The following is a 922,746-nucleotide window of genomic DNA, read 5'->3' as shown; positions in this document are numbered from 1 at the left end:
CATTGGGGGGGGTTGTTAGAGGGGACCAATTATTAGAAATAAACGGCATCGATGTGGTGAACACTGAAGTCGAAGAGGAACTGATGTTGATTAATCAAGTTCTGAGTGCCCCTGATTTAAACCAAGCGGTAACGTTTATGTTCCAGTCTACCGAATCTCATCCAAAGGTTGTCACTTTAACTGTCACAGAAGTGATAACAACGCCTGTTCGTAACGTTAAAGTTATTCCCCTGCAAGACAAATATATTGGCTACATGCAATTTAATGCGTTTGTCAGTCATGCTCAAACACCATTAATTGAGGCATTTACTCTTTTCAAAGAGCAAAACATCGACGAGCTGATCATTGATTTACGCTATAACGGAGGTGGCTTAATCGGTCAATCTGCTCAGGTGGCTCATATGATCAGTGGTAAAGGTGAAGCCTCTCTTTTTGCTGAACTAATATATAACGACAAAATGGTCCACATCACTCAAGAGGGGCACAATCAATACCATTTTATCGACCGCCAAATCGATTGGGAAAACAACCGGCCTACTCAGTCATTTTTACCATCGCTCAATACACAACGGCTATTTGTCCTCACTTCTGCACAAACCGCCTCTGCAAGTGAATTATTAATCAACGGCCTTCGAGGGGTGGATATTGATGTCATACAGATTGGCTTACCAACTCTGGGCAAGCCTTATGGTTTTGTTCCCGAGCAGAACTGTGGCAATATGTATTTCACCGTACAGTTTCAATCCGTCAATGCCAAAGGTTTCTATCAGTTTGACGACGGGTTCATTCCAACTGACAAGAACCAGGTATCAGCAAATACTGGTTTAGATAATCTTGTCGAAGGTTGCCTTGTTAGTGATGACCTTACCCAGCTATTGGGAGACCCTAAGGAAGGGTTATTATCTGCAGCATTGGAATACATTACTAGCCATCGCTGTCCTGATGTGGAGCCAACGGTTAACGCCAGTTACAACGCGGGATACATACAGCATTCTCCCTCATTATTCCTTAAAAAAATGCCGTGGCACAATGAGAGCATTCACCTACCACTTGATAATATCTACCCTCATAACCCGTGAACTTCATCGCTCTTGGTGGCTGAATATGAGTGGATATAGCTTTTTAGTAACAAAACCCAAGTAACCTCAAGATACTGTATTTAGTTTAAGGTCACTTGGGTTTCGTTTCGCTGTATTTTCGTAGGTAGGTTTTAAAAAAAATGGAAGGTAATATTAGCGGTTAGACTATGAAGAAATTCACTCTTTTTATTCATTTCTAAACCAAAAACTTGATACCCGGCCCCAACAGACAAGTTTTTTAACACTAAGTACTCTAAGCCCAGGCCAAACATGTATGAAATACCATCATCTTTGTATAAATAACTAATATCACCTTTATAATCAATATTATAGGAGTTAATGCCGCCTTTTGCGTATAGGTGTAGAGGTCCAAAGTTCATGCTCGGCTTAACAGCAGCATAATAAGAAGCAAGATCTGCATTTCCATTCAATCCATGGAATGTGAAATCCATATTCCCATGCCTAAAATAGCCAAATTCAAGCCCGATGAGTGGCATAATTCCAGTCCCTACATGCAACCCATAAGTGAGATCTGATTCACCATCAACACGTGCTTGACCGATTTGACCACCAGCATAAAGCCATGAATCGGCTAGCACGGGTGATGCCCATAATGCCAATGCTAATAATGAGATTCTTCCTTTCATCGCCATCCCTTCCCTGTTTTATTTAAAGTGAAATTGGCACAGTATCGCTTGTATGTATTTGCTCTGCTGCTGTGTGCATGCCCAATCATTTGGATTCCTTTGACTATGAGTACATCAGTGAGATTAGAGAACAAATTTATGATAAAGATATAATTAAACTATATACCTAATGCCGTTTTTCATCCAAAAAAATACCAGCTAAGTGCTGGTATTTTAAAACAATGGCCATTAAAGCAATAATTACAAGAAATGTATCGTCGCGTTTAATGAGAAGGTATCAACGTTATCTTTGTCTATAGTGTAGTTCATGTAACTTGCACCTACAGATACAGGGCCATAGATGAAGTATTCTGCTCCAACGCCATACATGATGTCTAAATCGTCATCATTTTTTGCACCAGAAACATCTTTGTCCCATTGGTGAAGGCCACCTTTCGCATAAACATGTAGTGGACCAAAATCAATACTTGGTTTTAAAGCAGCGTAGTATGATTTTAGTCTTGTCTCATGACCTGAAACTTTAAACTTACCATGCTGTGTAACACCTGCTTCAACACCAATTATTGGTAGGATGCCTGTACCGACATGTACAGAGTAAGAAGTATCTGTTTCGCCTTTGTAATCAGCTTGACCAACAGAGGCACCACCATAAATCCATGAGTCTGCCATTACCATAGAAGAAGCACTGAGCAGCGCAGTTGCCAATAGAATTTTCTTCATCATCAACCTTTGTCTTAATTATTGCTCACTCGAAGAACATGAGCGTTACACATATGAGGAAGGGGTATAACGCTTCCTCGTTTTATCGTATTAGAGCAAGGTTAAAACGTTCCCACCTCCCCCATTGGATGAGTATTGCCGTAATAACCCTGCGCGAATACCGCCTATTGTACCGCTTGTTTAGCAGGCATCAATCGCATTTTTGATACGTTTGTCAGAAACTGGGTAAGGAGTGCCTAATTGTTGAGCAAAAAAGCTCACTCGAAGTTCTTCGATCATCCAACGGATTTCCTTAACATTTTCTGGAATAACCATGCCTTTCGGGATCTTGTTAAGTAGTTCTTTATAATCGGTAGTTACAGATTCGACTTTCAGCATGTGTAAACGGTCTTTGTTTGGATCGATCGGTAGCTTCTCCATACGGCGCTCAATCGCACGCATGTAACGCAGAATATCTGGAAGACGCTTCCAACCACATTCTGTCGCGAAACCTTTGAAGATCAATCCTTCAATTTGTGCTTTGATGTCCGATAACGCAAATGCCATCGTGAAATCGATCTTGCCTTTCAGCTTCTTATTGATGTTGAAAGCCGTTGTCAGGATGGTTTCCACTTGCTGTGCAATTTCCACCACGGTATCACCAAGTTCAGCACGTACATGTTCCTTCAGAGCGTCAAATTTTTCAGGCTCCCAAACCAAGCCGCCCTGCTCTTCGATCAATTTATCAACACCACACGCGATACAGTCATCAATTAAGTCTAGAACTTTACCATACGGATTAAAGTACAGACCCAACTTCGACTTATTCGGTAAATTGGTGTGCAGGTATTTGATTGGCGACGGGACATTTAACAAAATCAGGCGACGTTGTCCCGCCTGCATCGCAGTAACTTGTTCAAATTCCGTTTCATAAAGTTTAATTTCAACACTGTCTTTGGCATCAACAATCGCTGGGTATGCCTTAACATCATATCCCCCACGTTTTTGTTGATATACCTTAGGTAATTCACCAAAGCTCCATGTTCGAAGTTCTTTTTGCTCGATATCATCATCCGCAACTTTTGAAAGGGTCTCTTGGACTTTATCTTTTAAGCTCTCTTTCAATTCATGCAGATCTTTGTTCTCTTTTAACTTGCGGTTTTTATGATCTACGGCACGGAAAGTCACCTTTAAATGCTCCGGAACTTGTTCCATATTCCACTCTTCACGCAGAACTTCTACCCCAGTCATTCGGCGAAGCTCTTTCTCCAATGAATCGAGAAGTGGTGCTTCCATTGGTGTGACACGAGCTAAAAATGCATCGGCGTAGTTTGGCGCAGGCACAAAGTTTTTACGAACAGTCTTCGGCAGCGACTTGATCAAGCTGACAATAAGTTCATGACGCAAGCCTGGGATCTGCCAGTCAAAACCCGCAGGCTCCACTTGGTTCAAAATCGGTAGTGGCAAATGCACCGTTACACCGTCACTATCTTCTCCAGGTTCAAATTGATAGCTTAACTTCAGCTTCAAATTATTCTGATACCAAAAGTTCGGATAATCTAAGTCAGTAACATGGCTGGCATCGCCCTTGAACAACATCTCTTTCTCGAAGTTCAGCAGTTCTTTGTTCTCTTTCGATGCTTGCTTCCACCACGTATCGAAGTGTTTGCCTGAAACCGCATCAGTACTGACACGCTGATCATAGAAGTCAAACAATTCATCGTCATCGACTAAGATATCGCGTCGACGCGATTTGTGTTCAAGTTCTTCCACTTCTTGAAGGAGCTTGCGATTTTGCTTGAAGAACGTGTGCTTAGTTTCCCATTCTCCTTCCACCAGCGCACTGCGAATGAAGATTTCACGACTCACGGATGGATCGATACTGCCGTAGTTCACCAAACGCTTCGGCACAATTGGCACCCCATAAAGCATCACTTTCTCGTGTGCCATGACTGCTGCACGTTTCTTCGACCAATGCGGCTCACTGTAGCTACGTTTAATCAGGTGCTTCGCTAACGGCTCAATCCACTCTGGTTGAATCTTGGCGATGATACGACCCCAAAGTTTTGAGGTTTCCACCAACTCAGCAGACATGATCCACTTGGGTTGTTTCTTGAATAGCCCCGATGCAGGGAAGATATGGAAACGAGCGTTACGCGCACCTTGGTATTCATTCTTCTCTTGGTCTTTCATACCGATGTGCGACAACAAACCAACAAGGATTGAGCTGTGTACGCCATGGTAAGACGCAGGCTCATCGTTAAGTTTGAACTCCATTTCACGCATTGACTGGTGAATCTGGAAGTACACATCTTGCCATTCACGCACGCGCAAGTAGTTCAAGTAATCTTGTTTACATTGCTTGCGGAACTGGTTACCCGTTAGCGCTTTTTGCTGCTTCTGGATGTAATCCCACAAGTTCACAAACGTCAGAAAATCTGAGTCTTCGTGGAAGAAACGTTTGTGCTTGTCATCGGATGATTGTTGCTTGTCACTTGGGCGCTCGCGCGGGTCTTGGATCGACAATGCCGCCGCGATGATCATCACTTCTTTCAATGCACCTTGCTTTGGTGATTCCAATACCATACGAGCTAAACGTGGGTCGATTGGAAGGCGCGCAAGTTGACGGCCAATGCTGGTTAGGCGTTTTTTACCACCTTGAGAAACGGGATCCTTCGCTTCTGCGTTAATCGCACCCAGCTCTTCCAACAAGCGAACACCGTCTTGGATGTTACGTTTGTCAGGCGCTTCCACAAATGGGAAGGCTTGAATATCACCCAAACCAAGTGCTGTCATTTGCAAGATAACCGACGCTAGGTTGGTACGCAGGATCTCAGGGTCGGTAAACTCCGGACGTGACTCAAAATCTTCCTCTGAGTACAGACGGATACAGATACCCTCTTCCACACGACCACAACGACCTTTACGCTGGTTCGCACTCGCCTGAGAAACTGGCTCGATTGGAAGGCGTTGGACCTTAGTACGGTAACTGTATCGGCTGATACGTGCCGTACCCGGATCGATCACGTACTTGATGCCCGGAACCGTTAACGAGGTCTCTGCTACGTTGGTGGCCAATACAATGCGGCGACCAGCATGAGGTTGGAAAATTTTGTTCTGCTCACCCGCCGACAAACGCGCGTAAAGCGGCACAATTTCCGTGCTCTTCAGATTACGTTTAGACAGTGCATCAGCGGTATCACGGATCTCACGCTCACCGTTCATGAAGATCAGTATGTCACCTAAGCCTTCATCACATAGTTCATCGACCGCTTCGAAAATACCTTCAAGCTGGTCACGATCGTTGTCATCATCACCACTTAATGGGCGGTAACGCGTTTCTACTGGGTAAGTACGACCTGACACTTCAATGATGGGGGCATTGTTGAAATGTTTTGAAAAACGCTCAGGATCGATGGTTGCCGACGTGATGATCACTTTCAGGTCAGGACGACGTGGCAACAACTCTTTCAAGTAACCCAAGATGAAATCAATATTAAGGCTGCGCTCGTGCGCTTCATCGATAATGATGGTGTCGTATTGATTCAAGAAACGGTCATGCTGAATCTCAGCCAGCAAGATACCGTCGGTCATCAATTTGATTTGGGTATTCTCAGAGATCTGATCGTTAAATCGAACCTTGTAACCAACAAACTCACCAAGCTTGGTTTCCATCTCTTCGGCAATACGGTTCGCAACCGAACGCGCCGCAAGACGACGAGGCTGAGTATGGCCAATCAGGCCGAACTTACCTCGACCAAGCTCCGCACAGATTTTTGGTAGCTGAGTAGTTTTACCTGAACCAGTTTCTCCTGCAACGATAACCACTTGGTTTTCTTCGATCGCTTTCGCAATGTCGTCACGTTTTTGGCTGACTGGCAGGATTTCAGGGTATTCAATCGTTGGCTGGTAGCGACTACGTTGCTCCACAACCATCATAGATTTAGCGATATCTAATGCGATTTCATCAAACACAGCGTTACGTGCTGCGTCTTTTTTGATTTTGCTCGCACCAGAGATTCGTTTACTCAAGCGGAAGCGGTCACGCATCATGCACTGGCTAAGTGCCTTGCGTAGTGACGCCGCGTTATTTACTTGAGCCTGAGGCGCAGCATTCTGAGAAGCTTGTGCTTGAGATGCATTAGCCTGCTTCGCTTTGGCATTTTGAACACCAGCTGACGGTGTCGCTTGCTGTTCAGCGGGATTCTTTTTTGAGGGCTGTGACGAAGTCAAAGCGTTTCCTATTCTTTTATTATTTACACTAAGCCGATTGTAACACACGAGACGAAAAACGAGATAATAGAAAGGCTTGTATAGCCAAAATTTCATTTAGCTAGCACCCGTTACTGTTCATTCTTTTTATACCTATACCCAAAGGATCTCAAAATGCTTGATTCAGAGAAAAATCACCAAGTCGAATTCAAGAAAGACAGCTAAGCGGAATAGCAGGCTCTTTCTTATTTTTGTAAGAAGAATGGCTGTCTGACACAAGAGGTCAAATCAGTGACACGCTCCCAAAGGGCGGGCAACATTCAGTAATCGATTTTACAAAACAAAATCTAACACATTGAATTATAAATAAATTAATATCATCTTAATCATTAACTTTCCAATTAAATCATTGATCACAATATTGCTACATTTTACATACATTTTGTTTTCACAATGCGTAATCACAAGTTAGTCTGCCTCAGCCCATGTCAGGGTGCTAGATAACTAATAAGGAATAACAATGAAAGCATATGTATACGATGGCGAAAGCAAAGCAACTTTAGAAGAAAGACCAATTCCAACAGTAGTTAATGCTACTGATGCTGTAGTGAGAATCGAAAAGACCACCATTTGTGGTACGGATCTGCATATACTTAGAAATAACGTAGCCACATTCAAACCGGGCACAATCTTAGGTCATGAAGGTGTTGGTATCATTGAGGAATGTGGCGATCTTGTTCATAACTTTAAAGTCGGAGACCGTGTTATCATTTCGTGCATCACTTCATGTGGTGGTTGTTCAATGTGCCAAAAGTCTAACTTTGGTCAATGTCTCAATGGCGGCTGGTTGCTGGGTAACGAAATCGATGGTTGCCAAGCTGAATATGTCAGAATCCCATATGCAGATAATAGTTTGCATCTGGTGCCTGAAGATATCGATGTCGATTCTCTTGTACTGCTCAGTGATATCTTCCCAACAGGATATGAAGTCGGGGTTCTAGACGGCCAAGTTAAGCCAGGATGTTCTGTTGCGGTCATTGGCTGTGGACCTGTTGGTCTTGCAGCATTGATGACATCTAAGTTCCTCACACCATCAGAAATCTATGCCATCGATAATAACCCACACCGTTTAGAAGTTGCACGTGAAATGGGCGCGACTCATACCATAAACAATTCTGAAGGAACGGCTGTACAACAAATTCTTGATATGACTGATGACGTTGGTGTTGATGTTGTTATTGAAGCCATCGGCATTCCTGCAGGCTGGGATATGTCACAAAAACTTGTTCGTCCTGGCGGTAATATTGCAGTACTGGGTGTACACGGCAAGCCAGCTACAATTAACCTTGAAGACATGTGGAAACGCAATTTCACAATGACGGCAGGTCTCGTTCACACTCATACTATTCCTATGTTAATCAAACAAATTCGTGCTGGACACCTCAATCCTAAACAACTTTGCAGCCATGCTTTCGATCTTTCACAAGTCGCCGAAGCTTATGACACCTTTATTCATGCTGGCGATCACTGTTCATTAAAAGTAATCATCAGTAATACAGAGGGATAATTTTGATGATCGATGCAGAAACCGCCAATAATATTTGCGCCGTTGCCGTTTTTCTTCTTTTAGTGGCATTTTTTCTTAACATGTTTAATTACATGTCACATGAAAGTCGCACCTATTTATTGATGAATGCTATTGGTGGCTTAGTCGCCGCTTGGTGTTCATGGCACTTAGATGTAATGCCTTTTGTCATTCTTGAAGGGACATGGGGGCTAATTGCATTGTATAAATTTCTCAACATTCAATTTATACGCAAAGCTTCTGTTACCTGAGGTCGGATATAGGCGTATTGCTTAACTGTTTAATAAACAAACAAAGAAATAAAGATAACATGCCCAAGCTTCCTTACTGTTGTTTGGGCAAGTTCACATTCGTGGTTCTTTAATATACCCAAGTAACCTCAGGTTCTAGATGTCAGAGCATCTGAGGTTACTTGGGTATAAATGTTTAAAATTCAAACTGAATGTAAACAGTATTGTAATTGCTGCCACCTTTAATACGACCGAACTGAGAAGCCTTCTCAAAAATAGCAGACCGATGATGGAGTGAATATCCTAACCAAATATTCTCCCACTCTTTGTTATTGAATAAATCTCCGACATTAACATCCAAAGAAAAGTCTAAATAGTTAAGCAGTTTACTTGGGGTATAGCCTTTCTCATCCATTTCGATACCTTCAATATAGGTAATATTGTCGATGTATGACAGACCTTCCGCAAATCCAAAACGCCATTGAGTTGGCCAATCAAATGTGTAATAAGCCTTAATCGCCATAACGAGCTCAGTACTTGAGGACTGTTGGCTAGACGACCAATGATGTGCGATACCTGGTGTAGCAAACAACTCCAGCGGAAAACCGAACAAACTTTCTGTTAATGGGTAACCGTAAAATAAAGAAGAAAGTTGATGGTTGTATTTGTCCTTTTGACTGTTTAGCTTAAATATATCACCTATATTGGACGGTGTTGCCCAACCATGTGCAATGCGTAGATACTGCTCACTATTCAATTGTTTTTTGTCAGGTTGATTTTTATCATTAAAGAATCCAAAACCAAGGTATACTTCACTTTGATAACGGTCCTTAACGACCGAACTATTAAATGCCTCATTGTCCAGTCTAGTAACACTCGCTCCCCCTAATAAGTACAAGTTAGAAGTGACGTGGTAACGCCCTTTAACGCCTAGGCGAGTATCAGTACCAGCGCCTATGGATTCGCCAGTAACATCTTTAAAAGAATAATATTCACTATTGAAATCCGCTGTTTTGTACCTAAATGTCAAGTCAGATTCAACTTCTAAGGCCCCTAGTTCATAATAGGTCGCTAACCGAAAATTTGAGTGATGTTGCCCCTCGTCATCCGACATGATCTCTAAATCTGTTCGCCAATGGTTGTTTAGCCTGTATTGCCACTGAAGGCCTGCATCAACCCGATCCCCTTCATAAGCATTTTGTACTGACATCGGTATATCAACAAATCTTAAACGCATCAATGCACTGACAAGCCAGTCAGATTGCTTGTTGCCATATAAAAACACACCGCCTTCGATACCATTGAGATAAACGTACTCATTTTCAAAAAACATCATCGGCACAAATGTACTGACAGTTGAGTCATCGTTCACAGTATCAAAAGGAATCGTCGCCGTTCTTGACAACGCTGCGATACCCCATGTGTTTTCAAAGCTCTCGTCATTGGCAGAGGCAGATTCCGAGGCAAAGCAAAGCGAGTAAATTAATACGGATATCGAAGATATTTTCAAACTATTCACTATGGCTAACTCAATCAATCAAAAGTCTCCACTATACAGAACGACAGATGGAAAATGAATATTCAAATTACTGGACTAAGATCTCTACAGCAAACTTATTTCCTGAATCGAAATCAAATCTATAAAACTAAACCTTACTCTTTGTGTGACTAAAAAGGTAAAGTCAACGCGACTGATATGAATTCGGTTGCAGATAAATAATTAAGAGGTAGGTTACATCATGAAATACTTAACTATTTTTGCCCTTGCTCCACTCACCTTCCACATAAATGCAGCACATGTTATTGATCATTCTTCGATCGACCTGTCCGGTGTCATTCTCGAAGCCAGTCAAACATCCAACTCAAATTCAGAGCTGGCACAAAGCTACAGTGAACTCGGTCATGTTCAACTTGACAATCAATCTTTTACTCGTAAACAACAGCTATTTTATGGTGTCCCAGTCTATGGCTATTCCATTGTCTCTGATGATTCTTCTCAAGGCTACCATAGCACTATCGCTGGTGAAGTCGTTGTAGGTTTAGAAGGCGATATAGAATCAACTCTACCAATGATTAATCAACAACAAGCGATAAGCATTGCGAGTGATTTTAACCACGCAAATAATGGGGCCAGAACCGTTGCTCCAAGCTTTGCAAATTCAGGAGCTGATACTGCACAACTGATGGTCTGGCTCGATGAAGAGCAAACAGCACACCTCGCATACAAAGTCGATGCTCAACGCTTCAATGGACAAACCCCTTCAAGACCGATTACTTTCGTTGATGCAAAAACCGGTGACGTTTTAGATTCATGGGAAGGTATTGCTTTTCAAAAAGCAGAAGGCCCAGGTGGAAATACTAAGAGTGGTCGTTACTATTTTGGCACGAATACTAAATTTGGTGGCTTTGATGTCAATAGTCGTTGCCAATTTGATAGCCCAACCGTTGTTACTTATGACATGAAAAATCAACAATGGGGCGGACAGGTTCACCGTTTCAACTGCCAAGTAAACAACTATCGTCAAATTAACGGTGCCTACGCTCCGATGAATGATGCTCATTACTTTGGACAGCGAACGTTTGATATGTATGAGGAATGGTTGAATACTCGCCCTATTAGTCAAAAACTCTCAATGCGTGTGCATTACGGAAGTAACTACGGCAATGCTTTCTGGGATGGCAGACAAATGACGTTTGGCGATGGAAATAATTATATGTACCCACTTGCCACTTGGGATGTCATTGCTCATGAAGTCAGTCATGGCTTTACTGAACAAAACTCTGGTTTAGAGTATCGTGGTATGTCGGGCGGGATGAATGAATCTTTTTCAGATGTAGCCGCCGCAGCTCTAGCGCAATATGTTCATGGCGAGTTCAACTGGAAAATGGGCGAACATGTTATGAAAAACGCTTCTGCTATGCGTTATTTTATAGAGCCTAGTCAGGATGGAATGTCAATTGGTCATGCTAGCCGATACTATAATGGCATTGATGTTCATCATAGTTCTGGTGTTTTTAATAAAGCCTTTTATCACCTTGCAACAAGCCAAGGCTGGGATATCCAAAAAGCCTTTAAAGCTTATGCAGTTGCGAACCAACTGTTCTGGACTCCTCGCTCAACCTTCCAACAAGGTGCAGAAGGCGTATGTAAAGCATCAGAAAAATTAGGTTACAACGGCCAAGCGGTCAGCAATGCATTTAATCAAGTGGGTATATCGGTACATTGTGGTTCTGGACAACCTTCACCAAGACCTAATCCATCACCAAGGCCTAACCCATCACCCACTCCGAATCCAACGCCTCAACCTTCTCCTAATGGCGACGTGATTGAAATTACACTTGATAATCCAGTACTGATCAATAACCAATCAAATGAGCAACGTTATATCTTAAGAAATGCTTCAGTTAATGACCTTTGGGTACAAACAAATGGAGGGACGGGAGACGTTACACTCTACACTACAATAAGACGTCCTGTGTCGAGCTCAGATTACGATTGCATGTCTTCAGCAGGTGGTAATAATGAGTACTGTGGTTATGGCGGTATTCAAGGTACTGATATTCAAATCCTCGTCACTGGAGCACAGAGCACAAACAATGCTTATATTGCTGTCAGTGAGTCGATCTCATTCCCTCAGGGGCCACAACAAGAGCCTCATGATCTTTGCAGTGGTCTGGGAGAATGGTCTTTAAATACCTATTACCCTGCTGGTTCATCAGTACAATATTGGGGTAATAAATTCACTACTGGTTCAGACTCTTGGGGACAAAACCCATTCGGTGGTTTCTCAACATGGATTCACCAAGGTTTGTGTGATTAGTTTATCTTTCAGGTCAACATCGGTTTAACCTTCGGTGAATAGATTCAAGCCTGAACGAAAAGACAATGCCCTGACAGAGTCAGGGCATTGAATGAGCTCAAGGTTTAGCCTTCAAGCACCATCATTCGAAATACCATTGACTTCCATTAATATCAGCTTCAACAAGCCACGTTCTAGAATTCCATCTTATCGCATTGTCGAGTTGATTTTTGAGCTGCCCGTTTGACCATCGCCATTTTTGCGTGATGCTGTTATTACACAATTCCATCGTAATATAGATACCACTCTGATCTAGGCAGAGCTCTGGAGTCGCGCGGTTGATCAGTTGACCAGAAGACGTTAACTTCCACTGTTGATTCTCCCCATAATGGCAACGCCAACCATAAACATTAGAACCCATGCCTTTTTCGGTTTCCGCAACTTCTACATCTAAGCACTGCGTTCGATCAGAAGTGTTCGTTTTGATTCGTTTCCATGAATTATCTTGACCGCTATCTTGTGAAGAAGCGGTAAATAAAGCTTTCACTATCGATGTTAGAGGCTGGCTATAACGGGCAGCTTTAGGAGCCTGCGTTTGCCAATGTTGAGGAACGGGTTGTGACAGGTCCCACCCTCCCCAGCCATCGTAATAAGATTGCGCTTCTTCATTAGGTAATGGTGTCCACAAAAAATCAGGGTGACGATTTTGATACCATTCACCGCCAATAGTATTGCCACTTTCGTCCAGTTCTAAATCATAGAAATAAGTTACCCTTGTCACCCCATCATAGTTGGGGTTATCGGAAGTACGATGCGTCGGCCTTGTCTCAACCATGTATTCTACGGTCATTTTTACCCCAACAACATACTCTGCATTATTTGCTCGGTATTGAGAAAAACGATCATTTTGATAGTTTTGTAATGGGATCACGACCTCAGCAGGATTAGACGATGAAGTGTGCGTTTGCGGATTAAAATACTGAACTTGATACCCCAACAACGGCTGGTTCCAAACCTGGTAATCAAACGTCGCATCCATGATCAAACTGCGTTCAGAAATGCCTAACTGGTTTAGTACAGCAAGGTGCCAACTGGCTGGGTTATTGTCATGACAATTTGGATCGATCACACGACCATTCTCATCTTTTTCTGGATTTTGAATATTACACCGTCCACCAATAAAGCGTGAATCAAAGGGAGCTTCTGACCATAATAGTGTGCCCAACGCTTTAATATCAGAAGGATAAAATGTCAGCGATTCTCCATTAGCATCTGGAACAACGACGGTATTTTTAGGCCGAGGTAACATATAAGCAGCGGCAGCCCATCCATGACAAAGCCCCATCCACCTTTCGACATGACCACTTGATTCATAATACCCTCTGCCCGCATCCCATGATTTCTTAGTCAAGGTAAATTCGCCATCCCCAACCAACAGATCGTATTTTTCACTCGGAGACAGATCCTGTCGAGCATTCCCCTGATAATAGCTGACGGGCTTATTAATATGACTAAAGTCGTAATATTGTTTCCATGTGGATGCTCTCAACTCTCTATCCGCATAGCGCCAAGCTGCACCGCCGGAATACAGTGGCCAGTATGTGTCAGACCATGGTTGAGAATGTAAACGCTTGACGTTTGGCGTGGTATTGTGCAACTGATACAGGTTGCGAACTAAAGCTTGGCCAGCATCAACCAGTCTTGCAGGATCATCATTGCTTCTCCTAGCAGAAAGTGAACGACGCTCTCTAGAAGTGGACTTTTCTATGATAGCGTCTCTCACTTCCTTCCGATAAACATCTAGATTTTCAATCTCACTTGATGGGTTATACGCCCCTCGCTTAACCGGCAGTGCATCCATCACTGCTTGAGGATTTTCTTGAAAGGCTTGCATAAATTCTTTTATGCTTTGTTCTCCGGAAAGCGCAGCAAACGACGGCACCCAACAGAGCAATGTAACGATCTTCTTCATTTCAGCATTCCCTACTCACTTTGGTTATCAACATGTCCAAAATTCATTAGTAACAATTATCATTCAGGTTGAATGCAGGAGATGAATAAATCAATCAGTAGATCGTTATAATCATTCGAAACGTGATTCTATCTGGCAATAAAAAACACTTTAAATGTGTTAAATAATTAGAATAAAAAATATCAATAGTATTAATGGGTTAATTATTCCTCTGTAAATTCCATTTAGCTTTATCTAAATTCATCGGTACAATGGCATGCATAATTGAATTCAACCCAATCAAAAGCCTGTCACAGTGAAAGCATCAGAACTCAACATTATCATTAGCCAATTGCTCCAACAGCACGACCCCGATGTTGTAATGGGAGAAGAATGGCTACCTGAGCGATTAGAAGATACCCACTTCGATGGCAATATGCTTTTTTTACATTTTGATAATGCACCTGAAGATAACCAAGGGGATGAAGAAGGTCGTGGCTTCGTGACTCATGAAATCGAGCTTATCCGTTGGCGTTTGTCTCAAATTCTTCAAGAAACCAGCTCACATACATCTAAAGTCGATGCATTATTAGCTCTGTTTTTAATGGGGCATGAATTAAGCAGTTCACAGGTCCTAGAAATACTTGAAAACAATCCGCTAGAGTCATAAGTTAATGGAAATAAACAAGCTATAGAAAGAAATAATGGCATCGACAAACTGGCTCAAGGCGATATTCAAATACCTCTGTCGTTAAGGTATGTACATAAACATTCACTCATTCAAGCGAATACGAGTCAAACTTGAGATTTCTTTGATTAGGGCTCATCTTAATAAAAAAGGCCAATAGGAAAATTTATGTTTAACAAACTCACATCTCTGTTTAAACAACTTATTGAGGGAGCTGATTTGGGTCAATCTACGGCGCTGTCTCCAAACCTAGCCATTGCCTGCTTACTGTGTGAAGTTGCTGATGCCGATCATAATGTTGATGAAAAAGAGCTACATACACAACGTGTCTTGCTTAAAAAGCTGCTTTCCTTAAATGAACAGCAAGTCGTTACTCTACTGGAGGAAGCACAAAAGATTTCAAACGATTCAGCCTCATTGTATGACTTCACGTCACAATTAAGAACACTTTCTCAGCAAACACGATACGAGCTGATAAAAAGTATGTGGGAGGTAGCTTTTGCTGACGGAGAGCTCGATCCTATTGAAGAAGCGGTGATTCGTAAAACCGCAGAACTTCTTTATGTGGATCATAGCGAGTTTATCCGAGCAAAACTTCAATCTGATGGCAATCTTGACCAATAAACGTTTATCTTACCTCTGCATTAAAACATGGTACGTTAAAATATGGGTATATTGAAACATAGGTCCTACATTGCAGACACTTACAACATAACAAGGGCGAGTTTTGCGAGATTATAAGCGTCCACGTAACCAGAGTGCTGACGCCCTTCCCAATCAATACCTTTGCTCTCCTGCGCTACTCGGTGGCCAATGCGTTTATCTTTAAGTCGGTTTTGGATACGATAAAGAGTGGCTAAATTAATGAACTCCGTAAAAGGGAGCGCAATCCCTTTGTCGTTGCACTCTTTAATTAAAATTTGATCATCACGTCCCCATGAGGCATAAATCTTATTCCTACCACCAAAATTCTTCACTATGGATTTAAGTACCTCTTCCAATGGTCTTCCTTGTTTTTCGATTTTACGCGGCGTAATACCTGTCAATTCAGCACAAAAAAGCGATACTTCATCTTGTTCAGGTTTGACATAATACTGTGCTCGCTTAACGATCTCACCAGAGGATAAATCAACTTCTGCTAGCCCTATTTCAATGATTTCTCCCGTACGGCCTACGCCATTTTCACTCCAACAGCACATTTCTAAATCGAAGCAGACGATACGGTTATGATTCATAAATTGACCTAATAAAAAGCGAATTGAGTTAGACGTATATTACCTTAACTGAAGATCAAACTCGAATTTCTGAGATGAATTAATCACCAATTGACACTGAGTTACGCCCATTTTCTTTGCAACAATACATCTGTTTATCCATTTTATTGTACAAACTCTCGGACTCTTCACCTTGATAAATAACAGCGCCAATACTAAGCGAACAACATATAGGCTGTCCTTTGTACAAAAATGAAGTACTTGCAATACGTTGCCTGATTTTGTCTAAATAAGACCGAAGCTGAGTCTTATCAGAAAGTTGCGAAATAATACAAAATTCATCGCCGCCAGAGCGATACAGTTTATCCCCTTCCAACAGTTGTTCCACAATCAGATCAGTGACATGGTTTAACGTTTCATCCCCTGCTAGGTGACCATAACCGTCATTGACTGATTTAAAGTGATCAATATCGAAACCTATTAACGAAAATTTATGTTTTTGCTTAACCTGATTGGCTAAGTCATCATTGAATTTACGCCGATTGTATTGCTGTGTAAGTGGATCTCTCTCTGCCATCCACTTCAATTGGGAGGTTTTACGTTCCAACATAGCAGACAGTCGTTCTTTCTCTCGAGACTGCAAGCTGATGATATAAGCAATTAAACAGGCAATTAAAAAACCAGAAAGTGCGATGGAATAAAGGACTGTTCTTTCCCAAGTTAAGAGTGTTGCTGAAAGCTTAAAATCAATCTGCCATTCTCTATTAGATAACATCACTTTTCTACTAATGCTTTCCCCATCAATGTCATCCCAATCTTCACTCTTAAACAGCACAGGATCGTCATTAGCGTCAAACCCTAAATCCTTAACCTTCAAGGACATTTTCATTTCGCTGGCTGTTTTTGTCACTAGGTCTCTAAAATAAATGTAGCTGCGAAGCACACCTACGACAACACCTAAAAACTCATGAGAATCATAACTAAATACTGGATGATAGACTAAGAGTCCACTCTTACTTACTGATTTATCATAACCATCTTGAAGCAAGCGAACTTTATCGGAAATATTAGGCCGTTCATAAGTGTGTAAATCGTTCAGAACCAAATCAAACCGCTCACGTGATGAATAAAAGCCTAATAAAGATAGGTTTTGCTTTGTTCTTGGGTATATGTCCGACAAAATAAACAAGGGTTTACCTGCTTCAAGAATATTTCCTGTTACTCTTTCGCCTGTCGACAGCACAGTAAACACTTCAAAGTCAGAATGTGTACTTTTGACACTTTCAATATAAGATTCAACTTGATCTGGCTCAACACGCTGTAGCCACTGTAAAGCAATTAAACTGTTTGAGTTTTCTATAACTTGCTTAGCAAAAAAAGGAAACTGGTCCCAATAGCTTTGGTCGACAGAATGAAAAAAGTTTGCACCCGCCCCAATAAAAGCCAAATCATTCTCAATTGCATTTTGTAGAGCATCGGCTTGACGATCTGCCATTGTATTTAAAATCGTCCTAGTATACCGAGACTGAATCTCAGCAGCAGCGAGAATCACACCAGCAGTAGTGACTAAAACCGCCAGAAAACCCATAACCGATGCCATAGAGTGTCTGAAAAGATAATGTTTAATTGTTCGAATACTCATACCAGTTCATGCCATCATGCTTTGAAATCTTTATTCCCAAGCCACCTTAAAGTACGTGTTCAGCGTGATGACCTTAGATCCCAGGCACAGCAACGATTTGTAGATATAGCGGTTCTACATTGAGAATCGTTTAACAAAGCCTGAGATTTAAGGTCACTCGCTCTTTGATTGCGTGTCACTGAATCAAGCATTTTGAGGTCACTTGGGTATAGCTACTTTATAAACAGCCTTTGCTGGCAGGTAAAAGCCAGGCAAATTGTCTGATTTTATCGTTCAGTGGTGTTTTTTCATGCTAATCATGAACCATATCGACGAATTATTACAGCCTTAAAGATTGAATATGCTAACATTCATCATCATTTTAGTATCTAACTTAATTAAAACGCTAAAGTCGATGATAAAACGTATTTCTAATTTAGTGTTGTGTTTGAGCAGCGCTAAACTCATGAGCCCAACAAACATAAATGGGTAAACCTAGAAAGTGAATCGTCTTCGTTAGTTCCGATACTTAACATCAATGAATCAATAAAAGAGTAAAATGTCATGAACATTGATTTGAACCTCATTCCACCTACTTTCGATATGCTCCATGCAGGCCTCGCAGCTTCTGCCCTATTACTTCTTCTTTGGTTAGTCGCTCGAAAACCTAAAGTCATCGAAAAAACAATAGAAAAGCCTGTAGAGAAAATCATCGAGGTTGAAAAGCCGGTTGAGAAAATCGTCGAAGTTGAAAAGGTTATCGAAGTCGAGAAAGTGGTCGAAAAAGTCGTTGAAGTCGAATCTAAGTTGGCAACCGCTTCTACTGATTCAGCAATGCAGTTGCTGACCTTAATGCAACAAGAAGCGCGTCTGATTGATTTCTTAAAAGAAGACCTCACTGCATTTTCTGATGAAGAGGTCGGAGCCGCGGCCCGAGTTATTCATTCTGGTGGTCAAAAAGTCTTAGGTGATTATGTCACTCTTGCTCATATTCGTAACGAAGAAGAAGAAACACGCATTACCATCGAAGAAGGCTTCAACGCTCAAGAAGTTCGCTTAACTGGCAACGTTACGGGGCACGCACCTTTTACTGGTACATTGATCCACAAAGGCTGGAAAGCAACGTCGATGAACTTACCTAAATTAGCAGAGAATTACGACGCAAGTATCATCGCACCAGCCGAGGTTGAATTGTGATGAGTAATACACAAGTCGTCAATGATGAAGGACTAGAAAATATGGCACCTAAATATAGCGTAGGTATCGACTTAGGCACCACCCACTGTGTTCTGTCTTTTGTTGATACCCAAGACGAAAACGCACGCGTACAAGTGATGCCTATTCCTCAACTTACTGCTCCAGGAACAGTAGAAAATCGCAGTCAATTAGGCTCGTTTTTATATCAACCTCATGAGCATGAAATGAGCCCACAATCTCGAGTTTTACCATGGTCAAGTGAGCCCACCGCTCTAGTGGGTGCCATCGCGCGTAATCTAGGTGCAAAGACCCCAATTCGTTTAATATCAAGTGCCAAGTCTTGGCTCTGTCACGCAGGCGTCAATCGTCGTGAGGCATTTTTGCCTGCTGGTAGCCCTGAAGAAGTTGAGAAAGTATCACCACTTCGTGCCACAGAATTGTATCTAGAGCATTTGAAAGAAGCCTGGAATTATGAGCACCCTGAGCATTGCCTCAGTGAGCAAGATATCACGATTACTGTTCCTGCTTCCTTTGATCCTGCTGCAAGAGACCTAACGGCTGAAGCGGCTCGCAATATTGGATTTGTTCATCTCACGCTTTTAGAGGAACCTCAAGCCGCCCTTTATAATTGGATTGATAATAGTAATGACAAATGGCGCGAAGAAGTTGAAGTGGGTGACATTGTGCTGGTCATCGATATCGGCGGGGGGACCACCGATTTATCTTTAGTCGAAGTGACCGAAGATAATGGTAATCTAAGTCTCAATCGAATTGCTGTTGGCGAACATATTCTCCTCGGTGGAGACAATATGGACTTAGCGCTCGCCTATCGCCTAAAAATGAAACTCGCGCAAGAAGGTAAAGAGCTTCAGCCATGGCAAGTTCAAGCCATGATGCACGCATGCCGAGATGCAAAAGAAGACCTTCTAAATGACGCTGACCTTCAGTCTGTACCTATTGTTGTCCCTAGCCGTGGTTCTAAATTACTGGGGGCAACTCTTAAAACTGAGCTGACTCAAGAAGAAGTACAACAAACTCTCGTCGACGGCTTTTTTCCTTCCGTGTCGATAACTGAACACCCGATTCATCGTAATCGCGGAGCATTAACGCAAATGGGTCTGCCTTATGCACAAGACGCCGGAATTACACGTCACATCGCAGGCTTTCTCTCTAAGCAAGCGAATGCTCTGAACTCTGACAAGAGCAAAGAGACCAATGCTGGTCAAGATTTTAATCCCTTCGCTAATATGCCAGGAATGCCTGGTTCAGAGCCCACCGTATCTGCTGACTTCATTAAGCCAACCGCTATACTGTTCAATGGCGGCGTATTAAAATCGACACTTCTTGCTTCCCGTTTAGAAGACACCATCAATGAATGGTTGCTTGAAGCTGACGCAGAGATGGCAAAACCTCTTACCGGTGTTGATCTTGACCTTGCTGTGGCCAATGGTGCTGCTTACTATGGAGCAGTGCGAAGAGGCCAAGGCGTCCGAATTCGTGGTGGTATCGCTTCTGCTTATTATGTCGGCATCGAGAGTGCCATGCCTGCAATCCCTGGCATGGATCCCCCAATGGAAGCACTTTGTGTGGCTCCTTTTGGTATGGAAGAGGGTTCAAGTGTTGATGTCCCAAGTCAAGAATTTGGTCTGATCATTGGCCAACCAGTAAACTTTCAGTTCTTTGGTTCTACCGTCCGTCGTGAAGATATTGCAGGAACTCATCTCGATTATTGGTCTCCCGAGGAACTGGAAGAACTTCCAGAAATTCAAGTGACTCTTTCTGCCTCTGAAGGGCGACGTGAGGGAGAAGTCGTTCCTGTCACACTGGCTTCAAGAGTTACGGAACTTGGCACACTTTATTTAGAAGCAATTGCCTCAGACAATGGCCAAACATGGCATGTAGAGTTTGATGTTCGTGATGATGCAAGCGGTCATTCAGATAATTCATAATTAAAGCTTCAACGGCACCTTCCCGGTGCCGTTTTTAATACTAAAAGGCTTGTTAATACAAAAAGGTTTTTATGGCACCTCCTCGTTTTCTTGTTGGTATTGACCTTGGGACTACCAATACCGTTGTGGCTTATTGTGAGCTTACTAATAACCTCTCACAGTCCAACGTTTCTATATTTGAAATCGATCAACTAATTGGTCCTGGTGAAGTCGTGCGCAAACCCTTATTGCCCTCATTTCGCTACCATCCAGCAAAAGAGCAGGTCTCACCTTCGGACCTGACTCTCCCATGGGAAAATCAGCCCGTCAAAGGAGACATCCACCACATCATTATCGGTGAATGGGCAAGAGAACTAGGAGCTAAAGTTGAGGGGCGTCAAGTATACAGCGCCAAGAGTTGGTTATCGCATAATGCTGTTGATCGCCATTCTGCTATCCTGCCATGGGCAAGCACACAGGATGTCGAAAAAGTATCACCGATTGTTGCTAGCAGCAGTTACTTAAATCATATCCGCCAAGCGTGGAACTATCGTAACCCGAGCAATAAATTAGAAGATCAAGAGGTGGTTATCACCGTACCCGCCTCATTTGATGAAACAGCACGACAATATACCCTTGATGCTGCAGAACTGGCTGGTTTAAGAAATATTGTTTTATTGGAAGAGCCGCAAGCGGTTTGCTACGACTGGTATACACGCCACCAAAACAGTGCAAGCCAAGATTTAATCAATAGCCCTCTCATTCTTGTTTGTGATGTAGGTGGTGGTACAACTGACTTAAGCCTAATCGAAGCACGCTTTACTGATCAAGACGAGTCCAATGGTAATAATCTCGCCCTTAACCGGATTGGCGTAGGCGAACACTTAATGTTGGGAGGCGATAATCTAGATTTGGCGTTAGCTCATCTAGCTGAAAGTCGCTTTGAGCATAACAAAAAGCTAACAGCAGCTAACTTAACTAAACTGATTCAGCAGACTCGAAGCGCAAAAGAAAAATTACTTGTCATTCACTCACCAGATGAAGTTAGAATTACCATGTTAGGTAGTGGTTCAAAGCTACTAAGTAGTACTAAAAGTATTACGCTGTTCAAGGATGAAGTGCATCAAATCGCTTTAGATGGTTTTTTTCCTCTGTCCAATTTTAACGAATTACCCAACAGACGACGCAGCGCAGTTGTTGAGTTCGGTCTGCCTTTCGCCTCTGAACCTGCTGTCAGTAAACATATTGCAGAATTTTTAAACCAACACCAACAAGTCTCACGCGCAGCTTTAGGCATTGAGAACAATGAGCAAGATGCTATCCCCGTGGCTTTATTATTAAATGGTGGTGTTTTTAATAGTGAGCTTATCACTGAACGAATGACAGAACTCCTCTCGAGTTGGCGTGGTGAACCGATCACGATTTTGGATAACCCTCACCCTAATTTATCTGTTGCTTTTGGTGCTGTGGCATTTGCTAAAGCACGACATGGTTCGCATTTAAAAATTGGTGGTGGTTCGGCACGTTCCTATTTCTTACATCTACAGCAAAAAAACCAATCACCGCAAGCGCTTTGTTTACTCGCCAAAGGAACAGAGGAAGGTCACGAAATACGCCTAAGTGGTCGTCGTTTCTCATTAACACTCGGTGAGCCAGTACGATTTAATTTACTGACTTCTATTCATGACACTCTAAATCAAAGTACTCCAATTAAAAATGGTGAAATGATTAATGTAGAGCCGGACTTGTTCACCCCTCTTCCCCCCTACATAACGACTCTTGAAGGTGAAGGTCTTCAACTTGAGGCTAATCAAAAAGAGCGAGTGGAGGTTCAACTCGCTTGTAAACTCACAGAAGTAGGCACATTAAATATGGAATGTGTCAGCACTATAGATGACAATAAACGTTGGAAACTTGAATTCGAAGTGCGCAATCAGGAGTTGGATGAGCATGATATTTTTCAACTTCCCCCTCGTCTCAATGAATGTAAAGCACTTATTTCACGCCTTTATAGTGGCAATAAAAAAAGTGCTGAAACATCAGAAATAAAAACATTAACAAAGTCCCTTGAGAAAAAGTTAGGCAAAAAAGATGAGTGGGATTTTGTCACCCTTCGTCAGCTTTTTGATGCCTTTGCACAAGGGAGAAAACGTCGCCGTCGCTCTGAGCCACATGAAAAGAACTGGCTAAGGCTTACTGGTTTTACTTTAAGACCTGGCTTTGGTGACCCGACTGACTCATGGCGTATAGAACAAATTTGGCCTCTTTATCAACAAAATATCCAATTCAAAAATCATCAAGGCTGGACTGACTGGTGGGTATTTTGGCGTCGTATTGCTGGCGGTTTAAGCCAAGAACAGCAAGAAACAATATTGGCTGATATTGCAAAATACTTACACCCCGGAGCGATGAAAAACCCACAATCAGCAAAACTTGCTCAAGATATGGGCTATGAATCCATGGTACGTTTATCTGCTTCACTGGAACACTTGGAATTAGAAGATAAAGCTCTACTAGTCACATGGTTCTTAAGTAAAGCGATGAATACCAGCCAATTTTTGCAAGCTCACTGGTGGGCAATAGGTCGCTTGGCCTCTCGTACCCCTTTGTATGGAAGTCAGCATAATATTATTCCGAGAGAACAAGTTGAGCAGTGGCTGCCAAAGATCTTAGAGCAAAACTGGCAAAAAGAACCGATGATTGGTTTTGCTGCCGTTATGATTTGCCGTAAAACTGGTGATCGTCATTGCGATATTGCCGATGATTTACGCGAAGTTGTGTTGCAAAAATTAAAGCAAAGTAAAGTTCCAGATTCTTGGATATCAATGGTTCAGGAGGTACAAGTACTCTCTAAGCAAGATTCAAAGCGTGTTTTTGGTGATACTTTACCAAACGGCTTATCTTTAGTGAACACATCAGAAAGTTCAATATCAGGGTCTTAATTCCTATGCCCAGGTAACCCTAAGTTGCTTGGGTATAATTAAAGTGAAATCATATTCAGCTAAATAGACACCGATAAAAACCTAAAAGTGTGAGGTATTTTACAATTCCTGTGTAACCTGCCCTCTTCCATTGCTAAAGTTAGCTTATTTTTTTATTTCTTACCTATTATTGACATAAGCTCTCGCTATTAAATACTCGTTCATTGTAGAATCACACTGTTAATACCCACTATTAGGTCAACTTAAAATAGGCCGCTAATTTCTGAACTATTCACATGGATCAAGATAAATTTACTAATATATACCGCTTACCGGGGTCGCTACAAATTCGAATCGCTAGATGGCAAAGAACATTTCGTGGCACTTCCGATCTGGTTCTTCATCAAGCGTTGATAGAGCGTAACCGCCAGTTCAAAAACCCAGCGTTTTTACCTAAAGGCTGGTGTATATGCCCTGTTGATGAAAAAGATATCACTATTACTCATCATGGTAAGTATATTCAAACGGTGATGAGAACAATGATCGACAGAAAAGTCTCTTACAAACGCCTTTTCCTATCAAGAATAGATGAAGGGATAGCAGAAGGTGTACTTCGTGAATACAAGCTTGAATGGGTAAAAAAGCATAACCAAATTGCGAAAAGATATAACCAGATCAAGAAGAAGGAGTATATCCATTTCGCAAAAGAAGAAGAAGAGACCCTTTATCCCTCAATACCCAAAGCAGAGTTTGACAAGGCGCTTTGGAACAGACTGGTGATTTCGCAATTTGGTCCAGAGAAGAAATATAAAAATCCGCACTATGTCCGCAAAGCTGCGTTTTGAATACCATCGAGATAACTCTCAAAAACTTACAAACGCAGCTTGGCTAAAATTCATGAGGCAAAGCCACATATTGTTACCACTAAATTAGTATGGGGCTTTATCACCAAAGTCGACTTCTTTATAGATGTCTGCAAGTGACTTTTTTCCCTGACCTTGCTTAGTAAAAGGACATTTAGAGTTGCTATTGAAATCTTGTTCACGCAGAGCAAGTTCATGATCCTTAGCAGATTCAACGAACTCAGAACTTGCAAGTGCTTGTTGGCGTAAGCGGTTTACTCTTTCAAGGGTTTCCCAAAACATAATTCACCTCCAAACGATGAACTGTACATATGTACAGTATTGTTCAATGTTACCTTTCAGTCAACATAACTGGGAATATAAATTTTACCTTTACTCTTAAATTAACCTACAAACAAAATACATAATCAGTGTACAAAGTAAAAACAATTTCTTGCCAATCTTTTCACCAACTCGTTGTTTGTTTTTTGATCTAGGTTAAAAAAACAACATACGTATGCATATTGGCTAAACCGCTCATACATATTTACATTAATAACAGTAACGCTTATCACTTATTGAAAAGGCCTTAGGTATAATAAATAAAAATGACAGACTTAAACAACAAAAGCGATTTATTAACAATCATTAATATTAAAGTTTTGTTTATCTCCAAGTGACATCAAAGACGTTTGATTCAGTCTATCTCGAGGTCACTTTGGGTTAAAACAGCATGAACAATGTTAATGTGCGATATCTAACTGATTATCTTTAACACCATTAATGCGAAACCATCCTGCAATACTAAACCTCTCAGCATTAGTTGGAAGAACTTCATGTGGGAAACGTTCTGAGAAAAACACCAGTAAACGCCCTCCTTTCGGGGGTATCGTAACCAGTCTATTATCAGCAAGATCGTACACAACCAGCTCCCCTGCATCGTCCTCTTTCCACTCATCGTTGAGATAAAAAACGGTGGTTAATCGTCGATTTTCATTCCCTTTGAAGCTATCAAGATGTTTCTGATAAAAGTCACCTTTTTCATACTTAGCAAAGTGCGCCTCATACTCAAATAAGCCAAGGAAGAAATTTCGATTAGCTTCCAGCCTAACCTGTTCCATTTTGTCTAAAAAATCAGAGACAGGTTTCCCCATGGTTGGTTTTAGCCATTGAATTTTATCACTACGAACAGATTCAAGCCTTATCGCACCATCGTTTCTGCCAATCCGAGCTCGATGCCATTCTTCTGGTATACATTCACGTAGTGCTGAGACCTCCTGCTGTGAAAAAAAGTCATCCCAAATATAGTAGCCATGCGTTGATAAAGCATCGATCATCTTTTCCATTTTCTTAACTCTTTCTATTGGATGAAAGTGGTCTTATAAAGAATTTGAATGAACACAACAACTGCAATTTTTTGTCGAGACGATAAAAATTTAATTGACTTTTTCCATTAAAAATAAGTAGCACAAAAGCGAAGTAGCGATGCTTGGGTATAGATAGATTAGGTAGAAAAATATAGTCAACCTTTGTAAAAACTTAATATCGTATTTTTCGTGTCACAGAATAGTATTTGCTAGTTTGTTACTGATATAATGAAGAAAAATCGTAAAATAGTTTGCTAATGGATTACATCACTCTTTCTCGAATCAGTTTAAAGCACCTCACTACCTTACATATGCTTCTCACCACTCATAGTGTTACATTAGCTGCTGAACAACTTTGTGTTACACCTTCAAGTGTGAGTAAAACTTTAGGACAACTGCGCATCATCCTAAAAGACGAGTTATTTTACAGAGACGGTTCAAGGTTAGTTCCTACCCCTTTTGCTCTTAATATTGGCCCTTCTGTTCATGGTATTTTATCGAGTATGAACGGTTTACTCTACCAAGGAGCATTTAATCCAGCTTATTTTCAAGGCAGTTTCTCACTGGCTATGCGAGAAAGTACCTTTGAGCTTTTTGCACCAATGATCAGCAATCTTTCCCAGCAAATGGGCAATAATGCCAGCTTAAATATATACTCGAAACAAGAGATGAGCTTTGACGCGCTCTTAAGAGGACAAGTTGATTTCATGCTCTTACCACATGATATCAGCCAACCTATTTTTAAGCATAAAGACTTGGTATGGCAAAAGATTTTAGAAGATGAAATGGTTTGTCTGATGGGAAGCCAAAACCCATTGGCTCAAAAAGAGTTAACGATTGAAAACTACCTTTGCGCTAGACACATTGGCGTGACTGACAAAGATCTTTCAAAGCCATTTTTTGAACATAACTTAACTCAATTCCACACCAATAGAAACATTGCAATCCAAGTTGCTGACTTTGGATCAGCTGCGGTGATGTGTCATCACTCTAATTTCTTGTTTACGTGCTCTAAAATGTGGGCCAACCAAGCCATTCAAGCAAGAGGTTTAGAACTGAAGCCTCTCCCTTTTAATTATGGCAAAGCAGCCTATAGTTTAGTTTGGAATAAAACAAGTCTTAACGATCCAGCCCTGAGCTGGCTTCAAAAACAGGTTCTTGATTCTTGTAAAGTGATCACTGGCTGTTGTATGACAAAGTGACCTCGCTCTCAATCAGGCGTCTTGAGGTCACTTGGGGATAAATGAGCGAAGAGAAGAGATAAGGTAGATTCCCCACTGGGTAAAAGCCGCCACGATTGTGAATGACTTGATACCAAACGAGCATAGTATTAATGAAGCCGCCGCTATTTTTAATGAATTTATCATGACTGACTTCCATACAACATTCGCAGTGGGTGCACTCCTTTTAAGCCAAACAACGTTGTTGTTTTTGTTGAATACCAGTGATTTTATTACTACTTCACTTTGACCTTTAGCAAAAAAAGGAAGTCAAGATGAGCCTTACTACACTGATAATTCAAACCCTGAAAAAGTAAAAGTTAAATGTACCAACAAATAACCCAGAGTTTGTTAAACAGAAGTTCCAGCTGACAGAGCGCTATCGATGCAAAAACATTTACAAAAGCAATAACCAATACCAGAAAGAACAAATCAGGGTTATATGATACTCCCCTACTCGCCCTGTCACTATTGAAAAAAACAAAAACATCAATTTCCAGTTTGGAAACATCAACTCACTGCTCCTTGCATTCAAAGGTGGGCTAAAACAAGCTACTGATAATTATAGTATTATGGTTAAAAATTCCAAAACTGGGGGCTCAATCAATAACTGTACACAACATATCAATTTAGTATTGACGTCTTTTTATAAAAACTGGTTATATGTTAATAGCAGTAGTTTAAAGTCATGCAATCGGCCTTAATTGGAAAATAGCTTAAGAAGATATGTGAAACTTTTGGATCAAAGTCTCCAACGAACACTCCAAACTGACTCAAGCCTTCAGTTATGTATTGGCTTAACTCATACGGACATTGGTTATAAATAACTACCCAGACATTAATTATTCTATTTAATCAAAGAGTTAAATAGAATATATGTCACTACATTTACCTTTGCTCGATGTGCTGCGACTTTTTTGGAAACTTAAATCATGGAAAGTAATCTTTTGATACAAACAATGAGCTCTGATAATCCCATCACTTATTCAGATTTCCTCAAAATAGTTGAACAACGGTGTATCAATTTAATTGATATATTTAGTGAAGGCTTTTTTTATATGGACGAAACTGGAAAAGTCATTTTACATAATCAAGAATTTTATAAGCAATTTGGACTTCAATCTGGCCATATCGATATTGATCGTTGGTTAAGTTTGGTTCACCCGCTGGATAGGTTAAATTTATCGACTAAGGTTGAGCAACACATATCGACAGATCAAGTGCGCGAAGCTGCTCTTTATCGTGTACGAAAAACGAATGGCCAATATATGTGGCTTGAAGGGATTGCGATCACGCAAAAAACTCATCTTGGACACCATATGGTTGGGATTCACCGGGATATTTCCGAACGTAAACTGATGGAAAGCTATTTCCAAAGAGTTGCTTTCCATGACAATGCATCAGGAGTACCCAACCGTGCACGCATGTTGCTTGATATCACACAGCTTTGTAAAACAAATAATGCCAGTATTTCCATTTTTTATATTCAAATCGTTAACGTCAAATCATACCTAAATCAATATGGAAGTGAATTAGTCAATGAACTTGTCGAGAAGTTGTTGGTGACTCTCAGCGATCAGCCTTTACCTAATACGCAAGTATATCGTGTTCAAGACGATAGTTTTGCCTTACTGCTCGAAGGAAGTCTATCCATTGAGGCATTGACAACGTATGCAAGTCGAATCAAAGAAGATTATTCAACAGCGGTAAAAGAAGCAGGCTTTCATCTAGGAAGTAACATAAGTATTGGTTTATACCCCTCTATTAATTTAGACCACTCCGCAGAGGAAAACCTGCAAAAAAGTGCACGTACTTGTCGCTATGCTCAGGAAAAGAAGCCTGACAGTATTGCGGTTTATAGCCTGAGTACCCAAAAAGCCGTTGACCGTTACTTTTTCATTAAGCAAGGCTTACAAAACGCTTTAGAAAAACAGAGTCTTAGTGTTAAGTTTCAGCCTATTATATGCTCTCAATCGGGAGAGATTAGTAGCTTCGAGTCACTTGTTAGATGGAATAGTGAAGAATTTGGTGAAATTTTCCCCGATGAGTTTATTCCTGTCGCGGAAAAAAAAGGACTCATCATGGAGCTAGGGTATCAAGTTTTTACCAAAGCATGCCTTTTTATCAATGAATATCGTCAGCGCCATCAAACTCCAGTCCGTATCAACGTTAATGTTTCCGCTTTACAACTACTCAAAAGTGAGTTTCCAACCAATATCAAACATATCGCCTATACCAATAAGGTAGAGCCACAAGATATTGTTCTTGAGCTAACAGAGACATTTATCTTAGATAATAATCAAGCCGCCATTCATGCTTTAAATACCCTAAACCAACTAGGCTTCGCTCTATCTCTCGATGATTTCGGTGCTGGCTACAGTTCACTTCATTGCTTCTTTGATCTACCTATGACACAAATTAAGATAGATAAATCCATGGCGCGGAAAGCACTTAACAATCCACTTTCCTATAAGTATCTGCATTTTTTGATCAATTTATGTCAAGAGCAAGATATCGAAGTGGTTATTGAAGGTGTAGAAGACCAAGAAATGTATGAGTTTTTTAGAAAAATGAAAGCCGACTTTCTTCAAGGTTATTACTTTTCAAGTCCACTGAGTGAGAAAGACGCAAAGGAATGGTCAAAGGTAAACCTTAAATCTTAAATATTATTTACCCAAGTCAACTTAAGTTGTCGTACTCGGCGACGCTGACCTTGGATATTTAACGCCGTCGCTCATTGGCTTTGAATCAAACTGAGCGACAGCAGAACACCGTTATTTTAATCTCGAAAAGATAACATCTTTATCGAGTTGCCCTTGAAAAGAAGTGTAATCAAGGCCTACATCAAATACATAGTGAGAGATTAAGTTCCTGACGCAATCAATCAATGATTCTGAATGCCAAGGTTTCTCAAAGTAGTGATCAATGCCTGCCGAGTTGATGGCATTAATTGTATCGCTTTGTGTCGCTTGCCCTGTCAATAGTACCTTGCGAGTATGATTATATCGGCTGTCGTTGGCTATAAAAGTGAGCAGTTCTACCCCTGTCTTACCAGGCATGATATGGTCGGAAATAACCAACGCGATCATTTGCCCATCACTATCGAGTTCATCCATCAATTCAATGGCCTCATCAGCAGACTCACAGTCTTCAATATTTACCCATGAATCAAAGGATTGTAGATCTTGAAGGACTGCTCTCAATACTTCTCTTTGATCATCAACACATATTAAATTTAACTTATCCATGTTCACCCTCAATTGGCAATTTTATCCTAAATGCTGTTTTATCCGGATCACTCTTCACTGTAATTGAACCTTGGTAGCCTAATACAATGCGTTTTACAATCGATAGTCCTAAACCTAAACCAAATGACAGCCCTCCTTTCTTGGTTGTAAAGTTAGGTTGAAAGATTTTACGTTTAATCAACGGATTAATCTCTTCTCCATTATTTGTAATCGTAATCAAGAGAATACTTTTTCCTTTTCTCGTTTTTATCTCAATACAAGGCTTTTCATGATGCTTTAAGACATCACACGCGTTCTTCACCAGATTGATCCATACTTGTACAAGTTCTGTTTGAGATCCCCAAAATGCGGGCAATTCATCAAAGTCACAAAGCACATTGATGAGACGAAGTTCCCCTTGAAGTAAAATTAACGCTTGGTTTATTGACTCATTTAAATCGAAATAGGCTTCCGTTTCTGTGTCTGCTCTGCCGAGCTGCTTAACGGACTGAACAATGCCAACGGTATGGTGTGCAGCCATACGCAAATCATGTAAATCACGTCCAATCTGCCAATAATGGATAGCTTCTTGAGGATTTATCAGCCAATTTTCATCAGGCTCGTTGTCAGGTACCGCTCGTGCCAGTTCCCTCGCAATGCCTTTTGGCAAATCATAACGCAGCTCAAAATCACGACCACGAGAGCGAACCTGTTTTGATGTAAGAGTCTGGCCTGTTAAAAGTCCAAAATCAAAAAACTGACTTGCACTTGGATTTACTTTTTCAAGCAGCTCAAAAATGATTGACTCCAATCGTTCCGATTTGCTGCTCACAACACCAATCGTATTATTAAGTTCATGAGCAAGGCCTGCAGCCAGTTGGCCTAATGTTGTCATTTGCTCTGCTAGATGCAGCTTTTGTAATACTTTTTCTTTCGCTTTCGCCTCTTGCGCGACACGACGTTGGCGGTATGAAAGCTCGCTGACAATAACAGGCATAAATTGAGCATTCAAAGGGCCAAAGATGCCAGGCTCAAAAGCCGGTGTAAGGCGATCAATCCAAGCCAACTTTGCATCCGTTTGGGCAATCACCGTAGATGATGCGACCCATGAGCCAGAGAAGAAACTATGAACACCAATGAAAGAGCCAGCAGAAGCAGAAAACACTTGGATTTGCTTTTTGTTCTCATCAAGTAAATAGCCATTGAGCTCTCCTGAAATGACATAATATAACCTATCATTACTCTGCTCTTGATTAAGTAGAATCGTCCCTTTGGTTATCGAGATACGTCTTTCCGTCTCATCAAAGTAACGTTGAACAAGTCTATCTAATTGGTCTTCCTGCATAAGTTATACAATCCGTTCTATAACATGTAAAAGCCATACCATGACAAAGCTCAACACGACTCCAACTAGGCCTATCACAATCCCCACTTTAGCCATTTGATGACTTTGAACTTGCCCTGTTGCATGAGCGAGCGCATTGGGTGGCGTACTGATCGGTAGCGACATGCCGAGTGATGCGGCAAAGGTTACAATTAAAATCAAAGTGACTTCTCCTCCCAAAGGTGCTAAAGAAGTCATTGACGAGCCAAGAGCTGCCATAATTGGCATAAGCAAATTGGCCGTAGCGGTGTGAGACATAAAGTTCGCCATAAGCAGACATAACATCGACGCGCCGACCAACACAACATAAGGAGAAAAGTCACCAAAGGGAATACTGCTCACAACCAAACGGGCCAAACCTGTTTGATCAAGAGCTAAACCAAGCGCAATACCACCTGAAACTAACCATAAAACATCCCAAGATATTTTTTTCAAATCTTCCTTGTTAATTATTCCTGTGAGTGAAAATATAGCAACTGGAATCAATGCCACCGTATATGCATTCATCCCATGCGTCGATCCCATCAACCACAATAAGATGGTGCCAACAAAAGTAATATAGACAACGATCGCTTTAGGAGTTTTAAGAAATTTACTTTTGATATCAAGGTCAAGGGTTTGTGTTTCAGACTTGTAAAGGCAAACCATGAGGAACCAAGCGAAAGCCATCATCACAATGACAAATGGCACTCCAAAAGCCATCCATTCACCAAAGGATATAACGTTATCCCCAGTTAAGTATTTTAGAGCAATGGCATTAGGTGGCGTACCAATCGGTGTACCAATACCACCGATATTTGCCGCAACAGGAATACACAAGGCAAAAGCAATTCGGCCGGGATCATGGGGTTTAAATACTGCCACTACCGGCGCCAAAATAGAGAGCATCATCGCGGTTGTTGCTGTGTTTGACATAAACATTGAAAATGTCGCCGTAATCAACATCAAACCAAGCATGACATATTTCGGATCCTGACCAAAGGGTTTGAGCAACACTCGCGCAAGGTTGACATCTAAACGATATTTTGACGCTGCCATCGCTAGAAAGAAGCCACCTAGAAAAAGCATGATTATCGGGCTGGCAAAGGTCGCCATGATTTCGTTGTATTTGAGCAACTCACCAAAGTGTGGAGAACCAGACTCGGTACGTGCTAAACCAATCCCTTTATCAGACAACAGTAACAACTCAAGTACAATGATAACAACCGAAGTGGCATAGATGGGGATCGGCTCCAAAACCCAACACAAAGCCGCCAATAAGAAGATCGCAATCACTCTCTGTTGCATGACGGTAATCCCTTCAAATGGAAAGGCTGATAAAGGCATCATCAAAATCAGTAATGGGATAAAGATAGGAATAATGTATTTGAAGTAGGAATGCATAGTACGACGTCTCTTCCTGAGATGGTTGTCCAAAAAGTGGTGAACCCTTTATGAATCGACTTCACTCACCATATTTGAACCAAATTATGTACGTAACATGCCTACTGGTTTTAGCGCTAGATCAAAGAAAGTAGTATTAAATAAAAATACTCAAAGTCATATACTTATGACCAAATCGCTCTGAAATATCGTTCTCAGCGAGACGACCTTAGTTCTTTTAAGTGCGAAGCGCCACTTTAGGAGCAGATTAAAATAAAAAATTGAATAATAAGGACTTTAATATAATAATGTTCATTATCATGGCTTTTAAAACCTATCCTGAAAATGTTGAGTGATTTTTTACTACATATTAACGATTTTAGCGTGACTACTTTGACGGCTATTATTGTTATCGTTTCCGTATCCGCCTTTATTCATGGTTTAATTGGTGTTGGATTTCCATTAATAACAACACCATTGATTGCCACATTAACAGATGTTAAAACGGCAGTACTCATCACGATCATTCCCAATATCACTCTTAACTTACTTATTATTTTTCGCGGAAAACATTGGTTAAGAACGGCAAAGAAGTTTTTTTTATTATCACTATCTGTAACCTTAGGAACTCTGATTGGAAGTAAGATCTTAGTGATTGGAAGCGAACTTGTCTTAAAAGGCATATTACTGTTTATGCTGACAGCTGCTTTATTAACCAGCAAAATAAGATTTTTTCAATTTGACTCTAACAAAAGAAGAATTCAATTTTTATTCGGTTTTATTGCAGGTATTATGGGCGGTTCAGTCAATATCTCTGTTCCATTTTTAACCATGTACCTTGTAAACACCGACCTCAGTCCTTTAGTTATGTCGCAAATATTCAATATTTGCTTTATTGTTAATAAAGTCAGCCAAGCAATTATGTTAATAATCGATGACGCATTCGGTAACTTTGAACTCGTTTCTGGGTTGATGCTTAGCTTATTTGCTGTTTTAGCCCAAAGACCTGGGCTTGCACTACAAAATAAGATAAGCGCCAAGAGCTACAAAAGCTACCTACATTCATGTACTGCCTTAATCACTTTATTTGTTTTATATGATTTTATATCATCACTGTTAAAAACAAATTCTTAGCCTTCTATATCAATTCAGAGCTATTTATACCTAAGTGACCGCGACTTCAGCCATATTAATATAGGTAAAACCATCACAGTGGTAACAAGTATATCGAGCAAAGTATGATAGTTTTGATACATCATAAGCAAGGCATAAATGACCATAGAGCTTGACGATGCGATGGCAGCTTTCTTATTAATGAAAGCCAGACTGATGACAAACACTAAAGCTAATGCAGTATGGGTACTGTAGTCTAAACCAAAACGCGCGTAAGCCCCTGTGTATTGGTCTAAAAACATCAACGCATAAATATAAATCACACCAAGCACCGTTGTGACTAGATCGGCCATTGCTTGCATTAAACCGACGTTTTTTAACTGCCAGAGTAACCGACATAACATTAAAAAAGCCAAAAATGGGATATATAAATCTGCAATGAAATCTAGCTGCTGATATGTCACGTTCATAAGCCTTTGTATATAGATTTTATTAGGATATATACCCAAGTAACCTCAAGATACTGTATTCAGCGAGATGACCTTAGCCCTCAGGTGCGGCAAAGATTCGAAGGTATAGTCGCTCTACATTGAGAATCGTTAACAAAGTCTGAGAGTTAAGATCGCTCCCCTTTGGGAGCAAGGCGACTTGAGTATACTTAGTTTTTTATAAGAAATGATTATTTTTCGCGAACAGCTTTTGCAATACGAGCCATATGGTAGACATTAACATACTCACCTTGACGAAAAGCAAAAGCTATAGACTCACCTTCAATTTGAAAACCAAATTTCTTATATAGAGAGATGGCACGTTCGTTATCGACATACACCGTCAATTCAAGGCGTGTTAAATTTAACCAATTATCGGCAAGGTCAGTGACTTTAGCCAATAAAGCACTTCCTACACCTTTACCCTGAACATTATCTTTCACTCCCATACCAAGTGAGCCAACATGTCGCCGCCTAGGGTTGGTACAGACTTCAAAGCCTAAGTTACCAACAATTTCATTATCGAGCAAAGCGACGTAAGAATAAACATGATCCGGCATGTTTGATAGGCGTTTATCCCACATATCTTGGGAAGGAAGAGGAAGCTGCAAAGTACCTTTATATGCATTTTCACATTCGTAGATTTCTTTTATCGCACGAGCATCAGAAGGCTCCGTTCTTCTTATTATTATTTCCATATTTATACCCTAGGAACTTCATGAGACTGTGCTCTGATAATGAATACCCATCACAGAACACAGCAGTAAAGACGCTCTAACCCGAATATTTAATTACGCTCTCCGAGCTTAACGTTACCTTTTGAATCAAACCAAAGTGCTTGAGAGCGACGGCGTCCAAGTAAAATTGGACCATCGTCATAGAAAAGAAAGTTTTTCCAATACTTTTTAAACACTGACCATTTGGTCTCAATAATATTGTACTTCTCGTAACAAAAATAGACCGTTACATCATCTTGCCAATCAATAAACTGACTGATTTCCTCTGGCAGTTCAGAAGCATCATCTTCCCATGCAGACATCCAACCCACTGTGTCAGACCAATTAGACTCTTTCATTGGCCAGTCAGAAGAACACAGCCTGTCCATATCTGGGCTTTGAGCACTGATGTTTTCTTTCCAAAACTGAGATGCTCGAGCCGCAGACATAGGTTTAATAAGGCTCAGGACATCAACTGGCACTGGCATCGACTGATGAGTAAAAATCCATTTTCTTTGGTATTCGTCCAAAGTCAAATAAGACATTCCGTCTCCTTGTTAAGATTTTCGCCCGCTCTCTTTAGCGGATAATTAATCATTTTTATGCAATATCGATATTTTGGCTTCAACTGTAGCCACATTGTAACAGTCTACTTCTCTGTTTAAACTTCTACCTTTGCCATTCTGGATTAGTGAGAGAGGTTAAAACATGATCTTCCCATTTATCATTGATCAGCAAGTAATCTTTAGCATATCCCTCTCGTTCAAACCCTAAATGGTTTAAAACCGCTTCACTTTTGTAGTTATGTGGCATATAGCTAGCCTGAATACGATGAAGCTTTTGTTCACGAAACATATAATCGCAACCCATTTTCAGAGCGCGTCTCATCAAGCCTTTACCTTGCGCCGACTCGGCTAGAGAATAACCTACATTACAACAGTAAAAAGGAAAGCGCGTCATATTACTAAAGGACAAAGTGCCCTGCATTTTTTTTGTGTTAGCATCAATAATTAAACAGTAAAAACCTAACCCTAAACGGTGTAAATCGTTAAGCTTAATTAATTTTTGCAGCCAGCCATTCACCGTGTAAAAAGCCTCTTCCCGTTTAGGCTCAAAAGGCTTTAAGTGCTCTCGATTCTGTCGAAAGTACTCAGCTATCATATCGGCATCAGCAATGTCTGCTGTTCTCAGCAATAGGTTTCCATCCAAGTGATAAATAGAAACCGAGGTACTTTTATTTTCTATGTCCGTTATATTTTCCATGCTTTTATCTTTTCCATGTAAGCTACACTTCGTTTTTCCGTATGCCATAATCACGCAGCTTATTTGCAATTGAAGTATGTGAGACATTTAAACGCTTAGCCAACTTCCGGCTGGATGGGAAAGACTGATAAAGTCTCTCTAAAATCTGTGACTCGTACTCACGCATGATTTCATCAAGAGAGCCTTCTAAGTTAAGCGATGTGGTACCAGCAGAAGAAGACTGAGGTTGTGGCAATTTAAAGTTCTCTACTTTTAAGACATTGCCTTCCATTTCTGTCAAAGCTCGAAGCACCATATTGTCCATTTGACGTATATTCCCTGGCCACTGGTAATTCATCAAGGTTTCGACCAGACTGTCATCAAACTCTGGTTTCGATAGTCCTAGCTGCTGGGCATATTTGGTAACAAACAGCTCCAGTAACGGTGAAATATCATTAGTACGCTTACGAAGAGGTGGTATGCTCAACGTTAATACGTTCAACCTGTAGTATAAATCTTCTCTGAATTGACCAGCTTCCGCCAGTTCAGCTAAATTATGTTTTGTCGAAGCAATAATACGCACATCAACGTGCATTTCATCTTCAGCACCGACTCTGCGGAAGTTGCCATCTTGAAGAAAGCGCAGCAGTTTGATTTGTAAATGCGCACTCATTTCCCCAATTTCATCAAGGAAAACCGTTCCGCCTGTTGCTTGCTCAAAAATGCCTTTGTGCCCAAGTTCATGGTTAAATGAGCCCGGTGCATGACCAAATAGTTCGGTTTCCGCGACGTCATCTGGCATAGAGGCACAACTCAGCACAAGGAAGGGTTTGCCAGCACGGCTGGAGCGACTATGACAAGCTTTCGCCAGCATCTCCTTTCCTGTCCCTGTTTCACCCTCGATCAATAAAGGCTGGTCAAGAGCAGAGAGCTTCTTTGCTTGGTTAATTAATGCTTTATGCCGATTAGAGATACCCACAAAATGCTCGAAGCCAAGTGCATTTTGAGTAGGTAAAGATTCCTCGATATGAGAACTATGTTGAATAGAACGAATCGTCATTAGTGTGCTGGCAAGAGTTGAATTTTTCACCTCGTCTTGAATATAGACTGGCATTAGTTCCAAAATGTAATCAAGACCATCTATGACAATACTTTCGCGTGCTCGTTGATTCACGCCTTCACTCCAGCGTGAAAAATTGATGCTGGGCAATAAAGAGCCGATTTGAGTGCCAATTACTTGCTGCTGATGCAAACCAAGAAGAGATAAAGCCGCCATATTTGCCATGTCGACAGCACCTTTAAGGTCAATAGCAAACACGGGGTCAGGGAGATTATCGACAAGCGCAAGAAGTTCCGTATTATGCCTTTCGATCGGCATAAACTGGATCTTTCGGACATCTTTAACGCCAGTAATGCGCCTAATCTCAGCCATTAATTCACTGAACGTATCAAAATCAATGTCTGGACAATTAAGGTAAATAATGCCGCTAATATCGATTTCAATGCCACGTAAATCAATACTTCTAGAGGCAAGAATATCGAGTAATTCTCGAGTAAGACCGAGTCTATCTTCACAAAAAACTTCAAGGCGCACTTAAAAATCCCAATTGATTACTGTCAGGAAAACTTGACAGTAGTTTCTACCAAGCGTGGTATGCCGTCAAGTCATCCGATACTGTCATTTAAGAGATTGATTATGCTTTCATCGTAATTGAGGCGATTTTTGCGACCACTTCTTTACGTATTGCCGATAGTTTCACTTTTCGCTCTGGATTCCATGGTAAAGGGCGTAATAATGCCATCGCTTTTAGTCCTAAGCGGGCAGTTAAGATCCCAACTCCCAAGCCTTGCCCTGCTCTTGCAGAGACTTTGCCTGCAAGATCCATTGACATAAGGTCCATACTTGCATCAATCGCTAATTCACTGGCTCCTGCTAAGGCCATGTTCACAAAAACTGAGCGCAATAATTGAACTCTAGATGCGTAACCCAATTCCACACCATAAATCTGTGACAACTTATCAACCATTTTTAAATTACGCCAAGCGACCAATAACATATCTGCAATTGCCAGTGGACTCAAAGCGACCAACGCTGCCGCCTCCGTGGCATGTTGTGAAACCACTTTTGCTGCAAGTTTATCCTGTTGACTAACAACCATAGCATCATACATTTCTAATATTTCTGCATCATTGTGTACTGAGTTGATACTATTTTGCCAACGATCAAAACTAGGGTTTTCTTCAACAATACCACTTTGATCCGCTAATTTTTCACAAAATGCCTTACCACGTCCAACACTTTGACTTTGAAGTAAGGTCTCCCCCTCTTCTTGGAGAGTAAAGTGATGACGTAACTTACGTAATTTCCAAAGCTCTTTGACCAACGCCCCAAGCCCCAATGTCGCAATCATGGTGATGAAACAAGCCCAACCCACGGCTAACCAATCGGAAGAAAATAAGGCAGTCGATACCGACTCAATGGCCTGCCAAAAGACTAAACCACTAAAGGCTGCACAAACACCCGTCATGAGCCATCTTTTACCTGATTTAGGACGAATCAACTGCTCAAACTGTTGTTCCGTTTCGGTCTCTTCATTAATCTTTTCGGCTTCAGCCGGCACGAAATCCATGCTTTCATCAAATGTTTTCTGTGCTGTTAATTCTTCAGGGATAGGGCCATTATCTGCTTGTATTATTGGTTCAGAAAAGACTTGTTTTGGTTTAAGTTCACTCACTTTAATTTATCTCCCAATAAGTATTCCAAGGCTTTATCTAAGCGAATATGTTTAACGGGCTCATCCCTTTGATACATCAATGGCTGAAAAGATGTAAAATCAAAATGGCTATGCTGCCAATACATTCGATTAGGTAATCGGCTGGGCACTTCACCGGGAAAGACTGTCAGAGCCTGTCCATCCAGGGTGGTTCCTTGTATCGCAGGAACGGGATCATTTCCTGATGAGATCATTCCAGCTGTTGTAGCTTGTATCGATGCAATACTCATGCAACTCATTTCAATGTTTTCATAAGCCGCGTTTTGCCAAACGGGATGCACCATCTGTTGTAATAGTGACACCATATTAGGATGCTGCTCTGGTGTCACATGATCCGCTTTAGTCGCTGCAAACAACACTTTGTCAATCTTAGGTGCAAACAAACGTCGCAACATTCCATTTCTACCATAACGAAAGCTATGCATAATTTGCTCTATCGCAAAACGCATATCATGAAATGCTTCATCTCCAACATTGAGAGGTTGCAAACAATCGACTAGGACAATTTGCCGATCAAAGGTAGAAAAGTGATGCTTATAAAATGCTTTAACAACTTTTTGTTGATATTCATGATACCGTGCTTCTAAGACAGCAAAATTTGAGTCTTTGCTTATTTGACCACTTGGCTGAACACAAGGAAAAAACTGTAAAACAGGCGCACCACTTAGCTCTCCGGGTAAAACAAAACGTCCTGGCTGAACCCAATGAAGTCCTTCGTTTTTACAACTATGTAGGAACTCCGTGTACGCTTGAGATACTTTTTCTAACTTTTTTTCATCCAGTTCAGACGTTAGGTTAAGGCTTTCCAGCTCGGCTAACCAAGTCTGGGCAAGTTCAGCTCGCTTGCCCTTCAATGCAGAAAATTGAGTCTGAGACCAAGTTTTAAAGTCCATATCAAGCAAGGGAAGATCTAACAGCCACTCACCCGGGTAATCGATAATATCAACATGCAGAACAGCTGTTTTACTAAATAACTTCTTAGTCGACTTATTGGGCTTATATTTTAATGCTAAACGTATTTCACTCACATCACGAGTAGGTACAGGCCACTGAGGAGGACTCTGGTGTATTTGCGCCATAGCATCATCATAAGCAAATCGTGGGACCAACATGTTAGTTTGAGGTTCTCGTTTTGCCCCTACCAAACGTTTGTCTCTTGCCGCAGCCATTAAAGGCAAGTTGTCATGAGTCGCTGTGTGTAGAAGTTGATTAACCAAGGAGGTGATAAAGGCGGTTTTACCTGCTCTAGATAATCCAGTGACCGCAATTCTGATATTTGAATCCAGTCCACGATTGATAAAATCACTCATTTCTTGGGTTATTCTTTTCATACGTTTATATTCTCTTTAACTACACGCAAGCCAAATGTTCTAAATCAGTCGTTTGAAGATTTTACACTTTTTACCTTTTAACTCATACGCTTAACTAATAATGTTATCACAACACTAGCTCAAGGAAGCTCACGAAGCGAACTTGCTCATAAAGGGCAAGCGTCCCAAATAAATCTTTACCTTCAGTAGACACAGTTTACAGGTTCTTTTCTTAATAGAAGATGAATGGCACGGTTCACACTTGGTACAAACGTAAAGGGTAAATGGTAACATTGCAAAATACAGTCAAATCAATTTAATCATCTTCAATTAATTTATAAATAACAAATAAGGCCACTTCTAAAAGAAATCCTAACACACATGTCATTACCACATACTTATCATCAAATACGCTAACGCCATGAAAGATCATGTCATACCCTACGAAACTACCAACAACTATTACCAGTATCATCTGAAGTATTTGTATAAACCGCATAATATGAACCTCTTATAAAAATAACTTGGCCGCTTGGGTATATACCCAAGTAACCTCAAGATGCTGTGTTCAGCGAGATGACCTTAACTTTCAGGCGCGGCAACGATTCGAAGATATAGTCGTTCTACATTGAGAATCGTTAACAAAGCCTGAGAGTTAAGGCCACTCGCCCTTTGGGAGCGTGTCACTGAGCCGACTTCTTTCGTCAGACAACTTGGAAAGAGAATACTATTCCGCTTCGCTGTCTTCCTTGAATTCGACTCAGTGACCTCGCTCTGAATCAAGCATCTTGAGGTCACTTGGGTATATATAGTAAAAAAGTGCAGACTTTGCTGCACTTTTGTTAACTTACCAATGGCAATTAATCTTTATTACACGATGAAATCGTGAAGATTGGTCGTTTTCAGAACTAGGATTCCATTTCTTGGATTTTTACTTTCCACGTATCAGGTCCAATTTGGTGAGCATTAACACCGTTTGAATCAACCGCAACTGTGACGGGCATATCCTCAACTTCAAACTCGTAAATGGCTTCCATACCTAAATCTTCAAATGCCACGACTCTGGCTTTTTTAATGGCTTTAGCAACCAAGTAAGCCGCACCACCGACTGCCATTAAATACACTGATTTATGATTTTTAATCGACTCAACTGTCGCAGGGCCACGCTCTGCTTTACCGATCATACCCATGATACCGGTTTGCTCGAGCATCATATCCGTAAATTTATCCATACGAGTTGAAGTTGTCGGTCCCGCAGGCCCAACAACTTCATTACCCACAGCATCCACAGGGCCAACGTAGTAGATGAACTTACCTTTTAAATCGACGCCATCAGGTAAACCTTCACCGGATTCTAACATGCCTTGTATGCGTTTGTGTGCGGCATCTCGGCCTGTGAGAATTTTACCTGAAAGTAGAACGGTTTCACCGGTTTTCCATTCGGTGACGTCTTCTTTCGTCAATGTGTCTAAGTTTACGCGTCTCGTATTTGCTCCAGCTTCCCAAGTAATATCTGGCCAATCTTCTAATTTTGGTGGAGTGAGTTCTGCAGGACCGCTTCCATCAAGAGTAAAGTGAACGTGGCGCGTCGCAGCACAGTTCGGGATCAAGCACACTGGTTTAGAGGCAGCATGAGTTGGGGCCGTTTTTATTTTTACGTCAACAACCGTCGTCAAACCACCTAATCCTTGAGCGCCAATACCAAGCTTGTTTACTCGATTAAAAATATCAAGACGTAACTCTTCTTCTGCATTCTGCGGGCCACGGTCTATCAGCTCTTGTATGTCAATGTGCTCCATCAAAGACTCTTTAGCAAGCACCGCTGCTTTTTCAGCTGTTCCACCAATACCAATGCCAAGCATCCCAGGTGGACACCACCCTGCTCCCATTGTTGGCAGTGTTTTTTCTACCCAAGCAGCAATATCATCCGATGGGTTGAGCATGACCATTTTCGTTTTGTTTTCAGAACCGCCACCTTTCGCCGCGATTTGAATTTCAACTTTATCGCCAGGCACCATGTTAATATGCACAACTGCTGGCGTATTGTCTTTGGTATTAATGCGCTTACCCGCCGGGTCCATAAGAACTGACGCGCGTAGGGGGTTATCGGGGTTGGTGTACGCCTGTCTCACCCCTTCGTCTACCATTTGCTGTACCGTCATGTCTGTTGAGTCCCATTGCACAGCCATACCGATGTTCACGAAACAAGTCACGATTCCCGTATCTTGACAAATAGGTCGGTGCCCCTCTGCAGACATTCGAGAGTTGATCAAAATTTGAGCCATGGCATCTTTGGCCGCCTGACTCTCTTCGCGATGATAAGCTTTTTCAAGAGCTTGAACAAAATCCAGTGGATGGTAGTAAGAGATATACTGTAGCGCATCAGCAACACTGCTGATGACATCCTGCTTGCGTATTATCGTCATTGCATGCCTCGTTATTGTTATGTTTTGCTTCCGTTTATTGGCTAGGACTCTATTGCGGTTATTATCTTCATAATTCGACTATCGAATGGCGAGTTTCGATACACAATTAAATGAAATCCTAGGTGAGCCAAAGTTTGTTCTCTAAAAACGACCTCTTGGTATTCTTAAGAGGAGTATTTGGCTGCACAAGTAATTATGATACTCTCGCTGACCACGACTTGCTATGCATGTGAACAAACTCTTTGTCACAAATTAAACAAATGAACAACATGGACACGCAATTGCTTAATTTTAAGTCACTGAAATACTCCAACCACCTCGCGATCTCTCTTTTCTCTCTTATTGAAGATCAGCCTTGGGCTATGCTGTTACATTCCGCTTCGCAAATTCACTGTGACAGTCGCTTTGATATCTTGGTCGCGAAACCTATTGCTACCTTAGAAACTTCTGGGAATAAAACGTACATCAAAACCAACTCTCAAGAAGATATATCTACTGAGGACCCATTCTCTTTATTAGGAAAACTGCAACACCGTCTGCTTCCGTCTTTATCACTACCATCAAAGTGGGATTTACCCTTTGTTGGCGGAGCACTTGGTTATTTCAGCTACGATTTGGGGCGTCAGGTTGAAACCATACCTGAGTGCGCTTTACGAGACCTTAGCTCACCCGATATGGCTGTTGGTATTTATGAATGGGCAGTGATTGTCGATCACAAGCTTAAAAGTGCTCACCTAGTAGGTCAAAATACCGAACAAGCGTGGCAGTGGCTCCACCAGCAGTCATCTCAAGCAGCCTCAACTTTTCAACTGCTTGGACCTTGGCAATCCAACATGACACCAGAGTCTTATGCCAAACGTTTTGAGCAAGTGCAAGATTACCTATCAAGTGGTGATTGCTACCAGATTAACCTTGCGCAGCGCTTCGAAGCACCTTATAAAGGGAGTGAATGGCAAGCTTATCTCCGTTTAGCCAAAGAAAATCAAGCTCCTTTTTCGGCTTTTATCAGAATGCCGCGAACGACAATTCTTAGTGTATCCCCTGAGCGCTTCATTGAACTCAAAGATAATATTATTGAAACCAAGCCAATCAAAGGAACACGTCCACGCCACTCTGATAATAAGATCGACCAAGCTAACGCAGAAGATTTGATGCAAGCAGAGAAAGACCAAGCAGAAAACTTAATGATTGTTGATCTGCTGCGTAATGATATCGGCCGTGTCGCTCAACCTGGCAGTGTTCATGTACCTAAACTCTTCAAAATAGAAAGTTTCCCAGCCGTCCATCATTTAGTCAGCACCATTCAAGCCCGCTTAGACAGCCGCTATAGCCCCACCGACTTATTACGTGCTTGCTTTCCTGGAGGCTCAATTACAGGCGCCCCTAAAGTCAGAGCTATGAAAATTATCGAGGAGTTGGAACCACACCGGAGAAGCGCCTATTGCGGAAGTATTGGTTATGTTTCTCGCCATGGTCAGATGGATACCAGCATTACCATTCGTACTCTTATCACAGAAAATCAACAAATTTATGCATGGGCTGGCGGTGGTATTGTCGCAGATAGTCAAGTAGATTCTGAATACCAAGAGACTCTGGACAAACTGTCTAAGATACTACCAGCCTTGGGCTAGGCTCTATCAACCTATTCTAGACCCAAGTGACATCAAGGGGTTTAATTCGGAACGATGTCACTTGAAATTGGAAAGTAACGTCTTTCGAAGTTAAATTCGGGGATATTTGAACATTGAAGGGGTTTGGTAAAGCTCTATAAAATTGAGTGCTACAGACAGTGAACACACAGTTATTCAAAGCCGCTCACGACCAAGCCATTTGATGATGATGCACTCAATTTCTTCGCTTGTGAATGGCTTAGTTAAGATATCATCCATCCCACTTTGGATACACTTATCTCTCTCAGAAAGAGTCGTCCCTGCTGTTAGAGCGATGATAGGTTTGCGGTATCCCCTTTCGCGAAGAAATGTCGTCGCTTCGTAACCGTCCATTTCAGGCATTCGACAATCCATAAAAATCAAGTCATAGGGCTCACTTTCGGCCAGAGCTATCGCTTCTTGCCCATTATCAGACAACTTTGGCTTAATTCCGAACTTTTTAAGCATTTGCATCACAATAACTTGATTCATTCTGATATCATCAACCACCAATATCGAGCATCCTGTGATATCGCCCGATGTTAAAGATAGTAATTGTTCTTCCATCACCATTTGCTCCCGTCCCTGACTAAAAGGAAGTTTAACACGAAAAAGGGTTCCTTTATGGAGCTCGCTTACAAAACTGATCTCTCCTTCCATCAAATCCACTAAGTTTTTACAAATCGCCAATCCAAGCCCAGTTCCTTCGAATTTACGTTTACTTGATGGATCCGCTTGGACAAAAGGATCAAACAGAGCCGTTTGTGCCTCTGGAGGGATACCAATCCCCGTATCAGCGACTTCAAAGAATAAATACCCCTCAGACCACTCTACATCAAGTTCAACTCCTCCTTTAGAAGTAAACTTAATTGCGTTTCCAATCAAATTAACGAGAATTTGAGTGAGTCTTTCACAATCACCAAACAAATAATTAGGTATTTTTGAACGTTTTTTTATTGAAAAATCAATCTTCTTTTCAGATGCTTTAGTGATAAAAAGGCCTGTGAGTGTTTGTTCAAGTTCTAACCATGAAAATGAATGGCCGATGATTTCCATCATTCCTGCGTTCATTTTACTAAAGTCCAGTAGGTCATTAATAATCACTCGCAACAATTCACCAGATTGTACTAAGTTATTGAGGTAATCCGTTTGTTCAACTGCTAACTCCGTCTTATTCAACAATTCTGCACTTCCAAGAACGCCATTGAGAGGAGTCCTTAGTTCATGGTTAATCATTGCAACAAAATCTTTCGTGGCTTGATCGGACTCCTCCGCCCTTTTACGTAACTCTATTTCACGCTCTAGACTTAAATGTCGACTGATCAAACCGTGGATTAACTCTGATACCAAACCGAACTGTTTCGTTATAAAGGTTTGTTTGGAATAAGCATCAGAGACTAAAAAAACTATCTCACCAATTTTACAATCATCGAGAATAATAGGAACATGAAAGCAGTGACCATCCCAGCATGATTGAGCTGGTGTTTTCTTCATACAAGCCAGTTCTGCCTGACCATACTGGTAGCGAATTAATGATCTAACATATTCACGGTCAAGGTGCATATAAGTGGCTTCTACAACAGAATTGTTGGTCAATTCCTTAAAAAAACACTCTACAGTTTTTTCATCAAAAGTGCTTGAAAGAAAAAGTCGCCCAAAGCGAATCAAAGCTGCATCTATTAATTCTTTAAATTCCAATTTGCGTAAGTCGCTTTCAGATTGCATTTCAAGCTTTTTTAGCGCTAAACTGAGGACACGGTTGGACTCATAAAGCTCTAAACTTTTCTCCTCTAATAGCCTTTCTGCCACCTTTCTGGAGTGAGTTTCTCGCCTAAGCTTTCTTTCTAGTGGTGAGTCCATAGTTACCTACCTCACCTCTAGATGAAAACGAACATGATCACCATTCGCAGTTTGATTCTGATAAATAACATCAACTATTTCATTAAAGTATTGAGCACAGCCTTTGATCAAACCAAGGCAAACGTGAGACATACAGCGTGCACTATGGTAATCGAAAACCATTTCAGATTTTGTTTCGCTTATAAAATCAAATTGAGGGGGTTTAGTATTTGGATAGAGCTTTTTGACTTCAACATGGATTAAATCTTCAACTTTACGGATAAAGACAAAGGTTGTGGTGAAATTTTGATAATTGATCCCACTAGGTATGGACTTCATCAAGTTTGAAAACACTGACTCCCCAAAGGTTTCTTGAAGAGCTTCTGATGATATTCCTGTCAGTTTGCTTAATTGAGTGATAAGTTTCACGAGTTGTCGATGGTCATAGCTCCCAACAGAAGTATAAATACCCTCGTCATTAGCCATAAGAAACATTTTATCAACGACCTCTAAACCAAATTTTTCTTCCACTAACTCTATAAATTCGGTAAAAATAATTCCTTTCATTTTAGGCTCGCCTTATGTCAATTCCGTAAACAAAGAATGGCTGATAAGGGTATAACTTTCAAACAAATCATTAAATCTTGGTTTATCATTAAGTAGAAATCTGTTGTTACACTGTCAACAAAGGAAGAAAGATTGATCATCGACAAGGTTACATTTTTACAAAATTTTCAAATGTTACTCCCTCAGCACTATCATCAAGATAGTTTAAAACGTTTAGCATTCTTACAAGGGAAATCACTCAGGAAAGCGGCGGTTTTAATCGGTCTAGTCGAGAGGGATAATGGATTACACGTTATCTTTACTCAAAGAGCGGCACATTTGCGTTATCACCCAGGCCAAATAAGCTTTCCAGGTGGGAAATATGAATTAAATGATGTAAACCTTATGGTGACCGCTTTACGAGAAACTGAAGAAGAAATAGGCATCCATACTTCCAGTATTGAGGTTTTTGGTCAACTTCCTTCACTGCCGACTGTAAGCAGATTCTCAGTGACACCTTTTCTTGCTTTTGTTGAGCCCACCTACAATCCAAATATAGATCCTAACGAAGTTGCTTCAATCTTCGAAATTCCTCTGAATCACATCTTAAACCCTCAAAAGATGCTGAGCTCTTACTTCCAATTAAAAAGTACTCATCATCGTGTCTTCGCTGTTCAATATCAGCAACACTTCATTTGGGGAATGACCGCACAAATCATCGAGTCAATGCAAAGACACATCTTAGAGGGTCATCTAGAAAAAATGGCTTAGTTATCCCTCTAAACTTCGAAGGTTATCCGTTCCATCACTAAACTTCATTCAAAAAAATCCAATAACCCTAGCTTTCAAAGCAATATAAAACCAAATGAATAAACCCAATTAAACAACAACAAGTTAACCCTAAGAATACATACTTCATACCCATTCATTACAATCTGAGTTTTGGATAATTTTTTCTAATCCATAACATTAGTATTAGTCACATGTGGCACGCAAATTTCGTGATAAAGAGCAGGTTTTTGACATATCGTTCGATATCAACTGGTAATATATGAGCAAGCTAGACTTTTCTTCATGTAAAATCCTGCAAAATTATTCGACTTGTTTCCTGTTCCCAAATGAGTAGTCCAACAATGACCACAACAACTTCTGCAGCTGAGCCTGCAAAACCATCAAGTAAGCTTAATTATCAAGACTTTGCTTGGTGTTTATCCCTTTTCGGTACCGCAGTAGGTGCTGGCGTCTTATTTTTACCTATTAAAGCAGGTGCGGGTGGCTTTTGGCCGCTTGTTATTTTGGCGTTGATTGCTGCGCCAATGACATGGTTTGCACACAAATCGCTTGCACGTTTTGTCCTTTCGGCTAAAAACCCAGAAGCCGATATCACTGACACAGTTGAAGAACACTTTGGTAAATCCGGCGCAAACCTTATTACACTTGCTTACTTTTTTGCTATTTACCCTATTGTTTTGATCTATGGTGTAGGTATTACCAATACCGTAGATTCTTTCTTAATTAACCAAATAGGCATGGAACCCATTCCACGTGTGGTGCTTTCTGGTCTATTAATCGCAGCAATGACTGCTGGTGTTGTTTTTGGTAAGGAATTAATGCTAAAAGCAACCTCAGCGATGGTTTACCCTTTAGTGTTCATTTTGTTTGCGTTATCCATCTATTTAATTCCTGAGTGGAATACATCCATGATGGAAATTGCCCCTGACTGGGAAGCGATGCCAAATGTTGTTTGGTTGGCTATTCCCATCATTGTATTTTCTTTCAACCACAGCCCTGTTATATCACAATTTTCTAAAGAACAGCGTTTAAAGTACGGCGATAGCGCAGTTAAAAAAACCGATGCTATCACCGCAGGTGCTGCAATAATGCTGATGGCGTTCGTGATGTTTTTTGTTTTCTCTGTGGTGCTTTCACTGTCACCAGAACAGCTTGCTTCAGCAAAAGAGCAAAACATCTCTGTCCTTTCGTACTTAGCGAATATTTACGACTCACCAATGATTTCATACTTAGGCCCACTGGTTGCTTTCGCTGCGATCACGTCTAGCTACTTCGGACATTTCTTAGGTGCGCATGAAGGCCTAGTTGGATTAATAAAATCTCGCAGCTCATTCCCTGTGAAAGCCATCGAAAAAGGTTCATTGCTGTTTATTGTTCTGACTACATGGTACGTTGCTGTTATTAACCCAAGCATTCTGGGTATGATTGAAACAATGGGTGCACCAATGATCGCTGCAATCTTGTTCTTAATGCCTGTTTTTGCTATGAATACTGTTCCAGCGATGTCAAAATACAGAACAAACCCACTAGTACAAATTTTCACTGTAATCTGTGGTGTTGCGGCAATTACTTCTGTAGTCTACGGTGCTATTCAACCGTAATGCGTTTCACTACGCTTGATTAAGACATAATTAATATAACGATAATAAATAAGCCTCCCACTCTGGGAGGCTTTGTTCTGAGGTAATCTAAATGATTAGTGTATTTGATATATTCAAAATCGGCGTTGGTCCTTCTAGCTCTCATACTGTAGGCCCAATGAAAGCGGGTAAAGAATTTATTGATGATTTACGTACGATGGGAAAATTACGTGACATCACTAAAATCACCGTTGATGTTTATGGATCATTATCACTGACAGGGAAAGGTCACCATACTGATATCGCAATTATCATGGGGTTAGCAGGTAACTCCCCTGAGACAGTCGATATCGACTCTATTCCAGGCTTCATTGCAAGAGTAGAAGAAACAGAACGTCTTCCTGTTGGCATGCACTGTCACACTGTATCTTTTCCTAAAGATGGTGGAATGAACTTCCACAAGACAAACCTTGAACTTCATGAAAATGGCATGCAGATCCATGCTTGGATTGATGACAAAAAAGTATATTCAAAAACTTACTACTCTATTGGTGGTGGTTTTATCGTCGATGAAGAAAACTTTGGTAAAGAAATCGAAAGTCCGGTGAAAGCACCATACGAATATACTTCTGCGGAAGAGCTGGTGAATCATTGTAAAGAAAGCGGACTTTCTATCAGCACACTTGTAATGAAAAATGAGCGCGCTCTTCACTCAGATGAAGAAACTCGCACCTACTTTGCTAACATTTGGCGTACTATGCGTGAGTGCATGGAGCGCGGGATGAATGAAGAAGGCGTTCTTCCTGGTCCATTACGTGTACCAAGGCGTGCAGCGGCTCTTCGTCAACAACTGCTGACTTCAGAAAAAACCACTAACGACCCAATGTCTGTCGTCGATTGGGTAAACATGTTCGCTTTTGCCGTTAACGAAGAAAACGCAGCAGGTGGCCGTGTGGTAACCGCGCCAACTAACGGCGCTTGTGGCATTATCCCTGCGGTATTAGCCTACTACGATAAGTTCATTCAAACCGTCACCGAAAAGGACTATATCCGCTATTTCGCAGCTTCTGGTGCGATCGGTGGCCTTTACAAGCGAAATGCATCTATTTCAGGCGCAGAGGTTGGTTGTCAAGGTGAAGTTGGCGTTGCTTGTTCTATGGCTGCGGCAGGACTTGCTGAGCTAATGGGTGGTAGCCCTGAACAAGTGTGTATGGCTGCAGAAATTGCAATGGAGCATAACCTAGGCCTGACATGCGACCCTGTAGCAGGGCAAGTTCAGGTTCCGTGTATTGAACGTAATGGTATTGCTGCTGTAAAATCGATCAACTCAACGCGAATGGCTCTTCGTCGTTCATCTGCCCCAACGGTTTCTCTCGATAAAGTGATCGAAACCATGCTAGAAACAGGGAAAGACATGAATGCAAAATATCGTGAGACATCGCAAGGCGGATTAGCAATCAAGGTAATCTGCTAACACATTACCCAAGCCACCTTTTGGTGCTTGGGTAAAAACATTAAATTGCTAAATAACCAAATTACTAAATAACTTTGATACTTAGATTTCGACTATCTCTGCCGTCCACCCATAGCCTTGGTACTCTTTCACTAGATGCTGGGCAACAAATATCGACACCACAACTTCAACCCACATACTATGTTCACCAGCTCGGTAGCGTAACTTCATCATTTTCATCATTAACCCCTCTGAACAATGGATTTGCTTGCATAACCAAGTAAGCTCAAAATAATTGGGTATAAAACTCATCCGCTAAACATCAATACCACCACTAGCCACAGGTATCGTTTATTCCAAATCATGTTATAAACTGTTGTTCAAACATAGGATTTATGAATTTTTCTTCGACTACCCCGTGCTTTCTAACGCAACATTTTGCATAATTTAATAAATTAGATGTAGAGTAAAACTACTGCATTTATAAAGAATCACAAAATGACCTGATATTTATGGATACCGAGATAGAAAAAGTAAAAATCGACAACAAAGCCAATAGCTTTGAGACATTGTTAGTTAAACAGGTTCAAGCCTTAACAACATCTAGGGCTGAGCAGTGTGAGAATCAATTGAAACAATTTATGCTAGAGGCAATGGCATGGTTTGGTATTGATAGAATGACTATCTTTCCGAACTCAATGCTATTTTTTTACATGGGCAAAACTCTTTCTGCGTCTAGAACCAAACATAAACATATCGCCGCTGAGCAAATTGGCATTAAGGGGGCTGAGGACTACCTAAAACTGGTTGGCAGTAACGATAAAAGCCAAGAATTCAATCGTAACGAACTGAGTGCTAGTAATATCAGTTTATTGAAGCTTCTTGCTGAACAGGGAGCGAATTACCACTACACAATACCATTAATTCAGTTTGGCCAGCGTTGGGGGGGAGTTTCCTTTACATTATTCGGTGAAGACAAACCCGGGCTGTCTTGCAAACAACTCGAACAAGTTAAAGTTATTTCCCATATGTGGCTATCTTATTGGCAGCACTCGACACTCTATCGTAGCGTGCATGATCCAAAACGTAAGCCTGATGATGAAAGCTATCGTATGCTAAGGCTTAGTCATCGACAATGTGAAGTACTTGGCCTGCTCGCTAAAGGTATGTCTGCCAAAGAAGTGGGTATTGAGCTTAATTTAAGCTCCAGAACCATAGAATCGCATAAGTATCGACTGTTAGACACACTAGAGCTGGAAAGCCATACCGATTTAATTCAATTTGCATTACGTAATGGAATTGGCTACTAAACATTTCACCAGTAGCCGGAGTGAAAGCCATCACTCTATACGGTTTTTTGTTAGAGTGATACTTTATTGGCAGGCAACAAATAATGAAAGGCAAGCTCTGAACGCCTGCCTACAAACCACTGTAAAGTTGCTTTTACTGTTTGCCGATATAGATGCAACCTGCGGTACAGGTTTCTTTAATCTCGACCTTACTCAATAGCGGTAAACTTGGTTTAAGTTGTTGCCAAATCCATTTCGCTAACACTTCACTCGTTGGGTTCTCTAGACCTTCAATGTCATTCAAATAATAATGGTCAAGTCGATCGTAAATGGGTTTAAAAGCCGCTTTTATTTCTGCAAAGTCAACAACCCAGCCTGTATGAGGGTCAACCTCCCCCTCTACGTAAATACGAACGAGGAAAGAGTGACCATGTAAACGTCCACATTTATGTCCTTCTGGCACATGTGGCAAGTGGTGTGCCGCTTCAAACATAAACTCTTTGTATAATTCTGTTTTCATCTTGACTCTCATACCTTAAAAAAACACGCAATACTAAGTAATTCACTCATTAATGACAACCTTTATACCGAAGTAACATCAAGATGATCGATTCAACGAGACGACCTCAGCTCTCAGGCGCGGTAACAATTTGTAGCTAGAGTCGCCATACTTTACAAATGCCACATTGAAACCGCATTCTGGTATAGCCTAGTTCGCTTTATCCAAACTTCGTACTACTATGCTTCAAGAATGTTAACGATTGCGTTGCTTTTTATAACTATTGCTGTTGTACCCAATCATATCAAGATGCTCTACTTGACGATACTCGGGTATTTTAGCGGTATGAATGCATACTTTCTGACCTTTTAAATGCATTTAATGGTTGATGCAAACAAATTGACAGGTAATATATCTGGTTGAAACTGTAAAACTCTATACAACCCATCGTGCCGTTTGCTTTAATGACTTAACGCAACCATTTTCACGTTAGCTTGGGTTGAACGTTTACCTCAATGGAGAATATTAAAAACATGACTTACGCGCCTGTATCAGACGTTTTGAAAGGCCAGCTAGCCGTTGACAGTGAAGTCACGGTTCGCGGCTGGATCCGTTCACGTCGTGATTCCAAAGCTGGAATCTCTTTTCTTGCCATTTATGACGGCTCTTGTTTCGACCCAATTCAGGCCGTGGTCCCAAATAACCTGAATAATTACGAGAACGAAGTCCTCAAGTTAACAACGGGTTGCTCTGTCGAAGTAACGGGTAAAATTGTCGAGTCACCTGCAAAAGGACAAGACTTCGAGCTTGATGCCACCAGCGTAAAAGTCGTTGGTTGGGTAGAAAACGCTGACACCTACCCTATGGCGAAAACTCGCCACTCGATTGAATACCTTCGTGAGGTTGCTCATCTGCGCCCACGTACAAACGTTATTGGTGCTGTTGCTCGTGTTCGTAACTGCTTATCACAAGCCATTCATCGTTTCTATCATGAGCAAGGCTACTTTTGGGTTTCTGCACCACTGATTACCACTTCAGACGCTGAAGGTGCAGGTGAAATGTTCCGAGTATCCACACTGGATATGGAAAACTTACCACGCACTGCTGAAGGTAAAGTGGATTACAGTGAAGATTTCTTTGGGAAAGAAACGTTCCTAACTGTATCTGGCCAACTGAATGGTGAAGCATACGCATGTGCACTGAGTAAAGTGTATACTTTTGGCCCAACTTTCCGCGCTGAGAATTCAAACACAAGTCGTCACCTTGCTGAGTTCTGGATGGTCGAACCTGAAGTTGCGTTTGCCGATCTCAACGACATTGCCAAGCTATCTGAAGATATGCTTAAGTATGTTTTCAAAGCTGCGCTTGAAGAATGCCGTGATGATTTGGAATTCTTTGCTCAACGTATCGATAAAGAAGCAATTAGCCGCCTTGAGAAATTTGTATCTTCTGACTTCGCACAAGTTGATTACACAGATGCAATCCAAATTCTACTTGATTCTGGCCGTGACTTTGAGTTCCCAGTTGAATGGGGCATTGACATGTCTTCTGAGCATGAACGTTACCTTGCTGAAGAACACTTTAAAGCACCCGTTATCGTTAAAAACTACCCGAAAGACATTAAAGCATTTTACATGCGTTTAAATGACGATGGTAAGACCGTTGCTGCAATGGACGTTCTGGCTCCGGGTATTGGTGAAATCATCGGGGGCTCTCAGCGTGAAGAACGTTTAGATATCCTAGACGAACGAATGCGTGAAATCGGTATCGACCCTGAGCATATGAACTGGTACCGTGATCTTCGTCGCTATGGCACCGTACCACACGCAGGCTTTGGTTTAGGCTTTGAGCGTCTTGTTTCCTATGTAACGGGTATGGGGAACGTTCGTGATGTTATTCCATTCCCTCGTACAACAGGTTCTGCCAACTTCTAAGCTTTATTGTTAAGTTTTCAATAAAAGCGCAGATTATTAACTTTAAAGGCTTTCTTAAATGAAGGCCTTTTTTATACTTGGCAAAATTTAACCTAGAAAGTGCAAAACGCTAGTATTTGTATTTATTTAGCTTGTACTCCAGCGCGATTTTCACCGCAGGCCATTCAGAATTAATAATTGAAAATACGACTGTATCCCTATAGCCACCGCTATCAAGCTTTTGATGATTTCTTAACACACCATCTTGCTTAGCTCCCAAACGGGCAATAGCTGCTCTGGAAGGATGATTATGCCAGCTTGTTCTTAACTCTACTGCAATTGCCCCTAATTGCTCAAAAGCATGCTCTAACAGCAGTTTTTTACAGGTCGTGTTACATGATGAACGTTGATATTGTTTGCTATACCATGTGTAACCTATCTCAACTCGTTTATTTTTTAAATCAGCATTACAAAATCGCGTTGAACCAACAATGCAGTCCGTTCGTTTATCAATAACAACAAAGGGTTGCCCTGCTCCGCAAGATTTCTGCTCTAAAGCTGAATTGATATAGTTTTCGATAGTTTCTTCGTTAGGCACTGAAGTAAACCAAAGCTCCCAGAGCTGCCCATCTGCAGCTGCTGAAATAAGTTCGGCGGCATGCTCCTTCGCCATCGGGATCAATTTAAAATCTTCAGACTCAAGTTGTATTTCTTGTAACCACATTTCACTCTCCTTGTTTATCACAAAAATATATACTGAAGTGTAAAAAAAACTGACAAGATTCGCCTCTTTTTAAGTACTTTTCACACGGTTAAATTCACTCCGGGCACGAGGCTCGAAATTTAATGTACTCTTGTATTATTCGGTATAATTACTCAAGATATTTTAGGCAAAGCAGTGAAGCAACGTCGACCTTTCCCCATAGCGTCAAAAACCACATAAGCCATTAAATATAAAAACATTTTAAATTCATTCATGGGTTTAAAACTTATATTGGCTCACAAATTATCCCCTTTTTAGCTTAGAGGCCATCAGAAGTATCTAAGATTGCGGCCCATCGTTAGTGCACATTTATCCTTGCTCTTGCCAGCTATATAGTCGCTATTTTTCATATCAATATACTATCCTGCATGAATTTTTCGCTTCAAATCAAATTTTTTTCAAGTTTCTTATTATTAACGGTTGTAACGAATATTACACACAGGTATAAATGGTTGAAGATACTTTATATTGCACGGATGAAGATTATGTTTGAAAAAATTGTTACTGCTCCTGCCGATCCTATCCTTGGCTTAACCGAAGAGTTTAAAAAAGACACTCGTAGTGAAAAAATCAACCTCGGTGTAGGTATTTATAAAAATGAACAAGGGGAAACCCCAGTTCTTGCCACTGTAAAAAAAGCAGAAGCGATTTTGCTCGAAACTGAAAAAACCAAGTCTTATCTGACCATCGAAGGTACTGCAGAATACGGGCTGGCTGTGCAAAAATTGCTTTTTGGCAATGATGCTGAAGTAGTCGCCTCACATCGAGCAAAAACGGCGCAAGCTCCAGGGGGAACAGGAGCACTGCGTGTTGCAGGTGAATTTATTAAACGTCAACTCGGTAACGTAAAAATCTGGATCAGTAATCCAACTTGGGCAAACCATATTAGCGTATTTAAAGCCGCAGGTTTAGAAGTGGCTCAATACAGCTACTACGATGCAGACAGTAAGAACAAAGACTTCAGTGCAATGTTACAGGATCTGCAAACGGCCTCTGAAGGCGATATTTTGCTCCTACACGGATGTTGCCATAACCCAACAGGTATTGATCCAACACCGGAAGAATGGGAAACCTTGGCTAAACTTGCTGCAGAGAAAAAACTGTTACCTTTGTTTGACTTTGCCTACCAAGGCTTTGCGAAAGGCGTTGAAGAAGATGCTCAAGGTTTACGTATCTTTACTAAGCACAATAAAGAAATCTTGGTTGCCAGTTCATTTTCTAAAAACTTCGGTCTCTACAATGAACGTGTTGGTGCCTTCACCCTAGTTGCCGAAGATCAACAAGTTGCGGACACGGCATTTTCTCAGGTAAAGACCATCATCCGCTCAATTTACTCAAATCCACCAGCACATGGCAGTGCTGTTGTTACCCATATTTTGAATAACTCAGAGCTACGTGCTGAATGGGAAAATGAAGTCGCAACAATGCGTGATCGTATTCAAACGATGCGTGAGCTGTTTGTTCAAACTTTGAAAGCAGAGGGTGTCACTGCTGATTTTAGCTTTATCGAACGTCAAAATGGCATGTTTTCATTTTCTGGCCTTTCCAAGCAGCAGGTTGAGCGCTTAAAGAATGAATTCGGAGTGTACATTGTTGGTTCTGGCCGCATCAGTGTTGCTGGAATGACGAAGTCCAATATGGGGCCTCTGTGCAAAGCCATTGCTGCCGTATTGTAGATTGATTGAACTGCAACAGTTAAAACGATTATTCACAAAAAAGGTCAGCAGATGCTGACCTTTTCTTCATTATATTCAAGTTACTTAGTAGACAAACTTGAAATTAAGCCCTACTTCATTAATATGATCTGAGTGGGTATCCTTATAATCAGTATCACGATATTGATAGTACAGGCCTGTTCCGATCACATCATGCCACTGATAGTTAAAGCCAATTTTGTAGTTACGTTCATTAACAATATCGCTATGATTTACATGCACTTCAGCTGCCGCTATCAGTTTATCTGTCAATAGATAATTCGCTCCGAGGGTAGCACCGTGGAGAAATTCACGATCTGAAGAAAGAGTTTTATCCGATTTATCCAAGGTTACTCTCGCTTTTAAGAGACCAAAGCCGTACATCCCGTAAACATCAAACCTGTCGTTAATGGCATAACGGTATCCAGCTCCAAGCATCACACGATCAACACGCCATGTAGACTCCTCAGGGTGAATAAATTGCACAGAGTACTCTGCATTTAACAACCAATGTTCACTCAGTAAATAATGCCCACCTAAACCGAGCGAGGTAACATTGGAGTTATCTAACCATTCTTCATTGGTCGTACCTGCACCAATGTCTAAGTCTACATGTTTGTAGCCAAATTTTTCTACTTGTTCTACGTCAGAAGCAAAGCTTACTATTGGTAGTATAGCCAAAGGCACCATTAGTAAAGATCGTATCATTTTCATTCCTTTAATAGATGCAGTCAGCACATAATGACGTCAGCCAGCATCCACATTGACAATCGATAACAGAGGCTGTGAGTCGAGCTATTGACGCACAGGGATGTTGATAAAAGACTAGTTGAATTCTCGCATATTTACCGTGTGATTTGTCAGAATCTTTTCACTTCAAATAAAAAACTGTGATCAGATAAGACACTGTTTTAAAACTAAGTTAAGATTAACTAATGAATTCACAATTTAAAGGCACCTTTATGGATGCAGAGCTCCTCGAGATATACAATTTTCTCGCCAAGTACCCCCCTTTTAATGATCTTCCAGAAGAGGTGCTGACCAGAGTCACTGAGGGTGTAGAGATTTCTTACTTTCGTCAAGACACCCCCATCATTCACATTGGCGATCATGTCGAAGATCTTTTTGTGGTGAGAAGCGGTATTGTCGAAGTATATCGGCGCAAAGGTGAACTTTACAATAGACTAGATGAAGGTGATTTATTTGGTCAAATGGGGTTGCTCACCAACAACAAAGTTCGCTTTCCAGTCAAAGCTATTGAGGACACTCTACTCTACTGTATCCCACAAGATATCTTCCAAGACCTTTATGACAATTTTGATTCATTTGCCGACTTTGTCGAAGTAGAAAACAGCGCTCGACTGCGACAAGCAGTATCCGTGAATAATGACGCTAATGACCTGACTACGTCAAAAGTTAAAACGTTACTCACACGTGAGGCACCGACAATCGAACGTAGTCAGTCGATTCAAGAAGCCGCTCAAATCATGGCGCAGGATAATGTTTCTGCACTCTTGATTGTTGATCAAAGCCAAGAAGAAGAGGAAGATGCACCTAACTCACAAGTAGCTGGAATCATTACCGACCGTGATTTATGTACCCGAGTATTAGCAGAGGGAATTTCGCCACTTGATGATGTCGCCTCAGTCATGACAACAGAAGTCATTTCTCTCGATCACAACGCTTACGTATACGAAGCCATGCTGACCATGCTTCGCTACAACGTTCACCATCTTCCAGTGGTGAAAGATAGATTTCCTATCGGGATTATTGAAACTACTGATATTGTCCGCTACGAATCTCAGAACTCCCTCTTACTAGTCAGCAGTATATTCCAGCAACAAACCATCGCTGAGCTCGCATTAGTCGCAGAAGAAGTCAAAAGCAGCTTTGTGCGTTTAGTGAATGAAGATGCAAACTCACACATGGTAGGAAGTGCCATGTCCGTGATTGGACGAAGTTTTAAGCAACGTTTGCTCGAAATGGCAGAAGAAACGCTTGGTCCGCCACCAATACCGTATTGTTTTCTTGCACTAGGCTCAATGGGGCGCGATGAGCAACTGCTTGTCACGGATCAAGACAACGCCATCATCTTAGATGACACTTTTGAAGAAGCTCAACATGGAAAATATTTTGAGGCCCTAGCACAATACGTCAGTTACGGCTTGAACGCATGCGGTTACAAATACTGTACCGGTGATATTATGGCAACCAATCCTTTGTGGCGTATGACAAGGACTCAGTGGGAAGAGTGCTTCTCTGATTGGATTGATAACCCAAACCCTAAAGCTTTGCTCAATGCCTCTATTTTCTTCGATCTCGATGGTGTTTATGGTCGCCTGAAATGGGCTGAACAATTAACCAGTTTTATTGTTCGCCGGGCTCGCAAAAACAACCGCTTTTTAGCCTGCTTAGCTCGTAATGCCCTAAACCGCACGCCTCCCCTCGGTTTTTTCAAAGATTTCGTGATGGAAAAAGACGGCCAACACAGAAACTCTATCAATTTAAAGCGGCGTGGCACAGCACCACTGGTCGACTTAATTCGTGTGCATTCACTGGCAGTAGGATCTTTAGCAAAAAACTCTTTCGAGCGTTTGGACGATATTATTGATGCGGGCATCTTACCAAAAGGCAGAGCACAAGATTTAAAGGATGCTATGGAATTCATCTCAATGGTTCGTATCCGTCACCAAGCAATCGACGTTGAAATGGGCATTGAGCCAGACAATAACATCGAACCTGAAAACCTATCCGACTTTGAACGCCGAAATCTAAAGGATGCTTTCCAGATCCTAAGTAATGGGCAGAATTTCCTTAAGTTCCGCTATCAGGCGAATAATAAGTTTAAGTGAGCCCAAAGTGATTAAAAAGTTATTTCAAAAACCAACCCTTCAGTGGCCAATGAAGTTTCAGCAAAAACTGGAAAGAGCCAAAGACCACCGTTTAATTGAGTTTTATGGAGCCTCGCTACCTTCACCTGAAACCCCAATATCCAAAGTGGATTTTGTCGCATTAGACTTTGAAACAACCGGATTAGATCCTGAAAAAAACGGCATCATTACCATTGGACTCGTGCCGTTTAACCTCAATCGTATTTATCTCCGCAAAGCCAAGCATTGGAAAGTAAGGCCGCAAGAGAAAATGGATGAAGACTCAGTCATCATTCATGGTATTACTCACAATGAGTTGATAGATGCACCCGATATCGAAGAGATCATTGAAGAGCTTTTACCCGCATTGAGAGGTAAAATTGTGGTTGTCCATTACCGCTGTATTGAACGAGAGTTCCTCGACCAAGCTCTAAAGGTTCGACTCAATGAGGGGATTGAATTTCCAATCATTGATACGTTAGAACTCGAAGATAAAATCCAGCAGAAACTGACTGGTGGGCTATGGAACAAAGTAAAAGGGCGCAAGCCTCCCTCATTACGTTTAGCTCAATCTCGCCGCCGTTATGGCTTACCTGATTATACACCACATCATGCCCTCACGGATGCCATTGCTACCGCTGAATTACTTCAAGCACAGATTGCCCATTTTTATAGTCCAAAACAAGCTATCGGTGACTTCTGGCTATAAACTTGATTCAAAGAGAGGTTACTGAGTCGAAGTAAAGGAAAACAACGAAGCTTAATCACAATAAACCTAATAGCAATAAAATAGAGCCGCACACAAGCGGCTCCAAAAGGCAGTAAATCGCATCAAGTACTCACTGGCTCTTTTGCATTTATAACTTAAATTGCTTAATTTCTTGCTCTAGCTCACCAGAGAGGACTGATAAATTCGATGCTTGTACTGCTGCTTGCTGGGCTTCTGTCGATAGCTCATTAGAGACATCTCGAATTCCCTCAGTGTTGCGCGTAATTTCCGTGGTCACCGAAGCTTGTTCTTCTGCAGCCGAAGCGATTTGAGTTGCCATGTCGCTAATCCTTTCAACAGCCGCATGAATTTGAGTCAAACTTACAGCGGCCGAATTAGCATCATCGACACTGGTTTCCGCTAATTGGCGGCTATTGTCCATAATACTTACCGCTTTTCCGGTCGTATCTTGGAGCATTTCTATCGTGGCTTGAATCTCTTGAGTAGAGGCATGCGTCCGTTGGCTTAAAACCCTCACCTCATCTGCTACCACAGCAAAACCACGGCCTTGCTCCCCCGCTCTCGCGGCTTCGATAGCGGCATTCAACGCTAACAAATTCGTCTGCTCTGCAATCCCCTGAATCGTCGATAAAATCGCATTAATACTGTTACCGTGAGCTTCAAGTTCTTGAATCACATTGGTCGCCACCAACACTTCTTGAGCGAGGTTCTGAATTGAACTTTGCGTTTGTGTCACTTGAGCTGAACCATGCTGACAAACATCAACAGCTTCACCTGAATTCGCAGCAGTGTTATCAGCATTACCCGCGATTTCCTGTGTGGCTGCCGCCATTTCATTCACTGCCGTAGCGACCATATTGATTTCATCTTGCTGATAAGCAATACGCTGGCTTCTCTCTTCCGCTTGGTGCGCCGTTTGACTTGCTTGCTGAGACAATGCAGAAGAAACCTGACTTAATTTACTCACCATGGCATGCATATTACCGACAAAACGGTTGAAGTTTAATGCCAGTTGACCTACTTCATCATTACTACGTGGTTCGAGACGTTGGGTCAAATCCCCTTCCCCAGAAGCAATCTCTTCTAATGCTTTAGAGACTCGGTTTAAATCACGAAATAAGAAACCAACCAACCAAGAAACAGCAAAAATCACAACCAGTGTAATTACGAGAGCTGTTAACAGCATTTCTCCTAGTAGTTTGGCGTGGCCTGCTTCTTCTGTTTCTCGATCCATCTCAATCGCAAACATCCAATTAGTCCCAGGAACACGACTGAAATAGTAGAGTTTCTCACGGCCGTTCATCAGAATGTTCTTAATTTGCCCCTCATTAGCCGCACCGATAATGGCATTAGGTGACAACTCAGCAGATAGGTTTGTAATAGGCTTCAACGCTAAGCTCTTATCTGGATGAGCTAACAATGTACCGTTGGCCATATCAATTAACATCGCATGAGCATTGTCACCCGCGTCCAAATTAATAACATCTTCGATAAGTTGATCAATTAAGACATCTGCGCCTACAACACCAATAAACTCACCATTTTTTCTAACAGGCTCAGCAATGGTAACAAGCAAAGTCTTGGTGATCGCATCTTGATAAGCTTCTGTGATAATTTGCTTACCTGCTTTCTGGGCATCTCTATACCAAGGTCTTATTCTTGGATCATAGGTTGCGCGATTTCGTTCAGGGTGAGAGCGATACATTTGTCCTTCTGGCGTACCAAAGAAAATATCATCAAAGCCTCCTGCTTTTTGTGCCAGTTGCAGGTAAGGAACCAACTCATTTTCTGTTGTGTAATCATTAAAAGCTTGAGCGATGCTCTTCCGGACTTCAACCCAATCAGAAATCCCCGCAGAAGCAGTATGGCTCAAGCTTTGTGCCCTTGCGTAGACACCTGAACGGGTTTGCTCAAAAAGTTGGTCAGCGGACAGCCATGTCAGCACTGCCGCCATAGTAATTACAGCTGATAAGCTTGTTCCAATAAGCTTCTGTTTTAATGATAGATTCATACAAAAATGATACTCAAAAGTGCTAAAGATCGCATATTACACATTTTGCTTTAATGAATCATCAGATTTATCCATCAAATATTTTTATCCAAACCATAAAATAATAATCGGTCATTTTATTAGAGGATTATACTTAAGTACCCTCAAGATATCGTGCTCAGCTAAACGAACTCGCTCTGAATCAAGCCTCTTGAGGTCATTTGGGTATATATGTTTATAGAAAAAACAATAAGGTTATAAAGTATAAAAAAAGTGACGAATTTTAGTTATGTATGTTTAGTGAATTAAGATATGGTTGGTAGCTTTCACATAAAAGAGAAAAGTTATGAAGTGCTTATTCAATAAATTATGTTCTTTTAGCCTGATTTCACTTGCTCTAACGAATAACGCTTTAGCAACAGATTGGCAAAGCATCGAACACCAAGCAAGTGGACAGCGTGTTTACTTTCATGCCTGGGGCGGCAGCCCTGAAGTCAATCGTTACCTCAGTTGGGTTGGTCAACAAGTTAAGCAGCGTTACAACGTCACCCTCCATCACGTTAAAGTCACTGATATTGCCGAAACAGCGTCGCGCTTGGTCGCTGAAAAAATTGCAAACAAAAACCAAAACGGCAGCGTTGATATGGTTTGGATTAACGGCGAAAATTTCAAGTCGATGAAAGACAACCAGTTATTACAAGGCCCATTTGTTGAGAGCTTACCTAACTGGCATTACGTAGATAAATCTTTGCCAGTAACAATGGATTTCTCGGAACCGACTGAAGGCCTTGAAGCACCATGGGGAATTGGACAATTGGTTTTTATTCATGACCAAGAGACCCTGAATAATCCACCAAACTCTTATTCAGAAATGTTGAATTATGCAAAAGCCTTTCCGAATCGTTTAACTTACCCCAAGCCACCAGAGTTTCATGGGACTAGCTTTTTGAAATCATTGCTGATCGAACTTTCCCACAATGCCCCAGAACTTCAAAAGCCAGTCACAAAAGAAGTGTTTAACAAGGTAACTCAACCTCTATGGGATTATTTAGACGAATTTCATCGCGTTGCATGGCGAGGTGGCAAGCAGTTTCCAGCTGGTTCAGCAGAAGCGATTCAACTATTAGATGACGGCCAAACAGACTTGGCTATTACCTTTAATCCTAACGCCGTTTTCTCAGCGCAATACAGCGGAAAATTAGCAGAGACAACGCGAGCCTTTGCAATGAAACAAGGAGCCCTTTCAAATATTCATTATTTAGCCATCCCATGGAACGCCAGTGCTGCTCAAGGAGCCAAGGTCGTCATTAACTTTTTGCTTAGCCCGGAAGCACAATCTAGGAAAGGAGATATCATGATCTGGGGAGATCCTTCGATATTGGATAAGCAATACCTAACAGGGAGTGCCAAAAACATTCCTTCTTTTACCGCAATAAATGAACCTCACCCTAGCTGGCAGAACGCACTTGAGAAAGAATGGCTAAAGCGCTACGGGAGCTAGTTTAACCAGATGCTAATTTTATTTTACATACTGGTGATTGCGGTTTGTTTATTACCTCTAGTACCCGGTATAGTGGGCGTTGTTCTCTCTTCTTTCAGCTATATACCCATACTGGGACTCAATCACTTTTCTCTTGACGGTTTTCGTCAGGTCTTTGAGTGGCATGGCATCTGGCATTCAATTAGCCTAACGCTTTATACCGCCTTGCTCAGTACTTACTTGGCTTGCTTAATGACCTTTTCTATTTTGCAAGCCTCCTGGAATAGTAAAATTTGGCGGTTTATCGAACGTACTCTTGCTCCACTTTTGGCCATGCCGCATGTCGCATTTGCCATAGGCTTCGCTTTTTTATTTGCACCGACAGGAATGGCATCTCGCATTTTTTATGACTGGTTTAGTTATGACCCAAACGCACAAGCCGTCCCTAGCTTAGCTTTATTAGTCAAAGACCCTTATGGCTTGGGGCTTATCTTTATGCTGGCCTTAAAAGAAGTGCCTTTTTTACTGTTAATGAGCATCCCGATACTGCAACAATTAAAAGTGAGCGATACACAAAAAATCTGTTCGTCATTGGGCTATAATAATGCTTCGACTTGGCTAAAGAGCCTTCTTCCTCAATGGTTGGTAAAAATGAGGTTTCCGCTCATGGCCGTCCTAGCTTATAGTGCCTCTGTGGTCGATGTTGCATTGGTTATTGGCCCCACTCAACCGCCTACTTTTGCGGTTTTAGTCTGGCAATGGTTTAACGAACCAGACTTATCACTGATGCCAAGAGCTGCAGCCGGTGCTATGACCTTACTTGCTCTTATCAGCTCATTAATTGGCTTATTACACCTCATCGAATATGCAGCCATACGTAGGTGGAAGTGTTGGCAATTTTCCGGGCGTTATCACTTACCATTACTCGGTAGAAGTGTGTATTTGTTCATTGCCTTGAATACAGTATTGATTGCAATATTGATTGTGATATGGAGCTTTGCACAACGTTGGCGCTTCCCAGACTTACTTCCAAGTCGATATAGTTTCCATTTTTGGCAAGATGAATGGTTTAGTGTTGCTCAGACCGTAGAGAGTAGCTTGTTACTGGCCGTGATTAGCGCTTCAATTGCTCTATTTTTAGCCATCATTGCTCATGAATATCGCCTTCGTTACCGTTTGTCTATCCCTGATTATTTCATTGCATTGCCAATGCTATTACCACAGCTATCGGTCTTATTTGGAATGCAGATTGTTACTCTCTATTTTGAAACCAATGCCTACCTTTTTTGGGTCTCTTGGTCTCACGTATTTTTTGCTTTCCCTTTCATATACCTGTCACTTGATGGTCCGTGGCGAAGTTATGACCAGAACCTCACACGGGCTGCTTTGAGTTTGGGGAAAGCACCGTTACACATATGGTTCAAGATAAAACTGCCCATTTTATTTCCTGCTATTAGCTTTGCTTGGGCGGTGGGCACCAGCGTCAGCTTAGCACAGTATCTACCCACCTTAATTCTTGGTGCTGGTCGTATTAGTACCATCACCACCGAGGCTGTTGCTTTATCCAGTGGTTTTGATAGACGTATAACGGCTATTTATGCCATTTGGCAAGCACTGCTACCACTGCTGTTCTTTTCGTTAGCTTTCATCGTGAGTCGCCTAGCGTTTAAATATCATCGCTTGCATCTACGCAATCTCAACCAATAAATATCATTGAGTTATGAGTCTTCATATTAATAACATTACAATCAAAAAAGCAGGTGGAGAAATTCTTCTCTCTAATTTTAATTTAGTTGTTAAAAAAGGAGAAATATTCACCCTAATGGGACCAAGTGGCTGTGGTAAATCTACTTTGCTAGACGTTATCGCGGGTCATGTAACCCCTGAATTTAACTATTCTGGAACTATCTTTCTCGATAATAATCGCCTAGATATACTACCGCCACATCAGCGCAAAATTGGCATTTTATTTCAAGACTCTTTATTATTTCCTCATTTGACAGTATGGCAAAATCTCGCTTTCGCTCTCCCAAACTCGATAAAAGGTGCACATCGAAAAATACAAGCATTAGAAGCACTCGAAAATATCGATCTCATTAACCTCGCTGAGTCATACCCTGAACAAGTTTCAGGAGGACAACGAGCTCGTATTGCGCTAATGCGCATGCTTTTAGCCAAACCGCAAGTCGTTTTACTCGATGAACCCTATAGTAAATTAGATAAGCATTTACGCGCTCATTTTCGCAGTTGGGTTGAAAATCAACTTCAACAAGCCAATATCCCTGCCCTTATGGTGACACACGATACTGAAGATGTGCCAAAAGATGGGGTATGTCTCACTTGGCCTACGGAGGAAAAAAATGCTAGATAGACTGAGCATTAAAGCCATCAAATGGCCATTAACACAAAGTGCGATACTGATTGATAAATGCGGTGTGAAAGCCAACCAAATGACCTTATTTGGCTTTATTGTTGGTTGTTTCGCTTTACCTGCTTTAGTATTTGAACACTGCGGTTGGGCGTTAGCCTTTATCATGGTCAATCGGATCTGTGATGGGCTTGACGGTGCATTAGCCAGAATTCAGGGGATTACGGACGCGGGTGGGTTTCTCGATATCAGTTTGGATTTCCTATTTTATTCTCTCATTCCTTTTGGTTTTGTTCTCGCCAACCCGGAGCAAAATGCGGTTGCAGGTGCATTTTTAATCTTTGCTTTCATTGGCACAGGTTCCAGCTTTTTAGCCTTTGCGGTTATGGCAGGAAAACGAGGTATTGACAATCCTACATACCAGCATAAGTCACTTTATTACATGAGCGGCCTAACAGAAGGCACAGAAACTATTGCTTGTTTCATTCTTTTCTGTCTATTTCCAGCCCACTTTGCTGTTATTGCCTATTTGTTTGGTAGCGCTTGCTGGTTTACCACGTGTACTCGGATTTATGCTGGTTTTAAGACTTTAGATACACCCGAGTAATTAATAAGATGTTTCGCATTCACAGGGGAACAGTAGCGCTTTCTATTTCATACTTAATATCAAAACAGAAACTTTAGCTAGCACATAGAGTTAAATGAGAGGTTACACATTTTTGTTACAGTTTGAATGTTGACGTTACTTGCATATACTAATGGGTAAACGCAATCAATTGGAGGCGACATGCTAAGGCACATCAACCATTCTTTTCTTCTCATTCTTTCACTTACTGCATTATTTGGATGTACATCACCAAACCCCTATGGTGACGCATATGGTTCACAAGATACTCGCACAATACAGCAGGTATACTATGGCACGATTGAAAAAGTTGCCCCTGTCACTATTGATTCTTCCTCTCAGAACAACGCTATCGGTACCATAGCAGGTGCAGCAATTGGTGGTATCCTAGGTTCGAAAATAGGTGGCGGTACTGGTTCTGACATTGCCGCTATTGGTGCTGGCTTATTAGGAGGATATGCGGGTAGTGAAGCGGCCGGTGCAGTTGGCAAGCGAAACGGGGTGAATCTAACGGTACGTTTAGAAAGTGGTAAAATCATATCGGTTGTACAAGAAGCTAACCCTAATATGATGTTTCAGGTAGGTCAGTCAGTACAAGTTAATGTGAACGGCAAAGATGCTCGTGTGGTTCCACGCTAGTTTTCTATTTCTAGAAGCTGCTTGAGGTTAAATGTGTCTATGAACTTAGCTAACCTCAAGCAGCATTTCCTTCTGCTATTTTGTAAGAAGTAAGTTTCTAACTCTGGTGCTTTCCATGTGACAAGTTTTCACAACGAACTCACAAGAGAGATTCTCTTAAAGTTACTTAGAGATAAATAGCATAACTTTTAATGCCGCTTGGCTATCTGCATCCATAAACTCAGGTGGGTTTTCTAAGCGTGTACAAAAGGTTAACTCTGGTGCTTCTTCTTGCATACTTTCAATCAGAAAGTCACAGGTCACTGAAGGTGAATTGACACACGCTAAGACTTGCCCCCCCTCTGCCAGCAAATCCGGCAAGCGACGCAGGATCTTTTTATAGTCTTTGGTAAGAGCAAAACTTCCTTTTTGAAAAGAAGGCGGATCAATCACAATCAAATCATACTGACCTGCTTTCTTTATTTTCCCCCAAGACTTAAAAATGTCATGCCCCATAAAGCTCACTTTGTTTAAGTTATGGTCATTTAATTTATGATTTTCTCGGCCTTTGGTAAGTGAAGCGCGAGCCATGTCAACATTAACAACCTTATCCGCACCACCAGCAATCGCAGCAACGGAAAAACCGCAAGTATAGGCAAATAGATTAAGAACGTTTTTATGCTGCGCGTTGTTACGGACCCATTCACGTCCGAAGCGCATATCTAAAAACAAACCAAAGTTCTGATTACGCCCAATATCTAATTGATAGCGCAGTTCATTTTCCACAACGATAGGTTGGGCTTCTAATTCACCATAGATCACTTCAGACGGCGAGCCATCGGCATAACGGTGTTGTATAACGATCGAACGACCTTGCTTGTTTTGCCATACTATAGAGTCTGTTAACGCACTCAGTCCTTGTTTAATCCCTGCAATAAAGTCGTCATCCACAGCCTTAAAGATATTAACGATCAATTGCCCTTGTAACCAATCACAAGTCAATTGTTCTAAGCCTTCAAATCGACGACCACGACCATGAAATAAGCGGCGAATTTCATTTGGAGCTTTGTCTAGCTCTGATTTCAAATGCTGAAAAAACAGCGGAAGTTGTGATGCTTGCATCGAATTCTCTTATCAATTTTTTAAATCGTTTATTTCAACGTAGGCCAATTCAATTGCCAAGGCGAAAGCCATGAGTTTATTCCTTCGGCGGTGACTTCATCACGCCATTTATATCCTAGCGTGTCATAATTTCTTGGATCACACACGAAGCGAAATTGTTCACCTTGGTACGAAAAGCAAAGGCAAAATGCGTGCAGATAACCACGATCAGCTTCACTACCTGGGTTGTAAATAGGGTCACCAACAATGCTAGATCCCACTGACTTCAAAGCAACGCGAATTTGATGAGTCTTACCGGTATGAGGCTTACACAAAAAAAGGCGCTCCCCTGGCTCTGCTGCGAGAGAAAAGAACTGAGTAACGGCCGGATTTTGTTTGCTGTTATTTAGTTTCCAAGCAGAGCGTCGAGTACGTTCCATATCTCCGATCACCAAGCCTTGCTTCTTTTTGGGTTTTTTCGCCCCTATCGCAAGGTAAAACTTTTCAACTTGGCGAGCAGCAAACTTTTGAGATAATTGACTTGCAGCCTGAGAATTTCTGCCTAATAAGAGTAATCCTGACGTCATCTTATCCAAACGATGGATAAGATACAGTTTCTCATCTCCTGTCTGCTTTGCTACTTCCTGTAGAAGCATAATATCGCCATCGTCTTTATGGACGGAAATATTGGGGTGTTTATTGATAAGAACAAAGTCTGGATGAGAGTGTAAAATATCGAACATTAGGCAGCTCCACGTTTGGAATGCGAAGTATACCAATTCTTCATCATTAGGCGAGCGCTTTAATTAAAATGGAAAATCGGCAGGAGTAGAAGGAGAGCGCACTGGCTTTAAGAAATAATCACCGCTGCTGTACAAGCGTGGTTCTCATATTTAGAATATACTTTCAATAACTCATACCCGTCTCACAACGGGTATGAGTCTGGGTAAAGCTTAAGCTTGCTTGCGTTGAGCCGATTTTTTGGCTAGTTTTTCCGCACGACGTAATTCGCTTTGTTTCGCTCTTTCGCCACCCACATGTTGTTCACCTCGTTTCGCGGCAAGGTTGACTTGCTTTTCACGCTCACGGAAACGGGCAATTTGCTCTTCGGTATGCTTACCAAAACATTTCGGGCAACTCACCCCTTGCTCAAACTGCTCAGATTGCTTGTCTTCTTCCGTAATAGGGAGTCGACAGGCATTACAAAGATCGTAGCCTGCTTTTTCTAACTGGTGGTTTACTGCAACACGACCGTCAAAAACATAGCAGTCTCCTTCCCACAAGCTTTCTTCTTCAGAAACTTCTTCAAGGTACTTAAGAATTCCGCCTTCAAGATGGTAAACCTCATCAAAGCCCTGTTCTTTCATATAGGCGGTCGATTTTTCACAACGGATTCCGCCAGTACAAAACATCGCGACTTTTTTGTGCTTCTCTGGGTCCATGTTTTCTTTTACATAGTCAGGAAACTCACGGAACGTATCTGTATTGGGGTTCACTGCACCTTTAAAAGTACCGACTTCAATTTCATAATCGTTACGAGTATCGACAACAAATACTTCAGGATCGGAGATCAGTTCATTCCAGTCTTGTGGTTTAACATACGTACCAACAACATAACGAGGATCGATACCTTCAACACCGAGCGTTACGATCTCTTTTTTAAGTTTAACTTTAGTACGGTTAAACGGTTGAGACTCTGAAAAAGATTCTTTGTAAACAGTCCCACTTAAACGTGGCTCTGCATTAAGCCATTCAAGTAACGCATCAATACCGGCACGCTTTGCTGCAACAGTTCCATTAATGCCTTCACTCGCCAGTAATAACGTTCCGTGCACGCTGTGCTCTGCCATCAAGGCAAGTAATGGTTCGCGTAACTCCTGATAATTTTCTAGTTCCACAAACTTGTAAAGCGCGCAAACAACATACTGACTCATGATCATTCCTTACTTCTTCGGTCCGGCAGAAAAAGTGCCGAACTCTAACAATTAAAACGGACGATATTATACCTACGTTACAGGCTATTTACCAATATTGACAAGTTTCATCACTTTAAAAGGTAAAATAATGCTCAAAAGATACATTTTTAATACTTACTATACCCAAGTAACCTCAAGATACTGTGTTCAGCGAGATGACCTTAGCTCTCAGGCGCGGAAACGATTCGAAGATATAGTGGCTCTACATTGAGAATCGTTAACAAAGTCTGAGAGTTAAGGGCACTCGCCCTTTGGGAGCGTGTCACTGAATCAAGCATCTTGAAGTCACTTGGGTATATAACTTTGTACCTGAGTCGCCTCTCGCAATAAAGGGCTGTCTGGGAATGACCGCTATTTGAAAAATGAATTATCAACTAAACCATTGTTATAAATTTGAATGTATGCTTTGAGGTGCTTTTGTAATTCTTCCGGAGTGATTGTATCGTCGGACTGAACTTGCATAAGAAACTCATTTAACTTCTCCGTGTTAATTTGATCATTTTCGACTTGCATACTGGTGACTGAATTGCCATGTAGCAAAATATGCTGATTATTTTCAAAAAATAACGCCCTACCGACTGTGTCACGAGCCAGCATACTCTGGCCAAATGGTAAAAGCTTATCTTTTTCTTGATCCATGAGACCAACGTAGTCTAATACTGTTGCAGGTATGTCGATTTGCTGAACAATTTTGTCAGACTTAAAAGCGCCAATCGTCTTATTCGGTGTATAGAGCAAAACAGGTATTCGATGATTGCCCAGCTGTGTAGCGAATTCACTATCAACATTTTCACCTGTATGATCAGCAGTGATAACAAACAACGTATTGTCATACCAAGGCATTTTCTCAGCCGTAGCGAAAAACTTCTGCAATGCGATATCAGCATAACGAACTGTTCTGATCATCGCAGGGTCGTCAACAGCTAAGGTTTCTCTATACTCTTTTGGCAGTGTAAAAGGGTTATGATTGCTAATGGTAAAGATCGTTGATAAAAAAGGTTGATTCACTTGACCCATAACTTGTGCTGCATACTGCAAAAACGGCTCATCGAAAATCCCCCACTTGCCATCGAAGTCAGTGTGATTAGGATTATCTTTATCATACTGAGTTCTGCCATAGTAGTTATCGAACCCTAGCTGTTCAGCCGTGATATCAAAGAACATCGAGCCATTTTTCGCGCCATGGAAAAACATGCTTTGATAGCCATGGTTTTGCATAATCTCTGGCAAACCATAGAGTTTATCTGAAACATATTCAGAACGAACAAAAGTAGAATTCATTAACTTTGGTATTCCCCAATGAATCGACGGCACAGCATCAATCGAAGCACGGCCATTCGCAAACCCATTTTCAAAATAAAGTCCTTTTTCAGCGAGTGATTTTAAAAAGGGTGTATAGCTCGCATGTGTGGGTAAGTCTTTGACAAATTCAAGGCTGTAGCTTTCTAAAATAATGATAACGACATTAGGTTTTTCTGTACCCTTATAAATACGTGTTGATGCGCTATTCACCTTAGGCTTGATTGCTTGATATGCAAGCTCATCGGTAGCAAACCAATTCTTTTTGTTCAAGTTCGTCTTCTCGCGCTTTAATAAGACGAGGGTGCTGTTTAAAGTGATATCTCCACTATTCGCGCTCGGCCATGCAAGCGCATGATACGTTTTTAGCGGTTTTGTCTGTAGACCACCCCGTATCCCCAACACAACAACAACTGCAGTAAACAAAAACAAAAACGCATATTTTGATCTACTAATAGTATACTTCGATGGCTTACATTGGCTAATTCTTATGATGGAAATTAATGCTACGGTAAAACCTAATGAGATTAATGCATACTGAGCAAATAACTGCCCTATTTGATCTTTAATATCAAACCATAAATCAAAAACCTCAAGACCATTTCGCTTACCTGTAAATGGATAGTATAGTATATCGATAAATGAAAAAATAATGAATGGGGTATTAACTAGCCAAAAGGAGACTTGCAGAAGTTTAAGGCCACGACTTTGATTTCTAAAGAATAAAGGTAATAAAAATACAAGTAAAATGACTGGGATATTGACGGCTAATATGGCTGACAAATCAAATCGAATACCATGTAGAAATGCACTCAATATTGTGGTTGAACTTAAAGTCTCAAAGTTGATTTGATTGTAAAAAAAGAACCCTGCTCGAATGACGCCATAAGTCAAAACAAGCATAATCAACATCTTAGCCAAAGACAAAAAATAACTAAGCGATAGTTTTTTCGGGGGCATAGACAACCTCTAGACACAAAAAACATTAACAAGGTGCAACATCTTTTAATATTAATGGAGTTTATTAAAAGATTTAAATAATTAACGGGATTTAAAAATAAATTATAATAGCCAATTTAGTTAATAATAGCGCAATAAATAGAGATAATATATAGAAGTGTAATTACAATAAAGCTTTTATTCTAAAAACTTTATTATTTAAATTAGGGAAGAATATAACCCCAAGTAAAATTGCACCGAATCAAGCATCTTGAGGTCATTTGGGTATAAGTACTGTCTTACCGTTCACCCAGTTGCTTTTTCATTGCTTGCCGCAAAGCTTGCAACTGTCCGTCAATGCTCGCATCTATAATACCGACCTCTGTTTCTAGAATACAGCCACCGTTTTTCAATCGTCCATCTGCAACAACATCAACATAACCGACCTCTGGGAACTCACTTAATACAGTAGATACATTTTCTTTGACTTCTGAAACTTGGTCAGGGTGCACATGTAAAATTACTTGTTTTTGGTTACTCACCAGATACAAGGCCTCTTTTACAACACGAGTGGTTGTTTCTACATCATCAAAGGTATTAATTATCTTACGTACCGCTTCTAATACTACCTCTGTCATTTTATTTTCAACTTGAAGATAATATTGGTTGCTCTTAGCCAGAGTATCTAAGAGGATCTGAGCATTTTCCACTTTTGCTTGTTCCATTCCCGCTTGATAGCCACGTTGTTTCTCAGCCTCATAGGCTTGTTGGGCTTGCTGAATAATACTTTCCGCTTTTGCACTGGCAGCATCGACTAAATGTTGTGAGTCAAGATAGCGTGTGTAGTCTTGTGCCTTTAGGACTTTCAGCCCGGGAGTGAGCTTTAAATTGTCCGTTTTTATTTCAACAAATGAAAACATTGAGGAATTACCTGTTTAGCAATTTTTTTTATTAATCGATAAGCGAGATCATGATTTTCTGTATTCAACCAGTCAGCATTTTCCTCTGCCATTGCAAACTTTATATCTAATTTAAACTGACACCTTTTTAGAAGGCTGCTCGGCAAAGATGAAAGCAAAGATTTGAACCACAGGTAACCTATAAATAATGCTTCCTCTGCTAAGCTTTGCTCATCAAAGCTGTTAGGAAGCGACCTTTGCCAATCATTGGGCCATTGAGCAATCAGCATAGGGCCTTGCTGGGTTAGAAATTTGACTTCTTCAAGACCAAATACATTATTCAGACACTGCTTTGGTTCTTTAAGTACAACTTGTCGCATCGCTTGGCTATACATCACACCTCCTACCGTTAAAAGTAATTTATTAAGCTCTTTACACGGAAGCAGCACCAAACTGGAATAAGGATGGTGAAAATGATGTTCTGCAACGGGTGATAATGTCCAATTTTCTAAACACCATTGATTGACCAAAGCATTTGTCCGCCAACCTGTGATTTTTGTCAACCAAGGCTGACTTTCGCGTAGCCAACTGCTATGCATATATTGAGCGGGACAAAAGTTGAATTGGTGTAAGCGCTGAGCCTCTGATAAGTTATCATCAGCCACGATGAGTGATCCTACGAGTCCAGAAATAAGTCGCCACATTAGAAGCGATTAAAAGTAAAAGCAGGAATACCACAATACCGATTAACCGATTGGCGGTGCCCTTAGTCACGCGAACAGACAAAACTGTCTCAAGCTGATTACCCTTAGAGGCCACTCTTACTTCTGATGAAGGCACCATCACGACACTAATACGATCATAGTTAAGTCCTTCAATACTGTTATTAACCAACAGTTTGATTTGAGGCACGTAAGAGTCGAGGGCAATGTCAGCCGCATGCTTAATAAATACAGATGCAGAAGCAGGCGTTGCTCTTTCACCTGGTCGTAAATTTTCGGTTTCTAAAACAACATGTACACGCGCGACAAGCACACCATCAATTTGTGATAGTGTCGATGAAAGTTCTTGTGATTTTGCATAAATCAGTCGGGCACGCTCCGCCAAAGGTGAAGAAATTAGATCATCTTTAGGAAAGACTTCTTTCAATGTTGAGAACTTTTCTTTGGGGTACCCTTTACGCTTTAGAGTATCGACAGCAAAGGCCATTTGAGAACTATCAACCATCAGATTAATTGTATTATCTTTACCGGGTTCTTTACTTGCATTCACTCCTTCTGAAAGGAGAATGGACAACATTTCGTTGCCTTCTTGCTGACTGATATTGGTGTAAAGCTCTGACTGACACCCCACCAGTATCAAACAAAGTAACAAGAAAAATGAACGTGTTATATTTATCATCATAATGTTTTTTCTAAACTAGTGTCCGCTCGCTAGCGCATTTGCTATTAGGTATAAATGGTCAAGTGCGCTCAAGATGCTTCATTCAAAACGAGGCTATTTGGGGCTACATGAGGAGTTACTGCGCTTTTACCAAGGTTTCTATATTTTGCACAGTCTTACCTACCGTTTTTGCAATCAATTCTTCCTGAAAAGTAATCCGTGTTAATGCCCACTGCATTTGCATAAGCTGTGCTGGATCGTTACCGACCAACTGCATATTATCTTTAAGGTCGCGCTTGGCTGAATCTAAATCATGCTTAAGTTCACTAATGCTTTTTACTAACCCATCTTCAACCCCATCATTGGCTTCTGGGCGAGACATCGCTTGTTCAAAACGTTCTGTTAATGCTTCATCTGCATGTGCATCTTGTATCTGCTCTAAACTCGTTTGCATGACTTCAGTGAAGGGAGAATCAATCATAAGTTTTCCTATTCCAATTCAATTTTATGACTATTTGTCATGAAATTTTTTGCAAGAGCGTTCATTGTGATGACATGACCAAGTTCAGTACGAATTATATCGACCGTTGCTGCCATGTCTGGTTGAGACTTCAATTCAGCCCAAGTATGGAAAAGCGCTTGCTCTTTATGAGCCCCTAGATGATAAAAATCAGCTAACCGTGCTTTGAGATCTTCTCGAGTCTGAGGAATATCTGTCATGATGGAAGCGCTAAAAGTACCGAGTAGTTCTTCCTCCAGTACATTGAACAAAACAGGAGAAGCGTTTTCAGTTCCCTTTGCAGCCAATTCTTGATTGTAGCTATACCAAAGAGCATTTCTTACATCATGCTGATTGTTAAAGGTCTTATTCAAAGAACGCATCAGAGACTTTAAGTCAAAATGTCCATCTTGCTTGAACTCTTCATACCAATTTTTGACCTGCTTATAACCTGACGGAGCTGAGGCACTCTCAGTCACTACATTCTTTGAATAGAAATCTGCACTGTTCTTATTCCGGGTCATAATACTATGCATTTTATTGGCATCTCGTTGATCATAAGAAGCCTGATGGACCTCTTGCCTCAATGGCACGATGCTTCCTTGAGACTCAACCTTCATTAAGCACACCTAATATCACGAAGATAGGACTGAGCAAACTCTTGTGATTGCTGGTTACCCTGCAATGCCGTTTGCAGTAAGCTCTCGGCTTGATTAAGTAACCCCGCTTTACCCGCTGCTAATGCCGCTAAGCTAATAAGATCTGGAAAATCCGTGCAGAGAGGAGCGAGCAGTCGATATGCATCATGGTACAAACCTCTATTCATCAAACTCATTGAGCGAATCATAGCAATGACTTCTTTAGAAGCTGCACTCTTCTCAAGGCTATCAGCGATAAGATTTGCTTCTTTATGTTGATGCATACCTGTTGCCATCAATGCAATTTCAGCAAGCAACAACCGCATTTCTTGTTCCATCGATTACACCTTTTGTAAAATGGACTGCATAACATCTTTAATAGAGCGTGTCGTTGTAGATGCAATGTTATATATCACTGACCATTTATTAATAGCGTGCTGCAGCTCAGCAAGCTTTGAAGGATCATCAGCACTCGAACTTAAGTTATCAATCGCTGTGTTTACCGCCTCGTTTGCTTCTTTAGCTTGCTGTGCCAGTTTATCTTTGACGGCATCAAGATTGACACCGTTACTAGGATCGTAATAAGAAGGCATAGATTTTCCTTTGTATTAATTTGAATTTATTTCAATAAAGTATGCGAGCTCAAAATGCTTTATCAGTTAATATTGATCAATCACCGACTTTGCCGCTTGATAAGCTTCATATTGGCTCATTAATACCTGATACTCTTTAGGTGAGCATCCCATATCAAGCTTACGCTTAACTGCGAATTGAGCTTGATCCAACCGTTCAATAACATCGCGTTTTGCTTTGCCATCTGAATCATTGTCGAGTATTTCTTCAAGATTTGTCATTGCGACCATTGCCCTCATGACCTAAGTCGATACTAATTATTTGTCCAGCTTTGACTAGCTCAATACCATCCGCTGTTATACTGGATATTCGATAGCCTTGCGGCGTTTTGGCGCCAACAACATAACGAATATTATCCGTAAGGATTACATAAGGAACCTCACCAAAATTGACACTTTTGAAAGGGAAATCGATATTCTTCCCCTTGCTTACCTTTGGAATAGATTTTAAAACCAAATAAGGTTTTTCTCCGTATTGTTCACGGAACTGGCGAGTTACGCCATAAAACCGAGTTGTTTCTAGATCATCAAGATCACCACGAATTTCAATTCTGTCATCATTGGTCACCAGTTGCACTTGAGTGAGTAAATTCGCTTCCGTCAGTAATGTTTTTAGGGTATCCATATAGGCCCCTGCTCTTTTTAATTCGACTTTCCAAGCAATTAAACCCGGCACATCTCGCTCTAGAATCTGTTCAACTTGACTCCAACGACTGGCATCGTCGATGTACCCCGTTAAAAGTACTGTCCCTCTTTCTTCACCGTTCTCAACTTTTACCTGATGATAACCAAGGTTGCGTAAAATAAATTTCACACCACGCCGAATTTCTTCCATGGTTCGCAAATCACTTTTGTAGTTAATACCAAGAGCATCTATTTTATCGAGCAGATTCAATTGCTGAGTGCGATCTTCGATATAACCATCCAATACCGCTTGCTGTTCAGTCGCATTCCACTCCACGCGGATATCGTTTAACTGAAGTTCCTTCAGGGTGTTACGTACTAAAACAATGGGTTCAGCTTCAGCGATGACTTCCTGATCGTGCGTCTGAGTTTGTTCCCACCAAATACCAGCTAAAATGGCGCTTGGCAGTAAACTACATAACAAACCAACGGATATTACTTTTTTCCAGCTTATCGTCGTTTTCTGAGTACTCGCTATTTCTCCACTTTGTGGTTCTCTAGAATCGGATTCAATAAAGAGATCGTCTTCAACATAACCAATAGAAAAGCGAAGGCTTCCGATACTCACTAAAGACTGGCGGGCTAGGATTAAACCCTCACTAGATAGAGTGACACTGTCACCATCCACTTTCACTTCTTCTGCATTAAGTAGAAGTGGTCCCTCTTCATTTGTTTCAATGGTTAGGTGACTTGCTTTAATTCCCGAGTCCGTCAAAACCACATCAGCAATGAAGTCATCACTACCTAGAACGAAGCTGCCAGACGGTAAATTAACTTCAACACCAGAATGAACACCGGAGAGAATACGTATTTTCCATTGTTCCATCGATGTTATTGTCCTTCTTTTGGCCGGACGCATTGTTGCTGAGCGCTGTCACACTTGGTGATTTCAACTCGCCAACCTAATTCACCCGTTGGCAAATTACACTGGTTACGCATAGAAGTTTTCTGCTGTGAAGCAAGATCCTCTTGATGGCGCTTTGCTTGCTCTTCAGTAGTGCAACTAAAACGAGCAACTGCGGATTTTAAATCGGCACTGTCATTTGACAGATGTTTGAATGCCGAAATCTGAGAACGAAGATCTTGCTCATTATCAATCAAGACATTATCTCCAATACCATCCACAATGATTCTTGGTTCAATGATGAACATCCTAACGGTCCGGCGCATCGTACTCGAATTACTACGAAATAAAGCCCCTAGATAAGGAATATCACCCAGTAATGGAATTTTACGTAGCTGATGGCTCATTTCATCCCGATAAACACCACCGATAAGCAGGCTCTGACCTTGCTTCACAGTCGCGAGTGTGCTGATCTCGGTTTTACGAATAGAAGGCACATCATCAACGCTTCCATCCGGGATTTGCGCGCCATCTTCTAAATGCAAACTGAGATTAATTTCCGGCTGTGGTGCATATCTATCACCAACAATACGCGGAACAATTCGCAATAACGTCCCGTAGGTAACTTCTTCTAGTGCGGCTGTCTCATTACCAATCAGTTTGACATAAAAAGTCGTGCTATTGTTGAGGACAGCTTCGACATTTTCTTGAGTCAGTAACGTCGGTCGAGAAACAACCTGAGCTGAACCTTTTGTTTCCAACAATCGAATTTGGGCAAGCAGGTAATTTAAATTGCTTGAATCCAATAATGAACGAAAGGTCTCCCCGCTGCCTAGTGTGACATCACCGCCACCAACATCACCGGTTGTTTTAATATCCAAGATACGATTTCCACCGACAGACACGCCTGCACGCCAATCTATACCTAGCTGATTCAAATCATTCGCACTGATGTCTACAATAGATAGAGCGACTTCAATTCTTGACTGCGGTCGATCAAGCTGAGCCACTAATTTTCGGTATAACGGTAACCGTGCTTGGGTATCTCTTACGATAATGGCATTTAGACCCGGCTCTGCCTCCACAGTAGCTCCAGCATGAATATTCACTGGGGAAGACGTCTGGTGCATTAGTCCTTGCTGATCTTGATTTATATTCGAGCTTTGTACGGTGCGAACTTGCGTTTGAACGCCTGATAACACTCGATTTAAAACAGAGGCAATACCAGGAACCGCAATTTTTTGATCACGATAACTGATCTCCCTATCTGTAGCCGAAGCGTATTTAAGAGGAATAATTTCGACAAACAATTCATCGGTAGAGTTTGCTGTTTTCATCAGACGAGCTTCTAAAGCTTCGGCCGTTTGCTGGATTAACTCAACGTATCGAGGAGGACCGGACAGGTACACTAAACCTTTATTCTCAGAAGCTCTCCAAGCATAACGACTATCCCATATTCCTGTCGATACCAAGGTACTTTTCAACTCACGGGCAGTTAACAGCTCTAATTGCAGCAATCGAGATCTTGTTTCTGTTGATTTATAAACATGAAGTACGGAGCCATCAAAATACCACATCAAGTTATAAACTTGAGATAGATAGTTTAAGAATTCCTCGGGGTCTTCTGGTGTAAAACGACCACTTACTTTTTCATTAATTTTATCACTAACGGAAACAGAGACTCGATAGTTCGCACCAAAGTTATTAAACAGCTCCTTTAAAGTGTCATTATCTGCATAGTAACGAAAAGGCTGTTCAGGCCAGTTTAAAGTTGAGGCTTTAAGTGAAAAGCTGAAGGATAACGATAGGACAACTAGAGTTATCTTTGAAAGTAAGGCAATATTTTTCATTAATTCTACCGATATACTACTACGGAAGCCAAACCGTTTGGTTAATGCTTTTGTTTACACGTTCTTGCTCAAGTTCAACGCTTAATTGCTCTACAAACGACATATGTTTAGCAAGGTATTGAGATAAAAGATCGACTGAACAATCCTCCAATTTCACTTTTCCTTGCACTAAGAGCTGTTGATCTTTGTTTACCGTTAGCGTGCTCGGTGAACTTCTCAACTTTTTCATCGCGTGCAACATACAACTTTTAATGGCTGCTTCTGCTCGATAGTCATATCGTTCTGTAAATTGAAATGGCAAAGTCGTTTCCCATAAGATCCAATTTGAATGCTGATGAAGGTCAACGACTGAGTAGTCAATTTCAAGTCGATAAGAGCCGTCATTCAACGGAATAAATGGTTCCATCTTTAATGACAGTGCAAGCGTTTTCATTAGCTGTTCAAACATACAAAACCTTACTTATTTGAGCTTAAATTTGGCTATGGTGGTTGCAACTTTGACCGAATTCCATGCTTTGAATATCGAAGTAATATTGATCGATAGCGCTGACTGTATCCATCTCTTGAAACCACTTCCAAACTTTGGATAATGCATTAAGATCGTTATACGCCAGCTCACATGCATTCCATACCTCATTCAACTCAGCACCTTGAATACGGACTTCTGAACACCAGTTTTTCCATTCAGAAAGAAATTCCTCATTTATTGACTGAAAACGATTAAAATCTTTGAGTCGTTCTAAAGCTGGACGCCACTCAGATAATAAGACGTCATGTGATTGCATCGCACATACCATGCCTTCTTTATGTTCAATACGCTGCTTTAATGCTATCTGTTGCTTCTTCAACAATTCAATTTGTTGCTTTGCAAATACTTTATATTCCACTTCTGAGGATAACTGTGACCAATACTCCTGCTGAGCGTTTAATTGACACATCAACTGATTATTTTTTGATGAATGCTTAAGTTCATCTGAGCCGACTTTTTGATTCAGCCATTCTTTTAGAGTAATAAGCATGCACTGGGCTAAGGTTTGTGGCGCTGCGAGATTAAAACGATAACCCAAGCATTGATCAATATAGGTTAATTTCTGATCACAGCTGACCAACAAACGGCTATCACTCAGTTGACCGCCAACTTCTAGTAAAAGACGAATGGATAACTTATCCAGTTTAATACCCAGTAACTGATGAGTCTTAATCAATCGACTAGTCAAAAGACAATCGACAACGGTTCGGCTTAATAAACGCTGTAATAAAGATAACTGTTCAGAATCAATAACACCTTGATTGCTCAATTGCTGGTAGTTCACATTGATCGTATTGGTTGAGCATTGTGTTTGTTGCTCATCAGGGGTTTCGTATCGAGCACCTTGTTTCAATACCGTAATTTTCCTTTGCTTAGCTTGACGATTAGGAAAACTAATACGATCTTGAAAATACTGCTTTTTCATCTGCCTTTTTCTCCGAATCCACTTCGAATAGTCAAAAATGAGCTAAATTCATGGTTATGTTCTTATCATCCAGATCCTAACGAACCTTCAAATCAATGCCTTTCAAAATTAGTCAGAAAGTTTTAGTCTTCGGGCATTTTAATGTTCAGCGATCAATTTATCGTCATGAGAACGGACACGACTTGGCGTGGTCCCGAAACGACGACGGTAGCTTTGGGTGAAATAAGACTGGCTTGAAAAACCTGTCTCCATAGCAATATCGACAATACTCATTTTGCTCGTCAGAAGTAATTTGTGAGCATGTAACAAACGTCTTTCACTAATCCAAGCTCTCGGAGAAATACCATAATGCTCATTAAAAAGCTCTTTGAATGTCGTCAGACTCGCACCAAACTCTTGAGCATAATCCGTCAGTTTCCACTCTTTTAGATAATGAAGATCCATAAATCGATGTAACCTATCAGCGGCTCGATCAGTCAAACTGTGCAAAAGCGCATGCAACTCATCACCTCGCTCCCCATGGAGTAACAAGATCAGCATTTCCTCATATTTTAGAGACATGATCGCTTCTGGTAATGGTTGTTTTTCTAAGTTCTGAATACCCGTAAGCACATGTTCAATAAGTGTATTCATGCCGAACATAAATAGACCATTCACATGACTATGTGCTTTTGGTAAAGCCATCAAAAGCTCACTGTGTTTGAGTAAAAACTGACTTAATAAATCATGTTTGAACTCAATGACAGAAGCTTTAAACTTTGAGTTGATGGCTAAATACTCTAAATAGTACTCTCCCTGTGCCAGAAAAATCCCTTGCCCTGCAACAACGTCTATAGTGCTACTGCTGTTTTGCACACGTAATTGACCACTGTGGACAACAACAATCTGAGCCTCCTCAGAGTGATACACCTCTTCTTGTGTTTCACTATGGCAAATAGTCTTAATCGCTTGCAAGTTTGCCTCCTGATATAAATACCGTGAAGTAACAAAGGAAAATACAGTACCCTGTAAATTCATTAAATTTCCTATGACTGTTCCCCATGCTCTTTGTCGCTAATTTGAACGCAAATATATGAGCATCATTTCTTAAATAAGAAAGAAGAATAGTCGCAGAGCGTTTACAATTATAAATAACAACTAGGTCAATAACACTTAGGATATTCTAATAAACAATATCCAAAGTCAACAATGAGCCCAATACATTGGTCATTAACAATCTTTAACAAAGTTAAATAATTAAACTCAAGCTAGTTATTTTTGATATTTTTTTCATTAATATTAAATACTATATTTCTCTTAATCCCACCAGCAGTAAATAAATAAGACTGCTCTTCCTCTGCCAAGGTTTTACCAGAAGATATCAGTGTGGCTTTCACCTTAATTTGACCATTACCAGCCTGTATGGGTGACAGCAAAATAGAATAATGAATTGGTAGCTGCATGCCTTGGTATTCCTGATCAGAAACAATAAGGCATTGATTTTCAATCATTGCACAGACTTCAAGCTTAACAACAGTACTAATAGGTGGAACATAGCTATTGACGGTTATCCAACCAGAGATGTCTGATTGGTTTGCATTGGAAAAATCAGATGTCATCGGTATTACTTGACTGCAGCCCTGTATAAGAAAGCTGAAGAAAAGACTAATTATGGTCTGTAGTTTCATAATAGATTTACTTTAATCTGAGAATAAAATCTATTCTTAATATTTTTCACATAATATTCAAGCTCGGTAATGATATTTTTGACATATAGAAATAATGAGGTGAAGAAATTTGCTTAGCTTAACATTTACACATAAAAAAAGACTTATAATACAATGATCAATAAATAAAAAAATGGAACAAATAAAACAAGGCTCATATCATTTGAAATATAAAAAAATATTCAGCAACAAATGATCATATTCTCAATATTAAGACAACGACTAATAAATAAAAAAAGAGACTATTATTAGTAAACTTATTCAATGAAAAGGCTTACATTTCATCAAAAATCAATCAGGAAGCCTTTATGTCAGCATGCCAACTTGTCAATGAGATTTTCCATACCTTTGCTCAACAAACGGGTTTATCAGGAATACAGTTAACTGATAATGAGTTGGGACTCGCTTTTGATGAACATCTGAAAGTTCACTTTATCTACAACCCTAACGATAAAACTTTACAGATGGAGGCAGAAGTGACTGACCTCAGGCTGATCAATACTGAGATGCACCGTTCATTTCTGGCATTTAACTATCACTGGTCAGAACACCAACTATTCTTCAGTTTAGATAATGATAGACACCAACTCTGTTTGAATACTTTTATTACTGTCGAAAATTTAAACTATGAACATTTCGAACAAACTTTGAGCAATTTATTGGACCATGCTGAACAATGGGAATCATTGCTCTCAACTCATGTTGACGCTGACAAAGCAGTACCTGTGTCGGCGATTCCAGAAATGAGGGTCTAAAAAGATTATGCCACATGAAATTCTCTATAACTCAAGTAATGTATCGCAAGTACAAACCCAGAAAAGTAATCCAATTGGGGATGCAGCAAAAGGGTCTTTCGGCAATCGGAACGTTACTTTACTTGATATCAGTGTGCAAAAAGGACAACGCATATTAGCCAAGCAATCTTTGCAACACTCCGTAATGGAGCAGCTTTCTGTAAGACTAGACGAAAACTTTTTAATCGGGGCGAGTGGTTTTACTAGTGAAAGAAGAAGCTTAGCAGAAAGAAGTGTCACCTTGCTTAGTTGAAGGCCTTGTCACTTTTTTATATCTGTTTCAAAAACAAAGGACAAGCACCACGGTGAACACTGATGTTTGTCCTTTTCTAGGTCAATATTTCAAAACCGCACAGCGCGTATTACACCCCCCCTAGGTGCTGTGCATGTTTAACTAGCTTTTGACGTTGAGCTTCCTTGTCTGATAATGCTTTCTCTTTGTTTTTTGCTTCTTTCTCCAATGCTACTGGTTGAAAAACAAAATATTTATTCAGAGTCATGATAAGAACCTCAATCTAGTTTTGTTAGTCCATACTCTCACAGCTATAAATCCAAATATGACTGAAGAGTGCCCCACGAGTATAGATGTCCTCTGTAAAGTTGCCTACCTTTTACAAGCAAGTATACTTGACCGTTGACCTCTCCTTTTCTTTGCTCTTAAGGGTTAAGAGAAGACCCTAGAGTTTATTTATTTTTAATCATATTTGGAGCTAGAAGTGCGCCTTTATCGCGAAGAAGTCTCAAACCTCATCAGATTAGGAACCCCCGTATTTATTGCGTCTGTCGCTCAAACTGGGATGGGCTTTGTCGATACCATTATGGCAGGTGGTGTAAGCGCAATTGATATGGCCGCTGTCTCTATCGCGGCAAGCATTTGGCTACCCTCTATCTTGTTTGGTGTTGGCTTACTTATGGCTTTAGTACCTATTGTCGCACAACTCAACGGTGCCGGACGTCGTGTTAAAATTCCATTTGAAGTACAACAAGGGTTTACTCTCGCTCTTTTAATTAGCATTCCTATCATTACCATTCTTCTGCAGACACCGAAAGTTCTGGAGTTAATGGAAGTAGAAGACTTGATGACCGTTAAGACTCTCGGCTACATTCATGCCGTCATTTTTGCTGTACCTGCTTTTTTATTGTCTCAAACTCTACGCAGTTTTACCGATGGTCTATCCATGACCAAACCGGCCATGTACATTGGCTTCATAGGGCTTGCACTCAATATCCCTCTCAACTGGATTTTTGTTTATGGCAAGTTCGGGGCTCCTGCCCTTGGTGGGGTGGGCTGTGGCGTAGCGACGGCTATTGTTTATTGGGTTATGTTTATATTATTGCTTTTGTATGTGATCTTTTCACCACGACTCAAGAGCATCAATCTTTTCGGAGAATTCCATAAACCTCAACTCAAAGCACAAATACGTTTATTCAAATTAGGTTTCCCCGTCGCAACCGCTATTTTCTTTGAAGTAACATTATTTGCGGTTGTCTCATTACTCATTTCACCGCTAGGTTCACTCATCGTAGCAGCACACCAAGTTGCAATAAATTTCTCTTCAGTTGTTTTCATGCTACCAATGAGTATAGGGGCAGCAGTCAGTATACGAGTTGGCTATCGACTTGGTGAAGGCAATGTGGAAGGTGCAAGAGTTTCTTCACGAGTTGGGCTCTTATTAGGACTCGTTCTCGCAATGATAACAGCCATCGCAACAGTGATGTACCGAGAAAGTATTGCACTTCTTTATACACAGAACGCTCAAGTTATTGAACTTGCTGTTAAATTACTTTTATTTGCGGCTATTTATCAGTGCGCGGATTCAATACAAGTCATCGCAGCAGGTGCACTTCGTGGATACAAGGATATGCGTGCCATCTTTTATTGCACATTCATTGCTTATTGGTTACTAGGCTTACCGATTGGCTTTGTATTGGCTCGGACCAACTGGCTAATCGAACCTTTGGGTGCTCAAGGCTTTTGGTTAGGATTTATTGTTGGCCTTACCGCTGCTGCCATTCTGCTCGGCCTTCGTTTACGCTGGATACATAAACAACCTCCAGAAGTACAGCTGAAGTTTTCACAGCAATAAGGATTAGTTATTGGCCATTTTGATCGTATTAGCAACACATAAAGTATTAATAGGTGTATTCTAGAAATGCTGTGTCTAGAGAGATATTCTGCTCTCTCTGGCACAACCGTTGTTCACCGAGAAGGATGAGCGAGTAACTTTGGCCTTTAATCGTTCGTAAAAAGAAGCATTCGCCCATCTCGCCTACATACTATCGCTAGGAGGCCATTTTGATTAGGCATCTAAAACAGCCTGCTGCAAGACTCCGTTTTATCTCTTTCCTTTTACTTGTGATAATTTTTTTGAGCGGCTGCGATTCCAGCTCTACGGCAAAAGAAAGAGATTTTGAAAAGTACCATCAGAGGCTATCTAATGTGCTTGAGGTCCCTTATTCATCTATTGACGAACCATCGGCAGTGACCATTCCACCCAAACGCTCTCTTTACCAACCATTACCCCGTCTGTCGTTAGGTTTACTGGAAAGCTATCAGCTTCGTCAATGTGGACTTTTCGATTTAGTCGCTCAGAAAAATAGCCAATTAGGAAAAGTTCAAGATGCGTTTTACGACTTTGAATACCAAATTAACCTGTTGAAAATCTTAAACTCCTGTCTCTCAGAGCCCGGTATAAGTGAGCAAGATAGAAATACGTTAACTGAGTTGAATCAACAAAAATGGCAACATCTCAGCATTCATCTCGATAATTTAGTTTTCACAAGCGTTTCAATGCGAAAGCAACTAACGGCTTCTCAATGGCTAGTTCTCGAAGGAGATGTGGATACCATGCTCATAAAACAGGGCTTAAACACACTAAAATCCTACTACCAGACTCCTGTTTTTAAAACATCACAACTGCCTGAAGACAATATTGTCGAGTTTCAAGAACACTTTGAAAAATCACGCTTAATAGGCAAACTCTATTACTCTCTGCAAAGTTCGTCGCTATGGCTTGAACACACTACAAATATGTTAGAAACGAATAGACCGTTGATTTTTTGCCAACCTAAACGTGACAAAACACGCTTCCTTTATCTTAATAATGTGTTCAATTCTATTTATGTGAAAGAAATACAACCTTACTTAGCATACCTTGATAGTACTTATTGGGAGCTGAGTGATGGAATAGATATGATAGAAAAGCGCATTTCTCTGCTAGAAGGTCGTTACAACCTCAGCCAGACTCATCAGCAATTCAGGCAAGCCACTTTAAAGCATGCCCAATTTTGGCAACGATTGTTCAAAGAATGTGGTATAGGTATACCCAAGTAACCTCAAGTTACTGTGTTCAGCGAGATACCCTTAGCTCTCAGGCGTGGCAATGTTCTGAGCTAATGCCTTCTCGCTTATCACCGTATTTTGTGGTTACATGAGTCTAAAAACCCTTGTTACTTGTCGAGTCTTTCCCGAACAAACCGGGCAAATCTTGGCTTACCATTCTGTGTATATCCATTAAAGCGAAACGTAATCGTCGCCCCTAACTTAGGCGGCAGACGTCTTACTTCATCACTAAAACCACTACCAATATAAAACTCCGTTCCATCTTTCAACTTCACAAGTAATGACCCCATTATGCCCTGTAAACGCCCCTCACCAGTTTTATATCCAATGACAATAGCTTCATCGTCCTGAAAACGCTTCAGTTTGAGCAAATCAGCCCCTCGGCCCGGAACATACAGACTTGACGTTTTTCTTAGCATGATTCCTTCCCCGTTAGACGCCGTAATTTGTTCTAAACGCGCGGAAAGATTGGCTTCATTTGATATTGGATAATGTTTCACGTAGTCAAGGTGAGCGAGTCGGCTCGCAGCAACGAGTCTCTTAATATGCAAATAACGTTTCTGATAATCTCCATCGATATGTGGTGTATCAAAGACCATAAAGGTAATACTTTGCCATGCCTTATCCACTGGTTTCTTATCTAACACCGTTTGTTGTACCAGATGAAACAATCCTCGCCCGGCCCATAATTCACCATCTAAAGGGTAATTTGGTAACCCTTCAGTAAACCAATCAGGAGAGTAAATACGATTACCATGTCGCGTCACTAATTCACTACCAGTCCAATAAGCTCGGATGCCATCTAGCTTTTCACTATACCAGTACTGGGAAATATTAATCTCTTTATGGTAACTCTTGGCCAAAATGATAGGTGGCTTAGAGTCGCTATTCGCTTGCAGTTGTGCGGAACTTAAAATAGACAAAGCTATTAAAGACATTTTTAGTGGCATGGTTTATTACCTGAACAATTGAGTATAAAAACATTTAAACCTTGTTTATTTTCCGCAAGCAACATGGAGCACATAAATTTGGGCAGAACTCATACTGTCTAGAACATGTAAGCCCATAGTTGCACCATTTTTAGAACAAATTAAAGTTTATAAATTATTCTTTCTGCCCATCTATATGATTCTCATTTTGCAAAAACTCTATTTAAGCCTCATGTGACAACAAAAAAACATTTTAAAACATTAGCTTATATTGGTCGGCAAGTTGGCATACAACATGCTGATGAATAATAAGGTTATGTCACTGTCAGAGAGTACACCATGGAACTACGTAAATTAGAGATAGATAAAGACCATCTAGCCATTGAGTTTTACGGTGATTTAGATGCGAAAGGATGTCGTCAAGCTCAACACTATATCGATGAAGTGATTCACAATGATGCACACAAACAAGTTGAAATTAACATGGAGCATGTTCAATTTCTTGATTCTTCTGGTATTGGTGCCATTGTTTATTTATATAAACGTCTTGTTGAGCGAGAACGCAGTATGTGCATTGAGAATGTCTCAGGACAACCTTTAGAAATTATGAGCCTACTGCGTATCAATCATGCAATTCCGGTAAATTCAAAAGGATTATAACTAAACCAGTTAACATGGAGGTTAGCATGGTCTACACATTTCGGCAGTTGTCTGTGATGTTTTTTGTTCTCACTATCATGGGGTGTTCCTCTTTAGGTTATCCTGATAAAGGTCACGGTGGCATGGCAGAAAGCTTTCAAGATATCTCAATGGATGAGTATCAATTTTCACCTGTCATGCCAGATGAACCTCTCGGTCCAGAACATGGCCTTCGTTTCGATTGGCAATTGGCCAAACTTCAGCTCGACGCCTTAATAGCGGAAGGCGCTCGTTGGTGTTTCCCCGCGGCTGTCGTACAAGCATTAGAAAAACAAAATAGAATCGCCCGCGAGTTGGAGGGTGGCCTCATTATCGATGCCGCTAATGACTTAGTGATACAACGCAAACGTCTTAATGAACTAGAGCAGCAGCTCGATTACGTACTGAGTGAAATTTCTTGCACTCCCCCTGCTGACATTACTTCACTACGAAGCGATTTAGAAACCGTCTCTAACATTTATGAACTTCTCAACATTGACAATCAGTTTGCTGTTAACTCAGCTGAAATAAATCCTAAGTATATGGGGCATTTAGCTGAAGCCGCATTTATTTTGCGTGGTCAACCTAGTCTCTCCTTAGTTATCACAGGTCATTCTGACATTACTGGCGACCCTATACACAATAATAAGCTTGCTCAAGACCGTGCGGAGCAAGTCAGGCGCTATCTCAACATTTTTGGCATTGCACAAGCACGTATCACGACCGAGTCTGTTGGTGATGCCCTGCCACTCTTCGAAGGTAATTCTGAAGCAACCCGTTTATCCAACAGAAGAGTTAGCATCGAAGTACTCGATGTTAATTCCTCTAGACCATAATGAGTAGGAGTAAAAATATGAGAACCTATCATCTCTTTATTAGCTTCGCTCTTTTATGTCTCTTGCCATTAATGTCACCTTTATTTGCCTCAGAGGTGCAAGAAGTAAAAGTAGGTGACTTAATTCAAGTTAACCTCCCAGGTGAATCCTCCTTGAACCAAAGTTTTCAAGTTGACAAGCGTGGAAGAATTACACTCCCCGAAATTGGCCCTGTGTTCATCGCAGGTTATAACGAAAAGCAACTTGAAAAAGTCATCATTGACCGTTTGAATACTATCTACCGTGACGTAAGTAATGCCCGAGTCTTCATCAAACAGCAACAGTTACTTGTCTCTGTGCAAGGATATGTGTCCAAACCGGGTGAATATACCTTACCTTCAGGGTCAAATGTACAAATGTTTATTCATGAAGCTGGCGGCCTCAGATCTGGGGCGCAACTTAATAAATTAATATTGAAAAGAGGTTCCAAAAATACAGAGTTTAACTACAAACGCTTCTTAGACAGTGGTGATAATGCACTGTTGCCACAACTTCGTTCTTTAGATGTGTTATTTGTTCCTGCCTCTCCTCTCGTTGGTAATGTAGAACAAGAGTTCGATGCCTCCAAATTGGTGGACTCAGGGGACAGTGCCAATTCCTCACTTGCCATTAAAGTTTTTGGGGAAGTTAATGCACCTGGTTCATTTAGCTTCAGACAAAGCAATACCCTAGTCGATATTCTCATGCGAGCTGGTGGAGTAACACGTTTTGCAAATGTAGAACATATTCGGATCATTACAGATAATGCCCCAACAACTTTTGACTTAAAGCGTTACCTTGATACAGGTGATCACAGTTTATTGCCGGACATTTTACCGGGATCGACGATTTTTATACCTAAGCAAGAGAGTTCAATGGTCGCTGGCTCAAATACAATTTATGTTATGGGAGAAGTAGCAGCTCCAGGCGCTTACAAAGGTAAAAAAAATGCCACTCTTATGGACCTTCTTGCACAAGCAGGCGGCCCAACACGTTTTGCTGATTCCGATAAAATTCGCATCTTAAAGGCGAATGGCTCAGTTATACAATTTGATCTTCCCTCTTACACCAATGGATTTGTCAAAAATAAATTACCGATTATTGAAGCTGGAGACTCGATTTTCATACCAGAAAAAGAGGACTTTGAGACGAAATCTTGGTTGAATACGGCCTCACACAGAACGGTTGCTATAATAGGTTCTGTCACTCGACCAGGTAGAATTGAATGGTCTAATCAAATGGACCTGATTGATTTATTAGCCCATGTCGGAGGCCCGACTAAAGATGCAGATACCACCAGTATTGAAGTTTCACTCAATGGTAAGAGAGTATTATTTAACCTAGATAAGTTTCTTAAAATGGGGTCCCCTCATTCCAAACTACCAAAAATTAAAAACGGAGCGATAATTAGAGTCCCATCAACACTTTCTATCGCCGCTGGAGACAAGTCTCAATGGCTAAATCAAAGCTCAGATTCTTCTATATATTTGTTTGGTCAGATCAATGCACCTGGTAGATATAAATTTACTGAAGATATGCATTTTCTAGACATCTTATCTGCAGCAGATGGCCCAACAGGTCTGGCTGACATCCATAATATACGCGTCACCCATCGGGGTTTAGGCTACGCTAAGGTCAGTAAGCTTAATTTATCTTTGTATTTTGAAACAGGTGATGAGTCGATACTTCCAAAAGTCAAGCCTGGTGATACCATTTATATTCCAGAAAAAGATAAGAATTGGCTTGATCGCTCCAAGGAATCCACGATTCGTGTTCTCGGAGAAGTGAAGTCACCTGGCCGTTACTCCTTCAATGATAATATGACGATTCTCGATCTTTTAGCTGAAGCTGGTGGACCTACGAATAATGCTTATTTAGAAAAAATTAGTGTGGTTAATATGTCTTGTTGTCAGGGACAAGCTAGAACATTCAACCTTGTAGATTTTAGTAGGACAGCAAACATCTACGATCTTCCTGTCATTAGAGCTGGTGATACCATATATATCCCGAACAGAGAAGATAGCTTCCTTGAGAAAGCGCGTGCAGGTTTAAGAGACATCTTACAATTGACAACCACCATTGTTTTGATTGGAGCACTTTAATGAGTATTCCAGCCACACATGCCGAAATAGAACAAATATATTTACAGAACGAAATCCATGGGTTTCGGTCAATATGCATAGTTGGTTGCCAATCTGAAGAAGGCGTCACTTCCATCGCATCTGCTCTCGCTGAGCGTTGGATACTAGCTGGCCACAAAACACTTTATGTGGATTTAAATTTATTTAAGCCTGCATTTACAGCTTTGAACAGCTCGATACAAGAAGGTGAAGGCCAGTTGATCATTCGCCAAAATATGCATCAAACGTTGATGGGGCTTCCTGCACCAGTTCAAACAAGTACACAGCTTGCTTACCGTGATCCGACCATGTTGAGCAAGGCGCTTTCCCAATGGCTAGAGGAGTTTGATAGAGTCATTATCGATACTTCCCCATTATTGCGACTTAATAAAAAAAATATTCCAGCACAAGTTATCGCTGGTGTTTGTGATGCAACAATTCTCGTTGCAAGCTATGGTTCAACAACGACAAAACAGCTCGAGCAAGCAAAGTCTCATTTAGCATCATGCAACGCAAACTTGACTGGTGCTATTCTTAATATGAAGCATACAGAGTCATTGCAAGTTGAACTGCTAAATTCTCTTGAAGAAACCCGATTCTTCCCGAAGAGACTGAAACAATATTTATGTCACTACATTAAGAACAGCGATCTGTTTACCATTTAGGAGCTCATATGGAAGATCATCGCCGAACTCCCACTGAACATGAACTGGTTGACGAAACCATTATTCAGCAAATGATTAAAGACACATGTGCGGAGGTTATGCCGACACTCATCGACCATTATCTAGAAGAGTCAAGTGTACGAGTCAAAAAAATTACAGAAGCTATGATACAACAAGATCTCGATACACTTGAGTTCGAGGCTCATACACTAGGAAGTTCATCACTTGCTTTAGGTAATCGAAAACTGTCACGTCATGCAAGAGCAATTGAAACATTCTGTATGGAAGGAAAAGAACAAGAAGCCTGGGAGCTTTGTAGCTCGTTACCTCAGCTAGCACAGCGTTCATTTGAAGCTTTAAACAGACGAAAAGAGCAAGGCTTTAATGAATAACTCATACGTAATAAGATTTAATGCGCTCAAAAGCCTCATTTTTTCTGCACCTTTCGTCAAGTGTGCTAATACTTAAGTATCATCGTTCTCAAAATGAGAATGTAAAAATCAGCTTTTTCTGTTTCGTTTTGGTAATAAAATTATCTTTTTTTATAAATTGTTTTTTATCACTTATCGCACCATGAAATCAAGGTTGGGAATTATTCTATGAAGCCTAGGGTTTTACTGGTAGAAGACTCTACCTCGCTAGCAATATTATACAAACAGTACGTCAAGGACGAACCTTACGACATTTTTCATGTTGAAACTGGACGTGAAGCTATAAGTTTTATTGAGAAAAACAGGCCTCAGCTTGTTATTCTCGATCTGAAACTACCTGATATGTCCGGAGAGGAAGTCCTTGACTGGATCGCGGATCATAACATTGTAACTTCTGTGATTATTGCAACGGCACACGGTAGCGTTGATTTAGCGGTAAACCTTATACATAAAGGCGCTGAAGATTTTTTAGAGAAGCCAATTAATGCTGATCGCCTCAAAACATCTGTCTCACTGCACCTCAAGCGCTCCAAGCTAGAAAGTCTCGTTGAAAATATTCAATCTACTTTTGACCGTCATCACTACCATGGCTTCATTGGTGCAAGTTTACCCATGCAAGCTGTCTACAAAACCATTGACTCTGTTGCACCCACATCAGCCAGTGTTTTTATCGTCGGTGAAAGTGGTACTGGTAAAGAAGTCTGTGCTGAAGCGATTCACCAACAAAGTGAACGAAGGGATAAGCCATTTATTGCAATAAATTGTGGTGCTATTCCTCGGGATCTAATGGAAAGCGAAATCTTCGGCCATGTAAAAGGCGCTTTTACTGGCGCCACTACAGATAGAAAAGGTGCTGCTACTCTCGCTCATGGAGGAACTCTGTTCCTTGATGAACTTTGTGAGATGGAGCTGGAAATGCAGAAAAAATTGCTCCGATTTTTACAAACAGGCACCTATACCCCACTCGGTGCAACAAAAGAAATGAAGGTCGATGTCCGTATCATCAGTGCAACCAACAGAGAACCAATGACCGAGGTAGAAAAAGGCAGGTTCAGAGAAGATCTCTACTATCGTGTTCATGTTATCCCAATTTATATGCCTCCTCTTCATGAAAGAGGCGATGACATTGTCATGCTAGCCAGTCATTTCTTATCAACCTACGCCAAACAGGACAAAAAGAAGTTTACTGACATCGATCGAGATGCACAAAAAATCATTAAACACTATCATTGGCCCGGAAATGTTCGTGAATTGCAAAATATCATCCGAAATATCGTGGTTCTGAACAATGATGATAAAATTACCGCAGACCACCTACCACCTCAATTAAGTAAGAAGTCTAGCGAAAGCAATGGCCAAAACCAAAATAATGCCTATAGCCAAGAGAATATAAAGCATGTCTCTTCCGAGACATCACAAAACTCTGGAGAAGTTAGTGCTGATAGTCATAATGTCGAGAGCATTTCCTCGACAACACCATTAACCTCTCATGCTTATAATTCGCATAATCATGTTTCAGCGGGATCCCCCTATTTCAACAATGATGGTTCTATACGTCCAATGTGGGCCGTTGAACGAGAAGCAATTCAAAATGCCATCGCTTTTTGTGATGGAAATGTGTTAAACGCTGCCGTCATGCTTGAACTAAGCCCCTCCACTGTTTACAGGAAAAAACAAGCTTGGGAAGCTGATGAAGCCGACATCTAATACCATTTCGACTCCCTCCCCACATGAAGTGTGGATTTTACTTGATAGCCGCCTATATGGTGGTATCGAGTCACATGTCTTAGAACTTGCACATGGACTTAAAGATTTAAATATCAAAGTAAGAATCATTTTTGCTGTAAAATACTACCCTCAAGCGCCTTTGGTTTCTAAACTGAATCCGGAGAATTTACCTCATAGCTACCTTAATGAACTAGCTCAAAAGCAAAATTCCAACGGTTTGCTTTCTCTGATGAAAAGTCTAAGACAGGCTGTAAAAAAATATCAGCCACAAGCTATCCATACCCACGGTTACAAAGCGGCCTTGTTAGCAAGGTTTGCAAAGGTTTATTGCTCTCAATTTCCGCATCTAATATCGACTTATCATGCAGGAGAAACACCAAAAGGAAAGGTCTGGTTTTATGATTGGCTAGACAGGCTTACTGGCCGCCTTTCTGAGCATTGTTTCGCTGTGAGTCCCGGAATTCAAAAAAAATTATATGCTACTTCAGAGCTTATTAACAATTTCGTATCTTTACCTCACGACCAACCTAATTTAGGAAAAGAAGTGGCATTTGTTGGGCGTCTCAGTCATGAGAAAGGTGCCGATCGATTTATCGAAATTGCTAAGGAGTTTCCTACACTCTCATTCACAATTTATGGGGACGGCCCCGAGAGAGAAGCTTTGGAAACGGATGCACCTATCAATGTGACCTTTCACGGACACCAGTTCAATATGGAAAGTGTTTGGCAACAAATCCATTTTCTCATCATCACATCGAGACATGAAGGCCTACCCATGGTGGCTCTTGAAGCTATGGCAAGAGGAATCATCGTCATAAGCCTTGATGTTGGCCGTCTTAAAGATGTTTTAATTACTGGCAAGAATGGGTTTATTGCAGAAGATATTCAAACTCTTAAAGAACATTTGATCCTATGTTTAACAATGCACCCTGAGCGAAAACTTCTTATCCAACAAAGTGCTATACAAACCATTACCGATCATTTTTCTGCCAAGGTGATAATTCCCAAATTGATAGAACACTATCAAATTGAAAACCCCTTTTAAATGTTATTTTTTTCATTTTGAGAAAGTCACGTCAAACCTCCTCAAGAAAACAAAAAAAACAATATATATCAATATGATAAATAAATAGCATATTTTGGCATTTCCGTTGCAATAACTCTCACATATCGGTGATTTGAGGGAACCGCAATGACAGCACCCAAACGTATTCTTTACGTTCACTATGGAGATAATTGGATTCGAGGTAGTGAAATTGTGCTTTTAAATTTACTCACAAATCTCGACCGAGAAAGATTTGAACCTATAATTTGGTCCAACTGTCAGCCCTTACTTTCAAGATGTCAAAGCCTGAGGATACACACCCACTACTCCCCTTTCGATCTCATTGGTGGTTGGCGCTCTCCTCGTTGGAATATTGGAGGTTGGAACACCTTATTCAAAAAAGGGTCAGAACTTATAAATAAGCATAAGATTGACTTAATTCATGTTAATAGTGGTGGTCCATGTCAATGGATGTGCCTTGCTGCACGAATCAGCCGAACTCCTTTACTCGCTCATTTACATTGTCATTATACGCTTCGTGATCGGTTTTCCCTCGGATTACACTTAACTCCAAAGCTTATTTGTGTCAGCGAGGATATTAGTAAAGAGTTACTAAAAGATGGCTATCCAACTGAACACATGCATATTGTTCATAATGGTGTCTCACTCAATCTGGATGCTTCACCAATTGACATCAAGTCACAACTCAGTATTCCGAGTAAGTCTTTCACATTTTTATCAGTAGGATCACTTATTAAAAGAAAAGGCTTTGATCGGCTTATTCAAGCAATGCGCATGCACAATTACCATCAGAATAATCCTCATTTAGTCATTATTGGTGAAGGTGAAGAACATATAAAACTCAAACAGCTTGCCAAAAACCTTAAAATCCAAGATCGCATTCATTTTGTTGGGGCTCAAGATAACGTCGACAATTGGATGCTAGGCAATGCGGATGCTTTTATCAGTGGTGCATATGAAGAAGCGTTTGGACTCGCTCTGGGTGAAGCCGCGTTAGCTAAGTTGCCTATTGTCGCGCCTCATACTGGAGGTATTCCTGAATTATTTGAGCATAACCATAGTGCTGTTCTCTATAAGAATAGTGGTATGGCTGGATTATTAAATGCGATGCAGCTCATCATTCAGGACTCAAATTTACGGAAGACACTTTCTGAAAATGCATTCCGCTTTGCAAATCACCACCTAACCGTTGAGGGACATGCAAAAACAATCGAAAACATCTACACCAATATGTTGCAAAAAATAGACACCAGTAGCACCCCTGTTTTTCATTGTATGAGGCCAATATCACGTTGGCTTCAAACCAACTGACTCATATTAACTAAAGGAATTAGTTATGAAACGTGTATTAATGTTCGATGCAATCAGAATGCAAGGTGGCTCAAAGATTGCGAACGCAGAGATTTTGAAACAATGCGACAGTAAAAACGTCGTCAGCTATATCGCTACAACTCACCCCGAACACTGGAAGTCAATCATTAGTGAGAACTCTCGCATTCATATTATTCGTTTAAAGCATGCTCCTCTCATATCGGATCATGGCCTTACCTATTGGATGATTAATTTCTTCTATATGATTCAACTATTTTTTCTAGTGATGAAACTGCCGAAGTTGGATTGGTTACTTGGTTTATCTTGCCCTAGCAATGACATGCCGCTTTATTTATTACGTTTATTAACTCGAAAACCAATAGTTCAAATCATACATGGGCCCGTTCCGTGCGCTCGCTCGACAGGATATTGCCTAATTAAAGCATCCGCTATTTTTTACCTAGCTAGCACTAAAGATTCTTTGGTAAAAGCACTTCAGGCTTATTTAAAAGTATCTTCAACGGCCGTTGAGCGCTATTGGACTATGCTAGAAACCTCTACATTTACAAATGGTTTGTCACCAGAAAAGTGGCCTAAGCAAGCAAACACTATTTCTAAACGAGTTTTTTGGGCTGCAAGTCTTCTTAAATGGAAAAATTTAGACCTACTTATTGAAGCAATCACATTAGACACTAACTCAAGAATAGAAGCGACAGTATGTTATTTAAAGCCAACGGTAAAAGCTTTATCAGAGCCTGACTTCTCGCTCAAACAAATTGAGTGGCACGAATCGCCAAGTAACCTCGATCAGTTACGGTCTCAATGTGGTATCTTTGTTTCTACAAGCATAAATGAGCCATTTGGTTTATCTATTTTAGAAGCCTTAGCAGCAGGAATGTGCGTCGTCGTTCCATGTGACGACAGCTACTGGGACCGCGTGCTCACTCACGGCAAAAATTGCATCAAATATACACCGAATGATGCTGTTTCTCTCCATAATGCCATCCATCTTCTCAATGAAGCACCATGGCTAAAGGTCACAATGGGTATTGAAGCTTTAAGTACTGCTCAGCTTTATACAGCCGACCGTTGCTACTTTCCCATCATAGATTACCTTCAGAACAATAAAAATGGGGCTGACAGAACCGACATAAACAATGCCGATAGAATAAAAGGGTATGATCATGTCTAGTGCTCTGACTAATATGTCATTATTTGCTGTTGCATTAGTCATCAACAAAAGTATTAGTTTGCTCATGTTACCCGTGCTTCCTCAATTTTTGGAACCTGAACAAATGGGGAAGCTGGAACTACTTACTTCATTCGGAGCGATTACCTCATTGCTTGTCGGTTTTGCTCTTCATGAAGCGTTGTATCGATTTGCAGGGGTTCAAAAAGATCATCATCGCAAGCGGACCCTTCTCAATCAAATTTACTCTCTCGCTTTTTGCTTTAGCGCTTTTTTCGCCATCTTGTTTTCGTCTGTTATTTGGTTTTCCAGTATACCGGCGCCATTTACGAAGACAGAATGCCTTATTTTAATGTTTGCAGTTTCTTTGGAGGGTGTCATCGGGATTGGGACGGCTTGGCTAAGAATGCAGGATGATAAAGCCAAAGTTTTACTCACTATCATGGTCACAACAACACTGTTACAAGTAATATTTATCATTACCGCCCTGGCTATTTGGGCACATATAATTTCCGTTTTACTCGGGGGACTTTTTGCCGCTTTAATACAGTTTGTTTGGCTTCATTTTTACAATAACTACTCTCTCCGGCTACCAAATCTTTCACTTATGAAAAGGTACTTAAGCTACTCCTCACCTGTAATGTTATCTGGGGTCGTTGCTTTCTTTTTAAACGGAGCAGAACGCTGGTTCATTGTTGCCAACTCATCACTGGAAAGTCTTGGTGTTTATGGTATCGCCGCCAAGTTTGCTCTCGGAATGTGTATTTTGGTTCAACCTTTTGGTATGTGGTGGATGCCAAGGCGCTTCGCCGTTTTAGAAAAAGATAAAGGCAGAGGTATTGAAGCTGTCAGGATTACTCATCTTGGGCTAATTTACATTGCATTCTTAACCATCGTTGTCGCAACCATGGCTATTTTGATTATTAAATTATTATTACCTAGCTCTTATCATCAAGCCGCACTTTTCACATTATTTTTATTGCCCATTGCCATGCTTAAGGAATGGGGAGAGCTTTTTAATATTAGTATTATGTACAAGAAAAAAACTCAATGGCTTCTAGGTATAAACATCATAGCTGCTATTCTGGCGATTTCTTTGCTTTTCTCTCTTTCTTCTCTAGGAATATTTAGCATATTTATTTCGCTTTACTTCGCTCAATTTTGTAGACTCTCTCTTACTTATTGGTGTACACAAACTTGCCACCGTCTACCTTTTGATATTACTTTGATGGTCATTCTTCAAATCATTTCAGGTGCGTCACTATTTCTAATTCACTATCTGCAATCACTTGCTTCAGCTGTCATCCTTTGCCTTGTCTCATCAGTTATTTTTCTTTTAATATCGACCAAATACACTGAATTTAATGTCTTTCAGAATCTCTTAAATTCATTACAGAAAAACAAAAAGAGTGTCTAATGAATGAATGTATTTTCAAACACAAAAGATACATTGCTACGCTTATTTTTGCTTTAATCATTGGTATATCTTGGTATATGTTACCAGATCCATTATTGATCTTAGCTATCTGCATCGCTCCACTCGCTATCATTTTTGCACTTAAGTACACCTTTTGGCTTATCATTCTCTTTGTTATTTTTTCCTTTTTCAGAATACATGAAGCCTTTCCGGCTATATATAACTTTAAAATCCCATTAATGCTGTCCATAGGGGCACTAGGGGCCCTATCTTTTCATCTATTGATCAGCCGTAATATCCATATGTTCTGGCACAAATCATTAACATGGTTACTATGTTTCTGGTTGATTGTTATTGTTAGCGTCATCTTTGCAAGCTCACGCCCCATTGCTTTAGAGGAATTTAATGGCACTTATTGGAAGATCATAATTATGACTTTAGCAATCACTTGGGTTATTACTGAACCTCAGCAAATTAACCAGATGTTCAAAGCAATCATTCTTGCAGGTTTTCTGGTCGGCTGCGTTGCTATATATAATACCATTAATCATATTGATCTTGTGGAAGGAACTCGTGTCTCTATTGGTCGCTCTTTTGGCTCAGTTTTAGGGGACCCAAATGACTTAGCTTTAGTGTTAATGTTCCCACTCGCTTTTACATTAAGCCAAATCCTTGAAAAGCAGTCATCTCTATTATTGAGAGGTTTTTCTCTGATTACTTGCCTCGTATTATGTGTCGCTATTATTGAAACTAAAAGCCGCGGGGGCTTATTAGGGACATTAGCCGTTTTTGCTTACTTTGCTTTTAAATATATAAAAAGTAAAACACTCATCATCAGTTTGGGCGTTATTGCTGCTCTTGTTCTATATGCGCTTGCTGGGATCTCTGAACGCTCATCTGGAGGTGCAGCTGAAATCGGAATTGACGCATCTGCAATGGGCAGAATTTATGCTTGGGAAGCCGCCACAAAGATGGCACTAGATAATCCTTTAACAGGCGTTGGCTTAGAGAATTATTATTACAACTACTATTTTTATACACCGCATTGGGATGGGATCAATCATGCAGTTCACAGTACATGGTTTGGTGTTTTAGCAGAAACTGGCTTTGTAGGTTTGTGTATCTTTATTGGCTTTATCGTATCACTCGTACGAACTTGCCTTGAAACACTCTCTCTGATTAATGACAAAACACATCACTCCCTTAAGGTTGGGGTTGATGCTTCATTTGGTGGCTTAATTGGTACCATTGTGTCCGGAACATTCCTTTCTCAAAGCTTCACTTGGCCTATCTATATCCTTGCCGCCTTAATCATAGCACTGCACAGAATCATTCAATCTGACTGTCAAACTGAAAAATAAACCGATTTTCATTTTGAGAAATATTATAAGCTATTGTTTTTAAATAATGCACTAATTGGCACACAATGTGATAACTCTTACTAGGTAGGGATATTTAGGAATCAAAAAGCACGGAGCTAAGCATGACAGACATCGTAGTATTTGGTGAAGACTTTGGTGGTCTGCCTTCTTCCACACAGCACATCGTCAAACAACTTGCATCTAATCACCGCATTCTTTGGGTGAACTCAATTGGCTTAAGACAGCCCAAATTATGTGTTAAGGATACAAAGCGTTTGTTTTACAAACTGACAAAGTTCTTCGCTACAAAAAAATCAAAGCTCACTTTACCAATAACTCATTGTTCTTCTCAAAGCAATATTCATAACAACAACCTATCCCACCCTTTTGAAAACATCAATAATTCCAATGCAAATATAAAGGTTATCGACTTAATCACCATTCCTGCACCACATTCAGCGTTGGCAAGAACACTTGCTACAAAAATGATGCAAAACCAATTAGTACGAGCCCTACAATCCTTAAATTTTGTCAATCCAATTTATTGGACGTCTTTACCAACTGCTGCCGATATCTGTCTCGCTATGAATGCTCGTGCAACTATTTATTATTGTGGTGATGACTTCGGATCTCTTGCCGGGGTTGACCATGAAGTCGTTCTAAAACATGAACAAAAACTAGTCGAATCCGCTGATATTATTTTTTCTGCTAGCGACAAACTCTCACTGACGTTTCCCGAAGATAAAACAATTACCCTGCATCATGGTGTGGATTATGATTTATTCACCAAGCCTGCGATTCGGGCAACAGACTTCCCAACAACTGGACGGAAAGTGTTGGGGTTTTATGGCAGTCTATCCAACTGGTTAGATTATGAGTTGATAGAACAGGTCGCAAGAAAAGCAAAAGATTGGGATTTGATCTTTATTGGAAAAAATGAGTGTCGTCGTAACCATTTACCAAAAATGAATAATGTATTTTATTTAGGACCACGACCTCATCACTCTTTACCCAGTTACTCTCAACATTGGGATGCAAGCTGGCTTCCATTTATCAATAATGCTCAAATTAATGCTTGTAATCCGCTGAAACTTCTTGAATACCTTTGTGCTGGAAGACCCATTATTAGCACCCCCTTTCCTGCTTTAGCTCCTTATATTGATATAATAAACATTGCAGAGGACGCAGATGCCGTTTGTCACAGCCTTAACCACCCACTTCCGCCACCTAAAACATTAAAAGATGAACTTAAAGCTTCTAGCTGGCAATCGGTAGCAGAAAAAGTAGATAAGTTAGTGAGGGCATTATGAACAATTTTAGGGAAAATTTAATCACTATAATCCATGGTGCCTGGCGCAGGCGCGTCTTCATCATCACACCAGTATTGGTATTACCCCTTTTAGGCTTTGTCCTCAGCATGATTATGCCGACTAAGTACGTCTCTCATACCAGCATGTTGATACAAGAAACTGCCAAAATGAATCCATTCTTGGAGGATATCGCCGTTTCAACAGGTTTAAAAGATCGAATTAGCGCACTAAGCACCTTACTCAAAAGCCGACATGTACTTTACTCCGTAGCCAAAGAGCAAAAATTAATTAATGAGTCTATGGCCGAAAAAGAACAAGAGTTCATTATTAATGATCTTGCTAGCCGATTAGAAGTGGAACAAATTGGTAAAGATTTTATTCAAATCAATCTATCCAGTCCCACTCCTAGTGGTATGGCTGAGATACTTAGCTCTGTAAGTAGTCATTTTGTCGAGCAGTTGCTTGCCCCTGAACGCTCCTCAATAGAAGATTCCAGTAAGTTTCTTACCTTGCATATCGATAAACGCCGACAAGAGCTTGACAAAGCTGAACTGGCTTTTGCTGAATATCAAAATATTTATTCTCATGCAACACCAGAAATGCAAGCTCAAAGCCTTGGCAGGTTGGCAAGCCTTAAGCAGACGTTATCCGAAAAAGAAGCGTTACTAGCTGGCGTTACAAGAAGTTTGGGCAGCCTTGATCAGCAGTTGTCTCAAACGAACCCCGTTATAGGAAAGCTCGAAGAAAAAATCATTGAAATCCGAAGTGAGCTAACATTACTGAGGTCTAAATACACAGAAGCACATAGCCTAGTTCAAGGGAAAGTAAGAGAACTCAATAGGTTAGAGGAGGAAAGGTCGGTCTTATTAAATACCAAACAACCAGAAATGAATAGTAATCAACTGTGGGATATTGCCAGTACTTCAACAACAGATAGCCAAGGGGGTTCTCAACCCTTACTCGTATCTCAACTACATCAGTTACAGTTGATAAGAAGCCAGCATGAGTTACTCACAGAAGAAACGGATAGTCTACGTAAAATGGTTGAAGAACTGGAGGTCAGCGCCAATAGATTCGGTAGTACCGCGACTGAAATTAATCGCTTATCAAGAGACGTTGCGGTAAAAAGAGAGTTATATGATGACTTGGTCGAACGTTACGAGATGGCTCAACTTACTGGCTCCTTGGGGGTTTTTGAGGAAAATAAACGAGTTAAAGTCATTGATGAACCTTTTAATCCGACCATCCCCTCTAATCTATCTGGTTTCTATTTTATATTGCTTGGTGCCATTGGTGGCCTGATGCTTGGTGCTGGCCTAGCACTCATTCTAGAAATTTCTGATGGTGCGATATATTCGCGACTAGCTATCGAAAAACATCTAGGAGCTAAAGTACTAACAACTATCCCCAAGATAGCCTTCGAAGACTAGTCTACTCCCTATGCAAAGCTACTGTTGATTTTCGTATTTACTTATACCCAAATGACCTCAAGATGCTTGATTCAGAACGAGGTCACTTGGGTATATTATTGACTAAGAGCGCTAAATGATTCGCGTTATTTCATCGATATTAACTTTTCACACTTCAAAAATTTTTATCTAGGTCATTAATAATTACACGTTTTTATATAATAACTTTCTTTCTGATATGAGTGTCAATTTAATAAACGAAATTTTTAAATTACAACTATGACAACATAGATAAAGTAAGATATTGATTATATGGACAACACAAGTTGGCACATTGCATGCTTGTAAAGATTGAGTGTTAATATATTAGGATCGATAGTAAATGATAGGTTCAAATGCCTCCAGTTCGACAAAGCAAGGTAAAGCGATTGTCCACATTGTCCAACACCTTTCACCAGGAGGTTTAGAAACCTTAGTTCTGGAAATGTTACGGTTTGCTAATGAAAACGATTCTGTACACATAATAAGTCTTGAAGGAACAAAATCGTTCGCGTTAAAGCAGTGGCACAAACTTGAACATTTTAATGATCGCATTACTTTCCTTGATAAGCAGTCTGGCATTTCATTCAAAACATTAGCCAAGTTATATCGTCGTCTCAGAAGCCTTAATCCTGATGTCATACACACACATCACATTGGTCCCCTACTTTACGGAGGAATTGCAGCTAGGCTGATAGGTTCTAAGTTCCTCATTCATACAGAGCATGATGCATGGCACCTTAACCGTCCCAAAGCAGCTCGTTTACAATCTTTTCTTCTTAAACTTCTTCAGCCTAAAGTTGTCGCTGACGCGGATTTTGTTGCTAGCCAGGTAATCCATAAATTAGGCTACCATCGAGTGAGTACAATACATAATGGTATCGATTGCGAAAAATTTGTCCTCGGCAATAAGGTGATATCAAGAAAAAATTTCGCTCTCCCCCAAGATAAATTCATCATTGGTACTGCAGGCAGATTAGAAGTCGTAAAAGGGCATGAATTATTGATCAAAGCTCTTGCTCACTTACCAGAAAAAGTACATCTTGCCATTGCAGGTGACGGTAATCAGCGATCTAAGCTATTGAAATTAACTTCAACCCTAGGACTGGATAACCGCATTTCTTTTCTTGGGCTCGTCAAAGATATGCCGCAGTTTTACCAGAGTTTGGATCTTTTCTGTTTGCCATCATTACAAGAGGGATTTCCACTTTCAACTCTCGAGGCACAGGCGTGTGGTATCCCCTGTGTTGCTAGTGACGTAGGAGCAGTTAAAGAAACACTTTGTCCTGTCAGTGGTTCACTTGTCGCGCCTAATCAAATAAGGCTTTTAGTTAACGCTTTGACTTTCGCACTTAATCGTAAGCCTTACTCTCCAAGAAGTTATATTTTAGATCACTTTGACATTCGCAATATGTTGCTTCATTACGCATCTCTTACGCAGGAGGCACCTTATGAGTGATTACATTTGGTTAATAGGATTTATTCTGTCTGTATCTATAATTGTTTATCATCATTTCGCTTACCCACTCATCCTGAGAATGATAACTTTTAATCAAAAAAAGCGCCATGATTCACTAACAATTGAAGAACGGAATTACAAATCATCAAAAAATGATCTTAGCCTCCCAACTATCACTATTATTGTTCCCGCTTTTAATGAAGAACAGTGGATTGCTGAGAAAATAAGAAATCTCGGGAGCTTAGACTACCCAAAAGATAAATTGACCATCATCTTAGCACTTGATGGTTGTACTGATAACACCGCCGATATCGCTCGAGATACCATTCAAGAAGCAATATGCTCTGATACCTTATTCATAATCCATGATCATGAGGTGAACCGAGGAAAGGTTGCAATGATAAACGGTGAAATGAAAGATGTAATTGCTGACATTACTGTTTTAACCGACACTTCAGCTCTTGTTTCTTGTGATTCCTTACTTCTTGCTGCCTCTCATTTTCAACAAGAAAATGTCGGAGTTGTTAACGCGACCTATCAAATCATGAACACTCAGAATCAAGGCGAAGCGACTTATTGGCAATACCAGTCTCAATTAAAATACAACGAGTCTCTTATTGGCTCTACTATAGGCTCTCACGGTGCTTTTTACGCTTTTAAAACCAAACTTTTTACCCCCTTAGAACCAGATACTATTAATGACGATTTTATTTTACCCATGCGTATTGTCCTTAATGGTTACTTGTCAATTTATGAACCCAAAATGCTAGCCATTGAACTTGAACAAAGTTCAGATACTACTGACTTTAGAAGGCGTCTGAGAATATCGGCTGGCAATATGCAACAGTTTATTAAATTGAAAAAGCTTTTGTTACCTCGATATAAAGGCACCGCATTCACATTTCTCTCTGGTAAGGTCCTTAGGTTGACTATTCCCTATTTTACCATTCTATGTTTAGCAAGTACTCTTCTACTAAGCCATTATCCAGTATTTCAAACACTGGCTTTTATCCAAGTCTCCATCTTTTTAATAGCACTTATCACCTCAATTATTCCAAGTTTCATGTTGTTTAAACCATTCAAATTAATTCACTATTTTGTATTGGGCCACATTGCTAACCTCGCTGGTGGCCTACGTTATTTATTTGGCTTTGAAAATGGCCACTGGAAACGAATCAATTAAAAGGATATTTGCATGAACTCCTCTCATTATTGTTCGAAAATTTACATTGCTAAGCGTCTTTTTGATATCACTTTTTCAGTTATTTTGATGTGTGTAACTATTCCACTTTTCTTTCTCATAGCGATTGCCATAGCTTGTGATTCACGTGGTCCCGTGATTTATAAGCAGTTAAGAGTTGGTCGATGTACCCCAAAAAAGATGACCTTGTTTTACATAATGAAATTTAGAACGATGTACGTTGATGCAGAGCAACATTCTGGAGCAGTATGGGCATCACAAAATGATCCTAGGATCACTCCTGTTGGTCGCTTTTTAAGAAAAACTCGCTTGGATGAGCTGCCCCAACTTATCAATGTGATAAAAGGGGAAATGTCCCTTATCGGACCTCGTCCAGAGCGGCCTGCTTTTTACCAAAAGCTAGAAGATGAAATCCCATTTTTTGTTGAGCGCACTTATGGAGTACTTCCTGGTATCACTGGGCTTGCTCAGGTAAATCAAGGGTATGATTCCAGCATCGAGGATGTAAGACGTAAAGTCAGTTTTGATCATAGCTATGCTTTGAGCTTAAGATCATTTTGTTCTTGGGTTTCAATGGATTTTTCAATTATTCGTAAAACGTTAATTGTAATGATTGATGGTCGTGGTCAATAAATTAATCTCAGTTGAATTGTTAGGCTTTGATTTTACTAATTGCGCTTGCTATTGCAGTTAGAATTATTCACCCCCCATAACGTCAAGCAGATGAAGCGACTGGCTAGATTACTCTTGCCAGTTATTCCGCATGGTTTCTAATGTTGCTTTCGGCACATTATGTATGCTTTGATACTTACCACTACAAACCCTGATATCAACATTCAGTCCTTTTTCTTTGCAGTAATTAATATAGGGCGCCATCTCCCAATATTGGACAAAAGTGTTACTGACAATCACAACCTCTCCTTTATCTAACCAATGGCAAACTTGTTCAAAGCACCATTGATGGGCTTGAGGTAGACGTTTTTTCACAAAGCAGTACTTACCATCTTCATTTTCAAAATACATATCAGCTTCAACATGTCTTGCACGGTATGTTTTGCACAGTTTTCTGGCTAGAGTTGACTTTCCTGAACCAGGTAGCCCACGTATGATGATCAATTTTGCAGTATGCATAAGTCAAACTAAAGGCTTTCTGTATGGATGAACAGCCATTATATCCACTAAGGGGTTAAGACTGAATCTTAACATTACTTGGGTATACATTCTTGAATGTGTACCATCTGATCAAATTTTTTCTAGGTTCCTTTCAAGTAGTCTAAGATATAAGTGGTGACTATTGTAAAGAGGCAGTTATGCTATGCAACCTTGGCGCTTTTTATTTTTTTATACTGCATTTCAACTTGCCCAAAGTACAACCACCTTGGCTTCTGAGGTTTACCTATACAATTGGGATGAATTTCTTTCGACAAAAGTCATTGAACGACTGAAAAATGAAGAAGGAATTACATTAAAACAACAGTACTTTTCTGACGAATCAATCCGAGATGAAGTGCTCATAAGTGAACGTCGACGTTCTTTTCAGCTTGCTGTCATTGAAAGTGTTAAACTTCAAACTTTAGGAAAACAGGGTATTTTCAACAACCTCAGTGCTCTAAGGTCAAAACTTTCTGACCTTTATGACAAAAGATGGTTTGATGCATGTGGGGATTACGGATTACCTTATGCATGGGGCACAACTGGAATACTTTATAGACGAGACAAAATCCCTCAGCCTGAATCTTGGGCGTCCTTACTCAATCCTTCAGTTTCTCTAAAGAGTAAAATCAGTATGTATTATGAGCCTATTGATTTGATCAGCACCGCTCTCCTTGTCAATGGCTTCACTCCATTCACAAGTGATCTAAATCAAATAAAAAAAGCTTACGAAACACTTGTTCAACAAAAACCCTTGTTAGGAAGTCAGGAGTACATACTTGATTACGTTAAATCACCTATAAAACTGGCTTCGATTGACATTGCGTTTGGTTACTCTGGTGACAGCTATGTATTAAATGAAATTGAGCAAAAAAATAGCTGGGCATATAGCGTTCCTATAGAAGGAACCACAATATGGCTTGAATGTTTGGCAGCAATAAATCATGGCCCCATATCTAATGATGTCGCTAATACACTTCGTTTCTTATCTAAAGCCGATGTCGCGGCACAAAATGCTATGGATTCATGGTTTGCCACACCGAGTAGTAAAGCCAAAGAGCTTGCCTCTGACGAATACCGTTTAGACGAAGAATTATTTCCTCCTCAAGATGTATTAGATCGAAGCTATTTATATAAGCCTTTAGATATGAAAAGTTTACAAATTAGATCGCGTATTGTTGAAGATTTGAGAAATTAAGTGTCTATATTACAAAAGCTTCACCTCACCTTGCTGCCTTGCCTAATTGTTTTCTTGAGTACAATAGGTATCTTGGGCTATAACGCTGCAAAGGAGTACTCGAATCGTACCTACCTGAATACAATAAAAGCAGAAGTCAATTCAGCTCTTATTGCTGCAGAATATGAACAACTTGGCTTACTTCTTTCAGTAAAAGATATTGCAGCATCTTCTAGTTTTCTACGTTATATCCAAAATCCTAAAGAATTTACAAATCTTGCCTCACTCGAAAGGCGTATTTTAACCAACCTTGAGCGAAACAATATCAATCAATATGGAGAAAGGCACTTTTACTTAGTGGACCCTCAATTTAATCTAATTTTCTCCACTTTTCGTCAAACACCATTCGAAGATCTAAACTTACCAGATAAAGTATTTCAATCAGTGTTTGATATTCATACCAAAATACTAAATCAAGACCCATTTAGTGAAAAAGGGTTATCATATATTACTTCAGTTGGTGATATACAATACGTATATATCATGGCAATTGATCCCTTCTTATTACCAAGAGATAAAAGGTCAAAAACCAGCCCATATCGATACTTGCTGATTGCTGAGTCTCCATTGAAACAAATGTCTGACCTAGTAAGGAGATTAAATAATAGCCCTGGGTTGTCATTGTCGTTTAACCCGACTGAATCAAATCAACTACCTGAAAATACAGAATTTGTTATTCAATCCATTAAGTATGAATCTGATTCTATTAACGTAGATATGCTTAGCAAACATTTTAGCGCTAAGGTTAATATACACGAATCAAAAACTAGCGAAAATAATAAAGTAATTGCTAAATATATATTTTATATAACAATAGTGACCATTTTAGGATGTTTAATTATTTATCACATAGCAATAATAAAACAGATTTCAGCTCCGCTGAAGAAGCTTTTGTTTGATATATTTAATGGTTCATTACAGTCACGTTATCTCAAACGTTCGAGCGGAAAGAGTGAAATAGATAAAATAAAGAATTCTTACATTGACTCACTTATAGAACTAAAATTTGAAGCCGAGTTTGACCAAATAACTAAATTAACTAACAGACATACGTTTTTTCGACATTTAAAAATCAGATTATCGAGTGCTAACAATATAAATTGCTACTTAGTTTGCTGGGATATTATTGATTTTAAGAAAGTAAATGACTTGTACGGTTCAAAATTTGGCGACGAGGTATTATATACTTTTTCAAAGCTATTCTATGACACTCTAATTAATCATCATTATCAATGTGGTTTCAGTTGCAGTGATTATTCTATAGGACGCTACGGAGGAAACCAGTTTATTGCTGTTATAGAAGTATCTGAAGAAAATACTATAAACATAGAAATCGATAAGATCAATAAGATTCTATCAAGCACAATATATATTAAAGATTTCAGCTTTAAACTATCATTAGTGACTTGTATTCTTCCAATGAACGCAACTAATTTTATTTCCTCATGGCCTCGTAGTATCGAACAGATGCTGCGATACACAAAGCGTAATACCATAGGTGACAATATTGTTCATGCTAAAGATTTATTACCTATATTAGAAAGGGAGGATTTAATTGAAAGCATCCTAACTAAATGCTGTAATAAGGATCTTTTTAATTTATACTTTATGCCAATTTTTAATGTCAAAACTATGGCAATTGATGGAGCTGAAGTACTCATCCGTTGCCCTGTGTTGAACAATATCGGTTCTGGCCCTGATGAGTTTATTCCAATAGCAGAAAAAAGTAATCTTATCTCAAGTATTGACATGTGGGTAATAAAAAAAGCTATTCAATGCTTGAAAGCACTTCTTTTTAAACATGAATATAAAGGAACATTATCAATCAATGTTTCTGCGATGGAGCTCTATAATAGAAATTTCGTTTCGGATTTAAAAGACGTAATTGAAACGAGTGGTATTCAAGCAAACTCTCTAGTGATTGAAATAACAGAGACCAGTTATGTAAAAAGCAGTTCATTAACAATCGAAACAATCGAGGGAATACGATCTCTAGGTGTAAAAGTATCCTTAGATGATTTTGGTACTGGTTACACAGCCTTTAATCAGCTTCTACATTATCCAGTTGATGAAATAAAAATTGATAAGAGCTTTATTGATAAAATCCCTTTAGATTCTTCCGGTAAAAAAATGGTCGAACAGATGGTAAGATTAGGTCAATCTTGTAATGCAAGCGTCGTCGCTGAGGGAGTAGAACTTGCTGAACAATATTACTTCCTAAATCAAATAGGTTGTGATTACCTTCAAGGTTATTATTTAAGTAAGCCTATTTCATTTAGAAAATTTATTAAGTTACTAAAAATTCACGATGCTGATACTTATTTATCTTCTCTGCCTAAACAGACTGTCGTAGTTCTCCAACACAAGCCAGGCTAAAGATATAATTTATGAAATATATATTAAGTTTAAGCCCTATCTATATTTTCTAAAATTTGACTTATTTCTACTCCTTCTTTATATTTAATCACTACATCCAAAAGCAGTTCTATGCGCCCTACCGTTATATATTCAGACAAGGTTTCTTTAAACTTTTCTTTCAAACAGACAGCCACATTACTCTCATTAGAGAAAATAAAAATAAACTCAGCGCCACTACTACGAAAAGATGAGCCTTTTGATGAAGTCATTTCCTTAAGAGCACTTGCTGCAGATTGAATAATCAAGTCTCCATATTCAGAACCATATTGAAAATTCACCTCATTGAGATTTCGGATACGGACAGTGATTATTTTAAATTTCTGTTCATCATCAGGAAATTCTTTAATAAATTTCATTAATGCGATCCTATTGTTAAAACCCGTTAACTGATCAATATATTTTAGACGAGTGTATCTTCGATGATCGGAATAAAAGACTCCACCCGTTACAAAAATAGATAAAATTAACAACATTCCACTCCATCGATGAATAGTTATAACACTATCTAGCTTTTGGGTGTTACTTTCTATGGCTGGGCTTTGTAATCTAAAGTTATTATTAATAAATTGAATAATAAAATCATAATTAATACGAATTCTTTTCAGGAAATCTTTCTGTGTTAGCTTACCTTCTTCTAACAATTCTATTGATAACTCAAGGTCTTTAAACTTTCTAAACTCATCAATGAAGTACTCTTTAAAGTTGGCTGCCTTTACGAACTCTGAGGATATTTTGCTATTTATGAGTATCTCAAACCTACTCCAAGTAATATCATATTTCAATTTTATCTGGGCGACATTTATAGGTTGGGATTGACTAACCATGATAAAATTAGCGTATTCTTTTACTAATTGAAACACATACCATGTGGCTTCATTCTGTCTATTCGAGAAACCTTCGCTTACAGATTTTATACTTTTTACACTATATATATTAATAGATAAAACCAGTGCCGTAATAATCAGAACCAGTGTTTTAAAAAGATTAACCCTCGTATACACAGACATATTAAGCCCTAATTTAAATATATTTCCTTAATTTGCCATATCATTTTTGCATGATATTCTAATGTATCAATTTCTTTAAAATCAGATAAAGAAAATATGAGCCAAAACGGTCCTTTATTTTTTACATTCATATATTCACCCGACATTTTCAAAGCTATAATAGGTTCATATTTTATAATGTCACTTTTACTAATAGTTACTTTATAGTCGTTCAAAGCTAAGATTGTCACCATCTCAGGCATAGTAATCTTATTTTTTTTTAGTAAGTCTGTCAGCAGAAAACCACTAAATGTATTATCTCCTTCAAACCAAGGTAAAACTGTTATTACTTCTTTTTGTGGTAATGATTGCAGTTCTTCTATTGAGTAAGTATAGACATTTCCTGATTTATCAATCACATTGAGTTCAGGCTCTGGATTTGCTTGGCATGAAATCGAGAAAATAAATATTATATAAAATACTATAGTGCGCATAGTTCACCTAAATATTTTGGACTATTCGTTCAATTGTAGAACGCATTTACTGAAGCTTCAAAAAGATTGCCTTTAGTTTCTGTAGGATTCTTTAAAACCAGCCTCAAAGACATGTATGGAGTAATGTCGAGTAAAATTATATTCTAACAGAATGCGAATAGTTGAAAGGAAGACGAGATGTAAGCGCTTATTCTTAAATGAAAAAACTATGAACTGCTGGCCTTAGTACTGATTTTACATCAAATTTCTGGGCATTTCCCCACGGCAAAGGTTTTGATGCGTCATCGCCTATATTAAAAGTCGATAACGCAAAAGAAATACTCAATAAACGATGCAACTAGGACTTAGCTAACATTTAGCTTCAGAAGGTAAATACTTCCTAGTCATTCTGGGTACTTTTTCTCATTTTGAACCCTATAAATATAAAACTCACTCCCTCTATCAGTAATGATACTCCAATAAAAATACCTAATAATGTCAATGAAAATAGTGGATCATTAAGCAACATTAAAAAATAGCTCCCGATAAGAACAGATACAATACCGCTCAATACAATGACGTTGCTGCTAGGTAGGTTTCGATTACTCAAACCAAAGAATAAGCGAGTAAAGCCATTTAAAATCATGATAATAATCATGAGCATAGTAATTGTTATCAAGCCTTCTAGTGGTTGCAGTAGTATGAATAAACCACCGACAATATATAACAAGGCACTACAGACATACCATACCTTCGTTTTCCAACCTTTGATCGCAAATGCATGATAAATTTGAACGCTACCGCTGATTAAAAGTGCAACACCAACAATGGTTGAAACCGTCATACCAGCCAGCATGGGTAAAGCGACCGCCCCTATTCCCATCAGAGCGATGATCAATCCCACAACAACGAAGTATTTCCAACTTCTCGACAAGAAAGCAGGAACTTGAAAGTGAAGTGAATTTTCCATTAATTACCTCATAGAGTAAATTATGCACATAGAATGCATCTATTTTCGAACGTACGTTAAGACTTTAAAATCTGTGATGCTATCTTGCACACAAATACGAAACCTGTATCATATTAGCACTTCAAGACGATTTTTAAACATCCTTGCTATATATAATTCGATTAGCCTCATACATAGTTGAAACATGGGACATTTATCACTTATATCAAAGGCTAGTTTTAACGCTCTTCTCACTTATGAGTTCGTGTTTTATCACTCATTTTTGAGTTACTTTAATGACTAATCGATAAGGAGACACTTTGCTCGATCATCATATTCGATCTTTTATTTCCCAAAAACTCAATGAGGTTGGTATTGAGAGTGATCCCTATGGATTTGAGCTCACTTCTGCATTCATATTCTCTAGTATCACCGTTGCTGCGATCAGTTATTTAGTGGTCCATCATTTGATTGTACGTTTAGTCAATAATGTACTGCGCAAAACCAATAAACCCTTGGCAGAGAGTCTAGAAAAATTTGATGTCTTGGAAAAGTTTTCATTACTGACCCCAGTGATGATCCTTGATGTTTTCATCCCCATATCTGTTGGACACTATGACTCCGTTGCGCTCGTTACCGACAAAGTACTCAGCATATTAATATTAGTGATATTTATCTGGATGATGTTTTCTTTACTTGATGCAGTTGACGAAATCGCATCGGTTAAAGGGATCACCAAAAGAATGCCAGTTAAAAGCTTTGTCCAACTTATTAAGCTTTTTACTTTTTTTGTGGGTGTTGTTATAACGATGTCCATTATCGTCAATGAGTCACCATTGATCTTTTTGTCCGGTTTAGGTGTCGCTACGGGTTTTGTCATGCTCGTATTTAAAGATACGATCTTGGGCTTTGTGGCTGGTATTCAACTATCGGCAAACAAAATGATCGGTCTGAATGATTGGATTCAAATGGACTCTTACGGCGCGAATGGTACTGTTGAAGAAATTTCATTAACAACGGTAAAAGTAAGAAATTTTGATAACACGGTGAGCATGTTACCTGCTTACGCATTGGTCCAAAATGCATTTATTAACTGGCAAGGCATGTCCGATTCTGGTGGTCGCCGAATTAAGCGTTCCGTAAATATTGATGTCACCTCAATTCGTTTTCTATCTAGTAATGAAATCGAAAAATTCCGCAAAATTAGAGTCTTACGCGAGTATATCTATGAAAAGAGCCGTGATATTGAAGAATATAACTCATCAATTGAAGGAGAGCCGGACTTTGGTAATATACGTAAAATGACCAATCTTGGAATGTTCAGAGCCTACATAAATGGTTACCTAAGGGCGAATAAAGACATTCATCAATATATGCTCTTGATGGTCAGACAACTAGAGCCAACTTCTGAGGGGCTTCCACTACAAGTATATGCCTTTACTAATAACACGAATTGGGGCTATTACGAGGGTGTGCAGGCAGATCTGTTTGATCACATCTACTCGATTATGCCGTTGTTTGACTTACGCCCTTACCAGATGCTGACGAGTAATGACGCAAAAAACTTAACTCTTCACTAGAGCCCGAAGACCCTAGGTAATTTTCGCAATAACTCTGCGCATCAACTGTTCAAAGTCCTGCACGAGTAATCGCGATATTAAGGAAAGTTGCACCATTTTATGTAAAACAGGGTACCGCTGGTTTGGAATGAAATTATCTTCAAAATATCGCTTATCCCCAAAACCTAAAATCCTTTCTTGTTCTTTTGTTAGATTTCCAAGAAAAGCAGCATTGAGCAGTAAAGGGGCATAACGGTCATAAGATTTATCCAAGCTTTGAATAGGAAAGCTAGGGTCATGAAAATTAAAAAATGCGACATTTCGTGATACAAGTACAGGGTAGTTTTGCCGATGGATACCGCTAGTATCAAACAAAAAAGCGGTACCCGCTTTGCCAGTCACATGCTTAATGGGTAAGTCCATGTTGTCAACTTGCGCTTGGTTCCAATGACCTGGGAGCAGCTTTTGATGATGACTCTGTTCCACGTAAGCAAACTCTCCACTTTCAACATCACTTAAGTAGATCCCCAACTTGAGCTGAGGAGGTGGTGATTCACATTGGGTAATGTCATACCAGGCATCATTATGCCAACCATGAAAATTTCGTTCAGTTCTAATCGTTTTCCAACCTCGAGCCTCTGTAACTTGAAATGCCTCTCCAATATAAAGTCGACAAACTTTCATCAATGCATCATTTTTAATTGGAAACATAAAAGCTGGGGATAAGGTTAGGAGGTTTTCAATCAATAGTCGCCAACGTTCATTTTGTTGGTAACCTTGCCAAGTGTTGAATTGGGGATGTCGTAATGATTTTTCGTAACATTGTTGCATCTGCGATAATATCGTTTCTGGAACAAACTTTTCCAAGACAGCTATACCCTTTTCATTAAGCTGTTCAACTACATCATACGCATCTATCATTAGCACTTTCCTTAAACTATGGTATTTTTACCCAAGTAACCTCAAGCTAGTAATGCAGCTGACTAACTTAAAACTAAACTCGATGATGATAATCGCTCTTTGATATTTAAGGGACGGTTCCGGAAGAAAGAACAGATTGATAATAGTTAAATGTATTCTGCAACATATCTTTTAATTGAAAACTGTCCTCTGCATGTTGTCTGCCATTTCGTCCATACATGAGGCATCTTTCAGGATCGAGAATCAGACTTCTGATTGACTGTTCTAATGAATCATCATCATCATGTTCAATTAAAACCCCAGTTTGACCATCAAGCACGACCTCTGAGAGCCCTCCAACTTTTGAGGCAACAATCGCAACACTTGCTGCAGATGCTTCAATTGCTGTTAAGCCAAAGGCTTCTCCCCACTGCGAGGGCATCACAAACAAGTCTGTAATTTTTAGAATCTCATGTACATCAGAGCGTAACCCTAAATATTTAACCCGGCCAGCGAAGCTCTCTTCAGAGCAAAACTCTTCAACTTGCTGCCTGTATATACCATCTCCAACAATGATAAACCGACAAGGTAACTCCTCTAATAATAGCTTTTTTATTGCTTTCAGAAATCGATCGATACCTTTCTCAATGATCAGTTGGCCAATAAATGCAACAACAGGAAGATCGTCTTCAAAGCCAAATGTTTGTTGCTTTAATGCGCAACGTTGTTCTTTACTTTCCAGCATACTAAAGCGCGATAAGTCTATACCGTTGTAAAGGCGATGGATTTTATTTTTGGCGGGTGGGATGTTGCGCGCGATTCGCTGAGCAACGAAATCAGATACCGGTAAATAAAGGCATACAGCTAAGCTAAAAGTATATTGCCTAAATGAACGAAGTTGATTTATAAAAATATTACCTTTAGCAGGAGCTTGTAGAGGGTTGGAACTATGATCGGTAAATACTATCTTACCGCCCCAAGCAAGCTTACACTTTAGTATCGCTAAGTCGGTAGGCCCAATAAAATGAGTATGTAAAATATCGGCCTGATTCTTTTTTAACAATGAAATGATTTGTGCTGTATTAGCCATTGTTTTCTCATCGAGGCACAGTAATTCACAACCAGATGAAGTAAGCCACTCTTTTAAGGCAGGCTCTGAAGGCTCGATCACGCACACTATGAATCGCCACCCTCTTTTTTGGGCTTCTCTTCCCATTCCAGCGAGGTAATCTTCAAAAGAGCCTCTTTTCTTTGGAGAGATCATCGCCCAGCAAAAAACAACTGGTGGGCGTGGTTTTATTCGGTCATCCATAACACCTCCCTTTCCTTTTATATAATCTTAGCAGTCGCTTGAGGTAATTCCTCAAACTTGAGTAAAATATTATTTAAAAAGTCAATTTGAAGTGTACTTCTACTTAAGTGGCCTCACATGCTAATTCGGATCATCTTTGGGTGACTTAGGTATACGATTTATTCTTGAAGAGTTGGGATTTAGAAATAAAAAATCCCGCCATAAGCGGGATTTTTTACGTTCATGAAGAACTAAATTTGGTGGGTCCGGGCGAACTCGAATCGCCGACCCCTACCATGTCAAGGTAGTACTCTAACCAACTGAGCTACGGACCCAAATTTTATCCAAAATCCATTCTAAATTGAATGGTGCGTCCGAGTGGACTCGAACCACCGACCCCCGCCATGTCAAGGCGGTACTCTAACCAGCTGAGCTACGGACGCTTTGCTTTGGAACGGGGAAGATATTAACGATATCTTACATGTGGTGCAAGCATAAATTTATGATTTATCGATCGTTTGGTGAAAATATACCCAACTTGGGAAGAGCCTGCTATTCCGTTTCGCTGTCTTTCTTGATTTCGACTCAGTGACCTCGCTCTGAGCCAAGCATCTTGAGGTCACTTGGGTATACAATCGGCGCGACAGTTTTAGATTATGAATCATACGATTTCGTATCAATCACTCTTCATCATCAAAGACAACATTGTAGTTTTCAGTATAAGTACAATTTGGTTGACGACTGCAAGTAAAGAACCGCCGACCTTTGAACTCACCATGACTTGCTGTCTTTATCATCATAGGGCTACCACACTTTTTACAAAAGCGTACTTCTTTTTCTGGCTCGATTAAATCGATGTGTGCAGCCAACAAGCGTCGTAAACGCCCAACCTGATAACTGTGTTTTACCGATGCACCGATAAGGGGTAAATTGGCAGACTTACAAACATGCATTAGAAGCTTTTGTCTCTCTATTTTGCCTTTATGGAGTTGCTGGCCGTTGTCCAGCTCAATCACAACTCTGGGAGCAAGCGTTCTTGGATCGCAGACCACATAATCAAAATAACTTCGAGCAATACGGTTACTCGCAATGAAAAATTGTTTTTTATTCTGACTCTCTTTTGGAGCAATCAGTGTTGCCATGTTCACTTTCGCAAATACAACAGCATGTTCCCCTACGGCGGCTCTCAATGCATTATAAAAAGCCCCCTCTTGACCTTTGAGTAACGACCCCTTCGAACAATAGGCATAGTCTCGGGTATCATCTTGTTTGATTACATACTTTTGAATAATGAAAAAAAACACGACCAAAAGAATAACAACAATAAAAATGTTGGTCATAAGTGGTGTCGCCTCGACTCGCTGACATTATAGAAAATCCCCAGATAGCCTAACTCTGAGTAAAGCATCTTGAGGTCACTTAGTTATATACCCCAACAAGTAACCTCAAGTTGCTGTGTTCCGCTAGGTAACTTGAAGTGGCTTGGGTATAACCATAAATGACGATTTAATTATATACCCAAGTTGCTTCAGGGTGCTACGTTCAACAGACAAGCTGAGCCCCAAGCACAGTATTTAGATGATAAATCAGCCTACAGACTAAAATGTCTATATACCCTCAGCAAATATGCTTTGCTTAAGAGAATTTAGAGATTTTTCGTATTTCTCTGAGGTTTCTATCTGGTCGGTCCAATCTTTAACAAGTTTTAATTTATTGTTACAACTTTATCACTAGGGGTTATTTCATGAAATATCATATTCTTACTGCAAGCTTATGGGCTATGTTGTCTTCTCACGCCTATTCTGCAAATACACATGCCTCATCAGAGAATGTCGCTGACTCTATCATTGCTGGTCAACGAGCAGCATTGGCTCAAAATACAGATGGCAAAGGTTTTGGCCCCCAATCACCAAGAGATATTGATAATTTAACAGGCGATAATCACCGCACATTCGGGCTTGCACCTGCTTCTTCCGAAATGAACCTTTGTAACATTCATTTTCACAAAAATGCAGAACACAAGGGCGGTGAGTTTACTCAATATGCAGGTAATGGTGACGGCAAAGGTTACAATTCTGGCTTTAAATACAATGGTTCGCTAACGACACAAGAATTGGCTCCATTTTCTTATAAACACTTAGAATCTGGGGACACGATAGAGGTGCATTATGTTTATTCAACAGCCGATGTAAAACCTGGCCCGACTCTTGGTTCATGTCTGTCTGAAGCAATTAATAACCCTGGCTTAAGAGTCGAAAGTCAAGTCTTTGTGTTGGTTAATGATGAGAAAGCACCAGACTTTAATGACTTAGCATTTTATGAAATGAAAGATGGTTACTACCAAGCAACCAATATCCCTGCTAACACAGGAAAGCCGATTGTATACCTTGGTTCAACAACGGGCCCAGGTTACAATGAAAAAGCCTCACCATTCCAAGTAACTTGGAGTGTTCGACCAAAGGTAGCAAAACTTAACATCGCCTCTGTTGCAGAATGGTTGAAAAAGAATGACTTTGATGAAGACCATGCCCACGGTGTTAGAAACCTAGTCGTCAATCCTAAGTTACTTTCATCTGGAAACTGATTTCCTGATAGCATTGAACGATCTTTGCTTTACGCCTCTCAGATGGAGAGGCGTTTTTATTCCCTAATTACCGAAGGTTCAAAGTTATACTCAAGTGACCTCACGGTTACTTGGTCACAAGCTTGGCATCTGATTGGTTTTCAGGCCTTGCATCAATAAAAGCAGGGTGCTGATTACAAGCTTCAACAATGGCGTTAATTGTTGGATAATCGGACATATCAACGCCAAAGCGTACGGCATTATAAACTTGAGGAACCAAGCAGGCATCAACGATACAAGGCTCATCACCCAGACTATAAATGGGCCTGAGGTTCTGTTCGTGCAGCCCTTTTGGGCGACATAACTTCTCTTCAACAGCTGAAAAACCTTGATGCATCCAATGATGAATCCAATTCACTTTTTGGTCAGCATCGCAGTTCAATGAATCCCCCAAATATTGCAACACTCTCAGGTTATTAAGTGGATGCATTTCAATCGCAATATCTTGGGCAAGCGCCAGTGCCCTGTAACGTAAAGAGACAGATTGAGGAATCAAAGGCGTGTTAAGATACTGCTCATCTAAGTACTGAATAATAGCAAGTGATTGGTTTAAGCATACTTCCCCGTCCACCAGCACTGGTAACAACTCCGATGGGTTTTGTTGATGAAATTCACGGGCTTTGTGCTCTTTTTCTAGAAGATTCACAGGCAGAGAAATATAACTTAACTTCTTCAGGTTCAGACAAATGCGAACACGATATGACGCTGAAGAACGCCAGTAACCATAAAGTTTAATACTTTCACTCATTATGCTCTTCACTTATCCTTGCATTATTTATGGTATGGGACAACACGCTGCTCAATCGCACCAAAAATGGAATGCCCTTCTTTATTCCGCATTTCAAGCTTGATTAAGTCACCAAAAGACATAAATCGTGTTGATGGTTTACCATCTCGAATCGTTTCAATCATACGAATTTCTGCAATACATGAATACCCAACCCCACCTTCTTCAATCGACGTTCCGTATTCTGTTCCCTGTTTATTAGAGACAGTCCCTGAACCAATGATCGTGCCGGCTGATAATGCTCGAGTTTTACTGGCGTGTGCAACCAACTCAGCAAAATCAAACGTCATATCAACCCCGGCATTAGGACAGCCAAATGATGCACCGTTATACGTTGAAAGAAGCGGTAAATGCACTTTATTATCCAGCCAAGCTTCCCCGAGCTCATCAGGCGTCACTGCAACCGGAGAAAAAGCAGAAGACGGCTTTGATTGGAAGAAGCCGAACCCTTTAGCAAGCTCAGCAGGGATAAGCCCACGTAAAGACACATCATTCACCAACATAATTAAACGAATAGAGTCTGCTGCCTCATTGAGGTTCGCACCCATGTGGAGATCATCTGTGATCACAGCGACTTCACCTTCGAAGTCTATCCCCCACTCATCAGTTGAAAATGCAATATCATCACATGGCCCAATAAAGGTATCTGACCCACCTTGATACATAAGTGGATCCGTCCAAAAGCTCTCAGGCAGTTCAGCACCACGAGCTCGTCTTACGAGTTCAACATGGTTTACATAAGCACTGCCATCTGCCCACTGATATGCACGGGGTAATGGCGATGCCAAGGTGTGGGCCTCAAACGCTTCACTTGCAGAAACCTCACCTTTATTTAAAGCACAATACAGCTCATCCAATTTTGGAGCCAGATGATCCCAGTTATCCAATGCAGCCTGCATAGTGGGTGGGAAATTCATCGTCTGAAAAATCTCAGTTGCAGGAACGCATTGAGTAAGGTCTTTGCTCACGACCATTAATAAACCATCACGCGTACCATTTTTCTTAGTAGCTAATTTCATTAACCTTCCCTATTTCTCTTTCCAGCTGTATACGTATTGCTTATTTTCAACTTCATCGAGTACATCAGCGAATTTGAGGGCATGCCGAGTATCAATCATCACAGCAACTTCATCAGTAAATTTTTTCTTATACTCTCGTCCGGCTTGGAAAGCTTTAGGATGTGGACCATGGGTAAAACCAGCCGGATGAAATGTCACCATCCCCGCCTCAATGTTATCGCGACTAAAAAAGTCACCTGCGTGATAAAACAGAACCTCATCATAGTCATCATTGTTATGATAAAAAGGAACTTTGAGCGCACCAGGATCGCTTTCAATCGGTCGAGGTACAAACGTGCAAACCACAAAGCCTGAACCAACAAACGTGGTGTGTGCCGAAGGTGGCAAATGATATCGATGAGACATCAAAGGACGAATATCTCGCCAATTCACCTTCACCACGGCTAAATCGCCGTGCCATCCAACGGCATCTAAAGGATTAAATGGATAAGTCACCACACTGACTTCATCATGGCGCTTGACTTGAACCTGTGTTTGATTCTCTGAGTACTGTTCTTTAAAACGCTGATTAATAGAGGGGGTTTCTAGAACGGCAGGATCAAAAATAGCATGGTTTCCAACTAAACCTTTTTCTGGTAAAGCGTAAGCGGCGTCAGTATTTTCAATCATTAAGATCTTTAGCGCGTCGTGTGGTTCCAGTCGCCAGTTGGTCGAACGTGGAATCATCACATAATCCCCCTCGCTGATCTCAAGATGTCCATAGTCACAGTACAAATCAGCGGTGCCTTGATGAATAAACAGAAGTTCATCACCATCGGCATTACGCACCAAAAAGTCCATATTTTGATCGAGTTGCCAGAAACGAATTTTACACTCGTTGTTATACAAAAGATTTGGAACAGCCCAAGGCGTTATTTGCCCTGCGATTTGCACCAAATTGAAGTCAAACGCCCTTGGGCGAAGATCACCCTCCCACTCTGACCAACCAGTCGGTGCATGCTGATGATGAAAATGACTGGCAGGGCCAAAGAAGCCGCTTCGACCTGCTTCACGTTCATAAATCGCCTGCTCTGGAAAGTCAGCGTGTGCCTGCTTTGAGCAAACTCCTTCACGGTGTGGGAGTGTGATTCTCTTATACATCGCTCAATACCCCTCGACGTATTTGATCTTCTTCTATCGATTCAAATAAAGCTTTGAAGTTACCTTCACCAAAACCTTCGTTGCCTTTGCGCTGAATAATCTCGAAGAAAACAGGGCCGATCACCGTCTGAGTAAATATTTGCAACAAAATGCCGTCTTTCATAGGAGCACCATCAATCAAGATTTGCAAATCATGCAGTTTCTCTAGGTCTTCGCCGTGTCCTTGAACCCGCTCATTTACTTTTTCATAATACGTGTCTGGTGTGGGCATAAAATCCATACCTCGATCACGTAATGTTTTTACTGTTTGGTAGATATCATTGGTAGACATCGCAATGTGTTGAATGCCTTCTCCGTTATATTCTCGGATAAACTCTTCTATCTGAGATTTATCATCTGATGACTCGTTAATAGGAATACGAATTTTGCCACAAGGTGCTGTCATAGCTCGGCTAACAAGGCCGGTAAGCTTACCCTCAATATCAAAGTAGCGAATTTCTCTAAAGTTACCGATTCGCTCATAAAAGCCAGCCCATAAATCCATGTTACCTTGCTTGACGTTATGTGTGAGATGATCGATTTCATACATGCCAACATCGGCTTTAGCTAAACGTTCATCGGCATCTGGATAGAACTTAAAATCAACATCGTAAATGCTTTGTTTACCATAACGATCAACAAAATAAAGTAAGCTCTCGCCAATACCATAAATGGCCGGAATACTCAGCTCCATCGGCCCTATCGCCGTTACGTATTCCTCTCCACCATTTTGTAGAGCATGCTGCATCGCACTATTCGCATCATGAACACGAAATGCCATACCACATACTGATGGGCCATGCTCTCTAGCAAACTTTTCGGCTTGGCTGTGTGGCTGTGCATTCACAATAAAATTAATATCACCTTGTCGGTATAACCATGCTTCTTTAGAACGATGTTTAGCAATTTCAGCAAATCCAAGTGAGATGAATAATGCTCTGAGCTGATCAATACCTCGATCGTCTGCCGCTGTATACTCGACAAATTCAAATCCATCTGTACCAAGTGGGTTATAAGTTTCTACCACAGCCTTCTCCTTTAGAATCAACACACGTTTAGTAACACCCAAACATTGCCGACATGTTTGTCAGCTATACCCAAGCATCTTTAAGGTGCTATGAAGATACTTAGATACATATAACCTTGGAACAAGCCGACATAAAATGGAATAGATACAACGAAAAGCGATTCATTCCAGTTTTCTGAATGCAGTTGTAAAGAAATTGTTACACAAGAATCTATACCAAAAGCCTACACCTCCTATGACTTATAAAAGCATTTTTTCATTAGGTTAAATAACTGATGTTTTCTTTACATTAAAGAAACATTTGTAAACAAAGTGTTACCCACCTGCCTTTTTGCTGAACAATTTACTGATACACAAAATAGTAGCTCTGTACATCAATAAAAGTATAAATTGGACACAACATTGTGATTCATTTTTAAAAGCGAGATCGTGTTTGAACCATTATCACATGCTTAAATTTTGACCCCTACCCACAAACAGAACGGCACACTATAAGTGCGTTGTATATGTAGCTAAACAAGCTTACTTAATACAACGTCGTCTTATTAAGACTTAGGCAGAATCAAAATTTATTTAGCAAAAAGTAGAGTAAAACTATGAAAAGAAAAACACTCGCTTGGCTTATCTCCACAATGCTAGGAAGCATAGCCACTCAAGCACATGCAAATACAGATCTCACATTAGTTGAAATCGGTCAGCGTACCTTTGAGCGTATTGAAATGCTAAAAGGAATGGTAGAGAGAGGTGAAAATACCTTTGAAAGAGATGGAAAGACCTATCTGAACTTCCAAGGTTATGAGTATGAGATTAACTTTGAAGGTTATCCAAAATTCCCATTTTTTTTCGGGGACCAAGATCAAGCTTATCGTAATGTTGTCGATTTTGTCGGACCAGAATGGGAGTTCATCAAATATGACGCTGGGTTCTATCTCCTGCATAAAACATTGGGCGTGATGAATGCTGATGGGACAGGATGTTTTGTCGAATATGTCCCAGCCTATCGAGGCTCGCCAAATGCTAATGGTGAATACCCGCAATATAGCCCGATGCTTAAAAGTATTGCCACTTCCGACTGTGGTGATCTCACTATTCCTCGTGTCGACTCACTAACAGTAATGAGTCTTTCAGATCAAGGTGTGCAGTTAAACTGGGCAGAGCAAAATCCTGAGGATAAAGCTACGATCACACTCACTGAACCAAATTCAACCTCCATCAAATTTGAGAACGTTCAATCTGGTTTATTCATAGGTAAATTAAAACCTGAAACACAATATAATGCTAAAATTGTCTCTTGTAATGCCATAGACTGTACGTCAGAACAAGTGACTTTTACAACATTGCCTACCCGTTTAGGATACGCCGATGAAAAAGCAGTGATTAACCATCTCAACGGAAACTTAACGGGCTCTGTAAATTTTGCTCAAACGCATACAACGACCACAGCAAATCAAAACGCAGAAAATCTAACACCTGATTTGGTCATAGACAGAAATGCGCAGCTACTATTTACTCCTGAAGATAGCGATGTCCAACACGTATGGGTAGAAGTCCGTTACCAAGGAAATACCATCACTAAAGCTGCCATGTTACCTCCGAGTGCACTTGCTGCCAGTGATCAACCAGAGAATGGCCGTTCAAAAGTTGTCTATTCACACAATACTTGGTCTTTGCCATTAGAATGGAGTTGGATGAAGCCTGGCTTGTCTCTTCATTTAACAGACAACCTTGGAAGACACGGTGATTTAGCCGAAACGGATATGACTTTTGCTGGCGCTCCAGAACTGATCATTCAAAATATTGATATGGGTATGCTCACTGAGCCTCGAAATGGCAATACCATGATCCAACAAATGGCGAAGTTAAGCGCGGACTATTTCCAAAAAATCCCAGTATCTAAACTGGTCATGGCCGACTATACCTCTGCATTTTTTCCGAAAGTTACATTACCGAATGGCAAGGTTTACACAACCAGCTCTGATGGTGAAGGCGGCTGGCATGGCGGAGACATGCGTGAAGCGATAGGTAAAGCTTTAGTATCCACAGGGATCAATAACGCCAACGTGGGTATTACAAACTCAGCAGGCTACTCGCAAGCTTATAATAAGCGCTTTAACCATATCACTGCCCATACCAATCACGGTGTTTACACTAACGGCATTGTTGATCATGGCGGCAGTGGCGGTGGTGGTATTGTAACATTGACATCAACTATCGGTAATGAATGGTCACATGAACTGGGTCATAACTATGGATTAAGCCACTATCCAGCGCAAGCTTCAACTCACGATCTAGAATCAGGCTGGGGCTGGGATGCATTGCACCGTCGCTTTATTGGAAATTTACACTGGACTGGAGAGGCATCAACCAATGATGTGGGCGGTGAAGTCGTCCCTCCATTTGCAGGAGAGTTCCGCTTTACTCGTGATGCTCAAGCCGGCGGTGAAGGGGCAAAATTAGGCACTATCAGTTACTACACTCTCGAACACCCGACTCAGTCACGCAAAGTTCAAGCTTGGTTAAACAAGGGTTTTAACGTTGATCTAAGCAGCAGTACTGGTTATGTGCAGTGGAATCAAGATACTCATTCTTATGAAGAAGCTCAAACAGATACACCTGCGCCACTGCAAGCGGGCGTTCCTGTTTTAACTCTGCTTGGTATCTACGATCCTAGCAATGAATTTGCGAGCCAAGTTTACCCTGTTATTTACTCCAATTACGGTAATCTTTTTGATTTACCACAACCAGCGGAGATTACCCACCACCTTGAAGGTTGGCAAGCTGTAACAGGCCTGTCGACTGAGCAAATAGCACAAGATAACTGGCAAACCATGTTATTGAATGATCAACAAGAACGCATTTGTTTATTTAACTACACTGCAACCAATGGAGATAACGCAAACTTTGTTGGGACAGTCGATCAAAACACTGAGCAATGTATTGCAAGTGAAGATATGTCTTGGCACATTGATGGTAAGAAAGAACGTATGGCATCGCAACCTAACGACTTCTCATTACTATCAAAATATGGTGAAGGGGCCGTCACTTACACCCCAACAGCTGCGATTGGTGAAGTACCACTATGTATTCTTGATAAACCTGCTGCTAGCCATGATGGCGCCGGGTTTGCAAGTGGCTCTCATTGTCAACAAGTACCAGGTGTCAAACACAATAATGGAGCAAATTGGGCTTACAGGTTAGGTCAAAGCAGTGTCATCCAAGCGAGTATGCTATCTCAACGCAGTTGCTCGATTACCGTTGAGCGTGCCGATGGGTCAAGCGAGAGCATTGCTGTTGCCAATAGCCGCATTAAAGCGAGCGAAAGCAACAAATTCCATATTAACCTAGCACAGCAGCCTATCCCAACAAACGTTACTTTAAGTTGCACCGATACCAATGGAGAACAAATCCTAGACATCTTGATTCCGGATCAGAATCCAGCGATTGATGAGCTTGCTGGTCCAGTTATTATTGGCCAAGAATATGGCTATCAGCACTACGTTGACGAACAGGTAACCTTTGTTAACAACACAACCCTAAATAGTATCGACTTTGGCTTCATTGCAGAATTTGATAAATTCGTTGCCGAGCATTATGGTGCAGGTGTACTAAATCATGGTCCTAGTATCCAAGAGCGTCGTGCAGGTGCACTATACGTGTATCAGAATCCAATTACGGGAACGCGTGACTACTTCTTAATGCGTAATTTAGCTGCAGCTCAATTTCCAACTGATCAAACGGATAACTCTGGTTGGAAATACCTAGGTTCGGCCGACGACCACGTCAATTTTGCTTTCAATCCAGTCGAGATCGATCGCTCAGAGACAGACAATGCACAGCGTATTGCCCAGTACTTCAAGCAATCTGAACTATTGACATGGGAACAAAGAATATCGACTCAAATAGAGAACCTAATCTTTGTTGACACTGATGCATCCGGTGAGCGCCGCTACTTTATGCAAAGACGCCTTGGTGCTGATAGCTCATTCCCTAGTTACAATGGATCAAGTACTGACTGGCGTTTCTTGGGCAGTGACACTGATATTAATCAGTACATTGATTTACTAAACAGCAGTTTAGTTCAATTTGAAGCTGAGCTATTGAAGTGGCATAAACAAGAACAAATGGGAGTATGGGGCTCAAATGATCATAAAGGCACAATTAATGACATTTATGCTTATCAGTTCAGAGGCGGTCACCATTACTATCGTTTGATTAGCTCAAGCTACTGGTATTTCCCATGGCCAACCTCAGACAACCCAAGTAATGGTAACTGGCATTACCTAGGTCATTTCTAATTTACACTACACAAAAGCCCTAACTAATTTAGGGCTTTTCAATATCTAAAACGAGTGCAACAGATCGTTGCCTATTCCTGAATATCAAACACCTTGAAATCACTTGGTCATATACCCGAGTGAATGTAAAGCACTGACCAAAATAAAGATAAATCATTGTAAATAAAGGCTAATATTGTTTTATTCTTCCCGGTTTTATAATAATATTCGCCACTAAAAAGAAATGAATCCACTTAAAACTTATTGGTCATTTAAATTAAGGTAGAAGATGTCACTGACTTGGAAGCAACGATATTATACTATTTTGGGTAATACTATGGAGTATTACGATATCGCGATATTTGCCTCTTTATCTCCTTACATTTCTCATGTCTTATCCAATCAAGGTATAGGTGATGCTGACGTAATCATTACGTGTATATTAGCCTTAAGATTTATAATCCGGCCATTAGGCGGAATTCTTATTGGTCGATATGCCGACAACCATGGCCGAAGGAAAGCACTCATCCTATCTAATATTCTAACGGGCTTCGCGACTCTGTGCATGTCATTAATTCCTATCGAATTATTGGGCCCTTACATTGTATTTTCTTTCCTTTTTTTTCAAATGCTTCAATCTTTTAGCTTTGGAGGAGAATACCCTACGCTGATTTTATTTCTTCTCAACAATTCAAAAACAAACGAACATTCGAGAATAAGTAGCTTGATCGTAACCAGCTCAATTGTTGGTGTCGTGTTGTCGCTCCTCGTTGTGGCTAGCCTTGAATTTTTTCTTACTCCAGAAGAGATGAAAGACTGGGGATGGCGTGCAGCACTTCTGGTTGGACTGGGCAATATTATGATGAGTGCGTACATCCGTCTATCTTTGCCAGAACCGAAAGAAGAAAAAGAACGCGAAACCAAGTTAGACTATAGCGCCTTGTTTAAGGTCTTTTCTTTAGCCATGTTGGGTGGCGTAATGTTTTATTTACAAAACTTTGCGAGTGGTATCATTGGCAAAGTGATTCAAATAGAACATTTGGGGCTGATCAATTCTTGCTCTTTGATCGTTCTAATCTTGCTTTTTGGCTACTTAATCGATAAATACTCCACTCCCGTTGCTGCGGCAAGGTTAGGCAGCTTGCTCATATTAATCACTTCCGTACCCTTTATGTGGATGATGGAGAGCAATCAGCTTTTGCTCCAATTGTTCGGGACTCTTGGCTTGAGTGCTGGAGCCGCGATTATTCTTAGTACCTTAGCGGCAACACTCTGGGCATACTCCAAAAAAGCAACGATTAATCTCGCGATTGGATACAATTTTGCCCTTTCTATTTTCGGTGGACTTACGCCATTAATCGTTACAGAAGCTATGAAAATCAATATTATGTATGTCGGTATCTATGTCTCTTTAGCAGCATTACCAAGCCTTTTTGTCCTGTCTTCTCAGAACCGAAAGATGCTCTTTCCTAAAAGCACTGCTTAAAGGTGAAAGTTTAGAAGTAGTACCCAGGTTTCGTGCAATATTAGAAGAAGGCGTTGAGCTACTTTAACGCTTTTATGAGTGTAAAGAAATGCGTTCAGGACATGATATTTTTGCAATAACAATAAAACCGATCAATGTCGACTTAGTTAAAGCATAAAGCCAAATTCCCCCCGATAACAATCAACTTAAAAAAACGGCATAATGACATGTCGCTACTTTTATTCTCATCACCATGAACATACATCTCTTTATCTAACTTTTACGCATAAACTTCCATACAACTAAATTCAGCTGATATTAATAACAAAAAAATCAACTCAACACATATCGCTAGAGTCTGTTGATCTTAAGCATAGTGAATTCTTAGTGATAACTTTCATTCACAATGCCTATATTAATGACATTATCAGGAGTGAATTTTTATGTCAATTAATGAAAAAATAAGCCATTTAAAGCAATAAAAACACAAAAAATAACAGCCAATTAAAGAGTTTGTGTATTATTTTTGACCACATAACATTGATAATATTAACAAAAAAAATTGATGTATTTGTTATACATGTTTAAGATCAACACCAGTTAACCAACAGGAGAAATATATCCATGAATAAAAAAATAGTAACTTCAACCCTTTTATTATTGCCTTTTTCATTATCGGTTCTATCAGCAGAAATAAATCTGATTACTGATTCTGGTAACTCAATTCAGGCAACATCAATGTCAAATAATGAAAGTCAATATACTCTTCTAGGTCCTAAATTTGATATTTCTGATAGAGATGGCAACCCTCTTCAAGATCATTATGATGTGAAAAAGGGTAAGTATGAAATGTTCTACCCAAAGAGCGATGTTTATGACATTACTTATGACATTCAAACAAATTTACCTAATGATATCGAACTGTATAAATCACCTACTGCTGTTGGTTTTCGTGCCATTAATGATGTAGAAAACGCTACGATTACGATCACGGCAACTAGTGAGTCAATGGGTGGTACGTCATCTTCTACAACTATGACCATTTCTGCTAAAGATAAGCAGAATGTCATCATGGGTCCTGATTTTGATATTTCTGATAACCACGGTCACGAACTTCAAGCACGTTATGATTTGAAAGTGAATGATACTATAATGTTCAAACCTAATAGCAATAGTGATTCAGAGCTTTCTTATAGTATTCAGACAAATTCACCGAATGATATCTTAGTATTTGGATCAGATTATTCGATGGGCTTTCGTGTTCTAAATGACACAGAGAATGCTGAAGTTATAATCACTGCGACAGATCAAAGAACTGGGATTACAGCGACTAAGACTACGTTAGTTTCTGCAAAATCAAAAAATAACCAGTCTTTGGTTCCTGATTTTGAGATTACCGATTTTGACGGCTACCCACTTAAACCGCATTACGACTTGAAAATAGGTGAGACTGTAATGTTACAGCAAACCAGTGATGCTGATGACCTTACCTACGAAATCGAGTCAAGTTCGGCTGATGTTATGGTATTTGCTTCTCAATATTCAATGTCGATCCGTCCTATGCATGAAGCAGAGAACGTAGAAGTTAAAATCACTGCAACCAGCGCTTCTCTGGGTACATCATTTACTAAGAAAACGTTAGTTTCTGCGAAAACAAAACAAGATGTTGCCTCGGGCCCTGATTTTGATGTGACTGATTCTTATGGTCACCCAATGCAGCCAAGTTATGATTTAAAACGTGGTGACATCATTCAGTTCAAACAGAGCAGCCAGAACCCTAACCTCACTTATAGCATCAACTCTAGTTCACCGAGTGACATCCAAGTATGGGGACAAGATGCTAACGTTGGGATGCGTGTTATGCATGCTGTTCAAGATGTTGCTATCACAATCACTGCATTTGATAGAAATACAGGTGAACAAGGAGAGAAAACAACTGTGATTTCTGCTGAGTAATCATTAGTTATAGTTTGCACGTAAACCATCATAGATTTATGGTTTACGTGCTTTTTATTATCATACTTTATACCCAAGTGACCTCAAGATATTTGATTCAGCGCGAGGTTACTTGGTTATAATAATTGTTAAATAGTGGTAAGCTCGTGAGTTGAAGTTTAAAATAGAAAGTGGTTTGATATCACATACGAGTTACCTCATGAAATGCTACCCGCTAGAAATATATCAGGCACCATTAAATGCCATCCTTACCGGTTTAAAGAAAGTCGAAATTCGGACCAATAACAGCTACGAGTCTATTGCCTACGACCAGCTAAAAAAAGGCGATCGTATTGCCTTCCAAGTCATTTCTGGCCCCCCATTTGTTGGATTAGATGTCATCAAACCGGATGCACTTACAGTTGAAGTGACAGAAGTTCGCCATTACCCAGATCCAAAAGCACTGCTTGAAGGTGAAGGGATGGAAGTCCTTTCAAATTTATGTGAGACATTAGAGGAAGGCGTTGAGCTTCTTTACAGCTTCCACGAGTATAAAGAGATGATTCCGAAGCATGGTATCTTTGCTATAGCAATAAAACCGCTCAATAATGACTCTATTACTGCTTAAGAAAAGTCCTAATCTAACTCATGGTCATTGTTAAACACACGATGATTTTTAAATAATAGCGGCATAGTCCTATGTCGCTATTTTTCATTCTGTAACTGCTTTTCATCAAAACTCACCTTTTGTATTTTTACTTTCACACTTCCTATTTTTTAACTGTTCATTTAAACAGAACAGTTATTTCTGACTATTTTGTTTTTTCTCGTCTATACATTGGGTTACATTGTGTCTTGTTCACTCATACAACATGGGAAATACGGAAATGTCCCAAGAAATTTTAGATGCATGTAAAGCTGCAAGCTTAGCTTGGCAAAATGCTTTTAACTCAGGTGATGCAAAAGGTTGTGCCGAGCAGTACGTTGAAGACTGTGAAATGGTCGCGAAGCCATTTGGTACTTTTAAAGGCAGAGAAGAAATCGAAACATTTTGGGCAAACCTAATTGAACAGGGTTTCTCTGATGTTGAATACATCGATACTGAATGGGAAGCGGTAGATAACAACTGCTACATTCTGAGCAGCAAATGGAAAATGAATAAAGCTTATGGTGTTGTTCATAAAGAACACTTTCAAGTTCAGAGTGACGGTAAAGCACGTCTGATCTACGATGAGTTTGAGGCTCTGGGTGAGCGCTAAGCCCGCTTAAAGCGTATCGAATAAATAAAGTGAAAGATTAGGGTCGACAAACAAAATACTCTAAACGACCCTATCATCACAAAAACAATAGCGGAGCAACGGATGTTTTCAACTGTGTCGATAAAAGCCAATCTGGCTAAAGATCATGAAAATTTTTACAAGAACATTTTAGGTATGACGCCAACAGAGCATGGCTGGCGGTTTGATAATCCAGGCGCAAGCTTGTCTTTTACCGACATTGGTCAAACTTATCAGCCTAAAGCTCAAGACTTGTTCTGGAAAATTGGTATCACCGTGGTCAACCTTGATCTCGCCTGTCAATGGTTACAACAGCAAGGGTATTTTGTCACACAGCCAGCTCAGTTCCGCGATATCGGCTATTTGGCTCACCTCAGTGATCCCAATGGCATGACCATTGAACTATTGCAAACCACGTTTTCAGGCTCAACACCTCCAACGGAGCTCTCACATCCTATTGCCTCTGGAGCGACGGTCGCACATATCAGTGTAAGATGCCACGATAAACAGCAAATGCTCTCGTGGTGTCAACAACAAGGCTTAAAACTCAAATCGATCCAACCAGTCACTGATTACGGCTTTACACTGTATTTTTTCAGTTGGATAGATGAGAGCTTACCGAATGCAGATCTGACTGCTGTCGAGAATAGAGAATGGCTCTGGCAAAGGCCCTATACCTTGCTTGAGTTTCAATTAATTGAGACTGAGCAACCTTTTGTTGTCCCGCAAGAAGATGAAGCTGGTTTATTTGAAATCACCAGTAAGAACGGACTGATCATTAACAGCCAAAGCTTGCACAATGCGGGACTCGCTAGTAAGTAGCTTTGCCAGCAATAAATTAGGGGTCAGTTTCACCCCTAATTTATATACCCAAGTCATTTGGGTATATATACAAGTAAATCAATATGTTCTGTTTATCGCGATCCACTGCTTCCTTTCTTTCGCACTCATGTATGACCATGCCATCAAGCGACTCACTTTTTGGCCTTGACTCATCTCAATCACTCTAATCGCTTTTACTCCAAGTTTTTCAAGTTGCTTTCTCATCGGACGAACATTGTCTTTTTTAGAGATTAAAGTGGTAAACCATAGCACTTGTGTACGAAAATCCTGACTCTCTAGCGCCATTTTACGAATGAACGCTTCCTCGCCACCTTTGCACCAAAGCTCTGTCTTCTGCCCACCAAAATTCAGTTTGGTTTGCTTGGCGCTATTTGAATGTTGGAATGTATTTTTCCCATTAGTCGGCTTTTTTTTCTGCTGGTTGAGCTTTAAATTCTCTCTTTTACGCGCAGTACCCGCAGCCGCTTCATCAGCTGAACGGTGGAAGGGAGGATTACAGGTTGTAACATCAAAGTACTGATTCGGTTGAATAATGCCGTGATAAATCTTTGAGTCTGCCGTTTGTTGTATTACCTCAATCTTGCTACGCAGAGCATCATTCGCGCTGATGATTTTTTGGGCAGACTTTATCGACGTTGGGTCTACATCGCTGCCGATATAATGCCAAGCGTATTGAGTCGCTCCTACAATTGGGTAAATACAGTTTGCACCGACACCAATATCTAGCGCTCGTACTCGTTTGTGTGGATAGTACCCTTTTACTTCATTGTCCAAAAGCTCTGCAAGACGATGGATGTAGTCCGCACGTCCAGGAATAGGAGGACATAAATAATGTTCTGGGATATCCCAATATTGCAGCCCATAAAACGTTTTTAATAACGCTCTGTTAAGCACCTTAACCGCTTGAGCATCAGAGAAATTAATGGTGTCCTCGCCATTCGGATTCTTCACCATAAACGCTTGTAATTGAGGCTCATTGTGAAGCAGCTGCTTAAAGTTGTAGCGACCATGGTGTGCGTTGCGAGGATGTAAACCACTTTTGGCCACTTTAATAAAATCGATCTCTTTGTTTACCACTGACACTAAGGCTTTTCTCGTCGACTGAGGCTTATTGCGCTTTGCTTTATTTTTCGTGTTGCTCTTACCATGCTCAGAACGGTGGGGATTCGACCGAGAGTGAGATAAGTTCTGATTATTCTTTGTCATTAGAGTTCGCTTTTAAATCGAGGTAAATCATAAACAACCGTGCATCCAGCTCCAGTTGGTGATAGTCCGGCTCCATATAACAGCATAATTGGTAAAATGCTTTATCGTGGTTTTTTTCACGTACGTGCGCCAGCTCATGGACCACCAGCATTCTTAATAAAGGTTCGGGGGCGTTTTTAAACACATGCGCTATACGGATCTCATTTTTAGATTTTAGCTTTCCACCGTGGTTTTTACTGATCACACTGTGTAAACCAAGCGCATTGTTCACCGCATGGATCTTTTTATCGTAGACAACTTTACTGATTGGGGCAGCCTTCTTCATGCAACGATTTTTAATCGCCATGGCATATTCATAAAGTGCTTTTTCGCTCTGAATTTGGTGCTTGTCAGGATAACGTCGCTCAAACCACGGGATCAACTTACCATCCTCAATCAAAGTATTGACTTGCTCAATAATGTGCTGCGGATAACCTTGAATATAACGAAGTGATGAATGCATGAGTAACGAGCATCTATAGAGAAAACAAAGTGGCTCAATATACCTTAGACAGAGATAACTTTCATTAAAGGTTTACCCTTTCCTTTGCCGATAAAGCTGGTTACACTCCTCTACCCGATAATAACAGGATACACATTGTATGAAACGTGTCGTGCTTTACGTCAAAGATAAATGCCCACATTGCAAAGATGCTCAACGTTATCTTGATTCAAAAAACATTACCTACCGTCTTTGTAACGCCAAAATGCAACGAGGCCGTAAAGAGCTTGATGCCATGGGTGCACGTTCGTTACCAGTACTAAAGATTGGTGATCGTGTGATGATAGGTTGGAACCCAAAGAACTTTGACAAGATGTACAACTCGAACTGATTCACGCTTGAGAATCCGTTCAAACAAAGCGCTTCACAAAGTCAATAAACGTGCGATCAGCAATCGACAAATAGCCGTTTTTTTTCCAAGCTAGTGCAAGGTCTAAGTTGACTGGAGGTTCAAAAGGAATACCAACGATATCTGGTTCGTTTTGCGTGACTAGCTTAAGCAAAGCCGTAATGGCAAATTCTTGCTTGATAATGCTCAAAATCAAAGGCAGTAAATTCGTTTCAAACGCCGATCTCATTTCAAACCCTTTTGCTTGTTGGATTTGCTCTAAAAACTCACGATGAAAGTAACCATGTTGAAATAAAACCAGTTCATGATCGAAAAACGCCTCAAAGGTGATGCTTTCCTGTTTTGCTAGATCATGCCCTGCTCCGACAGCAGCAACCATCTGACTAGAAAATAAATGGTCACTTTCAAGATCATCGGATTCTTCGGTACTACTGATCACGCCAATATCGAGCTCACCATTAAGTAGCATCTCGCGAATAGATTGAGTACCCGCTTCAACCAACGTTAACTTGAGTTCAGGATATTGGCTCTTAAAAGCCATAATAATGTTAGGGAAAAAGTAACTCCCCATCATAGATGGTGTCCCCAACCGTACTTCTCCCTTGGTCAACCCTTTTAACTCATCAATCGCAAGCTGGGCATCACGAAGCTGCTCAATCACTCGCTGGGCATGCACAAGTAAAACTTCGCCCTCTTGAGTCAATGTGACCGCTTTATCATTCCGGCGAAATAAGGTGACACCCAATGATTGTTCAAACTTCTTGATAGAGACACTTAGTGCAGGCTGAGCAATGTATAGAGCTTTAGCAGCATAAGTGAAGTTGCCATGTTGTGCGACTGCGAGAAAGTGCCTGAGTTGCTTCGATTCCATAAGATCAAAAATTTATCGTGACCATATTTTTAATATATTTTATTAATCACGGTTTAAATGATAGATTGATCACGTTTTATTGAAACCGCTTTCCAGCATTAGGCAAAATCATGATCGCATTCGGCACTTCAGAATATAAACGTACCACTCGTGTTCTCGCTCTTGGCGCATTTTTAGTATTCGTAAATTTATATCTGTTGCAATCCATGCTGCCAAGCTTTGCGGCTCAATTTGCCATTTCCGAAACTCAGGTTAACTGGTTGTTTGCCTCCACCACCCTTGCACTTTCTTTTGGTTTAGTGCCCATGGCAATTTTATCTGAATCTCTTGGGCGAAAACCGGTCATGATGTTTGGGTTATTCGCTATTCCAACCATTTCAACCTTAATGTTATTCGGCCACTCTTTTCTCTTCTTAGTGTTTTGTCGAGCCTTATTAGGGGTTGCTCTCTCTGCATTCGTAGCGGTAGCAGTAGCCTACATGGCAGAAGAATTAGATAAGCAAGCTTTCTCTATGGCTATTGGTTCCTACATTGCAGCTAATTCTCTTGGCGGCATTGCTGGTCGAATCGTAGGTGGGCAATTAGCAGAACACTTTGATGTCAATACTGCTATAGAAGTCGTCATGTTCGCGACACTGATTGGTGTGATTGCCGTATATTATTGGTTGCCGGATCAGCGACATTTTACTCGTTCATCATGCAGTATCAGACACCACAATCGAGCAATTGTAAAACATCTGAGAAATAAAAAGATATGGATTGCGATGCTTGTAGGCAGTTTGAATTTTGCCTTGTTCGTTAACCTCTACTCTGTGATGGGTTTTCGACTTGTTAGTGCCCCACATAACGTGCCAGTTGGATTAGCATCTTTGATTTTCCTATGTTATTTGGGTGGCACCCTTTCATCTCGATGTGCGGGATACTGGAGTAAAGTCTATTCGCCGATATTAGGTATGTGCATTGGCACCAGCATTAGTTTTGCTGGTATGTGGATAGCAGCCATCGATCGTTTAAGCTTTATCTTGCTTGCATTAGTGTTGATCAGCTTTGGATCTTTTTTCACTCATACTCTTGCATATGCATGGGTCGGTCAAAATGCTACTCACGCTAAAGCAACGGCCACCGCACTGTATTTGGTTCACTATTACACTGGTGGCAGCCTCGGAGGTTTTTTACTACTGTATTGTTGGCAGCACGGTGGATGGTCTAGCGTCGCAATCGGCGGTTCATGCTTATATCTAGCCATGTTTGTTGCTCTGAGATTTTTAAAACACACCCATCAATCTCAGGTAACAACAGCTTTCCAATAACGAATCAGTGACGAGCAATGGGCACAGAGAATCTAACTCTGTTATGCTTGTCATACATTCATCAAACTATAACTTATTGTATGTCGTCAAGCTCGAACAACCCTACCTCAACTAGCGGTAATACAACCACGGATGCCATCACTGAACAAGTCACCACATGGCTTGAAGAGGTTGTGATCGGTTTAAACCTATGCCCTTTCGCCGCTAAACCGCAACGAAATAAACAAATTAAAACGTTTATCAGTCAAGCAAACAAAGAAGAAGCCTTACTAGAAGACATTCTTTTGCAACTGCATGAACTGGATAACACAGATCCTGAATCACTCGAAACAACCTTGGTCGTCGTACCGAACATGCTGGAAGATTTTTGGGATTATAATTTGTTCATAGATTGGGTTGAAAGTTTAATTAAACAGAAAAACTGGGAAGGAGTGTATCAAGTTGCAACTTTTCATCCCAATTATTGTTTTGGTGGCACTGAGCCAGAAGATGCCGAAAACCTAACCAATCGCTCTCCATACCCTATCTTTCATCTTATTCGTGAAGAAAGTATGGAAAGAGTGCTGAAGCATTACCCAAATCCAGAATCCATTCCAGATACAAACATTGCTCGTGTCTCTGCTCTATCTGAGCAAGAACGTAAAAAGCTTTTCCCTTATTTGTTTAGTTAAAATTTACTTAGCTAAGGTTAATTGGCTACCAAAGAGGCGACCAAACATCGCCTCTTTGAATAGAACACCTTGAGATGATACAGCTCTTGACAAAAAGATGCTTTTTATATGTCAAAAAATACTGAGCAAAGTGCTAATAAATCTTACCATTGCCCAGTATTATTTTACTTTAAATTATTGAAATTAGTGTCAGTAATTTTATTTCTTTATTATATTTTTGTCATAAACCCTTTCGGTTTATTTATTAAGTTATCATTATTGGTATTTATAATATCAATGTAACTTCCATATGGGCCTTCTTCTAAACCAATATAGTCACCACTAATAATACCTGGCGGTAAGTCTTTCACTGTATTAGCTAACTCTTCTGCTCCACGAGTCACAAGTGGTTTAACACTTTCTGTTCCTTTTCCTGGCATATTGGTTTGCATAATATTGAGCTTGTTGCCAGACACCATACTTTCCTGGTGAAATTCTTTCAAGAAATCTACTGTGTCCTTTACATTATTTTTATCAGCCCATTTAGTATGCGTTTCTTGTTTATAACTGAAATCATCGTCATCTCCAGGAGCTTTAAACATTAACCCAATATTTTTTCCTTTATGTAAAGTATCTGATAACTTCAATTCAGCAATATTTTTGTCATTATCTTTTTTTATAAGGTGAGAATTCACATCTTCTGTCAATACCTTTTCAAGGAAATCAGAGCCTCCTTTTTTTAGATCAAACTTGAGTAAGTAGATATTATCACTGTCATTTACAGCATGTTGCAGCAAATCCTTAACATGTTTTTCTGCGTCACCTGCGGAGCTAATATCATGAAAAAACTCATGCTTTCCACTACTTTTTGATAAAGTAACTCTGATGTCAAAATATGTCGCCCCCGCTTCGGCTTGCTGAACTAAGTTTAGATTTTGTGTTTTAAACTGACCAGGTACAAAAGAGCCTAGGCTACCTAACCCAGATTCTTTCCTGCTAAACGCAAATGTGCCAGCATCATGAGAGCCCAGCATAGAAAGCTTCCCTATAGGAGTTTCTGGATTAAGCAAGGAGTGCTTGATGAGTGGGCTGCTATTCACTCCTGTTGACAGATTCTCACTTATAGCATTAGTTGCTGCTACACCGTCACTATTAACAAGGTTGGTAAGCAATGCATCTCTATAAGATTTAGGGCGAACATATAATTGCTCTGATTCAGAGTTTTGTCGAACTACTACAGAGGCACCGCCTTCAGATTGAACGACTTTAGCTTCTTTAAATTTAAGTGTTGAGTTTGCCTCAACATCAGTCTTTGATGCTGTTTCTAATGCTTTTGAATCAGTTAGGATATGTTGTGCGGCTTTTTCACCCAATTTTCCTTCACTTGGCTTTTGTTCAGCTTGAGATGATTGCGTATTAACTGCAGTGCTTTGAATACTGTTTGGCATGACCATATTACTTTCCTTTATTAACAATTTTGTTATCTTACGAAAGTAATCATACTGTAAAATATCAATATTAATCGTAATTATTTAGATCATCAAAATAAATATTTATAAAAATAAAAGTTTCCTGCCAATAATGATAGAGTACAAATCAATATATAATATACCCAAGTAACCTCAAGATGCTGCGTTCAGCGAGATGACCTTAGCTCTCAGGCGCGGCAACGATTCGTAGATATACATTGAGAATCGTTAACAAAGTCTGAGAGTTAAGGTCACTCGCCCTTTGGGAGCGTGTCACTTAATTATGTGGCATTTCATTCAATTAAATGCTCACAGGTAAATTTCTGAGCAAATAGAACTCCTCCTATTGGGCTTCACAGGTCGGTTTGCTATTATGATGGTCTTAATCGATTCCTTGGAAAGTACAATGCAACTGTCAAAGCTCACTCAAGACATTTTTGATCACCTATACCGTGACATCACTGAATTCCGTAGTACATTCGATCTGCCTGTTGATGATCCAGCTAGCCTCGACGCTCAAGCAGATACGCTGCATACCTCACTGGCGATTGAAGAACTGACCGAACTTGCCGAAGCTGACTGCAAAACAGAGCAAGCCGACGCCATTGTTGACAGTGTGTACGTTCTAATGGGCCGCTTAGTCCACCTTGGACACAGCCAAGTCTCAGATAACTTAGCAATCAGCTACCTAATTGATCTATTACTGAATGTTGCAGTAAACCGTGGCATCAACTTTATCCCTTGTTGGGACGAAGTACACTCCAGCAATATGAGCAAAGTATGTCGCAATGAGAAAGAGTACACGGAAACAGAACAGTTTTACGCTGACCAAGGCATCAAGCTTATGGCAGTACCAAAAGGTGAATACATCATTGCCAAGTGTGCCGAAGATTTTGTTGCAGAGGGTAAAACGGTTCGTAAAGGGAAAGTCCTAAAGTCCGTTTACTATCGACCCGCTGACCTTAAGCCATTAACGCAGTAATCAACATAACGATCCTAGTAAAAACAGTATCGGTAAAACAGAAACGACAGACTCTGAGTCGTTTCTGTTATTAATGTATCTCCGCTTACACCCTAACTAATCAAACAATAACAGCTGGCGATCATCTAACTGCACTTTTCTTACCTCGGTATTAAAAGCACTGCTGAGCCACTCAGGCGTCATCACTTGTTCTGTTTCTGCATAGATTTGTAGTACCCCATTACTCAACAATGCGACTTTATCAGCATGATTCAAGGTTCGATTAAGATCATGGTTTGCTACGATCACCGTGATCCCTTGCTTTACAACTGTGTCAATTAATCGATAAAGAGAGTGATCTTGAGCAATATCTAGTGAGGCTGCAGGTTCATCGAGCAACAGTAATTTAGAATCAGGGTTAATAGTGCGCCAAACTTGCAAACAAACACCTGCAAGTCGAACTCTTTGCCACTCTCCTCCAGATAAAGCTTGAATACTTTGATGCAGCTTGTCTCGTAATTGAACCAAATTTAACACCGTATCTACTGCTTCAATAATGTTGCTGTCAGTGAGATCGAGCCCATTAGGTAAAGAAAGAGCAAGGTACTGAAAAACATCAATATTAAAAGCAGGTTTCGATTGTTGCGATAGAAAACCACGCTGACAAGCTTGCTCGTCTAAGGCTAAAGACAATACATCTACTTCGTTAATCAGAACGGAGCCAGTCACTTTTGTACTTTGACCCAATACTCCTGCAATGGCGGATAACAAGGTACTTTTCCCTGAACCATTAGGGCCAATCACATGGATCAATTCACCTGCTTTGCATGTAAAAGAAGTCGGAGACAAACGGCGATCAACCGAGATATCATTAATGTTGATCATGCTTTTTCACCAGTATCCAAATAAAAATCGGCACACCTATAGTGGTGGTCATCACCCCCAGAGGCAATTCCGCTGAATCCAACCATAGCCGAGCATTAATATCGGCAAAAACCAGTAGTCCAGCTCCGCAAAGTGCAGAAAGTGGCAATAGGTATCGATTTTCAGTCCCAAAAGCCAAACGTAATAAATGTGGCACGACCAGACCAACGAAGCTAATAATCCCTCCAAGCGAGACTGCACCACCAACCAAAATGGCTATCGCGAGGATCAGCTTCCAGCGCATTTCATGCACATTAACTCCCAATTGTGTCGCGTGCACTTCACCAAGCATGAGTTTATCAAGTAATTTTCCTTGGCAGCACAGCCAGACTAATACGGGGACTATGAGTAGTGAGACCCAATGTTGAGACCAACTTGAGCCACTGATACTGCCCATCAACCAATACATCAATTGACGAAGGTTAAGCGAGTCACTGAAATAAAATGCCCATGTAACGATAGCACTGGAAAAAATCCCCAAGGCAAGACCAACCAGCAGCAAGCGAGCTGTTGATAGATAAAGAGCCCTTGCCATACCAACAAGGATAAGCGTAAATGCCATGGCACCCAATATGGCCGAAATCATAAACGCCATAGCTGAAGGCTCTACTGGCAAGGCAAACATCACCACCACCATTGCCAAGCTTGCTCCACCTGATATACCCAGTACACCGGGCTCGGCTAAAGGGTTGCCTAACAGCACCTGGAGTGTCGCCCCAGAGACAGCTAATGCCGCCCCAATCACTGCAGCAGAAATCAAACGAGGTAAGCGCAAATCCCACAAGAGCTTCTGTTCAAACATTGATAAGGTTTTAAAAGGAGTGAGTAAGATCTCCCCGACCATTAAATGTACCGCAGCAAGCACCAATAATATAACAGCCATGAACACCAAATTACGCTGCCATCGCCGTGCTTTTTGTTGGATAAGTTGATGAAGTTCCATAATATCCGATTAATATAAACAAGGCTTAACATTCCGTTAAGCCTTGTTTATTTGCTAATGAGCTAATCCGCCTACTTTACCCGAAGTGCCTCCCTTAGTCATACACTAATTGGCCCTGTTCGAAGCGTGTTTTTACTTCACACACCATAAGCGCTGCTCGTTGACCAATTGCGACATATCGATTTGGGAAAACAATCGCCTCATGATCATTTTTTGCCATAAGTGGCTTATCTCCATCATGACCAAACACTTCACCATGAACAAATGCCGTGAAATTTTCGACATCATCATCAAACATAAAATCAAAGTCTTCATGCATACGTACTATCGTTCGACTGACTCGATATTTAATACAGGGCTTAGAAATATGTTCACTTTTCGCAGAGGCTATTAAGTTACGCAGAGTTAAATCAAATGCGGCTAATCGATCGAGATCATTATGTCCAATCCGTTCCACGCGTCCAAGTTCCATTGTTAATGCTTGTGCCTCAAATTTCTCAGCACTGAACCAACTGAATGTGCTGGATGGTGAGTTAGACAGGAGCAAGGCTTCGATGTGCGAACCATCAATAAAATCAATTAAATCATGACTTCTTACTAAATGGCGCGTTTTGGGGCTGACAGCAAAGGTGTAATGCTTCGATCCCCGAATGGCACAATGCAGGTCTAAATGCCAGCGAGATTGAGGATTCGTACCGGAATAAAACTCTGTAACCAAGGACTTTAAATTATTGGCAATATCCAGCTCTTGGCTTGGTTCGTGAACTTTATCATCGAACAATCGATTGAGATTAACGTCAAGAAAGCGAGTGTGAGCAAGTGTCGCATGTGGGTGAGCAATAATAAACAAACACCGCGCATGTAAATGCTGAAAGCCAGACTCAATGTCAGTGACTATCGAATCAATCAACTCCATTGGTGCAGTTTCATCCCCATGGACACCACATGAAAGAATAATATTCTTAGTTTTATGGTTGATATTTGCAGGGATAACTTCCAACACACCTCGTTGATGAAGTCTCAGCTTGACTCCGTTTGGCAGAGTCTTCTCTACAGGTACGACATCAGTGTCAACGGCTAAAGTGTCAGTTAAAAATGATTGGCAAAAGAGAGGTTTCGTCATGCGTTACTCCTTAATAGCACAGAGTATGTTACTCAATTGTAAAAGGAATTGTTGTTAGTGCGATCGCACTTATGAACTGAAGAAAAGTATAATTCTTATCGTAAGATATCACTGGATGCATAAAAATCTTAACAGAATTTACGGAAACTTTATTTGCGGCTACTCAAATAACAAACGGGGCAGCGAAATAAAGCTGCCCCGGACTTAATATTCACTGAATATATCAACTGACTTAATCTGAAACACAGGAAACATAACGCTTATCATCTTTATGGCCAGCATCAGATCGACCAGAACCATCAAGATAAACATAAGAATAAAATCCAGGTGGTGGGGCTGAGTTTGAAGTCCAATATTCTACATATTTTGGCCACTTAGCTGAATTATACATGTTGCCATGTGTATTGTGTAAATCCAACAATTCATTTCTTGTTGGTAAACGCCAATTGGTGCGACCTTTTATCTTTTTATTGTTGTAATGAACCCGACATAACTCATCGGCCTTATTCCAACCGACATACAAAAAGTCTCCACTCGGTGACTGATTAGGACGTGATGAATGGTCTATTATATAATTACCATTAAGGCCGCTAGGATAAATCAGACCGATACTCTCTAAAAAGCTTTTTGAAGGTGAATTGGTCAATATTTTACCATTAAAAACAAAACCATTAACACAAGTTCCACCAACTGAGCTACATGATTTCACTTGTACTGTCACACTGTTACTGGTCACATCACCTTTGAACGCACTGACTATGACAGGGCCGCTCCTTACAGCAGTCAGTAGACCATTTGATGTCACGGTGGCCAGCGAGTTATTCACACTCCATGTGACCATATTACTGATATCAGAAGAAGTATTATCGCTGTAAGTGGCCATTGCCGTCAGCTGCTGCGTATGTCCCTCAGTAATCGACACACTCGCCGGAGTCACTGTTATCGAGTTGAGCAACGCCGCCGTTACGTCTACCGACACACTATTACTGGCCACGTTGCCTTTAAATGCGCTGAGTGTAACAATACCCTTATCTTCTGCCGTTAAGAGTCCATTTGGTGTGACACTTGCGACGGTTACATCGTCCGATCTCCACGTGACCAAGTGACTGATATCAGAGGAAGTATTATCGCTGTAGGTCGCGGTTGCCGTCAGTTGCTGCGACAGTCCTTTGGCAATCGATACGCTCACCGGGGTCACCGCAATTGAGTCAATCGCTGCATCGGTCACGTCCACCGACACGCTATTACTGGTCACGTTGTCTTTCATTGCGCTGAGTCTAACGGTACCCTTACCTTCTGCATTTAAGAGTCCATTTGGCGTGACACTTGCGATGGTCACATCGTCTGAGTACCATGTAACTAAGTCACTGACATCAGAGGAAGTATTATCGCTGTAAGTCGCGGTTGCTGTCAGTTGCTTCGTCTGTCCTTTGGCAAGCAACACACTTGCCGGAGTAATTGCGAGCGAATCAATCACTGCATTGGTTACTTCCACCGACACACGATTACTGGTCACGTTGTCTTTTACAGCGCTAAGCATAACAGTACCTTTATCTTCTGTCGTTAAAAGTCCATCTGGTGTGACACTTGCTACTGTCACATCGTCTGAGCGCCATGTGACAAAGCCACTGATATCAGTCGAAGTATTATCGCTGTAGGTAGCGGTTGCCGTCAGTTGCTGCGTCACTCCTTTGGCAAGCAACATACTCGCCGGAGTCACTGTTATCGAGTCTATCACTGCATCGGTCACGTCCACTGATACGTTATTACTGGTCACGTTGTCTTTAAATGCGCTGAGTGTAACTCTACCCTTACCTTCTGCCGTTAAAAGTCCATTTGGCGCGACACTTGCTACGGTCAAACCGCCAGAGCGCCACGTGACCAAGTTACTGATATCAGAGGAAGTGTTATCGCTGTAAGTCGCGGTTGCCATCAGTTGCTGCGTCACTCCTTTGGCAAGCAACATACTCGCCGGAGTCACTGCTATCGAGTCTATCACTGCATCGGTCACGTCCACTGATACGTCATTACTGGTCACATTGTCTTTAAATGCACTGAGTGTGGTAGTGCCTCGCGCTACACCAGTCAGAAGGCCATCTGACGTCACGGTGGCAGTCGTCAAATCATCCGAACGCCACGTGACCAAGTCTGTGATATTAGAAGAAGTATTATCGCTGTAAGTCGCGGTCGCCGTCAGTTGCTTCGTCTGTCCTTTGGCAAGTGACCCACTCGCAGGAGTAACTACAATCGAATCGATCACCGCATTGGTTACGTCTACCAACACGCTATTACTGGTCACGTTGTCTTTAAATGCGCTGAGTGTCGCTGTGCCTCGCGCTACACCAGTCAGAAGGCCACCTGACGTCACGGTGGCAGTCGTCAAATCATCCGAGCGCCACGTGACTGAATCACTGATATCGGAAGAAGTGTTATCGCTGTAGATCGCAGTCGCCGTAAGTTGCTGCGTCATTCCTTTGGCAATCAACACACTCGCAGGAGTGACTGCGATCGAATCGATCACCGCATCGGTTACGTCCACTGACACGCTATTACTGGTCACGTTGTCTTTAAATGCGCTAAGTGTGGTAGTGCCTCGCGCTACACCAGTCAGAAGACCATCTGACGTCACGGTGGCAGTCGTCAAATCATCCGAGCGCCACGTGACTGAATCACTGATATCGGCGGAAGTGTTATCGCTATAGGTCGCAGTCGCCGTCAGTCGCTGTGTTTGTCCCTGCGCAATCGACACACTCGCCGGGGTCACTGCGATCGAGTTTATTACCGCTTCGGTGACTTCCACCAACACGCTATTACTGGTGATATTACCATTAAATGCACTAATACTAACTTCTCCAGCCTCTTCACCAGCCACTAATAAGCCTGATTCGGAAAAAAAAGCGACTTCTGGATCACTAGAGCGCCAAGAGCTCGTTTTTAGTTCATCTGTAATGACCTTTGTGGACCCATCAGAATAATAACCCGTCGCAGCAAAAGCTTGTTTGTGATTTTTATTTAACTTCAGAGAGCTCGTGCCTTTAATTCGAGAGAAGGAAGCATTAATAGCAATACGCTCTAATGTTACAGCATACTCAACTTTAGGGTTTTCCGTAACCTGTGGGTCGCCATTAGATGCATTAGATTGAGTGCTTGAGTTAGAAGTTAATGCCTTTAACCATTCATCATTACAACCAGTCAATATTAATAAAAACAGAAGTGCCAATAGAGTGTATTGAAAACGAATAGTTTTTGGAGACTTTAAGAGCGCCATCATGGTTTACCACCCAAACTTAGTTCATTAGATTAGATGGCCCAAATTAGCCTCAGCTATGTCTTTCAAATAATCATTTAAGATAATTTATATCATAAAAATCTCAAGCCATTGATTTTATCACTATAAATTAAAATCGCCATTACTAACTTAAAACGTCATCAGTAGACGAAATTGACAATACTGCCGCTCACTTTCGTTTAACCCAACCCAAGCTATTTACTAATAGGTAGATAACTGTTATTGTCATTAATAATGATAACAAACGTTATTGTTAGGGCCATTTGAAGAACCCCTAAGTATGCAATGCTAAATTCTATGCATAGCCATTAAAGCTTAAAACTATAAATTGAGGAAAAATCATGTCAGTACAACAAGCGAATGCATTATGGCAAGGAACATTAAAATCAGGCAAAGGCGTCATGCAATACGGCGAAGTTGAAGGTCCATTTACCTTTGCTTCTCGTTTTGAAACAGGCCCAGGGACTAATCCAGAAGAGTTAGTAGGTGCAGCTCACGCCGGCTGTTACTCAATGTTTCTTTCGGCTTTATTGTCAGAAAAAGGCCTCAACCCAACCATTAATACACAAGCGAAAGTTCACTTAGGTGAAGAAGATGGTCCAAAGATCACTCACATTGAGCTTGATTCCAAAGTCTCTGCTGAAGGCTTAGAGGACGCACTGTTACAAGAGCTTGGTGCAGTAGCAAAAGAAAAGTGTCCTATTTCACGCCTTTTTGCTGGCACAGAAATCTCTTTGACACTGACTCTTGTTTAAGTATTGAGCCCTCTCCCACAGTTTAAAAACTAAGTTGGGGTGAGTAAAAAAGTGACAGCAGATATCTGCTGTCATTTAAAAGCTGGTTATTTGATTTTAAAATTTGTAATCTAAACCAATATAAGCACTTTGGGTTTCAAAGTTAACGGACTTTTTAGTGCGGAACAAACTAGGTTTAACATCAAAATCTACGGATGCAACGCGGTAACCAACTGATATAATAACTTTTGTGTTAAACTCGTAACCAAGTTCAAGACCATAGTTATACCCAAAACCTTCAACATTATTTGCTGTATAGTAGCTATTCGTATAACCTACTGAATGACTATAAACAATACCATCTGCTGTCATACTTGTAAGTCCAGCGATCGCCCCCAAGTATAAACCACTCCCATTAAAATGATATTTAGGCTTCACATTTAGATTAAATGCATCCATGTCCACATCCGAGCTACAACGCACATAATTGTAATTTGAATAACAATAAGCTCCATTATCATTTGTAAAGTTGCCAAGATGAATATATTCGGCTTCAATATCAATCGAAAAATTATCATTAACTTTAATATTTCTTCCCGCCGAAATACCAACTCCAGTAGCAGAATCTAAATCAAAATTTGATTCGATATCTAAATTACTATTCAACACATCCACGCCAATGTACCAATCACTTTTAGCTTGTGCCGCGACTGATGAGAAGGCTGAAGCAACAGCCAAAGTTAATACTATTTTTTTCATTATCATTCCATGCTCATTATTAATTAAATGATTTAGGAAAAATTTTATAGATTTCAGTAACACCAATCAACAAAAAATACTTAAAATCAATAATTTAAATTAAATTTCATTGAAATAAAAAATATAAAGAGATTATTTCCATTAATAAAAACACTTTATTTAATCTATTATTTAAAATAAGTTTCAAATTAATCAATTCATGAGATTTGGTGCGTTTTTAGTTACCAGATATCACTTAATCTGAATGCCCCATAGCAGTGCAAAAAACTATGATATTCGATTTAGTTCTATCTAATGCGTGTTTTATCGTTTAAATGCCATATGCTTGGGAGTATCTTACGGCAATGGCTTCCATGTACTCAGAGCCGTTACTGAACTGAAGAGATAGCAAAGCATAACAACTTAAGATAAAACCTTTCCTATGCTGCTCAACAATCCCAATAAACAGTACGCAATCTGAACAAAGCATGGATTAAGTTATTTTTGGTTTGTTTAATAGGGTTTACTTATGCAGCTTGCACTTATCCTTTCATTGGCATTATTTGCTGCCAATATCTTGTTTATTTTCTATCAACAACAGAAACAACACTCGCTTTCTAGATTGGTTTTACTTGGCCTCATTACCGGTTCACTTTTTGGTTTTGTCCTGCAAATTTTTCATGGTGAAGGCAGCCCAATGATTGCAAAAACCTTGCAATGGGTTGCGATAGTCGGCCAAGGCTATGTCGGCTTGTTAAAAATGATCATCATGCCACTGGTACTGATTTCTATGATCGCGGCAGTGGTAAAACTCGAGAAAGGCAGTTCATTGGGAAAAATCTCAGGGCTTACCGTTGCCATTTTACTTGTTACAACAGGAATTTCCGCGGCTATCGGTATTTTTGTGGCGACCACGTTTGGTCTGTCCGCTGAAGGATTAACGGAAGGTGCCCGTGAAGCTGCTCGCATGGCCGCCTTAGAGACTCGCGCAGATACTGTCAGCAATCTAACCATTCCACAAATGCTAATCAGCTTCATTCCGACTAACCCATTTTTGGATCTGACTGGTGCTCGCTCCACTTCCATTATCGCTGTGGTTATTTTTGGTGTGCTCACAGGGATAGCGGCAAGAAAAGTCATGTTAGAGCAGGAAGAGCTTTACTCTCCTATCAAAACCTTTGTCAATTCAGCGCAAGCCATTGTAATGCGTCTGGTCAAGATGATCATGGCGCTAACGCCGTATGGTATTGCAGCTCTGATGGCGAAAGTCGTTGCGACATCTAATATGGCTGACATTTTGAACTTACTTAGTTTCATCGTTGCTTCATACGTGGCAATTGCACTGATGTTTGTTATCCATGCGCTGTTAGTCTCTCTTTTTGGTGTGAACCCAGTGAGCTATTTCAAAAAGATTTGGCCAGTTCTTACTTTTGCCTTCACATCACGAAGCTCCGCTGCCACTATTCCACTTAACGTTGAGGCACAAATTGATAAACTCAATGTACCACCAGCGATTGCTAATCTGTCTGCTTCATTAGGTGCGACCATCGGTCAAAATGGGTGTGCTGGTATTTACCCTGCCATGCTCGCAGTAATGGTGGCACCAACGGTTGGTATTGATCCATTAAACATTCACTTTTTGTTATCACTGGTCGGTATCATCATGATCAGTTCATTTGGTATCGCTGGTATTGGTGGTGGTGCGACTTTTGCGGCTCTAATTGTCCTGCCTGCCATGGGGCTACCTGTGACCATTGCTGCACTGCTTATATCAATTGAGCCACTGATTGATATGGCTCGTACCGCATTGAATGTTTCTGGCTCAATGACCGCGGGAACCATAGTAAGTCGTATGCTTAAGCCTTCAGAGCAACAACAAGAAAACAAGGCTAGCGAGACAGAACAAATCGCCTAACTTCACCCATTACGCTTGAGTAAAAAAGAAGCCGATAGACTTTCTATCGGCTTCTTTGTTCTCAGAGATTGGTATCAGTGTTGTAAGGTATTACATGTTCTTCACTTTACAAATGAACTGCTTCTGTTCAGAGTTTTTATTACCCATATCTTGGGAAGACCAAAACAGCCCAGAAGGTAAAATGCGTTTGTCATTTAAGTTCCAAAGGTCATCAAGATTGGTTAACGATGCATAAAGCTTATCTTTGCAGTAAACCATGGCTTTTTTCAAAGGTGCTTTAAAAGGTTTCTGTTTCTCTTCTTCTGGCATCACGTAAAAGTGTTCACTGTCGTGATAAAGAATCGTGTGTGTCGGCCCCTTCAGTGATTCTAGCTCCGATTCATCCACGCCAATACTGGTTAAGAGAGAAAAGTTAATTGCATCGAAGTCTGGTAAAGGTCTATCTGAAGACTTTTCTGAACTCTGTGATGTTACTTGAGCGAGAGGTTTAGGTGCCTTGAGCGTTTTAATCGTCGGTTTAGTTAAAGTTTCTTGCTTGGAGCTCCTAGCCTGCACCTTAGAAGTGCTGGTCTTGCTCGCCGTTTTGTTTTTCGACGCTCCAGAGAAACTGAAGTAGTATTCATTTTCTGTGTAAGGTGTGGCTTTAATTGATTCTCGCTTTGAGCCATTTTCGGCAACGATATCAATGACACCAACAAAAGTGCCCCTGTATTCAACAGTTTTACCTTCACCCGCAAAATCACTATTCACGTAGTACTTAGTGTTTTCACTGTTCGACTTAAAGACTAAGAAATGCTTATTCAGCCCCAGTTCTTTACGGACAACTTTATCGGTTTCAGTAGTAAATGGCTTCGTATATTTTGCGCTTGCCACATATTTTAAGTGCCCTTGCATGTCCAAAGAAGCATTGACCACTTCAAAGTCTTCAACTTTAAGTCCATTTGAATTGCCCATTTTGAGTAAAAACGCCTGTTCCATTGCTGATAGATTCCTTTCTACACAACGGCTAATACTGTCTGATGCATTACATGTGATGGTTCCGTCGCTTTTGTGGCTATAGGCAATAGAAGAATCATTAATTAACCTGGATTTAATCTCACGATATAAATCTAGAATTTGTTGATTTTTATTTTTCTCTAAACTTAATACTGATGCTTTTAACTTTTCGATATCTTGATGAATAGTCGTAAATTTGGCTTGATTGATTTGTAATTCATCATTGAGGATTTTTATAGAATAGGAGCTTTGCTTTAAAGACTCTATCAAATCATCATTAGGTTGACCTGACATAAGGTCTCTTTGCATTAACTCTGAACCATCAATAATGTAGGACTTATAATCGTCGATTTTCTCTTCTAAGTTGCGGCTTTCTGATTTTGTTTTATTGTAATCTTTGGTGAGCTTTTCAATATTTGTCGCTTTGAATTCTTTATCAAAATTTTCGTTAATTTTATATAATTGACCTTCCTCTGAACCGCTTAGCACACCACCAGCAACAGAGGTAGAAATAAAAAACATCAAGGGTAGCATAGCGATTTTTTTCATTGTTATTTCCATATAAACCATAAAATCTGCCAATATGTTAAATCTAGCATGTAATCAGTCTGAATCAAGAAGTTATGTTTGTTTCACTCGTACAAATCTAGGTTCAAGCTAGGATTCGACTGTGACTTGCAATGATAAATGCGTTATCAATCACAAACCCGTATTCTATACCTTAACGATCTTTAGGTGTTTGATTCAGAGCAACTTCTGATTTACCTCTTGCCGCTTTAAACTTTGTATTCTTTTGTGGGTTTACCTTGCATTCTTTAGGCTGAGGCTGGGGATCAGATACTTGCCTTCAAGAATACGTTTGTTCTTTTCGTTGTATCGACACCAATTCTGAATGTGATGTTTTCTTTAGATGATATTTTTGCTATAAGTCCTTCACCGTCATTCAGTTCTGTCGGGCCGCTATATCCGCTCGTTTTGTTGTGGCTTTTAGCTGCTTGTCTGTGATGCTCTGGTTGTCTGACTTAAAGTGGGACGCAGCACTTACAAAATTTGAGTTGTCTGACGCAAGAAGTCGGCTCAGTGAAAGGCTCCCAAAGGGCCAGCGACCCTAACTCTGAGACTTTGTTAACGATTCTCAATGTAGAACCGTTATATCTTCGAATCGATGCCGCGCCTGAGAACTAAGGTCATCTCGCTGAACGCAGCACTTTGAGGTTACTTGGGTATATACAAGATAAGCTTTGAAGAATAGCGAACAAAAAAGGAAACCCATGAACAATACCGAACAGCCTACATTCTTCTTCTTTGATTACGAGACTTGGGGAACCAGCCCAGCAAAAGATCGTCCAAGCCAATTTGCTGGTGTGCGTACTGATGAAAATTTCAACATCATTGGCGAACCACTGGTGATCTATTGCCAACCTCCTGCTGATTACTTGCCTTCCCCAGAGGCTGCTCTGATTACTGGTATTACGCCTCAGAAAGCATTAAAAGATGGCTTACCTGAACCGGAATTTATCGCAAAGATCCATGCTGAACTTTCTAAACCAAACACCACCAGCCTTGGTTACAATAGCATTCGCTTTGATGATGAAGTTACACGATATACTTGCTACCGTAACTTTATCGACCCGTATGCTTGGAGTTGGCAAAAAGGCAACTCACGCTGGGATCTGCTTGATGTTATGCGAGCCTGCCATGCATTACGCCCTGAAGGCATCGAGTGGCCTGAAAACGATGAAGGCTTTACCAGCTTTAAGTTAGAACATTTATCCGTCGCGAATGGAATAGAACACAGTAATGCACACGATGCGATGGCCGATGTTGTTGCGACCATTGAACTAGCCAAGAAGATTAAAGCGGCCCAACCTAAGCTGTTCGACTACTTCTTTTCTATGCGTCACAAACGTAAGTTGAATGAGCTGATCGATATCGTCAATATGACTCCGCTTATGCATGTATCTGGCATGTTGGGCCGGGAATGCCAATATACGAGTTGGATCGTTCCAATCGCGTGGCATCCTACTAACAATAATGCGGTGATCACGGTTGATCTCGCTAAGGATCCTCAGCCCTTACTTGACTTGTCCGCTGATGAGTTGCAACAGCGCCTTTATACAAAACGAGAAGATCTTGGTGACTTGTTACCCGTCCCTGTCAAATTAGTTCACCTTAATAAGTGCCCTATTTTAGCGCCGGCCAAAACACTCACCGCAGAAAACGCCGAGTCCATTGGTATTGATCGCCAGCAATGCCTAAGTAACCTTGCTACTTTACGCCAGAACCCTGAAATTAGAGATAAACTCATCCGTCTCTTTTCAATCGAGCGAAAGTTTGCCAAAAGCGATGATGTAGACACACAACTCTATGATGGCTTCTTCTCTCCTGCCGATCGTGCCGCCATGGACATCATTCGCGAAACCGATCCCAATAACCTAGCGGCACTCGATATTGAGTTTGCTGATAAGCGTATAAAACCGCTGCTGTTCCGTTATCGTGCAAGGCACTACGCCAATACATTGGACGAGCAAGAGCAGCGACGTTGGGCACAGCATTGCCGAGAAATCTTCGAAAGCCAGATTGAAGATTACATGCTAAATTTAGAAAACCTAGTTCATGAACATGAAAGTGACGACAAGAAAATCGCGCTTCTCAAATCCGTGTATCGTTACGTAGAAAGTCTGGCTTCTTAGATTCCTCCAACACAAAATCGAGGGTGCTGAGTGTATTTGGCATGAAACATCGCTTAAAAAAACTGGTTCATTTACTGATTGCTCTGCTAATTATTAGCGGAGCACTCGCCATCGGTAATTTTCTTCAATCACTAACAAACACTTCTATTCCCGGAAGTGTTATTGGCATGCTGGTGCTATTTTTCTCAATGGTATTTGGTGTGATTAAAGCGGAATGGGTCAAACCTGGCGCAACTCTATTCATTCGCTATATGATCCTGCTATTTGTACCAATCAGTGTCGGTCTGATGCAACATTTTGATATGCTGATTAATAATGCATTACCGATTTTAGCAAGTGCCATAGGAGGGTCACTGATCGTCTTAGTCAGCTTGGCTTGGTTATTAGAGTACTTGCTTAAGGATAATCGCTAACATGTGGTTACTTGTTACCATTTTGGTATTCTTTACTGCTCGTCATATTGCAATAAAGATCAACAAACCGTTTGCTAACCCACTTTTGATGAGTCTAGTGGTTTTGATTCCGATCTTGCTCTACTTTCATATCCCTTATGAAACTTACTATCATGACAACCGCTGGCTCAGTGACTTACTGCAACCTGCCGTTGTTGCTCTGGCTTATCCTTTGTATGAACAGCTACCACAAATCAAATCTAAATGGCGAATCATCCTGTTAGCCTGCACTTTAGGTAGTGTTATGTCGATGATCACTGCGACTTTGATTGCCGTGGCCTTCAAAGCAGATATCGGCTTAATTGCCAGCCTTATCAGTAAATCAGTCACCACTCCAATAGCGATGGAAGTATCACGTCATTTGGGAGGAGAAGCGGCTATAGCTGCCATTCTTGTATTAATTGTTGGTCTATTTGGTGCCATACTCGCCTATCCAATATTTAATTTAATCGGGATCAAACACCCAATTGCTCGGGGCTTAACCATGGGGACAGTATCGCATGCATTAGGTACCGCAACTTGTGCAGAAAAACAACCTTCTGATGCTGCTTATTCCTCTCTTGCCTTAGTTTTGTGTGGCATTATCACGTCAGTGCTTGCTCCAAGTATTTTTGGTCTTGCCGTTTGGCTATCTCAGTAAACCGTAACCAAACGCAAAGTAGCGAACATGTGTGAAGTGCCTCTAATTATGTAACATAGAAAATATTTACAAACATTAGCGTGATCTTAATCACGGATTTTTCTGTTTCATCGCCTAGAATATCCTTCCATGCACTAACAAGGACTCCAAATGAATAGTCGCGTTGAACAGGCATTAGCAAATATTCCTGAGCCACTTTCTAGCCACCTTGCTCCGATCGTTCAATCCAACGATTTTGATGCAACTATTTCCAAAAAGCAGTTTGAGCAATTACTTTCTTTAACTCACCTATCCGATAAAGAGCTTCGTCTTGCTCTTCTCCCTATCGCCGCTGCTTTTTCCTATGCCCCTATTTCTAATTTCTATGTCGGAGCAATCGCTCGAGGTTTATCAGGAAACCTTTATTTCGGCGCTAACATGGAATTATTTGGAGTTCAGCTTGGTCAAACCGTGCACGCAGAACAGTCTGCAATAAGCCACGCTTGGATGAAAGGTGAGCGTGGTTTAACTGACATCACCATCAACTTCAGCCCTTGTGGTCATTGCCGTCAGTTTATGAACGAAATCTCAACGGCTAAAAACCTCAAAGTGCAACTTCCAGATAGTGACGAAAAACGACTTCACGATTACCTACCTGAAGCATTTGGGCCGAACGATTTAGGCATAGAATCAGGCTTGATGTCAGAGGTCGTGCATTCCTTTACTTTTAAAGACGATAATATACTGCTTGAGAAAGCGGTAGATGCGATGAACATGAGCCACGCTCCTTACACAAACAACTTCAGTGGCCTTGCCATTGAGATGGCCTGTGGTCGTGTGTTCTTAGGCGCTTATGCCGAAAATGCTGCATTTAACCCAAGTCTACCTCCTTTACAGGTCGCGCTGAGCCAAATTATGCTGGCTGGCCTAAAATTTGATGGCATCAAAGCGGTCGCTCTAGCTGAAAATGCTCAAGGTAAAATCAGCCACCTTGCTGAAACTCAATCTACTATCGAAGCATTAAATCCAGACATTCCAGTCAGTTTTGTTAATGTCTAAAGTGCGATTAATGTTTGTCAGCGTTTTGCTGTTGTAAGTTGCAGGCTTGATTAAATTGTGAACTAAGAAGAGCCCATTCATTGGGCTCTTCTTATTATAAAAACTCAGTTAATCTTTGTGCTGCTCTTTTAAGCGCTAAATTCACAACACGAGTAATCTCATAGAAGTTGTTATCTGGATCATCCCAATCTTTATCTTCAGGAATGAGCAACGACAGCATCAAAAAAACGTAGCAAACGTTTGCCTCATTAATTAAATACAGTATTATCCGTTCTCAATCATCTCACATCATTCTAATTTTTAAGGTAATGCTATGTTCGGTACTGCAACACGCCCCCATGCAACACGTGTTTTACTTTTAGGCTCTGGTGAGCTCGGAAAAGAAGTGGCGATAGAATGTCAAAGGCTTGGTTTAGAAGTGATTGCATGCGATCGCTATGCGGATGCACCTGCAATGCAAGTCGCCCACCGTAGCTACGTCATCGATATGCTCGATGGCCAAGCTTTAGAAGAAATCATCATGCACGAACAACCCGCCTACGTTGTGCCTGAAATCGAAGCCATCGCCACCGATAAATTAGTTGAACTCGAAGAAAAAGGGATAAACGTTGTTCCAACCGCGCGAGCAACAAAACTTACCATGAATCGTGAAGGTATTCGTCGATTAGCCTCTGAAGAACTTGAGCTAAACACTTCACCTTACCAATTTGCTGATAATTTTGATGACTTTAAATCAGCAGTCGACTTTGTCGGTACCCCTTGTGTGGTTAAGCCTGTAATGAGCTCTTCTGGTAAAGGGCAGAGTGTCATTAAAACAGCAGAAGACATCAACAAAGCTTGGGAATACGCTCAACAGGGAGGTCGAACTGGAGCTGGACGAGTCATCGTCGAAGGCTTCGTTGACTTTGATTATGAAATTACCCTTCTTACTGTTAAAGCGGTCGACGGCGTGCATTTCTGTGCTCCTATTGGTCATCGCCAGGAAGATGGAGACTATCGTGAATCATGGCAGCCACAAGTCATGTCAGATAATGCGCGCAAGGCCGCCGAATACGCTGCGGAAAAAGTCGTAAACGCACTTGGCGGTTATGGGTTATTTGGGGTGGAATTGTTTGTTAAAGGCGATCATGTGTTCTTCAACGAAGTTTCACCACGTCCACATGATACCGGTATGGTTACAATGATTTCACAAGATATGTCTGAGTTCGCGCTTCACGTTCGTGCGTTCACCAAAATGCCCGTCCATAAGATCACTCAATTTGGCCCATCAGCTTCAGCTGTTGTACTCGGAGAAGGTCAATCAGAAGACCTACAGTTTGATAACTTAGCCAAAGCTTTAGCCAAACCGCAAACTCAATTAAGATTGTTTGCTAAACCAGATATTTCAGGGCGTCGACGACTTGGTGTTGTCTTAACGCGCCGTGATAGTCTTGAAAGCGCAATCAAAGATGCGATTGAGAGTGCTGCGCAAGTTCGTATTGAATATTAATTGATGAACCGCTGAACCTTCTTTAACCAAGTAAATTCAAGATGCTGTGTTCAGCGGTACGAGCTAGATATACCCAAGTGACCTCAAGATGCTTGATTCAGAGCGAGGTCACTGAGCTGAATTCAAGGAAGACAACGAAGTGGAATAGTATTCTATTTCTTATTTTTGTAAGAAGAACGGTTGTCTGACGTAAGAAGTCGGCTCAGTATTCATCAACACTATTAAGCAACACTTTTGGCCTGCTTGACCACGCTTGCCAAGCAGGTTCAGTGTTTATGAGCGAAGATCTTCAATAAGGTAGACTTCTTCAGAAAATCGGCTCAAACCTTTCTTCGCTATTTTAGGATGATGTTTGTCTGCGCCATTCACGGTTAAACAGGTAATTTTATAACCCTTAAACAGTTCACTTACCTCACCCCCCGGTACACTAAACGGTGGGCCTGCCATCTCATCTTGAGGGTAATCTAACGTGATCAATAAAATACGGCCGCCAGGATTGAGCAATTGTGTAAGCCTATTGACATAATCTGCCCTCATTTCTTGAGGTAACGCGACTAACGCTGCACGATCGTAAACTAAATCTGCTTTTGCGACCGGAGCCGTAAAGAAATCACCACAATATATTGAAAGCTCATCAAACTGATACAGCTCCAAGTTACCCTTAATTGGAATCACGGTTGGAGTGTAGAAGTGCTCAGCAAAAAACGCCCTAACTGCAATTTGGCTCAATTCTACTCCGCAAACGTCGTTATGTTTCGACGCCAACCAAACCAAATCTTCAGATTTACCACATAGAGGAACCAAAACCTGCTCTTCCCGTTTGGGTTGAAGATGGTGCCAAAATTCGATGAGTAACGGGTTTACATCACCTAAATGGAAGCCGATTTGATTACTTGCCCACTTATTATGCCAGAATTCTTGATCTCTCATATTTGCTCAACTTTAAATAATTCTCAACAGGCGTCCTTACAAGGGGGAAGGTGATACCTCGAATAATAATGATTCCCATCTCATTGATCGGCACAACATTGCGTTGTAACAAAGTACACCAAGAGAACTTGGGGGACGCTTACGTATCATTAGGTTAACGTATTTTTCTATTTTGTCTACGTTGTTCATCTTGAGTTAATAATGAGATGTTAATGTGAGTCAGAACTCAAACTTGTGGCAAAACCTTCTCTAGCGACGGTTTGAGAAAAGTAGATAAGGGCTTCAAATAATGTCAGTCCTCTTTAAAGTTAGAGAACCATCACATAGTGGAATAATCAGAAAGAATGAGTATTGGGTTTGAGCACTTAGCCCCCATAAATTAGGTATACCCAAGTAACCTAGAGGAAACTTAGGTATAAGCCTGATTTGCAAAAACTGAGTAACTTTTGACTATTCATTTTTTCAGTGTAAGCAAGTTAAGGAGAGTGAATGAGCTTATTTTTTCGTACTACCGCATTGATGCTTTTAGTACTCAGCCGTGCACCTGCATTCGCCGCGCTTCCTAATACCCCAGAGAGCAAACAGGGCGCTTTAAACAGTTCAGATCAAGTTTGTTCCCAATCATTCAAGCATAACCTCAGTGGTCTATATGCTATCAAACCTATTCAATCTAACCCTATTCAGCCCTATAATGATTTTGATGTGCTGTATCAAAAAGCACATCAGGCTCAATTAGAACTTGAAACCATCTGCAAAACGACAGCATTGCTTACCCACTCAGAGCCTTATTTTGCTGGAGTTAAATCAAAACGCCGCGCACAAGACAAAATCAATTACGAATTGGATGGTCAAGTAGAGAGAATTACAGACTTAGCAAGAGCGACTATTGTTGCACGAGACGTAGCAAGTTTGATGGCTGTCTATGAAACGCTAGAACGCGAAACATCGATTATCAACGTTAAGAACCGTTTCAAAAAACCTAAGAAGTCAGGCTATAGAGATTTGAACCTGCTGGTACGTTTACCCAATAGTAATCTTGTTGCAGAAGTTCAGCTTCACTTAAAAGCAATTGCAGATGTCAAAAGTGGACCAGAACATGATTTATACAAAAAGATACAAGATATAGAACGCAAGGCAATGTTGGAGAGCCGTCCGATGAGTGAACTGGAATTGGCTTCTATTGATAAAATACGGAACCAATCGAAAGATCTTTATCAACAGGCTTGGCAACCTTATTTAACAACACACCTAGCAGCTGCCTAGTGAAGGTGAATTGACGCATTGATGTCAGGCTGACCCAAAAAATAAGAGACCACGACAAGTCATGGTCTCTTTAATCAATATGAATTACTGCTTTTGGGAGAGATTTTCAACTCTTGCCTTAAGCTTCTGTCCAGGACGGAACGTCACTACACGTCGAGCAGTAATTGGAATATCTTCACCCGTCTTCGGGTTACGACCAGGTCTCTCATTCTTGTCACGAAGGTCAAAATTACCAAAACCTGACAGTTTTACCTGTTCGCCGCTTTCTAGTGCTTTACGAATCTCTTCGAAGAACACTTCCACCGTTTCCTTGGCGTCCCGTTTACTAAATCCCAATTTTTCAAACAGGTTTTCTGCAAGTTCGGCTTTTGTGAGCGCCATAAAACTTTCCTCAAAGCTATGTTAAACAATGCTACCCAAAGTAGCGCTAGAGCAGTTTTACCCTACTAATTCAACAACATATCGGGTTTACTTTTGGAAGTGTATGTCAAGCTTATGATTTTCGCCAACTTTTTTCTTTCCTAATATACCCACAAAAGGAAAATGGGCAAGTTTTAAGTACTGCATAATATACAAATTAGAGAATAATGTAATTCAAATTTGGAATTTTTAGACTAAAGACCCACAAAAAGAAGAACTGCAAGATATAAAACTATTTAATAGAAATATCAAATTTGCTTTTTAAAATTCGTTTTATTACGACTTTTATCGTTTTTATGTTTCAAAAATACTCTTAATCACTCTTTAATCGCATTTACTGTCGCAATTTTTCACAAAATCAAACTGACAAATTGCAGCCAATTTTAGTGACTATAACTATAAAAAAACCCTACCAGATTGGCAGGGCTCTTATATCAATAGGTATTATCACTAAATAAGGCTAGTCACGCAGAGACGCACCAAACTTCTCAGATACGTGTGCAACAATAGCGTCAACCGCACCAGCGATGTCAGCATCCTCAAGCGTACGTTCAACTGATTGTAGAGTCAGAGCGATTGCTAAGCTCTTCTTACCTTCTTCTACGCCTTTGCCTACGTATACGTCGAACAACTTGGCATCTTTCAGGAATTCACCACCTTGTTCTAGACATGCTGCAACGATGTCACCTGAAGCAACAACATCGTCAACAACCACAGCGATGTCACGACGGTTTGATGGGAACTTGGAAAGCTGTACTGCTTCTGGAATCACCTTAGTGTTGATCGCAGACCATTCAACTTCAAATACGATAGTGCGGCCGTTTAGACCAAACTTACGCTCAAGTTCTGGATGAACAGTACCAATGACACCTACCTGCTTGCCATCGACGATGATAGCTGCAGATTGACCAGGGTGAAGCGCTGGGTTCGCTGCTTTATCTTCGGAAGAAAGCGCAGCAAAAGAGTAAGCGACTTCGTTAGCAGTGAGCTCGAGAACAGCTTCTAGGTCACCTTTAAGATCAAAGAAATCTACCGTATTCGTTTCGATATCCCAGTGCTCTTCACTACGAGTACCTGCGATAACACCTGCAAGCATAGGCTCTTGGCGCATACCGTTTTCAGCCGACTCACATGGGATAAAGCGTAGGCCGTATTCGAATAAACGCACGCGTGGCTGCTGACGTTTCTGGTTGTGAACAACCGTGTTAAGCAGGCCTTGGATTAAGCCTAAACGCATTGCTGACATATCCGCAGAGATTGGGAATGGCAGGATGAGTGGCTCAATACCTGGAACAACAAGCTTTTGCTGCTCTGGCTCAACGAAGCTGTAAGTGATAGCTTCTTGGTAACCGCGGTCAACAAGTAGATTACGGACACGCTTTAGCGGAATATTTGCTTCAACGTGGTCATGCATCTTAAGTGCAGCTGCTGGGTTTTGGTTAGGAATGTTATCATAACCGTATATACGACCTACTTCTTCAATCAGGTCTTGCTCGATAGCAATATCGAAACGCCATGTTGGCGCGACTGCAACCCACCCTTCTTCAGCAGCTTCAACAGTCAAACCTAGACGCTCTAGGATTTCTACTACGTCAGCATCAGCAATGTGGTGACCCAGTAGGTTGTCCAGTTTAGTGCGACGAAGTGCAACTTTGTTTGGCTTAGGTAAATCTGCATCAGACTCAACAGCGACAACAGGCGCTACTTCACCACCACAAATCTCAGCAAGAAGCTGAGTTGCACGCTCCATTGCGCTCACTTGTAGTGCGTAATCCACACCACGCTCGAAACGCATTGAAGAATCAGTGTGAAGACCGTAGCTACGAGCGCGACCACGGATGTGGTCAGGTGCAAAGAAGGCACACTCTAGTAGAACGTCTTTAGTCTCAGTTGTTACACCAGACTCTTCACCACCAAAAATACCTGCGATTGCAAGTGCCTTGTTGTGGTCTGCTACTACTAATGTATCTGCGTTTAGTTCTGCTTCGCTACCGTCAAGAAGGGTTAACTTCTCACCTTGCTCTGCCATACGAACGACGATACCGCCGTCGATCTTCGCTAGATCGAACGCGTGCATTGGTTGGCCTTGCTCTAGAAGAACATAGTTAGTGATGTCGACTACAGGGTCGATAGAACGAATGCCACAACGACGCAGTTTTTCTTGCATCCATAGTGGTGTTTCAGCTTGAACATTTACGTTCTTAACTACACGACCAAGGTAACGTGGACACGCAGCTGGCGCTTTCACTTCGATAGAAACTTTATCATCGATTGAAGGTGCAACTGCTTCTACAGAAGGTTCTGTTACATCAGCGCGGTTTAGTACGCCAACTTCACGAGCTAAACCACGAATGCTGAAACAGTCCGCGCGGTTTGCTGTTAGGTCTACGTCTACCGTTACGTCGTCTAAGCCTAGGAGTTCACGGAAATCGGTACCGATTACTGCGTCTTCTGCGAGTTCCATGATGCCGTCTGACTCAACGTCGATACCCAGTTCAGTGAATGAACAAAGCATGCCGTGAGAAGGCTGGCCACGTAGTTTCGCTTTTTTGATTTTGAAATCGCCTGGAAGAACAGCACCAACTGTTGCTACTGCTACTTTCAGACCTTGGCGACAGTTGTGCGCGCCACAAACGATGTCTAGAAGCTCTTCTTCACCCACGTCAACTTTAGTTACACGCAGCTTGTCTGCATCTGGGTGTTGACCACATTCAACAACGTGACCAACTTTAACGCCGTTGAACGAACCTGCTACAGGTAGCACGTCATCAACTTCTAGACCCGCCATTGTAATTTGGTGAGTAAGCTCGTCAGTGGTAATCGAAGGACTAACCCACTCACGAAGCCATGATTCGCTGAATTTCATAGTGATTTATCCCCTGGATTACTTGAACTGTTTTAGGAAACGAAGATCGTTCTCGAAGAACGCGCGTAGGTCGTTTACGCCGTAACGAAGCATTGTTAGACGCTCAACACCCATACCGAACGCGAAGCCAGAGTATTTTTCAGGATCGATGCCTACGCTACGTAGTACGTTCGGGTGAACCATACCGCAGCCTAGTACTTCTAGCCATTTACCATTTTTACCCATCACGTCGACTTCAGCTGAAGGCTCAGTGAACGGGAAGTAAGATGGACGGAAACGCACTTCTACTTCCTCTTCGAAGAAGTTACATAGGAAATCGTGCAGAATGCCTTTCAGTTGTGCGAAGTTTACGTTCTCATCAACCAGCATACCTTCCACTTGGTGGAACATTGGTGTGTGCGTTTGGTCGTAGTCGTTACGGTATACACGACCTGGTGCGATGAAACGGAATGGCGGTTTACCATTTTCCATCGTACGGATCTGCACGCCTGACGTATGAGTGCGAAGCATCAAATCTGGATTGAAGAAGAAAGTATCGTGGTCAGTACGTGCTGGGTGATCAGCCGCAATATTGAGCGCATCAAAGTTATGGAATGCATCTTCGATTTCTGGACCAGACTCTGTGTTAAAGCCTAGTTCACCAAAGAACTTCTCAATACGCTCAACAGTACGAGTAACTGGGTGTAGACCACCGTTCTCAATACGACGACCCGGTAGTGTCACATCGATCGTTTCTGCTGCAAGCTTCGCTTCTAGCTCTGCACGTTGTAATGCATCTTTACGAGCTGCAATAGCTTGCTGAACAACGCCTTTCGCTTTGTTGATCTCTTGACCCGCTTCACGACGTTCTTCTGGTGGTAGTTTACCTAGGCTTTGAAGTTGAGCAGTAAGCTCGCCCTTTTTGCCTAGATACTGAACACGCACTTCATCAAGTGCGACTAGCGACTGCGCAGCTTCAATTGCTGTGCTCGCATTAGCAATGATCTCTTCTAGATGTTGCATCGTTTCCTCATCTACCTACTGGTAGTATCCATAAGGGAGTGATTGGTTTTTTTGATAGCTGTACATAGTAGCCAAACCTGCCACCAAAGCCAAATTGAATTGCGAAAACTAACGGTTATTGAGTAAAAAGAATGCAGAATTTGCTCCTTTATCGTTTGAATCTCTTTAAATTACCAAAAGGAACAATAGCCAGTAAAATAATCCACGTGATTATAAGTCCTAAGAGCTGGCTCAATTAGAGGCTCAACTTACTATTTTGCACCAGCTTTTCTCGAGAAGAAGCCATAAATTCGCAAAATTCAGTCATAAAGTCAGCGTTGGTGTTTTTTATCCCGTTTGAAAACGTTATGGGCTCATGAGGACTAACCAACATAAAGATATTGGCGAACTGAGTGGCATCCATCTCTTCTGCTGATATATTTTCGGTGTGATAGTTGAGTATTTCTTGCGAAAACTGTTTTTCCAGGCTCAACAATTGATCTTCGGTGACCTTCATACGTGACAAAACAACACGAGCGCTTTTATCTTGATTTAAAGCCTGTTCCGTAAGAATTTCGGTATAACGTTGGCTCAGCTGTGAGTTATCCGCATAACGATAGAACAACGACCCTTGTAGAGTAATACTCTCTTTTCCTTCCACTTTAACTAAATCCAACATGCTGAGCGCTTTAAGGTAATCAGCCATGCTACGCTCATTTAAGTGGTATTTATTCATCAATGTTGAATAGCTGTTGTTGTCCCGTAGTACTCTTAGCTCTTGATAGAAATCATATAATTCAGGGTATTGTAAAAAAGCACGATCTTGAGTGTGACTGAAGTAGTTTTGATCTTCGGTAACAAGCTGCAACGCTATCTTCTGCAATTCACTCAACGAACAATCCACAACACGACAATATTCTAATAGCCTATCGATCGTTAAATTCGTACTGCTCATGTGTCGCTTGAACGTTGATAATGGTGTCCCTACACTCTCCGATATGCTTCGATATGTAAGGCCTTTAGTTTTAATGACTTGCCTCAGCGCTGCCAGTAAATATTCAGGCGTCAATTCTCCCATTTCTCGTCTCCCTAGTTAACATCCTGTCTAACCGAAATACGCCCCTATACCCAAAAGTTCTAAACATGCTTCCAAAGAGCAAGTATCTTGAGATTAATTGGCTATAAACACATCAAAACCTGCTTCACTTATTTCAGTAAATTTCCACGTCTGAACCACACCTTATCAAGTTAATAATCAAAATGCATATTCACTCAGAGCCAAACTAAGGGAAGACGACTTTTATCAGGCTAAAATTAACACAAACTTTAGTATTTAGAATTGCAAGATAATAAAATATTAACGTTTAAAGCCATAATTTAACCTAATTTAAACATCAAACTCTAAATTTAAAAAATGTAAAAATGCTTAAAGATTCACATAATTTGGAAGTCTACCCAACTAGGTTTAAGTAACATCAAGGTATCTGGAGCGACATACTCAGATAGACTCGAAAACGAGGCACTGAAGAATGAAGAATGAAGAATGAAGAATGAAGAATGAAAAATGAAAAATGAAAAGTAGAAAATAAATAAGAGAGAAAAGAAAACAAAAAAGGAGAGCATATGCCCTCCTTTTCTTAACCTAAAACTGCTTTAAATTAAAGAGCAGCTTTCGCTTTTTCAACTAGTACAGCAAATGCTGATTTGTCGAATACTGCGATGTCGGCTAGGATCTTACGATCGATCTCGATAGATGCTTTCTTAAGACCGTTGATGAAACGGCTGTAAGATAGACCATTTTGACGAGATGCTGCGTTGATACGTGCAATCCAAAGTTGACGGAATTGACGTTTCTTAGCGCGACGGTCACGGTAAGCGTATTGACCGGCTTTAGTAACTGCTTGGAAAGCTACGCGGTAAACACGTGAACGTGCTCCGTAGTAACCTTTAGCTTGTTTTAGAACTTTCTTATGACGTGCACGAGCTTGTACACCACGTTTTACGCGAGGCATTATGCTTCTCCTAAACTAAACGATTGATAACTAAAAAGAATTAAGCGTATGGCATCATACGAACAACTGCAGCCACTTCACACTTAGGAAGGATTGCATTTGGACGAAGCTGACGCTTGTTCTTAGTAGTACGCTTAGTCAAGATGTGACGTTTTGTAGCGTGCTTGTACTTAATACCACCAGCAGTTTTCTTGAAACGCTTAGCAGCACCTTTGTTGGTTTTCATCTTAGGCATGATGAATAACTCCGCATTGTAGTAGTTTAACAAACAATGTAATTAGGGCGAATAAAGACCGAGCCACTATACCTTTTATTAGAAAGGAAGGCGGCTAGATCTTAATTACTTGATGAGCCGTTAATTACTTCTTTTTAGGGGCCAACACCATGATCATCTGGCGACCTTCAATTCTGCTTGGGAAAGATTCTACTACAGCAAAATCTACAGTATCTTCTTTCAAGCGGTTTAGAACGTCAACACCGATGTCTTGGTGAGCCATTTCACGGCCACGGAAGCGAATTGTTACCTTCACTTTGTTGCCGTCTTCTAGGAAACGCGTCAGGTTGCGTAGTTTTACCTGATAGTCTCCAATATCAGTTCCAGGACGGAATTTTATTTCCTTGATCTGAACCTGTTTTTGCTTCTTCTTCTGCTCTTTCGCAGACTTGCTCTTCTCGAAGAGGAATTTGCCGTAGTCCATCACACGACACACTGGCGGCTCAGCGTTAGGACTGATTTCCACAAGATCCATGCCTGCTTCTTCAGCAGCTGCGATCGCCTCTTGAATCGATACAACACCAACGGATTCTCCATCAGCGCCTGTTAGTCGAACTTCACGAACGCCACGAATTTCACCGTTTATACGGTGTGGGTTTTGTTTTACCGGCTGTTGGCCGCGTCTTCCGCCTTTAATAGCTTATTCCTCCAGATTGAGCTTACGGCTTGAGATCTCGTCTTGGATGTATGAGATAAAATCATCCACTTTAAACTTGCCAAGATCTTTACCTTTGCGAGTACGAACTGCAATTTCGCCAGCTTCCATTTCTTGGTCACCAACGACAAGCATATATGGTACACGCTTCAAAGTGTGTTCGCGGATTTTAAAGCCAATCTTCTCATTTCTCAAGTCCGCTTTTGCTCTAATTCCACTTTTTTGTAGTTTTTGTACAACTTCTTGAACATAATCTGACTGTTTATCAGTAATATTCATAAGAACAGCTTGCTCTGGCGCCAACCAAGTTGGGAAGAAACCAGCATATTCTTCAATTAGGATACCAATGAAACGCTCAAGCGAACCAAGAATTGCTCGGTGAATCATCACCGGAACAAGACGTTCATTGTTTTCACCTACGTAAGTCGCACCTAAACGATTCGGTAGGTTGAAGTCTAACTGAACTGTACCGCACTGCCAAGCACGATCTAAGCAATCGTACAAAGTAAATTCAATTTTAGGTCCATAGAATGCGCCCTCACCTTCTTGAATCTCGTATGGGATTTCCATCGCTTCAAGAGATTGCTTGAGTGCTTCTTCAGATTGATCCCAGATTTCATCTGAACCAACACGTTTTTCAGGACGAGTAGACAGCTTAACAACGATGTTATCAAAACCAAACGTTTGATATGTATCGTATACCATCTTGATGCAGCTCGTCACTTCTTCTTGAATTTGGCTCTCAGTACAGAAAATATGAGCATCATCCTGAGTAAAGCCACGCACACGCATAATACCGTGCAATGCGCCTGATGGTTCGTTACGGTGACATGAGCCAAACTCTGCCATACGTAGCGGTAGATCACGGTACGATTTTAGACCTTGGTTAAAGATCTGTACGTGACCTGGGCAGTTCATTGGCTTCAATGCGTATTCACGGTTTTCTGAAGAGGTTGTGAACATGGCATCTGCGTATTTGTCCCAGTGACCAGAACGTTCCCAAAGAACACGATCCATAATAAGTGGACCTTTTACCTCTTGGTAACCATATTCATCCAGCTTAGAACGCACAAACATTTCAAGGTCACGGAAGATAGACCAACCATTATGATGCCAGAAAACCATACCTGGTGCTTCTTGCTGCATATGGAATAAATCTAACTGCTTGCCTAGTTTACGGTGGTCACGCTTCGCGGCTTCTTCAAGACGAGTCAGGTGCGCTTTTAATGCTTTCTTATCGTGGAAAGCTGTACCGTAGATACGTTGCAGCATTTTATTATCGCTGTTACCACGCCAGTAAGCACCAGCCACATTCATTAGAGTGAAATGCTGACAAAAACCCATGTTTGGTACATGTGGACCACGACACATGTCGATGTATTCTTCGTGATGATACAGACCAGGACGATCGTCACGGGAAACATTTTCGTCAAGAATTTCTACTTTATAAGGTTCACCACGCGATTCAAAGGTATCGCGTGCTTCCTGCCAGCTCACTTTTTTCTTAACAACTTCGTACTTGGTTTTCGCAAGCTCTTTCATGCGCTTTTCAATCTTTTCAAGATCGTCTTGCGTAAGAGACTCATCTAGATCGATGTCGTAGTAAAAACCGTTGTCGATGGTTGGACCGATCGCCATTTTAGCTTGAGGGTACAACTGCTTAAGAGCGTGACCAAGAAGGTGAGCACAAGAGTGACGAACAATTTCTAGACCGTCTACTTCATCTTTTACAGTGATGATTTCTAGGCTTGCATCTTCTTCAATAAGATCACACGCATCAACACGGTTACCGTTAACACGACCAGCAATCGTTGCTTTCGCAAGACCAGGACCGATCGATTGCGCAACTTCCATTGTTGAAACTGGGTTGTCGAATTGACGCTGACTGCCGTCAGGAAGAGTAATAATAGGCATGCTATGTCCTTTACAGTGGTGTTGCACACCAAGCAACACATGAAAGTAAATTAATATATTAATTTCAATGGGTTAAGAAACCCATGAGAGAGATATACGTAAAAAATGGTACAAATTTGGTACAAATACAGATGCACACTTATTTATCCCAAATGCATTGTAACGCATTAACATGAAATGACAATAATGGATTGAGGTCGAGGCGTTATGAATTCTTCAAGTAGCAGTCTGTTGTATGAAGAGCCGCTAAAGGGTCAAAGGTATGTGTAAAGTTCTTGAGAGCAGTGCACTGCCTATTATTTGGGGTCCCTCTAACTTCGCATTTGAAACACAGACTTTTATCTCAAAATGACTATTTACACTTGATTTACCTGTGAGATGCACAAACTAAATTATCCAAAGGGAACCGTGCTCCGTGGTATATGACTGGGCGATGACTCCCAACCTTACTTCGCGCAAGGCGAACAGTAGTTAGCCCATGTACGTCATCTCTAAATACTGCTGTATGAAATATTAATGTTGTAGGTGCTATTAAGTAATGTTTGATTTGAACTATTCGGAAATTTACTATTAATGACTGAAAAAGGTGACCATTTGGCCACCTAGATTTCAATAATTATTGACACCCAAAATCTAAACTGCATTTCTAACAGCAATAATATCTTCTTCAGACAAATCTATAATATCAATTTTAACAAGAGAGTCATCGAGTCCAAGGCCAAACAGAATGTTACTGTTTTTTATATATTTTACTGGTTCAACCTTTGGTATGATTGAAACTGAAAGGTAGTTTTGACCTAGTTCTAAGTCAAGGTCAACATTGAACTCATCAATAAACCTGCTTGAATCATCATCTGAAGCCTGTTTAACCCATGGAGATAGATCGAAGGTAGGAAGCCCATCAACTTCTGAAACATACTCTATATAGGAGTTGCTTATCTCACGGAGGTTTTTTACATTTACACTTGTTAATGTAATACTATTTACTGCACCAGAGTCCCTATCTAAGCCAATCTCCATTAATGAACGTCTACCATCACCCACCCTCCAGTAGTTAGGTGCAAATATTGATTCGAAATCAAAATTAACATCAAAAGGAATGTATTCGTCAAACACCACTGAAGCGGCAGTACGTTGTATTTTTTCTTTAAATTTTAACATTATTTAATCATCGCATGTTTTATTATAGGGTACTTATCCCCTTCTTTACCTTCACCGAAAATAAACTCCCAAGGTCCTGAATATATAAATTCATAATGTTCAAATGGATAGGCTAAACGTTCTTTCTCTAGTGATAATGTCGGACGTTAATCTAAAACTAATTTCATCTTGGTTATATATTTATAAAACAGGTTAGAAATTCAAGCAGTTCTTGATGCAGCGTTACGCATCACACTCAATCAAAGCTCGACTGAATTCTTCATAAAATACGTTTAAGGGTACAAAAAGACCGCTATTGTAGGCGGTCATTTAATAGTAATTCTATTGATATGTACTAGTGGATTGAGCAGACTGAATCGTTGTGGAAATCAGCTCTTCAAATAGCTCAGGTTGTCCAGCTGAAATTAGCTTATCTTGGGACGTTTGCTATATATCGTATTTAAATCTTATTCGCAAAGTAAGCCATAATTTCCTCTGTGGTCATTTCCTTCGTCTCGTTGGAAAAGCAATAATAGCTCGGACGCATATCAATAAAGTATTGCATGTCCATTTTCAAGCCTTCTAAGTTTGGGAATAGACCTACTGGCATATTGAATTCACCTGTTTCTTTTAACTTATAAAACAGATGAGTACCACATTCAATACAGAACCCACGAGAAGCCCAAGATGAAGATTTGTACATTTTTACTTTGTTTTCACCCTCTATTTTCACCTGAGTTCCACATTTAACTGCGAAAAATGGAGCTCCTCCCCAAGTTCGGCACGACTGGCAATGACAAACCGTGAAGCTAGGGTTGATGTTTTCTGCTGTAATTTTTACAGAACCACAAAGACAGCTAGTTTCTGAATAAGGCATTAAATTTCTCCTGAAATGATAAAAAATTTTTAGGAATGAGAGGTACTGAGCCTACATTGTGACTGCTTCAATTTTATTTCCATCCTGATCTCGAATAAATGCAGCATAAGAGGTTTCACCAAACTCTGACCGAAACACCTGCTTACCTTCGCATGTACTACCTAGGTCTATTGCAGTAGCATAGAATTCTTCAACAGATTCTTTAGAAGATGCATTAAAAGCTATATGTAATCCATTACTTGGAGTCGCTTTTCCTTCACAAGGGCTACCAACCCAAAACTCAAAGTTTTCACCATAAGCAGCAGCAATATTTTCTATATAGTGAGTACGATTTATGGAAAATACAGAAAGAACCGAATCGTAAAAATTAACGGCTCTTATTAAATCAGATGTACCAATTGAGACATGATTTAAAATCATTTGAAGTCCTTTTTATTGTTAAAGATAATAAACTTTCCATGTCCGGAAAATGTTTATCGCATTCTAACAAGAACAACAACCACTGTATATAAAAACAGGCCCTGTAAATCATAAGCCTGGATTTACCTGCCAGTCACATTGCCTTGGCTTCGGAAGTTTCTGATGAATTCGCCAACTTGATGATAAAGGCCATGAACTAAGGAAAATACAAAGGAAGTAAGCTCGACTTAGAACTGCGTGAAAAGACAGTAGCACCTTGAATCTTATTTGTTATGTATTTTTTAGCTCGTCTCGTAGTTGCATTAATAACTCACCTAACCGATTTTTGCCCTTACCATTTGAACCAATTCCCCAATATTTGTCATAGGGAGAATTCTCGATTAATTTCTTTTTTCCAGTTTTTAAAAGCAATTCTCGCAACTCTGGTATTGAGAATTTGGCTCTCAAACCCTCTATCATGACCTGTTCTTTAACTTGTTCCCAATCACTTCGAATGGGCATCTTGCGACTCTGACCAAGATCTTTAGCCTGTTTAGGAGACCCTGAGTTGAGTATCTTTTCAAATTGAGTAGTGCCTTCAAACTTCATAGCTTGAAAGTAATGTTCCATCGTTTTCCAGCGATATCCATTCAGCTCAAAGCCAAATCCCGCAAAGTTTGATAGTTCCCAATACTTGTCTTCTCGATTAAAGAAGTAAATTTCCTTAGCCATGATCTCCGCTTATGCATAACGCCCAAAGCAGGCACCAAATACTGGAGCTTTGTTTTTGTACGAGTATTTTCCCGAACCAAAAACGAAGTGGAGAGTATTTGGATGTTATTACTTTGCTTGTTATTTTTTATCGATTAATAGGGGTTTGTACACTTTTCGAGCATGCCTTGCTTATCAATATCTCTTAGTGCTGCGTTGATGATTGACTCCGATATTTGTGGGCGATTGAAGAAGAGCGTAAACCGTTCGGCGAGATTGTTTTGTTAAGCCCCATATGATTCTCGATACTTATCAAGGTATGGCAAAAATTCATTGTACTTACTCGCTATGCTTTGAATGACATCATCGAACCTTGTTTTAACTTCATCACATTGTGTTTTTTCTAATTTCTCAGAGAAGTCTGTGTCTTCAATATCGTTCAGCATATAGTAGAAGTACGAACAGTCTTCCCGCGCATAATTCCCATCCGTATACTCTCCACATTCTCGAAGAAAAGTAGCCCAAGATATTTCATTTCTTTTATATCGAAGCCATTGACTTGCCACGAACTCGTCGTTACATGCCTCTAAATTAAAATGTTCGAACGGCTCTGAATAAGCATAAGAATTTAGATGTGTAATAGCAGTCTGAGTGTGCTTGGTTGCCGCCAATTCTAATACCCATAAATCTGGTTCATCTTCAAGCATTATACGCTCATCTACCCAGCACATGTAATGCTTATAGTATAAAAGCCCTGCCTCCAGCATCGTTGCAATTGTTACTGCGTCCCTTTTTGATATTGCTTTTTCTAGCATGATAATTCCTCTGGCTTAAAACCGTTATCAGCGGCAAATTTGTTGTTCTGATAGCTGTGCAATAATCGCGAAGCCATGCAAAGCTGACGCAACGAAAAGGCTGTCCAAGGAGCAAAGCGACTGTTGTCGGCTGATCTTATTACGAGTTTAGTCATGGAAGGACTTCAAACTTGCCGCTTTTATATACGGCGTAAGAGCTTCCACGGCACCGTTGTTTTTGTGCCAGATAACGTACGTGTAATCCCACTCTTCACATATGACACACCCCAACTCCGGAATTACTAACTTTGTGAATTTTGAAGCACCTTTATTCATGCTTTCTTCATAACTCGAAAGAACTGAATTTATGTCTGTAACTTCTGTAATCGACTGCAATTCACAGTTTACAACTTCAAAAGAAAAGTCTTTAGCCAAACGTCTCAAAAAATCATTGAATTGGGACCACTCATTTTCAGTTACTTCATCTAGTTTGTGGTAATTTTCTTTACCAAGCCAGCCGCTCCAAAGGGATATAAACTCCTTGGAGTATTCAGTCCTAACTTCCCAATCTTCAAAATATTCGCTAAACATGATTTCTCGGTGACACGTAACATTTTATTTGTGCGCATGCGCGTTTTTTTAAACCTATAACCTCAAAGTAGCCCTTACCCTGTTTTTCAAACAGCTTAACTTCTAAATTACAAGATAACTTGTCGCTGTTAAGATAAGTTCCGACAACTCCGTCATTGGGTTCAGCAAGTACAGATATCGATAAAAGCCCCTAGAGAAGATAACTCACTTTCTTCACATTAACTCCTAGTACATGGTTGTTCTCGGATTTATATTTAGACCGTCATCACTTTATTTCAGTATCAACTAATGGTTCAGTTATGTTTGCAACTCAACTTTTGAACACCAAAACTCAGAATAACTGCCATCAATCCAACACTCTATACGAATTGTTCCAAAACCTCGTTGGGTATTTAACTCTTCAGATATAATTACCTTCTCTGACTGCAGCAAATTTGAGATGAAATCGAGATCGTCTATGCTCTCTATCTCGATACTTTTACACTCACTATCGCAATCAACTTGAAACCATAGTTTTAAGTCACCTTTAGCACTGGCTCTACTCGTTACTAAATTACTAACAAACCAGGGGCGTTCAAATTCAAATAATACCTGATAATTACTCATAGTTTCCCTAACGTTCCAACATGGTCGCTTAAATGCATGATTATAACCAGCGATACAGAAGCGCAGCCATGCGTTTTACGTCCTTGCTATCATTGGCTTGTGAGAGCTTTCTAAAACGGAAAACAACTCAAACTGGTCGGCCTAATTTGGCCAGAAAGCCTTGTAGCCACTTCTGCCCATGAATGACTGCCGTTTGCATGTAAAAGTAACTTTGAAACATGACACTTAATCACATTCCAATCAAACTCTTCAAGCACCAAGGTCGGTGGCATAAACGAATTAACGGCCCGATTCTCAATTGCCTTAGGAGAGGCCACATAGAATTCAAAAAATACGCTATCAACTTGATGATTTTCAAAGCACAAGTCTACTTCCATGAGAACATCAAACTCTTCCCAATCACTAGGGTAACCGGAAGTTGATGGTTCTAATTGATCACTTGATATTCTGAGTAATTCGATATTTATGATATCTCTAACATTCTATTCGTGCACATGCGCGTTTATCTCGTTGAATCAGTAAAAGCGTGTATGCTTAAGCAACTGAAAGTTAATAATTTATCAGAATCCTACCAAATATACAGCCATTTAGTTTAAAGGTTATAATGAGCAAACAAGCCTACAGAAAAAACGTTAAAACAATGTATATCTATTGATTGGATTCGGCCTTCGATTCGACGACTATAAAAGAAATATTTATGACAATTATTCAAGAGATTAAAGAAGCATGGGGATGGGTTGGTATAGAGCCTATTGAAATTGTTGGTGAGAACGACTTCGGCAACCTTATGATTGAAGATGTCAATGGTAGGTTCTGGCGACTGTGTCCAGAAGATGTTGATTGTAAGCTGGTAGCTAATAATCGAGATGAGCTTAATCTCTTATCAAAAGATCAAGAGTTTCTCGAAGATTGGTATATGCAACCCTTAGTTGAGAATGCAAAAGATCACTTGGGCGAATTGGGAATAGGTCAAAAGTATTGCCTCGCGATTCCCGGCGTACTCGGTGGAGTGTACGACCTATCTAACATTAAAGTCTCATCACTAATAGAAATTATACGTTTCTCTGGTTACCTCGGAAAGCAGATAGAAGACCTCCCTGATGGGACTCAGATCAAGCTCAAAGTGGTAGATTAAACGCAATATTATTGCCCAACTGATTAAGGGCAATATCTGTGCAATTCACGGTTTTGGTGACTTGGTGTAAAAATGTCACAACTCCCCTACCTCGGTAGTTAACGTCATGACAAAGTCGTTTGTTATGTTTGAATTTAAATGAATTTCCATTTCCACCAAGCCTTTAACTTCAGATGTTCTAACAAAGCCTCTTGACTCATACAGATTGAGCGCTGGGTTTTCACTAAACACACGTAAAACTAACTTAGTGGATTTACGACTGAGTGCATGCTCTACCACTAGATCTAGGCACTTAGTCCCAATTCCTCTACCTTGAAACTCCGGTAAAAGTTGAAAGTCTCTCAGAAAGGTCGTTTCGCCACTATAGCTAAAACGAAGAACGCCTACACGGGTTTGGTCTAGGTGAATCTCGTAGTTTTCTAGTTCTTCCCAACTGTTTAGAAACTGATTGTGATCCCAGATAACCCCACGAGTTAGATAATAATTTGCCATATTTGTCTTGGTTAAAGACTCTGCGAATAATGGGTCACTACCGATTTTAAGCTGTACTTCCATACCTTTCCTTCTGGCCATATGCATAACCCTTTCATACGGCTTTTGGCCAGTATCTTTTCATTTAGCTTATACCCAAGTCACCTAAGATGATCGGATATAGCAATTAATCACATCGGAGCTATGTCATAACAAACGCTTTCTCTGGCCATTCTCGCTTTGTAAATGAATAAAATGTCGAATGAACAAAAAAAGCGCCATTTAAGATGTCAGCCCTAATGTAGTGGCTTAAAGATTTAAAATCGGTCTTATCGCGGACGTAATTTGTGCTTCACTTGCATCTAGTGGTAACGAAAATGCACGGTATTGATCACCGGAAGTGCTGAAAGAGCGGTCTATCTCCGCTAAACAGTGAACCGTTTGGCCATCTAATATGAATGATAATTCGATTTCCTTTGTGGCAATAAAACCGCGATTACGAAACTCTAACTCTTGATAAATACCAGAACGAGAAGCAAATTGATCGCCTCGCAAGAAGCCTTTCTCAACATCCGCTTTAACCATATTAAAACCCGCTTGTTCAATCGCATTGATAACTTTTGCGACAACCGGTAATGGTTTGACTTCAATATAATCTCGATCACGAGGATCCATCGCGAAACTGATGTCTAACGTCGTTTCAACCCAAACATGGCACTGATTTTTTGCTGCATTGACCGCAGTGATTGGTGTTTCATCATGAAGATTAAGCTCAAAAGGTATCTGCTTTTCTTCGTTTGGCTGAATCACAAAAGGCTCGACAGCTTTTAATTGGTCAATCGTAAAGGTTTCGTACGACACACTGTCATCTGTCTCCACTTTCATCTCTGTATTGAGGTTCAGAGTAATCGCGTCGACCTGTTGCTCTACATCTCCGCCCTTAATTTGAATTGTACCGCGTAATGTTGAGCCTTGATAAACGCTCATTTCTTCTAAAACCGTATCAACTTTTGCAGCACCGATACCAAGTGAGGCTTTTAATTTTTTTAGCATATAACCCTTCTGTGACGACTGAATTTGTGTGAAGTTTTATCATATAAATTCGACCTAGCAAGGTTCCGTATTATTTGAACACATCATTCGTTTGTCCATGGTATGTTCACCGAGTATGACCTCTCATTGGCTAGGTTCAAGTGTTTGTTTACACGTCAAATTCCGGCGGTGCAAGTGATAGATTTAAAGAATGTGGTTTGATCCCAAATCCTAACGCACAAAATCTACCCACTGGTTTGCAATTTGCTCAAAGCTTGCTCAATATCTAATCTCAACGGCAGATACATTGAGAAATATTTCATGGATTTACTCATCGAAAATGCTCATCTGGTCACCATGCAAAACGGCATTCAAGGATACGAAGCCATTAAATGTGGTCGCCTATCAATTAAATCAGGAAAAATTGCAGCGGTTAGCTCTAAACCTCTTGGTGAAGATACCCCTGATGTTGAAGCGCTTTTAGAGCCTAGCCAATTTTGTCAGACGTTAGATTTGCAAGGCAAACTTGTCACCCCCGGCCTTATTGATTGCCATACTCACCTGATCTATGCCGGCAATCGTGCTCATGAGTTTGAAATGCGCTTAAAGGGCAGCTCCTATCAAGAGATTGCCCGTCAAGGAGGAGGGATTCTTTCCACTGTAAGGGACACTCGCCGAGCATCACAGGAACAACTCGTTGAAATAGCGCTTCCAAGGCTGGATGGCCTATTGGCGAGTGGCGTCACGTCAGTAGAAATAAAGTCGGGCTACGGGCTAACACTAAAAGACGAAATCAAAATGTTGCGCGCAGCAAAAGCGTTAGAAAACGAACGAAGAGTCAAAGTCTCCCCCACTTTACTTGCTGCCCACGCATTACCTCCAGAATATCAGCACCGTTCGGATGACTATATACAGTACATCTGTCAGGAAATGATTCCTTTAGTCGCAGAAGAAAAACTCGCAACAAGCGTCGATGTTTTTTGTGAATCAATCGGTTTTACGCTCGAGCAAACCGAGCGTATTTTTATTGCGGCCCATGAGCACGGCTTAGGCGTAAAAGGACACAATGAACAACTTTCTAACATGGGTGGGGCGGCCCTGACAGCCAAATATAACGGTCTATCCGCCGACCATATCGAGCACCTCGATGAGCAAGGCGTCTTAGCTCTCGCCCACTCTTCTACCGTAGCGACCTTATTACCTGGTGCCTTTTATTACCTAAATGAAACCCAGAAGCCTCCGATTGCGCTATTAAGGGAACATCAGGTGCCAATAGCAATTGCAACCGATCACAACCCCGGAACCTCTCCTTTTGCCGATTTAACTTTAATGATGAATATGGCTTGTACTCTGTTCCATTTAACGCCAGAAGAAGTATTACGAGGGGTTACTCAACATGCGGCAAAAGCACTCGGTTTTGAAACGAAAAGAGGAAAAATTGAGGCTGGTTTTGAGGCTGATTTAACCCTATGGGATATCACTCACCCCGCAGATTTAAGTTACCAATTTGGACCAAAACGCCTTATCGGTCGTATTGTTGATGGTGAGTACACGTTACACAGGGAGTAACTGCATGGTAGATAATATTCAACTATCCTCAGGTTTTCATTGGCAAGGTCGGTGCGATACAGAAGATGGCGCTTTGGGACAACGAATTCACAGTGTGATTACGAATACCGAGGTAAATAAGTTAAAGGAATCTCCCTCTGGTATTTCAATCCTTGGCTTCGCTACCGATGCTGGCGTCGCAAGAAATAAAGGCCGAATTGGGGCAAAAAAGTCGCCCGACTTAATTCGCAGGGCCCTTGCCAATCTTGCTTGGCATAAGGATGCACCACTCTACGATCTTGGTACTCTTACCTGTGAAGATGATCTATTAGAGACCAGTCAAACTCAGTGTGCGGAGATGATTGCTTCTGCCCTGCCATTTTCTCCTGTCATCGTGTTAGGTGGCGGTCATGAAATAGCCTGGAGCTCTTTTAGTGGTCTAGCTCAATTTGTTAAATCTACTTTCCACTCTAAATCCGTTACTCAGCCACCTCGAATTGGGATCATTAATTTTGATGCCCACTTTGATTTACGTGCATACCACAGCCCTTTAAATGACGTGAGACCCAATTCTGGTACCCCCTTTCTTCAGATTCATGATTTTTGCCAGCAAAACCAATGGCCTTTTCATTATGCTTGTCTCGGGGTTAGCCGCAGTAGCAACACTCAGGCGTTATACCAAAGAGCGAACGAACTGGGCGTTTGGTATGTTGAAGATGCCTTATTAGGGGCACATACTGATAAAAACCATGTAGAACACTTAGAGCAATTACAACAATTTATTGGGCACTGTGACTACCTTTACCTAACGATTGATTTAGACGTTTTTCCGGCTTCTCAAGCTCCAGGGGTCAGTGCTCCCTCTTCCAGAGGCGTAAGCTATGATTCATTAGCGCCATTTCTCGATATTGTCCTAAAAAACAAAGAAAAACTGCTATTAGCCGATATTGCAGAATATAACCCGACCTATGACGTTGATAGTCAAACGGCACGCCTTGCTGCACGCTTATGCTGGGAAATTGCCGATGCGATGGCTGAGAGTTAGCCACAGAGCAAAGTATCACCGTGACAAGCCAATAACATTCAAAGACACACATTAATGAAAGGACGCATGACATGACCAAAAAACCACATCCTGATCGTCGCTTTGATCCTACCAGAACCATTCGTGCACCCAGAGGAACGTCGCTTCGTGCCAAATCATGGATGACTGAAGCCCCTCTCCGAATGCTTATGAATAACCTTGATCCTGATGTCGCAGAACACCCCCATGCATTGGTGGTTTATGGCGGGATCGGTCGAGCGGCTCGTGATTGGCAGTGCTACGATAAAATCGTTGAGGTTTTAGAACGTCTCGAAGAGGATCAAACTCTTCTGATTCAATCTGGTAAACCCGTCGGCGTGTTTCCTACTCATTCCAATGCTCCACGCGTTCTCATTGCTAACTCGAATCTTGTTCCACATTGGGCTAATTGGGAGCAATTCAACGAACTCGATAAACAAGGTTTGATGATGTACGGGCAAATGACCGCTGGCAGTTGGATCTACATAGGATCACAAGGCATTGTTCAAGGGACTTATGAGACTTTTGTTGCGGTCGCCAAGAAACACTTTAATGGGAACGCAGCCAACCGTTGGATCCTTACTGGTGGACTTGGCGGTATGGGAGGAGCACAACCTCTCGCTGCGACAATGGCCGGTTTTTCCATGGTTGCAGTTGAGTGTGACCAGTCACGTATCGATTATCGCCTACGTACGGGCTATGTTGACAAAAAAGCAACGTCTTTAGATGAAGCGTTAGCGATGATAAAAGACTCGAGCGCACCCATTTCTGTCGGTCTTCTAGGCAATGCCGCCGATATCTTTCCTGAACTTGTTGAACGTAACATTACACCAGACGTAGTCACAGACCAGACCTCAGCACACGACCCGCTCAACGGTTATTTACCTCAGGGCTGGAGTATGGCTCATGCAGCAGAAATGCGATTGCAAGACGAAGCAGATGTGGTCAAAACAGCAAAACAATCGATGGCCATTCAAGTCAAAGCTATGCTCGAGCTACAAAAACGCGGTGCTGCAACGCTAGACTATGGTAATAACATTCGACAAATGGCGCTGGAGGAAGGCATTAAAGATGCGTTTGACTTCCCTGGTTTCGTACCTGCTTACATTCGTCCACTATTTTGTGAAGGTATTGGCCCTTTCCGCTGGGCTGCACTGTCTGGCGATCCAGAAGATATTTACAAAACCGATGAGAAAGTAAAAGCGCTGATCCCAGATAACCCTCACCTACACAACTGGCTAGATATGGCTCGCGAACGCATTCAATTTCAAGGGCTGCCTGCTCGTATCTGTTGGGTTGGTTTAAAAGATCGTCAAAGACTTGGTCTGGCATTTAATGAAATGGTCAAAAATGGCGAGCTAAAAGCGCCTATCGTCATTGGCCGTGATCATTTGGATTCAGGCTCAGTTGCAAGTCCAAACCGTGAAACTGAAGGTATGCTCGATGGTTCTGATGCCGTGTCGGATTGGCCGCTCTTAAACGCGCTACTCAACACAGCAGGCGGAGCCACTTGGGTGTCTTTGCATCACGGCGGTGGGGTTGGCATGGGGTTCTCTCAACACTCAGGCATGGTGATTTGCTGTGATGGCAGTGATGATGCTGCGCTGAGAATTTCTCGCGTTTTACACAATGACCCTGCGACTGGAGTCATGCGCCACGCCGATGCCGGATACGACATCGCTAAGCAATGTGCTGAAGAGCAAAATTTGGATTTACCGATGCTGTATGCAGAGCGTCACAACAACAGCTCATCAAACCAGTAAATAACATAAAAAATAAAAGAAGAAATAAGAAATAAGAAATAAGAAATAAGGATAGTTTAGATGCTGAGTTTAACACTCTCACCAGGAACGCTTTGCTTAAACACATTACGTCAAGCCAGCCGAGGCTCAATAACACTCGCTCTTGATCCCAAAGCCATTCCCGATATTAACACCAGTACTCAGGTGGTTGAGAACGTCGTTTCAGACAATAAAACCGTTTACGGTATCAATACTGGCTTCGGTCTACTCGCCAATACTCGTATTGCTGAAGAGGATCTAGAAACCCTCCAGCGTAGCGTTGTTCTGTCTCACGCGGCAGGTATTGGCACTCTCTTGCCTGATCACACTGTACGCCTCATTATGCTGCTGAAAGTCAACAGCCTCGCCCGCGGTTTTTCCGGTATACGCTTGCAAGTGATTCAGATGTTAATCGATCTCATCAATGCCCAAGTCTATCCGTGTATCCCACAAAAAGGCTCTGTTGGTGCCTCAGGAGATTTGGCGCCACTTGCACATATGAGTGCTGTTTTGCTTGGAGAAGGTCATGCCAGACACAACGGGAAAATACTCAGTGGCTTGGAGGCACTGAATGTCGCCAAATTAAACCCCATTAAATTGGCTCCCAAAGAAGGGCTGGCATTGCTTAATGGTACACAAGCCTCAACAGCATTAGCCCTAGAAGGTTTATTCTATACCGAAGATCTTTATGCCTCAGCCACTGTGTGTGGTGCGATGTCGGTTGACGCCGCTCTTGGTAGTCGACGGCCCTTTCAATCTTGTTTACATGAAGTACGTGGCCACCAAAGCCAGATCGATTCCGCTTCGGCATACCGCCACATTCTAGAGGATGAAAGTGAGATAGCTCATTCACATCGTCACTGTGAAAAAGTCCAAGATCCTTACTCACTTCGTTGTCAACCTCAGGTTATGGGGGCCTGCTTACAACAAATTCGTAATGCTGCAAGTATCCTTCAGACTGAAGCGAATGCTGTCTCAGATAACCCGCTCGTTTTCGCCAGTGATAATGACATCATATCAGGAGGCAACTTTCACGCTGAACCCGTAGCGATGGCAGCAGATAACCTCGCACTCGCTATTGCCGAAATAGGCAGTTTATCAGAGCGACGAATGGCCCTACTTGTAGACAGCAACTTATCTAAGTTACCGCCTTTTCTGGTCAATGAAGGCGGCGTTAATTCAGGCTTTATGATTGCTCAAGTCACCGCGGCCGCTCTAGCCAGTGAGAATAAAACACTGGCCCACCCAGCTTGTGTAGATAGTTTACCGACCTCTGCAAACCAAGAAGACCATGTATCAATGGCAACATTTGCAGCCCGTCGACTTATAGAAATGGCTGAAAATACCAGAGGGGTTTTGGCTGTTGAATATTTAGCTGCAGCGCAAGGGCTAGATTTTCGAGCCCCATTAAAATCTAGTCAGCCTATTGAATTGGCGAAAAAAATGCTGCGTGAACAGGTCAAGTTTTATGACAAAGACCGCTATTTTTCCCCCGATATCGATAAAGCGAACAACCTATTAAAGCAAGCGATCCACAATGACTTCATGCCTTCTGGGTTATTACCGAGTTATATGCCCAAATGACCTCAAGATTCCTTGCCTCTCAGGTACGGCAACGATTCCTAGGTATAGTGGTTCTACGCTGGAATCGTTATCAAAACCTAAGAACTAAACACGCTCTCCCTTCGAGAGCGTGCCTCTAAGCTACTTTTCTGTTTACGCTTAAATTATTTATACCCAGCTTAACGAGCTTGGTTCACGATTTTTTACGTTTCCTATTCACGTTAAATGCTCTTTGACTAAACCGGCTTTTATTGAATACTACAAATGTTAAATCGAGCTCGACCTCCAGAACTTAACATTTGGACATTGTCTTTACCTTGGATATTGCGCCAGGCAGTACTGTCTTCGATGTTCAACGTCGAGGGTTGATAATCTAAATTAGAATGGCGAGAAACTAAAACTTGTTTAGACAAATCTGCCGAGAGATTATCCACGACTTTTGTGGTCGCTTGACCATCAGAGTAAGCCATGACCAAAACCGTCTCTTTGTCAGCCAGTTCTTGAGTTAAAGCCATTTTATCTTCGGGATTAAATTGAACATGACTGTATCCCGATTGTTGAGTACTTTGCCCAGCAATTGCACGATATAAACGACTTTTTACGCGTGTTCTTTTCGTGGCTTCGGCGCTCATGCCATCCAGTGAACTGTATGCATTGATCACTTTAATATCGTTTTTCGCAGCGTATTTTAAGATCGATCGCTGGTTACCTAAGCCTCTTCTCGTTGCAATAGGGGAACTCTGTATACTTTGCGATAACCTCTCTTCTGTTGGATCAACGAGAACAATAGCGGTTTTTTTCCCTTCACTTAAAGAACGCCCTAAAGCTCGTTTTACTTCTAAATGTGCCTGTTTGCCCTCAGTTGTATCGGCAAGTAAGTTTAACGTGCTAAATGCTTCTGGCCTTTGCTCAATGGTGTAAGGCTTGTAAGAATATTTGTCTCCTGGCCAGTAAACTCCTCGCTTGGGAGCGCCAAGCTCATCAGCTAAATGAAACTCACTGACTGGCTTTTCATTTTTTAAAAATGTTTTTTGTTGTGCAAATCCTAATGACTTCCACCTGTAATACATTTCTTCTCTATGTGCGATAGCATTTAATCGTATTTCACTGATTGTAGTATCAGCTTCAATACCATTTTCGGCATTCTTAAAATGTTGGATACCTGTTGTCTGATACTCATATTTAGGAATAGAGAAATGGGTAATCTTCCCTGAAGTGGGGTGAGGAAGAGAAAGTTTTATATTCCCATGCGGAACCGCCCCTGAAGCATAGTCCCGGGCATGAATCAGCTCATGTCCAAGAGCAACCGCCTGATCAAATGGCGTCGAAGTTCCAGGTATATCGACTAATTCCGTTGTAGAGAAAAGCACGGTACTCGATACCCCTTTCCCATCTCTGATTCTTACCCCTAACTCTTCTAATTTGGCTTTTTCAGTAAAAGATGAAGGTATGGTTTCAAAGAGTTTGCCCGCTTCACTTGGTTCTCTGATCACCGACACAATCGTGGTTTGAGTTGAATCAACGCCAACAGAATGCTCAATTAACGGTTCTATAGAATCATCCGGGGAGTTTACCGGAACATATGTGCCTATTTGGTGGAGGATTTCACGTCCTGATGAGGACATTTTCAACTTATTAATGAGCAGTTTTATCCTAGCTAAATATGAGTCATCTTTTGTTTGTACATAAAGGTTTTTTGACACTCTATACAGCTTGCCATATTGTTCTGAGTTATAACCATAAATAACATTGACACTATCAGGCTCTGAGTAAAACTGTCCAACAGGTGTACTCATGACCAAAGAACTGCAAGAAACAAAGAAAAATAAAATCAGTATAAACATCTTGGTTATCTTAAACACCTTCTAGCTCCTCTAGCGTTAATTGTAATTCAATCCACTCTTCCAACTCATGCATTAATATTTCATCGATATGTGGCAACATGTTCATATCATTGTTTTTTACCATATATCCTAGAAGGTCAATAGCGGAGTCAAGGTCCTCTCCCTCAAAAGCAGTGCTTATGTTGGTAATATTGTCCCAAATAGAGTGCTGAGCAAGTTGTTGTGTCTGCTGTTCAAGAAACTGTGCATGATTTTCATTTAAATAGGCCACATGAGATAAAGACAAGCTCGAATTAAAAAGGAATGAATCGTCAACATGCCCAGAATGATTATTGACTTCTGATTGTTGATGCTGGGCGATTTGTGCATAAACCGCCAGATCACCTAACAAATCATGTAAATGGCTGACTGTATTAACTTGTTGAACTTTTTTTAATATAAAGTTAATGACTATCTCTCTTTTCTCTTCCTCTGTGCCTTTATATTTAGTGTTAATAATTTTATTAAAAAGGTTAACTAAAAATGGAGAATAAAAACGCAGATCTTTTGCAGAATAAAAACTCCCAAACGGCATTGAGTAATATAGGTCCCTAATGAAAGCTAATTTTATCGCACTTTGAAAGGCAGGCTGAACCTCACTCCGAAATGCTTCATATTGTTTCACTCGATCGACTACACTTCCTGAGGGACGCTCAGTCAATAAAAGCTCATACCAACGACTTAATTGATACCAATCTTCCCTGTTGATTTGAACAGAACTGTCTATCCCTTTATCATCCAAGTACTTTGTAAGCGAAGTTTGAAAACTCGGCAACTCCGCGATAGACAATTTCTTTACATAGAAATTAAACAAGTCATTTGTTTTTACTCCGAATGCATAGTCACTTGCCAACTTTGTAAGCTGTTCTTTTAATAAGTCGCCCTTCCAACCTTGAGCAATTTTTCGCTCAATGTATTGATCGATGTCGACTATCGGCTTGTCTGTGATGACATTAAGTAGCTGTGGATCTTTTTCAATGTGGTAAATATCAAAAAGCGGTCCCGACTCTTTACAACTTTCTAGTGAATCCAGAATGCCGCCGGGATAAACAGAAGGAACACCAAAACAACTTCTTGCTGGCTCAACTAAAAATTTTGCCGTATTGAGCTGATGCTCTGTTAAGTAATCAATATCCCAATTTGCTTTAGCATATTCACGCAAACCACTCATTCTGGCTCTCTCCTCAAGCATAGAGCGATTAAGGGATGTTTGATGGTAAATCTGTTGGATATGCTCATGAGCACGTTGCTTGATATTTTCTATCATTTTTTGACGATGTTTATTCATGCGTTCAAAAGCAACTAGGACCAACTGCTTTTTCGCTTGAAATATCGATACATATAATTGATTAAGATCATCTGAAAGCAATCGTTCCTGTATGGTTTCCACTCTCTTTGGCCCATTTAAAACTAAACAATGCCTAATACTCTCTGCAGAAACGCGCTCTCCATGGCACAAAGGTAGATTTACACTTTCTTCTTCAGAAATATAACCATACACTTTGAGTAATTCGAGGTCCATCCTTGCCATCTGTCGAGACAACTGACGGTCGAAGGCTGCTGCAAGGCGCCTATACTCGGTATCAGCACTTATCAATAAATGATCAAGATAAAGCTCTATTGCCCTTTTCACATAATCATCATAAGTATTGATTAGAAGTATTGCATCCTGTTTTTCATGATGAAAACGGGCAAAATCTGAATAGTAATGAGTATAAACATAATGGCTTTGCGTCTCAAACTCATGGATTTTTTCTTTTGCAGAAAAATACTTGATATCGTTAGAATAGCGATTAATTTCATCTCCTACCAATGGTAAAAGAGAAAATACAGCCGCTGTCTTGTCTAATCGGTTAGATGACTCATCAGAAAACGTTGTCACCATATTATTCAGCCAAATTCCAACGGCTGCGGCATCGGCAACAGGCCCAAGAACTTCTAAGGTTTTAGCAGACACTTTACCCAATCTATTCAACAGCCCTTGTGAGTTTATTGAGCTATTAAATACGCTAGGTACATTCTGCATCGCTTGCTCAGACTGTGGCCAAGCCTGTTTAAATACACTTTGATGAGCATCATGCTCTAACTCTCCCAATGTGCTGCTAAAGTCAGATACGTAATAAGAATAATTAAAATTATTCTCAAAATACTCAGCTTTATTGAATTTTTGCTGGTCTGTAGTTAATGTATCAACACTACCATCATTAAAACACATGGAATAAGATAGTGGTGATAGTGTAAGTGATGATAGTGTAAGTGATAATATTGCACTTAAATAAAACCTTGAACGCATGAAAAATTTATCCTAACTCTAAGACGTCAGTAGAATAACTATAATTGAGTATTATTATTTAGGATCAGTTATGAAAGAATTTGTGAACAGGTTTAAAAAGTACATGCTTCCTTCGCTGTAATTATTTCCCCAGTATGCATATCCTTGATACTTTTATTCATTACTTCTTGTCTGGGAACTTCTCTGTATATAACAAAATTACCCTCAGGAGTGGTGTTAATCGCTGTCACTTCAAAAAATGAATTTCGATTAATCAGGACTTCAAGCTCGTCATCTCTCACTGTAGGGATAACAATGCCATGTTCTCCTGACATCAGCTCAAATCTTGAAAGTTGGCCTTTATAAAATGAGTCCACATAGTTTCGTGATATTGAAGTAGAAACAAAAGAGCTCGGACTAACGATATCACCCACTTTTATTTCCGATAAATAGGCATCCAAGGCACTTTCACCTCGATAAGTGATGCCTTTATGAGCGATGCTATTTTGAAAGGCAGAGTCCATATCACGAATAAGAACTTGTGTTTCTTCATCAGAGATTCCGGTTCTGAGTGCTTCTCGAGTGGTTTGATACGCATAGTCTTGATATAACTCTAATGCATTGACTTCTGGTTGAGACAATCGTTCTGATTGTAATGCTGCCGCTCGGTAAAGCTCCGTTCTTTCTTGATAGAAATACTCAAAGCTATCCATTAAATCTGGATCTGACATTTCCTTGAGAATATTGTTTATTTCGGATTTCTTATAATAATTTGAATTATACTTCAGGCCAGCATTAAGGTTAGGTGAGCTAAAAAACAATGCAGCTATAAAAACAGTGGTAATTTTTTTAAATTTCATAATATCACTTATTCTAGGACAACGAAAATTTACCTAAGTATTTTGGTACACTTAAGTATATCATCTAGTCGTGGAAAATAAATGAGGTACCCCTACATACCTCACTAATAATTAAAATTTATAAGCAGGACAGGTGTATTCTACTTTTTAATGTAACTTCTTCACCACTAAAACTATCATAGATATGTGACTCTGAGTTTTCTCTTATATAACTGCTTGGCTTTTTTAATTCTTTTAACTTTATGTAGTTTTTCTCCGCCGAATACTTTTTTATATCTTCGACTAAAAAGTAAGTATCTGGTTTAGCCAGAATCTCTGCTTCATAATGCTTAAATGTATAGGCATTAATCGCACGCCCAGAAGAGTTAAGATCAATTTTATATTGAGCGGCGGATACACCTTCATATACTTTCCCTTGAGCAAAGTCTCTTGCAACACTTGGAAGGGTTGATGTAGATAAAAAGGCCTTCTCGTGCAGAATGTCCCCCACTTTCAGTTTGTCGAGAAGCACGTTCTTAATCGATGCTCCACGAAAGACCGTGCCTTTATAGTTTGGCAGTTTTTTCATTACATTTCGGAGATTTTTCACACGATTTTTGAGCGCTGCCCCATAGCCTGGCATTAGGTACTCTTTCGGTTCACCCGCTCTCATGTATTCATTGATCACATCATGATCAACCCGTCCATAGCTTTTTATCGCAGAATATTCAGCCTCAACCATTCTCCTTTCTGCTTTTTCATGTTTAATCAATACCCATTGCATTAAATCATTTGCCATTTGCTCTTGCTCAAAGTGGCTTAACTTACGACCTTTGAACTCAGCAAACTCCTCTGCAAATGCTAAATGAGTGGCAGAAACTATTATCATTATTATTGAAATTAATCTGATCATTTTTATATCAACCACAAATATACGCTTGCCAGAAAGAAGGTTTCACTTTCTCTCCAGTAAACAGATTATATATATCCTCATGCATCGCTTTATCAGCGGTTACTGTTTCCACCGCGATTAATGATGTTTTATGAAAGTTTTCTATATGAGTAACTCTGAAATAAGTATTTGGAGGAAGTAACACCTCCCCTTCACGGCTAAATTCCGATAGGCCTGCAAGCACTTTACCTTGTTTTTTTATATCAACAGCAAGCCACACCCGCTGAATAGGAGCCGTGGTTTGTGGTCTCACGATAGCAAAACGCTTAGCCACTTCCGGGATCACTGTCGTTGATGTAAACGCAGGTTCCACTACGACATCCCCAACTCGCAACTTATCCATTAAAGATTGTTTGATCCAACTGCCTCGATAGGCAATACCTTTATATCGAGGCAGTTTTCTCATGCCCGATTTGACCTTATTAACAAACTCTTTCGCGCTAGAGGCTGTACTTCCCCAGTCAGCTGAACCAGAAAGACGCAAATAATCGTTAGTCACCTTGTAGCCTGAAATAGAGAAATCCTCTAATGCTTCTCGCTCACTCTCGGTCAACAATTTAAAACGCCACCCTCTTGCTTGATTCGCCCATTGGCTAAACCGCTCAGCATGACTGGCGATTTGTTGTTGACTTCGCAAAGGCTCCTTCAAGGCATCTAGAGGATTAGCAACAACCGATACGCTGAATAAGGCTAATACAATTAAGGCGTAAATCTGGTGAGACATTCTTACCCCCGATACCAATAGGTCGGATTATTGGGATTCAAATCACAACGAATATTAAGTGAATTCTGCTTTATTACCCCAAATCTAAGTGCACCAAACAGTTCCAGTTGCTGACGAGTGAGATTATCAAACCAACTGGATAGGGGGGTTAACCAATATAGACTTTCGTCACCAGATACTTGCAGTAGCTCTTTCTGTAATTGTGGATAGAAGATCATGCATTTTCGGCCAGCTAAACGGGTAAATTGAGAATTAGTTTTAATCAACTGCTCTATTTTTTCACCTAAATCTGAATTAACTTTAAATAAAGCATCAATTGACCGATGTAAACGAGCATCATAGCTCAGGTCGTTCTCGTTCAAATTTGAGTAATAGCTGGTAAAATTATCATCACTTGTTTGATAACTATCCAATGTCATATAACGTAATAAATGTGCTGGAAGTGGTTCAGAAAATAAACCTATATTCCCACTCTTATCTGCACTGTAATGACCTGTTGAGTTTGCTTGAGTGTGAATAATGGCGATATAACGCTGAAAATCGCCAATTTGAGCAGATAACCAGTTGTGGCCATTTTGTTCTGCGACACTCAACGCTTCTGATAGACGAGTTTTAACTATACCTTTGGCAATAGGTAAGCTTTGCTCTAAGTTGTTTATGTTGAGATTTGAGTTTTTCAACGCTGATGCAATCAATGGTGCTTCTAGATCTAAATCGATACTACCCGGAAAAATATAGCGATAGAAGCTCTTCACATGGTTCGCTTTCCATTCACTTTCTAGAGCTAAAGGAATCAATACACCCAGCTGTTCTACTCTCTTTCGATGAACATAATAGCTCGAGTTTTTGATGCTTTCATACCACTGTGCAATAGAGTGTAACGAAGAAGCTCTCGATAAATGCTGAGCATTCAAATAATCACCTGACCAACCAGCACAACCATTGAATTGTTCACATTCACCACTTAAATCTGCTGTTGAATCAAACAACCAATGCATCACTTGTTGTTTATGTAATTTGGCAATATTGAGCATTCTTTGTTTTTGTGAATAACTGATGATCTGCTGTTCAAACCAAGCTTCTTCATCCTTACTACTCCAACCATTCTCAAGCAATGAATCCAAAGCTTTTACTAATACTTGCTCTACGACTTGTTGCTCTGGTATTGCCATATTCGCAATAGCTGCGACTTTGTTAGAATCGTAATATTCTATTTTAGCTGGAATCCAATCGTACTTTTTACACCCAACAAAATTTGGATCACCACCTAATATGCCGATGCTGACACACTTGCTATAGCCTTTTTGAAGAATGAATTCGCGTTTCTTTTGCTCAGTCTGTGTCGCTGCTCGACCAAAAATACTCCGCGACATCTCGTCAATGGCTAAATAATCTGCTTGAGCGACAAAATATTGATGTGCTTGAGTAATAGCCCCCGAGTCAAATAGCTTTTGGATTGCTAAACGGCCTTCTGCACGCATCTCTTCTATGAGCTGGGTTCTAATCCTTTCAAGTTGATCATTTGCTGTCTCAACAATTTTGATTTTTGCATCCAGTGTATTTTTGTAAAGACGGTGCAACTCTAAACGGCTTAACCCGTCAAAGTTTTCATTTCTTAAGTCGTCCAGCAAATTGATGGCTAAGTCAAGTTGTTCTTGTTGGCATAGCTGTAAATTTGCTAATGCACGATTGGCTTCACGCTTTGTCGGTACCAGCATAGGCGAGCGATTACTGGCAGTTTGTTGAGGATAAAGGGCATACAATGCATCAACTTCTGTTCGGCAAGCAGAGCGTAAATCAGAAACAAAGTATTTTTGTTCTTCATTATCAAGTGCAAGTTGATGATAAATAGCTTTGTTGGTTTCACTTTCGACAGCACTAATAAGAGTTTCGACTAAATGAGTTTGTGCCTTCAATGCCTTTTGATATTGGTATTGATATTTGAGAGCAAGATCTGTGGCAAAGCCTTGAGCAAGAGACTCAAGCATTTTTTCTTGGCCCTTAGCCAAATCTACCCAATGCTGTATGTCCTTCTTATCTTGTTGGGTAATGATATTCTGATTTAATGTAAAACTGTAATGTTCTCCAGCAGCAACTTTATTCCATCGTGCCGTCAGAATGTGGCGATCAATCTCTCGCTCTGGCAGTTTTAATACACCAAACCAATCGATAAGACTCATGGTTGTGGCAAACCGGTCATAAGAAGTTTGTGTTTCGTCTGCGAAAGAGTTTGCCACCTCGTTTGCCCAAAGCCCAACTGCGACTGCGTCACCTACCGGGCCTAGAGCCTCTAAAGCTTCTTTAGCAATGCCAGCTGTCGAACGTCCAAGTGTCGATAATAAACTCGTTGCTTCCTTAGTTTCAAGGATAATGGCACTTTCGGGACCTGCTTCTAATAAGGACGAAGTTTGAGGGAAAATATTTTCAGTCTCAACAATACTGGGACGAACGTTTACATCATGCTCAGGAGCAAAATAAAACGGCTCCTCAACAGCAACCTCATTACTGAATTTCTGATAATTAGATTGTCTAATATCATATAATTTTTCTGACTCAAGTACTTTGTATTCTTCTCCGAGATTACATGCTTGAAATGCCGAAACATACGGAGAAAAAACACAAATAGCCAATCCCCACTGATGAAACTTCATTTTAATACCCTTAATCCTATTATCGTCGTCGTCTTATTTGGTGTTCCGTTCTAATTAAAAATGTATCAACGTAAAATAGAACTTTGACTTCGACAAGGTTTACTCAACTAACAAATCACACACCTATATCATTACCATGTTATTAGGCATAACATGCTTTAAATCAAACATTAGATAAAGATAAATTACTTAATTAGTGTATTTTTCAAACCGCCATTATTAGAAAAAACAATAAAACAGGCGAATAGTTAGAACAATAACACATAAAAACACGTGATGTTAATTATTTTATTTACCTTTTATCAAATTTTTAACTTCCAGATTTGCTAATATTAGAATTAAAATTAAAAATAAATCACACTCACATCAAATAACATTGCTAATATTCATGGCATTATTGAAGTTATTCCGTCTTTATTCTTCAATTAACATAATCTAATGTATTAAGTAAGAAGCGTTTATAAAAATCAAAAACCCTATTTATATTCCACTCTAATTATTGTTTTAGGAAGACTAGTGAACTCAATTTTTAGATATCTTCGCATCGGATTAAATTACAAAATAATCACTAACTGGATGGACCATTTCAAAACGAAGATTCCCTTATAATCACTGATAGTTTTAGCTACTACGTGTAGGATTATGTTTTTAGAACCTTATTTTTCTAGCACTACCGACCAATTTCAGTTTACTCGTGAACAGGCAAGCCACTTCGCTAAGCGCGTTGCTGGCGATTACAACCCTATCCATGATGAAGACAACAAACGCTTCTGTGTTCCTGGTGACTTACTCTTTGCAGTTTTACTCAGCAAAGAAGGGATCAGCCAAAAAATGCGTTTTGATTTCTCTGGCATGGTCAACGATGGCGTGGCACTGCATATTGAAGAGAAGTCGTCAACTGACAGTGTGGTAGTCGACGGTAATGGCAAAGAGTACCTTCACATGCAGCATGAAGGTCAAACGAGTCACGACAAGGACTTTATCGAACACGTAGTCATTAATTACGTCCAATTTTCAGGCATGAACTTTCCTCACATCATGGTGCCTCTAATGGAAGAGAAGCAAATGATGATCAATTGCCAACGTCCTTTAGTCATTTATGAAAGCATGGAAGTCGAGTTTTCCCGCTTGGACCTCACCCACCCTGAAGTGGCTTTCACCGATGCAACATTTGATGTTGAAGGCAAGCGTGGCATTGTGACGCTTAATTTCGCTTTCAAAGAAGCAGGGATAGTCGTTGGCAAAGGGGTTAAACGTATGGTTGCCAGTGGCTTAAAACCTTATGACCAAGACGCTGTCGATGATCTTGTCGAGCGCTTTAACTCTAGAAAGGAAGCCTTCCTAGCAAAGTTCGCTAAGGCCGCTTAATCACTCAGCGGCCGCAGAATTATCAACATCATTAAATTCAAGTACACCGTCAAACCCAGCGGTGTACTTTACTTTTATACTCGACGTATTCTGCACCAAATAATGTTTCCAGAGCCCTCTCCTCCGGCTTTATTTGAAAACGATTGAGATAAGAAACAAACAGAACACCGACTAAAAACACACTTAAGTGCTCCCACCACAAGCCCAATGCAATAAGTAGCAGTAACATAGCCAGATACATTGGATTCCTCGTATAAGAAAAAACACCGGTGCAGACCATTTGCGAGGCCGACTCAGGCTTTATCGGATTGGTTGTGGTTTTTATCTTACGAAATTCTTGCACTGCCGCACCGCCGATCAGAAGCGCTGCCACAGTGAATAAGAATGAGGTCATATGCAAAAATGGCACCGTAACTTGAAAACTGGGGGCAAATGATTTCAGGCCATACATCAATAAGATCGAGAGCAAAAAGACGACAATTGGTGGGACTTTCAGTTCGAGCTTTTTCATGTTTCATATCCTTATGAAATTAGTCACTATGATGCTATACCCACTGAGTTTATTATACTAAATAAAATAACCTCAGGATGCTTGGTGCCAGGCATCTTGAGGTCAGTTAGTTAGTTATCTCTCTAAATAAGCTTAATGACAGCCAAACATAAGGGACTCATTACTCAAATAATGTCAGTAAAGCTTGTACAGGATGCTTAGGAGTGGCCCCTTCAAAGCGTTTGACTTGGCTGCGGCAAGAATACCCCGTCATCAAACATCTTTCTTTGTCTCGGGTTTCTAAGTTAGGCTTCCAGCTCAAACCATAAATATCTTTCGACATAGTAAACTTGTCGGCTTCATGACCAAACGTCCCAGCCATTCCGCAACACCCAACAGGCACGACATTAAGTACTGCGCCAAAATGAGCAAAGATAGCGCCCCACTCTTTTTCAGCGTTAGGCATTTTGGTTTTTTCAGTGCAATGGGCAAACAAAAACCAAGGTGCTTTGTCAGCGGATATACTTTGTTGATGCCCACCAAACTGATCAATTCTTGGAAACAACCACTCATGCACAGTGAGTACTTCAAAGTTACCTCGTTGAGAACCTAACACTTCTTGATACTCGTCTCGGTAACAAAGAACTAAAGCTGGATCGACGCCCACTAGAGGAATATCTAGATTGGCCACCATATCTAAAAACCGTGCAGTATCTTGAGCCGTGTTGTGGAATTGACGCAAAAAGCCTTTAACATGCTGAGCCTTACCATTCGGCCTAAATGGCAATAAAATTGGCTGCATGCCTAGGTGCTTTAATAATTTAATGAAGTCTTCGACCACTTCAGCATCATAAAAGCTCGTGAATGGGTCTTGGACAATCAAAACATGCTTTTGCTTATCTTGAGATGATAATCCACTCAAGTACTGTAAGTCATAAGCTGTCGTCAATGAGGTCACACGTTGTTGTAATGTTGGTGTCGATAACAGCGGCGCATCTAAATAGCCAATACTAGAAGCCGTGACATTCTTAACCCAATTTTGCTTTAACAGACTGTTTACCGCATTAGGCGCTTTGGCTATCAGAGGCAATAGGGTTTCAATATGAGAGACAAAATAGTCTTTCAAAGGACGCTGATATCTTGTGTGATAAATATTCAGGAATCGAGAGCGAAAGCTTGGTACATCGACTTTAATCGGACACTGACTTGCACAAGCTTTACAAGCTAAACAACCGTTCATAGCCTCATACACTTCATGTGAGAAATCGTACTCATGACGTCGATTGATTGAATGACGGACTCGATCAATCATGGTCTTTATCGAGGACTGTTTTGCTAATGTTTGCTTTTCTAAATCAAGAATATCGATCCCCTGCTCGGTCAATTGACGAAGCCATTCTCGAACCAAGCCCGCTCTTCCTTTTGGAGAATGGCGGCGATCTGCGCTCACTTTCATCGAAGGGCACATGGGCGAACTGGTATCATAGTTAAAACACAGCCCATTACCGTTACATTCCATCGCTTGCTTAAAACTATCACGGACACGCACATCGATCTGACGGTCAAAATAGCCACGCTTAGTATCACTCACTTTTACCAACTCGGCATCACTGTCAAGTGGAGTACATATTTTGCCTGGGTTCATTTTATTTTGTGGGTCAAACGCCGCTTTGATACGGCGCAGTTCATTGAACAATTCAGCGCCAAAGAACTCGGGCCCATATTGTGAGCGAAATCCTTTACCGTGTTCCCCCCACATTAAACCGCCGTATTTAGCCACCAGCTTAACCACTTCATCCGAGACTTCATGCATCAATGCTTCTTGCCTAGGATCACATAAGTCTAAAGCAGGACGAACATGAAGCACCCCTGCATCCACATGACCAAACATGCCATAGTCGAGTGATTTTTGGTCGAGTAATTGACGAAACTCTGCGATAAAGTCCGCTAAATGTTCCGGTGGAACGCAAGTATCCTCAGCAAAAGCAACAGGCTTAGCACGGCCTTTTGCAGCGCCCAATAACCCTACGGCTTTCTTACGCATGGTATAGATACGACCGATGCTCGCAACGTCACTGCAAACCTGATATCCAATAATTCCAGCGTCTTCTGTCTTAATCATTGTATCAAGCTTGGCTGTTAACTCCGCGACTTGCTGGTTGACTTCATGCTCATCTTGCCCAGCATATTCCACCATATTAATGCCATCCATTGTTTTACCCGGCACATCGGTGAGTAAGTCACTCACGGTATGCCAAACAATGTCTTGCTTCGCTAAGTTAAGTACTTTTGAGTCAATCGTTTCTACAGACAGTGCCTTGGCTTCGACCATCAATGGGGCATTCCGGAGCGCAGAGTCAAAGCTGTTATATTTAACGTTGACTAAGGTCCTAGCTTTAGGAATGGGGGTAAGATTGAGTTTGGCTTCGGTAATAAACGCTAAAGACCCTTCAGCACCACATAATACTCGTGTGATATCAAAGCGGTCATTAGCTTCATTCAAGGCATTTTTTAAATCATACCCGGTTAAAAAGCGATTTAATGGCGGAAACTTTTCTTTAATTTGTTGGCGATGCTCACGACAAACATGCTCGGTTACTTTATAGGCACCGGCAGCGAGATCATTGTCGCCAGTTAAGCCCTGTGAGAGGTCCGTTTCAAGGACAGAACCATCAACCAATACCGCTTGAAGCGAGAGAACATGGTCAGAAGTTTTCCCATACTTCAACGAGCCTTGTCCGGATGCATCCGTGTTGATCATTCCGCCTATGGTAGCGCGGTTACTGGTGGATAAATCAGGTGAGAAAAAATAACCATAAGGTCGAACGGCATCATTAAGTTGATCCTTAATCACCCCTGTTTGAACACGAACCCAGCCTTCTGCTTCGTTAATTTCCAAGATATTGTTCATGTGACGCGATAAGTCGACCACAATGCCTTGGGTCAATGACTGGCCATTCGTCCCTGTACCACCACCACGAGGAGAAAAAGTAATCCGCTCGTAACAGGATTGTTTACTCAACTCGCCTAGGCGAACCACGTCTTTGGTGCTTTTGGGGAAGATAACCGCCTGTGGTAATTGCTGATAAACACTATTATCAGTGGAAACAGCAAGACGACTGGCATAATGGCTTTCAATATCGCCGCTGAACCCCGCCCGTTCCAATTCTTCAAGAAAACGAACAACAAGTGGGTCAACATCGGTTTGTGAGTGTAATCTTGGTAACATTTGCTTCCTGCTCCCTACTGCGCTGATTCCGATCAGTCTATGGGTCTCGAGTAAACGACAACGGCTAGCTTGTCTTAGTTTTCATTAGTGACTTTTAAATACACTATACTTAGGAGTAGTTAGAGAGGGCATTTGCTAGCCAAAAAGCGGAGTTTACACACCACTTCTACCTTCCTCTCATTTATTAGCCACTCAAGTACGACGGCTTTAGTCAGTTGAATTTCTTCACTTTACATCATTTAAAAAAGCGATGAAATCAGAATATGTACCCAAGTAACCTCAAGATACTTTGGTCCATGAAACGTTTGGTCATTTAACTCTTATTTTTTAGAGTACAATACCGTAAAATGACCAATCAACAACCCTTATCGACGAGTTTTACGATGAAGAAAAATAAAATAATCACCACAGATGATATCCTACTTAAGCTATGCCAATCCGCTGCTGGTGTTCTCAGCTCAGCTACTTCTTCAACAGTTAATTACTCTGCAATGGTGCAAAAGATCAATAAAACCAGCCTTAAACCGGATTTCGGTTGTTTTGTTCTTTTTGATGGTGGGTTTAGTGGCCTTGTTGTCATGAATTTTACAGCCAAAGCCGCATTGGAATTATACAGCAGCTATATGAGAAACATGGGCATGCCAGAAGAAGAGCTGGCCATTACTCATACTTCGGATGAAGTCGGTGATGTATTGGGCGAATTAACCAACCAATTTGTCGGTGATTTTACCAATCGAATTCGCAAAGAGTTACAAACCAACATCACCCAGAATCAACCTAAAATGTTGACGTTGACAAAACAAGTCATCGTACAAGTAGATACCAATTTAGATCGACCTCAAGCAAGGCGCGTCACCTTTTCTACTCAAAACAATAATATTTTTTATCTAGAATTTGCTATGGATAAGACAGAATTTATCCAATTGGAAGAATTCGAAGTCGCTGAAGATATTAATCCCGATGATCTATTAGAAGCCACTCAAAATAAGGCTGAAAACAAACCTGCACAGCCGGAAGTAAAGCAAGAAGATGCCGATGATTTACTCGATCAACTCGGTATATAGCCGATTGAGGTTACCTTCTGTTATTCCGTTTCTTTGTTAAAAAAGGTAAAATACTCGACTCATTAAATTTCCTGCTCTTGGTTCTGGTCTTAGATGGATAAACAAAAAGCTCTGAAAAAAATCGCCAAGTGTTTAGAACTAGGCAACTCAGCCAACGTCAATGAGGCGGCTAATGCGATAAAAATGGCGCATCGTCTCATGCTGAAATATGGCTTAGACAAAGACGATATTGAGTTCATCAAAATGGGCAAAACTCAATCATCTCATTTGTTGCCTGCCAACGTCAGTTCTACACTGTTGAGAGTAATTCGTGGCATAAACGCTAAGTTTGGCGTCGAGGCAGTGTTGTTGAACCATAAAGGTCTAAAGCGAGTGGAGTTTATTGGCGAAGCAGATCGTGCCATTTTTGCTGCTTTCGCCTTTGACATCATCTATCGTGAGATGAATGAAAGCACAGGTCAGTTCCGTAACAGCTTCTCAGGCTCAGGGACGTCGACACAAGAAGTCAGCCGACGTGTTAACTCTTTTGTCTCAGGTTGGGTAGAAGGTGCTCTGGAGAAATTACCAGAAATTACCCCTGATGAAGAGTCCGCTAATAAGATCAACAACTATATTGATAAAGAATTTAAAAACATTGACCGCGAAACGTTCAAAAAACAACTGAAAGAAGCGATGAAAAACCTCACCGCAGACTATGAAGTTGGTTTAAAAAAAGGTCGAAAAGTTTCTGTAAACCGCGGTGTTGGCGGTGAGCAGAAGCGTAAGATGTTAGGTAAATCCTAACCAAAATATTTGCAATGAGGCGTTATCCCGCCTCAGTTTTATACGGAGATTTTCCTTTGAAAAAGATGTCTATCGCACTGGCTGTGATGCTTGCATTAACGGGCTGTCAAGCCACTCAACGTCAAAACGCCACCACAGGTGAATACGAAACGAACTCAACGACGACAGGCGCGATCATTGGTGCTATTGCAGGCGCTGCGATCGGAATTGCTACTGGTGATAACGCCAAAGAACGTCGTAAAGGCGCAATGATTGGTGCAGCAGCTGGTGGGGCAACCGGTGCTGGTGTTGGTTACTACTTTGACCAGCAAGAAGCAGCATTACGTCGTGCACTCTTAAACTCTGGCGTCCAAGTGCAGCGTATTGGTGACAATCAACTGCTACTTCGTATGGAGAACGGCATCGGCTTCTCTTCTAACTCGTACCAACTAGACTCTACTATTCATAACACGTTGCGCGGTGTCGCTCGCATCCTAGTTGAGTACCCAGACACTAGCCTAGTCATTAACGGCTACACTGACAGCACAGGCAGTGATTCTTACAACCAGCAACTTTCTGAGCGTCGTGCAGAATCAGTGCGCCAATTCCTAGTATCACAAAACGTTGCACCAGGCCGTGCAATCGCTCGTGGCTACGGTGAGCGTAACCCAATTTGCTCAAACAAAACATCACAAGGCCGTGCTTGTAACCGTCGCGTAGAAATCCAGATTTTACCGCTACGATAATATCACCGCACCGTATAGCTATTTAGTCTGCGGTGCATTCAATAACGAGGCTGTTTTGTTAACTCAAAAATAATATGAGCGTTATCTAGACAGCCCCGCTTCTTGTTCTCCTACCTTCTTTTATTTGTTCTTTCATATTGGAGCAAACAGCCTATGAACTCACGATGCTTTTGAGATTTTTTACCGTTAGTTTTTTACTCAGCAGTTGTTGTTTTCACCCTGCTGTCGCTAATGAACCAACAAAGCAGGCATTCCATTCCGCTACAAGGACAGAACAACAGACACAACACGCCGTGAGTGCCTATAGAGATGCTCAGGACGGGTTAACACTCTCGTCCCAATCGGATCGTTTCCCTGCTCAAAACCCATTAGACCGAGAGTTAACCGACGCCACACCGAAGCAGTTGGATACAAAACAAGCCCTGTTCAATGCCGTGTCCACAGCACTTAACAACCCTAGTGACCGTGGTATGTTATTGGCTGATTTACTCCACCACCATTCTCATACCATCACCTTAGCGGATCTAACAGACACTTTTTATCAGTTTGCTGCACAAAATAATCCACAAGCAGAACAAAGCTATCATCAGTTTTTGCAACAACGCTTTGATGAACTTCGTGCTAAGCAGTTGGCTGATATTGCTCAGCTTAACGAGCAAGCGATTCAAAAAGAAAAATCACACCCAGTACAACCGCCATTAGCGATACAAGCCGACTCAGCGAAGAAAAAATCAGCAACAGTAGATTTGATTGACATCTCTCTTTTGGGGATGGTTTTGTTGCTTCTGCTTAGCGTTATAGTGGTATTCAAAACACGTCAAAGACATTTAAAGGCAGCAGCCGCATCAGACCAAATCTCACCATTAGTATTACAAAATGAGCAACTGAAAGCACTTATCCGGCAACTGAAATACAAGTTTGAAAAACTGTTCAAAGAATATAACAAGCTCAAGCTGCAGCAAGAACAACAAGAACTCGCAGTGGCATGTGCTGTATTCGGCTATTCACCAGAGCAAATCCCTAATCAAACCGCAATAAAAAGGCGCTTTAGACAGTTATCTAAAATCTACCACCCTGACTCAGGGGGTTCTGATCAAGAAATGAAACGTTTAAACCAAGCTTTGAAGATTATTTCGCAGCGGCATGCGCCCTAATAAAATGTTACACCAACGTAAACAGAATGATATTTCTTTTATATACACCGCATTACTACTAATAATCTTATCCGCAATCGATATCCTTCTCAAAGAATTTCACTGTTGTTTAATCTCATTCACTTTTTTGTGTAATAATGTCAGCCGAAAATAACTCTAATCAAAAAGATTGATAATTTTTATACTCAATTAACCGTAAAAGCGCTGTGCAAAAACACGAATAATCGTTGTTTAGCAAGTGCTGCTACTTTTACTCTGGTTACTTGGGTATACACACCCAAGTGAGGAAAATGAATGTTTACTGAAGAAGGCACCTGTGACTGGTGTAAAAAGCCCAGCTTTGTTACTCGCCTAAACTACTTAGATGGTAAGCACCACAGTGCTTGTCAGGAGTGCTATCCAATGGCCAAAATTGATGTACAGTTGTTCAACCAAGGTGAACAGCAGATGCGCGAACGGATGGCAAAACGCGCAGGCTAATTCTCAGTAACCTCCTTATTCATTTCTTCAAAGGCGCCGATTTCTAAGGCGTCTTTTTATATTCTCAACCATCAGCGTATACCTCTTAAAATCACTCTCCCCCTGCTTTGATATCGTTCATACATCACTATACAGATAAGGCAAAGAATGCCATTAAAGCCATCGCTCACGCAGACGAAAAATATGGCCTCCGCAAAATAAAATCTCAACGTATTGATTAGATTGAACAATTTATAAGAACATCAAAAAATGGCGTTCGAATGGCTTCTATCGTGTCAAAAAAGCTTGATCGAAAAGCGAAAAACAACTACTGTATACACATACAGCATGTATAAAGGAACAGTAAAATGCAATTTGATACTCAAGCTCATACATACTCTCGTTACAACAGATTAGCCCAGTCAACTCAGCCTTTAATGGGTGCAGATCAACTGCTATCCCAACTAGCGACTCTGTCTCTACAACGTCAGTGGATCTTGTTTACAGCAGAGTGTCAGCGCCCCGATTATGAGCAACTGTCTTCTTTTAACATTCGCTGTCAGAATATCTTGCAAATTAATCGCTCACATACACTCTCAGAAGTAGAGATAGTGATCAAAGCGATCCAATCCGGCAATGCATGTGCGGTTGTTGCTTCTAATACCATCTGTTCTGAAAGCCAGTCTTATTTGCGCCATCTCGCGCAGCGTTACCAATGTGAAGTTTTTTTCGTCGAAGGCAGAGTGAATAAGTACCATTAATTAAGTTCGACGTTAATCACATCATCGCCTCCACTTGGAGGCTTTTTTCTAATGTAAATAGAATACCTCCGTCGTGAGAGTTACCCCATTTACCACCATACAAGTTTATTTTCTTAACTACGCCACGATATTCTTCAGCGAAAGGTGATGAAGAGAGCAAAATTAAAAATGCTGTTAAAAGCATTTTTTTCATTTTATTTTCCTTTGTATTTTTATATTAAAGTTCTTGAGCGATTAATTAAATTAAAAATAAATACAATTTCATAAGCTTATGAATTAATCATATAAGAATTCAATCCCAAGAAAATTTTATTTTGTGAGTTATTTTAATAAAGTACCGTAAAGTGAGGTGCCCAAATGGACACCTCATAAGTAACTTTATTTTTTCCTTTTAACATCAACCGATTTGAGATAAACAGGTAATTCTTCACTTACATCAATATATATATCTTCTTTTTTTATCTTAAAGTAGTCATATATCAGTGTGCCTGTTCTACACTTTATATAATAATACGAGGCATCTTCTTTTTCTAAATAAGACATAGAAAAACTATTCATTCTACTTTTTTCAAAGTATGCATCTAGCTTTTCAGGAGGTATCTCAGAGTATTCTGCACACCCAAATAAAGTAGTCATACCAAGTATAAATAAAGCCCTAATACTTAATTTCATTATTTCCCTAAGCTCCTACTTAACTCTCTAGGGGTTTCAAGTCCCATCCAATCATCAACATCGATGTTATGACCGGTGCTAAAATTAACGGCGTCCCTCGCCCAATCGGCACAAGTATGGGTATAACCCCATTCATCAGAAGTATTTAAAAATTCGTTTAACTTATCGGATTGATCTACGCTCAAATAAAAGTATCTACGAGCAACGGAAGTATATCCATCTTCGAGACCAATTCGGACATCAGAGCCTATGCCATTATCAATTGTCCAAGGATGAAAAGGGCGAGCGACCTTAACTCTCAAACTTTGTTAACGATTCTCAATGTAGAACCACTATATCTTCGAATCGTTGCCGCACCTGAGAGTTAAGGTCATCTCGCTGAACACAGTATCTTGAGGTTACTTGGGTATAAAATGAGTATTTATGCGAATAATCTAAACAAATTTGGCCTCATATTAGCCAACACGATGCACTTTAATTCTAGATCCAACACAAGATGTAGAACTATCGTAACCAATATTTACTGTTTCTTTCGTCGAATAAGCCAATAGTAAGCGAGACATAACCAGTTGACGTGACTCAGATGATATGGCTGGATCAATAGCAATATAATCAAACATGGTACATTTTGGGTGTGAATTTGGCATACCCTCAACTTTTATCAAAATAGAAGTACTTCCAGGGTAAGTTAGAACAGCGGTAACTTTACCTTGAAAGTTCTTATCATAACCAGCGCTTGCAAAAAAAGGCAAAGCCAAGAGTAGCAGTAATAATTTATATTTCATTTTGTTTCTTTAAAGGTTTTATTGTTATTGAATTAGACGATTTTTTATATTTTTATTGAAGTTTTTTAATTTTTTATCATACGAACAATTTTTCTGAACGAAACATTATTATCATATTTAACACAGTCGTTAGCGGCACCACCGTAACTTATAGTAATGGTGCTATCCGACGCTTCCGCTGCGAGCGCCATTGAATACATTCTTGCCCTTGCCTCAGGCTGCAAGTCTTTACTGATAGCAAAACTGGTTGTATCCGAGCAACCCGCTATTGCTGTACCTTGCTGTTCTAAAGCAACAATAATGGTATTGGTATGCGCATAAGTAGAAATAGCTTTCACTTTCCCTGCTATATTAAGCCAGCCTGCGAAGCTATTACTCGATAGCAATACCGTTGATAATAAAATTAAACAGCGTGCACTACGTTTAAGCATATCGTTTACTCTCAATGATGAAGTTTTCTTAAAAATAAGAACCACTCCCTTAAAATAAAGGAAGGAGATTTTGGTATAAACTTGGAAGAAGAATCACCTAATAGTCTACACAAATAATTTTTAATTAAAATACCAAGATTGTAAAAATGCAAAAATCATTATCACAAAGAAAAATATAAATAACACCTTGAAAATTTTATTTTATTTAAAAATAAATTTTACAAACACAAAAAGGTCGTGAGCTAAAATAAAAACTCACAACCCATTAATAAAAATAAACAACAAAAGCTTTTAAATAATAATTAATTAAATAACATTAACTATAACATAACCAAAATACCTGCCGCTTCCATTGCCTCAATCGCTGCAGTTGAAAACTCCTCCACGGTCATTCCGGCTTGATAGCTATTATGAATCACGTTGGCCGCAACACTATCCACATCCTCTATTATCGAACTCCAGCCAATACCAGATACTGATGTTGAGTTATAAGTAAACGGTAAGCTATCAACAATGGAAGATTTATAGCCATTGCTCTTTGCAAACCAAGCAACGAACTCATTTAAGCCAACTTGGCTAGAACCATTTAACGTAATGGTGTTGCCTGTATGAAATACAATAACAGATTCATGCTCGGCAGCGACGGCATTGGCCTCGGTATTACCGACCAAAACACTTAGGCTGTGAATTTGCTGACGAATCGCCTGTACTTGTGAGGTTTGTATCATTAAATAACGATCAAGTTGCCTGACAAAATCAATGGCTCTTTGCTGAGAAGTAAACTTAATCACGGTTTGGACCTCAGCATCCACTGACTGGCCAACAATAGGCTTAGTGACGTAGGTTGCATTATCATCAAAAGTCAAAGCATTAGCACTAATGCCAGTATCAAGTTCAGTGTACCCTTCTTGAGCTAACACATTAAATTCTGCTCTAGATATCGGCTGCTTAAAATAAGCACTCCCATACTCACGCGTGGTGAAACTGATATAATTTTCCAATACTTCTAGGCCGCCACTTCCTTGCATTATTTCATGCATATCATCAAAGGCTGCGTTGAGCGCCATGTTTTTTGTTCCAGGCCCTACCGTTGTCAGGCTGTACCCTAACGATTGAAAATAATTTGCCGAGGCCCCTTTATTAGCTAAATACAGCCATGTCCCTCCTGCTCCCATTACAGCGGCACCTGACGTTGCGACAAAGGCGACTTTTCCGGGTTGCAGTGATTTATCCACAATAACATCATCATAGACCATGACATTGGACAGCATTAACGGACTGGTTTGTTGTTGATTATTATTTTGCGCAAGATGAGTAAATTCCAACACCGTTTGATACTGGGTTGCAACAAATTGTAGCTCAACTTTTTCCCAGCGGTGACCATCTTGATTGTTATCCCACGGGGCATTGATCACGCCCTCGCTGCCGCCAATCCAGAATTTTTCTTCGACAAACGGATGCTGCATTTCAATAAGTGTCTGTTCCGCGCCAATACGAACAAGCGCACTCACAGGCTGAAACGTATAGGTATTTCCTGAGTATTTAACAAAACCTCCGGTGTAGTTAAAACTGAGAGTATAAGTCTGGCCAGGTAACGTTTCCAACGTCGTCAAAATGCTGGTTTGACTATTTGGCTTACCGACGACTAATGCATTCCCTCCAGATGGTGACACTCCCTGTTTAATATGACTCAATGCCCCCGTAGTGTTTAATGGCCCCTCGCAGTTTCCTTTATCAGTCACTAAACACCAACCCGCGACCTTGTCACCGATTTTTATGAACCGCCCATTATCCACTTTTTGATGTCGTAAATAGTATTGTATCGCTTTAGCTGTCTCTTGCTTAACTGCAATATCCTGACTTTGTTCATTACTTTCAGTAGTATCTGGTTGTTGATCTGCAAGCTTAATCAGATAGTCTTGTGATAGTTTTCCAAGTTGCCCTCGGGGGATTCGATTCAAAATTACATTGAACAAAACCTTTGCTTCTTCATGGCGCTGGTTATCTGCAGTAAATAGGTGCTTATGTGAGGCACTCATACTGACACTTTCCAATTCACCTGCCACTAACGGCTTATATATGAATAATGGTGAAATCAGCACAAGTGTATTTTTTATTATTTTCATTTTAACCTTAATCCTTACCTATTATACAACTTGGAAAGAGCCTGCTATTCCGCTTCGTTGTCTTCCTTGAATTCAACTCAGTGACCTCGCTCTAAATCAAGCATCTTGAGGCCACTTGGGTATATACCCAAGTGACCTCAATATATTTAGGTTTATATAAATATTTAATTTGTTATTAAGAGATCAAGTAAAAATCCTCTTACCTGATTATATATACTGACACAGAAATATTAACATTCAAAATTATAATATTTAATTTCCCCTACATTACTTATTTATAGTTATTTTAGAATATAAAAATTAAATCATTAATATTTAAGATTATTGATAAGAATCTAAAAAACATCAAATAATAAAAAGAGCCCTTTCATTAGAGCTCTATTTAAAAACATCATAATTAAACGTTAGTTTTTTATTTCGTTAAATTCTCTTTTATTGCCTTTTTCCAACTTTTATATTCAGGTGTTTCCAAACGAATAAACATCACCTTTTTTTCAGCAACAATAACATCAGTTAACCTTTCTACTTCCCTAGCAACAAAGCTCTGCAACCAAGCAGTATTTCCCATATTTGGCCAATGAACTTCCAGTTGTTGATGAAGGTGTTCAAGCTCGTTTAAACGCGCTTTAATTTCATTAGTGGCTTGATTTTGGGGCTTAAAAAACCAGCGAACAAGCCAGTTACTGTTGGGTTTTTCTATATTTTTTACTATCGTTTTTAAGTCGGAAATCGTTTGAGTGACTGAATTCTGAGTTAAAGAGTACTTATTTGTTTCAATGTCACTCTTTATTGGTAGCTGCATCAAGTTATATTCTAACTCTCCAGCTAAACCCGAAAGATTACCTTTCATCATCTGAAGTCGATCTTTTAATTGATCCAGTGACTCATTTCCAATAATTTCAACATGCTTTAAGGTTGTTACTTTCGCGGCATTAAACTCAAGATTTGGCCAATTTTTGCTTCCATGCTTAAGCAAGTAGCGGCTCAATTTTGTTCGTTCTAAAAGTGGCTGTTGCTGTTCTTTTAATACCGTTATCTCTTTCGATAGGTCTACCTTTTGCTGTTGTTCGATAACTGAACGACTTTCCTGTTCTTTTTGAGCATGAATTTGTAATTCTTCATTACTCGGAGCAACAATGCTCAATTGATTGCCATTCTCCCACTTTAAATACTTGTGAAGGACTCCTGATGTATCTTTAATTGCTTCCTTTACTCGCTTAACAAATGTATCTGAAAAAATCGTTAACTTGGGCCCAAACCCTCGATGATTGCTTAACAGCTGCTCCAAAAAGGATTTCAGTTCCTGGCGATCTTTTGGAGCGTTGAGAGATATTTGACTATCTTTAATCGTTAAAAATTGATTAATCTCACTATCGCCAAGGTTTAATTGTGCATAGAGTTTTTTATTATGTAGATCGGCATTCTTTCCTGTAAATAAATAGGTTGAAAGAATTTTTGTAAGATCATCTCTTACCCTCTCACGTTCTTTATCTGTAAATCTCAGCTCTGGGTATTTGCTATCAGTTGCACTCTTTGATGGAGCAATTTTTATTTTTTGAAGCATGGGCTTAGTTGATGTACCAGAACTTTCATTGATCACTTGGGTAGGTAATGCTTTAGCTGGCTTTACCTTACCACTAGAGTAACGTAAATAATGACTCAAAATGTTATTATTATCCTTAATCGGCTTAATCAATGATTGAAACATCGAACCATATCGTGAGTGCCCTTCAAGCAAAATATTATAGAGCTCAGCCAATTTTTCTACTGAGCGAGGAAGCGTTACTTGCTGTATAGAATGGTTATTTATTGTTAACCTTCCTTCAAATTCATAGAACTTACTATAACCATTTAAGTAAGCAATATGCTTTTCTGGATTACTGCTGATATAGTTATTCAATGAATTCGCAAACGCCATTGAGACTTGCTTTATATCCTCATCATAAATCCGCAAATCTTGCTTTAATCCAATAGGAATATGATGAAGCGGTGCTTTTATGTCTGTTGATACTAAATTGGAGATATTAGATATCAGTAAAGATAGACCTGATTTGGTCGATTTCTCAAGCTGTTTCGAAGATATCGTTTGTTGTGATATCGCTTGAGATGAAGTGCTTGAACTGATTCGATTTAGGCTCATAATAACTCCTATGCTTTCAGTAAATCAGCGTAATGCCGAACATTTGGATCATAGTTAACCCTTGGTTCATAGTTAACCGTTGGCTCATGGCTAAATTCTGCTCCCCATAAATCATTCAACTGCTTGACTGCATCTGTGGCTATTTGAATAAAATTCCCCACCACATTGGTCAAGGTATTAATATCCATGTCTTCAAACGGGCATAAATAACGTAAAAGAATATGATCGCTTTGTGAACTTAGTGCGAAGTAAGCTTGGCCCAATTGTACATGTTCGAAGTTTCGTCTCATTAACTCTGTTAATTGTTGTTCTCTATCTGAATCATGTAAAACGCCAACACCAGCTAAAAGTTGGAGATCAGAACTGCCAGGAGCTAAATCTATGGCGATTTGTATGTTATCTTCAGTGATAAGGGAACAACGCCCTGACTTATTTAATGTTAAGCCATCCAGTTGCCATAACTGACTGAGTTCACCAAGTAAACCATTCAGAACACTTTGATCGGAAGTCATGAGCCCTATCCTTATACTATCGCCTTTACACACGACCATAGCAAACTCTGTTAATTGACTTCTTTCATTTTTAGTCGAAGAGTTTTAGAAGAGGAATGATTTTTTCTATAAGGGAAAAGCTGAGAAACCATAAAAATCATCTCAGCTCTTTAGACAAGAGTATATACACTATATACCCAAGTGGCCTCAAGGTGCTCAATGTAGGCCACTATATCTTCAAATCGTTGCCGCGCCTGAGAGTTAAGGTCATCTCGCTGAACAGGGCATCTTGAGGTTATTTGGGTCTAGGCAATTTTCTACCGAAAAATGGGCCAGTTTTTCAAATGCGTGACCGAGTTGGAGCATTTCTACATCTTGAGCAAAGCCTCCTAAAAAAGACAAACTGACCGGGATATTACTTTGGGTAACTCCTGCTGGGATTGAGATTTCAGGATACCCCAGCATAGAAGCGATATAACCAGCCTCCAATAGATCTTGTGACTGACACTGGTAGCTGTCTTCAACAATACTTGGCAGTGGTGCTGCCGGGCAGGGTCTAGTCGAAAACACAAAGCCATCTAATCGATACTGTTTTTTTATAGAGTCCAGTTTGGCTCTCATTAATGGTAACTGTTGATTGAGTAAGCTGATGTAACGAGAACTGTTGGCATCATGATTGAGCATATTCTGTTCTAAAGCAGCTAATCGCTTAGGATTGATGGGGTGAGGATTCTGTTTATCGGCTTTGAGTTTTTTAATCATTTCAGACAAACTTATCGTTGTATTATTGGTGCGCAAGTGTGTTTCCAACTGTGGTTTAAACTCTGCTGCAATAATAAAAGATGAAACAGGTGCGCCAATGGATGCCATCTCTTTGGGTAATGATAACTCAATGACCTCAGCCCCTTGGTCTTTTATTTTTAATATTGACTGCTCAATAATCGCATCCACCTCATCGTTCGCACCTGCATAATTATTAATGTAACCCAAGCGCTTGTTCTTAAGCGTTGCTTCATTCAATGACCGAGTAAAATTTGGGGCTGATTGTGTCGAATAATAAAACACACTTGCCTGATCACTCGGATCTTCTACTGCTATGATGTCCATGATGATAGCAAGATCTTCAACGGAGGATACAAGCGGTCCTATTGTGTCAAAAGTCAGAGAAAGTGGCACAACGCCGGTACGACTGGTTAGCCCCATTGATGGTCGATACCCTATCAAACCGGTTACGGAAGCAGGACCACGAATCGATCCCGTGGTGTCTGTGCCTAGTGCAAACGGAGCTAAATGGGCAGCAACTGCAGACGCTGAACCGCTGCTTGAACCGGAAGGATCCCGCTGCAAGTTAAGTGGGTTAAGAGTTTGCCCGGCAAGCGAACTGTAACCGAACCGGCCATAAGAGGCTGCGAGTTCTGACATATTCGTTCGACCTAGTACAATCGCCCCCTGTTGTTTTAGCAACTCAACCACTTTAGCATCATATTTTGCGATATTATCTTGGAGAGCAATCGAGCCAGCAGTATTAGGTTGATTTATTACGTTGTAATTATCTTTTACTAAAAATGGAATCCCACCAAGTATCGAGTTTTTATTGCCAGATTTATCCCATTTATTGGCGTTTTCCAAAGCGGAGTCATCAATGCTGACAACCGCATTCAGAGCCTTATTTTTCTCAATTCTCTCTATATAAGATTCCACTAATTGCTCTGATGTTATCTTTCCATTTTTTAACGCAATGTGGATGTCATTGAGTGTCGCATTATCTAGATCAATGGCAATTACCGAATGACTGAACACGAATGAAATGATGAATATTATGTACTTTGGTATTGAATAATTTAACAAAATCTACTCCTTTAGATTTATACCCGACTCACCTTAATAAACGATAGTATGCTGCCCTGAATAAGACGTGAAAACTATCATTAGCTTGTGTGTGAGCTTCTTCGCGTGTTTTCGCTTCTTCGCTTAGAGTTACTGGCGTATTGATGGTTTAATCCGCAAACATATTGAGTTTAAAAAACATGTTATGATTATACCCAAGTAACCTCAAGATGCTGCGTTCAGCGAGATGACCTGAACTCTCAGGCGCGGCAACGATTTGAAGATATAGTGGCTCTACATTGAGAATTGTTAACAAAGTCTGAGAGTTAAGGCCGCTCGCCCTTTGGGAGCGTGTCACTGAGCCGACTTCTTGCGTCAGACAACCGTTCTTCTTACAAAAATAAGAAAGAGCCTGCTATTCCGCTTCGTTGTCTTCCTTGAATTCGACTCAGTGAGCTCGCTCTGAATCAAGCATCTTGAAGTCACTTGGGTATAAAAATATCATTAAAATAAAGATGACTAACGAATGACTATAGAGAATGATGACCATCGGGTCATAACAACCGTTTATGAAAGCCACTTTTCTTGCGACTTTCATCAGCATGATTTTGCGCACTTTATCTACGTCCATCAAGGGTGCCATATTCTCTATACCGATGAGCAAAGCATCCTAACCACACCCGGTAATCTTATTTATGTCCCTTCCCAAACACCTCATAGAGCAGAGGTGTTAACTCATTCACGACTTAGCCTTTTATGCACAACAGCCCAGCCTCCGTCAGAAAGTGATAAAATTAATTTATTTACCGTTTCCCCTATCGTCGCTCAGCTCTTTCAACTTTGGGAATATGATCAACCCAAAGAGTGTTTAGAGAAGCATTATATTCAAGTTCTGGTCGATCAAACACTTCAATGCACACCATCTTCGGCTGCCCTTGTGGCACAAGGTAGTCTTGACAGAAGATTACTTAGCGTTATTGACACCCTCTCGAATCAACCTAACATCAAAATATCAATATCAGACCTCGCGGCAACTACAGGTGCTTCAGTACGAACATTAAATCGACTTTTTCTCACCTATTTCGATGCTTCTTTTAAAGATATTCGCAACAAAGTGGTAATGGATAGAGCGGAACAGCTAATGAACCAAGGGATGACGGCGACCGACATCGCCTACGAGTTACAATATTCAAGTTTGTCGGCTTTTTCGAGCGCATTTAAAGAACATAAGAAAAAAACCAATCTGAACCCAGTGTTGCAACGATAAGTTGTACGTTGGATTAATTTGGCGCGTTTTGTAAATACCTTGTCGCTAAGTCAGAAGCTGGAAAAATCTAAACTGGTTAAAATTCTCCTGTTTCCTAAATCTTGTGGTGTCATTTATGTCAAAAATCCAAATTATTCTAATTAGCTTTATCATGGCGCTCAGCTATTTTTTTGCATCAAGTATGTATGCGCCCAGCTTGCCAGACATTGAAAGTAGCTTACAAACGACTGACTCTCTTGCTCAGCAGTCATTAAGCTTTTTCTTTATTGCCCTTGCATTCAGTCAATTAAGCTGTGGTCCTTTATCTGAACGCTATGGCCGTAAGCCCGTTGCACTTGTCTCTGCTATCATCTTTTTAGCTGGTTCTATCGTTTGTTTATCATCGGTCAATATACACACTTTGTTATTAGGTCGTGTTATTCAAGGACTAGGAGTGGGTGGACTGTATCTTCTTTGCCGAACGGTGCTACAAGATTCCTTTAATAAAAGTGAGTTGATGGGCATACTCGCTTGGTATGGCGTTCTTTTTATGGGATTGCCTGGTTTGACACCTGTTTTAGGCGGTTATATTGCAGGCCATTATGGGTGGCAAGGTAACTTTGTTTTCATGGCTATTTTAGCGTCACTGATATTGCTGGTGGTGACCTTTAAACAAAAAGAAACCATTGCGAAGAAGAACCCACATGCTATAAAACCCAAACAAATGCTCAAAGACTACACATTGATCATTTCTCATCCGATATTTTTGAGTTATTTAGCCATGATGATCAGTGGGACGAGTTGTATCCTTCTTTTCCAAGTGACAGGTTCATTTGTTGCCCAGAATCAATATGGTTTATCTATTGAGCAATTCAGTCATGGTATGCTCGCACTCATGGCCGCAAGTGTTTCATCTCGCCTCTTCTGGAATTCATTTCTCAAAACCAGGAGCAGTGAGACCATGACGTTAGTACTAGGAGTGTTAATCCAGATTGCTGGTGGGCTTTTAGCTCTCTACAGTATTGCAATACAAAGCTACTCCATTTTAGTGACCGCCTTTGCGCTTTTTGCATTTGGCTCAACTTTCCTCACTACGGTGGCTAGCGTTTCTGCACTTTACTTATTTCCTAATCACCGTGGTCAAGTCGGTGCCATATATGGCGCACTACAAATGCTGGGTGCATTTGGCTTTACTTTAGGTTTATCAGCTTTACCGACCGATCAAAACACCATGGTTATCGCTAGTTGGCTTTTAATCGCGTTAAGTGCTGCCGCTTTATTGAAGATCACTTTAACATCAAAGCAGAACAAAGAAGAGGCGACGTCTTAAACCAAGCGTCTTTAGCTTATGATCTTTATGAGCGTGAACCTACCCCAATATGTACTCACGCTCATAAAACCTTATCACCCCAATTAATAATGTGATAAAAATCACAAAAAAAACCGTTAACGTTCAAATTACAAGCAGTTGAACTTAAAGATATTTTCAAATCTACCACCAAAAAACTGTTAACAAATTTAAATAATTTTAAATAAAATATGTTGAATTGGCCTATTTTATGTATAGAATCGCGACTGTTTATAAATCGGAGCCCAATATGCATAAATCATTATTGCTTGTATCGACATTGCTCGTCAGCGCTTACTCAAATGCAAATAGCACCCTTTCTCTAGGGGTTGGTGCTGTTTACTCTCCTTCTCCATATATTGGTATGGATACTCAAGTTACACCGCTCCCATCGATCATGTACCGTGACGAACACTTTAGTATTGAAGGAACAACGGCAAGCTATAGCTTTAATGGTCAGGGTGCCCCGGTTGAATTTTTTGCTAAAGTTGGCTTCGACCCTCGAATTATGCGTCCATCTGACTCCAGTGACGTAGATATTAAGAAGCTAGACAAGCGCAAAACGTCGTTCCTCGGTGGCGCTGGCGTGAAATTTCACTTCCGTGGAACGCCTGCTTATGTGGAAAGTACCATCGCAACGGATATCAGCGGTGTCCACAATGGCCATTACGGTGAAATAAAAGCCGCCCTACCACTCAGAATGGGGGTATTCGGCATCACACCTTCGATTGGTTATCAGATCAACAGTGCGGGCTTGAATGATCACCTTTATGGCGTTTCTCGTGAAGAAGCAAGTCGCACTCGATTCAATGAGTACTCAATGGATTACGAAGGTGACTACTTTGTTGGATTAGGCGGTTATATGTACCTTACAAAGAACATCACCTTAATGGGTAGCCTGCGTTATCTAAGCCTAGAAGATGATTTGAAGAACAGCCCTATTTTATCTGATACAGACAGTGTTACTGGGTACTTATCAGTCAACTACACGTTCTTTTAAAGACAAGTCATCATTCGTTCCATATTCAAGTGGCGACAGCATTTAACTGTCGCCACTTTTGTTTGCAACGATCTGGAAAATTGTTTGCAACGAACGGGAAAAATGACGCATTCGACATTATAAGTCTCACAGACAAAGCTGCCCCTTCAGCAGGAAGCGCTAAAATGTTCTTGTAAAACTAAGGGAGAGATTCCAACACAAAAGCTAGAAGAAGTGATAGAACATCAATCTATAATTTTTTAACCCTAATAAAGTCTAACATTAGCATTAAATACACATATACCCAAGTGACTTCAAGATGCTTGATTTAGAGCGAGGTCACTGAATCGAATTCAAGGAAGACAACGAAGCGGAATAGTATTCTATTTCCAAATTGCCTGACGCAAAACTTTAATTTAAAACTATCAAATTACAAACAATATGATACTTTTTAAATTTAAAGTAAATAAAATTTCAATATTTAATTATTATTAATAAAAGATGAAAAGACAACATTATATACATCTCAAATTTTATTTGATAAATTACCCAAGATAAAAATCGAATAAAATAATTGAGAGACAATGAAGAACTTTAAAAATTTAGCGCTGCCAATAATCACTGCACTTGTATTAACCGCCTGTCAGTCCACCTCAGATTCTAACATTCAACCAACAGCAAGCGCTGAGGTCATCCAAAAAGTCAAAAACGAAATTAATGGCCAAAATTATTTCAAATTGAACGAATATAATCATAAACTGGAAGTCACTGATCAGGGCTTTATTAACTTCTACTCTTACTTACCGAGAAACGGGGGTTATGTTTGGGTTCCTGTTGTGATTCAGGATACTAGCTTCGAAGTAGCATGTGACTATTTTCGTGAATATGTGGACCAAGGTATGGTAGTACAAGCACAGTTTGTCGGACGTGGTGGCAGCATCAAAGTATATGATAAACAACGCTGTGAAGAAATTGGTCAAGGGACTTGGAATTAAGTTCTCAATGCTGAACCACTCTATCTAAGAGCCGTTGCCGTGCCAGAGAGCCAAGGTCATCTTGCTGAACACGGCACCTTAAGGTTACCTAGCTATCGTAATTACTACGACATGTCCGTAGAACAGTGATATGTGTAACTGGATGCGTCAGCAGGAACAGGGGGTGGTACTGGCGTAGCATCAAGCCTTATCACTGCCAGTTCTTCAGTATCAAAATAGTTTGGAGCATGGTAAACACGATAATTAAAACTATATGCTCCGTGGCTTAACTCCACATATTCTGTTAACCCAATCCATGCATCGGGCGATTGTGCCTTTAGCTGATGGAGCTCCTCAGAGCAGTACTTGGAGAAATGATAGGTAGACTGCTTTGGATCTTCTAAAATCGCGATATAAGAAGCAAAGCTCGTTGTTGATGCAACGAGCAATAATGATGCTAACGAAATAGATTTAACCTTCATAAGAACTCAACCTTCTTAGTTTCTATTCACTGTTAGAGCCACTCTCTAACAGCATATTTTTCTCAGATCATAGAAAGTCATGTAATCACTGTATACCGCTGTTTTGAAATTGATAAAACCAATCACTAAATACCTGATTGGTTTCACCATTTAACATTCTATTATTGATTGAGTAATAAAATAGATGCTTATTTCAAGTAGTGATGCTCATCAGCAATACTTTTGTGTTGCTTATCTGCCCTTCTGCAATACGGGCATTTATGCTTTTTACAGCGACATTGATACCGCTTCGAAGGTAATGTTCTTATTCTCATCGGATTTGCTTGATAAGCCGCAATGATCAGTTGAGAGTAACAAAGGGGAAGTTTATTGAGGGTGTTCGCATTGTGATCGATAGCATTGGATTTTCGGCTTTTTACCCTTTTTTTCACCTTTGACGCTTTAACACTCTTCCTCTTGTGGCTTACTAATCGGTGTTCTTTCCATATTAGAATGCTTTCGTTCTCTGTATCTTCTCTCTTTCTTGTTTTAAAGAACGCAATGGTCTTTTTACGAACTTTATTAGAAGCATTTCTCACAACAAGACGATCAGCACTTTTGATGGGCAGGATATGATAATCGTCTATTACTTGCTCTTTCGCAGGCATTAACAAAGGAAGCTTGGCCATTCTCTCTCCTAAAAGTCGCTTGAGAGCATTAAATTATCCCGCTTTTGTAGCCTGAGCTTGATGCCATCGGTAATCTTAGAAGGGTGAAAGGAATTCATCATAATCTATCCTACTCGGTAGTTTCATAAAGGCGACATTATGAAGAACGGCAGGCTAATGTCATGTTACCAATTGAGGTTAGTTATGATAACACCAATATTCATAACAAATAGACCATCTCCAACACTTACCTCTAATCATTTCATCAAGATTATTCATGAATATTTTTGATAAAAAAAGCGGCCAAATGACCGCTCCAAACTTAAATAATTAATAGAATGTCTGTCTAAGTTTATCCAATATCCAGCCACATATGGCTAAATACAGTATAAGAATCAAAAACCATATCATTAATGATGAAAATAAATATATAGCACCATCTAAATAATCTGGCAATGTCTCTGGATGGGAATGTATATCAAAACCCCAAGATTCAAAAAACTGATCAACAGGACTCATTACAACCTCTGGCATGCCGATTACAAAGCCACAGGGCAACCCAATAAAAATGGCATTAAATACCTCTCTCCTTTTACTCCCTTTAGAGAGCTTTTTGCCCATAATGTTTGCATATTTTAATATTGATTTAATCAGTTTCATTACCACACGCTTCTGGGCTTTACGTATATTTTCCCCGAGCTAGATGAACCTTTTATATCTAAGGAACATAAAATAGGCTTAATTAACAGGATCAAATTGATTGACGGTACAAAACGCGAATCCATTTTGCCTGGCTGTAGTGTATACCGTGCCTGCCTTATTACCAGATGCCCAAGCCGCCAGAACTACAGAGGTCAGCGCAGTATGCTCCTGCTTTATTAATAACCAGCCATATCTACTATCAGCACAGTTATCCGGTACCCCACTATCTAGCATTATCATAATTCCATTAGTTGTCACTGTTAAATTTTAATTTTTCCGTGCTGATAATCCTTTTCTGCATATGAAAAAGAAGAGGTGAAGGTAAGTAGCAAAAGCCAAAGAATCTTTTTCATAAGAAAACCCAAATTTATAATTAAAGTCTGTTATTTTGCTAGAAATAAAGTATATATTCAAGAAAGCACACAAATAACATTAAATTATTTCATCTCTTTAAATTTAATAATTCTACTGCATTGTTAATATTTATTTTTAAATTTTTAATCTTATCTTTAATATTCCCCTAAAAAGCATTGAATAAAATCAGTCTTTATAAATTTCAAATCTGTTACAAAACAGGGTGCAGGAGAGATCCGCCTTCCTCAATGAACTCTTAAATATCTTTGGAATTTACGCATGAAAAGAGGCACCCAAATGGGTACCTCAGAAACGCCTTCAATTTTTGCAACAAGCCCTTTGGAACACTAAACAAACTTTAGCTCGTATACATTGAATCACTAAATTAGACTTAAAGGAACATATCAATATCACTAATAGTGTCGCATACCTTGCCCTCTAAATTTGGCTTTACTGCGGCCAAATCAGTTAGACTTTTAACTACGATTTTTTTGTCCAGCTGACCTGAAACCCTAGCAAGGTGACCTATTCCTGTGATTGCGGCAGATGCAACCCATAAATCATCATCATATATATATTTCAGATATACATTTTGAACCCATTTCCAATCTTCTAGATCACATAAAGCAAGAAGCAAAAGACAAAGCTCTTCTCCTTTAGCTAAATTTAATCTAATTTCAGCAGCTTCTTTTGTAACAGGTGTCACTCTCTGGTATTCGCTCATTTTATCTTGCCTTTTTTGTTAACCAGTCCGGCCTTACGCAATGTAGCTTGCATAGTCTGATCTAATTCCTTCCACGTCCTTGAATGACCGTGGAATTTCCCTGGCGTATGCTCATCGAAAACTGAAAATTCTCCAGTTTGCTTATCAACAGATACCCTTCGTGTCGTCTTTCCTGGGAGTTCTATCGAATTATCGAGAGCTTGTTGCGGGTTTGTAGGCTCAGGGTTTGCTTTGCCTTTCTTAATTTTTCCATGCTTAGGAATCGACTCAAATTCAGGAGAGGAACAATCATTATGAACCCAAGCACCATTCTCACCCACAAAGTAGCTATGGTAGTCGCCTACCTCAAAATTGTAGGTTGTGTGCAGCTCTTCATCATAAGCTATCGAGTGTACCGCTAATTCAGCACCGTCTACCGTCGATATACGTTGCCCTACTTCAAGTACGCCAGCCTCAACCCATCCTTGGCCTTCAACCCAAAATGGATGTTCAGCAGTCACCCCTAATTGTTCTTTTTCTCCATCACCGTTAAGTAAAGTGAGATTAAAAATTCGCTTATTTTCATTACGGAACAAGGTGACTACGGGTTTCCAATCCGTATCTCCCGTCAATTCATCTTTTGAAGCAACGAGATCGCCGACTTGAATGTCTTCGATGGGTTTCAATCCACCTTGGACATGAATCATCGTACCGCGAATAAAGCATTGTTTGCCAAATTTCTTAGAAACTTTCTTATAGAAATTAACTGGTGCTTTGAACTTCTTAGCAACGACACCAAATAATGCCCCGCCGACTGCCATTCCTGCTTGTTTAAATTCACCTGCAGCCAGTGCCTCGCCAGTTTCAACTACCCCATTAGCTATGTCAACAACTGTAGAAATAGGTGACAGGTCATAGGCTAAACCTGCAATGGCACTAATCCAGCCACCGCTCTCTACTTCCTCTTCAGCTTGAGATTTTTGTTCTCCTTCACTGGATAAATTTGACGTTTGCTCACTCTCGTTATTTTTAGTCGAGTCGCCGCTTCCTTTACCATCACTGGAACGGCCATTCGAGTCACCAGTAGAATCGTTGCTTGAAGTATCACTACCAACATCACAACTGCTGCTCGCATTACTCCCGTCAGCATCTGAGCAGAAATACCCTTTTGGATCAGTATACTTCAATGGGTTATTCATTACATAGGAATAACGGTTGAAACTATTAACCACATAGGGTGCTTGCACCAATGGGTCCGCACTGACAAAACGGCCGAGTTCTTGGTCATATACCCGACCATTCATGTGGATCAAGCCAACTTCGGTTATTTCCTCATGTCCAGTGTAACCTCGGTTTGTGATCGCCGCTTGGATAACGCTGGCTGCGCTGCTGTCTTGCCACAGAACATGACGCTGCTTGCCCCACGTATCATAACTGCGTTTTTCCACCACAAGGCCGTAGCCATCGGTCACCATGTCTACCGATTCAAGGGCATCGTAATGCAGGTAACGAATCTGCTTGTTCTTCAGCTTGTTATTGCTGTCTGTGGTTTGCGTATTAAGCGCAATCAACTTACCGTCAGCGAAAACAAAATGTTGGTGTTGTATTTCACCGGTTTTCAGGTTTTTCACTCGCTCATACGTCTTACCGAAGTAGAACGTCACGGTGCCATCCGACGAACGCTTTAAGTAACGTTCATGATTGGCATCATACGAGAACTCAACCGTCTTACCCTTACGAATAATTTTGGTCGGTTTATTGTACGGAGACCAACGTAAAATACGTTCATCAGTTTTACTGCCTTTCGCTTTGGCACTGAGCATATTACCCGCCGCATCATACTGATACGACAAGCCGTTTGCCTGTGTCACCGCATGCGGTCCAGCGCCTATGCCTGAGTATTGGTAATCCCCAATATCCGACTTATAAACAATGTTCCCCAACTTATCGTAGCGATAGCTGCGCTTCCCTGTTAGATCCGGGTTGTTTAAACCATGCTGCGTTTTATCAGCCAATGCGATCGTATTGCTGTCAACACGGTCAAGTGCATCGTAAGTCCAGCGATCCGTGATACCCAGTTGCTCATCATAACGCTCGGTCACATTATCGTGATTGTCGTACTTATAACGTAACTGACGGATATGTGGTGCACGTGATGGTTTACTCACGCCATCGGAGCTGAACACCTTATTCGCTTCATAAGTGGCAATCACGTTCACTCGGCCAGTATTGACGTCGTGCTCGTAAGTGTTCATCAAACCATTACCCAGCATTTCACTTAAGGTATGGTCAAATGCATCCGTCGACTGGCGCTGCCAATAGTAAACATAAGCATCGCTATTATTGGCCGCCGCCAACTCTGCGTTGGTCAAAATCGTGTCCAGCATATCGGCTTGGCTAACACCACCGCTACTTTGACACCGACCTCTTAAGCTGGCATTAACGCGATCGCCTCCCAACGTATTGGCAAAATCGCAATATACTCCACTGAGTTTGGCAACTTTATCGACGAGCCCCAATAAGTCACTCGCTAACGTTCGATATTCCTTATATTGACGATGGGCAATATTGGCCGCTTGCTCTAAGTCTTCAGCAGCAAACAGTAACTCTCCACGTAAGCTGTCATCCGCTTTGGCTGCGTAAATATCCCCTTGGCGCATCATATCAAGCGTGCCGTTACCGTCGTAGTCACCCGACATCAGCATGTCTTGCATCTGTGTCAGAGTCAGACCATCGAGGGCATTGTCCGGCACTGGGTTAGCGGTCATTTCATGCGTTGCTAATCCATCTTTACTTCCACTAGAGGTACGTTCGGTATCGATACGGAAGATATCGCCCTCTAACGTGACATCCAATGGGATGGTAACGTCATCATGCAAAATTACCCATGTTGCAGGACGAAGATAACAAGTACCTTGTTGATCGCACCACTGTTTATAACGATGATGGTCTTTTAGCTGATTGGCTGCCGCTTCATCTAGGTTAAATACATCGACCTGTTTATTACGGTATTCATGATATTTCTCTCTGAAGAAACCTTCTTGTTTTGCATAACGGCTCGCCCGTTGCAAATAGAGGTTCGCCTGATTGATTGATTGCTGAAGTAACTGACGGATGTCTTCGCGGAATTTCGCGCTGGCGAAGATGTCATCTGCGAAGGTTTTCGGGCTTCTAACGGCTGAAACATAACCGTATTGGTTATACACATACTCCACCGCAAGGCGTTGATTATCAGGTTTACCCAGCTCCGATGTTTTCGTTTTGCCATCAGGTCTCACTTCCCGAGCGATACGTTCAAACGCGTCATAAGTGTACTGTGTTGAGAAGATTTCTTTACCAACGGTGACCGCTTTTTCTTGCAGTAAACCGGCCTGGTCATAGAAATAATCACTGCGTTGGCCTTTACCGCTCATCCACGACAGCGTACCTAAAGCACCACGCTCGTCATAACGCCACTGCGAGGTTTCGTTCCCTTCCTTTTGAGACACCTTACGACCTAAGGTATCGTACTCGACTTGAGTCACGACCCCATTGGCATCACGCTTGTACACTAGCTCACCGAGTGCATTGTAGCGATAATACCAATGCCCGATATCCGGATCATCCAATTGGGTGCGGTAACCAAGGTTATCGTATTGGATCTGAGTAATATTACCGGCGGAATCTTGCGTACGTTTTAGCTTACCGTCTGGGTAATATTGATAGGTTTGATAAGCCCCTAATGGCTCGTCTTTACGGATCACATGCCCCATCACATTGTGTGTGGTGCTGCGTTTAAAGCCGCGTGCATCCGTACCCTCAATACGGAACCCTTTATATTGTGTGGTAAAAATGGCTAATGTGCCGCGATTCGCAGGCTCAATACGACGAATTTCACGATCAAACTTATCGTATTCAAACGTCACACGAGGCGCTTTCCCTTTTTGGTCAAGGAACTGAGCCGTCGTAACAAAGGTTTTATGGCCTTGCCTATCCCAGCCAGTATCAACAACCACCCAACGACCATCAAAAGCTCGGTGCAGTCGGCGCACTTCTCGGTCTGCATAATCATACTGCATTACCTGAGTCACACCATTGCTCTGTGTGGTCGTGACACAAGACGCCGTAGTGGATAAACGGTGTTCACATTGCGCACCCAACTGATACGTTTGCTCGATGCGATTGTTTTTCCCAGGTAACGTTCGGCGTACTTCTCGACCAAACGCATCGTATTCGTAACGCGTAGTTCGGCCTTTAAGCGCACTGGTTTCGCTCACTAAACGACCTTGCCCATCATAAACCGTCCTGATCGTATGACCTTTGGCATTGGTGGTTGTTTTGAGTTTTAATCCGTTCGCTTCGAAGCCATAACGCGTGGTACGAGTAGGTAAGTCGCTGCCAGATTGGCTCTCACTCACCACATTACCCCAGGTATCATATTGGTAGGCAAACGCTAATCGGCCTCCTCCTCCCATGCCCGTTTCGTATTCAGAGCCTGACGTTATCGCCTGACTCAGCAGCCCTTGACTGTTATAGCTGTAGTCATTTTGTGTGGTTTTACTTAACCCTGATTGATGGTCAGTGATGGTTTTCACGCTGCGTGAGCGAGCGCCAACCTTCCAGTACTCTTGACCGGTTTGGGTGACCGATTGAGCCACGCTGTTGGTCGTCGTACTCAGCTCCAATTGACTGTCTCCAATCACATTGCCTAGCTGATATTGCCCACATGGCGTTAAGGTTTGACGGTCAAATTCTGCCTGACTGATTTGACTCAGCGCACCTGTTTGTTGAGTGATGCCATTGTAAGGGTCACGCGAGGTGCCAGTCACGTGATAACGGAAACGCTCTTGGTGTTGCGTCACCAAAATGGGTGTATCCACATCGCCATGAATAAGAACAAATCGATCTTCAGGCTTAAAGTAGATGTCTTTACTTGTCGTTGAACAATACGCCGTCAGCCCATCTTGATAACGAGCAAACTTCGCTGCCATGTACGACACCGTATTTGAAGTAATGGTGTTGTAGGTATACGACGTTGTACTGTAGCCTTGAGACAGGTATTGATTGTCCACTCGAGTCGTAAAACGGTCTTTGCGGTTTAATGCATTGCTGACTGTGGTTTCTTCGCGAGTGATCGCACCGAAGGCATTGATGGAGCTGGATACCTGGGTGGTTTTCTGTAACGCGCCGGACTCAAACTGCTGTTTAATGACCTTACTAGGATAGACTTGGTAAGCGCCATTTCCCTTATCTACGGTTTGATACTCGTAGCTTGTTGAGGTGATTTTATCTGAGGCTTGATAAATAAACCGCCTTTTACCAACATGCTTGTAGACCTCAACTTTTTTCAGTTCTCCTGCTTTTTTCAAATCTAACTGGTTGTAATGACTGACTGTTGTCGTCATTTCATAAGAATTAAGCCAAATACTGGTTAAGTTAAATGCTATGGATTCAACTTCCGTGATGGTTTCAAAACCTAAAAAACCGCCGCCTAAAGCGTGATACTTAGCCCCTTCATAGTTATATGAATAACGGGTTGGCAAAACTGATAATGAATAATATTGGCCCATTGGGTAACCCGCCCCTAATGGGATCTTAATGACCTCCCTGACTAAATAACGTACAGGGGTCGTATTTAAGAAAGGGTAATCAAAATAGCGCTTTTGAGTATGTACCGTTTTATTTGTTGCAGAGCTATAGTTTATCTCAAAGGACTTTAAAGCTTCTTTAATGGCTTTTATTCGGTTAGAGGCTTTGCCTTCTGATTGGTATTTATACGAAGTTTGCTTATACGCTTGGTATTTACTCGAAGATTCGCCAACACTACCAACAAAATCATCAACCCCATCTCCATTAAGATCATCAACCAGATAGACGTCTTTGATATCAGCAACCGTACGTGGCTTTTGGAAGTTAATTTTACCCGCTTCGTTAGCCCAGCAAGTATTTATCAAACATAACTCAGGATACCCATTAGCATTAAAATCGATAATGTTAATTGGATGAGGGGACGATAAGTTAAATATTTTACTTTGTGAACTGGCTGACTTAATGTAGTTTTTACCATCAAATAGATAAACTGAAACCCCTCTTCGCTCTAAATCAATAACAGAAAAGTCTAAGTAACCATCGTTATTAATATCACGAAAATTCACATGAGAAAGACTAAAATATTCTTTTGTACGTCCCTGACCACCATAGCTTCTGGTTTGGACTGGCAAAGAATAAACCGCATGATTACGTTGAGATAGTCGAAAGATCAATCTTTTATGATCCGTATCAACATAAACCCAATCATCACGACCATCATTATCTATATCAATAACCTTAACTGATCTCGGTTTCTTCTTATAAGTAGGCTTATTTTGCAGTGTTTGTTTACCATCACCATTAAGATCCGCAGCAAATTTTAAATTGCTGCCATATTGCTTCATGGAACCATCAAGTTCTGGGGTATAATTGCTCACATCCTTTACATCAGCAAATCGCCAATAATCATACGTTTCATGAGGACCACACACGCCATTTGGACTAAGCACTGATAAAGAGTATAAAGCTGGCGAATCAATGCTTCCAATTAAGGCAAAGCTGCCTAGATCACCTGGTCCTGTATATGTTCCATCTAATCTGCGAATTTTTCCTGGTGTTTTTCGATATCTACCTCTTTGAGCCCAGATATTTGGATTGAATTTAGGCCTACGAGAACTACACGTTTCAAAATGAGACTCGAGAATTTCTACTCCATATAACTCTTTATTGCCGTCTCTATCGACATCAAAATAGTTGGCTCGGGCAAAATCCAGAGAAGATTTCTTTCTCATTGAGTTTTGAGCGAGTTCGTCTACCCATTCAAAATCAATAGGCGTACTACAGGCGCCTTGTACAGAGCAATATTGCACCTTGTTTACCAGACTGCGCTCAGTTTCGTTAGAGTAGCGATAATTAATACCATAGGTGCCGATTTGTTTAGCATCAGCATCAAATGTGACCACTTGTTTGAGGCGCTCGGTGCGATTTAACACGCTGCCAAATAAATATTGTGAGCTCTTGTCCTTGCGGTCTTCGTATCGGAACTCGACTTTTCCGCCCACGTAACTGATATTACGCAGTTGATGGATGCCCGCCGCATTATCTTCGCGATATTGGTATTGAATATGATTATGTTTACTGGCGTCAGTTTTCTTATTGATCGCCCACTTGTAAACATGTGATTGATTAGGTAGTTCAACCCGAGAATCGGCACTAACCCCGTACTCTAAAACCGAGCCATCCGTGCGCCAAATTTTAAAGTAAGCCGGACCAGAGCCACCGCTATCCCCGAATGAAACGATTTTATCGTAACCATTCTTCTTAACACGATATTCCGTTAGGTCTTTTCCATCCGCGCCGTTAACGGCGATCAGACGTTCGCCATCCAGACAATAACGATCCTCTTGGTTAAAGCCTACCCCACCTTTTAAGCCGTCGATGTTTAAGTTTTTACCACAACGGTAGATGGTTGATTGTCCGCCCAATTGCCAGCCGATGCCCATAAGGCCATTGGGTAAATTACTTTGGTAACGCAAATTCAGCACTGGCTGATGACCCGCTCGACCTGGTGCAATACTGATAGGAACAGAGTAAGTCGCATTTCCGCCACTGGTTTTGTATTCCCCTGATAGCTCTAGGGTCGGGGTGGAAGAGGCAGAAATCGCCTGCCCCGGCAAGAATGAGGCAACCAAAAGCGCCCATATCGTGGTTTTATTTATTAAATGGTTATTGCTCACCATTTGGTCCTTTTTGTGTATCGAGACGTTGTTGAAGTTGTTTAAATTGTTCTAATTGCAGCTCTAATTCAGCCAACTCATCAGGAATGGGATAATCTTCAGGAATATTTTCATCAGAAAATGCCTCAAGATCTCCGCGGATAAGCTCTAATTCAGGCTCGGCAACTTGCACCATACCTGCTGCCATCGTTTGTTGAAGTTGGATCACCGGAGAAGGAAAGGCCACGTCATCACTGAGGGTCAATTCTTCACTACTCTGCTCTACCGGTTTATTTTGAGATTGGGCGTTTATTTCCGCTCTTTCTTGATCTGGCTGCATAAGAAAATAACCAGCAGTAACGCTGCCTATTGCAATACCAACAAAGACAGAACGCCGTATGTATTGATTCATATATATGACCTGTTCGGTTATTTTTGAGCTAGATAAGATGCATAAGCTACGGGCACGGTTTTAGCCCAAGGGCTTGGACCGCACTCTTGTTTAATCCAAAAGCCAATCGGTGTTTTTGTTGTATAAGCAGCTAAGGCCATGCTGTACATTTCTTTAAAACCTGGAAAATCTTTGTCAAGTTTTACTATATTACCGATATCGCAACCTTTAACATTTACAAAGCCTTTACTAACAATATAAATATGCCCAAGCTCAACTTGGATCTTCTCTATATTCTGCAAAGATGTATGTGCAAATGAGTTTGATGAAATAAGAAATGTAAAAAATGCAAAAAATAATGAAAACTTTTTCAATGTTATTACCTTAAAATTATTTTTTAGATGATGGGTATAGTAAACCGAAGGTGTTTTTTATAGAGCAATATACCCAATATGGCAGTGGTTTTTACCACTCTTAGTCTCCCGATTACTGTAAATCGTAACGGGCTTGTCTGCGAGCCTTGCAGCAAGTAGTACACTTACATACGTTTCGTAATTCGAGTCAGACTCATTTAAATAGGCCCAAGTATGTTCATTTCCACAAAGAGGCTTATTTCCTTTCAATATCACTCTGAAGCCGTAGTTTTCGCCATTGTTTACATGGATATTAGATATATTTCCTCTTACATCACCATGCCAAGCATTAGCAGCGTAGGAACAAAGAAGGACACAAGTAAGAAGTAAGTAACGCATATTTATTTCCTTATGGATTATTTTTAGTCACTCTGTAGTATTAAGAAATTGTATAAATGGAAATATTTTGAATATGTTCCAAATCTCTAATCAAGGAATACACCGACTATTTTTCCTTGCGTTTGCGCATTACAACCATCGAACCTTATCGACACCGTTTTTCTGGCTAATTGGGCAGACAAAAATAATGAAAAAATAGCATCATATTTCGGGTGAGTTGGGCTAAGGTAATAACGATAGTTAGAGCAGCCGCTTGCTTGGAGATCCACAAAGGTGTCCCCGCTCAAGTTATAGACATGAAGATTTTTAGGCACAACTTTGGAAACATATTGCATTTCAGAAGCCGCATAAAAAGAGCAAAGTAGTAAGCTTAAAGAAAGCAGTATTTTTTTCATTTCATCAATTCCCTTTAATCACTCAAGACCACTTCTAAGCATTACATAATGCGGTTTCTCAGAGGCACCATAAGTCTTGATATCACTACACTTTTCTAGGTTGTAATATTGCATTAATAGTGGTTTTTGGGTGGTTACGGCCGCTATAACAAGGCTCGCCCAAGATTTGCACGTCTCTGGGCTTATATTGTTATGTGGTCGATTCATATTGCAAAGACCTACCGAATTTTTCCATGTTGTATTGATTATCAATGTACCAGAGTGCTCAACCCAACTATCTTTGACCTTCCCTTCACAATGAATCGATTCAGCCGAAAATACGCTGTTTGTGACAAGAGGAAGTGTAAGCAAGATTAAAGTTTTAATGTTTTTTATTTTGACTCTCATTCCATTTTCCTAATTTATTTATAAACGCAAAAAAAATAAGCCTGTTATTTTATTAGAACTGGAAATGTATTTAAACCAATCTGATAAGTATTAAAAATAAATTTTAATTTAAAACTTCCAAAAATTAGAAACAATTCAATCTAAAATAAAAATATCTGTCACAAAGAAAGTTTAAAATTACTATTTATTCAATTTAATTTATATTGAGTCACTTCTGTACTTTTTTGGCATATAAGCAAATTCTAACCTTCATGTATTTCTAATATATCCGAGAACATTCCAACTCTCTTCTCTCACCTCCTCCCCCAACAAAGCAAACGTTTGCTTTTTCTCTGGAGAGTTCTGACATAACTGTGTATGATGCCCACATTCAACATATTCAGTGATTGTTGTCATTGGGTATCGACTCTTTATTATGACTGATTTAGATGATAGGAATGTCACAATGAGCCTTGCTAATCAAGTACTTGCTGTTAATGATGATCTACCAATTCGTACTGACAAACCCGTACACAGCGGCAAAGTTCGCTCAGTTTACTGGTTGACCGAAGAAGACAGCGCACGACTTATCAAACAAAAAGGATATAACGTGTCTGCCGATGCCCCGCTGGCCATTATGGTGATCAGTGATCGCATCTCTGCTTTTGATTGCATTTGGCACGGTGAAGGTGGATTACAAGGGGTTCCGGGCAAAGGTGCTGCACTTAATGCCATCTCTAACCATTGGTTTACACTTTTTAAAGACAACGGCCTCGCTGACAGCCATATCCTAGACATCCCCCACCCTTTTGTGTGGATTGTACAAAAGGCAAAGCCAGTTAAAATTGAAGCCATTTGTCGCCAATACATCACCGGGTCGATGTGGCGTGCTTATGCCAAAGGGGAACGTGAGTTCTGCGGCATCCAATTACCTGAAGGATTACAAAAAGATACGTCCTTACCACAACTGCTTATCACACCTTCAACAAAAGGCATTTTATACGGCATTCCTGATGTTCCGGAAGCGGATGACGTCAACATCACACAACAGAACATCATTGATCACTATAAAGCATTTAACTTCTCCAATGTGGAAGATATTGCGCTGTATGAAAAACTGCTCAAAGATGGATTTGGTGTCATTAGTCAGGCTCTAGCAGAGGTTGAGCAAATCTTTGTGGATACTAAATTTGAGTTTGGTTACGTGACAGATGCAGCAGGGAATGAAAAACTAATTTATATGGATGAAGTGGGTACTCCAGACTCTTCTCGTATCTGGGATGAAAAAGCCTATAAAAATGGCCAGATTGTTGAGAATTCAAAAGAAGGCTTTCGCCAGTTCCTACTGAACCATTTTTCCGACCCAGACATTCTGCTCAACAAAGAACGTATGCCAGAGCGTGAAGCGTTAGCACGCGATAATGCCTTGCCGACAGAGGCGCTCATGGATATTTCTCGTACTTACCTTAACATTGCAGAAAAAATTACGGGTCAGCCGATTAAGCTCAGTGATAACCCAAAAGCTGAAATCATTGACATTTTAAGCAGAGAATATGGCTTGATCGATTAGCGGTGAGGTTTCGTCTGCTTTAGTAGGACTAAAAACAGTGAGACTAAAAACGCCCAATTTACTCGAATTGGGCGTTTTTAGTCTCACTGTTTTTATTTCATACTCAATTAACATCAAATGCTTGGGTTTATTGTGTCAATAGTGCTTATTCACAATTTAGTACACCAAGGTAGCGCCAGAGGTTGATCCTAGAATGTGAAGGCGCCACACCAATGTTGTAAAATCTGGCTTCCCAAACACTGCCATCGTACGCGACACGATCATTGGTCTTGTAAAATTTGCTCGACTGCCATTCATTAGCACAACCTTCAACCTGATTTTTTACACTACATGTACCATCATGATTAATCAGGAAAGTCTTGGCTCCAATTGCAGACTCTTGCTCTTCACACACCACATAGCTTGAGTTGTATGGGTTGTAAAAGCCAACCGATAGCATTGTTCCCTCTTCAATATCTCTGTGCGGTGAAGACCAATAAACATCGGCTGGAGTATATGTTTTGACACTGCCTGGTTCTAGGTAGCCCATCGTATTATCCATTTCGAACTCAGAATCTTGTTGTGAAAAAGCAGGATAGACGTGCAACCCAGAGAGGTTATCAAAACTGTATTTGGGCACACTTGATTCTGAGAAGTACATGTCTTCATCATTGGTACATGCTTGAGCAGAAAGGGAAGATTTATCATGTTTGTACCCATCTTGCGATGAAATCAACAACGAATAATGACAATTCATATCGCTCAGTTTTGAGGTAGAAAAGATTTTACGAAATACTTCACTTCCTTCAGAAATTGCAGTGACAATGACATTTTCTGAACTAGGTTGCCAATCAAATTTTGCCATGTAGGCAGGTGAGTGATAAAGCTTGTTTCCAGCGTCATCCTCGACATGTATATACATACCATCGGGGTTATTAAATATAAATTCATCCGCAAACGCATTATTAATAATGAATAACCCTAGTCCCAGAGCAATACTGGATTTTACATACCATTGTTTCTTGTTCATTACTTTAACCTTAAAGACGACTTACTTGATAAATAAATACCCAAGACATCATTGATGACTTGGGTATGAGAAAAATCAAATTCTAAGTGTTTTATCAGCGATATTAATCAATGATAGATTACAGGATATTACCGCCACCTAGTGGATCAAGCGATGCTGATGCGTAATTAGCTAGAGTCAGTAAAGAAAAGATTAATGTCCATTTAAACATAATATATGTCCTCTATGTAAGTTCACACAGAGAGTACAAAATCTGTTATCGCAGTGTAAATACTTAATAGTTAAAATAAAGCCCTATTATAGTAAATAGGGCTTTGCTTTATTTTCTTGATATTGATTTAGAGATTATTTAGTTTTGTCCAAAGGATATGGGTCCTTGTAGTCAGGAATGGTGTCATTATCGTCATCACTATCCTCAACATCAGGTTCACCATCTCTATCGGTATCGGTCAGATAAGTTCGTGTTTGCAATTCATACGCAACACCACCGACCTCAACAAGCTGTCCATTGTCATCATGCTCAAGTTGGATGATATCAATATGGTACTGTCCAACCTCATCGTGAGTAATTGGCATTGGTCCAGCCTCGAACATAATTTGCAGTGGTATCGACCGGCGATTGTCTGGGATCTTAATATCACCAAGGTGGAAAGGCATCTTGGTGATTTCAATCCAGTTGTCATCTCCGGTTGCTTCAGCAAGATTGATACGAACGGCACCACCATCACGAATAAAGCGGATTTGTTCTTGTGTCCCAATCTGCAGGGTCAACGTACGGCTTGATTTCAACGTGAGACCTGCATTAAAGCTGGTGAGCTGAGTTAAATTACTCAATAAATCAACAATATTCATGTTGCGCCAAGCAATATTGTTATTCTGTCTCGTATTATAATTAACATCGCTGGTTTCGCTGAAGGTCAATGGATCTTGTGGGTTAACAATACGTGCAATAAAACAGTAATGTCCTGTACCCGGAGGTGTCCAAACCACGTTGGCATTCGTATTACTTCCTGCCGCTAATGACCCGATCGTGTCTGTTCCTAATAGGTTCCAATCACCTGGCCATGATAGACCAGTCGATGCATTCGCCCAGTAAACTTCGACAGTGGTATTGTATGCCGTCGCCGCCCCTCGGTTTTGAACATTCACGTAGATCTCGTTTTGTTGTCCAAACTCTGGGTTTTGATGGCTACCCGGATTCGACACGGATGTTCTATTCCAGATCGCTTTACTGCGCCACATGCTCTTGCCGACCATGTTCGCATCTGGCTCATTACCAAGGTCAGGATTCGGTCCCGTGTAGTCATAATGTGTATCTTCTACCCAAACGTCGGTATCATCACACGCATCTGGCACTGAGAAACCATTAGTGACACTCAGTGAACTGCTGCTTGGAGACACGGCATCTGAACCTAGACCGAAATCAGCGAAAGCTTGCCAAATTAAACACACATCTTCACCAGAGTAGTTATCAATCGCAGCTTGAATGATACCGTCACGGGTTTCAGTAAAGCTTGGTGAGCACACGGTATTCTTCAAACCTTCCGTAAAGTACAACATCGCGCGATGATTACCTTTCCCTGCAGTGTGGTTGTATAGATCGACATCAAATCCATGTTGATCAACCAAAGCCCAATAGACTTCCCAAGCAGCTTGAGCCCAAACTGAACCGACTCCGTGTGGTACTGACATACCTGAACTAATGGTTTCATAGGTGTAGGTATTGACGGCTGGATCGGTACTGTATTGCTGCGGTCTGATGCCTGCGCCCGTAATAGGTTGTCCAAGCGCATAGGTACCGATACCACGAGGGTCGGTGCCAGCACCACCAGCAGGTTGTGTCATCATCAAACCGTAAAGGTCACTGATACCTTCTGATGGTCGCTGTGTATTACTCAAACAGTTAACATTGCTTGGGCCACCGACTAGTCGATTCGATATACCATGTGCGTATTCGTGCACAATAATACCCGCATCGAAGTCCCCATCACGATGTGGCGTAGTAAGAGACCAGTTGTACATTTGCATTCTTGGTCTGGTACCGTCGGCCGGTGTCCAGAAGTTAGCGTTGTTCATGCCACCGCCATCTTGGGCTTCTGCTCGAACATCATCACCACCCACGCCACCAGCACCATACTGGTTGACCTGGAAATTACCTGAAGCTTGGTCAAAACCATACAGGTAGGTAATGTCGTGGATAATGTTGTTCCAGTAGAACAAGTTTGCGATTGCAGAATACATGTTATCTTCAGGTGGTAGGGTCAAATCCAGTGGGAAAATACACGCCAGTCCCGCACCACAATCAGGTTCTACCGATGACGGTGAGCCGGAGTTATTGGAATCATCATAAGCATGAACGTTATTACCACGCATGATGGTATATTCCGCTCCCATGGTTGCATTTGTATCATGCCAGCCCCATGGAGAACCTGGGCTCGCGGCAGGGTTAACAACGATTTGACGAGTATCAACAGGTGTCGCATGAGAAGGGGACTCTACAGGGTATGGGAACACCTCATAACTGTCGTAATCGACTTGGTCAAAATAAGCTAATACCTCACCAGTTTTCGCATCAACGAGCACGTCATAAACATGCTTATGGCCTCTCATCACCAATAAGTAGTTCCAAGCGAGACGAACATCACTGGCTTTAACAGGATAGTAAACCAGCTTCGCTTTAATCGGGCTGATAGAAGCGCTGGGAGAAGACAGTATTGTGCTCATATCATCAGCAAGGCTGTCTTGGCTTTCCACTTTTGGTAAATAAGCCACACTCACCCCTAGCGCTCTAGAGCCATTGATGATCGCTTGTTGTGCAGATACTACAGGGGCTTCCTTACTTGGGACCACCGAGTTGATGTAAGGAGTAAAGGTATTATTGACACTGATCACTCGTCCATCGCGGTTAACATTCACTTGTAAAATGGCATTAACGACATCCAAACCATGATGTTTTTGGTTCAAATAATGTCGCTCCGTTCCCGAGGTTTCCGTGGTATTCATTTGTTGTACGACATTTTGAATGTCCAGCGTAGAGAGACCTAACAGACCTTTGTTATCCGACAGGAAGTCATTAACAGTATCACTGTTCGTTTGGGTTGGATTCGCCTCAGTCAAATAACCCGTTTTGTTATAGAGTACTCGAGTTGTACCATAACGCTTGTCATATTTAACCTTGATTTGTGGCAGTTTTAAGCGAAGCGCGCTTTCCAATGACAATTGATCCGAGGTAGGTTCTAATATTTCACCTACTTCTAATGGACGGCGAATATCATAATTGTTAACGTCAACCGTTGGATCGCTATTGGTGCGGCGATACAAGTTCATATCAATGTTGGTGATTGACAGCGGATCAAGCGTCACGGTTTCTGTTGCCCCAAAGCCAAGAGCTTCAACTCGAAAAACGCGCTCTCCAGGCGCAACATTAAGTACTAAAGCACCATCACTGGTGTGCACATCTTGCCCTGTCACGCCCGCAACTGTCGTTTCATCATCTAAGTAAACATTGGCATCTTTTACAGGGTTACCATTAATATCATAAACATTAATGATGACCGCGGAACTCAAAGAACTGATCAGCTCACCCTGAAGTGGATTAAAATTCAATTGACAGGCAATGGTTTTACTTTGGTTTTGTAGAGAAAAACTGTCTGATTGGCAAGAAGCAAACGCAAGAGCAGAACTCGATTCCTCAAACAGTTTTAATGTCATTGAAAATTGTCCATTTCTGACATCACCAAATGGCACAGGCCAAGTAACAATAGACTCCATTGAATCTGGGTCATCACTTGATGGAACAAACGTCACCATCTCATCTAAAATAATAACGCTTTCATCCATTCTAATCAGTAGCTGCGCCATAAAACCATCATGATTTTTGACTATCACGTTGGGCAGTTTAAGCACTAACTCTGCATTTTCATCATCCGTGCCTAAGTCTAATACCGTAATACCAGCCATAGGTACCAAAACATACTTGGCTGCGGTAAACGTTTCATCCACAACTAATTTCTGGTCCGGCAAAGCGAGACGACCAACAAGTTTATCGTCATCGTAAATATTCAAATCTAATTCATATTCACCAAAAAGAATGTTTAATGTCGGTGCTTTTTCGATGACCGATTTATTAATCAGAAACCGCAGTTCACTGCCATTATCTAACGTCACACCGAGGTATGGTGTTTCAAGATCGGTCAAGGAAATCTGATTATCTTCGAACAACAGCGAAATTTCTGCTGATCGCTCTTTGCTTGATATGTCAGAGGTGAATTGCCCAAGTAAAGGCGCCAAGACCATATCGATCACCACTTCACCATCGTCAACTTGCTGGTTTTTCACCCCGTAGTATTGGTTTTCGTTGTCTTCGAGCAACAGCTCGATAACGTAGCTACCAGGCTGTAAACCAACCGTAGTCTGTGAGTCTAAAGAGAAATCAGCAAGGTCAAGATAGGCTTTCCAAACCTGGGTGATCGCCTCGCCAGTTTCTGTATTGGTTGCCTTAAGCTCCCCTTCCAGTAATATTGGTTCACCTGATGATTGTGCTGATAATGAATCACTCATCGCGTAGGCATTGAGCTCTGAAGTGATTTTTGTTTGTTGAGCACTCGTTTGAGATGGGCTATCAGAAGAACCTCCACCACAAGCGAATAAGAACAAACTTAACACTATCACACTAAATCTGGACAAATATTGTTTCATAATGAACTCCGTTCTGTCAGATTTGTACCCAAGTGATCCATCGATGCTTCATTCAAGTAGAAATTTGGGTTAATGACTTTTTCACTTAATTAAGCTTGGAGAGGCAATACTTTTGCGGCATTGATACTCATCACAATAGTCAAAAAACCCACAGCGTTCGGTTGATAACCGCACCTGCGAATTTCTCGGGTGTTAATATTAGTGTGATAAGTTTAGTTACTATCTGTAGAATTAATAAGTGCCATTTTGGATAAAAAATATAATTAAATGAAATTTAAAAATATCTTTTTTTGAATTTCAATTTGAATGTAATTATGAGAAGAAAATAAAATTCCCTATTATCCGAACGGTAATTTTATACCCAAGTGACCTCGCTCTGAATCAAGCATCTCGAGGCCACTTGGGTATATAAGGAAACTAACTAGGTGATGTTAATAAAAATGGTCTCTGAATCTACTATCTTTAGACTGTGTTGAGTTCGACTTTCAATATATTCTATTTGTTCTTGGTCTAACGGATACGGCATAAGAATACTCAGTTGATGTACATTTTGCTCTTGAGCAAGACCAACGAGGTTGACGAGATTAGATTCATCACTTCGACGTGATGACAACGCTTTTAATGCTCTATTCCATAGCTTATCTTCTGCTGAACTCAGATCGTCAATATTCTGCTTCCATATCAAGCTGAAGATTGGGGCAATAGTTGACACCGCCTCTAAAAACGTCCACCTTTTACTTGCGGTTGCCCCCAAAAAAGTGGTGTAGTCAAATTCAACGCAGCTCTTTCCTTGTTGCTCCATACGCTTCCTCACGATTCCAATGACTTTAATTGATGTTGATACGTTCAACTGCCTTAAAGATCCTGAAAGAGAATATATCTCATTGCCTTTTTACCGCACAATAGAATATGACACTTCATTCTTTAAACGGATGACTTTACACCGAAAGGAAATATCAGAGGTGAGATTGTTACAAATAGATTACATTCTCTTATACCCAAGTGACTTCAAGCTAATATATACCCAAGTGACCTCAAGATGCTTGGGTATATCATTTTATATCAACAACTCGACTGGCTTTACGGTATTGAACTTTCCACCCTGCCCAGCGTGGCAACTCCCAACGTTTAGGGTCTCCTTTTCTATTCCCTTCACGATAAACAACATGCACCAGCTTACGGGCCACAAAATATTCCACATCCAATTTAAGTTCCGCGAGTGTCAGCTTAAGCGGGTAACGTTGAGCAAACTCCTCATATTCCCATTCAGGAATACCATCGAATAGCAGATCTTCTGCCTCAAATAGCTCGATATCTTCAACACAGTTTACGCCCAGAATGTTCAACTGTTCCTCCAGCCAAGTCTCAAAAGATAAGGCAGAAAGTGCTGTTTTATCAACTGACTCAGCGTTCAAACCCAAGGCATTATAAATTTGCCAATGCTGTATTTGTTGACGCCTCAGTTTGGCAAAACCAGGGATTAAATCACCGACTGCGATGCTATCGACAATCGACCTTATAGCAACGTGACCCTGTAACTCAACTTGCTGACAATAAACCACTCGACCTGCATAAATTAAGTTCATACACGCTTTTGGCTGCCCTTCCTCAAGTGTGGTTTCTCCTTGTTGCCACTCTCCTAATTCTAACTCATGCACTAAACTAAGCGGCACTGGCATCATCACAGATGCTAAATTGAGGTTTTGCTTTACTCCTCTACCGGGCACACTATGGCTATTAAGAATTAATGCTGCTTCGCTATGTTCAGTAAATCGACTATTTCGACCAATCATCATTTCTACTGCACCGTTACCGAGCGCATCTCTTCGCCGCTCTCGGCGCACAAATAACAATTCAGGATGCAGTTTCGCAATGACTCGCACAAAGTCATCGCGCCGGTAACGTGAAGCCACTTCTAATTCTGGCAGTTCAAATACCGCACGCATTTGCCGAGCTAAGTGCTGAACTTCATCAAGTACACCGAGGTCAACGTTAACCCCTGTCAGCTTTTCCCCTCGTACTAAACGGATCACCAAGCTCGCATCACACCCCAATGGTTCTTCTTGAGCCAAAACCTCCATTACATCCCTACTTTGCAGTTGATAGAGCTGTGCAGGAATGGAAAGCGCAGCGGCCAGATCGATCATTGCTTCTTTTTCAGCCTTTGATTGTATGCGGGTGACCAAATCAGCAAATAAGGTATCAATCGGCAGCGGATACAACTTTTTGCCATGTTCCGTTACTTGGCAGCTTACATCTAAAGCTTCCATGGCTTGCAATGTTTTTAAAGCGGCTTGTAAGGTTTTTTCCGGCAAAGGATCAAGAAAAGACAAATCAGACAAGTGATAACCACTACAGGCAGCGGCAAGCATCGGCTCGACCAACTCTTCTCTGTGCAGTTCAGGGGGAGTCACCAATTCTAATGGAGCGTGTTCACCAAACAATCGAATACAAACCCCTTCACTCATTCTCCCTGCCCGGCCTGTGCGCTGAGCTGCACTGGCTTTAGAAATATGACTTAACGTCAGAGTCGTACGGCCATTGCGCTGTATGTTTCTTCTCTCTAAACCACTGTCAATGACCACTCGGATATTAGGGATGGTGAGCGACGTTTCTGCCACATTAGTTGCAAGCACCACTTTGCGTAGTTTTTGAATACTTAACGCACGTTGTCGCTCTTCATCTCCGACAGAAGCATGCAGTTGAACTGCCATGATGCCATCTAGGTTTTGTAACATTTGGGCGCATTGGGTGATTTCTTTGCGGCCTGGCAAAAAAACCAAAATATCACCTTGCTTATCTTGAATGGCTTGTCGTACAGTTTGTACAACTTCAGCTTCGATGTTCTTTTTCTTAGGAAGATGTGCACTGTCTGCAGCATGGTGGAATACGTCAACGGGAAAGCATCGACCTTCAGAGTGTAATTGCTTAGCGCCTAGATAATGGGCCAACCGCTTTGCCTCTAACGTGGCAGAGGTGACAACAAGACGATGACGCTTTTCCTGTTTCAAAATAGCGGTCAATAAGTCAATATCCCAGCGTCGCTCATGAAATTCATCGACCATCACAATGTCGAATTTCGCCAGTTTATCTTCTGCAAACCAACGCAAAGCGACGCCCGGAGTCACAAATACAATCCGAGTGTTGTCATCAAAGTGTGCCTTCAGTTTTATTGCATAACCAATCTCTTGTCCTAAGGCCTGTTGTGATTGTTCAGCAAGGTATTCCGTCAAGGAAGTGCAGGCGATTCTGCGTGGCTCGATAACCAAGACTCGTCCATGCTGCGCCGCCCATAATGGTAATCTGGTTGATTTCCCTGAGCCAGTTTCCGCCTGCACGACAAGGTGATCTTGCTGAATAAATTGGTCAAATTTGGCTTGTAAGCCATCGATAGGTAACTGAGGCACGTTAATAACTTTCTCTATCTTTCTATAACTGTCTGATTCTAAATTGCATCTGATTGTAAATCACCAAAGATTATATACTCAAGCCATCTCAAGATCCTAATTGCCCTCCATTCATTGCTTAAAATAGGAATATACCCAAGTGACCTCAAGATGCTTGGATATAAATTAAATCGATTTAAAAGACGAGCGTCCATGAGGTAACCTTGATGATTGTTCGTTAGCACAGCTCTCATTGATGATATTTTAATCACTATTGATGTTTTTTTGTGACTTTTGGACGATGTACATCAACGATGGTTTACAAATAAAGAGTGAACCCGTTAGAATTTTGTAATTATTTTTCAAACCCTACACATAAGGCACACGATGAACAACGATAAGCGCCCACTTTATATTCCTTATTCGGGCCCAGCCCTTCTGTCTACCCCACTCTTGAACAAAGGCAGTGCGTTTTCTGCTGAGGAACGTAGTTCTTTTAACTTAGAAGGTCTACTCCCTGAGAGTACCGAAACAATTCAAGAACAAGTCGAGCGTGCTTATCAACAATACAAAAGCTTCGAAAGTGATATGGATAAGCACATCTATTTGCGTAATATCCAAGATACCAATGAAACGCTTTATTACCGCTTAGTCCAGAATCACGTCACAGAAATGATGCCTATCATCTACACGCCAACCGTTGGTGCTGCCTGTGAAAACTTCTCGAACATTTATCGTCGTGGTCGTGGGTTGTTTATTTCTTACCCAAACCGTGATCGCATTGATGACCTCCTGAACAATGCCACAAACCAAAACGTTAAAGTTATCGTCGTTACCGATGGTGAACGCATTCTAGGTCTCGGCGACCAAGGTATCGGTGGTATGGGGATTCCGATTGGTAAGCTTTCATTGTACACAGCATGTGGTGGTATTAGCCCAGCTTACACTCTGCCTATCGTGCTAGATGTTGGTACGAACAACCCTCAGCGTCTCGCTGACCCAATGTACATGGGATGGCGTCACCCACGTATCACAGGCGCAGAATACGATGCCTTTGTCGAAGAATTTATCCAAGCAGTTCAACGCCGCTGGCCTGATGCTCTGGTTCAATTTGAAGATTTTGCTCAGAAAAACGCAATGCCACTGCTAGAGCGCTACAAAGATCGTATTTGCTGCTTTAACGATGATATTCAAGGGACTGCAGCGGTAACGGTAGGCTCACTACTTGCGGCATGTAAAGCAGCAGGTTCTAAGCTTTCTGATCAGCGTATCACCTTCTTGGGTGCCGGCTCAGCAGGCTGTGGTATTGCAGAAGCAATCATTGCTCAAATGGTGTCAGAAGGTATTTCCGATAAAAAAGCACGCTCACAAGTTTACATGGTTGATCGCTGGGGCCTATTGCAAGAAGGCATGCCAAACCTGCTTGACTTCCAACAGCGCCTAGTCCAAACAGCAAGCAACACGAAATCTTGGCAAAGCGAAGGTAACGGCTTTTCACTGGTAGACGTGATGCGTAATGCGAAGCCGACCATTCTTATTGGCGTTTCTGGCGCACCAGGTCTATTCAGCCAAGAAGTGATCGAAGAGATGCACAAACACTGTAAACGTCCGATTGTGTTCCCATTATCGAACCCAACTAGCCGTGTAGAAGCAACGCCAAATGACATTATTCGTTGGACCAATGGTGAAGCACTTGTAGCAACAGGTAGCCCATTTGAACCCGTTGTACATGAAGGCAATACTTTCCCAATTGCTCAGTGTAACAACAGTTACATCTTCCCTGGTATCGGTTTAGGTGTATTAGCAGTGAACGCTAAACGTGTTACTGATGAAATGTTGATGGAATCAAGCCGTGCGCTCGCTAGCTGCTCTCCTCTTGCGATCCACGGTAACGGTGCCTTATTACCACCATTAGAAGAGATCCATCTGGTCTCCAAAAAGATTGCTTTTGCGGTAGCGAAGAAAGCGATGGAGCAAGGTGTTGCGTTGGAGATCACTGATGAGGCACTTAACGATGCTATTGAACAAGCATTCTGGCAGCCAGTATACCGTCGTTACAAGCGTACTGCGTTTTAATCCTGCGGCTCTGCTTTAAGTTATTTATTGGGGTTACGTATTGGATCTTTCCAACGTAACCCCATTTTTATGAATCCACTTATCGTTTTGCTTCAATAAGTTCCGCTTGCTGTTCTAAAGTATTCGCTTGCAGCAAATCACACACCTGTAATGAAACTCCAAAGGTTTTTTTAATTTCCGAGGCAACTCGAATAGCTCCTAAAGAATGGCCTCCGAGTTTAAAGAAATGATCGTATCGGCTGATCTCAGAGCTCAAACTTAATATTTTTTGCCAAATAGAGGCTAACTTACTCTCAATGTCTCCCTTTAAGCCGCTTTCAGTATCGTCTTGAAGAATAGTATGGCGATGAAAAGTCGGCGCTGGTAGCGAGTTACGATCGATTTTCCCATTCGCTGTTAATGGGAACTGCGTCATATGCATAAACACATCCGGCACCATGTAAGCGGGCAGAACGTCTCGACTGTATGAACGGAGTTCTTCTTCGGTGATCATTGAAGTCTTCGCCATTGAGTAAGGTGAATTGGTTGTGACTTTTGCCGTTGTTTGAGAAGCAACAGCATAAGGTTTGCTAATACTTCGAGTGAAGCATAACGCCATCTTAAACGCCTGTTCAGCACTCCCTAGGTCCAGATAAGCCTGCAGTTGATAGCCATATTGACGTGCTATAGCTTCAAGCTCAGTGGCACTCAACACGTGATGCGATTGGGTTTCTTCTTGGGATGCATTGATCAAGAATTCATAGTCACTCAAAATATTTTTTCTTGGGTAGCCATGAACAACGATCGTGTCTTCCCCTCGCTCTAAGCATTGTTTAATGTCAAATTCAGCGCTCCATTGAATCGAATCATTATCTGGTAATGAACGGCATTCTGAGCCAACATACAAAACGACATCATAACGATAACGGCATAACTCGTTGCTGTCATCAAGCAGTTTAGGCATCAATGCCACACCTGTAATTTGACTGTGCTGGTGGGCAAAGTTGAGAAAGTACTCTGGGTCAATATGCAGTTCATTTTCCCATTGCTTTTTAAGAGCCACTTCTCTCATGACACTGGCACGAGCTCGTTGACTGTTTTTGCTTAAAATAACCGAACTGTAGTAAGCATCCTGTAAACGTAAGTCGATAACATCACCAATAAAAACCTGCCCTTGCTCTACTTTTACCAGACAATCTCTAAGCACATTATCTAGGTAAGTTTTTTGAGGGAAATATTGCGCCACTGAGTTAATGATGATCGTATCAAAACCATGACTCTCCTCATGCGGCAAATCAGAAATTTGATCAGCAGAAGACTGAATGACTCGACAATTGGTTAGATGTTTTGCGTTGATGTGTTGCTGATGGCGTTCAACGGCAGAGGCTGAGAGATCAATCCCAGTATAATCGACATTTTTCTCTAACAGTGGGTACATAATCAGACCTGTACCACAGCCAATTTCAAGCGCTTTCTTAGGAGCCAGTGCTTCAATTCTTGTTACTGTCCGATCCACCCAGCGGCGCATCTCTGGCTCTGGGATCGGCTGCTCAGTATAAATACTGTTCCAACCACTGGTATCGAAATCCAATGATGCTTGTTCACTTTCACGATAAGCGTGATCATAAATGTCTCCCCAATCTTGTACCGTATGATCACTCTCAATTTCCCCTGCAGGGTTTTTATCTGTGTACCATGCTACCAAATATTTTTGCCCCTCATTGTCATGCAGCCCGACAACACAACGATCCACAAGAGGATGGACTAATAAATGGTGTTCTATGTCTCCGGCTTCCATTCGATGGCCGCGAAGCTTAAGTTGATGATCCGTCCTACCTACATAATGAAACTCATCTTGATTGAGAACACGGACCACGTCACCACTTCGGTAGAACCTTGCTTCTGGCTTGCCATCGATAGAAAGAGGAGCGAATTTTTCTTCCGTTAGCTCATTGTTACGATAGTACCCCAAAGCTAAGCCAGGTCCGCCAATATAAAGCTCACCGACTTCACCTACCGATACTGGCTGCATCTGGTTATTCAGCACCACTAAGGTTGCGCCGGGAAAGTATTTCGAAATAGGCAAAGATGAGCAAGCAGATAAATCACGTTGCTTGTCAATGCGGGTCAGTGAAGTCCAAATCGTTGCTTCTGTCGGCCCATACGCATTCCAAACGTTAGCGGCCTGAGTCAGCTTATAAAATAATTCAGGGCTCCAAGCTTCACCACCACAAACAATATTGGTTTCAGGGCTAGGAAGCCACCCCTCATCTAACAGCATATCAAACGTAGAGGGCGTGGCTTGCAAGACTGTCGGTCGCACTTCATCGAGTAATGCTCGTAACATTTCAGGTTGCTTGGCAACGCTCGATGAAACCAGATGACACGTTCCGCCAATGGTGAGCGGAAGTAATAACTCTAATAACGAAATATCAAAACCAAAAGTCGTCAACGCAACAAAAGTGTCTTGCGCACCTAATTCGAGGACTTGAGAAAACGAATGAAAGAAGTATTGAAGGCTTGCATGACTGACCGCAACGCCTTTTGGTTGCCCAGTAGACCCCGATGTATAAATTACGTACGCGATCTCTCCACGTTCAGACTGAAATGAGGCTTCTGAGTCAGCATAAGCATCAATTTCACTGGGCTTAACGTATCGTTGGGAGACTAAATCTTCTGAGTTTACAGTGAGTGGTTCGTTCGTTGCAGTTTGGATAATAGTTTCACTAATACACACCACTGGCTGCGCATGATTAATAATATATTGTTTGCGCTCATCAGGTAGAGTCGGGTCCAAAGGCACAAACCCCGCCCCTAATTTTAAGGTCGCTAATGTACAAGCGACCATATCGATATTTCTTTCTAGGTGAACCGCAACCAAACTGTTACGAACAACGCCTGCCCGTGCAAGCGCCAAAGCGATCGTGTTGACCCGCTGCGCCAGTTGAGAATAAGTCATTGACCGATTCTCAAAACGTATGGCAACCGCTTCTGGAGTTAACGCCACCTGATTGGCAAATTGGTCGTAGACAGTCCATAAGTCATTTTCAACACACGCTTCCTCAAGAAAGGCTTCTCGATGGGTAGTTTTAAGACTGGAGGTGGGCATAATACAATCCTTTGTTGTTCTATTTTTATTTTTTGAATATTGCCAAGTAATGAATGACCAACTAAGAGGGAAAACTAACGAGACTGCTGAAATTTTTCGCCGACTCAACGAACTGAGGTGGCTGAAATTTGCTTGCGTTATCAAGGTAATATTCCCTATTCGCTTGATTTTATAAAAGCAACAGTGAGCAAACTAACACAAGTAAAAATGGACCGTATAGAGGCGTAAGTTAGAAATCTTATCCAACATTAATATTGGTGACTTACCGCTCATTACCTATCTACATTACTAATATATCTGTTATACAAACCACTGAAATTTAACAAAAAATTAACCAAGTCGAATTCAGATTTTTGTTAAGTAAGGTTTTTATTTTTGATTAGATGGTTGCTGTTTTTAATGACAAGACCATAGATGAATAACATAAATGAGGCCTATCACATTCATAGGCCATAACAGTTTCTCTCTTTCCAACCTGCGCACTATGCTTCTTTCAACCCTTTTCGTCAGTCGTGGAAAGTGGTGTTGATATCAATATTACAAGGAAAAGCATATGAGTAAGAAACTGACTACCGCTGCAGGTTGCCCTGTCGCGCATAACCAAAATGTAATGACTGCTGGCCCTCGTGGCCCTCAATTACTTCAAGATGTCTGGTTCCTTGAAAAACTGGCACATTTTGATCGTGAGGTGATACCAGAACGACGTATGCATGCCAAAGGTTCTGGTGCCTATGGTACCTTTACCGTGACACACGATATTACACAGTACACTCGCGCTAAAATTTTCTCTGATATCGGCAAAAAGACCGATTTATTTGCACGGTTTACGACGGTAGCAGGAGAACGTGGCGCCGCCGATGCAGAACGCGATATTCGGGGCTTTGCACTCAAGTTTTATACTGAGGAAGGTAACTGGGATTTGGTAGGTAATAATACCCCAGTATTTTTTTTACGTGACCCGCTAAAGTTTCCGGATCTCAACCATGCGGTAAAACGCGATCCTCGTACTAATATGCGTAGCGCTACCAACAATTGGGATTTTTGGACCTCTTTACCAGAAGCTTTCCACCAGGTCACCATTGTAATGAGTGATCGTGGTATTCCCGCTTCTTACCGTCATATGCATGGTTTTGGTAGCCACACATTTAGCTTTATTAATGCAGAAAATGAGCGTTACTGGGTAAAATTTCACTTTAAAACTCAACAGGGCATCAAAAACCTTACTGATCAAGAAGCAGAATCTATTGTTGGTAAAGATCGTGAAAGCCACCAGCGTGATCTCTACGAAGCCATTGAACGTCATGAGTTCCCCAAATGGAAGATGTATATTCAGATTATGCCAGAATTGGAAGCTGATACAGTCAACTTTAATCCGTTCGATCTTACCAAGGTCTGGTCACAAAAAGATTACCCTCTCATGCCTGTCGGTGAATTTGAATTAAACCGCAACCCAGAAAACTTCTACGCAGAAGTTGAGCAATCAGCATTTAACCCAGCAGCCGTTGTTCCGGGTATTAGCTTCTCACCGGACAAAATGCTACAAGGTCGATTGTTTGCATACGGTGATGCTCAGCGCTATCGTTTAGGTGTGAATCACCATCAAATACCCGTTAATGCGCCACGTTGTCCTGTTCATAGTTATCACCGAGATGGTGCCATGCGTGTTGATAACAATTTTGGTTCCACAATTGGTTATGAGCCGAACTCACAAGAAGAGTGGGCGGAACAACCTGACTTCTCTGAACCACCATTGCAAATTGAAGGTAATGCCGAGCATTATGATCATCGTTCAGATAAAGACTATTTCAGTCAAGCGGGCGACCTATTCCGCTTGATGACCCCTGAACAACGCCAAACGCTATTTGATAACACAGCTCGTGCAATGGAAGGCGTTCCAGATTTCATTAAAGAACGCCATGTCCAACACGCCTATCAAGCCGATGAGGCCTACGGTAAAGGGTTAGAAATGGCGCTAAGCATCAATCGATGACCTAAACAATTATCATCATTAAAGACTCAACCGTGTCGTCGAGCTGCCGTTTTCAGCGAGACGACCTTTGGGAGCGATAACGCTAATTGTAATGGGAAAAATAACCTAGAACGTGCTCGCGTTCTTTCATAACCATCAAATCTCGCTAGTGAGCATGTAACCTAAGGTCTCCCGACACTCCATAAAGTGAAGTGCTTAGAAGTTCAAGTGTTTTGAAGTTAAACTGCCTTGACGTTAAAGTACCTTGAAGTTATTGAGTGATAATGATAAATAAGGCTCTCAAGTTGGATTTTTATCGCATATGATGGGTATGCACAAGTAACCAAGAAGGTAGATTGAGAGCGATATCGCTGAACCAAGCACCTTTGGCAAACTTGGGTATATACATAGTGAGCATAGGATACTAAACGTTTTGTTTTTTTCTCGTTTAAAATCGTTGATTTCTCGTACAAAGTCAAAGAGCAAGGTAACCTCATTCGGAAAATACCTAGCTTGGTTTCTGTTAACCTTATTCGTTGGTTTATTTCTAAGCATGTTGGCTATTGATCGCTGGATTGCGAAGCAGGCAAAAGATAATATTTTTACAACCTATGACGCTGTACCTCAATATGACGTTGCTGTCGTTCTTGGCACAAGCAAGTACATAGGCAAAAGCCTCAACACCTATTATACCCATAGAATGAATTCCGCTATCGACCTATTTCAGCAAGATAAAGTGAAGCAATTTCTTCTCAGCGGTGACAATGCACATCGTTCCTACAATGAGCCATGGACAATGAAACGCGATCTTCTAAAAGCAGGCGTGCCAGAGGCTCAAATTCATCTTGATTATGCTGGTTTTCGAACACTTGACTCTATCGTTCGAGCCAAGAAAATTTTTGCTTCAGAGCGTTTCCTTATTGTTACTCAGCGCTTTCATTGTGAGCGTGCTCTGTTTATTGCCAATGCTTACCAAATTGATGCTCAGTGCTTTGCTGTTGCCGGCCCAACAAATATGAAACAGCAACTCCGTATGCGAATCCGTGAATTGATGGCTCGGGTGAAAGCCTTTTTGGATCTCTATATTATGGACACACAACCACGCTTTCTTGGTCCACAAGAGCCTATACTCAAGTGACCTCGCTCCAAACCAAGCATCTTGAAGTCAACTGGGTATATAATTCACATGAAAAGCCTTACTGTTGTTGAACAAAAATAAGCAACCGCTCTCTTATTTCCTGTCAAGATTTTAAGATAAATGGGTAATCTTCTACCCATTTATAATTATTAACATCACACTTTTTTATTTACACATAAAAACAAAGCAACTCGGATTTAACAACTTCAGTAACATTTCTTTCATCAATATAGCCAAATTGCCACAAAATCCAGTAATTCTGTAGGGTTTATACTCATTTTTCATTCTGTACCTCTACTGACAGAAACTGGCATTTTGCTGCAATTGGACCTCAATAACGATACGTTTTTTGCCAATAAAAAATAACTCAAGGCAATGCAAAGGAGTACCAAATGACCGCATTCGCTGTGACATTGAAGAACAACTTCTTCACTCGAAACAGTATGATATTGATTTGCAATGTTCTACTGTTTATCACCTTACTCAATACTCTTCCATTCGACCCAAAAGTGGTGAGTGGACTCTCTATTTTAGTCTTTGTTGCCGTTCTTTGGTTAACGGAAGCTATTCACGTGAGTGTGACCGCTCTACTGATACCTGTACTTGCTGTCTTTTTCGGTGTATTTGATACTCCAACTGCATTGAGTAACTTCTCTAATCCCATTATCTTCTTATTTTTAGGTGGGTTCTCTTTAGCGGCGGCACTGCACAAACAAAAGCTCGATCAAGCCATTGCCAATAAGGTGTTGTTTATTGCCCGCGGAAGAATGTCTGTTGCCGTATTCTTGCTATTTGGTGTGACGGCTGGCTTGTCAATGTGGATCTCTAATACTGCCACTACAGCCATGATGCTACCGCTTGTGCTTGGTATTATGAGTAAACTGGATACGGAGAAGGACCATCAGACATTTTTGTTCGTTTTATTAGGCATTGCTTACAGTGCTTCTATCGGGGGTATCGCAACCTTAGTTGGTAGTCCACCAAACGCGATTGCAGCAAGCAAAGTCGGCTTAGATTTTATGGGCTGGATGAGATTGGGTTTACCTATTTCTCTCATTTTGATGCCGATCACATTGTGTATTTTATACGCTATGACGAAGCCAGATTTGAGCCATCAATTCGAACTTAATCACAAACCAATTGAGTGGACGAGTGGCAAAGTAATTACTTTGGTCATCTTCGCACTGACGGTTATATTCTGGATTTTCAGTAAGCCTATCAATGCCATGTTAGGTGGGTTTGCTAAGTTTGATACGTTAGTGGCTATTGGCGCGATTCTTCTACTGGCTGTCTCTCGTTCCGTTGAGTGGAAAGACATCGAAAAAACAACCGACTGGGGTGTGCTCATTCTATTTGGTGGTGGTATTTGTTTGAGTAACGTCCTAAAAGCGACAGGGGCGAGTGTTTTTCTTGCAAATGGCCTCGCTGATTTTCTGCAACAAGCAGGTGTGTTCATTACCATTCTTTCTGTGGTTACATTTGTGGTGTTTTTAACTGAGTTTGCAAGTAATACTGCCAGTGCGGCTCTATTAGTGCCACTATTTGCAGCAATCGCAGAAGCACTAGGCTTATCACCTGTTATTTTATCAGTGTTGATTGGTGTTGCCGCATCATGTGCCTTTATGCTGCCTGTTGCGACACCACCTAATGCCCTTGTGTTTGGTACAGGCCATATTAAGCAACAAGAAATGATGAGAATAGGGATGGTACTTAATATTGGTTGTATTATTGCTTTATCGCTATTTAGTTGGTTGTTCTGGTAAATGTTTCTATAAGGTTTGAGACGTAAGTTATGATGCGCGAGTTGTGATGCGTGAATTCTAATTCGTAGATTTTCAAGCGACAAGTTCAGCGCTCGCCTAAAACAAAAGACTCAAACAGATCGATACCCAAGCACTTTGCAAACAAGGGCTTGGGTATCATAGAGAAAAAGTTAACCTTCTTTTACAACAGAGTCACCGCCGTAATGTACTTCTGTTCTATTTCTCCCATTACGCTTTGCCTGATATAAAGCTTCATCCGCACGAGCCATAGTTTCCGGCAAATGTTCATTACCCATTTGAGCAACACCGATACTGCACGTCATCTTTTCGCCATGTACCCACAGATGCTGTTCAACGTTTCGTCTTAGTCGCTCTGCCCTTTTTTTTGCTTCAGTAAGAGAGGTCTTAGGACAGAAAACAACAAACTCTTCTCCCCCCCAGCGGACTAAACGCTCTTCTTCTGTGATGGAGTCTGAGAGTACCATAACAAACTCTCTAAGCACGTCGTCTCCAATCAGATGGCCAAATACATCATTGATTGACTTAAACCGATCCACATCGAGATAAAGAATTGAAAATGCATTATCCCCTTCTTTAACGTTATGAACTTTTTGATCCAACCAGCCTTTAATTGCATGCCGATTCATTGCTCCGGTTAGAGCATCACGATGGGCAAGCTCCGCAAACTGAAAGTTTTGTGCTCTCAGATTATTATTGACTTTTTCTAAATGTCGATGGCGTCTACGAGCTTTTCTGTAGGCCACTTTGCTTTTACGCATTTCATACAATGACACTCCCATTCCCAAAGCCATCCACATAATGAGTAAGAAAAACAATAATGTTGATAACTCAAGGTATTTACCTACAAATTCAATTTTCTCGATAATGATTTTATGCTCACCCAGCCTCGTATCTGCGCCTGTTGCAATATCAATAACAGTAACATTGGAAAATTCAGGTGCAGAGTGTTCAATCGAGACATCATTGTCATTCAGCCACCAAGTCATCACTTGTAAATTCGCTATCGGGATTTCAATCACTTCAGCTTTTGCTTGCGGATAAAATTGAATGCCATTGTATTTAAGCGTGTACTCTTCGCCTGATGTAGAATAGGCAGGATTATAGTTTTTGAGATACAGCCTAAGACTTGGACTGGTTGAATTATTTTTTGTCATGTAGCGCAATTTCAGGCGCACAGTATGGTAATTGGAGAGATCTAAGCCTTTATCTTTATGTTGGAGATTAATAGGAATAGAGACACCACAGTATGGCCATTCATACTGGCTCTTTTTTAAGTCACATTGAAGAGTAATTCGGTTATTTTGAAATGTGATTGAAGACTGGCTTTCCCCTCCAACCGCACCATCATTAGTCGGCAAAATATGATACTGCGTCGGCGTGATATTTATCGTACGTTTATCACCAAAAAAAGTGTGCAATGTGATAGAAGAAACCGTAAAGATTAACAACACTAAAACTAATTTATGTATCCACTTCATATTGCTCTGGTCCATAACCATCAGTTAGCAGGCTGATGACTTTACTTAATGCATCACTAATATTCAAACAAAGTTATCTATCAATATGACAAATAAAATTTAACCCTCTTCAACCCTGAAGCTTGCTCATACATAAAGCATCCCATTGCGAATACCCAAGATACCACAAAACCAGAATTACAGTACCAACAAGCTTGAAGCGATCCTGTTCCATTGATGGCTTTGCTTTCCTGTAGCGTCATAAACTTATTTAAGTATACTGTTAAAAAAATACATAAATGAGTAATGTCATGACAATTGTTGCAAAAGGCACCTTAAAAAAAATGCGTGCATCGCTTGATGAAACGCTTCAATACCGTCTTCCTATTGGAGATGAAGAAATCGATCTTACCCCATACCTTGGCCAAACTTTAACCTTGACTCATACCGGTAATATTCACTGCTGTTCGTGCGGAAAAAAAACCAAAAAGAGTTACTCACAAGGTCACTGCTTTGTCTGTATGAAAAAGCTCGCCAGTTGTGATATGTGCATCATGAAGCCAGAGACATGCCATTATGAACAAGGAACCTGCCGTGAGCCAAAGTGGGGAGAAGAGAACTGCTTAGTCGATCATTATGTGTACCTTTCCAATACCTCAAGCTTAAAAGTGGGGATCACCAGACATACTCAAATTCCAACACGTTGGATTGATCAAGGCGCCACACAAGGCTTACCTATTTTCAAGGTAAAAACTCGTCATATTTCAGGCTTAATCGAAGTTGAAATTGCAAAGCATATTGCTGATAAGACCAACTGGCGAACCCTCTTAAAAGGTGATGGAGATCCTATTGAACTTCATGAACGTTTTACACAGCTACTGCCTCTCGTAGAAGACACGATTGCTGAAATCAAGCAAAAGTATGGTGAAGACGCCATTGAGGTACTGAATGAAAGTACGACTCACCTGAGTTACCCAGTGCAACAACATCCAACGAAAATCACCTCTCATAACTTTGACAAAGACCCAGTAGTGAGCGGTATATTACAAGGAATTAAAGGACAGTATTTAATTTTTGATAACGGTGTCATTAACATCAGAAAGTTCACATCATACGAAGTAGAGCTAAGCGCTTAAAGTAAGTAGCGACGCCTAAAGTAAGTGGTAATACTTAAAGCATGGGTCGTATCACGATATGACCCTGTAAAACTCGACACTATTATGCACCTCTCTGAGTGACCTCAAAATAACCTCAAGAGGCTCGAGTCAGAAAGCACTAAGCATAAGTCAACATTTTCTTAACTAAGGCGATACTTCTACTTTAAAAACATAGTGGTTTTTCTTACAATCGAAGTAAATATTCAGTCCCCTTTGGAGACATAATGAGCGACATAAAACACTGTAAATTACTCATTCTAGGATCAGGTCCGGCGGGTTACACGGCTGCAGTTTATGCGGCGCGTGCAAACTTAAATCCAGTTTTGGTCACAGGGATGCAACAAGGCGGTCAATTAACCACAACGACTGAAGTAGAAAACTGGCCAGGTGATGCTGAAGGTCTTACTGGCCCAGCCCTAATGGAACGCATGAAAGAACATGCCGAACGATTCGAGACTGAAATCGTCTTTGATCACATCAACGAAGTGGAACTTTCTCAACGTCCATTCCGCTTAAAAGGTGATTCTGGTGAATACACTTGTGATGCACTCATCATCTCAACAGGCGCATCTGCTAAGTACTTAGGCCTAGAATCGGAAGAAGCATTTAAGGGGCGCGGTGTCTCTGCGTGTGCAACTTGTGACGGCTTCTTCTATCGTAATCAAAAAGTAGCCGTTGTCGGTGGTGGTAACACGGCTGTCGAAGAAGCCCTTTACCTGTCTAACATCGCATCTGAAGTTCATTTAATTCATCGTCGTGACACATTTCGTGCGGAGAAGATCCTCATTCGACGTCTGATGGACAAAGTCGAGAATGGTAACATTATTCTTCACACCGACCGCACTCTGGATGAAGTCCTCGGCGATGATATGGGAGTCACGGGTGTACGCATCAAGGAAGTGGGCAGTAATGTTACCGAAGATTTAGAAGTCATGGGTGCATTCATTGCCATCGGCCACCAGCCAAACACTCAAATCTTTGCAGAGCAGTTAGAAATGAAAGACGGATACATCGTCGTTAAATCTGGCTTGGAAGGCAATGCAACACAGACCAGTATCGAAGGTGTTTTCGCTGCAGGTGACGTAATGGATCATAATTACCGTCAAGCCATCACATCAGCCGGGACAGGTTGTATGGCAGCGTTAGATGCAGAACGCTTCCTAGATGCACTTAGTGATAAATAACTTTCCAATTTTGTTTCATTTCCTTAAAGCCCAGCAGTATTCCCGCTGGGTTTTCTTTTGTATACTACTGCTCCATTAAAACTATTATCATTAAGCCTTCACAATGGATAAGAAAAAGCACAGCCGTTTAAATAAATGGCTTAAGCAACAGAGTAAGCTTGCAAAACGCTGGCTCATGGTTGCAATTGGTCTTGGTGTTTTATCAAGCGTTTTTCTATTGGTTCAAGCCGCTCTGCTCGCTTCTATTCTGCACCATTTAATTATCGAACATACTGATAAAAATGAACTTATCTGGCACTTTGTTGGGTTAGGCTTTACGGTAATAGGGCGTGCTGTCTGTACATGGGGGCGTGAAATCGCTGGCTACCGCTGTGGTGAGCAAATTCGTGTTTATATCCGCCAACTCATATTAGACAAGCTCCGCGAATTAGGGCCGGCTTATATCAAAGGCAAACCAGCTGGAAGCTGGGCAACGCTTATCTTAGAGCAAGTCGATAATATGCAAGATTTCTTTGCTCGATATCTACCGCAAATGTCACTCTCTGTTCTCGTTCCTTTTATTATTTTAGTGGTTGTTTTTCCAGTCAACTGGGCAGCAGGACTTATTTTTCTTATCACGGCCCCGTTAGTGCCTATGTTCATGGCATTAGTCGGAATGAAAGCCGCCGATGCTAACCGTAAGAATTTTAAAGCCATGCAACGCTTGTCGGGCCACTTCTATGATCGCCTTCAAGCAATGACAACAATACGACTTTTTGATAGAACAAAAGCAGAAGCCACCCATCTTACTGGTGCTTCGGAAGTCTTCCGTAAACGAACCATGGATGTCTTAAAGATTGCGTTTCTATCTTCGGCTGTTTTAGAGTTCTTTACTTCAATTTCTATCGCTATTACTGCGGTTTATTTTGGTTTCAGCTACATTGGAGAACTCAACTTTGGCTACTATGGCGCTGGCATCACTCTGTTTTCTGGTTTGTTTATTCTCATTTTAGCCCCTGAGTTTTATCAACCCCTTCGCGATCTAGGCACCTACTATCACGCTCGTCAACAAGCGGTCGGCGCTGCGGAGAGTATCGTGGAATTTTTAGAACTCGATGTGCAACAAATGAAAGCAGGTTCGCGATTATTAGAAGACAAAACATCCATACACATTGATGCCACCGATCTGGTGATCTTTAGCACAGAAGGGCATCGTCTCGCTGGACCTTTAACGTTTTCCTTAAAAGCCAATCAAAGTACGGCCTTAGTTGGTCCAAGCGGCGCAGGGAAAACAAGCCTTATCAATACCATACTTGGGTTTATGCCTTATGAAGGAAGCTTAACCATTAATGGTTGTGAACTGAAAGAATTAGATCTGGCATCGTGGCGTCAAGCTATCAGTTGGATTGGCCAAAACCCAATGCTATTGCATGGAACCATTTACGAAAACGTGACGCTTGGTAAACATCAAATCAATGAACAGCAAGTACATGATGCATTAAACAACGCTCATGCGTCAGAGTTTGTCGATGTTCATGGCTTAGATTACACCATCTCAGATCGTTCAGGTGGACTGTCGGTTGGGCAAGCACAACGTATCGCACTAGCAAGAGCCATGCTGCAAAATGGCCAATTCTGGTTATTAGATGAGCCTACTGCCAGTTTAGATGCGCGCAGTGAAAAGCTGGTGATGGAGGGGATCAATAAATACATCCATTCAACCACTCACCTTTTGGTTACTCATCAGCTTGCTCCACTTCGTCATGTCGAGCAAATATTAGTGATGCAAGATGGTCTCATTGTTCAAAGTGGAGACTATGACACTTTGTCCTCCCATGAGGGGTTGTTTAAAGATATGCTCGAAGCAAATTTAGCTCAACGTGAATCAGATAAGGGGAACTTAGATGCGTGATTTACTCCCTTACTTAAAACTGTATAAGAAACATTGGTTTGGTTTATCTCTCGGTATGCTGTTAGGTTTCCTAACCCTAGCCGCTTCTATCGGTTTGCTCACTTTATCTGGCTGGTTTATTTCTGCCTCGGCCATCGTGGGTCTCACTATTGCTAGAGAAACCTTTAATTATATGTTGCCAGGCGCTGGGGTTCGAGGTGCCGCCATGGCCCGTACCGCTGGTCGCTGGGGGGAGCGTGTTGTCAGCCACAACGCAACATTCAAACTGCTGACTGACCTGCGTATTTTCTTCTTTAAAAAGCTAGCACCTTTGATTCCGGGGCGTTTATCCACGCTGCGTGACGCTGATATTTTGAATCGCTTAGTCGCCGATGTCGATGCGATGGATCATGTTTACCTCAGGCTTATCAGCCCTGTCATTATCGGTGTTTTTGGTATCCTTTCCCTGACCGCTGCCCTCGCCTTTTTTGACTGGCACCTTGCGCTGTTACTTGGAGGAATTCTCTCGGTTGTGTTACTCGTTTGGCCCGTTTTATTCTATAAACTAGGCAAACATAATGGTGAACACCTAACCCAAAATAAAGCGCAACTTCGTGTCGCTACGCTTGACTGGTTACAAGGCTATAGTGAACTTTGTTTATTTGGTGCGGAGTCACGTTACCGTAAAGCTATCCAAGAAAAACAAGCGAAACTGTTTGAAAATCAATTTATTAACGCCCACTTAACGGGTTTAGCTTCTGGCTTGTTGATTTTCGTCAATGGCCTAACTCTGATTATTATGATTTGGTTTGCTGCTGATGGTGTTGGTGGAAGAGCCCCAGACCCTTTTATCGCATTGTTCGCTTTTGCCACCATGGCCAGTTTTGAAATTCTGATGCCTATTGCTGGAGCTTTTCAGTTCTTAGGTCAGACTTTAACGTCTGCTCGCCGCCTTAATGAAGTGATCCTCACTGAGCCAGATTTGGTTTTCCCAGAGCGTTCAATGCATCAAGATGCGCCTCTGGACATTCGTTTTGACAATATTGGGTTTACTTATCCAGATGGTCAATTGCAAGTGCTCAAGGATGTGTCTCTTTCACTTCCAGTAGGTTCTAAAACTGCCATTGTCGGACAAACGGGCTCTGGAAAATCAACGCTTATCCAGTTGCTGTGCCGCTACTGGGATGTTAATCAAGGCGAAATTACGCTTGGTCAAAACCCTTTGCAAAGCTGGAGTGAATCTGACCTTCGAGCAGCAATGACCGTTGTGAGCCAAAGAGTGGACGTTCTCAACGGCACATTACGTGATAACCTCCTCATGGCAGCCCCTAATGCCAATGATGAAGAGCTATCCGATGTATTAAACAAAGTGGAATTGGGGAACTTATTAGCCGAACCTGGCTTAGATGCTTGGTTAGGCGATGGTGGTCGCCAACTTTCTGGTGGTGAAAAACGCCGTATTGGTATCGCACGTGCTTTATTACGTGATGCTCCAATACTACTACTTGATGAACCGACAGAAGGGTTGGATAAACAAACTGAGAAAACAATCATGGCATTATTTAGCCAGCATTTTGCTAATAAAACCGTTGTGTTTATTACTCACCGTTTAATTGAGCTAGAAAGTATGGATACCATTTGCCTTATGGAACAAGGAGAAATTGTCGAGCATGGCTCTCATCAAGATTTAGTTGCTCAGCAAGGGCGTTATTTCCAACTTCTACAGTCGATATAACTTTTCTACAGAAGCCTTAATCGGCTATGTTTATTTAAGGCGCCGATTCTGTGAAACATGACAGAATCGCGCCAAGAACATCAGTGTTACTCCTATTCGGTTTCAACCGCTTGTCCAAGCAGATAAAACGCCCTTTTTCTAACAATTGAAATTTTTACCATATAGAACAATAACTTAAACAAGACTTGTAATTTAAATGGCGACAAAGTGGCGACACTAGGTAAATGTCGCCAATTTTTAGAAAGTGCTACGAGTAAAATTCAACTTGAGAATTTACTGAACACAAATACACTAGAGCTTCGCTTCTATCCTTTCAAAGTGATAGATATTATTAAAGGTAGAGAACACTTAAGCTCTATTATGTTTTTGGTTCAAAATAACACTGCTTATCTGCATTTAATTTACTTCTTACAAACATTGGAATTGCAAAATGCTTTTCTATCTCTTGAAGGCTTGATAAATAATCGACTATTTCACGTGAAAAGTTAGGTATTGTATCGACAAGAGCCCAAATTACTTCATCCTTACCTTTGTTAAGACTACGATTTTTAAAAATCAGATTAAATGCTTTCCCAAAAGACCAATGGTCCTCTATTTTTAATTTATCTTTATATGAATAGTGCCTATGGTATAGATTGGTAAGTATCACTACGTCAACTCGTTCATACTCTAGGGGGTTATAAAAAGACTCAGGGGTCAACAAGCCCTGCATACCATACATATAATGAAACCATTTCTGCATATCCATTGCTGTATCGCAACAAACTAATAGTACGTTCAGCTCTTTTGATTTTACTTCACTGGAAAATTTTTTTTGGGCAGACAACAAATAATCTTTCAGTTTATTATCCATATGAGGCTGAACCTCAAAAGCATTACCCTTACTTTCAAATAAATCAGATAACATTTTGGCAGTATCTTTAAATTCGGGCATTCTTCCAAAAGCCCCAATATTAAAGGTATTTCGTTCTTGCTGAGCATGCGCCTTGGTAAAATCCGGACATTTAACTTCTATGTTAAATTTAAAGCCATTGTAACTAAAAGAGCAATCTACATCTGATGGTGGATTTAGCTTAGGTTCATAGACGAAAGTTTGAGGAAAAGAAGAAGCAATAGATGCTGCGACTGATGTTTCACAAGCAGCTTGTAAAAACTTAGCTTCATTAAAAGTTGATCCTCCTAATTGCAACTCTTTCTTTAACTTTCGAAGTTGAGTAGGAGTTGCATAATCATCTAATATATCCAAACAAGAATATAGCATTTCACGGTATTTTTTTGATACCTGATCATCACCTGATAAATATGGATTTACAACAGACTGATTCATAAAATTCCTTTACATTTAACATTATTAGACAATTAAAACATTCCTTTTCCTTATATTATGCTACCAGCTCATAAAATAAAAACAGAAATCTAGACTCTGACAAGTCAGGTGTAGATTTGATTTAGTAGAAGAAACAATTAGTCATAGTGACGACCGTGTTTTTAGCTAGCACTTCGAACTTATTCAGATTCCCGTTAGCACCACCGAAAAAAGTATTTAAATTTATATATCCCATTAAGAATAAAAGAGCTAATAATGGTTCGCACCTCCACCCAAGCTTTCTAATACAGACATGAAAGCTTTCTCTTCCCTTAAGTATCTAGCGGAGGGGTACTCCATAAATTGCATACAAATCATAACCAACCTCAACTGAGAAAACTCCGTAAAGCTGATAAGTGTCTGAAACTGAGTGCTTCTTAGATTTTCATCAAACTGATTTACATCGCTAAGTCTTTCTGTAATCATTTTGACAATATTATAGAAAACTCTAACCGTATTATAAATATGCTCATCTTGGTCAAGCCTTTCTAACATGTCTTGTATTTCTGCATCTTGAGTACCACATACACGCAAAGCTTCAATTCTATCTTCGAGTTCACGAATAGCGTACACCCCTTTTAATTTTTTTACATCTTCACTTTCGTCAAACTTCAACTCAAAGTTAGAAAAAGAAGCCCTTTGTGCTTCAATCAAGCCAAAAAAGTAAGTTTCAAATGATCTTAGACATTCATTCTTATGATTTATTTGCACTTGCTCCCTTAACTCTTTATTTGCCTGATTCTGCAAATTCAAAGATTGAATTAACAATACTATAGATACAAAACTAAGTAGCGGACTAACTAAACCATTAAAGAAATCACTAAAATCCACCCAATCAGATGGCTTATTTGAGACTGGATAACCTAAGTTGAAATAAAAATGCACTATGTAAGAAGCAACTACAACAGCCATCAATACCACAGCTGTAATAGAATACCTATTAATCATCGATTATACCTTCAATAATATATTTAATAATCCGGCCAGTATTTGTATTATGCGTATGAACCATAAGCTTCAGAGTTTCCCATTCTTCTGTTGGTTTGCCATTATTTGTATGCAAGTTTTCTGAGAATGGGGTTTTTGATGCAATTTTAAGCTCTCGATACTTCTTAGTTGCAGAAAATCCAAATGCGACTGTTTCATCTGAACCATGAATTTGAAGCCGGCCATTACCTGTATTGATATTGAGGCGAGTAATACTTGCTATTATATTTCTTTGAACTTTGTCCGTTCGTGGTTTTAACGTAGCATATGTTGCACGATCAACTTTCACTAAGGTTTTTTGTGTATTCTTACTTTGCCTATACCTAAGTTTCACATCATGATTAAAGTTGTTAGACGCCGTGTGCAAATGATCAAGAGAGCTTTTTTGAAGTTGCTTAATCAGTTTTTCTTCCAGTTGAGTCCCAAGAGATTTCAGTTCTTTTTTCGCCTTGTCAGATAATTCAGGGCTCTCTTGATACAATGCCTCATTTATAAAATATGCAAGCAACTCAGTAAATACTTTCTTACCGATCTTATTGAATCGCTTTTGTATATCATTATCGTAGATATCAAGAGAAAATTGCTGACCAAAAGAGCCTTTAAAACTTCTCTTTAAGTTTGTACGAACTTTACTTTCACTCGATAGCCTCTCTGGTACTCGTTGCTCAAGAATTGCAGTTGCAATCTGACGGGTAGCTTCTGAAGCCCCTTTAAGCGTGTCAAGTCCGGAATTCATGTCTACAGAGTAATCATCGCTTGCAATCACAACATCAAAGTTGACACCCATATACATCCCTAAGGTAATTAATTTGTTATTCATTCTGTATATTCAAGAAAGCCTTTATTGCTTTACATGACAATAACTTATAGGGCTCCCTTAAGTTTAATTAAATTTTTAAGTAGTAATAATTTATGAACTTACCTAAAAATCTTCTACCTCAATGCGTAGTATTGCACTCTGTATACTTCGCCGCAAAACAGATAATTAATCGTCTCGATAAATTCTTTCTATCCAAAAAGTCACATTTTCATACATTTTCTGTTACTTGCTTACAAAAAAGCGCCCTATTAGGGCGCCTAATACAATCTGCAATTCAATTAATATCAGGTTGTCGAAAAGTTAAATGACGAAGTTTGAGCTATCTCGCCTCAATCAGCCCAGTAAAACAGAACTAATTAAGACAACCATCCCTAACGATTTGTAATAATCTTATTTGATTTCAACTTTAACATTCATGCAGGTGTAATCATCTTTTGGCCCTCTTCGTTCAATTCTTTTCCGCAAACTATTTATAAATGCAGAGGGTGTTGACATTGTTAGATCCGAGAACCTTGGCCTATGATGCCAATAATCATAAGCACCATCAGACATGATAGATAATAGCAGCGTTCCATCTTCAATAAATTCATCTATTTTTACCACTGTAATTTCATAGTCTAATTCAATTTGAGATGATAATGCCTTTGTTATAACACTGGATAACCTTTCTTTTCTTTCATTAATTTTTTTGACTGGATGCTCACCTTCTTCTATCATTTCTTGGTATCGAGTGTGATCTCTAGTCAACTGCTTTAATTTATTACCTTTCTTTATATAAACCCTACAGTCACCTGCATGTCCAATAATAATCTGTTTACTTGTTACATATACAGTTGTTAGTGTTGTAGCCGCCGTAGCTAAGTTGCTGTCTATTAATGATAACTCATTAATATTTTTCTTTGCTAAATTAAAGGCGGATTGAGTTGAAAAACTACCTTCACTTACACTCTTCTCGACTGATTTGATTGCACTTTTAGATGCGCTGCTCGCACCAGCTATAGACCCTACACCATCAGCTATCGCAAAAACTAAATTACATTGACTATCGTATATAGGCTGTAAGAGAAAATCTTCATTTTCAACCTTCATTGGCTTTGAATAGCTAAAACTACTTACTTCTAGTAACTGAATCATTTAATTTTACCCTATTTCATTTATTGTCAAATTGAAATCTTCAAGTAATTCATCAATATTATTATATCGGTCTGACTGAAAGTGTTTCGTACATTTTTCAGTAATATTTTTAATAGAGCTAGGCGCTTCCTTTCCGCCATATATATCCAATATAACCATACCAATAGAGTATATGTCACTTTGAAAATTAAATTTCTCTTTATTATTAACAACATCGGGATCTACATAGCGACCACTTCCCATTTTACTTATTCTAATGTCAGTTTGATAAGTGGCTCTATCCTCTTTCAAGTCTTTAACTAAGCCAAAATCGGTAATTTTAAACGTAAAGTCAGCATAATATAGAATATTGGCAGGTTTAAGATCTCTATGAACATATCGGTTTTCATGTATGAATTTCACGGCATGCAATATATCAAGTACTGCCTTCTTTTTTAACTTTTCATCCATCCCCTTTTGAATCATGTCCTCTAGGTTACCCTTTGCTAGTTTCATGAAAAAGAATGGTGGGTTTTTATCTAATTCTAAGTGAATTATCGGTGCTATGTACTTTGAATTTTCTTGGCTTAGCTTATATTGTATAGTCGCTTCTTGAACAAATCTCTGCTCTAATCCAGCTATTTCCTTTATTTCACTATCATTATTGCTTCCAGATGGAGAATATATTTTTCGAGCACAGATCTTTGTTAATGGCTCACAGTTTCCATATGCAAAAACCTTATGGACCATGCCAAAGCCCCCAGAACCTAGTTTATTTAAAACTAATATTTTATAGCCATTTAACTCATTAACTATTTTATTTTCCATTAATAAATCAACTTTAGAAATCAACCAAAATCAAAGAAGAATAATCGTATTCACTTGTAATAATTTCTACTAAATGAAATAACAATCAAACCATAAGTATAAATCGACAAGATATTGATAAATTATATTCAATCATTATCAACTCACACTTATACAGATTTTATTAAAATAATTTAATGAGCCAGATCAATACCTCATCTACATACCATTAAACTAATTGTAAGATAATGTTGCACTTACAACAAAGCACCCGACTTGGGTGCTTTACATCATTTTTTTAAGCTGTGGTGATCATTCTATTTGATAGCTACCTGCAGAACTCCCAGCATCAACTGTGACCTGAGCATTTTGCGTGATTTCATCTATCACTGCATGGGCAATCGCTTCGGCCATCGCGGCGCTTTTCGCGTGTGGGCCATTGGATTGCGCAAACCACAAAAAGTCTTCAAGCCAGATAAACAAGGTGTTTAGTCACAAACAACGCCTTGATCCTGAGAAGTGGCTGAGTAATACTCCCTTTTCTTTTCATACATTGCTTCATCAGCAACAGAGAATAAATTATCCAATGGTACCCACTCACTTGATGCGCCACCGACTGAAAATTTAATCGGGTATCGAGTATTACCAGAAAACTCTACCCATTTATTGTTTTGCGCACTCTCAAGTTTTTCAATCACTGAAACTAAAGTGAGTGTATCCAACTCTCTGGCAATAATTGCAAATTCATCCCCACCAATTCGATACAATACAAAGCCTTCCTTTAGGACCGATTTAATGATTTTTGTTGCCCGTTCAATCAGCACATCACCTCGGTCATGGCCATAATTATCATTGAGTACTTTGAGGCCATTGAGATCAATCACTATGATTGCCATCATACCCCAATTGCCTTTCACTATTTCTTGGCAGGCTGCTTTGTAATCTTCATCAAAAGCCTTGCGATTAAAGCAGCAAGTTAATGTATCTCGCCGAGCAAAATCCTCTAATTCCAGCCATGAATAAAGTTGCTTTTTAAAAAGCTCAAGCAGAATTTGTTCTTCTTCATTCATGACATAATTGCCATAATCGAAATAACCAAGCACTCCCCCATTCGAAGCATACATGGTTTTCACCTTAGAACTGGACTGCTTGTGAAAACTGAAATGCATACCCGTACCCGGGAGTAAGCGCTCAAGACCTAAGTTTATCATTTCCGGAATTGCGTGATACCCGACCCCAGCTTGGCCTGTAGTAAAGTTAATCAGGCTCATTAATTTTATTTTATGTGCTTCTTCACGAGATAAATTTGCACGAACCTCTGCCATCTGTTCAGCAACTCTCCGTTCAAGCTCTTGATTAAAATCCGCCAGTTGTGCATTACTGCGTTGAACCTGCTGATTGGCTTGATACAGATCTCGGTTACGCACTTCGAGTTCATCCATATGAATCGTCAACCTAAGCCATAGGGAATCAAGTAAATCCATTAGCCTCTCGAACTCTTTAAACTTAAATCGCTTAGGGTTCAACTTCTGTGGTTGATTATGCTCAAAGCTGCGCACAACCAATTCCATCTTACGAATCGGTTGCGTTAACCACTGACTGATTAAGACAGCAATACACAAAGTAATAACCAGTGTGGCAACGATAAAGTTGTTCAAGTGATGTTTCGACTGAACTAACTCTTGATTCCTGAGATAATTAGAGAAATTCAACACCATGGTGACTTGTAAAGGTTCAATAAAGCTACGATTTTTAACGGTAATATCACTGACAATCTTGGTTTCATTACCTCTTATTGGGCTTAAATTTCCATAGTGAAAACTGAGTGATTCTTGTTTATATAAAAAGCGTTGTGAAAGCTGAACCAAGTTTTTGTATGCAACCAACACAACAAGGTACCCCTGAGATTCATAGTTTGTACCTGTTGATGGCATAAGAGGGAGGAGTGGGCTGACTAAAGCAATACCACTCTGCCCACCATTACTGACCAACCCTTCATTAAAGTATGAGGTATGAAGTATTTTCCCTTCTTGATAAACAGATTTTTTCTTTTTCACCTTCTGCAAAAAGCGGCTGTTTTCTATGTGATAAATCGAACCATTCGTCTCAAACATAGGCTGCCAGTTTTTATCTAGGACATATACTGAACTGACGTCGGTTGCCAATCCTTCAAAGCTCGCTAACATTTGCCAAACAGCACTAGATAACAATCTATTTTCCATTGCCTGCACTAACAAACGATCTTTGGAATACCAACTTGTTAAGTTAGCAATAAAAGAGAGATCTTCTGCAACTGAATTTTTAATACCTTGATTGGCATTCTCTAATTTTCTTTTCTTTTGCTCCATTAAATCAGCTTGATGAGTCTGAATCATGCTTGTCCCAACCCAATAGGCAGGCAGCAAAGAGCATAAAACAATGAAAAAAGTTAAAACACTTCGCAAGCTGATCATGAAACAGCGATCCTATCTCTCTTCAAGTACTGAGATCGAGTTAGCAAAAGCTGCCTTGTATCAAGCTGAGGTTTGATAACTAATATCACAATATGCTCGACCTTATTCCAAGCGCAACTTGTTGCTAACTTAGAAAAGAGGAAGGCAAGCATCTTTAAAGAAAGAATGTGTTTCACCACAACGTTCTCATCCAATCTAATATGCAACAAAGATAGTAAATGAAAAGACGTTATTCAACGATCGGATTTGGTTCTGTTCGTTATGGTGTGAGAGAGCATGTGGTAGAAAATAAAAAGCGCCGCAAATGCGACGCTTAAAAAGAAAGGTTATTGATATTGCAGTTCAAAGTCACGCATGAAATCAACCAAAGCTTGAACCCCTTCAAGTGGCATGGCGTTATAGATTGACGCACGCATTCCACCAACAGCGCGGTGGCCTTTAAGTGCCTTCAAACCTCTTGCATCAGCGAGTTCTAAGAATGTGCTATCAAGTTCAGGCATCGCTAGTTGAAATGGGACATTCATCAGTGAGCGGTTTTCATGGTGAACATCATTGCGATAAAAATCAGATTGATCAATAAAGTCATAAAGCAGTTTTGCTTTCTCTCGGTTACATTGTTCAATCGCTTTCACGCCACCTTGCGCCTTGAGCCATTTAAACACAAGACCGGATAGATACCACGCAAAAGTAGGAGGCGTGTTAAACATTGATTCTTTTTCTGCCAAGACGGTATAGTCGAGAATACTTGGTAAGACTTTTTTCGCAAGACCAAGCAGATCTTCACGAACAATCACAATCGCGATACCTGCTGGGCCAATATTTTTCTGTGCCCCTGCATAAATGACACCGTACTTTGATACGTCTAACTCTCGCGACAAAATGGTTGATGACATATCAGCAACAATAGGTTTGTCCGTTACAGGCAGATCATTAATCTCGATACCATCGATGGTTTCATTAGGACAGAAGTGAACATAGGCAGCATCTGCAGAGACTTTCCACTCAGAAGCTGGCAAAACAGCCATTTTCCCATCAATGGTTGTTTTAGCGTTAAATACATCAGGTTCGCAATATTTCTTTGCTTCGGTTACCGCACTTTCAGCCCAATATCCACCATCAATATAAGTGGCTGTTGGTGCATCTCCTAACAGATTGAGTGGCACGGCTGCGAATTGGGCTCTCGCACCTCCTTGGCAAAAAAGTACTTTATAGTTATCAGGAATACTGAGTAGATCGCGGAGATCTTGTTCTGCATCGACAGCTACTTTAATAAAGGCTTTGCTGCGGTGGCTGATCTCCATGACCGAAGTGCCCAAATCTTGCCAGTTGATCAACTCTTTTTGAGCTTGCTGCATCACCGCTTTGGGTAACCCTGCAGGTCCTGCACTAAAGTTAAAGACTTGCGCCGTATTTTGTTCCATGATCCACATTGCTCCTGCTGAGTAAATAAGTAATATAAGTCGTTAAGTCAAACATACCCAAGCACCTTGAGATCACTCGCCCTTTGGGAGCGTGTCACTTGGGTATATGTATTATTTTTATTGCCCTCTCATCGCGGAAAACAACAAGCTAACCAAAGGTAATTCCTTACCATTATCGAGTGTTAGATTCCCTTCTGAGATTCGCGCATTAAGTTGATAGCCACCCTCTCGCTCTTCAACAAGATCCATCGCAATAAGGTTATCAACCCCTTCTTTAAGCATCGGATTAGACTGAGTCAGCCCTGAAGCAACGTACGTGTTTATAGAGCCTGTTATCATCGAAAGTAGCTGAATCGGATCTTGTGTAACGCTTTTCACACCGGGGAGCGCTTTGAGTAACCATTGACTGTGTGTTTTTGAACCATTCAATGTAAAGGAAAAATCATTGACATTGAGTTCTAAACCTTGATTAACAAGTGAGTCGAGGCTAGAAAGTAACGCTTGAGTTTCTTGTTTATTGATATCGTCTGAACGTTGATAGATCGACGTGATATTTGCAAGTTCAGAGCGGTCAATACCATTGATAGCCATATCAAAGGCAAAGTTTTCAATCACGTTCCCGTTACTTTCAGTCACATGTTTAGCATCTAACAACAAACTGGAATCTATCTTATCTCCCGTTTCATTTAATACACTTTTAGCGCTGTACTGTGCATTTTCCAAGATAAAGGTAGGGGCCTGCTGCGTATCTAGAGCTTCAAGCTTTTGTAACGAAAAACTTTGGTTTCCTAGCCAATAACCATCGGTCTTTTTACCTTTGCCTTGCCCTGTCAAACCACTTAGATGAATCTCTTCACCGTTATTAAAATCTATTTGTATAGAAGGTAAGTCTAATTGATAAGTGATATCACCAAGGATTGTGGCTTCCCCATTCATAATGATTGGGCTTGATGAGACTGTCGTTCCCTTAGACTGATTGTGGTGATTCCAACGATCCAAATTCAAGCTGAAGGTCGTGTTTCCATTAAGCTGTGTCGTGCTGTTCATTGTTATGGCAATGAAATTTTCACCCATTAGCTCAGAATCTGCCGTCAAACTGGTCAATCCATGGGTTAAATCACTTTGTACATCATAGGAGGTGGGTATGCCTTCATTTTCTAATTGGGATTTTATTTCAGCGTCAATCACCGTGTAACGTGTCAGTACAACAGAGGAAAGGTAACCACGGTCATAACTGACGATCTCTGCTTTTATCTCATCAGAGTTGATTTCAGCAATGCCACTTTCAATAATGGATTGTCCAATTTGCCCAACGGCAAGTGGCCAGCACAACGCAAGGGAAATCGCGCCACCGATAGCACCTAATTTTTTATAGTTTTCCATATCATCACTTTTTTATGTTTTTCTCAGTCTACCCCAAACCTACCAAGGATAAAACATGGTTTGTGAAGGTATGCTCAGGGTCGGTCAGAGATAATACTAAGAAAGTAATTTGATCCCAGCTCACAGACTTTATGACTACGAATGGGGATAATTTGATTAGGAGATTGTGCGACTAGCAACTTACATTTATCCGTCTTTATGAGCAAAGGCTAACCCTAGCCCCAAGACTTTGATAAAATTATCACCAAAAGGCACATTTTGTTGGTTGTTAGCCCTAGTTTTGATTATTATAGGGTACACCCAACTGACAGTGGAAAAGCTCACACTTTGGGTACATCATTAACCCTCCAAGTAAAGATTTGGAGATATGGAATTTCACAATAAGGCTTACCGGTAATTATGCGTAAAACATTATTAGCTACAATCCTATTGTTGGCATCTCAGCAAACTCTTGCCTCCAACGATTATAATACGCCTGCAACTGCGAGTAACTTTAGCTATGACTATGCAGAAGCTAGGATTGGGGCTAGCCCTTTCACCTTTGGTGCTGGCTTCAGTTCATCAATTCACCCTAATGCACATATGCTTGCTCGTGTTGATTCTGAACTTGACGGCGATTTTGACGCTGCAGCTGGCTTTGGATTTCATTCTCCTATTAATAACTGGGCAGACCTCACTGGTGCCATGCTTTTAAGAGTGGCGAAACCTTCAAGTTCCAGCGATACCGATGCTGGTATGGAATTAAACCTAGGTGTACGTCAATGGCTTGGTCCACAACTTGAAGTTGGCGGCAAAGGCGGGTATGTCTCCCTCGATAATGATGATAGCTGGATTGCTTCTGTCTATGCTCGTTTCCACTCTACAGAACTATTTTCAATTGGTGCCGAAGCAAGAATCAACGATTTTTACGATAACCAATTGATGTTTACCACACGTTTTAAGTTCTAAACTACCGCGTAACATCTACAATAGCTCATTCTATACCCAAGTAACCTCAAGATACTTGATTCAGCTCGAGGTCGCTGAAAACAGCATCTTGAGGTTACTTTGGGATACAAGTTAATCACACATCGATAGCAGTTGTTTCTTACGCGGTTCCTGCAGGAGCTTCCAATGAATGCCTTCTACAGCACCCGCAAACTTCCACAACAATTTGACATCAACATCGCTGCCATAGGTATTTTTAACTTGATTAAAGACTTTGACCGCGCCTAAATCTAAAAAAGTTTCTACGTCACTAACCCCAGACTTCTTCACCATTCTTTCCAGCGTAAGCTGCATATTCGGCAAATCACGCAAACGTCGGCTTGCCGAAGACTTTTGATACTGTCGTTCCTCGATGGCACAACTTATCGATTTTTCAAGTAAGGTATCTAAGCCCTCAAAGTGAGTAAGAAACAGCCCTGTCACATCATAATAGTTGACCGTTGCTGTAGTTTGTTTTTTAACATGTTTGAATTTTTCACAATGTAATTCAGTAAAGGCATCATCAAGGTTTGCACCGCCTCTCAAATAGCAGCTGTCATTACTAACCAAAGCAAACATGGCGTCATCACTGAACATTCCAATACCACCGAACATTGAACGCTTTTGGTATTGCTTAAACTTGTTCACATACTTGAAAAACTCTTGTTCTGTCTCTGTCATCTCCCTTGACCCTCAATCTGAATAAATTACCCCGATTCGTGTCTGACCAGATAACAGCAGCAAAATGCGCTCCAAAGTATTGCGCAATGAATAAAACATCAAGGCCAACAGCCTCTAGTTAGTGATATTTTTGATTTATGCTCACCAACTTCCTTAATAATACTTAACATAAAAAAAATAGTTTGGATCAATGTCACAATTGACAGATCACAAAGCAAGAATACTTAACTGATCTCTTATTTTAAATAATTGTAACCCAAGCAACTTCAAGTAGATGTACTCCGTTAAAAGCCTTTTGGAGTGCACCTCTGAATCAAATACCTTGAAGTCACTTGCTAAATCATTGCTCTCAAAAAACAATTTCTGAATAAGATGAGGAGAGATTGATGCTTAAACAGTGACACTAAACACGATAAAGCCAGTATTTATGCAAATAATTACAATATGCCTAACCTTTATGCACTTCTTTTCACAGTGACTTCCATTTGATTGCTAACTATGATTCCCTGAAGGTAAACTAACAAAAAGAAATCGACCCTTAGATCATTATGGAACATCTCTCATTCTTTTGGCTGACGAGCAATAAAGATGACCTGATTAAAGCATTAGAATCAGAGTTCGCTAAGCTGGTGAAACAGTCTATTTCATTAGGCAAGATCACACTGCCACCTATCCCTGATGTGGTATTAAGAATTCAACAACTCTGCTCTGAGGAAAGCACAACCATCTTAGATGTCGCTAATGCTTTATTGGAGGATCCTGGACTTGCGGCTAACGTCATACGAGTGGCCAACTCTGTGATATTTAATCGACGTAACATTACTTGCAATGATCTCTTAACAGCAGTATCTCGTTTAGGAATCTTTCGTGTTAGAGATATTGTTACTGCACAAGCTATTGAACAGCTCAAACACTCTGTAAGCCTAAGTAAAGAATGCAGTGAAATTTTAACCCAAAGCGCCACCATGTCGCGAGAGTTGGGAGCGGCAATGGTGCTTGTCATTCAAGAGTTCCAAAAACATGAAAGCAGTCTTTATCGGCACTTAGAACAAGATAAAGCGTTACTCACTGGGTTACTTGCTGACATAGGGTTATTTTGTTTAATCAATGAATACCACCAGTATTTGAGTGAAGGCAATTACCTCGATCCTGATTTAGCCCTTCAAGTCTTTCAACTGCGATGCTCTTCAATTAGTCAGTCCATACTTGAGAAATGGGGGTTTGACGTCGACTTTCGTGAAGTATCCTCTAACACTAAGAAATATCAAACAAGTCGCCCCGATGTCAGCTACCTTGATGTGGCTCGAATAGCAAGCCACCTACTTATGTTCCGTAAGCAAGATGAAAGAATCGACGACCATGAAGTTGAATTCGACCTAACTGGTGCTGAGGTTATGTTTAGTCTTAGCAACTTAAGTGACACGGATTTTCAAAGTGGTATTCAAGAAGTACTCAGTGCAAGCGGTCTTTGAACTTTTCAAAACCAATATACACAAATGACCTGATGATGTTTGACTCAGAGCGAGGTCACTGAGTCGAGTTCAACGAAGACGACAAAGCGGAACAGCCGGCTCTTTCTTATTTTTGTAAGAAGAACGGTTGTCTGACGTAAGAAGTCGGTTCAATGACACGCTCCCAAAGGGCGAGTGATGTTAACTTGCTGACTCAATAAATGAACACAATGCTGTATTAAGATATCAAAATTATGCTTCTAAACACCTTATTTATTTTTGCGCCACTCCTCGTCGGTTATGCATTCACAACTTCAAACTCATCGGTTCTAAAAGCAATCACAAAGCTAACTTCTTACCTCATTTATGTGATTCTTTCATTGATGGGATTAAGTCTTGCCGGATTAGATAACCTAAGCGACAATTTACAGACAATTGTGGTTTATTCGAGTACCTTTTTTATCTGCCTAAGTGGCTGTAACCTAATTGCGTTACCTCTTGTGGATAAAATAATGCCTCTCGAGACAAATCACCATCAAAAAAAGCCCCCTTTTGCTGTCATGCTGATGGAATCACTCAAGCTTGTCTTCGTTGTAAGTAGTGGGTTAATTGCTGGCCTTGTTTTACCCATTGAGCTTTTCTGGATTGATACTGCAAGTGAATGGGTGCTCTTCTTGCTGCTGTTCTTTATAGGCATTCTGCTTCGCAATAGTGGTTTAACACTCAAACAAATCCTCATTAACAAACAAGGCATGGTAATAGCCGCTGTAATCGTAGTGACTTGCCTTCTCGGCGGCATTCTTGCTGGCTATATTTTGGGACTTCCGCTTTACCAGTCTCTAGCGATGTCTTCTGGCTTCGGTTGGTATTCCCTGGCTGGCATTTTGATCGGAGATGCTTTCGGCCCTGTTTTTGGTGGAACCTCTTTTGTGCTTGAATTAATGCGTGAGCTAGTTGCACTGATCAGTATTCCTTTGTTAATTCAACGCTACTCCTGTACAGCCATCGGCTACGCTGGAGCAACCGCAATGGACTTTACACTGCCAGTCATTCAAACAACAGGAGGGATCCGTTGTGTGCCCGTCGCGATTGTCAGTGGTTTTATTTTAAGCTTGCTGGTACCCATTATGATGTTGTTTTTTATATCTCTTGCAAGCTAGATCTCAGGATTCATCGCTCAAATCAAATATAATGAGCGACACCCAAGAGATTCTCAAAACCTCAGTTGCGTGACTGCTACTCAGCAAAAATAAAGGAATAGAAATGATACGCTTAGCCCTTGCAGCATTGTTAGTAATGAGTTCAACGTTAGCAATGAGCTCAACCACAGCATTAGCAGAAGATAAGGAATGTCTGATCGCTAAATATGATGCTTACATCGACGCATCACTACAGTGGTACCAAGATCTAGTTTCATTAACCACAGAAAAGCACCCCGATTTAGATGATGCAGGTCAATGGTTTTTGGATGGGCGCAAACACCACTTCGAGCTAAACCGTGAAGCTGTGCGTTATTTCTTAAATAATGAGCCCAACCGTGTAAAAACGGAACGTTCCGTTGAATCATGGCTCTCTTTGCAGCAAAGCGATATAAAAGCCCTCTCTTCTAGAACTGATCCACTGGGAACACTTGCGCAAAAGACCTTTAATGATAGACAGGCACCCAATCATCCTAAAAATTACGCTCTTCGGTCAGCCTTCGCAGATTTACTTAGTCACCCAAAGCACATAGAACCTGCCTTGACTAAATACAACCAATCTATTGAATCGACTGAGAAGAAAAGCTGTATACTCAAGTTACCTTAAGGCTCTTTGTTATAGGTAGCTTTTGGTAATGGACTCTTCAGTCTTCATAATTAAAACGGGACATTAGCCTCTTTTTGGTTTAGATTGTTCCGCTCGCATTTATCGTATAATTACAAAGATTCTTTGCTATGGTTAAGGAACAGAAAACCGCTGACGTTAGCTTTGATAGCCTGTTGAAGATCTTCACTATCCCTGAAGGTCCAGAGTCGACTTTAACTAAAATCGATCAGAGCTTATCTAGAAACTTAAACCAATTTCTTCGTGAACACATCGTTGCAGAAGAAAAGCCTCTGCATGAGATTGAAAAAGATTTCTCTTCCGCTCATATCCCTGAGCAACCTGAGTTCGTTTCGGATCACACTCAGCATCTTCTCGATACTTTGGTTTCACATTCTGTTCATACTTCAGCGCCAAGCTTCATTGGTCACATGACATCGGCATTGCCTTATTTCTTAATGCCTTTGTCAAAAATCATGATTGCTCTTAACCAAAACTTGGTCAAAATTGAAACATCAAAAGCTTTCACTCCACTCGAAAGACAAGTGCTTGGCATGTTGCACCGTTTAATCTACGGGCAAGAAGATCGTTTCTATACCGACTGGATGCATAGCTCTGCACACTCTTTGGGTGCATTTTGTTCTGGAGGAACAATTGCCAATATTACTGCCCTTTGGGTTGCCCGAAACCAGGCATTAAAAGCTCACAAAGAATTCAAAGGGATAGAAAAAGAAGGCGTATTCAAAGCCATGAAACACTATGGTTATGAAGGCTTAGCGATTTTGGTATCTGAACGCGGTCATTACTCACTAAAAAAAGCCGCTGACGTTCTTGGTATTGGCCAAGAAGGGCTAATTTCAGTAAAAACGGATGCACAAAATCGTATTGATATCAAAGAGCTAAAGAATACATTTGAGCAACTCCAATCGCAGAAAATAAAAGTCTTTGCGGTTGTCGGTATTGCAGGCACAACCGAGACAGGGAATGTTGACCCACTTGATCAAATTGCCCAAGTCTGCGCAGATAATCAATGCCATTTTCATGTTGATGCTGCTTGGGGAGGTGCGACATTAATGTCCACTCAACATCGTTCCTTACTAAAAGGGATTGAATTAGCGGACTCTGTCACAATTGATGCTCACAAGCAGCTCTATATCCCCATGGGGGCTGGTATGGTCTTATTTAAAGATCCTGACATGATGAGTTCGATTGAACATCATGCTCAGTACATACTTCGTAAGGGCTCAAAAGATTTAGGCAGCCATACTCTAGAAGGTTCTCGTTCAGGTATGGCGATGCTCGTTTATGCCGCCATGCATATTATCAGCCGACCCGGTTATGAGTTATTAATCAACCAAAGTATTGCAAAAGCAAACTTTTTTGCATCTCTAATTAAAGAGCAAAATGACTTCGAACTGGTTTCCGAGCCTGAGTTATGTCTTCTAACCTATCGCTATTTGCCAAGCCACGTCCGCACAGCTCTTGAAAAAGCATCTCCTCAAGATAAAGAAATGCTGAACGCACTCCTTAATGAGCTCACACAGTTTATTCAAAAACGACAGCGGGAAACGGGTAAATCTTTTGTTTCTCGTACTCAGCTCAATCCAGAGCAATGGCAGTACCTAAATACCATTGTATTCCGCGTTGTACTGGCAAACCCTTTAACGACTGATGATATTTTACATGCCATCTTAGAGGAGCAGCGACAGATTGCACTCCAAGCACCGCATTTATTGGAAAAAATCAATCATTTCGCGTTAAACATTCTTGAATAATTAATGAGCTTTACTCTGTACCTAAGTAGCCTCAAGGTATTGTGTTCAACGAGATGGCTTAACAACTAGATACCCATAAAAAAACACGTCACCGTGTTCAATATTATGTTTGGTTTTGTATTTTAAATAATTTAGTTTGAGGGCTGTCAAATTCTTACTAAATAGTAACTATATTTGTTACAACCGATTTAGAGTTCGGGTTTATACTAATTTGATGGTGCTGGTGGTTTCGTTAACGCTTTTATTAATAAGGCCTTTTTCGTTAACAGAACCAGCAAGTTGTTCTCTATACCTTTGTGAACACTATGAATACATTAGAAAAAATACAAAAAAATTTAGAAAATTTTAGTAAGTCAGAACGTAAAGTTGCTGAAGTTATTATGGCGTCTCCACAAACCGCTATTCATTCGAGCATTGCGACTTTAGCTAAAATGGCGGATGTCAGTGAACCAACGGTTAATCGTTTTTGTCGCCGCCTAGATACCAAAGGTTTCCCAGATTTTAAGTTACACCTTGCTCAAAGCTTGGCAAATGGTACTCCTTACGTCAATCGTAATGTAGAGGAAGACGATGGCCCAGATGCATACACACATAAAATCTTTGAATCAACCATGGCCTGCCTTGATGTTGCAAAAAACAGCCTCGATTCAATGCAAATAAACCGTGCTGTCGATTTGCTTACTCAGGCTAAGCGCATCTCTTTCTTCGGCCTGGGGGCTTCTTCTGCTGTCGCTCGTGATGCACAAAATAAGTTTATTCGCTTTAACATTCCTATCAGCTGCTTTGATGACATTCTTATGCAAAGGATGAGTTGTATTAACTGCAGCGATAACGATGTCATCGTTTTAATCTCCCATACCGGTCGAACAAAAAGTCTTGTTGAAATCGCAAATTTAGCCCGTGAGAATGGTGCTACCGTTATTTCAGTCACTGCAAAAGATTCACCTCTTGAAAAAGCCAGTTCATTAGCGATAACACTTGATGTCCCTGAAGATACCGACGTTTATATGCCAATGGCGAGTCGTGTTGTACAAATGACGGTCATCGATGTGTTAGCGACTGGCTTTACACTGCGCCGTGGTACCGGTTTCCGTGAAAACCTAAAGCGTGTGAAAGATGCGTTAAAAGACAGTCGTTATGATAAACTGGACTCTTATTAATCATTCTTCACCCAATTTATATAGGCAGTTTAGAGATAGCGTTTAGTTTTTGTTCGATAGATTTCACCTATCACAGTAAGAAGAAAATGCTGCTTTATTTCCTAAAAAGAATCATGCATAGTAATCTCAACTCAAGGGGCAAGGTTCATCAATAATGTCCCCGAAACCAAAATTCGATTTTCAGGAGAATTAAGCTTATGTTCGTAGTTATCTTTGGTCGTCCAGCTTGCCCATTTTGCGTTCGTGCAAAAGAACACGCAGAAACATTAAAAGAAAAACGTGATGACTTTAACTACCGCTATGTAGACATCCACGCGGAAGGTATTTCTAAAGCTGATCTAGAAAAAACGGTAGGTAAGCCAGTTGAAACTGTGCCTCAAATCTTTATCGACCAAGAACATATTGGTGGTTGTGATGAGTTTGAAGCATACGCAAAAGAACATCTAGGTCTTTTTGACGAGTAAATTTAAGTCTCTCGACTTTCTTTTAAGACAAGAAAAACCCTAAGAATTGTTAACTCTTAGGGTTTTTTGTATTCTGCCTTAATAAAGAGAATATTTTAAGTAAAGGTAAACAATAAGCTGAGCTGAGACCAATCTAACCGTCTATACATTACACATCGCAGCTAAAACATTCAAAGATGCTTAGATAAACGCAACAATAAGACTTGGTCATCTCGGCTGTAACTTTGTAATTGTAACCTTACAAACCAACTCGGCATAAAGTCCCAACGAACCCCAGCACCAATACTCACTGAAGAATGATGTTTTTCCTTCACATCAACGTCATCACTTGAACCTTTTACAAAGTTTAGTCCACTACTTAAATAAACCTTAAACTCTTCATTTAAAGGATAGTGATACTGCCCTTCGACGCCAAAATTACGGTATTTTATTCCAGCCTCTGTTCCCGAGGTCATCCTTACTGTCGCTTCTCCCATCTCGGTATAATATCCCTCAACAGTAAAAGCTCCCTCTTCTAACCCTACAAATAACTGGTAAGCAAAATCACTATGTTCTGTAACCTTGAAGCCTAGCTCGTTACTATCTGGGGAGAGGTAACTCCCCCCTACTGCAGCACCGACATAAGGCTGTGCTTGTGCATTAACCGTCGACACTTGCAATAACGGTAACAACAACATTGATGGAAGCACTCGTCGTAACAATAAACCAAGTAAACCGATTATCGATAACCATCCAGCGCTACCACCTGCACTACGTCCAACTTCAACAAATTCTACAGGTGAGGATAAGGGCTCAGTCACGGTGACACTCAGGTGAATTTCTCCATTGACTTCACCATCCCTATCAAATGCTCCACCATCTACCGCATTGAGTAAAACACAATGATCACCAGCGTTAAGACCTGCAGTAAATTTATCTTGCTCTTTTGATGATGGACACGTTCCTTCCTTACCATCTAGCCAGCCAGATGACATCACAGGTTGTGTCTGGCCAGATTGCGCTTGGTAGGATTCATCTGACCATTGATCACCACCCGACATACTGTAGAGTGTTGCATTATTACCAATTGGTTCAGACATTGGCAGAACCGTTTGAACATCGTCTTTAGAACCATTGAGTTGTAATTGCATATCGTACACCTCGTGATGCACTTCCCCATCAGGAGAGGAAACATCATAAAACTCCATAAAGTTTTCCATTGGTACTACAGCAGATGATGAATCAACACTCTGAGCATAATCCGCTACTTTTGGATGAACTCCCTCCTCCACAATAATCGCATGTGAATCATCGGTGAGAATCTGCGTGCTAATACAAGGAGATTCAATAATAGAGTCAACAGCATCATCTATGCCATCATGGTCGACATCAATGATAATTTCACCACTGTCTTTAACTAACACCTCATAATCCGTACTTAGATTCACAATGGCTGCACCGATATATTTGGTCACTTCAACCTGACCCGTATAACGCCCTGCAGGATAAATCGTATTAGCAATTGAGAGCGTATTCCCCGTCAGTTGAATCTCGCTAGATAAATTCAGGCCTTCCGGTAGAGTCCAAAGAATATTTCTATCTCCAGTTTGAACGCCTGGTGCATGTAGAATAAAGCTGACTACATTATCGTTATCGCGCAACTTATTACTGACCCAAAGTGAAATATTATCACTGATGGTAGGGTCAGAGCCCGCCAAGACTTCATCTTTATTACTGATATCATCACCATCAGCGTCTTCTTCAAGTGTGGAAAGTAATTCTTCTTGGGCCAAGGTCAAGCCGTTACCATCATCATCTGCGGTTCCATTGATTGTCGGGTTATCTGAGTTTTCAAAGTCAAAGCCCTTCATCACTTCATAAATATCATTCAAGCCATCGCCGTCGGTATCATCAGTTAGTGTCACTGTATGATTACCCCCATCGTGAAGCAATATAACTTCTAAAATATCCGGAATACTATTACCATTTGTATCTCTCTCATTTGCACTGACTGGGTTAGTACCTAATTCCATTTCCCGCTGGTTTGAAATTCCATCGTAGTCCCAGTCTCCGTTTGGATCATTATTCACCATATCAAGCAAGGATATAAAATTACTGTCTTCATCACTATTTTGAAGTGGATCAAGCTCACAAGTAAGTTCACTGAGGTTATTTAAACCATCGCCATCCAAGTCTTCATGTGCATCAATAACTCCGTTTTCACCATGTTCCCCATCTAAATGCTGACTGTGAGAATCGGAATTACCATCTGAAGTTCCAAGTAATGCTTCTTGTTCTTCTGTCAGACCATCCAAATCGAGGTCTACATCAGAAGATAATAGTGTTTGATTGGTGTTAACTCGATTAATAATTGCCTGAATCTCTTCAGCCGTTGGGTTAGCTGGGTCGGCATACGTTCCTGCTTGTAATGCTGCAATATAGTCTGCAATATTTTCAGAGGTCACTCCCGACACACCTTCAATTGCATTCAGATCCTCTGGGGTCAATGCCGAGCCATCTGTCGTGCCGGCGATGACGTCTGCTACTGCATCCAAGTTGGCTTCACTGGTGTTAACCATATCAAGCGCGGCTTGGATCTCTTCAGCGGTTGGATTGGCTGGGTCAGCATAGGTGCCGTTTTGTAGCGCTTCAACGTATTCATCCAGATTATCCGCTGTGGCCCCGTCCACACCATCAATGGCATTAAGATCCTCTGGGGTCAATGCCGAGCCATCTGTCGTGCCGGCGATGACGTCTGCTACTGCATCCAAATTAGCTTCACTGGTATTAACTGTATCAATGGCCGCTTGGATTTCTTCTGCGGTTGGATTAGCAGGGTCGGCATAAGTACCATTTTGAAGGGCGTCAATGTACTCGTCCAAATTATCGGCTGTCGCACCATCCACACCATCTATCGCATTCAGATCATCCGCCGTCACCGTGACACCATCGGCATTACCCGCAATGTCTTCCGCTACCGCATCCAAGTTGGCTTCACTGGTGTTAACCATATCAAGCGCCGCTTGGATCTCTTCGGCGGTTGGATTAGCTGGGTCTGCGTAAGAGCCGTTTTGCAGTGCCTCAACGTATTCATCCAGATTGTCTGCCGTGGCCCCGTCCACACCATCAATGGCATTAAGATCCTCTGGGGTCAATGCCGAGCCATCTGTCGTGCCGGCGATGACGTCTGCTACTGCATCCAAGTTGGCTTCACTGGTGTTAACCATATCAAGCGCGGCTTGAATTTCTGCTGCGGTTGGATTGGCCGGATCGGCATAGGTGCCGTTTTGCAGCGCCGTGAGATATTCATCGACGTTATCTGCCGTCGCGCCATCCACGCCATCAATCGCATTGAGCTCTTCCGCTGTCACGGCTGTGCCATCGGCATTGCCCGCGATGTCTTCCGCGACCGCACTTAGATTGGCTTCACTGGTGTTGACCATATCAAGCACCGCTTGAATTTCTGCTGCGGTTGGATTCGCTGGGTCAGCATACGTGCCGTTCGCCAATGCATCGGTATACACAGACTCATTCGCCGCATCGGCCCCACTGATGCCATCAATCGCATTCAGTTCATCCGCCGTCACTGCGGTGCCATCCGCATTACCTGCGATGTCTTCCGCTACCGCAGCCAAATTCGCTTCACTGGTGTTGACCATATCAATCACGGCTTGGATTTCGGCTGCCGTTGGATTCGCCGGGTCAGCATACGTGCCGTTCGCCAATGCATCGGTATACACAGACTCATTCGCCGCATCGGCCCCACTGATGCCATCAATCGCATTCAGTTCATCCGCCGTCACCGCGGTGCCATCGGCATTACCTGCGATGTCTTCCGCGACCGCACTTAGATTCGCTTCACTGGTGTTGACCATATCAATCACGGCTTGGATTTCGGCCACGGTTGGATTCGCCGAGTCGACATAAGTCCCGCTGGCCAATGCATCCGCATACAGCGCTTCATTCGCCGGGTCGGCACCACTGACTCCAGTAATGTCATTTAATTGCGCTGCCGTCACCCCAACTGTGTTGGTGTTACCCGCGATGTCTTCCACCACTTCCGCTAACGCCGCTTCACTCGCGTTCACCGCGTCAATCACCGCTTGGATTTCGGCTGCCGTTGGGTTGGCTGAGTCAGCATAGGTCCCCGATTTTAAGGCGGTTGTATACCTTGATTCATTGGCAACAATTGCACCACTTACACCATCTATTGCATTTAACTCAATTGAGCTTATTGCTATTGCATCATTATCTCCGTTAATTTCATCAATCACGGCTAAGTCTGCAGAGAAGCGCCCCCAAAGGTTATTACTCGATAGGTTATGTTCACTATTAAAACCATTTTGTTTAAGATTAGGCATCCAATGCAAGTTAGTTGTAATACCACAAGAGTGCCAAATCCGTTCATGTAGGCTTACTATTGGTGCATCACAAGTACCTATGATACTGCCACCAGTACCTGTCCATTCCGAGCCTCGTCCCTCACCATCAGTAAAGTATGCCCCCATTGTTTGGTAGGCTTGTAACCTTTTCACGTAAACAGGGTCTTGAGTTTCCCAATCAAAAGGAGTGTTTTCATCTGCACCTGCGTTCATTCGGAATTCATTAACACGTAAGCCAGATGCAATATCTTGAGTTAAAACAGTATTAGTTTGTAATGCAATATCAGTCACTTGTGTATAAGCACCTGACGCTTTTGACTCACCAGAAGCAATTAAGATCCAGCCATTTTCATCAACGTAACTAGAGAATACCGTGCCGTTTTGGTAGAAATAGTAAGTCCCAGCCTGAGTGATAGTATTGGCGTATTCAGGATGAGCAAATGGAGAATTAATAGAACCATCGCCAGTGTAACCATCTGGCATAACTGGATCGTCGCGAACAACAAGATTCATTGTTTTAGTAATCGTTGGGTAATCATGACCAGAAACAGAGTCGGAATAGTGCAAGTTAAGGCTATTTTCAAATGTTTGTAAGTCGGTTACATCACTGTTGATCTGAATTTGGTATTTTACTTGAACCATCTCCAAATAGTTCAAGCTTCCTCCAGATGAAGAAGTCGCCCCGTTCCCCATATTGATATGGATTTCATGAGCGGATGAATCATAATAACCCAAGTCATCACCTTGAGCATCTGTGATTGCACCAACACCAATACCAGAAACAATTTCCATACTATTAGTAACATAAGAAAGACCTGAAGGCAGTACATTATATAGATATATATCATTACCACGACTGCCTGTTGAATCAACATTTACATGGACATCAACAATATCGCCAGCTTTTAGATAACCTCCGTTGTGATCAACGTATCCAGTATGCATTCTTACTTCTGGGACCACCTCAATTTGCAAGCCTAAAACATGCAAATTGGCCCAGTCTGGTCCTGCTTGACCAGATTCATGAACGCCCTTATTTCGAAGACAAACGTTTGTAGTATTATTAGTAATTAAACTGCTAGCATCTATTATGTCTGTATCCCACTCACCAAGAGTATGAGACGTTGTTTGAGCGACACCATTAATTGTAAACGTGTTATTTAAGATATCATTATGTGGATTAAGAGAGTTACTTAAGCGAGCTGCTGTACTATTCGTACATGTTGCCGGGTTGCTATCACTAGAAGTTGCGATGGTCAGAGCATTACCATAATTTGTCGAAGCCCCAAAACCTATGACTAGAGCTTCGGCATCAAAGCTGCCTGTTGAAGGTGTAATAATATTGTCTATATTTACGTCAACTGCAGCTGAAGCAACAAACTTTAAGCCATCATGAATTGAAATATTTTTATATCCAAGACTTTCACCTACAGCAACTACAACAAGAGCCCAACCGCCCTTGTCGCTTGAACTTCTATTTTGGAATATATCTTTAACATGATATGTACCAGCACCAGCAGATTGAACCAAACTTGTCACGTCAGCTCTCAAACCAGCTGCAGACCAATCATAAACGCCATCTGCCCAATCCGCATCAATGGTTGTGTAGTCTGTTGCTCCGGGAACTTTTATTTTTACCTTTGCTCTTACGTCCCCTGGGGTCCATGTTCTCAAATTGTTATCGTTAGCTCCCCAAAACAACCATGCTTTATAAATCGTTGAGTCAGGTGGTAGAGTTAAATCTGAGTAAGTGGGATCGGAGGTGTAGGGGTCACCGTCTGCAGAATATATATATCCACCTGCAGCTAATCTAATTTCACCTTGCACGTTCTCATTAAAAAGTTCAGTGAAATCTTTTTCAGCAAAAGAGTCTGGATGAATAAAAACTAGTAAAAGTAGAACAACAAATCTTTTGCAGAGATGAGATATATTTTTCAGGCAGGCATTTATATTCATCACTAATTTACCCTTCATATTGGCGTTACACAGACCTAGCAAAATTTAAACCAATCTCACCTTCTTCTCGAATAACTTATATTATTTATATTTTCAATAACATATACCTAATAATTTCATTTTTGACATTTTCAATTTTATTAACTACTGATAATTATTGTTAATAAAAATTCTCTTTTTGAGTTTTTTTTTGAGATTAATTTTGAGAAAATGGTATAAGCACATCATTCCAAACTTGAAAGCACTACCTGTATTAACTCTTAAACTCAGAACTTTTTTAAGTTAGAATGAAAAATAATATTACTATCATTAAAGTTTAATCTAAGAGCTCTAACGTGAATATTGACGTTGTACAACTACTTGAACAAAATCCTATCTTGCTAATTTTCGTTGTTCTCGCGATTGGTTTGAGTATCGGAAAGCTTCGTTTTGGAAGTCTTCAACTTGGTAACTCAATAGGAGTTCTTATCACTTCCCTTGTGATGGGACATCTTGGGTTTTCATTTAATGCTGAAGCTCTGACTATCGGCTTCATGTTATTTATCTATTGCGTAGGGATAGAAGCGGGGCCTAATTTCTTTGGTATTTTTTTCCGCGATGGAAAACATTACTTCATACTCAGTATGACCGTTCTTATCACAGGTGTTGCACTTACCTACTTCTGCAGTCATTGGCTAGGGTTAGATTTTGGATTATCAGCCGGGATGATGGCAGGAGCTTTAACTGCAACACCTGTTTTAGTTGGTGCTCAAGACGCTCTAAACTCTGGTCTCGCCACCATTCCTAATCAAATGGACTTTTCCATCGTTTTAGAAAACCTCTCAGTTGGATATGCGATGGCATACCTTGTTGGCTTAATCAGCATGATTATGTTTGCCAAGTTACTGCCGAAACTACAAAAACAAAACCTATCTGACTCTGCTCAGCAAATAGCCCAAGAGCGCGGCCTCGGCAACTCCAGACAACGTAAAGTCTACTTGCCGATCATCCGTGCTTATCGGGTTGGTCCCGAGTTGATCAATTGGACTGATGGTAAAAATTTACGCGAACTGGGTATTTACCGCCAGACAGGTTGTTATATTGAACGAATTAGACGAAATGGCATTCTTGCCCATCCCGATGGCGATGCGATTTTGCAAGAAGGCGATGAGATCGCATTAGTTGGCTTCCCTGACAGTCATGCCCGACTCGACCCGAGTTTTAGAAACGGTAAGGAAGTCTTCGATCGTAATTTGCTCGATCTGAGGATCGTAGAAGAAGAAATCGTCGTTAAAAGTGATGCTATCTCTGGTAAACGCCTCTCAGATTTGAATTTATCTGGCTATGGCTGTTTCTTAAACCGTGTTGTCCGTGCCCAAATTGAAATGCCCATGGATTTAGATATTGTGCTCGCAAAAGGGGACGTCCTTCAAGTCAGTGGTGAGAAAAGCCGCGTGCATGGTTTAGCAGAAAAAATCGGCTTTATTTCTATACACAGTCAAATGGCTGACCTTTTGGCTTTTTGTAGTTTCTTTATTCTCGGCATTATGTTCGGCTTGGTAACAATGACGTTTGGTCAGGTGTCTTTCAGCTTAGGCAACGCAGTAGGGCTTTTACTCTCAGGGATCACACTTGGCTTTCTTCGTGCAAACCACCCTACCTTTGGCTACGTCCCTCAAGGGGCATTAAATATGGTCAAGGATCTGGGGCTAATGTTTTTTATGGTTGGTATTGGACTCAGTGCAGGTGGCAAGATGTTTGAGCACTTAACCCAAGTCGGCCCTCAAATTATTGGTTTAGCCTTTATCGTCAGTGTTGTTCCAGTGGCATTAGCCTATGTCGTTGGTGCATATGTATTAAAGATGAACCGTGCACTTCTGTTTGGAGCAATTATTGGGGCAAGAACTTGCGCACCGGCAATGGATATCGTGAACGAATATGCTAAATCGACGATTCCGGCTCTTGGCTATGCGGGAACTTATGCTATCGCTAATATCTTGATGACATTAGCTGGTACTGTCCTGATTATTCTAAGCTAATGGATTGAATGACTATAATCAGCTAGTTGAGGCAACGCTCATCATTTAACACAAAGTTTTAAGACCAAAAAAGGCGCTCAATGAGCGCCTTTTTAATTCCGTTTGAAACCATTAGATTTGAGTAAAATCTGTTTCAACTAATGGGTTCACGTCTGCTTCGTAATCCACACCTTCAACACCGAAGCCGAATAGCTTCAAGAACTCTTCTTTGTACTCAACGTAATCAGTTAGCTCTTTTAGGTTTTCAGACGTGATCTGTGGCCATAGGTCACGACAGTGTTGTTGAATGTCGTCACGCAGTTCCCAGTCATCCAGGCGTAGACGGTTTACTTCATCTACTTCTGCTGCGCTGCCGTCTTCTTTGTAAAGACGTTGGCTGAACATACGGAAGATCTGCTCCATACAACCTTCATGTACGCCTTCTTCACGCATTTTCTTGAATACCATTGCAATGTATAGCGGCATTACAGGAATTGCAGAACTTGCTTGAGTCACAACAGACTTAAGTACCGCTACGTTTGCGCTACCGGCAGTTGCAGAAAGTTTCTCGTTCAGTACTGCTGATGCACGATCTAGGTCCATTTTCGCTTTACCTAGAGCACCATCCCAGTAGATCGGCCAAGTTAGCTCAGTACCAATGTAGCTGTATGCAACTGTTTTACAGCCATCAGCTAGAACGCCTGCATCTGAAAGTGCATTAATCCATAGTTCCCAGTCTTCACCGCCCATTACGGTTACTGTATCTTGGATTTCTTGATCAGTTGCAGGCTCTACGCTTGCTTCGATGATGACGTCTTTGTTGGTATCAACCGCCGTTGATGTGTAAGTCTCACCGATAGGCTTAAGGGCTGAACGGATCAGCTCACCGGTTTCTGGCATTTTACGAACAGGAGAAGCTAGGGAGTATACGACCATGTCTACTTGACCAAGGTCTTGCTTGATTAAGCCAATGGTTTTTTGTTTCGCTTCATTTGAGAAAGCGTCACCGTTGAGGCTTTTTGCGTACAAGCCTTCTTCACGAGCGAGCTTTTCAAACGCAGCAGAATTGTAAAAACCTGCTGTTCCTGGCTTTTTCTCTGTGCCTTCCTTCTCGAAAAAAACACCAATCGTTGAAGCACCGCCACCAAATGCAGCAGCAATACGAGAAGATAAACCGTAACCACTTGAAGCACCAATAACCAGAACGCGCTTAGGTGCATTCTTAATTGGGCCTTGTGATTTGGTGTAAGCAATTTGCTCTTTTACATTAGCTTCACAACCCACAGGGTGCGTAGTTGTACAGATAAATCCACGAATTCTAGGTTTGATGATCATATTCAACTTCCTTTAAAACACGTTGTTAGGATAAGAGTTTCAGCGTTAGTTCGCACGTCATTTCTGTAAAAACACCACAAAAATGTAAGTGGTTGGATCACTCAAGAGTCACAGGTTTACTTTTAAGACCATAAATTATGCTCAATCTGACTTTCAAGCTGCTTAGCCATTAATAGTACATAACCCAAAGCACCACGGGGGTACTTTGGGTTATTAATGAGATGAACTCAAGCAACCAGCTTAAGGAGTTATTAAACGGTTAAGCTACGGAGTTTAAGTGTGACTTTTTAGAGCAGTGTGTCCGCACTTCTGAAAAATCATGACTAAAATGATCCACTTGAATAGCTTTTGAACGCAATTTATCAGCAGCTAAGACTTGTTCAACTTCTCGCTCGGAAAGAACGTCGTTTTTCAATGCTTGTTCTAGACGATTTTGCAGCATGCCTTTACGGTCTACTTTGCCTTCTTTAACACCTTTCATCAATTTTATCTCCAACGGTTTAATCTCGTACATGGCTAAGAAGGCTCTATCCATTAAACCAATATTGTCATTTTCATCTTTACCTACATAGCACAGATGAGTTAATCGCTCTCGCTGCACCCCAGGAGTCATTATCGCTTCAGCAATTCGGACACATAAATCGTGGCTTGGTGCTTTGAAGTGATTTCCAAGAGGGAATAAGAGGCCTTTGAGTGCAATGCCTGCATATTTAATAGGGAAGTTCGCATAAACTTCATTCAGTGATTTAGCAGCATGAAATAAACAATGTTGAATAGCATAGTGAACAAAATCCAGATCTTCTTGAAGGCGACCTTCGTCTTCGTACTTTTTCAACGTGGCACTTGCCATGTATAAGTAACTTAGGCCATCCCCCAAACGTGCTGAAATCATCTCTTTACGTTTTAACTCGCCACCCAGCGTTAACATGGCAACATCTGCACTAACAGCAAGTGCACGGCTCAAACGACTAATATCTTGGTAGTATTGCTGAGTAGGACCACTGGTGGGCACTTTGACTAAACGTGAACCAGTAAGCGCAGCACTAAAAGCACCCAAAGAATTACTTAGAGCATGTTTAATATGCTTAAATAGTAAATCATCAAAGTCTTTTTGGCCTTGCTCTTGATCTGGGTTAGCTGCCGCCTCCATTTCTTTAAGAACATAGGGATGGCAGCGTGTAGCGCCTTGACCAAAGATCATTAAATTACGGGTAAGAATGTTGGCCCCTTCAACCGTAATCGCAACCGGAATCCCCAAATAGTGCTTGGCAAGATAGTTCATCGGGCCATCTTGAATTGCTCTACCCGCATGAATATCGAACGCATCGTTCATGATGATTCTACCCATTTCTGTCATATGATACTTAGCTATCGCAGTAATAATCCCCGGCTTCTCATTAAGGTCAAGCGCCGTGGTTGTTAGTGTTCTCGTCGCTTCAAGTAAGTAGGTTAAGCCACCAATTCTTCCCATAGCCTCAGCAACACCTTCAAATTTACCAATTGACATACCAAACTGCTTACGAACATACGCGTAAGCACCTGTTGTTCGGGTCGTCAAATGTCCAGCAGCGGCACCTATGGCAGGTAATGAAATACCACGGCCGGCAGAAAGGCACTCAACCAACATTCTCCAACCTCTACCCGCATACTCTGCCCCACCAATCAACCATTCGATCGGAATAAACACATTTTCACCACGAGTAGGGCCATTCATAAACGCTAAACCAATCGGATCATGACGATCACCAATCTCAACACCGTCATGTTTGGTAGGAATCAGGGCACAGGAGATGCCAATATCTTTTTTATCGCCAAGCAAACCTTCTGGATCATACAGTTTGAATGCAAGCCCAAGAACCGTTGCGACTGGAGCCAGTGTGATGTAACGCTTATCCCAGCTCAGACGAATACCCAGCACTTCCTCTCCCTCATGCAGCCCATAACAAACAACGCCTTTATCTGGAATTCCACCAGCATCAGAACCGGCTTCAGGTCCTGTCAGTGCAAAGCAAGGAATTTCTGTCCCATCAGCCAAACGTGGAAGCCAGTATTCTTTTTGTTGTTGAGTGCCATAATGAGAGAGCAGTTCTCCGGGACCGAGGGAGTTGGGTACCATCACAGAGACAGCAGCACTGATACTTCGAGTCGCGATTTTGGAAACAATGGTCGAATTAGCGAATGCTGAAAATTCTCGCCCACCATATTCTTTAGAAATAATCAGAGAAAAAAAGCGCTCTTTGCGTAAATATTCCCAAGCAGATTTAGATAACTCACGATCTTCTTTAACCATTTTCTGATCATCGATCATACTCAGTAAGGTTTCTAGTTCATTATCTATGAAATGCTGCTCCTCCGCCGACAAAATAGGCTTAGGATACTGAAGGAGCGTCGAAAAGTTCGGTTTCCCTGAAAACAACTCCGCATCCCACCAGACACTGCCAGCTTCCATCGCTTCCTTTTCAGTACTCGACAAAGGCGGTAGCACTTTCTTAAACATGGTAAATGCAGGGTCAGTGATCCACTTTTTACGTAAAGAGCTCATAGTTCAAATCCTTTGTTAATTAAAAAATCATTATTTCGCTGACATTCCAGATGATAAAAAGACAATGAGACTATCGATTACCCATTTCACTAACACTTTTTGTTTAAATCGACTTTCTGCCAACTCAGTTAGCGCTTGGCTAGAAGCCATCGTGAAAATGCATGCCCCCAAGGTAAAATGCAATCGCCAAAATAACAGTTCTTCAGTTAGCTCTGGATTGGCCTTTTTAATTGATGAGACAAACAGGGTGAAAACATTTTGATACCGGGTCCCTATGAACCATCTCAGGTGTCCTTGTAAATCGGTATAACTTCTTCCAATCAATAACATAAATAAGATCGTGCCGTTCGGCCTAACATCATTCAGCGCCTTTAAAGGGAGCCTCAATGCTTCAAAGACTTCTTGCATAGAATAATGTGGGCGTGCATTGAGCTCCATTAAACTGCTCTCAATGTTTGGCATCAAAGCTTCCAAGTAACGATCTATAACGGCTCTGACGAGTGTTTTCTTATCTCCAAAATGATAATTCACTGAGGCTAAGTTGACATTTGCCTTTCCTGTAATTGTACGAAGTGACGTGTCATTAAAACCATTTTCAGCAAAAAGTCCTTCAGCAACATCCAAGATTTTTTCTTTTGTCATCCCTTTTGAAGCCATTTCAATCACCCGTATCAAACACTTGTTTAAAATATACTCCCCAACATAAAAAGTAACAATTGATTAACATCACAAATTAACAAAATGGTCCGACCAGATGAAGTTAGTTTGTTGTTCTGAATACAGAAAAATTTTTTAAAAAAAAGTGGAACTGTTTTCAATCATGCAAGTCTTATTTATTGTAATGACATGCAAGATTTAACTGGCCGTCGAACTTGTCTCCATACCGTTGTTACACACTGCTTTATTTAACTCCTTTTTTGTTTTTCCAGACCCAGTATATGGGTCTGGTTTTTTTTATTCCTTAAAAATGAAAAAAGCTCCGTTTAACGGGAGCTTTTCAATTTAAGTCACTCATTCAATTATAGAAAGCATGGGCTTGCTGATTATTCAAGTAACTTCAAGCACCTTTAGGTCACTTGGGTATATCTACCTTTTAGCTACACTTTTTAGCTTCAGCTGTTTCTTCTATCGCATTCTTAGGTAGCGACCCATTGAGTAAGGCATAGCCCAGTATCGCAGCAGTCGTTGAACCCATTAGGATCCCCAAACGTGCGTAAGTATCAAATTCTGGGCTGACTCCTGCGAAGGCCAACGAGGAAATAAAAATCGACATCGTAAAACCAATACCACACAACACAGATACAGCGAAAATGTGCATAAAGTTAACGCCCTTAGGTAACTTTGCTACTCCCGCTTTTACTGCCACCCAACTGAATGTGAATATCCCTAGAGGTTTACCAACTAACAAGCCCAGTGCGATACCCAATGGCAACATTGACGTTAAGCCAGACAAAGAGACACCTTGCAAGGAAATCCCTGCATTTGCAAAAGCAAACAAAGGTAGAATAAAGAAGGCTACATATGGGTGTAAAGCATGCTCCATATGTTTTAGAGGCGAAGGTTGACCTTCTTTTCCCTTTAGTGGTATTGCAAAACCAATTACAACACCAGCCAATGTCGCATGAACGCCTGATTTAAGAACCGCAAACCAGAGAATAGCACCAACAACCATGTACGGTAATAATCTCGTCACCTTTTTGGTATGAAGAACATACAACAGACCAGTCATGATAAAGCCAACGGTAAGAGCGGATGTCGACAGTTCACCTGTATAAAATAAAGCAATAATAACGACGACACCAAGGTCATCAATAATAGCCAATGCGAGGAGAAAAACCTTCAAGCTGATTGGAACTCGCTTACCCAACAAAGCCATGATCCCAAGTGCAAACGCAATATCAGTAGCTGCAGGAATCGCCCAGCCTGCCATTGCTTCTGAGTCACCCGAGTTAAATGCAACATAAATCAGTGCAGGGGCTAACATACCACCAACCGCAGCTATTGCTGGGAAAATGGCGGTTTCTTTTGACTTTAATGCGCCTTCCAGCAGCTCACGCTTTACCTCTAAGCCGATAAGAAGAAAGAAGATCGCCATTAGACCGTCGTTAATCCAATGGGACACAGACATACCAAAAACATAAGTATGAAGAATAGACTGATACGTTTCGCCCAGTGGAGAGTTAGCAATCGTCATCGCAATGGCTGCTGCAATGACAAGTAGAATACCACCAGCCGATTCCATTTTGAAAAAATCACGAACGATATCATTCATGGTTTAGCCCTTATATTTATTATCTTACGTAAACAATTAACAAAGGATGAGTGTATAACTGCTTAGAAACGAAGAATAATCGCTTCTTCGGAGTATAGAACTCGGTTTTTCCGAAGCATAAAATAAGATGTATCGTTTTTTCCAACAATTCACCAACGTATCCCAAACGTTCCTATCAAAGACAGGATGTTGGCACTCGATGAGACCACAACGAGATTGAGCACACGAGTTAGAAAATCTCTCATCCAAAGCGGCCCAAGCAAATTATTATTAAATATATCTTTTAATTTAGACGAAGTTGCTGATACTTTTCGTGACTAAAGTGAGCATTTTTACGATTATTGTGATCCTAAACACTGCTAATAACCCACAAGCTGCATAAATCCATGAGCCTGCTGTGAGCCAGTGGCAGTAATAGGTCCCTCCCAATATGGGAACAAAAACGGCAACCACATTTCTTTTCGTATCACTTGTGTCGTTAAGTTAATATTATATTTAGGTATACGAATATGCCAATCTAATGGCATAAGACGTTGTTCGGAGATCTGAGTATTCTTTATTGGATCAATCATCAGCTCTTTGTCATCCAAGAACACTATCTCCCCAGAACGCGTTGCTAGAGTTCCTGAAAGATAAGGCATTTTCCCTTGGTAACGATAACGGTTCACCATAAGGGAGCGACCATCCTCTAAGTGGAAAGCAAACCAATCCCATCCTTGTTGTTCATTACCAATTAAACCACTTCCCCACTCTTTATTTACCCAAGCATCGCCCTCAACCCTAACTGACTGTCCATTGAGATTGAGCGTACCTTTTATGCTTAAGAATGGTGCACTAAAATTAAAAGAAGCAATGGACTGTAGCTTGTGTTTGACTTGAAAACCCTTATCTCCGTTAACGACAAAAGGCCCTGAAGTCTTCGACATTAGGTGAACAGATAACAAGTCGGTCGACACTTCCAATGTACCTGGGAAGGGTGTTGCACCCATTGAACGCCATTTCCAGTTATCAACCCAGAGCTGAAAAGGAGCGCTTTTCATTCCAGCTTGACCAATCCCTCCCCTCGCAATACGTTGCTCTTTCCATGCTTGAGATCCGTCACTGACTACAATATGTGACAGATAGAGTTGAGGGCTCTGCCATCCTCTGTCCTTACGTTCATCCGTCGCGATTCTAAAGAAGCTCCACTGAATAAAATAGTTTTTGCCGTTATTGCCTTGAGTTGTTGCATAGTAATTCCACCACTCATGCTGATAGCTGGGGTGAACACCAAAGTCTTGAGGTAAGGAAGCCGATTTATCTGGAATGACAGGCTCAAAGATCACAGCCGCTTCATCGTAAGACCCCTGATGAAGGTCCGCGGATTTGATCGTATTGTCAAACACGTCATTTTCAGCAAGCCAAGGCTTAAAATAAAAAGCACTCGCCAGTACCAAGCCAATGATCACGAAAGCCAAATATGATAGAAGTTGACCTATTTTTTTGTAATTTTTTTCTTCCACTACAAAGCATCTCTAAGTGATTTCATCGGTGTACGCTTGATCATTCTGAAAACAGGTAAAGCCCCAGCAAGCATAATAGAGAACATAGCCCAAGCAATTGTCTGCATGTATTTCCAAGGTATTGTGTGCAACTCTAATGACCAACCAAATGACTGCTTCATTACCATATCGACAATTAAATGTGCCAACGCAAGACCTAAGGGAATAGCCACAATAGCTGATAAAGCGCCTAATACAAACAACTGGACGCCTCCAAGTAGTACCAACTCTTTTCCTGATACTCCCATACACCGGAGTAGAGCAAAATGTCTCTGACGTGAAGATTCACCTGCTAAGGTCGCAAAAAACAAGCCAAAGACCGCAATGATTAATGTAATATTTCCCAACGTCCCAGCAATAGAAAAGGTATTATCAAACACCCTCATGGCTTGGTTATAGATACTTTTATTGTCAATTATTTCATCTTGTGGCAGGCGAAATAACTGAGTTAAGCGTTCCTGTAAACCTTCTCCGCTAGTACTTTCCTTCAATAACACACCTAAGCCGATATTTCCGGTCCCAGCAAACTCATTTAACCAATTTCGGTGTGACATCAGAACTTGGTCATAAGGATTACCATAATCGTAGTAAATACCTGCGACTTCCCACTTTTTATCTAATGTAGGATATAAAGCAATTGCATCACCCGGTGAGATATCATGCCTCAATGCCATTGATTCACTGACCATAACGCTTTGTGTATGATGAAGTTGCAGCCAGTAGTTAGGAACGCCTAATTTTACAGGTAAGGAACTTAATTCTCCCTGAGATGCACCTGTGCTGACAATTTGTAAAGCTCCTTTTTCTGCGAGGATATCTTTTTCCCATCGCCACCAAACACTATCTACTTCAGGCTGTTTAGCAAGCCAACTACTCACCCGCGTCGCAGAGCTGTTAGTAGGATAAATATAAAGATCCGCAACAAGCCTTTGGTTCAGCCATTTATCGGTTGTATCTCGGAAACTGCCAACCATGGTTTCTACACCAATATTAGCGGCTAAAGCAAGCATAAAGGCCATCATCGCAACACCTCTGTAGCTCATACTTGCTGCGGCATCGGCAAAAAACCAACGAGCCCTAATCCAACGCAAAGATTGAGATAAACTGTGAAATATATGCCACATCACGAATGGAGTGAATAATGTCACACTAAGCAACATCATTACTATAATTGTAAAACCTGATTCCAGTGTTCGAGGAGCCTGATAGACAGCAATACATGCAACACAAAACGCACAAGCCAATAAAGCCTGCCAAGAGAACTCTCTGCCAGTGAAACGCAATAATGACAGTCGAGACGACAAGCGAATTGGCTGTGAATTGATAAGCCGGACTAAAGGCCAAAAACACGCAAGGCCAGCTCCTAAGGTAGCCATTAATAAACTATACAAACTTGAGTCCCAAGACCAGCCGACAGACAAACCAATATTGGCATCGTATAGCTCACTCAAACTGCTTGATACGGCCGGTATTAACTTATTAGCTAAAACAAGCCCCAGCACATTACCGCAAGCCCAGGCAACCAAAATCAAAAAAGTCAGCTCAAACATCAAGGCTTTAGCTAGCTGAACACCACTCACCCCGTTTTGACGCAATATACCCACCAAGCGCTGGCGTTGTATAAATGATAAAGACATGGCTTGATAGAAAATAAACAGGCCAACCAAAAATGATAACATTCCCAACCCCGTTAAATTGGTATGGAAAGCTCTGGTTAATGATTCCAATTCAGTACGCCCATTTCGCACAAGCTTCATACCATTAGGTAGGAGGCGTTTTAGCACATTGAGCTTTTCATTGCTCATTTCCCCACAAGCAATGGTTGATAAGCTAGACGAACGTTTCAATTCACGAAGTAAGGATATATCAGCAATAAGCCGACTGCCTGCAATCATATTTTCATTATCAATCGCTAAAGGCCCTAGCTGAAGGCCATCATTTAAAGCAATAAAATCACCATTATCCCAATCCATATGCTCGGCTAATTGTTGACTCACTAAAACGGGATATGGCGCTTTCATCAAAGAAAGCATTGAAAAGTCACCTAGCGTTTTACCCTGATACAATGGTATCAAAGACACTGGGTCCACCCCTAACAAAGTTAAATTTGCCCCAGATTGGGTTTCAAGGTACTGGACATCAAAAGGCACACACTGGTAAAAACCCGCTTGACGTAATTGAACATAAAAGCCTTGAGGTATTTTATTGGCTGAAAACTTTGTTCTAATCCTATAAGGAAAGGGGTTGAGGAACAGTTTTTCTCCCGTTTCGTAACTCTTTTGAGCATGCTGGTTAATTGAGGTCACACCAACGAGTAGGGAGACGGCTAGTGTTAGTCCAAGCCAAACAAGTACAAGTTGCAGAGGATGGCGTCGATAATGCCCAAGTAGTGCTTTAACTACGGGCAATAGCATGTAACTGTCCTCCTTGAAGACGAATGATTCTCTCCATGTGGATAGCAACTTTTTCACTATGTGTAACCAACAATAATGTGCATTCTAATTGGCGTGACAAGGTTGTGAGTAAGCGCATCACTGCTTCAGCATTACGCTCATCTAAGCTACCCGTAGGCTCGTCTGCAAGCAGGATTTTAGGCTCCATGTATAATGCACGAGCAATCGCTGCACGTTGCTGTTGACCACCAGAAACTTCTTCAGGGTAACGTCCCAGTAATGGCATGAGATCAAGGGCTGAAAGAATTTGGCGCCATAATCCCTTATCTTCTGGTAAGCCTTTAAGTTGACGACAAAAGCGTATGTTATCGGCCACATTCAAAGTGGGTAACAAATTGAACTGTTGAAATATGTTACCGATATTATTACGTCGGTATATAGTACGGTATCGCTCAGCCGCACTATGCATGGGAAAGTCAGGATAGATAATTTCACCGGAGTCAACCGTATCGAGCCCGGCAATGAGGTTAAGTAGAGTACTTTTACCAGAACCACTTTCTCCCATTAGCGCAATTTGTTCACCTTGCTGCAATGTTAATTCTGCACCTTGTAGTACTGGATGAAACTCTTCACCATCTATGTAACCTTTACAAAGGTTTTGCAGCTTTAACATTAGTTCTATCACTCAGTTTATGATTGAGATTACGGGTCAGAATCTACACTAAAATCCTGTTATTAGAAAGTAATTTGGAGCCTTGCTCACACTATTGAAAGCAAATAGTATCACCAACCGTAGATTTACTGGCTTATTCACAAAGAAAGCTCAACATTATCTATGCATATTTTATGGATCTTCACGCAACCCGCTGAATTAATTTATAAAAACATCATTATTTTCTCACATCAGCGTTGTTACACAACTCAACATCAAGTCATACTTTACTTATCATTCGATAGGATGGCCTAAGGAAAAACATGAAAAAAGTCTTGGTTCTCGGTGCATCTGGATACATTGGTTCACAACTGCTTCCACAGCTTCTAGAACAAGGGTATCTAGTCACAGCAGCAGCGAGGCACATTGATTATCTTACTGCTAGAGTTGAACCTCATCCGAACCTTAAACTTATCTATTTAGACTTAAGCATAAAGTCAGCCACACTCGCTGCCGTTAAAGATTTTGATTTAGTCTATTTGTTGGTGCACGGAATGGCACAAGGTCACGATTTTATTCACTATGAAGCTAGCATCGCGCTCAACTTAAAGCAGGCTTTAATGAACAGCCAGATAAAACACGTTATTTATCTCAGTGCCATCCAGCCACATACAGGGCACTCCCAACATTTAGCCGCTCGTAAACTAACCGGAGAAATCATTCGGAAGTCTGGTATTCCAATTACAGAATTAAGGGCAGGCATTGTTATTGGTCCAGGTTCCGCCGCTTTTGAGATTATGCGTGATTTCGTTTACAACCTACCTATTTTAATCACACCCAAATGGGTCGATAGCAAAGCCAATCCCATTGCACTTCTTAATCTTAATCATTACTTACTCAAGCTGGCTGAGGAAGTTCCCAGCCAAAGTGCCATCTATGAAATCGGAGGCCCCGATACTTTGAGCTATCGGGAACAATTTGAGATTATTTGCCAGTTAACCAAAAGGCCGTTTCGCCTTTATGCTACGCCGTTATTAACGCCTAAAATGGCTTCTTTTTGGTTAGGACTTGTTACCTCTGTTCCAAGTAATATTGGCAAAGCATTACTCGCTGGCTTAGAGCATGACTATATTGCAGATTCCAAACCCATCGATACTCGCTTCCCACAATCATTAATTCCATATAAACAAGCGGTTGCTAATACTATCGAAAACGAAGGAACCTTTGTGCGCTGCCATGTTTGGGGCTTTGAACAGGCGGCTTTAAAACGTTGGCAACCCGGATACGGTTATTTTCCTAAACAAGCAGAAGCGAGTTGCTACACACAGGCAAGCGCTGAGTCTCTGTGGCAAGTTGTACAAAAGGTTGGCAGTAAAGAAAAGGGTTATTTCTTTGCTAATATTCTTTGGCGCATAAGAGAGTGGCTAGACGTTCTGTTTGGAGGAAATAAGCCTGTCAGAAAAACACCAGCAGGCCCGGAGTTAAAAGTGGGCGATTTCATTGACTCTTGGAAAGTTATCCGTTGCGAAAAAAATACTTATCTATCACTGCTATTTGGTATGAAAGGGCCAGGTCTTGGTCGCTTAGATTTGTCGATTGAGGATGAAAACAACCGCAGGAAGCTCACCATCACAGCATGGTGGCACCCACAAGGGCCCTTAGGTTTAATGTATTGGTTTGCGATGATGCCTGCTCATTTGTTTATTTTCAAAGGCATGGTCAAGGCAATAGCAAAAGAAGCATTACATAACCAAGGTTTAGACAATACAAGATTCGGACAATGAAGATTGATACAACAAAGGCTGAAACAACGAGGGAGCAAAAAGCGCTACCTCATTGCTTCACACTGGGAGGAGTAAAACAAAGGGAATTAATAGAAGGTGAACATATTACTCAGCTCGAAACGAAAGCGGTATTTCAGCCAACTGGTTTCCTTGGTTCTCTGGAAAAACCAAATACTCACCATGGTACTTAACTTGCGACTTATAATCTGTCACTTTATGTACCATAAACCCAGCTTGAGCCGCTTTTTCAACGAATTCAGCATGGTTTCCTCGAACAAACCAGCTCATAGGTTTGACTAAACGCTCTTCCACAAAACAACTATCACATTGATCTGCACATAGTGCGAGAGAGTTCTGTCCCTCGGTGAAGATCTGAACCTTACCGACCTTGATCAAAGGCTCTGACGTAGAAACTTCCCACCCTTCGTGCTCCATTTGATCAAGAAAAGATTCAATATCAGAATCCTTTAATACTTTTTGATCGACTCCATCAGGAAAGAACTGAGCATAATACGCTGAGATACGCTTAAAAATAAATGGAAGCCCAGCATCATTTCCCTTCGAACGACCTGCTTTTTGCCAACGAGTTAAGTCATCGACAACAGCTCGCCCGAATCGCTGAGATTTTAGCGCCTTAGCAACCCAACGAACGAGGTAGTGGTTATTGGCAACAGGTGCATTAACCAACTTACCTGAGCGATGTTCTTGATCAAGCTCAGCCAGAGCGGTATTCACTAAGTTTTGTATTTCTTGGGTGTAATTCGACATTACGCCTTTCTTCCTAAAGTCCAATAAAGCAGTGCAGACATCACCGCACAAGTAAACATGGCAATCACCATAGGCCATGCAACACCATCGGGTAAACTCGCTACAAGTGCACCAACTAAAGAGCCCATGCCAAAGCGCAGAGTGCCAGCCAATGATGAAGCTGTACCCGCCATTGTCGGATAACCACTCAGTAACAACGCCATCGCATTACTACCAATCATAGATAGCGTGCCAATAAATAAAACCACAAAGGGGACCATTCCCCAAAGGCCTAAGTTTAATGCCCAACCGATAAACAAACCAATACCTGCAATAAGTTGGACCATAAGACCACAACGAAGCATGGTGTGAGAACCAAGCTTTTTCACCAAACGACCATTTAAACTGGTCATAATGATCATTGCGATAATATTTAGACCAAATAAGTAGCCAAAATTGCTGGGTTCTACGCCATATAAATCAATATAAACAAATGATCCTGCCGTTAAAAATGCGAACATTCCAGAAAATGAAAAGGCGCTCGATAACATAAGTCCCATCGATTGGGGGTTAGAAAACAAGCGGGAATAATTGTGTATTGTCGTTCTAAATCTCAGCGGTTGACGATGCTCTGTTTTCAAAGTTTCAGGAATTTTCCACAGCACCAATAAGATCACCGCCGCTGCATACACCGCCAAAACCCAAAAAATCGAACGCCAACCAAACCAAACCGCAAGATAACCACCAATCATTGGTGCAACCAGTGGTGCGCAAACAATCACTAACGTAATAAATGAAACAGTACGTGCAAAATCTTCACGATCAAACATATCACGTACTAACGCTTGGATAGTGACAGCCGCTGCCGCTCCAGCGAAACCTTGCGCCGCTCGAACATAAGTCAGAGCTTCAATGCTGGTTGTTGTAGCACTGACCATGGCTGCTAAACCAAAGAAAATAACCCCAAGGATAAGCACAGGTCGTCGACCAAAACTGTCAGACAAAGGGCCGTGGATAAATTGCCCCAGCGCAAAGCCTGCGGTATACGTTGTCAATGTAATTTGCACAGCACCAGCAGCAACACCAAGATCATTTGCGATCGTCGGCATCGCAGGTAAGTACATATCAATAGCAAGTGGGGTGAGTGCGCCAATGGAACCTAACACCAAAAACATCACAAGGCTGAGTTGGAAAACAGGCGTACTTTGAACTTTTTCTGACATCGCTAACCTCATAGGCATATTTTTACACCATCACTTTTGTTCACTGATGCAATGCAGTGATAGTTCGATGTTTTTCATCAATAAAATGGCAATATTACACTCTATACCAAAGTGCCCTCAACATGTTTGATTCACAGCATCTTAAGGTTACTTGGTGAAAACTCAGGTGGATGAGCTACTGCCAAACCGTCGCTATTTCTTCTGGAGTCAACATTCGATAATCACCAGGCTCTAAATTGTCGTCTAGTGTAATCGCGCCTATACGCTCACGATGAAGGTGTTCTACTTTGTTGCCTAATGCGGCAAACATTCGTTTCACTTGGTGGTATTTCCCTTCAACGATAGTGAGTAACACTTCATTTTCCGCTTCATTTACAATTTCAAGGTGTGCGGGTAAAGTTAGTTCACGCTCATTACGCAGTTCAATGCCTTGAGCAAACTTTTCGATATAATCGGGTTGAATCGCGTCCACTAACCAGACACGATAGGTCTTCTCACACTTATGCTTTGGTGAAGTGATCTTGTGCGACCACTGGCCATCATCCGTTATCAAAACTAACCCTGTCGTATCAACATCTAGTCGACCAGCAAAGTGTAATTTTTCAACCTTTGGTTCATCAAGCAAAACAAACGCGGTTGGATTGTAGCCATCTTCATGAGAACAAACAAAATCTGCAGGTTTGTATAGCATGATATAACGTGGTCCGGGCGTACCTACTTCACGTTCCTGCCACATCACAACACTGTGTTCGGGTACTTTAAAAGCACCACTTTTCTGAATATCACCATCAACAGTGACCTCACCGCTTTTGATGATTTTGGTTGCCTCTTTGCGAGTGGCTCCCAATGCGTCACATAGATACTTGTCTAAGCGCATGACTACCTCATAGAATGGTTCAAATTAGCCCAAATATCCCCAAGTGACCCTAAGATGCTAGGTTCAAGTGATGTCACTGAGTTGGCTTCATTTTATCGTTTTAAGTGCGGACAAATATCACTTGGGCCTAAAAGCAGGTATTATAGCCTTACTGTCATAAATAGTTGAACAATTTCCTAGGTTTTATGTATACCCTGCGCCCTTATCAAGCCGACTCAGTAAAAGCGGTGATCCACTATTTTCGAAAGCACTCGACACCAGCCGTAATTGTTCTACCGACAGGCGCAGGCAAGAGCTTGGTGATTGCCGAGTTAGCCAGACTTGCCAAAGGCCGAGTCTTAGTCCTAGCCCATGTTAAAGAATTGGTTGAACAAAATCACGCCAAGTACGAGGGATATGGTTTAAAAGGTGCTATTTTTTCTGCTGGTCTCGGCCGAAAAGAGACGGATCAGCAGGTTGTTTTTGCTTCTGTTCAATCTGTTGTGCGCAACTTAGATGCATTCAAACATCAGTTTTCGCTGTTAGTTATTGACGAATGCCATCGTGTCCCGGATGAAAAAAGTTCCAGCTACCAAAAAGTCATCACTCATCTGACCGAATCTAACCCCGGAATAAAAGTGCTAGGCTTAACCGCAACACCATATCGTTTAGGTATGGGCTGGATATATCAATATCATACTCGTGGTCAGGTTCGTACAGAAGATTCTCGTTTTTTTCGCGACTGTATTTTTGAGTTACCAATTCGATACCTGTTGGACGAGCAATTTCTCACTCCCGCACGCATGATGGATGCCCCTATTCTTTCTTATGACTTCTCACAGTTGAAACCGGCCAGTACAGGGCGCTATAAAGAAGCAGAATTGGACATGGTGATAGATAAAGCCAAGCGTGCGACCCCTCAAATTGTAGAGCAAATCAAGCAATACGCAGAAAGTCGTCAAGGTGTAATGATATTTGCCGCAACGGTGAGACACGCCCAAGAAATTTATACGCTTTTGCCCGCTGATGAAACGGCCATTGTCATCGGAGATACACCAACCCTTGAGCGCGATGCGATCATTCAAGCATTTAAAAACCGACAAATTAAATTCTTGGTAAACGTATCGGTACTCACGACCGGCTTTGACGCACCTCACGTAGATTTGATCGCGATTTTAAGACCCACAGAGTCCGTCAGTTTATATCAACAAATTGTCGGTCGGGGGCTACGTCTGTCTGAGGGTAAAACAGAATGTTTAGTGTTAGATTACGCAGGAAACAGCTATGACCTCTATCAACCTGAAGTTGGCGACCCTAAGCCTGATTCTTCCAGCGAAATCATAACCATCCCCTGTCCCGCGTGCGGTTTCAATAATAACTTTTGGGGTAAATTAGACAGCAACGGCTTTCTAGTCGAACACTTTGGCCGTCGATGCCAAGGATATTTTGAGGACGAAGAAACAGGGGAACGTGAACATTGCGGCTATCGCTTTCGTGCAAAATACTGTGGTGAATGTGGTGCCGATAATGATATTGCAGCCAGAATATGCCATGAATGCGATGCCGTATTGGTTGACCCAGATAAAAAATTAAAAGAGGCGCTCAACCTAAAAGACGCTTTAATCTTTGAGTGTACCGAAATGACCATTAGCATATTGAAACCAAGTGAAGGGCCATCTCAGCTCAAAGTCACTTATTCTGGAGAGCCTTATCAAGGTGAAGGCAATGCTCTCGTCCATGAGTTCTGGTCACTCAATACTAAAAAGCAAAAACACCTATTTAAGCAAAGATTTGTGCGCCCTCACCTTGCAGATAAACACCGTTTATATGATGCATATTCACCAACTAAAGTCGTAGCTAACCAACACCGTTTTAGACTTCCACAATTTATCATTGCAAGAAAGTCAGGTCGCTTTTGGAAATTGCGAGACAAAATCTTCCCAGATGAACTCAAGCAATAAATTCACCCTCTGTTCATCTTTTTAGCAATATACTTGCAACAACACTTTGAAATAGGTTTCACCATGGCCAAATTATTATCCCTCCAGCCGTTGATGGGCGTTATAAGCTTAACCTCTCTGTTAATCACAACAGCATGTTTTGCAGCTTACAATGATCAGAATAATGAAAAAGATGGCATTGCTATTGTCCGAGACGTTGAAAAGCCAGGTACACGAGTAGAGTTCGACGAAGATCAAGACGAGGTGTACCGTGCGGTTCAGAAAGGCTATATTCGCCCATTCTCTGAGATGTATAAAGCAGTAGAGCATGACCTCTACGGCCGTATCATTAAAGTGGAGCTGGAAGAAGACGATGATGAATGGATTTATGAACTCAAAATTTTATTCAATGACAATGTCATCAAGGTTGAATACGACGCAGCGACTCTTGAGATGCTCGAAATCAAAGGTCGCAATTTCAATAAAGCTCTAAAACTACAGTAAAAATCAATAATATGAAAATACTTATCGTTGAAGACGAACCTAGATTAGGTGAACAAATTATCGAGACATTAGAGAACCATGGGTGGGTTCCCGAACTGTCACAAGATGGTATTGATGCTTTGTATCGAGCCACTTCTGAAGAATGGGACGCCATCGTACTTGACCTAGGCTTACCAAAGCTGGATGGATTAACCGTACTCAAAAGCATCCGAGATGAAAATATCAATACACCCGTTGTGATTCTTAGTGCACGGGATACGCTTTCTCAACGAGTAGAAGGTTTAAATGCAGGGGCAGATGATTACCTAACCAAGCCATTTGAAATGGTTGAATTGATCGCCCGCTTAAGAGCACAACTTCGTCGAGCTTCTGGTAATGCGTCTCCTATTTTGCAAATTGGCGATTTAAGCTTGGACACACGCTCATCTAAAGTCATGTGGCAGGGAGAGTTCGTCAGCCTGACCGCTCTGGAATATAAAGTTATAGCTTACTTTATGCATAATCCAGATAAAGTCATTTCAAGAACAGAACTCGTTGAACGTATTTATAAGCAAGACTTTGATCGAGATTCCAATACGATCGAAGTTTTTATTGGCCGTATCCGTAAAAAAATTGCGCCAAAAATCATCAAAACCGTACGTGGGCTGGGATACCAATTGAATGCAGATTAAGCAGCGACTCCCTCTACATATACTAAAACGGCTCAGTATCAAAAGCCGTTTAATGTTGGCTGCGGTCGTTTGGCTAACGGCCATGATCCTTGCTGCCGGCGTGACAATTCCAACCCAAGTTTATCGATACATGGTTGAAGATGCACAAGCCCAGCTCAATGTTTATATGGATGAGCTCGCCGCTCAGTTGGATGTAAATAAAGCAGGTGAACTTTCACTATCAAGCCCACTTTCGGATCCTCGCTTTTTGCGTCCATACAGTGGCCTCTATTGGAGTGCCTCGACCAAAAGCAGCTTAGAACGTTCACGTTCACTCTGGGACAAAAAGATGTCCCATAAGCTGATTGGTAACGATATGCTTGGTGCTCGCGGGGAGAAGCTCATTACCTTACAAAAGACCTTGTACCTACCAGATTATGATGGCCCGATATCCATCCTCGTAGGCATGGATGAAGCACCAATCCAGAGTACCATCCAATCATTAAACAAACAGCTGTGGATCATTTTAGGGCTCTTGTATGCCGGTGTTCTCGCCGTTATCTTACTTCAAATCGCTTGGTCTTTAAGCCCACTCACTAAACTACAACGCGAACTTGCTCAACTGAAGTCAGGAAATAAAAAAGGCCTAGAAGAAACTTACCCTAAAGAAGTTTCTCCTCTAATCGCCGACTTAAATGCTCTTCTCTTCCACTATCAAGAATTACTCGAACGAGCGCGAAATCATGCGGGCAATTTGTCCCATGCTCTAAAAACGCCGTTATCAGTCTTAAAAAATGAAGTACAAGGTTTGCCCTCGCAGGAACAAGATAAACTCACTAAGCCCATCGATCAGATTCAGCAACACATCGATTACCACCTAAGCCGCGCAAGAATGGCTGGAGCAATGAATATCCTCTCTGTGAAATCCTCCCCTTGCGAACGCATCGATGCTATTTCGATGGCGTTTGATAAATTGTATTCACAACGAGATATTACTTTAGTTAATGAACTCGACTCTGAGCTCAGTGTCGCCGTCGATAAGGCCGATTTAGATGAAATGCTAGGTAACCTTCTAGAAAACAGCTACAAATGGGCAAGCAGCATCATTACCGTGAATGCGATTCAAACAAAAGACACTTTGTCCATTGTGATTGAAGATGATGGCCCTGGGATTCCTGAGGCGCAGCTTACTGAAGTTATTCAACGTGGTTACCGACTCGATGAAACAGCGCCAGGGTCAGGTTTAGGCCTGAATATTGTTAGTGAAATGGCTCATAGTTATCGAGGACAACTCACTCTATCTCAAAGCCAAATGAACGGCTTAAAAGCGATGCTGACCTTGCCCAAAAGCAGAATATAGAACATCTGGATTTACAGATACCTGAGTAGGGTTGATAGCCTTGATGGTCTTTTTACTTGGGTCATTATTCAGCCCACCACTTTAGTTGAAATAAAAATAGGCATTATATGAGCTTTAGGTCTGATTTTTATTGCTCAATAACAAACATGGTGTTAGTATCCGCGCCTGCTTTGACAGGTTCTGTTAAAGCTTTACCACGAATACAAGGTCGCATTGGATTCGTGAAATGTTATTTTTTACTAATTGAGAGTAAATACTATGAAATTTGAAGCAGTAGTACGTACTGAACTAGGTAAAGGTGCGAGCCGCCGCCTACGTCACGCTGGTAAATTCCCTGCAGTTGTATACGGCGGTGAAGAAGCAGCAGTAGCAATCGTTCTTGAACACAACGACATCGTTAACCAAATGGACAAGCCTGAGTTCTACGAAGGCATCGTTCTAGTTATCGATGGTGCTGAGGTTAAAGTTAAGCCTCAAGACGTTCAACGTCACGCTTTCAAGCCTAAAGTTGAGCACATGGACTTCATCCGCATCTAATTCCTTACCAAGGAATTATACGGATTAAGTATCCACCTTTTGCATAAAAGATATTCGGCTTTACCAACTGAATCATCTAAAGAATTTCAAAACCCTGAAGACTTACCACCTTCAGGGTTTTACTTTTTCAACTAAACACTCTTTCTTCTTATCTTTCCTTTTCTATCCTTTCCGGCAGCTAACTTTCAAAAACTCGACTTATCTTATTGACTACACCGCATTGCACTCCTATGTTTTATAAGGCCCTAGTAACAGATAAATAAACTAACTTACTCATTATTAATGTGTCACTTTTAGATAAATATACTAAAAAAGGCCGCACGACATTGTAAACACTGCTATTTTTAAGTATTTCCTAAAGCTCTTTCAAAATGGTAACTCCCCTTACCTTCATTTAGGTTGAAGTATAAAAATGTCAGTAAAAGTGAAACTGTAACTACAACTTAAGGAGGTAAAAAGTGAAAAGAGCCAGCAACAGTTATCGCCTACAACTCATAAAAGAAATCGTTACCCGCAAAGATCAAGAATCTTGCACAGATCCCATGGCAAACTATATTCATCAATTACTGGATGAAAGGCCATCTAGTTTAGCCGAAGTAGAAAAAAATCAGCGTTTTGCCGGAAATCATTTTGATGAGAACGCAGGAGGTTGGGTCAGCGACGAATGGAATATTAAGTAGCTATGTCCAACAAACGTCAGTTGGTTTAATGAATGCTAGTTCATTGTTTTTATTTAGTATGATTTTGAATAAATAAAATCCATCCTATCCCTAAATAATTTGAAACAAGGATGTTCAGTCTAAGATAAATTGAGAAATACTGGAGTGATAAAAGAACTAAAAGAGTTCCTGCTGAGGTGAAGTATCATTCTGTTGTGGTTCATTTGTGACTTTATTTTTTCTTACTTTGTTCATGTATCGCTGGCGACAAAGTCTAATGACATGCCTTTGCTGCACTGGCGTAAAACTCAACCAGTTAAAACGTTCATTGCGATTGCGCATACATCCACGGCAATACCCTTTCTCGTCAGTGGTGCAAACGCCAACACATGGATTGGGTACAGTAAAGAATTCTAATTGTTCCATAGTAACACCACTCTAGGTATTATCGCACTTCATTGTTCCTAAATGATTTCAACACACGTAACTCAGCAAAACGATACTCCTTCTATCTACCCAAATATCTGGTAACTTAGACTGCTATTATTTTAATCAAAATAACGCTTTATAAGTGATTCTAGTTCAAGTATCGATACCATTAATATAGAATAATCATACTTTAGCTACCTCAAAAGTATGATGCGGTGATGAAGCCCAAAGCCAGTCACATAACATACTTAGCAATATCACGTTGTAGCATCATAAAATCTCATCTAATGCTGACAAAAAACAGTGTTTTTTTACTATACTTATCGCGTTTTCTAAAACGGAGTCTATACAATGAAGCTTAGCCTAAAAACGTTAGTAACAGCAATCTCCCTGCCACTTCTGATGGCAGCATGTACCAGTAATGGCAATAATGTGAAACAAACAACTGCTCAAGATCTACAGCATCATAACTGGGAGTTAGCCCAAATTGATGGTCAAGATATCGTACTTAAAAAGCACCAGAAAGCACCAAGATTGGAAATCGGTGAAAATTTAACTGCAAACGGCAATGCAGGTTGTAATAATTTCTTTGGTCAAGCTGAGCTTAAAAACAACCAATTACGCATCGAAAAAATGGGTAAAACAATGATGATGTGTATGGATGATCAAATGAAAATAGAGCAAGTGATGTCTGCTACTCTTACCAATTGGAGTGATATCACCTTAACAAACAACAGCTTAACGTTGAAGACACCTCAACATGAGCTGACATTTACTCTCCGTGACTGGGTAAATTAATGATGAAAAAACGGCTCAATTAAGAGCCGTTTTTTAGTTCACCCAAACACTATACCCAAGTAACCTAAAGGGGCTTGGGTATAGAAGGAGTCTATTGCACTTGTCTATGTTCGTTCAGTGCGCATTCCCATAATTAAACTGACACACATCGCCAACAAAACAAGGGTAAATGGCAGTGCTGTTGATATCGCACCAGCTTGCAGTGCTTGTACCGCCTCAGAGCCGCCGACCCATAGCAAAGCCACAGCAATCGCGCCTTCCATAAAGGCCCAAAAAACCCTCTGCAATACTGGAGCATCTACTTTTCCACCAGCTGTTATGCTATCAATAACTAATGAGCCTGAATCTGATGAGGTAATAAAAAAGACCAAAACCAAAACTACTGCAATCATGGATAAAATGCTGCCAAATGGCAGGACATCAAACATTTCAAACATAGCCAAAGATACATCGGTTAAGCCATTTTCTCCAAGTTTACCCGCACCATTTAAAATCTGATCAATCGCCAAGCCACCGAATACTGACATCCATATTAATGTAACAACGGTAGGTACAATCAAGACTGCGGTAATGAACTCACGAACCGTCCTACCTTTTGATACTCGAGCAATAAACATCCCTACGAATGGAGACCAAGAGATCCACCAAGCCCAGTAGAAGACTGTCCAGCCTTGAAACCAAGCTTCATCGGCTCGATCAAATGGATTACTCAACGGTAAAATATTTTCGACATAAGCCATCAAGGTTGTAGGGATGGAACCAAGGCTTACCGCCCATCCGATCAAACCCACCAAGGTCAGTAGCAAAAACGCCACTATCATATTGATGTTACTAATGACTTTAACACCGCCATCAATACCTCGAATCACTGAAACAACCGCAAGGAGCGTCACAACCGCAATAACAACGATTTGCAAACCTAATCCAGATTCGATACCGAACACATGATGGATTCCGCTTGCCGCTTGCTGAGCGCCAAGACCAAGTGATGTCGCTAGGCCAAACAGAGTCGCTAGAACTGCTAAAATATCGATAACATGCCCAATCCAGCCCCAGGCTCTATCACCCAGAAGTGGATAGAAAATGGAGCGCATCGATAATGGTAACCCTTTATTGTATGCAAAAAAAGCGAGCGATAATGCCACAACGCCATAAATTGCCCACGGGTGTAAGCCCCAGTGATACATGGTTGCACCTAAAGCAAGTTTTGCGGCCTCAGGCGTATTTGGCTCAACACCTAGTGGGGTTTCATACCATCCTGTGTAATAAGCAACGGGTTCAGCGACACTCCAAAACATTAAGCCGATCCCCATACCCGCAGCGAATAACATCGCCAACCATGACATAAAGGAGTAGTCAGCGACGGCTTCTTTACCGCCTAAACGAATTTTCCCTAATGGGGATATAATTAATACAAGGCAAAAAATAACGAAGATGTTGCCGGAGATGATAAACAGCCAGTCAAATGAGCTGATTATTTTTAATTTAAGGCCATCAAGAGCTGTTTTGGCCGTATGTGCATCAAGAACTAACGCAGCCACTAGAAATAGTGCAATAAAGCCAGCACTGATCCCAAACACAGGGTTATGGACATCAAAACCCCATTTCTGCACGTTATCCTGACCAACCGTATAGTCGGTACTGTCGATGCTGTACTTATCTATACCTTTTGTCATGCTTCCCCTCTTTATGTGTTCAAACGCTTATCAAGCAAGCCTAAACAATTTGAACACAATGCATTTCTCTTCCTAATTAGGCAAAAGATCCTAACATTTTGGGTGACGTTGTCTATAATTTGCTTGGAAAAATACGATTTACAGTCCCTTCAAACATCAAGAGGGTCAATTAACTTAAAGCAAATCATTAGAGCACAAAGTATTATCATCCCCCTGTTTTAACACCGCGTTAAATCATGTTACCCTCAAATGAATATCTGATAATATACCCAAGTGACCTCAAGATGCTTGGGTATATATACAAGTTTACATTAATAACTAAATTATCGCCTTTTACTCTGCCACTTATTACAACACAGCCAACCTTACTTTGAGGTTTGGAGGAAATTTGGATAAACACGAAGAAGTACTTGTCTCTATTCGTCAGATCATCCGAGCCATTGATTTACACTCCAAAAAATTGAGCAAGGAGTCAGGCTTAACGGCGCCACAGCTGATACTCATGCGTGCCATTAGTGAGTTGCAAAATGTCACCATTAAACAACTGTCAAATCACACTAATATGAGTCAAGCCACCGCCACCACTATTCTTGATCGCCTGGAACGCAATCAATTCGTTGAACGTCGACGCAGCATAGAAGACAAGCGTAAAGTGCATGCTGTGCTTACAGAACAAGGAAAACAGGTATTAGCGTCGGCACCAATGCCATTACAAGAGCACTTCATTGCACGTTTTCAGCAGCTAGAAGACTGGGAGCAAACACTCTTGCTCTCATCAGTGCAACGAATATCTAGTATGATGAACGCAGAAGAAATCGACGTAGCACCCGTCCTTGAAATCGGAAGCATTACTCAACCGGAGTAATATGCACCTTTAGTACCCTATACCCTAATAACCAAAGGTGCTTGGGTATAAAAAGTCATCACAAGCCTCACTGCATGTAATTTTATTCTATTATCAATAATAATAAACATGATCAAGGAACGATATGTACCTATCTTTCAGTGAGCTAAAGAAAGCTTTTGGCGGTTATTTCGTGAATCGCCATACCATCGCTTCTATTCCTAAAACTATCTGGGCACTGGGTTTTTGTAGCTTTTTTACCGATATATCTTCTGAAATGTTAGTGGTCACCTTACCTCTCTACCTTTCTGCCTCGGTTGGCGTGTCGATTTTATTGATTGGCGTGTATGATGGTCTTTATGGTTCACTCTCTGTTATATTCCGCATTCTTTCTGGCTACGTGTGCGATAAAACCGGATGGTATAAACGTATTGCAGGTACGGGCTATGGCTTATCATTTATCAGCAAATGTGGGTTAGCTTTTTTTAATTCACACATCTACCCTATCATCGGTTTCATGGCTATTGATCGGCTTGGAAAAGGGATTCGAACCTCACCCAGAGATGCTTTGATAGCAAAGGTGAAAGGGCAAGAAAAAGACGTCGCGTTCCATTTCTCCATTCACAGACTCCTAGACAATGCAGGCGCGATGCTTGGACCGATTTTTGCGTTTATCATCCTGTTGTGGTTACCCGAAAACTACGCCACTGTATTTTTTATCAGCATGATGGTGTCTGTTATCGGCCTCGCTATTTTTATTATTTATGTTCCCAGAGATCAGCCTAAAGAAGAAAAAACACAGGTCTTTACTAAAAAAGGGGTATTTCAACGCCCTTTGCTTATTTTGCTCTCGTTAGTTTTAATCTTAAATACCTTTTCTGTCAGTGAATCCCTTCTTTTTCTTGCTGTGATGCAAGAATCAGAATTAGGTTCGTATTTTTTCCCACTTCTGTTTGCTGTCTCTGCCTTAACCTTTTGTTGTACTGTTGTTCCAATCGCCAGAATCTCAAGACGTTGGGGACTATTTCCCGTTTATCTATTAGGCTTTGTAATACTCGTTATCGTTTATGCCTTATTAATGCTTTCCATTCTGCCATCCTATGCATTAATCCTCATCGCAGCACTCATTGGTATCCACTTTGCCGCAACAGATGGCATTTTATGTGCGTTAGTCACTCTTCTAGTCTCGAAACAATACCTCACGTCTGCACTTGCGATAAGTACCAGTATTGTCGTTATAGGAAAGTTACTTTCCTCAGTTGGATTTGGTGCTTTATGGCACTTTATGGGTTTACAGCAAGCGTTGATTTGGGCATCAATTGGCCTTGTCTGCGCTATCACATTATTTTTCGCCATTGGGAAGTATTACTTTTCAGATAAAGGGATTTAATATGAGCAAAAATAAAATCTTACTTTTAGTCGTTACCATTGCCGTTTTAACATCTGCTCTATTCTTCTATTACCATGTCCAAAAACGACAAGCCGTCATTCTGCAATTAAGTAATAGTCCCTTGGAGCCTTTAAACCAAAATCTTAATAACCCACCGAACCTGCTCTCCATAGACCAGCGTCCAGGTCAAAGTCATGGACAACTGATGCTCAGCTTTCCACAAGCAGCTTCTGTATCAGAAAACTTTAAACCTCTCTCTAATTTGAACTGTGAACGTGTCGCGTTTAATGGTGATCTTGGCGGCTGTTTACAAATCGTCAAAGAGCCAACACACAGTTATCTTGTACTGAATATTTTTAATCAATCTGGAAATATTCTTAACACATTCGGGGCCGTTGGCATTCCAGATAGAATGAGGATCAATAATCAGGGCTCTTTTATTGCTTATACCACTTTTGTGAAAGGCCACTCCTACACATCCTCCGGAAACTTTTCCACCAGTACAAAAATTGTCGATTTAAAAAGCTTTTATCATCATGATCTAGAAGGCTTTGATGTCTATAAAAATAATGAACTGATAAAAGATCGTACTTTTAATTTCTGGGGAGTAAGCTTTTTTCCCAATGGAGAAGATTTTTTGGTCAGCTTAGGTAATAACACTGAGCGCTACATATTAAAAGGTAATGTGACATCTAAAAGACTGGATATCGTTTTCGAAGGGGCCGAGTGCCCATCTGTGTCTCCTGATGGTAAACAAATTGCCTTTAAACAGCAAAGTACCACTCAAACTGGACTTCTTGGGATGCCGCATTGGAATATTGCTGTTTGGGATCTCTCATCCAATCAAGTTCGTACTCTTAAGGAAAAACGCAGTGTCGATGATCAAATCTTTTGGTTGGATAGTAAAACCATCGCTTACGAACTCAAAAGCTGGGACAAAGAAAAACAGTTATCTCGCTGGGATATTATTCAGTACCCTTTAATAGGAAAGCAATCACCTTCCACCTTGCTTGAATGGTCTCGCTCTCCGGCCCTGTATAATCTAAATACTTCAAAAAGTATTTAATGTGCAGATATGATCGATTTAGGAAGGCAGTCGTCCTTAAGTCACAGTATTTGGCGACGACTGTTAATATAAATTGTATTTAATGCTCAAATTTTGCAATGTGACTTCCTTTTAAGGACATCAGTATTTCTTCTATGAAAATTCAACGTTATACGCAAGACAGAGCGGTCGAAATCACGAACTTATTTTATCAGTCCGTGCATTCGATTGACGCTTCTTTTTACACGCCGGAACAAAAAGAGGCGTGGGCACCAACACCACCAGATTACACATCTTGGGAACAAAGACTAAGTGAGAAAAAGCCCTTTTGGGCTCTTATTAATAACCAAGTCGCTGGTTTTATCGAGCTTGATGTTGATGGACATATAGACTGCACATACACACATCCAAAATATCAGGGACAAGGCGTTGCGTCGGCTCTTTATCTATATGTACTTAAAATAGCCCGAACTAGAGGGCTTTCACGTCTTTACGTTGAAGCTTCATTGATCGCAGTACCGTTTTTTAAAAAAAGAGGATTTGTAGTAACTAAAAGAAATGAGATACATCGCAAAGGCCAAACTCTCATTAACTTTGATATGGAAATACTTTTAGATAACTAAAATCGGCTCCATTTTGCGTGAGACTTTGTTACTTATTTATACCCAAGTGACCTCAAGATGCTTGATTCAGAGCGAGGTCACTTGGGTATAGATTTAATTGCTTTGGTAATTAAATCAATCAGTTTGTCCTGTACATTGTTCGTTCTTTCTTGTGAACGATGAACCTGAACGCCAATATTTCCCATCTTTGGTAATCCTGTATGGCTGATTTCGAGATTACCAGGACAGCCTATGCAAGTACGAGCGGTAATACCAATCCCTGCATTCACCGCAGGCCAAATACCACTTAGGCTCTGACTTTGGTACACCACTTTCCATCTTATACCTTCAGCGTCCAAAGCTTCTATCGCTTTCTGTTTAAAAAGACAATTAGATTCGACCATGACTAATGGCAAGGGGATATTTTTTTCTAGAAAGTGCTCAAGATGAAAATCTGAGGAGGAGATCCACTGTATTGGTGTATGAGCGATAGTATTAGAATATGGAGTTTGCTCACTTCCTTGCCAAGTAACGGATATGTCAAGAGATCCATCCTGAATTGCGGATATTAATCTAAAGTACCTTTCAATCATTGTATTCAACTGGACTTGTTGATTGATACGAGTAAATCGTCCCAAGCATTGAGTGAGAATTCCTTCTGCGAAGTCTTCTTGTAAACCCACATTTACTGAACCCCGTAAATCAATACATCTCAAGGTTTCAAGCACTTCATCGTTTAGAGCAAGCATTTTCTTTGCGTGACTCAATAAGAGCTCTCCTTGCTCAGTTGGTAATAGGCATCGCCCCTCTTTCTTTACCAATGTTGAATTGGTCTGCATTTCTAGTTTTTTTAAATGGGCACTCACAGCAGAGGTTGACTTATGTTGATGTTTTGCAGCAAGAGCAAAGCTTTTAAGTTCAATACCAAGTACAAACGTCTTTAGAGCCTGTAGATCCAATACGGTGTCTTTCATATCATTAACCGTCCCAAATTTATGAATTAATCATCCTGAATGTTTTGATTTTTCGAACTGTAAGTAGGTGTCATTATAGACATCCGTTTTCAAATCGGAAGTGATGATATGGGTAATAACGAAGATAGAACAGCGATTGCATCAGAGTTAAATGAGTTAGCCATACTTCAAGAAGCCATAATCAAGCGACCTAAGAAATGGATTATTAATACCAAAAACTTAAATCACTCAAAAGTTAGGAGGAAAAAATGATCGCTATGCAATATAAAATAGTGCTCTCATCTGATTATCCGATGGAATCTATTGAAAAAAGAATTAAAGAAAAAGGTCACTTGTTAGATGGGTTACCTGGGTTAATTTTTAAGGCCTATTTATACTCACGTAAAGACGCTGAAAGTTATAAAAGCCAAGTAAACAGTTATGCCCCGTTTTATTTGTGGAGAGATCATCATTCAATGGTTTCATTTCTCCAAAGTGATGGATTCAAAGCGTTATGTGAACAATTCGGTCGCCCAAAGGTTGAAACTTGGTTCGTTGATGGCAAGCCAACGGTACCAACTTCTCACCATTCTCTTGCTTGTATTAAGCATAAAACCAGTCAACATGCAGATGTTCTCGGCTTAAACTACGCCTCGTGGGAAACAATCAGGGTAACGTGGTTGAGCAACCCTGAAGGAATTAATGTTAGGGATGGTGATATGTACTCTGTGGGCTATGTTGCACGTGGCGAAAATAGTACGTACGCAGAAACATGCCAACTTGAATGCTAACATTACGAATGGTTGCTGCGATCTCGAAATTAGTTTGTCCTTTGGTACGTTTACGCCTCACGCTTGCACTTTTTTAGAGAGGCCGTAAGGCCTCAATTCATTAAAGTACTCATTAGGCTCCAATGATTCCGCCATCTGTACGCGTAATCATAATGACAGACGAACGAGGTATCGACTTTCCACCTTCAGGGAAATGTGATGGAGCAAGGTCTTCGCCTGGGTGCTGCACGCCAACAAACATTGTTTTATAGTCTGGAGAAAAGGTTAAACCAGTAATTTCACAAGCTATTGGTCCCGTCAGGAAACGGCGTATTTCACCAGTTTGTGGATCACTACAAAGCATTTGATTATTGCCCATGCCCGCAAAATCACCCTTGTTTGAGTATTTACCATCAGTTTGAATCCATAATCTTCCAGCAAGGTCAAAACCAATTCCATCAGGACTATTGAACATGTTGTCCTTATTGATGTTGTCACTGCCAACCATTAAGCCAGATTCGTGTACTTCAGGGTTACCCGCAAGTACATAAATATCCCATTTAAAAGTTCCTGCTGAGTGATCATCTTTCATTGGTCTCCAACGAACAATGTGACCATATGGGTTCTTTTCTCTTGGGTTTACATCATTCAGTGGCTGCGATTCTTTAACACCACGATGCTTATTGTTAGTAAGAGTACAGAATACATGTCGATTGTCCGGGTGTACGGCCACCCACTCTGGACGGTCCATCGTCGTCGCACCAACTTGTGTAGCGGCCTCTCGAGCGAAAATCATGACTGAAGCTGCATCAGGGAAGCCGTTTTCTGGTGTTAGGCCATTCTTGCCCCAAGTTAGCTCTAACCACATACCAGTGCCGTTCAATTTGCCTTCTGTACCAGTGAATTTAGCGACGTATAATGTCCCTTCCTCAAGGAGGTCACGATTAGAGTCTGCGCCAGCTACGTATTTATTCTTGGATATGAACTTATACAAATGTTCGCCACGTTCATCATCACCTAGGTAGACCACTACATGGCCATCATTATTGATAATCAAGGCTGCATTTTCATGCTTAAAGCGACCAAGAGCACTGCGCTTTTTGGGAACCGCATTAGGATTCATTGGATCGACTTCTACCACCCACCCGTGGCGATGTGGTTCATTGGGATCTTTTGCCATATCAAAACGAGCATCATATTTATACCAATCATACCCTCTATCTTTATCCCCCAATCCATAACGCTTATAGCGATCGCCTAATTCCTTACCCGAAGTATTAGCAAAATAACCATTAAAGTTCTCTTCACATGTTAGATACGTTCCCCACGGAGTCTGCCCATTAGCGCAATTATTAAAGGTACCGAGTATCTTTTTACCTGACTTATCAGCATTGGTTTTAAGCAGTGCATGACCAGCAGCAACACCCGTCATTTCCATTTCCGTGTACGCAGTGATTCGGCGATTCAGACGACCATCGACATTCACTCGCCACTTGCCATTGCTCTTTTTTAACTCAACAACAGACACGCCATGCGCTGCCTGTGCTTTTCGAACATCATCCGCTGAAATGTTGTTGCCTTGATGCTCATAGAGGTACTCGTTATTGGTATATTCGTTATTCACAACAAGAACAGCTCTATCGCTTGCGATTAAGAAAAACGTCATGCCGTCATTGTTATCACCAAATTGGAGTTCTTGTGCTTTTGCATTATTCGACTGACTAAACGCTGGTGCACCTTTTTTGATGGCATCCCCCCAGGATATCAATACATCTGCTTGATAGCCCTTTGGTACTTTAACCGTATCATTTGTTGAAATTGGAACAGCCTCAAAACCCATTAGCTGCGACTTTCTTGGTATCGCATTAGCAATAGCCTGACCAATAGGGCTTGCAGCCAAAAAACCAGCAGTTCCAGCTGCACTCGTTACTTTAAGGAAACGACGGCGCGACATTGCGGCTTCAACAAACCGATTAAATTCTGGTTCTTGCTCGAGCGGTCTTTGATCTGGAGTTTGGTTAAAATGCTTCAATTTGGCTTCCTTTCTACTAAAAAAGGCCATTAAATTGACCTTTATGACTTTTTGTGGATGCTATGATGCATTATAATCATGACAAATTAGCTACAAATAATTAACAGTTATATTATTATTACGTTTCGCTTAAGGCCATTTCCTATTTATATAAGTTAACCCCCTGCACAAGTACTGTGGCGAAATATTACGATGTTTTATTTTTCCAAATTTATCGTCAATATTTAAGTTACTCACTTTTTACACTAGAAACCGATATATATACCCAAATGAACTCAAGATACTTGGGTATATTGTGAGTTAAAGCAGAACGGCAACTGATGAGTTATATTAAAAGCTAAAATGATCTGGATAATTTCTGCCGATTTCTTTATGAGTGACGCAGATAGCCAATTAAACAATACGGCTTTACTTATCAAAGGGAGTAACTGACTCCGTTCAATTCCTTTCTATTAATAAAATGCTATGTAAAAATCACCATACCCAAATAACTACAACTTCTTAAGAATACTCAGTCCATGCGGGTAATAAAGGTTTGCTCGTCATCCACAAAAGCGACAAAGCCGCCGTGATAGATAAACACCCGACCACGCCCTTCAACTAGGCATGCTAGCTGTGGATTCAAATCTTCTTCGTTATTTCGACTTTGAAACGTGCCGGTATCTGTGATGACGCCTTTGAGTGTAGGTAAATAGCCATAAATACGCTTGGCTTGCTCAATCATGCTTAATTCGCTATCGATAGAGAAGCAAGAAGGAATCGTGCCAGCATCTTCAATAAATATAGGTTTAAATTCTTCAAAGGCGGTGATAACCAACCAGTCAATGCCGTTAACATGATGGATAAACATAGAGTTACTCGATAATTTTGATTTGAGGTATTATCACTGATAGACCAATGGGGAAGGCCCTTAGCTCACAGGCTTTTAAATGGCTCTTATCTATGAGCCGTTGTTGGTCCTGAAAGCTAAGCCGTCTCGATCCACATTATGGTTTGAGGGTATGACTGCAAAATGATTACAGCTTTGACTTGGCTATTTTTGCTGATGCGCTATCAGGGTATTCATCAACCACTTGCTGGTAATATTTCTTTGCTTGAGTCGCATTATTGTTTCTTGCTGCAATATCACCTAGTTTCAATAAAGCATCCGGTCGTTTGCTAGAGTCTTTATATGACATCACAGAAATAAATCTTTTCGCAGCTTCTTTATCTTGCTTCTTGGCGAAATAAAGTTGCCCGAGCCAATAGTGGGAGTTTGCTGTATAGGTAGAATTTGGATAGTCTTTCTGAAATTGTTCGAATGCAGCAACAGCACCAGCATAATCTTTCTTTTTCAAAATCAAATCGACAGCATTTCGATAAGTAGCTTGCTCATCTGCATTGGATGAAAACTGCCCTTCAGAGACACCAGACACACTTTTGGGCTCCTGAGCAGGTGCAGACTTGAGGCCACCACGGACTTGGTCAAGCTCTACAAATAGCTCTCGTTGGCGCTTAAGCATCTGTTGTATTTCGTAATTGTTTCGCTCTGCTTGCCCACGGAGCTCGCTGATCTCTTGAGCCATTTGATCGATCTGCGTCTGCATTTGCAATTGAACACGATTACGGTTTTGTAATAAGCGCTCTAAACGCTCAACATCCGATTCAGAAGATGAACGGGTATAAGACGAAGAGCGAGTAAGGTCGGATACTGGTGCTGGTGCGGCGAAAGCATTATTCGCCGCACTTGCCAGTAACGCTAACGTAATAATACGTATGGAGCTACTGAACATGAGGTTTTCCTCTCAATTAGTATACTAGAACCGCACGACGGTTCTTAGCATAGATATTTTCTGATTGACCAAGCAACAATGGCTTTTCTTCACCGTAGCTAACAATCGAGATTTGGCTCGCTTGTACACCCAGAGCTTGCAGGTAGTTAGATACCGCTTCAGCACGACGCTCACCTAGCGCGATATTGTATTCTGGTGTGCCACGCTCGTCAGCATGACCTTCGATAGTCACTCTTAGTGCTGGGTTTTGACTTAGGTAAGCAGCATGAGCAGCTAGCATGTCTTCGTAGTCACGTGCAATGGTTGAGTTATCAAAAGCAAAGTAGATAGTTTGAGCTGCACGAAGCGCTTGCTCTTGCAATTCTTGCTCACTTAACTGACCGTTGCGATCAAGCGTTGATACAACTGTTGAACCTGAACCATTTGTCGCTGAACCTGAATTTGATGACGCATCGTCGCTTGAGCTACAAGCCGTCATAGCCATAACAGGGATAGAGATAAGTAGGCCTTTCAGAAGATTATTAAGTTGCATTATTTTTTCCTTTATTATTTACACTTAGTATTACAAAAATGGAGACCATGCTGGTGATCTCACACGACCATTGGTCGCAGGTAAACGGGCTTTAAAACGGCCATCGATTGAAACCATCGAAAGTACGTTTTGCTTGTTATAAATAGAACTGTATATCACCATCCCGCCATTCGGTGCGATACTTGGTGACTCATCAAGCAGTGTTTCAGTCAAAACTTGCAGTGCACCTGTGTCCAAATCTTGTTTTGCAAGATTAAAACCTGAATTACTTCGGTTAACCATCACAAGAAAACGGCCATCAGGCGTAATTTGTCCACCTAAATTCTGACTGCCTTGCCAAGTTAGGCGCTGTGTTGAACCACTTGCCAAATTTACCTGATAAATCTGTGGCTTACCACCTCTATCAGAAGTAAAAATCAATGAGTTACCATCAGGATGCCAAAATGGTTCAGTATTATTAGATCTTCCTCTAGTAATTTGAGTGAGCTGACGAGTCTTTAAATCCAGAGTGTAAACTTGAAGAGAACCTGTTTTAGATAAAACTAAAGCGAGTTTGTTGCCATCGGGAGAAAACTTAGGAGCGCCGTTATGACGAGGGTATGAAGTTAATTTTTCTTGCTCACCCGTATAAATATTCATCATGAATATTTCAGCTTGGCCATTCTGGAAACTTACATAAGCTAATTTTTGACCATCAGGTGACCATGCAGGTGACATCAGAGGCTGCTTTGACTGCAGGACTAAACGCTCATTAAAGCCATCATAATCTGCAACTCTCAACTGATATGGGAAAGTGTCTTTGTCACTCACCACAACATAAGCGATACGAGTCATGAAAGCACCGCGCTCTCCAGTTAACTGCTCATAGACTAAATCAGAGATGCGATGACCATACTCACGCATGCGAGGAGCTTCAATGGTTGCTTTTTTATTAAATAAAAGTGGCTCTTGAACGACAATACTATTGCTTTCAGTACTTGAGGCTAATTGATTACCCTCTGTCAAATGACCACGCACTACATCGATTAATTGGTAGTTAATGACATAATCACCTTGGCTGTTCTGCTCGATCGAGCCAGTTAATAATGCATCGACACCTAACCCAGTCCATGCATCGTAATTAACTTCCGATACGTTATAAGGCGTCTGTGGCATTTTATTCAATGCTACAGGAGCAAATTTGCCACTGCGCTGTAAGTCCGAAGCGATTACAGCAGAAATATCGGTTGGTAGAGGTTGAGAACCTTCCCATTTAAATGGAACGATGGCAATGGGTCTCGCAGAATCAATACCATCTGTAATGACTAGTTCTAGTGCAGCATGCGCAACACTACTGAGACTGCTGAGCAGCACTAACATTCCTAATACAAGGCGTTTTATCACGTCTATGTCCCTTTTAGTTATAGAGCAACCGTTAAATTAATATCTTTCAGCTTATTGTTAATAGAGTCGTCTTTCGATTTTGGAAAGGTGCCAACTTGTGCAATGGCACTTTTAGCAGCGGCACAAACTCGTGCATCACCATTTAGAACTTTCACACTTGCGACCATCATTTCATCCCCTGCAGAGATGAGCCTGATATTCACGCGGCATGACTTTCCCAACAGGTAATCATCCTTAATAATTCGCTTTTCAATCATTTGTGTATAAATAGCAGCAAAGCGGCCTATTTCTGACTCCATGTGTCGATTTTGAGCGACGTTATTAAGTTCTGTTTCACTTTCTAGTCCGGAAAAAATATCGTTAAGAGCCGCTTCTTGCTCCTTCCGTTCACGCTCTATTTTTTCTAATCTTTGTTTTTCCTTACGGGCTTTCTCTGCCGCAGCCTTTGCTGCTTTTTCTTTTGCAATACGTTGCTTTTCAGCTTTTTCTGCGGCTTCACGTTCTCGACGTGCCTTTTCTTCTGCAGCTTTAGCGGCTTTTTCCTGCGCTATTTTCTTTTGTTCAGCTTTACGCGCAGCTTCTTCTTTAGCAAGACGCTGTTTTTCTGCTTGCTCAGCTCGTTGCTTTTCTTTTTTAGCTCTGAGCTCTTCTGCTTTACGTTCCTGCTCTTTTTTCTTTTTCAGTGCTTCAGCTTCACGAGCTGCTTTAGCATCTTTCGCTTGCTGTTCTTTCAGCTTGCGGATTTGCTCTTCTTCTGCTTTTCGGTTTTTTTCCAAGGCCTCAGCATCACGTCTAAGCTTGTCTAATCTGGCTTGCTCTTTTTTTGCTGCTTTTTCTCGTTGTTGGCGAATTTCTTTTGCTTGTTGCTGAACCAACTTTGGATCAATCACAACCGCTTGAACCATCTGCCCTGAAGGCTCAGGTTTTGAAACCGCCATATCAGCTCCCCAAATTAATGCCGCAATTAACAAAGCATGCAAAAATAAGGATGTGCCCACGGGCATCGCATAAGGTTTGGTTCTCTTCTTATTATCTTTCATTTGGATATAACATCTATTCCTTAATCTCAGTCATCAGACCTACTTTAGGAATGCCAGCTCGACTTAGTTCATCTAATACCAAAACAACTTCTGAGTATGGTGTTGCGGCATCGCCACCTACAGCGACAGGTGCATCAGGGTTGAGCTGACGTTCAGCACTGACTTTAACAATGACATCTTGAATGGTTAAACCACGCTGAACTTCTTCATTATTGACGCTTAGGCCTAAATTTCCATCACGATCAATCTCAATAATGATAAAGCTACTATCAGTATCCCCAGCTAAATCTTGCATAGATTCAGCCGTAGATGTTTTAGGTAAGTCCACATCGACACCTTGAGTCACAAAGGGCGCTGTTGCCATAAAAATGATCAATAACACCAACATAACGTCAATATAAGGAACAACGTTAATCTCGGCGGTCATTTTTCTCTTTTTCGGTTGGTAACCTGCCATACTTTAGTCCTTTGCTACACCATCTCTACCCGCCATGGCTTGACGGTGGAGAATACTGTGAAACTCTTCGGAAAAAGTCGCGTAATTATGTTCCAACTTACTCACTTTATTGCTTAGACGGTTATATGCCATTACTGCGGGAATGGCTGCAAATAGGCCCATCGCAGTCGCAATCAACGCTTCAGCAATACCAGGCGCTACCATAGAAAGCGTGGCTTGTTTTACTTCACCTAACGCGATGAAGGCATGCATGATTCCCCAAACGGTACCGAAAAGGCCAATATAAGGGCTGATAGAACCTACTGTTGCCAAAAATGGCAAACTGGTTTCTAAATCATCCACTTCTCTCGCAACCGCAACACGCATTGCGCGGCCGGTTCCTTCCATAATGTAGTCAGGCGAATTCGCATGACTGTTTCTTAAACGGGCAAACTCAGTAAAACCGGCGTAAAAAATCTCTTCAGTTCCTGTGATATCATCCTTACGGGTCTTCGCTTTTTGATAAAGCTGTGACAAGTCTGTTCCAGACCAAAACTTGTCCTCAAATTTTTCTGAGTCCTTTGTCGCTTGAGAGAGAACTTTACTACGTTGAATGATCATTGCCCACGAGGCAATCGACATCCCCAACAAAATAAGCATGACTAGTTTAACAAGCAAACTTGCCTGAAGAAAAAGGTCTAAGATAGAAATATCAGCAGTCACTGTGTTAACTCCGAGGTAATAAATGCTGGAATCGCAATGGGTTTCATTTTCTTATTATCGATACAAGCAACTACGACTGTTGCCTTGCACAAGATGTCTCCACCATCATTGGTTAGCTCTTGATAAAACTTTAAAGAAGCTCGTTTGATGTCTGTGACTTGGCATAACACTTTTAAGTGTTCATCAAGTCGAGCACCTTGTTTGAAATCAATATCCATGTGTCGGACAACAAAACCAACGTTTTGTTCCAACAATTGCAATTGAGAAATGCCTTTTTCTCGCAACATTTCAGTACGAGCACGTTCGAAAAATTTGAGGTAATTGGAATGGTACACCACACCGCCACTATCCGTGTCTTCATAATAGACGGTTATTGGCCAGTAAAAAGGATGGGAGGAACCTGCCACTTGAGTACCTTAAGATAGATTGCTTTATAGTAGACACTATAACTGAAGCAGCACCAATTGGGGTACTAAAGGTAAGATAAATTTTCACTGTTTGTCGTTTAAATAACCTCCCTAGTTGATAAAAACAAAGAAGCCAGACCGTAGTCTAGCTTCTTATGATGGTATGTGACCTAATTTCAAGCCTTCTCTGTTAGCTCTGTATCACATGAAAAAGCTTATCGTTAGATAGACTAAGATAGTTAAGGAGAAATATGGACTGAAGAGAATTTGCCAGTACCAATTTCTTGGTTTAAACCCTACACCGTATATAACACTTGAACAAATAGCCCAAATCAACGCTGGAGCGATGACGGCATTAAAACCGCCAATCGCTTGATTATAGACTTCAGGGTTCCAAAGCACTAACCCTGCGTTTAAGAACCCAAGAGCCAAAGATAAAGCCTTTAACAAGCTATTATCCATCGGGCTATGGAGGCGTTCTATCTTAGTAGCGAGTTTACTCACTATCTTTATCCATCATTTCTGTATGCTCTAACCAAAGCGCATTAATAATGCCAAATGCACAGGCAAGAAGTACACCTAGTATCCATGCAAAATACCACATAAATGATTGCCTCTAGTAAAGTGAGTTTTTATTTTCTTCGATGAACTTATCATCCAAGCGGCCAAACATCTTGTAGTAAGTCCAAGATGTGTACATAAGGATGATTGGCACCATAACGAAAGCAACACCAGTCATGATATTGAGCGTTAATTCAGATGAAGTCGCATCCCAAATTGTTAAACTATGATTTGGCATTCTGCTAGATGGCATAATGAATGGGAACATAGCAAAACCAGCGGTTAAGATAACACCTGCATTGCCTAAGCTTGACGTCAAAAACGCAAATCCACATTTTTCAAATCGAGAAGCTAGGAATGTCAATAATGGCATTACTACTCCCAAGATAGGCGCAGCCCACATCAATGGATAAGTATTAAAGTTATTCATCCATGCACCTGGGGCAAGCTCGACTACTTTATTCAATGGGTTAGACGCTGCACTTGGATCGATGCTACCTGCAATAACATAACCCTTCATATCTTGAATTAGAAAACCAGCAAACACAAAAGCAACCACTGTTAACACAGCCATTAGCTGAGCCACACCACGCGCACGTCTGTGAACATCACCTGTGGTTTTCATCTGCAACCATGATGAACCTTGCATTAGGATCATAAACAAACTAACCAGCCCACAAAGTAAAGCAAATGGGTTCAGCAAGCCAAAGAATGAACCATGGTATGTCGGCATTAAAAAGTCACTAAGTTCAAAAGGCACACCTTGCAGCAGGTTACCAAAAGCAACACCAAAAATAATCGGCGGAACAAAGCCACTGATCGAGATACAGATATCCCATGTATTACGCCATTTAGGATCTTCAATCTTTGAGCGGTAATCAAGACCAATCGGGCGAAGCCATAAAGCAGCAAGGGTCAAGATCATTGCCAGATAGAAGCCTGAGAATGACGTAGCGTAGACGAGTGGCCATGCAGCGAAAAGTGCACCACCCGCTGTAATTAACCAAACTTGGTTTCCATCCCAGTGCGGTGCAATTGAGTTAATCATGACACGACGCTGGTTATCACTTCTGCCGATAATAGGAACAAGTGCTCCCACTCCCATATCGAAGCCATCTGTTATAGCAAAACCAATCAGTAGGACACCTATTAGTACCCACCAAATAAGTCGTAAGGTTTCGTAATCAAACATGTGTTTTCTCCAGGCTTACGCTTCTACTTGACGGTTAACTTTGTCTTCAACAGTATCCACGTTTTGTTCAAAGTGGTATCTACCTGTTTTAAGACTGCTAGGTCCTTTACGAGCAAACTTAACCATTAAGTACACTTCCGCGATTAAGAAGACAGTGTAAAGCGCTAAAATTGCAAATAGTGATGTCCAAATTTCTCCAGCAGTTAACGCTGAAGCAGCAACATGAACTGGCAGAATTTCACCAACAGCCCAAGGTTGACGACCAAATTCAGCGACAAACCAACCTGCTTCAATTGCAATCCAAGGTAATGGAATGCTGAATAGTGCCGCTTTTAGCAACCACGGTTTCTGCTCGATTTTTTGACGGCATGTTTGAATAAACGCCGCACCGAATACGAACAGCATAATGAATCCACAGCCAACCATGATGCGGAACGCACTGAAAAGAGGCCACACTGTTGGGATAGAATCATCAGCCGCTGCTTGGATTTGCTCTTCAGTAGCGTCAACAACTTTATCTGTGTAACGTTTAAGAAGTAAACCGTAACCCAAGTCGCCTTTTACTTCATCAAATGCAGCAACGTTTGCTTCAGATTTGTCACCTGCACGAAGCTTTTCAAGTAATTCGTAAGCGTACATACCACTACGAATTCTATCTACATGGCTATCGCGCAATTCACGCAGGCCAATCACTTGCTCATCAAACGAACGTGTAGCGATAATACCCATCAAATAAGGGATCTTAACTGCGTATTCCGTTTTCCTTTTCTCTTGGTTTGGAAGCCCAAACAGAGTGAAAGCAGCAGGAGCAGGCTCTGTATGCCATTCTGCTTCAACTGCGGCTAACTTAACCTTCTGAACTTCACCAAGCTCATAGCCAGATTCGTCGCCCAAAACGATAGTAGAAAGAATCGCAGCAATACCAAATGATGCTGCAATCGCGAATGAACGGCGAGCAAACGCCACATCACGCCCTTTAAGAAGGTAATAAGAACTCACACCTAAGATAAACATCGCACCACAGGTATAACCTGACGCAACAGTATGAACAAATTTAACTTGAGCGACTGGGTTAAGAACCACATCAGCAAAGCTCACCATCTCCATACGCATGGTTTCGAAGTTAAATTCTGCACCGACTGGGTTTTGCATCCAACCGTTGGCGATCAGGATCCATAACGCAGAAAAATTAGAGCCAAGAGCAACTAACCATGTAACGGCCAAGTGTTGTCGTTTCGATAAGCGATCCCAACCAAAAAAGAACAGACCAACAAATGTTGATTCTAGGAAGAAGGCAACTAGGGCTTCAATCGCTAACGGTGCACCAAAAATATCACCGACATAGTGAGAGTAGTAAGACCAGTTTGTACCAAATTGGAACTCCATGGTTAGGCCTGTTGCCACACCAAGAGCGAAGTTTATACCGAACAGCTTACCCCAGAACTTAGTCATGTCCTTATAGATTTGCTTGTTCGTCATCACGTACATTGACTCCATGATAGCCAGCAAGAAGGCCATACCAATCGTCAAAGGTACAAATAGGAAGTGATACATCGCGGTTAGTGCAAATTGCAGCCGCGATAGATCAACTACGTCAATCATGTTAACTCCTGTGTGCCAGTAAAATGACACTTTTTAAAACACTCACAAGTACAAGAAACCATCATATTAATTCAAGTCATTGATTTTATGAAACATTTTGTTTATAAAACGGGCTTTAGTCAGACGAGACTATTAAGCAATAGCTAATGCTAGCCAAGAAAGATATTACTTGTAAAAACAGCTTGATTCAAAAAAATGATGTAACGAAATAGCTTTGATACACATCAAATTTCGAGTGTTATCTCTATTCAAAACCACACTAAATTGATCTAGATCAAAGGATATGAGAGCAAAATGTTACGAGAGAGTAATGATAGAAAATTTTAATCACTTAGAGTTATAAATCTAATTCCCAATAGATAAGTTTTCATCATCCTGTTACAAGTTTTTTCAATAGTTGTATTTGTGATGCATGTCACAAATTAAATCAAGTAAAACATCGATGGATTCAAGTTCAATAAAGGATGGAATGGAGTAAACTCAAGATTCTATGAATCAAGCATCTTAAGGTTATTTGGGTTAGAAACTTGAAGTCACTTGGGAATAAAAAAGGGCCAACAGGCCCTAAATTTTGCTAAAAATGGATAACGCCACTTAAATTGCCATCTTTTGTGGACCGATTACTTTTGTAAACCACTTACTTTTGTAAACCAAAGTGAAGATAGGCGCGATCAGTGGCAATTCTTCCACGTGGTGTTCGCTGCAAATAACCCTGCTGAATAAGATAAGGTTCTAGTACATCTTCTATCGTGTCTTTTTCTTCACCTATAGCGGCCGCCATATTATCCAACCCAACAGGCCCACCACCAAATTTTTCCATAATGGCCAGCAGCAGTTTCCGGTCCATATAATCAAAACCTTTGGCGTCGACATCAAGCATATCGAGTGCCTTACCTGCAATTTCAGCACAGATATGACCATTTCCTTTCACTTCGGCATAATCACGTACACGACGTAACAGGCGGTTTGCGATACGAGGTGTTCCACGTGCACGCCGTGCAACTTCAAGAGCGCCCTCAGATTCCATAGATAATCCAAGACAATCCGCGCTACGTTGGACAATATCCTGCAAGTCGCTCACTTTATAGTACTCCAGACGCTGAGTAATACCGAAGCGATCACGCAGTGGTGAAGTAAGTGACCCCGCTCGAGTTGTTGCACCGATTAATGTAAATGGAGGCAAATCAATCTTAATAGATCGTGCAGCTGGCCCTTCTCCGATCATGATATCCAGCTGGTAATCTTCCATTGCTGGATAAAGGACCTCTTCAACCATTGGACTTAGACGATGGATCTCATCGATAAAAAGAACATCGTTCTCTTCTAAATTGGTTAACAACGCCGCAAGATCACCTGCTTTTTCTAAGACGGGACCAGAGGTTGTCCGGATATTCACTTCCATTTCATTCGCAACAATATTTGCTAATGTTGTTTTACCCAATCCAGGAGGGCCAAAGATCAGTAGATGGTCGAGAGCTTCATTTCTTAACTGAGCCGCTTTGATGAAAATTTCCATTTGTTCACGGACATGATCCTGCCCTTGATAATCGGCCAACTTCTTGGGGCGTATAGCGCGATCAATGACATCTTCATCCTGAAAAGATGGGTTATCTGGCGCAATTAAACGATCCGCTTCAATCATAATCTTCTCTTCGTCTTAGCCTTATACCATTGATTTTAGTGCTTCACGGATAAGTTGCTCACTGGTCATATCCGCTTTGGCAATTTGAGAGACAACTTTAGAAGCCTGAGTAGGTTTGTAACCGAGAGCAAGTAAAGCGCTGATCGCTTCCTCTTCTGCGCTATTGGAAGTGTTCTGGGCAGCATCCGCTGGTGCGGCATCTGTATGTGGAGTGAACAGATCACCAGCTCCCCACCCTTTAAGGCGATCTTTCATCTCAACCACCAAGCGTTCAGCAGTTTTCTTACCAACACCTGGTAACTTAACCAAAGTGGAGATATCTTCACGCTCAACGCAGGAAACAAATTGGCTTGCCGTCATCCCAGAAAGAATACCTAAACCAAGCTTAGGACCAACACCATTGGCTTTAATAACTTCACGAAATAGAGCTCGTTCTTTGACAGTATTAAAGCCGTAAAGCAATTGAGCGTCTTCTCGAACAACAAAATGAGTATATATAATGGCTTCTTCACCAATATTAGGCAGTTCGTAGAAACAACTCATCGGCATCTGGACTTCATAACCAATACCATTAACTTCAATTAAAACTTCAGGGGGCTGTTTTTCTAGTAGCATGCCACGAAGACGTCCGATCACATTAGATACTCTTTTTAAGTGAATTTGACACAGAATAATCAAGAACTGGATAGACATCCAGTTCTTTTTATCCTATTGCGCTATCGATAACGACCTTTTTTGGCACTGGTCGCCTTACCTGCCAATGCCACTAATGTTTTATTGGTATTGGCATGACAAATCGCCACCCCTAGCGCATCAGCCGCATCAGCTTGAGGCTTGGCTGGCAATTTCAACATATGTTGCACCATGTGCTGTACTTGAACTTTATCAGCACCACCAGTGCCCACTACCGCCTGTTTAATGAGACGGGCAGCGTATTCGTAAACGGGTAAATCTGCATTCACCGCAGCGACAATCGCACTGCCACGAGCTTGACCCAACTTTAAGGCTGAATCAGCATTTTTAGCCATAAACACTTGTTCGATAGCAAAGACATCAGGCTGAAATTGAGTAATGATTTCTGTTACGCCAGCGTAAATTTGCTTGAGTCGACCGGGCAGTTCCTTTTCAGAAGTACGAATACAACCGCTGCCGAGATAATGCAAGTGACGACCTTGTTGACGTATGACCCCATATCCCGTAATGCGAGAGCCTGGGTCAATGCCTAAAATTATGGACATGACATTTCCTGATTTACCACATTGCTCCATCGGCACCCAGTAAACAAAAGGGACGAGTTTAGTGAAAGCACCTAGAAAGCACATGCTTAGATATCATTGAGTAACAAGATATCGTTGGGTCTCTTTAAAATATACTCACTTAAAATAAAAACTCCCGCTAAAGCGGGAGTTTTTATTCAATCGCTGAGGTTTTATTCAGCTTCTTTCTCTTTCGCAACCGTTACAGCAATCGCTAGCTCTTCTAGAGCTGCTGGATTTGCAAGACTTGGGGCATCTGTTAGCAAACAAGACGCGTTGGTTGTTTTAGGGAAGGCGATAACATCACGGATGTTCTCTGTACCACATAACAGCATAACGAGACGATCTAGACCGAATGCCAGGCCTGCATGTGGAGGTGTTCCAAATTTCAGTGCATCAAGCAGGAAGCCAAACTTCGCTTGCTGCTCATCAGCTTCAATACCTAGGATATCAAATACTGCTGATTGCATTTCTGCGTTGTGGATACGTACAGAACCGCCGCCTACTTCATAGCCGTTCAGAACCATGTCGTATGCGTTTGAGTTTGCTGCTGCTGGGTTCGCTTTTAGCTCCTCTGCAGTCACACCTAAAGGCGATGTGAATGGGTGATGCATCGCGTGAAGATTACCTTCATCGTCTTCTTCAAACATTGGGAAGTCAACAACCCATAGTGGCGCCCATGCAGACTCATCTGTTAGCTCTAGATCTTTACCTAGTTTCAGACGCAGTGCGCCCATAGCTTCAGATACAGTGTTTGCTTTGTCTGCGCCGAATAGGATGATGTCACCAGATTCTGCTTGAGTGCGATCTAGAATGCCGTTGATCACCTCTTCGTTTAGGAACTTAGCCACTGGAGATTGGATACCTTCCATGCCTGCTGCACGGTCGTTAACCTTCATCCATGCTAGGCCTTTCGCACCGTAAATACCAACGAACTCACCGTAGCTGTCGATTTGCTTACGAGTCAGCTGAGCACCACCTGGTACACGGATAACTGCTACGCGACCTTTTTCATCGTTAGCTGGACCTGAGAATACTTTGAACTCTACATCTTTAACTAGGTCAGCAACATCCACGAGTTCTAGTGGATTACGTAGATCTGGCTTATCGCTACCGAAACGACGCATCGCTTCAGAGAATGGCATGATTGGGAACTCACCTAGATCAACGTCTAGCAGCTCTTGCCACATATCACGCACCATTTTCTCAGTCGTCGAACGAACTTGCTCAGCCGTCATGAAAGACGTTTCGATATCGATCTGAGTGAATTCTGGTTGACGGTCAGCACGCAAATCTTCATCACGGAAACACTTAACGATTTGGTAGTAACGGTCGAAACCAGACATCATCAGAAGCTGTTTGAATAGCTGTGGAGACTGAGGAAGCGCGTAAAAGCTGCCTTTATGAACACGGCTAGGTACTAGATAGTCACGAGCGCCTTCTGGTGTCGCTTTTGTTAGTACTGGCGTTTCGATGTCTAGGAAACCGTTGTCATCTAGGAAGCGACGAACAAAGCTAGATGCTTTAGCACGTAGCTTGATGCGGTCGCTCATTTCTGGACGACGTAGATCTAGGTAACGGTACTTCAGACGTTGCTCTTCAGAGTTCTTTTGGTTGAAGTCTAGAGGCAAAACGTCAGAACGGTTGATGATTTCAAGACCTTTAGCAAGAATCTCAACTTCACCTGTTGCCATATCTTTGTTTACTTGGCTTTCTGGGCGTACGCGTACTTCACCCGTGAGTTTGATACAGAACTCATTACGAAGTGTGTTAGCCACTTCATACGCATCTGCCATATCTGGATCAACAACTACCTGAACGATACCTTCACGATCTCGCATATCGATAAAAATAAGACCGCCTAAATCACGACGACGGTTAACCCAGCCGCACAGTTCTACAGTTTGTCCTGCAAGGGACTTGTTCAGGTGACCACAGTAATGGGTACGCATAATGAAATTCCCAATCTCTTAAAATTATTAACTACTCTCTGTCAGCCTCATTGCCGATCAGAGTAAAACCCCATTTATACGCTGAAAACCTATGAAAATCGACTACTCAACGTACAATTCATTGTGTTTTATCATTCATTGGTGATTTTTAATACAACAAGTGTTCAAAAGCACACCAATTTGAAAAAATTGCTGCTGATTATAGCGTGAAATTATCTATTTCAGCAAAACTCTCGTAAAGTAAGCAAAGTAATAAAGAACAAGAACGTATAATGAATACCTTACCCCTTCGACTTGGACTGACCATGTGGTCACACAATCAATGGCAGCAAAGCTTTTATGGCAGCGGCACCAAACCTGCTGAGCGTTTAGAAAAGTATGCGCAAGTCTTTCATACCGTAGAAGGTAACACGACTTTTTATGCCACTCCGACATTCAATACAGTCCAAAATTGGAAAGCCGCAACTCACGACAATTTTAAGTTCACCTTTAAACTGCCCAAAGCGATCACTCATGAGCACATGCTCCGAGGTTGCGACGAGCCCTTACGTGATTTTATGAAAGTAATGGAGCCACTTCATGGACGTGTTGGCCAATGGACGATTCAACTCCCAGCCGCTTTTGGACCTGAGCACTTAGACAGGTTGAAAGCATTTTATGACAAATTTCCTGTGGGGTTTCCACTCGGGGTTGAAGTCCGCCATATGGCCTTTTTCTCTAAAGGAAACGAAGAACGTACTCTGAACCAATGGCTATTAGAAAATGGCATTGACCGTATTATCATGGACAGCCGACCTGTATTCGCAGCACCGCCGAGCACGGAAGCTGTGATTGATGCCCACCAGAAAAAACCACGCGTTCCCGTACATGCGATTGCAACAGCCCACCAGCCAATGATTCGCTTTATTGGTCACCCTAATATGGATGAAAACTTGCGATTTTTTGAACCTTGGTTGAACAAGCTCCCGCTTTGGATTGAACAAGGCGCTCAACCTTATTTGATGATCCACACCCCAGATAACATTCAAGCGCCAGAACTTGCCGAAAAACTCTATAAGCAACTGCAGCTTAAGCTCTCATTACCGGATTTGGCTGCGTTTCCTGCCAATGATGGTCATTCACAAATACAGATGTTTTAGCTAATCGTATAATTAAGAAAATGACAGAGGCTCGAAATTCCCATAAAATACGCGCCTTTTTGATGTCTGACTATTTCAGACGGCGTGCTTACAGAGATTGAGTTATGAACCCTAAAAGCAATCCAGATACTATTTTTTCGGCTCCAATCGATAAAATTGGGGATTTCACCTTCGATGAGCGTGTTGCGGAAGTCTTTCCCGATATGATTCAGCGCTCGGTGCCAGGTTACAGCAATATTATTTCTGCTATTGGAATGTTATCCGAACGCTTTGTTAAGCCACACACGAATATCTACGATTTAGGCTGTTCACTGGGCGCAGCTACACTCTCCATGCGTCGCCATGTGAAACATGAAGGCTGCCAAATTGTTGCGGTAGACAATTCCACTGCCATGGTGGAGCGATGTAAGTTGCATGTGGACGCTTATCGCAGTGATACTCCAGTGAAAGTCGTAGAAGCCGATATTAGAGATATCGAAATCGAAAACGCCTCTGTTGTGGTTTTAAACTTCACTTTGCAGTTCCTCTCTCCGCAAGATCGTTATGCTTTATTAGAAAAAATACACGCAGGGCTGCGTCCCGGAGGCATCCTTATTTTATCTGAGAAGTTCGTCTTTGAAGACACCATTGCGAATGAACTCTTGATCGATCTTCATCATGACTTCAAAAGAGCCAATGGCTACAGTGAGCTCGAAATTAGCCAAAAGCGTAGTGCGATCGAAAATGTTATGCGACCAGACTCTAAAAAAGATCATAAAGAACGCTTTGCCCAAATTGGCTTTTCGAGCTTTGACGTTTGGTTTCAATGCTTCAACTTTGGATCAATGTTTGCGATTAAGTAGTGCTAAATACGTAAACTCTATGGACTATGGACAACGCTTTGCCCTCATGTTCAGCCTAGTTATAGGCAAGGTATATTTAACTTTTACACCATCAATTCAGTGAAAAACTATGTTTAACTTTGCAAATTTTTATCAACTTATTGCCCAAGACTCTCGTCTTCAACCTTGGCTGAATGTCCTACCACAACAGCTTACAGATTGGCAAAATGCAGAGCACGGAGACTTTAATCGCTGGTTGAAGGCGTTAAATAAAATCCCTGAAGGCTCACCTGATCAAGTTGATCTTTCTCACTCTGTCACAATCAGCAATGACACACCCTTTCACGAGGGAGAATTGAAGAAACTTGAAAACCTGTTACGCACCTTTCATCCATGGCGTAAAGGCCCTTATACCCTCCATGGTATTCATATCGATACTGAATGGCGCAGTGATTGGAAATGGGACCGTGTTCTTCCACACATTTCTCCATTAAAAAATCGTAATGTTTTGGATGTCGGTTGTGGAAACGGCTACCACATGTGGCGCATGCTAGGTGAAGGCGCCCGACTTTGTGTTGGTATTGACCCCTCTCACCTTTTTTTAATTCAGTTCGAGGCCGTTCGCAAATTAATGGGTGGCGATCAAAGAGCTCACTTACTCCCACTTGGTATCGAGCAGCTACCGAAACTTGAGGCATTCGATACCGTTTTTAGTATGGGCGTTCTTTATCATCGGCGTTCTCCACTGGATCACTTGATTCAGCTCAAAGATCAGTTAGTTTCAGGTGGTGAACTGGTGTTGGAAACACTCGTTATTGAGGGGGATGAGAATGCCGTCTTAGTTCCAACATCTCGATACGCTCAAATGCGTAATGTGTATTTTTTCCCGTCAGCCAAAGCCTTAAAAGTATGGTTAGAGTTAGTTGGCTTTTCGGATGTTCGTATTGTGGATGAAAACATTACTTCTGTTGGAGAGCAGCGAACAACCACTTGGATGACACACAATTCTCTGCCTGATTACTTGGATCCAAATGACCCGAGTAAAACCGTTGAGGGTTATCCTGCCCCACGTCGTGCCGTCCTAGTTGCAAAAAAATATTAAATTACTGAGTTTTTTGACATTGTCATAACTCGATTCAACAATTAAGATACTATCTTGCTTAATTAGCCGGAGCTAAGAGGATACCCCGTCTTCTTAGCTCAGTACTGATTGAGTCCGTTCCTCGCCGAATAAGACACAAATGCAACATTCTTGCTTGTTAGCCATGAGGGATGGAACTAAACTTCTAAAAATCTAAAATCTTAACCCAATATCAAGGTTTTCAATGTTTAAACGATTGACTCCGGTTATTACTGTTGCTTTATTATCAGGTTGTACCACCTTAACCCAAAGTGAGCAGTACCACCAAGAAGCACTTGCGGCCATCCAAGCCTCCGAAACCAATTTCAATCATCGACTTTCAGGTTTAGAACTCAAGCTCAACACCCAATCTGACGATATTGAGGCATTGCAGGGGCAAGTAAAAAAACTCACACTTGAGCTCAACACCCTTCGTAAAAAGACAGCAAAACGTTTACAAAAATCGAATGAATCGATAAACCTTCAAGCTTCAACCTCTACCCAAGCTACCCCAACTCACCAGATTGTTCTCGGTTCTGTTGAACGAATGACTATTGACTCCATCAAGCAAACATTTGATGCTCAAATCGATACAGCCTCAGTAACTTCATCACTCAACGCTGTAGACCTCGAAGAGTTTGAAAGAAATGGGGAAAAGTGGGTCCGTTTTCATCTAGCAAGCAGCAGCCAAGCCAAAAAAGAAGAAAAGCTTTGGATTGAAGCACCCATTTTGCGCTACGTAAAAGCTCATAAGACCGATGGCTCATCGCTTGCACGCCGTCCAGTTGTAGAGCTGTGGGTTCGTGTCGGTAAAATTCATGAAAAAGCACAATTTACTGTCTCCAGCGAGAGTAAATCTCAGTTGCCTGTTTTATTAGGCAAAGCCTTCATACGTGACATAGCCGTTGTAGATGTCAGCCGCCAATACATACAGACAACCAAAGAGAAGAAATAAGGTAGATTATGACGTCAAGAATTCCATTTTACCTATCCATACTCCTTTTAGTCGCTGCAGGGATCGCGCTAAGCGTTATTAGACACGAGAGTTACGGTGTTCCTTGGACGCCTGGTGAACAACGCCAAGTTTGGGATGTTGAAGCTCGTATCGAATTTACCGCCAATGGCGGAGAAGTGAAAGCCTCACTTGCTGCACCACATACCCAACAAGATTTCACTCTCATAGGAGAATCGGCTTCCTCACCAGGATACGGTGTGTCCTACGTCGACGCTCCTTCTGGTCGACGCGCTGAATGGTCTATCCGTCAAGCAAGTGGACCACAAACCATCTATTACAAAGCTCAGTTTTTAGTTGACCCGCAAGCAAAGTTTGATCAACAACCACCAACAGAGAGCATTACAAAGCCTACCCTCTCTGCACCACAACAAGCGGCGGCCAAAGCACTGATTCAACGTGCGATGAGCCGCTCTGCAGATAATGAGACTTTTACCCGCGAATTAATCAAGATACTTAATGATCCTGATAGCCAAAATGCAGCTTTGATGCTCAATGATTTTGACCGAACCGAAGCCTTACAAAACCTTTTGCTAACGGCCGGAGTACACAGCAAAGTGGTTGGTGTGATCGAATTGGAAGATGGCCGTCGCAGACAAATGATTCAACCTATGGTTCAAGTTTGGTCTGATAACAAGTGGGTGCTTTTCTCGCCTAATTCAGAGCAAGCAGCCTCACAAACCAACCTTCTTGTTTGGGATGAATCCAATGTTTCGTTACTTGATCTTATGGGCGGTAAAAACAGCCAAGTTCATTTTTCAATGATCAAGCAGCAACTGACACCAAAAGAAGCGACAGATAACAAAGTTGCCGCCGATGGCCTGTTAAACCTGTCTATCCATAGCTTGCCTCTTGAAGAACAAGCGATGTTCAAGACCATTATGCTCATCCCTATCGGGGCATTAATTGTGGTTTTCCTTCGCGTTATCATTGGCCTAAAAACATCAGGTACTTTTATGCCAGTGCTCATTGCGGTTGCTTTTGTGCAAACGACTTTGATCACAGGTGTGGTTGGTTTCTTGCTCATAGTAGGAACGGGACTGATCATTCGAAGTTATCTCTCTAGGCTCAACCTCTTATTAGTCGCCCGGATTTCTGCCGTCATCATTACCGTCATCATGATCATATCGGTCTTTACCGTGGTGGCATTTAAGATTGGACTAACAGAAGGCCTGACGATTACCTTCTTCCCGATGATCATTTTGTCTTGGACTATCGAACGTATGTCGATTCTGTGGGAAGAAGAAGGGGCAAAAGAAGTCGCACTACAAGGTGGTGGTTCACTGCTTACTTCAATTCTGGTCTATATGGCGATGACTAACCCATACATCCAGCATTTAACGTTTAACTTCTTTGGACTGCAATTGGTCGTGCTTGCCATCATACTGCTTCTTGGTACGTACACAGGTTATCGCTTAACAGAATTACGCCGCTTTAAACCCCTTGCGGAGGATTAATGATGTTTGAACGTTTTACTTCGCCAGCAAAGCTACGCCATAAAGGCATTATGGGCATGAACAAACGCAACCACAGCTACATTGGTCGCTATAATGATCGTTCTAAATACCCGCTGGTTGATGATAAATTAAAAACCAAAATCATTGCTGAAGCTGCTGGGGCGACAGTACCCACTTTAATTGGTGTTATTTCAAGCCAAGCAGAAGTGAAAAAGATCCACGACATGGTACAAAACTGGCCGGGTTTCGTTATCAAGCCAGCACAAGGTAGTGGCGGCAAGGGAATCCTTGTCGTGACCTCCCATAAAGATGGCGTCTACACAAAGCCATCAGGGGCAACCATCAATAAAGAGGAAGTTGAACGTCACATCAGTAACGCTCTGGCTGGTTTGTTCTCTCTTGGGGGGAAAAATGATGTCGCGGTGGTGGAAAACTTAATTAAGTTTGATGATTGCTTTGAAGGGTTCAGTTTCGAAGGAGTACCTGATGTCCGTATCATCGTCTTTAAAGGCTACCCTGTGATGGCGATGATGCGTTGCTCTACTTCTGCTTCCGATGGAAAAGCTAATCTACACCAAGGCGCTGTAGGTGTCGGTATTGATATTGCGACAGGTAAAGCAATACGTGCGGTGCAATTTGATCAACCGATCACGCATCACCCAGATACGGGGAAAGACTTATCAACGCTTCAGGTTCCTCATTGGGAAAGACTATTAGAACTTGCTTCTAGTGCTTGGGAAATGACCGGTCTAGGCTATATGGGTACAGATATGGTACTGGATAAAGAGGAAGGGCCAATGGTTCTTGAGCTTAATGCACGTCCTGGTTTAGCAATACAAATCGCTAATGGTGCGGGTTTACTGCCTAGACTCAAACACATTGAAAACCTAGGCACGCAAGCCGAATACCCTAAGCCCAAAGAACGTGTCGCTTACGCAGCTGAACAATTTGGTGTGAAATCCCAATTCTAAGCACTGGCTTCAGATCCGAAACATCTGAATGTTTAGCGATGAAAATTAGTGGGCTTTAAAATATCCCTAATGAATACCTCTAATCAAAAAAACGCCGCAGATTTCGATCTGCGGGCGTTTTTTTGTGACTCATACTATCTTTTGTGGTTCATACTAACAATCACACAGATAAGCCGTTTTTATCGCTTCAATCATTATGATTCAATCGCTTCCATGATTGCTTGAGCGTCGTTATTTGGTTTCTGAGCTTGCCCAAAACCGCGTAAGCCAACCACATGAACATGTTCATGATCTTTGAACACTTTGCGAACAAGCTTATAGGTGGTGCCTTTTTCTGGACTGATATTTTCAGGTGCCGCGATAAGCAGCTGCATATCCAGTCGGTCACACAATTCAAATAGAGTCGAAATTGACTTCGTATCAAGACGCGCTGCCTCATCGAGGAACAACAAGCGACAAGGCACAATGTCTTTACTTCTCAAGCGACGTGATTCTTCTTCCCAGCTTTGTACAACCATTAATAGGATAGATTGACCTGTACCGATCGCTTCACCTGTTGATAGTGCCCCAGATTCCGCTTGTAGCCAACCATCAGAACCACGGTTTACTTCTACGCTCAACTCTAAGTAGTTACGGTAATCCAATAGCTCTTCACCAAGGATCTGTGGAGAACGCTGACCCATATCAATATGAGGGTTGACTCGCTGGAACAGTTTTGCCATCGCTTCAGAGAAGGTAAAGCGAGAAGACTCAAACAAATCTTTATGCTGATCTTGATGAATGGAAAGACCATTTAAAAGAACCTCGTGACTTTCGCGAATCTTCACATTTAGACGTACGCCTTTGACCTGCCCAAATGAAATATTCGATAAGCCTTGGTTCAGCATACGGATACGGTTTTGCTCACGTTGAATGGTCTTTTTGATGATGCTCGCAACCGACTCAGAGCTGATTGCTAGGCGGTTTTCACGTTGCGTCAGTTCCTCGGTTAGACGGGCCAGCTCCACTTCCATCTCTTCGATTGCTTCTACTGGGTCATCGGTACGAATGATATCCTGACGAATGCGTTCACGTAGATGCTGATAAACAGCGATATAGAACAATACCTTACGTTCAGGACGAGCATTATCTTCAGATAATCGTAATGCATCGCGTAAATCGTCATTATTAGCCACAGCAAGGCGCAACGCACCCAGTGATTTGTCCGACATTGAACGTAACTCATCGGCTGACAAATAAGCCAATTCACGTTTATGTAGGCGACGTTCGACATCGTTTTCACGTGCAAGACGAAGAACTGAGCACCAGCCTGCTTTTGCTGCGACAACAAAGGTACGCAGTTCCACGTATTCTTTCTGTACCTTCTTCATGCGCTTGGCTAAGCCTTTCATCTCTAATTCGGTAGAGGTAATGGTACGTTCGTACTCGCTCTTACGACTTCGAGAAGTATGAAGACGCTCGTGTAACTCATCACGGCGACGCATTGCTCGCTCTTCTGCCCCTTCATCGGCATTCACACCGAATTCTTGTAGTTCTTGCTTGAACTCCTGAACCGTCTCCAATTTTGCTTGATGTGAGCTTTTCAAAGAGGCCAATACTTGATTGTATTGGTTCATTTGACTCTGTGACTGCTTCAGTTCCTCACGACTGCGCGTACGCATCTGCTCTGCTTGAACCAGTTTTGCTTTTAATTGGTCACTCAGTTCACTGCTCTTATTTAACAGCTCCATTGAGTCAGCATAAGCGAAATAATGACGACGCTCGACCAAATCTGAAAGAGCAAATATTTGCTTCTTAAGCTCTTGTAGTTGTTCGTCTGCCGTTTTGTACTCAGCTTCAAGTGCATCAAATTGCTCTGGATCCGCTTCTAATGCAACCGCTATTTTTTCTAGCTCACCAACCGCCTTCGCGTGTGAGTTTAAGAATTGTTTTGCTTCAGAAAGCAGAGAAATTTTCTCTTCCAGCTCATCAAAACGAGCTTGCAGTGTATCATCGTCGATGAGAATAATATTTGCGGCCAATTTATCCAAAGAAGAAAGCGCTTGCTTACTGGTTTGCAATTGTGAGCGTTGCTGTTGCTCTTTACTATCTAAGTCCGCTAAGACACGAACGACTTGATTACGTTTGTCGCGGATAACCACCAGCGCCTGCTCAGGATCAGCTTCAAAAGCGACCTGAATATGCTTTGCAACAAATTGGTTGAATGCTTGGTATAGACGCTGCATTTTCTGCGAGTCAAAAGCAGACTTCGCATGCTGTTCAACCACTTCCTCTCTCTCATTACGAAGAAGTTCTAAGCGTTGTTCGCGTGCCGCACGACCAAATAAAGGAATCTCAGGAAAGCGAGAGTAACGCATTTGGTGCTCGTTCATGCGAACACATACTGCACCCTCAAGTTCTTCAGCATTAAATGAACTATCATCAAATGCATCTACGTCACCTTCAATGATGTATAAATCTTCAGGACAGTCATCTAATTCAACTAACTTCTCTTCGATACCGGATAAATCAGAAACCACGATAGCATGACGTGCTGGACCATACATGGCGCTAAAGTATGGAGCATCATCAATGGTGATGTCATCGTAGATCTCAGAGAGCAGTACACCACCCAAAGTATCGGCTAAACCTTTCAAACGAGGATCATTTGAACCGCCAGGTGAGGCAAGGCGCTCAATTTCTGTTTCAAGCTGGTTGCGACGCTCTGACAACTTGTCTTTGGCGATAGAGAGCGCTTTTTCTTGTTCAAGTACAGCCTGCATTTGGCTCATAACCGCTTGACTGTCTTCTAACGCCGCGCCACTTTGCTCACGTAGCTTTTCTAGCGCATCATTGGCGGCAATCCAAGCAGGGGCAATGGCTTCCAGTTTATTGATTTCCGCTGCAGCATTTTGCTCAATACGGCGCTGTTCACCACGTTGTTCACGCAATTCTTCTTGCGACATTTCGAGTGAATCAATTTGCATCGCATGGCGTTCACGTTCTTGTTCAAAGGCAATTTCATCCGTTAATTCAACATGAAATTGCTTTTGGTATTCAGTAACTAGCTCGCGAACTTGACGTTGCTGGTTCAAGCTGCGTTCAAGATCACGATGCTGTGCACGCCATTGCTGCTCATTCTGAACCACTTGCTGTGACTCACGCGCTTTCAAAAGAACGGTTTTGGCCTGTTGAGAGGCCTCTTTGCGTTCTACCGAACCGACAATACTTTGGACTAATGTCAAAGCCATTTCGAACTGCTCGGCTGCTGCAGATGACATGTCTAACTTGTGCTTAAACGCTAACAAAGCATTGGTATTTTCAGCTTCTTGACTCTTAAGTTCAGACACCAACTGCTGTGCAGATTCTGCGGTTAAACTTTCATCTTTAAGTAAAGTTTTCGCTTTCTCAAGCGCTTGAACAGCTTGCTGGTACTGAAGAGCTCGAGTTTGTTGTACATCAAGCGCTTGTTGGTAATCCGCAAGTTGCGTTTTAAGGCTGTCTACCTCTTCTTCCGCTACGGTCGCTTGCTCTTCCGCCATCATGACGCGTTCTTGCGCTTCTTCCACCACCATCATCTGCTCTTCAAAGCGCTCATTTAGCTCTTCAAGATCTTCTTGGTAGCGTTCAATCTTCTCTTGTTGACGTAACGCATTTTGTACTAACTGCAAATGATCAGACGCGGCTTGATGATCTTGCTCTAACGCTGACTCCGAATCGAGCAATAACGCTAATTCTTCTTGAACACGGTTAAGTAAGTTGTTTTGTTCAACCAACGTTTCCCGTGACCCAAACAGTTCTGAACGTAGTGAAAGGGTTTTATCTAATTTTTTACGACGATCGTTAGCATGGCGCATGTAGTCAGCAGCCACGTAATTTGTTGATTCGGTGATCAGGTGTTTGAAGAGGTCACGATCTGCTTGCGTAGTTTTGATCGCTTCTAACGTCATACGGTTTTCGCGCAAGGCAGATTCCATATCTTGGAACGCTTTTTTTACGCCACCATTTTGCGGCAGAAGGTAATCACGCAATGAACGGGTAATAGCACTTGAAATACCACCGTATAATGAAGCTTCAATCAAACGATAAAACTTCGAACGATCGCCCGAGTTACGTAATTTCTTTGGAACGACACCAAATTCAAACATTTGGGCATGGTAGTCAACGATAGAAGAGAAGGCTTTAAACTGAACACCTTCATACTCTCCAATAACCTCTTTGACTTCGTTAAGCTGCCTAACTCTGGCTTGGGTTGCGGAGACACTTTCAATCAATATATCTGTCGGCTTAACGTGACTCGGCAAGCCTTGGATAACGAAGGGTTTGATGTCTACTTTTTTGTCACGCCCTGCAACTTGCTGTAGCTTAACAGCAAACAATAGGCGTTGGTTTCGAGAATTGACGACATCCAAAGCAGCATAACAGGCACCTGGTTGTAATTTACCAAACAAACCTTTATCGCGAGATGACTGGCTGCTACCAGCTTCCGTAGTATTACGGAAATGCAATAGTGTTTGGTCAGGGATTAATGCGGTAATAAATGCTGCCATTGTTGTCGACTTACCTGCACCGTTACCGCCAGATAGCGTGGTAACCAAATCATCAATATCAAAAGTACGGGCAAAGAAGCCGTTCCAGTTAACCATGGTCAACGATTGATATTTACCACGTTCAATCATGCTCATACTTCACCCTCATTTGTTTGCTCTTCAGCTTGGTCATCTTCAGTCAATAAACTGCCTTGGCTCGGCTCTTTCGTATGAACGACTGCTTCACCATCGCGAATCAAGCGTAATTGTGCCTCTCTCATATCATCACCCGAGCGAACATCAGCACCAAAACGGAAGACCGATTCACTGATGCTAAATTTACTGGTTTCACCAATATTGATAATCATGCCTAATCGACGCAGGCGACGTAGAGACGTTCGCACTTTTTCAAACAGCTTTTCTTTATCAAGATCCGAACCAGTTGCACGGTTGGTGACCAGTCGCATCAGCTTGTTTTCATCAGCCAAAGCCAGCAGTTCTTCATACAGCTCTTGATTAGTAAAAATACCTTCATGAGCAAGGCGCTCTGGGCTGAGATATAAAAAGCACAACACTTTACCAACCAACATATCTAACTCAGATAGAACACTTCGTCCAATCAGTGAGGTTGAGCGAGGTCGAAGGTAGAAAAAACCTTCAGGGGCTTTAACTAACTCAGTGTTGTAGCGCTGATAAAATGACGAAAGTTCTATTTCAAAATCTGACAACAAAGCGTAATTATCGAGATCCTCAGAAGAGATATGTCGACCAGCACGAAGCATACTGTCCAGCGCAGGAAATAAAGGGTTTGCTATCGCTTTAACCAGATTATCTGGCATATATTCATTAGTATCTGTCGATGACATTTGCTTGTACCTTTGCACCAAATTCATTGATGGCTTTCCAGTTTGGTTGAATAGCCTGATAGTCGGATTCCGAGTAACCAAGACGGACCGCTTGATCAACAACAATACGGGCTAAATCAAAATGATGAGTATGTGGATGCTGTGAAAGGTAATCTTTTAGCACCGCACTTAAGTCGAGCGGCGTATTTTGCTCTTTATGTGCTTTCAACATCTCACCAATTGTTTCGGAGAGCTCATCATTCACTTTTTGAAATTCTTCATATTCCACTTCCATTGGAACTTGCCCCGTGACTTCATCGTTACGGAGAATAAGCGCCTCATCACGAAGGTCAGAGAGTTTTTCGGCATTGGCATAAGTGAGGAACCAAGGCATATCGAAGTAATCCGTCATGGATTGGCGTAAACGAGCACTGAAGGCACGATTTTTATCCATATCAATCGCAGTACGAATAAATTTATGCACGTGACGATCGTAACCAATCCAGAGATCAATCGCTTGTTGGCCCCAACTGGTAATTCGATCGAGTTTCATCTGTAAGCCAAACAATGCTTCTTCAATAAACTCTAGCTCAGGATCACCATACACAATGCCCTGAACATCCAAAAGTTGTGTTTGTAATTCATCACTGGCTGCTTGCAAGGTGTCTTGCAGCTCACGAAGTGTGCTTGATGTTTCTGAGAGCAGCGCTTCACAGTTATTGATTGCCTCGCGCCAGTCTTTATTCAGTAGGTCTGCGATTTGCTGTTTTACGGATTGCTGCTGTTCATCCATCACTCTTTGGTTAAGATCTATTTGATCAAATATTTCACCAACAGAGTACTTTAAAACGCCATAGACATTCTTCTTCCAATGTCCTGGTGTTCCGCCTTTTTGAGCTGCTTCAATCGCTTTTGCCATCTCATCAGCAACCATGGAAAGCTGGATAGAAAGACGTAATTTAGAAAACTCACGGTGACGAACGTAGTAGTCGGTAATGCCGATCGCTAAGGGGGATAAGCGATAAATACTCGCTCCATCTGTCATTTCACTGACAAAGCGGCTGATCAAACGTTGTTTGACCATCTCATTAATAGCATTGTTTGCACGGAAAGCCGACGCTTCTCCAGTGGCTTCGAAAAGGCGAGTCACGATGGCAAATGCGTCATGTAGTTCACCTTCTCCCAATTCTTCATCGAACCTTTCGTTACTCAGTACAGCGATAGCAATCAAAAACGCCAAACGTTCTGTAGTCAGGTTCAACGAGAAGTCATTCTGCTTTACCCAACCTACCAATTCATCAATCGGTTGATCGGCCGCATTAAGAGTTATCTCACTCATTGTGATTCCTGTTTATCATTTTTCTTGGCCCAAACATGTATGTAACGGCCTAATGAGAGGTAGGGTTCTTGTCGGCAAAGTTGTTTTTCTAGTGCCAACACATCCTCAAACTCATAGTCACCCATATATTGCTGATTACCGATGTAATCACTAAATGAGCGAATACCGGACTTACCACAAATAGTAAAACCCGCGTTTTCTATCCATTGATAGACATCTTCTGGCTTTAAACCTTGTTGAGGCTGTAATTTAAATCGTTTCCGGTGAGGCATACCGTTTAATACATGTGGAATATTGCCACAAACCACATTTTTGTAAACCAAACCGTGATGGTTATAAAACATAACTGAAACAATACCCCCAGCTTTCACTTTGGCCAGTAGTTTTTCAAGCGCGTATTTTGGATCAACGAGCCACTCCATAACCGCATGAAACATGACGAAATCAACGGGCGTCGATAGATGTTTATCGATAGATTGAATCGGAGCATGAATAAACCGATACTGTTCCAGTAAACCGTTTTTATCTATATCCTGCTTTGCTAGCTGCAACATTTCTGAAGACAAATCACACAGGCTCACTTCATGTCCGAGCGCGGCAAGCTTTTGCGACATCTGAGCCAAACCACCACCTGCATCAAGTATTTTTAAGGGTTGCTGGTGAGCCTCTAATTCATTTAGAATTCTCTGGAAGTCTTCCCATACAATGATTTGTCTAAGCTCTCCTTTGTCTGAGCCGTAGATATTTTTTGCAAATTTGTGGGCGATATCGTCGAAATTGCGGTCTTCAGTCACTTTTGCTAGGTTATGATTAAGGATTATCTTGCTATTCTGGCACAAGGAAGGCAGGAATAAAGAGTATCACCCTTATTTTTATTATCAATTGATGTTTTTTCGGACTATTTATGTATGTTTGAGCTGAAAAAAGTAATATCTGCACTACTGATGCCCTTACCCGCGCTTCTCATTATTGGGTTATTGGGACTGATTCTGGTCAGTTTTACCACCAAACGTAAAACAGGTTGCTTCATCATCCTGTTTTCTCTTTCTGGTATTTTTCTCGCCGCATTCCAACCTGTATCAAATAAGTTGCTTATGCCTATGGAGCGCGAGTATAAGGCTTTTTTACCCACACAATCGACCGTAGATTACGTGATGGTGTTAGGTAATGGCCATGTAGTCGATGATGAGCTTCCTCCCACATCACAGCTAAGTCGAGCAGCATTGATGCGGCTTGCTGAAGGAATAAGAATCCTACGGATGTACCCTGGAGCTAAGCTGATTCTCTCTGGTTATGCAGGCGGCTCTAAAGTAAGCCACGCAAGAATGATGGCCAATGTAGCTCTCGCTCTCGGCGTTTCAAAATCTGATATCATTCTACTGGAGGATGCCAAAGACACTTGGGAAGAAGCTCGACAATCTGCTGCGTTTGTCAATCAAAAAGAGGTGGTTCTCGTCACTTCGGCAAGCCACATGAAGCGTGCTCTCTTAGAATTCAATGCTGCAGGAATTAAGCCTATACCAGCCCCAACCAACTTTTTATCGGTAAAAGATATCGAACAGCCTTGGCAAAAATACGCGCCTAAGTCACAGTACCTTGAGCAAACTGAGCTCTACTGGCATGAATTACTTGGCACACTATGGCAAAAATTGCTTAACAAGGTCGGATACTCAAACCATTAAGATTAAAAAAGCAGAAAGTAACGGATATACCCAAGTAACCTCAAGATACTGTGTTCAGCGAGATGACCTTAACTCTCAGGCGCGGCAACGATTCGAAAATATAGTGGCTCTACATTGAGAGTCGTTAACAAAGTCTGAGAGTTAAGGCCGCTCGCCCTTTGGGAGCGTGTCACTGAGCCGACTTCTTGCGTCAAACAACCGTTCTTCTTACAAAAATAAGAAAGAGCCGGCTATTCCGCTTCGTTGTCTTCCTTGAATTCGACTCAGTGACCTCGCTCTGAATCAAGCATCTTGAGGTCACTTGGGTATACAAAAAAGGAGAGCTGAAGCTCCCCCCTTTTTTGTCAATGCTGATTTACAGACAATATTTAGTCTCCAGCAAACATATAGCCCTCACCATGAACCGTCACAAAGATCTGTGGGTTCTTAGGATCAAACTCCATTTTCGCTCTCATACGTCTGATCAGTACATCAATGGTACGATCATTTGGCGCATCCACTCGATGGCTGATCATGTTCAAAATTTGATCGCGGCTCAGCACTTGATTCGGATGTGACGACAAAGCAACAAGCAGCTCGTATTCTGCTTTTGTGAGTTTAACTGGTTCCCCATTACGGCTTAACGCTCGGCGTTGAATATCAAAGGTCCATTCACCAAATCGAACAACATGAACATCGTTAGTTTCAGTAACGGATCTCTGTGACCCTTCACGAGCTGCAGAAATACGCCATAACAAGTTTTTAACTCGAACTAAAAGTTCTCTAAGCTCAACTGGTTTTGTAACGTAATCGTCCGCACCCATTTCGAGTCCAACAATCTTATCAATACTATCCGTGCGCCCCGTTACCAGAACAATACCAATATCGGATTGACTGCGTAATTCACGGGTCAACATAAGACCATCTTCACCAGGCAAATTAATGTCTAACATAATCAGGTCAACGTCACCATCTTGAAGCACTTCGCGCATTTCTGCGCCACTTGCCGCTTCACTTACCTTGTAGCCTTCATTTTGGAAATAACCCGTTAATTTGCTGCGAGTTACAACATCATCTTCTACGACTAATACGTGATAGTTCATGTACACCACTTCTGTTTTTATTATTTTCAAGTGTCTATTCTATTCATATTCCGTAACACTTCTAGTCATAAATCACTTAAAATATAAAAAATCACGATCCTATTGGCATCCCTTATACCTTGGATTCTGCTAAAAGTGTTGAATATAAACCATCTCTTAGGTTTATCAGTGGCAAAGAAAGCCACTAATTTTCATTATTTATCAGTACATTTTCTTAAAACATCACCTTCAAAAGCACAACATTTATACCTCAATGATTTCAAGACGCTTGGTCAGACACCTAAATCGCGATGTAAAACTGAAGGGCATACCACTTTTTCTTCATCTGAACTTTGATTTGGGATATAGAACCTCACAGAAAGTTAAGTATACAATTCACATGAAATCATTTAGGAGTAATAACATGCAAGACCTCAAAGCTTTCAATGAAAAACGTGCGGAGATCTATTGGTGGTTCTCGAGCCTCTTTGCCAAAGAGTTAACCCAAAAAGAACTCGACGCTTATCAAGATGTCGAAATACGAGGTTTTTTAGCAGGCCTTGGTGACAATGCATTACTCCACTCCCATATTTCTCGTGTTGTCGATGCACTAAACCGCCTACAGGAACGCGAAGATGCCCAACTTGAACTGGCTGCTGACTTTTGCGATCTTTTCCTAAAAACAGAGAAGTATGGTGCACTCCCTTATGCTTCAATGTATATCGGTGAGTCCGGTTTACTTAATGATAAACCTACAGAAAATATCGAAAAACTGATGGCTGATTTTGGTGTTGAAGTCGATAAAAACTTAAATGAGCCAGCTGACCACCTTGCCATTGAGCTTGATTTTCTCGGCAATATGATAATCCGCACCAATGAAGAAACATGCGAGCAGAAAATAGAACAAGCATTTTCAGAGCAAAATGACTTTATTCAACAACATTTATTAAGTTGGTTGCCGCAATTTGATGCTAAATGTCAGAAATTTGATGAATTTGGCTTCTATAGCAGTATTTCTCAATTACTCATTTCATTCTGTAAACTAGACAGCACCTACCTTATTGGTGAATAATTAGTAATTATTTTATGGAGCTTATTCATTTAAGCTCCTATTTGTTCACACATTCACCGTTAACTTGATAGCAAAATCACGTTAAGCAGATTAAATTATGACTTAATCCATGCAAATTCATCGCTGAAAATATTGCCAGCGCACTGACACACGTCTAAAATGTGAGCGCAATCGATTAAGTATAAGTAAACCGCGACTAATAAGCGGTTTTTGTTTTTATCCATTCGTCTAACGAATCTTTACTCTTTATAAAACAAACAGATAATCAGTCACCAATAGATGGTGCGACTCAATCCTAGACAGAGCGCTAAACAAGCAGACGAGAGGGAGCAGTTCCATTACTTTTCTGTGGTTTAGATAGCCAACGACTATTATTGCTTATCGCTAGAACGTTTTTCGAAGATGGATAGCCCGATACAGGATTTCATTTATGGCCACAATCAAAGACGTAGCTCGTTTAGCAGGCGTTTCTACGACCACAGTTTCTCATGTAATCAATAAAACACGTTTCGTTGCAGAAGCAACCCAAGAGAAAGTGATGAAAGCCGTTGAGTCTCTCAACTATGCGCCAAGTGCGGTAGCTCGTAGTTTGAAGTGTAACACTACACGTACTATTGGTATGCTTGTCACTCAATCAACCAACCTGTTTTTCTCAGAAGTCATTGACGGTGTTGAAAGTTATTGCTATCGCCAAGGATACACTTTGATTCTTTGTAATACTGGGGGCATCTATGAAAAGCAACGCGACTATATCCGTATGCTTGCTGAAAAGCGTGTTGATGGGATTTTAGTCATGTGTTCTGATTTGACCGAAGAGCTAAAAGAAATGCTCGATCGTCACCCTGACATTCCAAAAGTTGTTATGGATTGGGGCCCAGAAAGCTCACAAGCTGATAAAATCATAGATAACTCCGAAGAAGGTGGCTACATAGCGACAAAATTCCTTATCGATAATGGTCATACTGATATTGCCTGTCTAAGTGGTCACTTTGATAAAGCGGCGTGTAAAGAGCGCATTGCAGGCTTCAACCGTGCCATGGTGGAAGCTAACCTAGCAGTAAACAGCGAATGGATGATTGAAGGTAACTTCGAATGTGATACCGCCGTTTTAGCTGCGGATAAAATTACAGCAATGAAGAACCGACCAACGGCTGTTTTCTGCTTCAATGACACTATGGCATTAGGCTTAATGAGTCGCCTTCAACAAAACGGCTATAAAATACCTGATGACATTTCCATTATTGGTTATGACAATATTGAATTGGCGGAATACTTCTCTCCACCCCTAACGACCATTCACCAACCCAAACGCCGAGTAGGCAAAAACGCCTTTGAAATTCTTTTGGAACGCATCAAAGATAAAGAACACGAAAAACGCGTATTCGAAATGCAACCAGAGATTGTCGTGCGGAGCACCGTCAAGAATCTGAAAAATCTATAGCTTCACCTATACCCAAGTGTTCTCAAGATGCTTGGGTACAACCTCCCCCTATCTTGCTTGCTTGCTTGCTTGCTAAAATAGCCTCCATCAAAATTGACTCAGCCGTTAACATTTTATGTCCAAGTAACTTCATGTGCTTGAGTATATATTTCAAACAGGCACTGATACTGTTTCAATCAGGCGCTAATGTGCAAACCCAAACATTCACGTCGGTTATATTTTCTTTATTTCTAAGCAAAGTGGTTAATATAGACAAAACAATTAATATCAATGACTTCCACAACAAATCATACGCCGAGAAAATAAATTGCCCATTATACAACAAACCTAAAATAAGCATATACACTCATAAAAATAAGCATATTAACTGAACCAGTATCACATTTCTTTATTTACATTGTGATGTTAATTCAAGATACAAAGTATCCTCAAAATTGTCACGCACAGGGCAAACCATTTGAAAGAATGGGACGCAAAGCTTCCGGCCTTAACCACCTTTTTAAGTGGAAGGTAGCGGGGTTGCCGATGGCAAGCAGGCTGCAATCGAATATCTTTTATAAGCTTGCATGCTTGTAATTGCTTAACTCTCGGACCTGACTTTTGGTGGCGTAATATTAATTACACCGAGATAACAGATCATGGATAAACCGATACTCAAAGATTCAATGAAGCTATTTGAAGTACTTGGAAAGATCAAGTCACGTTCAATGTTTGGTGGTTTTGGGCTGTTTGCTGATGAAACAATGTTTGCACTCATTGTCAACAATCAGCTGCATATAAGAGCAGACCAACAAGCTTCATCACACTTCGAAACTCAAGGACTCAAACCTTACGTCTACAAAAAACGTGGTTTCCCTGTGGTTACGAAATATTATGCTATTTCTGACCAACTATGGGAGTCACCTCAGCGTTTACTGGAAGTGGCTAGGCAATCTCTGGCCACCGCCCAAAAAGAGAAACAACAACAAGCAACAACGAAGCCAAATCGCTTAAAAGATCTTCCTAATTTACGCTTAGCAACCGAAAGAATGCTAAAAAAGGCAGGTATAGACTCTGTAGAGCAGCTTACAGAGGAAGGAGCCGTGAGCGCTTATAAAGCTATTCAAGACACCCACTCCTCTAAAGTCAGTCTAGAGCTTTTGTGGGCTCTTGAAGGCGCTATCAATGGTACTCATTGGAGTGTGGTACCCCACTCAAGAAGAAACGAACTCATGAGTTCTCTTGATTAGTTTATTTTTAGCACTTAACGACAAAAACGCGGCCTCGTTAAGTCGCGTTTTTATTGTCTGAGTGAAACTTCTAAGCGTTGTTGAAGTTTATGATTAACAACGTTTTGGGGAAAGCAATAATCTTTAGAAATAACCGTGTTCTTTGGGGAGAATAATGTTCTGTGGATATAGCACTGTTATGCAGTTATATACCAGAGGTCATCTCAAGATCCAGCGTTCCACAGACGACTTGAGGTCACTGGTATAAGAGTTAAGCGTTTAATAAAGTGGTTTTCTTTTGCTTTCTAATAAACTCAATAGAATGGTAATTGAAGTCCTCAGCTCGTTCAACATTGCAGACATGACCACAATTAGGGATTTCATGTAGAGTGCTGAGTGAGTGTACCGCAACCATTTCTTTAACAGGCTTAATAAACATGTAATCCTGTTCGCCCATTAGATATAAGGTCGGTATTGGTAGCTCCTTCTCTTTGAAATATTTCATCAAGGGGTTAACATCAGCAGCTAAAATAAACCAACGTTTGAACTCTTTTTGACACAGCTTTTTCGCCTCACGAACAAATAAATGCCTTGATTCTTTCTGGTTTTTTTGAGGCATGACAATATAAGCAAATAGCTTGTATAACCACATATAGGGCATGATGTGTTTGACTAGGTTACCCATATGCACAAGCAGTTGTGAACGCGTATTTAATCGTGTGACCGCTCCACCCAATACCATTGAGCGAACACGCTCAGAAGCCAATTCAGCCAAGTTTCTGACAATAATAGTCCCTAAAGACATCCCAACAAAATGTGCCGATTGAATTTTGAGGTGATCCAATACATGAACAATATCTTTAGTCACATCAGAAAAAGTGTAGCGGTTGGTGATTAACTCTTTAAGTAGCTGATTTGATTGACCATGACCTCTTAAGTCAATCAACAACAAATTAAAATGTTGCTTATATGCTTTAATTTGCTTAAACCATATTGATGAACTGCCACCAGCCCCATGCACAAATACCACCCACTCACGACTGGTCGAGTGCAAATACGTTTTATGAAAGAGAATTGGTTGAGTCATCGCTTATTATTCAAAAAGTGGGCAGTATGATACTTGTATAGCATAAGGTATATCTTAACACATACCTTAGTTAATACATATATACCCAAGTCATCTCAAGATGCTTGGTTCAGAGCGAGGTCGCTGAACATAACATCTTGAGATGACTTGGGTATATGTCTAAAAATTCACAAGGCACTCAATAAAGTGCCTTGTGAACAACAACAGGCCCTAATCAATTGTCATCAAACAGACTTGAGTAAAGCCGCTTTATACAGCTGTACATACTCTTTTGCAGCACAACTCCAACTGAACCTTTGCTGCATCGCATAAAGCTGAACACGGGTCACTTCTTCTTTATTTTGACTGTACAGCAGTAGTGCTCTCAGCATAACAAGTAATAACGCTTGTGGAGTCGGCTCTGCAAATACAAAACCTGTTGCCAATGCCGGGCCCGCATCATAGTCATTGACTGTGTCTTTTAAACCACCAACACCTCGGACAATAGGGAGACAACCATAGGCCATACTATAAATCTGGTTCAAACCACAAGGTTCAAATTCAGAAGGCATAAGAAAGAAATCCGACCCTGCTTCAACTAAATGCGCCAATTCATTGTCATAAGCTTCGACAAACACAAACTTGCTCTTATATTCAGCTGCAATGGCCCTTAATTGCTCCGCTAAAGTGGCTTCACCCGTTCCTACAATAACTAATTGAACATCATGCTTTAGGAATTCTCTCAGTACAGGTAGTAAGTATTGGAGACCTTTTTGCTGTGTTAAACGACAGACCATACCAAACATCGCACAATCGGCTATGTTCATATTAAGCTTAGTTTGCAAAGCAGTCTTACAAATACGTTTACCTTCCACCATACCGTCATAATCGGCGGCATAATGGACTGGCAAATACTTGTCATTTTCGGGGCTCCAACTGCTATAGTCACAACCATTGAGGATACCGACTAGATCATCTGAACGCCGCTGAAATTCCCAAGCCATACCGTGACTGCCAAGCTCTGTTGTCAGTTCCAAAGCATATGTTGGGCTAACCGCATTGATCTTGTCTGCTGTCATCACTCCCGCTTTTAACATAGCAATATGGCTAGTACTTATTGCCGCCAGTGGAACATTACGACTATGAAATTCTGGAAGGCATTGCACATCGTCATAGCTAAAGACGCCTTTAAAAACCGCATTATGCACCGATAGAATGCTGCGCGTATTAGCAAAGAAATGGCTATCAGCATAACGTTTTTTCAGCAAAAAAGGGACCAGTCCGGTATGCCAGTCATTGGCGTGAATAATATTCGGTTGGAAACCCAATTTTGGCAACATATCTAAACAAGCCGCACTAAAGAAGGCGAACCGTTCACCATTATCCGTATATGCTTGATTATTTTCCGCATACATTGAAGGACGATCAAAGTACGACGAGCAGGCAATTAAGTAAACTGGGTTATCGCCAAGGTGCAACATAAAAACCTGATAAGCGGTATGCGGCCAGCTATCTAAGGTTGTTTCCAACACCATTTCAGCTTCAGAAAGATTGGAAATACCAGTATAAGCTGGCATGCAGATTCTCACATCATGCTGCATATGTTGAAGGGCTTCAGGTAGAGCTTTGGCAACGTCAGCTAAGCCACCACTTTTGATTAGCCCTTCAACTTCTGATGCAACGAATAACACCGAAAGAGGGTTAGTATCCAACACGAGCTCCTTTTGGAATAACCACAATACCGTCATCTGAAACATGATAACGTTTTTTATCTTCCTGAAGGTTAACCCCTATTTGAGTTCCCGGTGCAATATCAGCATCTTTATCAATAATCACTCGGCGTAGCACACACCCCTCACCGACTTTAACATCACCAAGAAGAATACTTTCAGTAATATCACAAGCTGAAGCAATGTTGCTGCGGAAACCGAGTACCGACTTTTCAATACGAGAGCCGCGTACGTAACTTCCATTACAAACCAGACTATCGATAATTTGAACTCGTCCATTATCAGAATCGGTAAACGTTGCAGGTGGTAGTGGCGGGTAATAAGTATGCAATGGCCATTTACGATTATATAAAGAGAATGGCGCGTCTTTTTCTAGCAAATCCATATGAGCTTGCCAATACGCGTCGATAGTGCCCACATCACGCCAGTACACTTCTTCTTTTTCACCTGTAATGGAGTTAGTGCTGAAATCATAGACAAATACATCACCACGAGGGAACATTTTTGGAATGATATCTTTGCCAAAGTCGTGAGATGAAGATTCATTATCCGCATCTTCTATGAGTTCAGCAAATAGGACTGGTGCTTCAAAAATATAGTTGCCCATTGAAACAAGAGCATGCTCAGGATCACCAGGGATTGATTTTGGATTTTCAGGCTTTTCTTCGAATCCAACCATACGCCCTTCCGCATCCACTTCGATCACTCCAAATTGAGAAGCCTCAGAAAGTGGCATACGTAAAGCTGAGACCGTTAAGGACGCTTCTTTATCTTTGTGGAACGACAACATTTGTTGAATATCCATCTTATAGATATGATCAGAACCAAAAATACAGACTTGATCAGGTTCAGCGAGTTCCATAAAGCGCAGGTTTTGGTAAATCGCATCAGCAGTGCCTTCATACCAACGCTTACCAGTGCGCATTTGAGCTGGGATTGGATCAATGAAACGGTCAGTAATACCATTGATATTCCAACCTTTTTTTAGGTGATGGAAAAGTGATTGAGACTTAAATTGAGTCAATACGTAGATGCGCATTAGGTCCGCATTGACAAAGTTATTAAGTGCGAAATCAATGAGTCGGTAACTTCCACCAAAAGGAACCGAAGGTTTACTGCGAGATTCAGTCAAAGGTCTTAAACGAGAGCCTTCGCCGCCAGCAAGAATCATTCCCAAAACACCAGCCATTCGTTATTCTCCATATGGTTATAGCTTGAAATTGGTTTACGCTTGATAAAGTTTCATCGATAGTTTCAAGCGAGTCCGTTATATAAGTATTCACCGATAAGTTTCTCTGAACCTTCACGGTAATAAAGCCATTGCGCAGCATGTTTCCACTTCAACCAGTCATACTTTGGCTTCAAGCAAACGCATACAGTTGCACTTTCTGGCTATTAAGTTATCGAACTGGAACTAAATTACAATTTAAAATATGGCGTTCTGTCAGTAATACAGTTGTTGCTTACTCAATACGGTATCTTGGTCACATAATCAGACTGTAGGGATCAACATTGTGAAAACATTTTACAAACCCTTTCTATACAGAGTTTTAGAATTGTGATGGGGTTGGATAAAAGTATGACGGTTTAATGAATATCAGATAAAGAAAAAATGACATAGCTCGTAATGCTTCCCAGTCTGATACTCAAGTCAGCTCATACTAGTTGAAAAGCTTTTTGCTTCACAATGCCACTTCTTTAAGTTCATAAGGATGAATATTTCAAATTCTGTGCTCACTGCAAAGAGATAAATTTATAAACCGATACAGCGCAAAATAATGGCACAAGGCGCTTGATTCGGAGTAATGTCATTGAATCGAATTTAAGAGAGCACGAGAGGAGCAGAATAGGCAGGATTTCGAATGATTCAAAAATGCCACGCTTAGAATCTTGAGTAGAAATTGAGCGTGGCATTTGATATGGCATAAAGGTTACTGTGATAGTGATTGCACTTTCAAAGCCCAATCGAATGAACAAACGTTCACTCGGTTATCTCCCAATAAAAGCACTATGATTTCGATTTTTTACGTTTATCGGTCACTTCCCAGCGCCCGTCAACATAGAGAGCCGTCCAGCCACTTGGCTTACCATTCTCTTCAGTACGTACATAGTTTTCTTTCGTCTTGCGACTAAAACGAACTACAGCAGGTCGACCATCTGGGTCTGCACTAGGTGCGGTAGCCAGGTACTTAAACTTCTCTGGTAAACGTTCTTCGTATTGCGCTAATTCAGCCACAAGCGGAGCTCGTGTTTCTCTTGATTTAGGGAAGTTACTTGCCGCCATAAATAAACCTGAAGCACCATCACGTAAGACAAAGTAGGCATCAGAGTTCTCACATGGAAGCTCCGGGAAATGAACAGGGTCTTCTTTAGGTGGCGCAACCTCACCATTTTTCAGAATCTTACGCGTGTTCTTACACGTTTCACTCGTACAATCCATATACTTACCAAATCGGCCGTTCTTAAGCACCATATCTGAGCCGCATTTATCGCATTCAACAACAGGCCCGTCATACCCTTTGACTTTAAACTCACCAAACTCAACCAAGTAGCCTTCACAGTTTGGGTTGTTACCACAAACGTGCATTTTACGCTTGTCATCAATCAGGTAAGGGTCCATTGCCGTTTCACAAATTGGGCAACGTTTCTTAGCACGAAGCGCAGCAGTTTCTACGTCTTCTTCGAGAACATTGATGATGCCTTCTTCATCACCTAAGTTAATGGTTGTTTTACAACGCTCTTTAGGAGGTAATGCATAACCAGAACAGCCAAGGAATACGCCTGTAGACGCGGTGCGAATCCCCATAGGGCGTTGGCATGTCGGACACTCAATGTCTGTCATTACGATATGATTCAGCTTCATACCGCCTTCAGCTTCATCTTGTTCCGCTTTTTCTAAGTCACCTGTGAAGTCGGTGAAGAAGTTGTCTAAAACCGACTTCCAGTTCACTTCACCTTCAGCAATCTGGTCTAGTTTCTGTTCCATACGTGCAGTAAAGTCATAGTTCATCAGGTCATTGAAGCTGTCATCAAGACGATCTGATACTATTTCACCCATTTTTTCCGCATAGAAACGACGTTGGTCCACTTTTACATAACCACGATCCTGGATAGTGGAAATAATGGATGCATAGGTAGAAGGACGGCCAATACCACGTTTTTCCAGCTCTTTAACAAGGGCAGCTTCCGTAAATCGTGCAGGTGGCTTGGTAAAGTGCTGCTTTGGCTCTAAGCCTGCCAAATCGAGCATCTCACCCACTTGAACCGACGGTAGTATCGTGTCTTCGTTCTTACCCATTGGGCGCTGTACACGTGTCCAACCATCAAATTTCAGAATTCTACCTTTCGCTTTCAACGTATATGCATTTGCTTTAACGCTGATGGTCGTTGAGTCATATTCTGCAGGTGTCATTTGACAAGCAACAAATTGATTCCAGATCAGCGAGTAAAGTTTATGGGCATCAGCATCAACGCCTTGTAGATCACTTGCTAGCACCTCAACGCTAGAAGGGCGAATCGCCTCGTGAGCCTCTTGTGCGCCTTCTTTACTACCGTAGGTAATTGGACTCGTAGGTAGGTATTTATTACCAAACTCACTGTCAATGTAACTACGAACTGCATCAACAGCTTCAGCACTTAGGTTTGTAGAGTCAGTACGCATATAGGTAATGTAACCCGCCTCATACAGACGCTGAGCCAACATCATGGTTTTCTTAACGCCGTAGCCTAAGCGAGTACTCGCAGCTTGTTGAAGAGTCGATGTAATGTAAGGTGCTGATGGTTTACTTTTCGTTGGGCGGTCTTCACGCTTACATACTTCGTAACTGGCTTTTTCCAATACAGCAATTGCTGATTGGGTTTCCGTTTCGTTAACCGGTTTAAAAGCCACACCGTCTTTTTGCGCCACAAGTAGCTTGAACGGAGTGTTATCTTTGGTGTGAGTATTCGCATGAATATCCCAGAACTCTTCTGGGATGAATGCATTAATTTCACGCTCTCTCTCAACTAAAAGCTTAACGGCAACAGACTGTACTCGGCCAGCGGATAACCCTCGAGCAACTTTTTTCCACAATAATGGAGAGACCATAAAGCCCACAACACGGTCCATAAAGCGACGAGCTTGCTGAGCATTAACACCATCCATATTTAACTCACCTGGCGTTTGGAAAGCTTGCTGGATAGCATTTTTAGTAATTTCGTTAAAAACAACTCGTTTATAACGTTCTTCGTCACCGCCAATGATCTCGCGTAGGTGCCATGCAATGGCCTCTCCTTCGCGGTCCAAATCGGTTGCGAGATAAACAAAATCAGCGTCTTGAGCTAATTTCTGCAGTTCGTTTACAACTTTCTCTTTACCCGGAAGAATCTGATAATTGGCCGTCCAATCATCGTATGGGTTGATCCCCATTTTCTTGATCAATGCTTTGCGATCTTTTTCTTTCTTAACTCTGGCCTTTTCTTCAGGTGACATACCTTTTGTCGAAATGGCAGCAGCTTTCTTCTCACCTGTACTTTGACCGGCAGTAGGAAGATCACGAACATGACCAACACTAGACTTTACAATAAAGTCTTTACCAAGGTATTTGTTTATCGTCTTTGCCTTGGCTGGAGATTCCACGATAACGAGTGATTTACCCATAACTGACTCTAACGTCCTTACTATTAATGCTTAGCCGCTCAAATAGAGCTAACCGCATGGTGTTCTAATACATTGCTTCTTTTTTTACTATTGTGCGAGATGAAAAGAAGATCAACTGCTTTTTTTAAAATCAGATCCAACTGGTTGACAATTCATCGCCCGAAAACGGTTATGAACATCACGATGTATGCCTTTTACGCCTGTATCACACAATAACATCTGTCCAGTGAAATGACTTGAGGGCACTTGGGTATACTATGCAACCATTATTTTCTCTCGCTAGTCGAATGCACTAATTTTTGTCTTTCATCACAAAATGTGCCACTTAATTTGAGCTCCGACTTTTTATAAGAGGATTTGAGACAAAAGGTGTACAAACGTCGACTTTCGTATCAAAATCTGTGTCAAATACCTAAATGAACACCAACCTAAAATCGCTGGGTATACAAAATATACGACCGTTCAGTTGCTCATTGACGAGGGAGCTATGCCTAATAAAGAATACATTGAAGAATTCGACCTACTCTTAATTGCAAATCAACTTCTGCAAGAACACGAAGACTATGTCAAAGGCATCCGTGCAACAAGTGTAGAAGAAAAAGAGGATGTGCTGGTCTTCAAAGGGGATTACTTTTTAGATGAACACGGCCTACCAACCGCCCAAACACCAATAGTATTCAATCTATTTAAATACTTAGCTCATCAGCTCTCAAAACAGTTTACCACAATAAAGTCGTAACTATAGTTACATAACCTTTGTTCTCCCAGCTAAGGTGAGCTTGAGCACCCAGAATCAATACTATCGGTTCAAAATACTTTCGACTCGATAAATCAGGAAAAACCCTAGTTTTTTCAAACACTAGGGTCTTTTAATCAGAAGCTTAGCGAAGCCAAGCGCTCGAAGTAATCAGGGAATGTTTTAGAAGTGCAACCAGGGTCATTAATGGTTACCGGGGTTTCACTCAGTGCAACCAGTGAAAAGCACATCGCCATACGGTGATCATCATAAGTGTCGATCGCTGCATGCTTTAGCTCAGCGACAGGCTTAACGATCAGGTAATCTTCACCTTCTTCGACTTCTGCCCCTACTTTACGCAATTCTGTCGCCATTGCAGCTAAACGGTCGGTTTCTTTTACACGCCAGTTGTAAACATTACGAATCGCAGTGGTCCCTTGTGCAAAAAGTGCCGTCGTTGCAATCGTCATCGCCGCATCTGGAATATGGTTGTAATCCATGTCGATGCCTTTTAACTCACCGACACGCGCAATCACATAATCCTTGCCCCACTCAATTTCTGCACCCATTTTTTCGAGGGCATCAGCAAATTGAATATCACCTTGAATGCTATTTTTTCCGATTCCTGTCACCTTTACTTCACCGCCCTTAATTGCGGCAGCTGCTAGGAAATAAGAAGCAGAAGAAGCATCGCCTTCAACAAGAAAATCCCCCGGAGAAACATAGGATTGGCCTGCGGCAATAACAAACTCTTGGTAGTTGTTATTCAATACTTCAACCCCAAATTGCTGCATGATATTTAGCGTAATATCAATATATGGCTTAGAAACCAGCTCACCTTCTATTTTAATTCGTATTTCACCATCAGCTAAAGGTGCTGACATGAGAAATGCGGTTAAAAATTGACTTGAGATAGAGCCATCGATCGATACCGTTCCAGCCTTTAAACCTGTTCCAGTGATTTTTAACGGTGGGTAGTGCTCATTTTCTAAATACTCAATGTCTGCACCAGCGGCTTGTAATGCGCTCACAAGGTGGCCAATTGGACGCTCCTTCATACGAGGCTCACCCGTCAAAACATATTCCCCTTGGCCAAGACATAGTGCCGCAGCCAATGGTCGCATCGCAGTACCTGCATTGCCAAGAAACAGTTCAACCTTTTCAGAAACTGAGAATGGTCGACCTAAACCTTCGACGATACACTCTGTTTTATCTTCTGATAATTGATAACTCACACCCAGTTTTGATAACGCATTCAACATATGACGAATATCATCACTATCAAGTAAGTTGGTTAAACGCGTTGAACCTTTTGCTAACGCTGCAAGTAACAAAGCGCGGTTAGAAACACTTTTAGAACCAGGAAGGTTAACTTCCCCTTGAATTTTATTGATCGGCTGTAAGGTTAGGCTTTCCATTAAAACTTAATCATCCTTTTTGCTCATTGTATGTTTTAAGTTAATCGTATGTCTGAAGACCACGGCATTATTTGATATCACTTGCATCAGTGTTGTGATTCAAAATGATGAATCGAACACAGGCCGTATACTAAGAGCGAAATAATTGTTCGTGAAATCAGACTAACGAAAAACACAATACAAAACCAGTACAAATCTAAATTCTGTCATTTAATAAACGATATCCACTCGAACACCATCATCAAAATATAAAATTCGAACGTCATCCCCTTGGGTAAACAGCATTGTATTATCAACATCTTGAATGACATTAATCAGCTTTCCGCCATCCGCTTTAATCAGCAATTCCACGAGTTTATATTCAACCGCATACTCATATTGGCTTTGATTTCTGGCTACAGCTGCCCCTGCCAACGCGCCCACCGCTGTTGCGATTTCCTTACCGGTTCCACCACCAAACTGATGCCCGACTAATCCCCCTATCGTTGCCCCCAATAAAGTTTGCCAACCACTGCCTTGAGATTGCTGAATTTCCTTCTTGGTAATATAACGAACCGAATCGACTTTCCCATAGACAACATCATTCACAGGCTTAGCAACATTTCTTTCGTAAGTTGCATTGGCGACAAAGGGCAAAAACAGTATTATCCAGAAGTAACGCTTTAAAACTAAAATTGTTTTGGTCATTATTGGCTCCTATAAACCTTCTATGTTGGTAAAATTTTTTTATGGCTATTTGTTTACCGGAACTCGGAGACTCACACACTTTTCCATCCCCTTATACCGCATTAGAGGAACCAAATGGTTTACTGGCCTGTGGGGGGGATCTCAATCCGAACCGAATTTTAAGTGGCTACCAGCAAGGCATATTTCCTTGGTATGGTCCTGGGGAACCCATACTCTGGTGGAGCCCTTCACCCAGAGCAGTTTTCGAGCCTCGTATTTTTAAGCCCGCTAAGAGTTTAAAGAAATACCAGCGTAAACATCAATATAAAGTCACATTAAACCACGCAACTGAACAAGTCATCAAACAATGTTCAGCATTACGTCCTGCTGAGGAAACTTGGCTAAATAAAGACATGCAGGCATCATACATAACACTGGCAAAGCAAGACGCATGTCATTCAGTCGAAGTATGGCAAGATAACTTTCTCATTGGTGGTTTATACGGCATCAGTGTGGGCCAAGTCTTTTGTGGTGAATCTATGTTCAGCCTAAAAGATAACGCCTCCAAAATCGCTCTGTGGTATTTATGTGAACATTTTGCATCACACAGTGTTCAATTGATTGATTGTCAAGTGATGAACCCTCACCTTGCCTCTCTTGGTGCATTTGAGATCGAACGCGACCAATTTATGGAAAAGCTACTATCTTTAAGAAATAGTAACTTTGCTTTGGGTACATATAAGCCCCAAGTTTTGCGAGGGACGACACAATGAGTACAGACCTCCAGCACATTCGTATTGGACTGACAACCAATCACCCCTGCAGCTATCTACCTGAACGCCAAGAAAAAGTCGCGGTCGCACTTGATGAAGACCTACACACAGAAAATAACTATCAAATTCTAATGGCCAATGGCTTTAGACGCAGTGGTGATACCATCTATCGACCTCAGTGTGATCAATGTTCTGCTTGTCAACCTATTCGCGTTGCAATTCAGGATTTTGTGCCATCCAAAAGTCAAAAGCGATTACTTAATAAGGCAAAACATTTACGCTGGGAAATAAAAGACAGTCTTGATGGTAACTGGTTTGAACTGTATAGCCGTTATATTTGCCAGCGTCATAGAGAAGGCTCAATGTACCCGCCTAAGAATGATGAGTTTTCTCGCTTTGCCACCACGACTTGGCTGACCACACAGTTTCTGCATATTTATGATGAAGATGATAGACTGTTGGCCATCGCAATTACCGACGTGATGTCTCACTGCGCTAGTGCATTTTACACTTTCTTTGATCCAGAGGAGACCCTTTCTCTCGGAACTTTAGCCGTTCTTTATCAGATTGAATATTGTCAAAAAAACAGCAAACATTGGCTTTATTTGGGCTATCAAATTGATGAATGTCCCGCTATGAGTTATAAAACTCGCTTTCAGAGGCACCAAAAGCTAGTAAATCAGCGTTGGCAAGGGTAGAATACACTACAACTTTACATAATTACTGTTTAGCGGCAAATTTAGCTCGCTAATACGCCTAATTTCTAAAGAGGATTAAATGGCTAAAGAAGACGTAATTGAGATGCAAGGCACCGTGCTTGACACTCTACCAAACACTATGTTTCGTGTTGAACTTGAAAATGGTCACGTTGTGACTGCACATATCTCTGGTAAAATGCGCAAAAACTACATCCGCATCCTTACTGGTGATAAGGTAACTGTAGAGATGACACCATACGACCTATCAAAAGGCCGCATCGTCTTCCGCGCTCGTTAATCTTAGATTTTCGGATGCAAATAAAAAACGGAGCTCTGCTCCGTTTTTTATTATTTGTTACTCGAGTATAACTGTATGTCTAGAGAACACAAAAAAACACGAGTCGAAACTCGTGTTTTAATCTGAAGTACATTTTGTCTTAAGTCTGCAAGTTTTATCCACTTAACTTAATCTTTATCCGCTGAGCTTAATGGACTGCCGTTTCCTTTTCGCCAAAGTACTCGAATTTAAGTTCATCTTTAACAAGGGTCACTTTTACCGTTCCGCCGTTAACCAGTGATCCAAACAACAGTTCGTTTGCCAAAGGCTTTTTAAGTTTCTCTTGTATCACTCTACCCATCGGTCTGGCGCCCATTGTCTTATCGTAGCCTTTGTGAGCTAGCCAATGGCGAGCATCTTGTGAGACTTCCATTGAAACGCCGCGAGCATCCAATTGTACTTGTAACTCGACAATAAACTTATCAACGACTTGATGGATAACCGTTTCATCAAGGCTGTTAAACCAAATGATATTATCAAGACGGTTACGGAACTCTGGTGTGAATACCTTTTTAATCTCCGCCATAGCATCATGGCTGTGATCTTGCTGGATCAAACCAATGGATTTCTTCTCTGTTTCAACCACCCCTGCGTTGGTTGTCATAACAAGAATGACATTACGGAAATCTGCTTTACGGCCATTATTGTCCGTTAGTGTGCCATTATCCATAACCTGAAGAAGTAGGTTAAAGATATCTGGATGCGCTTTCTCTATTTCATCAAGAAGCACAACTGAATGAGGGTGCTTCAGAACCGCATCAGTCAACAACCCACCTTGATCGTAACCCACATAACCAGGAGGAGCACCGATCAAGCGGCTCACTGAATGACGCTCACCGTATTCAGACATATCAAAGCGAAGCAGCTCGATTCCTAACAACTTAGAAAGTTGAACCGTGACTTCTGTCTTACCAACCCCTGTAGGACCAGCAAACAAGAATGAGCCAACAGGTTTATTATCCACGCCCAAACCAGCACGAGAAAGTTTTATCGCCTCAGAAAGAGCATCAATGGCATTATCTTGCCCAAACACCAGCATCTTCATCTTATCATCTAGGTTCTTCAAGATGTCTTTGTCTGATGACGATACCGATTTCTCTGGGATACGAGCCATTTTTGCTACCATCGCTTCAATATCAGCAACACCTACCGTTTTCTTACGGCGGCTTGCTGGTGCTAAACGGCTACGTGCACCGGCTTCATCAATGACATCAATAGCCTTATCTGGTAGATGGCGTTCATTAATGTATTTAGCAGAGAGCTCAACCGCAGCACGTAACGCTTTATTGGTGTAACGAACTTCATGGTGAGCTTCGTATTTTGGTTTCAAACCGATAAGGATCTTAGTGGTGTCATCCAGAGACGGTTCGACTACATCAATTTTTTGGAAACGCCTTGATAGAGCTCGCTCTTTTTCAAAAATACTGCTGTATTCTTGGTATGTCGTGGAGCCAATACAACGTAATTTACCGCTGCTCAACAGGGGTTTTATCAGATTCGCAGCATCGACTTGACCACCAGATGCAGCACCCGCACCAATAATTGTATGAATTTCATCAATAAACAGTATCGCGTCTTCTTCTTTTTCAAGCTGCTTTAGAACAGACTTAAAACGTTTTTCAAAATCGCCACGGTATTTGGTGCCAGCAAGTAGAGAACCAATATCAAGGGAATAAATTACACTATTTTGTATTACTTCCGGAACTTGGCCTTCAACGATACGCCATGCAAGGCCCTCTGCAATCGCGGTTTTACCCACCCCAGCTTCACCCACTAGTAACGGATTATTTTTACGGCGGCGGCATAAAACCTGAATAGTGCGCTCTAGTTCTTTATCACGCCCGATTAATGGATCGATATTCCCGTCTTTCGCAACTTGGTTGAGGTTTAACGCAAAATTTTCCAAACGTTCTTCTGAGCTTGACTCCTCCGGTGCTTCTGAGGAATTGAATGATTCCGAAGAAGAGGATGAAGAAGAGTTCGAACCTAAAGCTTTTGTGATGCCGTGCGAGATAAAATTAACGATATCAAGACGAGAAATATCATTCTTTTTAAGTAAGTAAGCAGCATGTGATTCTTGCTCACTAAAAATAGCAACAAGTACGTTTGCCCCTGTTACTTCATTACGCCCTGAAGACTGCACGTGGAAAACTGCACGTTGCAGAACACGTTGAAAGCTAAGTGTTGGCTGAGTTTCCCGAGTTTCATCATCTGCGGGAATCAGTGGCGTGGTTTGATCGATAAATGTATCAAGTTCATTGCGTAAAGCATCTAAATCCGCTTTACAGGCTATAAGCGCTTCCTTCGCTGCATCATTTTCTAACAATGCAAGTAGGAGGTGTTCAACAGTCATGAACTCGTGGCGCTTTTCTCGAGCGCGTGCAAATGCACTATTTAAGCTTGACTCTAATTCTTTATTCAACATAGGTACCTCCCGATAGAACAACTTGGGTTGCTCGAGCAAGTCTTCTTAATCACGCTTGCTCCATCGTACACAGTAGCGGATGTTCATTTTCCCTTGAATACATCGTGACCTGCGCTACTTTCGTTTCAGCAATCTCGGCACTGTAAGTCCCGCAAACTGCCTTTCCTTCATAGTGTACTTTGAGCATAATTTGAGTTGCTTTATCAATGTCATGAGCAAAAAAACGCTCGAGTACTTCTATGACGAAATCCATAGGTGTGTAATCATCATTGCATAGTACAACGTGATACCGCTTTGGCGGCTCTACTTTTGTACTTTCTCTCTCCAGAGTATCGGAGTCTGGAGTCACCCATTCAAAATTTTTACTCATAGCAATTCAAAGATATCGTGTCAGAAGAGAATGTTTAACCTAGATGAAACAATCTAACACATGCTTGTCATTAGATGTAGTAAAGGCAGACATTTTAATGATGCATGACCGATAAAAATTGCTTTCTCTTACTTAAAGATTAATCCACCGATGGCATAGGTGCAAATAAAAGATTTTTATCTTCATACAACTTTTTTTGTTAGCAAACCTAACTATTTATCTGATGACACAACAAAACGTCTCTTTAAAACTGACTTTGAGCACTTAACAATAAAACATATGGATAAATATGGTTTAAAAGTCACATATTATGCATTTAGCACAATTGACCAAAACCATTAACTCAAACCATACTATTTTTTAAATATCAGATACACACAGGCTGTTCAACTACTAAACACGAATTTGAGCAAAAAATGCTGACATCCTTGCTAAAAACACAGCTCACCATAAGATAATTTTATCCTATATAGTTGTTTTTTTACTATTGACTGTGGCGATTCATTGACTACATTGGAATGTGTTGGTGCATACAGAACTGACTGATTTGGTTTTCAGTAACCGACACAGACTTTTTGCTCCAACACACCTAATTAAGTGTTTTAGTTATACAGCGACAACGAACCCAACATAGGTATGGCTTTGGTGACGTAATCGCTTCAGTGAAAATAGTATGAGGGATGTAAAAGCATGGCTACAGGTACAGTAAAGTGGTTTAACAATGCCAAAGGATTTGGTTTTATCTGTTCGGACGAAGAAGAAGGCGATATCTTTGCTCACTACTCAACAATCCAGATGGACGGTTATCGTACACTGAAGGCAGGTCAGCAAGTCTCATATGAGGTTGAAAAAGGCCCGAAAGGATCACACGCTTGTAGCGTCGTTCCTATTGAGAGTCTAGCTAAATAACTCAAATACAGTCGTCATTTACCTATCAACTTACTAAAGCAGAATGTTCTGCAAACTGCGTTGGCGTGCCAATTTGATACAGTAAAGAAACCCGCTCATTACAGCGGGCTTCTTTGTTATATTTGAATAAAGTAATAATTAGATAAACTTAGTGCTTATCTACAATTGAGTTAAAGGTTTGACTTGGGCGCATCAGAGTAGAAGCCAATAAGTCATCAAGTGCGTAATAGCCACCCAATTCACCTTTCACCCCCTGAGAAGTATTTAGCTCAGCGACAATATCTTGCTCCTTGCTGCTCAAAAGCTCAGCAATTGGTGCAAATTCAGCCGCTAATTCTGCATCTTCAACCTGCTCCGCCAAAGCTTTTGCCCAGTAAGAAGCAAGATAGAAGTGACTTCCGCGGTTATCCAATTCACCGACCTTGCGAGAAGGGGACTTATTATTATCAAGGAATTCACCCGTCGCCTTATCTAATGCTTTAGCAAGAACCAAGGCTTTAGCATTACCTGTCGTGAGGCCAAGGTGCTCCAAGGATGCCGCCAAAGCTAGGAACTCCCCTAGCGAATCCCAACGAAGGTGATTTTCTTTTTCTACTTGTTGAACATGCTTCGGTGCAGACCCGCCCGCTCCTGTTTCAAATAAACCACCACCATTCATCAAAGGAACGATAGACAGCATTTTCGCCGACGTACCAAGCTCAAGAATTGGGAATAAATCGGTGAGATAATCACGTAGAACGTTACCTGTTACCGATATTGTATCAAGGCCTTCTTTAATGCGCTCCAATGAGAACTGACAAGCATCGACAGGAGATAGAATTTTAATCTCTAAGCCTGCTGTATCGTGTTGTGGTAAATACGCATTAACTTTTTTGATCAACTCTGCATCATGTGCACGATTTTCATCTAGCCAGAATACCGCAGGAGCTCCTGTTGCACGAGCTCGTGATACAGCCAATTTGACCCAGTCTTGAATTGGCGCATCTTTCACCTGACACATACGGAAGATATCACCTTCTTCAACGTTTTGTTCCAGTAAAACGTTACCAGCAGTATCAACCACACGGACGATACCGTCTGATTTTAAAATAAAGGTTTTATCATGAGAGCCATACTCCTCAGCTTTTTGAGCCATCAAACCAACGTTTGGAACACTGCCCATCGTTGTTGGGTCAAATGCACCATACTGCTTACAGAAGTCGATAACCGCTTGATAGATACCCGCGTAGCTGCGATCTGGAATCATGGCTTTAGTATCTTTTTGCTTACCGTCTGGTCCCCACATTTGACCCGACGCTCGCAACATAGCAGGCATAGAAGCGTCAACGATAATGTCACTTGGAACATGCAGGTTAGTAATACCACGATCTGAGTCAACCATTGCTAATGCAGGTTGAGTGTCGTATACCGCCGCAATGGCATCTTCAATCTCTTGCTTTTGTTCGCTAGGCAATGTAGCAATTTTGGCATAAACATCACCTAGGCCGTTGTTAACATCAACTCCGAGCTCTTCGAACAGCTGACCGTATTTATCAAATACTTCTTTGTAATAAACTTTAACCGCATGGCCGAAAATGACTGGGTCAGAGACTTTCATCATGGTTGCTTTCATATGAAGAGAAAGCAAAACATCCTGCTCTTTGGCTGCTTTAATTTCTTGCTCGAAAAATGCAACCAAGGCTTTCTTGTTCATGACGGAACAATCGATCACTTCTTTGTCTTGCAACGGGAAGGCGGCCTTTAGCTCGGTCACTTTGCCATCAGCGTTAACGAACTCAATCTTGACTTCTTTCTCGCCAGAAATGGTCAACGATTTTTCACTACCAAAGAAATCATTGCCCGCCATGCTTGAAACATGAGATTTTGATTCTGCTGACCAAGCTCCCATAGAGTGTGGGTTCTTTTTCGCATAGTTCTTCACTGATAGCGGCGCACGTCGATCTGAGTTACCTTCACGAAGCACAGGGTTGACCGCGCTGCCTTTAATCTTATCGTAAGTCGCTTTAATCGCCTCTTGTTCTAGATCACTTGGCTCTTCTGGGTAATCCGGCAGAGAGTAGCCCTTGGCTTGTAATTCTTTGATCGCGGCTTTGAGCTGAGGTATTGAGGCAGAAATATTCGGCAGTTTGATAATGTTGGCTTCTGGTGTTTTAGCAAGTTCCCCTAGCTCAGATAGAGCGTCACCGATGCGTTGCTCCGGCTTTAAATATTCAGGGAAGTTAGCAATAATTCGGCCTGCTAGTGAGATATCACGAGTATCGACATGAATGCCTGATGATTGAGTAAAAGATTGAATAATTGGCAGTAATGAGTAAGTTGCGAGCGCCGGAGCCTCATCAGTAATAGTATAGATAATGGTCGGTTTTGCTGTAGGCATGAAATTTCCCTATTTATTACTCAATGTTGCGATAACAAGGCAACTGAGTTTGTTGAATTGACGTATCACCATTGTGTTAGTCGTGCATTCCTCCGCACTCACATGGGCACGATTCGCACTCGTCATTTATAACGTTAAGCTCTAACTTTGAGCTCTTGGGCTCAATTGCTGAGTGCGCGGTTCTGCAAAGCGCTCTAGTGCCTCTATGATCATTTATATGATAAAGAGTCGCGCCAAAACTGCTTTGCTATATCATTAAACAATTAACGCGAAATAGTCTATTATTGCGTGCGCTTTTATTCGTTTTGGGCCGCCAATAATAGCCGATAACTGAAAAACATAACACTTTCAAGCACAGCTTGTTTACATTTTTGCAAGGTAGTTAACATGTCATCTCGCCAAGGTAACGAAAAAAGTCGCCGTAAGCCACTTTCAGCATCGACTCATCGTACCTCTTCTAAAAAAGCCAGCAGTGTTACTGGACGAACAAAATTTCGCCCCAAACGCTCTTCAAGCACTTCCAAACCAAAAGTCGCTCCAGAAGATCGTAAAGTCATCATTTTCAACAAACCCTTTGACACTCTGAGCCAATTTACAGATGGTGAGGGACGCAAGACATTAGCGGATTACATTCCAGTACAAAATGTCTATGCTGCGGGCCGGTTGGATCGTGACAGTGAGGGCCTGATGGTATTAACTAACGATGGTGTGTTACAAGCAAGACTCACTCAACCGAAATCCAAAATGCCTAAAACCTACTGGGTTCAAGTCGATGGTGCCCCGTCAGAGTCAGATCTAGATAAGCTTCGCCAAGGTGTTGAGTTAAAAGATGGGCTAACGCTACCAGCTCAAGTTGAAATAATACCTGAGCCTAAAATTTGGGATAGAGTGCCACCGGTTCGATTTAGAGCAAATATTCCGACGACTTGGTTAGCGATAACCATTATTGAGGGAAGAAATCGCCAAGTCAGACGTATGACGGCACATATCGGGTTTCCGACACTCCGTTTGATTCGCTATTCGATGGGAGAAATAAAATTGGATGACCTCCAACCTGGCGAGTGGCAAGAAATCAAAAAGATCAACGTATTCAATCGTTAGAACCCCCGTTTGCTCAATAATATACCTATATTCGAGCCGACGAACTCTGCAGCTTTTTTTGCTTAACAAGAAAACGTGATCTGAAGTAAGAAGACATCAAAATCACAACTAAAAAAGGCGCACTAAACAGCGCGCCTCGAATTTGATTTCAACTGAATGGAATCAATTAGAATGTGTAGAAAGCAGCAGCGAAGACATAAGTCTCTTTATCAGAGCTGTCAGCAACTTCTAGATCTTGTTTGATATCGATACCACCGCTTAGGCGATCACTGAATGTGTACATTGTCGCCACGTTCATGTAGGACGTATCTTCATCCGCTTTACCCTTAGCAGTAAAGTCTTCTTGGTTGAAGTTATAGCCTGCAGCCAGAGTTAGCTTGTCGTTCATAGCCATGCTACCAGATAGGTAGAAGCCAGTGGATTCGCTTACGTCTTCCGCTTCGTTTTTCCAAGCATTCGCACCTAGGTTAATGGTTTCACCCACTGCTACGTTGCCTGAAAGAGAAATAACGTTGAAGTCTTTCTTGTTATTATCTTTATCTTCACGAGATTCATAACCAACGTAAACGTTGTATACGTCTTGCTCTAGACCAAGGTAGCCGTTTGCGCCTTTGTACTCATTAGATTCCTCTACTGAGAAGTAAGAAGCACCGTAAGCAATACCAGAAGTAGAACCTTCAAACTTGATTACATCAAATGCATCAGAAGCATCTGCTGCAGAATTACCAAATTCGTAGGTAAAGTCACCAGCACCGTCAACTTTATCCAGTGCCGTATCGTTTTCCCAACCGAAAGAGAAGATACCGTAGCCAGAATCAAGACCAAGCCAAGCTTTATCTACGTCAGTAGCAAACTCGTTATCAATGTCCATAGATTTGGTTTTATCTTCATCTGTGGTCCAGTTAAGTTCTAAATCTGTCTCTAGGTAACCAACAACAAAGTTGTTTTCGTAGCTAACAGCAACAGTTACAGCAGTAGCCCAATCATCGTACATTGCTTTGGTTTTAGTATCGTAGTAACCACCAACACCTACAGCACCTGATACAGAGAACTGTTTTTTATGAATAGGTTCAAATTCAAATGTTGGTTTCGCATTTTCAGAAGGAGCTGCAAAAGCTGAAGCTGAAATGCTTGCTACTGCAAGAGCTAAAAGAGTTTTTTTCATAATTAATCCACTGCCTTTTCTTAGTTTGGGATATCCATTTCCGGTTCCCTTTTATACATCTTCAGAGCAACATGTTTCACCAATGTGAAAATTCGTAACTCAAAAAATCTAATTCCAAGATTGCAGAAGATTTACTTAAGTGTCAAATCAGCGAAAAAAACCATCAAAAATAAACAAAACACAATAAAAACAGCACCTTAAAAAAACATAAAAGATAACAACACGTCGATAACAGCCTCGAAATAGATGTTATTTTTTATAACAAAAATAAGTAAAACTAAAATAAATGACTATTTGTTTAAATTTAATTGGAGTATTATAGTGAGATTAACTAAAATAGCAGTCATTTTAGTTGCTGTCGTGGTTATGTTTTAATATCCTTGTTTATTAATGATAAGTTCAATGTTTTTTTGTGAACAAGATCGATATTCTTCGTGAAAGTATTCTATTTTGTGAACTACTGCCCTGATAGCAATATGTGCTACTATGCGCCACCATCGCATTCGGGGCGCTTATGCTAACTAGTAATATTCAAAAATCGATTCGTACCAGCTACCAAAATCTTCAAGCTCAACTGGAGAACTTTGTTCCTCGTAGAGCTCAAAACTATTTAGTCGCGGAAATTGCCAAAACACTCTGTGGCCAATACCACTCCTCGAATCGTCTATTAGTTGCTGAAGCAGGAACAGGGATTGGAAAGTCTCTGTCTTACCTTATGGCCGCTATCCCTGTAGCTGTTCATAATAATCGAAAAGTGGTTATCTCCACCGCAACCGTGGCGCTTCAGGAACAGTTAGTAAATAAAGATTTGCCGCTCTTCCGTCGTATTACCGATCTCGATTTTTCTTTTATCTTAGCCAAAGGTCGCCAACGCTACTGCTGTGCTGAGAAGTTAGCCATAGCCAGCGGAGTCGATGGTGGGCAGCTTGCGATGTTTGAGACGAAACCAAAAAAGAAAGAAATAGAACTTCTTGAAACCTTGTATCGCTCACTGGCTCAAGGTAAATGGGATGGCGATAGAGATAATTGGCCAAAACCGATTGATGACCATATCTGGCAGTTAATCATCAGTGACAAACACAGCTGCAATAACAGCTTGCCGTCACACCGTCACTGTCCCTTCCAAAAGGCACGTTCTGAACTGGACAAAAATGATGTCATTATTGCTAACCATTCACTTGTGATGGCTGATGCAGATCTTGGAGGTGGTGTTATCCTACCTGAACCGGAAAACACCATTTACGTTTTCGATGAAGCGCATCATCTGCCTCATGTCGCTCGTGATCATGCCTCTGCGGCTGCAAGTCTAAAAGGAGCGGCGGCTTGGCTGGAAAAACTCAATCAATCAAGCAATAAATTTTCCTCACTGGCGGATGAAAAACGCGTGGGCCGTTTTCGTCAGGAACTTCAGGAAGCGATTCAAGAAATGATCCCTTCTCTGAATCATTTGGCAAAACAATTTAGCCCTGAGCATTTTGAAGAAGGGATTTATCGCTTTGAGCATGGTGAGCTACCGACTTGGCTGGAAAACCAAGCTAAAGAGCTCAAACAACTGAGTAAAAAAACCAGCCAAAGTACGAATAAAATCGCCGATCTCCTAGCAGAAAAAGTGAAAGATGGTGAGCTCTCATCTCGATTGGCAGAGCCCGCTCTCGCTGAGTTAGGCTTTTATATTCAACGCTTAGAAAACTTAGCACAAGTTTGGCACTTAATGGCAGAGCCAACCAGAGACAAAGGGGCACCTCTTGCCCGCTGGTTAGAAACTCACCCCGATCAAGAAGGGGACTTCGTGGTACATGTCTCACCACTGGAAGTGGGTTGGCAATTAGATCAACAGATCTGGAGTCGCTGTATCGGAGCCGTGTTAGTTTCCGCCACCATGCGAGCTCTGAATTCATTCCACTACTTTTGTCATCAGGTCGGGATTGATGCGAGGCCAGAGTCAGGGACACAATTCTTAGCTTTAGCCTCTCCGTTTGATTATCAAAATCAAGCTGAGTTGCTGATCCCAGCCATGAAATATGAACCTCAAACGCCTCAGTTTACAGAATATCTTATCGAGATATTATCTAAGTATTTGCAAGACAAAAAAGCCAACTTAGTATTATTCTCTTCTTATTGGCAAATGAACCAAGTTGCGAAAGCTCTCAGCAGTGATTTCATCTCTCGCGGATGGGCGTTACAAGTTCAAGGAGAAAGCTCAAGGGCCGAAATCCTAAAAAAACACAAGAAGCTGATTGAATCGCAAAAAACCAGTATTCTATTCGGCACGGGCAGCTTCTCGGAGGGTCTTGATTTACCTGGAAACTTATTAGAAAACCTAGTGATCACTAAAATTCCGTTTGGCGTCCCTACATCACCTGTTGAACAAGCTCATTCAGAATACATAGAAAAAAAAGGCGGTAACCCTTTCATGCAGATTACCGTACCAGATGCAAGTAAAAAGCTGATTCAAAGTGTCGGCCGTTTACTGCGTAAAGAGCAAGATTCTGGCAGAGTCACGATTCTTGATCGCCGCTTAATCAGCAAGCGTTACGGACAAGCCTTGATAGAGTCACTCCCGCCTTTCAAACGTAAAATTGAATATTAGAAGAATAACCCTTTATGGAAATGATTGAACCAACCACGTTGTTGGTATTAGCTATCGTCGCTTTTATTGCTGGTTTCATCGATGCCGTTGCTGGAGGCGGAGGTATGCTAACCGTTCCAACTCTGTTGTCTCTTGGACTCCCACCTCATATGGCATTGGGGACCAACAAACTTGCCGCCTCTTTTGCTTCCTCGACCGCTGCATTTACCTATTACAAAAAGCGTTTGTTTAAGCCGCGGTGTTGGGGAAGAGCGTTTGTCGCAACGTTAGTTGGCGCGACATTAGGAACACTTTTTGTCGATGCTATCAGCACAGAGTGGCTTGAAAAAGTGTTACCACTGATCATTCTTGCTGCAGCCTTTTATACTGTGTTTCACAAAATGCCTTCTGATGCTAACCAAAGCCCAATTCCTCAAGACTGCCCTAAACTTCATAAAAAACAGTACTTGCAAGGCTTAAGTATTGGTTTTTATGATGGACTGGCTGGACCTGGTACGGGTGCTTTCTGGACAGTCAGCTCAATGGCCTTGTATCGTCTCAACATTCTTCTTGCCTCAGGCTTGGCCAAGGCAATGAATTTTACCAGCAACTTTACCTCATTAGTCACCTTTGCCGTGCTGGGTCATATCAATTGGATGCTAGGCTTAACAATGGGCTTATGTCTGATGGCAGGCGCTTTTGTTGGCGCACATTCAGCAATTCGATTTGGTGCTAAGTTTATTCGCCCCGTTTTTGTCACGGTTGTCAGTATTCTAGCGATAAAACTGGCTTATAACGCTTGGTTTACAGGTCTCTCATGAATTTAGAACAGCTTTCACAAAGTTTAGAAGATATGTCTAAGCAGGCAGCCATACTAGACCGTCAACGTGGTGAGCATCATGTGCCACTGTTTGATGAGCGCTTGTTTAGTTGCCGTTCACGTTTGCTTGTGCCTTGTGTAAAGGAAACTTGTGCCACACTTGATAGTATTGTGCGTGAAAAAGAACAAAACAAACTCACCCCACTTCGTGCAGACTATTTAACTGAACGTCTTGTTGCACAAATCTCAGCCATACAACGTGAGATTTCAACCACAACATTACGCAAAAATGAAATTAAACATAGCAGTCACTTTAGAAAGCCAATTAATGTCTTGTATCAGGAGTTAGCACAGCACCAAGAGTGGGCACGCCGTTTAAGACAGCTGGTTATCGAAAAACAACTGGCTGCCAATGCATCTACGGGTTTTAATAAAACAGAAGCACAAAATGTTTTATTAGCAACAGAAAAAAGGCTAGAGCGATGTGAAGCAGCACTACTTAAACTGGAAAACCAAATCACCTATAGGGAAAAAAATCAATAATGTCTGATCAACCACTATCTTTAGAAAATGCCCCGAAGGAAACTCAACTTGCCGTTGATATCATCTACTTGTTAGAAGTTAATAACATCGATCCAGCCCAAGCTTTAAAAGCGCTCAAGATTGTACAATCGGATCTTGAACACAAGCTGTCGCAAGAGTAAGTCATTAAGCACTTACTCCCACAACAGCCATTATCATCACACTCGGCGTTTTATCCCCAATCTCCTCAAAATACCGTGTTAAGCGAGACGATTTTTGGGAGCGTTAATAGACCCTTTGGGCGGTAAATCGAACTTCTTCATGCTGTTTAAAATTACCACCGACGCACTTCACTTTTCCGACGAGATAATGGTCAGAGACATAACTGAATGAATATTCAGCTTTAATTGACTTAGCGATGATGGTGCCATTATCAAGGTGAGTTTGAGTATGGCATTCATATTGCTTTCTTAGGTTATCAAATAAAGCGATACGGCCATTTGGATCGACATAAAGATGAGTATTTGAAAAATTACCCGAAAGAGTAATATTCATTTGGTAATGTTTATCTTGTAGGTTAACAAGATCATCAGGGCTGAGAAACCCAGAACCTAACGCCGTCATTTGTGAGTATTTTAATGCCCCATCGCTGGTGACAAAAACCAGCTCTTCAACCCCATCACCATTCAGATCCACCATCGAAAAGTTTTGTACATCTTCATATGGCAGCAGCTCTTTAGGCGAGCCGACAATATAGTCTGTTGCAAATCCGTTCGCTGATAGCCCCCAAAATAACGCTAAACCAATCAAGGCCTTATTCATAACAATATCCATACATTATAAAACAAACGTCAAATTATAATGAAAGCAAATAGAAATGCACTTTTTTGTTATTCGTTTATGAATTGGCATCAGAAATACTTTACTCGAAGGCATACGCTTTTAGGTCTTTACTTGTGATCCTACCTTCCTTAAGCTTTTTTCGATCTATTTTTCATGCTTTCATACTTCAGTCACTCATTTAACCCATCGTCAAAACGGCTAGGTTACTCACATCCTTCAACATATATTTCAATGGTCTTTAACCCCAAGTAACCTCAAAGTATAATGAGGGGTGGTGACAAAATGGCGGCAAAACTCACCAAAGCCAATTGTCAGGCCGTAATACACATTTTGCAAACTTAATAAACCCATAAAGAACGATAAATTAATGGGTTAGAGAACAGGTTAAAAAATATGAAAGTTATCAGTTTTAATATCAATGGGCTTCGAGCACGACTTCATCAACTTCAAGCTATAATTGATAAACACCAGCCTGACGTTATTGGCCTTCAGGAAATCAAGGTTCATGATGAAGCTTTTCCGCTCGAAGCGGTCGAGGCAATGGGCTATAAGGTCTACTTTCATGGTCAAAAAGCACACTATGGCGTAGCGATGTTGTGCAAACAGGAGCCGTTGAAAATTCAAAAAGGCTTTCCTAGCGATAATGATGAGCATCAAAAGCGCATGATTATGGCAACATTTGAGGGTAAAGACGGTAAACCTGTCACCGTTTTAAATGGCTACTTCCCACAAGGTGACAATATCAGCCACGAAACGAAGTTCCCATACAAACGTCAATTTTACAAAGACTTGATGACGTACCTAAACGAAAATCATGTCAACGATGAGCAGATTATTGTAATGGGAGATATCAACATCAGCCCTATCGATGCTGATATCGGTATTGGCGAGCCAAACCAAAAACGTTGGTTAAAAACAGGTAAATGTTCTTTTCAACCAGAAGAGCGTGAGTGGCTAAAAACCTTACTTGATTGGGGCTTCATTGATACGTTCCGTCAATTACACCCCGATGTATCTGACCGCTTTTCTTGGTTTGACTACCGATCGCGTGGGTTTGATGATAACCGCGGTCTAAGAATTGATGTGATTTTAGCAACCCCGTCTTTAGCCAAAACTTGTACAGAATCAGACATTGATTACGAACTTAGAGGCATTGAAAAGCCATCAGATCATGCACCAATTTGGGCATCGTTTGACTGAAGCTGGTCTCAGGCATAAAAAAAGCGCTAGTGAGTAGCGCTCTTTGAACAGCCAGTATAAGTTTAAATGGCAAGCTATTGCCACTTAAGGACTTACTTATTATTGCTGTTTTCCATTATCACGATATTTTTCGAAAGAAGCTTCAGTTTTCTCGCTTTAACTTCACTTGGTGTAGATATGGATGTATTACTGTCGGTAAAGTTAGGCAGTGTCGTAGTCACCAAACTATTAATATCTTTATTATTTTCAATAAAATACTTCACCGAGTTTTTATCATTAATGTTAAGTTGACCAAGTGTCACTTCAACACGAGTTGAATCATTAGCTACAAGTTTCTCGTTTAATGAACTCTGCATCATTACCTGAGATGAAGAAGGCTTTGCGAATACCGTTTGATAAAAAAGTCGAGATTGATTTGCGGTATTTGCACGAACTTGTATACGCTGGATGTCATAATCAGCAGGTAAAAAGCCACCAACACTTAAACAAAAATCGGAACTCGAACTTTCACATGTAGTCGACACGCTACCTCGAAAGTTAGTTACGTTAACTGGAGTTAAGTTAACATCTGAACCATTGTATGCAACTGCTGAACGGTATAACCAATTACCCTGGCTTGTGGTTCCAACGAGATCAAGAGCCCAACCATTTGATGAAATAGGGTGGTAAGAGAGCTTTTGTGAGGCAGTATAGATTGGCTGCCACAAGTATAATTCGCCTTTGTAGCCAACAGTGACAGCGCTTTCGCTTGTCAAGTTAACACCATTTACCTTGAAGTTAACATCTGTATTTTGAACATTTTCTAATTTTGATGCTGTTATTTCACCTGATGAATCGTCAGTTTTATCATAGATACTCGAGCCATTGGCGAAAACAAATTGACTTAAATTAGTATATTTTCCGGAAACATAAGAGTCAAAAGCCGTTATCAATACGTTTTTGCTTGTCTTTAAAGGTGCTTTTACTGGAATGGCTCCTGGGGTAACGGCTCCATTAACAGCACTATCAATAAAACTCGTTTGATAATACTGAACATCAGTACTGGTTTCTAAGGCTGCAATAAGGGCATTATCCGAAAACCCATTTTGATACTGCTCTGCTTTATAACATGCACTGTTTGTTTGCTTTTGTCTGATATTTATCGTCATATTCTGTAAGAAATCTTTCTGTACAGAAAACATAAAAATATCACTTTGTCCGCCGATACTACCGTCTATTTCCTCAACCGATACATAACCATTGTTAGGAACTTTAGCCGTATCGATCACTACCTTACCATCATCAGCAATGTTTTGAATCGTTTCTTTTTCAATCACAGAACCATCTTCATTATGGAATACGATATTAAAATTACTATTCGCTACATTAGCTGTAATGACCTTGCCGTCTTGTCCTTCTTGCTCACCATAAATAACACAACCGGGAGCAACATCTGTTTTATTGGCAGTGTAAAGATTTATCATTTGCCATGTATATTTGGGGGCAGGAACACTACCGCCGCCACCGCCGCCACCGCCGCCACAACCGACCATTAGTCCTGATATCACTGCCACAAGCGGCATTATTTTGAGTTGTTTCATGTTTTTTTCCTAAACTGAGCGGCAATGGATAGCCAAAAAAGACTTTATTGCTAAGTAAAAGCAAGAACCAAGCCAACTTTTAAAACCTAATTATCTTAATCTTAACATATCGTTAGCTATCTAAGATGGATTAAGTGACATAGAAATGACTTTGTTACCAATTCTGTGAGCAAGGAAGGCAACTCGTGTAATCACAGGATCTCATCTTTTTAGACAAGATGTGATCCTTCTCGGTGTGCGAATCTTGGGTTAACACCTATGCTTCCTATTGCATAAAATGACCAGCCAACAATTTATCGGTTTTTTTGATGTTTTATTGATTTAGTTTAAGGTTTGCAGCTTTTTTTTAGTTTAGCCTTGAATGGTGATTAAAAGCTAATCACTTGATGAAAGTGGCAACATGCATAGCCTTACTGGTTTCAATACTACTCATAAGGCGATTCATATTGTTATTTATCAAGAGTGTACTGTTCTCCCCATCTGATTGGGGTTCGCTGGTTCACTAGCGAAACAGTACGGATTTTTTGCTACTAAAAAGGTAGGTATGTCATGGCAGAGCAATTTGCTAAAGCTTGGGAAGGTTTTGTTGCAGGTGAGTGGCAAAACGAAGTCAACGTTCGTGATTTCATTCAGAAAAACTACACTCCGTATGAAGGCGACGAATCTTTTCTAGTTTCTGAGGGTACTGAAGCGACTAATAAGCTTTGGGCAAAAGTAATGGAAGGAATCAAGCAAGAGAATGCCACTCATGCCCCTGTTGACTTCGATACTGACCTTATCTCTACCATCACAGCACACGATGCTGGTTACATTGATCAAAGCCTAGAAACCATTGTTGGTCTTCAAACAGATGCGCCGCTAAAACGTGCCATCATTCCAAATGGTGGTATTCGTATGGTTGAAGGCTCATGCAAAGCCTACGATCGCGAGCTAGACCCACAGATCTCAAAAATCTACTCTGAATACCGTAAAACTCATAACACTGGTGTATTCGACATTTACACACCAGACATTCTTGCTTGTCGTAAGTCTGGTGTACTGACAGGTCTTCCAGATGCGTATGGCCGTGGCCGTATTATCGGAGACTATCGCCGCGTTGCGCTTTACGGTATCGATTTCTTAATGAAAGATAAGCTGGCTCAGTTCAATTCACTACAAGAGCGCTTCGAAAACGGTGTTGATCTGCAAATGACAATGCAACTTCGTGAAGAAATTGCTGAACAACACCGTGCTCTTGGCCAAATGAAAGTGATGGCGAAGAAATACGGTTGTGATATTTCTCGTCCTGCAGAAACAGCACAAGAAGCCATCCAGTGGACATACTTCGGTTACCTTGCTGCAGTTAAATCTCAAAATGGCGCTGCAATGTCGCTAGGTCGTACTTCGACTTTCCTCGATATCTACATCGAGCGTGATATCGCTGAAGGTAAGATCACAGAAGTTGATGCACAGGAGATGATCGACCACTTCGTAATGAAACTACGTATGGTTCGTTTCCTACGTACTCCTGAGTACGATGATCTATTCTCTGGCGACCCAATCTGGGCAACAGAGTCTATGGGTGGTATGGGCTTGGATGGTCGTACGCTCGTTACGCGTTCAAACTTCCGCTTCCTAAACTCTCTATACACAATGGGCCCTTCTCCAGAGCCAAATATCACGGTTCTTTGGTCTGAGCAATTGCCTGAAGGCTTCAAGAAATTCTGTGCCAAGGTATCTATCGATACTTCCTCCATTCAGTACGAGAATGACGACTTGATGCGTCCTGACTTCGTCTCTGATGACTACGCAATTGCATGTTGTGTATCGCCAATGATCATCGGTAAACATATGCAGTTCTTCGGTGCCCGTGCTAACCTGGCGAAAACACTGCTTTACGTAATCAACGGCGGCGTGGATGAGAAATTGAAGATCCAAGTGGGTCCACAAATGCCTAAGATCGCTGACGAGGTTCTGGATTTCAACGACGTATGGGGCAAACTAGACCACTTCATGGATTGGCTGGCTAAGCAATACGTGACAGCACTAAACAGCATACACTTCATGCACGACAAGTACAGCTACGAAGCTGCACTCATGGCTCTACATGACCGTGACGTTCGTCGTACTATGGCTTGTGGTATCGCGGGTCTATCAGTAGCGGCTGACTCTCTATCTGCAATCAAATACGCGAAAGTTAAACCAGTCCGTGACGAAGATGGCGTAGCAATCGACTTTGAAATCGAAGGCGACTACCCTAAATTCGGTAACAACGATGCTCGCGTTGATGACATCGCTTGTGAACTGGTTGAAGTCTTCATGAACAAGATTCGTCAGCTTAAAACATACCGCGACGCAGTTCCTACTCAGTCTATCTTAACGATCACGTCAAATGTGGTATACGGTAAGAAGACGGGTAACACGCCTGACGGTCGTCGCGCAGGTGCTCCTTTCGCACCAGGAGCGAACCCAATGCACGGCCGCGACGAAAAAGGTGCAGTAGCGTCTCTAACGTCTGTAGGTAAACTGCCGTTTGCTCACGCTAAAGACGGCATTTCTTACACGTTCTCTATCGTACCTAACGCACTGGGTAAAGATGAAGGCTCACAACGTGCTAACCTTGCTGGTCTAATGGATGGTTACTTCCACCACGAATCTGGCATTGAAGGCGGTCAACACCTTAACGTCAACGTACTTAATCGCGAAACGCTAGAAGATGCAGTTAAACACCCAGAGAAATACCCACAACTGACCATCCGTGTATCTGGGTACGCAGTGCGCTTTAACTCTCTAACAGCAGAGCAACAAGCTGACGTTATTGCACGTACATTCACTGAGTCTCTATAGACACCACTGAAACATTTACGTTAATAATCGATAAAAGGCCGATACGTGATCGTATCGGCTTTTTTTTGAGATGAAAATTAAACTCCATATTTAGCTACAGATTTTGAACCAATAATTAAGTATGATGCGTAAAAATTTGACCGAAGAACCACATGAAAATTTATAAAATATTCCTTTTGGCCAGCTTGTCCCCAGCGACGTTTGCTGCAGCGCCATCCACCTTCTCTTTTACTTTGGACAATGATGGCATCTTTGGCGTTGACCAGGACTACACTAATGGATTATTTCTTTCTTATACAACGGGCAAATTGAACCCACAATCCGAATGGCAATGGCTATCTCTCAGCGATGAAGCTAAAAATAATGTCGACAAAGTTGAGTTGGTTTTAGGGCATAAAATGTTTACGCCAAGTGAGATTGAAGCAGACCATCCAATCAGAAATGACCGCCCTTATGCAGGGTACTTACACACTGAATTAAATTACCTTTCACTGTCGGCTAATAAAGCAGTTCGATATAACTTTACCATTGGTGCTACCGGAGATAGCTCCCTTTCTTCTAAAGCACAAGATATCGTTCATGGCATCACGGGCTCTACTGCCCCTCAAGGCTGGGATTATCAAATTGATGATTACTTAGCATTTAGCCTTGGCTATCGCGTTTTTAATACCCTGATGCGCAGCCAAGGAGAAAGGACCCAATGGGAAATCACCAATGTGAACGATATCAACGCTGGTAACTTTCGCAGTGATATTTCACAAGGCGTCATGTTCCGTTGGGGAACCAATTTAGACCATAGCGTTGGTGCCGCTAATATCAGTGTCGAAAGCCCATTTCATGCAAGCATGCTCACCGATGATGCACCAAGTTGGTTTCTCTTTAGTGGATTTGAAGGTCGCTATCGTTTGAATGACATCACCATTGAAGGGGAACGCTCTGCTATTCCTGAGCCTCAAGACAGATATGATGTGACTTTACAACATTGGCAAGCGAGCGCTGTTGCCGGAGCGGCGTGGTATAACAAACACTATGGTGCAAGTTTTACCTTTACGGTTAAGACCCCTGATTATAAAGAAGCTCAAACCGATATTTATGGTACAGGATCACTCTCGTTATTTGCCTTCTTCTAGGCAGCTTGATTCTCTGATAATTCAACGGTTAGCCAATACCCAAGTCACTTGATGGTACTTGGGTATATAAATTTCTCTCCCTCTAGCCGTTCTTCTATACACCTTTTCTATCCCTGTATCGCGTATGATTTTTATCTTGGTAATAACGCACTCGAAAGCTGTTTTAACCCTACAATTTGTAATAAAATAACGACTAAAATCCACTCAATATGAGAGCTAAAATGTCAACAGTTGGTCGTATTCACTCGTTTGAATCCTGTGGTACCGTCGATGGACCTGGTATTCGCTTTATTGTCTTCTTACAAGGATGCTTAATGCGCTGTAAGTATTGCCATAATCGTGATACTTGGGATACCCATGACGGTAAAGAAGTCTCCGTTGAAGAGATCATCTCAGAAGCAAAATCTTATAGACATTTTATGAAGGCTTCCGGTGGCGGTGTGACCTGTTCTGGCGGAGAAGCAATGCTTCAACCTGAATTCGTGCGGGATTTCTTTCGTGCAGCGCATGCAGAAGGCATCCATACCTGCCTCGATACTAACGGTTATATACGCAAACATACTCCAGTAATTGATGAAGTATTGGAAGTTACTGATCTTGTTATGTTGGATCTGAAACATATGAAAGATGAAATCCATCAGGAATTCATTGGCGTTTCTAACCGTCGAGTTTTAGATTTTGCTCGTTATTTGCATGAAGTAAAGCAGAAAACTTGGATTCGCTACGTGGTTGTTCCCGGATATACCGACGATCCAGAAGCGGCACACATGCTAGGCGAATTTATTCAACCCATGGATAACATTGAAAAAGTAGAACTTTTACCCTACCACAAGCTAGGTGCACATAAATGGGAAGCGCTCGGCTTAGAATACCCTCTTGAGGGAGTCAATCCACCAACTAAAGAAGTGATGGACGAGATTCAATCAATACTGTCTCAGTATCATCCGAATGTAAAATACTGAATAACCCGCTCTCTCTTCTCAATGACATGCTCAGGTCACTTAGGCCTCTTGAGCATGTCTTTGAGTCGTCGCAACAGACTTAGAGAGAATTCTTCATTTTTAACACTAAATATGTGTTGAGATCATGTTTGCTTTGAGCGCATCACGATAACCTAGACCCATAAAATCCGTATTCGCTTTTTGTGAGGCCTGCCATGGAAATGTCAAACGCTCAACGTTTGATTTTATCAAACCAATATAAGTTATTATCACAACTAGACCCAAACAATGCATCAAAATACAGTCGTTTACAAATCATCGTTGAACGTGGGTATGAACTGCAAATGCATGAGTTAGACAAAAGCTTTGGCAGCATTGCAGAAGCTGAATGTCGTGAAATAATTGAAGTCATGGAAATGTATCACGCCATGCAAGAGTCCTTCAAAATGCTACATAGCGATGAGTGCTATAAAGTTGATAAGCGCCGCCTCGAGTTTCTTGGTTTTGACCTATCGACAGAGGTACAACGTGTACACTATGTTCGTTTCCTTGTTGATTCTGAAGGTCTATATACGCAATTTGATAAGGGTGACCATCACTTTAACAGTCAAACGCCAATGTTGGATAAATACCGACGCATGGTAAAAACATGGCGCTGCTGCCCTCGTCAGTATCATTTATGCCCTAATGAGCTAACTCAGATCTTAGGTGCTTAACTATGACTTTGTTGAGGAGAGTAACCTGCTCTCCTCTGCTTGTTTTTCTCATGTTTTGATTGTGCCGTTATCTGGCTAATTTTGAATGACGGGCTTCAAACTCTCACACCTAGTCACTGCGTTTTTTGTCATTTGATCTCAAGTTTAACTCTGACAAAAAATATAAGAACCCAGTTGCTCAACCATACGCATCCCCCACGGTTACCCCACTCTCTGAGTCGATACACATCTTAATCTATATACCTTTAATTAGTGATGTAGATGTTAATTTAGACAATAAATTCATAATAGCTAAGCAAAATTGTGGATCCCCGACTAGGATTAAATAGAGGAAAGGAGTGATTGAAAAAAGCTTACCCATCGCTCTAAGTTGCAGTGAAAACCCTTCCACAGCATGTCGTTGCTCTGATGGAAGAGTAAAAAAATTCACGCACTAAGTTTGATAACAGGATGTTCACTTTCACTTTGTAAATGAACACTTTAAACACGGATAAGCTGAAATCAACGTTCGTCAATAGACTGACAATTAAAGGGGAAACGACATGAGTATTTTCGACCACTATCAATCTAGATATGAAGATTCCAAAGATGAAGAGATGTCGTTACAGGATTTCTTAGCCCTGTGCAAGGACGACAAGAGTGCTTATGCGAATGCGGCCGAAAGACTGCTATTGGCAATAGGTGAACCTGAAGTAATTGATACAGCCCAAGATCCAACGCTGAGTCGTATTTTCTCTAACCGTGTGATATCACGCTATGACACGTTTAAAGATTTTTACGGTATGGAAGATGCCATCGAGCAAATTGTCTCGTATTTGAAACATGCGGCTCAAGGTTTAGAAGAGCGCAAGCAAATTCTTTACCTATTAGGTCCTGTTGGCGGCGGTAAATCATCCTTAGCTGAGAAACTAAAATCTCTCATGGAGAAAATGCCAATTTACGTGTTGAGTGCTAACGGTGAACGCAGCCCAGTTAACGATCACCCATTTTGTCTATTCAATGCAACTGAGGATGGAGAAATACTCAAAAAAGAATATGGTATAGAGCCTCGTTACCTGCGCTCTATCATGTCGCCATGGGCAGCAAAACGCCTGCATGAATTTGGTGGCGACATCACTCAGTTCAAAGTGCTCAAAGTTCGCCCTTCTATCTTGGATCAAACGGGTATCGCTAAAACGGAACCAGGCGATGAAAACAACCAAGATATTTCATCACTCGTTGGTAAAGTGGATATTCGACAACTCGAGCATTTTTCTCAAGATGACCCTGACGCTTACAGCTATTCCGGTGCACTTTGTAAGGCCAACCAAGGGTTGATGGAATTCGTGGAAATGTTCAAGGCCCCAATTAAAGTCTTGCACCCTTTACTTACAGCAACGCAGGAAGGTAATTTCAACGGCACCGAAGGTTTATCAGCGATTCCATTTGACGGCATGATCTTGGCGCACTCCAATGAATCGGAGTGGCAAACGTTCCGCAATAACAAAAATAACGAAGCCTTTCTAGATAGGGTCTACATTGTAAAAGTACCTTATTGCTTACGTGTCTCTGAAGAAGTCAAAATCTACAAAAAACTCCTTGAGAACAGTGAGCTTTCAACCGCTCCTTGCTCTCCAAGTACTTTAGAAACACTGGCTCAATTTAGTATCCTCTCAAGACTTAAAGAGCCGGATAACTCGTCTATTTTCTCTAAGATGCGAGTGTATGACGGTGAGACTCTAAAAGACACTGATCCAAAAGCCAAAAGCTATCAAGAGTATCGAGACTTTGCTGGTGTTGATGAGGGCATGAATGGTCTTTCTACTCGTTTTGCCTTCAAAATACTGTCAAGAGTGTTTAACTTCGACCAATCTGAAGTTGCAGCTAACCCAGTGCACCTATTCTATGTCATAGAACAACAAGTCGAACGCGAACAATTCCCAAGCGAAGTTGCAGAGAAATACCTTGAGTTCCTCAAAGGTTACCTAGTGCCTCGTTATGTAGAGTTTATTGGTAAAGAAGTACAAACTGCTTACCTTGAATCATACTCCGAGTATGGTCAAAACATCTTTGACCGCTACGTCACCTATGCTGACTTCTGGATTCAAGACCAAGAGTACCGCGACCCAGAAACAGGCCAACTGTTCGATCGTGCTTCCCTTAATGCTGAACTAGAAAAAATTGAAAAGACTGCAGGTATTTCCAATCCTAAGGACTTCCGTAACGAGATCGTTAATTTTGTCCTTCGTGCAAAAGCCAATAACAATGGACAAAATCCAGTTTGGACTAGCTACGAAAAACTGCGCACAGTAATCGAGAAGAAGATGTTCTCCAACACAGAAGAACTGCTACCGGTTATCTCATTCAATGCGAAAACATCTTCTGAAGATCAGAAGAAACACGACGACTTTGTCGCTCGTATGATGGAAAAAGGCTACACAGAGAAGCAAGTGCGCCTACTTTCTGAATGGTATCTACGAGTACGTAAGTCATCCTAACCCATGTGAGTTAGGTCGCTTGTGAAACATGAAGAGGGGAATTTCATGGCGCAATTTATAGACCGAAGGCTCAATGGCAAAAATAAGAGCGCTGTTAATCGACAGCGCTTCTTAAAGCGCCATAAGGAGCAAATAAAAGAGTCGGTAGCTGACGCAGTGAATCGACGCTCAATAACCAATACCGAAACCGGCGAAGACGTCGCCATTCCGCACAAAGACATCAATGAGCCGATGTTCCATCAGGGCAGCGGTGGTGCGAGGGAACGGGTGCACCCGGGTAATGACCAATTCATCCAAGGGGACAAAATGGAGCGCCCGAAAGGTGGAGGTCAAGGCGGTGGCTCAGGCGAAGGTAACGCCAGCCCGGATGGTGAAGGGCAAGATGAATTCGTTTTCCAAATTTCAAAAGATGAGTACCTCGATATCCTCTTTGAAGATCTCGAGCTACCAAACCTTGAGAAAAATCAAATCACTAAAATCACCGAGTGGAAAACACACCGCGCAGGCTATCAAACAGCAGGGATACCATCCAACATTGCTGTGGTTCGTTCGTTACAACAATCTCTAGCACGTAGAACAGCAATGACTGCGGGTAAAAAGCGAATGCTCAATGAACTGGAAGATCAACTGACCGATATTCAGAACATTGAACCTGCACAAACGCTCGAAGAAAACCGCTTAAAAGCAGAGATCATCGAACTGCGTAAAAAAATTGAAAGCGTGCCGTTTATCGACACATTCGATTTAAGGTTCAAAAACTATGAGAAACGCCCTATTCCATCTAGCCAAGCGGTTATGTTCTGCTTGATGGATGTTTCAGGTTCGATGGACCAAGCAACTAAAGATATCGCTAAACGCTTTTACGTGTTGCTGTATCTTTTCTTGAATCGTACTTACGAAAATGTCGAAGTCGTCTTCATTCGCCACCATACTCAGGCAAAAGAAGTCGATGAACACGAGTTTTTCTATTCGCAAGAAACAGGCGGAACGATTGTTTCTAGTGCGCTCAAACTTATGGATGAGATAATTAAAGAGCGCTACCCACTTAATCAATGGAATATCTACGCTGCTCAAGCCTCTGATGGTGATAACTGGGCGGATGATTCACCTCGCTGTCGAGACCTGCTAGTTAACAAGTTGCTGCCTCATTGTCAGTACTACTCCTACATTGAGATCACTCGACGTTCTCACCAGACTCTCTGGCACGAGTACGAAAAGCTCTCGGAAGCATTCCCGAATTTTGCCATGAAGAACATCCGATCTGTGGAGGATATTTTCCCAGTTTTCCGTGAGTTATTCCAAAAAGAAACGGCGTAAGGAGGCGACGCATGAAAACAACAACAAGAAAGGTATCGGATACCGCTTCAGACAACAGTCAATCGGGACGTCTTCCCGATGGACCAGATTGGACGTTCGAACTACTGGAGCGCTACCACAAAGAAATCAAACGCGTCGCAGAATTTTATCGTCTTGATACCTACCCTAATCAGATCGAAGTCATCACTTCAGAACAAATGATGGATGCTTATTCCAGCATTGGTATGCCCATTAATTATAACCACTGGTCATTTGGTAAGAAGTTCATTCAAACCGAGCAAAACTATAAACATGGTCAAATGGGTTTAGCCTACGAGATCGTGATCAACTCCAACCCTTGTATTGCTTATCTAATGGAAGAGAATACGGTGACAATGCAAGCCTTGGTTATCGCGCATGCTTGCTACGGCCACAACTCTTTCTTCAAGGGTAACTATCTGTTTCAAACTTGGACTGACGCGAGTTCAATTATTGACTACTTACTATTTGCCAAGAATTACATTGCTAAATGTGAGGAGCGCTATGGCGTTCAGGAAGTAGAACAACTGTTAGACTCCTGTCATGCTTTGATGAATTTCGGTGTTGACCGATACAAACGACCAGAGAAAATTTCAATTAATGAAGAAAAGGCCCGCCAAGAAGAACGCGAAAGTTACTTACAATCACAAGTGAACGAACTTTGGCGTACTGTTCCTCAAGCGAAAACAAAAGAAGAAGACATTAAAGTGCGCTTTCCAAGTGAGCCGCAAGAGAACTTGCTCTACTTCTTCGAAAAACATGCTCCACTGCTAGAACCATGGCAGCGGGAAATAGTCCGAATTGTGCGTAAAGTCAGTCAATACTTTTACCCTCAAAAGCAAACTCAAGTAATGAACGAAGGCTGGGCAACGTTCTGGCATTACACGATCCTGAACCATCTCTACGATGAAGGATTGGTATCTGAGAAGTTTATTTTAGAGTTTTTACATAGCCATACCAGTGTGGTCGCTCAGCCTGCTTACAATAGTCCTTATTTCAGTGGTATTAATCCTTACGCTCTTGGTTTTGCTATGTTCCGTGATATCAAGCGTATTTGCGAAGAGCCAACTGATGAAGATAAAGAGTGGTTTCCTGACCTAGCAGGATCGGATTGGCTTGATTCTCTTCATTTCGCGATGCATAACTTCAAGGATGAAAGTTTCATCAGCCAATATTTATCACCGAAACTCATCCGCGATTTTAAATTGTTTGCGGTTGAAGATGATGATCGTAAAAACTTCATTGAAGTATCCGCTATTCATGATGAGATGGGTTACAAACGAATCCGTGAAAAACTGGCCGCTCAGTATAATTTGGCAAACTTAGAGCCAAATATTCAAGTTTACAATGTTGATGTCCGTGGCGACCGATCTTTGACACTTCAATACGTGCCTCATAACCGAATTCCTCTGCACAATAGCCATGAAGAAGTCTTGAAGCATGTATACCGTTTGTGGGGCTTTGATGTCATCTTAGAGGAAGTAAAAGACACGGGTCATCGCGAAATTTTAGCCACATGCCCAAAACGCAATCAGTACGATTCTAGCATCTGAATATCCATCACTGAGACTTTGCCAGTCTCAATTCTGTGATTCAGACGCAGTGCCATCAAAAAAGGCTTTCAAGATAAAACTTGAAAGCCTTTATTTATTCGTCCCAGCGACGACTCATTCATTGCCAAGTATTTCCGACTCGGTGAGTTACCGAGTGCTTCAATAATAGCGGCGGTTATCCACGCTGGGCAACGATTGAACGAACCAGTTCTAAGTCTTCAACCGTATCGACCCCTGCTGCTGGTGCTTGTTTGGCAACATCAACATGGATCTTTTCACCGTACCAAAGAACGCGCAACTGCTCTAAACATTCTACTTGCTCAATCGCACTGGGTTGCCAATTCACGTATGTATTGATAAAGCCAGCACGATACGCATAAATACCAATGTGACGCAGCAATGGTCTTACTACCTGCTTGCCTGGAGAGGCAAAGTTATCACGATCCCAAGGGATAGAAGCACGACTAAAGTACATCGCATACCCTTGCTCATTGACGACCACTTTAACCGCATTGGGGTTGAATATTTCATCTTCCGATTCAATTTCAACGGCCAATGTGGCCATCGGTGCCTGGTTATTAGCAAGGTTTTCAGCAACCTGATGAATAATCTCAGGTGGAATTAATGGCTCATCCCCTTGAACATTAACAATGATGTGATCCTCCGCGATCGCCATCTTTTTGACCACTTCAGCCAAGCGCTCAGTACCTGATTCATGGTTTGGTGACGTCATACAGACTTTACCACCAAATTGCTCTACTCGCTGTGCCACACGTTCGTCATCCGTTGCGATGATGACATCATGAGCCCCCGCTTGAATGGCTTGCTCATAAACCCATTGAATCATAGGCTTACCGCCAATATCGGCGAGAGGTTTACCGGGTAAGCGGCTTGAAGCATAGCGGGCAGGAATGACAACCGTAAAAGACATTAGCGTCCCTCATCCATGCTCATAGCTCTCGCTTCTGGCTCTAAAAGAACCGGAATACCTTCTTTAATCGGATAAGCAAGGCGATCCAGTTTGCAGATCAATTCTTGGTTATCTTTGTCATATGTCAGCTTACCTTTACAAACTGGACAAGCCACAATCTCAAGCAGACGGTGATCCATAAGTTGCTTTGACCTCTTTGATTCGTTCTAAAATTTTCTCAGCATCCGCTGAATTAAACTGCGCCGATACTGGTAAATACCACCAATTGTCGTGGGCATATTGATCGCATTTTACGGCATCTTTTTCTGTCATAATGACATTCGCCCCTTGTTGGGCCAATGTATAAAGTTCTTTTGGGTCAAATTCTTGATGATCCGCGAATCCTTTGGCCACTTTCACATCCGCGCCCATTTGGCCTAGTGTCTTAAAGAATCTTGGCGGATGACCAATTCCAGCAAAGGCAACCAATTCTTTTAAAGATGCCACATCCACCTGCTGCTTGGTTTTCAGGTTGATCGCCCTAGATGGCTGCAATACCATCGGCATTTCCCCTTGCAGAGCTTGACTGCCGTTGGTGATGATAAAGTCGACCTCATTCAAGCGTGCAGTGTTCTCACGTAATGGACCAAGAGGGATCAATTTTTCATTACCAAAACGGCGATGCCCATCCACCACGACAAGCTCAATATCACGGGCGAGCGCATAATGTTGAAGTCCATCATCAGTGATGATCACATCTACCCCTAACTTAACCAATGCTCTCACTGCATTTGAGCGATTTGGGTCCACGGCAACAGGGGCTCCCGTTCTGCGATGAATTAATTTAGGTTCGTCTCCACAATGTTTAGCAGGGGTCTCTTGGCTCAAAACCAATGGATAACTGGGTGCTTTAGCGCCATAACCACGAGATACAACACCAGGCTTATAGCCAAGCTGCTGAAGCTGTTCAACAAGCCACACCACAACTGGGGTCTTTCCATTGCCACCAGCGGTAATATTACCGACGACCACAACGGGAACAGGAGCTCGATAAACGGCCTTATCGCCTTTCTGGTACTGACGTCGCTTATATCCACTAATCACGCCGAATAAATAGCTCAGTGGCCAGAGAAGTGGCCAGAGTAACCATGCCCATGGAGGGTGTTCAAACCAAATTTTTTCAATCACGATTGAGAGTTACCAAACTGAATTCGGTGCAATTGAGCATAGGCTCCATCTTTAGCAAGGAGCTCTGCATGACTACCTCGCTCAACAATAAGGCCATCATCCACAACGAGTATCTCATCAGCTTTCTCAATCGTTGATAAGCGGTGAGCAATCACTAATACTGTTTTATCTTTTTGCAGTTCATCCAGAGCAAGTTGAATCGCTCTCTCCGATTCAGTATCCAGTGCTGAGGTAGCTTCGTCTAGGATCAAAACGGGTGAATCACGCAGTAACGCACGAGCAATCGCAATTCGCTGCTTCTGACCGCCAGACAGACTGGCTCCGTTTTCCCCTACTACGGAATCAAAACCGTCATCCATCTTAGTGATAAATTCTGTCGCGTGAGCCAGTGTCGCTGCATTTTCAATCTCTTCTCGACTGTATTTATGCTCTGCCGCATAAGCGATATTGTTCGCTATCGTGTCATTAAAGAGGTGTACGTTTTGAGAAACCAACGCAAATTGCTCTCTGAGGTTCTTAAGCTCATAATCACGAATATCATGACCGTCTAACGTAATCGAACCCGAGCTTACATCGTAAAAACGATTAAATAGGTTAGCAATAGTACTCTTGCCAGATCCTGAACGACCAACCAGTGCGACTGTCTTACCGCTTGGAATATCAAAACTAATCGAATCAAGCGCCTTTTTAGGTGCCTCATCGTAAGCAAAGCTCACATCCTTAACCGACACGTCCCCTTTTGCTCGCTCTACTTTGTATTTACCTTGATTTTTCTCTGGTTCTAAATCGACCAAAGCAAACAAGGTTTGACTCGCTGCCATACCACGCTGGAATTGTGAGGTTACACTGGTCAGTGATTTCAGTGGTCTTAACAAACCAAACATGGCTGAAAATACCACGGTAAATGTACCAGGAGTCAGCTGCTCTTTAATCGAGTCAACACTTGCAAGATACAGCACAACAACAATAGCAATCGAAGCGATCATTTGAATAATTGGGTTAGCAGCAGCTTGAGCAGTCACCAATTTCATGTTTTGCTGGCGCATTTGGTTACTGACTTTTTCAAAGCGTTGGCCTTCGATCTCTTGTCCACCGTAGCTCAACACAACCTTATGCCCTTTGAGCATTTGTTCAGCGGATGCGGTGACTTGGCCCATCATAGTTTGCATGTTTTTAGATATTTTTCTAAAACGCTTAGAAACCACTCGAATCGCAAAGGCAACCATTGGGGCAACCGCTAGAAGCACAAGCGAGAGTTGCCAGCTGTTGTAAAACATCAAGCCTAGCAGACCAATAATGCTGGCACCTTCACGAACAATGCTCACCAATGCATTACTTGTGGCAGCAGAAACCTGTTCTGAATCATAGGTAATACGCGAAAGGAGCGTTCCGGTTTTTTCTTTATCAAAATAGGCAACGGGCATATGCATGTAGTGATTAAAAACCATGCGACGAATCTGCATCACCACATTACCAGACACCCAACTTAAACAGTAAGTGGAAACAAAGCCGCTCACCCCGCGAACAAACATCATAACAAACACAATCACGGGTAATATACGCAGAAAGTCAGATTGGGTATTACCAAAGCCTTCATCCAAAAGAGGCTTGAGTAAGGAAATCATATAGGTATCGGATAAAGCATTCACCACTAATGCTATCACCGCAACGATCAAACCAGATTTATAAAGGCGGATAAATTGCCACAGGCGTCCAAAGGTCTGCCAAGTAGTTTCATCAGTATTTATCGACATAGAGGTACTTTTTTTCTTACACTTAGACCTTTATTCTACTCCCTTACGCAGCATCTGCCTATACCAAGAGGTAAAAGTCCCCGTTCGTTTGGTGTTAAAGTACCAACTTTGACCAGTCACATGCACCGTTACTTGGCCATTTTCCCCCGTATCTAACCAATGTGCCTGCTGCTGTTGGTAATTATTAACCACCTGTTTTGCTGGCATATTCCATTGGTTACCTTTAGCCAATGAAGCTATGGCTAATTTCGGGCTAACAGATTGGATAAATGAAAGATTCGAGGAAGTTTTACTGCCATGGTGAGGAACTAACATGACATCACTGGTTAATTTGTCCGCTTGGCGCGCTAACATCCACTCACTGACGCTTTCAATGTCTCCTGTTAGCATTACTCGAAACTGAGATATAGGGTCAACAACGCGAATCACACAAGAATGGGGATTATAAGCCCGAGTGACCCGACTTGGTGGCCAAAGAACTTCAAATCGCAGTCCTTGCCACAACCAGCTATTGCCAGCCACACAGGCTTGATAAGAATTCAAATATTGGCTGCTGACTTTATGTCGTGGGGTAAATTGCTCTTCAATATACGCTCGCCCACCGGAGTGATCAGAGTCCATATGACTGATAATAAGCGTATCGAGTCTGCTCACTCCTCTTTGGTACAAAATAGGGGCTATCACATGCTCTGCAATGCTGCCACCAATCCATGCTTTGCCCGTGTCGTACAAAAGCCACTGGTTGTTCTTTTCAATAAGCACGGCCAGTCCATGTCCAACATCGAGAACATCTAAACGCCATTGATGCTTTGGTCTTTCACGAAACAGCACAAGACTGCATGTAATGAGAAGCAGCACTATAAAACCATTGGATTTTAGAAAGCGCCCGAATAGCAAAAGCCCACAAATAACACTGACTAATAAAATCATTTGCTGATTTAAGATATACCAATATCCACTCGCGAAGGGTAAAGACCAACTCAGCGGCCATAAAGACCAGTCAAGGAGTAGCCAAATCACGCTTGCCAAAGATGAGGACAACAGCGAAATAATCAATGCCAAGAACATCAAAGGAACAACGAGCAAGCCAAACCAAGGAATAAAGAAAAGATTGTAAAACAGTGAGATCAAACTGGTGCCAGAAAAAAAGTAACCACTTATCGGTACGATGAGCGCGGTGAGCACTATTTGTACCTTAAGTAATACCAATAACGCCGTCCACTTTGATTGTGGCTGCCGCTGTACGGCATTGACGGTTAATAACACCGCACCAACTGACAAATAAGAAAGCCAAAAACTGATACTCAATATGGCAAATGGTTCGATACACAGTTGCACCACCAAGGCCAGTAACACGACGCGCCACGCGCTCCAGTGAATCAAGAAGACTCTTAATATTAGATAGATGACACATACAGAAAACGCCCGCGTCGTTGGTAGTGAGAAATTCGCTAACCATGCGTACATCAAAGCGACGATTAAGCCCAAAAAGTGAGGAAGAAAAGCATAACGGGGGATGAAATAACGAATCAACCAACCGATAACTAGGCCGAAAGAGAAAGCCATGCCGATATGCAGGCCAGATATCGATATTAAGTGTATCAGACCGCTATCCCTTAAAGACTGCCAATCACTGTCATCCAAACCAGTGCGATCATTAAAAGCCAATGCACGAATGAGAGCATGATGTTTCAAGTCCGTGATCTGTTTGCTGATCTGCTCAATAACAATTTGGCGATGAGACGGCTGACTTCGAATTATCCATTTCGACTGTTTATTAACGACGGCAGCCGCGACGATACCTTTCGACATCGCTTGTTTTTCAGAGTCCAATCCAGCTTCATTCATCCAGCCAAAGATTGGTTTCATCTTCACAGTTGTAATGAACTGACTGCCAACTTCTAGTGACCTCGAAGAAAATAGACGAATTTTGGGTTTAAGAAACGGCAGTAACTTGTCAGAATCGACCCTATCGACGACAATAATGGCTTCATAGCCATGACTTTTTTTGCTAAAAGCCCTGGTAACTGTTCCATTTATGGTAATATCACCGCCAACTTGGAACAGGGTCTGCCTTTGATACGCCATGACATTACCATGTAAGATCACAATCATGCAGCCTAAGAAGACGCCTAATGCAATGAAATTTACACTTAACCCAATGAAAGCAAATCGTAATTTCATCAAAGCCGTTAAGGCAAGCATTCCAAATAGTAACCATTGCCAACTCGGCATGCTCGGCCACCACACCGATGTGATAATACATACAACGATGAAGACCAAGGTCACACTTTTTCCACAGAGAGCCATGTTGTCCTATGCCTAAAAAGCTCATAAAGCGCTTCATGCCCGATCATGAAATGATTAAACGCCAAAAAGCCCTCCAGCTCTTCGGCAACGTTTTATATAATCCAAACTTATGGTGCCTTAACCGCCGCTCCGCTTCGGGGGCTTTTGCGGTCGGACTGTTTATGGCGTTTGTGCCGCTACCAAGCCAAATGATCATGTCTGCTGGCCTTGCCATTCTTCTTGGTGTCAATCTTCCTCTCTCGGTAGCCCTCGTTTGGGTAAGTAACCCAATCACCATGCCGGTATTGTTTTATTTCGCTTACAAGCTCGGTGCTTTCATTATGCAGGTCCCTCCACAGCCTTTCTATTTCGAACTTTCTTGGGACTTTATCATGCAACAAATGCACACGATTGGGCCTCCTTTCCTGCTTGGTTGTGCCGTCTGTGGCGTGGTTTCTGCCATAGTGGGGTATTTTGGCATTCGAGGCCTTTGGCGCTATTCCGTTGTTAGAAGCTGGAACAAACGCAAAATAAGATAACGCGAAATAAGATAAAGTCTTTTGTATGGATTGATAGAGTTCACGAAGCAAACTGGGAAGCAGCTAACGCTGACACTGAAACCTGATGTGCGCTCAGTATGAGATTCGGGCATATCGCAAAGAAAAACCCAGAGCTCTTTGAGACCTCTGGGTTTTTCTTTCATCAGGCGATATGAGCAAAACTAACAGACGTTATTTCGAACTTAATACCATTGCAGGATTAAGCTTTGCAGCCCGAGAGGCGGGATACCACGTAGCTAATAAGCTCAAAAGGATCGCCGTGGTCGACACCAAGACAACGTCTGGCCAATATAATTGTGATGGCAAGAAGTCGACAAAATAGATGTCCCCGGACAAAAATTGATGGCCAATCAGATGCTCAATAGCCTTCATAAAGGGAGTAAGATTCAAAGCAATGGCGATCCCAAACAGGCTACCAATAGCACTTCCTAACACACCTGAAAAAATACCCTGCCAAATAAAGATTTGCTTGATTAAACGGTCTTTTGCACCCATGGTGCGCAAAATTGCGATGTCCCCGGCACGATCTTTCACCGCCATCATTAAAGTGGAAACAATATTAAAACATGCCACGCCAATCACCAGTACCATAACAAGATACATGATGGTGCGTACGAGCTGGATATCTCGGTATAAGAACCCAAATTTCTGCTGCCAGCTTTTCAAATAAACATAGGAATCAATCTGTTGTCCAACTTGACGAACAATAGTAGGAGCATTCAATACATCGTTGGTTTTCAAAGCGACCCCTGTCACTCCCTCACCTAAACGCGTGTAGTATTGAGCATCCTTTAGAGGAACCAATACGAGCGAGTGGTCGATTTGCCCATTTAATGTCAGAAACCCAACCACTTTCACTCGAACACGTCTCGGAGCTTGAACCTTATCCGTTTGACCGACTTGTGGAATCAACAAGGTCACATAATCTCCAACATTGACCTGCAATTGTTGAGCAACACCTCGACCTAAAATAATCTGTTGTTGGTCAGGGTGAAAGTTTTGCCATGTCTTTGAATCAATAAAATCGGACATGCTGGACACCGCCTGCTCAAAGGTAGGTTCCACACCACGAACTTCGATTGCCTTTAGCTTACTGCCCTTCTCTATTAACCCAGTAAAACGGACGTATGGCGCAGCGGCAACAACATTTGGATGACTCGTTGCTTGATGCATCGTTGTACGATAATCCTGTAAAGGCCCATCAGCGCCCTCAAGCTCAGCATGAGGAATGACAGACAGTACTCGTGATTGCAGTTCTCGCTCAAAGCCATTCATTGCTGATAAACCAATGATGATCACTGCCACACCAACAGCAATCCCTATCATGGAAGAGAGAGAAATAAAGGAGACCATTTTATTGCGTTTTTTGGCTCGGCTAAATCGGCTGCCGATCATCAATGCTAACGATGAAAACAAATCAAGCCTCCTTTACTGCCATCAAACTGTCGACGAGCAAACCATCTTTCATGTGCATTTGACGATCCATTTTGGCCGCCAGTTCACTGTCATGTGTGACGACTAAAAAGGCAATATTGGATTCTTGATTCAGCTCTCGCATCAAATCATAAATCGCTAAAGCAGTATTATGATCCAAGTTCCCTGTTGGCTCATCCGCTAATACTAAGTCCGGCTTATTGACTAAAGCGCGTGCAATCGCAACTCGTTGACGCTCTCCGCCAGAGAGCTCTGAAGGACGATGGCCCACACGATGCCCTAAGCCGACTTTTTCCAGTAATGCTTGAGCCGCTTTTTTTGCTTCTGAAGCTTTCGTTCCACCAATTAGCAGCGGCATAGCCACATTTTCTAACGCTGAAAAATCAGCTAATAAATGATGAAATTGATAAACAAACCCAAGATGCTTGTTCCGCAAGGCCGCTTGTTTATTTGCACTCAATTGTGCGAGTTTATGACCTAAAAACTGCACCTCCCCCGACGTAGTATCGTCCAAAGCACCAAGGATATGTAGCAAGGTACTTTTTCCTGAACCAGAAGAACCGACGATTGACACTAATTCCCCTTTTTTCAGGTCAAAACTCACCCCTTTTAACACTTCAGTATCTAATGAGCCTTCGCGGTAAGTTTTGCGAATATCTCGACATTCTAATAATTTATTCATAACGAAGTGCCTCAGCAGGTTTCACAGATGATGCTCGGTAAGATGGATAAACAGTCGCGATAAGACTAAGCGCTATCGCTAACAAAACAACCAATAAAATTTGTAACGGCTCAATGACAATCGGTAATTGCCCACCAAAGCTAAAGAGTGCGACACCCGCGGCAGCCAGAAGAGTATTTAGGTTTAAGGCTAAAGTAACACCTGTAATGCCACCGGCAATCGAACCAATCACTCCGCTACTTGCACCTTGCACCATAAAAATGGTCATCACTTGTCGCTGTGACATTCCTTGAGTTTTAAGGATTGCAACTTCCGATTGTTTCTCCATCACAACCATGATCAAAGCAGAGATAATATTGAATGCAGCCACACCCACGATCAAACCGAGCATCAAGCCCATCATGTTTTTTTCCATTTTAACCGCTTGGAAAAGTTCCCCGCGTTGATCACGCCAGTCACTCCATTGCCAGCTTTCTGGTAAGGGTTTATCGGCAAATTCCGTCACTGTAAATGGATCAGAGAAAAACAATCGCCACCCTGATATGGTCTGCTTAGGTAAACGCATTAACTTTGCGGCATCAGTGATGTTGACCACCATTAGCTGTGCATCCACATCAGAGCCAGTATTAAAAATGCCTGATACTGTAAAATTACGCTGACTCGGGATACGCCCTAACGGAGTAAATTGGGACGCATTTGTGACCATTAAGCGAACTTTATCGCCAATCGAGACTCTTAAAGCGCGGGCTAGACTATGGCCCAAGATAACATTGTATTCACCAGCTTGGAGCGAAGGTAATCGCCCTGCAATAAGGTGAGCTGCCATTGGATCGTTTATTTTCGGCTCAATGCCAATCAAATACCCAGCAGTTAATTGTGCCGAGCTTTGGATAACAGCTTCACCGCGCACAATCGGCTCAGGTGGAGCCATCTCAGATAATTCCTGGATAAAAGCTGGCGTACCGTCGCTGAGTGGGGTTTTTCCTTGATGTTGCGACACCACGGCATGAGGCAGCACGCCGAGAATTCGTTCTTTGAGTTGAGATTCAAAACCATTCATCACTGACAAAACCGTAATCAGTGACATGACACCTATGGTAATGCCGGCAGTGGACATATAAGAGACAAATCGGCTGAATCGGTCTCCAGAACGCCCTCGAAGATACCTTAAGCCGATAAATAGAGAAATTGGATGATACATATAAGACAAACCAACGGACTGTATACAGTGTCTAAAACGAATCCCCTATCTTACCTTACTCTGAGCACAATTAAGACAAGAGAATCCGTAAATTTGTCAATGTTAGGACATTACTGGCTCATTTTGATTTAACGTAATCGGCCAAGGAAGCAGAGAGAGCATTTGCGGGCTTATCCTTAACTTGTCTGTGCCAAGGGGGCTTTTAAGCTGATATCCAAGTAACCTAAAAAGAATCTATACAAAAGTAGCTTCAAGATGCTGCGTTCAGCGAGATGACCGATGACCTTAGCTCTAAGGCGCAGCAACGATTCGAAGATATAGTGGCTCAACATTGAGAATCGTAAACAAAGTCTGAGAGTTAAGGTCGCTCGAACATTGGGAGCGTGTCACTGAGCTGAGTTCACCTAGTTAAGCCACCGTGTATTTCAGTTATAGATCTTTCACAGGAATTAGGTTGCCCTTCCCTATAAAAAACACTTCCATTTCTGTATATGCATCCGTTGTGTAAAATCTATTCAATAAAGTATGTAATACTCGTTTATCCATTTTTCCATCTTCGACAAGCTGTGGCCCAACCTTCAAGATAAGTTCTGGTGTTGTTATAAAAGAACCTTCATCAAATTCAGAATCATCAAATTCAGAAGTATCAAGCCTGAACAATTCTTTTCCTCCCTGACCATGATACTTGAAAGCAATACTCCTATCTGCTGTAAATGAAATCGTATCTCCTAACCCAGTTGTTGACCCTGAATGTTTAATCGCAGCGATCATTTTTTCTTCTTTTGAAGCGGTTACAAAGCCATCATTTCTGGGTTTTAAGCCATCTTGTAATACTTTTTCACCACCTGGATCTGCACGGTATAAGTACTGTGGAATATCAAACTTGTGATTTTCAACGAACGTTAATATTTGTTGTTTTGTTCTTTGAGAATTGATACTTATCATAGACAACACGTCGTCCAACGCTTTTGGAACAGGCTCATTATTGGAAAATGTCACTTTCTCCATGTTACCCATCTTAGCGATCATGTTAGGGTTTGTTGTGTAAGGTGATGTGCTAACATTTATTACATCTCCCACAGTAATACCTGTTGATTTTTGGGCTTTAATATTCTTTAACAGCAAGCTCGCCTCTTTGTCACTCAAAAAATATTCATTTATAATTGCTTGTTTAATATTCTGCTCTGCTTGGTTCCTATGAAAAAAACTTGAGACAATATTTGTACTAGCATTCTTTTCATCTTTAACATATAAATTTCCATTACTAAACCTTAATTCTTTATTATTATCTTCTAATTTTAAATTTAGGTTTTTTATAACATCGGATAACTTCACTGAATTATCAAATTTCATTAGACTCTCACCCCATCATATTGACTATTTGTATTTTTTAAGCTTGTAAATTCTTTTTTCCAATTTTCTAGTACCGATATAAAATTGAGCCCTTCTTCGATAATAAAACTCTCTTCGAACAACGAAACCTGCATTACTGGCTGATATTGATCGGTTAAACCCATGAAAACACCACCAGTCTCGAGATGTAAGCTATTGTACATGAGCATCATTTTATAGAATTTTTCAGCTATTGGGTTTTCATCGATCACGCAAGAAATCACGACATGACGATCAATTGCTTCAAACTTCACGAGTAAGTCACCAGATGTTTTTAGTAACCACTCTGTACTTGACATTTTATCCAGCTGAAGAGAGTTTTCTTCTTTTGCTAATTCAATAAGCTTTTCTTCTAGATTCATAATGTATTCTTACTTAAATAAAACTAATAACTGAAAGCTACAATAGCCAATATGGAATAAATATAAGAAATCGTCGTATTTCTTTATATTGCCTAAAGTGAATATCTTCTATACCCAGTGACCTTAAAGTGCCTTATTCAGAGCGATTTCACTGTACCTGATGCCACAAGGAAATTCAGAGCCCAAAAACACAAGTTGTCTACGAGACTTGATAACTTACGCCGATTAGCGATAATCAATCCCCTGTCTTGCTATGTTTAAAAGACAAAGAAAGCTTAACCGTTGAGCGGGCAAACGAGTCGAAAGGAGTGTGCATCATGACAGACCAAGAATATTTCACGGTACACCATAGTCTGACCATCAATGTCGAAGTGTTACCTCAACACTTTGCTATACCTGACAACGAAAGCTTTGTGGCTGAAATTCCCACTCCCTTTATTGTCGCCAGTGAATGCAGCCATCTAGATATGATGGCGGACAACACGTCCTTAGAGCTAAAAAACAAAGAATTCAAACATCTGATTCATTTATTAGAAACTCAGAACAAAAAGCTGAACTTGCTATTAGGCTTTATGCTTGCTCAACAAGATGATGCAAGTATTCGCTTTAAAACCACTCAATTTGGTGCAAGCCAACTCACCTACCAAACTGAGCAACCACTGGAAGTCAATCAGTTGGTCAGAGTCAAGCTGTTCTTAGATCACCCAGCGTCAGCAATATTTTGCTATGCCCAAGTGAGCGAGGTTCAAATCCAATCAGACATGCACTTGGTCACCTTAAAATACAAGATGTTACGGGATGAAGATCAAGACTTACTGATCAAAGCCGCCCTCTTCCAACAACAAAAACTGCTACGCCAGCGCTCATTAGAACGAGACAGCAAATAATTATCATGACAAAAAATACAATTCTCTCTGTTACCAATCCATGTGGAAGTGGTGATAAAAAACAACTCGGCAACCTACCGGGGGCGGCTCTACCACTAGTTATCGCAGAGATGGCCAAGCAACATACCAGTCATACACTTTTAGTGGTGCCAGATCCTCAGATCGCGCTAAAACTTCTCGCAGAAATTGAACAATTTACCGACAAACCGGTGAGTTTGTTTCCTGACTGGGAAACCTTGCCCTACGATAACTTTTCACCACATCAGGACATCACATCCGACCGTATTTCACGTTTATACCAGTTACCTCATCAACGTGAAGGAATCACCATCGTTCCTGTCAGTACAGCACTGCAACGTCAATCTCCTCGCAGCTTTTTATTGCAGCACACTCTGATGGTCAAAACGGGTGACCAATGCTCACTAGACAAGCTACGCTTACAATTAGAGAACTCAGGCTACCGTCATGTCGATCAAGTATTTGGTCACGGTGAGTACGCCTGCCGTGGCTCAATTCTAGATTTATTTCCTATGGGCAGCTCCGAACCATTTCGGATTGATTTCTTTGACGACGAGATTGATACTATTCGTACTTTCGATCCAGAGAACCAACGCTCACAGGAAGACATGACGCAGATCCAATTACTGCCTGCGCACGAATTTCCAACCACCAAAGAAGCCATTGAAGAGTTCAGAACACGCTGGCGCAGTCAGTTTGAAGCCAGACGTGAGCCAGAGTCTATCTACATGCAAGTAACAAAGGGGACTTGGCCTGCAGGTATTGAATACTGGCAACCTTTGTTCTTCGACCATACCGAAACTCTGTTTGACTACCTGCCTGAAGACTCATTGCTGATTACATATGGTGATATTGAATCGTCGATTGATACGTTTCTTAACGACGTTGAATATCGCTACGATCAGAAGAAAATTGATCCACTCAGACCTTTACTTGAGCCACACAGTCTTTGGCTGAAAAAAGATGAGTTGTATCTGCAATTAAAACAACTGCCACAAGCACAGTTAAGTGTTGACAGTGTGGTGAAACGTGCAGGGCGTCAAAACCTAGCAACTCAATCACTCTCAGAGTTAGGTGTACAACAACAAAATAAAGAGCCACTGGCTCGCTTAAGACAATTCAGTGAGCAATATACAGGCAAAATCATCTTTTCGGTTGAGTCAGAAGGACGCCGTGAGGCACTTTCAGAGTTACTACAAGGCATTAAAATTCGCCCTGTTGCATTCGACTCATTTTACCAAGCCATAGAATCGAACGAGCGTTTTTGTCTGATCTTAGGCGCTGCAGAACACGGGTTTATTCACGATGAACTTAACTTTGCCCTAATCACTGAAAGTGACTTATTGGGCGACCGTGTCATTCAACGTCGTCGAAAAGATAAAAAGTCAGTAAATAGCGATACTGTTATTCGACATCTAGCGGAGCTCAAGCCGGGCCAACCAGTGGTGCATATCGATCATGGTATTGGACGTTATCTGGGTTTGCAAACCCTTGAAGCCGGGGGATTGAAGACTGAATACGTAACCCTAGAGTATCAAAATGAAGCAAAACTGTATGTCCCCGTTGCTTCACTCAACCTTATCAGTCGTTATTCTGGTGGTAGTGAAGAAAGCGCACCTTTACACAAACTGGGGGGAGAAACTTGGGCTAAAGCGCGCAGAAAAGCAGCAGAGAAAGTCCGTGACGTCGCAGCTGAGCTGCTTGACGTTTATGCCAAAAGGGAGCTTAAACCTGGCTTTAAGTTCATGTTAGATCGAGGCCAGTATGCGACCTTCAAAGCTTCTTTTCCATTTGAAGAAACCGATGACCAAGCTATGGCAATCAACGCAGTGTTATCGGATATGTGCCAAGCAAAAGCAATGGACCGTCTTGTCTGTGGGGATGTCGGCTTTGGTAAAACCGAAGTAGCCATGCGCGCAGCATTCGTTGCCACCGATAACGGTAAGCAAGTAGCAGTCTTGGTCCCTACCACCCTGCTCGCTCAACAACACTTTGAGAACTTCCGTGATCGTTTTGCAAACCTACCCATTCGCGTCGAAGTTTTGTCACGCTTTAAGTCAGCCAAAGAGCAGAAGATCATTTTGCAGGATGTTGCTGATGGTAAGGTGGATATTGTAGTAGGGACACACAAATTACTCTCAAGCGATATTAATTTCAAAGATCTTGGCTTACTTATCGTAGATGAAGAACACCGCTTTGGGGTTCGACAAAAAGAGAAAGTAAAAGCCATGCGTGCCGATGTTGATATTCTTACTCTAACGGCAACGCCAATTCCTCGAACTTTGAATATGGCCATGAGTGGTATGCGCGACCTCTCTATTATCGCTACACCTCCTGCGCGCCGTTTAGCGATAAAAACATTTGTTCGCCAGCGTGAAGACTCAGTGATCCGTGAGGCCGTATTACGAGAAATCATGCGCGGTGGTCAGGTTTACTTCCTTCATAACCAAGTCGAAACCATCGAGAAAGCCGCAGAAGACTTACAAGCATTGATCCCTGAAGCTCGTGTAACGGTTGCACATGGCCAAATGCGTGAGCGCGAACTCGAGCGGATTATGAATGATTTCTATCATCAACGTTTCAACTTGCTGGTTTGCACGACCATCATCGAAACAGGTATCGATGTCCCGACCGCAAATACAATCTTAATGGATCGTGCTGATAACTTGGGGCTTGCGCAATTGCACCAACTTCGTGGTCGAGTAGGCCGTTCACATCATCAAGCATATGCTTATTTGCTGACGCCACATCCAAAAGCGATGACCAAGGATGCGATCAAACGCCTCGATGCCATTGCGTCACTTGAAGATCTGGGGGCTGGCTTCACTTTGGCGACTCACGATCTTGAAATTAGAGGCGCTGGCGAGCTACTTGGAGACGAACAAAGTGGGCAAATTCAATCCGTTGGCTTTACGTTATACATGGAAATGCTCGAGCAAGCTGTAGAGGCATTAAAAGAAGGCAAAGAGCCCTCACTGGATGAATTGCTTCGCGAGCAAACTGAAGTCGAAATGCGGATCCCAGCATTATTACCAGATGATTATATCCCTGATGTGAACACCCGTCTTTCGATATACAAACGCCTTGCTGGCGTGACCGATAATGAAGGATTGTCCGAATTAAAAATTGAATTAATTGACCGATTTGGACTCTTACCTGATGCGGTTAAAAACTTACTCGCGATCGCTGAATTGAAAGTAACCGCGAATAGTATCAAGGTGAAAAAGATCGAAGCACATGATAAAGGTGGTTTCATCGAATTTTATCCTAACGCTGACATTAACCCGGCCTACTTAGTAACAATATTGCAATCAAATCCGCAAAAATTTGCGATGGAAGGCCCAACTAAGTTAAAGTTCACCATACCATTAACGGACAGACGACAGCGTATGAGGTTCGTTAAAGAGTTACTTCATGACTTTAAAGAGAATTTATTACCAGCGAGCTAATATTTGAATGAGAATACTGATCCCATTACTTCTAATTTTTGCGTCTATGCCGTCATGGGCAGGGCGCCAATTTGATATTGAAGTCATTATTTTTAAGCGCGCCCTTGATGCTAAAAATACCCATGAGACTTGGCCAAACGAACTACCAAACATTGAAATGAGCCGAGCAGGAAGTTTAGATGACGTAAGTTACCGTCAATCCAAAGGAGTGAGCTTGCTGCCACGCTCTGCTTACCGTTTAAATAGACAAGCAACGGCCTTAAATAACCATGCGGGTTTTAAGGTTCTCAAACATGTGGCATGGCGTCAGGGCGATCAGGGTAAAGCCAGTGCGCCCATTTTTCATATTGTAGGCGGACGTGACTTTTCAGATTCTTATCAAGCCAATGGTCAAGCAAGCCATGGGGATTGGTCATCTGCCACCATCGATGATAAAACGTATGCTTCAGAGCCTAAACCTTTGTACGAACTGGATGGTACTTTACAAATTTACGTTCAGCATTATCTGTTCGCTGATACCATGCTTGATTTTCGTGAGCCTACCACTCGCACTGGCGCTTTTGCCTCACAAGCAATGCCCTCAACAGATGTATTTTTTGGTACCAAGCAGGAAACCAACCTAAAGGGCGTTAATGAGCCAAAAGCCCCAGATACTCAAGATGCAACAACGCAAGTAGGCAACTTTAGTAATATATTGCCAAGTGCAGAACAAGAGAGCTTCTTGCAAACGATCCGCATGGATCAAACTCGACGTATGCGCAGTGGTGAGATCCACTACCTTGATAATCCGTTAGTGGGCATGCTTATTCAAGTTCGTCCTGTTAAATAAAGCCCCCCTTTTGAGTCAGCACTGCATAAGTAGCGCTGACTCATATACCCAAGTGACCTCAAGTACTTAAGTATAATAGCCAAATAACCTTAAAAAACTCTGTTAAATGAGTCTAATCTTGGTTATTAAACCTGAGAGGCGAACATTTATGAGTCCAGATTTCGAGATTAGCAGTTGTCGGTTAACGCTTCGTCTTATCCCTTCTGCTGATGCGACACAGCTCAGTAAACTTCTCAAAAACTCACCTTCACTTCATCAGTGGTTAGATTGGTGCCACAAGGACCTCACGTTTGATGAAGTGCACGAGTTTATTCTTGCAACTCGCGTAAATTGGATCAAGGGGCAAGCATTCGGCTTCGGGGTATACGAGTCTAATACTCAACACGTCATCGGTATGGTTGCAATTACTGAACTTTATCCGTGTTTCAATATGGCCAGCCTTGGTTACTGGATTGCGGATGATTATCAAAACCAAGGGCACGCTAAAGAAGCCATACAAACACTGGTAACCTTTTGTTTCAACACGCTCAATTTAACCCGCCTTGAAATCGTGTGTGATCCCGATAATGCGGCAAGCCATACGGTGATAAAATCCGTCGGCGCTAAACAAGAATCACTGGCTCGTAACCGTTATATTTTTAATGGACAGCCACGAACGGGAGTCGTTTACTCATTAATTCCGAGTGACATAAAATAAAAAAGCCATCGTGTGCAAACGATGGCTTAATATCAAATATCAAATATCAAATATCAAATATCAAATATCAAATCAGTGTAATTTGAGATTCGGTCTCAGTACGCGGTTAATGCGGCCAACCAGCATCATCAAACCAGTCTTCACCATGCCATGCAAGGCCATTTGGTGCATGCGGTAAAGAGAAATATACACAATTCGTGCGATTCGACCTTCGACCATCATTGAGCCCTTGGTTAGATTGCCCATCAAGCTGCCTACTGTAGAGAAACGACTCAAAGACACAAGCGACCCATGATCTTTGTAAACGTAATCCTTAAGTTCACGTCCGTTCAATTTGGCCACAATATTTTTAAACGCTAGGCTGGCCATTTGGTGTGCTGCTTGTGCACGCGGCGGTACAAATGAGCCATCGGCTTGCGTGCATTGTGCAAGATCACCAATCACGAAAATATCGTCATCACGCGTAGTTTGCAGTGTACTTTTCACCACCAACTGGTTGATTCGGTTCGTTTCTAGCCCTGCGATATCTTTCATAAAATCAGGCGCTTTAATACCGGCAGCCCACACCATGATTTGCGCTGGAATCTTTTCACCGTCTTTGGTGATTAAACCGTCTTTATCTGCTTGAGTGATCATTGTTGCCGTACGAACATGTACACCCAACTTTGTTAACTCTTGGTGTGCTGTTGCTGAGATACGAGTAGGCAATGCAGGTAAAATACGCTCACCAGCTTCAATCAAGTTAACATTCAGCTTGGTTGAGTCTAAATCGCCAAAACCGTAGGTACGAAGTTCTTTTACCGCGTTATGGAGCTCTGCCGACAGCTCTACCCCTGTTGCTCCACCACCGACAATCGCAATATCCACTGTGCCATGACCATTTTTCGCATGTAACTTTAGGAACTCATTGTTCATTTCATTACGGAAACGGTGAGCTTGTTCTGGACTATCAAGGAAAATACAGTTGTCGCGAACACCTGGTGTGTTGAAGTCATTTGAAGTTGATCCAAGAGCCATCACCAAAATATCGTAATTTAACTCACGACTTGGGATAAGAAGCTCGCCATGTTCATCCTTAAGCTCACTCAAGGTAATGTTTTTTTTCTCACGATCAATCGCTTCAAGACTTCCCATTTGAAAGTCAAAACTGTGATTCTTCGCGTGAGCACGATAGCTAAGTGCATCAACCCCTGCATCCAATGAGCCCGTGGCCACTTCATGCAACAAAGGCTTCCATAGATGGCTCGCTTTACGATCCACTAAGGTAATTTGTGCTCGATCTTTACGACCCAGCGTGCGACCTAGTTTGGTAGCCAACTCAAGGCCACCAGCACCGCCACCTACAACGATAATACGTGTCACAATGTTATCCTCTACAAAAATAAATATATGGGTTCGACTCGATGACTTCAGTCATTTCTAAGCATCCAGCCGATGAATTCTTTTTGGGTATAATTTAGAGGGATTCCCGTTGTTGGATAATTGACCAATACTTATCCTCTGCTGCTTATATTTATGGTTGTGTTAGTCGTGCAGTGAGTCTTGCTCGATGAGTATGGTGTCTTTGTTTGAGATGTGAGGGATAATACAAAATGATATCCGGTTTTATCACTTATTCTCAACTTTTCTTGACGTTTATCAAACTGTTTTTGTTGAGTTCATTATATAGAGCAATCGTTTGATAGCAACAAAAATCCTGTTCGAAATGGTTGCTCAGTCCATTCATTAACTGAACAAAATTGATCCACTTGTTGGAATTAATCAAGCACAGTCTTTAGAAATCTATCTGTCTAAAAAAATCTAAATCACTTCCAGTATCAGGTATTTTTAAAGGCTCCTCAAAGCAAAAAACAGCACTTCAAGAAGTACTGTTTAAAGATAGCTGATATGAATGAATTCACATCGATTATTGCGCTTGGAAAGCCTTGATAGACTGTAAATGATGGGATATTTTTTTGAACTTATGAGTTTGAGTCGCATCCCAAATTATTGGGTAATAAGGCTCTAATTCTTGAGCAGAAAGTGCATTATCATGAACCTCATCATGCTGAGACAAAATCACCAAACAGTTATCACGGTTTTTAGATCGGAACTGTTCGACACATTTTGTTGCAATATCTTCATACTCTTCTGGACGATCAATTCGACCTTGCATGGTTTTTTCTGGATGCAGATTAGGATTAAACATCACTTGTTTGATTCCACAGAGAAACCCGATACGCTCAGACCAATAGGCGCCTAGGCCTACACCACAAATCAAAGGCGCCTCATCATCTGACTGAACAATGACCTTAGACACTTCTTTTAATAAATGTTGCATATCATGCTTGGGATGCAGCGTACTATAGTTGATAAAACGAACATCCTCATCAATAAACTGCAGTTGGAGTACTTTTTCGTGATTGCCCGGGCTGGTGCTATCGAAACCATGCAAATAAATAATCAATGTGAGCTTCCCTATAAATAAACCTATGTCGTGGTAAAATACCACTTTTTATATAGGGATAAAGGTCAAACATCACGATTTATCAAAACAGTGATCACTTGAGATCAATTGCTGCTTTAACTGTTTGGCTACCATAAAGTATTGTGGGTCTTTCCAATGACGAAAAGCAAGCAAATACCACAGCATCGCCATCAGTAAAGTTCTTGGGTACCAAGCTATTACCCCTTCCAACCAAAGAGCAATGTTATCGACTCTACGTGTTTGGCAGTAATGTCGTACACCGTCTTCAAAGGAAATATTTGCCAATGGGAGTGACAAAGCAAGATCAATTCTTGGGTCCGCAACAGCAGCATACTCCCAATCAATCACTTTGATGCCTGATGGATGTGATATTAAGTTATATCCACCTAAGTCAAAGTGGCATAATGCTTCAGGGACGGAATCCAGAAGAGGCTCACAACACCATTGACGATACAATAGCTCAAATTCTGTATCAGCATACTCTCCGCCAAGTTGATGCCAATAATGCTCGACTCTAGCGGTAAAGGAAAAACGGCCTATATCTTTAGTGTCTAATGACAGGTCATGAATAGAAGCCATAATGGCAATCATCCGCTCTGTATCTAGCTTTGCGTCATTCAGCGGTGTGCCACTGACCCACTCGACCAATAAACCATGCGCGTTGAGCATAACAGGTTTAGGGGCAAGGTCTGTTGATTCCAGTGCCGTGAGGACCTGAAATTCATAGTCTCTGGATATAGCAAAAAGCTGACATGCTTGACTAAGCGGTCGCCAAACATATTCTTTATTAATTGAATCTTTCACTCGCCAGCAACGATTAGTCAGACCACCAGTCAACATTTGTGCTGCGACTGGTGGTACAGTGAAGAAGTCATCAAGGGATAATAAACTCGGCTCTTGCCGCTTAGCTTGCTGCCAAGGTAGCCATACCATGATACTTCTCCATTCTTAACTTAATCGTCAAAGCGTAACTTACATACCAAACAGGCTGTTAGACTGCTCTTTACGAATTTCAGTCTCATCTGCCCACTCAATAAGACCGGTTTCTAGATCCATAAGGCGCATTGTCATTTTGTAGTAGACATCTTTATCGCTGCCCGCATTTTTTACGATACTCGATAGGTTTCCATACAACATGTATTGAGCACCGACCATTTTGCCAAATTGAATCGCAGAACTTTGATTCACCAACTCATCGTTGTTTTGGAAATTCAGTTGATCACGAACAGACTCGACACGTCCCATATCAACAAAGCGGAATTTGCCAGAATTAAGTAGTTTAGTTGAGATGGTATCTGTGATTGATTCTGTATCAATATGCTCGCTCGTTTTGTTTTTAATTCGTTCGACAAAAACAATCGGACGCTGACTATGCGTAATGGCTGAAACCGAGCCTGACACCATCATGCTATCGACCATTTCACCAGCAATTTTTTGCAGATCCGTTGAGCCGAACTCAATCGTTGTCGTCTCTGTTGCCTGTGCATCCCCGTATGAGACTCTGTTTGAACAGCCACCAAGAACGACAGCAAGGCTGACAAGAGCAATAATACGTTTTTTCATGTGAGTTCCTTTATTTATATTTCAACCCAAGGTGTCACCACCCTGGTAAAATAGCGTTGCCGCTAAAAGTTAACCGACCTGAGAGTGTACTCACTTCAAGGCCGATAAATATCGATTAATTAACCTGAGCTAAGCTCATTAATCTTGAGCTTCACGAATTTGTACCCGAAACTGAGTTCCATTTGGGTTTACTGTGACTTCTGACAAAGAGATTGATTCAAAACCACGTACTATCGCTCTTTTCCAAGGCCCAGGTTTAGTATTCACCTCTAAACCATTATTGTCATACCAATAGAAACGATAAAGAATTGGTTGATCGCCCTGATAGTGGCTGCTCAATTGTACAATGCCTCTTGCACGACCGTCTGCATTATCGGTGATAATATTATCCACCAGTAATCGACTGCCCAATACGTTATCATGAAAGAAAACTTGTTGAGTTTGACCGTCAATACGAATACCCGCCGTGTTGTCTGCACATCCAGCAAGCCCTAAAATCACGGCCACACTTAGCCATAATGCCTTCATTACAATCTCCCTAGTTGTTTATGCCATAACGTCGAATGCGCCCCTTGTCGGGATAACCAAACTAATGTGGTTTGCTGTTCCGGCACCTCAAATTGATAGGTTTCACCATTGATTTGAAGACGTTGCAAACCGCTCGGAACAACAGCAGAAGCGGTGGTCACCTTTGCAGGTAGCGTTTGCCAACTTCTTGTGTCTGGTTGTTCCGAAATAACATTCCATACATTAAATAAAATATTGCCGACGTCATTACCCTGAGCCGCTTCCTTACGAATTCGGTCTTTGGTCCAAACACGAATGAGTTGACGGGTAATGATACCCGTTAAGCGTTCATTAAAATCTTTATGTGCCATCGCATTGACATCGACCAATGTACTCGAAGGCAGCGCTTGGCCATTCAATTCAACTCTGCCTAACGGGGTCGCTCCTTGATAAGTGTTCGGATAATAAGGTAATGCTAAAGAATAGACGGCCCTCTCTCCATGACTGTCACGGATAGGTAAATCCGTTCGCCAGCCTTGCAGCGCTTCCACAATACCCTGTTCATCGATAAGAATCACACGACCTTGCGATGACATTAAAGGTTTTGGTGTTTTTCCATAACGTTTCTCTAATAGCATTAAGTCTTGTTTCATCCCTAACTTTTTCGCCATTAGCATCGTGCTTTCTATTACTTGGGTATTTTCCGGCATCACAGCTAAAGCACGTCGATAATCCACATAAGCACTATTTAGGTCTTTTGCTGCTTCATACAACAGACCAGACAGATAGAAAAGGTAGCCATTTTGGACTGCGCTCAAGGTTTTACCAGCATCAGGATAGTGAGCAAGAACGCTGCCAAGATTGGCCGATATACCTTGTTCACCTAACTCATTTTCAGCTCGCTTTAGCTCATCTTCTCGTGCTTTTTTAGCCGCTTCTTGAACTTGATTTGCACGACGCATTTCAACTAATGCGCCTTCCAGATCATTTTTTTGCAAGTAATTCAGACCAAGATACAAATGCAAAAAGCCCAATTCGTAATCAGCGGGGTAGTACTCATTGAGGTTATCATTAACCGCAAGTGAACCAATATAGTTGGTGGTTTCTGACAAAGATATTGTAGCGCGATCTTGCTGCTCTCGAATTGCTTGATCACTGACTTCGAGTGCCTTTAAACTGGATGGATAATTTTCAGCCAAAAAAGCAATTCTTCCTTGCTCGAAGTGACTCAGTATCTCTCCCCCATTCTCGCCGGTTTGGAGTTGCTCTGCTTCAGCATAATCACCCGCCTGTACGGCTTGATAAACTTGCTTATTTTGTGCGCTGTAATGGCTAAAAAGATTACCTACGGACATGTTCGCACAGCCTGCTGAGAATAGTACACAGCCGAGTAGCGCGAACTGCTTCACACCGTATTTCACATTTTTCTCCGTAGATATAGCGTTGGATAAAGAAAGGAGGGCCTTTCTAGCGCCCCTCCATTGGTTAACCGAAGAATTCAAGGATACCCAAGTGATTTAAGTACCTTCAACGGATGAAATTAACCCAGAACCATTGGCCCAAGAGGGCGGCCACCCACAAGATGCATATGAATGTGGTACACTTCCTGCCCACCATGTGAATTACAATTAACAATCAGGCGATAGCCGTCATCTGCGATGCCTTCTTCTTTCGCGAGTTTTTTAGCAACGGTAAACATACGTCCCATCATTGCTTCATCTTCAGCTTCAACGTCGTTGGCTGTCGCAATTAGTTTATTTGGAATGATCAGAAGATGACTTGGCGCTCGTGGATTGATATCACGAAAAGCAGTAACGAGATCGTCTTGATACAACACATCAGCAGGGATCTCTCTGCGAATAATTTTACTAAAGATAGTTTCTTCAGCCATGAGGCCTCCATTTCTATTAGATTTAAAGTGCTCTTAGTATGCGCTAAGCCTGAAATGAGCTCAATAAAAAACAGTGTTCAGTTAACAATATCAATATAAATTGCTTGGTTGAAGCTTTTTTTGTCGTGTACGTCATAAAAATTGTGTCTCAAGCTCAATTAGAACCCGCTAATTTTGTTATTTTTAGAATACTTTTTATTCCTAAAGACCCTGAATTCTGTACGTCTTAAGACGTCTAAAATCAGCCATACGCAGTGACATCGCTTTGAAGCAAGTCTCTTGAGGTCACTTGAGTATATTACTTTTTGTTTTAGGTAGAGGAAGCACATCGATGCGAAATTCTGTCATTAAAAGGATGTATGGCGGATTTGCCATTATCACTGCCCTGTTTGTGATCACCATAATGATGATGACCCAAGCCATGAATACACTTCATAGTAAATTTGAACTGGTTTCTCAGTCTTCATTGCCACTTGTCTCTCTGTCCAATCAAACCAGTGTTGAGCTACTATCTGCAGACAAGTCTTTTAAAGATTTTTTAACCACAGAAAACAAGCAGCGCATGGAAAAAATGCGTAAAAACTTTACTCTCTCTCAACAGCAATTCACTGAAACATTGGAGCAATTAGCAGTAAGCAGCAAACCATACCCTTCTCTTTCTGCCCCTCTAGATCAGCTTATCGATTTACAAGATAGTTATTTTAGTGAAGCACAAGAAGCGATGAATAACTATGAGTCGATGTTTTCTTCACAAGAACAGGTTCAACTGTCATCGCGCCGATTTCAAAAGCTGAATAGTGAACTCTCTCTTGGTTTGAAAGAATTGCTTGCCGATCAGTCGAGCATTTCGGTCAGAGTCATGGGGGAAAGCTATTTCAGTAAGTTAAAAGACGCTGAAGTCATTACATCGGATGCGCTGGCAAGCTCTGACCCTGAAGTTGTCACTCAAGCGGTAGCGAAAAACCGCAAGACGGTTGCTCATCTAAACTACGCCTTTCGTGGCCTGGTTACCCAGTTGCCGCAGCTTGAAGAACTTTTCGGAGACTCAATTAAACAATTTACCCAAGATGTAGGCTTGAAAGGCGGCGTTTTGGATCAATACAGCCAATATTTAACTGCTCGCGCAGCTCTCTACGATAACATCGCAAATCAAGCCGAAAAAATTGATTCTAGTATGACCGTATTGGAGCAATTTACCACCACAGCAACCACGAACCTCAATCAATCTTTGCTCCAAGCTGGAGAAATTTATAATCAGGGTGTGATAAAAGCCGTTGGCATCGCTGTTTTGGTGATGGTGTTGGCCGTCATGATTGGCTATCACATTTCAAGCACAGTTCGCGAGCCGCTCAAACATATTTTAATCGCGTTAGAAGGACTTACCAAAGGTGATATGAAACAACGCATAGAGGTCCGTTATAACAATGAATTCAGTGCGGTCAGTGGCCATATCAATTCTCTTGCTGATAGTCTTCAAGATGTACTGTTGAAGCTGAATGATGCTTCCGAAAAACTGGCTGAAACCGCCATCGATAATGAACAAACCTCAGCTCAAGCGCAAATTCAGTTAAATTCACAACGCGAACAAGCGACGGATGTCGCAACTGCTATGACACAAATGTCGCATTCCGTACAAGAAGTTGCCCAAAGTGCTCAAAATACTTTAAATATGGTCCAACAAGTTGAATCGGCTTCTGACCAAGGGCGCCATATCATGAACAGTAATATTTCGACGATTAATCAGCTTGAAATACGCTTAAATGAATCTGTATGTGCTGTAACAGAACTACAAAATATGAGCAGCCAAATCGGGTCTATCTTAGACGTTATTAGAAATATTGCCGAACAAACAAATTTGCTGGCGCTAAACGCAGCGATTGAAGCCGCTCGGGCTGGCGAACAAGGTCGTGGCTTTGCCGTTGTCGCCGATGAGGTACGTGTTCTCGCATCAAAAACGACTCAATCAACCATTGAGATTGAATCCATGATCAGCACGTTACAATCAAAATCACACTCTGCAAGTCAAGTCATTCAAAGTTGTATGAGTGATATGGAAGTGTCAGTAGAGCAAGCATTAAGTGCCAATGGTGCCATGGAAGAATTGCAAGCTCTGATCATTAAGATCAGACAAATGAGCACCCATATATCACAAGCTGCAGTTGAACAAAGCACCACGTCTTCTAACATCGCTCGTAACCTTGAAGAAATAAACAGCTTAACCGATAAAAACTATCAAGCCATGGTGAATATCGCTCAAACCAACGAATCACTGACTCAATTAGCTCAACAGCAAAATACCTTAGTTCACCAGTTTAAGTTATAGTCTTGCTTTTGCTTTTGCTTTTGCTTTTGCTTTTTACAGAGCATACCCAAGTGACCTAAAAATGCTTGGGTATATATTTTCTTCTGCTTACCCTTGTTTTTCTTCTGCTTTGTCTACATATGCTTATCATGGTTTGCTCATTTCTTCCTTCTTTTATTGAGCAAGCAAAATGAAAAGGATAATTTATGGCTGTTCATGTTGGTATCATCGATCAAGACCCCGTGAGATTGGTTACCCCTCTTTTGGATAATCGCACGGTCAGTAAACATATCGTCTTCATCGGCGATAAACATCAAGCCGATATGTATGAACGCTTAAGCACAGTTTTAGAGCAACGCGGTATAACCACCGAATTCTTTGAAATCCCTTCCGCCGTTAACACCTCACTCATTAAACAATCAATACATAAATTAGCTCGTGATTTACACGATCGTGGTGAAGAAGTTAAGCTGAATGCCAGCTGTGGATTACGTCATCGCCTACTCTCGGTTTATGAAGTATTTCGTACGTACCGCTGGCCAATTTTTGTTGTAGAACCCAATAGCGACAAACTTTGCTGGTTATACCCAGACGGCCAAGAGGATACCCAAGTCGAGGATCATATTACCATCTCTGATTACCTAACAATTTTTGGTGCTCGTGGTGAATTTAATCATACTGAACTGCCTCCTCAGCTTGATCATAAACTCTATCAACTCGGTGAACGTTGGGCATCCAACGCACTTGAACTTGGGCCTGGTTTAGCAACCTTAAATTACTTGGCAACTACCTGTCGTAAAGAGCAAAGACTTGACGTTGAGCTATCCGAAAAACAACAAGGTTATCGTGAACTTAACATGCTACTCAGCGACTTAGTTGCAGCCCAAATTGCTACCTATGAAAAAGGAATCCTCACATTTATCAACGAGGATGCCCGCCGATTCTCTAATGGAGAGTGGTTAGAAACCTTGGTTCATAGCACTGTAAAACAGATCCAAGATAGCATGCCAACCATTCAAGACCGTTCTTTGAATGTGCAGGTATACCGAAAACATGGTGAAAGCGAAGTTCGCAATGAGCTTGATGTCGCAACGGTCGTAAACAACAAACTCCATATTATTGAGTGTAAAACCAAAGGCATGAGAGATGATGGGGATGATACCCTTTACAAACTAGAATCTCTTAGGGACCTACTTGGAGGGCTTCAGGCACGTGCCATGCTGGTGAGTTTCCGTCCTCTTCGCCACAATGATATTACTCGAGCAGAAGATTTAGGCTTAGCGCTCATCGGGCCTGACGAGCTAAAAGATTTAAAAACACACCTTGGTCAATGGTTTAAAGCCGCAGGTGGAGCTGACGACCTCTAATAGCTCGTCTTTCGTTTGAGTATATACCCGATTGACCTCAATCAATATGCTGAGTATTCAGCGCAAGTTACAAAAAACCAGGCCTAGCCTGGTTTTTTATTGCTTGCGAAGAAATAAGTCTTACTTAAGTTTTTTACTACAGCATCTTACGCGCAGCTTCAACAACCACTTTAATTGAGCGTGTTTCCGCTTCTTTCAAAGTGGTATGATCCGGCGTTTCTTTTTGAGTACGGTTAATGATAACACCAGCCACACAACCAGCTTTTAAACCTGAACTTGCACACATAGTCAACAGAGTCGCAGACTCCATTTCAAAGTTCAGCACTCCCATGTCTTGCCACTCTTTCATTGAGCCTTGGAAGCGCTTAACAACTCGACCAGAGAAAGTATCGTAACGCTCTTGCCCTGGGTAGAACGTATCACTGGAAGCTGTGACACCCATGTGTACTTTTGCACCACACTCTTCAACCGCAGATTTCATCGCTGTCGCAACATCAAAATCAGCCACAGCAGGAAACTCCATTGGAGCAAAATGTAAACTTGCGCCATCAAGACGAACGGAGCCTGTCGTCACAATCATGTCACCAACATTTACGTTAGGCTGAATTGCGCCTGTAGTACCAACACGTAAGAAAGTACGTACACCAAGCTGCGCAAGCTCTTCAACTGCAATAGATGTCGATGGGCCGCCGATACCTGTAGAACACACTACGACAGGTTTTCCATCCAGTTGTGCACGATATAACGTGTATTCACGATGACTGGCTAGAAAGACTGGGTTGTCCATCTCTTCCGCAATTTTTTGAACACGAGCAGGGTCACCAGGAATAATGGCTAATGTTGCGCCAGCAAGATCGGCTTCAGTAACACCTAGGTGAAAAACAGCTTGAGACATAAGTCGCTCCTTATTGTGGCCTAACGTTCGTAACGATAAGCGCATAGGTATATTGGGTACAACAGATACTCTAGCGAACCTCACTACAATATAGAGTGATAATAATCACAAATGAAAAATGTAATATTTGTATTTTTTCAAAAAAATTATACATATATCACAATTTTTATTGTGCAACTACAAGCACACCCAATCACCTCTGCTCGTTGCTGCTTCTCACTCTACTGTTGTACTTCAATTAATTCAGCGGCCTAATTCACGCTTTGTTTGATATGCTTTGACTCAAAACGTAGCAGTCTTAATGCATTCAATGTCACCAAAGCCGTCGCACCACTGTCAGCTAAAACCGCAACCCATAAGCCCGTAATGCCCAATAGACTGGTGACCAAAAAGACACCTTTTAAGCCAAGCGCAAGCGCGACATTTTGATGAATATTGCTCAACGTTGCCCGAGAGAGCTCGATCATAGCGGGTAACTCAACCAACCGATTGTGAGTCAAGGCGGCATCGGCTGTCTCAAGTGCCACATCAGTGCCTCCCCCCATTGCAATACCGATACTGGATGCCTTCATCGCGGGTGCATCATTAATGCCATCACCAACCATCGCAACTGTGCGTGTCGTCGACATTTTCTCAACATGATGCACTTTATCGGCTGGCAGCAAACTCGCTTCGAAAGTCATGCCCATTTCTTTGGCAATCGATGCTGCACTTCGTGGATTATCTCCGGTTAACATAACGGAGTTCACACCTAACTTCTTCAACGCAGCGACAGCTTCTCGTGCATCCTTGCGTAACGTATCTTGCCAAGCAATAAGACCAATCAGCTTTTCCTCACAACGGACAATCACGACCGTTTTTCCTTGAGCTTCGATTTCAATAATGCGCTCTTCCATTTCCGATGAAATAGAGAAAGTGATCTTAGAAGGCGCAATAACTTGTACATGCTGCTCATCAACATAGCCACTGACTCCTGAACCAACCTGTACCGTTTTCTCAGTTGCTTCAGGGATCACAATACCTTGCTGCTGCACTTTATTCACTAACGAGATTGCCAACGGGTGGCTTGAACCTAGCTCTATGGCCGCCGCCAAGCTCAGCAATTGAGATTCAGGCACATCAATCGGAATGATATCCGTCACTTGTGGTTTACCCTGTGTCAAGGTGCCTGTTTTATCAAAAGCAACCGACTCAACACGTCCGAGTAATTCCAGTGCTGCTCCGCCTTTGATCAATGCACCACGTTTTGCTGCTGCAGCTAAACCAGAAGTAATCGCAGCAGGCGTAGAAATCACTAACGCACAAGGACAAGCAATCAGTAACATGGCTAAACCACGGTATAACCAAGTTTCCCAAGGCTGAGCGAACAATAAAGGAGGTGTGACAATAACAAGCAATGACACCAACATCATTAATGGTGTATACCAGCGACTGAATTTATCCAGAAAACGCTCCAGTGGTGCTTTTCTTGATTCTGCTTCTTCGATTAAGTGAAGAATACGATCAATCGCGTTTTCTCCTTGGCGAGATGTGACCTCGATGCGCACCACCTTATCCACAACCACCGCACCTGCCATGATTTGCCCGCCCTCGTTATGCTCAACAGGTAATGATTCGCCAGTGAGAGCACTTTCATCGAAACTGGCCACCTGATCAAGCAACCATCCATCCGCAGGCATTCTTCCACCAGGGGCAACTTCAATGATATCGCCAGGTTTAAGCGTTGAAGCTTGTACTTCTTTACGCTGACCATCAACAATTAATGTGGTCGTTTCAGGCACCAAATCCATCAGTGCTTGCACGCCACTCCTTGCACGAGAGGACGCATAAGCTTCCAGCTTTTCTCCGATCAAAAATAGGAGTAAAACCATCGCTGCTTCGGCCATTTCTCCAAGATATAACGCACCGAGAGCAGCCACACTCATTAAGGTTTCAATCGCGAATGGTGTACCACTTTTCGCAAGCTTAATGGCTTTTGTCGCGATGGGATATAGACCCATTAAGCAGGTCACGGTAAATAGTGTATTGCTTATCGTAGCGTGAGACTCTGAGAGAATACCTGCTATCACCATCGCAGCCGCAATCACGATGATCTGGATATTGTCTTTTATAATTTCCAGCCAACTTTTATGCGCAACTTTAGGCTTAGGAGCATCCGTTGAAGAAAGAGGAAACCCTGTTTGTTGTGAAATCTGCTCAATGACAGGAGCTAAAGATCGGTTATCAAAGTCGACCACCAGCTTTTCTGTTGCAAATAAAACTTTGGCATTCACCACCCCTCCAATCGAAGAAATGGCTTTTTCAAGTTTTCGAGCACAAGCAGGGCAATCCATGCCTGATACTAACCAACTCTGACGTAAATTCTTCGAGACATCGCTGGGCAAATCGTCATCAGCAGACTCAGTACCACAACTGTTTGTTGAACAACATGAGCCTTCAGGTGTTATCGCCGTGGCTTTGGTGATCGTCATTGCAGGTTTTGTTGTTGAGCAGCAAGTATCCCCACTTCCTTTTTTCATGGTTGGGTTACTTTTGCTTGATTGACACCCTTGGTTTTTTGTACACATAATTCAACTTCCTTTGCTGGAGATACTTTTTGATCTTGATCCAATGGCTTGATACTCAGACTCTTCATAGTCAGATTGCTCATAACTTGATTGTTTATAGCGAGATTGTTCATAGCTTAATCACCCATAAACATACTGTTTTATGAAACATAAGGTCACAACAAGACATTTTCACAAAACTTGATTTATACATAATTTTTCTCAAACGAATCGCTTCAAAATAATCCAGTCTTAGCCATGATTAATTGCTATGTTGTTAATTATAAACCTTGGAGTAAGCTCCAAGGTCAAGAAGAAATGAATGGTGCTATAAGCTTCAAGATAGAAAAAAGGCGCCTGAGTCAGCGCCTTTAATATCGTTTTCGAAAAAGTCGTCGTAAGCGGTCTTCGTAAACAATCTTGGATCAAAGGAGGGATAACACTTAAACTGGGTGCTGAAAACACTCATTTAATGACTTACCTATCGCTCTTAATACGTCACGTCGAGTGATCATACCAACCAGTTTTTCTTTATCGTCTACCACAGGGTACATTTTGGGCTTACCAATTTTCATCATGTCAGCCAATTCGATAATTGACATATCTGGCGATACAGACAGTACATCATCATGCATACATTCTTCTACCGTATGGGTATCATGGCAATGGTAACTGGCTTTTACTAGTTCATCGAGCAAATCTTGTTCAGAAAGATAGCCAACGACTTTTTCATTTTCATCAATGACAGGTCCGCCAAGTGTCACGCTTTGCATCACCTTGTCTAATGCAGCAGTAAGTGACATATCTTTATTGAAAGTCACCGCTTGCAACGTCATATAATCTTTTACTTTGAGTGAGTGCATTCTTATCTCCTTAACAGCCAACTTTTCTGCTCTTAAGTTAAGTGTCGCCTAAATTCTTAATTTTACTAAATTGAAATTGGCAATTTTATTCATAGACTGTCTCTATTGAACTTTGTTTTGATTCAAACACTCACGCTATAAAGATCAAAAAAGCCAGCCTCATTCTTAGAGTAGAAATGAGGCTGGCTGAGAATTGATGAATCTTATTGTGCTAGCGATGCGACCATATCACGAGCAACAGCCTCTGCGACTTTAATGCCGTCAATACCTGCAGATAAGATGCCGCCCGCATAACCTGCCCCCTCACCTGCTGGGTAAAAACCTTTCAGGTTGAGGCTCTGATAATCTTTTCCTCGCTTAATACAAACCGGAGAAGAAGTACGAGTTTCTACTCCAGTCAGCAAGCCATCTTCCACAGAAAACCCTTTGATTTTTTTATCAAATGCGGGAATCGCTTCTCGGATCGCTTCGACTGCAAAAGCAGGCAAAGCCTTAGAAAGATCCGTCAACTTAATCCCTGGGGTGAAAGAAGGCTCAACCTCTCCCAACTGACTTGGATCTCGGCCTTTTAGGAAATCTCCGATTTTTTGCGCTGGTGCATCATAGTTTTCGCCGCCTAATACATAAGCATTGGACTCAAGTTCGCGTTGAAAACGAATACCTGCCAACGGGTCACCCGGGTAGTCAACTTCTGGAGAGATACCGACTACGATAGCACTATTAGCATTACGCTCTGCTCGTGAATATTGACTCATTCCGTTGGTCACAACACGCCCTTCTTCAGAGGTCGCCGCAACAACAGTACCACCAGGACACATACAGAAACTGTACACCGTGCGTCCATTTTTACAGTGATGAACCAATTTATAATCTGCTGCCCCAAGGATTGGGTTGCCTGCATTAGGACCAAAACGGGCTTCATCAATCATTGATTGTTTGTGTTCAATACGGAAACCAACAGAGAAAGGTTTCGCTTCCATATAGACACCACGTTCATGCAACATCTCAAAAGTATCACGAGCACTGTGACCGACTGCCAACACGACATGACGCGACTTAATCATCTCGCCGTTTGACAAGGTCACTCCAGTAACTTGTCCGTCTTCCATATGCAAATCATCAACACGAGTGCTAAAGCGAATTTCGCCGCCCAGTTCGATAATTTTGGCGCGCATTTTCTCAATCATAGTAACCAGCTTGAAGGTACCTATGTGTGGCTTGCTCACATAGAGGATTTCTTCTGGAGCGCCTGCCGCAATAAACTCTGTGATAACTTTACGGCCATAGAAATTAGGATCTTTGACTTGGCTGTAGAGTTTGCCGTCAGAGAAAGTTCCGGCACCACCCTCGCCAAATTGAACGTTCGATTCCGTATTCAGTGTGCGTTTACGCCAAAAGCCAAAAGTATCTTTCGTTCTCTCACGAACTTCTTTACCACGCTCAACAATGATTGGATTAAAGCCCATTTGAGCTAAAACTAATCCGGCGAAAAGACCACAAGGACCAAAGCCAATTACGACAGGACGTTCTGTTAGATTATCTGGCGCTTTAGCAACGAACTTGTAATCCATGTCTGGCGTTTGACGGACATGCGGATCTTTGGCAAATCGCTCTAGCAGTGCTTGCATATCCCCTTCGACAATGACATCAAGGGTATAAATCAAATGTATTTGGGTTTTCTTACGAGCATCATAACCACGTCTAAAGACATTAAAAGAGATGACTTCCTCAGCGGTAATGCCAAGTTTTTTGGTGATCGCGGCCAATAACGCGCCTTCTTCATGATCAAGAGGCAATTTAATTTCATTAATACGTATCATATGATGTCTCGTTACTTTAGGTGTCTTAGCCAACAGCATCGCTGTGTAACGCGTGCTTGTCAGCTCACAATGGCGCGCATTCTACGAGAATTTCCATTATCTGTCATACTAAATACAAAGCACTTGTCGTTTTTCATCTTGTGAAAGTTGAATTTTGTTTTGGGATGAGTATTATCGCCCTTCCTTATTTTTGACTAACTTAAGAGCGGATTATCATGGCGTTTGTCGTAACCGATAACTGTATTCAATGTAAATACACTGACTGCGTAGCAGTATGCCCGGCGGATGCCTTTCATGAAGGGCCAAACTTTATGGTCATCAATCCGATTGAGTGTATTGACTGTGGTTTGTGTGTCGATGAATGTGATGCAAATGCTATCTTCCAAGAAAACGAAGTACCGGAAGCTCAGAGTCTCTATATCGAGCTTAATGCTGAGTTAGCAACCTTGTGGCCTGTTCAAACAGAAGTCAAGCCAGCGATGGATGAGGCGGAAAAATGGAATGGCGTAGCGAACAAGCTAGATATGTTAGAAAAATAAACCAGTAAACCGGCTCATCAGTAGCCGTAATTAAAAGTTATAGCCTCATTAAAAGACATAGCAAAGAAACATAACCAAGACTTATTAGCAAGTCTTGGTTGTTATACCAGAGTCAGCGTCTGTAATGCCATTTCACTTCTGGATCTTCTCTACTTAGCCCTTGTGTCGAAGCATATTATCCAAAATAATGCCTGTGGCCATCGCAACATTGAGAGATTCAGCACCACCAAACGCTGGGATCGTGATCTTGTCAGTCACATATGTTGAAGCCACTTCACGAATACCATGAGATTCACTGCCCATCAGTAAAATCCCTTCAGCAGAAAACGCCGTTTTATGGACATTTTGCCCTTCTAAAAAAGCACCATAGACCGGCACTTTTGCTTGCTCTAAGTAACTCGGAAGATCCACTAACGTCACTTGTACTCTTGCAAAGCTCCCCATCGTTGCACTGATCGTTTTAGGATTATAAGGATCGGCACAATCCACACTGGCCACGATATGTTTGATGCCGTACCAATCAGCAACACGGATAATAGTACCCATATTACCGGGATCAGAAACACCATCTAAGGCAATCATAAGTCCTGAAGCGGGTGGAGCCGAAAGGGCTGGAATTTCAACGACGGCAATAGCACTATTGTTGCTCACTAAAGTGCTCGCTTTAGTCAAATCATCTAGTGATGCTTCAATACAATTCACACCGTCCAATTCATGCTGATGTTCGACTAGGAATTGAGCAGTAGCGAAAACATTCTGAACCGATAAGTCACTTTGGACGAGCTCAAGAACATTCTTTTCACCTTGAACTAAAAACAGCCCATGCGCCTTACGTTGTTTTTTTTGGCCTAAAGCGCGAAGAAGTTTGAGTTGGTTTTTCGAAATCATAAAGTATCCAAGGTATAAATGGTCGGCACAATTGAAAGCCGACGCATTATATACCCAAAGTAGACTAAGATGCGAGGTATACCCAAGTGACCTTAATCAAGTGGCGTTCCATCAGGCATCGTCGTTTCATCTTCATGCCAAAATAAATCCGCCCGGTTCTGATAGCGTTCAGCAAATGTCATTCTTGGATCGAGCTGATATTTAAGCGTTGCTTTAATTTGATTAAATGCCTTTTCAGCAACCTCAGAATCAGCGACGGCATGCGGATTGATGATTAACTCCGCAGACCGTTTTGCTGAGTCTTCAACCTGATAAGAATAGTAAGCATTCGGGTTAAAAGGCCCAACAGCAAACATAATGTCTTCTGGTGGAATATTGAGTGTTGCCACTTCATGAAGGTCAGCCCCCCTCAGCATAGTGTTGACAGATTTACCGCCGTGATTTAACTCAATAGCATATACGTAACCCATCCGATTACCCAGCGCATAATCCACTGCAATGGACTGCTCGGTACTGGTCGACACTACCCCACTAATACCACGATTATTCGCATCAATCTGATATTCCTTAACTGGAGCAATTTTACGATTCATTCCTGTATGAAAAAGCTCATGGGGTAAACGCGTATCTCCTCTATAGACTAAACGACCCGTTAGCTCTGGTTGGAACTCCATTAAGAAAGGATGATGCATCACTTCCTTTTGGGCATTAATACTTATCTCATGCAGAGCCTTCACGTCAGTAAGGTAAGCATAGGGGTCAACGAGCATTTCCATCTCTGCAAAATCTCTTAGCACTTCAGCATCTCGACCGCCAGCCATATCTTCGTAACCTGAACTGCTGGATTTTGGTGGAGAAACATTAGGCAGATCATCAGGCAAAATAATATCTAAACGTTCACTAAAACCAGAGCTTTCTGTCTTCGTCTCACTGTTACTCTCTTCTATTTTTTGTGCTTTCTGATTTAAATTAGCTGCTTCGTTATTAGGGCTTAATTGTTCCTCATTCCAACGGAATTGCTGCGTATTCTCATCCAAGTTGAGCGTCACTTGTTTGCCCAATAAAGCGCGTCCTGTGTCTGCATCGATTTCCAAGTATCGGCCAAAGCCCAAAGGTCTTAGCAAGGCCCCTCGACCTGCATCAGCGATCTTCACACCGATTAATGTCTCATGCGTGCGAGGATGAATAACAGTTTTGGGCTCTACCGTAAAATGTTGCAAATTATGCCTTGGGTAGCCGCCGTTTTTTATCAGTGGATTGGTTAACAATTTTAGGTTGGGCTCTGTTGCCTCAGCCAAAGCTTGTCCGTACTGAGTAAGAAGTGGAACCAGTGCTGCAGCCCCCAATACTGCGCTATTTGAGACACTCATCCGGCTGCCAGCAAGTCGTTCGGCGATCTGGTCGCCATTTATTGCTTTATCGACACTCATGCCGAATTGTCCCACATTAAGGCCAATTTCTAATGGAATGCCGACCTCTGGTAAAATTAAATCAATGACAGGAAATAATGTTAAAGCACTGCTCGACAGCGAAATAAAATAATCTCGTTGTGCTTCAGAGTTCGATTTAATTCTGACATCACCATCACTGATTAAGCGCATTTTGACTTGCTCAGCGACCCGTTCAAATACATCACCAAACACAGGGCGATGCTTCATCATCAGATAATCTTCATTCCAACTATTTTCTGCAAATCCTTTAAGTGCGCTATCAACACCAGAGTAACTCACACCATCTTGTCTGATATACAAACTAAAATGTTGCGCGAGTGTTTTTCTGTTTATTGGATATTTTCTCAGCGCTTGAAACAGGTATTTTTTTAACTGTCGTTCATTTTTAAAGATAATAAAGGGTTGCTTTGCACCTGGAATATATAACAAACCTGCATTTTCTTTTTTTCGACTGATCAACAAAATATCCGTAGCATCATATCCATAAATATCAAATCGAAAAACATTAATATTTTTTTCTCTTTTTGCTTTTAGCAATTCTATTGCCAATTGATATTGATCTCGGTTAAGCAGCCCATTTTTATATTGTTGAAAAGCAGATAATGCATATCCATCACGTAACAGCAGCGTAAAACGTTGTTGGTTCTTTAGCCAAAACTCTTCTAAGGCTTGAGTATACGTTTTCTGAATATCGAGTTGATAATAAGCAATATCCCATAAATCTGATGACAATAGACGAGTTTCATTTCGTTCATCAAAATATTTAGCTTTTGCTCCTTGAGTATAAATACCCGTATAAATATCCACTTCACCTGGAAAATAGTCACGAAATCGATTGAAAGCGTTAAGCATGATTGCTTGTGTCAAGGTATAAGATTCAAGTGGTGTATTATAATGTGCCCAACCATTGTACGTTCTGGAGCTACCGACTGCTCCATCAAAACGGTGATAATAAACGTTATCAGGGTCAATATCTGGGTATCCATTTGAAGCTAAGACGTTTTTTACTGTCTCCGTCGTAATCCTTAGAGGATCGGGCAATGCTTTCATGAGCTCTGCATAGTCTCGAACAAACTGATGTTTCCAGAAGATATCAAAAGGTTGGGCGCTGCCTGCAATCAATACATCATTAGAGGAAGAATTCTGCTCTGCAAATGAGCTTGTAAGAGGTTGAATAGAGAAAAGAGCAACAAGAAGAGATTTTAGAAAATTACGCATAAGAACAAGCATCTAATTATATAAATTTTCATTCATGATAATAAAAAAACAAATTAAACCCAATAACTTTATCACAAAAAAGTTATTAGATTTAAATTTATATTCTTTAGTTTTTAACCAAGAAAGTAGTGGAAAATAAATTACATTTCTGTTATTTAAAGGTACTTAAAAAAGAATAAAATGACACTTCTAAAAATAACAGATCAAAAATCAACCTTATGAATAAATAAAAATATTTTAATTTATTTTAAAAATTACAAAAAAACAAAATTCAAAAGCATTTACTTCATAAATCATGCATAAAAGATAATAATCAAAAAAGAGGCGTGGTCCTATCTCCTCCAATAAATCACATTTTAATGCCATTAATTTGACAACTTGGAATTATCTTTACATTAGCAAAATGAAGAAAAACTAACCATGAAATTAAAAAAAGTCACATTCGCCATTTTCACTTTATTATCAAGCAACATCCTATCCGCTGAGGAAATCAGTTATTTAGGCTTTGGTGGAACAATGAAAACCGGATTGTATATTTATGGCCAATCCGAAATGGCAGACAAAGTCTTGTACGCAACTAGAAGCAATGTAGATAACAAAATCTGTCTTCTATCTAACCAATATTTTGAGATTAGGAATGGCTGGGAAGATACTTCAAGTGGAGGTTCAATAAACACATCAGATTATTACCCAAGTATGCCTGTAAGCTTTGTGTGCCCAGATGGCAATAGAGAAATGGTGATTCATGAGCCTGATTTCCGTAATAAAAGCTTTTCACCCATTAACGATACTTGGTATATTTTGAATAGCTCTATCGGTTTTTATCAGCAAATGGCAGGCGAATTGCCTATGAAGGAAAAAATCACGGTAATTTCACATTATTTTGCTGGAGAAAATGCTCAATATGTCAGAGAAGATAAACCTGCGGACCATGGCTATGAAAAATTTAGAAATCATATTTTAATTTCTGATGGTAACATGAGCCCTACAACAAATTCTGAATATATATACTCTAACGGAGCCAGCAGCGATACGGTCATTCACGAACTGACGCATGCCTACACGGCAAAGCCCGGTCATGCCTTCGAGACCATGGATTTTTTACATAACAGCGTCAATGCATGGTCAGAACATTTTAGTGATATAGTTGCAGAATACTATCAATATAAGGAGTCTGGTCAGGTCGACTTTATCCACAATATGGATCGCGTAAAATGCATTTCTGAGCAAGACATTGATTGCCGTTTGTACATCAGAAACTTTAAAGAACCAATATACAAAAGTATAGCAGAAGCATTAACTAGTGAAGGAAAAGAAGATATTGACCAGTTCAGCATACACACTTCAGCGGAAATACTTGGTTACGCCTTCTACTCTCTTATTCATGAGGGCATATTTACTTTTGATGAACTGATGCAGGTGTTTGTTCATGCCGAAAAGCATAACTGGAAACCCAATACTGATTCAGACATCTATTACTTTACTCATGGCCTGCTTAGCTCAGCTGAGAGCCTAGGTTATTCTGATAAAGTTCCCTATATGATAGACATTTACACTCAAACTGGATTTCTTGAGTAATAGAGCTTAAGGTCTGATTTATCTTTCGATCTGATTCTTGTAACGGTTGTTGGGTATTGATACAAGGCAGTGGCTTTGATGTATACCCAACAAATGGTGCTCGATAACTCGATATCGTAATTTGCACCGTAAGAAACGCTCGCCAATCTAAAGGACGTGATTAAAAGGAATTAATCATATTCCACAACGAGCATTACCTTTTTTAGCTCATGCTGATAAAAGACCATAATACTACCAGCCATGTCTAAATAGGGAATATCTCTAAAACTACCTAGGAATACATATTCTTTTTCATCACGTTCATCTAAATACACAATTTCTCGAGTACTCATATACTCAAATTTAGGATCATTGATATTACTGGTAACATCGTGATAATAATCTAGTTCAGGGTTATCGCCCATTTCATTGTATAAAATAGAGTCCCAGTTCTGACCTAATGGTGGCTGACCACCAAGAGTAAATAATGGACTATTGCTTCGATATTCCATTATGTAATTATTTTTAAGGTAGAAATCACGAGCACTTTCATAATTTTCTAAATATTCTTCATCCAACTTCGGGTCTTCAATAAATTCATTATCTAACTTCCACCTGCTTTTTTCACCAATAAATGAATATGTTATTGGCCCATAATCTCCATCCGGTATACCTTGAAGGTTTGGAACTGCAATTAGGATTGCATCACAAGAACTGCTATCAAACAACTGATATGACAATAGCCCTATTGGGATTAGCTCATCCTGCTCAAAGTTTACTAAGGCAGTGGTTGGAAATGAAGTATACTCATTCTCATCATGAAAAATTTCTCTTTCAGTCACCTTAACTTCCGTATCTTTAATAGTAAAAGCCATATTTACTCCAAAACATCTTCAAATTACTGACTCATTTAATTTTAACAAGATACTTTTAACTTAATAGAAGAACAAGTCAACACAATTTTATTTGTAATTTTTTATCTAAACGTACATCATTACTTTTTATATATTCTAAAAACTCTTTCTGAAAGAAAAATGAGCATCAAAGAAAAAGCCATTATTGTATCAAATGAAAAAATTCGCATGCTAGATTCACACTTTAGTACCATCGATAGTGATATGGCAATAGCCATGTCATTTGTGAGAAGAGCACAAGGAATGACGTTTGACGAGCTAGAAAGCAAAGTGAGTGGTTTAAATCAAGGAACATTACGACGTTATATGCAGCAAAGCTATCGTTCCATACGCCCCATTCATTTTGTTGCGGCTATGTCATGGGTAATGATGGTACCTATGATGAGTTATTATTATGCTCTCAACATCAAGAATCATAATTGGGGTCTTGATGAAAGTGCAATAAAAGCCTTATACCGTGTTGGTCGTTTGCCTGCAGAACAGTTTGACATTTGTCTTCAGTTAATTACCAGTCTAATGGATCCAGTAGCGCAAGATGCTTTCTATGCTTTTCGAGCGAAATTGTTATCTTCCGTTAAACACTTATCGAATCCAGATGATTTACTCCCACCTAAGGTACTTGACATCAATGAGTTTGCTATTGATTACTACCGTTCCGTTGCGGTAACAGTAAAGCGATTTAGGGAAGAGAAAAACATATCGATTAACCTTATAGCTCGTGTTCTTGGATTAACAGAGAAGCAATATTTATTATTGGAAGATGATAAGCAAGCACGAGACTTTTCGGTATCAATCGGATATCGAATAAAGTTTGGTTTTGAACTTGCATCACACGCAGATTTTACCTCTGAGATGAGACAGTTTCCTCAGTTTTATCAATTACGTCAACGTCAGCATATTCGAGATTCGTTGACATTAGAGTCATTTAGATTGCTGAGTAATGAACGAAAGCTATGTGCATCTGAAATAATAACATCACTATCAGATATATATATAAAAAGTAAGACATAGCAAGGTAAAGTGAAAATTGATTGACTTAAATACGCATGGATATGGCTTGAATGATTCAACCAAAAATAGCAACATTGTCTCAATTCGCAGTGAAAATGAAAAATCAGATTTGTAATTAGAAGCAATGATCTATCTGACTTTAATTACAAATTCAATTATGGGTTGCAAATATTTATGTATTCAACATGTAGTAAAAATAATTATAACATTAATTTTCACCTTCGATATGACTACATTTTAAGCAAGAACTACTTTGGATAAAATAATGAAGAATAATTTATTAGAAAGTCATTTAGCTGAAGCGGAACAGCCTGTTAAGAACTTCATGGCAGACTTGATTGAAGAACTGAATAAAAAATCTGCCTTTTCAAAAGTCCCTCGCTTATCTTTACACTATTTTGGTGTAAAGCTTGAAGTCGAGTTGATCTCTTTTGATGGCAACTAACACTGTATCCGATGAGAAAACAAGAATATTGATGAAAGTCGTTTTGGTGAGATATTTTATGCTCTTAAGCGGAAGAGCGATATACGCTATCGGTCTTGAGTAAGTATGGCGAATTGATTATCCAGCCCACACTGAGCTGGATAGATATGGCGTTCTTTTACGCCAATAGTTTTACCAATGCTCTACCGACACCATGTGCGCTGGTTGGATTTTGACCTGTGATCACTCGTTCATCAACAATAACAAATTCTTTCCATGGTTGAACTTTAGAGTAGCGCGCTGCAGCGCGTGCAAGAGATTCTTCTAGTAAGAACGGAATATCATTGATGGTGCCAAAATCAATCTCTTCCTCACGAGTGAAACCTGTCACCGACTTTGACGCCAGCAGCTTCTCACCATTACTTAATGTAATCGGTAAAAGCGCGGCGGGACCATGGCAAACAGAAACTAATATACCACCTTCTTCATAATGCTTAGCTGAGATTTCTGCGAAATCACCATTGCTTGCTAGATCAGAAAGAAGACCAAAACCACCCGGATAGAAGATCGCATCATAATGCTCACCCCGAACCTGTGATACTGGAATCGTATTGTTGACACGATTCTGAAAATCATCATCCGCTAGGATACGCGTATTGACCTCATCACCTTCAATCTCTACTCCGTACAATGGAGCCTGACCTCCTTTAATAGAGGCAATATCATATTCGAAGCCACCAACGAGGAGCTCGCTAAGCACATGAGTAAGCTCTGGTGCGTAAGTTCCATTTGCTTGATCGGTTTCACCCAATGTTGCATGGTTTGTCACAATGATGAGTACTTTCTTCATAAAGATTTCCTTGTTGATTTCGGTGTGTTTGTTGACCATACCTATACTAATTGCCAATCAAATAAGTGATAATATACAGATTCAACAAAACATTATTGCTATATAGCAAAGGTGGTTATGGACAGTTTTGAGGGTATCAACGAATTTGTTATGGTTGCAGAGAGTTCAGGGTTTTCTGCAGCGGCCAAAAAATTAGGTTGCAGTACCAGTCATGTCAGTCGTCAGGTGACTAGATTAGAAAAGCGATTAGGTGTTGCTTTGTTGGCGCGTTCAACCAGAATGGTAAGCTTAACTGAGGCTGGGCAAGCGTATTACCATCAATGCAAAGAACTGGTAATTGGTCTACAACAAGCAAATGAGCGACTGACAACACAACAAACACAATTGAGTGGAACTTTAAGAGTGAGTGCTGCAGGGGCGTTCTCTGAAAATCACGTAGCACCTGCTTTAATGGCGTTTGCCAAACAGCATCCTAATCTCACGGTAGAAATCAACTTCAACACCAATATGATAAACTTCATCGAGGATGGTTTTGATTTTGCTATCCGTTACGGAAGGTTAAATGATTCAGGTTTGGTCGCAAGAAAACTCGTCGACAGGCCAATGGCTGCAGCGGCGAGTCAGAGCTACCTTGATGAGCATGGTTCTCTTACCCATCCAGAGCATTTAAAGCATCATCATTGTATTGTCGCTAACCAAGAAATCTGGTTATTTGAGAAAGATAATAAGCCTTTAGATGGCGTAAAAGTGCAAGGAAGGTGGAGAAGCAATAATGTGAATACCGTTTTGCAAGCTTGCTTAGAGGGCTTAGGTGTGGCCTACTTGCCCAAAAGTAGCTTCGGTGATGCCATTTCATCAGGTCGTTTAATTCCAATTCTTAAGCCTTATTGGGGAAGCGGTAATAGCAGTTGGATTGTTTATCAAAATCGTCATTTTTTACCATTAAGAGCAAGATTGGCTATCAATTTCCTACTTGAGCATTTTGAAAAATGGCAGGAATGACAGCCACCATTTAATTAAGAAAACTCAGGAACGATCATTACTTTCTTTAGTTCTGGTTGATAGAAGACAATGCACTCACCACCACCATCTAAATAGGTGTCAAAACTAAACATACCTATGTATATGAACTCTTTCTCTAGCTCCTCATTAAAGTAAGTAATTTCTCTGGTACTCATTTTTTCAAACTCAGCTTCACCCCCCTCCTCCATAACATCATGGTAATGATCTAATTCCGGGTTTTCTGCCATTTCATCGTATAACATCGCATCCCAGTTCTGACCTAGTGGAGGTTGACCACCAAGTTCAAACAAGATCTCTTTACTACTATTTTCTGATGGATGTGAGACATACTTATACTGGTTATAAAAAGATACGGACTTTAAATAGTACTCAATGTAATTATTTTCAATTTTGTAATCCGTATCTTTGATATATTCATTATCAAGCTTCCATCCTTGGTTAGTCAATGAATATGTTATAAAGGCATAATCACCATCAAAAATACCTTGTAAATTAGGAACAGCTATAAATATGCTCTCATTATTATTTTCTTCAAATTGACGATATGATAAGAGTCCAATTGGAATCAGTGTTTCAGTGTCAAATAAAACAGCATCCTTTGCTGGATAAGGTTGATAAAACTCTTCCTCTTTAACAATACTTACGGGTAGCACCTTGAGCTTTGTTTCTTTTATTATAAATGCCATATGACGTTATCTCCTCTCTTAGTTTATCCTTTTTTAAATAATCAGAACTTATTTCACGCATCATTTTGACGAAAAGTATTCTTAACTTCAACATTGCCATCAACTAAAGTATTTCATTATGAGAAAAAACTAAAGGTGAGAGAAAATAAACTCCTATTTTTCACCACTACAATTGGCGCCATTATTTACCTTATGAAAACCGATATAATTACTATTGTTTTTATTAAAATATTGATCCAGAATACTCAACTTCACTTGACTTAATGAAACAAGAATTCTGGAACGAATAATGAAATTATTAAAATTTGTATTAATTATAGGTATATTATTATTAATTACAGGCTATGGGCATATTTCAATTATTCTTGGCCTTTTTAGTGCTCTCATTTATGCATGTACTCGAAATACCTCTGGAAGTACAAATTCTTTCAACTCCAATAAGGCGTCTACGCATGATTTTGAAACTAATGAGTATGACACCAAACAAAGTGGTTTTGACTCCTATTGCAGTGATGGTAGCTCCCATAGTGGAGGCGGTGATAGCTGTGGCGGTGGAGACAGTGGCGGTGGTGGTTGCGATTAGGTTCAGCTCGGTCAAGTGAATCGGTTTAATTCCACTGAGGCTTGTTAATCAAACAGGCCTGTTATTTTTCTTGGCCTATAAAGCAAAAAAGCCTGCAATTTTCAATAAAATTGCAGGCTTTTCAATGGGTGGGACCCCAGCCGCATCCCGGCACACAAGTCACTCGCTGCGGCTGCTTCCTTCCGGACCTGACCGAGTTCACGAGCTATTGTTGCGAGAGGACCAAGGCCCCATAATTCTTTTAGCGAGACTGCGTCTCAGCTGATGTGGGGATTATTCAGTATCAAGGTGAAGATTGCAAGTATAAAGATGCGCTATTTCTCTTTTTCGCTATTGATTGAACAAAACAGCATCAATTCAAGTAGATATTATTCCCAAGTCCTCTCAAGCATCTAAAACTCGGTGGGCTCATCACCACTGCGTAAAATGTAATCCGTCATCCAAGCAGTCCCCAACAAACAGATCCAAACTACAAATACCGGACTGGGTACCTGAATATTAGGCATAACCACCAAGGTTGCAAAACCCACCGTTGGCAATGTCCAACAAAGCAGTTTTCCCCAGTCTTTTGATTGCTGTGTTTTCATCAAAGTCTCTACCGTTGCCAAAATACCAATCAAACTTAGGGATAGAAGCACAGCATAATTCAACCCTGCCAACCAAAGAGGCAATAATAATAACAGTGACCACCAGCGACGCTGACTTGTCGGTTGCCAATTTGTCGCGGCCCACCACATCACCATCACAACAAAAGTTTGTATACACGTTGCCCAAACGGAACCATCAAGTTTTCCGGCGTGCTGAGTGACCATAATGCCTATTTTTAACGTTACTACAATCAAAGCACTGGTGATCAAAACGCCCAACGAGCTGCGCTTGGAAAATACCACCATAAGTAAAGGGAACAAAACAAGAACAGATATCGATAGCGCTAATGGCTGAATGGATAACGTTACCCCATATATGGCCATCGCTCCCAATAATATTAACCCTGTCCGGCTTCGTTCTGGCAGAATCCACAAGGCCGGGATAATTAAGGCTAAAACGGGGAGGTCGTCACGACCGAGGTTAAGGGCATGGGTGCCAACCACAACCAGAAAAGCCGTCACAGCAAATTGAATAATCGAATAAATCATCGAGCCTCCTAGCAACCTCATTGCATGCTCTTCCTTGGCAAAATAAAGCTAACACTTTTATTATGGTTTACTTTTTGGCCTAAGTCTTTGCAACAATGCCGCAAAAACTCAAACAAAGTCTATGCCAAATGTTTTAATGAGACTCGAAACGCAATAATTGGACTTCACATTGAAGGTATTCAGGATAATTAACGTCCAAATACCCTTAATTGGTCGCCCGAACTAAGGCGACCTTGGCTTTCAGGCACCGCAACGATTCAACGATATCAGGGTGTTATCTTACGCCGACAAGACGCATGGCAACATTATGAGTGCTATGTTGGTCAGTGATCACTGCAAAATTTCTATCGGTGGTAAAACGCAGTTGGCCATCCACATCAATGCGGGCTCTCAAGCTGTAGCGGTGATTAGGCTGAATATCATTACTGTCATAGCTCAATTCAAACGCAATAGGTACCTGCTGCCCATCGGTAGTGAAGCTTTGTGATGCTAATACTTCCGCGGGTGCATCAGCTAAAGATACGTCTTCAAGTGTCACCGTCACCAACGCGTTATCAGGCAGGGCAATACGCTCTCTGTAGGCAATGGTACCGGTAATCATTTTCATAGTGACCTCCGCAGATACTTCATTTTGAGTGGGTAACACCTTACAACCGACAAGTGTAGCGCCATAAAATAGCGAAGCAGCCAATAAGGCAACTTTTTTGATGTTTGATTTTTTGTTGATGTTAACTGTTTTTTTCATGCTTATCCTCAACATGTGTTCATGACAAAGTGACTCGACTCAGTGACACGCTCCCAAAGGGCGAGTGCCCTAAACTCTTAGACGTTGTTAACGGTTCTCAATGTAGAACCACTATATCTTCGAATCGTTGCCGCGCCTTAGAGCTAAGGTCATCTCGCTGAACGCAGCATCTTGGAATTACTTGGGTATAATAATAAACAAAGAATACGAATAACGGTGAGGAAAAATCATGAGTAAACCATTGAGAGAATTGCTTTGCTTGCTAAAACTCGAAAAGCTAGAAGAAGGCTTATTTCGGGGACAAAGTCAGAACTTGGGTTTACCACAGGTGTATGGAGGCCAAGTGTTAGGTCAAGCCCTTTCAGCGGCAAGATATACGGTTGATGAAGCTCGAACCGTGCATTCATTTCATAGTTATTTTTTATACCCGGGGGATCCTGAAAAGCCGATCATTTATGATGTCGAGAAATTACGTGATGGCAGAAGCTTCAGTACCCGTCGAGTAAAAGCAATACAAAATGGTCGACCCATCTTTTATCTCACTGCCTCTTATCATGGTGAAGCAGCAGGTTTTGAACATCAAAGATCGATGCCAGATATCCCTGGCCCTGAGCATTTTTCGTCAGAAACAGAACTTGCTAGCCATATTGCTGAGTTTCTGCCTAAAAAATTGCGCAAAACCGTGTGCTGTGAAAAACCGATTGAGACTCGCCCTGTCACCATTATCAACCCTTTAGAACCCAAAAAAGCTGAACCAAAGCAATACTTGTGGATACGTGCAAACGGTTCCATGCCAGATAATCATTTAATTCATCAGTATTTACTTGCTTACGCTTCAGATTGGGGCTTCTTGGTGACGGCTTTGCACCCCCACCAAGTTTCCTTGCTTACCCCCAATTTTCAGGTCGCAACCATTGATCATTCAATTTGGTTTCATCGCCCGTTCCGAATGGATCAATGGCTCCTATTTGCCATCGAAAGCCCAACCGCCAGTAATGGGCGTGGGTTAGTGCGCGGTGAACTTTATAATCAACAAGGTGATTTAATTGCCACTGCAGTTCAAGAAGGCGTGATGCGTTATACCCGATAATATTGGCCTTCCACCAGAGTGATGTGGAAGATCGCACCCTCTGGGTAGGCACTACTTAATCGGCAGTTCTGTGGTGTATTTGATCGGTTCCATCGCAAAGGTCGAAGTCACATTAGAGAGCCCCTTCACGCTATTAACTAAACGTTTATAAAACTCATCAAAGCACTTCATATCTTTCACCACCACTTTCATCATGTAGTCATAATCTCCCGCCATTCGATAAAACTCCATCACCTCAGGGAAATCACTGACTGTTGTAACAAAGTGATGATACCAATCTTCAGAATGATCACTGGTTTTTAACTGAACAAACGCAATGAATGAAAGTTCAAGTTTTTCTGCGTTCAATAAGGCAACACGCTTTTCAATGTAACCTTCGTCCTCAAGCTTTTTCAGCCGTTTCCAACACGGTGTGGTTGTTAGATTCACCCTTTCCGCAAGTTCATTAAGTGACATGGTGCCATCAGCCTGAAGCAGAGAAAGCAACATTGTGTCCGTTTTATCTAATGCCATACCAAAAAATGCCTTTTATGTGGAAAAATTTGCCAAAAATGACCAATTAGTGAGTAATCATAGCAAAGTTTTTCTCTGGATTTATAGTTAGATTATACCCAGATAATCGCTTATTTGGGGCTCCCCTTACCTTTCAGAGGAAGTAATTAATGTGTACCGACCATAATTGGATTAATAATGCGATAGGCAAAATCGAAGCGGATTTTCAACGATCTGCAGAAACGCATCTATTTAAGCTTGATCTTCCTTCTCTGGAAGGCATTGACATCTATCTCAAGGATGAAAGCACTCACCCTACTGGCTCATTAAAGCACCGTCTTGCTCGTTCTCTGTTTTTGTATGCTATTTGTAATGGTTGGATTGGTCCAGAAACCACAGTGATTGAGTCCTCCTCAGGCAGTACTGCCGTATCAGAAGCTTATTTTGCACGCTTACTGGGCTTACCCTTTATCGCTGTCATGCCAAAAAGTACCGCCAGAAAGAAGATCGAACAAATTGAACTTTATGGCGGGAAAGCTCACCTTGTCGAACGCACTGATCAAATTTATGCAGAATCACGTCGATTAGCTAAGGAACTGAATGGTCACTACATGGACCAGTTCACCTATGCTGAGCGAGCAACGGACTGGCGCGGAAATAATAACATTGCCAACTCTATTTTCACTCAAATGGAATTAGAACAGTATCCGATTCCTACTTGGATCGTAATGAGCCCTGGCACAGGCGGCACCTCTGCAACCATAGGTCGATTCATTCGTTATCAAAAATACGATACCAAACTGTGTGTTGTCGACCCAGATAATTCGGTGTTCTTCGACTATTTCCAATCAGGCAATACCAAAGTAAATATCGAAGCAAGTAGCCGTATTGAAGGTATTGGTCGCCCGCGTGTTGAACCGAGTTTCATTGCGGGCGTCGTGGATGAAATGCGCAAGATCCCTGATACCGCTAGCGTAGCAACTGCATACTGGGTATCTGATTTGATTGGCAGAAAAGTTGGCCCATCGACAGGCACGAATCTATTTGGGGTGCTACAACTCGCTTGTGAAATGAAGCAGCGGGGTGAATCCGGTTCTATCGTCACCCTTTTGTGTGATTCTGGAGAGCGTTATCTGGAGACATACTACAACCAGGATTGGGTTGAAAATAACATTGGTGATATTCAGCCTTACTTAGACATGCTCGCAGAAATACAACGCAAAGGCTGTGCCGGGCTACATACACCTAAGTGACCTTACTCTAAATCAAGCCTCCTAGAGCTACTTGGGCACAGTATCAATTGAAAATAGACAGGCTGTACTATCGTTAAATAATGGCATGGAATGCATCATGTAAGTGATCATTTCCTGCCAATCTAGAGTATGAACAGCCAAATTCACCCAATTAGGGGGTCAAATGGTTCGTACTTCATTTTTATCAATTTTCGCTCTGGCAATTTTTCTTCAACCCTACTCTTTTGCCGCCAATTGTCCTGAGCTCCTTAATGTCGAGCAGCGATTACTCAACTCAAACAAAACCATCAATCTATGCGATGAGTTTAAAGGTAAAACTTTGCTCGTGGTCAATACTGCCAGTCAATGTGGTTATACTTCACAGTTCAAAGAACTTGAACAACTTTATCAAACCTACAAAGATAAAGGCTTCGCTGTTATTGGCTTTCCCAGTAATGATTTTCATCAAGACAGAGGAAGCGAAAAGCAAACAGCCAATATTTGTTACCTAGATTATGGTGTGACCTTCCCAATGATGGCTAGAACATCATTATCCGGCAGTCAGGCCAATCCAGTTTTTGCCAACATTATGCAGCAAGCTCATGTCACCCCTAAGTGGAATTTCTATAAATATCTTATCGATAAGCATGGTCAAGTCGTGGCGATCTTCCCTAGTTCTACTTCTCCGACAGGACAATCAATAACCCATGCTGTTGAGCAACAATTATGAATGATTTACATCTAGAGAGAGCTCGCCCAACGAATGTGATGCACATACTCGGTTTTATGGGCCTTGTCCCTTTTGTATGCGGCCTAGTATTATCCATTATTGATAAACATATACTTGGTTACAGTGGAGAAATTATCTTCGTTACCTACAGTGTGGTGATTTTAAGCTTTTTATCCGGTATTTTGTGGGGTACAGCCATTACCAACCCACATCTTCACTCAAGCTCTAGGCTATTACTGTTAAGCAACATGATGGCTTTACTGGCTTGGTTCTCACTTTTACTAAGCAATCAAGATTTCTTATCTCCTATTGTGATTCTCGCTTTTGGTTATATCACCGTCTGGCGCGCTGAAAAATCAACGAAGCTTTGTAGCATAGAGCACAATTTGGCTCTTGCTGATTATGCTGCAATGAGAACAAAACTGACTGTGTCTGTGGTGTTATTGCACAGCTTTATGTGTTTAACGGTACTTTTATGAAGCTAACTTTTTAGCATTCCTACCAACATCTTGGATTCTTTTACAACAACTGGTTTTATTTATCATTTTAATCAACATAAGTCATTGAATAAATTAAGAATAAATGTGGCATATTTTTTGATAACATTCTAATAATCCTATAGCCATATATATACCCAAGTCTCCAAAAATAATTAACCATAAACATTGTAAATTGATAACATTACCACCCGCCTATGGATGAAAGGCGAGTTCCTCTATTTTGGTTAATTAACGGAATGCACAATAAGATGACAACCATGCGATTTTCCCTACTTACCATGGTGTGGCTTTGTTTCAATTTAGCCACATCAGCCAGCCTATTCGCCTCGACCATTACGCACCTATCAGAAGGTAAAATAGATAATAAAAACAGTATTATTGTCGAACTGGAAGGCACATCAACCGCCATTAATCTTCCAGTAAAAAAAGACGATGTGGATATCGTGCCAGATTGGAGGATTTCCTCTGATCATTCATTTCAATACTTCCACATTGAAAAATATGGTATAGGCGAATACGAAATTTCTCTCAAAAAAAACGAGCGTAAAAGTGGCTTGGACGAATATGAAACGGTCTCCATTTATGAAACCTCACCAAGTATTCGTCTAATTGGAAATGGTCCGTTTGTTAATGCAAGTGGTGATCGGGCCATCCCTGTTGAAACAATCAACGCGACGGCCGCCAGTTTATCGATTTACAAGGTCAATAATATACCTGAACTGTTTAGCGAATATTTCTATACTAATAAACTTCATTCTTGGCGCGCTAATCGTCTGAGAAAGAATTTTGCACATCAAACGGATATCACGTTCAAATTACCACCAAGTCGCCCTAATGCGTCTCAACTTGCTAATCTCACCTTACCGAGTGAATTGGAAAATGGTTGGTACATCATCACAATAAAACCGTCTAACTCATTTGAAGACCCCGATATTGTTCAAGTTTTACTTTCAGACATTGGCCTTCAAGCGAAATTATTCGAACAATCGGCCTCTATTCAGGCGATGGATTTACGCACCGGTGAACCACTAGCAAAAGGCAAGGTTTCCGTCATCAGTGAAAAGGGTATACGTTCCACTTCCTCGTTGAGTAATGGCTTTGCACAATTTGAATATAAAGAGAGAGCCGATACAGATATTATTGTGGTTGAACAAGCAGGACGTATGGCTGTTCTACCCATGAAAGAAGTCCCTTTGGATCTCTCTGACTTCACTATCACAGGTAATCAGCAAAAAGAACTTGGCGCATTTGTTTTCTCCAATCGTGATTTATTGAAACCCGCAGAGACACTCTCAACGAATATTGTGTTAAGAAAAGCCAATGGACACCTTTCTGATGAGAAGAACCTCTTTGTCGAAGTGATTAAACCGGATGGCAGTACTGCCTTATCTCAAACACTGGATGAGATTGTCTCTGGCTTATTTACGTTTGAATTTTCTATACCAAAAACTGCAAAGCTAGGTAAATGGGCCATAACAGTCAAAACAAACCCTAGCAGCAATGTAAATCTGGGGCAGTTTTTCTTTAATGTCGCTGAATTCACTCCCGAACGCATGGATTTAGACATTGAATTACCTGAACAGGTTATCGCAGGAGAAGTCTTAGACGCAAAAGTGTCGGGCCGTTACCTATTTGGTCAACCAGCATCCGAAAACCGCTTTATTGCCTCAACTGTACTCCGCTCTATTGACCATTTTCCTGGGAAATTCAAAAGCTATTATGTTGGTAAACAGCACTATATAAGTTCATATGAGGCACCTGAAGAAATCGACATCAAACTCGATATCGAAGGGCAAGCCGAGATCGAACTCGATCCAATCGATAGGGATGTACTGGATGGCCCTGCTCGCCTGACGGTTAATGGTCAACTCTTCGAAACTGGGGGGGCAACAACCACTCGTATAAAACGCTTATTAGTCACTAACCAAAAGTCCGTTGTTGGCATTCGCCCCACAGCAGACAATTTCGACTATTTTGATAATGCTGACTTCTCATTGCTCTTACTCAATCATGACGGCAGCAAAGCAATAGAAGGTAAAGCGACTATAAAATTTGAGCGCAATAGAGGTGGCTACTATTGGGTCTACAATGAGAACTCTGGTTGGGATCTGAGGCAAGATAATGAGTGGCGTCTCGAAGAGTTTAAGCAACTCCCTCTTAACATCAAGCCACAAGAAATCTCTTTACCTGTGGAGTGGGGTGATTATCGTATTACCGCGACTTCTCCAGATGGCCAAGAAACGATTTACAGCTTTTACGTCGGTTGGCGTGAAGGTGAAGCTCAGATTCCGGTAAAACCAGACCAATTAGCGCTGTCTTTAGATCAAAAGAGCTATAAAAACGGTCAGGATATCAATATTGAGATCAACTCCCCTGTTTCTGGAAATGTCACTCTTGAATTAGTCGGTGATAAAACTTACCAACAGAAACAAGTGAACACGTCAGGAAAACTCACCACTCAAATTCAAATACCGGATTCACTCGAAAGGCATGACCTATATTTAATTGCGACTTTGATTAACACCGAAAAATCTTATACTCGCCGCTTGATTGCAGTCCAACCCGTGAAACTATACAGAGAAGATCGGAAGCTGGATGTTGAAGTCGTTACGCCAGAAAAGTTTGAGCCATTCACTACACAATGGGTAACGGTTAAAGCCAAAAGTAGTCACTCGTTGCAGCAACCGTATGTAGTATTAACAATTGCCGACAAAGGTATTATCAACCTATCTCGCTATAAGGTGCCTGATATCTTCGATTGGTTTTATAGTCAAAAACGCATGAATGCAGATTTGGTCGACCTTTATTCACGTCAGTTTGAAACGCGACCTTCTTCATTCATCACTCATCGCTATGGTGGCGATATGGATGGAGGAAATAATAGGCCGCTTGATGATCTTGTTGAAAGTAAAACATTCAACCATGTCTTTGCACCAATTCGCCTTGATGGCAATGGCGAAGCAAAAATTAAAATCGATGTACCCGATTACAATGGTGAAGTTCAGGTTGTGGCCACCGTTATCGACGGTGAACAATTCGGCCATCAAGTGAAAGATGTAAAAGTGGTTGCTCCTATTGTCGCAGAGCTTTCAGTTCCTCGTTTCTTTGCAACGGGCAGCAAAAGTCAGGTGATGCTTGAGGCTTCTAACCAAACCGATGAGACACAAACCATCACCTTGAGCTTGACGGCGAAAGATGGTGTGGAGTTGATAGGAGCTACGCCGCAAACAGTTAAACTGGCACCAAATAAAAGCGCAGCCTTTCCTGTCGATATTCGAGTTGGTAGTAACATTGCTACTTCCACTTTCACACTGTCGGTAGAGAGCCCAGTTTATAGTGTGACTCGAGATTGGCGCGTCCCAGTTCGCTCGGCTACTCCTTATGTCACCAAACAAACAACAAAGCACTTAGCCACTGGTGATACATTGGCCATTGCTCAGTCACAGTGGGATGGCCTCTTACCGATTCTCCGTGGCAAAAGTACCGTTTTGTTTAGTCGTTCACCACAATTTGATCCACTGGCCTTTGCACAAGGGCTTTACCGCTATCCTTATGGTTGTGTCGAACAAACTACGAGTAAAGCCTACCCTTGGCTGAGCAATGAACCTTCTTTGCAAACATTAAAGCAGCAAGTGACGGCTGAAGCGTCCTCTAAAGAGATGTTGATAAAAGCGATCTCACGTCTTGCGGGTGCTCAGAAATCATCAGGCGGATTTGGCTTATGGAACAAAGGCTCGATAGAAGAGCCTTGGCTAACGGCTTATGTGACAAACTTTTTATTAGAGACACAAAATCAATACCCTGAGATCCTCTCAGATAAGATGGTTTCTCGAGCAGTAAAACGAGCCAAAAAACACCTCAGGGATTCAACAACTTCAACCGAAGATAAAGCTTATATCGGCTATATACTGGCGTCACATGGTAAGATCACGCTATCTGATGCCGCAACCTACCTTAAGCGTTTATCGGCTAATAGCAGTTTAAGTCAAGCCCAATTGGGGGCCACTTTCTTTCTGCTTGGCGATATGAAAACCGGTCAACGTTTCTTCATCAGCAGTCAGCAACAGTTTGCTAAAAAGTGGATAAGAAGCCCAAACAACTATTACGAATCTGAATTGTCTTCTGCAGCTAAGCTTATCTCTCTTATCAGTGCTGTTGAGAAAATCGGTCCTATTGATAGTGATTTAGAAAAATACCGTATCGAAGCGGCAGAAAAAGTGCTGCAACTTAGTAAAAAGCGCAAATATTTCAGTACACAAGAGAAGTATGCGTTGATGATAGCAGGGTTTGATCTGCAAAAAATCAACACTCAGCCAGTTCATATCAATAAAAACGGTCGCGATACCTCAGTCTCAAAGCCGATTGATGTCGCCATCGGTGACAACTACTCAAATACCTCTGGCTCTCCTCTGTATGTAACACAATCTGTCGAAGGGTTTGCTGAGCCCCAGTCACTATTAAGCAGTATCAAGGTCAAAGAAGTGGCACGCACCTACTATGACAAACATGGAAATAAGAAACATACCGATAAATTCAAAGTCGGTGAGCTTATTGTGGTTAACGTAGAATTCGAACTCGAAGAAGATATCTCTCGGGCAATGCTCATTGATTACTTACCCGCAGGTATGGTACTTGAGCACCCAGACTACACAGCTGCAGATGATATTCTTACCGTACTGAAAATGAAGAACAGCGACGCTGAAATGATCGAGTATCGTAATGATCGATTTGTAGCCGCTGGCTCTTTCGATTCAAATCATAACTATAATTATTATTATGTAATGAGAGCAGAAACACCCGGTGATACTCATTTGCCCAATTTGTATATCGAAGACATGTATTCGCCTGAACGTTTTATTTACGAACAAGCCAGTTCTACGGATAAGATCAAGATTCAGCGTTAATGATCAAAGCAATAAAAAAAGTGAAGCGATTTAGCAGTGTTGTACTCGCTACAACTGTTGTACTCACCACAACACTGCTGATTTACTTAATGTGGAGCGCCCTTAACTGGGCGTTTCCGTTGCCTCAAATTCATTCTTCCAACCATTCGGTCAATGTACTTGCCTCCGATGGACAAGTTCTGCGCCAATTTGCCGACCAGAATGGCATATTTCGTACTCCAGTCCACTTAGATAAAGTGTCACAAACATACATCGATACCTTGCTGATGTATGAGGATAAGCACTTTTTTAATCACAGCGGTGTCGATGTATCGGCTCTGGTTCGTGCAATTGGTCAACGCATCACCTCTGGGCGTGTGATCTCAGGTGGCTCAACATTAACCATGCAAGTTGCAAGGCTGTTATATTCTTATGAACGTTCATACAGCGGTAAACTCGTGCAAATATTCAGAGCCTTACAACTGGAAAGTCAGTACAGCAAAGAAACGATCCTAGAGCTCTACTTAACTTTTGCACCAATGGGAGGCAACATTGAAGGAGTTGAAGCAGCCAGTCAGCGTTACTTTGGCAAATCTGCTCATGAGCTTAATATTACCGAATCTGCCCTACTGGCGGTTTTGCCACAAAGGCCCAGTCGATATCGCCCTGACCGTTATCCGAACCAGGCGAAAGATGCGCGGAATAAAGTGTTAAGACGACTGGTTCAAAATGGTAAGCTCACTCAGGAGGAGTATCAGCTTTTATGGCCAGAGCCGATACTTTCACAGCGTAAACCCATCAAAAAAGATGCACCTCTTCTAGCGCGAGACCTAAAAAAAGCGCATCCAAACTCAAGGCAAATCGACACTTATATTGGCAGTGCTTTGCAATCCAATATTTCTGATCTCATTGCTCAGCGTTTTACTGGCCTCAACCACAATCTTTCCGTTGCACTGCTTGTGATGGAGAATCAAACTGGAAAAGTGATTGCGTATAAAGGTTCTTTAGATATCGATGATGTCAGTAGTTTTGGCCATGTTGATATGACTAAAGCAGTTCGCTCACCTGGTTCCACCCTCAAGCCATTCATCTATGCTCACGCCTTAGAGGCTGGACTGATTCATTCTGAGAGTCTGCTACTCGATATCCCAACAAACTTTGGTGATTACCAACCAAAGAACTTTAACCAGCAATTTCAAGGCAGTATTTCCGTAGCTGAAGCTCTACAACGTTCAAAAAATATTGCCCCTGTCTATTTGCTTAATCGCTTAGGTGTCAAACGTTTTGCTCAACGACTCGAGGTATTAGATGCTTCCTTACGTTTGCCCAATAACAACTTAACGGTAGCTTTAGGAGGGGGTGGTTCTTCATTGCGAGAACTGGTCATGTTTTATTCCGCCTTTGCCCGAGGAGGGATTGCCATCAAGCCAAGGATGAGTATCCAAGACACCGTGCAACAAGCCTCAATTATGACCAAAGAAAGTGCATGGATTACCAAAACCATACTTGAAGATATTCGACCGCCTGACCGCACTAGAGCCAAATTTGGCCGAAAGATTGCTTGGAAAACAGGCACAAGTTATGGCTTTAGGGATGCATGGGCACTAGGGCTCAGCTCCGATTACACGGTAGGAGTATGGGTCGGAAGGCCGGATGGCTCTCCCTATGCTGGTCAAACAGGAGCGACTCAAGCCGCACCACTGTTATTTGATGTCTTTGACTTGCTTCCTATAGATACACATCCCCTACTCAAGCCGAAGGCGGTGGTTCAAACCGATATTTGTTGGCCAAGTGGGCTGGATGCAAAATGGGTGCGCAAAGCACAATGCCAGCTCAAACGTACAGCTTGGACAATAGATGGCATTACACCAAGGACTCTTCGTTCAGATAACCAAATTGAACAGATACACCATTGGCCTAAAGCATTATCACTATGGCGTCAGAGCACCAGCCAAAATAAACAAACAATTGAAATATTAACGCCACAGGATGGCAGTCATATTTTTCCATACCCTGGACAAGTTTTAAATTTAAGGGCTTCAAGTCAACATGTTCGCTGGTATCTAGATGACGCTGTGATTGGCGATTCCTTGTACCTAGATAAACTTGATGGTAAACACCGGATCTCCTCTTGTAATACGGTCACTTGCAAAGTAATAGAAATCACTGTTCACTAATATACCCAAGTGACCTCAAGATGCTTGATTCAGAGCGATTTGAATTTAGACCATTGAAAAACTACAAATTTTTGATATCAGCCACACTTATTTTGATATAGGGAAACTCTGTGGCAGACCAATAGCAATGGCTTGCTCGCCATTTCCACAATTCACATGAGCAAAGCCATTATCTTTTGCGTAGATAATATTGTCATCATTTGATTCAGACACGCCACTAGGTACGTAATCCAGTTTTAAAGCATCGCGAGTTTTCCAAGCAATATTATGATCTGCACAGGAGGTATCGCCACTCACACCAAGCCCGCCAATGATAGTACCCTCTTTGTTGTAAAGTGCTAAACCACCTCCAAAAACATTAACGCCTCCAATACGGTTGCCTACCATAGGGTCATTTTTTTGGCCAAAGTTTTTAGACTTCCCTTTGTAAGCTACTTGAGTATCGACCGGGTTGCTAAATTGCAAACCAAATAGACTGCCGCCAGGTTGTGTCGCTGTCCATAAGTTTGCAGTAGAAAGTGCAAGCTTAGGTAAGCTAAATGCATTTGCTGTATTGGCCTTCTGTGCAGAAATCACACGGCTTCCAGGCCATTGTTCACCAAAATGCTCCCCTGTTTTTGTCACGACACAGACGGTGCCATCTCTAGCAACCACCGTTCCCCACATATTTAACTCTAGGCCACCATTTTTCTCATCACTGGTTGTTGCAACAACACTTTTTAAAGCAGCGGTTACCTCTGCATGAGTGGGCAATTGCTCACAAACATTCGCTTGTGTGTAAAAAGTGAGGCTAGATAAAGATAGTGCGGCTAAGACTTGCTTTTTCATTATTTTTAACTCCTAGTTGTGTTAGCCACTAGATATTAATTAATAATGATTTTATCAACAATTAGTCATTTTTATAAAAACTATTACAGATATGTAATAATTTGAGACTGTTCGACTTCATTTAGTCGAACAATCGACGGAGAGATACTGGTATAGGAGATACTATTTTTGTCGTGCTTCAAAAGCAGCAAGTTGCTCTGGGGTTGCTTCAGGTTGATGGTTCTGTTTCCAGTCACTGTAAGTCATGCCATAGACACGTTCACGAGCATCATCGATATTCAAGTCTACACCTAATGTTTCTGCTTCCGCTTTATACCATTTGCTAAAGCAGTTTCTACAAAAACCACCGTGAATCATCAGGTCAATATTCTGGACTTCTTTGTGAGCGTCTAAATGAGCTAAAAGACGTCGAAATGTTGCAGCATCCAGCTTATCTTGTTCTTCTTGAGTCAGATTTTTGTATTTAAATTCGGCCACATTATTTTCCTTTTTATCTATTATTCAATTAGCTAGGTGTATTCCAAGCCCATTGTAGATTCTTAAAGAAAGACTCTCAACAGATAAGCACATCGCCCCAACATCCTATCAAGATATTGGGGCGACATAGTTTTGATTTTAGCCGTTGATATTGAATTCAAAAATAGACAAAGCGTTAAGGGTGTACGATACGCCCTTTGTTATCATGGCTCAGTGCTTTATTAAGCTCTGCTTCCACATGCCCTGGGGCTCTTGTTGCGGCAGAAATCAAACGATACATTGCCGGAATAACAAACAATGTCACTAAAGTAGCAAAACCCATCCCAAAGAAAATCACCGTACCAACAGCGACACGACTTTCGTAGCCTGCCCCTGTCGATAGAATCAGAGGAATTGCCCCGGCTAACGTGGTGAACGCCGTCATTAATATAGGACGAAGTCGACGTGCTGCAGCATCTATAATTGCTTTCTCAAACTCAATTCCACGGTCACGCAATTGGTTAGCAAATTCAACAATCAAGATACCATTTTTGGTCACCATACCAATCAACATGATCATACCTATCTGACTGTAAATATTCATCCCTTGCCCCATCACCCAAAGGCCAAGAAATCCTCCGAATACTCCCATAGGTACGGTAAACATCACAACTAATGGGTTAACAAAACTCTCAAACTGAGCTGCAAGTACGAGGTAAGCGACCAATAGAGCCAGTGCAAACACCACCACTACGCTGGCTTGGTTTTCTTTAAAGTCTTTCGATTCACCTGAGTAACTGACTGACACATCCGCAGGCAAATTATCAATGGCTGCTTGATCAAGGTAGTCCAACGCTTCACCCAAGGTATAACCATCAGAAAGGTTCGCTTTAATCGTGATCGATTTCTGTTTGTTATAGTGCGACAAGCGGGTTGATGCGGCGACTTCTTCAATTTTAGTCACCGTATCTAGCGTAACAAGCTGGCCGGTATCAGTACGTAAGTAAATCTGGCTCAAATCCTCAGCATTGTTAAAACTGTTTTCGTCTCCTCGTAAGTAAACATCATATTCTTCACCACGCTCGACAAACGTTGTCTCGCTTTTACCACCCAGCATAATCTCTAACGTTTCAGATATATCCTGCACACTCACCCCAAGCTCTGCAGCACGACGCTTATCAACCGATACCAGCAACTCTGGGGTTTTCTCTGAGTAATCAATCTCCGCCCCTTCCATCATTGGTGAAGCCTCAGCTTTACTCTTAAGCATTTCAGCCCATGTCATAAGCTCATCGTAATTAGAACCGCCTAAGACAAACTGTACGGGCTCACTTGAACCACCACGAAAGCCCGGCATAAATGGGAATACTCGCACATCAGGGATCCCTGAAAGTGCTTTCCGTACCGATCCTAAAGCGTCTTGAGCGGTCAAACTGCGTTCATTCCAGTCATCGAGGATCATGATTACAAACCCAGTTTGGTCACCAGCTTGACCACCAAATGCAGGCGTTTGTATACTGAATGACTTTAAGAATCCCTGACCAAGTAATGGCATCAAACGCTGTTCGACAATATCCATATTGTCAGACATGCGATTGTAAGAAGTTGCTTCCGCTCCGCGCACAAAGGCAAAGATAACCCCGCGATCTTCCTGAGGGGTTAACTGGGCCGGCGTTTGATTCATCAACACATAACTGCCACCTAAGCAAGCGATAATGATTAAGGGAGCAGCCCAACGCGCTTTTAGAGCCAATGCCAACAATCGGCGATAACCACTCTCCAGCTTAGCGAACAGAGCATCGACTCTCTGATTAAAGCGATTAGGTTTCACATTCGTTTTTAGGATTCTGCTACCAAGTACTGGAGTCAAAGTCAGAGCGATCAAAGAAGAAAAAATCACCGACATCGCCAACAAAATAGAAAATTCAGTAAACAGAAGACCAACCATGCCATCCATAAATGAAATCGGCAAAAATACCATCACCAAAACCAAGGTTGTTGCTATGACTGCAAACCCGACTTCACGTGTTCCTTTATAAGCGGCTAAAAGCGGTGATTCTCCCCGCTCAATATGATGGTAAATATTCTCCACAACAACAATGGCATCATCAACGACCAAACCAATAGATAAGATCAAAGCCATTAGAGTGATTAGGTTAATAGAAAAGCCAAAGTAATAAGCTGCAATAAATGAAGAAATCAACGATACAGGAACGGTCACTGCGGGAATTAATGTGGCACGAGCTTGGCCAATAAAAATGTACAACACAAGAACCACCAGTCCACCAGTAATAAACAGTGTGCTGTATACTTCATCAATCGAACGCTCAATAAAGACTGTTGCATCATAATCAATGGCCAAGCGGGTGCCTTCTGGTAGAAACTTCTGCATTTTATCCACTTCAGCTCGGACCGCTTCTGCTACTTCTAGTGGATTTGCATCAGATTGTGGGATCACACCTAAGCTGATATTGACGACACCATCACTTTTAAATGTCGAGTTTTCATTCTCTGCTCCGATAAACACATCGGCGACATCTTTTAAATAAATTGGCGTGTGATCGCTGGACCGTTTTACCACCAGATATTGAAAATCTTCCGGTGTTTTGTATGTGCGCGCCGTTCTTACCGACATAACGGTAGAATCGTTACGAACTTCCCCCCCTGGACTTTCTAAGTTTTCACTGCGCAGTGCAGCTGTAATATCTGAAGCAGTCACTGAGCGACCTGCCATCAAGTCTGGCTTCAATTTAACGTACATTACCTTGTACAAGCCGCCAGAGAGATCAATCGAACTAACACCAGAAAGAAGGCTAAAACGATTCATTAATACACGTTCTGCGTAATCTGTTAGCTGCGTTCTGTCCATTTCGGCCGAGCTAAGGTTAATATACAAAGAAGCTTCACCTGATCCGTTGTTTTTAAACACCACGGGATCATCCGCTTCAGAAGGAAGTGCTCGCTGCGCTCGAGCCACCGCATCACGTACATCACTCACCCCCGTATTGAGATCGTAGCCTAGCTCAAATTTGATCGTGATACGTGACATGCTATTACGAGTGGTTGAGCTAATCTCATCAATGCCACTAATGCCTGATAGTTGATCCTCCAACACCGAGGTAATTTGGCTTTCTATGATGGTTGCGGAGGCTCCTTCGTATCGAGTGCTGATCGAGACGACAGGACTTTCAATATCTGGCATTTCTCTCACGGCTAACTTAGTAAAAGAAACAAAACCAAATACACAAAGCAATAAGCTAAGTACTAAAGCGGCAACCGGCCTTTTGACTGAAATATCAGAGAGAAACATCAGTGCACACCCTCTCCAAGTTGCTCCGCTGCTGTCTTATTCTGGCTGACTTTACCTGGCGCAACAATTTCTTTAACTTGCACACCATCTCGCATGTTTACGATACCCTGAACAACAATGCTTTCACCAATTTCGACTCCAGACTCAATCACAACTTCGTTACCGACCCTCGCGCCTAGAAAGACTTCTTGACGTTTGGCCGTATTTTGATTGTCGATGACGTATACATAACGCTTAGTCCCTGAGTATTCTAGAGCTTGTACTGGAATAATCGGGGCTTTTAGAGCAGGGAAAACCAGTGCTGCTTGCATGAGCATACCAGGCTTTAAATGCTGAGCTGGGTTATCAAACTGAATTCGGATACGCAGATTTAATGTTTCTTCATTGATTCTGGTGTCGATCGCAATCACTTCGCCAATAAAATCTTGCCCTTCCCATGCACTTGATGTGGCGTGAACTTGCATACCAACGGACAACATCGATAAGTAGCGCTCTGGAACATGCAAATCCAATTCCATCTGTGACAAATTATCTAATGTCAGTAGTTCGGTGCCAATACTGACCATTTTCCCTTTACTAAAGTTAACGAAACCGACAGTACCAGCAAAAGGAGCACGGATCTGCAGGTCAGCCAAGTCAGCCTTAGCAGCATTTAACCGAGCTTTAGCAATAGCAACACTGGTCTGCTGGGCATCGATTTCTGTTTGCGTAATGGCGTTTCTTTTTACTAGTTTGTTAAACTCCGTCAGCTTACGTTGCTCATCTTTTAAATATGCCTTGGCCTCCGCCAAGGTTGCTTGCGCTTTATCATCATTCAAAAGAATTAACATCTGATTTTCTTCAACATTTTGATTTGCTTTTATGACTATTGTTTTCACCTTACCGGCAACTTCTGGTTCGATAACCACAGATTGTGCCGCTTTGATTTTTCCGATCAAAGATAATGATTGATTAATCTCATGGGCTTCAACGACTTCGGTTACCACGGTCACAGCCGAGGGTTGGCGCTTGGATGCCATAACATTGGGCGACACTATTAAAATAGATAACGTTAAAACAGATAAACAGACTCTTATGCTCATAATTTTCAACACTAATAAAGAAATTTTGTATGTTATAAACAAACAACCCCGAGGTAATTGATTCAGAGCACCTCGAAGTGACTTAAAAACAGTAAACTCAATATAGTTTATCAGTTGATACGCTTCACAACGTCAAGTAGTGTAAATTCAAGTAAAAAGTGCGTATCTCTTTGTATAAAGCACACACAAAATGTTGACTTTTTACTATCTTTGCCCAAAAAGCCAGCATTCAATATAAAAACACAAGAAAAACCCTTTACAGCCAGAGCAAGTTTGCTATGATTCGCCCCGCACTTGAGAAGAGAACTGGGAAAACTTTTCTTAAGCATGCTGAAAGATGCATGAAAATACCCTGGAGGGGTTCCCGAGTGGCCAAAGGGAGCAGACTGTAAATCTGCCGGCACTGCCTTCGATGGTTCGAATCCGTCCCCCTCCACCATATTTCTTCTTGTGTTTCTCCTTTGAACATAAGAATGGCTTGGAAAGCCGTGTTGGGAAAACACTTTTCAAGTTTGCGCTTTGCACTGTCTGTTATTGACACATGTTAAGTAAGCATAAAAACACCCTGGAGGGGTTCCCGAGTGGCCAAAGGGAGCAGACTGTAAATCTGCCGGCACTGCCTTCGATGGTTCGAATCCGTCCCCCTCCACCATATTTCTTCTTGTGTTTCTCCTTTGAGCATAAGAATGGCTTGGAAAGCCGTGTTGGGAAAACACTTTTCAAGTTTGCGCTTAGCACTGTCTGTTATTGACACATGCCAAGTAAGCATAAAAACACCCTGGAGGGGTTCCCGAGTGGCCAAAGGGAGCAGACTGTAAATCTGCCGGCACTGCCTTCGATGGTTCGAATCCGTCCCCCTCCACCATATTTCTTCTTGTGTTTCTCCTTTGAACATAAGAATGGCTTGGAAAGCCGTGTTGGGAAAACACTTTTCAAGTTTGCGCTTAGCACTGTCTGTTACTGACACATGCTAAGTAAGCATAAAAACTCCCTGGAGGGGTTCCCGAGTGGCCAAAGGGAGCAGACTGTAAATCTGCCGGCACTGCCTTCGATGGTTCGAATCCGTCCCCCTCCACCATATTTCTTCTTATGTCTCTCCTTTGAACATAAGAATGGCTTGGAAAGACGTGTTGGGAAAACACTTTTCAAGTTTGCGATTTGCACCGTCTGTTATTGACGCATGCTAAGTAAGCATAAAAACACCCTGGAGGGGTTCCCGAGTGGCCAAAGGGAGCAGACTGTAAATCTGCCGGCACTGCCTTCGATGGTTCGAATCCGTCCCCCTCCACCATACTTTAAAGCCAGCTCATTGAGCTGGCTTTTTTCATGTCTGAACAACTGTTATTTTTGGTCAACCAAACACCCTCATTACGTCTCTCCCTTAATACAACATGCCGCTCCCATTATTCATTCTGACTATGAGTGCAATCACTTTAAATACGATAATTCAAAGATAACTGATGAACTACTCTATTTTCTGAAAGAGTCAGGAGTCAGGAGTCAGGAGTCAGGAGTCAGGAGTCAGGAGTCAGGAGTCAGGAGTCAATTTAAACCCTAAAATAAACTGAAGATACAAAAAATCCCGCCATATTAGACGGGATTCTTCATTAGTCATTGATGATTCAAGTCGTCAAACTTAACCTTGAATACCAACAATCAACCATGGTGCATTCGGCACCGTCAGGTCACGTTCCAGGTGCCAAATATCATTGATATCTTCTTCAACGCCTTCAGCAGTGTCACGGTATCGACCACTAAATTGTAGGCTCAATTGAGCTTTGTTTGCATCGTAGTCAGCACGGACGATTTCAGCATCCACATACATAACATCCGTATGCTGGTCGCCATCAAGCTTAGCACGCTCTGATTTTAGGTCATCAAAGAGGCTTGGTGATACATACTCTTGGATAGTATCAAGCTGATTGTGGTTCCATGCACCTTGCAAGGTACGGTAATGCTCACGCGAGCCATTGATAAAGGCCGCTTGATCAAAACCTGGAGGAAAGTTGTGCGGTACATCACTTGTTGGTGCGCCAAAGCCACCCGTAGGCGCATTAGCAGACTGCTCAAAGTTTTGCGTATTAGGTTGTTCAAACTTAGAGGTGTTACCACCAAAAGCAGGCTGTTGGCGATGCTGATTCATACTGCCCTGCTTTGCTCCAAGTAATCCCTTCATCAGTTTAAAGATCACGAAAGCGATCAAACCGATGATCAAAATATCCATAAATTGAATACCTTCAAAAGCACCACCGAAGAACGCAGCCAGTAACCCACCAGCAAGAAGACCACCAAGTAAACCGCCCATTAGGCCTTTTTTACTGGATGATTTTTTGGTTTGTTCTTTTCCTACGGTATTGGTGTTGTTTTGCTGTTGCTTAGGCGCAGGAGCGGTTTTGTAGCTTTTACCAAATGATTTACCACCACCAAACTTCTTCGCTTCCGCAATAGGAGTTATAGCCACGGTAAACATCAGCAAGGCGACAATCGAAAATAAACGTTTCATCATTATCCTTATAATTGTTGTTGGGTACATATTGTGCTGCTCATACAGGCAACGTGTTCATACCTATCATAGTAGCACGCTAAAATAAGCCGTTCTTTAATGATACTCTGTCAGATTCAACAATGAAACCTTACAAGATCGAAGACATGTATCAGAATATTGCTATATAACGGGATGAGTTAGGCTTTGTTTCATTGACGGCCTTTACGTAGCTGACTATCATATTGAACGTTGTTCAATAAGTAATTTTATAATATGGCTCGCAGAAACGATCACACAAGAGAAGAATTAGTCAATCTCACCCTGACCACTGTCAAAGGTTTTTTATCAGAGCATTCTTATCACGAGTTAAGTCTGCGTAAAATTGCCAATATGATCGGCTACGTTCCCAGCACATTGGTCAATGTATTTGGCAATTACAACTTGTTGCTGCTTCACGTTGTGGCACAAACCATCGATGAACTGCAAGCCGAGTCTATTGAGGCGATCAGCAAAAGTACAGATATCCACCAAAGCTTATCTGCTTTGGCTTTTTGCTATCACGATTTTGCTCAACGTCACCCATACCGTTGGCAATTGGTTTTCGAGCATGGCATGAACGGTGCCGAACTTCCACAATGGCATGCCAAACGAATAAATGGTATGACAGGGATGCTAGAATCACTCCTTGCTCAACTTGCCCCCCATAAGAGCGCCCCAGAAATCCTTCAAGCCAGCCGAGTCCTATGGTCAGGCGTTCACGGTATCACCCTTCTCAGTGTGGACGATAAATTTTTCACCGATACACCTATAGACGGCAAAGAGCTGATTAATAATCTATTATCCAACTATCTGAATAGCTGGCAATAAAGGATTAATGATGTCATCAGGCAGCCAAAAGTCGTTATTGACGCAACGAAAGTTCCTTCCCTATTTTGTTACCCAATTTTTTGGAGCTTTCAATGATAATATCTTCAAAAACGTTTTACTGCTTTTTGTCGCCTTCGCTGGCTCGCAACATTTACCTATCTCCAGCAACCTGTTCGTTAATTTAGCTGCGGGCTTATTTATACTTCCTTTCTTTCTCTTTTCCGCTTCGGCAGGAGTTTTAGCGGATAAATATGAAAAGTCATGGTTTATCCGCAAAGTGAAACTCTTTGAAATCGCCATCATGCTTCTCGGAGCCATTGGTTTTATTACAGAAAGCTATAGCGTCTTATTACTCATTTTGTTTTTGATGGGCACACAATCCGCCTTTTTTGGCCCAGTAAAGTATGCGTTTCTACCTCAAAAGCTCAGTGAAAAAGAGTTGCTGCCCGGGAATGCATTGGTCGAGTCAGGCACTTTCATCGCCATCCTTATTGGTACACTTGGTGCTGGACTCATCACTTCAGCACCCAATGCACAATACCTTGCTGCAGGCTGCGTCCTCGTATTTGCTATTCTAGGATATTTATCCAGCCGATTTATTCCTGAAGCGCCTGCTGACGCACCTGAATTGAATTTCAAATGGCGTCCTTACCAACAAACTAAACAAACGTTATCGATAGCCAAATCTGACCGTACTATCTTTCAGTGTATCTTAGCTATTAGCTGGTTTTGGTTTCTAGGTGCTGCCTATCTGACTCAATTCCCAAACTTCACCAAACTGCACCTACATGGTGGTGAAAGTGCGGTATCTTTCCTCCTTGCACTGTTTTCTATTGGTATTGCTGTCGGCTCGCAGGCATGTAATAAATTATCAAATCAACGTATTGAGATTGGTATTGTCCCCATTGGCGCACTGGGTATCACCATCTTCGGTCTGTTGATGGCGACAACCATCCCCGACGACCTCCCTAAATTTGATTCTTTTACTCAATTTGTAAGCCATGATGCACTGTGGCCACTATTCTTTTATTTATTAATGATCGGTGCTTCTGGTGGTTTATTTATTGTTCCTCTCTATGCCTTGATGCAGCATCGCGCCAAAGTCTCTCAACGAGCACAAGTCATCGCTGGATTAAACATCTTTAACTCACTATTTATGGTCGGTAGCGCTGTACTGGGGATTGTTTGCCTAAGCCTTCTGGAAATGAGCATCCCTCAGTTATTCACTCTGTTAGCGATACTCAACATGTTCGTCGTGGTCTACCTGTTTTTCCAAATTCCAATCATTATATTTCGCTTTATTGTTTGGATACTCACACACAGTTGTTACCGAGTGAAACACAAAAACCTTAAATATCTACCTGAAAATGGTGGCGCTTTGCTTGTATGTAACCACGTCAGTTATCTCGATGCCTTATTATTAAGCGCAGTTTGCCCGAGGTTGATTCGCTTTGTTATGGAAGAAGATTACGCAAATTTACCGCCTTTAAGGCGCTTTCTCCGCCGAGCTGGCGTGATCCCAATTTCTGCAGATAACCGAACTTCAATTCGACGAGCCTTCAGCGAAGTTGAAAAAGCGCTGAGTGAGGGCCATCTGGTCTGTATTTTCCCTGAAGGAAGATTGACCAGCGATGGTGAAATGAACGAGTTTATGCGCGGTATTGACATTATTCTTCGTCGAAGCCCTGTCCCAGTGATTCCAATTGCGCTCAAAGGCTTGTGGGGAAGTTATTTCAGCCGAGTAAAAGGCCGAGCTTGCAAAGGCCTCCCTTCTCGTTTTTGGTCCAAACTGGAAGTTGAGGCAGGCCCACCTGTCAATCCTGAACAAGCAACCGCTAAAATCATGTTTGATAAAGTTCTTGCTCTCAGAGGCGACTGGCGATGAAATAAGGGTGAGTGAATTCGGGAAGGAATTAGTGTTTCTTCCTCTCTATGTGATGCGATATACTGCTGTCGAGTATTCACCACTGTAACTGTCATCTTTTGAAACTATTACCCTTTTTAAAAGCCAAACATGCTTTATTTTGGCTCGCATTGTTGTTTTGCTTATTGCCCTTTATCTCGTCCCCTATTGCGTTAACATTAGGATTTCTCTTAGCAAGTTTTGGGTTCGTTCCCAAGGATCTTCCTATCGCCTCTTGGACCAAGAAACTCCTAGCCTACTCAATTATCGGCCTAGGCTTCGGAATCCATTTCGAACAAGCGCTTGCCGCTACAACCGATGGAATTGGTTTGATTGTTGCGACTATATTAGGCACTTTGACACTCGGGATGATGTTAGCAAAAGCGATAAAGCTTGAACAAAAGACAGCCTACTTAATCGCCTCAGGTACTGCTATTTGTGGTGGAAGCGCGATCGCCGCCGTTGCACCAGCTATAAGAGCTAAAGATGAACAGATTGGGCTCGCACTCGCGACGGTATTTATCCTAAACTCCCTTGCCCTTTTTATTTTCCCGGTGATTGGTCATGCTCTAGGTTTAGATCAGCATACCTTTGGTACGTGGGCTGCCATTGCGATCCATGATACCTCTTCCGTTGTGGGAGCTGCATCAAGCTATGGTGAAGAAGCCCTGATTACAGCGACCACACTCAAGCTAGCACGAGCATTATGGATTATTCCTGTTGCTTTAATCAGCGCTGTAGTATTTTCTCGAATTAATAAACAGCAAGGCGAACGCAAACAAGTTATTCCTTATTTTATCTTTTGGTACTGTGTCGCCATTGCCGTCAGCGATGTTTTGCCTCAATTTGAGATCGTTTATCAAACTATTTTTGCTATTGCTAAAAAGACATTAGTTGTGTGCTTGTTTTTGATTGGGAGCAGTATTTCCATTTCTAAACTGAAGTCTGCCGGGGCCAAGCCCATGATGTTTGGCGTGACTTTATGGATTCTTATTTCTGCCACTTCACTTGCTTGGTTAGTACTCAAATAAAGTCGGGAGATCATGCTCTGGTAAACTAAATGGCCTAACGATTAACGACGCTTGTTGCAACCTAAGGTGGTTTTCCTCATTGAACCGTCATATCTATGGACTAGAACCCAAATAATGGCGACAAGAAAAGCGCTAAATTCCGCCAATGCTCGCGTTAGGCCGTCACTGTTAACAGCGAAAATAATTTGTAAAACAACCACTACCGCCAGAGCGTACTTAACCATCCAAATCCCTTTGCATTACTCCCCAAGCCATGCCAGTGATTATGATACAACTCGATTAAGATACGAAATTCCCTTTTCGACTAATTCATTGCAAAATCAACTATACCCAAACACTTTCACCTTGATAAAGAATCAAAAAGAGAGAAATCAACGAGACGGATAGACGGTTTTTATCCAATTTTTCACAGCTTGTCTTGATACTTTTATCCCACTGGTAAGAACATCAGGCGGCATCAGATAGTATCGAATAGGCCATTTAAATTTTTGCAGCCTCTGCTCTAGGCATTGGTTATATTGTGACGCCGATAACAACGTATCAGTCTGCAAGACCGCAACAGGACGATGACCAAACTCCATGTCTGGCACTGGAACCACAATCGCTTGAATCACACTTTCTATTTGGTTTAGGACGGCTTCAATTTCTTCACAGTGGATATTTTCTCCACCAGAGATAAATTGATTGTCTGCTCGGCCAATAATTCTCAGTTCACCATTTTGCCATTGACCAAGATCTTTACTATCAAACCAACCTTGTTGATCCACCAGCTTTGACAATTCACCTTGATAAAAATAGCCTGCAGCTAAAGTACTTCCCCCAATTAAAATCCGCTGATCTCTCAATTGAATTTTTCGATTAGCAAGAACTCGTCCTACCGTTGTCAGTTGATCCACTTGCTTCGCTGTCACTGTTGAAGCGGCTTCTGTCAATCCATAGCCAATCCAAGTTTCAATGCCATTCGCCTGTGCTTGTAATGCTAATTCTTGAGGGATATGACTTCCACCCAGTAAAACATGAGTTAATTCAAGCGTACGTTCTGAGACCAAAAGACGCTTTAGCTGAGTCACCACTAAGGAAGCATGAGTGACACCTTGAATGTCTTCTTCAAGTTTACCCTGCCCAATTTTTAGAATGGCTCCGGCCAGTAACCAACGATAAACAATGGCTAAGCCAGAAACATGATACAAAGGCAAAGAGAGCAACCAGGTGTCTTGATGACCAAACTGAATCACTTCAAGCAGGCCTTGTGCAGAAGCCAAGTGTTGGCTATGTCGATGAGCAACGGCTTTGGGAGAGCCCGTTGAGCCCGACGTAAATAGAATTGAAGCCAATGCGTGAGGCTGATATTGAATTGGGCAATGCGCTTGACAAGAAGTTTGAGAAGAGCTCGCTTGCCCCCTATCCTCTGGCAGTGTCAACACCTTGGCATCCAGCAATAATCGCTGTTGAGATGAGTAGGTACTTACCATATCGTCGGCAAACCAAATAAAACGCTTTTGATCATTGCGATATACTGACTGACACTTTTCTTGCAACGCTTGAAAAGGCTGCGGCATCGTCAATGCGACCATCACCCCCATCTGCTGAGCCGCTAGATAAAGCCAAAGTGTTTCGGGTTGATTCTTACCCACTAACAGAATGGTATCTTTCCTTCGAACACCTTGCTGGCACAGAGCTTGAGCATAGTCATCCAATCTTATAGAAAGTATTTGCCAAGTCAGTGACTGCTCACCCACTTTGAGCGCAATCGAATCTGATTTGTGTTTAGCCCAAAAGCGCCAAGGGGCTTCATTGCAGAAAGACGGGTCTAAACGGAGCACCACACTAATTCCTGCTCATCAAAAGGGACAATAGGTAAATCAGATGTTGGCCAACCAATTTCAAGTTGAGCTTGATATAAACCGATGGTATCCAACCCTGGTAATTCGTAAGGCAATTGCCACTGAGCAAACCGAGCCAGTTGATTTAAGCCAAAGCTTGATTCAAGGCTAGAGCTAATTACCGCCTTAATACCTAGCGATTTGGCTTTTTCGATCAGTTGAATACAGAAACCTACATGGCCAATGAGCATCGGCTTAATAATAATGGTTTTGACACCCGTAAGATCTTCAAGATTGAAGTCTTTACGTCGAATCGCTTCTTGCAATGTTTCATCCCAAGCAATCGCAATCCCTGTATTAATCGCAAAGGATAAGCTGTCACCAGGAGAAAAGCAGGGCTCTTCGACATACGTAATACGATGCCGCAATGAAGGAGCAATATATTTGGCAAATTGCTGCGCTTTATCAAAGGTCCATGAACGATTGGCATCCAAGCGCAGTTGCAACTGAGGCACCGATTCTAAAAACAAATTCACCAACATACCATCACGGATCGGTTCATAGAGGCCGACTTTGACCTTCGCGACTTTTTCCCCTTCCATGGTATTCAATTTAGCTATCAGTTCATCTGGATCCCCGGTACACAACGGGGCGCATTGATACTTACCACTCGTTGGTAAACCACCTTGCAGTTCTAATAATGCCATCGATAAACCAAATCCTACCGATGGGTGCATATGGTCATACTCAAGTGGCAAACGGGCGATCCACCTCTCTGCCTGTTCCTGCAGCTGAATCCCCGCTTGTTCTGTACTTTCAAGGCTAAAACCGGGCAAAGGCGCAATTTCGCCCCGGCCAATTCTATTGTTTTCAGACAGCTCGATGATAAAACCAACTCGTTCTACAAGCTTTTCTTCTCTAAGAATGACACCGCTGTCCATTGGTAAACGATAACGGTAGATCTTTGCTTTACGCATTATTTAAAACCTTATGTTATGCCCAAGCAACCTCAACTCAGGTCATTAATCTCGTACAAACCACCATCATATTAGGTGTAAGCCGATCGTATACCCAAGTGACCTCAAAATGCCTGATTCAGAGCGATGCCATTTGGGTATAAAACGAAGAAGGAGCACTGAGGCTCCTTCATTCTTAGTTATGGGTTTCGTGGAAACTTATTAAAGTCTGGGCGGCGCTTTTCATTGAATGCATTACGCCCTTCTTGCCCTTCGTCAGTCATGTAAAATAACATCGTGGCATTACCTGCTAACTCTTGTAATCCTGCTTGCCCATCACAATCAGCATTCAGTGCTGCTTTCAAGCAACGCAAAGCCATAGGGCTATGTTGTAACACTTCGCGACACCAACGAACGGTTTCTCTTTCCAGTGCTTCAAGCGGCACAACAGTGTTAACTAAGCCCATTTCTAATGCCTCTTGTGCATCGTAAAATCGACAAAGGAACCAAATTTCACGCGCTTTCTTCTGACCAACAATTCGTGCCATATAAGAAGCTCCCCAACCACCATCAAAAGAACCCACTTTAGGCCCAGTCTGACCAAACTGTGCATTCTCTGCGGCGATGGTTAAATCACACATCATATGTAAAACATGTCCACCACCCACAGCCCAGCCAGCGACGGCCGCAATGACTGGCTTGGGACATGTTCTTATATCTCTCTGAAAGTCAAGGATATTCAAATGGTGCGTTCCTTGCTCGTCTTTATAACCGCCATAATCACCACGAATTTTCTGATCACCACCAGAACAGAAAGCATCTTCACCTAAACCAGTAAGAATGATGACACCGACTGCAGAGTCATACCTTGCGTCAGCCAATGCACTCATCATCTCTTTCACTGTTTGAGGGCGAAATGCATTACGTACCTGAGGACGGGCGATGGTAATCTTAGCAATACCATCAAGTGACTTATGGTAATGAATGTCTTCATACTCTCTGCTAAAGTCCACCCATTCTACTGGTGCGTAAAGCTCTTGTTCAGAAATACCTACTGTTTTGGCCATCGTGTTTTCCATTGTCTTGTTGAACTCACGCAATGTGAGCGTGAATAACCTGGTTGATATACCTCGAAAATGCATTGGGTTGCTCTTGATGCACATTGTGACCAGATTGGCCAATTCGATGATAATTCAACCCACTTTTCTCTGCCATCTGACTAAACTTCTGATCTTTTGCGCCACAGATGTAGTAAAGAGGGACGCTTTGTTTTTGCAGTGCTGGCAATAAATAAGATTGCTTAGCCAAAGACGTCGCAAGCAGCATACTCGCCACTGAAGTACCAAGGTTAGCACTTCGCTTGGTAATAAAGATTTGTCTTTGCTCATCATTTAATGAAGAAAACACCGGTTGTTGGTACCAATCGTCCAAAACACACGCAATCGGCTCTGCTCTAAAGCGCTGAGCCCACCGCTCGTCGTAAATTAACCGCGCTTCTTTTTCGGACTGATGCTTTAAGCCGAAGTTCCCTCCCTCAATAAAAGTGGCTTTGATGTTGAGCTCAGAAAACGCCCCCTCCACTAGGCCCTGCATAACGACACGAGCTCCCATAGAATAAGCAATCAAGACTAATGGCTGCTGGTCAGAAACCAGTGACGACAAGGTGGTGTAAATTAACTCACAACAATGTATCAAATTGTGACATACCACCGATTTACTTTGACCATGCCCAGGAAGATCAATCACTATTTGTTCATAGCATGAAAACCTTGGTAGGCATTCTTCCCAGTCCTTTCCAGAGCCGAGAAATCCATGCAAAAAAACTAACGTAGGTTTGTTGGTTTTACCATCTAATGAATGAGTTAGCGCTTGCTCAGATCGCCGTTCAAAATAAAGCATGTAATTTGGAATTGAATGTTTGTAATTGTATTGATGCTTGATCGGCAGGTGTTTGCACCTCAACCAATAAGGCTCCTTGGCCAAAAGCAAGGTGCTCATCAACCACAGATTGATATTCCATCATTGAGCGAGGTTGTGCATAACCTAATCCAAACTGCTTCGCGGCAGATTCAAAGGTATAGCCGTGTGGCATTTGATAATAGGTTTCTCGATGCTCCTCTGGTACCGGAAGTAAGCTAAAAATCGCGCCGCCATCATTGTTAGTAATGACGATAACCGTAGCGAGATCACTGTGACTGAATAACGCCAGTGAATTAAGCCCATACAAGGCTGATGTATCACCGATAAACATCAACAAAGGCTTTTGACGAGCGCGCTGGACACCATTTGCCGTGGCAAAGATCCCATCAATCCCTGAAGCACCTCGATTGGTGAAGACTTGAACCTGATTCAAATAACCAAACATATCGACCAAGCGCACAAATAAACTATTACCAATAAACAGATCGGCATTTGGCGCGTTATTGAGACGTGATGAGAGATCCATCGCTAAGGCAATTTCACTTAACTCTTGCCCTGCTTCACAACGCCACTGCCTTAAAAGTGGCAAAAGCTTATCTTGCAACTGTAGAGCCAGCGGATCAGCCCAGCCGGAATAATGAGAAAAACAATGAGATGTACGCTGCACCCAAGTGCTAGGCTGCTCAACCCAATGAGACTGTGGCAAATGATTGGGATTATCTCTATCTAGCCGAGAAGAGACATACCAATAAGAAACATCACGGTGATTTTGGTTATTTAAAACGTGTTGAGCAATCCAGTAAGTCAATCGCTTAGAAATAATACGGCTACCAAATTGCACCACTAAATCGCAATCATCAAGCTGTTGAGCAAATCCAGAGCACTGAAGCCATAAGTCAAAATGAGCCCAATTGGAACTGACACCACTTTGCGGGTCAGCAAGAACAGGCCACCCCATCGCCTGAGCAAACTCCAACGCGGCCTGAGCTTGTTCTAACGGCAAGCTGCCAATTACAACGAGACCTTTTTTATACGAAAAATCAGGGATATCACATACAGCCCTTGCTTCAAAGCGCTTACAGTACGTTGAGCTGGCTTGTTTCCAATGAGAAACACTGCCAAGATATTCAAAAAAGTCCGCTTTATCATTATCAGAATATAAAGGTTCAGGATACGCACAATTAATATGGACAGCCCCCCCTGAATGACGTTGAGTAAACATAACATCATCAATGGAGGTTAATAACCAATTCAATGATATGGATAATGTCGGGCTTGGTAAATTAAGGCTATTAGATACATGGTGGGAAAAAATGCCTTGCTGATTTATCGCTTGATTAGCACCACAGCCCACCAATTCAACGGGTCTATCTGCCGTCAGAATAACGAGCTGTTCTCCCGTTAACTTAGCTTCTGCAATAGCAGGCAGCAGGTTCGCGACAGCCGTTCCAGAAGTCACAATAACCGCAACGGGCTCACTACTGGCTTTCGCTAAACCCAATGCTAAAAAGCCTAATCCGCGTTCATCAAAATGACGGTGGCTCGTCACGTTAGTCTTCTGTGCCGCTTCTAGCGTTAATGGTGTGGATCGCGAGCCTGGAGCAATGCAAATATGCTTAACACCGAAACGGCACAATTCTGTCATTAGCGTATCAGACCAGATACGGTTTACTACCGCGCTATCAGCTTTCATGGTATTCCCTAGCTGACGTAGATTCTGAAATAAGAGTCAGTAATGTAGACGTTTTTTTCTCTAATTCTGCCCACTCTTGTTCTGCAATAGAACCCGGAACAATCCCAGCTCCAGCAAATAATTGTACGCTACCCTCCATGACCAAAGCACTTCTGATTGCCACACAAAATTGTGCAGACTCATGACTAAGATAACCGATGGAGCCCGCATACCAACCACGAGAAAAAGGTTCGTTATTTAAAATAAATTGCATGGAGGATTGACGAGGTAAACCTGCCACTGCTGCCGTTGGCTGTAATGCTGCGAGTAATTGAACACCATTAATTTCGGGCTTCAGCGTGACTTCAATGCGTCGCCTTAGGTGCTGCACTTGCTTTAAGCGCACCAAACTTGGGTTTGACTCGACATCAATAGTCTCGATATAAGGAGATAAACTCTCTACGATATCGTCAACAACATACTGATTTTCTTTTAGGTTTTTAACATCTTGGGTTAACCAATTCGCAAAAGCATTGTCTTGCGCTGCGTTGTCACCACGACCGACCGTTCCTGCCAACGCTTCAGTCTTTAAAGTACGACCCACACGAGAATAAAGCCGTTCAGGTGTGGAACCAATAAAGCTCTGCTGACGGTTCAAACTGAGTAAGAAATGGAAGCTATCATGATTATGTATGGTGCTTGATTTCAACAGCTGAGCCGCGCTGAGAGAGGAATCCAATTTGAGAGTAGATTGGCGAGCTAATACCACTTTTTTAAACTGATGCTGACCAATCTCAGCTAGGGCTTGTTCAACCAATCTTTGCCATTCAAATCGATTAGGAGAATGCTTAATCGAACAAATCGATGTGTTCACAGCAGTCAGCTCCGTTACATCAGCGATGAGCTGACGTAGATCCTCAATAGTACTCGCATTATCCCCTGACAAGTTTACCGCTAAAGACCAACGATTTTGGCGTCGAATCAATTCAATTTTCGGTAAAAAAAACCAGGCCGACTGATTAAGATTAGATTGTGTTTTTAGATGATCAAACCCACACCCACCCCACACTCGCTGCCCAGAACTGAGCATGGCATAAGCTGGACCAGGCTCATCAAACGTATGATGCTGACCTAATGCCACGACCTCTTCATAGGAGTTACGTGATTGCCAGTAGAATTTAGGGAACAGCGGCTGTGCTTCTAACCAATCTAGAAGTTCAAAACATGGCGGCTCATTCATGCTCTCGACAATGCGTGTTATCTCATCGTCTGCGACTTCAATGCGCTGAATAAGAGACTGTACGACCTGATCAAATGATGACAAATTAACCTCTATATTTGTGAGGGTAAATAAGTAATGGTGGCTACTCTAATTTTAGACCTTACAAAAATCAAGGTTACTTGGCATTTTTTGTAAAACGCTTTTTTAAGAGCGAATAAAATATAGACACTAGAGGGATAATTTGTAGATTTTTATTCTAAAAATATTGAATCTACGGTACGTTAAGAAAGATACAAATGAATATTTAGGAATCGACCAATGGAAAATATCGGGATGTCGTCCAAACTCGACAATGTCTGCTACGACATTAGGGGGCCTGTACTTAAACATGCTAAACGTATGGAAGAAGAGGGGCATAAAATCCTAAAGCTCAATATTGGTAACCCAGCCCCTTTTGGCTTTGACGCTCCAGATGAGATTCTCGTCGATGTAATCCGCAACTTGCCAACGTCTCAAGGTTACTGTGATTCCAAAGGCATTTACTCGGCACGTAAAGCTGTCGTACAACATTACCAACGCAAAGGTCTGCGATCTCTTGATGTGGAAGACGTCTATATTGGTAATGGCGTTTCCGAGTTGATCGTCATGGCGATGCAAGCACTATTAAATAATGGTGATGAGCTGCTCATTCCTGCTCCCGACTATCCACTTTGGACCGCCTCGGTTGCACTGTCTGGTGGTACCCCTGTCCACTATATTTGTGATGAAAGCTCAGATTGGTATCCAGACCTCGACGATATTAAGAAAAAAATCACGCCCAAAACACGTGGTATTGTTCTGATCAACCCTAACAACCCTACTGGCGCGGTATACAGCCGAGATTTCCTACTTGAGGTCATTGAGATTGCACGCCAACATAAACTGATCATTTTCGCCGATGAGATTTATGACAAAGTACTTTACGATGGCGCAACTCACACTTCTATAGCAACGCTCACTGAAGACGTCTTAGTCGTTACTTTTAATGGCCTGTCTAAAGCGTATCGTGTTTGTGGCTTCCGTGGTGGCTGGATGTTCCTTACGGGTCCAAAACATCAAGCACAAGGCTATATCAGCGGTCTAGAATTGCTCTCTTCGATGCGTTTGTGTGCCAATGTTCCCATGCAGCATGCGATTCAGACCGCTCTTGGGGGCTACCAAAGTATCAATGAATTAATTTTGCCCGGTGGACGTTTGCTCGAACAACGTAACCGAGCTTATGAGCTGATCACTCAGATTCCTGGTATCTCATGTGTTAAGCCTAAGGGAGCGATGTATCTGTTCCCTAAGATTGATACAAAAATGTACAATATCAAAGATGACCAGCAGATGATCTTAGACTTTTTAAAACAAGAAAAAGTGCTCTTAGTTCAAGGCTCTGGCTTTAATTGGCCAAAACCAGACCACTTCCGTATCGTGACTTTACCACATGTCGAAGACCTAGAAGTGGCGATCGGTCGATTCGAACGTTTCTTATCAACTTACCGTCAGTAGTAATCAAGCCCGATCTTTCATATGCTTATAGGGACTCAACTTGAGTCCCTTTTTTAATTACTCGTTGAGGCTATTAAGCCACATAAACACATGTCACGGCGATTTAAAGACATGAATGAGAGTTGGAGGTAACATGAAAGAAAGTCACTTTTTTGCGCATTTAGCCAGAATGAAGCTGATCCAACGTTGGCCATTAATGCGCTCCGTTTCCTCAGAAAATGTGTCCGAGCACAGCTTGCAAGTTGCTTTTGTCGCTCATGCTCTCGCACTGATTAAAAATAAAAAGTTTGGCGGTAAACTCAATCCAGAACGTATTGCTCTCCTCGCTATGTACCATGATTCAAGCGAAGTATTGACTGGTGATATGCCCACACCCGTCAAATATTACAACCCAGACATAGCCAAAGAGTACAAAAAAATAGAATCTGCCGCAGAGCAAAAACTGCTATCGATGCTCCCCGAAGAATTTCAGCAAGATTTCGAACCTTATCTTCTCTCAGATTCTGCTCACCCAGATGACGCCAAAATAGTGAAACAAGCCGACTCCATTTGTGCTTATCTAAAATGCCTTGAAGAACTCAGTACTGGTAACCACGAGTTTGCTTTGGCCAAAAAGCGACTTGATGTAACTTTAGAGCAAGGTAAAACCCCTGAAATGAGCTACTTCTTACAGACCTTTGCATCAAGTTTTGAGCTTTCCCTCGATGAAATCAGTTAAAGAGCGTTGACTTTTCCTAAGGGTTTAGAAATGTTCGACTATCAATAGTGAATAATCAAAAGTCAAAAATCAGATATTGTTTAAGTACTGGAGAATAACGTGTCGTTTGAATTAGATCCCGTATGGCAGGAACGCCATGATGATGAACATAAAATTCGCCGTGACGATCATCGCAGTCCATTCCAGAGAGACCGCGCGAGGATCCTCCATTCTGCGGCTTTTCGTCGTTTACAAGCCAAAACCCAAGTCCATGGTAATAGCTTGGAAGACTTTCATCGTTCACGCCTAACTCACTCTTTAGAAGCGGCACAACTTGGCACGGGTATTGTCGCCCAATTGAAGAAAAAACAGCCCGATTTTGTCCCTCTACTGCCGTCAGACAGTTTAATCGATTCAATCTGCCTCGCCCACGATATTGGGCATCCTCCTTATGGTCATGGTGGTGAAATCGCTCTAAATTACATGATGCGTTCGGATGGTGGCTTTGAGGGCAATGCTCAAACCTTCCGAATTGTGACAAAATTAGAGCCTTATACCGAACACTTTGGCATGAATCTGTCACGGCGTACCTTACTTGGCCTAATCAAATACCCCGCCTTACTCAGTCAGACCCGAGCAGTTCATCAGCCCAAACCTGTTGAACACCAACGCCAGTTGAAAGCCAAAGATTGGAGCCCTGCCAAGGGCATCTACGACTGTGATAAAGCCCTATTTGATTGGGTCACCGAACCTCTGTCTGATAATGACCAAACGTTACTTGGTCAGATGCGCCAACACTCTGATAGCCCCATGAAGCACCATAAGACACGCTTTAAGTCTTTAGATTGCTCAATTATGGAACTGGCTGATGACATCGCTTATGGTGTCCATGATTTAGAAGATGCGATTGTTTTAGGCATGGTTACCCAGCAACAATGGCAAGAGGGCGCAGCGTCGAAGCTAGCCTGCTGTGGTGATGTATGGTTTGAAGCGCATTGCGACTCTCTTGGCGCAATGTTATTCAGTGGCCAACATCACCAACGGAAGGATGCCATTGGTGGGATGGTGAATGCGTTACTCACTAGTATTTCTATTCAACCAACGTCAGCCAACTTTGATAGCCCAATGCTGTCTTGGAACGCTCAGTTGTCTCCGGCCATGAACAAAGCCCTCGATATTCTGAAACACTTTGTAAACCAGTACGTTATCCAAGTTCATCCTGTTCAGGTTATGGAGTATAAAGGACAGCAGATCATCATGGATTTATTTGAAGCACTCAGTGCGGACCCTGAACGTTTATTACCTGAACAAACACAACAAACCTGGCAACAGGCAAATAATAAAAGCCAAAAAATGCGAGTGATTGCTGACTATATTTCCTCGATGACTGATGGTCATGCCCAAAGATTTCATCGTCAGTTATTTTCTTCCATCATTTTATAATCACAGTTTTACAGCAATAGTTTCGTAGAAACAGTTTTATTACAAAAGCTTTATAAGCACGACTGGACATACCTAGGCTGAGTATTAAACGGCCATTTTCAGAAACTCTTCAATAATGGTTATTTGAGTATTGATACCCAAATAACCTCAAAGTGCTGTGTTCAGCGAGATAACCTTAGCTCTCAGGCGCGGCGATGATTCGAAGATATCTTGGTTCTACATTGGAGAATCGTTAACAAATAACGTTAACCTTTGAGATAATTACGCTCAAAAACACCTGGTGGCATTTGAGAGATTTGAAATTCAATCATTTTTTCGAAGGCATTCATTAATGGCGAAAAATCCTGATTAGGCTCAAGCAGACCCAATGCATGATAGCCCGCCTCTACGGTAGAAAGACTATTTTCTGTCGGTGCTTTACGAATCGTATAATGGCCTTTCAAATCAACAGGCAACCCAACCGTCGGAATGGAATGTAAATTGGTTGAAAGCTGCCACATTTTATAGGCTTTCTTCCATGTGCCATCTAATAAGATTAAGCGCACTTTTTTGTTTGCTGTCTTTTTCGTTTGATTCCATTGCGAGAGGCAAATTGATCTTTCCGATGGGTATAAAATCATATGCTGATAATCCGAGTCTGCTAATAACACGTTCAGCACCGAATCATCAGAAAAATCTTCTCCCACTATGCAGGTACAATGATTTAAACTTAGGTTTAAGATCCTTGCGGTACCAAGTGGCCGGTTTTCTTCACTGATATGCTGAAGAATGATAAGTTCCACCTGATTAGCAAGGGGGACAATCCACTGACAAATACACGACTTATGTGATTTGCCACATTGAGAACAATAACGAGACATTAAGTGAGCCTTTATATTGTGCTGAGCCTACTCAGCGTTATCTGCTTAATACTGCAATTTGAACCCATGACAAGCTGGAGTGAATGGCACCTTGATCACATCCATCATGGAGAGTGGTGGCGAATCGTAACAGGAAACCTCACCCATACCAACCTCGCCCACTTGGCAGTAAACATCGCTGCACTTTGGATAATTGCGTTTTTCTTTCGGCCAACCTCGCGTAATTTTACCATAGTTTTCATCACGCTTTGTGCCATTGTTGGATTTTTTAATTTGTTCACCACTTTATCTATCTATGTTGGCTTATCAGGGGTTCTACACGGATTATTTGGTTACTGGGCGTTAAAAGAAGTGTTTGCTGGTAGAAAAAGCAGTATTTTTCTAGTTGGAGCACTCATTGCCAAAGTGGCATGGGAACAATGCTTCGGCCCATCGGTCAGTACCACCGAACTCATCAGTGCTGATGTGGCTATTGAGGCGCACTTATCCGGTGCGATGGGTGGATTGGGTATGGCTTTGCTAGAAAAAGTCACACGCCGCCATATTTTTGGTTAAAAAGTATTGGTTAAAAGAAAAAATACCCAAGCCCCTATAAAGCTCCCATGAAAAAGGCTTTAAAGTTCCCTTGGGTATGTTACTCATCAAGTCTATCTATAATAGACAAAGATTAAAGAAGGATTCGCCCTTCGTTTTTCTTGATCGTCGCTGCACCGATGCCTTTCACATTGGTCAGATCCGCTGCAGCTTTAAAAGGCCCAAACTCATTGCGATAATCAACAATCTCCTGAGCTTTCTTTTCACCAATGCCTTTTAATAGAGTGGCAATTTCTTCCGCAGATGCTGTATTTACATTTACGGTAATCTCAATACCTTCGTACTTACCATTATTAGACGCTGTCGAATTACTTTCGCTTTCAGCAGCAAGTCCTATTGATGAAAAGAAGGCTACACATGCCATTAATATCCATTTCATTTCAAAAAGCTTCCTTTGAGTAGTTGACTATAAGTCATTGAATTAATGTATTCCCTGTTAATGTCATCTTCAGTCTATGTTTCGGCCATTCTAAGAAAGAGAAAGGCATAAAAACCTGCATAAAATGACAAAGATTACTCTAAGTACACCTGACTAAAGGTAAAAGTGATTTGAGATAGAAATGAAACGGACCGCGAATGCGGCCCGTCTTATCAAACATCTTAATTACATAATTAATGACTAGTTGCTCACAGCGTAGTAAACAATTTCTGTATTTCCACGTAACGCATTGATGATTGAAGATAGATCTTGTTGAGAAGAAGTACGTTGCATTTGCATTGCCACTTGCTCTTCTAGAGCAGTGTCTAGTTTTGCTTTCACTTCATCAAGCTGGATAATAACAACGTTACCCGTCATATCTTTCGTTTGACCGTAAACTGGCTTACCGTCAACAGGCTTCGGCATGGCAAATACCGCTTGTGCTAAAGGTGCACGACGATCAACTGATTCAATGTCTCCGAAAGCCAGTTTATTGGCTGCGAGTACGGCTTCATCACCTTGTTTAAGACCATCAACAACTTTAGTTGCCAATGCCGCTGCTTCTTTTTCCGCTTTATCACGAGATAGATCAGCAACAACCTGCGCTTTCACTTCTTCAAGAGGTAAAACTGTTTCAGGACGAACGTCTTCCACTCGAACAACAACAATGTGCTCTGGTGATACTTCGATAGCTTCTGAGTTTAGACCGTCTTCTTTAACTTCTGGACTCATAATCGCTTGCATGACCGCAGGTGATTTCAGTAGCTCAGGCGCATTCACTTCAGAAATAAAGTCAGTCGTTTGTACTGTTTGCCCAACTTCTTTTGAAGCATCTTCTAGAGAATCTGGGAACTCAAACGCAACAGTTTCCAGTTTACCTTGTAACTCATAGAATTGATCAATTGCTTGCTGGTCAACGAGCTCTTGTTTAATCTCGGCCGCAACTTCAGAGTAAGGTTTGGTTACTGAATCCTTTAATTCTTCTAGCTTGATGATGTGGAAACCGAAGTCTGATTGGACAAGACCAGATGTCTCTCCCACTTGTTGAAGAGCAAATGCTGCTTCTTCAAATTTAGGATCCATCACATCACGCTCAATGAAGCCAAGATCACCGCCGTTTTCAGCGCTGCCAAAATCATTCGACTTCTCTTTCGCTAAAGTAGCAAAATCAGCACCAGCGTTCAGCTCATCCAAAACGGCTTGAGCTTTTGCTTCATCTTCGCCTTCAATAAGAATATGAGCAACACGACGCTGTTCTTCCGTTGAGTACTTGTCGAGGTTCTCATCGTAGTACTGTTTCGCATCTTCATCAGAAACATTGATTTGCTTTTTCAATGCCGCCGCTGACAATTCAATGTAAGAAACCTTAACTTGCTCTGGACGAGTAAACTTCTGTGGGTTCTCGGCATAGAAAGTCTGAATCTCTTCATCCGTTAACTTAACATCTTTTGCGTATTTCGCTAAATCGATGGTTATCGTACGGATATCACGAGTTTGGATATAAAGCTTACCTTCAGCTTGAACTTCGCCTGGTAGTGCAAAGTCACTCGTCTGTAAGGCGTTAACTAGCTGTTGACGAACAAGATCACGACGCAAATACTCAGCAAAAGAGTCTGGCGTGTACCCAACTCTACGCAACGTTGCTTGATAAATATCTTGGTTAAACTTGCCATCAACTTGAAACTCAGGAAGTTCCAGAATCAAGTCCCTAATTTGTTGGTCACTAATACGTAGTCCAAGTGCTTCCGCTTGTTGATCAAGCAGGACCTCGTTGATCATACGATCCAGCACTGACTTACGTAAAGATTCGACGTATTCAGGGTTAGCTAGCATTTGAGAGAAATAATCACCCAACTGTGATTGCATGCGGTTACGCTCGTTTTGGTAAGCCATTTCAAACTCACCACGAGCAATCTCTGTGTTACCCACTTTCGCTGCAGCATTGTTGCCGCCGCCAACAATGTAGCTACCTACACCAGCAAATACGAAAGATAGAATGATAACTCCAAGGATTATTTTGACTGCGATGCTGTTTACGCCTTCGCGTAGTCGATCCATCATAATTTAACGGCTCTCCAAAATTGAAGCTCTCGGCTTCCAATAGAAAAAGTATTACTACAATAGTATCAGAAAAAGAAATGCGCATCAGTAAGATGCGCATATTTTAATTCAGTTTGACTGTAAGTTTTGTCATTTATGTTCAGCACTGGCCATTTGAACCAAGATAAAACATCACTGCTTACCAATACATCCGCTTTTCTTCAATGAGACCAAGACGGTATGATCAAGATAAGCTGACAACTCAAGTCCTCAAGCTGATTAATTACAAGCGTCTTTTAGTGCTTTACCTGCTTTAAAAGAAGGGACCTTAGCTTCCGAAATTTGAATCGCTTCACCTGTTTTAGGGTTACGGCCAGTACGAGCAGCACGAGAGCGAACACTAAATGTACCGAAACCAACAAGAGCCACTTGATCACCAGATCGAAGTGTCTCTGTTACTGCTTCAACAAATGCGTCTAGAGCACGACCCGCTGAAGCTTTAGAAATATCAGCATTTTCTGCGATTTGTTCTACTAGTTGAGTTTTATTCACGATGTTTCCCCTTTCCGTCACCTATGGTTATTTTTTTGATGACCTACGTCCCATTGCAATGTCGTCCAATTGCAATAAATTGAGCTCAAACCGATACCACTAGAATGGTAGGCGCTATCGAGCATAAAGTAGCTTTCAAAAAAAACGCTGACAAGCCTTTTTAAACCTATCAGCGCAAAGTTTTATTTATTTTTGCTATTCATCACTGTTTTTGTGGTTCGAACTCAACCCCCATTGGGTTACGCTCCAATGCAACTTTAAGCACTTCATCAATCCACTGAACAGGGATAACTTGCAAGTCTGCAATGACGTTATCAGGAATTTCTTCAAGATCACGCTCGTTATCTTTAGGGATCAATACTGTCTTGATACCACCACGATGTGCTGCCAACAGCTTCTCTTTCAAGCCACCGATAGGTAATACTTCACCACGTAATGTGATCTCACCTGTCATGCCGACTTCAGCTTTCACAGGGTTGCCCGTCAAGCTTGATACTAGAGCAGTACACATAGCAATACCGGCACTTGGACCATCTTTTGGTGTTGCCCCTTCAGGAACATGAACGTGAATGTCACGCTTCTCATGAAAGTCAGTATTGATGCCTAACTTATCCGCACGAGAGCGCACAACGGTCATGGCTGCCTGAATTGACTCTTTCATCACATCGCCAAGCGACCCCGTTTGCGTAAGTTTGCCTTTACCCGGCATCGCTTCCGCTTCAATCGTTAGCAAATCTCCGCCTACTTGAGTCCAAGCTAAGCCTGTAACCTGCCCAATACGATTACTTTCATCTGCTTTACCGAAGTCATGACGCTGAACACCAAGGTACTCTTTCAAGTTATCCATCGTCACTGTCACCGACTTCAGGCTGCTATCAAGTAGGATATTTTTCACTGCTTTACGACAAATCTTAGAGATTTCACGCTCTAGACTACGGACACCCGCTTCTCGTGTGTAGTAGCGAATAATACCAATGATAGCCGAGTCTTCGATGGTGATTTCATTCGGTTTTAGGCCATTACGTTTCACTTGCTTATCGACCAAGTGACGCTTGGCAATATTGAGTTTTTCGTCTTCTGTGTAGCCAGATAAACGAATCACTTCCATACGGTCTAATAACGGTCCCGGAATGTCCATTGAATTCGATGTAGCAACAAACATGACGTCTGAAAGATCATAATCCACTTCGAGATAGTGATCGTTAAACGCATTATTTTGCTCAGGATCCAAGACTTCAAGCAGTGCTGAAGAAGGATCACCCCGCATGTCAGAAGACATTTTATCGATCTCATCCAACAGGAATAGCGGGTTTTTCACCCCAACTTTAGACATTTTTTGGATAAGTTTACCTGGCAAAGAGCCAATGTAAGTTCTTCGGTGACCACGAATCTCTGCTTCATCTCGCACGCCACCGAGCGCCATACGAGTGTATTTACGGCCTGTCGCAGCAGCAATAGAACGGCCAAGGGATGTTTTACCAACACCAGGAGGCCCCACAAGACAAAGTATTGGTCCTTTGAGTTTATTCACTCGATTTTGTACCGCAAGGTACTCAAGTATCCGCTCTTTGACACGCTCAAGGCCATAGTGGTCTTCGTTAAGGATTTCTTCAGCCTTGGCAAGGTTCTTCTTCACCTTAGAACGCTTGTTCCATGGCACACTTACCATCCAGTCAATATAGCTACGTACCACTGTCGCTTCCGCTGACATTGGTGACATCATTTTTAATTTTTGCAGCTCTTGCTCAGTTTTATGGCGAGCATCTTCTGGCATTTTCGACTCTTCAATTTTTTGTTTCAGAGTCTCAAATTCATCTGGCGCATCTTCCATTTCTCCCAGCTCTTTCTGAATGGCTTTCATTTGCTCGTTCAGATAATACTCACGCTGAGATTTTTCCATTTGCTTCTTCACGCGTCCACGGATGCGTTTTTCAACTTGAAGCAAATCGATTTCAGACTCCATCTGCCCCATTAGAAACTCTAAACGCTCGGTGACGTCAAAAACTTCAAGAACTTGCTGCTTATCAACCAATTTAAGTGGCATATGTGCAGCAATGGTATCCGCTAAGCGAGCAGCTTCATCAATTCCACCTAATGAAGTCAGCACTTCTGGCGGGATTTTCTTGTTCAGCTTAATAAAACCTTCAAACTGATTGATTGCGCTGCGAACAATAACCTCTTGCTCACGCTCATCCAATTCAGGTGTGACAACATATTCAGCTTCAGCAAGGAAAAACTCACTGTCTTTGAATTGTGTAATTTTCGCACGTTGCTGACCTTCAACAAGTACTTTTACCGTGCCATCAGGGAGCTTTAGCAACTGAAGGATGGTTGCCACAGTACCTACCGTAAATAAATCATCCTTAGTAGGCTCATCGGTATCAGCTTGCTTTTGTGCCACAAGCAGAACTTGTTTATTACTTTCCATTGCTGTTTCTAGACAGCTAATCGATTTCTCACGACCAACAAACAATGGGATAACCATGTGTGGGTAAACCACTACGTCACGTAGAGGTAGTACCGGGATCTCGATACGCTCGGAACGTTCCAAGTTCATATAATTCTCTCTTCCGCTTTCACGATTAACGTCTTACTTAATGCAGTATATGGGGCTTAATTGGTTGGATTCAATAAGAGAAATAAAAAAAGGAGGTAATTACTTACCTCCTTTTCGTTTTATATCAAAAATTTTATTCAGCGACTGCCGCTTGGTTATCTGTATTACTGTAAATCAACAATGGTTCAGATTCACCATTGATCACTGATTCATCGATAACCACTTTGCTCACATCTGTTACTGAAGGCAATTCATACATGGTTTCTAGTAACACGCCTTCAAGGATTGAACGAAGACCACGGGCACCTGTTTTACGCTCCATCGCTTTCTTCGCAATAGCACGAAGCGCGTCTTCACGAAACTCAAGTTCAGCGCCTTCAAGTTCAAATAGAGCCGCATATTGCTTAGTCAAAGCGTTTTTCGGCTCACATAAGATCTGGATTAACGCTTCTTCATCAAGCTCTGTCAACGTAGTAGTAACAGGAAGACGACCAATGAATTCCGGTATCAAACCGTATTTCACGAGATCCTCAGGCTCTACTTGGTTAAACAGTTCACCGACAGTTTTCGTTTCGTTCTTAGAGCGTACTTCCGCACCAAAGCCAATACCTGTGCCTGTCGCCACACGTTGCTCAATCACTTTATCAAGGCCAGCAAATGCACCACCACAGATGAACAGGATCTTAGACGTGTCCACTTGGAGGAATTCTTGTTGCGGGTGCTTACGTCCACCTTGAGGAGGAACGGCAGCCACAGTACCTTCGATTAACTTGAGCAGTGCTTGCTGTACACCTTCACCCGATACATCTCGTGTGATAGATGGGTTTTCTGCTTTACGTGAAATTTTGTCGATTTCATCAATGTAAACAATACCACGTTCAGCCTTCGCCACGTCGTAATCACATTTTTGCAGAAGTTTTTGGATGATATTTTCAACATCTTCACCAACGTAACCTGCTTCAGTCAGTGTCGTTGCATCTGCCATTGTAAATGGCACATCCAAGAATCGAGCGAGCGTTTCGGCAAGTAATGTTTTACCACTACCTGTCGGGCCGATAAGTAAGATATTACTCTTACCTAACTCAACACCCTCGCTTGTTGTATCACCATTGCGTAAACGCTTATAGTGGTTATATACCGCAACAGCGAGCACTTTTTTCGCGTAATCTTGTCCAATAACATAATCATCAAGGTGTTCACGGATCTGTTTAGGCGCGGGTAACGCTTCAGATTCTTTCTTAGGGAGAACATCCTTAATTTCTTCTCGAATGATATCGTTACACAAATCGACACACTCGTCGCATATGTAAACTGATGGACCTGCGATTAGCTTGCGAACTTCGTGCTGACTTTTGCCGCAGAAAGAGCAATACAGCAATTTGCCGCTGCCACTTTCTTTGCTTTTATCTGTCATTCGCTAACCTCTTAGCCTTTACTCTGTATAAATGAGTGTATATCAAATTTAACCAAATTGCGCTGGCTAAATTACTGACCACGATGGGTCAACACTGCATCTACAATACCATATTCTACTGCCTGATCTGCCGACATAAAGTTGTCGCGATCAGTATCACGCTCAATCGTGTCTAGAGGCTGACCACAGTGTTCTGCCAGCAACTTGTTAAGCTTCTGCTTGATAGTCAAGATTTCTTGAGCATGAATTTGAATATCAGAAGCTTGACCTTGGAACCCACCAAGTGGTTGATGGATCATGACACGTGAGTTTGGTAGAACATAACGCTTGCCTGGTGCACCACCCGCAAGTAGGAATGCCCCCATAGAGCAAGCTTGACCCATACATACTGTACTTACATTAGGTTTAATAAACTGCATGGTGTCGTAAATAGACATACCCGCAGTCACACTGCCACCTGGTGAGTTGATGTAGAGGAAAATATCTTTATCTGGGTTCTCAGATTCTAGGAAAAGCAGTTGAGCCACGACAAGGTTTGCCATGTGGTCTTCCACTTGACCAGTTAGAAAGATGACTCGTTCTTTAAGTAAACGTGAATAGATGTCGTAAGAACGCTCCCCACGGGAAGTTTGTTCCACCACCATTGGTACTAGTGCGTCAACAATTGGCGACATTGCATTTTTTTCTTGGTAGCTCATATTCTTAGTCCCTAAAATAAATGGTCCGGATGACGATTATCACACGGACCATTGTTAGCAGAATAGTCGACGTTAAGTCAACCTTCTGCGCAAGATATTGCTTATTAAGCTACTGGTTGTTGCTGGTTCAGTAGTTCGTTAAAGCTAACTGCCTTTTCAGTAACCTGTGCTTTAGCAATGATAGCGTCAATTGCTTGCTCTTCAAGCGCAACATTACGCATATTGTTCATCATCTGCTCGTTTTGCTCGTAGTAAGCAATAACTTCAGTTGGATCTTCGTACGCTGTTGCCATTTCTTCGATAAGCGCTTTTACTTTCTCATCGTCAGCTTTTAGCTCTTCAGATTTGATCACTTCACCTAGAAGAAGGCCAACAACAACGCGACGTTTTGCTTGCTCTTCGAACAATTCACGCGGAAGTTGAGCTGCAGCTTCAGGGTTACCACCGAAGCGTTGTGAAGCTTGTTGACGAAGAACTTCGATTTCTTGGTCGATAAGTGCAGCAGGAACAACGATGTCGTTTTGCTCAACTAGGCCTTCAATCGCTTGCTCTTTGATGCGGTTCTTGATTGCTTGCTTAAGTTCGCGTTCCATGTTCTTACGAACTTCAGCTTTAAGTGCCTCAACACCGCCTTCAGCAACACCGAACTTAGCAACGAACTCTTCGTTTAGCTCTGGTAATTCGCGAGCTTCAACTTTGTTTACTTTGATAGCAAACTTAGCTGCTTTACCTTTTAGGTTTTCTGCGTGGTAATCTTCTGGGAAGTTTACGTCGATTTCGAATTCCATACCTTTAGTTTTACCTTCGATACCGTCTTCGAAACCAGGGATCATACGACCTGCGCCCATTTCTAATGGGAAGTTCTCAGCTTTACCGCCTTCAAACTCTTCACCGTCGATAGAACCAACGAAATCAATGCTTACGCGTTTACCTGCTTCAGCAGCTTCTTCAACTTCAGCCCAAGTTGCTTGCTGTTTACGTAGCGTTTCGATCATTTCTTCAACGTCAGCATCATTAACTTCAGTTGTTGGTTTTTCTACAGAAATGTTTTCTAGACCTTTAAGCTCAACTTCTGGGTAAACTTCAAAAGTTGCGTTAAATACTAGGTCTGAACCTTCTTTGTTCTCAACAGGAGCAAAAGTTGGTGCGCCTGCTGGATTAATTTTCTCTTTTACGATCGCTTCAATGAAGTGGCGCTGCATCACTTCACCAAGAACGTCTTGACGTACTGCTTTACCATACATTTGAGCAACCATTTTTAGAGGCACTTTACCCTTACGGAAGCCATCGAAACGACGGTTTTTAGCGATGTTGCGTAGTTCAGCTGTTACAGCATCTTCAATGTTTGCAGCTGGAACAGTAATGTTTAGACGGCGCTCTAGGCCTTCTAGCGTTTCAACAGTAACTTGCATTATATATAAACCTCTAAAGTGGCCCGGTATTCCGAGCGTATGAGTGTGACTGCTTGAGTTCACACTTCATCCTTGTGTAGTGCTCTGTTCGAACACCTAATTTAAAATTGAGTACTCATGCTGAATATCAACATGGGACTAATCAGCGACCTCTTCAACTACAAAGTGAAAGCCGTCTCCGATTAGTCTCTGAGCAGAATTTTTAGACGAGATATTCTAGCGGTATGACACTAAACTGTCGAGTCAATCACCACCAGATGAACATTGTCTGTTCTAAATTCCCAGATAGCTGCTCAAAAATTGACGAAATAACGAACCTTTTACAGCTTCGTGATTATCAGCATATCTAGAATGGGGACAATTGCGCATATTTCAAGACAATTGCTGACTTTTTTTATTCAAAGGGCTAAAAAGAGATCTTGCTCTTGTTTTACTTATCCCCAAATGACCCCAATATGCTTGATTCAAGACGAAAGCACTAAGTCGAATTCACTGAAAAAACGAAGCGAAATAGCAAACAAGTTAAGAAGAGCAACTTATCTCCATCTTCTTGCCCCAATCGGGCGGTAAATCGGCATATTGTTCAAATTCAACCTGTTCGTCATAGGGCAATTTGAGGAGGTTCGCTAAACGTTGTACTTCGCTAAAATCCCCTTCTTCCGCTTTATCTATCGCGATTTGAGCAAGGTAGTTGCGCAAGATATACTTTGGGTTTACTAAACGCATTTGCTGACAACGTTGTGCAGTAAGTACAGGGTTGCCTTCTTCGTCTTGCTCTAACTCACAACGTGCTAAATACATATCCATCCAAGCTTTTGCAGCCTCTCGGTCAACAAATAAATCAATGACAGATTGTGGGGGCTTAACATCTAAACAAGAAAGCTGACGAAAGAAACGCGTATAGTCGGTATGATTTTGGTGAAGTAACTCAAACATCGCTCCAAACAGTTGGCTATCGTTTTTAACTCGACAATTTAACCCAAGTTTCCCCCGCATTAAGGCGCTAAACTCTTGGCTCAACCTAGGCTCAAATCGGCTTAACGCTTGCTCGAGATCTTGTTTCTCAATCAAAGGAGATAAGGCATGAGCAAAAGCAGATAAATTCCATAGCGCGACTCTTGGTTGCTGATCGAAAGCATAACGGCCTTGATAGTCTGAGTGATTACAAATATAGCTAGGGTCATAATCGTCAAGAAAACCGAATGGACCATAATCAAAAGTTTGGCCTAAGATCGACATGTTATCCGTATTCATTACGCCGTGAGCAAAGCCATAAGCTTGCCAAGATGCAATCATAACTGCCGTTTTTTCTACAATATGTTCAAACATGCCCAAGTAAGGTTGTTCTTTTTGTTTACTATCTGGAAAGTACCATTCAATGACATGATCGGCCAAAAGCTTGAGCTCAGCGAATTGATTGGTGTAGAAGAAGTGCTCAAAATGACCAAAACGAATATGTGTTTCCGCCACTCGAAGTAAGAGTGCCCCAGACTCTGTTTTTTCGCGGTACACATTGGTGTCACTGTTAATAAGACCAAGAGCTCTAGTGGTCGGTATACCAAGACCCGCCATCGCCTCACTGCACAAGTATTCACGTATTGTCGAGCGAAGCACTGCTCGGCCATCACCCATTCGCGAATAAGGCGTTAAGCCAGCTCCTTTAAGATGCAGATCATGCCATGTCCCATCTTGCTGTTGCATTTCCGCAAGTAAGAGCCCCCGGCCATCACCCAAATCAGGATTGTAAGAACCAAACTGATGGCCCGCGTATTTCATCGCCAAAGGGTTGAAGGGGGTATTAGCGTCCTGCCTAGTCAGTCCATTCAGTAATTCATCATCAGGAATCAAAGGTAACCCAAACAATTTAGCCAGTTCGCTGTTCCAAATCTCCCAGCTCTGATTTACAAGAGGCTGGGGGTCAACATTGGTAAAAAATGCAGACGGCAGTTGGCCAAATCTTGATGAAAATGTTCCACCTTTCCAAACAGGCATAGTAATTCCTTAACATAAAGTGTTAGTTGGAATTATACGGCTCTAGCGATAAGTCTCAGCCATAAATTATGTAAGGTTATAACTCCAATTAAAATCAGCCAGTTAGAACACTGTCTTCAGGGTATTTTATTAAGGTTGGTTCAGGGCGCGCAAGCATGTAAGCCAAGGTTAATGGACCAATACGGCCGGTAACCATGACCACAATCATGATGTACTTTCCTGGTTCAGATAACTCCGCTGTTAAACCGGTCGTCAATCCTACGGTTGCAAAAGCCGAAATCGTTTCAAACATCACTTTTTCAAATTTGGCCTGCTCGGTTAACATTAACAAAAACATTGCGCCAGTCAGGATCGCGCCACTGACCACAATGATGGCAAGCGATTTTGTCACCGTTGGCCAATTAACCGTACGTTTAAAAATAACGACATTCTTTTTTTGACGCAGAAAAGCCCAGGTTGCAATAAAAGCCACAGCAAAAGTAGACACCTTAATGCCACCACCAGTCGAGGTCGAGCCTGCGCCAATTAACATCAAAACAATCATGATCAATAACGCTGGCTGAGTAAAATTCGCTAAATCAACGCTGTTAAAACCTGCCGTTCTAGCACTGGCGGATTGAAAAAAAGCAGCCAGCCATTGACCTGACACTGACAAAGGCTCAAATGTACTTGGATTATGCCTTTCCAATAACCAAAAGATTAATGTTCCCGATGCCAACAGAATCGGCGTCGCAACCAGCATAATTTTGGTGTGTAAATGAAAAAAGTGAAACCCTCGACGCCAATTTAACCAAACATCTCCAATCACAGTGAAACCAAGCCCACCAAAAATAAACAATCCGGCTAGAGTCATGATAACCCAAGGGTCATTAACAAAACTCATCATGCTATCTGAAAACAATGCAAAACCTGCATTATTAAACGCAGAAATGGCATGAAATAACGCATAAAAAAGCCCCGTTTGCCAACCCATTTCTGGCACCCAACGGAAAGCTAATATTAAAAAGCCAACGGTTTCAGCGACCAAAGCAAAAACCACGATTCTTTTTACTAGACGACGTAAGTTAACTTGGCGATCTTGACCGAGGGCATCTTTTGCAAGCGCTTGCTGACGCAAACTTAAGCGCACGCCGAACATATAAAGTAAAACCGCTGACAAGGTCATTTGACCTAACCCACCAATTTGCATCAGGCACATCAGTAATAATTTGCCCGCCAAGGTAAAATGCTGCCCCGTATCAACCACACCTAATCCCGTCACACTAATTGCTGATGTCGCAGTAAATAAGGCATCCGTTATTGATAAGCCCGTGACAGAGAATATGGGTAAAGTCAGTAAGACGGCAGAAGGGATTAACACGCTGAGAAACGTCAGCAAAATAATCCGAGGCTCACCGCCTTTGGCCCTTTCTTTTTTGTTATCGGGTGCGTAGAAAACGCCTTTTTGATGAAAAAGCTTCATAGTGAATGTAATTTACTCGCTAATTTATCTTGTGGACCAACCACGATAATCAGATCACCAATTTCCAAGGCAATACCAAGATCCGGTGCTTTAGTAATTTCTGGGCCACGCTTAAAGCCAAGCACTTGCACACCTTCAACTTTACATAACGCTAATTCACCCAGTGTTTTTCCCATCCAATTTGAGCCAATAACAAACTCTGTCATGGCTAAGCCACTACCTAAAGGATGAAACTCAAGAACTCGTTTATCGAGCATTTTTCTTGCAACGCGAACGCCCATATCTCTTTCAGGCATAATGACATGGTCAGCCCCAATTTTTTGTAACACACGAGCTTGGAAACGATCATTAGCTTTGACCCAAACAGACTTCACCCCTGCTTCTTTGGTAATTAATGTCACTAAAATACTGGCGTTAACATCCGAGCCAATCGCGATCATCACCATATCGTAATCATCCAGCTTTAGCTCTGCGACAGTCTCTTCATGAGTACAATTTGCAACGACAGCCTGACTGACAAAGACCGCGGCTTCTTTGACCCTATCTTCATTAATATCCACAGCAAGAACCTGTGCTCCCGCTTGTTGCAGTTCTTTACACACTGCAGAGCCAAAACGCCCTAAACCAATCACCGCAAATTGCTTATCACTCGCTTTCATTGAAACCTCTTCATACAAAACACAATCCATCCAGCATGTCGACACAACTGGCTAGCCTCAAAGGCAAATTCATTCACTGAACTGAGATAAGTAAGGAACTTCTTTATACCCAAGTGGCCCATAGATACTTGACCAAGAGCATCTTGAGGTCACTCGGGTATAGCTTAGAATAGATATAGCCAAGTTACTAAAAGAGGCTAAATTAAAGATAAAGGTTATCATTTTTATTGAGCGGTTTGTTTTCCAAATAATATTCTCAGATTGCTTCTCAAATTCATTTTTTTTTATTGCAAAGCCTTCTATCAAGTAAAAACCATACAGTTTATATGGCATCTAAATTGCTAGCATTATAGGTGTGGGTACAAAGGTGCAATATTTACCAAACAAAAATATTTAATTTGCACCGTGATTAATTAACAACCTTCTCACAAACACTTCCACGTGATCTACACTTGTTTTTGTAAGGCGATTGTTTTGGATAATTGTCAGTTCACGTTGTGGCTATCAACAAACCATACATAAGGGACAATAATGAAAACACGTTGGCTACCTCCACTATTACTGTATTTATTTCACCCTATGGTTTTCGGCTTAACCACAGGTGATTTAACTTTTGTTGATGGAGATGACCCTTCTGCTTACTCTCCAATGGGCACACCAAACAGCACCTATAATATTTCCAATGAAATTTCTGAAGACATTGTAACCAAGTTTTATGCAAAAATGCCTGAAGGTAGCCCTGTTGATGTGAGCTTTATTGACCCTAGCAAATCTTTAAGCATTCCAATAGATGCCGATCTAAATGGCGCTTCTCATGCAACAGCCAGAGTAACGTTCCTCACTGAAGGTGCGTGCTTTATAAACTCAATTGGGTATGTTGTATTCGATACTAATAACCCACCAAATTCATTAAATGACATAAATGAACATGTTATTATTTTCCCGAACATCTCGAAGATTCCTACTGGCGAGCTGGTGTTTGGTGATACTGTTGATCTCAATATTGAATTACAACCGGGGCAAACTATCGCCTTCTTTTTAATTCCAAATGGATTTGGCTTCTTTGGTTCTTACAACAACATCGCTAGTATGGGTTTTTGGGGAGTGCCTTTTTACACCCACCCAAACTTAAATCCAGAACCTACTACAGAACTCAAGCCCCACAACGTAGCGTTTATCGACCCACAACATGAAATGATCGTAATGGGGTTTGAAGCGATCTACCGACCGCAAAGTGACAATGACTTCAATGATATTATCTTCGGCGTACAAATCAGCCCATTTAGTGCCATTGATGGCGTGGATGCCACTGGAACGGTAGACACTAAATTCGAACCTTTGGATGAAGTCATATCTGACGTTGAAATCACCACAGTTTACCCAGCTGCTAATACTTACTCGACTATCGCTTATGAAGATAATTGGCCGTTGCTTGGAGACTATGATTTCAATGATGTTGTTTGGCGCTATCAAATCACTGAAGTGTTGAATGAACCTCGTGATGTCAAACGTTTTACCGCTGCTTATACTCTGCAATCTATGGGAGCCAGCTACTTTAATGGCTTTGCTCTACATTTACCTAATGTCCATATCTCAGAAATTGCCTCAGCGACAGTAACAAAAAATGGCGTTGCGGTGGGTTATGATGTCATTCAATCTGCAAGTAGTGAAGTGGTATTGATTATTGCAGAAGATTTAATCACAGACCTTGATGAAGAAGGTTTACTAACCGAAACCTGCCATCATTATCGAACGCAAGTCGAGTGTTTAGATCAGCAGCCAGCAAACGTACTAACTTATGATCTATCTGTCGAATTTAATACACCAATTTCAAGAAATTTGATTGGTTACGCACCCTTTGACCCATTCATATTCGCTAAGCCACACACCCACCATGGACCATTTACCGAAACGCCACCAGGAAAGAGCTGGCAAACTCACCTCAAAGCGTTTCCTGGAACGAGCATCATGAATGGTACTTTTTTCAATACTTATGATGATAATTCGTATGGATTAGAATGGTTCTTAACAGATAACAACATGCCTTGGGTGATTAACATTCGTGATAACTGGGATCATCCTATTGAATACATTGATATTAGCCTTGCTTATCCTAACTTCCCAGCTTGGGTAACCAGCAGTGGTGCAACGAATACCAATTGGTATCAATCTCCTGACAGTAGTAAAACCATTCAGGCCAATCCTTAGGAGAGACTAATGAAATTCATAGGAGCTTCATTACTGGTATTTACTGCACTTGGGCTTGTTGCATGTGGAGGACAGGATAGTTCAGCAGGAAGAAGTGCGCCGCCAGTGCCTCAGCCTTCTAAGCCCGCTCAAACCTCTGACATTGTTGCGGAGAGGGACTTTTCATTTAACTCCAGCAAGAACATCACACTATCGTTCGACTATGATGGGCAAGCAAAAGGAGCATTCCATATTTACCATCAAGCGGCACATATCGGCTCAGATGGCTTAATCATTGGAGATCCCACTGCAAGGGTTACCACGGTTTATCCTGAACATAGTCAGACCCTTGATCTGGAAGTTAATAATAACTGGCCAAGCCTCTACATTCATTGGGTTCCAATGGGCATCCATGAGTCGGAACGAACTTGGGCGGTAACGTTAAATCAAGCGAGTGAGCACTACCATATAGCCTTTTAAATCGCCGTTTTTAAAGCATGCAGCCATCGAAAACGGACATTAGCTAAGTCAAACGTTAGTCAAAGTTAGCAAAGACATAAGTTAACCAAGACATATGTTAACCAAGTAAAAGCGACCCAAGTTCTGCTTGTCAAATTCAAGCAAAGCCCCTAGTTAAGACTGGGGGTTTCTTTTATTCTTCGGCACATAATTTAGTATCGAAATAGGTACTGGTTTTCTTGGCGAAAAGCCTTCAATCTCAACACGTTCAAGTAAATGTCCAAGGCGGCTTTCTATCATACATAAGTTTTTGAAGTCATCTTTAGAGACTAATGAAATCGCTTCTCCTTGGGCCCCAGCACGTCCCGTACGTCCGATGCGGTGCACGTATTCATCTGCTGGGTAAGGCAAATCATAATTAATTACAACAGGGAGACCATTGATATCGATGCCTCTCGCAGCAACACCTGTTGCAATCAGGTATTGCAACTGGCCAGCCTTAAACTTTTCAATCAGTTCCTGTCGTACCCTTTGATTACGACCACTATGAAACGCTTCAGCGACAATGCCACGTTTTTCTAGCTGAGTGACTAATTTTGCAGCGCCATGTTTGGTTTCAATGAACACCAAGACTTGTGACCAATCATTATTGTTGAGTAAGTGGCTGAGTAAAGACGACTTCATATCTTTATCGACAGTCGTGACCCACTGTTTGATATTGGCTTTTGAAGCACTGTTTTTGGTGATCGTGATTTCTTCAGGATCAATAATGACATTTTTAGCCAAATCTCGTACTGGGTTTGAGAGAGTCGCCGAAAACAATAAGCTTTGGATATCTTCTGGCATACGATCAACGATTTTATCGATCGCATCAATGAAGCCCATGTCGAGCATTTTATCTGCTTCATCGAGAACTAACATCTCCACTTCGTCAAAGTGAATCGCTCGCTGACCATACAGATCGATCAATCGTCCCGGTGTACTTACGACAATATCCACACCATCGATTAATGCTTGCTTTTGCGGGGCATAGTCAACACCACCAAATATCGCCATCGAGCGCAGGGCAAGGTTTTTACCATACGATTCAATACTCTGATGTACTTGCAATGCTAATTCACGCGTTGGCGTTAAAATGATCGCTCGTGCTCGTTTTTTGCGCTTGGTCTCCGTTTGATTGAGCATTTCCAAAATAGGCAATACAAAACTGGCTGTTTTACCGGTTCCCGTCTGTGCAGCCGCAATCAGGTTTTTGCCTCGTAATACAATGGGCACTGCTTTCTGTTGGATAGACGTTGGTTTCTCATAACCTAACGCCTTAACCGCATCGGTAATTGGGGAACTTAGACCAAGTTTAGAAAATAACATAGAGATGGCTCAACAAGAGAAATGGGAGCGTAGTGTATCAAAATATAAGCTCGGTAACAGAGCCTTATTCATACAAGAATATACCTATACCCAAGTGACCTCAAGATGCTTGATTCAGAGCGAGGTCACTGAGTCGAATTCAAGGAAGACAACGAAGCGGAATAGCAGGCTCTTTCTTATTTTTGTAAGAAGAACGGTTGTCTGACGCAAGAAGTCGGCTCAGTGACACGCTGCCAAAGGGCGAGTGACTGAGCAATCTAAAATGGCTCAGTCATGCAACTTCAAACGCCTTAATATTGCTTAGGAAAAAAAATTAACATGGACTAGGCACTAAAATGAATAAGTTGCGTTAAAGTAAATGCTTTGTCCCTTTTCTGTATAACCGTAATCCTCACCTAGGTCAGCATCAAACAGGTTGCTGAAACCGACTTTAAAATTCCACTGTGCATCATCATAGGCCGCACCAATACCCGCCAAGGTATAACCATCGACCCTCTTATCTTTTCTCTTAACGCTCACAACTTGATCACCAATATAATTAACCCGAGCAAATAAGGTAACAGAGTTAACCACTTCCCAGTTAAAATCAAAGTTGGCTAAATGTTCAGGCGTCCGCTGCAAAGTTTTTCCAGATTTTTTATCTTTAGCGTCCGTGTACGTGTAGTTACCAGAAAGCGTTATTGCCTCACTAATATCAAACCAACCCTCAAGCTCAACTCCTTTTATGACGGCTTTACCAATATTTTTATAGGTATGGACTTTCATTTCATTCAATGTATCCCAACGCGAACGATCTTGCGCAATTTTATTTTCAATATCGGTATAATAGTAAGTCAGCCCAAGGCCCATTGATGCAATATCATAGGCCGCACCAAGCTCATAACTGACGGAGGTTTCAGGCTTGAGGTCACCGCTTCCCATAAGCCAGCATTCATTACCACAACTGATCACTCTCACCTGCTCATTACTCTGGAGCTGAGTCGGGGCATTGAAACCACCACCAGCGCCACCTTTAAGCACGAAATCATCAGTGACAGTGTAAACCGCATACGCACGAGGACTAAAATGGCTGCCAAATGATTCATGGAAGTCTTCTCGGCCGCCTAGAGTCAGAGATAAGTTACCAAGCTGGAATTGACCTTGGAGAAATACAGCACCTTGAGAACTATCGATACTGCCCGACAGCAAGTCTCGGTCATTATTCAGCTCAGATTGCCGGTACTCTCCGCCAAAAACCCACTCATGGGTTTGTGACCATAACCCTGATACCTTAAAATCAACCGTATTACTGGTCAATTTCACGTCTGCCGCCCCATTCTTGTATGCGGTACTCGCATCGTTCAAGTTCATCACTTCACCGTACAAACGCGCTTGGGTATCAACGGTATCCCAAGCTCCTTCATGGGTTAATCCATAATTCCAACGGGTCGATGTCTGCTTATTTGTCTGGGTATTAACGTTTGAAGGGTGTTTCCAATCAGCTTCACGTTCATCATTGGTGTACATCATGTCAGCAATCAATGTTTGTTCTGGGGTCAATTGCCAATTCAGTTCACCAAAGACATTCTTGGTTTCTTTATCTTCTAGCGCATCATATTTGGGGCTTTCTGCTGTTTGCCAAGGATCGCGTGTCGAACCCTCTATAATCACACTCGCTGCTATACCTTCTGTTAATTCACCACTGGCATAAAGTTGCCCTTTCGCGCCATCTCCCCCTGTCCCTTCAAGTATATTCTCATACTCAAGCCCAGCAGAGCCTGATAAAACATCGCTCGCTGGTTTTAAAATAACATTAACGACGCCTCCCATCGCTTCTGAACCATACAAAGAGGAGACTGGGCCACGAACGACTTCAATCCGTTCTATCGCCGACATTGGTACACTCGATAAATCAAAGTTATTACCACGAATCAATGCATCTTGAGAGTTAATACGCCGACCATTAATCAAAATGAGCGTATGCTTCGAATCAAGCCCGCGAATACGAATAGAGTTACGCCCATAGGATGAACCACTCAGAATGTTGACTCCAACGCTACTTCGAATCGCCTCCGAGAGATCTTTTACTGGCATTTTTGCAATGTCTTCTGCGGTGATCACCGAGACCGATGCGGGAGCGGTTAACTCGGTATGCTCCGTTAAAGAAGCCGTCACTACCATACGTTCCATCTGTTGTGAGGTTTGCTCTTCGGCGAGAACTTGACCGGCCCAAATCATCAGTAGAGCGCCACTCATGGCACTAGGCATAAACATCGATTTTTGCGTTGTGAGTTTCACTAAATGTCCTTATTCTATTTTATAAATAAATCAAGCGACTCAAATTTAGTAAAAACAAAGAGAAATGACAATCATTATCATTAGCAATTGTTACATTCGATGACTTTTAGAGATAATATCTTGGAAAATAATAATTTTGATCACATTTTCAGTACCTTAAAACAAAACCTAAACCAGCTAAAGACAGGGATTTGTCTGGTTAAAGCCACAACAGAGATGTATCAACAGCTCGGTTTTAGCCAAGAAGAAGTGTTAATTGCTAACGCTGTACCTAAGCGTCAACACGAATTCAGAGCGGGTCGCCACGCCGCCCGTGCAGCAATGAGAACACTTCGCCCAAACTACATTGACGCTCCTATTTTGATCGGTAGTAACAGAGAGCCTCTTTTCCCCAAAAACATATCCGGCAGCATCAGTCATACTGAAGAACTTTGTTTGGCGGCTTGCGCTGATAAATATCATATTGCCAGTCTCGGTATCGATATCGAACGCAGAGTACCACTGGCCGAGGAGTTAAAGTCGGTTGTCTATACCCACTTAGAACAGCAGGTACTCAATCAAGACAATCATCTACCGAGCGCCTTGATGTTTAGTATTAAAGAGAGTGTTTTTAAATGCTTTTATCCATTTGTGCAGGTCTATTTTGATTTTTTAGATGCTCAAATTTCATTGCAACCAGATGATAATACCTCAGGCCAATTCACCGTAGAGCTTATTGGCGCCAACAGAGATTCTCTGTTGGCAAAACTACCGCCTCTTGAATTTCAAGGTTATTATATTTTTAATCAAGACTACGTGTTTTCATTGTGCTTTTTTATCCAGTCATCATGTCCAGATACCCCGATCTGCACGTAATATCAGCGAAGCGCCAGCCCAATGTCAGTTAGTCTTTCGAGCTGGTTTTTCCTGCAACTGGCTTTTGCTGCCAATGTTTTATACAACAACCACTTTATGCAACCACTGTTTTTAGCAAATAATGGTTGGGGGTACTTGATAAAGCTTGCGATTGAGAGTGGCAAAAACGTCACTCTCAACGTCAAATTGACGGATTAAACAAGCCTTCCAATCTTTTGCAAAAGCTTAAAACCTCGCAAGCTCTGATTGAATATGCTCACCTATTTGCTGCAGGATATCTGGGCGCACCATATCTCGATGTAAACACGCAATATCAATGACTTTAAAATCTCCATGGTTATATTTATCCCAGCCTGTAAAGTCCAGTCCCTTTTCTTGCGGTAACTTTTGCGCATTAAAAAACAGCACATCACCACAGTATTGGTAATCAACTTCCTCTCGTGCAAGCTCACGGTTATTGATCACCACATCCACCACAGTAGAGAGAATATCAGAGCTAAAGTTGGCCATCGAAGATCCTGCGTTTTGCAGAACTTCAATCACTTCGGTTCGGTTGAGATCAGCATGCGCTATTGGATCATATTCTATCCCAGCCATTCTGATCAGCGCTTCCATTGCTTGTTCATCGCCTTGAACGTGCATCTGTTGCCATTGCTCAGCTGGGTAAGCATCCATCATTGCGACTAACCCAACCTCTTGTCCTTGTTGCTGTATCAAGCCTGCCATTCTATGCACTAGCATCCCTCCAATCGACCATCCAACAAGATGATAGGGTCCAGTTGGCTGAATTTCACGAATGGCATCAACATATTCTTGCGCCATTTCCGTAATGGTTCTGGGCAATGCTGCTGAAGAGTTAGAGAAATTACGCGCTTGTATACCATACAGCGGTACATTCACTGGAATGGTTGCAGTCAATGAGGCATAGCACCAAGCCAAACCACCTGCCGGATGAACACAAAAAAGAGCTGGATTTTGTTGATGGCTCCGCAACGGTAAGACAATATTCAAAGCTTGCTCCTTGTCATTATCTACCAAATTAGCAGCCATACCTGCCACCGTCGGTGAAGCAAAAATCGTCGCTAGCGGGAGATCATAACCTAGATATTCTTTGATTTGAGAACTTAACTTCGCAGCAAGAAGGGAATGGCCCCCTAAGGCAAAAAAGTTATCCGTCACTCCGACGCTAGGCAGGTCAAGTAAGTCCGCAAATAGTTTGCATAATCTTTCCTCAACTAAGCAAGTTGGCCCTTGAGACCCAACTTGCTCAGATAAATCTGGCTTAGGCAATGCTTGACGATCTAATTTACCGTTTGCCGTTAATGGCCATGTTTCAAGCGACACAAAATAACTTGGTATCATATAACTCGGTAACAAGCTGGTAAGAGAGTTGACGAGATCTTGAGTGTCTGTATTCTGCTTGGATGTAGGTAAAATATAAGCGACCAAGCGTTTGTCATTATCGCGATACTCTTGCGCCAATACGACAGATTGCGCGACACTAGGGTGTTGATTCAACGCACTCTCGATCTCTTCCAGTTCAATCCGTAGACCTCGTATCTTGACCTGAAAATCACTGCGCCCACAATATTCAATCGCACCATCGGAACGCCAACGAGCAAGGTCTCCTGACATATACATCCGGCTCCCTGACGAACCAAAAGGATTATCAATAAAGCGTTCTGCCGTCAGTTGAGGTTGGTCATGGTAACCCAACGCTAATTGACGCCCTGCAATGTATAAATGACCAACCACGCCCGGAGGAACAGGCTTAAGTTCATCATCCAAAATATAAATTTGTGTATTCCAGACTGGTCGGCCAATCGGTACCGACTGTTCGGCTGAGTTGGCTTGGCAATGCCAGTAGGTTACATCAATCGCAGCTTCTGTTGGGCCATATAAGTTCTCAAGGGGGGCGTCAAAGTAAGTCGAATACTCTTGTACTAATTCGCTTGGTAAGGCTTCACCACTACAAAAGACCTGACGCAGACTGGCACAGTGTTGATCATGTACTTGCTGGCCACCTGCCCGTTGAGCATTTTCTTGTTGATTTTTTACGTATTGAACAAACAATTGCAGCATCGATGGCACAAAATGCAAAGTGGTAATTTGATGCTTTTCAATCACTTCTTGCAAGTAAATGGGGTCTTTATGCCCAACAGGCTTAGCCACAACCAAACATGCTCCAACCATCATTGGCCAAAAGAATTCCCAAACAGACACATCAAATCCAGATGGGGTTTTCTGCAAGACACGGTCATGGGCATCAATTGGATACTGTGCCTGCATCCACAATAAACGATTGACGATCGCATCATGGCTGATCACGACACCTTTGGGCTGCCCCGTCGAACCTGATGTATAAATAATATATGCAGGAGATTCGGGTAAAGGAGTAACTTGAGGAGGCAGCGGCTCAACATTTTGATATATCCAAGGCAATAATTCATCATCGACCAAGGTTAATTCACTTTCTGATGGCAGTTTACTGATCAAAACTGACGTGGTGAAAACCCTTCTAGGTGCTGAAGATGAAAGCATAAAGCGAATGCGAGCTGATGGATAATCAGGGTCAATTGGGACATAAACCGCTCCAGCAGCCAAAATGGCTTGTTGAACGACAATCAATTCCTCACTTCTCGGTACACAAACTGCAATGCGATCCCCAAGCTCAATACCTTGTCCGATAAGCCATTGGGTCAAAGAGTACACTTTGCGCCCTAATTGTTCGTAGCTCAGTTTGGCATCGTCAAAAATCAGCGCAGTTCCATTCGGTGTTACGATCCTTTGTCGAGCCATTAATGCCGAAAGTGTCGTGTCTGGAATATCATGAAACGTCTCATTCCACGTTTGAGTGATTTTATCGTATTCTCCAGGCAGAAAAAGATCGATATCCGCGATTCTGCTCGGTAAGGTTGACTGGGCACTAGTAAAAAAGTGGCCCATAAAGTGCTTCAAGCGACGATGATGTTGCTGCACTTCAGACTCAGAGTAAAGTTCCGGATTGGCATCCATATCCAGATGCAAGGTGTCACCAGATTGATAACAATACACCGAGAGGTCTTCAACGGGCCCTGTAGACAAGTTGCGTAACTGCGTCGTTGCCTCACCCAATCTAGGTTGATGAGTAAAAGGCATGATATTAACCAACGGACCAAACAAATTACGTTTGTCTTTGACTAAGTTAAGCTCTCGATGCAAGTGCTCATAACGGTAGTGTTGATGCTGTCGAACAAGTGAAAACTCATGGCTTACTTGCTGAATCAGATCACTTGTCTCCATATTGGAATCAAACTGAACTCTTACTGGCAATATATTGACCCGCATCGCTGGCGTTTGAATGGCGACAGAACCTAATCTCCCCATCAGTGGCACACCTAGCACCACTTCCTTCGCATTCGTCATGCGATGTATATAGGTGGCAATGGCTGCCAACAGAACACAAGGCCAAGTTGTCTCACTATGCTGCGCCGCGCAATACAGTTGAGCTGTACTTTGAACGCCCAGCTCACCTTTTACTCTCAAAAAGTGCTCAGCCATAACTGAAGGTTTACCAGCTAACGAAACGCTTTCGGGCATCTGGGCATAATGATGTAAATAAAAATCGCGATCGAATTGATATTGTTGTGAGGCTTTATATTTCTGGTCTTCTTCGAGCATGGCTTGCTGGCAAGCATAATTAATGCTTTCAAATTGCTGGCCAGCTAACAGACGATTATAAATATGTGCGACACGTGACATCAGTAAAGACATGCTGTAGCCGTCAATCACAATATGATGCGCAGACAAAAACCAAATACGCTCTTGCTCTGACAGCGTGAGTATTGCTGTCGAAAATAACGGCCCCTTTTCCAAATCAATCGACTTTGCTAATGCTTTATTCATCCAATCTAACGCAGCCTGATGAGGTGCGTCTTGCTTGGACATATTCACCTTTTGAATTTGCCAAGCTTGATGCTCAATATATAAGCGTGGCTCGTTGCGTAACATAATGAATTGAGCATGTAAGGTATCCGCTTCGTTAATAGCAACCGTCACCGCTTCAACAAAACAAGGCTCATTGAAGTCGCCAGAGATAACAAGATATTCTCCCGTAGTATAAATAGGACTATTTGGAACACGATGTTGAGCAAACCAAATACCAGATTGGGCATCGGTCAAAGGTAATAACATTTTATTCTGAGTTTGAACAACAGACATAACACCTCTCCCATCATGCCGAGTGTAGCGCTTGCTTAGTTTGAATCACTTGCCACCACCCCGTCAGATTCGGTTGGGTCGCCAGCTCCATAAAATGGATGTCTAAGCCCTCTTTTTGCCAATGACTTAGCAAGGTCATGACACGAATAGAATCCAAGCCAAAATCGGTTAAATGATCATGGGGAGTCAGTTCCTCTACTGATACATCCAATAACGCTGCGAGTTGTTGTTGGAGCTGTGATATCGACCGAGGAGCGACATACTGCTGTTGACCAGAAAGGTCGCTATTCGTTGTCTGCGTCACTTGATGCAAAAATTGGTCTTTATCGAGCACATGACCGCATCGACCAGCGACATAATTGAGCGCCATTTCATGTTCATCTAATGAAAAGTCCGCAACGGCATTAGTTATCATAAACGCCTGAATATCATTCATAAATGCTTCAGATGCCGTTTGAAGGCAACCAATATGTGCATACACACCAACAATAATAAGTTGGTCTCTTTTTTCTTCTTGCATAAACGCTTGTAATGATGTGCGTTGAAAGGCGCTATAACGCCACTTCGTCAAGAGTAAATCATCTTGCGTCGGCTCAAGTGACTCAACAATGCGTGTAACTTGATGCTCCGCTTTTAAGCCCGGGCCCCAAAAATCGGTCAATAAAGCCCGCTCTTTTGGGCATTGATCGCCCGGTTGTGCGGTATAAACAACGGGAATACCTGCTTCAACGCACGCTTGTTTGATGGTTTGAATGTTTGCAATCAGTTTTTGTACCAAATCGCTCTCTGCATCGAAATAATCGAGAAAGTATTGCTGCATATCGTGAATAAGCAGCACTGCTCGCTTGGGTTCCACATACCAATTAGTACGATTCTCAGGGCTGGATTTAGGTAACGTGTAATTAAAAATAGTTGGAATAGCCATAATCTTTCCTTGAGTGCTTTAAAAAATAACAGACCATGTATGTCACAATGGGGAGAGTCGCTCTTGGTTAAATAACCTCTAGAAGCTTACTTTTATTCACTTTACCGACAGGTGTTTTTGGTAAGGAATCGACAAAAACAATACGATCGGGGATCTTGAAATCGGCCACGCCTTTCTCTCTCAAAAAGCGTTTAATCTCGATGGGTTTTAATGACGAGTGTCGAGAAACTAAAGCAGCACAACTTCGTTCACCTAAAAAGTCATCCGCGATGGCAAATACAGCAGCATCATGAACTGCGGGATGTTCGATTAAATGATGCTCTATTTCCTCAGACGCCACTTTTTCTCCGCCTCGATTGATCTGAGCCTTATCACGTCCCACCACTTGCAAGTTGCCGTCTTGATCTTGTATGACGATATCTCCTGTGCAGTAAAAACCGTTTTCATCAAACACTTCCTGATTGTACTCATACGCTTGATAATAACCGCGAATCGTATACGGCCCCCGCGTAAACAGCCTTCCAGCGCTCCCAATCGGGACAGCTTGCCCAAGCTCATCTAACACTAACACTTCATCCGCAGCAGACATTGGTCTCCCTTGTGTCTGAGTGATGACTGATTCAGGATCGTCTAAACGCGTGTAATTCACTAGGCCTTCAGCCATACCAAAAACCTGCTGCAACACACAACCTAGTTCCGGTTGAACTCGCTTGGCGACAGCAGGGCTAAATCTCGCGCCTCCAACCTGCAACACAGCCAAAGATGAAAGATCACATTGAGTTCGAGCAGCCTCTTCAAGCCATAATGCTGCCAATGGAGGGACCAGTGCTGCTACGTTAATACGATGTTTTTCGATTAAATGAAAAGCGGTTGCCGGACTTGGGTCAGGGCACATCACCACGGTTCCACCCACCATAAAACACCCTAGAGCCCCAGGGGAGCTTAAAGGAAAATTATGCGCCGCTGGTAGGACACATAAGTAGCGCGTTTCGCTACTGAACTGACAAATTTGATTACTCGTACGGACACTATAAAGATAATCCGCATGGGTACGAGGGATAAGTTTAGGCGTTCCTGTCGTTCCACCCGACAATTGAAAAAATGCAAAGTCAGGGGGTCTTTGGGCATCTAATTCGATATCAGATGACAACAAACTGTGCAGCGTCGTTGCTCCTGCTGGCGTTTCACCATCTCCTGCCCAAACGACATTCTCTAGACTGGGGGTTTGTGACGTCACTCTTTGCGTGATCGCCACCATATCTACCCCTGCTTGTTGCTCGGTAATCAGCACTTTGGCTTTAGAAAAATGACAAAAGTACTGAATCTCTGCATAACGATGGGCCGACAAGGCTAATACTGGCTGCACACCAATTTTAAGTAAGGCAAAAAAGCTGAAATAAAAGGCGGCTGTATTTGTAAGATGAATAACGGCTTTATCGCCCGCTTGCAACTGAAGCCGTTGCTGAAATCCAGTTGCCAGTTGATCAACATGCTGCTTGAACATTTGATAAGTCCACTGCCCATGTTGATCAATAATCGCTACCTTGTGAGGGTATTGCTTGGTGGTCAGTTCTAGCATGTCAGGTAACGTTTGAGAGGTCCAATACCCTTCTTCACGATATCTAGCAGCGAATGTTTCTGGCCAAGGTGTCCAATCCAATGACATATCCGATGAACTCATGTCACCACCTCACAGGCCATTTCCAAATCAATCCCTACCGCATTGAAGATAGTCCGCATTTTATTGGTGGTCTCTTCCAACTCACTTTGTGGATCAGAACTCGTCACAATACCGGCACCTGCATAGGCTTTTAGGCTTTGTTTGCCCACTTCAGCACAACGAATCACGACCACCCACTCTCCGTTACCGCGCGCATCGACCCAGCCGACAAGACCGGTAAAATAGCCACGTTCAAAAGGTTCAGCTTCACGAATAAGTTCATAGGCTTTATTGGTCGGATAACCGCACACTGCCGGCGTGGGATGCAGTGCACATGCAAGTTGTAATGCACTCACTTCAGAAGACGATGCAACACCTTCAATACGAGTCGATAAATGCAACATGGCGCGAGTTTCTACTACTGATGGAACCATTGGTACATAAAGTTGATCACACCATGGTTGCAACGCTTTTTCGACCATATCAACCACTACTGCGTGTTCATGAAGGTCTTTACTGCTTTCCATCATTAACTCTGCTTGTTGCTGATTGATCGATTCATTGTCACAACGACGACGTGATCCCGCCAAAGGATTTGAGCAAACGTGTGACCCTTTCAGCGATACCAACAATTCTGGGCTCGAGCCCATCAGATGTTTTTCGAGAGAAAGTTGTCCGAGTGAGGTTGAAAAAGTGTACCCACTGGGGTTTTGTTTAAGAAGTTCTTTGAGTAAATGAGCGCGATCAATGTCTTGCTGTGTTTCAACTAAAACCGTTCGTGAAAGCACAACTTTTTCCAGAGCATCATTTTTGTCACGGCAGAAACGCTCAGCAGCCTCAACACTGCGCAGATAATTCTCATTGCTTGGAATGGAATGTTGAGAAGTTAAGGCACAATAACCACTGCCATCAGTATTGGCGTTTTTATCTTTTTGCTGCGTCTTATCTTTATCGATAATGGTATTTGGCCGAATTGGCGCACTGGTCACAAGGCGCTCAGGGACAATAAAATGAACAGGTTGTTGCTCGGAAAATGGAATCACACCAACCGCTATAGGATTATCATTGTCCGCTGTTTTCGCTGAGCTAAGCAATTGTTTAATTTTTTCATCTAATTGAGAAAATTTGACGTGTTGGGAAAACTCTGCAGCAATGCCTTGAGCTAATAATGCCACTGTCGGTGAACTAAAAAAGAACAGCGTACCACTCGTTTGATCACCAAGGCACTCCGTGAGCATATCGCGGCTCCCCATTAAGTTACGAAGCATAATTGTCTCTCAAACTGTATTTGTAAGTTTAAATTATTCACTCACAAATGAGACTCAATCTCATTTGAAATGCAGAGATTACACATACCGTTGCACTTACACAAGTGTTATTAATAACTATTATCATTTGCATTTGTGATGGAAATAATTTATAGATTGATCTTATTTACCACCAACTTCACAAATTTATCTTCTTCAAAAAGAATAGATGAATACAAATCATTATCATCCAGGTGAACAAGAAAACTATGACCGTAAATCATTGAGAGGCCAATTTATGCAAGAAAATCCGTCTATTTTCGCAGACAAACTCTGTCTTGTGACTGGGGCAGGACAAGGAATCGGATTGTCTTGTACAAAGCGCTTATTAGCACAAGGAGCAAGAGTTATTGCCTGTGATCTTGACCGTTCCACATTGGAAGAACTGTACGTAAGCCTTTCCAAAGTACAGCAAGATCGTACCACTCTCCTACCTTTTGATTTATCTGATTGGCACTCGATTCAATCGGCATGTCAATATTTACTGCAAGACAAACTTTTACCAACACATATCGTAATGTGTGCAGGAACACTCTCTATTTCCTCAGCGTTGGAGTTGAAACCAGAAGCATTAGATAACATTATCAACGTTAACCTCAAAGGTACGCTATTACTCACTCAGCAGTTGGTTAAGATGCTGGTTGATCATAATTTAAAGGGATCGGTGGTTGTTATTGGCTCAAATGCAGCAGATACACCAAGAGTGAATATGTCGGCTTATTGCGCCTCTAAAGCGGGCATCCACATGTGGGTAAAATGTTTGGCACAAGAGGTGGCTCAGTATGGTATTCGATGTAATATTGTTAGCCCGGGAAGCACTCGAACTCCGATGCAGACTCAGCTTTGGAATAAGGAACATGCCGAGCGAGACGTCATCCAAGGTGACTTAAATTGTCGCCGCCTTGGTATTCCATTAAATAAAATTGCTGAACCTGAGGAAATCACTGACGCCATCGAGTTTTTACTAAGTGACAAAGCAAGCCATATTACGATGCACGATCTAAGAGTCGACGGTGGCGCTACCTTTTAAGCGGTAAGGCAAGTTTAGGCAGCGCTGAAGGGTATAGTCGTTCAACATGAAGAATCGTTATCAAAGTCTGTGGGCTAAGGACGTTTAATCAAGCAATACTCAACTGACGCGCGTCCTTACAAAGTCTTCTAACGCAAACTCTTCCTCACTGATTACCCACTCTTCAACCAGGTCTCTCCAGTATTTGATCATCATTTTTGCGTTATCGGTATCATGTTTCTGAGCAACGATCGTATAAGAAAGTCCATTCACAGAATTGGCTAAAAAGGCATACCTCCCATAAAGTGGAGCCCAATGTGAGCGTATCAGGTGAATGTGTTCTATTGTCCCCTGCTCATAGTGTTTCTGGAACGGAAAGCCCACTAAAGAAGAGAAATGTGCATCGGTTAACCAACCCGGTTGGTTGTTTCGCAGTAAATGTTCCTGCAACTGTTCAAAGTCATGGGTATATGGAAGTCGAGACTGCAGCAGTTTATTTAAAGTTTCAATGCTATCCCAAAATGTATCTGATAATTGGATATGACTTTTCCAAGGCAATGTACTCGTTAAAGACTGAATATCGTTATAGCCAAGAGGTGAAAGAAGATTATTACGCTCATTAATATCCATACTCATATTAATTCTTATCGTCTCTTGCAGCGATGCCTGTTGCTGCCATTCAAATTTTGCTATAGCCCAATTTGCAGTCAGAAATAATATCAAGTCTATATCGATTTGCCTTGCAGAGCATATTTCCTTTAACTTTTCTAAGTTTGATTCTTTACCTAATAAATAACAGAAGTCATTATAATATTCGTTATCTTCAGTATTGTCTTTTAAGTCTGAACCACTCTGGCTATTATGATAATCCAACTGAGTATTAAGTAATTGATGAGTAACGCTACTTTGGTTCGCTGAACTATTTTGGTGCGTAAGACTATCTTGATAAGTACGTTGATTATTTTGTAAAGTCAATAAATCTGGCAATACTTCTCTTTGCTTTTGAACAACGCTTTCCCCTGAGCACAATAAATGATAATTCTTAATAATATCATTAACTAAAATCATCCCACCAACGCTGTCACTGATACTCAAATGTAGGAATAGCAACAAAGTACTGGATTCAGGTCTTTGATTATCAACCACTTGAGTGAGCTTCCAGAAATAATCGCCTTCTTCTAGAAAGGGATCTTGAAGGTTGTCTTTAACGATTTTCTCCCAAGACGAGGCCTGATACTCTTCAACGATTAAAGATTGAGAAGCGCTTAAAAACTCTATCGTTCCTTGTTTATTAATAATGGTTCTTCTCAATGCAGGATGTATCGACATAACTTCATTTGCCGCCTGCTGAAGAACATTTATATCAAGCTTATGAGATAAGTTAACTGCAATTACATTAATGTTATTACAACCATTATTAAAAAATGAAGATTCAGCCATACTTAGCTTACGATCAATAGATAAAGTCATAAATATTATTCAACATCAGAAAATAGGGTTAATCGTTAATTTTAAGATCTAGGACGCTCGGTTCTTGAATTGGCGCCCATCTATTTTATTAAACCTACCACCATTTACATTTATTTTATATTTCAGTTTTTGGAACTGTGATCATGGTTTGTCAGAATAATTAATAGTTATTTGTAACTATAGTCACAGATATTTAAAGTGAAATATGAAGATATACAGCAACAGGCTCGAGCCAAGTCTATATATGGGATATCACTTACTTGCCTTGGCCTTGTTGCTTAAATCGATGGAACTAACTCAGGAAGCTACGATCTGATCGGCTACACCCATCAATCGTCGTAGTCTCATGCCTAAACCTCGTTACAAAACAACTAACTGGAAGCAGTATAATAAAGCCCTAACAACCGCGGCTCTCTTACCTTTTGGATTGATGAGGAAGCGATAGCCGAGTGGAAGCAAAACAAACGAGGGCAAGCGTGGTAGACCTCGCCGATTCAGCGACTTAGCCATTACTACCGCTCTGATGGTGAAACGCGTTTTCTCTATGCCATTGAGAGCGCTGCAAGGTTTTCTAGACTCCGTATTTAAGCTGGCTAACATCCCGCAGGTTTGCCCCCACTACACCTGTATAAGCCGTCGATCTAATGATGTTGAGGTTTCATTTAAAACTAAAACCAGAGGTACGATACAACACCTAGCCATTGATGCTACTGGTCTCAAGGTTTATGGCGAAGGTGAATGGAAGGTCAAGAAGCATGGAACTGATGGGAAGCGCAGAGTCTGGCGTAAGCTGCACATCGCAGTAGCTACAAGCACTCACGAAATAGTCGCCGCAGAGCTGAGCTTATCCAACGTAACCGATGCCGAAGTGCTTCCCAACTTACTCAAGCAGACACGTCGGAAAATAATTGAGATATCAGGTGATGGCGCTTATGACACAAGGAGTTGCCATGATGCCATACGGAGCAAGCGAGCGGTCCCGCTTACCCCGCCACGAGAAGGGGCAGCCTTCTGGGAGCAAAGTCACCCTCGCAATTTAGCTGTGGGTTGCCAGAAGCTCTAAGGCTCCAACAAAAAGTGGAAAGAACGGTATGGTTATCACAAGCGTTCTCTCTCCGAAACAGCCATGTATCGAGTGAAACAGTTATTAGGTGGGAAATTAAGCCTAAGAAATTACAATGCACAGGTTGGTGAAACTTACGCCATGATTAAAGCGCTGAACAAACTTACAGGGCTTGGTATGCCTGAAACTCAGTGTGTTGTATAAGAATTGATCAATTGCAGGCAGTTTGGTTCTCTGACCGAATTACGCAACAAAGCCCAACAAAGCCACAAGCCCCTCCACCTTATTGAACGCACTATTCAAAATCTTTCCGATTCATGAGTAAATTAGGTACTCAAATGAGCACCTAAGAAGTGTGTTAAACTATTATAAAAACATCACACTAATAGTGAGGAATTTGTATTTATTAGAAATAAACACGCTTATAGAATCTATCTGAGCCTAAAAGGACGAGGGACCCACCATTTTATAATATCGTCACATTTTTTTCTTGGCTTTAAATATTTTGGAGCTTCATGAAGCCTATTAGTGCTGCCTCTAGCGACAGTATGCGGAAAATCGCTCTCGTAGTTTCTCCCAAATCGAGCAAATGTTTTTCTAATTTTAGTCACAATTTTAGATGGGCAGCCAATTGGTGAGTTATTAAAATGGTAATCGAAGGAGAACATCGGCTGCAAATGAATGATAACACTATTTTGTTCAGTTCCTCCACAATATCTCGAATGCCACTCTTCATATAATGGCGTAGTTGTCAGGACAAAAAACCTTGTATCTTTGTATCTAAATTCCCAACCATTATCCATATAACTTCCATCTTCTGATGGAGACAAGTCTATTAGTTTTTCTATGCTTTCACTGGAAATATTGTAGAGTATTCTATATAGCCATTCCGCTACATCTTCCATTGTTTGACTATAGATATTAGCCGGGGCTTCAATAATAAAGCTATCAAAAGGCTCAGAAGAATTATTTTGAGCATTTTTCAAATGATTAACGTATTTATCTAAGTCAGGTTTAATACACTCAACATTTTCTTCTATTGTTTTTTCTGAGTCCCACTCATATGAGTTATCCCAAAACTTCGCACTAGAAGCAAATATACAATGCGTTTTCTTCCTGAAAAGCTCTGAATTATTGTTCATTATATAAAAAATCCATTATAACTTTTTTTAATTAAGCACATTACATCCGTGTATACTTGGGGTTCAATATCCAATGATAAAGAGTCATTCGTATGAAAACAAGGAGAATAAATTATATTACCTTCTTTTGAAATAATTGAATCATGAATAACCTTCGCCCTCTTAAGTATGAAACTATCAAAAAGGGTATTTTCTACATCTTCTATTATATTTTCACTTTCATCAAAATTATAAAAGGGTTGTATAGCATTATCTTGAAATATAGTAGCAACTTTAATCAGCCTTTTTTCAAAGTGAGTAAGTTCAGGTGTATATTTAGAAAATATCTGCTCTAATATAAGGTAAAGTTGATATGTACGCCATCTAAAAACCATACTCTCTTTATACGTTCTAGACTCACCAATTGTATTCAACAAAGAAGAAAGAGAGCAAACAAGATATTTAGCATAAGAGTCAAGTATATTGTTTGTTTTTTTTAGGGTGACCGAAAGTAATTTCTCATTCTCGAAGCAAATATAATCATCTTCACGCAATTTATGTACTTTTTCATTAGACAACAGACAGACTATACTTTCAAACCAAAGCGGATGTTTTAATTTTATATGTTCATATAAATCAAAGTTAACTTTTGTAGATAAATAATTAACTTCTTCATCCGTCAAACTTTGGTCATCAACGCCAAAATAGCAAAAATATCGTCTAATGTTTTTAGTTAAGAATCCGATATCCTCATAAACCTCGAACCCCCAAGGACATATAGCTTCAAATTTTTTATTGTATTTCTTGTTAATTATTTGACAAAAATCATCTAGGGTTTCTCTCCATTTTTTGTTATCAAAATAGTCACCTTGACTAGTCTGTATCATAAGTTGGCTCATTATTCCTCCACTATTTATTATAAATTGTGATTTTTTCAGTTTGATTTACTTTGCTTTCCCTTCCAGCTAAAGAAGCGAGTAACATCCAAATTACTGTTGCAAATGCCATTAATTGAAGGATATAGTTCCAGCTATTACCATCTTCAATTATACCACCTAATACCACCGGTCCAGCTGCCGCAAAAAGATACCCGACGAACTGGGCCATAGATGATAGTGCAACAGTTTGTTGAGGATCATTAGTTCTTAATCCAATAAAACTTAAAGACATAATAAACGCACTACTATTCCCGATCCCCATAAAGATTACCCAACCTAGCGCGAATGATGGGAAAATTAAAAGTCCAATTATACTCAAGAGTACAAGAAAGGTAGAAAAAATAGATATATATCGCTTATCTACCTTACCAGAAAGTATTGGAAGTAAAACTAAAGACGGTAAGACACCAGATAGCTGTAGAATGCCATGAAGACCCGCGGAAGATTCTAACGAATAACCCATATCAGATAATATACTTGGTAACCAGGCAATAAATGTATAATTTACAAGAGATGTAAAAGCTAAAAATAAAGTGACTTCCCAAGCTACCCTAGATTTTATCATCATCGTCAGGCTCACTGCCTCATTTTTATTTGAAACAATAGCTTTATCATCCTTTAACCTAGGTAACCACATTAATAGTGGAACAATAATAATGAATAATGTAGAAAGCAGGGAAACATTCCAGCCAACATAACCATACTCACTAGCTTTCTCTGCAATTGGAAGATATATTACTGAAAAAATGGCACCACCCATACTAATGAAGAATACATATAAAGATGTAACTTCAGATACTTTATCTGGGAAATATTTTTTCACTATACTTGGTAACATAACATTTGATAGTGCGATACCAACCCCAATTAGAAATGTTCCAATTAAAAGAAGCTCAAAGCCGCCTAAAGATCTTATAATTACTCCTAAAAATATTGTAATAATTCCAAGTAACAAAGTACCTATAAGACCTAGTTTTGAAGAACATACCACTGCAATAGGGGAGAAAAAAGCAAAAGCTAAAAGCGGTAATGACGTGAGTAATCCTGCTTGGCTTGCTGAAAGGCCCAATGAGTTAATTATTATATCAATAATTGTTGCTGGACCAGTTATAGGACCTCTCATTATAGCTGCAACTGAAAATATTGACATTAACAGCATCAGGTTGTATTTAAAAAGCTTCTTCATCTTAATTTCTCTTTTATAAGTTTAATATAACACAACGAATTCTATCAAAAATAATGTCAAACTTCCGTGTCTTTTTACATAAAAAAGCAGCCAGATAATAACAAAATTATTATTTTATAAAACTTATATACAATATAATCTACAATAGTATTGATCAATATGCTGAATACAAAGTTGTAGTTAAGATCACAATTTAAAAAATCTGTTATTGAATACGGAATGGAATAATATTCAATAACTTTCCATTAAAACCAGAAGCCCACAAATATCGAATTAGAACATAAAATATAGATTATACTAGCTCAACTTGAATATGCTGGTTTGAGTAGCTGACAATAATCCGTAATTCTGGATACCAGCGAGCCTACAACTTTCCTGGTAGTGTCACATCAAAAAATTCATTGATAATTGTTCTGCTCAAGTTTTTCAGGACACTTTTCTAAAAGAAAATTCATAGTTAATTGGCGACATATTGTTGTTAGCAGTATGAAGCCGATCTAAATTGTAATATCGCATATAAGTTGCGACATCATTTCTCATGTGTTCTCTGGTTAGTTGGGGCACCTTGAGTAACCAATCGTGCTTTAGACTACCGAAGAACCTTTCTAATACAGCGTTATCCCAACAAGCACCAACATCGCCCATACTGGCTCTGATGCCGTAACTCGTCAGCAGATTACGATAACGTTTGCTGGTATATTGTGAGCCTCTGTCTGAATGAAATACCAAACCTTTAGGTGGTTGGCACAAGTTATAGGCTTTCATCATGGCTTTGCTGACTAAATCAGTGGTCATACGTTTATCTATGTGCCAGCCGACAATTCGCCTAGAATACAAGTCCATCACGATGGCCAGATACATCCAACCTTCTCCTGTTTTCAAATAGGTTACATCTCCTGCCCACACTTGGTTAGGAAGGACCAACAGGGTTAAAATTCTGGTTCAGCAGGTTGTCAGCCACTGCATCACTGTGTTTACGCTTAGTTGTGACCTTGTATGCCACACGCTGTGTAACCACTAAACCCAGCTTGTCCATCAACTTTTGTGTACCATAATCACTGATAGTAAAGCCCTCATTGCACAACCGCTTACGCAATTCCCGATAACCTAAGCTGTTTCGACTTTGCTTAAATATTGCTTTAGCTCTGCGGTACAAATGTAACTGCTCGGCCGTTATTACTTCAGTAGGTTTGTTGAGCCATGCGTAGTAGGCTGAACGACTTACGTTCATGCTTTTACAAAGCTTGGCAATTGGGTATGTCGAAGCGAGCGATTTAACCGTTTCAAACGCTATTTGGTTTCCTTTAGCAACAGGGCGCTGGCTTTTTTTAATATATCTTTTTCCATCCTTAGCTCTTTATTTTCCTTGCGTAATTTAATCAGCTCAGCACGTTCATCAGCTGTCAAAGCTTCGCCAGATTGCTATACTTCAAACTTGGCTTTCCAGTTGTAAAGCAATTTATCTGTAATACCTAGGGACGCTGCCGCCTTAGTTACGCTATAGCCTTGCTCGGTTACCAATGCCACAGCTTCTCGCTTGAAATCATTGGTATAACTTCTATTTTTTCGTTTTGTCATAGTCACCTCAATAGTAGGATTATATTCCTTTATTGAAGTGTCCGGTTTGATTAAAGCAGAACACTCATCATTATTGCCATTTATCAATACGCTTTATGTCTTTTGCAAATATGGATGAAAAAGCCCTCATCCTTGCTTTCAACAACGACTCTCTGCCTTGCTGGTTTCTTGTGTAAATAAGCTCCGCCGGACCAACGTGCTTACTCCATTCCTCTATAAAAATTTCAGCAGAACTCTTTTTAACACCAATGATTGTAGGTACAGCGTGATAGTCTTTACGAGAAACGCCCAAAAAGTCACCCTCACGAACGACTAAATACCTCGGGTTATCAATAGGAGCAAGAACTTCTGATACGCTATCAGCAAAAAGCGAAGATTCATAAAATGTTCCTCCCGTTAACGCAATGATTAAGTCGCCTTTCACATTTTGATTAATTTTCACATCTAATAAGCTCAACGATGTCGTCAAATTTTCTGTCTTTGATAACGATTCTAAGACAGCTCTTCCAATTTGCTTTAATGAGCCATCAATAGGTAAGTGTAATAGTGCAATACGAACTGCCTTAATCGTTTTGGGTAGGTTTTTAACAAAGACATAACCTAACCCTACGGCTAAAAACCAGAGTGCCATTTTTAAAGATTGATACTCCTTAAGCAATTCTACACTAGCCGAAAAAACACTGAGTGTACCGAGCAACAATTCGTGAATTAAATACTTAAAAGTGTTTTTTAAGTAGAAAGCCTTAAAACTTCTCAGTTTCGGCACCTCTACCGAAGATAGTATTTTGCCATTTTTATCAAGAATTAATGCTTCTTTCCATTTAGATGAAAGCGAGTCAATCTCTTTAAACTTCGCAAGCATCTGCTTATTACTTTCATAAACCGCATTATTAGTATCATTATCACTTGCTATGTACCATGATAATCCACTATCTAGCCTTTCAAATCCGTTCTCTATAGATTTACCTTTTTCAGCCAACCCCACAAAAGTGTCAAAGCGCTTGGTTAAGTTTGAATAATCGATCAAACCAAAATAGGATTTTCTATCTATCGCGACTAAGTGCCAAACGCTGCTAACTTTTTCTCTATCCTCTTTGTCGATTCTGATTGCCCTTCCTCTCATCTGGTTAGTAAGCATGAAAGAGCCAACAGAGCTCGCAAGGATCAGTGAGTTAATTACAGGTGCATCCCACCCTTCTCCCAATAAAGAGCGCGTTCCTACTAATGTTTTTATATGGCCTTCACAAAGTAACTCTGTAAAGACAACCGTTAATTGATTCAGAGGACCTCTGATTTCTACATAACCCGATAAATGCTTCATAGGTACAGAAGTCAGTTTGTTACTCATTTCTGCACTTTCAATCAAGTTCAATTTACTCTCATGAATAATAGATAGGCGGCCAGTTAACATCGCTATTTCATTCTTAATCTCTGATTGAGTGACTAATTTTTCAAAAATAGGCCAACTACCTAAGCTCACCTCACCGATGTTTCTATCTGAGTATATTACTTCGTCTCGAATGTAGTCGGTTAATATGACCTGCCGTAACTTTTCTCGCCTTTTCTTTAACTCTATGCGATGAATATCAACACAACCGTTTATTTTAGCCACGCTTAGCGATAACGATCGTTCAAGCCGTTTCGAATGTTCTAGCCTTAACTCACGTTTATAGAGTAATTCAGACGCTCGTAGTTGTTTTTTAAGATCTTTAACGAACAAGTCTTGAGGCTCGTTAAAATTAAATGAGCCAGAGAATAGAATGCCTTCGACTAGTTTTTGCCACCAATATCTGCTTAAAGTTGGAATATCGCTATACTCCAAGTCTAATAACACTAAAGATGCATGAGGAATTTGAATGTTTTTATATTTTAGTAAAGATAAGATTGATATTAGAATGTGGGGATCTTTTACTATTTCTTGAGCATTTTGATCAGGAGCGTTCAGCCATTTGTGCTCCTTACAAATTTCTAGGAAAATATCGTTAGAAAGCAAGTTAGCGCATAGCTGTTTAACACGTCCATCGAACTCTTGAATCCTTACTTCTTCATCAGCAGTAACATCAACAGCCCAAATATAATCTTGATGGGGACATAATGTTTCTGCCTTGACTAATTCAGGAACCGAAATTTCCTCATCAATTCGCCCACACAGTTGTTCATACTTACTCCATTGATTTTTCTGTGCATCATATGGCGGTGTTGCAGTCAATGAAACAAGGAACATATCAGGTATCGCTTGGCAAACAGTGGTTAAGACTTTCCACCACTCTTGTCTTAAATGGTGTGCTTCATCCAAAATCAGGACTTTGATATCTGAGCTTTCAAGGTGAGAAATAAAGGCTGTTAACTCTTGTGTATTTAGGTCGCTAATTTCTGCCTCTTGTTCAGGCTCTCCCTCCATTTCGTCAATATTTTTCATTTTGGCATGTAGAGCTTGATAAGTTATCGACGTAAATGCTTTTGGTTTATCTAGATCATTGCTGGTCCATTCTAAGTTAAAAGGGTCGTTGCAATTGATAAAATCACTGAGCCTACCAATCCATTGGTCTCGAATGACTCTAGTTGGAGATAATATGAGTGCTTTATATTTAAGCCTTTTAAAGACTTCTATCCCTAAGGTTGTTTTTCCTGCTCCGGGGGCAGCGACAATGTGTAATTTACGATCTTTAATGTGTTCGTCAAATGCATTTAAAACTCTTTCTTGATATGGTCGCCAGCTATATTTGAAATTTAATTGATTGAAGTCCATTTAATAACTACTCCGAAGCTAATTAATACTACTTATTGATACCCAAGTCAGCTCAAAGTGCTGTGTTCAGCGAGACGAGCTAAACTCTCAGACTCAGCAATGATTCAAGGCTTTAGGGAATATACCCAAATGACCTCAAGATGCTTGATTCAGAGCGAGGTCACTGAGCCGAATTCAAGGAAGACAACGAAGCGGAATAGCAGGGAACAAGAGTACAGCACCTTCTTCAACGAACCCTTCCGGTTTACAGCAAGCCTATTTTAGGAAACAAATGAAAAGCCCTTTCCATTAGTAAGGGCTTTATATATGAATGGCATATCATTTAGATGCAATAATGAGCGTAACTAGCTTATCCATGCATCTTTTGATTTAGCCTGTTTCTCTTTTCGGGGCCGTCCACTTCGAAAAAACGCAATAAACAATAGCGTCATGAGTAAGCCAAAAAAGGCGATCAAAATAGAGTTCATGATAGTGCTTAGTGCTTGCTTTGGGCTGATCTTTTCTATGACCGTCAGAGTGAGGTGACCATCATTATTACTCACTCTTAAAATGGTTCCTTCCACCCTTTGCTGTGAAGCTTCGGATTGCAATAACAGCAGTTCATTTAGATACGTGATACGCTCTTCTTGGTTGCTCCGGTCTAACTTAGAACGTAATCTTGCAATTTTAAGTAGCTCTTCACTTTTTGCTCCAGACCAATCAATAGTAATGGATGGTTGTTCAGGACTTGAAAGTGTTAATGATGCTTTGGTCGCTTGCCATATTTCTTGTTTGAGGCGTCGCAAGCTCGAAAAATAGGCATCCTCGTCATTTCTTACCGTGTAGCCATCATCAAGCTCCCCCGCTTTTAATGCTTCATCCCAACACGCTGACACTTCACAACTGCTGCTGGTTAGCTCTTCCCATAGTTCCGCGAATTGCTGTTTAAATTTATTACAGGCCTGATTTAATTGAGGCTCATCTACTGATAGGTTTTCAGCTCGGTCAGTTTCCTTGGCTTGATTATCTGTAGAGCAATACGGCGTAATATGATTGGCAATGAGTTGTAAGCTTTCAACTGTAAACATCGCCATTTCACTTCGACTGCGGATACGATGCGTACCAAAAGAACCATATTCGTAATTTAGACCTAAACTATTCCTTATTTTGACAATTCGTGCTGCGTAGTCGTAAATGTCTTGTGGCATTTCGGGGGCAAAGTCAGGCGCTTCGCTAATAAAGTGAATATACGCTTTTATTACTGCTTCATCGGGAGTAACTTTAAAATCATCGCCAACTAAAGGATATTCAAATTGTTTACAGTAAACCAATCGGTTGTTTTCATAGCGGCTATCCAGACATAAGCGCGGTTGAGTTATTGATAAGTTATCACCCGCTTTAAATCCATTTGTTGGCCAGTCAGCAGTGCTATTAATCTGATAGGAAGAGTTATTATTTAATATTGCAAGGCTAGCTTCTCGCCATTCCCAATGGGTATTGAACGCAATAAAAAAGATGCCAAATAATAACCCTATTGCTGCTACGATATATCGTGGCTTTTTCTTAACAGTATCTTGCTCTGAAATTGCGTTCAAGCCGATACTCATAACGGCAGATTGACTCTGTTCAATTTCAAATTGAACGTCACAACCCAAATTCACTGCGTTTTGCCATTCGTCTGGTATCCATGCCTCATTTACTTCACCATTTGGCGCGATAAATACGATCCATATTTTATTATCTATCATCCTCATCGTTTTAATTTGACCAAAGTAACGTTTCACTACCAGGTTTTCAGTGGCGGGTTTGGGGCCTTCCATAGTGAGTAAAAATAACGTGGCACAACAAACGACAGCGAGAATCACTGCTGAAAGCCAACCCGGCTCTAGTGAGAGGCCAATATCGGTGACGTATAAAAAGATACCGATAGCCAAAAGTAACAGAGTTGGCACGAGTATATTGTAAAAAGGAGAAGAAAGCTGGAGATAGCGAGCTTCAAGCAACGTCACAGGACGGTCATACTTAAATACCGCGGGGACATCCTCTTGCTCTATCGGTGTGTTGTCTTCTGCTATTGTCGCGGGCTGATCGAGACATGCTTGCTCTGAATTCTCTGTGTTTTGTAAGCAGTCATCACTTAACGCATTATTCGGCGCTTCTGGAAGAGTATTATTGACACAATCAACAATATTGTAGTCTTTGAGAGTAATGACAATCAACATGTCATCATGCAAAACTACTTCTGCATTGACCCTTTCTTCGTCGATGTATTCAATGGCTTTGTCACCCATCAGGATGGGATATTCAGCCAGAGCAAAGTAACCCATCTCTTCATCTTTGTCGTTTTCAGAGGGAATAGCATGCACTTCTAAACGTTCATCTATGCAATACACCTCTGAAGAAGTAACGTCCAATTCCCAAAGCTCAGAAATGGCAGAACGCTCTTCTTCAGAGAGATCAGTCCCACGTCTGGCGCTAAATAATCTGGCTCTTTGCTCTTTTAATCTGGCTTTTTCACTCTGATGTGAGAAAAAAGAAACAATGCCACATAAAATTATAATGACTTTAAGTATGAGTAAAAACTCTTGCATGAAACGTAAACCTTACTCGTTATTGAGTTGTAGTCCAAATCGGCTGTATTTTGAAAGTGATTGCAAATGGCGTAATTTGCTGTGGAGTTTCTTTCTGTGACGTGCAGTAACCAGTGTTAAGCTTCAACTTAAAATGCACCAAAAAACGAATACATGAATGGTAAATATCACATCATTAACCATACTACTTGGAGCTTATAACAGCGTAGAAATAGACGGCCGATAATTCACCGCCACACACTAAACATGCAAACTCTATCAAGGTATCGAAAGCTTGTCACCGTGACAATTTGACAGCTAAGCTGCCCTATTTTCAGTTACTTTCACCCTAGAGCATGTCGATTTAAACACAACTCAATTAAAGTTGCCGATTTAGACAGTTAAAAGGGGGGCAAAAAATCTCACGAACCGGAAAATTTTTACGATAGTTCATCACAGACAAACCGTATAGCCAAAATTGAATTAAAGGCTTGTTATATCGAATGACCTTAAATTATTGATTCAGAAAAATTCACCTGAGTATATACCCATGTATAACTTATCACTGAGCTCCTAACCAAAGAGTTCTTGCTGGCTAAATTTAGCTGCCAATTATTAAAAACCAACTCAGTAATTGGGTTATTTAAGCCTGTATAAAAAATGCTCTAGGTCGTGTGTATTACCAACGATTCTGACCCGACAATATTCTTTAGTAAGCGTGTTGTCTGTCAATTCAAAATGATGAGCAGACTCGACCAATATTCCGCGGTCATCAAACCAACTCGCTAAATTTTCGCCCTTCTTATAGGCTAAAAATATTGGCGTCTCGTCGTGCGTTGGGGCAACTTCGATTCCACACTGCTTTAATGCATCGATCATCGTCTTTTTAATGTTGCGGCAATCTGCTTTACATTCATCAAGAAAACTATCGATATTTGGCAATACATCACAAGCAATCTTAATTGACGTTAGCGAAGGCGTAAAAGGGATAATAATTTTGGAGAAGTAATCACGCAGATTTTTCGAGACAATAGCGTAACCAAGACGACAAGAAGCCAAGCCCAAACCTTTAGAAAAACTGCGAGTTACTACTACATTATTAAACTCATTAGCAAACTGGACCATACTCTCACCCTTTACTAAATAGTCCCCATACGCCTCATCGATTAACAGTATTGAACCAGAGTCGATACATGCTTTGACCACTGGAGCTAACTCATCGTAAGAGTAAGCTCGCCCGGTTGGATTATTGGGATTATCAATGTAAACAACGGATGGAACTGTCGCTTTAATATTTTCGCAAAGAATAGGAATAACACCCGGACTATATCTAATTGAGCGATAATAACCACCAAGCTTTATAAACTCTGATACTGCATCGACGAATTGAGGACCAAGACCAAGCATTGTCATATTATCGCCTAGAAGCTTAGAGAAAACCGTCGAGAGCATAGGCATAGAGCCATTAGAAAAGAAAACACGGTCAGGCTCAGTTCCAATATAGTTTGCCGTCAACACTGATAGCTTAGCTATATGGTCAAACGAATAATAATCGCTTAGATCATCGAGTAGCGTTTCTTTTATCGCATCAGATAAAGCTGGGCGACCTTTGGGATTAGTTCCGAGACGGCAATCAATAGTGTATAGATTACTAATATAAGAGGAAGAATCACCTCTAATTCTTTGATTAATATTCATGTTGTTCACTCAATGATGATCTAATTTTCTAGAATTTTCATACTTCCGATATTTATTCAAACTAGACTTTTAAAATCTGGTTATGTGAATAAAGTAGTAGCCCAAACTATAAAATAAGGCTGATTTGATTTTTTAGTTTCACCATAATAGGCTGAAACTGAGGATACAAGTAAGCACCAAGAAAAATATTCAGTTTTGCAACCAGACCATCTCAAGGTCATAGAAAATACTCGTTTTATCGATTTAATCAACAGCGCTGACTTAGGTATTGAATAGTGTTAGTTTCACCGATGGAGAAAAACAAATGGAGACTCATCAACAGGCTGCTACATGATCTCCACATACCACATTTTATTTCAGTATAAGTACAATAAAGAGTTTATTTATCATTGTCGAACTAAATAACTTAGCTGCTCAATAACAACTTGTCCAACCCCCCAATCATTACTCACTTCACACATACTAATACGATCTTCTTTTACGGCTAAATCACACATGAAATATCCATTAAGTCGATTTGGGTTATCAAGTCGAATTCGGAATTCAAACTCGGTTTTACTTAAGTCACGAGAGCTCTTTTCATAGGTAAATTCGTAGCCAATAATATTGATCTCAAGTGACTCTTTTGGAAACATCACGTCATAACTTTGCTTCCAATCAGCTACAGAGTCTTGCCAAGTCAATTCCGCCACCTGATTAATATAATTACAAGGTAGCTCTGTATATAATTGACACTCAGACTCATCGGGAGCGAAACAGCTAGGCCATTGATACGTGTTGGAACAATTTCCCCAGGTGTCTCGATACATTTGTTCGGTCAATGCACACACCTGAGCAATGTCTTTATATTGACATTGTTCAGAATGAGTAAATGCCATAAATTGATTCCATTTTTTTATTGCTAATCTGGCAGGCCGATAGTCTTTGAAAGCTTGCCAGTGCTCCATTCCTTCTGGAATTTGATATGCCGATGTTTGATAGCTAATAATTCGGTGTTGCTTGGTTTTACCGCCTTCAAATTCCCTTAATTTGTCTGCAAAGTTCAATAGATTTGTATCCGATAAAACCATTTGTTCACCGGATACATAAGCTTTGATTTTAATCTCATAATCTTGCTGGTACTGGCGATATTTCTCTAATAACTCAATATCTACTGAACCGGATATAAGCATCATGTAACTAGCTGAAATGTCTGCCGCAATGTCAGAAGTATCTTCCTTTTGCTGGTTTTTTGATTTCACCTGCAGTAATAAATACAGTTCCCGCCCATATTGAATACCATCAACTAATGCATCTCCGCATATATTCCTGAAATTTGTTTTACTGGTATTTGTATTAGCATTTAAAAGTGCTAAAGCTCTTGGCTCCATTGTTGGCCAAGCATCATTAATTAGCGTATAAGTTTTATCTTGAATGACGAATGCTACCGTATTATTTTGCTCTAGGTTTTGAAAGCTATTCGATACATCTCGTTGAAAGTGACTTGAAGCAGAAAAACTGCCGTATCGGCCCTCAGCATTAACAGAAAGAGCAGCTGAAAAAAACTCTTCGACTTCTGATTTGCTTGATACAACTCGCCCTTCAACATAACGACTTAAATTCTCAATTCTTTGATAACTTTGATTGATAATACATCGATTCCTTGTTGGCAACTCTGTAACTAAGTTAAATCCATACCCTAGACGATGACCGTTTAATCCTTTTATTGAGTTATTTAAATCATTTATTTCTGATTGGGTTAATAATTGATTCTGTGCTTTTTCCCACAAAGCATCAAGCAGAGCTAGTCTTGGTGTTGCGTGAGAATTCTGGTTAACGAAGAAAATACACATACAAAGTATTACAAATAACTTCATCATCTTATACCTTTATTACATTATAATATAAGCGGTATTTAATGGGATCTTCTGTTGTAATTCACACAAATTGTTATCATATTGTGAAGTCAGTGTATAATCATTAGCAAAAAATTTTTGTCATTAAATCAAGGTTTGTTACAAAAACCTCGCGGCCCGTCAATCTTTAAAGATAATTCATCGTTTAAAAATCTTCATAGCCATTCTTAATTCAAATGTCAGCTTCATAAACACTTTAAATTTTTTCAACAAATCATTAATGCCTTAGTGACCTAAAAATAATTAATTCACACCAGTGGCATAGATTAATTGTTCTGATTATCTTTCGTGAGCTAAGCCTTTCTCAAGAAGATGATCTCTGCTAACTCGTGGTAAAGTGAAAGAGAAAACGTTTGTGGATATACATTGATGAATGAGGATATTTAGTACAAGTCTTAAATGAAAAAACCCCGGTAGCTCATTGAGCTATCGGGGTTCTTAGAATGAATGGCACGCCCTGTAGGATTCGAACCTACGACCACATCCTTAGAAGGGACGTGCTCTATCCAGCTGAGCTAAGGGCGCGCTACAGGAAAGAATTATACGAGTTAAAATGCTTAAATCAATGTGTTTTTATAACATTTTGATTCAAATGCTTAAAAAAAAATCAACTTAACGTTTAAAGCTCAAAAAGACAACAATGCAAACGTTTGCGTGTGGATGTTAATACTATTTTCTGCGACAATATCTGCAAACAATTTGCCTTATCAATCTCAAAAGGAAAGTCATGACAGCTCAAAATATCGATGGAACACTTATTTCTCAAACCGTTCGATCCGAAGTTGCTGCTCGAGTAAAAGCTCGTCTAGAATCTGGCCTTCGTGCTCCTGGTCTTGCTGTTGTTCTGGTTGGGGACGATCCCGCTTCCCAAGTTTATGTGGGCAGTAAGCGTCGTGCTTGTGAAGAAGTAGGCTTTGTCTCTAAATCTTTTGACCTTCCTGCTTCTACTTCAGAGAATGAATTATTAGCTTTGATCGACCAACTTAACGATGATGCAGAAATCGATGGCATCCTGGTACAATTACCCCTTCCTGCGGGTATTGATACCACTCAGGTGTTAGAGCGAATCCAACCCGAAAAAGATGTTGACGGCTTCCACCCATACAATGTCGGTCGATTGGCTCAACGTATTCCTAAACTGCGTTCTTGTACTCCGAAAGGCATCATCACGCTGCTGGAGCGTTACAACATCGAATTGCGCGGCAAGCATGCGGTTGTTGTAGGGGCTTCTAATATCGTGGGCCGCCCAATGACTTTAGAACTCCTGCTCGCTGGCTGCACCACGACGACTTGTCATCGTTTTACCAAAGACTTGGAGTTTCACGTCCGCCAAGCTGATTTGGTTGTCGTGGCAGTAGGTAAACCGAATTTTATTCCCGGAGAGTGGATAAAGAAAGGAGCTGTTGTGGTTGATGTAGGTATTAATCGCTTAGCCTCTGGTAAACTTGCTGGGGATATTGAGTTCGATAAAGCAAGAGAGAACGCGAGCTTTATTACACCTGTACCAGGTGGCGTTGGTCCGATGACTGTAGCAAGCTTAATTGAAAATACTATGCTGGCTTGCGAACAATTTCATACTCATAAGTGATGACCTGTATGATTTAGGGCATGAGGGATAAACACGCCCTATCACACATTTCATATCGTCGGGACTATGGTTACAACCAAGTAACTTCAAGATGCAATGTTCAGCTTAAAGTTACTTGGACAAGAGCCCTGAGTTTTATGAGTTGACGGATTTAAAAACTAATACGATCTGCTAGATGGCTGACTGCTAAAGCAAAATAGTAAGAACGATTCCACTTCATTAGCACATTGTAGTTATTGTAGACAAGATAAGTTCGGCCACTTTCATCGTCTGGCATAATCAACCAAGCTTTAACGTCTTTATCAAGTTTTGGTAGTGGCGTACCATCGTATTTGGTAATACCAAGCTTACTCCACTCTTGCAAATACTTGCCTTTGTCGGCTTCCCTACCCTCAAGTTTATGATCAATACCATGTGGTACTTTCACTTGACGGCCCCAAGTATAATTATCGTCCCAACCAAACTGACTCAGATAATTCGCTGTCGAGGCAAAAACATCGGCTTTAGAATTCCAAATGTCTTTCTTACCATCATCGTTACCATCAGCGGCAAAACTCAAAAAAGAGCTAGGCATAAATTGGCACTGACCCATCGCACCAGCCCAAGACCCTTTAAAGTCTTTTAATGCAATATGCCCTTGATCCAAAATTTGCAAAGCCGCCATCGTTTCTTTGCGAAAGAAGGCTTCACGGCGCCCTTCGAAAGCCATCGTTGAAAGTGCATCAATCACATTGAAGTTACCGGTAAACTTGCCAAAATTACTTTCAACGCCCCACAATGCGACAATAAAGCGTGGCTGAACACCATACTTGTCACCAATGCGCTTTAAGTCGGTATAATGCTGCTTGTATAACTGCTTTGCTTGCTTAACCTTCCACTCCGGGACCGCTCGCGGAATGTATTCGTCTAAAGTCAGCTTTTTTTCTGGCTGATTTCGGTCGGCTTTTACCGCTCTAGGCTTATAATTGACGTCAGCAAATGCGGAAGTAATTACTTGTTCAGAAATGCCTTTATCTCGAGCTTCTGCACGCAGTTTGTTTAGGTATTCGTCAAATCCCTCGGAACTTGCCAAAGCACTACTACAAATGCTGATACTGAGTAAAGTTGCAAATCGTTTTTTCACATCACTCTCCTTGATGGGCGAAATAAGTTCTCAGAACAAAAGAGCTGACTTTACTCACCTTTTTGCTGAGATTTTTGTTCTTTATATTTTTCTAATAAGTTTTCAGGGGGTGGCGGAACTTGCAGAAAGAAGCCATCATTAATCAGTGATGTCTTTACTTTCTCAACATCCACCTGTGCGAGTGTTCGGCCATCTAACTTGATCGTCATTACCGGTAGAGGTTTACCAAACATCTGCATTAGCGCATCAGGGACTTGAGAAAAGTCATCTTTCTTTGGAATGTAGAGGTATGTGCCCTCTTTTCTGGTACTCTTATAGATAGAACAAAGCATGATGACCCTTTTTATGCTGAATTACCCGTCTTAACACGGATAGGATTAAAAGTATTAAAACTCAGACAAGAAATAAGGCGCCAAATTAAAATTAATTTTATCATTTAACGTCTTGAAACCTTGCTGCATCAAAGGATGGAATATAACATGACACCTATAGTTTATGGCAATCCTCTTTCAATAAAGGAAAGATGCACACGATGACCCATTCACCAGATCTTAAAGGTAGCAGTTTTACTCTGTCAGTTTTACACCTTTCTGACAACGAGATCGTTAAAACGGTCAATTTTTTAAAAGAAAAAGTTGCGCAAGCCCCTTCTTTTTTTGCTTCAGCACCACTTGCCATCAATATATCCAAGGTAGAAGGCGACATTGACTTTTCGACCTTAAAACAAGGCATTGCTGATGCAGGCTTCATTCCTGTTGGCGTGACTGGTTGTAAAGATAAGCGAACCCAAAACCTCGCCTCTGAGGCTGGATTCGCAATTATGTCGGCCAGCAAATCACCCGCACAAGCACCCGCCAAAATGAATCCCACCAAAGTCGTCCATACACCGGTCCGTTCTGGACAACAGGTTTATGCGAAAGATTGCGACTTGGTTTTACTGGCTCATGTGAGTGCAGGAGCCGAAGTGATCGCTGATGGTTCGATTCATATCTATGGCACATTGCGTGGACGAGCGATTGCCGGAGCAAGTGGCCAACAAGAAGCAAGAATATTTTGTCACGATTTACAAGCTGAGCTGGTTTCCATCGCTGGAGATTACTGGCTGAGCGATCAAATTCAGAGTGAGTATTGGCAAAAGAAGGTAATGATCAGTAAAGCTGAAGAATCATTACATCTTCAAACGCTCACGATATAGTTTAAAAAGGAAATAAAATGGCACGCATAATTGTAGTTACCTCTGGTAAAGGCGGCGTGGGTAAAACCACATCAAGCGCAGCAATCGCCTCAGGTTTAGCACTAAAAGGCAAAAAAACCGTCGTGATCGACTTTGATATCGGCTTGCGTAACCTCGACCTTATTATGGGGTGTGAGCGCCGCGTCGTATATGATTTCGTCAACGTCATTAACGGTGAAGCAACACTTAACCAAGCAATGATCAAAGACAAGAGAACAGAAAACCTGTTTATTCTTCCTGCCTCTCAAACTCGTGATAAAGATGCACTAACCAAAGATGGTGTTCAGCGTGTCTTTTCTGAACTTGACGATATGGGCTTTGATTTTATCATCTGTGATTCACCAGCAGGTATTGAGCAAGGTGCATTAATGGCCTTGTATTATGCCGACGAAGCCATTGTCACCACCAACCCTGAAGTATCTTCTGTCCGTGACTCTGACCGTATCCTTGGCATTTTAGATTCTAAATCCCTTCGTGCTGAACAAGGCCTAGAGCCGGTTAAGCAACACTTATTACTGACTCGTTACAACCCTACCCGTGTCACCCAAGGTGAAATGCTTAGCGTCCAAGATGTCGAAGAAATCTTGCATATTTCATTGCTTGGCGTGATCCCTGAAAGCCAAGCCGTTCTGAATGCTTCAAATAAAGGGGTCCCGGTGATCTTTGATGAGAATACTGATGCAGGTATGGCTTACTCAGATACGGTTGAACGCCTACTAGGTAATGAAGTTGAGTTTCGTTTCTTAACCGAAGCGAAGAAAGGTCTCTTTAAACGACTGTTCGGAGGCTAGATAGAAATGTCACTATTAGAATTTTTCCGTCCACAAAAGAAAACGTCAGCTAATTTAGCCAAAGAGCGTTTGCAAATTATTGTGGCAGAACGTCGCAGCCAAGATGATCCAGCACCGTCATACCTGCCTCAATTAAAAGAGGACATATTAACGGTCATTCGTAAATACGTCGCCATCGACGCTAACATGGTTGATTTAACGTTTGAGCAAAAAGACGATGATATTGCCGTCCTTGAACTCAACGTCAAGCTGCCAGAAGATGATAATTAATACTAGGCTTGGCGAGACTTGCTTATCTTGCTATCGCTTGGGGTAAGATATGGAGTATAGAGGTTGGTATTCAACACCAACCTTTATACTCAAGTCGCTCCATGATATATGACTATATTCAAGTGACCCTAGGATGCTTGATTCAAAGCGATATCACGGGGATTACTTTAGTACCTTGAGCATTTTTTCACCGACCAGAGAACAACGCCAGCCTTGCATCAAATCTGGCAGCAGTGATGGATCACAATCTTTTTTCCAGACCCAACTGACCAATTGGTTAATTTGCTTTTTAGAAGCTAAAAACTCTGTTGCTAATCCCGTCTGTTGCGAGACCACTTTGACCACGTCTTTGAGGTTTTTAAAGATCTGTTTATAACCCGGATAGTCCATCAAGCGTGTGATCGGCTCTGGATATTCATCGACCGGCGTTTGCTTAGCCTTTTTGACCATCGCGGCTATCTTTGCTCCATGGCGTTGCACAGAACGAATATCCATATCTTCTGCTTCCATTTTATGGAAATTCGTTAAGCCCAGTTTGGCCACCGTCAGTAGATCGGCTTCTTTAAAAATAAAATTCAATGCCAAGTCACGTTTAACTGCTTCTCGGTAGCGCCAAGTGGCCAAAGGTTTAAGGTTTGCTAACTGAGCGGGCTTAAGCTGCCAAGCTCCTTTGATATTACGATAGAGGTTGTCTTCATCGATATCTTGAATGCGCTTAGAGACCAAAAGTTCACTCTCTTGCTGCGAGGCTTCCCACCAGCCTGCTTGCATGACCTTTTCTAACAATATCTCATAAAGTGGCATTAAGTAATGTACATCTGCTGCTGCATAGTCCAATTGCTTTTGAGACAGTGGGCGTGCCATCCAATCTGTTCGCGATTCACTTTTATCCAGTTCCACATCAAGATATTGTTCAACTAAAGAGGCAAAACCAGTTGACAGCCCATGCCCTAAAAAGGCGGCCATAAGTTGTGTGTCCACCATAGGAAAAGGAGTACAACCAAAAGCATTTTGAAATACTTCGAGGTCTTCCCCACATGCATGCAGAACCTTTAGCACAGAGCTGTCTTTGAGTAATTCAATAAAGGCGGTCATATCCGTTAATTCGGTTGGATCAATTAACGAAAGATGCTCTCCATCAAAAAGTTGGATCAGCCCTAACTGCGGATAGTAAGTTCGAACACGGACAAACTCAGTATCTAGCATGACGACATCGGCGTTTCTGGCCAGAGCACAAACTTCAACCAACTCTGTATTTTTTGTAATCATTTGATAATTCACAGGCTTCTCGCTATGAAAATGCCAGCATTACGCTGGCATGCTAACCTAGAGGTTAGGGTCTATTGACCTAGAAATAAGAATAATATTGGCCTATTAACAAGGCTATATTGAGCTTAAGGACAAAACTTAAGCACGTTTTTTCTCAAGTTCCGCATCGTTTTCATCACGCAGCACTCGGCGCAAGATTTTACCCACATTTGTCTTGGGCAAGTCTTCACGAAACTCAACAAGTTTAGGCACTTTATACCCGGTGAGATGCTGGCGACAATGTGTAATCACTTCTTCTTTGGTCAAACTTGGATCTCGCTTAACCACATAAATTTTAACCAACTCACCTGAGACCTCATGTGGTTGCCCGATCGCAGCAACTTCTAGCACTTTGCCATGAGATGCAACCACATCTTCAATTTCATTCGGATAAACATTGAAACCAGAAACCAAAATCATGTCTTTTTTGCGGTCGACAATATGCAAGAACCCTTCATCATCAAACTTAACAATGTCGCCAGTTGACAGCCAACCGTCTTTATTGATGACTTCTTTCGTTGCCTCAGGACGTTGCCAATAACCTTGCATAACCTGAGGGCCACGAACCTGCAGTTCACCCGTTTCAGTGTTAGCCAAAACATTACCTTCATCATCGACAATCCGAACATCAGTTGAAGGGACAGGCAAACCAATAGAACCGTTATAAGCGACTAAATCATGTGGGTATGCAGCCACCAGCGGTGAACATTCCGTTAAGCCATAGCCTTCCAGTAAGTAACATCCCGTGCTTTTTTGCCATTTCTCAGCAACCGCACGCTGAACTGCCATACCGCCCCCAACCGCAAGGCGTAGATGACTAAAATCAAGCTCATGAAAATCTTCATTGTTAACTAACGCATTAAACAGAGTATTAACGCCTGTAATCGCGGTGAAAGCATGCTTTTGTAACTCTTTAATGAAGCCAGGAATGTCGCGCGGGTTAGTAATAAGCAAGTTATTACCGCCCATTTCAAGAAATAACAGGCAGTTTACCGTTAGAGCAAATACGTGATACAGAGGTAAAGCGGTGACCACCAGCTCGCGGCCAGGTGAAAGCACGGGGCCATATGCTCCTTTCGCCTGCATTACGTTGGCAATCATATTTCTATGAGTAAGCACGGCCCCTTTCGCGACACCTGTTGTGCCACCTGTGTACTGTAAGAATGCAATATCATCACCAGATACATAGGGCTTGACGTATTGCAAACGTCGTCCTTTGTAAAGGGCTTTACGCATAGAAATCGCACCTGGCAAATCGTACTTCGGTACCATGCCTTTGACATACTTAACCACGAAATCAACAATCGTTCCTTTCGCTCTGGGCAACATCTGGCCCAAACTGGTTAAAACAACATGTTTCACTGGGGTTTTATCGACAATTTGCTCTAACGTATTAGCAAAATTGGACACGATAACAATCGCGGTCACCCCTGCATCATTTAATTGATGCTCTAGCTCACGGGGAGTATAAAGAGGGTTAACATTAACCGCGATACAACCTGCTCTTAATACCCCAAACAAAGCAACGGGATATTGCAGCAAGTTAGGCATCATAAGCGCAACACGATCGCCCTTTTTTAAGCGTAATTCGTTTTGTAAATAAGCAGCGAATGCACGGCTACGCTCTTCCAGTTTTCGGAAGGTCATGACCGAGCCCATGTTCATAAATGCTGGCTGATCTGCATACTTTTGTACAGACTGCTCAAACATTTCAACCAAAGATTCATATTGCTCAGGATCGATAGTTTCAGGTACGTCATTTGGATAGCGTGAAAGCCATGGTTTATCCACGATATTACTCCTCGTTTAACACTGGCTAAAAGAATAGCGTTCTTTTAAGTCGTTCGCTATTAGAGCACAGCAACTGTGCTTGAGCATCTTCTACTCAAACACTTATCTAAATTTTGTTAACAACCCCAAGGATTAACTTAGAGGTTTCGAGTTTTTGCTCTAAATGGCAGTGATGCCCGCCTTGGACGATGACCATTAGTGGTTGATTTTCGCCCCAAGAAACAGGAGTCAGTTGGTGCTTTGGAAAGCCCTTGTCACCTAAAATAATCAAGTGTGGACATCGAATCTCTTGTATAAAGGCTAGAGCATTATGCTGAGCCATTCGGTAAAGGGAACTGCATTTCAATTTTCGGTCGTAACGCCAATACCATTGTTGGTTACGGAATTCCGTGCCACGTTCAACAATAGGCATTAACTGCTCTTCGGTCAATTGGTTGACTTGCATACGCATCGAAAGTGCCACATCTAAAGATGCCATTCCTCGCTCTACTTTACTACTTAGGCGCTGCCGACTTAACACGCCATCACGCAGCCTTTTTACACTATAGCTTGAGTCTTCCGCTAACGGCGCTACACCTTCGATTTGAACCAAAGCCTGAACGTGCTCTGGGAAAGCAGCACTATAGCAACTTGCAATTAAAGCACCAAGTGAATGGCCAACTAACACCACATGATTCGATGAGAGATCAGACAACAGCCTATGTACATCATCCACATAATCATGAAAGGCGTAATAGTTATCTGCTGCTTTGTGGCTCGATAATCCATGACCAAACAAATCAATGGCCAATAAATGCAAATCGGGGGCGAGCTGATGCATTGTTTCCATGATGGCTATAAAGCTACCTGCATTATCTAGCCAACCATGGATGAAAATAACCGATGTCCCCGCAGACTGTTGCTGACCCAACTCAAGAGCAGCCAACGTGCCTGTTGAAAGCTGAAAAGTTCGCTCATTAACCATGAACTACCTCACTTGTTTAATCACCTGCCCTTCTTGAGGGAAGTCAAAGTAAGGTATCCGACAGTTAACCGAGTAGCATGGATACCCATAGTTTGAGGTGTCGTACATTCGCACACGCTCCTCAATTTTCCACAAGCGGTAACCGTCACCGTCAAGGGCAGGAAAAAGGTAAGGGTGCTCACCAACCTGCCCTTGCTCTTGGCCTATCGCTTGACCAACAACCGTGATCAATCGACCTTGACTAAACGCGATAGGTTCTAGGTAACCATCAAAATAAGCCACAAAACGACCTTGAGGTTCTTGGTTGATGTCCGGGCGACCCGATGAATCAATCGGTAAGTTGACAATCTCTATGCGTGTACGCTTTTTCTGGTTTTCTGTTTTGGCGATAACCCCACCCAGACGAACGTCATCCACCACCTGCCCTTTACTTTGGGCAAAGGTCAGGTAGTCCGTCATTACTGATTCTGAGTTCGCATTCAGCTCTGATGGAAGCGAACTGCAAGCCGCTAAAGCGAAAACACTCATAATTACTGCGAAATGGCGTTTTCGAATCAAAGCCAGTAAATTTACGACTGCTCGCTTACACATAAATATCAACCCCCATTAATTGAGCCAGCTCTTCTTTCCTTGATCGGTTCATAATGTCCATATATTGTTCCATTGCTTTGCGAGCATGTCCTTCTGGTAAGTCATAATGAACTTGAGCACGATGCAGATGTGATTCATCAATATGCTTAATCGAATGCGCAACCGCATTGGCTACTTTTGAGGGCTGCCCAACAGAAGACTTTGACTCCGTTTTCTTCGTCTGCTGTTTTTTCTGTGTTTTTTGGGTTCGATGTGCACCTGGAATAAGTCCAGGAGGTAAACCATTAATCGACGACATAACACCCTCTCACAAGCAAGCTATACATTTGTCTGACCGTTAGCAAGGTGGAATACTATTCACGACCCGGCAGCTTTTTCCATGTCACATTATCACGTAAATAAACCGGGCTCGAATCTTCAACTGCGACGGTGTTACCAAGTTCGAACTCTCGCTGAGCCAAAATCACAATATCTTGCGAGTCAGGGTACAAAACATCCGTTTGTATAAAGCTAAGAGGCAAAGCTGCTAATGATTCTTGATAAGCTTGCCACCCCGTCCCGGCTTGCGCCCATGTCTTATTATCTGCTTGGACTTCATTGGCTAAGCGCTCAGGTGGAATGACACATTCTGCATCGACGGCTGTCCATGCGCCATCAGTTTGACGAGCATAACGGGCCCAGTAAACTTCACTCATACGAGCATCAATCGCAACGGCAACGTCTGTTGCTCCATGCTTACGATAGCTAGCCTGAGCCATTGCAGCAAGAGTCGAAATACCAATCATCGGTAAATCTGCGCCAAAAGCTAAGCCCTGAGCAATGCCAATACCGATACGTACTCCAGTAAAGCTTCCTGGACCTTGACCAAAAGCCAAAGCATCGAGTTCGTGTAAACTTAGTCCTGCTTCTTTTAAGACTTCATCCACCATAGGAAGCACTTTTTTCGTATGGTCACGAGGAGCCACTTCACTACGTGAAATCACTTTGTCATTGACCAGTAAAGCGACTGAACAATTTTCAGTAGCGGTATCGATAGCAAGAATTTTTACGCTCATTTCACTCTCTAAAATGTAAAATTTAATCGTTTATGCCAACACATCTAATCTGTGGCTGTCTGTTCTGACTTTAGGAAAACTTTGATTTGTTCTAAGTCTCGAGTTCTTGGTATTGGAGGCAAGCTGCCTAAAAAGACCCCGCCATAGTCTCTTGTGACCAAACGGTTGTCACATATAATCAAAGCTCCTCGGTCTTTTTTATCCCGAATTAAACGCCCTACCCCTTGCTTCAAAGTGATCACCGCATCCGGTATTTGTACCTCAGCAAAAGGCTCACCTCCTCGCAAACGACAATCTTCAATACGTGCTTTAAGCAAAGGATCATCTGGGGCAGTAAAGGGTAATTTATCAATGATAACACAGCTCAGTGCATCACCTCTAACATCGATCCCTTCCCAGAAGGCACCCGTCGCGACCAACAAGGCATTGCCTAATTCCATAAACTCTGCAAGAGTCTTTTGCTTACTCATCTCACCTTGCATCAGTACAGGTAATTCCAGTACTTCACGGAAACGTTCCCCGAGCTCTCTCATCATGCTATGTGAGGTGCATAAGAAAAAGCAACGCCCTTCATTTTCCTCAATTACAGGCGTTAGCATCTTCACTAACTTATCTGCCAAGCCTGGGCTGTTTGGCTCTGGTAAGTAACGGGGTACACACAAACGCGCTTGTTGCTGATAATCAAAGGGAGACGGCAGCGAAAATTGCTGTGTTGGCTTTAAGCCTAAACGGTCAGTAAAATGCTTAAAATCGCCGGATACCGCTAAGGTTGCTGAAGTGAATATCCACGCACCTTGCTTAAGTTCTATCTGCTCATGAAATTTATCCGCAACGGATAATGGCGTGATATGCAAAGCAAAATGACGCGGAGAAGTGTCATACCAATAGGAGTAACCCGTAATATCGACATCACACACGCGATCAATTCGACCTTTGATAAGATTGGCACGCTCAAATGCCGTGTCCAATAATTGACTTCGTCCCAGAGCTAACTTGAGCACGTCAATGGTCAGCTCTAAGCTATCAGTGAGGCGCACCAATTCGCGTTTGATCGATTCCGATTGCAGTGCTTCACGCCAGTTACCGCGAAAGCCTGGTTCACCCAAGACGATGCGCATATCCATGGCACTTTGTAGCAGTTTGTCGCCTACTTTTTGCAATTGACGCATGTCCTTGGCTTCGGTGCGATAAGCGATTTCGATATCTTTGGCTAATTCTTGAATTTGCCGACTCGAGAGCGATTGACCAAAATACTCACTGGCAATGTCCGGGAGCTGATGAGCTTCATCAAAAATAAATACATCCGCTTCGGGTATTAATTCACCAAATCCCGTTTCTTTGATCGCTAAATCAGCAAGAAATAAATGATGATTCACTACAACAATGTCTGAATCCATCGCACGTTTGCGCGCCTTTAACACAAAGCAATCCGTATAACTCGGGCACTCTTTACCCAAGCAGTTATCATTGGTCGAGGTAATCGTGGGAATGATCATGCTGTCTTCTGGTAAGTCATCACAATCTCCCAAATCTCCTGTTTTGGTTTCCGAAGACCAAGATCGAACCTTAACCAGTTGCGTTAATAAGTTTGGGTCAGCGTCGTGACCATGGCTTTCGACCATTTGCCTACTCAGCCTGTCTAAACATAAGTAGTTAGAACGCCCTTTTAATAGAGCGACTTGACCATAAAAACCCAGTGCATCCACCATTAAAGGCAAATCTCGATGAAACAGCTGCTCTTGTAAGTTTTTAGAGCCTGTGCTGATGATGATTTTTTTACCACTGAGCAAAGCCGGCACAAGGTACGCAAAAGTCTTGCCAGTTCCGGTACCGGCCTCAACCACCAGCTGGGTTTGATCTTTGATCGCAACGCTAACCGCTTCCGCCATATCAATTTGAGGCTGTCGTGCTTGAAAGCCCGGAATTGCTTTACCTAACGCGCCATCTGAAGAAAATGTTTTTGCGATCATGTTTTACTTCTACTGAGAAAAATTGAACTGATTATACCAGAGGTTGAAGGCAAACTTCAGTCATCAAAAAGACGAGATGCTCGTACCCGTCTGAGAAGTGATTGAAACTCAGTTGAGAATCGATTATTTATGTTATACCCAAGTGACCTCACATCAGACAAGGAAGTACTGAATTTATGGAAAAGAAAACCCTTTTAACCCATTGTAATGATGCGCCAGGACTGATCGCTAAAATCACCAACATTTGTTACAAGCATCAACTTAACATCGTTCATAACAATGAATTTGTCGACAACACCAGCGGTCACTTCTTCATGAGAACAGAGCTAGAAGGTTATTTTAACGATCACACTTTTCTTGCCGACCTTGATCAAGCACTCCCTCAAGGGGCAAAACGTAAATTGATCAGTTCTGGTCGCAAAAAAATCGTCATTTTAGTCACGAAAGAAGCCCATTGTTTAGGGGATATCTTGATGAAAAACTATGATGGCAGTCTAGATGTCGAAATCGCAGCTGTAGTCAGTAATTACGATACATTGCAACCTTTAACCGAGCGATTTGATATTCCTTACCATTATGTCACTCATCAAGATCTCAGCCGAGAACAACATGAACAGCAGGTTTTGGCAGTACTTGAGCAATATAATGCTGATTACCTCGTCCTAGCCAAATATATGCGAGTCCTCACTCCCTCATTTGTCGAGAAATACCGCCATAAGATCATCAATATTCATCACAGTTTCTTACCTGCATTTATTGGCGCTAGACCCTATCAACAAGCTTATGATCGTGGTGTAAAAATTATTGGCGCAACGGCTCACTTCGTCACTAATGATCTCGATGAAGGTCCTATCATTAAGCAAGATGTTATCCCTGTTGACCACACCTTCAGTGCACAAGATATGGCACAAGCCGGCCGTGATGTTGAGAAGAGTGTCTTAAGCAAAGCGCTTAACAAGGTACTCAACGATCATGTTTTTGTTTATGGCAACAAGACGGTGATCTTGTAAAGCATGGCCTCACTTGACGAGTACCACACCAAGCCCACTTAATTAGTGGGTTTAATCCCCCCCTATTAACTCGTAATAAATCAACAGTATTTAATCCATTTCAAAATGCAACTGTTTACTTACTCAGTAAATACGTTTAGTATTCGCGACTTTTATAAAACAAAGCAACAAAAATAAGGTATGAGAATGAAAAAAACGTTAGTAGCTTTTTTGATTGGAGCGGCTTTACCTGCAGCAGCAACAACACTTGAACCACTTGAAAGAGACGCCTCCGCACGAATTGTCGGTGGAGAGCCTGCTAATACTAAAAACTGGAAGTTCATTGCTTCATTGGTACAAAAAGGATATCCGGCCTCTGAGGGCCATTTTTGTGGTGGTAGTTTCCTTGGCGGTAAATATGTATTAACGGCTGCACACTGTGTTGATGAAACGAATGCAGATAGTATCGACATAGTTCTTGGCTTATACGATCAAAAAAAAGAATCTCAAGCACAACGTATCGCCGTCAAAAATATTTATCAACATGCCGGATATAATCCTGAAATAATGAGCAACGACATCGCCGTTATCGAACTAGAAAGAAGTGTTGATAATGCAACGATCGAATTAGCAGACTCAAGAGTGATCGAAAATATGAGAGCTGGCGATAAAGTCTATGTTGCAGGTTGGGGAGACACCTTAGATGAGAGTGTACAATCCCCAAACATCTTGCGAGAAGTTGACGTACAATACGTTGACCGCGCAGCATGTCAAAACCTAGGTGGGGCTTACGCTGAAATATCCGTTGATGCCATTTGTGCAGGGTATTCAGACGGTGGAAAAGACAGTTGCCAAGGAGATAGCGGCGGCCCTCTTATCGCCAATGATAACGGCATTAACAAATTACTTGGTGTAGTGAGCTGGGGATTGGGTTGTGCTCAGTCAAACGCTTATGGTGTTTATGCCAATGTTGCCCATTTTAAGACAAATGGTTGGATAGAAAGCCACCTAAATACCATTAGCTACACCCAATACCGTGATCTTGGACTAATAGAAAAAAAAGCTCGGCAAGATACCTTCACCATTCGCAATGATGAAGCCATCGTGCCATTAAATATCACTGAAATAACATTACCTGAAGGGGTATCGGTAACCCAAAACACTTGTACTCAAACTCTCGCGCCTTCTCAAAGCTGTGAGCTTACAATAAATTACACTCCAGACAGCTCGCAATCGTCTCAAACAATAGAGTTCACGACTGACCATTCTAAATTACCTAAGTTCACTACTACCCTTAAATATATAGCTATCGACAAAGCAAATGCTGCGGTAAGCGGTGCCGTTCCGATTAAAGGTGCTAAAGTGTTTACCAGTGACAAAGCATGGACAGAGAAAAATGGGGAGCTTCAGTCATCCCATATATGGGAATCCAATGGCGAGTCTATTCTGTACATCACTGATTTGCCCAAGGGGACTCTACAACTAGAATATAAAGCATTGATAGCTAACTCTAACGCCTTTATTGTGCAAATAAATGATGATTGGGACTTACTTGAAGAAAGTGCTGACTTTGAACAGATATCGATTAAACTTGAGAAATCATCCAACAGCCTTCAGTTTGTTTACATAAAAGACGATACACCTTATGAGAGCTCTAACTCAGCTATCATCGCCCCCTTCGAGCAAGCATATATTCGTAATATTAAGATGCTAGATAATGACAGAAAACGTTCAGGCGGCAGTTTCTCTATCGGATTGCTAGTACTATTGGGGGCCGGACTGTTTACTCGTCGTAAAAGGTGGTCATTGCATGAAAAACGTGCTTAAAAAAACACTTACAAGCCTTCTCTTTATAGGCTTGACAGCTTGCTCTGCGCATGAAGATGTAAATCAAAGCCGTCACGTGGAATATGAAAAAGAGAAAGTAACCGTTTTCCAAACTCGTGAGGATTCTATCTCCTTTATCGCGGAGTCGACGGGATGCAGTCAAAGTAGCGACTTCAACCTAAAAGTGGAAAAGAACACCAATACAGAAGCTTGGCTAACCATAATCAGGAATAAAAAGGATCACTGTAGAAGAAGGCCTTTTGCTGAGACTTTTACCGTCCCCTTGATGGAAGAGTTAAGAGGTAAGAAGCTTGTGATCACAAACCCTAAAGGTAAGTCACCACTACTAAATTAATGAGTTTGTATTCAAGAGAGGGAACTGAGTTTCCCTCTCTTTTTCAAAGATGAAAACTTAACCGTGTTCAGACTCCACAATTGCTTTAAGTGAATGAGGATGAAATTTAATACACACACCTTGATATTTGAAAGCGACAGTCGGGTTATTTAACCGCTCACCTTCCCCTTTAGGGCTAGATAATTTAACTTTTACTCCCATTGAATCCAGCTGTTCAAAACGTTCAGCAAACTCAGTAAAGGAATCTTTTAGCTCTGTTAAAAGCTCATCCGCCGTCTGTGCCAAAGAGTTAACCACAAACTCGGCATGCTCCCACCCTTCCGTTGGATAGATTTTACCCTCTGCTGGGTAAGGCAATTCTAAACATTCAATTTCCCACCCATGACTTTGCACAGGTTGAGCAAAGTGCAACACAACGATTGGTCGACCATTGATTTGCGCTTGTGAAATAATTTTCCCGTACGGTTTCCATGCTCCGTGAGCCGCTTTTGTCGTCTCAAAGTCGTTAATGCGCAAAGCAATATGATCCGCTTGCATTGAATGCACTTTGATTCCGATCATCTGTGCTAAGGCGTCAACTTTTGACATAAAACCATCAAGGTCATGCAGCATCAATTCTGGAGCCAGGCGCTTTTCTTCTAAACGAGGTTGTATCATAGTTTTCTAGTCGCATTTTGGGTAATGAGGAGCGGCATATTACACTTAAATAGCAACAGAATTCCAATCTAATTAAAAAGTGAAAAATTCCTAATCCTCTCTGTATGAACGACAATAAAGTTGGTACAATTAGCGCCATTTTTGTGAACTACAATAGAATTCTGCACTGGTTGTATAATTCTTCGTCCTTGAATTGAAGGAAACGCGTGTGAATATCCAAGCACTTATTAATGACAAAGTATCTCAGGCTCTAGAAGCCGCTGGCGCACCTGCAGGCAGCCCTGCCGCAGTCCGTCAATCAGCAAAGCCACAATTTGGTGACTACCAAGCCAACGGCGTAATGGGCGTTGCTAAAAAACTGGGGACTAACCCACGAGAATTTGCACAGAAAGTACTGGATGTTCTAGACCTAGACGGTATTGCAAGCAAAACAGAAATTGCAGGCCCTGGCTTCATCAACATTTTCCTAAGTGAAGAGTTTCTTGCAAAACAAGCGGAAGCGGCTCTTGAAGACGCCCGCCTTGGTGTCGCAAAAGAAGAAGCCCAAACCATCGTTGCTGACTACTCGGCGCCTAACGTTGCAAAAGAAATGGCCGTTCACCATATTCGTTCAACAGTGATCGGTGATGCCGTTACTCGTACCCTAGAATTCCTAGGACACAAAGTGATTCGTGCCAACCACATAGGCGACTGGGGAACTCAGTTCGGTATGCTTATCGCAAACCTTGAGCGCGTTCAACAAGAATCAGGCGAAGTATCAATGGAACTGTCTGATCTTGAAGCATTCTACCGCGATTCCAAAAAACTGTATGACAACGATGAAGCCTTTGCTGAAAAAGCACGTGGTTATGTTGTTAAACTGCAAAGCGGTGATCAGTTCTGTTCTGAAATGTGGAAGAAGTTGGTTGACATCACGATGATTCAAAACCAACGTAACTACGATCGTTTGAACGTCTCTCTAACGAATGATGACGTGATGGGTGAAAGCATGTACAACGACATGCTACCTAAAGTTGTTGCCGACCTAAAAGCTCAAGGCTTAGCCGTAGAAGATGACGGTGCTCAAGTTGTATTTCTAGAAGAATACAAAAATAAAGATGGCGACCCAATGGGTGTGATTGTACAAAAGCGAGATGGTGGTTTCCTATACACCACGACGGACATCGCCTGTGCGAAGTATCGCTATGAAGAACTTGGTGCAGACCGTGTGCTTTACTTCATTGACTCTCGTCAACATCAGCACCTAATGCAAGCTTGGACTATCGTTCGTAAAGCGGGCTATATTCCAGATTCAGTGTCACTTGAGCACCACGCATTTGGTATGATGCTAGGTAAAGACGGCAAACCATTTAAAACTCGTACTGGTGGCTCAGTAAAACTGAAAGACCTTTTGGATGAAGCGGAAGAGCGCGCTGTAAAACTGATTGAATCTAAAAATCCGTCACTAGAAGCGGAAGAAAAAGAGAAGATCGCTCATACCGTTGCTATGGCCGCAGTAAAATACGCCGATCTTTCTAAGCACCGAACCACAGACTACGTGTTTGACTGGGACAACATGCTTGCATTCGAAGGAAATACGGCACCATACATGCAATACGCTTACACTCGTGTCGCATCGGTATTCGCTAAAGCTGGCGTTTCTATGGACGAGCTGAAAGGTGAAATCAAGATCACTGACGAGAAAGAAAAAGCACTTATCGCAAAACTTATGCAGTTCGAAGAAGCGGTTCAATCCGTTGCCCGCGAAGGCCAACCACACATCATGTGCAGTTACTTATTCGAACTCGCTGGTCAGTTCTCTAGCTTCTACGAAGCATGTCCTATCCTAGTGGCTGAAGACGAAGCAGTGAAACAAAGCCGTCTGAAACTAGCCGCGCTCACAGCGAAGACCATCAAACAAGGTCTGTCTCTACTAGGTATCGAGACGCTTGAACGCATGTAAGCGATTCGACGATTAATACTTTAAGCTATTGATAGAACGAGAAAGGTTGGTGCCAAGGCGCCAGCCTTTTATTTTATCTGAGGTATAAGTATACCCAAATGATCTCAAGGTGCTTGATTCAGAATGAGTTTACTTGGGTGTATACTGACATTATTCTATTTCACGCGGACAACAATCATGAGTTTTGAACTGCATCCTCAATTAGCCCAAGATACGACCGTCATTGGCCATTTCCCTTTATGTGTTGCCTTACTGCATAAAGACAATGCCGTGCCATGGGTTATCTTGGTCCCTAAACGTGCAAACCTGAAAGAGCTGCATCATTTGCCAATGAAAGAGCAGCAACAATTCCTACTAGAGTCGCAAGCTGTAAGCCAAGCCCTAGAAGCCACTTTTCGTCCAGATAAACTCAACCTTGGTGCACTCGGCAATATGGTACCTCAACTGCATATTCATCATATTGCGCGCTTTAAACAAGATATCGCTTGGCCTGGTCCAGTTTGGGGGAACACCTTAGGACAATTTCGTAGCGAAGAAGAACAAAGTGAAATATTGGGTCGAATTAAAAACGTACTGTCACTGAGCTCTATTTTCCAAAAAACCTAAACGTTTCACTTCGTGGTAGATGGTCCTACTCACTCGGTGATCACGTTAAATACCTTAATGACCAAGAGAGATTAATACATTTGCGTAATAATCTTTCTCATTTTATCTGTATTATCACAAAAATAAAACTTGTTTAAACTCTCAACTTATTTTGAGAGGATTCCCATGAAACAAGTATTTAATATTTTTCGTTACGTTAGCTGGATAGCCATTATTTGCTCGATGGCTGCATCTTTTTTGCTCTTCACCATGGGCGCAAGTAAAACCTACTCTGCTTTTGCCGTTTTTTTCTTTAATCAAAATCCTCCCATCACCCTTGCTCATTTAGATCGTGCAGACATCGCCATTGCCTATTTGATTAAGTCTCTCGATACTTTCCTCGTTGCCTTGGTACTCTTTATCTTCGCTCACGGTATTTACACTCTGTTTATTTCGAATAAAAAAAGCCTGAAAGAACAACAGCAAACAGTACCCAAAAACCATACCGTATTAAGCTGGATAACAACGCCCAATATTGGCCACTTAAAAAATATCTTGGCCGAGGTCATCATTGTTATCTTATTTGTGAAATTTCTCGAGCTGGTTTTAATTAATTTCGATAACTTAGGCTGGACGATACTCACCCTGCCCATTTCAATCTTAGTGCTCAGCTTGGGGTTAAAATTCCTTGGATTAGGAGCAAGCAGTGAGAAACGAACAGGTGAATAGATAAGTAGGTAATAGATAAATTAGGTAAATAACTGAACAATAATCGCCTCTCTTGTGGCATGAAGCTAATGAGAGAGGCGAGCTTAAAGATGATGAGGAATAGAGAAAGCTTACATCGTTACCGTTATCGATAAGCCATCTTGCTTAGTAATGGTGTAACGGATTCTTGCCACCCCCTGCACCTTGTTTGTATCAATCAAACGGCTAATTTTACCTTTCTTAACCCAAACATTCAGCATGGCATCGACACCATCCTCACTCATACCAAAATGCTGAGCAAGCTCTGCTTGAGAGACCGTCTCCTTACTCGCAATATACTGATAAAGTTCTTGTAGAATCATAAGGTTGATATCTCGCTCACAGCTTGCTGCTTTTTACCCACGTACTTAAAGATATGATAGGCACTTATGAAGAGCGCCACAATGAATACCATCCAAAGCCCACTTATAACTGGTGTCGCCGATAGTTGCGTCATTTGGTTAAAGAATGTCGCTCCAAAGTAAGCGAGAGCCATAGTCCAAAGCGCAATAAACCTTGCAAATTTGTGGCCAAATTCTCGCACATAAGCCCCCATAGCAGCGACACAAGGCGTATAAAGTAGAATGAAAATGAGATAAGAGAAAGCCGCGCTGCTCGAACCAAACTTAGCTTTAATATTACCGAAAATTGAAGCATCCACCGCTTGCTCTTCTGCTGCAATAGCTGCATCACTTAAATCCCCGACTTCAATGCCTAAAGGGTCTGAATAGCTCAGTGCCGCAAGGTTGTTTGGAATACTTTGTAACGCTTCTTCCAGTTTATCCGCTAAATTGAAGACTTCATCCGTCCCTTCCTCAGGCGTGGTATATAAACTATTCAACGTTCCGACGACAGCTTCTTTAGCAAAGATACCCGTTATAATACCGACCGTCGCAGGCCAGTTTTCCTCTTCTATGCCGATAGGGGCAAAAATAGGCGTCACAACTTGAGCGGCTTTGGAAAGCACTGAGTGTTCACTATCTTCATTGCCGAAGCTACCATCGGTACCTAAAGAATTTAAGAAACTTAAAATCGTCACAACAATAACGATGGTTTGTCCTGCACCTAAAACAAAACGTTTGAGTTTCTGCCAAGTCTTTAGCACCACGTTCTGTAAGGTTGGTAATTCATAATCAGGCAGCTCCATTAGCAAGCTATCGCTACTGCCCGGATACAAAGTGTTTTTTAAAAATAGTCCAGTAAATATCGCAGCAACAATACCCAACAAGTACAGCGCAAATACAATATTTTGTCCGAAACCAGGGAAGAATGCAGCGGCAAATAAAGCGTAAACAGGCAAACGAGCCCCACAAGACATAAATGGAGCCATTGAGGCTGCAAGTCGGCGTTCACGTTCTTGATCTAAAGTACGCGTTGCCATGATTGAGGGAACATTACAACCAAAGCCAAGCACCAAAGGAACAAAGGCTTTACCTGGTAATCCTATCTTTTGCATCACTTTATCTAAAACAAATGCCGCTCTAGCCATATAACCAGAACTTTCAATGACGGCAAGAAATAGATACAGACAAGCGATCACTGGGATAAACGTAGCAACCGTTTGAATGCCCCCGCCGATACCATCAGTAAGAATGGTGACCAGCCAGACTGGCAAATGACCATCAAGCAATTGATGACCGCCGTCGACTAAAATCGCTCCCACACCAATATCAAAAAAGTCGATAAATGCACTACCAACATTGATCGAGAACATAAACATTAAGTACATGACGACAAAGAAGAAGGGAATGCCAACCCATTTATTTAAAATAAACTGGTCCAGCTTTTCTGTCACACTACGACTTAATTTGCCTTCACTGCGACGAACTTTTTTACACACTTGGTGTAGATAAGTATATTTGGTATCCGCAACGTGTAAATCCACATCAAGCGCTAAACCTTCAGTAGCGTGTTCCACTGTTTTTCTATCTACATCCGACAAACTGTTGAGCACTAATGCGTCTTGCTCAAGTGCACGAATCGCTAACGCTCGGTGGGAAACACTTTGCTCTTCAAATAAGCCAGAGACTTTTGTAATCGCCTCTTCCATTGAGCTATCGTAGCTCACAGGAATATCCGTTAATGCAATACCTTGTAATAATGATTTATGAAGCTTTTCTCGAAATTGCAAGACCTGAGCTTTATTGGTCGCAGATAAACTGACTACAGGACAGCCTAATGCTTTCTCCAGCTCAGTAACATTAATGACTCGACGTTCTCGCTTCAGAGCATCCATTTTATTTAACACCACGATCATGGGTCTACCCAATTCTCGAAGTTGCAAAGTCATGTATAGGCTGCGCTCAAGGCTCGTAACATCAATAACATTAATAATCACATCAGCAGGATGGGTGAGCACCGCACGGGAAGCGATCGATTCGTCAATACTATTACTATCGTTGCCACTATCTAATGAATAAATGCCTGGGAGATCGGTCAGCAGAAACTGGTCACCAGCTTGCTGAAATTGACCTGTTTTCTTTTCTACTGTCACCCCAGCCCAGTTTCCAACATGCTGCTTAGCGCCTGTTAAGCTGTTAAAAAGCGTCGTCTTACCACTATTAGGGTTACCTACAGTTAAAACTTGATACTGCATTTAGATTTATTCCACTTCAATATTTTTTGCGATGCTTTCTCGAAGAGCGACAGAAACGCCTCTCACTTCCACTTGTAAAGGGTCTCCCATAGGAGCGCGCCTAACCAGAGTCACTTCTGTATTCGGAAGCAAACCCATTACCATCAGTTTTTTTCTGACATCTGGCGAAAGCCCTTCTAATAGACGAATCGTAACCGTTTGCCCAGGAGTGATCTCTGACAGCTTCATCATAATCCTTAATCGTATTGCAAATGATAAATATTATTATTAATAGTATAGCAAGAGACGGATATTACTTCGCTATGCTCTATCCTTCAATGCTTGAAATCAAAGATTACTCTCCAAACAAGCCCCACTTGACGTTAATTCTGTTAATTATTATCACGTCATTTTTGTCAAATCTAGGTAAATACACAACAAACATTATGGGTAATTAATTTCAAACAACAAGAAATAAAAAAATAAAATCAATAAAAACAGAATCTTGAGATTATCTCGCCAGTTTGTCGCTTTTCTCATATTAAGCTGTCGTTATTCTTATAATTAAACGAGACGTTATTTTGTATAGTTAATGCATCCAGAAGATAACTTCTGACATGTATTCCAGAAGTGGCATAACAACGTGCCACTCCGGCAGCAAGCGAAGGTGTCATTGGCACCCGTGGTATAGTCTCCCCGGTTATACCACGTTATTTTTTTTCTATTCAATACCGCCTGTAGCTCGTCCCTTTATTCGTTACATTCCCCCTAAATTTGCCGCTTAATCCATCCCCAAGTGACCTCAAGAACCGCGATAACACGATGCCAAAAGTCGAGCTTAGAGAAGCTAGGCATCAATATGGCTTTGTTGGGCTTCAACAAACTTAGAAGGCGATAAACCGAAATGAAGCTTAAACTTTTGGCTGAAGTAAGAAGGGTCATTAAAACCACAGTTAAACGCAACTTCACTGATTTTTACCCCTGCCAGTAACTGTTCACAGGCCAGCTCTAAACGTATCTCGGTAAGGTAGCTAGACAGTGTCGTTGAGGTAGCCGATTTAAACCGCCTTTGTAAGCTTCGCTCCGACATAAATAACATTTTCGCGGCAGAGGCTGTTCCAAATTCAGGGTTTTGGCAGTTATCCGCCACCAACGTGTATACCTTGAGTAGCCATTCTTTTTCTGGGCAAGAAGGACGCTGAAGTGACTCTTCATGCATCACGACTTCGCTAGTTAGGTTACTTAGCAAATCATTGCTTAAACCAAGTGCCGAAGGCCAAACAATCTCAATTTTATTTTGAGTATCTGATGGATACATCGATAACTGTCCACCGCTCTCGGCGATCAAATGTGGCAAATTTTCAATGCTTAAATCAGCATGAGTTTTAGAAGTATTGCGCTGGATAGTACCAAGGGTCGACAAAGGCATTCCATGATCGATGATACATAATGCAACGCTTTGCTCTCTCTTTTCCAAACTCACCGTTACTAACTGGCACCGAAAAGAACGTTTAATCACATTGGCAAAAATAATATTAAAAATCACATCAAGATTGAAACTCTCTAACATGATGCACTGATCTTTATACTCATCAATCAGTTCAATACCCACTTTCATTCTGGCAAAATCTTCTTGCCAAACATCTACGACAGCCTGAGTGATCTGACTCAAGTTATAACTTTGTCTTCCTACAATAGCTTGGTCAGGTTCAGCAATGAGCTCGTTCAATTGCCAGTATGTTTTGGATAAATGATTCTGTATCTTTTCATCTGTATTGTTTTTCAGTGAAGTCGCAATGAACTCTACACTGTTTTTTATCGATCTGGCGATATGATCGACTAATAAGCCTCTCACCTGTATTTGTTTTCTCAGCTGCTGGTTGCTCGTCAGTAATACACGGCTTTGGTGACGCAACTGCTCTGTTTTTAACTTAACTTGAGCCGCTAACTCACGGTTAGATTTCACCACGTAGCGAGAACGCCAAGACATGGCAAACATAACCGTAAGTAAAAAGAGCACAGCAAATGCGAGCAAAACATAGCTTGATAGGTACCAAGGTGTTAATACAGTAAAATGGTACTCTAAACCGACTCTTTTGCTTGCAAGATGGTTGCCTTGACTGACTTGCAGATAATATTCACCTGAATTAAGGTATTCCAAGGTGAGTTGGCCACCTTCTAATCTCTGCCAGGCTTGGTCTTCCCGTAACCGATAATAAAGAGCTTGGTGCCCTAATTTAGGCATAAGGCCAAATAAAAAACTTAGCGAAGAACCATGGGGGAAAGCAGACTCTTCCGGCCCTTCATTACCGATTTGAACTACTTTATTTCCTAAGAGAACTTGACTAACAATAAGCTTAGATTCGGGGGGATGAGAACGAAGTAACGACTGGGCGTTTGTTTGAATTAATCCATATTGAGAGCCAAAAACAAGTCTTAAGTTACCCGTATCCTTGTTTGAACCTGTTTTATTGACGAAATGAGTATCATCGATTGGAATTGATGTACAGACCCCAGGTAAAAATTCGTTATTAATCAAGCCAAAAGATGATGAGTACGTTTTTTTAAGCTGTCCAGCCAAATCATAGTAACTTAAACCAACAGAAGAGGCTAACCAAACGCCATCAGGATCACTTATCATACACGCAGGGCGAGCATTAGCGACACTCAATTCGATCGCTTGGAGAGTACCGTCCTCAGAGCGTTGCTTAAAAACACCATAAGAAGACGCAAACCATTTTTCACCATTCGCGGCAGTAATAATATCCAGTGACTCACCACGATTGGCCGACAAGTGGTCAAAACGAATTTTCTTACCATCATACTCATAGACTCCATGGTCAGTTCCGATAAGTAATAATGAGCCTTGATGATACAAACGTGTGATTCTGGCAGGTAAAAAATGGTTAACTAGCCAGTCACTGCCAAAGCTCCTGACCTGCCTTGCCGAGGTATTAACACTCAGGAGTTCATAACCTCTTGATAGCCAAAGTGTTTCAAATCCATCAGAGACGATATGATCGATGCTTTGCTCTGCCATCGCCCTTAGGTACGGAAAGTCGAGACGCTCCAAACTGGTCAGGTGATACACTTCTAAGCCTGTCTCTGTCGCGAGCCAAATATGGTCATCAAGAAAAGCAAATGCATTCAACCGTGACTCAACACTTAATACTTTTGTGAACCCGCTTGGAGTCGAGCGATAAAGTATTTCACCATCAGTTAGCCAAAGCCAATTATCAGGCCCTATCGTGGCTTGTTTAACATACGGTGTAAAAGGAAGATGATGACTTCCAACCAATGAAATTCGTTCAAACTTCTTACTGAACTCTGAGTAGTATCGAATACCTTGGTTGGTGGCTATCCACATGCCTCCCATCTCATCGTTAAGCAGTGAATAGATCTTGGTGTTGGTCGGGTTAACACCTAACAAACTGGCAGGCTGTACTTCACTGGTTTTGCGAGTAGCAAAAGAGAACTGATATAAACCTTGCTCAGTACCAACCCAATACCCTAGCTCTGTTTCAGCGAATGCCAATACGTGAGAGGCACCAATTTTCTCAACAAATTCACCTGTCTGTTCAGTTTTATACAGCAATGCCCCTGACAATGTCCCTATGAGTAACTCACGTCTTTTGGACGAGTAATAGAGTTTTTCTATATACTGTGTTCCTGATGCACTGACATGCTTTAATTTCTTTTCGTCTGAGAGATAGACGCCAGCAGTGGTGCCTATGACCCATTTCTTTCCAACTAATAGAGCGTCGTTAATGTAAACATGCTTGTTGTTACTATGTTTATGTAGCTGAAGTAGTGAAAACCTTTCTCGCTGCTGAGTCGTCGTGTTATAAACGTAAAAATAAGCACCATCACTGACCCATACATAATCCTTAGAGGTGCCAATTTTTCTGATTTTTGCCCCCGGTTCGAGACTGAACATCCGTTGTCGGTCTTGGTTGGGGTAGACACGGTACACTTCATTATCAACAAAGGTCCAAAAGGTACCATGTTGATAGGCGACTTGCTCAATCGGGTTTTGCAAGAGGCTACCAGAATCAGGTAGCGTTTGTTTACCATCATAAAAGAGAACCTGACCATGAACATCGTGGATCCAGAGACCACCTTGATCACACAAGAAAAGATTCTTAGCAACAATGAACGTGCCCTCTGATTGACTTGGCAGAGGATAAAAAACAGCGCTGGATTCATTTGAAGCCAGCGCCTGATAAGAGAAAATCGTAATTAAAAATATGAACGCTAAGCGATGCACTAAGAAAATACCCTTACTACCAGAGAGCTTCGTGATATCTAAAATAATTAAATTATCATTTAAACTAACTATTTTAAATCACTAATTATCAGGATATCTTATCTTAATTCCACTAAGAAAACAGGGTTACTCCTGCAAAGGTTTTCATTTTTTTTACTGGATCACGTAATCCATAGGTTGCTTATGGTAACAAGCAACATTTATGTTACTTGTTACTCAAACATTGACTAAAATTCGATGCCATTCCTCTAAGAAAAGCAAAGTAGCTACCCTGTTTCACTTCAATATCTGAGCCTAGTGGATCTAATGAACCTAACTTGGCGTTACTACCGCGCATAACACTTTCAAGAACTTGAGGAGTAAACTGCGGCTCTGCAAAAACACACATCCCATTTCCTTGTGTCAATTTTTGGTGTATTTCATTAAGAGTTTTTGCTCCCGGTTTACGCTCTGGCGATACTGTGAAGCGCCCAACTTGGTTCAAGCCATAACGCTGCTCAAAATAGCCATAAGCATCGTGAAATACAAAGTAGCCCGCATCTTGGATAGGACTCAACTGTTGCATAATCATCTGATCGGTTGCATGAAGTTCATCTTCGAACTCTTTAAGGTTAGTCAAATATATTTCTGCATTATCACTATCAATTTCAGCAAGTTTATGAGCAATAACCTCAGCAACTTGGCCTGTCGTTTTAACACCTAACCAAAAATGTGGGTCATAAATACCATGGTGGTGGCCTTCATGCTCATGCTCATTCTCTTCATGCTCTTCATGCTCTTCATGCTCTTCATGCTCTTCATGCTCAAATTTACGCAATGCTAGTCCTGGAATCTGACTAATGGTCAATACGTTACTTCTATTTTCGAGAACTTTCTCTAGAAAGCCTTCCAGATCTTCACCATACCAAAGTACTAAATCGGCCTTCACCACCTTTTTAATATCGGAAGGGCGCAAAGCATAATCATGAGGTGAAGCATTATTTTGAACAATAACATCAGGTTCAGTAATGCCTTTGGTGAGTTCATTGGTGATCATTTGGATCGGCTTAATGCTGGTTACAACATTCACAGCATGAGCTGGCAATGCTGCTATAAGGCTTACTAGGGCAAATAAAATTGGTCTTTTCATCGTTTTACTTGGGATCTTGGCTGGACAATGGCATAATGTTACATTATAACATTATCAATTTGCAAATGAGTTTCATTCATGTCTTCATTAGTCCGCCTAGAAAAACTGTGCGTAGAATTCGACGGTCGAAGAGTTCTTGATAATATAAACATAGACTTAGTAAAGGGTAAAATCACCACTCTCATCGGCCCAAACGGCGCTGGAAAATCCACTTTAGTTAAGGTTATTTTAGGCCTACAAAAACCCTCATCTGGCAACTTGCGCAAACAACCAAAGCTAAAAATTGGTTACGTCCCACAAAAGCTAACACTCAATGAAACTTTACCTTTAAATGTTCTGCGTTTTTTAAACTTGGCGGGTAAGTACAGTCAGCAAGAGTGTCTAGATGCCTTAAAACTCGTAGGAGCGGAACACTTAATTCATAACAATATGCACTGCTTATCTGGTGGAGAGTGTCAGCGCGTACTTCTGGCTCGAGCTCTGCTGCAGCGTCCTGAACTATTAGTTCTAGACGAGCCTGCTCAAGGTGTTGATATCCAAGGCCAAATTGATCTATATGATTTAATTGAAAGCATTCGCCATCGATTCGAGTGCGGTATTTTTATGGTCTCTCACGACCTGCACCTAGTTATGGCAAAAACAGATGAAGTCATTTGTTTGCATCATCATGTTTGCTGCTCTGGTTCACCCGCCGACATCACCCAGCACCCTTCATACATTGCACTGTTTGGTAATGCGACCAGAGAATCTTTAGCCTTCTACCATCATGACCACGCACATCACCATGATTTAGCGGGCTCTCCCGTTTCAGGGGATGCAAATTCTTGTGCAGATCATTCACACGGACATCATCACCATGATTGAATTTTTACTTCCCTCAATTCTGGCTGGCCTTGGTATCGCTATCATCTCTGGTCCACTTGGCTCATTTGTCGTTTGGCGTAGAATGGCCTATTTCGGAGATACCCTTGCTCATGCCTCTCTTATGGGTCTCGCTTTAGGCTTTCTACTTAACGTTAACCTATACTTGGCATTGCTCGTGTGCTGCTTGATATTGGCTGTGGTTCTTGTCACATTGCAGAAACAGCAGGTGGTCGCAACCGATACACTACTGGGTATTTTAGCTCACAGCTCCCTTTCGATCGGCTTAGTTTCTGTCAGCTTTCTCGACAACGTTCGAGTAGACTTGATGAGTTATCTCTTTGGCGACTTACTGGCGGTGTCACCACAAGATTTAATTTTCATCTATGCCGGTGTTGTGACTATTGGCACCTGCTTATTTGTGTTCTGGCGGCCACTACTATCCAGTACAGTCAGTGAAGAGCTAGCCGCAGTAGAAGGCGTCAATATCGACTTAGTTCGCTTAGTTCTTATGCTGATGGTCGGCATTGTGATTGCCGTGGGCATGAAATTTGTCGGGGCATTAATCATGACATCTTTATTAATTATTCCCGCAGCGAGCGCTAGAAAAGTCTCATCTTCTCCGGAGCAAATGGCTTTGATTGCCTCCATTATTGGCTCTATTTCGGTCTTGATGGGGTTAAGCTTGTCATGGAATTTTGATACTCCAGCGGGCCCATCTGTGGTTATAAGTGCAACCAGCTTATTCATGTTAAGCCAATTTATTCGACGCAGAACTTAGGGCTATTTTCTATCGTTAATAAGTTAATAAGTTAATAAGTTAATAAGTTAATAAGTTAATAAGTTAATAAGTTAATAAGTATAAAGCCAACAGCTTAAACGCACTAAAAAGCCTGCAAACTATGCAGGCTTTTACGTTTTAACTGAGTATTGGCAAATACCGATATTTGCAGATGTGGCTATTTACCAACCCGTTACTTCACGCAGACCTTGTCCAATCTCGGCTAAAGATTTTACTGTCTTAACACCCGCGGCCTCTAGAGCGGCGAATTTATCTTCAGCGGTTCCTTTACCACCAGAGATAATGGCACCTGCATGGCCCATTCGCTTACCTGGAGGTGCCGTCACGCCAGCAATATAAGAAACAACCGGTTTAGTGACGTGTTCCTTGATGTACGCGGCCGCTTCTTCTTCCGCTGTACCACCAATTTCACCAATCATAACAATGGCTTCAGTTTCTGGGTCTTCTTGGAAAAGCTTCAGAATATCGATAAAGTTTGAACCAGGGATTGGGTCACCACCAATGCCTACACACGTTGATTGGCCAAAGCCTTCATCCGTTGTTTGCTTAACCGCTTCGTACGTAAGTGTACCAGAGCGAGAAACGATACCAACTTTACCTTTTTTATGGATATGACCAGGCATGATGCCGATCTTACACTCATCAGGAGTAATAACACCCGGGCAGTTAGGACCAATCATGCGAACGCCAGTCTCTTCCAACTTAACTTTCACATCGATCATATCCATGGTCGGGATGCCTTCCGTAATTGTGACGATAAGCTCAATGCCAGCATCAATCGCTTCTAGGATCGCATCTTTACAGAATGGTGCAGGTACGTAGATAACGGTTGCCGTGGCACCCGTTACTTCCACTGCTTCACGCACAGTATTAAAAACTGGTAGACCAAGATGCATTTGACCGCCTTTACCCGGAGAAACGCCACCCACCATTTGTGTACCGTATGCAATCGCTTGCTCAGAGTGGAAAGTACCTTGACCACCAGTGAAGCCCTGACAGATTACTTTGGTGTCTTTGTTAATTAATACAGACATTATTTCGCCTCCGCAGCAGCAACAACTTTCTGAGCAGCGTCTGTTAGCGACTCTGCAGCAATGATATCAACATCAGAATTAGCAAGAACCTCACGGCCACGATCGGCGTTAGTTCCCTCTAAACGAACAACAACAGGGACGTTTACACCCACTTCTTTAACAGCACCGATAATGCCATCAGCAATCATGTCACAACGAACAATACCGCCGAAGATATTCACCAATACCGCTTTAACGTTGTCATCCGATAGAATAATCTTAAATGCTTCAGCTACACGCTCTTTGGTTGCACCACCACCTACATCTAAGAAGTTTGCTGGCTTACCACCGTGAAGGTTCACAATATCCATTGTCCCCATCGCTAGGCCTGCGCCATTAACCATACAGCCAACATTGCCATCAAGCGCCACGTAGTTCAATTCCCACTGAGCGGCATGCGCTTCACGCTCGTCTTCTTGTGAAGAGTCGTGCATATCACGAAGCTTAGGCTGACGATAAAGAGCATTTGAATCAATATTGATCTTACCGTCTAGGCACAATAAATCCCCCTCTCCCGTAATAACGAGTGGGTTGATCTCTAGTAGTGCAAGGTCGTATTGAGAGAACATTTTACCAAGACCCAAGAAGATCTTAACAAATTGTTTGATTTGATCGCCTTTAAGACCAAGCTTAAATGCGAGTTCACGACCTTGGTAAGCCTGTGGGCCAACAAGAGGGTCGATCGCTGCTTTGTGGATTAATTCTGGCGTTTCTTCCGCCACTTTTTCAATTTCTACACCACCTTCAGTAGAAGCCATAAACACGATTTTACGCGTTGCACGATCCACGACCGCGCCAAGGTAAAGCTCGTTGGCAATATTCGATGCTTCTTCTACAAGGATTTTAGTGACTGGTTGGCCATTGGCGTCAGTTTGGTATGTCACCAAATTTTTACCTAGCCATTTTTGAGCGAATTCTTTTACACCATCTTTGGTATCATGAAGCTCAACACCACCCGCTTTACCACGGCCACCGGCATGTACTTGGCACTTAACAACTTTTTTGTCGGTGCTAATACGGCCTGCCGCTTCAAACGCTTCTTGAGGTGTATTACAGGCATAACCTTCAGGTACAGGTAGCCCGAACTCTGCAAACAGCTGTTTGGCTTGATATTCATGCAAATTCATTTTGATATTCCGTTTGTTTTCCCTTGAGGGATTTATTATTTCCATAAAACCACATTAAATGCGGTATATCTGTAGGGTCTTTTCAAATCACGGTTCACTGAGTGTCTCAGTGCTTCAGTGAAATGAAGGCTAGAAAGAAGAAATCAAGCTAGCCCAAGTTGAGGTAAGCACCGAGCTATCCTACACAGCTCGGTACCTATCAAGATTAAACGTCTAGCAATAGACGTGCTGGATCTTCCAATAACTCTTTAATCGTCACTAGGAAACCAACAGACTCTCGGCCGTCAATTAAGCGGTGATCGTAAGAAAGAGCCAAGTACATCATTGGCAGAATTTCTACCTTACCATCCACAGCCATAGGACGCTCTTGAATCTTATGCATACCCAAGATAGCCGATTGTGGTGGGTTAATGATTGGCGTCGACATCAATGAACCAAATACACCACCATTTGTGATAGTAAAGTTACCACCCATCAACTCATCAACGGTCAATTTGCCATCACGGCCTTTGATAGCCAGCTCTTTGATGCCTTTTTCGATATCAGCAAAGCCAAGAGTGTCACAATCTTTTAGTACTGGGGTCACTAGGCCACGCGGTGTAGAAACCGCCATGCTGATGTCGAAGTAGTTGTGGTAAACAATATCATCACCGTCGATAGACGCGTTGACTTCTGGGTAACGTTTCAGTGCTTCAGTTACTGCTTTCACATAGAAAGACATGAAACCAAGACGAGTACCATGACGCTCTTCGAATTGATCTTTGTATTGCTTACGCAGATCCATGATTGGCTTCATGTTCACTTCGTTGAAGGTCGTCAGCATTGCTGTGTTATTTTTCGCTTCAAGCAGGCGATTCGCTACTGTTTTACGTAGACGTGTCATCGGAACGCGCTTCTGGCTACGAGCTGCCGCTGGTGCTTGAACAGGCGCTTCAGCTTTTGGTGCTGATTTTTTCGATGCTAAATGAGCTTCGATATCTTCACGAGTGATACGACCACCAACGCCCGTTCCTTTAACTTGCGCAGCATCTAAACCATGTTCGGCTAGAAGACGACGAACAGCTGGGCTGAGTGCATCGTTACTTTCTTCAGTAAGTGCCGCTTTATGGCGTTTATCAGGAGATGCCGCCTTATCTTCTGTTGTGTCTACTGTTGGTTCTCCAGCAACAGCACCAGGCTTAAGTCTTGCAATCAATTGTTTAGATAGAACAGTCGCTCCATCTTCTTCAAGAATGGCTTCTAAAACACCGGCTTCCGGAGCGGGTACTTCAAGCACAACTTTATCGGTTTCAATATCAACCAAGATCTCATCACGCTCTACAGCGTCACCTGGTTGTTTATGCCATGTTGCTACGGTTGCATCGGCAACTGATTCAGGTAAATCTGGAACCAGAATTTCAATTGTCATATTTATTTCTTCCTTTTACTTCTAGTTCTTATTCGAAGTTTTTGTATTCACATTTAGCGCGTCTTCAACCAACGCTTTTTGTTGTTTCAAGTGTACCGACATGTAACCGACTGCTGGCGAAGCTGAAGCTGGTCGGCCTGCATATTTAAGGTCAGCGCCAGTAGGAATCGCTGCACGGAAATTATGCTGACTACAGTACCAAGCACCTTGGTTTTGTGGTTCTTCTTGACACCAAACAAAGTCTTCCACATTCGTGTAAGAAGCAATAGCTGACTGAACTTCTTCCAGAGGGAACGGGTAAAGTTGCTCGATACGCACAATCGCGACGTCTTCTTGCTCGTTATTGCGACGTTGTTCAAGTAGATCGAAATAGACTTTACCTGAACAGAAAACAACACGTTTCACTTTGCTCGGATCCAAGCTGTCGATTTCTGGGATCGCAGGCTGGAAAGTACCATCAGAAAGCTCTTCTAATGAAGATGTACACAAAGGATGACGTAGTAATGACTTAGGCGACATCACAATCAGAGGTCTACGCATCGGACGCACCACTTGGCGGCGTATCATGTGATAAACCTGCGCTGGCGTTGATGGAACCACAACTTGCATATTTTGCTCAGCACACAATTGCAGGTAACGCTCTAAACGTGCAGAAGAGTGCTCTGGGCCTTGGCCTTCATAACCATGAGGAAGTAACATCGTTAAACCACACAAACGCGCCCATTTTTGCTCACCGGAAGAAATGAACTGATCGATCACAACTTGAGCGCCATTAGCAAAATCACCAAACTGCGCTTCCCATATGGTCAAACCACTTGGTTCAGCGGTTGCGTAACCGTATTCAAACGCCAGCACGGCTTCTTCTGAAAGCACAGAGTCGAAGACTTGGAAAGGGCCTTGTTTATCGTGAATGTTAGCCAATGGGATGAATGTACTCGCATCGATTTGGTTGTGGAGTACTGAATGGCGGTGGAAGAAAGTTCCACGGCCCGCATCCTGTCCTGAGATACGGATACGTTTACCATCATCAACTAAGGTAGCGTAAGCCAGTGTTTCGGCCATACCCCAGTCGACAGGTTTCTCTCCGCTGACCATCGCGGCACGATCGTTGTACAACTTGTTTACACGGCTCTGAAGCTTGTGACTCTCAGGGTGCTGAATGACACGTTGTCCAAGTTCTTTCAAACGTTTCTGATCAAAAGTACTGTCCCACGCGGTATCCCAGTCATGCCCAAGGTATGGTGACCAGTCAACAGAGTGTAATGCCATTGGACGCCACTCTTTAACAACAACTTCACCTTTGTCCAGTGCATCACGATATTCATTAACAAGCTGAGTCGCTGTTTCAATGTCTGATTCGTTCTTATCAATCAGGACATCCGCATAAAGCTTACGTGGCGTTGGGTGCTTTTTGATTTTTTGATACATCAACGGTTGCGTCGCATTCGGCTCATCCGCTTCGTTATGACCATGACGACGGTAACATACCAAGTCAATCACAACATCACGTTTGAACTCGTTACGATAATCCAATGCGATGCGTGTAACAAATGCAACGGCTTCTGGATCGTCCGCATTAACGTGGAAAATTGGTGCCTGTACCATCTTCGCGATGTCGGTACAGTACATGGTCGAACGGGTATCGCGAGGATTCGAAGTCGTGAAACCAACTTGGTTGTTGACAACAATGCGTACCGTACCACCAACACAGAAACCACGAGCTAAGGACATATTAAATGTCTCAGCGACCACACCCTGACCAGCAATCGCCGAATCACCATGAATAGTAATTGGTAAAACGCGGCTGCCATCGTGGTCCCCTAGGCGATCTTGGCGTGCACGCACGGAACCAATCACCACTGGGTTCACAATCTCTAAGTGAGAAGGGTTAAATGCGAGCGCTAGGTGAACATCCCCACCCGGCGTTGCAAAGTCAGCAGAGAAGCCTTGGTGATATTTCACATCACCAGTACCCCACGTATCATCGTGTTTTCCTGCAAACTCATCGAATAAGTCTTGTGGTCTTTTACCGAGAACGTTGACTAACATGTTCAAGCGTCCACGGTGCGCCATACCAATAACGACTTCGCGCATGCCGTTTTTACCCGCATGACGAATCAATTCTTTCGTCATTGGAATCATGGCATCACCACCTTCCAATGAGAATCGCTTAGCACCTGGGAATTTCGCTCCCAAGTAACGCTCTAAACCTTCAGCTGCCGTAAGCTCTTCAAGGAAAGTACGTTTTTCATCTTGATTAAAAGAAGGTTGACCGACTACAGATTCTAAACGTTGTTGAATCCAACGTTTTTGCTCTGTATCTGTCATGTGCATGTATTCCGCACCAATCGAACCACAGTAGGTTTTCTTTAGAGCAGAATAAATGTCTTTTAACTTCATGGTATCTTGACCAATGGCCAAAGAACCTACGTTAAAAGTTTCTTCAAAATCATCTTGAGTAAGGTTATGGAATGCTGGATCTAGCTCAGCCACGGGCGGGCGTAACCATAAACCTAAAGGATCAAGCTCTGCTGCTTCATGTCCGCGAAAGCGGTAGGCATTAATTAGCTGTAGAACTTTTACTTGTTTAGCGTCGACATCTGGGTCACTAACTTGGACACTGTAATGCTTTGTTTCTTGAGCGAGTCGTCGGAAGTAATCTCGGACACGTGAATGCGGCTGTTCAGCCACTTCTTCTGAGCTCTTAGGTAACTCATCGAATACACGTTTCCATTCCTCACTTACCAAATCTGGATCACTTAGATACAGTTCGTAGAGGTCCTCTACATATGTTGCATTGGCGCCAGCCAAGTGTGAAGACTCGAGCCATGCCTTCATCACGCCGTTGTGCATATTTTCCCTTAACCAGTAGTTTTCACGTTTGCTTCGGTCTTCGCCGAGCTATTAAGCCAGCCGATTCCGGCTGGCAATTTTTGTTATCAATTATATAGAACGATTGATCAGCATCGACTTAATATGACCGATGGCTTTTGTAGGGTTAAGCCCCTTAGGACAAACACTTACACAATTCATGATGCCATGGCAACGAAAAACGCTAAATGCATCATCAAGATCAGACAAGCGTTCATTTGTTGCTGTATCACGGCTATCGATTAACCAACGGTATGCAGCAAGTAAGCCTGCTGGACCAATAAATTTATCCGGATTCCACCAGAATGATGGACAAGAAGTCGTACAACATGCACACATAATACATTCGTACAGACCATCTAAATGAGCACGCTCATCTGGTGATTGTAAATTCTCACGAGAAGGCGGTAGTGCACCATCATCAATCAAAAATGGTTTTACCTTCGCGTAGTTGTCATAGAACTGAGTCATATCAACAATCAGATCGCGAACAACAGGTAAACCAGGTAGTGGACGAATAACAATCTTACTGCCTTTTAGCGCAGAAAGAGGCGTGATACATGCCAAGCCATTCTTACCATTCATATTAAGACCGTCAGAACCACATACACCCTCACGACAAGAACGACGGAAAGAAATGCTTGGATCTTGCTCTTTGAGTAAAATCAGCGCATCTAGCACCATCATGTCAGAGCCTTCCTCGACTTCAAGGGTGTACTCTTTCATATAAGGTTTCGTATCTACATCCGGATTGTAACGGTATAAAGAGAAGTTTAATTTCATTGTCATATCCTCCCTTTAATATGTACGTACTTTTGGCGGGAAAGCTTCACGATGTACAGGTGACATATTAACGTCACGCTTTGTCATTGCTTCTGTTTCCGGGTTGTAGATTGAGTGACATAGCCAGTTTTCGTCATCACGTTCTGTGAAATCAGAACGAGCATGCGCACCACGGCTTTCTGTACGGTAGTTCGCTGCTACAGCTGTAGAGAAGGCTGTTTCCATCAGGTTATCCAGCTCTAGACACTCAATACGCTGCGTGTTGAATTCAGAAGACTTATCAGCAAGGTGGGCATTTTGTAGGCGCTCACGAATCACTTTTAGCTCTTCTAGGCCTGTTGCCATTGCATCGCCTTCACGGAAGACCGAGAAGTTGTTTTGCATGCAAGATTGTAGATCTTTACGGATTTGAACTGGGTCTTCACCGCCTTTGCTGTTCTCCCAACGCATAGTACGTGCTAGAGAAGCTTCAATGTCAGATTCGGTTGCAGGGCGAGCTTCAGATTGTGCAGCCAAGGTTTCACCAAGGTGTAGACCCGTTGCACGACCAAATACCACGAGATCAAGCAGCGAGTTACCACCCAGACGGTTTGCACCGTGTACTGATACCGAAGCGATCTCACCACAAGCGTATAGACCTTGAACTTCAACGTCTCGGCCATCAGTAGTCTGCTTAATTGCTTGACCAGAAACCTGAGTTGGAACACCACCCATCATGTAGTGACACGTTGGAATAACTGGAATTGGCTCTTTCACTGGATCCACGTGCGCAAAGGTACGTGAAAGTTCACAGATACCAGGTAGACGAGATTCAAGAACATCTTTACCAAGGTGATCCAGTTTTAGTTTGATGTGTGGACCCCAAGGGCCATCACAACCACGACCTTCTCGGATTTCAATCATCATTGAACGCGCAACGACATCACGACCTGCGAGATCTTTCGCGTTTGGTGCATAACGCTCCATAAAGCGCTCGCCGTCTTTATTTAGAAGGTAACCACCTTCACCACGACAACCTTCAGTAACAAGAACACCTGCGCCAGCGATACCCGTTGGGTGGAACTGCCACATTTCCATGTCTTGCATTGGAACACCTGCACGCAGCGCCATACCAACACCGTCACCAGTATTGATGTGAGCGTTCGTTGTAGAGGCGTAAATACGACCTGCGCCACCTGTTGCTAGGATAGTTGCTTTCGATTTGAAGTAACAAATCTCGCCCGTTTCCATACAGATAGCAGTACAGCCCATGATCGCGCCATCTTGGTTTTTCACCAAGTCGAGTGCGTACCACTCAGAGAAGATGGTTGTTTTGTGTTTCACATTTTGTTGGTAAAGCGTATGAAGCAGTGCGTGACCAGTACGGTCTGCCGCAGCAGCAGTACGAGCCGCTTGCTCACCACCAAATTCTTTCGATTGGCCACCAAACGGACGTTGGTAAATAGAGCCGTTCTCAAAGCGAGAAAATGGTAGGCCCATCTTTTCAAGCTCAATGACTGACTCTGGGCCATTTTTACACATGTATTCAATGGCATCCTGATCACCGATGTAGTCTGAACCTTTCACGGTATCGTACATGTGCCATTGCCAATCATCCTTGTGTGAGTTGCCAAGTGCAACCGTGATTCCGCCTTGGGCAGAAACAGTATGAGAACGAGTTGGAAATACTTTAGACAACAAAGCACAGGACAAGCCTTGCTCTGAGATTTGCAGTGCCGCACGCATGCCTGCACCACCAGCGCCGATTACTACGGCATCAAATTCACGAACTGGAATAGACACTTACGCACCCCACAAAATAAATAGACCAGAGAAGACATAGCCGAATAGTACAGCGATAACACCAAGTTGAAGCGCACCACGTAATATTGTGCACTTGATATAGTCAGTGAATACTTGCCACATACCAATCCAGGCGTGGATCAGAACAGAAACAAGAGCCAACATGGTGAAGATCTTAGTGAATGTACCACCGAAAAACTGAGTCCATGATGCGTAAGAGATATCAGAGAAAGCACAAAAGCTAACCAAATAAATCGTGTATAGGGTCATAATGATTGCTGACGCACGTATCAATAAGAAATCATGAACGCCATTACGACCAAATGAAGAAACGTGTTTTACCATACTAAAATTCCTGCCAATACTGATAATACTGCGGTTGCAGCAAAAGCAACTTTCGCACTCATTGCTCCTGACTCTAGCTCTTCAAAATGACCTAGATCCATCAGGAGGTGACGTATACCTCCTGCAATGTGATACGCAAGTGCAGTCAGAATGGCCCACAAGATAAACTTCACTACAAAGCCATCAACGATATTTGCAGCTTCCATGAACCCTACAGGGGATGACAGGGAAATAGACAGTAACCAAAGTAATATACCCACCGCAACAAACGTAATTACACCAGAGACTCGGTGTAGAATTGACGCTATAGCTGTGATGGGAAAGCGGATAGTCTGTAAATCTAAATTAACAGGTCTTGACTTTCTTTCTTTCACGGGCTTGCTCACTCAGCTCCATTAAGCATTTATTGTTATAACCAATTTCAGCTTCCAAACGCACAAAAGTTAACATTTATTTAACAAAAACCAACCATTCAAGCGACAGATAATTGTTTAAAAAATACTAACGGGAAGAACCTAAAAACAAACCTCACTTTTGTTCCTAGCCCCCTCTATTCATAAGGATTTGACTAAAATCTTCTGTGTCAATATACGACCAGCAACATTCTAATACAATTGATGTAACAAATAATGCTACACAGCACAGATTTTTAACGATTTTCATGAGAAAAATCATAACATGTGCACACAAAAATCGAGAAGAATTGACATTAAGCTTTAACAACAGTACAAAAATGGCACATAAACATCCTGGATGGATTAAATAATAAACAAAGGAGATTGTTATGGCGGATAAGAAAGCGACCCTTCATGTTGAAGGTCAAGCGCCGATCGAACTGCCAATTATGGAAGGTACCCTGGGTACACCTGTAATTGATGTTCGTAAACTGGGAGCTAATGGTTATTTTACATTTGACCCTGGTTTTCTTGCCACTGCATCTTGTGAGTCATCAATCACATACATCGATGGTGGAAAAGGAATCCTTTTGCACCGCGGGTATCCGATTGATCAATTGGCCAATAACGCAGATTATCTTGAAGTATGTTACATCCTGCTTTATGGCGAAGCCCCAACACGTGATCAATATGAGCAATTTAAAACAACGGTCACCCGACACACCATGGTTCATGAGCAAATCGCAAGCTTCTTCCATGGTTTTCGACGTGATGCACACCCAATGGCTGTTATGTGTGGTGTGGTTGGTGCTCTGGCTGCGTTCTACCACGATTCACTTGATATCAATAACGATGAGCACCGCGAAATTGCAGCGTATCGCTTATTGTCAAAAATGCCGACTCTTGCGGCAATGTGTTACAAATATACGATCGGTCAACCGTTTATCTACCCTCGCAACGACCTGAACTATGCAGAAAACTTCCTGCATATGATGTTTGCAAATCCGTGCGAAGAGTACGACGTGAATCCCGTTGTTGCTCGCGCTATGGATAAGATTTTCACACTTCATGCGGATCATGAGCAAAACGCGTCAACGTCTACAGTTCGTTTATCTGGCTCGTCAGGTGCGAACCCATTTGCATGTATTGCCGCAGGTATTGCATCTCTATGGGGGCCTGCTCACGGTGGTGCGAATGAGGCATGCTTGAGAATGCTCGAAGAAATTGGCAGTGTCGATAACATCCCAGAGTTCGTTGATCGTGCCAAAGACAAAGACGACCCATTCCGTTTAATGGGCTTCGGACATCGTGTCTACAAAAACTACGATCCACGTGCAACGGTGATGCGAGAGACATGCCATGAGGTGCTGAAAGAGCTTAATATTAAAGATCCACTGCTAGACGTTGCAATGGAACTTGAACGTATCGCACTCTCTGACGAGTACTTCGTGTCTAAGAAACTGTATCCGAACGTAGATTTCTACTCTGGTATTATCCTGAAAGCGATCGGTATTCCAGTGTCAATGTTTACGGTTATCTTTGCTATTTCTCGTACTATCGGATGGATTGCTCACTGGAACGAAATGCACAGTGACCCACTCAACCGTATCGGTCGTCCTCGCCAACTCTACACCGGTGAAACACAGCGTGACTTTTCACCACTGCATGAACGTGAATAAACTTTAGTTCCTGATATAAAACAAGGGGTAATAATCATTACCCCTTGTCGTCATTCATTAATGATACTTGTCACTTTTATCGAAGGTTCAGGTGACTCGATGTCCTAAAATAGACCGTTAGATTTATTGGTAATATACTTCGTTACTTCAAGGTGCTTAGTTAGACAGGGTTATCAATATCGACAAATTCCACTGCCAGTCCATGCTCCTGAGCTAACCATTCACCCAACGCTTTAACTCCGTAACGTTCTGTTGCATGGTGCCCCGCTGAAAAGTAATGAATATCTAACTCGCGGGCCGTATATGTTGTTCGTTCTGAGATCTCGCCCGAAATAAATGCATCAAGACCATGCTGAGCCGCAAGTTCAATGAAGTCTTGACCACCCCCCGTACACCAACCGACGGTTTCAATCAGCTTATCTGCTGTTTCCGGAGCGATATGTAAAGGCTCACGATTGAGTACTTGATTGATTTTACGAGCGAACTCCTTACCAGTCATCGCTTGCTTTAAACGGCCAAACATGGCGACGGATTGCGGATGCCCTTCTAGACCTCCTTCAATCTCAATATTCAGTAGACAAGCCAGTTGTGCATTGTTGCCTAATTCAGGATGTATATCGAGTGGTAAGTGGTAGGAATATAAGTTGATATCGTTTTTAATAAGGCTACGAATTCGTTTACCTTTCATACCACGTATTGGTGCCGGTTCTCCTTTCCAAAAGTAACCATGATGAACCAAAATTGCATCCGCATTTTGCTCGATAGCATAATCAATTAAAGCTTGTGATGCGGTAACCCCAGTCACTACGGTCAATATCTCTGGCGCACCTTCTACCTGCAGACCGTTGGGCGCATAATCTTTAATTAGCTGCGGGGAGAGTTTCTCATTTAGGATTTTTTCTAGTTGTAAATTATTCATTTTTATTTCCATTACGTTAGGCATAATATACCCAAGTGACCTCAAGATTGACATCTCGAACTGTAATCTGGACACCAGAAGCACACGCCTAAGAAAAGATCGACTTCGCTACAGTATACTCAAAGTCTTCAAACCTAGATATCATATCCAATAAGGATTATTAATGAATGACCTAGACCGTTTTTATCAGTGGATAATTGAAACGCCTCCTCTTTTTAAGCTTTGCCCACCTTTTTCAACGGTTGCGGATCTGCCTAGTCTGCCCTTCTCACAGCAGCAGCCTTATTCAGGTAATCCTAGATTAGGTTTTTTATATCAGCACTTGTGCACAACATTATTCATTGAGTCACCCAGATATAAACTGCTCGCAGAAGAGATTCAACTCAACGATGACAGCGGTCGTACTATCGGTGCTATCGATATGATACTCAAAAACCTTGAAAGCGATCAGTACGAGCATTGGGAAGTGGCGATTAAGTTTTACCTTCTGCATCAAGGTATTTGGTATGGGCCGAATGCTCATGATCAATTACATACGAAGCTCGAACGCATGCTTTCCCACCAGCTAAAAATGAGTAAGCGTAAAGAGTTTCACCAACAATTACCTTTGGATAAACCAGCCTCTGAGCATTTACTGATGCAGGGTCGTCTTTACATCAATCCTTTCTCTCCAGAAGCAACCCCTCAACAATGTTTAGGCTATGATCTGGAACCAAGCCAAATAGCGGGATATTGGTGTTATATACATCAGTGGGAGCAAATTACAGAGCCACTCTACTTACTGTCAAAGTCTTTATGGGCAATAGGCCAAACAAACTATAATGAGCCGATCGAGAAGCCTTCAAACAAATTTGTGCACGCACAAACAAAAGGCGGACAATTTTGGTTTATCGTTCCTGACTCCTGGCCGAACAACGTAGGCACCTAAAATATCCTTAAGTCATGCATCCGAGTAATCTCAAGATGCCTAGTATAAAAGCTGAAAACTAAAAGGCGACCACTGGTCGCCTTTAAAAGTAGAGCTATAAAAATACGTCTTGCTCAGGCGAGATTACAACCCGGCCGACTTAAAGACTTGGTTAACAATGTCTTGTGCTTCAGCTTCGATTTGTTTTAGGTGTTCTTCACCTTTGAAGCTTTCACAATAAATTTTATAGATATCTTCTGTGCCAGATGGACGCGCTGCAAACCAGCCATTCGCAGTTGTCACTTTAAGACCACCAATCGCAGCACCATTGCCTGGAGCATGAGTAAGACGAGCAGTAATTGCATCACCAGCTAAAGTTTCAGCCGCTACCATTTCTGGTGACAACTTCTTCAGTACGTCTTTCTGTGGGCCATTCGCTACAGCTTGAATACGGTTGTACTTAGATTCACCGTGCTTTGCTGCTAGTTCCTCATAGTAGTCTTGTGGGTTCTTACCTGTTACCGCAGTGATCTCTGCCGCTAGAAGACAAAGCAAGATGCCGTCTTTGTCTGTTGACCAAGGCGTACCATCTTTACGAAGGAAAGACGCACCTGCACTTTCTTCGCCGCCGAAGCCAAACTTACCAGCGTAAAGACCATCAACAAACCATTTAAAGCCGACTGGTACTTCACACAGATCACGGCCAAGGTCGGCAACAACACGGTCAATCAGAGCACTGGAGACTAATGTTTTACCCACAGCAACGTCTTTGCCCCACGCAGCACGATGACGATATAGGTAATCAATACAAACGGCTAAGAAATGGTTAGGGTTCATCAAACCTTTCGGTGTAACGATACCATGACGATCGTAATCTGGATCGTTACCAAAGGCCAAATCATATTCGTCTTTTAACGCTAACAACCCTGCCATTGCGTAAGGAGAAGAGCAGTCCATACGCACTACGCCATCTTTATCAAGTGACATAAACTGGAAAGAAGGATCAATAGATTCACTGACTAGTGTCAGATCTAGATTGTATGCTTGGCCGATTTGGCGCCAGTAATCAATGCCACTTCCACCCAGTGGATCCACCCCAATCTTCAAGTTAGCTTTTTGGATAGCTTCCATATCGATAACATTAACGAGATCATCGATGTATGGTTTCACTAAATCCGTTTCGACAAACAGAGCCGATGCTTTCGCTTCTGCTAGTGGTAGGCGTTTAACCCCTTGTAGCTCTTCGGCAATCAACGCGTTCGCACGATCTTCGATCGCTTGAGTCAGTTCTGCTTCAGCAGGACCACCATGGGTTGGGTTATATTTGATTCCACCATCTTGTGGTGGGTTATGCGATGGCGTGATGACGATACCATCGGCCTTGTCATCATGTTTGAGGTTATGAGTCAAGATAGCATGGGAGATACCCGGTGTTGGGGTATAACCATTATCTTGCTGAACGATCACCTTTACACCATTGGCAATTAAAACTTCGATCACACTTGAAAAAGCAGGCTCAGACAGCGCATGCGTATCTTTACCAACAAACAATGGACCTGTTGTACCTTGCTCAGCACGCACTTCTGCTACCGCTTGAGCGATGGCTAAAATGTGGTTTTCGTTAAATGTTTGTTTATCTGCAGTACCACGGTGACCAGACGTACCAAACTGAACTTTGTGGTCAGGGTTCGTTGCATCTGGTTGAAGCAAAAAGTAATTCGCAACGAGTGCTGGTATATTGTGAAGATCTTCCTGCTGAGCTTTTTGCCCGGCACGAGGGTGCATAGCCATGTTTGACATCCTTTCATTAAAAAATAAATAACAACTAAAAAACCTCATAATATTTGTTACACATTATGAGGCTTCTATCGACTCTCTTAGATGGAGCCCGTTACTTTTTCAATTAAGTCTGGCTGAAACTCCATATGAGCCATCACCTGCTCAACCATTTGTCGTTTACGGCTGGTGTTGTTATTCGTGATTACCCAAAATGGGGTGCCGGGAATCGCTTTCGGCTTTGTCGTATTGCCATTAGCCAATAGAGTGCTCTCGTTATCTGCAAAGTAAACGCGCTTGCGACCTTTTACTTTGGTTGCTTGAGAGAAGCTCTCTGGATTTAATTTATGCAAAGTTGATAGCACGAGCATAAAGCGATCGATCGCTTTCTTAAGACCGGCAAACTCATCAGAGATCAATAAGGAGCGCATCTCCTTAACCGTATCCATTTTTGCTGTTCTACCTGCATCTTTGCTTACGACAATACCTCGTGACAGTTTTGTGCAAGAAGTCACGGATGCTTCTTGTAACTGTCCATCTAGGTTCAAAAGACGTCGTAAAATGTCAGAGGCACTTTCACCGATATGCTCAGTTTGACCCGCAATGTAGCGGTATAGATCCTCATCAACCTCAATTGTTTTCATTCGCTTTTCACATTCTCAATGTTTAAACTCATAGGGATTATACCGAGATCCTTGCGGATACTCCACGTTAAACCCATCACGAATAAGATAAAATGTCAGTATTACTTAACTATAAACAGGAAGGTCAAGGCCAAGCGGTTGTTTTAATTCATGGATTGTTTGGCAGTTTCAGTAATCTTGGCTTGTTGGCACGCGATCTAGCTCAAGATCATACCGTCATAAGCTTGGATCTTCGGAATCACGGTCAATCGTTTCACTCAGATACCCACGATTACCAATTAATGGCACAAGATGTCGCTAATCTATTGTCTCAATTGAATATCGAGCCTGCTATGATCATTGGTCATTCTATGGGCGGCAAAGTCGCCATGAAGCTAGCAGAAGTTGCACCGCAGCATGTAAACCAGCTGGTTATTCTAGATATGGCTCCCGTCGCTTATCAGGTTCACCGACACAAGGATGTTTTTCAAGGTTTGCTCGCCGTCGCTCAACAAAAGCCGGCTAATCGCCAGCAGGCACTAGACATTCTGGCGCAACATATTGAGGTCGACGGCGTTAGGCAGTTCTTATCTAAGTCCTTATATAAAAGTGATGATGTATTCACTTGGCGTTTTAATGCCACTGGCCTTATCGAAAACTACGCCAATATATTAGGATGGCAAGAAATCCCACCAACAGACATACCTACGCTGTTTGTTAAAGGGGGTGACTCCGACTATTTGATGCCAGAGCACCAAGCAGCCGTGAAACGACAGTTTCCTCGCGCAAAAGCACACGTTCTTGCCAACACTGGGCACTGGCTGCATGCAGAGCGCCCCGCTGAGGTGATTCGTATTATTAGGAAATGCATGGCGAGTTAACAAATTCATTCGATAACGAGGGATAATTGATACAACCTCTTTCGTATTGCATTAACTTTACTGTTTAACAGTGATATAGTGCGCTCAAGAATTTTTGGCATTAAGGACAATAATGCTATACGACTATATGGACGTACTCGAGTCAATCGGACTTGATCTTCTTTTTGCTGCCGTCTTTTTCTTTATCGGGATGGCGATAAAAGATGTTCTAAAGCAGGCTAATGTGCCTGTTTTTGGCCGTCGTATTGTATGGTTGGTGCTTTTCCTAGGCTGCGCAGGCTTTATTGCCAAAGGAATCATTCAGCTTAGTTGGGAAGGCTCAGGGCTTGGGTAACACCTGCCCCCTTTGTCAGTAACAAACAATGTAAAGGTATAGACTCTATGGCAAGTGTAGGTATCTTCTTCGGTAGCGACACAGGTAATACTGAAGCCGTTGCAAAGATGATTCAAAAGCAACTAGGTAATCAACTGGTTCATGTTCAAGACATCGCAAAAAGCAGCAAAGAAGACATTGATAACTTTGATCTCCTTCTTTTAGGTATCCCTACTTGGTACTACGGCGAAGCTCAATGTGATTGGGATGACTTCTTCCCTGAACTAGAACAAATTGATTTCTCGACAAAGTTGGTTGCTATTTTTGGTTGTGGCGACCAAGAAGATTACGCAGAATACTTCTGTGATGCGATGGGTACAGTACGTGATATCGTTGAAGCGAAAGGTGGAACAATACTTGGCCACACTTCAACAGATAGCTACGAATTCGAAGCATCCAAAGGTTTAGTGGAAGGCAATGATAGTCAGTTTGTTGGTCTGTGTATCGATGAAGATCGTCAACCTGAACTGACCAAAGACCGTGTTGAAAACTGGGTTAAACAAATTTACGAAGAAATGTGCCTTGCCGAGTTGGAAGGTTAACAATAACTGCCTAGGCCTCCTATCTGGAGGCCTTTTTGTCTTTCAGCCCTAGTGTTTACTTTAAAATTTCACTTCTAATCTTTACACATCAAACACTTAGAATTTGCTATTGTCATCTTTTAAACCAAGTGACTTGGACACTTGGGTATAAGTACCTAATAAATATATCTCAATCCCTTCAATTTATTACGCTCAGAGAGACAACCTTAGCTCTGCAGGATAGGTAGATAGGGAAGCTTGCTCTTTGAAAGTCATCTGAGCAACATTTGTGATCCATATCGTCAACTTTATAAATTACCCATATATTCATGTTTATTTATAGGTATCTTCGCAATTAACGTGAACTACGTCACGCCAGGAACTGAATTTAACTGTGTAAGGTTACTTTGATGCAAACAAAAATATTTACCTTTTTTCTGCTCTCCTTCTCCCTGCTTTCCTTTAATAGCAGAGCTGACTCTGCCACCGTCTACTGTGCAACGATTGATGGCAATGCATGGGACTGGTTATATGATGAAAGCGGTGATTACACGAGTGTCCAAGGCCAATGGGGAACCCAAAAAGTCAATCGATCTCGCTCTTTTGTGTTTTTCGATATCTCCTATAACGACTACGTAAAATATCAAAAACAGTGTGAGAAGGAAGGCATGGTTCCTCAACCTGCAACATCAAGGCACAGTGATTGGTATATTTTTAGAATAAATTTTGCAAATGGCAAAAAGATATTTGCTCAAGGCTATTATTCTCTGCTGCGTAGTATGGACGATGCATTCATCTATAGGGTGCAATAAGGTTTATACCCAAGAGACCCAATATGCTTTATGCAGAATGCCTTGCGGCCACTTAGGCATAAATGATCATTTAGCTCAAGTGCTAACTCAGTACCCGTAAGTCAAGTATGAGAGACTTGAAGCATCCCTCATTTGCTAAAAGTTTCGATTAACCCTTTGAACTTCGGGTTTAATGTTCATAGCGCTTCGCCTATAATGATAGTAATATTTAATTCTGTTAAATAGTTGCAGATGATCCAACGGGAAAGTATATGTCAGACAACAATCAGGCGCTGAAGGATGCGGGCTTAAAAGTAACCCTTCCAAGACTAAAAATTCTAGAAGTACTCCAGCAGCCGGACTGCCAGCATATCAGTGCTGAAGATTTGTACAAAAAGCTGATCGATCTAGGTGAAGAAATTGGTCTAGCAACCGTTTATCGCGTCTTAAACCAATTTGATGATGCTGGCATTGTGACACGTCATCATTTTGAAGGCGGAAAATCCGTATTTGAGCTATCCACTCAACATCATCATGACCACCTAGTTTGTCTAGATTGTGGTGAAGTGATTGAGTTTTCAGATGACTTAATCGAAGAACGTCAAAAAGAAATCGCTGCGAAGTACAATGTGACCCTCACTAACCACAGTTTATACCTTTACGGCAAATCTGTGGATGGCTCGTGCAAAAATAACCCTAATGCGCATAAGCCTAACAAATAAAGAGTCATTTTCTTTGATAATATTACTAAAGGTCAGCTTTTTTTGGCCTTTTTAATGACTTAAATATTTACCCTAAGTGTTCTCAAAATATTTGGCTACACATACCAATAAAAATGCCAGCATGAACGCTGGCATTTCATTTTATTCATTATCAATAAAGATTAAGTCACTCTTTATCAGTCATGATTTACTGGTTTTCAATCTTCGCCCAAGTATCACGTAGCCCAACAGTACGGTTAAATACTAGACTCGTTGGTGAAGAGTCTTTTGAGTCAGCACAAAAGTAGCCCATGCGCTCAAATTGATAACCGGCTTCTGCTTCAGCCATCGCTAAGCTTGGCTCGACAAAACCGTTAAGTACGACAAGAGACTCAGGATTAATCGTTGCTGCAAAGTTATCTGCAGCAGCAGGATTAGGCACAGTAAACAGACGATCATACAGGCGAATTTCTGCTGGTAGTGCTTTGTCTGCAGACACCCAGTGAATCACACCTTTCACCTTACGGCCGTCTGCTGGGTTTTTACCTAGGGTATCAGCATCGTAAGAACAGAAGATCGTCGTGATATTACCTTGTGCATCTTTTTCAATACGTTCAGCTTTAATTACGTAGGCACCACGTAAACGCACTTCTTTACCAAGTACTAATCGCTTGTACTTCTTATTCGCTTCTTCGCGGAAATCTTCACGCTCAATCCACACTTCACGAGTGAAAGGAACCTCACGCTCTCCCATCTCAGGCTTGTTCGGATGGTTAGCGACTGTCAGGGTCTCTACGGCACCTTCTTCGAAGTTTTCGATAACAATCTTAACAGGATCGAGGACCGCCATAGCGCGTGGTGCATTCTCGTTCAGGTCATCACGAATACAAGATTCAAGGGAACTGAATTCGATCATGTTCTCTTGTTTAGTCACACCAATACGTTTACAAAACTCACGGATGGATGATGGCGTGAATCCACGACGACGTAGGCCAGAAATCGTTGGCATACGTGGGTCGTCCCAACCCTCTACTAGCTTCTCTGTCACAAGTTGGTTGAGTTTACGCTTCGACATCACCGTGTACTCAAGGTTAAGACGGCTAAACTCGTACTGGTGAGGACGGCTTTCTATCGAAATATTATCTAAGACCCAGTCATACAAACGACGGTTATCCATAAACTCAAGCGTACAAAGAGAGTGGGTAATGTCTTCTAAAGCGTCCGAGATACAGTGGGTAAAGTCGTACATTGGATAGATGCACCACTTATCACCCGTTTGGTGGTGGGTCGCAAAGCGCACACGATAGATAACCGGATCACGCATCACCATAAATGAAGAGCTCATGTCGATCTTCGCACGTAGGCACGCTTTACCCTCTTCAAACTCACCAGCACGCATTTTTTCAAATAACGCGAGGTTTTCCTCAACGGGACGATCACGATATGGGCTTGGTTTACCAGGAGCCGTTAACGTACCACGGTATTCACGAATCTGTTCAGGACTTAGCTCATCAACATACGCTAAGCCTTTATTAATCAATTCAATTGCATATTCGTAAAGCTTATCGAAATAGTTTGATGAGTAACATACCTCACCATCCCATTCAAAGCCCAACCAGCTTACATCTTTCTTGATAGACTCAACATATTCGATGTCTTCTTTTTCGGGGTTAGTATCATCAAAACGAAGATTACATTGACCCTGATAGTCCTGAGCAATACCGAAGTTCAAACAAATAGACTTAGCATGACCGATGTGCAAGTAGCCATTTGGCTCTGGCGGGAATCGAGTATGCACGCTAGTGTGTTTACCCTCCGCAAGATCTTTATCTATGATCTGGCGAATAAAGTTTGATGGACGAGCATCAGATTCACTCATCTATAGCACCTCAAAATTATTAATATTGTCAGAAAAAAGGATTCTTGTTTGCCCAAGTTTAGCGAACAAAAACTATTGCTTCTAATCATCCACAATTATTGGCAATTAGACAACCAGAACCGTCCATAAAAAGGCAATATTTCTCTACTTAGCTTGAAAGCGCAGCATAATTCGTCTGCTGAATAGAAAAAAGGCCTCTCGAATGAGAGGCCTGAGAAGAAAAGTTATTCAGATGTGACTATGGAAGTTTTACACCTGAAAGGTCTTCACCTGAACCGATGGCTTTCATTTCACCAGCGACGATTTCAGCTAGAGGACCAAGGATAACTTGGAGGTTATTTTCACCAAGCTTCACCACACCTTTTGCACCAAGCTTCTTCAGTACCGCCTCGTCAGCGACAGAACGGTCTTTCAATGTTAGACGTAAGCGAGTGATACATGCATCAATAGAAGTTAGGTTATCGTAACCACCTAGAGCTTTAAGGTATTGACGAGCTAGGTCACCATTTTTAACATCACCAACAGGCGCTGATACGACTTCGTTGTCATCGTCTTCACGACCTGGAGATTTCAGGTCAAAAGCACGGATTGCGAAGCTGAATGTGAAGAAGTAAAGAGCACCAAAACACAGGCCAACAATCAGAAGAACAAGTGGCTTAGTTGATAGACCCCAGTTCAATAGGAAGTCAATTAGACCTGCAGAGAAACCGAAGCCATGTAGTGTACCTAGCATGTTAACCACAACAAACGACAGACCTGTAAACACAGCGTGTATTGCGTATAGTGCTGGAGCTAGGAAAACAAACATGAACTCTAGAGGCTCTGTGATACCTGTTAGGAACGCACAGAATGCAACTGAGAATAGTGCACCACCAACTTGGCTACGCTTTTTAGCAGGAGCAGCAAAGTACATTGCTAGAGCAGCACCAGGAAGACCAAACATCATGACAGGGAAGAAGCCGTTCATGAATACACCAGCACTCTTATCACCGCCAAAGAAGCGATGTAGGTCACCAGATTTCACTGTTTCAGTCACTTCTTTCACAGTTGCTGTGATTTCAGGAGTCACTGAGTTAACGAAGTTAAACGTGTATTCTTGGCCAGCCACTAGTGACTTAGCAAGCGTTGGGTCGACACACAATTGCTTCAGTGCAGGTAGTGCTTCACCAGCAGCTTGTGCGCTTGTGATTAGAATTTCTTGACAAGTACCCATACCGAACCAGAAGTAAGAGTTCAGTACATGGTGAAGGCCGACAGGGATAAGTGCACGGTTAAGAACACCGTATGCAAACTGACCAATCGCACCAGACGTTGATACTGTATGTGCTAGTTGATCTAGGCCACCTTGAATTGAAGGCCAAATAACACCCGCAATCGCACCTGCTACAAGTGAGAACAGACCAGCCATGATTGGCACTAAGCGTTTGCCAGAGAAGAAGGCCAACCATTCTGGAAGACGAGTAGCATGAAAAGCGTTGTAAGAGTGACCAGCGATAATACCAGCAATGATACCGCCGAAGAATGACATGTTAACGCTGTCATTAATGGTTGTTGCTGTTGCTGTGATAACAAAGTAAGCAACAGCACCAGCAAGACCTGCTGCACCTTGACCGTCTTTAGAAAGACCAATCGCAATACCTAGGCCGAATAAAAGTGGTAGTTGGCTAAAAATGGCGTTACCAGCAGCAGCCATAAAAGGAATGTCGAGAAGGTCAGGTTGACCTAAACGTAATAAAAGCGCAGCAACGGGGAGCGTTGCAATAGGAAGCATTAGTGCTTTACCTAATTTCTGCGCGTATCCAAGAATATTCACCTTAAGTTCCCCCTATAGGATTTTATGTTTTTTTGAATGACTTATTTTAGCCGTTCAATTTAGTCCGGCCCAGTTTATGTGAATAATTTCGCCCCGCAAATTAAAACCTTGTTGTTTGTGATCATAATCACCAGAAACTAGCCCTAAAACGGGTTTTTGCTAGCTAGATCATAAAACTTATTTTATAATGCGAAAAATGGTATTTGAGAGCGCCTCTATCTTGTACTTTATGTAAGATGAAATCAGTGCTATTTTGGCCTCTCAAAACGGTGACCTCCTAACACACAGAGATAAGTGCATCAGAAAATTAAAAGTAATACGATTACTTTCAGTAACATAAGGTGATTAGGTTGTCATTAATTAAAATAAGTGTCTGATACCCATTATCTAATTCCGTGATGAAAACTAAGTATGTCGCATCTAGGATGCCATCATCACACTCTTCAGGATAATCAGGTAAAAAATGAATTCTCATCATATTTAAGGACTAGCTGACTATGTACGCGCTGAGTAACTGTAAAATTTATACTGGTAGTGACGTTTTGACCGAACATGCTGTCATTATCAACAACGACCAGATTCATTCTGTTGTTCCGGTAGCTCATCTACCAGAAAACATCGAAGTTATGGATCTAGACGGTGCAAATTTAAGTCCAGGTTTCATTGATCTACAACTGAATGGTTGTGGCGGTGTGATGTTCAACGACGAGATAACGTCCGAAACGATGCATATTATGCATCAAGCAAACCTGAAGTCAGGATGCACAAGCTTCTTACCAACATTAATCACTTCATCTGATGAAGATATGCGTGCTTCTATTACTGCGGCACGAGAATATCAAAGTAAGTACCAAAACCACTCCCTTGGTTTGCACCTAGAGGGGCCTTATCTAAACGTCGCGAAAAAAGGCATTCACAGTGTCGACTTTATTCGTTCTTCCGACGAGCAAATGATAGATTTTATCTGCGACAATGCTGATATCGTTGCAAAAGTCACCTTGGCACCAGAACTGAACGATGCTTCTCATATTGCTCGCCTTAAAGCCGCAGGCATCGTAGTTTCAATTGGCCACACAAATGCAACCTATGCAGAAGCTCGTCAAGGTTTTGAAGCGGGTATTACCTTTGCTACGCATTTGTTTAATGCCATGACGCCAATGGTTGGACGTGAACCAGGGGTTGTTGGTGCGATTTATGATACACCTGAAGTCTATGCTGGCATCATCGCCGATGGATTCCATGTGGATTATGCAAACTTAAGAATTGCCCATAAAATCAAGGGTGAAAAGCTTGTTTTGGTGACCGATGCCACAGCTCCAGCAGGTGCTGACATTGAAGACTTTATTTTTGTTGGTAAGAAAGTATATTACCGAGAAGGTAAGTGTGTTGATGAAAATGGCACACTAGGCGGCTCAGCACTGACCATGATTGAAGCAGTTCAGAATACTGTTGAGCACGCGGGCATCGCTTTAGACGAAGCTCTACGAATGGCTACACTTTATCCAGCGACCGCAATGGGCGTTGAAGAGCGTTTAGGCCGAATTCGAAAAGGAATGGTGGCAAACCTAACTATTTTCGATCGTGACTTCAATGTAAAAGCGACGGTTGTTAACGGACAATACGAGCATAATTAAGCATGAATGGCGGACAAATAGGTAATGTAGATTTAGTAAAACAGCTTAACGGTGCTGCGGTATACAGATTGATTGACCAACAAGGGCCGATCTCTAGAATTCAAGTGGCAGATGTAAGTCAACTTGCTCCCGCAAGCGTTACCAAAATAACCCGCCAACTTCTTGAACGCGGCCTCATTAAAGAGGTCGCTCAACAAGCGTCAACAGGTGGCCGTAGAGCCATCTCCCTGACAACTGAAGTAAAACCTTTCCACTCTATCGCAGTGAGATTAGGCCGTGATTATATTCAATTTTGTTTATACGACCTTGGCGGCACGGCTATTGTGCAAGATCAGCACGAACTATACTACTCAAACCAAGCTGAACTTCTAGTAGGCTTGAGTGAACGATTACAAAATTTTATCGACAGTTGCCGTAATCACATTGATCAACTGATTGCTATCGCGATCACCCTCCCCGGCTTAGTTGACCCGACAACAGGCGTGATCAAATACATGCCAAACACCGACATAGATAATTTAGCATTAAGTGACATTATTAGCGAAAAGTTTAATATCGCTTGTTTTGTTGGTAATGATGTTCGTGGTATGGCCTTAGCTGAACACTATTTTGGAGCCAGCCAAGACTGTCAAGACTCCATCCTCGTCAGTGTTCACCGGGGCACTGGTGCTGGCATCATTGTTAATGGACAAGTGTTCCTTGGCTTTAACCGTAACGTCGGAGAAATTGGTCATATCCAAATCGATCCATTAGGTGAACAGTGTCAATGTGGTAACTTTGGCTGCTTAGAAACCGTAGCGGCCAACCCAGCGATTATTCAACGAGTTGAAAAGCTCTTAGCTCAAGGTTACGAGTCAAGTTTGAGACAGCTTGAATCGATCACCATCCATGATGTGTGTACTCATGCCATTAATGGGGATGAACTTGCTAAACAAAGTTTGGTCCGTGTGGGCAATCAGCTTGGTAAAGCCATCGCCATGACCATTAACCTCTTTAACCCACAAAAAGTCGTTATTGCTGGCGATATCACTGCTGCGGAAGACATTATTTTTCCTGCAATTCAAAGAAATGTAGAGAATCAATCTCTAAAAACATTTCACAGTGACCTCCCCATTGTGGCCTCTTTAATCGATAAGCAACCAACTATGGGCGCTTTCGCCATGATTAAACGAGCAATGTTAAATGGTGTTTTGTTACAAAAATTACTAGAAGATTAACCTTTTCATTTTATTGTTTGAGTTACCCTAGGGCTGTGATTACACAGCCCTTTTTTATGCCTCACTCATCTCAAAGTTCGATGACGTGCCTCACAAGCATTTAGCAAACTGTGATCATACAAACAGTCTTACTTACGGTATAACGGTACTTTGTTGCTACAACAAACATCCACCCAACTGCTTGATTCAGAACGATGTCACTGAGTCGAATTAAAATGAGTCGATCTCTTTAAAAACATCGTCTCGACGCTACTTAGGTATTTAACTCATTATATGGATATTATTCTAATTACCGCCGCCTTTATTGCTGGCTTTATTGCTCTAAAATGCCACCTTCCACCCTTAGTTGGTTTTCTGCTTGCGGGTTTTTGTTTACATGGCCTCGGTTATCAAAGTGATGACATGATCACACGACTTGCAGATTTAGGCGTAACGCTATTACTTTTCACGATTGGCCTAAAATTAGATATAAAAACACTGCTCTCTAAGGAAATCTGGGGCGGTGCAACAGCACATAACATCCTTTCCACCTCTTTCTTTGCCTTGGTTCTTTTCGGTTTAAAAACACTTGGTTTGTCTTCTTTGAGCAGTATGGGCATGATTCAATTGCTCTTACTCGCCTTTGCCCTGTCCTTCTCCAGTACCGTCTTTGCCGTCAAGGCACTTCAAGAAAAAGGAGAAATGAACGCGACTTATGGCACTTTAGCCATTGGTATTTTGGTGATGCAAGATATCTTCGCAGTGGTCTTCCTCACCGCTTCTACGGGAAAAATACCAGAATGGTACGCCGTTAGCCTTTTGTTACTCCCCCTAATGCGACCTTTATTTTTTAAAGTATTAGACAAAGTTGGCCACGGTGAAATGTTGGTGTTATTTGGGGTATTCTTTGCGCTTGTTATTGGAGCAGGAATGTTTGACCTCGTTGGTATGAAGCCCGACCTTGGTGCGCTTATCCTTGGCATGCTCCTAGCCGGCCATCATAAAGCTTCAGAGCTCTCTAAGTCGCTATTCAATATGAAAGAACTGTTCTTGGTTTGCTTCTTCTTGAATATTGGCCTTTCCGCATCTCTAAGCATAGAGAGTGTGATCTTAGCCTTATTATTTATCCTATTATTACCAATCAAAGGACTGCTGTACTTCTTAACCATTCATTACTTCAAGTTTCGCGTAAGAACTTCATTGCTCGCATCACTTACCTTATTTAATTACAGCGAATTTGGCCTAATTGTTGGCGGTTTAGCCTACAAAATGGGTTGGATGCCTGCTGATATGCTTGGTGCAATTGCGGTTGCTGTTTCTATTTCATTTATACTCGCAGCCCCTCTTAATCGACTTGGTCACCAGATATACCAACACTCCGGTAAATGGCTACAAGAAACAGCAGCAGAAAAGCTCAATCAACGCGATCAACTCATCAACCCCGGTCAGGCTCAAGTTCTGATTTTAGGAATGGGTAGAATTGGAACCGGTGCTTATGATGAACTGCGTTCACGGTATGGAAAAATATCGCTTGGAATTGAAATTCGTGAAGAAGCGGCTCAAAAACATCGCTTGGATGGACGTAATGTCATCTCTGGAGACGCAACAGATCCTGATTTTTGGGAACGTATTCTCGATACTGCCAATGTAAAAATGGTCTTACTCGCCATGCCACACCACCAAGGTAACGAAACGGCTCTAAAGCAATTACAAAGTCGTAATTATCAAGGACAGATTGCAGCTATTGCAGAATACCCTGACCAAATAGAAACCTTGCTCTCAAATGGTGTTGATGCCGCCTTTAATATCTACAGTGAAGCAGGGAGTGGATTTGCACGCCATGTATGCAAACAACTTCATCCTCAATTTAACCCCATGAAATAAAATGGACTCATGATGTTCTAAATCAAGTATCTTAAGATCTCAAGGATATGAAATACCAAAATGGTCACAAAAACACCACAACCTTTACCTCATTCAAAAAAGTAGCCATTTAATTAAAAAATATCTAATCATTACGGCATTTTGTAATTTTTTTCATCATAAAATGTTGCTTTTTTTACTCATAGTGGCAAATTGAAACAAAACCGATAAGAAATACTTTGTTTAATAAGGAAGTTGTATGTGTTCAGTATTTGGCATTTTAGATATCAAGAGTGATGCAGCAGCATTGCGCCCTATTGCACTCGAGATGTCGAAAAAACTTCGTCACCGTGGCCCGGATTGGTCTGGTATTTATTCCTCAAAACATGCCATTCTGGCACATGAACGCTTAGCAATTGTAGGTCTCAATAGTGGCGCTCAACCTTTATACAGCCCAGATAAAAAGCTCATTCTCGCAGTAAACGGGGAAATCTATAACCACAAAGAAATTCGCGCGCGCTATGAAGGAAAGTATGATTTCCAGACGGATTCAGATTGTGAAGTCATTTTGGCTCTTTACCAAGACATGGGGGCTGATTTGCTCGAAGAGCTCAACGGTATTTTCGCCTTCGTTTTATACGACGAAGAGAAGAATGAATATTTAATTGGCCGAGACCACATTGGCATTATTCCTCTCTACCAAGGTCATGATGAACACGGTAACTACTTTATTGCATCAGAAATGAAAGCATTAGTGCCGGTTTGTAAAAATGTCAGTGAATTCCCTCCGGGCTGTTATTTCCAAAGTCAAGATGCGGAGCCTCAGCGCTATTATATTCGCGATTGGAACGAGTATGCAGCGGTTCAAGGTAACACGACAAGTAAAGAGGAATTGACGGAAGCATTAGAAGCCGCGGTGAAGCGTCAATTGATGACGGATGTTCCCTATGGCGTTCTTCTGTCTGGAGGCCTAGACTCCTCAATCACATCAGCCGTAGCCAAGAAATTTGCCGCAATGCGCATCGAAGATGATGAGCAATCACAAGCTTGGTGGCCGCAACTGCACTCTTTCGCTGTAGGTCTTGAAGGGGCTCCAGATTTAAAAGCCGCACGTGAGGTTGCTGAAAAAATTGGCACCGTTCATCATGAGATGACTTATACCATTCAAGAAGGTTTAGATGCGATTCGAGATGTGATCTATCATATCGAAACCTATGATGTCACTACCATACGCGCCTCTACACCGATGTTCTTAATGGGACGGAAGATTAAAGCCATGGGGATCAAAATGGTCCTTTCTGGTGAAGGGGCCGATGAAATCTTTGGTGGCTACCTCTATTTCCATAAAGCGCCTAATGCGAAAGAATTCCACGAAGAAACCGTCAGAAAATTACTTGCACTCAATATGTTTGACTGCGCACGAGCAAATAAATCCCTTGCCGCTTGGGGCGTAGAAGGCCGTGTTCCGTTTCTCGATAAAGAATTTATTGATGTGGCTATGCGTCTTAACCCGCAAGATAAAATGTGTGGTAATGGCAAAATGGAGAAGCACATTCTACGAGAATGTTTTGAACACTATTTACCTGACTCTATTGCTTGGCGTCAAAAAGAGCAGTTCTCAGATGGTGTTGGCTACAGTTGGATCGATACACTGAAAGAGGTTGCTGAACAAAAAGTGACCGACCAACAAATGGAAACCGCTCAATACCGTTTCCCTTACAACACGCCGACAACGAAAGAAGGCTACGTATATCGAGAAATATTTGAAGAGCTCTTCCCACTGCCATCAGCGGCAGAGTGTGTCCCTGGCGGCCCTTCTGTTGCTTGCTCGTCTGCGAAAGCGATCGAGTGGGATGAGTCTTTCCAAAACTGTGTGGATCCTTCCGGCCGAGCAGTACAGACTATTCACAATGACGCTTATTAATATAAATTAGAGCGGATAAACAAAAGGAGACACAACATGTCTCCTTTTGCGTTTGTCGCTCATTGACTTCAAGATGCAGTCTTTATTTAACCAAGCGACCCTGGTTTTATATCTATACCCAAGTAACCTCAAGGCACTGGGTATAAACAGCTAAATCTCTAGATCTCTATTATCGATGCTGACTGGAACACGCTTTGTTATTAACTGTACCAGCATGATTGAACGTTTCTCACCATCTTGTTCTTGAAAAATCGCCTCAAAGCCCGTGAATTGACCACTTTTTACTCTGACTGTGTCACCCGGCTGGGGCATTTTCTTCGCATCCATAGACTCTTCCGTACTAAAGTCACTGCGTTTTAACTCTTCAATGATCTCAGCCCTTATTTCTTTAGGGTGAGCACCAAAACGAACAAAATCAACGACACCACGTGTTGAACGGATGGCAGTAAATGAAGGCCCTTTCTCATAGTCAAATTGGGCAAACACATAACTTGGGAATAATGGTTCTTCGATGTTCTGCCTTTTTCCACGCAAGATCTTTTCAACGACTAAAGTAGGATAAAAGCAATCAACACCTTGGTTTTCCAAATGCTGCTTAGCTCTTAGTTGTTCGCCACGTTTACAATATAACAAATACCATCTTTTCATTTTATCATTAGCCCGTTTTACTACCTTATTATCCTAGCATTAAGCTACTAATGAGTCATTTCCATTCACAGGGACAATGAAAACAATCAAATATATCAACAGGATAACACAAAGATGGGTAGCATTAAAAAACCATAAATCCACACCCAAAAATGAAAATTAAGTTTCCAAATGCCTGGAAAGACCAAAACTAAACCCAAAATTCCCACAAAAACAAATTCTTAACAATAAAATTTAATCGTCAGGACAATTTCCATGATTTGTAAATTTTAGAATTAACGAGTATATGTATTCATCTTAAAAAATGTAATCACAACCATTAGTAATGCTTATGTCAAAACAACATCAAATTTGGGGCCATCCTCGTGGCCTTTTTTTACTTTTCGGTACTGAATTATGGGAACGTTTTTCGTACTATGCAATGCGTGCCATCCTTGTTCTATACCTAACAGATACAACAATGAACGGCGGTCTGGGTTGGACAACGAAAGATGCACTTGACCTCTACGGTACATATACTGGTCTTGTTTATATTACTCCTCTTATCGGTGGTTATCTGGCCGATAACTTCCTAGGCCAACGCCGCGCTATCTTAATCGGTGGTGCATTAATGGCTTTGGGTCAATTCACGTTAGCAATGCCAGCAGAAAGTCTAGGTCTTAGCTCTCTTAGTTCTCTTAACACTTTTTACCTAGGTTTGGCTTTCATCATCGCTGGTAACGGTCTATTTAAACCCAATATCTCAACAATGGTTGGCGATCTCTACCAAGAAGGTGACAATCGCCGTGATGGTGCATTTACGATCTTCTATATGGGTATCAACTTAGGTGCTCTTATTGCAGGTGTTGTAGCAGGCTCAGTGACTAACGAATTTGGCTGGAAAGCAGGGTTCATCGCAGCAGGTATCGGTATGGTCATCAGCCTAGTGATGCAGATGACATTAGCTCAATCATGGCTGGGGGATATCGGCCGCGAACCTGCAGCAAAACGTGACCTATCAATTAAGAAAAACGCGAAAAAAGAGCCTCTCACAAAAGAAGAACACGATCGTATTAAAGTGATTCTTGTGATGAGCTTGTTTACTATCGTATTCTGGGTAGGCTTTGAACAAGCTGGTGGCTTAATGAACATCTATATTCAGCAATATACTGACCGTATGATTGGTGATTTTGAAGTACCAGCGGCTTGGTTCCAGTCTCTTAACCCATTCTTCATCATAACATTAGCTCCAGTCTTAGCAGTGCTATGGGTTAAGATGGGTAAAAACGAACCAAACTCACCTAAGAAATTTGCTCTCGCAATGTTCTTCCTCGCATTAGGTTTCTTGTCTATGATCGGTGCAGTGATGGAGCAAGGTGGGGACACTTCAGTTAAAACCTCAATGCTGTGGCTAGTCGGTGCATTTTTCTTCCATACCCTAGGTGAGCTGTGCCTGTCGCCAATTGGTCTATCTCTAGTCAGCAAACTAGCACCACTTCGTGTTGCCTCTCTGATGATGGGTGCATGGTTTGGCTTTATCGCTGTTGCAAACTACATTGCAGGCATAGTTGGCTCTATGGTCGGTGAGCTTGGTGCTATGGCAATATTCAGCGGCATCGCTGTTACTGCAAGTATTTCTGGTGTGATTTTATTGCTGTTCTCTAACACTCTTGTGCGTTGGATGCACGGTGCAGAGGTTACAAACAGTAACGCGGAACAAGTTGAAGAACAACAAACTCAAATTGCATAACAGAGTAACAAGTTGTAAGACTCGCTCCTAGTGTATTTAAAAATAAAGGGTTGCATCTGCAACCCTTTTTACTCTCTGTCTCTTCATAAAAGCATTAATTAGATTAGGCTTTCATTGAGACTAAGTCTGCCATCATATCTATATGCAAGTCATCGTCATTCAAGCACGGTATGTAACTAAATTGCTCCCCACCAGCCTCCAGAAAAATTTCTCTACATTCCTCAGAGATCTCTTCAAGTGTTTCTAAGCAGTCACAAGAAAACGCAGGTGTAACAATATCGAGGCGCTTCTTACCCTGAGCGGGTAGCTTTTCTAATGTTTTATCAGTGTATGGTTGCAGCCATTCTTCACGGCCAAACCGAGATTGATATGTCATACCTATTTGATCTTCATTTAACTCTAAAGCCTCACCAAGCAAACGAGTCGTCTCTTCGCAATGATTTGGATAGATATCGCCATTATCTGCATAACGCTTAGGGATGCCATGGTAGGAACAGAGTAAATACTCTCCTCGCCCGTGCTCTTGCCGGTGACGACGTACCGACTCTGCCAATGCCGCAATGTATTTAGGATGGCGATAATAATCACGAATAAAACTAAATTCCGGCATCACTGGCATTTGCTGAAAAGCTTTTGTCAAACCGTCTGATACCGCGGCTGTTGTGGTACCGGAGTATTGTGGGTACAAGGGTAAAACAATGACTTGCTCTACCCCTTTTTCTTGCAGGGCTTCCAATCCTGTTTGCAAACTTGGGTTACCATAAGTCATACCCAGTTCAACTGGCATATCAAGTGCAGAAGCGAGCTTCGCCGCTTGCCGCTTCGAATACACCATTAGTGGTGAGCCCTCATCCATCCACACGGATTGATAAAGCTTGGCAACTTTAGGGGCTCGAATAGGCAAAATCACTCCGTGCAATAGAGGACACCAAAGCCAACGGGTCATGTCTACAACTCGGTGGTCATGAAGAAACTGGCTTAAGAAACGCTTGATAGCTGGTGCAGTGGGCTCATCTGGTGTACCAAGGTTTACCAGAAGTACCCCTGTCTTGTTGTTATTTTTCATAATTCCTCAGAACGGTAAACGGCTGTATACATACGGTAATGCTTACAAATAGTTCATCTAAAAAGCCAACTTATTACCCAGATAACTTCAAGGTACAATGTTGGACGATACGGCATTTTTGAGCTGTTCAATATTACCATTGGTTTAATTGATTTTTTTGTCACTTTAATTATATCAAATAGCGCCAAAATGCTCGATTTCTTACAAGCTTAATTTCTTTATACCCAAGTAACCTCAAGATGCTGCGTTCAGCGAGGTGAACTTAGCTATCAGGCGCAGCAACGATTCGAAGATATAAAAAAAGCGACCCGTTGGCCGCTTGATATTATAAAAACTTATATCATCAACAAATTATGCTAATGCTTTTTCAATGTCAGCACTCACATCCGCAACTTGCTTAGTACCATCAAACTTCAAGTATTGTGTGTTACCTGCTTCGGCTTCTTTACCGTAGTACTGAATGAGTGGTGCTGTTTGTTCATGGTAAACACCTAGACGTGCGCGTACCGTCTCTTCTTTGTCATCATCACGAACAACCAAGTCTTCACCAGTTACGTCATCTTTACCTTCCACTTTTGGTGGATTGTAGGTAACGTGATAAGTACGACCTGATGCAAGGTGAGCACGACGCCCAGCCATACGCTCAACAATCACATTGTCAGCGACGTCAAACTCAATCACGTAATCAACATTCACACCCATTTCTTTTAAGCCGTCTGCTTGAGGAATCGTACGAGGGAAACCATCAAGTAGGAAACCTTTTGCGCAATCGTCTTGTGCAATACGCTCTTTAATAAGACCAAGGATGATCTCATCAGAAACAAGCTGACCAGCGTCGATAACCGCTTTAGCTTGTTTGCCAAGTTCTGTTCCCGCTTTGATCGCTGCACGTAGCATATCACCTGTCGAAATTTGTGGAATTCCGTACTTTTCCATGATGAAGTTTGCTTGTGTGCCTTTACCTGCACCTGGAGCACCTAAAAGAATGATGCGCATGATTTATCCTCTTTAAAATTTAAAAGTTATACCGAAGCTCACAGTATTTACATTTTCGATAAGTCTTCGCTTCCGATAAGATTACCCACGCTTACCACGATAAGTTTCGGTATAATGCAATGGCGAGCAAAAATACACGCCTGACTAATCAATAGCTGAGATTCTAACACAGCTTGTACCTACAACACGCAAAATAAAGTCAAAGAATGCAATAAAGGTAAGCTTTCACTAGCAAGCTCTTGAGCCGCTTAATGAACCATATCTAAGCGGTTTCTAGACCCGTATACCGTAGGCTTTGTTAAGATATCAATAAAAAGCTCGCATAATTGCGAGCCTTTTAAGAAATTTAGCGTTATTGAATTAACAGTTTATTAATGGCGCCTACAAACTGAGACGAGTCTTCAATAGAGCCACGTTCTGCCAGCATTGCTTGACCAAGTAGTACTTCAACCCAGCGACCAAATGTCTCTTCATCAGCTTCGTCTGCCATGCGTTGAACTAAAGCATGCTCAGGGTTAATTTCGAAGATATACTTGACCTCAGGAGCCGCTTGTCCCGCAGCTTCTAACAGCTTCGCCATCTGTGTACCCATTTCAAAGTCATCGGTCACAACCACAGCAGGTGTTGTCGCTAATTTAAAGGTAGTACGAACTTCTTTAACACGATCGCCTAAGTAAGCTTTGGTGCGTTCGACCACAGATTTAAATTCTTCTTCGGTTTCTTTTTGCTTTTCTTTTGCTGTTTCGTCATCAAACTGGCTGAGATCCAAACCTGCTTTGGTAATAGATTGGAATGATTTGCCATCAAACTCAGTGAGGTAGTTCATCAACCATTCGTCAATGCGGTCAAACATTAGAAGCACTTCTATCCCTTTGGCTTTAAATTGCTCAAGGTGAGGGCTATTCTTAGCTGCTGCATAGCTATCGGCCGTCAAGTAGTAGATCTTATCTTGACCTTCCTTCATACGCTCAACATAAGACGCAAGACTCACTGTTTGCTCCGCAGAATCTAACTCTGTCGAAGCAAAGCGAAGTAGACTGGCAATTTTCTCTTTATTAGCCATGTCTTCAGCCGGGCCTTCCTTCAATACAAGGCCAAACTCTTTCCAGAATGATTGATATTTTTCTTCATCATTCTTAGCCATGCGTTCCAGCATAGTAAGTACACGCTTAGTACAAGCATTACGTAATGACTGAGTAACTTTATTATCTTGTAAGATTTCACGAGACACATTGAGCGGTAAGTCATTTGAATCTATCAAACCACGGACAAAACGCAGATATGATGGCATGAATTGCTCTGCATCATCCATAATAAAGACACGTTGCACATACAATTTTAGACCTGACTTGTGGTCTCGATTCATCATATCCCAAGGGGCTTTAGCTGGAATATAAAGCAAACTAGTGTAATCGTTCTTACCTTCAACTCGGTTATGACTCCAAGTTAGCGGATCAGCAAAGTCGTGTGAGACGTGCTTATAGAATTCTTGGTACTCTTCTTCGGAGATATCCGATTTATTTCGCGTCCAAAGCGCTTGCGCTTTATTTATCTGTTCCCACTTCTTCTCGCCAGTTTCTTTGCCTTCATCATCACGAACGGCTGTTTGAATGGAGACGGGGATACCAATATGGTCAGAATACTTACTGATCACTTCACGTAAACGCCACTCGTTAAGGAATTCTTTTCCTTCTTCGCGCATGTGAAGGATGATATCGGTACCGCGGCTTTCTTTATTAATATTCTCAATGGTGTAGTCACCTTCACCCGAAGAGTGCCACTGTACGGCTTCATCAGATGGCAATCCAGCAGCACGAGTACGAACAGTAACCGCATCTGCAACAATAAATGCAGAGTAGAAGCCAACACCAAACTGACCGATCAATTGAGAATCTTTACTCTGCTCATCTGAGAGATTAGAGAAGAATTCTGCAGTTCCTGATTTTGCAATGGTGCCAAGATGTTCAATCACATCTTCACGGCTCATACCAATACCATTATCAGAAACCGTCAATGTGTTTGCTTCTGCATCAAAAGACAGTTTTACGCCTAAATCTGCATCACCTTGATATAAATCAGAGTTGGAAAGTGCTTGGAAACGTAATTTATCTGATGCATCCGATGCGTTCGATATCAACTCGCGCAAAAAGATCTCTTTGTTTGAATACAGAGAGTGAATCATTAAATGAAGTAACTGCTTGACTTCCGATTGAAATCCACGTGTTTCTTTGTTTTGAGATACGGTTTCGCTCATGTTTGCTCCATAATATCCTAATTAAACAGACTTTTATGAGAAAGCCCTAGCCATTGCCTGTCGAAAAGGCACAACTGTGATTCCATTAACATGTGGCTGACAAATGTAAATTCAAGGTCAATATTGCTAAAATCAGTGTTTTTTTAGAAAAATTTAATTATCCTTATGGCATAAAATCATCTAAAAAATAGTAGGCATCGGTTAGTGGCCTCCGAGCGGCTCCGTTGAAACCAACATATTTTCAAACATATCCACCTAAGAAGAACTAAATGACAAACATTGGCACCAAATTTCTGCTAGCTCAGAGATTCGTCTTTGACCCAAATAGTAATTCACTCACTGATCAACAGAGTAACAATGAACTGATCCGATTAGGCAGTAATGAAAGTCGCATTCTTCTGATGTTGACAGAAAGGCCCAATCAAATCCTGACTCGAGGTGAGCTTCATGAGTTTGTATGGCGAGAACAGGGCTTTGAAGTAGATGATTCAAGCTTAACTCAGGCAATTTCAACATTACGAAAGTTGTTAAAAGATTCCACAAAGTCACCACAATTTGTGAAAACTGTTCCTAAACGAGGTTATCAACTAATTTGTTCTGTTGAACGTCTGAATCCTTTGATGACGGATACTGTTAACGATAGCGAAGTCATTCAAGAAGAAGAGGCCTTAGTTGGTGAAGAGTCTCCAAATAGTGGCATTGGTGATACCGCAATTGACGCTAATTTAGAATCAGTACCCGCGGTACCACAGAGCAAACCCAAAGCCATTCAGAAAAAAGCGAACTGGACATCACGATCATTGGTCATTGCCGCCATTTTATTGCCTATTTTTGTTTTTCTGTTTACAAACCCTGCTGAATCTAAATTCAGGGAAGTGGCTAGATTCAATGACGTCCCCGTTTTAACTCCCGTGAACCACCCACAACTAAGCCAATGGTTACCCTCAGTTGAACAATGTATCCAACGTTACGTAGAGCATCACGTTGAGGAATCATTACCCATTAAAGTGATTGCAACGGGTGGGCAAAATAACCAGTTAATTCTCAACTATATTCACGCTGTAGATTATTCATTCGAGAACGTGACATTACGTATATTTGCAAATCGGAACGACCCCACTGATATCTGTAAGAAAGGAAGTTAAAATGAAGAAGAGAATTGCCTGCGCCATTTTAGCCACCTCTGCCATTTTTAGTGGTTGGCTTTATTGGGGAAGTGACCTTAAAGTCGAGCAAGTTCTGACCGCAAGTGAGTGGCAGTCTGTCATGGTGACTCTAATAAACGAAGAGTTGCCAGACGACACAGTGGGCCCTTTAAGGAAGGTAAATGTTGAGTCCAATGTAAAATATTTACCTAATGGTGAGTATTTACGTGTCGCAAACATTAAGCTGTTTGCTCAAGGTTCTAATGAAGAGTCAACCATTAATATCTCGGAAAAAGGCAATTGGGAAGTGAGTGATGATTATCTACTCGTAACACCTTCAGAGTTTAAAGATATCTCAGCATCGCAGTCACAAGATTTCACCGAGGAGCAACTACGGCTCATTACTCAGATTTTCAAACTTGATGCAGAGCAAAGCCGACGTATTGACGTTGTTAACGAAAAAACCTTACTGCTAACAAGCTTAAGCCATGGTTCGTCCGTATTATTTAGGAATTAATCGGTATACCCAAGCCACCTCTTTATGCACAAATCACCTCAAGAGGCTGGTTGTGACACCAGCCTTTGAAAGGGAATACCCTTCCCTTTCGTGGGTGGGAAGGGTAAATCATTGAAGTAAAAAGATTCTTTCGAAGTGCTTAAGTTTCCACTCAGTGGAATCTCCCTATGTCACAAACGCCCCAAATTATCTCAACCTGCAACGCCTACAAACTTTAATGGTTCCTAAGTATCTCCACGACCATAGGGACTAAGTAAAACCAAGCGACATAGCCCAAACCAGATAATGCGATGACCCAAAAGACGAATGAAAAAAGCTTAGATTTTGCCAGATGATTGAGTGGATCAGGTTCACCGCATCCTGGGCAAGCATGAGCACGTTTGGAAATTTGTTTCTCACACACAGGGCAAGCAACGAGAGGCATAAGAAAAAGTCCTTAGAAGGTTAAGTATAAACAAAAAAATGATAAACTTCAGACCATAAATATGCAACGTTGTCTTCCTTGAATTCGACTCATTGAACTCGCTCCGAATGAGGCATCTTGAGATTAATTGAGAAGATAACCAAAGGATTCAGCTAAAAACACCTAAAGATACTGGCAACGCTCTTGGAATCAGTCACTTTTTGGAAAGTGTAATTCAATAAAATTCAGTTAATTATATTAATTAAATTAAATATATAACTCTTTGAACTGATCACTCTTTGTTTATAACGACTATAATAAACCCAACAAAACTCAAGATGCTTAACTAACGAGGTTACTTGGGTACACCCAGATAGAATTTCAATAAAAGAGCGAACATGAAGATACTACTCACTGGCGGGACAGGATTTATTGGCTCAGAACTACTCAAGCTGCTGACCACTCACCAAGTTATGTTACTCACACGTAATCCAGCTAAAGCCAAACAAAGACTGCAACATACTGACGTCGGCAACATCGAGTATCTTGATAACCTTGATGGCCTCCAAGACCTTAATCATGTTGATGCTATTATTAATCTCGCTGGAGAACCTATTGCCGACAAGCGCTGGAACCAAAAACAGAAAGAGCGTATTTGTCAAAGCCGTTGGTCAATCACCGAACGCATCGTCGCATTAATTCATGCCAGTACAGAACCGCCGACAGTTTTCATCAGCGGTTCTGCCGTTGGCTATTATGGCGATCAGCAAGCCCATCCTTTTGATGAGTGTCTTCACGTACACAGCAATGTCTTTACCCATACCGTTTGTGAAAAGTGGGAACAAATCGCAAAACGGGCGGCATCGAACCAAACTCGTGTTTGTATTTTAAGAACGGGAGTCGTTCTTGGACAACAGGGAGGCGCTCTCGCCAAGATGTTGTTACCTTATAAGCTTGGTTTAGGTGGTCCTATTGGCAGAGGCAACCAATATATGCCTTGGATACATATCCTTGATATGGTCCGTGCGATTATGTATTTACTAGATACCCCTCACGCAAATGGAGAGTTTAACCTTTGCGCCCCACATCCTGTGAGTAATCGCCGATTTAGTCGGGCATTAGCTAAAACACTCAAAAGGCCTCATATCCTTTATACTCCTAAGTGGGTGATGAAGCTCGCAATGGGAGAATCATCTTGCCTCTTGTTCGATAGCCTAAGAGCCAAACCTAAGAAGCTCACTGAGTTGGGATTTAAGTTCAGTTATTCACGAGTAGAACCCGCTCTCAAACACTTGCTTCACCACAGAATATAATGAATGATTATATCCACTTGGGTATAACCGCTTTTCAGCGTTCAACACAACATCAATACACTCACCTATGGCTTGTGTTCAAACCTGAATCTTTATTATTTATTGTTTAATAAAAACTGAGCACTATACCCAAGTAACCTCAAGGTGCTTGATTCAGAGCGAGGTCACTGAGTTGAATTCAAGGAAGACGACGAAGTGGAATAGCAGGCTCTTTCCAAGTTGTCTGACGAAAGAAGTCGGCTCAGTGACACGCTCCCAAAGGGCGAGTGACCTTAACTCTCAGACTTTGTTAACGATTCTCAATGTAGAACGACTATATCTTCGAATCGTTGCCGCGCCTGAGAGTTAAGGTAATCTCGCTGAACGCAGCATCTTGAGGTTATTTGGGTATATCTTGAAAGGAATCCTTAAGACCGAATATGAAAAAATCCATCTTAATTACTGGCTGTTCAACGGGTATCGGCTACGTGTGTGCTCATGCCTTACAAAAAGAAGGTTTTCAAGTCATTGCTTCATGTCGAAATGCACATGATGTCCAACGTCTAAAGCAAGAAGGTCTGCAATGCATCCAACTTGATCTTGATAACCCTCAGAGTATTTCAAGTGGTGTACAACAAGCTCTAGAACTCTGTCAGGGTAACCTCTATGCCGTGTTTAATAATGGCGCCTATGGACAACCTGGAGCCTTGGAGGACTTGTCAACGCAAGCTCTACAAGCACAATTTCAAACTAACTTTTTTGGCTGGCATCAGCTCGTCACTGAGATCCTGCCCCATATGCGTTCCCAAGGTGAGGGACGGATCATTCAAAACAGCTCTGTACTTGGCTTTGCGGCGATGAAATATCGTGGTGCCTACAATGCATCTAAATTTGCTCTTGAAGGCTGGACAGACACTTTACGTTTGGAACTCATGGACACCAATATTAAAGTTGTTTTAATCGAACCGGGTCCTATTGAAACACAATTCAGAGCTAACGCCCTAATCGCCTTTGAACGATGGATAAACACTGACAATAGTCCGCATCGCGATGCTTACCTTGAGCAAAAAGAGCGCCTCAAAAAAACAAAATCAAATAATAAGTTTGTTCTTCCGGCAACGGCTTGCATTGATCCCGTCTTACAGGCTTTAACAAGTAAAAAACCTAAGATAAGGTACCGAATTACCACCCCAACCAAGGTGTTTGCCATTTTAAAACGGTGTCTGCCAACACGATGGTTAGATAAGATTTTACGTCAAGCAGCGTGATTCAGAGTTACATCACGGAATCAAAAGCATTATGAGATTCGACACTTGAATTTTTACGCTTTTATCGCCACATCATTGGATAGAACCCTACAAAACCAGCAAGGAAACTGTGATGCAATCCCCTTTTATCGTTGAGTTAACAGAACAAAACTTCCGCGAGACACTCGAAGGGTCAATGAATACCCCTGTCTTAGTTCACTTTTGGGCCAGCGCCCAGCCGGAAAGTGCACAAATAATCCCTGATCTGCAAATGCTCACTCAGCAATATAATGGTGCTTTCACTTTCGCTTTGCTTAACTGTGAGCAGCAACCCGCCCTTGCTGCACAATTTGGTGTGCAAGTTCTTCCTACGATTGCCTTATTTATTAATGGACAAGCGGTTGACGGTATGGGAGGTCCTCAAACAATCGAGGCCGTATCTTCAATGCTGCAAAAACATTTACCTAGCCAAGATGAGATGTCTTTCAAGCAAGCAAACGCACTGCTGCAAAATGGTGAACACACCCAAGCTTTAACGGTATTAGAAAGTCTCTCTGAGGATTGGCAGAACCGTGGAGAAGTAAAGCTCTTAACTGCCGATTGCCTGCTAGAAACCAAGCAATTTGAACGAGCACAGGCAATCCTTGAAAGCATACCACTCGAATACCAAGATAATTACTATAAAGGTCTGATAGCTAAATTAGATCTCCACCTACAAGCCGTTGATAGTCCTGAGCTGCAGCGTTTGGAGCAAGCGTTATCTGAAGCGCCCGATAACCAAGAGCTTGCATGTGATCTGGCTATTCAATATAACCAAGTAGGAAGAGATGAAGAAGCACTGGCACTGCTATGGAACATACTCAAAGTTGATTTAGGTGCACGTGATGGGGAAGTGAAAAAGACCTTTATGGATATTTTAAGTGCCCTTGGTCAAGGAAACGCCCTAGCCAGCCAATACCGTCGGCAGCTTTACTCAATTTTATACTGAGTTCTCCTGAACTTTAGTACTATACCCAAGTAACCTCAAGATGCTGCGTTCAGCGAGATGACCTTAACCCTCAGGCGCGGCAACGATTCGAAGATATAGTCGTTCTACATTGAGAATCGTTAACAAAGTCTGAGAGTTAAGGTCGCTCGCCCTTTGGGAGCGAGTCACTTGGGTATATTAAACCCTCATAATATCAAGAGAGACTTGGGACTGACCAAGCTTCTCTCTATCGCATACCTCAATGCTTTCTAACTCCAAACATGTTATTAACATTATACATGGTATGTATTCACAATTTTCTCTCCTACTTATTGTTTTAAAAACATAAATAGGAGAGAATGAGTTAACAATAATATAAATTTTAAAGAGGTTACTAATGCCAGTTGATTCATTAATTACCATTGGTATTTTCGTCGCACTTGCTATTTTTATCATAGCATCGGGGGTTAAGACGGTACCACAAGGCAACAATTGGACAGTTGAACGTTTTGGACGCTATACACAAACCTTATCACCTGGCTTAAACTTTATTGTTCCATTTGTCGATCGAATTGGTCAAAAAATCAATATGATGGAGCGTGTACTCGATATTCCTGCTCAAGAAGTGATTTCGAAAGATAACGCGAACGTCGTTATTGATGCGGTTGGCTTTGTACAAGTTGTGGACGCAGCCAAGGCAGCCTACGAGGTTAATGACCTTGAGAATGCTATCCGAAACTTAACGCTCACGAATATTCGTACCGTCTTAGGCTCTATGGAGCTGGATGAGATGCTGAGTCAGCGCGATATGATTAACACTAAATTACTTTCTATTGTCGACCAAGCAACGAACTCTTGGGGCGTGAAAGTGACTCGTATCGAAATAAAAGACGTTCAGCCACCCGCTGACCTAACTGCTGCGATGAATGCCCAAATGAAGGCCGAGCGAAACAAACGTGCAGAGATCCTTGAAGCGGAAGGGGTAAGACAAGCAGAGATCTTACGCGCTGAAGGCCAAAAGCAATCAGAGATCTTAAAAGCTGAAGGTGAAAAACAATCCGAGATCTTGAAAGCAGAAGCACGTGAGCGTTCAGCCCAAGCGGAAGCAAAAGCAACCTATATGGTATCTGAAGCTATCGCACAAGGCGATGTAAAAGCAGTGAACTACTTTATTGCTCAAGGTTATACCGAAGCACTGAAAAGTATAGGTCAAGCAGAGAATGGTAAGATCGTAATGCTACCACTCGAGGCCACAGGTCTAATGGGGTCAGTAGCAGGGATTGCCGAGATGTTTAAACAAAGCAAAGAGTAGAAGTTGCTTATGGACTTATTCGCCCTCTTAGACAGCATCACTTTTTGGCATTGGATGGCTATTGGTTTAGCTCTTCTCTGTGTTGAATTGATTGGTACCGCTGGCTATTTTCTTTGGCTGGGTATTTCTGCACTACTTGTTGGAGGTATTCTTTACGCTTTACCGATGAGCTGGCAAATGCAGTGGTTTTCCTTCGCAGCATTCAGTCTTGTGACAACATGGGTTTGGTGGCGCAGTCAAAAAGCGAAAGATCACCAAAGCGATAAAAGCAGAACTCTCAATCAAAAACATAAGCAGTTAATTGGAAATATCATCACTCTTGATCAAGATTTTACTGTTGGAATGAATAGATTAAGAGTGGGTGATACCACTTGGTCAGCAGAGTCTGAACATGACTTGCCTGCTGGCACTCGAGTTGAAATCGTTGATGTTGAAGGTATTATTCTAAAGATCAAACCGGTTTCATGCTAAATCTCCTCACAATGGCGGGATTCACCACCCCGTCATTTTTTTTGCAAAGCTCAAAAATCATTGACTCCCGCCTCTTCATTTATACCCAGTGACCTTAAAAATTAATGAGTGAAATTGGATTTTCTGGTCTTTAATTAACCCTAAAAATTAAGCCTACCAGATAATAATAAAATTATTCATATAAAGGTAACTTTTATAATAATTACCTAATTTAAGCCATGTTGATGACTCAATATCTCATTATTAATTGTTAAAAATTAACAGTAAAAATTAATTAAAATTTAAAATTTTTTTGATCTTTTTTATTCTCTATACATAATTGATCCATGAATGCTACCTATTTATTGCTTTCACTCTTTTACTCAATGGCTCCACAGGAGAAATAAAATGAGATTGATTTTAATTTCAATATTAGGAACTCTATTTACTTTTGGTACTTTGGCAAGTTCTTCTGAAAATCAGGGCGCTGGCCTAGGTGAATATGAAGAATGTATTACTCAAAGTGGTGAGAAAGTCTATGTTCCTATAGGTTATTGCCAACTGACAGGTAAGAAACATTAATATATATACCTAAGTGACCTCAAGATGCTTGATTCAGAGCGAGGTCACTGAGTTGAATTCAAGGAAGACTACGAAGCGGAATAGCCGGCTCTTTCTTATTTTTGTAAGAAGAACGGTTGTCTGACGCAAGAAGTTGGCTCAGTGACACATCCTTATGTCACTGATTACCTGAAGGGATGAGGGTAATAATTGGTTTAAAACCACTAAATTCTGAGACGTACGCGTAGCTAAAAAAATATTGAATATTTTAGAAACGAGTATTTAGCGGAACGGAAATTACTGCATAATTGCCCAAGTTAAAAATTCTTTTTGTTCTGTCACCGTCAAACCTTTAAATTGTCCTTTCAGACTTTCAACTTTTGCTGTCTTGCGCAGTGAGATATTCACTTTTTCTGATTGGGCTGGCTTTTTTAGCTCTGCTTGGGGTAGTGATGTTTTTGCTATTTCGGCTTGCACACTGGTCCCTGTTTCTGGGACAACGGCTGTCAACGCTTTTTGCGCCAGTGCAAAGGTATGATCATGAGCCATATTGTAAGCTGCTAGTTCATCGCTGTAGTCACGAATGAGGCCTTTTCCACGCTTAAGCACACCTTCATGCGCACTCATGATTTGACCATCATCCTGAATGATCTTCGCTGTCGGGTGAGTTTGAAAGTCACCAACTTCTTCTGATGAGTTGAACGCTTTTCCTGGCTCAATACGAAGATTCACATCCGAAGCATCAAAGGTCAGCACAATAGGTTCCGATTTAAATTTTGTGAAGACACCTTTATCTCTGATTAACTTAGATACACGAACAACAAGTTGGTTAGCGCCATCAGGCAGTTCCGCTTTCGTCATTTGATTAACAAATGAGCCAACTTCTTCGCCATTAATCAACATTGGCTCAATTGCTACATCAAAATCCACATTGACGGTAGCGAAAGAACTAAATGATGTCATTAGGCCTGTAACTAAAAGTGTCTTATTTAAAAATTTCATTATTTAGTCCTTATAAATTGAAAAATGCGAGCACCTAAGGCACTCGCAAAATCGACAGTGTAAATGTAATCTCTTAATGGATTAGAAGTAGTATTCAGCACCAAGAAGTAGACGAGTCGTATCGTCGGTATCGTCACTGTCGTTAAAGTCGTAGTTACGCACGTCCATGTATAGGTAAGTACTTGGTAGTAGGTAACCTAAACGCGCTGTAATCGCTTGGTCAGCAGAATCTGCTACGCCATCAGCATCGTCAGTTGCAGCATAACCAAGTTTCACTAACATTTTATCAGTGAACATGTATTGCGCTGTAGCAGAGATCGCATTTTGCTTATCACCAGCTGCTTCCATCATTTTGTAAGCCGCGCTTAGAGTGATTTTATCTAGGTAAACATTACCACCAACGATCGCATAAGAGTGATCAACAAATGATTTGTCTTCTGCTTCACCACGGTTGTAGTAACCCGCATGAAGGCTGTACTTCTCTTGGGTGAAGTATACTGCTGCAGAAGCAATGATGTCAGACGTTGATTCTTCCATGCCTGAGAATGTAGCGTTAAAGTTCACAGGGCCGATTTTCGCAGATTCAAAACGAATCATGTTGTCAGCACGGTCTTGGAATGTCACGCCTAGATCGTTATTCCAGTCGAAGACGTTACCTAGGCCTGGGTTTGAGTGAGGCCAGTCAACGATATCGTAAGTTGCGTGTGTCATGCGACCAATTTTAACGTTACCAAAATCGAAGCCTAAACCAACGAACGTGTCACGACCACCTAAGATACCGCGATCACTTGCCCATTCTGAATCAGCGTGAGATGCCCAACCAGACTCGATTTGCCATAGGAAATCAGCTGGAAAATCTTCGTAAACGTGCTTACCTTTGAAACCGATCTTTGATTCAATACCAACGGTGTTATTTGAATCTTTGCCACTTGCTTTTGGCGCATCAAACATGTTGTAAGCTGCTGCTGTACCGTAAATCTCAAAATTCTCACCGGCTAGCTGCACTGCCGCATTTGCGGAACCTGCTGCAGCTACTGTTGCAATAGCGGCACCAAGAAGTGAGCGTTTCATCGTTTTGTTCATGGAAAACTCCTAATAGATATAGCTGATTTTTCCTCTTACTTTAAGTTGGCCGCCGAAAGTAAGAAGGAAATTCATAAGTAAACCGAATCATTTAAATTGGTTTTTTAAGTTCCTGCATACACACCGTGTATCCATGGCTATAAGACTAACTTCGAGCCTAAAAACATCCAAACGGAACTTATTTTTTCTCTAAAAAAATATGAGCCAGAACAAAGTTCCATATCAGTTATTGATCTAGATCTTATTTTTAATTTTATTTATTTAGGAGTAAGTAATTCAAAAAGTGCAAGATAATAGAAGTGTAAATATGATTTAAATCTCAATTCAGCTCTAATATTAAAAATAAAAACAACAGCTAGATCCAGCTCACTGAAATGCTATAAACGGATAATTTTTGACATGAATCAACTTTATACCCAACAAAAAAAGCCTCGTTGATATCAAATCAGAGGCTTTATGGTTTATTTCTTAATGCCAGCGAGATATTTCTTGAGGTAGCGAAAATACCCCTCAGAGGCTTATAATTTTGCTATTGCATCAGTTCAAGAAGATCTTGCTCTGTTCTTACTTCAATACCAAGGTCTTGAGCTTTCGCTAGTTTCGACCCTGCATTCTCACCAGCGAACAAGATATCGGTTTTTTTCGATACGCTACCTGTTACCTTCGCTCCCAAGTTTTGTAGCGCCTCTTTTGCTTCTGAACGCCCCAACTGAGACAGTGAGCCGGTTAGAACCACAGTTTTACCTTCTAATGGCAAGGCGACACCTTGTTGTGGAAGCGCAATATCTGGCCAGTGAATGCCCTGTTGGAGTAGATCATTGACGACTTGTTGATTCTTTTCTTCACCGAAGAAGGTCGTGATGTGCTTGGCCACCACATCACCGATGTCTTGTACTTCAACAAGTTGCTCTTGTGTCGCCTTCTGAACCAACTCCAAGGTTTTAAAGTGCTGAGCCAGATTCGCAGCGGTAGCCTCACCCACTTCTCGAATTCCTAACGAATATAAGAAACGCGGTAACGTGGTTAGCTTAGATTTTTCTAATGCATTAACAACATTCGTTGCAGACTTCGGCCCCATCCGCTCTAATACGGTTAATACACCTGCCGAGAGCTTAAATAAATCAGCGGGTGTTTCGACCATCTCGCGATCCACAAGTTGCTCTATTACTTTTTCACCAAGACCATCAACATCTAAAGCTTTACGAGAGACAAAATGCTTTAGCGCTTCTTTACGCTGCGCTTGGCAAACCAGTCCACCAGTACAACGAGTCACAGCTTCACCATCAATTCGCTCAAGGTGAGAATGGCACACAGGGCATGACTCAGGGTATATAATCGGACGTGCATCAGCAGGCCGACGATCTTTGATCACCGAGACAATTTGGGGAATCACATCCCCAGCCCTACGAATAACGACTTGATCGCCAATCATAACCTGTAAACGCTCAATCTCATCGGCATTATGCAAAGTGGCATTACTGACAGTCACCCCACCGACAAAGACAGGTTCAAGTTTAGCAACAGGGGTAATCGCTCCTGTTCGACCCACTTGAAACTCAACCTCATTAAGGGTGGTGATTTCTTCTTGTGCTGGAAATTTATAAGCAATAGCCCAACGCGGCGCACGAGACACAAAACCCAGTTGTTCCTGAATTGCGATATCATCAATTTTGATGACAACACCATCAATTTCATAGGCTAATGCATCGCGACGCGCCAATATATCTTGATAGTACGCTTTTACCTCTGCCAGATTATCGACTCGCTTGGTTTCAGGGCACATTGGTAGGCCCCAAGATTTAATTTGTAGAAAGCGCTCATAATGGCTTGCAGCCAACATATCCCCATCTACAACACCCACACTGTAAGCATAAAAACTTAGTGGTCGAGAAGCCGTCACACGAGAATCAAGCTGGCGTAAGCTGCCTGCCGCTGCATTACGAGGGTTAACGAATACCTTCTGACCTTTTTTAAGCGCCATTGCATTGAGTTTGTCAAACCCGGCTTTTGGCATAAACACTTCACCACGAACTTCCAAACGGGCTGGCCAATCTTTGCCTTGTAATTTAAGTGGAATCGCGCTGATTGTCCTCACGTTCTCAGTGATATTTTCGCCTGTTGTACCATCACCTCGAGTCGCAGCTTGAACCAATACACCATTTTCATACAGTAAACTCACCGCTAATCCATCGAGCTTAGGTTCACAACAATATTGTTTGATGATTTGTCCTGGGATGCGATCTTGTGCTCGTTTATGAAAACCTTCTAACTCTTCATCATCAAAAGCATTGTCTAAAGAGAGCATCGGGACTTCATGCGTCACCTGACTAAACTCAGATAAAGGCTGGCCGCCTACTCGCTGGCTTGGAGAATCAACGCTGAGCAGTTCTGGGTGCTGAGCTTCAATGTCTAATAGTTCTCGCATCATGCGATCATATTCCGCATCGGGAATTTCTGGATTGTCTTCAACATAATAACGAACGGCATGGTAGTGCAGCGATGCTTTTAATTCTTCTAGTCGTTTGAGTACAGATTCCGACATTTTAGCGCCTCGTGTTTAATCATTAATGAGGTTGAAAATCTAACAAAAAGGGCCCCGACTGGAGCCCCTATCATTATTTGTAGTTAGGGAATTAAGATAAAGCGGCATTAAAGTCCGCGATCTGACGTCGATAGGAAGCAAGCCTGTCTGGCGTCATAAGATTTCTCTGATCATCCAAGACATTTCCTCCCATATCATCAGCAATTTGCTGGGCAATACGCAGCATCAAATTGAAGTTCTGATCCGCTTCACCGTAACAAGGTAATGTCATAAAGAACGAAATGCCTTTAGTAGTAAAATCAGCTGGATCATCATGCTCCAATGTACCTGGCTGCATCATGTTAGCCACACTAAAGAGCACCTTACCATTGCCCGATAAATCAATATGACGATGGAAAATGTTCATTTCGCCATAGATCAGGCCATTTTGTTGCATACTGTCAAACAGTGTTGTGCCGACAAAAGGTTCCTCGCCTGCACAATGCACATTCAATACAATAACCTGCATTTCAGGCTCTGCTTTTGGCTCTTCAGGCTGCTCAACTTGGGGTGAAGAAGCCACCTCTTCCTCATGAGCCACCGTATTCTCAGCTAACATTTCAGTGACAGGTTCACTTTCAACGTGCTCCATACTGGTCACTGAAATCGGTTCAGGCGTTTCCTTTTCTGCCCTTGTTGTAGCAGTTGCAACAAAAGCTGGGATCTCCTGTTCTTCAACTTTATCAAGTGCTTGGGGTTTCGTATCGAGCACATCATCGATAAGAGGATCCATAGCGAGGCTCTGATCAAACTCATTACCAACACCGAAATCTGGCTCCTTACGGTCCTTGCGAATAATTTCAAAATCATCTTCTGACTCAGGAGAAGCTTGTAGATTTTGCTCCTGATCGCGGCTGTTTTCGACGTCCAGTTTACTGAACGGCTTATTACCAAACTTTGCTTTGCCGTCTTTTTTGCTACTCCATAAACCATGAAATAACAAAGCAGCGATGGCTAATACGCCAACGACAATGAGTACGAATCGCAATTCCTGCATTATTTACTCTCAATCTACCTGTTGTTACTGCAATGCACCATAAGGCAGCACCCCAAGTGCATAAATCCTAGTGATGCTGTTACTTTACCAAAACTATATGTAGGTTTAGAACAAATTAATTCAATAAGTTTCGTTTTTGTTGTGATTTTTGCCACGATTCCATAAGAGACAACTTTTTTCTCCTACTTTGAAAGAAAAATTTGGGCAGGTACAATAGACAAACATTTATATTAAAATAATATCCATATGAACCCAAACACTCAGCCTAAAACAGGATTCGGTTACCTCCTGTATGGAGCAAAGATCGCTCTTTCACCGAAAATAAGACGTTTTGTCATTTTACCTCTTGCCGCTAACATTTTGCTTGTTGGCAGCGCTATCTTCTATTTGTTCTCAAATCTGAACATGTGGATCGAAGATTGGCTCGGACAGTTGCCTGATTTCCTCTCTTGGCTAACCTATATTTTGTGGCCTCTATTAGGATTGACCATATTAGCAACGTTTTCCTACTTTTTTAGTACACTCGCAAACTTTATCGCGGCCCCCTTTAATGGGCTTTTAGCCGAAAAAGTGGAAGAAGCCCTCACAGGCCAACCCTTAAATGATGATGGAATTCTAGATGTAATCAAAGACGTCCCACGTGTTCTGGCCCGAGAATGGCGAAAACTGCTTTATGTGCTGCCAAAAGCCATCGGTCTCTTTCTTTTATTGTTAATCCCTGCCGTCGGACAAGTTTTAGGCCCTATTTTATGGTTTTTATTCACAGCTTGGATGCTTGCTATCCAATATTGTGATTATCCATTTGATAACCATAAAGTCCCATTCAATGATATGCGTTACAAATTGAAACAAAAACAAGGTAAAGCCTACGGATTTGGTATGCTGGTTTCTGTTTTCACTACGATACCCGTTCTCAACCTCATCGTAATGCCCGTAGCCGTCTGTGGTGCTACCGCGATGTGGGTGATGGAATTCAAACACCAAAGCTAAGACACTCGTACCATTAGGCTGTGTTGATCCTTCGCTGTAAAAATCCGCACGAAAGGTCAGCAAAGCCTAAGCAAAAGCGACTTATCTCCCTCACATTTCCACAATTTCGAGTCAGCTCATAAGATATAACTTTTTAATCCTTTTCCCTCTTTTGCATAACACATATGCTTTTAACCATATTCTTTGAACTACATTTCAAGACGCGTCATGAAGGGGCTATTATGAGCAAGATCTACGAAGACAATTCTCTTACCATTGGTAACACACCTCTCGTCCGCCTTAATAGAGTCAGTAACGGCAATGTACTGGCAAAAATTGAAGCACGTAATCCAAGTTTCAGCGTAAAATGCCGTATCGGCGCCAACATGATTTGGGAAGCTGAAAAAGCAGGCCTTCTTAAGCCCGGCATCGAACTTGTCGAGCCGACCAGTGGTAATACAGGTGTAGCACTTGCATTTGTCGCAGCCGCTCGTGGTTACAAACTCACTTTAACCATGCCTGAATCAATGAGTCTCGAACGCCGCAAGCTCCTCAAGGCCCTAGGTGCCAATCTGGAGCTCACAGAAGCAGCAAAAGGAATGAAAGGCGCGATTGCAAAAGCAGAAGAAATCGTCGCAAAAAATCCAGAAAAGTACCTCCTTTTACAGCAGTTTGATAACCCTGCTAACCCTGAAATTCATACAAAGACCACCGGTCCTGAAATTTGGGAAGCAACCGACGGTGAAATTGATGTACTAGTCGCGGGGGTTGGTACGGGCGGTACCATCACAGGTACAAGCCGCTACATCAAAGGTGAAAAAGGAAAAGCCATCACTTCTGTTGCAGTAGAACCACAAGAGTCTCCAGTCATTACTCAAGCACTTGCAGGAGAGGATATTCAACCAGCACCACATAAAATCCAAGGGATTGGTGCAGGCTTCATTCCAGGCAACTTAGATCTAGAGCTTGTTGACCGTGTAGAACAGGTGAGTTCAGAAGAAGCCATCGAAATGGCTCGCCGACTAATGGAAGAAGAAGGCATCTTGGCCGGAATCTCTTCAGGCGCAGCTGTGGTTGCGGCAAATAGAATATCAGAGCTTCCTGAATTTAAAGGTAAAACCATTGTAACCATCTTGCCAAGCTCTGGTGAACGCTACCTTAGCACCGCGTTATTTGCAGGCCTCTTTAGTGAGAAAGAGAACCAACAGTAATATGTGGTCAAATCAATTTTTCGTCCAAAAAAGCCCCAACTAGGGGCTTTTTTGTTGATCCTAGCCTCACCTTTGGTAATATCAGGGGGTTTTATTTTTCGGTCCAAAATAAAGAACCGGAGCCAAAAGATTTTAAGTGGCTGCAACAGCAACAATTTGCGCATCCACCCAACTTTTGACTAGTATCTTTTCTGAAGCGCTTTAATGCCCTTGTTCGATAACGTGAGGGAAAGTGGTTAATTTGATACAGTCGCAACTAACAAAAATACATTTATTGGGGTATATCACATGTACGAGAAACAAGTAGAAATCACAGCAGAAAACGGTCTTCACACTCGTCCAGCTGCACAGTTTGTTAAAGAAGCAAAGGGCTTTGAAGCAGACATCACTGTGACTTCTAACGGTAAAAGTGCTAGCGCAAAAAGCCTTTTCAAGCTGCAAACTCTAGGCCTTGTAAAAGGTACTCTAGTTACTATCTCAGCTGAAGGCCCACAAGCTCAAGAAGCCGTTGACCACCTAGTTGCTCTAATGGATCAACTTCACTAATCTGGTCTCCTGTTTCTAAAGCCATTTTGTGAAAGCAAAATGGCTTTATTGGAAATAGGCACAAAACTAAGCTAAAACTAACCGTTAGCGCACTCATTATTTTCCGTTTTTAAAGTTGACCAACTTAAGGTAAGGCTATGATTTCAGGCATTCTAGCATCTCCTGGTATTGCAATCGGTAAAGCACTACTCCTTCAAGAAGATGAAATTGTCCTAAATACAAACACTATTTCTGATGACCAAGTAGAAGCAGAAGTTGCTCGTTTTTTTAACGCACGTAACAAATCTTCAGCCCAGTTAGAAACGATCAAGCAAAAAGCACTTGAAACGTTTGGCGAAGAAAAGGAAGCGATCTTTGAAGGTCACATCATGCTTCTTGAAGATGAAGAGCTAGAAGAAGAAATCCTAGCACTTATCAAAAACGACAAAATGTCTGCAGATCACGCAATCCATTCTGTCATTGAAGAGCAAGCGACTGCACTTGAGTCTCTTGATGATGAATACCTTAAAGAGCGTGCAACAGACATCCGTGATATCGGTACCCGTTTTGTTAAGAACGCACTAGGCATCAATATTGTTTCGTTAAGTGACATCAATGAGGAAGTTCTTCTTGTTGCTTATGATTTGACGCCATCTGAAACCGCACAAATCAACCTTGATTACGTTTTAGGTTTCGCATGTGATATTGGTGGCCGTACTTCTCATACCTCAATCATGGCTCGCTCTCTAGAGTTACCAGCCATTGTTGGTACTAACGACATCACTAAGCAAGTTAAAAATGGCGACATGCTGATTCTTGATGCAATGAACAACAAGGTCATCATCAATCCATCTGAAGCTGAACTTGAAGAAGCTCAAGCAGTGAAAGCAGCCTTCATCGCTGAGAAAGAAGAACTGGCTCAGCTAAAAGACTTACATGCCGAGACTCTTGATGGACATCGCGTAGAAGTATGCGGCAACATCGGTACAGTAAAAGATTGTGACGGTATCATTCGCAATGGTGGTGAAGGTGTTGGCCTTTACCGCACTGAATTCCTCTTTATGGACCGTGATGCACTTCCAACTGAAGAAGAGCAGTACAAAGCTTATAAAGAAGTCGCTGAAGCCATGAATGGTGAATCTGTCATTATCCGTACTATGGATATTGGCGGTGATAAAGATCTCCCATACATGGATCTACCAAAAGAGATGAACCCGTTCTTAGGTTGGCGTGCGGTACGTATCAGCTTGGATCGTCGTGAAATCCTACGTGACCAGTTACGTGGTATCCTGCGTGCATCAGCACACGGTAAGCTACGTATCATGTTCCCAATGATCATCTCTGTTGAAGAAATCCGTGAGCTTAAAAAAGCCATCGAAGAGTACAAAGCAGAGCTGCGCGCTGAAGGCCATGCATTTGATGAAAACATCGAAATTGGTGTTATGGTTGAGACTCCAGCAGCAGCCGCTATCGCGCATCACTTAGCGAAGGAAGTGGCTTTCTTCTCTATCGGTACCAATGACCTAACTCAGTACACACTAGCAGTAGACCGTGGTAACGAGATGATTTCTCACCTATACAACCCACTGTCACCTGCAGTACTTACTGTAATTAAGCAAGTTATCGACGCTTCTCATGCTGAAGGTAAGTGGACTGGTATGTGTGGTGAGCTTGCAGGTGATGAACGTGCGACACTTTTACTTCTAGGTATGGGGCTAGATGAGTTCTCAATGAGCGGCATCTCAATCCCTAAAGTGAAAAAAGTTATCCGTAACTCTAACTTTGCTGAAGTAAAAGCTATGGCTGAAAAAGCTCTTTCTCTGCCAACAGCAGCAGAAATTGAAGCCGTTGTTGAGCAATTCATTGCAGAAAAAACTCAATAATTCACTGATTATACGGGGATAGACGATCAAAAAAAGTCGTCTATCACGTCAGATTGGTATACTATAATTCGACAGAATTGAATAAAACGTTAGGAGCAAGACACAATGGGTCTGTTTGACAAACTTAAGAAGCTAGTATCTGACGACAGCGCTGACGCAGGTGCAATCGAAATTATCGCACCACTTTCTGGTGAAATCGTAAACATCGAAGATGTGCCAGACGTTGTTTTTGCTGAGAAAATCGTTGGTGATGGTATCGCTATCAAACCTGCTGGTAACAAAATGGTAGCTCCTGTAAACGGTACTATCGGTAAAATCTTCGAAACAAACCACGCATTCTCTATCGAGTCTGACGACGGTGTTGAGCTTTTCGTTCACTTCGGTATTGATACTGTTGAGCTAAAAGGCGAAGGCTTCAAGCGTATTGCTGAAGAAGGTCAAACTGTAAAAGTTGGCGATACAATCATTGAATTTGATCTCGCTCTTCTAGAAGAGAAAGCAAAATCAACGCTAACACCAGTAGTTATCTCTAACATGGACGAAATCAAAGAGCTAAACAAGCTTGCTGGTTCTGTTAACGTTGGTGAAACACCAGTTCTTCGTGTGACTAAGTAATCAACTTAATTCAACACGAAAAAACGCTGCACATTGCAGCGTTTTTTTATATCTTTATGCTCCCTCTCTATACAAGCAACTTGGAAGAACTTCTATTTCGCTTCCTTGTCTTCCTTTCATTTGATTCAGTAACATCGCTCTGAATAAAGCATGTTGAGGTAACTCATGCATCGTGCATAGAGGCTCACTGCTTGATAGAAGGTGTCTGGAATAGAGTCTAAAGAAACGAATAGATCAAAAAACCCAGCCGAAGCTGGGTTTGCACGCTCATCTCTCACCACGAGCTAATTTAATTTGTCTGCAGATTTGATCTTAGCCAAGCAAGCTAAGTGCTGCGTTCGGCGCTTGTTTCGCCTGTGCAAGAATAGAACTTGACGCTTGTGACAAGATTTGTGACTTCGTCATTTGCGTGGTTTCTTTAGCAAAGTCGGTATCTTTAATACGACTCTTAGACGTATTTACATTCTCGTTAATGTTATCTAAGTTGTTAATCGCATGGTTAAAGCGGTTTTGGAATGCACCTAACTCTGCACGGTGGCTGTCTACGTATTTCAACGCAGAATCAATGATCGCAACCGATTCTTGAGCGCCACCCACTGAAGTCACATCAATAGTATTGACTGTAACGTCAGTACCTGTCGTAAGACCTAATTCTGACGACAACTGACCACCGAAGCTTAGCGCACCATCAACTTTATTGTTACCAGCAAATACCTGTAACTTACCATCTTGATCCACCGATGCCTTAACTAAGTCAGTCTGACCATTAATATAAGTGGCAAGCTCTTCAATATCATCACCTTCTTTAGCATTAATCGTAATGGTTTGAGGTTGTGCAAACGTATCAGTCAAAGCAATGGTAAGATCGTTTTTGCCAGTCTCAACTCCCCAATCTTTATCCTTAGGCGTTGCTGCAATATAACTTTGACCACCCATCATTTCGTTGTCTGAGCGCATATCTTTTAGGTTCAGCATCACCGCTTCACCATTGTCTGCACCAATCTGGAAAGATTGTGTTCCGTAAGTGCCGTTAAGCAGCTTGTTACCACCAAATGAGGTTGTTTCTGCAATACGGTTAAGCTCATCATTCAAGGCTGTCACTTCTTCTTGAATAGCAACACGCTCTGCTTTTGAGTTTGAGCCGTTAGCAGATTGAAGAGAAAGATCACGCATGCGTTGCAAGATGTTAGTCGTCTCATTCATCGCACCTTCTGCTGTTTGTGCAATTGAGATGCCGTCGTTCGCGTTACGTACTGCAACGTCAAGGCCTCGGCTTTGAACATTCAAACGGTTTGAGATCTGAAGACCCGCTGCATCGTCCTTTGCACTGTTGATTTTAAAACCTGAAGACAAACGCTCCATTGACGTTTGCTGTGCGTTATTTGCATTATTCAGGTAACGCTGTGCGGTCATTGCTGCTACGTTTGTGTTTACATTTACTGCCATGGTGATTTCTCCAATTGATTTTCCGGTGTTGCGGTTTCCGACGTCTCGGAAAACCAAGTAGTTCTCTCAAAGTTACTTTTATTAACGGCGCAGATAAAAAAAGCTTTAGTAAAAAATCTAAAAATTCTTTCACTTACTTTTAGCCATGGAGAAATCGAGCAAAGTATCTACTCTATTTCAAAGTACCTACTCTATTTCAAAGTGCCGACTCTATTTGTAGAGAGCCGACGATACCCAAATAACCTCAAGATGCTTTGTTGAGAAAGGCGCTCTTATCTCTTATAAGTGCCTCAGGTATGACAAATAGGTGCCTCAGGTATGACAAACACTCGACGAGATAAAATCTTGTACCTTCTTGCTAACCAGCTCTGGCGACTCGGCATGTGAAGCGTGGGAGGTATCAGGAATATCCTCAGTGCAACAGTGGGGGACTTTTTCTTTTAATGCAAGTGCATCACCAAGCGAGAACAGTAGATCGTGCTCTCCTCTCATGACCAGCATTGGGCACAAGATCTGTTCAACAAGATGGTTCGGATAACCGCTCTCTGAACTATCGAGCCAAGCCTTTTTCACAGCATCAACCAAACGAGGGAAATCTGGCTGTGGATTGATTGACTCATATAATGCCACATCATCAGCAAACCTTGCCGTCCAGTAATCCGCGGTTAAACCGTTTAATAATTCAATCGCAGGATCATCAGATTCCAAACGCCATTGCGCACCTAAAGTGACTAAACAGGAAACACGACCGGGATCGATTGCGGCAAGCCGATAACCGACAATACCTCCATCACTGAAGCCAAAGATGGCACATTTCTCGATCCCAAGATGGTTGAGCAATGCTTGAACGTCTTGCTGGTACTGCGCATAACTTAGTGGCCGTGAGCCTAGAGGAGATTTTCCATGGCCGCGAAAATCGACACTAATGAGTAAGTTTTTCTTGGCCAAGTATTCATGAAGTACTTTAAGCTCATTGATACTGCCCAAACCACCATGAAGCATCAATAGAGGCTTCCCTTCAAGATTACCCGAAATTTCGTAATATATCGAAGAGCCGTCGAGGTCTAGGTAGCGATCTTTATTGTCCATTTCATTAACCGATTATTTTATTTATGTTGCTATCCTCAAATGATTTCTTCAAGAGACTTGAGAATAAATTAGCGTCAGGATACTGCCTGAGCGAAATAAAATTATCAATTTAAATTCAACAACTTGTGACTTACCTACCTAATCAAACCTAAAGCCACTTGTAGTGATGGACTGTTTAGAAATTAATACCATACTAAGTAGCCTAAAAATGTTTAACACATCAAACACTTCTTTTCTTTTTCATTCAAATCAATCTCATCTTCTTCATTGAACTGCCGAATCGCAGATGGCGATAAGCCAAACATATCTCGACAGGTACGACTAAAATGAGCACTATCAGCAAATCCATGATTACTTGCTAAATGAGTTAAAGGAGCTTCGGTGCTGATACGAGATATTGCATCTTGTAGCTTTCGCCACAGCAAATAACGCCTAAAATTAGTGCCAACCTTAGATTTGAATAAATGCAGAAAACGGCTCTCAGATAAATAAACCGATTGAGCCATTTGCAGCGAGGATATTTTCTTCTCGTCTAATTCATCGATTAATAACGTCGCTTTTTGAATTCGCATATCGGGGATACAACCACAACCTGAGTCCGCATCAAGAATACTTGCGACCATTTTAATATCAATGTTGGCTTCATAAGCTAACGCACTGATTAACAGAGGGATCAGCGCCTGGCACTGACTCGGAGTTAAATTGATCACATTCTTATGGCCAATCACATGACATAAATGATGAGCATCAGGATGAGAAGGATCAACCAGTAGGGTTAAGCAACAAACGGAGCTTGAGTGTAATCGATGGGCCAAACTGGATGCCAAAACAAAACCATAACTTTCAATTTGCTGAGATTTTGTATCTAATTGCAGCTTATAGCCGTGCATCGATAAGGTTATTTGGATAGCAACATGTTGGTGCCATTCTGTCACTAAATTATGGCTGGCGATAACGATAAACCCTTTGCCAATCTCGAAATTAATAATGGTTTTACTATCCGAATCCGCTGCTCTCATATTCAATCACCGCCAAAATCAGTCTCTCTACGTTAAGACACTTCGTTCAACGAGGTTTCCTTGAATTAGAATAGGGAGCGTCGCTCTGAATCAAGCATCTTGAGGTTATTTAGAGATAACATATCTTAAAGCGTCAAATCGCCACGATGATGGAAGTCACGACTTATAAAAGCAAGCACGCGTCAATAGTAAATTTACGAGAGCTCACTCAATTTGAAAAGTAATATCTGAGTGAGAGTTGCATAACATTATCATCTGCTAACAATTGCAACCCGCGATCACTATCATCGTTAGCAGTAAAGTAACCCAGTAGGTTAATTTGCCAGCGATCGCTCAATCGACTGGTCGCTTCTAGTTTAAGTTGCTGACTGTATTGCTGCCAGTCATACCCGGCTAAAAACTTGATTTCAGTGCTCGCGGCATTGTTCATCTGTAAGCGAAAACCTGCAACCACATCATTCTGCCACCAGCCTGGGGCAAATTGTTCTCGACTGTCGTAATAGTTTTCAATCATTAAGCTCATGTCCCAGCGTGACCCTAAAACACCGGTATAGGTATATTCGCCCCCTGCTGCGAGCACACCATAGACATCACTTTGCTCGGACCCAAGCAACAATTCAGATTTCCATAACCACTCCCCCATTACATAGCTCATATCCTGAGCAATAAAATGAGTAAGAACATAATACGGGTGGTATCGTCCGTGATGGGTCATATACAGTGGCGATCGTCGCGTTCCAGAGAATGCACTCAAACCTAAATCCACATCGCCAATCACACCATACCATCTTGCCGCCAAGTCGATCCGATATTGCTCCTTAGATGATTCAAAAATGGCCTCTTGATCAAGGTTAAAATCAAACCTTGGTCGAGTGTTTTTTTGCTGTATAGCACGTTGCCGAAACCCTGTTAAGGCCGAGAGTAAGAGCTCACCGTCTCCAACGTAGAAACCCAAAGTTACCGCTGGCTGACCTAATCGATCTTTTTTTTCTAAGCCAGTAATTAAGTCCCACTGGTTGATTTCATTGACCGGGTTCGCCGCTTCCAGTGTGCCTTGAAAAAACTGCTGGAAGCCAACGGTCAACGAGACCTCTTCGCCATAATACCTCCACAGCGCCTGCCGAAAATCGGCATGTAAGTGGTCACTGTCATTTGGCAAATACGTCACCAAAGGTTGAACCACCCACTCTGACTCGCTCAACAAACCAAACCATTCAGAATCTAGTGTGACACTGGCATATTTATCACGCAGGCTTGGCTGATTAGAGGTGTCAAAAAATCGGATAGACGGCTCAACAAAAATTGTTTTATCGACTTGGGCAACCGCAGAAAAAGACACACCAAACATACCCAGCAGAAACAACATCAAACCTGAGGTGTTCATCGACGCCTTACCTCACACGCTTTAGCCGAGTGGGATGAAAATTCACCACATCTAAACCTTGGTCAACCCTAATATCTTGATAATGTAACTCTGTTTCTTGCTTGGTCTGGTGATTAATCATCGCCACCTTAGAGGGGTACCAAAACTCCTGTTTATAAAGTTCAAATCCTGTATTTGACTGCGTTTTAAGTAATGTATTCTTTCTGTCATAGAAACGAACTTGAAGAATTCTTAGGGCGGCTTTGTCATACCAAACTTCTTGTCGGGTGTAGCCTGTATGCGGATCTTTAGGCAAACGCTCAATCACAAAGCTGTCATGACCATTTATCATCTCTTCTCGCAAAAATACGTAGTCATATTTCTCTATTTCTGGCGAGGATAAATCTTCATAGGAAAATTCACTGCCCATAAATGGCCCTGATTTATTTTTTGATGCGATCCGTTTAGTCCTTTTCAACACCGGCAGATAGAGCCAGCGCTCATCGTCGTCTACTTTATGAGTAAAGTTGAGCAAGCTGGTGCCTTTAATATCTCCTGGGGCAAGAAAGGTAATTAAGACTTTATCACCATCATTCTCTTGCTCAATCGTATCAATACGCATCAATCGATTGGATTCATCACCCGCCCCATTCCGAAGCACCATCGACACCGAAGCTCTCATATCGTTAAAGCCATCTCGATTCGCTTCAGCCTGACTGACAATATCTAACGCACTAGGGGCAGCTAACGACATGAGTGGCAAAGCCAGCCATCCAACTAAAGTTAAAAAAGCAATAACACACCTATTATGATTCATAACCAACTCCTTGAATTTTTTCGTCTGTCACCGGCTTTTTATGCCAATATTTATCGGTCACAGCGAGCATCGCAGGTAATAAAATGAGATCAGCCAATACCGCAAGACCAATGGTTATCGAGGTTAATAGCCCCATCGCAGCATTCTTTTCAAAGCTGGATAAAGTCAAAGTCATAAAACCTGCGATAAGGACAAGTGAACTGACAATCATCGCAGGACCAACAATGGATATTGTGCGACGAATGGCTTCCTCCACATCGTACCGTTGGCGGTGATGACGATAATGATGAAGAAAGTGGACGGTATCATCGACAACAATGCCGATCACCATCGAACTTACACCAGCTAACCCCATCGATACCTCCCCGACCAACATACCCCAAATCCCAAAAGCCAAAGTAACGGGTAACAGATTAGGAATCATGCTGAATAGGCCCAATGGCACCGAACGAAACGCAATCGCGAGTAATATCGACACCATGACTAAGGCAACCAAAGCCCCTAAAATCAGGCTGTTTGTGTTCGTTACGCCAATGTGCGAGAACATCAACGTCGGAGAAGAGTGGAGAAGCTTTACTTCAAGACCTTGCGCTGCACCATGCCAATATTCAAGGGCACGCTGCTCAAATCTTTTCATGCCGATACTATCTAGATTGGTCAGTCGAGCCGTAATTCGTGCAGATGATTTGTTCATATTCACTCGATCACTCAGTGAGTGACCACTCGGCAATGACATTTCATAAAGTAAGAAATATTGAGCGGCTTCTTCTTGGCTTGTGGGTAAACGATAAAATGCGTCATCTCCTGCATGCATATTTTGATTAATATCTTTGAGCACCTCAGTAATGCTAACAGCGGAGGTGACTTCCGGTTGCTTTCGTAACCATTGAGTAAAATCGTCTAGTACCAAGAGTAACTTAGGCTGTAATACGCCGTTACTTTGCTGCGTTTCTGCTGAGAATTCGAGACTATAAATCCCCGTTAAATTCTGATTGATAAAATCAGTTTGCTGGCGAAATTGAACAGATTCATCAAAATATTCGACAAAATTATCGTTTGGTACATTGTTAAGAGCATAGCCCGACACAACAAGACATAACGGCAAACCCACCATCAGTATCCGCCGTCGAGTCCGATAAACAACACGCGATAACCCATCTAAGCCCGGTATCACTGGTTGGCTTCTTACTTGAGTATTTTGTTTCGAAAAACAGAGCCAAATGAAAGGAACCAAAGTGAGCGTCAACAGCCAACAAGCAAATACGCCAATCGCCACCATATTGCCAAGGTCTCTAAAAGGCGGGGACTCACTAAAGTTCATTGAGAGAAAGCCGAGAATTGTCGTCATATTGGTCAAGGTAATCGGCTTAACTGTCTTATTTAATGCATACTTTAACCGCTCAACCGTATTACCAGCCGCACTATTTAACGCTGAAAATAAATGCACTCCAGACGCAATCACAATCGTAGCCAGTATAATTGGTACTGAAACCGTAGGAGCAGATAACGCCATTCCTAAATAAGCCGATGTTCCCAAAGCAGCAGCGATTGATAAAAGCATCACGCCATTGAGACACGCTAAAGCTAACCAACTGCGTAATAAAAGGCTAGCAATCACTGAGATACCTAATAACATAATCGGTATCAGCGTTTTAAAATCACCTTGTGCCGCCTCAAAAAAAGCGTTGTTCAACATCACCATTCCTGAGCTGTAAATCTCAAAGTCTGGCCACGTTTCTTCTGCAAGAGCAATCATTTCTCTGACAGCAGCTGCTAATTGTTGAGTTTCCCCCTTGGTATCGACCCCAAGGAAACGCACCGTTAAATTTAATCCTGCAAATTGCCCCTTTTGATCAATCAGTTGATTTAAAAGTTGGATCTCACTGGTGGCATATTGATTAATTTGCTTTAAATTCACCTCGGTAACCTTCTGTGAAGGCGACAGAAGTTCCTCTACAAACAGATCGTCTCCATCAACTTGAGTTCTGGGGTAATCCGGAAGACTGTCTACACGGGTGACAAAAGGCAATTGCCAAGATTGAGCGGTTAACCACTGCTGCAGTTGCCAGCCTTGTTCACTCAACACATGGCCTTGAGGGGAACGAGGAACTAAAACCAGCAATACATTTTCACTGCTTTGATATTGGCTTTGAAATCGTTCATAAGTCAGTAGCTCAGGGTTACTTTCCTCAAAGAAGATTCGATAATCGCTTTCCATATCTAAACGAGTGAGCCCGCTTATTCCAAGCAAAACAAGCATGACACAAAGGGCGGCAATCGGACCGACGCTAGACTTTCGAGTGAGCCAATCTAAGCCGTTGTTCATACCATGACCTCTTGCACTGGATATTCAGCGCTAAGCTCTAAGCGGCTCAGAGCAGGATGCTGTTGTAAATAACGCTCAATAAAGTTTGCCACACGCAGGCTATCTTTGGGCATACCCGCTAACAGTTCTGAAGAGCGACTACTGAGCCATTTGCGGCCGATCAAAAACATCCCAGGTAAGGCGGTATACCCACCTTTATGTATTCCGGATTCACAGCAAAAACCATGTTTGTCTCGCGCGCCTTCCAACGGAAGCCAATCAGTCACTTCGCGATAGCCCACACACCAAATAATCGCATCGATACTGACGTTCTCGCCTTGTTGGTCACTCACAATGTTCTTGTGTGCTGAGCGGAGTTTGCTGGTGATCCTGACGCCCATTTTCTTGAGCTGTCGATCATTGAGGCTTTTAACCGGAATCGGGTTCCTCTTTTTGAGAATCTTGCCAATCAAACTTCCTGCATCGGCGTATAAAAAACCAAGGTGATGTAGCCACCAAAACAGGTCTTTGCCTAGAATTCGATTCGGCACCAAAGCACGCTTAGAGCCACAAAACAGCGTCACATCTAAATGTTGCTCTGCCAGTTGCGCTGCGATTTGCCTACCACTGGCCCCATCCCCGATCACCGCAACATTCTTATTGCCTTGCAAGCTACTTACATTTCTATAATCACTTGCCGTCAGTTGTAAAACATCTGGTGAGGTGTGCTGTGATAAATCCGGTATAATGGTTTTCTGGTTTGCTCCTGTTGCATTCACCAAACTCAATGCCTGATATACCTTGCCGTTACTACAAGTCACTTCATAGATTTGCTTTTCTCTTCTCACACTTGTCACTTCAACCCCGTTAACAACACGAAGTTTTAATGTTTTTGAATAGTGCTCAAAGTAATCAGCAATCTCCTCCTTGTCTGGGTATCCTGATGGTTCCCCCTCCAACGCAAGACCCGGAAGCTGACAAAACTGACGAGAAGTAAACAGCAACATACCATCAGGTCGGCGACGCCAAACATCACCAACGCGATCTTCTTTATCGATAATTAAAGGCGTGATCTTTTTCTGCTTCAGTTGGTAAGCGAGTGACAGCCCTGCCTGACCAGCACCCACAATAATGCAGGCTTCGATCTTAGTCTCTGGGTTTTGTATTGAAGGTACCGTACTCATCATGCCTCCTGCATTGACTCAACCTGTTTACACAATGAAGCGATCGTCGGATACTCAAAACCTAAAACAGGGTCTAACTCGACACCGAGTTCGTCTTCCAATGCCGTCACCAACTGCACACGCGTCATCGAATCGAGCCCTAAAGCATCAAACGATGTATTCACATTGGGTGATAAGTTGTTTTGATGAAAAGTGGGCATTAAATATTCAAGCAACCACGCTTCCATTTTGCTTTGTGTAATTAATTGCATGTCGTCAATCCTTTTGTTAACACACGTCTGTAAATTCAGCTTCCAAGTATTTTTGACTGCACAGTGCTCTTTGTACTTTGCCACTTGAAGTCATCGGTATCGTATTAGCTTTGATTAAAATTAACTCTTTAATCGTCACATCGAACTCTTGTACCATCTGAGCCATCGCTTGCATTTTCAGTTCTTTAAGTGAAGGAAGCTTCATCGCCGACTTTTCCACTTCTTGCAACAGGACAACTTCCTGGCCAATGGAAAACGCCGCGGTTTTATTTAACCGAAAGCAGTCTGAATAGTTGGCCAAATACCTTTCCATATCTTGAGGGTATATATTTCTGCCTCGAATAATAAACAGGTCTTTGAGGCGGCCAGAGACCACCAGCTGCTTATCTTTTATCAGCCCTAAATCTCCCGTCCTTAAATAAGGCCCTTTGCCACACTGCGTTGTTGCGCCAAAGTCATGCTCTGTTTTTTCAGGTTTATTCCAATATCCTACTGCGACACTGGGCCCACTGACCCATATTTCGCCAACTTGGCCCGCACGCAAAGGCTGACAGGTATCCGGATCAACAATCAGAACCTCATGATTAGGGGCAACGAATCCACAACCCGCTATTTGATAAGAAGATGACGTTTGTTCAACTAATTGACCTTTTGCCATCGCCTCAGGATCAATGTTCAGAGTGAGTGGTGAGTCATCTTTTCCAGAAGCCGTAACCATCAGCGTTGTTTCTGCCATACCATAACAAGGGGTCATCGCAGCACGACGAAAACCGCTAGGCTCAAGCAGTGCACAAAATTCGTCGATGGTTTCAGGGTGAACGGTTTCAGCGCCATTACCAGCCCACTTCCACGAGCTCAAATTTAGCCCCTGCAACTGTTCTTTTTTTATTCTCTCGACGCATAAGTCATAGGCAAAATTAGGCGCGGTCGATAAATCACATTGATACTCCGCCATCAGTTCAAGCCACCGAATGGGGCGCTGAATAAATGACAATGGCGGCATAAAAATATAATGCCCACCCAAACCGACCGTATGTAAAATATTACCTATCAACCCCATATCATGAAATTGAGGAAGCCAACCACCAATACGAATATGTTCAAATGTGCCAAAGGTTTCTCTAATCGCAATGATGTTTTGCAACAGATTATGGTGGGAGACCATGACACCTTTCGGTTTCGATGTTGATCCAGAAGTATATTGAATAAAGGCAATGTCATGCTTGTTGATCGCTGGATAACGAATGTCTTTGTTCAGCTCTGTTTGCTCAAAATCAAAAGCAAGCCACTCAATGTCATCACGACCCAATTGACATTCCATCGATGATTTTAGCTCTGAAGTCGTTAAAATGACCGCCGCTTGAGCATCATCTATGATGTCGTTAAGCCGTTTTAAATGGTGACTACCACGCGATAGATTGCATGGCACAGCAATCACGCCTGCATAAAAACACCCATACAAACCATAGAGAAAATCAAGTCCTGCGGGGTATAACAAAATGGCGCGCTGCCTATGACATTTTCGTTGAATCAGATCCTGTGCGACCAACATGCTATTTCGCTGCAAGCCTTGATAGCTAATCGGTTGGGCGTTTCCTTTTCCACGGGGTAAAAACGTGTAAGCAGGCTGCTCGCCAATCGACTGACTATAGGCTGACAGACAGTCAATGATGGTTTCAGCTTTATCAATATGCACTTATCTCATCCTCCACAGTGACTTGCGAAAGACGGTTTAGAAAGCCGACTTCTTTTGCAATCGCGTCAACAAGTTGATGAATATCCTCTTCGAGAGTCTGCTTACCGAAACTGATTCGGATGGCGCTATCAATATCCTGATTCGACAAGCCCATGGATTTGAGGACATGTGAACGATTTTGTTGTTTATTATTACTGCAGGCAGAACCTAAAGAGACCGCAATGCCATGGCAAATGTCTAAACGAGCAGCGAGAGCTTCGCCACGAATCCCTTGGATACTGATATTTAAAGTCCATGGCGCTTGATGTTGAGCATTGTCAGAGCCGTTGCATTGAAAAGTAATGTCATGCTGTTGAAGCAAAGTAATAGCAAGGCTGCGAAGCGAGGCAAAACGTAATAATTGGCTTTGCATATCTTTGGCACACTCGTTAGCCGCCACGTGAAGAGCCGCAATACCCAGCGTATTTTCAGTGCCCCCACGCAACCCCTTTTCTTGACCACCACCAACAAATAACGGAGAAAGTACTGAAGACTTTTTGCAATACAATCCACCAATACCTTTAGGTGCATAAAACTTATGACCAGAGAAAGCAACCGTATGCGCCCCTACCCGCTCAAGATTAAGGGGGATTTTTCCAACCGCTTGAACAGCATCAACATGAAAGTGAATCGAATGAGCATTCGCGATCACCGCAATGTCTTCAATAGGCTGAATCGTCCCTATTTCATTATTGATGGCCATCACTGTAATTAAGCAAGTAGAAGGCCTTATCGCACGTTGAATATCTTCAACTTGTATCCGACCTTCTCGATTAGGTTGAACAAAGGTGACCGCTAATCCCAAACGACTGTGGTACCAATTCAGTAGTTCTATAACCGATGAATGTTCGATCGCCGAACATATTACGTGCTGGCCACTGAGATTCTGCCGCTCACTTTGATCCAACACTCCACGGATAGCCAAATTATTACTTTCTGTCCCACCGGAGGTGAAGAAGATCTCCTCCTCCTCGCAGCTAAGAAATCTTGCAAACGTCAATCGAGTGTCTGAGACAATACGCTTACTTTCTTGACTAAAACGATAGCGTCCTGAAGGATTACCAAAATGCGCCAGTGCATCAATGGTTGCCTGTTGCACACCATCAGAGATCGGGGTTGTCGCATTATAGTCGAAATACCCTTTCATCAAGCCTCCACCCTTTTCAATTGCTGAAAGAGTTCTCTCAACATATCTAAGCAATGCCGTTGGGAAGGCTCTAACTCCCCCAACAGTTGCCCGATATTTTGCTCATCCATTGCGTTGACTTCTTCGAGGTCTTTGCCTTCAATAAAGTCACAAAATATATTGGCCATTGCCACAGAAGTTGCACATCCCCAAGCACGAAACCTCGCTTTTTCAATCACACGATTTGAGCCGATACCAAGCCCGATATCAATTTTGTCTCCACATACCGGATTACCCAGCTTGAGTGATGCGACTGCATCGACTAATTCACCTTGATGTGACGGGTCACTGAAATGTTGCACGATAATAGAATTAAACACTGAAAATCCTCGCTCACTTTATAACTAAAACGACTGAAGGCGACTAAAACGATTTAAGCTATCTTACTGAGCAACAGGGCATGCTTGCTGTTCATCTTCAGCCATCTTGCTCTCTAAGTTCACTGCACAGCAGCCAAACTCTTTGGCAGCAGGAGAACGCATAACATATTGCATACGTTGCGCTCTTCTGTTTCCTTGCAGCTCGTCTTTGCGTAGGTAAACAAGATCTTCTGTCAGTAACATTCCAGGGGTCGCTTTGGCTAATGGGTCAAGAATTACCAATTGGCCAATTTCACCGTCTGCGACTTCTTTACTCAAGTCGTTTGGATCACGCACCGAAAAGTGCACATAAGGCGGGACTATTTTTTGGTTGAATTGATCTTCAACCACCAAAACATTGGCTTCAACAAGACCATACATATCGCGCACGTTTTGCTGAGGAATCCCTAAATACTCCTCCACTTCTTGGTCAAACTCTTTACGCGAGATCATTTGCCCAGTAAAACGCTTCCAGCCACCCAAAGTAATCACCATGCTGTCTTTATCAAGTTTGAGGCGCGTATTTGTGGCACGAAGGTAAGCAACTAGACGATGAATCAAGAAAGGGGGGCCGATCAAGTGTCGTGTAAATGTCCCTTCCCACTCTTTAAGTTGAGCCAAAGAATCTTCAGGAGAAAAGCGCTCTTCTTTGATCATAAATCGATGGGTATCGAACAAACCCGTCAGAAAGTTAAACGCTTTAATCATCCCCATTTCAGGGATTTCTTCTGTCGAAGGGCAAATACACAGCGCAGCACCCTTGGATAGAGCAAACATTTCACGGTAAATGCTATAAATCCCAATCACCGCATTATCCATCGTATCACTGCAGCGACGAGCAACGCTGGGTACACCACTGGTACCAGTTGAACGCATCTCATGCTCAACTTCTATCAATGACTTAGTCAGCAATCTATGGCTATCAGCGGATTTGAAACTATTGACAGGGATCACTGGAATCTTAATCAGATCAGCAAAGCTCTTAATCTGAGAAGGATCAATCCCTTTTTCATCACATTGCGCTTTATAGAACGCATTGTTCGCGTAATGGTATTCAAAACTCTCTTTAATCAGCGTCACTTTAAGATCTTGTTGCTGCTTTTCTGTCATGGAAAAGAGCATTTTTAGATCGGAAAGCGCCCACTTAACAATGTCACCGCCCGATGACTTAATATCATTACATATATCAACAATATTCATTGATGACCTCTAAATAAACGTCAAATTGGAATGGCAATCCAGCTCAAACATACAGCCTTGGAGTCCGCTGCTCCTCACGCCAGTCGAGCCTGCCAATAGAATGAATATTAATGATACACACCAATGCATTCACCACTTGAATAAACTGGCTACTTCATTGTTGAACAAGAAAAGCTTCGAGCCATCTATCATTTAGACAAATGGCAGCGATAACACAGCTTTACCAAAGCAAAATTAACCGTCTGATATTATGAAGGTTAATGGGATTTAACTTACCTATTAGCTTGTCTGAGAGTGGAAAAATAATCAGCAAAAAGCCACCTCAGGCGCTCTGTGCTACAAGGTGACCTTAGATTTCAGTCGCAACAACGGCTCGTATACCCAAGTAGCTTCAAAGTGTTTGGTTCAGAGCGAGGTCTCTTGGGTATAGATAGAGTCGTTGGATATTCAGCGCGGCTTAAAGAAATGTTCCTTGCCTAAGCAGCTCTTGGCCTTTTTCTCCGATGACTAACATTCGATGGGCTTCAGACCGCCATGGCCATTCCAGTTTTTTCTGTTGAGCTTCAAGCACTTCGTAACTGACAGCATGTCGGCGCTTGTTGTTATTCTTGTAAATGCGGCTTAGTTTTTGTTGAAAAGCCACAATGGTCACCAAGGCATTGTAGTTATCACCCAAATCACACAAGACGCTCCTGAAATCCTTTCTAATATTGGTGGCGTCCCACACAACATTTCGCTTTGCAGCTAAGGCTCTTTTTAAACGCAATTTAGCCAGTTGTAGGACTTGCCCTCGTTTTTTTTGGCACTCACGTTTACCATTTAATTCCGCTCTTATTTGATCAAGAGAAATCACTTCAAAGCCTTTTAGATTGTTAGCAATCCAAGAGGTTTTGCCACTGCCACTCAAGCCACACATCACATAAAAATGGCTGTAATGTTGGCAGGATAAGTAGTTTTTCGTCACGGCTTCTTCAGCTGAGTGAATGTCACCTTGTGACCATTGCTTAATCGCGTAGCCATCGATAAAAGCCTGCTCGGAAGGTGAGTCTTTAACTTGAATCTTACTCAATGCCAGTCTTTGTGGATGGCTGTTTTGCCATAATCGATATTCCTGCGCAAACATCTTAAACTGTTCCAAAAGATCAAGCTGGCCTGCGAAGTCATCACAAATACGTCCTTTCAGATCGGCCACTTCAAGCCAATACAGCAGTTCTAAATCTGCATTAAGTGAGAGTTTAAAATACTCGCTGAAATCCGCATTTTTTATGACTAAACGTTTGGGCATTTGATGAAAACCAACCAAGCCCATGATCATTGAAATGACACGATGACTCAGCGGTAATGCCATTAATCGTAGTGCTAAATAGTTCGCACCCGCCTCTTCGTGCCCTGTCGCAATAACACGCTCCCTGCCCAAAATCTCTTTTCGACGAGTGGTCAACGGTTTAGCAATATCATGGAGCAGTGCGGATAACACCAACCCTTGCCTAAGCTCTCCTTGGATATGACTCGCCTGTGATGACAGTAAGGAATAAAGCTCGGTTAAAACCATATTGGTATGAATGGCCACATCACCTTCCGCATGCCAAATGTTATCTTGCTCTGTATCAGCAAACTCATTGAGTAACGGAAAATAATCGGCAAGATAAGCAACACATTCATCAAAGTCAGGTGTATGATTGCCCGCAAGGCTGTCTAACCACTGTGGTAAAGGCTTCACCCCACCTCCTTACTGAGCGCTTTCACTCCATTAGGGACAACTTCAGCATGCATCCAATGTTGATCCGTCACTACGTGATTTTTTCTCACCCACTTACCGACTGATTGAGCAAACTCATCGAAATGGAAGCGGTCAGCTAGCCTAACCACATAACCTTCTTGGTGGTGGGTATCCAGTTTAATGCTTTTGAGCGTGTCTTCACACCAAGGACCACAGTAAAGCTCCTTTGGCGTATGTAAGCCAAGCTGAGCAAAAAACGGCTTGCTCTCTTGCCAGCTCAAACACTCATTGTCGCCATTCCAAACTGAAAACGCCATAAAGTAGCTCGGCAAATTTTCATAAGCGATAGCATGTTTCGCGTATAGGTTTTCTCCACAAATACGCCATCCTTTGGGGATCAAATAACCAATCTCTGCTTGCAATGCTTTTACCCAAGCTCTTGAAACATGAAAACGACTATCAATGGATCTCGCATGAATATAGTCATGATAAAATGTGGTATTTTCACCATCCATTTTTTCTGTTACGACAATCTGCTTACCAATAAAGTTTTGCAGGTGACTTTGGTGTATATCATCAGGCGTCGCACCTGGCGACCAAGGTAAATGAGGGGTACGAGGATATTTTATTCTCATTATATTTCTCCATAGGATTGATACCCAAGTGACCTCAAGATGCTTGATTCAGAGCGAGGTTACTTGGTTATATAGCCAAAAAGGGATAATTATCTTTTTTGGTGAAATAGGCACAGTTCATTCCTCTTATATCATGAGGCTTCTATTGACTGTGCCGAGATGGAATTACATAACGAGATCCTCTATACCCTAATATTTATTTTTCTCATGCCAGTACTCAAAAAGTATCGGCAGCAACAAATTTATCGCCTTTAAATGTTCTTACTGGATTACCTCTTTCAAGCTCCCAGTGTTGTTGCCAACGAGCTTTGTCTTGAGAGGTCGCTTTTTCTTGCTCAAGCATGTCTAGTTTTTGAAAGAGTAACGCTTTCGCCAGCCGTTTATTGGCATGCTGACTTCGCTCACTCTCAACACGTACTGACATTCCCGTTTCATTATGCACTGCCCTGATCGCAGAGTTGGTCGTATTAACATGCTGCCCTCCAGCGCCCGATGCGCGGCAAGTTTGATAGGTCACACCCGCCCCAAACTTGGCTTCATTAAGCTCAAACATCCGCCCACCAAAAAACCAGTTTTTACGCTTATGCTTCGGTCTAAAGTGGCTTTGACAGACCCATAACATCGCACCTTGCCACGATGAAGCAAGCAATTTGGCTCTCCCCTCATGGCTTGATTCAAGCTTCAATAATAAAGACTTAAAACATCCTTTTTTTTCTGCTGGGATAGTATCCACGATGGTTAATTCAATCGCTTGTTGCTGGCACTGTTTTTCAATGCATTTTAATGCTAAGCCAACCGCTTTACAGCATTCGAGAGGACCTTGCCCTGATGATAATTGCAGCAATATCATGATGAACAATCTCCGTTAGTTTTGAAGGTTAATACAGGGCGTAATTTAGCAACGACCGTTATCAAACCTGCCGTGACCATATCGTTGATCACTGTTTGACATTTTTTATAAGCTTGAGGCGCTTCATCGTAAAGCAGTTCCTTATTGCCACATACCACTCGACTCCCCAAAGCGGTGCGGTAAAGGTCTTCGCGCTTATATTTGTGGCCTAACCTGCCGTGGCACTCACCACGTTTCCATTTTCTGCCCGCTCCATGTGGCAATGAATAGAGGCTCATCTGCATCGCTTGGTCGCAATCACTCATTGGCTTAACTAAATAACTGTAGTCACCACGTGATCCCGGAATAACAACATATCCTTTATCACTCGGTGTGGCTCCTTTTCTATGTAACCAGCCCGATTCATTATTGATTGTTTTCGGTGAAACTAGATTGTGATTAACATCTAGCACGCACTGACCATCAGTCCGAACTGCCTCAAGAAACCTTAGGGCAATAAGCTCGCGATTAAGCTCGGCCCAACGCACAGCCTCATCATGCTGTTCCATATAATGAGCAAAGTCGGAATGAGGGTGGTCAGCCGAACTGATTTCAATCCCGTTGTGATTATGTGAGTTAATATGCTCGGTCAAAATTGATTGTCCCAAGCCTCTTGAGCCGGAGTGAACCAATAACAATAACTGCTTTGTATTTAAGCCCAGCTCGTTTAGCGCCTCAGGGTGATAGACATCCTCAATAGCCTGAAACTCTGCAAAATGATTACCGCCCCCAATAGTGCCTAAAGCATGGTCATAAGCTTGAGTTGTGATGTTTTTTTCTGTTTTTCTCGCTTGAACAATATCATTCCAGCTGTCATTGAGTGGCTGCTCGATATGCTCAAACTTCTTGACCATTTTATCCAAGTTCACTTTGGTGGTTTTTATCGACGTTTGCCAGAGCGACATCCCGCAACCAATATCATTGCCGACTAGTGCTGGATAAATGGTCTTGGTCGTAAAAAACGCCGCCCCAATGGGATAGCCTCTTCCCGGGTGCAAGTCTGGCATGCCTGCCACTTGCTTCATTCCTGTTAGTTCTGATGTTGTTATAAGCTGTTGAACCGCTAAGCCTTCGATCCACGTCTCTTTAGAAGCGATCAGATTGACGTTGTCAGCAATTTTTTGGACGGATTTGCCCATAATACCAATTCCTTAAAATAGGATTTAAAACGTAAAACGTATTGGCAGGTCAATCGACCGGGCGTAGCTTTACTAGAAAGCCAAAACCTTGAAATAGATTAGATAGCTTTGTGCTACTTATCGGGTAAGACCTGCAAAGGATAAGAATTTAATTGTCATGATTTTTACTCCTTTTCGGTTAGTTGATATTGATGAAGAGAGCGCATGTTAAACAAATAAAAATATAAAATCAACAACTTATTGATAATTAATTATTTATTACTTAAGCCATTTTAATTGATATGAAAGTTCAAGGTATTTCTATTCAAGGTAATGGAAAGAAGCGATGTCTCTACCCATACCGAATCACTGACTAAACAAAAAACACATTTACCCAACTTAGTACTAATACTCTACTTATTCACTTGATGAATACAACTCTTACGGTCTATACTCCTGCCGAATTAATCCACACGATAGCTGTGGGTTACTAATTTAATAAAAATATAAGAATGCCATCATGAAAAAAATATCGCTAGCTACACTCATTATTTCTATCATTACTGCAAGCCCATCACTATACGCCAGCACTTCTTCTCCACTAAACACCTATTCTCAACTAGACCACGATTCTCAATTAAACAGCTCTCCTCAACTCAATAATTCCCATAAACACCTGTTTAAAGCAGACCAACAATTATCAGGAGAAGCGTCACAGCGGTTTAATTCATTATTAAATTATGTTGCACGCTCCTCACTTAACAATATTGCCAATAGGTATATCCAAGGCACATCAATAATCGATGCACCTCTTCCCAACTACGATCTATTGAGAGCCAGAGAAACAGCCATAAAACAAGAAGTAGGAGAAGCCATTCTCTATTATTTACAACATCAGAAAGTACTCAATCCTCGCTTTACTCCAACGCTTAACGACATTGAAAATTGGTGTTTGTTACAACAAAATAGCCGTTGTACTTACCCACTTAATATTCGTAACACCCCTACCCAACTCGACAGCATAAAAGGCCCTTCAGGTAGCTTCTCACTCATTGTTGGCAAGCCAAATCAGTCAGCCGCAATTCAAACCACACTCGCAACGGTTCCCGGCCAAAGTTATACACTCAGCTTCGACTTCACGGGCGATTTTATCAATTACAGTGAAATGGTTTACACCTATCAGCCTGTTCATCTGCAGATTGAAGTCGCAGACGAACAAGTTTCCGTTGTCAAACAGCATCCACTGATTGCGAAAGAGTTCTGGGTGAATGGTCAACAAGGAACCGTAGGCAGGCCATTTGACAATACAACAGATGGGAGAAGTTGGGAAAAAGTAGAGGTCCAGTTTATTGCTAACAGTCACCAAACAACATTGTCTTTTTTCAACAACGCTTATACTTCTCAAGGCACCCAAACTTCCCCTGCCATCCTGTCTAATGTCATGGTTTATGATGATATAACTACAGATAAAGACCTTGGCCATGGACATCTAGCGGCCATAGCTTCAACTGGGGCTGTCGTATCAGGTCTCGGGGCTACCATAGTCTATCTTGCTAAGAAAGGCAGGATTGGCAACCCATTCGAATTCCTAGGCTTCAGCTCAACAACCATTGGGCCTAAAACGGTAACACAATCGTTGTCCTCCGCGTTTAATGACCTACACAGCCTCATGAAAAGCAACGGAGCGCCACAAGCCATTCATGACTATCTCGCGGTACCGACAGAGGGGTACGCACAAGCCTATTACCAACAAGAAGTCTCCACGACTGAACTTGATATCATGTCTGAGATGGGCTTCATTGAAGCTAGCACCGGACAGCCCGCAAACCAAGCCTCGATAGAGACAGGAGGCACGACACTTGTTAAAACCATCAATCAAAGTGCTGACGTTGCAGAAAAAACGGTCATTAAGTTTGATAGCCAAACTGCCGCCGCAAATTTTGCTAAGCAGTTGGACTCTTACTTATTGAGAGAAGTGGATGCCATTCCTGGGATACATGAAAAAATCGGCAGCATCAGTGTCAATATTGGCGCAGAGGGGTCAACTGCTGAAATCGCAGGACACGAGTCCGTCGAAATTCTCCACAGTGCCACTGAGTTCGAATTTGGCAACGAGGGAGAAATGGGTATCAGTGAGTTTATTGCGAGGTTTGTTATTGATCGTGGCTTTAAAGCCTCCGTGGTCGATAGCCTTCCGTTTATTTACAACACAACGAGCTTAGCAGGTGTCGGTTGGAGTTCTCATATTGGCGATATTAATGAAGTGGCGTCTGAATCTATCAGTAGCGCTTACGAGGCAGGAATGAGTGCTTCTGAGTTTGGCGCAGCAGCCCTAGAGGGTTTAGAGATCACTGGTATTATCTTGCTTTAAATTGGCATAAAAACTTAAATATCATGCCCTTCTCAGAAGTTTCTTGCTTATTTTTAGCAAAGAAGTATTTTTCCTGAAGGGCAGCTATCTGTTTTGTTATACCCTACAAGTCTTTAATAAATAGCTTCTTACCCAAATCACTGCTTTCCATAGCAAGATTGATCAACTTAATATTCAGTAACGCCTCTTCAGCAGTAACTGGGCAATCTGATCCCGTATGAATGGCTGAAGCTACCTGACAAAAGTACTCCTGATAGCAACCTCTTTCTGTTTTAATCGGCTGGCAATGGTTGGCATCGTAAAAGTGGCCATATTGGGAAGGCTCTTCTTCTGACCAATCATTCGTTGATGGAATCGCACCGGCAATGAGACGCTCTTCTTGAGGATCAATACCATATTTTATATAACTACCGGCAGTACCATTAATCGTCAAACGTTTGTTTGGGCCCGCACTGAGCATATCACCATGTAAAACGGCGAGATGATCTGGATAATGTAAAATCAAATGGAAATAATCAACATTATTAGACCCTTGGCGCATGATTTTGCAATCCGCACTAATGGCTTCTGGTAGCCCAAACAAAGTTATGGCTTGATCAAGAAGATGAGAGCCCAAATCAAATAAAAGACCGCCCCCATCTGCGGCTTGCTCCTTCCAACGCTGGCGAACCTCAGGGCGAAAACGATCAAAATGAGACTCGAAATACTTTAGCTCACCTAAGCGTTGTTCATTAAGCATTTTTTGAACCGTCAAGAAATCACCATCCCATCGTCGATTATGATAAACACTTAACAGCAGCCCTTGTTCCTTGGCTAAGGCGATAAGCTCTTCACCCTCATCGCTCTTTGTGACAAAAGGTTTCTCGATGATCACATGCTTTCCATTCTCCAATGCCAATTTAGCCAACTTGAAATGAACATCATTTGGCGCAGTAATGATCACCAGCTCAGCATCAGACTGAGTCAATAAATCATCAGCTTGCTCAAAATGTCTGATTTCAGGCCAGTCATCTTTCACCTCTTGTTTGCTCGTACTGATTGCCACAAGTTCAAATTCATTCAAATATGTAACAAAAGGAATATGAAAGGTTTTTGCTGAGAATCCATAGCCAATGACGGCAGTCTTAATCGGTGAAGTGGTCATGTTTGTCTTTCCAAGCTGAGCGGATGATTGTCAAACGGTTGGCTTAAGAGCGAGTCGGCTCAAAGCGGCTTAAGCCATCGATATCAGCCATGATGCACGAACACTGACGAGCCTTCAATCGAGATGATCAGAAACATACATTGACCAATCGAGTAAAAATAAAGCTTTCTTTTATCAAAAGATGCGGTATAGTGAATTCTGCTCTGACAAAGAGTGATTTAAAGATAAAAATATTAAAGTCAGTTTTCCAGCGTCATCCCTAGCCAGTTTCTCTCTGTAATCTCCCTTAATTCTCTATCCTAAAGTTATACCTATGTTCAGTGCACCTTAATTTTAATTACAACTAGGGGGCTAAATATGTCCAATAAAACATCAAATAAGATTGATTTATCGAGTAAAAAATCAAATCATGATAAAAACACATTGGTTAGTCAAAAGACATTAATCAATCACTTACTGCAAAGAATATCGAATGGCCAAAGTGGTGTCGTTCTCGAGGAGTTATTATGAAAAATAACGGTCGAAAGAAAATTTGGTTTACATTGAAAAATCAAAAGAATCCATCTCATAAACAGACTCATACCGCTCGATATTAATATCGGTGACAGAAATATCCGCTATATTACTTTTCGCCATATTAATTTACGTTATATAACTCTTACGTTATATGACTTTGGCTAGAGTCACTCAACGCTATTTTTTCTATCCGTTTCGCTATTTCTATGATCAGGTTGCGATAAACAGTAGGGGAAAATGTGTCAGATGGAACATACTGTACTTCAGAAACATAAAAACCTGATTGACGATTTGCCTTGATATATTCAATTCCCTCCGTCACTTGTCTATGCACTTCGTCTAACGTTATGTTTATAGGTGGTTCTTCACTTAATGCCGTTACTGCCACCTTACCCACATTTTCATCCGCTAACTTAATACGTAATAAGTTATGAGTAGGCCCTGTTATTCTTGCTAAGCTGTATATTCCATCCCTGTACTGAAATATCATTTATTTTTTCCTCATCCTACATTCAATTCCATACCAAAGCATCTTGAGGTCACTTGGGTATAGGTTTTATTAAAATAGCTCTTCCGGCTTCGTGACTTCAAGCCCCTCTGCCATGAGTTGATCGGACCAGTTCATATAAGCTTTTAAGTATATTACTTCAAAGAACCGACGCGGACTTTTAATCTCCCAAGCAAAAGGCAAAAAGAAGTACTCATCGTCCTCTATATAAATATAGGCTGAGAAGTCGTGGTCTACATCTTTCAAAGCACTTGCCAGCATTCTCATAAGAACATCATGATGCTCCACAGTAAGATCAAGACTTACTGAAAAGAACTCTTTTTCAAGTATAAAACAGAGCTGTTCGGTGTCATTGGGGTCAAATTGATTTAAATATTCGCCGAGTGTCTCTTCCTGATCATAAATATCAAATGCACCAATAAAAAAAGATGGGTCAGGGTTGAAATCTATATCAGTCTCTGGGTATTTTAGGTTCATTTTTTGCCCTGCATAAAGCTCTTTTGTAACTTAAAATCAATACTATCAATAGGTTACTCTTTCCTGAAAGGAAGTTGTGAAAAATGAGATAGAAACCATCTGTGCCACTCATGGTTTCTGTGCCAGATATGGAAAAGCCACCGTGAGCTGTGATCTTAAGGAAGTTGTGCTTAAATTTTAATGCTAAGCATCTCCTGACAACTCTGCAATTAAATGTTCATGGGGTTCACCAAGTTGTAAAGCAGCCCAAACCTCAAGCACCTTCGAACGATTACGTTCAAGCCAAGAAGTAACTACCCTATCGAAACTTTTAGGTAGATTGCCTTCCAACCTTTGACCTGTTTCAATTGAGTAGCTAGCTACGTGATTCTGCTTACCGTAATCAATATGGATATGTGGGTAATGGTGTCCTTTTTCTTGATAAATTTTCAGCTTCATTTTTTCCTTTCTAATAAGAAGAGCTTCCATAGCACCACTCTTCGAGTACTGCTTTACCTCTGTCAGCATATCTTTCTGAGAAAAAAGCCTTTGTAATTCAATAAATTCTTTGTCCAATTTCATATCTTCCTCATGATGCACAACACATCTTCAAAGTATGAACAACTCAATACCAAAGCTGCCAATCACTAAAACCAATGGTAAATATGCCACGTGTTACAAACCAATTTTAAGCAGTTAGCTTTCATAGTCTGAGATTTCTAGAAACCACTTACCAATATCTGTAAGAGTCAGGTACAAATTACTATTGGGATCGTTAATAAACTGATGATATGCAGGACATGATGCTAACCCCATAGTTTTTAGATCGTTAGCAATCTTTACAAGAATTGGTTTTGGATAGGGTATCACTGTTGCATCAATTACTTGCACATTACCCTCGTAATTGCCATCAGACACTGACATTTTAGGTTCATCTTCTGTGAATGAAAAAATCGGTGTTTCCACGTAGGCTAAACACAAAGTTTTTTCATTTTTCTCATTAGTAACTTTTATAGCTTCAGCATTGTCATAACTATTAGTACTCATAAAACTTAACACGTGTAAGTGGTGCTCAGTGAAACCAGATAAAACTTTTTGAGCGAAAATACAATCTTGTATATGCTGAGTTTCGATAGCATGTGCTGCAATTCCAGAATATGCATTTATCAGATTGTGACCATTGGCGAGTCTAACTTGTGCAGATAGATCAAATATAAACTCATTAAAGTCATGATTTTTGTGCACTTGAGATATTTTCACTTCAAGATCATCTACACGCTTAGATATACCCAGAGTTAATTGCTCAATTCGCGCAATCTCAAATCGGCTCATCTTACGGTCAATAGTTCGTGTAATTACACCACCAACATATGGTATGGCATCAATAGCGGTTAGACCAATATCTATGGATGTTTGTTGAATCTCTCTCTTTTTATTTTCCATTCTTTACACCAAACCTTACCGACGAAAGCTAACAACCAAAATACAGAACAGCATACCAATGGGAGGTTTAATTAGCAAATACTCAAAGGTTTCTAGCCGCTTCAAATAGCCCCTAACCTTTGACTCCTAAAAGGCTCGCTGCAGGTTGCTACCTTTCCTAGATAACTTAATTGTACTGAATAAAAGTTGCGAAAAAACGAGATCAAAAACGTCAAAGGTGGGGAGAAAAGTGCATTTTCTGTGGTGCACTCATACTTGCCGTGTGCTCTATAGGGAATATTCGTAGAAAAATAGGTAAGAAAAAGCCCCTTTTCCTTTGAGAGAACTGGGGCTAGGTTGGACGCCAGAGCCAATGTGAGATCAAGAGAAATGAACACATATCCGGCATACCGGGTGCAACGTTACATTAAAAAATGCTCGGCAGGTGAGAGATGAGAGAGCCTGACATCTTTATTATATGTAATGTTGCTTTGCCAAAAACCAATACTCACACTCACGTCTGAATGCATTGAGTATCAGCTTCGTCACTACTGCAATAATTGCATTGCAGAGTTCGGCAACTGTTTTGCTTGAGCAAGAATCGAAGTCCCTGCCTGTTGCAAAATTTGAGATTTGGTCATCTGCGTTGTTTCCTTCGCAAAGTCCGTATCTTTAATTCGACTGTTTGATGCATCTACGTTTTCTTGGATGTTAGCCAAGTTGTTGATGCTATGATTTAAACGGTTTTGCTTCGCGCCTAAATCCGCACGCTGTGAATCCACATATTGTAAAGCAGAATCTAGGATAGAAATCGCATTCTGAGAGCCTTGTACTGTCGTCATATCAATGTCTTGAACTACCGTTGACGTACCAGGGCCCGCTAAACCTAGCTCGGTTGCAAGACTACCAGATACTGACATTGCCCCTTGAACATTAGGGTTTGCGACAAAAATCTGTAACTTACCGTCTTCGCTCACAGAAGCATTAATAAGATCGGATTGACCATTGATGTAAGTCGCCAGCTCTTCAATATCATCACCCGCTTTAGCTGAAATGCTAATATCAAGATCGATAGGATTACCGCTTGCATCTTGATCCATGCCTGGCAGCGTAATCTTAAGATCTGTACTGGCGGATGGTACTTGCCAGTTGATGTCTTTACTGTTGTTGGCCGTCAGTGTTGTGCCACCCATGCGGCCGTCATCTGCACGGATACTGGTCAGAGCCATGATCATCGCTTCACCAGAGCTCGCACCAATTTGGAAAGCTGCATCACCAAATGAACCGTTAAGAAGGCGTCGACCACCAAATGACGTCGTCTCCGCAATTCGGTTGATTTCATCAATCAACGCGGTTGACTCTTCATTGATCGCTTGGCGTTCTGCATCGGTGTTACTGCCGTTTGACGATTGAATCGCCAAGTCACGCATACGTTGCATCACTGCCGTCGCTTCATCCATTGCGCCCTCAGCGGTTTGGGCAATAGAAATACCATCATTAGCGTTACGCATCGCAACATCTAGGCCGCGAGATTGAGCAGTGAGACGGTTCGAGATTTGTAAGCCCGCCGCATCGTCTTTTGCACTGTTGATCTTGCTACCTGATGACAAACGCTCCATCGAGGTATTCAGCTCATTTGATGCTTTATTTAGATAACGCTGCGAAGTCATCGCAGCAACGTTGGTATTTACTGTTACAGCCATTTTGCTCTCCTGTTGAGTTCGCTTTGGTTCGCGAAGCGGCCAGCTTTACTCATTTGGAAAAGCACTGACCGTAAACATTGACCCTCATTGCCAAGCGGCAAGTCTGAGCGTATTTCAATCACAATATGTGAATATCAATACAAATTATGTGCCAACTTAAATAATTAATAAAAATCATTATACGTCAATCACTTGCCTATTATTGAAAATAAAAGGCTTACACCCCTTCGCTTAAGAACTCAACCATGCCGTTCTTTTGAGCTAACGGTGTCAACTTTTGCCGCTTTCGGTAAAAACATGCCGTATTGCTCATGTTTCTCCAAAGCGAGCCGCTTGTTTAAGGTGGGGACTGGGTTATTTCATTTAAGGCATAGCACATAAATGAAGTCAGCCGTCTCGATACCCAAGCCCCTTGAGGTTACTTGGGTAGCACACCTTAAAGGTAATTAAACAAAGTCAGATCTTTCGTCTTGCCAAAGGCTTGCTGTGACGCTTGAAGGGCTCGTGAATTCTCGCTGAATTCAATCACGGCTTTCGAGTAATCCAAATCTTCAAAATTACTTTTTGCTTTGGTCAAAGATAGATTAAAGTCTTGATGATTTTGTTCTTGAAGATCAAGCGTACTGAGCTTAGCACCGATATCGGTACGAGCTTTGTTCATGTGAATAAACGCCGCTTGGAACTCTTCTGTCATCTGGTGCAGTTTTGCAGTGGCAGAGGCATCAGAAACCGATCCTTCAGACCAAGCCATAGCCTCTTTCAAAGAATCAAAGACGCTGAAGGTTTCTCTAGGTTCAAGGGTGATGCTGTCCCCAGCTGTCACTTTACCTTTCAGTTGAATATCGACACCCGCGTACTGAATCCCGTTCACCGGCGAATAGTCATCCACCTTAACCACGCTGCCATTCTTTTCCAGTTGATAAGCAAAAGTACCATTGTTCATATCCACAAAGGTGACTTTAAACACATCATTATTGGCAACGCTGGTTGTGGCTTGCTCCAGCAATAATTCAGAGCCATCTTTAAGCTGATATTGTGGCTCAAAATCACCCAGAGGATTCGGGATGATAGTGAATAAATGATTGCCCGGAGTATTGATTGCCATTTCAATATTGCTTGAGATTTTCATTTTACGCTGATAGTCATCACCTCGATAAACCACTGAGCCATCGTAGTCTTGAAAAAACGGTTGGTTCTTTGGTTTCGTCCCGGCGAAAACATAGTTACCGGACTCATCCTGACTGTTGACCAGAGAAAACAAATTATTTGCCACTTCTTGTAGCTCACGTTTTTTGGCCGCTCGATCTTCTGGTGAAAAAGCACCATTAATCATTTCCATGGTGATCCGCTTTGATTCATCAATCAGTTCTTCAGCATCTGAAGTCACGACCTCTTGATTCTCAATACGGTTGCGAACGAGCACGATGGCATCAAGGTACTCATTCAGTTGTTCTTCTTGCTGACCAATACTCTGTAAGTAGTGCGTCGCTAAAGGATCGTCACTCGGTTTGGTCAATTGCTTGCCGGACGCCAATTGCTCTTGGTTATGATGAATTTGATTCTCTTGGCGGCGCAAGTCATTCTGTACAGATTGATAATGGTGGAAACTGGCAATACGAGTAAGCATCTTGATCCCCTTTATCGCAACTGCAAAATAGTGTTAAAGGTGTCATTAGCCGCTTGCATTACCCGTGAAGAAGCCATGTACGCCTGCTGAAACTTCATCATGTTCGCCGCTTCTTCATCCAGGTTTACTCCTGAAACAGAAGCCACACGTTCATGGGCAGACTCATTTTCTAACTGGGCAACGTCCGCTTGTCGTGCTGCTGTAGAAGTCTTTAAACCGACGTCGGTGTTTAGATTAAAATACAAGCTCATCACTGTCGATTCTTGACCATTCATGGTCTTTTCCGTCTGGATGTTTTGCATTTTACGCAAGTTACCGTTCCCGCCTTCAGACGGCACTAAGTTCGCAGTAAATTTATCGTTGGCAAACGCTCCTGAGCCAAGCTCAAAAACGGTAGCTGCACCACTTTGATAGTCAGGATGGCCCACAGGTAATGTAACGGAAACAGGACCAGACGGTGGATAAGGCTGCGGAGCAACCAAAATGTTGCCTTTGGTATCTGTGACCGCGAATTGATCCCCAGTTGGTGACACCACGACTTCAAACTCACGTAAATCACCTGCCGCAAGGATCTCAAACTTGGCTTTACCCTGAGCGGAAGTGGTGGACGCTTCGTAGCTTTGTGCCGCTATGGCTTTCGGATCGGTGGTTTCCACTCGAATTTGCGCGGCACTGCTTCGAGTCGGACGCAGTAAGATTTGCTCTCCAATCGCTGGAGGGTTGCGCACTTCGACGCGCATACCATCCAAATAAAAGGCGTTGTTAGCATCAGTATTCAATTTTACGCTTTCGCCATTTGGTTTGGTCACGTGGTAGCCATCTGATTCATAGCGAACGGCATATTCACCGCCCTTTAGCGTACTAATGTCCTCGATATAGACCGCCATATCGACATTAGATTGCGGCCCTGCAACAACACGCGATGTTGCCAGTCGCTCAGTATTGATATCTGTAAATAAGGCCTTACCAACCGCACCGTTATGATCCAAGCCTTGTGTTTGTAAGTGATTCACTTGTTCCGAAAAGCCAACGGATACTCGACCGAGTTCATCCATAATCTGCGGGATATGTTCATCACGCATTTTAAGTAATGCGCCGATCTTGCCATTAATATCATCGGATTTAATGGCTTTAATACCGCCACCTTCCACCATGGCAAGACGGCGTTGATGCACATCAGGAAAGCCATCAATCATCTTTAATTGACTGGCCTCAGTACCGGATACCAAGGTATGCCCGTTACCGATATGCACATTGAATCCCTCGGCATTTTTGCGAGGCGTCACTGTGACTTTGGTGTACTCGGAAAGCTCTTTGATTAACTTTTCATGCTTGTCCATCAAATCGTTATGTGGACCGGGCGTGCGCATCATTAAACGGTGAATATCGCGAATTTCAACGGCAAGCTGGTTAACTCGCCCTATGCCCATATCAAGCGCTTTATTAGTCTCATCGGCTTGCTGACGAACGGTTTCATGGAAGCCATTAAGGGTATCAGCTAGCACTTTAGACTTTTCCAATACCACTTGACGCGCCCCCATATCGTTGGGCGTATCGGCCATCGTTTTAACGGCATCAAACCATTCGTTCATGTTTTCTGGAATTTTTTTCGAAGAGATCGACGCAAGCATGCTTGAGAGTAGATCAAGGTTCTTTTCATCATCGAGCTTGTTTGCGTAATTCGTTGTCGACAGATTGAGCTCTTTAACGGCAAATTGATCCCAAGAGCGGCGAACATTTTCCACATGCACGCCCATGCCGTAGGTCGAACCGCCAAATTGACGCGGATCATTTGTTCCTTGGATGACAGACTGACGGCTATAACCCTCAGTATTCGCATTAGAAATGTTATGACCTGTTGTATTCAACTGTCTCTGAGCAGTAAGCACACTTTGTGCCCCTACGTTCAAGAGATCTGACGCCATAAATGCCTCCAAAAAAACAAAAAATATCGAACCTAGTCGATGACCCGTGTTTTATTTAGCAATTAGTATGCCAAGAAAAAATCTTTATGATTCATCACTCAATCAAAGGCAAATAAAGCAAGGGCAAAAGGTAAAGGTAAACAGAACGAAAACGTAATGGCTTGCGTACTGCAAGCCACTAAAGTCACTTGGGGATAACGAAAAGAAAAGCCAAACGCTGATTCGCTTGAGACTACATGTTTTCGATTTTGTGCTTCACTTGCAGCACTTTATCTGCATAGTGTGGATCGGTCGCGTATCCGGCTTTGTGGATACCGCGAATAAAGGCTTCTGAACTGCCGTGATTTTGCAATGCGGTCTGATAACGAGGGTTGTCATTCAAGAATTGGACATAATCGTTAAAGCTGTCTTGGTAGTTTGAGTAAGAACGGAATGCCGCCGTTTCTTTCACAGGTATCTGATCATAAAACTCAAGCGTTTGAGTCGAGATCTTATCTCCCTGCCAACTTCTGTCTGCTTTGATGTTAAACAGGTTATTGGTACTACCGCGCGCGTTCTTAACTACTTTTTGCCCCCAGCCCGTTTCTAGCGCCGCTTGAGCAATCAGTAACGAGGGTTCCACGCCCAATGCTTTTGCCGCACGAGTCGCGTAAGGTTTTAAAGAAGCGACAAAGGATTCTGGTGTATCAAATGTTGCCGACTTACCTATTGCTGCCGGTATGTTAGATGCGTTGGCCACGTCATCGGCCATCGATGGTTCATTTGAGCGCTTTAACTGTCCGGATTCGATGAGACGTTGTTCAATTTCACGCGCCTTAACAGGATCAACACGGCGATAGTCTGCCGCACTGCTCGCAGCCTCTCTGATTACCACTTCCGATTGATCGCTACCTTGGTCCTGACCAACGGTTAATTGCGCGACAATCATATCGGCAAGGCCCATCGAGCCCGATGAACTAAGTTGACTGACCATTTGCTCATCCAGCATTTGGCGATAAAACTTTTCGTTTTGGCTATTTAAAAAGTTAGACTCAAAACCTTCATTTGCCTCACGCATCGATTTTAGCATCATCGAAGTAAAGATAGATTCGAACTGTTTGGCTGCCGCATGCAATGCCTTTTGCTCGCCTTCTTTGCCTTCATGAAGCGCTTTTTGACGCAGCGTATCGAGTGAGCTGATGTCGTGAATAAAACCGACGTCATTTGAATTATTAATCATGTCTTCCCCCAGCGATCAAATGATGATCAATTGACCTTCAATTGCACCCGCCTGTTTCAAGGCTTGCAAAATCGCCATCAGATCCGAGGGAGCTGCGCCGACTTCATTGACCGCGCGCACCAGATCATCCAGTGTTGTGCCAGGTTCAAATTTAAACATCTTGCCATTTTCTTCGTTAACTTCGATATCAGAGTCTGGCACGACTACGGTTTGACCGCCTGAGAAGCTATTAGGTTGACTAACATTGAGTTTTTCTTTGATCGCCACTGTCATACCACCGTGAGTGACTGCTGCGGGTTTCAAACGCACATGCTTGCCGACCACAATTGTCCCTGTGCGAGAGTTAACAATAATTTTTGCTGCGCCATCAGCAGGATCAAACTCTAGATTTTCGATCGCCGACAGAAATGCGACTCGCTGGCTGACATCACGTGGGGCACGGACACGCACCGAGGTGGCATCCACTGCGCTGGCCATTTGTGGGCCAAGGAAGTTATTGACCGCATCCGCCATACGCTGCGCTGTGGTGAAATCGGAATCAAGCAAGTTAAAGGTAATGAAGTCACCACGGCCGAAAGGATTAGGAATTTCGCGCTCGACGGTGGCGCCACTTGAGATCAAACCAACGGTTGGATTGTTCCCCACCAGTTTAGAACCATCAGCCCCTTCCGCACTGAAACCACTCACCACAAGGTTACCCTGAGCGACTGCATATACTTGGCCATCTAAACCTTTAAGGAAAGTTTGCAGCAAAGTACCACCACGCAGGCTCTTTGCACTTCCGATAGAGGAAACATTGACGTCAATTTGTTGACCTTGCTTAGCGAAAGCAGGCAGTTCCGCAGTCACCATAACAGCGGCAACATTTTTAATCTTTGGCTTGGTGCCAGGCGGCATTTGAATGCCGAAATTTTGTAGCATTGCCGCAAAGCTTTGCTCAGTGAACGGGTTTGACTCCCCCGTCCCCGGCAAGCCAGAAACTAAACCATAACCGACAAGTTGGTTGCTACGAACGCCCGCAACCTGTGCAACGTCTTTGATTCGTGCGGCTTGGGCTGTTGTTACAAGTAGCGCAACACTGATCAGTAGTAATAAGGTTTTTTTCATTCTGGCTTTATCTCTCAACGTCAATTTACCGATATTTCACGGTGCCTACAGAGCTACATTGAAGAATCGTGCCAAGAATCCAGGTTGCTGCGTATCTTGAGCCATTCCTGTGCCTGAATATTGAATTCTGGCGTTAGAAACTCGATTTGACGCAATGGTATTATCAAAGTTAATGTCATCCGGTCGAATGGTGCCACTCAAACGAATGTATTCATCACCAGTGTTCAAGGTCATCCACTTCTCACCGCGAATCACCAAATTACCATTCGCTAAGACTTCAACCACTTCAACGGTGATATAGCCGCTGATGCTGTTACTTTGTTTTGCTGAGGAATCTCCGGCAAACGTATTTTTATTGTTTAAGTCATAAGAAAAGTTGTATTTACCCACTTTCATTTCTTGACCGCCCACCATAATCGGTTCCATAGTGGAATCATTGGTTTTGGACAAATCCGCATTGGCACTTTTCGTTGCACTGGTGGTTTCATCTAGAGTAACGGTAATGATATCCCCGACGCCACGAGGTTTAGAGTCATCATAAAGATCCGTAATGTGTTCAGCACTGAATAATGAACCGGTTGCAGCGGCATAGTGTTCCGTTTTTTGGCTTGGGTGAATGGGTGCCCATGCAGGATCATCAGCTACAGGGTCCTTTCGGCCACGGAACACATCTGTGATAGCATTACCACCTTCCTTAGATTTGTCGCCTTCTACCGCATCAACAGATGTTGTGCCTTGGTCAGATTCACCTTTATGTTTGCCACCGACCATGGAACAACCAGACAGAGCAATCGCTAATATTATTAAGCTTAAACGTTGAATCATCATTCTGAATACCCTATCACTGCCTATTAAAGCTGTTGATTAACAAAGCTCATCATCTTATCAACGGCCGAGATCACCTTTGAGTTCATCTCGTATACGCGTTGTGCCTCAATCATGTTAACCAGTTCTTCCGTTACGTTAACATTAGATGCTTCTAACATGGATTGACGGATTTCACCCAGACCATCTAAGCCCGGTACGCCTTCTTGCGGATCACCGCTGGCACCCGTTGGCAAGTAAAGGTTCTGTCCAATTGGCTCAAGGCCGCCTGGGTTTACAAAGTCAGTGATGGTAAGCTGTCCTACCACTTGGTTATTTTGTTGGCCACGAACTCTTACCGACACTTCACCGTCTGTGCCGACAGTAATAGAGATCGCATCTTCAGGAATCACAATTTCCGGTTCAACTGCATAACCAGAACCAGACGTCACAAGCGTCCCCTCTCCATCAAGGGTAAATTGGCCATTACGGGTGTAGCCGATATTACCGTCAGGCAACGTTACTTGGAAAAAACCGTCACCCTCTACCATCATATCTAACGCGTTAGACGTCGTCTGTGCATTGCCATGAGTGTGAACTTTCTGAGTTGCGACAACTTTAGAACCAGAACCAAGCATCAGACCGCTCGGTAATTCGGTATTTTGCGATGACTGGCCACCAGGTTGATTCACGTTCTGATAGAACAAATCCTCAAATACGGCACGGCTTTTTTTGAAGCCCACCGTAGAGGCGTTAGCTAAGTTGTTCGAAATCGTTGCAATATTGGTCTGCTGGGCATCAAGACCTGTTTTACTTACCCATAATGCTGGATGCATGTAAACCTCTAACTCTATTAACTCATACGAAGCAGTGAATCTGCGGACTTGTCCATTTCTTCAGCGGTGCTCATCATTTTCACCTGCATTTCAAACTGGCGTTGCAGATCAATGAGGGCGGTCATTTCACCGACTGCGTTGACGTTACTGCCTTCAACTACTCCGGTTTGAATACGAATCGCGGCATCAGCTTCGTAGGGCTGGTTTGGTGTTTTATGGCGAAATAAACCATTTGTATCTTTAAAAATGGCATTGTCGCTCGTGCTGACCAATTTAATACGATCAACAACTTCTAAATCTTCTGCCGGGGCACCTTGAGGCAGTACAGAGAGGGTACCATCGCGACCAATTTCAATTTTAGAGACAGGAAGAGGCAAAGTAATGGGAGCATCATTTTCACCCAAGATGACATGACCACTGGCATTAGTCAGCAAGCCATTTTGGTCGACTTTCAAGTTACCATTGCGCGTCAAACCCTCTTTACCCGTTTGATCCATCACAGCAATCCAACCGCTGCCTTCAATGGTGATATCGAGGTCACGGCCAGTCGTAATCACACTGCCTTGAGCAAAATTATGTCCCGGGCGTTCTGTCATACTAAACACACGAGATGGCAAACCGTCGCCATAAGCTTGCATTGAGCGTGCTTGAGCCAAATCAGCTCGGAACCCCGTAGTGCTAACGTTAGCCAAGTTGTTTGATCGCAATTGCAAAGCTTGCATATTTTGCTTAGCGCCACTCATGGCGAGAAACAGTGCGCGGTCCATAAATTACTCCAAAAGTTCTCTGTACCCCGGAATAAAAGCAAAAAAGATGCCAAAAATAAAATCCATTAATAACAGTGGTTTATTTTGTGCTAGTTAACAGATAGAGCAGAAGCGGGAGAAAACGCCGTATGAGAGGCAAACATTGAGAGCCAAAGCGGCAAATACGGCAAACACAACGGCAATGGGTGCCACCTCAGAACGAGCTTGTGCAAAGTGGGCTATATAAGCGATTTTACCCACAAAGCCGTGAAAGTCTTGAACCACTTGGGTAATGGACCTAAGTGGTTTCAAGATACTCGATTCAGAACGATTAACGAATCTGTAGGATGTTCTGTTGTAGCTGGTTATGCACTTCTAAGGCACGAGAGTTGGCTTGGAAGTTACGCTGCGCAGAAATCAAATCCACCAGTTCTTGTGTCATATCGATATTAGACTGCTCTAGCATGCCATTATCGATGGTTCCGAATGACCCTTTATTCGATTCACCCCAGATTTTATCACCGGAGAATTGAGTCGAATCCCATTGGGTGCCGCCTTTCTTATCCAACCCTTGTTCATTGGCAACGCGAACTAAGGCAACACGACCAAGTGTCACGTTTTCGCCATTAGAGTAAGTGCCCAGAACGCTACCATTTTCGTCAAAGTCTACTTTGGTCAAGAAACCAGTCGTTGCACCATCTTCATCAAATTTTGTTAACTCAAACGGGGCAGCAAATTGCGTCGCCGAATTTAGGTTAACATTCAATGTCTGCATTGGGTCTGCACCATTTAGGTCAACAGGATTCGGGTTGGTTGCAGGATCGCCAAGTGGTACCGATGTGATAGGCTGGCCATTGTTAAGACTCGCCAATGTACCATCATTATTAAACTTCATGGTGTGACCAACATGTCCAGAAGGCGTCGAAGCATCACCGTTGGCAATGTTCAGTGGTTTTTCACCATCTTTATCGGTCACGGTATAATACGTATTCCAAGTGTTCGGTTGAGTCTGATCTTTCAAATAGTACGTCGATAGCTTATACGATTGACCCATCGAGTCGTAAATCGTAGAAGATGTAGAACGGTTATAGGTGTCTGGATCAGAGAAATCAAACTGCGTCGGATCTTTCAAATCGCCATTAGCCGGTAAGTTCACCCCGATTTCAATATTAGCGCTTTGCTTAGGTTTACCAAACTCAGCAGGAATATTGATAGGCTGAGCTTCATAAGAAGAAACATCACCCGTTTCAGGGTTCACTTGATAACCAAGCAAAAACTCGTCATTCGCGGTCACCATGTAATTATCTTTATTTAAATGAAACGCACCATTACGCGTCATTTCATTTTGCTGAGGTGCCAAACGATCTTTAGCAACAGCAAAAAAGCCAGTACCAGAAACACGTAGATCCATTGGGTTATTCGTATAAATACTTGAACCTTCATGGAATTGCTGCGCAACTTGACTGGCTTGCGCACCACCACCAGGGGTCGTTTTGGCATTCGTAAATAAAGAATTTGAGTATACATCAGCAAATTCCGCGCGAGACTCTTTAAAGCCGTACGTATTGGCGTTCGCAATATTGTTACTTGTCGTGTTTAAATCCAGTTGAGCGGAGGACAAGCCGCTTAAAGATACATATGTCATTTAAAAAGTCTCCAGACTTGCTATTGGTTATGCTTTACCGACTTCCAATACTTCAGCAAGCCGTACTGGCGATTCAAATCCCGCCAAATTAAGTAATACGTTTCCGTCACCTTTTCCGAGTAGAACACTGTTCACATTGGCATAAGTAGAAACAGGGAATTCTTGCGATTCACCATCAACTAAGCCGGATGCTTTTACATTATACCTACCCGCTGGCATAGGATTGCCGTTGTCATCCTTACCATCCCAAAGCACGCGGCTATCACCCGCTGGCTTCGCTCCGACTTCAAAAGTACGAATCAACTGACCTGCTTGGTTTTCAATTCGAACAAATAAGTCATCCATTGGCTGAGTCAACTTGACCATCGCTGCCATTTCAGCATTGTCTTGTTTAACTCCCGCCGCACCTGGTACCAACACATCTCGACCTACTAAAGAGGAAGCCTGCAATGCTTGGTTCGATGTCATGGAAGAGTTGAGGTTCTCAAATTGAGAGTTCATTTTTCCAATGCCATCTACGGTCGCAAACGATGCCATCTGAGCAATCATTTGATCATTACTGACCGGCTTAAAAGGATCTTGCTGAGAAAGTTGCTTAGTGAGCAGAGAAAGAAAATCTTCTTGCTTAAGATCTTGCTTACCGGTGCTCTCTTCCGCTTTTTTGTTCTCTTGCAGGCTTTTAAGCTGGTCAACATAGGACAAGCCGCTTTGACCAACGTTGTTGATTCCGGCCATATGCTACCCCCTAATCCTTATTGACCCATCTGCAGTGTACGCAGCAGCATTTGTTTACTTGAATCGGCAACCTGTACGTTGGTTTGATAGGCACGAGTTGCTGATATCATATTGGCCATTTCTTCCATCACGTTAACATTAGGCTTGTAAATGTAGCCTTCGTCATTCGCAAGTGGATGATCTGGGTTATATTCCGCATTCAGCGGTTTATCACTTTCGACAATGCCAAGAACTTTTACCGGAACCGTCTCTCCGCCACGGCGCATAGCATTGCTAAGTTCCGCACCAAAGACGGCATGACGAGCTTTATAAGTATCTTTCGCTGAGCTACTGACACTATCGGCATTGGCCAAGTTACTTGAAGTGGTATTCAGACGAACTGATTCAGCGCTCATTGCGGAACCTGTCACATTGAAAACATTAAATAAGCTCATCTAAATTAATCCCCTTTAATTGCTTTGGTTAAGTTCTTGAACTTGCTACCTAAAAAGTCCAGTGATGCTTGGTGTCTGATTTGATTTTGCATAAATAAGTTACGCTCTAAATCCAAATCAACCGTGTTGCCATCGCCGGTATCAGGCTGTGTTGGGAGTCGATAAAGCTTATCCCCCATCAGCGTTGCAGTGGCAGAAATATGCCGACCATCTGTGCGGCTAAGACCAACGCTTGCCCCAGAAGTTGCCGCCTGTAATTCCTTTGCAAAGTCTAAACCTCTCGACTTGTAGCCAGGCGTGTTTGCTTGCGCAATATTCGTGGAAATCACTTCCGCATTACGCTCACGTACTCCCACCGTGTACTGGTGAATGCCTAGTGCATTGTCAAAAGATATAGCCATGTGTGCCTCTACGTTCAGAACCGACCGTTTGTCATACTTCAACAAAAGCAATTAGCATGCCAAAAATAGAGAACGCTGTCTTGCCGCCCGATAAAAATGCAATATATAGGCCAATAAATAGACTCAGTCCTATTTATTCCTAAAGGACAAGCGTATTGATGTGATTTAAGGATAAGTCCAGTCAGATGATAATGGGGATTAATTGGTGGCGATCACTAAAGATAAATGAACATCGCCAATAAGAGATAGAGATAGGTATCGCGAAAAAGAGAAAAAAGGAAAGTAATGAACAGAAATAAAACATATACCCAAGTGACTTCAAGATGCTTGATTCAGAGCGAGGTCACTGAGTCGAATTCAAGGAAGACAACGAAGCGGAATAGCCGGCTCTTTCCAAGTTGTTTGACGCAAGAAGTCGGCTCAGTGACACGCTCCCAAAGGGCGAGCGACCTTAACTCTCAGACTTTGTTAACGACTCTCAATGTAGAGACACTATATTTTCGAATCGTTGCCGCGCCTGAGAGTTAAGGTCATCTCGCTGAACACAGTATCTTGAGGTTACTTGGGTATATACCCAAGTATCATGAGGCTACTTGGGTATACAGGCTGTATTGCAGAAGATGAGTAAACTAAAGTGTTTGCTGCTTACGTTTGTAAAGTACTTACGTTTATAAAGTACTTAAGCTTTTAAATTACTTGAGTTTATAAATGATACCAGGATTGCAACGTACCATTTCAAAACGATCCGTTAATCCGGTTAAGGACTCAGATGCGCCTAAGAGTAAGTAACCACCCGGATTTAAGCTGTTCGCCATTTGATTCAGTACTTTTGACTTCATCTCAGGTGAAAAGTAAATCAACACATTACGGCAGAAAATAATGTCAAACTTGCCGATAAGCGAATAGCTATCCATTAAGTTTTGCGGTCGGAAATTCACCAAGCGCTTAACGTTATCTCGCACTTTCATGCGCCCGTCACCCGCATCTTCAAAGAACATACGTCGGCGTTCTGCAGAAAGGCCGCGGCCTAACGCTAAGTTATCGTAAACTCCCGCACGACACATATCTAGCATGGTCGAGGAAATATCTGTTGCCGTAATCGATACACTAGGCAGTAGACCTGGCTTACGCTGCTGCGTCTCCAAAATGGTCATGGCCATCGAGTATGGCTCTTGCCCTGATGAGCTTGCCGCTGACCAAATTTTTATTGGTCGTTTATTTGCCGCCATCTCAGGCAATAACTTATCGGCTAAGACAGTGAATGGATAAGTATCTCTAAACCATAGTGTTTCGTTCGTTGTCATCGCATCAACAGCGGCAACCCTTAGTTCACGATTACGTCCAGTTACCACGTCTCGTAATAGCTCGGATAGCGATGAGAGATCAAACTTGTTCACTAGAGGGCTCAGTCTGCTGCGTACCAAATATTGCTTACTATCGCCTAATACGATGCCACATTGTGACTCTAAAAAACGACTAAACTCGCGGTATTCTTGATCACTAATGGTAATAGCAGTCATTTACGTCTCTTTATAAGGTTAATGCAGATGCAATGTTAATACAGGTGTTATGCTGCCGTAAATAATCGACTTTGGTTTCTGTTGCATTAAAGCCTGCGAATTAAAGCCGATTATTACGTCGAAACGGGTTATTGCCTTGAAACGGACTATTCCTTTGAAACCGATTCTTGCGTTAAAGCAGATTTTACTGCGTTACCCAGTTCATCTGGGCTAAATTTAGCAATAAAACTGTTCGCACCAACGCGTTCAACCATTGCTTGGTTAAATACGCCACTCAACGAAGAGTGAAGGATAACATAAAGATCTTTCAAAGCGGGATTTCTTCTAATTTCAGCGGTTAAAGTATAACCGTCCATTTCCGGCATTTCGATATCCGATATAACCAAAGAGATTTGATCGTAAATGCTACCTGTTTCGGCCATTTCCAGCAGTTTACTGTACGCTTCTTTACCGTCTTTGACTGAAATCACTTCAAAGCCAATTGAGGTAATGGCACGTTCGACCTGTTTTCTTGCTACCGTTGAATCATCGGCTATAAGAATACGGCGAACAATTGGCTGCTCTAATTCTGCAACCGCAATGTCTTCTGCAATGGTCTTATCCATCGTTTCATCGACAGGTGCAATCTCAGCTAAAATCTTTTCAACATCTAAGATTTCAACCAGCTCATTATCGATGTTGGTCACAGCAGTTAAGTAGTGTGCTTTACCCGCACCTTCTGGTGGTGGCAATATCGCTTCCCAATGCATGTTAATGATTCGTTCAACAGAAGAAACCAAAAACGCCTGTATGGAACGGTTAAATTCTGCAATCACAACAAAACATTTGTCGAGATCCGTTGTAGAACGTCCACCAATGGCTAAACTCAAATCAATCACTGAGACGGTATGGCCACGAATATGGGCAACTCCTTTTACCAATGGATGTAAATTAGGCATCCTAGTCAGCTTTGGGCATTGTAGTACTTCTTTTACTTTAAACACGTTAATGCCGTAGCGCTGTCGCCCCATCAACCGAAAAGTGAGTAATTCCAATCGGTTTTGTCCAACGAGTTGCGTTCGTTGGTTAACCGAGTCAAGAACCCCAGTCATATCGTCATCTCCATCTCAAACTTTTTGCTTTTAAATGATACCCTACTATGTATAGGCATAACACCAAGGAAAGAATATGGCGCTTTATCACTTTGACTTCACTCTGCGGCCCACAACCAAAAGTAGGCCATTTTTTACAAAGCATGTCAGCGTTATCGGCATTTTTATCACTTTATTTAGCTTTTTTGTTCATTCGGCCTCAGAAAATCAACTTAATGAGATAAAAATGGCAGCAGAACAACACATTCTTAGCACTGTCGAACAACCTCTTGGGGGCAGCTTATCTGTCAATGCCGCCGACATTGACTCGCGAATAAAAGCGACAGATTGCCCTGAAGGGTTGGTGACCTCAGCCTCTTCGACCAGTAGTACAAGAAGTAATATCAATGTACTAGTGGAATGTCCAGCGGATAATTGGAAAGTCTACGTACCGGTTCGGATCTCAGCCTCTGTTCCCATGCTCGTCGCAACACGTCAATTGGCAAGAGGAGATATAATTCAGTCCTCCGATGTCGAGATGTCCATGATTGAACTGCAGCGATTCCGCAAAGATGGCTTCAGTAAGGATACCCAAGTAATAGGAGCGAAATTAAAGCGTAACGTGCGTTTAGGAGACGTCGTTGAACGTAATGATGTCTGCGTAGTTTGTCGTAATGAAAAAGTGACGATTAAGGCCACAAAAGGTGGAATGACCATCACCACGCAAGGCACAGCACTGCAAGACGGTTCAAGTGGTGAGCAAGTAAGGGTGAAAAATGATAAATCACAACGTATAATAGAAGGAACTGTGACAAACATTGCAGAAATAACCATCACATTCTAAAATGTAGAGCTAAACTTGACCTCCAGCCAGTAGAAGCGAAAGAAACAAAAAAAACACTAAAGTTATTTTTTGAGCGGTCGATAGCCTTGATACTAGGATTACAATCTTCAATTTAAGGTAATAATATGGCAGGAATAGACAACATACGTTCAGGACAAGCCATGACGACAAACAGTCGTACTCCTGCACGTAGTGAGCCAAGAGCAAGTGACACAAGCGAGCCAAAAACGTCGCATGTTCAACAAGACTCTGTCTCTTTGAGTCAACAAGGTAAAGCGGTAAGTAAACTGCAGCAAGATATGTCGGCCGCGCCCGCTTTTGATCAAGCGAAAGTCGCCGCGATTAAAGCTGCCATTGCAAACGGCTCATACAAGGTTGACCCAGATAAGTTGGCTGACAATATGATTAAGTTTGAAAGCGAATTTCAAAGTAAAAACACACTGAGCTAATGTAACCTATGGCTGCTCTCATTGATCTTGTGAACTTCCAACTCGAAAATGCGAAAGCACTTTCTGCCGTACTGCGTCAAGAAACGCAGGCGATCAGTGCTCGTGCCTCTATCGAGATAGAGAAAATCGCACAAGAAAAAATGCGACTTATTGAGCAACTTGGAAATACCGATCAACGCATCGCCTCTCACCCGCATCTCAAGCAGCTCACTGAAGATGAAGATTTAAGTCAGTTGGTCACACAAATTCAATCGATTATTCTTGAATGCCAGAATATCAACCAAATTAATGGTGAGTCACTTAACCGTGCTCAATCCAGCTTTAACAAACTGAACAATATGCTTCAGCACTCCCATGGAAAAGTCGGCATGACCTACAACGCTGGCGGTAAAACCCATACCATATCTACGTTAGGAACAAATATTAAAGCCTAGCGCGTTACCCTCTTCTCCTCCCACTCACTCATTCGCTTTTTCTACCTGAGTAACCTAAAAGCACTTTTATATCTGTACCCAAGTAGCCTCAGATGCTCAGCGACTGATAGAACCCAAGATCATCAGATAAAAGATCAAAATAAAAAAGCGGTGAAGGGAGAAGTAAAAATAGAGGTGAATAGAAAGGTACAAACAAAAACGACTGATTATGTTCAACCAGTCGCTCTGCTGAGAATCGTTGTTCTTAAGCCTACTTACTTTGGGCACACTGGCTTAAGTAAATGGCTTAGGTAAAGTTAGAACATCGTTTGCTGGCGCTTTTCAGGTACTTGCTGAACTTCACCATAATCACGCAGCTTATCCATTTTACGGATATCTAAGCGAAGCTCGGTCACATAGCTATCTTCAACCAAATAGCTGCGTACCACTTCCGCACCACGGATGACACCATCAACCTCACCTCGAGTATTCTCAACACCCAGACGCTGATCTTCAAGTTCCGCTCGTCCACTGATACGCATACCATACACTTGTTCAGCAAGCTCACGATAAGCATCAATTTTAGAAGCACGCATCGCTCTTACACGTTTATCCTCTAACGTGCGTCCCGCTTGCTCACTTACACTGGCGTAACCCACAGCAACCAGAATTTCATCTTGGCGCATCTGCTGTAAAGGCTGACAGCCGACTAAAATGAACGTTGCGATACAAAATAATAATTTCTTCATGCTTATTTCCTAGGGACGAAGGATGACTGTATAAGGTTGACGAATCGTTGGATCAGAACGGATAAGCACGCCATCTTGGGTGCGAATGCTATTTAATGTATCGATATCACGGCCAATACGATCCGCTGGCAAAAAACCTTGCGCCGTTGCCACAACGATGCGACTTTGCATACCAACAATCCTTGCATTGATCAGGACGCCGCCTTCTTGGCGTAACATGGTCCCCGTCAATACGTATTGAATTTCTTGTTCTCTGGCCAACTCTTGCCAATCACGACTCAATGCAAAATCACCTTGCTGCGTCACTTGAATTGAACCTGTAGTTTTAAAATCCACTACTTTAAAACCACGACGCTGGAACTGATGAATAAATCCCTCTCCGACAGAGTTACCTAGCCAGTTTGTCGCATCAAAGTTTTGTAAGTCAACAAAAGAGGTAATGGCAAGCGGCGTGCGTGAGGAAACAGCCACATTAGATACCATCAATTCTTCCGTCATGCTTTCAATAAAAAAGTCCATGGTATGGCGTGGGCTATCCATTAACATAAACTCACTTCCAGCATAAGGTTCTTTACCATTATATATCGGTGAGTAGGCACACGCCGATAATAGCGCTATCATCGATACAGCAACAAGCCATCTTTTCACGGTTTGATTCTCCAGATAATCAGAGGTGTGGCTCTTCTCACAAGATTGCATGGATTATGTCATCTTGGAACAGTCCTTGCTTTTCTTATTATCTATGCAATAAGCAAAAGCTCACCAAACTTTACTGGTATTGGTAAAGCAATATTTATACCCAAATGGTTACAAATGATGAAAAAAGTATTTTCTGCTCTGATATCAAGCATTTTTATATTCATGCTACCTTTAAAAACCATGGCTTCTTGGTATGAAGTCAAAGGAGAGGCAACGATTGTGGCTTCAGACAAGGCAGCAAGGCTACATGCATTAGAGGATGCCCTATTCAAGGCCGTCAATTTCTCAGGGGCGGACATTGGCAGCATCAGTAATTTGATGCCTTTTTTAGAAGAGAAACGAAAAGAATATCAGTTTACTGATCATGAAGTACGCTACATCGTAGTAGACTCGCAACGCAAACGCGGCGGCAAAATGATCGTCAAGATCCGCGTGGATATTTATCCGTCGGCAACAGGTTGCCACGTCAACCAGTACAAAAAAACCATGCTGATCGGCAATATCGATATTGCCGCCCCTCAACAAGCTGTTATGGGGCAAATTTATAAGCTGGGTGATGATTTTAGCCGTGTATTAAACCGTCAAATCGACGAGACTTCTCGCAGTTTTGTCTCCGTGGGCACGACCGATTACTCAATCAGTAAGCAATATCCAGAACGAACGACGATGATTGCACAAGACAACAATGCCCAGTATATCATTGGTGGTCAGATTACGGATTTAACCGCTACTGTAGACGCTAAACTGATAAAAAAGGATGTCATCAACCGTCAATTCGCACTTGAGATGAAAGTCTATGACGGTAAAACCGGCCACGAGCTCTTTGATAAAAACTACCGCGAAGTGGCCAAATGGCCTTTTGCTAAAACCAGCCAAGTCGATACGCGCAGTGCTCGATTTTGGGCATCAACCTATGGCGAAATGTTACTCAGAGTGAGTCGTAACATCATGCTGGACCTTGAATCAGAGCTATCCTGTAAAGTGACCCTTCCAGAAATCGTCGCGGTCTTTGGTAACAAGGTCACCATGAATCTTGGCCGCTTACACGGCGTGAAAGAAGGAGACCAATTGCAATTATGGCACACGGCATCGTTCATTGATCAAAGTGGTCTACCGCGTAATAAAGTCTCACAAAGTGATATCACTTTAACCGTCTCTCGCTTATACGAGAATGAAGCAGAGTTAACCATCGATCAACCTAGCCTTGCATCAAGTGTTCAAATTGGTGATGTCATGAACAAGATTATAAAATAATATCGTTAAACTCTTGTATTAATAGATGGTTTTTATACTATAGAGACATGCCCTCATGGCACAGCTGGATAGCGCAGTCCCCTCCTAAGGGACAGGTCGTAGGTTCGAATCCTACTGAGGGCGCCATATTATTGGGTGAAGCAAAATCAGTCTGCTCACCCATCTTCCTTCCGAAACAAAACCCCATTCAACTCAAAACATTATCAAAAAAAACACCCACTAAAGCAAAACATCCACTGGAACAAGAAATTCCCCAGTGCTGAGCAAGCTCGAGACCCGATACTCAAGACTTACCAGAATCAAGGAACATCGAAATCAGATCGTTATTATCCATGCTCTCTCCATTGAGTAGTCGAGCTAGCACTTCACTACCAAGTAACTGTGGTGAGAGTAAGACATCTGGCTGTACTCTTTTTATCTTGTTCATGTTTTTGCTGTCATTAACGATCACAACCGTTTTTGCCTTGGCGTTGATTTCTTTCGCAGACAAAACAATAAACGCATTATCCGCATCCGCATCTGTTAAAGCGAGTATCGCCTTACAATTTTCAAGCCCCGCCTTTTTGAGCACTGATGTATCACAGCTATCACCCGAAATAATGTCATATTTTCCTTCCAAACTCTGCTCGATCTGCTGAAATTCATCATTAGGACGGATAGTTATAATCGTAATTGGTAAACCCCGCTCCCTTAGACGAAGGACGGTATTCATTGCCATGGCAGAGGTTCCACAAATAATAAAGTGATCTTTTCGTTCCACTGTTTTTTTATCTCCTTCAATTAAGCGCCCAAAGCTCTTGTTAATCAACGGCCCAAAAACGTTACTCAGTGCTGTAGCAAACACCGCAATCCCCGCCGTGATCATAGAAATACAAAACAACCGAGCAGAATCACTAACAGGCAGAATGTCGCCGTAACCCACCGTAGTCATCGTCACTAGAGAAAAATAAAATGCGGTGGTCATTGTGTCGATTTTAGGTTTAAAGCCCTCACCAAAATATAAACTGCCATAGGTCGAATAAATGATCAGAATAATAATACTGATAAAAGCGACAATGCTGCCTGCCGTAGCGCTGCTGTGATGAAAGCTCTTACGGAAGATAACCATAAACGCTAAGGTCGCTAAACCTAGGTAAAAATTGACATGTAAACTGGGGAAATATTGGGCAGTAAACACCAAATAGACCACCAGCAAGATGCAACTCATTCCCCAAGCAACTCGGGCTTTAAAGAACAAGCCAATACAATTGAGTAACTGAAATACACCCAATAAAAACCAAGGCAGATTTTTGACAGCTTCGAAATCAACTGTCGAAATATTGTTGACAAGATAGATAACGTCGAAAGGTTTATTATTACCGAAAACCGCTTCAAAAATGAGCAAGCTATTAAGTAAAACCATCAGGGATGCAATAACATACCCATAGGTTTTCCAGACATGACTTATCCAACAGACACATTGCTTACATTTAGGCAAATTGTTCACCGAAACACTGATATCAATCGATAGAAATAGCCTTGATTTCCAAAGTATAATGGCTCAGAAACCAAGGCATAAGGGTGACTCATCATAAAATGAGTAGAGCGTTTTTATTACTGTGCAACAACAGTATTAAACACATTCCACCCCATTTGATTGGCAATAGATTTGATCATTAATTGCCCTCTTACACTGTTACCTGCCGCATCCAGTGGTGGGGAAAACGCCGCAAGTGCACCGACATTTGGGATGACAGAGACTAACCCACCACCGACACCGCTTTTACTCGGCAATCCGACTTCAAAGCCCCAATCTCCACTTTGCTCGTATAAACCCTCGGTCATCATTTGAGATAAAACCCCGGCAACAAGGTTGTGTTTAATGACTTTCTCGGTGGTAACAGGGTTAACCCCACCGTTCGCCAAGCATGCGCCCACTGTGGCCAGTTCAATACAGTTAAACAGGGTTGAACATTGTCGGGTATACACATCACAAGCTTCTAGTGGATCGGAATACATACACTGCGAGGCTTGCAACAGTAAAGCAATCGCTTTGTTATGTGTATTCGTCTCCTGCTCAGACTGATTTACCTGCGTAGATAATTCAATATCACTCCCCGCCATCATCGATTGCATCGTAAGAATTTGATGCCATCGGTCTTCGCTATCAGAGGCGTTAATCATGCTCACCGTTGCCATCGCTCCCGCATTCACCAGAGGGCTCAATGGCTTACCATTATGAAGTTCTAATGCCATCACTGAGTTAAAAGGTAATCCGGTTGCATCTGCTCCTATTTTCTCTCGCAGATCTTCGCTTCCATGTTGATTCAGAGCCAAAGCTAGGGTGATGATTTTAGAAATCGATTCTATTGCAAACTTATAATCGGCATCACCAAACGAAATAACTTCTCCGCTCACCGACACAAAACATAACCCAGCTAACTCTGCCGGAACTTGAGCCAAACAAGGAATATAGGAGGCATTGTCCCCATCATCGACAGCTTTATACTGCTCAAAAGCATTTTCCATCACATTGTGTAATGTCTGATTCATCGTCGCCCCCACTACGCTTTACTGTCTGCCAATTGATGGACATGCACATCAGAGTGATTAATCACACCAGGATGCGTATTTTCTAGCTCCCAAGTAAATGGCGCAAAATCCGTCTCTTGAGGATCCTTCCAGTAAGGTTTGCGCGCTCGGAAGATTAAAAACGGAATCGCAACAAAAATTACAGCAAGAACAACCAAAATTGAGACAAACAAGGTTGGACTACCGACCGCAACTTGAGCAGGAGGAATAAAGGAGAATAAGAAGGCTGTTAACGCACCAACAAAACCTAATCCACCCACAAACCACATCCCAAGGTGACCGCCAGGAATTTTATAGGTACGTGGTCGATTAGGTTGGCTGTAACGCAAATAAATCGCAGCAGAAAACATCAATAGATACATGATGAGATAAAGGATAACGGTCAATTGACTTAAGATTTGATAGGCCGCTTGAACCGACGGTAACACCACAAATATCACGGAAAGGAAGGTGACGATCACTGCCTGAGCCAGCATGATATGTGTTGCCATTCCCTTGCTATTGGTATGTTGCCAAAACCTTGGTAAGTAACCCCCTTTTGCCACCACTAATAATGCACTTGATGGCCCCGCTACCCAACTCACAACACCAGCAAGTACACCAAACGCTAAACACACCGCAATGATTGGGGATGCCCAGCCAATACCTGCCCAAACAAACATTTGTTTATAGGCCACTAAGAGGCCTTGGGTAAGACTGATGTCTTTTTGAGGAACCACAAATGCAATCGCCAGGGTCCCTAATACAAAGATCGCAACGGTCCCAATAGAGGAAATACCAATCGCAATCGGATAATTTCTGCCGGGATTTTTGACCTCTTTAACATGGATGGCATTCATTTCCATCCCTGCATAAAACAGAAAGATACTGGCGGCAAGAACCACGTTATTAAAGTTTGAAAAATCAGGGATCAATTCATCCCAACCCAGCTCAACTTGAGGAGTGTTACCAGAAAGAAGGTAAGAAAAGCCAAGAATGATAAGAACAACCCCAGGGATAATCGTGCCAATTAAGCCCCCCCATTTTGCCACTTTGGCAAAAGCTTCTGTCCCTTTTAAGCCGACGAAGGTTGCAAACCAATAAATGGCTAATACAATCGCTAAGACAAAAAATTTGTTCTCCGACAGTGCTTGATCCCAGCTCTGGTCTGGTCCGATATAAGCCAATGATACCGCACCAAAGGTCAAGACCGTTGGAAACCAAACCGTCACTTCAATCCACAATAAGAATACCGCCAAGAAGGCTAATCGAGGTCCAAAAGCCTCACCAACCCAACGAAAAACGCCTCCTTTTTCAGACCACCCGGTTGCAAGCTCAGCGGCGACAAGAGAAACTGGCACTAGAAAAACAATCGCCGCAAAGATGTAGTAGAAGATGGAGCTTAATCCATACTCCGCTTCTGCGGGCAATCCCCTCAGGCTGACAACAGCAACGATATTAAGCATTGCTAACGCAAAAATGCTTATCCCCTTATTGTTTGATTTATCGACAGATTTCATCACAATTCCCTATCATTTGATTTTGCAAAATCAGTGTAGATTGAAAATTGTACTTTTGAGAAAAATCCGCACAAATAAATCTTATTCAGTAACAACCAGCAAGTTGAAGTGCCATCTCTCCATATCTATAAAGTTATCTATGTAGCCAATTATCAACACTCTAAATCAAGGACCTTGAGGCCGCTTGGGTATATAATTAGATAGTACAAGAGCAAGAGTTTCAAAAGATGAATAGATATTGGAATATTTTATCCATAAAAAATAGACATAAAGTAAAACAAGATGTACAAAAACTTCATCACCTAAATAACTTTGCAAGCATTGCAATTGCACTAGTTCTAAGATCAGGAAAGTCTGCTTGGATATCCAGCTCTCCTAAAGTTGCTCTTCATACAGAAGTCACAGGGCTAAGCCGAGGAGACTTATTATTATCCCCTTCCTTTATTAATGGTAAGGATACTACACAGGCTGACGATGTAATTGAAATAGATGAAATTCAGAAGAACATCAATCATATTCTTGAGGGGAATGGAATTTATCGATGTTATAATATCATTTGATGATTTGATGATTTGATGATTTGATGATTTGATGATTTGATGATTTGATGATTTGATGATTTGATGATTTGATGATTTGATGATTGTAGTATAATCATTAGTTATAATACAAAAAATAAAATAACAGATATTAAATCCATTTATGAGGAAACTAAGGATGAAGTCCTATTATTCTCTATGAATTTCATCAATTATTTTATAAATAATTACATTTCAAAGCTGCTAGAGTTAAAAGTAACACGTTTTTACTCCGACTATAAATATAGAAATAGTATTCTAAAAAATAGAAATTCAAACCATGCTGTCAGTTTACGACTTAAATCAAACAAAAAGTGCCCTTGAACTGGAATAAGTAAACTTTTCGTCATTTAACTCTCATTGATAATTGCTAGTAAACAAAAAGGGGTGACCAAACGGCCACCCCATATACTCAAGTTTTCTTGAGGTTACTTAGGTTCATTATATCTATCCCAAGCTTTATACCAATACCCACCAGCACCCGGAGAATATAGACTAGGAAGTTGGTTACACAGTTCTTCAGCCTTACATATGTAGAGCATATCAGTTGTTTCAGCGTAAATAACTTGATCTAGTTGCCAGTCTGACTCTCCATCCATAACTTCACGTGCACTGTAATGAGGGTAACCATGGTCACCTCCATTATCTAGATTTGATAAATCAGGAACAAATACCGCTTTCATGGTTTTTTCGTCTGGAACACCCTCGATGAATCCACATGTTTTCTGATTATTATTTTCTAAATATACGCCGCCAGCGTCATAATCATTCTCAGTTTCTTCTGAAGCACAAAGACCTCTCTCGTCGATATCCCAATCATTATAATCACCTTTGCCATCAAAATAACTGTGAGTTTTAAAACTAGCAACTGTCTTATGTTCATCAGACGACATATCTTTAATTGTCCAACTCGTATTAACATCGCCAATACCGTCGAGTTCATCCCTAAATTTCCCACTACAGAACTCACCGGTCTCACCACTTGGAATAACGACGACGTCAAGTTTAGAGTCTGAAGATCTCCAGTCATGAACAGATTGGTTGAAGTATACCAAAAGGTCTCTGTTGACCGGCTGTTCAATCTTCACACATTCAATTTGTTGTACTGTGCCCCAACTGGTTTTAGTATCTTTGTCAATATTATTTTCAGATGCGTGTGCAACGTTTGCGATTAAAGACGCAAGTACAATATATTTCAATTTCAATTTCAATTTCTCTCAGTTAAACAATTAATTTTAATATATAAATAAAAATCAAAACGTCATAAAAATGAAAATCCATTTACTTCTTAAAGTAAAATTACTTAAGGTTGAATAACTAGTCTTGATGTGAAACATAATCACATAACTTTAAATAAAAAAACAAATCAACAATTAAAACTATCTTGGATCACTTCTCAAATTTAGCCAATTAAAATTAAATAAATGCAATCAAGCGGATAGTAATAACCCAATCACTAATTTAGATAAAGATAAAGATAAAGATAAAGATAAATTAATATCACCTAATGAAGATCCATAATGGAGATTATCCCCAAAAAAATACATAAATAAAAAATTATATATACCCAAGTAACCTCAAGATACTACGTTCAGCGAGATCGCCTTAGCTCTCAGGCGCGGCAACGATTCGAAGATATAGTGGCTCTACATTGAGAATCGTTAACAAAGTCTGAGAGTTAGGGTCACTTGGATATATTCGGAATTCAATCAATGAGGCCACTCTGGATCAAGCTCGTTACCGTCACTTAAAGATAGGAGTAAAGAAAACAGCACAGCACAACACAACATTTCGACATTCTTAGGTATACAAATTGAAGTTTTATACTTTAATTATGGATGAGTTTTACTTACCATCACAAAATGACAAAATTGTTAACAAAACCTATGTCTAAGAGCAATTTAATCACAAACACTGGCCATCGTTTTATCTCGAAGGGAAAAACGGCATTTAAAATTCATATCCATACTCCTGACGATACGGTATTGCACCGCTCTGTCGGATATGTCCGTATCGGTGAAGAAAAAGGGCTCAAGAAAGCCATTCAGCTTCGCAACGAATTGGGCAAAGATATGTGGGGTAAGTTTTGGCCTAGACTATTGAAAGACCCGTTTCTAATGACTCGCCTTCCACATAGTGTTGAACCGAAGATCGTCCATAAGCCAAACCCAACGTTGGAGAATCCGGAAAATCGAGATGCTTGTTATATCGCTAAATGGCGTGAGTTTGACGAGCATGGAGAGTACAAATACAAGACGATCGTACGCTCAATCAATAAGTACGGTAAGTTGGCTGCTTACATGCAAACGAAAAAAGCATTACTCGAAGCACATAAAGACAATCTAGAGCTATTGAGTTTTATGGGACGCCTACAGAGTATTGACCTCAAGTAACATGCAAAAAAACCGCAAGACTAACGAGGCCAGTCTTGCGGTTTTCTATACTGTTCGCTTTAAATCTAACAGCAGTTAGGCGTTAGCTTCACGCTCAGCGATAAATTCAAGCGCCATCTTGATACGAGCAATACAACGCTCTTTACCAATCAGTTCCATCACGGCATCAACAGAAGGAGACTGACCGCCACCAGTTACCGCTACGCGTAATGGCATGCCGATTTTGCCCATACCAATATCTAGCTCTTCACAAACAGCAGCAATCACACCGGATTTAATGTTTTCGGTCGTCCACTCTGTGAGTGCTTCTGCTTTAGCAAGCGCAAGTTCTAGAGGCTCTTTTGCGACACCACGCAAGTGTTTTTTCGCTGCGCCTGCTTCAAACTCTGCAAAATCTTCGTAGAAGTAACGAATTTGCTCAGCCAGTTCAACCAGCGTATTACAACGTTCACCCACCAGCTTAATCACTTCTGTAATAGCAGGACCACTTGTAACGTCTAGCTGCTGCTGCTCTAAGTGCCATTGAAGATGTTCCGCAACATACGCTGGATCTGAGCTCTTGATATAATGGTTGTTCAACCACTGTAGCTTATCGGTGTTGAATGCTGATGCAGACTTCGATACTGCATTTAGGCTGAACAGGTCGATCATCTCTTGCTCAGAGAAAATCTCTTGGTCACCATGAGACCAACCAAGACGAACTAAGTAGTTATTTAATGCTGCTGGCAGGTAACCCATATCGCGGTATTGCATTACCGACACTGCACCGTGGCGTTTAGATAGTTTTGCACCATCATCACCTAGGATCATTGCACAGTGAGCAAACGTAGGGACTGGAGCGCCTAACGCTTCGTAGATGTTGATCTGACGTGGGGTGTTATTGATGTGGTCTTCACCACGCACAACATGCGTAATACCCATATCCCAGTCATCAACCACAACACAGAAGTTGTACGTTGGCGAGCCGTCAGTACGGCGAATGATTAAATCATCCATTTGTGTGTTGCTAATTTCGATACGACCACGAATTTGGTCATCAAATACAACGCTGCCTTCTTTTGGGTTACGGAAACGAATCACACATGGGTCACCCTCTTGTGCCGCTTCGTTAGCCGCTTTAATTTTTGGATGATTCGCATCATAACGCGGCATTTCTTTGTTGGCTTCTTGCTCTGCACGCACTTCATCTAATAGCTCTTTAGACGCGTAACATTTGTAAGCTTTGTCTTCTGCCAACAGTTTCTCAACCATCTCGTTGTAGCGTTCAAAACGTTGGGTCTGGTAATAAGGGCCTTCATTCCACTCTAAACCTAACCATTTCATTCCTTCTAGGATCGCATCAACGGCTTCCTGAGAGTTACGCTCAAGGTCAGTATCTTCGATACGTAGAACGAATTCACCACCTTGGTTTTTAGCATATAGCCAAGAGTAAAGTGCAGTTCTTGCACCACCAACATGTAGGTAGCCAGTTGGGCTAGGAGCAAAACGAGTTTTAACCGTCATGTGAGTTCCTTAGGGTAATGAGTAACGAGAGAGCTCTCGCGGTAATGTTCAGGATAAAATTGGCGTCATTCTAACATCGTAAGTTAATACTACAATCGCTTTGACAGCAAAATACCTCGATGTCATCAAATCAAGCTATGCTCATTCAGTCTATACCCAAGTGACTTCAAGATGCTTGATTCAGAGCGAGGTTACTTGGGTATATTGGTTAAGCATCACGAATAAGACACTTGACCTTCCCCTAGAGGGAAGGTTTAAAGTCGATCCATCAACTTTACTGAGGATAAATTATGCATCAATTCGTTGTGCCCATGTCCGGCCTTAGCTGCATGGGATGTGTGAAAAAGCTTGAAAAGACACTGCGCTCCAAACACACGATCGAGATAATCGATGCCTCACCGACCCGGCTTGAACTCAAAACCGATGCCACCTTATTGGACATTGCCCAAACCATTTCATCTCTGGGTTATCAAGCAGGCTACCACTATCAATTTCAATTAAGTGGCCTCAGTTGCCAACACTGCGTCCGCAAACTAACGTCGCTACTTAACACACAACAAGGCATCATCGACTTTCGGTTATCGACCTCACAACTTAACATTACCACCTTATTATCCGCTCAACAGGTGATCGAACTCGTCAGCTCGCTTGGCTACCACGCCACGCTGACTCAGGCGCCTGAGTCAGAAGATTCATTATCACTCAGTTCTGGGTTAGCGCACCCTACCAGTGTATCAACAGAGGAACCCGCCTCTTCAAGTTGCATTTCTTCTGCCTCAACCCCCACTTCTGCGTCAATGTCGGACTCCTCAGAAAACGTTGTCTCAACCAATAACAACGTTCAATTGCATTTATTAATTCAAGGGATGACCTGTGCCAGTTGTGTTTCCTCCGTGGAAAGTGCATTACTCAGTGTCACTAACGTTGAAAAAGCACAAGTGAACCTAGCAGAACAAAGTGCTCTGGTCGAAGTGAGTCAAGACGATGAAAGACTAGAAAAATCTCTCATTGCTGCTGTTAGCCAAGCGGGCTATCACGCTGAAGTACTTCAAGATGCTGCAACTCAACAAGAGAAGCAAATACAACAGCAAAAAATCCAGCAACAACGTTTTAAAAAGGATGCGCTTGCAGGTCTCCTCGTTGGAGCCCCTCTCATGCTGTGGGGTATTTTGGGAGGCAATATGATGGTGAAAAACGTCAATGACCAAATAGCTTGGGGGCTGATTGGTTTGCTCTGTTTACTTTTGCTGGCTACTGCAGGTCGCTTTTTCTTTGCAAACGCATGGCTAGCTGCCACCCATAAACGAGCCACCATGGATACGCTTGTCGCATTAGGGACAGGTACGGCTTGGTTTTATTCAATGCTTGTGGTGCTCTTCCCTCAATGGTTTCCTGAGCCTTCGCGCCACGTTTACTTTGAAGCCAGTGCAATGATCATCGGATTAATCTCACTGGGTCACTTTATCGAAGCCAAAGCAAAAGCCAATACGACGCGTTCATTGCAAGCACTGATTAACCTCCAACCTCAACAGGCAACGTTGGTCTCCTCTCAAGGCGATCAAGTGATCGATGTAGACAAAATCACCCTTGGCATGACATTACGCATTAAGCCCGGAGAAAAAATCCCCGTTGATGGCAGAGTCATGCAGGGAGAATCGTATCTGGATGAATCCATGCTCACGGGCGAGCCCATTCCAGTATTAAAAAAACTCGGGGATCCCGTCTCCGCTGGCACCATGAATACGGATGGTAGCCTGATCATTGAAGCAACAGGCGTTGGAGCAGACACCATGCTAGCTCGCATTATTCGTATGGTTAGAAGCGCTCAGAGCAGCAAACCTGCCATTGCCAAATTGGCGGATCAGATCTCAGCGGTGTTTGTGCCTGTTGTGGTCGGCATCGCGATTTTTTCCGCTCTAATTTGGTATTTTGTCGGACCAGAGCCCAAAGCGAGTTACATGCTGGTCGTCGCCACCACGGTACTTATCATTGCCTGCCCTTGTGCACTGGGCTTAGCGACCCCGTTATCGGTCACTGTTGGTATTGGTAAGGCCGCTGAACTTGGCATTCTGATAAAAGACGCGGATGCACTCCAACTCGCTAGTAAAGCGGATGTGGTTGTGTTTGATAAAACCGGCACTCTGACACAAGGCAAACCAAATGTTCAAGACGTCTTTGTTCATAACACCAGTAAAGAAAGCCTTTTATCTCTCGCTTATGCTGCAGAGCGTCAATCAGAGCATCCGCTAGCCAAAGCCATATGCGATTATGCTCAAAACCAAAATACCCCTAATATTCAGTTGGAGTCTTTCGAAAACCTACGAGGCCAGGGCATTCAAGCCACTTACCAATCACAGCATCTTCATATTGGTTCGCTGCAATTTATGCAAACTCAAGCAATTGATCTTACACCAATGAATCAAGTGATTGACGACTGCGCGCACAACGCTTGGACACCCGTTGCTGTCGCCTTAGATAACCAGCTTATTGGTCTTATCGCCATTGCCGATCCAATCAGGCCAGACGCAAAGCAGGCGATCAGCGCTTTGCAAGAACAAGGCATCCTTACTGTGATGCTCACGGGTGATAACCAACACGTCGCACACGCAATCGGGCAAGAGCTTGGCGTGGATAATATTGTCGCGCAGGTGTTACCTGATGAGAAAGCAAAACATGTTCAATCATTGCAAGCAAAAGGGCATGTCGTTGCAATGATAGGCGATGGAATTAATGATGCCCCAGCCCTTGCCATCGCCGATCTCGGAATCGCAATGGGCAGTGGGAGCGACGTCGCTATTGAAAGCGCCCAAATGACGATCTTAAATACTTCTCCAATGGCAGCGGTACATTCGATTCAACTCTCGAGAGCAACACTCAGAAATATGAAAGAAAATTTGCTTGGCGCCTTTATTTATAATGCTTTAGGCATTCCGATTGCAGCTGGTATACTGTATCCATTTTTTGGCTTTTTACTTAGTCCAGTCGTAGCAGGCGCGGCAATGGCCTTATCATCCATTACGGTGGTCAGTAATGCCAACAGGCTGCGACGATTTCGAGTAAGTTAAAACCTATTGATTGTTCGAGGATCTTATGAAGTTCAAAACATTTTGTTTCACTGCACTGATGTCGATGTCAGTAAATGCCTTCACTATTGATGTCGTTAACCACAAATCCCCATATTGTGGCTGTTGTGGTGATTGGAGTAAATACATGGAAGCCAATGGTTTCAAAGTCACGGAAAAGTTGCACGACAACATGAACGCTGTCAAAAGCCGATTAGGGTTAAACAATCAAAATTTATACTCTTGTCACACGGCTGAAATCGATGGTTATGTGTTTGAAGGCCATGTTCCAGCTGAAGACATTAAAGCTTTTTTAGATAATCCGCCTAAAGGGGCAAAAGGCCTAACGGTACCCGGTATGCCAATCGGTTCTCCGGGTATGGAACACGGTGATAAAAAAGATCGCTATGTGGTCTATGCCTTTAATGAAGCAGGTCAAACCTTCGAGTTTAGAGTTCACGAAGGCAATCAATAATTCTCAGAAAACTATAATTAAGAAAGCAAAAAAACAAAACCCCCTCACACAATAGGAGGGGGTTTAATATCAGAGCTTATCGATAAAAGCACTCACACGATTATTTCACGCTGGTCACGCGACTTACTTTCTCACCAGAAGATGAGACCGAGCGGATAAACACTTTACCCTGTACATTTGGACGAGCATTGTCTGAATAAGTCAGCCAATTTTTACCGTCTAGAGAGTACTGAAGCGTCGCACCTGGGAATTGAACGTTCATCGCCAGTTTGCCGTTTTCAACTTTCGCACCCGGGACTGGTAAACGGTAGTCAATGCCCGACTTTTCAAGTTTAGCCAGTTCACGTTGGCCAAGCACGTTTGCAAAGCGGTTGTAATCTTGGTTTAGTGCTGCTTTGTTGACTAGATTAGAGTTTTGCGAGTACTCAACCCCAACTTTGTAGTCGTTTTCCCAATCTGCACGGTGCCATGCACGCTCAGCAGCGGCGAGTACGCGAGGGAAGACCATATATTCATATTGCTCGTCATTACGTACTGTTTCAGACCAAAGCTGTGCTGATAAACCATAGAAAGGTTTCGCTTCGATTTCACCTTTACCGGTAAAACCATTGCCATCACGGTCTACAGATGTCTCAGCGTTTTGCGGCATGTTTTCTGGTGCAAAGCCGAACATCTTACGCGTATCAGTAGCACGTGTTGCCCAGTAGTAACCACGTTCTTTCGGGTCAACTTCATATGGCATGTCCATGTACACGTAGTCTGGGTTAGAAATGATCACTTCATAACCTTTCTTAGCCCAATCGTATACTGATGAAGTTCCACCCCAGTAAAGTACATCCCAGAAGTTTACACGCGTCTTATCTGTCGCAAATGCTTTTTCACCTTCACTGTACTTCAAGCCGTCTTGCCATGCTTGGAAGTTTGGAATGCCTTTCTCTGCCACAATCTTAGACACTTCTTCTGCGAAATGGCTTGGTAGGTGAGCAAAGTCACTTACTGTTCCATCGTCTATCAAAGTCTGACATTGTGGAGACTGTGCAAATGGCTTGTCTTGCTTAGACAAATCAATGGTACCTTTCCAGTCTGCTTTTTCTGCAGCATTGATATCTTGGAAACCAGCGCCTAACTTGATATTTTTCGCTTCATCGCCACCAAAGTGCCAAGTCGATAGAGGAGCGCCCGCTTCTTTATGCATGGCAGCCACTTCTGAGATAACTTTATCTACGAAACGAGCTGATGACTCCATACATGGGTTAATAAAGCTTTGCTTGTCGTAGAACTGAACAGTCGTTACGTTTGATGTATCTTCTGGATCCATCAGACGGTATTCATTTGCTTCTGTTTCTTTGCCTTCTGCCATCAAGCGGTCGTAACGCGCTTCCATTGATACCACGGCCGCTCGAGCGTGAGCTGGCATGTCAATTTCAGGAATGATTTCGATGTTACGTGCTTTAGCGTACTTAACGATATCGACGTAATCTTCTCTGCTAAAGTGACCAGAGCCAAAGTTATCTGTTGTGGCGCCAGAACCTAGTTGAGGTAATAAACAGCTTTTCTCTTCAGTATCAAAACAACGCTTAGCACCGATGTCTGTCAGCTCTGGAAGGCCAGGGATTTCTAAACGCCAACCTTCATCATCAGTCAGATGCAGATGAAGTTTATTCATTTTGTACGCTGCCATTTGGTCTAACGTAGCAAGCATTGCCTCTTTTGAGTGGAAGTTACGCGCCACATCGACCATGACACCACGGTAATCAAAACGAGGTGCGTCCTTGATTGTCAGTTGTGGCAATGTGTCTATATTGTTGGTATCGACTAAACCAAAGATGGATTGTACAGCATAGAAAGCACCCGCTTGGTCAAAGGCTTTGATCGAAACGCCATTGTCTTTAATGATCATTTCGTAAGCACCAGATTTGGCCATATCGCCTTTAAAGCTTGCTGGCGAAATTTGAACGCTGACAGGTACATCACCTTTTACGTCTACACCAATCACTTCTGCGCGATCTTCAAGAGCGGCAAATTGAGCAGCATCGAACGCATCTTTAGGTAATGCAAGACCTGACGCAATATTCATCTTGCCTTTCCCTGCTTCAACAAATATTGGTGTTGGCAGTAAAGTCGTTGAAACATCTTGCTTCTCTAAATCTTGGTTTTTCTCAAAACGAGATACCGCATTAGCAAAAACATTATTGTCATCTGGAGTGCGTTTTAGGTTGTTACCTTCTAGGCCTTTAACAAATGATGCAACATCTTCAGTATTTAAAGAAGCAATCATCTTTGGTTCTGCATCTGGTGCGGCAATGAAAGCACCAGGCATGAAATCAGTTTCGAATAATTGCCAGTATTCAGCAACCAAAGGAAGTACCATCTCTTCCCCTGCGGCAAAACCATCAAATTTGTCTGTCGGTTCTAACTTATGTAGGTCACCCGTTACGCGAGAAACTTTGAACTGCTCATTATCTACGTCCAGAATAAGACGGATACTATGGAAGTAAATCGCCCAATCTTTTGAGTCAACTGCCTCACCTTGGTTGACAAGGGTCATGTTTACTTTATTACACGATGCCCATTCAGCGCCCATATCTTGACAAGCAAGGCCTTCATTAGCGCCGTGATTCGTCACCACTTCGTATTGAATATCAAGGTTATCGGCAAGAGTATCGACTACTTGCTGCTGTGAGTTTTGTAGTGAAGTGCAACCTGCTAATGTCGCAAGAATAGAAACAGCAATCAAACTAGGTTTAAACATTTTACTTTTCCTAAAAAGTCAGGGGTGTAACCGCAACTGGATGAAAAATACGCATCGAAAACGCGATGCGCTTAACAATTGCCCCTACAATACAACCCATTAATTCTAGCCGTAAAATTATTAAAAATAAGGAGTGACCCACTTCAAATTCCACTAACAAGACAGGAAACAAAAACCAATAAAAACAAAAATTTAAAAACAACGTTAAAATCGGAAATATTTTTTTGACGAGTTTATTGTGACAAAAATCACATAAAGGACACCATTTATAAGGGTTTTATAAGATTTAGATCACGTGAAAATGTGCACTGAGTTTTATCATATCTCAAGTGATGCACACTTTCGTGAATCAGATCCCAGTTCTACTTTGCCAAAACTTTCTCATACTTTTTAAAATGACGATTTTGACGAGGTATGTTATACCCAAGTAACCTCAAGATGCTTGGGTATATAGATAAATGATGAACTTCCAGAGGCTCAGATAGATATGCTACGAATTTCAAACTTCATGTCTTTTTTCATACTATGCCTAATTACTATACAGGCGTATGCACAACCCCAGCATTGGCTTGCTAAAAAGGGCCAAACTGAACTGATGATCATCGGCTCGATTCATGTGGGTGACCGGAGTATGTATCCGCTCCCTACTGCCGTCACTACTTTCCTGAAAAACAGTGATGGTCTCATCGTAGAAGCCGATATAAGAGATGCAAACAATATTACTCCCCCACAACCACGATTATTGGCTCGACAGGTTTTAGATAAAAAGCAACGTGCACACCTTAAAGCCATTGCAAGCGAATTTGGCCTAAACGAGGAAAATTTGCTTGATTCCCCACCTTGGTCTGCGGCACTAACCATTGAGGTATTGCTAGTGAATAAGCTGGGCTATCAATCTGAACATGGCATCGACATGCATTTAATCAAGCTTGCTGAGCAAAATGATGTCCCGCTCCTTCCTTTAGAAACAGTCCAATTCCAGTTAGATCTTATTGCTAACCAACATGATGGAGGCAAAGAGCTATTACTTGCCTCAATGGAGGACTTTAGAAATGGACAAAACTTAGTGAAATGCTTAATAAACAGCTGGAAGAATGGCGATTTAAAGACCATCGAGAATATCACCCAACATCAAGAGAGCAGCGATGAGTTTAATGATGCTTTCCTTTACGCACGCAATCGAGACTGGGCAAACAAAATCGATTCAGGGCAAATATTTTCCAAAAAAGATGGCCACTATACCTTGGTCGTGGGCAGCCTACATTTAATTGGCAAAGACAACCTTATTGATTTACTTAAGCAACGAGGCTTTCACGTTCAGCCCCTAGGTGAAACGGTTCCTACTGTATGTGATACATAACAAAGATTGAGCTTACAAACGCGACTTTACTCAACCCCAAAACGACGAAAGCCTGCTGTGTAAGCAGGCTTTCTTAATGTGGTCGGTGAAGAGCCATATTCTAACATCAGGCGAACCCCATCTATGGTCATCAAACGTGACTTTACTAAGCCCCAAAACGACGAAAGCCTGCTATATAAGCAGGCTCTCTTAATGTGGTCGGTGAAGAGCCATATTCTAACATCAGGCGAACCCCATCTATGGTCATCAAACGTGACTTTACTAAGCCCCAAAACGACGAAAGCCTGCTATATAAGCAGGCTTTCTTAATGTGGTCGGTGAAGAGCCATATTCTAACATCAGGCGAACCCCATCTATGGTCATCAAACGTGACTTTACTAGGCCCCAAAACGACGAAAGCCTGCTGTGTAAGCAGGCTTTCTTAATGTGGTCGGTGAAGAGCCATATTCTAACATCAGGCGAACCCCATCTATGGTCATCAAACGTGACTTTACTAAGCCCCAAAACGACGAAAGCCTGCTGTATAAGCAGGCTTTCTAAATGTGGTCGGTGAAGAGCCATATTCTAACATCAGGCGAACCCCATCTATGGTCACCAAACGTGACTTTACTAATTCCCAAAACGACGAAAGCCTGCTGTGTAAGCAGGCTCTCTTAATGTGGTCGGTGAAGAGCCATATTCTAACATCAGGCGAACCCCATCTATGGTTACCAAACGTGACTTTACTAAGCTCCAAAACGACGAAAGCCTGCTATGTAAGCAGGCTTTCTTAATGTGGTCGGTGAAGAGCCATATTCTAACATCAGGCGAACCCCATCTATGGCCGTTAAACGCTACTTTGCCAAGCCCTAAAACGACGAAAGCCTGCTACGTAAGCAGGCTTTCTTAATGTGGTCGGTGAAGAGCCATATTCTAACATCAGGCGAACCCCATCTATGGTCACCAAACGTGACTTTACTAATTCCCAAAACGACGAAAGCCTGCTGTGTAAGCAGGCTCTCTTAATGTGGTCGGTGAAGAGCCATATTCTAACATCAGGCGAACCCCATCTATGGTTACCAAACGTGACTTTACTAAGCTCCAAAACGACGAAAGCCTGCTATGTAAGCAGGCTTTCTTAATGTGGTCGGTGAAGAGCCATATTCTAACATCAGGCGAACCCCATCTATGGTTACCAAACGTGACTTTACTAAGCTCCAAAACGACGAAAGCCTGCTATGTAAGCAGGCTTTCTTAATGTGGTCGGTGAAGAGGGATTCGAACCCCCGACCCTCTGGTCCCAAACCAGATGCGCTACCAAGCTGCGCTATTCACCGAGAAGGTTAACACGACAATGTGCCGAATCAACGGAGGTGTATAATACGGATTCCCAACACAGACGCAAGTCCTTTTTAGAAAAAAAATACCCCTCTTAAACCTTTTGATGATTTTATGAACATACAACAACAAAATGCGACCAAGAACTCATAATAAAATACAAATATTTAACCTTCACAACATCATTGATCCAGATCATGATACCCCGCCTAACTAAGCTTTAGTTTGGTCCATGTCGGAAACGTCTTGGAGAAAAACATGGATTTTTGGCTAGATCTTCTTTTTGGTAACGCAGTAGGGCTATCATCAATGATTGTCATCTTTGGTGCCATTGGCCTAATGTTGTTTTACAGTGTTTTTTTCATTTACAAGATAATGCACGACAAATCTCCTCATTAGACCTCACTAATTAGCATCATTATTTTGCACCGGAGTGGGCGCCTTACCCACTCCGTTTTTTGTCTTTTCCTACATTTCACTGTAAAGAAGACAACACCCTTCTCAGCCTTTACATTAAAAACATACCTATCAAAAGATTAACGGCATTTAAACTTAAAAATCAGTATGTTATATCTAAAGCCTATTTAATCAAAGTAATAAGGAAATGAACAATGAATGTTGCAGTAATACTCTCCGGCTGCGGTGTCTTCGATGGTGCGGAAGTTAATGAGGCCGTTTTAACACTGCTAGCACTTGAAGAGCAAGGGTACGATTACACATGTTTTTCTTTAGATAAACCACAAAACCATACTGTTAACCATCATTCTGGTGAAGTTGAAGGAACTGAGCGCAATATCCTAGAAGAGTCGGCTCGTATTGTGAGAGGAAACATCAAATCGCTAAACGAAATCGATGTAAATGATTTTTCTGCGCTTCTTGTGCCTGGTGGTTTTGGCGTAGCAAAAAACTTCTCTAGCATCGCGAGTGATGGCAAAAATTTTGTTATCGACCCTGAGATTGAAAAGGTTTTGAGCTCATTTGCCGCAGCAAAGAAACCCGTTGGATACATGTGTATCGCCCCCGTCCTACTGCCTAAACTTTATCATGGCGTCCACTGCACCATTGGCAATGATTTAGATACGGCTAATATCATCAATGAATTAGATGGACAACATGTTGACTGCACTGTTGAAGACATTGTCATTGACGAAGAGCATAAAGTGGTTTCTACACCAGCTTATATGCTAGCGTCCAACATGGTGGAAGCGAAAAGAGGCATCGATAAATTGGTTTCAGCCGTCATTGCGATGGTTTAAATCTCTCTCCTTTATCACTTAGCAACCCGAGATGAGTTGGGTATAATTGCTTTTATTTCCTGACTCTTTAATGGGTGAACACCATGTCCCATGATGATGATTTCGAGCTATTCCAAAAGATGATGGGCGATGTGAAGCCAATCAGTCATGACACGGCGGAACACATAAAAAGCCATCACATTACCGACGCTCAACGTGCAAGGCAAGAAGCCGCTATTTGGCTGGCAGAAGAAGATCCTGAGCAGCTATCGATAGAACATACCACGATGCTTCAGCCCGATGATTTTATTGAGTTCAAACGTGATGGCGTTCAAGACGGTGTCTATCGTAAGCTGCGTCTCGGTAAATACCCGATTCAAGCACGCTTAGATTTACATCGAAAGACACTCAAAGAAGCGCGCCACGAAGTGGTTAAATTTCTCAAGCAATGCATCGAATGGGATATCCGTACCGTGGTGATTGTCCATGGTCGAGGCGAACGCTCTAACCCACCCGCGTTGATGAAAAGTTTTGTCAGTAGTTGGCTGCAACAGATACGTGAAGTTCAATGCGTACACAGTGCACAACGTTTCCATGGTGGCACTGGCGCTGTTTATGTTCTGTTGCGCAAAAGTGCTGAAAAAAAGTTAGAAACAAGAGAGCGCCATCAAAAGCGCCTAGGTTAACGCTTTTCAATGAGTCAGCAGCTTTATTGATACCCTGCCATCTATTTGGGTCTACCTAAGTTCCTTCAAGATACTTGGGTATTCCTTGAGCTCACTGAAAGATAGATGATAGAATCGCCAACCTTATTTTCTTAGCCTAAAGTCATTGAAGAGCACGACAAATAGGGCCAAGCTTTTTTAACCGCCGTTGTGAAACGTTAGGAGAACAACATGTCACAAGATAACGCAAAACGCTTAAATAAATTTATCAGTGAAACTGGCTTTTGCTCACGCCGCGAAGCTGATCGCCTTATCGAACAAGGCCGAGTTACTATCAACGGAAAGCAACCCGAGATGGGCACGAAAGTTCTATTCGGTGATGATGTCCGTGTTGATGGCAAACCTGTTGCGGCAAAAGAAAAACCGATCTACATTGCTTTGAATAAACCGACGGGAATTACTTGTACAACAGAACGCGACATTCCTGGCAACATTGTCGATTTTATCGGCCATAAGAAACGTATTTTCCCAATTGGGCGTCTCGATAAACCCTCTGATGGACTCATCTTTCTGACCAATGATGGAGATATCGTTAATAAAATCTTGCGTGCCGGCAACAATCATGAAAAAGAATACGTAGTACGCGTGGATAAACCCATCACAGGCGATTTTCTTAAACAAATGTCGAGTGGCGTCAAAATCCTTGATACGGTAACACTGCCATGTAAAGTCACCAAAGAGACTAAGTTTTCTTTTCGTATTACCTTGACTCAAGGCTTAAACCGCCAAATTCGTCGAATGTGTGAAGCATTGGGCTATGAAGTGTTTAAGTTACGCCGCGTTCGCATCATGAACATTTCACTCGATGGTATCCCGAACGGCAAATGGCGTTACCTGACCGATGATGAAGTTAATGAGATGCTTACAATGTGTGAGGGCTCAGTGGGCACAGAAGAGGCCTCAACAGCAGATGCTAAAGGACGCCATATTCGAAGAGCGACTGACGCTAAGTTATTTGATAGCCGTGAAGAAAACCAAACATCCACTGCTCGCCGCAATCAAAAGCCACGCACTTACCGTGGTAATAATGCCGATGAGTTTCGTCATGCCCCAAACTCGAAAAAAGGGCAACAAAAACGCCGTCAGCCTAGTCATGATAATACGCAAGTGGCTCCAGAGCAGAAAAAAGCGAAAAAGCACTATATCAATCCAAATGCGACACAGCCGAAAAAACGTTCTAGTGGCACACTGAGCTTAAAAAAATAAAGCAATAAAGAGACATATTAATAAATATAATAAGCAATAAGGGCGTCTTGGTACGTCCTTTTATTTATTCATTGACTTATTTAAGCACACAATGGCGCGAATCTTCCCTGTGTTAAGCTGAGAAGATCCGCCGGAGAAAGTTCGATTTCTAAGCCACGTTTTCCTGCACTAACACATATCGTTTCTAGATCTTGGGCACTTTCGTGTAACAATGTAGGCAGTTTTTTCTTCTGTCCTAAAGGGCTGATGCCACCCACAACATAACCCGTCACTTTTTGTGCGATCTCAGGATCGGCCATATCCGCTTTTTTCCCATTGGCTGCTTTTGCCGCCAACTTTAAGTTGAGCTTTTGTGCAACGGGAATGATCGCAACCGCTAAATTTTTTGGCTCACCATTTAGGCAAAACAACAATGTTTTAAACACTTTGCTAGGGTCTTGCCCCAATACTTCGGCTGCCTCTAGTCCATAACTTTCTGCTCTAGGATCGTGTTCATATTGATGAATGGTATGCGGTACTTTTTTCTTTTTAGCTAGAATAATCGCTGGTGTCATTGAGTCCTTCCTTATTAATTATACCCAAGTGACCTCAAGATGCTGCGTTCAGCGAGATGACCTTAGCTCTCAGGCGCGGCAACGATTCGAAAATATAGTGGCTCTACATTGAGAATCGTTAACAAAGTCTGAGAGTTAAGGTCACTCGCCCTTTGGGAGCGAGTCACTGAGCCGATTTCTTGCGTCAGAAAACTTGGAAATAGAATACTATTCCGCTTCGTTGTCTTCCTTGAATTCAGCTCAGTGAATTCGCTCTGAATCAAGCATCTTGAGGTCACTTGGGTATAACTCAATATGTTGAATATACAAAAAACGCTGCCCCAAGTGGGAACAGCGTTTTACGTTAAAGCGATGAGCTAGATGGAGTCAATCAATTTTTACTTGTAAACGATCTCACCCTTAGCTTTGAATTGATTCACATCGATTGGGCTATTTGCTTGTAGATATTCTTTCAATACTTCAGCATCAACAAAACCAGTATTCACGTAGCCTGGGTGAGAAGTCACGATAGGGTAACCATCACCACCAGATGCGTTGTAGCTTGGTACTGTAAAGCGGTATTGCTGAGTAAGATCCAGCGGCTGGCCGGCAATTTTCACATCAGAAACTTTACCATTAGCTACGGTCATTGAAATCCCTGAAAATTGTGCGTAAGCCCCAGAGTCAACAGGCTTCGTCGCCACTTGATTTAAGTAATCTAGAACTTCTTTACCTGACATATCAACATAAGAAACAATATTGCCAAACGGCTGCACTTTCAGTACGTCTTTGTAGGTAATATCACCGCCTTCAATCGAATCGCGTACACCGCCTGAGTTCATGATGGCAAAGTCAGCTTTTGCACGCTCTTGATGTGCTGTAGCGATCAAGCGACCCAAGTTTGTTTGCTGGAAGCGCACAACGTTACGGTCCCCTTCAAGCTTACCGTTTGATTCAGCAATCTTAACATTAAGCTTACCTTGACCTTTTTCTTGGAATGGGCGAAGGAATTCAAGCATCGCTTCATCTTGAGCAATTTCATCTTGAATCAGTACACGTTGAGACTCACCGTTGACTTTTATCTTCTTCTTAAGGTTCACAGGAATGAGGTTGTAGCTCACCATTGAAAGCTCACCATTGCGAAACTCATAATCTGCTCGGCCTACATACTTGCCCCATTCGTGAGCTTGAACAATGTAAGTGCCATTTTGTTGATCAGGCTTGCACTCATCGCCAGGCTTGAATCGTTTATTGATAACGTTAGGGCCTTCCATACAAACAGGCTCTTGAGAGTGGCCACCAACGATCATATCGAGATCGCCTTCATCAAGGTAACGAGCCAATGCAACGTCACCCGGAGCATTCAAACCACGGTTACCATTTTCGTAGTGTCCCATATGCGTCACAGCAAAAATTAGATCCGGTTTTTCTGTTTCTTTCAGCTCAGCAATCACCGCTTTCGCTTCTGCTTTTGGATCGCGGAAATCCAGTTTACCAATGTATTCAGGATTACCTAACTTGGCTGTGTCTTCTGTTGTTAAACCGATAACAGCAATTTTAATGCCTTGCTTGTTAAACATCGCGTAAGGTTGGAACAAACGCTTACCGGTTTCTTTATCGTAAATATTGGCCGAAAGCATTGGGAATTGCGCCCAATCACGCTGCTTAAATAATACCTCAAGTGGATTATCAAACTCATGGTTACCTAATGCCATTGCATCGTAACCGATTTTTTTCATGCCTTTAAAATCGGGTTCTGCATCTTGGAGATCCGACTCTGGTACGCCTGTATTAATATCGCCACCGGAAAGAAGTAAAACACTGCCGCCTTCTGCTTCAATGTCAGCACGTAACTCATCGATCAATGTTTTACGAGCGGCCATACCATACTCACCGTATTTATTCTGCCAGAAACGACCATGGTGATCGTTAGTGTGCAGCACAGTAAGCTTATAGGTCTTGTCTTGATCCCATTGATGTTCTGACTGTGTACTACATCCAACTAGAGTAGCCAGAAGTGCAGCACTTAAAGCGGTTTTAGTCATTAGGCGTTGCTTCATTGTTTTACCTTTCATTTCCTTTAAAGTCGGCGACAGGTTATTGAATGAGGATATTCCATTCTTAACTCACCATGGCGCTAAATTGACTACAGTCTAATTGAAAAGTGTCTTACTAACATTTTACTCTCATATTTATGATAACTGGATCACTAGTGATGATTTTGTCCACAACATTTCAGCTCTAATTGCATATTTGCAAGGTGTGCTTTTACCAAACCTACATAAACAGAATGTATGCACAACCTAGCAATTCAAGACACTAACAAGGTAAAAACGTCAAGGTTAACGATTGCGTTTGTCACAATCAGCAAAGATAAGTCAATTGAGTGGGCAAGCTAAACGCTGTAAAAAATAGAGAATAGCGAGAAAGAGAAAGAGAAAGAGAAAGAGAAAAATAAACCACAACGGCTGATGATACATCAACCATTGTGGTTAGATAACTTGAAGTTTAAACATTCAGAGTCTCTACCCAAATCACCTCAAGAGTCTTGATCCAGAGACCCTTAAAAGTCACTTGATGACAGAGCAAGTTTTATTGAATATCAATCGTCGCAAAACTCTTAATTAATTCATCTAGCGACTTCATTTGCGCCAAGAACGGCTCCAGTTTATCTAGTGGTAATGCTGATGGGCCATCACAACGAGCTTGATCTGGATTAGGGTGAGCTTCAATAAAGAGGCCCGCGATGCCTGTAGCCAGTCCTGCTTTTGCCAATTCTACCGTTTGCTCACGTCGACCACCAGATGCCGCACCAGATGGGTCTCGCATTTGTAGAGAGTGCGTCACATCAAAAATGACAGGGCTGCCATTAGATGCCTTCTTCATCACGCCAAAGCCAAGCATATCTACAACTAAGTTATCATAGCCATGACATGAGCCACGTTCACACAAAATGATCTTCTCATTGCCACATTCTGCAAACTTGTCAACTATGTTACCCACTTGGTTTGGACTCATGAACTGTGGCTTTTTCACATTAATCACAGCATTAGTTTTGGCCATTGCTTCTACAAGGTCCGTTTGACGCGCTAAGAAGGCTGGTAATTGGATCACATCGACCACATCAGCAACGGGCTGAGCTTGTTGTTCGTTATGAACATCAGTGATGATTTTGACGCCAAACGTGTCTTTCAACTCTTGAAAGATCTTCAACCCTTCATCTAAGCCAGGACCACGGTAAGAATGAATTGAGCTACGGTTTGCTTTATCAAACGATGCCTTAAAGACATAAGGGATGCCCAATTTCTCAGTGACTTTGACGTAGTACTCACAGATCTGCATAGCAAGATCACGAGACTCAAGTACATTCATGCCAGCAAATAACGTGAAGGGCTTGTCGTTTGCAACCTGAATGTCACCAACGTTAACGATTTTCTGTTCCATTTTGCTTCTCTTTGTCTATTTCTTACAGTACGCCAATGGGCATACCCGTAAAGTTTAGTGGAGCGTCACTTGTTTTTCATTCATTGAATTGATTTGCGTCTGAAGTAATTCTGACGATGGATCATCTGGGCATTGATCAACGAAATATTGAAAATCAGATGCCGCAACTTGATGGCATTCCAGTTGCTGAAAGATAAAGCCTCGATCGCGAATTTCATAAGGATCATCTGGCACAAAAGTCAGCGCAAGATTACTGCAACGCAGTGCTAAGGAGTAACGCTCTTCTCTGAGCATGGCACTTTTAATCAAGGCAAGCCAGCGACCGATGATGGCAGGATTATCCGCTTCTTCAAAATGTTCGGGTTTCAATGTAGCAAGAGGGCCTTGTTGACCAATCAACCAAGCTTGCAAAGTTTTCTCCCCCACATACTCACCATTAAATGGATTAATATAGTCTGGTGAGCGGTGTGGCCAATCCATCTTGAGTAAGAATTGAGTCGGAAACATAATCCCTTTTATCGGAAAGCCAAGACGACAACCTAAGTAAAGCAGCACCGCCCCTAGACTGACCGGGATACCCTTACGACGCTGCAACACTTTATCAATAAAGCCATTATCAGAGAGAAAATACTGCTGCTCATCTCCTTTAAAGCCCCACTGATGGAAAAACAATCGCAAGAAAGCCTCAAAACGTTGCTCTTCATGCTGTTCATTTACTAATGCAAACTCAGCTTCTTTGAATAAGCGCTCTAATTCTTGTTTCGCCCAAGAAACATCTGTCTCAGGGTTGATAGAAAGATTAAGTTCTAGTGCGCCTTCAACCAAAGCCATATTGTCAAAATGTTCGTCAACAAACTCCAACATACGCTTACCCGAATAAGTGTGGACTTTTTGATACAGCGATATTAGCCGCCATGACTAGCCATCCTAACGCACCAAAGAAAGCGAACGTTTTGAGTAGCTTATTTTTCGCTAATTTGAGGGCGAAGAATCCAAGTGCAATGTAGGCCAAAACACACGTCAGTTTATTGGTTAGCCAAGAGGCGCTTTCGGTAAATGGCATAAAGCCAGTCACCATGATCAAGCCAATACCAGTAAGCAGTAACGCTGTGTCAACGATATGTGGAAAGACTTTTAAAAACTTATGATTACGCTTCGGGGAGTCCATCATCATTAGAATGAATCGTAATGATAATAGTGTCGCACTCAGTGCGATGGTCACTAAGTGAATATGCTTCAGAGCAGTGTACATTTCTGTTCTCTTTATCCGTGATTACTATGCCTATATGACCTTAAGATGCTTGATTCAGAGCACCTTGAAATCACTTGGGTATATTAGGTTGGTAACATCCAAAAGTCACTCGGTCATTACCGCCATAATCTTTTTCGGTAACAACTTGGTCGTACCCAAATTGACTCAAAATCTGTCGAACGGCAGGTCCTTGATCATAGCCATGCTCAAAGGCAAGCCACCCTTCAGTTTCCAAATATTGACGGGCAATATTGCTAATATGGCGAATATCCGCAAGTCCATTCTCATCCGCAACCAAAGCTGATTTCGGCTCGAAACGAACATCCCCCTGTGACAGGTGAGGATCGGCCTCATCAATATACGGTGGGTTAGAAACGATTAGAGCAAACTTTTGTCCACTAGGAATAGAATCAAACCAGCTTCCTTGAGCAAACGTCACATTTTTAATGTTCAGCCTGGTAGCGTTATACTCCGCGAGCTCTTTGGCTTCGTGCTTTAGATCAATTCCCAGTACTTGTCGCGCCGGAAGCTCTGATGCTAAAGCAAGCGCAATAGCCCCAGTCCCTGTACCGAGGTCAAGGATGGGCCCTGTTTGCTGTTGGGTAATATCTAGGGCAACTTCGACCAAACGTTCCGTATCTGGTCTTGGGATTAAGGTCGATGGCGCAACTTTAAGCGGTAAAGACCAAAATTCTCTTTCACCTATGATATAAGCAACCGGCTCTCCGGATAAGCGCCTCGCCAACAGCGCTTCAAATTGCGTCTGTTGACTAAGCGTAAGGGCTTTTTCGGGCCAAGTCATAAGGTAGGAACGTGGTTTATCAAGCACGTGACATAGCAGGACAGCAGCATCAAGAGAAGGTGACGTTGGGTCACCCTCTGCAAGCATTGCCGTCGCACTTTTCAAGGCTTGCTCAATCGATTGAACAGGGCTCACGATCAGTTGTTCTCTGCAAGCGCCGCAAGTTGGTCCGCTTGATGCTCTTGAACAACAGGATCAATCAAACTTTGTAGGTCCCCTTCCATCACTTCGTTTAAACGATAGAGAGTTAGGTTAATTCGGTGATCAGAAACACGACCTTGTGGGTAATTGTAAGTACGAATACGGTCACTACGATCACCTGAGCCGAGTAGGTTACGACGTGTATCTGAGACTTCAGCTGCACGACGTTCTTCTTCTGCTTGAACAATACGAGCAGCAAGCACGGCCATCGCTTTAGCTTTATTCTTATGCTGTGAACGTTCATCCTGACACTCAACAACAGTACCTGTTGGTAAGTGAGTAATACGGATAGCAGAATCGGTGGTGTTAACGTGCTGACCACCAGCACCAGAGGCACGGAATGTATCAATCTTTAGATCGGCTGCTTTGATTTCAGGTAGATCGGCTTCTGGGATCTCAGCCATGACTGCGACAGTACATGCAGAGGTATGAACTCGGCCTTGAGATTCCGTTGCAGGTACACGTTGAACACGGTGACCGCCTGATTCAAACTTCAGCACACCGTATGCTCCGTCACCGCTCACTTTCGCGATCATCTCTTTGTAGCCACCATGCTCAGCTTCGTTTGAAGACATCACCTCAATACGCCAGCCGCGCTTCTCTGCGTACTTGCTGTACATGCGGAATAAGTCACCAGCAAAAATACCCGCTTCATCACCACCTGCACCCGCTCGGATTTCTAGGAAACAGTTACGGTCATCATTTGGATCTTTTGGAAGAAGAAGAATTTGTAGCTCGTCAGTGAGACGCTCTATTGACTCTTTTGCTTCTTTGATTTCTTCCTGCGCCATTTCACGCATTTCTTCGTCGTCTTCGTTCGCCATTTCTTCAGCAGCGACAAGATCCTCCTGCGCTTGTTGATACGCTTGGAAGCATTGAGTCACTTCTTCGAGCTGAGAGTACTCTTTTGATAGAGCACGGAATTTGTCCTGATCACCAATAACATCAGGATCGCCAAGAAGATGTTGAACTTCTTCGTAACGTTCAACTAGCGTTTCTAGCTTAGTTAGAATAGAGGCTTTCATAATATCGTTTTCTTAATAAAGCGTGAGTTATAGGTCATCCAAGCCAAGTGTTTGACGAATGACCGTTAATTTTGCTGGTTCACCCTGCTCTGCAGCACTTTGCAGTGCACGAGTTGGAGCATGAATCAGTTTGTTTGTGAGCTTATTACTGAGCTCGAGCAGTACTTTTTCAGGTTCTGCTCCTGCCGCCAAAGATTGAAGGCTTTTACTCAGTAACTCCTCACGAATTTCGTTAGCTGATTTGCGATAATCACGGATGCTATCAACGGCCTGCAGCGAACGCATCCAAGTCATAAAGGCCGCACTTTCTTCACTGACGATCGCTTCAGCCTGAATCGCCTCAACTTTTCGTTGGGCGAGGTTACTATCAATGATGGACTGTAAATCATCGACCGAGTACAAATAAGCGCCACTGAGATCGCCAACTTGTGCTTCGACATCCCTAGGCACAGCAATATCCACCAGCAGCATTGGCTGAAAGCGGCGTTTTTTGAGTGCACTTTCCACCATGCCTTTACCAATAATAGGTAATGGACTGGCTGTTGAGCTAATCACAATATCTGCTCTAGCTAAGTGGTCTGGGATTTCATTGAGGCTGATGACCTCTGCACCAAACTGCTCTGCTAATCCTAAAGCACGTTCACGTGTTCGGTTAGCAACAATCATTTTCTGGCAGCCATTGGACGCCAAGTGCTTAGCCACTAAATCAATGGTCTCCCCGGCACCAACCATCAATACCGTCGATTCAGAGAGAGATTCAAAAATATGCTTCGCTAATGTACATGCGGCATAGGCAACCGAGACAGCATTACCACCAATGTCCGTTTCTGTTCGTACTCGCTTAGCCACAGAAAAGGTTTTTTGGAACAACTTATCGATCGAAGCATCAACAGATTGACTGTCGCGAGCGTCTGAGAACGCTTGTTTTACCTGACCTAGTATCTGGGGTTCACCAAGCACTAATGAATCTAGACCACACGAGACTCTCATTAAATGTTTTATCGCGGCCTGCTCTTCATAAAAATAAAGGCTGGGCTTAAGCTCTTCTTGTTCCACTTGATGAAAGTGAGACAACCAATCAATAAGCTTGTTTCGCGCTCCTTGCTTAACATCGCAGTACAATTCGGTTCGATTACAAGTCGACACAATCACACTGCCATTGACCGCTTCATGGTCTCTGAGTTGCTCAAGTGCTCGGCCCAATTTATCAGGACCGAAAGCCACTTTTTCTCGCAAGTCGATAGACGCGGTATTGTGATTAATTCCAATAGCGAGCAAGGACATCTAATGTGGTATCTCTGATAACAGTTATAAAATAGGTTCAGAATTTTACTTTAAGCACGCATGTATTGAAAGGGTAACCCGGATTTGTTTTCCTTGATTCGACTTTTCAGTGCTATAGTGAGGGCTAATTATTGGGACAAATGACTAATAAACCATCACTTATGACCTTACGTACTTTTTTTATTTTGTTCTTTGCCAGCGTGTTGCTCTCTGGTTGTAGCTCACTTCCAGAAAGCGTCACCAACGTTGAGTGGCAAAAACATCAACAAGAACTGCAAAATATTGATCACTATCAAGTCACAGGCAGGTTGGCTTACATCAGCCCAGAACAAAGACAAAGCCTCAGTTTCTTTTGGAAACACTCTCCCTCTCTCAGCCAGCTCACCCTAACTTTTGGCCTTGGTCAGACTGCATTAAAGATGACGACAACAGCACAAGGCACAACAATAGAGACCATGGATGATCAGGTTCTAACAGCAAAAGACGCCAATCAATTGATTTATCGACTTACTGGCTTGCATATTCCCGTCGAACAAATGCCGGATTGGCTGTTAGGTCTTCCTACAATGGCAGATTCCTATCAACTCTCTCCTGCCCACACTTTGTTACAATTAGACAAGACAGTAAATGGGAATGAATGGGACATTTTCTACCAACGTTATGCGGATATAAACTGGCATCAGCAGATCATTCCTTTACCAACTAAGCTCAAGCTGAGTTCTTCCGACACCACGATTAAAATCGAAATCAATAAATGGAATATCCGTTCATGATTAACCAACTTACCCAATGGCCATCACCTGCCAAGCTGAACCTCTTCCTTTACATTAATGGCCAAGCAGATAATGGCTATCATGAGCTGCAGACGTTATTTCAATTTGTCGATCATGGTGATGATTTATCTATCCAAACGAACCAATCAGGTCAAATCACACTTTCTCCCAATATAGAAGGCGTTCCTCTGGAAAATAATCTGATATGGAAAGCAGCAACAGCGCTTCAACGTTATGCAAACTGCCCTTACGGTGCTGACATTAAAATAAATAAAATTTTACCCATGGGTGGGGGTATTGGCGGCGGTTCTTCTAATGCGGCGACAACGTTAGTCGCACTGAATTACTTATGGCAACTCAATTTAAGTGACGACCAACTGGCTGAAATTGGCCTAAGATTAGGAGCAGATGTGCCCGTTTTTGTGCGTGGTTTTGCCGCATTTGCCGAAGGTGTCGGTGAAATACTGAGCCCAGCAGAGCCAGAAGAAAAATGGTATTTAGTCGTAAGGCCGAACGTTTCAATTGCAACTGCAGACATATTTTCTCACCCAGACTTAACCAGAAACACACCGAAGCGAAGCCTAGAAACGTTACTAAATGCAACAAACGTAAACGATTGCGAAAAAATTGTTCGAATGCTTTATCCAGAGGTTGATAAGCAACTTTCTTGGCTGCTACAATACGCGCCGTCAAGATTGACGGGAACAGGATCTTGTGTTTTTGCCGAGTTTGCGAGCAAAGCCGAAGCAGAAGCGATCCTCCATCAACTCTCTGACAATGTCTCCGCCTTTGTCGCTCGAGGGTGTAATGTTTCGCCATTAAAAGAGACTTTGGCTGAATACCAATCAGCCTCATACCGACCTAATTAAAACTGGACGCAACCCTGAGGTTTCCACCGTGCCTGATATGAAGCTATTTGCTGGTAACGCAACACCTGAACTAGCCCAACGTATTGCTGATCGTCTTTACATCTCTCTTGGTGATGCATCTGTTTCTCGCTTTTCTGACGGCGAAGTAGCAGTGCAAATCAATGAGAATGTTCGTGGTAGCGATGTTTTCATCATTCAATCTACTTGTGCACCGACTAACGACAACCTAATGGAATTGGTTGTTATGATTGATGCAATGCGCCGCGCTTCAGCAGGCCGTATTACTGCCGTTATTCCTTACTTCGGCTACGCACGCCAAGATCGTCGTGTACGTTCTGCTCGTGTGCCAATTACAGCAAAAGTTGTTGCTGATTTCCTATCTAACGTTGGCGTTGACCGCGTTCTTACCATCGACCTGCATGCCGAACAAATCCAAGGTTTCTTTGATGTTCCTGTGGACAATATCTTCGGTACACCAGTGCTACTAGAAGACATGCAATCTCGTGGTCTAGAAAACCCAGTTGTTGTATCACCTGATCTAGGTGGCGTTGTTCGCGCTCGTGCAACAGCAAAAGCACTCGGTGATATCGATATCGCTATCGTTGATAAGCGTCGTCCACGTGCTAACGTTTCTGAAGTAATGAACCTAATCGGTGATGTAGAAGGACGTGACTGTGTGATCGTTGATGATATGATCGACACAGGTGGGACACTTTGTAAAGCAGCTGAAGCGCTAAAAGAGCGTGGAGCTAAACGTGTATTTGCTTATGCAACTCATGCTGTTTTCTCAGGCAATGCCGCAGAGAACATCAAAAGCTCAGTGCTAGATCAAGTGATCGTCACTGACTCTATCTCTCTGTCTAAAGAAATGGCAGCGACAGGTAAAGTGACCACACTAAGCCTATCTCGTATGCTGGCTGAAGCCATTCGTCGTATTAGTAACGAAGAATCTATTTCAGCAATGTTCAACTAATCCTTGAACAAGTAAGACACAAAAATATTGCTAAGCACCCCTTCTGGGGTGTTTTTTTGTCTTAAATTTCTGACAATTAGGACGAACAACATCTGTAGCGACTTGGAAAGAGTTCACTCTTCCGCTTCGTTGTCTTTCTTGGATTTAACCCAGTGGCCTCGCTCTGAATCAAGCATCTTGAGGTTACTTGGGTATAAGTCGCCCATCGTAAGTTTTCTGTGTTATTATATTGCGTTTTTTGAGATTCCAGAGAGATCCTAACCTTGAGTCAACCAATCAAACTTCTCGTTGGTCTTGCTAACCCAGGGCCTGAGTATGCAAAAACTCGCCATAATGCTGGAGCATGGGTTGTAGAAGAACTTGCACGCGTCCATAACGTGACTTTAAAGAACGAACCCAAGTTCTTTGGTCTCACTGGGCGCATCATGGTCAATGGCCAGGATCTCCGTTTGCTTATTCCTACCACCTTCATGAATCTATCAGGTAAAGCCATCGCTGCCCTAGCCAAGTTTTATCAGATCAAACCCGAAGAGATCATGGTTGCTCATGACGAGCTAGACTTACCACCAGGTGTCGCCAAATTTAAAAAAGGTGGCGGACACGGAGGCCACAATGGCTTGCGTGATACCATAAGCAAATTGGGTAATAACAAAGATTTTTATCGTCTCCGTATTGGCATAGGCCATCCGGGACACAAAGATAAAGTGGCTGGTTTTGTCCTAGGCAAGGCACCTGCAAAAGAGCAGGAGCAACTAGATGCAACCACGGATGAATCCGTTCGCTGCCTAGATATCCTTATCAAGGATGGCCTAGCAAAAGCACAAAATCGCCTCCACACGTTCAAAGCTGAATAAGGTTACTATCATGGGTTTTAAATGTGGCATCGTTGGCCTACCAAACGTTGGTAAATCAACTCTGTTTAACGCACTCACTAAAGCGGGTATTGAAGCAGCAAACTTCCCGTTCTGTACAATTGAACCGAACACTGGTGTTGTTCCAGTACCGGACCTACGTCTAGATGCATTGGCGAAAATCGTAAACCCACAGAAAATTTTGCCAACAACAATGGAGTTTGTTGACATTGCGGGTCTTGTTGCAGGTGCATCTCGCGGCGAAGGCTTAGGTAACAAATTCCTAGCAAACATTCGCGAAACTGACGCGATCGGCCACGTTGTACGTTGTTTTGAAAATGACAACATTGTTCACGTAGCAGGTAAAGTCTCTCCTATCGAAGATATCGAAGTGATCAACCTTGAACTTGCTATGGCTGACCTTGATGCTTGTGAGCGTGCGATTCAACGCAATGCTAAAAAAGCGAAAGGTGGCGACAAAGACGCAAAATTTGAGCTAACGGTTCTTGAGAAACTGTTGCCGATCCTAACCGAAGGTGGCATGGCGCGTACTGTTGAACTTTCAAAAGAAGAACTTGCCGCTATCGGTTACCTAAACTTCTTGACGCTTAAGCCAACCATGTACATTGCTAATGTTAACGAAGACGGTTTTGAAGATAACCCATACCTTGATGCAGTTCGTGAATTTGCAGCAAAAGAGAATAACGTAGTCGTACCTGTTTGTGCCGCGATTGAATCAGAAATGGCCGAACTTGAAGATGATGAACGTGAAGAGTTTCTTGCCGACCTCGGCATTGAAGAACCAGGCCTAAACCGAGTGATCCGTGCAGGTTATGAGCTTCTTAACCTACATACCTACTTCACTGCAGGTGTCAAAGAAGTGCGCGCATGGACAATTCCAGTGGGATCAACGGCTCCTAAAGCAGCGGGTAAAATCCATACTGACTTTGAAAAAGGTTTCATCCGTGCTGAAGTCGTTGGTTACAATGATTTCATCGAATTCAATGGTGAAAGTGGTGCTAAAGATGCAGGTAAATGGCGTCTAGAAGGTAAAGACTACATTGTTAAAGATGGCGATGTGGTTCATTTCCGCTTCAACGTTTAAATAAACGAATGAATTAAAAGCCAGTAACGATACTGGCTTTTTTTTATTCTTAACAAATTTGAGTCAATTATCTTTCGAAAACAACGGTAAATTCGTACAAGTTTTAGATCATAAACACACCTCTTTGTTTAAAAAGAAAGCGAACAAAGCGTTTTACAGGATTTATTGAAAAAAACTATTGACGGAATTAACTCAACTTCGCATAATGCGCGCCGTTCCCAGCAACAAGGCAACATGTTGATGGGCGTGAAAATATGGTCTTGGCTACGTAGCTCAGCTGGTTAGAGCACATCACTCATAATGATGGGGTCACAGGTTCGAATCCCGTCGTAGCCACCATTCCTAAACGTTCTTTCAAAGAGCTGTTAGGAATTGTGCGGAAGTGGCGGAATTGGTAGACGCACCAGATTTAGGTTCTGGCGCCGCAAGGTGTGAGAGTTCAAGTCTCTCCTTCCGCACCATATTTAGATGTGATTGACATCTTAAACAATCTTGTAGGGCTATCGCCAAGCGGTAAGGCAGCGGCTTTTGATGCCGCCATTCCCTGGTTCGAATCCAGGTAGCCCTGCCATTACTTAAAACTGCCATCCCTGAAACAAAAAAGGGTTGTCAGTCGGAGCTTGAACGTTTATATTGTCTCGCTCAAAAGATGGCTACGTAGCTCAGCTGGTTAGAGCACATCACTCATAATGATGGGGTCACAGGTTCGAATCCCGTCGTAGCCACCATTAAACAACGTTGTTTAGACTCACCAATTGTCTGAATAACTACGAAACATCGCGGAAGTGGCGGAATTGGTAGACGCACCAGATTTAGGTTCTGGCGCCGCAAGGTGTGAGAGTTCAAGTCTCTCCTTCCGCACCATGTTTGATGTGATTGACATCTTAAACAATCTTGTAGGGCTATCGCCAAGCGGTAAGGCAGCGGCTTTTGATGCCGCCATTCCCTGGTTCGAATCCAGGTAGCCCTGCCATTATTATCCTTGTCAAAGGATCGTTATTAAGGCTATACCAATCGCCTTAGTAATTAAAACGCGGTCGTGGCGGAATTGGTAGACGCACCAGATTTAGGTTCTGGCGCCGCAAGGTGTGAGAGTTCAAGTCTCTCCGACCGCACCATACTTTCTTTAGGAAGCATTCAGTTGAAAGACTGAAACCTGTAGGGCTATCGCCAAGCGGTAAGGCAGCGGCTTTTGATGCCGCCATTCCCTGGTTCGAATCCAGGTAGCCCTGCCATTACTTTCCTTGAAACATAGGAACAACTAATGATGTTTTACCAATTACATCGTTAGTTTATATCAAGTTGCGGAAGTGGCGGAATTGGTAGACGCACCAGATTTAGGTTCTGGCGCCGCAAGGTGTGAGAGTTCAAGTCTCTCCTTCCGCACCATTCTTGATAAAAAGTATCATTGATGGCTACGTAGCTCAGCTGGTTAGAGCACATCACTCATAATGATGGGGTCACAGGTTCGAATCCCGTCGTAGCCACCATTAAACAACGTTGTTTAGACTCACCAATTGTCTGAATAACTACGAAACATCGCGGAAGTGGCGGAATTGGTAGACGCACCAGATTTAGGTTCTGGCGCCGCAAGGTGTGAGAGTTCAAGTCTCTCCTTCCGCACCATGTTTGATGTGATTGACATCTTAAACAATCTTGTAGGGCTATCGCCAAGCGGTAAGGCAGCGGCTTTTGATGCCGCCATTCCCTGGTTCGAATCCAGGTAGCCCTGCCATTATTATCCTTGTCAAAGGATCGTTATTAAGGTTATACCAATCGCCTTAGTAATTAAAACGCGGTCGTGGCGGAATTGGTAGACGCACCAGATTTAGGTTCTGGCGCCGCAAGGTGTGAGAGTTCAAGTCTCTCCGACCGCACCATCATCTGAAAACCCAGCATGAAAATGCTGGGTTTTTCTTTATCTGCAAGTATCATCTTGAACACTCTGTTGGGATAACCTGAATTGCGTTCTAGGTAATGACGTTAATAAAGCTTCTAGTACGGCAATAGAGGAACGAATAAAAAACGAGCACATGGCTCGCTTTCTTATTTCTGCTTCAACCCATTAAGTTTACATACCCAATGCGTACTTTAAGACTTGTGCTTTGAGTGGGCCTGCATTTTCTGCCAACTTTAACGCAGCATTGCGGGCAAATTTCAAAGGACCTAAATCATTGCTAAAACCTTTGTAGAAAATATCCATACCTGTTTGCATAAGCAAGTTATCAGAGCGACGAGCACGCTCATACTGAGCTAACAAAGCATCACTGAGCACTTGTTGTTTATCGGTGATGGCTAATAATGCTTCAACATCTTTGAAGCCTAGGTTTACACCCTGTCCCGCAAGTGGGTTAATTGTATGAGCCGAATCACCGACAAGAACACATTGCTTGTTCGAATAACGTTGTGCATGACGACGTGTCAATGGAAATGAACCCGACTGCAATACTTCGATATCACCCAGCTCAGTTGGGAAATGACGTAGGATTTCTTCTCTCAATTGTGATTTCGTCATTGCACACAACTGTTTAATGCGTTTTGGTGCATCATACCAAACGAGAGATCCTTGCCCGATTTCTTGACCATCTTGAGATAAAGAGCATAAAGGTAAAAATGAACGAGGACCTGCCGGTGTAAATTGTTGCCAAGTAATATCTTGCTGTGCTTGTTCGGTCTTGACATTGATTAACATACAATGTTGACGATAATCCCAAGCCGTCACACCAATATCAGCCAACTGACGAACTTTAGAATTCGCCCCATCGGCACCAATAATCCAGCTTGCTTCAAATTGCTCACCACTTTCCAACGTAACAATATGAACATCTGAAAACTCGATATCTTGTAAACGGTCTGGGCACATAACCGTCAAATTATCGTGCTGAGTAAAGGTCTGCCAAAGACCCAACTGAATTAGCCGATTTTCAACAATATAGCCGAGTTGTGCGAGTGATAACTCATCGGAGTGGAAGCGAGTCCGACACTCAGGATGTTCCCACGTTTCCAAGCGACGGTAAGGACATACACGCATTTTTTCAATTTCAGACCAGGCGCCTAATGAATCAAGCAATTTCACCGATTGGTGGGAAATTGCAGACACCCGAATATCCAGTGGTTGGCAAACATCAAAAGCTATCGGCTCTGCGCCCTCTACGACTACAACGCTTCTACCTTGCTTGGCAAACCCTACAGCCACGGCAGCTCCGACCATACCGCCACCGATTACGGCAATGTCATACTTGTTCATTTTTTGTTCTTTCATCATATTGATTAATTGGCGTTTTTAATTGTACGTTCCGCGGCCATTTTTACAAAATAGTTTCACAAAAAACCTAGCTGTCTATACCCAAGCAAAAGCGAGATTTTATCGGGGGTTACAGAGAATTCATCAGATCACTAGTCAGGTGCTTTTTAAAGCAGTACAATACGCGGCTTACCGCTATAAAGGCGGCTATAATTTGAGCAATGGCTCTCTAAATTTAAGAACAACACAACGAGCGAAGTGAGATGAGTAAGAAACTGCTAATTAAAACCTGGGGCTGCCAGATGAACGAATACGATTCATCTAAAATGGCCGACCTGCTTAATGCTGCAAATGGCTACGAGCTAACTGAAGAGCCAGAGGAAGCAGACGTTCTTCTACTTAACACCTGTTCGATCCGCGAAAAAGCACAAGAAAAAGTGTTCCACCAGCTTGGTCGTTGGAAAACACTAAAAGATAAAAAATCTGGCGTTGTTATTGGTGTGGGCGGCTGTGTAGCGACCCAAGAAGGTGATCACATCCGTGAACGCGCACCATATGTGGATGTTATTTTTGGCCCACAAACACTTCACCGTCTACCTGAGATGATCAAGCAATCTCAGTCAGATGACGCTCCTGTAATGGATATCTCATTCCCAGAAATCGAGAAATTCGACCGCTTACCTGAGCCTAAAGCTGAAGGAGCAACCGCTTTTGTTTCTATTATGGAAGGCTGTTCTAAGTACTGTACTTATTGTGTCGTTCCATACACTCGTGGTGAAGAAGTCAGCCGTCCAATGGATGATGTGCTTTACGAAATAGCACAGCTTGCTGAGCAAGGTGTTCGTGAAGTAAACCTGCTTGGCCAAAACGTCAATGCTTACCGTGGTCCAATGCATGATGGTGAGATTTGTTCATTTGCTGAATTACTGCGTCTTGTGGCATCTATTGATGGTATTGATCGTATTCGTTTCACAACCAGCCATCCTCTAGAATTCACTGATGACATCATCGCTGTATATGAAGATACGCCTGAACTCGTGAGCTTCCTTCACTTGCCAGTACAAAGCGGCAGTGACCGTATCCTTACCATGATGAAACGTCCTCATACAGGCATTGAATACAAATCCATCATTCGTAAGCTACGTAAAGCTCGCCCTGACATTCAAATCAGTTCAGATTTCATTGTCGGTTTCCCTGGAGAAACAGACAAAGACTTCCAAGATACAATGAAACTGATCAAAGACGTTGATTTTGATATGAGCTTTAGCTTTATCTTCTCTCCTCGTCCGGGCACTCCTGCAGCAGATTACCCGTGTGATCTATCTGAGCAAGTGAAAAAAGAACGTCTATACGAGCTACAGCACACCATTAATGGCCAAGCAATGCGTTATTCACGCCTTATGCTAGGTACAGAGCAGCGTGTACTGGTTGAGGGCCCATCGAAGAAGAACCTGATGGAACTTCGTGCTCGTACAGAGAACAACCGTGTTGTAAACTTTGAAGGCAACGCAGAACTTATCGGTCAGTTTGTTGACGTTAAAATTACCGATGTATTTGCTAACTCACTTCGCGGTGAATTAGTACGTACAGAAAAAGATATGGACCTTCGTAGTGTGATTTCACCAACGCAAATGATGGCGAAAACACGTCGCGAAGATGAGCTAGGTGTAGCTACTTTTACGCCATAAGCTCTTAAAAAGCCATGTGAGCCTGGTCGTTATCAGGCTCACCCATCATGGCAAATAATGAGAGGCAACATTGAGCAATAAAATCGTAACGCTAGAAATCAATCTAGAACCTTCCGACAACCGCCGACTTGCAAGTTTGTGCGGCCCATTCGATGACAATATCAAGCATTTAGAACGCAGACTAGGCGTTGAGATAAACCATCGTAGCGATCTTTTTACCATTGTCGGTAAACCACATACTGCAGCCGCTGCACTTGATATTCTTAAGTCCCTCTATGTTGATACTGCCCCTGTTCGTGGCGAAACACCCGATATCGAACCAGAGCAAATTCACTTAGCGATTAAAGAATCTGGCGTTTTAGAACAAAATACCAACTCTGACCTCGCGCATGGAAAAGAAGTTTTCGTTAAGACGAAAAAAGGCGTGATTAAGCCACGTACCCCCAATCAAGCTCAGTACTTGGTCAATATGGTCACCCATGATATCACCTTCGGCATTGGTCCTGCGGGAACAGGTAAAACTTACCTAGCCGTAGCAGCTGCTGTAGATGCATTAGAACGTCAAGAGATCCGTCGTATTCTATTAACTCGCCCTGCGGTTGAAGCGGGTGAAAAGCTAGGCTTCCTGCCTGGAGACTTAAGCCAGAAAGTTGATCCTTATTTACGTCCTCTGTATGACGCTTTATTTGAAATGTTGGGTTTTGAGCGCGTAGAAAAGCTGATTGAACGTAACGTGATAGAGGTTGCACCTCTTGCTTACATGCGTGGTCGTACTTTGAACGACGCCTTCATCATCCTAGACGAAAGCCAAAACACTACGGTAGAGCAAATGAAGATGTTCTTGACCCGTATTGGTTTTAACTCGCGCGCAGTGATTACCGGTGACGTCACTCAGATTGACTTACCACGTGGGGCAAAATCTGGCCTTCGTCACGCAATCGAAGTGCTCAGCGAAGTCGATGACATCAGCTTTAACTTTTTCCAAGCAGACGATGTTGTTCGTCATCCAGTTGTCGCCAGAATCGTCAATGCCTACGAAAAGTGGGAAGCACAAGACCAAAAAGAGCGCAAAGAGTTCGAGAAACGTCGCCGCGAAGAGCGTGATGCCAAATTACTCGAAGCGGCAAAAGCGGAGCTAAACTCACAAGTCGCCGCGACTAAGGAATAACGTAACCATGGCAATTGAACTTGATTTGCAACTGGCAGTCGAAAACCAAGAAGGCTTACCTTCAGAGCAAGATTTTCAGCATTGGTTAGATAAAACCATTCCTCTTTTTCAACCTCAAGCTGAGTTAACCATTCGCATTGTTGATGAAAAAGAGAGCCACGAACTAAACTACGAATATCGTGGTAAAGACAAACCAACTAACGTGCTGTCTTTTCCATTTGAAGTGCCACCGGGCATGGAAATGGACTTACTGGGTGACTTGATCATTTGCCGCCAAGTGGTTGAAAAAGAGGCATTAGAGCAGAATAAGCCTTTGTTAGCACATTGGGCTCATATGGTTGTACATGGCAGCTTGCATCTGCTAGGTTATGATCATATCGAGGATGACGAAGCTGAAGAGATGGAGTCCATCGAAACAGAAATCATGCAAGGTATGGGATATCAAGACCCATATTTAGCTGAAAAAGAGTAGCCCTTTGCTGCTCGACAGGTAAAGGCGACGAGGTTCCAATTTATCGCCTTTCGACGTGAGCTATCACACATCTGATAGCATTACTTAATTGAGAAAAAATGAACGAAGATAATTCTCCTTCTTCTAATGAAGATAAGAAAGAAAAGGCGGAAGGTCCGAGTAGAAAGTCCTTCTTTGAACGTCTAGGTCAACTATTTCAAGGCGAGCCAAAAGATCGCCAAGAGCTCGTGGATGTTATTCGCGATTCTGAAGTCAATGACCTGATCGACCACGATACCCGAGATATGCTTGAAGGTGTCATGGAGATTTCCGAGATGCGTGTGCGTGACATTATGATCCCGCGTTCGCAAATGGTGACGGTTGAGCGTACTGACGATCTTGATACTTTGATCGCTCTCATTACGGATGCTCAGCACTCTCGCTACCCTGTAATTAGCGAAGATAAAGACCATGTGGAAGGCATTCTGTTAGCGAAGGACTTACTTAAATACCTAGGTTCAGGCAGTAGCCCATTTGATATAGAGGCCGTAATACGCCCTGCTGTTGTGGTACCAGAGAGTAAACGCGTCGACCGCTTACTCAAAGAGTTCCGTGAAGAGCGTTATCACATGGCAATTGTTGTTGATGAGTTCGGTGGCGTTTCTGGTCTTGTCACTATCGAAGATATCCTTGAAGAAATTGTTGGGGACATTGAAGATGAGTTCGACGATGATGAAGAAACGGATATCCGTAAGCTCAGCAAACATACCTTTGCTGTCAGAGCTTTGACAACCATTGAAGAGTTTAACGAAACCTTCGGTACCCAATTCAGCGATGAAGAAGTCGATACTGTAGGTGGTATGGTCATGACTGCGTTTGGCCACCTTCCAACTCGTGGTGAAATCGTTGAAATCGAAGCTTACAGTTTTAAAGTAACTGCAGCCGATAGTCGTCGAGTCATTCAGCTTCAAGTCACCATTCCAGATACGGAAACACTGATTGAAGCTGCTCAAGAGTAACGCGCTCCCCTAACTACGGGAATTTCATAAAGTATAATGATGAATCAAGTTTTTCATCGCCTCAAGCGGCCCTTAGTGGCCGCTTTTGTTGGCGCTTCCACTACCCTAGCTTTTGCTCCTTATCAACTTTGGCCATTAGCCATTATTAGCCCTGCACTCTTGCTTATCCTGCTTGGCAACCAATCTCCTAAACGAGCAATGTGGATTGGCTATGCTTGGGGAGTTGGCCAATTCTCTACCGGCATCAGTTGGGTTTACGTCAGTATCTCTGGCTTTGGCGGAATGCCTCTTATCGCCAATCTATTTCTTATGGCCTTGTTGATCGCCTATTTAGCTATCTATACCGGGTTATTTGCCTGGTTAAAAAACCGCTTTTTCGCTCAGCTTAGCCTAACAAGCACTTTACTTGCCGCTCCTGCTTTATGGTTAGTCACAGACTGGCTACGTGGCTGGGTGATGACAGGGTTTCCGTGGTTATGGCTCGGTTATAGCCAAATCGATGCACCGTTGGCCAGTTTTGCGCCGATAGGAGGCGTAGAATTAATCACCTTAATGATGCTAATTAGTGCGGGAGCTCTTGCTTATGCTTGGCTTCATAAGCAATGGTTAATGCTTCTGATCCCCGCGGTTATCATCAGCTCAGGTTACGGCATTCGTCAGCATGATTGGGTTACGCCAAGAGTTCAAGACACAACCAAAGTCGCGCTTATCCAAGGTAATGTCGACCAAAATTTAAAATGGCGCCCAAGTGAGCGTTGGCCAACCATAATGAAGTACACGGACTTAACCCGAGAGAATTGGGATGCCGATATCATAGTCTGGCCAGAGGCTGCTATTCCAGCATTTGAAATCGAAGTACCGTCATTTCTTGCCAACATCGATAAAGCGGCCAAACAAAACAACAGTGCCATCATTACTGGCGTAGTTAACCAAGATACAGATGGGCAATTTTACAACAGCATCTTATCACTCGGAGCAAACCCTTATGGTGACTACCGTTTTGATATGAATCAGCGTTACCATAAAAATCACCTATTACCTTTTGGTGAATTTGTCCCGTTAGAAGACTTTTTACGCCCACTCGCGCCATTTTTTAACCTGCCAATGTCATCATTCAGCCGAGGAGGCTTTGTGCAAGACAACATCGTGGCAAATGAAAGACATACTGCTCCAGCATTATGTTATGAAATCATATTTAGCGAGCAAGTGCGGCAAAACGTCACATCGGAGACCGATTTTATCCTGACACTCTCTAATGATGCTTGGTTCGGCCACTCTATTGGGCCATTACAACACATGGAAATTGCACGCATGCGAGCGCTAGAATTAGGCAAGCCACTGATTCGTTCAACTAACAATGGCGTGACGGCAGTGACCGATCACAAAGGTAAAATCATCGAACAAATTCCTCAGTTTGAAACCGCAGTGTTAAGAGCTGAGCTGACTCCAACCAGGGGGCAAACGCCTTATCATGCTGTCGGCAGTTGGCCTTTATACTTCTGGGTAACGTTCAGTTTACTGTTAGCTTGGTGCAGAAATCACCTCAGCAGCCGAAACCAAATGCAAGCCACTTGCGCCGGGTAATCAAATCGGCTCAAAAGGTTAATCTTCCCGGCCATAACAAAGTCACAGGGATTGAGATAAAACAGTAGAGAATCGCCATTTCTCTACTGTTTCTGACTCAAAGTTATACCCAAGTAACCTCAAGATACTTGGATATAAGCACTTGTGGAAATTAAAAGACCAACAAGTTTAAGGTTGGAGTGCCTGGCGGCTAAAGCTGGTGTGGTTGCACTTGATGCAAGGAATAATAACCGTAGGATGGTTGTAGGTGGTTTTATGGCCGCATTTATCACAAATTAACACACCAAGGCCAATCACTTCGCCCGCCTCATACAACCCCTGATGTTTGAGATCATCAAAAAATTCTACCCATTCAACCTGAGTTCTATCGGTAATTTCGAGCAAACCGTGCCATATCGAGTTGGTAATCGTATGGTAGAAAGAGCCCTTTTTGCTCTCTTCATAGCTATCAGCAAATTCTTTTAAATCGGCTTTTACATAGGCTGAAATGAGTGCAAGTTCATCTTTAGTCATATCATTTGCAGCTTCGACCACCTTGCCTGATGTCTCAAAAACTTTGTTCACTTCTTCAGGGCTGTGCTTCAAAGTTTCAATGACATTCTCCAAGACTTCCTCATAATCGGTTTTACGTTTTGGCATTACTGACCTCCATCTTTCCTACATCACCGTGACGAAAGAGTGTCTCGGTATCGATTGGCTATTGTTGTGCTCACTCGCTTTAGGTATTCTATGACGATCTATTTAAGTCTGTTCTAACCGAACTCACAAATTCCAAGATAAACGGATACCACCGATGCAAGAACAATACAATCCACAAGACATTGAACAAAGAGTTCAAAAGCACTGGGATGACAACAAGACCTTTGTTGTAAGTGAAGACCCAAATAAAGATAAATTCTACTGCCTATCGATGTTCCCATACCCAAGTGGTCGACTGCATATGGGTCACGTACGTAACTACACCATCGGTGACGTCGTATCTCGTTTCCAACGCCTGCAAGGCAAAAACGTCATGCAACCGATCGGCTGGGATGCGTTTGGCCTTCCAGCTGAAAATGCTGCGGTTAAAAACAATACCGCCCCTGCCCCTTGGACTTACGAAAACATCGAATACATGAAGAACCAACTTAAGCTTCTTGGCTTTGGTTACGATTGGAGCCGTGAATTCGCAACATGTACACCTGAGTACTACCGTTGGGAACAAGAGTTCTTCACTAAGCTTTACGAGAAAGGTCTGGTTTACAAGAAGACGTCTTCTGTTAACTGGTGTCCAAACGACCAAACTGTTCTTGCAAACGAGCAGGTTGAAGATGGCTGCTGCTGGCGTTGTGACACGCCTGTAGAGCAAAAAGAAATTCCTCAGTGGTTCATCAAGATCACAGAATACGCTCAAGAACTGCTTGACGATCTAGACAAGCTTGAAGGTTGGCCAGAAATGGTGAAAACCATGCAGCGCAACTGGATCGGTCGTTCTGAAGGTGTTGAACTGCGATTTGCCTTAAAAGACAGTGAAGTGAAAGGTCAACAAGACCTAGAAGTTTACACAACTCGTCCAGACACACTAATGGGTGTCACTTACGTTGGTATCGCAGCAGGTCACCCTCTCGCAGCTATCGCAGCCGAGAACAGCCCAGAACTTGCAGCATTCATCGAAGAGTGTAAGAACACCAAAGTAGCAGAAGCTGAGCTTGCGACAATGGAGAAGAAAGGTATGGCAACAGGCCTTACTGCAATTCACCCATTGAACGGCCGTGAAGTTCCTATTTACGTAGCAAACTTCGTGCTTATGGACTACGGTACAGGTGCGGTAATGGCGGTTCCTGCACACGACCAACGTGACTACGAGTTCGCAACGAAATATGGCCTAGACATTGTGCCTGTTATTAAACCTGCTGACGGTAGCGAACTTGACGTATCAGAAGCGGCATACACAGAGAAAGGTGTGCTGTTCGACTCTGGTGAGTTCGATGGTCTTGCTTTCCAAGAAGCATTCGACGCAATTGCTGCGAAGCTAGAAGCTGAAGGAAAAGGCACTAAGACAATTAACTTCCGTCTACGTGACTGGGGTGTATCTCGTCAACGTTACTGGGGCACACCAATCCCAATGGTGACCACTGAAGACGGTGAAGTTCACCCAGTGCCCGCTGACCAACTGCCTGTTATTCTTCCAGAAGACGTGGTCATGGATGGCGTGACGAGCCCAATCAAAGCAGACAAAGAATGGGCGAAGACCACTTTCAACGGTGAACCAGCTCTACGTGAGACGGATACATTCGATACGTTCATGGAATCTTCTTGGTACTACGCGCGTTACTGCTCACCACAAGCTGACGACATCTTAGATCCAGAAAAAGCAAACTACTGGCTACCAGTAGACCAGTACATCGGTGGTATCGAGCACGCTTGTATGCACCTACTGTACTCTCGCTTCTTCCACAAACTGCTCCGTGATGCAGGCTACGTCACGTCTGACGAACCGTTCAAGCAACTACTGTGTCAAGGTATGGTACTAGCGGACGCGTTCTACTTCGAGAACGAAAAAGGCGGTAAAGAGTGGGTTGCACCAACAGACGTTGCTGTTGAGCGTGATGGCAAAGGCCGCATCACTTCGGCGAAAGACAACGAAGGTCGTGACGTTAAGCACTCAGGCATGATCAAAATGTCTAAGTCGAAAAACAACGGTATTGACCCTCAAGAGATGGTCGACAAATACGGCGCAGACACAGTACGTCTCTTCATGATGTTCGCGTCTCCTGCAGACATGACATTGGAATGGCAAGAGTCTGGCGTAGAAGGGGCTAACCGCTTCCTAAAACGTGTTTGGAAACTCGTGAACGAGCACACAGCGAAAGGTGCTGTGGCAATATCCATGAAGAAACCTGATGCCGCTATTTTAGAAGATGGCTCTGTATTCCCTAATGACCTTAATTCTTCTCAAAAAGCTCTGCGTCGTGATGTTCACAAAACGATCGCAAAAGTGACTGACGATATCGCTCGTCGCCAAACCTTCAACACCGCAATCGCAGCGATCATGGAACTGATGAACAAGCTAGCGAAAGCACCTCAAGAATCGGCACAAGATCGCGCTATTCTTGATGAAGCATTAAAAGCTGTCGTTGCTATGCTTTACCCAATCACTCCGCACATCTCATACGAGCTATGGGCTGCGCTAGGTGAGGCAGACATCGATAACGCCGTATGGCCAACGTTTGACGAAAAAGCGCTGGTTGAAGACGAGAAGACTATCGTTGTTCAAGTAAACGGTAAACTACGTGCGAAGCTAACGGTTGCAGCAGACGCAAGCAAAGAACAAGTTGAAGAGCTTGGTCTAAACGATGAAAACGTTACTAAATTCACAGATGGCCTAACTGTCCGTAAAGTCATTTACGTACCAGGTAAACTGCTGAACATCGTAGCGAACTAATTAATACGAATACCAACCTGATTAAGCGCCTATGACGCTTATTCAGGTTGGTCTCATTAGGTGTTAACTTTTTACCTTAGTCCATTTAAGTCATGCTCTTTCGTGGCTTAAGGTAAATCGTTTTAAGGTAAATCCCCCATCAATTTAGGATGAAAACAATCAATGCGCTCTTTCTCTTTGTTTCAACGCTTCGTAATCTTGGCATTAGCTGGACTGCTCTCTGCCTGTGGCTTTCACCTTCGAGGGGATTATGATGTCCCAGAACAGCTCCATGAAATCTCCTTTTCAAGCTATGACCAATACAGTGCCTTAACACGCAATGTACTTGCACAACTTAAACTCAACAAAGTCACGCTTCTTCCAGCCTCAAGCAACATACCAAAACTGCATTTAACGAGCTCTAATATGAGTGAACGTACATTATCTCTTTACCCTAACAGCAGCGCGGCAGAAAAAGAGCTGACTTATATAGTGAAATATCAAGTCACATTACCCGGCTTAGGCGTGCAACACTTTACCACCACGGTAAGCCGCAATTACCTTGATAACCCTCTTGCTGCACTTGCAAAATCCGTAGAGCGTGAAGTCATTGAAGAGGAAATGCGCAAACAAGCGGCCCAACAAATGATGCGTCAATTAGGTCGTATTGGTGCTGATTATGAGCATGGTAAACTGATTTCTGACTCTCAACCTGCTGCACAATAATCATTATGCGAATTTTTGCAGATAAGCTGGCAGATCATCTCACCAAACACGTTAAGCAGGTTTACCTGATCTTTGGTAACGAGCCTCTACTCATTCAAGAAAGCCGTGAGGCGATTCAAGCCATGGCTCGCCAACAAGGTTTTGAAGAGAGACACCGTTTTGTCGTTGATGCCAGCTTAGATTGGAACCAAGTTCATGATTGTTTTCACGCTCTAAGCCTTTTCTCAAGCCGCCAGTTGATCGAGCTAGAATTACCCGAAAGTGGGGTCAATGCAACGGTGAGTAAAGAGCTAGTTTCCTTATATGAAATGCTACATGATGACATCATGTTAGTGCTCATTGGCAGTAAGCTGACCAAAGCACAAGAAAATGCGAAATGGTTCAAAACGCTGAGCAATAAAGGAGATTGGGTGAGTTGCCTTACACCGGATCTTCAGCGCTTACCCATGTTTGTTCAAGCACGTTGCAGAACATTAGGCTTAAAGGCTGATCAACAATCGTTACAAATGCTGGCACAATGGCATGAAGGCAACTTATTCGCTTTGTCACAGAGCTTAGAAAAGCTTGCTCTACTCTACCCTGATGGCGAGCTGACCGTTGTACGACTCGAAGAAGCCCTTAGTCGAAATAATCATTTCACCACTTTCCATTGGATCGATGCGCTGTTAGCAGGAAAGGCCAATCGAGCACAGCGTATTCTCCGCCAATTGGAAGCTGAAGGGGTTGAAAGTATTATTTTGATCCGCAGTATCCAAAAAGAGCTCAGTCAGTTGCTCAACATGCACCAAGATTTAACTCAAATGAGCATGAGTCAGCTATTTGAAAAGCACCGGGTATGGCAAAATAAGCGCCCTTTATATAACGCAGCTCTGACTCGCCTTTCCCAACAAAGAATCTACGCATTATTATCTCTGCTGACTCAAGCCGAAATTCAGGCCAAGACTCAGTATGAGCAATCAGTCTGGCCAACGATCCACCAATTAAGCCTAGAAAGCTGCTCACCTGAGATTAAGCTGGGCAGATAAAAGATAAAGCATGCTATAGTTCATGCCTCATTTTTACTAAACTCAATCAAGAAACTCATAGATTATACACATCGAGGAAAACCCGAGTGCTTCGCGAAGAACTAAAAGATTTTTTGGCTGATAAAGCCGATGACATGAAAGCTGAAAAAATTACTGTGCTGAATGTAGAAGGCAAGTCCAGCATCACCGATTATATGATCATTTGTACTGGTACTTCTAAACGCCACGTTTCATCTATTGCCGACCATGTGGCTTCTGAAGTCAAAAAAGCTGGGCTAGAACCGCTGGGTATGGAAGGCGAAAATGAAGGTGAATGGGTTGTGCTTGATATGGGTGATGCCATGCTACATGTGATGCAAGAAGAACACCGCTCTCTCTATCAACTAGAAAAACTCTGGGGTTAATTCCTTGAAGATTCAATTAATTGCTGTCGGAACAAAAATGCCTAAATGGGTCGAAGAAGGATTCCAAGAATACCGTCGTCGCTTCCCTCATGACATGCCACTGGAACTGATTGAAATAACAGCTGGAAAACGAGGAAAGAATGCTGACATTGCCCGTATTTTGCAAAAAGAAGGCGAGGCTATGTTAGCAGCGGTACCAAAAGGTAACCGCATCGTTACCCTAGATATTCCTGGTAAGAAGTGGGACACCCCGCAGCTTGCTGAACAGCTCGAATCTTGGAAACTAGACGCTAGGGATGTCTCCATCTTGATCGGTGGTCCTGAAGGGCTTGCCCCTGCTTGTAAAGCTGCAGCCGATCAAAGCTGGTCGCTCTCAGCTCTCACACTACCCCATCCACTGGTGCGTATTGTTATGGCAGAAAGTTTATACCGAGCGTGGAGCATTACCGCTAACCACCCTTACCACCGCGAGTAATCGCCATTTATCTGTAGAGATAAGCGTTCATGATTCGTAAACGCCGCAGTCAAATTCGAGATTACCAAGCCGAAGCACGCCTGTTTTCCAGACGTGCTATCGTTGCCTTTTTAGCGATTGTCATTGCATTAGGCCTATTGGTTGCCAATATGTACCACATTCAAATCAACCAATTTGATGACTACAAAACCCGATCAAATGACAACCGCATCAAAGTGGTTCCCATCGCTCCCAACCGTGGCCTGATATACGACCGTAATGGTGTGCTACTGGCAGAGAATCGCCCAGTTTTCAACTTAGAGCTGACTCCAGAGAAGGTTGAAGATATGGATGAAACCATTCAGGAACTGCAGGCGCTTCTTGATATTACTCCAGAGCAAATCGAACGTTTTCACCGTGAGCGTAAACGGACAAGACGTTTTAAATCGGTGCCCCTTCTAACTCAACTCAATGAAGATCAAGTTGCTACTTTCTCAGTAAACCAATACCGTTTTCCAGGAGCTGAAATCAACGCCACACTGAAACGCTATTATCCATACAGTGACGTTCTCACCCACGTTATTGGTTATGTGTCACGTATTAACGACCGAGATCTACAACGTTTAATTAGAGAAGACAAAGATGCCAACTATAAAGCCACCCGTGATATTGGCAAATTGGGCATTGAAAAATACTACGAAGATCTTTTACATGGCACCGCTGGTTATCAAGAAGTTGAAGTAAACAGCCGTGGGCGTGTCATCCGCGTACTCAAATATGTCCCTCCTGTTGCTGGAAAAGACATTGTTTTAAACCTCGATATCAAGTTGCAATTGTACCTGCATGAATTGCTCGATGGACGCCGTGGCAGTGCGGTAGTGCTGGACCCGAAAGATAATGGTGTGCTCGCCATGGTGTCTAGCCCAAGCTATGATCCCAACGCTTTTGTACACGGCATTTCAGGCAAAGCTTACAGTAAACTGCTGAATGATAAAAATCGCCCTCTCGTCAATCGAACCACATTAGGCATTTATCCACCCGCTTCGACCATTAAACCTTTTATGGCCGTCGCTGCTTTACAAGAAGGGGTTGTCACCCCAAACACAACCCGTAATGATCCAGGCTACTGGCGGATCCCAAACTCGGATACACGCCCATTCAGAGACTGGCTTCGTTGGGGACATGGTAAAGTCGACATCGTTAAATCTATCGAAGAGTCCGTCGATACTTTTTTCTACCAAATTGCCTATGATATGGGCATAGATCGCATTTCTAATTGGATGAAAATGTTCGGCTTTGGCGATTACACGGGCATTGATATTTATGAAGAAAGTATGGCCAACATGCCAACCCGAGACTGGAAAATGGCACGCCACAAAACACCTTGGTATAAAGGCGATACTATCCCGGTAGGTATTGGCCAAGGTTATTGGACTGCTACTCCGATGCAAATAGCTAAAGCGACATCGGTCTTGATCAATCAAGGCGCCGTCACCGCACCGCACTTACTTAAAGCCACCATCAACAATGGTGAGAAGTTTGAACAGCAAACGTCGTCTGAGTATGTCACCTATCCACCCATTGAAAATGTCCATGAGCAGTACTGGCAACTCGCTAAAGAAGGCATGCGCTTAGTAAACCATGGAACAAAAGGTACCGCACGACGAGCTTTCACTGATAGCCCTTACCAAACTGGAGGTAAATCGGGCACCGCACAAGTTTTTGGTTTAGGTGAAGATGAAGAGTACAAGGCAGACGAAGTCGCTGAGCATTTACGTGACCACGCTCTTTACACTGGCTTTGCCCCCTTCGATGATCCAGAACTGATTGTCACGGTCGTGCTTGAAAACGCGGGTGGCGGTTCCAGTAACGGCGCTCCCGTCGTGAGGAAGATTTTCGACCACGTTCTCCTTGGCGACCAATCAGATGCAGTCACAACAGAACCAAAAGATGAGCAACAAGAGGTAACACAAGAATGAAAATGGACCCATCAACGGGTAAAAACCGCTCGCTCTTTGAACGCTTTCATATTGATTTGCCACTTCTACTTGGCATCCTAGCTTTAATGGGGTTTGGTCTTGTCATCATGTACAGTGCAAGTGGCCAGAACCTTGCAATGATGGATAGACAGGCTGCACGTATGGGGCTATCACTTTTAGTCATGATTGTGCTGGCCCAACTGTCTCCAAGAAGCTATGAAGGTGTGGCTCCCTTGATGTTCATCGCTGGTATCGTCTTACTTCTTGGCGTTCTCTTTTTTGGAGAAGCCTCGAAAGGCGCACAGCGGTGGCTAAATTTAGGTTTTGTCCGATTCCAACCTTCAGAGCTGCTTAAGTTAGCCGTCCCTTTAATGGTAGCCAGATACATCGGCCGTCAACCTCTTCCGCCAACTTTTAGAACCTTAATTGTGGCACTTATCCTTGTCTGTTTGCCGACAATTCTTATTGCGAAGCAGCCTGATTTAGGTACTTCTATCCTGATCGCTGCCTCCGGTATCTTTGTTATTTTCTTAGCCGGCATCAGTTGGAAAATTATCATTGCAGCAGCGTTAGCATTGGGTGGCTTTATCCCAATCTTATGGTTCTTCTTAATGCGAGAATACCAAAAGGTTCGCGTTCGAACGTTATTTAATCCTGAGTCCGATCCTCTTGGAGCTGGCTACCATATTATTCAGAGTAAAATTGCGATTGGCTCTGGAGGAATATCTGGAAAAGGTTGGTTGCAAGGCACTCAATCACAGCTAGAATTTCTCCCAGAACGACACACTGATTTTATCTTTGCTGTGATTGCAGAAGAATGGGGAATGATTGGCTTTCTCGGGCTTCTGAGTATTTATTTATTCATTATTGGCCGAGGCCTTTACCTCGCAAGCCAAGCACAAACGGCGTTTGGCCGAATGATGGCAGGTAGTATTGTATTAAGCTTCTTTGTTTATATTTTTGTAAATATTGGTATGGTAAGTGGTATCCTACCCGTCGTTGGCGTTCCTTTACCGCTGATCAGCTACGGAGGTACCTCAATGGTTACTCTTATGGCAGGGTTTGGCATTCTCATGTCAATTCATACGCACCGCAAGGCATTCTCTAAGGCGACCTAGACCATGCAAAAACAATCATTATATTCATTAATTTTTTGTACGCTGATTTTAGCCGGGTGTTCGACACCTAATAAAAAAGAGCCACAAGGGCGATATGAACTTGAAAATGATGTCGCTCCAACAAACCCTCTATCTGTCGAGCATATTGAAGATGCGCATCCTCAATATGAACCTTATAGCCTAGGTGGAAATCGTGACTACCACCTCCGTGGCCAAGATTATAAAATCATCCAAGATGTGGCAGGGTTCAAACAAACTGGGCGAGCCTCTTGGTATGGCAAAAAGTTTCAGGGTCATCTCACCTCAAATGGTGAAATTTACGACATGTACTCCATGACAGCGGCTCACAAAACTCTTCCACTGCCAAGCTTCGTCAAAGTCACCAACACAGATAATGGCAAATCAACCATTGTCCGTGTTAACGACCGTGGCCCGTTTCATCCAGGACGCATCATTGATCTCAGCTATGCCGCCGCCTCTAAGATAGATGTAATCAAAACGGGCACTGCCAATGTCGAAATTGAAGTGATCACAGTTGAAAGGCCGACAGATGAAGCCGCGCTAGAAGCTCACCCTAAGTATGTAGTACAAGTTGCGTCTTCAACGGACAAAGAACGCACTCGAACTTTAGCGGAAAAAATTGGTCAACAATTATCAACAGATGCGTTCTTAGAAAGCACAAGTACAAAACATCGTTTAATGTTGGGGCCATTTAATGACTATTCTTTAACTCAATCAATATTGGACAAAGTCAAGTCACTTGGTTACTCAACAGCGTTTATAAAAAAACACAAACTTGACAAATAAACTAAGTATCGCGAGTATCTATTCAGCTTCCACTCTCTTATATCGCTTTGGATTCTGTTAAGATATCGCCAGTTAACCCAAAAAATTTAAATGACCATGACTAAAAATACTCTTTTGAGAGCGACTCTCATGACTTCGGTTGCCCTTTCTGCAACCTTCGCTCAACCTGCTCTTTCTTCACCAAGCGTTGTTCCAGATGCCCCTCAAATTGCGGCAAAAGGCTTCGTGTTAATGGATTACAACTCTGGTAAAGTCCTAGCTGAAAAAGAGATGAACACTAAGTTATCTCCAGCTAGCCTCACTAAAATGATGACCAGCTACGTCATCGGCCAAGAGCTTGCACGTGGCAATATTTCAGAAGATGATGACGTCACCATCAGTCAAAATGCTTGGGCAAAAAACTTCCCAGACTCTTCAAAAATGTTTATTGAAGTTGGCACAACGGTAAAAGTAAAAGATCTTAACCGTGGCATCATCATTCAGTCAGGTAACGATGCCTGTGTCGCTATGGCTGAACACATCGCGGGCTCTGAAGATGCATTTGTTGATTTGATGAATGCTTGGGCGAACACCATTGGCATGGAAAACACCCACTTTGCTAATGTTCATGGCCTAGATAACCCGAACCTTTACTCAACACCTTACGATATGGCGCTGCTTGGCAAAGCCTTAATTCGTGATGTGCCTGACGAGTATCGTATCTATTCCGATAAAAAGTTCACCTACAACGGCATTACCCAATACAACCGTAACGGTCTTCTTTGGGATAAAAGCATGAACGTTGACGGGATCAAAACCGGTCACACAAGCAATGCAGGCTATAGCCTAGTCAGCTCTGCTACCGAAGGAAAAATGCGTCTTGTTGCTGTCGTAATGGGAACAAAAGATGCGAATGCGCGTAAGTCAGAAAGTAAAAAGCTATTGAGCTATGGCTTCCGCTTCTTTGAAACGGTTGCGCCACATAAAGCCGGCGAAACCTTCGTAGAAGAAAAAATCTGGAAAGGTAACAAAGACACTGTAGCATTAGGTCTTGACCAAGATACTTTTGTCACCTTGCCACGAGGCGAAGCGAAGAACTTAGAGGCAAGCTTTATTCTTGAAAAAGAACTCGAAGCACCGATCAGTAAGGGTGATGTTGTTGGTAAGCTATACTATCAAGTAGACGGCAAAGATATTGCAGAGTACCCTCTTTTAGCTCTTGAAACGGTCGAAGAAGGCAGCTTGTTCAGCCGTATGTGGGATTACATCGTGTTGTTGTTTAAGAGCTTCTTTTAATATTTAGACTCGAACTCCAACTCATCCTACAAAAGCCGCCGATTCTGGGCGGCTTTTGAGTCTTGAGTTCACACTTATTTGGCGGTACTATGCCGGATTACATCATATTCTTACTGGAGTTAACGATATGCTAACCATCAACTCAGATGCAAAATTGAAAGACCTGCTTGAGTTTCCTTGTTCATTTACATACAAGGTCATGGGTCATGCTAAACCTGAACTTCCAGAGCTTGTTCTAGAAGTTATCCAGCGCCATGCTCCGGGCAACTACAGCCCAACAATCAAACCAAGCGCCAAAGGTAACTACCATTCACTATCCATTAACATCACAGCGACCTCTATTGAGCAAGTTGAGACACTTTACAAAGAGTTAGGTGAAATCGACATCGTTCGTATGGTTCTGTAATTTTTTGATAGGTTAAAATTTTTTTGAAAGCAGCTTCGGCTGCTTTCTTTTTATTTATCAGTAAGATAATTTAACCTATTTCACTTTTCCGTTAAAAATCTGTTGCTCAACTGTAGAGCATCAAGGACATCCGGTTTATAATCCAATCACTTTATTTATTAGTGACAGGAATTTCCATGCAACACCAACTTGTTGTTAAACGACTTGGACGCCAAGATTATGAGCCAGTATGGAAGGCGATGCATGAGTTTACTGATCAACGTACAGAAGACACTCTAGATGAAGTATGGTTAGTAGAACACAACCCCGTTTTTACTCAGGGTCAAGCAGGTAAAGCTGAACACCTTCTAAATACTGGGGATATTCCTGTTGTACAAAGTGATCGCGGTGGGCAAGTTACCTACCATGGTCCTGGCCAGTTGGTCGCATACTTTTTGATCAACCTGCGCCGTAAAAACTTCGGTGTGCGCGATCTCGTGACTCATATTGAGAACATCGTGATCAATACACTAAAAGCATATGATATCGACTCTGCAGCTCGTCCCGATGCACCAGGTGTTTATGTTGATGGCAAAAAAATATGCTCTCTTGGCCTACGTATTCGTAAAGGTTGCTCTTTTCATGGTCTTGCATTAAACGTCAATATGGATTTAGCGCCATTTCTGCGTATCAATCCTTGTGGCTATGAAGGCATGGAAATGGTGCAGATAAGCCAAGTCGGTGGACCTGACAACCTCCACCTCGTAGAAGAACAACTAATACAAGAACTCGTTACTTTGCTTGATTATAAGCAAGTAGAATTTAGCACAGAAGCACCTTCTCAAGGTAATAAAGCATGAGCAAACCAATCCAGATGGAAAAAGGCGTTAAATATCGTGACGCCGACAAGATGGCATTGATTCCAGTAAAGAACATGCCAACAGAGCAGAAAGAAGTGCTACGCAAGCCTGATTGGATGAAAATCAAGCTTCCTGCCGATAGCCAACGCATTCAAGATATTAAAGCGGCAATGCGTAAAAATAACCTTCACTCAGTCTGTGAAGAAGCGTCATGCCCTAACCTAGCGGAATGCTTTAACCACGGCACTGCCACTTTCATGATCTTAGGTGCTATCTGTACACGTCGTTGCCCTTTCTGTGACGTTGCCCATGGCCGACCACTGCCTGTTGAAGCCGAAGAGCCTAAAAAGCTGGCTAAAACAATTGCAGATATGAAACTCAAGTACGTGGTTATCACGTCAGTAGACCGAGATGACTTACGTGATGGCGGCGCTGAACACTTCGCCAATTGTAACCGAGAAATTCGCGAGCTGAATCCAAACATCAAGATTGAGACTCTGGTCCCTGACTTCCGTGGTCGTATGGATGTGGCGCTTGAACTCATGAAAGACAATCCACCAGATGTATTCAACCACAACCTAGAAACAGCACCTCGTCTGTATCGTAAGGCTCGCCCAGGTGCAAACTACAAGTGGTCACTGCAACTGCTACAAAAGTTCAAAGAACAGCATCCAAACGTTCCAACTAAGTCAGGTCTAATGATGGGGCTTGGTGAAACAAAAGAAGAAATTGTTGAAGTGCTGAAAGATCTTCGTGCTCATGGTGTGACAATGCTCACTCTAGGTCAGTACTTAGCACCAAGCCGTCACCACCTACCGGTAGAACGTTATGTACCACCTTCTGAGTTTGATGAACTCAAAGAAATTGCACTAGAGCTTGGCTTCACCCATGCAGCGTGTGGTCCATTCGTTCGCTCTTCATACCATGCCGACATGCAGGCTCAAGGTATCGAAATTAAATAAGCACTCGCTTGTTTTGATAAGGAAAGGTTGGCACAGTGCTAACCTTTCTTGTTTCCGTCGGACATAAAACACCATCATTCGGACAATAAGCCGGTTTCTCAGAACTAAAAATGCCTCATTCCGAAAAGCCTAAGCAATATATACCCAAGTAACCTCAAGATGCTGCGTTCAGCGAGATGACCTTAACTCTCAGGCGCGGCAACGATTCGAAGATATAGTGGCTCTACATTGAGAATCGTTAACAAAGTCTGAGAGTTAAGGCCGCTCGCCCTTTGGGAGCGTGTCACTGAGCCGACTTCTTGCGTCAGACAACCGTTCTTCTTACAAAAATGAGAAAGAGCCTGCTATTCCGCTTCGTTGTCTTCCTTGAATTCGACTCAGTGACCTCGCTCTGAATCAAACATCTTGAAGTCACTTGGGTATAAAGCAACAGTGACAACAAGAGATTCCCTATCCCGCTCGTTCCTCGCTTGTAGGGAATGACGAAGTTGGGCTCTTGAGTAAATTCAAAGTATCTTCAGAGTCTAATAACCTCTTTCGTTTTCCACTCAAATTCTCCCAAGCCTCCACATGATAACCTATTTCTCAGAAACCAAAGTGCGTCATTCCAAAGAGCTTAAGCGATATCAGAAATCTCATTTCAGCGCGCTATTAGTAATAGCATTAACAATAGGTTCCTCATTCTAGAAAAACAAAAAGGTCCTCAAGTGAGGACCTTTCTTCAATCAAATTATCAGACTGAATCGCAGAAATAAAACGAGTCAGCCTGTTGCAAGCAAGCGAATTTACACAGAGAACTAGGCGTAAACTGGCAGACGCTTACAGATTTCTAGTACTTTCTGCTTAGTCGCTTCGATCACTTCCTCATTGCCGAGGTTATCTAGCACATCACACATCCAGTTAGCTAAGTCTTTTGAATCTTCCTCGGTAAAACCACGACGAGTGATCGCAGGGGTACCGATACGGATACCAGACGTCACAAATGGACTGCGTGGATCGTTAGGAACAGAGTTCTTGTTGACTGTGATATTTGCTGCACCAAGAGCTGCATCCGCGTCTTTACCCGTAATATCTTTGTCGATTAGGTCAACAAGGAATAAGTGGTTTTCAGTACCGTTAGACACCACCTTGTAACCACGCTCTTGGAATTGACCTACCATTGCTTTGGCATTTTTTACAACGCGAGCTTGGTAAGCTTTGAATTCAGGTTCCATTGCTTCTTTGAACGCAACCGCTTTACCAGCGATAACGTGCATTAGAGGACCGCCTTGACCACCAGGGAATACTGCTGAGTTCAACTTCTTGTACATATCTTCACCTGCATTAGACAGGATCAGACCACCACGAGGGCCTGCTAGCGTTTTATGTGTTGTTGTTGTGACAACATGTGCATGCGGTACTGGTGTTGGGTACTCTCCCGCTGCGATCAAACCAGCAACGTGAGCCATATCGACGAATAAGTAAGCGCCAACTTTATCCGCGATTTCACGCATTTTTTTCCAGTCTACGATTTGCGAGTATGCTGAAAAACCACCGATGATCATCTTAGGTTTGTGTTCAAGAGCAAGTTGCTCCATCTCGTCGTAGTTAATTTGGCCCGCTTCATCGATACCGTAAGGAATGATGTTGTAATGTTTACCAGAAAAGTTAACTGGAGAACCGTGCGTTAGGTGACCACCATGTGCAAGGCTCATACCGAGAACCGTATCACCTGGATTCAATAGCGCCATGTAAACTGCACTGTTAGCTTGTGAACCTGAGTGAGGTTGAACGTTAGCATATTCACAACCAAATAGTTGGCATGCACGATCAATAGCCAGTGATTCCGCTTTATCTACATACTCACAACCACCATAGTAACGCTTACCTGGGTAACCCTCTGCGTATTTATTCGTTAGCTGAGAGCCTTGTGCTTCCATCACACGTGGGCTTGTGTAGTTTTCAGAGGCGATGAGCTCAATATGTTCTTCTTGACGAAGAGTCTCTTCCTGAATGGCTGCGAACAGTTCCGCATCGTAATCTGCAATGTTCATATCACGCTTAAGCATCTGTATCTCCTGACTCAGATTAATACTGAAAGTTACAAAAAAACCAAATAACGACCAACGCAAACGTTTTCGTCACTCTAATGGCGCGCATTCTACATAATTTGATCTTGGTCATAAAGAGAAATTTACTATTTTCTCATGCAGTTTTTTCATTGCGCCATTTAAAATAAATCATCACCAAAGACTGGTCGCGAGTAAAAACGATTGTGTCAATTATTTGCTTTACACTGTGTAAAGCTAAAATTACAGCGATATGCTGTAAATTCTACCCTTTTACTACCGAAAAGATCATCTTTTTACTACTATGCCCGCCCGATTTATTACCGACCCTGATAGAAAATACATGGAAATACATTCACGCAAAGAAGACTGGATAGCAATTTTAACCGGCACTTTTTTAGTTGCTCAAGGTGTCTTTTTTCTCCAGTCTGCAGATCTTCTCACTGGTGGAACAACTGGATTGGCTTTGCTTATCAGCCAATTTACCCCTTTTAGCTTTGGTTTGCTGTACTTTTTGGTCAATTGCCCTTTTTACCTACTTGCGTGGAAAAGGTTTGGTCGTCGTTTTGCGTTCAACAGTGCGATATCAGGGGCATTAGTATCGGTAATGACTGATCATTTCTCGTTACTGATCTCCTTAGAGTCAATTAATAATGTCTACTGTGCGTTAGCGGGTGGCTTATTAATGGGATTGGGGATGTTGATTCTATTTCGTCACCGCTCAAGTTTGGGCGGCTTCAATGTGTTATGCCTTTTCATTCAAGACAAGTTCGGAATCTCTGTTGGCAAAACTCAGATGACTATCGATGCCTGTATTTTGTTTGCTTCTTGCTTCTTCGTGACACCTGAAGCGATTGCATTATCAATTTTAGGTGCCTTGGCCCTCAACCTTGTTCTGGCCATGAACCATAAGCCTAACCGCTATTCGGTTACTTATGGCGTATGAGTTAAGCAAGTAACAAGCGTTCAGTTCAGCTTAAAGCTAACTATACCCAAGTGACCTCAGGATGCTTGAGTCAGAGACACTTATGCCCAGCCAATTCAAGGTGCTGGGTATAGTGTCTCAAAAATATCATTGAGCGAGATAGTTCGGCACGTCCGCGATACTGTCCAGCACCACACTGGCAAGCTGTTCACCTTGAGAGGTAATTGGCTTACCCGTGCGTACCAAGATTTTAGTACCCACTCCCGCGGCCTCAGCAGCCATCATATCTTCGGCTTTATCACCAATCATCACTGATTTAGCCATATCAATTTTCAAGAAATCACGGGCAGTGATAAACATTCCAGGCTTTGGCTTACGGCAATCGCAATCTTGCTTGTATTCACCAATGCCATGTTCGGGATGATGTGGGCAGTAATAAATCCCATCAAGCTCTACGCCGTTGTCTACAAAGTTCCAGTCCATCCATTGAGTCAAAGATAAAAAACGCTCTTCACTGAACTTGCCACGAGCGATACCAGACTGGTTAGTCACTAGAACAAGTAAATACCCAAGATCTTTCAACGCTTTTGCCGCTTCAAACACGCCTTCGATATACTCAAAATCATGTTCATCATGTACATAACCGTGATCGACATTGATCACCCCATCACGATCGATAAAAACAGCAGGTTTTGCCAAAATGTATTCTCTATTAGCTCGGTTTGAATAGATTATTACATACCTTATTCACTTCAGCACGATCTGATTATATCCAAGTGACTCCATATACTTAATTCAGAATGATGTTACGAGTCGAATTCAGAGAAGCAACGAAGCGTCATAGCGGACTCCTTCTTAACTTTTACAAGGAGAAAGTTGTCTGAGAGGGCTTGGTCAACGATTCAAGGTTTTGAGGGGATAAGGATGTTGAATAAAGGCCAGTTTGATTTTTGGTTACGTCGTGATGAGCCTAAGTTGAGAGTGCAGGAGAGCCGCCATTTAAGTTATGACATTATGAACACTGCCATTTAAGTGATGACAACTGTGTTTTTCAAGCCGTTTAAGACTATGATCTAGAAGTATATCCTAATGACATAGGTCGAAATCTACTAATCATGTTTGCAATGATTAAAAGGTCGGCGTGTCAAATCAGAGAAAAATGGTTCTATAATTAATATAAAGAAAAATTGCTTTTATTTTAATAAATGTACCTTTAAATAATATAATTATTTTTATATTTAAAAGTTAATTAATGTTATATTTTAATATATAGTAGAGCAGTTTAAATACATTTCTATTTCTAATAAAATAATAGGATTTTAACCCTATTAAAGAACAACTAAAAATAATCCATAAGGAAATAAATATGCGTTACTTACTTGTGACTTGTGTTCTTATTTTTTCCTACGCTGCTAAACAATGGTGAAAATTACGGCTTTAGAGTTACTATAAAAGGAAATAAGCCTCTTTGTGGAAATGAAAATACTTGGGCCTATTTAAATGAATCTGACTCGAATTACGAAACGTATGCAAGTGTACTATTTGCTGCAAGGTTCGCAGACAAACCCGTTACGATTTACAGTAATCGGGAGACTGAGAGCGGTAAAAACTACCTTCTTTCCACCGTCTTCATCATCTAAAAAATAATTTTAAGGTAATAACATTGAAAAAAATGAAATACATGGCCATTGGATTAGTGCTAATCGCAAGCTCGGTATTTGCCAATCCACTCGATAACCTTAACTGGGAATATGAAGGTACATATGACGTACCAAATCAAGACGCAACGATCCTAGTTAAGACTGGGCAGTCTTTGGTTAGAGGTGATGACGCAGCAATTTTAGAAGAAGAAATTAATGGAGTTCCTAGCTCTCCAAATGCAGTTCTTTTTAACCAAGATTTAAGCAGGTTTATTATAACAGAAAGCAGACCTGGCTTTATAAAAATGGATGATTGGGAAGAAAGTATTGATAGCAATGATTTACTTCAAGAGCTTATCGATAGTACAGAGGATGATAATAAGCATAGGAAAGGTGCGCTTCTCTTTATTGATGGATGGGCAGAGAAACCAACATTAAACAAGAAAGAAGCAACGATGTATTATGCTATAAGGGCGCACACTAGTGAGAATGAGAAAATAGTTAATGCAAGAGCATTGAAATTATCTAGAGAAGGTTATAGTCAAATCACTTGGGTAGGATCTCAAGAGCAATTTATATCAGCGGAAGATAATTTAGCGCCGATTCTAGAACAGCTAGAGTATGAAAAAGGCCATACCTATAAAGACTTTGTTCCAGAGACTGATACGGTTGCAGCCTTTGGAGCTGGTGCTTTGATGTACAAATTGATCACAGGAAAGGTTGCAGGCAAAGGTGGATTAGCTATTGGAGCTCTCTTACTCGCTTTCGGAAAAAAACTATGGTTTCTTATATTCCTGCCTGTGGTTTGGTTAAAAAATAAACTATTCAAAAAAGACAAATAGCAGTGAGGTTAATTACTGGGGCTACTGTACTATTTAGTCCAGATATCCTCGCGGTAGTGTCATCTTAGGGATATGGGGTTAATGTAAAATCGAAAACATCCCTCTGATGTGTCCATTTGGTCACCTTATTTCAAATCTATTAAAGATTTAATTTAGAATGGCGGGTTGTGAACTTTTTACAACAAGCACGTATATTTAATTAAATAAAGGAAAAGAGATTTATGTATAAATTATGCTTTATTGCACTATTAACAATTATTTCAGGCTGTAGTAGTCAGGTATACCGCCAAGCAGGCAGCGATAAAATTTCTGTACCATTCCCTAAAGATAAGGCAATTGTTTTGATTGATGCAAAAGCAGAGGCTCATAGGTTATTTGGTGATACCAGTGGAACTATGTTAGTGGCTTTTAACCAGATTGATGGTAATAAAAGCCACCGTGAACTTGTTTTAAGTTCTGAGTGGGAGTTTGCAACATACCCCGGAGCTATCATTCCAGGTATTAGCGGTGAAGAACCACACGACCTTCATGCCTACCTTCTTAAACCAGGAAGATATGTTGTCGTACGTTGTGTATACGAAGAACCAGAGGCAGAGTATTGTCCAGCAGGATATTGGACGAATAATGGCAAACAAGTCGGCGTAGCTTATTTTGAAGTTAATGCAGGAGAGGTTATCAATACTGGACAACTTAAGGTTGTTCGTACTGTAAAGCCTTTTGGAGGTTCAACATATAATGTAAACGTCATTAATAATCAGTATGATGCCAAAAAATATATAAGTAACAATTGGCCTAGCTTAGCTGATAAATTGAAATATAAACCTCTAAAATTTGCATATTAAATGCGATTGTTGTGGAATTGAATTGGGCTTGTTGCAACAAGCCCATCAAAACTGTTGGGGGTGGGAGTGGACTATTCGGTGGGATTAACAATAAACCTGATAATTTGATTTTGGGGCCTGTTAACTCAAATGTAATTAATAGATTCAGATGATAGTGAGGATATGGATAGTATAATTGGTTTATTTTTACTTTTGGTTGCTGATGTTGTGAATAGTATTGGCCTTTTTGGTTCTATAGTATTCATTGCTCTTGCTCCAATATATGTATATATTTTTCTTATATATAATGAAGTAATTGTCTTTAAGGAGAAATTATCTAAAATAATTCTGTTAATTGTGGTGGTTTTATCATTAGTTGGGATTTCAATTTTTTGGGCAGTTGCTGCCGTCTTAGGGATGTGGGGTTAATGTAAAAGCGGAAACACCCCTCTGAGGGGGCTTGTTGCAAAAATTGAAGATGTTTTTGAAGTGCCTAATTGAGCACCTCTTTTTATGCGTAAATTCCAAAGATATTGAAGGCGATTGTTGTGAAATTGAATTTGGATACGAAGACCGAACTTTTAATAGTGCCAATAATTACAGGAAAAAATGGCTAGAAAAAGGAAGCCCTTGGTTTTATTCGAAGGAGAAGCCTGAGAACTGGAACTTACAAGATCAACTCCAAAACGTACCAGACAATTTTTGCAAAAAGCCCTGTCGGTGGCGATATGGGAAGAAGTGCCACTTGGGTATCTTCAATTTTCAACTGAAGGTATCAAAACTTATGGATCCGATTGTTCACGATGGGTGTGTGATTAAATGAGTATAATGACATTTTTAGGTTATTTATTGTTCTTTTCTATATGTATCTCTTGTTCTATATCAATGGTTCTTATTTTAAAAGGGATCAGTTACGGTTTTACAAACCTTAAAGAAACGTTCAAAAGTTTAGCATCTAGCTTTGTTTTCTTTCTTATAACATTGGGTCTAGCGTTTGTTTTACATAGCAATACGGAAGCGCTAAATGTGAATGCTATTCAACCAAAAGTGAATAGTAAATAATATTATAGGCCAGACATGGAAACTCCATGTTTGGGCTTGTTGCAACAAGCCCCTTGAGACGATCAATGGTGTTCCCATAAGACGAATGTTTGTCAGTATTCAATGCGTTGGGATGAAAGGAGGGTTTGTAGCGACGTAAGCAGCGTTTGAGAAATTGATAAGCGGCCTCTTTATTACGCTTATGAGAAAAGAAGAAATACACCGTTTCCCCACGTTTATTGATGGCTCGATAGAGATAATGCCATTTGCCTTTCACCCTGACGTAAGTTTCATCAAGTTGTCAGGAAGAATCGATACGAGTGAACTGACAACGGCGTAACTTCTTATGTAGGATAGGCTCATAGTGGATAAACCAACGATAAATCGTGGAGCGATTCACGAATACACCGCGTTCGGCCAGCATATCACTGAGGTTTGCGTGGCTCATCGCGGTAGTGCCATACCACCGCACACACCATAAGATCAGTTCAGGGGTGAAATGTCGCCATTTGAATTCAGACTTGGCCATAACGCATTGCTCAGTGATGAATCATAGTTAAAATCTGGCTGACTGCGAGGTTTTTGCAACAAGCCCCGCTCAACGAATTTATTTAACATAATTATATTAATGCGCACCGACAGTGTTATAACAAAGCGAAAATGTCCTGTTTAGGCTGTGACGATACTCATCAAGACATAGGTCGATGTGTAGTGTAGAGACACAGGCTCTGGAAACATTATTAACCAGAGAATAAAAATGAGGTGCTCATAAGAACACCCCAGATATAACTTTACTTTTTAAAAAAGCGATTTACAGCGGAATAAGACCTAATTCGATGTCATATAACCAGGGGGCCGGTGTTGTCGAATTGTAATACGTTAACCTTTGCGAGGGGGTTAATTTGCTTTCAACGCCCTCTGGATAGTTGAAACAATAGCAAGGATCAGGCTCGTCAATCCCGATCATATCCCTCTCATTGAAAACCATCGTTTCAATAAACTCATCTAAATTTGAACCCAAAAATATTAGTTGTCCATCTAAGTAATAAAACCCCCCATGTTTATCTATATATAAATAACTTCCTAATTCAGATAACGAGCCAATTGGGTATAAATCTAAAGGGAGTTTATAATCCTCAATCATTTCCTGAACATCTCTTTTTGAGCAATCAAAATTCCTACTCGTTAGACGTAAAATCCTCTTCTGACCAGTCTTACTAATTAGAGTGAGTCCATATATATTTCTTAATATGCTTTTGGCATTATCATTGATTGAATACGCTGCATATTCTTCAGGTAGCTCAACCATACGTTCACTACTCCAACCCATGGAGGTGAGATATTCTTTAGTTTTTTGTTGCATTATTTATTACTCCATTTTTATACCGTCGAATATACCGAAGGATTTTATTGCTGGGAAACATGATTCACAGGCATCTCTAAACGTAAAGTCATCCAGATGCACAGCCACACTGACTGCGCCATCCAAATCTGCTTCAGCAGATAGCGTCTTATGCGTAGTATAAACCTCTGCACACATTCCATGAGTTGGCCTCTTTTTTAACTCTTCGTCTAAATTGTCGTAAGCATTCTTAACTCGATCGTCTACATGAACGAGAGGATGAGGTTCAAAATGCGGGTTACCCCTTCTGGTATTGTAAGCTTTAAAAATTTGCCTATCTTTGGTAACTATTACAGACACCATCTTGGGTTTTTTTGCCCCTTGGGCAGGCTGAAGCCCTTTTTCACCTTTTCCTCCAATCCAATTTTGATCAATTTCTTTAGCATATTCATAAGCATGCTTTTTGGCAATCTCTATTCTTTCCAGCAAGTCCGGATCAAGACGTTGAGTTGTAGGCCTAACTGTGCCATCAGTATCTTTTTCGTAGACCTTATAATCCGTTCTTTCAGGCTCCACCACACTCTGATGAGCTTTATTGCTTGATTGCCCTTTAAGCTCATAAGAAGGAGGCTCTACAGAGGTATCTGGTTTACCCGCTTTTAACTTCGCTAAATCATCCTTGTTACCCTTTACGTTTAAAACCGTCAATCCAGCCGCTAATGACAGCGAACGAATAAGCTCTGCTATTTGACGCGTTTTCTCACTTGGGGTTAAAGAGCTGTTGACTTTGATAGCATCAATTTGATCCATCGCCTCAGTAGTTAAAACAACCCCATTGGCAATGGCACTGGCACCGTCAGCAGCAACTTGCCCGTAAAGTAGATATTTACCTGCTTTCAGCCCTTGATTCGTTCCAGAGAAATTCAGTGAGCTTTGGCGTAGCCACCCGGCACCAAAGATATTTCCTACTATCGCAAGCGTATCTAAACCATCATCTCTTACGTTACTAAACCCTTTATCATAACGCTGATAAATACTCAGGGCACTTGCCGTTGTACTCGTTGCAATACTGGCCCATATCGCGGCACTGGCTACTCTTGAGCCTGGTACTGGTGCGAATATAAGTGTCACTGCTGTGGCACCAAGCGCAATATTGCTAGACCACTCGATAGCCGTATCTAAACTGGATCCACCGCTGGTTTTTAAATCACCTTTTAGATTGATAGCTTGATTGTTATCGATAATATCAACTTCATAGCTGATATGACTTTCGGCAATTTGGCTGTTCGATTCCCAATCTTTTAATGCGTTTGAAATTGCTTCTTCAGCATTGCGACCTGTACCTTCGTACTCTCCGCAAAAAGCCGTCTGCCCACAATAAGTCCAATCAACTAATCCCCACACATGTTCATCATCACTGAACCAATTGTCTTTAATACGCTTTTGGTACAAAAACGCTTTTAAAGGCTGTTTAGCATGTGTGTCTGTGGAGATGGCAACGGCTTTGATCGGATAACGAGTTTTGCCAGCAGAATCTTCAAGTAGATCTCGCAACCTCTCCGCATTAGTCTCTAATTTCTCAAGTTCTTCTTCATGCTTTTCCGTTGCCTCTTCATCCATTTCGGTATTATCGGCAATTTGTTTGAGAGTATCGATGTAACGCTGATCAGCAATAAGAGATGTTTCAGGTTGCTGAATTACATCTTTTGCTTTTTCAAGATCGGGAGCGAGAATAGAATGCGCATTACCTACGTTTATTGGGTAGCTATAATATTCCGCAGGTCTAGTGCTGCCATCTCCAGAATGATATTGATGGCGACACATAATAATGTGTTGGCCATAGAATTCTGGTTTAAATTCAATATCAATATCTTTTCCGAGATAAGCTAAAGGCGGAGCACCTTCATCCTTAATGGCTTGTTGACTGTGTGCAATAAACCATTTGTACTCAGAATAAGCTTTTGTCGATTCAACAATCGCCCGCTGCCGATTCAACTTAAGCTTAAGAACGCTGTCTTTAATGACAGTGCTGAGTGCAGGCTGAGCCTGTATTGCTAGTATCGTATTTTGGGTAGCCTCAGGAGGATAATAAGTCTCACCACCTCCAACATCGACACCCCCGGCAACTAATAATCCAATGACTGCAACGCGAATGTTTGGTCTGGTGAAAAGATGGAGAATGTCTTTAACCAGTCCGTTTCCTTGATTGTTGTTGAAGTACTTATCGTAGGCTTCAACAATCATTGGAATGGCTTCCGTTGATTGACTTAATAAACGGAAGGTTTTACTTTTATTACGGTGTTTAATGGCATCGCAGATATGAGCAGCAACAGATTTAACATAGACATCATCATAATCACTGTAAGTGATCGTGAATTCACCTTCAGGAATACTTTCGAAGAAATGAAATCCCTCTTCGTCTAAGCGCTCTTGTTGTGAAGTGCCGTCTTCAAATTGGATTAAAAAATCCGCTTCTGGAATAGGGTACTTCCCAAGCGTTTTTAGCTCTACCCTTAGCCCAGAATTGTGGCCATCAACATAAGCTACAGCGATATTGGTGTCTTTTAAACTGTCAACCACGACAGCATTATCTGAAAGCCAAGGCATATCCTTCTCAGAAACTTCATGTATTTGAGCGGATGAAACACCTAAAATATGGTTTTTATCTGAAAAAGACTGCTCCACGGAATAGGTATTGATGTCATCAAGAGCAGTACTCTCTTTATCCAGCTTCGCACTATCTTGCTCAAACTTTTCAATTTGAGCAAAGGTTAATGCCTGTGGGCGGAATAGCAACTTAAGGCCATTCTCACCTTGTTGCAGCTCTCCTTTGATTTTATAAGGGAGCAATACATGCTGCTGATCAAAACCTTCAGGATAACGAGTAATAGGTTGAGGATTCTGTTTATTCTTTTCTTGTTGCTCAAGGTGGCGAAAGTATTCGACGTCAATGTCCTGATAATAACTTTTATCGGTGATGAATAGCTCACGCCACAACTTACCTTTCCAGAATATATACAGATATCCAGCTTTAAGCTCAGCCGATTTAGATTTTGATTTTTCCTCGTTAAGATAAGCAAGTGGACGAACGGGAACCAGTACATTATCCCATTCAGCCATCTCAGTCTCTTTACTTACTGGCATAATACCTTCTGCCAAACGTAAACTCAGTGGATTAGGATGACCTTGCATCTTTATATGTAGATACAAATCACGAGGGACCGATTCCAGTTGCTCAAATTTAACCAAGCTACGGTGGCTCACCTTCTTGTCAGGTTTGGCTTGAGTAATTTTTGCTGATAAGTCATTGCTTTTGCTGAGATAGAAAGCCGCATTACTCGCAGGACTTTGCCCCGCTACTTCAACAACAATTTTGTTCTCAGGTATCGGATCGGAAGGTACGTAAATATAATCTTTTGGTAGAACGACATCATCAGTTACGGGTTGATAACTTGCTTTATTAACCTTGGTTTTGCCAGTGTAAATCACCGATTGAATGTACGTTTTTAACTTTGGGTAGCGATTGATTTGAGCATCACTGAGTGCCCCTCTGCGTGGGGAATTAGAGACTGCGATCCAGTCGACTTTAACCAATTCGGCTTCCATAGATTTTAACAATCCGGAAGTGGATTTTTTTGCAGACAACGAGATCCTCTGCGAAAGCTCGTTTGGTAAACTTTTCAGGATATCATTGGGGTTTCGCACACGCGAAAATATGTCTATGCACTCATCAGGAGTAAGAACAAAAGGTAACTCCGCTTTTGATAGTTTTGAGCTAGGAATAAAGCGAACATTAGAATTCATGAGAGATCTCCGTGACCAAATCATTAAATAAAAAGGTCACGGTGATAACTTAAGCTGATTAGACTTAAATTTAACGACTTGGTAATTAATAATCGTCCCCACAAAGTGGGTTTAGATAATAATAACAACAAAAAATAATGTTTAAAGTGATATAAACAGAATGAGAAACTAATAAAATGTAATTAAGAAACCTAAAACATTAGATATAGAATCCAAAGTGGCATTATTTTTAGGAGAAATGCATAAAAGCGCCAAAATTCCACTTTATTCTAACCAATAATAACCAGATAAAAATGTGACTTTAGTCACGAGAAAATCAAACAGACAACTCACTTGTATATAAAATAGAGGCTTCAAAAGTAGAATAATTAACCTTTGCCCCCCCTAGATGATCTTTAAATTTTACGACAAGCTAATTTTTTAAAACTAACCACTAATTTCAACTATGGCTTCTTTTAACTTGCTACGAAAATATGAATCAGTTTCCTCACCTTCAATCTTCTGTAGATTAATTAGAATATACTCTGCTCGCTCACCGAGCGAAACAAGTAGTTCTAGTGAGTTTTCCCTACAAGTTGACGAGATATTAGACACTTCATTCAAATATAGATCTACTCCACCGACAACTGCACTCTTACAAGCTTCGGTCAAAGGTAGAGTGTCTCCATTATAAACACATGGTGTTTCTTCAAGTGCGAATCCATTAGCTATTTCAAAGAGTAAATCATAGGTATAAGCTCGACCGTTTTTAACTTTAGAAGCTAAGATTTCTAACAAAAATGGGACTACATAAAAAGCAGCCTGATACAAGTCACCTTGCAACACAACGTGGTTATCAAGCTTCCAATAAGAAGCTTCCTGATCTAGCTTATCGTCTGAAATAAGACCCTTAATTGCTTCTGGGATATGGCCTGAATAGCCATTAGCTTGTTTTAACTCGGCCCAGTTAATCTTTCCGATTTCATCAAACATTGTTAGATACCCTCATAATTTGCTTCATAATTCCTCATATGCTTATTGCAACAAAGGATGTTGAATAAAGGCCAGCTTGATTATTGGTTACGTCGTGATGATCCGAAACTGAGGATGCAGGAGAGCTCCGCCTTCCTCAATAAACTCTTCAATATCTTTGGAATCTACGAATGAAGAGAGGTGCTCAGATAAGCACCTCAGACACATCTTTAATTTTTGCAACAAGCCCATATATTTATGCAGCACCTAAATGCTGCATAGTAGGTGGGGTGTTGCGTTTCATGTGGCGGAGGGCCAAATGGATCTAAGTTTGCGACAGAACCGTACGAGTAGGTTATAAAGCTTTTCAGCACCGACGAGTTTTGTATGCTTCGACTGGGCACTGTCGCCATTGCCATAACATAAACCTAAATTATATTGCGCATCCAAATGACCTTGATCCGCGGCTCGGGTGTACCACTCCGCCGCCTGCGTTCGATTTTCTTCAACGCCATAGCCAGTATGATAACAAACACCCAGATTGAATTGCGCATCCAAATGACCTTGATCCGCGGCTCGGGTGTACCACTCCACCGCCTGCGTTCGATTTTCTTCAACGCCATAGCCATTGTCATAACAAACACCCAGATTGAATTGCGCATCCAAATGACCTTGCTCAGCCGCTTGGGTGTACCACTCCACCGCCTGTGCTGGATTTTCTTCAACGCCATAACCATTTTCATAACAAAAACCCAGATTGGATTGAGCACCTGAATGACCTTGCTCAGCCGCTTGGGCCCAACACACCATGGCTTGTGCGAGGTCTTGCTTGACACCGACGCCATTATAATAACACAGTCCTAGATTATATTGCGCCTCTGCGTCACCTTGCTCAGCGGCTCGGGTGTACCACACTGCGGCTTGTGCGGGGTCTTGTTCGACACCGTTGCCATGCTCATAACATAAACCTAGATTAAATTGCGCCTTTGCATGCCCATGCTCAGCAGCCACCAAATACCATTGGTTAAAATAATTTCTAGGAGAATTGTTTGCCTGCCCAAATTCAAATTGTATCTCGGCTATCTCTCTGGTGCTACTTACATTTTTGTTGGGTTGGCGAAGATAAAACAGGTATGACAAATATAGACTTTCTTTACGCAATAAAGCCCCGATTTCAGCCAATGGTTGCTCCCCTTCAGGTAATATTTTAGAGCGTTGTAGAGCCTTTTGCCATTCATAGGGTATATTAGGGTAACGCCTTACTAATTCGTACCACTGCTCTTGATTTAGTGCGTTGATCATTTCCTCAGTCGGTCGTAGTTGAGATTTTTGTTCCAAAATATCAATAATAGGCGGACATTGTTTTAGATATTCGAGCAATTGGTTTAATTGATTGCGGATCATAACAAGCCAACGCTGCCAGTCCGGGTGCTGCAATTCATCAGAGAAGTCTTCTTGTTCAAGTAAACTGAGTATCTGACCAATTTGCGCTACGCTCCCAAGCTTTTCAACCACACACAGAACGACCAGAAATTCATCGAAATTTTCTGGAGAAAGTAGTTTTTCATCTATCTCTCTCAGGGTAAGCAATGGATTACCAAGCAAGTGTTGGTACAACATTTGTAATTCTATGTCATGATCAACTGGCCTGAGCTGCCAGTAAAAACGCCACAACGCATTAGGTTTGGGTTGCAAATTCTGCACAATCAGTGCCATTGCCAATGCCAAACGTGGATCAGATACTAAACTGGACTGCATAACAGATTCAGCAACATAAGTATATTCATGCATTATTAGTAGTTGATCTATACAAGCATCGATATCGGGTTTCCAGCATTTCAACTGACATAATTGGTGTAGCTTTTGCCAGAGTTGGGGGGTATAGCATTGATCTGATGTTAGGAAATAATCCAAAAGATTACGGAGTACAGCATCTGGGCACTCTCCTATGCTACTGTACAGTCTCAAGATATTGAAATAATAAATTTCACATTCAATTTTAGGAAGAGGCTGTTGTAGAAGCTGTCTTAGTGAATGGATATCACGCAAGTTCAGTGCCCGACTTAATGGTACTAATTGCTGTTGCACTGTTATTTGTTGGGCATCTGGCATTGAACCTAAAACCTCTGGGGCCAGCAAGCAATGCTGTTGAGTTAAAAAATATAGCTCATATCCTAGCTCCTCGGTATTAGGATGTTGAAGGAGACTTTCCCATTCAAAAGTACGCCAAAGTAATTCATATACCTCCCCTACCATCCAATCCCTGCAAAGCTGCATAATACCAAGTGCTTGATCGTAAATGCATTCTTGTCGGGTCAATGAGACCATATGATATTTTTTTGTCCAAAGTTCCCAATGGGTTAGATTAAAGCGAATAAGGGAATCACCCAAGAGAGCTTCTAACTCCAAAATGAGCGGATCTTGTTCAACATTAGTGGCAGAAGAGTAGAACTCAGAGGTAACTGATGCATTATTAGTTTCAACATCATACTGATTTGCCAAAGATAGTGCAGTCTCGTAAGCTTCTCGAAGAGCTTGAAAAGATTCAGGGTTTTCTTCTGGATGAACAACTTTTAACTGTTGGCGGTAAGCTGCTTTTATCGCTTTTACGTCTTTAGTCGGTGAAAGTTTTAAAGTGCGCCAAATGGTCATACAATACCCTCCTCGTTAAAAAAAACAGATAAAGAAGTAGGCATTGCCAGTTGTGGCAATGGGGTCTGCCAATCGAGGGTATCAAAATAGCACTGATGTGCCTTTAGATCTTGGCAGAAATTTTCATACTCATAGCCAATTCCTCGATTAAGTAGGTTTTGGCAAGCATCTGAGAAACCCGCACTATCAGCTTCAGTATGAGTAAATTTCCAATAACTCCGACCTAGATTACAACTTATCGAGTATTGTCGCCAACTTTTGAAATGATACTGAGCTTGATTAGCGTTTTGATTGAGCAAAAAACAGGTTTCTGATTCGGTAATTAGGTTACAAGTGTAAGCATACCGAATAAGATGAACTGCACGGGCAAAATCCCACGCTCGGATCCCACCTATACCACAGTGGTGATAAACGACCTCAGCAAATTGACAATCGACCAGCCCTTGCTTATTGTCAATATCGTTCATATATTCTTGCCATTGGCTCGGATAAATAAAATGAATAAGCTCCAATTCTTGGAGTAATTCATCCCCATGCACTTTACCCTTGATAAGTTTTATGATCATTTCAATCCAGCTAGTACGGTCTGTGATCCCCCACCAAGCTTCAATAGTTGAAAGACAGTCTTCTTTATTAATACCTTTTACTATTATCTGATTAAAATCAAGGTGTCTGGATCTGGATTCTTGAAAGTACATAGATAGCGGTATTGTAAGTGTCATCCACCATCGGCAGTGAGGGAAGCTAGCGTCATATTGGTAATAGTCTTGCATAATAATCTCAGTCCTCTTAATTAAGGTTTTCTGACAAAGAAATTTCAATCTGTTTTCGAATTTTATTGATATACGAATTATCTTGACTGCAGAGCGCCTTATTAAAAGCTAAAATCAGAGGGTTTAGGTAGGCTCTTTGCTCACCTAAAGCCTGTTCGTATAAGCTATTAAGTTTTTCATTAAACGCAATATTTTCTAACTGATCCCTAGGATGGGTTTTTAAATTGCTGAGTTTCTCCAAACTCTGCAATTTCTCAGCATCAGTGATTCCGTCAGGGTGCTGGACAATAACTTTATTGGTAGTTTTTCCTGTAGAAACTACAGTAACATTGATTTCTAGTAAACCATTGATATCATAACTAAAACGAACATCCACAGCTTCAGAGCCAGCGGTTCTGGGAGGCACCTCAATGTTGAAGCTATCGATGAGAATATTATGAGCCACCCAAAAAGATTCACCCTGAAAAACGGAAATACGAATGTGTTTTTGTTCATCATGAGTAGTATAATAACGCTCTATACGAGAACATGGGATTATCGTGTTTCTTTCTATAATCGGACTAAAAATCCCAGAGTCGCTTTCACTGACTATTGCAATTCCAAGGCTGTAAGGACAAACATCCGTTAAAATAACTTCTTCAATGGACTTATCTCGTAAGCGGCAAGCAGCCTGAACCGCAGCCCCCATAGCCACGACCAGATCTGGGTCAACCGTTTGTTTGACAAATCGACCAAACAGCCTGATTGCCATTTGGTGAATATCTTTTAGCCGAGTAGCCCCTCCGACAAAAATAACTTCATCAATTTCATCGCTACTTATGCGAGCATCTTTAAGGGCTTGTTTAATAGGTTTAGCAATTCTAGCCAACACGGGTTGCCAAATTTTTTCCAGCTCATCATTTCTAAAGCTAAATGAGCGTGAAAAAGGAGATGACAGTTGCACTTCTAACTGATTATAACGCTGTTTCTTGCCACGTTCGCAAGCGGCAACAATGATAGCATGCTCCGCCGGAGTAATATCGGTACCAGACCGTTCCAGTTTACTGTAAACAGCCTGAACTAAAGCCGCTGTAAAGTCCTCACCGCCAAGGAAGTTGTCCCCTGTGGAGGCGTGTACTTCGATGAAAGTATCGGCTTGCTCTACAATTGTAATATCAAAAGTCCCCCCACCAAGGTCAAAAATAAGATACCTCTTATTATTGTGACTACCATCTATTCCATGGGCCAAACTGGCAGCAGTAGGCTCATTTATTAAACGGACAGCATTAAGTCCTGCCAGTTCAGCACTGTAACGGACTTCTTTACGTTGATGGTCGTTAAAATAAGCAGGTACAGAAATTACTACATCTTGGATAGGTTGCTGAAGATAAGTTTCTGCGTCTTCTTTTAAGGATTTGAGAATAATAGAACAAAGTTCGGTGGGGCTAAAATCCTGCCCCGCCAAAGAGTATTTTTTATCAGTCCCTAAATAGCGTTTAAAGGTAGCAGCGGTATCCGCAGGATAAGTAATCAAGCGATTTTGAGCTGGCTCACCGACCAAAATCGATTGTTCTTCAGTAATGCTTATCACTGATGGGGTTAGATATTGACGGTAAACGTTGGGGATTAATTCTGCTAAACCATTACGAAAGACAGATATAGCACTATTGGTTGTACCTAAATCGATACCAATAGCCAGTTTATTTTCATATTTCAACTAAACAATCCTGAAGGCTGTATTTTATAAAAAAATATTAACAGATGAAATAAAAATTTACTATCTCTATTGGTGGGTTGAGTACGGAAACAAAGCCTGGAAAACTTAAACAAATTCAACCCCCTGTAGTGTAGAAACACAGGCTCTGGAAACATTATTAACCAGAGAATAAAAATGAGGTGCTCATAAGAACACCCCAGATATAACATTACTTGTTAACAAAAGCGATTTACAACGGAATAAGACCTAATTCGATGTCATACAACCAGGGGGCCGGTGTTGTCGCATTAAAATAAGTTAACCTTTGCGAGGATGTTAATTTACTCTCAATTCCTTCTGGGTAGTTAACACACAGACAAGGCTCTGGACACTCAATCATGACCCATTTTCTTTCGTTATAAACTATCGTTTCAATAAACTCATCTATATTTGAACCTAGAAAAGAAATTGCTCTATCAGAGTGATAAAAATTTCCATATTTATCTAAAAAGAGATAGCCATCAACCTCAGACATTGTACCAATTGGATATAGTTCAAAAGGAAGCATGACATCTTCAATAGTTTCCAAAATAGTTTCTTGCGCAATATCAATATCTTGGCTGGTCAGAAGCAAAGGCCTTTTGTAATTGCCAAAATTTAAAGTGAGGCCAAATATATTCCTTAAAATATTCTTGATGATATCACTCATTGAATAAGCTGAATACTCTTCTGGTAATTCAACCATACGTTCACTACTCCAACCAATGGAGGTTAAATACTCTTCAGTTTTTTTTTGCATTATCTATTTCTCCAAATCTACAGCATCGATTGCACCAAGGGACCCCAACTTGAGAGGATACGGATGTTGAATAAGGGCCAGTTTAATTTTTGGTTACGTCGTGACGAGCCAGAACTGAGGATGCAGGAGAGATCCGTCTTCCTCAATGAACTCTTCAATATCTTTGGAATTTACGCATGAAAAGAGGTGCTAAGATAGGCACCTCAGACACACCGAACTCCACGATGGAAAATCCTAAGAGGCCTCTGGGGTACGAAATTCTTCCACTTCAACAACATTGACGATTTTTTCAAGTTGCTGAAAAAATCTATATTTAACTTCTTCATTGATAGCAAAGTCTATGGAGTAAAAATTACGGTTTCTTCTAAATAATTGGGGCCGTTCTCCTTCCATAACAATATTCGGCGAAAATCGCAGTTCTTTTAAGTTATGTTTATACCTAACCGCTGAAACAGGATAGACCTCGTATTGTATATCTGAATTAAAAGGGCAAACTTGGACATTAGGGACATTTTTTACTTTATACATTTTAAACGCGGCGAATATACCTGCTCCTGCTCCGGCTAAAATAAGGGGGCCCGCTATAATTGTACCAACCACAGCGATAGCTATGCCTAAGTAACCCGAATAGCGTAAGCTTTTGTAGTAAAAATCTGGCAGTAAGGACATTTCAGTTACAATAAATCCTTTTTCATTCAAAGTAACTTTTTGTTCTGTTTTAGGGTTATCAGCGTAGTAGCTTTGCATACATGCGATACTTATAATTAATATAGCGGAGAGCATATAAAAGACATCAATGACCAAAGGGTCATGTATAGCAAACCAAACCACGATACTAGATAAGAAGAACCAAATAACAATCGCAGCATATCTATTAGGCTTTTCTTTTATTAAGGTAAACTCATATAATGGACTAGAGTCAAAGGCCTCTTGCTTTTTTTGGGTCATATATTCTTCGGTAAGAATTGGGAGATTTTCCAGTGGCATATACATAGCCAATTACCTTATTAATAAGTTATGTAAAGATTATACCGAAAGCACTCATCACTTTCGGCATATGTGGTTATAGTGTTTTTTTATTATCTGGTACTTTAGGTACTGTGACCTCAATAGTAGGATTATATTCCTTTATTGAAGTGTCCGGTTTGACTAAATCAGAACACTCTAAAAATGAGGTGCTCATAAGAACACCCCAGATATAACCTTACCTTTTAAAAAAGCGATTTACAGCGGAATAAGACCTAATTCGATGTCATACAACCAGGGGGCCGGCGTTTTCGAATTGTAATACGTTAACCTTTGCGAGGGTGTTAATTGGCTCTTAATTTCTTCTGGATAGTTGACACAACAACAAGGTTCAGGCTCGTCAATCCCGATCATGTCCCTCTCATAGAAAACCATCGTTTCAAGAAACTCATCTAAATTTGAACCTAAAAAGCATATTTCTCCATCTAAGTAATAAAAGTCCCCATTTTTATCTAAATATAGGTAACCTCCTAATTCAGATAGCGAGCCAATTGGGTATAAATCTAAAGGGAGTTTATAATCCTCAATCATTTCCTGAACATCTCTTTTTGAGCAATCAAAATTCCTACTCGTTAGACGTAAAATCCTCTTCTGACCAGTCTTACTAATTAGAGTGAGTCCATATATATTTCTTAATATGCTTTTGATATTGTCATTGATTGAATAGGCTGAATACTCTTCTGGTAATTCAACCATACGTTCACTACTCCAACCAATGGAGGTTAAATACTCTTCAGTTTTTTTTTGCATTATCTATTACTCAAAATCTACAGCATCGATTGCACCAAGGGACCCCAACTTGAGAGGATACAGATGTTGAATAAGGGCCAGTTTGATTTTTGATTACGTCGTGATGAGCCGAAACTGAGGGTGCAGGAGAGCTCCGCCTTCCTCAATGAACTCTTCAATATCTTTGGAATTTACGCATGAAAAGAGGCACCCATATGAGTACCTCAGACACATCTTCAATTTTTGCAACAAGCCCCTGTAGGCCACCACATCCAAATTAAATTTGATGTGGACACGTAATATCCTACACATTCAGGCATTACCACTTAATAATGTGGCAACACCCAAAAACGTATTAATTTCGTTTAATTTTCACACTATCATCAAACGCCCCCTCCCCAATGGTGGTCACTGAATCAGGAATGGTCACGCTGGTGAGTTCGTTGAATGCAAACGCCCCCTCCCCAATGGTGGTCACCGAATCAGGAATCGTCACGCTGGTGAGATTGTTGCTATAAAACGCCTCCACCTCAATGGTGGTCACCGAATCGGGAATAGTCACGCTGGTGAGATTGTTGTCACCAAACGCCTTCTTCCCAATGGTGGTCACCGAATCAGGGATGGTCACGCTGGTGAGATTGTTATATCTAAACGCCCCCTCCCCTATTTCTTTAACTGTTACACCATCCAATACTTTAGGAATAATGATACTAGGATACGATGCAGAATATCGATTTATCATCCCCGTTGTTTTATCAAAGTCCACCATCGCCAAAGTTAGCACCATTGACTTCGTACTTCTTTCTGGAGTTTTGGGGGTGGGATTAACACTTATCCGGCCATCTTCTACAATTTTTTCCGCGTACGAGTAGTTACTCCCCACGGCCACCACAATAGAGGCTAAAAGCACTATAGGGGGCTTGTTGCAAAAACCTCACAACCCGCCAGACTTTAACTATGATTCATCACTGAGCAATGCGTTATGGCCAAGTCTGAATTCAAATGGCGACATTTCACCCCTGAACTTATCTTATGGTGTGTGCGGTGGTATGGCACTACCGCGATGAGCTACGCAAACCTCAGTGATATGTTGGCCGAACGCGGTGTATTTGTGAATCGCTCCACGATTTATCGTTGGTTTATCCACTATGGGCCTATCCTACATAAGAAGTTGCGCCGTTATCAATTCACTCGCATCGATTCTTCCTGGCAGCTTGATGAAACCTACGTCAGGGTGAAAGGCAAATGGCATTATCTCTATCGAGCCATCAATAAACGGGGGGAAACGGTGGATTTTTTCTTTTCTCATAAGCGTAATAAAGAGGCCGCTTATCAATTTCTCAAACGCTGCCTACGTCGCTATAAAGCCTCCTTTCATCCCAACGCATTGAATACTGACAAACATTCGTCTTATGGGAACGCCATTGATCGTCTCAAGCGTGAAGGCCGCTTACGGCAAGATGTAGAACATCGACAAGTGAAATATCTCAACAATGGCATTGAATCTGACCATGCTCCCATCAAAAAGCTTATCGAAGCCACCGGCGGCTTCAAGGTTCGAAAGCGGGCTTGGTCAACGATTCAAGGTTTTGAGGGGATAAGGATGTTGAATAAAGGCCAGTTTGATTTTTGGTTACGTCGTGACGAGCCGAAGCTGAGGGTGCAGGAGAGATCCGCCTTCCTCAATGAACTCTTCAATATCTTCGGAATCTACACATGAAAAGAGGTGCTCAATTAGGCACCTCAGAAACATCTTCAATTTTTGCAACAAGCCCCTTAATACAGTGCTTTACCTTAGTTTTGGTATTTTTCATCCCTCGACCAAGCCCGGTCAAGGTTAATGTGTCTTTTTCGTTAAGTGCATTGATACAGTCAAGAACGGCTGTGATACGTCTCTTATCTTTGATAGCGGAGAACGCTGACATTAAGAAAAAAGTATTCAGGATGGTGGATAGGTTCATGGGGCTCGTCGAGTCATATCTTTTCAATTGATGCTATGATCGCCGAACAAAATGAATCTGCCTACTTTTTCACGCTATCTACATGATTCTTCTATGCTAGTTGTGGGGAGCCCTCAGACTCAGATGGGTACCTCAGAAACATCTTCAATTTTTGCAACAAGCCCACCTATTTATAAGAGTACATCGCAGACGCAGGGAAAGAGTCAAGTTACTCTAAATAATTTTATTAAATGTACAACGGTATTTTAACCATAGAAGCAGTTATTCCAACATTTTGCTATTTCTTCTTCATAACTTTCATCTATAGATTGTATCAATAATCCTAATCTGTCCCTCTGGTTTACCAGGATCAAATTTGCAACTAGTTGAGCTGCTATGGGAAGAAAAATGCTCGGATCTCCTATGCCAGACTTTAATAGCGTATTGGCTGACTCCCCGTTTAGAAGTAAATGAATTTTTTTTCCAGTGCTTTTTACTGTGTATGATGTGACTAAATCTCTATCTTTTTCATCAACTATAACTTTATCTCTTATGATATCGTCTATTTTCAACTCATCGTCAGGGGAGGTAACCGTAGTTATTAATGTATTATTTTTCATCAACGAGTAGTGTGAAGGTTTAAGTGCAGCCGATCCTGTTGCAGATATTATCACGTTACAAGCCTTACATATTTCTTCTATCGAGGAAATATGAAAGCCTAGGCTTGGAGCATTAATGAGCTGTCGATAACTCTTGTCTGCAACTCTGATATTACTAACTCCTCTCCTTCTGAGTTGCTCAGCGACCCCTTTACCTAGTCGCCCGAAACCGACAACCCCAATAGAAAGTTGGCTTACGCTCTTTGCTTTCAGTCCAAAGCAATCTCTTAGTACGTGATCAAGTACATGTGTTACAGACTCTCCAGCTTCTCTATCTGAAGGCTCTTTTAAATAGGAATGCGCCGTGGAAATAATAGGCCGAGTGATACCGTCTTGTTTAGTGTACTTTTTATGTCCGTTATCTGTATATTCGGTGAATCCAAGAAATTGATCGTCTGGAAATTCCTTGCATATTATTTCAGCACTATGTGAGAAGTACCCTCCATGGTCCATGATGATAAACTTCTCTCCTAAAGGAATTACTTTGTTTATGAAATTGATAGCTTCCTTCGAATCCTTTAACTTATTCTTGTTGATATGAGAGGCTACTTTTATACCTATATCCTTGTATTTTTTTATTATGTAACTTCTCCTAATGATTGTTGAATTCTTTGGAATTAGGGCAGCAATTTTGAACTGACTATTTAATGTCTCCACCATTGGGATATCACTGTCATATGAGGGTGCCACCATAATTACATTTACAAGATTTTTAGTATTTTTTACAAAGGGTTCGGTGGCTTTCTTCAGAAAATGATAGCCTTCGCTATTCATAAAATCTGATGAATTATTGAGCTTTAATGTCTGTGCGAAGTTGTCTTCATTTGAGTCTAATATGCTTTTCACTTTACAAATACCTCCATTTAATATGCCAAGATTATAAGCTAGTTATATTGTTTGTTTATTAGCACTTCATTAAATAAGACGTCAGTCACAATACATATATTGAAAGTGATATTTACATGTGTGAAGTTGTTAGATGATACATACTGAGCTACGCTGATTTCTGGTGTATGGAAGAGAAAGGAAGTTGCGGTGTAATCTGTTGATGTAGTTCTCGCCAGAACAATTAACAGAAAGGTACACCGCATGACTGATAATACTGTTGTTTCACTGAATACACCACAAGACCCACTTACAGCAACTGATACGTCAAGGGGCTAGAGATTTGATTGCACAAGCGGTTGAAGCTGAGCTTCAACAGTTACTAGCCCAGCTTGGTAAGGATGCGAAAGGACTCTCAGCCAGCAGCGTTTGTCGTCTCAAGGAGCAGTGGTCTACAGAATACGAACAGTGGCGTAAGCGTGACCTCGGTAAGCGTCGCTATGTTTACGTCTGGGCTGATGGTGTTTACTGTCACGTTAGGACGGACGATAAGCTCTGCTTACTCGTCATCATCGGCGTGGATGACACTGGTCGTAAAGAGGTTCTTGGCGTTCTGGATGGTCACCGAGAGTCTGAAGCCAGTTGGACGGAGCTCATAGAGCAGTTACGAGCACAGGGATTAAAGTTAGCACCTAAGCTTGCCATCGGAGATGGCGCACTTGGCTTCTGGAAAGCCGTGGCTAAATGCTGGCCGCAGGCTGACCAGCAACGTTGTTGGGTACATAAGACAGCAAATGTGCTGAACAAGGTGCCCAAAAGCGTACAGCCACGAATGAAGGAAGCGCTGCAAGATATTTGGATGGCAGAAACAAGAGATGACGCTTATCAGGCCTTCTCAACCTTCCAGAAACGCTTTGAAGCTAAGTATCCAAAGGCAACCGACTGCTTGGTGAAAGATAAAGCTGAAATGCTGGCGTTTTACGACTACCCAGCAGAGCACTGGGTTCATATCAGGACAACGAACCCAATAGAATCGATGTTCGCTACAGTTCGTTTACGCACTAACAAGACAAAGAACTGTGGAAACAGAAAAACCACGTTGATGATGGCTTACAAGTTAATGCTAAGTGCTGAGACGAAGTGGCGTCGCCTACGAGGTTTTAAACTCCTCGCAGATGTAGTGAAAGATGTTCGCTTCATCGATGGAGTGAAAGAAATGGAGAATCACCAACAGGCTACTGCGTGATCTCCATACACCACATTTGACAATAGCTCGAAACATACTCCATGACATTTATAACAATCAGATTATATATTTCTCCCACATTAGATTTGATGAAATTTCAACCATCATTCGATGGGTGGGAAAGCCTTAATTGATATAAAGGATAATAGCATGCTAGAAAACGAAGAAGTAGACAAGCTAATTAAACAGTTGAATTTATTTCCACATGAGGAAGGTGGGTATTTTAGACAAACCTATAAAAGTCAAGATACTGTTCAAACAGAGAGAGAGAATAATGGTGGAGTGCGACGATTTGCTACTAGCATTTATTATATGTTGACTGAAAATAGCCCGATAGGATTTTTCCATAAAAACCTGTCACCTATTTTGCACTTCTATCATTCTGGCGGACCACTAACATACAGGTTTATTCATCCTGACGGGTCAATAGAAGAACATATCTTAGGTCCAGATTTAGAAAGTGGACATAAGCTTCAATTAGTCGCACCTGGAGGTGTTTGGAAGTCCAGTGAGCTTAAACAAGGCTACAATTATGGACTAGTTAGTGAAGTTGTCCTACCTGGCTGGGAACAGTTCGACCGTGTTCTGGCACCCTATCATGACCTGCTCAGCCTTTACCCCGAACATGATGAGTGGTTAAGAAGATTCAGCTACGGTGCCTAACATATGGAAAATACAATAGTAGTTACCGGTGCTTCTCGAGGTATAGGAAAAGCAATTGCGGAGTCTTTCTTATTTAAGGGAACTCACCATGTTATAGCGGTTACCCGCAACGATTTACAAGCGAGTCGGTTGTTGGAAGAGTGGAGTAAGTTTAATTCTGAATGCCTTCTAGAAATCAAAGCTTGCGATTTCTCAGACGAAAAGTCTGTTAGAGAACTTTGTAGTGATTTATCGGATCAGAAAAATATCGAGATCCTAATAAATAATGCAGGCGTGTTTTCTTCGGGCACTCTCGACTCTAGTTATCAAGACGTAATCAATATGACAAAAGTAAACTTCTTTTCTCCATTTTTGCTTACTCAAACGATTAGTAAAATCATGCAGAAAAATAAACGCGGTTATATTTTTAATATAATTAGCAACACGGCCAGAAGGGCATTTCCTGGGATAGGTGCATATAGTGCGTCAAAACATGCACTCTTAGGACTCTCTGAATCATTAAGACTTGAACTACTTTCAAGTAATGTATCCGTGACTAATATTAACCCATCATTCGTAAATACAGATATGACTAGTGACTTCCCTGATATAGCAGACACGGACAAAATACAAACCGACGACATTGTTAAATGCGTTGATTTTTTGCTAACTTTATCTCCGGGGGCAATCATTCCCAACATGGACATTGAGTGTTCTAAACACTATTAATAAAAGAGCCTATCCCAATTTAGGAGTGCAAGGTTGACCTAAATAAAAGGTGACTGAGGATAATAATGCCCCGCAATGTATAGTGGCGTCGTAACAGCCCCTAGAAATGTAAAGTCATTAGGGAAACGATAGCATTCAACATGAACATACTGATTCACTACAGAGAATCGTTAACGGTGTTTACATCATTACTTTTATGAGGGCAAATCTCCCCTCATGCCATATGGCCAGCTAATCATGCTGGCCAGCTTTGGGGCAACACCGTTTTATAGACGCTCAATAAAAGAATGTTGAGCGTCTATTTTTCACTATCGTTTTTTACTTAAAACAATTTTCTTAAATGCTTGTTCGTACTGCTTTAGTGGATAGATAAACATGCTAGGGTCTGCTTTTGACCGAATTAGCCCAGCTTTGATGTAAAACTCTTCTTTACCCTCTACAGACTGAAGAAATAGAGCGTACACACCTACGTCTCGAGACGATAGAAATGCTTGCTTAATCGCTTTACCGAGTAGCCACTTTCCTAAGCCTTGACCACTCATGGATTTATCCACCGCAATCTTGCTCAGTAAGATACAAGAGACTGAACGATAGATCACTTTACGTCGTTCACTGCTCGGTAAGTGTTTTCTATCAAATGAGCTACTGGCTAAAGTAAAATAACCGACGACTTTAGGTGGAGAGTTTGGCTCCTCTGCATCGAGTAGGCATAAGTAGGGTATGGATACTCTACGTTCAAATTCTTTATGCATGTTCTTATGGAGAAAAGTATTGAACTCATCCATGCCACAATCAAACTCAGTGACATCGTATTCGTTGTCAGGATCGAAGCGCTCAATACTTACTTGTTGGTTTTTACCGTCCAAGTGTCCTCCATCGACATATCTATGATTTCTTGCATGAGCTCAGTAGGCTCAGGCGGATTCTCTAACGAGTCCATCACTTCTTCCCACTGATCGGATTCAATCTGAAGTCTTTTATGCTGCTCAATAATTTGCTGAGCCTTATCAGTGGCAGACTCAGAAACAAACTTACTCACCGTGGTATTCGATAGCAACGCAGCTTCTTCCAAGAGCTCTTTTTCAGTAGGAGAAAGCCGAAACTCAACTCGCTCTTTTTTTAGTGCGACCATATTTAACCATTCATGCTGTTTCCAGTATGAACCTCCATATCGATAAATAGAGACATACTTGTGTCTCATTAAAAGTACGGTAAATAACCGTACGTAGTTATTTTGAATTAAAATTTCATACACGTCAATAAAGGTACGGTTATTTGCCGTACTTTAAGTATGTCATTAGGGTATACCTATAGGTCATAGCCTTAAACGGCTTGAAAAACACAGTTGTCATCACTTAAATGGCAGTGTTCATAATGTCATAACTTAAATGGCGGCTCTCCTGCACTCTCAACTTGGGCTTGTTGCAAAAACCTTATCCCCTCAAAACCTTGAATCGTTGACCAAGCCCGCTTTCGGACCTTGAAGCCACCGGTGGCTTCAATAAGCTTTTTGATGCTGCCAGGAAGAATCGATACGAGTGAATTGATAACTACGCAACTTCTTATGTAGGATAGGCCCATAGTGGATAAACCAACGATAAATCGTGGAGCGATTCACGAATACACCGCGTTCGGCCAGCATATCACTGAGGTTTGCGTGGCTCATCGCGGTAGTGCCATACCACCGCACACACCATAAGATCAGTTCAGGGGTGAAATGTCGCTATTTGAATTCAGACTTAGCCATAACGCATTGCTCAATGGTGAATCATAGTTAAAGTCTGACGGGTTGTGAGGTTTTGCAACAAGCCCGTCGGAGACAAAGAGTGAGCTCAGAGAAACCGACATAATAAAAATACAACAAATAACCATTTAGACGTCTAGACGTAAAAATATCTATTGACTTAAATAACAGGACGCCATAGCATCAAAACAGAATTGAGATTTAGTCTCTGGGTGTAGGTTGAAGCATGATAGAAATCAAAAATGTAAACAAGGTGTTCTACCAAGGTAACAAGGAAATTGTTGCTCTTAAGGACATTCATTTAACAATTACAAAAGGGACCATTTTTGGAGTCATCGGTTCATCAGGGGCCGGAAAAAGTACTCTTATTCGCTGTGTCAACATGCTGGAAGCCCCCTCTTCAGGCGCTATAGTCATTGACGGTGTTGATTTAACCACACTTAGCAAAAAGCAATTAAGTGAAGCTCGACGTGATATCGGCATGATCTTTCAGCATTTCAATTTGCTCTCATCGCGTAATGTATTTGATAACGTAGCCCTTCCACTCGAGCTCGCTGGCGTCGCAAAGTCTGATATCAGCAGCAAGGTTACCGAGCTCCTGAGCCTAGTGGGTCTAGCAGATAAGCATGAAAGTTACCCAAGCAACCTCAGTGGAGGTCAAAAACAACGGGTTGCTATTGCCCGCGCGTTGGCCTCAGATCCAAAAGTATTACTGTGTGATGAAGCGACCAGTGCACTCGATCCTGCAACAACTCAATCCATTCTTGAGTTATTAAAAGAAATTAACCGCAAGCTAGAAATTACCATTTTGTTGATTACTCATGAAATGGAAGTGGTAAAAAGTATTTGTCACCAAGTGGCCATCATTGGTGGCGGAGAATTGGTTGAAAAAGGCTCTGTTGGTGAGATCTTTGCTCACCCTAAAACCGAGTTAGCCCATGACTTCATTCGATCAACATTAGACCTTTCCATCCCGGAAGATTATCAAATGCGCTTACAAGCAGTGCGTACAGAAGGCAGTTATCCTTTGGTACGTTTAGAGTTTAACGGCGCGACTGTTGATGCACCTTTGATGACTCAAATTGCCCGAAAATTCAATATCGATGTGAGTATTTTAAGCTCTGATTTAGACTACGCTGGCGGAGTAAAGTTTGGCATGATGGTCGCTGAACTCTTTGGTAGCGAAGCCGACGATAATGCGGCGATTGATTTCTTACGTGAACATAACGTAAAAGTAGAGGTGCTTGGCTATGTCCTTTAATACATTCATTGATTGGCTTGAGCTCAATGGTCAACTTCTTCTTAATGCAACTTGGGAAACGATCTACATGGTCGCCATCGCAGGCTTGGTTGGTTTCGCTATCGGGATCCCACTCGGCGTGATTCTCCATACGACGAAAAAAGGCGGGTTACTGGAAAATACTCGAATCAACCGTCTGCTTGGTGCTGTAGTCAATGTGGGTCGCTCCATTCCTTTTCTGGTTTTAATGGTTGCCATAATCCCTGTCACCAAACTTCTTGTGGGGACTTTTATCGGCACAACCGCTGCCATTGTCCCTCTAACCATTGGCGCGGTCCCTTTCGTTGCGCGCTTGATTGAGAGTGCGTTATTGGAAGTGCCTGCCGGTCTCGTTGAAGCTGCGCAATCTATGGGAGCCACACCAAAACAAATCATTACTAAAGTGCTGCTTCCTGAAGCCTTACCGACTATTGTTAACTCAGTGACCATTACTTTAGTCACCTTAGTCAGTTATTCAGCAATGGCAGGGACTGTAGGCGGCGGTGGTTTGGGCGACGTTGCTATTCGCTATGGCTTCCACCGTTATGATACTGTCATTATGACTGTTACTGTGGTGATGTTAATTCTTTTGGTACAAATCATTCAGTCTATCGGTGACGCTATTGTCCGCCGTGTCGATCACAGATAAGCATTTAAGATTTAAAATTATAAGGAGATATTTATGAGTTTTAGCCTGAAACAATTTTTCGCAGCGGCGACCGTGACTTCAGCCCTTTTCCTAGCGGGTTGTGGTGACAAACCAGCAGACAGCAACACGATCAAAGTAGGGGTAATGGCTGGGGCTGAAGCACAAGTTGCTGAAGTGGCCAAAAATGTCGCCAAACAAAAATACGGTTTGGATGTTGAACTGGTGACCTTTACTGATTATGTAACGCCAAACGCAGCTTTAGATGATGGCTCCATTGATGCTAACGCCTTCCAACATAAGCCATACCTCGAAAAACAAGTCACTGATCGAGGCTACAAACTGGTCACGGCAGGTAATTCCTTTGTTTACCCAATTGCTGGCTACTCCAAGCAAGTCAAATCTGTGGAGGAAATTAAGGACAACGCCCGCATCGCGGTACCTAATGACCCAACTAACCTTGGACGTTCTCTTTTATTACTAGAGCAACAAGGGTTAATTGAATTACGCGAGGGCGCAGGCCTACTTGCGACGGTTCGTGACATCGTAGGCAACCCAAAAAATATCACTGTGGTTGAATTGGATGCAGCTCAGTTGCCTCGCTCTCTTGATGACGTAGACCTTGCAATCATCAATACCACCTACGCCAGTTCTATTAATTTAACCCCGGAACGTGATGGTGTTTTCGTAGAAGATAAAGAGTCGCCATATGTAAATCTGATTGTTGCACGTGAAGACAACGTACAGTCCACTAACGTACAAAATTTTGTTAAAGCGTACCAAACTGAAGATGTGTACCAAGCTGCAAAAGATATTTTTAAAGGTGGTGTGGTAAAAGGCTGGTAAGCCAATACTTGCTCTAAAGCGTCGATTGGCATATCGACACCTGATAAATACCACCCAAGGCCGAGGCATTTATGCATCGGCCTTTTTTTATACTCAAACACTCAATGCAACAAATCGCAATAACTCACAAAAAATGGCAAAAAAAAACAGTTAATCGCATTAAAAATAGAAAGGTAACCTTAATGTGTTAATTTTAAAGGATATTAAGTTGGAATAAATCTTGCTTAATATAACAATATCAATAGAAAACTGAAGTGATGATAGTTTCTGACTAAATAACCTCACGATTCTTAGATATATACCCGAATCTATACCCAAATACCCTCAGATGCTCGCCTTTGGGAGCCTAATGTTGGGTATTACTACTAATATAAGAATAAATTTATCAGGAAGTTACAATGATAAAATGGAATATAAAAGGTAATTCGATAAAGTCTACCGTCTCCCAAAAAAAAGAGGATTGGCAAAATAGCTTTATAGAAAACAACAAACATAAATGTAAATTAATACTGCTTATTATCCCTTTTTTAGTCCTCAGTTTATTGTTTCTTTCCTTCTCTTTAATTGATGATTTAAGTGTAAAACCAAATGATATTTCTCATGCTAAAGAAATATCCCATTATTATCACACGATGAAAGATAAGGGCTATCAATTTAATGATCATCAGCGGCAGGTTTACTCATATTATGACGCTTTTTTTGATAGTAATGGGGAGTACCAATTTTTAAACTACCCACATGCGGTCATTTTTTATGGCTCGGATGCACACCGAGAGAGCTATATTTCCGCAGCGATCTTATCTGCTGTTTTCTTTTTCTTAGCGTTTTGTTTAAGTCTCTTGTTTATCAAATTATTGTCGCTGTTATCCCCAACTCGCTTCAAGCAAATCCGTTTAGTAAAACGACCTTAGGTAACCTGTTACTGAGGCCACTTGGGTATATACTCAAGTGACCTCAAGAGGCATTTCTCTATTTTAAGTGATCCCAAGAAATATTTGAGACAATTCTGCAATCATCACATTTAAAATAAAAGACATCATGTAAAGGTTCATCCAATAACCACTCTCCACCACATTTAGGGCATGGGCGCGCTTTTTCTGTCGCTAAAGACTCACCACCGACTCGATATTGGTAGTAATAGGTAGGGATGTGAGTAAGGTACTCGATTCGTCCTCTAAGGTCCCACCCACGTCGAAACAACACACTGTCCACATCACAGATTTCATGTAATGCGGCATGTTCAGCACGACATCCACCAGCCATCTGAATTTCATCACAGGCTTGCCATTCTGTTTGCCACTTCACAACCGCTTTATGATCACCATTCAATGTTGCGGAATTTCGATATAAAGGGATCGGCAGTAAAGTATCACCGCTACGTAGTGGTGAACAGGTATGCACATAAGTTGTATAGAGTACTTGCCAGCTCGGGGGCGTCTCCTCTGCGGCTTGCTCAGAATTTAAGTCTCGCCCCAATAAACGCATTTTCGGCGCTAACAGAGAAGCTTCCGATAATCGATTCATACACACTTTGACAAAATCAGAATGGTAACGTGGGTGCAAACTGTCTTGTTCTGGACAAACGACTCGGACAAAAAACTCCCCTTCTCCCATCACTATCGGAAATTCACGCCCTAAGACCTGTCCGTTATAGCGTAAGGCATCCATTAAGCCGTTGATCGCCCTATCAACCGCACTCACAGTGGTATTGTCAAAACATTCAAACTGCAGCTCTAAAACGTACATGTTATACCGCCACTTCAAGTTGACTAAGAAAGTCGACAATATTATTGGCAAGAACATCTCGTTTGCTGGTTCCTAAACGTTCCAAGATAACATTGCCCGTCAAGTTACAAATAGAGATCACATCCAACTCAGCTTCTGTCGTCGCAATGAATACCGTTGGCTTCAACTTCCTGCGTCTTTGAGTGACTAAATGACCAAGAATGTTTTCTTGCAAACAAGTAAAGTCCTCATCACTCCACACTTGCAGTAACGTCAGCTCATTACTTTGCCATTTGGCGTTCATATCTGCACTGTATTGGCTACCGTAGAAGGCTTTAATGTCATCGTGAAGCGACAACTCAATCGCGTGTTCAACATTAGAAAAATTTGCCGCAGCTTCACGTAAATAAGGTTTCCACAACACAATCTCACCACGCTTTTCTTCAACGCAAGGCGATACCATATCAGCAAGTATTTCACTGCTCGGTAATTCGTTATTTTTTTCATACCAAGCTTGTTGATAAGACTGGCTAAAGCTCTGTAATGCCTCAATCACGGTTTGAGTCATGATGTCTCCTAATCATTCTCTGCCAGATAGCAATTAATCAGCAGATTAAGTAAAATTCTCACTATTCTAATCCAAAACGATATTAATAGTATGAGCAAATATTCGGATGCTAAAGAGCTTGCTGGCCTAACCTTGGGTAAAAAGACGGAATATGCCAGCCAATTTGATCCTTCGCTTCTTCAACCCGTTCCGCGTAGCCTAAATCGAGATGACCTAAATTTGGGTGATAGCTTACCTTTTGTTGGCTATGATATCTGGACGCTTTACGAGCTTTCGTGGTTGAACAGCAAAGGGTTGCCTCAAGTTGCTCTGGGTGAAGTCTACATTCCCGCGACCAGTACCAATTTGATCGAATCCAAATCATTCAAGCTGTATTTAAACAGCTATAACCAAACCCGCTTTGCGAGTTGGGAAGAAATCACTCAGCGTTTAACTCAAGATCTATCCGCCTGCGCAGGTGAGCAAGTGCTGGTCAACGTTTTTCCAGTCACTCACTACACTGATCAACCGATTGTCACCATGGATGGAGAGTGTATTGATAACCAAGACATCGAAATCAGTGATTATCAGTTTAACCCAGAGCTCTTAGACAATGCAGCCGAATCAGAACAAGTTGAAGAAGTGCTGCATAGTCACTTATTGAAGTCTAACTGTTTGATCACTAACCAGCCAGACTGGGGCAGCGTCGAAATTCGTTATCAAGGCAACAAGATAAATCGAGAAAAATTATTGCGCTATTTGGTGTCGTTCCGTGAACATAACGAGTTTCACGAACAGTGCGTTGAACGCATCTTTTCCGATCTAATGAAGTATTGTCAGCCAGAAAAACTAACGGTCTTTGCTCGCTATACAAGACGCGGCGGCTTAGATATCAACCCTTATCGCTCTTCATATCAAGACAAACCTCTACATAATCACCGTCTTGCACGTCAATAATCAGTCAAACGCCCAATGAACCATTGGAACAGCGGGCGTTTTTATCTACAATTCAATCAAATAACTGCATCACAATACCACTCAAAGGAAATCCAAAGATGTTTTGCAACCGTTCGCGTCTCTTATCGTTCCTCGGCTTATTTTGCCTGCTACTCGCTAGCCCAAGTTACGCAACGATTTTGTCTTCAGTGCTACTTAATGAAGCTCAAAAACTCACTGAAGTCGATCCTGAACAAGCAAAACAAGCCGCGCAAAATTATTTACTACAGCGAGAAATGACTGAACATGCAGACAGCAGCCCTTCGTCAATATCACGTGATGAATCGGATCACCGTACTCGCACCCCACGCAGCACAATAGATGCACATCGAGTGATCGCCCAAGCCAGTTATCAGATGGGTAATGTTCGCCGCGCCATCAACCACCTTGATGAAGCCGAAAAGCTGGCTAACGAGTACCAACTGCCCTACACCAATATAGATATTCAACTTGAGCGAAACCTCATTATTGCGCTATCTGGACATGACTATCCGCGCGCCGAAAAAACGCTCAATAGTATCGAAGAGCAGTTCAATATTCTCAGCCCTTCTTCAAAACACATCAGTAAAATACGCTATCGATTACTGATGCAAAGAGCACTTCTTGCCAGTAAAAGCGGTGATATCCCGCAAGCAGAGACGTTATATGAGCAAGCCAAAGTCATGTTGGCGAATGAATCATCAGACGCCGAGCAGATTGATTACTACACCATCTTAGGGGAATTTTACCTTGATAATAAAATGTACAATCGCGCACTGGCAGAATTATTGTACGCGTATTGGCAGTCGATAGAACATGACAGCAGCACTCGCTTAGCTAAAGTCAATCATCTCCTTGCCCGCCTATTCCAAGGGCGACAAGTTTATGACAAAGCACTCATTTCTCTCTCTCAGGCAGCAGATTTTTATGACAGCTACCCCAGTTCCCCTCTTTTAGCCGAAGTACTTGAGCAAATGGGAGATATCTATTTCTACCAAGGTAAATTCAACCTTGCCTTAGTGCATTACTTTAATGTTTTGGATCATGAACATACCAGTAAGGATATTACTAAAGCGATTAAGATTCGTTTAAGCCTAGCCGCAACTTACTTACAACTTTACAACTACGCCCTGGCAGAACAATACCTTGATCGAGCTACCGATCTCATGGCACGTACTGACGCCTCAGAGTTGGATGCCAAAGCCGCTCTCCTGCAGTCTGGATTAGCTTATCACCAAAATAACAGCAAAGACGTGATTCGTTTTGCGCAGCAGGCCTTGAAACTTGATAACCAAGACTCAGAAGAAAGCGATTTCGTTAGACAGCAATCCTATCGCCTTCTCGCCTTAGGTTATGAGCAAGCGGGTAAATATTCATTGGCACTCGAAGCACTAAAAGAATACACCGACCTCGTCCGTCTAGAGCAAAAAAGACTAAACCAGATCAGCGAGGATGCTTTCCGTCAGCAAAAAGAGTTTGCCGAACAAAGTATTCACTATAATAGTCAGTCAGAACAGTTACTTGAGGTAGAGTCTGAGTATCGTAAATTTCAAAACATTGCATTTGTTCTTTTCCTTATCGTCTTAGTGATGCTCTTGCTTACCATGCGCCGAAGTGTTTTGCTTCAACGCCATGCAAAAACCATAGAAAAGCTACGTAGTGATTTATTCACTCATTCTCGTTCTCGCCTACGTAATTTACGTATGCTGAATGCCAAACTTTCTCACTCATTAAAGCGCTCTAGCGATATTTTTCAGCAATGGCAAATGGGGGAACTCATTCATGAGCCACTCAATGACCGCTTGCGTTTTGTTATGATGGACCTGCCTTTTTTACGCAGCATGTATGTTGATCATGGTTATACCGCAGGTCTAGAGCTAGAACGTGCATTTGGTGAATTTTTAGCCGAGCGAATCAAGCAACCCGCTCGTATCTATCACTTCTCAGATGCGAACCTTTTGTACATTGAACCTAATGCCGATAGAGACGCTTCTGCCAAGGCAACATTTGAGAAGTTTCAATTTTGGATAGACGAGTTTGCAGCACAACATCAAGTCAATAATACCATTCGTATGGGGATCAGCGATTACCCGTTCTTACCTCGTGCCTACACTGCGATTAATGATGAAGAGTTGCTCGATTTATTACTCATGGCCACTTACCTTGCTAGAGAAGTAAGTTTGAAAGACCGCAGAAGCCACTGGATATTTCTAAAAGCAATAGACAATGCACCTGCTGCAAGCTTTGTCGGCGGAGATATCAGGACTGCATGTCGACATGCCATCAATCAGGGGCTTATAAAAATTCATTCTTCTTATCAGAATGAGGACGACATCAAAGATATATTAAAAAGTGATTAATTTCCCATTACTTATCGAAGATGCATGATGACGATAAAACGTTTTTTGTTATTATCTTAGATTCCGTTCAGACACTCGTTTATGATCTATCCTCATGGGCATCTTGGAATCAGACCTTCAATCACAACTTCGTCACTTGAGTTGCCAATTAGAACAGCTCAAGTTGACCCATAGGGACGCATCGCTCAAATTTCAGCGTGAACAACATATCCTTAAACGTTTGGTCATTTCAGTGATAACGGTACTTGAAACGACCTCTGATGAGTTTCCACCTCAAGCTTCATTTTATCTCACCAAAATACAGCAAGGACTTGAGAATCAAACCGACATCAGCCTATTGTTGCCACATTTAACTGTTTTAGAGAGCCAGCTTAAACATCATAAACAGGGTATTGAAAGGCAGCGCCGTTTATTCAACGAAAAGCTCCAACACAGCGCAAATTCACTACTAAAAAAGACGGGGTCGGCTCCAGAGCTCAGTCATAATATTCGAGCTATCCTGAGTGCATCATCAGACAAAGCTTACCCGATTCAAGAACATGCTCTCAAACTTATTGCACTCTATGATCAGGCGCTAAAAATACATACAGAAACCGTTGATAGTGGTAGTGGTAGTGAAAACCACTCTCTATTTACAGCACATAATGATTTAAACGACTTAATTGATGCACTGCAACATACCATTACTGAACTGGATTTTGATGGTGAGTTTGGCCCACAACTTTTAGACATTCGAAGCCAACTTTTACTGGGAGTAAATAGCGAAACTCTATTAGAACTGACCTTGAAGACCTTAAAACTGGTTGTCGAAGCGACCAGAAATGAACGACATCTCAGCCAACAGTTTTTGCAAAAGTTGACCCTATCAATTTCGAGTAGTTTAAATACTGCGATACACAATGAAGCACTCTATTTGAACACATTTGAGCATCGTCAGGGCATCAATAACGAGATGAGACATTTGATTAATCAAAGTCAGCAAGCATTAGAGCACTCGCAAAACTTGGATGAATTGCAAGTTCAAATGACGCCACTTCTAACCAATTTGGCATCCCTTAGCCAACGTTTAGAAAGGTTAGAAAGCCGAGAACGCAAACTACAAGAGCGCTTGCAATATCACAAACACCAGACCGAAATCGTTTTAGAAACGACACAAAACTTTCATCGTGCTTTAGAGGCGCAAACCCAGCGCACACTTTACGATCCTCTGACTAAAATGCTCAATAGATCCGCGTTCATTCAACGTTTAGAGTCAGAATATCAACGCTGGGTCCGTTCCCAATGCCATCTACACCTAACGCTATTTGACATAGATAAATTCGCTGCCATTAATAAGCACTACGGCCTAAAAGCGGGCGATAAAGCACTGAAGATTATTGCCAGAACCATGCATAAGCACGTCAAAGAAAAAAACGTTCTCGCTCGATTTAATGGAGAAGAGTTTATGCTGCTCATGATCGATGAAACAGAAGACCGCAACTTATCGATTGTGACCAATATCCAACAAGAGATCCGTCAACTCCCTTTTCGATTTCGTGAACAAGATATCATGATAACGTTGACTGCGGTTACCACAACGTTTAACAACAGCGATACCCCAGAAAAAGTCTTAGAGCGCCTAACCAGCCAGCTTGAGGAAAGCAAACAAATCACGCGACTTACTCACGAATAACTTCACCCAAATTAAACAGCAGTGGAGTACGGCTAGGCTGTTTGTTTGCATGAATATATTGCTTGTTGGCACGGACATATTAATACCATGGTGTTTCAACACTTCAAGCCATTGACTTACTTAAAATAAATAAACACCTTAACCTACTGATTTTGAAATTGTCTGCTAAACTTTTAAAACATAAGGTTAAAAAGCCTGAGTAAATTAGCCGACTTCCATTCAAAGTACATCACTAAGTATCATTTATAACCATCTACTTTCCGTCACTTTCATCAGCTAATCACACTCACTTTTTCTTTATATCATTAAAATTTAACTCTAAAAATCATAAACAAGGAGGCCATATGATTACCCATATAAGCCCCGCAGGCAGCATGGATTTGCTCTCTCAGTTGGAAGTTGAACGTCTCAAAAAAAAGGCATCCAGCGATATTTATCAACTATACCGCAACTGTACATTGGCTGTGCTTAATTCTGGTAGCCACACTGACAATTCCAAAGAGCTGTTAGACAAATACCAATCTTTTGATGTTAATGTTGTCCGTCGCGAACGAGGGATTAAACTGGAACTGGCGAACCCACCAGAGCATGCCTTTGTCGATGGCGCCATCATTAAAGGTATTCAAGAACACCTTTTCTCAGTGCTACGTGATATTGTTTATGTGAACATGCACTTAGCGGATAACCAGCGATTCAATCTAACCAACGCTGTCCATATTACCAACCTCGTCTTCGGTATATTACGTAACGCAAGAGCACTGACGCCAGGCATCGATCCTAACCTTGTTGTATGCTGGGGTGGCCATTCGATCAATGCCACGGAGTATCAGTACACTCGAGAAGTCGGCAATGAGCTAGGGCTACGTGAGCTCAATATATGTACTGGATGTGGACCAGGAGCAATGGAAGGCCCGATGAAAGGCGCAGCTATCGGTCATGCTAAACAACGTTATACACAACAAAGATACCTTGGGTTAACGGAGCCCTCAATTATCGCCGCCGAGCCCCCCAACCCTATCGTCAACGAGCTCGTTATCATGCCGGATATTGAAAAGCGTCTTGAAGCCTTTGTCAGAATGGGCCATGGGATCATCATCTTTCCTGGCGGTCCCGGTACGGCAGAAGAACTGCTGTATATTTTAGGGATCATGATGCACCCTGAGAACGCAGATCAACCGCTCCCGATCATCTTAACGGGACCAAAAGAGAGTGAAGCTTATTTTCGCTCTATCGATACTTTTATTGCCGATACTCTGGGCGAAGAAGGACAAAAGCATTATCAAATTGTGATCAATGATCCGGCAGAAGTGGCTCGAATCATGAAGAAATCAATGGAGGAAGTACGTCAACACCGTAAAGATAAGGGAGATGCATACAGCTTTAACTGGTCACTAAAAATTGAACCTGAATTCCAGCTCCCTTTTGAGCCAACTCATGAAGCGATGGCAAGCCTTGACCTGAACTTAAATCAACAACCTCAAGTATTAGCCGCTAACCTTCGCCGCGCATTTTCAGGCATTGTCGCGGGTAATGTAAAGGCGGAAGGCATTCGTGAAATCGAGCGTCATGGACCCTTTACCATTAATGGTGACCCTGTGTTAATGAAAAAGCTCGACAAACTGCTCAAAGATTTTGTCAACCAACACCGAATGAAATTACCAGGCAACACGGCTTATGTTCCCTGTTACCGGATCGCTCATCAATAGTTGCCTCGCTGATATACCACCTCAGGTCACTTCAAGGTACGAGTTCAATCAATAGCTTGAAGTCACTTGAGTATCACTCAGCTTTCGTTACACTAGGGGGATTACGCCCCCTTTTAATTATTGACTAAGCGACTATGTCCATTCACCTTGTTATTATTGATGCGTTAAACCTGATTCGTCGTGTTCATTCTGCTCAGCCTGACCCCAACGATATAGCAAGAACCATCACGACAACAAAACGGACCCTAACTCGAATTCTAACCGAGGCAAAGCCGACACATATTATCGCGGTCTTTGATCACCATGAGCAAGATCGTGGGTGGCGTGCGGAGATCCTTCCCGAATACAAACAAAACCGTAAGCCAATGCCCGAGCCTTTAATGCAAGGATTAGACGCCATCCAACAAGCTTGGTGGGAACAAGGGATTGATTCGTTGCTCTCTGAGGGCGATGAAGCCGATGACTTAGTCGCGACCTTAGCGACAAAGGTCGCCAGTCATCAACAAAAAGTGACCATTGTTTCCACTGATAAAGGCTATTGCCAGTTACTCTCACCAACCCTACAAATTAGAGACTATTTTCAGCACCGTTGGCTTGATGAACCTTTTATTGAACAAGAATTTGGCGTCAAGCCTTCTCAACTTGCAGACTACTGGGGATTAGCAGGAATAAGCTCGAGTCAAGTGTCAGGTGTACCAGGAGTAGGGCCAAAAGCAGCCAAAGAAATCTTGACTCAATTTACCGATATTGAGCAAGCCTACGCAAGTGAAGCCTTAGCCAGTAAATATCGTAAAAAGCTTGATCAGCACATCGAACTCGCGCGGTTGTGTAAAAAAGTATCAGCGCTCAAATGCGACATAGAACTTGGCTTCAACCTGCAAGATATACGATACAACCAAGGTTAATAACCAGTCCAACCTTGCTCGCCATCTTTTTTGGAACCGAATACCCAAACAGCCTCCTGTTTTGGAGGATGAGTGAGCGTCAGTTAAAGGCGAAAGTAGCCTCTACTCAAAGGGGATAAACGAGGCAAAAGTAGTTTCATGTGACTGTTTCACGCGACTGTTATCATTAATTGAAACTACTTTTATTCTGTATTCTGTATTCTGTAACTCATTTTATATCACTCTTGCCTTATCAGTGACCAGTCACAACTCAACACCACTTTCACAAAATAAATCAAAATCTCTTAATGTTTTATATATAACTTGCTTATTTAAAACCCGACTCACAGTCTGAGAGATTCATTTCTTTATCTTGAGCCCTCCACAACCATGGAGGAAAACTCATGCTAACTCGACGATTGTTCTGTTTTATCTTACTCATTTTTCCCTACTTAGCCTTTGGGTGTGGCCAGCATCTTGAACGCGGCCAGCCATCTCAATTCAGCGACCAAGTCCTATGTCGGGAAGGTTATGCAGCGGGTTATAATTACCAAACCAAAAACGCTGATTGGGTGGCCTACCACATCACCGCAGAGAGCGTGAACCTCAATTATAAAAGAACTAATGCTTTTAAATCGGACTCTGAGCTCCCAAAAGAAACACGTTCAACCCTCAGTGATTATGCTGGCTCCGGTTATGACAGAGGTCACCTTGCACCATCAGCAACGATGGATTTCAGTCGTCAATCGATGTTGCAAAGCTTTTTACTAAGTAATATTTCACCGCAATTAGCAGGTTTTAATCGAGTTGGCTGGCGAGCACTAGAAAAGCATGTCAGAGATCTTGCTAATGAATATCAAGAACTGTACGTAGTCACTGGTCCAATATACCAAGATCAGGAAGAGAAGATAGGCCGAGGCGTTGTGGTTCCCGGTGCTTTTTATAAGGTGATACTCGACCCGTACTTTAATGATGCCATCGCTTTCATTGTCCCTCACCGCAACGTATCAGCAGAAGAGCTGAGCCATTTTATTGTCACCATTGATGAAGTAGAAAATCAGACGGGCTTAGATTTTTTTTCAAAAACGCCAGATACGATCGAGCAACAGATGGAATCCGCACTCTGGTCTGAAATGTGGCCGACTCCACAAGCCAGATCAGACAAACCAATCGAATAGGAACTGATTGATAGCTAAAATAAAGTGAGGTACCACGAAAAAAGCATCGCTAAACACGATGCTTTTTCAGTCAAGAGCCGTGGCTCTCAAATGTTGACGCCTTATACAAAAGGACGACAATCATTAGTGCGGCGAGATATGAGATAAACACTGAATATGAATCGTAATTTCCTCACGATCATGATACAAATGCTTGGCTTGTAACTTGAACTTAACCTTGTTCTCAATTAAAAACATTTTAAGATTTTCAAGATCTTGAAGCACTTCGTCATAACGCCCTTTCATTGGCAGTTTCAGATTAAATATCGCTTCTTTCGCCCAACCTTTTAACAGCCACTCTCCCATCAGGTGGGCAACGCGTGCTGGCTTTTCAACCATATCACACACAATCCAAGTGACGTTCTTTCTGTCCGGTTCAAACTTAAAACCATCAACCATGTGGTGTTTAATCTGACCCGTTTCCATTAAGCTGTCCGCCATCATACCGTTGTCGACACAATGAACGAACATCGAACGTTTCACTAGCTGGTAAGTCCAACCACCTGGGCAAGCCCCAAGATCAACCCCCCACATACCAGGAGCAAGACGCTCATCCCATTCATCACGAGGAATAAAAACATGGAAGGCTTCTTCTAACTTCAAGGTGGAACGACTTGGTGCATCTGCTGGGAATTTAAGGCGTGGAATCCCCATAAAGAACTGAGAATTATTGCCTGGGTAGGAATAACCGACATAACAGTGGCCAGGTGCAACAAAACACATGTGCAGCACAGGCTTTTTAGCATTGTCTTTATCCCACATCAGACCTTTGCCTCGCAGTGCCTGACGCATGGGTACTGTAAATTTTCGGCAGAACTTAAGCAGCTCTTTCGCTTCATTGGTATCCGGCGTTTCAATACGCAAATCACCACAACGCGGGAAAGCTTCGATATCCGCTAATTCCGCCAGAATTGGACTGATTCGGTCTTCACTAGGTAGTGCTTCAAACTCAGCAGCAATGGCAAACATCTGGCGTGCAAAAATAAGTGCACTGAAGTCTAGTCCTTTGACCAGCTTGTCTGCATCTCCATCTTGGTAACATTCAAAGACAACATAACCAGAGTTTTTCTTCACACGTGGGAAACCATATACTTCCAGTTGTGTGGCTTTGTCTTGAATTTCACCGGCACACTCTTTCTCAAAGCCAGAGCGGCAATAGAGCATTAGTTGTTTCACTTGGAGACCTCTTTGATTGTAAACGCAGCATAAAAGAACAAACACCAGCCGATCATAAACGTCAAACCTCCGAAAGGAGTAATGGGACCAAACCACTTAATGCCTGTCAGCGCCAGCGCGTATAGACTGCCGCTAAAACAAAAGATGCCGATGATAAAGCATATTGCTGCTAGGAAAAAATATTTTTGCGCTTTGACGCCTAAATTGAGTAGCAACAGTATCGCAGTCAAACCGATCATCAAGGTATGGATGAACTGATATTGAACACCCGTTTCAAAGGCGCTCAACAAAGATGGGGATAATGTCGCTTTCAGGCCATGGGCAGCAAAAGCACCTAGCATTACAGAGATAAGACCAGATAAACCCATAAACGAGAGTAACCACTTACTTTTCATCACTCACCTTCTTAATAAACTCTGCGAGTAATTCTACCGCCGTGGCGATATTATCGGCTTCGGTATAACCTGAGCGCTTTCTTGGTTTAAAGCCATGATCACCATCAGGTAAAAAGTGCGCATCAACATGCTCTGAAAGCACAAATTCATCAAACTCTTCACGTTTACCAAACGTATCTCGCTCTCCTTGCAAAATCAGCGTTGGCTTTTCAAGGTTTGCTAAATGAGCCCCTTTGTAATTTTCGGGTTTACCGGGCGGATGAAATGGAAACCCAAGACATGCAATCCCAGCAACCAAAGGATGGCCGGCCAACAAACTCGACATACGTCCACCCATTGATTTACCACCAATCACAATAGGCTGTGAAGCAAAGTGAGTGATCACTTCTTCATAAGCAGCAAGAAGCTTAGGAGCGCGATCTGGTGGGCGTTTCTTGCCATCCTCGGCACGCTTCACCATATAAGGAAAGTTAAACCTCACCACTTGAATGCCTTGTTTCGCCAGACCTAGGGCCACAGAGCTCATAAAGTCGTGATCCATACCAGCACCCGCACCATGAGCAAAAATAAATAATGGCCCGTCTTGCGGTCCATCAATCAGCCATTGGCTCATCCAATACTTCCTCTTGTTCTTTTCTTGCTGCAGCTAACATCCAGTCTCTGAAGGTCGCAATACGTCCCATATCGGCTTGCTGTTCATGACACACAACATAAAACGAGTTTTTCGACAGAAGTACTTCGTCAAATGGTGCAATCAACCGTCCTGCTTCAATTTCCGGCTTAGCAAGTACGTTATTACCCAAAGCAATACCTTGGCCGTGCACAGCGGCTTGTAATACCATCATAGAGTGGCTAAAAATGGGGCCATGATTCACATTGATTCCATCGAGATGATACTGCTTTGCAAACTGTTTCCAGTCTTTACGAGAAGTATCATGCAGCAAAGTATGTTGCTTAAGATCACTTAGAGATTCTAATGATTTGTTACCCAAAAGTAGCGCAGGTGAACAAAGTGGGATCAAAAACTCTTGATATAATTTATCCGCTCGTAAGCCCGGCCAATTTCCTCGCCCATAATAGATAGCAACATCAACATCATCGGTCAAAGAGCCCTCGTGCATATCGACCGCTTTGATACGCACATCAATATCAGGCTCTTGGGCATTAAAGTCAGCTAACCTTGGCACTAACCACTGAATAGCAAAACTCGGAGGCAAACTGATCGTTAACGCCCCTTTTTCAGAGCGCTCCAGCACTTTATCAGTCGCTTCTGCAATCGAAGTAAAAATATCTTTAATATCTAGGAAATAACTTTGCCCTTCTTCAGTCAACAACAAAGAGCGATTTCGGCGACGAAAAAGCTTCAAGGATAAGAACTCTTCTAAGGCTTTAATCTGATGACTCACTGCCGCTTGAGTCACAAATAATTCTTCGGCCGCTCGAGTAAAACTGAGATGGCGAGCAGCGGCTTCAAATACTCGAAGTGAGTTTAATGGAGGCAATCTGCGAGACATTATGGAACCTCAAATATCATTAGTTTTTTTTATCTGAAACATTATAAAATGTCCGTTGCCGAACAGCCAGATAAATTCTATATTTCTCTACGCAGCCCGAGCCGAACAAGCTTGATTTTTCTTTAAATCAATCGGTTTCGAGTTGCGATGTTGTGTTTGCAAACTCGTATTTCGAGTAAGGTAGATCCTCTACCAACCGTTCTGTCTCATTACTATGATTCAGAACAATGTACTTCCTGTATTTATTTTGACCTGTCTGTCAAATCTTACACCGCCTCATTAGGCGGTGTTTTTTTATCTGCTCTTCCTGCTCAAAAAGGTTTTGTCATCTAAGCACACAATTTTTCTTCACCTAAGAGAATGACTTCACAAGCTCGACGAGTCCAAAGTACCACATACCCAATTGACTTCAAGGTGTTTGATTCACCCTACATGGCTATCTACCCAAGTGACTGACAAAATGCCTGACTCAAAGCGAAGTCACTTGGGTAAAAATCCATCACTTAATAAAAAAGCGCAAATCGAGTGCTCAATTTGCGCTTTTTTCTCTATTAGTCTCACCATTTAGGGAAGCTCTATGGACGGTATACCTTGACGTTGCTAAAGCCTTGCTCTTGTAGGTACAGTGCTTGCAAACGGCTCATCACACCACGATCACAATACAATAGGTAAGTTTTGGTTTGGTCCAAATCACCAAACTGAGTGCCTAGCTTGTAAAACGGAATATGCTTCACTTCCACTTCATCAATCGTGAGTGGATTATCATCTTCCTCTTCTGGGCTACGAATATCCAATACGATTGCATGTTGCTCGACAGCCTGAACTTGCTCGACTTCGGGAGCGGCTTGCAATGACTCTTTAGCGATATCACGAATATCCATCACTCGTGCTTGTTGTACAACTTGCTCAAGAACGGAGAAATCGAACTTTTCCTCTTCCGCTTCCAGTTTTGCTTTCACTGCTTTTACGGTCGGTTTCTTAGAGATAACCCCACAATACTCTGGCATGGTTTTAGCGAAGTCTTCGGTGCCTATATCACGAGCCAGATTAATAATATCTTCTTTATCCCAGTTAATAAGTGGACGCAGAATCAATGTGTCTGTCACATTATCGATATGGCGTAAGTTGGTCAGCGTTTGACTCGATACCTGTCCCAGCGCTTCACCAGTAACCAGCGCTTCGATTTTCATTTTCTGAGCAACCATACCCGCCGCACGCATAAACATACGTTTCAGGATCACACCCATTTGGCCGTCATCCACTTTTTCTAGGATTTCAGCAACGACAGGTTCAAAGTCAATAGAGATGAAACGGACTTTGGCAGAAGAGCCGTACTTATTCCATAGGTAGTGGGAAACCTGCTTCACGCCAATTTCATGCGCTGGACCACCTAAGTTAAAGAAACAGTAATGGACTTTTGAACCACGCTTAATGTGCAAGTAGCTTGAAACACCAGAGTCAAAGCCACCAGAAATCAAGCTTAAGACATCTTCTTGTGTTCCGAGAGGAAATCCACCCAAACCTTTATGACGCGAGAGTACTTGATTTAGCTTGTCATTCGTCACTTCAAAGTTAATCGAGACGTCTGGGTTCTTGAGTTTTACACTTGCACTTTCAACCGCTTGATTTAGGCCGCCACCAACGTAACGCTCAAGTTCAAGTGAAGTAAACTCATGCTTGCCACGACGCTTTGCACGTACAACAAATGTTTTGTTTTCGATTGCAGAACGGTTAAGTTCTAACACTTGTTCGAAAATATCATGCAGGTCAGTAAATTCCGATTGCTGAACCTCCAAAACATGATGAATACCGGGTGTATGAGTGAGAATCTCTAACACTTCGTCATGAAAAGCATCACTTTCAGAAGTCACTTCAATATGATCGCGACGGTTAAATACCGCAACAGATTGCGTGCGACTCTTAACAATGTTACGAATGTTACACTCTAAAATCTTTGTGAAGCGCTTACGCACAGATTCACTTTTTACAAAAATTTCTGGATGGGGCTTTACAATAAATTTCATAGTCTAGTTCGCAGGTTAGTTTCGCAATCAACAACGAGTGAGGCCCTACCATTAGGTATAGACCGAAAATTGGCCTAATTTGACCTTGGAGGTCCGAGCTCACTTCAAAGGCGCAAGATTATATACCCAAATAACCTCGATATGCTAGGTTCAACCACAGTTGCCACGGTCCGTAGCAATGCATTGACCCTCGTTCTAAAGCTCTCAGTCAATAATCACTATTGATAATATCCATGTGGTGCAAGCGACTGATTCAAGCAGGATATCAAGCTAAACCCAGCGAAGTTATCTATTTCAAATAACAAAAAGCGAGCAAACGCTCGCTTAAGTATATACCCAAATGATCTCAAGAGGCTCGATTCAAAGCGAGCTTCCTTAGCTCTCAGGTAACACAGGAACTTCATCACTATAGAGAGGTTCACCCTGCATAATACTGATTTCTACGCGGCGGTTACGTGCTCGATTCGCTGCAGAGTCGTTCGGTGCTAACGGCTCGGTATCGGCCATCCCACGAACTCGTAAACGTTGATGTGAAAAGCCTTTCACCTTTTCCATCTCTTGAGCTACTGAAACAGCCCGCTGAGAAGAAAGGTCCCAGTTTGAACGGTACAACTCAGAATCCAGCGGTTTACTGTCGGTATGCCCAGATACACGGATAATACCAGGGACATCTTTCACCAGTTCGGCAATCTGACGTACCAAAGGACGGAACTTAGGCTGCAAGAAAGCAGATTCTTCAGGGAAAGCGCCTTTCTCACGCATGCGGATCACAATCTGTTGACCAAGATTTTCAACTTCGATCGCCCCTTGGTCGATTTCACGCTCCAGAGCTTTCTTGATGCTTTCCATCAAGGTTTCCATCTCTGCCGATTGCTCAGACTGTTGTTGCTGACTTTCAGCTTGTGCAGACTGGTTACTTTGCGTCGACGTCTCAGCGGATTGCCCACCATTTAACTCACCTTGGTCACGCATTGTACCACCTGCACGATCCGATTCTCCATCATGGAACTCCAGCGTTTGCTGAGTAATATCCATTGTTTGCTGCATGATCACTTCAATCGGCGTCGGCTCGGGGCGACCCGGCCTAAACTCTTGCGCAATAATACTGGTGCCTTTAGGGATGTCCTGAACTTCAAGTTGATTTTGCACACCAAAAGCAAATTTCATCGACCCCGCGATCTGCTTGAATTTCAGTACGTCCATTTCTGAGAACGAAAGTAACAGTACAAAAAAGCACATCAATAGCGACATCAAGTCAGCAAAAGTCCCCATCCATAAAGGCAGCCCAGGAGGTGGACAATCACATTGGTTATCTTCATCCATCAGGTACTCTCCTGGTTACTCATCTATCTCAAGGGCGCGTTTACCCTCATTCAAGTAGTTCTTCAAGTAGCCATCAATAACGCGTGGGTTTTGTCCATCTTGAATTGCCAACACACCATCCATAATCAAACGTCGGTTTAATGTTTCTTGATCTCGACGTAGTGACAGTTTGTCAGCAATAGGAAAAAACACCATATTGGACAAGATTGCTCCGTAAAGCGTGGTTAAAAGTGCAACCGCCATTGCCGGTCCGATCGCCTTAGGATCGTCCATGTTGGCAAGCATAGCAACTAGGCCGATCAACGTACCGATCATTCCCATCGCAGGCGCAACATCACCGAAGGCGCGAAATACCCCTGTACCTTGCGTGTGACGTTCAGAGGTCAACGCAATGTCTTTTTGCAATGCCGCTCGAACCACATCAGCATCATGTCCATCAACCAACAAGTCGATGCCTTTTTGCATAAAGCTGTTGGTAATGGTCATTTCCTCTAGTGCTAAGAAACCACCTTTACGAGCGGCGTCAGCCATTTCTACAACTTTCGCGATCAAATCTTCAGGTTCGTCCGCTTTAAACATGAACGCCTTGCCTGCGATTTTGGCTGCCCTTAAAAATTGACCTACCGTAAATTTCATTAAAACAACAAACGTCGAACCACCCACTACGATAAGAATCGAGGTCACGTCGACAAAGATGCCAATGTCTCCCCCCAGCACCATCGCCATAATAACGAAGGCGAAACCACCTATCAGGCCTATTAGGGTTGCTAAATCCACAAAGCACTCCTCATGTTGTTTATCGTTAAATCTTGCCTAATTCGGCGAACTATTAGTTGTATCGACAACTCACCGCGTTTTTTTAGAAAAATCTTACTGAAGACATCACAAAAGATCATTTTGCCCTCAACAATACGCTTTAATTATCACTACAGGCTATCTAAACACGAATTTTGTGACAATTATATAAGGTTAAATTTGACCAAGTTAGTAGGCTAAGGTAACTTTCGTCCATTCTACGATTCGGCTGGATAAAGACAGAACAGAGATGGCGACCAAAAAACCTGAAAATATGACCTTCGAAGCAACCATTGAAGAGCTAGATGGCTTGGTTGATCAACTTGAGAGCGGCGATCTTGCACTCGATGACGCTCTCCGTAAATTTGAACGCGGCATCTCACTCGCTCGAGCTGGGCAAGTCAAACTGAGTGATGCAGAGCAACGTGTTCGCATTCTTCTTAGTGAAGACGATGAAGCACCTTTGAGTGACTTCACTTCTGAGTCAGAATAATCATCGGTAATGAGCAACGAAATGCAACAAGCACTGGCGTTTTATCAACAACGAAATAACCAGCAATTAAATCAGTGGCTGGAGCAATTGCCTCATCACGAGCAGCCTCTTATCCAAGCCATGAAATACGGCCTGCTACTTGGCGGCAAACGAGTCAGACCATTTTTGGTGTACATGACAGGTGAAATGCTTGGCTGTCGACCTGAAGATCTGGATACTCCAGCATCTGCTATTGAATGTATCCATGCTTATTCACTGATTCATGATGACCTCCCGGCAATGGACAACGACGAACTGCGTCGTGGACAAGCCACCTGTCATATTAAATTTGATGAAGCCACCGCTATTTTGACTGGTGATGCCTTGCAAACACTGGCCTTTACCATTCTTGCCGAGGGGCCGCTAAGTTCAGAGGCAGAGAGCCAAAGGATCAAAATGGTTCAAGCACTTGCCAAAGCCTCCGGCGCTCATGGTATGTGTTTAGGTCAAGCGCTTGACCTTGGTGCTGAGAATTGTGCCGTCTCTCTTGAAGCACTAGAAGAAATTCATCGTAATAAAACCGGAGCACTGATTACCTGTGCATTAACTCTGGGAGCCCTAGCGGCTGGCACAAAAGGTTTGGAAGTTTTGCCTCACCTTGAACGATACTCTCGTGCAATTGGACTGGCATTTCAGGTACAAGACGATATTCTTGATATTATTAGTGACACTGAAACCTTAGGAAAACCTCAGGGTTCAGACCAAGAGTTAAACAAAAGTACTTATCCATCTTTGCTTGGTTTAGACGGTGCTGTAGCAAAAGCTCACACTCTGCTTCAAGAAGCACTTCAAGCATTGCAAGCAATACCTTACAATACTCAGTCACTCGAAGATTTCGCCCGATATGTCATCGAGCGCAAAAACTAACACAAAAAGCGCGCATATATATGACTCTTGATATTTCAAAGTACCCAACACTGGCGTTAGCGAATACACCGGAAGAGCTGCGTCTACTTCCGAAAGAAACCCTACCGACACTGTGTCAGGAGCTTCGCACTTACTTGCTGAACTCCGTTAGCCAATCGAGCGGACACTTAGCGTCAGGTTTAGGCACTGTTGAGCTTACTGTTGCCCTGCATTATGTTTATAACACACCCGTTGATAAGCTCATTTGGGATGTAGGCCATCAAGCTTACCCACATAAAATCTTAACGGGTCGGCGTGAGCAGCTTTCCACTATACGTCAAAAAGGTGGACTTCATCCATTTCCTTGGCGCGAGGAAAGTGAGTACGACACCCTCTCTGTTGGCCACTCATCGACGTCGATCAGCGCAGGCTTAGGCTTAGCGATCAGTGCCCAAAAAGAAGGTCAAGGTCGAAAAGTGGTCAGTGTTATTGGTGATGGCGCGATCACTGCAGGTATGGCTTTTGAGGCCATGAATCACGCAGGTGATGTTCATACTGATATGCTGGTCATTCTCAATGACAACGAAATGTCGATCTCTGAAAACGTGGGCGCTTTGAATAACCATCTCGCCAAAGTGCTGTCTGGCAGTTTGTATACCTCGATCCGTGAAGGAGGTAAAAAAGTACTGTCAGGCGTTCCTCCTGTTAAAGAGCTGGTTCGCCGAACAGAAGAGCACTTAAAAGGCATGGTTGTGCCGGGCACGCTGTTTGAAGAGTTGGGCTTTAATTATATTGGTCCAATCGATGGCCATAATATCAATGAGCTGGTTAAAACGTTAAAAAATATGCGTGAATTAAAAGGGCCTCAATTCCTGCATATCATGACGAAAAAAGGCAAAGGCTATGAACCTGCCGAAAAAGATCCAATTGGCTACCACGGGGTACCAAAGTTCGATCCAAACCATCATAGCTTACCAACCAGCAAAGCCAATAAGCCAACATTTTCGCAAGTGTTTGGTGACTTCTTATGTGATATGGCCGCTCAAGATCCGCAGTTGATGGCAATCACCCCCGCGATGCGTGAAGGCTCAGGCATGGTACGCTTCTCTAAAGAGTATCCAGACCAATACTTTGATGTCGCAATCGCCGAGCAACATGCGGTCACACTCGCAACAGGAATGGCAATTGCAGGAGACCGCCCTATTGTGGCGATCTACTCCACTTTCTTACAGCGTGGTTACGATCAGCTCATCCATGATGTTGCGATTATGGATCTTCCCGTTATGTTTGCCATTGACCGTGCTGGTTTGGTCGGTGCTGACGGTCAGACTCACCAAGGGGCTTTTGACTTAAGCTTTATGCGTTGCATCCCTAATATGGTGATCATGACTCCAAGTGATGAGAACGAATGTCGCCAAATGCTCTACACGGGTCACATGCACACTGGACCGAGTGCCGTTCGTTACCCACGTGGTAGCAGCAATATAAGCTGCTCTATCGATGAACAATTCACCGCTCTTGAAATAGGCAAAGGACGTATTGTTCGTGAAGGTGAAAAAGTGGCTATTCTAAACTTTGGTACCTTCTTAGGTAACGCATTAGAAGCCGCTGAACAGCTCAATGCCACGGTCGCTGACATGCGTTTTGTGAAACCAATCGACGAAACTCTGATTCGCGAATTAGCCGCCAAGCATGATGTCATCGTGACACTAGAAGAAAACGCCATTGCTGGTGGTGCTGGTGCTGGGGTCAGTGAATTTATGATGCAAGAGAAGATCATAAAACCCGTTCTGCACCTTGGTTTACCTGACCGCTTTATTCCTCAAGGTACACAGGCCGAATTACATCAAGATTTAGGTCTAGATGCCAAAGGGATCGAAGCATCAATCAACGCTTATCTTGCGAAATAAGCAGCATACCCAAGTACCTAATTATCTTGAGTAACGACGACAACGATCAAAAAGGGGGCAAGCTTTGCCCCCTTTTAATCTTAATCATCCTAAGCAATATCATGAGATACCCAAGTACCTTCAAAAAGCTTGGATACCTCTTTTATCCCAAGACTATCCAACCGGCGTAATTTGCGGTTAACAGCAGCGCAATTGCTGCCATAATCCCGGCCACGATGTCATCGATCATGATCCCTAAGCCACCGTCGACCCGCTTATCTAGCCAACTGATCGGCCAGGGTTTGACCATATCGAAAAAACGAAACCAGACAAAACCTGCCACAATCCACTGCCATTCCGTGATTGGAATATTCAGAGCAGGCATCACAGTCATCGTAAGCCAAAAGCCAGCAAACTCATCCCAAACAATTGAGCCATGATCATGAACCCCCATATCATCGGAAGTAACCTGACAAATTTTAATCCCGACAATACATGAGATGACGACCACAATGAGATAGGCAGACAGAGGGAGCTGCGCAAGCAATAAAAAGAAAGGAACAGAAGCAAGTGTCCCCATCGTACCAGGGACGATTGGGGATAAGCCGCTACCAAAACCAGTAGCGAGTAAGTGCCATGGATTTTTTAAACGGATCAAAGAAAGAGGATTCGTCATTTTGCCAACCTATACTGACGTTGTATTATTCGTGTTTGTTATGTGTCCAAGTGACTGAGGGAGCTTGATTTATAGCCATATCACTACATCAAGTGCGCTCAAACCATCATGTAAAATGATCAAAACCGCTTAACTCCCAATCCAGTTGTTGCTGATTGTCATGCAATTCAAAGATGCCTCTAGGACGAATTTGCCCAATGCAGGTCACTTTACAACCAATATGTGCCAAAGCACTTTGTAAAGACCCACGATTATGCTCTGGAACAGTAAAGCACAATTCATACTCTTCGCCACTGGTTAGAGCGTAGTGCTGGGCGCTGACTTTGTTATCGAGAAACTGAGCCAACTCTGCTGAGATGGGTAACTGAGAAACGTCCAAGCTGACGCCAACATCGGACTGCTTCAAGATATGTTTAATATCTGAAATTAAACCATCAGAAATATCAATGGCTGAAGAAGCGAGCCCGAGCAAGGCTTGACCAGCTAAAATACGAGGGGTACTCAGATAATGCCTTTGTTCCAACTCAATGGCTGCGGGACGAGTACGGTAAGCCTGATTTAAAATAACATCTAACCCAGCCTTTGCATCGCCAAGGTTACCTGTAACATAAACCCAATCACCAACTTGTGCCCCAAACCGGGTTAATGCGCCTTTCTCTGGCACAAAACCTTGTACCGTCAATGTGAGACTTAAAGGACCTTTCGTCGTGTCGCCACCAATCAACTGAATGCCGAAGTAATCGGCTAAACTGAAAAATGACTTACAGAAAGGTGCCAACCAAGCTTCATCTGGCTCTGGCATGGTCAGGGCAAGACTCACCCAAGCAGGCGTCGCTCCCATCGCGGCCAAATCACTGATGTTCGACGCAAGTGCTTTATGTGCGACCCAAGCAGGATCTGCATGAGTAAGGAAATGAGTGCCAGCCACCAAAGTATCGGTACTGACTGCAATGTGAACGTTCGCTGGCGCTTTGACTAAGGCGCAATCATCGCCAGCCGCCAACAGCACATCTTTACGCTGAGCTTGTTGAGCAACAAAATATTTTTCGATTAAGTTGAATTCACCTGACATATTTTATTCATGTATTTGTACAAAAAAGGTCAGCAATTGCTGACCTTTTTAAGGAAGAAATCGTTATCTCTTACGAACGTGAGGTGCCGCTTTATCCAGAACACCGTTCACAAATTTGTGACTGTCTTCTGCTGCAAATACTTTAGCAAGCTCAATCGCTTCGTTGATCACAACTTTAAAAGGAACATCTTCACGACGAGTCATTTCATACATAGCAAGACGAAGCAAAGCCAGTTCCATCATATCTAGGTCTTGCATTGGGCGAGACACATATGGACGAATCTTGCTGTCTAACTCCATGTGGCTAAGTACGACACCGCTCAGTAGTTCACGGAAATAAGCGACGTCAGTTTCAGGAGCAGAAAGTGCTGGCTCTGATGCATGAAGTTCTTCTTCATCGTATTTATCGCCAGATAAAAACTGTTCTTCGATCGCGGCAACATTTTCTTTCGTTATTTGCCATGAATAGATCGCTTGTAGAGCGAATTGACGTGCATTACGACGTGCGGCTGGTTTCACGCTGGCCCCCATTAGGAATCAATTTCAGATAGTACATTAATCATTTCAAGTGCGCTTAGTGCAGCCTCTGCACCTTTATTACCAGCCTTGGTTCCTGCGCGTTCAATCGCTTGATCGATCGTATCAACAGTCAGTACACCGAATGCTACTGGAAGACTGTATTCCAGAGAAACTTGTGCAAGACCTTTGTTACACTCACTACAAACATAGTCAAAATGAGGCGTGCCGCCACGAATTACAGAACCAAGAGAAACGATAGCATCGAATTTACCGGTTTTTGCAACACGCTGAGCCACTAGAGGCAGCTCTACCGCACCAGGACAACGAACAACGGTAATATTGTCTTCGCTAACTTGTCCGTGACGCTTTAGTGTATCGATCGCACCAGAAAGAAGACTTTCGTTAATAAAACTGTTGAAGCGAGAAATCACGATAGCAATTTTTGCATTTGGCGCTGGTAAGCTACCCTCGATCACTTTCATAAGCTTTCCTTTGACTATATTTTTAAGTGAAAATTGTTCATCAAGTGAGAACCGACGGATTCTAGCACAATGTTGTGAGCAATATCTATGGAAATTAGTTCTCTATTCACTCATCTTGATGAATCATGACTCTTTAAGACCCAAAAGAGTTGAAGCTATTCACACACATACTCAACCACATGGAGGCCAAATCCCCCAAGAGCATGGTACTTCTTGTTTGTCGAGGATAATAAACGCATATCTCGAATACCTAAATCTGCCAAGATTTGTGAGCCAACCCCAACACGACGGCTCGTGCCATATCGCCTAGCAGGCTTAGGCGCTTTACTATTGTCCTGTGCTTCAAACATTTTGACGCGATGAAGCAAGTGTTCCGTTGACTCTTCGTAGCTCAGTACCACAAGAACGCCGCCTTCTTGGCTAATACGTTGCATGGCTTTATTCAGCGTCCAGTGGCATTCAGTATCCCTTTCACCGCGCAAGACATCGGTAAATACATCTTGTAAGTGGACTCGAACCAAAGGCGCTTGATCTTTTAATTCACCTCGGCACATAGCGTAATGAACTTGGTTATCAATGGTGTCTTTATATGTGACAAGGGTAAACTCACCATATTCTGTTGGCATTTTACATTGCGCAACACGCTCAATAGTGGTTTCAGTATGGTTACGATATTCAATTAAGTCGGCAATAGTACCCAGTTTTAAGCCATGTTGCTCGGCAAAAACCTCGAGATCTGGACGGCGCGCCATCGTGCCATCATCATTAAGGATTTCAACAATAACAGAGGCGGGTTCTAAACCAGCCAAACGGGCTAAATCACATCCAGCTTCAGTATGTCCTGCGCGAGTCAGTACTCCACCTTCTTGCGCAGCCAAGGGAAAAATATGTCCCGGTTGAACCAAATCAGACGACGTTGCCTCTGCAGCAACCGCGACTTGAATAGTATGTGCTCTATCGGCTGCAGAGATCCCAGTAGTGACACCTTCGGCAGCCTCAATCGAAACCGTAAAGTTCGTCGTGTATTGGGCATTATTATCTTGCACCATTGGCGGTAAACCTAATCGCGCGCACCGAGCTTGAGTCATGGTCAGGCAGATTAAACCTCGGCCATATTTCGCCATAAAGTTGATTGATTCTGGGGTAATGTGCTCAGCAGCCATGATCAAATCGCCTTCATTTTCACGATCTTCATCGTCCATGAGGATAACCATTTTACCTGCGCGAATATCATCAATAATCTCTTTTGGCGTACTAATTGGCATAGTGTTTACTTCCGTTCTTCAACTATTTAAATACAGACATCATCTTTAAGCCATTTGTGATCAACCATGGGGGTCAGCAAATGGTAAACAACAGAAAAAGCGGCTTAAGCAAAGCCGTTTTTTTGTAAAAAATCCATTGTAATTTTGGACTGCGGTGACGCTTCTTGCTGCCCGAGTAGCAAACGCTCCATATAACGCGCGAGCACATCTACTTCTAAATTTACTCGACGCCCAACCTGAAATTGGTCGATCGTCGTCTCTTCACTGGTGTGCGGTACGATCGTCAGTTTAAATCCGTTTTTACGCAGATCATTGACCGTTAAACTGATGCCATCGACGGTTATCGAGCCTTTTTCTGCCACGTATTTACTCAAGTTTTCAGGCATTTCTAGCCACAACTCAATCGCTCGCCCAACGTGGTTGCGTTCAACGATCGTTCCAACACCATCGACGTGACCTGAGACAATATGCCCACCAAAACGCGTTGTCGGCAACATCGCTTTCTCAAGATTAACTTTATCGCCGACTTGGTAGTCTGCAAATCCGGTTTTGTTGAGAGTCTCTAGTGACAGATCCGCGCGGTAATAATGATCACCGAATTCTACAACAGTTAAACAAACACCATTAGTGGCGATACTGTCACCTAGCTTAACATCGGACATATCCAGTTTGCCGACTTCTACCGTAACCGTAACATCTTGCCCCTTTGGGGTAACAGCCGCTAACGTGCCAACGGCTTCTATAATTCCTGTGAACATAATGCTTCTTTTTCGTTCTCGTTGTGTTTTAAGCTAGCAGTAATACGGATATCTTTGCCAACTTGCCTGACATCCGTAATTTCTAAGTCAATCACTTGTGACATATGGGTCAAACCCAGTGCTCCAAGCAAGCCTCTGCCATCACTGCCCATGATTTTGGGTGCCAAGTAGATCACTAACTCATCAACAAGGTTAGCTTGAATCAGTGAACTTGCGAGGGTTGGCCCAGCTTCCACCCATAAATGGTGTAACGAATGCTGGTTTGCTAGGGTAAAAAGCGTTTTATTTAAGTCAAGGCGTCCATCTTCATTCAGTTGAGGAATAACCTCGCCCTTTTGGCTAACAATAATGCGTTTACCATCGGTCTTAAAGAGCGCTAAATCCTGATGCAGCTGACCTTGTCGGTCTAAGATCACTCGCGGCGGCTGCCTAACGTCATTCTGCTGGTAGCAAGTTTGCACACTAGCTGGGAGCTCTTGCCAACGAATATTAAGTGAAGCATCATCTGCGACGACAGTTTTGCTTGTCGACAAGATAGCCCCACTCATCGCTCGGTAGCGCTGAACATCTTGTCGAGCCATAGGAGACGTTATCCACTGACTTTGACCGTTTTGTAAGGCACTCTGACCATCCAAACTCGCCGCCATCTTCAATTGAACAAATGGCATGCCTGTTTTCATGAATTTAATAAACCCACGATTCAGTGCCAACGCTTCTCCTTCAAGCAAGCCGACTTGTACCTCTATACCGGCCTCTTTGAGCATTTGAATCCCTCTTCCCGCCACTTGGGGGTTAGGGTCTTGCATCGCACACACAACTCGGGAAACGTTCGCTTTGATCAAGCCTTCCGCACAAGGAGGGGTTCTACCGTAATGTGAACAAGGTTCGAGAGTCACATAAGCCGTCGCGCCTTCTGCAAGCTCACCGGCCATGCGGAGTGCATGGACTTCAGCATGGGGCTCACCCGCACGGTGGTGATACCCTTCCCCAACCATCTTGCCATCACGAACAATAACGCAACCCACATTTGGATTGGGTGCCGTCGTATAGATACCACGTTGTGCCAATTTCAGAGCACGAGACATCATCTTGATATCAAAAGGAGTAAACTCAACGGCTGACGTATTTTGCGACATAATCTACTTATCTTAGGCTAATCAATCTTCAAGGCGTGCAATTTCTTCGCCAAATTCACGTATATCTTCAAAACTGCGATAGACCGAAGCAAAGCGGATATAAGCCACTTTGTCCAAATCTCTCAGTTGTTCCATGACAAGGTTGCCAATCATTTCACTGGATACTTCACGTTCACCTGTTGCACGCAGTTTCGATTTAATCATACTGATCGCCAATTCAATCGCATCTGCGCTGACTGGACGTTTTTCTAGGGCACGCTGAACACCGCCAACCATTTTATCTTCATTAAACGGCTCACGATTACCATTGGATTTAATCACCTTCGGCATCACCAGCTCAGCCGTTTCAAACGTAGTAAAACGTTCGTTACATGCAAGACATTGACGTCGGCGACGCACCTGATGTCCGTCTGCGACTAATCGAGAATCAATCACTTTTGTATCGTTCTCTGAACAAAAAGGACAATGCATATCACCTCCAAATAAAGTGCAATTGGATTCAGTTCAAAAGCAGAGACTAGTGTAGCGGAATTGTAATGTGAGAGAAAACAAAAAGGGACATCTCTGCCCCTTTCAGGTTAATTTGATTGATCGCTGACTTTAGTGGTGTATTTTTCAGCAATTAATGGGCTGTTATCTCGCGGGTCCAAAAAGGTGTTGAGATCACCCAACCCAATATTATGAACGGATCAAATAGTCTGCTTTTCCAACCCATTTATAACTGGTCAGTTCTTCAAGTCCCATTGGTCCACGGGCATGAAGTTTTTGCGTAGACACTGCGACTTCAGCACCTAAACCAAATTGGGCGCCATCGGTAAAGCGTGTCGAAGCATTCACATACACCGCAGCAGAACCCACAGAGTTAATAAATAATTCAGCATTTACCAAGCTGTTAGTCATGATGGCATCGGAGTGGCTGGCATTATGCACTCGCATATGCTCAATCGCTGTTTTGACATCAGGCACGATTTTCACACCGAGTGTATAACTGAGCCATTCCGTATCAAAGTCGCCCTCTTCCGCATCACGAATTTGACAAGTATCCATCCATTTTTTTGCGTTAGGCTCTGCCACAAAAGTGACTTTATCTTGCAAACGATCCACCAGCATCGATAAGAAAGGGGCCGCGACTTCTTCATGAACCAAAAGAGTATCCAGTGCGTTACAAGCCGATGGACGTTGCACTTTAGCGTTTTCGACAACATCCAGTGCTCGTTCAAGATCCGCCGATTCATCAATGAAAATATGACTGATACCAAACCCCCCGATGATCACAGGGATAGTGCTATTTTCTTGGCACATTTTATGTAAACCCGCTCCACCACGTGGAATGATCATATCAACGTACTCATCCAACTTTAATAGTTGAGATACCCACTCACGCTCTGGTTTTTCTATATATTGTACCGATGCGGCTGGCAGATTTGCTTTCGCCAGCGCCGATTGAATCACTTTAACCAGCTCCATATTGGAGAAAAATGTCTCTTTACCGCCACGTAGAATGCTGGCATTGCCTGTTTTTAGACACAAAGCGGCAATATCAATGGTCACATTAGGGCGTGCTTCGTAAATCACACCGACCACCCCGAGAGGAACACGACGACGAGACAAAGACATCCCATTTTCTAGGACTTTGCTGTCTATCTCGCTGCCAACTGGATCATTGAGGCTAATCACATTACGCACATCATTAGCAATACCAGCCAAACGCTCTTCGTTAAGCAATAGGCGATCGATCAAAGCTTCCGTCAGCCCTGCCTCACGAGCAAGTTCGATGTCTTTTGCATTCGCTGCCAAAATAACATCAACATTAGCTTCCAATTCATCAGCAATAACAGCCAGTGCTTGATTCTTTTGAGCTGTTGATGCAGTCGCAAGTTGAAAAGCCGCTTCTTTTGCCGCTTTTCCCATATTGGTTAAATCCACTTTACTTCCCTCGATGATTATTCTTGAATGACGACAAGGTCATCACGATGAATCACTTCTGAACCGTAGTCATGGCCCAAAATAGTAATAATATCTTTACTGTGTTTACCCGCAATGCTGGCAAGGTCGGTACTGGAATAAGCGCTAATACCACGGGCGACTAATTGTCCAGCGAGATTGGTTACTCGTGCCACTTCTCCGCGAGAGAAATCGCCTCTCACTTGCAGCACTCCTTTTGCCAGTAGACTACTGCCCTTGCCAACCACCGCTTTAACCGCACCCTCATCGATAACAATATCGCCCGCTGCTGCAGGGCCTGCCAAAATCCAACGTTTACGGTTTTCTAACGCTTCTTCACAGGGTAAGAATCGCGTACCTTGTGGCTCAGTACTCAAAGAATCGAAAATAACGTTCGGGGCACTGCCTGCGGCGATGATAACTTCAATACCAGCACGACGAGCGATGTCTGCGGCTTGCAGCTTAGTCGCCATCCCGCCAGTTCCTAACGTTGTTCCACTGCCACCCGCGATTTTGCGTAACGTGTCATCAATGGTTTTGACTTCTTTGATCAATTCAGCGTTAGGGTCTTTACGAGGGTCAGCGGTAAAAAGGCCTTTTTGGTCCGTTAACAGCAGTAACTTATTCGCCCCACATAAGATTCCAACTAATGCGGATAAATTATCATTGTCACCGACTTTAATCTCTGTTGTCGCCACCGCATCGTTTTCATTGACGATTGGAATGATATCGTTTTCAACCAGTGCATTAATGGTGTCTCGAGCATTGAGAAAGCGCTCACGATCGTCAAGGTCAGCTCGGGTCAGCAGCATTTGACCGATTTTGATGCCATAGATATCAAACAGCGACTCCCATGTTTGAATCAAGCGACTCTGCCCAACAGCCGCCAACAATTGCTTGCTCGCCATGGCATTGGGCAATGCGGGGTAACCAAGGTGTTCTCGGCCTGCAGCAATGGCACCTGAGGAAACCATTACCACTCGATGACCTTGTTTTTTTAGCTCTGCACATTGACGGGCTAACTCGACCATATGTGCTCGATCTAACGCCAACGTGCCACCGGTAAGCACACTTGTACCCAATTTCACAACCACAGTCTGTGATTGCGCAATGCTTGAATTCTGTTGATTCATTGTCATGGTGTCTTCTGATATGAAAAACAAATAATAGATTGGATGTTTTATCAATCAAACGGGGATTTAACAAGCAGAAAAGGCACGAAAAACGTACCTTTTTTGTATCTGAGGTTGTACCAAGCCTAGTTCATTAAGCGAACTCAAACGACTCTGTATGATAGTCCACAGTAAGTTTGAAGTGCTTTTCAAGTGTATCGATCAGTTTTTTATGGAAGGTACTTTGTGTCCCGTAGACTTCGTTAATAACGTTTTCTGGTAACGGGTCTGGCATCCAAACACCATCTTTGTTGTATTTCCCGATATGATATTTGGCAGTAAAGCCACCTTCTTCACGGGCCTCAAGATCCATCCACCATCCCCAGAACTCCCGTTTTTCTGGTGATTTCTTGTCATCGACACAAACGGATAAACAATCGAAGTAATAATGGCCTTCTTGCGACTGAGGTTCACGTAAATACGGCCCCACCGCTTTTAGTTTTGACATAAGACGAAAATGAGTCGGTCCCTGAGTTGTCGCAGGCATAAGAATCTCCATTTCTATAGCAAGTCTAATTCGTTATCAAAGGTAATAATTATTTTTCTATTAAAGTGCATTAAAGGGATGGGATTGGCTCATCATATCTAATAATGAGCCTAAATGTTGAGTGCTGCAGAGGTAATATGGCAACGAAATCGCCATCGACCCAAGACTTATAATCCATACAAGCAACAACACTATGCCTGTTCAGCGAGATGGTGTTGAGCGTATGTGTGCACTTCCACATGCCCTTTATAAGTCTTGACTAGATTAAACCGTTTGTCATCTTAATAATTCGTCCTCCAACCACTTTATCGCCAAATCGAGGGATTGCTCATAACCTTTTGTAATTGTTTTGGAACAAATTTTCTTTGCCTGACCATATTGGCTAAAAAGCGCAACCAGCTTGTTATCACTCAATGGCGATACAGGATCTCCTTCTAAACTCAGCGCTAAGATAGGCACTTTTGTTTTACGGCTGGTTAGAAAACCTTGTACTTTTAGCGACCAAGCCATCATTTGCCCAGCTAAGCTACGAATATCAACAGGCCCTTTACCTAAACGCGAAGCGAGCAAATCCAAGTACATTTTGGGCATTTCTTGTAATTTTTTAGGCGAGGAGAAGATATCGTGAACCGGAGCGCCAAGCGCCACACACGCTTTAATTTTATCTTGTTCCAAAAATGAAAGGCGGATCATCGCATTACCACCAAAGCGAAAACCAAGCAGACCGACTCGATGGTGATCCACCCACGGCAAAGAAAACAATTCATGCAAAATGGCCTGATGCAAACAGCTAGAATCTTCCGTCAGTGGCCAATGATTACTGTGACCTACCGAAGGCATATCTATCGTAAGCATTGCGATGTCTTTCGGAGCAAGGTGGTTTCGAAACAAACGCCACATATCGGTTTGTAAGCTATCTAGCCCACCACTCACCATCACCACCGGTAATTGCTTATCGGTACGAGGCAAATGTAAATTCACGATAATCTTATGCTTTTGAAAAGGCACTTCAATTTGTTTAATCGTATACCGCGTCTTTTCTGAGCCTTGCACATAGGCCTTGTTCGCTAACAATTGCGCTTGGTGAGCAAGATTGTCACCTTTAAGGTGAGGATAACCAGCAATACTAAAACATAAAGAAGCATTAAACAGCTCATCTGCCGCTTGTTCTGCTGCCATGTCTTGCGCTCTGCGTTGATGCTCCATGCCGAGCTTTATCCACTCAAAGGCCCAATTACCACTGTGATAGCCCATCACAGTATCTAACCAATTATCCTGAGTACGAGAGTTCTGCGAAGAAGAAATTTTTGACAGTACCTCGTCCATTTCAATCGGACATATTCCTTGCCATACCCATTGAAGACGCCTTAAGTGGCGATACCAAGCGCCTTGTTCAAACTCGCCTCTTTCATCCAAGAGCTTTTGGCTGGTTGGCATATATCGGGTCAACGCTGACGTCTCTTTCGCTTGCTTGTGTTTGACAAACAAAGTTTCGGAAAGGTTTTTACTGGTGTCTTCTGACATAAGGAGGATTCCAGGCAAGTAGCAATAGCGATAATAATAATAAAAAAAATACCCCGATAACGGGGTATTTCTCAAGATTTTTTGTGCAAACTTATTTTCGCTTGCGATTTACTGGCTCGACATACTGAATCGACATGTCCCAAGGTTGCTCAATCCATGTTTCTTGAGCAATATCGACCACGTAGTCATCCAGAAGCTCTTTACCCGATGGTTTAGCACATACCGCGATAAGTTTTGCTTTCGGGTACATCTCACGCAATTTACGCGCCGTGTCGCCGCTATCAACAAGGTCTTCAATGATCAAGTAACCTTCACCATCACCTTCTGGTGCTTTTAATACGCTCATATCACGCTGGTGATCATGGTCGTAGCTAGAGATACAGATAGTATCGACGTAACGAATGCCAAGTTCACGTGCTAATATCGCTCCAGGAACTAGACCACCTCGGCTCACAGCCCAAATGCCTTTCCATTGCTCAGCTGGCATTTGTTTTTCAGCCAATTCACGGCAGTAAGTCTGCATCGCGTCCCAAGTGATAATGAATTTCTGACTCATTTTAATAACCTAATAATTTCAAGTATTCACCTCCTCACACCAAAATGACCATGCAAATACGCAGTGGACCATTTTGTTACTCATTGAGGAGACTGGAATTTAGAGCTGCTTAGCCAGCGATTGTACCGAAACTGCTGGTTGATATCAAAGTTCAAGCACTTTGCCTCTCACAGTTACATAGCCATCAAATAAAAGAAGCTAAATTGCTGGATAAATCACACAAATCCAAAAAACAAAACCGATGTAAGCCTTCACTCACATCGATTATTAATTTCAAATTAACCAAAGATGTACTTAATAATAAAGATAGCGGCCATTAGCCAAACACTTAGCGAAACATCACGCCCTTTACCACTTAACAGTTTAATCGCAGCATAAGCGATAAAGCCTAAAGAGATACCTTCTGCAATCGAGAAAGTCAGTGGCATGACCAAACAAGTGACGACCACTGGAGCCGCTTCAGTGAGATCACGCCAATCGACAGAAACGAGGCCCGATAACATCAAAATAGCAACGTAGAATAATGCACCTGATGTCGCATAAGCTGGAATCATACCCGCAAGAGGAGAAAACAGTAGCGCCAGTAAGAAGAGAACGCCAACAACAACCGCAGTAAGACCCGTTCGACCACCAGCAGCCACACCAGAAACGCTTTCGATATAAGAAGTGGTGTTTGACGTCCCTAGTACTGCACCGACAGAAGTTGCCGTTGAGTCAGCAAGAAGTGCTTTATTCAAACGAGGAATATTGCCTTTCTCATCCGTCAGGCCTGCTTTTTGTGAGACGCCAACCAACGTACCTGCAGTATCAAATAAATCGACGAATAAGAAAGCAAATACAACCGAAATCATCCCCACTTCAAAGAGACCAGAAAAGTCTAATTGCATGAAAGTTGGCGCAATGCTTGGCGGCATTGACATCACTCCAGCCCACTGTACGTCACCAAAAATAAGCGCCAGAATCGTCACCGCTAGGATAGCGATCATCACCGCCCCTTTCACACCGCGATGAACTAAAGCAATCGTCAAGAAAAAGCCCAGCGCAGCAAGGACAGATTGCAGTGAAGTGATATTGCCCATTGAAACTAGGGTCGCTGGGTTATCGACAACCACGCCAGCATTTTTAAGAGCAATAAAGGCAAGAAATAGGCCGATACCTGCTGTGATACCAGTACGCAAAGAAAGTGGGATCGAATTAATGATCCACTCACGAATTTTGAACACACTCAGAAAGATAAATAGGACACCAGACACAAAAACAGCCGCCAATGCAACTTGCCATGTATAGCCCATGCCTAATACAACCGAATAGGTAAAGAAAGCATTCAACCCCATACCCGGCGCTTGAGCAATTGGGTAATTAGCGACGAGCCCCATGATAAAACAGCCAATAGCCGCAGCAAGACAGGTCGCAACAAAAACGGCACCGCGATCCATACCCGTGTCAGCAAGGATGGCTGGGTTTACAAAAATAATGTAAGCCATAGTTAGGAAGGTAGTAATACCTGCGATGATCTCAGTGCGCACATTGGTGCCATTCTCACTAAGTTTAAAAAGCCTTTCGAGCATGTTCGAATCCTGTAAAAGGTAAAAATTAAACGGTTGCGTAATCGATTGGCCGCAATTATAAAGTTATCAAATCACAAATTCCAGATAGAATTTTTATCTAAGCTAGATTTTTTCCTCAAATAAGATTGACAAACAAGAAAAAAGAAAAGATATAAATAAAAATCCCTTTAATTAACAACAACTAATAACAAAAACACCAACATAGCCCCATGAGTGAAAAACAATCAATGTTTTAAACTTTCAAACCCAAAACAGCCTATTATGCTATCAGTTCCTGTACAAAAGAGAGCTTTAATAAACTGCCTTATTATTCTTTCTAAACATCTGCAATATCACGACTTTAGCAAGATAATTAAGGGGGGATATCCCCAAATCACCTCAGATGCTGAACTCAACGAAACGTCTTTTTCAGGCGCTTCACCAAGCTAAAATCTTACGTCAGACAACATGGAAATAGAGTATGAGTATAAAAATTAGAGCATTGAGGAAAGATAGAAATGTTGAAAAAGATAGCAGTATTAAGAATAAGATAGATAAAAAAACGCCACTCAACGATGAGTGGCGGCGAATTATTTCAGCAGAAACTGACTAGCAGTAGAAACTGATTAGAAATTCCAATTTATGGGGTGAACAATCTGTTCAAGTCACATGCTTTGACTTCAATTAGTAACCAAAGCTTGTTGGGTAAGCAAAGTTACTGGTAAAAATTGAATCGTAATTCCAGAACATTGCACTTGGTAAACCTTTCATAAACATCACCTTTAAATCAATTCATTGTGTTAATTGGGTTGATTTCTCGGTTCCTTGGAGGCGATAAACGGACTCATCCTTTGAGCATTTGTTACTTTAATCATTTCATCATCATAAAGTGTGTTATCAATATAACATTAGGAAATTTATTTACAAGATAAAGTGACTTAAATCACAAAAATAAATCAAAAACTGACTAACCCCACCCTCATAGCTGTAATAAAACTACACAAGCCATATGCAACCAGATCTTAATTGACATTTCTTGTTTCACTATAAATTACCATTATTGACATTAAGCTCATTTAGTTGACAATCACTTTTTGACAAAGCTATTCGCTTAGAGCAACGACTACTCGCCAAGACCAACTAATGGTATGCTGGATGTCATCTAAAGCGTAAAATTCGCCGCATTTAATGCTGATATCCCCATAATGACTAGGGATTGCATTTGGCAAAACACATAAAAAGGAGTCTTCTGTGTCTGAATTCCATTCTGAGATCAGTGCGTTATCCCCAACTCCCCTTTGGCAGTTCTTCGATAAAATCTGTTCTATTCCTCACCCATCAAAGCATGAAGAAGCGCTTGCACAGTACATCGTTAACTGGGCAACGGAACAAGGTTTTGATGTACGACGTGACCCTACGGGCAACGTATTCATTAAAAAACCAGCAACGCCAGGCATGGAAAATAAAAAAGGCGTTGTACTTCAAGCGCACATCGATATGGTGCCGCAAAAAAATGAAGATACGGATCACGATTTTACCAAAGACCCAATTCAACCTTACATCGATGGTGAATGGGTAACAGCAAAAGGAACCACGTTAGGTGCCGACAACGGCATGGGTATGGCATCTTGTCTTGCTGTACTTGCTTCTAATGACATCAAACACGGCCCAATTGAAGTCTTGCTAACGATTGACGAAGAAGCGGGTATGACAGGTGCATTTGGTCTGGAACCAGGCTGGTTAGAAGGCGACATACTTCTGAATACCGATTCCGAGCAAGAAGGTGAAGTCTACATGGGTTGTGCTGGTGGTATCGATGGTGAAATGACATTCGATATTACTCGCGATTCACTTCCTGCAGGTTTTGTTACTCGTCAACTCACTCTAAAAGGTTTAAAAGGCGGTCACTCAGGATGTGACATCCATACGGGCCGTGGAAACGCAAATAAGCTGATTGGTCGTTTCTTAGCTGGACATGCCCAAGAATTAGATCTGCGTCTTATCGAATTCCGTGGTGGTAGCCTGCGTAATGCTATACCGCGTGAAGCATTTGTTACTGTTGCTCTTCCACAAGAAAATCAAGCTAAATTAGCCGAGCTGTTCCAAAACTACACAGCACTTTTAACGGCAGAACTTGGTAAAGTAGAAACCAACATTGTCACCTTCAACGAAGCAATGACTACCGATGCGAAGGTGTTTGCAGTAGCCGATCAACAACGCTTCATTGCCGCACTCAATGCTTGTCCAAATGGTGTGATGCGCATGAGTGACGAAATAGAAGGCGTGGTTGAAACATCGCTCAATGTAGGTGTGATTACCACGGAAGAAAACAAAGTCACAGTCCTGTGCCTTGTTCGTTCATTGATTGATTCTGGCCGTAGTCAAGTAGAAAGCATGCTTCATTCAGTAGCAGAGCTAGCAGGTGCAAGCATTGAGTTTTCTGGTGCTTATCCGGGCTGGAAACCTGATGCGGATTCAGAGATCATGGCGATCTTCCGTGATATGTATGAAGGCATTTACGGCCACAAGCCAAACATTATGGTGATCCATGCGGGCCTTGAATGTGGCTTATTTAAAGAACCTTACCCAAATATGGATATGGTCTCTTTTGGACCAACCATTAAATTCCCTCATTCACCAGATGAAAAAGTGAAAATTGATACTGTTCAACTTTTCTGGGATCAAATGGTTGCTCTACTAGAAGCTATCCCTGAAAAAGCCTAATTAGCAAAATAGCCTAATGGCGAGAAAGCTAAAACGAACGCTAAAACACAAGGGGCACTGTCTGTGCCCCTTTCTTGTTTGAGTCAGAATTTATACTCGGTTTTGGCTATAAGCCATTAACTCATCTATCGATGTTTGTGCAACCACTTCACCATCAATGTAATAAGTCACAAATTCACCTTCACGCACACCCATCAATGTCGCTTTATCGCCATTGTTGTAAGTAATGTCCATCATCACCGTGCTTTCATCAATCTGATGCATCTGGCCTTTTTCAATAATACGGTTATTTGTAATAGGGCCAACTGGAGCCGTGGTCAGAGATTTATCCAACTTGTGGTTAATATCAAGGTAAGTATCCATCTTGGTATCAAAGATATGAGGTTTACCATTGATTGGGTTTTTCCCCGTCCAGAACTCAAGAGAGTTAAACACGATGTAATCAGCTGCAATAGCGACACCATAGATAGGTGCCATCAGCATGTTAAGTCCACCACGAGCGTAACGATTATCTACCGCTTTTAGGTTCACTTGCATCACATAACCTGTGACAGCATTACTACCAACGCAGCCAGACAGTGCAACCGTTGCAGCAGTCAACACGCCAACTTTAGCCATTACCTTATTCATTAGAGCCTCTCATTTGCATAACCTAGGGTCAAAAATTCGGCGCATCTTACTCAATATAAACCAGAGTTAAAAGTCAAAATCTAAAAAATAAAAAACGTTGTTTTTAATAAAAATCGGCAACCATTCATGCTATATATGCATTCACCATCAAAACTGAGAAATTCTATTTATTTATTACAAAAACAACCCCATTCTTGCTACAAACTAGCCATCATTGGCCAAAAATTGACCAGCTCGATAAAAAATATTGTTCGTCACAGTAAGAAGAATGATTAGTCCGATTGAATGGCTATTGCTACATTGTTGGTACTTAAATTGAACGATTTTATTTAACAGAGATGTGTTATGGCCAGAAGTAAAAAAAGCAAAGTGTTTGAGTTACTCGGACATCAAATCCAACCAGGACAGCGTTTAGAAACCGAGTTTGAAGCAGCACAACTTTACACCCATTCACCACTTTCTATTCCTGTAGAAGTGATTCATGGAGAGCAAGCAGGTCCGGTATTAATGATCAATGCAGCCATCCATGGTGATGAGCTCAATGGTGTTGAAGTCGTACGCCAAATGATCAACCTTTTAGACCCTAAAAAACTCAAAGGGACAGTGATTGCTGTACCTATCGTTAACGTTTTTGGTTTTATTCATAAGTCTCGCTACCTACCCGATCGTCGCGATCTTAACCGCTGTTTTCCTGGTAGTGAGAAAGGTGCTTTAGCTTCTCGCATGGCGCATGGCTTCTTCAATAATATAGCTAAACGCTGTGACTACATTCTAGATTTACATACTGGCGCAATTCACCGTACCAACTTGCCACAGATTCGCGCTAACTTAAGCAATCCAGAAACGTTACGTATTGCCAAAGCCTTTGCGACCCCTGTGATTGTCGATTCCGCCCTGCGGGATGGCTCGCTGCGCAGTGAGGCAGAAAAATGTGATATCCCTGTCCTTACCTACGAAGCGGGTGAAGCTTTGCGTTTTGATCCACTCTCAATTAGCGCAGGGGTATTAGGCGTTCAACGTGTGATGCAAGCGATTGGCATGCTTCGCGCCAGCCGTAAAAAACTACCAACACCGATCATCGCAAAATCGACCAGTTGGGTTCGTGCACCCGGTAACGGCATTTTACGAACTGTGGTAAACCTGGGTGATAAAGTTGAAGAAGGCGAAACTCTCGCTTACATCAGCTCTCCACTCGGTCATGATGAAGTTGAGCTGCTTGCCCCCAAAGGTGGTATTGTGATTGGCCAACAAACGTTACCACTCGTCAATGAAGGGGATGCTATTTTTCACCTTGCTTACTTCAAACAAGATGATGAAATGGTCGAACAAACGGTAGAAAGTTACATCGAAGAGCTGACTGAGCTGGATATTGAGCAGGTCACAACGGGCCAAATCCCTCTCGAAGTCACTCCGTAATTCAGTTTCTAAAGAGAAACAGACTTATTAGCAAATGATCTTTTGAACTCATTTTCGAGCTCACGTTTGCCGCGAATCGTTGGCAAGAGATACAAAGGTATAGATACAAAAAAGGCAGCTTAAGGAACCCCTTGCTGCCTTTCGTCATTACTGCTCGCTAACTCCGAGCAAGACCTCGATTACTCGTCATCCGCTTCTGCTTCGCGAGCTTTACGTTCCACTTGTTTACGTAATTTCGCCGCTAGTTGCTCTGCTTCACGCTCTTGACGTTGAACTGCTTTACGTTCGTTACGAACAACTTGGTTTTCAATGAAACCCGCCAGTTCTTTTTCAGCCCAAGCTTGTGCTTTCTCTTCACTCTCAAAACCCGTTTCACGCTTTGAAACGACCGTTTTACGTGACGTCACTTGGCGAGTGATCTCAGCGCTCCAACCATTACGTTTTTCAGTGACTCGAATAGCAAATTTTGGATTTTTAGACATGTTCTTTATTCCTAAGGGATTTAGGGCCTGCTGACCTTGTATTAGGGATTCGGTCAACGTGATTCACTCCATCGATGCTGAGTTGCTCAAGACCATCCCTTGTTAAGCGCGGTATTAGAGCACAAAAGTAATCGAAACGCTGCAAGTTTTTTATTTAGGTCCTAGTTCCTAGGGTCCTAGATCCTAGGTTTTAGGGTCCTAGGGCCTTCTTCCTAAGCGAAGCGCTCTGTATTCCGTATCCAGCCACATCCCCAAGCTCTAATCCAGTCCACAAAGCAAACAGCGCGCGCGAATCTAGGTCCTAGGGTCCTAGATCCTAGGTTTTAGGACCTTCCCTCTAAGCGAAGCGCTCTGTATTCCGTATTCAAGCCACATCCCCAAGCTCTAATCCAGTCCACAAAACAAACAGCGCGCGCGAATCTAGGTCCTAAGGCCTAGGATCCTAGGGTCCTAGGTTTTAGGGCCTTCCCCTAAGCGAAGCGCTCTGTATTCAAGCCACATCCCTAAACTCTAATCCGGTCCACAAAACAAACAGCGCGCACGAATCTAGGTCCTAGGGTCCTAGGGTCCTAGATCCTAGGACCTTCCCTCTAAGCGAAGCGCTCTGTATTCCGTATTCAAGCCACATCCCTAAGCTCTAATCCAGTCCACAAAACAAACAACGCGCGCGAATCTAGGTCCTAGGTCCTAGGGTCCTAGATCCTAGGTTTTAGGGTCCTAGGGCCTTCTTCCTAAGCGAAGCGCTCTGTATTCCGTATTCAAGCCACATCCCTAAGCTCTAATCCAGTCCACAAAACAAACAACGCGCGAATCTAGGTCCTAGGACCTAGATCCTCGGTTTTAGGGTCCTAGGACCTATCCCCTAACAATTAACCGATGTTCTTACGTGCGTTTTGGAACATACGCATCCAAGCGCCATTTTCCCCCCAACCTTCTGGTGCCCATGAGTTAGCCACTGTGCGGAATACTCGCTCAGGGTGTGGCATCATGATCGTCACGCGACCATCTTGAGTTGTCAGGCCTGTAATCGCATTTGGCGAACCGTTCGGGTTATTCGGGTACTGCTGAGTTGGATTACCGTGGTTATCAACGTAACGAACAGCAACCGTTCCAGAAGCTTCAAGCGCCGCTAAGTGGTCAGTGTCACGAACTTCGACACGGCCTTCACCGTGAGACACCGCGATTGGCATACGAGAACCCGCCATACCGTCGAAGAAGACGGAATCCGACTTCTGAACTTCAACAAGACTGAAACGCGCTTCAAAACGCTCCGATTCATTACGCACAAAACGTGGCCATAAGTCTGCGCCAGGAATCAGTTCTTTTAGGTTCGATAGCATCTGACAACCATTACATACCCCTAAAGAGAAGGTATTGTCACGATTGAAGAAGCTTTGGAACTGCTCACGAGCTTGTGCATTGAAGAGGATCGACTTCGCCCAACCTTCACCGGCACCCAATACGTCCCCGTAAGAGAAACCGCCACAAGCAACAAGTCCGTGGTACTCATCAAGAACCGCTTGACCAGTAAGGATATCGCTCATGTGAATATCAGTTGCTTCAAAACCAGCACGGTCAAAGGCTGCTGCCATCTCAACGTGAGAGTTAACACCCTGCTCACGCAGAATTGCCATCTTAGGCTTAGCGCCAGTATTTACCATAGAACCAGCGATGTAAGGCGCTGCGATGTCTTCATTTACATCGAAGCTTAGCTTCACGTTCAGACCCGGATCGGTATCGTCTTTCTTCGCTTCAAACTCTTGGTCAGCACAAGCTGGGTTATCACGTAGACCTTGCATCTTGTGCGTCGTTTCTGCCCAAATAGTACGTAGCTCAGTACGAGAACGCTCCAGAAGCACTTCCTCACCAGACGTAATCACAAAACGGTCTGATTGTTCCACGCGACCAATGACATGCGAGCATGCCTCAAGACCATTTGCAGCCAGTGTAGATAACACCGCATCTAAGTCATCGTTTTTAACTTGAACAACCGCACCCAGTTCTTCGTTAAATAAAGCGGCAAGCGCATCGTTGCCATGTTCTGAAGCAATAAGATCTGCAATATTGGCTTGCACACCACAATGACCAGCGAAAGCCATTTCTGCTAGTGTGACGAACAGACCACCATCCCCTTTATCGTGGTAAGCCACCAATTTGTCATTGAGTACCAAAGATTGCATCGCCTCGAAGAAACCTTTTAGTTGCTCAGCGTTATCCACATCAGCTGGTTTATCACCTAATTGCTTGTAAACTTGAGCCAGCGCAGTCGCACCAAGGCGGTTCTTGCCATTACCAAGGTCAATAAGCACCAAAGACGTTTCACCTTTATCGCAACGCAATTGAGGGGTCACTGTCTTGCGCACATCTTCAACGCGAGCAAAAGCGGTGATCACCAGTGACAAAGGTGACGTCACCTCTTTGCTCTCACCGTTTTCTTCCCATTTAGTCTTCATTGACATTGAATCTTTGCCAACAGGAATCGTTAAGCCAAGTGCAGGACACAACTCTTCACCGACCGCTTTAACCGCTTCATAAAGGCCCGCATCTTCACCAGGATGGCCCGCTGGAGACATCCAGTTTGCTGACAATTTAATATGCTTAATGTCACCAATGTCTGTCGCAGCAATATTGGTCAGTGATTCGCCCACAGCAAGACGTGCAGAAGCCCCAAAATCAAGCAGCGCAACCGGTGTACGTTCACCCATCGACATCGCTTCGCCGTGGTAAGTATCATAACTCGCAGCAGTAACCGCACAGTTAGCGACGGGCACCTGCCATGGACCAACCATCTGATCACGCGCCACTAAACCTGTGACAGAGCGGTCACCAATGGTGATGAGGAAGGTTTTTTCTGCTACAGCTGGAAGGCGAAGAACGCGATCAACCGCTTGGTTCAGTTCGATACCATCACGAACAATCGCTGGGCTCTCCACTTTCAGCGTTGTCGCTTCGCGGTGCATCTTTGGTGGCTTGCCAAGTAGGATATCCATTGGCATATCGATTGGAGTGTTGTCAAAATGTGCATCTTCTAGCGTAAGATGACGTTCTTCAGTGGCAACACCAACGACCGCATACGGTGCGCGTTCACGTTTACAGATCGCTTCAAACGCCGCCATATTTTCTGGAGCAACAGCCAAAACGTAACGCTCTTGCGATTCATTACACCAAATTTCTAGTGGGCTCATACCCGGCTCATCATTCGGTACATCACGCAACTGGAACTTACCACCACGCTCACCATCATCGACAAGCTCAGGTAGGGCATTCGAAATACCACCCGCACCGACATCGTGAATAAACGCAATCGGGTTCTCTTCACCCAATTGCCAACAACGGTCGATGACTTCCTGACAGCGACGCTCCATTTCTGGGTTCTCACGTTGTACAGAAGCGAAGTCGAGATCTTCCGCTGACTGACCCGATGCCATTGAAGAAGCAGCACCACCGCCAAGGCCGATGTTCATCGCTGGGCCACCAAGGACAATTAAGCTTGCACCAACAGGGATCTCTTTTTTCTGTACGTGCTCATCACGGATGTTACCCATACCACCAGCGATCATAATTGGCTTATGGTAACCACGCACTTCTTCACCTGCGTGAGACGTCACTTTTTCTTCGTAAGTACGGAAGTAACCCAAAAGATTCGGGCGACCAAATTCGTTGTTGAAAGCCGCCCCACCAAGCGGACCTTCTAGCATAATGTCGAGAGCATTAACGATACGGCCTGGCTTACCAAAGTCGGATTCCCATGGCTGTTCAAAACCTGGAATACGCAAGTTAGAGGTCGTAAAGCCAACCAGACCTGCTTTAGGTTTACCGCCTATACCTGTTGCGCCTTCATCACGAATCTCACCACCAGAGCCTGTTGAAGCACCTGGCCACGGAGAAATCGCGGTTGGGTGGTTGTGCGTTTCTACCTTCATCAAGATATGAGCATCTTCGTGATGGTAGTGATACTGACGTGTTTTTGGATCTGGGAAGAAACGACCAACTTTTGAACCCGTCATCACTGCCGCGTTATCTTTATAAGCAGACAACACATGATCTGGTGTGGTTTCAAACGTATTCTTGATCATCTTGAACAAAGACTTAGGTTGATCAACCCCATCAATGGTCCAATCGGCATTAAAAATTTTATGACGACAGTGCTCAGAGTTCGCCTGTGCAAACATCATCAATTCAATATCATTAGGGTTACGGCCCAGTTTGGTAAAGCTTTCCACTAGGTAATCAATTTCATCTTCAGCTAACGCTAAACCAAGGGAAACGTTTGCTTCTTCAAGCGCAAGACGACCACCAGCTAAGATATCAACGTGTGCCACTGGTGCAGGCTCAGCAACAGTAAATAAAGCCGCAGCCGATTCTAGGTCGGTAAACACCACTTCCATCATACGATCATGAACGAGCGTTTTTAGAGTCTCAAGTTGAGCGTTAGACAATGGGGTAGAAGTTGTAATATAGAAAGCCGTACCACGTTCAAGGCGCTTAATCTTATCTAAGCCACAGTTAATTGCGATATCGGTAGATTTAGAAGACCAAGGGGAAATAGTGCCAGGGCGAGGCGTAACAAGCAGAAGAGTTCCTTGAGGTTCATGCTCTTCGATAGTAGGACCGTAAGTCAGCAGCTTTTCCAGTTTTTCTAACTGCTGGGCATCAAGATCAGATTTCAGATCGGCAAAGTGCATAAACTCGGCATAAATGTCGGTTACAGGTAGGTCTTGTTCACGACAAAGTTCCAATAGTTTGTTAACACGAAACTCGGACAGAGCTGGGGAGCCACGCAAAATTCTCATGAGCTTAGGTCTCTTATGCAATTGATTAAGGTAAAATTGGAATAAACTCAAACATTTAAATTAGAAAAATTCGAAGTTATACCGATTCAACCTCTGGTTGCGAGCGCATTATATAGCAATTGTTTTTGTGATGTAACACCAAAAGCAACCGTTTGCGTCTTTTTTTATCGAATTTGAATTTATCACTCAAATGATGATAATTCACACAAACTGACATAATCTCAGTTTGATTCACTTTGCCCGTCTTGTGTGCTTTGATATAAAGGCAGTCAGATATTTTTGAGATAGACCAAATCAATGCAAAAAAGCCCATTACACCGATTCAAGCGAAGTGCCCTACTGTTTCTAAGCGTATTGCTTCTCTCCGCTTGTCAGATCGAATCTGAACCCAAAAGTGAGTTGGAACGAATTCAAGCTCGCGGCGTTCTGCGTGTGGGGACGTTAAACAACCAGTTGTCATATTATATTGGCCCAGATGGTCTTGCCGGTTTGGACTATGAACTTGCACGTCAATTTGCTAAACAGCTCGGGGTTAAGCTAGAGATCAAACCCGCTTTTCGTCAGGCCGATCTTTTCCCTGCATTGAACAAAGGCGAAATTGATATTATTGCAACAGGTCTTAATCAAACATCTCAGGCAGTAAAACGCTTCCGTCCTGCTCCTGCCTATTATTACGTCAGCCAACAAGTGGTATATAAAAAAGGCCAACGTCGCCCAAGGGACATCAAACAGCTGATCGACAACCTAAATGCGCATAATAAAAAAGTCGACGAAGGTAAAGCCCCCGCCGAGCAAGCCGTGTTTCAAATTGTTGAACAATCTCAATTTGTGCCCACTTTAAGCGGATTACAAAAAGATTTTCCTGAGCTGAAATATGAGATTGTCAGTGATGCAGATAATCGTGATTTACTCAAAGATGTAGCGAACGGCGATCTGCGTTTCACCGTTGCAGATTCCGTAGAATTGTCGCTTGCTCAGCGTCTCTACCCCGATTTAGCTCTAGCTTTTGAACTCACAGAAGACCAACCCGTTTCTTGGTTTACCCGCCGCTCCGAGGATGAAAGCTTGTACGCTATGCTGATCGAATTTTTCGGTGGCATTCAGCAATCGGGAGAACTTGCGACACTGGAAGAAAAATACATTGGCCACATTGAAAGCTTTGATTATGTCGATACACGTGCTTTCATTCGCGCGCTAGATAACAAGTTACCTAAGTGGTCCCCACTGTTCCAAAAATACAGTGAAGAATTCGATTGGCGTTTAATTGCGGCTCTGGCTTACCAAGAGTCTCATTGGGATCCAAAAGCAAAATCACCGACAGGTGTGCGCGGTATGATGATGCTAACCCTACCCACAGCCAAAAGCGTTGGGGTGACCGATCGATTGGATCCAGAACAAGCGATTCGTGGTGGCGTTGAGTACCTGCGCCGCATCGTGGCTCGTGTCCCTGACTCGATTAATCAACATGAAAAAATTTGGTTTGCTCTGGCTTCGTACAATATTGGCTATGGGCACATGATGGATGCCAGACGCTTGACGAAGTCTCAAGGAGGCGATCCTAATGCTTGGGCTGACGTCAAAGAACGCTTGCCACTCCTTCGTCAGAAACGCTATTACAGCCAAACACGTTATGGCTATGCGCGTGGGGATGAAGCGCGTAACTACGTTGAAAATATCCGCCGTTATTACCAGTCGATCTCCGGACGAGTCAGCCAACGCACTGACATTGAAGAAGAGAGCACGGAGCTTCAAGTGATTCCGCCATTGGAGGCAGAAGAAAATCTAGCCACTGACAACCAAACTCTGTTGGAAGATGGGTCAGAAATCAAGGTTGAGTTAGAAACGAACACAGCAATCAGTGCAAGCGAGTCAGCCAAAAAACAATTAGACGACGCTGAACACAAAGACCCCAAATCACCCATTGCTCCTCCAGCGAGCAGTGATAGCAAATAGACTGACCGATGACATTGTTCACCAATAACATTGACCACTAATAACATTGACCACCGTGTCAGTCATCGATATTGAGCTTGCTAAAGCCAGCGCGAGCAAGCTCAATATTACTGAGTCGTATGGTTACTTTTTTCGCTGAGTTATTTTTTGCGCTGAGTTGCCTGTTTCGCTTGCGCATTTTTCACACGTTCAGAAGCCTGCTTACTCTGCAAGGCTTGGTGCTCAACCAAGGCTTTTTCTGCCTGCTTCTTAGCTTTAATCTCTTTGCGTCGACGTTTAAAAAACGCTTGTAGCTGAGCCCGGCATTCCGCTTCTAACAAACCGCTCTCCACTGTGGCATAGTGATACGCGGCCTGACTTTCAAATAAGTTCAGTACCGTACCCGCAGCGCCAGCTTTGAGATCAGGAGCGCCATAGACAACGCGCTTCACTCGACTGTGCAATAACGCCCCTGCACACATTGGGCATGGCTCTAAGGTAACGTATAAAGTGGTCTCTAATAATCGGTAATTTTCCAGTGTCTCGCCGGCTTTGCGCAAGGTCTGGATTTCAGCATGAGCCGTTGCATCATGGGCACAAATAGAGCGGTTCCACCCTTCGGCGATAATGTTGCCATCTTTGACCAGTACAGCCCCAACAGGCACTTCACCTTCCGCCTCGGCTTGCTCAGCAAGAGCCATGGCACGGCGCATAAATTGTTCGTCTTGAGAAGTGAATTGATGGTCTGACAAAGAAAACTCCGATACGTGGGATAAAGCCATTGAGTGAGTAAGCGGAATTTTAACCTGAGCGGCGAGGAAGGAAAAGGATTACAAAAAACAAATATAAGGGGTTTAGGGCCTAGGACCCTAGGAACTAGGACCCTAGAAACTAGAACCCTAGGAACTAGGACCCTAGGAACTAGGACCCTAGGAACTAGGACCCTAGGAACTAGGACCCTAGGAACTAAAACCCTAGGAACTAAAACCCTAGGAACTAGAACCCTAGGAACTAGGACCCTAGGAGCTAGGACCTAGGACCTAGGAACTAGGAACTAGAACCCTAGGAACTAAAACCCTAGGAACTAGGAACTAGAACCCTAGGAACTAAAACCCTAGGAACTAGAACCTAGGAACTAGAACCTAGGAACTAGAACCCTAGGAACTAAAACCCTAGGAACTAGGACCTAAAAACCTAGGACCTAGGACCTAGGACCTAGGACCTAGGACCTAGGACCTAGGACCTAGGACCTAGGACCCTAGGAACTAGAACCTAGGAACTAGAACCTAGGAACTAGAACCCTAGGACCTAAAAACCTAGGACCTAAAAACCTAGGACCTAGGACCTAGGACCTAGGACCTAGGACCTAAAAACCTACATCGTATAGGTATAAGGCGCTTGAATACCCAATGGAATACCTAACATCCAGTACACCACAAGGAACACAGACCAACCAATCAACATCGCGATGGAGAACGGCATCATGAGAGAAGCCAAAGTACCAATGCCCGTTGATTTCACATAACGTTGGCAGTACACCACCACCAGCGGGAAGAACACCATCAATGGTGAAATAATATTCGAAACCGAATCACCCACACGGTAAGCCGCTTGTGATAGCTCTGGAGAAATCCCCACTGCCATCAGCATAGGCACAAGAATTGGACCAATTAACGCCCACTTCGCAGAAGCAGAACCAATCAAAAGGTTAACCGAAGCCGTCAATAGAATCATACCAATAATGGTTGCTTCACCTGGTAAGTTCATCGCTTTTAATCCTTCCGCTCCATACAAGGCAAGCATGGTACCAATGTTAGATTGAGCGAAAGCAGACAAGAACTGAGCACAGAAGAACGACATCACGATGTAAGCCCCCATGGTAGCCATGGTGTCAGACATTGCTTTGATAATATCGTTACTGGTTTTAAACGTCCCTGCCACTCGGCCGTAAACATAGCCGGGAATAATGAACAGGATAAATATCAATGGCACAATTGATTTCATGATCGGAGCAGAAAACGCCGTGATCTCACCATTTGGAGAGCGCAAAGCTGAGTTCTCTGGCCATACCGCAGCGATCAATAGCGCAATACCAGCCAACATCGCCCAACCCGCATAGCGGAAGGCTTTAGATTCAAGTTCTGTGAAAGACCCCAGATCCGGCGCTTTTTCTGCATCTTCATCCACTGGAGTATGCGCCAAACGAGGTTCAATGATTTTCTCTGTCACATACCAACCAATCGCCACAATAATTACTGACGATAAACCGGTAAAGAAAATGTTCGCCAGAGGGTTAACGATGTAGTCAGGATCGAGTACTTGAGCAGCGGTTTGGGTAAAGCCAGCTAATAAAGGATCAATTCCAGATGGAATAAAGTTAGCTGAGAAGCCGCCAGATACCCCTGCAAAAGCAGCAGCAATACCTGCTAAAGGATGACGACCTGCGGCATGGAAAATAATACCGCCCAATGGTATCACCAACACATAACCCGCATCCGCTGCAGTATGAGAAACAATCGCCACAAGGATCAGCATTGGGGTTAACAGTTTTGCTGGAGTAAAATTCAGCATCTTCTTAAGGCCAGTAGTAATAAAGCCTGAAGAGTCAGCCACCCCCACACCTAGCATAGCGACTAACACAATCCCTAATGGTGCAAAACTTGTAAAGGTTGTCACCATATTGGCTAAAAAGCTGGCTAATGCTTCACCAGTGAGAAGGTTGGTAACGGTTAACGCTTCCCCTGTTCGTGGGTTAGGTAAATCAAAAGAAACATTAGATAACAGCGCAGATGCACCCCAAGTGATGATCAACGCCCAAAAGAATAAAATAGCAGGATCAGGAATTTTATTACCGACTCGCTCAATAAAGTTAAGAAAACGGTCGATGCCACCTGATTTACGCGGCGGCGGTGTCTTGATAGTTTGGCTACTCATGGTAACTCCATCGAATAATGATTAATCCATGGCTCATCGTAATTTATACGGCCTTATAGTTCATCATTCTATTAAATGTCGATTATGAAAGCACAGAGTTCTAGCTAAGAATAAATATCTAGATACATATTTTCCAAAAACACCACAACAATAAACAAAAAGAACAATAAAACCCAACATTGGGTAACAACATAAAAACCCATCTATAACATTCACAATGCAGTGTAGTTCATAAAAAACCAATCAATGCTAATTCTCAAATTCATTGAAGCGTGACAGCATAGTATGCAACTCGACCGATTGTGTCTGCTCTAAACGGTTTTGCCAAGTCGCGGTCATAACCACCGATTTAAGTGAACTCGATCCTTCCTCTGCTGTTGCTTGCCAACTCAGAGTATAATTGCCTGCCGTGTAAGAGCCCGATGTAATCGTTGAAAATTGAGCACTCGATACCGTTGATAATGCATCTGAAGCACCGCGAGTGCGAAACCACTCTAGTTGATTTTCTGCCAGTCGCAACGCTTCGATACTATGCAAGGCGTAATCCGACTGACGCTCAATAAATACTTGCAGTTTGAGTAATCCTAATCCGCCAATACTGACCAAAAGCAAGCTGACCAGTACTTCAATCAAACTGAATCCTCGTGAAGATCTAATCATGCCAAGATCCACCAAGCCACTCTAAGCGGGCGGTGTGCTTTTGGCTTTTCTGTTGATTATAAGCAGGAATCAAAGAGCCATTGAGCTTAATGGTTCTACCTAATGCGTCGACGCCAATTGCGCCATCTAAGTACAAGGCACTATCAAGTAACCAACTGTATTGTTCAAATCGCTCATCCACATCATGGGCCTGAAAACTTAACGGAGTGACGCCAATTTGCGCACGCGATTGATGTAAATCGCGCCATTTTTCGAGCACATCAAAATCAGACTCAGAAGGCAGATATTGATAAATCAAGCCATCAAAAATACTCAGTCCTTTGCTGTACAGTAAGCCTCGATGAATGATCAGTTGCACGGCATTGTCTACAGGTTGGGAATAAGAACCGAAAATATTCCCCTCTATAGCACAATTGCCTTCCACCCAGAATCGCCGTTTACCTGCTAAATACGCGTCATGGAGTTGAGTATGGCAATGATGTACCCACCCTTGTGGACTGTAGTCAACATTCGAACCATCAAACACCGCACCTTGAGGATCATGAGCAATATCACTTTTCAGTTTTGCCGCATTGGCCGCGTTATATGTCATGCCAAATAAGTCCCTAAAAGCAGATATTCCAAGGACATTTTCCTCAATATCCGCTCCTTTGTATGGACCAAGCCCCGCGAGAGATGGAGCCCTAAGCGAATCGTAAAGGTTGGATTTATGCGTAGGCTGGCAAACAAAGTTTGCAGCGCCAAATGGCCCTGTTGCATGAGCACTCTCCGTGCTATCAACGGTGAAAAAGTGCTCATCAGTACCCGATGGGCTAGCAATATACTGCACCGCTCCACCAGAAATAATCGATGTACACTGGCTACTCAAAGGATCGCCTTGCGCGTACGGAATCACATGCATTGACCCGGTCAGTTCCACCGCGGCACTGGTTTTTATCATCGCATTGAGCACAGAGTTCACCTGAGCTATCGTCTTATTTAGCGTAATGTTGTCATACGTAGAAACCACGCGATATTGCTCATCATCGCGCTTTTCTATCGTTACCTGAGCCTTGCAGCCCGATACAGAAACAGCAGACGAAACAGGCAAGGCCACGACTCCTTCTATAACTTGAAAATAAGCACATTCTAAGCCTCCCTCTGCAATCCAATGCGCTTGCCTCGATTGGATTTCATTATTGGCACGCTTAATCTGATACCAAAGCGATCGATACGCTCCCATCAGCATCATCAGCATAGCAATCAATAACGCACTGACCGTCACCAAGATCACAGCCCCACTCTGACGCTTCATTATTGCCAGTTCCTTTGCTTGATAGTGAAAGATTGTGAGGTGTGCTTGTCTTCAAAGCCCGCCAAATGAGTGGATAGAGTAATGTTAACCAAAAGACTGCTTGCTTGTTCACCGCGTAGAAGCTGAGTAGACACGGTAAATTTATCGAGCTCAATTTGGCTAGAGTCAAATGCCTGAAAGCAGCTTCGTGAACCACTTAGCTGCGTCACCTCCTCGATATGCCAGACTCGGTTCATGTCTTTTTGGCAAATAAACAATGATTCAGGTTGCTCAGCTCTGCGTTCATAGACAACATTTCGATATATGGGCTCATTGCCGCTCATCTCATCATAATAAGCATAAGCCACCAAGATGCGCTGTTCATCGATCAAGGTGTAAATGCTGTGGTTTGCTCCCGATAACGTAACAGAGTGCCCTAACTCACCATTAAACCCTCCACGCTGCAGATCATTTTTGAACGCTTGCATCACACTGGCCGTATTCTGCAACAGCATCAGGTCCTTTGCGCGCATCAATGCACTTTTGTTCGCACTGATGTACAACGCACTGATCGCCGACAAAGCTAGCCCACCTAATAGTGCCGCGATCATAAACTCAATCAAACTTGCTCCTTTGAGCGCCTTTGCTGTTGTATTAGCTATAGGCATAAGGGGTAGCCAAAATGCTGTTGGGTCGGATGATCACTGCAAATGCGCACCCGGCCAGAGAGAGTGTGAGAAATGACTTTTAACGCTTTCTCAGGAGAGCCCGTCGGGTAAAAGCGAATATTGCCTGAAGAAGGCCTACCGTGGACATCACCAAAACTGATTTGATCGGAAACATAATGAAAAGAAACCGCAATCCCTGTAAAAGCCTGACCGGAAAAAGAAGACAATACCCTTCCCGCCTCTGGTGTGCTGCTATTCGTCAGGTCGATTCGCCACTCACCCTGTGTCGAGTCTTGCTCAGAGGTAAAAGTATGCGCCCATAACCTTTCTCTACGCAGCACAGCCTGAGATTTACTGTGGATCATAAAATGATGCAATTGATTGGCCAAACGCTGCATTTTATGGCTTTCAAACCATCGCTGAAAAGAAGGAATCGCCGTATTTAATAAGATCCCACATACGGTGATCATGATAAGCATCTCTAGTAGTGTAAACCCGCGAGGCATTTCCCAAATTCTCATGTAAGCAGCAATAGTGCATCAATTGACCTTGCACAGATGCTAACACCGAAGAAAAATAGACGTAAAAGAGAAGGGGAAACGACTCGTCATGATTCGAATTAATGAGTGTAACGTCTACAACAAACGACGACATGGGATGACACTCATCGAACTATTAATGGTACTGGCCATCATTGCACTGATCAGCGTTATCGCCTACCCAAGCTATCAAGAGCGTATTCTGCGCGCACATAGAATTGTCGCACTCAGTGATCTGGCTCGAATTCAGTTATCACTTGAAACCACTTACAACAACGGCTATCAATGGAGTCACCTTGTTTCGGCAGAGGGTTGCCTAATTTGTGAATCTGATCCTGACCGCTTTGCTTTTTCGATTGTCAGCTCTGCCAGTGTGGCCTACACCATAACAGCAACCGCCAAATCGGCCCTAAATCAAGATAAAGACCCATGTTTTCCCGAAGGCAATAGCGTCTTAATTTTGACTTCAACCAATCACCAATCGCCCAGTACATGCTGGAAATAGTCACAATATGGGGCAAAATGGAAAAGAAATAGATAGACCAAATAACGTCAAAAGATTTTATTCAGAACGAGGTTACTTGGATATAGAACCCATAAAAAAACCTGCCGCAGCAGGTTTTTTTTAATGACAATAGTTTTTTATCGACAGGTCTTGCCAGAACTTAGCTGGTTAGATCATCGAAGAACTTCTTCACACCGTTGAAGAAACCTTCAGATTTTGGCTTATGCTTCGTCGCTGCATCACCACCGCAAGACTCATCGAATTCTTTCAGTAGCTCTTTTTGACGCGCACTTAAGTGAACCGGTGTTTCAACAACCAGTTTAACAATCAGATCACCAGTACCGCCACCGCGTACGCCTTGAACTCCTTTACCACGCATACGGAACATACGGCCAGTTTGCGTTTCTGCTGGTACTTTCAGGCTGACACGGCCATTAAGCGTTGGTACTTCAACTTCACCACCCAATGCCGCCATTGCAAAGCTCACTGGAACTTCACAGTATAAGTTGTTGCCATCACGCTCAAAGATGTGGTGCTCTTTAACATGAACTTGAACATATAGGTCACCTGCTGGTGCGCCCATTTCTCCCGCTTCGCCTTCGCCAGATAAGCGAATACGATCGCCAGTATCAACACCTGCAGGGATCTTGACGTTGAGTGTCTTGTTCTTCTGTTTACGGCCTTGACCATGACAAGCATTACATGGGTCTTTGATGATCTTGCCTTTACCATGACAGGTAGGACAGGTCTGTTGAACAGCAAAGAAGCCTTGACGCATTTGTACTTGGCCATGACCATGACACGTACCACACGTTTCTGCCGAAGAGCCTTTCTTCGCACCGCTGCCATCACAAACATCACAGTGAGCCAGTGTAGGAACTTCAATCTCTTTAGAGACACCACGAACCGCTTCTTCTAGAGTCAGTTCCATGTTGTAACGAAGGTCTGCGCCACGCTGTGCACGTTGCTGACCACCGCCACGACGACCACCACCAAAGATATCGCCAAAGACATCACCAAAGATGTCGCCAAAGTCACCAGCACCGCCACCAAAGCCGCCGCCGAAACCACCACCGCCTTGTTCAAAAGCAGCGTGTCCATATTGATCATAAGCCGCTTTCTTTTGCGGTTCAGTCAAGATCTCGTACGCTTCTTTTACTTCTTTAAACTTTTCTGCCGCTGATTCATCACCCTGATTACGGTCCGGGTGGAATTTCATTGCAAGGCGTTTGTAAGCCTTTTTAATATCGCGCTCAGAGGCATCACGGCCGACGCCTAATACTTCGTAAAAATCACGTTTTGACATGTTCTTCGTCACCAATTTATTTACTGCAAACGACTCAAATTGCCGCTTGGTGTTGATATCAATCTAGCTAAAGACACCAAAGAACCTTTAGCTAGAAAGACAATCTTGACAAACAGGCGGGCGTAAGAGTTTCCCCAAACGCCCGCACACAAAGTTTTATCAACGCTAGGCGACTGATTCAGCCACCCAGTTAAGAAGTCTTATTTCTTGTCGTCTTTAACTTCTTCGAACTCAGCATCAACAACATCGTCATCTTGAGATGGCTGTGCACCTGCGTCAGCACCTTGTGCTTGCTGAGCTTGAGCTTGCTGTTGAGCAATTTCCATTAGTTTTTGAGCCGCAGCCATTAACGCTTGAACTTTCGTGTCAATCGCTTCTTTGTCTTCGCCTTTACGTGCAGTTTCTAGCTCAGAAATCGCTGCTTCAATCTTCTCTTTCTCGTCAGCTGGAAGCGCTTCACCCGCTTCTTCAATTTGCTTACGAGTACCGTGAATCATTTGGTCAGCTTGGTTACGAGCAGTTGCTAACTCTTCGAACTTTTTGTCCGCTTCTTTGTTTGCTTCTGCTTCTTGAACCATTTTCTCGATTTCTTCGTCGCTTAGACCACCAGATGCTTGGATAGTGATCTTCTGCTCTTTACCTGTCGCTTTATCTTTCGCAGATACGTTCAAGATACCGTCCGCATCAAGGTCGAAAGTCACTTCGATTTGAGGCATGCCGCGTGGTGCAGGCTGAATACCTTCAAGGTTGAATTGACCAAGAGACTTGTTGTAAGTCGCTTGCTTACGCTCACCTTGAAGAACGTGAATCGTTACTGCACTTTGGTTGTCTTCCGCTGTAGAGAACACTTGATCCGCTTTTGTTGGGATAGTTGTGTTTTTCTCGATTAGCTTAGTCATTACACCGCCCATCGTTTCGATACCGAAAGATAGAGGTGTTACGTCTAGAAGAAGAACGTCTTTAACGTCACCAGCAAGTACACCACCTTGAACTGCAGCACCCATTGCGACTGCTTCATCTGGGTTCACGTCACGGCGAGCTTCTTTACCGAAGAACTCAGCAACTTTTGCTTGAACCATAGGCATACGAGTTTGACCACCTACTAGGATAACGTCAGTGATGTCGTTAACAGATAGGTCAGAATCCGCTAGAGCAACTTTTAGTGGCTCAAGAGAACGTTGTACTAGGTCTTCAACTAGAGATTCCAGTTTCGCACGTGTCACTTTGATGTTCATGTGCTTAGGACCTGTTGCGTCAGCAGTAACGTAAGGTAGGTTTACGTCAGTTTGAGAAGTAGAAGAAAGCTCGATTTTCGCTTTTTCTGCTGCTTCTTTAACACGCTGCATTGCTAGTGGATCGTTCTTAAGGTTAACACCTTGCTCTTTGTTGAACTCGTCTACTAGGTAGTTGATTAGACGGTTGTCAAAGTCTTCACCACCAAGGTGAGTGTCACCGTTAGTTGCTAGAACTTCGAATGTTTTCTCGCCTTCAACTTCATCGATTTCGATGATAGAGATATCGAATGTACCACCACCAAGGTCGTATACTGCGATAGTGCGATCACCGCCTGACTTGTCTAGGCCGTAAGCTAGTGCTGCTGCCGTTGGTTCGTTGATGATACGTTTTACTTCTAGACCAGCGATACGACCCGCGTCTTTCGTCGCTTGACGTTGTGCATCGTTGAAGTAAGCAGGAACAGTGATAACAGCACCCGTTACTTCTTCACCTAGGAAATCTTCCGCTGTTTTCTTCATTTTCTTCAAGATTTCAGCAGAAACTTGAGGAGCCGCCATTTTTTGGCCTTGTGCTTCAACCCAAGCGTCACCGTTGTCAGCTTTTACAATTTTGTAAGGCATGATTTCGATGTCACGCTGAACTTCTTCGTCTTCAAAACGACGACCGATCAGGCGCTTGATTGCAAATAGCGTGTTAGTAGGGTTAGTAACTGCTTGACGCTTAGCCGGTTGGCCTACTAGCGTCTCACCATCAGTGTAAGCAATAACAGATGCCGTGGTGCGCTCACCCTCTGCGTTTTCAATAACACGTGGCTTGTCGCCATCTAAAACTGCAACACATGAGTTGGTCGTACCTAAGTCAATACCAATGATTTTACCCATCAGGCTATCTCCAAATAAATTCTTTTTCGTTTAACTCTATCCCCTAATGTGGGGACACTGAACTGGGTTTCAACCCTAGCTCACAAACAAAAATATGTTGTTTGCTTCTCTTATGCACAATAGATAAGGGCATCAAAATACTTTTCAAGGGAACAAATAAAAAAAATCGATTTTTTTTACGAAACTTTATTCATTAAAATCGCGATAACCGACAAGTTCAGGGCCAATTCGCCGTTAACGGCACTAGCAGTTAACAGGGCCAATAAAGGTCATTGAGACGAAAAGTGATACGAAATAATAAATAAAAATCGGGATAACAGACAAGGTGTCAGGAATAAAGAATCAGAAAGAAAAGATAAAGAATAAAAAGCAACGCCTGACAAATAAATTGGCAGGCGTTAGATTAGCGCTCAAGTTATCCAATGTGAAAGCAATGCTCAAAAGCCCTTGATTTCACTTCGGCGTGCTCAGCCCTTGAGAACGTGAATCACGTTACTTAGCAACCATAACCATCGCTGGACGAAGGACACGGCCATTTAGCTCGTAACCTTTTTGCATTACAAACATAACGGTATTTGATTCGTGATCTGGGCTTTCTTGAATCGACATTGCTTGGTGGAATTCAGGGTTGAACACTTCACCTTCAGGGTTGATCTCTTTTAAACCAAACTTCGCCACAACATCAACAAATGTCTTGTGCGTTAGCTCAACACCTTCAAGGATTGGCTTAACAATTTCGTTTTCTGCATCCGCAGCTTGAATCGCACGCTCTAGGTTATCAATAACCGGAAGCAGCTCCTCAGCGAATTTGTTCAATGCGTATTTACGAGCTTTATCGATTTCTTGCTCAGTACGACGACGCATGTTTTCAACTTCAGCTTTAGCACGTAGCACGTCATCTTGCTGCTCTTTTACTTTTGCTTCACTAGTAAGTAATGCCGCTTCGAGTTGAGCAATCTTAGCGTCCGCCTCATCACCCATTTCTTCTAGTTCCACTTCAGCTTGTGCTGCTGCAGCTTCAACTTTTTCAGCCTCTTCGATGATCTGGTCAAGCTCTGCTTCTGTTACTTTTTGTTCTTCGTTGCTCATGATATCTCCAAAATTCAACGGAATGTGCCTCAAGTTATTCATACTTCAAGCACATAAAAATTCGCATATTTAGGTCACTTGCCATTATTATGGGGATGAAGATTCCTGATTCAAGCCTCTTTAGTGCGGAAAAGCTATGAAAAACCCATGTGATGTGATCGCGATTATTGGCAAACCTCGTGATCAACAAGCCATTCAAACCCATAGAGAGCTCTACCAATGGCTAACCTCGGAAGGTTACCAAGTGGTGTTTGACGAGCGTCTCGCTGCTATTTTAGACGATATTCCAAAAGATAAATTTGCCAATTTAGTCAAAATTGGTAAAAGCGCCGATCTGGCTATCGTTGTAGGCGGAGATGGCAATATGCTGGGTGCCGCAAGGATTTTATCCCGCTTTGATATTTCAGTGATCGGCGTTAACCGTGGCAACCTTGGTTTTTTGACCGACCTTAACCCTGACGATTTTAAAAACGCCTTAAAAGCGGTACTCAATGGTGAATATATTGAGGAAGAGCGCTTTTTACTTGAAGCCGAAGTGCATCGCCATGGGCAAATAAAAAGTCATAATGCCGCTCTGAATGAAGCCGTTTTACACCCAGGTCAAATTGCGCACATGATAGAGTTTGAGGTCTACATCGATGACAGTTTTGCCTTTTCATTACGTGCCGACGGCTTGATCGTCTCAACACCGACTGGCTCAACGGCCTATTCTCTTTCAGGCGGCGGTCCAATACTTTCACCAAGCCTGAATGCCATCAGTTTGGTGCCGATGTTCCCTCATACATTGTCCAGTCGACCACTGGTGGTAGACAGTAAAAGACGTATTAAACTGATCGTTTCACCAGAAAATCGTGGTACGCAAGAAGTCAGTTGCGACGGTCAAGTATCTCTGCCAGTTTCTCCCGGAGATGAAATCCATATTTACCAAAGCCCTAATGTTTTAAAGCTGATCCACCCGAAAGATTACAGCTACTACCATGTTTTACGTAATAAACTGGGCTGGTCAAGTAAGCTGTTTTAGCCCTTATTGCACCTCATAGAGCCTGCTCAGTACTGGTTTTTCCAATCGGTACTGAGAAAACGTCTGCCTGTCTCGTTAATCAACCTGTGCCTTTTTCATCAAGCGTGTTAAGTCCCTAAAATACGCGTCTGCGGTTCGAACAAGCTATTTTTTTGATTTCCCTGAGTAACCACGCCCTGTAACTCTGACCTTGTGCACGCTTCTTTAACTGCTTTTTTAACGCTCTTAGAAGGATTTTAATCAGTAACAACCCAAGTGAATAAAAGATCACATTTAGCCAATAATCACCATAACCTTTACGTTAAGGTAATTATCATTAGTCGATATCACAAAGAGATGCAAACCTCATTTCTTAAAAATAAATTAAGTTACTGATTAAAAGAAAATTCCCTAAAACCCCTTCTACCTCTTGATAATAAATTCATCCACAAAACATATAATTAACGAAAATTTCACATAAATATTGATAAACATCACAATTTTAGTCGTTATAACTGTAATTTTTATGATCTAGAGAACAAAAGTTAATCCATTTCACTTGAATACAAAACTATCAACTAATAAGTTGCTAACATGGAATTTAGTAGAGCGGATGCACTACATAAAAACACAACATCAAAGTAAGGACACAAAATGAAAAAAATAATTATTCTGTCCGCCATCAGCACATCGCTTCTTGGCTTATCAACAGCACAGGCAAAACACAATGATCAGCACGTATCGTTGAATCCTTCACTCATCAAGGCCGAACGGATCTCGGATCAAAAACGTATCCTTGCTCGTACACTCAGCCAACACTACGAGCAACTGGCTCCACTGCTCCACGCCACTATTGATGAAGAAAATCCCCAAGCGCCACTGAGCGTATTCTTAGATCATCAATCTCAGCTCGCTTTTACTCAGCAAATGGTCCAAGCCGATGAAAAAATTCGTCAATGGAAAGGAATTGAAAATGAAGCCAGCGAATTACTTGAAGTGCGCTTAGCGAATAAAAACAGTCTTAATGCTTGGCAAGATACGAACGTAGAGCCGCTGTTTGCTTATGAGCCCAGTGGTGATGATTCTCAATGGCAGTACATTGAAGCGTTTGATGTGTATGGCAATGTGCATCAGCTTAATGTCTATCAAGCACCAGAAGTTCCGGTATTTGTGATCGACAGTAACAGCGACACTGAGCTCAAAGCCGGCCTGAATGTTATGCGCGCTAAAATTGAGCAAAGAAGCAAAGAACTGTTTAAAAAACACAAGCAAGACGAAAAGCAATCCGTACACTCTCCATCGGCGTTAACACCGGATCAAAAACTGGCCACGGCACCCATTCAAACCACTCAATTGAAAAAGATTCGCCTAGAATACGATCAAGAACCGTGGATTTCTGGCCGCGCTGAAGTGTTTGCGTTGGTCAATGGCGTGAACCCAAGTCGCGACACCCCTACCCTTGATTTGGTTGAAATGCCTTACCTTGATTATGACAAAACGGATTATTTCCCAGACCAAGTCGTGGTTCACTGGTCACGTTACCGCTGGGGCGCGGCAGACATTGTATTAATGGAGCAAGATGACGGCACCAACTATGCAGAGCTGGCGGTGTTATTAATGCAAGTCGCCGAGGAAGTCTTAAAATCCATTCCAGATCCAGAGGTACAAGGTTATGCCATCATTCCTCAGATCACGACCAAAATCATTCAAGCTTTGCCAGATGGTGCCCTAACCAATGATGATGATTTCGTCGATGTGTTTTATACCATCATGCAAGACAGCAGCTATGTTGACCATCCGGCTGCAGGCGGCAATGCCGTCGTCACATTAGAACCACTCGAAATCGATCCAACCCGTCCTTAACGATGAGTTTCATTAAAGGAGGGTTCTATAAATAGAGGGCTCTATAAACGGTAAGCCTCATTTCGCCCAAAAGAATGGATTGAATGAAACATTGCCCACCTTAATGTAAGGTTCCTCAAATTACGCTTCCCCAAGCGAGCAGTGGACTGATTTTTCGGTCCACTGTTTTTATCTCATACCTCTCTGGCCTCTCCTTTTTTACTTGTTATTTATCAACTTAGATCTTGCTATCTGTATAAAACCTCATCACTTGAATGAAAAAAATACCTGGATCACTTTACTGTATAAAGAAACAGTATATACTGTTTTCTTATACAGTATTGTTTAGTTATACAGGTGAATGAAGATGCTGGCTCATCTGAGTGTTAATAATTTCGCAATTGTTAAGTCTCTACAACTCGACCTTGCAAAAGGCATGACAACCATTACCGGTGAAACTGGCGCAGGTAAATCCATCGCGATTGATGCATTAGGACTTTGCCTAGGCGGGCGCTCTGATGTCGGTATGGTGCGTCAAGGTGAAGAAAAAACCGAGGTCAGTGCCGCGTTCTTGCTTGAAAACAACCTGCACGCAACACGCTGGTTAGAAGATAACGACTTACTTGACGGCAGCGAATGCATTTTACGCCGCATCATCACCAAAGAAGGTCGTTCAAGAGCTTACATTAATGGCAGCCCGGTACCGCTGTCACAACTTAAGTCGCTTGGGCAAACCTTAATCAACATTCATGGCCAGCACGCTCACCACCAGTTAATGAAGAGCGAGCACCAAATGGCAATGCTTGACCAATACGCAGGTCACTTTAACTTGTTAAAAAGTACGCGTAGTGCCTATCAACGTTGGCGTCAGGCCGACAATAACCTCAAACAACTGAAAGAAAACAGCCAACAGAATCAGGCTCAAAAGCAGTTGCTTGAATACCAAATTAAAGAATTGAATGAGTTATCTCTAAATGAAGAAGAATTTGCAGAGCTCGATCAAGAGCACAAACGATTGTCCAACAGTGGCGAACTTGCTGCTACCTGCCAGCAAGCCATCGAGCTTATTTACGAAGGTGAAGAAGTCAATGCGCTTGGTATTTTGCAATCAGCCAATCACTCCTTAATCCAACTTGCAGAGCTGGACAGCAAACTGGCTGAACTGCCGAACATGTTGGCAGAAGCGATGATCCAGTTAGAAGAAACCAACAACGAACTGCGTAGCTACCTCGACGGCATAGAGGTTGACCCAGGCAGAATGGCTTATGTGGAAGCACGTTTTTCTAAAATCATGTCCATAGCGCGCAAGCATCATGTGGCACCAGAAGAACTGTATCAACACCACCAAGATTTGCTTGCTCAAATTGAAGCGCTCGATTGCTCAGATGAAAAATTAGACGAGCTAGAACAAGAAGTCGCAGAGCAATATCAACGTTTTCTGACTCAAGCAGAAAAGTTGTACAAATCTCGCAGTCGCTATGCCAAGGAACTCAATAAGTTGATCACCCAAAGCATGCATGAATTGAGCATGGAAAAAGCCCAGTTCAGCATCCAAGTGCAAAACGACAGTAAGCACCCCTCACCACTTGGAATGGATAACGTGTGCTTTTTGGTATCAACCAACCCGGGTCAACCTCTACAACCGATCGCCAAAGTGGCTTCTGGGGGTGAACTATCACGTATATCTCTTGCGATACAGGTGATCACCGCACAAAAAGTCGATACGCCAAGTTTGATCTTCGATGAAGTCGACGTGGGTATCAGTGGTCCAACAGCCGCCGTTGTTGGCAAAATGCTACGTAAACTGGGCGAGTCAACCCAAGTGATGTGTGTCACCCACTTACCGCAAGTCGCAGGTTGTGGCCACCAGCAAATGTTCGTTGCCAAACACAGCAAAAACGGCCAAACCGAAACTCAAATGCATTGCTTGGATCAGCAACAGCGTATCGCTGAACTGGCTCGCTTGCTAGGTGGCAGCCAAATCACCGATTCCACTCTGGCCAATGCCAAAGAGCTGTTAGTCGCGGCGTAAATACGTCGCGGCCTCACGCATCAATCAGCTACGGCGTGAACAACCAATTACCGCAGTAACCATTTGAACTAGGGTGCCGTCTCAATATACCCAAATAAAAAATAAAATAAAATAATCATAAAAGCGGAACGGCTACCCTACCTCACGGGTAGGAAATCGGCTCGAATTGAGCAAAATATCGTGAATAAATGCAACTCAACTCAAAATTCGTTGTCTGATTGCCTACCATACGACGCATAGCTTTTTACATCTGCGTCTAGCTTGTTTATTATCGGCAAAGAATTTTAAAGGTTACTAAGAAACGATTATGCAATTAAAGAAGTGGTTCGTTGCCGTACCATTAGCAATGACATTGCTGACTGGATGCTCGGTTGTAGAAAAGCTGGTTTATCGCATTGACATCAACCAAGGCAACTATGTCGAACAGTCTGCGGTTGATAAGCTTAGATTTGGCATGAACAAAACCCAAGTGCGCTTTGTTCTTGGCTCTCCAATGTTGATAGAAAATGGCTTCCCAAACACTTGGTATTACATTTACTCTCATACACCGGGCCACGAGAAAACAGAACAAAAAGACTTAATCGTTAAATTTAACGATAAAGGGACTTTGGAAGACATCTCCGGCGATTTCCCAAAGAGCGCTCAGTTTTACGATAAAATTCAGTAAAACGTCGCTGATATCATCGCATAAAGATGAACTCACACCGATAAAAAAACCTCCAGTCGTGGAGGTTTTTTTGTATTCTTTTTCGCTCAAAGCTCTGCGTCAACAGAGTTTATAGCGTTCGCTGATTGATTAGTTGCCGGACTTCTTACTCGCCTCGGCCTCTTGTTTGGCTTGTTCTACCCGTTTGCGCCGAATCTCTTTCGGGTCTGCCAGCAGCGGACGATAGATTTCAATTCTATCTTTATCACGAACGGTAGCATTCAAACGCACGTTGCGGCTATACACCCCAACCTTATTCTTTTTTAAATCGATCTCAGGGTACAACTCCAGCACCCCAGACTGCCGCACAATCTCTTCAACCGTGGCTTTATTATTCACCACCAAGTTGAATACACGCTGCTCTTGAGGAAGCGCGTACACCACTTCAACGTGGATCATATCAGACTCAATACTCATAAAGCGGGTATACCTGTTTTGCACGTTGAGTGAAAGCATTGACCATATTATTGGTCAGCTCGTTAAAGATCTTGCCAAAAGCCATCTCAATCATCTTGCTGGAAAATTCAAATTCCAGTTTGAGCTCAACTTTGCAGGCATTTTCGTCTAAAGAAGTAAAGAACCACCCACCTTTGAGCGCTTTAAATGGGCCATCGACCAAGTTCATCATGATCGCTTCGTTCTCGACTAACGAATTTGAGGTAGTAAACGTTTTACTGATGCCGGCTTTCGATACGTCGACAGAAGCAACCATAGCATTGCTCGAAGATTCAATGACACGCGAGCCAGAACAACCAGGTAGAAACTCATGGTATTTACTCACATCATTGACCAGATCGAACATTTGTTCCGCACTAAAAGACACCAAAGCAGAACGGCTGATTTGCTTCATAAATTCTCCTACCGATACCAAATCATCTAAACTCTGTGATCCTCATTTTACTTTTATTTGCTCGTAGCGTAAATAAAAGGATTTCCTATCCGATATCCAACCCGTATAATGGTGCCATTATGGTAAAGAAAAAATCAAAACAAAAAGCGGGTAGTAACACTATCGCGCTCAACAAAAAAGCTCGCCATGAGTATTTCATTGAAGATGAAATAGAAGCAGGCATGGAGCTCCAGGGATGGGAAGTGAAAGCCCTTCGCCAAGGTAAAGCCAACATTGCTGAAAGTTACGTTTTCATGCGTGACGGTGAAGCCTTTGTGAGTGGCATGACCATCACTCCTCTTAATCAAGCATCAACCCATGTGGTAGCGAACCCTACCCGTGTTAGAAAACTGTTAATGAGCCGCCGTGAGCTGGACAACCTATTAGGTCGTATTAACCGTGAAGGGATGACGCTAACCGCGCTTTCTTTATACTGGTCTCGCTCTTGGGTTAAAATCAAAATCGGTGTGGCGAAAGGTAAAAAGCTTCACGACAAACGTACTGATCTAAAAGAAAAAGATTGGGCACGTGAAAAAGCGCGTGTAATGAAAAGCGCACTGCGTTAAAATTAACCACTTAAACGTATAGTACTGGACAGCCAAGGGTTTTCTGTTACTATTCGTTCACTACCTCTGGGGCTGATTTAGGATTCGACGGGAATTCAGAAGTCTGAGGTGCATGCCGTGGGGCGGTTGGCCACGTAAAAAGCCGCAAAAAAATAGTCGCAAACGACGAAAACTTCGCACTAGCAGCTTAATAACCTGCTCAGAGCTCTCTCGCCCTAGCTTCCGCACGTAAGACGGGGACCAACGAGAGATCAAACCCAAACGCGCTAGTCCGGATTCTCCCGCCTGAGAGATGAACGACGAATTATAATTCAGGATAGTCATTCATTAGCGTGTCGGTTCGCAGGTGGGTGGTGAATGTAAAGATCGACTAAGCATGTAGTACCAATGATGAAAGGTTTTCGGACGCGGGTTCAACTCCCGCCAGCTCCACCAAACGTTTGGAAAGGGCCAACTCGAAAGAGTTGGCCCTTTTTGTATCTGCATTTTTTACGTACGATGGATTGACCCTGCCTAACCAATGAAGAACGCAGAAAGCACGGTATCCCACGAACAGAAAAGATGTTAGCTCTACTGGAATTAATGAAGCCAGTCAGCGATCATGAAGCGTTTATTTTCCTTTGAGGCCGCGAGCCGAAAAATCCATGTAACGGCCAATGTGACATTGAAACGAAAGGGGTTTGCTGGATATTTGGTTAGCCACAGCCTACGCTCGCTGGCTAATACAACACTCAATGAACAAGGTTTTGATTCAGATTTAATTGAAGCAGCTCTAGCGCACATGGACGACAATCAGGTTCGAAGTGCCTACAACTGTACTGATTATCTAGAACGACGCAGATCAATGATGTGCTGGTGGAGCAGACATACAGAAGAGGTAGCCTCTCAGCGACTGGGCAGTTAAAAACAGTCTAACACATAGATTCCACCAGCTCACTATAATAGGAAACAGGAGTTTTTGTACTTAAAAAGCCTTGGCACATGGAAAGTAGATACCCCCAGGCATGCCCGGGGTACTTACTGGTTACAACGCTAAAGCGTTGACCAAAATTACAAACAGCTAAAAAAACTAACGGGACAGGCACATTAACTTCCTATCTAGGTGGGGTGTTATATCGCAGATTCCAATGATGATGATCCTTGCAACAACTGGAGCTTCTGGTTGGTACTCTACTCCATTTGGAAGATTTGAATTTGTGCATGTTGAACACTCCTCTAAACAAATAGAGCAGCAGACGTTAGACGCCGGTCGTCCAATACGCATAGCTAAAAAAGAATGGGCATATCGAGACCTGAAAGGAGTAAAGCGCAACCTACATCTAATTGACTATGTTGCGCTATTTACTGATGATTAAGCCTACATATATAGACTTGCGCATGAATTTACGACGATTTTTTAAAATTCAAACTCTTACTATTTCTGGTAAATGTCGTTCCTACAATATAATCGTCATTATCTAGCGCTCCCTCAATACTCTTGGTCGCAAAAATAATTTGAAACTCAACTTGAGAGTCAGAAAGAAGATCATGAATAGCTTTTTGAAAGTTTTTAGAACGACTATCTTCCATACCACCATTCTCAATACCATCAAGAATCAAAAACCTAGGAATACGTAGGTATGTTTTCTCCAAGGATGTCATCAATAATGCGAGCCTAAATGAGTTATATAAATAAACCATACCACTTTCAGAAAAAGAAGATTTGCCATTAACTGAGATACTATTGGAGGCAAAATCAAAATCTATAGTTTTAGCGGAAGCAAACTCATCCTCTGAACCAATATCTTTCTTAAGAACTGAGATAAGATTCTTAGAAATACATTCTCTAACTTCAGGCTCCCTTAATCTATATATATTTTCTTTTCTAGCTATTTTATCTTTTAGATCGTTGACTGATTCTTGAGTTCTATCTCTTTCGTCAGTAAGTTCTGCTATGGAACTTAATAACTCAGCAATTTTATCTAGATTCTCAATTTTCTCTTCTAGATAACCAATTTTCTGGTAACAACCAAAAATTTTTGACTCATTTTTATTATTTATAGATGTTATGACCGATGAGCTTTCAGAAATACTTTTTCTCAACTGTGTTCTTAAGTCTTTTCTCTTTCCTTCAAGAGTGATTAGTTTTTTATTTTTACGTTCTATTATTCGATTAGACTCTGCAAGTTGCAGGTCTATTTCGCTTGACATGCGCAATAAATTTTCGTTTGCTTCGCCTTTGTCATTAGTTTCTGAACCACATAATCCACAACTATTTTCTTTTGCTGAGTTCAGCTTAGATTGACAACAAGGACATACTTGGAATGAGAAGTTCGATATTGACTTATTAACAACAATCGCATCTTTAATAGCTAGTTTCTTGTCTTTTAGCTCTGAGATAAACTGACCGGAATCTTCAATATCATATTGAAGTGTTCTTATTTCGCTTTCACACTCATAAAGACTTGTTTTCAATTTAATATTGTTAATAGCAATTTTTTCCGAAGTTGACTTCTCGTCCTTATATTCACCAAAAGACTCTAACTTACTATTAATTACTTCCTGATTTAACTCGACGATCTGTCGTAAATAGTCCTGCTTTTCATCTTCAATAGAGCTATACTCTCTCGAAAATGACGTTTTACCAACAACCGAGTGTATAGCTGCAATCTCTGAGACTAACTTAGTGAGCCTCTTATCCTCTTCAATAAGTTCAATTTTATAAGCATAAAGGTCATTATCGTACAAACCTAATAGGTAGTTACCTATAGACTCCCTCTTAAATGCAGAGTCAAATGGCTCAATATTAAAAATATTCCCAGAAGCGTTAGATTGGTCGCCATAAATAAGCCTTAGCACTTGGTGTATGGTAACATTATTGTTATTAGCATCTGCCTTAGCTTCAGGAATATTAAGGAGATCAAACAACTTTTGGGAAAAACTAATACTACCATATTGAGACGAATATGAGTGCTTTTTCCAGTTTTCAATCCCAGTATTTAGAGCATCAGAGATGGGCATAAAACAAAGCCACATTGGCTGTTTTTCTTTACCATTAATATCTCTTTTTATTGTAATGTCAATGCCATTTACCTTAAGCCCTACATATACTGTATCGCATGCACCAGCTTCTTCTTTCCAACTAGTTACTTCATACCCCATCACAAACACTAATAATTGGATAATTGATGTCTTCCCTCCACCATTACATCCGCTAAGAACATTAATTCCAAGATGAAAGTCTTCATCATAAACATAGCTACTATTTTTAATAGCAATAAGCCTTGAAACTCTTAATGATGGATTATATAGCATCATATTTACACCCCATTAAGTTACTTGCTGACTTCAAACCATTATCACCGACTAAGTCCATATCTATAAGATAATCTTTAATAAAAGAAACTGCTTGTGAAGAAATACTATTAACTTCTTCAGAAAGAATACTCTTTATCTCTGGAGAAACTCTATCATAGTTTAGTTCCAGTCTGTTATTTTCTTTTACAAAACTAATAACACCTAGAGTTTCTAAATAACAAATTGCCATATCCTGAACAGGTTTCATAATCTCAAAAAGGTTATTATCACTATAATTTTGATAATTATTAGTAAATGACTTAAACACGTTTCGTTCTTTGACCATATCTCGACCAAGCTTCATTTTTGATATATGAACAGGGTGTGCCAAGATAAAATCAAGAATTCTCAGTCTATCCTTTTCTACCTCTTTGCCATCTAACTCCATCGATAAAGCAGATAGCCTTAAGACTGTATGATTTACGTCTATAGACTTGTTATAAACTAACATTCATCCCACTCCAGATGACAGTTACCAGTCAAATAAAATACCATACCATTAATCTGCCTATGGTATATCTCTAAAACATTTTCCCCTAACTTTTCAGAGATTTCTATTTCAATACACGTTCTCAAGAGAACTTTTACTTCAGGAATTGAAATACTAGGGTGTAGCTTCGGCTTAATCTCTGTATTAAAGATAGACTCAACATCTGCAAGAAGATAAGTGATTATTTTTTGTGCTGAGTTGTAATGCTGATACTTCAAAATGAGTTTGGTAATCAACTCTTTTAACTCTTCTGCATCTTCAATGAACTCTGAAAGGCCTGCATCTGAAAGCTTCTGGGTTAGATCTCTGCGCTTCTTCTTTTTGGTCTTGTAGTGTTGCAACTCATCAATAAACTCAAAGGTCAGTTGTTCACCAGTGACCTCATCTTTATAAGCTTTTGATAAATGGTCAAGTTGAGTAGGCTTAGGGAGGACATTCTTTATCATGTCCCTCCCCGCATAATCACCTTTAATAAAAACGTTTTTTAGTCGATTAAACAGAGTCATTTATCACTTCTTATCACGACCAACAAAGTCGCCACCAATGTCTACATGTTTCAGATTGTTCTTAACGCTTTTGCCAGATTTAATCTTAAATACAACACGAATACCTAAACCTAGAACAGCTAACACAGCAACACCAATCAAACCCATCGTCATAATATCGTTCATTTAAACACCAAAAAAATCATAATGTTATGTTAAGAAATAGAAAGCCATATGATAGCTCATGTAGATACACCACCTTCATATGAGCCTGATTGTACTACAAAGTAAGTAGCTGAAAGAAATGGAATTTGTGACCACAAGCAAGGAAATGTGACTTAACCTAAAGACGTAATATACCCTTTATCAATTAACTAGATCATATATCCAATCAACTCCTAGTAAGGAATATCCTTTAAACCAATCACTTGATTAAGCATTAGTGTCGGTGCTACAGTTCGGTACTAAGAGCTAAACATATGCAACCAAATCACAAGCTAAGTAGCTGTTTTAATTAGGTTTAAAGGATACTCCCGCCAGCTCCACCAACGTTTGGAAAGAGTTGGCCCTTTTTGTATCTAAAAAAAATACATTTCAATTAGTTACATTTATTTTCTGTCTTCTCCTGTCTCATCGCGTCTCATACCTGCTCACGTTTTTAGTACCCAATGAATTACCCTATACTCGTATCCAAGATATTTTTGGGTACTAAATCGAGTATAAAGAAAGAAACTAACAAAACAGACACATAAACGTTTTAAGGACACCCCTGATGAGATGGCGGCTTTAGTTTCAAGGCAGCTAACTTAAATGGTGGTCAGTGGAATTGTATTCGACAGATTGGAGTCAACACGTCAGAATGGACCTTCTTCATGTCCTGAGTAAAACACAATGATTTCATACACTAACGGAAATATCTTACACAACCAAGCTGATGCCATTATTAACCCCGTCAATACTGTCGGAGTGATGGGAAAAGGACTGGCCTTGCAATTTAAAAACGTGTTTCCAGACAATTTTAAAGCCTATAAATCAGCCTGTGATAGTAAAGAGCTCACAACAGGTAAAATGCTAACGGTTGCCACTCAATCAATCAGTGCTCCCTTCTACATCATCAACTTTCCAACCAAAGCTCACTGGAGAGGAAAATCTAAAATTGAATACATCAAAGACGGTTTAGCGGATCTAATAAAAGAAGTAAAACGATTGGAGTTAACCTCGGTCGCCTTACCCGCGCTTGGCAGTGGCTTAGGTGGCTTACCTTGGACAGAAGTCGAGCGAGAAATTCAAGCATCACTGTCTGAGATGCCAGAGGTAGAGTGGCGCATATATCCACCTCAAGTCACTGAATAATCGTACCGCCCATCCCATAAAGAAAATAAAGTTTGAACTGATGGAGTTGAGATTGACTTATCTCATCTCTCTTCGAAAAAAGCAGAAAAACGCGCTGTGGATAGTAACATACTATACTGGTTGCTTAATCAGTTTGAACAATATGGACTAAAGACAATGTCGAACGATACCTGTCACCCTAACCTGACACGCGCTCCTAAAGGACTAGTTTCTCACTTACCTTTTCTCCCGAAGCTGTTAACGAAAGTGATTGTTAATGAACGCATTGCCCCTGCACGACTAGGGAATCCCAAGACGCCAAAGGATTATGGCATGCCCTATCAAGATATCGATATTCATACTCAAGATGGTGTCCGTTTAAGCGGATGGGAAATCATTCGAACCAATTCAAGTAAGCTTGCCATCATCAATCACCCACTCACCTGCACACGTTATGGAGCAGTTAAAGGGCTCGACGGTGTGCCTGTTGAGTTTTTACCTATGGCCAAACATCTCTATGACGCGGGATTTAGTATTTTAATGTACGACCACAGAGGCCAAGGTGACAGCGATGGTGGAATAGGCAAAACTATGATAGGTCATGAAGTACCTGTTGGTGCTGGCGTCACAGAGTGGCAAGATCTACTCGGGTCATTGGAGTACGTTTCAACACATGATTTACTCAAAACGAATGCAATCGCGCTTATTTCCCAATGCATGGGAGCCAATGCAGCCATTACCGCGTGGGACAAATCTCCCGATGCCATTTTTTGGGGAAATGTAAAGTGCCATGTTGCGATTCAACCAACGCTCTCTTACAACATGACCTACCGTTTCATTCATAAGAAATTACATATTGATTTGGTCGATCAAGTCGAAAAAGCTCAATTTAATAAAGTTGGCTTTGGTTACTCCAACGTACTGGAGCATATCAGTCAGGTAAGAGTGCCAATGTTATTCTGCCAAGTAAAAGACGACCAATATACCCTTGATAAAACAACTGGCATCAATGATGTTCAACTTATCTACGAGGCTTGCCCGACTACTAAAACGCTTATTTGGGTAGGTCCAAATGAGGCCAAGCCCTTTGGAAGTGGAAAGCGTTTTGATGGTTATGGGTACTTCAACCATTACCCTGAAGAGTTACTTGATTTTCTTAATCAGCATATAGATTAAATAATACACTAACGGGACAGACGCCTTAACTTTTCTTGCAAAAAGCGCTTCGAACGGTCACGCTTAATGGCTATTTCGTCTTACTGTTACATTGGAAATATTCATGACTCAAGCTAACTCCGTTGTCGTCCTCGACTTTGAAACTACGGGGCTCTCACCGAATATGGGCGATCGTGCCATTGAGATTGGCGCGGTCAAACTGGTTGATGGCAAGGTTGTCGATAGTTTTCAGCAGTTAATGAATCCCGGTTTTAGAGTCAGCTCTTTCATTGAACACTACACTGGCATTAGCAATCACATGTTGCGCACAGCTCCGAGCTGCGAAGAGGTGATGGCTTCATTCAGTGAATTCATTGCTGGCGAAAATCTTATCGCGCACAACGCTTCGTTTGATAAACGATTTTTAGATGCAGAGCTTGAACGAATCCATGGTAATTATTCCGGTGAGTTTGCCTGTTCTCTGCTGGTTGCAAGGCGACTGATTCAAGATGCCCCTTCGCATAAGCTAGGCGAGCTTGTTCGCTACAAAAACATCGACAATGATGGTGTATTTCACCGCGCTCTCGCCGATGCCGAGGTCACAGCAAAACTCTGGCTGTTAATGATCGAACAACTGGAGCAGTCTGGAATCACAACGCCGAGCTTTCAGCTTATGCAAACCATTAGTAAGACGGCCAAAGGAAAAATGGAGCCGCTCCTTGCCAGTAGCCGAGCACGTTCCATGGCTAGAGAGCTTTTGTAAGCCTATCGGGACTAGCAATGTTATCGGAAAGGAATGTTATCGGGACAGACACATTAACTCAGTAACCCTTTTCATGATTACTTTTGTTCTATTTGCGCCTGTCCTGCTTTTGAGTGGCCTTTTATTCTAAAGTGGCGGCTAGCTGCTCACCCATGGTGATCAGCTTATCTAAAATCTTTTCTCCGTCAGCTCGCAGGCCATTATGCTCATATTCATTAGTTATCCAGGCTGCTGAATTCGGGATCGCAGCTAATGTTTGGCGCGTAAGGTCCATTTCGACAAACATATCATCGGCGTACACGGCGCAGCTGATTGGCACTTTGTTGTTACTTAAGGTTTCGGCATCATAAAGCGAAGTCCAATCTTGCTTTTGTGCGATTAATTCAGCAGCGGGTTTTAGAGGAATGAGATTCGCATATTGCTCAAACATCCATGGAAACACCATCTCCCCAGTAAAATAAAAAGGCTGATTCTTTTGATACTGGAACATTGGCAATGTTTCTCGTACACGCTGAGCACTCCAATGAGAAGCTTGCCCCTGACAATAAATTGACTCATGTAAAATGGCATAAATAGGATGAGTTTGAAAACTCTGCTCCATAAGCATTTGGTTGAGAAATTCATAGCGTAATTGAGGTTTGCCGTTTACGTTAATAAGGGCATTTTCAAGAGCGTAATACGTCGGTAAAAAGCTGTCACTCATACCAAAGTTGATGCCCAACTGCTGAAATTGCTCAACGGTGAAGCGCTGCCCGTTTGGCAAATATTCTTCTGTTTCGAGTAAATGATCAGCAATGTTTTGGCAAAGTTGCTGAGCTTGAGGAAATTGCTTAAAAAAAGCCTGATTCTTTTCGATGACTCTTTTGAAGGTGGCCTCATAGACTCGATCCGGATGACCACTGATCGGCGGCACACCACCGGTAATGTAACTGCATAGCAAACTATCGGGAAAAAGTGATAAGTACGTTAACGAACAAAAACCACCAAAACTTTGACCAAGAATTGCCCATTTCTCTACGGAAAAATGCTGACGAATTTGTTCTGCATCGCGCACAATATTATCAGCTCGAAAATGGCTTAAGTATTCCGCTTGCTCTTGAGGTGAGAGGTGCGCGAGTGTTTGATGTGAGATGACAGTACTGTTGCCTGTCCCTCTTTGATCCAACAACAACACTCGGTAATTTTGTAGCGCACGTTTTATCCAGCTGTTGTGGCCATTTTGTCTAGGTGAAGGAAAGCCAGGCCCACCTTGAAAGTACACCAGCCAAGGTCGCTCACACGCCCCTTTTTCTGTTGAGGTTAAAGAGCGTGCAAAAACGTCGATGTGCCCTTTTGCAGGATCTTGGTAATCGAGAGGAAGTTGAAAAATATGAGGTTGGTATTTTATGCCCGCATCAACAAATTCGCAGTAATGATTCATGCTGGTATCTCTCCTTGATAAAGTCACGGTATGGTAACTTTTTCTCCCGAACAAAGGAAATGAGCAAAAGAAATTATCGGGACAGGCATGTTTGTTTCTTAAGCTGGAGGCTCACAGCTAAAAAAACTAACGGGACAGACAGGTTAATTGTTCATGTAAAGGGTGGGTGCATGTGCCTCCAATAACAAAAAACAGCCATTGGAGGCAAATAAGACGATTAAACAGCCGTCACTTTGATGTGGTTTTTAGACCCATTCAAACTCTAAACGACTCAATCGTTCTGCGACAGTTGCAGCCTCTCGTAGCCTCTCTCGCTGAAAAGTCAGGCTGTGATCAACAAGCGGACGCTCTCCCAAAGCGACGAGCAACGGCCTTGCATCATGAGCAAACTGTTTAATTTTACCGATAGACTGAGATACTTCTTGTAACGCCATCGTTGCATGAGCAGAAATCATCTGCTGATGGGCTTGCACGCTCTCATTAGTTCCAAACTTAACACGAGGTGTTACTTTGTCGAAATTCTCTAATGTTTGCTTTGCTTGTGTAAACCATTCCTGTGAGCTATCCAGTAAAGACACAACACTGCTTGCTGCATTAGCTTGCTCTGCTTTCAGGGTATCAACTCGTGATGAAAGTGCCTTTTTCACTTCAGCAAGATGATTAAGTAAAGAGTAAATTTCTGCTCTAATTGGTGTTTTGTCTTTTTCAGTCGATGATAACAGAACAGTAAACATAGTCTCGACCAACTGTTGCTCTCTTTCTAATGAGCGAATATCAGCAAAAGAACTTGGCGCCTCAAGACCTCTCTCAATATTAGCTAAAAATGATTGCGTACTTTTACCTTCGATGCCGTCTTGAAACTTTATGGATAATTCACCAGAGTTAGTGCCATCATTCGCCAAGTTTCGTTTCACGTAATCAACCATGACTTTATTCGTTTTAGTCATCAGATTATCCAGTGAACGAAATTTATCGGAGCTCGAGAGTCCTTGAGATTCCGCTTTATTCAATAGCGTCAAGGTTGTAACTAAGTCATTAAAAGCATAACCTTGCCGAAGGTTATTTGTACTACTGGCAGTCAGATGCTCCCTTAAGTTGTGGTAGGCATCTTGAAGCGCTTTTTCCTTCACTGGAGACTCTCTATTAGATGTAAGTACCGTTTCCTCAGCCAAGGAATCCGTCAAAACTTGTTTGGCAACGTTCTCATCAATAATACCATCTGTCAAAAACTCATGCTGTTTGGCTGAAGTAGCATCCGCTCTAAGCTGCGGGTTCGAATCCAGGACAGTGTCGAAAAATCGAGTGTAGGCAGTTTCGACACCAGCAAAACCCGCTTGATGAGTCACATTCCCTTCTTTATCGACTTGGCGTGGCACCGAAGACATCAAGCTTAGCCCTTGATTAGGCTTACGTTCAGAGCCAAATTCAAACCCTTCAATACCATGTAGCAAAGTAGATGCAACCAAAAACACATCGCTTTTTTCTGATGCAGAAGTACTGAAAGCCTGAAGCTCTGGAGCTTTGAATGAATCGGTAAAACCTTTAACTTCCTCACCAAATCGAGAGTGCAACCCTAAATCGATAACGATGGGTTCTCCTGTTTTCTTATCAAACACAATATTGTCAGGCTTGATATCATTGTGGCTAATACCAGCTTTGCTAAGATGAGCAGTCACATCTAAAAGCCTGAGGGCAATAAACTTTATCGTTCCCCAATATTCTTCACTAGAAATCTTCCCTTTTTTAAGGTTGTTTGCCAAGATCCTGAATGTCTCAGAACCTCTTCGTCCATCCACCTCATCCATCAACAGGGCTTCTTCTTTTCTACTACCGTAAGGCACAATAGCCATACCATGAACATTACCAAGATTAGGGTGTTTTCCAACAGTTTCATAAATATGCTGGTAGGCTTCAAGTTCTTGTAGCAAGTGCCCTTCGGCAACAGAACGTTCAATTTTGGCAACCAGTCTTTGGCCATCTTGGGTTTGCATGATGCTGATATGACTTTCACCTTCAGCAAATTTATCGGTTTCCACCGCTTTCATCCCTTCTAAATTTGGCGCACCAAGAGGAGGTTCACCCTTCCAACCTAATGGCAAGGATGTCTCTGGTTTCGCACCAAAAATATTAGACAAAGGCACTGTCTTATTTTGCGAAGCTTGCTGTGGGATCTGCTGTTTAGCAGTTTTTAATGTTGCTGTTAAAGCCAGAGCAATAGAACGTCGAGGTGACTGTCTATTAAAAATTTTCGCAATACCTTCACGAAAACGAGCGGCTCCTTGACTCGGATTCTCACGAAGTACTTCATTATCAGTAACTCGATATTTTTTACCATTGACCGTGAGCTCTCCTATCGACTTATTCGCATTTTTCCTCAGATGCTCATGGGCCTGAACTTCGGTCATTCCTCTAGATTGTGCTGCTGATATCTTCATATATTTCTTACACCCAACGCTGAGAATGAATAGAGCTTTCCTGACTTTGTTTAACGTCTGAATCTGATAGTTGCGAGAGCCACTCTATAATTAAGCCAATTTGCTCGCAGACTTTCTGTGCATCAGTATTGCTCTAGCAGAGAGATTTATAGGCAATCAGCCCGACATCATCATTCCAAGCGAGCTCTGGACCGTTCCCCTGTAGAGACTCGCCACTATGGCTAAAGAAGATCTTGCTAGCAATACTTTTATCTTCAGCTCCTGCCGTTGCGGTTACTTGAGAGAGTAACTGCAGGCTATTATTAGCTTCATCCTTTCTCAATATAAGAAGAGTTTCTTCATTAATTAAAAGCTCGCATATGCCTGAATCATCCGTTTGTAATGACTCTAAACCGAGATGTCGAGCAACATTTGACAGTAACTCATTAAAGGTTGTCGTTGTCATTTTAGTCACTTACAGAGTTAAATTTAAAATGGATAGATTATCTATCAACCTACAAGAGCAAACTATTGATGAAAGTCGTCAAACTTTCTGTTTTAGACATAATTATTAAAAATGAAAGAAAACTAGAAGAACGATCCTATTAGGACAGACATATCAATCTAGCAGGAAGCCAGAAGAAATTAATGGCAAGAAATCAGTGGGGAAATTATCGGGACAGGCATGTTTGTTTCTTAAGCTGGAAGCCCACAGCTAACGCAAAAAATAACGGGACAGACAGGTTAAATTATAAGTACAAATCAAATGAGGCACTCAAACAGTGCCCCATGTTCCAATCGAGTTGTTCAGAACCCTATTGTCTTGGATTCCTACCAGAACAAATTTCAGCTTCAAAATCACTGCGGTAAGGGTTGATATCAAGACCACCACGTCTGGTGTATCTTGCAAAAACGGTCAACTTTTCAGGCGCGCAACAACGCTTGATGTCTGAGTAGATACGCTCGACACATTGCTCGTGAAACTCATTATGTTCTCGGAATGAAATCAGGTATTTTAAGAGACGCTCCTGATCTATTTTCGCTCCAGTATAACGAATGTATACGCTGCCCCAGTCAGGCTGATTTGTCACGAGGCAGTTAGATTTCAAAAGGTGTGAGCACAGTGACTCAGTTACCTGTTCATCCGTTGTGCTACCTAATAAAGCATCTTCGTCATAGCTAAAATCATCGACTGTGATGTCTAAGTGATCAATACAATCGAAGTCACGGCTAACGGTTAACTCTTGTGGAGTCGCTACGTCTGAGAAAGAGACGCTGACCTCCGCACCTGCTGCTTGACTCAGATCGTGTACCATTTTCTCCATCACAACATCTGCAGATTCAAGTCGAGTTTGGTTAAAACTGTTTAAATACAATTTAAAAGATTTTGACTCAATGAGATTGGCTGAAGTGTGAGGAAAAATAAACTCAGCAATGGCCACCACAGGCTTGCCTTTCATGTTTAACCAAGAGACTTCAAAAGCAGTCCATAAATCAAACCCCGCATGCGATGCCATCTGTATTTCTTTGATCTCATCCCTTCCTCTTTGTCTTGGAATAGGATCTAATAATTCAGGGGCATAATGTGATACATACTCAGTTTTTTTTCCAAGGTTCTTATTATAAGTTGTCATTGTCCTTTGATTCCTTTGGTTTTACTACATGAGAGAATAGTTTTCTTGCAAAATATATGGGTACGACACTTACCAATGCATATATAATTTTTATAGACACTTGGCTTACAAACATAATGATTAAAACATCATTAGGTAATACTTTGTAGAATGCGAGTATAATGAATATTGCGCTATCCATTACCGATGCAATACTTGTACTGGCCACAATCCTAACAGCAAGCCAACGAGATTGTGTTGCGACTTTAAGTTTATTGAGTATATACGCATTTATATTTTCTGAAATAAAGTATGAGCTTAATGAGGCCAAAAATACTGACGTCATACTTTGAACAAGAACGGTATATTTCTCATCCATAGCCCCCCACTCTTCTATACTAGGAACCTGTGTAGATGTATAGAGAAGTAATAATATCCCTGAGTTTACTATTGTTGAGCAGATAATCGCTTTTCTAGCAAGCTTTAATCCAAAAAATTCATTCAATATATCAACAAAGACAAAAGAAATAGGATAAAGAAAAATAGCGGCAGGAACAATCAAACCCGTATTAAATATTTCCACAGGCTTAATGCCCATAATATTTGAAAGAGTAAAAATAGAACACAGGCATAACACTAAGAAGGAATAGGCTAACCAATATCCTTCATATTTATCTTTAAGTTCATAGGCACCATCGAAGCCAGATTTAGAGTACACCTTTTTGCAGACTTCAACCAACTCTTGACGGTTTAGATCATCAGCAACCTCACTGGTCAGCAACTCTTTTGCTGGCATGGAAATCATTTTTCCCGTGCCTTTAATCATGATACTTGCCCTAACATCTGAGGCAGTATTGAAGCCAATTAACTTATATTTATTATTAAACATTAAAGCGTTCCTCAAGAATCACTCCAAAGAGAATGTCATCTTTTAACAGGGGGGAGTTTGGCGGTATAGATATTAATGTACCTTGCCGAAGAATCAGTTTATCTAAGCTGTCTTCTGGCCGGTTCGAGCGATCAATGATCAATAAATTTCCTTCGGTAAAGAACTTAGAAAGATTCTGACCTACTCTAACTGCAGCGATATTACTGCCATCAGAGAAATAATAGGTAAGCGAGCAATCGGTCACCATATCACTAATGTAACGTTCGTTCTTATGTATAAAATCCTTTTCATTTAAGATGGGTACAGCAATAGGGTTTTTATTGCCATACATTGATGTGACGGGCTCCTGATTAAGATATTCCTCCAGAGATTCATTTTGAATGATATGGCACGTCGCCCCAAAAAAATTTGCAATACGTTCCACTGTGGAAGTTTGAACTCTAGCGACTTTCCCATCCAATATTTTATAGATCGTAGTTCGTGTAACGCCAGTTTTTCTACTTAGCGATGCTTTTGTTTCCTTGTTTTTCGCTAAGCCATAAAGAATGTTATCTCTTAATATATCAAGCTGCTCAACATTGCTTTTCATCGTCCTGCCTTTAAGTAATAGGATGAGCTCTACACCATAATGAAAGTATATTAATGTCGGCATTATACATAAAATAAACCACCACACAAACAGTTGCACAGTGTGTACACTAATATGTATCTTTTTATATAGTTATATAGCAATAAACACTAAAACCTTGGAATCAAGGTAAAAATAAATACTTTTATCTTCACTAAAAATTTAAAATCGCTCATTCTAAATAATCATGATAAATTATCTTTATGTTTATAGTTAATTATTAACTCACACATTAATAGGGCCATAAAATTGATATATGAGAATAAAGAAAAGCCTAAGAGAAACAGAGCCGGAATGTTTTTTCGATTCTTTTTGGGATGTTTAGTCAGCGTTTCTTTACTCGTGTCTGCACTTTATCTTGATGCAAAAGAACCACAACCTTTTATCGCTGAAGTTGGGGTTATATATGGCAATAAGGTAGAGCTCAATGGTAAGCCATCAGCACGGCTCGTCTCACGCTTAGATGCTGCACTTACTTTGTATCATGATCAAAAAGTGAAGCGCTTGTTTGTTAGTGGTGGGATCGGCAAAGAAGGTTTTGATGAAGCACTTGTGATGAAAAACTATTTACTCTCTCATGATGTCAAACCTGAGCATATTATGACCGATAACCAGGGGAATAATACCCATTTAACAAGCCAAAATTTACTCGAACAATTTGATATTACAACACCAGTGGTCGCAATATCACAGCGCTACCATATCTCTAGAGCTAAACTCTCTTTGAAACAGTCTGGCTTTTTAACGGTTTATGGCTACTCAGCAGATTATTGGGAGCCTAGGGATATTTACTCTTATCTACGAGAAATACCAGCATGGCTAAAGTATAAAATTTATCATTTGTAACTAAAGGCATGATGGCATATACCGAAATGATCGCAAGATACTTGGGTAGACTCCATCAATCGGATTTAACCTACTGATGGAGTAAATGAAAAGCAATGAAGAAGAGTTTTTAATTTAAAAATTGCGGTAATTGCTCTGCGGTTAAGGCACTTGCTTCATTAAAACCATCATATGCATATTCTTCTTTGATATTATCAATGTTCCAGCCAATCAAGTTCTGAGAGAACTGAGTTGCCCCTCCGAACATTGAACGCATAGTACTGACGTTTGATGTGTTCCATTGACTGATATTTTTATTGAAGGCTTTCGCAGCGCTGAACATGTAACTCATATCTTTAACTTTTGATGTGTCCCAACTGGAAATATCTCCATCAAAACTGGTAGCGTAAACAAACATTGACGTCATATTCGTCACATTTGAGGTATCCCACTGCTCCATGTCACTACTAAATAATTCTGCATAATAAAACATATAGCTCAAATCAATCACACTGCTCGTATCCCAGTTGCTGATATCTTGATTGAAACTTCGAGCAAATTGAAACATATTATCCATTCTTTGAACCTTCGCCGTATCCCAGTTTCCAATATCTTGATTAAATGCTATCGCGCTCCCAAACATATAGCCCATATCCGTCACATTTGAGGTATCCCACTGGCTGATATCTTGGTTAAATTGAGTCGCTTCAGAAAACATCGCTCTCATATCTTTAACATTTGATGTATCCCAACTGGCTATATCAGAATTAAATTGAGATCTTTCAAACATCCCACTCATATTTTCTGCACGTGAAGTGTCCCAACTGGATAGATCCTGGCTAAATGAAGAGCCCGCAAACATATGCTGGAAGTTTTGTACATTCGCCGTATTCCACTGATTAATGTCTTGATTAAATGCCCTGGCATACCAAAACATAAAGCTCATATTGACAACGTTTGATGTATCCCAGTGACGAATATCTTGATTGAAGTCATCAGCGTATAAGAACATAGACATCATATTCGTCACATTGGATGTATCCCAATCGGTGATATCTGCATTCATGTTTTTCTCTTTCGCGAAAATAAAACTCATATCTGTTACATGAGTGGTACAAAGGCGAATGTCACCATTTTTAAATTGCTCTTGTATGGTTTCATCCCGAATGAGCACATTATCCACAACCAAATAAGTTTCTGAGCCTTTAGTTACATTTGAACCAATCGGCGCATCGAAGCATTCCACCGAAACTCCTGAAGCCATAGATACATTTGCATAAGTAGCCAAAAGACTTGTCGTAATCCATTTACAATTTCTCATTCCATTACCAATGTTATATTGCTGATTTTTAAATAGTATAAGCGGCTAACATTGACTGAATTTAAACTTAGATTCGTTTTTTGTACTGAAAGAAGGGGAGAGCGGGATACGAGGATTAGGATAGCGGTGAGGATAGCGGGACAGGCAAGGATAAAAGAGGATAATGGGACAGGCATGGTTAGCATAAGGATAGCGGGACAGGCATGGAGGATAATGGGACAGACACGGTTAGAATGAAAAACCAACATAGATTACAATAAAAAGTGTGTCTCACTTCTCAAAATAATTATAATCACAGAGTAATCATTACCTCCTTAGACTACTGTTTATTTATCCATGCCCAATACAGATAAACCATGACAGTTGCTCGTTCAACACTGATTAATATTGAAGCCACCCCTTATTATCACTGCATTTCTCGTTGCGTTCGCCGCTCTTTTTTGTGTGGCTATGATCAGCAGACGAATACCTGTTTTGAACACCGACGTGGCTGGATCGAAAAGCGCTTACTTCAATTAGCTCAGGTCTTTTGTATTGATGTTTGTGCTTATGCCATCATGAGTAATCACTATCATGTGGTCTTACACGTTAATTCCACTCACGCCGACACACTCTCTTTACATCAAGTCGCATCTCGGTGGTTAAGTTTGCATCGCGCACCCGAACTAATCCGTCGGTTTCTCTCCGGTGATACCTTGTCTGAGCCTGAGTTGGCTTGCTGTAAAGAAATGATTGAGCAATGGCGAACACGGCTGACCAGCATCAGTTGGTTTATGAAGTTACTCAATCAGTATATTGCCTCTAAAGCGAATCAAGAAGACGAGTGTAAAGGCCACTTTTGGGAAGGAAGATTTAAAAGCCAAGCATTACTGGATGAAAAAGCGCTCGCTGCGGCGATGGCCTACGTCGATTTAAACCCTGTTCGTGCAAATTTAGCAAACACACCAGAGGAATCTGAGTTTACCTCGATTAAAGCCAGAATCGAGGCGCTTCACGATGGACAACCTTCATCTTTACTCTTTCCATTTACCGGAAAATCTAAACAAGACCCACCTCAAGGACTTCCATTTCAACTCTTGGATTATCTGGAATTAGTCGATTGGACAGCAAGACAAATAAGAAGTGATAAACAAGGCTATCAAGACGCTCGTCTCCCCTCGATTCTACAAAGATTAGGGTTAGACCATTCTCATTGGCTCACAGCATGTCGTCATATGGAAAAAGGGGGCTTGGTCGGTACAGAGGGCTCAATTAGTAACGCACTCCATTACTTTAATCGGCAAAGAATGACGGGAGTGAGCTTGATATGTCCCAGCCGGATCTAAAAGTACTACTGACCGGCCTTTAAGCTTGGCTTTTTACACGAAATAACTCTTTACTTCTGATCACTACAGAGCCATAATATCGCTGCTCTGTTGTCCAGAGTTATTAAATGAAACGTCAAGTTGTTAAAGTAAAGCCCTCAGAATTCCCTAGTTGTTATCCTTAGTGTTTCCCTCAGCTTCATAGATACATTAAATAATTCAAACTTCCAGCGCATCGAATTTATACAATCAACTTTTATATAAGGGACACAACATGTCTAACAAAGCAACTGGTACTGTAAAATGGTTCAACGAAACTAAAGGTTTTGGTTTCCTAACTCAAGACAACGGCGGCGCTGACGTATTCGTTCACTTCCGTGCAATTGCTTCTGAAGGTTTCAAGACTCTAGCTGAAGGTCAAAAAGTATCTTTTGAAGTAGAGCAAGGCCAAAAAGGTCTTCAAGCTGCAAACGTAGTTACTCTATAAGAGTAAAATTGACGCAGACGGCCAGTCCGACTGCGTCAACTCTCCTCAAAACCTTTTCTTACCCATCCCGAAAAGAAACCTCCCTAATCCATGCAGCAAGTTTTATCAGGACAGACATCTTAGCTACTCTGCTGATAGCCCCTGTTCGTTGCTTTTTCTGAAGAGTCGCGTATTAGAACACCCTTATCTTGCCTGTCCCGATATTCTTTCTCGGTATTCTCCTCAATATTCTATAGCCCATAACCTCTAAAACGGGTGATTTCTATCTAGCTCAGTATTTGTAAGAATTTGCTCCGCAACATATCGATGTACTGCCGTGGTTGGGTGCAACATATCCCAAAAAACATACTTATCTGATCCTGAATAGATACATTCATCGCGTAAATCGTGTTGATAAAGGTAATGAGAGAAAGATGCTTCATAGTAATATTGACAAGATTCTGCCGCATCGACAAAACCATGTTGCTCAGGCCTAGTCACAAGACTTTCAAATAAAGCAAAAGAGTCATAAACCGTTACACTCACTCCTTGCTCTCTATAGTAGTCGGCCTGAAGTTGAATAAAAGCATTCATCTCTAAGATGTTAGCTCGAACTTCTTCTATTTGTTCTTGGCTTGCATTATGAAACTTCGGTGCTAATGTCACATCAGGTAAAGTCAATAATAAAAAGTTCTCAGCGCCTGCATCAGTAAGCTTAATCATCGCTTCTGCAAAATCTGACTTCACATCCGACGCACTTCGCTCATATTTCATGAAATCGTTCACGCCGAACAGTAGAGTAAATAAAGTGCTCTTCGCTTGGTAATTCTCCGCTTTTTTCATGTAAGCGAGATAGGATGCGACCTGCTCAACAATACCAGTTAAGAATACGTAGGCATTCTCACCTCCTGCACCTCCAACAGCCCAATTATAAACTGGCAAGTCTTTTGCTTTTGCCAAATACTCAGTCCAAACTAACCCATTCGAAAAACGCCCTAAATACCAACTATTTTGATTAGGGAAAGCCTTATTAGAAGCATGGAAAACATTCCCCGTATCAGACAAGCTATCACCAAAAGAGATGATTTTATTGATTTTATCTGAGGCTAAAATAGAATCATTTGTCCAAATGGTGTAGTTGTATGACCAATATGGCTTAGAGGCAAAAAATGAGATATTGGCATTCTCATTGGCTAAATCTAGGGTATCTTCACAGCGTTGGGCAATAAGCGCTTGTGACGTTTCGGTATAAAACATGTTTTTCAATGCAATATTACTGCGCCAATAACCTTCAATTGTGAAATAGCTACCATCAGGATTCATTGCCCACTCCCAATCAGTAGAGACGTATTCAGTCGAATGATCCAAGCGATACCAACAACGAACATTTAGTGTCTTTTGCCTTTGTATATGATGTTCAGTTGGAGAAAATGAATCCATGTACATATCTGGATCGGCAAACTCTACTACAGGGTGTTCATTCGCATAAATACTACCGAAAGGGATCGATAAGAGACCAAGTAAAGCAACTGTATTTTTCATGTATTCCTCTCACACCAATACAAAAAGTGAAACAAATTAGAAACAATAATCATACATAAAATAAACATATGCAAATAAACACATAAAATAACAAAAACTCTCACTGACCATTTGTTCTGTTTTTCGTAACTATATTTTCTTTTTATCTTGTTTTTAAGCTTAATAAATTCACCTAAACTACTTCCATCAAATCAGAAGAATGAATAGGATTATCATGAAACTTAATAAAATTACTGCCCTTTCACTTATTGCAACACTAGGTTTAAGCACATTATCGTCATCAGTAATAGCTAATGAAGAAGCAAAGCCACAGCCAATTCTTCCTGCTGCTGTTACAGAAATGTACAAAGCACCAGCTGGTATAGTGATTACTGAAGAACAAAAGCAAAACGTTCTTACAGCAGTAACAAAAGCGAGTAAAGGTTGGAGAGATGCGTTTAACAGTGGTGACGCCAAAAAAGCAGCAAGCTTCTACGAACAAGATGCCGTAACGACATCTATTCCATTTGGTATTTACATTGGCCAAACTGCTGCAGAAGGGCTTTGGGACTACATCATTTCTAACGGCTATAAAGATGTTAAATACTTTGATACAAAGATTGAAGTGATCAGCTCAAATGCTGCCGTTCTATCTGGCTCTTGGGAAATGAACAAAGCATATGGCATCATGACTAAAGAAATATGGGTAGTTGGTCAAGATGGCACAGCAAAATTACGTGTCGATGATTTTGAAGTTGTTGGCGCAAAATAAACGCCAATAGTTTTAACAATGATGATTAATGTTAAGCCTTCCTATTTGGAAGGCTTTTTTATATCTCCAAGCTTAATCATAAACCTTCATTTCTTTATTACCTCTCTCCAGCTTCTGTAAAGCAATCATTTTGTAAAACCCACGTTCAAACCCATAACTTTTAAACAGCTAACGATTAAAATAGTGTGCCATCCCTATTTTTCTACACTGTATTCTGGCTAAATTATGACTTTATACCCAAGTGACTTCAAGATGCTTGATTCAGAGCGAGGTCACTGAGCCGAATTCAAGGAAGACGACGAAGCGGAATAGCAGGCTCTTTCTTATTTTTGTAAGAAGAACGGTTGTCTGACGCAAGAAGCCAGCTCAGTGACACACTCCCAAAGGTCGAGCGACCTTAACTTTCAAATCCATTAATTTGAAGCCAATTGTCGAGGTAAACAATACTTCACTTGGTTATCTAACTGAGATAAAGCAGCTTGAAAGTGTATCTATTTAAACTGCGTGTATTAAGTTCTATTAAGCTTTTATCAAGAAACTTTGGAGTGCTGGCATTATAGAGTGGCGGCTATTTTGAGCCTGAACCAGAGATAATCATCTGCCGATCATCTAAACCTGAAGCAGTTAAATCAGTGAGTGAAAATGTTATATCCAGTGACCTCAAGATGCTTGATTCAGAGCGAGATCACTGAGCCAAATTCAAGGAAGACAACGAAGCGGAATAAAATAGGAATAGCAGGCTCTTGCTTATTTTTGTAAGAAGAACGGTTGTCTGACGCAAGAAGCCAGCTCAGTGACACACTCCCAAAGGTCGAGCGACCTTAGTCACTTGGATATACAACAAAGCCTGCATGAATCGCAGGCTTAGATAAGATTGGTTTGTTTTTGTCATTTAATCATCAAATGACATTTATTTATCGATGCTATCGCTTATAAGCTCTTGTTGCATATAAATCGCTCTTTCTCTATCAACGACAAGCGACAAACATTGATATTAGGCTTTCATCGCCGTTACTTTTACTGCATCAGCAATGGTGCGGTAGTTTGGTGACAGTTTTTGTACGCTAGCAATCACTTCATCAAATTCAGCTTGAGTCGCATCGCCTTTCACGTCAAAGTGGAACTGGATTTCATCAAAGCCTACTGGTGCTTCTTCGCTTACGTCTAGGAAACCACGTAGGTCAAGATTGCCCTTGATCGTTAGGTTTACAGAGTCAAGTTTGATACCACGTGCACTTGCTCCAGCAACAAAACCAACCATCATACAACCTGCCATACCACCTAGTAGGTAATCTTGTGGTGTTGGGTAAGCGTTGTTACCCAGTAGCTCTTCTGGCTCGCCGACTTGGAAGCGAAAATCTTTCACGATTTCTTTACCGCCAACTTTTTGATTGAGCGTACGAATTTCGCTGTGTACGCCACCTTTCCATTCTGCAACAATGCCGTATTCTGAAATAGCTTGTGCCGGTTCATTGGTAACGATTTCTGTGTAAGCTGCAAGGTCATTAAGTTTGATGCCATTTAGGGGTGCGTTTGCCATGAGATTTTCCTTTAAATTTTTATGATGACGCTGATGCCTAATATGATTGCTTATTCGTTTGAATCTGCATCAGTCGCTTTATTTTTGTTATTTATCTATTTCGCTTTTATCGCGGCTTCCCCACCCTTTTGGAGGAAGCCACACACGTTGTGATTACTGGTTACGACCTGCCATTACACCGCCGTCAACATTCAGTACCGTACCTGTTGTCCAAGACGCTTTGTCTGACAGTAAGTACTCAATCGCGTTTGCAACATCTTCTGTTGAACCAATGCGGCCAATTGGGTGGAATTCATTGAAGCCTTTCAGTGTTGATTCAATTTCTTCTTCTGCGATGAAAGATTTGTAAATCGTTGACATCACAACAGCAGGAGCAACTGCATTCACTCGTACGCCGTGCTCGCCCAGTTCAATCGCTAGGTTTTTAGTTAGAGCATGCAAACCTGCTTTTTGCATTGAGTAAGCAGATGAAGGCGTTGCTTTAATCGCTTGGTGTGCCCACATAGAGCCGATGTTGACGATAGCACCGCCACCGTGTTGTTTCATGTTCTTCGCTACTGCTTGAGTGATAAAGAAGAAAGCACGGTTCATATCAAGTTGTAGGTCGTAGTCACGCTCTGAATGCTCAAGGAAATCAACAGGCTTGAAGAAGCCAGCCGCGTTAACCAAGTAACCAATGTGGCGTTGTTCTGCATTCAATTGTTCAATAAAGCTTTGCACTGCAGCTGGGTCGTAAAGGTCAACTTGAGCAGTCTCAACTTGGCCGTTAGTTTTTGCTTCAAGGTCTTGTTTCGCTTCAGCCAGGTTTTGTGCGTCATGAGACAGAATCATCACTGGTACACCGCCGTTAAGAAGGCGTTCAGCGGTAGCTTTACCCATACCAGAAGAGCCGCCAACGATAAGTGCAATTGAAGAAGTATTAAACATATTGAATCCTTACTCTACCTTCTAGTAGATAGTTATTAATTTTCTAAAAAAGGAGTGTTTGCGTTCTCACTCCCTGTCTGTGGTTGTTACTTTATGATCCTTGATGAATGACGTCAACAATTTTTTCTACCTATTGATAGGTAAAGATCAAAAAAATAAGAAAAAATAATTAATAATCAATGACTTAATGCATTTATTTTTTTAACTCATATTGAGTGGACTTTATATTTAGTAATCTCAAGATACTGTCTTCAATGAGATTAACTCTGAATTTATACTCTATTAGCCTTAAGAAGCTTGATTCTTAGCTAGTGGCCTAGACTCTGAGACTTTGTTAACGATATAGCTGATTAAAAATAAAATGATTAATATTTATGCATCAAAGGCCGAGTCAGAACACATAAAAATCCATCTCCTCTTATATACAATAAATCCTTACCTCTTTATTATTTGGTGTCGGAAATCATTCATATAAACATAACCTAGATTTCTCTTATATTAGTTTAATAATATTAGGCTAGGCCATAATTTTATTTGTACTTGAGGCTTACTGTGAAAAGAAAAATTTTAACTTTATTACTGACAACGTCACCGCTTATTTTCTCGTTTAATGTAAACGCTAATCCATCAAATACTAAGCATCATATTTATCCAAACCGCAATGTAGAACCTATTTGTGTCAACCCAAGTAAGTATAAATTCCAACCGCTAGAAAACCAAAGCGCTTCGCTTAACACTAATTTTCACAATTCTATTTCTTGGAATGGCACACCAAAGTCAGGGTTTGATTACATCGAAATATCACAACAACAATTTGAGGAATGGTCCTCTCAATGTGATGAGGGCTTTCATCTAGAAGGCTATATTCCAAGCTTATATAATTTAAGTCTATTTAAAATTATAGACTCCCCTAATGGTGCCATTTTTGCTAAAGGTGAACCTTCTCTGGTTTGTAAAGACAGCTCGATGAGGGTTTGCGACACCACCTTTCGTATCTTTAACATTATGGAAATGCTGAGTAAACAAACGGGTAATCGTTCAGTTGGAACATGGATGGAGAAAGAGAGGTATCAATACACCATTAATGTACTAGATCAGGAAGAAACGACTCAGAATCATATTGATCACCAACAAAAGGTCATCAACATCGGCCTACAATCGCTGAATGAAACATATTTAACCACAGAGGGAGAAGAAGTGAAGTTTACTCTTCAACGTCTCGTTGTGAGTCAAGTTGTACAAGCTGCTCTTGCCGATAATGAAGATAATCCAATCATTATTGAACAGACAAATCAACTTCTAAGCCACCTAGGTTATAGTGACAAACCAAGAAGAGAATAAGAGACGTAAATAGTTTGAGGCTATAGTCACATACAACGTAAGCCTTCGAAAGTAACGATACCCAAGTAAGCTCAGTATACTTGGGTATAAAATACAGCGAATGCTCTGCGATAAAATTGAGTGACTACCACTCGCTCAACGTTTCAACATTCACTTTTGCGCCTTTCGTTAACATCGCAAAGTTTGTGTTTGGTAATAGATCGCGAGGGTAATGGAGAGTGATAACATTGTCTGATTTATCTTGGATACAAGATGAAACACCATCAATACCAATGTCACCTTTCACTGCTAGGTTATCGCTTAGAGTTTGAGGGATGTCAATGGATACAGAAAAACCATTATCATTCTCTTCGACTTGTGTGACAAGTGCTGTACCCTGAATGTTTCCGGTTAACGCTCCACGACCAATGATTTCACCAAATTCAGGGTGAATCTCAAGGTTAACTTGATCTCCTTCTTTTAAATCACCCAATGTTGTGGCTCCTAGGGCGCGGTCAAGATCCAGATCAAAGTAAACAACATCTCCTGCAATACGTACCACGGTCAAAGAGACGCCATTGACCAACATGACAGTATCTTTCTCAATAGATTGAATCATTCCTTCAGGAAATACAATACCATGCCTTTGACCATCTTGGCTTTTTGATATTGATTTAATTACACCACAACCTTGAATAATGCCTTTAAACATATGAATGTCTCCTTTATTAGGCTGTCACTGTTATGAACAGTAGCTAACTTACCGAGTCGAGAAAATTTTAGTTGATGAAATTTAAAATACTCAGGGTAAGGATATTTCTTCCTTATCCCTCACAATGTTTGGAAAAATCTAGCGAAAAATCGACCTTGAAATTTCAAAAATACTCTCTAAATTTTATGCTAGGAAATGTGTATTTAAACAACCCTCAAAGACTGAGGCACACCTATAAAGCCCTCCCCCTAAATAAACCTTGAGGTCACTTGCGTATAAATATGAGAGTACGTCTCCAGTTACCAAAGTTTTGTGCTAAGTTAAATCATTTGCGTTAGATTTGGAGATGCATCATTGGAGCACATTCATGAGTTACTTATAGCAATGAAGCCGTTACTGGAACAATACGGCTACCTTGCTTTGATTGTGAGTATTGCCCTTGAAGGTATTGGTATTCCCATGCCGGGCCAATCACTAATGATAGCGGCGTCAATACTTTCTTCAGATCATGTAATGGACTTGAGCGTCGTTATTGTGGTTTCGTGGTTCAGTTGCTTCTTTGGTAACACATGCGGTTACCTGATTGGGTATCACTTTGAAAGTTGGCTAGATAAAAAAGGTGATATATCCGGTCCCAAAATGCAAAAACTTCAACACATCATAAAAAAGTACGGCCCAGCTTGTCTGATTATCAGTCGCTTTATTGAAGGAATGAAGCAGTTTATGCCACTTGCCTGTGGTGTTGCTAAAATGCCACGTAAAGAATTTTTAATTGGTAATGCCATCGCGACAACTATTTGGGTGTGTGTCTTCAGCCTATTAACGCACTTTGCTTTTGAGCACCTTAACGTATTTAGTCAGTTCTATAATCACCACCGCTATACTGTTTGGACTTGTGCAGCATTACTTTTTGCATTGCTTATTTTGTTCTTACTGAAACATAAGCAAGCCAACTCTGGTAGTTGAAGGCATTTTATACTGTTCAATGTAGGCCGATAAGGTGTGCACTTAAGATATGCAACAAAAAATAATAGCCATTTAGACGTCTAGACATTGACAATGGCTTTTCGTCCGATTAGTCTGCACACCTTATTTTCGATTATGCTGTTGTTTACATGTCCGGTTCTAAAAACTCTCAATCTGCGGTTGTCCCATCTGCCACTGCACTGCTTCCTTTGCTGCTTTTTTTATGTCTATTCATTGGTATCGGTACTTACCTATCTGCACAAGGTGTAGATTTTGCGTTTTATCAAGTGCCATCACCAATAGCCGCTCTACCTGCAGTACTTTTGGCAATGCTGTTAAGTAAAGATCGACTAAATCAAACGATTGAGCACTTTATGCGTGGTGTCGGCCATCCTGATATCATTGCAATGTGCATGATCTATTTGTTAGCTGGGGCATTTGCTGCAGTGACAAAAGCATCAGGAGGGGTGGACGCGACGGTAAACTTGGGCTTATCAGCGATTCCAACCAGTCTTATCTTGCCTGGTATTTTTTTATTTCTGCCTTTATCGCTACCTCAATGGGTACCTCGATGGGCACCATTGCCGCTGTTGCTCCTGTGGCGTTAGGCATTGCGGAGTCAGCAGAAATGAACCTTCCTATCACAGCTGGCGTGGTCTTAAGTGGGGCCATGTTTGGTGATAATCTGTCGATCATTTCTGATACTACAATCGCTGCGACACGCTCTCAAGGCTGTGCAATGAGAGATAAATTTAAAGAGAATATCTTTATTGCCTTACCAGCCGCACTGATTTCAATTATTGTGTTCTCTTTTTATAGTAATGCAGCTCAACCACCTAGTACGGAAGCTATTGAATGGGTTAAAGTCCTTCCTTATATAACAATATTAGTTCTTGCACTTTCCGGCCTCAATGTCTTTGTGGTACTCACCAGTGGTATTTTTCTCGCTGGTGTCATTAGCCTTTTTTACACCCCTCATTATGGCATGACTGATTTCGCTCAAGATATCTATACTGGCTTTGGCAACATGCAAGAGATCTTCTTACTGTCAATGCTGATTGGCGGATTAAGTGAATTGATGCGACGTCAAGGTGGCTTAGCCTTTTTAACTCAATTAGTCAGCCGTGTTATTCTTCGTTTTGGTGCTCATCATTCCGGTACAGCAAACACTCAAGCAAGCGAATTAGGTATCGCTGGGCTAGTTTCAATGGTCAATGTCTGTACCGCGAATAACACGGTTGCGATTGTTGTTTCTGGTCAGGTCGCCAGAGAATTAGCGCAAGACAACAACGTCACACCTCGTCGTGCCGCAAGCCTCTTAGATATATTTTCTTGTGTGGTGCAAGGGCTACTTCCTTACGGTGCACAAGTGCTGTTATTAGGGTCTGTATTTAAGCTGTCACCTTTGGAAGTGATTAGTCACTCTTATTACTGTTATGCCTTAATGATTTCCGCGATCATTGCTGTGTTTGTTAAACATTCTTCACGTCAAACGGTGACAGAGGCAAAGTAGTAAGAAAGTATCGCTAAGAGACGACCACTACGTACACGGCTATCGGCGCTCTCCTCCTTGTTTAATGACAAAATAGGGAGGAGACAAGATGGCTTAACTCAACACCGAAGTTATCCATAAAAATCATCAACACATACATTTCTCTCTTGCTCCGACAGGCTTCCAGAAACTTGATTATAATTTATTTATCAACACCTTAACTTAACCAGCTTTAATTAAAAACTGTAACTAAGCTCACACAAACGTCGCCAAAACTTAGATCTCTAAACTAATGCACCTGCCGGGAGATGGATTACATTGTTGCCCTATTTGTTTTTTGGGAGCAATTTATGCAATCACTATCGAGTCATGCCTCTCTGTTCAAACTGCTACTCAGTGGAATGTTTATCTCATCATCCGTTCACTGTGCAACAGAACAAGGCCAAAATCACATCAGCGCTGATCATATTTATTTTGGCGGCGATATTCTCACGATGACGACAGAACAGCCTCAATATGCTCAAGCGATTGTAACAAAGGGAGAAAAGATCCTCTACGTGGGCACTCATGAAGAGGCGATGACTTATCAAACAGAAAATACCCTACTCACCGATTTAGAAGGGAAAACATTATTGCCCGGCTTTGTCGATCCGCATAGCCACCTTTATGGGGTCGGGCTCCAAGCAATGGTTGCTAATCTATTGCCACCTCCCGATGGTGGAGCCAACAATGTCGAAAAAGTGATACACATCCTCAAATCAGCCAATGGCAACGAGACACAACGGTTATTTATCGATAAAACCGGTTGGATTTTAGGTTTTGGTTACGATGATGCACAACTTGATCGCTATCCTACGAAAGAGGATCTCGATAAAGTCAGTACTGAACGTCCTGTACTTATTATCCACACTTCTGGACATTTGAGTGTCGCTAACAGCAAAGCACTCGAGATTTCTGGTATCAACGCTGATTCACCAAATCCTCCTGGTGGCATCATTCGTCGTAAAGAAGGCAGCCAAGAACCAAATGGTATTTTGGAGGAAAACGCCCACTTTGCGGTACTTTTCCACTTAGCAACAATAATTGATAGTGAGTTGCAAGATAAAATGCTGGAAGCGGCACAAACGATGTATACCCGCTTTGGTTACACAACGGCGCAAGAAGGGCGAGCCACCATTGAAAGTTATCAGGCGATAAAAAGAGCGTCTGAAAATGATCGTTTGTTGATTGATGTCGTTGCCTACCCTGATATGGTCTCAAGCAGTCACTTCATGGACTCTCCATACCATTCAAATGATTACAATAAACATTTTCGTATCGGGGGGGTAAAACTTAACTTTGATGGTTCACCACAAGGTAAAACCGCATGGCTGACCCAACCTTATTTTCATCCTCCCCATGGCCACAACGACGATTATGCCGGTTATTCGACTTTTGAAGATCAACAAGCATATCAATACGTGGAAACGGCTTTTAGCCACGATTGGCAAGTACTCGTTCATGCCAACGGTGATGCGGCCATTGATCAGTTAATCAGGTCGGTTGAACATGCTAACAAAAAGCTAGGTCAACAAGACCGCAGACCCGTTTTAATCCACGGGCAAACATTACGTCACGATCAAATCACACGTCTTGGTCAACTCGGTATTTTCCCTTCACTGTTTCCTATGCATACTTTCTATTGGGGAGATTGGCATGCGGAATCTGTTTTAGGCCAACCGAGAGCGGCTTTCATTTCTCCAACTCAAGCAGTGAAAAATGCAGGACTGATGTTCAGTACCCATCATGACGCCCCGGTTGCTTTACCTAACGCGTTCAGAGTGCTTGATGCCACAGTAAATAGAACCACTCGCAGCAATAAAATACTCGGCCCCGATCAAAGAGTAGACGTTTATACCGCACTTCAAGCTATGACAATATGGCCAGCTTATCAGCATTTTGAAGAAGAGAGTAAAGGCAGTTTAACGACAGGAAAGAATGCTGATTTGATTATATTGGATAAAAATCCACTTAAAATATCACCCTCAAACTTAAAAGATCTTAAGGTTGAAACAACCATCAGCCGAGGTCAGGTCGTTTATCAAAGATAGCCTTAGTTTACATCTCGGCCGCTGTTTTCTTAGTGGCTGAGATGCCTTTCTTTTTCAAGACCTATAAACGGACATTCCGCCCAATAGCCAACAAATAGACAATTTAATCAATTAGATAAAGACATTAAACCCACCAGCAAAATACCTCTAATGTTGTGCTAAATGTCACACAAAAAAAACAACAACACCAAAAAAATTAACATTACCATCACAAACCAATTAATGTGTTGCTTGAACTACAATCAGAAACGTTCACAACAAGGAAGTGATAATGCAGTCAATCGTTGACTATTTAAATGGCTTTATCTGGAGCCCAGTTCTTATTTATTTATGCCTCGGCGCTGGCCTTTTTTACTCCGTGACCACCCGTTTTGTCCAACTTCGCCATTTCTTTGAAATGTGGCATCTGTTACTTTCAGGTAAGAGCTCTCAAGAAGGGATTTCATCTTTTCAAGCCCTCGCCGTCTCTTTGTCTGGTCGTGTTGGCACCGGAAATATTGCTGGTGTTGCAGCTGCAATTGGATTTGGTGGCCCAGGCGCCATATTCTGGATGTGGACAGTGGCCTTTTTAGGTGCCGCTACAGCCTATGCCGAGTCCACACTGGCACAAATATACAAAGAAAATGATAACGGCGAATTCCGGGGAGGTCCGGCGTATTATTTAGAAAAAGCGATGGGACAAAAGTGGTATGCATGGATATTCGCTATCGCTACCACCATTGCTTGCGGAGTATTGCTGCCCAGCGTTCAAGCCAATAGCATCGGCAACGCGGTAGAAGCGGCTTTTGGTTCAGGGGAAATGGTTGAAACCGCGATCGGTACTTTTAGCTTTGCCAAAATACTGACGGGGACACTTCTGTGTATTTTGCTGTCTTTCATTATTTTTGGCGGTGTTAAGCGCATTGCTAACTTCACTCAGGTTGTCGTGCCGTTTATGGCATTAGCTTATATTATCTCTGCCTTTGTGATCATTTTACTCAATATCGGAGAAATTCCTCGGATCATTCATTTGATCCTTAATGATGCTTTCACCCCTATGGCTGGAGCGGGAGCAGCAATTGGCTGGGGAGTAAAACGGGGTATCTATTCTAACGAAGCAGGACAAGGGACAGGCCCCCATGCAGCAGCAGCGGCCAATGTAGCTCACCCTGCACAACAAGGCTTAGTACAAGCATTTTCAATTTATATTGACACATTACTCGTGTGTTCAGCGACTGCTTTTATGATTCTTATCACAGGAGCTTACAACGTCCAAGGAGCTGTTGAAGGCGCTTTTTTAGTGCAAAATCTACCCGCAGATATCAGTGCAAATGGACCTCGGTTCACGCAAATTGCCATCGAAACCGCCCTGCCTGGCGTCGGTAAAATGTTTATTGCCATTGCCTTGTTCTTCTTTGCCTTCACTTCTATTTTGGCTTATTACTACATTGCAGAAACCAATTTGGCCTACTTACGACGAAATCTCAAAGCCAATGGCTTCATGTTTATCTTAAAGTTAATGACCCTGTCTGCAGTCTTCTATGGCACGGTCAAAACAGCAGAGCTAGCATGGGCAATGGGCGATTTAGGGGCAGGCTTAATGGCCTGGCTCAATGTCGTTGGTATCTTAATCATCTTTTTCATGGCCAAACCCGCTCTCATTGCATTAAAAGATTATGAACAGCAACAAAAACGTGGGGTTAAGAATTATATCTTTGACCCGGTTGCGCTTGGAATAAAGGGAGCAACCTACTGGGAAGAACAATGTAAACTGAACAAGGCAGAAGAATCGCTCTCAGAGAAGACAACGGTTAACAAGCGATATGCTGTCGAGCAAGATGGAACTAAATCACCAGGTTTAACTCCACCGATGAATTAACTCAATACCGACTGTAAAAAGCCTCGGTAGACAGTTCACCAATAAGAGTCTATTAATTTAAATCCTCTTACTCAAAAGCAAACAAAAAGATGAACAAAAAAGGGTTAGCCAATGCTAACCCTTTTTCATGCTGTTCTGATTTTAACGAGGTGTTATTTCTTTTCACCGATAGGTAAAATCGTACGGCCGTACTCGTTATTAAGTACTTGCGCCATTGCGAAGTAAATCGCGCTTGCACCACAGAAGATACCTTCAAAACCAGCGATAGTGCCGATAAGCGCGCTACCAGTGAAGTCACGAGCTGCAAGCAAGAAGAAGAGAATCGTTAGCGTCGCGAATACCACTTGTTTTGCCACTGGGTAGCAAAGTGAGCCAATAAACATGAAACCAGTAAATACACCCCATAACAATAAGTACCACGCCAAGAAGTTTGCTGGGCTTGCAGGGAATCCCATATGAGGCATCACAAGAAGGCCAACCAATGTAAGCCAGAATAGGCCGTATGAAGTGAAGGCTGTAGTACCAAATGTATCGCCGCGCTTAAAGCACATAATGCCAACAATCACTTGGCTAAGACCACCATAAAAAATACCCATTGCAAGAATCATTGAGTCAAGTGGGAAGAATCCTGCATTATGGATATTAAGCAGAATCGTGGTCATACCGAAACCCATTAGACCTAAAGGCGCTGGGTTAGCCAGTTTAGTAGACATATCTCGTACCTGTTTTCAAAAAAAGTTGATAAAAATTGCGCGCGAATTTTAATCGACCCCATCACAAAATCAAAAAGCCGTTTTCGAAAACTTAGATTTCACTAAACAAGCAAAAAAAAGACTCTGCATAAAACAGAGCCTTATCTCATCAACTTACGATTTAAATAGAATGTTAACTACTGACAAGAGATTTCATCCCAGAACCAGTTGCTCGCAGTTGGTGTGTCCCATACTCCCGGGCCGTTCTTTGCGATAAAACATTTATTTTGATAAATCACTTTCTCACCATCGGCAACTTGGCTTTGACCTGGTACCCACTCAATAAATGTGCCAGAAACAGGTGGTGTTGGTTCTTGAACAGGAGGCTGCACAACAGGTGCTTCTGAAACTAACTGCCATGGCCCACCTAGACTAGGATCATCCCCTTGCGTCCACCATTTAGCCTGATAGATCGCACCTTGATATGACACTTTATCTCCATCATTATAAATTTTACCCGCATCCCAAGCAGCAATGCCATCGACTGGTGGATCAACAGGGTCAACCGGACCTAATTCCTCAACAACTCGTACCTCAGGCCAACCAGCATGAGATTGATAGAAGTTAGTCACACACTTTTCATAATCTCCACCAACCAAAGCAGAGTAAGCCGTTTGAAACCCAACCAGCTCACATTCGAAAGAATGGCCACCTGGGCGATCTGCGTAATACTTCCAGTTACCATCCCAGTTAGTGTAAAGCACGTCTGTTGCACCATTCAGGTTCAAGCTTCCATAAGGAGTCTGTTGCCAGCACGTATTAACTTCATCTGCTTCAACTGGGATTTGATAATGAGCGGATAGCCCTTCCCAATAACGAATGCGGTTGACTGGCTGGCCTTTGTCTTTATTTTGCTCACCACATTCAATACCACCGTTTATTACGTTGATGGTGGTGCCAAAGCCATAGCCAATACCTGCGTCAATTTCACGCTGTGATGGAACCCAAGTTCGGTCGATAACATGCAACATGGCAGGTTTGGGAGCTTGTGGGGTTAAGAAAAACCAGATAGCTGAAGCAAGGTTTAACCAAGAATCGGCCACTAAACCAGGGTTCTTTAATAATACCGACGCATCTCCATCAAACATCACTTCGGAAAAAGCACCGTAGTTAAAGTGGTAAGAAAGCTGTTTTGCGCCTCGGCCAAAATAGCCTTGCCCCGGCTCACAAGGCCAACGTTTGTTTTGCCAATCGTTCTGACCACAGCCAGTTGTATAACCCTCCTGACCTTCAGACCAACCCATTTCTCGCACATGCACCAAAGCTTGTTGCCATTCTTCTAGCCCTTGTGGGTTATCCGAAACGTTATCGACTGCGATATGCCCACCTGTTTCTTGAGCAAAGTGTGCGAAAGCCGTCACAATTGACTTTTTACAAATCGCATCTGAATTACGACCATCTGTGTACTCTCCGCAAAAGGCTGGGAATTTACCAATCGCACGTAAGAAACGAGTATAGGTATATTCTGGCGCGGCCATTTGAGTTAAGAAATCCCATTCACTTTCAGGAAACACACGTTCAACACGCTTGACGTTTTCTGGGTTACTTGCAGCGCCAGGCAAAATGGCTTCTACGATGGTATTGGAACGTGTCTCTAATGCCTGAGACCAAATCGCATACATAGGATCAGCGGTTTTACTTTGCTCCATAGCTTGTATGTCAGCACGAGCAACGACATAACCATTTGGGTTATCTGGATCAGGTTGGATATTCATACTGGCGTGAGCTTGTGCCATAAAAATACAGCTTAGCGCTAAGGACAAATGCTTGAATGCGAACATGTCTGGTCTCCGTATTTAACAATACAAAATAAAGTGGTTTACCAGACTTATAGTGAACGATATACGGAATGTAGAATGTGACCCTGCATATATTCTGCGAGAGACCCTACATTTAAAATTTCCAATACTTAATAATCGTCACAAAATAATACTTTTGATGATTGAGTTTGAACGGCAGCTTCAGTATTTATTCGAGAGTTGCCCCCTCGCTTCGTCAAAAAAACCAGCCCGAAGGCTGGTTGTTATTTTGATATGACTAACAGGGTATTATTCCCATTCGATTGTCGCTGGTGGCTTGCCAGAGATGTCGTAAACCACGCGAGAAATACCGTCAACTTCGTTAATGATTCGGTTAGAAACCTTACCTAAGAAGTCGTATGGTAGATGTGCCCAATGCGCAGTCATAAAGTCGATCGTTTCTACCGCACGTAAAGATACAACCCAATCGTACTTACGACCATCGCCCATGACACCAACAGAACGAACAGGTAGGAATACCGTGAACGCTTGAGATACTTTGTTGTATAGGTCTGCAGCGTGTAGTTCTTCAATGAAGATAGCGTCTGCACGACGTAGCAAGTCACAGTACTCTTTCTTGATTTCACCAAGAACACGAACACCTAGACCTGGACCTGGGAATGGGTGGCGGTAAAGCATGTTGTACGGAAGACCAAGCTCTAGACCGATTTTACGAACTTCATCTTTGAACAGCTCACGTAGTGGCTCAACAAGCCCCATTTCCATATCATCTGGAAGACCGCCCACATTGTGGTGTGATTTGATTACGTGCGCTTTACCCGTCTTAGATGCAGCAGATTCGATAACGTCTGGGTAAATCGTACCTTGAGCTAGCCATTTCGCGTTTTTCAGCTTCTTAGACTCTTCATCGAATACGTCTACAAACACGTGGCCGATTGTCTTACGCTTATCTTCTGGATCCGCTTTGCCTTCTAGTGCATTTAGGAAACGTTCTTCTGCGTCAACTTTGATGATGTTCAGGCCGAACTTGTCGCCAAACATATCCATAACTTGTTGACCTTCGTTTAGGCGAAGCAAACCGTTATCTACAAATACACACGTTAGCTTGTCGCCGATTGCACGGTGAACCAACATAGCGACTACCGATGAATCAACACCGCCAGATAGACCTAGGATAACTTCGTCGTCACCCACTTGCTCTTTAATACGAGCAACCGCGTCTTCGATGATAGATTCAGAAGTCCATAGACGCTCACAACCACATACGCCAAGAACGAAGTTCTCTAGCATTTGTAGGCCGCCTTTCGTGTGCGTTACTTCTGGGTGGAACTGAACACCGTAGTATTTCTTCTCTTCGTTCGCCATCGCAGCGTATGGACATGTATCTGTCTCACCAACTTTTACGAAGTCTGCAGGAATTTCTACCACTTTGTCACCGTGGCTCATCCACACATCTTGAGTCAGCTCAAGATCTTTAAATAGTGCAGATTCACCAGACACTTTAACTTGTGCGTAGCCAAATTCACGTTCTGTCGAACCCGCTACTTTACCCCCTAGCTGCTCAGCCATGGTTTGCATGCCGTAACACACACCAAGCACTGGCACACCAGAGTCAAATACGTATTGAGGAGCGCGTGGAGAATTGTCTTCCGTTACGCTTTCTGGGCCACCAGATAGGATGATACCGTCTGGATTGAATTCACGAATATCCGCTTCTTCAACGTCCCAGCTCCACAGTTCACAGTAAACACCGATTTCACGTACACGGCGTGCTACTAGCTGAGTGTACTGAGAGCCGAAGTCCAAGATCAGAATACGTTGGTCATGAATATTTTTAGTCATTTTGAGCAGTCTTATAAGCTAGTTGTAAAAATGGAGGTGATAGGCTCACCTCTTATTTATGCTTTAGGAAAAGTAGAACTTACTTCCCGGTCTAGATAATTGTTTTTATAACAGTATCTCGCTTAACAGCATCGGCTTGATAAGCGAATTTACTGGTCAGATTAACCTAGACGGTAGTTAGGTGCTTCCTTGGTAATTTGAACGTCGTGCACATGAGATTCTTTCATTCCCGCTCCAGAGATACGGACAAATTCAGCTTTGGTACGCATGTCTTCAATCGTTGCAGAGCCAGTCAGGCCCATACTTGAACGAAGACCACCCATCTGCTGGTGTACGATCTCTTTTAAGCGACCTTTGTATGCAATACGACCTTCGATACCTTCTGGTACTAACTTGTCTGCTGCGTTGTCAGACTGGAAGTAACGGTCAGATGAACCTTGAGACATAGCACCAAGAGAACCCATACCACGGTAGGCTTTGTAAGAACGACCGTTGTACAGAATGACTTCACCAGGCGCTTCTTCTGTCCCTGCGAACATCGAACCCACCATCACACATGATGCGCCGGCAACAATGGCTTTACAGATATCACCAGAGAAACGGATACCGCCGTCAGCGATAACTGGAATGCCGAATGAGTTCGCCACTTCTGCTGCGTCTGCGATTGCTGTTACTTGAGGAACACCAACGCCCGTTACGATACGAGTAGTACAGATTGAACCAGGGCCGATACCCACTTTCACTGCGCTAACACCCGCTTCGATAAGTGCTTTAGCCCCCGCTCCTGTCGCAACGTTACCGCCGATGATGTCTAGATCTGGGTAAGCAGCGCGAGTTTCGCGGATGCGGTTTAGTACACCTTCAGAGTGACCGTGAGAAGAGTCAATTAGCAGAACGTCAACGCCAGCTTCAACCAAAGCGGCAACACGTTCTTCGTTACCAGCACCTGCACCAACGGCTGCGCCAACACGTAGACGACCGCGCTCATCTTTACATGCGTTTGGTTTACGTTCTGCTTTGTGGAAGTCTTTCGCAGTGATCATACCGGTTAGTTGGAACTCATCGTTTACCACCAATACTTTCTCAACGCGCGCTTCGTGCATTTTCTCTTGAACTTCTTCGCGAGTTGCCCCTTCATTAACCGCAGCAAGACTTTCTTTTGCAGTCATCACAGAAGACACTTTCTTCGCAAGATCAGTCACAAAACGCACATCTCGACCCGTAATGATACCAACCAATTCATTGTTCTCAGCCACGACTGGGAAACCAGCAAATCCATGTTTTTCAGTCAATTCAACGACATCAGCAATGGTTGCATCTGGGTGAACGGTAATAGGATCCGTCACAACACCAGACTCAAATTTCTTAACTTTACGAACTTCAGCGGCTTGCTGCTCAATAGACATGTTCTTGTGGATAAAGCCAATGCCACCTTCCTGCGCGAGCGCGATGGCCAAACGAGCTTCCGTTACAGTATCCATCGAGGCAGAAATCATAGGGATGTTCAAACGAATATTTTTCGTTAGCTGAGTGCGAAGATCAGCGGTATTAGGGAGAACAGTGGAGTGAGCTGGCACGAGTAGTACGTCATCGAATGTCAGCGCTTCTTTGGCAATTCTTAGCATTTGCAATATCTCACAATTAGAGGAGTAAAAAGAAAAATCCAATCTCATCGTTTCGCATAATGAGGGTAACTTTTTTTGTTTGTTAGCTACATTTGGATTAGATATTGCGGAGGGAGTATACGTTTATGCTGACGACTTTGCTAGATTTTTTTTAATTTTTTTCTTGCATTTACCCCCTTGCTATGTATTATATTGCCGCTAATTTCCATACTCACGTCCACGAGATTAGCTGTGCTCACCCAAAGCAATAAAAACATCTTCACTGTTTCTCGTCTTAATGCCGAAGTACGTCTTTTACTCGAAAACGAAATGGGAATTATTTGGCTGGTCGGTGAAATATCTAACTTTTCTGCGCCTGTCTCTGGCCACTGGTATCTGACACTCAAAGACTCACGTGCTCAAGTAAAATGCGCCATGTTTCGTGGTAACAATCGCCGAGTCACTTTTAAGCCCGTCAACGGTAATCAAGTTTTAGTCAAAGCTCGTCTCTCTCTGTATGAACCACGTGGTGATTATCAGTTAATCATTGAGAGTATGCAGCCTGAGGGTGATGGCCGCCTACAGCAAGAGTTCGAAGCACTAAAAATGACCTTGGCTGGCGAAGGCTTGTTTGCTCAAACCAACAAAAAGCCCCTACCGGAACACCCAAGACAAGTTGGCGTGATCACCTCGAAAACCGGGGCTGCTCTCTTCGACATTCTAGATGTATTAAAACGCCGAGATCCCTCACTGCCTGTCGTGGTTTATCCAACCATGGTGCAAGGTGAGGAAGCTGCCATTCAAATTGCTCAAGCCATTGGCCGTGCTAACAGCCGCAATGAATGCGATGTCCTCATTGTCGGAAGAGGTGGTGGTTCTTTAGAAGATCTATGGTGCTTTAATAACGAAATTCTTGCTCGTACTATTGCTGCGAGTAGTATTCCGATCATCAGTGCTGTGGGCCACGAGGTCGACGTTACCATTGCCGATTTCGTTGCAGATATGCGAGCACCGACACCTTCAGCCGCAGCAGAACTCGTCAGCAGAGACAATAGCCATAAAGATCAAGCCTTAATGACGCGTTCGCATAAGCTGGCCAGTGCAATGCGTCACTATCTGTCAGGATTGAAGCAGAAAACACAACAACAAATGCATCGTCTTGAGCGCCAGCACCCTAACCACCAACTGCAACGCCAAACGCAACAACTGGATGAACTCGATGTACGTCTACAGCGTGCTATCCAGCGCTTGATTACCTCTCAACAGCAAAAATTAGAACGAAAACAACACCGTTTAGCACTAGTTTCTCCTGTCACTCGCTTAGCTGAGCAACAAGCAAAACTTGCTCATACAGAACAAAAACTGGTTGATGCTATGCAACGTCAATTACTGACGACTCGCCATCAACTGGCAATAGCAGCAGAAAAGCTCGATACTGTGAGCCCTCTAGCCACCCTCAAACGTGGTTATTCAATCACTCAGACTCAGCAAGGAAACGTTGTCACTCAAACCTCCGATGTGAAGTCTGGGGATGTGTTAGTCACTCGCTTATCTGATGGCGAACTGCATTCTACCGTACAATAATCCACCACTATAGTTTACCTAAGCCAGCCTGTTTTGGGCTAACACAGCTTAATAAAAACTAGGGAAATAGATATCTAGATAAATCTGATATCTTGTTTTTGAACAAGTTTTATTGGCGTATTTTCTGCAATTGAAATCGAACACGTGATTTCGATTTAAGTTCATTACAGTGATGACAAAAATAGCTGGCAGCACCACAAGCTTGAAGCTTCTCCAGTTCTGCATCGCAGTCTGGGCAAAAAGCGACTTTTTTATAATCTAACTCGCATAAACTACAACGATAATGACCTTTCCAGACCAATTCGTTAGTACAAATGGGACAAATGTCTGATGCCATGATCTTATCCTTTCCATCGTAATTTCTTAACGAGTATCAACCACTTTCGATGGCTCAACCTTGATCTGCATCACATCTCTTCGTCATTAAAGATCGTCTAATATATAAAAGATCATTAAGCCGATCTTCGGATATTACCTCAATGATCAGCGATCACCCCTAAAAAGAATATTTATATAACCACATACCGAAAGCATAAGTTACATGTTCTGCATTTCAATTTTAAAAAGAATAAAAAACTAAAATTGTATTAAAATAAAACTCAAACAGGATTTAATAAAAATAAAATCCATTATCTTTGCGGAACTACATGGGTATGCATTTCAATTGTCTGTGTGTCTTGCATCAATAAACGCACCTTGACCGACTCGATTTCGTTTAAATGCGTAATGTGCGTTCCACCGCAAGGAATAACAGCCGTACTCTCTTCCCCTAAATCACATTCCCAGTAGCGAGAATCCGTTAATGCTTCGCCATGACACTGGATAGATACTGGAACTTTTCTCTGTATCCAACCTTTTAGCAGTAGATTCACCTGATTTTCGATACTTTCCAAATCATTGACAACTTCTGCGCTATTCAAGCCTCGTTTACGTAACGTTTTACCCAAACGATAGGTATCTAAACATTTATCTGGTGTAACAAAACTGGTTTCTTGGGCATAGCTATTAAAATCATAATTGCCATGTGGGTCCTTACGATCGGCATCTTTGCGCCAGTAGTTCTGTGCCAACACCTTATTCAGAGCCAAATAAGCGATGTGCCCTGCACTGTGACCGCGGCTTAACGATAGTTGAAACTCTTTATCCACTTGCAATGAAACCACATCACCGACGACTACAGCCTCTGTCCATGACAATACGTGCACGACGACAAAGACCCAGCCTTGTGTATCACGTTTGACTGGTATCGCTTGACCGACATGCAATGCCCCACTCGCCAGCTCTATCGCCCCCACTTGGCAATCAATAACATCTAACTTTTTGCCGTTGATCATCAATGAGCCCCTATCCGCTGGGTGATCTGGCCAAATATGACTGACAGGGTGAAATGGCGTCGTTTCAGTAATAACGTAGGTCATATCTGTTGTTGATTGAACTTGTTGTACTGTGGTTTCTAACTGCCACATTTGATGACAAAAACGAATCTTAGTTGCTGTAATTGACATATTTTTCATAAACTCAAGACAAAAAAATACCCAAGCCGAAGACTTGGGTATAGAAAAAAGAATGGTTATTTATTGCGATTTTTCACCGCTGACATCATACGCTTACGTTTACGCTCTTGAGATAGCGTCAGTTTATTCGTGCGATTCTCATACGGGTTATCACTGTTCTGGAAGTTAATACGGATAGGCGTACCCATAATTTCCAAAGACTTACGGAAGTAGTTCATTAGGTAGCGTTTGTAAGAGTCCGGAAGGTCACGAACCATGTTACCGTGAATCACGACAATTGGTGGGTTGTAACCACCCGCATGAGCATACTTCAGTTTGATACGACGACCACGAACCATTGGTGGTTGGTGATCATCTGTAGCCATCTTCATAATACGCGTCAGAACAGAGGTACCGACACGTGTTGTTGCCGACTTATAAGCCTCTTGAATCGATTCGAATAAGTGACCAACTCCTGTACCATGAAGGGCAGAGATAAAGTGAATACGAGCAAAATCAACGAAACCTAGACGACGGTCGAGCTCTTTCTTAACACTTTCTTTGACGTCGTTATCCAATCCATCCCATTTGTTGACAGCAAGAACAATAGAACGACCTGCATTTAATGCAAAACCAAGTAGGCTCAAGTCTTGATCTGAGATGTTTTCACGCGCATCGATAACAAGTAATACCACGTTCGCATCTTCTACCGCTTTAAGTGTTTTGACTACCGAGAACTTCTCTACTGTCTCGTTAATACGTCCACGGCGACGAACACCAGCAGTATCAATTAGAACATATTCGCGTCCATCACGTTCCATTGGAATATAAATGGAGTCACGCGTTGTTCCAGGCATGTCATACACAACCACACGCTCTTCACCAAGAATACGGTTGGTTAATGTGGATTTACCCACGTTCGGACGACCTATAATTGCCAGCTTAATCGGTTGATCTTGCAAACGCTGCAACTCTGCTTCAGCATCTTCTTCTGAATATTCCTCTGCAGCAAGTTCCTCGTCTTCAAACTCAGTGAGGTCTTCCACTTCACCATCAGGTGCTTCATTCGCCAACAGGTCTTCAAAGAAGGGCGCTAAAGCACGCTCAAGCAAAGCAGTAACACCACGTCCGTGCGCTGCTGCAATGTGGTACATATCATCGACGCCTAGCTGCCAAAAGTCAGCACAAGCAGCATCAACATCAATACCATCAATTTTGTTTACCACCAGCATTGCCGGCTTTTCAATTTTTCTCAAGTGAGCAGCAATCGCTTGATCGGCAGGCGTTAAACCAGCACGGCCATCAACCAAAAACAAAACCACATCAGCCTCATCGATTGCGGCCAATGACTGCTCTGCCATTTTGGTTTCTACACCTTCTTCTGTGCCATCAATACCACCGGTATCAATAACAATGAATTCATGCTCTTCACCAAGGCGAGCTTGGCCATATTTACGGTCTCGCGTTAGGCCTGGGAAATCCGCAACTAGCGCATCACGAGTGCGAGTCAATCGGTTAAATAGCGTAGATTTACCTACGTTCGGACGCCCAACAAGGGCAACAACAGGTACCATAACAACCTCTACAATAATCTTTCTTCTGTAGTTATAGGTAACGACTTGTCTAATGCCAAATTAAACCAGCTTTTTACCTATAACCACGTCAGGAATAACGGTTAATAAATATAATTTCCAACAACAAAACGGCCCCTAAACTGTCACCAGCCAGGAGCCGAATGTGAATTATATCACGATATTATTCGTTGATGCTCAGTTTCTTTACATCACCATTACGAGTAGTAATCACATAGCCGTCAGACAAGGCAACTGGTCCAACAGCAAAACCACTGTCATTGACAAATTGTTGAGCCACAAACTCACCTGTCGCGCGATCTATCCAATGTAAATAACCTAAACTGTCACCGACGACAAGGAAACGGTCAATCACTACAGGAGCCGTCAGCTGGCGGTTTTCCAGCTTAGCGTTTTGCCAAAGCTCTGTACCACTTCGTGCATCAACGGCTGCAATATGATCTTTCTCTGTGATGACAAAAATGCGTTGACCATCTGTAGCCAAGTCATTTGCAGATGAATAATTTCGTTTCCAAATTGGATTAGCCGAACGCAGATCAATTGCAATTAACTGTCCATTATAGCCAACCGTGAAGAGGGTGCCGCCCAAAATCAAAGGCGATGAGTCAACATCAACCAATCGATCGATTTCAGTTGCGCCCTTTGGTGTTCCAACCGGCTGTTGCCAAATCAACTGACCACGCTCTACGATCGCAGCAGCCAAACGACCATTAGCGGTCCCCCAGAACACGCCACCACCAATCGCAACAGGAGTGCTATCACCACGTAAAGTTAAGTTCGGCACTTCCGTACTGAGCGCCCAGCGTTCCTTACCTGAACTCTCATCTAGAGCGACAAGAATACCTTGGCTGGTATTAACAATGATCAGCCCTGAGTCAGAAATCGGTTTTGCGAGCACTTCACCACTGACTTTAACCCGCCAGATAACTTCTCCAGATTCTTGGTCCAAGGCAATCACATCGCCATTTTCAGAACCAATATATAGGTTTCCATAGGCAGCAGTCACACCACCTGACAGTCGAGCAATATCATTTTCGTCTAAATCGGCTTGCCATTTAGGTTTGCCGGTTTCTGAATCCAACGCTTTCACCAAACCGTCACGACTTGCGATAAACAAGGTATCATCAACGACAGTTGGAGATAACTTAGAAAAATAGTGTCCTACCCCATCGGCAGAAGTAGACCATTGCGTACTAGGGACAAATTGACTCTCAACCTGAGGCAGTGGTGCCATAATGATGGTGTCTTCTTCGCTTGCACAACCCGCCAATATCGCGACACTTACCGCTCCCAACAAGGCTCTTTTAAAGGCTTTTTTCATCCAATACGGTCCTTATTTCGCCAAGTCGTCCAGTTTCATTTTCAATGCTGGGTTAGCATCTTTTGCTTGCTGTGCTTCAGTATATGCTGTGTAAGCTGCATCTTTATCACCTTGACGAAGTGCAATATCACCACGTAATTCAGCAATGCGACCAGACCAAGCCGTATCCAAAACGTTATCCAATGCTGCATTAGCCGCTGCAAAGTTACCGAGCTCTGTTTCGATACGTGCAATACGGTAATTAACGAGTGCAAGAATTGACGCTTCTTGAGTGCTGCTTTGAGCCCATTTTAATTGTTCAAGAGCAGAGTTTAGCTCGTTTGCTTCGACTTGTGCCTTCGCCAATTGAAGTGCCGCAAGCACCGAGTATTCTTTTACTTCATTTGAAGCAATGAAAGTCTCAATATCAGCTTGGGCTTCAACCCCTTTCTCTTGCAGTGTCGACATTGCAGCAGCGTAGCTTTGAGAAGCCGCTTCACTTGCTTGAGTCACTGAATCTTGGTAATAACGCCAACCAAAAAGACCACCAAAGGCAACAACAGCAGCAATGGTGACAGTCGTTCCATATTCTTTGAACCACTCTTTGATCTTTTCAACTTGTTCTTCTTCAGTTTGGTAAACTTCCACTTTATGTCCTCTTAAAGCGTATCAATGACAGCACCGCTATCACTATTGCTCTTTGTTTAAAGGCCTTCCTGTGTAAGACCTTGTACAACAAATTAAGCCGTTATTTTTCGTTGATGTTATATGTCTCGTTGATGAAAAACTTACAGCAGTTCAGCAATTTTATTTGCCACTTCTTCCTGACGATAAGTTTCTTGTGTACCACCCACAAGGTCTTTCAATACAACCGTGCTATCTGTTATTTCATTTTCACCTAATACTAAGGCAATCACAGCACCGACTTTATCCGCTCGTTTAAACTGCTTTTTGAAATTACCACCGCCAAAGTGATTCATCACTCGTACGTCAGGTATTGACTCACGAATCCGTTCCGCAAGCTTCATTCCAGCAACCATTGTACCTTCACCAGCGGTCACTACGTATACGTCAACATTGCGACGAACATCGGTTAATTCTAAAGCTTCAAGCATCAAGACCAGACGCTCAAGCCCCATAGCAAAGCCAACAGCTGGGGTTGGTTTACCACCAAGTTGCTCAACTAGACCATCATAGCGACCACCACCACAAACGGTACCTTGGGCACCTAGGCTTTCCGTCATCCATTCGAACACAGTGCGGTTGTAGTAATCTAAACCACGAACCAAACGTTCGTTTATGGTGTATTCGATACCAGCAGCGTCAAGAAGTTCACAAAGTCCGGCAAAATGCTGTTTAGATTCGTCATCTAAGTAATCTGACAAACGTGGGGCATCGCCTAAGATCGCTTGGACGTCAGGGTTCTTAGTATCTAGAACACGCAGCGGGTTTGTATGCATACGACGCTTACAATCTTCATCTAAGATGTCGATGTGCTGCTCTAAAAATGCAATTAGGGCAGTGCGGTAGTGAGCGCGAGCTTCCAATGAACCAATCGAGTTCAGCTCTAGGCGAACGTGTTTATCAATACCTAATTCACGCCATAAACGAGCTGTCATCATGATCAGTTCGGCATCAACATCCGGACCATTAAGACCGAAGACCTCAACACCACATTGATGGAACTGACGATAACGACCTTTTTGTGGTCGCTCATGACGGAACATAGGTCCCATGTACCATAGACGTTGTTCGTCACGGTTAATTAGGCTGTTTTGAATACATGCACGTACACAGCCCGCCGTACCTTCAGGGCGAAGTGTTAGGCTGTCTCCGTTACGATCATCAAAGGTGTACATTTCTTTTGAAACGACATCTGTCTCTTCACCAACCGCACGGCTGAAGAGGTTTGTTTCTTCAACAATTGGCATGCGCACTTCGTTGTAGCCGTATGCGCTCACAGTACTTTTTACTGCGTTTTCAAGTTTCTGCCACAGCGGCGATTGAGTTGGGAGGCAGTCGTTCATGCCTCGAATTGCTTGAATTGCTTGAATTGTTTTTACCACAATACTTACCGTAAATTCTCGTTGAGATTAATCTTCTATTTTTACATCAATATGATTATCGCTGTCCATAATGGAAGCTTTTGCTCGAATTTTTGCTTCTAGCTGATTGACAAGATCATCATTATCAAAGCGCTCTTTTTGACGTTTACCGTCTTCATAGAAAGCACTTTTCTTGTTGCTGCCAGCCAATCCTAAATGAGATACTTCGGCTTCACCAGGACCATTAACAACACAGCCGATGATGGAGACATCCATTGGTGTAATGATATCCTCCAAACGCTGCTCTAGCGCGTTAACGGTACCAATAACATCAAATTCTTGACGAGAACAGCTTGGGCAAGCAATGAAGTTAATCCCACGAGAACGTATTCTCAGGGATTTTAAAATATCAAAGCCTACTTTGATTTCTTCAACCGGATCAGCCGCTAGAGAAATTCGTAATGTATCACCAATGCCTTCAGCCAACAGCATACCTAAGCCAACCGCTGATTTAACAGAACCCGCACGAGCACCGCCCGCTTCTGTAATACCAAGGTGTAAAGGCTGATCAATTTGTTTGGCTAATAAGCGATATGAATCCACCGCTAGAAACACATCAGACGCTTTCACACTGACCTTGAATTGGTCAAAATTAAGACGATCTAGATGATCCACATGACGCATCGCTGATTCAACCAGAGCCTCTGGCGTTGGTTCACCGTATTTCATCTGCAAATCTTTTTCTAAAGAACCGCCATTGACACCAATACGGATAGGGATGTTTTTATCACGCGCACAATCGACAACTGAACGAATACGTGCTTCATTGCCAATGTTACCTGGATTAATACGTAAACAGTCAACGCCGTACTCAGCGACTTTGAGAGCTATACGATAATCAAAATGAATGTCTGCTACCAATGGGACAGACACTTGTTGTTTAATTAGCTTAAAAGCTTCCGCAGCGTCCATTGTAGGCACGGAAACACGAACGATGTCTGCGCCTACATTTTCTAATGCTCGAATTTGCGCGACTGTTGCCTCAACATCAGTCGTGCGAGTATTTGTCATTGATTGCACAGCAATAGGTGCACCATCACCAATGGGTACATCACCCACGTAGATGCGCGTCGATTTACGACGAATAATTGGGGATTCGTGTTGCATAATATTTATAACGGTAAACTGAATCTAGCGACTTTACCTGAAGTATACCTAGAAAGGTCGACAGGTTCACTTGCAAATGTCATTGTTACGCCTTCTGGGGCACCTAATATCACTTTAAATGGTGCTTTTCCGGAAAGCTCAATATTTTGGCCCGATTTACGCGTGCCACTGACCAATGTTTTGCCACTGGCATCTTTAATTTGAACCCAGCAATCAGAATCAAAGGCCATGGTAAGTAATACCATGCCATCTGCAGTCACTTTGTTTTGGGCTGGGCTCTGGGCAACGCTTCGCTCAACGATGGTATCCGGCTCGTTTTCTGCCTTAGGCTGTTGAGGCTCTATCGCTTTGTCTGCCTCAGATACAATTTTATCTGAGTCAGTTGCGGCTTCATCTACACCAGCCCCATTCGTTGTCACCGCATCAAGTGTGGTCGTCACTGCAGCATCGAGTGTTTCAGCCTGGCGAGTCATTGCGGTGTTCTGTACCAATTCACTTGGAGCACTGGCGATAAGCTCGTTGGCATCCATATCGTCGATTACTTTGTTGTCCGCTATGGGCTCGACAACAAGTTCATCGCTCACTAAAACCTCCGTATTTTGCTGTTGACTCTGCCACCACCATGCACCAGAAATACCAATAAGAACGAGAGCAATAATCCACGTTAGCCACATAATTCGACTGTTGTGTTTTTCATGTTTCGTCTTACGAGAAAAGCTCTGCATCTGTTGCGCTTGTGACTGCTCACACGAGCTGGGTGTTTCCTCTAATGCTTCTAGAACTTTCTCTTCATCAAGGCCAACAAGTTTGGCATAAGAGCGAATATAACCACGAGTAAAAGTACTCGCTAATTGACCTTCAAAGCAATTACGCTCAATTTGATCAATCACCGAAAGTTTCAGCCTCAGCCTATCGGCAACACTTTTTTGTGTTAAACCTAATGACTCGCGCTGGTTTTTCAGTAACGTCCCCGCTTCCAAAGAACACGGAGCTTCATTAGTATTTTCTTGTTCTGTCATAATGGTGGTATTACATCCATTTGGTGGCTAACACAGTTCTTTATTTTCTTTTTTTATTTTCAAGCCTAGCTTAAAGATAGCCAGACTCTCCATGTTAACCAAAATAATCTTTTAAAAATCCTTAGTATTCAGTATAGGAATGCTCACTTTGTGATTTCTCACAACGTGTATTGGAGAAAATACTAAGGGGTCAATAACGTACTTACACTTCACTCATCATGATAAGCGAATGTACGAAGAAGGCAAAAAATCTTCACCCAAATTAACAGATAGCTCAAGCTTTTGTCCAAGATTTAACAAACAAAGTGCGATTAAAACTCTTTGAGTCACCTATCGCCTATTGAAATCTCGTGTTTTGTCCTTCACATCAAACGCTTATTACGGTGAAGATAACCCCAGTTAATAGAAGTAGACAAAAATGGACCCTGAACAAAAAAATAGCCAGAGTAAATACTCTGGCTACTAAGGTGTTATTTATACCGCTTTAATATCGATAGTTTGCGCCCCTCGGGAAGCCTTCAATGCGGCAGTACGTTTGGTTCTGTCAATCACATCACCAACTAACTGACCACATGCCGCATCGATATCATCGCCTCTTGTTTTACGAATGGTTACTGTATGGTCGTATTGCATCAGCGTTTTCTGGAAGCGGTCGATTCGAGAGTTGCTCGGTTTTTTATAAGGAGAACCTGGATACGGGTTAAATGGAATCAAGTTAATCTTACATGGTGTATCTTTCATTAACTCAGCCAGCTCACGAGCATGATCCATGTCATCATTAACGTGGTCAAGCAGGACATATTCCACGGTTACTTTGCCTCTGTTCGCATTAGAAGAAGCAATGTAACGACGTACCGATGCCAAGAAATCTTGAATATCCCAACGATCATTAATCGGCATGATCTCACTTCTTAATTTATCGTTAGGAGCGTGAAGAGAAATGGCCAATGCTACGTCTATCTTACCTGTCATTTGATCAAGGCCAGAGACAACACCAGATGTCGATACGGTGACTCGACGCTTTGATAAGCCAAAACCAAGATCATCCAGCATAATCTCTAGCGCTGGAATAAGGTTTTTCATATTCAGGAGAGGTTCGCCCATTCCCATCATCACTACGTTAGTGATTGGGCGACGGCCCGTTTCTTTCTGTAAACCGATTTCACGCGCTGCACGCCATACCTGACCAATGATTTCAGATACTTTTAAGTTACGGTTGAAGCCCTGTTGAGCCGTTGAGCAGAACTTACATTCCAACGCACAACCGACTTGAGAAGATACACACAAGGTTGCACGGTCATCTTCTGGGATATAAACCGTTTCTACATCTTGGTCACCTACCTTCATTGCCCACTTGATTGTGCCGTCTGAAGAGTGCTGAGCTTCTGCGACTGTCGGTGCTTTGATTTCACACTTGTGCTGCAGTTTTTCACGCAGCTTCTTGTTGATATTGGTCATCTTCTCGAAGTCATCAACACCGAAATGATAGATCCACTTCATAACCTGATCGGCACGAAACGCCTTTTCGCCTAGCTCTTCTGCGAAAAATTGACGCATGCCTTTGCGATCAAAGTCGAGTAGATTGATTTTTTCAGTGTTCATATTACCTCTCAATGACTGAAGCAAGAATAAGGGCGCGAATTGTACAGCCTTTAGGCAGTAACAACAAGAGGCAGAACCCCATGAGTTTACTAAGGTCTTCAAATGCCACTGGTTAAAAATCAAACAAAATCTGCTCTATTTCGTTTATCACAAAAATAACTGTCGATTTGTACCTAAGTAACCTCAGAATGCTGTGTTCAGCGAGATGACCTTTGGAAGCGTGTCACTGGGATATATTGTTTTTCACGTACAAAAAAAGCCCCGATTCAATCGGAGCTTGAGACTCAGTCGTTCAATCAATTAACGTGAAAAAACTTCAGAAGCAGGAAAGAAGAACTCGATTTCACGAGCAGCAGATTCAGTGCTGTCTGAACCATGCACAGAGTTATGACGCATGCTAAGCGCATAATCAGCACGAAGTGTTCCACATGCCGCTTCTTCTGGGTTCGTTTTTCCCATCAACTCACGGTAACGTGCGATGGCATTTTCACCTTCCAGTACTTGAACCATAATTGGTCCAGAAGTCATGAACTCTTTCAATGGTGGGAAGAAAGGTTTGCCCTCATGTTCAGCATAAAAACCACTTGCCTGCTCTTCAGTCAAATGGACCATTTTAGCCGCTACAATGCGTAGACCTGCTTTTTCAATACGATGGTAGATTTCACCAATTAGGTTACGCTCTACCGCATCAGGTTTGATAATTGAAAATGTTCTTTCTAGAGCCATAATGTTTCCTTTTTCATTTTTAATAATAATGTACCCAATTGACTTCAAGCAGCTTAATTAACAGGATATCACTGGGCCAAGCACAAGGAAATCATGCCATGCATGGGCCTTCCCAAGTGTCTGACTAAGCACGCTCTGTTATCTGTAACAGAGCGTCCCTACGAGTCACAGGGTTACTTTTCAGCTTGTTCTTGTAAGAAACGGGCTAAAGTTCGGATCCCCATACCCGTTGCACCAGCTGCCCATTTATCTGATGCTGATTTACGGTATGTGCCCGCACAATCAAAGTGTAACCAACCTTGTGTATGATCTTCAACGAAATAAGATAAAAATGCGGCGGCAGTACTTGCACCTGGTGAATAGTCACCAGAACTCACATTGGAAAGGTCAGCAAAATTCGATGGCAGCATATTGCGATGGAAATCAGCAAGAGGTAACGCCCAAAGGCCTTCATTTTCTTGATTAGCGGCAATAAGTGCTTGTTGAGAAAGCGACTGATCAAAGCTTAGCAATGCGTGGTAATCATTACCTAAAGCATTTTTAGCTGCGCCTGTTAGGGTTGCGCAATCAATAATAAGCTCTGGTTTCTGTTCACTAGCATAGAGCAAACCATCAGCCAAAACCAAACGGCCTTCGGCATCCGTATTCATGATTTCTACCGTCTTACCATTCTTGTAAGTAATGACATCACCAAGCTTCAAAGCTCGCCCTGACACCATATTTTCTGCACAACAAAGGATCAGTTTCACGCGTTTATTCAGGCCACGTAGAATGGCTAAAGCTAAACCACCAGTGATCGTTCCAGCTCCTCCCATATCGGCTTTCATTGCCGTCATAAAATTGGAAGGTTTCAGGCTGTAACCACCAGAGTCAAACGTAATCCCTTTACCAATCAAACAAGCAAACACAGGAGCATTTTCATCACCGGTTGGATTAAAATCTAATTGCAGCATGGCCGATGTGCGCTCAGAGCCTCGTCCAACAGCATAAATGCCTTCCCAACCTTCTGATAGCAAGTCTTTATCTTTGACGATTCGAGCAGAGACCGTCCCTTTTGGGGCAATGGATTTGATAAATTCAGCAGCCATGGTCGCCAGTTGTCGTGGCGCAACTTCTTCTGCTGTTTTGTTAATGATATCTCGGGTAAATTCGCTTGCAGTAATACGTGCTTGAAGTTCTGATTGATCTTGTTCAGCTAAAGCAGCCCACTCTAAATGGGTGTGTTTTTTCGGGTTACGGTAGCCTTGATGGAAAGCCCAAATGCTCTCAAGATCCCACTTAGGGCCCGCAAGTAAAACGGAATGAATTCCTTGGCCATCAAGTTGACGCGCTGCACATTGAATCAGGTTAAGTTCATCACCGTTAGATAAGTGAATCGTTACTCCATTCTCAGAGAAAGAAAGTAATGCATTCGCTCCCCAATGTGGGGCTGCTGGTTCTTGGCTTAAAAATACAGACATCTGTGTAGACATGGTTTCTCCTTGTCTTATTACGGCGTTGCCTACGCCACTTATTTGTTTACAGACAGATGTTAGCATTTTGTAGGGTAAAAATGTCAACTGGAAAAAAAAACGAGCGCAAAGGCTCGTTTTTTCGACTAAATAAGACATACAGGTGCAATGCAAACAAGCTCACTAACACCTACTTTTGTGTTAGTCCATTTCGTCCATCCAGCACAAGATCACCGCTTCTAGAATCTTTTCATTACAATGGTTTGCCTCATCGTCAAACTCATCCAACTCCATGATCCATTGGTGAAGATCGGTAAAACGTACCGTTTTCGGGTCAATATCTGGAAACTTATCACAAAGCTCAATCGCGATATCGCGAGAATCTGTCCATTTCATCCATATTATCCTTTTTTACTCCTAGCTTAACTTTCGAAGCTCTCAGTAGTTAAACATCATACGATACCGCCATGATGTCGACATTCACACCTCAGAGCTAAGAACCAAGTAAGGAGAAGATTAATGATCTTCTGATGCGTGGTTTAATGTGTATTTTGGGATCTCAACAACCAAGTCTTCATCGGCAATTCTTGCCTGACAACCAAGGCGAGATTCAGGCTCTAATCCCCATGCTTTATCCAGCATGTCATCTTCGAGTTCTTCACTTTCTTCAAGTGAGTCAAAACCTTCACGAATAATGACGTGACACGTTGTACAAGCGCAAGACTTCTCACATGCGTGCTCAATACCAATGCCATTTTTTAATGCTACATCTAGGACTGTGTCGCCAGTGTTGGCTTCTAATACCGCGCCCTCTGGGCATAAATCTTCATGGGGTAATACAATAATTTTCGGCATAACTTATTATCTCTTATATATCATTCACTGACTGACCGGACAGGGCAGCTCGTATTGATTTATCCATACGTCGTGACGCAAAATCTTGGCTCGCTTTATCCGTTGCTTTTATGCCTTGCTCTATTGCATTCGCATCATCACCATTACGCAGTTCAATCAATGCCTCAATCGCGCTAAGAAGTGTCTGCTTCTCTGACTCTGATAATAACTCATCACCATCCGCTTGCATGGCTGCAATCAGACCCTCGATAACACGATCCGCTTCTACTCTTTGTTCTGCCAAAGCACGAGCTTGCATATCATCTTTAGCATAAGCCATTGAGTCTCTGAGCATATTCGCTACTTCATCATCACTTAAACCATAAGACGGTTTGACCTGAATTTCTGACTGAACGCCTGTACTTTTCTCCATTGCAGTCACAGATAAAAGACCATCCGCATCCACTTGGTAAGTAACGCGTATATGCGCTGCACCTGCCGCCATTGGAGGAATTCCTTTCAATGAGAAACGAGCAAGTGAACGACAGTCATCAACCATTTCACGCTCACCTTGTACGACATGCACACTCATTGCGGTTTGACCATCTTTAAAGGTGGTGAACTCTTGAGCACGTGCAACAGGAATGGTGGTATTACGAGGAATAATCTTTTCGACTAACCCACCCATGGTTTCAATACCGAGCGACAAAGGGATCACATCAAGTAGCAGCATTTCTGAGTCTGGCTTATTGCCTGCGAGAATATCCGCTTGAATACCGGCACCAATGGCGACAACTTCATCTGGGTTAATACTTGTAAGAGGAGAGCGTCCAAAGAAATCACCCACCATCTCACGTACAAGTCGTGTTCGGGTTGAGCCTCCAACCATCACTACGTCTTGAACATCCTCAAGTTCTACGCCTGCATCTTTTAAGGCTCGGCGACATGACATTAAGGTTTTCTTAACCAAGGGCTGAATCAACGCTTCAAATTGATCTCGGCTCACTTGCCCATGCCATCCAAATACCTCGACATCAACGAGATCTTTGTCAGAGAAAGCGATTTTAGTCGCAGTAGCAATATTAAGCAGTACTCGGTTTTGCTCAGCAGACAGTGGTGCTTCCAAACCCGCTTGCTCGATTAAGAACTCCGCCAAAAGATGATCAAAGTCATCACCACCAAGAGCAGAATCACCGCCAGTGGCTAATACTTCAAAGACACCTTTTGATAAACGTAAAATCGAGATATCAAACGTGCCACCACCTAGGTCATAGACGGCAATAACACCTTCCTGGCCAGAATCTAAACCATAAGCAATTGCTGCAGCTGTTGGCTCATTAAGTAAACGAAGCACATGCAGTCCCGCTAACTTTGCTGCATCTTTGGTGCCAGCGCGCTGCGCATCATCAAAATAAGCAGGAACCGTAATCACAACACCAGCCAGTTCACCACCTAATGTCTCTTGCGCTCGCTGACCAAGGACTTTGAGAATGTCTGCCGAAACTTCAATCGGGTTTTTATCCCCTTGTGCAGTTTTTAAAACAGGTAAACCATTATCACTGCGTTTAAATTGGTATGGTAAGGATGGATAACGCGCTTGGATATCTTGTAATGAACGACCAATTAAACGTTTTACAGAGATGATCGTTTGTTCTGGTTGCTGCTCAGCCATAGCTTGTGCTGCATAACCAACCTGAACTGTTGACTGCGCATAGTTGACAACCGAAGGTAAAATACTACGCCCTTGATCATCTTTAAGGGTCGTTGCTTCACCACTACGAACTGATGCCACCAAAGAGTTTGTGGTACCTAAGTCGATTCCAGCAGCGAGCTTATGTTCATGAGGAGCCGAGCTTTGACCCGGTTCTGCAATTTGAAGTAGTGCCATGATGAATCCTTGTCACGCTAACTAGCCGAGGAGCTTTTCTTCGACCAGTTCAATTTCGTTCTTTAGCTTGGCAATAAATTTGAGTTTACGAACACGATCTGCGGCCTCAACCCAAAGACTTTGATCAAGCTCTTGTTCGACCATCGCCAAATGTTGTTTATACATTTTGCTGACTTTGGCATCGAAGTCAAAAAGCGCCGATTCAGGATCAGAGCTGTCAGCAATATCTTCTAATTCTTCACGCAATTCCATTTGTTCCATGAGAAACATAGGGTCTTGCATTGTTTGCTGCTCGCCACGGATTTCCACCCCATTTTCAGCCAGCAGATATTCTGCACGAGAGATTGGCTGTTTGAGTACTTGGTAAGCATCATTAATTTGAGCAGCTTGCTGTACCGCCATAAGACGATCACGCTCTGAAGCAGTCGCAAAATTATCAGGGTGGAAACGTTTTTGCAGTTCTCGGAATTGAGAGGAAAGCAGACCACCATCCAGCTTAAACTGACTTGGTAGTCCAAATAATTCAAAGTGATTCATTAAGATGGGTTCCAGTAAAGCCCTCGAGGCCTAGGTTGCCCAGAGGACTATCGATTAGACGTTGAAGCTTTCACCACAACCACATTCGCTTTTCGCATTTGGGTTGTTGAATTCAAAACCTTCATTTAACCCTTCTTTCACGTAATCTAGCTCAGTACCATCTAGGTAAACCAAGCTTTTCTTATCGATGATGATTTTTACCCCAGAAAGGTCGAACACTTCATCTTCTTCGTTAAGATCATCAACAAACTCCAAGACATAAGCCATGCCGGAACAGCCTGTCGTTTTCACCCCAAGACGTAAACCAATACCTTTGCCTCGGTTTTCTAGGAATGCTTTTACGCGACTCGCCGCTGATTCTGTCATTGTGATGGCCATACTGCACCTTAGTTTGTAAAAATTACGATTGGAATGGGAACGTTTTAGGTTCCCATTATATACGGATTACTTATTATTGGTGTTTTTTCTTGTAATCGGCAACTGCAGCTTTGATCGCATCCTCTGCTAGGATTGAACAGTGAACCTTAACAGGAGGTAGCTCAAGCTCTTCTGCAATCTCAGAGTTTTTGATTGCTGCCGCTTCATCGATAGACTTGCCTTTCACCCACTCAGTAACTAGTGAGCTTGACGCGATTGCACTACCACAACCGTATGTTTTGAATTTCGCATCTTCAATAATGCCATCAGGCGTTACTTTGATTTGAAGCTTCATTACGTCGCCACATGCTGGAGCACCAACCATGCCGCTCCCAACAGCTGGATCTTCTTTATCAAATGAACCAACGTTGCGTGGGTTCTCGTAGTGATCAATTACTTTTTCGCTATATGCCATGATAATTTACCTCGAATCCTCTAGTTCTGTCCGTGAGATTAATGGTGAGCCCACTCAACAGTGCTCAAATCAATCCCTTCTTTGTACATATCCCATAGAGGAGACATGTCGCGCAGCTTAGTAACCGCAGCACGGATTTGTTCAATTGCGTAGTCGATTTCTTCTTCTGTTGTAAAACGTCCGAATGAGAAACGAACCGAGCTATGCGCTAGCTCATCATCTAAACCAAGAGCGCGCAGAACATAAGAGGGCTCTAGGCTTGCTGATGTACAAGCACTACCAGAAGAAACCGCTAGATCTTTAAGTGACATCAGTAGAGATTCACCTTCTACGAATGCAAAACTCACGTTCAGGTTGTGTGGTACACGCTGTTCTAGGTCGCCATTCACTGTGACGGCTTCTAGGTCTTTTACACCATCAAGAAGACGGTTACGAAGCGCAAGGGCGTGAGCGTAATCTTTTTGCATGTCTTCTTTAGCAATACGGAATGCTTCACCCATACCAACAATCTGATGTGTTGGAAGTGTACCAGAACGGAAACCACGCTCGTGACCACCGCCGTGCATTTGCGCTTCTAGGCGAATACGTGGCTTACGGCGAACATACAGCGCACCAATACCTTTCGGGCCGTAGGCTTTATGCGCTGACATAGAGATCAGATCAACCTTCATCGTTTGAACGTCGATAGGCAGCCTACCTGCTGATTGAGCAGCGTCAACGTGGAAGACAATTTTTCTCTCACGACACAGTTCACCAATCGCTGCAATATCTTGAATCACACCGATTTCGTTGTTCACGTGCATAATTGACACCAGTACCGTGTCTTCACGCATAGCCGCTTGCAGTTTGTCTAGGTCAATCAGACCATTTGATTCTGGCTCCAAGTAAGTGACTTCAAAGCCTTCACGCTCTAATTGACGACATGGGTCAAGTACTGCTTTGTGCTCAGTTTTGCAAGTAATAACGTGCTTACCTTTTTTTGAATAAAAGTGTGCAGCACCTTTGATTGCAAGGTTATCAGACTCAGTTGCGCCAGATGTAAATACGATCTCACGTGGATCTGCATTAAGAAGATCTGCAATTTGCTCACGAGCTGTATCTACCGCTTCTTCTGCCTGCCAGCCGTAACGGTGTGAGCGTGACGCTGGGTTGCCAAATGTCCCGTCCATTGTCATGTACTGAACCATTTTTTCAGCAACGCGAGGATCAACTGGGCATGTAGCGGAATAATCAAGATAAATCGGCAGTTTCATTCTCTACTCCAATGTAAAATTCTGACCGCTTATGAGCGGACGTTTACACCGATGGGCGCGGCGGTTGTATTTTTATTAGATAGCCCATGGGTCATCGCCAGTTCGATATCCTGACGATCAGATATTTCTAATACTTCATTGTCTTGCATTAGCTCACCGAGCGTAATGTTGTTCAAGAAATCACTAATACGGGAACTTAGGTCACGCCATAAGGCATGTGTTAGGCATCGTGTACCACCTTGACAATCCCCTTTACCTTGGCATTTGGTTGCATCAACAGATTCATCAACGGCAGCAATCACCATACCAATAGCAATGCTGTAAGCATCAGCGCCAAGGCGGTAACCACCACCAGGACCACGAACGCTAGCCACTAATCCTGCCTTGCGTAATTTTGAAAATAACTGCTCTAGGTAAGAGAGTGAGATACCCTGTCGCTCTGAGATGTCTGCAAGAGGTACTGGGTTTTGTTGCGAATGCAGCGCTACATCAAGCATTGCTGTTACCGCGTATCGTCCTTTGGATGTAAGTTTCATACCACAACGTATCCACATGGTTTGTAATGATAGGAATTTTTCCATACCTGACTAAATTGGTCAAGTATTTATTTGACTAATTTAGTCAGGTATTCATCCTTACAAAAACCATGGACAATTATTTCTCAATGCTTTTTTCTATCGACGTTAATATTCCACGTAGAGTATTGATTTCTTGGGCTTCTGGACGAGCTCGTGAAAATAGGCGTCTTAACTTATTCATTACCTTACCAGGTTGCTCTTTGCTGATGAATTGTGTTTCGACGATGACCTTCTCAAGATGTTCAAAGAACATATCCAGCTCTTTATGCCGAGGATACTCTTCTACAACCTGTGGCTTATACTGACTTTGCTGTAAAGCCAAATGGGCCACACGAACTTCATAACTCAAGGTTTGTACTGCCATCGCTAAGTTTAGCGAACTGTACTCAGGGTTAGCTGGAATGCTGACATGGTAATGGCATTTTTGTAACTCTTCATTGGTCAGTCCGGTTCTTTCACGGCCAAATACCAAAGCAACAGGATGCGTTTGACCTTCAAGCGCAAACTTTTCTCCGCATTCACGAGGTTCAAGCATGGGCCAATTTAATGTTCTAGACCGAGCACTTGAACCAACCACAAGACCGCAGTCTTCAATGGCTTCTTCAAGCGTGCTAACAATCTTGGCATTCTCGGCGATATCTGCCGCTCCAGATGCTAAAGCGTAGGTTTGTCCATCGATCTCACATTGTGGATCGACCAGAACAAGTCGACTTAAACCCATCACTTTCATAGCACGAGCTGCAGAACCAATATTGCCTGAGTGGGAAGTCCCGACAAGGACAATTTTTACTTGATCCAACATTTGTGATTACTACCTGTTTTAAAACTAATGAATTCTATCATAAGTTTTTCCACCTCCCTAGGGCTTAGGGAGTTCAAGCATTCATTTCATCATTTATTCGTTTAAAAAACAGTGACAAATCTTATCAATAATGAGTACGAGATAAGCAAGGGCATCGTGTTAAACCAACCCTCAGTGTATCGTTCAGTTAACAGTTTCTCCCGCTAGGTAAGCCAAGGACAAAAAATAACCACTTTATTTTTATCTTTACTCTGGTATACTCGCCGCCGCTTTAAATTGTTCTTTAACATCCGTTGGGAAATTCGTATGCATCCTATGCTAAACATTGCTATTCGCGCTGCGCGAAAAGCAGGCAATCACATTGCTAAATCATTAGAAAACACAGATAAAGTTGAGTCTACGCTGAAAGGCACTAATGACTTTGTTACTAACGTAGACAAAGAAGCAGAAGCTATCATCATTGATACGATTAAGCAGTCTTATCCTGAACACTGCATCGTTTCTGAAGAAGCGGGTCTTATCGACGGTAAAGATAAAGACGTACAATGGATCATCGACCCACTGGATGGCACCAATAACTTTGTTAAAGGTTACCCACATTTCTCAGTTTCTATCGCCGTTCGCCTGAAAGGTAAAACGGAAGTAGCGTGTGTTTACGACCCAATGCAAAATGAGCTATTCACAGCACAACGTGGTGCAGGAGCTCAACTAAACAACGCACGTATTCGTGTTAATCCACTTAAAGACCTACATGGTAGCATCCTTGCTACAGGTTTCCCGTTCAAACAAAAGCAACACTCAGAGTCTTACCTTAAGATCCTAAGTGCATTGTTCGTTGAATGCTCTGATTTCCGTCGTAGCGGCTCAGCAGCACTAGACCTATGTTACGTTGCCGCAGGTCGTGTAGATGGTTACTTCGAACTTGGTTTAAAACCTTGGGATATGGCTGCTGGTGAGCTGATTGCTCGTGAAGCTGGTGCTATCCTAACTGATTTTGCTGGCGGCACTGACTACATGAAGTCAGGCAACATCGTTGCTTCTAGTGCTCGTGGAGTAAAGTCAATACTGAAGCACGTTCGTGAAAATGGTAACAGCGCCATCCTAAAATAAGATTCTAAAGTCACTTAAGCCCGTCACGCTGATGACTTTTGAATGGCCCTGCTCTTTTTGAGTGGGGCTTTTTTTATCCGCAGATGTTCTTCTAGCCTTCTTATATACCAAAAAGTATTTGGAGCAGACATGGTCATGATAGCGGTGGAAGAGAGCTGTGGATGGTATCACTGTAGATGACAAGTATGATGGGTATAGACTGAGTATAAAAAAGCCCTCATGCTTGCATGGCAACCATGAGGGCTTTATCCATATTTAATGATGGTTTGCCTTAAGGCATCTCATCAAATTCTGCACCTTCTTTTTCAACTTGAGGTGGCAATAAGTGCTCTCTCTGGATACCTAGTTTCAAGGCCAATGCTGAAGCAACGTAAATAGATGAGTATGTACCTACCGTAATACCAAGTAGTAATGCAGTCGCAAAGCCATGAATCATTGCACCGCCTTGAGCAAACAAGGCAATCACAACAAACAAAGTGGTTCCCGATGTAATCAGTGTACGACTCAAAGTTTGCGTAATCGAAACATCCATAATCTCTGCTGGTGATTCTTTACGCATCTTACGGAAGTTTTCACGAATACGGTCAAATACCACGATGGTATCGTTGAGCGAGTAACCCACGACCGTGAGTAGCGCAGCGACAATAGTTAAGTCCACTTCAATTTGTAGAAACGAGAAGACGCCTAACGTAATGATAATATCGTGCGCCAAGGCCAGCACTGCACCTGCTGCTAAACGCCATTCAAATCGCATTGATACGTAAAGCAGGATACAAACCAGCGACGCCAGTATCGCAAGACCACCCGCTTCTGTAAGTTCATCTCCCACATTCGGGCCAACAAACTCAATACGACGCATTTCTACGCTTTCACCCGTGCCAGCTTTGATTGCCGCAATGATTTGGTTACCAAGCTTTTCACCAGAAAGGTCGTCACGTGGGCGAAGACGAACCATGACTTCACGTGCACTACCAAAGTTTTGTACGGTAGCATCGCCAAAGCCTTGTTTATCCAGTGCCGTACGAATTTCTTCTAGGTTTGCTGGTTGCTCAAAACCAACTTCAATCAATGTTCCGCCAGTGAAATCTAAGCCCCAATTCAACCATTTAGTGGATAAAGTGAAGATTGAAGCCGCAATCATGACAACAGAGAAAACAAAGGCAGCCTTTGACCAACGCATAAAGTCGATCGTTTTTTCTGCTTTTAGAATTTGAAACATAATAATTCCCAGCCTTAGATCGACAGTTTGTTTACACGTTTACCACCGTAAACAAGGTTCACGATACAACGCGTCCCTACAATGGCTGTAAACATAGAAGTTAAGATACCGATTGATAATGTCACCGCAAAGCCTTTGACAGCACCTGTACCTACGGCAAATAGGATAATGGCCGTAATCAGCGTCGTGATGTTTGCATCGGCAATGGTACTAAATGCATTCGCATAACCTTGATGGATAGCTTGCTGTGGACTGCGTCCTTCACGAAGTTCTTCACGAATTCGCTCAAATATTAGGACGTTTGCATCCACGGCCATACCAACGGTTAAGACAATACCTGCAATACCAGGCAAGGTCATGGTTGCACCTGGAATCATCGACATCACACCGATAATCAGCACTAAGTTAGCCATCAGTGCTACGTTAGCAATCAGACCAAAACCACGGTAGTACATTAGAGTAAAGAGCATAACGGCTACCATACCCCAGATACATGCTTGGATACCCATATCGATGTTTTGCTGTCCCATTGATGGTCCAATAGTACGCTCTTCAACGATTGAGATTGGTGCAATAAGTGCACCGGCACGAAGTAACAAGGCCAAGTTGTGTGCTTCAGATGGAGAGTCAATTCCTGTGATACGGAAACTACGCCCAAGTGCAGACTGAATCGTTGCTTGGTTGATCACTTCTTCATGCTTATCAAGAATCACTTTGCCATCTGGCGTACGACGACCACTGTCTTTGTACTCAGCAAATACGGTTGCCATTAACTTACCGATATTTTTCTTAGAGAACGCTGACATTTTGTTTCCACCTTCACTGTCTAGTGAGATGTTTACCTGTGGTCGACCGTATTCGTCTGCGCTTGAGTTAGCATCTGTGATACTTTGACCACCAAGGATGACACGCTTTTTCAACACAACAGGACGTCCATTGCGGTCCATTTTGATTTCACTACCTGCTGGCGCTCGACCACTGGCCGCAGCTGCAAGGTCAGCTTTATCATCCACTTCGCGGAATTCCAATGTCGCCGTCGCGCCTAAGATTTCTTTTGCACGTGCTGTGTCCTGAACACCAGGCAGTTCAACAACGATACGACTCGCACCTTGGCGTTGAACCAATGGTTCAGCAACACCCAGCTCATTCACACGATTACGCAAAATAGTAATATTTTGCTCTACAGCGTAGTTACGAATCTCTTGTAGACGCTGCTCTGTGAATGTCGCAATAAGCGCATAACGCCCGTTAGAATTCGTCTCAACGAAGTTCATATCCGGGTGGTTCTTTTTCAGCATTGATTTAGCTTGACTCAGTTGAGCTTCGTCGCGCAGTAAGACCTCAACACCTTCTTTACCTGAAGGGCGAATCGCACGGTAACGAATTTTGGCTTCACGAAGTTCACTTCGGAACGCTTCTTCTTGTTGGCCAATCAATTTTTCCATAGCAGCATCCATATCCACTTCCATTAAGAAGTGAACACCACCACGGAGGTCTAAGCCTAGTTTAAGTGGGGAAGCACCGATGGCCTCTAACCAATCAGGTGTTGATGGCGCAAGGTTTAAGGCAACAATCTTGTCTTTGCCAAGCGCTTCACCGATGACATCACGGGCACTAATTTGAGTGTCTGTGTCATTGAAACGGACAAGAATCGATCCATCTTCTAGGGCAATGGATTTATAGGGGAGGTGCTCTTCATCGAGAGCATGAGTGACAGCATCCAGCGTTGACATATCTACAGAGGCGCCACGCGCCCCTGTAACTTGAATAGCCGGATCTTCACCGTAGATATTTGGAAGCGCGTACAACGCAGCGGTGATGATGGCCAAAAATACCATCACATACTTCCACAAAGGATAACGGTTTAGCACAGCGAGGATCCTTAAGCCGTTTTATAGGGATTTCAGCGTGCCCTTAGGAAGCACAGCTGTAACAAAGTCTTTCTTAATAACAATTTCATTATTGTTGTTTAATTCAATTGAGATGAAATCATTATCTTCGGCAATTTTTGTGATTTTACCCACAATACCACCACTCGTAAGCACTTCATCACCTTTGCCCATCGAAGACATTAGGCTCTTGTGTTCTTTTACTCGCTTTGCTTGCGGTCGGTAAATCATGAAGTAAAAAATCACTGCAAACATGCCAAGCATGATCAACATTTCAAAACCACCACCTGCTGGTGAGCCTGCGGGTGCAACTTCTGCTGCGGCGTGAGCCTGAGAAATAAACATTAAAACATCCTCATTAGATTTATTGATAAAAAACAATTTAAACTTAATACACTAAGATTCAAGCTTGGGAATGATGAATAGCGATCACTCATCCCAAAAAACCGTATGTATTAACCTACTATATTCACAAAAGCCTTTGGTAATTGACCAAAGGCTTTCATTTTTATGCTTTGCTTAGCGGCGGAACTTCACGATCACGACGAGCATAAAACTCTGCAACAAATTCATCGAAACGGTCTTCATCAATGGCGTTACGAATACTTTCCATCAAGCGCTGGTAGTAACGCAAGTTATGGATTGTATTCAAACGTGCACCCAGAATTTCGTTACAACGCTCTAGGTGATGAAGGTATGCTTTGCTGTAGTTCTGACAAGTGTAACAGTCACAGTGCGGATCAAGCGGTGTCGTGTCTGTTTTATGTTTCGCATTACGGATCTTGATCACACCACCAGTGACAAACAAGTGGCCATTACGAGCATTACGGGTTGGCATTACGCAGTCAAACATATCAATACCGCGACGGACACCTTCCACTAAGTCTTCAGGTTTGCCCACACCCATCAAGTAACGAGGTTTATCTTCAGGCAATTGTGGACAAGTATGTTCAAGAACACGGTGCATGTCTTCTTTCGGCTCACCAACTGCAAGACCACCTACTGCGTAACCGTCAAAGCCAATTTCAGTGAGGCCTTTGACAGAAACATCACGTAAATCTTCGTAGACGCCACCTTGAACAATACCAAATAAATTGTTCGGGTTTTCTAACTTATCAAAGTGATCACGTGAACGTTGAGCCCAACGTAACGACATCTCCATCGATTTCTTAGCTTCATCATGAGTGGCTGGGTATGGCGTACACTCATCAAAGATCATCACGATATCAGAGCCTAAGTCTTTTTGGATTTCCATCGACTTTTCAGCGTCCATAAAGATTTTGTCGCCATTTACCGGGTTACGAAAGTGGACACCTTTCTCTGTGATTGTACGCATTTTACCTAGGCTAAATACTTGGAAACCGCCTGAATCAGTCAGGATTGGGCCTTGCCAGTTCATAAAATCATGCAGGTCACCATGCAATTTCATCACTTCTTGACCAGGGCGTAGCCAAAGGTGAAAAGTGTTCCCTAACAGGATTTCTGCTCCTGTTCCTTTCACTTCTTCTGGTGTCATCCCTTTCACTGTGCCATACGTACCAACAGGCATAAATGCTGGTGTTTGTACTGTGCCACGTTCAAAAGTCAATTGACCACGACGTGCTACACCATCTTTCTTTTTGAGATCAAACTTTAATTTCACGTTACCTCCGGGTGTCAGAGAAACAATCTGACAATTTATTCGGTTTAAACCTTACCTAAGGAGCGGTCGCTTATCCTTGCGAAAAATACAGCTCAATAGCGTTATTTTCTAGCTTACTGCTAGCACTCGTAAACGATTAAAACTAGTCAGTACTAGCTTGTCTTTTTCTTGATGAACATTGAGTCACCGTATGAGAAAAAGCGATATTTATTCTTCACCGCATGCTGGTAGGCATTCATGGTATTGTCATACCCAGCAAATGCACTCACTAACATGATAAGTGTTGATTCTGGCAGGTGGAAGTTGGTGATCAAACAATCCACTAATTGGTATTCGTAACCAGGAAAGATGAAGATTTCAGTATCACCAAAAAATGGGACTAACTCCGTTCCATTTTTTAACGCATCTTGAGCGGCACTTTCTAGCGAACGTACTGATGTTGTGCCGACAGCAATAATACGCCCTCCTCGTGCTTTAGTGTCATGAATCGCATCCACCACCTCTTGCGGAACTTCAACATACTCCGCATGCATATGATGGTCATTGATGTCATCGACTTTTACGGGTTGAAATGTACCAGCACCGACATGCAGTGTCACATAAGCAAATTCCGCACCTTTCGCTTTGATGTTTTCGAGCAGCTCGTCATCAAAGTGCAATCCCGCCGTAGGTGCTGCCACAGCGCCTGGTTTTTGGTTATACACGGTTTGATAACGCTCTTTGTCTGAGTCTTCATCAGGACGATCAATGTATGGAGGCAATGGCATATGACCAATCTCTTCCAAAATTTCTAGGACCGTTTTATCTGACGCAAACTTTAACTCAAATAAAGCATCATGACGTGCAACCATTTCTGCAGAATATTCATCATTCTCACCCAGTAAAACTGTTGAACCTGGCTTTGGCGATTTAGAACAGCGGACATGGGCTAAAATGCTTTTATCATCGAGCATACGCTCCACCAGCACTTCTAATTTACCGCCAGAAGCTTTACGACCAAACATTCGCGCAGGAATGACTCGAGTGTTATTAAACACCACTAAGTCGCCAGCTTGAACTTGACTCAAAACATCAGTGAATGTGCCATCTATAAGCTCACCCGTGTTACCATCCATTTGTAAAAGTCGGCTTGCCGTTCGCTCTGGCTGAGGGTAGCGAGCGATGAGTTCATCTGGAAGGTCGAAATGAAAATCTGATACTTGCATGTTACGGGTCTTATCTGTTGTTCAAGTTACGCCACAAATGACGGCGAGTTTTTCGCAGCAGACTAGTATATGTCGACATGCTGCAATAGCAAGCAAATACCCCTTAATATTGACCATAAACCTTGCTTTAAACATCGAATAAGCGCTCTATCCAACTTGCAAATGAGTCTCACGTAAAAAAAAGAAGCCAGTGGGTCTAGTCATCAGTGACCAAAACATTCCTATATATGATATTTACAACAGGAATCATTGATAAAATAAAGAAAGCGAGCATGACGGGAGGGGGAAATGCCGACAAAACAGCGACGAAATTGATCTGGATCTAATCTTACTGCTTTCGAGCTGAAAATAGCTCCAGATCGCATTTCTTCCAGCAAATATTTCCTATATTGAATATACTCAAGTGACCTTAATGCAGTCACCTTTCTGCTTATAGGTAATCATTACTCGGTATATCCAAATGGCTTCAAATCCTCCAGTCAGTGTTGGGTTACTGATTCGAGACATACGAAGACAATTTCATTGAGCTCATATTTAGCGTTTTTTGAGCACAAAAGCATACTGTTGGAGGTTCTTATGATCAAAGTTGAAGATATGATGACTCGTAATCCACATACCTTATCACGAACACACACATTACGTGATGCGAAAGATATGATGGATACCCTGGATATTCGCCATATTCCGATTATTGATAATCACCACCACTTGCAAGGCTTAATCACCCAGCGCGATATTTTAGCGGCTCAAGAATCTAGCCTATCTCCCGTAAACGTTCAGCATTCTTACACGCTCGACACACCACTTTTCGAAATCATGCACACAAGCCTAATGACTGTCGAGCCCAAAGCTGGACTCAAAGAAAGCGCGATGCATATGCAAAAGCATAAAGTCGGCTGTTTGCCTGTTGTCAGTAAAGATCATTTGGTTGGGATCATAACAGACACGGATTTTGTCTCGATCGCGATCAATTTACTCGAGCTGCAAGAAGAGACCGATACCACTGAATTTGAAATGGATTAAGCGTCGCTGACTGGTCACTGACTGATCGTTACGCGGAAAAAGCCTCCCGAGTGTTCTCAAGGTACTATTAACTAGCACCTTGAGAACACTTAGGTATAGCATGTATTAGGCTAGAATTGGTCTTCTTCTGTTGAGCCTGTCAGTGCAGTCACTGAAGAATTCCCACCTTGGATAGTATTGGTCATTTTATCAAAGTACCCCGTTCCTACTTCCTGCTGGTGTGCCACAAATGTATAGCCTTTTTCTGCCGCCTCAAACTCCGGCCGTTGAACTTTTTCAACGTAATGACGCATACCTTCACCCTGTGCATACGCATGTGCTAGTTCAAACATGTTAAACCACATATTATGTATACCAGCGAGAGTAATAAATTGGTATTTGTACCCCATGTCGGCGAGTTCCTGCTGAAACTGAGCAATCGTCTGCGGGTCTAGATTTTTCTCCCAATTGAATGAAGGCGAGCAATTATAAGCGAGTAATTGATCGGGATATTGCGCATGGATGGCCTCTGCAAATTGACGCGCTTCTTCCAAACATGGTTTAGCCGTCTCACACCAAATCAGATCTGCATAAGGGGCGTACGCTAAGCCACGTGATATTGCTTGTTCTATTCCTGCACGCACTCGATAAAAACCTTCAGCAGTTCGCTCCCCATCAATAAAGTCCTTGTCATAAGGATCACAGTCCGATGTCAACAAATCTGCAGCATTGGCATCAGTGCGAGCAATCACCAATGTTGTTGTTCCAGCAACATCAGCAGCCAAGCGAGCAGCCACTAATTTTTGCACTGCCTCCTGCGTGGGAACCAACACTTTTCCGCCCATATGACCACACTTTTTCACCGAAGCCAGTTGATCTTCAAAATGCACTCCAGCAGCGCCTGCTTCAATCATTGACTTCATCAACTCATAAGCATTTAAAACACCACCAAAGCCCGCTTCCGCATCCGCAACAATCGGTAAGAAGTAATCAATCCCACCTTCCTCATTGGGTGTTTTACCCGCTGCCCACTGGATCTGATCCGCACGACGAAACGCATTATTAATACGTTTAACAACAGAAGGGACCGAGTCAACTGGATAGAGAGATTGATCAGGGTACATCGTCGAGGCGGTGTTGTTATCCGCTGCAACTTGCCAGCCGGAAAGATACACCGCTTCGATACCCGCTTTCGCTTGTTGAACGGCTTGACCACCGGTGAGCGCTCCTAAACAATTTACATAGCCTTTTTTAGCACTGCCATTGACCAAGGACCAAAGTTTATCTGCCCCTTGCTGAGCGATGGTATTAGCGGGTACGATTGAACCTCGTAATTCGACCACTTCAGCCGCTGTGTAAGGGCGTTTAACATTTTGCCAGCGTGGGTTTTCAGCCCAATCTTTCTCTAAAGCTTCTATTTGTTGGCGGCGAGTTAAGTTCATCATGATTCTATCCCTCTATTATTCATGTACTTTCAAATATGAATGAGTCATCCACTCTCAAAGGCAGTACACTCTTAATCTGCCAGCACTGTGCTTAAACAAGGCCCAATCTACAGTTACACAATGAGTGGTAAAGTCACTCGGTTAATTAATCAGTTAAATAGTCATACCCAGGTACGGTTAAAAAATTGGTCAGTTCATCACTGGTCGTCAGTTGCAGCATCAGTTGTGCGGCTTCTGTAAATCTTCCCATTTGATAACGGTACTCACCAATCTCATACTTAACCACGTCGATTTCTTGATTAAGATATTGCTCAAACAGTGAACGCGTAACGAGTAAGCCGTTATCCAAGTGTTTTTCATGTTGGATCCATTGCCATATTGACGCTCGTGAGATTTCAGCCGTCGCAGCATCTTCCATCAATCCATAAATAGGCACACAACCGTTACCGGAAATCCACGCTTCGATATATTGCAATGCCACTCGAATATTGTGTCGCATGCCTTGTTCCGTTCGCAGCCCTTCACAAGGTTCTAACAGGTTTTCTGCTGTAATGGGCTTATCTTCAGAACGATAAACATCCAATTGATGGGTTCGCTTGCCGAGGACCGAGCTAAAAGCTTCCATCGCTGTGTCAGCCAAACCGGGGTGTGCAACCCAAGTACCATCATGGCCATTTTGAGCTTCCAATAGCTTGTCGGTTCGAATTTTATCGAGTACTTGTTGATTTTTTTGAGGATCTTTTACAGGTATTAACGCCGCCATCCCGCCCATCGCAAACGCCCCGCGTCGATGGCACGTTTTGATTAATAAACGCGAATAAGCGTTCAAAAATGGCGTATCCATGGTGACGACTTGACGATCAGGCAATATACGATCAGGAAATTTTTTCAATGTTTTGATATAGCTAAAGATGTAATCCCAACGACCGCAGTTAAGGCCAACAATATGCTCTTTTAATGAAAACAATATTTCATCCATTTCAAATACAGCAGGTAACGTTTCAATCAAGACTGTTGCCTTAATAGTCCCCGTATCCAAACCAAAATACTCTTCAGTAAAATGGAACACTTCACTCCACCATTGAGCTTCATGATAGGATTGCAATTTAGGCAGATAAAAATAAGGGCCGCTGTTCTTCTTCAATAGAGCTTGATAGTTATTGAAGAAATAAAGTGCAAAGTCAAAGAGTGCGCCGGGAATAGCTTGCTCATTCAAAACAACATGCTTTTCTTTAAGGTGTAAACCACGGACTCGACAAATTAATACCGCTGGATCTTCTCTTAATTGATAATGTTTGCCATTAGTTGGATTGGTATAACTGATTGTGCCATTGACGGCATCACGTAAATTCAACTGCCCATCGAGTAACTTTTCCCAAGCGGGAGACATGGAATCTTCGAAGTCTGCCATAAATACTTTTACATTAGCATTCAAGGCATTGATGACCATTTTACGATCCGTGGGGCCTGTAATTTCCACCCTGCGATCTTTTAGATCGTCGGGAATCCCTAAGATCTTCCAGCTCCCTTCGCGGATATCTTGAGTTTCTGATAAAAAGTTGGGTAATTCACCGGCATCGATTCGAGCTTGTGTTTGTTCTCTTACCGCTAATAGGGCATCGACACGGTTTGCGTATTGTTCACAAAGAACGGATAAGAAAGCCAGAGCTTGCTCAGAGCATATTACCTGATGTTCCTCTGTCAGCTTACCAACAACCTTGAAGCTTTTCTTATCAATGTCTGTTGAAAGTTGTTCTTGTTTTTTCTGAGCCAGCATAATTATTTACCTTAATGATATTAATTAATAAGTCGCCATCAGCCACAGTTAACATTTGTAAATAAAGAACATCAAAAACCAAAAAATAAATTATTAAAAGCAAAGCGTTTCACGCCTATATCCCATTTATTTTAATGTTCTTATTTTTATATGTAACTCTTTTAAACCTCTTAAATAATCTATATCAATGCTTCAGGAAGTGAAAGCGAGAAAGCAGGTAAAATAGAAATTCGGAGTTTTATGCCGATAAGAGTAAGTGATTGATTATTTAAAGACATCGAAAAATAATTACGTAATAAAGCAACAGAAAAAACACAAGAAAAATATAAAAACAAACAATGTAAAAAATAATATTGATCGGCTAAGGCAAGTAAAAGAACAACAATACCAAATATCAAGGCGGGAGAAGTTAAGTCGTATTCAAGTAAAATTAACAGTGTGAAATTTCACAATTTTATGAAAACACCATTCAGTTTAACCTGTAAAATTTCACAAGTTAAACTTCACTATCAGAATAAAGTACTAAGAATAGTTGAAAAAGTAGCATATATCTAAGTGACCTCGAACTCGTGACTCAGAGCAATAGTGCAATGTCACTAGAGCACATACAGAAGATAATATATACCCCGTGACCTCAAGATGCTTGATTCAGAGCGAGGTCACTGAGTCGAACTCATCACTAAAACAGTTCAGAAAGTAACTCTGCTAATTGATTAAAGGTTTTAGTGCGTGCAGCATTCGGCCTCCAAACTAAACCGATGTTACGATAAGCTTGTTGTCCCGGTGGATCGATCACGACCAAGTTTTGATTATGTAACAGTCCATGATCAATCGCCATTTGAGGGATAAATGTGGTCCCTAAGCCATTCGCCACCATTTGAACTAAGGTATGCAGGCTGGTCGCTGTAAATGGGTTAATTTTATCTCTATCTGTCAGCTGACAGGCAGAAACAGCATGCTCGGTTAAACAATGCTCTTTTTCTAATAAGTACACAGATTCATTAGGCAAGTCAGCATAACGAATAGGGACAGAAATAGAGTCGGCCTGATTGGCACTGATAACCATACGGAACGGGTCCACTCCCACAACACAACTTTCCATCCCTTCAATATCGACCGGCAAAGCCAAAATCAACACATCTAGCTCACCGTGCCGCAAAGCTTGCAACAAATTATTGGTGGTATCTTCTCTTAACAAGAGGGTTAATTGAGGGAAACGCCCATTGATCTCTTGAACCAAATCACACAATAAGAAAGGGGCAATAGTCGGAATACAGCCTACTCTCAATTGACCTTGCATTTCATCGCCTTGACATATCCGGCCTAATTCCACTAAGTCCTGACCTTTCGCCAGTAGCTCTCTGCCATGCTGCACGACCATTTCACCAGCTTGAGTGAAAACTAACGGACTCTTTTTATCTTTTTTTTCATAAAGTGGGCAACCAATCAGCTCTTCAAGGTTTTGTATTCCTTTACTCAAGGTTGATTGGCTAACAAAGCAACGTTCCGCCGCTTCACTAAAGTGCCGAGTTTCATGCAGTGTGACCAAGTAGTGGAGCTGTTTTAGGCTGGGCCATTTATTCATAATGTTTTGTCGTCTAATGTCGCTATCAAGGTAAACGTATAACGTCGTTGTTTATCGTTTTTTTCGATTAACTTAATCTATTTATTTCGCTTTTTTCAATACTACAGTTTGTAATATAGTTTGTCTCGTACAAACACGGATCAAACCGAAATAACTCAAACCGGTTTGAAACTAACCATACTTTTTAGGAGCAAAAAAATGGTACTAGTAGGTCGTCAAGCCCCTGACTTTACTGCAGCAGCAGTTCTAGGTAACGGTGAAATCGTTGATAACTTCAACTTTGCTGAATTCACAAAAGGTAAGAAAGCTGTTGTATTCTTCTACCCACTAGACTTCACTTTCGTTTGCCCATCAGAGCTAATCGCATTCGACAACCGTCTAGCTGATTTCCAAGCTAAAGGTGTTGAAGTAATCGGTGTTTCTATCGATTCTCAGTTCTCTCACAACGCATGGCGTAACACTGCTATCGAAGATGGCGGTATCGGTCAAGTTAAATACCCTCTAGTTGCTGACGTTAAGCACGAAATCTGTAAAGCGTACGATGTTGAGCACCCAGAAGCAGGCGTTGCTTTCCGTGGTTCTTTCCTAATCGACGAAGACGGTCTAGTACGTCACCAAGTAGTAAACGATCTTCCTCTAGGTCGTAACATCGACGAAATGCTACGCATGGTTGATGCGCTTAACTTCCACCAGAAGCACGGCGAAGTATGTCCTGCACAATGGGAAGAAGGTAAAGCAGGTATGGACGCATCTCCAAAAGGTGTTGCAGCGTTCCTATCTGAGCACGCAGACGACCTAAGCAAGTAATTGCTCTATCTTTCTCTTTCTAAAAAGGGAGGAAGGTAATATGCAAACATTTGGTTTAACCTGCTGCTTGCATTCATAGATACAAATTTTAAGTCCAGAGCTTGCTCTGGACTTTTTTCGTTTTCATCGACTTTCTTTTAAACTCGTTAGGTAAACTATTCATGCAACTTGAAGTTTGTATCGATAACATTGAATCTCTTCATAATGCCATTGAAGGTGGGGCAACTCGCATCGAACTCTGTTCATCTCTTGCTTTAGGTGGTTTAACACCAAGCTATGGCTTTATGCAACAGGCAGGTAAACTGTCTACCGTTCCTATCTACGCCATGATCCGCCCACGCCAAGGTGACTTTTTCTATTCTGAACAAGAAATTGAAACGATGCTCATCGATATTAAAGCTGCGAAACAAGCTGGCTTAAATGGCGTCGTCTTCGGTGTATTAACTCAAGATGGGCACGTACATACCCCCTTCACCAGAACGTTATGCAAGCTGGCACAACAACTCGGCCTTGGGGTAACTTTCCATCGAGCATTTGACCAATGCTGTAACGCTCAAACTGCTCTAGAGGAAATCATTCAATTAGGTTGTGAGCGAGTCCTTACTTCAGGTTTAGCCCCCTCGGCTTACCAAGGAGTTGCTCAGATAAAAGCCTTGGTCAAACAGGCTAACAGTAGAATATCTGTTATGGCTGGAGCTGGAATAAATGCAGAGAATGTAGGACCGCTAATTCGTTCTTCTCAAGTGAAAGAAATTCATCTTTCAGGTAAAATCGAGCGTCCAAGCAAAATGACGTTTATCGCTGAGCAAAGTAAAATGGGCGCAGATGACGTGGATGACTTCTCGATTCCGGTAACAAGCCGTGATCGTATCGCCCAAGTATCATCAGCAATAACGCGAAACGATGATTCTTAGCGCTAACCAGTGTTTATTTCAGAAAATCATCGATACTTTGATCCCCCAAATGGCGGACATCTTTACCTTTAACAAAGTAGATAATGTATTCACAAATATTTTGGCAACGGTCACCTACACGCTCAATCGCACGGGCTGACCACATGACCTGAAGGATATGAGGAATATTTTTCGGGTCTTCCATCATATAAGTCATTAATTGACGTATCACGGCTTCATATTCGGCATCCAGTTTATCATCCAACTTATAAACGGCTGCGGCTGCTTCAACATCCATTCGTGCGAAGGCATCGAGAACTTGGTGTAACATATGAATGGCCTGACGGCACAGTGGCTCAAGCGATACTTGGAATTTGCGCTCTTTTGAAGAAGTACTGCTAATAGCCACATCAGCGATACGAGCCGCAACATCACCAATGCGCTCCAAATCGGTAATGGTTTTGATGATCGCCATAATTAAACGTAAATCTTTTGCCGTTGGCTGACGCTTAGCAATAATCCGAGTGCAAGCCTCATCGATAGAGACTTCCATTGCATTGACTTTATGATCATCTGCGACGACTTGATGAGCAAGTTCAATATTTTCATTGTGTAATGCTTCAATAGCAAAAGACAACTGCTGCTCAACCAACCCTCCCATGGTTAACACATGAGTTCGAATGGATTCCAGTTCAACATTAAATTGTCCCGATATATGACGCCCAAATTGCATAGTTTTCCTCTGTAACGACATGTCATTTAGCCGTAACGACCAGTAATGTAATCTTCCGTTTGCTTTTTCATCGGGGAAGTGAAAATTGAATCTGCATCTGAATATTCAACCAACGCACCCATATGAATAAAAGCAGTATGATCGCTAACGCGGGCTGCCTGTTGCATGTTATGAGTAACAATGACCACGGTGTATTGCTTTTTTAGTTCATTAATAAGCTCTTCGATCGTCAAAGTTGATATTGGGTCCAATGCAGAAGTAGGTTCATCCAGTAAAAGAACTTCTGGCTCAATCGCAACGGCTCGAGCAATAACTAAACGCTGCTGCTGCCCACCCGATAATCCAAATGCATTCTCATGCAAACGATCTTTTACTTCATCCCAAAGTGCGGCCGCACGTAAAGAGCGTTCGACAGCATCATCCAACATACGGCTGTTCTTAACCCCCTGCAATCGTAGTCCATAAACCACGTTTTCATAAATCGATTTTGGAAAAGGGTTCGGCCTTTGGAAAACCATTCCAACGCGGCGACGTAAAGTGGCAACATCTACATTAGGATCATAAACATTCTTTCCATATAGATTGACTTTTCCACTGACTCGGCAACCTTCAACTAAATCGTTCATTCGGTTAATGCAGCGGAGGAGTGTCGACTTTCCACACCCCGACGGGCCAATAAATGCCGTCACTCGTCCTTTAGGAATACGCATGGATACATCGTGTAATGCCTGAGTCGAGCCATAGAAAAGATTAAGCGCCTCAATCGATATCGCCGTTTGTTCATCGGTCAAATTATGAACATCTAATGGCGGTTCATACCCCAAAGAGTCATTAAAGTTAAACATGCTTAATCCTGTCCTAAAGTCCTGTATTTTTCTCGTAAATTATTGCGAATACTGATGGCGGTTAAGTTTAGGCCCACAATGACAGTCACAAGCAAAAACGACGTTGCGTATACCAACGGGCGTGCTGCTTCTATGTTGGAAGTTTGAAATCCAACGTCGTAGATATGAAAGCCTAAATGCATGAACTTTCTTTCTAAATGCACATAGGGGAATTGCCCATCAACAGGCAAACTTGAAGCAAGCTTAACCACACCAACTAGCATCAGTGGCGCCACCTCACCGGCAGCGCGAGCAACCGCTAATATCAACCCAGTAATAATAGCAGGGGTTGCCATTGGTAAAATAACCCGCCAAAGAGTTTCAAATTGCGTCGCCCCCAATGCCAATGAAGCATGCCTCACCGAAGTGGGAATTCTTGTTAATCCTTCTTCTGTTGTCACAATAACCACCGGTAACGTCAGTAAGGCCAAGGTTAAAGCTGACCATAATAAGCCCGGCGTACCAAATGTCGGAGCAGGAAGTTGCTCAGCATAAAAGAGGTTATCGACTGAAGCCCCTATGGTATAAACAAAAAAGCCTAGACCAAACACACCATAAACAATTGAAGGAACCCCTGCCAAGTTGATAACAGCAATACGGATAATGCGTGTTAAGCCATTGTTTTTGGCATATTCATGCAGGTAAATTGCCGCAATCACGCCGAGAGGCATGACGATAATAGACATGATAATAACCATGAATACCGTACCAAATATTGCAGGAAAAACGCCCCCCTCAGAGTTGGATTCTCTTGGCGCTTCTGAAAGAAACTTCCATACCTGTTTTGACCAGTGAACCGCTTTCTCCGTCCAAGACATTTGATTTGGGTACCAGTAATCCAAAATGTCGCCCAGGGGAATTTCAACTTGCTTATCTGTCATGTCCGTAACAATCAAAACATCACTCGATAATTCTTGGCGCAGTTTTTCTAACTGCTCATTCAATGAAGCAAGCTCTTGCTCAATCTGTATTTTTTGTTGTTCATAGCCTGCAAAACGTTCGGCAGTCAATGTTCCGTTTAACTCATGTTTACGTTGCTTTAACCTCAATTGCTCTAGCTGCCAGCCTAATTTTTTTACTGGATGATTCACTAACCATGCAATATCAGCACGCAATTGATCAGCTTGCTTCAGTTTATCATTAATTAAACTAGCCATATCACTTGTATAACGCTGATGGCCAGATTGAAAAGCAACCGGTTTACCAAAAAAATACCCGCCGCTACTGCGCTCGATCACGGCCCAATCATCGGGCGTGGTAGGTTCATCCAGTTGGAAGCTTAAAACGGATATAAAGTCAGCAGGATACAACTCACGATTGGCAATTTTTATGCTGAGTCTGGTTGCAAATTCCTCATCGTCATCAAGTTTACTTGCCGTTTCTTTCGGTAAATAGCTTCTAGGGACAAAGCTACGTTCGTAAATCTGTCCAATTAATATTGAATTTCTAGGTAACACCTCACTCTGTACAGAGGATAGCTCCGTCACATTCCACTGATAGAGCGGAGCAGGCCAAAAGTAAGTAAGCCCTTTCCAGCCAATCAATAACAGCAGGCCGAGTATCGACAGTAAACTGATACTCACTGCACCTCCCGTCAGCCAAATCCAAGGCGCTCCTGAACGCACCCAATTTAACATGCGCATACTCGCTTAATGACAAATTCACTACAAAGCACGATATTTCTCTCTCAACCTTTGTCTTACCCATTCCGCCAGAGCATTGACCGCAAAGGTAAAGATAAACAAAATCAAAGCGGACAAAAATAAAAGACGGTAGTGAGTGCTGCCTACCTCCGACTCTGGTAGCTCAACGGCAATGGTCGCGGACAAGCTGCGTAAGCCCTCTAATATGTTCCAATCCATTAGCGGTGTATTACCTGTCGCCATTAAAACGATCATGGTTTCACCCACCGCTCGGCCAAAGCCCATCATAATAGCAGAGAAGATGCCTGGACTTGCGGTCAAAAGTACCACATGAATTAATGTTTGCCATGGCGTTGCCCCTAATGCCAGTGAACCATCAGACAAATGTTTAGGCACCGAAAAGATGGCGTCCTCTGCAATGGTAAAAATCGTTGGTATAACAGCAAACCCCATTGCGAGGCCAACCACAAGCGCATTACGTTGATCAAACCCAATACCATGTTCGGTCAAAAATAGGCGTATATCACCGGAAAAGAAAGTATGCTCAAGCAACGGAGAGAGCCAAACTCCACCAGCAGCAACCATTAAGATGAATGGGATTAATATCAATGCATGCCACCCATTAGGCAAGCAGTGACGGACTTTAGCAGGCATTAAGGCCCAAACACCTCCAACAGCCATAGTGCTGATAGGTAACAGAATCAATAGGACGAATACCGCAATCAAGTGGTCCTCAATAATTGGAGCTAACCACAACCCAGCTAAAAAACCGATGATAACCGTTGGGAGCGCTTCCATTAATTCGATAGAAGGTTTTACGACTCGGCGCATCTGTGGAGACATAAAGTAAGCGGTATAAATCGCACCGAGCACCGCAATAGGGATAGAAAATAACATCGCAAATAATGCTGCTTTGATCGTCCCAAATGCAATCGGCACCAAGCTCAGTTTTGCCTCAAAATCATCACTAGCAGAAGTCGACTGCCAGACAAATTCCGCTTCAGGGTAACCTTCATACCACACTTTGTTCCACAAAGAAGAGAAGGATATCTCTGGATAAGGGTTATCAATCACAGCAACGCTCAATTCATCATTCAACCATGTGATTAAGAACCGTTCATTATTCGACATCGCCGCCATTACGGGCGCTTGCTTATAAGCACGCTGAAACAGAGCTAATTTTTCACTCGTCGTATAATGGCTTTGCAACGTACCATTGGTATAAAAACTGAAAAAACCCTTTCGATGAGTATCTGGCAAGATATATTTGAGCTCAGACGCGAGCTTGAAATCACGAATATGAGTTAAAGTGCGCTTGTTCTGCTGTAGAGTGTCGAACCATTGTGATACCTGCCCCTTATCATCGGTGACTAATAATGAATAGGCGCCAGCCAACAAGTCGATGGTTTTAATCGAACGCTCTGTATCACCTTGAACTAAATCCACCACTTCCCGAACTAAAAACCGATGTTCTTGCTTAGTTAAAATGACCAGTTCAGAACGGTAACGTAAATATAAAAGCTCACTATTTGGAGTCAGTAGGATTTGATCTGGGTTATCCAAGCCAGAAGGAAAAAGAAAATTGATGGTCTTGGGCGGTCGATTCAAAACATGCTCGTCTTGCCAACGAGCGTGTAACTGACCATTTTTTGTCAGCCATACTATCGTTGGTACTGACTGAGCAACACTAAACGCAAACTCTGTAACTGGATTAGTCGGTTCGGTGAGTGTCAGATCGATCTTCGAGGGCAGTAAAACAACTTCTGGTAATCGAACGTTCTCTCTTAAAGTCGCATTAAACTCTGGTTTAAAAAGGTGTGCTTTGCCCTTTGCATCAACGAATCCCATCCATCCGGCTTCTCCTGATGATTGAGCAAACGCCACTGGATGAGTCGCAATCTGTTGTTGATAGAGTACTGGTGCATTAGGTTTATCGATAGGAAGAAAGCGTATTTCTCCTGACGGCGTCAATACAAAGCCAATTTGGGCATAATCATCAATACCAATCGCTAAAGGCTGTCCACCAAGCGTCACACGTGAAGCATGATTGGTGTCTATTTTTGCATCTGAGAATAAAGGAACCACCACAATCGCAAGGTAAATAAAAATTAATACCAACGCCGCTAATACACTCATTCCTCCTGTCGTGACTGCAAAGCGAACTAAACGATCTTTTACTTGTCGCTTTTTGTCTCTTTCTTGCAAGGAGAATTCGGCTTGTGCCATTGCTCTATCTACCTGTTGAACTGTGCTTAAAAATAGGTCATTTAAATGACAATTATATTATAGAGTACACTAAACACCTGAAAAGAATACAAGACCTTACAAAGTAAGCCTCAAATAACAACTTAGTATTAGCGTGGTTCTAGGCCTACTTTATGTAATTCTTGCTCTGCAAAACTCGCTGTGATAGGTACGTACCCATCTTTAGCGACTAAGGCTTGTCCTTGAGCAGAAAAAATAAAACGAATAAACTCAGCCTCAATCGGACTGAGTGGTTTATCAGGGTCTTTATTAACATACACATATAAATAACGCGATAAAGGATAGCGACCAGAAAGAATATTCTCGCGTGTTGGGCGGACGTAATCTTGCCCTGACTTCGCAATCGGAACCAATCGTACACCAGCGACTCGATATCCAATGCCAGAATAGCCCACCCCACTAATGGTTGATGCAACAGACTGAACAACAGAAGCAGAACCTGGTTGTTCATTCACACGAGTTTTGAAGTCACCACCACAAAGTGCATTACTTTTAAAATAACCATAGGTCCCCGAAACCGAATTACGACCAAATAATTGTAAATTTCGCTCGGACCAATCGGACTCAATACCCAACTGACGCCAATTGGTAATAAACTGGCTTTCACCGCAACGTAATGTGGCCGAAAACATGGCATCAATTTGGTGAAAATTTAAACCTTTTATCGGGTTGTCTTGATGAACAAAAATCCCAATAGCATCAATTGCGACACGTAAGGCAGTCGGCTTATAACCATGTACCTTCTCAAATGCCTCAACTTCACGCATACGCATAGCGCGACTCATAGGGCCAAATTGAGCGGTGTTTTCTGTTAATGCTGGAGGCGCCGTGGACGAACCTGAAGCCTGTATTTGGGCATTGATATTAGGATAGATAGATTCAAACTTTTCCACCCAAAGGCTTGTCATGCCGGCTAATGTATCTGAGCCAACCGACAACAAATTACCCGCCACCCCCGTCGTCGGTTGATAAGGCGCAGGAAGGTTTTCTTCTTGTGCTAAAGCCGAGCAAGGCCATAACAAAGCGATGGCCAGTAGCGCTCTAACAGGGCTCATGATTTAACCACAAGGCGGTTTGGTAATATGAATGAAAATTGACTGCCTACCCCAACCTCACTGTGAATATCCAAATGAGAATCGTGATGGCTTAAAGCATGTTTGACGATTGCTAAACCTAAACCACTTCCCCCAGTATCTCGTGAACGAGCTTTGTCCACTCGATAAAAACGCTCTGATAAGCGATGGATATGATGAGCCTCAATACCATCACCACTATCTTCCACTTCTAAACAAGCACCCTCGGTACTTTGATACCAACGAACTTCGATCTTGGCTCCGGGGGGAGTGTATTTGACAGCGTTGTACACCAGATTAGATATTGCGCTACGAAGTTGGTCTTCATCTCCTAATACACACAAATTTCTATCAATTTCAAACGTTAATTGGTGGTGCGCATCACCACTGAGGCTCACCGCCTCCTTTTCTAGGATCGCCAGCATGTTAGGGACATTGACGACTTCTTCCAGTTCATGAATTGGCGCAGCTTCAATTTTTGACAACGTAAGAAGTTGATTAACCAAACTGTTCATACGATTCAATTGCTCCATCATGACAGCATGTGCCTTAGACCACATCGGCCCAACCAGCATATCTGGGTCTTCTGTCATTTCGAGATAGCCTTGTAAAACCGTCATAGGCGTTCGTAGTTCATGGGAAACATTGGCAAAAAAGTTTCTTCTCATCCCTTCAAGCTGAGTCAATTGGGTCACATCGCGGACAACCATGAGATGTTCTCCTTGGGTGTAGGGAACAATTCGCAGTTCCAACATTCGTTCAGCATTAAGTGGCGAGCGCATTTCCAATGGCTCGGAAAAGTCTTTGTCATTGAGAAATTTAATAAAGTCCGGTGTTCGAATGAGGTTGGATATCGGTTGTCCTGCATCTTCAGGCCAGTGAAAACCTAATAAATATTGCGCCAATTTGTTACACCAAACAATATTCCCTTCCGCCCGAAAAACTACGACAGCATCTGGCAGAGATTCCGCACCATTGCGAAAACGTCGAATCAAAGTGGTTAACTCTTTTCTTTTTTTCGTTGGCGCTGTTGTAAACGGTACAAGCCGTTAAAAAGTGCCTCCCAATGACCACGCCCAGATGGAGGTGTCAAACGCCTTTCATCCCACAGCCATGCTGATAAGCGCATTTGGTTGTGTAAATGCCAGCCAAGCTGCAACGCAGTGGCAATCAATAGCATCCAAGACAAATATCCAGTCGCCCAACCAATAAGAACCCAGGGCATGTAAAAAAAAGCCAGCTCCCAAGCTAGCCTTTTCCACGTTAATCTTTTAACCACAAACGACTCCAGACGATATGCTGCAATCTCTGTCCAAGCTATGCTTTTGTTGAAAAGCGATAACCTGCTCCTCGGACAGTTTGAATGAATTTATCATGCTCATTCCCCTCAAGTGCTTTACGCAAACGACGAATATGGACATCCACGGTTCGATCCTCAACATACACGTTGGTTCCCCAAACGTTATTGAGTAACTGCTCTCGACTATAAACACGCTCTTGGTGAGTCATAAAAAAGTGCAGCATTTTAAATTCTGTTGGCCCCATATCCACCGCTTGATCATTGGCTGTGACTCGGTGAGAAACAGGATCAAGCTTGAGCCCTTGAACATCAATCACATCTTCAAGAGCTGTGGGGGTAACACGGCGGATGACAGCTTTCAAACGGGCGACTAGCTCTTTAGGAGAAAAAGGCTTAGTAATATAATCATCGGCACCGACTTCCAGCCCTCTCACTTTATCTTCTTCTTCACCACGTGCTGTGAGCATCACAACCGGAATATTTTTTGTGAGGTCCTCACGCTTCATGTGTTTAATAAAGTTAATGCCACTTCCACCTGGTAGCATCCAATCTAGCAAGACTAAATCTGGAAATGGTTCTGCTAATTTCGTTACCGCAGCATCATAATCTTCGGCTTCGATAGCCTGATAACCTTTTTGTTCAAGTACGAAGCACAGCATCTCACGAATTGGCGCTTCATCTTCAACAACCAGAATCCTTCTAGACATAATTGAATAACCCTATTTTAAGTTTTGCTAGTAAATGACCAGGCCTAACGCCTCTTTATGCACCAATATTATTACCAGCAATTATGACACTTTTGTGACTATTGCAAACAAATTTTCACATAACACTCATTGACTGCTCACTCTGTATTTATCGAGTCATGTTTGTGCATTTTCTATTTGTGAGTAATTCTCTTGGGACATTCGGAAAAAAATTCCATATCATTGAACTCCTGTCATCAAGCCTAGAGAAAATTTATGTGGTTTAAAAACTGTCTGGTATACCGTGTTAACCGTGAAGTTAATTTCAATGCAGACCAACTTGAGACTCAACTTAGCGAGTTTAAATTTACCCCTTGTGGAAGCCAAGACAAACAAAAATTTGGTTGGGTGAGTGCGATGGGTAAAAACGGCGACATGATGACACACGTGTCCGAAAACAATATTCTCATTTGCGCTAAAAAAGAAGAGAAGATGCTACCAGCATCCGTGATAAAAGATTCGTTGAATGCAAAAATTGAAGCAATGGAAATGCAAGAAGGTCGTCCACTAAAAAAGAAAGAAAAAGACAACCTCAAAGACGACATTGTTATGGATCTACTGCCTCGAGCATTTAGCCGCAGTAGCCATACTTATGTGCTCATCATGCCAAAAACAGGATTTATCCTTGTCGATGCAAGCAGCTACAAAAAAGCAGAGGATGTATTAGCATTACTGCGCAAAACGATGGGCAGCCTTCCTGTTATACCAGCGATCCCAGAAACCGCCATCGAAACCACCCTGACTGAATGGGTGAAGACAGGGGAAACTCCGCAAGGTATTGCCATGATGGATGAAGCAGAACTTAAGTCTCTATTAGAGGAAGGCGGAATCATACGCTGTAAAAAGCAAGAGTTAATAACCGATGAAATTCGTAATCACATAGAAGCAGGCAAAGTCGTAACAAAACTGGCGTTGAACTGGCAAGACCGCATCGAGTTTATCATGACAGAAGACGCTGGTATCAAACGTCTTAAGTTCTCTGATGAATTAAAAGATCAAAATGATGATATTCCACGTGAAGACAGAGCCGCACGATTTGATGCAGACTTTTCTCTCATGTGTGGTGAATTCAGTGCATTCCTGCCTAATTTATATGAGTCTCTAGGTGGCCTACCAAATCCTAATGCTTAAAGGCTACTGAACAAAGCTTAATCATAACACCCTCACTTTTTTTGAGGGTGTTTTTCTCTCTGAGCTATAATTCCCCTAGTCACAAGTCACATTTTGGCGTAAAATTTGCGCCCCATTTCCACTTGGTGGAACTGACCTGATTTGTGATCAGACAACAAGAGAATAGAGCAATGACAACAGAGAAAAAGTTCACCCCCGAGCTGCTGTCTCCCGCGGGAAGCCTGAAAAATATGCGTTACGCATTCGCCTATGGCGCTGATGCCGTCTATGCTGGCCAACCTCGTTACAGCCTTCGTGTACGTAATAACGAGTTTAATCATGAGAACTTAAAAATTGGTATCGACGAGGCTCATGCTTTAGGCAAAAAACTGTATGTTGTTTGTAATATCCAACCACACAACTCAAAACTAAAAACATTTATTCGTGACCTGAAACCTGTTGTAGAAATGGGGCCAGATGCTTTAATCATGTCTGACCCTGGCTTAATTATGATGGTAAGAGAAACTTTTCCAGAGGTGCCAATTCACCTCTCTGTTCAGGCAAATGCAGTCAACTGGGCAACTGTGAAGTTTTGGGCGGCAAATGGTGTTGAGCGTGTGATTGTCTCTCGTGAACTCTCATTAGAAGAAATCGAAGAAATTCGTGAACATTGCCCTGAAACAGAGCTAGAAGTCTTTGTTCATGGTGCACTGTGCATGGCCTACTCTGGTCGTTGTCTCTTATCTGGTTACATGAACAAGCGAGATCCTAACCAAGGTACATGTACCAACGCTTGCCGTTGGGAATACAATGTAGAAAAAGGAAAGGAAGACGAAGCTGGCCAAATTGTTGAACAGTTTGATCCAAAACAAGCTCAAGCGATTGAAGTTCAACAGGATCGCCCTGAAACAACCATTGGCCGCGGTAAGCCCACTGACGAAGTTGTCCTACTTTCAGAAAGCCATCGCCCAGAAGAGAAGATGGCAGCATTTGAAGACGAGCATGGTACTTACATCATGAACTCTAAAGATCTTCGTGCTGTTCAACATATAGAAAGGCTGACAAAAATAGGCGTCCACTCAATGAAAATCGAAGGACGTACAAAGTCATTCTACTATTGCGCTCGAACAGCCCAAGTCTACCGTAAAGCGATTGATGACGCTGTAGCAGGAAAGCCATTTGACCAAAGCCTCATGGGCACTCTAGAAAGTCTTGCTCACCGAGGTTACACAGAAGGCTTCCTTCGCCGTCATACTCATGACAGCTATCAGAATTACGATTATGGCTACTCGGTATCAGACTCTCAGCAGTTTGTTGGAGAGTTCACAGGTAAACGTCGTGGCGATCTTGCTGAAGTAGAAGTAAAAAACAAGTTCCTAGTTGGGGATAGCCTCGAGCTTATGACGCCAAAAGGTAATGTAGTCTTCACCTTAGAAACTATGGAAAACCGTAAATCTCAGTCCGTTGACGATGCAAAAGGTAACGGCCATTTTGTCTTTATTCCAGTCCCACAAGATATGGACCTAGAATACGGGCTATTAATGCGAAACCTAAACACAGGCCAAGATACGCGAAATCCGACAGGTAAGTAAATATGGCACTTCTCATTACCGATAAATGCATAAACTGCGATATGTGCGATCCAGAATGTCCCAATGGAGCCATCAGCATGGGTGAAAGCATTTTTGAGATTGATCCAGATTTATGTACGGAATGTAAAGGCCACTATGAAAAGCCGACCTGTCAGTCTGTGTGCCCTATTACCAAATGCATCATCACAGACCCCAATAATGTCGAAACAGAAGAGCAACTGCTAGAAAAGTTTGTCATTATTCAGGGGTTAGCATAAAAAAAAGCCCAGTCAAAACTGGGCTATTAACCTATCGTCTCATCTGCTAATCATACTTTGCACAAAAACCAGTACCTGTCAGGCTTAGCTTTGTCCTAAAAATCACTCTATTGGCATTATCTTTAAACATTGTTCTGGCGGTAATTTCTTAGGCTTGGGCTTAGGAGAGGCCTTCTTATTGTTTTTGGAAGGAGCTAATGCAAACTTAGGCTGCCAGCTTTCAAGTTCTTTCCCACACCCATCTCCTGAAGGTGGAGGGCTTTGTTCAATACAGTTAGAACTCGATGCCGGACATTTTAGCCGGATATGAAAATGATAATGGTGTCCCCACCATGGGCGTATTTTGCGCAGCCAATCTCTGTTTGAAGAACTTTCTTGTGTACATAACTGCTGCTTTATTACTGGATGAACAAAAATTCGTGCCACATCATCTTGGGAGGCGGTATAGCGAATCAGTTCAAAATGACGAGGATCCCAGTTTTTATCCAGTATTCGATAGTTTTTAAGATCAACAACACTGAGGGGCTTCGGTATCTTTAACTCATTATCCGACAAAGGAACGTCTGCTAATCTAAGCCAAATATCAATGTCCAAACCGGTCTGATGGCTAGAATGTCCGGAAGAAAAACGCCCTCCACGAGCCAATGACATATCACCAATCAGCAGGTGAGTATCGAGATCTTGCTGAGCTTTTTTTCCAAGTTTCTGCAAAAATGTAATTGCATTAGGGTGGCCATAATATCGCCGAGTTTGACTACGAAGTACCTGATAACCCACCCCTTGCAAGGGTAAAGCTTGCGCACCATCTAAACAACCATTTGCGTAACTACCTATCGAGGCTGAGGAATTGATTGTGGGCTCAGAGGCTTGCTCCCATGACGTAGCAAAAGCAGAGGAGGAAAATAGAACGCTCAACCAGACTAATACTCTCAAATTCATCAGTTGCTCACTCTTAGTAATGCTCACCGTTATCATAGTAAGCATTTGGGTTAAGTGCTGAGAAAATGACAGCAACATCGATATCGCTCCCCACTAACCCACGGACATGCTGTGTAATAATTTTGGCCGCTGCATCTTGTGTTTTCTGGCCGCGATCAAACCACAAAACTTCGACAAAAGGGTACGCTAGACTTGGCTTCCCTTCACCAAAAAAAGTGCTCTCGATGTATTCAAAAGTAAAGTCTTCGCGTGGACATTCCATTAAAGGTTGCAAAGCTTCAACAAGTGTTTCTGATAACGTTTGGACTGTTTGTTTTTCTACAGCTCGGAAACGAAGGTGTGGCATAAATGACTTCCGGTTTTAACTTAATCAAGCCAAGATCATATCAGGAACGAAAGGGGGAATCACTTACTCTAGGAAAGTTCTGCGAGACGATAACAGATACAGCCCTTTACTGGACTTAGTATGAAAAAAGCCCCGACATTGCTGTCGAGGCTTTATAAGGTGGCAGGGGTGGAGAGATTCGAACTCCCAACACGCGGATTTGGAATCCGCTGCTCTGCCAATTGGAGCTACACCCCTGTGGTTTCGTTTTTATTGAGACGACTCTCTAAATAAGTGGCGGAGCGGACGGGACTCGAACCCGCGACCCCCGGCGTGACAGGCCGGTATTCTAACCAACTGAACTACCGCTCCACACGGTGATAAAGATTTCTCTCTATCCGATATTTGTCGTTCATAACAAATATCTAAACTGTTTGTCTTCACTTTTTCATAAAAAGTGAAAATAAATTAAAAGCCTGGCGATGTCCTACTCTCACATGGGGAAGCCCCACACTACCATCGGCGCTAATTCGTTTCACTTCTGAGTTCGGGATGGAAATCAGGTGGGTCCAAATCGCTATGGTCGCCAAGCAAATTCTGTTTTAAATCCTGCTATCAGGATTTAAATAATCTGGAAAGCTGTTTCAGTTCTTACACATTCAATGTTCTTTTTGAGTCCATCAAAACCCTTTGGGTGTTGTATGGTTAAGCCTCACGGGCAATTAGTATCAGTTAGCTCAACGCCTCACAACGCTTACACACCTGACCTATCAACGTCGTAGTCTCCGACAACCCTTTAGGATACTTAATGTATCAGGGAGAACTCATCTCAAGGCTCGCTTCCCGCTTAGATGCTTTCAGCGGTTATCGATCCCGAACTTAGCTACCGGGCAATGCGTCTGGCGACACAACCCGAACACCAGAGGTTCGTCCACTCCGGTCCTCTCGTACTAGGAGCAGCCCCTTTCAATTCTCCAACGCCCACGGCAGATAGGGACCGAACTGTCTCACGACGTTCTAAACCCAGCTCGCGTACCACTTTAAATGGCGAACAGCCATACCCTTGGGACCGACTTCAGCCCCAGGATGTGATGAGCCGACATCGAGGTGCCAAACACCGCCGTCGATATGAACTCTTGGGCGGTATCAGCCTGTTATCCCCGGAGTACCTTTTATCCGTTGAGCGATGGCCCTTCCATACAGAACCACCGGATCACTATGACCTGCTTTCGCACCTGCTCGAATTGTCATTCTCGCAGTCAAGCGGGCTTATGCCATTGCACTAACCTCACGATGTCCAACCGTGATTAGCCCACCTTCGTGCTCCTCCGTTACGCTTTGGGAGGAGACCGCCCCAGTCAAACTACCCACCAGGCACTGTCCGCAACCCCGATGAGGGGTCGACGTTAGAACATCAACACTACAAGGGTGGTATTTCAAGGACGGCTCCACCAACACTGGCGTGCTGGTTTCAAAGCCTCCCACCTATCCTACACATGTAGGGTCAATGTTCAGTGCCAAGCTGTAGTAAAGGTTCACGGGGTCTTTCCGTCTAGCCGCGGGTACACTGCATCTTCACAGCGATTTCAATTTCACTGAGTCTCGGGTGGAGACAGCGTGGCCATCATTACGCCATTCGTGCAGGTCGGAACTTACCCGACAAGGAATTTCGCTACCTTAGGACCGTTATAGTTACGGCCGCCGTTTACCGGGGCTTCGATCAAGAGCTTCGACCGAAGTCTAACCCCATCAATTAACCTTCCGGCACCGGGCAGGCGTCACACCGTATACGTCATCTTACGATTTTGCACAGTGCTGTGTTTTTAATAAACAGTTGCAGCCACCTGGTATCTGCGACTCTCAATAGCTCCATCCGCGAGGGACTTCACCGTCGAGAGCGTACCTTCTCCCGAAGTTACGGTACCATTTTGCCTAGTTCCTTCACCCGAGTTCTCTCAAGCGCCTTGGTATTCTCTACCCGACCACCTGTGTCGGTTTGGGGTACGATTCCTTACAATCTGAAGCTTAGAGGCTTTTCCTGGAAGCATGGCATCAATGACTTCACTACCGTAGTAGCTCGACGTCGTGTCTCAGCCTTAAGAAGAGCCGGATTTACCTAACTCTTCAGCCTACGCACTTGAACCTGGACAACCGTCGCCAGGCCCACCTAGCCTTCTCCGTCCCCCCATCGCAATTGTAAGAAGTACGGGAATATTAACCCGTTTCCCATCGACTACGCCTTTCGGCCTCGCCTTAGGGGTCGACTTACCCTGCCCCGATTAACGTTGGACAGGAACCCTTGGTCTTCCGGCGAGGGGGTTTTTCACCCCCTTTATCGTTACTCATGTCAGCATTCGCACTTCTGATACCTCCAGCATGCTTTACAACACACCTTCAACGGCTTACAGAACGCTCCCCTACCCAATGCACAAAGTGCATTGCCGCAGCTTCGGTTTACTACTTAGCCCCGTTACATCTTCCGCGCAGGCCGACTCGACCAGTGAGCTATTACGCTTTCTTTAAATGATGGCTGCTTCTAAGCCAACATCCTGGCTGTCTGAGCCTTCCCACATCGTTTCCCACTTAGTAGTAATTTGGGACCTTAGCTGGCGGTCTGGGTTGTTTCCCTCTCCACGACGGACGTTAGCACCCGCCGTGTGTCTCCCGGATAGTACTTACTGGTATTCGGAGTTTGCAAAGGGTTGGTAAGTCGGGATGACCCCCTAGCCTTAACAGTGCTCTACCCCCAGTAGTATTCGTCCGAGGCGCTACCTAAATAGCTTTCGGGGAGAACCAGCTATCTCCAGGTTTGATTGGCCTTTCACCCCTAGCCACAAGTCATCCGCTAATTTTTCAACATTAGTCGGTTCGGTCCTCCAGTTGATGTTACTCAACCTTCAACCTGCCCATGGCTAGATCACCTGGTTTCGGGTCTATATCCAGAGACTGAGCGCCCAGTTAAGACTCGGTTTCCCTACGGCTCCCCTAGATGGTTAACCTTGCCACTGAATATAAGTCGCTGACCCATTATACAAAAGGTACGCAGTCACCCAACAAAGTGGGCTCCTACTGCTTGTACGTACACGGTTTCAGGTTCTATTTCACTCCCCTCACAGGGGTTCTTTTCGCCTTTCCCTCACGGTACTGGTTCACTATCGGTCAGTCAGTAGTATTTAGCCTTGGAGGATGGTCCCCCCATATTCAGACAGGATATCACGTGTCCCGCCCTACTCGATTTCACTGAATGTGCGTTGTCAACTACGGGGCTATCACCCTGTATCGCCGGACTTTCCAGACCGTTCGTCTAACGCATAAAAAGCTTAAGGGCTAGTCCAATTTCGCTCGCCGCTACTTTCGGAATCTCGGTTGATTTCTTTTCCTCGGGGTACTTAGATGTTTCAGTTCCCCCGGTTCGCCTCGTTATGCTATGTATTCACATAACGATACGTGCTTATGCACGTGGGTTTCCCCATTCAGAAATCCCAGACTCAAATGGTTGTTACTACCTAATCTGGGCTTATCGCAAGTTACTACGTCTTTCATCGCCTCTGACTGCCAAGGCATCCACCGTGTACGCTTAGTCACTTAACCATACAACCCCAAAGAGTTTCAGAAGAAATCTTGAGCTTGTTGTTTAAACAACCAAAATTTGCTATCTCATTATTTGAATGAGCGAGATAGCGTTCGATTTTGCCGGACTCAAATATGTTTTGCTTCATTCGTTAAGAACGAAGTAAAACCCAAGAACACTTGAATGTGTATTGGTACCTACATCTTTAAAAGACATAGGATTTGAGAACTTTTATTAGATAACAATCAATCAAATTGTTATCTGTCAGCTTTCCAAATTGTTAAAGAGCGAATTACTTAAGATAAAGTAACCATTTTTAAAAGCACTCGTATTTTTCAAAAAAATGCGCTTAAAGATGGTATCCCGTAGGGGAGTCGAACCCCTGTTACCGCCGTGAAAGGGCGGTGTCCTAGGCCTCTAGACGAACGGGACACTGAGTATATTAAAAAATTATTTAATATATTTGGTGGAGCTAATCGGGATCGAACCGATGACCTCTTCGCTGCCAGCGAAGCGCTCTCCCAGCTGAGCTATAGCCCCATATTTAGTTATGACTCGAGGGCATAACTCTCTCTAAATAAAACCATATCAATCTGTGTGGACACTTGTCTTAATAATCATCGTATAAGGAGGTGATCCAGCGCCAGGTTCCCCTAGCGCTACCTTGTTACGACTTCACCCCAGTCATGAACCACAAAGTGGTAAGCGTCCTCCCGAAGGTTAAACTACCTACTTCTTTTGCAGCCCACTCCCATGGTGTGACGGGCGGTGTGTACAAGGCCCGGGAACGTATTCACCGTGGCATTCTGATCCACGATTACTAGCGATTCCGACTTCATGGAGTCGAGTTGCAGACTCCAATCCGGACTACGACGCACTTTTTGGGATTCGCTCACTTTCGCAAGTTGGCTGCCCTCTGTATGCGCCATTGTAGCACGTGTGTAGCCCTACTCGTAAGGGCCATGATGACTTGACGTCGTCCCCACCTTCCTCCGGTTTATCACCGGCAGTCTCCCTGGAGTTCCCGACATTACTCGCTGGCAAACAAGGATAAGGGTTGCGCTCGTTGCGGGACTTAACCCAACATTTCACAACACGAGCTGACGACAGCCATGCAGCACCTGTCTCAGAGTTCCCGAAGGCACCAATTCATCTCTGAAAAGTTCTCTGGATGTCAAGAGTAGGTAAGGTTCTTCGCGTTGCATCGAATTAAACCACATGCTCCACCGCTTGTGCGGGCCCCCGTCAATTCATTTGAGTTTTAATCTTGCGACCGTACTCCCCAGGCGGTCTACTTAACGCGTTAGCTCCGAAAGCCACGGCTCAAGGCCACAACCTCCAAGTAGACATCGTTTACGGCGTGGACTACCAGGGTATCTAATCCTGTTTGCTCCCCACGCTTTCGCATCTGAGTGTCAGTATCTGTCCAGGGGGCCGCCTTCGCCACCGGTATTCCTTCAGATCTCTACGCATTTCACCGCTACACCTGAAATTCTACCCCCCTCTACAGTACTCTAGTCTGCCAGTTTCAAATGCTATTCCGAGGTTGAGCCCCGGGCTTTCACATCTGACTTAACAAACCACCTGCATGCGCTTTACGCCCAGTAATTCCGATTAACGCTCGCACCCTCCGTATTACCGCGGCTGCTGGCACGGAGTTAGCCGGTGCTTCTTCTGTCGCTAACGTCAAACAATACCGCTATTAACGATACTGCCTTCCTCACGACTGAAAGTGCTTTACAACCCGAAGGCCTTCTTCACACACGCGGCATGGCTGCATCAGGCTTGCGCCCATTGTGCAATATTCCCCACTGCTGCCTCCCGTAGGAGTCTGGACCGTGTCTCAGTTCCAGTGTGGCTGATCATCCTCTCAGACCAGCTAGGGATCGTCGCCTTGGTGAGCCCTTACCTCACCAACTAGCTAATCCCACCTAGGCATATCCTGACGCGAGAGGCCCGAAGGTCCCCCTCTTTGGCCCGTAGGCGTTATGCGGTATTAGCCATCGTTTCCAATGGTTATCCCCCACATCAGGGCAATTTCCTAGGCATTACTCACCCGTCCGCCGCTCGACGCCGTTATCGTTCCCCGAAGGTTCAGACAACTCGTTTCCGCTCGACTTGCATGTGTTAGGCCTGCCGCCAGCGTTCAATCTGAGCCATGATCAAACTCTTCAATTTAAGATTTTGTTTGACTCAATGAATACTGAATAAATTGACTGTGCCAAGTCTTTCGACTTGATTGGTCACTCAGTTCATTGAAATCGAATTTGAAGCCTCTCATTAAGAGAAGTTTCTAATTGGATTATCATCAACGAGTGCCCACACAGATTGATAGGTTCTTATTTTTAAAGAGCACACTCTGAAGTTCTCTTCAAAGTGGACGGCCATTTTAGCGAGATAACTTATCGTGTCAAACACTTTTTTAAGTTATTTCTCTATGAGTTACTTTCGAACTCACTGACCTTGTCATTTCGGCTTCGCTTTGTTTGCTTTCCCGTGACAACGGAGGCGCATTATAGGGAGTTCGTTTAGGAACACAAGCCTATTTTTGAAAAAAACTTATCTTTTTGGTTCGTTCGTATAGAAAACAATCAAAACCTAATAAAAGTGCATTAAAAAGGGGGCTAACGCCCCCTAAAACTTGAACTTGATCTCACTTTTCAGTGCATTGATGCAATTACTGGTGAGCAATGATTTGGTCATTGCTTACAATCAACTGTACTTTCTTGTCTGGCAAGATTTGGCCAGCCAAGATTGATTTCGCTAATGGGTTCTCAACATTCTGTTGAATTGCACGTTTTAGTGGACGAGCACCATATACCGGATCGAAACCAACTTGAGAAATGAGGTCAAGGGCTTTATCTGTCACTTCTAGTTGGTAACCCTTCTCTTCTAATCGTTTTGCTAAACGATGAAGCTGTATAGAAGCAATAGATTTTATGTGTTCCTGACCTAAAGGATGGAAAACCACACTTTCATCAACACGATTCAAAAACTCAGGTCTGAAGTGTTTGCTCACCACCTCCATGACCTCATTTTTGATACCGATGTAATCAAGAGTTGCAAAGTTTTCTTGAATTCTTGCCGAACCTAAGTTTGACGTCATGATAACAACAGTATTACGAAAATCGACCGTACGACCTTGTCCATCAGTCAGACGACCATCATCAAGCACTTGAAGTAAGATATTGAAAATATCTGGATGTGCTTTCTCTACTTCGTCAAGCAAGATCACTGAATAAGGTTTACGTCGGACCGCTTCCGTTAAGTACCCGCCCTCTTCGTAACCAACATAACCTGGAGGGGCGCCAACCAACCTTGCAACAGAGTGTTTCTCCATGAACTCCGACATGTCGATACGAACCATAGCATCTTCACTATCGAACATAAAACTCGCAAGTGTTTTACACAGTTCGGTTTTACCTACACCAGTTGGCCCTAAGAATAAGAAAGAGCCAATCGGTTTGTTGGGATCCGAGAGGCCAGCTCTACTTCTTCGTATTGCGTTTGAAACCACTTCAACCGCTTCTTTTTGTCCAATCACTCGCTTATGAAGCACCTCTTCCATGCGCAGCAACTTTTCTTTCTCTGCTTCCAGCATTTTTGAAACAGGTATTCCCGTTTGTTTAGACAGAACCTCAGCAATTTCGTTATCCGTTACTTTATTTTTCAGTAACGTCATCTCTTGCATTTCTGCTTGTGTTGCAAGGTCCAATTGTTTTTCCAGTTCCGGGATACGTCCATACTGCAATTCGGACATCCTGCTCAAGTCACCAGCACGACGAGCAAACTCCATATCCATCCGGGCTTGTTCTAGCTCTGCTTTGATATGTTGAGTGCCTGAAAGAGCTGCTTTTTCTGCATTCCAGACTTCTTCAAGTTCAGCGTATTCACGCTCTTTTTCATATAACTCTTCGTTGAGAGTACTTAAACGTTTTTCACTTGCTTCGTCTTGTTCATTCGTCAGCGCTTGTTGTTCAATTTTAAGCTGAATGATCTTACGCTCCAGTTTATCGAGTGATTCAGGTTTAGAATCAATCTGTAAACGAATACTGGAGGCCGCTTCATCAATTAAATCAATCGCTTTATCAGGTAATTGTCGGTCGGAGACATAACGGTGTGACAAACTCGCCGCCGCAACAATAGCAGGATCGGTAATCTCAACATGGTGATGAAGTTCATAGCGCTCTTTTAACCCACGTAGAATCGCAATGGTGTCCTCCACACTTGGCTCATCGACTAGGACTTTTTGGAATCGACGCTCCAATGCTGCATCTTTCTCAATATACTGTCGGTATTCATCCAGAGTTGTCGCACCTACACAATGAAGTTCACCACGAGCTAATGCTGGTTTTAGCATGTTGCCCGCATCCATTGAGCCTTCGCCCTTACCAGCACCGACCATTGTGTGAAGTTCATCGATAAATAAAATGATATTACCTTCTTCTTTGGCAAGCTCATTCAAAACCGACTTCAAACGCTCTTCAAATTCACCTCGATATTTTGCCCCAGCGACCAAGGACCCCATATCTAAAGATAAAACACGTCGGCCTCTCAATCCTTCTGGCACTTCATTATTGATAATACGCTGGGCAAGTCCTTCAACGATTGCGGTTTTCCCGACTCCAGGTTCACCAATAATAACTGGATTGTTTTTTGTTCTTCTTTGAAGTACTTGAATTGTGCGACGGATTTCATCGTCACGCCCAATAACAGGGTCTAATTTCCCTTGCTCTGCGCGTTCTGTCAGATCAATGGTGAATTTTTCTAGCGCTTGACGTAATTCTTCTGCATTAGGATCATTGACTTTTTGCCCTCCTCTCACTTTTTCAATCGCCTGACTCACTTTCTGTTCAGTCAGACCGATTTGTTTGAGTAACTTACCTAAAGGGCCGTGATCCTCTAAAGCCGCAAGTAGAAAAACTTCAGAAGAAATATAAGAATCTTGACGCTTTTGAGAAATCTTGTCACACAGGTTGAACAAGGTTCCCATTGAACTAGACAATTGCACGTCACCACCGATGCCACTTACTTTTGGCAAACGGTCTAAGATTTCGCTCAATTTAGAACGTAATTGAGTGACGTCAACATCGAGCATGGTGAGTAGCGGTCTAATTGGGCTGCCGTTTTGGTCTAGCAACGCCACCATTAGGTGTACAGGTTCAATGTACTGATGATCGCGACCCAACGCCAAGGATTGGGCATCAGAAATAGCGATTTGGAACTTGCTTGTAAATCGGTCAAGACGCATATCTTTCTTCCTAAGATCAACTAAAGAAATGTTTAGATAGCTAGAAAGATGGATACTCTCTTAGGAAATTTCAAGGAATAAGGGGAATTAAGTCACTGGAGAGGAAATACAAAGCGAGTATAGATAACTATTTAAAAGCCCAATAAAGCTTAATTGTTCATATCCAACCAAATAAATGTCGCTTGCCGTCCTGTTACACCATCGCGGCGATAGGAATAAAAATCATTTTGCTGCTGGAAGGTACATAAATCAGAATTATAGACTTGGGTAACTCCCATTTTCTGCAAACGTTGAGAGGCTAATAATGACATATCGGCTAACCATTTCCCTTTTTCCTGACGAGGAGTAAATGCTTGTAAAGCCTCTGGGTCATATTCAGAAAAAGCTTGTAAAACATCTTCACCGACTTCAAATGCCTCAGCGCCAATCGCAGGACCAAGCCAGGCCATAACATCACCAGAAAACAATTCTAAAGCGTTTTCGATGATACCATTTGCTAAGCCTCGCCATCCTGCATGGACCGCCGCAACTTGCGTGCCTGATGTGTTAGTCAAAAGTACAGGCAAGCAGTCTGCCGTCATAGCGCTGCATACTACATGATTTGTCGCAGTAAAAACTCCGTCAGCATTCAGCACTTGTGGGGTTGGTGCGCTCACTTGAACGACGTCCGTTGAATGAGTTTGGTTCAGCCAAACTGGCGCACTCGGCATTTTTGCTTGTTGCGCCAACCAATCACGATTTTTCTCTACGAGTAAAGCATCATCCCCAACATGCATGCCAAGGTTTAACCCATGATAGGCTTCGGTCGAAAAACCACCTATTCTCGTTGAAGCAAACGCTCGAACGTGTTTAGGAGCTGGCCAGTTAGGAATGATCATTTTCATCTTAGAACTCGTCAGGTAAACCGTATTCTTCAGTGTCCTTACGCAGCATTTCTGTCATCTCTACCATATCGTCAGGCACTGGAGCATGGAACTCTAGCTCTTCACCTGTAACAGGGTGTTCAAAACGTAACATAACAGCATGTAACGCTTGACGATCAAAGCCACGAATCATCGCCGTCAGTTCTTCTGATGCACCTGTTGGAATGCGAGCGCGACCACCATAAGCCGTATCACCCAAAAGTGGATGTTGCAGATAAGACATATGGACACGGATTTGGTGAGTCCTACCGGTTTCTAAGCGCAAACGAATACGTGTATGTTCACGGAAATGTTCCGCTACACGATAATGCGTGACCGCAGGTTTTCCCATTGGGCTGACAGCCATTAGAGTACGTTTGGTTGAGTGACGACCAATAGGTTGCTCAACTTTACCGCCAGCGGTCATTCTGCCGATAGCGATGGCTTCATACTCACGAGTAATATTTCGTTTTTGTAACGCACGAACTAATCGAGTTTGAGCTGGGACCGTTTTTGCAACGACCATCAGGCCTGTCGTGTCTTTATCAAGACGATGTACAATGCCTGCACGAGGAACTTCTGCGATATCAGGGTAATGATGCAATAATGCATTAAGAACCGTACCATCTGGAGTACCTGCTCCCGGATGGACCACAAAACCTCGAGGTTTATTAATAACAATAATGTCTTCATCTTCGTAGACAATATCGAGTGGGATGTCTTGTGCTTCCCAACGCTCTTCATCTTCCAATTCGGCTTGTAGGATGATCTCCTCTCCGCCCATAACTTTAATGCGAGGTTTGGTGATCACTTCCCCATTCACCTGGACTTTCCCTTCAAGCAACCACTCTTTGAGGCGCGAGCGAGAAAAGTCAGCGAATAATTCTGCGATAGCTTGGTCTAAACGTTGACCAAGTTGACTATCTTTTACGGTATTGGTTAAAACAATCTGCTGAGCCATATCGAACTTTTTTAAAAACTGTGAGACTAATGCTCACGACTGTGGAAAAATAGACAATTACCATCATTGTATCTGTTACTGGAAAGAAAGTAACGGCAGCTTAAGAAATATTTAAACTCAAGGAACAGACACCTGATATGAAACATCAGACTTTAATAGGCCTTTTGGCGGTATCCCTTCTGTTTGGTTGTACAAGCAAAAAAGAAATCGTTCCTGATGTACCGCCTTCTGAACTTTACTCAGATGCTCAAACGTCTCTTCAAAGTGGTAACTGGCTTTCCGCAATTGAAAAGTTAGAGGCTCTAGACTCTCGTTACCCATTTGGTGCTTACTCAGAGCAAGTACAACTTGATTTGATTTATGCATACTACAAAAATGACGACCTTGCTCTCGCCCTTGCGTCTATTTCTCGCTTTATGCGTTTAAACCCAACTCACGATAAAATGGATTGGGTGCTCTATATGCGCGGGTTAACCAATATGGCACAAGATCGTAACTTTATGCATGACCTTTTTGGTATAGATCGAAGTGATCGTGACCCTGAGCCGGTCAAGAGAGCATTTGAAGACTTTAAGAAGCTTCTTGAACGCTATCCAAATAGTCCATATGCAGAAGATTCAAAACAACGTTTAGCGGCATTAAAAAATCGTCTGGCAAATTATGACCTAGCAACTGCGGATTTTTATTTGCGTCGAGAAGCTTGGATCGCTGCCATAAATCGAGCCCAAGAATTACAAAAAGCTTTTCCGGATACTGAAGCGGCAAGAAAATCGCTACTGATTCAGCTTGAAGCGTACCAACAACTTAAACTTGATGACGCGATTGCCAGAACACAAGAATTAATCAAGCTCAATCCTATACAATAATTCATCAACACAATGATTATCGCCGCTATATGCTTAGAATATGGCGGCCCCTTCACCTAACTAACTCCTCATTCGTCTTTGTTCCAAAATCTCTGATTAGATGATTTCAGTTCTCTGTGCTTTTCGTTTTTTCATTTCAAAGGGAACCGAGAGAGTATCTCAGCAATAGCAAAGCATGACTTTTGCATCAAAAGAGAGTCAACAATATTCAAAAAGCCTAAAACAGGAATGATATGTATGAGGTGAGTCACAACACTGATGTGGTCATATTTCAACCAAAGAAAGTTACGGGCCGCAGAAAAACGCTGAAACATAGTTATTTTTCAGTTCACTACCTTTAAAAATCTAATGATTTCACATCTGATAACAAGCAATTTCCAAATAATTTTCCAAGCTTCTTGAATAAGATCACATTCATTTATTGTCTTTAAATACAGCATTATATATGTGACACAGATCATAAAAAAATATCTTCAACACGCTAACCTGAATCTATCCATGAGGAATGTAACAGAGGAAAGGCTTATGACAATGAACATCACTGGTAAGAACATCGAAATTACCTCTGCAATCCGTGAGCACATTGAGAGCAAGTTTAAAAAACTAGAAAAATGGCAGATCGACATCATTAGCTGCCAAGCCACATTCAGCGAAGAACCTAACAAACAAATGAAATTTGAGGCGATCCTCAATGTTCCTAAAGGTCAACTCGTCGCCTCCGCTACTCACGAAGATCTGTATATTGCAATCAATGAAGTTGAACACAAATTAGCGAGACAATTGAACAAGCTGGCTCATAAATCTGAAGAATCACGTCGTGTTACTCGACACGAGCTAGTCGAAGAAGAAGAATAAAGTAAACATTCTTTACTGATAGCGCCAATCGGCGCTATTTTTTTGCTTGACGCTCTCCCTTCGCTTGCTTATTGTGGTCCGATATTCATAAATTAAGCAATATAAATGCAAATTATTCACCTGTTTCTTTTTGGCTTATTTATCTTCTCATAGCAGGAGAGGCCGACTCGTTTGTAAAAAGTCAAAAACAAACAGAAAGCCTCCCAAATGGGGGGCTTTTTCATAAGGAAAGCATTGATGACTGAACAACTCATTTCACTCGATGATATTCGTTTACGTTTAAATGAACTCGATGACCAGTTACTCCAATTATTATCTGAGCGACGCCAGCTCAGTATCCAAGTTGCCAAAAGCAAAGTAAAAACGGCAAAGCCTGTTCGAGATGCCGCTCGAGAGCAGCAGTTGCTCGTTAAACTGATCAATAATGGCAAGGATAAATATCAGCTGGATGCACAATATATTACCAAGTTGTTTCACACGATCATTGAAGACTCGGTTCTGCTGCAACAAAGCTACTTACAAAATTTGGCCAATCCAACGCAAAGTCGCAAGCCCATTGCTCGCGTTGCCTTCTTAGGTTCTAAAGGTTCCTATTCACACCTTGCAAGTCGTGAGTACTTCAGCAGAAAGAATACTGAATTAATTGAACTTAATTGTGAACATTTCAGGGAAGTGACCCAAACGGTAGAGTCCGGTCACGCCGACTATGGTGTCCTACCGATCGAAAATACCAGCTCAGGCTCCATCAATGAAGTCTACGACTTACTGCAACACACAACCCTCTACATTGTTGGAGAGTTAACTCAGCCGATCGAACACTGTTTAGTCGCTACCAGTGATATTCGCCTTGAACAAATCAAAACGCTTTATTCCCATCCACAGCCTCATCAACAATGCAGTGAATTCCTCAGCCGGTTCAAAGGTGTCAAACTTGAGTCCTGCGTGAGTACTGCTGATGCAATGCAAAAAGTACAGCAGCTCAATCGCGATGACGTCGCTGCTATCGGTAATGCATGCAGTGGTAAGTTGTATGGCCTTCAAGCAATTCAAGGCAATATCGCAAATCAGACCGAAAACCATACACGTTTTATTGTTGTCGCACGTAAGCCAGTTGAAGTTTGTACGCAGATCCCAGCGAAAACAACGCTCATTATGTCAACGTCTCAAGAAGCGGGCTCTTTAGTACAAACTCTTTTGGTGCTTCAACAATACGGTATCAATATGACCAAGCTTGAGTCGCGTCCAATCATGGGCAACCCTTGGGAGGAAATGTTCTACGTCGATTTAGAAGCGCATATTGACTCAACGGAGATGCAGCAATCACTTCAAGCACTCACTAAAATCACTAAACACCTGAAAGTGCTGGGTTGTTATCCAAGTGAAAATGTAAAACCGACTCAAGTAAAATTAAGCAATTAGACATCAGCGAGCGAAAAGATCATGGCAAACCAAAAAGTGGTTATTGCTTCTCTCAACCCGGCAAAAATACATGCGGTGAGAAGCGCATTTCAATCGGCTTTCCCTCACGAAACGTTTGAGTTTGTCGGTGTGAGTGTACCAAGTGGCGTGGCTGATCAACCCATGTCAAATGAAGAAACACACCGAGGGGCACTTAATCGAGTGTCCAATGCTAAAACGGAGATCACTGACGGTAACTTTTATGTTGGCTTAGAAGCTGGAATTGAAGGCTCTGTTACCTTTGCTTGGATGGTGATTGAATCAGATACACATCGAGGTGAATCTCGTTCAGCAAGCTTAATGTTGCCACCTGAGGTTCTAGAAAAGCTTCCTTATGCAAATGAACTTGGCGATGTGATGGATGATGTCTTCGGTACAGACAACATTAAACAGAAAGGCGGTGCCATCGGTATTTTAACCCAAAATCAGCTCACACGAAGCTCGGTTTATCACCAAGCACTTATTTTGGCATTAATCCCTTTTACTAATCCTAACCATTTTCCAAGCAACCTGCTGGGCAACACTACTAAAAAACACTCTTAAACGGCTTTCTCATTCAAAGCGAAGTTTATAACTCAAAACAAGCCCTTGGGACGTAATAGTTAAGGTTGAAGCGTAGAGATTGAAGGTTAGAGATAATAAATTTAAAAACCACAAAAAATGAGAGTTAAAACCGCAGATCAGCTTTAACTCTCATCATTCAAGTACGTTTGCTGTGATGCCTAATCGCTATGAGGCGCCCTGTTCTAGTAACCGTTTTAGCTTTTCTTTATCAGAAGCCGATTTCGATTTTAACTCATTAGAACCACGAGTGATGGTCGCGATCCCGACTCCTAGCGCCTGACTAATTTGACGCTGAGACAAATCTCCTTTAAGAAGCTCATTAAGGATATTCACACGTGCAATCAATGACTCTCTCTCATCGGGAGTCATCAGCATCGTTAGCAACATATCATATTGCTCATCCACAACACTGGTACGAATCAATTCAACAACCTGTTGCCAATCTTGATACTCGGGTTCATGTGACATCCAGTTACCTCACTTAATACTTGCTACTTCTTTCATTGGGGTTCAAAAACGTACCATCAGCACCAAGCAGGTCACGATAATAAGTTTCAAACATCAAAATATTCTGTACATAGCCTCGTGTTTCTTTAAACGGAATCGCTTCAATAAATGCATACGCATCCACATTACCTTGAGTACGTTCACGCCATGTTTTTACGCGGCCAGGCCCTGCATTATAGGCGGCAAGTGCAAAGATACGGTTATTATCATAATCTTCCATTAGACCCTGCAAATAATGGCTGCCAATTTCAATGTTCTTACTGACATTATTGAGATCACGCGTGCCTTTATAATCCAATTTGTATTTACGGGCAGTGTACTGTGCTGTTTTAGGCATAATCTGCATAAGGCCACGTGCACCAACCGGAGAATTGGCCTCAGAGTCTAGCGCACTCTCTTGTCGTGCTAGTGCCATCATTGTCAGAGGATTAATATTATGTTTCTGAGCGTAAAAATCAAACCACCAGCGATGTGCTATTGGGAATCTAATCGGAATATTATCCCACATTTTCGCTTCTATGCTCGCAACGACGGTGAAATGGTGCCAATGCTTTGATGCCGCATACGCGGCCAGCATCGCCTTTTCTTTTGAATCGACACGGCTAAGCAAATGGCGCCATTCACTTTTTGCTGCTGCAATTTTATCTGTTTTGATCAATTCCTGAACTCTATCCAGCGACTTTTGGTATGGCAAGACAACTTTCTTATCTAGCTTGGTTGCACTGGACGAATAGACCACTGGCTTACCAAGTGCCTCTGCCGCAGCCACGCTGTAGAAGTTACGCTGGCCCACTAATTTAGCTAAACGCTGTTTACCGGATGCTTCGTTACCCAAGGCTAATTCACTGCGCCCCAGCCAATATTGCCACCTAAGCGATTTCTGTTGTTGTTTATCTAATACAGCAATCCATTTTTGTACCCCTTGCCAATCACCGTTCTGAATGGATAAGCGGATACGAGTCTCAATCAAGGGAACATCATGACTGGTTTCTGTTTTCGCGTCACGCCACTTTGCCAGTGATGGTGATTGAGTTCGAGTTAAGCGAAATGCAATGTAGTCTGCTAAGGATTGCGTAGCTTCAGGAGAAAACTTTTGCGCACTAACCACGGTTTGGTATGCTTTTTGGGCAAGTTTAACATCCTTCCGAGCCAACTTTTTAAGCGCATACTCTGCTTGTTGTCGATTAAAGTCATTCGCAGGCTGCCTTTTGGCGAATTCAGCGACAGTCTCTGGCTTATCAAATAAAGCCTTCATCCCTTTAGCTTGCTGCTTTGCCTGAGCCGTTTTTGGTAATTTATGCAGATAATTAATAAGACTGCCGTTACGGGCGTCAAACGCTAATAGCATTCGTTGTAAAATTAGTTGATCAGTACGTTTACCCGCCTTTTCCCAAGCAGAAAATAAAGGGTCACATTCATCGGCAATACTTTTACCTCGAAGCCACATGTGTTCCGCACCTTTCAGAGCAGCTGTACGCTTACCTTGCTGCAATTGTGCAACATAAAATATGCACTGATAACGTTCACCACTTGGTTCAACTTTCTGAAATTCAACAATCTGTGGCCACGCTTCTTGACGATACAAATGACTAAGATAAGGAGCACTAATACGGCGTGAGAACGGAAAGCTCTTGTACTCATCAATAAATGCCCTAACTTGCTGAGGGGACTTTTCGGAGAGTTGCTTTAAAAACACTCGGTAGTCTACGTAGGGGGTAAGTGGGTAGCTCTCAATGCTGCCCTTCAATTTCAAATAACCCTCAACATCATTTTGATCGATCAAATCTTGAGCGGTTTCATAAACTTTACGCTGTTGCTCGAGGTCAAGCCCCGCACTCACTGACACACTCGCGGTGCACAAAAAAACAGTACAGCATATCTTTCTGACCAAATTGGAGAGATTATATTTCATGTCGGTCATTTCCCTTGAATTTCGCGGATATATACCCAAGTCACCTCGTGGCTATGTTCAGCGCCCCCTATCTAGAAGCTGCCTACTAATATCAGCACTTTGAAGTCACTTGGGTATAGAGCTGAGATATTCCGTCGACCAGTCAATTATATGCATCTATTTGCATCGCATAAACACGCATTGTTAAGTCACTTAATATATAACCATTATTTGCAAAAATCCCTTTATTTTATCGGTTGTCGGCCACTATTTTTGCGCTTAATAAATTACGTAATACCATCATTTATAAAGAAGTAGCGATAAGTTATGGTGAACTTATTCAATTCAGTAACAAAAGTGGAACACTTGGTATAAAATAGCCATTTTAATGACTGATAATTTAGGAACGATCGGCAATGGCTGAATACGTATATACCATGTCGCGGGTGAGCAAAATCGTGCCACCAAAGCGTCAAATTCTTAAAGACATCTCACTCAGCTTCTTTCCCGGTGCTAAAATTGGCGTTTTAGGTCTCAATGGTGCGGGTAAATCAACACTGCTACGTATCATGGCTGGAATCGATACTGATATCGATGGTGAAGCACGTCCACAGCCAGGACTTAACGTAGGATATTTGCCTCAAGAACCTGTTCTCGACGAATCAAAAACTGTTCGTGAAGTTGTCGAAGAAGCCGTCGCTGATGTTGCTGGTGCTCTGACGCGTTTGGATGCGGTCTATGCTGCATACGCAGAACCTGATGCAGACTTCGACGCATTAGCAAAAGAACAGGGCGAGCTCGAAGCATTAATCCAAGCTAAAGACGGTCATAACTTAGATAATGCTCTGGAACGCGCAGCTGATGCACTTCGTCTACCTGAGTGGGACCAAAAAATCGCTCACCTATCAGGTGGTGAACGACGTCGTGTGGCGATTTGTCGTCTACTTCTAGAAAAACCTGACATGCTACTGCTAGACGAACCAACCAACCACTTGGATGCAGAATCTGTTGCTTGGTTAGAACGCTTCTTGGTTGATTACACTGGGACGGTCGTTGCGATCACCCACGACCGTTACTTCCTAGATAACGCAGCGGGTTGGATCCTAGAACTTGACCGTGGTGAAGGTATTCCATGGGAAGGTAACTATACCTCTTGGCTAGAACAAAAAGACGCTCGCCTCCAGCAAGAATCGTCTCAAGAAAGCGCTCGTCAAAAGACCATTGAGAAAGAGCTTGAATGGGTGCGTAAAAACCCTAAAGGTCGTCAGGCGAAATCTAAAGCACGTATGGCGCGCTTTGAAGAACTACAAAACACTGATCACCAGAAACGTAACGAAACTAACGAACTGTTCATCCCGCCAGGTGAACGTCTAGGTGATAAAGTTATCGAAGTGAACAACCTGACTAAGTCATTCGACGGTCGCGTTCTTATCGATGATCTCTCGTTCAGTATGCCTAAGGGTGCCATCGTGGGTATCATTGGTGCCAACGGTGCTGGTAAATCAACTCTATTTAAAATGTTGAGCGGCACTGAGCAACCAGATTCAGGTACGATTGAGCTGGGTGAAACAGTAAAACTGGCGTCTGTTGAGCAGTTCCGTGACTCAATGAATGACAAGAACACGGTATTCCAAGAGATTTCTGAAGGCGCTGATATCATCAAGATCAACAACTTCGAAATCCCTGCACGTGCTTACTGTTCTCGCTTTAACTTCAAGGGTTCTGATCAACAAAAGATCATTGGTGAACTGTCTGGTGGTGAACGTAACCGTGTACACCTTGCTAAGCTGCTTAAAGCTGGCGGTAACGTACTACTACTCGATGAGCCAACCAACGACCTTGACGTTGAAACGCTACGTGCACTAGAAGAAGCACTACTAGAGTTCCCAGGCTGTGCCATGGTTATCTCGCACGACCGTTGGTTCCTAGACCGTATTGCGACACACATCATCGACTACCGCGATGAAGGCCAAGTTAACTTCTACGAAGGTAACTACAACGAGTACATGGAATGGCTGAAGAAGACGCTTGGTCCTGAAGCCGCTGAACCACATCGCATTAAATACAAGCGCGTCTCTAAATAAACTTAAATAGAGATTCAATGAGTGACAGGGGTCACTCATTACACCTTTTGCTTGTATTTCGTACAAAGGCCGCTATCATAGCGGCCTTATATGCAGTTACTGTCAGATGAAAGCCTAGAATCCTTTGCTTTGATTCTTCAGTTGTTTATATGTATCACTGCCTACCTGAGTACGAACCGAAATGTCTAAAAAAATCATCATGCAGATTCCAACCAAAGATGGCGATCAACGGTTTTATTTAGGCCGTTCTTCCTTCGCCATCATTTGTGCAACTATTATCGCTTTACCCGCTGCAATTGGTGGGGCATGGTATCTTTTTAAAAATCAAACTCATCAGCAACAGACTCTTATTGAGACTTTAGAAGCTGAAAAAGCCAAACTTACCGCGCTTTATCAGGAGCAAATAGACAGCAACCATTCCCTATCTCAGTCCCTTAGTGAAAAAAATGATCAAATTCAACTGCTCGGTAAGCGTGTCTATGATGTTGAATCTGTGCTTGGATTAGCGAGTGAAGAAAACACGGAACAAGATAATGCCGCGTTGGAAGAGCGCATCGATGCTGCTGCAATCGACTCTGCCGTACGTGCAACAATGTTTCGACTGATCCCTAACGACAGTCCGATGGCTTATCAACGTATTTCATCCCCCTATGGCAGTCGTATCAACCCAATATCAGGGCAGCGCCATACTCATGCAGGGATCGATCTGACCTGTACAAGAGGTGAGGATATTGTTGCGCCTGCCGATGGCGTTGTAGAAACCGTGCGTTCAAGTAATCGAGGCTATGGTAACTACCTGACTCTCAGTCATTCATTTGGGTTCTCGAGTTCCTTCGCCCATTTAGATAAGTTCAACGTTAAAAGTGGTCAATTTGTTAGCAAAGGCGATGTTATTGCTCAATGCGGTAATACCGGTAATTCAACCGGGCCTCATCTACACTATGAGATCCGCTTTTTAGACCGAACTTTGAATCCCAAATACCTAATGGACTGGACACCAGAAAATTTCAATTCTGCGTTTGAAAAAGAAAAAATGGTTAAGTGGGGGCCATTAATCGAATTAGTCGATAACGTCGTTCGTTTACAAGTTAACTTAACTCAGTCACCCTACACAGATCGCAGCATTCATACCGCTGCAAACAAAGAGAAAGCAACAACAACCTCTCAGTAAATTCAAAGTTTTCCTCCCTGCAAGATCAGGTAAAGCTTCTGCCCGAGCAAGTTAGGATACATACAAAAGAGCCGCGAAACGCGGCTCTTTCCGTTTAATTCAGCGTGCCTTACAACCAATGACCTTGTATAGCTAAATAATCTTGTATAACTAACTTAATAACCTTGTGTAACCAAATGACTTCAAGGTACTTGACGATGTTATCCTCGATGAAGGTTATCATTGGCTTGCTTTAATAAGTTCTGACTCTCGTTCATAAATTGCTGAGAGTACTCTCCAAACCAATCACTGACTTGTTCAAAACTCTCGACAAATACAGCCTTATCTTGACTATCAAGAATGCTAAGCGCTTGACCAAACCGTTGGTGGAATCGCTTAATCATTTCGATATTTTCTTGAGATGACAGGATAATATCTCCGTAGAGGTTGGGATCCTGACCAAATAAACGCCCGACCATGGCAAGTTCTAAACGATAAATCGGCGAGCTGAGTTTCAACAGTTGCTCAATATTTGGGTTCTCTTGACTTAAGTGCATTCCGTAAGCAAACGAAGTGAAGTGACGCAATGCTTGGATCAACGTCATACCATGATCGTGCTCTTGTGCATCGATTTGGCATAGGCTTGCCCCCCAAATACCGAACTGCTGCAATAACCATTGATATTGCGCTTGCCCACGACCATCACAGTAAACAATCACCTGTTTCGCTAAACTTGCCACATCGGGACCAAACATTGGATGTAAACCCACAACTGGACCTTGGTGAACGTCTAACATCGCTTGCAACGGTTTGGCTTTGATAGAGGTCAGGTCACACAAAATACAGTCTGTTGGTAGATTACCCAATTTTGCTATCACACCTTCGGTAAGGTGAATAGGAACGGTAACAACAACTAAGCCAGCATCTTTTAAAATTTCATCTGCGCTATCCCAGTCCTGGCTCCCCAGAACTTTAACTTCATAACCCGATAGCGTGAACATACGGCCAAATAAACCTCCTAACTGGCCATGACCACCAATAATAACCACTGAGCGCAATTCTGGGTTCAAACACTTAAAACCGGAATCTTTCTCGCTGGCATAAGACTCACGCATCGTTCGACGAAGAATGTCTTCGATCAGCTGTGGAGGAATCCCCATTTTTTCAGCTTCAGCTCGGCGTGATGCCAGCATGGCAGCCTCACGATCTGGGGCGTAAATTGGCAAACCGTGTTCGCTTTTTACTTCACCCACTTTCTCTACTAGGGCTAAACGCTGAGCGAGTAGCTCAAGCATTTGCTTGTCGACCGCATCAATTTGATCGCGTAATGCGTTAAGTTCAACTGCCATTGATGTTCCTTAAATCAGTTCCGTTTTAGCCTTTAAGGCGATTTTCTAAGAAAGGCACCAGCTCTTCGTGTGCATGACGTAATAGTGCCTCAGTTGACGCCCAATTAATACAGGCATCAGTGATAGAAACACCATATTGCATCTCATCAAAAGTAAGGCTAGAAGGCTGATTGCCTTCATTAATATGACTTTCAATCATCAGACCAATGATGGATTGATTACCCTCACGAATTTGATGGATCACATCTTCTGCCACTAATGGTTGGCGACGGTAGTCTTTACGAGAGTTCGCATGACTACAGTCAACCATCAACGAAGCCTCTAAGCCAAATTGTGCCATCTCCTGCTCACATTCAGTCACCGAAACAGAGTCGTAGTTTGTTTGTTTACCGCCACGTAAGATAACATGACCATTCGCGTTTCCTTGCGTGGTCAATAGTGCCACCTGCCCTTCGCGGTTAATTCCCATAAAACGGTGACCTGATGCTGCAGCCTGCATAGCATTAATCGCGGTTGCTAAGTTACCATCGGTACCATTTTTAAAGCCGATAGGCATTGATAATCCACTGGCCATCTCACGGTGAGTCTGTGATTCAGTGGTTCGAGCACCAATCGCCGCCCAACTAAAAGTATCGGCTAAGTATTGTGGGCTAATTGGGTCAAGAGCTTCTGTCGCTAGTGGAATTTCCATCTCAGCCAATTCAACAAGTAATTCACGCCCGACATGCAGACCATGTTCAATGTCGAAGCTGCCATCTAGATGTGGATCATTGATAAGACCTTTCCAACCCACTGTCGTTCGAGGTTTTTCAAAGTAAACACGCATAACAATATACAGTTGATCGCTGAGCTGTTCTGAAAGTGCTTTTAGACGTTTTGCGTAATCCTTTGCCGCTTCAACGTCATGGATAGAGCAAGGCCCACATACGATTAACAGACGATGATCTTTCTTGTGAATAATGTCTGCGATGGTTTGACGGGACTCTTGAATAAAACGACGAGCCTTTTCACTCAGAGGAAGTTTCGCTTTGAGTTCCTCCGGCGTAATAAGGACTTGCTCTTCGCTAATGTTAATGTTGCTCAATTCACTTCTTTGCATAACTCAACCTGTATACTTTAATTTACACCCACTATTCCATTGGTGGGACAACTCAGCTTTATTGACAAGATAACAGGCTAAAAAAGATTTACAACCGTACAAAATAAAAAACATTAAGTGTAAAATTAAATTTACATAAATATAAAAAGCCGAAGTACTGAGCACTTCGGCTTTTGATGCATGTTCTTACCAGTTTACGTCCAACTCAAGCAAAGCATTTTTTATAACCAAATCACCTTAAGGCACTTGGCTATGGAGTGACTAACCAATCAAACGCTTCATCGCTTCAGTCGCCTCTTTCCATTCTTGAGAACGTTTTAGCTCGCTCAATGAAAAGTTTTGCTTTTTCAATAAAGCATCGGCAAGAGGAACAGACGTGATGGGCAAGTGATCAAGCACTTCGACTTGCGCATCGCGCTGGTTGCAAACCAACAGCATGTCACATCCCGCTTTTAATGCTTGCACACCACGCTCAGCAGGCCCTCCCATGATCGCAGCCCCTTCCATGGTTAAATCATCAGAGAAAATCAATCCCTTAAAGCCAAGTTGCTGGCGTAAAACCTGTTTTAGCCAGAATTCTGAACCACTTGCTGGCTGGTCATCATAATGGGAGAAGATCACATGAGCAGGCATCATCGCATCTAGAATCCCTGCATCAATGTGTGCTTTAAATATCGCCATGTCTTGTTCGAAGAGATCGCTTCGGTCATCATAAGGGGTTTCTAAATGAGAGTCAGCAATCACGCCACCATGACCAGGGAAGTGTTTACCTGTCGTTGCCATACCGATACTCTTCATCCCCTGCATGTAAGCTGTGCTATGACGCAAAATGGTCTCCATATCGTCACCAAAAGAGCGATTACCAATGGCTTTACACTGATGGCCTTTATCCAGTACAGGAGCAAAGCTCAGATCAATGTCGTGAGCGATAAGCTCTGCTGCCATTAGCCATCCCCCCATACGCGCTAGCTCTTCGCCATTAGAATGTTTGGCATATTCTTGTGCGGCAGGGATAAGTGAGAAGCCTTGACGAAAACGCTGAACACGTCCGCCTTCTTGGTCAACACCAATCAAAATCGGACGCTTCGCGGCTTTACGAATAGATGTCGTCAGCGCTTGAAGTTGCTTACTGTCGTGGTAGTTACGAGTAAATAAAATCAAGCCTCCTACGGTTGGATGTGCCAAAATTTCTCTATCTTCTGCAGTCAGTTCGTATCCTGCAACATCAACCCATAACGGTCCCATGATTTCTCCTTAAACTCGGCTAAATATCTCGTCTTCGATGAGGTTATTCGCTTAAGAATTGCTTTACAATAAAGGAATTGAATTATTAACGAGATCAACCGTGAATCATAGTAAACTGTATATTGGTGTTATGTCTGGTACCAGCATGGATGGCGTGGATGTCGCACTGGTTGAAATAGAAGGCGAACGTGTCCGTTTACTCGCACACCATGATTACCCTATGCCTACTTCCCTTAAACAGTCGATTTTATCGGTTTGTACCGGGCAAAAAACCGACCTTAAAAGCATTGGCGAGCTTGACCACCAGCTAGGGCATCTATTTTCTGATGCGGTGTTAGCCTTATTGGATAAGTCTGGCTATTCTGCACATCAAATCCGAGCCATAGGAAATCATGGTCAAACGGTCTTTCACCAACCGACAGGGGCTTATCCATTCAGCACACAATTAGGCGATGCCAATATCATTGCCGTGAAAACAGGCATTGATACCGTCGCTGATTTCCGTCGTAAGGACATCGCTTTAGGTGGGCAAGGTGCCCCACTCGTTCCCGCTTTTCACAACAATATCTTCGCTATGCAAGACGCGACAACCGTTGTGCTTAATGTGGGTGGGATTGCCAATATCTCAGTATTGCACCCTCAACAAGCGGTCACGGGTTATGATACTGGCCCGGGTAATATGTTGATGGATGCATGGTGTGAAAAGCACACTGGCCAAGGCTTTGATAAAGATGCTCTGTTTGCCTTATCAGGCCAAGTCCACCCAACATTACTTCAGCAACTTTTACAAGATCCTTACTTCACTCTATCCGCACCTAAGAGTACGGGAAGAGAGCACTTCAACCTCGACTGGTTAAATCAGCAATTGGTTCACCACACAATCTCGGCTCAAGATGTCCAACGTACACTTTGTGAATACTCCGCTGTGACGATTGCCAATGAGGTAGAAAAGTTCGCTTTTGGTGATAAGCCTCAATTGTTAGTGTGTGGCGGTGGGGCTAAAAATCCTTTATTAATGGAACGTTTGGCTACATTGCTAGCAAAATGGCACGTCTCGACCACTGATACACAAGGCGTGAGCGCTGACTACATGGAAGCGATGGCATTCGCTTGGTTGGCTCAGCGTTATATGGATGGGCTCCCAAGCAATTTACCCGATGTTACCGGGGCAAGTCGCCTCGCCTCGCTTGGGGTCTTGTATCGAAAATAAGCTGGGATAAAGATGAATGCCTGCCACGCTTGTACAACCATTTATTTTGCTGACTGCTGAGCATAATGTCGCGGCTAATCGTTATAACTGTCCCAGCCTCGTTGCCACTCCATACGAAATTGCTGCGATTGAGGAGTCCCCTCACACACCCCTTCATAGTATTGGCCAGAGAGCCCAATTTGATAAGCAAACTCTGGATTACAATACTCCGTTACCCCTTTTAGATAGCCTTGGTCATAGTCTCCTTGTTGTACTTGACCAAGACGACTCAACTCTTTAACGGTACGCGCTGGACGTCCCACGACACCGTCTTGGTAGCCAACCTGATACCAATCCCCCGCCTTTACTAGCTCTTCCGTGGTTGAAACACACCCTGATAGTGAAATAAATAACAAACTTAACATTTTCTTTTTTATCATTTTTCTTACCGATTTATTACTAGATTCTTGTCTAAAAAGCTTACCACTAAAGAGCATGATTTTCTGGATATCTCTTACGTGCCAACGTTTTTAACGCAGTCACATAAGCTAGACCGCTTATCTTTAATATCGACCACTCATTTTCCTATTTGACCACTCATTCACTCAGCGAATGTGCAGGTTTTATTTAGTGATACCATGATCAGTAAATGTACTATCCATCCAACTTAACCAAGGACAACTGCTATGATGTGGTTTTTAACCTGTGTCGCAGCCCTCATCGGCGGATACTTTATCTACGGCGCTTTCGTTGAAAAGATTTTCGGTATCAATGAGAATCGCCAAACCCCAGCCCACACCAAAACCGATGGCGTTGACTATGTACCAATGTCAACCAAACGTGTTTACCTCGTTCAACTGCTTAATATTGCTGGCGTTGGCCCTATTTTTGGCCCAATCATGGGCGCGCTTTATGGTCCAGCTGCCATGCTTTGGATTGTTTTAGGCTGTATCTTTGCAGGGGCAGTACATGACTACTTCTCAGGTATGCTTTCGGTTCGTAACGGCGGAGCATCAGTCCCGACAATAACAGGTCGTTATCTAGGCAATGGCGCAAAACACTTTATGAACATTTTTGCTATTGTCTTATTGCTACTTGTAGGGGTTGTGTTTGTTTCTGCACCTGCAGGTATGATCACCAACCTTATCAACGAACAAACCAGCTTATCCGTCAATATGACGACCATGGTTGTCGTGATCTTTGCGTACTACATTATCGCGACAATCGTACCGGTCGATAAAATCATTGGTCGCTTTTACCCTCTCTTTGGCGCACTTCTGATCTTTATGTCTGTCGGTCTGATGACCGCTATCGCTGTCTCTAGCGAGCACAAGGTTATGGGTGACTTCGCTTTCGCAGATATGCTCACTAACTTGAATCCTAATGATATGCCATTGTGGCCAGCCCTGTTTATCACCATCGCATGTGGTGCGATTTCAGGCTTCCATGCCACTCAATCACCTCTGATGGCGCGTTGCATGGAGAATGAGAAAAATGGGCGCTTTGTTTTTTACGGTGCAATGATTGGTGAAGGTATCATCGCTCTTATCTGGTGTGCTATTGCCCTATCTTTCTTTGGTTCACTAGAGGGACTCTCAGAAGCGGTGAAAAATGGTGGTCCTGGTAACGTTGTATATAGTTCTTCTTTTGGTCTCCTAGGGGTCTTTGGCGGTATTGTTGCCTTCCTTGGTGTGGTTATTTTACCGATCACTTCTGGAGATACTGCATTTCGTTCTAGCCGTCTGATCCTTGCAGAATACTTTGGCATGGAGCAAAAAACGCTGCGTAACCGTCTGCTTATGGCAATGCCGTTATTCGTGCTTGGCGGTATCTTAACTCAAGTAGACTTTGGCATCATCTGGCGCTACTTTGGCTTCGCTAACCAAACAACCGCAGTCATGATGCTTTGGACAGCATCAGCTTACCTGCTTCGCCATAACAAGTTCCATTGGATTACCACTGTACCCGCCATTTTTATGACGACAGTATGTGTGACTTTCATTCTCAACAACAGCTCACTGGGCTTTGGTTTGCCGATGCAAATCTCAACCATAGCTGGCATTCTATTCGCTTTAGCGGCCACGGCTTACGTTATCAAAGTGTCGAAAGGCAAAGGTGAAAGCAATCTTGCTGATGAAGAGAAACCAAACATCGCGTCAGAGTCCGCATAAATACGCCGATATCGATGCATTCGTTATCAACGATAGATAAGCTTCAGAGCCTGCCCTGCGCAGGCTCTTTTTTATTTCTCTTCTCAGTTACAATAAGATTATTACTTCTCGGTTTAGGCTCACCATGGAATTGATCCTCTCTCTTTTACAACAAATGTGCGTTTACTTAGTCTTAGCTTATATGTTGAGTAAGACACCGCTCATCCTCCCTCTTCTGAGCATTTCTTCACGTCTAAGCCATCGTATTCTTTGTTACATACTGTTCTCCGGCTTTTGTGTTTTAGGTACCTACTTTGGTCTACAAATCAATGATGCGATTGCTAATACACGAGCAATTGGTGCGGTAATGGGAGGACTTTTTGGTGGCCCTGTCGTAGGTTTTGCGGTTGGATTAACTGGTGGTATCCATCGTTACACACTAGGTGGCTTTACCGACATTGCTTGTGCTATTTCAACCACAGCAGAAGGCTTGATTGGAGGATTACTTCACCTGTACTTTGTCAAGAATAATAAAACGTCAATGTTATTCAGACCTAGCATCGTGTTTGGCATTACTTTTTTAGCTGAAGTAGTTCAAATGATCCTCCTACTCACCGTCGCGAAACCATTTAACCAAGCCTATGAACTGGTCTCAGCAATTGCCGCTCCCATGATCATAGCGAACTCTGTTGGGGCCTCTTTATTTATGAGTATCCTACAAGATCGTAAAACCATTTTTGAAAAATATTCTGCCGCTTTCTCTCGCAGAGCCCTGAGTATTGCCGACCGCTCAGTAGGTATACTCAGCAACGGATTTAACAGTGATAACGCCGAGAAAATTGCCCGTATCATCTATGAAGAAACCAAAGTTGGAGCCGTTGCGATTACTGACCAAGAAAAGATTTTGGCTTTCGTGGGGATCGGTGATGATCACCATAAGCCAAATACCCCAATTTCTTCACAAAGCACGCTTGATTCAATGGAAAAAAATGACATCATTTACCTTGATGGTAGCGAGCGTACCTATCAGTGTTCACTAGCGCCTGATTGTAAATTAGGTTCTGCCCTAATCATTCCATTGCATGCTGGTAAAGACGTGGTTGGTACCATCAAACTCTATGAGCCCAAACGTAAACTCTTCTCAACAGCTAATATGTCGATGGCTGAGGGGATTGCTCAGCTGCTATCAAGCCAGATCTTATATGGTGACTATCAGCAGCAACAAACACTGTTAGCTCAAGCTGAAATTAAGTTACTGCATGCACAAGTTAACCCACACTTTCTCTTTAATGCTCTCAATACCATCAGTGCCATTACACGCCGAGATCCTGATAAAGCACGTAAATTGATTCAGGACTTATCACATTTCTTTCGCAGTAACCTCAAACAAAATATCGATACTGTGACGCTCAAAGAAGAACTTGCACATGTAAACGCTTATCTATCAATTGAAAAAGCGCGCTTTACAGATCGCTTAGAAGTAGAGATTGATGTTCAGCCTGAGTTGCTCGATATCAGACTACCGAGCTTCACGCTTCAGCCTTTAGTTGAAAACGCCATTAAGCATGGTATCGCTCACTTACTTGAAAATGGCAAAGTAAAAATATACAGCCAGCCACATCCAAAAGGTTATCTGATCACCGTCGAAGATAATGCGGGTTACTATCAGCCTCCAGTAGAAAATCATACCGGTTTAGGCATGGAAATCGTTGCCAAACGCCTTTCTCATCAATTTGGCAGTGATTCAACGCTAAAAATCGCTTATAAAAGGCATCAATTTACTAAAATGAGTTTTATCATCCCAGTATCTTAGGTTATGCCACGCCTAACGATAAACCGCTTAGGAAAGGTGAAGTAAAATGTTAACCGCTCTTGTCATTGATGATGAACAGTTTGCTCGTGAGGAGTTGACTGAATTATTAAACGAAACGGGCCAAATTAAAGTCATTGGTGAAGCCTCTAACGCCATTGTGGGGCTAAAAAAGATCAATGAGTTGAAACCAGATGTTGTGTTTCTTGACATACAAATGCCTCAAGTCTCAGGAATTGAACTCCTGAGTATGCTTGATCCTGAAACAATGCCTTATGTGGTATTTATCACAGCTTACGATCAATATGCGATTCAAGCTTTCGAAGATAATGCCTTTGATTACTTACTTAAACCTGTTGATCCTCAGCGCCTCCACAAAACAGTGACACGATTGAACAAAGCGATTCAGCAACATACTTTAGTCCAACCCATCGCCAAGATCGCCCCAGATAGCCTTAAACAAATTCCATGTATGGGCCACAACCGAATTGTGCTGGTTGCAACCGCTGCCGTTGAATGTGCTTACAGTGATATTCGTGGTGTTCATATCCACTCAGAGAATCAAACCGTGAGCACTCAGCTCACCCTGAAAACACTCGAAGAAAGAACGGCTCTCGTTCGTTGTCACCGCCAATACCTTGTCAACATCCAAGCCATTCACGAAATTAAATTACTAGAAAATGGACTGGCCGAGATCATCACCCGAACTGGGTTTGAAATACCAGTAAGTCGACGTTATTTAAAGACTTTAAAAGAAATGATAGGGATTACTCATTAAGTCGAGTACGTTGCATACTCACCAGTCATCCCGCGTGACAAAATCATCGACTCCCTCACAACGCAGAAACACAAGAAACAAAAAAGCGACACATTGGTCGCTTTTTTCAACATTCAATCCAGTTTAATCGACTTGCTTAATTTGCAGCTCTTTAGGGACTTCAAAAAACATATTTTCTTCGCGACCCAGCACTTCATCGACCGCTTCGGCTCCGACCAGTGATTTGATGCGCTCTAAAATTTGATTCACCAACTCTTCTGGGGCTGATGCTCCCGCAGTCACGCCCACTTTCGCTTTATTAGTAAACCACTCCGGCTGAATGTCCTCAGGACAATCAGTCAAATAACCTGGCGTACCTAATTTTTCTGCAAGCTCTTTAAGACGAGTAGAGTTCGAAGAGTTTTTAGAGCCTACAACAATCATCACATCAACGTCACCAGACAACTCACGAACCGCATCTTGACGGTTCTGAGTCGCATAACAGATATCGTCTTTGCGAGGACCTTGAATATCAGGAAAAACACGTCTGAGCTCTTCGATGACATCGGCGGTTTCATCAACAGAAAGCGTCGTTTGGCTCACGTAATGTAAGTCCGAAGGATCTTTTACTACGGCTTTAAGTTTGACAACATCTGCCGGTGTTTCAACAAGGTACATGCCCCCAGTTTTACTAGCGTACTGACCCATAGTACCTTCCACTTCAGGATGGCCTGCATGGCCAATAAGCACCACTTCCATATTACGTCGACTCGCGCGAGCCACTTCCATATGAACTTTGGTCACTAAAGGACAAGTTGCATCAAATACGGTGAGATCACGAGATTTAGCCTCTTGTCGAACCGCCTGAGAAACACCATGCGCAGAAAAAATCACAATATTGTTATCTGGAACTTCATGTAATTCCTCAACGAAGATAGCACCACGCTGTTTTAAACCTTCAACCACATAACGATTGTGGACCACTTCATGTCTCACATAAATTGGTGGCTGATACATTTCTAGTGCACGCTCTACAATGCTGATTGCACGATCAACACCTGCACAGAAGCCACGTGGGTTAGCTAACAAGATTTTCATTTTATTGCCCATTGGAATTATCTTTTTCTCAATAACTATTCTACTGACAAAATCTCAACTTCGAAAGTCACGTCTTGTCCTGCAAGAGGGTGATTAAAGTCTACTGTGACTGAATCGCCAGCAATCTCGGTAATAATACCCGGAATGTCCATACCATCTGGCCCAGTAAATGCCATGATCGTTCCCACTTCGACCTCCGCTTCACCCACAAACTTCGCACGATCCATATGATGAACGTTATCTGGGTTAGGTTGGCCAAAAGCATCTTCTGCTTTCAGTTCAATGCTTTTCTGTTCATCAACCTGCAAGCCTAACAAGCACTGTTCGAAGTTTGGACTTAAGCTGCCATCCCCCATCACAAACTGAGCAGGTTTACCCATATTATGGGTGCTATCGGCAACCGAACCATCGCTCAATTTGATAGAGAAATGTAACGTTACAGTGGAGTTAGTATCAATCGGTTTCACGTTATTGCTTCCTTGTTCTTAAGCGTTCATCCTTGAATGAACACTCGTTATTTTATTAATCTCGCAACAAAATAATAAAAAGCGTCGTACGAATCAACGCACGACGCTTAAATTTTTATTGTGAGGTGATTACTTTTCTACACCTTTTTTGCGAAAACCATCCAAGATGATCATTGCAGCACCAATACAAATGGTTGAATCCGCCAAATTGAAAGCAGGCCAATGGTAGGAACCCCAGAAGAAATCTAAGTAATCAACCACAAAACCATGCACGATGCGATCAAACACATTACCAACGGCACCACCAATAATTAGAGCATAAGCAATATTATTCCACTTCTCTGTCGCCGGTAATTTACTCATCCAGTAAGTTAACAGACCTGTCACACCAAATGCGATCGCACTGAATAACCAACGCTGCCAACCTTCTTGATCACTGAGGAAGCTAAAAGCAGCGCCATAGTTATGCACGTACAAAAGATTAAAAAAGGGCAGGATTTCGATGCGATGATCCCATCCATACCCCATCTTATCCATTACCAAGAACTTGATGCCGATATCAGCAATAAAAACTAAAACCGCTAGCCACAACCAGCGAACCCCTGATTGTTTTAATGTGAATGTTTTCTCTGTCATGACTCCACCTACAAACAGCCCCAGCGAAAACTGGGGCTGTGGGATATTAAAGATAATACGTCTTGCGCTTACGACTCAATGAGTCAGACAATGGATTAAGCAAACTTACGTACTTCGCCTTCACCATCAACGTTAGAAGCACAGCGGCCACAAATTTTCTCGTGGTTAGCCACACTACCAACATCTGCGGTATGGTGCCAACAACGGTCACATTTCTCACCCGCTGCTGCTGCAACTTCAACCCATAGACCATCGATATCTGTTGCACTTGCTTGGTCTGTTTTCTCGCTCAATGGCTTAACATGCGCACCAGAAGTCAATAGAACAAAACGCAACTCATCTTCTAACTGATTAAGTTTTGCCACCAACGCTTCATCAGCAAATAGCGTAACTTCGGCTTGAAGTGCACCACCGATGATTTTTTCTTTACGAGCATCTTCGAGTAGCTTATTCACCGCACCACGCACTGCTTGAATTTCTGCCCAAAACTCGTTGTTCAGTTCTTCACCTTGTGCAAGGCCGAATAGCCCGTCAAACCACTCGCCAGTAAAGACGAATTTTTCACGCTTCTCACCAGACGGTAACAAGCTTGGCATTTCATTCCAGATTTCATCGGCGGTGAATGACATAATTGGCGCCATCCAACGAACCAAAGCTTCTACGATGTAATAAAGTGCCGTCTGACAACTGCGTTGAGCGTGACCACCACGTTTCGCGGTGTACTGACGGTCTTTGATTACATCAAGGTAGAATGATCCCATTTCGATAGAACAGAAGTGCATTAAACGTTGAGTCACCGCATGAATGTTGTAGTCTTCATAAGCTTTAATGATATCTGCTTGCGCTTCTAGAGCACGACCAACAGCCCAACGGTCCAACGACACCATTTCTTCAGCAGGAACAATGTCAGTGGCTGGGTTAAAACCATTTAAGTTTGCTAGGAAGAAACGCGCAGTGTTACGAATACGACGGTAAGCATCCGCTGAACGTTTTAGAATTTCATCCGAGACTGCCACTTCACCTGTGTAGTCTGTAGAAGCAACCCACAAGCGCAGAATATCGGCACCTAGTTTGTTCGTCACATCTTTTGGTAAAACAACGTTACCAATCGATTTCGACATTTTGTGACCTTTACCATCAACAACAAAGCCGTGGGTCAATACTTGCTTGTATGGTGCTTCGTCTTTCATCGCAACGGATGAGATCAGAGATGACTGGAACCAACCACGATGTTGATCTGAACCTTCGAGGTAAAGATCAGCGCTGTGACCATTGAATTCTTCACGAGCGTCAACAACCGCAGAGTGCGTCACACCAGAATCAAACCAAACGTCAAGTGTATCAAGCACTTTCTCATATTGAGCAGCGTCATCACCAAGAAGTTCAGCAGCATCGACATCCCACCATGCTTGAATGCCTTTTTCTTCAACCAGCTGAGCAACCTTTTCGATCAACTCCAGCGTATTTGGGTGAAGCTCTGCCGTTTCTTTGTGTACAAATAGAGCGATAGGCACACCCCATGTACGTTGACGAGAAATACACCACTCAGGTCGACCTTCGATCATCCCTTCAATACGGCTTTGACCCCACTCAGGCATCCATTCAACATTCTTGATCGACTCTAGCGCTTTAGCACGTAGGCCTGCTTGATCCATAGAGACAAACCATTGAGGTGTTGCACGGAAGATGATTGGGGTTTTATGGCGCCAGCAGTGTGGGTAGCTGTGCTCGTAAGCATGGTGGTGAAGTAACGCACCTTTTTCTTTTAGAACATCAACAACCGCACCGTTCGCCTTGAATACATGTTGGCCTGCAAATAGCTCAGTATCCGGTAAGTAAACACCATTTGAACCCACTGGGTTCGCCACTTCTAGGTCGTATTTTTTACCAACCACAAAGTCTTCTTGACCATGACCAGGAGCAGTATGAACAACACCAGTACCAGAATCCGTTGTCACATGGTCACCAAGGATTGCAGGAACAGTGAAGTCGTAGAACGGATGTTGGAATTGAGTTAACTCAAGTTCACTGCCTTTGGCAAACCCTAGATTATGGAAATGCTCGATGCCAGCACGGTCCATTACATCTTTGGCTAACTCTGATGCGACAATAATACGCTCTGGTTTTGTTTCAGAAGCTTCATCACCTTCCACTTGGATAAGCACATATTCAAGGTCATCACGTAAACAAACCGCACGGTTTGCAGGCAATGTCCATGGCGTTGTTGTCCAAATAACGATAGAAACATCGCCTTCCCCTTCGTGACCTTCGGTAAGCTCAAATTTAGCTAGCAGTGCTGCTTCATCTGCGGCTTTAAAACGAACATCAATAGAAGGGGAAACTTTGTCTTTGTACTCGACTTCTGCTTCTGCAAGTGCAGAACCACAATCCGTACACCAATGAACAGGTTTGAACCCTTTCAATAGGTGACCTTTGCTAGCAATTTTGCCTAGAGCGCGAACAATGTTTGCTTCAGTTGCAAAGTCCATGGTGCGATATGGTTTATCCCATTCACCCATAACACCCAGACGCTTAAAGCTTTCTTTCTGGCCTTCAACTTGACCAGCTGCATATTCGCGACACTTCTCGCGAAACTCTGCTGCCGTCACTTTTTGACCTGGTTTGCCTACTTTCTTTTCTACCATCAACTCGATAGGTAGACCATGACAGTCCCAACCAGGAACGTAAGGTGCATCAAAACCTGAAAGTGTTTTGGATTTAATAATAATGTCTTTAAGAATCTTGTTTAGTGCGTGACCAAGGTGAATATCACCATTTGCATAAGGAGGGCCATCGTGTAATACAAATGACTTTTTGCCTTTTTTAGCTTTACGGATCTCACCGTAAAGGTCTTCTTTATACCAACGCTTTAGCATTTCTGGCTCACGATTAGCCAAGTTGCCGCGCATTGGAAACCCTGTTTCAGGTAAATTCAGGGTATCTTTATACTCACTCATCGATTCTTAATTCCGTTATATTGGGCGAAAGTTAGACATTATGTTGTTCGGTGGAATAAACCGTTCAACGCTTAAGCTGACGCAGCCACACCCTTGCTGCTTCAGCATCCAATTCAATTTGTTTTTTCAATAATTCAAACGATTCAAACTTTTCTTCATTACGTAGTTTATATAAAAGTTCGACGTTTAAATGTTTGCCATATAGGTCAGCCTTGAAGTCAAATAGATGCACTTCAAGTTGCTGACGAATGCCATTTACCGTTGGTCGCTGGCCAATATTAGCCACGCCGCCAATCGGTTGTTCACTGACACCATGCACTTGCACCACATAGACCCCAGAAACAGGAGATACACATCGTTTTAGTGGGATATTCGCGGTTGGGAAACCAATGGTTCGCCCCAGCTTTCTCCCGTGAGAGACACGACCGCTAATGCTATAGTTACGACCCAACATGTTTTGTGCCGCACGCAAGTCACCACGAGCAAGTGCTTGTCTGATGGCAGTGCTACTGATTCTTTTATCATGCCAGCATACGCTTTGAGTGCTGACGACTTCAAAGCCGTACTTTCGGCCAGCCTGCTCCAGCATAGCGAAGCTTCCGGTTCGGCCTTTACCAAAACAAAAGTCATCGCCAACAACAAGAAACTTAACACCCAATCGCTTGACCAACAAGTCACAGATAAATTGCTCTGCTGTTAAATTGGCAAAACTGCGATTAAAGCCTGCGCAAAACAAGCGGTCAAGGCCAAAGTGTTTCAGCTGAACGAATTTGTCTCGTAGACGTGCTAACCTTGCTGGCGCTTTATCTCGAGCAAACAACTCCATTGGTTGGGGCTCGAACGTCATCACAACCGAAGGTAAAGCCAGTTGTTCAGCTTTCTCTGACAACTGCTGCAGTACTCGTTGATGTCCTTTATGTACGCCATCAAAGTTACCAATCGTCAGCACACAGCCATGATGGCGTGGCTTGATATTGTGAATGCCTCTAATCAGTTCCATCGGATACTGCTTATGCCTCTGTTGTTTTGATTTGCACTGTGTTTAACTGGCAGATTATATACTAATCTACCCTATTCTGTCCCAGCTTTTAGGTCTTTTAGCCTTACACCGAGTAAAAAGACAACAGCAAGGTAAACGGCCGTACCAAGTGCAATCAACATTCCAAGAGTACCACCGCGGCGAGCAAAGTCCCAATCCAACCACACCGACATGTCGGCAAGCTGCCAGACAATCACAGCCACCATCGCAGCCCCAGCAATCATCAAACGTAAGATAAACAGTAGGGTACGTTTCGTCATATGATAAACACCTGCAATGTGCAAACCACGATACAGCAGTGCCATATTCACAAATGCAGACAAAGCCGTTGCCATTGCTAATCCAACATAGCCATAGAAATAAGCCAAAATCGCATTGAATACCATGTTGGTTGACATCGCAATAATGCCGTATTTGACAGGCGTTTTCGTATCTTGACGTGAGTAATAACCAGGAGCCAACACTTTAATCAACATAAAGAATAGCAAACCTGACGCATAAGCCAGCAATGAAAGTGATGCATGCTCAACATCTTGAGGTGAAAATTCACCCCGCATGAACAAGACCATCAGCATAGGTTTGGCCAACACCATCAACCCTAGCATGGCAGGAATACCAAGTAAGGTCACCATGCGCACCCCCCAATCCATCGTATGCGCAAAGCCTTCACTATGTGCATCGACATGCTTACGCGATAAAGCGGGCAATACGACTGTCGCAATAGCAATACCAAATAAACCTAATGGAAACTCCAACAAACGGTCTGAATAATACAACCAACTGATCGAACCCGATTGTAAAAAACTTGCAATAAACGTATCCAACAATAAATTTATTTGACTGACCGACACCCCAAATAATGCGGGAATCATCAACGTTCGTATTTTAACAACACCTGGATCTCTCCACCCCCACTTAGGTTTCACCATCACTCCAGCTCGAATAAGAAAAGGAATTTGGAATAGGAATTGCACCAAGCCACCTAAGAAAACACCAATGGATAAGCCAATCTCCGGTTGAGGCATTTGTGGGGCGATAAACCAGGCGGCTAAAATGATCATCACGTTCAAAAACACAGGAGTAAAAGAAGAGACGGCAAATTTGCCCAAGGTATTCAGTATTGAGCCAGAAAGTGCAACAAAGGTAATAAACCACAAATATGGGAAAGTGATTTTAAGCATCACACTGGCAAGCTCAAACTTTTCAGCAGAAGGGCCACCATGAAGCCAATCTAAAAACCAACCAAAACCAAATAATGCGGTCACTACACTCGATCCAATCACTCCAAGCAGTGTAACTAAAGAGACAATCACTCCTAAAGTACCCGCCGTGCGCGCAATCAATTCTCGGGTTTTGTCCATATCTCCTTGAGCATGATTTTCAGTCAATACTGGCACAAATGCTTGTGAGAAGGCCCCCTCGGCAAAAAGTCGCCTTAAAAAGTTAGGGATTTTATTTGCAAAGAAGAAAACATCGGCACTCGCGCCTGCGCCCATCAAATTTGCGATTACTACATCACGAACTAAACCTAGAACGCGTGAAATTAATGTCATGGCACTGACGATCATGCCAGATTTGAGCAGTCGTTTACTCACTATTACCTCAGAATCTCACTAAACATGGCTCACCCGATTTCGATAAATCGTTGAAAGCGCTAAATGGGCATTAAAAATCTATCTACTAACTCGATCTAAGTGGATAATTATTAGCAATGGTCTAAAAATGCTGTTAGAATCCTCGCCATCTTAACCGCGATAGCCTCTCTAGCCAAAATTTGTTTTGGGTACGATTGGTTTTTGCACAAATCATTTGACATTTAAGCGCAAATGAGGGATATTCCTCGCCCTTAAATTGTCACAGAACTAAGTTTTTGGGAGTTAGACCCTTGGCAAATAGTAAATCTGCTAAGAAGCGCGCTATCCAAGCTGAGAAACGTCGTCAGCACAATGCTAGCCGTCGCTCAATGATGCGTACTTACATGAAGAAAACTGTTGCTGCTATCGAAGCAGGCGACAAAGAAGCTGCAACTGCTGCATTTGCTGCAGTTACACCTATCCTAGACCGCATGGCGACTAAAGGCCTTATTCATAAGAATAAAGCAGCTCGTCACAAGTCTCGTTTCACTGCACAAATCAAAGCTCTTTAATAGAAATTTGATCTTACAGTGAAGAAAAAACCGGCATCTGCCGGTTTTTTTATATCTTCTGTTCATCGAACACAAAAATAAACAACAAAAAAGCCGACATTATTGTCAGCTTTTTAGTATCAACAAGTGTTGTCTCTTGTTATGAATAACCAACACCTTCGTTGACATCAACACAGTAAATTGAATGCAGTAGCTGAATCAATGCTTTCGCATTAGCACTTTGCAAACTATAGAACACAGTTTGCGCTTCTTTTCGTGTTGTAACAAGCTGATCTCGACGA

The 922,746-nt window shown here is 42.2% G+C and carries 768 protein-coding genes, 27 tRNA genes, 3 rRNA genes, 2 other RNA genes, 13 pseudogenes, 1 riboswitch and 1 other annotated feature (2 of these 815 cut by a window edge); of the genes and pseudogenes, 337 read left to right on the top strand and 476 right to left on the bottom strand.

The features are described from left to right. A protein-coding gene (locus tag BS333_RS06600) for a S41 family peptidase (RefSeq protein ID WP_158297032.1) crosses the window boundary here: on the top strand, window positions 1–1,079 show its 3' portion. Its footprint begins 358 nt before the window's first position; 1,079 of the gene's 1,437 nt are visible here — the last part of the coding sequence; its start codon lies beyond the left edge, outside the window; its stop codon occupies window positions 1,077–1,079. A gap of 131 nt (window positions 1,080–1,210) precedes the next feature. Here BS333_RS06600 and BS333_RS06595 read toward each other — a convergent pair whose 3' ends face one another. The 3 genes from BS333_RS06595 to hrpA form a co-directional block, all read right to left on the bottom strand. Next, window positions 1,211–1,726: an outer membrane beta-barrel protein gene (locus tag BS333_RS06595; RefSeq protein ID WP_021708461.1), complete on the bottom strand. Its 516-nt coding sequence runs from the start codon at window positions 1,724–1,726 to the stop codon at window positions 1,211–1,213. Window positions 1,727–1,966: 240 nt separating this feature from the next. Beyond that, window positions 1,967–2,446 (bottom strand): outer membrane beta-barrel protein, encoded by a 480-nt coding sequence (locus BS333_RS06590; RefSeq protein WP_021708462.1) that lies wholly within the window; start codon window positions 2,444–2,446, stop codon window positions 1,967–1,969. A 180-nt stretch (window positions 2,447–2,626) separates the two neighbouring features. After that, entirely contained in the window at window positions 2,627–6,658 is a 4,032-nt protein-coding gene (hrpA, locus tag BS333_RS06585) for an ATP-dependent RNA helicase HrpA (RefSeq protein ID WP_021708463.1), read from the bottom strand. Between the two features lie 499 nt (window positions 6,659–7,157). On the opposite strand from hrpA, the gene BS333_RS06580 reads away from it, so the two are divergent. Both BS333_RS06580 and BS333_RS06575 read left to right on the top strand, forming a co-directional pair. Further along, a complete protein-coding gene (locus BS333_RS06580) occupies window positions 7,158–8,204 on the top strand; it encodes a zinc-dependent alcohol dehydrogenase family protein (RefSeq protein WP_021708464.1) in 1,047 nt (348 codons plus the stop codon). Between the two features lie 5 nt (window positions 8,205–8,209). Then, window positions 8,210–8,473, top strand: a complete 264-nt coding sequence (locus BS333_RS06575) for a CBU_0592 family membrane protein (RefSeq protein WP_021708465.1) — start codon at window positions 8,210–8,212, stop codon at window positions 8,471–8,473. Window positions 8,474–8,648: 175 nt separating this feature from the next. Here the strand turns inward: BS333_RS06575 and BS333_RS06570 are convergent, their stop codons facing one another. Further along, window positions 8,649–9,935, bottom strand: coding sequence for a MipA/OmpV family protein (locus tag BS333_RS06570; protein ID WP_227739182.1), 1,287 nt, complete (start codon window positions 9,933–9,935; stop codon window positions 8,649–8,651). 256 nt (window positions 9,936–10,191) lie between these two features. On the opposite strand from BS333_RS06570, the gene BS333_RS06565 reads away from it, so the two are divergent. Then, window positions 10,192–12,273, top strand: a complete 2,082-nt coding sequence (locus BS333_RS06565) for a M4 family metallopeptidase (RefSeq protein WP_021708467.1) — start codon at window positions 10,192–10,194, stop codon at window positions 12,271–12,273. A gap of 121 nt (window positions 12,274–12,394) precedes the next feature. Here BS333_RS06565 and BS333_RS06560 read toward each other — a convergent pair whose 3' ends face one another. Beyond that, window positions 12,395–14,224: a ricin-type beta-trefoil lectin domain protein gene (locus BS333_RS06560; RefSeq protein WP_021708468.1), complete on the bottom strand. Its 1,830-nt coding sequence runs from the start codon at window positions 14,222–14,224 to the stop codon at window positions 12,395–12,397. 295 nt (window positions 14,225–14,519) lie between these two features. Between BS333_RS06560 and BS333_RS06555 the strand changes: the two genes are divergently transcribed. Further along, complete coding sequence (locus BS333_RS06555) at window positions 14,520–14,873, top strand: VC1380 family protein (RefSeq protein ID WP_021708469.1); 354 nt, start codon at window positions 14,520–14,522, stop codon at window positions 14,871–14,873. 186 nt (window positions 14,874–15,059) lie between these two features. Next, window positions 15,060–15,515 carry a tellurite resistance TerB family protein gene (locus tag BS333_RS06550; protein ID WP_021708470.1) on the top strand — a complete coding sequence of 152 codons (456 nt, stop codon included), beginning with the start codon at window positions 15,060–15,062 and terminating at the stop codon, window positions 15,513–15,515. 80 nt (window positions 15,516–15,595) lie between these two features. Here the strand turns inward: BS333_RS06550 and BS333_RS06545 are convergent, their stop codons facing one another. Both BS333_RS06545 and BS333_RS06540 read right to left on the bottom strand, forming a co-directional pair. Then, entirely contained in the window at window positions 15,596–16,126 is a 531-nt protein-coding gene (locus BS333_RS06545) for a 3'-5' exonuclease (protein WP_021708471.1), read from the bottom strand. 79 nt (window positions 16,127–16,205) lie between these two features. Further along, window positions 16,206–17,747 (bottom strand): sensor domain-containing diguanylate cyclase, encoded by a 1,542-nt coding sequence (locus BS333_RS06540; RefSeq protein ID WP_021708472.1) that lies wholly within the window; start codon window positions 17,745–17,747, stop codon window positions 16,206–16,208. Window positions 17,748–18,290: 543 nt separating this feature from the next. On the opposite strand from BS333_RS06540, the gene BS333_RS06535 reads away from it, so the two are divergent. The 4 genes from BS333_RS06535 (at window position 18,291) to BS333_RS06520 (ending at window position 24,617) form a co-directional block, all read left to right on the top strand. After that, the gene (locus BS333_RS06535; RefSeq protein ID WP_021708473.1) at window positions 18,291–18,923 is read left to right on the top strand and encodes a DUF2760 domain-containing protein; all 633 of its coding nucleotides are present in this window, start codon (window positions 18,291–18,293) and stop codon (window positions 18,921–18,923) included. Further along, complete coding sequence (locus BS333_RS06530; RefSeq protein WP_021708474.1) at window positions 18,923–20,872, top strand: Hsp70 family protein; 1,950 nt, start codon at window positions 18,923–18,925, stop codon at window positions 20,870–20,872. Before BS333_RS06535 ends, BS333_RS06530 begins: the two co-directional genes overlap by 1 nt. A 71-nt stretch (window positions 20,873–20,943) precedes the next feature. Beyond that, window positions 20,944–23,793: an Hsp70 family protein gene (locus tag BS333_RS06525; protein ID WP_021708475.1), complete on the top strand. Its 2,850-nt coding sequence runs from the start codon at window positions 20,944–20,946 to the stop codon at window positions 23,791–23,793. Between the two features lie 275 nt (window positions 23,794–24,068). Beyond that, a complete protein-coding gene (locus BS333_RS06520; protein ID WP_021708476.1) occupies window positions 24,069–24,617 on the top strand; it encodes an MSHA operon transcriptional regulator in 549 nt (182 codons plus the stop codon). Window positions 24,618–24,701: 84 nt separating this feature from the next. Here BS333_RS06520 and BS333_RS06515 read toward each other — a convergent pair whose 3' ends face one another. After that, entirely contained in the window at window positions 24,702–24,917 is a 216-nt protein-coding gene (locus BS333_RS06515; protein ID WP_021708477.1) for a hypothetical protein, read from the bottom strand. Window positions 24,918–25,357: 440 nt separating this feature from the next. Beyond that, on the bottom strand, window positions 25,358–25,960 hold the full coding sequence (locus tag BS333_RS06510) for a 2OG-Fe(II) oxygenase (RefSeq protein WP_021708478.1): 603 nt from the start codon (window positions 25,958–25,960) through the stop codon (window positions 25,358–25,360). 278 nt (window positions 25,961–26,238) lie between these two features. On the opposite strand from BS333_RS06510, the gene BS333_RS06505 reads away from it, so the two are divergent. Next, window positions 26,239–27,183, top strand: a complete 945-nt coding sequence (locus tag BS333_RS06505) for a LysR family transcriptional regulator (protein WP_021708479.1) — start codon at window positions 26,239–26,241, stop codon at window positions 27,181–27,183. Between the two features lie 977 nt (window positions 27,184–28,160). Then, window positions 28,161–29,864, top strand: a complete 1,704-nt coding sequence (locus tag BS333_RS06495) for an EAL domain-containing protein (protein WP_033003328.1) — start codon at window positions 28,161–28,163, stop codon at window positions 29,862–29,864. 111 nt (window positions 29,865–29,975) lie between these two features. Here BS333_RS06495 and BS333_RS06490 read toward each other — a convergent pair whose 3' ends face one another. From BS333_RS06490 to BS333_RS06480, 3 genes are read right to left on the bottom strand one after another with little or no spacing between them, the layout of a single operon-like run. Beyond that, window positions 29,976–30,449 (bottom strand): response regulator, encoded by a 474-nt coding sequence (locus tag BS333_RS06490; RefSeq protein WP_021708481.1) that lies wholly within the window; start codon window positions 30,447–30,449, stop codon window positions 29,976–29,978. Further along, window positions 30,442–31,773 (bottom strand): ATP-binding protein, encoded by a 1,332-nt coding sequence (locus BS333_RS06485; RefSeq protein ID WP_021708482.1) that lies wholly within the window; start codon window positions 31,771–31,773, stop codon window positions 30,442–30,444. The genes BS333_RS06490 and BS333_RS06485 overlap by 8 nt, the downstream gene beginning before the upstream one ends. Before the next feature lie 3 nt (window positions 31,774–31,776). Next, window positions 31,777–33,195 (bottom strand): SLC13 family permease, encoded by a 1,419-nt coding sequence (locus BS333_RS06480; protein ID WP_021708483.1) that lies wholly within the window; start codon window positions 33,193–33,195, stop codon window positions 31,777–31,779. Window positions 33,196–33,558: 363 nt separating this feature from the next. Here BS333_RS06480 and BS333_RS06475 point away from each other — a divergent pair, with 363 nt between their 5' ends. Further along, on the top strand, window positions 33,559–34,308 hold the full coding sequence (locus BS333_RS06475; protein ID WP_158297030.1) for a sulfite exporter TauE/SafE family protein: 750 nt from the start codon (window positions 33,559–33,561) through the stop codon (window positions 34,306–34,308). A gap of 20 nt (window positions 34,309–34,328) precedes the next feature. Here BS333_RS06475 and BS333_RS06470 read toward each other — a convergent pair whose 3' ends face one another. From BS333_RS06470 to BS333_RS06425, 9 genes are all read right to left on the bottom strand, one after another. After that, the gene (locus BS333_RS06470) at window positions 34,329–34,757 is read right to left on the bottom strand and encodes a hypothetical protein (RefSeq protein ID WP_237359106.1); all 429 of its coding nucleotides are present in this window, start codon (window positions 34,755–34,757) and stop codon (window positions 34,329–34,331) included. A 209-nt stretch (window positions 34,758–34,966) separates the two neighbouring features. Further along, on the bottom strand, window positions 34,967–35,473 hold the full coding sequence (locus BS333_RS06465) for a GNAT family N-acetyltransferase (RefSeq protein ID WP_021708486.1): 507 nt from the start codon (window positions 35,471–35,473) through the stop codon (window positions 34,967–34,969). A gap of 89 nt (window positions 35,474–35,562) precedes the next feature. Further along, entirely contained in the window at window positions 35,563–36,036 is a 474-nt protein-coding gene (locus tag BS333_RS06460; RefSeq protein WP_021708487.1) for a DUF2947 domain-containing protein, read from the bottom strand. A 124-nt stretch (window positions 36,037–36,160) separates the two neighbouring features. Beyond that, window positions 36,161–36,736: a ribosomal protein S5-alanine N-acetyltransferase gene (rimJ, locus tag BS333_RS06455; RefSeq protein ID WP_033003331.1), complete on the bottom strand. Its 576-nt coding sequence runs from the start codon at window positions 36,734–36,736 to the stop codon at window positions 36,161–36,163. Window positions 36,737–36,776: 40 nt separating this feature from the next. Beyond that, window positions 36,777–38,327 carry a transcriptional regulator TyrR gene (gene tyrR, locus BS333_RS06450; protein ID WP_021708489.1) on the bottom strand — a complete coding sequence of 517 codons (1,551 nt, stop codon included), beginning with the start codon at window positions 38,325–38,327 and terminating at the stop codon, window positions 36,777–36,779. Window positions 38,328–38,427: 100 nt separating this feature from the next. Next, the gene (locus BS333_RS06445; RefSeq protein WP_021708490.1) at window positions 38,428–39,468 is read right to left on the bottom strand and encodes a YcjF family protein; all 1,041 of its coding nucleotides are present in this window, start codon (window positions 39,466–39,468) and stop codon (window positions 38,428–38,430) included. Continuing rightward, on the bottom strand, window positions 39,465–40,838 hold the full coding sequence (locus BS333_RS06440) for a YcjX family GTP-binding protein (protein WP_021708491.1): 1,374 nt from the start codon (window positions 40,836–40,838) through the stop codon (window positions 39,465–39,467). Before BS333_RS06440 ends, BS333_RS06445 begins: the two co-directional genes overlap by 4 nt. 295 nt (window positions 40,839–41,133) lie before the next feature. Next, complete coding sequence (locus BS333_RS22165; RefSeq protein ID WP_033003298.1) at window positions 41,134–41,319, bottom strand: hypothetical protein; 186 nt, start codon at window positions 41,317–41,319, stop codon at window positions 41,134–41,136. A gap of 406 nt (window positions 41,320–41,725) precedes the next feature. Beyond that, entirely contained in the window at window positions 41,726–43,243 is a 1,518-nt protein-coding gene (locus BS333_RS06425; RefSeq protein ID WP_021708127.1) for a fumarate hydratase, read from the bottom strand. Window positions 43,244–43,512: 269 nt separating this feature from the next. Here BS333_RS06425 and pabB point away from each other — a divergent pair, with 269 nt between their 5' ends. Next, entirely contained in the window at window positions 43,513–44,874 is a 1,362-nt protein-coding gene (gene pabB, locus BS333_RS06420; protein ID WP_021708126.1) for an aminodeoxychorismate synthase component I, read from the top strand. Window positions 44,875–45,048: 174 nt separating this feature from the next. On the opposite strand, the gene BS333_RS06415 is transcribed toward pabB, so the two are convergent. Together BS333_RS06415 and BS333_RS06410 are read right to left on the bottom strand one after the other, a co-directional pair. Then, window positions 45,049–46,752: an ATP-binding protein gene (locus tag BS333_RS06415; protein WP_021708125.1), complete on the bottom strand. Its 1,704-nt coding sequence runs from the start codon at window positions 46,750–46,752 to the stop codon at window positions 45,049–45,051. 6 nt (window positions 46,753–46,758) lie between these two features. After that, window positions 46,759–47,298: a heme NO-binding domain-containing protein gene (locus BS333_RS06410; RefSeq protein ID WP_021708124.1), complete on the bottom strand. Its 540-nt coding sequence runs from the start codon at window positions 47,296–47,298 to the stop codon at window positions 46,759–46,761. A 132-nt stretch (window positions 47,299–47,430) separates the two neighbouring features. Between BS333_RS06410 and BS333_RS06405 the strand changes: the two genes are divergently transcribed. From BS333_RS06405 to BS333_RS06395, 3 genes are all read left to right on the top strand, one after another. Then, a complete protein-coding gene (locus BS333_RS06405) occupies window positions 47,431–48,048 on the top strand; it encodes a CoA pyrophosphatase (RefSeq protein ID WP_021708123.1) in 618 nt (205 codons plus the stop codon). 362 nt (window positions 48,049–48,410) lie between these two features. Further along, window positions 48,411–49,670 (top strand): aromatic amino acid transport family protein, encoded by a 1,260-nt coding sequence (locus BS333_RS06400; RefSeq protein ID WP_021708122.1) that lies wholly within the window; start codon window positions 48,411–48,413, stop codon window positions 49,668–49,670. A 91-nt stretch (window positions 49,671–49,761) separates the two neighbouring features. Beyond that, entirely contained in the window at window positions 49,762–51,123 is a 1,362-nt protein-coding gene (locus BS333_RS06395) for an L-serine ammonia-lyase (RefSeq protein ID WP_021708121.1), read from the top strand. 81 nt (window positions 51,124–51,204) lie between these two features. Here BS333_RS06395 and BS333_RS22035 read toward each other — a convergent pair whose 3' ends face one another. Continuing rightward, complete coding sequence (locus tag BS333_RS22035; RefSeq protein ID WP_158297028.1) at window positions 51,205–51,345, bottom strand: hypothetical protein; 141 nt, start codon at window positions 51,343–51,345, stop codon at window positions 51,205–51,207. Between the two features lie 269 nt (window positions 51,346–51,614). Here BS333_RS22035 and BS333_RS06390 point away from each other — a divergent pair, with 269 nt between their 5' ends. Next, window positions 51,615–52,412, top strand: a complete 798-nt coding sequence (locus tag BS333_RS06390; RefSeq protein ID WP_021708119.1) for a response regulator transcription factor — start codon at window positions 51,615–51,617, stop codon at window positions 52,410–52,412. 133 nt (window positions 52,413–52,545) lie between these two features. Here BS333_RS06390 and queD read toward each other — a convergent pair whose 3' ends face one another. Continuing rightward, window positions 52,546–52,911, bottom strand: a complete 366-nt coding sequence (queD, locus tag BS333_RS06385; RefSeq protein WP_021708118.1) for a 6-carboxytetrahydropterin synthase QueD — start codon at window positions 52,909–52,911, stop codon at window positions 52,546–52,548. Window positions 52,912–53,423: 512 nt separating this feature from the next. Here queD and asnS point away from each other — a divergent pair. Further along, window positions 53,424–54,824, top strand: a complete 1,401-nt coding sequence (gene asnS / locus BS333_RS06380; protein WP_021708117.1) for an asparagine--tRNA ligase — start codon at window positions 53,424–53,426, stop codon at window positions 54,822–54,824. A gap of 109 nt (window positions 54,825–54,933) precedes the next feature. Here the strand turns inward: asnS and BS333_RS06375 are convergent, their stop codons facing one another. Continuing rightward, window positions 54,934–55,527: a GNAT family N-acetyltransferase gene (locus BS333_RS06375; protein ID WP_021708116.1), complete on the bottom strand. Its 594-nt coding sequence runs from the start codon at window positions 55,525–55,527 to the stop codon at window positions 54,934–54,936. A gap of 524 nt (window positions 55,528–56,051) precedes the next feature. Between BS333_RS06375 and BS333_RS06370 the strand changes: the two genes are divergently transcribed. Beyond that, window positions 56,052–57,242, top strand: a complete 1,191-nt coding sequence (locus BS333_RS06370) for an amino acid aminotransferase (RefSeq protein WP_021708115.1) — start codon at window positions 56,052–56,054, stop codon at window positions 57,240–57,242. Window positions 57,243–57,326: 84 nt separating this feature from the next. Here the strand turns inward: BS333_RS06370 and BS333_RS06365 are convergent, their stop codons facing one another. After that, window positions 57,327–57,968, bottom strand: coding sequence for an outer membrane beta-barrel protein (locus tag BS333_RS06365; protein ID WP_021708114.1), 642 nt, complete (start codon window positions 57,966–57,968; stop codon window positions 57,327–57,329). 254 nt (window positions 57,969–58,222) lie between these two features. On the opposite strand from BS333_RS06365, the gene BS333_RS06360 reads away from it, so the two are divergent. Further along, on the top strand, window positions 58,223–60,112 hold the full coding sequence (locus tag BS333_RS06360) for a DUF294 nucleotidyltransferase-like domain-containing protein (RefSeq protein WP_021708113.1): 1,890 nt from the start codon (window positions 58,223–58,225) through the stop codon (window positions 60,110–60,112). A gap of 10 nt (window positions 60,113–60,122) precedes the next feature. Beyond that, window positions 60,123–60,839, top strand: a complete 717-nt coding sequence (locus BS333_RS06355) for a 3'-5' exonuclease (RefSeq protein ID WP_033003182.1) — start codon at window positions 60,123–60,125, stop codon at window positions 60,837–60,839. Between the two features lie 148 nt (window positions 60,840–60,987). On the opposite strand, the gene BS333_RS06350 is transcribed toward BS333_RS06355, so the two are convergent. Further along, window positions 60,988–62,871 carry a methyl-accepting chemotaxis protein gene (locus tag BS333_RS06350; RefSeq protein WP_021708111.1) on the bottom strand — a complete coding sequence of 628 codons (1,884 nt, stop codon included), beginning with the start codon at window positions 62,869–62,871 and terminating at the stop codon, window positions 60,988–60,990. Window positions 62,872–63,196: 325 nt separating this feature from the next. On the opposite strand from BS333_RS06350, the gene BS333_RS06345 reads away from it, so the two are divergent. From BS333_RS06345 to BS333_RS06325, 5 genes are all read left to right on the top strand, one after another. Beyond that, window positions 63,197–64,351: an ABC transporter substrate-binding protein gene (locus BS333_RS06345; protein ID WP_021708110.1), complete on the top strand. Its 1,155-nt coding sequence runs from the start codon at window positions 63,197–63,199 to the stop codon at window positions 64,349–64,351. Window positions 64,352–64,360: 9 nt separating this feature from the next. Further along, window positions 64,361–66,037: an ABC transporter permease gene (locus tag BS333_RS06340; protein ID WP_021708109.1), complete on the top strand. Its 1,677-nt coding sequence runs from the start codon at window positions 64,361–64,363 to the stop codon at window positions 66,035–66,037. 13 nt (window positions 66,038–66,050) lie between these two features. Beyond that, complete coding sequence (locus tag BS333_RS06335) at window positions 66,051–66,701, top strand: ATP-binding cassette domain-containing protein (RefSeq protein ID WP_021708108.1); 651 nt, start codon at window positions 66,051–66,053, stop codon at window positions 66,699–66,701. Continuing rightward, window positions 66,691–67,305, top strand: coding sequence for a CDP-alcohol phosphatidyltransferase family protein (locus BS333_RS06330; protein WP_021708107.1), 615 nt, complete (start codon window positions 66,691–66,693; stop codon window positions 67,303–67,305). The genes BS333_RS06335 and BS333_RS06330 overlap by 11 nt, the downstream gene beginning before the upstream one ends. Before the next feature lie 180 nt (window positions 67,306–67,485). After that, on the top strand, window positions 67,486–67,962 hold the full coding sequence (locus BS333_RS06325; RefSeq protein WP_021708106.1) for an outer membrane lipoprotein: 477 nt from the start codon (window positions 67,486–67,488) through the stop codon (window positions 67,960–67,962). A gap of 162 nt (window positions 67,963–68,124) precedes the next feature. Here BS333_RS06325 and BS333_RS06320 read toward each other — a convergent pair whose 3' ends face one another. The 18 genes from BS333_RS06320 to BS333_RS06235 all read right to left on the bottom strand — a co-directional run bounded on the left by BS333_RS06320 (window position 68,125) and on the right by BS333_RS06235 (window position 83,806). Beyond that, the gene (locus BS333_RS06320; protein ID WP_021708105.1) at window positions 68,125–69,063 is read right to left on the bottom strand and encodes a class I SAM-dependent methyltransferase; all 939 of its coding nucleotides are present in this window, start codon (window positions 69,061–69,063) and stop codon (window positions 68,125–68,127) included. Window positions 69,064–69,092: 29 nt separating this feature from the next. Continuing rightward, entirely contained in the window at window positions 69,093–69,785 is a 693-nt protein-coding gene (locus tag BS333_RS06315) for a TIGR01621 family pseudouridine synthase (RefSeq protein WP_021708104.1), read from the bottom strand. A gap of 210 nt (window positions 69,786–69,995) precedes the next feature. Next, window positions 69,996–70,976 carry an oxygen-dependent tRNA uridine(34) hydroxylase TrhO gene (gene trhO / locus BS333_RS06310; protein WP_033003174.1) on the bottom strand — a complete coding sequence of 327 codons (981 nt, stop codon included), beginning with the start codon at window positions 70,974–70,976 and terminating at the stop codon, window positions 69,996–69,998. A 393-nt stretch (window positions 70,977–71,369) separates the two neighbouring features. Further along, a complete protein-coding gene (locus tag BS333_RS06305) occupies window positions 71,370–73,220 on the bottom strand; it encodes an LTA synthase family protein (protein ID WP_033003161.1) in 1,851 nt (616 codons plus the stop codon). A gap of 335 nt (window positions 73,221–73,555) precedes the next feature. After that, window positions 73,556–74,176 carry an HrpE/YscL family type III secretion apparatus protein gene (locus BS333_RS06300; RefSeq protein ID WP_021708101.1) on the bottom strand — a complete coding sequence of 207 codons (621 nt, stop codon included), beginning with the start codon at window positions 74,174–74,176 and terminating at the stop codon, window positions 73,556–73,558. Beyond that, window positions 74,155–74,820, bottom strand: coding sequence for a SctK family type III secretion system sorting platform protein VscK (vscK, locus tag BS333_RS06295; RefSeq protein WP_021708100.1), 666 nt, complete (start codon window positions 74,818–74,820; stop codon window positions 74,155–74,157). Before vscK ends, BS333_RS06300 begins: the two co-directional genes overlap by 22 nt. Then, window positions 74,813–75,559 (bottom strand): type III secretion system inner membrane ring lipoprotein SctJ, encoded by a 747-nt coding sequence (gene sctJ / locus BS333_RS06290; protein ID WP_021708099.1) that lies wholly within the window; start codon window positions 75,557–75,559, stop codon window positions 74,813–74,815. The genes vscK and sctJ overlap by 8 nt, the downstream gene beginning before the upstream one ends. Before the next feature lie 115 nt (window positions 75,560–75,674). Continuing rightward, window positions 75,675–76,019, bottom strand: coding sequence for a type III secretion system inner rod subunit SctI (gene sctI / locus BS333_RS06285; RefSeq protein ID WP_021708098.1), 345 nt, complete (start codon window positions 76,017–76,019; stop codon window positions 75,675–75,677). Between the two features lie 8 nt (window positions 76,020–76,027). Next, on the bottom strand, window positions 76,028–76,657 hold the full coding sequence (locus tag BS333_RS06280) for a YopR/YscH family type III secretion effector (protein WP_021708097.1): 630 nt from the start codon (window positions 76,655–76,657) through the stop codon (window positions 76,028–76,030). Next, window positions 76,657–77,013, bottom strand: a complete 357-nt coding sequence (locus BS333_RS06275) for a YscG family type III secretion system chaperone (RefSeq protein WP_021708096.1) — start codon at window positions 77,011–77,013, stop codon at window positions 76,657–76,659. The genes BS333_RS06280 and BS333_RS06275 overlap by 1 nt, the downstream gene beginning before the upstream one ends. A 3-nt stretch (window positions 77,014–77,016) precedes the next feature. After that, a complete protein-coding gene (gene sctF / locus BS333_RS06270; RefSeq protein ID WP_021708095.1) occupies window positions 77,017–77,268 on the bottom strand; it encodes a type III secretion system needle filament subunit SctF in 252 nt (83 codons plus the stop codon). Between the two features lie 66 nt (window positions 77,269–77,334). Further along, a complete protein-coding gene (locus BS333_RS06265) occupies window positions 77,335–77,529 on the bottom strand; it encodes an EscE/YscE/SsaE family type III secretion system needle protein co-chaperone (RefSeq protein WP_021708094.1) in 195 nt (64 codons plus the stop codon). After that, the gene (sctD, locus tag BS333_RS06260) at window positions 77,516–78,817 is read right to left on the bottom strand and encodes a type III secretion system inner membrane ring subunit SctD (protein ID WP_021708093.1); all 1,302 of its coding nucleotides are present in this window, start codon (window positions 78,815–78,817) and stop codon (window positions 77,516–77,518) included. Before sctD ends, BS333_RS06265 begins: the two co-directional genes overlap by 14 nt. A 5-nt stretch (window positions 78,818–78,822) precedes the next feature. After that, window positions 78,823–80,685 (bottom strand): type III secretion system outer membrane ring subunit SctC, encoded by a 1,863-nt coding sequence (gene sctC / locus BS333_RS06255; RefSeq protein WP_021708092.1) that lies wholly within the window; start codon window positions 80,683–80,685, stop codon window positions 78,823–78,825. A 19-nt stretch (window positions 80,686–80,704) separates the two neighbouring features. Next, complete coding sequence (locus tag BS333_RS06250; RefSeq protein WP_021708091.1) at window positions 80,705–81,133, bottom strand: YscB family type III secretion system chaperone; 429 nt, start codon at window positions 81,131–81,133, stop codon at window positions 80,705–80,707. A 22-nt stretch (window positions 81,134–81,155) separates the two neighbouring features. Next, on the bottom strand, window positions 81,156–82,139 hold the full coding sequence (locus BS333_RS06245) for a T3SS regulon anti-activator ExsD domain-containing protein (RefSeq protein WP_021708090.1): 984 nt from the start codon (window positions 82,137–82,139) through the stop codon (window positions 81,156–81,158). A gap of 138 nt (window positions 82,140–82,277) precedes the next feature. Then, the gene (locus BS333_RS06240) at window positions 82,278–83,156 is read right to left on the bottom strand and encodes a helix-turn-helix transcriptional regulator (RefSeq protein WP_021708089.1); all 879 of its coding nucleotides are present in this window, start codon (window positions 83,154–83,156) and stop codon (window positions 82,278–82,280) included. A 230-nt stretch (window positions 83,157–83,386) separates the two neighbouring features. Continuing rightward, a complete protein-coding gene (locus tag BS333_RS06235) occupies window positions 83,387–83,806 on the bottom strand; it encodes a YscW family type III secretion system pilotin (RefSeq protein WP_021708088.1) in 420 nt (139 codons plus the stop codon). 347 nt (window positions 83,807–84,153) lie between these two features. On the opposite strand from BS333_RS06235, the gene BS333_RS06230 reads away from it, so the two are divergent. Then, the gene (locus BS333_RS06230; RefSeq protein WP_021708087.1) at window positions 84,154–84,600 is read left to right on the top strand and encodes a type III secretion system chaperone; all 447 of its coding nucleotides are present in this window, start codon (window positions 84,154–84,156) and stop codon (window positions 84,598–84,600) included. A 7-nt stretch (window positions 84,601–84,607) separates the two neighbouring features. After that, window positions 84,608–84,892, top strand: coding sequence for a hypothetical protein (locus tag BS333_RS06225; protein WP_021708086.1), 285 nt, complete (start codon window positions 84,608–84,610; stop codon window positions 84,890–84,892). Window positions 84,893–85,001: 109 nt separating this feature from the next. Here the strand turns inward: BS333_RS06225 and BS333_RS22160 are convergent, their stop codons facing one another. Further along, entirely contained in the window at window positions 85,002–85,139 is a 138-nt protein-coding gene (locus BS333_RS22160; RefSeq protein ID WP_167330398.1) for a hypothetical protein, read from the bottom strand. A 216-nt stretch (window positions 85,140–85,355) separates the two neighbouring features. Here BS333_RS22160 and BS333_RS06220 point away from each other — a divergent pair, with 216 nt between their 5' ends. Both BS333_RS06220 and BS333_RS06215 read left to right on the top strand, forming a co-directional pair. Beyond that, a complete protein-coding gene (locus tag BS333_RS06220; RefSeq protein WP_021708085.1) occupies window positions 85,356–86,726 on the top strand; it encodes an MATE family efflux transporter in 1,371 nt (456 codons plus the stop codon). Window positions 86,727–86,935: 209 nt separating this feature from the next. Then, window positions 86,936–87,973 carry a DUF3080 domain-containing protein gene (locus BS333_RS06215; protein WP_227739145.1) on the top strand — a complete coding sequence of 346 codons (1,038 nt, stop codon included), beginning with the start codon at window positions 86,936–86,938 and terminating at the stop codon, window positions 87,971–87,973. Between the two features lie 116 nt (window positions 87,974–88,089). Here BS333_RS06215 and BS333_RS06210 read toward each other — a convergent pair whose 3' ends face one another. Then, window positions 88,090–88,932: a DNA ligase gene (locus tag BS333_RS06210; protein ID WP_021708083.1), complete on the bottom strand. Its 843-nt coding sequence runs from the start codon at window positions 88,930–88,932 to the stop codon at window positions 88,090–88,092. Window positions 88,933–89,250: 318 nt separating this feature from the next. Between BS333_RS06210 and BS333_RS06205 the strand changes: the two genes are divergently transcribed. From BS333_RS06205 to BS333_RS06130, 16 genes are all read left to right on the top strand, one after another. Then, window positions 89,251–89,571, top strand: coding sequence for an STAS domain-containing protein (locus BS333_RS06205; RefSeq protein WP_021708082.1), 321 nt, complete (start codon window positions 89,251–89,253; stop codon window positions 89,569–89,571). 26 nt (window positions 89,572–89,597) lie between these two features. Further along, window positions 89,598–90,425, top strand: a complete 828-nt coding sequence (locus BS333_RS06200; protein WP_021708081.1) for an OmpA family protein — start codon at window positions 89,598–89,600, stop codon at window positions 90,423–90,425. Between the two features lie 17 nt (window positions 90,426–90,442). After that, window positions 90,443–92,545, top strand: coding sequence for an SLBB domain-containing protein (locus tag BS333_RS06195; RefSeq protein WP_021708080.1), 2,103 nt, complete (start codon window positions 90,443–90,445; stop codon window positions 92,543–92,545). Then, window positions 92,545–93,228 carry a P-loop NTPase family protein gene (locus BS333_RS06190; RefSeq protein ID WP_021708079.1) on the top strand — a complete coding sequence of 228 codons (684 nt, stop codon included), beginning with the start codon at window positions 92,545–92,547 and terminating at the stop codon, window positions 93,226–93,228. Before BS333_RS06195 ends, BS333_RS06190 begins: the two co-directional genes overlap by 1 nt. An 8-nt stretch (window positions 93,229–93,236) precedes the next feature. Next, window positions 93,237–93,620 (top strand): Hpt domain-containing protein, encoded by a 384-nt coding sequence (locus BS333_RS06185; protein WP_021708078.1) that lies wholly within the window; start codon window positions 93,237–93,239, stop codon window positions 93,618–93,620. Window positions 93,621–93,827: 207 nt separating this feature from the next. Further along, window positions 93,828–95,366: a sigma-54-dependent transcriptional regulator gene (locus BS333_RS06180; protein ID WP_021708077.1), complete on the top strand. Its 1,539-nt coding sequence runs from the start codon at window positions 93,828–93,830 to the stop codon at window positions 95,364–95,366. Then, window positions 95,350–96,432, top strand: coding sequence for a glycosyltransferase family 4 protein (locus BS333_RS06175; protein WP_021708076.1), 1,083 nt, complete (start codon window positions 95,350–95,352; stop codon window positions 96,430–96,432). Before BS333_RS06180 ends, BS333_RS06175 begins: the two co-directional genes overlap by 17 nt. A 147-nt stretch (window positions 96,433–96,579) precedes the next feature. Continuing rightward, window positions 96,580–97,764, top strand: coding sequence for a glycosyltransferase (locus BS333_RS06170; protein WP_021708075.1), 1,185 nt, complete (start codon window positions 96,580–96,582; stop codon window positions 97,762–97,764). 25 nt (window positions 97,765–97,789) lie between these two features. Then, a complete protein-coding gene (locus tag BS333_RS06165) occupies window positions 97,790–98,956 on the top strand; it encodes a glycosyltransferase family 4 protein (protein WP_021708074.1) in 1,167 nt (388 codons plus the stop codon). Continuing rightward, the gene (locus BS333_RS06160) at window positions 98,949–100,370 is read left to right on the top strand and encodes a lipopolysaccharide biosynthesis protein (protein WP_033003165.1); all 1,422 of its coding nucleotides are present in this window, start codon (window positions 98,949–98,951) and stop codon (window positions 100,368–100,370) included. The genes BS333_RS06165 and BS333_RS06160 overlap by 8 nt, the downstream gene beginning before the upstream one ends. Then, window positions 100,370–101,731: an O-antigen ligase family protein gene (locus BS333_RS06155; protein ID WP_021708072.1), complete on the top strand. Its 1,362-nt coding sequence runs from the start codon at window positions 100,370–100,372 to the stop codon at window positions 101,729–101,731. Before BS333_RS06160 ends, BS333_RS06155 begins: the two co-directional genes overlap by 1 nt. 122 nt (window positions 101,732–101,853) lie before the next feature. Further along, window positions 101,854–103,041: a glycosyltransferase gene (locus BS333_RS06150; protein ID WP_021708071.1), complete on the top strand. Its 1,188-nt coding sequence runs from the start codon at window positions 101,854–101,856 to the stop codon at window positions 103,039–103,041. Next, window positions 103,038–104,471 carry a GumC family protein gene (locus BS333_RS06145; RefSeq protein ID WP_021708070.1) on the top strand — a complete coding sequence of 478 codons (1,434 nt, stop codon included), beginning with the start codon at window positions 103,038–103,040 and terminating at the stop codon, window positions 104,469–104,471. Before BS333_RS06150 ends, BS333_RS06145 begins: the two co-directional genes overlap by 4 nt. A gap of 361 nt (window positions 104,472–104,832) precedes the next feature. Then, window positions 104,833–105,948 (top strand): glycosyltransferase, encoded by a 1,116-nt coding sequence (locus tag BS333_RS06140; RefSeq protein ID WP_021708069.1) that lies wholly within the window; start codon window positions 104,833–104,835, stop codon window positions 105,946–105,948. Beyond that, window positions 105,941–107,131 (top strand): glycosyltransferase family 2 protein, encoded by a 1,191-nt coding sequence (locus BS333_RS06135; protein ID WP_021708068.1) that lies wholly within the window; start codon window positions 105,941–105,943, stop codon window positions 107,129–107,131. The genes BS333_RS06140 and BS333_RS06135 overlap by 8 nt, the downstream gene beginning before the upstream one ends. A gap of 12 nt (window positions 107,132–107,143) precedes the next feature. Next, window positions 107,144–107,782 carry a sugar transferase gene (locus tag BS333_RS06130; RefSeq protein WP_021708067.1) on the top strand — a complete coding sequence of 213 codons (639 nt, stop codon included), beginning with the start codon at window positions 107,144–107,146 and terminating at the stop codon, window positions 107,780–107,782. A gap of 108 nt (window positions 107,783–107,890) precedes the next feature. On the opposite strand, the gene BS333_RS06125 is transcribed toward BS333_RS06130, so the two are convergent. Beyond that, window positions 107,891–108,280 (bottom strand): AAA family ATPase, encoded by a 390-nt coding sequence (locus BS333_RS06125; RefSeq protein ID WP_021708066.1) that lies wholly within the window; start codon window positions 108,278–108,280, stop codon window positions 107,891–107,893. A 184-nt stretch (window positions 108,281–108,464) separates the two neighbouring features. Here BS333_RS06125 and BS333_RS06120 point away from each other — a divergent pair, with 184 nt between their 5' ends. Together BS333_RS06120 and BS333_RS06115 are read left to right on the top strand one after the other, a co-directional pair. Further along, window positions 108,465–109,499 (top strand): extracellular solute-binding protein, encoded by a 1,035-nt coding sequence (locus BS333_RS06120; RefSeq protein WP_021708065.1) that lies wholly within the window; start codon window positions 108,465–108,467, stop codon window positions 109,497–109,499. Next, window positions 109,500–111,914 carry a GGDEF domain-containing phosphodiesterase gene (locus BS333_RS06115; protein ID WP_033003157.1) on the top strand — a complete coding sequence of 805 codons (2,415 nt, stop codon included), beginning with the start codon at window positions 109,500–109,502 and terminating at the stop codon, window positions 111,912–111,914. A 29-nt stretch (window positions 111,915–111,943) separates the two neighbouring features. Here the strand turns inward: BS333_RS06115 and BS333_RS06110 are convergent, their stop codons facing one another. The 3 genes from BS333_RS06110 to BS333_RS06100 form a co-directional block, all read right to left on the bottom strand. Further along, window positions 111,944–112,963: a diguanylate cyclase domain-containing protein gene (locus BS333_RS06110; RefSeq protein WP_021708063.1), complete on the bottom strand. Its 1,020-nt coding sequence runs from the start codon at window positions 112,961–112,963 to the stop codon at window positions 111,944–111,946. A gap of 8 nt (window positions 112,964–112,971) precedes the next feature. Further along, entirely contained in the window at window positions 112,972–113,436 is a 465-nt protein-coding gene (locus tag BS333_RS06105) for a putative pterin-binding protein (protein WP_021708062.1), read from the bottom strand. Between the two features lie 379 nt (window positions 113,437–113,815). Next, on the bottom strand, window positions 113,816–114,385 hold the full coding sequence (locus tag BS333_RS06100) for an HdeD family acid-resistance protein (RefSeq protein ID WP_021708061.1): 570 nt from the start codon (window positions 114,383–114,385) through the stop codon (window positions 113,816–113,818). 299 nt (window positions 114,386–114,684) lie between these two features. Between BS333_RS06100 and BS333_RS06095 the strand changes: the two genes are divergently transcribed. Further along, window positions 114,685–115,944, top strand: a complete 1,260-nt coding sequence (locus tag BS333_RS06095; protein WP_021708060.1) for a mechanosensitive ion channel family protein — start codon at window positions 114,685–114,687, stop codon at window positions 115,942–115,944. Between the two features lie 12 nt (window positions 115,945–115,956). Here BS333_RS06095 and BS333_RS06090 read toward each other — a convergent pair whose 3' ends face one another. The 5 genes from BS333_RS06090 to BS333_RS06070 form a co-directional block, all read right to left on the bottom strand. Then, window positions 115,957–116,844: a phytanoyl-CoA dioxygenase family protein gene (locus BS333_RS06090; RefSeq protein WP_021708059.1), complete on the bottom strand. Its 888-nt coding sequence runs from the start codon at window positions 116,842–116,844 to the stop codon at window positions 115,957–115,959. 106 nt (window positions 116,845–116,950) lie between these two features. Beyond that, window positions 116,951–118,135 (bottom strand): glycosyltransferase family 4 protein, encoded by a 1,185-nt coding sequence (locus BS333_RS06085; protein WP_021708058.1) that lies wholly within the window; start codon window positions 118,133–118,135, stop codon window positions 116,951–116,953. Window positions 118,136–118,372: 237 nt separating this feature from the next. Beyond that, window positions 118,373–118,449, bottom strand: a tRNA-Val gene (locus BS333_RS06080). Between the two features lie 31 nt (window positions 118,450–118,480). Further along, window positions 118,481–118,557 (bottom strand) — tRNA-Val (locus tag BS333_RS06075). 237 nt (window positions 118,558–118,794) lie between these two features. Next, on the bottom strand, window positions 118,795–119,454 hold the full coding sequence (locus tag BS333_RS06070; RefSeq protein WP_021708057.1) for a DUF2726 domain-containing protein: 660 nt from the start codon (window positions 119,452–119,454) through the stop codon (window positions 118,795–118,797). 404 nt (window positions 119,455–119,858) lie between these two features. On the opposite strand from BS333_RS06070, the gene BS333_RS06065 reads away from it, so the two are divergent. Then, the gene (locus tag BS333_RS06065; RefSeq protein ID WP_021708056.1) at window positions 119,859–120,698 is read left to right on the top strand and encodes a delta-class carbonic anhydrase; all 840 of its coding nucleotides are present in this window, start codon (window positions 119,859–119,861) and stop codon (window positions 120,696–120,698) included. A gap of 106 nt (window positions 120,699–120,804) precedes the next feature. Here the strand turns inward: BS333_RS06065 and maiA are convergent, their stop codons facing one another. Genes maiA through hppD form a run of 4 tightly spaced genes read right to left on the bottom strand, consistent with a single transcriptional unit; the run spans window position 120,805 to window position 124,749 of the window. Next, complete coding sequence (maiA, locus tag BS333_RS06060; RefSeq protein WP_021708055.1) at window positions 120,805–121,485, bottom strand: maleylacetoacetate isomerase; 681 nt, start codon at window positions 121,483–121,485, stop codon at window positions 120,805–120,807. Between the two features lie 23 nt (window positions 121,486–121,508). Beyond that, complete coding sequence (locus tag BS333_RS06055; protein ID WP_021708054.1) at window positions 121,509–122,543, bottom strand: fumarylacetoacetate hydrolase family protein; 1,035 nt, start codon at window positions 122,541–122,543, stop codon at window positions 121,509–121,511. Window positions 122,544–122,552: 9 nt separating this feature from the next. Next, entirely contained in the window at window positions 122,553–123,683 is a 1,131-nt protein-coding gene (locus BS333_RS06050; protein WP_021708053.1) for a homogentisate 1,2-dioxygenase, read from the bottom strand. Beyond that, window positions 123,676–124,749, bottom strand: a complete 1,074-nt coding sequence (gene hppD, locus BS333_RS06045; protein WP_021708052.1) for a 4-hydroxyphenylpyruvate dioxygenase — start codon at window positions 124,747–124,749, stop codon at window positions 123,676–123,678. The genes BS333_RS06050 and hppD overlap by 8 nt, the downstream gene beginning before the upstream one ends. 596 nt (window positions 124,750–125,345) lie before the next feature. Between hppD and BS333_RS06040 the strand changes: the two genes are divergently transcribed. From BS333_RS06040 to BS333_RS06015, 6 genes are all read left to right on the top strand, one after another. Further along, the gene (locus BS333_RS06040; RefSeq protein ID WP_021708051.1) at window positions 125,346–129,044 is read left to right on the top strand and encodes a M66 family metalloprotease; all 3,699 of its coding nucleotides are present in this window, start codon (window positions 125,346–125,348) and stop codon (window positions 129,042–129,044) included. Between the two features lie 268 nt (window positions 129,045–129,312). After that, window positions 129,313–130,509 carry an MFS transporter gene (locus BS333_RS06035; protein WP_021708050.1) on the top strand — a complete coding sequence of 399 codons (1,197 nt, stop codon included), beginning with the start codon at window positions 129,313–129,315 and terminating at the stop codon, window positions 130,507–130,509. 603 nt (window positions 130,510–131,112) lie between these two features. Then, the gene (locus BS333_RS06030) at window positions 131,113–132,444 is read left to right on the top strand and encodes a hypothetical protein (RefSeq protein ID WP_021708049.1); all 1,332 of its coding nucleotides are present in this window, start codon (window positions 131,113–131,115) and stop codon (window positions 132,442–132,444) included. Window positions 132,445–132,643: 199 nt separating this feature from the next. Continuing rightward, window positions 132,644–133,051, top strand: coding sequence for an ASCH domain-containing protein (locus tag BS333_RS06025; protein WP_021708048.1), 408 nt, complete (start codon window positions 132,644–132,646; stop codon window positions 133,049–133,051). 259 nt (window positions 133,052–133,310) lie between these two features. Then, window positions 133,311–133,682 carry a YybH family protein gene (locus tag BS333_RS06020; protein ID WP_021708047.1) on the top strand — a complete coding sequence of 124 codons (372 nt, stop codon included), beginning with the start codon at window positions 133,311–133,313 and terminating at the stop codon, window positions 133,680–133,682. Between the two features lie 102 nt (window positions 133,683–133,784). Beyond that, window positions 133,785–134,522 (top strand): VOC family protein, encoded by a 738-nt coding sequence (locus BS333_RS06015; protein ID WP_021708046.1) that lies wholly within the window; start codon window positions 133,785–133,787, stop codon window positions 134,520–134,522. 78 nt (window positions 134,523–134,600) lie between these two features. On the opposite strand, the gene rlmF is transcribed toward BS333_RS06015, so the two are convergent. Both rlmF and BS333_RS06005 read right to left on the bottom strand, forming a co-directional pair. Then, on the bottom strand, window positions 134,601–135,749 hold the full coding sequence (gene rlmF / locus BS333_RS06010) for a 23S rRNA (adenine(1618)-N(6))-methyltransferase RlmF (RefSeq protein WP_021708045.1): 1,149 nt from the start codon (window positions 135,747–135,749) through the stop codon (window positions 134,601–134,603). After that, window positions 135,736–136,251 (bottom strand): M48 metallopeptidase family protein, encoded by a 516-nt coding sequence (locus BS333_RS06005; RefSeq protein ID WP_021708044.1) that lies wholly within the window; start codon window positions 136,249–136,251, stop codon window positions 135,736–135,738. Before BS333_RS06005 ends, rlmF begins: the two co-directional genes overlap by 14 nt. A gap of 139 nt (window positions 136,252–136,390) precedes the next feature. On the opposite strand from BS333_RS06005, the gene BS333_RS06000 reads away from it, so the two are divergent. Further along, window positions 136,391–136,621, top strand: coding sequence for a glutaredoxin family protein (locus BS333_RS06000; protein ID WP_021708043.1), 231 nt, complete (start codon window positions 136,391–136,393; stop codon window positions 136,619–136,621). A gap of 19 nt (window positions 136,622–136,640) precedes the next feature. Here the strand turns inward: BS333_RS06000 and BS333_RS05995 are convergent, their stop codons facing one another. Then, window positions 136,641–137,510: a LysR family transcriptional regulator gene (locus BS333_RS05995; RefSeq protein WP_021708042.1), complete on the bottom strand. Its 870-nt coding sequence runs from the start codon at window positions 137,508–137,510 to the stop codon at window positions 136,641–136,643. A 110-nt stretch (window positions 137,511–137,620) separates the two neighbouring features. On the opposite strand from BS333_RS05995, the gene BS333_RS05990 reads away from it, so the two are divergent. Further along, window positions 137,621–138,820 (top strand): MFS transporter, encoded by a 1,200-nt coding sequence (locus BS333_RS05990; protein ID WP_021708041.1) that lies wholly within the window; start codon window positions 137,621–137,623, stop codon window positions 138,818–138,820. A gap of 80 nt (window positions 138,821–138,900) precedes the next feature. Beyond that, entirely contained in the window at window positions 138,901–139,491 is a 591-nt protein-coding gene (locus tag BS333_RS05985; protein WP_033003154.1) for a DUF1415 domain-containing protein, read from the top strand. A gap of 209 nt (window positions 139,492–139,700) precedes the next feature. On the opposite strand, the gene BS333_RS05980 is transcribed toward BS333_RS05985, so the two are convergent. Next, on the bottom strand, window positions 139,701–140,924 hold the full coding sequence (locus BS333_RS05980; protein ID WP_021708039.1) for a PI-PLC domain-containing protein: 1,224 nt from the start codon (window positions 140,922–140,924) through the stop codon (window positions 139,701–139,703). A 421-nt stretch (window positions 140,925–141,345) separates the two neighbouring features. On the opposite strand from BS333_RS05980, the gene BS333_RS05975 reads away from it, so the two are divergent. Further along, entirely contained in the window at window positions 141,346–141,921 is a 576-nt protein-coding gene (locus BS333_RS05975) for a nucleoside triphosphate pyrophosphohydrolase family protein (RefSeq protein WP_021708038.1), read from the top strand. A gap of 96 nt (window positions 141,922–142,017) precedes the next feature. On the opposite strand, the gene btuD is transcribed toward BS333_RS05975, so the two are convergent. The 4 genes from btuD to BS333_RS05955 form a co-directional block, all read right to left on the bottom strand. Next, a complete protein-coding gene (gene btuD, locus BS333_RS05970; RefSeq protein WP_021708037.1) occupies window positions 142,018–142,785 on the bottom strand; it encodes a vitamin B12 ABC transporter ATP-binding protein BtuD in 768 nt (255 codons plus the stop codon). Continuing rightward, a complete protein-coding gene (btuC, locus tag BS333_RS05965; RefSeq protein ID WP_021708036.1) occupies window positions 142,772–143,767 on the bottom strand; it encodes a vitamin B12 ABC transporter permease BtuC in 996 nt (331 codons plus the stop codon). The genes btuD and btuC overlap by 14 nt, the downstream gene beginning before the upstream one ends. Window positions 143,768–143,861: 94 nt before the next feature. After that, window positions 143,862–144,890, bottom strand: coding sequence for a succinylglutamate desuccinylase (locus BS333_RS05960; RefSeq protein WP_021708035.1), 1,029 nt, complete (start codon window positions 144,888–144,890; stop codon window positions 143,862–143,864). Between the two features lie 232 nt (window positions 144,891–145,122). Continuing rightward, the gene (locus tag BS333_RS05955; RefSeq protein WP_050567956.1) at window positions 145,123–148,161 is read right to left on the bottom strand and encodes an Ig-like domain-containing protein; all 3,039 of its coding nucleotides are present in this window, start codon (window positions 148,159–148,161) and stop codon (window positions 145,123–145,125) included. Between the two features lie 359 nt (window positions 148,162–148,520). Here BS333_RS05955 and BS333_RS05950 point away from each other — a divergent pair, with 359 nt between their 5' ends. Beyond that, entirely contained in the window at window positions 148,521–148,934 is a 414-nt protein-coding gene (locus BS333_RS05950) for an OsmC family peroxiredoxin (protein WP_021708032.1), read from the top strand. Window positions 148,935–149,030: 96 nt separating this feature from the next. On the opposite strand, the gene BS333_RS05945 is transcribed toward BS333_RS05950, so the two are convergent. After that, window positions 149,031–149,672: an outer membrane beta-barrel protein gene (locus tag BS333_RS05945; RefSeq protein ID WP_033003142.1), complete on the bottom strand. Its 642-nt coding sequence runs from the start codon at window positions 149,670–149,672 to the stop codon at window positions 149,031–149,033. 508 nt (window positions 149,673–150,180) lie between these two features. On the opposite strand from BS333_RS05945, the gene BS333_RS05940 reads away from it, so the two are divergent. Next, a complete protein-coding gene (locus BS333_RS05940; RefSeq protein WP_021708030.1) occupies window positions 150,181–151,566 on the top strand; it encodes an L-cystine transporter in 1,386 nt (461 codons plus the stop codon). A gap of 90 nt (window positions 151,567–151,656) precedes the next feature. On the opposite strand, the gene BS333_RS05935 is transcribed toward BS333_RS05940, so the two are convergent. Beyond that, window positions 151,657–153,111, bottom strand: a complete 1,455-nt coding sequence (locus BS333_RS05935) for a hypothetical protein (protein WP_033003140.1) — start codon at window positions 153,109–153,111, stop codon at window positions 151,657–151,659. 722 nt (window positions 153,112–153,833) lie between these two features. Between BS333_RS05935 and sbcB the strand changes: the two genes are divergently transcribed. From sbcB to cdd, 4 genes are all read left to right on the top strand, one after another. Further along, window positions 153,834–155,255 carry an exodeoxyribonuclease I gene (sbcB, locus tag BS333_RS05925; RefSeq protein ID WP_021708028.1) on the top strand — a complete coding sequence of 474 codons (1,422 nt, stop codon included), beginning with the start codon at window positions 153,834–153,836 and terminating at the stop codon, window positions 155,253–155,255. Window positions 155,256–155,296: 41 nt separating this feature from the next. Beyond that, complete coding sequence (locus BS333_RS05920; RefSeq protein ID WP_021708027.1) at window positions 155,297–155,668, top strand: CidA/LrgA family protein; 372 nt, start codon at window positions 155,297–155,299, stop codon at window positions 155,666–155,668. A gap of 1 nt (window position 155,669) precedes the next feature. Then, window positions 155,670–156,347 (top strand): CidB/LrgB family autolysis modulator, encoded by a 678-nt coding sequence (locus BS333_RS05915; RefSeq protein WP_021708026.1) that lies wholly within the window; start codon window positions 155,670–155,672, stop codon window positions 156,345–156,347. Between the two features lie 150 nt (window positions 156,348–156,497). Further along, window positions 156,498–157,385, top strand: coding sequence for a cytidine deaminase (cdd, locus tag BS333_RS05910; RefSeq protein ID WP_021708025.1), 888 nt, complete (start codon window positions 156,498–156,500; stop codon window positions 157,383–157,385). A gap of 94 nt (window positions 157,386–157,479) precedes the next feature. On the opposite strand, the gene BS333_RS22485 is transcribed toward cdd, so the two are convergent. Next, window positions 157,480–157,605, bottom strand: coding sequence for a hypothetical protein (locus BS333_RS22485; protein WP_255209426.1), 126 nt, complete (start codon window positions 157,603–157,605; stop codon window positions 157,480–157,482). Between the two features lie 93 nt (window positions 157,606–157,698). On the opposite strand from BS333_RS22485, the gene purT reads away from it, so the two are divergent. After that, complete coding sequence (gene purT / locus BS333_RS05905) at window positions 157,699–158,874, top strand: formate-dependent phosphoribosylglycinamide formyltransferase (RefSeq protein WP_021708024.1); 1,176 nt, start codon at window positions 157,699–157,701, stop codon at window positions 158,872–158,874. Between the two features lie 273 nt (window positions 158,875–159,147). Here purT and BS333_RS05900 read toward each other — a convergent pair whose 3' ends face one another. Beyond that, the gene (locus tag BS333_RS05900) at window positions 159,148–159,804 is read right to left on the bottom strand and encodes a thiopurine S-methyltransferase (protein ID WP_021708023.1); all 657 of its coding nucleotides are present in this window, start codon (window positions 159,802–159,804) and stop codon (window positions 159,148–159,150) included. A gap of 489 nt (window positions 159,805–160,293) precedes the next feature. Between BS333_RS05900 and BS333_RS05895 the strand changes: the two genes are divergently transcribed. Beyond that, window positions 160,294–161,067: a RelA/SpoT domain-containing protein gene (locus tag BS333_RS05895; protein ID WP_021708022.1), complete on the top strand. Its 774-nt coding sequence runs from the start codon at window positions 160,294–160,296 to the stop codon at window positions 161,065–161,067. An 84-nt stretch (window positions 161,068–161,151) separates the two neighbouring features. On the opposite strand, the gene ihfA is transcribed toward BS333_RS05895, so the two are convergent. The 16 genes from ihfA to BS333_RS05805 form a co-directional block, all read right to left on the bottom strand. Then, window positions 161,152–161,448 carry an integration host factor subunit alpha gene (gene ihfA / locus BS333_RS05890; RefSeq protein WP_021708021.1) on the bottom strand — a complete coding sequence of 99 codons (297 nt, stop codon included), beginning with the start codon at window positions 161,446–161,448 and terminating at the stop codon, window positions 161,152–161,154. A 499-nt stretch (window positions 161,449–161,947) separates the two neighbouring features. Next, a complete protein-coding gene (gene pheT / locus BS333_RS05885; RefSeq protein ID WP_021708020.1) occupies window positions 161,948–164,353 on the bottom strand; it encodes a phenylalanine--tRNA ligase subunit beta in 2,406 nt (801 codons plus the stop codon). An 18-nt stretch (window positions 164,354–164,371) separates the two neighbouring features. After that, complete coding sequence (gene pheS, locus BS333_RS05880) at window positions 164,372–165,355, bottom strand: phenylalanine--tRNA ligase subunit alpha (protein WP_021708019.1); 984 nt, start codon at window positions 165,353–165,355, stop codon at window positions 164,372–164,374. A 235-nt stretch (window positions 165,356–165,590) separates the two neighbouring features. Next, window positions 165,591–166,412 (bottom strand): helix-turn-helix domain-containing protein, encoded by an 822-nt coding sequence (locus BS333_RS05875; RefSeq protein WP_021708018.1) that lies wholly within the window; start codon window positions 166,410–166,412, stop codon window positions 165,591–165,593. Window positions 166,413–166,992: 580 nt separating this feature from the next. After that, window positions 166,993–167,346 carry a 50S ribosomal protein L20 gene (gene rplT / locus BS333_RS05865; protein ID WP_009841742.1) on the bottom strand — a complete coding sequence of 118 codons (354 nt, stop codon included), beginning with the start codon at window positions 167,344–167,346 and terminating at the stop codon, window positions 166,993–166,995. Between the two features lie 40 nt (window positions 167,347–167,386). Continuing rightward, window positions 167,387–167,581 carry a 50S ribosomal protein L35 gene (gene rpmI / locus BS333_RS05860; RefSeq protein WP_004401085.1) on the bottom strand — a complete coding sequence of 65 codons (195 nt, stop codon included), beginning with the start codon at window positions 167,579–167,581 and terminating at the stop codon, window positions 167,387–167,389. A 124-nt stretch (window positions 167,582–167,705) separates the two neighbouring features. Beyond that, window positions 167,706–168,257, bottom strand: a complete 552-nt coding sequence (infC, locus tag BS333_RS05855; protein ID WP_081638533.1) for a translation initiation factor IF-3 — start codon at window positions 168,255–168,257, stop codon at window positions 167,706–167,708. A gap of 3 nt (window positions 168,258–168,260) precedes the next feature. Then, window positions 168,261–170,189, bottom strand: coding sequence for a threonine--tRNA ligase (thrS, locus tag BS333_RS05850; protein WP_021708016.1), 1,929 nt, complete (start codon window positions 170,187–170,189; stop codon window positions 168,261–168,263). A gap of 633 nt (window positions 170,190–170,822) precedes the next feature. Continuing rightward, window positions 170,823–171,350, bottom strand: coding sequence for a hypothetical protein (locus BS333_RS05845; RefSeq protein ID WP_021708015.1), 528 nt, complete (start codon window positions 171,348–171,350; stop codon window positions 170,823–170,825). 439 nt (window positions 171,351–171,789) lie between these two features. Next, window positions 171,790–172,206 (bottom strand): GFA family protein, encoded by a 417-nt coding sequence (locus BS333_RS05835; protein WP_021708014.1) that lies wholly within the window; start codon window positions 172,204–172,206, stop codon window positions 171,790–171,792. A gap of 51 nt (window positions 172,207–172,257) precedes the next feature. Continuing rightward, a complete protein-coding gene (locus BS333_RS05830) occupies window positions 172,258–172,626 on the bottom strand; it encodes a VOC family protein (protein ID WP_021708013.1) in 369 nt (122 codons plus the stop codon). A 270-nt stretch (window positions 172,627–172,896) separates the two neighbouring features. After that, window positions 172,897–173,337 (bottom strand): NADAR family protein, encoded by a 441-nt coding sequence (locus BS333_RS05825; RefSeq protein ID WP_021708012.1) that lies wholly within the window; start codon window positions 173,335–173,337, stop codon window positions 172,897–172,899. Window positions 173,338–173,600: 263 nt separating this feature from the next. Further along, the gene (locus tag BS333_RS05820; RefSeq protein ID WP_021708011.1) at window positions 173,601–174,131 is read right to left on the bottom strand and encodes a phospholipase D-like domain-containing protein; all 531 of its coding nucleotides are present in this window, start codon (window positions 174,129–174,131) and stop codon (window positions 173,601–173,603) included. Between the two features lie 147 nt (window positions 174,132–174,278). After that, window positions 174,279–174,701: a hypothetical protein gene (locus BS333_RS05815; protein ID WP_021708010.1), complete on the bottom strand. Its 423-nt coding sequence runs from the start codon at window positions 174,699–174,701 to the stop codon at window positions 174,279–174,281. A gap of 297 nt (window positions 174,702–174,998) precedes the next feature. Beyond that, window positions 174,999–175,307, bottom strand: coding sequence for a hypothetical protein (locus BS333_RS05810; RefSeq protein ID WP_021708009.1), 309 nt, complete (start codon window positions 175,305–175,307; stop codon window positions 174,999–175,001). Window positions 175,308–175,417: 110 nt separating this feature from the next. Further along, window positions 175,418–175,753 carry an Imm8 family immunity protein gene (locus BS333_RS05805; RefSeq protein ID WP_227739136.1) on the bottom strand — a complete coding sequence of 112 codons (336 nt, stop codon included), beginning with the start codon at window positions 175,751–175,753 and terminating at the stop codon, window positions 175,418–175,420. A gap of 251 nt (window positions 175,754–176,004) precedes the next feature. Here BS333_RS05805 and BS333_RS05800 point away from each other — a divergent pair, with 251 nt between their 5' ends. Continuing rightward, entirely contained in the window at window positions 176,005–176,442 is a 438-nt protein-coding gene (locus BS333_RS05800) for a T6SS immunity protein Tdi1 domain-containing protein (protein WP_021708007.1), read from the top strand. A gap of 75 nt (window positions 176,443–176,517) precedes the next feature. Here BS333_RS05800 and BS333_RS05795 read toward each other — a convergent pair whose 3' ends face one another. Both BS333_RS05795 and BS333_RS05790 read right to left on the bottom strand, forming a co-directional pair. Then, window positions 176,518–176,997, bottom strand: a complete 480-nt coding sequence (locus BS333_RS05795; RefSeq protein ID WP_050568036.1) for a GNAT family N-acetyltransferase — start codon at window positions 176,995–176,997, stop codon at window positions 176,518–176,520. 225 nt (window positions 176,998–177,222) lie between these two features. After that, a complete protein-coding gene (locus tag BS333_RS05790; RefSeq protein ID WP_021708005.1) occupies window positions 177,223–177,966 on the bottom strand; it encodes a sporulation protein in 744 nt (247 codons plus the stop codon). 300 nt (window positions 177,967–178,266) lie between these two features. Between BS333_RS05790 and hutI the strand changes: the two genes are divergently transcribed. The 4 genes from hutI (at window position 178,267) to hutH (ending at window position 183,921) form a co-directional block, all read left to right on the top strand. Further along, window positions 178,267–179,514, top strand: a complete 1,248-nt coding sequence (gene hutI, locus BS333_RS05785; RefSeq protein WP_021708004.1) for an imidazolonepropionase — start codon at window positions 178,267–178,269, stop codon at window positions 179,512–179,514. 4 nt (window positions 179,515–179,518) lie between these two features. Next, a complete protein-coding gene (hutG, locus tag BS333_RS05780) occupies window positions 179,519–180,538 on the top strand; it encodes a formimidoylglutamase (protein WP_021708003.1) in 1,020 nt (339 codons plus the stop codon). A 71-nt stretch (window positions 180,539–180,609) separates the two neighbouring features. Next, window positions 180,610–182,319 carry a urocanate hydratase gene (gene hutU, locus BS333_RS05775; protein WP_021708002.1) on the top strand — a complete coding sequence of 570 codons (1,710 nt, stop codon included), beginning with the start codon at window positions 180,610–180,612 and terminating at the stop codon, window positions 182,317–182,319. A 60-nt stretch (window positions 182,320–182,379) separates the two neighbouring features. After that, window positions 182,380–183,921 (top strand): histidine ammonia-lyase, encoded by a 1,542-nt coding sequence (hutH, locus tag BS333_RS05770; RefSeq protein ID WP_021708001.1) that lies wholly within the window; start codon window positions 182,380–182,382, stop codon window positions 183,919–183,921. A 227-nt stretch (window positions 183,922–184,148) separates the two neighbouring features. Here hutH and BS333_RS05765 read toward each other — a convergent pair whose 3' ends face one another. The 6 genes from BS333_RS05765 to BS333_RS05740 form a co-directional block, all read right to left on the bottom strand. Next, window positions 184,149–185,744, bottom strand: coding sequence for a M91 family zinc metallopeptidase (locus tag BS333_RS05765; protein ID WP_033003132.1), 1,596 nt, complete (start codon window positions 185,742–185,744; stop codon window positions 184,149–184,151). Window positions 185,745–185,754: 10 nt separating this feature from the next. Then, entirely contained in the window at window positions 185,755–187,740 is a 1,986-nt protein-coding gene (locus BS333_RS05760) for a hypothetical protein (protein WP_227739135.1), read from the bottom strand. A 428-nt stretch (window positions 187,741–188,168) separates the two neighbouring features. Next, complete coding sequence (locus BS333_RS05755; protein ID WP_021707998.1) at window positions 188,169–188,915, bottom strand: ADP-ribosyltransferase; 747 nt, start codon at window positions 188,913–188,915, stop codon at window positions 188,169–188,171. A gap of 118 nt (window positions 188,916–189,033) precedes the next feature. Next, window positions 189,034–189,807 carry an ADP-ribosyltransferase gene (locus BS333_RS05750; protein ID WP_033003131.1) on the bottom strand — a complete coding sequence of 258 codons (774 nt, stop codon included), beginning with the start codon at window positions 189,805–189,807 and terminating at the stop codon, window positions 189,034–189,036. 7 nt (window positions 189,808–189,814) lie between these two features. Beyond that, on the bottom strand, window positions 189,815–190,570 hold the full coding sequence (locus BS333_RS05745) for an ADP-ribosyltransferase (RefSeq protein ID WP_021707996.1): 756 nt from the start codon (window positions 190,568–190,570) through the stop codon (window positions 189,815–189,817). Window positions 190,571–190,572: 2 nt separating this feature from the next. Next, complete coding sequence (locus BS333_RS05740; RefSeq protein ID WP_021707995.1) at window positions 190,573–193,221, bottom strand: hypothetical protein; 2,649 nt, start codon at window positions 193,219–193,221, stop codon at window positions 190,573–190,575. Between the two features lie 642 nt (window positions 193,222–193,863). Between BS333_RS05740 and BS333_RS05735 the strand changes: the two genes are divergently transcribed. Then, the gene (locus BS333_RS05735) at window positions 193,864–194,589 is read left to right on the top strand and encodes a DUF3581 domain-containing protein (protein ID WP_021707994.1); all 726 of its coding nucleotides are present in this window, start codon (window positions 193,864–193,866) and stop codon (window positions 194,587–194,589) included. Window positions 194,590–194,638: 49 nt separating this feature from the next. On the opposite strand, the gene BS333_RS05730 is transcribed toward BS333_RS05735, so the two are convergent. Further along, entirely contained in the window at window positions 194,639–195,100 is a 462-nt protein-coding gene (locus BS333_RS05730) for a methyltransferase family protein (RefSeq protein WP_021707993.1), read from the bottom strand. Between the two features lie 160 nt (window positions 195,101–195,260). After that, window positions 195,261–198,308, bottom strand: a complete 3,048-nt coding sequence (gene ydiJ / locus BS333_RS05725; protein ID WP_021707992.1) for a D-2-hydroxyglutarate dehydrogenase YdiJ — start codon at window positions 198,306–198,308, stop codon at window positions 195,261–195,263. Window positions 198,309–198,691: 383 nt separating this feature from the next. Between ydiJ and BS333_RS05720 the strand changes: the two genes are divergently transcribed. From BS333_RS05720 to BS333_RS05695, 6 genes are all read left to right on the top strand, one after another. Next, complete coding sequence (locus BS333_RS05720) at window positions 198,692–199,372, top strand: DUF3334 family protein (protein ID WP_021707991.1); 681 nt, start codon at window positions 198,692–198,694, stop codon at window positions 199,370–199,372. Window positions 199,373–199,465: 93 nt separating this feature from the next. Next, window positions 199,466–200,155, top strand: a complete 690-nt coding sequence (locus tag BS333_RS05715; RefSeq protein ID WP_021707990.1) for a DUF2786 domain-containing protein — start codon at window positions 199,466–199,468, stop codon at window positions 200,153–200,155. A 56-nt stretch (window positions 200,156–200,211) separates the two neighbouring features. Further along, entirely contained in the window at window positions 200,212–200,880 is a 669-nt protein-coding gene (locus BS333_RS05710) for a YiaD family glycine zipper/OmpA-like lipoprotein (protein ID WP_021707989.1), read from the top strand. A 164-nt stretch (window positions 200,881–201,044) separates the two neighbouring features. After that, the gene (locus BS333_RS05705) at window positions 201,045–202,034 is read left to right on the top strand and encodes a J domain-containing protein (RefSeq protein WP_050567960.1); all 990 of its coding nucleotides are present in this window, start codon (window positions 201,045–201,047) and stop codon (window positions 202,032–202,034) included. A gap of 294 nt (window positions 202,035–202,328) precedes the next feature. Further along, window positions 202,329–202,514 (top strand): hypothetical protein, encoded by a 186-nt coding sequence (locus BS333_RS05700; RefSeq protein ID WP_021707987.1) that lies wholly within the window; start codon window positions 202,329–202,331, stop codon window positions 202,512–202,514. Window positions 202,515–202,861: 347 nt separating this feature from the next. Further along, window positions 202,862–203,254 (top strand): SulA-like leucine-rich domain-containing protein, encoded by a 393-nt coding sequence (locus BS333_RS05695; protein WP_021707986.1) that lies wholly within the window; start codon window positions 202,862–202,864, stop codon window positions 203,252–203,254. Window positions 203,255–203,270: 16 nt separating this feature from the next. Here BS333_RS05695 and BS333_RS22030 read toward each other — a convergent pair whose 3' ends face one another. From BS333_RS22030 to BS333_RS05655, 8 genes are all read right to left on the bottom strand, one after another. Then, entirely contained in the window at window positions 203,271–203,447 is a 177-nt protein-coding gene (locus tag BS333_RS22030; protein ID WP_021707985.1) for a hypothetical protein, read from the bottom strand. Between the two features lie 185 nt (window positions 203,448–203,632). After that, a complete protein-coding gene (locus tag BS333_RS05690) occupies window positions 203,633–203,926 on the bottom strand; it encodes a hypothetical protein (RefSeq protein WP_021707984.1) in 294 nt (97 codons plus the stop codon). A gap of 455 nt (window positions 203,927–204,381) precedes the next feature. After that, complete coding sequence (locus tag BS333_RS05680) at window positions 204,382–204,711, bottom strand: hypothetical protein (protein ID WP_021711849.1); 330 nt, start codon at window positions 204,709–204,711, stop codon at window positions 204,382–204,384. 65 nt (window positions 204,712–204,776) lie between these two features. Beyond that, entirely contained in the window at window positions 204,777–205,142 is a 366-nt protein-coding gene (locus BS333_RS05675) for a hypothetical protein (protein WP_021711848.1), read from the bottom strand. A gap of 320 nt (window positions 205,143–205,462) precedes the next feature. Next, the gene (locus BS333_RS05670) at window positions 205,463–207,268 is read right to left on the bottom strand and encodes a hypothetical protein (protein WP_021711847.1); all 1,806 of its coding nucleotides are present in this window, start codon (window positions 207,266–207,268) and stop codon (window positions 205,463–205,465) included. Between the two features lie 412 nt (window positions 207,269–207,680). Continuing rightward, complete coding sequence (locus BS333_RS05665; RefSeq protein ID WP_021711846.1) at window positions 207,681–209,408, bottom strand: hypothetical protein; 1,728 nt, start codon at window positions 209,406–209,408, stop codon at window positions 207,681–207,683. Between the two features lie 8 nt (window positions 209,409–209,416). After that, window positions 209,417–209,920, bottom strand: coding sequence for a type III secretion system chaperone (locus tag BS333_RS05660; RefSeq protein WP_021711845.1), 504 nt, complete (start codon window positions 209,918–209,920; stop codon window positions 209,417–209,419). 246 nt (window positions 209,921–210,166) lie between these two features. After that, the gene (locus tag BS333_RS05655) at window positions 210,167–211,747 is read right to left on the bottom strand and encodes an amidase (RefSeq protein WP_050567988.1); all 1,581 of its coding nucleotides are present in this window, start codon (window positions 211,745–211,747) and stop codon (window positions 210,167–210,169) included. Between the two features lie 505 nt (window positions 211,748–212,252). On the opposite strand from BS333_RS05655, the gene BS333_RS05650 reads away from it, so the two are divergent. From BS333_RS05650 to BS333_RS05635, 4 genes are all read left to right on the top strand, one after another. Next, window positions 212,253–212,993 carry an AraC family transcriptional regulator gene (locus tag BS333_RS05650; protein ID WP_021710834.1) on the top strand — a complete coding sequence of 247 codons (741 nt, stop codon included), beginning with the start codon at window positions 212,253–212,255 and terminating at the stop codon, window positions 212,991–212,993. 103 nt (window positions 212,994–213,096) lie between these two features. After that, the gene (locus BS333_RS05645) at window positions 213,097–214,302 is read left to right on the top strand and encodes an MFS transporter (RefSeq protein ID WP_335673713.1); all 1,206 of its coding nucleotides are present in this window, start codon (window positions 213,097–213,099) and stop codon (window positions 214,300–214,302) included. A gap of 268 nt (window positions 214,303–214,570) precedes the next feature. Beyond that, window positions 214,571–215,320, top strand: coding sequence for a MipA/OmpV family protein (locus BS333_RS05640; RefSeq protein WP_021710836.1), 750 nt, complete (start codon window positions 214,571–214,573; stop codon window positions 215,318–215,320). A 563-nt stretch (window positions 215,321–215,883) separates the two neighbouring features. Next, on the top strand, window positions 215,884–216,294 hold the full coding sequence (locus BS333_RS05635) for a hypothetical protein (protein ID WP_021710837.1): 411 nt from the start codon (window positions 215,884–215,886) through the stop codon (window positions 216,292–216,294). Window positions 216,295–216,398: 104 nt separating this feature from the next. Here BS333_RS05635 and BS333_RS05630 read toward each other — a convergent pair whose 3' ends face one another. From BS333_RS05630 to BS333_RS22230, 10 genes are all read right to left on the bottom strand, one after another. Continuing rightward, complete coding sequence (locus tag BS333_RS05630) at window positions 216,399–216,755, bottom strand: hypothetical protein (RefSeq protein ID WP_021710838.1); 357 nt, start codon at window positions 216,753–216,755, stop codon at window positions 216,399–216,401. A 188-nt stretch (window positions 216,756–216,943) separates the two neighbouring features. Then, window positions 216,944–217,423 (bottom strand): hypothetical protein, encoded by a 480-nt coding sequence (locus BS333_RS05625; RefSeq protein WP_033004209.1) that lies wholly within the window; start codon window positions 217,421–217,423, stop codon window positions 216,944–216,946. Between the two features lie 309 nt (window positions 217,424–217,732). Beyond that, window positions 217,733–218,062: a hypothetical protein gene (locus tag BS333_RS05620; protein ID WP_021710839.1), complete on the bottom strand. Its 330-nt coding sequence runs from the start codon at window positions 218,060–218,062 to the stop codon at window positions 217,733–217,735. Window positions 218,063–218,849: 787 nt separating this feature from the next. Beyond that, window positions 218,850–219,182, bottom strand: a complete 333-nt coding sequence (locus BS333_RS05610) for a hypothetical protein (RefSeq protein ID WP_021710841.1) — start codon at window positions 219,180–219,182, stop codon at window positions 218,850–218,852. After that, window positions 219,179–226,906: a polymorphic toxin-type HINT domain-containing protein gene (locus tag BS333_RS05605; protein ID WP_161622354.1), complete on the bottom strand. Its 7,728-nt coding sequence runs from the start codon at window positions 226,904–226,906 to the stop codon at window positions 219,179–219,181. Before BS333_RS05605 ends, BS333_RS05610 begins: the two co-directional genes overlap by 4 nt. Next, window positions 226,896–227,297: a hypothetical protein gene (locus tag BS333_RS05600; RefSeq protein WP_021710843.1), complete on the bottom strand. Its 402-nt coding sequence runs from the start codon at window positions 227,295–227,297 to the stop codon at window positions 226,896–226,898. Before BS333_RS05600 ends, BS333_RS05605 begins: the two co-directional genes overlap by 11 nt. Before the next feature lie 17 nt (window positions 227,298–227,314). Continuing rightward, window positions 227,315–227,650, bottom strand: a complete 336-nt coding sequence (locus tag BS333_RS05595) for a hypothetical protein (RefSeq protein WP_021710844.1) — start codon at window positions 227,648–227,650, stop codon at window positions 227,315–227,317. 57 nt (window positions 227,651–227,707) lie between these two features. After that, complete coding sequence (locus BS333_RS05590) at window positions 227,708–228,028, bottom strand: hypothetical protein (RefSeq protein ID WP_021710845.1); 321 nt, start codon at window positions 228,026–228,028, stop codon at window positions 227,708–227,710. A gap of 86 nt (window positions 228,029–228,114) precedes the next feature. After that, window positions 228,115–228,423, bottom strand: a complete 309-nt coding sequence (locus BS333_RS05585) for a hypothetical protein (protein ID WP_021710846.1) — start codon at window positions 228,421–228,423, stop codon at window positions 228,115–228,117. A gap of 636 nt (window positions 228,424–229,059) precedes the next feature. Continuing rightward, window positions 229,060–229,206: a hypothetical protein gene (locus BS333_RS22230; RefSeq protein ID WP_218927353.1), complete on the bottom strand. Its 147-nt coding sequence runs from the start codon at window positions 229,204–229,206 to the stop codon at window positions 229,060–229,062. A 49-nt stretch (window positions 229,207–229,255) separates the two neighbouring features. Between BS333_RS22230 and BS333_RS05575 the strand changes: the two genes are divergently transcribed. Beyond that, window positions 229,256–230,359: a phosphoribosylaminoimidazolesuccinocarboxamide synthase gene (locus tag BS333_RS05575; protein WP_021710848.1), complete on the top strand. Its 1,104-nt coding sequence runs from the start codon at window positions 229,256–229,258 to the stop codon at window positions 230,357–230,359. Window positions 230,360–230,504: 145 nt separating this feature from the next. Here BS333_RS05575 and BS333_RS05570 read toward each other — a convergent pair whose 3' ends face one another. The 4 genes from BS333_RS05570 to BS333_RS05555 all read right to left on the bottom strand — a co-directional run bounded on the left by BS333_RS05570 (window position 230,505) and on the right by BS333_RS05555 (window position 239,473). Next, entirely contained in the window at window positions 230,505–231,368 is an 864-nt protein-coding gene (locus BS333_RS05570; RefSeq protein WP_021710849.1) for a hypothetical protein, read from the bottom strand. A gap of 345 nt (window positions 231,369–231,713) precedes the next feature. Beyond that, window positions 231,714–236,066: a M36 family metallopeptidase gene (locus tag BS333_RS05565; protein ID WP_021710850.1), complete on the bottom strand. Its 4,353-nt coding sequence runs from the start codon at window positions 236,064–236,066 to the stop codon at window positions 231,714–231,716. 421 nt (window positions 236,067–236,487) lie between these two features. Then, on the bottom strand, window positions 236,488–236,868 hold the full coding sequence (locus BS333_RS05560) for a hypothetical protein (protein ID WP_021710851.1): 381 nt from the start codon (window positions 236,866–236,868) through the stop codon (window positions 236,488–236,490). Between the two features lie 250 nt (window positions 236,869–237,118). Then, entirely contained in the window at window positions 237,119–239,473 is a 2,355-nt protein-coding gene (locus BS333_RS05555; protein ID WP_021710852.1) for a helicase-related protein, read from the bottom strand. A gap of 366 nt (window positions 239,474–239,839) precedes the next feature. Between BS333_RS05555 and BS333_RS05550 the strand changes: the two genes are divergently transcribed. Next, window positions 239,840–241,528: an NAD-dependent malic enzyme gene (locus BS333_RS05550; protein ID WP_021710853.1), complete on the top strand. Its 1,689-nt coding sequence runs from the start codon at window positions 239,840–239,842 to the stop codon at window positions 241,526–241,528. Between the two features lie 79 nt (window positions 241,529–241,607). Here BS333_RS05550 and BS333_RS05545 read toward each other — a convergent pair whose 3' ends face one another. Continuing rightward, entirely contained in the window at window positions 241,608–244,616 is a 3,009-nt protein-coding gene (locus tag BS333_RS05545) for an amino acid adenylation domain-containing protein (RefSeq protein ID WP_021710854.1), read from the bottom strand. Window positions 244,617–245,169: 553 nt separating this feature from the next. On the opposite strand from BS333_RS05545, the gene katE2 reads away from it, so the two are divergent. The 3 genes from katE2 to BS333_RS05530 all read left to right on the top strand — a co-directional run bounded on the left by katE2 (window position 245,170) and on the right by BS333_RS05530 (window position 249,486). Next, window positions 245,170–246,606: a catalase KatE2 gene (gene katE2 / locus BS333_RS05540; protein ID WP_021710855.1), complete on the top strand. Its 1,437-nt coding sequence runs from the start codon at window positions 245,170–245,172 to the stop codon at window positions 246,604–246,606. 532 nt (window positions 246,607–247,138) lie between these two features. Beyond that, complete coding sequence (locus BS333_RS05535; RefSeq protein ID WP_021710856.1) at window positions 247,139–247,723, top strand: SanA/YdcF family protein; 585 nt, start codon at window positions 247,139–247,141, stop codon at window positions 247,721–247,723. Between the two features lie 392 nt (window positions 247,724–248,115). After that, complete coding sequence (locus BS333_RS05530) at window positions 248,116–249,486, top strand: SLC13 family permease (protein WP_021710857.1); 1,371 nt, start codon at window positions 248,116–248,118, stop codon at window positions 249,484–249,486. A 170-nt stretch (window positions 249,487–249,656) separates the two neighbouring features. Here BS333_RS05530 and BS333_RS05525 read toward each other — a convergent pair whose 3' ends face one another. Then, a complete protein-coding gene (locus BS333_RS05525) occupies window positions 249,657–250,985 on the bottom strand; it encodes a GGDEF domain-containing protein (protein ID WP_021710858.1) in 1,329 nt (442 codons plus the stop codon). Window positions 250,986–251,275: 290 nt separating this feature from the next. Here BS333_RS05525 and BS333_RS05520 point away from each other — a divergent pair, with 290 nt between their 5' ends. The 4 genes from BS333_RS05520 to cydC all read left to right on the top strand — a co-directional run bounded on the left by BS333_RS05520 (window position 251,276) and on the right by cydC (window position 256,910). After that, a complete protein-coding gene (locus BS333_RS05520) occupies window positions 251,276–252,100 on the top strand; it encodes a DUF2797 domain-containing protein (protein WP_021710859.1) in 825 nt (274 codons plus the stop codon). Window positions 252,101–252,345: 245 nt separating this feature from the next. Continuing rightward, window positions 252,346–253,305 (top strand): thioredoxin-disulfide reductase, encoded by a 960-nt coding sequence (trxB, locus tag BS333_RS05515; protein WP_021710860.1) that lies wholly within the window; start codon window positions 252,346–252,348, stop codon window positions 253,303–253,305. 103 nt (window positions 253,306–253,408) lie between these two features. Beyond that, window positions 253,409–255,196 carry a heme ABC transporter permease/ATP-binding protein CydD gene (cydD, locus tag BS333_RS05510; RefSeq protein WP_021710861.1) on the top strand — a complete coding sequence of 596 codons (1,788 nt, stop codon included), beginning with the start codon at window positions 253,409–253,411 and terminating at the stop codon, window positions 255,194–255,196. Beyond that, on the top strand, window positions 255,189–256,910 hold the full coding sequence (gene cydC, locus BS333_RS05505) for a heme ABC transporter ATP-binding protein/permease CydC (protein WP_021710862.1): 1,722 nt from the start codon (window positions 255,189–255,191) through the stop codon (window positions 256,908–256,910). The genes cydD and cydC overlap by 8 nt, the downstream gene beginning before the upstream one ends. Before the next feature lie 358 nt (window positions 256,911–257,268). Here cydC and BS333_RS05500 read toward each other — a convergent pair whose 3' ends face one another. The 9 genes from BS333_RS05500 to BS333_RS05465 all read right to left on the bottom strand — a co-directional run bounded on the left by BS333_RS05500 (window position 257,269) and on the right by BS333_RS05465 (window position 267,260). Next, window positions 257,269–258,237 (bottom strand): hypothetical protein, encoded by a 969-nt coding sequence (locus tag BS333_RS05500; RefSeq protein ID WP_021710863.1) that lies wholly within the window; start codon window positions 258,235–258,237, stop codon window positions 257,269–257,271. Window positions 258,238–258,486: 249 nt separating this feature from the next. Next, complete coding sequence (locus tag BS333_RS05495) at window positions 258,487–259,224, bottom strand: hypothetical protein (protein ID WP_021710864.1); 738 nt, start codon at window positions 259,222–259,224, stop codon at window positions 258,487–258,489. Then, the gene (locus BS333_RS05490; protein WP_227739175.1) at window positions 259,217–260,083 is read right to left on the bottom strand and encodes a hypothetical protein; all 867 of its coding nucleotides are present in this window, start codon (window positions 260,081–260,083) and stop codon (window positions 259,217–259,219) included. The genes BS333_RS05495 and BS333_RS05490 overlap by 8 nt, the downstream gene beginning before the upstream one ends. 390 nt (window positions 260,084–260,473) lie before the next feature. Next, a complete protein-coding gene (locus BS333_RS05485) occupies window positions 260,474–261,217 on the bottom strand; it encodes a PP2C family protein-serine/threonine phosphatase (protein WP_021710866.1) in 744 nt (247 codons plus the stop codon). Window positions 261,218–261,223: 6 nt separating this feature from the next. Continuing rightward, window positions 261,224–262,024, bottom strand: coding sequence for a protein kinase family protein (locus BS333_RS05480; RefSeq protein WP_101903863.1), 801 nt, complete (start codon window positions 262,022–262,024; stop codon window positions 261,224–261,226). Window positions 262,025–262,315: 291 nt separating this feature from the next. Next, window positions 262,316–262,486, bottom strand: a complete 171-nt coding sequence (locus tag BS333_RS22025) for a hypothetical protein (protein ID WP_021711721.1) — start codon at window positions 262,484–262,486, stop codon at window positions 262,316–262,318. A 5-nt stretch (window positions 262,487–262,491) separates the two neighbouring features. Beyond that, a complete protein-coding gene (locus tag BS333_RS05475; RefSeq protein ID WP_227739153.1) occupies window positions 262,492–264,378 on the bottom strand; it encodes a sensor domain-containing diguanylate cyclase in 1,887 nt (628 codons plus the stop codon). A 404-nt stretch (window positions 264,379–264,782) separates the two neighbouring features. After that, entirely contained in the window at window positions 264,783–265,877 is a 1,095-nt protein-coding gene (gene serC, locus BS333_RS05470) for a 3-phosphoserine/phosphohydroxythreonine transaminase (RefSeq protein WP_033004495.1), read from the bottom strand. A gap of 117 nt (window positions 265,878–265,994) precedes the next feature. Next, window positions 265,995–267,260 carry a DUF945 family protein gene (locus tag BS333_RS05465; protein ID WP_021711724.1) on the bottom strand — a complete coding sequence of 422 codons (1,266 nt, stop codon included), beginning with the start codon at window positions 267,258–267,260 and terminating at the stop codon, window positions 265,995–265,997. A 399-nt stretch (window positions 267,261–267,659) separates the two neighbouring features. Between BS333_RS05465 and BS333_RS05460 the strand changes: the two genes are divergently transcribed. After that, the gene (locus BS333_RS05460; protein WP_021711725.1) at window positions 267,660–268,208 is read left to right on the top strand and encodes a hypothetical protein; all 549 of its coding nucleotides are present in this window, start codon (window positions 267,660–267,662) and stop codon (window positions 268,206–268,208) included. 111 nt (window positions 268,209–268,319) lie between these two features. On the opposite strand, the gene BS333_RS05455 is transcribed toward BS333_RS05460, so the two are convergent. After that, window positions 268,320–268,907, bottom strand: a complete 588-nt coding sequence (locus BS333_RS05455; protein ID WP_021711726.1) for a TfoX/Sxy family DNA transformation protein — start codon at window positions 268,905–268,907, stop codon at window positions 268,320–268,322. A gap of 548 nt (window positions 268,908–269,455) precedes the next feature. Between BS333_RS05455 and BS333_RS05450 the strand changes: the two genes are divergently transcribed. From BS333_RS05450 to BS333_RS05425, 6 genes are all read left to right on the top strand, one after another. Continuing rightward, complete coding sequence (locus tag BS333_RS05450) at window positions 269,456–270,379, top strand: HDOD domain-containing protein (protein ID WP_021711727.1); 924 nt, start codon at window positions 269,456–269,458, stop codon at window positions 270,377–270,379. Between the two features lie 233 nt (window positions 270,380–270,612). Then, the gene (locus tag BS333_RS05445; protein ID WP_021711728.1) at window positions 270,613–271,518 is read left to right on the top strand and encodes a LysO family transporter; all 906 of its coding nucleotides are present in this window, start codon (window positions 270,613–270,615) and stop codon (window positions 271,516–271,518) included. Between the two features lie 103 nt (window positions 271,519–271,621). Continuing rightward, window positions 271,622–272,164: a hypothetical protein gene (locus tag BS333_RS05440; protein WP_021711729.1), complete on the top strand. Its 543-nt coding sequence runs from the start codon at window positions 271,622–271,624 to the stop codon at window positions 272,162–272,164. 128 nt (window positions 272,165–272,292) lie between these two features. Next, window positions 272,293–273,936: a pyridoxal-dependent aspartate 1-decarboxylase PanP gene (panP, locus tag BS333_RS05435; RefSeq protein WP_021711730.1), complete on the top strand. Its 1,644-nt coding sequence runs from the start codon at window positions 272,293–272,295 to the stop codon at window positions 273,934–273,936. 305 nt (window positions 273,937–274,241) lie between these two features. Further along, on the top strand, window positions 274,242–275,096 hold the full coding sequence (locus BS333_RS05430) for a MurR/RpiR family transcriptional regulator (RefSeq protein WP_021711731.1): 855 nt from the start codon (window positions 274,242–274,244) through the stop codon (window positions 275,094–275,096). 197 nt (window positions 275,097–275,293) lie between these two features. Beyond that, complete coding sequence (locus tag BS333_RS05425; protein WP_021711732.1) at window positions 275,294–275,560, top strand: GrxA family glutaredoxin; 267 nt, start codon at window positions 275,294–275,296, stop codon at window positions 275,558–275,560. Between the two features lie 170 nt (window positions 275,561–275,730). Here BS333_RS05425 and BS333_RS05420 read toward each other — a convergent pair whose 3' ends face one another. Further along, window positions 275,731–281,877 carry a hypothetical protein gene (locus BS333_RS05420; protein ID WP_158297026.1) on the bottom strand — a complete coding sequence of 2,049 codons (6,147 nt, stop codon included), beginning with the start codon at window positions 281,875–281,877 and terminating at the stop codon, window positions 275,731–275,733. A 335-nt stretch (window positions 281,878–282,212) separates the two neighbouring features. Here BS333_RS05420 and BS333_RS05415 point away from each other — a divergent pair, with 335 nt between their 5' ends. After that, the gene (locus BS333_RS05415) at window positions 282,213–283,895 is read left to right on the top strand and encodes an aspartate:alanine antiporter (RefSeq protein WP_021710116.1); all 1,683 of its coding nucleotides are present in this window, start codon (window positions 282,213–282,215) and stop codon (window positions 283,893–283,895) included. 111 nt (window positions 283,896–284,006) lie between these two features. On the opposite strand, the gene fabV is transcribed toward BS333_RS05415, so the two are convergent. The 7 genes from fabV to BS333_RS05380 all read right to left on the bottom strand — a co-directional run bounded on the left by fabV (window position 284,007) and on the right by BS333_RS05380 (window position 294,630). Beyond that, a complete protein-coding gene (gene fabV, locus BS333_RS05410) occupies window positions 284,007–285,209 on the bottom strand; it encodes an enoyl-ACP reductase FabV (RefSeq protein WP_021710117.1) in 1,203 nt (400 codons plus the stop codon). Between the two features lie 259 nt (window positions 285,210–285,468). Beyond that, the gene (locus BS333_RS05405) at window positions 285,469–287,751 is read right to left on the bottom strand and encodes an acyl-CoA dehydrogenase (protein ID WP_021710118.1); all 2,283 of its coding nucleotides are present in this window, start codon (window positions 287,749–287,751) and stop codon (window positions 285,469–285,471) included. Between the two features lie 30 nt (window positions 287,752–287,781). Next, window positions 287,782–288,408: a TetR family transcriptional repressor PsrA gene (psrA, locus tag BS333_RS05400; RefSeq protein ID WP_021710119.1), complete on the bottom strand. Its 627-nt coding sequence runs from the start codon at window positions 288,406–288,408 to the stop codon at window positions 287,782–287,784. Window positions 288,409–288,844: 436 nt separating this feature from the next. Then, window positions 288,845–290,023, bottom strand: coding sequence for a Na+/H+ antiporter NhaA (gene nhaA, locus BS333_RS05395; RefSeq protein WP_021710120.1), 1,179 nt, complete (start codon window positions 290,021–290,023; stop codon window positions 288,845–288,847). A 359-nt stretch (window positions 290,024–290,382) separates the two neighbouring features. Further along, on the bottom strand, window positions 290,383–291,525 hold the full coding sequence (locus BS333_RS05390) for a lipocalin-like domain-containing protein (protein ID WP_021710121.1): 1,143 nt from the start codon (window positions 291,523–291,525) through the stop codon (window positions 290,383–290,385). Continuing rightward, on the bottom strand, window positions 291,525–293,978 hold the full coding sequence (locus BS333_RS05385) for an ABC transporter permease (RefSeq protein ID WP_021710122.1): 2,454 nt from the start codon (window positions 293,976–293,978) through the stop codon (window positions 291,525–291,527). Before BS333_RS05385 ends, BS333_RS05390 begins: the two co-directional genes overlap by 1 nt. Then, entirely contained in the window at window positions 293,959–294,630 is a 672-nt protein-coding gene (locus tag BS333_RS05380) for an ABC transporter ATP-binding protein (protein ID WP_021710123.1), read from the bottom strand. Before BS333_RS05380 ends, BS333_RS05385 begins: the two co-directional genes overlap by 20 nt. 302 nt (window positions 294,631–294,932) lie before the next feature. Between BS333_RS05380 and BS333_RS05375 the strand changes: the two genes are divergently transcribed. Beyond that, the gene (locus tag BS333_RS05375; protein ID WP_021710124.1) at window positions 294,933–296,393 is read left to right on the top strand and encodes a DUF2867 domain-containing protein; all 1,461 of its coding nucleotides are present in this window, start codon (window positions 294,933–294,935) and stop codon (window positions 296,391–296,393) included. A gap of 105 nt (window positions 296,394–296,498) precedes the next feature. Here BS333_RS05375 and BS333_RS05370 read toward each other — a convergent pair whose 3' ends face one another. From BS333_RS05370 to rsuA, 3 genes are all read right to left on the bottom strand, one after another. After that, complete coding sequence (locus BS333_RS05370) at window positions 296,499–297,161, bottom strand: DUF2913 family protein (RefSeq protein ID WP_021710125.1); 663 nt, start codon at window positions 297,159–297,161, stop codon at window positions 296,499–296,501. Beyond that, window positions 297,161–298,363 (bottom strand): Bcr/CflA family multidrug efflux MFS transporter, encoded by a 1,203-nt coding sequence (locus tag BS333_RS05365; RefSeq protein WP_021710126.1) that lies wholly within the window; start codon window positions 298,361–298,363, stop codon window positions 297,161–297,163. The genes BS333_RS05370 and BS333_RS05365 overlap by 1 nt, the downstream gene beginning before the upstream one ends. 175 nt (window positions 298,364–298,538) lie before the next feature. Further along, window positions 298,539–299,240 carry a 16S rRNA pseudouridine(516) synthase RsuA gene (gene rsuA / locus BS333_RS05360; RefSeq protein WP_021710127.1) on the bottom strand — a complete coding sequence of 234 codons (702 nt, stop codon included), beginning with the start codon at window positions 299,238–299,240 and terminating at the stop codon, window positions 298,539–298,541. A 185-nt stretch (window positions 299,241–299,425) separates the two neighbouring features. Between rsuA and BS333_RS05355 the strand changes: the two genes are divergently transcribed. The 6 genes from BS333_RS05355 (at window position 299,426) to BS333_RS05330 (ending at window position 304,890) form a co-directional block, all read left to right on the top strand. Then, window positions 299,426–301,180, top strand: coding sequence for a DNA repair helicase RadD (locus BS333_RS05355; protein ID WP_021710128.1), 1,755 nt, complete (start codon window positions 299,426–299,428; stop codon window positions 301,178–301,180). Between the two features lie 63 nt (window positions 301,181–301,243). Then, the gene (locus BS333_RS05350; RefSeq protein ID WP_021710129.1) at window positions 301,244–301,663 is read left to right on the top strand and encodes a PepSY domain-containing protein; all 420 of its coding nucleotides are present in this window, start codon (window positions 301,244–301,246) and stop codon (window positions 301,661–301,663) included. 11 nt (window positions 301,664–301,674) lie between these two features. Next, window positions 301,675–302,334, top strand: coding sequence for a response regulator transcription factor (locus BS333_RS05345; protein WP_021710130.1), 660 nt, complete (start codon window positions 301,675–301,677; stop codon window positions 302,332–302,334). After that, window positions 302,324–303,673, top strand: a complete 1,350-nt coding sequence (locus BS333_RS05340) for an ATP-binding protein (protein ID WP_033003900.1) — start codon at window positions 302,324–302,326, stop codon at window positions 303,671–303,673. Before BS333_RS05345 ends, BS333_RS05340 begins: the two co-directional genes overlap by 11 nt. A 258-nt stretch (window positions 303,674–303,931) precedes the next feature. Next, window positions 303,932–304,210, top strand: coding sequence for a 50S ribosomal protein L25 (gene rplY / locus BS333_RS05335; RefSeq protein ID WP_021710132.1), 279 nt, complete (start codon window positions 303,932–303,934; stop codon window positions 304,208–304,210). 458 nt (window positions 304,211–304,668) lie between these two features. Continuing rightward, complete coding sequence (locus BS333_RS05330; RefSeq protein WP_021710133.1) at window positions 304,669–304,890, top strand: hypothetical protein; 222 nt, start codon at window positions 304,669–304,671, stop codon at window positions 304,888–304,890. Window positions 304,891–305,046: 156 nt separating this feature from the next. Here the strand turns inward: BS333_RS05330 and BS333_RS05325 are convergent, their stop codons facing one another. Next, on the bottom strand, window positions 305,047–305,295 hold the full coding sequence (locus tag BS333_RS05325; RefSeq protein ID WP_021710134.1) for a DUF1289 domain-containing protein: 249 nt from the start codon (window positions 305,293–305,295) through the stop codon (window positions 305,047–305,049). 354 nt (window positions 305,296–305,649) lie between these two features. Here BS333_RS05325 and BS333_RS05320 point away from each other — a divergent pair, with 354 nt between their 5' ends. Continuing rightward, window positions 305,650–306,096 carry an META domain-containing protein gene (locus BS333_RS05320; RefSeq protein WP_021710135.1) on the top strand — a complete coding sequence of 149 codons (447 nt, stop codon included), beginning with the start codon at window positions 305,650–305,652 and terminating at the stop codon, window positions 306,094–306,096. A 104-nt stretch (window positions 306,097–306,200) separates the two neighbouring features. Here the strand turns inward: BS333_RS05320 and BS333_RS05315 are convergent, their stop codons facing one another. After that, window positions 306,201–307,772, bottom strand: a complete 1,572-nt coding sequence (locus BS333_RS05315; RefSeq protein WP_021710136.1) for a BCCT family transporter — start codon at window positions 307,770–307,772, stop codon at window positions 306,201–306,203. A 388-nt stretch (window positions 307,773–308,160) separates the two neighbouring features. On the opposite strand from BS333_RS05315, the gene BS333_RS05310 reads away from it, so the two are divergent. From BS333_RS05310 to BS333_RS05295, 4 genes are all read left to right on the top strand, one after another. Continuing rightward, window positions 308,161–308,637, top strand: a complete 477-nt coding sequence (locus BS333_RS05310; RefSeq protein ID WP_021710137.1) for a MarR family winged helix-turn-helix transcriptional regulator — start codon at window positions 308,161–308,163, stop codon at window positions 308,635–308,637. Between the two features lie 124 nt (window positions 308,638–308,761). Beyond that, window positions 308,762–310,006, top strand: a complete 1,245-nt coding sequence (locus BS333_RS05305) for an MFS transporter (protein ID WP_021710138.1) — start codon at window positions 308,762–308,764, stop codon at window positions 310,004–310,006. Between the two features lies 1 nt (window position 310,007). Beyond that, window positions 310,008–311,072, top strand: coding sequence for a TolB-like translocation protein (locus BS333_RS05300; RefSeq protein ID WP_021710139.1), 1,065 nt, complete (start codon window positions 310,008–310,010; stop codon window positions 311,070–311,072). A 134-nt stretch (window positions 311,073–311,206) separates the two neighbouring features. Further along, the gene (locus BS333_RS05295) at window positions 311,207–311,674 is read left to right on the top strand and encodes a GNAT family N-acetyltransferase (RefSeq protein WP_021710140.1); all 468 of its coding nucleotides are present in this window, start codon (window positions 311,207–311,209) and stop codon (window positions 311,672–311,674) included. 77 nt (window positions 311,675–311,751) lie between these two features. Here the strand turns inward: BS333_RS05295 and BS333_RS05290 are convergent, their stop codons facing one another. Next, on the bottom strand, window positions 311,752–312,627 hold the full coding sequence (locus tag BS333_RS05290; protein ID WP_021710141.1) for a LysR substrate-binding domain-containing protein: 876 nt from the start codon (window positions 312,625–312,627) through the stop codon (window positions 311,752–311,754). Between the two features lie 248 nt (window positions 312,628–312,875). Here BS333_RS05290 and BS333_RS05285 point away from each other — a divergent pair, with 248 nt between their 5' ends. After that, entirely contained in the window at window positions 312,876–313,397 is a 522-nt protein-coding gene (locus tag BS333_RS05285) for a DUF4865 family protein (protein WP_021710142.1), read from the top strand. Between the two features lie 112 nt (window positions 313,398–313,509). Here BS333_RS05285 and BS333_RS05280 read toward each other — a convergent pair whose 3' ends face one another. The 17 genes and pseudogenes from BS333_RS05280 to aspS form a co-directional block, all read right to left on the bottom strand. After that, window positions 313,510–315,330 carry a PhoX family protein gene (locus BS333_RS05280; protein ID WP_173391661.1) on the bottom strand — a complete coding sequence of 607 codons (1,821 nt, stop codon included), beginning with the start codon at window positions 315,328–315,330 and terminating at the stop codon, window positions 313,510–313,512. 589 nt (window positions 315,331–315,919) lie between these two features. Further along, window positions 315,920–316,258 (bottom strand): hypothetical protein, encoded by a 339-nt coding sequence (locus tag BS333_RS05275; protein WP_021710144.1) that lies wholly within the window; start codon window positions 316,256–316,258, stop codon window positions 315,920–315,922. A gap of 166 nt (window positions 316,259–316,424) precedes the next feature. Then, window positions 316,425–317,180, bottom strand: a complete 756-nt coding sequence (ybgF, locus tag BS333_RS05270) for a tol-pal system protein YbgF (RefSeq protein ID WP_021710145.1) — start codon at window positions 317,178–317,180, stop codon at window positions 316,425–316,427. Window positions 317,181–317,196: 16 nt separating this feature from the next. Beyond that, a complete protein-coding gene (gene pal, locus BS333_RS05265) occupies window positions 317,197–317,712 on the bottom strand; it encodes a peptidoglycan-associated lipoprotein Pal (RefSeq protein WP_021710146.1) in 516 nt (171 codons plus the stop codon). 30 nt (window positions 317,713–317,742) lie between these two features. After that, window positions 317,743–319,071, bottom strand: coding sequence for a Tol-Pal system beta propeller repeat protein TolB (gene tolB / locus BS333_RS05260; RefSeq protein WP_418369074.1), 1,329 nt, complete (start codon window positions 319,069–319,071; stop codon window positions 317,743–317,745). 41 nt (window positions 319,072–319,112) lie between these two features. Next, a complete protein-coding gene (tolA, locus tag BS333_RS05255) occupies window positions 319,113–320,135 on the bottom strand; it encodes a cell envelope integrity protein TolA (protein ID WP_021710148.1) in 1,023 nt (340 codons plus the stop codon). Window positions 320,136–320,148: 13 nt separating this feature from the next. After that, on the bottom strand, window positions 320,149–320,592 hold the full coding sequence (gene tolR, locus BS333_RS05250) for a protein TolR (protein WP_021710149.1): 444 nt from the start codon (window positions 320,590–320,592) through the stop codon (window positions 320,149–320,151). Window positions 320,593–320,595: 3 nt separating this feature from the next. Further along, window positions 320,596–321,294 carry a protein TolQ gene (gene tolQ, locus BS333_RS05245; RefSeq protein WP_021710150.1) on the bottom strand — a complete coding sequence of 233 codons (699 nt, stop codon included), beginning with the start codon at window positions 321,292–321,294 and terminating at the stop codon, window positions 320,596–320,598. Next, window positions 321,284–321,701 (bottom strand): annotated as a pseudogene (gene ybgC, locus BS333_RS05240) (tol-pal system-associated acyl-CoA thioesterase). The gene tolQ and the pseudogene ybgC overlap by 11 nt, the downstream one beginning before the upstream one ends. A gap of 201 nt (window positions 321,702–321,902) precedes the next feature. Continuing rightward, a complete protein-coding gene (gene ybgE / locus BS333_RS05235) occupies window positions 321,903–322,205 on the bottom strand; it encodes a cyd operon protein YbgE (protein WP_033003904.1) in 303 nt (100 codons plus the stop codon). Beyond that, window positions 322,198–322,305, bottom strand: a complete 108-nt coding sequence (cydX, locus tag BS333_RS05230) for a cytochrome bd-I oxidase subunit CydX (protein WP_000270285.1) — start codon at window positions 322,303–322,305, stop codon at window positions 322,198–322,200. Before cydX ends, ybgE begins: the two co-directional genes overlap by 8 nt. A 12-nt stretch (window positions 322,306–322,317) precedes the next feature. Beyond that, window positions 322,318–323,454, bottom strand: a complete 1,137-nt coding sequence (gene cydB / locus BS333_RS05225) for a cytochrome d ubiquinol oxidase subunit II (protein ID WP_021710153.1) — start codon at window positions 323,452–323,454, stop codon at window positions 322,318–322,320. A gap of 15 nt (window positions 323,455–323,469) precedes the next feature. Next, the gene (gene cydA / locus BS333_RS05220) at window positions 323,470–325,056 is read right to left on the bottom strand and encodes a cytochrome ubiquinol oxidase subunit I (protein WP_021710154.1); all 1,587 of its coding nucleotides are present in this window, start codon (window positions 325,054–325,056) and stop codon (window positions 323,470–323,472) included. 637 nt (window positions 325,057–325,693) lie between these two features. Continuing rightward, entirely contained in the window at window positions 325,694–326,698 is a 1,005-nt protein-coding gene (ruvB, locus tag BS333_RS05215; protein ID WP_021710155.1) for a Holliday junction branch migration DNA helicase RuvB, read from the bottom strand. 21 nt (window positions 326,699–326,719) lie between these two features. Next, window positions 326,720–327,334 (bottom strand): Holliday junction branch migration protein RuvA, encoded by a 615-nt coding sequence (gene ruvA, locus BS333_RS05210; RefSeq protein WP_033003908.1) that lies wholly within the window; start codon window positions 327,332–327,334, stop codon window positions 326,720–326,722. A gap of 80 nt (window positions 327,335–327,414) precedes the next feature. Continuing rightward, a complete protein-coding gene (ruvC, locus tag BS333_RS05205) occupies window positions 327,415–327,936 on the bottom strand; it encodes a crossover junction endodeoxyribonuclease RuvC (protein ID WP_021710157.1) in 522 nt (173 codons plus the stop codon). Between the two features lie 191 nt (window positions 327,937–328,127). Then, the gene (aspS, locus tag BS333_RS05200) at window positions 328,128–329,906 is read right to left on the bottom strand and encodes an aspartate--tRNA ligase (RefSeq protein WP_021710158.1); all 1,779 of its coding nucleotides are present in this window, start codon (window positions 329,904–329,906) and stop codon (window positions 328,128–328,130) included. A gap of 272 nt (window positions 329,907–330,178) precedes the next feature. Here aspS and BS333_RS05195 point away from each other — a divergent pair, with 272 nt between their 5' ends. From BS333_RS05195 to BS333_RS05170, 6 genes are all read left to right on the top strand, one after another. Continuing rightward, window positions 330,179–331,045: a DUF72 domain-containing protein gene (locus BS333_RS05195; RefSeq protein WP_021710159.1), complete on the top strand. Its 867-nt coding sequence runs from the start codon at window positions 330,179–330,181 to the stop codon at window positions 331,043–331,045. A 104-nt stretch (window positions 331,046–331,149) separates the two neighbouring features. Continuing rightward, a complete protein-coding gene (cmoA, locus tag BS333_RS05190; RefSeq protein WP_021710160.1) occupies window positions 331,150–331,887 on the top strand; it encodes a carboxy-S-adenosyl-L-methionine synthase CmoA in 738 nt (245 codons plus the stop codon). A gap of 109 nt (window positions 331,888–331,996) precedes the next feature. Further along, window positions 331,997–332,968, top strand: a complete 972-nt coding sequence (gene cmoB / locus BS333_RS05185) for a tRNA 5-methoxyuridine(34)/uridine 5-oxyacetic acid(34) synthase CmoB (RefSeq protein ID WP_021710161.1) — start codon at window positions 331,997–331,999, stop codon at window positions 332,966–332,968. Between the two features lie 223 nt (window positions 332,969–333,191). Next, entirely contained in the window at window positions 333,192–333,941 is a 750-nt protein-coding gene (locus BS333_RS05180; RefSeq protein ID WP_021710162.1) for an ATP-dependent zinc protease family protein, read from the top strand. A gap of 8 nt (window positions 333,942–333,949) precedes the next feature. Next, window positions 333,950–335,455, top strand: a complete 1,506-nt coding sequence (locus tag BS333_RS05175) for an inactive transglutaminase family protein (protein ID WP_021710163.1) — start codon at window positions 333,950–333,952, stop codon at window positions 335,453–335,455. Between the two features lie 2 nt (window positions 335,456–335,457). Next, window positions 335,458–336,426: an alpha-L-glutamate ligase-like protein gene (locus BS333_RS05170; RefSeq protein WP_033003905.1), complete on the top strand. Its 969-nt coding sequence runs from the start codon at window positions 335,458–335,460 to the stop codon at window positions 336,424–336,426. A gap of 194 nt (window positions 336,427–336,620) precedes the next feature. On the opposite strand, the gene mukB is transcribed toward BS333_RS05170, so the two are convergent. The 4 genes from mukB to cmoM are packed head-to-tail and all read right to left on the bottom strand — an operon-like array spanning window position 336,621 to window position 343,912. Further along, the gene (mukB, locus tag BS333_RS05165; RefSeq protein ID WP_033003910.1) at window positions 336,621–341,084 is read right to left on the bottom strand and encodes a chromosome partition protein MukB; all 4,464 of its coding nucleotides are present in this window, start codon (window positions 341,082–341,084) and stop codon (window positions 336,621–336,623) included. 2 nt (window positions 341,085–341,086) lie between these two features. After that, window positions 341,087–341,800 (bottom strand): chromosome partition protein MukE, encoded by a 714-nt coding sequence (mukE, locus tag BS333_RS05160; protein WP_021710166.1) that lies wholly within the window; start codon window positions 341,798–341,800, stop codon window positions 341,087–341,089. Continuing rightward, complete coding sequence (gene mukF / locus BS333_RS05155; protein WP_021710167.1) at window positions 341,781–343,118, bottom strand: chromosome partition protein MukF; 1,338 nt, start codon at window positions 343,116–343,118, stop codon at window positions 341,781–341,783. The genes mukE and mukF overlap by 20 nt, the downstream gene beginning before the upstream one ends. Then, complete coding sequence (gene cmoM, locus BS333_RS05150; protein WP_021710168.1) at window positions 343,115–343,912, bottom strand: tRNA uridine 5-oxyacetic acid(34) methyltransferase CmoM; 798 nt, start codon at window positions 343,910–343,912, stop codon at window positions 343,115–343,117. The genes mukF and cmoM overlap by 4 nt, the downstream gene beginning before the upstream one ends. 114 nt (window positions 343,913–344,026) lie before the next feature. Here cmoM and elyC point away from each other — a divergent pair, with 114 nt between their 5' ends. Further along, window positions 344,027–344,800 carry an envelope biogenesis factor ElyC gene (elyC, locus tag BS333_RS05145; RefSeq protein ID WP_021710169.1) on the top strand — a complete coding sequence of 258 codons (774 nt, stop codon included), beginning with the start codon at window positions 344,027–344,029 and terminating at the stop codon, window positions 344,798–344,800. Between the two features lie 368 nt (window positions 344,801–345,168). Here the strand turns inward: elyC and torR are convergent, their stop codons facing one another. Beyond that, window positions 345,169–345,882, bottom strand: coding sequence for a two-component system response regulator TorR (torR, locus tag BS333_RS05140; protein ID WP_021708684.1), 714 nt, complete (start codon window positions 345,880–345,882; stop codon window positions 345,169–345,171). Window positions 345,883–346,285: 403 nt separating this feature from the next. On the opposite strand from torR, the gene torD reads away from it, so the two are divergent. From torD to BS333_RS05125, 3 genes are all read left to right on the top strand, one after another. Next, the gene (torD, locus tag BS333_RS05135; RefSeq protein ID WP_021708683.1) at window positions 346,286–346,933 is read left to right on the top strand and encodes a molecular chaperone TorD; all 648 of its coding nucleotides are present in this window, start codon (window positions 346,286–346,288) and stop codon (window positions 346,931–346,933) included. 430 nt (window positions 346,934–347,363) lie between these two features. After that, the gene (purR, locus tag BS333_RS05130; RefSeq protein WP_021708682.1) at window positions 347,364–348,374 is read left to right on the top strand and encodes an HTH-type transcriptional repressor PurR; all 1,011 of its coding nucleotides are present in this window, start codon (window positions 347,364–347,366) and stop codon (window positions 348,372–348,374) included. A 437-nt stretch (window positions 348,375–348,811) separates the two neighbouring features. Then, a riboswitch (cyclic di-GMP riboswitch) is annotated at window positions 348,812–348,901 on the top strand. A gap of 111 nt (window positions 348,902–349,012) precedes the next feature. Further along, window positions 349,013–349,603, top strand: a complete 591-nt coding sequence (locus tag BS333_RS05125; protein ID WP_021708681.1) for a TfoX/Sxy family DNA transformation protein — start codon at window positions 349,013–349,015, stop codon at window positions 349,601–349,603. A gap of 250 nt (window positions 349,604–349,853) precedes the next feature. On the opposite strand, the gene BS333_RS05120 is transcribed toward BS333_RS05125, so the two are convergent. From BS333_RS05120 to topA, 4 genes are all read right to left on the bottom strand, one after another. Further along, window positions 349,854–350,669, bottom strand: coding sequence for an alpha/beta fold hydrolase (locus BS333_RS05120; RefSeq protein WP_033003392.1), 816 nt, complete (start codon window positions 350,667–350,669; stop codon window positions 349,854–349,856). A 224-nt stretch (window positions 350,670–350,893) separates the two neighbouring features. Then, window positions 350,894–352,405: a glycogen synthase GlgA gene (gene glgA / locus BS333_RS05115; protein WP_050568003.1), complete on the bottom strand. Its 1,512-nt coding sequence runs from the start codon at window positions 352,403–352,405 to the stop codon at window positions 350,894–350,896. Next, window positions 352,350–353,567, bottom strand: coding sequence for a glucose-1-phosphate adenylyltransferase (gene glgC / locus BS333_RS05110; protein WP_021708678.1), 1,218 nt, complete (start codon window positions 353,565–353,567; stop codon window positions 352,350–352,352). The genes glgA and glgC overlap by 56 nt, the downstream gene beginning before the upstream one ends. Window positions 353,568–354,386: 819 nt before the next feature. After that, window positions 354,387–357,017: a type I DNA topoisomerase gene (gene topA, locus BS333_RS05105; RefSeq protein ID WP_021708677.1), complete on the bottom strand. Its 2,631-nt coding sequence runs from the start codon at window positions 357,015–357,017 to the stop codon at window positions 354,387–354,389. Between the two features lie 487 nt (window positions 357,018–357,504). Between topA and BS333_RS05100 the strand changes: the two genes are divergently transcribed. Then, a complete protein-coding gene (locus tag BS333_RS05100; protein ID WP_021708676.1) occupies window positions 357,505–357,756 on the top strand; it encodes a DUF2498 family protein in 252 nt (83 codons plus the stop codon). A gap of 134 nt (window positions 357,757–357,890) precedes the next feature. On the opposite strand, the gene aroA is transcribed toward BS333_RS05100, so the two are convergent. Next, the gene (gene aroA / locus BS333_RS05095) at window positions 357,891–359,171 is read right to left on the bottom strand and encodes a 3-phosphoshikimate 1-carboxyvinyltransferase (RefSeq protein WP_021708675.1); all 1,281 of its coding nucleotides are present in this window, start codon (window positions 359,169–359,171) and stop codon (window positions 357,891–357,893) included. A 210-nt stretch (window positions 359,172–359,381) separates the two neighbouring features. Further along, a complete protein-coding gene (locus BS333_RS05090; RefSeq protein ID WP_021708674.1) occupies window positions 359,382–359,858 on the bottom strand; it encodes an outer membrane lipoprotein in 477 nt (158 codons plus the stop codon). A gap of 41 nt (window positions 359,859–359,899) precedes the next feature. Between BS333_RS05090 and aat the strand changes: the two genes are divergently transcribed. From aat to infA, 3 genes are all read left to right on the top strand, one after another. Continuing rightward, entirely contained in the window at window positions 359,900–360,610 is a 711-nt protein-coding gene (gene aat, locus BS333_RS05085) for a leucyl/phenylalanyl-tRNA--protein transferase (protein WP_021708673.1), read from the top strand. Continuing rightward, window positions 360,607–361,308 carry an arginyltransferase gene (locus BS333_RS05080; protein WP_021708672.1) on the top strand — a complete coding sequence of 234 codons (702 nt, stop codon included), beginning with the start codon at window positions 360,607–360,609 and terminating at the stop codon, window positions 361,306–361,308. Before aat ends, BS333_RS05080 begins: the two co-directional genes overlap by 4 nt. Before the next feature lie 79 nt (window positions 361,309–361,387). After that, on the top strand, window positions 361,388–361,606 hold the full coding sequence (gene infA, locus BS333_RS05075) for a translation initiation factor IF-1 (protein ID WP_001040192.1): 219 nt from the start codon (window positions 361,388–361,390) through the stop codon (window positions 361,604–361,606). Between the two features lie 187 nt (window positions 361,607–361,793). Here the strand turns inward: infA and clpA are convergent, their stop codons facing one another. Beyond that, entirely contained in the window at window positions 361,794–364,070 is a 2,277-nt protein-coding gene (gene clpA, locus BS333_RS05070; RefSeq protein ID WP_021708671.1) for an ATP-dependent Clp protease ATP-binding subunit ClpA, read from the bottom strand. 49 nt (window positions 364,071–364,119) lie between these two features. Further along, entirely contained in the window at window positions 364,120–364,440 is a 321-nt protein-coding gene (clpS, locus tag BS333_RS05065; RefSeq protein WP_021708670.1) for an ATP-dependent Clp protease adapter ClpS, read from the bottom strand. Between the two features lie 690 nt (window positions 364,441–365,130). Between clpS and cspD the strand changes: the two genes are divergently transcribed. Further along, window positions 365,131–365,349, top strand: a complete 219-nt coding sequence (cspD, locus tag BS333_RS05060; RefSeq protein ID WP_021708668.1) for a cold shock domain-containing protein CspD — start codon at window positions 365,131–365,133, stop codon at window positions 365,347–365,349. A 148-nt stretch (window positions 365,350–365,497) separates the two neighbouring features. Here cspD and BS333_RS05055 read toward each other — a convergent pair whose 3' ends face one another. Further along, complete coding sequence (locus BS333_RS05055) at window positions 365,498–367,726, bottom strand: NADP-dependent isocitrate dehydrogenase (protein ID WP_021708667.1); 2,229 nt, start codon at window positions 367,724–367,726, stop codon at window positions 365,498–365,500. 387 nt (window positions 367,727–368,113) lie between these two features. On the opposite strand from BS333_RS05055, the gene BS333_RS05050 reads away from it, so the two are divergent. After that, window positions 368,114–368,827 (top strand): pseudouridine synthase, encoded by a 714-nt coding sequence (locus BS333_RS05050; RefSeq protein ID WP_021708666.1) that lies wholly within the window; start codon window positions 368,114–368,116, stop codon window positions 368,825–368,827. A gap of 166 nt (window positions 368,828–368,993) precedes the next feature. Here BS333_RS05050 and BS333_RS05045 read toward each other — a convergent pair whose 3' ends face one another. Beyond that, window positions 368,994–369,992: a porin family protein gene (locus BS333_RS05045; RefSeq protein WP_021708665.1), complete on the bottom strand. Its 999-nt coding sequence runs from the start codon at window positions 369,990–369,992 to the stop codon at window positions 368,994–368,996. 514 nt (window positions 369,993–370,506) lie between these two features. Between BS333_RS05045 and dinG the strand changes: the two genes are divergently transcribed. From dinG to rsmS, 4 genes are read left to right on the top strand one after another with little or no spacing between them, the layout of a single operon-like run. Continuing rightward, entirely contained in the window at window positions 370,507–372,582 is a 2,076-nt protein-coding gene (gene dinG, locus BS333_RS05040) for an ATP-dependent DNA helicase DinG (RefSeq protein ID WP_021708664.1), read from the top strand. A 14-nt stretch (window positions 372,583–372,596) separates the two neighbouring features. Further along, window positions 372,597–373,382, top strand: coding sequence for a sulfite exporter TauE/SafE family protein (locus BS333_RS05035; protein ID WP_021708663.1), 786 nt, complete (start codon window positions 372,597–372,599; stop codon window positions 373,380–373,382). Then, a complete protein-coding gene (locus BS333_RS05030) occupies window positions 373,379–373,924 on the top strand; it encodes a primosomal replication protein (protein WP_021708662.1) in 546 nt (181 codons plus the stop codon). Before BS333_RS05035 ends, BS333_RS05030 begins: the two co-directional genes overlap by 4 nt. Beyond that, on the top strand, window positions 373,924–374,085 hold the full coding sequence (rsmS, locus tag BS333_RS05025; protein WP_021708661.1) for a pleiotropic regulatory protein RsmS: 162 nt from the start codon (window positions 373,924–373,926) through the stop codon (window positions 374,083–374,085). The genes BS333_RS05030 and rsmS overlap by 1 nt, the downstream gene beginning before the upstream one ends. 103 nt (window positions 374,086–374,188) lie before the next feature. Here rsmS and BS333_RS05020 read toward each other — a convergent pair whose 3' ends face one another. Next, entirely contained in the window at window positions 374,189–374,725 is a 537-nt protein-coding gene (locus BS333_RS05020; protein WP_033003389.1) for a hypothetical protein, read from the bottom strand. Window positions 374,726–375,139: 414 nt separating this feature from the next. On the opposite strand from BS333_RS05020, the gene xthA reads away from it, so the two are divergent. Then, window positions 375,140–375,946: an exodeoxyribonuclease III gene (xthA, locus tag BS333_RS05015; RefSeq protein WP_021708659.1), complete on the top strand. Its 807-nt coding sequence runs from the start codon at window positions 375,140–375,142 to the stop codon at window positions 375,944–375,946. 92 nt (window positions 375,947–376,038) lie between these two features. On the opposite strand, the gene BS333_RS05010 is transcribed toward xthA, so the two are convergent. Beyond that, the gene (locus BS333_RS05010; protein WP_021708658.1) at window positions 376,039–377,526 is read right to left on the bottom strand and encodes a hypothetical protein; all 1,488 of its coding nucleotides are present in this window, start codon (window positions 377,524–377,526) and stop codon (window positions 376,039–376,041) included. A 549-nt stretch (window positions 377,527–378,075) separates the two neighbouring features. Between BS333_RS05010 and pflB the strand changes: the two genes are divergently transcribed. From pflB to BS333_RS04975, 7 genes are all read left to right on the top strand, one after another. Beyond that, a complete protein-coding gene (gene pflB, locus BS333_RS05005; RefSeq protein WP_021708657.1) occupies window positions 378,076–380,352 on the top strand; it encodes a formate C-acetyltransferase in 2,277 nt (758 codons plus the stop codon). Window positions 380,353–380,504: 152 nt separating this feature from the next. After that, on the top strand, window positions 380,505–381,482 hold the full coding sequence (locus BS333_RS05000) for a lipid A deacylase LpxR family protein (RefSeq protein WP_021708656.1): 978 nt from the start codon (window positions 380,505–380,507) through the stop codon (window positions 381,480–381,482). A gap of 221 nt (window positions 381,483–381,703) precedes the next feature. Beyond that, on the top strand, window positions 381,704–382,444 hold the full coding sequence (pflA, locus tag BS333_RS04995) for a pyruvate formate lyase 1-activating protein (protein ID WP_021708655.1): 741 nt from the start codon (window positions 381,704–381,706) through the stop codon (window positions 382,442–382,444). A 194-nt stretch (window positions 382,445–382,638) separates the two neighbouring features. Continuing rightward, window positions 382,639–383,139, top strand: a complete 501-nt coding sequence (locus BS333_RS04990) for a YfbU family protein (RefSeq protein WP_021708654.1) — start codon at window positions 382,639–382,641, stop codon at window positions 383,137–383,139. Between the two features lie 542 nt (window positions 383,140–383,681). Next, window positions 383,682–385,616 carry a PrkA family serine protein kinase gene (locus BS333_RS04985; RefSeq protein ID WP_021708652.1) on the top strand — a complete coding sequence of 645 codons (1,935 nt, stop codon included), beginning with the start codon at window positions 383,682–383,684 and terminating at the stop codon, window positions 385,614–385,616. Window positions 385,617–385,661: 45 nt separating this feature from the next. Further along, window positions 385,662–386,933 (top strand): YeaH/YhbH family protein, encoded by a 1,272-nt coding sequence (locus BS333_RS04980; RefSeq protein ID WP_021708651.1) that lies wholly within the window; start codon window positions 385,662–385,664, stop codon window positions 386,931–386,933. An 11-nt stretch (window positions 386,934–386,944) separates the two neighbouring features. Beyond that, entirely contained in the window at window positions 386,945–388,504 is a 1,560-nt protein-coding gene (locus BS333_RS04975; RefSeq protein WP_021708650.1) for a SpoVR family protein, read from the top strand. Between the two features lie 175 nt (window positions 388,505–388,679). On the opposite strand, the gene kdsB is transcribed toward BS333_RS04975, so the two are convergent. Genes kdsB through BS333_RS04950 form a run of 5 tightly spaced genes read right to left on the bottom strand, consistent with a single transcriptional unit; the run spans window position 388,680 to window position 394,666 of the window. Then, complete coding sequence (gene kdsB, locus BS333_RS04970) at window positions 388,680–389,435, bottom strand: 3-deoxy-manno-octulosonate cytidylyltransferase (protein WP_021708649.1); 756 nt, start codon at window positions 389,433–389,435, stop codon at window positions 388,680–388,682. After that, complete coding sequence (locus BS333_RS04965; RefSeq protein ID WP_009707122.1) at window positions 389,435–389,614, bottom strand: Trm112 family protein; 180 nt, start codon at window positions 389,612–389,614, stop codon at window positions 389,435–389,437. Before BS333_RS04965 ends, kdsB begins: the two co-directional genes overlap by 1 nt. Then, complete coding sequence (gene lpxK / locus BS333_RS04960) at window positions 389,595–390,602, bottom strand: tetraacyldisaccharide 4'-kinase (RefSeq protein WP_021708648.1); 1,008 nt, start codon at window positions 390,600–390,602, stop codon at window positions 389,595–389,597. The genes BS333_RS04965 and lpxK overlap by 20 nt, the downstream gene beginning before the upstream one ends. Then, window positions 390,599–392,356, bottom strand: a complete 1,758-nt coding sequence (gene msbA, locus BS333_RS04955) for a lipid A ABC transporter ATP-binding protein/permease MsbA (RefSeq protein ID WP_021708647.1) — start codon at window positions 392,354–392,356, stop codon at window positions 390,599–390,601. The genes lpxK and msbA overlap by 4 nt, the downstream gene beginning before the upstream one ends. Before the next feature lie 30 nt (window positions 392,357–392,386). Continuing rightward, a complete protein-coding gene (locus BS333_RS04950; protein WP_021708646.1) occupies window positions 392,387–394,666 on the bottom strand; it encodes a DNA internalization-related competence protein ComEC/Rec2 in 2,280 nt (759 codons plus the stop codon). 8 nt (window positions 394,667–394,674) lie between these two features. Between BS333_RS04950 and BS333_RS04945 the strand changes: the two genes are divergently transcribed. Continuing rightward, complete coding sequence (locus BS333_RS04945; protein WP_021708645.1) at window positions 394,675–395,184, top strand: DUF2062 domain-containing protein; 510 nt, start codon at window positions 394,675–394,677, stop codon at window positions 395,182–395,184. Window positions 395,185–395,376: 192 nt separating this feature from the next. Here BS333_RS04945 and lolE read toward each other — a convergent pair whose 3' ends face one another. The 5 genes from lolE to BS333_RS04920 all read right to left on the bottom strand — a co-directional run bounded on the left by lolE (window position 395,377) and on the right by BS333_RS04920 (window position 400,276). After that, window positions 395,377–396,621: a lipoprotein-releasing ABC transporter permease subunit LolE gene (lolE, locus tag BS333_RS04940; protein WP_021708644.1), complete on the bottom strand. Its 1,245-nt coding sequence runs from the start codon at window positions 396,619–396,621 to the stop codon at window positions 395,377–395,379. 1 nt (window position 396,622) lies between these two features. Further along, on the bottom strand, window positions 396,623–397,321 hold the full coding sequence (gene lolD / locus BS333_RS04935; RefSeq protein ID WP_021708643.1) for a lipoprotein-releasing ABC transporter ATP-binding protein LolD: 699 nt from the start codon (window positions 397,319–397,321) through the stop codon (window positions 396,623–396,625). Beyond that, window positions 397,314–398,522: a lipoprotein-releasing ABC transporter permease subunit LolC gene (gene lolC, locus BS333_RS04930; RefSeq protein ID WP_033003386.1), complete on the bottom strand. Its 1,209-nt coding sequence runs from the start codon at window positions 398,520–398,522 to the stop codon at window positions 397,314–397,316. The genes lolD and lolC overlap by 8 nt, the downstream gene beginning before the upstream one ends. 429 nt (window positions 398,523–398,951) lie before the next feature. Beyond that, complete coding sequence (locus tag BS333_RS04925) at window positions 398,952–399,875, bottom strand: hypothetical protein (protein WP_021708641.1); 924 nt, start codon at window positions 399,873–399,875, stop codon at window positions 398,952–398,954. Continuing rightward, window positions 399,875–400,276: a type III secretion system chaperone gene (locus tag BS333_RS04920; protein ID WP_021708640.1), complete on the bottom strand. Its 402-nt coding sequence runs from the start codon at window positions 400,274–400,276 to the stop codon at window positions 399,875–399,877. The genes BS333_RS04925 and BS333_RS04920 overlap by 1 nt, the downstream gene beginning before the upstream one ends. Before the next feature lie 317 nt (window positions 400,277–400,593). Here BS333_RS04920 and BS333_RS04915 point away from each other — a divergent pair, with 317 nt between their 5' ends. The 4 genes from BS333_RS04915 to BS333_RS04900 all read left to right on the top strand — a co-directional run bounded on the left by BS333_RS04915 (window position 400,594) and on the right by BS333_RS04900 (window position 406,156). Then, a complete protein-coding gene (locus BS333_RS04915) occupies window positions 400,594–401,163 on the top strand; it encodes a PilZ domain-containing protein (protein WP_021708639.1) in 570 nt (189 codons plus the stop codon). Between the two features lie 5 nt (window positions 401,164–401,168). Beyond that, window positions 401,169–404,630 (top strand): transcription-repair coupling factor, encoded by a 3,462-nt coding sequence (gene mfd / locus BS333_RS04910; RefSeq protein ID WP_021708638.1) that lies wholly within the window; start codon window positions 401,169–401,171, stop codon window positions 404,628–404,630. Between the two features lie 7 nt (window positions 404,631–404,637). Continuing rightward, window positions 404,638–405,459 (top strand): peptidoglycan binding protein CsiV, encoded by an 822-nt coding sequence (locus BS333_RS04905; protein WP_021708637.1) that lies wholly within the window; start codon window positions 404,638–404,640, stop codon window positions 405,457–405,459. A 148-nt stretch (window positions 405,460–405,607) separates the two neighbouring features. After that, on the top strand, window positions 405,608–406,156 hold the full coding sequence (locus BS333_RS04900) for a GNAT family N-acetyltransferase (protein ID WP_021708636.1): 549 nt from the start codon (window positions 405,608–405,610) through the stop codon (window positions 406,154–406,156). A gap of 72 nt (window positions 406,157–406,228) precedes the next feature. Here the strand turns inward: BS333_RS04900 and BS333_RS04895 are convergent, their stop codons facing one another. The 7 genes from BS333_RS04895 to hinT all read right to left on the bottom strand — a co-directional run bounded on the left by BS333_RS04895 (window position 406,229) and on the right by hinT (window position 412,584). After that, complete coding sequence (locus BS333_RS04895) at window positions 406,229–407,518, bottom strand: NAD(P)/FAD-dependent oxidoreductase (RefSeq protein WP_021708635.1); 1,290 nt, start codon at window positions 407,516–407,518, stop codon at window positions 406,229–406,231. A gap of 544 nt (window positions 407,519–408,062) precedes the next feature. Next, window positions 408,063–408,602, bottom strand: coding sequence for an alpha/beta hydrolase YcfP (ycfP, locus tag BS333_RS04890; protein ID WP_021708634.1), 540 nt, complete (start codon window positions 408,600–408,602; stop codon window positions 408,063–408,065). A gap of 72 nt (window positions 408,603–408,674) precedes the next feature. Then, on the bottom strand, window positions 408,675–409,556 hold the full coding sequence (locus BS333_RS04885; protein WP_021708633.1) for a phosphotransferase: 882 nt from the start codon (window positions 409,554–409,556) through the stop codon (window positions 408,675–408,677). 39 nt (window positions 409,557–409,595) lie between these two features. Then, window positions 409,596–410,186, bottom strand: a complete 591-nt coding sequence (lpoB, locus tag BS333_RS04880) for a penicillin-binding protein activator LpoB (protein ID WP_021708632.1) — start codon at window positions 410,184–410,186, stop codon at window positions 409,596–409,598. 138 nt (window positions 410,187–410,324) lie between these two features. Then, window positions 410,325–410,714, bottom strand: a complete 390-nt coding sequence (locus tag BS333_RS04875) for a YcfL family putative periplasmic lipoprotein (RefSeq protein ID WP_021708631.1) — start codon at window positions 410,712–410,714, stop codon at window positions 410,325–410,327. Beyond that, a complete protein-coding gene (locus BS333_RS04870; protein ID WP_021708630.1) occupies window positions 410,714–412,114 on the bottom strand; it encodes a COG3014 family protein in 1,401 nt (466 codons plus the stop codon). Before BS333_RS04870 ends, BS333_RS04875 begins: the two co-directional genes overlap by 1 nt. A gap of 119 nt (window positions 412,115–412,233) precedes the next feature. Then, window positions 412,234–412,584 (bottom strand): purine nucleoside phosphoramidase, encoded by a 351-nt coding sequence (gene hinT, locus BS333_RS04865; RefSeq protein ID WP_021708629.1) that lies wholly within the window; start codon window positions 412,582–412,584, stop codon window positions 412,234–412,236. 331 nt (window positions 412,585–412,915) lie between these two features. Between hinT and BS333_RS04860 the strand changes: the two genes are divergently transcribed. Further along, window positions 412,916–414,907 carry a methyl-accepting chemotaxis protein gene (locus BS333_RS04860; RefSeq protein WP_021708628.1) on the top strand — a complete coding sequence of 664 codons (1,992 nt, stop codon included), beginning with the start codon at window positions 412,916–412,918 and terminating at the stop codon, window positions 414,905–414,907. A 185-nt stretch (window positions 414,908–415,092) separates the two neighbouring features. Then, entirely contained in the window at window positions 415,093–416,253 is a 1,161-nt protein-coding gene (locus tag BS333_RS04855) for a DUF1887 family protein (RefSeq protein ID WP_021708627.1), read from the top strand. 136 nt (window positions 416,254–416,389) lie between these two features. On the opposite strand, the gene udp is transcribed toward BS333_RS04855, so the two are convergent. The 4 genes from udp to BS333_RS04835 form a co-directional block, all read right to left on the bottom strand. After that, window positions 416,390–417,148: a uridine phosphorylase gene (gene udp, locus BS333_RS04850; protein WP_021708626.1), complete on the bottom strand. Its 759-nt coding sequence runs from the start codon at window positions 417,146–417,148 to the stop codon at window positions 416,390–416,392. Window positions 417,149–417,399: 251 nt separating this feature from the next. After that, the gene (locus BS333_RS04845) at window positions 417,400–419,715 is read right to left on the bottom strand and encodes a zinc/cadmium/mercury/lead-transporting ATPase (protein WP_021708625.1); all 2,316 of its coding nucleotides are present in this window, start codon (window positions 419,713–419,715) and stop codon (window positions 417,400–417,402) included. A gap of 422 nt (window positions 419,716–420,137) precedes the next feature. After that, window positions 420,138–420,557 carry a CBS domain-containing protein gene (locus BS333_RS04840; RefSeq protein WP_021708623.1) on the bottom strand — a complete coding sequence of 140 codons (420 nt, stop codon included), beginning with the start codon at window positions 420,555–420,557 and terminating at the stop codon, window positions 420,138–420,140. A gap of 203 nt (window positions 420,558–420,760) precedes the next feature. Further along, window positions 420,761–422,377 (bottom strand): NAD(P)/FAD-dependent oxidoreductase, encoded by a 1,617-nt coding sequence (locus tag BS333_RS04835; RefSeq protein WP_021708622.1) that lies wholly within the window; start codon window positions 422,375–422,377, stop codon window positions 420,761–420,763. Window positions 422,378–422,592: 215 nt separating this feature from the next. Between BS333_RS04835 and fdxA the strand changes: the two genes are divergently transcribed. Further along, window positions 422,593–422,916: a ferredoxin FdxA gene (fdxA, locus tag BS333_RS04830; protein WP_021708621.1), complete on the top strand. Its 324-nt coding sequence runs from the start codon at window positions 422,593–422,595 to the stop codon at window positions 422,914–422,916. 153 nt (window positions 422,917–423,069) lie between these two features. Here fdxA and BS333_RS04825 read toward each other — a convergent pair whose 3' ends face one another. Together BS333_RS04825 and BS333_RS22285 are read right to left on the bottom strand one after the other, a co-directional pair. After that, window positions 423,070–423,804 (bottom strand): RNA methyltransferase, encoded by a 735-nt coding sequence (locus BS333_RS04825; RefSeq protein WP_021708620.1) that lies wholly within the window; start codon window positions 423,802–423,804, stop codon window positions 423,070–423,072. A gap of 92 nt (window positions 423,805–423,896) precedes the next feature. After that, window positions 423,897–426,473: a dermonecrotic toxin domain-containing protein gene (locus BS333_RS22285; RefSeq protein ID WP_227739123.1), complete on the bottom strand. Its 2,577-nt coding sequence runs from the start codon at window positions 426,471–426,473 to the stop codon at window positions 423,897–423,899. A gap of 420 nt (window positions 426,474–426,893) precedes the next feature. Between BS333_RS22285 and BS333_RS04815 the strand changes: the two genes are divergently transcribed. Beyond that, window positions 426,894–428,051, top strand: coding sequence for a gluzincin family metallopeptidase (locus tag BS333_RS04815; protein ID WP_021708618.1), 1,158 nt, complete (start codon window positions 426,894–426,896; stop codon window positions 428,049–428,051). A 170-nt stretch (window positions 428,052–428,221) separates the two neighbouring features. On the opposite strand, the gene BS333_RS04810 is transcribed toward BS333_RS04815, so the two are convergent. Then, complete coding sequence (locus BS333_RS04810) at window positions 428,222–428,905, bottom strand: hypothetical protein (RefSeq protein ID WP_021708617.1); 684 nt, start codon at window positions 428,903–428,905, stop codon at window positions 428,222–428,224. 159 nt (window positions 428,906–429,064) lie between these two features. Here BS333_RS04810 and BS333_RS04805 point away from each other — a divergent pair, with 159 nt between their 5' ends. Next, window positions 429,065–429,955 (top strand): hypothetical protein, encoded by an 891-nt coding sequence (locus BS333_RS04805; protein WP_021708616.1) that lies wholly within the window; start codon window positions 429,065–429,067, stop codon window positions 429,953–429,955. Window positions 429,956–430,220: 265 nt separating this feature from the next. Then, window positions 430,221–430,400: a hypothetical protein gene (locus tag BS333_RS04800; RefSeq protein WP_021708615.1), complete on the top strand. Its 180-nt coding sequence runs from the start codon at window positions 430,221–430,223 to the stop codon at window positions 430,398–430,400. A gap of 157 nt (window positions 430,401–430,557) precedes the next feature. Here the strand turns inward: BS333_RS04800 and BS333_RS04795 are convergent, their stop codons facing one another. Beyond that, a complete protein-coding gene (locus tag BS333_RS04795) occupies window positions 430,558–431,229 on the bottom strand; it encodes a type 1 glutamine amidotransferase domain-containing protein (protein ID WP_021708614.1) in 672 nt (223 codons plus the stop codon). A gap of 117 nt (window positions 431,230–431,346) precedes the next feature. On the opposite strand from BS333_RS04795, the gene BS333_RS04790 reads away from it, so the two are divergent. After that, on the top strand, window positions 431,347–432,231 hold the full coding sequence (locus BS333_RS04790; protein WP_021708613.1) for a LysR family transcriptional regulator: 885 nt from the start codon (window positions 431,347–431,349) through the stop codon (window positions 432,229–432,231). Between the two features lie 14 nt (window positions 432,232–432,245). On the opposite strand, the gene BS333_RS04785 is transcribed toward BS333_RS04790, so the two are convergent. Continuing rightward, window positions 432,246–432,938, bottom strand: coding sequence for a hypothetical protein (locus BS333_RS04785; protein WP_021708612.1), 693 nt, complete (start codon window positions 432,936–432,938; stop codon window positions 432,246–432,248). A 289-nt stretch (window positions 432,939–433,227) separates the two neighbouring features. Here BS333_RS04785 and BS333_RS04780 point away from each other — a divergent pair, with 289 nt between their 5' ends. Then, the gene (locus BS333_RS04780; RefSeq protein WP_021708610.1) at window positions 433,228–433,521 is read left to right on the top strand and encodes a hypothetical protein; all 294 of its coding nucleotides are present in this window, start codon (window positions 433,228–433,230) and stop codon (window positions 433,519–433,521) included. Between the two features lie 131 nt (window positions 433,522–433,652). Here BS333_RS04780 and ffs read toward each other — a convergent pair. The 3 genes from ffs to BS333_RS04765 form a co-directional block, all read right to left on the bottom strand. Then, window positions 433,653–433,749, bottom strand: an RNA gene (ffs, locus tag BS333_RS04775) — signal recognition particle sRNA small type. A 164-nt stretch (window positions 433,750–433,913) separates the two neighbouring features. Further along, window positions 433,914–434,657, bottom strand: coding sequence for a VP0952 family biofilm-associated protein (locus BS333_RS04770; RefSeq protein ID WP_021708609.1), 744 nt, complete (start codon window positions 434,655–434,657; stop codon window positions 433,914–433,916). Between the two features lie 274 nt (window positions 434,658–434,931). Further along, a complete protein-coding gene (locus BS333_RS04765) occupies window positions 434,932–435,366 on the bottom strand; it encodes a YbaY family lipoprotein (protein ID WP_033003396.1) in 435 nt (144 codons plus the stop codon). Window positions 435,367–435,631: 265 nt separating this feature from the next. Between BS333_RS04765 and tesB the strand changes: the two genes are divergently transcribed. Then, window positions 435,632–436,492, top strand: coding sequence for an acyl-CoA thioesterase II (gene tesB, locus BS333_RS04760; protein ID WP_021708607.1), 861 nt, complete (start codon window positions 435,632–435,634; stop codon window positions 436,490–436,492). Between the two features lie 51 nt (window positions 436,493–436,543). On the opposite strand, the gene BS333_RS04755 is transcribed toward tesB, so the two are convergent. Beyond that, entirely contained in the window at window positions 436,544–437,005 is a 462-nt protein-coding gene (locus tag BS333_RS04755) for an Lrp/AsnC family transcriptional regulator (RefSeq protein ID WP_021708606.1), read from the bottom strand. A gap of 149 nt (window positions 437,006–437,154) precedes the next feature. Here BS333_RS04755 and BS333_RS04750 point away from each other — a divergent pair, with 149 nt between their 5' ends. From BS333_RS04750 to pbpC, 5 genes are all read left to right on the top strand, one after another. Then, window positions 437,155–438,237 (top strand): PLP-dependent cysteine synthase family protein, encoded by a 1,083-nt coding sequence (locus BS333_RS04750; protein ID WP_021708605.1) that lies wholly within the window; start codon window positions 437,155–437,157, stop codon window positions 438,235–438,237. A gap of 163 nt (window positions 438,238–438,400) precedes the next feature. Then, window positions 438,401–438,946 carry a glutathione peroxidase gene (locus BS333_RS04745; RefSeq protein WP_021708604.1) on the top strand — a complete coding sequence of 182 codons (546 nt, stop codon included), beginning with the start codon at window positions 438,401–438,403 and terminating at the stop codon, window positions 438,944–438,946. Beyond that, window positions 438,943–439,425: a DUF3429 domain-containing protein gene (locus BS333_RS04740; protein WP_021708603.1), complete on the top strand. Its 483-nt coding sequence runs from the start codon at window positions 438,943–438,945 to the stop codon at window positions 439,423–439,425. Before BS333_RS04745 ends, BS333_RS04740 begins: the two co-directional genes overlap by 4 nt. Before the next feature lie 257 nt (window positions 439,426–439,682). Then, entirely contained in the window at window positions 439,683–444,350 is a 4,668-nt protein-coding gene (locus BS333_RS04735) for an alpha-2-macroglobulin family protein (RefSeq protein ID WP_033003381.1), read from the top strand. Further along, window positions 444,350–446,506: a penicillin-binding protein 1C gene (gene pbpC / locus BS333_RS04730; protein WP_021708601.1), complete on the top strand. Its 2,157-nt coding sequence runs from the start codon at window positions 444,350–444,352 to the stop codon at window positions 446,504–446,506. The genes BS333_RS04735 and pbpC overlap by 1 nt, the downstream gene beginning before the upstream one ends. Before the next feature lie 87 nt (window positions 446,507–446,593). Here the strand turns inward: pbpC and BS333_RS04725 are convergent, their stop codons facing one another. The 4 genes from BS333_RS04725 to BS333_RS04710 all read right to left on the bottom strand — a co-directional run bounded on the left by BS333_RS04725 (window position 446,594) and on the right by BS333_RS04710 (window position 452,182). Continuing rightward, window positions 446,594–447,334 (bottom strand): GlcG/HbpS family heme-binding protein, encoded by a 741-nt coding sequence (locus BS333_RS04725; RefSeq protein WP_021708600.1) that lies wholly within the window; start codon window positions 447,332–447,334, stop codon window positions 446,594–446,596. A gap of 162 nt (window positions 447,335–447,496) precedes the next feature. Next, on the bottom strand, window positions 447,497–447,811 hold the full coding sequence (locus BS333_RS04720) for a DUF1244 domain-containing protein (RefSeq protein WP_021708599.1): 315 nt from the start codon (window positions 447,809–447,811) through the stop codon (window positions 447,497–447,499). Window positions 447,812–447,986: 175 nt separating this feature from the next. Then, the gene (gene vexH, locus BS333_RS04715) at window positions 447,987–451,100 is read right to left on the bottom strand and encodes a vibriobactin export RND transporter permease subunit VexH (protein WP_021708598.1); all 3,114 of its coding nucleotides are present in this window, start codon (window positions 451,098–451,100) and stop codon (window positions 447,987–447,989) included. After that, window positions 451,100–452,182, bottom strand: coding sequence for an efflux RND transporter periplasmic adaptor subunit (locus tag BS333_RS04710; protein ID WP_021708597.1), 1,083 nt, complete (start codon window positions 452,180–452,182; stop codon window positions 451,100–451,102). Before BS333_RS04710 ends, vexH begins: the two co-directional genes overlap by 1 nt. A gap of 354 nt (window positions 452,183–452,536) precedes the next feature. Between BS333_RS04710 and BS333_RS04705 the strand changes: the two genes are divergently transcribed. The 5 genes from BS333_RS04705 to BS333_RS04685 all read left to right on the top strand — a co-directional run bounded on the left by BS333_RS04705 (window position 452,537) and on the right by BS333_RS04685 (window position 453,473). Beyond that, a tRNA-Tyr gene (locus BS333_RS04705) sits at window positions 452,537–452,621 on the top strand. Window positions 452,622–452,749: 128 nt separating this feature from the next. Next, window positions 452,750–452,834: transfer RNA gene (locus tag BS333_RS04700), tRNA-Tyr, on the top strand. A 128-nt stretch (window positions 452,835–452,962) separates the two neighbouring features. Then, window positions 452,963–453,047 (top strand) — tRNA-Tyr (locus BS333_RS04695). Window positions 453,048–453,175: 128 nt separating this feature from the next. After that, window positions 453,176–453,260 (top strand) — tRNA-Tyr (locus tag BS333_RS04690). A gap of 128 nt (window positions 453,261–453,388) precedes the next feature. Next, window positions 453,389–453,473: transfer RNA gene (locus BS333_RS04685), tRNA-Tyr, on the top strand. Between the two features lie 345 nt (window positions 453,474–453,818). Here the strand turns inward: BS333_RS04685 and BS333_RS04680 are convergent. After that, entirely contained in the window at window positions 453,819–454,685 is an 867-nt protein-coding gene (locus BS333_RS04680) for a Tim44 domain-containing protein (protein ID WP_021711173.1), read from the bottom strand. 255 nt (window positions 454,686–454,940) lie between these two features. On the opposite strand from BS333_RS04680, the gene BS333_RS04675 reads away from it, so the two are divergent. The 3 genes from BS333_RS04675 (at window position 454,941) to BS333_RS04665 (ending at window position 458,468) form a co-directional block, all read left to right on the top strand. Continuing rightward, window positions 454,941–455,534, top strand: a complete 594-nt coding sequence (locus BS333_RS04675) for a TetR/AcrR family transcriptional regulator (protein ID WP_021711174.1) — start codon at window positions 454,941–454,943, stop codon at window positions 455,532–455,534. Between the two features lie 10 nt (window positions 455,535–455,544). After that, complete coding sequence (locus tag BS333_RS04670; RefSeq protein WP_021711175.1) at window positions 455,545–457,419, top strand: MFS transporter; 1,875 nt, start codon at window positions 455,545–455,547, stop codon at window positions 457,417–457,419. A gap of 98 nt (window positions 457,420–457,517) precedes the next feature. After that, a complete protein-coding gene (locus tag BS333_RS04665; RefSeq protein ID WP_021711176.1) occupies window positions 457,518–458,468 on the top strand; it encodes a YeiH family protein in 951 nt (316 codons plus the stop codon). Between the two features lie 41 nt (window positions 458,469–458,509). Here BS333_RS04665 and BS333_RS04660 read toward each other — a convergent pair whose 3' ends face one another. The 7 genes from BS333_RS04660 to BS333_RS04630 form a co-directional block, all read right to left on the bottom strand. Next, window positions 458,510–458,692: a hypothetical protein gene (locus tag BS333_RS04660; protein ID WP_021711177.1), complete on the bottom strand. Its 183-nt coding sequence runs from the start codon at window positions 458,690–458,692 to the stop codon at window positions 458,510–458,512. Window positions 458,693–458,839: 147 nt separating this feature from the next. After that, window positions 458,840–460,291, bottom strand: coding sequence for an o-succinylbenzoate--CoA ligase (menE, locus tag BS333_RS04655; RefSeq protein WP_033004318.1), 1,452 nt, complete (start codon window positions 460,289–460,291; stop codon window positions 458,840–458,842). Beyond that, window positions 460,279–461,268, bottom strand: a complete 990-nt coding sequence (gene menC, locus BS333_RS04650; RefSeq protein ID WP_021711179.1) for an o-succinylbenzoate synthase — start codon at window positions 461,266–461,268, stop codon at window positions 460,279–460,281. The genes menE and menC overlap by 13 nt, the downstream gene beginning before the upstream one ends. Window positions 461,269–461,447: 179 nt before the next feature. After that, a complete protein-coding gene (gene menB, locus BS333_RS04645; RefSeq protein WP_033004314.1) occupies window positions 461,448–462,314 on the bottom strand; it encodes a 1,4-dihydroxy-2-naphthoyl-CoA synthase in 867 nt (288 codons plus the stop codon). Between the two features lie 25 nt (window positions 462,315–462,339). Further along, complete coding sequence (gene menH, locus BS333_RS04640) at window positions 462,340–463,146, bottom strand: 2-succinyl-6-hydroxy-2,4-cyclohexadiene-1-carboxylate synthase (protein WP_021711181.1); 807 nt, start codon at window positions 463,144–463,146, stop codon at window positions 462,340–462,342. Beyond that, the gene (gene menD / locus BS333_RS04635; protein ID WP_021711182.1) at window positions 463,133–464,860 is read right to left on the bottom strand and encodes a 2-succinyl-5-enolpyruvyl-6-hydroxy-3-cyclohexene-1-carboxylic-acid synthase; all 1,728 of its coding nucleotides are present in this window, start codon (window positions 464,858–464,860) and stop codon (window positions 463,133–463,135) included. The genes menH and menD overlap by 14 nt, the downstream gene beginning before the upstream one ends. Then, window positions 464,850–466,163: an isochorismate synthase gene (locus tag BS333_RS04630; protein WP_021711183.1), complete on the bottom strand. Its 1,314-nt coding sequence runs from the start codon at window positions 466,161–466,163 to the stop codon at window positions 464,850–464,852. Before BS333_RS04630 ends, menD begins: the two co-directional genes overlap by 11 nt. A gap of 216 nt (window positions 466,164–466,379) precedes the next feature. Here BS333_RS04630 and BS333_RS04625 point away from each other — a divergent pair, with 216 nt between their 5' ends. The 3 genes from BS333_RS04625 to BS333_RS04615 all read left to right on the top strand — a co-directional run bounded on the left by BS333_RS04625 (window position 466,380) and on the right by BS333_RS04615 (window position 469,734). Next, window positions 466,380–467,594, top strand: coding sequence for a pyridoxal phosphate-dependent aminotransferase (locus BS333_RS04625; RefSeq protein ID WP_021711184.1), 1,215 nt, complete (start codon window positions 466,380–466,382; stop codon window positions 467,592–467,594). A 133-nt stretch (window positions 467,595–467,727) separates the two neighbouring features. Next, window positions 467,728–468,312 carry a 5'-deoxynucleotidase gene (yfbR, locus tag BS333_RS04620; protein WP_021711185.1) on the top strand — a complete coding sequence of 195 codons (585 nt, stop codon included), beginning with the start codon at window positions 467,728–467,730 and terminating at the stop codon, window positions 468,310–468,312. Between the two features lie 99 nt (window positions 468,313–468,411). Beyond that, on the top strand, window positions 468,412–469,734 hold the full coding sequence (locus BS333_RS04615; RefSeq protein WP_021711186.1) for an anti-phage deoxyguanosine triphosphatase: 1,323 nt from the start codon (window positions 468,412–468,414) through the stop codon (window positions 469,732–469,734). Window positions 469,735–469,979: 245 nt separating this feature from the next. Here the strand turns inward: BS333_RS04615 and BS333_RS04610 are convergent, their stop codons facing one another. After that, window positions 469,980–470,594: a tRNA-uridine aminocarboxypropyltransferase gene (locus BS333_RS04610; protein ID WP_021711187.1), complete on the bottom strand. Its 615-nt coding sequence runs from the start codon at window positions 470,592–470,594 to the stop codon at window positions 469,980–469,982. A 3-nt stretch (window positions 470,595–470,597) separates the two neighbouring features. Between BS333_RS04610 and rrtA the strand changes: the two genes are divergently transcribed. Continuing rightward, window positions 470,598–471,149: a rhombosortase gene (gene rrtA / locus BS333_RS04605; protein ID WP_021711188.1), complete on the top strand. Its 552-nt coding sequence runs from the start codon at window positions 470,598–470,600 to the stop codon at window positions 471,147–471,149. 112 nt (window positions 471,150–471,261) lie between these two features. Here the strand turns inward: rrtA and BS333_RS04600 are convergent, their stop codons facing one another. The 10 genes from BS333_RS04600 to BS333_RS04555 form a co-directional block, all read right to left on the bottom strand. Further along, window positions 471,262–471,567 carry a ComEA family DNA-binding protein gene (locus BS333_RS04600; RefSeq protein WP_021711189.1) on the bottom strand — a complete coding sequence of 102 codons (306 nt, stop codon included), beginning with the start codon at window positions 471,565–471,567 and terminating at the stop codon, window positions 471,262–471,264. Between the two features lie 240 nt (window positions 471,568–471,807). Further along, complete coding sequence (gene ppiD, locus BS333_RS04595) at window positions 471,808–473,667, bottom strand: peptidylprolyl isomerase (protein ID WP_021711190.1); 1,860 nt, start codon at window positions 473,665–473,667, stop codon at window positions 471,808–471,810. Window positions 473,668–473,925: 258 nt separating this feature from the next. Beyond that, a complete protein-coding gene (locus BS333_RS04590; RefSeq protein WP_021711191.1) occupies window positions 473,926–474,198 on the bottom strand; it encodes an HU family DNA-binding protein in 273 nt (90 codons plus the stop codon). Window positions 474,199–474,400: 202 nt separating this feature from the next. Beyond that, window positions 474,401–476,755 carry an endopeptidase La gene (gene lon, locus BS333_RS04585; protein ID WP_021711192.1) on the bottom strand — a complete coding sequence of 785 codons (2,355 nt, stop codon included), beginning with the start codon at window positions 476,753–476,755 and terminating at the stop codon, window positions 474,401–474,403. Between the two features lie 133 nt (window positions 476,756–476,888). Continuing rightward, on the bottom strand, window positions 476,889–478,169 hold the full coding sequence (gene clpX, locus BS333_RS04580) for an ATP-dependent protease ATP-binding subunit ClpX (protein WP_021711193.1): 1,281 nt from the start codon (window positions 478,167–478,169) through the stop codon (window positions 476,889–476,891). A 71-nt stretch (window positions 478,170–478,240) separates the two neighbouring features. After that, on the bottom strand, window positions 478,241–478,867 hold the full coding sequence (clpP, locus tag BS333_RS04575; RefSeq protein WP_021711194.1) for an ATP-dependent Clp endopeptidase proteolytic subunit ClpP: 627 nt from the start codon (window positions 478,865–478,867) through the stop codon (window positions 478,241–478,243). 104 nt (window positions 478,868–478,971) lie between these two features. Continuing rightward, window positions 478,972–480,279, bottom strand: a complete 1,308-nt coding sequence (tig, locus tag BS333_RS04570; protein ID WP_021711195.1) for a trigger factor — start codon at window positions 480,277–480,279, stop codon at window positions 478,972–478,974. Between the two features lie 522 nt (window positions 480,280–480,801). Beyond that, window positions 480,802–482,271, bottom strand: coding sequence for a protein adenylyltransferase SelO (locus BS333_RS04565; RefSeq protein ID WP_021711196.1), 1,470 nt, complete (start codon window positions 482,269–482,271; stop codon window positions 480,802–480,804). A 94-nt stretch (window positions 482,272–482,365) separates the two neighbouring features. Next, window positions 482,366–483,733: a TrkH family potassium uptake protein gene (locus BS333_RS04560; RefSeq protein ID WP_021711197.1), complete on the bottom strand. Its 1,368-nt coding sequence runs from the start codon at window positions 483,731–483,733 to the stop codon at window positions 482,366–482,368. Next, window positions 483,730–484,392, bottom strand: coding sequence for a potassium channel family protein (locus tag BS333_RS04555; protein WP_021711198.1), 663 nt, complete (start codon window positions 484,390–484,392; stop codon window positions 483,730–483,732). The genes BS333_RS04560 and BS333_RS04555 overlap by 4 nt, the downstream gene beginning before the upstream one ends. A 531-nt stretch (window positions 484,393–484,923) precedes the next feature. On the opposite strand from BS333_RS04555, the gene BS333_RS04545 reads away from it, so the two are divergent. Continuing rightward, window positions 484,924–486,600: an LruC domain-containing protein gene (locus tag BS333_RS04545; RefSeq protein WP_021711200.1), complete on the top strand. Its 1,677-nt coding sequence runs from the start codon at window positions 484,924–484,926 to the stop codon at window positions 486,598–486,600. 9 nt (window positions 486,601–486,609) lie between these two features. Then, a complete protein-coding gene (locus tag BS333_RS04540; RefSeq protein ID WP_021711201.1) occupies window positions 486,610–487,059 on the top strand; it encodes a hypothetical protein in 450 nt (149 codons plus the stop codon). 153 nt (window positions 487,060–487,212) lie between these two features. Here the strand turns inward: BS333_RS04540 and BS333_RS04535 are convergent, their stop codons facing one another. Both BS333_RS04535 and BS333_RS04525 read right to left on the bottom strand, forming a co-directional pair. Then, complete coding sequence (locus BS333_RS04535; RefSeq protein ID WP_021711202.1) at window positions 487,213–488,406, bottom strand: DEAD/DEAH box helicase; 1,194 nt, start codon at window positions 488,404–488,406, stop codon at window positions 487,213–487,215. 330 nt (window positions 488,407–488,736) lie between these two features. Then, complete coding sequence (locus tag BS333_RS04525) at window positions 488,737–490,683, bottom strand: TonB-dependent receptor domain-containing protein (protein ID WP_021711669.1); 1,947 nt, start codon at window positions 490,681–490,683, stop codon at window positions 488,737–488,739. A gap of 120 nt (window positions 490,684–490,803) precedes the next feature. Between BS333_RS04525 and BS333_RS04520 the strand changes: the two genes are divergently transcribed. Beyond that, window positions 490,804–491,538, top strand: a complete 735-nt coding sequence (locus BS333_RS04520; RefSeq protein WP_021711670.1) for a 4'-phosphopantetheinyl transferase family protein — start codon at window positions 490,804–490,806, stop codon at window positions 491,536–491,538. 21 nt (window positions 491,539–491,559) lie between these two features. Continuing rightward, window positions 491,560–491,736, top strand: coding sequence for a hypothetical protein (locus BS333_RS22015; protein WP_156007139.1), 177 nt, complete (start codon window positions 491,560–491,562; stop codon window positions 491,734–491,736). Between the two features lie 27 nt (window positions 491,737–491,763). On the opposite strand, the gene BS333_RS04515 is transcribed toward BS333_RS22015, so the two are convergent. The 4 genes from BS333_RS04515 to BS333_RS04500 all read right to left on the bottom strand — a co-directional run bounded on the left by BS333_RS04515 (window position 491,764) and on the right by BS333_RS04500 (window position 499,561). Further along, window positions 491,764–495,738, bottom strand: a complete 3,975-nt coding sequence (locus BS333_RS04515) for a non-ribosomal peptide synthetase (RefSeq protein ID WP_021711671.1) — start codon at window positions 495,736–495,738, stop codon at window positions 491,764–491,766. A gap of 13 nt (window positions 495,739–495,751) precedes the next feature. Continuing rightward, window positions 495,752–496,663 carry an isochorismatase gene (locus tag BS333_RS04510; protein WP_021711672.1) on the bottom strand — a complete coding sequence of 304 codons (912 nt, stop codon included), beginning with the start codon at window positions 496,661–496,663 and terminating at the stop codon, window positions 495,752–495,754. A 67-nt stretch (window positions 496,664–496,730) separates the two neighbouring features. Beyond that, entirely contained in the window at window positions 496,731–498,329 is a 1,599-nt protein-coding gene (locus tag BS333_RS04505; protein WP_033004486.1) for a (2,3-dihydroxybenzoyl)adenylate synthase, read from the bottom strand. Window positions 498,330–498,340: 11 nt separating this feature from the next. Continuing rightward, a complete protein-coding gene (locus BS333_RS04500) occupies window positions 498,341–499,561 on the bottom strand; it encodes an isochorismate synthase (RefSeq protein WP_050568020.1) in 1,221 nt (406 codons plus the stop codon). Between the two features lie 307 nt (window positions 499,562–499,868). Between BS333_RS04500 and BS333_RS04495 the strand changes: the two genes are divergently transcribed. Further along, window positions 499,869–500,660 carry an SDR family NAD(P)-dependent oxidoreductase gene (locus tag BS333_RS04495; protein ID WP_033004487.1) on the top strand — a complete coding sequence of 264 codons (792 nt, stop codon included), beginning with the start codon at window positions 499,869–499,871 and terminating at the stop codon, window positions 500,658–500,660. A gap of 99 nt (window positions 500,661–500,759) precedes the next feature. Here BS333_RS04495 and BS333_RS04490 read toward each other — a convergent pair whose 3' ends face one another. Next, window positions 500,760–502,109, bottom strand: coding sequence for a condensation domain-containing protein (locus BS333_RS04490; RefSeq protein WP_021711676.1), 1,350 nt, complete (start codon window positions 502,107–502,109; stop codon window positions 500,760–500,762). Window positions 502,110–502,455: 346 nt separating this feature from the next. Here BS333_RS04490 and BS333_RS04485 point away from each other — a divergent pair. Beyond that, window positions 502,456–503,376 (top strand): annotated as a pseudogene (locus BS333_RS04485) (IS5 family transposase). Between the two features lie 227 nt (window positions 503,377–503,603). On the opposite strand, the gene BS333_RS04480 reads toward BS333_RS04485, so the two are convergent. The 9 genes and pseudogenes from BS333_RS04480 to BS333_RS04440 form a co-directional block, all read right to left on the bottom strand. Continuing rightward, complete coding sequence (locus BS333_RS04480; protein ID WP_021711679.1) at window positions 503,604–504,314, bottom strand: YqcI/YcgG family protein; 711 nt, start codon at window positions 504,312–504,314, stop codon at window positions 503,604–503,606. Next, window positions 504,314–505,192, bottom strand: a complete 879-nt coding sequence (locus tag BS333_RS04475; protein WP_021711680.1) for a hypothetical protein — start codon at window positions 505,190–505,192, stop codon at window positions 504,314–504,316. Before BS333_RS04475 ends, BS333_RS04480 begins: the two co-directional genes overlap by 1 nt. A gap of 10 nt (window positions 505,193–505,202) precedes the next feature. Further along, window positions 505,203–506,417, bottom strand: a complete 1,215-nt coding sequence (locus BS333_RS04470; protein ID WP_021711681.1) for an MFS transporter — start codon at window positions 506,415–506,417, stop codon at window positions 505,203–505,205. A 426-nt stretch (window positions 506,418–506,843) separates the two neighbouring features. Beyond that, window positions 506,844–507,995 (bottom strand): annotated as a pseudogene (locus BS333_RS04465) (IS3 family transposase). A gap of 70 nt (window positions 507,996–508,065) precedes the next feature. Continuing rightward, the gene (locus tag BS333_RS04460; RefSeq protein ID WP_021709675.1) at window positions 508,066–510,744 is read right to left on the bottom strand and encodes a DEAD/DEAH box helicase family protein; all 2,679 of its coding nucleotides are present in this window, start codon (window positions 510,742–510,744) and stop codon (window positions 508,066–508,068) included. 344 nt (window positions 510,745–511,088) lie between these two features. Continuing rightward, complete coding sequence (locus BS333_RS04455; protein ID WP_021709674.1) at window positions 511,089–513,314, bottom strand: hypothetical protein; 2,226 nt, start codon at window positions 513,312–513,314, stop codon at window positions 511,089–511,091. Window positions 513,315–513,932: 618 nt separating this feature from the next. Next, window positions 513,933–514,991 (bottom strand): aminotransferase class I/II-fold pyridoxal phosphate-dependent enzyme, encoded by a 1,059-nt coding sequence (locus tag BS333_RS04450; RefSeq protein WP_021709673.1) that lies wholly within the window; start codon window positions 514,989–514,991, stop codon window positions 513,933–513,935. Between the two features lie 386 nt (window positions 514,992–515,377). Then, window positions 515,378–516,847: a hypothetical protein gene (locus tag BS333_RS04445; protein WP_033003708.1), complete on the bottom strand. Its 1,470-nt coding sequence runs from the start codon at window positions 516,845–516,847 to the stop codon at window positions 515,378–515,380. Between the two features lie 487 nt (window positions 516,848–517,334). Further along, a tRNA-Arg gene (locus BS333_RS04440) sits at window positions 517,335–517,411 on the bottom strand. 202 nt (window positions 517,412–517,613) lie between these two features. Between BS333_RS04440 and folD the strand changes: the two genes are divergently transcribed. Beyond that, a complete protein-coding gene (gene folD / locus BS333_RS04435; protein WP_021709671.1) occupies window positions 517,614–518,474 on the top strand; it encodes a bifunctional methylenetetrahydrofolate dehydrogenase/methenyltetrahydrofolate cyclohydrolase FolD in 861 nt (286 codons plus the stop codon). 151 nt (window positions 518,475–518,625) lie between these two features. Here the strand turns inward: folD and BS333_RS04430 are convergent, their stop codons facing one another. Further along, window positions 518,626–519,546 (bottom strand): lytic murein transglycosylase, encoded by a 921-nt coding sequence (locus tag BS333_RS04430; RefSeq protein WP_418369073.1) that lies wholly within the window; start codon window positions 519,544–519,546, stop codon window positions 518,626–518,628. 101 nt (window positions 519,547–519,647) lie between these two features. After that, on the bottom strand, window positions 519,648–519,929 hold the full coding sequence (locus tag BS333_RS04425) for a YcgL domain-containing protein (RefSeq protein ID WP_021709669.1): 282 nt from the start codon (window positions 519,927–519,929) through the stop codon (window positions 519,648–519,650). Window positions 519,930–520,129: 200 nt separating this feature from the next. On the opposite strand from BS333_RS04425, the gene minC reads away from it, so the two are divergent. From minC to minE, 3 genes are read left to right on the top strand one after another with little or no spacing between them, the layout of a single operon-like run. Beyond that, on the top strand, window positions 520,130–520,792 hold the full coding sequence (minC, locus tag BS333_RS04420) for a septum site-determining protein MinC (RefSeq protein ID WP_021709668.1): 663 nt from the start codon (window positions 520,130–520,132) through the stop codon (window positions 520,790–520,792). Window positions 520,793–520,809: 17 nt separating this feature from the next. Continuing rightward, window positions 520,810–521,622 carry a septum site-determining protein MinD gene (gene minD / locus BS333_RS04415; protein ID WP_021709667.1) on the top strand — a complete coding sequence of 271 codons (813 nt, stop codon included), beginning with the start codon at window positions 520,810–520,812 and terminating at the stop codon, window positions 521,620–521,622. Window positions 521,623–521,628: 6 nt separating this feature from the next. Continuing rightward, a complete protein-coding gene (gene minE, locus BS333_RS04410) occupies window positions 521,629–521,892 on the top strand; it encodes a cell division topological specificity factor MinE (RefSeq protein WP_021709666.1) in 264 nt (87 codons plus the stop codon). A 162-nt stretch (window positions 521,893–522,054) separates the two neighbouring features. On the opposite strand, the gene rnd is transcribed toward minE, so the two are convergent. The 7 genes from rnd to BS333_RS04375 form a co-directional block, all read right to left on the bottom strand. Continuing rightward, window positions 522,055–523,173: a ribonuclease D gene (rnd, locus tag BS333_RS04405; RefSeq protein ID WP_021709665.1), complete on the bottom strand. Its 1,119-nt coding sequence runs from the start codon at window positions 523,171–523,173 to the stop codon at window positions 522,055–522,057. Between the two features lie 126 nt (window positions 523,174–523,299). After that, window positions 523,300–524,991, bottom strand: coding sequence for a long-chain-fatty-acid--CoA ligase FadD (fadD, locus tag BS333_RS04400; RefSeq protein ID WP_021709664.1), 1,692 nt, complete (start codon window positions 524,989–524,991; stop codon window positions 523,300–523,302). 106 nt (window positions 524,992–525,097) lie between these two features. Next, entirely contained in the window at window positions 525,098–525,955 is an 858-nt protein-coding gene (locus BS333_RS04395; RefSeq protein WP_021709663.1) for an alpha/beta hydrolase, read from the bottom strand. A gap of 3 nt (window positions 525,956–525,958) precedes the next feature. Then, complete coding sequence (locus tag BS333_RS04390) at window positions 525,959–526,483, bottom strand: Slp family lipoprotein (RefSeq protein ID WP_227739131.1); 525 nt, start codon at window positions 526,481–526,483, stop codon at window positions 525,959–525,961. Window positions 526,484–526,538: 55 nt separating this feature from the next. Beyond that, window positions 526,539–526,844, bottom strand: a complete 306-nt coding sequence (locus tag BS333_RS04385; protein ID WP_021709661.1) for a hypothetical protein — start codon at window positions 526,842–526,844, stop codon at window positions 526,539–526,541. Window positions 526,845–526,899: 55 nt separating this feature from the next. Continuing rightward, complete coding sequence (tsaB, locus tag BS333_RS04380; protein ID WP_021709660.1) at window positions 526,900–527,601, bottom strand: tRNA (adenosine(37)-N6)-threonylcarbamoyltransferase complex dimerization subunit type 1 TsaB; 702 nt, start codon at window positions 527,599–527,601, stop codon at window positions 526,900–526,902. Window positions 527,602–527,645: 44 nt separating this feature from the next. Further along, a complete protein-coding gene (locus tag BS333_RS04375) occupies window positions 527,646–529,571 on the bottom strand; it encodes an ATP-dependent DNA helicase (protein WP_021709659.1) in 1,926 nt (641 codons plus the stop codon). Window positions 529,572–529,747: 176 nt separating this feature from the next. Here BS333_RS04375 and purU point away from each other — a divergent pair, with 176 nt between their 5' ends. The 3 genes from purU to BS333_RS04360 all read left to right on the top strand — a co-directional run bounded on the left by purU (window position 529,748) and on the right by BS333_RS04360 (window position 532,742). Then, window positions 529,748–530,581: a formyltetrahydrofolate deformylase gene (purU, locus tag BS333_RS04370; RefSeq protein ID WP_021709658.1), complete on the top strand. Its 834-nt coding sequence runs from the start codon at window positions 529,748–529,750 to the stop codon at window positions 530,579–530,581. A gap of 186 nt (window positions 530,582–530,767) precedes the next feature. Beyond that, window positions 530,768–532,387: a serine protease gene (locus BS333_RS04365; RefSeq protein ID WP_021709657.1), complete on the top strand. Its 1,620-nt coding sequence runs from the start codon at window positions 530,768–530,770 to the stop codon at window positions 532,385–532,387. Beyond that, entirely contained in the window at window positions 532,371–532,742 is a 372-nt protein-coding gene (locus tag BS333_RS04360; protein ID WP_021709656.1) for a hypothetical protein, read from the top strand. The genes BS333_RS04365 and BS333_RS04360 overlap by 17 nt, the downstream gene beginning before the upstream one ends. A gap of 57 nt (window positions 532,743–532,799) precedes the next feature. Here the strand turns inward: BS333_RS04360 and BS333_RS04355 are convergent, their stop codons facing one another. After that, a complete protein-coding gene (locus BS333_RS04355) occupies window positions 532,800–533,396 on the bottom strand; it encodes a VOC family protein (RefSeq protein ID WP_101903911.1) in 597 nt (198 codons plus the stop codon). Window positions 533,397–533,607: 211 nt separating this feature from the next. Here BS333_RS04355 and argS point away from each other — a divergent pair, with 211 nt between their 5' ends. From argS to BS333_RS04340, 3 genes are all read left to right on the top strand, one after another. After that, window positions 533,608–535,341, top strand: coding sequence for an arginine--tRNA ligase (gene argS, locus BS333_RS04350; protein WP_021709654.1), 1,734 nt, complete (start codon window positions 533,608–533,610; stop codon window positions 535,339–535,341). A gap of 177 nt (window positions 535,342–535,518) precedes the next feature. Further along, on the top strand, window positions 535,519–535,947 hold the full coding sequence (locus tag BS333_RS04345) for an HIT family protein (RefSeq protein WP_021709653.1): 429 nt from the start codon (window positions 535,519–535,521) through the stop codon (window positions 535,945–535,947). Window positions 535,948–536,112: 165 nt separating this feature from the next. Next, entirely contained in the window at window positions 536,113–536,655 is a 543-nt protein-coding gene (locus tag BS333_RS04340; protein WP_021709652.1) for a YqhA family protein, read from the top strand. Window positions 536,656–536,765: 110 nt separating this feature from the next. Here BS333_RS04340 and BS333_RS04335 read toward each other — a convergent pair whose 3' ends face one another. From BS333_RS04335 to znuA, 5 genes are all read right to left on the bottom strand, one after another. Next, the gene (locus BS333_RS04335; RefSeq protein WP_021709651.1) at window positions 536,766–536,996 is read right to left on the bottom strand and encodes a FeoC-like transcriptional regulator; all 231 of its coding nucleotides are present in this window, start codon (window positions 536,994–536,996) and stop codon (window positions 536,766–536,768) included. Continuing rightward, window positions 536,993–539,269, bottom strand: a complete 2,277-nt coding sequence (gene feoB, locus BS333_RS04330) for a Fe(2+) transporter permease subunit FeoB (protein ID WP_021709650.1) — start codon at window positions 539,267–539,269, stop codon at window positions 536,993–536,995. Before feoB ends, BS333_RS04335 begins: the two co-directional genes overlap by 4 nt. A gap of 6 nt (window positions 539,270–539,275) precedes the next feature. Continuing rightward, entirely contained in the window at window positions 539,276–539,497 is a 222-nt protein-coding gene (locus BS333_RS04325; RefSeq protein WP_021709649.1) for a FeoA family protein, read from the bottom strand. Between the two features lie 598 nt (window positions 539,498–540,095). Then, entirely contained in the window at window positions 540,096–543,515 is a 3,420-nt protein-coding gene (locus tag BS333_RS04320; protein ID WP_021709648.1) for an AraC family transcriptional regulator, read from the bottom strand. Window positions 543,516–543,720: 205 nt separating this feature from the next. Beyond that, complete coding sequence (gene znuA, locus BS333_RS04315; RefSeq protein WP_021709647.1) at window positions 543,721–544,644, bottom strand: zinc ABC transporter substrate-binding protein ZnuA; 924 nt, start codon at window positions 544,642–544,644, stop codon at window positions 543,721–543,723. Window positions 544,645–544,722: 78 nt separating this feature from the next. Between znuA and znuC the strand changes: the two genes are divergently transcribed. Beyond that, on the top strand, window positions 544,723–545,508 hold the full coding sequence (znuC, locus tag BS333_RS04310; RefSeq protein ID WP_021709646.1) for a zinc ABC transporter ATP-binding protein ZnuC: 786 nt from the start codon (window positions 544,723–544,725) through the stop codon (window positions 545,506–545,508). Beyond that, window positions 545,501–546,286, top strand: a complete 786-nt coding sequence (gene znuB / locus BS333_RS04305; RefSeq protein WP_021709645.1) for a zinc ABC transporter permease subunit ZnuB — start codon at window positions 545,501–545,503, stop codon at window positions 546,284–546,286. The genes znuC and znuB overlap by 8 nt, the downstream gene beginning before the upstream one ends. A 182-nt stretch (window positions 546,287–546,468) precedes the next feature. Here the strand turns inward: znuB and sucD are convergent, their stop codons facing one another. The 8 genes from sucD to sdhC all read right to left on the bottom strand — a co-directional run bounded on the left by sucD (window position 546,469) and on the right by sdhC (window position 556,082). Further along, the gene (sucD, locus tag BS333_RS04300) at window positions 546,469–547,341 is read right to left on the bottom strand and encodes a succinate--CoA ligase subunit alpha (RefSeq protein ID WP_021709644.1); all 873 of its coding nucleotides are present in this window, start codon (window positions 547,339–547,341) and stop codon (window positions 546,469–546,471) included. After that, a complete protein-coding gene (sucC, locus tag BS333_RS04295) occupies window positions 547,341–548,507 on the bottom strand; it encodes an ADP-forming succinate--CoA ligase subunit beta (RefSeq protein ID WP_021709643.1) in 1,167 nt (388 codons plus the stop codon). Before sucC ends, sucD begins: the two co-directional genes overlap by 1 nt. A 205-nt stretch (window positions 548,508–548,712) precedes the next feature. Further along, window positions 548,713–549,915, bottom strand: coding sequence for a 2-oxoglutarate dehydrogenase complex dihydrolipoyllysine-residue succinyltransferase (odhB, locus tag BS333_RS04290; RefSeq protein WP_021709642.1), 1,203 nt, complete (start codon window positions 549,913–549,915; stop codon window positions 548,713–548,715). 21 nt (window positions 549,916–549,936) lie between these two features. After that, complete coding sequence (gene sucA, locus BS333_RS04285; RefSeq protein ID WP_021709641.1) at window positions 549,937–552,768, bottom strand: 2-oxoglutarate dehydrogenase E1 component; 2,832 nt, start codon at window positions 552,766–552,768, stop codon at window positions 549,937–549,939. A gap of 90 nt (window positions 552,769–552,858) precedes the next feature. After that, window positions 552,859–553,569, bottom strand: a complete 711-nt coding sequence (locus BS333_RS04280) for a succinate dehydrogenase iron-sulfur subunit (RefSeq protein ID WP_033003704.1) — start codon at window positions 553,567–553,569, stop codon at window positions 552,859–552,861. A gap of 15 nt (window positions 553,570–553,584) precedes the next feature. Continuing rightward, entirely contained in the window at window positions 553,585–555,351 is a 1,767-nt protein-coding gene (gene sdhA / locus BS333_RS04275) for a succinate dehydrogenase flavoprotein subunit (RefSeq protein WP_021709639.1), read from the bottom strand. Continuing rightward, window positions 555,352–555,696 carry a succinate dehydrogenase, hydrophobic membrane anchor protein gene (sdhD, locus tag BS333_RS04270; RefSeq protein WP_021709638.1) on the bottom strand — a complete coding sequence of 115 codons (345 nt, stop codon included), beginning with the start codon at window positions 555,694–555,696 and terminating at the stop codon, window positions 555,352–555,354. Further along, window positions 555,690–556,082 (bottom strand): succinate dehydrogenase cytochrome b556 subunit, encoded by a 393-nt coding sequence (sdhC, locus tag BS333_RS04265; RefSeq protein ID WP_021709637.1) that lies wholly within the window; start codon window positions 556,080–556,082, stop codon window positions 555,690–555,692. The genes sdhD and sdhC overlap by 7 nt, the downstream gene beginning before the upstream one ends. 398 nt (window positions 556,083–556,480) lie before the next feature. Here sdhC and BS333_RS04260 point away from each other — a divergent pair, with 398 nt between their 5' ends. Continuing rightward, window positions 556,481–557,770, top strand: coding sequence for a citrate synthase (locus BS333_RS04260; protein ID WP_021709636.1), 1,290 nt, complete (start codon window positions 556,481–556,483; stop codon window positions 557,768–557,770). Window positions 557,771–557,930: 160 nt separating this feature from the next. Here the strand turns inward: BS333_RS04260 and BS333_RS04255 are convergent, their stop codons facing one another. After that, the gene (locus BS333_RS04255; RefSeq protein WP_021709635.1) at window positions 557,931–558,689 is read right to left on the bottom strand and encodes a Nif3-like dinuclear metal center hexameric protein; all 759 of its coding nucleotides are present in this window, start codon (window positions 558,687–558,689) and stop codon (window positions 557,931–557,933) included. A gap of 163 nt (window positions 558,690–558,852) precedes the next feature. On the opposite strand from BS333_RS04255, the gene BS333_RS04250 reads away from it, so the two are divergent. Then, complete coding sequence (locus tag BS333_RS04250; protein WP_021709634.1) at window positions 558,853–559,617, top strand: DUF1853 family protein; 765 nt, start codon at window positions 558,853–558,855, stop codon at window positions 559,615–559,617. Window positions 559,618–559,740: 123 nt separating this feature from the next. On the opposite strand, the gene pgm is transcribed toward BS333_RS04250, so the two are convergent. Continuing rightward, window positions 559,741–561,387, bottom strand: coding sequence for a phosphoglucomutase (alpha-D-glucose-1,6-bisphosphate-dependent) (gene pgm, locus BS333_RS04245; protein WP_021709633.1), 1,647 nt, complete (start codon window positions 561,385–561,387; stop codon window positions 559,741–559,743). Between the two features lie 86 nt (window positions 561,388–561,473). Continuing rightward, complete coding sequence (seqA, locus tag BS333_RS04240; protein ID WP_021709632.1) at window positions 561,474–562,016, bottom strand: replication initiation negative regulator SeqA; 543 nt, start codon at window positions 562,014–562,016, stop codon at window positions 561,474–561,476. Between the two features lie 92 nt (window positions 562,017–562,108). Here seqA and BS333_RS04235 point away from each other — a divergent pair, with 92 nt between their 5' ends. The 5 genes from BS333_RS04235 to fcrX all read left to right on the top strand — a co-directional run bounded on the left by BS333_RS04235 (window position 562,109) and on the right by fcrX (window position 565,283). Then, entirely contained in the window at window positions 562,109–562,876 is a 768-nt protein-coding gene (locus BS333_RS04235) for an alpha/beta fold hydrolase (RefSeq protein WP_021709631.1), read from the top strand. Between the two features lie 112 nt (window positions 562,877–562,988). Continuing rightward, on the top strand, window positions 562,989–563,210 hold the full coding sequence (locus tag BS333_RS04230) for a DUF2788 domain-containing protein (protein WP_021709630.1): 222 nt from the start codon (window positions 562,989–562,991) through the stop codon (window positions 563,208–563,210). 47 nt (window positions 563,211–563,257) lie between these two features. Next, window positions 563,258–563,791: a flavodoxin FldA gene (gene fldA / locus BS333_RS04225; protein ID WP_021709629.1), complete on the top strand. Its 534-nt coding sequence runs from the start codon at window positions 563,258–563,260 to the stop codon at window positions 563,789–563,791. A 389-nt stretch (window positions 563,792–564,180) separates the two neighbouring features. Next, window positions 564,181–564,582, top strand: a complete 402-nt coding sequence (locus BS333_RS04220; RefSeq protein WP_021709628.1) for a hypothetical protein — start codon at window positions 564,181–564,183, stop codon at window positions 564,580–564,582. A 251-nt stretch (window positions 564,583–564,833) separates the two neighbouring features. Then, window positions 564,834–565,283, top strand: a complete 450-nt coding sequence (gene fcrX / locus BS333_RS04215) for a ferric iron uptake transcriptional regulator FcrX (protein WP_021709627.1) — start codon at window positions 564,834–564,836, stop codon at window positions 565,281–565,283. Between the two features lie 187 nt (window positions 565,284–565,470). On the opposite strand, the gene glnS is transcribed toward fcrX, so the two are convergent. From glnS to BS333_RS22010, 3 genes are all read right to left on the bottom strand, one after another. Beyond that, on the bottom strand, window positions 565,471–567,141 hold the full coding sequence (gene glnS, locus BS333_RS04210) for a glutamine--tRNA ligase (RefSeq protein ID WP_021709626.1): 1,671 nt from the start codon (window positions 567,139–567,141) through the stop codon (window positions 565,471–565,473). Between the two features lie 238 nt (window positions 567,142–567,379). After that, window positions 567,380–568,954, bottom strand: a complete 1,575-nt coding sequence (gene nagE / locus BS333_RS04205) for an N-acetylglucosamine-specific PTS transporter subunit IIBC (protein WP_021709625.1) — start codon at window positions 568,952–568,954, stop codon at window positions 567,380–567,382. A 328-nt stretch (window positions 568,955–569,282) separates the two neighbouring features. Next, window positions 569,283–569,432: a hypothetical protein gene (locus tag BS333_RS22010; RefSeq protein ID WP_158297024.1), complete on the bottom strand. Its 150-nt coding sequence runs from the start codon at window positions 569,430–569,432 to the stop codon at window positions 569,283–569,285. A gap of 19 nt (window positions 569,433–569,451) precedes the next feature. Here BS333_RS22010 and nagA point away from each other — a divergent pair, with 19 nt between their 5' ends. From nagA to asnB, 4 genes are all read left to right on the top strand, one after another. Then, window positions 569,452–570,588 (top strand): N-acetylglucosamine-6-phosphate deacetylase, encoded by a 1,137-nt coding sequence (gene nagA / locus BS333_RS04200; protein ID WP_021709624.1) that lies wholly within the window; start codon window positions 569,452–569,454, stop codon window positions 570,586–570,588. A gap of 2 nt (window positions 570,589–570,590) precedes the next feature. Beyond that, window positions 570,591–571,805, top strand: coding sequence for a DNA-binding transcriptional regulator NagC (nagC, locus tag BS333_RS04195; protein WP_021709623.1), 1,215 nt, complete (start codon window positions 570,591–570,593; stop codon window positions 571,803–571,805). 273 nt (window positions 571,806–572,078) lie between these two features. After that, complete coding sequence (locus tag BS333_RS04190) at window positions 572,079–573,668, top strand: cation:proton antiporter family protein (RefSeq protein ID WP_021709622.1); 1,590 nt, start codon at window positions 572,079–572,081, stop codon at window positions 573,666–573,668. Window positions 573,669–573,906: 238 nt separating this feature from the next. Beyond that, window positions 573,907–575,571, top strand: a complete 1,665-nt coding sequence (asnB, locus tag BS333_RS04185) for an asparagine synthase B (protein ID WP_021709621.1) — start codon at window positions 573,907–573,909, stop codon at window positions 575,569–575,571. 150 nt (window positions 575,572–575,721) lie between these two features. Here asnB and rfaH read toward each other — a convergent pair whose 3' ends face one another. Continuing rightward, window positions 575,722–576,219 (bottom strand): transcription/translation regulatory transformer protein RfaH, encoded by a 498-nt coding sequence (gene rfaH, locus BS333_RS04180; protein ID WP_021709620.1) that lies wholly within the window; start codon window positions 576,217–576,219, stop codon window positions 575,722–575,724. Between the two features lie 331 nt (window positions 576,220–576,550). Between rfaH and BS333_RS04175 the strand changes: the two genes are divergently transcribed. Continuing rightward, window positions 576,551–577,948 carry a peptide MFS transporter gene (locus tag BS333_RS04175; protein ID WP_021709619.1) on the top strand — a complete coding sequence of 466 codons (1,398 nt, stop codon included), beginning with the start codon at window positions 576,551–576,553 and terminating at the stop codon, window positions 577,946–577,948. Between the two features lie 103 nt (window positions 577,949–578,051). Here the strand turns inward: BS333_RS04175 and hemH are convergent, their stop codons facing one another. The 3 genes from hemH to htpG form a co-directional block, all read right to left on the bottom strand. Beyond that, window positions 578,052–579,014, bottom strand: a complete 963-nt coding sequence (hemH, locus tag BS333_RS04170) for a ferrochelatase (protein WP_021709618.1) — start codon at window positions 579,012–579,014, stop codon at window positions 578,052–578,054. A 351-nt stretch (window positions 579,015–579,365) separates the two neighbouring features. Beyond that, a complete protein-coding gene (gene adk / locus BS333_RS04165; protein ID WP_021709617.1) occupies window positions 579,366–580,010 on the bottom strand; it encodes an adenylate kinase in 645 nt (214 codons plus the stop codon). Between the two features lie 352 nt (window positions 580,011–580,362). Further along, window positions 580,363–582,264 (bottom strand): molecular chaperone HtpG, encoded by a 1,902-nt coding sequence (gene htpG / locus BS333_RS04160; RefSeq protein ID WP_021709616.1) that lies wholly within the window; start codon window positions 582,262–582,264, stop codon window positions 580,363–580,365. A gap of 269 nt (window positions 582,265–582,533) precedes the next feature. Between htpG and BS333_RS04155 the strand changes: the two genes are divergently transcribed. Continuing rightward, window positions 582,534–583,409 (top strand): winged helix-turn-helix domain-containing protein, encoded by an 876-nt coding sequence (locus BS333_RS04155; protein WP_021709615.1) that lies wholly within the window; start codon window positions 582,534–582,536, stop codon window positions 583,407–583,409. Between the two features lies 1 nt (window position 583,410). Next, window positions 583,411–583,926, top strand: coding sequence for a regulatory protein ToxS (locus BS333_RS04150; RefSeq protein WP_021709614.1), 516 nt, complete (start codon window positions 583,411–583,413; stop codon window positions 583,924–583,926). A 214-nt stretch (window positions 583,927–584,140) separates the two neighbouring features. On the opposite strand, the gene BS333_RS22280 is transcribed toward BS333_RS04150, so the two are convergent. Further along, a complete protein-coding gene (locus tag BS333_RS22280) occupies window positions 584,141–584,350 on the bottom strand; it encodes a hypothetical protein (RefSeq protein WP_021709613.1) in 210 nt (69 codons plus the stop codon). 377 nt (window positions 584,351–584,727) lie between these two features. Between BS333_RS22280 and BS333_RS04140 the strand changes: the two genes are divergently transcribed. The 6 genes from BS333_RS04140 to BS333_RS22005 all read left to right on the top strand — a co-directional run bounded on the left by BS333_RS04140 (window position 584,728) and on the right by BS333_RS22005 (window position 590,179). Beyond that, on the top strand, window positions 584,728–585,642 hold the full coding sequence (locus BS333_RS04140; RefSeq protein WP_021709612.1) for a TIGR01777 family oxidoreductase: 915 nt from the start codon (window positions 584,728–584,730) through the stop codon (window positions 585,640–585,642). Between the two features lie 419 nt (window positions 585,643–586,061). Next, a complete protein-coding gene (locus tag BS333_RS04130) occupies window positions 586,062–586,889 on the top strand; it encodes an SDR family oxidoreductase (protein WP_021711688.1) in 828 nt (275 codons plus the stop codon). Between the two features lie 112 nt (window positions 586,890–587,001). Then, window positions 587,002–587,856: a co-chaperone YbbN gene (locus BS333_RS04125; RefSeq protein ID WP_021711689.1), complete on the top strand. Its 855-nt coding sequence runs from the start codon at window positions 587,002–587,004 to the stop codon at window positions 587,854–587,856. 376 nt (window positions 587,857–588,232) lie between these two features. Continuing rightward, the gene (locus BS333_RS04120) at window positions 588,233–589,147 is read left to right on the top strand and encodes an SPFH domain-containing protein (protein ID WP_021711690.1); all 915 of its coding nucleotides are present in this window, start codon (window positions 588,233–588,235) and stop codon (window positions 589,145–589,147) included. 9 nt (window positions 589,148–589,156) lie between these two features. Continuing rightward, window positions 589,157–589,618, top strand: coding sequence for an NfeD family protein (locus tag BS333_RS04115; RefSeq protein WP_021711691.1), 462 nt, complete (start codon window positions 589,157–589,159; stop codon window positions 589,616–589,618). Window positions 589,619–590,005: 387 nt separating this feature from the next. Continuing rightward, on the top strand, window positions 590,006–590,179 hold the full coding sequence (locus tag BS333_RS22005; RefSeq protein ID WP_021711692.1) for a hypothetical protein: 174 nt from the start codon (window positions 590,006–590,008) through the stop codon (window positions 590,177–590,179). A gap of 276 nt (window positions 590,180–590,455) precedes the next feature. Here BS333_RS22005 and BS333_RS04110 read toward each other — a convergent pair whose 3' ends face one another. The 4 genes from BS333_RS04110 to zipA form a co-directional block, all read right to left on the bottom strand. After that, window positions 590,456–591,160 (bottom strand): DUF2057 family protein, encoded by a 705-nt coding sequence (locus BS333_RS04110; protein ID WP_021711693.1) that lies wholly within the window; start codon window positions 591,158–591,160, stop codon window positions 590,456–590,458. Window positions 591,161–591,241: 81 nt separating this feature from the next. Then, entirely contained in the window at window positions 591,242–592,243 is a 1,002-nt protein-coding gene (locus BS333_RS04105; RefSeq protein WP_021711694.1) for a porin, read from the bottom strand. A 529-nt stretch (window positions 592,244–592,772) separates the two neighbouring features. After that, a complete protein-coding gene (gene ligA, locus BS333_RS04100) occupies window positions 592,773–594,785 on the bottom strand; it encodes an NAD-dependent DNA ligase LigA (RefSeq protein ID WP_021711695.1) in 2,013 nt (670 codons plus the stop codon). Window positions 594,786–594,876: 91 nt separating this feature from the next. Continuing rightward, complete coding sequence (zipA, locus tag BS333_RS04095) at window positions 594,877–595,821, bottom strand: cell division protein ZipA (protein WP_021711696.1); 945 nt, start codon at window positions 595,819–595,821, stop codon at window positions 594,877–594,879. Window positions 595,822–596,067: 246 nt separating this feature from the next. On the opposite strand from zipA, the gene cysZ reads away from it, so the two are divergent. The 5 genes from cysZ to crr all read left to right on the top strand — a co-directional run bounded on the left by cysZ (window position 596,068) and on the right by crr (window position 601,024). Continuing rightward, window positions 596,068–596,811, top strand: coding sequence for a sulfate transporter CysZ (gene cysZ, locus BS333_RS04090; RefSeq protein ID WP_021711697.1), 744 nt, complete (start codon window positions 596,068–596,070; stop codon window positions 596,809–596,811). Between the two features lie 221 nt (window positions 596,812–597,032). Next, window positions 597,033–598,001: a cysteine synthase A gene (cysK, locus tag BS333_RS04085; RefSeq protein ID WP_021711698.1), complete on the top strand. Its 969-nt coding sequence runs from the start codon at window positions 597,033–597,035 to the stop codon at window positions 597,999–598,001. Between the two features lie 288 nt (window positions 598,002–598,289). After that, complete coding sequence (locus tag BS333_RS04075) at window positions 598,290–598,547, top strand: HPr family phosphocarrier protein (RefSeq protein ID WP_021711699.1); 258 nt, start codon at window positions 598,290–598,292, stop codon at window positions 598,545–598,547. A gap of 137 nt (window positions 598,548–598,684) precedes the next feature. After that, on the top strand, window positions 598,685–600,409 hold the full coding sequence (gene ptsI, locus BS333_RS04070; protein WP_021711700.1) for a phosphoenolpyruvate-protein phosphotransferase PtsI: 1,725 nt from the start codon (window positions 598,685–598,687) through the stop codon (window positions 600,407–600,409). Window positions 600,410–600,514: 105 nt separating this feature from the next. Next, the gene (gene crr, locus BS333_RS04065) at window positions 600,515–601,024 is read left to right on the top strand and encodes a PTS glucose transporter subunit IIA (RefSeq protein ID WP_021711701.1); all 510 of its coding nucleotides are present in this window, start codon (window positions 600,515–600,517) and stop codon (window positions 601,022–601,024) included. Window positions 601,025–601,336: 312 nt separating this feature from the next. On the opposite strand, the gene BS333_RS04060 is transcribed toward crr, so the two are convergent. From BS333_RS04060 to BS333_RS03985, 16 genes are all read right to left on the bottom strand, one after another. Next, the gene (locus BS333_RS04060) at window positions 601,337–602,470 is read right to left on the bottom strand and encodes a flagellin (protein WP_101903858.1); all 1,134 of its coding nucleotides are present in this window, start codon (window positions 602,468–602,470) and stop codon (window positions 601,337–601,339) included. A gap of 312 nt (window positions 602,471–602,782) precedes the next feature. Next, window positions 602,783–603,559, bottom strand: coding sequence for an alpha/beta fold hydrolase (locus BS333_RS04055; RefSeq protein ID WP_021711140.1), 777 nt, complete (start codon window positions 603,557–603,559; stop codon window positions 602,783–602,785). Between the two features lie 212 nt (window positions 603,560–603,771). Continuing rightward, window positions 603,772–604,578 carry a helix-turn-helix domain-containing protein gene (locus tag BS333_RS04050; protein ID WP_021711139.1) on the bottom strand — a complete coding sequence of 269 codons (807 nt, stop codon included), beginning with the start codon at window positions 604,576–604,578 and terminating at the stop codon, window positions 603,772–603,774. Window positions 604,579–604,786: 208 nt separating this feature from the next. Then, window positions 604,787–605,962: a hypothetical protein gene (locus BS333_RS04045; RefSeq protein WP_021711138.1), complete on the bottom strand. Its 1,176-nt coding sequence runs from the start codon at window positions 605,960–605,962 to the stop codon at window positions 604,787–604,789. Window positions 605,963–605,969: 7 nt separating this feature from the next. Further along, a complete protein-coding gene (locus BS333_RS04040) occupies window positions 605,970–606,758 on the bottom strand; it encodes an outer membrane lipoprotein-sorting protein (protein WP_021711137.1) in 789 nt (262 codons plus the stop codon). Beyond that, window positions 606,748–609,084: an efflux RND transporter permease subunit gene (locus BS333_RS04035; protein WP_021711136.1), complete on the bottom strand. Its 2,337-nt coding sequence runs from the start codon at window positions 609,082–609,084 to the stop codon at window positions 606,748–606,750. The genes BS333_RS04040 and BS333_RS04035 overlap by 11 nt, the downstream gene beginning before the upstream one ends. Continuing rightward, on the bottom strand, window positions 609,081–610,247 hold the full coding sequence (locus BS333_RS04030; RefSeq protein WP_021711135.1) for a flavin-containing monooxygenase: 1,167 nt from the start codon (window positions 610,245–610,247) through the stop codon (window positions 609,081–609,083). Before BS333_RS04030 ends, BS333_RS04035 begins: the two co-directional genes overlap by 4 nt. Further along, window positions 610,247–610,498: an acyl carrier protein gene (locus BS333_RS04025; RefSeq protein WP_021711134.1), complete on the bottom strand. Its 252-nt coding sequence runs from the start codon at window positions 610,496–610,498 to the stop codon at window positions 610,247–610,249. Before BS333_RS04025 ends, BS333_RS04030 begins: the two co-directional genes overlap by 1 nt. Before the next feature lie 16 nt (window positions 610,499–610,514). Further along, window positions 610,515–612,194, bottom strand: coding sequence for a fatty acyl-AMP ligase (locus BS333_RS04020; RefSeq protein ID WP_021711133.1), 1,680 nt, complete (start codon window positions 612,192–612,194; stop codon window positions 610,515–610,517). After that, entirely contained in the window at window positions 612,184–613,380 is a 1,197-nt protein-coding gene (locus BS333_RS04015) for a cysteine desulfurase family protein (RefSeq protein WP_021711132.1), read from the bottom strand. The genes BS333_RS04020 and BS333_RS04015 overlap by 11 nt, the downstream gene beginning before the upstream one ends. Continuing rightward, complete coding sequence (locus BS333_RS04010; protein ID WP_021711131.1) at window positions 613,380–613,739, bottom strand: iron-sulfur cluster assembly scaffold protein; 360 nt, start codon at window positions 613,737–613,739, stop codon at window positions 613,380–613,382. The genes BS333_RS04015 and BS333_RS04010 overlap by 1 nt, the downstream gene beginning before the upstream one ends. 63 nt (window positions 613,740–613,802) lie before the next feature. Then, on the bottom strand, window positions 613,803–614,978 hold the full coding sequence (locus BS333_RS04005) for a LuxE/PaaK family acyltransferase (RefSeq protein ID WP_021711130.1): 1,176 nt from the start codon (window positions 614,976–614,978) through the stop codon (window positions 613,803–613,805). Window positions 614,979–615,435: 457 nt separating this feature from the next. Continuing rightward, window positions 615,436–616,698: an AAA family ATPase gene (locus tag BS333_RS04000; protein ID WP_021711129.1), complete on the bottom strand. Its 1,263-nt coding sequence runs from the start codon at window positions 616,696–616,698 to the stop codon at window positions 615,436–615,438. Next, entirely contained in the window at window positions 616,695–617,333 is a 639-nt protein-coding gene (locus BS333_RS03995; RefSeq protein ID WP_021711128.1) for an RNA ligase family protein, read from the bottom strand. The genes BS333_RS04000 and BS333_RS03995 overlap by 4 nt, the downstream gene beginning before the upstream one ends. A 217-nt stretch (window positions 617,334–617,550) precedes the next feature. Beyond that, a complete protein-coding gene (gene prfH, locus BS333_RS03990; protein ID WP_021711127.1) occupies window positions 617,551–618,183 on the bottom strand; it encodes a peptide chain release factor H in 633 nt (210 codons plus the stop codon). Further along, window positions 618,180–619,361 (bottom strand): RNA ligase RtcB family protein, encoded by a 1,182-nt coding sequence (locus BS333_RS03985; protein WP_021711126.1) that lies wholly within the window; start codon window positions 619,359–619,361, stop codon window positions 618,180–618,182. Before BS333_RS03985 ends, prfH begins: the two co-directional genes overlap by 4 nt. 499 nt (window positions 619,362–619,860) lie before the next feature. Here BS333_RS03985 and BS333_RS03980 point away from each other — a divergent pair, with 499 nt between their 5' ends. Further along, a complete protein-coding gene (locus BS333_RS03980; RefSeq protein ID WP_021711125.1) occupies window positions 619,861–621,711 on the top strand; it encodes a hypothetical protein in 1,851 nt (616 codons plus the stop codon). Between the two features lie 103 nt (window positions 621,712–621,814). Here the strand turns inward: BS333_RS03980 and BS333_RS03975 are convergent, their stop codons facing one another. Continuing rightward, window positions 621,815–622,855, bottom strand: a complete 1,041-nt coding sequence (locus BS333_RS03975) for an oxidoreductase (RefSeq protein ID WP_021711124.1) — start codon at window positions 622,853–622,855, stop codon at window positions 621,815–621,817. A gap of 357 nt (window positions 622,856–623,212) precedes the next feature. Between BS333_RS03975 and BS333_RS22145 the strand changes: the two genes are divergently transcribed. Next, window positions 623,213–623,365 (top strand): hypothetical protein, encoded by a 153-nt coding sequence (locus BS333_RS22145; RefSeq protein WP_021711123.1) that lies wholly within the window; start codon window positions 623,213–623,215, stop codon window positions 623,363–623,365. 148 nt (window positions 623,366–623,513) lie between these two features. Here the strand turns inward: BS333_RS22145 and BS333_RS03970 are convergent, their stop codons facing one another. The 18 genes from BS333_RS03970 to BS333_RS03875 form a co-directional block, all read right to left on the bottom strand. Then, window positions 623,514–623,861 carry a beta/alpha barrel domain-containing protein gene (locus tag BS333_RS03970; RefSeq protein WP_021711122.1) on the bottom strand — a complete coding sequence of 116 codons (348 nt, stop codon included), beginning with the start codon at window positions 623,859–623,861 and terminating at the stop codon, window positions 623,514–623,516. 69 nt (window positions 623,862–623,930) lie between these two features. After that, window positions 623,931–624,356, bottom strand: coding sequence for a hypothetical protein (locus BS333_RS03965; protein WP_021711121.1), 426 nt, complete (start codon window positions 624,354–624,356; stop codon window positions 623,931–623,933). 183 nt (window positions 624,357–624,539) lie between these two features. After that, window positions 624,540–624,917: a DUF4160 domain-containing protein gene (locus BS333_RS03960; RefSeq protein WP_021711120.1), complete on the bottom strand. Its 378-nt coding sequence runs from the start codon at window positions 624,915–624,917 to the stop codon at window positions 624,540–624,542. Window positions 624,918–625,031: 114 nt separating this feature from the next. Next, entirely contained in the window at window positions 625,032–625,778 is a 747-nt protein-coding gene (locus BS333_RS03955) for a hypothetical protein (RefSeq protein WP_021711119.1), read from the bottom strand. 527 nt (window positions 625,779–626,305) lie between these two features. After that, the gene (locus BS333_RS03945; protein ID WP_021711118.1) at window positions 626,306–627,460 is read right to left on the bottom strand and encodes a flagellin; all 1,155 of its coding nucleotides are present in this window, start codon (window positions 627,458–627,460) and stop codon (window positions 626,306–626,308) included. A gap of 436 nt (window positions 627,461–627,896) precedes the next feature. Beyond that, window positions 627,897–629,087, bottom strand: a complete 1,191-nt coding sequence (gene flgL, locus BS333_RS03940; protein ID WP_021711117.1) for a flagellar hook-associated protein FlgL — start codon at window positions 629,085–629,087, stop codon at window positions 627,897–627,899. Between the two features lie 11 nt (window positions 629,088–629,098). Continuing rightward, the gene (gene flgK / locus BS333_RS03935) at window positions 629,099–631,012 is read right to left on the bottom strand and encodes a flagellar hook-associated protein FlgK (RefSeq protein WP_021711116.1); all 1,914 of its coding nucleotides are present in this window, start codon (window positions 631,010–631,012) and stop codon (window positions 629,099–629,101) included. 232 nt (window positions 631,013–631,244) lie between these two features. Beyond that, window positions 631,245–632,231, bottom strand: a complete 987-nt coding sequence (gene flgJ, locus BS333_RS03930; protein ID WP_021711115.1) for a flagellar assembly peptidoglycan hydrolase FlgJ — start codon at window positions 632,229–632,231, stop codon at window positions 631,245–631,247. Between the two features lie 15 nt (window positions 632,232–632,246). Beyond that, window positions 632,247–633,338 carry a flagellar basal body P-ring protein FlgI gene (locus BS333_RS03925; protein WP_021711114.1) on the bottom strand — a complete coding sequence of 364 codons (1,092 nt, stop codon included), beginning with the start codon at window positions 633,336–633,338 and terminating at the stop codon, window positions 632,247–632,249. Between the two features lie 45 nt (window positions 633,339–633,383). Continuing rightward, window positions 633,384–634,163 (bottom strand): flagellar basal body L-ring protein FlgH, encoded by a 780-nt coding sequence (gene flgH, locus BS333_RS03920; protein ID WP_418369072.1) that lies wholly within the window; start codon window positions 634,161–634,163, stop codon window positions 633,384–633,386. 26 nt (window positions 634,164–634,189) lie between these two features. Next, window positions 634,190–634,978 (bottom strand): flagellar basal-body rod protein FlgG, encoded by a 789-nt coding sequence (gene flgG / locus BS333_RS03915; RefSeq protein WP_021711112.1) that lies wholly within the window; start codon window positions 634,976–634,978, stop codon window positions 634,190–634,192. Between the two features lie 17 nt (window positions 634,979–634,995). Beyond that, entirely contained in the window at window positions 634,996–635,745 is a 750-nt protein-coding gene (locus tag BS333_RS03910; protein WP_021711111.1) for a flagellar basal body rod protein FlgF, read from the bottom strand. 310 nt (window positions 635,746–636,055) lie between these two features. Continuing rightward, window positions 636,056–637,369: a flagellar hook protein FlgE gene (gene flgE / locus BS333_RS03905; RefSeq protein ID WP_021711110.1), complete on the bottom strand. Its 1,314-nt coding sequence runs from the start codon at window positions 637,367–637,369 to the stop codon at window positions 636,056–636,058. Between the two features lie 27 nt (window positions 637,370–637,396). Continuing rightward, window positions 637,397–638,104, bottom strand: coding sequence for a flagellar hook assembly protein FlgD (gene flgD / locus BS333_RS03900; RefSeq protein ID WP_021711109.1), 708 nt, complete (start codon window positions 638,102–638,104; stop codon window positions 637,397–637,399). Window positions 638,105–638,121: 17 nt separating this feature from the next. Continuing rightward, window positions 638,122–638,538 carry a flagellar basal body rod protein FlgC gene (gene flgC / locus BS333_RS03895; RefSeq protein WP_021711108.1) on the bottom strand — a complete coding sequence of 139 codons (417 nt, stop codon included), beginning with the start codon at window positions 638,536–638,538 and terminating at the stop codon, window positions 638,122–638,124. A 5-nt stretch (window positions 638,539–638,543) separates the two neighbouring features. Further along, window positions 638,544–638,939: a flagellar basal body rod protein FlgB gene (gene flgB, locus BS333_RS03890; protein ID WP_021711107.1), complete on the bottom strand. Its 396-nt coding sequence runs from the start codon at window positions 638,937–638,939 to the stop codon at window positions 638,544–638,546. Between the two features lie 692 nt (window positions 638,940–639,631). Beyond that, on the bottom strand, window positions 639,632–640,459 hold the full coding sequence (locus tag BS333_RS03880; RefSeq protein WP_021711544.1) for a CheR family methyltransferase: 828 nt from the start codon (window positions 640,457–640,459) through the stop codon (window positions 639,632–639,634). A 146-nt stretch (window positions 640,460–640,605) separates the two neighbouring features. Further along, the gene (locus BS333_RS03875; protein ID WP_021711543.1) at window positions 640,606–641,550 is read right to left on the bottom strand and encodes a chemotaxis protein CheV; all 945 of its coding nucleotides are present in this window, start codon (window positions 641,548–641,550) and stop codon (window positions 640,606–640,608) included. Between the two features lie 76 nt (window positions 641,551–641,626). Here BS333_RS03875 and flgA point away from each other — a divergent pair, with 76 nt between their 5' ends. From flgA to BS333_RS03860, 3 genes are all read left to right on the top strand, one after another. Then, window positions 641,627–642,373 carry a flagellar basal body P-ring formation chaperone FlgA gene (flgA, locus tag BS333_RS03870; protein ID WP_021711542.1) on the top strand — a complete coding sequence of 249 codons (747 nt, stop codon included), beginning with the start codon at window positions 641,627–641,629 and terminating at the stop codon, window positions 642,371–642,373. Between the two features lie 125 nt (window positions 642,374–642,498). Beyond that, on the top strand, window positions 642,499–642,822 hold the full coding sequence (gene flgM, locus BS333_RS03865; protein ID WP_033004450.1) for a flagellar biosynthesis anti-sigma factor FlgM: 324 nt from the start codon (window positions 642,499–642,501) through the stop codon (window positions 642,820–642,822). Window positions 642,823–642,830: 8 nt separating this feature from the next. Next, window positions 642,831–643,256 (top strand): flagella synthesis protein FlgN, encoded by a 426-nt coding sequence (locus BS333_RS03860; protein WP_021711540.1) that lies wholly within the window; start codon window positions 642,831–642,833, stop codon window positions 643,254–643,256. 296 nt (window positions 643,257–643,552) lie between these two features. On the opposite strand, the gene flgP is transcribed toward BS333_RS03860, so the two are convergent. Together flgP and BS333_RS03850 are read right to left on the bottom strand one after the other, a co-directional pair. Further along, window positions 643,553–643,984: a flagellar assembly lipoprotein FlgP gene (flgP, locus tag BS333_RS03855; protein ID WP_021711539.1), complete on the bottom strand. Its 432-nt coding sequence runs from the start codon at window positions 643,982–643,984 to the stop codon at window positions 643,553–643,555. Window positions 643,985–643,993: 9 nt separating this feature from the next. Then, complete coding sequence (locus tag BS333_RS03850; RefSeq protein WP_033004453.1) at window positions 643,994–644,632, bottom strand: FlgO family outer membrane protein; 639 nt, start codon at window positions 644,630–644,632, stop codon at window positions 643,994–643,996. A 168-nt stretch (window positions 644,633–644,800) separates the two neighbouring features. Here BS333_RS03850 and BS333_RS03845 point away from each other — a divergent pair, with 168 nt between their 5' ends. Beyond that, a complete protein-coding gene (locus BS333_RS03845; protein ID WP_033004449.1) occupies window positions 644,801–645,937 on the top strand; it encodes a flagellar assembly protein FlgT in 1,137 nt (378 codons plus the stop codon). A 49-nt stretch (window positions 645,938–645,986) separates the two neighbouring features. Further along, window positions 645,987–646,063: transfer RNA gene (locus tag BS333_RS03840), tRNA-Arg, on the top strand. A gap of 157 nt (window positions 646,064–646,220) precedes the next feature. Here the strand turns inward: BS333_RS03840 and kch are convergent. From kch to gadC, 3 genes are all read right to left on the bottom strand, one after another. Further along, window positions 646,221–647,414, bottom strand: coding sequence for a voltage-gated potassium channel protein (gene kch, locus BS333_RS03835; RefSeq protein WP_033004452.1), 1,194 nt, complete (start codon window positions 647,412–647,414; stop codon window positions 646,221–646,223). 116 nt (window positions 647,415–647,530) lie between these two features. Then, window positions 647,531–648,469 carry a glutaminase A gene (gene glsA, locus BS333_RS03830; RefSeq protein ID WP_021711535.1) on the bottom strand — a complete coding sequence of 313 codons (939 nt, stop codon included), beginning with the start codon at window positions 648,467–648,469 and terminating at the stop codon, window positions 647,531–647,533. A gap of 11 nt (window positions 648,470–648,480) precedes the next feature. Further along, complete coding sequence (gadC, locus tag BS333_RS03825) at window positions 648,481–650,007, bottom strand: glutamine/gamma-aminobutyrate antiporter GadC (RefSeq protein ID WP_021711534.1); 1,527 nt, start codon at window positions 650,005–650,007, stop codon at window positions 648,481–648,483. A gap of 227 nt (window positions 650,008–650,234) precedes the next feature. Between gadC and BS333_RS03820 the strand changes: the two genes are divergently transcribed. Next, window positions 650,235–650,567, top strand: coding sequence for a hypothetical protein (locus BS333_RS03820; RefSeq protein WP_021711533.1), 333 nt, complete (start codon window positions 650,235–650,237; stop codon window positions 650,565–650,567). A 446-nt stretch (window positions 650,568–651,013) separates the two neighbouring features. On the opposite strand, the gene BS333_RS03815 is transcribed toward BS333_RS03820, so the two are convergent. After that, window positions 651,014–651,784, bottom strand: coding sequence for a hypothetical protein (locus BS333_RS03815; protein WP_152428755.1), 771 nt, complete (start codon window positions 651,782–651,784; stop codon window positions 651,014–651,016). A 687-nt stretch (window positions 651,785–652,471) separates the two neighbouring features. Here BS333_RS03815 and BS333_RS03810 point away from each other — a divergent pair. Continuing rightward, a complete protein-coding gene (locus BS333_RS03810) occupies window positions 652,472–652,978 on the top strand; it encodes a hypothetical protein (protein ID WP_033004448.1) in 507 nt (168 codons plus the stop codon). 75 nt (window positions 652,979–653,053) lie between these two features. On the opposite strand, the gene gltX is transcribed toward BS333_RS03810, so the two are convergent. Next, window positions 653,054–654,481: a glutamate--tRNA ligase gene (gltX, locus tag BS333_RS03805; RefSeq protein WP_021711530.1), complete on the bottom strand. Its 1,428-nt coding sequence runs from the start codon at window positions 654,479–654,481 to the stop codon at window positions 653,054–653,056. Between the two features lie 290 nt (window positions 654,482–654,771). Between gltX and BS333_RS03800 the strand changes: the two genes are divergently transcribed. Together BS333_RS03800 and BS333_RS03795 are read left to right on the top strand one after the other, a co-directional pair. Further along, a complete protein-coding gene (locus tag BS333_RS03800) occupies window positions 654,772–657,546 on the top strand; it encodes a heavy metal translocating P-type ATPase (RefSeq protein WP_021711529.1) in 2,775 nt (924 codons plus the stop codon). A gap of 25 nt (window positions 657,547–657,571) precedes the next feature. Next, the gene (locus tag BS333_RS03795; RefSeq protein WP_021711528.1) at window positions 657,572–658,018 is read left to right on the top strand and encodes a DUF411 domain-containing protein; all 447 of its coding nucleotides are present in this window, start codon (window positions 657,572–657,574) and stop codon (window positions 658,016–658,018) included. A gap of 100 nt (window positions 658,019–658,118) precedes the next feature. Here the strand turns inward: BS333_RS03795 and BS333_RS03790 are convergent, their stop codons facing one another. Continuing rightward, window positions 658,119–660,770 carry a beta-N-acetylhexosaminidase gene (locus BS333_RS03790; protein ID WP_021711527.1) on the bottom strand — a complete coding sequence of 884 codons (2,652 nt, stop codon included), beginning with the start codon at window positions 660,768–660,770 and terminating at the stop codon, window positions 658,119–658,121. 487 nt (window positions 660,771–661,257) lie between these two features. Here BS333_RS03790 and BS333_RS03785 point away from each other — a divergent pair, with 487 nt between their 5' ends. Continuing rightward, window positions 661,258–662,130 (top strand): TraB/GumN family protein, encoded by an 873-nt coding sequence (locus BS333_RS03785; protein ID WP_033004447.1) that lies wholly within the window; start codon window positions 661,258–661,260, stop codon window positions 662,128–662,130. Between the two features lie 1,239 nt (window positions 662,131–663,369). Here the strand turns inward: BS333_RS03785 and BS333_RS03780 are convergent. Further along, a tRNA-Pro gene (locus tag BS333_RS03780) sits at window positions 663,370–663,446 on the bottom strand. A gap of 259 nt (window positions 663,447–663,705) precedes the next feature. Here BS333_RS03780 and BS333_RS03775 point away from each other — a divergent pair. The 4 genes from BS333_RS03775 (at window position 663,706) to rluF (ending at window position 666,613) form a co-directional block, all read left to right on the top strand. After that, on the top strand, window positions 663,706–663,846 hold the full coding sequence (locus BS333_RS03775) for a DUF3149 domain-containing protein (protein ID WP_021711071.1): 141 nt from the start codon (window positions 663,706–663,708) through the stop codon (window positions 663,844–663,846). Between the two features lie 212 nt (window positions 663,847–664,058). After that, window positions 664,059–664,703 (top strand): isoprenoid biosynthesis glyoxalase ElbB, encoded by a 645-nt coding sequence (gene elbB / locus BS333_RS03770; protein WP_021711072.1) that lies wholly within the window; start codon window positions 664,059–664,061, stop codon window positions 664,701–664,703. Between the two features lie 83 nt (window positions 664,704–664,786). Continuing rightward, window positions 664,787–665,368, top strand: a complete 582-nt coding sequence (smrA, locus tag BS333_RS03765; protein WP_021711073.1) for a DNA endonuclease SmrA — start codon at window positions 664,787–664,789, stop codon at window positions 665,366–665,368. A 210-nt stretch (window positions 665,369–665,578) separates the two neighbouring features. Further along, complete coding sequence (gene rluF, locus BS333_RS03760) at window positions 665,579–666,613, top strand: 23S rRNA pseudouridine(2604) synthase RluF (protein ID WP_021711074.1); 1,035 nt, start codon at window positions 665,579–665,581, stop codon at window positions 666,611–666,613. 80 nt (window positions 666,614–666,693) lie between these two features. Here rluF and ybaK read toward each other — a convergent pair whose 3' ends face one another. The 8 genes from ybaK to hemA all read right to left on the bottom strand — a co-directional run bounded on the left by ybaK (window position 666,694) and on the right by hemA (window position 675,154). Beyond that, complete coding sequence (gene ybaK / locus BS333_RS03755) at window positions 666,694–667,167, bottom strand: Cys-tRNA(Pro) deacylase (protein ID WP_021711075.1); 474 nt, start codon at window positions 667,165–667,167, stop codon at window positions 666,694–666,696. A gap of 377 nt (window positions 667,168–667,544) precedes the next feature. Further along, the gene (gene ushA, locus BS333_RS03745; protein WP_033004280.1) at window positions 667,545–669,206 is read right to left on the bottom strand and encodes a bifunctional UDP-sugar hydrolase/5'-nucleotidase UshA; all 1,662 of its coding nucleotides are present in this window, start codon (window positions 669,204–669,206) and stop codon (window positions 667,545–667,547) included. 532 nt (window positions 669,207–669,738) lie between these two features. Beyond that, window positions 669,739–670,590 (bottom strand): 3-deoxy-8-phosphooctulonate synthase, encoded by an 852-nt coding sequence (gene kdsA, locus BS333_RS03740; RefSeq protein WP_021711077.1) that lies wholly within the window; start codon window positions 670,588–670,590, stop codon window positions 669,739–669,741. Window positions 670,591–670,644: 54 nt separating this feature from the next. Then, window positions 670,645–671,454 carry a SirB1 family protein gene (locus tag BS333_RS03735; RefSeq protein WP_021711078.1) on the bottom strand — a complete coding sequence of 270 codons (810 nt, stop codon included), beginning with the start codon at window positions 671,452–671,454 and terminating at the stop codon, window positions 670,645–670,647. Window positions 671,455–671,458: 4 nt separating this feature from the next. Beyond that, window positions 671,459–671,842, bottom strand: coding sequence for a SirB2 family protein (locus BS333_RS03730; protein ID WP_021711079.1), 384 nt, complete (start codon window positions 671,840–671,842; stop codon window positions 671,459–671,461). Window positions 671,843–671,912: 70 nt separating this feature from the next. Beyond that, on the bottom strand, window positions 671,913–672,779 hold the full coding sequence (gene prmC / locus BS333_RS03725; RefSeq protein ID WP_021711080.1) for a peptide chain release factor N(5)-glutamine methyltransferase: 867 nt from the start codon (window positions 672,777–672,779) through the stop codon (window positions 671,913–671,915). A 2-nt stretch (window positions 672,780–672,781) separates the two neighbouring features. Then, window positions 672,782–673,870 (bottom strand): peptide chain release factor 1, encoded by a 1,089-nt coding sequence (prfA, locus tag BS333_RS03720; RefSeq protein WP_021711081.1) that lies wholly within the window; start codon window positions 673,868–673,870, stop codon window positions 672,782–672,784. Window positions 673,871–673,897: 27 nt separating this feature from the next. After that, window positions 673,898–675,154, bottom strand: coding sequence for a glutamyl-tRNA reductase (gene hemA, locus BS333_RS03715; protein ID WP_021711082.1), 1,257 nt, complete (start codon window positions 675,152–675,154; stop codon window positions 673,898–673,900). A 140-nt stretch (window positions 675,155–675,294) separates the two neighbouring features. Here hemA and lolB point away from each other — a divergent pair, with 140 nt between their 5' ends. The 18 genes from lolB to BS333_RS03620 all read left to right on the top strand — a co-directional run bounded on the left by lolB (window position 675,295) and on the right by BS333_RS03620 (window position 681,605). Continuing rightward, the gene (gene lolB, locus BS333_RS03710) at window positions 675,295–675,927 is read left to right on the top strand and encodes a lipoprotein insertase outer membrane protein LolB (protein ID WP_227739140.1); all 633 of its coding nucleotides are present in this window, start codon (window positions 675,295–675,297) and stop codon (window positions 675,925–675,927) included. Beyond that, window positions 675,924–676,796, top strand: coding sequence for a 4-(cytidine 5'-diphospho)-2-C-methyl-D-erythritol kinase (ispE, locus tag BS333_RS03705; RefSeq protein ID WP_021711084.1), 873 nt, complete (start codon window positions 675,924–675,926; stop codon window positions 676,794–676,796). Before lolB ends, ispE begins: the two co-directional genes overlap by 4 nt. A 28-nt stretch (window positions 676,797–676,824) precedes the next feature. Then, window positions 676,825–677,769 (top strand): ribose-phosphate pyrophosphokinase, encoded by a 945-nt coding sequence (locus BS333_RS03700; protein WP_021711085.1) that lies wholly within the window; start codon window positions 676,825–676,827, stop codon window positions 677,767–677,769. A gap of 263 nt (window positions 677,770–678,032) precedes the next feature. Continuing rightward, window positions 678,033–678,623: an aminoacyl-tRNA hydrolase gene (pth, locus tag BS333_RS03695; RefSeq protein WP_021711086.1), complete on the top strand. Its 591-nt coding sequence runs from the start codon at window positions 678,033–678,035 to the stop codon at window positions 678,621–678,623. A gap of 10 nt (window positions 678,624–678,633) precedes the next feature. Further along, the gene (gene ychF / locus BS333_RS03690) at window positions 678,634–679,725 is read left to right on the top strand and encodes a redox-regulated ATPase YchF (RefSeq protein ID WP_021711087.1); all 1,092 of its coding nucleotides are present in this window, start codon (window positions 678,634–678,636) and stop codon (window positions 679,723–679,725) included. Window positions 679,726–679,987: 262 nt separating this feature from the next. Further along, window positions 679,988–680,064: transfer RNA gene (locus tag BS333_RS03680), tRNA-Met, on the top strand. A 37-nt stretch (window positions 680,065–680,101) separates the two neighbouring features. After that, window positions 680,102–680,186: transfer RNA gene (locus BS333_RS03675), tRNA-Leu, on the top strand. A 35-nt stretch (window positions 680,187–680,221) separates the two neighbouring features. Beyond that, window positions 680,222–680,296, top strand: a tRNA-Gln gene (locus tag BS333_RS03670). A gap of 80 nt (window positions 680,297–680,376) precedes the next feature. Beyond that, window positions 680,377–680,453 (top strand) — tRNA-Met (locus tag BS333_RS03665). 51 nt (window positions 680,454–680,504) lie between these two features. Further along, window positions 680,505–680,589 (top strand) — tRNA-Leu (locus tag BS333_RS03660). Window positions 680,590–680,623: 34 nt separating this feature from the next. Continuing rightward, window positions 680,624–680,698, top strand: a tRNA-Gln gene (locus BS333_RS03655). Window positions 680,699–680,758: 60 nt separating this feature from the next. Next, window positions 680,759–680,843, top strand: a tRNA-Leu gene (locus BS333_RS03650). 42 nt (window positions 680,844–680,885) lie between these two features. Then, window positions 680,886–680,960: transfer RNA gene (locus BS333_RS03645), tRNA-Gln, on the top strand. 69 nt (window positions 680,961–681,029) lie between these two features. Beyond that, window positions 681,030–681,114, top strand: a tRNA-Leu gene (locus BS333_RS03640). A 24-nt stretch (window positions 681,115–681,138) separates the two neighbouring features. Further along, window positions 681,139–681,215 (top strand) — tRNA-Met (locus BS333_RS03635). A 51-nt stretch (window positions 681,216–681,266) separates the two neighbouring features. After that, window positions 681,267–681,351: transfer RNA gene (locus BS333_RS03630), tRNA-Leu, on the top strand. A 34-nt stretch (window positions 681,352–681,385) separates the two neighbouring features. Then, window positions 681,386–681,460, top strand: a tRNA-Gln gene (locus BS333_RS03625). Between the two features lie 60 nt (window positions 681,461–681,520). Next, window positions 681,521–681,605: transfer RNA gene (locus tag BS333_RS03620), tRNA-Leu, on the top strand. A gap of 191 nt (window positions 681,606–681,796) precedes the next feature. On the opposite strand, the gene BS333_RS03615 is transcribed toward BS333_RS03620, so the two are convergent. Then, the gene (locus BS333_RS03615; RefSeq protein WP_033004272.1) at window positions 681,797–682,972 is read right to left on the bottom strand and encodes a 2-octaprenyl-3-methyl-6-methoxy-1,4-benzoquinol hydroxylase; all 1,176 of its coding nucleotides are present in this window, start codon (window positions 682,970–682,972) and stop codon (window positions 681,797–681,799) included. A 260-nt stretch (window positions 682,973–683,232) separates the two neighbouring features. On the opposite strand from BS333_RS03615, the gene miaB reads away from it, so the two are divergent. The 5 genes from miaB (at window position 683,233) to lnt (ending at window position 688,879) form a co-directional block, all read left to right on the top strand. Then, window positions 683,233–684,657 (top strand): tRNA (N6-isopentenyl adenosine(37)-C2)-methylthiotransferase MiaB, encoded by a 1,425-nt coding sequence (gene miaB, locus BS333_RS03605; RefSeq protein WP_021711089.1) that lies wholly within the window; start codon window positions 683,233–683,235, stop codon window positions 684,655–684,657. Window positions 684,658–684,727: 70 nt separating this feature from the next. Then, entirely contained in the window at window positions 684,728–685,825 is a 1,098-nt protein-coding gene (locus BS333_RS03600; protein WP_021711090.1) for a PhoH family protein, read from the top strand. A gap of 7 nt (window positions 685,826–685,832) precedes the next feature. Next, window positions 685,833–686,297, top strand: coding sequence for an rRNA maturation RNase YbeY (gene ybeY, locus BS333_RS03595; protein ID WP_021711091.1), 465 nt, complete (start codon window positions 685,833–685,835; stop codon window positions 686,295–686,297). 98 nt (window positions 686,298–686,395) lie between these two features. After that, the gene (corC, locus tag BS333_RS03590) at window positions 686,396–687,295 is read left to right on the top strand and encodes a CNNM family magnesium/cobalt transport protein CorC (protein WP_021711092.1); all 900 of its coding nucleotides are present in this window, start codon (window positions 686,396–686,398) and stop codon (window positions 687,293–687,295) included. Window positions 687,296–687,331: 36 nt separating this feature from the next. Further along, window positions 687,332–688,879 carry an apolipoprotein N-acyltransferase gene (lnt, locus tag BS333_RS03585; protein ID WP_033004274.1) on the top strand — a complete coding sequence of 516 codons (1,548 nt, stop codon included), beginning with the start codon at window positions 687,332–687,334 and terminating at the stop codon, window positions 688,877–688,879. A gap of 168 nt (window positions 688,880–689,047) precedes the next feature. Here lnt and BS333_RS03580 read toward each other — a convergent pair whose 3' ends face one another. Further along, window positions 689,048–689,518 (bottom strand): zinc ribbon-containing protein, encoded by a 471-nt coding sequence (locus BS333_RS03580; protein WP_021711094.1) that lies wholly within the window; start codon window positions 689,516–689,518, stop codon window positions 689,048–689,050. Between the two features lie 154 nt (window positions 689,519–689,672). On the opposite strand from BS333_RS03580, the gene leuS reads away from it, so the two are divergent. From leuS to lipA, 12 genes are all read left to right on the top strand, one after another. After that, window positions 689,673–692,303 (top strand): leucine--tRNA ligase, encoded by a 2,631-nt coding sequence (gene leuS, locus BS333_RS03575; protein ID WP_021711095.1) that lies wholly within the window; start codon window positions 689,673–689,675, stop codon window positions 692,301–692,303. A gap of 162 nt (window positions 692,304–692,465) precedes the next feature. Then, window positions 692,466–693,008 carry an LPS-assembly lipoprotein LptE gene (locus BS333_RS03570; protein WP_021711096.1) on the top strand — a complete coding sequence of 181 codons (543 nt, stop codon included), beginning with the start codon at window positions 692,466–692,468 and terminating at the stop codon, window positions 693,006–693,008. Window positions 693,009–693,013: 5 nt separating this feature from the next. Next, window positions 693,014–694,033 (top strand): DNA polymerase III subunit delta, encoded by a 1,020-nt coding sequence (gene holA, locus BS333_RS03565; RefSeq protein ID WP_021711097.1) that lies wholly within the window; start codon window positions 693,014–693,016, stop codon window positions 694,031–694,033. Window positions 694,034–694,119: 86 nt separating this feature from the next. Continuing rightward, window positions 694,120–694,437: a ribosome silencing factor gene (gene rsfS / locus BS333_RS03560; RefSeq protein WP_021711098.1), complete on the top strand. Its 318-nt coding sequence runs from the start codon at window positions 694,120–694,122 to the stop codon at window positions 694,435–694,437. Window positions 694,438–694,441: 4 nt separating this feature from the next. Continuing rightward, window positions 694,442–694,912: a 23S rRNA (pseudouridine(1915)-N(3))-methyltransferase RlmH gene (gene rlmH / locus BS333_RS03555; protein ID WP_021711099.1), complete on the top strand. Its 471-nt coding sequence runs from the start codon at window positions 694,442–694,444 to the stop codon at window positions 694,910–694,912. Window positions 694,913–694,941: 29 nt separating this feature from the next. Continuing rightward, on the top strand, window positions 694,942–696,870 hold the full coding sequence (mrdA, locus tag BS333_RS03550) for a penicillin-binding protein 2 (RefSeq protein WP_021711100.1): 1,929 nt from the start codon (window positions 694,942–694,944) through the stop codon (window positions 696,868–696,870). Continuing rightward, window positions 696,867–697,988: a rod shape-determining protein RodA gene (gene rodA / locus BS333_RS03545; RefSeq protein WP_021711101.1), complete on the top strand. Its 1,122-nt coding sequence runs from the start codon at window positions 696,867–696,869 to the stop codon at window positions 697,986–697,988. Before mrdA ends, rodA begins: the two co-directional genes overlap by 4 nt. Window positions 697,989–697,991: 3 nt before the next feature. Next, window positions 697,992–698,795 carry a septal ring lytic transglycosylase RlpA family protein gene (locus tag BS333_RS03540; RefSeq protein WP_021711102.1) on the top strand — a complete coding sequence of 268 codons (804 nt, stop codon included), beginning with the start codon at window positions 697,992–697,994 and terminating at the stop codon, window positions 698,793–698,795. Window positions 698,796–698,891: 96 nt separating this feature from the next. After that, on the top strand, window positions 698,892–700,070 hold the full coding sequence (locus tag BS333_RS03535) for a serine hydrolase (RefSeq protein WP_033004283.1): 1,179 nt from the start codon (window positions 698,892–698,894) through the stop codon (window positions 700,068–700,070). A gap of 127 nt (window positions 700,071–700,197) precedes the next feature. Next, complete coding sequence (gene ybeD / locus BS333_RS03530) at window positions 700,198–700,476, top strand: DUF493 family protein YbeD (protein ID WP_021711104.1); 279 nt, start codon at window positions 700,198–700,200, stop codon at window positions 700,474–700,476. A 176-nt stretch (window positions 700,477–700,652) separates the two neighbouring features. Beyond that, the gene (gene lipB / locus BS333_RS03525) at window positions 700,653–701,315 is read left to right on the top strand and encodes a lipoyl(octanoyl) transferase LipB (protein ID WP_021711105.1); all 663 of its coding nucleotides are present in this window, start codon (window positions 700,653–700,655) and stop codon (window positions 701,313–701,315) included. Continuing rightward, window positions 701,312–702,277 (top strand): lipoyl synthase, encoded by a 966-nt coding sequence (lipA, locus tag BS333_RS03520; protein ID WP_033004278.1) that lies wholly within the window; start codon window positions 701,312–701,314, stop codon window positions 702,275–702,277. The genes lipB and lipA overlap by 4 nt, the downstream gene beginning before the upstream one ends. 797 nt (window positions 702,278–703,074) lie before the next feature. Here lipA and glyA read toward each other — a convergent pair. Beyond that, complete coding sequence (gene glyA / locus BS333_RS03515) at window positions 703,075–704,325, bottom strand: serine hydroxymethyltransferase (protein ID WP_021711782.1); 1,251 nt, start codon at window positions 704,323–704,325, stop codon at window positions 703,075–703,077. Window positions 704,326–704,668: 343 nt separating this feature from the next. Between glyA and BS333_RS03510 the strand changes: the two genes are divergently transcribed. Then, on the top strand, window positions 704,669–705,271 hold the full coding sequence (locus tag BS333_RS03510) for a YitT family protein (RefSeq protein ID WP_033004524.1): 603 nt from the start codon (window positions 704,669–704,671) through the stop codon (window positions 705,269–705,271). A gap of 126 nt (window positions 705,272–705,397) precedes the next feature. Here the strand turns inward: BS333_RS03510 and gmhB are convergent, their stop codons facing one another. Continuing rightward, on the bottom strand, window positions 705,398–705,949 hold the full coding sequence (gene gmhB, locus BS333_RS03505) for a D-glycero-beta-D-manno-heptose 1,7-bisphosphate 7-phosphatase (protein ID WP_021711784.1): 552 nt from the start codon (window positions 705,947–705,949) through the stop codon (window positions 705,398–705,400). Window positions 705,950–706,123: 174 nt separating this feature from the next. Between gmhB and BS333_RS03500 the strand changes: the two are divergent. From BS333_RS03500 to BS333_RS03480, 4 genes and pseudogenes are all read left to right on the top strand, one after another. Continuing rightward, window positions 706,124–706,282: pseudogene (locus tag BS333_RS03500) on the top strand (IS6 family transposase); the annotation flags it as partial. Between the two features lie 640 nt (window positions 706,283–706,922). After that, on the top strand, window positions 706,923–707,732 hold the full coding sequence (locus BS333_RS03490; RefSeq protein WP_033004531.1) for a DUF2167 domain-containing protein: 810 nt from the start codon (window positions 706,923–706,925) through the stop codon (window positions 707,730–707,732). A 221-nt stretch (window positions 707,733–707,953) separates the two neighbouring features. Continuing rightward, a complete protein-coding gene (locus BS333_RS03485; RefSeq protein WP_021711786.1) occupies window positions 707,954–708,574 on the top strand; it encodes a hypothetical protein in 621 nt (206 codons plus the stop codon). Between the two features lie 162 nt (window positions 708,575–708,736). Further along, window positions 708,737–708,982 carry a hypothetical protein gene (locus BS333_RS03480; protein ID WP_021711787.1) on the top strand — a complete coding sequence of 82 codons (246 nt, stop codon included), beginning with the start codon at window positions 708,737–708,739 and terminating at the stop codon, window positions 708,980–708,982. A 685-nt stretch (window positions 708,983–709,667) separates the two neighbouring features. Here the strand turns inward: BS333_RS03480 and BS333_RS03470 are convergent. The 4 genes and pseudogenes from BS333_RS03470 to BS333_RS03455 all read right to left on the bottom strand — a co-directional run. Further along, a pseudogene (locus BS333_RS03470) lies at window positions 709,668–710,123 on the bottom strand (IS6 family transposase); the annotation flags it as partial. Between the two features lie 282 nt (window positions 710,124–710,405). Beyond that, window positions 710,406–710,957 carry an SUKH-3 domain-containing protein gene (locus BS333_RS03465; protein WP_021711790.1) on the bottom strand — a complete coding sequence of 184 codons (552 nt, stop codon included), beginning with the start codon at window positions 710,955–710,957 and terminating at the stop codon, window positions 710,406–710,408. Between the two features lie 6 nt (window positions 710,958–710,963). Further along, window positions 710,964–714,740, bottom strand: a complete 3,777-nt coding sequence (locus BS333_RS03460) for a hypothetical protein (protein ID WP_101903852.1) — start codon at window positions 714,738–714,740, stop codon at window positions 710,964–710,966. Window positions 714,741–715,166: 426 nt separating this feature from the next. After that, entirely contained in the window at window positions 715,167–715,712 is a 546-nt protein-coding gene (locus tag BS333_RS03455; RefSeq protein WP_021711525.1) for a hypothetical protein, read from the bottom strand. A 54-nt stretch (window positions 715,713–715,766) separates the two neighbouring features. On the opposite strand from BS333_RS03455, the pseudogene BS333_RS22275 reads away from it, so the two are divergent. Continuing rightward, window positions 715,767–715,886, top strand: a pseudogene (locus BS333_RS22275) (IS6 family transposase); the annotation flags it as partial. Window positions 715,887–715,991: 105 nt separating this feature from the next. Here the strand turns inward: BS333_RS22275 and BS333_RS03445 are convergent. The 4 genes from BS333_RS03445 to BS333_RS03430 all read right to left on the bottom strand — a co-directional run bounded on the left by BS333_RS03445 (window position 715,992) and on the right by BS333_RS03430 (window position 721,590). Beyond that, the gene (locus BS333_RS03445) at window positions 715,992–718,343 is read right to left on the bottom strand and encodes a J domain-containing protein (RefSeq protein ID WP_021711828.1); all 2,352 of its coding nucleotides are present in this window, start codon (window positions 718,341–718,343) and stop codon (window positions 715,992–715,994) included. Then, entirely contained in the window at window positions 718,340–719,116 is a 777-nt protein-coding gene (locus tag BS333_RS03440) for a DUF1266 domain-containing protein (RefSeq protein WP_021711827.1), read from the bottom strand. Before BS333_RS03440 ends, BS333_RS03445 begins: the two co-directional genes overlap by 4 nt. A gap of 16 nt (window positions 719,117–719,132) precedes the next feature. Beyond that, window positions 719,133–720,812, bottom strand: coding sequence for an Hsp70 family protein (locus BS333_RS03435; protein ID WP_021711826.1), 1,680 nt, complete (start codon window positions 720,810–720,812; stop codon window positions 719,133–719,135). A gap of 229 nt (window positions 720,813–721,041) precedes the next feature. Beyond that, window positions 721,042–721,590 carry an SUKH-3 domain-containing protein gene (locus BS333_RS03430; RefSeq protein WP_021711825.1) on the bottom strand — a complete coding sequence of 183 codons (549 nt, stop codon included), beginning with the start codon at window positions 721,588–721,590 and terminating at the stop codon, window positions 721,042–721,044. A 51-nt stretch (window positions 721,591–721,641) separates the two neighbouring features. Here BS333_RS03430 and BS333_RS22270 point away from each other — a divergent pair. Continuing rightward, a pseudogene (locus tag BS333_RS22270) lies at window positions 721,642–721,770 on the top strand (IS6 family transposase); the annotation flags it as partial. A 54-nt stretch (window positions 721,771–721,824) separates the two neighbouring features. On the opposite strand, the gene BS333_RS03420 reads toward BS333_RS22270, so the two are convergent. Together BS333_RS03420 and BS333_RS03415 are read right to left on the bottom strand one after the other, a co-directional pair. Further along, on the bottom strand, window positions 721,825–722,583 hold the full coding sequence (locus tag BS333_RS03420; RefSeq protein WP_021711830.1) for a hypothetical protein: 759 nt from the start codon (window positions 722,581–722,583) through the stop codon (window positions 721,825–721,827). Window positions 722,584–722,814: 231 nt separating this feature from the next. Further along, entirely contained in the window at window positions 722,815–723,366 is a 552-nt protein-coding gene (locus tag BS333_RS03415; RefSeq protein ID WP_021711829.1) for an SUKH-3 domain-containing protein, read from the bottom strand. A gap of 51 nt (window positions 723,367–723,417) precedes the next feature. On the opposite strand from BS333_RS03415, the pseudogene BS333_RS22265 reads away from it, so the two are divergent. After that, window positions 723,418–723,546 (top strand): annotated as a pseudogene (locus tag BS333_RS22265) (IS6 family transposase); the annotation flags it as partial. A 154-nt stretch (window positions 723,547–723,700) separates the two neighbouring features. On the opposite strand, the gene BS333_RS03405 reads toward BS333_RS22265, so the two are convergent. Next, a complete protein-coding gene (locus tag BS333_RS03405) occupies window positions 723,701–724,255 on the bottom strand; it encodes a leucine-rich repeat domain-containing protein (RefSeq protein WP_218927352.1) in 555 nt (184 codons plus the stop codon). A gap of 72 nt (window positions 724,256–724,327) precedes the next feature. Between BS333_RS03405 and BS333_RS03400 the strand changes: the two genes are divergently transcribed. Continuing rightward, window positions 724,328–725,065: an IS6 family transposase gene (locus BS333_RS03400; protein WP_101903850.1), complete on the top strand. Its 738-nt coding sequence runs from the start codon at window positions 724,328–724,330 to the stop codon at window positions 725,063–725,065. Window positions 725,066–725,075: 10 nt separating this feature from the next. On the opposite strand, the gene BS333_RS03395 is transcribed toward BS333_RS03400, so the two are convergent. Together BS333_RS03395 and BS333_RS03390 are read right to left on the bottom strand one after the other, a co-directional pair. Continuing rightward, complete coding sequence (locus BS333_RS03395; RefSeq protein ID WP_033003568.1) at window positions 725,076–725,306, bottom strand: hypothetical protein; 231 nt, start codon at window positions 725,304–725,306, stop codon at window positions 725,076–725,078. 245 nt (window positions 725,307–725,551) lie between these two features. Then, window positions 725,552–726,790 (bottom strand): NAD(P)-dependent oxidoreductase, encoded by a 1,239-nt coding sequence (locus tag BS333_RS03390; RefSeq protein WP_021709166.1) that lies wholly within the window; start codon window positions 726,788–726,790, stop codon window positions 725,552–725,554. Between the two features lie 243 nt (window positions 726,791–727,033). Here BS333_RS03390 and BS333_RS03385 point away from each other — a divergent pair. The 3 genes and pseudogenes from BS333_RS03385 (at window position 727,034) to BS333_RS03375 (ending at window position 729,386) form a co-directional block, all read left to right on the top strand. Then, window positions 727,034–728,015, top strand: a pseudogene (locus BS333_RS03385) (IS256 family transposase). A 150-nt stretch (window positions 728,016–728,165) separates the two neighbouring features. Next, window positions 728,166–728,678: a cupin domain-containing protein gene (locus BS333_RS03380; protein WP_021709168.1), complete on the top strand. Its 513-nt coding sequence runs from the start codon at window positions 728,166–728,168 to the stop codon at window positions 728,676–728,678. Between the two features lie 3 nt (window positions 728,679–728,681). After that, on the top strand, window positions 728,682–729,386 hold the full coding sequence (locus tag BS333_RS03375) for an SDR family NAD(P)-dependent oxidoreductase (RefSeq protein ID WP_021709169.1): 705 nt from the start codon (window positions 728,682–728,684) through the stop codon (window positions 729,384–729,386). 308 nt (window positions 729,387–729,694) lie between these two features. On the opposite strand, the gene BS333_RS03370 is transcribed toward BS333_RS03375, so the two are convergent. From BS333_RS03370 to BS333_RS03360, 3 genes and pseudogenes are all read right to left on the bottom strand, one after another. Beyond that, window positions 729,695–730,252 (bottom strand): GNAT family N-acetyltransferase, encoded by a 558-nt coding sequence (locus tag BS333_RS03370; protein ID WP_021709170.1) that lies wholly within the window; start codon window positions 730,250–730,252, stop codon window positions 729,695–729,697. Next, entirely contained in the window at window positions 730,228–730,587 is a 360-nt protein-coding gene (locus BS333_RS03365; protein ID WP_227739183.1) for a type II toxin-antitoxin system TacA family antitoxin, read from the bottom strand. Before BS333_RS03365 ends, BS333_RS03370 begins: the two co-directional genes overlap by 25 nt. A gap of 300 nt (window positions 730,588–730,887) precedes the next feature. Next, window positions 730,888–731,091, bottom strand: a pseudogene (locus BS333_RS03360) (IS6 family transposase); the annotation flags it as partial. Between the two features lie 265 nt (window positions 731,092–731,356). On the opposite strand from BS333_RS03360, the gene metN reads away from it, so the two are divergent. The 4 genes from metN (at window position 731,357) to BS333_RS03340 (ending at window position 734,812) form a co-directional block, all read left to right on the top strand. Next, complete coding sequence (gene metN, locus BS333_RS03355; RefSeq protein WP_021709173.1) at window positions 731,357–732,391, top strand: methionine ABC transporter ATP-binding protein MetN; 1,035 nt, start codon at window positions 731,357–731,359, stop codon at window positions 732,389–732,391. Continuing rightward, window positions 732,381–733,058 carry a methionine ABC transporter permease gene (locus BS333_RS03350; protein ID WP_021709174.1) on the top strand — a complete coding sequence of 226 codons (678 nt, stop codon included), beginning with the start codon at window positions 732,381–732,383 and terminating at the stop codon, window positions 733,056–733,058. Before metN ends, BS333_RS03350 begins: the two co-directional genes overlap by 11 nt. 33 nt (window positions 733,059–733,091) lie before the next feature. Beyond that, window positions 733,092–733,901 carry a MetQ/NlpA family lipoprotein gene (locus tag BS333_RS03345; protein WP_021709175.1) on the top strand — a complete coding sequence of 270 codons (810 nt, stop codon included), beginning with the start codon at window positions 733,092–733,094 and terminating at the stop codon, window positions 733,899–733,901. A gap of 398 nt (window positions 733,902–734,299) precedes the next feature. Next, complete coding sequence (locus BS333_RS03340; RefSeq protein WP_021709176.1) at window positions 734,300–734,812, top strand: hypothetical protein; 513 nt, start codon at window positions 734,300–734,302, stop codon at window positions 734,810–734,812. 58 nt (window positions 734,813–734,870) lie between these two features. Here BS333_RS03340 and BS333_RS03335 read toward each other — a convergent pair whose 3' ends face one another. Both BS333_RS03335 and syd read right to left on the bottom strand, forming a co-directional pair. Further along, complete coding sequence (locus BS333_RS03335; protein WP_021709177.1) at window positions 734,871–735,647, bottom strand: Zn-ribbon-containing protein; 777 nt, start codon at window positions 735,645–735,647, stop codon at window positions 734,871–734,873. A 1-nt stretch (window position 735,648) separates the two neighbouring features. Then, window positions 735,649–736,194, bottom strand: coding sequence for a SecY-interacting protein (gene syd / locus BS333_RS03330; protein WP_021709178.1), 546 nt, complete (start codon window positions 736,192–736,194; stop codon window positions 735,649–735,651). A 90-nt stretch (window positions 736,195–736,284) separates the two neighbouring features. On the opposite strand from syd, the gene queF (BS333_RS03325) reads away from it, so the two are divergent. The 6 genes from queF (BS333_RS03325) (at window position 736,285) to BS333_RS03300 (ending at window position 744,948) form a co-directional block, all read left to right on the top strand. Continuing rightward, window positions 736,285–737,130: an NADPH-dependent 7-cyano-7-deazaguanine reductase QueF gene (gene queF, locus BS333_RS03325; protein ID WP_021709179.1), complete on the top strand. Its 846-nt coding sequence runs from the start codon at window positions 736,285–736,287 to the stop codon at window positions 737,128–737,130. A gap of 98 nt (window positions 737,131–737,228) precedes the next feature. Further along, window positions 737,229–739,508: a tetratricopeptide repeat protein gene (locus BS333_RS03320; RefSeq protein WP_021709180.1), complete on the top strand. Its 2,280-nt coding sequence runs from the start codon at window positions 737,229–737,231 to the stop codon at window positions 739,506–739,508. A gap of 94 nt (window positions 739,509–739,602) precedes the next feature. Then, window positions 739,603–741,180: a GGDEF domain-containing protein gene (locus tag BS333_RS03315; RefSeq protein ID WP_021709181.1), complete on the top strand. Its 1,578-nt coding sequence runs from the start codon at window positions 739,603–739,605 to the stop codon at window positions 741,178–741,180. Window positions 741,181–741,524: 344 nt separating this feature from the next. After that, window positions 741,525–742,886 carry a nucleotide 5'-monophosphate nucleosidase PpnN gene (gene ppnN / locus BS333_RS03310; protein WP_021709182.1) on the top strand — a complete coding sequence of 454 codons (1,362 nt, stop codon included), beginning with the start codon at window positions 741,525–741,527 and terminating at the stop codon, window positions 742,884–742,886. Window positions 742,887–743,020: 134 nt separating this feature from the next. Then, complete coding sequence (gene xni / locus BS333_RS03305; RefSeq protein ID WP_021709183.1) at window positions 743,021–743,791, top strand: flap endonuclease Xni; 771 nt, start codon at window positions 743,021–743,023, stop codon at window positions 743,789–743,791. Between the two features lie 383 nt (window positions 743,792–744,174). After that, a complete protein-coding gene (locus tag BS333_RS03300) occupies window positions 744,175–744,948 on the top strand; it encodes a DNA/RNA non-specific endonuclease (RefSeq protein WP_021709184.1) in 774 nt (257 codons plus the stop codon). A 123-nt stretch (window positions 744,949–745,071) separates the two neighbouring features. Here BS333_RS03300 and rlmM read toward each other — a convergent pair whose 3' ends face one another. The 7 genes from rlmM to pomA form a co-directional block, all read right to left on the bottom strand. Further along, complete coding sequence (gene rlmM / locus BS333_RS03295; protein WP_021709185.1) at window positions 745,072–746,163, bottom strand: 23S rRNA (cytidine(2498)-2'-O)-methyltransferase RlmM; 1,092 nt, start codon at window positions 746,161–746,163, stop codon at window positions 745,072–745,074. Further along, window positions 746,160–746,558, bottom strand: coding sequence for a DUF423 domain-containing protein (locus BS333_RS03290; RefSeq protein WP_021709186.1), 399 nt, complete (start codon window positions 746,556–746,558; stop codon window positions 746,160–746,162). The genes rlmM and BS333_RS03290 overlap by 4 nt, the downstream gene beginning before the upstream one ends. Further along, entirely contained in the window at window positions 746,548–747,171 is a 624-nt protein-coding gene (locus BS333_RS03285) for an alpha/beta fold hydrolase (RefSeq protein ID WP_021709187.1), read from the bottom strand. The genes BS333_RS03290 and BS333_RS03285 overlap by 11 nt, the downstream gene beginning before the upstream one ends. Beyond that, on the bottom strand, window positions 747,152–748,072 hold the full coding sequence (locus BS333_RS03280; RefSeq protein ID WP_021709188.1) for a transcriptional regulator GcvA: 921 nt from the start codon (window positions 748,070–748,072) through the stop codon (window positions 747,152–747,154). The genes BS333_RS03285 and BS333_RS03280 overlap by 20 nt, the downstream gene beginning before the upstream one ends. A 575-nt stretch (window positions 748,073–748,647) precedes the next feature. Further along, window positions 748,648–750,096 (bottom strand): tRNA uracil 4-sulfurtransferase ThiI, encoded by a 1,449-nt coding sequence (gene thiI / locus BS333_RS03275; protein ID WP_021709190.1) that lies wholly within the window; start codon window positions 750,094–750,096, stop codon window positions 748,648–748,650. 375 nt (window positions 750,097–750,471) lie between these two features. Next, entirely contained in the window at window positions 750,472–751,419 is a 948-nt protein-coding gene (locus BS333_RS03270; RefSeq protein ID WP_021709191.1) for a flagellar motor protein MotB, read from the bottom strand. 15 nt (window positions 751,420–751,434) lie between these two features. Beyond that, window positions 751,435–752,196 carry a flagellar motor protein PomA gene (gene pomA, locus BS333_RS03265; RefSeq protein WP_021709192.1) on the bottom strand — a complete coding sequence of 254 codons (762 nt, stop codon included), beginning with the start codon at window positions 752,194–752,196 and terminating at the stop codon, window positions 751,435–751,437. 268 nt (window positions 752,197–752,464) lie between these two features. Between pomA and xseB the strand changes: the two genes are divergently transcribed. From xseB to dxs, 3 genes are read left to right on the top strand one after another with little or no spacing between them, the layout of a single operon-like run. After that, entirely contained in the window at window positions 752,465–752,707 is a 243-nt protein-coding gene (gene xseB, locus BS333_RS03260; protein WP_021709193.1) for an exodeoxyribonuclease VII small subunit, read from the top strand. 21 nt (window positions 752,708–752,728) lie between these two features. Further along, window positions 752,729–753,613 carry a (2E,6E)-farnesyl diphosphate synthase gene (ispA, locus tag BS333_RS03255; RefSeq protein ID WP_021709194.1) on the top strand — a complete coding sequence of 295 codons (885 nt, stop codon included), beginning with the start codon at window positions 752,729–752,731 and terminating at the stop codon, window positions 753,611–753,613. A gap of 20 nt (window positions 753,614–753,633) precedes the next feature. Continuing rightward, complete coding sequence (gene dxs, locus BS333_RS03250; RefSeq protein ID WP_021709195.1) at window positions 753,634–755,502, top strand: 1-deoxy-D-xylulose-5-phosphate synthase; 1,869 nt, start codon at window positions 753,634–753,636, stop codon at window positions 755,500–755,502. Window positions 755,503–755,644: 142 nt separating this feature from the next. Here the strand turns inward: dxs and pgpA are convergent, their stop codons facing one another. The 14 genes from pgpA to BS333_RS03180 form a co-directional block, all read right to left on the bottom strand. Next, complete coding sequence (gene pgpA, locus BS333_RS03245) at window positions 755,645–756,157, bottom strand: phosphatidylglycerophosphatase A (RefSeq protein WP_021709196.1); 513 nt, start codon at window positions 756,155–756,157, stop codon at window positions 755,645–755,647. A gap of 106 nt (window positions 756,158–756,263) precedes the next feature. Then, on the bottom strand, window positions 756,264–757,229 hold the full coding sequence (gene thiL / locus BS333_RS03240; protein WP_021709197.1) for a thiamine-phosphate kinase: 966 nt from the start codon (window positions 757,227–757,229) through the stop codon (window positions 756,264–756,266). 63 nt (window positions 757,230–757,292) lie between these two features. Further along, window positions 757,293–757,760 (bottom strand): transcription antitermination factor NusB, encoded by a 468-nt coding sequence (gene nusB, locus BS333_RS03235; protein ID WP_021709198.1) that lies wholly within the window; start codon window positions 757,758–757,760, stop codon window positions 757,293–757,295. Beyond that, window positions 757,760–758,230 (bottom strand): 6,7-dimethyl-8-ribityllumazine synthase, encoded by a 471-nt coding sequence (ribH, locus tag BS333_RS03230; protein WP_021709199.1) that lies wholly within the window; start codon window positions 758,228–758,230, stop codon window positions 757,760–757,762. The genes nusB and ribH overlap by 1 nt, the downstream gene beginning before the upstream one ends. 155 nt (window positions 758,231–758,385) lie before the next feature. Then, entirely contained in the window at window positions 758,386–759,495 is a 1,110-nt protein-coding gene (ribBA, locus tag BS333_RS03225) for a bifunctional 3,4-dihydroxy-2-butanone-4-phosphate synthase/GTP cyclohydrolase II (RefSeq protein WP_021709200.1), read from the bottom strand. A gap of 104 nt (window positions 759,496–759,599) precedes the next feature. Beyond that, window positions 759,600–760,253 (bottom strand): riboflavin synthase, encoded by a 654-nt coding sequence (locus BS333_RS03220; protein ID WP_021709201.1) that lies wholly within the window; start codon window positions 760,251–760,253, stop codon window positions 759,600–759,602. Further along, on the bottom strand, window positions 760,235–761,389 hold the full coding sequence (gene ribD, locus BS333_RS03215) for a bifunctional diaminohydroxyphosphoribosylaminopyrimidine deaminase/5-amino-6-(5-phosphoribosylamino)uracil reductase RibD (protein ID WP_021709202.1): 1,155 nt from the start codon (window positions 761,387–761,389) through the stop codon (window positions 760,235–760,237). Before ribD ends, BS333_RS03220 begins: the two co-directional genes overlap by 19 nt. Window positions 761,390–761,410: 21 nt before the next feature. After that, the gene (nrdR, locus tag BS333_RS03210; protein WP_021709203.1) at window positions 761,411–761,860 is read right to left on the bottom strand and encodes a transcriptional regulator NrdR; all 450 of its coding nucleotides are present in this window, start codon (window positions 761,858–761,860) and stop codon (window positions 761,411–761,413) included. A gap of 207 nt (window positions 761,861–762,067) precedes the next feature. After that, window positions 762,068–763,315, bottom strand: coding sequence for a glutamate-5-semialdehyde dehydrogenase (locus BS333_RS03205; RefSeq protein WP_021709204.1), 1,248 nt, complete (start codon window positions 763,313–763,315; stop codon window positions 762,068–762,070). A gap of 17 nt (window positions 763,316–763,332) precedes the next feature. Next, a complete protein-coding gene (proB, locus tag BS333_RS03200) occupies window positions 763,333–764,472 on the bottom strand; it encodes a glutamate 5-kinase (RefSeq protein WP_021709205.1) in 1,140 nt (379 codons plus the stop codon). 127 nt (window positions 764,473–764,599) lie between these two features. Beyond that, the gene (gene crl / locus BS333_RS03195) at window positions 764,600–764,992 is read right to left on the bottom strand and encodes a sigma factor-binding protein Crl (protein WP_021709206.1); all 393 of its coding nucleotides are present in this window, start codon (window positions 764,990–764,992) and stop codon (window positions 764,600–764,602) included. A 276-nt stretch (window positions 764,993–765,268) separates the two neighbouring features. Beyond that, entirely contained in the window at window positions 765,269–766,516 is a 1,248-nt protein-coding gene (frsA, locus tag BS333_RS03190; protein ID WP_021709207.1) for an esterase FrsA, read from the bottom strand. A gap of 91 nt (window positions 766,517–766,607) precedes the next feature. After that, entirely contained in the window at window positions 766,608–767,072 is a 465-nt protein-coding gene (gene gpt, locus BS333_RS03185; protein ID WP_021709208.1) for a xanthine phosphoribosyltransferase, read from the bottom strand. Between the two features lie 278 nt (window positions 767,073–767,350). Then, window positions 767,351–768,640, bottom strand: a complete 1,290-nt coding sequence (locus BS333_RS03180; protein WP_021709209.1) for an NCS2 family permease — start codon at window positions 768,638–768,640, stop codon at window positions 767,351–767,353. A 460-nt stretch (window positions 768,641–769,100) separates the two neighbouring features. Here BS333_RS03180 and BS333_RS22480 point away from each other — a divergent pair, with 460 nt between their 5' ends. Both BS333_RS22480 and BS333_RS03175 read left to right on the top strand, forming a co-directional pair. After that, a complete protein-coding gene (locus BS333_RS22480; protein ID WP_255209434.1) occupies window positions 769,101–769,232 on the top strand; it encodes a hypothetical protein in 132 nt (43 codons plus the stop codon). A 638-nt stretch (window positions 769,233–769,870) separates the two neighbouring features. Beyond that, window positions 769,871–771,343, top strand: a complete 1,473-nt coding sequence (locus tag BS333_RS03175) for an aminoacyl-histidine dipeptidase (RefSeq protein ID WP_021709210.1) — start codon at window positions 769,871–769,873, stop codon at window positions 771,341–771,343. A 90-nt stretch (window positions 771,344–771,433) separates the two neighbouring features. Here the strand turns inward: BS333_RS03175 and BS333_RS03170 are convergent, their stop codons facing one another. After that, on the bottom strand, window positions 771,434–771,973 hold the full coding sequence (locus BS333_RS03170) for a DUF3332 family protein (protein ID WP_021709211.1): 540 nt from the start codon (window positions 771,971–771,973) through the stop codon (window positions 771,434–771,436). Window positions 771,974–772,318: 345 nt separating this feature from the next. Here BS333_RS03170 and BS333_RS03165 point away from each other — a divergent pair, with 345 nt between their 5' ends. After that, entirely contained in the window at window positions 772,319–773,389 is a 1,071-nt protein-coding gene (locus tag BS333_RS03165) for a succinylglutamate desuccinylase/aspartoacylase family protein (RefSeq protein WP_021709212.1), read from the top strand. Between the two features lie 179 nt (window positions 773,390–773,568). On the opposite strand, the gene BS333_RS03160 is transcribed toward BS333_RS03165, so the two are convergent. Both BS333_RS03160 and purL read right to left on the bottom strand, forming a co-directional pair. Next, window positions 773,569–773,871 carry a DUF3622 domain-containing protein gene (locus tag BS333_RS03160; RefSeq protein WP_021709213.1) on the bottom strand — a complete coding sequence of 101 codons (303 nt, stop codon included), beginning with the start codon at window positions 773,869–773,871 and terminating at the stop codon, window positions 773,569–773,571. An 869-nt stretch (window positions 773,872–774,740) separates the two neighbouring features. Further along, window positions 774,741–778,664 (bottom strand): phosphoribosylformylglycinamidine synthase, encoded by a 3,924-nt coding sequence (gene purL, locus BS333_RS03155; RefSeq protein ID WP_021709214.1) that lies wholly within the window; start codon window positions 778,662–778,664, stop codon window positions 774,741–774,743. Window positions 778,665–778,961: 297 nt separating this feature from the next. On the opposite strand from purL, the gene mltF reads away from it, so the two are divergent. Then, window positions 778,962–780,617, top strand: a complete 1,656-nt coding sequence (mltF, locus tag BS333_RS03150) for a membrane-bound lytic murein transglycosylase MltF (protein ID WP_021709215.1) — start codon at window positions 778,962–778,964, stop codon at window positions 780,615–780,617. Window positions 780,618–780,757: 140 nt separating this feature from the next. Here the strand turns inward: mltF and tadA are convergent, their stop codons facing one another. The 6 genes from tadA to BS333_RS03115 form a co-directional block, all read right to left on the bottom strand. Next, entirely contained in the window at window positions 780,758–781,348 is a 591-nt protein-coding gene (tadA, locus tag BS333_RS03145; protein WP_021709216.1) for a tRNA adenosine(34) deaminase TadA, read from the bottom strand. A gap of 622 nt (window positions 781,349–781,970) precedes the next feature. Further along, window positions 781,971–783,530 (bottom strand): AbgT family transporter, encoded by a 1,560-nt coding sequence (locus tag BS333_RS03135; protein WP_021709217.1) that lies wholly within the window; start codon window positions 783,528–783,530, stop codon window positions 781,971–781,973. Window positions 783,531–783,779: 249 nt separating this feature from the next. Beyond that, window positions 783,780–784,190: a type IV pilus modification PilV family protein gene (locus tag BS333_RS03130; protein WP_033003571.1), complete on the bottom strand. Its 411-nt coding sequence runs from the start codon at window positions 784,188–784,190 to the stop codon at window positions 783,780–783,782. Further along, the gene (locus tag BS333_RS03125) at window positions 784,183–785,484 is read right to left on the bottom strand and encodes a hypothetical protein (protein WP_021709219.1); all 1,302 of its coding nucleotides are present in this window, start codon (window positions 785,482–785,484) and stop codon (window positions 784,183–784,185) included. Before BS333_RS03125 ends, BS333_RS03130 begins: the two co-directional genes overlap by 8 nt. Next, window positions 785,484–786,131: a PilW family protein gene (locus BS333_RS03120; RefSeq protein ID WP_033003573.1), complete on the bottom strand. Its 648-nt coding sequence runs from the start codon at window positions 786,129–786,131 to the stop codon at window positions 785,484–785,486. Before BS333_RS03120 ends, BS333_RS03125 begins: the two co-directional genes overlap by 1 nt. Then, complete coding sequence (locus BS333_RS03115; RefSeq protein ID WP_021709221.1) at window positions 786,122–786,637, bottom strand: GspH/FimT family pseudopilin; 516 nt, start codon at window positions 786,635–786,637, stop codon at window positions 786,122–786,124. The genes BS333_RS03120 and BS333_RS03115 overlap by 10 nt, the downstream gene beginning before the upstream one ends. Before the next feature lie 103 nt (window positions 786,638–786,740). On the opposite strand from BS333_RS03115, the gene BS333_RS03110 reads away from it, so the two are divergent. Further along, window positions 786,741–787,175 (top strand): type IV pilin protein, encoded by a 435-nt coding sequence (locus tag BS333_RS03110; protein WP_021709222.1) that lies wholly within the window; start codon window positions 786,741–786,743, stop codon window positions 787,173–787,175. Window positions 787,176–787,335: 160 nt separating this feature from the next. On the opposite strand, the gene dnaJ is transcribed toward BS333_RS03110, so the two are convergent. The 3 genes from dnaJ to grpE all read right to left on the bottom strand — a co-directional run bounded on the left by dnaJ (window position 787,336) and on the right by grpE (window position 791,687). Further along, complete coding sequence (dnaJ, locus tag BS333_RS03105; protein ID WP_021709223.1) at window positions 787,336–788,481, bottom strand: molecular chaperone DnaJ; 1,146 nt, start codon at window positions 788,479–788,481, stop codon at window positions 787,336–787,338. A gap of 200 nt (window positions 788,482–788,681) precedes the next feature. Continuing rightward, complete coding sequence (gene dnaK, locus BS333_RS03100; RefSeq protein ID WP_021709224.1) at window positions 788,682–790,598, bottom strand: molecular chaperone DnaK; 1,917 nt, start codon at window positions 790,596–790,598, stop codon at window positions 788,682–788,684. A 492-nt stretch (window positions 790,599–791,090) separates the two neighbouring features. Further along, the gene (grpE, locus tag BS333_RS03095) at window positions 791,091–791,687 is read right to left on the bottom strand and encodes a nucleotide exchange factor GrpE (RefSeq protein ID WP_033003574.1); all 597 of its coding nucleotides are present in this window, start codon (window positions 791,685–791,687) and stop codon (window positions 791,091–791,093) included. A 136-nt stretch (window positions 791,688–791,823) separates the two neighbouring features. Here grpE and nadK point away from each other — a divergent pair, with 136 nt between their 5' ends. The 4 genes from nadK to bamE all read left to right on the top strand — a co-directional run bounded on the left by nadK (window position 791,824) and on the right by bamE (window position 797,228). Further along, window positions 791,824–792,708, top strand: coding sequence for an NAD(+) kinase (nadK, locus tag BS333_RS03090; RefSeq protein WP_021709226.1), 885 nt, complete (start codon window positions 791,824–791,826; stop codon window positions 792,706–792,708). A gap of 633 nt (window positions 792,709–793,341) precedes the next feature. Further along, complete coding sequence (locus BS333_RS03085) at window positions 793,342–794,550, top strand: DUF3103 domain-containing protein (protein ID WP_021709227.1); 1,209 nt, start codon at window positions 793,342–793,344, stop codon at window positions 794,548–794,550. Window positions 794,551–794,896: 346 nt separating this feature from the next. Beyond that, complete coding sequence (recN, locus tag BS333_RS03080; protein ID WP_021709228.1) at window positions 794,897–796,561, top strand: DNA repair protein RecN; 1,665 nt, start codon at window positions 794,897–794,899, stop codon at window positions 796,559–796,561. Between the two features lie 307 nt (window positions 796,562–796,868). Beyond that, window positions 796,869–797,228, top strand: a complete 360-nt coding sequence (gene bamE, locus BS333_RS03075; RefSeq protein ID WP_021709229.1) for an outer membrane protein assembly factor BamE — start codon at window positions 796,869–796,871, stop codon at window positions 797,226–797,228. A 129-nt stretch (window positions 797,229–797,357) separates the two neighbouring features. Here bamE and BS333_RS03070 read toward each other — a convergent pair whose 3' ends face one another. Both BS333_RS03070 and BS333_RS03065 read right to left on the bottom strand, forming a co-directional pair. Then, window positions 797,358–797,684 (bottom strand): RnfH family protein, encoded by a 327-nt coding sequence (locus BS333_RS03070; RefSeq protein WP_033003575.1) that lies wholly within the window; start codon window positions 797,682–797,684, stop codon window positions 797,358–797,360. Continuing rightward, a complete protein-coding gene (locus BS333_RS03065; protein ID WP_021709231.1) occupies window positions 797,674–798,117 on the bottom strand; it encodes an SRPBCC family protein in 444 nt (147 codons plus the stop codon). Before BS333_RS03065 ends, BS333_RS03070 begins: the two co-directional genes overlap by 11 nt. 119 nt (window positions 798,118–798,236) lie before the next feature. On the opposite strand from BS333_RS03065, the gene smpB reads away from it, so the two are divergent. From smpB to BS333_RS03045, 4 genes and pseudogenes are all read left to right on the top strand, one after another. Further along, window positions 798,237–798,722 carry an SsrA-binding protein SmpB gene (gene smpB / locus BS333_RS03060; protein WP_021709232.1) on the top strand — a complete coding sequence of 162 codons (486 nt, stop codon included), beginning with the start codon at window positions 798,237–798,239 and terminating at the stop codon, window positions 798,720–798,722. Window positions 798,723–798,790: 68 nt separating this feature from the next. Beyond that, window positions 798,791–799,157, top strand: a transfer-messenger RNA (tmRNA) gene (gene ssrA, locus BS333_RS03055). Window positions 799,158–799,250: 93 nt separating this feature from the next. Next, window positions 799,251–799,626 (top strand): annotated as a pseudogene (locus BS333_RS03050) (tyrosine-type recombinase/integrase); the annotation flags it as partial. 223 nt (window positions 799,627–799,849) lie between these two features. Beyond that, window positions 799,850–800,077 (top strand): hypothetical protein, encoded by a 228-nt coding sequence (locus BS333_RS03045; protein WP_021709234.1) that lies wholly within the window; start codon window positions 799,850–799,852, stop codon window positions 800,075–800,077. 28 nt (window positions 800,078–800,105) lie between these two features. Here BS333_RS03045 and BS333_RS03040 read toward each other — a convergent pair whose 3' ends face one another. From BS333_RS03040 to BS333_RS21995, 4 genes are all read right to left on the bottom strand, one after another. Then, window positions 800,106–802,019: a coiled-coil domain-containing protein gene (locus tag BS333_RS03040; protein ID WP_021709235.1), complete on the bottom strand. Its 1,914-nt coding sequence runs from the start codon at window positions 802,017–802,019 to the stop codon at window positions 800,106–800,108. Further along, entirely contained in the window at window positions 802,006–802,509 is a 504-nt protein-coding gene (locus BS333_RS03035; protein ID WP_021709236.1) for an ABC-three component system middle component 5, read from the bottom strand. The genes BS333_RS03040 and BS333_RS03035 overlap by 14 nt, the downstream gene beginning before the upstream one ends. Continuing rightward, on the bottom strand, window positions 802,503–802,994 hold the full coding sequence (locus BS333_RS03030) for an ABC-three component system protein (RefSeq protein ID WP_217995526.1): 492 nt from the start codon (window positions 802,992–802,994) through the stop codon (window positions 802,503–802,505). The genes BS333_RS03035 and BS333_RS03030 overlap by 7 nt, the downstream gene beginning before the upstream one ends. A 63-nt stretch (window positions 802,995–803,057) precedes the next feature. Then, a complete protein-coding gene (locus BS333_RS21995) occupies window positions 803,058–803,219 on the bottom strand; it encodes a hypothetical protein (protein ID WP_021709238.1) in 162 nt (53 codons plus the stop codon). 705 nt (window positions 803,220–803,924) lie between these two features. On the opposite strand from BS333_RS21995, the gene BS333_RS03025 reads away from it, so the two are divergent. The 3 genes from BS333_RS03025 to BS333_RS03015 all read left to right on the top strand — a co-directional run bounded on the left by BS333_RS03025 (window position 803,925) and on the right by BS333_RS03015 (window position 806,283). Continuing rightward, window positions 803,925–804,386 (top strand): macro domain-containing protein, encoded by a 462-nt coding sequence (locus BS333_RS03025; RefSeq protein WP_021709239.1) that lies wholly within the window; start codon window positions 803,925–803,927, stop codon window positions 804,384–804,386. Window positions 804,387–804,542: 156 nt separating this feature from the next. Next, window positions 804,543–805,541, top strand: a complete 999-nt coding sequence (locus tag BS333_RS03020; RefSeq protein WP_021709240.1) for an alpha/beta hydrolase — start codon at window positions 804,543–804,545, stop codon at window positions 805,539–805,541. A 103-nt stretch (window positions 805,542–805,644) separates the two neighbouring features. Continuing rightward, window positions 805,645–806,283 carry a 3'-5' exonuclease gene (locus BS333_RS03015; protein ID WP_021709241.1) on the top strand — a complete coding sequence of 213 codons (639 nt, stop codon included), beginning with the start codon at window positions 805,645–805,647 and terminating at the stop codon, window positions 806,281–806,283. Window positions 806,284–806,404: 121 nt separating this feature from the next. Here BS333_RS03015 and BS333_RS03010 read toward each other — a convergent pair whose 3' ends face one another. From BS333_RS03010 to BS333_RS02985, 6 genes are all read right to left on the bottom strand, one after another. Beyond that, a complete protein-coding gene (locus BS333_RS03010; protein ID WP_021709242.1) occupies window positions 806,405–807,703 on the bottom strand; it encodes an alpha/beta fold hydrolase in 1,299 nt (432 codons plus the stop codon). Between the two features lie 245 nt (window positions 807,704–807,948). Continuing rightward, entirely contained in the window at window positions 807,949–810,138 is a 2,190-nt protein-coding gene (locus tag BS333_RS03005; protein ID WP_021709243.1) for a protein kinase domain-containing protein, read from the bottom strand. A gap of 133 nt (window positions 810,139–810,271) precedes the next feature. Next, the gene (locus tag BS333_RS03000) at window positions 810,272–810,583 is read right to left on the bottom strand and encodes a CesT family type III secretion system chaperone (RefSeq protein ID WP_033003576.1); all 312 of its coding nucleotides are present in this window, start codon (window positions 810,581–810,583) and stop codon (window positions 810,272–810,274) included. Window positions 810,584–810,932: 349 nt separating this feature from the next. Beyond that, window positions 810,933–811,751 (bottom strand): NADPH-dependent 7-cyano-7-deazaguanine reductase QueF, encoded by an 819-nt coding sequence (gene queF / locus BS333_RS02995; RefSeq protein WP_021709245.1) that lies wholly within the window; start codon window positions 811,749–811,751, stop codon window positions 810,933–810,935. Next, window positions 811,738–812,619, bottom strand: coding sequence for a queuosine precursor transporter (locus BS333_RS02990; RefSeq protein WP_021709246.1), 882 nt, complete (start codon window positions 812,617–812,619; stop codon window positions 811,738–811,740). The genes queF (BS333_RS02995) and BS333_RS02990 overlap by 14 nt, the downstream gene beginning before the upstream one ends. Beyond that, a complete protein-coding gene (locus tag BS333_RS02985; protein WP_021709247.1) occupies window positions 812,612–813,208 on the bottom strand; it encodes a helix-turn-helix domain-containing protein in 597 nt (198 codons plus the stop codon). The genes BS333_RS02990 and BS333_RS02985 overlap by 8 nt, the downstream gene beginning before the upstream one ends. 333 nt (window positions 813,209–813,541) lie before the next feature. Between BS333_RS02985 and BS333_RS02980 the strand changes: the two genes are divergently transcribed. Beyond that, window positions 813,542–814,093, top strand: a complete 552-nt coding sequence (locus BS333_RS02980; RefSeq protein WP_021709248.1) for a YdcF family protein — start codon at window positions 813,542–813,544, stop codon at window positions 814,091–814,093. A gap of 109 nt (window positions 814,094–814,202) precedes the next feature. Here BS333_RS02980 and BS333_RS02975 read toward each other — a convergent pair whose 3' ends face one another. After that, window positions 814,203–815,393: a BspA family leucine-rich repeat surface protein gene (locus tag BS333_RS02975; protein ID WP_033003578.1), complete on the bottom strand. Its 1,191-nt coding sequence runs from the start codon at window positions 815,391–815,393 to the stop codon at window positions 814,203–814,205. A gap of 356 nt (window positions 815,394–815,749) precedes the next feature. Here BS333_RS02975 and BS333_RS02965 point away from each other — a divergent pair, with 356 nt between their 5' ends. After that, window positions 815,750–816,718 (top strand): transposase, encoded by a 969-nt coding sequence (locus tag BS333_RS02965; RefSeq protein WP_021709250.1) that lies wholly within the window; start codon window positions 815,750–815,752, stop codon window positions 816,716–816,718. 253 nt (window positions 816,719–816,971) lie between these two features. Next, window positions 816,972–817,184 (top strand): transcription antiterminator/RNA stability regulator CspE, encoded by a 213-nt coding sequence (cspE, locus tag BS333_RS02960; protein ID WP_021709251.1) that lies wholly within the window; start codon window positions 816,972–816,974, stop codon window positions 817,182–817,184. 246 nt (window positions 817,185–817,430) lie between these two features. On the opposite strand, the gene BS333_RS02955 is transcribed toward cspE, so the two are convergent. Then, window positions 817,431–818,705, bottom strand: a complete 1,275-nt coding sequence (locus BS333_RS02955; protein WP_021709252.1) for an SGNH/GDSL hydrolase family protein — start codon at window positions 818,703–818,705, stop codon at window positions 817,431–817,433. A gap of 214 nt (window positions 818,706–818,919) precedes the next feature. On the opposite strand from BS333_RS02955, the gene BS333_RS02950 reads away from it, so the two are divergent. After that, window positions 818,920–819,456, top strand: a complete 537-nt coding sequence (locus BS333_RS02950) for a Cif family virulence factor (RefSeq protein ID WP_021709253.1) — start codon at window positions 818,920–818,922, stop codon at window positions 819,454–819,456. Between the two features lie 994 nt (window positions 819,457–820,450). Here the strand turns inward: BS333_RS02950 and BS333_RS02945 are convergent. Both BS333_RS02945 and BS333_RS02940 read right to left on the bottom strand, forming a co-directional pair. After that, window positions 820,451–820,996, bottom strand: coding sequence for an OsmC family protein (locus BS333_RS02945; protein ID WP_021708263.1), 546 nt, complete (start codon window positions 820,994–820,996; stop codon window positions 820,451–820,453). 153 nt (window positions 820,997–821,149) lie between these two features. Next, complete coding sequence (locus BS333_RS02940) at window positions 821,150–821,923, bottom strand: SDR family NAD(P)-dependent oxidoreductase (RefSeq protein ID WP_021710170.1); 774 nt, start codon at window positions 821,921–821,923, stop codon at window positions 821,150–821,152. Between the two features lie 552 nt (window positions 821,924–822,475). On the opposite strand from BS333_RS02940, the gene BS333_RS02935 reads away from it, so the two are divergent. Continuing rightward, the gene (locus tag BS333_RS02935) at window positions 822,476–823,264 is read left to right on the top strand and encodes a hypothetical protein (RefSeq protein WP_021710171.1); all 789 of its coding nucleotides are present in this window, start codon (window positions 822,476–822,478) and stop codon (window positions 823,262–823,264) included. A gap of 124 nt (window positions 823,265–823,388) precedes the next feature. Here BS333_RS02935 and BS333_RS02930 read toward each other — a convergent pair whose 3' ends face one another. After that, on the bottom strand, window positions 823,389–823,955 hold the full coding sequence (locus BS333_RS02930) for a riboflavin synthase (protein WP_021710172.1): 567 nt from the start codon (window positions 823,953–823,955) through the stop codon (window positions 823,389–823,391). Window positions 823,956–824,333: 378 nt separating this feature from the next. Here BS333_RS02930 and BS333_RS02925 point away from each other — a divergent pair, with 378 nt between their 5' ends. The 4 genes and pseudogenes from BS333_RS02925 to BS333_RS02910 all read left to right on the top strand — a co-directional run bounded on the left by BS333_RS02925 (window position 824,334) and on the right by BS333_RS02910 (window position 830,361). Continuing rightward, window positions 824,334–824,921, top strand: a complete 588-nt coding sequence (locus tag BS333_RS02925) for a DedA family protein (RefSeq protein ID WP_033003922.1) — start codon at window positions 824,334–824,336, stop codon at window positions 824,919–824,921. Window positions 824,922–825,070: 149 nt separating this feature from the next. Continuing rightward, a pseudogene (locus tag BS333_RS02920) lies at window positions 825,071–826,434 on the top strand (Na+/H+ antiporter NhaC family protein). Window positions 826,435–826,763: 329 nt separating this feature from the next. Continuing rightward, complete coding sequence (locus tag BS333_RS02915) at window positions 826,764–828,503, top strand: amidohydrolase (RefSeq protein ID WP_021710175.1); 1,740 nt, start codon at window positions 826,764–826,766, stop codon at window positions 828,501–828,503. Window positions 828,504–828,774: 271 nt separating this feature from the next. After that, window positions 828,775–830,361 (top strand): alanine/glycine:cation symporter family protein, encoded by a 1,587-nt coding sequence (locus BS333_RS02910; RefSeq protein WP_021710176.1) that lies wholly within the window; start codon window positions 828,775–828,777, stop codon window positions 830,359–830,361. A 152-nt stretch (window positions 830,362–830,513) separates the two neighbouring features. Here BS333_RS02910 and BS333_RS02905 read toward each other — a convergent pair whose 3' ends face one another. From BS333_RS02905 to guaB, 4 genes are all read right to left on the bottom strand, one after another. Beyond that, window positions 830,514–831,074 carry an acetate uptake transporter gene (locus BS333_RS02905; RefSeq protein WP_021710177.1) on the bottom strand — a complete coding sequence of 187 codons (561 nt, stop codon included), beginning with the start codon at window positions 831,072–831,074 and terminating at the stop codon, window positions 830,514–830,516. A gap of 176 nt (window positions 831,075–831,250) precedes the next feature. Continuing rightward, a complete protein-coding gene (locus tag BS333_RS02900; RefSeq protein WP_021710178.1) occupies window positions 831,251–832,894 on the bottom strand; it encodes a chitinase in 1,644 nt (547 codons plus the stop codon). A 267-nt stretch (window positions 832,895–833,161) separates the two neighbouring features. Continuing rightward, window positions 833,162–834,715 carry a glutamine-hydrolyzing GMP synthase gene (guaA, locus tag BS333_RS02895; protein WP_021710179.1) on the bottom strand — a complete coding sequence of 518 codons (1,554 nt, stop codon included), beginning with the start codon at window positions 834,713–834,715 and terminating at the stop codon, window positions 833,162–833,164. A 161-nt stretch (window positions 834,716–834,876) separates the two neighbouring features. Then, the gene (guaB, locus tag BS333_RS02890) at window positions 834,877–836,340 is read right to left on the bottom strand and encodes an IMP dehydrogenase (protein WP_021710180.1); all 1,464 of its coding nucleotides are present in this window, start codon (window positions 836,338–836,340) and stop codon (window positions 834,877–834,879) included. A gap of 231 nt (window positions 836,341–836,571) precedes the next feature. Between guaB and xseA the strand changes: the two genes are divergently transcribed. Beyond that, entirely contained in the window at window positions 836,572–837,903 is a 1,332-nt protein-coding gene (gene xseA / locus BS333_RS02885) for an exodeoxyribonuclease VII large subunit (protein WP_021710181.1), read from the top strand. Between the two features lie 109 nt (window positions 837,904–838,012). Here xseA and BS333_RS02880 read toward each other — a convergent pair whose 3' ends face one another. From BS333_RS02880 to trmJ, 20 genes are all read right to left on the bottom strand, one after another. Further along, window positions 838,013–838,240, bottom strand: coding sequence for a zinc ribbon domain-containing protein (locus BS333_RS02880; RefSeq protein WP_021710182.1), 228 nt, complete (start codon window positions 838,238–838,240; stop codon window positions 838,013–838,015). A 292-nt stretch (window positions 838,241–838,532) separates the two neighbouring features. After that, window positions 838,533–839,408 carry a metal-dependent hydrolase gene (locus BS333_RS02875; protein WP_033003917.1) on the bottom strand — a complete coding sequence of 292 codons (876 nt, stop codon included), beginning with the start codon at window positions 839,406–839,408 and terminating at the stop codon, window positions 838,533–838,535. Between the two features lie 65 nt (window positions 839,409–839,473). Then, window positions 839,474–840,970 carry a ribosome biogenesis GTPase Der gene (der, locus tag BS333_RS02870; RefSeq protein ID WP_021710184.1) on the bottom strand — a complete coding sequence of 499 codons (1,497 nt, stop codon included), beginning with the start codon at window positions 840,968–840,970 and terminating at the stop codon, window positions 839,474–839,476. Window positions 840,971–841,151: 181 nt separating this feature from the next. Next, window positions 841,152–842,309: an outer membrane protein assembly factor BamB gene (bamB, locus tag BS333_RS02865; protein ID WP_021710185.1), complete on the bottom strand. Its 1,158-nt coding sequence runs from the start codon at window positions 842,307–842,309 to the stop codon at window positions 841,152–841,154. 12 nt (window positions 842,310–842,321) lie between these two features. Next, entirely contained in the window at window positions 842,322–842,936 is a 615-nt protein-coding gene (locus tag BS333_RS02860) for a YfgM family protein (RefSeq protein WP_021710186.1), read from the bottom strand. Window positions 842,937–843,076: 140 nt separating this feature from the next. Next, window positions 843,077–844,342: a histidine--tRNA ligase gene (gene hisS, locus BS333_RS02855; protein WP_255209439.1), complete on the bottom strand. Its 1,266-nt coding sequence runs from the start codon at window positions 844,340–844,342 to the stop codon at window positions 843,077–843,079. A 39-nt stretch (window positions 844,343–844,381) separates the two neighbouring features. Further along, window positions 844,382–845,500 carry a flavodoxin-dependent (E)-4-hydroxy-3-methylbut-2-enyl-diphosphate synthase gene (ispG, locus tag BS333_RS02850; protein ID WP_021710188.1) on the bottom strand — a complete coding sequence of 373 codons (1,119 nt, stop codon included), beginning with the start codon at window positions 845,498–845,500 and terminating at the stop codon, window positions 844,382–844,384. A gap of 5 nt (window positions 845,501–845,505) precedes the next feature. Next, entirely contained in the window at window positions 845,506–846,519 is a 1,014-nt protein-coding gene (rodZ, locus tag BS333_RS02845; RefSeq protein ID WP_021710189.1) for a cytoskeleton protein RodZ, read from the bottom strand. Between the two features lie 474 nt (window positions 846,520–846,993). After that, window positions 846,994–848,121, bottom strand: a complete 1,128-nt coding sequence (rlmN, locus tag BS333_RS02840) for a dual-specificity RNA methyltransferase RlmN (protein WP_021710190.1) — start codon at window positions 848,119–848,121, stop codon at window positions 846,994–846,996. Window positions 848,122–848,421: 300 nt separating this feature from the next. Then, a complete protein-coding gene (ndk, locus tag BS333_RS02835) occupies window positions 848,422–848,847 on the bottom strand; it encodes a nucleoside-diphosphate kinase (RefSeq protein ID WP_021710191.1) in 426 nt (141 codons plus the stop codon). A gap of 173 nt (window positions 848,848–849,020) precedes the next feature. Then, the gene (gene pepB, locus BS333_RS02830; protein ID WP_021710192.1) at window positions 849,021–850,319 is read right to left on the bottom strand and encodes an aminopeptidase PepB; all 1,299 of its coding nucleotides are present in this window, start codon (window positions 850,317–850,319) and stop codon (window positions 849,021–849,023) included. Window positions 850,320–850,499: 180 nt separating this feature from the next. Continuing rightward, complete coding sequence (gene iscX, locus BS333_RS02825) at window positions 850,500–850,694, bottom strand: Fe-S cluster assembly protein IscX (protein ID WP_021710193.1); 195 nt, start codon at window positions 850,692–850,694, stop codon at window positions 850,500–850,502. 120 nt (window positions 850,695–850,814) lie between these two features. After that, window positions 850,815–851,153, bottom strand: coding sequence for an ISC system 2Fe-2S type ferredoxin (fdx, locus tag BS333_RS02820; protein WP_021710194.1), 339 nt, complete (start codon window positions 851,151–851,153; stop codon window positions 850,815–850,817). 13 nt (window positions 851,154–851,166) lie between these two features. After that, a complete protein-coding gene (hscA, locus tag BS333_RS02815) occupies window positions 851,167–853,020 on the bottom strand; it encodes a Fe-S protein assembly chaperone HscA (RefSeq protein ID WP_021710195.1) in 1,854 nt (617 codons plus the stop codon). Between the two features lie 21 nt (window positions 853,021–853,041). Further along, a complete protein-coding gene (hscB, locus tag BS333_RS02810) occupies window positions 853,042–853,557 on the bottom strand; it encodes a co-chaperone HscB (protein ID WP_021710196.1) in 516 nt (171 codons plus the stop codon). A gap of 54 nt (window positions 853,558–853,611) precedes the next feature. Then, complete coding sequence (iscA, locus tag BS333_RS02805) at window positions 853,612–853,935, bottom strand: iron-sulfur cluster assembly protein IscA (RefSeq protein WP_021710197.1); 324 nt, start codon at window positions 853,933–853,935, stop codon at window positions 853,612–853,614. A gap of 73 nt (window positions 853,936–854,008) precedes the next feature. Further along, window positions 854,009–854,389 carry a Fe-S cluster assembly scaffold IscU gene (gene iscU / locus BS333_RS02800; RefSeq protein WP_021710198.1) on the bottom strand — a complete coding sequence of 127 codons (381 nt, stop codon included), beginning with the start codon at window positions 854,387–854,389 and terminating at the stop codon, window positions 854,009–854,011. Between the two features lie 38 nt (window positions 854,390–854,427). Further along, window positions 854,428–855,642, bottom strand: a complete 1,215-nt coding sequence (locus tag BS333_RS02795) for an IscS subfamily cysteine desulfurase (RefSeq protein WP_021710199.1) — start codon at window positions 855,640–855,642, stop codon at window positions 854,428–854,430. Window positions 855,643–855,671: 29 nt separating this feature from the next. Continuing rightward, window positions 855,672–856,178, bottom strand: a complete 507-nt coding sequence (gene iscR, locus BS333_RS02790; protein ID WP_033003929.1) for a Fe-S cluster assembly transcriptional regulator IscR — start codon at window positions 856,176–856,178, stop codon at window positions 855,672–855,674. A gap of 118 nt (window positions 856,179–856,296) precedes the next feature. Further along, entirely contained in the window at window positions 856,297–857,022 is a 726-nt protein-coding gene (gene trmJ, locus BS333_RS02785; RefSeq protein WP_021710201.1) for a tRNA (cytosine(32)/uridine(32)-2'-O)-methyltransferase TrmJ, read from the bottom strand. A gap of 306 nt (window positions 857,023–857,328) precedes the next feature. Between trmJ and suhB the strand changes: the two genes are divergently transcribed. Then, entirely contained in the window at window positions 857,329–858,132 is an 804-nt protein-coding gene (gene suhB, locus BS333_RS02780) for an inositol-1-monophosphatase (protein WP_021710202.1), read from the top strand. A 271-nt stretch (window positions 858,133–858,403) separates the two neighbouring features. Here the strand turns inward: suhB and secF are convergent, their stop codons facing one another. The 5 genes from secF to queA all read right to left on the bottom strand — a co-directional run bounded on the left by secF (window position 858,404) and on the right by queA (window position 864,087). Further along, window positions 858,404–859,351 (bottom strand): protein translocase subunit SecF, encoded by a 948-nt coding sequence (gene secF, locus BS333_RS02775; protein ID WP_021710203.1) that lies wholly within the window; start codon window positions 859,349–859,351, stop codon window positions 858,404–858,406. 14 nt (window positions 859,352–859,365) lie between these two features. Then, on the bottom strand, window positions 859,366–861,222 hold the full coding sequence (gene secD / locus BS333_RS02770) for a protein translocase subunit SecD (RefSeq protein ID WP_021710204.1): 1,857 nt from the start codon (window positions 861,220–861,222) through the stop codon (window positions 859,366–859,368). A gap of 21 nt (window positions 861,223–861,243) precedes the next feature. Then, window positions 861,244–861,585 (bottom strand): preprotein translocase subunit YajC, encoded by a 342-nt coding sequence (gene yajC / locus BS333_RS02765; protein ID WP_021710205.1) that lies wholly within the window; start codon window positions 861,583–861,585, stop codon window positions 861,244–861,246. Window positions 861,586–861,748: 163 nt separating this feature from the next. Next, window positions 861,749–862,882, bottom strand: coding sequence for a tRNA guanosine(34) transglycosylase Tgt (tgt, locus tag BS333_RS02760; RefSeq protein ID WP_021710206.1), 1,134 nt, complete (start codon window positions 862,880–862,882; stop codon window positions 861,749–861,751). 152 nt (window positions 862,883–863,034) lie between these two features. Continuing rightward, complete coding sequence (gene queA / locus BS333_RS02755) at window positions 863,035–864,087, bottom strand: tRNA preQ1(34) S-adenosylmethionine ribosyltransferase-isomerase QueA (protein ID WP_021710207.1); 1,053 nt, start codon at window positions 864,085–864,087, stop codon at window positions 863,035–863,037. A 576-nt stretch (window positions 864,088–864,663) separates the two neighbouring features. On the opposite strand from queA, the gene BS333_RS02750 reads away from it, so the two are divergent. Beyond that, on the top strand, window positions 864,664–865,110 hold the full coding sequence (locus BS333_RS02750) for a CBS domain-containing protein (protein WP_021710208.1): 447 nt from the start codon (window positions 864,664–864,666) through the stop codon (window positions 865,108–865,110). Between the two features lie 110 nt (window positions 865,111–865,220). Here the strand turns inward: BS333_RS02750 and aceA are convergent, their stop codons facing one another. The 3 genes from aceA to BS333_RS02730 form a co-directional block, all read right to left on the bottom strand. Continuing rightward, the gene (aceA, locus tag BS333_RS02745) at window positions 865,221–866,531 is read right to left on the bottom strand and encodes an isocitrate lyase (protein ID WP_033003932.1); all 1,311 of its coding nucleotides are present in this window, start codon (window positions 866,529–866,531) and stop codon (window positions 865,221–865,223) included. Window positions 866,532–866,679: 148 nt separating this feature from the next. Beyond that, window positions 866,680–868,311: a malate synthase A gene (gene aceB, locus BS333_RS02740; RefSeq protein ID WP_021710210.1), complete on the bottom strand. Its 1,632-nt coding sequence runs from the start codon at window positions 868,309–868,311 to the stop codon at window positions 866,680–866,682. Between the two features lie 679 nt (window positions 868,312–868,990). Beyond that, window positions 868,991–869,896, bottom strand: a complete 906-nt coding sequence (locus BS333_RS02730; protein WP_021710212.1) for a hydrogen peroxide-inducible genes activator — start codon at window positions 869,894–869,896, stop codon at window positions 868,991–868,993. A gap of 198 nt (window positions 869,897–870,094) precedes the next feature. Here BS333_RS02730 and BS333_RS02725 point away from each other — a divergent pair, with 198 nt between their 5' ends. Both BS333_RS02725 and BS333_RS02720 read left to right on the top strand, forming a co-directional pair. Beyond that, entirely contained in the window at window positions 870,095–870,703 is a 609-nt protein-coding gene (locus tag BS333_RS02725) for a peroxiredoxin C (protein WP_009843116.1), read from the top strand. A gap of 161 nt (window positions 870,704–870,864) precedes the next feature. Further along, on the top strand, window positions 870,865–871,617 hold the full coding sequence (locus tag BS333_RS02720; RefSeq protein ID WP_021710213.1) for a copper homeostasis protein CutC: 753 nt from the start codon (window positions 870,865–870,867) through the stop codon (window positions 871,615–871,617). Between the two features lie 13 nt (window positions 871,618–871,630). Here BS333_RS02720 and phoU read toward each other — a convergent pair whose 3' ends face one another. The 7 genes and pseudogenes from phoU to phoB form a co-directional block, all read right to left on the bottom strand. Further along, window positions 871,631–872,329: a phosphate signaling complex protein PhoU gene (phoU, locus tag BS333_RS02715; protein ID WP_021710214.1), complete on the bottom strand. Its 699-nt coding sequence runs from the start codon at window positions 872,327–872,329 to the stop codon at window positions 871,631–871,633. A 26-nt stretch (window positions 872,330–872,355) separates the two neighbouring features. Beyond that, window positions 872,356–873,174: a phosphate ABC transporter ATP-binding protein PstB gene (gene pstB, locus BS333_RS02710; protein WP_021710215.1), complete on the bottom strand. Its 819-nt coding sequence runs from the start codon at window positions 873,172–873,174 to the stop codon at window positions 872,356–872,358. 2 nt (window positions 873,175–873,176) lie between these two features. Continuing rightward, window positions 873,177–874,850: a phosphate ABC transporter permease PstA gene (gene pstA / locus BS333_RS02705; protein ID WP_021710216.1), complete on the bottom strand. Its 1,674-nt coding sequence runs from the start codon at window positions 874,848–874,850 to the stop codon at window positions 873,177–873,179. Window positions 874,851–874,877: 27 nt separating this feature from the next. Beyond that, window positions 874,878–877,082, bottom strand: a complete 2,205-nt coding sequence (locus tag BS333_RS02700; RefSeq protein WP_021710217.1) for an ABC transporter permease subunit — start codon at window positions 877,080–877,082, stop codon at window positions 874,878–874,880. Window positions 877,083–877,210: 128 nt separating this feature from the next. Next, the gene (locus BS333_RS02695; protein WP_021710218.1) at window positions 877,211–878,176 is read right to left on the bottom strand and encodes a PstS family phosphate ABC transporter substrate-binding protein; all 966 of its coding nucleotides are present in this window, start codon (window positions 878,174–878,176) and stop codon (window positions 877,211–877,213) included. Then, a pseudogene (gene phoR / locus BS333_RS02690) lies at window positions 878,173–879,473 on the bottom strand (phosphate regulon sensor histidine kinase PhoR). Before phoR ends, BS333_RS02695 begins: the two are co-directional and overlap by 4 nt. Before the next feature lie 38 nt (window positions 879,474–879,511). Continuing rightward, complete coding sequence (phoB, locus tag BS333_RS02685) at window positions 879,512–880,201, bottom strand: phosphate regulon transcriptional regulator PhoB (RefSeq protein ID WP_021710220.1); 690 nt, start codon at window positions 880,199–880,201, stop codon at window positions 879,512–879,514. Window positions 880,202–880,456: 255 nt separating this feature from the next. On the opposite strand from phoB, the gene rdgC reads away from it, so the two are divergent. From rdgC to BS333_RS02665, 3 genes are all read left to right on the top strand, one after another. Then, window positions 880,457–881,371, top strand: a complete 915-nt coding sequence (gene rdgC / locus BS333_RS02675; protein ID WP_021710221.1) for a recombination-associated protein RdgC — start codon at window positions 880,457–880,459, stop codon at window positions 881,369–881,371. Window positions 881,372–881,541: 170 nt separating this feature from the next. Then, window positions 881,542–882,942 (top strand): prephenate-dependent tRNA uridine(34) hydroxylase TrhP, encoded by a 1,401-nt coding sequence (gene trhP, locus BS333_RS02670; RefSeq protein ID WP_021710222.1) that lies wholly within the window; start codon window positions 881,542–881,544, stop codon window positions 882,940–882,942. Window positions 882,943–882,944: 2 nt separating this feature from the next. After that, window positions 882,945–883,199 carry a YfhL family 4Fe-4S dicluster ferredoxin gene (locus BS333_RS02665; RefSeq protein WP_021710223.1) on the top strand — a complete coding sequence of 85 codons (255 nt, stop codon included), beginning with the start codon at window positions 882,945–882,947 and terminating at the stop codon, window positions 883,197–883,199. Window positions 883,200–883,301: 102 nt separating this feature from the next. Here BS333_RS02665 and mepA read toward each other — a convergent pair whose 3' ends face one another. From mepA to rluD, 12 genes are all read right to left on the bottom strand, one after another. After that, on the bottom strand, window positions 883,302–884,138 hold the full coding sequence (gene mepA, locus BS333_RS02660) for a penicillin-insensitive murein endopeptidase (RefSeq protein ID WP_021710224.1): 837 nt from the start codon (window positions 884,136–884,138) through the stop codon (window positions 883,302–883,304). A 13-nt stretch (window positions 884,139–884,151) separates the two neighbouring features. Continuing rightward, entirely contained in the window at window positions 884,152–884,484 is a 333-nt protein-coding gene (locus BS333_RS02655; protein ID WP_021710225.1) for a DUF1904 domain-containing protein, read from the bottom strand. Between the two features lie 160 nt (window positions 884,485–884,644). Next, window positions 884,645–884,721, bottom strand: a tRNA-Trp gene (locus BS333_RS02650). A gap of 37 nt (window positions 884,722–884,758) precedes the next feature. Beyond that, a tRNA-Asp gene (locus tag BS333_RS02645) sits at window positions 884,759–884,835 on the bottom strand. A gap of 102 nt (window positions 884,836–884,937) precedes the next feature. Beyond that, window positions 884,938–885,054 (bottom strand): 5S ribosomal RNA (gene rrf / locus BS333_RS02640). 110 nt (window positions 885,055–885,164) lie between these two features. Further along, window positions 885,165–888,054 (bottom strand): 23S ribosomal RNA (locus BS333_RS02635). Between the two features lie 336 nt (window positions 888,055–888,390). Beyond that, window positions 888,391–888,466 (bottom strand) — tRNA-Glu (locus BS333_RS02630). A gap of 32 nt (window positions 888,467–888,498) precedes the next feature. Then, window positions 888,499–888,574, bottom strand: a tRNA-Ala gene (locus tag BS333_RS02625). Between the two features lie 85 nt (window positions 888,575–888,659). Further along, window positions 888,660–890,212: ribosomal RNA gene (locus BS333_RS02620) — 16S ribosomal RNA — on the bottom strand. The 16S, 23S and 5S rRNA genes sit together here with 4 tRNA genes alongside, the layout of an rRNA operon. A 499-nt stretch (window positions 890,213–890,711) precedes the next feature. Then, window positions 890,712–893,285: an ATP-dependent chaperone ClpB gene (gene clpB / locus BS333_RS02610; protein ID WP_021710277.1), complete on the bottom strand. Its 2,574-nt coding sequence runs from the start codon at window positions 893,283–893,285 to the stop codon at window positions 890,712–890,714. A 149-nt stretch (window positions 893,286–893,434) separates the two neighbouring features. Continuing rightward, entirely contained in the window at window positions 893,435–894,169 is a 735-nt protein-coding gene (gene pgeF, locus BS333_RS02605) for a peptidoglycan editing factor PgeF (protein WP_021710276.1), read from the bottom strand. A gap of 1 nt (window position 894,170) precedes the next feature. Continuing rightward, on the bottom strand, window positions 894,171–895,148 hold the full coding sequence (rluD, locus tag BS333_RS02600) for a 23S rRNA pseudouridine(1911/1915/1917) synthase RluD (protein WP_021710275.1): 978 nt from the start codon (window positions 895,146–895,148) through the stop codon (window positions 894,171–894,173). Between the two features lie 137 nt (window positions 895,149–895,285). Here rluD and bamD point away from each other — a divergent pair, with 137 nt between their 5' ends. The 4 genes from bamD to yjjX all read left to right on the top strand — a co-directional run bounded on the left by bamD (window position 895,286) and on the right by yjjX (window position 898,870). After that, a complete protein-coding gene (gene bamD, locus BS333_RS02595; RefSeq protein WP_021710274.1) occupies window positions 895,286–896,014 on the top strand; it encodes an outer membrane protein assembly factor BamD in 729 nt (242 codons plus the stop codon). Window positions 896,015–896,539: 525 nt separating this feature from the next. Next, window positions 896,540–896,869: a ribosome hibernation-promoting factor, HPF/YfiA family gene (gene hpf / locus BS333_RS02585; RefSeq protein WP_033003960.1), complete on the top strand. Its 330-nt coding sequence runs from the start codon at window positions 896,540–896,542 to the stop codon at window positions 896,867–896,869. A 107-nt stretch (window positions 896,870–896,976) separates the two neighbouring features. Further along, window positions 896,977–897,094 (top strand) — a sequence feature (Phe leader region). 12 nt (window positions 897,095–897,106) lie between these two features. Further along, a complete protein-coding gene (gene pheA / locus BS333_RS02580) occupies window positions 897,107–898,288 on the top strand; it encodes a prephenate dehydratase (RefSeq protein WP_021710272.1) in 1,182 nt (393 codons plus the stop codon). A gap of 21 nt (window positions 898,289–898,309) precedes the next feature. Beyond that, on the top strand, window positions 898,310–898,870 hold the full coding sequence (yjjX, locus tag BS333_RS02575; RefSeq protein WP_021710271.1) for an inosine/xanthosine triphosphatase: 561 nt from the start codon (window positions 898,310–898,312) through the stop codon (window positions 898,868–898,870). A 186-nt stretch (window positions 898,871–899,056) separates the two neighbouring features. On the opposite strand, the gene trpR is transcribed toward yjjX, so the two are convergent. Both trpR and sltY read right to left on the bottom strand, forming a co-directional pair. Then, entirely contained in the window at window positions 899,057–899,359 is a 303-nt protein-coding gene (gene trpR / locus BS333_RS02570) for a trp operon repressor (protein WP_021710270.1), read from the bottom strand. Between the two features lie 13 nt (window positions 899,360–899,372). Then, window positions 899,373–901,319, bottom strand: coding sequence for a murein transglycosylase (sltY, locus tag BS333_RS02565; RefSeq protein WP_033003956.1), 1,947 nt, complete (start codon window positions 901,317–901,319; stop codon window positions 899,373–899,375). A gap of 386 nt (window positions 901,320–901,705) precedes the next feature. Between sltY and ettA the strand changes: the two genes are divergently transcribed. Beyond that, window positions 901,706–903,373, top strand: coding sequence for an energy-dependent translational throttle protein EttA (gene ettA, locus BS333_RS02560; protein WP_021710268.1), 1,668 nt, complete (start codon window positions 901,706–901,708; stop codon window positions 903,371–903,373). A gap of 181 nt (window positions 903,374–903,554) precedes the next feature. Further along, on the top strand, window positions 903,555–904,544 hold the full coding sequence (locus BS333_RS02555; protein WP_021710267.1) for a M23 family metallopeptidase: 990 nt from the start codon (window positions 903,555–903,557) through the stop codon (window positions 904,542–904,544). 200 nt (window positions 904,545–904,744) lie between these two features. Here BS333_RS02555 and tyrA read toward each other — a convergent pair whose 3' ends face one another. From tyrA to nagZ, 3 genes are all read right to left on the bottom strand, one after another. Continuing rightward, window positions 904,745–905,872 (bottom strand): bifunctional chorismate mutase/prephenate dehydrogenase, encoded by a 1,128-nt coding sequence (gene tyrA, locus BS333_RS02550; protein ID WP_021710266.1) that lies wholly within the window; start codon window positions 905,870–905,872, stop codon window positions 904,745–904,747. Between the two features lie 25 nt (window positions 905,873–905,897). Continuing rightward, complete coding sequence (locus BS333_RS02545) at window positions 905,898–906,971, bottom strand: 3-deoxy-7-phosphoheptulonate synthase (protein ID WP_021710265.1); 1,074 nt, start codon at window positions 906,969–906,971, stop codon at window positions 905,898–905,900. A gap of 261 nt (window positions 906,972–907,232) precedes the next feature. Then, a complete protein-coding gene (gene nagZ / locus BS333_RS02540; RefSeq protein WP_021710264.1) occupies window positions 907,233–908,216 on the bottom strand; it encodes a beta-N-acetylhexosaminidase in 984 nt (327 codons plus the stop codon). Window positions 908,217–908,316: 100 nt separating this feature from the next. On the opposite strand from nagZ, the gene BS333_RS02535 reads away from it, so the two are divergent. Further along, window positions 908,317–909,426 carry an anhydro-N-acetylmuramic acid kinase gene (locus BS333_RS02535; protein ID WP_021710263.1) on the top strand — a complete coding sequence of 370 codons (1,110 nt, stop codon included), beginning with the start codon at window positions 908,317–908,319 and terminating at the stop codon, window positions 909,424–909,426. 74 nt (window positions 909,427–909,500) lie between these two features. Here the strand turns inward: BS333_RS02535 and BS333_RS02530 are convergent, their stop codons facing one another. After that, the gene (locus BS333_RS02530) at window positions 909,501–909,842 is read right to left on the bottom strand and encodes a DUF2799 domain-containing protein (RefSeq protein WP_173391656.1); all 342 of its coding nucleotides are present in this window, start codon (window positions 909,840–909,842) and stop codon (window positions 909,501–909,503) included. A 249-nt stretch (window positions 909,843–910,091) separates the two neighbouring features. On the opposite strand from BS333_RS02530, the gene BS333_RS02525 reads away from it, so the two are divergent. From BS333_RS02525 to btsR, 3 genes are all read left to right on the top strand, one after another. Beyond that, window positions 910,092–911,576, top strand: coding sequence for a carbon starvation CstA family protein (locus BS333_RS02525; RefSeq protein ID WP_021710261.1), 1,485 nt, complete (start codon window positions 910,092–910,094; stop codon window positions 911,574–911,576). A 124-nt stretch (window positions 911,577–911,700) separates the two neighbouring features. Next, a complete protein-coding gene (locus BS333_RS02520) occupies window positions 911,701–913,368 on the top strand; it encodes a sensor histidine kinase (protein ID WP_021710260.1) in 1,668 nt (555 codons plus the stop codon). A 46-nt stretch (window positions 913,369–913,414) separates the two neighbouring features. Continuing rightward, window positions 913,415–914,143, top strand: coding sequence for a two-component system response regulator BtsR (gene btsR / locus BS333_RS02515; RefSeq protein WP_021710259.1), 729 nt, complete (start codon window positions 913,415–913,417; stop codon window positions 914,141–914,143). A 123-nt stretch (window positions 914,144–914,266) separates the two neighbouring features. Here btsR and ispH read toward each other — a convergent pair whose 3' ends face one another. The 6 genes from ispH to murJ all read right to left on the bottom strand — a co-directional run bounded on the left by ispH (window position 914,267) and on the right by murJ (window position 921,914). Then, window positions 914,267–915,232, bottom strand: a complete 966-nt coding sequence (gene ispH / locus BS333_RS02510; protein WP_021710258.1) for a 4-hydroxy-3-methylbut-2-enyl diphosphate reductase — start codon at window positions 915,230–915,232, stop codon at window positions 914,267–914,269. 23 nt (window positions 915,233–915,255) lie between these two features. Continuing rightward, on the bottom strand, window positions 915,256–915,687 hold the full coding sequence (gene fkpB, locus BS333_RS02505; RefSeq protein ID WP_021710257.1) for an FKBP-type peptidyl-prolyl cis-trans isomerase: 432 nt from the start codon (window positions 915,685–915,687) through the stop codon (window positions 915,256–915,258). Window positions 915,688–915,816: 129 nt separating this feature from the next. After that, on the bottom strand, window positions 915,817–916,323 hold the full coding sequence (gene lspA / locus BS333_RS02500) for a signal peptidase II (RefSeq protein WP_021710256.1): 507 nt from the start codon (window positions 916,321–916,323) through the stop codon (window positions 915,817–915,819). 95 nt (window positions 916,324–916,418) lie between these two features. Further along, window positions 916,419–919,280 carry an isoleucine--tRNA ligase gene (gene ileS / locus BS333_RS02495; RefSeq protein WP_021710255.1) on the bottom strand — a complete coding sequence of 954 codons (2,862 nt, stop codon included), beginning with the start codon at window positions 919,278–919,280 and terminating at the stop codon, window positions 916,419–916,421. A gap of 64 nt (window positions 919,281–919,344) precedes the next feature. Further along, entirely contained in the window at window positions 919,345–920,280 is a 936-nt protein-coding gene (gene ribF / locus BS333_RS02490) for a bifunctional riboflavin kinase/FAD synthetase (RefSeq protein ID WP_021710254.1), read from the bottom strand. 71 nt (window positions 920,281–920,351) lie between these two features. Continuing rightward, window positions 920,352–921,914, bottom strand: a complete 1,563-nt coding sequence (murJ, locus tag BS333_RS02485) for a murein biosynthesis integral membrane protein MurJ (protein WP_021710253.1) — start codon at window positions 921,912–921,914, stop codon at window positions 920,352–920,354. A 290-nt stretch (window positions 921,915–922,204) separates the two neighbouring features. Here murJ and rpsT point away from each other — a divergent pair, with 290 nt between their 5' ends. Next, on the top strand, window positions 922,205–922,465 hold the full coding sequence (gene rpsT, locus BS333_RS02480) for a 30S ribosomal protein S20 (RefSeq protein WP_005447926.1): 261 nt from the start codon (window positions 922,205–922,207) through the stop codon (window positions 922,463–922,465). A gap of 139 nt (window positions 922,466–922,604) precedes the next feature. Here the strand turns inward: rpsT and BS333_RS02475 are convergent, their stop codons facing one another. Then, on the bottom strand, window positions 922,605–922,746 hold the 3' portion of the coding sequence (locus tag BS333_RS02475; protein WP_021710252.1) for an ArsR/SmtB family transcription factor. It continues 179 nt past the right edge of the window; only the last 142 of its 321 coding nucleotides appear in the window; its start codon lies beyond the right edge, outside the window; its stop codon occupies window positions 922,605–922,607.

This window comes from Vibrio azureus (assembly GCF_002849855.1).
Taxonomy (GTDB): domain Bacteria; phylum Pseudomonadota; class Gammaproteobacteria; order Enterobacterales; family Vibrionaceae; genus Vibrio; species Vibrio azureus.
Note: the sequence above shows the minus strand (reverse complement) of the source record. Positions and strands in the feature narration are given on the sequence as shown.

Bases quoted from the DNA above. Each gene is read 5' to 3' on its own strand.
- BS333_RS06595 (WP_021708461.1), bottom strand. From the start codon at position 1,726: ATGAAAGGAAGAATCTCATTATTAGCATTGGCATTATGGGCATCACCC.
- BS333_RS06590 (WP_021708462.1), bottom strand. From the start codon at position 2,446: ATGAAGAAAATTCTATTGGCAACTGCGCTGCTCAGTGCTTCTTCTATG.
- BS333_RS06580 (WP_021708464.1), top strand. From the start codon at position 7,158: ATGAAAGCATATGTATACGATGGCGAAAGCAAAGCAACTTTAGAAGAA.
- BS333_RS06575 (WP_021708465.1), top strand. From the start codon at position 8,210: ATGATCGATGCAGAAACCGCCAATAATATTTGCGCCGTTGCCGTTTTT.
- BS333_RS06565 (WP_021708467.1), top strand. From the start codon at position 10,192: ATGAAATACTTAACTATTTTTGCCCTTGCTCCACTCACCTTCCACATA.
- BS333_RS06560 (WP_021708468.1), bottom strand. From the start codon at position 14,224: ATGAAGAAGATCGTTACATTGCTCTGTTGGGTGCCGTCGTTTGCTGCG.
- BS333_RS06550 (WP_021708470.1), top strand. From the start codon at position 15,060: ATGTTTAACAAACTCACATCTCTGTTTAAACAACTTATTGAGGGAGCT.
- BS333_RS06545 (WP_021708471.1), bottom strand. From the start codon at position 16,126: ATGAATCATAACCGTATCGTCTGCTTCGATTTAGAAATGTGCTGTTGG.
- BS333_RS06540 (WP_021708472.1), bottom strand. From the start codon at position 17,747: ATGAGTATTCGAACAATTAAACATTATCTTTTCAGACACTCTATGGCA.
- BS333_RS06535 (WP_021708473.1), top strand. From the start codon at position 18,291: ATGAACATTGATTTGAACCTCATTCCACCTACTTTCGATATGCTCCAT.
- BS333_RS06530 (WP_021708474.1), top strand. From the start codon at position 18,923: ATGAGTAATACACAAGTCGTCAATGATGAAGGACTAGAAAATATGGCA.
- BS333_RS06525 (WP_021708475.1), top strand. From the start codon at position 20,944: ATGGCACCTCCTCGTTTTCTTGTTGGTATTGACCTTGGGACTACCAAT.
- BS333_RS06520 (WP_021708476.1), top strand. From the start codon at position 24,069: ATGGATCAAGATAAATTTACTAATATATACCGCTTACCGGGGTCGCTA.
- BS333_RS06515 (WP_021708477.1), bottom strand. From the start codon at position 24,917: ATGTTTTGGGAAACCCTTGAAAGAGTAAACCGCTTACGCCAACAAGCA.
- BS333_RS06510 (WP_021708478.1), bottom strand. From the start codon at position 25,960: ATGGAAAAGATGATCGATGCTTTATCAACGCATGGCTACTATATTTGG.
- BS333_RS06505 (WP_021708479.1), top strand. From the start codon at position 26,239: ATGGATTACATCACTCTTTCTCGAATCAGTTTAAAGCACCTCACTACC.
- BS333_RS06495 (WP_033003328.1), top strand. From the start codon at position 28,161: ATGAGCTCTGATAATCCCATCACTTATTCAGATTTCCTCAAAATAGTT.
- BS333_RS06490 (WP_021708481.1), bottom strand. From the start codon at position 30,449: ATGGATAAGTTAAATTTAATATGTGTTGATGATCAAAGAGAAGTATTG.
- BS333_RS06485 (WP_021708482.1), bottom strand. From the start codon at position 31,773: ATGCAGGAAGACCAATTAGATAGACTTGTTCAACGTTACTTTGATGAG.
- BS333_RS06480 (WP_021708483.1), bottom strand. From the start codon at position 33,195: ATGCATTCCTACTTCAAATACATTATTCCTATCTTTATCCCATTACTG.
- BS333_RS06470 (WP_237359106.1), bottom strand. From the start codon at position 34,757: ATGAACGTGACATATCAGCAGCTAGATTTCATTGCAGATTTATATATC.
- BS333_RS06465 (WP_021708486.1), bottom strand. From the start codon at position 35,473: ATGGAAATAATAATAAGAAGAACGGAGCCTTCTGATGCTCGTGCGATA.
- BS333_RS06460 (WP_021708487.1), bottom strand. From the start codon at position 36,036: ATGTCTTATTTGACTTTGGACGAATACCAAAGAAAATGGATTTTTACT.
- BS333_RS06440 (WP_021708491.1), bottom strand. From the start codon at position 40,838: ATGAAAAGAATAACCCAAGAAATGAGTGATTTTATCAATCGTGGACTG.
- BS333_RS06425 (WP_021708127.1), bottom strand. From the start codon at position 43,243: ATGACGATAATACGCAAGCAGGATGTCATCAGCAGTGTTGCTGATGCG.
- pabB (WP_021708126.1), top strand. From the start codon at position 43,513: ATGGACACGCAATTGCTTAATTTTAAGTCACTGAAATACTCCAACCAC.
- BS333_RS06415 (WP_021708125.1), bottom strand. From the start codon at position 46,752: ATGGACTCACCACTAGAAAGAAAGCTTAGGCGAGAAACTCACTCCAGA.
- BS333_RS06410 (WP_021708124.1), bottom strand. From the start codon at position 47,298: ATGAAAGGAATTATTTTTACCGAATTTATAGAGTTAGTGGAAGAAAAA.
- BS333_RS06400 (WP_021708122.1), top strand. From the start codon at position 48,411: ATGACCACAACAACTTCTGCAGCTGAGCCTGCAAAACCATCAAGTAAG.
- BS333_RS06395 (WP_021708121.1), top strand. From the start codon at position 49,762: ATGATTAGTGTATTTGATATATTCAAAATCGGCGTTGGTCCTTCTAGC.
- BS333_RS22035 (WP_158297028.1), bottom strand. From the start codon at position 51,345: ATGATGAAAATGATGAAGTTACGCTACCGAGCTGGTGAACATAGTATG.
- BS333_RS06390 (WP_021708119.1), top strand. From the start codon at position 51,615: ATGGATACCGAGATAGAAAAAGTAAAAATCGACAACAAAGCCAATAGC.
- queD (WP_021708118.1), bottom strand. From the start codon at position 52,911: ATGAAAACAGAATTATACAAAGAGTTTATGTTTGAAGCGGCACACCAC.
- asnS (WP_021708117.1), top strand. From the start codon at position 53,424: ATGACTTACGCGCCTGTATCAGACGTTTTGAAAGGCCAGCTAGCCGTT.
- BS333_RS06375 (WP_021708116.1), bottom strand. From the start codon at position 55,527: ATGTGGTTACAAGAAATACAACTTGAGTCTGAAGATTTTAAATTGATC.
- BS333_RS06370 (WP_021708115.1), top strand. From the start codon at position 56,052: ATGTTTGAAAAAATTGTTACTGCTCCTGCCGATCCTATCCTTGGCTTA.
- BS333_RS06365 (WP_021708114.1), bottom strand. From the start codon at position 57,968: ATGATACGATCTTTACTAATGGTGCCTTTGGCTATACTACCAATAGTA.
- BS333_RS06360 (WP_021708113.1), top strand. From the start codon at position 58,223: ATGGATGCAGAGCTCCTCGAGATATACAATTTTCTCGCCAAGTACCCC.
- BS333_RS06350 (WP_021708111.1), bottom strand. From the start codon at position 62,871: ATGAATCTATCATTAAAACAGAAGCTTATTGGAACAAGCTTATCAGCT.
- BS333_RS06345 (WP_021708110.1), top strand. From the start codon at position 63,197: ATGAAGTGCTTATTCAATAAATTATGTTCTTTTAGCCTGATTTCACTT.
- BS333_RS06340 (WP_021708109.1), top strand. From the start codon at position 64,361: ATGCTAATTTTATTTTACATACTGGTGATTGCGGTTTGTTTATTACCT.
- BS333_RS06335 (WP_021708108.1), top strand. From the start codon at position 66,051: ATGAGTCTTCATATTAATAACATTACAATCAAAAAAGCAGGTGGAGAA.
- BS333_RS06330 (WP_021708107.1), top strand. From the start codon at position 66,691: ATGCTAGATAGACTGAGCATTAAAGCCATCAAATGGCCATTAACACAA.
- BS333_RS06325 (WP_021708106.1), top strand. From the start codon at position 67,486: ATGCTAAGGCACATCAACCATTCTTTTCTTCTCATTCTTTCACTTACT.
- BS333_RS06320 (WP_021708105.1), bottom strand. From the start codon at position 69,063: ATGCAAGCATCACAACTTCCGCTGTTTTTTCAGCATTTGAAATCAGAG.
- BS333_RS06315 (WP_021708104.1), bottom strand. From the start codon at position 69,785: ATGTTCGATATTTTACACTCTCATCCAGACTTTGTTCTTATCAATAAA.
- trhO (WP_033003174.1), bottom strand. From the start codon at position 70,976: ATGAGTCAGTATGTTGTTTGCGCGCTTTACAAGTTTGTGGAACTAGAA.
- BS333_RS06305 (WP_033003161.1), bottom strand. From the start codon at position 73,220: ATGCTTGTTTTGACTTATGGCGTCATTCGAGCAGGGTTCTTTTTTTAC.
- BS333_RS06300 (WP_021708101.1), bottom strand. From the start codon at position 74,176: ATGTTTTCATTTGTTGAAATAAAAACGGACAATTTAAAGCTCACTCCC.
- sctJ (WP_021708099.1), bottom strand. From the start codon at position 75,559: ATGATGATAAATATAACACGTTCATTTTTCTTGTTACTTTGTTTGATA.
- sctI (WP_021708098.1), bottom strand. From the start codon at position 76,019: ATGATTGATTCTCCCTTCACTGAAGTCATGCAAACGAGTTTAGAGCAG.
- BS333_RS06280 (WP_021708097.1), bottom strand. From the start codon at position 76,657: ATGAAGGTTGAGTCTCAAGGAAGCATCGTGCCATTGAGGCAAGAGGTC.
- BS333_RS06275 (WP_021708096.1), bottom strand. From the start codon at position 77,013: ATGGAACAAGAAATGCGGTTGTTGCTTGCTGAAATTGCATTGATGGCA.
- sctF (WP_021708095.1), bottom strand. From the start codon at position 77,268: ATGCCTTCTTATTACGATCCTAGTAACGGTGTCAATCTTGATGCCGTC.
- BS333_RS06265 (WP_021708094.1), bottom strand. From the start codon at position 77,529: ATGACAAATCTTGAAGAAATACTCGACAATGATTCAGATGGCAAAGCA.
- sctD (WP_021708093.1), bottom strand. From the start codon at position 78,817: ATGGAACAATGGAAAATACGTATTCTCTCCGGTGTTCATTCTGGTGTT.
- sctC (WP_021708092.1), bottom strand. From the start codon at position 80,685: ATGAAAAATATTGCCTTACTTTCAAAGATAACTCTAGTTGTCCTATCG.
- BS333_RS06250 (WP_021708091.1), bottom strand. From the start codon at position 81,133: ATGTTTGAACAGCTAATGAAAACGCTTGCACTGTCATTAAAGATGGAA.
- BS333_RS06245 (WP_021708090.1), bottom strand. From the start codon at position 82,139: ATGAAAAAGCAGTATTTTCAAGATCGTATTAGTTTTCCTAATCGTCAA.
- BS333_RS06240 (WP_021708089.1), bottom strand. From the start codon at position 83,156: ATGAATTTACAGGGTACTGTATTTTCCTTTGTTACTTCACGGTATTTA.
- BS333_RS06235 (WP_021708088.1), bottom strand. From the start codon at position 83,806: ATGAAACTACAGACCATAATTAGTCTTTTCTTCAGCTTTCTTATACAG.
- BS333_RS06230 (WP_021708087.1), top strand. From the start codon at position 84,154: ATGTCAGCATGCCAACTTGTCAATGAGATTTTCCATACCTTTGCTCAA.
- BS333_RS06225 (WP_021708086.1), top strand. From the start codon at position 84,608: ATGCCACATGAAATTCTCTATAACTCAAGTAATGTATCGCAAGTACAA.
- BS333_RS22160 (WP_167330398.1), bottom strand. From the start codon at position 85,139: ATGACTCTGAATAAATATTTTGTTTTTCAACCAGTAGCATTGGAGAAA.
- BS333_RS06210 (WP_021708083.1), bottom strand. From the start codon at position 88,932: ATGCCACTAAAAATGTCTTTAATAGCTTTGTCTATTTTAAGTTCCGCA.
- BS333_RS06205 (WP_021708082.1), top strand. From the start codon at position 89,251: ATGGAACTACGTAAATTAGAGATAGATAAAGACCATCTAGCCATTGAG.
- BS333_RS06200 (WP_021708081.1), top strand. From the start codon at position 89,598: ATGGTCTACACATTTCGGCAGTTGTCTGTGATGTTTTTTGTTCTCACT.
- BS333_RS06195 (WP_021708080.1), top strand. From the start codon at position 90,443: ATGAGAACCTATCATCTCTTTATTAGCTTCGCTCTTTTATGTCTCTTG.
- BS333_RS06190 (WP_021708079.1), top strand. From the start codon at position 92,545: ATGAGTATTCCAGCCACACATGCCGAAATAGAACAAATATATTTACAG.
- BS333_RS06185 (WP_021708078.1), top strand. From the start codon at position 93,237: ATGGAAGATCATCGCCGAACTCCCACTGAACATGAACTGGTTGACGAA.
- BS333_RS06180 (WP_021708077.1), top strand. From the start codon at position 93,828: ATGAAGCCTAGGGTTTTACTGGTAGAAGACTCTACCTCGCTAGCAATA.
- BS333_RS06175 (WP_021708076.1), top strand. From the start codon at position 95,350: ATGAAGCCGACATCTAATACCATTTCGACTCCCTCCCCACATGAAGTG.
- BS333_RS06170 (WP_021708075.1), top strand. From the start codon at position 96,580: ATGACAGCACCCAAACGTATTCTTTACGTTCACTATGGAGATAATTGG.
- BS333_RS06165 (WP_021708074.1), top strand. From the start codon at position 97,790: ATGAAACGTGTATTAATGTTCGATGCAATCAGAATGCAAGGTGGCTCA.
- BS333_RS06160 (WP_033003165.1), top strand. From the start codon at position 98,949: ATGTCTAGTGCTCTGACTAATATGTCATTATTTGCTGTTGCATTAGTC.
- BS333_RS06155 (WP_021708072.1), top strand. From the start codon at position 100,370: ATGAATGAATGTATTTTCAAACACAAAAGATACATTGCTACGCTTATT.
- BS333_RS06150 (WP_021708071.1), top strand. From the start codon at position 101,854: ATGACAGACATCGTAGTATTTGGTGAAGACTTTGGTGGTCTGCCTTCT.
- BS333_RS06145 (WP_021708070.1), top strand. From the start codon at position 103,038: ATGAACAATTTTAGGGAAAATTTAATCACTATAATCCATGGTGCCTGG.
- BS333_RS06140 (WP_021708069.1), top strand. From the start codon at position 104,833: ATGATAGGTTCAAATGCCTCCAGTTCGACAAAGCAAGGTAAAGCGATT.
- BS333_RS06135 (WP_021708068.1), top strand. From the start codon at position 105,941: ATGAGTGATTACATTTGGTTAATAGGATTTATTCTGTCTGTATCTATA.
- BS333_RS06130 (WP_021708067.1), top strand. From the start codon at position 107,144: ATGAACTCCTCTCATTATTGTTCGAAAATTTACATTGCTAAGCGTCTT.
- BS333_RS06125 (WP_021708066.1), bottom strand. From the start codon at position 108,280: ATGCATACTGCAAAATTGATCATCATACGTGGGCTACCTGGTTCAGGA.
- BS333_RS06120 (WP_021708065.1), top strand. From the start codon at position 108,465: ATGCAACCTTGGCGCTTTTTATTTTTTTATACTGCATTTCAACTTGCC.
- BS333_RS06110 (WP_021708063.1), bottom strand. From the start codon at position 112,963: ATGTCTGTGTATACGAGGGTTAATCTTTTTAAAACACTGGTTCTGATT.
- BS333_RS06105 (WP_021708062.1), bottom strand. From the start codon at position 113,436: ATGCGCACTATAGTATTTTATATAATATTTATTTTCTCGATTTCATGC.
- BS333_RS06100 (WP_021708061.1), bottom strand. From the start codon at position 114,385: ATGGAAAATTCACTTCACTTTCAAGTTCCTGCTTTCTTGTCGAGAAGT.
- BS333_RS06090 (WP_021708059.1), bottom strand. From the start codon at position 116,844: ATGATAGATGCGTATGATGTAGTTGAACAGCTTAATGAAAAGGGTATA.
- BS333_RS06085 (WP_021708058.1), bottom strand. From the start codon at position 118,135: ATGGATGACCGAATAAAACCACGCCCACCAGTTGTTTTTTGCTGGGCG.
- BS333_RS06070 (WP_021708057.1), bottom strand. From the start codon at position 119,454: ATGACCAACATTTTTATTGTTGTTATTCTTTTGGTCGTGTTTTTTTTC.
- BS333_RS06065 (WP_021708056.1), top strand. From the start codon at position 119,859: ATGAAATATCATATTCTTACTGCAAGCTTATGGGCTATGTTGTCTTCT.
- maiA (WP_021708055.1), bottom strand. From the start codon at position 121,485: ATGAGTGAAAGTATTAAACTTTATGGTTACTGGCGTTCTTCAGCGTCA.
- BS333_RS06055 (WP_021708054.1), bottom strand. From the start codon at position 122,543: ATGAAATTAGCTACTAAGAAAAATGGTACGCGTGATGGTTTATTAATG.
- BS333_RS06050 (WP_021708053.1), bottom strand. From the start codon at position 123,683: ATGTATAAGAGAATCACACTCCCACACCGTGAAGGAGTTTGCTCAAAG.
- BS333_RS06040 (WP_021708051.1), top strand. From the start codon at position 125,346: ATGAAAAGAAAAACACTCGCTTGGCTTATCTCCACAATGCTAGGAAGC.
- BS333_RS06035 (WP_021708050.1), top strand. From the start codon at position 129,313: ATGTCACTGACTTGGAAGCAACGATATTATACTATTTTGGGTAATACT.
- BS333_RS06030 (WP_021708049.1), top strand. From the start codon at position 131,113: ATGAATAAAAAAATAGTAACTTCAACCCTTTTATTATTGCCTTTTTCA.
- BS333_RS06025 (WP_021708048.1), top strand. From the start codon at position 132,644: ATGAAATGCTACCCGCTAGAAATATATCAGGCACCATTAAATGCCATC.
- BS333_RS06020 (WP_021708047.1), top strand. From the start codon at position 133,311: ATGTCCCAAGAAATTTTAGATGCATGTAAAGCTGCAAGCTTAGCTTGG.
- BS333_RS06015 (WP_021708046.1), top strand. From the start codon at position 133,785: ATGTTTTCAACTGTGTCGATAAAAGCCAATCTGGCTAAAGATCATGAA.
- rlmF (WP_021708045.1), bottom strand. From the start codon at position 135,749: ATGACAAAGAATAATCAGAACTTATCTCACTCTCGGTCGAATCCCCAC.
- BS333_RS06005 (WP_021708044.1), bottom strand. From the start codon at position 136,251: ATGCATTCATCACTTCGTTATATTCAAGGTTATCCGCAGCACATTATT.
- BS333_RS06000 (WP_021708043.1), top strand. From the start codon at position 136,391: ATGAAACGTGTCGTGCTTTACGTCAAAGATAAATGCCCACATTGCAAA.
- BS333_RS05995 (WP_021708042.1), bottom strand. From the start codon at position 137,510: ATGGAATCGAAGCAACTCAGGCACTTTCTCGCAGTCGCACAACATGGC.
- BS333_RS05990 (WP_021708041.1), top strand. From the start codon at position 137,621: ATGATCGCATTCGGCACTTCAGAATATAAACGTACCACTCGTGTTCTC.
- BS333_RS05985 (WP_033003154.1), top strand. From the start codon at position 138,901: ATGTCGTCAAGCTCGAACAACCCTACCTCAACTAGCGGTAATACAACC.
- BS333_RS05980 (WP_021708039.1), bottom strand. From the start codon at position 140,924: ATGGTCATGCCAAACAGTATTCAAAGCACTGCAGTTAATACGCAATCA.
- BS333_RS05975 (WP_021708038.1), top strand. From the start codon at position 141,346: ATGCAACTGTCAAAGCTCACTCAAGACATTTTTGATCACCTATACCGT.
- btuD (WP_021708037.1), bottom strand. From the start codon at position 142,785: ATGATCAACATTAATGATATCTCGGTTGATCGCCGTTTGTCTCCGACT.
- btuC (WP_021708036.1), bottom strand. From the start codon at position 143,767: ATGGAACTTCATCAACTTATCCAACAAAAAGCACGGCGATGGCAGCGT.
- BS333_RS05960 (WP_021708035.1), bottom strand. From the start codon at position 144,890: ATGACGAAACCTCTCTTTTGCCAATCATTTTTAACTGACACTTTAGCC.
- BS333_RS05955 (WP_050567956.1), bottom strand. From the start codon at position 148,161: ATGATGGCGCTCTTAAAGTCTCCAAAAACTATTCGTTTTCAATACACT.
- BS333_RS05950 (WP_021708032.1), top strand. From the start codon at position 148,521: ATGTCAGTACAACAAGCGAATGCATTATGGCAAGGAACATTAAAATCA.
- BS333_RS05945 (WP_033003142.1), bottom strand. From the start codon at position 149,672: ATGAAAAAAATAGTATTAACTTTGGCTGTTGCTTCAGCCTTCTCATCA.
- BS333_RS05940 (WP_021708030.1), top strand. From the start codon at position 150,181: ATGCAGCTTGCACTTATCCTTTCATTGGCATTATTTGCTGCCAATATC.
- BS333_RS05935 (WP_033003140.1), bottom strand. From the start codon at position 153,111: ATGAAAAAAATCGCTATGCTACCCTTGATGTTTTTTATTTCTACCTCT.
- sbcB (WP_021708028.1), top strand. From the start codon at position 153,834: ATGAACAATACCGAACAGCCTACATTCTTCTTCTTTGATTACGAGACT.
- BS333_RS05920 (WP_021708027.1), top strand. From the start codon at position 155,297: ATGAAACATCGCTTAAAAAAACTGGTTCATTTACTGATTGCTCTGCTA.
- BS333_RS05915 (WP_021708026.1), top strand. From the start codon at position 155,670: ATGTGGTTACTTGTTACCATTTTGGTATTCTTTACTGCTCGTCATATT.
- cdd (WP_021708025.1), top strand. From the start codon at position 156,498: ATGAATAGTCGCGTTGAACAGGCATTAGCAAATATTCCTGAGCCACTT.
- BS333_RS22485 (WP_255209426.1), bottom strand. From the start codon at position 157,605: ATGCTGTCGTTGCTCATTCCTGAAGATAAAGATTGGGATGATCCAGAT.
- purT (WP_021708024.1), top strand. From the start codon at position 157,699: ATGTTCGGTACTGCAACACGCCCCCATGCAACACGTGTTTTACTTTTA.
- BS333_RS05900 (WP_021708023.1), bottom strand. From the start codon at position 159,804: ATGAGAGATCAAGAATTCTGGCATAATAAGTGGGCAAGTAATCAAATC.
- BS333_RS05895 (WP_021708022.1), top strand. From the start codon at position 160,294: ATGAGCTTATTTTTTCGTACTACCGCATTGATGCTTTTAGTACTCAGC.
- ihfA (WP_021708021.1), bottom strand. From the start codon at position 161,448: ATGGCGCTCACAAAAGCCGAACTTGCAGAAAACCTGTTTGAAAAATTG.
- pheT (WP_021708020.1), bottom strand. From the start codon at position 164,353: ATGAAATTCAGCGAATCATGGCTTCGTGAGTGGGTTAGTCCTTCGATT.
- pheS (WP_021708019.1), bottom strand. From the start codon at position 165,355: ATGCAACATCTAGAAGAGATCATTGCTAATGCGAGCACAGCAATTGAA.
- BS333_RS05875 (WP_021708018.1), bottom strand. From the start codon at position 166,412: ATGGGAGAATTGACGCCTGAATATTTACTGGCAGCGCTGAGGCAAGTC.
- rplT (WP_009841742.1), bottom strand. From the start codon at position 167,346: ATGCCTCGCGTAAAACGTGGTGTACAAGCTCGTGCACGTCATAAGAAA.
- rpmI (WP_004401085.1), bottom strand. From the start codon at position 167,581: ATGCCTAAGATGAAAACCAACAAAGGTGCTGCTAAGCGTTTCAAGAAA.
- thrS (WP_021708016.1), bottom strand. From the start codon at position 170,189: ATGCCTATTATTACTCTTCCTGACGGCAGTCAGCGTCAATTCGACAAC.
- BS333_RS05845 (WP_021708015.1), bottom strand. From the start codon at position 171,350: ATGTTAAAATTTAAAGAAAAAATACAACGTACTGCCGCTTCAGTGGTG.
- BS333_RS05835 (WP_021708014.1), bottom strand. From the start codon at position 172,206: ATGCCTTATTCAGAAACTAGCTGTCTTTGTGGTTCTGTAAAAATTACA.
- BS333_RS05830 (WP_021708013.1), bottom strand. From the start codon at position 172,626: ATGATTTTAAATCATGTCTCAATTGGTACATCTGATTTAATAAGAGCC.
- BS333_RS05825 (WP_021708012.1), bottom strand. From the start codon at position 173,337: ATGGCTAAGGAAATTTACTTCTTTAATCGAGAAGACAAGTATTGGGAA.
- BS333_RS05820 (WP_021708011.1), bottom strand. From the start codon at position 174,131: ATGCTAGAAAAAGCAATATCAAAAAGGGACGCAGTAACAATTGCAACG.
- BS333_RS05815 (WP_021708010.1), bottom strand. From the start codon at position 174,701: ATGTTTAGCGAATATTTTGAAGATTGGGAAGTTAGGACTGAATACTCC.
- BS333_RS05810 (WP_021708009.1), bottom strand. From the start codon at position 175,307: ATGAGTAATTATCAGGTATTATTTGAATTTGAACGCCCCTGGTTTGTT.
- BS333_RS05800 (WP_021708007.1), top strand. From the start codon at position 176,005: ATGACAATTATTCAAGAGATTAAAGAAGCATGGGGATGGGTTGGTATA.
- BS333_RS05795 (WP_050568036.1), bottom strand. From the start codon at position 176,997: ATGGAAGTACAGCTTAAAATCGGTAGTGACCCATTATTCGCAGAGTCT.
- BS333_RS05790 (WP_021708005.1), bottom strand. From the start codon at position 177,966: ATGCTAAAAAAATTAAAAGCCTCACTTGGTATCGGTGCTGCAAAAGTT.
- hutI (WP_021708004.1), top strand. From the start codon at position 178,267: ATGGATTTACTCATCGAAAATGCTCATCTGGTCACCATGCAAAACGGC.
- hutG (WP_021708003.1), top strand. From the start codon at position 179,519: ATGGTAGATAATATTCAACTATCCTCAGGTTTTCATTGGCAAGGTCGG.
- hutU (WP_021708002.1), top strand. From the start codon at position 180,610: ATGACCAAAAAACCACATCCTGATCGTCGCTTTGATCCTACCAGAACC.
- hutH (WP_021708001.1), top strand. From the start codon at position 182,380: ATGCTGAGTTTAACACTCTCACCAGGAACGCTTTGCTTAAACACATTA.
- BS333_RS05765 (WP_033003132.1), bottom strand. From the start codon at position 185,744: ATGTTTATACTGATTTTATTTTTCTTTGTTTCTTGCAGTTCTTTGGTC.
- BS333_RS05755 (WP_021707998.1), bottom strand. From the start codon at position 188,915: ATGAAATTTAAAAAAATTACCACTGTTTTTATAGCTGCATTGTTTTTT.
- BS333_RS05750 (WP_033003131.1), bottom strand. From the start codon at position 189,807: ATGATCAGATTAATTTCAATAATAATGATAATAGTTTCTGCCACTCAT.
- BS333_RS05745 (WP_021707996.1), bottom strand. From the start codon at position 190,570: ATGTCTCACCAGATTTACGCCTTAATTGTATTAGCCTTATTCAGCGTA.
- BS333_RS05740 (WP_021707995.1), bottom strand. From the start codon at position 193,221: ATGAAGTTTCATCAGTGGGGATTGGCTATTTGTGTTTTTTCTCCGTAT.
- BS333_RS05735 (WP_021707994.1), top strand. From the start codon at position 193,864: ATGTTTTTAGAACCTTATTTTTCTAGCACTACCGACCAATTTCAGTTT.
- BS333_RS05730 (WP_021707993.1), bottom strand. From the start codon at position 195,100: ATGAAAAAGCTCGAACTGAAAGTCCCACCAATTGTCGTCTTTTTGCTC.
- ydiJ (WP_021707992.1), bottom strand. From the start codon at position 198,308: ATGTTACCAAGATTACACTCACAAACCGATGTTGACCCACTTGTTGTT.
- BS333_RS05720 (WP_021707991.1), top strand. From the start codon at position 198,692: ATGAAGAAAAATAAAATAATCACCACAGATGATATCCTACTTAAGCTA.
- BS333_RS05715 (WP_021707990.1), top strand. From the start codon at position 199,466: ATGGATAAACAAAAAGCTCTGAAAAAAATCGCCAAGTGTTTAGAACTA.
- BS333_RS05705 (WP_050567960.1), top strand. From the start codon at position 201,045: ATGCTTTTGAGATTTTTTACCGTTAGTTTTTTACTCAGCAGTTGTTGT.
- BS333_RS05700 (WP_021707987.1), top strand. From the start codon at position 202,329: ATGTTTACTGAAGAAGGCACCTGTGACTGGTGTAAAAAGCCCAGCTTT.
- BS333_RS05695 (WP_021707986.1), top strand. From the start codon at position 202,862: ATGCAATTTGATACTCAAGCTCATACATACTCTCGTTACAACAGATTA.
- BS333_RS22030 (WP_021707985.1), bottom strand. From the start codon at position 203,447: ATGAAAAAAATGCTTTTAACAGCATTTTTAATTTTGCTCTCTTCATCA.
- BS333_RS05690 (WP_021707984.1), bottom strand. From the start codon at position 203,926: ATGAAATTAAGTATTAGGGCTTTATTTATACTTGGTATGACTACTTTA.
- BS333_RS05680 (WP_021711849.1), bottom strand. From the start codon at position 204,711: ATGAAATATAAATTATTACTGCTACTCTTGGCTTTGCCTTTTTTTGCA.
- BS333_RS05675 (WP_021711848.1), bottom strand. From the start codon at position 205,142: ATGCTTAAACGTAGTGCACGCTGTTTAATTTTATTATCAACGGTATTG.
- BS333_RS05670 (WP_021711847.1), bottom strand. From the start codon at position 207,268: ATGAAAATAATAAAAAATACACTTGTGCTGATTTCACCATTATTCATA.
- BS333_RS05665 (WP_021711846.1), bottom strand. From the start codon at position 209,408: ATGAGCCTAAATCGAATCAGTTCAAGCACTTCATCTCAAGCGATATCA.
- BS333_RS05660 (WP_021711845.1), bottom strand. From the start codon at position 209,920: ATGACTTCCGATCAAAGTGTTCTGAATGGTTTACTTGGTGAACTCAGT.
- BS333_RS05650 (WP_021710834.1), top strand. From the start codon at position 212,253: ATGACTATAGAGAATGATGACCATCGGGTCATAACAACCGTTTATGAA.
- BS333_RS05640 (WP_021710836.1), top strand. From the start codon at position 214,571: ATGCATAAATCATTATTGCTTGTATCGACATTGCTCGTCAGCGCTTAC.
- BS333_RS05635 (WP_021710837.1), top strand. From the start codon at position 215,884: ATGAAGAACTTTAAAAATTTAGCGCTGCCAATAATCACTGCACTTGTA.
- BS333_RS05630 (WP_021710838.1), bottom strand. From the start codon at position 216,755: ATGAAGGTTAAATCTATTTCGTTAGCATCATTATTGCTCGTTGCATCA.
- BS333_RS05625 (WP_033004209.1), bottom strand. From the start codon at position 217,423: ATGGCCAAGCTTCCTTTGTTAATGCCTGCGAAAGAGCAAGTAATAGAC.
- BS333_RS05620 (WP_021710839.1), bottom strand. From the start codon at position 218,062: ATGAAACTGATTAAATCAATATTAAAATATGCAAACATTATGGGCAAA.
- BS333_RS05610 (WP_021710841.1), bottom strand. From the start codon at position 219,182: ATGAGCGAATACCAGAGAGTGACACCTGTTACAAAAGAAGCTGCTGAA.
- BS333_RS05600 (WP_021710843.1), bottom strand. From the start codon at position 227,297: ATGAATCAATACATACGGCGTTCTGTCTTTGTTGGTATTGCAATAGGC.
- BS333_RS05590 (WP_021710845.1), bottom strand. From the start codon at position 228,028: ATGCGTTACTTACTTCTTACTTGTGTCCTTCTTTGTTCCTACGCTGCT.
- BS333_RS05585 (WP_021710846.1), bottom strand. From the start codon at position 228,423: ATGAAAAAAATACTGCTTTCTTTAAGCTTACTACTTTGCTCTTTTTAT.
- BS333_RS22230 (WP_218927353.1), bottom strand. From the start codon at position 229,206: ATGACAACAATCACTGAATATGTTGAATGTGGGCATCATACACAGTTA.
- BS333_RS05575 (WP_021710848.1), top strand. From the start codon at position 229,256: ATGAGCCTTGCTAATCAAGTACTTGCTGTTAATGATGATCTACCAATT.
- BS333_RS05570 (WP_021710849.1), bottom strand. From the start codon at position 231,368: ATGAACAAGAAACAATGGTATGTAAAATCCAGTATTGCTCTGGGACTA.
- BS333_RS05565 (WP_021710850.1), bottom strand. From the start codon at position 236,066: ATGAAACAATATTTGTCCAGATTTAGTGTGATAGTGTTAAGTTTGTTC.
- BS333_RS05560 (WP_021710851.1), bottom strand. From the start codon at position 236,868: ATGGAGCAACAAGGAAAGAGCTGCGTTGAATTTGACTACACCACTTTT.
- BS333_RS05550 (WP_021710853.1), top strand. From the start codon at position 239,840: ATGAACAACGATAAGCGCCCACTTTATATTCCTTATTCGGGCCCAGCC.
- BS333_RS05545 (WP_021710854.1), bottom strand. From the start codon at position 244,616: ATGCCCACCTCCAGTCTTAAAACTACCCATCGAGAAGCCTTTCTTGAG.
- katE2 (WP_021710855.1), top strand. From the start codon at position 245,170: ATGAGTAAGAAACTGACTACCGCTGCAGGTTGCCCTGTCGCGCATAAC.
- BS333_RS05535 (WP_021710856.1), top strand. From the start codon at position 247,139: ATGTTGGCTATTGATCGCTGGATTGCGAAGCAGGCAAAAGATAATATT.
- BS333_RS05530 (WP_021710857.1), top strand. From the start codon at position 248,116: ATGACCGCATTCGCTGTGACATTGAAGAACAACTTCTTCACTCGAAAC.
- BS333_RS05525 (WP_021710858.1), bottom strand. From the start codon at position 250,985: ATGAAGTGGATACATAAATTAGTTTTAGTGTTGTTAATCTTTACGGTT.
- BS333_RS05520 (WP_021710859.1), top strand. From the start codon at position 251,276: ATGACAATTGTTGCAAAAGGCACCTTAAAAAAAATGCGTGCATCGCTT.
- trxB (WP_021710860.1), top strand. From the start codon at position 252,346: ATGAGCGACATAAAACACTGTAAATTACTCATTCTAGGATCAGGTCCG.
- cydD (WP_021710861.1), top strand. From the start codon at position 253,409: ATGGATAAGAAAAAGCACAGCCGTTTAAATAAATGGCTTAAGCAACAG.
- cydC (WP_021710862.1), top strand. From the start codon at position 255,189: ATGCGTGATTTACTCCCTTACTTAAAACTGTATAAGAAACATTGGTTT.
- BS333_RS05500 (WP_021710863.1), bottom strand. From the start codon at position 258,237: ATGAATCAGTCTGTTGTAAATCCATATTTATCAGGTGATGATCAGGTA.
- BS333_RS05495 (WP_021710864.1), bottom strand. From the start codon at position 259,224: ATGATTAATAGGTATTCTATTACAGCTGTGGTATTGATGGCTGTTGTA.
- BS333_RS05490 (WP_227739175.1), bottom strand. From the start codon at position 260,083: ATGAATAACAAATTAATTACCTTAGGGATGTATATGGGTGTCAACTTT.
- BS333_RS05485 (WP_021710866.1), bottom strand. From the start codon at position 261,217: ATGATTCAGTTACTAGAAGTAAGTAGTTTTAGCTATTCAAAGCCAATG.
- BS333_RS05480 (WP_101903863.1), bottom strand. From the start codon at position 262,024: ATGGAAAATAAAATAGTTAATGAGTTAAATGGCTATAAAATATTAGTT.
- BS333_RS05475 (WP_227739153.1), bottom strand. From the start codon at position 264,378: ATGATTCAGACTCATCAAGCTGATTTAATGGAGCAAAAGAAAAGAAAA.
- serC (WP_033004495.1), bottom strand. From the start codon at position 265,877: ATGGAACAAAATACGGCGCAAGTCTTTAACTTTAGTGCAGGACCTGCA.
- BS333_RS05465 (WP_021711724.1), bottom strand. From the start codon at position 267,260: ATGGAAAACTATAAAAAATTAGGTGCTATCGGTGGCGCGATTTCCCTT.
- BS333_RS05460 (WP_021711725.1), top strand. From the start codon at position 267,660: ATGCGTAAAACATTATTAGCTACAATCCTATTGTTGGCATCTCAGCAA.
- BS333_RS05455 (WP_021711726.1), bottom strand. From the start codon at position 268,907: ATGACAGAGACAGAACAAGAGTTTTTCAAGTATGTGAACAAGTTTAAG.
- BS333_RS05450 (WP_021711727.1), top strand. From the start codon at position 269,456: ATGGAACATCTCTCATTCTTTTGGCTGACGAGCAATAAAGATGACCTG.
- BS333_RS05445 (WP_021711728.1), top strand. From the start codon at position 270,613: ATGCTTCTAAACACCTTATTTATTTTTGCGCCACTCCTCGTCGGTTAT.
- BS333_RS05440 (WP_021711729.1), top strand. From the start codon at position 271,622: ATGATACGCTTAGCCCTTGCAGCATTGTTAGTAATGAGTTCAACGTTA.
- panP (WP_021711730.1), top strand. From the start codon at position 272,293: ATGGTTAAGGAACAGAAAACCGCTGACGTTAGCTTTGATAGCCTGTTG.
- BS333_RS05430 (WP_021711731.1), top strand. From the start codon at position 274,242: ATGAATACATTAGAAAAAATACAAAAAAATTTAGAAAATTTTAGTAAG.
- BS333_RS05425 (WP_021711732.1), top strand. From the start codon at position 275,294: ATGTTCGTAGTTATCTTTGGTCGTCCAGCTTGCCCATTTTGCGTTCGT.
- BS333_RS05420 (WP_158297026.1), bottom strand. From the start codon at position 281,877: ATGAATATAAATGCCTGCCTGAAAAATATATCTCATCTCTGCAAAAGA.
- fabV (WP_021710117.1), bottom strand. From the start codon at position 285,209: ATGATCATCAAACCTAGAATTCGTGGATTTATCTGTACAACTACGCAC.
- BS333_RS05405 (WP_021710118.1), bottom strand. From the start codon at position 287,751: ATGAGCTCTTTACGTAAAAAGTGGATCACTGACCCTGCATTTACCATG.
- psrA (WP_021710119.1), bottom strand. From the start codon at position 288,408: ATGGCTTCAAAAGGGATGACAAAAGAAAAAATCTTGGATGTTGCTGAA.
- nhaA (WP_021710120.1), bottom strand. From the start codon at position 290,023: ATGAATGATATCGTTCGTGATTTTTTCAAAATGGAATCGGCTGGTGGT.
- BS333_RS05385 (WP_021710122.1), bottom strand. From the start codon at position 293,978: ATGCTATTGCCCGTAGTTAAAGCACTACTTGGGCATTATCGACGCCAT.
- BS333_RS05380 (WP_021710123.1), bottom strand. From the start codon at position 294,630: ATGTTAAAGCTGCAAAACCTTTGTAAAGGTTACATAGATGGTGAAGAG.
- BS333_RS05375 (WP_021710124.1), top strand. From the start codon at position 294,933: ATGAAAAAAGTCTTGGTTCTCGGTGCATCTGGATACATTGGTTCACAA.
- BS333_RS05370 (WP_021710125.1), bottom strand. From the start codon at position 297,161: ATGTCGAATTACACCCAAGAAATACAAAACTTAGTGAATACCGCTCTG.
- BS333_RS05365 (WP_021710126.1), bottom strand. From the start codon at position 298,363: ATGTCAGAAAAAGTTCAAAGTACGCCTGTTTTCCAACTCAGCCTTGTG.
- rsuA (WP_021710127.1), bottom strand. From the start codon at position 299,240: ATGCGCTTAGACAAGTATCTATGTGACGCATTGGGAGCCACTCGCAAA.
- BS333_RS05355 (WP_021710128.1), top strand. From the start codon at position 299,426: ATGTATACCCTGCGCCCTTATCAAGCCGACTCAGTAAAAGCGGTGATC.
- BS333_RS05350 (WP_021710129.1), top strand. From the start codon at position 301,244: ATGGCCAAATTATTATCCCTCCAGCCGTTGATGGGCGTTATAAGCTTA.
- BS333_RS05345 (WP_021710130.1), top strand. From the start codon at position 301,675: ATGAAAATACTTATCGTTGAAGACGAACCTAGATTAGGTGAACAAATT.
- BS333_RS05340 (WP_033003900.1), top strand. From the start codon at position 302,324: ATGCAGATTAAGCAGCGACTCCCTCTACATATACTAAAACGGCTCAGT.
- rplY (WP_021710132.1), top strand. From the start codon at position 303,932: ATGAAATTTGAAGCAGTAGTACGTACTGAACTAGGTAAAGGTGCGAGC.
- BS333_RS05325 (WP_021710134.1), bottom strand. From the start codon at position 305,295: ATGGAACAATTAGAATTCTTTACTGTACCCAATCCATGTGTTGGCGTT.
- BS333_RS05320 (WP_021710135.1), top strand. From the start codon at position 305,650: ATGAAGCTTAGCCTAAAAACGTTAGTAACAGCAATCTCCCTGCCACTT.
- BS333_RS05315 (WP_021710136.1), bottom strand. From the start codon at position 307,772: ATGACAAAAGGTATAGATAAGTACAGCATCGACAGTACCGACTATACG.
- BS333_RS05305 (WP_021710138.1), top strand. From the start codon at position 308,762: ATGTACCTATCTTTCAGTGAGCTAAAGAAAGCTTTTGGCGGTTATTTC.
- BS333_RS05300 (WP_021710139.1), top strand. From the start codon at position 310,008: ATGAGCAAAAATAAAATCTTACTTTTAGTCGTTACCATTGCCGTTTTA.
- BS333_RS05295 (WP_021710140.1), top strand. From the start codon at position 311,207: ATGAAAATTCAACGTTATACGCAAGACAGAGCGGTCGAAATCACGAAC.
- BS333_RS05290 (WP_021710141.1), bottom strand. From the start codon at position 312,627: ATGAAAGACACCGTATTGGATCTACAGGCTCTAAAGACGTTTGTACTT.
- BS333_RS05285 (WP_021710142.1), top strand. From the start codon at position 312,876: ATGATCGCTATGCAATATAAAATAGTGCTCTCATCTGATTATCCGATG.
- BS333_RS05280 (WP_173391661.1), bottom strand. From the start codon at position 315,330: ATGTCGCGCCGTCGTTTCCTTAAAGTAACGAGTGCAGCTGGAACTGCT.
- BS333_RS05275 (WP_021710144.1), bottom strand. From the start codon at position 316,258: ATGTTTATCCATCATGTTAACGGCATTGACTGGTTGGTTATCACCGCC.
- ybgF (WP_021710145.1), bottom strand. From the start codon at position 317,180: ATGTTCAGTAGCTCCATACGTATTATTACGTTAGCGTTACTGGCAAGT.
- pal (WP_021710146.1), bottom strand. From the start codon at position 317,712: ATGCAACTTAATAATCTTCTGAAAGGCCTACTTATCTCTATCCCTGTT.
- tolB (WP_418369074.1), bottom strand. From the start codon at position 319,071: ATGTTAGTGCTGCTCAGCAGTCTCAGTAGTGTTGCGCATGCTGCACTA.
- tolA (WP_021710148.1), bottom strand. From the start codon at position 320,135: ATGAAAGATAATAAGAAGAGAACCAAACCTTATGCGATGCCCGTGGGC.
- tolR (WP_021710149.1), bottom strand. From the start codon at position 320,592: ATGGCAGGTTACCAACCGAAAAAGAGAAAAATGACCGCCGAGATTAAC.
- cydX (WP_000270285.1), bottom strand. From the start codon at position 322,305: ATGTGGTATTTTGCATGGATACTAGGTGTACTTCTTGCCTGTGCATTT.
- cydB (WP_021710153.1), bottom strand. From the start codon at position 323,454: ATGTTTGATTACGAAACCTTACGACTTATTTGGTGGGTACTAATAGGT.
- cydA (WP_021710154.1), bottom strand. From the start codon at position 325,056: ATGATTGACGTAGTTGATCTATCGCGGCTGCAATTTGCACTAACCGCG.
- ruvB (WP_021710155.1), bottom strand. From the start codon at position 326,698: ATGATTGAAGCGGATCGTTTAATTGCGCCAGATAACCCATCTTTTCAG.
- ruvC (WP_021710157.1), bottom strand. From the start codon at position 327,936: ATGTCCATAATTTTAGGCATTGACCCAGGCTCTCGCATTACGGGATAT.
- aspS (WP_021710158.1), bottom strand. From the start codon at position 329,906: ATGCGTACCCATTACTGTGGTCACCTGAACAAGTCCCTTGCAGGACAA.
- BS333_RS05195 (WP_021710159.1), top strand. From the start codon at position 330,179: ATGAATACCTTACCCCTTCGACTTGGACTGACCATGTGGTCACACAAT.
- cmoA (WP_021710160.1), top strand. From the start codon at position 331,150: ATGAACCCTAAAAGCAATCCAGATACTATTTTTTCGGCTCCAATCGAT.
- cmoB (WP_021710161.1), top strand. From the start codon at position 331,997: ATGTTTAACTTTGCAAATTTTTATCAACTTATTGCCCAAGACTCTCGT.
- BS333_RS05180 (WP_021710162.1), top strand. From the start codon at position 333,192: ATGTTTAAACGATTGACTCCGGTTATTACTGTTGCTTTATTATCAGGT.
- BS333_RS05175 (WP_021710163.1), top strand. From the start codon at position 333,950: ATGACGTCAAGAATTCCATTTTACCTATCCATACTCCTTTTAGTCGCT.
- BS333_RS05170 (WP_033003905.1), top strand. From the start codon at position 335,458: ATGTTTGAACGTTTTACTTCGCCAGCAAAGCTACGCCATAAAGGCATT.
- mukB (WP_033003910.1), bottom strand. From the start codon at position 341,084: ATGATTGAACGTGGTAAATATCAATCGTTGACCATGGTTAACTGGAAC.
- mukE (WP_021710166.1), bottom strand. From the start codon at position 341,800: ATGTCATCGACAGATACTAATGAATATATGCCAGATAATCTGGTTAAA.
- mukF (WP_021710167.1), bottom strand. From the start codon at position 343,118: ATGAGTGAGATAACTCTTAATGCGGCCGATCAACCGATTGATGAATTG.
- elyC (WP_021710169.1), top strand. From the start codon at position 344,027: ATGTTTGAGCTGAAAAAAGTAATATCTGCACTACTGATGCCCTTACCC.
- torR (WP_021708684.1), bottom strand. From the start codon at position 345,882: ATGAACTATCACGTATTAGTCGTAGAAGATGATGTTGTAACTCGCAGC.
- torD (WP_021708683.1), top strand. From the start codon at position 346,286: ATGCAAGACCTCAAAGCTTTCAATGAAAAACGTGCGGAGATCTATTGG.
- purR (WP_021708682.1), top strand. From the start codon at position 347,364: ATGGCCACAATCAAAGACGTAGCTCGTTTAGCAGGCGTTTCTACGACC.
- BS333_RS05125 (WP_021708681.1), top strand. From the start codon at position 349,013: ATGGATAAACCGATACTCAAAGATTCAATGAAGCTATTTGAAGTACTT.
- BS333_RS05120 (WP_033003392.1), bottom strand. From the start codon at position 350,669: ATGACTCAACCAATTCTCTTTCATAAAACGTATTTGCACTCGACCAGT.
- glgA (WP_050568003.1), bottom strand. From the start codon at position 352,405: ATGTTTCAGATGACGGTATTGTGGTTATTCCAAAAGGAGCTCGTGTTG.
- glgC (WP_021708678.1), bottom strand. From the start codon at position 353,567: ATGGCTGGTGTTTTGGGAATGATTCTTGCTGGCGGCGAAGGCTCTCGT.
- topA (WP_021708677.1), bottom strand. From the start codon at position 357,017: ATGGGTAAATCACTCGTTATCGTGGAATCTCCAGCCAAGGCAAAGACG.
- BS333_RS05100 (WP_021708676.1), top strand. From the start codon at position 357,505: ATGCCTAATAAAGAATACATTGAAGAATTCGACCTACTCTTAATTGCA.
- aroA (WP_021708675.1), bottom strand. From the start codon at position 359,171: ATGGAAAGCCTAACCTTACAGCCGATCAATAAAATTCAAGGGGAAGTT.
- BS333_RS05090 (WP_021708674.1), bottom strand. From the start codon at position 359,858: ATGACCAAAACAATTTTAGTTTTAAAGCGTTACTTCTGGATAATACTG.
- aat (WP_021708673.1), top strand. From the start codon at position 359,900: ATGGCTATTTGTTTACCGGAACTCGGAGACTCACACACTTTTCCATCC.
- BS333_RS05080 (WP_021708672.1), top strand. From the start codon at position 360,607: ATGAGTACAGACCTCCAGCACATTCGTATTGGACTGACAACCAATCAC.
- infA (WP_001040192.1), top strand. From the start codon at position 361,388: ATGGCTAAAGAAGACGTAATTGAGATGCAAGGCACCGTGCTTGACACT.
- clpA (WP_021708671.1), bottom strand. From the start codon at position 364,070: ATGTTGAATAAAGAATTAGAGTCAAGCTTAAATAGTGCATTTGCACGC.
- clpS (WP_021708670.1), bottom strand. From the start codon at position 364,440: ATGAGTAAAAATTTTGAATGGGTGACTCCAGACTCCGATACTCTGGAG.
- cspD (WP_021708668.1), top strand. From the start codon at position 365,131: ATGGCTACAGGTACAGTAAAGTGGTTTAACAATGCCAAAGGATTTGGT.
- BS333_RS05055 (WP_021708667.1), bottom strand. From the start codon at position 367,726: ATGCCTACAGCAAAACCGACCATTATCTATACTATTACTGATGAGGCT.
- BS333_RS05050 (WP_021708666.1), top strand. From the start codon at position 368,114: ATGTCATCTCGCCAAGGTAACGAAAAAAGTCGCCGTAAGCCACTTTCA.
- BS333_RS05045 (WP_021708665.1), bottom strand. From the start codon at position 369,992: ATGAAAAAAACTCTTTTAGCTCTTGCAGTAGCAAGCATTTCAGCTTCA.
- dinG (WP_021708664.1), top strand. From the start codon at position 370,507: ATGCTAACTAGTAATATTCAAAAATCGATTCGTACCAGCTACCAAAAT.
- BS333_RS05035 (WP_021708663.1), top strand. From the start codon at position 372,597: ATGGAAATGATTGAACCAACCACGTTGTTGGTATTAGCTATCGTCGCT.
- BS333_RS05030 (WP_021708662.1), top strand. From the start codon at position 373,379: ATGAATTTAGAACAGCTTTCACAAAGTTTAGAAGATATGTCTAAGCAG.
- rsmS (WP_021708661.1), top strand. From the start codon at position 373,924: ATGTCTGATCAACCACTATCTTTAGAAAATGCCCCGAAGGAAACTCAA.
- BS333_RS05020 (WP_033003389.1), bottom strand. From the start codon at position 374,725: ATGAATAAGGCCTTGATTGGTTTAGCGTTATTTTGGGGGCTATCAGCG.
- xthA (WP_021708659.1), top strand. From the start codon at position 375,140: ATGAAAGTTATCAGTTTTAATATCAATGGGCTTCGAGCACGACTTCAT.
- BS333_RS05010 (WP_021708658.1), bottom strand. From the start codon at position 377,526: ATGAAACAACTCAAAATAATGCCGCTTGTGGCAGTGATATCAGGACTA.
- pflB (WP_021708657.1), top strand. From the start codon at position 378,076: ATGGCAGAGCAATTTGCTAAAGCTTGGGAAGGTTTTGTTGCAGGTGAG.
- BS333_RS05000 (WP_021708656.1), top strand. From the start codon at position 380,505: ATGAAAATTTATAAAATATTCCTTTTGGCCAGCTTGTCCCCAGCGACG.
- pflA (WP_021708655.1), top strand. From the start codon at position 381,704: ATGTCAACAGTTGGTCGTATTCACTCGTTTGAATCCTGTGGTACCGTC.
- BS333_RS04990 (WP_021708654.1), top strand. From the start codon at position 382,639: ATGGAAATGTCAAACGCTCAACGTTTGATTTTATCAAACCAATATAAG.
- BS333_RS04985 (WP_021708652.1), top strand. From the start codon at position 383,682: ATGAGTATTTTCGACCACTATCAATCTAGATATGAAGATTCCAAAGAT.
- BS333_RS04980 (WP_021708651.1), top strand. From the start codon at position 385,662: ATGGCGCAATTTATAGACCGAAGGCTCAATGGCAAAAATAAGAGCGCT.
- BS333_RS04975 (WP_021708650.1), top strand. From the start codon at position 386,945: ATGAAAACAACAACAAGAAAGGTATCGGATACCGCTTCAGACAACAGT.
- kdsB (WP_021708649.1), bottom strand. From the start codon at position 389,435: ATGTCTTTTACGGTTGTCATTCCTGCCCGCTATGCTTCAAGCCGCTTA.
- BS333_RS04965 (WP_009707122.1), bottom strand. From the start codon at position 389,614: ATGGATCACCGTCTGCTTGAGATTGTGGCTTGTCCAGTTTGTAAAGGT.
- msbA (WP_021708647.1), bottom strand. From the start codon at position 392,356: ATGTCGATAAATACTGATGAAACTACTTGGCAGACCTTTGGACGCCTG.
- BS333_RS04950 (WP_021708646.1), bottom strand. From the start codon at position 394,666: ATGGCTCTCTGTGGAAAAAGTGTGACCTTGGTCTTCATCGTTGTATGT.
- BS333_RS04945 (WP_021708645.1), top strand. From the start codon at position 394,675: ATGCCTAAAAAGCTCATAAAGCGCTTCATGCCCGATCATGAAATGATT.
- lolD (WP_021708643.1), bottom strand. From the start codon at position 397,321: ATGAATAAATTATTAGAATGTCGAGATATTCGCAAAACTTACCGCGAA.
- lolC (WP_033003386.1), bottom strand. From the start codon at position 398,522: ATGTATCATCCAATTTCTCTATTTATCGGCTTAAGGTATCTTCGAGGG.
- BS333_RS04925 (WP_021708641.1), bottom strand. From the start codon at position 399,875: ATGAAATTTGATAATTCAGTGAAGTTATCCGATGTTATAAAAAACCTA.
- BS333_RS04920 (WP_021708640.1), bottom strand. From the start codon at position 400,276: ATGAATCTAGAAGAAAAGCTTATTGAATTAGCAAAAGAAGAAAACTCT.
- BS333_RS04915 (WP_021708639.1), top strand. From the start codon at position 400,594: ATGACAGACCAAGAATATTTCACGGTACACCATAGTCTGACCATCAAT.
- mfd (WP_021708638.1), top strand. From the start codon at position 401,169: ATGACAAAAAATACAATTCTCTCTGTTACCAATCCATGTGGAAGTGGT.
- BS333_RS04905 (WP_021708637.1), top strand. From the start codon at position 404,638: ATGAGAATACTGATCCCATTACTTCTAATTTTTGCGTCTATGCCGTCA.
- BS333_RS04900 (WP_021708636.1), top strand. From the start codon at position 405,608: ATGAGTCCAGATTTCGAGATTAGCAGTTGTCGGTTAACGCTTCGTCTT.
- BS333_RS04885 (WP_021708633.1), bottom strand. From the start codon at position 409,556: ATGGTATGGCTACCTTGGCAGCAAGCTAAGCGGCAAGAGCCGAGTTTA.
- lpoB (WP_021708632.1), bottom strand. From the start codon at position 410,186: ATGAAAAAACGTATTATTGCTCTTGTCAGCCTTGCTGTCGTTCTTGGT.
- BS333_RS04875 (WP_021708631.1), bottom strand. From the start codon at position 410,714: ATGAAGGCATTATGGCTAAGTGTGGCCGTGATTTTAGGGCTTGCTGGA.
- hinT (WP_021708629.1), bottom strand. From the start codon at position 412,584: ATGGCTGAAGAAACTATCTTTAGTAAAATTATTCGCAGAGAGATCCCT.
- BS333_RS04860 (WP_021708628.1), top strand. From the start codon at position 412,916: ATGCGAAATTCTGTCATTAAAAGGATGTATGGCGGATTTGCCATTATC.
- BS333_RS04855 (WP_021708627.1), top strand. From the start codon at position 415,093: ATGGCTGTTCATGTTGGTATCATCGATCAAGACCCCGTGAGATTGGTT.
- udp (WP_021708626.1), bottom strand. From the start codon at position 417,148: ATGTCTCAAGCTGTTTTTCACCTAGGTGTTACTGAAGCCGATCTTGCT.
- BS333_RS04845 (WP_021708625.1), bottom strand. From the start codon at position 419,715: ATGTGTACAAAAAACCAAGGGTGTCAATCAAGCAAAAGTAACCCAACC.
- BS333_RS04840 (WP_021708623.1), bottom strand. From the start codon at position 420,557: ATGCACTCACTCAAAGTAAAAGATTATATGACGTTGCAAGCGGTGACT.
- BS333_RS04835 (WP_021708622.1), bottom strand. From the start codon at position 422,377: ATGATACGTATTAATGAAATTAAATTGCCTCTTGATCATGAAGAAGGC.
- fdxA (WP_021708621.1), top strand. From the start codon at position 422,593: ATGGCGTTTGTCGTAACCGATAACTGTATTCAATGTAAATACACTGAC.
- BS333_RS04825 (WP_021708620.1), bottom strand. From the start codon at position 423,804: ATGATTTCGAAAAACCAACTCAAACTTCTTCGCGCTTTAGGCCAAAAA.
- BS333_RS22285 (WP_227739123.1), bottom strand. From the start codon at position 426,473: ATGCGTAATTTTCTAAAATCTCTTCTTGTTGCTCTTTTCTCTATTCAA.
- BS333_RS04815 (WP_021708618.1), top strand. From the start codon at position 426,894: ATGAAATTAAAAAAAGTCACATTCGCCATTTTCACTTTATTATCAAGC.
- BS333_RS04810 (WP_021708617.1), bottom strand. From the start codon at position 428,905: ATGGCTTTTACTATTAAAGATACGGAAGTTAAGGTGACTGAAAGAGAA.
- BS333_RS04805 (WP_021708616.1), top strand. From the start codon at position 429,065: ATGAGCATCAAAGAAAAAGCCATTATTGTATCAAATGAAAAAATTCGC.
- BS333_RS04800 (WP_021708615.1), top strand. From the start codon at position 430,221: ATGAAGAATAATTTATTAGAAAGTCATTTAGCTGAAGCGGAACAGCCT.
- BS333_RS04795 (WP_021708614.1), bottom strand. From the start codon at position 431,229: ATGAAGAAAGTACTCATCATTGTGACAAACCATGCAACATTGGGTGAA.
- BS333_RS04790 (WP_021708613.1), top strand. From the start codon at position 431,347: ATGGACAGTTTTGAGGGTATCAACGAATTTGTTATGGTTGCAGAGAGT.
- BS333_RS04785 (WP_021708612.1), bottom strand. From the start codon at position 432,938: ATGGCATTTATAATAAAAGAAACAAAGCTCAAGGTGCTACCCGTAAGT.
- BS333_RS04780 (WP_021708610.1), top strand. From the start codon at position 433,228: ATGAAATTATTAAAATTTGTATTAATTATAGGTATATTATTATTAATT.
- BS333_RS04770 (WP_021708609.1), bottom strand. From the start codon at position 434,657: ATGATTTATTCGATTATTCAATTTGCTGTGACGGCTTTTCTGGTTGTG.
- tesB (WP_021708607.1), top strand. From the start codon at position 435,632: ATGAGTAAACCATTGAGAGAATTGCTTTGCTTGCTAAAACTCGAAAAG.
- BS333_RS04755 (WP_021708606.1), bottom strand. From the start codon at position 437,005: ATGGCATTAGATAAAACGGACACAATGTTGCTTTCTCTGCTTCAGGCT.
- BS333_RS04750 (WP_021708605.1), top strand. From the start codon at position 437,155: ATGTGTACCGACCATAATTGGATTAATAATGCGATAGGCAAAATCGAA.
- BS333_RS04745 (WP_021708604.1), top strand. From the start codon at position 438,401: ATGGTTCGTACTTCATTTTTATCAATTTTCGCTCTGGCAATTTTTCTT.
- BS333_RS04740 (WP_021708603.1), top strand. From the start codon at position 438,943: ATGAATGATTTACATCTAGAGAGAGCTCGCCCAACGAATGTGATGCAC.
- BS333_RS04735 (WP_033003381.1), top strand. From the start codon at position 439,683: ATGCACAATAAGATGACAACCATGCGATTTTCCCTACTTACCATGGTG.
- pbpC (WP_021708601.1), top strand. From the start codon at position 444,350: ATGATCAAAGCAATAAAAAAAGTGAAGCGATTTAGCAGTGTTGTACTC.
- BS333_RS04725 (WP_021708600.1), bottom strand. From the start codon at position 447,334: ATGAAAAAGCAAGTCTTAGCCGCACTATCTTTATCTAGCCTCACTTTT.
- vexH (WP_021708598.1), bottom strand. From the start codon at position 451,100: ATGTTTCTCTCTGATATTTCAGTCAAAAGGCCGGTTGCCGCTTTAGTA.
- BS333_RS04710 (WP_021708597.1), bottom strand. From the start codon at position 452,182: ATGAGCATAAGAGTCTGTTTATCTGTTTTAACGTTATCTATTTTAATA.
- BS333_RS04680 (WP_021711173.1), bottom strand. From the start codon at position 454,685: ATGAAACGTTTATTTTCGATTGTCGCCTTGCTGATGTTTACCGTGGCT.
- BS333_RS04675 (WP_021711174.1), top strand. From the start codon at position 454,941: ATGGCTCGCAGAAACGATCACACAAGAGAAGAATTAGTCAATCTCACC.
- BS333_RS04670 (WP_021711175.1), top strand. From the start codon at position 455,545: ATGTCATCAGGCAGCCAAAAGTCGTTATTGACGCAACGAAAGTTCCTT.
- BS333_RS04660 (WP_021711177.1), bottom strand. From the start codon at position 458,692: ATGGTTAAGTACGCTCTGGCGGTAGTGGTTGTTTTACAAATTATTTTC.
- menC (WP_021711179.1), bottom strand. From the start codon at position 461,268: ATGCGTAAAGCAAAGATCTACCGTTATCGTTTACCAATGGACAGCGGT.
- menB (WP_033004314.1), bottom strand. From the start codon at position 462,314: ATGGCCAAAACAGTAGGTATTTCTGAACAAGAGCTTTACGCACCAGTA.
- menH (WP_021711181.1), bottom strand. From the start codon at position 463,146: ATGCTTTATTTTGAACGGCGATCTGAGCAAGCGCTAACTCATTCATTA.
- menD (WP_021711182.1), bottom strand. From the start codon at position 464,860: ATGAAAGCTGATAGCGCGGTAGTAAACCGTATCTGGTCTGATACGCTA.
- BS333_RS04625 (WP_021711184.1), top strand. From the start codon at position 466,380: ATGGAAAATATCGGGATGTCGTCCAAACTCGACAATGTCTGCTACGAC.
- yfbR (WP_021711185.1), top strand. From the start codon at position 467,728: ATGAAAGAAAGTCACTTTTTTGCGCATTTAGCCAGAATGAAGCTGATC.
- BS333_RS04610 (WP_021711187.1), bottom strand. From the start codon at position 470,594: ATGTCTCGTTATTGTTCTCAATGTGGCAAATCACATAAGTCGTGTATT.
- BS333_RS04600 (WP_021711189.1), bottom strand. From the start codon at position 471,567: ATGAAATGGATATTAATGGCATGTGTAGCCTTCTTTTCATCAATAGGA.
- ppiD (WP_021711190.1), bottom strand. From the start codon at position 473,667: ATGATGGATCGACTACGCGAAGGCGTAAACAGCATCGCAGTCAAAATA.
- lon (WP_021711192.1), bottom strand. From the start codon at position 476,755: ATGAACTTGGAACGTTCCGAGCGTATCGAGATCCCGGTACTACCTCTA.
- clpX (WP_021711193.1), bottom strand. From the start codon at position 478,169: ATGACAGATAAAAGCAAAGAAAGTGGCAGCGGCAAATTGCTGTATTGC.
- clpP (WP_021711194.1), bottom strand. From the start codon at position 478,867: ATGAGCTACCAAGAAAAAAATGCAATGTCGCCAATTGTTGACGCACTA.
- tig (WP_021711195.1), bottom strand. From the start codon at position 480,279: ATGCAAGTTACTGTTGAAACGCTAGAAGGCCTAGAGCGCCGTCTAAAC.
- BS333_RS04565 (WP_021711196.1), bottom strand. From the start codon at position 482,271: ATGCCTGTTTGGAAAGGTGGAACATTTTCATCAAGATTTGGCCAACTG.
- BS333_RS04560 (WP_021711197.1), bottom strand. From the start codon at position 483,733: ATGAAGCTTTTTCATCAAAAAGGCGTTTTCTACGCACCCGATAACAAA.
- BS333_RS04555 (WP_021711198.1), bottom strand. From the start codon at position 484,392: ATGAAAGCGAGTGATAAGCAATTTGCGGTGATTGGTTTAGGGCGTTTT.
- BS333_RS04545 (WP_021711200.1), top strand. From the start codon at position 484,924: ATGAAAACACGTTGGCTACCTCCACTATTACTGTATTTATTTCACCCT.
- BS333_RS04540 (WP_021711201.1), top strand. From the start codon at position 486,610: ATGAAATTCATAGGAGCTTCATTACTGGTATTTACTGCACTTGGGCTT.
- BS333_RS04535 (WP_021711202.1), bottom strand. From the start codon at position 488,406: ATGTTATTTTCTAAACTTGGTCTAAGTTCCCCAATTACCGATGCGGTT.
- BS333_RS22015 (WP_156007139.1), top strand. From the start codon at position 491,560: ATGTCAGTTAGTCTTTCGAGCTGGTTTTTCCTGCAACTGGCTTTTGCT.
- BS333_RS04515 (WP_021711671.1), bottom strand. From the start codon at position 495,738: ATGTCTGTTGTTCAAACTCAGAATAAAATGTTATTACCTTTGACCGAT.
- BS333_RS04510 (WP_021711672.1), bottom strand. From the start codon at position 496,663: ATGGCTATTCCAACTATTTTTAATTACACGTTACCTAAATCCAGCCCT.
- BS333_RS04505 (WP_033004486.1), bottom strand. From the start codon at position 498,329: ATGTCATTGGATTGGACACCTTGGCCAGAAACATTCGCTGCTAGATAT.
- BS333_RS04500 (WP_050568020.1), bottom strand. From the start codon at position 499,561: ATGCTCACGGAGTGCCTTGGTGATCAAACGAGTGGTACGCTGTTCTTT.
- BS333_RS04495 (WP_033004487.1), top strand. From the start codon at position 499,869: ATGCAAGAAAATCCGTCTATTTTCGCAGACAAACTCTGTCTTGTGACT.
- BS333_RS04490 (WP_021711676.1), bottom strand. From the start codon at position 502,109: ATGACTTTATCTATTGATCGTAAGCTAAGTATGGCTGAATCTTCATTT.
- BS333_RS04480 (WP_021711679.1), bottom strand. From the start codon at position 504,314: ATGAACAATAATTCAGAGCTTTTCAGGAAGAAAACGCATTGTATATTT.
- BS333_RS04475 (WP_021711680.1), bottom strand. From the start codon at position 505,192: ATGAGCCAACTTATGATACAGACTAGTCAAGGTGACTATTTTGATAAC.
- BS333_RS04470 (WP_021711681.1), bottom strand. From the start codon at position 506,417: ATGAAGAAGCTTTTTAAATACAACCTGATGCTGTTAATGTCAATATTT.
- BS333_RS04460 (WP_021709675.1), bottom strand. From the start codon at position 510,744: ATGGACTTCAATCAATTAAATTTCAAATATAGCTGGCGACCATATCAA.
- BS333_RS04455 (WP_021709674.1), bottom strand. From the start codon at position 513,314: ATGCAAGAGTTTTTACTCATACTTAAAGTCATTATAATTTTATGTGGC.
- BS333_RS04450 (WP_021709673.1), bottom strand. From the start codon at position 514,991: ATGAATATTAATCAAAGAATTAGAGGTGATTCTTCCTCTTATATTAGT.
- BS333_RS04445 (WP_033003708.1), bottom strand. From the start codon at position 516,847: ATGAAGTTATTTGTAATACTTTGTATGTGTATTTTCTTCGTTAACCAG.
- folD (WP_021709671.1), top strand. From the start codon at position 517,614: ATGACAGCTCAAAATATCGATGGAACACTTATTTCTCAAACCGTTCGA.
- BS333_RS04425 (WP_021709669.1), bottom strand. From the start codon at position 519,929: ATGCTTTGTTCTATCTATAAGAGTACCAGAAAAGAGGGCACATACCTC.
- minC (WP_021709668.1), top strand. From the start codon at position 520,130: ATGACCCATTCACCAGATCTTAAAGGTAGCAGTTTTACTCTGTCAGTT.
- minD (WP_021709667.1), top strand. From the start codon at position 520,810: ATGGCACGCATAATTGTAGTTACCTCTGGTAAAGGCGGCGTGGGTAAA.
- minE (WP_021709666.1), top strand. From the start codon at position 521,629: ATGTCACTATTAGAATTTTTCCGTCCACAAAAGAAAACGTCAGCTAAT.
- BS333_RS04395 (WP_021709663.1), bottom strand. From the start codon at position 525,955: ATGGTTAATGAGCGAACTTTTCAGCTTTCAACAGGCACGTTGGCTGCT.
- BS333_RS04390 (WP_227739131.1), bottom strand. From the start codon at position 526,483: ATGAGTGTTTTCGCTTTAGCGGCTTGCAGTTCGCTTCCATCAGAGCTG.
- BS333_RS04385 (WP_021709661.1), bottom strand. From the start codon at position 526,844: ATGTCGTCGATTAATGGTTTACCTCCTGGACTTATTCCAGGTGCACAT.
- tsaB (WP_021709660.1), bottom strand. From the start codon at position 527,601: ATGAGCGTAAAAATTCTTGCTATCGATACCGCTACTGAAAATTGTTCA.
- BS333_RS04375 (WP_021709659.1), bottom strand. From the start codon at position 529,571: ATGATCGCAAAAACATTTTCTTCAGATGGCGCGTTAGGTAAAGCAATT.
- purU (WP_021709658.1), top strand. From the start codon at position 529,748: ATGGAAAAGAAAACCCTTTTAACCCATTGTAATGATGCGCCAGGACTG.
- BS333_RS04365 (WP_021709657.1), top strand. From the start codon at position 530,768: ATGAAAAAAACGTTAGTAGCTTTTTTGATTGGAGCGGCTTTACCTGCA.
- BS333_RS04360 (WP_021709656.1), top strand. From the start codon at position 532,371: ATGAAAAACGTGCTTAAAAAAACACTTACAAGCCTTCTCTTTATAGGC.
- BS333_RS04345 (WP_021709653.1), top strand. From the start codon at position 535,519: ATGAGTTTTGAACTGCATCCTCAATTAGCCCAAGATACGACCGTCATT.
- BS333_RS04340 (WP_021709652.1), top strand. From the start codon at position 536,113: ATGAAACAAGTATTTAATATTTTTCGTTACGTTAGCTGGATAGCCATT.
- BS333_RS04335 (WP_021709651.1), bottom strand. From the start codon at position 536,996: ATGATTCTACAAGAACTTTATCAGTATATTGCGAGTAAGGAGACGGTC.
- feoB (WP_021709650.1), bottom strand. From the start codon at position 539,269: ATGCAGTATCAAGTTTTAACTGTAGGTAACCCTAATAGTGGTAAGACG.
- BS333_RS04325 (WP_021709649.1), bottom strand. From the start codon at position 539,497: ATGAAGCTGTCAGAGATCACTCCTGGGCAAACGGTTACGATTCGTCTA.
- znuA (WP_021709647.1), bottom strand. From the start codon at position 544,644: ATGAAAAGACCAATTTTATTTGCCCTAGTAAGCCTTATAGCAGCATTG.
- znuC (WP_021709646.1), top strand. From the start codon at position 544,723: ATGTCTTCATTAGTCCGCCTAGAAAAACTGTGCGTAGAATTCGACGGT.
- znuB (WP_021709645.1), top strand. From the start codon at position 545,501: ATGATTGAATTTTTACTTCCCTCAATTCTGGCTGGCCTTGGTATCGCT.
- sucD (WP_021709644.1), bottom strand. From the start codon at position 547,341: ATGTCTGTATTAATTAACAAAGACACCAAAGTAATCTGTCAGGGCTTC.
- sucC (WP_021709643.1), bottom strand. From the start codon at position 548,507: ATGAATTTGCATGAATATCAAGCCAAACAGCTGTTTGCAGAGTTCGGG.
- odhB (WP_021709642.1), bottom strand. From the start codon at position 549,915: ATGACAATTGAAATTCTGGTTCCAGATTTACCTGAATCAGTTGCCGAT.
- sucA (WP_021709641.1), bottom strand. From the start codon at position 552,768: ATGCACAACGGCGTGATGAAGGCATGGCTCGAGTCTTCACACTTGGCT.
- BS333_RS04280 (WP_033003704.1), bottom strand. From the start codon at position 553,569: ATGAAATTAAACTTCTCTTTATACCGTTACAATCCGGATGTAGATACG.
- sdhD (WP_021709638.1), bottom strand. From the start codon at position 555,696: ATGGTAAAACACGTTTCTTCATTTGGTCGTAATGGCGTTCATGATTTC.
- BS333_RS04260 (WP_021709636.1), top strand. From the start codon at position 556,481: ATGGCGGATAAGAAAGCGACCCTTCATGTTGAAGGTCAAGCGCCGATC.
- BS333_RS04255 (WP_021709635.1), bottom strand. From the start codon at position 558,689: ATGAATAATTTACAACTAGAAAAAATCCTAAATGAGAAACTCTCCCCG.
- BS333_RS04250 (WP_021709634.1), top strand. From the start codon at position 558,853: ATGAATGACCTAGACCGTTTTTATCAGTGGATAATTGAAACGCCTCCT.
- pgm (WP_021709633.1), bottom strand. From the start codon at position 561,387: ATGGCTATGCACCCTCGTGCCGGGCAAAAAGCTCAGCAGGAAGATCTT.
- seqA (WP_021709632.1), bottom strand. From the start codon at position 562,016: ATGAAAACAATTGAGGTTGATGAGGATCTATACCGCTACATTGCGGGT.
- BS333_RS04235 (WP_021709631.1), top strand. From the start codon at position 562,109: ATGTCAGTATTACTTAACTATAAACAGGAAGGTCAAGGCCAAGCGGTT.
- BS333_RS04230 (WP_021709630.1), top strand. From the start codon at position 562,989: ATGCTATACGACTATATGGACGTACTCGAGTCAATCGGACTTGATCTT.
- fldA (WP_021709629.1), top strand. From the start codon at position 563,258: ATGGCAAGTGTAGGTATCTTCTTCGGTAGCGACACAGGTAATACTGAA.
- BS333_RS04220 (WP_021709628.1), top strand. From the start codon at position 564,181: ATGCAAACAAAAATATTTACCTTTTTTCTGCTCTCCTTCTCCCTGCTT.
- fcrX (WP_021709627.1), top strand. From the start codon at position 564,834: ATGTCAGACAACAATCAGGCGCTGAAGGATGCGGGCTTAAAAGTAACC.
- glnS (WP_021709626.1), bottom strand. From the start codon at position 567,141: ATGAGTGAATCTGATGCTCGTCCATCAAACTTTATTCGCCAGATCATA.
- BS333_RS22010 (WP_158297024.1), bottom strand. From the start codon at position 569,432: ATGATGAGAATTCATTTTTTACCTGATTATCCTGAAGAGTGTGATGAT.
- nagA (WP_021709624.1), top strand. From the start codon at position 569,452: ATGTACGCGCTGAGTAACTGTAAAATTTATACTGGTAGTGACGTTTTG.
- nagC (WP_021709623.1), top strand. From the start codon at position 570,591: ATGAATGGCGGACAAATAGGTAATGTAGATTTAGTAAAACAGCTTAAC.
- BS333_RS04190 (WP_021709622.1), top strand. From the start codon at position 572,079: ATGGATATTATTCTAATTACCGCCGCCTTTATTGCTGGCTTTATTGCT.
- asnB (WP_021709621.1), top strand. From the start codon at position 573,907: ATGTGTTCAGTATTTGGCATTTTAGATATCAAGAGTGATGCAGCAGCA.
- rfaH (WP_021709620.1), bottom strand. From the start codon at position 576,219: ATGAAAAGATGGTATTTGTTATATTGTAAACGTGGCGAACAACTAAGA.
- BS333_RS04175 (WP_021709619.1), top strand. From the start codon at position 576,551: ATGTCAAAACAACATCAAATTTGGGGCCATCCTCGTGGCCTTTTTTTA.
- hemH (WP_021709618.1), bottom strand. From the start codon at position 579,014: ATGAAAAATAACAACAAGACAGGGGTACTTCTGGTAAACCTTGGTACA.
- adk (WP_021709617.1), bottom strand. From the start codon at position 580,010: ATGCGCATCATTCTTTTAGGTGCTCCAGGTGCAGGTAAAGGCACACAA.
- htpG (WP_021709616.1), bottom strand. From the start codon at position 582,264: ATGAGCGAAACCGTATCTCAAAACAAAGAAACACGTGGATTTCAATCG.
- BS333_RS04155 (WP_021709615.1), top strand. From the start codon at position 582,534: ATGACAAACATTGGCACCAAATTTCTGCTAGCTCAGAGATTCGTCTTT.
- BS333_RS04150 (WP_021709614.1), top strand. From the start codon at position 583,411: ATGAAGAAGAGAATTGCCTGCGCCATTTTAGCCACCTCTGCCATTTTT.
- BS333_RS22280 (WP_021709613.1), bottom strand. From the start codon at position 584,350: ATGCCTCTCGTTGCTTGCCCTGTGTGTGAGAAACAAATTTCCAAACGT.
- BS333_RS04140 (WP_021709612.1), top strand. From the start codon at position 584,728: ATGAAGATACTACTCACTGGCGGGACAGGATTTATTGGCTCAGAACTA.
- BS333_RS04130 (WP_021711688.1), top strand. From the start codon at position 586,062: ATGAAAAAATCCATCTTAATTACTGGCTGTTCAACGGGTATCGGCTAC.
- BS333_RS04125 (WP_021711689.1), top strand. From the start codon at position 587,002: ATGCAATCCCCTTTTATCGTTGAGTTAACAGAACAAAACTTCCGCGAG.
- BS333_RS04120 (WP_021711690.1), top strand. From the start codon at position 588,233: ATGCCAGTTGATTCATTAATTACCATTGGTATTTTCGTCGCACTTGCT.
- BS333_RS04115 (WP_021711691.1), top strand. From the start codon at position 589,157: ATGGACTTATTCGCCCTCTTAGACAGCATCACTTTTTGGCATTGGATG.
- BS333_RS22005 (WP_021711692.1), top strand. From the start codon at position 590,006: ATGAGATTGATTTTAATTTCAATATTAGGAACTCTATTTACTTTTGGT.
- BS333_RS04110 (WP_021711693.1), bottom strand. From the start codon at position 591,160: ATGAAATTTTTAAATAAGACACTTTTAGTTACAGGCCTAATGACATCA.
- BS333_RS04105 (WP_021711694.1), bottom strand. From the start codon at position 592,243: ATGAACAAAACGATGAAACGCTCACTTCTTGGTGCCGCTATTGCAACA.
- ligA (WP_021711695.1), bottom strand. From the start codon at position 594,785: ATGTCGGAATCTGTACTCAAACGACTAGAAGAATTAAAAGCATCGCTG.
- zipA (WP_021711696.1), bottom strand. From the start codon at position 595,821: ATGCAGGAATTGCGATTCGTACTCATTGTCGTTGGCGTATTAGCCATC.
- cysZ (WP_021711697.1), top strand. From the start codon at position 596,068: ATGAACCCAAACACTCAGCCTAAAACAGGATTCGGTTACCTCCTGTAT.
- cysK (WP_021711698.1), top strand. From the start codon at position 597,033: ATGAGCAAGATCTACGAAGACAATTCTCTTACCATTGGTAACACACCT.
- BS333_RS04075 (WP_021711699.1), top strand. From the start codon at position 598,290: ATGTACGAGAAACAAGTAGAAATCACAGCAGAAAACGGTCTTCACACT.
- ptsI (WP_021711700.1), top strand. From the start codon at position 598,685: ATGATTTCAGGCATTCTAGCATCTCCTGGTATTGCAATCGGTAAAGCA.
- crr (WP_021711701.1), top strand. From the start codon at position 600,515: ATGGGTCTGTTTGACAAACTTAAGAAGCTAGTATCTGACGACAGCGCT.
- BS333_RS04060 (WP_101903858.1), bottom strand. From the start codon at position 602,470: ATGGCAGTAAATGTAAACACAAACGTAGCAGCAATGACCGCACAGCGT.
- BS333_RS04055 (WP_021711140.1), bottom strand. From the start codon at position 603,559: ATGGACAATAAAGATCGCTACCTAGACCTCGACGGCTCTTCGATATAT.
- BS333_RS04050 (WP_021711139.1), bottom strand. From the start codon at position 604,578: ATGAGAGCAGCGGATTCGGATAGTAAAACCATTATTAATTTCGAGATT.
- BS333_RS04045 (WP_021711138.1), bottom strand. From the start codon at position 605,962: ATGAACACCTCAGGTTTGATGTTGTTTCTGCTGGGTATGTTTGGTGTG.
- BS333_RS04040 (WP_021711137.1), bottom strand. From the start codon at position 606,758: ATGAATCATAATAGGTGTGTTATTGCTTTTTTAACTTTAGTTGGATGG.
- BS333_RS04035 (WP_021711136.1), bottom strand. From the start codon at position 609,084: ATGAACAACGGCTTAGATTGGCTCACTCGAAAGTCTAGCGTCGGTCCG.
- BS333_RS04030 (WP_021711135.1), bottom strand. From the start codon at position 610,247: ATGAGTACGGTACCTTCAATACAAAACCCAGAGACTAAGATCGAAGCC.
- BS333_RS04025 (WP_021711134.1), bottom strand. From the start codon at position 610,498: ATGCAATTAATTACACAAAGCAAAATGGAAGCGTGGTTGCTTGAATAT.
- BS333_RS04015 (WP_021711132.1), bottom strand. From the start codon at position 613,380: ATGAAAGGGTATTTCGACTATAATGCGACAACCCCGATCTCTGATGGT.
- BS333_RS04005 (WP_021711130.1), bottom strand. From the start codon at position 614,978: ATGAATATTGTTGATATATGTAATGATATTAAGTCATCGGGCGGTGAC.
- BS333_RS03995 (WP_021711128.1), bottom strand. From the start codon at position 617,333: ATGAGAATAAAATATCCTCGTACCCCTCATTTACCTTGGTCGCCAGGT.
- prfH (WP_021711127.1), bottom strand. From the start codon at position 618,183: ATGATATTGCTGCAATTATCATCAGGGCAAGGTCCTCTCGAATGCTGT.
- BS333_RS03985 (WP_021711126.1), bottom strand. From the start codon at position 619,361: ATGGGCAAATCCGTCCAAAAAATTGCTGACAACGTCAATCTGATCGCT.
- BS333_RS03980 (WP_021711125.1), top strand. From the start codon at position 619,861: ATGAAAAAAATATCGCTAGCTACACTCATTATTTCTATCATTACTGCA.
- BS333_RS03975 (WP_021711124.1), bottom strand. From the start codon at position 622,855: ATGACCACTTCACCGATTAAGACTGCCGTCATTGGCTATGGATTCTCA.
- BS333_RS22145 (WP_021711123.1), top strand. From the start codon at position 623,213: ATGTCCAATAAAACATCAAATAAGATTGATTTATCGAGTAAAAAATCA.
- BS333_RS03970 (WP_021711122.1), bottom strand. From the start codon at position 623,861: ATGATATTTCAGTACAGGGATGGAATATACAGCTTAGCAAGAATAACA.
- BS333_RS03965 (WP_021711121.1), bottom strand. From the start codon at position 624,356: ATGAACCTAAAATACCCAGAGACTGATATAGATTTCAACCCTGACCCA.
- BS333_RS03960 (WP_021711120.1), bottom strand. From the start codon at position 624,917: ATGAAATTGGACAAAGAATTTATTGAATTACAAAGGCTTTTTTCTCAG.
- BS333_RS03955 (WP_021711119.1), bottom strand. From the start codon at position 625,778: ATGGAAAATAAAAAGAGAGAGATTCAACAAACATCCATAGATATTGGT.
- BS333_RS03945 (WP_021711118.1), bottom strand. From the start codon at position 627,460: ATGGCTGTAACAGTAAATACCAACGTTGCTGCGATGACTTCGCAGCGT.
- flgL (WP_021711117.1), bottom strand. From the start codon at position 629,087: ATGCTTACTCGTATTGCCAGTTTCCACCATTATCAATCTGTACAGAAT.
- flgK (WP_021711116.1), bottom strand. From the start codon at position 631,012: ATGGCGTCAGATCTCTTGAACGTAGGGGCACAAAGTGTGCTTACTGCT.
- flgJ (WP_021711115.1), bottom strand. From the start codon at position 632,231: ATGATTAATAATTCAAATGACGTCGGTTTTATTCACGACATCAGCTCA.
- BS333_RS03925 (WP_021711114.1), bottom strand. From the start codon at position 633,338: ATGAAAAAAACCTTATTACTACTGATCAGTGTTGCGCTACTTGTAACA.
- flgH (WP_418369072.1), bottom strand. From the start codon at position 634,163: ATGATTCAACGTTTAAGCTTAATAATATTAGCGATTGCTCTGTCTGGT.
- flgG (WP_021711112.1), bottom strand. From the start codon at position 634,978: ATGCATCCAGCATTATGGGTAAGTAAAACAGGTCTTGATGCCCAGCAG.
- BS333_RS03910 (WP_021711111.1), bottom strand. From the start codon at position 635,745: ATGGACCGCGCACTGTTTCTCGCCATGAGTGGCGCTAAGCAAAATATG.
- flgE (WP_021711110.1), bottom strand. From the start codon at position 637,369: ATGACATATGTATCTTTAAGCGGCTTGTCCTCCGCTCAACTGGATTTA.
- flgD (WP_021711109.1), bottom strand. From the start codon at position 638,104: ATGGCCGGAATCAACAACGTTGGTCAAAGCGGCTTGTCCTATGTTGAC.
- flgC (WP_021711108.1), bottom strand. From the start codon at position 638,538: ATGAGCTTATTTAATGTTTTCAATGTGACAGGTTCCGCAATGAGCGCT.
- flgB (WP_021711107.1), bottom strand. From the start codon at position 638,939: ATGGCTATATCTTTTGACAATGCACTAGGCATTCACCAGTACACGGTG.
- BS333_RS03880 (WP_021711544.1), bottom strand. From the start codon at position 640,459: ATGACTGCTATTACCATTAGTGATCAAGAATACCGCGAGTTTAGTCGT.
- BS333_RS03875 (WP_021711543.1), bottom strand. From the start codon at position 641,550: ATGACTGGGGTTCTTGACTCGGTTAACCAACGAACGCAACTCGTTGGA.
- flgA (WP_021711542.1), top strand. From the start codon at position 641,627: ATGGCGCTTTATCACTTTGACTTCACTCTGCGGCCCACAACCAAAAGT.
- flgM (WP_033004450.1), top strand. From the start codon at position 642,499: ATGGCAGGAATAGACAACATACGTTCAGGACAAGCCATGACGACAAAC.
- BS333_RS03860 (WP_021711540.1), top strand. From the start codon at position 642,831: ATGGCTGCTCTCATTGATCTTGTGAACTTCCAACTCGAAAATGCGAAA.
- flgP (WP_021711539.1), bottom strand. From the start codon at position 643,984: ATGAAGAAATTATTATTTTGTATCGCAACGTTCATTTTAGTCGGCTGT.
- BS333_RS03845 (WP_033004449.1), top strand. From the start codon at position 644,801: ATGAAAAAAGTATTTTCTGCTCTGATATCAAGCATTTTTATATTCATG.
- glsA (WP_021711535.1), bottom strand. From the start codon at position 648,469: ATGAATCAGACATTACACAATGTGATGGAAAATGCTTTTGAGCAGTAT.
- gadC (WP_021711534.1), bottom strand. From the start codon at position 650,007: ATGAAATCTGTCGATAAATCAAACAATAAGGGGATAAGCATTTTTGCG.
- BS333_RS03820 (WP_021711533.1), top strand. From the start codon at position 650,235: ATGAATAGATATTGGAATATTTTATCCATAAAAAATAGACATAAAGTA.
- BS333_RS03810 (WP_033004448.1), top strand. From the start codon at position 652,472: ATGTCTAAGAGCAATTTAATCACAAACACTGGCCATCGTTTTATCTCG.
- gltX (WP_021711530.1), bottom strand. From the start codon at position 654,481: ATGACGGTTAAAACTCGTTTTGCTCCTAGCCCAACTGGCTACCTACAT.
- BS333_RS03800 (WP_021711529.1), top strand. From the start codon at position 654,772: ATGCATCAATTCGTTGTGCCCATGTCCGGCCTTAGCTGCATGGGATGT.
- BS333_RS03795 (WP_021711528.1), top strand. From the start codon at position 657,572: ATGAAGTTCAAAACATTTTGTTTCACTGCACTGATGTCGATGTCAGTA.
- BS333_RS03790 (WP_021711527.1), bottom strand. From the start codon at position 660,770: ATGTTTAAACCTAGTTTGATTGCTGTTTCTATTCTTGCGACATTAGCA.
- BS333_RS03785 (WP_033004447.1), top strand. From the start codon at position 661,258: ATGCTACGAATTTCAAACTTCATGTCTTTTTTCATACTATGCCTAATT.
- BS333_RS03775 (WP_021711071.1), top strand. From the start codon at position 663,706: ATGGATTTTTGGCTAGATCTTCTTTTTGGTAACGCAGTAGGGCTATCA.
- elbB (WP_021711072.1), top strand. From the start codon at position 664,059: ATGAATGTTGCAGTAATACTCTCCGGCTGCGGTGTCTTCGATGGTGCG.
- smrA (WP_021711073.1), top strand. From the start codon at position 664,787: ATGTCCCATGATGATGATTTCGAGCTATTCCAAAAGATGATGGGCGAT.
- rluF (WP_021711074.1), top strand. From the start codon at position 665,579: ATGTCACAAGATAACGCAAAACGCTTAAATAAATTTATCAGTGAAACT.
- ybaK (WP_021711075.1), bottom strand. From the start codon at position 667,167: ATGACACCAGCGATTATTCTAGCTAAAAAGAAAAAAGTACCGCATACC.
- ushA (WP_033004280.1), bottom strand. From the start codon at position 669,206: ATGAAGCAACGCCTAATGACTAAAACCGCTTTAAGTGCTGCACTTCTG.
- kdsA (WP_021711077.1), bottom strand. From the start codon at position 670,590: ATGGAACAGAAAATCGTTAACGTTGGTGACATTCAGGTTGCAAACGAC.
- BS333_RS03735 (WP_021711078.1), bottom strand. From the start codon at position 671,454: ATGTTGGAGTTTGTTGACGAACATTTTGACAATATGGCTTTGGTTGAA.
- BS333_RS03730 (WP_021711079.1), bottom strand. From the start codon at position 671,842: ATGTACACTGCTCTGAAGCATATTCACTTAGTGACCATCGCACTGAGT.
- prfA (WP_021711081.1), bottom strand. From the start codon at position 673,870: ATGAAAGCCTCTATTCTAACTAAGCTAGAAACGCTAGTTGAACGTTAC.
- hemA (WP_021711082.1), bottom strand. From the start codon at position 675,154: ATGTCCTTGCTCGCTATTGGAATTAATCACAATACCGCGTCTATCGAC.
- lolB (WP_227739140.1), top strand. From the start codon at position 675,295: ATGACTAATAAACCATCACTTATGACCTTACGTACTTTTTTTATTTTG.
- ispE (WP_021711084.1), top strand. From the start codon at position 675,924: ATGATTAACCAACTTACCCAATGGCCATCACCTGCCAAGCTGAACCTC.
- ychF (WP_021711087.1), top strand. From the start codon at position 678,634: ATGGGTTTTAAATGTGGCATCGTTGGCCTACCAAACGTTGGTAAATCA.
- BS333_RS03615 (WP_033004272.1), bottom strand. From the start codon at position 682,972: ATGAACAAGTATGACATTGCCGTAATCGGTGGCGGTATGGTCGGAGCT.
- miaB (WP_021711089.1), top strand. From the start codon at position 683,233: ATGAGTAAGAAACTGCTAATTAAAACCTGGGGCTGCCAGATGAACGAA.
- ybeY (WP_021711091.1), top strand. From the start codon at position 685,833: ATGGCAATTGAACTTGATTTGCAACTGGCAGTCGAAAACCAAGAAGGC.
- corC (WP_021711092.1), top strand. From the start codon at position 686,396: ATGAACGAAGATAATTCTCCTTCTTCTAATGAAGATAAGAAAGAAAAG.
- lnt (WP_033004274.1), top strand. From the start codon at position 687,332: ATGATGAATCAAGTTTTTCATCGCCTCAAGCGGCCCTTAGTGGCCGCT.
- BS333_RS03580 (WP_021711094.1), bottom strand. From the start codon at position 689,518: ATGCCAAAACGTAAAACCGATTATGAGGAAGTCTTGGAGAATGTCATT.
- leuS (WP_021711095.1), top strand. From the start codon at position 689,673: ATGCAAGAACAATACAATCCACAAGACATTGAACAAAGAGTTCAAAAG.
- BS333_RS03570 (WP_021711096.1), top strand. From the start codon at position 692,466: ATGCGCTCTTTCTCTTTGTTTCAACGCTTCGTAATCTTGGCATTAGCT.
- holA (WP_021711097.1), top strand. From the start codon at position 693,014: ATGCGAATTTTTGCAGATAAGCTGGCAGATCATCTCACCAAACACGTT.
- mrdA (WP_021711100.1), top strand. From the start codon at position 694,942: ATGATTCGTAAACGCCGCAGTCAAATTCGAGATTACCAAGCCGAAGCA.
- rodA (WP_021711101.1), top strand. From the start codon at position 696,867: ATGAAAATGGACCCATCAACGGGTAAAAACCGCTCGCTCTTTGAACGC.
- BS333_RS03540 (WP_021711102.1), top strand. From the start codon at position 697,992: ATGCAAAAACAATCATTATATTCATTAATTTTTTGTACGCTGATTTTA.
- BS333_RS03535 (WP_033004283.1), top strand. From the start codon at position 698,892: ATGACTAAAAATACTCTTTTGAGAGCGACTCTCATGACTTCGGTTGCC.
- ybeD (WP_021711104.1), top strand. From the start codon at position 700,198: ATGCTAACCATCAACTCAGATGCAAAATTGAAAGACCTGCTTGAGTTT.
- lipB (WP_021711105.1), top strand. From the start codon at position 700,653: ATGCAACACCAACTTGTTGTTAAACGACTTGGACGCCAAGATTATGAG.
- lipA (WP_033004278.1), top strand. From the start codon at position 701,312: ATGAGCAAACCAATCCAGATGGAAAAAGGCGTTAAATATCGTGACGCC.
- glyA (WP_021711782.1), bottom strand. From the start codon at position 704,325: ATGCTTAAGCGTGATATGAACATTGCAGATTACGATGCGGAACTGTTC.
- BS333_RS03510 (WP_033004524.1), top strand. From the start codon at position 704,669: ATGGAAATACATTCACGCAAAGAAGACTGGATAGCAATTTTAACCGGC.
- BS333_RS03490 (WP_033004531.1), top strand. From the start codon at position 706,923: ATGAAATACATGGCCATTGGATTAGTGCTAATCGCAAGCTCGGTATTT.
- BS333_RS03485 (WP_021711786.1), top strand. From the start codon at position 707,954: ATGTATAAATTATGCTTTATTGCACTATTAACAATTATTTCAGGCTGT.
- BS333_RS03480 (WP_021711787.1), top strand. From the start codon at position 708,737: ATGGATAGTATAATTGGTTTATTTTTACTTTTGGTTGCTGATGTTGTG.
- BS333_RS03465 (WP_021711790.1), bottom strand. From the start codon at position 710,957: ATGCAACAAAAAACTAAAGAATATCTCACCTCCATGGGTTGGAGTAGT.
- BS333_RS03460 (WP_101903852.1), bottom strand. From the start codon at position 714,740: ATGAATTCTAATGTTCGCTTTATTCCTAGCTCAAAACTATCAAAAGCG.
- BS333_RS03455 (WP_021711525.1), bottom strand. From the start codon at position 715,712: ATGTTTGATGAAATCGGAAAGATTAACTGGGCCGAGTTAAAACAAGCT.
- BS333_RS03445 (WP_021711828.1), bottom strand. From the start codon at position 718,343: ATGACCATTTGGCGCACTTTAAAACTTTCACCGACTAAAGACGTAAAA.
- BS333_RS03440 (WP_021711827.1), bottom strand. From the start codon at position 719,116: ATGCAAGACTATTACCAATATGACGCTAGCTTCCCTCACTGCCGATGG.
- BS333_RS03430 (WP_021711825.1), bottom strand. From the start codon at position 721,590: ATGCAAAAAAAAACTGAAGAGTATTTAACCTCCATTGGTTGGAGTAGT.
- BS333_RS03420 (WP_021711830.1), bottom strand. From the start codon at position 722,583: ATGTATATGCCACTGGAAAATCTCCCAATTCTTACCGAAGAATATATG.
- BS333_RS03415 (WP_021711829.1), bottom strand. From the start codon at position 723,366: ATGCAAAAAAAAACTGAAGAGTATTTAACCTCCATTGGTTGGAGTAGT.
- BS333_RS03400 (WP_101903850.1), top strand. From the start codon at position 724,328: ATGGCCAAGTCTGAATTCAAATGGCGACATTTCACCCCTGAACTTATC.
- BS333_RS03395 (WP_033003568.1), bottom strand. From the start codon at position 725,306: ATGAACCTATCCACCATCCTGAATACTTTTTTCTTAATGTCAGCGTTC.
- BS333_RS03380 (WP_021709168.1), top strand. From the start codon at position 728,166: ATGCTAGAAAACGAAGAAGTAGACAAGCTAATTAAACAGTTGAATTTA.
- BS333_RS03375 (WP_021709169.1), top strand. From the start codon at position 728,682: ATGGAAAATACAATAGTAGTTACCGGTGCTTCTCGAGGTATAGGAAAA.
- BS333_RS03365 (WP_227739183.1), bottom strand. From the start codon at position 730,587: ATGAGACACAAGTATGTCTCTATTTATCGATATGGAGGTTCATACTGG.
- metN (WP_021709173.1), top strand. From the start codon at position 731,357: ATGATAGAAATCAAAAATGTAAACAAGGTGTTCTACCAAGGTAACAAG.
- BS333_RS03350 (WP_021709174.1), top strand. From the start codon at position 732,381: ATGTCCTTTAATACATTCATTGATTGGCTTGAGCTCAATGGTCAACTT.
- BS333_RS03345 (WP_021709175.1), top strand. From the start codon at position 733,092: ATGAGTTTTAGCCTGAAACAATTTTTCGCAGCGGCGACCGTGACTTCA.
- BS333_RS03340 (WP_021709176.1), top strand. From the start codon at position 734,300: ATGATAAAATGGAATATAAAAGGTAATTCGATAAAGTCTACCGTCTCC.
- BS333_RS03335 (WP_021709177.1), bottom strand. From the start codon at position 735,647: ATGTACGTTTTAGAGCTGCAGTTTGAATGTTTTGACAATACCACTGTG.
- syd (WP_021709178.1), bottom strand. From the start codon at position 736,194: ATGACTCAAACCGTGATTGAGGCATTACAGAGCTTTAGCCAGTCTTAT.
- queF (WP_021709179.1), top strand. From the start codon at position 736,285: ATGAGCAAATATTCGGATGCTAAAGAGCTTGCTGGCCTAACCTTGGGT.
- BS333_RS03320 (WP_021709180.1), top strand. From the start codon at position 737,229: ATGTTTTGCAACCGTTCGCGTCTCTTATCGTTCCTCGGCTTATTTTGC.
- BS333_RS03315 (WP_021709181.1), top strand. From the start codon at position 739,603: ATGGGCATCTTGGAATCAGACCTTCAATCACAACTTCGTCACTTGAGT.
- ppnN (WP_021709182.1), top strand. From the start codon at position 741,525: ATGATTACCCATATAAGCCCCGCAGGCAGCATGGATTTGCTCTCTCAG.
- xni (WP_021709183.1), top strand. From the start codon at position 743,021: ATGTCCATTCACCTTGTTATTATTGATGCGTTAAACCTGATTCGTCGT.
- BS333_RS03300 (WP_021709184.1), top strand. From the start codon at position 744,175: ATGCTAACTCGACGATTGTTCTGTTTTATCTTACTCATTTTTCCCTAC.
- BS333_RS03290 (WP_021709186.1), bottom strand. From the start codon at position 746,558: ATGAAAAGTAAGTGGTTACTCTCGTTTATGGGTTTATCTGGTCTTATC.
- BS333_RS03285 (WP_021709187.1), bottom strand. From the start codon at position 747,171: ATGAGCCAATGGCTGATTGATGGACCGCAAGACGGGCCATTATTTATT.
- BS333_RS03280 (WP_021709188.1), bottom strand. From the start codon at position 748,072: ATGTCTCGCAGATTGCCTCCATTAAACTCACTTCGAGTATTTGAAGCC.
- thiI (WP_021709190.1), bottom strand. From the start codon at position 750,096: ATGAAATTTATTGTAAAGCCCCATCCAGAAATTTTTGTAAAAAGTGAA.
- BS333_RS03270 (WP_021709191.1), bottom strand. From the start codon at position 751,419: ATGGATGAAGATAACCAATGTGATTGTCCACCTCCTGGGCTGCCTTTA.
- xseB (WP_021709193.1), top strand. From the start codon at position 752,465: ATGGCGACCAAAAAACCTGAAAATATGACCTTCGAAGCAACCATTGAA.
- ispA (WP_021709194.1), top strand. From the start codon at position 752,729: ATGCAACAAGCACTGGCGTTTTATCAACAACGAAATAACCAGCAATTA.
- dxs (WP_021709195.1), top strand. From the start codon at position 753,634: ATGACTCTTGATATTTCAAAGTACCCAACACTGGCGTTAGCGAATACA.
- pgpA (WP_021709196.1), bottom strand. From the start codon at position 756,157: ATGACGAATCCTCTTTCTTTGATCCGTTTAAAAAATCCATGGCACTTA.
- thiL (WP_021709197.1), bottom strand. From the start codon at position 757,229: ATGTCAGGTGAATTCAACTTAATCGAAAAATATTTTGTTGCTCAACAA.
- nusB (WP_021709198.1), bottom strand. From the start codon at position 757,760: ATGGGGGCCAGCGTGAAACCAGCCGCACGTCGTAATGCACGTCAATTC.
- ribH (WP_021709199.1), bottom strand. From the start codon at position 758,230: ATGAAAGTGATCGAGGGTAGCTTACCAGCGCCAAATGCAAAAATTGCT.
- ribBA (WP_021709200.1), bottom strand. From the start codon at position 759,495: ATGCCAATTAGTACGCCAAAAGAGATTATTGATGATATTCGCGCAGGT.
- BS333_RS03220 (WP_021709201.1), bottom strand. From the start codon at position 760,253: ATGTTCACAGGAATTATAGAAGCCGTTGGCACGTTAGCGGCTGTTACC.
- ribD (WP_021709202.1), bottom strand. From the start codon at position 761,389: ATGTCGCAAAATACGTCAGCCGTTGAGTTTACTCCTTTTGATATCAAG.
- nrdR (WP_021709203.1), bottom strand. From the start codon at position 761,860: ATGCATTGTCCTTTTTGTTCAGAGAACGATACAAAAGTGATTGATTCT.
- proB (WP_021709205.1), bottom strand. From the start codon at position 764,472: ATGACAATGAATCAACAGAATTCAAGCATTGCGCAATCACAGACTGTG.
- crl (WP_021709206.1), bottom strand. From the start codon at position 764,992: ATGCCTGCGACAACTCAGGGACCGACTCATTTTCGTCTTATGTCAAAA.
- frsA (WP_021709207.1), bottom strand. From the start codon at position 766,516: ATGTCAGAAGACACCAGTAAAAACCTTTCCGAAACTTTGTTTGTCAAA.
- gpt (WP_021709208.1), bottom strand. From the start codon at position 767,072: ATGAGTCAGAAATTCATTATCACTTGGGACGCGATGCAGACTTACTGC.
- BS333_RS03180 (WP_021709209.1), bottom strand. From the start codon at position 768,640: ATGCTCGAAAGGCTTTTTAAACTTAGTGAGAATGGCACCAATGTGCGC.
- BS333_RS22480 (WP_255209434.1), top strand. From the start codon at position 769,101: ATGAGTATAAAAATTAGAGCATTGAGGAAAGATAGAAATGTTGAAAAA.
- BS333_RS03170 (WP_021709211.1), bottom strand. From the start codon at position 771,973: ATGAATAAGGTAATGGCTAAAGTTGGCGTGTTGACTGCTGCAACGGTT.
- BS333_RS03165 (WP_021709212.1), top strand. From the start codon at position 772,319: ATGGCCAGAAGTAAAAAAAGCAAAGTGTTTGAGTTACTCGGACATCAA.
- BS333_RS03160 (WP_021709213.1), bottom strand. From the start codon at position 773,871: ATGTCTAAAAATCCAAAATTTGCTATTCGAGTCACTGAAAAACGTAAT.
- purL (WP_021709214.1), bottom strand. From the start codon at position 778,664: ATGAGAATTTTGCGTGGCTCCCCAGCTCTGTCCGAGTTTCGTGTTAAC.
- mltF (WP_021709215.1), top strand. From the start codon at position 778,962: ATGCAAAAAAGCCCATTACACCGATTCAAGCGAAGTGCCCTACTGTTT.
- BS333_RS03135 (WP_021709217.1), bottom strand. From the start codon at position 783,530: ATGAGTAGCCAAACTATCAAGACACCGCCGCCGCGTAAATCAGGTGGC.
- BS333_RS03130 (WP_033003571.1), bottom strand. From the start codon at position 784,190: ATGATTAGATCTTCACGAGGATTCAGTTTGATTGAAGTACTGGTCAGC.
- BS333_RS03125 (WP_021709219.1), bottom strand. From the start codon at position 785,484: ATGAAGCGTCAGAGTGGGGCTGTGATCTTGGTGACGGTCAGTGCGTTA.
- BS333_RS03120 (WP_033003573.1), bottom strand. From the start codon at position 786,131: ATGCCTATAGCTAATACAACAGCAAAGGCGCTCAAAGGAGCAAGTTTG.
- BS333_RS03115 (WP_021709221.1), bottom strand. From the start codon at position 786,637: ATGCCTCGCGGGTTTACACTACTAGAGATGCTTATCATGATCACCGTA.
- BS333_RS03110 (WP_021709222.1), top strand. From the start codon at position 786,741: ATGATTCGAATTAATGAGTGTAACGTCTACAACAAACGACGACATGGG.
- dnaJ (WP_021709223.1), bottom strand. From the start codon at position 788,481: ATGTCAAAACGTGATTTTTACGAAGTATTAGGCGTCGGCCGTGATGCC.
- dnaK (WP_021709224.1), bottom strand. From the start codon at position 790,598: ATGGGTAAAATCATTGGTATTGACTTAGGTACGACCAACTCATGTGTT.
- grpE (WP_033003574.1), bottom strand. From the start codon at position 791,687: ATGAGCAACGAAGAACAAAAAGTAACAGAAGCAGAGCTTGACCAGATC.
- nadK (WP_021709226.1), top strand. From the start codon at position 791,824: ATGAAAAACCCATGTGATGTGATCGCGATTATTGGCAAACCTCGTGAT.
- BS333_RS03085 (WP_021709227.1), top strand. From the start codon at position 793,342: ATGAAAAAAATAATTATTCTGTCCGCCATCAGCACATCGCTTCTTGGC.
- recN (WP_021709228.1), top strand. From the start codon at position 794,897: ATGCTGGCTCATCTGAGTGTTAATAATTTCGCAATTGTTAAGTCTCTA.
- bamE (WP_021709229.1), top strand. From the start codon at position 796,869: ATGCAATTAAAGAAGTGGTTCGTTGCCGTACCATTAGCAATGACATTG.
- BS333_RS03070 (WP_033003575.1), bottom strand. From the start codon at position 797,684: ATGAGTATTGAGTCTGATATGATCCACGTTGAAGTGGTGTACGCGCTT.
- BS333_RS03065 (WP_021709231.1), bottom strand. From the start codon at position 798,117: ATGAAGCAAATCAGCCGTTCTGCTTTGGTGTCTTTTAGTGCGGAACAA.
- smpB (WP_021709232.1), top strand. From the start codon at position 798,237: ATGGTAAAGAAAAAATCAAAACAAAAAGCGGGTAGTAACACTATCGCG.
- BS333_RS03045 (WP_021709234.1), top strand. From the start codon at position 799,850: ATGATGATGATCCTTGCAACAACTGGAGCTTCTGGTTGGTACTCTACT.
- BS333_RS03040 (WP_021709235.1), bottom strand. From the start codon at position 802,019: ATGATGCTATATAATCCATCATTAAGAGTTTCAAGGCTTATTGCTATT.
- BS333_RS03035 (WP_021709236.1), bottom strand. From the start codon at position 802,509: ATGTTAGTTTATAACAAGTCTATAGACGTAAATCATACAGTCTTAAGG.
- BS333_RS03030 (WP_217995526.1), bottom strand. From the start codon at position 802,994: ATGATAAAGAATGTCCTCCCTAAGCCTACTCAACTTGACCATTTATCA.
- BS333_RS21995 (WP_021709238.1), bottom strand. From the start codon at position 803,219: ATGAACGATATTATGACGATGGGTTTGATTGGTGTTGCTGTGTTAGCT.
- BS333_RS03025 (WP_021709239.1), top strand. From the start codon at position 803,925: ATGATTTCATACACTAACGGAAATATCTTACACAACCAAGCTGATGCC.
- BS333_RS03020 (WP_021709240.1), top strand. From the start codon at position 804,543: ATGTCGAACGATACCTGTCACCCTAACCTGACACGCGCTCCTAAAGGA.
- BS333_RS03015 (WP_021709241.1), top strand. From the start codon at position 805,645: ATGACTCAAGCTAACTCCGTTGTCGTCCTCGACTTTGAAACTACGGGG.
- BS333_RS03010 (WP_021709242.1), bottom strand. From the start codon at position 807,703: ATGAATCATTACTGCGAATTTGTTGATGCGGGCATAAAATACCAACCT.
- BS333_RS03005 (WP_021709243.1), bottom strand. From the start codon at position 810,138: ATGAAGATATCAGCAGCACAATCTAGAGGAATGACCGAAGTTCAGGCC.
- BS333_RS03000 (WP_033003576.1), bottom strand. From the start codon at position 810,583: ATGACAACGACAACCTTTAATGAGTTACTGTCAAATGTTGCTCGACAT.
- queF (WP_021709245.1), bottom strand. From the start codon at position 811,751: ATGACAACTTATAATAAGAACCTTGGAAAAAAAACTGAGTATGTATCA.
- BS333_RS02990 (WP_021709246.1), bottom strand. From the start codon at position 812,619: ATGTTTAATAATAAATATAAGTTAATTGGCTTCAATACTGCCTCAGAT.
- BS333_RS02985 (WP_021709247.1), bottom strand. From the start codon at position 813,208: ATGAAAAGCAATGTTGAGCAGCTTGATATATTAAGAGATAACATTCTT.
- BS333_RS02980 (WP_021709248.1), top strand. From the start codon at position 813,542: ATGTTTTTTCGATTCTTTTTGGGATGTTTAGTCAGCGTTTCTTTACTC.
- BS333_RS02975 (WP_033003578.1), bottom strand. From the start codon at position 815,393: ATGAGAAATTGTAAATGGATTACGACAAGTCTTTTGGCTACTTATGCA.
- BS333_RS02965 (WP_021709250.1), top strand. From the start codon at position 815,750: ATGACAGTTGCTCGTTCAACACTGATTAATATTGAAGCCACCCCTTAT.
- cspE (WP_021709251.1), top strand. From the start codon at position 816,972: ATGTCTAACAAAGCAACTGGTACTGTAAAATGGTTCAACGAAACTAAA.
- BS333_RS02955 (WP_021709252.1), bottom strand. From the start codon at position 818,705: ATGAAAAATACAGTTGCTTTACTTGGTCTCTTATCGATCCCTTTCGGT.
- BS333_RS02950 (WP_021709253.1), top strand. From the start codon at position 818,920: ATGAAACTTAATAAAATTACTGCCCTTTCACTTATTGCAACACTAGGT.
- BS333_RS02945 (WP_021708263.1), bottom strand. From the start codon at position 820,996: ATGGCAAACGCACCCCTAAATGGCATCAAACTTAATGACCTTGCAGCT.
- BS333_RS02940 (WP_021710170.1), bottom strand. From the start codon at position 821,923: ATGTTTAATACTTCTTCAATTGCACTTATCGTTGGCGGCTCTTCTGGT.
- BS333_RS02930 (WP_021710172.1), bottom strand. From the start codon at position 823,955: ATGTTTAAAGGCATTATTCAAGGTTGTGGTGTAATTAAATCAATATCA.
- BS333_RS02915 (WP_021710175.1), top strand. From the start codon at position 826,764: ATGCAATCACTATCGAGTCATGCCTCTCTGTTCAAACTGCTACTCAGT.
- BS333_RS02910 (WP_021710176.1), top strand. From the start codon at position 828,775: ATGCAGTCAATCGTTGACTATTTAAATGGCTTTATCTGGAGCCCAGTT.
- BS333_RS02905 (WP_021710177.1), bottom strand. From the start codon at position 831,074: ATGTCTACTAAACTGGCTAACCCAGCGCCTTTAGGTCTAATGGGTTTC.
- BS333_RS02900 (WP_021710178.1), bottom strand. From the start codon at position 832,894: ATGTTCGCATTCAAGCATTTGTCCTTAGCGCTAAGCTGTATTTTTATG.
- guaA (WP_021710179.1), bottom strand. From the start codon at position 834,715: ATGACTAAAAATATTCATGACCAACGTATTCTGATCTTGGACTTCGGC.
- guaB (WP_021710180.1), bottom strand. From the start codon at position 836,340: ATGCTAAGAATTGCCAAAGAAGCGCTGACATTCGATGACGTACTACTC.
- BS333_RS02880 (WP_021710182.1), bottom strand. From the start codon at position 838,240: ATGGCATCAGACATTTGTCCCATTTGTACTAACGAATTGGTCTGGAAA.
- BS333_RS02875 (WP_033003917.1), bottom strand. From the start codon at position 839,408: ATGTCAATTACAGCAACTAAGATTCGTTTTTGTCATCAAATGTGGCAG.
- der (WP_021710184.1), bottom strand. From the start codon at position 840,970: ATGGTACCTGTTGTTGCCCTTGTTGGGCGTCCGAACGTAGGTAAATCT.
- bamB (WP_021710185.1), bottom strand. From the start codon at position 842,309: ATGAAAAAAGCCTTTAAAAGAGCCTTGTTGGGAGCGGTAAGTGTCGCG.
- ispG (WP_021710188.1), bottom strand. From the start codon at position 845,500: ATGCAACACGAATCCCCAATTATTCGTCGTAAATCGACGCGCATCTAC.
- rodZ (WP_021710189.1), bottom strand. From the start codon at position 846,519: ATGACAGAACAAGAAAATACTAATGAAGCTCCGTGTTCTTTGGAAGCG.
- rlmN (WP_021710190.1), bottom strand. From the start codon at position 848,121: ATGAACACTGAAAAAATCAATCTACTCGACTTTGATCGCAAAGGCATG.
- ndk (WP_021710191.1), bottom strand. From the start codon at position 848,847: ATGGCTCTAGAAAGAACATTTTCAATTATCAAACCTGATGCGGTAGAG.
- pepB (WP_021710192.1), bottom strand. From the start codon at position 850,319: ATGTCTACACAGATGTCTGTATTTTTAAGCCAAGAACCAGCAGCCCCA.
- iscX (WP_021710193.1), bottom strand. From the start codon at position 850,694: ATGAAATGGACAGATTCTCGCGATATCGCGATTGAGCTTTGTGATAAG.
- fdx (WP_021710194.1), bottom strand. From the start codon at position 851,153: ATGCCGAAAATTATTGTATTACCCCATGAAGATTTATGCCCAGAGGGC.
- hscA (WP_021710195.1), bottom strand. From the start codon at position 853,020: ATGGCACTACTTCAAATTGCAGAACCGGGTCAAAGCTCGGCTCCTCAT.
- hscB (WP_021710196.1), bottom strand. From the start codon at position 853,557: ATGAATCACTTTGAATTATTTGGACTACCAAGTCAGTTTAAGCTGGAT.
- iscA (WP_021710197.1), bottom strand. From the start codon at position 853,935: ATGGCCATCACAATGACAGAATCAGCGGCGAGTCGCGTAAAAGCATTC.
- iscU (WP_021710198.1), bottom strand. From the start codon at position 854,389: ATGGCATATAGCGAAAAAGTAATTGATCACTACGAGAACCCACGCAAC.
- BS333_RS02795 (WP_021710199.1), bottom strand. From the start codon at position 855,642: ATGAAACTGCCGATTTATCTTGATTATTCCGCTACATGCCCAGTTGAT.
- iscR (WP_033003929.1), bottom strand. From the start codon at position 856,178: ATGAAACTTACATCCAAAGGACGATACGCGGTAACAGCAATGCTTGAT.
- trmJ (WP_021710201.1), bottom strand. From the start codon at position 857,022: ATGTTGGATCAAGTAAAAATTGTCCTTGTCGGGACTTCCCACTCAGGC.
- suhB (WP_021710202.1), top strand. From the start codon at position 857,329: ATGCATCCTATGCTAAACATTGCTATTCGCGCTGCGCGAAAAGCAGGC.
- secF (WP_021710203.1), bottom strand. From the start codon at position 859,351: ATGTTTCAAATTCTAAAAGCAGAAAAAACGATCGACTTTATGCGTTGG.
- yajC (WP_021710205.1), bottom strand. From the start codon at position 861,585: ATGTTTATTTCTCAGGCTCACGCCGCAGCAGAAGTTGCACCCGCAGGC.
- queA (WP_021710207.1), bottom strand. From the start codon at position 864,087: ATGCAAGTATCAGATTTTCATTTCGACCTTCCAGATGAACTCATCGCT.
- BS333_RS02750 (WP_021710208.1), top strand. From the start codon at position 864,664: ATGATCAAAGTTGAAGATATGATGACTCGTAATCCACATACCTTATCA.
- aceA (WP_033003932.1), bottom strand. From the start codon at position 866,531: ATGAACTTAACTCGCCGCCAACAAATAGAAGCTTTAGAGAAAGATTGG.
- aceB (WP_021710210.1), bottom strand. From the start codon at position 868,311: ATGCTGGCTCAGAAAAAACAAGAACAACTTTCAACAGACATTGATAAG.
- BS333_RS02730 (WP_021710212.1), bottom strand. From the start codon at position 869,896: ATGAATAAATGGCCCAGCCTAAAACAGCTCCACTACTTGGTCACACTG.
- BS333_RS02725 (WP_009843116.1), top strand. From the start codon at position 870,095: ATGGTACTAGTAGGTCGTCAAGCCCCTGACTTTACTGCAGCAGCAGTT.
- BS333_RS02720 (WP_021710213.1), top strand. From the start codon at position 870,865: ATGCAACTTGAAGTTTGTATCGATAACATTGAATCTCTTCATAATGCC.
- phoU (WP_021710214.1), bottom strand. From the start codon at position 872,329: ATGCAATTTGGGCGTCATATATCGGGACAATTTAATGTTGAACTGGAA.
- pstB (WP_021710215.1), bottom strand. From the start codon at position 873,174: ATGTTTAACTTTAATGACTCTTTGGGGTATGAACCGCCATTAGATGTT.
- pstA (WP_021710216.1), bottom strand. From the start codon at position 874,850: ATGTTAAATTGGGTGCGTTCAGGAGCGCCTTGGATTTGGCTGACGGGA.
- BS333_RS02700 (WP_021710217.1), bottom strand. From the start codon at position 877,082: ATGGCACAAGCCGAATTCTCCTTGCAAGAAAGAGACAAAAAGCGACAA.
- BS333_RS02695 (WP_021710218.1), bottom strand. From the start codon at position 878,176: ATGAGCCCTGTTAGAGCGCTACTGGCCATCGCTTTGTTATGGCCTTGC.
- phoB (WP_021710220.1), bottom strand. From the start codon at position 880,201: ATGTCTAGAAGGATTCTGGTTGTTGAAGATGAAGCGCCAATTCGTGAG.
- rdgC (WP_021710221.1), top strand. From the start codon at position 880,457: ATGTGGTTTAAAAACTGTCTGGTATACCGTGTTAACCGTGAAGTTAAT.
- trhP (WP_021710222.1), top strand. From the start codon at position 881,542: ATGACAACAGAGAAAAAGTTCACCCCCGAGCTGCTGTCTCCCGCGGGA.
- BS333_RS02665 (WP_021710223.1), top strand. From the start codon at position 882,945: ATGGCACTTCTCATTACCGATAAATGCATAAACTGCGATATGTGCGAT.
- mepA (WP_021710224.1), bottom strand. From the start codon at position 884,138: ATGAATTTGAGAGTATTAGTCTGGTTGAGCGTTCTATTTTCCTCCTCT.
- BS333_RS02655 (WP_021710225.1), bottom strand. From the start codon at position 884,484: ATGCCACACCTTCGTTTCCGAGCTGTAGAAAAACAAACAGTCCAAACG.
- clpB (WP_021710277.1), bottom strand. From the start codon at position 893,285: ATGCGTCTTGACCGATTTACAAGCAAGTTCCAAATCGCTATTTCTGAT.
- pgeF (WP_021710276.1), bottom strand. From the start codon at position 894,169: ATGAAAATGATCATTCCTAACTGGCCAGCTCCTAAACACGTTCGAGCG.
- rluD (WP_021710275.1), bottom strand. From the start codon at position 895,148: ATGGCTCAGCAGATTGTTTTAACCAATACCGTAAAAGATAGTCAACTT.
- bamD (WP_021710274.1), top strand. From the start codon at position 895,286: ATGAAACATCAGACTTTAATAGGCCTTTTGGCGGTATCCCTTCTGTTT.
- hpf (WP_033003960.1), top strand. From the start codon at position 896,540: ATGACAATGAACATCACTGGTAAGAACATCGAAATTACCTCTGCAATC.
- pheA (WP_021710272.1), top strand. From the start codon at position 897,107: ATGACTGAACAACTCATTTCACTCGATGATATTCGTTTACGTTTAAAT.
- yjjX (WP_021710271.1), top strand. From the start codon at position 898,310: ATGGCAAACCAAAAAGTGGTTATTGCTTCTCTCAACCCGGCAAAAATA.
- trpR (WP_021710270.1), bottom strand. From the start codon at position 899,359: ATGTCACATGAACCCGAGTATCAAGATTGGCAACAGGTTGTTGAATTG.
- sltY (WP_033003956.1), bottom strand. From the start codon at position 901,319: ATGACCGACATGAAATATAATCTCTCCAATTTGGTCAGAAAGATATGC.
- ettA (WP_021710268.1), top strand. From the start codon at position 901,706: ATGGCTGAATACGTATATACCATGTCGCGGGTGAGCAAAATCGTGCCA.
- BS333_RS02555 (WP_021710267.1), top strand. From the start codon at position 903,555: ATGTCTAAAAAAATCATCATGCAGATTCCAACCAAAGATGGCGATCAA.
- tyrA (WP_021710266.1), bottom strand. From the start codon at position 905,872: ATGGCAGTTGAACTTAACGCATTACGCGATCAAATTGATGCGGTCGAC.
- BS333_RS02545 (WP_021710265.1), bottom strand. From the start codon at position 906,971: ATGCAAAGAAGTGAATTGAGCAACATTAACATTAGCGAAGAGCAAGTC.
- nagZ (WP_021710264.1), bottom strand. From the start codon at position 908,216: ATGGGACCGTTATGGGTTGATGTTGCAGGATACGAACTGACTGCAGAA.
- BS333_RS02525 (WP_021710261.1), top strand. From the start codon at position 910,092: ATGATGTGGTTTTTAACCTGTGTCGCAGCCCTCATCGGCGGATACTTT.
- BS333_RS02520 (WP_021710260.1), top strand. From the start codon at position 911,701: ATGGAATTGATCCTCTCTCTTTTACAACAAATGTGCGTTTACTTAGTC.
- btsR (WP_021710259.1), top strand. From the start codon at position 913,415: ATGTTAACCGCTCTTGTCATTGATGATGAACAGTTTGCTCGTGAGGAG.
- ispH (WP_021710258.1), bottom strand. From the start codon at position 915,232: ATGGGCAATAAAATGAAAATCTTGTTAGCTAACCCACGTGGCTTCTGT.
- lspA (WP_021710256.1), bottom strand. From the start codon at position 916,323: ATGACAGAGAAAACATTCACATTAAAACAATCAGGGGTTCGCTGGTTG.
- ileS (WP_021710255.1), bottom strand. From the start codon at position 919,280: ATGAGTGAGTATAAAGATACCCTGAATTTACCTGAAACAGGGTTTCCA.
- ribF (WP_021710254.1), bottom strand. From the start codon at position 920,280: ATGGAACTGATTAGAGGCATTCACAATATCAAGCCACGCCATCATGGC.